The sequence below is a fragment of the Actinomadura graeca genome (assembly GCF_019175365.1).
GTDB lineage: Bacteria > Actinomycetota > Actinomycetes > Streptosporangiales > Streptosporangiaceae > Spirillospora > Spirillospora graeca.
The window spans coordinates 1,350,381-2,262,259 of sequence record NZ_CP059572.1 but is presented as its reverse complement, the minus strand read 5'-3'; the positions used below and the strand labels follow the sequence as shown (position 1 = coordinate 2,262,259).

General features: G+C 72.4%; 791 protein-coding genes, 10 tRNA genes, 3 rRNA genes, 1 other RNA gene, 2 pseudogenes and 1 riboswitch (2 of these 808 cut by a window edge). Of the genes and pseudogenes, 453 read left to right on the top strand and 354 right to left on the bottom strand.

Translation table 11 applies throughout. From position 1 onward, the window contains the following. A protein-coding gene (locus AGRA3207_RS10275; protein WP_231334350.1) for a hypothetical protein crosses the window boundary here: on the top strand, window positions 1-924 show its final stretch. It extends 1,680 nt beyond the left edge of the window; 924 of the gene's 2,604 nt are visible here — the last part of the coding sequence; its start codon lies off the left edge, out of view; it ends in the stop codon at window positions 922-924. Then, window positions 921-3,281, top strand: coding sequence for a hypothetical protein (locus AGRA3207_RS10270; protein ID WP_231334349.1), 2,361 nt, complete (start codon window positions 921-923; stop codon window positions 3,279-3,281). The genes AGRA3207_RS10275 and AGRA3207_RS10270 overlap by 4 nt, the downstream gene beginning before the upstream one ends. Window positions 3,282-3,291: 10 nt before the next feature. On the opposite strand, the gene AGRA3207_RS10265 is transcribed toward AGRA3207_RS10270, so the two are convergent. Together AGRA3207_RS10265 and AGRA3207_RS10260 are read right to left on the bottom strand one after the other, a co-directional pair. Then, the gene (locus AGRA3207_RS10265) at window positions 3,292-4,089 is read right to left on the bottom strand and encodes an NO-inducible flavohemoprotein (protein ID WP_231334348.1); all 798 of its coding nucleotides are present in this window, start codon (window positions 4,087-4,089) and stop codon (window positions 3,292-3,294) included. Window positions 4,090-4,250: 161 nt separating this feature from the next. Continuing rightward, window positions 4,251-5,396 (bottom strand): FxsB family cyclophane-forming radical SAM/SPASM peptide maturase, encoded by a 1,146-nt coding sequence (locus AGRA3207_RS10260; RefSeq protein ID WP_231334347.1) that lies wholly within the window; start codon window positions 5,394-5,396, stop codon window positions 4,251-4,253. Between the two features lie 134 nt (window positions 5,397-5,530). On the opposite strand from AGRA3207_RS10260, the gene AGRA3207_RS10255 reads away from it, so the two are divergent. The 4 genes from AGRA3207_RS10255 to AGRA3207_RS10240 all read left to right on the top strand — a co-directional run bounded on the left by AGRA3207_RS10255 (window position 5,531) and on the right by AGRA3207_RS10240 (window position 11,663). Then, the gene (locus AGRA3207_RS10255) at window positions 5,531-5,734 is read left to right on the top strand and encodes a hypothetical protein (RefSeq protein WP_231334346.1); all 204 of its coding nucleotides are present in this window, start codon (window positions 5,531-5,533) and stop codon (window positions 5,732-5,734) included. Continuing rightward, window positions 5,731-9,411: an FxSxx-COOH system tetratricopeptide repeat protein gene (gene fxsT, locus AGRA3207_RS10250; protein WP_231334345.1), complete on the top strand. Its 3,681-nt coding sequence runs from the start codon at window positions 5,731-5,733 to the stop codon at window positions 9,409-9,411. The genes AGRA3207_RS10255 and fxsT overlap by 4 nt, the downstream gene beginning before the upstream one ends. 20 nt (window positions 9,412-9,431) lie before the next feature. Continuing rightward, on the top strand, window positions 9,432-10,460 hold the full coding sequence (locus tag AGRA3207_RS10245) for a hypothetical protein (RefSeq protein ID WP_231334344.1): 1,029 nt from the start codon (window positions 9,432-9,434) through the stop codon (window positions 10,458-10,460). 78 nt (window positions 10,461-10,538) lie between these two features. Beyond that, window positions 10,539-11,663: a cation:proton antiporter gene (locus tag AGRA3207_RS10240; RefSeq protein WP_231334343.1), complete on the top strand. Its 1,125-nt coding sequence runs from the start codon at window positions 10,539-10,541 to the stop codon at window positions 11,661-11,663. Here AGRA3207_RS10240 and AGRA3207_RS10235 read toward each other — a convergent pair. The 4 genes from AGRA3207_RS10235 to AGRA3207_RS10220 form a co-directional block, all read right to left on the bottom strand. Beyond that, window positions 11,598-13,790, bottom strand: a complete 2,193-nt coding sequence (locus tag AGRA3207_RS10235; RefSeq protein ID WP_231334342.1) for a hypothetical protein — start codon at window positions 13,788-13,790, stop codon at window positions 11,598-11,600. The genes AGRA3207_RS10240 and AGRA3207_RS10235 overlap by 66 nt on opposite strands. A 5-nt stretch (window positions 13,791-13,795) precedes the next feature. Then, window positions 13,796-14,761 carry a hypothetical protein gene (locus tag AGRA3207_RS10230; RefSeq protein WP_231334341.1) on the bottom strand — a complete coding sequence of 322 codons (966 nt, stop codon included), beginning with the start codon at window positions 14,759-14,761 and terminating at the stop codon, window positions 13,796-13,798. Then, on the bottom strand, window positions 14,758-15,573 hold the full coding sequence (locus AGRA3207_RS10225) for a hypothetical protein (RefSeq protein WP_231334340.1): 816 nt from the start codon (window positions 15,571-15,573) through the stop codon (window positions 14,758-14,760). The genes AGRA3207_RS10230 and AGRA3207_RS10225 overlap by 4 nt, the downstream gene beginning before the upstream one ends. 192 nt (window positions 15,574-15,765) lie before the next feature. Further along, window positions 15,766-16,425, bottom strand: coding sequence for a FadR/GntR family transcriptional regulator (locus tag AGRA3207_RS10220; protein ID WP_231334339.1), 660 nt, complete (start codon window positions 16,423-16,425; stop codon window positions 15,766-15,768). A 388-nt stretch (window positions 16,426-16,813) separates the two neighbouring features. Between AGRA3207_RS10220 and AGRA3207_RS10215 the strand changes: the two genes are divergently transcribed. The 20 genes from AGRA3207_RS10215 to AGRA3207_RS10120 all read left to right on the top strand — a co-directional run bounded on the left by AGRA3207_RS10215 (window position 16,814) and on the right by AGRA3207_RS10120 (window position 46,664). Continuing rightward, a complete protein-coding gene (locus AGRA3207_RS10215) occupies window positions 16,814-17,938 on the top strand; it encodes a sugar phosphate isomerase/epimerase family protein (protein WP_231334338.1) in 1,125 nt (374 codons plus the stop codon). Window positions 17,939-18,000: 62 nt separating this feature from the next. Further along, window positions 18,001-19,092 carry a sugar phosphate isomerase/epimerase family protein gene (locus tag AGRA3207_RS10210; RefSeq protein WP_231334337.1) on the top strand — a complete coding sequence of 364 codons (1,092 nt, stop codon included), beginning with the start codon at window positions 18,001-18,003 and terminating at the stop codon, window positions 19,090-19,092. Then, window positions 19,080-20,285, top strand: coding sequence for a M24 family metallopeptidase (locus AGRA3207_RS10205; RefSeq protein WP_231334336.1), 1,206 nt, complete (start codon window positions 19,080-19,082; stop codon window positions 20,283-20,285). The genes AGRA3207_RS10210 and AGRA3207_RS10205 overlap by 13 nt, the downstream gene beginning before the upstream one ends. 29 nt (window positions 20,286-20,314) lie before the next feature. After that, the gene (locus AGRA3207_RS10200; RefSeq protein WP_231334335.1) at window positions 20,315-21,427 is read left to right on the top strand and encodes an ABC transporter substrate-binding protein; all 1,113 of its coding nucleotides are present in this window, start codon (window positions 20,315-20,317) and stop codon (window positions 21,425-21,427) included. Window positions 21,428-21,435: 8 nt separating this feature from the next. Further along, a complete protein-coding gene (locus AGRA3207_RS10195) occupies window positions 21,436-22,275 on the top strand; it encodes an ABC transporter ATP-binding protein (RefSeq protein ID WP_231334334.1) in 840 nt (279 codons plus the stop codon). Then, window positions 22,272-23,018, top strand: coding sequence for an ABC transporter permease (locus AGRA3207_RS10190; RefSeq protein ID WP_231334333.1), 747 nt, complete (start codon window positions 22,272-22,274; stop codon window positions 23,016-23,018). Before AGRA3207_RS10195 ends, AGRA3207_RS10190 begins: the two co-directional genes overlap by 4 nt. Before the next feature lie 10 nt (window positions 23,019-23,028). Further along, window positions 23,029-23,793, top strand: coding sequence for an ABC transporter permease (locus tag AGRA3207_RS10185; protein ID WP_231334332.1), 765 nt, complete (start codon window positions 23,029-23,031; stop codon window positions 23,791-23,793). 58 nt (window positions 23,794-23,851) lie between these two features. Next, complete coding sequence (locus AGRA3207_RS10180; RefSeq protein WP_231334331.1) at window positions 23,852-25,699, top strand: 2-oxo-4-hydroxy-4-carboxy-5-ureidoimidazoline decarboxylase; 1,848 nt, start codon at window positions 23,852-23,854, stop codon at window positions 25,697-25,699. A 397-nt stretch (window positions 25,700-26,096) separates the two neighbouring features. Continuing rightward, entirely contained in the window at window positions 26,097-27,185 is a 1,089-nt protein-coding gene (locus AGRA3207_RS10175; protein ID WP_231334330.1) for a S1 family peptidase, read from the top strand. A 255-nt stretch (window positions 27,186-27,440) separates the two neighbouring features. Further along, window positions 27,441-29,726, top strand: coding sequence for a vWA domain-containing protein (locus tag AGRA3207_RS10170; RefSeq protein ID WP_231334329.1), 2,286 nt, complete (start codon window positions 27,441-27,443; stop codon window positions 29,724-29,726). A gap of 22 nt (window positions 29,727-29,748) precedes the next feature. Continuing rightward, the gene (locus AGRA3207_RS10165) at window positions 29,749-32,973 is read left to right on the top strand and encodes a tubulin-like doman-containing protein (protein WP_231334328.1); all 3,225 of its coding nucleotides are present in this window, start codon (window positions 29,749-29,751) and stop codon (window positions 32,971-32,973) included. Window positions 32,974-32,977: 4 nt separating this feature from the next. Further along, complete coding sequence (locus tag AGRA3207_RS10160; protein WP_231334327.1) at window positions 32,978-35,272, top strand: hypothetical protein; 2,295 nt, start codon at window positions 32,978-32,980, stop codon at window positions 35,270-35,272. Continuing rightward, the gene (locus AGRA3207_RS10155) at window positions 35,269-36,279 is read left to right on the top strand and encodes a protein kinase family protein (protein WP_231334326.1); all 1,011 of its coding nucleotides are present in this window, start codon (window positions 35,269-35,271) and stop codon (window positions 36,277-36,279) included. Before AGRA3207_RS10160 ends, AGRA3207_RS10155 begins: the two co-directional genes overlap by 4 nt. Window positions 36,280-36,284: 5 nt before the next feature. Next, a complete protein-coding gene (locus tag AGRA3207_RS10150; RefSeq protein ID WP_231334325.1) occupies window positions 36,285-37,331 on the top strand; it encodes a hypothetical protein in 1,047 nt (348 codons plus the stop codon). A 12-nt stretch (window positions 37,332-37,343) separates the two neighbouring features. Continuing rightward, window positions 37,344-38,399 (top strand): toll/interleukin-1 receptor domain-containing protein, encoded by a 1,056-nt coding sequence (locus AGRA3207_RS10145; protein WP_231334324.1) that lies wholly within the window; start codon window positions 37,344-37,346, stop codon window positions 38,397-38,399. 122 nt (window positions 38,400-38,521) lie between these two features. After that, window positions 38,522-39,259, top strand: coding sequence for a Crp/Fnr family transcriptional regulator (locus AGRA3207_RS10140; protein ID WP_231334323.1), 738 nt, complete (start codon window positions 38,522-38,524; stop codon window positions 39,257-39,259). Between the two features lie 55 nt (window positions 39,260-39,314). Beyond that, window positions 39,315-39,965, top strand: a complete 651-nt coding sequence (locus AGRA3207_RS10135; RefSeq protein ID WP_231334322.1) for a hypothetical protein — start codon at window positions 39,315-39,317, stop codon at window positions 39,963-39,965. 24 nt (window positions 39,966-39,989) lie between these two features. Beyond that, the gene (locus AGRA3207_RS10130) at window positions 39,990-43,193 is read left to right on the top strand and encodes a hypothetical protein (RefSeq protein WP_231334321.1); all 3,204 of its coding nucleotides are present in this window, start codon (window positions 39,990-39,992) and stop codon (window positions 43,191-43,193) included. 16 nt (window positions 43,194-43,209) lie between these two features. Further along, window positions 43,210-45,756, top strand: a complete 2,547-nt coding sequence (locus tag AGRA3207_RS10125) for a CHAT domain-containing protein (RefSeq protein WP_231334320.1) — start codon at window positions 43,210-43,212, stop codon at window positions 45,754-45,756. Further along, on the top strand, window positions 45,756-46,664 hold the full coding sequence (locus AGRA3207_RS10120; RefSeq protein ID WP_231334319.1) for a toll/interleukin-1 receptor domain-containing protein: 909 nt from the start codon (window positions 45,756-45,758) through the stop codon (window positions 46,662-46,664). The genes AGRA3207_RS10125 and AGRA3207_RS10120 overlap by 1 nt, the downstream gene beginning before the upstream one ends. Window positions 46,665-46,680: 16 nt before the next feature. On the opposite strand, the gene AGRA3207_RS10115 is transcribed toward AGRA3207_RS10120, so the two are convergent. Both AGRA3207_RS10115 and AGRA3207_RS10110 read right to left on the bottom strand, forming a co-directional pair. Further along, the gene (locus AGRA3207_RS10115) at window positions 46,681-47,571 is read right to left on the bottom strand and encodes a DUF72 domain-containing protein (RefSeq protein WP_231334318.1); all 891 of its coding nucleotides are present in this window, start codon (window positions 47,569-47,571) and stop codon (window positions 46,681-46,683) included. Window positions 47,572-47,616: 45 nt separating this feature from the next. Continuing rightward, on the bottom strand, window positions 47,617-49,359 hold the full coding sequence (locus AGRA3207_RS10110) for an alpha/beta hydrolase (RefSeq protein ID WP_231334317.1): 1,743 nt from the start codon (window positions 49,357-49,359) through the stop codon (window positions 47,617-47,619). 174 nt (window positions 49,360-49,533) lie between these two features. On the opposite strand from AGRA3207_RS10110, the gene AGRA3207_RS10105 reads away from it, so the two are divergent. The 4 genes from AGRA3207_RS10105 to AGRA3207_RS10090 all read left to right on the top strand — a co-directional run bounded on the left by AGRA3207_RS10105 (window position 49,534) and on the right by AGRA3207_RS10090 (window position 55,822). After that, window positions 49,534-50,703 (top strand): sensor histidine kinase, encoded by a 1,170-nt coding sequence (locus AGRA3207_RS10105; protein ID WP_231334316.1) that lies wholly within the window; start codon window positions 49,534-49,536, stop codon window positions 50,701-50,703. Then, on the top strand, window positions 50,700-51,407 hold the full coding sequence (locus tag AGRA3207_RS10100) for a response regulator (RefSeq protein ID WP_231334315.1): 708 nt from the start codon (window positions 50,700-50,702) through the stop codon (window positions 51,405-51,407). The genes AGRA3207_RS10105 and AGRA3207_RS10100 overlap by 4 nt, the downstream gene beginning before the upstream one ends. An 80-nt stretch (window positions 51,408-51,487) precedes the next feature. Continuing rightward, the gene (locus AGRA3207_RS10095; protein WP_231334314.1) at window positions 51,488-52,681 is read left to right on the top strand and encodes a DUF418 domain-containing protein; all 1,194 of its coding nucleotides are present in this window, start codon (window positions 51,488-51,490) and stop codon (window positions 52,679-52,681) included. Window positions 52,682-52,777: 96 nt separating this feature from the next. Then, complete coding sequence (locus tag AGRA3207_RS10090; RefSeq protein WP_231334313.1) at window positions 52,778-55,822, top strand: glycosyl hydrolase; 3,045 nt, start codon at window positions 52,778-52,780, stop codon at window positions 55,820-55,822. Window positions 55,823-55,881: 59 nt separating this feature from the next. Here the strand turns inward: AGRA3207_RS10090 and AGRA3207_RS10085 are convergent, their stop codons facing one another. Together AGRA3207_RS10085 and AGRA3207_RS10080 are read right to left on the bottom strand one after the other, a co-directional pair. After that, window positions 55,882-56,493 (bottom strand): TMEM175 family protein, encoded by a 612-nt coding sequence (locus AGRA3207_RS10085; RefSeq protein WP_231334312.1) that lies wholly within the window; start codon window positions 56,491-56,493, stop codon window positions 55,882-55,884. Window positions 56,494-56,546: 53 nt separating this feature from the next. After that, window positions 56,547-57,365, bottom strand: coding sequence for an IclR family transcriptional regulator domain-containing protein (locus AGRA3207_RS10080; RefSeq protein WP_231334311.1), 819 nt, complete (start codon window positions 57,363-57,365; stop codon window positions 56,547-56,549). Between the two features lie 639 nt (window positions 57,366-58,004). Between AGRA3207_RS10080 and AGRA3207_RS10075 the strand changes: the two genes are divergently transcribed. The 3 genes from AGRA3207_RS10075 to AGRA3207_RS10065 are packed head-to-tail and all read left to right on the top strand — an operon-like array spanning window position 58,005 to window position 61,755. Further along, a complete protein-coding gene (locus AGRA3207_RS10075) occupies window positions 58,005-59,141 on the top strand; it encodes a sugar ABC transporter substrate-binding protein (RefSeq protein WP_231334310.1) in 1,137 nt (378 codons plus the stop codon). Next, complete coding sequence (locus AGRA3207_RS10070; RefSeq protein ID WP_231334309.1) at window positions 59,138-60,718, top strand: sugar ABC transporter ATP-binding protein; 1,581 nt, start codon at window positions 59,138-59,140, stop codon at window positions 60,716-60,718. Before AGRA3207_RS10075 ends, AGRA3207_RS10070 begins: the two co-directional genes overlap by 4 nt. Next, the gene (locus AGRA3207_RS10065) at window positions 60,715-61,755 is read left to right on the top strand and encodes an ABC transporter permease (RefSeq protein WP_231334308.1); all 1,041 of its coding nucleotides are present in this window, start codon (window positions 60,715-60,717) and stop codon (window positions 61,753-61,755) included. The genes AGRA3207_RS10070 and AGRA3207_RS10065 overlap by 4 nt, the downstream gene beginning before the upstream one ends. A 14-nt stretch (window positions 61,756-61,769) precedes the next feature. On the opposite strand, the gene AGRA3207_RS10060 is transcribed toward AGRA3207_RS10065, so the two are convergent. From AGRA3207_RS10060 to AGRA3207_RS10050, 3 genes are all read right to left on the bottom strand, one after another. Further along, window positions 61,770-63,452: an SWIM zinc finger family protein gene (locus tag AGRA3207_RS10060; protein WP_231334307.1), complete on the bottom strand. Its 1,683-nt coding sequence runs from the start codon at window positions 63,450-63,452 to the stop codon at window positions 61,770-61,772. A 38-nt stretch (window positions 63,453-63,490) separates the two neighbouring features. Continuing rightward, window positions 63,491-64,861: a chromate efflux transporter gene (gene chrA, locus AGRA3207_RS10055; protein WP_273700025.1), complete on the bottom strand. Its 1,371-nt coding sequence runs from the start codon at window positions 64,859-64,861 to the stop codon at window positions 63,491-63,493. 84 nt (window positions 64,862-64,945) lie between these two features. Beyond that, window positions 64,946-65,470 carry a Chromate resistance protein ChrB gene (locus AGRA3207_RS10050; protein WP_231334306.1) on the bottom strand — a complete coding sequence of 175 codons (525 nt, stop codon included), beginning with the start codon at window positions 65,468-65,470 and terminating at the stop codon, window positions 64,946-64,948. A 465-nt stretch (window positions 65,471-65,935) separates the two neighbouring features. Here AGRA3207_RS10050 and AGRA3207_RS10045 point away from each other — a divergent pair, with 465 nt between their 5' ends. Beyond that, window positions 65,936-66,301, top strand: coding sequence for a hypothetical protein (locus AGRA3207_RS10045; protein ID WP_231334305.1), 366 nt, complete (start codon window positions 65,936-65,938; stop codon window positions 66,299-66,301). A 179-nt stretch (window positions 66,302-66,480) separates the two neighbouring features. Here the strand turns inward: AGRA3207_RS10045 and AGRA3207_RS10040 are convergent, their stop codons facing one another. Then, complete coding sequence (locus AGRA3207_RS10040) at window positions 66,481-69,636, bottom strand: DEAD/DEAH box helicase (RefSeq protein WP_231334304.1); 3,156 nt, start codon at window positions 69,634-69,636, stop codon at window positions 66,481-66,483. 429 nt (window positions 69,637-70,065) lie between these two features. On the opposite strand from AGRA3207_RS10040, the gene AGRA3207_RS10035 reads away from it, so the two are divergent. The 10 genes from AGRA3207_RS10035 (at window position 70,066) to AGRA3207_RS09990 (ending at window position 79,394) form a co-directional block, all read left to right on the top strand. Then, on the top strand, window positions 70,066-70,854 hold the full coding sequence (locus AGRA3207_RS10035) for a YbaB/EbfC family nucleoid-associated protein (RefSeq protein ID WP_231334303.1): 789 nt from the start codon (window positions 70,066-70,068) through the stop codon (window positions 70,852-70,854). Window positions 70,855-70,876: 22 nt separating this feature from the next. Continuing rightward, window positions 70,877-71,200 (top strand): hypothetical protein, encoded by a 324-nt coding sequence (locus AGRA3207_RS10030; RefSeq protein WP_231334302.1) that lies wholly within the window; start codon window positions 70,877-70,879, stop codon window positions 71,198-71,200. Next, complete coding sequence (locus tag AGRA3207_RS10025; RefSeq protein WP_231334301.1) at window positions 71,200-71,694, top strand: WXG100-like domain-containing protein; 495 nt, start codon at window positions 71,200-71,202, stop codon at window positions 71,692-71,694. Before AGRA3207_RS10030 ends, AGRA3207_RS10025 begins: the two co-directional genes overlap by 1 nt. A 20-nt stretch (window positions 71,695-71,714) precedes the next feature. After that, the gene (locus tag AGRA3207_RS10020) at window positions 71,715-72,602 is read left to right on the top strand and encodes a hypothetical protein (RefSeq protein ID WP_231334300.1); all 888 of its coding nucleotides are present in this window, start codon (window positions 71,715-71,717) and stop codon (window positions 72,600-72,602) included. After that, window positions 72,599-73,381 carry a hypothetical protein gene (locus AGRA3207_RS10015; RefSeq protein ID WP_231334299.1) on the top strand — a complete coding sequence of 261 codons (783 nt, stop codon included), beginning with the start codon at window positions 72,599-72,601 and terminating at the stop codon, window positions 73,379-73,381. Before AGRA3207_RS10020 ends, AGRA3207_RS10015 begins: the two co-directional genes overlap by 4 nt. 293 nt (window positions 73,382-73,674) lie before the next feature. Continuing rightward, window positions 73,675-74,418, top strand: coding sequence for a DUF4286 family protein (locus AGRA3207_RS10010; protein WP_231334298.1), 744 nt, complete (start codon window positions 73,675-73,677; stop codon window positions 74,416-74,418). 65 nt (window positions 74,419-74,483) lie between these two features. Then, complete coding sequence (locus AGRA3207_RS10005; RefSeq protein ID WP_231334297.1) at window positions 74,484-76,172, top strand: MFS transporter; 1,689 nt, start codon at window positions 74,484-74,486, stop codon at window positions 76,170-76,172. A 26-nt stretch (window positions 76,173-76,198) separates the two neighbouring features. Further along, on the top strand, window positions 76,199-76,450 hold the full coding sequence (locus tag AGRA3207_RS10000) for a lipoyl domain-containing protein (protein ID WP_231334296.1): 252 nt from the start codon (window positions 76,199-76,201) through the stop codon (window positions 76,448-76,450). Then, window positions 76,447-78,441, top strand: a complete 1,995-nt coding sequence (locus tag AGRA3207_RS09995; protein WP_231334295.1) for an alpha-ketoacid dehydrogenase subunit alpha/beta — start codon at window positions 76,447-76,449, stop codon at window positions 78,439-78,441. The genes AGRA3207_RS10000 and AGRA3207_RS09995 overlap by 4 nt, the downstream gene beginning before the upstream one ends. Continuing rightward, window positions 78,438-79,394: a dihydrodipicolinate synthase family protein gene (locus AGRA3207_RS09990; RefSeq protein WP_231334294.1), complete on the top strand. Its 957-nt coding sequence runs from the start codon at window positions 78,438-78,440 to the stop codon at window positions 79,392-79,394. The genes AGRA3207_RS09995 and AGRA3207_RS09990 overlap by 4 nt, the downstream gene beginning before the upstream one ends. Here AGRA3207_RS09990 and AGRA3207_RS09985 read toward each other — a convergent pair. After that, on the bottom strand, window positions 79,331-80,230 hold the full coding sequence (locus AGRA3207_RS09985; protein WP_231334293.1) for an alpha/beta fold hydrolase: 900 nt from the start codon (window positions 80,228-80,230) through the stop codon (window positions 79,331-79,333). The two genes, AGRA3207_RS09990 and AGRA3207_RS09985, sit on opposite strands and share 64 nt — an antisense overlap. Window positions 80,231-80,283: 53 nt before the next feature. On the opposite strand from AGRA3207_RS09985, the gene AGRA3207_RS09980 reads away from it, so the two are divergent. The 10 genes from AGRA3207_RS09980 to AGRA3207_RS09935 all read left to right on the top strand — a co-directional run bounded on the left by AGRA3207_RS09980 (window position 80,284) and on the right by AGRA3207_RS09935 (window position 89,086). Further along, complete coding sequence (locus AGRA3207_RS09980) at window positions 80,284-81,081, top strand: peptidase associated/transthyretin-like domain-containing protein (protein ID WP_231334292.1); 798 nt, start codon at window positions 80,284-80,286, stop codon at window positions 81,079-81,081. A gap of 63 nt (window positions 81,082-81,144) precedes the next feature. Beyond that, the gene (locus AGRA3207_RS09975) at window positions 81,145-82,296 is read left to right on the top strand and encodes an acyl-CoA dehydrogenase family protein (RefSeq protein WP_231334291.1); all 1,152 of its coding nucleotides are present in this window, start codon (window positions 81,145-81,147) and stop codon (window positions 82,294-82,296) included. Continuing rightward, entirely contained in the window at window positions 82,296-83,834 is a 1,539-nt protein-coding gene (locus tag AGRA3207_RS09970; protein WP_231334290.1) for an AMP-binding protein, read from the top strand. Before AGRA3207_RS09975 ends, AGRA3207_RS09970 begins: the two co-directional genes overlap by 1 nt. Continuing rightward, window positions 83,831-84,301, top strand: a complete 471-nt coding sequence (locus AGRA3207_RS09965) for an FAS1-like dehydratase domain-containing protein (RefSeq protein WP_231334289.1) — start codon at window positions 83,831-83,833, stop codon at window positions 84,299-84,301. The genes AGRA3207_RS09970 and AGRA3207_RS09965 overlap by 4 nt, the downstream gene beginning before the upstream one ends. Window positions 84,302-84,305: 4 nt before the next feature. Then, the gene (locus AGRA3207_RS09960; RefSeq protein ID WP_231334288.1) at window positions 84,306-84,746 is read left to right on the top strand and encodes a hotdog family protein; all 441 of its coding nucleotides are present in this window, start codon (window positions 84,306-84,308) and stop codon (window positions 84,744-84,746) included. Continuing rightward, window positions 84,743-85,792: a cupin domain-containing protein gene (locus tag AGRA3207_RS09955; protein WP_231334287.1), complete on the top strand. Its 1,050-nt coding sequence runs from the start codon at window positions 84,743-84,745 to the stop codon at window positions 85,790-85,792. Before AGRA3207_RS09960 ends, AGRA3207_RS09955 begins: the two co-directional genes overlap by 4 nt. Further along, window positions 85,770-87,014, top strand: coding sequence for an NAD(P)/FAD-dependent oxidoreductase (locus AGRA3207_RS09950; protein WP_231334286.1), 1,245 nt, complete (start codon window positions 85,770-85,772; stop codon window positions 87,012-87,014). The genes AGRA3207_RS09955 and AGRA3207_RS09950 overlap by 23 nt, the downstream gene beginning before the upstream one ends. Beyond that, on the top strand, window positions 87,011-87,343 hold the full coding sequence (locus AGRA3207_RS09945) for a non-heme iron oxygenase ferredoxin subunit (protein WP_231334285.1): 333 nt from the start codon (window positions 87,011-87,013) through the stop codon (window positions 87,341-87,343). The genes AGRA3207_RS09950 and AGRA3207_RS09945 overlap by 4 nt, the downstream gene beginning before the upstream one ends. After that, window positions 87,340-87,825: an aromatic-ring-hydroxylating dioxygenase subunit beta gene (locus AGRA3207_RS09940; RefSeq protein ID WP_231334284.1), complete on the top strand. Its 486-nt coding sequence runs from the start codon at window positions 87,340-87,342 to the stop codon at window positions 87,823-87,825. Before AGRA3207_RS09945 ends, AGRA3207_RS09940 begins: the two co-directional genes overlap by 4 nt. Window positions 87,826-87,835: 10 nt before the next feature. Next, the gene (locus AGRA3207_RS09935) at window positions 87,836-89,086 is read left to right on the top strand and encodes an aromatic ring-hydroxylating oxygenase subunit alpha (RefSeq protein ID WP_231334283.1); all 1,251 of its coding nucleotides are present in this window, start codon (window positions 87,836-87,838) and stop codon (window positions 89,084-89,086) included. Here the strand turns inward: AGRA3207_RS09935 and AGRA3207_RS09930 are convergent. Then, window positions 89,081-89,719, bottom strand: a complete 639-nt coding sequence (locus AGRA3207_RS09930; protein WP_231334282.1) for a TetR/AcrR family transcriptional regulator — start codon at window positions 89,717-89,719, stop codon at window positions 89,081-89,083. The genes AGRA3207_RS09935 and AGRA3207_RS09930 overlap by 6 nt on opposite strands. Window positions 89,720-89,796: 77 nt before the next feature. Here AGRA3207_RS09930 and AGRA3207_RS09925 point away from each other — a divergent pair, with 77 nt between their 5' ends. The 5 genes from AGRA3207_RS09925 to AGRA3207_RS09905 are packed head-to-tail and all read left to right on the top strand — an operon-like array spanning window position 89,797 to window position 94,480. Then, window positions 89,797-90,678, top strand: a complete 882-nt coding sequence (locus AGRA3207_RS09925; RefSeq protein WP_231334281.1) for an amidohydrolase family protein — start codon at window positions 89,797-89,799, stop codon at window positions 90,676-90,678. Beyond that, complete coding sequence (locus AGRA3207_RS09920) at window positions 90,675-91,241, top strand: carboxymuconolactone decarboxylase family protein (RefSeq protein WP_231334280.1); 567 nt, start codon at window positions 90,675-90,677, stop codon at window positions 91,239-91,241. Before AGRA3207_RS09925 ends, AGRA3207_RS09920 begins: the two co-directional genes overlap by 4 nt. Next, window positions 91,238-92,026: an alpha/beta fold hydrolase gene (locus tag AGRA3207_RS09915; protein ID WP_231334279.1), complete on the top strand. Its 789-nt coding sequence runs from the start codon at window positions 91,238-91,240 to the stop codon at window positions 92,024-92,026. The genes AGRA3207_RS09920 and AGRA3207_RS09915 overlap by 4 nt, the downstream gene beginning before the upstream one ends. Before the next feature lie 5 nt (window positions 92,027-92,031). Next, window positions 92,032-93,021 carry a substrate-binding domain-containing protein gene (locus AGRA3207_RS09910; RefSeq protein WP_231334278.1) on the top strand — a complete coding sequence of 330 codons (990 nt, stop codon included), beginning with the start codon at window positions 92,032-92,034 and terminating at the stop codon, window positions 93,019-93,021. A 10-nt stretch (window positions 93,022-93,031) separates the two neighbouring features. Then, complete coding sequence (locus AGRA3207_RS09905; protein ID WP_231334277.1) at window positions 93,032-94,480, top strand: aldehyde dehydrogenase family protein; 1,449 nt, start codon at window positions 93,032-93,034, stop codon at window positions 94,478-94,480. Window positions 94,481-94,550: 70 nt separating this feature from the next. Here the strand turns inward: AGRA3207_RS09905 and AGRA3207_RS09900 are convergent, their stop codons facing one another. Further along, the gene (locus AGRA3207_RS09900) at window positions 94,551-95,498 is read right to left on the bottom strand and encodes a hypothetical protein (protein ID WP_231334276.1); all 948 of its coding nucleotides are present in this window, start codon (window positions 95,496-95,498) and stop codon (window positions 94,551-94,553) included. Between the two features lie 495 nt (window positions 95,499-95,993). On the opposite strand from AGRA3207_RS09900, the gene AGRA3207_RS09895 reads away from it, so the two are divergent. Then, a complete protein-coding gene (locus AGRA3207_RS09895; RefSeq protein ID WP_231334275.1) occupies window positions 95,994-97,799 on the top strand; it encodes an alpha/beta hydrolase in 1,806 nt (601 codons plus the stop codon). A 97-nt stretch (window positions 97,800-97,896) separates the two neighbouring features. Then, complete coding sequence (locus AGRA3207_RS09890; RefSeq protein WP_231336273.1) at window positions 97,897-98,322, top strand: VOC family protein; 426 nt, start codon at window positions 97,897-97,899, stop codon at window positions 98,320-98,322. Between the two features lie 18 nt (window positions 98,323-98,340). Here AGRA3207_RS09890 and AGRA3207_RS09885 read toward each other — a convergent pair whose 3' ends face one another. Then, complete coding sequence (locus tag AGRA3207_RS09885; protein ID WP_231334274.1) at window positions 98,341-98,925, bottom strand: TetR/AcrR family transcriptional regulator; 585 nt, start codon at window positions 98,923-98,925, stop codon at window positions 98,341-98,343. A gap of 71 nt (window positions 98,926-98,996) precedes the next feature. Here AGRA3207_RS09885 and AGRA3207_RS09880 point away from each other — a divergent pair, with 71 nt between their 5' ends. Next, window positions 98,997-99,920, top strand: a complete 924-nt coding sequence (locus tag AGRA3207_RS09880; protein WP_231334273.1) for a TIGR03620 family F420-dependent LLM class oxidoreductase — start codon at window positions 98,997-98,999, stop codon at window positions 99,918-99,920. Between the two features lie 6 nt (window positions 99,921-99,926). On the opposite strand, the gene AGRA3207_RS09875 is transcribed toward AGRA3207_RS09880, so the two are convergent. The 5 genes from AGRA3207_RS09875 to AGRA3207_RS09855 form a co-directional block, all read right to left on the bottom strand. Continuing rightward, a complete protein-coding gene (locus tag AGRA3207_RS09875) occupies window positions 99,927-100,997 on the bottom strand; it encodes a hypothetical protein (RefSeq protein ID WP_231334272.1) in 1,071 nt (356 codons plus the stop codon). A gap of 68 nt (window positions 100,998-101,065) precedes the next feature. Next, the gene (locus AGRA3207_RS09870) at window positions 101,066-101,686 is read right to left on the bottom strand and encodes a helix-turn-helix domain-containing protein (protein ID WP_231334271.1); all 621 of its coding nucleotides are present in this window, start codon (window positions 101,684-101,686) and stop codon (window positions 101,066-101,068) included. Window positions 101,687-101,705: 19 nt separating this feature from the next. Then, window positions 101,706-102,485 (bottom strand): SDR family NAD(P)-dependent oxidoreductase, encoded by a 780-nt coding sequence (locus AGRA3207_RS09865; protein WP_231334270.1) that lies wholly within the window; start codon window positions 102,483-102,485, stop codon window positions 101,706-101,708. Window positions 102,486-102,495: 10 nt separating this feature from the next. Further along, on the bottom strand, window positions 102,496-103,899 hold the full coding sequence (locus tag AGRA3207_RS09860) for an NAD(P)/FAD-dependent oxidoreductase (protein ID WP_231334269.1): 1,404 nt from the start codon (window positions 103,897-103,899) through the stop codon (window positions 102,496-102,498). Window positions 103,900-103,963: 64 nt separating this feature from the next. Beyond that, window positions 103,964-104,830, bottom strand: a complete 867-nt coding sequence (locus AGRA3207_RS09855; protein WP_231334268.1) for a MoaF C-terminal domain-containing protein — start codon at window positions 104,828-104,830, stop codon at window positions 103,964-103,966. 139 nt (window positions 104,831-104,969) lie between these two features. Between AGRA3207_RS09855 and AGRA3207_RS09850 the strand changes: the two genes are divergently transcribed. Then, complete coding sequence (locus tag AGRA3207_RS09850) at window positions 104,970-106,430, top strand: aldehyde dehydrogenase family protein (RefSeq protein WP_231334267.1); 1,461 nt, start codon at window positions 104,970-104,972, stop codon at window positions 106,428-106,430. Window positions 106,431-106,522: 92 nt separating this feature from the next. Here AGRA3207_RS09850 and AGRA3207_RS09845 read toward each other — a convergent pair whose 3' ends face one another. Together AGRA3207_RS09845 and AGRA3207_RS09840 are read right to left on the bottom strand one after the other, a co-directional pair. Beyond that, window positions 106,523-107,842, bottom strand: a complete 1,320-nt coding sequence (locus AGRA3207_RS09845; protein ID WP_231334266.1) for an LLM class flavin-dependent oxidoreductase — start codon at window positions 107,840-107,842, stop codon at window positions 106,523-106,525. A gap of 214 nt (window positions 107,843-108,056) precedes the next feature. Next, a complete protein-coding gene (locus AGRA3207_RS09840; RefSeq protein ID WP_231334265.1) occupies window positions 108,057-109,424 on the bottom strand; it encodes an APC family permease in 1,368 nt (455 codons plus the stop codon). 294 nt (window positions 109,425-109,718) lie between these two features. Here AGRA3207_RS09840 and AGRA3207_RS09835 point away from each other — a divergent pair, with 294 nt between their 5' ends. The 3 genes from AGRA3207_RS09835 (at window position 109,719) to AGRA3207_RS09825 (ending at window position 112,586) form a co-directional block, all read left to right on the top strand. Further along, window positions 109,719-110,306: a TetR/AcrR family transcriptional regulator gene (locus AGRA3207_RS09835; protein ID WP_231334264.1), complete on the top strand. Its 588-nt coding sequence runs from the start codon at window positions 109,719-109,721 to the stop codon at window positions 110,304-110,306. Window positions 110,307-110,476: 170 nt separating this feature from the next. After that, entirely contained in the window at window positions 110,477-111,313 is an 837-nt protein-coding gene (locus AGRA3207_RS09830; RefSeq protein WP_231334263.1) for an alpha/beta fold hydrolase, read from the top strand. 55 nt (window positions 111,314-111,368) lie between these two features. After that, window positions 111,369-112,586: a flavin reductase gene (locus tag AGRA3207_RS09825; protein ID WP_231334262.1), complete on the top strand. Its 1,218-nt coding sequence runs from the start codon at window positions 111,369-111,371 to the stop codon at window positions 112,584-112,586. A gap of 34 nt (window positions 112,587-112,620) precedes the next feature. Here AGRA3207_RS09825 and AGRA3207_RS09820 read toward each other — a convergent pair whose 3' ends face one another. Continuing rightward, complete coding sequence (locus tag AGRA3207_RS09820; RefSeq protein WP_231334261.1) at window positions 112,621-113,334, bottom strand: IclR family transcriptional regulator; 714 nt, start codon at window positions 113,332-113,334, stop codon at window positions 112,621-112,623. Window positions 113,335-113,462: 128 nt separating this feature from the next. Between AGRA3207_RS09820 and hmgA the strand changes: the two genes are divergently transcribed. From hmgA to AGRA3207_RS09790, 6 genes are all read left to right on the top strand, one after another. Continuing rightward, the gene (gene hmgA, locus AGRA3207_RS09815) at window positions 113,463-114,803 is read left to right on the top strand and encodes a homogentisate 1,2-dioxygenase (RefSeq protein WP_231334260.1); all 1,341 of its coding nucleotides are present in this window, start codon (window positions 113,463-113,465) and stop codon (window positions 114,801-114,803) included. 46 nt (window positions 114,804-114,849) lie between these two features. After that, a complete protein-coding gene (locus tag AGRA3207_RS09810) occupies window positions 114,850-116,064 on the top strand; it encodes a fumarylacetoacetate hydrolase family protein (RefSeq protein WP_231334259.1) in 1,215 nt (404 codons plus the stop codon). Between the two features lie 59 nt (window positions 116,065-116,123). Then, window positions 116,124-118,202, top strand: a complete 2,079-nt coding sequence (locus AGRA3207_RS09805) for an oxidoreductase (RefSeq protein WP_231334258.1) — start codon at window positions 116,124-116,126, stop codon at window positions 118,200-118,202. 97 nt (window positions 118,203-118,299) lie between these two features. Then, the gene (locus tag AGRA3207_RS09800; protein WP_231334257.1) at window positions 118,300-120,585 is read left to right on the top strand and encodes an NACHT domain-containing protein; all 2,286 of its coding nucleotides are present in this window, start codon (window positions 118,300-118,302) and stop codon (window positions 120,583-120,585) included. 414 nt (window positions 120,586-120,999) lie between these two features. Next, window positions 121,000-121,572 carry a papain-like cysteine protease family protein gene (locus AGRA3207_RS09795; RefSeq protein WP_231334256.1) on the top strand — a complete coding sequence of 191 codons (573 nt, stop codon included), beginning with the start codon at window positions 121,000-121,002 and terminating at the stop codon, window positions 121,570-121,572. A 1-nt stretch (window position 121,573) separates the two neighbouring features. Beyond that, entirely contained in the window at window positions 121,574-122,368 is a 795-nt protein-coding gene (locus AGRA3207_RS09790) for a hypothetical protein (RefSeq protein WP_231334255.1), read from the top strand. Between the two features lie 85 nt (window positions 122,369-122,453). Here the strand turns inward: AGRA3207_RS09790 and AGRA3207_RS09785 are convergent, their stop codons facing one another. Further along, on the bottom strand, window positions 122,454-123,305 hold the full coding sequence (locus tag AGRA3207_RS09785) for a lytic polysaccharide monooxygenase auxiliary activity family 9 protein (protein WP_231334254.1): 852 nt from the start codon (window positions 123,303-123,305) through the stop codon (window positions 122,454-122,456). Between the two features lie 195 nt (window positions 123,306-123,500). On the opposite strand from AGRA3207_RS09785, the gene AGRA3207_RS09780 reads away from it, so the two are divergent. Beyond that, window positions 123,501-123,995: a DUF4760 domain-containing protein gene (locus AGRA3207_RS09780; RefSeq protein WP_231334253.1), complete on the top strand. Its 495-nt coding sequence runs from the start codon at window positions 123,501-123,503 to the stop codon at window positions 123,993-123,995. Between the two features lie 58 nt (window positions 123,996-124,053). On the opposite strand, the gene AGRA3207_RS09775 is transcribed toward AGRA3207_RS09780, so the two are convergent. Then, window positions 124,054-124,677, bottom strand: coding sequence for a dihydrofolate reductase family protein (locus AGRA3207_RS09775; RefSeq protein WP_231334252.1), 624 nt, complete (start codon window positions 124,675-124,677; stop codon window positions 124,054-124,056). 827 nt (window positions 124,678-125,504) lie between these two features. On the opposite strand from AGRA3207_RS09775, the gene AGRA3207_RS09770 reads away from it, so the two are divergent. Continuing rightward, complete coding sequence (locus AGRA3207_RS09770; protein WP_231334251.1) at window positions 125,505-126,221, top strand: S1 family peptidase; 717 nt, start codon at window positions 125,505-125,507, stop codon at window positions 126,219-126,221. Window positions 126,222-126,325: 104 nt separating this feature from the next. On the opposite strand, the gene AGRA3207_RS09765 is transcribed toward AGRA3207_RS09770, so the two are convergent. After that, window positions 126,326-126,982, bottom strand: a complete 657-nt coding sequence (locus AGRA3207_RS09765; protein WP_231334250.1) for a GntR family transcriptional regulator — start codon at window positions 126,980-126,982, stop codon at window positions 126,326-126,328. Window positions 126,983-128,282: 1,300 nt separating this feature from the next. On the opposite strand from AGRA3207_RS09765, the gene AGRA3207_RS09760 reads away from it, so the two are divergent. Next, window positions 128,283-128,759, top strand: a complete 477-nt coding sequence (locus AGRA3207_RS09760; RefSeq protein ID WP_231334249.1) for a flavin reductase family protein — start codon at window positions 128,283-128,285, stop codon at window positions 128,757-128,759. Between the two features lie 66 nt (window positions 128,760-128,825). Here the strand turns inward: AGRA3207_RS09760 and AGRA3207_RS09755 are convergent, their stop codons facing one another. Next, window positions 128,826-131,618: an AfsR/SARP family transcriptional regulator gene (locus AGRA3207_RS09755; protein ID WP_231334248.1), complete on the bottom strand. Its 2,793-nt coding sequence runs from the start codon at window positions 131,616-131,618 to the stop codon at window positions 128,826-128,828. A 653-nt stretch (window positions 131,619-132,271) separates the two neighbouring features. Between AGRA3207_RS09755 and AGRA3207_RS09750 the strand changes: the two genes are divergently transcribed. Then, complete coding sequence (locus tag AGRA3207_RS09750; protein ID WP_231334247.1) at window positions 132,272-132,940, top strand: hypothetical protein; 669 nt, start codon at window positions 132,272-132,274, stop codon at window positions 132,938-132,940. Between the two features lie 33 nt (window positions 132,941-132,973). On the opposite strand, the gene AGRA3207_RS09745 is transcribed toward AGRA3207_RS09750, so the two are convergent. Beyond that, complete coding sequence (locus tag AGRA3207_RS09745) at window positions 132,974-133,459, bottom strand: carbohydrate ABC transporter permease (RefSeq protein ID WP_231334246.1); 486 nt, start codon at window positions 133,457-133,459, stop codon at window positions 132,974-132,976. Window positions 133,460-133,561: 102 nt separating this feature from the next. Then, a complete protein-coding gene (locus tag AGRA3207_RS09740) occupies window positions 133,562-133,723 on the bottom strand; it encodes a hypothetical protein (protein WP_231334245.1) in 162 nt (53 codons plus the stop codon). A 676-nt stretch (window positions 133,724-134,399) separates the two neighbouring features. On the opposite strand from AGRA3207_RS09740, the gene AGRA3207_RS09735 reads away from it, so the two are divergent. From AGRA3207_RS09735 to AGRA3207_RS09715, 5 genes are all read left to right on the top strand, one after another. Further along, window positions 134,400-136,358 carry a P-loop NTPase family protein gene (locus AGRA3207_RS09735; protein ID WP_231334244.1) on the top strand — a complete coding sequence of 653 codons (1,959 nt, stop codon included), beginning with the start codon at window positions 134,400-134,402 and terminating at the stop codon, window positions 136,356-136,358. Between the two features lie 9 nt (window positions 136,359-136,367). Beyond that, window positions 136,368-137,282 carry a nucleotidyltransferase-like protein gene (locus AGRA3207_RS09730; RefSeq protein WP_231334243.1) on the top strand — a complete coding sequence of 305 codons (915 nt, stop codon included), beginning with the start codon at window positions 136,368-136,370 and terminating at the stop codon, window positions 137,280-137,282. Then, window positions 137,279-138,181 carry a CBASS cGAMP-activated phospholipase gene (locus AGRA3207_RS09725; protein ID WP_231334242.1) on the top strand — a complete coding sequence of 301 codons (903 nt, stop codon included), beginning with the start codon at window positions 137,279-137,281 and terminating at the stop codon, window positions 138,179-138,181. Before AGRA3207_RS09730 ends, AGRA3207_RS09725 begins: the two co-directional genes overlap by 4 nt. Before the next feature lie 369 nt (window positions 138,182-138,550). Beyond that, window positions 138,551-139,054, top strand: coding sequence for a cupin domain-containing protein (locus AGRA3207_RS09720; protein WP_231334241.1), 504 nt, complete (start codon window positions 138,551-138,553; stop codon window positions 139,052-139,054). Window positions 139,055-139,140: 86 nt separating this feature from the next. Beyond that, window positions 139,141-140,604: an MFS transporter gene (locus AGRA3207_RS09715; protein WP_231334240.1), complete on the top strand. Its 1,464-nt coding sequence runs from the start codon at window positions 139,141-139,143 to the stop codon at window positions 140,602-140,604. Window positions 140,605-140,691: 87 nt separating this feature from the next. On the opposite strand, the gene pdxR (AGRA3207_RS09710) is transcribed toward AGRA3207_RS09715, so the two are convergent. The 3 genes from pdxR (AGRA3207_RS09710) to AGRA3207_RS09700 form a co-directional block, all read right to left on the bottom strand. Next, on the bottom strand, window positions 140,692-142,134 hold the full coding sequence (gene pdxR / locus AGRA3207_RS09710; protein WP_231334239.1) for a MocR-like pyridoxine biosynthesis transcription factor PdxR: 1,443 nt from the start codon (window positions 142,132-142,134) through the stop codon (window positions 140,692-140,694). A 69-nt stretch (window positions 142,135-142,203) separates the two neighbouring features. Further along, window positions 142,204-143,004, bottom strand: a complete 801-nt coding sequence (locus AGRA3207_RS09705) for an IclR family transcriptional regulator (protein WP_231334238.1) — start codon at window positions 143,002-143,004, stop codon at window positions 142,204-142,206. Then, on the bottom strand, window positions 142,994-143,821 hold the full coding sequence (locus AGRA3207_RS09700; RefSeq protein WP_231334237.1) for an IclR family transcriptional regulator: 828 nt from the start codon (window positions 143,819-143,821) through the stop codon (window positions 142,994-142,996). Before AGRA3207_RS09700 ends, AGRA3207_RS09705 begins: the two co-directional genes overlap by 11 nt. A 275-nt stretch (window positions 143,822-144,096) precedes the next feature. Between AGRA3207_RS09700 and AGRA3207_RS09695 the strand changes: the two genes are divergently transcribed. The 9 genes from AGRA3207_RS09695 to AGRA3207_RS09655 all read left to right on the top strand — a co-directional run bounded on the left by AGRA3207_RS09695 (window position 144,097) and on the right by AGRA3207_RS09655 (window position 155,791). Continuing rightward, a complete protein-coding gene (locus AGRA3207_RS09695) occupies window positions 144,097-145,986 on the top strand; it encodes a PEP-utilizing enzyme (protein ID WP_231334236.1) in 1,890 nt (629 codons plus the stop codon). Window positions 145,987-146,099: 113 nt separating this feature from the next. Next, window positions 146,100-147,200 (top strand): PEP/pyruvate-binding domain-containing protein, encoded by a 1,101-nt coding sequence (locus tag AGRA3207_RS09690; protein WP_231334235.1) that lies wholly within the window; start codon window positions 146,100-146,102, stop codon window positions 147,198-147,200. Next, the gene (locus AGRA3207_RS09685; protein WP_231334234.1) at window positions 147,197-147,751 is read left to right on the top strand and encodes an acetyl-CoA carboxylase biotin carboxyl carrier protein; all 555 of its coding nucleotides are present in this window, start codon (window positions 147,197-147,199) and stop codon (window positions 147,749-147,751) included. Before AGRA3207_RS09690 ends, AGRA3207_RS09685 begins: the two co-directional genes overlap by 4 nt. Beyond that, the gene (locus AGRA3207_RS09680; protein ID WP_231334233.1) at window positions 147,748-149,157 is read left to right on the top strand and encodes an ATP-binding protein; all 1,410 of its coding nucleotides are present in this window, start codon (window positions 147,748-147,750) and stop codon (window positions 149,155-149,157) included. Before AGRA3207_RS09685 ends, AGRA3207_RS09680 begins: the two co-directional genes overlap by 4 nt. Then, a complete protein-coding gene (locus AGRA3207_RS09675) occupies window positions 149,154-150,740 on the top strand; it encodes a hypothetical protein (RefSeq protein ID WP_231334232.1) in 1,587 nt (528 codons plus the stop codon). Before AGRA3207_RS09680 ends, AGRA3207_RS09675 begins: the two co-directional genes overlap by 4 nt. After that, window positions 150,737-151,663, top strand: a complete 927-nt coding sequence (locus tag AGRA3207_RS09670; protein WP_231334231.1) for an HAD-IIA family hydrolase — start codon at window positions 150,737-150,739, stop codon at window positions 151,661-151,663. The genes AGRA3207_RS09675 and AGRA3207_RS09670 overlap by 4 nt, the downstream gene beginning before the upstream one ends. 52 nt (window positions 151,664-151,715) lie before the next feature. Continuing rightward, the gene (locus AGRA3207_RS09665) at window positions 151,716-153,761 is read left to right on the top strand and encodes an acetoacetate--CoA ligase (protein WP_231334230.1); all 2,046 of its coding nucleotides are present in this window, start codon (window positions 151,716-151,718) and stop codon (window positions 153,759-153,761) included. Between the two features lie 62 nt (window positions 153,762-153,823). Then, complete coding sequence (locus AGRA3207_RS09660; RefSeq protein WP_273700058.1) at window positions 153,824-154,696, top strand: amidohydrolase family protein; 873 nt, start codon at window positions 153,824-153,826, stop codon at window positions 154,694-154,696. 147 nt (window positions 154,697-154,843) lie between these two features. Beyond that, entirely contained in the window at window positions 154,844-155,791 is a 948-nt protein-coding gene (locus AGRA3207_RS09655) for a sulfotransferase domain-containing protein (protein WP_231334228.1), read from the top strand. A gap of 241 nt (window positions 155,792-156,032) precedes the next feature. On the opposite strand, the gene AGRA3207_RS09650 is transcribed toward AGRA3207_RS09655, so the two are convergent. Continuing rightward, window positions 156,033-156,875, bottom strand: a complete 843-nt coding sequence (locus AGRA3207_RS09650; protein ID WP_231334227.1) for a FadR/GntR family transcriptional regulator — start codon at window positions 156,873-156,875, stop codon at window positions 156,033-156,035. 121 nt (window positions 156,876-156,996) lie between these two features. On the opposite strand from AGRA3207_RS09650, the gene AGRA3207_RS09645 reads away from it, so the two are divergent. The 12 genes from AGRA3207_RS09645 to AGRA3207_RS09590 all read left to right on the top strand — a co-directional run bounded on the left by AGRA3207_RS09645 (window position 156,997) and on the right by AGRA3207_RS09590 (window position 172,689). Further along, window positions 156,997-158,577, top strand: coding sequence for an AMP-binding protein (locus tag AGRA3207_RS09645; RefSeq protein ID WP_231334226.1), 1,581 nt, complete (start codon window positions 156,997-156,999; stop codon window positions 158,575-158,577). Continuing rightward, entirely contained in the window at window positions 158,574-160,133 is a 1,560-nt protein-coding gene (locus AGRA3207_RS09640) for a cyclase family protein (protein ID WP_231334225.1), read from the top strand. Before AGRA3207_RS09645 ends, AGRA3207_RS09640 begins: the two co-directional genes overlap by 4 nt. A gap of 19 nt (window positions 160,134-160,152) precedes the next feature. Then, window positions 160,153-161,457: a RidA family protein gene (locus tag AGRA3207_RS09635; RefSeq protein ID WP_231334224.1), complete on the top strand. Its 1,305-nt coding sequence runs from the start codon at window positions 160,153-160,155 to the stop codon at window positions 161,455-161,457. An 83-nt stretch (window positions 161,458-161,540) separates the two neighbouring features. Next, window positions 161,541-162,998 (top strand): aldehyde dehydrogenase family protein, encoded by a 1,458-nt coding sequence (locus tag AGRA3207_RS09630; RefSeq protein WP_231334223.1) that lies wholly within the window; start codon window positions 161,541-161,543, stop codon window positions 162,996-162,998. Between the two features lie 51 nt (window positions 162,999-163,049). Beyond that, window positions 163,050-164,177, top strand: a complete 1,128-nt coding sequence (locus AGRA3207_RS09625; protein ID WP_231334222.1) for an extracellular solute-binding protein — start codon at window positions 163,050-163,052, stop codon at window positions 164,175-164,177. A 60-nt stretch (window positions 164,178-164,237) separates the two neighbouring features. Further along, window positions 164,238-165,023: an ABC transporter permease gene (locus tag AGRA3207_RS09620; protein ID WP_231334221.1), complete on the top strand. Its 786-nt coding sequence runs from the start codon at window positions 164,238-164,240 to the stop codon at window positions 165,021-165,023. Beyond that, a complete protein-coding gene (locus AGRA3207_RS09615) occupies window positions 165,020-165,847 on the top strand; it encodes an ABC transporter permease (protein WP_231334220.1) in 828 nt (275 codons plus the stop codon). Before AGRA3207_RS09620 ends, AGRA3207_RS09615 begins: the two co-directional genes overlap by 4 nt. Continuing rightward, on the top strand, window positions 165,844-167,019 hold the full coding sequence (locus AGRA3207_RS09610) for an ABC transporter ATP-binding protein (protein WP_231334219.1): 1,176 nt from the start codon (window positions 165,844-165,846) through the stop codon (window positions 167,017-167,019). Before AGRA3207_RS09615 ends, AGRA3207_RS09610 begins: the two co-directional genes overlap by 4 nt. Continuing rightward, window positions 167,016-169,322, top strand: coding sequence for an aminotransferase class III-fold pyridoxal phosphate-dependent enzyme (locus tag AGRA3207_RS09605; protein ID WP_231334218.1), 2,307 nt, complete (start codon window positions 167,016-167,018; stop codon window positions 169,320-169,322). Before AGRA3207_RS09610 ends, AGRA3207_RS09605 begins: the two co-directional genes overlap by 4 nt. Beyond that, window positions 169,319-170,527, top strand: a complete 1,209-nt coding sequence (locus tag AGRA3207_RS09600; protein ID WP_231334217.1) for an MFS transporter — start codon at window positions 169,319-169,321, stop codon at window positions 170,525-170,527. Before AGRA3207_RS09605 ends, AGRA3207_RS09600 begins: the two co-directional genes overlap by 4 nt. Window positions 170,528-170,603: 76 nt before the next feature. Continuing rightward, window positions 170,604-171,932, top strand: a complete 1,329-nt coding sequence (locus AGRA3207_RS09595) for an aminotransferase class III-fold pyridoxal phosphate-dependent enzyme (protein ID WP_231334216.1) — start codon at window positions 170,604-170,606, stop codon at window positions 171,930-171,932. 10 nt (window positions 171,933-171,942) lie between these two features. Next, the gene (locus tag AGRA3207_RS09590; RefSeq protein WP_231334215.1) at window positions 171,943-172,689 is read left to right on the top strand and encodes a citryl-CoA lyase; all 747 of its coding nucleotides are present in this window, start codon (window positions 171,943-171,945) and stop codon (window positions 172,687-172,689) included. On the opposite strand, the gene AGRA3207_RS09585 is transcribed toward AGRA3207_RS09590, so the two are convergent. Then, window positions 172,686-173,414: a cyclase family protein gene (locus tag AGRA3207_RS09585; RefSeq protein WP_231334214.1), complete on the bottom strand. Its 729-nt coding sequence runs from the start codon at window positions 173,412-173,414 to the stop codon at window positions 172,686-172,688. The genes AGRA3207_RS09590 and AGRA3207_RS09585 overlap by 4 nt on opposite strands. Next, entirely contained in the window at window positions 173,411-174,139 is a 729-nt protein-coding gene (locus AGRA3207_RS09580; RefSeq protein WP_231334213.1) for a cysteine hydrolase family protein, read from the bottom strand. Before AGRA3207_RS09580 ends, AGRA3207_RS09585 begins: the two co-directional genes overlap by 4 nt. A gap of 81 nt (window positions 174,140-174,220) precedes the next feature. Here AGRA3207_RS09580 and AGRA3207_RS09575 point away from each other — a divergent pair, with 81 nt between their 5' ends. Continuing rightward, window positions 174,221-175,129, top strand: a complete 909-nt coding sequence (locus AGRA3207_RS09575) for a phosphotriesterase family protein (protein WP_231334212.1) — start codon at window positions 174,221-174,223, stop codon at window positions 175,127-175,129. A gap of 893 nt (window positions 175,130-176,022) precedes the next feature. On the opposite strand, the gene AGRA3207_RS09570 is transcribed toward AGRA3207_RS09575, so the two are convergent. Beyond that, window positions 176,023-176,096 (bottom strand) — tRNA-Arg (locus tag AGRA3207_RS09570). A gap of 115 nt (window positions 176,097-176,211) precedes the next feature. Here AGRA3207_RS09570 and AGRA3207_RS09565 point away from each other — a divergent pair. From AGRA3207_RS09565 to AGRA3207_RS09555, 3 genes are read left to right on the top strand one after another with little or no spacing between them, the layout of a single operon-like run. Further along, complete coding sequence (locus tag AGRA3207_RS09565) at window positions 176,212-177,000, top strand: phosphotransferase enzyme family protein (protein WP_231334211.1); 789 nt, start codon at window positions 176,212-176,214, stop codon at window positions 176,998-177,000. Next, window positions 176,975-177,895, top strand: a complete 921-nt coding sequence (locus AGRA3207_RS09560; RefSeq protein ID WP_420830880.1) for a cobalamin biosynthesis protein — start codon at window positions 176,975-176,977, stop codon at window positions 177,893-177,895. The genes AGRA3207_RS09565 and AGRA3207_RS09560 overlap by 26 nt, the downstream gene beginning before the upstream one ends. Next, a complete protein-coding gene (locus tag AGRA3207_RS09555; RefSeq protein ID WP_231334210.1) occupies window positions 177,892-179,391 on the top strand; it encodes a cobyric acid synthase in 1,500 nt (499 codons plus the stop codon). The genes AGRA3207_RS09560 and AGRA3207_RS09555 overlap by 4 nt, the downstream gene beginning before the upstream one ends. On the opposite strand, the gene AGRA3207_RS09550 is transcribed toward AGRA3207_RS09555, so the two are convergent. The 4 genes from AGRA3207_RS09550 to AGRA3207_RS09535 are packed head-to-tail and all read right to left on the bottom strand — an operon-like array spanning window position 179,384 to window position 183,075. Further along, the gene (locus AGRA3207_RS09550) at window positions 179,384-180,379 is read right to left on the bottom strand and encodes a glycine betaine ABC transporter substrate-binding protein (RefSeq protein ID WP_231334209.1); all 996 of its coding nucleotides are present in this window, start codon (window positions 180,377-180,379) and stop codon (window positions 179,384-179,386) included. The genes AGRA3207_RS09555 and AGRA3207_RS09550 overlap by 8 nt on opposite strands. Then, window positions 180,379-181,209, bottom strand: coding sequence for an ABC transporter permease (locus AGRA3207_RS09545; RefSeq protein WP_231334208.1), 831 nt, complete (start codon window positions 181,207-181,209; stop codon window positions 180,379-180,381). The genes AGRA3207_RS09550 and AGRA3207_RS09545 overlap by 1 nt, the downstream gene beginning before the upstream one ends. Then, a complete protein-coding gene (locus AGRA3207_RS09540) occupies window positions 181,206-182,435 on the bottom strand; it encodes an ABC transporter ATP-binding protein (RefSeq protein ID WP_231334207.1) in 1,230 nt (409 codons plus the stop codon). Before AGRA3207_RS09540 ends, AGRA3207_RS09545 begins: the two co-directional genes overlap by 4 nt. Continuing rightward, window positions 182,428-183,075, bottom strand: coding sequence for an ABC transporter permease (locus tag AGRA3207_RS09535; RefSeq protein ID WP_231334206.1), 648 nt, complete (start codon window positions 183,073-183,075; stop codon window positions 182,428-182,430). The genes AGRA3207_RS09540 and AGRA3207_RS09535 overlap by 8 nt, the downstream gene beginning before the upstream one ends. A 152-nt stretch (window positions 183,076-183,227) precedes the next feature. Here AGRA3207_RS09535 and AGRA3207_RS09530 point away from each other — a divergent pair, with 152 nt between their 5' ends. The 3 genes from AGRA3207_RS09530 to AGRA3207_RS09520 all read left to right on the top strand — a co-directional run bounded on the left by AGRA3207_RS09530 (window position 183,228) and on the right by AGRA3207_RS09520 (window position 186,616). Then, window positions 183,228-183,917, top strand: a complete 690-nt coding sequence (locus AGRA3207_RS09530; RefSeq protein ID WP_231334205.1) for a DUF1444 domain-containing protein — start codon at window positions 183,228-183,230, stop codon at window positions 183,915-183,917. 98 nt (window positions 183,918-184,015) lie between these two features. Then, entirely contained in the window at window positions 184,016-185,542 is a 1,527-nt protein-coding gene (locus AGRA3207_RS09525) for an AMP-binding protein (protein ID WP_231334204.1), read from the top strand. Between the two features lie 114 nt (window positions 185,543-185,656). Further along, a complete protein-coding gene (locus AGRA3207_RS09520; RefSeq protein WP_231334203.1) occupies window positions 185,657-186,616 on the top strand; it encodes an alpha/beta hydrolase in 960 nt (319 codons plus the stop codon). Window positions 186,617-186,623: 7 nt separating this feature from the next. On the opposite strand, the gene AGRA3207_RS09515 is transcribed toward AGRA3207_RS09520, so the two are convergent. The 3 genes from AGRA3207_RS09515 to AGRA3207_RS09505 form a co-directional block, all read right to left on the bottom strand. Beyond that, a complete protein-coding gene (locus tag AGRA3207_RS09515) occupies window positions 186,624-187,931 on the bottom strand; it encodes a DUF4389 domain-containing protein (protein ID WP_231334202.1) in 1,308 nt (435 codons plus the stop codon). A 73-nt stretch (window positions 187,932-188,004) separates the two neighbouring features. Next, on the bottom strand, window positions 188,005-188,967 hold the full coding sequence (locus tag AGRA3207_RS09510; protein ID WP_231334201.1) for a quinone oxidoreductase family protein: 963 nt from the start codon (window positions 188,965-188,967) through the stop codon (window positions 188,005-188,007). Between the two features lie 89 nt (window positions 188,968-189,056). Next, window positions 189,057-189,743 carry a TetR family transcriptional regulator gene (locus AGRA3207_RS09505; protein ID WP_231334200.1) on the bottom strand — a complete coding sequence of 229 codons (687 nt, stop codon included), beginning with the start codon at window positions 189,741-189,743 and terminating at the stop codon, window positions 189,057-189,059. Window positions 189,744-190,094: 351 nt separating this feature from the next. Here AGRA3207_RS09505 and AGRA3207_RS09500 point away from each other — a divergent pair, with 351 nt between their 5' ends. The 3 genes from AGRA3207_RS09500 (at window position 190,095) to AGRA3207_RS09490 (ending at window position 194,096) form a co-directional block, all read left to right on the top strand. Beyond that, complete coding sequence (locus AGRA3207_RS09500) at window positions 190,095-190,334, top strand: hypothetical protein (protein ID WP_231334199.1); 240 nt, start codon at window positions 190,095-190,097, stop codon at window positions 190,332-190,334. Between the two features lie 142 nt (window positions 190,335-190,476). After that, a complete protein-coding gene (locus tag AGRA3207_RS09495) occupies window positions 190,477-190,752 on the top strand; it encodes a DUF6504 family protein (RefSeq protein WP_231334198.1) in 276 nt (91 codons plus the stop codon). Next, window positions 190,743-194,096: a DNA polymerase III subunit alpha gene (locus AGRA3207_RS09490; protein ID WP_231334197.1), complete on the top strand. Its 3,354-nt coding sequence runs from the start codon at window positions 190,743-190,745 to the stop codon at window positions 194,094-194,096. Before AGRA3207_RS09495 ends, AGRA3207_RS09490 begins: the two co-directional genes overlap by 10 nt. On the opposite strand, the gene AGRA3207_RS09485 is transcribed toward AGRA3207_RS09490, so the two are convergent. The 4 genes from AGRA3207_RS09485 to AGRA3207_RS09470 form a co-directional block, all read right to left on the bottom strand. Next, window positions 194,065-194,745: a DUF4328 domain-containing protein gene (locus AGRA3207_RS09485; RefSeq protein WP_231334196.1), complete on the bottom strand. Its 681-nt coding sequence runs from the start codon at window positions 194,743-194,745 to the stop codon at window positions 194,065-194,067. The two genes, AGRA3207_RS09490 and AGRA3207_RS09485, sit on opposite strands and share 32 nt — an antisense overlap. A 91-nt stretch (window positions 194,746-194,836) precedes the next feature. Then, a complete protein-coding gene (locus tag AGRA3207_RS09480; RefSeq protein WP_231334195.1) occupies window positions 194,837-195,181 on the bottom strand; it encodes a hypothetical protein in 345 nt (114 codons plus the stop codon). A gap of 90 nt (window positions 195,182-195,271) precedes the next feature. Further along, window positions 195,272-195,922: a response regulator gene (locus tag AGRA3207_RS09475; RefSeq protein WP_231334194.1), complete on the bottom strand. Its 651-nt coding sequence runs from the start codon at window positions 195,920-195,922 to the stop codon at window positions 195,272-195,274. Window positions 195,923-195,934: 12 nt separating this feature from the next. Further along, the gene (locus tag AGRA3207_RS09470) at window positions 195,935-197,182 is read right to left on the bottom strand and encodes a sensor histidine kinase (RefSeq protein WP_231334193.1); all 1,248 of its coding nucleotides are present in this window, start codon (window positions 197,180-197,182) and stop codon (window positions 195,935-195,937) included. A 227-nt stretch (window positions 197,183-197,409) separates the two neighbouring features. Here AGRA3207_RS09470 and AGRA3207_RS09465 point away from each other — a divergent pair, with 227 nt between their 5' ends. From AGRA3207_RS09465 to AGRA3207_RS09450, 4 genes are all read left to right on the top strand, one after another. Next, the gene (locus AGRA3207_RS09465; protein ID WP_338028265.1) at window positions 197,410-198,111 is read left to right on the top strand and encodes an ABC transporter ATP-binding protein; all 702 of its coding nucleotides are present in this window, start codon (window positions 197,410-197,412) and stop codon (window positions 198,109-198,111) included. Continuing rightward, window positions 198,111-200,114 (top strand): ABC transporter permease, encoded by a 2,004-nt coding sequence (locus AGRA3207_RS09460; protein WP_231334192.1) that lies wholly within the window; start codon window positions 198,111-198,113, stop codon window positions 200,112-200,114. Before AGRA3207_RS09465 ends, AGRA3207_RS09460 begins: the two co-directional genes overlap by 1 nt. Window positions 200,115-200,308: 194 nt before the next feature. Beyond that, complete coding sequence (locus tag AGRA3207_RS09455; protein WP_231334191.1) at window positions 200,309-200,536, top strand: hypothetical protein; 228 nt, start codon at window positions 200,309-200,311, stop codon at window positions 200,534-200,536. Window positions 200,537-200,691: 155 nt separating this feature from the next. Further along, on the top strand, window positions 200,692-201,492 hold the full coding sequence (locus AGRA3207_RS09450) for a methyltransferase domain-containing protein (RefSeq protein ID WP_231334190.1): 801 nt from the start codon (window positions 200,692-200,694) through the stop codon (window positions 201,490-201,492). Here the strand turns inward: AGRA3207_RS09450 and AGRA3207_RS09445 are convergent. Next, the gene (locus tag AGRA3207_RS09445; protein WP_231334189.1) at window positions 201,476-202,465 is read right to left on the bottom strand and encodes a GlxA family transcriptional regulator; all 990 of its coding nucleotides are present in this window, start codon (window positions 202,463-202,465) and stop codon (window positions 201,476-201,478) included. The genes AGRA3207_RS09450 and AGRA3207_RS09445 overlap by 17 nt on opposite strands. Before the next feature lie 206 nt (window positions 202,466-202,671). On the opposite strand from AGRA3207_RS09445, the gene AGRA3207_RS09440 reads away from it, so the two are divergent. After that, the gene (locus AGRA3207_RS09440; protein ID WP_231334188.1) at window positions 202,672-203,358 is read left to right on the top strand and encodes a DJ-1/PfpI family protein; all 687 of its coding nucleotides are present in this window, start codon (window positions 202,672-202,674) and stop codon (window positions 203,356-203,358) included. 58 nt (window positions 203,359-203,416) lie between these two features. Here AGRA3207_RS09440 and AGRA3207_RS09435 read toward each other — a convergent pair whose 3' ends face one another. From AGRA3207_RS09435 to AGRA3207_RS09420, 4 genes are all read right to left on the bottom strand, one after another. Then, entirely contained in the window at window positions 203,417-205,090 is a 1,674-nt protein-coding gene (locus tag AGRA3207_RS09435) for an acetolactate synthase large subunit (protein WP_231334187.1), read from the bottom strand. Window positions 205,091-205,200: 110 nt separating this feature from the next. Then, on the bottom strand, window positions 205,201-206,220 hold the full coding sequence (locus AGRA3207_RS09430; RefSeq protein WP_231334186.1) for an LLM class F420-dependent oxidoreductase: 1,020 nt from the start codon (window positions 206,218-206,220) through the stop codon (window positions 205,201-205,203). Window positions 206,221-206,475: 255 nt separating this feature from the next. Beyond that, a complete protein-coding gene (locus AGRA3207_RS09425; protein ID WP_231334185.1) occupies window positions 206,476-206,676 on the bottom strand; it encodes a DUF397 domain-containing protein in 201 nt (66 codons plus the stop codon). Beyond that, a complete protein-coding gene (locus tag AGRA3207_RS09420; protein WP_231334184.1) occupies window positions 206,673-207,518 on the bottom strand; it encodes a helix-turn-helix domain-containing protein in 846 nt (281 codons plus the stop codon). Before AGRA3207_RS09420 ends, AGRA3207_RS09425 begins: the two co-directional genes overlap by 4 nt. A gap of 192 nt (window positions 207,519-207,710) precedes the next feature. Here AGRA3207_RS09420 and AGRA3207_RS09415 point away from each other — a divergent pair, with 192 nt between their 5' ends. The 23 genes from AGRA3207_RS09415 (at window position 207,711) to AGRA3207_RS09305 (ending at window position 232,536) form a co-directional block, all read left to right on the top strand. Then, window positions 207,711-208,229 (top strand): ATP-binding protein, encoded by a 519-nt coding sequence (locus AGRA3207_RS09415; protein ID WP_231334183.1) that lies wholly within the window; start codon window positions 207,711-207,713, stop codon window positions 208,227-208,229. A gap of 93 nt (window positions 208,230-208,322) precedes the next feature. Next, a riboswitch (cobalamin riboswitch) is annotated at window positions 208,323-208,454 on the top strand. A 55-nt stretch (window positions 208,455-208,509) separates the two neighbouring features. Continuing rightward, a complete protein-coding gene (locus AGRA3207_RS09410; protein ID WP_231334182.1) occupies window positions 208,510-210,600 on the top strand; it encodes a putative cobaltochelatase in 2,091 nt (696 codons plus the stop codon). Window positions 210,601-210,705: 105 nt separating this feature from the next. Next, entirely contained in the window at window positions 210,706-211,320 is a 615-nt protein-coding gene (gene cobO / locus AGRA3207_RS09405) for a cob(I)yrinic acid a,c-diamide adenosyltransferase (RefSeq protein WP_231334181.1), read from the top strand. Continuing rightward, complete coding sequence (locus AGRA3207_RS09400; RefSeq protein ID WP_231334180.1) at window positions 211,314-212,735, top strand: cobyrinic acid a,c-diamide synthase CobB; 1,422 nt, start codon at window positions 211,314-211,316, stop codon at window positions 212,733-212,735. The genes cobO and AGRA3207_RS09400 overlap by 7 nt, the downstream gene beginning before the upstream one ends. Next, window positions 212,732-213,343 carry a GNAT family N-acetyltransferase gene (locus AGRA3207_RS09395; RefSeq protein WP_231334179.1) on the top strand — a complete coding sequence of 204 codons (612 nt, stop codon included), beginning with the start codon at window positions 212,732-212,734 and terminating at the stop codon, window positions 213,341-213,343. Before AGRA3207_RS09400 ends, AGRA3207_RS09395 begins: the two co-directional genes overlap by 4 nt. After that, window positions 213,340-213,846, top strand: coding sequence for a hypothetical protein (locus AGRA3207_RS09390; RefSeq protein WP_231334178.1), 507 nt, complete (start codon window positions 213,340-213,342; stop codon window positions 213,844-213,846). The genes AGRA3207_RS09395 and AGRA3207_RS09390 overlap by 4 nt, the downstream gene beginning before the upstream one ends. After that, window positions 213,843-214,838: a cobalamin biosynthesis bifunctional protein CbiET gene (locus tag AGRA3207_RS09385; RefSeq protein WP_231334177.1), complete on the top strand. Its 996-nt coding sequence runs from the start codon at window positions 213,843-213,845 to the stop codon at window positions 214,836-214,838. The genes AGRA3207_RS09390 and AGRA3207_RS09385 overlap by 4 nt, the downstream gene beginning before the upstream one ends. Beyond that, the gene (locus tag AGRA3207_RS09380; RefSeq protein WP_231334176.1) at window positions 214,835-215,404 is read left to right on the top strand and encodes a cobalamin biosynthesis protein; all 570 of its coding nucleotides are present in this window, start codon (window positions 214,835-214,837) and stop codon (window positions 215,402-215,404) included. The genes AGRA3207_RS09385 and AGRA3207_RS09380 overlap by 4 nt, the downstream gene beginning before the upstream one ends. Before the next feature lie 89 nt (window positions 215,405-215,493). Continuing rightward, window positions 215,494-216,087: a precorrin-8X methylmutase gene (locus AGRA3207_RS09375; protein WP_231334175.1), complete on the top strand. Its 594-nt coding sequence runs from the start codon at window positions 215,494-215,496 to the stop codon at window positions 216,085-216,087. Beyond that, window positions 216,087-217,157: an Rv2231c family histidinol phosphate aminotransferase CobC gene (cobC, locus tag AGRA3207_RS09370; protein ID WP_231334174.1), complete on the top strand. Its 1,071-nt coding sequence runs from the start codon at window positions 216,087-216,089 to the stop codon at window positions 217,155-217,157. The genes AGRA3207_RS09375 and cobC overlap by 1 nt, the downstream gene beginning before the upstream one ends. A 22-nt stretch (window positions 217,158-217,179) precedes the next feature. Continuing rightward, window positions 217,180-218,985 (top strand): nicotinate-nucleotide--dimethylbenzimidazole phosphoribosyltransferase, encoded by a 1,806-nt coding sequence (cobT, locus tag AGRA3207_RS09365; RefSeq protein ID WP_231334173.1) that lies wholly within the window; start codon window positions 217,180-217,182, stop codon window positions 218,983-218,985. Between the two features lie 135 nt (window positions 218,986-219,120). Then, window positions 219,121-220,359, top strand: a complete 1,239-nt coding sequence (gene cobA, locus AGRA3207_RS09360; protein WP_231334172.1) for a uroporphyrinogen-III C-methyltransferase — start codon at window positions 219,121-219,123, stop codon at window positions 220,357-220,359. 110 nt (window positions 220,360-220,469) lie between these two features. Next, a complete protein-coding gene (locus AGRA3207_RS09355; protein ID WP_273700023.1) occupies window positions 220,470-222,869 on the top strand; it encodes an AAA family ATPase in 2,400 nt (799 codons plus the stop codon). Next, window positions 222,866-224,587, top strand: a complete 1,722-nt coding sequence (locus AGRA3207_RS09350; RefSeq protein WP_231334171.1) for a P-loop NTPase family protein — start codon at window positions 222,866-222,868, stop codon at window positions 224,585-224,587. Before AGRA3207_RS09355 ends, AGRA3207_RS09350 begins: the two co-directional genes overlap by 4 nt. An 84-nt stretch (window positions 224,588-224,671) precedes the next feature. Continuing rightward, complete coding sequence (locus AGRA3207_RS09345) at window positions 224,672-225,136, top strand: single-stranded DNA-binding protein (RefSeq protein WP_231334170.1); 465 nt, start codon at window positions 224,672-224,674, stop codon at window positions 225,134-225,136. Between the two features lie 496 nt (window positions 225,137-225,632). Next, window positions 225,633-226,922: a sensor domain-containing diguanylate cyclase gene (locus tag AGRA3207_RS09340; RefSeq protein WP_231334169.1), complete on the top strand. Its 1,290-nt coding sequence runs from the start codon at window positions 225,633-225,635 to the stop codon at window positions 226,920-226,922. Window positions 226,923-227,275: 353 nt separating this feature from the next. Continuing rightward, a complete protein-coding gene (locus AGRA3207_RS09335; RefSeq protein ID WP_231334168.1) occupies window positions 227,276-228,523 on the top strand; it encodes a helix-turn-helix domain-containing protein in 1,248 nt (415 codons plus the stop codon). Between the two features lie 147 nt (window positions 228,524-228,670). After that, window positions 228,671-228,964, top strand: coding sequence for a hypothetical protein (locus AGRA3207_RS09330; protein ID WP_231334167.1), 294 nt, complete (start codon window positions 228,671-228,673; stop codon window positions 228,962-228,964). Further along, window positions 228,961-229,287, top strand: a complete 327-nt coding sequence (locus AGRA3207_RS09325) for a hypothetical protein (RefSeq protein WP_231334166.1) — start codon at window positions 228,961-228,963, stop codon at window positions 229,285-229,287. Before AGRA3207_RS09330 ends, AGRA3207_RS09325 begins: the two co-directional genes overlap by 4 nt. Before the next feature lie 97 nt (window positions 229,288-229,384). Further along, window positions 229,385-231,049, top strand: a complete 1,665-nt coding sequence (gene ettA / locus AGRA3207_RS09320; RefSeq protein WP_231334165.1) for an energy-dependent translational throttle protein EttA — start codon at window positions 229,385-229,387, stop codon at window positions 231,047-231,049. Window positions 231,050-231,186: 137 nt separating this feature from the next. Next, window positions 231,187-231,624, top strand: a complete 438-nt coding sequence (locus AGRA3207_RS09315) for an acyl-CoA thioesterase (RefSeq protein ID WP_420830908.1) — start codon at window positions 231,187-231,189, stop codon at window positions 231,622-231,624. After that, window positions 231,621-232,235: a GNAT family N-acetyltransferase gene (locus AGRA3207_RS09310; protein ID WP_231334163.1), complete on the top strand. Its 615-nt coding sequence runs from the start codon at window positions 231,621-231,623 to the stop codon at window positions 232,233-232,235. The genes AGRA3207_RS09315 and AGRA3207_RS09310 overlap by 4 nt, the downstream gene beginning before the upstream one ends. Window positions 232,236-232,314: 79 nt before the next feature. Next, window positions 232,315-232,536: a hypothetical protein gene (locus tag AGRA3207_RS09305; protein ID WP_231334162.1), complete on the top strand. Its 222-nt coding sequence runs from the start codon at window positions 232,315-232,317 to the stop codon at window positions 232,534-232,536. 121 nt (window positions 232,537-232,657) lie between these two features. Here AGRA3207_RS09305 and AGRA3207_RS09300 read toward each other — a convergent pair whose 3' ends face one another. After that, window positions 232,658-233,266 (bottom strand): hypothetical protein, encoded by a 609-nt coding sequence (locus tag AGRA3207_RS09300; protein WP_231334161.1) that lies wholly within the window; start codon window positions 233,264-233,266, stop codon window positions 232,658-232,660. 225 nt (window positions 233,267-233,491) lie between these two features. Between AGRA3207_RS09300 and AGRA3207_RS09295 the strand changes: the two genes are divergently transcribed. Then, window positions 233,492-234,943 (top strand): S28 family serine protease, encoded by a 1,452-nt coding sequence (locus AGRA3207_RS09295; RefSeq protein WP_231334160.1) that lies wholly within the window; start codon window positions 233,492-233,494, stop codon window positions 234,941-234,943. A gap of 159 nt (window positions 234,944-235,102) precedes the next feature. On the opposite strand, the gene AGRA3207_RS09290 is transcribed toward AGRA3207_RS09295, so the two are convergent. The 4 genes from AGRA3207_RS09290 to AGRA3207_RS09275 form a co-directional block, all read right to left on the bottom strand. Then, complete coding sequence (locus AGRA3207_RS09290) at window positions 235,103-236,671, bottom strand: glycoside hydrolase family 13 protein (RefSeq protein WP_231334159.1); 1,569 nt, start codon at window positions 236,669-236,671, stop codon at window positions 235,103-235,105. A 16-nt stretch (window positions 236,672-236,687) separates the two neighbouring features. Further along, window positions 236,688-237,071, bottom strand: a complete 384-nt coding sequence (locus tag AGRA3207_RS09285; protein WP_231334158.1) for a globin — start codon at window positions 237,069-237,071, stop codon at window positions 236,688-236,690. 20 nt (window positions 237,072-237,091) lie between these two features. Continuing rightward, window positions 237,092-238,108: a mechanosensitive ion channel family protein gene (locus AGRA3207_RS09280; RefSeq protein ID WP_231334157.1), complete on the bottom strand. Its 1,017-nt coding sequence runs from the start codon at window positions 238,106-238,108 to the stop codon at window positions 237,092-237,094. 216 nt (window positions 238,109-238,324) lie between these two features. Further along, window positions 238,325-238,756, bottom strand: coding sequence for a hypothetical protein (locus AGRA3207_RS09275; RefSeq protein WP_231334156.1), 432 nt, complete (start codon window positions 238,754-238,756; stop codon window positions 238,325-238,327). A 422-nt stretch (window positions 238,757-239,178) separates the two neighbouring features. Between AGRA3207_RS09275 and AGRA3207_RS09270 the strand changes: the two genes are divergently transcribed. Next, window positions 239,179-240,825: an NsdA family TPR-like regulatory protein gene (locus tag AGRA3207_RS09270; RefSeq protein WP_231334155.1), complete on the top strand. Its 1,647-nt coding sequence runs from the start codon at window positions 239,179-239,181 to the stop codon at window positions 240,823-240,825. A 7-nt stretch (window positions 240,826-240,832) separates the two neighbouring features. After that, window positions 240,833-241,477, top strand: a complete 645-nt coding sequence (locus tag AGRA3207_RS09265; RefSeq protein ID WP_231334154.1) for a GNAT family N-acetyltransferase — start codon at window positions 240,833-240,835, stop codon at window positions 241,475-241,477. Between the two features lie 16 nt (window positions 241,478-241,493). Here the strand turns inward: AGRA3207_RS09265 and AGRA3207_RS09260 are convergent, their stop codons facing one another. Then, window positions 241,494-242,327: a class I SAM-dependent methyltransferase gene (locus AGRA3207_RS09260; protein ID WP_231334153.1), complete on the bottom strand. Its 834-nt coding sequence runs from the start codon at window positions 242,325-242,327 to the stop codon at window positions 241,494-241,496. Next, the gene (locus AGRA3207_RS09255; protein ID WP_231334152.1) at window positions 242,324-244,414 is read right to left on the bottom strand and encodes a prolyl oligopeptidase family serine peptidase; all 2,091 of its coding nucleotides are present in this window, start codon (window positions 244,412-244,414) and stop codon (window positions 242,324-242,326) included. The genes AGRA3207_RS09260 and AGRA3207_RS09255 overlap by 4 nt, the downstream gene beginning before the upstream one ends. A 335-nt stretch (window positions 244,415-244,749) precedes the next feature. On the opposite strand from AGRA3207_RS09255, the gene AGRA3207_RS09250 reads away from it, so the two are divergent. Both AGRA3207_RS09250 and AGRA3207_RS09245 read left to right on the top strand, forming a co-directional pair. After that, window positions 244,750-245,259: an HNH endonuclease gene (locus AGRA3207_RS09250; protein ID WP_231334151.1), complete on the top strand. Its 510-nt coding sequence runs from the start codon at window positions 244,750-244,752 to the stop codon at window positions 245,257-245,259. Between the two features lie 70 nt (window positions 245,260-245,329). Next, window positions 245,330-245,545, top strand: a complete 216-nt coding sequence (locus AGRA3207_RS09245) for an FmdB family zinc ribbon protein (protein WP_231334150.1) — start codon at window positions 245,330-245,332, stop codon at window positions 245,543-245,545. Between the two features lie 94 nt (window positions 245,546-245,639). Here AGRA3207_RS09245 and ilvD read toward each other — a convergent pair whose 3' ends face one another. Together ilvD and AGRA3207_RS09235 are read right to left on the bottom strand one after the other, a co-directional pair. Further along, window positions 245,640-247,496, bottom strand: coding sequence for a dihydroxy-acid dehydratase (gene ilvD, locus AGRA3207_RS09240; RefSeq protein WP_231334149.1), 1,857 nt, complete (start codon window positions 247,494-247,496; stop codon window positions 245,640-245,642). A 365-nt stretch (window positions 247,497-247,861) separates the two neighbouring features. Further along, the gene (locus AGRA3207_RS09235; protein WP_231334148.1) at window positions 247,862-248,680 is read right to left on the bottom strand and encodes a nuclease-related domain-containing protein; all 819 of its coding nucleotides are present in this window, start codon (window positions 248,678-248,680) and stop codon (window positions 247,862-247,864) included. A 227-nt stretch (window positions 248,681-248,907) separates the two neighbouring features. Between AGRA3207_RS09235 and AGRA3207_RS09230 the strand changes: the two genes are divergently transcribed. Together AGRA3207_RS09230 and malQ are read left to right on the top strand one after the other, a co-directional pair. After that, window positions 248,908-250,377, top strand: coding sequence for an amidase (locus AGRA3207_RS09230; RefSeq protein WP_231334147.1), 1,470 nt, complete (start codon window positions 248,908-248,910; stop codon window positions 250,375-250,377). Window positions 250,378-250,416: 39 nt separating this feature from the next. Then, window positions 250,417-252,447, top strand: a complete 2,031-nt coding sequence (gene malQ, locus AGRA3207_RS09225) for a 4-alpha-glucanotransferase (protein ID WP_231334146.1) — start codon at window positions 250,417-250,419, stop codon at window positions 252,445-252,447. Here malQ and AGRA3207_RS09220 read toward each other — a convergent pair. Next, the gene (locus AGRA3207_RS09220) at window positions 252,428-253,426 is read right to left on the bottom strand and encodes a hypothetical protein (RefSeq protein WP_231334145.1); all 999 of its coding nucleotides are present in this window, start codon (window positions 253,424-253,426) and stop codon (window positions 252,428-252,430) included. The two genes, malQ and AGRA3207_RS09220, sit on opposite strands and share 20 nt — an antisense overlap. An 82-nt stretch (window positions 253,427-253,508) precedes the next feature. After that, entirely contained in the window at window positions 253,509-256,043 is a 2,535-nt protein-coding gene (pepN, locus tag AGRA3207_RS09215; protein ID WP_231334144.1) for an aminopeptidase N, read from the bottom strand. A gap of 228 nt (window positions 256,044-256,271) precedes the next feature. On the opposite strand from pepN, the gene AGRA3207_RS09210 reads away from it, so the two are divergent. From AGRA3207_RS09210 to AGRA3207_RS09175, 8 genes are all read left to right on the top strand, one after another. Next, complete coding sequence (locus AGRA3207_RS09210; protein WP_231336269.1) at window positions 256,272-256,823, top strand: mycothiol-dependent nitroreductase Rv2466c family protein; 552 nt, start codon at window positions 256,272-256,274, stop codon at window positions 256,821-256,823. Between the two features lie 130 nt (window positions 256,824-256,953). Next, on the top strand, window positions 256,954-257,670 hold the full coding sequence (locus tag AGRA3207_RS09205; RefSeq protein WP_231334143.1) for an energy-coupling factor ABC transporter permease: 717 nt from the start codon (window positions 256,954-256,956) through the stop codon (window positions 257,668-257,670). Between the two features lie 23 nt (window positions 257,671-257,693). Next, window positions 257,694-258,038: a PDGLE domain-containing protein gene (locus AGRA3207_RS09200; protein WP_231334142.1), complete on the top strand. Its 345-nt coding sequence runs from the start codon at window positions 257,694-257,696 to the stop codon at window positions 258,036-258,038. Next, a complete protein-coding gene (cbiQ, locus tag AGRA3207_RS09195; RefSeq protein WP_231334141.1) occupies window positions 258,038-258,802 on the top strand; it encodes a cobalt ECF transporter T component CbiQ in 765 nt (254 codons plus the stop codon). Before AGRA3207_RS09200 ends, cbiQ begins: the two co-directional genes overlap by 1 nt. Continuing rightward, entirely contained in the window at window positions 258,799-259,581 is a 783-nt protein-coding gene (locus AGRA3207_RS09190) for an energy-coupling factor ABC transporter ATP-binding protein (protein ID WP_231334140.1), read from the top strand. The genes cbiQ and AGRA3207_RS09190 overlap by 4 nt, the downstream gene beginning before the upstream one ends. Before the next feature lie 252 nt (window positions 259,582-259,833). Then, a complete protein-coding gene (locus tag AGRA3207_RS09185) occupies window positions 259,834-260,781 on the top strand; it encodes an ATP-binding protein (protein WP_231334139.1) in 948 nt (315 codons plus the stop codon). Between the two features lie 45 nt (window positions 260,782-260,826). Next, entirely contained in the window at window positions 260,827-262,005 is a 1,179-nt protein-coding gene (locus tag AGRA3207_RS09180) for a hypothetical protein (protein ID WP_231334138.1), read from the top strand. Between the two features lie 43 nt (window positions 262,006-262,048). Further along, window positions 262,049-262,525, top strand: a complete 477-nt coding sequence (locus AGRA3207_RS09175; RefSeq protein ID WP_231334137.1) for a ribose-5-phosphate isomerase — start codon at window positions 262,049-262,051, stop codon at window positions 262,523-262,525. Window positions 262,526-262,562: 37 nt separating this feature from the next. Here AGRA3207_RS09175 and AGRA3207_RS09170 read toward each other — a convergent pair whose 3' ends face one another. Then, window positions 262,563-262,808, bottom strand: a complete 246-nt coding sequence (locus tag AGRA3207_RS09170; protein ID WP_231334136.1) for a hypothetical protein — start codon at window positions 262,806-262,808, stop codon at window positions 262,563-262,565. A gap of 200 nt (window positions 262,809-263,008) precedes the next feature. On the opposite strand from AGRA3207_RS09170, the gene AGRA3207_RS09165 reads away from it, so the two are divergent. Continuing rightward, window positions 263,009-264,127, top strand: coding sequence for a PP2C family protein-serine/threonine phosphatase (locus AGRA3207_RS09165; RefSeq protein WP_231334135.1), 1,119 nt, complete (start codon window positions 263,009-263,011; stop codon window positions 264,125-264,127). Between the two features lie 13 nt (window positions 264,128-264,140). Here the strand turns inward: AGRA3207_RS09165 and AGRA3207_RS09160 are convergent, their stop codons facing one another. Continuing rightward, window positions 264,141-265,385 (bottom strand): serine/threonine-protein kinase, encoded by a 1,245-nt coding sequence (locus AGRA3207_RS09160; protein ID WP_231334134.1) that lies wholly within the window; start codon window positions 265,383-265,385, stop codon window positions 264,141-264,143. A gap of 625 nt (window positions 265,386-266,010) precedes the next feature. Here AGRA3207_RS09160 and AGRA3207_RS09155 point away from each other — a divergent pair. Continuing rightward, the gene (locus AGRA3207_RS09155) at window positions 266,011-267,336 is read left to right on the top strand and encodes a HAMP domain-containing sensor histidine kinase (protein ID WP_231334133.1); all 1,326 of its coding nucleotides are present in this window, start codon (window positions 266,011-266,013) and stop codon (window positions 267,334-267,336) included. On the opposite strand, the gene AGRA3207_RS09150 is transcribed toward AGRA3207_RS09155, so the two are convergent. Beyond that, window positions 267,333-268,748, bottom strand: coding sequence for an amidase (locus tag AGRA3207_RS09150; protein ID WP_231334132.1), 1,416 nt, complete (start codon window positions 268,746-268,748; stop codon window positions 267,333-267,335). The genes AGRA3207_RS09155 and AGRA3207_RS09150 overlap by 4 nt on opposite strands. Window positions 268,749-268,865: 117 nt before the next feature. On the opposite strand from AGRA3207_RS09150, the gene AGRA3207_RS09145 reads away from it, so the two are divergent. Continuing rightward, on the top strand, window positions 268,866-270,395 hold the full coding sequence (locus AGRA3207_RS09145) for an acetyl-CoA carboxylase carboxyltransferase subunit alpha/beta (RefSeq protein WP_231334131.1): 1,530 nt from the start codon (window positions 268,866-268,868) through the stop codon (window positions 270,393-270,395). Window positions 270,396-270,453: 58 nt separating this feature from the next. After that, window positions 270,454-271,161, top strand: coding sequence for a type 1 glutamine amidotransferase (locus AGRA3207_RS09140; RefSeq protein WP_231334130.1), 708 nt, complete (start codon window positions 270,454-270,456; stop codon window positions 271,159-271,161). Window positions 271,162-271,171: 10 nt separating this feature from the next. Here AGRA3207_RS09140 and AGRA3207_RS09135 read toward each other — a convergent pair whose 3' ends face one another. The 3 genes from AGRA3207_RS09135 to AGRA3207_RS09125 form a co-directional block, all read right to left on the bottom strand. Further along, entirely contained in the window at window positions 271,172-271,435 is a 264-nt protein-coding gene (locus AGRA3207_RS09135) for a hypothetical protein (protein WP_231334129.1), read from the bottom strand. A gap of 91 nt (window positions 271,436-271,526) precedes the next feature. Next, entirely contained in the window at window positions 271,527-272,225 is a 699-nt protein-coding gene (locus AGRA3207_RS09130) for a gamma-glutamyl-gamma-aminobutyrate hydrolase family protein (RefSeq protein ID WP_231334128.1), read from the bottom strand. After that, window positions 272,222-273,694 carry an aldehyde dehydrogenase gene (locus tag AGRA3207_RS09125; RefSeq protein ID WP_231334127.1) on the bottom strand — a complete coding sequence of 491 codons (1,473 nt, stop codon included), beginning with the start codon at window positions 273,692-273,694 and terminating at the stop codon, window positions 272,222-272,224. The genes AGRA3207_RS09130 and AGRA3207_RS09125 overlap by 4 nt, the downstream gene beginning before the upstream one ends. Window positions 273,695-273,803: 109 nt before the next feature. Between AGRA3207_RS09125 and AGRA3207_RS09120 the strand changes: the two genes are divergently transcribed. Genes AGRA3207_RS09120 through AGRA3207_RS09110 form a run of 3 tightly spaced genes read left to right on the top strand, consistent with a single transcriptional unit; the run spans window position 273,804 to window position 277,015 of the window. Next, on the top strand, window positions 273,804-275,276 hold the full coding sequence (locus AGRA3207_RS09120) for an aldehyde dehydrogenase (RefSeq protein ID WP_231334126.1): 1,473 nt from the start codon (window positions 273,804-273,806) through the stop codon (window positions 275,274-275,276). Next, window positions 275,264-276,166, top strand: a complete 903-nt coding sequence (locus AGRA3207_RS09115) for a 3,4-dihydroxyphenylacetate 2,3-dioxygenase (RefSeq protein WP_231334125.1) — start codon at window positions 275,264-275,266, stop codon at window positions 276,164-276,166. The genes AGRA3207_RS09120 and AGRA3207_RS09115 overlap by 13 nt, the downstream gene beginning before the upstream one ends. After that, complete coding sequence (locus AGRA3207_RS09110; protein ID WP_231334124.1) at window positions 276,167-277,015, top strand: fumarylacetoacetate hydrolase family protein; 849 nt, start codon at window positions 276,167-276,169, stop codon at window positions 277,013-277,015. A 95-nt stretch (window positions 277,016-277,110) separates the two neighbouring features. Here AGRA3207_RS09110 and AGRA3207_RS09105 read toward each other — a convergent pair whose 3' ends face one another. Further along, complete coding sequence (locus AGRA3207_RS09105; protein ID WP_231334123.1) at window positions 277,111-278,043, bottom strand: LLM class flavin-dependent oxidoreductase; 933 nt, start codon at window positions 278,041-278,043, stop codon at window positions 277,111-277,113. Window positions 278,044-278,115: 72 nt separating this feature from the next. Next, on the bottom strand, window positions 278,116-278,688 hold the full coding sequence (locus AGRA3207_RS39780; RefSeq protein WP_273700022.1) for a MarR family winged helix-turn-helix transcriptional regulator: 573 nt from the start codon (window positions 278,686-278,688) through the stop codon (window positions 278,116-278,118). A 159-nt stretch (window positions 278,689-278,847) separates the two neighbouring features. On the opposite strand from AGRA3207_RS39780, the gene AGRA3207_RS09095 reads away from it, so the two are divergent. Further along, window positions 278,848-280,341: an APC family permease gene (locus tag AGRA3207_RS09095; RefSeq protein WP_231334122.1), complete on the top strand. Its 1,494-nt coding sequence runs from the start codon at window positions 278,848-278,850 to the stop codon at window positions 280,339-280,341. On the opposite strand, the gene AGRA3207_RS09090 is transcribed toward AGRA3207_RS09095, so the two are convergent. Beyond that, entirely contained in the window at window positions 280,263-280,814 is a 552-nt protein-coding gene (locus AGRA3207_RS09090; RefSeq protein WP_231336267.1) for a GNAT family N-acetyltransferase, read from the bottom strand. The genes AGRA3207_RS09095 and AGRA3207_RS09090 overlap by 79 nt on opposite strands. A gap of 100 nt (window positions 280,815-280,914) precedes the next feature. On the opposite strand from AGRA3207_RS09090, the gene AGRA3207_RS09085 reads away from it, so the two are divergent. Together AGRA3207_RS09085 and AGRA3207_RS09080 are read left to right on the top strand one after the other, a co-directional pair. Continuing rightward, on the top strand, window positions 280,915-281,493 hold the full coding sequence (locus AGRA3207_RS09085) for a GNAT family N-acetyltransferase (protein WP_231334121.1): 579 nt from the start codon (window positions 280,915-280,917) through the stop codon (window positions 281,491-281,493). Window positions 281,494-281,730: 237 nt separating this feature from the next. Continuing rightward, window positions 281,731-282,273, top strand: a complete 543-nt coding sequence (locus tag AGRA3207_RS09080; RefSeq protein ID WP_231334120.1) for a hypothetical protein — start codon at window positions 281,731-281,733, stop codon at window positions 282,271-282,273. Between the two features lie 90 nt (window positions 282,274-282,363). On the opposite strand, the gene AGRA3207_RS09075 is transcribed toward AGRA3207_RS09080, so the two are convergent. Continuing rightward, window positions 282,364-283,152 (bottom strand): acetoacetate decarboxylase family protein, encoded by a 789-nt coding sequence (locus AGRA3207_RS09075; protein ID WP_231334119.1) that lies wholly within the window; start codon window positions 283,150-283,152, stop codon window positions 282,364-282,366. A gap of 233 nt (window positions 283,153-283,385) precedes the next feature. Here AGRA3207_RS09075 and AGRA3207_RS09070 point away from each other — a divergent pair, with 233 nt between their 5' ends. Together AGRA3207_RS09070 and AGRA3207_RS09065 are read left to right on the top strand one after the other, a co-directional pair. Further along, the gene (locus tag AGRA3207_RS09070; RefSeq protein ID WP_231334118.1) at window positions 283,386-284,735 is read left to right on the top strand and encodes a glutamine synthetase family protein; all 1,350 of its coding nucleotides are present in this window, start codon (window positions 283,386-283,388) and stop codon (window positions 284,733-284,735) included. 11 nt (window positions 284,736-284,746) lie between these two features. Next, window positions 284,747-286,000 carry a cytochrome P450 gene (locus tag AGRA3207_RS09065; RefSeq protein WP_231334117.1) on the top strand — a complete coding sequence of 418 codons (1,254 nt, stop codon included), beginning with the start codon at window positions 284,747-284,749 and terminating at the stop codon, window positions 285,998-286,000. Between the two features lie 55 nt (window positions 286,001-286,055). Here AGRA3207_RS09065 and AGRA3207_RS09060 read toward each other — a convergent pair whose 3' ends face one another. Next, on the bottom strand, window positions 286,056-287,483 hold the full coding sequence (locus AGRA3207_RS09060) for an aldehyde dehydrogenase family protein (protein WP_231334116.1): 1,428 nt from the start codon (window positions 287,481-287,483) through the stop codon (window positions 286,056-286,058). Between the two features lie 4 nt (window positions 287,484-287,487). Then, on the bottom strand, window positions 287,488-289,053 hold the full coding sequence (locus AGRA3207_RS09055) for a PucR family transcriptional regulator (protein WP_231334115.1): 1,566 nt from the start codon (window positions 289,051-289,053) through the stop codon (window positions 287,488-287,490). A 91-nt stretch (window positions 289,054-289,144) separates the two neighbouring features. Here AGRA3207_RS09055 and gabT point away from each other — a divergent pair, with 91 nt between their 5' ends. The 7 genes from gabT to AGRA3207_RS09020 all read left to right on the top strand — a co-directional run bounded on the left by gabT (window position 289,145) and on the right by AGRA3207_RS09020 (window position 297,638). After that, entirely contained in the window at window positions 289,145-290,497 is a 1,353-nt protein-coding gene (gene gabT / locus AGRA3207_RS09050; RefSeq protein WP_231334114.1) for a 4-aminobutyrate--2-oxoglutarate transaminase, read from the top strand. Window positions 290,498-290,666: 169 nt separating this feature from the next. After that, window positions 290,667-292,367: an amidohydrolase gene (locus AGRA3207_RS09045; protein ID WP_231334113.1), complete on the top strand. Its 1,701-nt coding sequence runs from the start codon at window positions 290,667-290,669 to the stop codon at window positions 292,365-292,367. Window position 292,368: 1 nt separating this feature from the next. Further along, on the top strand, window positions 292,369-293,541 hold the full coding sequence (locus AGRA3207_RS09040; protein WP_231334112.1) for an ABC transporter substrate-binding protein: 1,173 nt from the start codon (window positions 292,369-292,371) through the stop codon (window positions 293,539-293,541). Continuing rightward, entirely contained in the window at window positions 293,534-294,391 is an 858-nt protein-coding gene (locus tag AGRA3207_RS09035) for a branched-chain amino acid ABC transporter permease (RefSeq protein WP_231334111.1), read from the top strand. Before AGRA3207_RS09040 ends, AGRA3207_RS09035 begins: the two co-directional genes overlap by 8 nt. Beyond that, window positions 294,378-296,129, top strand: a complete 1,752-nt coding sequence (locus tag AGRA3207_RS09030) for a branched-chain amino acid ABC transporter ATP-binding protein/permease (protein ID WP_231334110.1) — start codon at window positions 294,378-294,380, stop codon at window positions 296,127-296,129. Before AGRA3207_RS09035 ends, AGRA3207_RS09030 begins: the two co-directional genes overlap by 14 nt. Continuing rightward, on the top strand, window positions 296,126-296,839 hold the full coding sequence (locus tag AGRA3207_RS09025) for an ABC transporter ATP-binding protein (RefSeq protein WP_231334109.1): 714 nt from the start codon (window positions 296,126-296,128) through the stop codon (window positions 296,837-296,839). Before AGRA3207_RS09030 ends, AGRA3207_RS09025 begins: the two co-directional genes overlap by 4 nt. Before the next feature lies 1 nt (window position 296,840). Then, entirely contained in the window at window positions 296,841-297,638 is a 798-nt protein-coding gene (locus AGRA3207_RS09020) for an SDR family NAD(P)-dependent oxidoreductase (protein ID WP_231334108.1), read from the top strand. Here AGRA3207_RS09020 and AGRA3207_RS09015 read toward each other — a convergent pair. From AGRA3207_RS09015 to AGRA3207_RS09005, 3 genes are all read right to left on the bottom strand, one after another. Continuing rightward, window positions 297,616-298,626, bottom strand: a complete 1,011-nt coding sequence (locus AGRA3207_RS09015; RefSeq protein ID WP_231334107.1) for an LLM class flavin-dependent oxidoreductase — start codon at window positions 298,624-298,626, stop codon at window positions 297,616-297,618. The two genes, AGRA3207_RS09020 and AGRA3207_RS09015, sit on opposite strands and share 23 nt — an antisense overlap. 40 nt (window positions 298,627-298,666) lie before the next feature. Continuing rightward, entirely contained in the window at window positions 298,667-298,993 is a 327-nt protein-coding gene (locus tag AGRA3207_RS09010) for a hypothetical protein (protein WP_231334106.1), read from the bottom strand. Between the two features lie 143 nt (window positions 298,994-299,136). Continuing rightward, window positions 299,137-300,000 carry an NAD(P)-dependent oxidoreductase gene (locus AGRA3207_RS09005; protein ID WP_231334105.1) on the bottom strand — a complete coding sequence of 288 codons (864 nt, stop codon included), beginning with the start codon at window positions 299,998-300,000 and terminating at the stop codon, window positions 299,137-299,139. Between the two features lie 89 nt (window positions 300,001-300,089). On the opposite strand from AGRA3207_RS09005, the gene AGRA3207_RS09000 reads away from it, so the two are divergent. Then, window positions 300,090-303,206 carry an AfsR/SARP family transcriptional regulator gene (locus tag AGRA3207_RS09000; protein ID WP_231334104.1) on the top strand — a complete coding sequence of 1,039 codons (3,117 nt, stop codon included), beginning with the start codon at window positions 300,090-300,092 and terminating at the stop codon, window positions 303,204-303,206. On the opposite strand, the gene AGRA3207_RS08995 is transcribed toward AGRA3207_RS09000, so the two are convergent. Next, window positions 303,137-304,294, bottom strand: coding sequence for an MFS transporter (locus AGRA3207_RS08995; RefSeq protein WP_231334103.1), 1,158 nt, complete (start codon window positions 304,292-304,294; stop codon window positions 303,137-303,139). The two genes, AGRA3207_RS09000 and AGRA3207_RS08995, sit on opposite strands and share 70 nt — an antisense overlap. A 47-nt stretch (window positions 304,295-304,341) precedes the next feature. On the opposite strand from AGRA3207_RS08995, the gene pdxR (AGRA3207_RS08990) reads away from it, so the two are divergent. Genes pdxR (AGRA3207_RS08990) through selD form a run of 4 tightly spaced genes read left to right on the top strand, consistent with a single transcriptional unit; the run spans window position 304,342 to window position 309,992 of the window. After that, on the top strand, window positions 304,342-305,769 hold the full coding sequence (pdxR, locus tag AGRA3207_RS08990; protein ID WP_231334102.1) for a MocR-like pyridoxine biosynthesis transcription factor PdxR: 1,428 nt from the start codon (window positions 304,342-304,344) through the stop codon (window positions 305,767-305,769). A gap of 43 nt (window positions 305,770-305,812) precedes the next feature. Continuing rightward, window positions 305,813-307,162, top strand: a complete 1,350-nt coding sequence (gene selA / locus AGRA3207_RS08985; protein WP_231334101.1) for an L-seryl-tRNA(Sec) selenium transferase — start codon at window positions 305,813-305,815, stop codon at window positions 307,160-307,162. Next, the gene (locus AGRA3207_RS08980) at window positions 307,162-308,982 is read left to right on the top strand and encodes a selenocysteine-specific translation elongation factor (protein ID WP_231334100.1); all 1,821 of its coding nucleotides are present in this window, start codon (window positions 307,162-307,164) and stop codon (window positions 308,980-308,982) included. The genes selA and AGRA3207_RS08980 overlap by 1 nt, the downstream gene beginning before the upstream one ends. After that, window positions 308,979-309,992, top strand: coding sequence for a selenide, water dikinase SelD (selD, locus tag AGRA3207_RS08975; RefSeq protein WP_231334099.1), 1,014 nt, complete (start codon window positions 308,979-308,981; stop codon window positions 309,990-309,992). The genes AGRA3207_RS08980 and selD overlap by 4 nt, the downstream gene beginning before the upstream one ends. A 36-nt stretch (window positions 309,993-310,028) precedes the next feature. Here the strand turns inward: selD and fdh are convergent, their stop codons facing one another. From fdh to AGRA3207_RS08960, 3 genes are all read right to left on the bottom strand, one after another. Further along, window positions 310,029-313,280: a formate dehydrogenase gene (gene fdh, locus AGRA3207_RS08970; RefSeq protein ID WP_231334098.1), complete on the bottom strand. Its 3,252-nt coding sequence runs from the start codon at window positions 313,278-313,280 to the stop codon at window positions 310,029-310,031. A 163-nt stretch (window positions 313,281-313,443) separates the two neighbouring features. Next, window positions 313,444-314,076, bottom strand: a complete 633-nt coding sequence (locus AGRA3207_RS08965) for a fasciclin domain-containing protein (protein ID WP_231334097.1) — start codon at window positions 314,074-314,076, stop codon at window positions 313,444-313,446. Between the two features lie 48 nt (window positions 314,077-314,124). Beyond that, the gene (locus AGRA3207_RS08960) at window positions 314,125-315,687 is read right to left on the bottom strand and encodes a molybdopterin-dependent oxidoreductase (RefSeq protein ID WP_231334096.1); all 1,563 of its coding nucleotides are present in this window, start codon (window positions 315,685-315,687) and stop codon (window positions 314,125-314,127) included. 187 nt (window positions 315,688-315,874) lie between these two features. Here AGRA3207_RS08960 and AGRA3207_RS08955 point away from each other — a divergent pair, with 187 nt between their 5' ends. After that, entirely contained in the window at window positions 315,875-317,020 is a 1,146-nt protein-coding gene (locus tag AGRA3207_RS08955; RefSeq protein WP_231334095.1) for a serine hydrolase domain-containing protein, read from the top strand. 64 nt (window positions 317,021-317,084) lie between these two features. On the opposite strand, the gene AGRA3207_RS08950 is transcribed toward AGRA3207_RS08955, so the two are convergent. Together AGRA3207_RS08950 and AGRA3207_RS08945 are read right to left on the bottom strand one after the other, a co-directional pair. Beyond that, window positions 317,085-318,386, bottom strand: coding sequence for a HEAT repeat domain-containing protein (locus AGRA3207_RS08950; RefSeq protein WP_231334094.1), 1,302 nt, complete (start codon window positions 318,384-318,386; stop codon window positions 317,085-317,087). A gap of 124 nt (window positions 318,387-318,510) precedes the next feature. Beyond that, window positions 318,511-319,260, bottom strand: coding sequence for an IclR family transcriptional regulator (locus AGRA3207_RS08945; RefSeq protein WP_231334093.1), 750 nt, complete (start codon window positions 319,258-319,260; stop codon window positions 318,511-318,513). A 175-nt stretch (window positions 319,261-319,435) separates the two neighbouring features. Between AGRA3207_RS08945 and AGRA3207_RS08940 the strand changes: the two genes are divergently transcribed. The 7 genes from AGRA3207_RS08940 to AGRA3207_RS08910 all read left to right on the top strand — a co-directional run bounded on the left by AGRA3207_RS08940 (window position 319,436) and on the right by AGRA3207_RS08910 (window position 328,564). Further along, entirely contained in the window at window positions 319,436-320,647 is a 1,212-nt protein-coding gene (locus AGRA3207_RS08940; RefSeq protein WP_231334092.1) for an FAD-dependent monooxygenase, read from the top strand. Between the two features lie 30 nt (window positions 320,648-320,677). Next, the gene (locus AGRA3207_RS08935) at window positions 320,678-322,168 is read left to right on the top strand and encodes an aldehyde dehydrogenase (RefSeq protein ID WP_231334091.1); all 1,491 of its coding nucleotides are present in this window, start codon (window positions 320,678-320,680) and stop codon (window positions 322,166-322,168) included. 124 nt (window positions 322,169-322,292) lie between these two features. After that, entirely contained in the window at window positions 322,293-323,603 is a 1,311-nt protein-coding gene (locus tag AGRA3207_RS08930; protein WP_231334090.1) for an MFS transporter, read from the top strand. Window positions 323,604-323,608: 5 nt separating this feature from the next. Next, window positions 323,609-325,258, top strand: a complete 1,650-nt coding sequence (locus AGRA3207_RS08925; RefSeq protein ID WP_231334089.1) for a thiamine pyrophosphate-dependent enzyme — start codon at window positions 323,609-323,611, stop codon at window positions 325,256-325,258. 223 nt (window positions 325,259-325,481) lie between these two features. Next, on the top strand, window positions 325,482-326,093 hold the full coding sequence (locus AGRA3207_RS08920; protein ID WP_231334088.1) for a hypothetical protein: 612 nt from the start codon (window positions 325,482-325,484) through the stop codon (window positions 326,091-326,093). Window positions 326,094-326,132: 39 nt separating this feature from the next. Beyond that, window positions 326,133-327,143, top strand: a complete 1,011-nt coding sequence (locus tag AGRA3207_RS08915; RefSeq protein ID WP_231334087.1) for an amidohydrolase family protein — start codon at window positions 326,133-326,135, stop codon at window positions 327,141-327,143. Window positions 327,144-327,277: 134 nt separating this feature from the next. Beyond that, complete coding sequence (locus tag AGRA3207_RS08910) at window positions 327,278-328,564, top strand: MFS transporter (protein WP_231334086.1); 1,287 nt, start codon at window positions 327,278-327,280, stop codon at window positions 328,562-328,564. A gap of 80 nt (window positions 328,565-328,644) precedes the next feature. On the opposite strand, the gene AGRA3207_RS08905 is transcribed toward AGRA3207_RS08910, so the two are convergent. The 4 genes from AGRA3207_RS08905 to AGRA3207_RS08890 form a co-directional block, all read right to left on the bottom strand. Further along, window positions 328,645-330,156, bottom strand: a complete 1,512-nt coding sequence (locus AGRA3207_RS08905; RefSeq protein WP_231334085.1) for a CoA-acylating methylmalonate-semialdehyde dehydrogenase — start codon at window positions 330,154-330,156, stop codon at window positions 328,645-328,647. Then, window positions 330,153-331,133 (bottom strand): alpha/beta hydrolase, encoded by a 981-nt coding sequence (locus tag AGRA3207_RS08900; protein WP_231334084.1) that lies wholly within the window; start codon window positions 331,131-331,133, stop codon window positions 330,153-330,155. Before AGRA3207_RS08900 ends, AGRA3207_RS08905 begins: the two co-directional genes overlap by 4 nt. Window positions 331,134-331,208: 75 nt before the next feature. After that, a complete protein-coding gene (locus AGRA3207_RS08895; RefSeq protein ID WP_231334083.1) occupies window positions 331,209-332,552 on the bottom strand; it encodes an amidohydrolase family protein in 1,344 nt (447 codons plus the stop codon). 14 nt (window positions 332,553-332,566) lie between these two features. Next, on the bottom strand, window positions 332,567-334,186 hold the full coding sequence (locus AGRA3207_RS08890; protein WP_231334082.1) for an FAD-dependent oxidoreductase: 1,620 nt from the start codon (window positions 334,184-334,186) through the stop codon (window positions 332,567-332,569). 260 nt (window positions 334,187-334,446) lie between these two features. Here AGRA3207_RS08890 and AGRA3207_RS08885 point away from each other — a divergent pair, with 260 nt between their 5' ends. The 3 genes from AGRA3207_RS08885 to AGRA3207_RS08875 are packed head-to-tail and all read left to right on the top strand — an operon-like array spanning window position 334,447 to window position 337,302. Beyond that, complete coding sequence (locus AGRA3207_RS08885; RefSeq protein ID WP_231334081.1) at window positions 334,447-335,253, top strand: IclR family transcriptional regulator domain-containing protein; 807 nt, start codon at window positions 334,447-334,449, stop codon at window positions 335,251-335,253. Window positions 335,254-335,272: 19 nt separating this feature from the next. Further along, window positions 335,273-336,226 (top strand): intradiol ring-cleavage dioxygenase, encoded by a 954-nt coding sequence (locus AGRA3207_RS08880; protein ID WP_231334080.1) that lies wholly within the window; start codon window positions 335,273-335,275, stop codon window positions 336,224-336,226. A gap of 2 nt (window positions 336,227-336,228) precedes the next feature. Next, window positions 336,229-337,302, top strand: coding sequence for a maleylacetate reductase (locus tag AGRA3207_RS08875; protein WP_231334079.1), 1,074 nt, complete (start codon window positions 336,229-336,231; stop codon window positions 337,300-337,302). Window positions 337,303-337,326: 24 nt separating this feature from the next. Here AGRA3207_RS08875 and AGRA3207_RS08870 read toward each other — a convergent pair whose 3' ends face one another. Further along, window positions 337,327-338,217 carry a LysR family transcriptional regulator gene (locus AGRA3207_RS08870; protein WP_231334078.1) on the bottom strand — a complete coding sequence of 297 codons (891 nt, stop codon included), beginning with the start codon at window positions 338,215-338,217 and terminating at the stop codon, window positions 337,327-337,329. 93 nt (window positions 338,218-338,310) lie between these two features. Here AGRA3207_RS08870 and AGRA3207_RS08865 point away from each other — a divergent pair, with 93 nt between their 5' ends. Then, window positions 338,311-339,099, top strand: coding sequence for a CoA transferase subunit A (locus AGRA3207_RS08865; RefSeq protein ID WP_231334077.1), 789 nt, complete (start codon window positions 338,311-338,313; stop codon window positions 339,097-339,099). Further along, on the top strand, window positions 339,083-339,751 hold the full coding sequence (locus AGRA3207_RS08860) for a CoA transferase subunit B (RefSeq protein WP_231334076.1): 669 nt from the start codon (window positions 339,083-339,085) through the stop codon (window positions 339,749-339,751). Before AGRA3207_RS08865 ends, AGRA3207_RS08860 begins: the two co-directional genes overlap by 17 nt. On the opposite strand, the gene AGRA3207_RS08855 is transcribed toward AGRA3207_RS08860, so the two are convergent. Together AGRA3207_RS08855 and AGRA3207_RS08850 are read right to left on the bottom strand one after the other, a co-directional pair. Beyond that, window positions 339,748-340,410: a response regulator transcription factor gene (locus AGRA3207_RS08855; protein WP_231334075.1), complete on the bottom strand. Its 663-nt coding sequence runs from the start codon at window positions 340,408-340,410 to the stop codon at window positions 339,748-339,750. The two genes, AGRA3207_RS08860 and AGRA3207_RS08855, sit on opposite strands and share 4 nt — an antisense overlap. Next, window positions 340,407-341,534, bottom strand: coding sequence for a sensor histidine kinase (locus AGRA3207_RS08850; RefSeq protein ID WP_231334074.1), 1,128 nt, complete (start codon window positions 341,532-341,534; stop codon window positions 340,407-340,409). Before AGRA3207_RS08850 ends, AGRA3207_RS08855 begins: the two co-directional genes overlap by 4 nt. Window positions 341,535-341,667: 133 nt before the next feature. Between AGRA3207_RS08850 and AGRA3207_RS08845 the strand changes: the two genes are divergently transcribed. The 4 genes from AGRA3207_RS08845 (at window position 341,668) to AGRA3207_RS08830 (ending at window position 346,887) form a co-directional block, all read left to right on the top strand. Beyond that, window positions 341,668-342,999: an alpha/beta fold hydrolase gene (locus AGRA3207_RS08845; RefSeq protein WP_231334073.1), complete on the top strand. Its 1,332-nt coding sequence runs from the start codon at window positions 341,668-341,670 to the stop codon at window positions 342,997-342,999. A 60-nt stretch (window positions 343,000-343,059) separates the two neighbouring features. Further along, a complete protein-coding gene (locus tag AGRA3207_RS08840; protein ID WP_231334072.1) occupies window positions 343,060-344,352 on the top strand; it encodes a low temperature requirement protein A in 1,293 nt (430 codons plus the stop codon). A gap of 205 nt (window positions 344,353-344,557) precedes the next feature. After that, window positions 344,558-345,148 (top strand): hypothetical protein, encoded by a 591-nt coding sequence (locus AGRA3207_RS08835; protein ID WP_231334071.1) that lies wholly within the window; start codon window positions 344,558-344,560, stop codon window positions 345,146-345,148. Between the two features lie 203 nt (window positions 345,149-345,351). Continuing rightward, window positions 345,352-346,887 carry a PepSY-associated TM helix domain-containing protein gene (locus AGRA3207_RS08830; protein WP_231334070.1) on the top strand — a complete coding sequence of 512 codons (1,536 nt, stop codon included), beginning with the start codon at window positions 345,352-345,354 and terminating at the stop codon, window positions 346,885-346,887. Window positions 346,888-347,001: 114 nt separating this feature from the next. On the opposite strand, the gene AGRA3207_RS08825 is transcribed toward AGRA3207_RS08830, so the two are convergent. Beyond that, window positions 347,002-347,826 carry a DUF6544 family protein gene (locus tag AGRA3207_RS08825; RefSeq protein ID WP_231334069.1) on the bottom strand — a complete coding sequence of 275 codons (825 nt, stop codon included), beginning with the start codon at window positions 347,824-347,826 and terminating at the stop codon, window positions 347,002-347,004. Window positions 347,827-348,157: 331 nt separating this feature from the next. Between AGRA3207_RS08825 and ppk2 the strand changes: the two genes are divergently transcribed. From ppk2 to AGRA3207_RS08805, 4 genes are all read left to right on the top strand, one after another. After that, the gene (gene ppk2 / locus AGRA3207_RS08820; RefSeq protein WP_231334068.1) at window positions 348,158-348,970 is read left to right on the top strand and encodes a polyphosphate kinase 2; all 813 of its coding nucleotides are present in this window, start codon (window positions 348,158-348,160) and stop codon (window positions 348,968-348,970) included. 42 nt (window positions 348,971-349,012) lie between these two features. Continuing rightward, on the top strand, window positions 349,013-350,734 hold the full coding sequence (locus tag AGRA3207_RS08815; RefSeq protein ID WP_231334067.1) for a SulP family inorganic anion transporter: 1,722 nt from the start codon (window positions 349,013-349,015) through the stop codon (window positions 350,732-350,734). 412 nt (window positions 350,735-351,146) lie between these two features. Further along, window positions 351,147-351,800, top strand: coding sequence for a DUF4360 domain-containing protein (locus tag AGRA3207_RS08810; RefSeq protein WP_231334066.1), 654 nt, complete (start codon window positions 351,147-351,149; stop codon window positions 351,798-351,800). Window positions 351,801-351,975: 175 nt separating this feature from the next. Further along, window positions 351,976-352,491, top strand: a complete 516-nt coding sequence (locus tag AGRA3207_RS08805; RefSeq protein ID WP_231334065.1) for a DUF4360 domain-containing protein — start codon at window positions 351,976-351,978, stop codon at window positions 352,489-352,491. Between the two features lie 78 nt (window positions 352,492-352,569). On the opposite strand, the gene AGRA3207_RS08800 is transcribed toward AGRA3207_RS08805, so the two are convergent. Continuing rightward, window positions 352,570-355,011 (bottom strand): lamin tail domain-containing protein, encoded by a 2,442-nt coding sequence (locus tag AGRA3207_RS08800; protein ID WP_231334064.1) that lies wholly within the window; start codon window positions 355,009-355,011, stop codon window positions 352,570-352,572. Between the two features lie 300 nt (window positions 355,012-355,311). Beyond that, window positions 355,312-355,683, bottom strand: coding sequence for a hypothetical protein (locus AGRA3207_RS08795; RefSeq protein ID WP_231334063.1), 372 nt, complete (start codon window positions 355,681-355,683; stop codon window positions 355,312-355,314). Between the two features lie 534 nt (window positions 355,684-356,217). Between AGRA3207_RS08795 and AGRA3207_RS08790 the strand changes: the two genes are divergently transcribed. Further along, on the top strand, window positions 356,218-356,919 hold the full coding sequence (locus AGRA3207_RS08790) for a hypothetical protein (protein WP_231334062.1): 702 nt from the start codon (window positions 356,218-356,220) through the stop codon (window positions 356,917-356,919). Window positions 356,920-357,111: 192 nt separating this feature from the next. Here the strand turns inward: AGRA3207_RS08790 and AGRA3207_RS08785 are convergent, their stop codons facing one another. From AGRA3207_RS08785 to AGRA3207_RS08775, 3 genes are all read right to left on the bottom strand, one after another. Next, on the bottom strand, window positions 357,112-357,636 hold the full coding sequence (locus tag AGRA3207_RS08785; protein WP_231334061.1) for a flavoprotein: 525 nt from the start codon (window positions 357,634-357,636) through the stop codon (window positions 357,112-357,114). An 84-nt stretch (window positions 357,637-357,720) separates the two neighbouring features. Beyond that, window positions 357,721-358,362, bottom strand: coding sequence for a 2'-5' RNA ligase family protein (locus tag AGRA3207_RS08780; RefSeq protein ID WP_231334060.1), 642 nt, complete (start codon window positions 358,360-358,362; stop codon window positions 357,721-357,723). Then, a complete protein-coding gene (locus AGRA3207_RS08775; protein WP_231334059.1) occupies window positions 358,359-359,771 on the bottom strand; it encodes an NsdA family TPR-like regulatory protein in 1,413 nt (470 codons plus the stop codon). Before AGRA3207_RS08775 ends, AGRA3207_RS08780 begins: the two co-directional genes overlap by 4 nt. A gap of 396 nt (window positions 359,772-360,167) precedes the next feature. Between AGRA3207_RS08775 and AGRA3207_RS08770 the strand changes: the two genes are divergently transcribed. Further along, window positions 360,168-360,545 (top strand): hypothetical protein, encoded by a 378-nt coding sequence (locus AGRA3207_RS08770; RefSeq protein WP_231334058.1) that lies wholly within the window; start codon window positions 360,168-360,170, stop codon window positions 360,543-360,545. Next, window positions 360,545-360,994 carry a hypothetical protein gene (locus tag AGRA3207_RS08765; RefSeq protein WP_231334057.1) on the top strand — a complete coding sequence of 150 codons (450 nt, stop codon included), beginning with the start codon at window positions 360,545-360,547 and terminating at the stop codon, window positions 360,992-360,994. The genes AGRA3207_RS08770 and AGRA3207_RS08765 overlap by 1 nt, the downstream gene beginning before the upstream one ends. Before the next feature lie 520 nt (window positions 360,995-361,514). Here AGRA3207_RS08765 and AGRA3207_RS08760 read toward each other — a convergent pair. Beyond that, a tRNA-Gly gene (locus tag AGRA3207_RS08760) sits at window positions 361,515-361,585 on the bottom strand. A 143-nt stretch (window positions 361,586-361,728) separates the two neighbouring features. Between AGRA3207_RS08760 and AGRA3207_RS08755 the strand changes: the two genes are divergently transcribed. Beyond that, window positions 361,729-361,802 (top strand) — tRNA-Pro (locus tag AGRA3207_RS08755). Window positions 361,803-361,813: 11 nt separating this feature from the next. Here the strand turns inward: AGRA3207_RS08755 and AGRA3207_RS08750 are convergent. Genes AGRA3207_RS08750 through AGRA3207_RS39775 form a run of 3 tightly spaced genes read right to left on the bottom strand, consistent with a single transcriptional unit; the run spans window position 361,814 to window position 365,098 of the window. Further along, a complete protein-coding gene (locus tag AGRA3207_RS08750) occupies window positions 361,814-362,332 on the bottom strand; it encodes a hypothetical protein (protein WP_231334056.1) in 519 nt (172 codons plus the stop codon). Between the two features lie 20 nt (window positions 362,333-362,352). Continuing rightward, complete coding sequence (gene alaS, locus AGRA3207_RS08745) at window positions 362,353-364,980, bottom strand: alanine--tRNA ligase (RefSeq protein WP_231334055.1); 2,628 nt, start codon at window positions 364,978-364,980, stop codon at window positions 362,353-362,355. After that, window positions 364,967-365,098: a hypothetical protein gene (locus AGRA3207_RS39775; RefSeq protein WP_273700020.1), complete on the bottom strand. Its 132-nt coding sequence runs from the start codon at window positions 365,096-365,098 to the stop codon at window positions 364,967-364,969. Before AGRA3207_RS39775 ends, alaS begins: the two co-directional genes overlap by 14 nt. 258 nt (window positions 365,099-365,356) lie before the next feature. On the opposite strand from AGRA3207_RS39775, the gene AGRA3207_RS08740 reads away from it, so the two are divergent. Then, complete coding sequence (locus tag AGRA3207_RS08740; protein ID WP_231334054.1) at window positions 365,357-365,977, top strand: GNAT family N-acetyltransferase; 621 nt, start codon at window positions 365,357-365,359, stop codon at window positions 365,975-365,977. Here the strand turns inward: AGRA3207_RS08740 and AGRA3207_RS08735 are convergent. Further along, window positions 365,964-366,359 carry a winged helix-turn-helix transcriptional regulator gene (locus AGRA3207_RS08735; RefSeq protein WP_231334053.1) on the bottom strand — a complete coding sequence of 132 codons (396 nt, stop codon included), beginning with the start codon at window positions 366,357-366,359 and terminating at the stop codon, window positions 365,964-365,966. The genes AGRA3207_RS08740 and AGRA3207_RS08735 overlap by 14 nt on opposite strands. 125 nt (window positions 366,360-366,484) lie before the next feature. On the opposite strand from AGRA3207_RS08735, the gene AGRA3207_RS08730 reads away from it, so the two are divergent. Continuing rightward, window positions 366,485-367,060 carry a YceI family protein gene (locus AGRA3207_RS08730; RefSeq protein WP_231334052.1) on the top strand — a complete coding sequence of 192 codons (576 nt, stop codon included), beginning with the start codon at window positions 366,485-366,487 and terminating at the stop codon, window positions 367,058-367,060. A 134-nt stretch (window positions 367,061-367,194) separates the two neighbouring features. On the opposite strand, the gene AGRA3207_RS08725 is transcribed toward AGRA3207_RS08730, so the two are convergent. Continuing rightward, window positions 367,195-369,021, bottom strand: a complete 1,827-nt coding sequence (locus AGRA3207_RS08725; RefSeq protein WP_231334051.1) for a glycosyl hydrolase family 18 protein — start codon at window positions 369,019-369,021, stop codon at window positions 367,195-367,197. 192 nt (window positions 369,022-369,213) lie between these two features. Further along, window positions 369,214-369,768 (bottom strand): MarR family winged helix-turn-helix transcriptional regulator, encoded by a 555-nt coding sequence (locus AGRA3207_RS08720; RefSeq protein WP_231334050.1) that lies wholly within the window; start codon window positions 369,766-369,768, stop codon window positions 369,214-369,216. A 61-nt stretch (window positions 369,769-369,829) separates the two neighbouring features. Here AGRA3207_RS08720 and AGRA3207_RS08715 point away from each other — a divergent pair, with 61 nt between their 5' ends. Beyond that, window positions 369,830-370,249 (top strand): cupin domain-containing protein, encoded by a 420-nt coding sequence (locus AGRA3207_RS08715; protein WP_231334049.1) that lies wholly within the window; start codon window positions 369,830-369,832, stop codon window positions 370,247-370,249. 93 nt (window positions 370,250-370,342) lie between these two features. On the opposite strand, the gene AGRA3207_RS08710 is transcribed toward AGRA3207_RS08715, so the two are convergent. Both AGRA3207_RS08710 and AGRA3207_RS08705 read right to left on the bottom strand, forming a co-directional pair. Continuing rightward, a complete protein-coding gene (locus AGRA3207_RS08710; protein ID WP_231334048.1) occupies window positions 370,343-370,987 on the bottom strand; it encodes a LuxR C-terminal-related transcriptional regulator in 645 nt (214 codons plus the stop codon). Beyond that, complete coding sequence (locus AGRA3207_RS08705) at window positions 370,939-372,240, bottom strand: sensor histidine kinase (protein ID WP_231334047.1); 1,302 nt, start codon at window positions 372,238-372,240, stop codon at window positions 370,939-370,941. Before AGRA3207_RS08705 ends, AGRA3207_RS08710 begins: the two co-directional genes overlap by 49 nt. A 269-nt stretch (window positions 372,241-372,509) precedes the next feature. Between AGRA3207_RS08705 and AGRA3207_RS08700 the strand changes: the two genes are divergently transcribed. Continuing rightward, a complete protein-coding gene (locus tag AGRA3207_RS08700) occupies window positions 372,510-375,053 on the top strand; it encodes a Tex family protein (RefSeq protein ID WP_273700019.1) in 2,544 nt (847 codons plus the stop codon). A 53-nt stretch (window positions 375,054-375,106) separates the two neighbouring features. On the opposite strand, the gene AGRA3207_RS08695 is transcribed toward AGRA3207_RS08700, so the two are convergent. Beyond that, on the bottom strand, window positions 375,107-376,162 hold the full coding sequence (locus AGRA3207_RS08695; protein ID WP_231334046.1) for a hypothetical protein: 1,056 nt from the start codon (window positions 376,160-376,162) through the stop codon (window positions 375,107-375,109). Between the two features lie 300 nt (window positions 376,163-376,462). On the opposite strand from AGRA3207_RS08695, the gene tig reads away from it, so the two are divergent. The 4 genes from tig (at window position 376,463) to clpX (ending at window position 381,080) form a co-directional block, all read left to right on the top strand. Next, window positions 376,463-378,049: a trigger factor gene (gene tig / locus AGRA3207_RS08690; protein WP_231334045.1), complete on the top strand. Its 1,587-nt coding sequence runs from the start codon at window positions 376,463-376,465 to the stop codon at window positions 378,047-378,049. Between the two features lie 225 nt (window positions 378,050-378,274). Further along, window positions 378,275-378,907 carry a ClpP family protease gene (locus tag AGRA3207_RS08685; protein WP_231336265.1) on the top strand — a complete coding sequence of 211 codons (633 nt, stop codon included), beginning with the start codon at window positions 378,275-378,277 and terminating at the stop codon, window positions 378,905-378,907. Window positions 378,908-378,969: 62 nt separating this feature from the next. Continuing rightward, window positions 378,970-379,632, top strand: a complete 663-nt coding sequence (locus tag AGRA3207_RS08680; protein ID WP_273700018.1) for an ATP-dependent Clp protease proteolytic subunit — start codon at window positions 378,970-378,972, stop codon at window positions 379,630-379,632. A 173-nt stretch (window positions 379,633-379,805) separates the two neighbouring features. Next, on the top strand, window positions 379,806-381,080 hold the full coding sequence (clpX, locus tag AGRA3207_RS08675; protein ID WP_214620631.1) for an ATP-dependent Clp protease ATP-binding subunit ClpX: 1,275 nt from the start codon (window positions 379,806-379,808) through the stop codon (window positions 381,078-381,080). 114 nt (window positions 381,081-381,194) lie between these two features. Here clpX and AGRA3207_RS08670 read toward each other — a convergent pair whose 3' ends face one another. From AGRA3207_RS08670 to AGRA3207_RS08660, 3 genes are all read right to left on the bottom strand, one after another. Further along, on the bottom strand, window positions 381,195-381,854 hold the full coding sequence (locus AGRA3207_RS08670; protein WP_231334043.1) for a response regulator: 660 nt from the start codon (window positions 381,852-381,854) through the stop codon (window positions 381,195-381,197). Between the two features lie 106 nt (window positions 381,855-381,960). After that, window positions 381,961-382,809 (bottom strand): sensor histidine kinase, encoded by an 849-nt coding sequence (locus tag AGRA3207_RS08665; RefSeq protein ID WP_231334042.1) that lies wholly within the window; start codon window positions 382,807-382,809, stop codon window positions 381,961-381,963. Between the two features lie 122 nt (window positions 382,810-382,931). After that, the gene (locus AGRA3207_RS08660; protein ID WP_231334041.1) at window positions 382,932-383,657 is read right to left on the bottom strand and encodes a hypothetical protein; all 726 of its coding nucleotides are present in this window, start codon (window positions 383,655-383,657) and stop codon (window positions 382,932-382,934) included. A 127-nt stretch (window positions 383,658-383,784) separates the two neighbouring features. Here AGRA3207_RS08660 and AGRA3207_RS08655 point away from each other — a divergent pair, with 127 nt between their 5' ends. Both AGRA3207_RS08655 and AGRA3207_RS08650 read left to right on the top strand, forming a co-directional pair. After that, the gene (locus AGRA3207_RS08655) at window positions 383,785-386,427 is read left to right on the top strand and encodes a valine--tRNA ligase (protein WP_231334040.1); all 2,643 of its coding nucleotides are present in this window, start codon (window positions 383,785-383,787) and stop codon (window positions 386,425-386,427) included. A gap of 60 nt (window positions 386,428-386,487) precedes the next feature. Then, a complete protein-coding gene (locus AGRA3207_RS08650) occupies window positions 386,488-387,438 on the top strand; it encodes a hypothetical protein (RefSeq protein ID WP_231334039.1) in 951 nt (316 codons plus the stop codon). On the opposite strand, the gene AGRA3207_RS08645 is transcribed toward AGRA3207_RS08650, so the two are convergent. Then, window positions 387,395-388,651 carry a hypothetical protein gene (locus AGRA3207_RS08645; RefSeq protein WP_338028262.1) on the bottom strand — a complete coding sequence of 419 codons (1,257 nt, stop codon included), beginning with the start codon at window positions 388,649-388,651 and terminating at the stop codon, window positions 387,395-387,397. The two genes, AGRA3207_RS08650 and AGRA3207_RS08645, sit on opposite strands and share 44 nt — an antisense overlap. Window positions 388,652-388,793: 142 nt before the next feature. Between AGRA3207_RS08645 and AGRA3207_RS08640 the strand changes: the two genes are divergently transcribed. The 18 genes from AGRA3207_RS08640 (at window position 388,794) to AGRA3207_RS08555 (ending at window position 411,828) form a co-directional block, all read left to right on the top strand. Then, window positions 388,794-390,164 (top strand): bifunctional folylpolyglutamate synthase/dihydrofolate synthase, encoded by a 1,371-nt coding sequence (locus AGRA3207_RS08640; RefSeq protein WP_231336263.1) that lies wholly within the window; start codon window positions 388,794-388,796, stop codon window positions 390,162-390,164. Beyond that, window positions 390,161-390,517 carry a DUF4233 domain-containing protein gene (locus AGRA3207_RS08635; protein ID WP_231334038.1) on the top strand — a complete coding sequence of 119 codons (357 nt, stop codon included), beginning with the start codon at window positions 390,161-390,163 and terminating at the stop codon, window positions 390,515-390,517. The genes AGRA3207_RS08640 and AGRA3207_RS08635 overlap by 4 nt, the downstream gene beginning before the upstream one ends. A gap of 137 nt (window positions 390,518-390,654) precedes the next feature. After that, window positions 390,655-392,103 (top strand): hypothetical protein, encoded by a 1,449-nt coding sequence (locus AGRA3207_RS08630; protein WP_231334037.1) that lies wholly within the window; start codon window positions 390,655-390,657, stop codon window positions 392,101-392,103. 108 nt (window positions 392,104-392,211) lie between these two features. Continuing rightward, window positions 392,212-392,622 carry a nucleoside-diphosphate kinase gene (gene ndk / locus AGRA3207_RS08625; protein ID WP_231334036.1) on the top strand — a complete coding sequence of 137 codons (411 nt, stop codon included), beginning with the start codon at window positions 392,212-392,214 and terminating at the stop codon, window positions 392,620-392,622. Between the two features lie 227 nt (window positions 392,623-392,849). Then, the gene (locus tag AGRA3207_RS08620; RefSeq protein WP_067461266.1) at window positions 392,850-393,884 is read left to right on the top strand and encodes a rod shape-determining protein; all 1,035 of its coding nucleotides are present in this window, start codon (window positions 392,850-392,852) and stop codon (window positions 393,882-393,884) included. A gap of 35 nt (window positions 393,885-393,919) precedes the next feature. Beyond that, window positions 393,920-394,933, top strand: coding sequence for a rod shape-determining protein MreC (gene mreC, locus AGRA3207_RS08615; protein WP_231334035.1), 1,014 nt, complete (start codon window positions 393,920-393,922; stop codon window positions 394,931-394,933). A 1-nt stretch (window position 394,934) separates the two neighbouring features. After that, the gene (gene mreD, locus AGRA3207_RS08610) at window positions 394,935-395,534 is read left to right on the top strand and encodes a rod shape-determining protein MreD (RefSeq protein ID WP_231334034.1); all 600 of its coding nucleotides are present in this window, start codon (window positions 394,935-394,937) and stop codon (window positions 395,532-395,534) included. Continuing rightward, window positions 395,531-397,603 carry a penicillin-binding protein 2 gene (mrdA, locus tag AGRA3207_RS08605; protein WP_231334033.1) on the top strand — a complete coding sequence of 691 codons (2,073 nt, stop codon included), beginning with the start codon at window positions 395,531-395,533 and terminating at the stop codon, window positions 397,601-397,603. The genes mreD and mrdA overlap by 4 nt, the downstream gene beginning before the upstream one ends. Continuing rightward, a complete protein-coding gene (gene rodA, locus AGRA3207_RS08600; protein ID WP_231334032.1) occupies window positions 397,600-398,781 on the top strand; it encodes a rod shape-determining protein RodA in 1,182 nt (393 codons plus the stop codon). The genes mrdA and rodA overlap by 4 nt, the downstream gene beginning before the upstream one ends. A 54-nt stretch (window positions 398,782-398,835) precedes the next feature. Continuing rightward, window positions 398,836-400,758, top strand: coding sequence for a TIGR03960 family B12-binding radical SAM protein (locus AGRA3207_RS08595; RefSeq protein WP_231334031.1), 1,923 nt, complete (start codon window positions 398,836-398,838; stop codon window positions 400,756-400,758). Window positions 400,759-400,974: 216 nt separating this feature from the next. Then, complete coding sequence (locus AGRA3207_RS08590; RefSeq protein WP_231334030.1) at window positions 400,975-401,850, top strand: TIGR03936 family radical SAM-associated protein; 876 nt, start codon at window positions 400,975-400,977, stop codon at window positions 401,848-401,850. Between the two features lie 206 nt (window positions 401,851-402,056). Next, window positions 402,057-405,200: a ribonuclease E/G gene (locus AGRA3207_RS08585; protein WP_231334029.1), complete on the top strand. Its 3,144-nt coding sequence runs from the start codon at window positions 402,057-402,059 to the stop codon at window positions 405,198-405,200. Between the two features lie 290 nt (window positions 405,201-405,490). Next, complete coding sequence (gene rplU / locus AGRA3207_RS08580; protein WP_067461273.1) at window positions 405,491-405,805, top strand: 50S ribosomal protein L21; 315 nt, start codon at window positions 405,491-405,493, stop codon at window positions 405,803-405,805. Window positions 405,806-405,817: 12 nt separating this feature from the next. Beyond that, a complete protein-coding gene (gene rpmA, locus AGRA3207_RS08575) occupies window positions 405,818-406,075 on the top strand; it encodes a 50S ribosomal protein L27 (RefSeq protein WP_231334028.1) in 258 nt (85 codons plus the stop codon). A gap of 92 nt (window positions 406,076-406,167) precedes the next feature. Beyond that, window positions 406,168-407,565, top strand: coding sequence for a GTPase ObgE (gene obgE / locus AGRA3207_RS08570; RefSeq protein WP_231334027.1), 1,398 nt, complete (start codon window positions 406,168-406,170; stop codon window positions 407,563-407,565). Window positions 407,566-407,587: 22 nt separating this feature from the next. Beyond that, window positions 407,588-408,715, top strand: coding sequence for a glutamate 5-kinase (gene proB / locus AGRA3207_RS08565; protein WP_231334026.1), 1,128 nt, complete (start codon window positions 407,588-407,590; stop codon window positions 408,713-408,715). Further along, window positions 408,712-409,968 (top strand): glutamate-5-semialdehyde dehydrogenase, encoded by a 1,257-nt coding sequence (locus AGRA3207_RS08560; protein WP_231334025.1) that lies wholly within the window; start codon window positions 408,712-408,714, stop codon window positions 409,966-409,968. Before proB ends, AGRA3207_RS08560 begins: the two co-directional genes overlap by 4 nt. Window positions 409,969-410,037: 69 nt before the next feature. After that, window positions 410,038-411,828, top strand: a complete 1,791-nt coding sequence (locus tag AGRA3207_RS08555) for a TIGR03767 family metallophosphoesterase (protein ID WP_231334024.1) — start codon at window positions 410,038-410,040, stop codon at window positions 411,826-411,828. Between the two features lie 106 nt (window positions 411,829-411,934). On the opposite strand, the gene AGRA3207_RS08550 is transcribed toward AGRA3207_RS08555, so the two are convergent. Next, window positions 411,935-412,975 (bottom strand): M48 family metallopeptidase, encoded by a 1,041-nt coding sequence (locus tag AGRA3207_RS08550; RefSeq protein WP_231334023.1) that lies wholly within the window; start codon window positions 412,973-412,975, stop codon window positions 411,935-411,937. A gap of 186 nt (window positions 412,976-413,161) precedes the next feature. Between AGRA3207_RS08550 and AGRA3207_RS08545 the strand changes: the two genes are divergently transcribed. From AGRA3207_RS08545 to AGRA3207_RS08515, 7 genes are all read left to right on the top strand, one after another. Then, the gene (locus AGRA3207_RS08545) at window positions 413,162-414,448 is read left to right on the top strand and encodes a phenylacetate--CoA ligase family protein (RefSeq protein WP_231334022.1); all 1,287 of its coding nucleotides are present in this window, start codon (window positions 413,162-413,164) and stop codon (window positions 414,446-414,448) included. A gap of 60 nt (window positions 414,449-414,508) precedes the next feature. Continuing rightward, the gene (gene nadD / locus AGRA3207_RS08540; protein ID WP_231334021.1) at window positions 414,509-415,111 is read left to right on the top strand and encodes a nicotinate-nucleotide adenylyltransferase; all 603 of its coding nucleotides are present in this window, start codon (window positions 414,509-414,511) and stop codon (window positions 415,109-415,111) included. Window positions 415,112-415,260: 149 nt separating this feature from the next. Continuing rightward, complete coding sequence (gene rsfS / locus AGRA3207_RS08535) at window positions 415,261-415,674, top strand: ribosome silencing factor (protein WP_231334020.1); 414 nt, start codon at window positions 415,261-415,263, stop codon at window positions 415,672-415,674. Beyond that, the gene (locus tag AGRA3207_RS08530) at window positions 415,667-416,329 is read left to right on the top strand and encodes a histidine phosphatase family protein (RefSeq protein ID WP_231334019.1); all 663 of its coding nucleotides are present in this window, start codon (window positions 415,667-415,669) and stop codon (window positions 416,327-416,329) included. The genes rsfS and AGRA3207_RS08530 overlap by 8 nt, the downstream gene beginning before the upstream one ends. A gap of 84 nt (window positions 416,330-416,413) precedes the next feature. Next, window positions 416,414-416,486: transfer RNA gene (locus AGRA3207_RS08525), tRNA-Ala, on the top strand. 545 nt (window positions 416,487-417,031) lie between these two features. Further along, window positions 417,032-418,075 (top strand): pentapeptide repeat-containing protein, encoded by a 1,044-nt coding sequence (locus AGRA3207_RS08520; protein ID WP_231334018.1) that lies wholly within the window; start codon window positions 417,032-417,034, stop codon window positions 418,073-418,075. Between the two features lie 120 nt (window positions 418,076-418,195). Next, entirely contained in the window at window positions 418,196-418,846 is a 651-nt protein-coding gene (locus AGRA3207_RS08515; protein WP_231334017.1) for a response regulator, read from the top strand. Between the two features lie 20 nt (window positions 418,847-418,866). Here the strand turns inward: AGRA3207_RS08515 and AGRA3207_RS08510 are convergent, their stop codons facing one another. Then, the gene (locus AGRA3207_RS08510; protein WP_231334016.1) at window positions 418,867-420,243 is read right to left on the bottom strand and encodes a PAS domain-containing protein; all 1,377 of its coding nucleotides are present in this window, start codon (window positions 420,241-420,243) and stop codon (window positions 418,867-418,869) included. A 140-nt stretch (window positions 420,244-420,383) separates the two neighbouring features. Here AGRA3207_RS08510 and AGRA3207_RS08505 point away from each other — a divergent pair, with 140 nt between their 5' ends. After that, window positions 420,384-421,280 (top strand): class I SAM-dependent methyltransferase, encoded by an 897-nt coding sequence (locus AGRA3207_RS08505; RefSeq protein WP_231334015.1) that lies wholly within the window; start codon window positions 420,384-420,386, stop codon window positions 421,278-421,280. A 45-nt stretch (window positions 421,281-421,325) separates the two neighbouring features. On the opposite strand, the gene AGRA3207_RS08500 is transcribed toward AGRA3207_RS08505, so the two are convergent. Continuing rightward, complete coding sequence (locus tag AGRA3207_RS08500; RefSeq protein WP_231334014.1) at window positions 421,326-421,925, bottom strand: peptidoglycan-binding domain-containing protein; 600 nt, start codon at window positions 421,923-421,925, stop codon at window positions 421,326-421,328. A gap of 243 nt (window positions 421,926-422,168) precedes the next feature. Between AGRA3207_RS08500 and AGRA3207_RS08495 the strand changes: the two genes are divergently transcribed. The 3 genes from AGRA3207_RS08495 to AGRA3207_RS08485 all read left to right on the top strand — a co-directional run bounded on the left by AGRA3207_RS08495 (window position 422,169) and on the right by AGRA3207_RS08485 (window position 423,043). Beyond that, a complete protein-coding gene (locus AGRA3207_RS08495) occupies window positions 422,169-422,399 on the top strand; it encodes a hypothetical protein (protein ID WP_231334013.1) in 231 nt (76 codons plus the stop codon). Between the two features lie 110 nt (window positions 422,400-422,509). Then, window positions 422,510-422,878: a hypothetical protein gene (locus tag AGRA3207_RS08490; protein WP_231334012.1), complete on the top strand. Its 369-nt coding sequence runs from the start codon at window positions 422,510-422,512 to the stop codon at window positions 422,876-422,878. Between the two features lie 92 nt (window positions 422,879-422,970). Further along, window positions 422,971-423,043, top strand: a tRNA-Ala gene (locus AGRA3207_RS08485). Between the two features lie 61 nt (window positions 423,044-423,104). On the opposite strand, the gene AGRA3207_RS08480 is transcribed toward AGRA3207_RS08485, so the two are convergent. The 4 genes from AGRA3207_RS08480 to AGRA3207_RS08465 all read right to left on the bottom strand — a co-directional run bounded on the left by AGRA3207_RS08480 (window position 423,105) and on the right by AGRA3207_RS08465 (window position 425,799). Continuing rightward, window positions 423,105-424,202, bottom strand: a complete 1,098-nt coding sequence (locus AGRA3207_RS08480; protein WP_231334011.1) for a baeRF2 domain-containing protein — start codon at window positions 424,200-424,202, stop codon at window positions 423,105-423,107. A 94-nt stretch (window positions 424,203-424,296) separates the two neighbouring features. Then, window positions 424,297-424,650: a VOC family protein gene (locus AGRA3207_RS08475; RefSeq protein ID WP_231334010.1), complete on the bottom strand. Its 354-nt coding sequence runs from the start codon at window positions 424,648-424,650 to the stop codon at window positions 424,297-424,299. Then, window positions 424,650-424,907: a DUF7218 family protein gene (locus AGRA3207_RS08470; RefSeq protein WP_231334009.1), complete on the bottom strand. Its 258-nt coding sequence runs from the start codon at window positions 424,905-424,907 to the stop codon at window positions 424,650-424,652. Before AGRA3207_RS08470 ends, AGRA3207_RS08475 begins: the two co-directional genes overlap by 1 nt. Window positions 424,908-424,959: 52 nt before the next feature. Then, the gene (locus AGRA3207_RS08465) at window positions 424,960-425,799 is read right to left on the bottom strand and encodes an MBL fold metallo-hydrolase (protein WP_231334008.1); all 840 of its coding nucleotides are present in this window, start codon (window positions 425,797-425,799) and stop codon (window positions 424,960-424,962) included. A gap of 59 nt (window positions 425,800-425,858) precedes the next feature. Between AGRA3207_RS08465 and AGRA3207_RS08460 the strand changes: the two genes are divergently transcribed. After that, a complete protein-coding gene (locus AGRA3207_RS08460; protein WP_231334007.1) occupies window positions 425,859-429,116 on the top strand; it encodes an ATP-binding protein in 3,258 nt (1,085 codons plus the stop codon). A 65-nt stretch (window positions 429,117-429,181) separates the two neighbouring features. Here AGRA3207_RS08460 and AGRA3207_RS08455 read toward each other — a convergent pair whose 3' ends face one another. The 6 genes from AGRA3207_RS08455 to AGRA3207_RS08430 all read right to left on the bottom strand — a co-directional run bounded on the left by AGRA3207_RS08455 (window position 429,182) and on the right by AGRA3207_RS08430 (window position 433,718). Continuing rightward, the gene (locus AGRA3207_RS08455; RefSeq protein ID WP_231334006.1) at window positions 429,182-429,520 is read right to left on the bottom strand and encodes a hypothetical protein; all 339 of its coding nucleotides are present in this window, start codon (window positions 429,518-429,520) and stop codon (window positions 429,182-429,184) included. Beyond that, the gene (locus AGRA3207_RS08450; protein WP_231334005.1) at window positions 429,510-429,752 is read right to left on the bottom strand and encodes a hypothetical protein; all 243 of its coding nucleotides are present in this window, start codon (window positions 429,750-429,752) and stop codon (window positions 429,510-429,512) included. Before AGRA3207_RS08450 ends, AGRA3207_RS08455 begins: the two co-directional genes overlap by 11 nt. After that, the gene (locus AGRA3207_RS08445; RefSeq protein WP_231334004.1) at window positions 429,749-430,048 is read right to left on the bottom strand and encodes a hypothetical protein; all 300 of its coding nucleotides are present in this window, start codon (window positions 430,046-430,048) and stop codon (window positions 429,749-429,751) included. Before AGRA3207_RS08445 ends, AGRA3207_RS08450 begins: the two co-directional genes overlap by 4 nt. Before the next feature lie 129 nt (window positions 430,049-430,177). After that, window positions 430,178-431,383, bottom strand: a complete 1,206-nt coding sequence (locus AGRA3207_RS08440; protein WP_231334003.1) for a helix-turn-helix domain-containing protein — start codon at window positions 431,381-431,383, stop codon at window positions 430,178-430,180. A gap of 542 nt (window positions 431,384-431,925) precedes the next feature. After that, window positions 431,926-432,744 carry an ABC transporter permease gene (locus AGRA3207_RS08435; protein WP_231334002.1) on the bottom strand — a complete coding sequence of 273 codons (819 nt, stop codon included), beginning with the start codon at window positions 432,742-432,744 and terminating at the stop codon, window positions 431,926-431,928. Beyond that, the gene (locus AGRA3207_RS08430) at window positions 432,741-433,718 is read right to left on the bottom strand and encodes an ATP-binding cassette domain-containing protein (RefSeq protein ID WP_231334001.1); all 978 of its coding nucleotides are present in this window, start codon (window positions 433,716-433,718) and stop codon (window positions 432,741-432,743) included. The genes AGRA3207_RS08435 and AGRA3207_RS08430 overlap by 4 nt, the downstream gene beginning before the upstream one ends. A gap of 751 nt (window positions 433,719-434,469) precedes the next feature. On the opposite strand from AGRA3207_RS08430, the gene AGRA3207_RS08425 reads away from it, so the two are divergent. The 3 genes from AGRA3207_RS08425 (at window position 434,470) to rrf (ending at window position 439,853) form a co-directional block, all read left to right on the top strand. Then, window positions 434,470-435,985: ribosomal RNA gene (locus tag AGRA3207_RS08425) — 16S ribosomal RNA — on the top strand. 460 nt (window positions 435,986-436,445) lie between these two features. Continuing rightward, window positions 436,446-439,558 (top strand): 23S ribosomal RNA (locus tag AGRA3207_RS08420). A 178-nt stretch (window positions 439,559-439,736) separates the two neighbouring features. Beyond that, window positions 439,737-439,853: ribosomal RNA gene (rrf, locus tag AGRA3207_RS08415) — 5S ribosomal RNA — on the top strand. Together the 16S, 23S and 5S rRNA genes form the textbook arrangement of a ribosomal RNA operon. 61 nt (window positions 439,854-439,914) lie before the next feature. On the opposite strand, the gene AGRA3207_RS08410 is transcribed toward rrf, so the two are convergent. Then, complete coding sequence (locus AGRA3207_RS08410) at window positions 439,915-440,631, bottom strand: SDR family NAD(P)-dependent oxidoreductase (protein ID WP_231334000.1); 717 nt, start codon at window positions 440,629-440,631, stop codon at window positions 439,915-439,917. Window positions 440,632-440,710: 79 nt separating this feature from the next. On the opposite strand from AGRA3207_RS08410, the gene AGRA3207_RS08405 reads away from it, so the two are divergent. Then, window positions 440,711-441,397, top strand: a complete 687-nt coding sequence (locus AGRA3207_RS08405; protein WP_231333999.1) for a TetR/AcrR family transcriptional regulator — start codon at window positions 440,711-440,713, stop codon at window positions 441,395-441,397. Here the strand turns inward: AGRA3207_RS08405 and AGRA3207_RS08400 are convergent. After that, entirely contained in the window at window positions 441,323-441,787 is a 465-nt protein-coding gene (locus tag AGRA3207_RS08400; RefSeq protein WP_231333998.1) for a 2-thiouracil desulfurase family protein, read from the bottom strand. The genes AGRA3207_RS08405 and AGRA3207_RS08400 overlap by 75 nt on opposite strands. Before the next feature lie 82 nt (window positions 441,788-441,869). Between AGRA3207_RS08400 and ctaD the strand changes: the two genes are divergently transcribed. The 3 genes from ctaD (at window position 441,870) to AGRA3207_RS08385 (ending at window position 446,638) form a co-directional block, all read left to right on the top strand. Beyond that, complete coding sequence (ctaD, locus tag AGRA3207_RS08395; protein ID WP_231333997.1) at window positions 441,870-443,519, top strand: aa3-type cytochrome oxidase subunit I; 1,650 nt, start codon at window positions 441,870-441,872, stop codon at window positions 443,517-443,519. Window positions 443,520-443,753: 234 nt separating this feature from the next. Beyond that, window positions 443,754-446,249: a sensor histidine kinase gene (locus AGRA3207_RS08390; RefSeq protein WP_231333996.1), complete on the top strand. Its 2,496-nt coding sequence runs from the start codon at window positions 443,754-443,756 to the stop codon at window positions 446,247-446,249. Continuing rightward, the gene (locus AGRA3207_RS08385) at window positions 446,249-446,638 is read left to right on the top strand and encodes a DUF742 domain-containing protein (protein WP_231333995.1); all 390 of its coding nucleotides are present in this window, start codon (window positions 446,249-446,251) and stop codon (window positions 446,636-446,638) included. Before AGRA3207_RS08390 ends, AGRA3207_RS08385 begins: the two co-directional genes overlap by 1 nt. 42 nt (window positions 446,639-446,680) lie before the next feature. On the opposite strand, the gene AGRA3207_RS08380 is transcribed toward AGRA3207_RS08385, so the two are convergent. The 3 genes from AGRA3207_RS08380 to AGRA3207_RS08370 all read right to left on the bottom strand — a co-directional run bounded on the left by AGRA3207_RS08380 (window position 446,681) and on the right by AGRA3207_RS08370 (window position 449,434). Then, window positions 446,681-447,499, bottom strand: a complete 819-nt coding sequence (locus AGRA3207_RS08380) for an SDR family NAD(P)-dependent oxidoreductase (protein WP_231333994.1) — start codon at window positions 447,497-447,499, stop codon at window positions 446,681-446,683. A gap of 109 nt (window positions 447,500-447,608) precedes the next feature. Further along, entirely contained in the window at window positions 447,609-448,610 is a 1,002-nt protein-coding gene (locus AGRA3207_RS08375; protein ID WP_231333993.1) for an AurF N-oxygenase family protein, read from the bottom strand. A gap of 89 nt (window positions 448,611-448,699) precedes the next feature. After that, a complete protein-coding gene (locus AGRA3207_RS08370) occupies window positions 448,700-449,434 on the bottom strand; it encodes a TetR/AcrR family transcriptional regulator (RefSeq protein WP_231333992.1) in 735 nt (244 codons plus the stop codon). 239 nt (window positions 449,435-449,673) lie between these two features. Between AGRA3207_RS08370 and AGRA3207_RS08365 the strand changes: the two genes are divergently transcribed. The 3 genes from AGRA3207_RS08365 to AGRA3207_RS08355 all read left to right on the top strand — a co-directional run bounded on the left by AGRA3207_RS08365 (window position 449,674) and on the right by AGRA3207_RS08355 (window position 454,411). Further along, window positions 449,674-450,492 carry an ABC transporter ATP-binding protein gene (locus AGRA3207_RS08365; protein ID WP_231333991.1) on the top strand — a complete coding sequence of 273 codons (819 nt, stop codon included), beginning with the start codon at window positions 449,674-449,676 and terminating at the stop codon, window positions 450,490-450,492. Then, window positions 450,489-452,996 (top strand): ABC transporter permease, encoded by a 2,508-nt coding sequence (locus tag AGRA3207_RS08360; RefSeq protein ID WP_231333990.1) that lies wholly within the window; start codon window positions 450,489-450,491, stop codon window positions 452,994-452,996. The genes AGRA3207_RS08365 and AGRA3207_RS08360 overlap by 4 nt, the downstream gene beginning before the upstream one ends. A gap of 203 nt (window positions 452,997-453,199) precedes the next feature. After that, window positions 453,200-454,411, top strand: a complete 1,212-nt coding sequence (locus AGRA3207_RS08355; RefSeq protein WP_231333989.1) for a pyridoxal phosphate-dependent aminotransferase — start codon at window positions 453,200-453,202, stop codon at window positions 454,409-454,411. A 21-nt stretch (window positions 454,412-454,432) separates the two neighbouring features. Here the strand turns inward: AGRA3207_RS08355 and AGRA3207_RS08350 are convergent, their stop codons facing one another. Next, on the bottom strand, window positions 454,433-456,511 hold the full coding sequence (locus AGRA3207_RS08350; RefSeq protein WP_231333988.1) for an ATP-dependent DNA helicase: 2,079 nt from the start codon (window positions 456,509-456,511) through the stop codon (window positions 454,433-454,435). 120 nt (window positions 456,512-456,631) lie between these two features. Here AGRA3207_RS08350 and AGRA3207_RS08345 point away from each other — a divergent pair, with 120 nt between their 5' ends. Together AGRA3207_RS08345 and AGRA3207_RS08340 are read left to right on the top strand one after the other, a co-directional pair. After that, window positions 456,632-457,117: a phosphoribosyltransferase gene (locus tag AGRA3207_RS08345; protein ID WP_231333987.1), complete on the top strand. Its 486-nt coding sequence runs from the start codon at window positions 456,632-456,634 to the stop codon at window positions 457,115-457,117. 62 nt (window positions 457,118-457,179) lie between these two features. Further along, complete coding sequence (locus AGRA3207_RS08340; RefSeq protein ID WP_231333986.1) at window positions 457,180-458,190, top strand: DUF4192 domain-containing protein; 1,011 nt, start codon at window positions 457,180-457,182, stop codon at window positions 458,188-458,190. A 1,604-nt stretch (window positions 458,191-459,794) separates the two neighbouring features. On the opposite strand, the gene AGRA3207_RS08335 is transcribed toward AGRA3207_RS08340, so the two are convergent. Next, the gene (locus AGRA3207_RS08335; protein ID WP_231333985.1) at window positions 459,795-460,166 is read right to left on the bottom strand and encodes a hypothetical protein; all 372 of its coding nucleotides are present in this window, start codon (window positions 460,164-460,166) and stop codon (window positions 459,795-459,797) included. Window positions 460,167-460,337: 171 nt separating this feature from the next. Here AGRA3207_RS08335 and AGRA3207_RS08330 point away from each other — a divergent pair, with 171 nt between their 5' ends. The 4 genes from AGRA3207_RS08330 (at window position 460,338) to AGRA3207_RS08315 (ending at window position 464,774) form a co-directional block, all read left to right on the top strand. After that, complete coding sequence (locus AGRA3207_RS08330; protein WP_231333984.1) at window positions 460,338-461,231, top strand: polysaccharide deacetylase family protein; 894 nt, start codon at window positions 460,338-460,340, stop codon at window positions 461,229-461,231. A 78-nt stretch (window positions 461,232-461,309) separates the two neighbouring features. Further along, window positions 461,310-461,825, top strand: coding sequence for a DUF1707 and DUF4870 domain-containing protein (locus tag AGRA3207_RS08325; protein ID WP_231333983.1), 516 nt, complete (start codon window positions 461,310-461,312; stop codon window positions 461,823-461,825). A gap of 227 nt (window positions 461,826-462,052) precedes the next feature. Beyond that, window positions 462,053-463,420 (top strand): FAD-binding oxidoreductase, encoded by a 1,368-nt coding sequence (locus AGRA3207_RS08320; RefSeq protein WP_231333982.1) that lies wholly within the window; start codon window positions 462,053-462,055, stop codon window positions 463,418-463,420. A gap of 88 nt (window positions 463,421-463,508) precedes the next feature. Continuing rightward, on the top strand, window positions 463,509-464,774 hold the full coding sequence (locus AGRA3207_RS08315) for a class I SAM-dependent methyltransferase (RefSeq protein ID WP_231333981.1): 1,266 nt from the start codon (window positions 463,509-463,511) through the stop codon (window positions 464,772-464,774). Between the two features lie 120 nt (window positions 464,775-464,894). Here the strand turns inward: AGRA3207_RS08315 and AGRA3207_RS08310 are convergent, their stop codons facing one another. Beyond that, the gene (locus AGRA3207_RS08310) at window positions 464,895-465,608 is read right to left on the bottom strand and encodes a hypothetical protein (RefSeq protein WP_231333980.1); all 714 of its coding nucleotides are present in this window, start codon (window positions 465,606-465,608) and stop codon (window positions 464,895-464,897) included. Between the two features lie 183 nt (window positions 465,609-465,791). Between AGRA3207_RS08310 and AGRA3207_RS08305 the strand changes: the two genes are divergently transcribed. From AGRA3207_RS08305 to AGRA3207_RS08295, 3 genes are all read left to right on the top strand, one after another. Next, entirely contained in the window at window positions 465,792-467,375 is a 1,584-nt protein-coding gene (locus AGRA3207_RS08305) for a GMC family oxidoreductase (RefSeq protein ID WP_231333979.1), read from the top strand. A 244-nt stretch (window positions 467,376-467,619) separates the two neighbouring features. Continuing rightward, window positions 467,620-468,867, top strand: a complete 1,248-nt coding sequence (locus AGRA3207_RS08300; RefSeq protein ID WP_231333978.1) for a cytochrome P450 — start codon at window positions 467,620-467,622, stop codon at window positions 468,865-468,867. 168 nt (window positions 468,868-469,035) lie between these two features. Next, a complete protein-coding gene (locus AGRA3207_RS08295; RefSeq protein WP_231333977.1) occupies window positions 469,036-471,048 on the top strand; it encodes a glycosyltransferase family protein in 2,013 nt (670 codons plus the stop codon). A gap of 48 nt (window positions 471,049-471,096) precedes the next feature. Here AGRA3207_RS08295 and AGRA3207_RS08290 read toward each other — a convergent pair whose 3' ends face one another. Next, on the bottom strand, window positions 471,097-471,840 hold the full coding sequence (locus tag AGRA3207_RS08290) for an SDR family NAD(P)-dependent oxidoreductase (RefSeq protein WP_231333976.1): 744 nt from the start codon (window positions 471,838-471,840) through the stop codon (window positions 471,097-471,099). A gap of 133 nt (window positions 471,841-471,973) precedes the next feature. On the opposite strand from AGRA3207_RS08290, the gene AGRA3207_RS08285 reads away from it, so the two are divergent. Then, window positions 471,974-472,816 (top strand): helix-turn-helix transcriptional regulator, encoded by an 843-nt coding sequence (locus AGRA3207_RS08285; protein WP_231333975.1) that lies wholly within the window; start codon window positions 471,974-471,976, stop codon window positions 472,814-472,816. Here the strand turns inward: AGRA3207_RS08285 and AGRA3207_RS08280 are convergent. After that, window positions 472,813-474,360, bottom strand: a complete 1,548-nt coding sequence (locus AGRA3207_RS08280; protein ID WP_231333974.1) for a long-chain-fatty-acid--CoA ligase — start codon at window positions 474,358-474,360, stop codon at window positions 472,813-472,815. The two genes, AGRA3207_RS08285 and AGRA3207_RS08280, sit on opposite strands and share 4 nt — an antisense overlap. A gap of 295 nt (window positions 474,361-474,655) precedes the next feature. Continuing rightward, window positions 474,656-475,264, bottom strand: a complete 609-nt coding sequence (locus AGRA3207_RS08275) for a lytic polysaccharide monooxygenase auxiliary activity family 9 protein (RefSeq protein WP_231333973.1) — start codon at window positions 475,262-475,264, stop codon at window positions 474,656-474,658. Between the two features lie 221 nt (window positions 475,265-475,485). On the opposite strand from AGRA3207_RS08275, the gene AGRA3207_RS08270 reads away from it, so the two are divergent. Together AGRA3207_RS08270 and leuS are read left to right on the top strand one after the other, a co-directional pair. After that, the gene (locus tag AGRA3207_RS08270) at window positions 475,486-476,145 is read left to right on the top strand and encodes a hypothetical protein (RefSeq protein WP_231333972.1); all 660 of its coding nucleotides are present in this window, start codon (window positions 475,486-475,488) and stop codon (window positions 476,143-476,145) included. A 243-nt stretch (window positions 476,146-476,388) separates the two neighbouring features. Beyond that, the gene (gene leuS / locus AGRA3207_RS08265; RefSeq protein WP_231333971.1) at window positions 476,389-478,857 is read left to right on the top strand and encodes a leucine--tRNA ligase; all 2,469 of its coding nucleotides are present in this window, start codon (window positions 476,389-476,391) and stop codon (window positions 478,855-478,857) included. 49 nt (window positions 478,858-478,906) lie between these two features. Here leuS and lexA read toward each other — a convergent pair whose 3' ends face one another. Next, the gene (gene lexA, locus AGRA3207_RS08260; RefSeq protein WP_231333970.1) at window positions 478,907-479,605 is read right to left on the bottom strand and encodes a transcriptional repressor LexA; all 699 of its coding nucleotides are present in this window, start codon (window positions 479,603-479,605) and stop codon (window positions 478,907-478,909) included. Window positions 479,606-479,779: 174 nt separating this feature from the next. On the opposite strand from lexA, the gene AGRA3207_RS08255 reads away from it, so the two are divergent. The 3 genes from AGRA3207_RS08255 (at window position 479,780) to AGRA3207_RS08245 (ending at window position 484,606) form a co-directional block, all read left to right on the top strand. Further along, window positions 479,780-480,112: a LysM peptidoglycan-binding domain-containing protein gene (locus AGRA3207_RS08255; protein ID WP_231333969.1), complete on the top strand. Its 333-nt coding sequence runs from the start codon at window positions 479,780-479,782 to the stop codon at window positions 480,110-480,112. A gap of 1,095 nt (window positions 480,113-481,207) precedes the next feature. Beyond that, window positions 481,208-481,681 carry a transcriptional regulator NrdR gene (nrdR, locus tag AGRA3207_RS08250; protein WP_231333968.1) on the top strand — a complete coding sequence of 158 codons (474 nt, stop codon included), beginning with the start codon at window positions 481,208-481,210 and terminating at the stop codon, window positions 481,679-481,681. A 123-nt stretch (window positions 481,682-481,804) separates the two neighbouring features. Beyond that, window positions 481,805-484,606, top strand: a complete 2,802-nt coding sequence (locus AGRA3207_RS08245; RefSeq protein WP_231333967.1) for a vitamin B12-dependent ribonucleotide reductase — start codon at window positions 481,805-481,807, stop codon at window positions 484,604-484,606. A 996-nt stretch (window positions 484,607-485,602) separates the two neighbouring features. Here the strand turns inward: AGRA3207_RS08245 and AGRA3207_RS08240 are convergent. The 5 genes from AGRA3207_RS08240 to AGRA3207_RS08220 form a co-directional block, all read right to left on the bottom strand. After that, window positions 485,603-486,718: an adenosine deaminase gene (locus AGRA3207_RS08240; protein ID WP_231336262.1), complete on the bottom strand. Its 1,116-nt coding sequence runs from the start codon at window positions 486,716-486,718 to the stop codon at window positions 485,603-485,605. Window positions 486,719-486,727: 9 nt separating this feature from the next. Continuing rightward, window positions 486,728-486,952, bottom strand: coding sequence for a hypothetical protein (locus tag AGRA3207_RS08235; protein WP_231333966.1), 225 nt, complete (start codon window positions 486,950-486,952; stop codon window positions 486,728-486,730). A 110-nt stretch (window positions 486,953-487,062) separates the two neighbouring features. Continuing rightward, window positions 487,063-488,118, bottom strand: coding sequence for an ABC transporter substrate-binding protein (locus tag AGRA3207_RS08230; RefSeq protein ID WP_231333965.1), 1,056 nt, complete (start codon window positions 488,116-488,118; stop codon window positions 487,063-487,065). Window positions 488,119-488,176: 58 nt separating this feature from the next. Continuing rightward, entirely contained in the window at window positions 488,177-488,881 is a 705-nt protein-coding gene (locus tag AGRA3207_RS08225; protein WP_231333964.1) for an FCD domain-containing protein, read from the bottom strand. A gap of 3,068 nt (window positions 488,882-491,949) precedes the next feature. Then, window positions 491,950-492,627 carry a serine hydrolase gene (locus AGRA3207_RS08220; protein WP_231333963.1) on the bottom strand — a complete coding sequence of 226 codons (678 nt, stop codon included), beginning with the start codon at window positions 492,625-492,627 and terminating at the stop codon, window positions 491,950-491,952. A 291-nt stretch (window positions 492,628-492,918) separates the two neighbouring features. On the opposite strand from AGRA3207_RS08220, the gene AGRA3207_RS08215 reads away from it, so the two are divergent. Both AGRA3207_RS08215 and AGRA3207_RS08210 read left to right on the top strand, forming a co-directional pair. Continuing rightward, window positions 492,919-493,563 carry a GntR family transcriptional regulator gene (locus AGRA3207_RS08215; protein WP_231333962.1) on the top strand — a complete coding sequence of 215 codons (645 nt, stop codon included), beginning with the start codon at window positions 492,919-492,921 and terminating at the stop codon, window positions 493,561-493,563. A gap of 14 nt (window positions 493,564-493,577) precedes the next feature. Further along, the gene (locus AGRA3207_RS08210; protein ID WP_231333961.1) at window positions 493,578-494,045 is read left to right on the top strand and encodes an OsmC family protein; all 468 of its coding nucleotides are present in this window, start codon (window positions 493,578-493,580) and stop codon (window positions 494,043-494,045) included. 879 nt (window positions 494,046-494,924) lie between these two features. On the opposite strand, the gene AGRA3207_RS08205 is transcribed toward AGRA3207_RS08210, so the two are convergent. Continuing rightward, window positions 494,925-495,257 carry a winged helix-turn-helix transcriptional regulator gene (locus tag AGRA3207_RS08205; RefSeq protein ID WP_231333960.1) on the bottom strand — a complete coding sequence of 111 codons (333 nt, stop codon included), beginning with the start codon at window positions 495,255-495,257 and terminating at the stop codon, window positions 494,925-494,927. A gap of 1,608 nt (window positions 495,258-496,865) precedes the next feature. Here AGRA3207_RS08205 and AGRA3207_RS08200 point away from each other — a divergent pair. Then, window positions 496,866-497,915, top strand: a complete 1,050-nt coding sequence (locus AGRA3207_RS08200) for a lipoate-protein ligase LplAB (RefSeq protein ID WP_231333959.1) — start codon at window positions 496,866-496,868, stop codon at window positions 497,913-497,915. Between the two features lies 1 nt (window position 497,916). Here the strand turns inward: AGRA3207_RS08200 and AGRA3207_RS08195 are convergent, their stop codons facing one another. After that, a complete protein-coding gene (locus tag AGRA3207_RS08195) occupies window positions 497,917-499,032 on the bottom strand; it encodes a Gfo/Idh/MocA family protein (RefSeq protein ID WP_231333958.1) in 1,116 nt (371 codons plus the stop codon). A 121-nt stretch (window positions 499,033-499,153) separates the two neighbouring features. Between AGRA3207_RS08195 and AGRA3207_RS08190 the strand changes: the two genes are divergently transcribed. The 3 genes from AGRA3207_RS08190 (at window position 499,154) to AGRA3207_RS08180 (ending at window position 502,255) form a co-directional block, all read left to right on the top strand. Next, window positions 499,154-499,795: a TetR/AcrR family transcriptional regulator gene (locus AGRA3207_RS08190; RefSeq protein WP_231333957.1), complete on the top strand. Its 642-nt coding sequence runs from the start codon at window positions 499,154-499,156 to the stop codon at window positions 499,793-499,795. A gap of 200 nt (window positions 499,796-499,995) precedes the next feature. Next, window positions 499,996-501,504 (top strand): TerD family protein, encoded by a 1,509-nt coding sequence (locus tag AGRA3207_RS08185; protein WP_231333956.1) that lies wholly within the window; start codon window positions 499,996-499,998, stop codon window positions 501,502-501,504. Window positions 501,505-501,592: 88 nt separating this feature from the next. After that, window positions 501,593-502,255, top strand: coding sequence for a nitroreductase family protein (locus tag AGRA3207_RS08180; protein ID WP_231333955.1), 663 nt, complete (start codon window positions 501,593-501,595; stop codon window positions 502,253-502,255). Window positions 502,256-502,313: 58 nt separating this feature from the next. Here the strand turns inward: AGRA3207_RS08180 and AGRA3207_RS08175 are convergent, their stop codons facing one another. Then, window positions 502,314-502,946 carry an HhH-GDP family DNA glycosylase gene (locus AGRA3207_RS08175; protein WP_231333954.1) on the bottom strand — a complete coding sequence of 211 codons (633 nt, stop codon included), beginning with the start codon at window positions 502,944-502,946 and terminating at the stop codon, window positions 502,314-502,316. 73 nt (window positions 502,947-503,019) lie between these two features. Further along, complete coding sequence (locus AGRA3207_RS08170) at window positions 503,020-503,730, bottom strand: ribonuclease HII (protein ID WP_231336261.1); 711 nt, start codon at window positions 503,728-503,730, stop codon at window positions 503,020-503,022. A gap of 406 nt (window positions 503,731-504,136) precedes the next feature. Between AGRA3207_RS08170 and AGRA3207_RS08165 the strand changes: the two genes are divergently transcribed. Both AGRA3207_RS08165 and AGRA3207_RS08160 read left to right on the top strand, forming a co-directional pair. After that, the gene (locus tag AGRA3207_RS08165) at window positions 504,137-506,698 is read left to right on the top strand and encodes an AAA family ATPase (protein ID WP_231333953.1); all 2,562 of its coding nucleotides are present in this window, start codon (window positions 504,137-504,139) and stop codon (window positions 506,696-506,698) included. 83 nt (window positions 506,699-506,781) lie between these two features. Further along, window positions 506,782-507,867, top strand: a complete 1,086-nt coding sequence (locus AGRA3207_RS08160; RefSeq protein ID WP_231333952.1) for a winged helix DNA-binding domain-containing protein — start codon at window positions 506,782-506,784, stop codon at window positions 507,865-507,867. 9 nt (window positions 507,868-507,876) lie between these two features. Here the strand turns inward: AGRA3207_RS08160 and AGRA3207_RS08155 are convergent, their stop codons facing one another. Continuing rightward, a complete protein-coding gene (locus tag AGRA3207_RS08155) occupies window positions 507,877-508,491 on the bottom strand; it encodes a TetR/AcrR family transcriptional regulator (protein WP_231333951.1) in 615 nt (204 codons plus the stop codon). Window positions 508,492-508,559: 68 nt separating this feature from the next. Between AGRA3207_RS08155 and AGRA3207_RS08150 the strand changes: the two genes are divergently transcribed. After that, window positions 508,560-509,315, top strand: a complete 756-nt coding sequence (locus AGRA3207_RS08150) for an SDR family NAD(P)-dependent oxidoreductase (RefSeq protein ID WP_231333950.1) — start codon at window positions 508,560-508,562, stop codon at window positions 509,313-509,315. Window positions 509,316-509,459: 144 nt separating this feature from the next. Here the strand turns inward: AGRA3207_RS08150 and AGRA3207_RS08145 are convergent, their stop codons facing one another. From AGRA3207_RS08145 to AGRA3207_RS08100, 10 genes are all read right to left on the bottom strand, one after another. Next, window positions 509,460-510,308: a 5-oxoprolinase subunit C family protein gene (locus AGRA3207_RS08145; protein WP_231333949.1), complete on the bottom strand. Its 849-nt coding sequence runs from the start codon at window positions 510,306-510,308 to the stop codon at window positions 509,460-509,462. Further along, window positions 510,305-510,919, bottom strand: a complete 615-nt coding sequence (locus AGRA3207_RS08140) for a 5-oxoprolinase subunit B family protein (RefSeq protein WP_231333948.1) — start codon at window positions 510,917-510,919, stop codon at window positions 510,305-510,307. Before AGRA3207_RS08140 ends, AGRA3207_RS08145 begins: the two co-directional genes overlap by 4 nt. Next, window positions 510,916-511,668, bottom strand: coding sequence for a LamB/YcsF family protein (locus AGRA3207_RS08135; RefSeq protein WP_231333947.1), 753 nt, complete (start codon window positions 511,666-511,668; stop codon window positions 510,916-510,918). Before AGRA3207_RS08135 ends, AGRA3207_RS08140 begins: the two co-directional genes overlap by 4 nt. A 64-nt stretch (window positions 511,669-511,732) precedes the next feature. Beyond that, the gene (locus tag AGRA3207_RS08130; RefSeq protein ID WP_231333946.1) at window positions 511,733-512,101 is read right to left on the bottom strand and encodes a hypothetical protein; all 369 of its coding nucleotides are present in this window, start codon (window positions 512,099-512,101) and stop codon (window positions 511,733-511,735) included. Next, window positions 512,098-513,732: a TY-Chap domain-containing protein gene (locus tag AGRA3207_RS08125; RefSeq protein ID WP_231333945.1), complete on the bottom strand. Its 1,635-nt coding sequence runs from the start codon at window positions 513,730-513,732 to the stop codon at window positions 512,098-512,100. Before AGRA3207_RS08125 ends, AGRA3207_RS08130 begins: the two co-directional genes overlap by 4 nt. 64 nt (window positions 513,733-513,796) lie before the next feature. Beyond that, window positions 513,797-515,287 (bottom strand): TY-Chap domain-containing protein, encoded by a 1,491-nt coding sequence (locus AGRA3207_RS08120; RefSeq protein WP_231333944.1) that lies wholly within the window; start codon window positions 515,285-515,287, stop codon window positions 513,797-513,799. A gap of 96 nt (window positions 515,288-515,383) precedes the next feature. Beyond that, the gene (locus tag AGRA3207_RS08115; protein WP_231336260.1) at window positions 515,384-516,922 is read right to left on the bottom strand and encodes a hypothetical protein; all 1,539 of its coding nucleotides are present in this window, start codon (window positions 516,920-516,922) and stop codon (window positions 515,384-515,386) included. Between the two features lie 189 nt (window positions 516,923-517,111). Continuing rightward, window positions 517,112-517,378: a hypothetical protein gene (locus AGRA3207_RS08110; protein WP_231333943.1), complete on the bottom strand. Its 267-nt coding sequence runs from the start codon at window positions 517,376-517,378 to the stop codon at window positions 517,112-517,114. A gap of 143 nt (window positions 517,379-517,521) precedes the next feature. Then, the gene (locus AGRA3207_RS08105; RefSeq protein WP_231333942.1) at window positions 517,522-518,325 is read right to left on the bottom strand and encodes a cytochrome b/b6 domain-containing protein; all 804 of its coding nucleotides are present in this window, start codon (window positions 518,323-518,325) and stop codon (window positions 517,522-517,524) included. After that, complete coding sequence (locus tag AGRA3207_RS08100; protein WP_231333941.1) at window positions 518,312-519,016, bottom strand: molybdopterin-dependent oxidoreductase; 705 nt, start codon at window positions 519,014-519,016, stop codon at window positions 518,312-518,314. Before AGRA3207_RS08100 ends, AGRA3207_RS08105 begins: the two co-directional genes overlap by 14 nt. A gap of 142 nt (window positions 519,017-519,158) precedes the next feature. Here AGRA3207_RS08100 and AGRA3207_RS08095 point away from each other — a divergent pair, with 142 nt between their 5' ends. The 3 genes from AGRA3207_RS08095 (at window position 519,159) to AGRA3207_RS08085 (ending at window position 524,264) form a co-directional block, all read left to right on the top strand. Further along, window positions 519,159-519,740, top strand: a complete 582-nt coding sequence (locus AGRA3207_RS08095) for an HhH-GPD-type base excision DNA repair protein (RefSeq protein ID WP_231333940.1) — start codon at window positions 519,159-519,161, stop codon at window positions 519,738-519,740. Window positions 519,741-520,163: 423 nt separating this feature from the next. After that, window positions 520,164-522,320, top strand: a complete 2,157-nt coding sequence (locus tag AGRA3207_RS08090) for a SpoIIE family protein phosphatase (RefSeq protein WP_231333939.1) — start codon at window positions 520,164-520,166, stop codon at window positions 522,318-522,320. Between the two features lie 255 nt (window positions 522,321-522,575). Continuing rightward, window positions 522,576-524,264, top strand: coding sequence for an RNA polymerase sigma factor (locus AGRA3207_RS08085; protein WP_231333938.1), 1,689 nt, complete (start codon window positions 522,576-522,578; stop codon window positions 524,262-524,264). Between the two features lie 80 nt (window positions 524,265-524,344). Here the strand turns inward: AGRA3207_RS08085 and AGRA3207_RS08080 are convergent, their stop codons facing one another. The 4 genes from AGRA3207_RS08080 to AGRA3207_RS08065 all read right to left on the bottom strand — a co-directional run bounded on the left by AGRA3207_RS08080 (window position 524,345) and on the right by AGRA3207_RS08065 (window position 527,651). Next, complete coding sequence (locus tag AGRA3207_RS08080) at window positions 524,345-525,088, bottom strand: YaaA family protein (protein WP_231333937.1); 744 nt, start codon at window positions 525,086-525,088, stop codon at window positions 524,345-524,347. A gap of 240 nt (window positions 525,089-525,328) precedes the next feature. Then, on the bottom strand, window positions 525,329-525,559 hold the full coding sequence (locus AGRA3207_RS08075) for a DUF7455 domain-containing protein (protein WP_231333936.1): 231 nt from the start codon (window positions 525,557-525,559) through the stop codon (window positions 525,329-525,331). A 119-nt stretch (window positions 525,560-525,678) separates the two neighbouring features. Next, window positions 525,679-526,752 (bottom strand): ABC transporter permease, encoded by a 1,074-nt coding sequence (locus AGRA3207_RS08070; RefSeq protein ID WP_231333935.1) that lies wholly within the window; start codon window positions 526,750-526,752, stop codon window positions 525,679-525,681. Beyond that, on the bottom strand, window positions 526,749-527,651 hold the full coding sequence (locus AGRA3207_RS08065) for an ABC transporter ATP-binding protein (RefSeq protein ID WP_231333934.1): 903 nt from the start codon (window positions 527,649-527,651) through the stop codon (window positions 526,749-526,751). The genes AGRA3207_RS08070 and AGRA3207_RS08065 overlap by 4 nt, the downstream gene beginning before the upstream one ends. A gap of 169 nt (window positions 527,652-527,820) precedes the next feature. Here AGRA3207_RS08065 and AGRA3207_RS08060 point away from each other — a divergent pair, with 169 nt between their 5' ends. From AGRA3207_RS08060 to AGRA3207_RS08045, 4 genes are all read left to right on the top strand, one after another. Then, on the top strand, window positions 527,821-529,911 hold the full coding sequence (locus AGRA3207_RS08060) for a DNA gyrase/topoisomerase IV subunit B (protein ID WP_231333933.1): 2,091 nt from the start codon (window positions 527,821-527,823) through the stop codon (window positions 529,909-529,911). Between the two features lie 218 nt (window positions 529,912-530,129). Beyond that, the gene (locus tag AGRA3207_RS08055; protein WP_231333932.1) at window positions 530,130-531,329 is read left to right on the top strand and encodes a sensor histidine kinase; all 1,200 of its coding nucleotides are present in this window, start codon (window positions 530,130-530,132) and stop codon (window positions 531,327-531,329) included. A gap of 37 nt (window positions 531,330-531,366) precedes the next feature. Beyond that, window positions 531,367-532,029: a response regulator gene (locus AGRA3207_RS08050; protein WP_231333931.1), complete on the top strand. Its 663-nt coding sequence runs from the start codon at window positions 531,367-531,369 to the stop codon at window positions 532,027-532,029. A gap of 107 nt (window positions 532,030-532,136) precedes the next feature. Continuing rightward, complete coding sequence (locus AGRA3207_RS08045; protein WP_231333930.1) at window positions 532,137-532,505, top strand: hypothetical protein; 369 nt, start codon at window positions 532,137-532,139, stop codon at window positions 532,503-532,505. On the opposite strand, the gene AGRA3207_RS08040 is transcribed toward AGRA3207_RS08045, so the two are convergent. Then, window positions 532,506-533,072 (bottom strand): thioredoxin family protein, encoded by a 567-nt coding sequence (locus AGRA3207_RS08040; RefSeq protein ID WP_231333929.1) that lies wholly within the window; start codon window positions 533,070-533,072, stop codon window positions 532,506-532,508. Between the two features lie 151 nt (window positions 533,073-533,223). Here AGRA3207_RS08040 and AGRA3207_RS08035 point away from each other — a divergent pair, with 151 nt between their 5' ends. Next, window positions 533,224-533,583: a DUF1801 domain-containing protein gene (locus AGRA3207_RS08035; RefSeq protein ID WP_231333928.1), complete on the top strand. Its 360-nt coding sequence runs from the start codon at window positions 533,224-533,226 to the stop codon at window positions 533,581-533,583. A gap of 22 nt (window positions 533,584-533,605) precedes the next feature. Here the strand turns inward: AGRA3207_RS08035 and AGRA3207_RS08030 are convergent, their stop codons facing one another. Further along, window positions 533,606-536,095, bottom strand: a complete 2,490-nt coding sequence (locus AGRA3207_RS08030) for a DNA gyrase/topoisomerase IV subunit A (protein WP_231333927.1) — start codon at window positions 536,093-536,095, stop codon at window positions 533,606-533,608. A gap of 172 nt (window positions 536,096-536,267) precedes the next feature. On the opposite strand from AGRA3207_RS08030, the gene AGRA3207_RS08025 reads away from it, so the two are divergent. Further along, window positions 536,268-537,446, top strand: a complete 1,179-nt coding sequence (locus AGRA3207_RS08025) for a lactate 2-monooxygenase (RefSeq protein WP_231333926.1) — start codon at window positions 536,268-536,270, stop codon at window positions 537,444-537,446. A gap of 59 nt (window positions 537,447-537,505) precedes the next feature. Here the strand turns inward: AGRA3207_RS08025 and AGRA3207_RS08020 are convergent, their stop codons facing one another. From AGRA3207_RS08020 to AGRA3207_RS08010, 3 genes are all read right to left on the bottom strand, one after another. Further along, window positions 537,506-538,195, bottom strand: a complete 690-nt coding sequence (locus AGRA3207_RS08020) for a class I SAM-dependent methyltransferase (RefSeq protein WP_231333925.1) — start codon at window positions 538,193-538,195, stop codon at window positions 537,506-537,508. Window positions 538,196-538,320: 125 nt separating this feature from the next. Beyond that, window positions 538,321-538,896: a hypothetical protein gene (locus AGRA3207_RS08015; RefSeq protein ID WP_231333924.1), complete on the bottom strand. Its 576-nt coding sequence runs from the start codon at window positions 538,894-538,896 to the stop codon at window positions 538,321-538,323. 94 nt (window positions 538,897-538,990) lie between these two features. Further along, window positions 538,991-539,380 carry a hypothetical protein gene (locus AGRA3207_RS08010; RefSeq protein WP_231333923.1) on the bottom strand — a complete coding sequence of 130 codons (390 nt, stop codon included), beginning with the start codon at window positions 539,378-539,380 and terminating at the stop codon, window positions 538,991-538,993. A gap of 409 nt (window positions 539,381-539,789) precedes the next feature. Between AGRA3207_RS08010 and AGRA3207_RS08005 the strand changes: the two genes are divergently transcribed. The 12 genes from AGRA3207_RS08005 to AGRA3207_RS07950 all read left to right on the top strand — a co-directional run bounded on the left by AGRA3207_RS08005 (window position 539,790) and on the right by AGRA3207_RS07950 (window position 552,316). Next, window positions 539,790-541,049: a sensor histidine kinase gene (locus AGRA3207_RS08005; protein ID WP_231333922.1), complete on the top strand. Its 1,260-nt coding sequence runs from the start codon at window positions 539,790-539,792 to the stop codon at window positions 541,047-541,049. Beyond that, window positions 541,037-541,684 (top strand): response regulator, encoded by a 648-nt coding sequence (locus tag AGRA3207_RS08000; protein ID WP_231333921.1) that lies wholly within the window; start codon window positions 541,037-541,039, stop codon window positions 541,682-541,684. The genes AGRA3207_RS08005 and AGRA3207_RS08000 overlap by 13 nt, the downstream gene beginning before the upstream one ends. Next, complete coding sequence (locus tag AGRA3207_RS07995) at window positions 541,681-542,547, top strand: DUF4097 domain-containing protein (protein ID WP_231333920.1); 867 nt, start codon at window positions 541,681-541,683, stop codon at window positions 542,545-542,547. The genes AGRA3207_RS08000 and AGRA3207_RS07995 overlap by 4 nt, the downstream gene beginning before the upstream one ends. A 418-nt stretch (window positions 542,548-542,965) precedes the next feature. After that, window positions 542,966-543,985 carry a methionine ABC transporter ATP-binding protein gene (locus AGRA3207_RS07990; protein ID WP_231333919.1) on the top strand — a complete coding sequence of 340 codons (1,020 nt, stop codon included), beginning with the start codon at window positions 542,966-542,968 and terminating at the stop codon, window positions 543,983-543,985. Then, a complete protein-coding gene (locus tag AGRA3207_RS07985; RefSeq protein WP_231333918.1) occupies window positions 543,982-544,638 on the top strand; it encodes a methionine ABC transporter permease in 657 nt (218 codons plus the stop codon). The genes AGRA3207_RS07990 and AGRA3207_RS07985 overlap by 4 nt, the downstream gene beginning before the upstream one ends. 19 nt (window positions 544,639-544,657) lie before the next feature. Then, the gene (locus AGRA3207_RS07980) at window positions 544,658-545,473 is read left to right on the top strand and encodes a MetQ/NlpA family ABC transporter substrate-binding protein (protein ID WP_231333917.1); all 816 of its coding nucleotides are present in this window, start codon (window positions 544,658-544,660) and stop codon (window positions 545,471-545,473) included. 152 nt (window positions 545,474-545,625) lie between these two features. Then, on the top strand, window positions 545,626-547,146 hold the full coding sequence (locus tag AGRA3207_RS07975; protein WP_231333916.1) for an AAA family ATPase: 1,521 nt from the start codon (window positions 545,626-545,628) through the stop codon (window positions 547,144-547,146). Between the two features lie 63 nt (window positions 547,147-547,209). Continuing rightward, window positions 547,210-548,163 carry an STM4015 family protein gene (locus tag AGRA3207_RS07970; RefSeq protein WP_231333915.1) on the top strand — a complete coding sequence of 318 codons (954 nt, stop codon included), beginning with the start codon at window positions 547,210-547,212 and terminating at the stop codon, window positions 548,161-548,163. A gap of 16 nt (window positions 548,164-548,179) precedes the next feature. Continuing rightward, on the top strand, window positions 548,180-549,349 hold the full coding sequence (locus tag AGRA3207_RS07965) for an STM4014 family protein (protein ID WP_231333914.1): 1,170 nt from the start codon (window positions 548,180-548,182) through the stop codon (window positions 549,347-549,349). Further along, entirely contained in the window at window positions 549,337-550,137 is an 801-nt protein-coding gene (locus AGRA3207_RS07960; protein WP_476692278.1) for an STM4013/SEN3800 family hydrolase, read from the top strand. Before AGRA3207_RS07965 ends, AGRA3207_RS07960 begins: the two co-directional genes overlap by 13 nt. Next, on the top strand, window positions 550,134-551,438 hold the full coding sequence (locus AGRA3207_RS07955) for an STM4012 family radical SAM protein (RefSeq protein ID WP_231333912.1): 1,305 nt from the start codon (window positions 550,134-550,136) through the stop codon (window positions 551,436-551,438). Before AGRA3207_RS07960 ends, AGRA3207_RS07955 begins: the two co-directional genes overlap by 4 nt. Then, a complete protein-coding gene (locus AGRA3207_RS07950) occupies window positions 551,438-552,316 on the top strand; it encodes an STM4011 family radical SAM protein (protein WP_231333911.1) in 879 nt (292 codons plus the stop codon). The genes AGRA3207_RS07955 and AGRA3207_RS07950 overlap by 1 nt, the downstream gene beginning before the upstream one ends. Before the next feature lie 120 nt (window positions 552,317-552,436). Here AGRA3207_RS07950 and AGRA3207_RS07945 read toward each other — a convergent pair whose 3' ends face one another. The 3 genes from AGRA3207_RS07945 to AGRA3207_RS07935 all read right to left on the bottom strand — a co-directional run bounded on the left by AGRA3207_RS07945 (window position 552,437) and on the right by AGRA3207_RS07935 (window position 555,365). Further along, window positions 552,437-553,615 carry a DUF6745 domain-containing protein gene (locus tag AGRA3207_RS07945; protein WP_231333910.1) on the bottom strand — a complete coding sequence of 393 codons (1,179 nt, stop codon included), beginning with the start codon at window positions 553,613-553,615 and terminating at the stop codon, window positions 552,437-552,439. Between the two features lie 8 nt (window positions 553,616-553,623). Beyond that, on the bottom strand, window positions 553,624-553,950 hold the full coding sequence (locus AGRA3207_RS07940; protein ID WP_231333909.1) for a hypothetical protein: 327 nt from the start codon (window positions 553,948-553,950) through the stop codon (window positions 553,624-553,626). An 86-nt stretch (window positions 553,951-554,036) separates the two neighbouring features. Beyond that, entirely contained in the window at window positions 554,037-555,365 is a 1,329-nt protein-coding gene (locus AGRA3207_RS07935) for a threonine/serine exporter family protein (protein WP_231333908.1), read from the bottom strand. Between the two features lie 182 nt (window positions 555,366-555,547). On the opposite strand from AGRA3207_RS07935, the gene AGRA3207_RS07930 reads away from it, so the two are divergent. Next, window positions 555,548-557,641, top strand: coding sequence for a RecQ family ATP-dependent DNA helicase (locus AGRA3207_RS07930; protein WP_231333907.1), 2,094 nt, complete (start codon window positions 555,548-555,550; stop codon window positions 557,639-557,641). Window positions 557,642-559,372: 1,731 nt separating this feature from the next. Here the strand turns inward: AGRA3207_RS07930 and AGRA3207_RS07925 are convergent. From AGRA3207_RS07925 to AGRA3207_RS07910, 4 genes are all read right to left on the bottom strand, one after another. Next, on the bottom strand, window positions 559,373-559,864 hold the full coding sequence (locus AGRA3207_RS07925) for a hypothetical protein (protein WP_231333906.1): 492 nt from the start codon (window positions 559,862-559,864) through the stop codon (window positions 559,373-559,375). Window positions 559,865-559,879: 15 nt separating this feature from the next. Next, window positions 559,880-561,001 carry a DUF6745 domain-containing protein gene (locus AGRA3207_RS07920; protein WP_231333905.1) on the bottom strand — a complete coding sequence of 374 codons (1,122 nt, stop codon included), beginning with the start codon at window positions 560,999-561,001 and terminating at the stop codon, window positions 559,880-559,882. A gap of 60 nt (window positions 561,002-561,061) precedes the next feature. Continuing rightward, on the bottom strand, window positions 561,062-562,852 hold the full coding sequence (locus tag AGRA3207_RS07915) for an NACHT domain-containing protein (RefSeq protein ID WP_231333904.1): 1,791 nt from the start codon (window positions 562,850-562,852) through the stop codon (window positions 561,062-561,064). A 374-nt stretch (window positions 562,853-563,226) separates the two neighbouring features. Continuing rightward, window positions 563,227-563,886 (bottom strand): CHAT domain-containing protein, encoded by a 660-nt coding sequence (locus tag AGRA3207_RS07910; protein ID WP_231333903.1) that lies wholly within the window; start codon window positions 563,884-563,886, stop codon window positions 563,227-563,229. Between the two features lie 374 nt (window positions 563,887-564,260). On the opposite strand from AGRA3207_RS07910, the gene AGRA3207_RS07905 reads away from it, so the two are divergent. After that, on the top strand, window positions 564,261-564,662 hold the full coding sequence (locus tag AGRA3207_RS07905) for a hypothetical protein (protein ID WP_231333902.1): 402 nt from the start codon (window positions 564,261-564,263) through the stop codon (window positions 564,660-564,662). A gap of 352 nt (window positions 564,663-565,014) precedes the next feature. On the opposite strand, the gene AGRA3207_RS39770 is transcribed toward AGRA3207_RS07905, so the two are convergent. Continuing rightward, window positions 565,015-565,146 (bottom strand): hypothetical protein, encoded by a 132-nt coding sequence (locus tag AGRA3207_RS39770; RefSeq protein ID WP_273700016.1) that lies wholly within the window; start codon window positions 565,144-565,146, stop codon window positions 565,015-565,017. A gap of 167 nt (window positions 565,147-565,313) precedes the next feature. On the opposite strand from AGRA3207_RS39770, the gene AGRA3207_RS07900 reads away from it, so the two are divergent. Continuing rightward, window positions 565,314-566,339: a LysR family transcriptional regulator gene (locus AGRA3207_RS07900; RefSeq protein WP_231333901.1), complete on the top strand. Its 1,026-nt coding sequence runs from the start codon at window positions 565,314-565,316 to the stop codon at window positions 566,337-566,339. 7 nt (window positions 566,340-566,346) lie between these two features. Here the strand turns inward: AGRA3207_RS07900 and AGRA3207_RS07895 are convergent, their stop codons facing one another. Beyond that, window positions 566,347-567,273: a carbohydrate kinase family protein gene (locus tag AGRA3207_RS07895; RefSeq protein ID WP_231333900.1), complete on the bottom strand. Its 927-nt coding sequence runs from the start codon at window positions 567,271-567,273 to the stop codon at window positions 566,347-566,349. A 167-nt stretch (window positions 567,274-567,440) separates the two neighbouring features. On the opposite strand from AGRA3207_RS07895, the gene AGRA3207_RS07890 reads away from it, so the two are divergent. Next, window positions 567,441-569,879 (top strand): bifunctional acetate--CoA ligase family protein/GNAT family N-acetyltransferase, encoded by a 2,439-nt coding sequence (locus AGRA3207_RS07890; protein ID WP_231333899.1) that lies wholly within the window; start codon window positions 567,441-567,443, stop codon window positions 569,877-569,879. A 66-nt stretch (window positions 569,880-569,945) separates the two neighbouring features. Here the strand turns inward: AGRA3207_RS07890 and AGRA3207_RS07885 are convergent, their stop codons facing one another. Next, a complete protein-coding gene (locus tag AGRA3207_RS07885) occupies window positions 569,946-570,254 on the bottom strand; it encodes a hypothetical protein (RefSeq protein ID WP_231333898.1) in 309 nt (102 codons plus the stop codon). An 88-nt stretch (window positions 570,255-570,342) separates the two neighbouring features. Between AGRA3207_RS07885 and AGRA3207_RS07880 the strand changes: the two genes are divergently transcribed. The 3 genes from AGRA3207_RS07880 (at window position 570,343) to AGRA3207_RS07870 (ending at window position 572,989) form a co-directional block, all read left to right on the top strand. Continuing rightward, window positions 570,343-570,924 carry a DUF5998 family protein gene (locus AGRA3207_RS07880; protein ID WP_067458602.1) on the top strand — a complete coding sequence of 194 codons (582 nt, stop codon included), beginning with the start codon at window positions 570,343-570,345 and terminating at the stop codon, window positions 570,922-570,924. Further along, window positions 570,921-572,042 (top strand): alkaline phosphatase family protein, encoded by a 1,122-nt coding sequence (locus AGRA3207_RS07875; RefSeq protein WP_231333897.1) that lies wholly within the window; start codon window positions 570,921-570,923, stop codon window positions 572,040-572,042. The genes AGRA3207_RS07880 and AGRA3207_RS07875 overlap by 4 nt, the downstream gene beginning before the upstream one ends. Window positions 572,043-572,158: 116 nt before the next feature. Continuing rightward, window positions 572,159-572,989: a sulfurtransferase gene (locus tag AGRA3207_RS07870; RefSeq protein ID WP_231333896.1), complete on the top strand. Its 831-nt coding sequence runs from the start codon at window positions 572,159-572,161 to the stop codon at window positions 572,987-572,989. Window positions 572,990-573,022: 33 nt separating this feature from the next. Here the strand turns inward: AGRA3207_RS07870 and AGRA3207_RS07865 are convergent, their stop codons facing one another. The 4 genes from AGRA3207_RS07865 to AGRA3207_RS07850 all read right to left on the bottom strand — a co-directional run bounded on the left by AGRA3207_RS07865 (window position 573,023) and on the right by AGRA3207_RS07850 (window position 577,780). Next, complete coding sequence (locus AGRA3207_RS07865; RefSeq protein WP_231333895.1) at window positions 573,023-575,572, bottom strand: CHAT domain-containing protein; 2,550 nt, start codon at window positions 575,570-575,572, stop codon at window positions 573,023-573,025. After that, the gene (locus tag AGRA3207_RS07860; RefSeq protein ID WP_231333894.1) at window positions 575,569-576,018 is read right to left on the bottom strand and encodes a hypothetical protein; all 450 of its coding nucleotides are present in this window, start codon (window positions 576,016-576,018) and stop codon (window positions 575,569-575,571) included. Before AGRA3207_RS07860 ends, AGRA3207_RS07865 begins: the two co-directional genes overlap by 4 nt. Beyond that, entirely contained in the window at window positions 576,015-576,551 is a 537-nt protein-coding gene (locus AGRA3207_RS07855; RefSeq protein WP_231333893.1) for an RNA polymerase sigma factor, read from the bottom strand. The genes AGRA3207_RS07860 and AGRA3207_RS07855 overlap by 4 nt, the downstream gene beginning before the upstream one ends. A 68-nt stretch (window positions 576,552-576,619) precedes the next feature. Beyond that, entirely contained in the window at window positions 576,620-577,780 is a 1,161-nt protein-coding gene (locus AGRA3207_RS07850; protein WP_231333892.1) for a S8 family peptidase, read from the bottom strand. A 258-nt stretch (window positions 577,781-578,038) separates the two neighbouring features. Here AGRA3207_RS07850 and AGRA3207_RS07845 point away from each other — a divergent pair, with 258 nt between their 5' ends. Next, a complete protein-coding gene (locus tag AGRA3207_RS07845; protein ID WP_231333891.1) occupies window positions 578,039-578,533 on the top strand; it encodes a DUF3145 domain-containing protein in 495 nt (164 codons plus the stop codon). Window positions 578,534-578,735: 202 nt separating this feature from the next. Here the strand turns inward: AGRA3207_RS07845 and AGRA3207_RS07840 are convergent, their stop codons facing one another. From AGRA3207_RS07840 to AGRA3207_RS07795, 10 genes are all read right to left on the bottom strand, one after another. Continuing rightward, a complete protein-coding gene (locus AGRA3207_RS07840) occupies window positions 578,736-580,043 on the bottom strand; it encodes a beta-ketoacyl-[acyl-carrier-protein] synthase family protein (protein WP_231333890.1) in 1,308 nt (435 codons plus the stop codon). A gap of 121 nt (window positions 580,044-580,164) precedes the next feature. After that, the gene (locus tag AGRA3207_RS07835; protein ID WP_231333889.1) at window positions 580,165-580,416 is read right to left on the bottom strand and encodes an acyl carrier protein; all 252 of its coding nucleotides are present in this window, start codon (window positions 580,414-580,416) and stop codon (window positions 580,165-580,167) included. A 57-nt stretch (window positions 580,417-580,473) separates the two neighbouring features. Then, window positions 580,474-581,442: a beta-ketoacyl-ACP synthase III gene (locus AGRA3207_RS07830; protein ID WP_231333888.1), complete on the bottom strand. Its 969-nt coding sequence runs from the start codon at window positions 581,440-581,442 to the stop codon at window positions 580,474-580,476. Then, window positions 581,439-582,356: an ACP S-malonyltransferase gene (locus AGRA3207_RS07825; protein WP_231333887.1), complete on the bottom strand. Its 918-nt coding sequence runs from the start codon at window positions 582,354-582,356 to the stop codon at window positions 581,439-581,441. The genes AGRA3207_RS07830 and AGRA3207_RS07825 overlap by 4 nt, the downstream gene beginning before the upstream one ends. A 110-nt stretch (window positions 582,357-582,466) precedes the next feature. Next, the gene (locus AGRA3207_RS07820; RefSeq protein ID WP_231333886.1) at window positions 582,467-583,636 is read right to left on the bottom strand and encodes a PucR family transcriptional regulator; all 1,170 of its coding nucleotides are present in this window, start codon (window positions 583,634-583,636) and stop codon (window positions 582,467-582,469) included. Window positions 583,637-583,700: 64 nt separating this feature from the next. Continuing rightward, complete coding sequence (locus AGRA3207_RS07815; protein ID WP_231333885.1) at window positions 583,701-584,705, bottom strand: alpha/beta hydrolase; 1,005 nt, start codon at window positions 584,703-584,705, stop codon at window positions 583,701-583,703. Window positions 584,706-584,760: 55 nt separating this feature from the next. Then, window positions 584,761-585,885 (bottom strand): acyltransferase family protein, encoded by a 1,125-nt coding sequence (locus AGRA3207_RS07810; RefSeq protein ID WP_231333884.1) that lies wholly within the window; start codon window positions 585,883-585,885, stop codon window positions 584,761-584,763. After that, complete coding sequence (locus tag AGRA3207_RS07805) at window positions 585,878-586,849, bottom strand: alpha/beta hydrolase (protein ID WP_231333883.1); 972 nt, start codon at window positions 586,847-586,849, stop codon at window positions 585,878-585,880. Before AGRA3207_RS07805 ends, AGRA3207_RS07810 begins: the two co-directional genes overlap by 8 nt. Before the next feature lie 140 nt (window positions 586,850-586,989). Further along, the gene (locus tag AGRA3207_RS07800; RefSeq protein ID WP_231336259.1) at window positions 586,990-587,619 is read right to left on the bottom strand and encodes a response regulator; all 630 of its coding nucleotides are present in this window, start codon (window positions 587,617-587,619) and stop codon (window positions 586,990-586,992) included. 32 nt (window positions 587,620-587,651) lie between these two features. Further along, window positions 587,652-588,938, bottom strand: coding sequence for a sensor histidine kinase (locus AGRA3207_RS07795; RefSeq protein ID WP_231333882.1), 1,287 nt, complete (start codon window positions 588,936-588,938; stop codon window positions 587,652-587,654). Window positions 588,939-589,021: 83 nt separating this feature from the next. Between AGRA3207_RS07795 and AGRA3207_RS07790 the strand changes: the two genes are divergently transcribed. Together AGRA3207_RS07790 and AGRA3207_RS07785 are read left to right on the top strand one after the other, a co-directional pair. Beyond that, a complete protein-coding gene (locus AGRA3207_RS07790; protein ID WP_231333881.1) occupies window positions 589,022-590,044 on the top strand; it encodes a PHP domain-containing protein in 1,023 nt (340 codons plus the stop codon). 225 nt (window positions 590,045-590,269) lie between these two features. Further along, a complete protein-coding gene (locus tag AGRA3207_RS07785) occupies window positions 590,270-590,977 on the top strand; it encodes a helix-turn-helix transcriptional regulator (protein WP_231333880.1) in 708 nt (235 codons plus the stop codon). Window positions 590,978-591,030: 53 nt separating this feature from the next. Here AGRA3207_RS07785 and AGRA3207_RS07780 read toward each other — a convergent pair whose 3' ends face one another. The 7 genes from AGRA3207_RS07780 to AGRA3207_RS07750 form a co-directional block, all read right to left on the bottom strand. Then, on the bottom strand, window positions 591,031-591,450 hold the full coding sequence (locus tag AGRA3207_RS07780; RefSeq protein WP_231333879.1) for a hypothetical protein: 420 nt from the start codon (window positions 591,448-591,450) through the stop codon (window positions 591,031-591,033). After that, the gene (locus AGRA3207_RS07775; protein ID WP_231333878.1) at window positions 591,447-592,016 is read right to left on the bottom strand and encodes a glycine-rich domain-containing protein; all 570 of its coding nucleotides are present in this window, start codon (window positions 592,014-592,016) and stop codon (window positions 591,447-591,449) included. Before AGRA3207_RS07775 ends, AGRA3207_RS07780 begins: the two co-directional genes overlap by 4 nt. A 57-nt stretch (window positions 592,017-592,073) precedes the next feature. Continuing rightward, complete coding sequence (locus AGRA3207_RS07770) at window positions 592,074-592,922, bottom strand: helix-turn-helix domain-containing protein (RefSeq protein ID WP_231333877.1); 849 nt, start codon at window positions 592,920-592,922, stop codon at window positions 592,074-592,076. Between the two features lie 9 nt (window positions 592,923-592,931). Then, complete coding sequence (locus AGRA3207_RS07765) at window positions 592,932-593,378, bottom strand: DUF6879 family protein (RefSeq protein WP_231333876.1); 447 nt, start codon at window positions 593,376-593,378, stop codon at window positions 592,932-592,934. Window positions 593,379-593,452: 74 nt separating this feature from the next. Continuing rightward, window positions 593,453-593,821 (bottom strand): hypothetical protein, encoded by a 369-nt coding sequence (locus tag AGRA3207_RS07760; RefSeq protein ID WP_231333875.1) that lies wholly within the window; start codon window positions 593,819-593,821, stop codon window positions 593,453-593,455. A 273-nt stretch (window positions 593,822-594,094) separates the two neighbouring features. Beyond that, window positions 594,095-594,562: a serine hydrolase gene (locus AGRA3207_RS07755; RefSeq protein ID WP_273700015.1), complete on the bottom strand. Its 468-nt coding sequence runs from the start codon at window positions 594,560-594,562 to the stop codon at window positions 594,095-594,097. A 159-nt stretch (window positions 594,563-594,721) separates the two neighbouring features. Further along, entirely contained in the window at window positions 594,722-595,888 is a 1,167-nt protein-coding gene (locus AGRA3207_RS07750; RefSeq protein ID WP_231333873.1) for a serine/threonine-protein kinase, read from the bottom strand. Window positions 595,889-596,306: 418 nt separating this feature from the next. Between AGRA3207_RS07750 and AGRA3207_RS07745 the strand changes: the two genes are divergently transcribed. The 4 genes from AGRA3207_RS07745 (at window position 596,307) to AGRA3207_RS07730 (ending at window position 599,647) form a co-directional block, all read left to right on the top strand. Beyond that, entirely contained in the window at window positions 596,307-596,987 is a 681-nt protein-coding gene (locus AGRA3207_RS07745) for a hypothetical protein (protein ID WP_231333872.1), read from the top strand. A 310-nt stretch (window positions 596,988-597,297) separates the two neighbouring features. After that, window positions 597,298-597,678 (top strand): SgcJ/EcaC family oxidoreductase, encoded by a 381-nt coding sequence (locus AGRA3207_RS07740; protein WP_231333871.1) that lies wholly within the window; start codon window positions 597,298-597,300, stop codon window positions 597,676-597,678. Between the two features lie 13 nt (window positions 597,679-597,691). Further along, a complete protein-coding gene (locus tag AGRA3207_RS07735; protein ID WP_231333870.1) occupies window positions 597,692-598,585 on the top strand; it encodes an alpha/beta hydrolase in 894 nt (297 codons plus the stop codon). A gap of 30 nt (window positions 598,586-598,615) precedes the next feature. Continuing rightward, window positions 598,616-599,647, top strand: coding sequence for a sigma-70 family RNA polymerase sigma factor (locus AGRA3207_RS07730; RefSeq protein ID WP_231333869.1), 1,032 nt, complete (start codon window positions 598,616-598,618; stop codon window positions 599,645-599,647). A 66-nt stretch (window positions 599,648-599,713) separates the two neighbouring features. Here AGRA3207_RS07730 and AGRA3207_RS07725 read toward each other — a convergent pair whose 3' ends face one another. The 4 genes from AGRA3207_RS07725 to AGRA3207_RS07710 are packed head-to-tail and all read right to left on the bottom strand — an operon-like array spanning window position 599,714 to window position 601,144. Next, window positions 599,714-599,905 (bottom strand): DUF397 domain-containing protein, encoded by a 192-nt coding sequence (locus AGRA3207_RS07725; protein ID WP_231333868.1) that lies wholly within the window; start codon window positions 599,903-599,905, stop codon window positions 599,714-599,716. Then, on the bottom strand, window positions 599,902-600,099 hold the full coding sequence (locus tag AGRA3207_RS07720) for a DUF397 domain-containing protein (RefSeq protein ID WP_231333867.1): 198 nt from the start codon (window positions 600,097-600,099) through the stop codon (window positions 599,902-599,904). The genes AGRA3207_RS07725 and AGRA3207_RS07720 overlap by 4 nt, the downstream gene beginning before the upstream one ends. Continuing rightward, window positions 600,096-600,293 carry a DUF397 domain-containing protein gene (locus AGRA3207_RS07715; protein WP_231333866.1) on the bottom strand — a complete coding sequence of 66 codons (198 nt, stop codon included), beginning with the start codon at window positions 600,291-600,293 and terminating at the stop codon, window positions 600,096-600,098. The genes AGRA3207_RS07720 and AGRA3207_RS07715 overlap by 4 nt, the downstream gene beginning before the upstream one ends. Continuing rightward, on the bottom strand, window positions 600,290-601,144 hold the full coding sequence (locus tag AGRA3207_RS07710; protein WP_231333865.1) for a helix-turn-helix domain-containing protein: 855 nt from the start codon (window positions 601,142-601,144) through the stop codon (window positions 600,290-600,292). Before AGRA3207_RS07710 ends, AGRA3207_RS07715 begins: the two co-directional genes overlap by 4 nt. 235 nt (window positions 601,145-601,379) lie before the next feature. Between AGRA3207_RS07710 and AGRA3207_RS07705 the strand changes: the two genes are divergently transcribed. Together AGRA3207_RS07705 and AGRA3207_RS07700 are read left to right on the top strand one after the other, a co-directional pair. Beyond that, window positions 601,380-601,835 carry an ATP-binding protein gene (locus AGRA3207_RS07705; RefSeq protein WP_231333864.1) on the top strand — a complete coding sequence of 152 codons (456 nt, stop codon included), beginning with the start codon at window positions 601,380-601,382 and terminating at the stop codon, window positions 601,833-601,835. A gap of 35 nt (window positions 601,836-601,870) precedes the next feature. Then, the gene (locus AGRA3207_RS07700; protein ID WP_231333863.1) at window positions 601,871-602,242 is read left to right on the top strand and encodes a VOC family protein; all 372 of its coding nucleotides are present in this window, start codon (window positions 601,871-601,873) and stop codon (window positions 602,240-602,242) included. 289 nt (window positions 602,243-602,531) lie between these two features. Here AGRA3207_RS07700 and aceE read toward each other — a convergent pair whose 3' ends face one another. Continuing rightward, window positions 602,532-605,321: a pyruvate dehydrogenase (acetyl-transferring), homodimeric type gene (gene aceE, locus AGRA3207_RS07695; RefSeq protein ID WP_420830879.1), complete on the bottom strand. Its 2,790-nt coding sequence runs from the start codon at window positions 605,319-605,321 to the stop codon at window positions 602,532-602,534. Between the two features lie 314 nt (window positions 605,322-605,635). On the opposite strand from aceE, the gene AGRA3207_RS07690 reads away from it, so the two are divergent. The 9 genes from AGRA3207_RS07690 to AGRA3207_RS07650 all read left to right on the top strand — a co-directional run bounded on the left by AGRA3207_RS07690 (window position 605,636) and on the right by AGRA3207_RS07650 (window position 612,660). Beyond that, a complete protein-coding gene (locus AGRA3207_RS07690; RefSeq protein ID WP_231333862.1) occupies window positions 605,636-605,833 on the top strand; it encodes a DUF1918 domain-containing protein in 198 nt (65 codons plus the stop codon). A gap of 85 nt (window positions 605,834-605,918) precedes the next feature. Further along, entirely contained in the window at window positions 605,919-606,326 is a 408-nt protein-coding gene (locus tag AGRA3207_RS07685) for a secondary thiamine-phosphate synthase enzyme YjbQ (RefSeq protein ID WP_231333861.1), read from the top strand. 245 nt (window positions 606,327-606,571) lie between these two features. Continuing rightward, entirely contained in the window at window positions 606,572-607,000 is a 429-nt protein-coding gene (locus tag AGRA3207_RS07680) for a DUF3052 domain-containing protein (protein ID WP_231333860.1), read from the top strand. Window positions 607,001-607,143: 143 nt separating this feature from the next. Next, window positions 607,144-607,602: a peroxiredoxin gene (locus tag AGRA3207_RS07675; protein ID WP_231333859.1), complete on the top strand. Its 459-nt coding sequence runs from the start codon at window positions 607,144-607,146 to the stop codon at window positions 607,600-607,602. Between the two features lie 56 nt (window positions 607,603-607,658). Beyond that, window positions 607,659-607,988, top strand: a complete 330-nt coding sequence (locus AGRA3207_RS07670; RefSeq protein WP_231333858.1) for a hypothetical protein — start codon at window positions 607,659-607,661, stop codon at window positions 607,986-607,988. A gap of 73 nt (window positions 607,989-608,061) precedes the next feature. Next, window positions 608,062-609,120 (top strand): potassium channel family protein, encoded by a 1,059-nt coding sequence (locus AGRA3207_RS07665; RefSeq protein WP_231333857.1) that lies wholly within the window; start codon window positions 608,062-608,064, stop codon window positions 609,118-609,120. 437 nt (window positions 609,121-609,557) lie between these two features. Continuing rightward, window positions 609,558-610,844, top strand: a complete 1,287-nt coding sequence (locus AGRA3207_RS07660) for an ABC transporter substrate-binding protein (RefSeq protein WP_231333856.1) — start codon at window positions 609,558-609,560, stop codon at window positions 610,842-610,844. Beyond that, entirely contained in the window at window positions 610,841-611,803 is a 963-nt protein-coding gene (locus AGRA3207_RS07655; RefSeq protein ID WP_231333855.1) for a carbohydrate ABC transporter permease, read from the top strand. Before AGRA3207_RS07660 ends, AGRA3207_RS07655 begins: the two co-directional genes overlap by 4 nt. Next, window positions 611,800-612,660, top strand: coding sequence for a carbohydrate ABC transporter permease (locus AGRA3207_RS07650; protein ID WP_231333854.1), 861 nt, complete (start codon window positions 611,800-611,802; stop codon window positions 612,658-612,660). Before AGRA3207_RS07655 ends, AGRA3207_RS07650 begins: the two co-directional genes overlap by 4 nt. Before the next feature lie 61 nt (window positions 612,661-612,721). Here AGRA3207_RS07650 and AGRA3207_RS07645 read toward each other — a convergent pair whose 3' ends face one another. The 5 genes from AGRA3207_RS07645 to AGRA3207_RS07625 form a co-directional block, all read right to left on the bottom strand. Beyond that, the gene (locus AGRA3207_RS07645) at window positions 612,722-613,747 is read right to left on the bottom strand and encodes an amidohydrolase family protein (RefSeq protein ID WP_231333853.1); all 1,026 of its coding nucleotides are present in this window, start codon (window positions 613,745-613,747) and stop codon (window positions 612,722-612,724) included. A gap of 88 nt (window positions 613,748-613,835) precedes the next feature. Next, window positions 613,836-615,128, bottom strand: a complete 1,293-nt coding sequence (gene melA, locus AGRA3207_RS07640) for an alpha-glucosidase/alpha-galactosidase (RefSeq protein WP_231333852.1) — start codon at window positions 615,126-615,128, stop codon at window positions 613,836-613,838. 17 nt (window positions 615,129-615,145) lie between these two features. Further along, window positions 615,146-615,904, bottom strand: coding sequence for an SDR family NAD(P)-dependent oxidoreductase (locus tag AGRA3207_RS07635; RefSeq protein ID WP_231333851.1), 759 nt, complete (start codon window positions 615,902-615,904; stop codon window positions 615,146-615,148). Between the two features lie 80 nt (window positions 615,905-615,984). Then, the gene (locus tag AGRA3207_RS07630) at window positions 615,985-616,833 is read right to left on the bottom strand and encodes an MBL fold metallo-hydrolase (protein ID WP_231333850.1); all 849 of its coding nucleotides are present in this window, start codon (window positions 616,831-616,833) and stop codon (window positions 615,985-615,987) included. A gap of 44 nt (window positions 616,834-616,877) precedes the next feature. Then, a complete protein-coding gene (locus tag AGRA3207_RS07625; protein ID WP_231336257.1) occupies window positions 616,878-617,813 on the bottom strand; it encodes a zinc-binding dehydrogenase in 936 nt (311 codons plus the stop codon). Between the two features lie 74 nt (window positions 617,814-617,887). On the opposite strand from AGRA3207_RS07625, the gene AGRA3207_RS07620 reads away from it, so the two are divergent. The 4 genes from AGRA3207_RS07620 to AGRA3207_RS07605 all read left to right on the top strand — a co-directional run bounded on the left by AGRA3207_RS07620 (window position 617,888) and on the right by AGRA3207_RS07605 (window position 622,004). After that, complete coding sequence (locus AGRA3207_RS07620; protein WP_231333849.1) at window positions 617,888-618,667, top strand: IclR family transcriptional regulator; 780 nt, start codon at window positions 617,888-617,890, stop codon at window positions 618,665-618,667. An 83-nt stretch (window positions 618,668-618,750) separates the two neighbouring features. Next, a complete protein-coding gene (locus AGRA3207_RS07615; RefSeq protein WP_231333848.1) occupies window positions 618,751-619,788 on the top strand; it encodes an endo alpha-1,4 polygalactosaminidase in 1,038 nt (345 codons plus the stop codon). Window positions 619,789-619,815: 27 nt separating this feature from the next. Continuing rightward, entirely contained in the window at window positions 619,816-620,640 is an 825-nt protein-coding gene (locus tag AGRA3207_RS07610) for a fumarylacetoacetate hydrolase family protein (protein WP_231333847.1), read from the top strand. After that, the gene (locus tag AGRA3207_RS07605; RefSeq protein ID WP_338028260.1) at window positions 620,637-622,004 is read left to right on the top strand and encodes an FAD-binding oxidoreductase; all 1,368 of its coding nucleotides are present in this window, start codon (window positions 620,637-620,639) and stop codon (window positions 622,002-622,004) included. Before AGRA3207_RS07610 ends, AGRA3207_RS07605 begins: the two co-directional genes overlap by 4 nt. A gap of 2 nt (window positions 622,005-622,006) precedes the next feature. On the opposite strand, the gene AGRA3207_RS07600 is transcribed toward AGRA3207_RS07605, so the two are convergent. Beyond that, window positions 622,007-623,185 carry a saccharopine dehydrogenase family protein gene (locus tag AGRA3207_RS07600; RefSeq protein ID WP_231333846.1) on the bottom strand — a complete coding sequence of 393 codons (1,179 nt, stop codon included), beginning with the start codon at window positions 623,183-623,185 and terminating at the stop codon, window positions 622,007-622,009. 121 nt (window positions 623,186-623,306) lie between these two features. Between AGRA3207_RS07600 and AGRA3207_RS07595 the strand changes: the two genes are divergently transcribed. From AGRA3207_RS07595 to AGRA3207_RS07575, 5 genes are all read left to right on the top strand, one after another. Next, a complete protein-coding gene (locus tag AGRA3207_RS07595; RefSeq protein ID WP_231333845.1) occupies window positions 623,307-623,489 on the top strand; it encodes a hypothetical protein in 183 nt (60 codons plus the stop codon). A 373-nt stretch (window positions 623,490-623,862) separates the two neighbouring features. Further along, window positions 623,863-624,771: a PAC2 family protein gene (locus AGRA3207_RS07590; protein ID WP_231333844.1), complete on the top strand. Its 909-nt coding sequence runs from the start codon at window positions 623,863-623,865 to the stop codon at window positions 624,769-624,771. Between the two features lie 50 nt (window positions 624,772-624,821). Further along, window positions 624,822-625,241 (top strand): CBS domain-containing protein, encoded by a 420-nt coding sequence (locus AGRA3207_RS07585; RefSeq protein ID WP_231333843.1) that lies wholly within the window; start codon window positions 624,822-624,824, stop codon window positions 625,239-625,241. After that, window positions 625,238-625,894, top strand: a complete 657-nt coding sequence (locus tag AGRA3207_RS07580; RefSeq protein ID WP_231333842.1) for a dienelactone hydrolase family protein — start codon at window positions 625,238-625,240, stop codon at window positions 625,892-625,894. The genes AGRA3207_RS07585 and AGRA3207_RS07580 overlap by 4 nt, the downstream gene beginning before the upstream one ends. A gap of 38 nt (window positions 625,895-625,932) precedes the next feature. Next, a complete protein-coding gene (locus tag AGRA3207_RS07575) occupies window positions 625,933-627,126 on the top strand; it encodes a geranylgeranyl reductase family protein (protein ID WP_231333841.1) in 1,194 nt (397 codons plus the stop codon). Between the two features lie 45 nt (window positions 627,127-627,171). On the opposite strand, the gene AGRA3207_RS07570 is transcribed toward AGRA3207_RS07575, so the two are convergent. Beyond that, on the bottom strand, window positions 627,172-628,641 hold the full coding sequence (locus AGRA3207_RS07570) for a GMC family oxidoreductase (protein WP_231333840.1): 1,470 nt from the start codon (window positions 628,639-628,641) through the stop codon (window positions 627,172-627,174). A 182-nt stretch (window positions 628,642-628,823) separates the two neighbouring features. On the opposite strand from AGRA3207_RS07570, the gene AGRA3207_RS07565 reads away from it, so the two are divergent. The 4 genes from AGRA3207_RS07565 to AGRA3207_RS07550 all read left to right on the top strand — a co-directional run bounded on the left by AGRA3207_RS07565 (window position 628,824) and on the right by AGRA3207_RS07550 (window position 631,957). Beyond that, complete coding sequence (locus tag AGRA3207_RS07565) at window positions 628,824-629,216, top strand: nuclear transport factor 2 family protein (protein ID WP_231333839.1); 393 nt, start codon at window positions 628,824-628,826, stop codon at window positions 629,214-629,216. Between the two features lie 75 nt (window positions 629,217-629,291). Next, entirely contained in the window at window positions 629,292-630,248 is a 957-nt protein-coding gene (locus AGRA3207_RS07560) for an AraC-like ligand-binding domain-containing protein (RefSeq protein WP_231333838.1), read from the top strand. An 89-nt stretch (window positions 630,249-630,337) separates the two neighbouring features. Continuing rightward, entirely contained in the window at window positions 630,338-631,792 is a 1,455-nt protein-coding gene (locus AGRA3207_RS07555; protein ID WP_231333837.1) for an aldehyde dehydrogenase family protein, read from the top strand. Window positions 631,793-631,882: 90 nt separating this feature from the next. Then, window positions 631,883-631,957, top strand: a tRNA-Val gene (locus tag AGRA3207_RS07550). A gap of 175 nt (window positions 631,958-632,132) precedes the next feature. Here the strand turns inward: AGRA3207_RS07550 and AGRA3207_RS07545 are convergent. The 6 genes from AGRA3207_RS07545 to AGRA3207_RS39765 form a co-directional block, all read right to left on the bottom strand. Continuing rightward, the gene (locus AGRA3207_RS07545; RefSeq protein ID WP_231333836.1) at window positions 632,133-632,669 is read right to left on the bottom strand and encodes a hypothetical protein; all 537 of its coding nucleotides are present in this window, start codon (window positions 632,667-632,669) and stop codon (window positions 632,133-632,135) included. Window positions 632,670-633,408: 739 nt separating this feature from the next. Beyond that, window positions 633,409-633,822, bottom strand: a complete 414-nt coding sequence (locus tag AGRA3207_RS07540; protein WP_231333835.1) for a hypothetical protein — start codon at window positions 633,820-633,822, stop codon at window positions 633,409-633,411. Window positions 633,823-634,263: 441 nt separating this feature from the next. Beyond that, entirely contained in the window at window positions 634,264-634,749 is a 486-nt protein-coding gene (locus tag AGRA3207_RS07535; protein WP_231333834.1) for a Pycsar system effector family protein, read from the bottom strand. A 13-nt stretch (window positions 634,750-634,762) separates the two neighbouring features. Beyond that, window positions 634,763-635,695, bottom strand: a complete 933-nt coding sequence (locus tag AGRA3207_RS07530; RefSeq protein ID WP_231333833.1) for a hypothetical protein — start codon at window positions 635,693-635,695, stop codon at window positions 634,763-634,765. After that, the gene (locus tag AGRA3207_RS07525) at window positions 635,692-636,888 is read right to left on the bottom strand and encodes a tetratricopeptide repeat protein (RefSeq protein WP_231333832.1); all 1,197 of its coding nucleotides are present in this window, start codon (window positions 636,886-636,888) and stop codon (window positions 635,692-635,694) included. The genes AGRA3207_RS07530 and AGRA3207_RS07525 overlap by 4 nt, the downstream gene beginning before the upstream one ends. Window positions 636,889-636,952: 64 nt before the next feature. Beyond that, the gene (locus tag AGRA3207_RS39765; protein WP_273700014.1) at window positions 636,953-637,642 is read right to left on the bottom strand and encodes a Crp/Fnr family transcriptional regulator; all 690 of its coding nucleotides are present in this window, start codon (window positions 637,640-637,642) and stop codon (window positions 636,953-636,955) included. Between the two features lie 381 nt (window positions 637,643-638,023). On the opposite strand from AGRA3207_RS39765, the gene glnII reads away from it, so the two are divergent. Together glnII and AGRA3207_RS07505 are read left to right on the top strand one after the other, a co-directional pair. Beyond that, a complete protein-coding gene (glnII, locus tag AGRA3207_RS07510; protein WP_231333831.1) occupies window positions 638,024-639,037 on the top strand; it encodes a glutamine synthetase in 1,014 nt (337 codons plus the stop codon). A 157-nt stretch (window positions 639,038-639,194) separates the two neighbouring features. After that, window positions 639,195-639,833 (top strand): hypothetical protein, encoded by a 639-nt coding sequence (locus AGRA3207_RS07505; protein ID WP_231333830.1) that lies wholly within the window; start codon window positions 639,195-639,197, stop codon window positions 639,831-639,833. Here the strand turns inward: AGRA3207_RS07505 and AGRA3207_RS07500 are convergent. Next, complete coding sequence (locus AGRA3207_RS07500) at window positions 639,814-640,644, bottom strand: hypothetical protein (protein WP_231333829.1); 831 nt, start codon at window positions 640,642-640,644, stop codon at window positions 639,814-639,816. The genes AGRA3207_RS07505 and AGRA3207_RS07500 overlap by 20 nt on opposite strands. A gap of 208 nt (window positions 640,645-640,852) precedes the next feature. Continuing rightward, window positions 640,853-642,655 carry a RelA/SpoT family protein gene (locus tag AGRA3207_RS07495; protein WP_231333828.1) on the bottom strand — a complete coding sequence of 601 codons (1,803 nt, stop codon included), beginning with the start codon at window positions 642,653-642,655 and terminating at the stop codon, window positions 640,853-640,855. Between the two features lie 326 nt (window positions 642,656-642,981). On the opposite strand from AGRA3207_RS07495, the gene AGRA3207_RS07490 reads away from it, so the two are divergent. The 8 genes from AGRA3207_RS07490 to AGRA3207_RS07455 all read left to right on the top strand — a co-directional run bounded on the left by AGRA3207_RS07490 (window position 642,982) and on the right by AGRA3207_RS07455 (window position 659,038). Beyond that, window positions 642,982-649,992 carry a type I polyketide synthase gene (locus tag AGRA3207_RS07490; RefSeq protein ID WP_231333827.1) on the top strand — a complete coding sequence of 2,337 codons (7,011 nt, stop codon included), beginning with the start codon at window positions 642,982-642,984 and terminating at the stop codon, window positions 649,990-649,992. After that, on the top strand, window positions 649,989-654,293 hold the full coding sequence (locus tag AGRA3207_RS07485; protein ID WP_231333826.1) for a beta-ketoacyl synthase N-terminal-like domain-containing protein: 4,305 nt from the start codon (window positions 649,989-649,991) through the stop codon (window positions 654,291-654,293). The genes AGRA3207_RS07490 and AGRA3207_RS07485 overlap by 4 nt, the downstream gene beginning before the upstream one ends. Then, window positions 654,290-654,571: a hypothetical protein gene (locus AGRA3207_RS07480; RefSeq protein WP_231333825.1), complete on the top strand. Its 282-nt coding sequence runs from the start codon at window positions 654,290-654,292 to the stop codon at window positions 654,569-654,571. Before AGRA3207_RS07485 ends, AGRA3207_RS07480 begins: the two co-directional genes overlap by 4 nt. Beyond that, entirely contained in the window at window positions 654,564-655,409 is an 846-nt protein-coding gene (locus AGRA3207_RS07475) for an alpha/beta fold hydrolase (protein ID WP_231333824.1), read from the top strand. Before AGRA3207_RS07480 ends, AGRA3207_RS07475 begins: the two co-directional genes overlap by 8 nt. Continuing rightward, a complete protein-coding gene (locus AGRA3207_RS07470) occupies window positions 655,406-656,650 on the top strand; it encodes a glycosyltransferase (protein WP_231333823.1) in 1,245 nt (414 codons plus the stop codon). Before AGRA3207_RS07475 ends, AGRA3207_RS07470 begins: the two co-directional genes overlap by 4 nt. After that, window positions 656,647-657,516: a hypothetical protein gene (locus AGRA3207_RS07465; RefSeq protein WP_231333822.1), complete on the top strand. Its 870-nt coding sequence runs from the start codon at window positions 656,647-656,649 to the stop codon at window positions 657,514-657,516. Before AGRA3207_RS07470 ends, AGRA3207_RS07465 begins: the two co-directional genes overlap by 4 nt. A gap of 48 nt (window positions 657,517-657,564) precedes the next feature. Continuing rightward, complete coding sequence (locus AGRA3207_RS07460) at window positions 657,565-658,461, top strand: metallophosphoesterase family protein (protein ID WP_231333821.1); 897 nt, start codon at window positions 657,565-657,567, stop codon at window positions 658,459-658,461. 193 nt (window positions 658,462-658,654) lie between these two features. After that, window positions 658,655-659,038, top strand: coding sequence for a hypothetical protein (locus AGRA3207_RS07455; protein WP_231333820.1), 384 nt, complete (start codon window positions 658,655-658,657; stop codon window positions 659,036-659,038). A gap of 121 nt (window positions 659,039-659,159) precedes the next feature. Here AGRA3207_RS07455 and AGRA3207_RS07450 read toward each other — a convergent pair whose 3' ends face one another. The 5 genes from AGRA3207_RS07450 to AGRA3207_RS07430 form a co-directional block, all read right to left on the bottom strand. Then, window positions 659,160-659,837 (bottom strand): DUF1361 domain-containing protein, encoded by a 678-nt coding sequence (locus tag AGRA3207_RS07450; RefSeq protein ID WP_231333819.1) that lies wholly within the window; start codon window positions 659,835-659,837, stop codon window positions 659,160-659,162. A 69-nt stretch (window positions 659,838-659,906) separates the two neighbouring features. Further along, the gene (locus AGRA3207_RS07445; protein WP_231333818.1) at window positions 659,907-660,350 is read right to left on the bottom strand and encodes a hypothetical protein; all 444 of its coding nucleotides are present in this window, start codon (window positions 660,348-660,350) and stop codon (window positions 659,907-659,909) included. A 450-nt stretch (window positions 660,351-660,800) separates the two neighbouring features. Then, a complete protein-coding gene (locus AGRA3207_RS07440) occupies window positions 660,801-661,199 on the bottom strand; it encodes a hypothetical protein (protein WP_231333817.1) in 399 nt (132 codons plus the stop codon). 52 nt (window positions 661,200-661,251) lie between these two features. Next, the gene (locus tag AGRA3207_RS07435) at window positions 661,252-661,617 is read right to left on the bottom strand and encodes a DUF6191 domain-containing protein (protein ID WP_231333816.1); all 366 of its coding nucleotides are present in this window, start codon (window positions 661,615-661,617) and stop codon (window positions 661,252-661,254) included. A gap of 45 nt (window positions 661,618-661,662) precedes the next feature. Next, the gene (locus tag AGRA3207_RS07430) at window positions 661,663-662,133 is read right to left on the bottom strand and encodes a pyridoxamine 5'-phosphate oxidase family protein (RefSeq protein WP_231333815.1); all 471 of its coding nucleotides are present in this window, start codon (window positions 662,131-662,133) and stop codon (window positions 661,663-661,665) included. 288 nt (window positions 662,134-662,421) lie between these two features. Between AGRA3207_RS07430 and AGRA3207_RS07425 the strand changes: the two genes are divergently transcribed. From AGRA3207_RS07425 to AGRA3207_RS07415, 3 genes are read left to right on the top strand one after another with little or no spacing between them, the layout of a single operon-like run. After that, entirely contained in the window at window positions 662,422-663,243 is an 822-nt protein-coding gene (locus tag AGRA3207_RS07425; RefSeq protein ID WP_231333814.1) for a Nif3-like dinuclear metal center hexameric protein, read from the top strand. After that, entirely contained in the window at window positions 663,240-663,983 is a 744-nt protein-coding gene (locus AGRA3207_RS07420; RefSeq protein ID WP_231333813.1) for a zinc ribbon domain-containing protein, read from the top strand. The genes AGRA3207_RS07425 and AGRA3207_RS07420 overlap by 4 nt, the downstream gene beginning before the upstream one ends. Further along, window positions 663,980-665,080 carry a bifunctional RNase H/acid phosphatase gene (locus tag AGRA3207_RS07415; protein WP_231333812.1) on the top strand — a complete coding sequence of 367 codons (1,101 nt, stop codon included), beginning with the start codon at window positions 663,980-663,982 and terminating at the stop codon, window positions 665,078-665,080. The genes AGRA3207_RS07420 and AGRA3207_RS07415 overlap by 4 nt, the downstream gene beginning before the upstream one ends. Here the strand turns inward: AGRA3207_RS07415 and AGRA3207_RS07410 are convergent. Further along, window positions 665,077-665,946 carry an alpha/beta hydrolase gene (locus tag AGRA3207_RS07410; RefSeq protein WP_231333811.1) on the bottom strand — a complete coding sequence of 290 codons (870 nt, stop codon included), beginning with the start codon at window positions 665,944-665,946 and terminating at the stop codon, window positions 665,077-665,079. The two genes, AGRA3207_RS07415 and AGRA3207_RS07410, sit on opposite strands and share 4 nt — an antisense overlap. Before the next feature lie 89 nt (window positions 665,947-666,035). Here AGRA3207_RS07410 and rnpB point away from each other — a divergent pair. After that, an RNA gene (gene rnpB / locus AGRA3207_RS07405) (RNase P RNA component class A) lies at window positions 666,036-666,427 on the top strand. A gap of 107 nt (window positions 666,428-666,534) precedes the next feature. Here rnpB and AGRA3207_RS07400 read toward each other — a convergent pair. The 3 genes from AGRA3207_RS07400 to AGRA3207_RS07390 are packed head-to-tail and all read right to left on the bottom strand — an operon-like array spanning window position 666,535 to window position 667,407. After that, window positions 666,535-666,873 (bottom strand): hypothetical protein, encoded by a 339-nt coding sequence (locus tag AGRA3207_RS07400; RefSeq protein ID WP_231333810.1) that lies wholly within the window; start codon window positions 666,871-666,873, stop codon window positions 666,535-666,537. Continuing rightward, on the bottom strand, window positions 666,863-667,111 hold the full coding sequence (locus AGRA3207_RS07395; RefSeq protein WP_231333809.1) for a hypothetical protein: 249 nt from the start codon (window positions 667,109-667,111) through the stop codon (window positions 666,863-666,865). The genes AGRA3207_RS07400 and AGRA3207_RS07395 overlap by 11 nt, the downstream gene beginning before the upstream one ends. Beyond that, window positions 667,108-667,407, bottom strand: coding sequence for a hypothetical protein (locus tag AGRA3207_RS07390; protein ID WP_231333808.1), 300 nt, complete (start codon window positions 667,405-667,407; stop codon window positions 667,108-667,110). The genes AGRA3207_RS07395 and AGRA3207_RS07390 overlap by 4 nt, the downstream gene beginning before the upstream one ends. Window positions 667,408-667,548: 141 nt before the next feature. Here AGRA3207_RS07390 and AGRA3207_RS07385 point away from each other — a divergent pair, with 141 nt between their 5' ends. Further along, window positions 667,549-668,787 carry a helix-turn-helix domain-containing protein gene (locus AGRA3207_RS07385; protein ID WP_231333807.1) on the top strand — a complete coding sequence of 413 codons (1,239 nt, stop codon included), beginning with the start codon at window positions 667,549-667,551 and terminating at the stop codon, window positions 668,785-668,787. A 244-nt stretch (window positions 668,788-669,031) separates the two neighbouring features. Here AGRA3207_RS07385 and AGRA3207_RS07380 read toward each other — a convergent pair whose 3' ends face one another. Beyond that, complete coding sequence (locus AGRA3207_RS07380) at window positions 669,032-669,787, bottom strand: phosphotransferase (RefSeq protein ID WP_231333806.1); 756 nt, start codon at window positions 669,785-669,787, stop codon at window positions 669,032-669,034. Between the two features lie 478 nt (window positions 669,788-670,265). On the opposite strand from AGRA3207_RS07380, the gene AGRA3207_RS07375 reads away from it, so the two are divergent. Further along, entirely contained in the window at window positions 670,266-670,487 is a 222-nt protein-coding gene (locus tag AGRA3207_RS07375) for a hypothetical protein (RefSeq protein WP_231333805.1), read from the top strand. Window positions 670,488-670,547: 60 nt separating this feature from the next. Here AGRA3207_RS07375 and AGRA3207_RS07370 read toward each other — a convergent pair whose 3' ends face one another. The 3 genes from AGRA3207_RS07370 to AGRA3207_RS07360 form a co-directional block, all read right to left on the bottom strand. Beyond that, on the bottom strand, window positions 670,548-672,872 hold the full coding sequence (locus AGRA3207_RS07370) for a SulP family inorganic anion transporter (RefSeq protein ID WP_231333804.1): 2,325 nt from the start codon (window positions 672,870-672,872) through the stop codon (window positions 670,548-670,550). Between the two features lie 125 nt (window positions 672,873-672,997). Then, window positions 672,998-674,962, bottom strand: coding sequence for a chromosomal replication initiator protein DnaA (locus tag AGRA3207_RS07365; RefSeq protein ID WP_231333803.1), 1,965 nt, complete (start codon window positions 674,960-674,962; stop codon window positions 672,998-673,000). Window positions 674,963-675,215: 253 nt separating this feature from the next. Next, a complete protein-coding gene (locus AGRA3207_RS07360; protein WP_231333802.1) occupies window positions 675,216-675,809 on the bottom strand; it encodes a YbhB/YbcL family Raf kinase inhibitor-like protein in 594 nt (197 codons plus the stop codon). A 448-nt stretch (window positions 675,810-676,257) separates the two neighbouring features. Between AGRA3207_RS07360 and AGRA3207_RS07355 the strand changes: the two genes are divergently transcribed. Both AGRA3207_RS07355 and AGRA3207_RS07350 read left to right on the top strand, forming a co-directional pair. Then, complete coding sequence (locus tag AGRA3207_RS07355; RefSeq protein ID WP_420830907.1) at window positions 676,258-677,562, top strand: NAD(P)/FAD-dependent oxidoreductase; 1,305 nt, start codon at window positions 676,258-676,260, stop codon at window positions 677,560-677,562. Between the two features lie 83 nt (window positions 677,563-677,645). Further along, window positions 677,646-681,044, top strand: a complete 3,399-nt coding sequence (locus AGRA3207_RS07350) for an AfsR/SARP family transcriptional regulator (protein WP_231333800.1) — start codon at window positions 677,646-677,648, stop codon at window positions 681,042-681,044. A 141-nt stretch (window positions 681,045-681,185) separates the two neighbouring features. On the opposite strand, the gene AGRA3207_RS07345 is transcribed toward AGRA3207_RS07350, so the two are convergent. Together AGRA3207_RS07345 and AGRA3207_RS07340 are read right to left on the bottom strand one after the other, a co-directional pair. Next, window positions 681,186-681,995 (bottom strand): ABC transporter permease, encoded by an 810-nt coding sequence (locus AGRA3207_RS07345; RefSeq protein ID WP_231333799.1) that lies wholly within the window; start codon window positions 681,993-681,995, stop codon window positions 681,186-681,188. Further along, complete coding sequence (locus tag AGRA3207_RS07340; protein WP_231333798.1) at window positions 681,992-682,999, bottom strand: ATP-binding cassette domain-containing protein; 1,008 nt, start codon at window positions 682,997-682,999, stop codon at window positions 681,992-681,994. Before AGRA3207_RS07340 ends, AGRA3207_RS07345 begins: the two co-directional genes overlap by 4 nt. A 249-nt stretch (window positions 683,000-683,248) precedes the next feature. On the opposite strand from AGRA3207_RS07340, the gene AGRA3207_RS07335 reads away from it, so the two are divergent. The 3 genes from AGRA3207_RS07335 to AGRA3207_RS07325 all read left to right on the top strand — a co-directional run bounded on the left by AGRA3207_RS07335 (window position 683,249) and on the right by AGRA3207_RS07325 (window position 686,442). Then, entirely contained in the window at window positions 683,249-683,809 is a 561-nt protein-coding gene (locus AGRA3207_RS07335) for a PH domain-containing protein (RefSeq protein WP_231333797.1), read from the top strand. After that, a complete protein-coding gene (locus AGRA3207_RS07330) occupies window positions 683,806-685,407 on the top strand; it encodes a PH domain-containing protein (protein WP_231333796.1) in 1,602 nt (533 codons plus the stop codon). Before AGRA3207_RS07335 ends, AGRA3207_RS07330 begins: the two co-directional genes overlap by 4 nt. A 198-nt stretch (window positions 685,408-685,605) precedes the next feature. Then, window positions 685,606-686,442, top strand: a complete 837-nt coding sequence (locus tag AGRA3207_RS07325; RefSeq protein ID WP_231333795.1) for a S1 family peptidase — start codon at window positions 685,606-685,608, stop codon at window positions 686,440-686,442. 104 nt (window positions 686,443-686,546) lie between these two features. Here the strand turns inward: AGRA3207_RS07325 and sepH are convergent, their stop codons facing one another. Next, window positions 686,547-688,544 (bottom strand): septation protein SepH, encoded by a 1,998-nt coding sequence (sepH, locus tag AGRA3207_RS07320; RefSeq protein ID WP_231333794.1) that lies wholly within the window; start codon window positions 688,542-688,544, stop codon window positions 686,547-686,549. A 444-nt stretch (window positions 688,545-688,988) separates the two neighbouring features. Here sepH and AGRA3207_RS07315 point away from each other — a divergent pair, with 444 nt between their 5' ends. Next, on the top strand, window positions 688,989-689,876 hold the full coding sequence (locus AGRA3207_RS07315; RefSeq protein WP_231333793.1) for a PT domain-containing protein: 888 nt from the start codon (window positions 688,989-688,991) through the stop codon (window positions 689,874-689,876). A 54-nt stretch (window positions 689,877-689,930) separates the two neighbouring features. Here AGRA3207_RS07315 and AGRA3207_RS07310 read toward each other — a convergent pair whose 3' ends face one another. Together AGRA3207_RS07310 and AGRA3207_RS07305 are read right to left on the bottom strand one after the other, a co-directional pair. Beyond that, complete coding sequence (locus AGRA3207_RS07310; RefSeq protein WP_231333792.1) at window positions 689,931-691,241, bottom strand: D-arabinono-1,4-lactone oxidase; 1,311 nt, start codon at window positions 691,239-691,241, stop codon at window positions 689,931-689,933. A gap of 9 nt (window positions 691,242-691,250) precedes the next feature. Further along, window positions 691,251-692,465, bottom strand: a complete 1,215-nt coding sequence (locus AGRA3207_RS07305) for an MFS transporter (RefSeq protein ID WP_231333791.1) — start codon at window positions 692,463-692,465, stop codon at window positions 691,251-691,253. A gap of 137 nt (window positions 692,466-692,602) precedes the next feature. Between AGRA3207_RS07305 and AGRA3207_RS07300 the strand changes: the two genes are divergently transcribed. Genes AGRA3207_RS07300 through AGRA3207_RS07290 form a run of 3 tightly spaced genes read left to right on the top strand, consistent with a single transcriptional unit; the run spans window position 692,603 to window position 695,563 of the window. Beyond that, entirely contained in the window at window positions 692,603-693,802 is a 1,200-nt protein-coding gene (locus AGRA3207_RS07300; RefSeq protein ID WP_231333790.1) for a lytic transglycosylase domain-containing protein, read from the top strand. 34 nt (window positions 693,803-693,836) lie between these two features. Then, a complete protein-coding gene (locus AGRA3207_RS07295) occupies window positions 693,837-694,757 on the top strand; it encodes a ferrochelatase (protein ID WP_231333789.1) in 921 nt (306 codons plus the stop codon). Continuing rightward, window positions 694,754-695,563, top strand: a complete 810-nt coding sequence (locus AGRA3207_RS07290; RefSeq protein WP_231333788.1) for an inositol monophosphatase family protein — start codon at window positions 694,754-694,756, stop codon at window positions 695,561-695,563. The genes AGRA3207_RS07295 and AGRA3207_RS07290 overlap by 4 nt, the downstream gene beginning before the upstream one ends. A gap of 241 nt (window positions 695,564-695,804) precedes the next feature. Here the strand turns inward: AGRA3207_RS07290 and AGRA3207_RS07285 are convergent, their stop codons facing one another. Then, window positions 695,805-695,975, bottom strand: coding sequence for a hypothetical protein (locus tag AGRA3207_RS07285; RefSeq protein ID WP_231333787.1), 171 nt, complete (start codon window positions 695,973-695,975; stop codon window positions 695,805-695,807). 205 nt (window positions 695,976-696,180) lie between these two features. Here AGRA3207_RS07285 and AGRA3207_RS07280 point away from each other — a divergent pair, with 205 nt between their 5' ends. Both AGRA3207_RS07280 and AGRA3207_RS07275 read left to right on the top strand, forming a co-directional pair. Beyond that, a complete protein-coding gene (locus tag AGRA3207_RS07280; RefSeq protein ID WP_231333786.1) occupies window positions 696,181-696,834 on the top strand; it encodes a response regulator transcription factor in 654 nt (217 codons plus the stop codon). Beyond that, window positions 696,834-698,204, top strand: coding sequence for a sensor histidine kinase (locus AGRA3207_RS07275; protein WP_231333785.1), 1,371 nt, complete (start codon window positions 696,834-696,836; stop codon window positions 698,202-698,204). The genes AGRA3207_RS07280 and AGRA3207_RS07275 overlap by 1 nt, the downstream gene beginning before the upstream one ends. A gap of 42 nt (window positions 698,205-698,246) precedes the next feature. Here AGRA3207_RS07275 and AGRA3207_RS07270 read toward each other — a convergent pair whose 3' ends face one another. Both AGRA3207_RS07270 and AGRA3207_RS07265 read right to left on the bottom strand, forming a co-directional pair. After that, on the bottom strand, window positions 698,247-701,021 hold the full coding sequence (locus AGRA3207_RS07270) for an ABC transporter substrate-binding protein (protein ID WP_231333784.1): 2,775 nt from the start codon (window positions 701,019-701,021) through the stop codon (window positions 698,247-698,249). Window positions 701,022-701,071: 50 nt separating this feature from the next. Beyond that, window positions 701,072-702,748 (bottom strand): serine/threonine-protein kinase, encoded by a 1,677-nt coding sequence (locus AGRA3207_RS07265; RefSeq protein WP_231333783.1) that lies wholly within the window; start codon window positions 702,746-702,748, stop codon window positions 701,072-701,074. A 506-nt stretch (window positions 702,749-703,254) separates the two neighbouring features. Here AGRA3207_RS07265 and AGRA3207_RS07260 point away from each other — a divergent pair. Both AGRA3207_RS07260 and AGRA3207_RS07255 read left to right on the top strand, forming a co-directional pair. Further along, window positions 703,255-703,551, top strand: coding sequence for a DUF4193 domain-containing protein (locus AGRA3207_RS07260; protein ID WP_067458329.1), 297 nt, complete (start codon window positions 703,255-703,257; stop codon window positions 703,549-703,551). Between the two features lie 14 nt (window positions 703,552-703,565). After that, on the top strand, window positions 703,566-704,396 hold the full coding sequence (locus AGRA3207_RS07255) for a hypothetical protein (RefSeq protein WP_231333782.1): 831 nt from the start codon (window positions 703,566-703,568) through the stop codon (window positions 704,394-704,396). 52 nt (window positions 704,397-704,448) lie between these two features. On the opposite strand, the gene AGRA3207_RS07250 is transcribed toward AGRA3207_RS07255, so the two are convergent. Then, entirely contained in the window at window positions 704,449-704,736 is a 288-nt protein-coding gene (locus tag AGRA3207_RS07250) for a DUF4235 domain-containing protein (protein WP_231336255.1), read from the bottom strand. Window positions 704,737-704,888: 152 nt separating this feature from the next. Between AGRA3207_RS07250 and valS the strand changes: the two genes are divergently transcribed. Next, window positions 704,889-707,432, top strand: coding sequence for a valine--tRNA ligase (gene valS / locus AGRA3207_RS07245; RefSeq protein ID WP_231333781.1), 2,544 nt, complete (start codon window positions 704,889-704,891; stop codon window positions 707,430-707,432). Between the two features lie 68 nt (window positions 707,433-707,500). Here the strand turns inward: valS and AGRA3207_RS07240 are convergent, their stop codons facing one another. From AGRA3207_RS07240 to AGRA3207_RS07205, 8 genes are read right to left on the bottom strand one after another with little or no spacing between them, the layout of a single operon-like run. Then, window positions 707,501-708,199: a YidC/Oxa1 family membrane protein insertase gene (locus AGRA3207_RS07240; protein WP_231333780.1), complete on the bottom strand. Its 699-nt coding sequence runs from the start codon at window positions 708,197-708,199 to the stop codon at window positions 707,501-707,503. 48 nt (window positions 708,200-708,247) lie between these two features. Further along, window positions 708,248-708,637 (bottom strand): DUF6412 domain-containing protein, encoded by a 390-nt coding sequence (locus AGRA3207_RS07235; protein WP_231333779.1) that lies wholly within the window; start codon window positions 708,635-708,637, stop codon window positions 708,248-708,250. A gap of 19 nt (window positions 708,638-708,656) precedes the next feature. Next, a complete protein-coding gene (locus tag AGRA3207_RS07230) occupies window positions 708,657-709,211 on the bottom strand; it encodes a hypothetical protein (RefSeq protein ID WP_231333778.1) in 555 nt (184 codons plus the stop codon). A gap of 18 nt (window positions 709,212-709,229) precedes the next feature. After that, on the bottom strand, window positions 709,230-709,388 hold the full coding sequence (locus AGRA3207_RS07225) for a hypothetical protein (protein WP_231333777.1): 159 nt from the start codon (window positions 709,386-709,388) through the stop codon (window positions 709,230-709,232). Then, on the bottom strand, window positions 709,376-709,924 hold the full coding sequence (locus AGRA3207_RS07220; protein ID WP_231333776.1) for a hypothetical protein: 549 nt from the start codon (window positions 709,922-709,924) through the stop codon (window positions 709,376-709,378). The genes AGRA3207_RS07225 and AGRA3207_RS07220 overlap by 13 nt, the downstream gene beginning before the upstream one ends. Next, window positions 709,921-710,403: a hypothetical protein gene (locus AGRA3207_RS07215; RefSeq protein WP_231333775.1), complete on the bottom strand. Its 483-nt coding sequence runs from the start codon at window positions 710,401-710,403 to the stop codon at window positions 709,921-709,923. Before AGRA3207_RS07215 ends, AGRA3207_RS07220 begins: the two co-directional genes overlap by 4 nt. Further along, on the bottom strand, window positions 710,400-710,930 hold the full coding sequence (locus AGRA3207_RS07210) for a MauE/DoxX family redox-associated membrane protein (protein WP_231333774.1): 531 nt from the start codon (window positions 710,928-710,930) through the stop codon (window positions 710,400-710,402). Before AGRA3207_RS07210 ends, AGRA3207_RS07215 begins: the two co-directional genes overlap by 4 nt. Continuing rightward, complete coding sequence (locus tag AGRA3207_RS07205) at window positions 710,927-711,631, bottom strand: hypothetical protein (protein ID WP_231333773.1); 705 nt, start codon at window positions 711,629-711,631, stop codon at window positions 710,927-710,929. Before AGRA3207_RS07205 ends, AGRA3207_RS07210 begins: the two co-directional genes overlap by 4 nt. Window positions 711,632-711,896: 265 nt before the next feature. On the opposite strand from AGRA3207_RS07205, the gene dut reads away from it, so the two are divergent. The 3 genes from dut (at window position 711,897) to AGRA3207_RS40460 (ending at window position 713,664) form a co-directional block, all read left to right on the top strand. Beyond that, window positions 711,897-712,388: a dUTP diphosphatase gene (dut, locus tag AGRA3207_RS07200; protein WP_231333772.1), complete on the top strand. Its 492-nt coding sequence runs from the start codon at window positions 711,897-711,899 to the stop codon at window positions 712,386-712,388. Between the two features lie 3 nt (window positions 712,389-712,391). Beyond that, entirely contained in the window at window positions 712,392-713,216 is an 825-nt protein-coding gene (locus AGRA3207_RS07195) for a DUF3710 domain-containing protein (protein ID WP_231333771.1), read from the top strand. A 367-nt stretch (window positions 713,217-713,583) separates the two neighbouring features. Continuing rightward, window positions 713,584-713,664, top strand: a complete 81-nt coding sequence (locus AGRA3207_RS40460) for a 50S ribosomal protein bL37 (protein ID WP_476692282.1) — start codon at window positions 713,584-713,586, stop codon at window positions 713,662-713,664. 3 nt (window positions 713,665-713,667) lie between these two features. Here the strand turns inward: AGRA3207_RS40460 and AGRA3207_RS07190 are convergent, their stop codons facing one another. Genes AGRA3207_RS07190 through AGRA3207_RS07165 form a run of 6 tightly spaced genes read right to left on the bottom strand, consistent with a single transcriptional unit; the run spans window position 713,668 to window position 726,490 of the window. Then, window positions 713,668-714,369, bottom strand: coding sequence for a PIG-L deacetylase family protein (locus AGRA3207_RS07190; protein ID WP_231333770.1), 702 nt, complete (start codon window positions 714,367-714,369; stop codon window positions 713,668-713,670). A 24-nt stretch (window positions 714,370-714,393) separates the two neighbouring features. Further along, complete coding sequence (locus AGRA3207_RS07185) at window positions 714,394-716,232, bottom strand: hypothetical protein (protein WP_231333769.1); 1,839 nt, start codon at window positions 716,230-716,232, stop codon at window positions 714,394-714,396. Window positions 716,233-716,257: 25 nt separating this feature from the next. Then, window positions 716,258-719,881, bottom strand: a complete 3,624-nt coding sequence (locus AGRA3207_RS07180) for a hypothetical protein (RefSeq protein ID WP_231333768.1) — start codon at window positions 719,879-719,881, stop codon at window positions 716,258-716,260. Next, entirely contained in the window at window positions 719,878-722,319 is a 2,442-nt protein-coding gene (locus AGRA3207_RS07175) for a hypothetical protein (RefSeq protein WP_231333767.1), read from the bottom strand. Before AGRA3207_RS07175 ends, AGRA3207_RS07180 begins: the two co-directional genes overlap by 4 nt. A gap of 9 nt (window positions 722,320-722,328) precedes the next feature. Next, complete coding sequence (locus AGRA3207_RS07170) at window positions 722,329-725,529, bottom strand: DUF6603 domain-containing protein (RefSeq protein WP_231333766.1); 3,201 nt, start codon at window positions 725,527-725,529, stop codon at window positions 722,329-722,331. Window positions 725,530-725,566: 37 nt separating this feature from the next. After that, complete coding sequence (locus tag AGRA3207_RS07165) at window positions 725,567-726,490, bottom strand: C1 family peptidase (RefSeq protein ID WP_231333765.1); 924 nt, start codon at window positions 726,488-726,490, stop codon at window positions 725,567-725,569. A gap of 345 nt (window positions 726,491-726,835) precedes the next feature. On the opposite strand from AGRA3207_RS07165, the gene AGRA3207_RS07160 reads away from it, so the two are divergent. The 4 genes from AGRA3207_RS07160 to AGRA3207_RS07145 all read left to right on the top strand — a co-directional run bounded on the left by AGRA3207_RS07160 (window position 726,836) and on the right by AGRA3207_RS07145 (window position 730,842). Beyond that, entirely contained in the window at window positions 726,836-727,051 is a 216-nt protein-coding gene (locus tag AGRA3207_RS07160; RefSeq protein ID WP_231333764.1) for a hypothetical protein, read from the top strand. 440 nt (window positions 727,052-727,491) lie between these two features. Then, a complete protein-coding gene (locus AGRA3207_RS07155; protein ID WP_231333763.1) occupies window positions 727,492-728,526 on the top strand; it encodes a helix-turn-helix transcriptional regulator in 1,035 nt (344 codons plus the stop codon). A gap of 154 nt (window positions 728,527-728,680) precedes the next feature. Further along, complete coding sequence (locus AGRA3207_RS07150) at window positions 728,681-729,490, top strand: ABC transporter ATP-binding protein (RefSeq protein WP_231333762.1); 810 nt, start codon at window positions 728,681-728,683, stop codon at window positions 729,488-729,490. Beyond that, a complete protein-coding gene (locus AGRA3207_RS07145) occupies window positions 729,487-730,842 on the top strand; it encodes an FtsX-like permease family protein (protein WP_231333761.1) in 1,356 nt (451 codons plus the stop codon). The genes AGRA3207_RS07150 and AGRA3207_RS07145 overlap by 4 nt, the downstream gene beginning before the upstream one ends. A gap of 55 nt (window positions 730,843-730,897) precedes the next feature. On the opposite strand, the gene AGRA3207_RS07140 is transcribed toward AGRA3207_RS07145, so the two are convergent. Then, window positions 730,898-731,191, bottom strand: a complete 294-nt coding sequence (locus AGRA3207_RS07140; RefSeq protein WP_231333760.1) for a LysM peptidoglycan-binding domain-containing protein — start codon at window positions 731,189-731,191, stop codon at window positions 730,898-730,900. 213 nt (window positions 731,192-731,404) lie between these two features. Between AGRA3207_RS07140 and AGRA3207_RS07135 the strand changes: the two genes are divergently transcribed. The 3 genes from AGRA3207_RS07135 to AGRA3207_RS07125 all read left to right on the top strand — a co-directional run bounded on the left by AGRA3207_RS07135 (window position 731,405) and on the right by AGRA3207_RS07125 (window position 734,984). Continuing rightward, window positions 731,405-732,229 (top strand): hypothetical protein, encoded by an 825-nt coding sequence (locus AGRA3207_RS07135; RefSeq protein ID WP_231333759.1) that lies wholly within the window; start codon window positions 731,405-731,407, stop codon window positions 732,227-732,229. A gap of 95 nt (window positions 732,230-732,324) precedes the next feature. Then, entirely contained in the window at window positions 732,325-734,073 is a 1,749-nt protein-coding gene (gene murJ / locus AGRA3207_RS07130; RefSeq protein WP_231333758.1) for a murein biosynthesis integral membrane protein MurJ, read from the top strand. 38 nt (window positions 734,074-734,111) lie between these two features. Then, window positions 734,112-734,984 carry a PhzF family phenazine biosynthesis isomerase gene (locus tag AGRA3207_RS07125; protein ID WP_231333757.1) on the top strand — a complete coding sequence of 291 codons (873 nt, stop codon included), beginning with the start codon at window positions 734,112-734,114 and terminating at the stop codon, window positions 734,982-734,984. Between the two features lie 31 nt (window positions 734,985-735,015). Here the strand turns inward: AGRA3207_RS07125 and AGRA3207_RS07120 are convergent, their stop codons facing one another. The 3 genes from AGRA3207_RS07120 to AGRA3207_RS07110 form a co-directional block, all read right to left on the bottom strand. Beyond that, entirely contained in the window at window positions 735,016-736,308 is a 1,293-nt protein-coding gene (locus tag AGRA3207_RS07120) for a L,D-transpeptidase (RefSeq protein ID WP_231333756.1), read from the bottom strand. 87 nt (window positions 736,309-736,395) lie between these two features. Then, complete coding sequence (locus tag AGRA3207_RS07115; protein WP_231333755.1) at window positions 736,396-737,118, bottom strand: MFS transporter; 723 nt, start codon at window positions 737,116-737,118, stop codon at window positions 736,396-736,398. Then, a complete protein-coding gene (locus tag AGRA3207_RS07110) occupies window positions 737,028-737,879 on the bottom strand; it encodes an MFS transporter (RefSeq protein ID WP_231333754.1) in 852 nt (283 codons plus the stop codon). Before AGRA3207_RS07110 ends, AGRA3207_RS07115 begins: the two co-directional genes overlap by 91 nt. Window positions 737,880-738,032: 153 nt before the next feature. On the opposite strand from AGRA3207_RS07110, the gene AGRA3207_RS07105 reads away from it, so the two are divergent. Both AGRA3207_RS07105 and AGRA3207_RS07100 read left to right on the top strand, forming a co-directional pair. Further along, complete coding sequence (locus AGRA3207_RS07105) at window positions 738,033-738,455, top strand: OB-fold nucleic acid binding domain-containing protein (RefSeq protein ID WP_231333753.1); 423 nt, start codon at window positions 738,033-738,035, stop codon at window positions 738,453-738,455. Window positions 738,456-738,480: 25 nt separating this feature from the next. Next, window positions 738,481-739,356, top strand: a complete 876-nt coding sequence (locus tag AGRA3207_RS07100; protein ID WP_231333752.1) for a DUF3159 domain-containing protein — start codon at window positions 738,481-738,483, stop codon at window positions 739,354-739,356. Window positions 739,357-739,386: 30 nt separating this feature from the next. Here AGRA3207_RS07100 and AGRA3207_RS07095 read toward each other — a convergent pair whose 3' ends face one another. Next, window positions 739,387-740,046, bottom strand: coding sequence for a potassium channel family protein (locus tag AGRA3207_RS07095; protein WP_231333751.1), 660 nt, complete (start codon window positions 740,044-740,046; stop codon window positions 739,387-739,389). Then, entirely contained in the window at window positions 740,046-740,711 is a 666-nt protein-coding gene (locus AGRA3207_RS07090; protein ID WP_231333750.1) for a potassium channel family protein, read from the bottom strand. Before AGRA3207_RS07090 ends, AGRA3207_RS07095 begins: the two co-directional genes overlap by 1 nt. 295 nt (window positions 740,712-741,006) lie before the next feature. On the opposite strand from AGRA3207_RS07090, the gene AGRA3207_RS07085 reads away from it, so the two are divergent. Both AGRA3207_RS07085 and AGRA3207_RS07080 read left to right on the top strand, forming a co-directional pair. Next, window positions 741,007-743,046, top strand: coding sequence for an APC family permease (locus AGRA3207_RS07085; RefSeq protein ID WP_231333749.1), 2,040 nt, complete (start codon window positions 741,007-741,009; stop codon window positions 743,044-743,046). Then, a complete protein-coding gene (locus AGRA3207_RS07080) occupies window positions 743,039-744,388 on the top strand; it encodes a class I SAM-dependent RNA methyltransferase (protein ID WP_231333748.1) in 1,350 nt (449 codons plus the stop codon). Before AGRA3207_RS07085 ends, AGRA3207_RS07080 begins: the two co-directional genes overlap by 8 nt. Before the next feature lie 132 nt (window positions 744,389-744,520). On the opposite strand, the gene AGRA3207_RS07075 is transcribed toward AGRA3207_RS07080, so the two are convergent. From AGRA3207_RS07075 to AGRA3207_RS07065, 3 genes are all read right to left on the bottom strand, one after another. After that, window positions 744,521-744,835 (bottom strand): hypothetical protein, encoded by a 315-nt coding sequence (locus AGRA3207_RS07075; RefSeq protein WP_231333747.1) that lies wholly within the window; start codon window positions 744,833-744,835, stop codon window positions 744,521-744,523. A gap of 62 nt (window positions 744,836-744,897) precedes the next feature. After that, on the bottom strand, window positions 744,898-745,515 hold the full coding sequence (locus AGRA3207_RS07070) for a 2'-5' RNA ligase family protein (RefSeq protein ID WP_231333746.1): 618 nt from the start codon (window positions 745,513-745,515) through the stop codon (window positions 744,898-744,900). Beyond that, the gene (locus AGRA3207_RS07065; protein ID WP_231333745.1) at window positions 745,512-746,798 is read right to left on the bottom strand and encodes a helix-turn-helix domain-containing protein; all 1,287 of its coding nucleotides are present in this window, start codon (window positions 746,796-746,798) and stop codon (window positions 745,512-745,514) included. The genes AGRA3207_RS07070 and AGRA3207_RS07065 overlap by 4 nt, the downstream gene beginning before the upstream one ends. Before the next feature lie 174 nt (window positions 746,799-746,972). Between AGRA3207_RS07065 and AGRA3207_RS07060 the strand changes: the two genes are divergently transcribed. Both AGRA3207_RS07060 and AGRA3207_RS07055 read left to right on the top strand, forming a co-directional pair. Then, window positions 746,973-747,266, top strand: a complete 294-nt coding sequence (locus AGRA3207_RS07060; RefSeq protein WP_231333744.1) for a hypothetical protein — start codon at window positions 746,973-746,975, stop codon at window positions 747,264-747,266. A gap of 20 nt (window positions 747,267-747,286) precedes the next feature. Then, on the top strand, window positions 747,287-747,526 hold the full coding sequence (locus tag AGRA3207_RS07055) for a hypothetical protein (protein ID WP_231333743.1): 240 nt from the start codon (window positions 747,287-747,289) through the stop codon (window positions 747,524-747,526). 618 nt (window positions 747,527-748,144) lie between these two features. On the opposite strand, the gene AGRA3207_RS07050 is transcribed toward AGRA3207_RS07055, so the two are convergent. After that, entirely contained in the window at window positions 748,145-749,410 is a 1,266-nt protein-coding gene (locus AGRA3207_RS07050; RefSeq protein WP_231333742.1) for a helix-turn-helix domain-containing protein, read from the bottom strand. A 167-nt stretch (window positions 749,411-749,577) separates the two neighbouring features. Further along, entirely contained in the window at window positions 749,578-751,524 is a 1,947-nt protein-coding gene (locus AGRA3207_RS07045; protein ID WP_231333741.1) for a right-handed parallel beta-helix repeat-containing protein, read from the bottom strand. Window positions 751,525-751,825: 301 nt separating this feature from the next. On the opposite strand from AGRA3207_RS07045, the gene AGRA3207_RS07040 reads away from it, so the two are divergent. The 3 genes from AGRA3207_RS07040 to AGRA3207_RS07030 are packed head-to-tail and all read left to right on the top strand — an operon-like array spanning window position 751,826 to window position 754,064. Further along, window positions 751,826-752,344: a GNAT family N-acetyltransferase gene (locus tag AGRA3207_RS07040; protein WP_231333740.1), complete on the top strand. Its 519-nt coding sequence runs from the start codon at window positions 751,826-751,828 to the stop codon at window positions 752,342-752,344. Next, window positions 752,341-753,537, top strand: a complete 1,197-nt coding sequence (locus AGRA3207_RS07035) for a GNAT family N-acetyltransferase (RefSeq protein ID WP_231333739.1) — start codon at window positions 752,341-752,343, stop codon at window positions 753,535-753,537. The genes AGRA3207_RS07040 and AGRA3207_RS07035 overlap by 4 nt, the downstream gene beginning before the upstream one ends. Window positions 753,538-753,563: 26 nt before the next feature. Continuing rightward, a complete protein-coding gene (locus tag AGRA3207_RS07030; RefSeq protein ID WP_231333738.1) occupies window positions 753,564-754,064 on the top strand; it encodes a DUF6221 family protein in 501 nt (166 codons plus the stop codon). A 30-nt stretch (window positions 754,065-754,094) separates the two neighbouring features. On the opposite strand, the gene AGRA3207_RS07025 is transcribed toward AGRA3207_RS07030, so the two are convergent. After that, window positions 754,095-757,151: an NACHT domain-containing protein gene (locus AGRA3207_RS07025; protein ID WP_231333737.1), complete on the bottom strand. Its 3,057-nt coding sequence runs from the start codon at window positions 757,149-757,151 to the stop codon at window positions 754,095-754,097. A gap of 114 nt (window positions 757,152-757,265) precedes the next feature. Next, window positions 757,266-757,559, bottom strand: coding sequence for a hypothetical protein (locus AGRA3207_RS07020; protein WP_231333736.1), 294 nt, complete (start codon window positions 757,557-757,559; stop codon window positions 757,266-757,268). Window positions 757,560-757,770: 211 nt separating this feature from the next. Between AGRA3207_RS07020 and AGRA3207_RS07015 the strand changes: the two genes are divergently transcribed. Both AGRA3207_RS07015 and AGRA3207_RS07010 read left to right on the top strand, forming a co-directional pair. Beyond that, entirely contained in the window at window positions 757,771-758,157 is a 387-nt protein-coding gene (locus AGRA3207_RS07015) for a helix-turn-helix domain-containing protein (protein ID WP_231333735.1), read from the top strand. Window positions 758,158-758,281: 124 nt separating this feature from the next. Continuing rightward, complete coding sequence (locus AGRA3207_RS07010; protein WP_231333734.1) at window positions 758,282-758,584, top strand: hypothetical protein; 303 nt, start codon at window positions 758,282-758,284, stop codon at window positions 758,582-758,584. Window positions 758,585-758,647: 63 nt separating this feature from the next. On the opposite strand, the gene AGRA3207_RS07005 is transcribed toward AGRA3207_RS07010, so the two are convergent. Next, on the bottom strand, window positions 758,648-759,673 hold the full coding sequence (locus AGRA3207_RS07005) for a glycoside hydrolase domain-containing protein (protein WP_231333733.1): 1,026 nt from the start codon (window positions 759,671-759,673) through the stop codon (window positions 758,648-758,650). Between the two features lie 201 nt (window positions 759,674-759,874). Between AGRA3207_RS07005 and AGRA3207_RS07000 the strand changes: the two genes are divergently transcribed. Further along, complete coding sequence (locus AGRA3207_RS07000) at window positions 759,875-761,299, top strand: DUF11 domain-containing protein (protein ID WP_231333732.1); 1,425 nt, start codon at window positions 759,875-759,877, stop codon at window positions 761,297-761,299. Between the two features lie 66 nt (window positions 761,300-761,365). Further along, on the top strand, window positions 761,366-762,292 hold the full coding sequence (locus tag AGRA3207_RS06995) for an LLM class F420-dependent oxidoreductase (RefSeq protein WP_231333731.1): 927 nt from the start codon (window positions 761,366-761,368) through the stop codon (window positions 762,290-762,292). Between the two features lie 221 nt (window positions 762,293-762,513). On the opposite strand, the gene AGRA3207_RS06990 is transcribed toward AGRA3207_RS06995, so the two are convergent. Beyond that, complete coding sequence (locus AGRA3207_RS06990; RefSeq protein WP_231333730.1) at window positions 762,514-764,268, bottom strand: MFS transporter; 1,755 nt, start codon at window positions 764,266-764,268, stop codon at window positions 762,514-762,516. 169 nt (window positions 764,269-764,437) lie between these two features. Here AGRA3207_RS06990 and AGRA3207_RS06985 point away from each other — a divergent pair, with 169 nt between their 5' ends. From AGRA3207_RS06985 to AGRA3207_RS06970, 4 genes are all read left to right on the top strand, one after another. Next, window positions 764,438-765,166, top strand: a complete 729-nt coding sequence (locus AGRA3207_RS06985) for a TetR/AcrR family transcriptional regulator C-terminal domain-containing protein (protein WP_231333729.1) — start codon at window positions 764,438-764,440, stop codon at window positions 765,164-765,166. A 133-nt stretch (window positions 765,167-765,299) separates the two neighbouring features. Then, on the top strand, window positions 765,300-766,280 hold the full coding sequence (locus AGRA3207_RS06980) for a DUF3152 domain-containing protein (RefSeq protein ID WP_231333728.1): 981 nt from the start codon (window positions 765,300-765,302) through the stop codon (window positions 766,278-766,280). 129 nt (window positions 766,281-766,409) lie between these two features. Then, entirely contained in the window at window positions 766,410-767,918 is a 1,509-nt protein-coding gene (locus AGRA3207_RS06975) for a 3' terminal RNA ribose 2'-O-methyltransferase Hen1 (protein WP_231333727.1), read from the top strand. Then, entirely contained in the window at window positions 767,915-770,491 is a 2,577-nt protein-coding gene (locus AGRA3207_RS06970) for a polynucleotide kinase-phosphatase (RefSeq protein WP_231333726.1), read from the top strand. Before AGRA3207_RS06975 ends, AGRA3207_RS06970 begins: the two co-directional genes overlap by 4 nt. 240 nt (window positions 770,492-770,731) lie before the next feature. Here AGRA3207_RS06970 and AGRA3207_RS06965 read toward each other — a convergent pair whose 3' ends face one another. The 4 genes from AGRA3207_RS06965 to AGRA3207_RS06950 form a co-directional block, all read right to left on the bottom strand. Beyond that, the gene (locus tag AGRA3207_RS06965; protein ID WP_273700013.1) at window positions 770,732-770,995 is read right to left on the bottom strand and encodes a TFIIB-type zinc ribbon-containing protein; all 264 of its coding nucleotides are present in this window, start codon (window positions 770,993-770,995) and stop codon (window positions 770,732-770,734) included. A 66-nt stretch (window positions 770,996-771,061) separates the two neighbouring features. Continuing rightward, complete coding sequence (locus AGRA3207_RS06960; RefSeq protein ID WP_231333724.1) at window positions 771,062-772,030, bottom strand: phosphotransferase family protein; 969 nt, start codon at window positions 772,028-772,030, stop codon at window positions 771,062-771,064. Between the two features lie 68 nt (window positions 772,031-772,098). Continuing rightward, window positions 772,099-773,814, bottom strand: a complete 1,716-nt coding sequence (locus AGRA3207_RS06955; RefSeq protein WP_231333723.1) for an AMP-binding protein — start codon at window positions 773,812-773,814, stop codon at window positions 772,099-772,101. A 96-nt stretch (window positions 773,815-773,910) separates the two neighbouring features. Next, window positions 773,911-774,438 carry a DinB family protein gene (locus AGRA3207_RS06950; RefSeq protein WP_231333722.1) on the bottom strand — a complete coding sequence of 176 codons (528 nt, stop codon included), beginning with the start codon at window positions 774,436-774,438 and terminating at the stop codon, window positions 773,911-773,913. 52 nt (window positions 774,439-774,490) lie between these two features. Between AGRA3207_RS06950 and AGRA3207_RS06945 the strand changes: the two genes are divergently transcribed. Then, complete coding sequence (locus AGRA3207_RS06945) at window positions 774,491-775,318, top strand: helix-turn-helix domain-containing protein (protein WP_231333721.1); 828 nt, start codon at window positions 774,491-774,493, stop codon at window positions 775,316-775,318. Here AGRA3207_RS06945 and AGRA3207_RS06940 read toward each other — a convergent pair. The 8 genes from AGRA3207_RS06940 to AGRA3207_RS06905 all read right to left on the bottom strand — a co-directional run bounded on the left by AGRA3207_RS06940 (window position 775,300) and on the right by AGRA3207_RS06905 (window position 780,731). Continuing rightward, entirely contained in the window at window positions 775,300-775,587 is a 288-nt protein-coding gene (locus AGRA3207_RS06940; protein WP_231333720.1) for a hypothetical protein, read from the bottom strand. The two genes, AGRA3207_RS06945 and AGRA3207_RS06940, sit on opposite strands and share 19 nt — an antisense overlap. A gap of 159 nt (window positions 775,588-775,746) precedes the next feature. Further along, a complete protein-coding gene (locus AGRA3207_RS06935; RefSeq protein WP_231333719.1) occupies window positions 775,747-776,256 on the bottom strand; it encodes a GyrI-like domain-containing protein in 510 nt (169 codons plus the stop codon). A gap of 174 nt (window positions 776,257-776,430) precedes the next feature. Then, window positions 776,431-777,573: a site-specific integrase gene (locus tag AGRA3207_RS06930; protein WP_231333718.1), complete on the bottom strand. Its 1,143-nt coding sequence runs from the start codon at window positions 777,571-777,573 to the stop codon at window positions 776,431-776,433. 105 nt (window positions 777,574-777,678) lie between these two features. Then, entirely contained in the window at window positions 777,679-777,840 is a 162-nt protein-coding gene (locus tag AGRA3207_RS06925; protein WP_231333717.1) for a helix-turn-helix domain-containing protein, read from the bottom strand. Window positions 777,841-778,027: 187 nt separating this feature from the next. Continuing rightward, the gene (locus AGRA3207_RS06920; protein WP_231333716.1) at window positions 778,028-779,824 is read right to left on the bottom strand and encodes a cell division protein FtsK; all 1,797 of its coding nucleotides are present in this window, start codon (window positions 779,822-779,824) and stop codon (window positions 778,028-778,030) included. Further along, entirely contained in the window at window positions 779,821-780,165 is a 345-nt protein-coding gene (locus AGRA3207_RS06915; RefSeq protein WP_231333715.1) for a hypothetical protein, read from the bottom strand. The genes AGRA3207_RS06920 and AGRA3207_RS06915 overlap by 4 nt, the downstream gene beginning before the upstream one ends. A 16-nt stretch (window positions 780,166-780,181) precedes the next feature. Continuing rightward, window positions 780,182-780,373 (bottom strand): hypothetical protein, encoded by a 192-nt coding sequence (locus AGRA3207_RS06910; RefSeq protein ID WP_231333714.1) that lies wholly within the window; start codon window positions 780,371-780,373, stop codon window positions 780,182-780,184. A gap of 157 nt (window positions 780,374-780,530) precedes the next feature. Further along, window positions 780,531-780,731, bottom strand: coding sequence for a hypothetical protein (locus AGRA3207_RS06905; protein ID WP_231333713.1), 201 nt, complete (start codon window positions 780,729-780,731; stop codon window positions 780,531-780,533). 178 nt (window positions 780,732-780,909) lie between these two features. On the opposite strand from AGRA3207_RS06905, the gene AGRA3207_RS06900 reads away from it, so the two are divergent. Both AGRA3207_RS06900 and AGRA3207_RS06895 read left to right on the top strand, forming a co-directional pair. Then, complete coding sequence (locus AGRA3207_RS06900) at window positions 780,910-781,653, top strand: XRE family transcriptional regulator (RefSeq protein ID WP_231333712.1); 744 nt, start codon at window positions 780,910-780,912, stop codon at window positions 781,651-781,653. Window position 781,654: 1 nt separating this feature from the next. Continuing rightward, window positions 781,655-782,131 (top strand): NUDIX domain-containing protein, encoded by a 477-nt coding sequence (locus AGRA3207_RS06895; protein ID WP_231333711.1) that lies wholly within the window; start codon window positions 781,655-781,657, stop codon window positions 782,129-782,131. Window positions 782,132-782,153: 22 nt separating this feature from the next. On the opposite strand, the gene AGRA3207_RS06890 is transcribed toward AGRA3207_RS06895, so the two are convergent. From AGRA3207_RS06890 to AGRA3207_RS06865, 6 genes are all read right to left on the bottom strand, one after another. Then, window positions 782,154-783,923: an ATP-binding protein gene (locus tag AGRA3207_RS06890; protein ID WP_231333710.1), complete on the bottom strand. Its 1,770-nt coding sequence runs from the start codon at window positions 783,921-783,923 to the stop codon at window positions 782,154-782,156. Further along, entirely contained in the window at window positions 783,920-785,134 is a 1,215-nt protein-coding gene (locus AGRA3207_RS06885) for a hypothetical protein (RefSeq protein ID WP_231333709.1), read from the bottom strand. Before AGRA3207_RS06885 ends, AGRA3207_RS06890 begins: the two co-directional genes overlap by 4 nt. Window positions 785,135-785,445: 311 nt before the next feature. After that, the gene (locus AGRA3207_RS06880) at window positions 785,446-786,039 is read right to left on the bottom strand and encodes an HD domain-containing protein (protein WP_231333708.1); all 594 of its coding nucleotides are present in this window, start codon (window positions 786,037-786,039) and stop codon (window positions 785,446-785,448) included. A gap of 49 nt (window positions 786,040-786,088) precedes the next feature. After that, complete coding sequence (locus AGRA3207_RS06875; RefSeq protein WP_231333707.1) at window positions 786,089-786,556, bottom strand: GntR family transcriptional regulator; 468 nt, start codon at window positions 786,554-786,556, stop codon at window positions 786,089-786,091. Next, window positions 786,549-786,911, bottom strand: a complete 363-nt coding sequence (locus tag AGRA3207_RS06870) for a hypothetical protein (protein WP_231333706.1) — start codon at window positions 786,909-786,911, stop codon at window positions 786,549-786,551. Before AGRA3207_RS06870 ends, AGRA3207_RS06875 begins: the two co-directional genes overlap by 8 nt. A 77-nt stretch (window positions 786,912-786,988) precedes the next feature. Further along, window positions 786,989-787,255: a hypothetical protein gene (locus AGRA3207_RS06865; RefSeq protein ID WP_231333705.1), complete on the bottom strand. Its 267-nt coding sequence runs from the start codon at window positions 787,253-787,255 to the stop codon at window positions 786,989-786,991. Between the two features lie 169 nt (window positions 787,256-787,424). Here AGRA3207_RS06865 and AGRA3207_RS06860 point away from each other — a divergent pair, with 169 nt between their 5' ends. After that, window positions 787,425-788,156, top strand: a complete 732-nt coding sequence (locus tag AGRA3207_RS06860; RefSeq protein WP_231333704.1) for a MerR family transcriptional regulator — start codon at window positions 787,425-787,427, stop codon at window positions 788,154-788,156. Window positions 788,157-788,513: 357 nt separating this feature from the next. Here AGRA3207_RS06860 and AGRA3207_RS06855 read toward each other — a convergent pair. Beyond that, window positions 788,514-788,831, bottom strand: a pseudogene (locus AGRA3207_RS06855) (DUF2637 domain-containing protein); the annotation flags it as partial. Then, window positions 788,824-789,045 carry a hypothetical protein gene (locus AGRA3207_RS06850; RefSeq protein WP_231333703.1) on the bottom strand — a complete coding sequence of 74 codons (222 nt, stop codon included), beginning with the start codon at window positions 789,043-789,045 and terminating at the stop codon, window positions 788,824-788,826. The pseudogene AGRA3207_RS06855 and the gene AGRA3207_RS06850, both read right to left, overlap by 8 nt. Window positions 789,046-789,301: 256 nt before the next feature. Between AGRA3207_RS06850 and AGRA3207_RS06845 the strand changes: the two genes are divergently transcribed. From AGRA3207_RS06845 to AGRA3207_RS06800, 10 genes are all read left to right on the top strand, one after another. Next, window positions 789,302-789,547: a sigma factor-like helix-turn-helix DNA-binding protein gene (locus AGRA3207_RS06845; RefSeq protein WP_231333702.1), complete on the top strand. Its 246-nt coding sequence runs from the start codon at window positions 789,302-789,304 to the stop codon at window positions 789,545-789,547. 212 nt (window positions 789,548-789,759) lie between these two features. After that, a tRNA-Ser gene (locus AGRA3207_RS06840) sits at window positions 789,760-789,844 on the top strand. A gap of 5 nt (window positions 789,845-789,849) precedes the next feature. Next, window positions 789,850-789,922: transfer RNA gene (locus AGRA3207_RS06835), tRNA-Met, on the top strand. Between the two features lie 14 nt (window positions 789,923-789,936). Then, a tRNA-His gene (locus tag AGRA3207_RS06830) sits at window positions 789,937-790,011 on the top strand. A 110-nt stretch (window positions 790,012-790,121) separates the two neighbouring features. After that, window positions 790,122-791,978, top strand: coding sequence for a glycoside hydrolase family 3 protein (locus AGRA3207_RS06825; RefSeq protein WP_231333701.1), 1,857 nt, complete (start codon window positions 790,122-790,124; stop codon window positions 791,976-791,978). Window positions 791,979-792,146: 168 nt separating this feature from the next. Next, window positions 792,147-793,340, top strand: coding sequence for an ROK family transcriptional regulator (locus AGRA3207_RS06820; RefSeq protein WP_231333700.1), 1,194 nt, complete (start codon window positions 792,147-792,149; stop codon window positions 793,338-793,340). Window positions 793,341-793,542: 202 nt separating this feature from the next. Next, the gene (locus tag AGRA3207_RS06815; protein WP_231333699.1) at window positions 793,543-797,295 is read left to right on the top strand and encodes a glycoside hydrolase family 2 TIM barrel-domain containing protein; all 3,753 of its coding nucleotides are present in this window, start codon (window positions 793,543-793,545) and stop codon (window positions 797,293-797,295) included. A gap of 84 nt (window positions 797,296-797,379) precedes the next feature. After that, window positions 797,380-797,688 (top strand): hypothetical protein, encoded by a 309-nt coding sequence (locus AGRA3207_RS06810; protein ID WP_231333698.1) that lies wholly within the window; start codon window positions 797,380-797,382, stop codon window positions 797,686-797,688. Beyond that, window positions 797,685-797,972: a hypothetical protein gene (locus tag AGRA3207_RS06805; RefSeq protein WP_231333697.1), complete on the top strand. Its 288-nt coding sequence runs from the start codon at window positions 797,685-797,687 to the stop codon at window positions 797,970-797,972. The genes AGRA3207_RS06810 and AGRA3207_RS06805 overlap by 4 nt, the downstream gene beginning before the upstream one ends. A gap of 218 nt (window positions 797,973-798,190) precedes the next feature. After that, window positions 798,191-798,976 carry an SDR family NAD(P)-dependent oxidoreductase gene (locus AGRA3207_RS06800; protein ID WP_231333696.1) on the top strand — a complete coding sequence of 262 codons (786 nt, stop codon included), beginning with the start codon at window positions 798,191-798,193 and terminating at the stop codon, window positions 798,974-798,976. A 16-nt stretch (window positions 798,977-798,992) separates the two neighbouring features. On the opposite strand, the gene AGRA3207_RS06795 is transcribed toward AGRA3207_RS06800, so the two are convergent. From AGRA3207_RS06795 to pdhA, 3 genes are read right to left on the bottom strand one after another with little or no spacing between them, the layout of a single operon-like run. Next, a complete protein-coding gene (locus AGRA3207_RS06795; protein ID WP_231333695.1) occupies window positions 798,993-800,315 on the bottom strand; it encodes a dihydrolipoamide acetyltransferase family protein in 1,323 nt (440 codons plus the stop codon). Continuing rightward, window positions 800,312-801,328, bottom strand: a complete 1,017-nt coding sequence (locus AGRA3207_RS06790; protein ID WP_231333694.1) for an alpha-ketoacid dehydrogenase subunit beta — start codon at window positions 801,326-801,328, stop codon at window positions 800,312-800,314. The genes AGRA3207_RS06795 and AGRA3207_RS06790 overlap by 4 nt, the downstream gene beginning before the upstream one ends. A 10-nt stretch (window positions 801,329-801,338) precedes the next feature. Then, window positions 801,339-802,445 (bottom strand): pyruvate dehydrogenase (acetyl-transferring) E1 component subunit alpha, encoded by a 1,107-nt coding sequence (gene pdhA / locus AGRA3207_RS06785; RefSeq protein WP_231333693.1) that lies wholly within the window; start codon window positions 802,443-802,445, stop codon window positions 801,339-801,341. A 142-nt stretch (window positions 802,446-802,587) separates the two neighbouring features. Here pdhA and AGRA3207_RS06780 point away from each other — a divergent pair, with 142 nt between their 5' ends. Continuing rightward, window positions 802,588-803,208, top strand: coding sequence for a GntR family transcriptional regulator (locus tag AGRA3207_RS06780; RefSeq protein ID WP_231336254.1), 621 nt, complete (start codon window positions 802,588-802,590; stop codon window positions 803,206-803,208). Window positions 803,209-803,283: 75 nt separating this feature from the next. Here AGRA3207_RS06780 and AGRA3207_RS06775 read toward each other — a convergent pair whose 3' ends face one another. Beyond that, entirely contained in the window at window positions 803,284-803,979 is a 696-nt protein-coding gene (locus AGRA3207_RS06775; protein WP_231333692.1) for a GntR family transcriptional regulator, read from the bottom strand. Window positions 803,980-804,119: 140 nt separating this feature from the next. On the opposite strand from AGRA3207_RS06775, the gene AGRA3207_RS06770 reads away from it, so the two are divergent. Beyond that, window positions 804,120-805,349 (top strand): NRAMP family divalent metal transporter, encoded by a 1,230-nt coding sequence (locus tag AGRA3207_RS06770; protein WP_231333691.1) that lies wholly within the window; start codon window positions 804,120-804,122, stop codon window positions 805,347-805,349. Window positions 805,350-805,751: 402 nt separating this feature from the next. Then, the gene (locus tag AGRA3207_RS06765; RefSeq protein WP_231333690.1) at window positions 805,752-806,543 is read left to right on the top strand and encodes a putative hydro-lyase; all 792 of its coding nucleotides are present in this window, start codon (window positions 805,752-805,754) and stop codon (window positions 806,541-806,543) included. Between the two features lie 59 nt (window positions 806,544-806,602). Here the strand turns inward: AGRA3207_RS06765 and AGRA3207_RS06760 are convergent, their stop codons facing one another. Together AGRA3207_RS06760 and AGRA3207_RS06755 are read right to left on the bottom strand one after the other, a co-directional pair. Next, window positions 806,603-808,234 (bottom strand): glycoside hydrolase family 13 protein, encoded by a 1,632-nt coding sequence (locus AGRA3207_RS06760; RefSeq protein WP_231333689.1) that lies wholly within the window; start codon window positions 808,232-808,234, stop codon window positions 806,603-806,605. Between the two features lie 76 nt (window positions 808,235-808,310). Continuing rightward, the gene (locus AGRA3207_RS06755) at window positions 808,311-809,645 is read right to left on the bottom strand and encodes an extracellular solute-binding protein (RefSeq protein ID WP_231333688.1); all 1,335 of its coding nucleotides are present in this window, start codon (window positions 809,643-809,645) and stop codon (window positions 808,311-808,313) included. 269 nt (window positions 809,646-809,914) lie between these two features. Between AGRA3207_RS06755 and ribA the strand changes: the two genes are divergently transcribed. Genes ribA through AGRA3207_RS06720 form a run of 7 tightly spaced genes read left to right on the top strand, consistent with a single transcriptional unit; the run spans window position 809,915 to window position 815,501 of the window. Then, the gene (gene ribA, locus AGRA3207_RS06750) at window positions 809,915-810,559 is read left to right on the top strand and encodes a GTP cyclohydrolase II (protein ID WP_231333687.1); all 645 of its coding nucleotides are present in this window, start codon (window positions 809,915-809,917) and stop codon (window positions 810,557-810,559) included. Further along, complete coding sequence (locus AGRA3207_RS06745; protein ID WP_231333686.1) at window positions 810,556-811,314, top strand: CDP-alcohol phosphatidyltransferase family protein; 759 nt, start codon at window positions 810,556-810,558, stop codon at window positions 811,312-811,314. Before ribA ends, AGRA3207_RS06745 begins: the two co-directional genes overlap by 4 nt. Continuing rightward, window positions 811,271-812,242, top strand: coding sequence for a zinc-dependent alcohol dehydrogenase (locus AGRA3207_RS06740; RefSeq protein ID WP_231333685.1), 972 nt, complete (start codon window positions 811,271-811,273; stop codon window positions 812,240-812,242). Before AGRA3207_RS06745 ends, AGRA3207_RS06740 begins: the two co-directional genes overlap by 44 nt. A 40-nt stretch (window positions 812,243-812,282) precedes the next feature. After that, window positions 812,283-812,681 (top strand): 6-pyruvoyl trahydropterin synthase family protein, encoded by a 399-nt coding sequence (locus tag AGRA3207_RS06735; protein ID WP_231333684.1) that lies wholly within the window; start codon window positions 812,283-812,285, stop codon window positions 812,679-812,681. Further along, window positions 812,678-813,790 (top strand): glycosyltransferase family 4 protein, encoded by a 1,113-nt coding sequence (locus AGRA3207_RS06730; protein ID WP_420830906.1) that lies wholly within the window; start codon window positions 812,678-812,680, stop codon window positions 813,788-813,790. Before AGRA3207_RS06735 ends, AGRA3207_RS06730 begins: the two co-directional genes overlap by 4 nt. After that, window positions 813,787-814,587, top strand: a complete 801-nt coding sequence (locus AGRA3207_RS06725) for a class I SAM-dependent methyltransferase (protein ID WP_231333682.1) — start codon at window positions 813,787-813,789, stop codon at window positions 814,585-814,587. The genes AGRA3207_RS06730 and AGRA3207_RS06725 overlap by 4 nt, the downstream gene beginning before the upstream one ends. Further along, complete coding sequence (locus tag AGRA3207_RS06720) at window positions 814,551-815,501, top strand: lysylphosphatidylglycerol synthase transmembrane domain-containing protein (protein ID WP_231333681.1); 951 nt, start codon at window positions 814,551-814,553, stop codon at window positions 815,499-815,501. Before AGRA3207_RS06725 ends, AGRA3207_RS06720 begins: the two co-directional genes overlap by 37 nt. Here AGRA3207_RS06720 and AGRA3207_RS06715 read toward each other — a convergent pair. The 4 genes and pseudogenes from AGRA3207_RS06715 to AGRA3207_RS06700 all read right to left on the bottom strand — a co-directional run bounded on the left by AGRA3207_RS06715 (window position 815,415) and on the right by AGRA3207_RS06700 (window position 818,997). Then, complete coding sequence (locus tag AGRA3207_RS06715) at window positions 815,415-816,101, bottom strand: creatininase family protein (RefSeq protein WP_231333680.1); 687 nt, start codon at window positions 816,099-816,101, stop codon at window positions 815,415-815,417. The genes AGRA3207_RS06720 and AGRA3207_RS06715 overlap by 87 nt on opposite strands. A gap of 79 nt (window positions 816,102-816,180) precedes the next feature. After that, window positions 816,181-816,663, bottom strand: a pseudogene (locus AGRA3207_RS40215) (phosphatase PAP2 family protein); the annotation flags it as partial. Between the two features lie 634 nt (window positions 816,664-817,297). Further along, a complete protein-coding gene (locus tag AGRA3207_RS06705) occupies window positions 817,298-817,567 on the bottom strand; it encodes a hypothetical protein (protein WP_231336253.1) in 270 nt (89 codons plus the stop codon). A 317-nt stretch (window positions 817,568-817,884) separates the two neighbouring features. After that, window positions 817,885-818,997 (bottom strand): ROK family transcriptional regulator, encoded by a 1,113-nt coding sequence (locus tag AGRA3207_RS06700; RefSeq protein ID WP_231333678.1) that lies wholly within the window; start codon window positions 818,995-818,997, stop codon window positions 817,885-817,887. 149 nt (window positions 818,998-819,146) lie between these two features. Between AGRA3207_RS06700 and edd the strand changes: the two genes are divergently transcribed. The 3 genes from edd to eda are packed head-to-tail and all read left to right on the top strand — an operon-like array spanning window position 819,147 to window position 822,576. Next, complete coding sequence (gene edd / locus AGRA3207_RS06695) at window positions 819,147-820,961, top strand: phosphogluconate dehydratase (protein ID WP_231333677.1); 1,815 nt, start codon at window positions 819,147-819,149, stop codon at window positions 820,959-820,961. Then, a complete protein-coding gene (gene glk / locus AGRA3207_RS06690; protein WP_231333676.1) occupies window positions 820,958-821,941 on the top strand; it encodes a glucokinase in 984 nt (327 codons plus the stop codon). Before edd ends, glk begins: the two co-directional genes overlap by 4 nt. Continuing rightward, entirely contained in the window at window positions 821,938-822,576 is a 639-nt protein-coding gene (gene eda / locus AGRA3207_RS06685; RefSeq protein WP_231333675.1) for a bifunctional 4-hydroxy-2-oxoglutarate aldolase/2-dehydro-3-deoxy-phosphogluconate aldolase, read from the top strand. Before glk ends, eda begins: the two co-directional genes overlap by 4 nt. Before the next feature lie 26 nt (window positions 822,577-822,602). Here the strand turns inward: eda and AGRA3207_RS06680 are convergent, their stop codons facing one another. Next, window positions 822,603-822,773, bottom strand: a complete 171-nt coding sequence (locus tag AGRA3207_RS06680; RefSeq protein ID WP_231333674.1) for a hypothetical protein — start codon at window positions 822,771-822,773, stop codon at window positions 822,603-822,605. Between the two features lie 72 nt (window positions 822,774-822,845). On the opposite strand from AGRA3207_RS06680, the gene AGRA3207_RS06675 reads away from it, so the two are divergent. Then, on the top strand, window positions 822,846-823,781 hold the full coding sequence (locus tag AGRA3207_RS06675) for a LysR family transcriptional regulator (RefSeq protein ID WP_231333673.1): 936 nt from the start codon (window positions 822,846-822,848) through the stop codon (window positions 823,779-823,781). A gap of 37 nt (window positions 823,782-823,818) precedes the next feature. Here the strand turns inward: AGRA3207_RS06675 and AGRA3207_RS06670 are convergent, their stop codons facing one another. Together AGRA3207_RS06670 and AGRA3207_RS06665 are read right to left on the bottom strand one after the other, a co-directional pair. Then, window positions 823,819-824,349 (bottom strand): DUF1707 SHOCT-like domain-containing protein, encoded by a 531-nt coding sequence (locus AGRA3207_RS06670; RefSeq protein ID WP_231333672.1) that lies wholly within the window; start codon window positions 824,347-824,349, stop codon window positions 823,819-823,821. Continuing rightward, window positions 824,346-825,074 carry a PadR family transcriptional regulator gene (locus AGRA3207_RS06665; protein ID WP_231333671.1) on the bottom strand — a complete coding sequence of 243 codons (729 nt, stop codon included), beginning with the start codon at window positions 825,072-825,074 and terminating at the stop codon, window positions 824,346-824,348. Before AGRA3207_RS06665 ends, AGRA3207_RS06670 begins: the two co-directional genes overlap by 4 nt. Before the next feature lie 212 nt (window positions 825,075-825,286). On the opposite strand from AGRA3207_RS06665, the gene AGRA3207_RS06660 reads away from it, so the two are divergent. Continuing rightward, the gene (locus tag AGRA3207_RS06660; RefSeq protein WP_231333670.1) at window positions 825,287-827,293 is read left to right on the top strand and encodes a bifunctional phosphatase PAP2/O-acyltransferase family protein; all 2,007 of its coding nucleotides are present in this window, start codon (window positions 825,287-825,289) and stop codon (window positions 827,291-827,293) included. A gap of 74 nt (window positions 827,294-827,367) precedes the next feature. Here the strand turns inward: AGRA3207_RS06660 and hpnH are convergent, their stop codons facing one another. From hpnH to AGRA3207_RS06625, 7 genes are all read right to left on the bottom strand, one after another. Continuing rightward, entirely contained in the window at window positions 827,368-828,372 is a 1,005-nt protein-coding gene (gene hpnH, locus AGRA3207_RS06655; RefSeq protein WP_231333669.1) for an adenosyl-hopene transferase HpnH, read from the bottom strand. Beyond that, window positions 828,372-830,408, bottom strand: a complete 2,037-nt coding sequence (shc, locus tag AGRA3207_RS06650) for a squalene--hopene cyclase (RefSeq protein ID WP_231333668.1) — start codon at window positions 830,406-830,408, stop codon at window positions 828,372-828,374. Before shc ends, hpnH begins: the two co-directional genes overlap by 1 nt. Beyond that, window positions 830,408-831,421, bottom strand: a complete 1,014-nt coding sequence (locus tag AGRA3207_RS06645) for a polyprenyl synthetase family protein (RefSeq protein WP_231333667.1) — start codon at window positions 831,419-831,421, stop codon at window positions 830,408-830,410. Before AGRA3207_RS06645 ends, shc begins: the two co-directional genes overlap by 1 nt. Next, window positions 831,418-832,737: a hydroxysqualene dehydroxylase HpnE gene (gene hpnE / locus AGRA3207_RS06640; protein WP_231333666.1), complete on the bottom strand. Its 1,320-nt coding sequence runs from the start codon at window positions 832,735-832,737 to the stop codon at window positions 831,418-831,420. Before hpnE ends, AGRA3207_RS06645 begins: the two co-directional genes overlap by 4 nt. Next, window positions 832,734-833,651: a presqualene diphosphate synthase HpnD gene (gene hpnD, locus AGRA3207_RS06635; RefSeq protein ID WP_231333665.1), complete on the bottom strand. Its 918-nt coding sequence runs from the start codon at window positions 833,649-833,651 to the stop codon at window positions 832,734-832,736. Before hpnD ends, hpnE begins: the two co-directional genes overlap by 4 nt. Further along, window positions 833,648-834,511, bottom strand: coding sequence for a squalene synthase HpnC (gene hpnC / locus AGRA3207_RS06630; RefSeq protein WP_420830878.1), 864 nt, complete (start codon window positions 834,509-834,511; stop codon window positions 833,648-833,650). Before hpnC ends, hpnD begins: the two co-directional genes overlap by 4 nt. Window positions 834,512-834,619: 108 nt before the next feature. Then, window positions 834,620-835,540: an aminoglycoside phosphotransferase family protein gene (locus AGRA3207_RS06625; protein ID WP_231333663.1), complete on the bottom strand. Its 921-nt coding sequence runs from the start codon at window positions 835,538-835,540 to the stop codon at window positions 834,620-834,622. A gap of 418 nt (window positions 835,541-835,958) precedes the next feature. Between AGRA3207_RS06625 and AGRA3207_RS06620 the strand changes: the two genes are divergently transcribed. Together AGRA3207_RS06620 and AGRA3207_RS06615 are read left to right on the top strand one after the other, a co-directional pair. Further along, window positions 835,959-836,774 (top strand): IclR family transcriptional regulator, encoded by an 816-nt coding sequence (locus AGRA3207_RS06620; RefSeq protein ID WP_231333662.1) that lies wholly within the window; start codon window positions 835,959-835,961, stop codon window positions 836,772-836,774. Window positions 836,775-837,017: 243 nt separating this feature from the next. Beyond that, window positions 837,018-839,825 carry an aconitate hydratase gene (locus AGRA3207_RS06615; RefSeq protein ID WP_231333661.1) on the top strand — a complete coding sequence of 936 codons (2,808 nt, stop codon included), beginning with the start codon at window positions 837,018-837,020 and terminating at the stop codon, window positions 839,823-839,825. A gap of 78 nt (window positions 839,826-839,903) precedes the next feature. Here AGRA3207_RS06615 and AGRA3207_RS06610 read toward each other — a convergent pair whose 3' ends face one another. Further along, a complete protein-coding gene (locus AGRA3207_RS06610) occupies window positions 839,904-840,527 on the bottom strand; it encodes a LysE family translocator (protein ID WP_231333660.1) in 624 nt (207 codons plus the stop codon). 72 nt (window positions 840,528-840,599) lie between these two features. Between AGRA3207_RS06610 and AGRA3207_RS06605 the strand changes: the two genes are divergently transcribed. The 3 genes from AGRA3207_RS06605 to mug are packed head-to-tail and all read left to right on the top strand — an operon-like array spanning window position 840,600 to window position 842,361. Beyond that, window positions 840,600-841,541 carry an aldo/keto reductase gene (locus tag AGRA3207_RS06605; protein ID WP_231333659.1) on the top strand — a complete coding sequence of 314 codons (942 nt, stop codon included), beginning with the start codon at window positions 840,600-840,602 and terminating at the stop codon, window positions 841,539-841,541. A 37-nt stretch (window positions 841,542-841,578) separates the two neighbouring features. After that, window positions 841,579-841,752, top strand: coding sequence for a hypothetical protein (locus tag AGRA3207_RS06600; RefSeq protein ID WP_231333658.1), 174 nt, complete (start codon window positions 841,579-841,581; stop codon window positions 841,750-841,752). Window positions 841,753-841,761: 9 nt separating this feature from the next. Then, window positions 841,762-842,361: a G/U mismatch-specific DNA glycosylase gene (mug, locus tag AGRA3207_RS06595; protein WP_231333657.1), complete on the top strand. Its 600-nt coding sequence runs from the start codon at window positions 841,762-841,764 to the stop codon at window positions 842,359-842,361. Between the two features lie 3 nt (window positions 842,362-842,364). On the opposite strand, the gene AGRA3207_RS06590 is transcribed toward mug, so the two are convergent. The 5 genes from AGRA3207_RS06590 to idi all read right to left on the bottom strand — a co-directional run bounded on the left by AGRA3207_RS06590 (window position 842,365) and on the right by idi (window position 846,849). After that, window positions 842,365-842,805: an ASCH domain-containing protein gene (locus AGRA3207_RS06590; protein WP_231333656.1), complete on the bottom strand. Its 441-nt coding sequence runs from the start codon at window positions 842,803-842,805 to the stop codon at window positions 842,365-842,367. A gap of 202 nt (window positions 842,806-843,007) precedes the next feature. Next, entirely contained in the window at window positions 843,008-843,847 is an 840-nt protein-coding gene (locus AGRA3207_RS06585) for a carbohydrate ABC transporter permease (RefSeq protein WP_231333655.1), read from the bottom strand. Then, window positions 843,844-844,734, bottom strand: coding sequence for a carbohydrate ABC transporter permease (locus AGRA3207_RS06580; RefSeq protein WP_231333654.1), 891 nt, complete (start codon window positions 844,732-844,734; stop codon window positions 843,844-843,846). Before AGRA3207_RS06580 ends, AGRA3207_RS06585 begins: the two co-directional genes overlap by 4 nt. Further along, complete coding sequence (locus AGRA3207_RS06575) at window positions 844,731-846,035, bottom strand: ABC transporter substrate-binding protein (protein WP_231333653.1); 1,305 nt, start codon at window positions 846,033-846,035, stop codon at window positions 844,731-844,733. The genes AGRA3207_RS06580 and AGRA3207_RS06575 overlap by 4 nt, the downstream gene beginning before the upstream one ends. A 226-nt stretch (window positions 846,036-846,261) precedes the next feature. Next, the gene (gene idi, locus AGRA3207_RS06570) at window positions 846,262-846,849 is read right to left on the bottom strand and encodes an isopentenyl-diphosphate Delta-isomerase (RefSeq protein ID WP_231333652.1); all 588 of its coding nucleotides are present in this window, start codon (window positions 846,847-846,849) and stop codon (window positions 846,262-846,264) included. A 164-nt stretch (window positions 846,850-847,013) separates the two neighbouring features. On the opposite strand from idi, the gene dxs reads away from it, so the two are divergent. Next, complete coding sequence (dxs, locus tag AGRA3207_RS06565) at window positions 847,014-848,930, top strand: 1-deoxy-D-xylulose-5-phosphate synthase (protein WP_231333651.1); 1,917 nt, start codon at window positions 847,014-847,016, stop codon at window positions 848,928-848,930. A 56-nt stretch (window positions 848,931-848,986) separates the two neighbouring features. Here the strand turns inward: dxs and AGRA3207_RS06560 are convergent, their stop codons facing one another. From AGRA3207_RS06560 to AGRA3207_RS06540, 5 genes are all read right to left on the bottom strand, one after another. Beyond that, on the bottom strand, window positions 848,987-849,352 hold the full coding sequence (locus tag AGRA3207_RS06560) for a hypothetical protein (RefSeq protein ID WP_231333650.1): 366 nt from the start codon (window positions 849,350-849,352) through the stop codon (window positions 848,987-848,989). A 115-nt stretch (window positions 849,353-849,467) separates the two neighbouring features. After that, on the bottom strand, window positions 849,468-850,811 hold the full coding sequence (locus tag AGRA3207_RS06555; RefSeq protein WP_420830877.1) for an FAD-dependent oxidoreductase: 1,344 nt from the start codon (window positions 850,809-850,811) through the stop codon (window positions 849,468-849,470). 62 nt (window positions 850,812-850,873) lie between these two features. Beyond that, window positions 850,874-852,346, bottom strand: coding sequence for an amino acid permease (locus AGRA3207_RS06550; protein ID WP_231333648.1), 1,473 nt, complete (start codon window positions 852,344-852,346; stop codon window positions 850,874-850,876). Window positions 852,347-852,528: 182 nt separating this feature from the next. Then, entirely contained in the window at window positions 852,529-854,610 is a 2,082-nt protein-coding gene (locus AGRA3207_RS06545; protein ID WP_231333647.1) for a 3-hydroxyacyl-CoA dehydrogenase NAD-binding domain-containing protein, read from the bottom strand. After that, window positions 854,607-855,809, bottom strand: a complete 1,203-nt coding sequence (locus AGRA3207_RS06540; RefSeq protein WP_231333646.1) for a thiolase family protein — start codon at window positions 855,807-855,809, stop codon at window positions 854,607-854,609. The genes AGRA3207_RS06545 and AGRA3207_RS06540 overlap by 4 nt, the downstream gene beginning before the upstream one ends. 175 nt (window positions 855,810-855,984) lie before the next feature. Between AGRA3207_RS06540 and AGRA3207_RS06535 the strand changes: the two genes are divergently transcribed. Continuing rightward, complete coding sequence (locus tag AGRA3207_RS06535) at window positions 855,985-857,691, top strand: AMP-binding protein (RefSeq protein ID WP_231333645.1); 1,707 nt, start codon at window positions 855,985-855,987, stop codon at window positions 857,689-857,691. 3 nt (window positions 857,692-857,694) lie between these two features. On the opposite strand, the gene AGRA3207_RS06530 is transcribed toward AGRA3207_RS06535, so the two are convergent. From AGRA3207_RS06530 to AGRA3207_RS06505, 6 genes are all read right to left on the bottom strand, one after another. Further along, a complete protein-coding gene (locus AGRA3207_RS06530) occupies window positions 857,695-858,897 on the bottom strand; it encodes a sensor histidine kinase (protein ID WP_231333644.1) in 1,203 nt (400 codons plus the stop codon). After that, window positions 858,894-859,556, bottom strand: coding sequence for a response regulator transcription factor (locus AGRA3207_RS06525; protein ID WP_231333643.1), 663 nt, complete (start codon window positions 859,554-859,556; stop codon window positions 858,894-858,896). Before AGRA3207_RS06525 ends, AGRA3207_RS06530 begins: the two co-directional genes overlap by 4 nt. A gap of 53 nt (window positions 859,557-859,609) precedes the next feature. Beyond that, window positions 859,610-860,509, bottom strand: a complete 900-nt coding sequence (locus AGRA3207_RS06520; RefSeq protein ID WP_231333642.1) for an SMP-30/gluconolactonase/LRE family protein — start codon at window positions 860,507-860,509, stop codon at window positions 859,610-859,612. Window positions 860,510-860,700: 191 nt separating this feature from the next. Continuing rightward, window positions 860,701-861,300 carry a TetR/AcrR family transcriptional regulator gene (locus AGRA3207_RS06515; RefSeq protein WP_231333641.1) on the bottom strand — a complete coding sequence of 200 codons (600 nt, stop codon included), beginning with the start codon at window positions 861,298-861,300 and terminating at the stop codon, window positions 860,701-860,703. A gap of 155 nt (window positions 861,301-861,455) precedes the next feature. Beyond that, window positions 861,456-861,532: transfer RNA gene (locus tag AGRA3207_RS06510), tRNA-Leu, on the bottom strand. Window positions 861,533-861,774: 242 nt separating this feature from the next. Continuing rightward, the gene (locus AGRA3207_RS06505) at window positions 861,775-862,584 is read right to left on the bottom strand and encodes a hypothetical protein (protein WP_231333640.1); all 810 of its coding nucleotides are present in this window, start codon (window positions 862,582-862,584) and stop codon (window positions 861,775-861,777) included. 585 nt (window positions 862,585-863,169) lie between these two features. Here AGRA3207_RS06505 and AGRA3207_RS06500 point away from each other — a divergent pair. Genes AGRA3207_RS06500 through AGRA3207_RS06480 form a run of 5 tightly spaced genes read left to right on the top strand, consistent with a single transcriptional unit; the run spans window position 863,170 to window position 866,925 of the window. Then, window positions 863,170-863,520 carry a hypothetical protein gene (locus AGRA3207_RS06500; protein WP_231333639.1) on the top strand — a complete coding sequence of 117 codons (351 nt, stop codon included), beginning with the start codon at window positions 863,170-863,172 and terminating at the stop codon, window positions 863,518-863,520. After that, the gene (locus tag AGRA3207_RS06495) at window positions 863,517-864,554 is read left to right on the top strand and encodes a peptidoglycan-binding protein (RefSeq protein ID WP_231333638.1); all 1,038 of its coding nucleotides are present in this window, start codon (window positions 863,517-863,519) and stop codon (window positions 864,552-864,554) included. Before AGRA3207_RS06500 ends, AGRA3207_RS06495 begins: the two co-directional genes overlap by 4 nt. Then, window positions 864,551-865,267 carry an ABC transporter ATP-binding protein gene (locus AGRA3207_RS06490; RefSeq protein WP_231333637.1) on the top strand — a complete coding sequence of 239 codons (717 nt, stop codon included), beginning with the start codon at window positions 864,551-864,553 and terminating at the stop codon, window positions 865,265-865,267. The genes AGRA3207_RS06495 and AGRA3207_RS06490 overlap by 4 nt, the downstream gene beginning before the upstream one ends. Beyond that, window positions 865,264-866,502, top strand: a complete 1,239-nt coding sequence (locus AGRA3207_RS06485) for an ABC transporter permease (protein WP_231333636.1) — start codon at window positions 865,264-865,266, stop codon at window positions 866,500-866,502. Before AGRA3207_RS06490 ends, AGRA3207_RS06485 begins: the two co-directional genes overlap by 4 nt. Before the next feature lie 60 nt (window positions 866,503-866,562). Further along, a complete protein-coding gene (locus tag AGRA3207_RS06480) occupies window positions 866,563-866,925 on the top strand; it encodes a hypothetical protein (RefSeq protein WP_231333635.1) in 363 nt (120 codons plus the stop codon). A 19-nt stretch (window positions 866,926-866,944) separates the two neighbouring features. On the opposite strand, the gene efeU is transcribed toward AGRA3207_RS06480, so the two are convergent. The 4 genes from efeU to AGRA3207_RS06460 form a co-directional block, all read right to left on the bottom strand. After that, entirely contained in the window at window positions 866,945-867,805 is an 861-nt protein-coding gene (gene efeU / locus AGRA3207_RS06475) for an iron uptake transporter permease EfeU (protein WP_231333634.1), read from the bottom strand. A 112-nt stretch (window positions 867,806-867,917) separates the two neighbouring features. Further along, the gene (locus tag AGRA3207_RS06470; protein ID WP_231336252.1) at window positions 867,918-869,156 is read right to left on the bottom strand and encodes an HRDC domain-containing protein; all 1,239 of its coding nucleotides are present in this window, start codon (window positions 869,154-869,156) and stop codon (window positions 867,918-867,920) included. A gap of 151 nt (window positions 869,157-869,307) precedes the next feature. Then, window positions 869,308-869,874, bottom strand: a complete 567-nt coding sequence (locus AGRA3207_RS06465; RefSeq protein ID WP_231333633.1) for a DUF3000 domain-containing protein — start codon at window positions 869,872-869,874, stop codon at window positions 869,308-869,310. Between the two features lie 133 nt (window positions 869,875-870,007). Then, on the bottom strand, window positions 870,008-870,184 hold the full coding sequence (locus AGRA3207_RS06460; RefSeq protein ID WP_231333632.1) for a hypothetical protein: 177 nt from the start codon (window positions 870,182-870,184) through the stop codon (window positions 870,008-870,010). A 314-nt stretch (window positions 870,185-870,498) separates the two neighbouring features. On the opposite strand from AGRA3207_RS06460, the gene hemE reads away from it, so the two are divergent. Further along, window positions 870,499-871,473, top strand: a complete 975-nt coding sequence (gene hemE, locus AGRA3207_RS06455) for a uroporphyrinogen decarboxylase (protein ID WP_231336251.1) — start codon at window positions 870,499-870,501, stop codon at window positions 871,471-871,473. A gap of 31 nt (window positions 871,474-871,504) precedes the next feature. Here hemE and AGRA3207_RS06450 read toward each other — a convergent pair whose 3' ends face one another. Further along, window positions 871,505-872,524, bottom strand: coding sequence for a DUF4349 domain-containing protein (locus AGRA3207_RS06450; RefSeq protein WP_231333631.1), 1,020 nt, complete (start codon window positions 872,522-872,524; stop codon window positions 871,505-871,507). Between the two features lie 154 nt (window positions 872,525-872,678). On the opposite strand from AGRA3207_RS06450, the gene hemG reads away from it, so the two are divergent. The 3 genes from hemG to AGRA3207_RS06435 are packed head-to-tail and all read left to right on the top strand — an operon-like array spanning window position 872,679 to window position 875,479. Continuing rightward, entirely contained in the window at window positions 872,679-874,178 is a 1,500-nt protein-coding gene (hemG, locus tag AGRA3207_RS06445; protein ID WP_231333630.1) for a protoporphyrinogen oxidase, read from the top strand. Continuing rightward, window positions 874,129-874,833: a hydrogen peroxide-dependent heme synthase gene (hemQ, locus tag AGRA3207_RS06440; RefSeq protein WP_231333629.1), complete on the top strand. Its 705-nt coding sequence runs from the start codon at window positions 874,129-874,131 to the stop codon at window positions 874,831-874,833. Before hemG ends, hemQ begins: the two co-directional genes overlap by 50 nt. A 31-nt stretch (window positions 874,834-874,864) precedes the next feature. Then, a complete protein-coding gene (locus AGRA3207_RS06435; RefSeq protein WP_231333628.1) occupies window positions 874,865-875,479 on the top strand; it encodes a hypothetical protein in 615 nt (204 codons plus the stop codon). Here AGRA3207_RS06435 and AGRA3207_RS06430 read toward each other — a convergent pair. Together AGRA3207_RS06430 and msrB are read right to left on the bottom strand one after the other, a co-directional pair. Next, complete coding sequence (locus AGRA3207_RS06430; protein ID WP_231333627.1) at window positions 875,476-876,021, bottom strand: TIGR04222 domain-containing membrane protein; 546 nt, start codon at window positions 876,019-876,021, stop codon at window positions 875,476-875,478. The genes AGRA3207_RS06435 and AGRA3207_RS06430 overlap by 4 nt on opposite strands. 88 nt (window positions 876,022-876,109) lie before the next feature. After that, the gene (gene msrB, locus AGRA3207_RS06425; RefSeq protein WP_231333626.1) at window positions 876,110-876,511 is read right to left on the bottom strand and encodes a peptide-methionine (R)-S-oxide reductase MsrB; all 402 of its coding nucleotides are present in this window, start codon (window positions 876,509-876,511) and stop codon (window positions 876,110-876,112) included. A 53-nt stretch (window positions 876,512-876,564) separates the two neighbouring features. Here msrB and AGRA3207_RS06420 point away from each other — a divergent pair, with 53 nt between their 5' ends. Beyond that, window positions 876,565-877,647 carry a DNA polymerase domain-containing protein gene (locus tag AGRA3207_RS06420; protein WP_231333625.1) on the top strand — a complete coding sequence of 361 codons (1,083 nt, stop codon included), beginning with the start codon at window positions 876,565-876,567 and terminating at the stop codon, window positions 877,645-877,647. 56 nt (window positions 877,648-877,703) lie between these two features. On the opposite strand, the gene AGRA3207_RS06415 is transcribed toward AGRA3207_RS06420, so the two are convergent. Together AGRA3207_RS06415 and AGRA3207_RS06410 are read right to left on the bottom strand one after the other, a co-directional pair. Further along, a complete protein-coding gene (locus tag AGRA3207_RS06415) occupies window positions 877,704-879,665 on the bottom strand; it encodes a Xaa-Pro dipeptidyl-peptidase (protein WP_231333624.1) in 1,962 nt (653 codons plus the stop codon). Between the two features lie 82 nt (window positions 879,666-879,747). Continuing rightward, window positions 879,748-879,984 (bottom strand): hypothetical protein, encoded by a 237-nt coding sequence (locus AGRA3207_RS06410; RefSeq protein ID WP_231333623.1) that lies wholly within the window; start codon window positions 879,982-879,984, stop codon window positions 879,748-879,750. 64 nt (window positions 879,985-880,048) lie between these two features. Between AGRA3207_RS06410 and AGRA3207_RS06405 the strand changes: the two genes are divergently transcribed. After that, a complete protein-coding gene (locus tag AGRA3207_RS06405) occupies window positions 880,049-881,488 on the top strand; it encodes a sulfatase family protein (protein ID WP_231333622.1) in 1,440 nt (479 codons plus the stop codon). Here AGRA3207_RS06405 and AGRA3207_RS06400 read toward each other — a convergent pair. Next, window positions 881,479-883,935 carry a HelD family protein gene (locus AGRA3207_RS06400; protein ID WP_231333621.1) on the bottom strand — a complete coding sequence of 819 codons (2,457 nt, stop codon included), beginning with the start codon at window positions 883,933-883,935 and terminating at the stop codon, window positions 881,479-881,481. The two genes, AGRA3207_RS06405 and AGRA3207_RS06400, sit on opposite strands and share 10 nt — an antisense overlap. A 244-nt stretch (window positions 883,936-884,179) precedes the next feature. On the opposite strand from AGRA3207_RS06400, the gene AGRA3207_RS06395 reads away from it, so the two are divergent. Further along, window positions 884,180-885,871: an alkaline phosphatase D family protein gene (locus tag AGRA3207_RS06395; RefSeq protein ID WP_231333620.1), complete on the top strand. Its 1,692-nt coding sequence runs from the start codon at window positions 884,180-884,182 to the stop codon at window positions 885,869-885,871. 103 nt (window positions 885,872-885,974) lie between these two features. Here AGRA3207_RS06395 and AGRA3207_RS06390 read toward each other — a convergent pair whose 3' ends face one another. Continuing rightward, window positions 885,975-887,066: an ATP-dependent DNA ligase gene (locus AGRA3207_RS06390; RefSeq protein ID WP_231333619.1), complete on the bottom strand. Its 1,092-nt coding sequence runs from the start codon at window positions 887,064-887,066 to the stop codon at window positions 885,975-885,977. Window positions 887,067-887,143: 77 nt separating this feature from the next. On the opposite strand from AGRA3207_RS06390, the gene AGRA3207_RS06385 reads away from it, so the two are divergent. Beyond that, window positions 887,144-887,911: a dihydrofolate reductase family protein gene (locus tag AGRA3207_RS06385; RefSeq protein WP_231333618.1), complete on the top strand. Its 768-nt coding sequence runs from the start codon at window positions 887,144-887,146 to the stop codon at window positions 887,909-887,911. On the opposite strand, the gene AGRA3207_RS06380 is transcribed toward AGRA3207_RS06385, so the two are convergent. After that, window positions 887,872-888,612: a pyrimidine reductase family protein gene (locus tag AGRA3207_RS06380; RefSeq protein ID WP_231333617.1), complete on the bottom strand. Its 741-nt coding sequence runs from the start codon at window positions 888,610-888,612 to the stop codon at window positions 887,872-887,874. The two genes, AGRA3207_RS06385 and AGRA3207_RS06380, sit on opposite strands and share 40 nt — an antisense overlap. Window positions 888,613-888,751: 139 nt before the next feature. Here AGRA3207_RS06380 and AGRA3207_RS06375 point away from each other — a divergent pair, with 139 nt between their 5' ends. Then, window positions 888,752-889,147, top strand: coding sequence for a hypothetical protein (locus AGRA3207_RS06375; protein ID WP_231333616.1), 396 nt, complete (start codon window positions 888,752-888,754; stop codon window positions 889,145-889,147). Window positions 889,148-889,180: 33 nt separating this feature from the next. Here the strand turns inward: AGRA3207_RS06375 and glgX are convergent, their stop codons facing one another. The 5 genes from glgX to AGRA3207_RS06350 all read right to left on the bottom strand — a co-directional run bounded on the left by glgX (window position 889,181) and on the right by AGRA3207_RS06350 (window position 894,979). After that, window positions 889,181-891,274 carry a glycogen debranching protein GlgX gene (glgX, locus tag AGRA3207_RS06370; RefSeq protein ID WP_231333615.1) on the bottom strand — a complete coding sequence of 698 codons (2,094 nt, stop codon included), beginning with the start codon at window positions 891,272-891,274 and terminating at the stop codon, window positions 889,181-889,183. Window positions 891,275-891,364: 90 nt separating this feature from the next. Beyond that, complete coding sequence (locus AGRA3207_RS06365; RefSeq protein WP_231333614.1) at window positions 891,365-891,946, bottom strand: GNAT family N-acetyltransferase; 582 nt, start codon at window positions 891,944-891,946, stop codon at window positions 891,365-891,367. Between the two features lie 47 nt (window positions 891,947-891,993). Continuing rightward, window positions 891,994-892,557, bottom strand: coding sequence for a DUF4262 domain-containing protein (locus AGRA3207_RS06360; RefSeq protein ID WP_231333613.1), 564 nt, complete (start codon window positions 892,555-892,557; stop codon window positions 891,994-891,996). Between the two features lie 176 nt (window positions 892,558-892,733). After that, window positions 892,734-893,696 (bottom strand): hypothetical protein, encoded by a 963-nt coding sequence (locus AGRA3207_RS06355; RefSeq protein WP_231333612.1) that lies wholly within the window; start codon window positions 893,694-893,696, stop codon window positions 892,734-892,736. Between the two features lie 224 nt (window positions 893,697-893,920). Continuing rightward, entirely contained in the window at window positions 893,921-894,979 is a 1,059-nt protein-coding gene (locus AGRA3207_RS06350) for a PP2C family protein-serine/threonine phosphatase (protein ID WP_231333611.1), read from the bottom strand. A gap of 364 nt (window positions 894,980-895,343) precedes the next feature. On the opposite strand from AGRA3207_RS06350, the gene AGRA3207_RS06345 reads away from it, so the two are divergent. The 3 genes from AGRA3207_RS06345 to AGRA3207_RS06335 all read left to right on the top strand — a co-directional run bounded on the left by AGRA3207_RS06345 (window position 895,344) and on the right by AGRA3207_RS06335 (window position 897,645). After that, a complete protein-coding gene (locus tag AGRA3207_RS06345; protein ID WP_231333610.1) occupies window positions 895,344-895,553 on the top strand; it encodes a hypothetical protein in 210 nt (69 codons plus the stop codon). Window positions 895,554-896,341: 788 nt separating this feature from the next. Beyond that, on the top strand, window positions 896,342-896,668 hold the full coding sequence (locus tag AGRA3207_RS06340; protein ID WP_231333609.1) for a histone-like nucleoid-structuring protein Lsr2: 327 nt from the start codon (window positions 896,342-896,344) through the stop codon (window positions 896,666-896,668). Between the two features lie 266 nt (window positions 896,669-896,934). Then, window positions 896,935-897,645 (top strand): DUF1707 SHOCT-like domain-containing protein, encoded by a 711-nt coding sequence (locus AGRA3207_RS06335; protein WP_231333608.1) that lies wholly within the window; start codon window positions 896,935-896,937, stop codon window positions 897,643-897,645. 55 nt (window positions 897,646-897,700) lie between these two features. On the opposite strand, the gene AGRA3207_RS06330 is transcribed toward AGRA3207_RS06335, so the two are convergent. The 6 genes from AGRA3207_RS06330 to AGRA3207_RS06305 form a co-directional block, all read right to left on the bottom strand. Continuing rightward, a complete protein-coding gene (locus AGRA3207_RS06330; RefSeq protein ID WP_231333607.1) occupies window positions 897,701-897,979 on the bottom strand; it encodes a hypothetical protein in 279 nt (92 codons plus the stop codon). A gap of 66 nt (window positions 897,980-898,045) precedes the next feature. Then, entirely contained in the window at window positions 898,046-898,810 is a 765-nt protein-coding gene (locus AGRA3207_RS06325; RefSeq protein WP_420830876.1) for a sirohydrochlorin chelatase, read from the bottom strand. Then, window positions 898,792-899,502, bottom strand: coding sequence for a phosphoadenylyl-sulfate reductase (locus AGRA3207_RS06320; protein ID WP_231333606.1), 711 nt, complete (start codon window positions 899,500-899,502; stop codon window positions 898,792-898,794). The genes AGRA3207_RS06325 and AGRA3207_RS06320 overlap by 19 nt, the downstream gene beginning before the upstream one ends. Continuing rightward, window positions 899,499-899,711, bottom strand: a complete 213-nt coding sequence (locus AGRA3207_RS06315) for a hypothetical protein (protein WP_231333605.1) — start codon at window positions 899,709-899,711, stop codon at window positions 899,499-899,501. The genes AGRA3207_RS06320 and AGRA3207_RS06315 overlap by 4 nt, the downstream gene beginning before the upstream one ends. 15 nt (window positions 899,712-899,726) lie before the next feature. After that, window positions 899,727-901,397, bottom strand: a complete 1,671-nt coding sequence (locus AGRA3207_RS06310; RefSeq protein ID WP_231333604.1) for a nitrite/sulfite reductase — start codon at window positions 901,395-901,397, stop codon at window positions 899,727-899,729. A 272-nt stretch (window positions 901,398-901,669) separates the two neighbouring features. Further along, the gene (locus AGRA3207_RS06305; RefSeq protein WP_231333603.1) at window positions 901,670-901,855 is read right to left on the bottom strand and encodes a hypothetical protein; all 186 of its coding nucleotides are present in this window, start codon (window positions 901,853-901,855) and stop codon (window positions 901,670-901,672) included. Window positions 901,856-902,089: 234 nt separating this feature from the next. Here AGRA3207_RS06305 and AGRA3207_RS06300 point away from each other — a divergent pair, with 234 nt between their 5' ends. The 3 genes from AGRA3207_RS06300 (at window position 902,090) to AGRA3207_RS06290 (ending at window position 905,192) form a co-directional block, all read left to right on the top strand. Next, complete coding sequence (locus tag AGRA3207_RS06300) at window positions 902,090-903,235, top strand: YihY/virulence factor BrkB family protein (protein ID WP_231333602.1); 1,146 nt, start codon at window positions 902,090-902,092, stop codon at window positions 903,233-903,235. A gap of 59 nt (window positions 903,236-903,294) precedes the next feature. Then, the gene (locus AGRA3207_RS06295) at window positions 903,295-904,281 is read left to right on the top strand and encodes a phosphotriesterase family protein (RefSeq protein ID WP_231333601.1); all 987 of its coding nucleotides are present in this window, start codon (window positions 903,295-903,297) and stop codon (window positions 904,279-904,281) included. A gap of 209 nt (window positions 904,282-904,490) precedes the next feature. Beyond that, window positions 904,491-905,192 carry a phosphoribosyltransferase gene (locus AGRA3207_RS06290; RefSeq protein WP_231333600.1) on the top strand — a complete coding sequence of 234 codons (702 nt, stop codon included), beginning with the start codon at window positions 904,491-904,493 and terminating at the stop codon, window positions 905,190-905,192. Between the two features lie 241 nt (window positions 905,193-905,433). Here the strand turns inward: AGRA3207_RS06290 and AGRA3207_RS06285 are convergent, their stop codons facing one another. The 4 genes from AGRA3207_RS06285 to AGRA3207_RS06270 form a co-directional block, all read right to left on the bottom strand. Then, window positions 905,434-905,730 (bottom strand): WhiB family transcriptional regulator, encoded by a 297-nt coding sequence (locus tag AGRA3207_RS06285; RefSeq protein WP_021600082.1) that lies wholly within the window; start codon window positions 905,728-905,730, stop codon window positions 905,434-905,436. Window positions 905,731-905,914: 184 nt separating this feature from the next. Then, a complete protein-coding gene (locus AGRA3207_RS06280; protein WP_231333599.1) occupies window positions 905,915-906,823 on the bottom strand; it encodes a sucrase ferredoxin in 909 nt (302 codons plus the stop codon). Between the two features lie 126 nt (window positions 906,824-906,949). Further along, complete coding sequence (locus AGRA3207_RS06275; RefSeq protein ID WP_231333598.1) at window positions 906,950-908,512, bottom strand: glycerol-3-phosphate dehydrogenase/oxidase; 1,563 nt, start codon at window positions 908,510-908,512, stop codon at window positions 906,950-906,952. Beyond that, window positions 908,509-909,105: a TetR/AcrR family transcriptional regulator gene (locus tag AGRA3207_RS06270; protein ID WP_231333597.1), complete on the bottom strand. Its 597-nt coding sequence runs from the start codon at window positions 909,103-909,105 to the stop codon at window positions 908,509-908,511. The genes AGRA3207_RS06275 and AGRA3207_RS06270 overlap by 4 nt, the downstream gene beginning before the upstream one ends. A gap of 57 nt (window positions 909,106-909,162) precedes the next feature. Here AGRA3207_RS06270 and AGRA3207_RS06265 point away from each other — a divergent pair, with 57 nt between their 5' ends. The 3 genes from AGRA3207_RS06265 to AGRA3207_RS06255 all read left to right on the top strand — a co-directional run. Further along, on the top strand, window positions 909,163-910,761 hold the full coding sequence (locus AGRA3207_RS06265) for an FAD-binding oxidoreductase (RefSeq protein ID WP_231336249.1): 1,599 nt from the start codon (window positions 909,163-909,165) through the stop codon (window positions 910,759-910,761). A 2-nt stretch (window positions 910,762-910,763) separates the two neighbouring features. Beyond that, entirely contained in the window at window positions 910,764-911,657 is an 894-nt protein-coding gene (locus AGRA3207_RS06260; protein ID WP_231333596.1) for a diacylglycerol/lipid kinase family protein, read from the top strand. 131 nt (window positions 911,658-911,788) lie between these two features. Next, a protein-coding gene (locus AGRA3207_RS06255) for a hypothetical protein (protein ID WP_231333595.1) crosses the window boundary here: on the top strand, window positions 911,789-911,879 show its 5' end (the start). It continues 107 nt past the right edge of the window; the window shows 91 of its 198 coding nt (coding positions 1-91); the start codon lies at window positions 911,789-911,791; the stop codon falls past the right edge of the window.

The window sequence follows — 911,879 nt, the reverse complement described above, 5'->3', positions numbered from 1 at the left end:
AGCCACCGCCCTTGCTGGATGATGGTCGTGGTACGCGAGCAGTGGATGGATTATGAGGACTCGTTCGTCAGCCACTGGAGGCGTCCCTGGCCCAACCCCGAGCTGATGATCATAGAGCTGGGAGATCATCTACGGTCCCAGTCGTGGCACGACGTTCCCGGCAGGGCAACCGACATCGTCTCCAGCCTGATCACGGTGCTGGAGCTGCACGACCAGCCGCTGGTGCGCAACGCCTTGATCGAGAGCCTCTCCAACGCCCATGATCTGTCGAACGACCCCTTCGCCGAAGAGTGGTTGAAGGCCAGAGGAGGCCGGCCCAAGAGCCCGGCGCCGACGCCCCACCCCGAGCCGCCCGTGGACCCGGAACCCCTGCCGCTTCCGGCCCGGCCGGGAGCGATATCGGAGAGAGCGGCATCCATCGTCGAGTACATCGGCGCCTGTGAGCGTCGCGGAGCCACCTCGTCCCAGGTGTACGCCCATATCAGGGATCAGAAGATGCTGACCGACGCCCGCGTCGCGGTGGAGGTGGTGACCTCGCTGGCCGTGTCGATCGGGCAGCGTGACTCGCTGAACACCGGCATCAACTGGAGGAACCACCTCATCGACTTCCTCTGCGAGGAGCAATTCGGCTCGGCGCTCGCCCAGGAGTTCAAGAAGCGGTATCTGACCATCCTCCTGCGAGGCATGTCGGATCAGATCAGGCTGCTCCAGAACTTCAGGGACGCCTCCGCGGAGTTCCTCGACGAGAAGGAGAACGCCGCGAAGATCAAGTCGGCCGCCGACGTGCTCCTCAACGTGATCAATGAAAAGGCCAAGGGGGCGAAGCGTCGGCGCCGCGGGCGGGACAGGCTGGACGAGCAACCGTCGGCGCCCCGGTCGGCGCCGCCCAAGGACGCTTTCGCGGATCAGGGCCGGGTGGAATGACCTCGCTGGAGGCGGAGTGGGCGCTCTGGGGCCTCCCCGCGGACGGCGGCGCCGGCTACGCGGTCCTGGCGCGCAGCGACGGCCGGCTCCGCGGAGCGCACTTCGAGAAGATCATCACCAGGTTCTCCCCGGGGACGCCCGACACCGACGGCGCGCTCCCGCGCGTCACCATCGGGGCCGTGGACATCTCCAAGGTCCCCCACCTCGCCGTCGCCCTCCAGACCCCGCGGCCCGTCCAGGAGGGGCAGGGCGTCACGACCCGCCTGTTCGTGTTCCCCTACAGCGTCCTCAGCAGCGAGCCGGTCGGCTACCTGGGCCTCTACCGGCATCTGGCCGCCGCCGACCTCCCCGAATCCGGGACGGGCTCGCCGGTCACCGTGCGGCCTCCGGCGCTGGACACCACGTCCGTCGCGGCCGACCTCCAGGAGCTGGGCCCGGGGCCCGCGTTCGCCGCCACCCTGCTCGTCCGCGACCAGAACGTCTGCGTCGTCCAGGCGGAGTCCACCTCGCTGGACGAGCGGCTCCGCTACCTGGACGCCGTGGCCGCGCTGCTCCCGTACGGCTACCGCGCCCGGCTCACCGCGACGACCTGGGCCAACAGCGCGACGCGCCACCCCTTCCGGCTGTTCTTCGCACGGCACGCGGGGAGCAACGCCCTCGGCGTCCCCCTGCGGGGATCGGCCATGCTCCCCGGCGAGCCCGACACCGAGCAGGAGCACCTGCGCCCGCTCAAGGCGGCACTCGACCGGCTCGGCGCCGAAGAGGTGATCCGGTCGTTCCTGAAGGACCCGGCGCCCCGGTTCTGCGACGACCCCGGGCCCGCCGTCCGCGCCGTGCAGGCCATGACCGCGCCCCCTCGCCCGCTGCCGGAGGACGCCGGCCTCACCGAGCTCCGGGACCTGTTCGGACGTCGCGAGAGCGTCCTGGCCATGGACCGCGGAACCGCCCGGGCGGCGATGTCGCGCCTCGTCGAGCTCGCCGAGCCGCAGGACTGGCCGACCATCGACGTCTGGTGGGCGGAGCTGGCGGGCGACGACCTCGTCGGCCTGCTGACCCCGGCGTTCGAGCGCTGCCACGCCCGGCTGTGGTCCGGCGAACCGGGCAGGATCCAGACGCAGTTGCTCATCGCCTACCGGTACGACCAGGGCGACGACTTCCTCGCGGCGCTCGTCGTCCCGCCCCGCATGTCCCGCGAGCGGATCGAGAACGGGCTGGCCGCCACGGCCCAGCTCGTCCACGAGAGCGTCATCGCCTGCGACGCGGCGGACGCGCACCCCCGCACGCTGCGCAGCCTGGTGGACCAGCCGCAGGTGATGTGCGAGCTGGTCGCGCAGCTCGCCACGTCCGACCGCGCCCGGCTGGCACGGGGCCTCGGCTGGCTCGCGACGGCGCGCGCGAAGGACCCGCGGGTGCTGGCGGTGCTCCGCGACGTCCTGACCTCCCGCGAACCGGACCCGCTGCCGTCGGAGCGCCTCAGGGGCCTCGCCGAGTCCGGGCGCGGCTGCGTCGCCGCGCTGCTGGACGCGGCCTGCGCGGTGGGGCGGCTGCCGCTGGTGCTGCGGGCCTTCGTCGAGCTCATGATCGAGGGCGGGACGATCCCGCCCGAGGAGGACCGCTACTGGGCCGACCGGGTCGGTGACCTGCGGGCCTCCGACCCCCAGGTCCAGGGGGCGATCGACGTCCTGCTCCTGGCCTTCGGCGGCCGCCCCGACATCGCCGGCGGGCTCGCCGGGGACGCGGACGGCTCCTACCGCCGCGGCTTCCTCGGCACCTGCGGGCTGCCCTGGCCGAAGGGACGCGGACCGGCCGCCGCGATCGCCGCGCTCCTCGACGACCAGGGCGGGCGGCGGGACGCCCGGCGGCCCCGCGGCCGTCCCGTCCCGCCGCTTCAGGAGCTGCTGGCCCTGGCCCTGGACCCGGCCGCCCACGGGCCCGCCGGTGAGGACGCCGACGCGATCGTCGACGGCCTCGTCGCGGGCCACCGGCGGGGCATGACCGCCGGACGCTGCCTCGACGGCCTCACCCCCGGCACCTGGACGCCCGCTCTGGCCGTGACCGTCGCCTCCCGGCTCGAACCCGCACTCGTCGGCCAGGGCGCCGCGCTCCGAACCGCGCGGGAGTGGAGCGCCGCCCTGGTCGGCCACATCGTCTCGGGGGCGCGAGGGCAGGACCTCGCCCGTGACTTCCCCGCGCGTCTCGCCGAGCACGTGGCCGCCGATCTGGAGGGACGGCTGTCGCTGCTGCGCGCCGTCGCCTCCGGTGACAGGGCCCGCCGTGACCTCGTCCGTGTCCAGACCCTGCTCGACCAGGTCGTGAAGACGATCAGCACCGACGGCGGGGGGACGGGCGGCCCCTGAACGCCTCGCGTCAGCCGGCCTGCTGCCACAGATCGGGCCCGAACACCTTGGCGGGGATGCGCACGGTCAGCGCGCCGAGGTCGATGCACCCCGCCATGACCAGGCCGTCACCCGGCGCGTCCGGTTCCTCGTACCAGGTGACCCGGTGCAGGTCGGTCATCCGGCCGGCCGCCTGGGCGGTCTGGACGCGCAGCGCGTGGACGGCGGGGCGCCGGTCGGCGTGCAGCGCGATGACGCGGCGGCCGGGCTGCACGGCCGCGAGATGGTCCAGCATCGCGGCGATCGGGGTGATCCCGATGCCCGCGCTGACCAGGACCAGGGGGTCGGGGCCGTCGTCGAGGACGACGTCGCCGAACGGCGTCCCGGCCAGCAGCTCGTCCCCGGCGCTTACCTCGCGGTGCAGGTACGTCGACACCGCCCCGTCGGGGGCCCCGCCGCGGCCGCGCACCCGCCGCACGGTGATCTGCATGGAGACGCCGTCCGCCGCGCGGGACAAGGTGTACTGGCGCGGCTGGCGCAGGCCGCCCGGGAGATCGACCGCCACCGACACGTACTGGCCGGGCCGGTGCGGGGCGGCCTTCCCCCCGTCCGCGGGACGGAGCACGAACGACACGACGTCCTCCGCCTCCTCGCGGCGCTCCGTCACGCGCCACGGCCGGAACCCGGCGGCGGGCGCGTGTCCGGCCACCTGGTAGAGCCGGGCCTCCTCGGCGGCCAGCAACGTCGCGAACAGCCAGTAGACCTCCGTCCAGGCCCCGCGCACCTCGGCGGTGACCGCGTCCCCGAGCACCTCGGCGACCGAGTCCATCAGATGGCGGCCGACGATCGCGTACCGGTCGGGGGCCCGCCGGGAGCCCGTCCGGCTTCGGATCGCCTCCCACGATGGCCCCGCACGGCACGCACGCCCCAGAGACCTTCGTCCCCGCCCCGGAGGACCTCCGGCCCGCCCCCGCCTCCCCGGCGCCGCCGTCAGCGGAGCGGGGCGAGGCCGCGTTCGAGCGACGCGCGGACGTGACCGAACAGGTGGTCCAGGTCGGTGCAGTAGACCGAGCGGTGGTCGAAACCGGAGCCCGCGCGGTAGCGATGCGCGTAGAGGCCACCCCCGCAGGTCCCGGCCCACAGGCACGGGGCGCAGTCGGCGGGCACGCCCGCCGTGCCGAGCTGGCGGACCACGGTCGCGGGATGGTGGAGCGCGGCCTCGAAATCGTCCCGGACGACGTCCAGGCCGAGGTCGGCGGCCCCCTCGTAGGTCGAGGCGAGGATGTCGGACTGCTCGATGCGGCCGTCGGTCTCCACCACGATCATCGCCGCGGGGCTGGTCCCGACGCCCTCGACCGCCGAGCCGCCCCCCAGCAGCACGTTGATGATCTCCTCGAACAGCCGGACGCCCGTCTCCCGGACCGGCGCCCCGAACCACCGGTCGAAGATCGGGATGAGCCAGTCCGCGTAGGCGCCCGGCGGGCCGGCGGGCCGCCGGCTCCACGAGGCGTGCGGCAGCAGCAGGTCGATCGCGGGCGGCGCGTGCCGCAGCAGCGACTCGTAGGTGTCGATCGGGTCGGCGTCCAGGTCGACGACGCACAGCAGTCCGGCGAACAGACCGCGGAACCCGGGCCGGCCGAGCTCCGCGAGCGCCTGCGCGACGCGTGCGTAGCTGCCCGGCCTCGCGCGGTCGTGGGCGGCCTCGGTGCCGTCCACGCTGATGCCGATCCGGACGCCCAGCTCGCTGAAGAGTTCGAGGAATGACCGGTCGAGCAAAGTGCCATTGGTCTGCAACGAGAAATGGACCGTCGCCCGTTCTCCCACCGCGGCGCGCACGGCGGACACCAGATGGCGCAATCGGTCCGGTCCGGCCAGCAGCGGCTCGCCGCCATGCAGGATCACCGACACTTCGGCCAGGTCATGCGTGGCGACGTGTTCGGCGATGCGATGGGCGGTGGCCTCGGCGATATGCCCGGCCATCGCGGGCGGGCGCCGCCGCCAGCGCTTGTCGGCCATCGTGTAGACATAGCAGTAGCCGCACGCGAGATTGCATCGACTGTGGACCTTGACGATGAACTGCCGAAAGGGCGTCGGCGTCCAGTCCGTCCGATCTCGGCCATGCCGATGGTCGATCATTGAATCGCATCCTCGATGGCCTGTCGTCACATGAGTGTCGCACGCCGGTGACCCCCGGGCAATGCGGAAAAGCGTCGCCGGGGGAACCGTGCTATGTCTACGATGGGCGGGTCCGGACGCAGGCGGTGAGGGACATGGACGAGCCTGGGCAGACGGCCCTGGTGGACCTTGCCGGGATCGATCTCACCGCGCCGGTGCTCGGCGACGGCTCGGTGCTCGACCGGGCGCTGGAGCGCATCATCCGGGAGCGGGGCACCGAGGTACCGCAGTACGCCAGCTTCATGAACGAGTGCGCCCGGACCGGAGACCGCGCGGGACCGGCGCGAGACCGCGCATGAGCCGGCCCGGCCGGACGCGGTGCGTCACGTTCCTGTCGGCCGCGCCCGGCCCGGGCCGGACCGCGGTGGTGGCCAACGCGGCGGTCGTGCTGGCGGGCGCGGGATCACGGGTGCTGATCGTCGGCTGGTCCGGCGGCCCGCCCGACGTCCGGGCCTACTTCGACGGCTTCCGGTCCGGTGCGCACGCGGACTCCGAGCCTCTCGCGCGGCGCCTGGGCGAGCTGACCGTCCCGTCCGGCGTGTGGCGGTCCGAGCGGCTCCGGCTGCCGGCGGACATCGGGGTGATCGACGTCATCGCCCCGGCGGGGCATGAGGCGTCCGCGCCGCCCGCGCTCTCCCGGACGGACGCGATCGAGACGGTCTCCACCCGGCTGCGCGCCCTGATGAACGAGTCGGCGCACGAGTACGTCCTCGTGGACGCCCCCGCCGACCCGGCGCCCGGCTACCTGGAGGTGATCGCCAGGGTCGCCGACATCGTGGTCGTGGTCCTCACACCGGGCCGGCTGCCCGCCACCAAGGCGTCCTGGCTCGCGCAGACCGTCCAGGAGCGCTCCGTCACCGGCGTGCCCGTCGTGCCGATGCTCGTGCCCGCCCCGGACGCCGGCCAGGCCGCTCCTCCCGCCCCGGCCGAGTTCCTCCGCCAGGTGTTCGGCGAGTTCCTGGAGCGAGGGCGGGGGGAACTGCTGGAGTTCCATGCCGGGCCGCCGCGGGGCGGCCCCCCGCTCCTGACCACGCTCGCCGAGGAGCCGGACTCGGCGGCCGTCCGGTCCTACGCCCGGCTCGCGGCGCTGGTGACGGAGGGCGCCGTCACCGGGATGCGGGCGGTGCCGCCCGGCCTGCGCGCCGGCTACCGGGCGGCGGCGGGGCTCCAGGAACCCGCCGTGACCGGCGACTTCACCCTCGTGCACGCCTGGCCGGACCGCCGCTGGGCCGACTGGATCCGCGCGACGCTGCGCGAGTGCGCCGCCGAGGTGACGCTGGCCGCGCCGGGCGAGCCGGTGAGCGGCCGGGTCATCGCGCTGGTCTCACCGGACCTCACCGGCGCGGCGGTTCCGGACCCCGATCTGGCCGTGGTCCTCCCGGACGGCGACGCCACGTCGGTGGAGGCGAAGGCGCTCTTCGAACCGGCGCCGGGCATGACGGCCGACGAGGCGGCCCTCCAGCTCCTCGGCCGCCTGGGACTCGTGCGCGTCCCCGCGCAGCACACGACGTTCACGCCGCGGTATCCCGGCGACGTCCGCTCCGCGCCCCCGATCACCAACCTCGCGCAGAACCCCGATCCCGGCTTCGTCGGCCGCGCCGCCGAACTGGCGGCGGTGCGCGAGTACTTGACCACCGCCGCCGACGGCTGCGTGCCGTATGTGCTGAGCGGCCCGCCGGGAGTCGGCAAGACGGCGATGGCCAGGGAGTACGTCCGGCTGTTCGGCGACGACTACGACCTGCTCTGGTGGCTCGATGCCCGCACTCCGGAACTCGTCCAGCAGGGCCTGGCCGACCTGGCCCACCACCTGGGGATCCCGCCGGAGGGGGACGTCACCAGGGCGGTGGTCTCCGTGCTCCGCACCGAGGAACGCCGGCCCTGGCTGATCGTCTACGACGACCCGGACGATCTCGCCGCGGTCGAGGACCTCGTCCCGTCCGGCGGGCCGGGCCATGTCATCGTCACCACCCGCGCCCCGGCCGGCCGCGCGCGGCCCGGCGCGGCCCTCACCGCCCTCGACCCGGTGCCCGGCGCCGAGCTGCTCCGGCAGGGCGTCGGCTCCGTCACCGTCGCGCAGGCCGCGGACCTGGTGGCGACCCTCGGCGGGCTGCCGCTGGCGGTGCGGCTCGCCGGCGCCTGGCTGCGCCGCAACAGCCGCATCCTGAGCGAGCGCGGCGCGTTCACCGAGGCGGCGGCCGCCTGGGTGGCGGAGGAGTTCCTGGCCCAGTACGAGAGGGCGGCGGCCGAAGGCGGCGAGCCGGTCGACGCGTGCCTCGCCCTGACGCTGCGCTCGATGGCGGAGGAAGGCGCGCCGGGACGCCTGGCCGTCCGGCTGGTGGAACTGTGCTCGTGGCTGGCGCCCGAGGGCGTCGGCCACCGGCTGCTGTCGACCCGGTCGTTCCTGGACGCCCTCGCGTCCGCCGCGGGACCCGACGAGCCGCTCGTCCACAGCGACCCCATGCTGCTCGACCGCGCGCTGCACCTCTGCGAGCAGTACGCGCTGGCCGAGTGGATACGGGGCGGGGGCGGGGTGGTCCGCCTCCACCGGCTGGTGCAGACGGCGGTGCGGGACGGCATGGGGGAGACGCTCGGCGGCAGACGCCGGGAACAGGTGCTCCAGGCCCTCGCCGAGTCCATACCGCCGGAGGTCGGCGGCCCGGTGGTCGCGAGCCGGGCCGTGTTCACCGAGCTGCAGCGTCACTTCGGCCCGTCCGGTGCCGCGGAGAGCCGGGCCGACGCCGTCCGCCGCTGGGCGGTCAACCAGGTGAGGTTCCAGTACGCCCAGGGCGACCGGGGAAGCTGGCCGGTCATGCTCCCGCTGGCCGAGCGCCTCGCGGAGACCTGGCCGGAGGACCTCCTCACGGGGCGGCTGCTCGGGCAGGTCGCCAACATCCGGCGCGGCCTCGGCGACTTCCGCGCGGCGCTGGAGGCGGGGGACCGCGCGCTGGCGATCCTGCGGCCGCTCGGCGAGGAGGGACGCTACGGGTCCATGGTCGTCAGCCGTGGCCGGTCCGCCGACCTGCGCGCCCTCGGCCGGTTCGCCGAGTCGCTGGGCGAGATCCAGGCCGTGTACGAGGAGGCGCGGGAGCTGTTCGGCGAGGGGCACCGCGACGCGATCCTCGCCAAGATCAATCTCGCGGAGGCCAGCCGGATCGCGGGCCAGCACGACCTGGCGCTCGACCTGATCCTCTCCGCCCGGGCCCAGCAGGTCGCCGAGTTCGGCGCCGACAGCGTCCCCGCCCTGCACTGCGCCGCCCTCGCGGGCCGCTACCTCGGGGAGAACGGGGACCGGGAGGCCGCCGGGCGGCTCCTCGTCGACAACCTGCGCCTGGTGCGCGACAGGAGGCCGGCCTCGCCGGAACTCGAACTGAGCCTGCTCGGCGGCCTGGCGATCGTCCAGCGCCTCGAACCGGGCCGTGAACTCGACCACCGCCGCATCAACGAGGTCAGGAACGGCTTCCGGGAGTACCTGGGGGCCGACCACCCGGCGACCGTGTCAGCCGAGCTGAGCCTGGCGATCGAGCTGCACATGGCCGGCCGCCCGGGACCGGCCCTGCGCATCGCCGACCGCTGCCTCGAACGTTTCGAGCGGACGTTCTCACCCGGCCACCCGTTCGTGCACCTGTGCCGGCTCGACGCCAACCTCTTCCGGCTCGACGCGGGAGCGGTCACGCCGGCGATGGCGCTGGAGGAGGCCAACGCGGCCGAAGCGGCCCTCGCCCGCGCACTCGGCGAGCAGCATCCGTGGGCGCTCGCGGCCGCCGTCCACATATCGCGCTGCCAGGTGGAGCTGGGCGACGTCGAGGGGGCACTGGCACTGGACGAGACGACCGCGGCCGACTGCCTGGATTTCCTCGGCCCGGACCACCTGTACACCGTGATCGCCTCCGCCGCGCGCGACGACAGCCGGAGCAGAAGGCGGGGCGGCACCGGCCGCGGCCGGCCGGTGATCTACCTGGACGTGCCGGCCGTCTGATGGGACAGAGGGGACAGCCGATGGCGGATGAGCATGTGACCTTCCTGGGAGGCAGGCCAGAGGTCCACGCCGCCGCGGTCGATCTCTTCCGAGAACGACTCGCGCTGACGCCCGTCCTCCACCACCTGGCCAGGTACGACCACGGCGCGATCGGGTTCACCGTCGACAGGCTGGACGATCCCGGCGCGGACGCGGCGCAGGCCGGTGCCTCGCCCGAGCGCCGGCCCTTCTACCTGGCCGCCGAACAGCAGCTCGCCTTCCTGGTGACCGCGCTCGACCGCGAGCTGGATCCCGCCGAGACGGGCAGGCTGATCAGGGTCGTGCTGCACGCCGAACAGGGGGCGATGTTCTGCGGCTCGGTCACCCCCCGCACCTGGGTCCTCGGCATCGCCTTCGGGCAGGCCGCGGCCCGGCCCGGACGTCCTCCGCAGGTCCTCCCGCGGGTCGGGCTGGTACGCGACGCCGACATCGCCCTGAGCGGCCTCTCGACCGAGTTGCGGGACATCCTCAGCCTGCCCTCCCAGAACCTCGGCGGCTGGCTGACGGCACCGCCGGACGGCCCCGGCCCGTCCCGGGACGAGGCGCCGCCCGACGGCGACCACCAGGCCGGGCTCCTCGCCACCGGGACGTCACCCCTGGTCGACCGGCTGGCCGACCTGCTGGACGCGCGCGAGCTGGTCTACGCCGCGCACGTCGCGTCGGGGAAGGTGACGGGATCGGCCGACCTGTTCGGCAACGTCGCCGTCGCGTCGGCGCGGCCCCCCGGCATGGACGCCTCCGCCTCGCGGGCCTTCTACGGGCAGCTGGCCGGACAGGTCGCGGTCCATGTCCGGATGCTCGGCCAGATCGCCCGCCAGGCCGTGCGGGGCCGCCTGCTGCGCGTCGTGCTCGACGTCGAGCAGGGCGCCGTCTACTACTACCGCCTCGGCGCGTCGGACTACCTGGTGGGCGTCACGATCAACCAGAAACGCGTCTCCTCCGCCGACGACCGGATGGGCGAGCTGGCCACCGGGCTGAGGCGGGCCGCGCGGTCCCCGGCGGCCGACTGATTGCCGCCGGGCCCCTGGGTCCCTACCCTCGGACTGAGGGCGTCGCGTCCTCTTCGGAGCTGCGGAAGCCGGGCCTTGGTGACGAGACGTTTCGCGTTCATCCTCGCGGTACTCGCGGCGGGCGCGGCGCTGGGCGGGCTCACCGGCCACGTCGGCGAGCTGCTCGGCGGCCCGCTCTACCTGCCCGCCATGATCGCGCTGCAGGTGGTCGGCCTCTACGGCAGCACCCAGGCGATCGATCTGCGCGCGGTGCGCCGCGACCTCGGGACGATCGTGGCGGCGGTGACCGTCGGCGTGGTGGTCAAGGCGGCGCTCATCACCGCCGTGATGGTGGCGCTCTTCCCGCATCCGGCCTCGCTCGTGCTGGGCATCGCGATGGCGCAGATCGACCCGCTGTCGGTGGCGGCGCTGCAGCGGGGTCCCCGGCTCTCGCGCCGCGGCCGGGCCCTGCTGCTGGCCTGGGCGTCCTTCGACGACCCGGTCACCAGCCTGCTGACCGTCTACGTCGCGGCGCTGGCATCGGCCGCCTCCGGCGGCTCCGTCCTCGGCCTCGGCGGGCCGGGCTCCTGGGCGGCGGACCTGGCCGCCAACCTCACGCTGGCCGGCGTGGCGCTGCTGATCGAGTGGACGGTCCGCAGGCGGCTGCGGCGATGGCCGGCGTTCCTCGTCCGCTGCGTGCTGCTGACCGGGGTGGCCGTGATCGCCGTCGCCCAGGTCTGGGTGCTGGCGGCCGCCCTGGCCGGGCTCGTCGTGCGGCCGCGATGGCCGGGACGGCCGCATGCCGTCGATCGCTTCCTCGGCAGGGCGACGGGCGCGGCCCTGCTCCTGGCCACGGCGCTGCTGGGTTTCATCCTGTCGGCGGGCGTGTCACCGTGGGCGGGCCTGGTCCTCGGCACGGCCGCGTTCGGCGTCCATGCCGTCGTGAGCCTGCCCCTCACCCGCCGGCAGGCGCCCTCCGACCGGGTGCCGATGGCGCTGGCCCAGCAGAACGGGATCACCGCGATCGTGCTGGCGCTCCTGCTGGAGCCCGCGTTCGGCGGCACGGTGGCGATCGTGGCCCCGGCCGTGCTGGTCACGAACCTGCTGCACCTGGCCGCGAACGCCTGGCACGGGCGGTCGGCGCGTCGGCCGGACGTCTCAGCCGTCCCGCGCGGCGGCCGCTTCGAACGTGACGCGGATCTGGTGCCCGAGGTCGTTCAGTAGCCCGTTGACGTCGGACTGCCGCAGCCGGGTGCCCCGGTCGCCGGGGCCGCCCCGGGACGGCGCCTCGCGCAGCGGGCTCAGCTGGTGGATCGGCGTGCGCTCCAGCACGTCCTCGTAGGTCCGGCACAGCCCGCGCAGCCGGGGGAGGTCGGCGGCCGTGGGCGCGGCGCCGAGCCGCGCGTGCCAGTCGCGCACCCCGTCGCGGAAGGCGAGGACCACGCTCTCGACGAGCTTGGCGAGGCCGGCGGCGCGTGCCGCCTCGCCGTTCCGCAGCCGGGGCAGCATCCCGATCGGCGCCTCGGACGGAGCGGACCCGAACATCTCGCCCAGGACGGCGTCGAGCCCCGTGAAGTCGCGCAGCCCGGTCAGTGCGCCGGTGAAGAGCGTCTCGGCCTCCGCGGGCAGCGGCCGGGCCGTCTCGCCCCGCGCGGATTCCGGCGAGGGCTCCCGGTGCAGCCGGATGGACAGCTGCTCGACCTGGGCTCCGAGCAGTTCGAGGTACTGCTGCGTGCTGTCCTGCATCGCCGTGAGACGCCGCAGCTCGGTCTGGACCGCCGCGTTCGGGTCGCCGTGATGGTCCAGGCCGCCGATCGCTCGCCGGAGCGTCTCGTCGAGCCCGGCGGAGAACCGCTCCGGCGTGACGAGGAGCGGCGGCCCGCCGAAGGCGTCGTCCAGGGCCGGGGCGACGGTGGCCGCCACGAAACCGCCGATGAGCAGGAGCGTGCCGGCGCCGGGGACCGCCTCGCGCACCGCGTCCGCCGCCGCGCCCAGCGCCCGCGCGGCCGTGGCGTCCAGGACCGACTCGCTGAGGAACACGGCCAGCCCGCCGCGGCCGGCGGGCACCCAGAAGTCGGGCCGGGGGGCGCCGGTCCCCGGTCCGACGGGGTGATCGGTATGGAAGGGACGGCCGAGCCGCTGAAGGGCCTCGGCGACGCGCTCCCGCACGGTGGCGAGAGGGACGGTCTCGAAGCACTCCCGCACGGCCTCGCGGACCATGTACCGGGTGACCTGGCCGGTCGGCAGCGACATCCGGTAGCAGGGGCGGCACAGCCGGATCGTGTCCCGGGCGTTCCCTCCCGTCAGCGCGACCATGTAGTCGACGATCTCGGGTTCGAACGGGCCGGGACCGGCGCCGGGGCCGGCGCCGTGGCGGGTCCGCGCCATGCGGGCCTCGATGTAGGCGGCGACCTCGTCCCGGGAGAGGGCGTCCACCTCGACGCGTTCGATGTGCGCCGCGTCCTGCCGGTCGAGCAGGGACAGGAACTCCGGCCGCCCCGACAGCACCAGGAAGACGCCCTGGTCGCGCGCCATCCGCAGCAGCCCGTGGAAGGCTTCGAGGGTCTCCTCGGACGGGCTGCTGCCGCTGGGCAGCACCTTCTCCAGGTCGTCCAGGACCAGCACGAACCGGCGTGACCGGCCGCCGAGGGCCCGGACCAGCGCCCCGATCGCCTCCAGGGCGAGGGCGCCGGTGGCGATGCGGGTGTCGATCCGCCGGTCGCGGAGCAGCTGGTCGGGGGCCCCGCCGCGCAGCCATTCCCAGACCTGGTCCCCGGCCTCCGGGCGCAGCAGGAGCATGAAGGCGGTGCCGAACTCCCCGCTGCCGGTGACCTTCGACAGCTGACCGCCGAGCTCGCGCAGGAAGGTGCTCTCGGCGAGATGGAACCGCGCGACGAACCGCTGGGGATCGACGCCGGGCTCCCGCAGCCGCTGGGCGATCTCCGGTGGAAGACCGGTGTGCTTGAGGGAGTCGGCGACGATCTCGGCGTAGTAGCGCCGGACGCACGCCGTCAGCCGGCCACGCGTGACGGCCGCCAGGAACGCCGTCTTATAGAGGCCGAGGAAGCCGCCTTCGGCCGCCGCGGCGTAGGCGTCGTGATCGGGTCCGCCCGTCCGCTCACGCCACCGCCGCAGCAGAAGCGCCGCGAGATGGGTCTTGCCGCAGCCCCGGCCGCCGGAGATCGCCAGGACCGTGCCCAGGCCGTCGCCGCCGAGGTACTCGTCGAGCAGCCGCCCGGACCGCAGGGTGGCCGGGGTGGGGACGCTCACCGTGTCGCCGCTGTCGTCGCCGGTGTCCGGTGCCTTGGCGGCCGCGTCCCGCGGGAACGGATCGTCGTCCGGCATCCCCACGGTGATCACCCTGCCCGGTCTCCGGCGTGGTCCCTGAGGAACCGCTCCAGGAAAAAGGCTCTCAGATCATCGACCGTCACGGTATCGCCGGACGGCCAGGGTGGGTGCGGCCGGCGCAGATAGGACTCGTAGAGGTCGAACAGCATGGCCTGGGCGAACCCGATGGACATGGCCCCGTCACCGATGATCTTGTCGAGGGCGTCGACCTCCATGTCCGGGAACGTGGCCTTGCGCCCCGGGACGTGGATCCTCGCGCGGGTGAACGTCGCGCCGTCGCCGGGCCGCAGGAAGCCCATCTCCAGGCAGGCCGACCGCGCCCCCCGGGCGTGGCCCCACTCGTTCCTGATCTTCTCCTTGCAGTCGACGTTGGAATGCTCGACGAAGATGAGCAGCTTGGGGTAGGTGGCGGCCCAGTAGCGCTGCACCTCCACCAGGTCGATCGCCGGCGCGGGCACCGGCGGGGCGACCAGGATCACGACGACGTTCTCGGCGAGGCTCTCGCTCAGCCGCACCAGGCGTTCGGCGAGGTCGGCGGGCTTGTCGTCGTCCGCCCGCAGCACGGCGGGATCGTGGATCTGCTGGTTGCGCGACACGAGCGTGGTCAGGCGGAGCCCGGTGCGCGTGGTCCGGTCGTCCATCGTCATGCCGGGGGAGCGGCCGATGTCGCTGAGATCGCAGGCGAGCACCCTGATCGACTGCCGACGCAGCGTCCGGTGGGCCCAGGTCACGCACCTGTTGATCAAAGAGGTCTTGCCGCATTTCGTCGGGCCGCCCACGGGCACCAGCAGACCGTGGCGTTGCAGGCCGCCGAGCTCGGCGAACCTTTCCTGGAACTCCGCGAAATTGGCCTCGGCGGTGTCGATGCTCAAATGGCAGTCGCACGGCGGCGGGTGCTCGCATTCCAAGGGCGGTGCCGGGACGCCGCCCGCCCCGGGGTACCTGAACGGATTGACCCGCGCCGGGGCCGTCATGGCGCGCCCGCCCGGCGTCCGCGGAACATGGACGGATGGGGCCGCCCCGGCCGCTCGACCGCGGCGACCACCCGCATGAGGTCCAGCTGCAGGTGCTCCAGCCGCTCCAGGTACGCGTTCGCCGCGGGAGCGGGATCGTCCGGTGGCCACGCGGTGGCCCTGATGTCGTGGTCGAGTTCCCGCAGCGCCTCGTGCAGCCGGAGGGGGGCCCGCCACCGGCGGTGCTGCCCCGCACATCTGCGGAGGACGGCCTGCAGGTCCTCGAAGGGCTCTTCCATGGCGTCCTCGAACTCGCGGCCCCGGCCATAACGCCAGGCGGTCAGGCATCTGCGGCAGGCGCGCGCGTAGGCGGTGACCGCCGCCTGCAACTCGTCGGCGGCCCGATCGGAGCGTGCGCTGCGCGCCGTCCGTATCCCGAAGATGTAGGCCAGTATCGCACCGATGACGGCGGACAGGACGGGAATGAGCTGGTCGAGGAGCCTGCTCCGCGGCTGGGCGGGCAGGAGGCGGGCGGCGACCAGCGCGGCGCACGCCCGGCCGAACCCGTCGGGGTCGCGGCGGGCCCACTCGGCGACCGTCAGGTCCACGCCGATGCCGCCGCGGACGGGCGTCAGCTCCGTGCCCGTGGCGCCGCCCGTCGCCAGCCCCAGGGCCACGGCCGCCTTCACGAGGGGACGCTCGTTGCCGGACCTGACGCAGTAGACGGTCCGCGAATCCCCCGCCGTGTCGGTGGCGTCCGCCCGGCCCGCGGCCGAAACGATCATTCCCAGCAGGGCCGCCAGCATGACCGTCCAGCCAACCCGCCGCGCCATGCAGCATCCCTTCGCCACCCGGTTCCCGAACACGATAGACGCGGCGGAGGAGGAAGAGGAAGGGATGGCGCCGGACGGGGCAACGGTCATCTCGCGGTAAAAATGCACTTTCGCGGAGCCAAAATCTGAATGGCGTCCGCGGCTGCCGCGAAGACCGCCGGAAAACCGGTCGATCGGTGCTTTTCCTCCGGGTCAGCTCAGGAGGTCGTGGAGGAAGCGGCGGTAGTCCTCGTGGAGGTCGTGGCACGCCTGGCGGGCCGGTTCGAACGCGCCGGTGAGAACGCCGTCGGCGAGGACGCGGTGGCGCTCCAGGGTGGCCTCGTCCATGGCGTTGCCGCTGGGACTGATCTTGATCACGGTGGCGATCTCGCTGGTGAAGTCCTCCCAGAGGCGGACCGCGGTGGGGGACTGGGAGGAGGCGACGATCGCCCGGTGGAACCGGTGATCGGCGCTGCTGGCCTCGGCGCCCTGCGCGACGCAGCGCTCCAGCTCGGCGAGCGCGGCCCGGACCTCGGCGATCTCGGCCTCGCCGGGACGCCGCGTCGACACGCCGAGGGCGCCGCATTCGAGCACCTCGCGGACCGCGGTCACCTCGATGAGGGAGCGCTGGGCGTCCTGGGACTGGACGGTGACGTCCTTGGCGGTCACGAAGGCGCCCCGCCCGACCTGGATGTCGACCAGCCCGAGCGAGCTCAGCATGCCGAGCGCCTCGCGGACGACGGGCCGGGAGACCCCGAAGGTCTCCGACAGCCGCCGCTCGGAGGGGAGCCGCTCGCCGGGGCCGTACCGCCGGGCGCGGATGTCCTGCAGGAGCTGGTCGGCGACGCGTGAGCGCTGTGTCCCGTCGCTCACCTCTGCCCGCTGCCCGGTCGCAGGGGCACCGGGCCCGCTGGGGCGTACCGGCCGCCCGGCACGTCGATATCGCGCCTGATGATCACTGGGTCGACTCTCCTCTGTTCGCTCCGCGGCCTGCCCGTGCGGCGGGGCCTGCCGCGCGCCGTCCTGCCCGTCCCGCCGGTGCGATCACCCGGTGCGCGAGAGGCGCCATGGGCGGACGACCGGCCATGGCGCGGCGACGCATGTGCAACATACCGGGCGTCTCGACCGGGGTAGGCACGAATATGACTCCGTTCCGCGAGCAGTCCCTGGACAGGAGCGGTGACGCGTTGCTACATTCCCCACAACTGGTAAGACCAGTAATACCAGAGTATGGCGTGGAGTGAGAGAAGGGACCTCACCGGTGCGTGACATCAAGCCCCAACCCGAGGCCGCGGAGGCGCCGTGGGCCCCGCGCATCGGGGCCGACGGCCGCAAGTTCCCAGGCGCCATGCGGGGCGGATGCCACGACACGCTCACCCGTGCCCACGAGGCGGGCTTCGGCGGGGTCTTCTTCCGCACCGTGCTGGACATGAGTCCCACCCTCGACGCCGCCGAGCTGCAGGATATCCGCGACCACGCCGACGGCCTCGGGATGTACCTGGAGGCGGGCCTGGGCAAGGTCAACCCGTTCGCCACGCCGGAGATGCCCGAGCTGCGGGCCGTCGGCGACGGCGACATCCTGCTCGGGTTCCGCCGGATGATGGAGGCCGCCGCGCGGATCGGCTGCGTCGAGCTGTGGGCGGCCACGACCAACTACCAGGTCGGCTACCCCGGCAAGTTCGTCTGGGACCGGTTCCGCACCGACGTGACGTGGTCCGCCCAGCTCGCGGCGACGCGCCGCTTCCTCCAGCGGCTGCGCCCGATCGCCCTCGACCTCGGGGTGCACATCAACCTGGAGACCCACGAGGAGATCACCTCCTTCGAGCTGGTCGAGCTGGTCGAGTCGGTGGGCCCGGACGCCTGCGGCATCGTCTTCGACACCGCCAACCCGCTCCAGCGGCTGGAGCACCCCCAGGCCACCGCCGACCGGGTCGCGCCCTACGTCCGGCAGACCCAGCTCAAGGACTGCGCGATCACCCCCGTCGAGGGCGGCTACCGGTTCGACCTGACGCCCTGCGGCGACGGCCTGGTCGACTTCGCCTACATCCTGTCGACGCTCGCCCGCAACGCCCCCGCGGTGAACCTGACGATCGAGAACCAGGAGTCGCGCGACGACTTCCCCGGCCCGGTGCCGGTCACGGTGCTGCCGATGCGCGACTCGGACTTCGTCAGCTCGCACGCCGACCTCACCGTCCCCGAGTTCAGCGCGTTCACCGGCCTGGTGTACGAGCACGCGCTGCGGGGCTCCCAGTCCTGGTCCGCGGCGCCGCCGGCGGAGTTCGGCCACGCCGAGGCCATGGCCGCCGTGCGGCGCAGCCTGGACCACATCACCGAGGTCCGCGACCGCGTGGCCGCGGTGAGCCGCTCCCTGGCGGTGCCGGCATGACCGCCGTGCCCGCCGGCCCGCCGGCATCCACATCAGCCCCCACCCAGGAGGACGCCTCCCCCATGCAGGTCGGAATCGACGGACGCAAAGTGCCCGGAGCCACGGGGCGGCCGGCCATCGAGCGGTTGGACCTGGCGAAGGAGCTGGGCCTGGACGGCGTGTTCTACCGGACCGTCTTCGACATGGACCCCGCCCTGGACCCCGGCCGCCTGGCCGAGCTCCGCGCCCACGCCGACGATCTCGGGATGTACCTGGAGGCCGGGGTCGGCCTCGTCAACCCGTACGCGCTGGCCGAGCACCCCCATCTGCGGCGCGCGGGCGACGGCGACACCCTGCTCGGCTTCCGCCGCGCGATCGAGGCGGCGGTCGGCATGGGGTGCCGTGAGCTGTGGGTCGTCACCGGCGGCTTCAAGAGCTTCCCCGGCCGGTTCGCCTACGACCGTTTCCGCACCGACGTCGACTGGCAGGCGCAGCTCGCCGAGACCGCGCGGTTCCTGGAGCTGCTCGCGCCGATCTGCCGGGAGCACGGCGTCCACCTGAACCTGGAGACCCACGAGGAGATCACCTCCTTCGAGCTGATCCGGCTGATCGAGGGCGTCGGCCCCGACGTCCTCGGCATCACCTTCGACACCACCAACCTCCTGCAGCGCGGGGAGAACCCGCTGGACAGCGCCCGGCGGGTGGCGCCCTACGTCCGCCAGACCCACATCAAGGACTGCCTCCTCGGCCTCGGCGCGGACGGCATGCGGTACCAGCTGCGGCCGGTCGGCAGCGGCTCGCTCGATCTGGCGGGGATCCTGCGGATCCTGCGGGACGCCGGGGCCCGGCCCAACCTGAGCCTGGAGACCCTCACCTCGGCGACGGAGTCCGGCGGCGGCGAGGACTGCCTGCACCCGTACCTGCGCCCGCTGACGATCGAGATGTACGACCCGGTCTGGCACGCCATGCACCCCGACCTGGGCTCCGCCGAGTTCGCCGCCACCATCCGGCTGGCCGTGGAGGGTGAGCGCAGGGTGGCCGAGGGCGAGGTCGAGTCGCTCTCCGCGTTCGCCCGGTGCCCGTTCACCCACGCCGACGCGGTGGCGTTCGTCAAGGCGGGCGCCGCCCACCTCCGCTCGCTCACGTCCGCCGGGAGCGTCCCGTGTACGACGTAGCGGACAGGACGGGGACGCTGGCGGCCCGCCGGGACGAGCTCTGGCGGCGGGCCGGGGACGGCGCGCTCGACGCGATCGTGGTCCTGGGCGCCCCGGCGTGCCTCGGGCCGTCCGCCGACTCGCCGGGCAATGTGCGGCTCCTCACCGGCTGGATGCCGCCGCTCAGCCCCGCCGCGCTCGTGCTCCGCCGCGACGAGACGCCGGTCGTCCTCGCGATCGGGCCGCACGACGTCCGCGGCTTCCGCGCCCGGCTCGGCGACACCGCCGAGGTCCGGCAGGTGGCCGGGGCGGGGCCGCTCGTCGACGCGCTGGTGGACCTCCTCGGGGCACCGCGGGCCGCCCGCACCGGCGTCGCCGGGCTGGCGGAGCTGAACGCGGGGATGGCCGACGCGCTGCGCGGGCCCCTGGAGGGGGCCACGCCGGTCGACGGGCACCTGCATGCGATGCGGATGCTCCACTACGCCGACTTCTCCGATCTCGCGCAGTCCGTCGCGGCGATCTCCGATGCGATGATCGACCGGGTCTTCGCGGCGGCCGCCGAGCGCCCCCGCTCCGGCGCGGAGCTGATGCTCCTGGCCGAGCAGGTCGGACGGTCCCTCGGCGCCGAGTCCGCCGGGTGCTGGATCGCGACCGGGCAGGCGCCGCCCACCACCTACTTCGAGCCCCGGGAACTGCAGGAGGTCCTCACCGACGGGGACCGCCTCCAGATCGGGACCACCGTCCGCTACGAGGGCTTCTACGGCCAGAGCCTCAGGACGGCCGTGGTGGGCCGCCCGCCGGCGGAGCTGGAGGACCACGCCCGGCTCCTGGTGGACATGCAGGACGAGATCGCCGCGCTCATGCGGCCCGGCGCGCGGCTCGCGGACGCCGCCGCCCGGATGGCCGAGCTCGTCGACCAGGCGTGCCCCTACCCGGCGGGGGAGGACCCGTTCCGGTTCCAGTTCTGCCACGGGCTGGGGCTCAGCTACTCCGAGCCGGCCATGCGCGGCGTCAGCGGCGCCGGCCAGGCCGACCCCCGGTTCGCGGACGCCGTGTTCGCCGAGGGGATGGTGGTGGAAGTCCACCCGAACTACTCCGTGCCGGATCTCGGGCATGTATGTGCCGGGGACATGGCACAGGTGACCTCGACCGGAGCCGTCTGGCTCACCTCGTCGGCCCGGGGCGTCGCACGCCTCGGCACCGGCCCCGGATAGTCCCACCCCGACCCATGAAGGGCGCCACCATGACCGAACAATCCAAGATCATTCCTGGTCCGGCCGGCGCGGCGCCGGAAGGCTCGGCCCAGTCCCGCCGCGGCTTCCTCAAGACCGTGGCGGCGGGGTCGCTGCTGGCCGGCGCCGGGTCGCTGGCGGCGGCCTGCGGGGGCGGCTCGACGAAGGCCGGCCCCGGCTCGGCGAAGCTCAAGGTCGCCCTGGGATGGGTGACCAACATCGAGTTCGCCGGGTTCTGGCTCGCCGCCGAGCGGGGCTACTACCGCGACGAGGGCCTGGACGTCGTGTTCAAGGGCGGCGGCACCAACTCGCCGCTCCCGCACGTCCAGCTCGCCTCCGGCGCGGCCGACTTCGCGGTCGACCCCAACATGCGCCAGGTGCTCGAGGTGATCGGCAAGGGCAACGACCTGGTGATGCTCGGCGCCCAGTTCCAGACCGACCCCAACGGCCTGCTCTCGCTGGCCAAGCGCCCGCTGACCAAGGCCAGCGAGCTGCCCGGCCTGCGGATCCTCAGCCAGCAGGGCACGCAGCCGGTGATCGAGGGCCTCTACAAGGCCAACCATCTCAAGCCCGACTTCAAGTTCATCCCGACGGGCTTCGACCCCGGGGCGCTGGTCGAGGGCAAGGGCGACGCCTACAACTGCTTCGTCACCAACCAGCCCATCACGCTGGAGACCAAGTTCGGCCTCCAGCGCGGCTCGGGCTACGAGGTCGTCACCTACGGCGCCCTGGGCTGTCCCGCCTACGCCAACATGATCTCCTGTAAGCGCGCCATGCTGACGCAGAAGCGCGACGTCGCCGTGAAGTTCATGCGGGCGTCCGCCCGCGGCTGGCAGGACAACCTGGCCGACCCCAACGCCGCGGTGAAGCTGGTGATCCAGAAGTACGGCGTCGACCTCGGCCTCAACGAGAAGCAGCAGAGCCGGGAGAACCAGCTCCAGACCCCGCTCACCGAGAGCGCGCTGACCAAGAGCAAGGGAATGCTGCGCATCGACCCGGAGGTCATGAAGACCCAGATGTACCCGTGGCTCCGGCTGGCCGGCGCGCAGCAGCTGCCGGACCTGGGCAAGGCCGTCGACACCTCCGTCCTCGACGAGGTGTTCAAGAACGGCCCCAGGCTTTGAGCGGCGCCATGGTCGACAAGGGGCGTCACTCCAGGCGGAACGGGCGGGCCGCGGACCACGCCGCGGACCACGCCGCGGTCGAGCTGCGCGGCGTCGCGAAGGAGTTCGACCTGTCGCGCCGCCGCGAGGCGCTGCGCGTGCTGGACGGGATCGACCTGACCATCGCGCGCGGCGAGTTCGTCGCCCTGCTCGGGCCGTCGGGCTGCGGCAAGTCGACGGTGCTGCGGATGATCGCCGGGCTGGAGACGCCCACCTCCGGCTCCGTCGAGGTCGAAGGCGGCGCCCCGTCCGCGCTGATCGCCGAGCACCGCCTCGGCGTCGCGTTCCAGGACTCGGCGCTGCTGCCCTGGGCGAGCGCCTGGGACAACATCGCGCTGCCGTTCCGGCTCGCGGGCCGCTCCGTGCCCGAGGAGCGGATCCGCGCCCTGCTGGAGACGGTCGGACTGGAGGGTTTCGCCAAGGCCCGGCCGAAGCAGCTGTCCGGCGGGATGCGGCAGCGGATCTCGATCGCCAGGTCCATGGCGCTGGACCCCGACGTGCTGCTGCTCGACGAGCCGTTCGGCGCCCTGGACGCCGTCACCCGCCGCCGGCTCAACCTGGAGCTCGGGGGCGTGTGGGCGCGGCGGCGCACCACCACCGTGCTGGTGACCCACGACGTGGCCGAGGCCGTCCTGCTCGCCGACCGGGTGATCGTGCTGACCGGCCGCCCGGGGTCGGTGGCCCACGTCGAGGAGGTCCCGGCGCCGCGGCCGCGCGGGGAGGACTTCACCCGCAGCCACGGGTTCCACGAAGTCGTCGACCGGCTCATCTCGCTGCTCGACGACCCGTCCGGGGGAGGGAAACCGTGATCGCCGTGCGCAGGATCGGCACCAGCGTCCTCGGCGTCCTGATCCTGCTGGGCCTGTTCGAGCTGGTCGGCCGGACCGGGGTGGCCGGGGAGACCTGGCCGCCGCTGACGTCCGTCATCGACTACGGCGTCGGCGAGCCGGGACGGGTGATCCTCACCCGCGCGGTCAAGGCGACCGCGGCCGAGGCGCTGACCGGGCTCGCCATCGGCGTCCTCGCCGGGGTCGTCGCCGCGGCGCTCGGCCTGGTGATCCCGTGGCTGCGCAGCGGCATGAACCAGCTGGCGATCCTGCTCAGCACCCTGCCGCTGATCGCGCTCGGCCCGGTCCTGGTCAACACGGTCGGCAACGAGCGGACACCGGCGGTGATCGCCGCGCTCGGCTCGGGCTTCGCGGTGTTCGTCGCGATGTCGTCGGCGTTCTCGCGCCCGGCGACGAACCTGGACGACCTGTTCGCGGTCCTCGGCGCCTCCCGGACGACCACCATGGTGCGGCTGCGGGCCCCCGCGGCGGTCCCGGCGTTCTTCGACGGGCTGGCGCTGGCGGCCCCGGCGGCGCTGCTCGGCGCGGTCGTCGGGGAGTGGTTCGGGGCCCCGCGCGGCATCGGGCTCCTGCTGGTGAGCTCCATGCAGAACTTCGAGATCGTCCAGCTGTGGGCGGCCGCGCTGTGCGTCTCGATCGTGTCCCTGGCCGCCTACGGGACGTTGACCGGTGTCCGCCGGGCCTCCGTCCGCCGATTCACCTGAGGAGGAACGCGTGAACATAGCGCGCACGTCGCAGATCCCGGTGCGGATCCTCCAGCTCGCCTGGCCGACCGTCCTCCTGGTCGGCGGATGGGCGCTGTGGGTCCAGGTGAACGGGTACACCGAGCTGGTGGCCCCCATGCCCCAGGCCGTGGCCGCGGACATCCTCACCCACGCGGACGCCTACGTCGGGCCGGTGCTCACCACGACCTGGACGGCCCTGGCCGGCCTGGTCATCGGGACGCTCGTCGGGGGGCTGCTGGCCGTCCTGGTCTGGTCGTCCCGCCTCCTGACCGCGGTGCTCACGCCCGCGGCGGTGCTGATGCGGTCGGTGCCGGTCGTGGCGATCGTGCCGGTCATGATCGGGCTGCTCGGCACCGGCAAGCCCGCGGTCGTCGGCATCACGGTGGTCGTGACGTTCTTCCCGGCGTTCAGCCTGGTCGCCTCCGGGCTCAGCTCGCCGTCGGTGAGCACCCGGGACGTCTTCGCGGTGCTCGGCGCGTCGAAGTCCTCCACCCTCGTCCGCCTGCTGATCCCGTACGCGGTGCCGAACGCGCTGGTGGCCGTCCGCATCGCCGCCCCCAGCACGATCCTGTCGGCGATGCTGGCCGAGTTCCTCATCGGCAAGAGCGGCCTGGGGTTCATGTTCGTGGACTCCGTGTCGTACGCGCACTACGCCCGGGCGTGGGGGACCGGCGTGGTCGCCACGGCGCTCGCGGTCCTGGCGTTCGTCGCCGCGACCCGGCTGGAGCGCTGGACCCTGGACCGGGTGACCTGACCCCGTCCGGGCGCGGCCGGGTGCCCTTCCCCCGGGCACCGCATGAAGAGAGGAACAGATGCACGACGACCGTGTCTGGCAGATGGACGGGGTGTACCGGGTCAGCCCGTTCAACATCCGGCCCGAGCTGCACGACGGATACGACTGGCCCGACCCCCTCACCCTCATCGACAGCACGCTCCGCAAGACGCTGTTCACCGCCGGCACCGTCACCACCATCGACGGGTTCCTGCGGATCGCCGAGGAGCTCGCGCTGGCCGGGGTGCGGCACGAATGCCTCAACGTGGACTGGACCGGCGCCACGGCGCCGCCCGAGCGGCAGCTCGAACTGGTGCGCGCGATCGGCTCCCGCGACTTCGGGTTCACCCTGAACGTCTTCGCCGACACCCTGCTGTCCGACGGGGCCCGCGTCCCGCCGGTCGGCATGCGCGAGACCGCCGAGCTGCTCGTCGACCTCGGCGCCGACACCCTCGCCCCCGGCATCGTCCCGGCGCCCGGCCCGGACGCCCGGGCACGGCAGCTGGACGAGCTGGAGGAGCTGTTCGACGTGGCCCGCGGGCTGGGCGTGGGCGTGACCGTCACCGTCGCGCAGGCGGGCCTGCGCGACCTCGGCGAGATGCTGCCCGTGGTCAACCGCGCGATCGAGCTCGGGGTGCTGCGCGTCGACCTGATGGACTCGGTGAGCAGCCTCGGCCCGGAGGCCATGGTCCTGTTCGTCCGGACGTTCCGCGACGGGCTGGTGGCGCCCGTGCCGCTGACGATGCACACCCACGACGACTTCGGCCTCGCCACGGCGTGCACGATCGCCGCCGCCACCGCCGGCGCGTCCCCCGACGTCGCCGCCGGAGGCGTGTCGTACCGGTGCGGGTTCGCGGCGATGGAGGAGGTGGTCCTGTCCCTGGAGACCCTCTACGGCGTGCGGACCGGCATCGACCTGTCGGCGCTCACGCGGCTCGCGCGGACCGTGGAGCGGGAGTCGGGCCTGCCCATCCCGCCCCTCAAGCCGGTCGTCGGCCGGTACGCCTACCTGCGCCACATGCCCCGCGACGTCGCCGCCGCGCTGCGCGACGGGCCGGACGCGTTCCCGCCGCCGTCGTCGTGCGTGGCGCCCGAGGTGGTCGGCGGGCGGCTGGAGTGGGTGTGGGACGGCCTCGGCACCGACGACATGGCCGAGGCGCTTGCGGAGTCGAGGGGCCTGTCGCTCACCGCCGAGGAGATCTCCGCCGTCCGGCGGGCGCTCGACGAGGCCGTCGCCGGCATCGAGCGGTACCCGCGCTGGCTCGAACCGGAACGCGTGAACGAGATCGCCGACCGGACCCTCGCGGATTTGCGCCGCCGGGAGGTGTTCGTCCCGACCGACACGACCGACGCCGCCGTCGACGCGGGCGTCGCGGCCCTCAACGCGCTCGACACTCGCCGGTTCACCGAGCTGGTCTACGCCTGCTGCTGCTGGGCGCCGTGGGCGGACCGGCTGGCCGCCGGGCGGCCCTACCGCACCTGGACGGCGCTGGACGCGGCCGCCTGCGAGGGCCTGACGGCCCTGACCGACGACTCGCTCGCGGCGCTGGTGGACAAGCACCCGCCGATCGGCGCCGACACCGGCGGCGCGGACCTCGCGTCGAGCTTCTCCACACTGGAGCAGTCCTCCCTCGCGGCGTCCCCGGAGGCGCTGCGCGAGGTGGCCCGGCTCAACGCGGAGTACCGGGCCCGCTTCGGGTTCACCTACCTCGTCGCGGCCGAAGGGCGCACCACCGCCGAGCTCGCCGCGGACCTGCGGCGGCGCATGGCGAACACCAGGCCGCAGGAGCTGTCGGTGGCCCGCGCGGAACTGACCGCGATCGTGCGGAGACGGCTGCGCCGCACGGCCGCCGTGACCGCGCCGCTTCCCCGGCCCGCCCCCGCGTGACGACCCGGGTGCCGCCCCCCACGGCGGCACCCGCGGCCCCGTCCAGCGCGTCTCACGACACGCTGATCGGTGGTGCCTCTCCGACCGGGACGACGTCGCTCATGGGGGACTCCTCGGGCATCCGACGGTTCCTCTTCGAGCATCTCCTCCACGTGGCGGATCGCTGAGGCGGTCAGCTATCCGGGCGACCAGCACGCCGCCGACGCCTACTTCTGGCGTGTCTATCCGCTCGCGCCGATCCCGAGGCGGCTCGCCCGGAGACGGTGACGACGCCGGGGCCTCTCACCTGCGGCGCTCCGGGGGCTTGAACTCCGTCCGGCAACAGGGCCGTATTGCCACGCACAGATCGGACCTTGGAGGACACATGAGGCGCCGTAACGCCGCGAGGAAAAGCCCTGTGCGCACCGCGGCCACGTGGACCGCTGTGGTCATCGGAACCGCCGGCCTCGCGGCCGGCTCGCTGTACGCGGTAGGAAGACCGGACATGTCGGCCGGCGGCGGGCAGCAGGCCGCGCTCGCCGGCGACAGCGCGGCCAGGCCGGCGAACGCGTCGGCCGCGGCGCTCGCCGCCAGGCTGGCGGGCCAGCTCGGCAGACGCACGGCCGGCGCCTATCTCGACTCCGCCGGCCGGCCCGTCGTCACCGTCACCAACGCCGCGGACGCCGCGAAGGTGCGCGCCGCGGGCGCCGTCGCGAAGAAGGCGCGCACGAGCCCCGCGACCCTGAACCGGATCACCGCGACGCTCCGCAGGTCGACGTCCGGCATCTCCGGCACCGGCTGGGCCGTCGACCCCGTCACGTCCAAGGTGACGGTGTGGACGGACGACACGGTCACCGGCGCCCGCATGGCCGCCGTCCAGCGGACGACCACGAAGATGGGGGCGTCGGTCCGGATGGTCCGCGTCCCCGGCCGCCTGCGCACCCTCGCGCTCGGCGGCGACGCGATCTTCGGCGCGGGCGCCCGCTGCTCCCTCGGCTTCAACGTCAAGCGCGGCAACCAGGACTTCTTCCTGACCGCCGGGCACTGCGGCAACGCCGTCAAGGCGTGGACCACGGACCAGCAGGGCGCGCAGGCCCTCGGCAACACCGTGCGGAGCAGCTTCCCCGGCGACGACTTCGCGCTCGTCCAGACCAACGCGGCGGGAGAGGGCGCCGTCAACCTCTACAACGGACAGAAGCAGGACATCACCCAGGCCGGGGACGCCGTCGTCGGCCAGCGGGTCTTCCGCAGCGGGAGCACCACCGGCCTGCGCAGCGGCTCCGTCACCGCCGTCAACGCGACGGTGAACTATCCCGAGGGCACCGTCACCGGGACGATCCAGACGACCGTCTGCGCGGAGCCCGGCGACAGCGGCGGGTCGCTCTTCAGCGGGAGCACCGCCCTGGGCCTGACCTCCGGCGGATCCGGCGACTGCACGAGCGGCGGCGTCACCTTCTTCCAGCCGGTGACCGAGCCCCTCAAGGCGTTCGGCGCCCGGGTGACCTGACCGGCCGGCAGACCAGCACCGGGAGAGGCCGGCCCCGCCCCGCGCGGGACCGGCCTCTGTGCATTTCCCCTCCGGCACGGCGTTTCGGCGGAGACGGGCGGAAGGCGTACCAGTACGTGTTCTCGGCCCCGCGTCCCTGGAAGCATCCGCGTCCAGGGCACGGTGGTCCGGCGCAGCCGTTCGCCTCCGCGCCTTCCGACCACGCCGGGGGCGGTGACGACGATGATCAGACCTTTCGCTCCCTTTCCGGGGCGGGTGCGACAGGGGATCGCGCGGGGGCTGCTGGCCGCCGCGATCGCCGGGCTGCCCCCGGCGTTCCCGCAGCGCGCGGACGCGCGGGCGCCGGAGCCGACGCCGCTGGACCTGGTGGTGGCGGTCGACGAGTCGGGCAGCCTGACGGCCGGCGACGTGCGCGCCGAGGCGGAGGCGGCCGCGACCATCGTGCAGAGCGGGCTGAACCCGCGGACGCGGGTCACCGTGCTGGGCTTCGGGAGCGCCGGCGCGAACGGCCGGAAGGCGGTCACCCAGTACTGCCGGCCCACGGTCGTGACGACGGCCGGGCAGCTCCAGTACCTGTCGTCTTGCGTCAAGGGCCTGCATCCGCGGACGGAGGCCGAGGGGAACGACACCGACCACGTCGCCGCCCTCGCGGAGGCGCTGCGGGTGCTCAGGTCGGGGGGCCAGGGCAACGCGGTGAAGAGCGTCTTCCTGCTCACCGACGGGCGGACGGACGTCGGCGCGTCCGGCCCGGGTGACGGCGCGACGCAGGAGCGGCTCCGGGACGAGCTCGGCACCGCCCGGCGTGAAGGGGTCGGGATCTGGCCGCTCGGGTTCGGTCCCTCGGTGGACCAGGCCGGCCTCGACGGCTTCGCCGAGGGTGGGGCTCAGAGGGGATGCGACCAGCGCATCGAGTCCCGGCCCCGCGCGCGGCGGGTGCGGGACTCCCGGCAGGTCGCGCGGTCGCTGGTCGAGGCGTACGCCGCCGCGTCCTGCTACCGGGTGAGCCCGCCGTCGGAGGGCGACCTGCCGCCCGGCGGGACGCTCGACCTCCCGCTGGCGGTCCCCGCCGTCGCGTCCGAGGCGACGCTGACGGTCGCCAAGGGAGACCCCCGCGTCCGGGTGGAGTTCGTCGCCCCGGACGGACGCACGGTCCCGGAGGGCGGCACGCCCGGGCGGTTCACCCGCAGCGGCACCGGCGGCACCATCGAGGCGCTGCGGGTGGCCGCCCCGCTGAACGGCCGGTGGCGGATCAGGCTGACCGCGCCCGCAGGGGTCGCCGCGCAGCGGGTCGGCGCGACGACCATGTACCAGGGCGTGATCCGCTCGACGCTCGTGGTGGAACGGCCGACGGCCCGGACCGGTGAGCAGGTCACCGTCCGGCTGTCCCTGGTGACCCGCGCCGGCTACGTCCAGGACCCCAAGGAGCTGGTCGGGCTGAACTTCGCGGTCACCGCGACCGGCCAGGCACTCGGCGCCGGGCGGGCGGTGCCGATGCGCGATGACGGGCGGCCCCCCGACGACGCGCCGGGCGACGGCTCGTACGCGGGCGTCCTCACCGCGCCGGGCACGCCCGGCAAGGTCACCCTGACCGGCAGGGTGGAGGGGCCGGGCCTGCGGTCCGGGTCGAACCCGGCCGCCACGGTGAACGTCATCGCGCGGCCACCGGAGATCCAGGGCGAGGTGCACCTGGACGGGAGGACGGCGCATCCGGGCGGCGCCGTGCGCGGCACCATCCGGCTGCACAACTCCACCTCCCGGACCGTGCGGGCGCGGCTCGTCCTGCGCGCGCCGCCGAAGGCCCAGGCGACGGTCACGCCGGGCACGACGCTGACCGTCCCGCCCGGCGGCTCCTCGCATCCGTTCGCGGTGCGGTTCGGCGAGGCGGCCGGGCTCGGCCGGGCCTCGGTGACGGTCCAGCTGGTCGACGAGGCCGATCCGGCGAAGGTCTATCTCGCCGGGCAGCGCGGCATCGGCGTCGAGGGGCCCCCTGGGTGGCTGGAACGGCACTCCTGGCAGATCCTCGGCGGCATCGCGCTGGTCGCGCTGGCGCTCGCCGCGGCGTGGCTGAGACGGCACGCCGGCCGCGTCCGGGGGGACGTCCGCGGGCTGCGGGTCGAGCTGCGCCACAACGGCGAGCGGGCGGGCCGGGAGCTGCGGCCGCAGCGCGGCCGGTGGTCCGACGAGTTCCGGTTCGTGATCCGCGACGCCGGGTCGAACCCGCTGCTGGACCATCCCGCGCCGGGGGAGGAGGCGCTCGTGGCGCGCCGCGCCGGGGACGGCCGCGTCATGGTGCGCCGCCCGGAGGGCACCGAGTTCCAGGTCGCCCTCGGCGCGGAGAGCGAGGACGTCGCCGGCGGCTCGCGCCTCGTCTTCGAGCGGGTCGCCTCCGGGCACGCCCCCGGCGGGCTGCTCGGCCGGCTGTTCCGGCGCGGCCGCCCTCCGGGGCCTCCTCCCCGGCCCTCCGGGGCCGGGGTCACGACGCCGGACGCGCCGGCCGCGCCCGATCCCGTTCCGTCCGATCCGTCCGACGACTGGCTGTGAGCCCACGGGGAGACACGCGACCATGAAGCTCTACCACCCACTGATGTTCATCGGGCTCGGCGGCACCGGCTGCTGGATCGGCTCGGTGCTGGAGCGCCGGCTCCGCGACGAGATCTGCGGCCCCGACGGCACCGGCTTCCAGCACCTGCGCCCGGACGCGCTGCGCCACGAGCTGCCCGCCTTCACGCAGTTCGTGTACGTCGACGTCAACCAGGCCGATCTGGACCGGCTGCCCGCGCGGGCGGTGCCGGATCCGCGGCACGTCCCGGCGACCCGGGCCACCGCCCACTACATCGGGCTGGAGACCTACGCCGACAGCTACCCGGAGCTGGCGCGCAACCTGCGGCTCCGCGCCGGTCCCGAGGTGGCGGGCTGGCTGCCGCCGCAGGCCGGGGAGCCGCACGTGACCCCGCTGCGGAGGGGGGCCGGGCAGCTGCCCACGATCGGCCGCGCGGTGTTCCACGACACCTTCTCCCGCGGCCCGGCGCCCGCCCTCGGCAAGCTGCGGACGGCGATCGGGCGGCTGTCCTCGGCGCAGGCCGCCGCCGACCTGAGCGGCATGGCGGGCGGCGGCGCGGGCGACCCGGCGGTGGTCGAGGTGTTCGTGGCGTTCTCCGTCGCCGGTGGCACCGGCGCCGGCCTGTTCTACGACTTCCTGCATGTGGTCGCGGAGATGTTCGCCCGCACGTCGATCAAACCGAAGATCCACCCGCTGGTGCTGCTCCCGTCGGCCTTCCCCGACGGCATGGGCGGCGGCCGGCCCGCCGAGCTGAACGCCGCGCGCGCCCTGCTGGACCTGTTCCAGCTGGTCGACCGGCAGAACAGCGGCAGGTCCGAGGGGGCCCTGCTGTCCCTCGGCGGCCACGGCCCCGCCACCGCGTCCGCCGGTGCCGCCCTCGCCGTCGCCGGCACCGGCGGCGAGGGCCCCGGCGGCGGCGCGGCGTCCACCGACGACGAGGTCGGGGTGCGGCTCCCGGACCTCGGGCGGATCGAGATGCGGCCGGGGATCGCGCAGACCGCGTTCCTGTTCTCCCGGCCGGTCGGCGTCGAGCCCGAGGACCTGCGGCGCTCGGTCGTCGCGCTGATCCTCTCGCTCGTCGGCACCGAGCTGAACGACCGCACCGCGGCGGACGCCGACCAGCACCAGTCGTTCGCCGACAGCTTCCTGAACTCCGCCAACGAGCGGCAGATCCAGGCGAGGGACGGCATCGGCGACCAGGGCGTGTCGACCGCGCTGGCCGCCTCCCTCACCGTGCCGGCGGACGAGCTGGCCGACATGGTCGCGGGACGGCTGCTGGCCGACGGCGTCGAGCAGCTGGCCGTCCCGCTGGGCGCCGCCGAGGCGAACCGCTCGCCGATCGAGCGGTTCTTCACCTACACCGGCTTCCACGACCTGCTGACCCGGCCGAAGGAGGACTTCACGGAGCCCGAGCCGACGCACGGCGCGCGGAACCTCACGGTCGCGCTCGGCGACCGCGCGGAGTCGATGCGGGCGGCGCTGGCCCGGCAGCGCTCCCGGCTCGACCGCGCCGTGCCCGAGCAGGTGGAGGCGTTCGACCCGGGCGACGCCGTCGCCCGGCTCCTCGCCGACCACGACCCGTTCCGCGTCCGGCGGATCGTGTTCGGCCACGACGGGCTCGGCAGCGAGATCGAACGGGAGGGCGCGCACGGGCTGATGGTGCGGCGCAGGGAGCCGCCTCCCCGGCCGAAGCTGGACGACGGCCGGGAGGTGACGCCGGTCGCCCCGGACCTGCGTGACCGGATGGGCGGCTTCGTCCCCGTGCGCTGGGACCACCCGGCGCCCGCCCGGGCCCGCCAGGACCAGGACGCCTGGTACCAGTGGCAGACGCGCGTGCTGTGGACCGAGCCGTGGTCGAAGCTGGCCCGGAGCTGGCAGCCCAGGCTCGACCGGGCGAAGGCCACCCTGTCCACCCTGATCGAGGAGCTCTCCGAGCGGGCGCGGCGGGAGCGGGAGGACCCCGGCGGCCGCGCCGAGCGGCTGAGCCGGCACCGCAGCGGCGTGTCGTACCTGCTGCCCGCGGGCGGCGACCTGGAGCGCTTCCACCAGACCGCGGTCCAGCGGATGATCGCGGCGCGGGTCGCGGCGGGCACGCTGCCGGGCGGCGCCCGCGAGGGCGACCTGCTGCACGATCTCCTTGCCCCGGACGGCTGGCGCGAGGCGTTCGCCGGGCTCCGCGTCGACGGGTCGCCCCGGGCCGCCGAGCGCGTGGTGGACGGCCTCAGGAAGCATCTGCGGAACGAGATCGCCGCGTCCCTGCGGACGGCGGGCCCGGACCACGGGCCGTTGCTCCCCCGGCTGGCCGACCTGCTGGCCGAGGCCGCGCAGGGCGCGGGACGGCTGGCCGAGGACGAGCTGGCGCCGTTCCGCGCCAAGCTGGCGGGCCTGGTGCCGCCCGCGTTCACCCCGCAGGGCCGCGGGCCGCTGAAGGTGCTGGTGACCTACCCCGCGGCGGCGCCCGACCCGGCGACGGAGGAGTACCTGCGGCGCACGATCGACCTCCCGGCGGGCGAGACGGCCACCTACCAGTTCACGGCCACCTCGGCGGAGTCGATCTCGGTGGTGCTGTTCCGCACCTCGATGGGGATCACGGAGGTGCGCGAGGTCCGGGACCTGCTGCGGACCTGGGCCGGCGCGGTCGAGCGGCCGCAGCCGCACGACTACCTGAGATGGCGGCAGCGCACCGGCTACGGGTTCGGCCACCTCGCGACCCGCGAGGAGCACCGGGTGCAGATCATGCACAGGTTGCTGGCCGCCTGCTGGAACGGCCGGGTCACGGTGGACGGCGACCCCGCGTCCCCGATCAGCATGACCGTCCGGCTGACCGACGAGGTCGCCATGACGATGGACCTTCAGCCGCTGGATCGCGCGTCGTCCTGGGGGAGCGTGCTGCACGCCTACGAGCTGTGCGCGATCGCCGACGACACCGACCTGCGCCGCGACTTCTGCGCCCGGCTGATGCGCGAGGTCCCCGACGGGGTCGGCACCCAGCCGAAGCCCCCGGACGATCTCTACCGGCTGCTCCGCGCCCTGGCCGCCGAGCAGATCACGGTCATCGACCGGATGCTGGACGGCCTGCACCCGTCCGTGCGCGCCAGGGCCGCGCACATGCGCGAGTTCTGGGCGCGCACCCTGCCGGCCGCGCTGGACCGGGAGTTCACCGAGGTCATGGCGATCCGCCGGAACCTGCGGGAGCTGGAGGGCGCCGTCGCGGAGCAGGGGTCGTGACGGGTTGGGCGAGCTGAGAACGCCGCCGGCGGTGGCCGAGCTCGACCTGCGCGGGGCCGGCGCCGCGCAGGCGCTGAAGCTGCTCGACGAGCTCTGGGAGAACGACGGCGCCCCCACAGGCCGGATCCTGGTGACCGACGAGACCGGCCTGCTGATGCCGCACGCGGAGGTCTTCGCGCGGTTGCGGTCGCCGCTGGTGCGCGGGCTGCTGTGCGTGGCGGTCGGCGGCGTGCCCGGGGCGGACGGCCTGGAGGTCCCGGGCCCGCTGCTGGCCGGGCAGGACGCGGGCCTGCTGTGGGTGCCCGACCCGGACGGGCACGACTGGCGCCCGTCCGGCCCGGTGATCACCGCCCGCCCGCACGGGCCCGGGCCGGGGCTGGACCGGCTCCGCGGGCTGCTGCGCGTCCCGGAGGTGTTCGACCGGACGGCGGAGCTCGCGGCCGCCGTGCCGGGCGGGGTGTCCAACCCGGGGCTGCGGCTGGCGTCGGCGCTGCCCGGCGACGCGGAGTGGGCGTCGGCGCTCATGACCGCCGTCTCGGAGCTGCTGGCGCCCGGCCCCCCGCCGCCGCCGGACATCGCCCCGGTGGACGCGGCGGGCGGTCCGGGCCGTCCTCCTGAGGGCGGGCTGCCCCGTGCAAGCCTGGGGATGGCCAGGGAGGTCGTGCGGCTGCGGGACGAGAGCCCCCTCATGCAGGCCGGCCAGAGGGCCGAGCAGGCGGTCACGGCCGCCCGCCGGGCCGCCGCGCGGCTGGGCCGTCCGTCCTCGCTGCTGCCGTATCCCCGGCGGACGCCGGCCGCCGAGGCCGCGGCGGACGCCGGGCGGGCGGTGGCCGACCTGCGGGCGGGATGGGGGCGTCTGTTCACCGAGGTCCCCGCGGACACCGAGCCGCTTCCCGGGCAGAGCCGGCTGATCGAGGACCAGGGCGTCCTGCCGCCGGACGGGGGGCCGGATCCGCGGCGGATGCACGCCGCCTTCGGCGTGTACGCGGCGGAGGCCCTGGCGCGCGGATCGTCGCTCGCCGGGCTCGCCGAGGGCCTGCGCGAGCAGAAGGGGCGGCTCGCCCCGCCGCGCGTGGACCCGGGAGCCGAGCTGGACCGGGCCTGCCCGCCCCGCCTGGTGACGCGGCTGTGCGAGGGCGGCCCGCTGCCGCCGCCCGAGCCGTGGCTTCCGCTGCCGGGGCTGGTCGCCGCCGCCCTCGCGGCGCAGAGCGCGGCGGGCCCGGCCGCCGGGCTGGTGGTCGCCGCGGTCTACACGCTGCTGGTGGGCCTGACCGTCGTGCGCGGCCCCCGCGCCCGGCTCCGCGACGGGCTGCTGCCGGTGGCGGCGACCGGCGCGGTCGGCTCCGTGGGCGCGGTCGCGGGGGCCACGGTCGCCAAGGGCATGATCGCGGAGGTCGCCGCCTGGCTCACTCCGGGACTGCGGACGGCGGCCGTGGCCGCCGCGCTGGCCGTGGCCGCCGCGGCGGTGCCGTGGTCGTGGCGTTCCCGCTCGCGCCGGTGGACCCGGGAGTCGGGCTTGGACGACGCCCCGGCCGCGCTGGCGGACCTGCGGGACACCGCCGCGCGGCTCGCCTCGGGCTGGTCGCGTGCCGCGCGCGGGCGCGGCGGCGCGGCGGATGTGATCCGGGCGACCGCCGCCCTCGACGGCGTCCGGGAGGCGCTGCGGCGGCACGCCGGAACGCACGGCGCGCCGTGCGCCCGCGAAAGCGCGCAGGAGGGAAGCGCACAGAACGGCCGGGCGCGGGAGGAGTTGCTCGCGGACGTCCGAGGCCATCTCAGACGCCTGGTCCTGCTGGCGCTCGAACCGTGCTGGGGCGACCCGTCGGCCGGGATGCCGCATGCGCACCAGGACCGCGCCCGCGCCGAGACCGCCGGCCGGATCGCGGCATGGGAACGGCACGTCGCCCGGCACGGCGCGCTCGAACCGCCGCCCTTCGCGGCGGACGCGGCACCCTCCGGCGAGGACGCGGCGGCCCCGGGCGCGGCGGGCGCGGGAGGCCCGCCGCTCTCCGAACAGGACCTGGTCGCGCTGGGGGACGCGGTGACGCACGGCGCCGACGCCGTGATGTGGCAGCTGCTCGGCCCCGGCGACCTGCCCATGACGCGTTCCGGTGACCGTCCGGCCTGCGTGCGGTTCGCGCCGCTGGCCGTCCGGGACGCCCTGGCCGGGCGGTGCCCCGCCGACACGCTCTGGGTGCGGCCGTCCCGGCACGCGGGAGTGCTGCGCCTGGTGCCCGTGCGTCCCGGCCTGGTGCGCCCGCGCTGGTCCACCGACGACGAACCCTGGGAGGCATCGTGAACGAGGAGCCCGGCCCGCCCCCGCCGCGCCGGCGGCTGACGTACCTGGACGCCCGCACCGGACGTCCGGCCGAAGCGGAGGTCGTGGCCACGGCCGGAGACGGCGCCGTGAAGCTGGAGACCCCCGGCGGCACCGTCGAGGCACGGCTGCTCGAACCCGGCGGCGCCGGGCACCGCGCGCTCGACAACGAGATCATCACCGGCCTGCGGGTCCGGCGCTGCCTCGCCGGGCGCCCCCATCCGGCCGAGGTGCCGGCGCTGATCGGCTACGACGTCTCCGGCGACGGGCCGTTCGCGCTGGTCGAGCCGTACCGGGGGAGTCCCTGCGGCGCCGAGGCGGGCAGGCTCCTGCCCGAGGACCTGCACCGGTTCCAGGCGAGCCTGCTCGTGGGCGTGCGGGTCCTCACGGCGGCCGGGATCGCGCACCGGGCGCTGGGCCCGCACACCGTCCGGTGGGACGGCGAGCGGGTGCAGATCACCGGTTTCGCGCGCGCCGCCCTCCTCGGCGAACCGCGCGAGGCGGTGGGCGTGCCCCCGTGGAGCGCGCCCGAGCAGCGTCCCGAGCAGGTTTCCGGGGACGTGACCGACCGCGACGATCTGTGGGCGGCGGGCCGCCTCATCCTGTACATGGCCACCGGCGAGGAGGGCGCGGAGCCGGACGCCGCGGCGCTTCCGCCCGAGCTGGCACGGCTCGTGGACGGGCTCTTCGGGCCGCCCGGCACACGTCCCGACGTGACCGGCATGCTCCGCCGGATCGAGGCGGCCGATCCCGTCCCGTACGGCCCGGAACCGGAACCGGGCCTGGTGGAGGGGCGGCGGGAGTTCTTCCGGATCCGGCAGGCCAAGCACGCCGAGACCGCGCCCGGGGTGCCGGACGAGGAGCCCGGGCCCGACCCCGGTCCGCGTCCCGGCCGGTGGCGGATGCCGAGGGTGTCACCGCACTGGGCCTGGCTCGGCGTCGCGCTGATCGTGCTGCTGGCCCTGTCCGCCCACCTGATCGGAGGTTGAGGACGATGCCGAATCCGTGGGTGCTGTGCCCGGTCTGCCTTGAGCGGATCCCCTGGGACGACCCCCCGCTGCACCGCTTCGACGCGGGGACGGGCGAGTACGTCGAGCAGCCGGTCCCCGCGGGCGCCGGGCCCGAGCAGTCGGCCAGGCTCCGCCGGGTGGCGTGGGTCCGCTGCCCGAACGAACGCGGCGAACCCCACCATCTGCCCGCCTCCTACGGCGAGTCCGGGCCGCCGCTGGTGTTCGGGATGGTGGGCGCGAGCGGCTCGGGCAAGACCCACCTGCTGACCGCGATGATCGGCGCCGTCGAGCGCGGCGACCTCCACCGGCACTACGGGCAGGCGTGCTGGCCGCTGGAGATGCGGCTGCACCAGGAGTATCTGCGCGACAACGTCGGGCCGCTGGCCGGGGAAGCGCGCGAGCTGCGGCCGACCCCGCCGGGCCGGGTGATGTTCGCCGACGGGTTCATGGTCGCGCAGGGCGAGGGCCCGCCCCGTCCCGTCGCCCTGTTCGACGTGGCGGGCGACGACCTGCTCCGCGTCGCCGACGCCACCGCGTTCCTGGACGCCGCCGACGGGCTGATCTTCGTGGTCGACCCGGTGCGGCTGGACGAGGCGGGCGGACGCGACCGCACCTTCGGGGTCGTCCTGGACCTGCTGCGGGCGTCCGGCCGCCTGCCGGAGGTGAGCGCCGCCGTGGTGGTGGCCAAGGCGGACCTCCTGCGCTTCGAGGACCCCCTCGCCCTGTGGCTGCGCCGCGACACCGCGGCGCTCGACCCGGAGGAGTCGCTGAGCGAGAGCGCGGACGTCTACGCCTACCTCCACGGCCGCGGAGCCCACGCCTGGACGCGGCCGTACCGCGAGTGCGCCCGCGCGACGCTGCACGTCGCGTCCGCGACCGGCTCCGGTTCCGTGCGCGGGGACGGGGACGGGACGGGGGACGCCCGCTTCCCGCGCGGCGTCCATCCGCGGCGGGTGCTGCGGCCGCTGGTCTCCCTGCTGGCCATGTCAGGCGCGCTCGCCTCACCCGAGGCCGAGCGGATCGGGATCTGAGAAGGAGACGCTGTGCGGCGGTTGTTGCTCTCGGTGGACGCGAAGGGGTACGGCGGCGCCACCGACCGCAGGCAGGAGCGGATGCAGGTGGACCTGCTCGCGGTGCTGGACGAGGCCGCCGAGCGGACCGGGCTGAGCCGCAGCGGCTGGACCAGGCAGCCCGGCGGCGACGGGGAGCTGGCGATCCTGCCCGACACCGAACCCGAGGCCCGGGTCGTCGAGGACTTCCCCCGGGCGCTGGCGGGCGCGCTGCGCGCCCGGAACCGCGACGTTCGTCCCGAGCTGCGGCTCCGGCTGCGGCTTGCCGTCCACCACGGCGTGACGCTCGACGCCCCGAACGGCCACGCGGGCGCGGGGCCGGTGGCGGTCAGCCGGTTGTGCGACAGCCGGCCCCTCAAGGACGCCCTCGCGGCGTCCGGCGCCGACCTGGCGGTCATCTACTCGCGGCAGGTCTTCGCCGACACCATCCGGCAGGAGCGGACCGGGCTCGGGCCGAAGGAGCTGAGGGAGGTCCGGGTGGTCCAGAAGGAGTTCGACGAACCCGCCTGGATGTGGATCCCCGGCCATGACGTGCACGCCCTCGTCCTGCCCGCGTCAGACGAACCGGGTTCCGATCCGGAGCCCGGTCCCGTCCTCGAACCCGTTCCCGATCCCGGCGGGGAGATCGACGCGGTGATGTGCTTCGCGGAGCAGGACGTCGCGACCGTCGAACGGCTCGCCCTGAAACTGCGACGCAGGGGCGTGACGGTCTGGATCGAGCCGTGGGTGGAGCCGGGTCTGGTCGTCCTGCTGGAAAAGGAACGGGCGATCGGCGCCGCGTCGAACGGCATCCTGGTCTTCAGCCGGGCGGCGGTGACGCAGCCCGGGGTCCTGGACGACTACGCCGCGCTGCTGGCCCGCGTGCACGAGCCGGGCGGGCGCCGGTTCGTCCCGGTGCTGATCGAGGACGTGCCGCTGCCCCGTTTCGCCGCCCTCCGCCGCCCGCTGGACCTGACCGGAGATCGTTTCGACGAGGACGGCCGAATTGATCTCCTCGCCCGCGCGATCGGTATTGACACAACTGGTTGAGGGCGGGTCCTCTGTCAGAAATTACGCTGTCCGTTCGCCGTCCTGAAACGGTATTCGGCCTGTGACGGCTCGTCTCCGGCGTTAAGCTGGCGATCACCCGAACCCTCACCGAAAAGCCGATCATGGCGAACCACAATGACGCTCCCCGCCCGGTCGGAGGATGGCCGCGGCGCAGTTTCCTCGGGACGCTGGACGCCCCCGACCGGGCACGGCTTCTGAAACTGGGCACCTCCCGGCAGATCGCCGCCGGGGAGACGCTCATCATGGAAGGCACCACCGAGCCGCGCGAGGTCTTCGTCCTGCTCCAGGGCTGCGCGAAGGTCACCAGCGCCACCGACGGCGGAGACACCGTGCTGCTGTCCATCCGCGCCGACGGGGACCTGGTCGGCGAGCTCGCGGTCCTGGACGACTGCCCCCGGCTGGCCAGGGTGACCACGATCGGGCCCTGCGTCGTCCGGCGGATCGGCCAGCCGGAGTTCCTGGAGTTCCTCGCCGCGTCCCCCGGCGCGTTCCTCGCCGTGAGCCGCATCGTCTCCGCCAGGCTGCGCAACGCCACCTGGCACCGGGTCGAGTACGGCGGCTCCTCGGTGCCGGTCAGGATCGCCCGCATGCTGATGATGCTCGCCCGCGAGCACGGGAGGCCCGCGGCCGAGGGCACCCTCATCACGCTGCCGCTGACGCACCCCGACATGGCCGGGCTGGTGGGCGCGAAGGAACCGACCGTGCAGAAGGCGCTGGCGTCGCTCAAGCACAGGAAGGTCATCGACAAGGGCTACCGCGAGATCGTCATCCGCGACTGGCCCGCGCTGCACACGGCCGCGGGGATCACCGAGATCCCGCCGGAGTACGGGATTGACTGACGCCGTACCCCCGATAGTGAGTGGGTCCTGACCGGCGCGGCGCGGAGAGGCCCAGATGCACGACTCGGACCCCGTACGGAGACTCTGCGCGGCGGTCGCCGTCCACCGGCGCCCACCCGCCCCCGAGGCGGGCGCCCGCGACCCGCTGTACCGGCGGATGCTGGCGGCGGTGAAGAGCGCCTGCGCGAAGGCCGGCCTGGAGCGTGCCTTCCTCCAGGAGCGCCGCCCGTCGCCCGACGAGCGGCGCCCCGAGACCGGTGCCGTCCTCCTCCTGGTGCCCTCCGGCATGAACGAGGCGCGGGTCATCACCGACCTCGTGCACGGGCTGGACGACGCCCTTGCCGAGGACACGCCCGGCGCCGCCGGGCCGCTGCGCCTGGTGATCGCGTTCGACCAGGGGATCACCTGGCTGACCGAGCGCGGCTTCGAGGGGCGCGTCCTGACGGAGGTGTACCGGCTGTGCACCGGCGACACGACCTGCGCCGCCCTGCGCGGCGGCCCCGACCAGGGCGTCGGGGTCGTCATCTCCGCCGCCCTGCTGGACGACCTGACCCCGCCCCCGCCGGGCCCGGGCCCGGGCCGCGTGGCACGGAACGACCTGGCCCCGGCGGGGTTCGATCCGCTGCCGGCCGAGATCGCCGAGCGGCGGATCGCGGCGTGGTCGCATCCGCCCGGCCGGCGCCTCCGGCTCCCGGGACAGAACTGATCGCGACCTGGAGGCCACGTCGACATGGTGCCGGGACCCCACCGGAATCTGCCCCCATCGCTGCTGTCCCAGCGGATCCGGACGCTCGCCGTGCTGCTCGGACCGGCGCTGGCGCTCGTCCTGATCTTCGTGCTGGCGTCGCGCGGGGGCGGCCCGTGGCCGAGGTCGTCCCTCCCCGGGGCATTCAAGAAGCCGGGGAAAGCGGCGTCGGCCATACCCGACGGCCCGTTCGGCGTCTCCTACGGCGGAGCGGCCGCGCGCCTCGCCGACCTGCCGAAGGGGGAGGACCAGGAGCAGATCCGGGACTGGCTCCGCACGGCGCTGGCCGCCCACCTGAGGCTGGACACCGCGCACTACCGTCCGGCCGCCCTCGACACCGCCCCTGTGCGCGACGAGGGGCTGGCCGACATGACCGCGCAGCCGACCGGGCCGGGCCGCGCCCTGTTCGACGAGCGTGACGGCCGCCTGCACCTGCTGCTCCCGGCCGGCGACCGGTACGAGCCGCGCACGATCGCGCTCCTGCTCGACCAGCACCGCACGGACCACGGCTCCGACCCGCGGTCCGTGCAGATCCACCACTACACCGACGACGCGCGCACACAGACGATCAAAGTCGGGGCGGACGCGGCGCGGCCCCCGGAGCAGGTCCGCGCCGCGAACGGCTACGTCACGATGCGCGTCGACCGGCCCGGCGGGCTGCGCGACTTCCTGAGCCGCACGCGGCACCTGTCCCGGCTGGAGCGCAAGGGCCAGGAGATCTGGGCGGGCGGCTGGAAATGGCGGGCCGGGTCCGCGCCGCCGCTCACGATGGCGGACGTCACCGCGATCCAGCGGGGATATCTCAAGGAGACCGGCAGGCTTCCCGCGTTCTCGCTCGACCCGCCGAAGTCCGCCGCCGGCCTCCAGGCCCTCGAACAGGGAGGGCTGTACCACCAGGCCCGCTACGAGGGCGGGCTGCGGGGCACCGAAGTCGGGATGACCCTCTTCTACACCGATCTCGTGGCGAAGCTCTGGGTGAACGGAATCGGGTCGGGCGTTCCCGACAAGGCGGTGCAGGGCTTCGTGCCCGACCCCGCCGCGGTCGTCCCCCTCGGGCACTGCCCGGCGGCGGGGACGTCCCCGGCCGAACACGGGCGGCTCTGGTTCGGGCAGAACCAGGCGGGGTTCCTGTTCGAGGACGACCACGTGGAGATCGGGGCGCGGGCGACCCGCCTGTTCATGCGGACGTCCGCCGCCGACGGCCGCGAGACCGATTCGAGCTACGGGTTCGGGCGCGGCCTGCGGTGGTGGGACGCCCATTTCCAGGAGGTCGCCGACTACGAGCCCCAGTACTCGCGCCTCGAAGAGATCATGCGGTGGAGCGCCGCCGCGGAATGGCTCGGCGCCGAGCCCGGCGGCCCGCACCTGCCTCAGCTCGGCGACCATGACGTCCGGGACGACCAGCGGTTCAGGACCTGGCACGCACGGCATTCCGAGCTGCGTGAGCGAAGCGGGTTCACGTTCGTCGGGCCGCCGTCGTCGCGGCGGGAGACCCTGAGCACCAAGGGTTCCAAGCCGTACGAGTACTGCGGTCACCATGTCGTCAGCGGAGGCGTCTCGCTCGCCGACACGGTCTCCAACATGAAGGGCGGGACGTGGCGCTCCGAGGCCGTGCCCGTCGGCGATCGCCGTGGCGGGCTCTACGAGCCCTCGTCCCAGCTGGACGCCGGGACCGGCAAAGGGCGGATCACCCAGGTGTGGGTGGGCGAGAACGGCCGGGTCGTCGACAGGCTCGAACGCCGGTTCTCGACCACCGGCAGCGGGGCCTCGGTCGTCGAGACCATCGGCAAGAAGCGGCGCAGCGAGTCGTTCGGCAGGCTGAAGGTCCTGCGCGGCAAGGGCACGCAGCGCAGCCTCCGGATCGAGCGCGGCGCCAAGGACGGTTTCATCTCCGAGAGCATCGCCGTCGAGGGCCGCGACTGGGGACGGCTCGAAGCGGACGCGGGCGGGGGATGGGTGCTGCTGCGCTGGGTCAAGGGGCCGCTCGACCGCGTCCGGCGGGCGCTTCAGTCGGCCCAGGACGGCTCGGAGCCCGCGCCCGAGACCGTCCTCTACAGCTACAACGGCTCCTACAAGGTCGGCGGGAAGGACGCGCCCTGGCTGGAGATCGTCAAGGACGGCACGGCCCCCGGCGGCGACATGGCGTTCCGCCTGGGCCGTCCGCGTCCGGGCGGCTCGCCCGAGTTCCTCGTGGGCCGGTTCACCCCGCCCCCGGGGCGGGGCCCGTCGGCTCCGCGCGGCCCTCCTCCGGGGACCTGGCTCGAATTCCGCCCGGAGCGGCCGGGCGGCCCGGTCGTGGCCTTCCCCGTCCACCCCTCACGCGACGCGCAGACGATGCGGGTGGAGACCACCGACGGCAGGGCGACCCGGATCCATGTGAACGGGAAGCGGGCCCAGGCACGCCTCGACGACCCGATCGTGGGCTTCGGCGGCCCGGAGGCGGGCGCGGCGCTCCTCCGGGACTTCCCCAGGGTCGCCGAGGCGCGGAACGAGGCCGTGCAGGCACGTGACGGGATGCTCCGCGGCGTCCGGCTCGGCGACGACGGCGTGGCGCTCGTCGGCGCCGACAAGACGATCATCGCCGGACCCGGCGAGCCCTTCGGCCGCCGCGTGCTCCAAGCGCTCGGCCTGGACCTCGGACGGTCCCGGCCGCTGATCGCGATCGAGTCGGGGCATCCCGTCCACCACGGCCGCGGCGAGGTCGTCCCCGGCGCGCGGCGGGGGACCATGGACCTGTCCGACCTCGCCTCGCTCGGCGACAACGTGCTGGTGAGCGACCGGATGCGCTCCCTGGTGCTCCACGACGGCGCGATCATCCCCAACTGGATGGACCGGAACGTCAAGGTCACCGTGCGGGAGGGGACGGTGGCGATCGACCCCGCCACCGAGAGCACGATCATCCTCGCCGACAGCTACCGGCAGGGACCCGGCGGGCAGCGGACCGGCTCGGACCAGTCGCGGACGTGGCTGCGCGCCACCGGCCCGGGCGTCCGCGCCGCGTCGGTGAACCCGGGTCCGCGCAGGCCGCCCGGCTGGAGGCCCGGCCCGGGACCTCAGACCACGAGCCCGTCCCCGTCCCCGGTGCCCACGGGACCCGGGCAGGGCGGGCCGGGCGCCGGCCTCGTCCTGGTGCCGGTCGTGCTCGCCTGCCTCGACGAGGACACCCCGGACCCCGCGTGCGCGTCCTGACCACTGGAGAGAGACGATGCAGATCTTCTCGGACGACCCCGCCGCGGAACACGTCACCAAGGCCGGGGAGTGCTACGAGGCCGGGGACGTGGACGGTTGCGACGCCGCCTACGGCCGCGCCGTCCGCGCCGCGGAACGGGCGGGCCTGCGCGAGGAACTGCAGGAAGATCATCTGAGTGTCCTCATGAAACTCAGGAAGCGCGAGCTCGCGCTGAGGCGCTGTGAGGAGTACCTCGGCGAGCACCCGCCAGGTCCCACGGGACTGCGGGTGCTGCACGCCGAGATCCTCACCTCCCTGGGCGACCACGGACGCGCCGACGCCGAGGCCCTCGCCGTCTCCCAGCACGAAGGCGAACTGGACGCGGAGGAGGTCGCGCGCCTGCATCGCGTCCGCGGGCTCGCGCTCGCGAACGACGGGTCCAGCGAGGCGGCGATGCGGCATCTCTCCGCCGCCAAGGAGCGGTTCGGGGACCTGGGGACCTCCGACCTCCTGCTCCAGATGTCGGAGGAGATCGAAGTGCTGCTCAAACGTGAGGGGCATATGGCCGCGACGATCGGCGGGGTGCCCGAGACCGTCCCGGACCATCTCCTCCGGGCCGAGGAGCTCAGGCACCAGGCCCGCTACGAAGAGGCGTTCTGGACGCTCGTCCGCGCCCTCCGGCTGCCCGACCTCGAACCCGCCCTGTACTGGCCGGTCATGCGGGAGATGACGACCCTCGCGTGGGCGCTGCGCCTGCCCGGCCTGGTCGAGCGGCTCGGCCCGTTCCTGTGGGAGGCCGCCGGCCTGGCGCCCGAGCCGCAGGCCGCACAGGCCGAGGCGGTCTCGCTCCGGCGGCCCGGCGCGCCTAAGACCGGCCCGGTCTCGCGGCGCTTCGACGCGGGCGTGGCCCACGTCCGCCGCCTGCTCGACGATGCGCGGCAGGCGGACGCCGAGGAGAGCCTGAAGGAACTGCGGGACAGGGCCGCCTCACCACGCGACCTCGCCCTGTGGCATCTGGCCGCCGCCGAGGCCGAGCTGATCCGGAGCCGGCACGTGCGCGGCGACGCCGCGCCGTCCCGCGAATGTGCGGGCCACGCCGCCCTCTCCGCGACGTACGCGTGGACGGACTCCCTCCTTGAGGTGCGGATCGCCGCGCTGCGGATCCTCGGCCACGCGCTCGCCGGAATGGGCCTTCCCGACTCCGACGACCGCGCCGTGGACTGCTGGGGGCAGGCGCACCGGCTCGAAGAGGAGATCGCGATCCGCCAGCCCGGCGACCCGATCAGGATCCATATGCTGCGCGCGATGCCCGACGAGCACGACGAACGCGTCCGCTCCGCGCTCGAACGGACGCAGCGGCTGGAGACACCCACCGCCGCCGGCATCGCGGTCGCCCTGGAGGCCGCGCGCGGAGCGCTGATCCTGCCCCGGATCCTGCCCGGCGGCCCCCGCGCCCGCGACCTGCCCCGTCCGAGCGACTGGGCGGGCGCCCGGGACTGGGTGGGCCGGATGGCCGCCGCCCTGCCGCGCGACCAGGCGGTCTGGCTGATCCACGCGACGCCGGACAGGGTGCACCACGTCGTCATCTGCCGGGAACTGCTGCACCACACCTACGTCCAGTCGAGCCGTCAGGAGCTGTACCAGGCCATCGGGTCCCTCGCGCGCTGCTGGGAGAGCCCCGTGACGCTGGAGGCGAGCGCCGCGTCGGGCGAGTTCGCCAGGCGCCTGAAGGGGATCGCCCTGCGGCTCGGCGTCGGCGCGGTGACCGGCCGCCTTCCCGCGCAGGTGCGGCGCCTCGCCGTCGTCGCCGGGAACGAGCTGTCGGACGTCCCGCTCGCCGCGCTGCCGCTGCCGGACAGTGAGCCGCTGGGCCTGCGCTACGCGCTGTCGGACCTGCCGTGCCTGTCGGCGCTGGCGCCGCTGCGCGAACGGTCGGACACCCGGCGCGGCGATGACGCCCTCCTGGTCCGGCCGGACGACGACGGCCTGGCACCCTCGCGCGCACGCGTCCTCGACACGCTTCCCGGGGCGGCCGCCACACCCGACGGCCTGCGGGAAGGGCTCGCGGCGCGGCGCCACCAGATCGTCCGCATCGACGGCCACGGGGTCTACGGGCACGACGACGCGAGGTTCTCGGTCATCAAGCTGTGGCCCCCGGGCATGCCGGGCCATCTGCGTGCCGAGGACCTCGAAGGGATGGACCTGCACGGCTGCGGGACGCTGGTGCTCGGCGCCTGCGAGTCGGGGATGGCCCAGCGGCTCGGCCGCGACGAGCGGCGCGGCTTCGTGCGCGCCGCGTTCAACGCCGGGGCCGCCTCGGTGGTCGCGGCCCGGTGGATCGCCCCGGACCTCCCGGCCGCGGAGCTGCTCGACAGGTTTCAGGGGCACCTGCGCCGCCTGCCGCGCGATCTGGCCCTGCGCGCGGCGATGCGCGACGTCCACGCCGGGGACGTCGCCGTGCCGTTCCCGCGGGACCCGTCCCGCTGGGCGTGCTGGAGTCTTTACGGGGACTCCGGGCTCCAGACGAAGGCCGGGCCGCTACGGCGGTGGATGCGCCGATGGATCGTTCAGAAGGGACACTGATGGCACTGCCGCTCAGCATCCGGTTCGACCTCCCGCAGGTCTTCCTGTGCTACGCCGACGCGAACCGGCTCACGGCCGACGACCTGCACCGCGACCTGGACGCCCACGGTGTCCGCATGTTCAGCCCGCAGCGCGACACCCTGCCCGGCGACCAGATCGTGCAGGCGGTCGAGGAGCACATCGGGGAGTCCGACTACTTCGTCCTCCTGTGGTCGCACGCCTGCGTCGGCCAGTCCTGGGTCCGTGACCAGTGGCAGGCCAAACTGCACGACAGCGGCGGCTTCCTCCTGGTGTTCCGGCTGGACGCCACCCGGGTCCCGTCGCTGCTCGCGGCGCGCCGGCAGTTCAACGCGTTCGACGGCTGGAGCACGGCCGTGAAGGAACTCGCCGCATCCTGGGAGACCGACCGTGCCCACGGCCTCCCCGTCCTGCCTGCCCCCGGACCCCACAGCCGCCCGGACGGGCCCACGGTCACCCTCTACATACGCAACCGCGCGCTGGGCGTCTCCCACGTGCTGGCCGTGCCCGCAGCCGCCACAGGGGCGCGGCTGCGGGCACAGGTCCGCACCGAACTGGCCCTGAAGGACGAGGTCAGCGACTTCGGCGGCAGGCTCGGCTTCCGCTTCTCCTACGACCTGCTCAAGGACGAGCGGCCCCTCCCCGATCTCCCCCTGGGCCGGTTGGGCGTCGGCGACAACGCCACCCTCGACCTGGAGATCACGGCGCGGTCGTTCACCCCGGACGGCGAGCACACCCCCGTCGCCTTCCGCCGCGACCCGGGCGCCGGACCCGCCCTCGACCCCGTCGGCCGCGGCTCGGACGCCGTCCATCCGGGCATGAGCCCCGACACCCGCCGTTCCCTGCTGACGGAGGCGTTCGGCCACCTGATGCCCCGGAGGAACCGCTGAGGGACGGACCACGCGCTCAGCCCTCCACCGGCTCGCCGCCCTTCAGCAGGGTCGCCATCCGCGCCGCGTTGCGCTGGGAATGGTCGGCGCAGCAGTTGTTGAAGACGACGTGGGTCGCCGCCGTGTCGACGGCCAGTTCCTGAATGCGGCGCGCCCACGCCCTGAGTTCGTCCTCGTCGTAGAGATAGGCGTACTTGTCGTAGACGTTGCGGCTGTCCCAGCGCGGGCTGTGTCCGTGGAACCGGACGACCGCCAGATCGGACGTCGCCGCCAGCACCGGCGGCACCGACGAGGAATGCCCTTGGGGCATGTCCACACCCACGTACGGCACGTCCAGCCGGGTCAGGAACTCCAGTGTCGCGTCACGGTTCTCCTCGTCCAGCCAGCTGTGGTGCCGGAACTCCACACAGATCCGCACCGGCGCGCACCGCTCTTTCACCTCCGCGATGTAGGCCCTGTTCCGCTGCCCGAACGGGAACCAGCGCGGGAACTGGAACAGCACCGCCCCGAGCTTGCGCGCCTCGTACAACGGCCACAGCGCGCTCAGGAACCGCTCCCACACCTCCTCGGCGACCGGCTCCGGAACGTCCTTGAGATAGACCGACTGCTTGGCGGGGACCTGTCCCCGCAGGTCCTTGTAGAGCGCCTGGACACGCGTCGGATGCTGCGTGAGCAATGAGAACGCCTTGATGTTGAACACGAAGTCCTCGGGCGTGCGGTCACGCCACAGACGGGCCGTCTGCTCCGCGAGGGGCGCGTAGTACGTCGCGTCGACCTCGACCAGCGGGAACTGTGTGGCGTAGAACCGCAACCGGTCCTCGGCGGTCTTGGCCGCCGGCGGATACCACCCCGATTCCAGCAGCGTCTTGTCGGTCCAGGAAGCCGTGCCCACCAGAATCTCAGCCACGCCGAGAAGCTTAGGAAGGTGTCCGGCCTTTTTCTGAAGTACCGGTCAGTCGTGCGCTTTGATCCAGGTGAGGACTTTGTCACGGAGGCCGGGGACCTGGAAGAGGGCGCCGCCGTGATAACCGCCGGTCGTCGTCTCGGTGGTGCAGGCGACACGGGCTTTGGTGAGGGCCGCGCAGAGCTGCGCGGAGTGCGCGGCCGGAACGAAGTCCTGCTTGGAGTGAATGAGGAACATCGGGGCGTCGCCTGCTCCGGCGTGCTGCCTGGCGGCGGCGTCCGTCCACTGGTTCGTGCAAGAAGGACTGCCAGGCTCGGGAGAGCAGCGGGTGAGGAGGGTCGCGTTGTCGCGGAGTTTGACCTGGGCGGCGGTGGCGCCCTGCGTCTGGCCGGTGGTGTAACCGAGAGCGGGGTCGGCGACGGGGGAGAGGGCGACGACGCCGCGGAGGAGCTTCGACCCCTGGCCGTGCGTCCCCGCCATGACGGCGAGGTGCCCGCCCGCAGACGAGCCGAGCATCACGACCCGGTTTGGATCGGCGGAGAAGGCGGCGGCGTTCTGCCGGATCCAGGCGACGGCGGAGGCCACGTCGTCGCGCTGGGCGGGCCAGGGGGCGTCGGTGTTCAGCCGGTAGTTGATGGAGAAGACGGCGTAGCCCTGCCCGGCGAACCAGCGGGCCGTCGCGGCCCATTCCTGCTTGTCTCCCTCGTACCAGTGCCCGCCGTGGACGACGACGAGCGCCGGCCGCCGCTCCGAGCCGGTTCGGTAGTACGCGTCCAGCTTCTGACGGGGATGGTCGCCGTAGGCGTGGGCCGTCTCGGCCGCCGCGGCCGCGGGACGGGGGAACACGCGCGCCGCCGGAGGGTCACCGGCCGCCATCGTCTTCTGCCGGGCGGGCGGTGGCGGGTCCGCCGCCTGCTTCGCGGCAGGCGCGGGCCCGGACGTCCGCGCCTTGATCCACGCCAGGGTCTTCGGTCTGGTGACATCGGTGAGCAGCTCTCCGCCGCTCCGCGAGCCCGCGACGATCTCGGTGGTCGCGGCCACGCCCTTGGCCCTGAGGGCGCCGGCGAGGTCGTCGGCGTGCCCGGCGGTGACGTGGGAATCGTGCTCGCCGGTCAGCAGGTACACGGGCGCGTCGTCGGCGGAGACGCGGGCCTTGGCGACGGTGTCGGCCCAGCGGCTCCAGCACGCCTCGTCCGCCTGCGCCGGATGGCAGCGGGAGAGGATCACCGCGTTGTCCCTGATCTTGCGCCGCAGGGCGGACGAGGTGCCGTAGGGCGCGCCGCTCCAGGACCGGTAGGGCGAGGCGATGGCGGACAGGCCGATCACGCCGCGGACGGTGGAGCCGCCCGCCCCAAAGGTCCCGGCGGCCGCCGCCAGATGCCCGCCGGCCTGCGAGCCCATGATGACGAGCTTCCCCGGATCCAGGTCGAACCGGGCCGCCTCCGCCTTGATCCACGCGATCGCGGCGAGCACGTCGTCCCGCGGCCCCGGCCAGGCGACGTCGGTGTTGAACCGGTGGTCGATGGAGAACACGGCGAGCCCCTGACCCGCGTACCAACGTGCCGTGTCCGCCCAGCCGCCCCCTCTGCCGCCGCCGTTCCAGGACCCGCCGTGCACCAGGATCAGCCCCGCCCGCGGAACCGCGGACTTTTGCCAGTAGGCGTCGAGCACCTGCCGCTGATGCCCCCCGTAGGAGAACGTGCCCTCCCGGACCTCCACGGCGCGGGCGCCCACGGCCCCCGACACCAGCACGAGGACCGCGAGGAGAAGTGAGGTGGCCAGGCGCTTCATCGAGGCTCCTCGGGCAGTGAGATCCGCACACGCTGGAACGCCAGAAGATACCGGTCGTGCAGCACGTCGCCGTCGATTTCCAGCAACACGCCATCGTCGCCAGACCGCCAGAGACCTCGGCGGGACCTCACCGCGCGAAGGCACGCTGTCGGCGGATCGCAATAGCCTGTGCCGATGGGGGATTACCGGTTCCCACGTGGCCGTAAGGCGGACGCGGCCGTCGCCGCTGTGGCGTTCGCGGTGGACATGGCCGATCTGCTCATCCGCGCGGTCGATGACGTGCCTCCGTACCGGATCGCCGGGGCGGCGGCCGCGCTGACCGTCGCGGCCGCGGCGCTGGTGGCGCGGCGGGACAGGCCCGTGGTGACGCTCGTCGTCGTGGTGGTGGCCGACGTCCTGCTGGGGCTGCTCGCGGGACCGCAGAGCGGGCTGGTCGGCACGGTGTCCCTCGTCGCGCTCTACACCGCCGGCCGGTATCTGCCGCTCGCCCTGGGCTGGACGGCCGGCGGCGGCGCCGTCCTGCTGCTGACCGTGCCGGTCGCCGTCCGGGCGGACTTCGGGGAACTGGGGCCGGACGTCCTCGGCAACTTCCTCGTGATCGTCGTGGGTCAGCTGGTCGGGGCGCGGGAGGAGCTCGCGCGGCGCCAGCGTGCCCAGGCGGTGGACGCGGCGGTGCACACCGAGCGGCGCCGGATCGCCCGTGAGCTGCACGACGTCGTGGCGCACCACATCAGCGTCATGAACGCGCTGGTCGGCGCGGCCCGCACGACGATGACGCGCGCGCCGGAGATGTCCCGGGAGGCGCTGGAGGCGGCGGAGCGGACCGCCCGGGAGGCGATGTTCGAGATGCGGCAGATGCTGGCGGTGCTCCGGGCCGAGGACGTCGGCATCACCGAGACCGGCGAGCCGGCGACGGCAGGCGGCGTGACCGCGCTGGTGCGGCGTGCCGGGGAGACCGGCGTCCCGGCCGGCCTGGAGGTGGACGGCGATCCGCTGCCGCTGCCGTCGGCGGTCGACCGCGCGATCTACCGCGTGGCGCAGGAGGCGCTGACCAACGTCCGCAAGCACGCGGACGGAGCTCCCACGACGGTCCGCCTGCGCTACGCGCCGGACGCGGTGACCCTGGAGATCGTCAACGACGGGCCGCCGCGGGGGCTGCCCGCCGCGGGGCCGGGCCCGCCTGACGGGGGATACGGCCTGGTGGGAATGGCCGAACGGGTGGCCCTCTGCGGCGGGACGATCGAGGCCGCGCCCCGTCCGGAGGGCGGGTTCCGCGTGGCGGCGCACATCCCGCTGCCGGTGCCGGTGAGACGCGGCCCCGGCGCGCCGGGCCCCGGCCCATGATCCGCGTCCTGATCGCGGACGACCAGGCCCTGATCCGGGTGGCGTTCCGGATGATCGTGGGCGCGCAGCCGGACATGGAGGTCGCCGGTGAGGCCGCCGACGGCGTCGCCGCGGTCGCGCTGGCCGAGCGGCTGCGGCCGGACGTGGTGCTCATGGACGTGCGGATGCCCGGGCTGGACGGCATCGAGGCGACCCTGCGGATCGTCGGCGCCCAGCCGCGCGTGCGGGTGCTCGCGCTGAGCACCTTCGACCTGGACGAGCACGTCGTGGCGGCGCTGCGGGCCGGTGCGTCCGGTTTCCTGCCGCTGGACGTGTCGCCGGAGGAGCTCACCGAGGCGATCCGGATCGTCCATCGCGGGGACTCGGCCGTGGCGCCGCGCTTGCTCACCTACCTGATCGGCACGTTCATCCAGACGTCGCGGCCCCGGCAGGCCGTCGTGCCGCCCAGCCTCGCCGGCCTGAGCGCGCGCGAGCTGGACATCCTCGTGCTCATCGCCCGGGGGATGTCCAACGCGGGCATCGCCGGGACGCTGGCCATCGCCGAGTCCACCGTCAAGAACCACGTGACGAGCCTGTTCGGCAAGCTGAGGATCAGGGACCGCGCGCAGGCGGTCATCGCGGCGTACGAGGCGGGCCTGGTCACGCCGGGCGCGGGCGGCCCCGGCGGGACGTCACCGGCCCCCGCCGCTGCACCGGAGGAGTAGGAGCCAGGTCCCAGGGCGGTGCGCGGAGGTCGTCGGACGGGGCGAGGAAACGCGGGGAAAAGGCGGTTAGCGTTTTTTCCGTGAACGCAGCGATAACGACGCCGGACCCGCCCGTCACCGTTTCACCGCACCGCATCGCCGGGCTGGACGCCCTGCGCGGTTTCGCGCTGTTCGGCATTCTGATCACCAACGTCATCGTCGTCTCGACATTGCTGACGCTGGTGGGGGTGGGAGAGGACGCCCTGCTCTTCGACGGGACCGCCGACCGGGCCGTGCTGACGGTGGTGGACGTCCTTTTCCTCGGCAAATTCTTTCTGCTCTTCTCCTTTCTGTTCGGGTATTCGTTCACGCTTCAGCTCGAAGCGGCGGACCGCGCGGGGGTCGCGGCCGTGCCGCGTTTGCTGCGCCGATGCGGAGTGCTGTTCGCGATCGGCCTCGTCCACTGCCTGTTCCTGTGGTTCGGCGACATCCTCACCCTGTACGCGATGCTCTGCCTGATCCTCATCCTGCTGCGGAAGGTGCGGCCGCTGACGGCCGCGCTCCTCGGCGGCGGCCTGCTCGTCGCGACGTCCGCGCTCGGCCTGCTCCCGGACGACGGCAGCGACTCCGACCTGGAGTTCCTCGACTTCTCCTGGGCCCACGAGGCGTACACCGGCGGGCCGCTGGACACCCTCTCGGCGCAGCTCACCTTGGCGCCCCACTTCATGGGCGTCATCTGGGCGGGACAGGGCCCGCAGGCGCTCGGCATGTTCCTCCTCGGCCTGGCCGCGGGCAAGAAACGGCTGCTGGACGGCGGGCCGGGCTTCTCGGCGTGGCTCGTCCGGGCGCAGTGGACCGGGCTGCTGGCGGGCGGCCCGGTGGTGGTCTGGGTGATCGCCGCGGCCTCGGACGGCGGTGACCTGCCCGCCGCCGGCGAGGCGCTCCAGAGCCTCACCAACCCGCTGATCACCTTCGCCTACGCCGCCACCGTCCTGCGGCTCGCCGGGCGCGGCGAGCGGTCGCGGCTGGTCGCCGTGCTGGCCCCGGCGGGACGGATGGCGGCGACGAACTACATCGTCCAGTCGCTGGTGTTCGCCCTCGTCTACACCGGCTACGGCCTCGCCCTCGTCGACCGCGTGCCGCCCCTCGGCGTCATCGCCATCGCGGTCGTGACCTACGTCCTCCAGCTCGCCGCGAGCGCGTGGTGGCTGAAGCGGCATCCCTACGGCCCCGTCGAGTGGGTCATGCGCGCCGTCACGAACGCGAAGATCCCGGCCTGGCGCACGCGGACCTGACCGGCGGGCTCACGAGACGCGCCGAGAGGACGTCGCTCTTCTCCCGCTGATGACCCGATCCCCGCCGTACGGCCTGAAAAAGTTAGGAGACGGGAGATGACCACCGACCAGACCGGGCCCGGCCTGGATCGACGCACCCTCCTCGGCGGCGTCGGGGCGCTCGGCGCCACCCTGGTGCTGCCGCACGGTGACGCGTACGTCCACACCGGCGGCGAGGTTTCCGATGGCGGTCGGCTGGCGCGGGCGTTCCGGAATCCCGGACCGCGGCTGCGGCCGCGTTTCACCTGGTGGTGGCCCGGCCCGGTGGTGGACGACGCCGAACTGCGCGCCGAGGTCGCGGAGATGGTGGCGGCCGGGTTCGGCGGCGCGCAGCTCTTCGAGGCGCCCGGCCTCGTCGACCCGTCGGGGCCCCGGCCTCCCGAGCGGCTCCGGTGGGGCACCCCGCATTGGGCCCGCAGGGTGGAGGCGGCGCTGCGCGCGGCGCGGGACCACGACTTCCGCATCGACTTCCAGGTGAGTTCGGGCTGGCCGTGGAGTAGCCCCGCCGTGTCCGGCGAGCACGCGGCCCTCGCGCAGCAGCAGCTCGTCTTCGGGCACCGGGAGGTGACCGGGCCGTCCACGTTCGGCGGTGTCCCGCCGCTGCCCGGGGGCGTGGACCGGCGGGACGCGCGGCTGGTCGCCGCCGTCGCGGCCCGGCTCCGGTCGAAGGCGGTCCTGGACCCCGGGCACGTCACCGACCTGACGCCGACGCTGGACGCGCAGGGCCACCTCCGCTGGGCGGTGCCCGGCGGGCGGTGGGTCGTGTTCGGGTTCTGGCAGGCGCCCACCGGCCAGCGGGCGAACGACAGCACCGGCCCGGAGGATCCGCTGGTGCTGGACCAGCTCGACGCGGACGCCACCAGGGCGGCGGCCGCCGACCTCGACCGGCGTCTCCTCGACCGCCTGGGCCCGCTCGCCGCCGAGGTCGCCGACCGCTTCCACGAGGACTCGCTGGAGTTCGGGTTCACCGGCCTGCTGTGGACCGGCCGTTTCCTGGAGGAGTTCCGCGCCCGCCGGGGCTACGACCTGACCGTCCACCTCCCGGCGCTGGCGGTGATCGGCTGGCACTCCGACGACCTGGAGTCCGCCAGGCAGGTCTACGACTTCTCCGGAGACGCCGGGCGGCGCATCAGGCACGACTACAACACGACGCTGACGGAGCTGTGGGTGGACAACCATGTGCGTCCCGCGCGCGCGTGGGCACGCGGCCACGGCCTCGACTTCCAGGGCCGTGCGCACATGCTGAGCATGGACGTCGTCGCCGCCAACAAGGCGTACGCCGCCCCGGACGCCGACCCGTTCGACGGCCCGATCGGCTTCACCCGGACGATCACGTCGGGCGGACGCCTGGCCGGGAACACGATCGCCTCGCTGGAGGTCGGGGACATCACCTACGGCGACTACATGATCACCTTGGAGGCGCTGAAGTTCATGGCCGACAAGGGCTTCGCCGGTGGCGTGAACGAGCAGGTCCTCCACGGGTTCCCGTACAAGTTCGCGGAGGGCGCGGGCTGGCCGTCGTGGTGGCCCTGGTCGTCCGAGCACCACCTCGGCGGACGGGACTACGGGTTCGGCGAGGGCTTCACCCCGGCGCTCCCGCTCTGGCGGCACCTCCGGCCGCTCGCCGACTACCTCGCCAGGGCCCAGACGGTGCTCAGGGCGGGACACCCGATCACCGATATCGCCATCTACCGTGACATCCACGGATACGGACGGGTGGACGATCCGCACACGGACGAACGCGGCGATCCGCTCCTGAACGCCGCGCTCGCCGCGTCCGGGTACAGCTTCGACATCGTCGACCCGGGCACCCTCGCCCAGGAGGAGACGGTGGTGCGGGACGGCCGCCTGGTGGTCGGCGCGCCGGGCTACAGCGCGCTCGTCGTCGAGCTGGACGCGTCCAAGAACCAGGGGGTGCTGGACGGCTCCGACGCGATGCCCGCGGCCGTGGCGCGGCGGCTGGTGTCGTTCGCGCGTGACGGCCTGCCGATCGTGTTCGTCGGCCGCTTCCCCGGCCGCGGCGTCGGCTACCGCGACCCCGGCGCGGAGGACGCGGCGGTGCGCGGGGCCGTGGCGGAGCTCCGGCGCTCGCCGCGTGTCCGGCTTGTGCGCGAGGAGGCCGCGGTCCCCGCGGAGCTCGAACGGCTCGGCGTCCGGCCCGACATGGCGTTCGACCGTCCGCAGCAGGTGTACGGCGTGCACCGGCGCACCGGCACCGGCGACTACTGGTTCCTGTGCAACACCTCGGGCGGCCTCGACGAGACCATCCGCCTCGCCGGCGGCGCGACCGCCCGCTTCACGGCCTCCTTCGCGATCACGGACCGGGCCCCCGACCTCTGGGACCTCTGGACCGGCGAGATCCGCGAGATGGGGCTGTTCCGCGCGGACGGCGGACGGGTCGCCGTGCCGGTCGAGCTGGCCCCCGGTGAGAGCGTCGTGATCGGCTTCGAACGCCCGACCGGGCCGCACGTCGAGTCCACCACCGCCGAGTCGGTCGTCGTCCGCGGCGGCGGTCTGCGCCTGCGCTCCACCAGACCGGGTCCCGCGTCCGCCCGGCTGGCCGACGGGCGGACGGCCACGGTCGACTTCGGGAGCCTCCCGCGCCCGCTGGAGCCGTCGGGCTGGACGCTGCGCGTGGACGGCGCCGTCCCGTCCGGGGAGGACCGCCACACCCTCCGGCTCGAACGGCTGGCGGACTGGCGGACCATCCCGCGGCTGCGCGAGACGTCCGGGACGGGCACCTACCGGACGACGGTCGTCCTCGGCGACGGGTGGACCGGGGAGGGCAGGGGCGCCTACCTCGAACTCGGCCGGGTCGAGGGCGGCGTCCAGGTCCGGATCGGCGGGCGGCGCGTCCACCCGGCCAGCGTCGCCCCGCCCCGGATCGACGTCGGGCCCTTCCTGCGCCCCGGCCGGAACGTGATCGAGGTCGAGGTCACCACCACGCTCAAGAACCGGCTGACCGCGCTCGCCGAACGGGGAGTGCCCGGCTACTCCCGCTTCCTGAAACGTCCCGTCAAGACGCAGCCCTACGGCCTGCTCGGGCCGGTACGGCTCGTCCCCTACGCCGACAAACCGTGCGAGCCGGAAAGGCGCCGGTAAAGTGCCGAAAATCGTCCGAAACGCAATCGTCCCGTCCCTTCGGGCGCCTGGATCATGGCTCAGTCGCGCGAATAATGGCGGAGCCAGAGTTTCTCGATGCGTGAGGAAAGGAAGAGCAGGAGAAGCGTCCAGTAGCCCAGTCCCGGAATGATCAGGACGAGGAGCAGGGCGGTGGCGAGAAGCGCGGTCACGGTGAGGGAACCGGCGACCTGCTCGGGGGTCACCGGACGGCTCTCCGAGGCCACCTCCGGGTCGGTCCGCGCGATCAGCGTCAGCGCGAGCTGGAAGCCGGTCGCGACCAGGATCGTGCCGATGTAGAAGAGGGGGGTGAAGCGCTCACCGCTGTAGACGCCGGCCATCTCGGTCGGGAACGGCAGCACGATGATGGTCAGCAGCCAGCCGAGGTTGCACACGATCAGCGGCGTGGAATAGGCCCGCACGTGCTGGAAGAGACGATGGTGCGCCATCCACAGCCGCATGATGACCGCGAAGCTCAGCAGGAAGCTCCAGATCTCGGGCTGGTGCTCGGTGATCACCTCGATGGCGCTCTGGCCCGCCTCGGACGCCTGGGGCACCACGTCCACGAGGGGCAGGACGAGCAGGGTGACGGCGATCGCGACGACGGCGTCGGTGAAAAGGACGAGCCGGTCGGGTTCCCGGGGAATGGCCACCGCATCAATCTAGCGACGGACCGGGCCGGTCATGTGGTTCGCGGGGGAACGGGTCAGCGCGATGTCGAGCGCGTCGAGACCAGTTCTTGGGGCGTATTGCGCATCAGGGTGTAATTGCGGCCTATTTCGCTCGCCGCAAGCAGGACGAGGGGGAGGAATTCCTCTGTCATCTGGTCCCCGGTCACCTCGGCGGCGATGGCGCTCAGGTTCACCGCGGCGATCACCTCGCCGTCACCGTCCCGGATGGGCGCGGCGATGGAGCACACCCCCGGGGACATCTCCTGGTCGGTGGCCGCCCATCCCCGCGACCGGATCTCGCGCAGGTCGTCCTCCAGCCGTTCGATCGGCTGCTCCCGGAACGCCGGGACCCGGGACGCGGACGGTGTCGCGAGGGCGCCGGCCAGGTCGTCCGGCGTCAAGGAGGACAGGAGCATCTTCCCGAGCGCGGTGCTCCGCGCGGGGAACCGCGTGCCGACGTCGATGGTCGTGGCGACGACCTTGGGGACGGCGGCGCGCGCGACGTAGATGATGTCCGAGCCGTCGAGCTGCGCGACCGAGGCCGCCTGGTTCGTCGCGACGACCAGCTGCCGCAGATGCGGCTGGGCGATCTCCCAGAGGCCGGCCGAAAGCGTGTAGGCCACGCCGAGTTCGAGGACGCGTGCGGTGAGCAGGAACCCGGCCGGCGTCGAACGCACGTATCCGAGCTGCTCCAGGGTCAGCAGGATCCGGCGCGCGGTGGCGCGGGCCAGCCCCGTCTCGCCCGCGACCTCCGTCAGCGGCATCGCGCGCTGGTGGGAGCCGAACGCCTTGATGACGTCGAGGCCGCGGGCCAGCGCCTCCACGAAGTCGGGACCGGTCTTCTCTCGCGCCATGAAACCTCTCCTGCACGTCAGTACACACCGATGCCAACCGTATAGCGCACGACTGTACGACGGAAGCTTTCGGCCTCTGGGCTGCACATAAGCCGCTCCTCACCCTTGACACTGGTGACGCAAGCCACCTAGTTTCGACCGCACTGCGCACAACTCGCCGCTGTGCGAACGAGAGTGGGGATCAGCGATGGGGAGCATCGACGCGGGCGTCACCGTCACCGTCACCGGCGAGCGAGTTCCGCGGGTCCGGCGCGGCCCCTCGCCGCATCGGCCCGCGTCGTCACGGCGTCCTGCCCGCCGGTGGGCGGGAACGCGTCCGGATATCGCGTTGAAAGGCCCTGGCCCGACGGCCCGGGCGGAAAGCAGTCCACCTCCGAATCCAGTCCCCTCTGCCGCCGGCATCCGCCGAGGCGTCGTCTCCGGTGCCGATGACCGCCGCCGGGTCCGTCCCTCCCGCGGCGGCGGGACCGTCCTTCCCTAGGCGCCTCGACGCGGTTCCCCGCGTCCCCGAGGGGCCACTCCGATCTCGTCCACCCCTGCTCCGGCATGCCCGGAGTCCCGCCTGCGCCGGCCGTCCGGCCGGCAGGCCGGCACGACACGGCCCCGCGCACGGCGCGGGCCAGACCTAGGAGTACGACCATGGCGGGCTCACACCGCGTGAAAGCGATCGCCGCGATCGGTGTCCTCACACTCGCGCTCGGCGCCTGCGGATCGAGCGGATCGTCGTCCGGCGCCGCGCCGACGACCACGAGCGCGGACCTTGAGGCGCTGACCGGGACCGGCACCTACGGGCGGCCCCCGGCGAAGGCACCGAAGGCGGCGCCCGGGAAGAAGGTCTGGATCGTCTCCTGCGGCCAGAGCGCCATCGGCTGCCAGACGGGAGCGGAGGCCGCGAAGAAGGCGGCCGAGGCGGTCGGGTGGACCGCCCAGATCTGCGACGGCAAGCTCAACGCGGGCGGGGCGTTCGCCGGTTGCGTCCGCCAGGGCACCGCGGCGAGGTTCGACGCGATCATCACCGAGGCGATCGACTGCGTGGCCGTCAAGGAGCCGCTGAGCGAGGCGAAGGCGGCCAAGATCACCACGATCAACTTCTGGGGTTTCGACTGCGACACGGGCGCGAGCGGCACCGGCGAGCGGATGTTCACCCGGTCGGTCGTCCCCTCCGAGAAGTATCCGACGAACGAGGCGTACCAGGAGGCGATCGGCGCCGCCCGCGCCGAGTGGATCAAGGTGCGCTCCGGCGGGAAGGCCACCGTCGTCGAGCTGGACTTCGTCGGGACGAACATCGGGGCCGCCCTGCACAAGGGGTTCCAGCGGGCCATGAAGGGCTGCGCGGACTGCACCGTCAAGACCGTCGAGGTGACGCACCAGACGTTCGGCAACGCCCGGCAGATCATCGAGTCCGCGCTGCTGAAGAACCCGCAGGCGAACTGGGTCGCGGTGCCGCTGGACTCCCTGGTGCTCGCCGGCGCCGGCCAGGCCGTCGCCGGGTCGCCGCGCCGGGCGGACCTGAAGCTGGTCGGCGGTGAGGGGCTGCCGCCGAACCTCAACCTGATCCGCCAGGACCAGGGGCAGAGCGCGGCGATCGGGCAGCCGATCGACTGGTACGGATGGGCCTCGATCGACACCCTCATCCGGGCCTTCGCCGGGGAGGACCCCGCACCGGCCGGCATGGGCTTCCAGATCGTCGACGCCGAGAAGAACCTGCCGGGCACGGGCGCGTACCAGGCGCCGGTCGACTTCCGGTCGGCGTACCGGCGGGCGTGGGGACTGTGACGACCCCGCGGCCGGACGACCCGGCGCCGGTCACCGGGCACCCGCCCTCGCTGGTGGTGACGGACGTGAACAAGTCGTACGGGCCGGCGTCGGTGCTGCGGGGCGTGTCCTTCAGCCTCACCCGGGGGCACGTCCACGCGCTCGCGGGCGGCAACGGCTCGGGGAAGTCGACCCTGATCAAGGTCCTCGCCGGGATCGAGCGCGCCGACGGCGGCGTGCTCGGACGTCCCGGCCGTCCCGAGGCCGAGCTGTCCGGGTTCACACCGGCCCGCGCCTGGGACGCCGGGCTCCGGTTCGTGCACCAGGACCTGGGACTCCTGCCCGACATGACCGTCGCCGAGAACGTCGCCTTCACCCGCGGCTTCCCGAGGAGCGGCGGCGGGCGGATCGCGTGGCGGAGACTGCACGAGACGACGGCGGACCTGCTCGGCCGGTTCGAGGTCGACGTCGATCCGGGGGCGCTGGTCCGCAGCCTGCGCCCGGCGGACCGCGCGATGGTCGCGATAGCCCGCGCCCTTGCCGATGACAGCCCCGACCAGGTCCTGGTCCTGGACGAGCCGACCGCCAGCCTTCCGCACCACGAGGTCGACATCCTCCTCGGAGGGCTTTCCAGGCGGGCGCGGCAGGGACAGACCATCCTCTACGTCAGCCACAGGCTCGACGAGGTGCTGTCGCTGGCCGACTCGGTCACCGTCCTCCGCGACGGGGTCGTCGCCGCCACCCGCGGCACGCGGGGGCTGGAGCAGATCCACCTCGCCGAGCTCATGGCCGGCCGTTCCCTCGGCAGGCTCTACGGCGACGGCCGCCGCCCGGACCCGGCCGAGGCCCGGACGTCCCCGAGCCCGCCTCCCGTGCTCCAAGCGCGGGGGCTGACGGCGGGCCGGATCAGCGGCGTCGACCTCGACGTCCGGGCTGGTGAGATCGTCGGCCTCGCCGGGCTGCTCGGGTCCGGCCGGTCGACGCTGCTCAGGACGATCTTCGGTGCCGTCCGCCCGACGTCCGGGACGCTGACGCTCGGCGGTGAGGTGATGACGTCGCCCTCGGTCAAGGCGGCCATGCGCCGCGGCGTCGCCCTCGTGCCCGAGGACCGTCTCGCGGACGCCCTCTTCCACGAGACGTCCGTCGCGCAGAACATGACCATCGCCACGCTGTCGCGCTACATGCGCTGGCTGCGGCTGTCCCGTTCGCGCGAGCGCGCCACGGCGGCCGGGGTCATCGGCGACCTGCGGATCAAGGCAGCGGGCCCGGACCAGGCGGTGATCCGCCTGTCGGGCGGCAACCAGCAGAAGGTCGTCGTCGCGCGCTGGCTCCAGCGCGCCCCCCGCGTCCTGCTCCTCGACGAGCCGACCCAGGGTGTCGACGTGATGACCCGCGCCGACATCTACGAGCGCGTGCGCGCGGTCGCCGCGTCCGGCACGTCGGTGATCGTCGCCTCGTCCGACGTCGAGGAGCTGGCCCACCTCTGCGACCGGGTGGTCGTCCTCCGGGCCGGGCGCGTGACCGCGGAGCTCTCCCGGGAGGAGATCTCCGTCCCCGAGATCGTCAAGTACTCGTACGCGGACAAGGAGGCGTCATGAGCGGGACCCGCCTGCGCGAATCGGAGCGGGAGACGGCGGCGGACGGGCCGCCCGCCGCGCGGACCGGGCGTTTCGGCGCGCTGGGGGAGCGGTACGGGCTCGTCCTCCTGCTCGCCGCGGTCATCGTGTTCTTCAGCGTCCTGCCCGCGAGCTCGGCGGCGTTCACCAGCACCGCGAACGTCCAGTCGGTGCTCGCGAGCATCGCCGTGGTCTCGGTGCTCGCCGTCGCGGCGGTCTTCCCCCTCGCGTGCGGGCAGTTCGACTTCTCGATCGCGGCCACGTCGCTGGTGTCGTCGATCGTCTGCGCGGCGACGATGTCGGACCACCACGCGCCCCTGGCCGTCGCGGTCCTGTGCGGCGTGGGCGCGGGCGTGCTGATCGGCCTGGTCAACGCCGTGCTCGTCGCCCTCCTGCGGCTCAACGCCTTCATCATCACGATCGGGACGGCCACGCTCCTGCCCGGCCTGGTGCAGTGGTACACGCACGGCGTCGACCTGGTCCGGGACGTCTCGCAGCCGCTGCGGGACTTCGGGTCGCTCACGTGGCTCGGCCTTCCCCGCGTGATCTGGCTGGTGGCCGTCCTGACCGCCGTGTGCTGGTTCGTCCTCGCGCACACCGCGTTCGGACGGCGGCTCTACGCGGTCGGGAGCAACGCGTCCGCCGCCCGGCTGGTCGGCATCCCCGTCACCGCTCTGACGTTCTGCGCGCTCACCCTCTCGGGTGGCCTCGCCGGCGTCGCCGGTGTGATCCTCACCGCCCGGAACGGCGGCGGCCTCGTCAACAGCGGCGTCGACCTGCTGTTCCCGGCGCTCGCGGCCGTCTTCCTGGGGGCCACGGCAATCGAGCCGGGCCGCTACAACGTCCTCGGGGCGGTCGTCGGCACCCTGTTCGTCGCCGTCTCGGTGAGCGGGCTGACCCTCGCCGGAGCCGCCGAGTGGGTCCCCGCCGTGTTCAACGGCGCGGCGCTGATCGTCGCGGTCGCGGTCTCGACGCTGCTGGCGCGCCGGCGCGGCGGCCCCCTCGCAGGCGCCGGCTGAGCGGGGACACGCCTTCAGGGCAATCCGGCCTGGTCCAGCTCCTTCTGAAGGGCGGACTTGGTCTTGTGCCGGGTGCGGAGCGCGGCCAGCTCGCGCCGGAACCCCGCGTGCCCCCCGTTCCGCTCCACCAGCGACCGGGCCTCGGCGAGCAGCTGCGCGGCCCGTGAGTAGGCCCTCTTCTGCTTGCCCGCGATCTCCTGCTCGGCCACCCCGACGAAGACCGGGACCACGTCGTCGGGGTGGCCGAGCCCGCGTTCCCTGGCCACGTCCAGCAGTGTCTCCCCGCCGACCTCGTGATCCTGGACCACCCGCCAGGCGCCGTCGACGTCGCCCTCCCACAGCAGGATCTTCGCCAGCGTGCCGAACTCGTCCTGCCGGCCGGGCTCGGCCGCGTGCTCGCGGAGCAGGGTCAGCGCCCGTCCCCGCCAGCGTGCCCAGTGCTCGCCGGCGGCGCCGGCGAGCAGCTGGTATCTGCGCAGGGTGGGCGCGCCGATGAAGCCCGGCCACAGCAGTTCGACGGCCCCGCGGCGATCTCCCGTCCGCACCAGGCACTCGGCGCCCAGCTCCCGCAGCTCGGCGTTGCCGGACAGGCGCTCCAGGGCCTCCCTGACCCGGCCGGCGGCCTCCGTGAGCCGTTCCTCGGCGATCAGGGCACGGACGACCCGGAGCACGTCCTGCGCCGGGGCGTCCGCGGGGAGCAGCGCGATCAGCGCGTCCGCCCCGCCCCGCTGCTCGGCCAGCCGGTTCCTCATCCGCCTGACCGCCCTCGCCGTGGGCGAGGCGTTCGCGTCGGACGCGCCGCCGTCCGCGTCCAGCTCGCGCCACGCCTGGTCGAGCCGGTCCCCATACCGGGCCAGTCCTTCCGTCCCGAGCGCGAGGACGTAGTCGGGGACCGCGTCATGGGGGACGCCGCGTGCCAGCGTCCTGTCGACCAGGCGGTCGGCGAGCGCGACGGGGTCGGGGTGGTAGTCGGCGCACGCGGCGCGGTGGACGCGCCACACGGCGTACGCGAGATCGTCCACCTGCTCGGTGAGCCGGTCGGCCGCCCCGTCCCGGAGCGCCGGCAGGTCGAGCGCGAACTCGGCCAGCTCGACGGCGACATGGGCGAACCCGGCGTCGACCAGGTCGGCCACCTCCCGCAGGACGGCCTTGGCCCCGGCGAACCGCTCATCGACGTCGTCGTAGGAGGAGAGGCACGCGACCCTGATCGCGTGGCTCAGGCGATGGCGCAGGGCCCCGGCGTCGAGGACGTCGTGCATGTCGCCGCCCGCGGTCACCTCCAGCCGGACGCGCACCATCGGGTGCATCCTGGCCGCGCACAGCAGCTCCTCGACCAGCCATCCGGGATCCTGCCCGGCGAGGAAGGCGCGCAGCCGCTCATCGGAGATCCTCTCCGGCGGATCCGGCAGGACCAGCGATCCCGCCTGGTCGAGCCAGGCAAGGGCGGTCGCCACGCAATGCTTGCAGAACCGGCCGCCGGCCCCCTGCGGGCAGGTGCAGCCGCCCACGAGCCCTGCGGCGGCCAGATAGAGCTCCACCTCATAGGAACCCGAACCGGCGATCGTGGCGGACGCGGTGGACTCCGTGACCGACAGATCTTCGACCCGCCCCTCGTCGAAGTAGACCTTCCCTCGGTCGAATGTCTGTGAACCGGACAACTGCCGGATCTTCTGCTTGGTCACCACCTGTTGCGCCATCGGCACCTATTGTGCCGCGAATGGGGAAACGTCGCGTGTTACAGGGCGGTCGAGGCGAGGCCGAGGAGGGCGCAGGCGGCGAGGGTGCGCAGGACGGACCAGCGCAGGGCGAAGACGGCCAGGAGGGCGGCGGCGGTGATGGCCAGGGCGATGAGGTCGATGCTGTCCGGCTGGGGCAGGGTGAGGCCGAGAAGGCCCCAGGTGTGGTGGTGGGTGGTGGTGAAGAGCGTATGCAGGGTGAAGTAGAGGGCGAGGTTGGCGATGACGCCGACGATGGCGGCGGTGATGCCGGTGAGGGCGGCGGAGATGGCGGGGTTGCCGCGCAGGCGCTCGACATAGGGGGCGCCGAGGAAGATGAACAGGAAACAGGGGACGAAGGTGACCCAGGTGGTGAGGAGTGCGCCGAGGAGGGCGGCGACCCAGGGGTCGAGGCCCCCGGGGTCGTGGTAGGCGCCGACGAAGGCGACGAACTGGACGACCATGATGAGGGGGCCGGGGGTGGTCTCGGCGAGGGCGAGGCCGCGGACCATTTCGCCGGGGCCGAGCCAGCCGTAGGTCTGCACGGCCTGCTGGGCGACGTAGGCCAGGACGGCGTAGGCGCCGCCGAAGGTGACCAGGGCGGTGCCGGAGAAGAACAGGCCCTGCTGGGTGAAGACGCTGCCGGTGCCGGTGAACAGGGCGACGGCGCCGATGGGGATCAGCCACAGCGCGAGCCCGAGGGCGAGGATCCTGGCGTTGCGGACCGCTGAGGGCGGCTCGTCATGCAGGACGTCGTCGGAGATGAGCGGCGCGGGCCCGTCGTCGTCACCGCCGTGGCCGTCCGTCGAGGTGAAGGCCGCCGGCCGGGCCTTGGCCAGCAGCCAGCCCGCCAGGCCCGCGAAGAGGATCACGACCGGGAACGGGACGGCGAATACGGCCAGGGCGACGAACGAGGCGATGGCCAGGCCGATGAGGAACGGGTCGGTCAGGGAGCGCTTCGCGACGCGGATGACGGCTTGGGCGACGATCGCCAGGACGGCGGGGGCGAGACCGACGAACAGCCCGGTGATGAGCGTGGTGTCGCCCCAGCCGACGTAGGCGGCCGACAGGGCCAGGAGCGCGACGACGCCGGGCAGGACGAACAGGATCCCGGCGACGAGTCCTCCGGCGGTGCCGTTGAGGAGCCAGCCGATGTAGACGGCCAGTTGCTGGGCCTCGGGACCGGGCAGGACCATGCAGTAGGAGAGGGCGTGGTTGAAGCGCCGCTGGCCGATCCAGCGCCGTTCTTCGACCAGGGCGCGCTGCATGACGGCGATCTGGCCGGCCGGGCCGCCGAAGGTCTGCAGGGAGATGCCGAACCAGGCCCGCACGGCCTGGCGGAACGGCACCACGTCGCTGCCGGCGGGACGGTCCTTGCTCGGCACGGTCACGGCGATACTCCAGGGGGTGAGGGCGGGGGATGAGGGGGCAGGCGGGTTCGCGGCCGGGCAGCAGCCCGCGGCGGGTCGCCCACCTCATGACCGCTCCTCCGCCTGTTCCTGCTCGCGGGCCAGGGCGAGCGCCTGCACCGCGGTGACGGCGGCGTCGCGCTCGGCCGGGGGGAAGTAGTCCCGGCGGCCGATGCGCCGCAGCTCGGCCCGCAGCCGCCGTACCATCGAGGCCCGCTCCGTGTCCGCCAGCCCGGCGGCCGCCTCGGCCTCCTGGCGGATCGCGGCGTACTCCACGGCCCGGGCGGCGGCCATCCCTCCGGCCAGCTGCCGCTCCTGGGCGGCCGTGGTCGGCCGTGCCAGCCACACCACCGCGCTGCCTCCGGCCTGCACCGCGTCCTCGGCCACCCACTCCAGCTGCTCCCGCGTGCGCGCGTCCGCCGGAAGCGCGACCACCCCGTCCCCCAGCTGGGCCACCCCGAGCTGCCGGAGCTTGCGCCAGATCGCGATCCTGGGCGACGACGGCTCCCTGGGCACCCGGTAGGACAGCAGCACCCAGGCACCCGCCTCACCGGCCCCTTGTTCCCCGAGCACCGCGTCCAATGTAACCACGGTTACATCCTACTCCTGGCAGATCGCGGACTGCCATGAATGCACCTGGAGTGGCCGGCCCGATCGCACGCGGCTTCCTCCCTATCTGCGCCCTCACGCTGGCACGACCCCCTTCCGTGTCACCGGCACTCGTCCGAAACCAATGGCGGTGGCGATGCCTTTTCTGCCATTCACCGCGATGGCCGAGGCGCGGTCCGGCTGATATTCATTTTTCCTATCAGATGGACATGGAAATGGTCCGCATCCATCCGCTAAGCTTCTGGGGCGGGCAATCTCCGGGGCGAGACGTCGATTTATCCTAGTGGCGTCAGATATAACTTACTTTTATGACCTAATGACATTACCCCGTACGCCCTCCGCGCTCAATGATAGGTCTGCATTCGGGGCCTGATCATCAAATCGGCCCGCGATGGCAATGCCGGCGGCACAGTACGTGAATCCCCACGCTCCCGAGGATGTGCGCTCATGAAGATCCGCAAGCAAGCCCTGGCCGCGATCGGTATCGGCGTGGCCGCCCTGGCCGTGTACGGCGGCGGCACCGCTTCGGCCGGCACCGGCGACGACAAGCCGAAGCCCCCGGTCACCTGCACCCTCAAGGCCGACGCAGGCCCCTTCGTGGCGGCGGCCTGCATGGGCGAGGGCGCGGTCCAGCTCACCGTGTTCTGCCCGGCCGAGAAGCACTCGGACTCCACCATCGACATGTTCACGGGCCGTTCGATGCTGCTCGACGACCAGTGCGCGAAGGGCCCCACCCTCGCCGCCCTGACGATGTTCGACATGAGCACCCACAAGCCCGGTGAGACCCTGGTGCCCATGCAGCAGATCGCCTGACACCAACCCGATCCGCCTGCACCACGAAGCGCCACCCGGCCGACCGGTCGGCCGGGCGGCGCCCAGCCCCCCGCCGCGCCCGTCGTCATCGATCTCATCCATGCCAGGCCGCGCGTGGTCGTGGCGGACGTGCCGAACGGCGGCCCGGCGCAGCAGCGGCGGTGGTTCGCGGAACTCGCTCAGGGGTCGGTTTGATCGGGGGCGGGGTCGGGGGGTGCTCCTGTGCGGTGGTAGACGCTCAGCCAGCCTGTCGCCTGGTAGTCGCCGCGGCGGCTGAACAGGGCGGCGCCCGGTTCGGCGTTCTCGGCTTCGGTGTTCGCGGGGAAACGCAAGGTGAGCTGGTCGGCGTCGATGCGGGCGCGTGTGTGGGCGTTGCCCTTCCAGGTCGCGGCGACCGCGCCCGGTGCGCCGGTGATGAGGGCGTCGCCGGCGGAGAGCGCGAACGCCGCGCCGGTGAGACGGTCGCGCAGGAGCGTCCGGTAGGCGGCCGTGTCGAGGTGGCAGCCGGCCGGGCGTGCGCCGGGCGGCCAGTCGGGATTGTCGACGCCGCGCCGTGTCGCGGCGTGCCACATCTGCGGGACGGCGGTCTCGGTGTGCAGCGGGGTCGCCATCTGCTCGCACATCCACAGCAGGCGGCCGGCGCCGCGGGCCGCGCCGAGGCGGCGCCAGCGGATGCGGCGGGCGAGGTCGGCGGCGACGACCGCGACCCACGGGTGGACGGTGCCGAGGTAGCCCTGCCCGGCCAGCCAGCCCAGGTAGTGGGGCGCCTCGTCGAGGAGCGGGTGCATCGCCGCGGCGGGGATGCCCGCGATGAGGCGGCGGCGGGAGGTGAACGCGCCGGGCGAGTTCGCGGCGGTGAGCAGGGTCGCCCTCGCCAGGTCGCCGGCCTTGTACGGGGCCTTGCCGGCGAGGCCGCCCCCTCGGTAGGCCCGCGCGGAGCCGACGCGGCGCAGGTGCCCGCGGGCGTTCAGGAGCCGCGCGACGGCCGGCCGGACCTCGTCGGCGACGGGGGCGTCGGCCAGGCCCGCGACCAGCACCGACACCAGGAAGATCAGCAGCTCCTCGGCCTCGACGTGCCCCGACGGGACGGGGACCAGCGCCAGCGCCTCGCGCAGGTCGCGCCCGGTCTCGGTGGACACCATCAGCCGGGCGGTGAGCGACCCCAGGTCGGTCACGGTGATGTCCGCGTCGCCGGCGGCCTCCGCGGGCGCGGTGGTCGTGATGTAGCCGCCGGCCACGAGCGCGTCGACGGCGTAGTGGAGGGGGTCCAGGCTGTGGATGCCCTGGTAGTGGGCCAGCGTCTGGATCCACCACGCCTCGGCCTCGCGCAGCGTCGCGACGCGGCCCTGCACCGCCTCGGCCAGCACGTGGTCGGACAGCGTCGCCACGATCTTGGACGAGACCTGGTAGCCGTCGACGAGCCGGGCCTGCCAGGCCGAACGCCTGTTCTCGTCGACGATCAGGTACGCCCAGCCCTCGGTCTCGCCGGCGCCGATCCGTCCGGCGCGGCCGAACATCTGCTGGACCTGGGCGACGTCGATCGGGTCGCGTCCGAGGGTGGTGTCGCGGACGATGACCGCGCGGGCGGGCAGGTTCACGCCCGCCGCGACGGTGGTCGTGGCCACCAGCACGTCGAACTCCCGGTCGCGGAACGCGCGCTCGGCCTCCTGCTTGTGCTCCCAGTCCTTGTAGTGCAGCCCGACGCGCGCCGCGGCGCAGACCGCGTGGACGCGGTCCTGATCGTCGGGATCGACCCTGCCGATGTCGGCGCCGCGGTCCGCGGCGATGGCGAGGGCGGTGAGGCGCACGCCCCTCTTGCTCCCGCAGAACACCAGCACGCTGCCGTCGTCGCCGGTGACCCGGCGGGTGACCTGGCAGGTCAGCCGGGTCCGCGCGGCCTGGGCGGCGGCGGGGTCCGAGCTCGCGGGGATCGTGAGGAGCTGCCAGGTCAGCCGGGTCGGCCGCCACTCGATCGCCACCGGCTCGGCGCCGAGCCATCCGGCGATCTGCCCGGCGTTGGCGACGGTCGCCGACAGTCCCACGACCCGTACCGGCGACCCGATGCCCCGCACCCGGGCGAGCAGCGCCTCCAGCACCGGGCCGCGGCCGGGACTGCCGAGCAGGTGGACCTCGTCGACGATCAGGCAACCGACCTCGGCGATCGCCTCCTGCATCGACGACGCCCGGCACAGCGACTCGAACTTCTCGGTCGTCGCCACCCACAGGTCCGCGTCCCGGGTCCGCTCGACGTCGACGGCGTGCTCGCCCGACAGCCGCTCCACCCGCAGGCCCCGCGCGCGCCAGGTCTCCAGCTCCCGGTCCAGCTCGTCGGTCAGGGACCGCTGCGGCACGAGCCAGGCGGCCTTGCGCCCCTCCGCGAGGATCGCGCGCAGCGCGGCGATCATGCCGATGACCGTCTTGCCGGCCCCGGTCGGCGCCGTCACCAGCAGATGGTCGTCCCCCTCCCGCAACGGCGGCGACGCCTGCGCCTGCGCCGGGTTCAGGGACGGGAACGGCAGGTAGGGCAGCCACGCGGCGGGCACGTGCTCGGCGGCCGGGACGAGGACCGGCGGCGTGATCTCCTGCTGGTGGGCGTCCCAGATCACCTGGAAGGCGTCCCGGGCGGCCGCCGCCGCGAGTCCCTCGCTGGTCACCGGGTGGCGCGCGACGCCGAGGCCGTTCCCGAGCACGTTCAGCCGCGCCGACGCCGTCAGCCCGGCATGCCGGCCGTGCGCGTCCACGGAGGTGACGGTCTCGGCCTCCAGCCAGTACCGCACGGACCTGAACGGGACACCCAGGTTCTCTAACCGCTCGCGGACCGGCTCGAAGGAGGCACCTTCGGGCAGCAGCACCCGGACGTCCACGCCCGGGCCGGTCTCGGGCAGCGGCTCGTTCGGGTCGTTGAGCTTCACCCAGCGCAGCAGCCGGTCCTCGCGCGCCTCGATCTGTTCGACGAGGTCCATGGACCGGTCGTCGGACGCGACGAGCCGCGCCCCGCGCCGGGCGAGCACCCTGCGCAGGTGATTGCCGAGGCGGTTGTCGTCGAACCCGTCACCGCTGGACAGGGGAGAGGGCATGCCGGACGCCGCCGATGTGGCGCGAAGCTGTTGTTCGACCGCCTCCCGATACCGTTTCAGGCCGACGTCCGCGACCGTGAAACTCTTCGGGCAACGCCGGCAGACGAGGGCGACATGCCGGTACCGCTTTCCGTCACTGACATACGCCTTGTGGAACGAATGCAGGCCGTCGCCGCAATCGGGGCAGGTCACGGCCACGTCCTCGCCGTAACTCCAGCCCGGCTCCGCGAAGACGGCGGACGCCGGTTCCGGTCTCACTCCCCAAAGCGCGTGCGCCAGTTCCCCGACCGACATCTGTTCCGCGTCCACCAGACGGCCCGCTTCCCGCTCGCTTCCCGGCTCCGACCTGTGCTCGCCTCAGATCTCCCGCATAACCACCCAATGAACGACATGCGTCATCAACGGCACCAGTATGCCCGCGCCGCGATCACATGTCCGTCCCCTTGCCGCCCGGATCGGGACCGGAGTCCGCCGGCGCGGCAGGGCCCAGGGCGATGACCGGCCCGCCGATCGGGACCCTCGTGACGCCAATGGGACGAAATACGCGTCGCACTCCCACCGATATCGATTTCGGCCAGAGGCGGATTATTCCCGCGTGACCGGTGCCGGACGGCAAGATCGAAAAGAACGTTCCAGCTGCTAGCGTCGGAAACCACTGATCTCCTTTTGCGAGGACCAGGCGGGGGCATGGACGAACAGATCAGTCGCGCGTACCTGAGGTTGGCGGATCTGCGGGCCGAGGCCGATGGCGGTGGGCCGCCGGCCGGGACCGCGGCCGTCAGGGCGGTCGCGACTTCCGAGGACGAGCGCATCCGGGTGACCGCGGTGAACCGCCGGATCGAGGGCATCGACATGGACGCCCGGCTGCTGCGCCTCGAAGCGGCCGATCTGGCCGCCCGCCTCGTCACAGCGGTGAACGCCGCGTTGGAACAGGCGCGGCCATTGCCGCCCGAAGGCGACGACGTCCCGCCCGTGGATGTGGAATCGATCCGGCAGGGCCTCGACGACGTCTTCAGCGAGGGCATGATCGGAATTCAGAGAGTGACGAATTCCCTCGGAGAGGCCGTCGCCCAGATCAATCGGCGTGCCACGATGCACGGTTCTTTCGAGCCGCCGGACCTGGAGGCGTTGTTCGAGCGGACGCGGGCCGTGATGGCCTCGGCCCGCAAGGAGCGGGCGGACGAGCAGGCCGAGGCGTCCGCCGCGGGCGGCCGCGTCCAGGTCGCCGCGGCCTGGGACGGACGGATCGTGCGGCTCGTCCTCGACCCCGCCCTCGGGCTCGTCGGCGTCACCGACGGCGTGCGCGCGGCCGCCAACGAGGCGCTCGCCGAGGCCGAGAGCCGGGCCCGCCGGGCCGCGCGTCCCTCGGCCGAGTTCACCGACGGGGCCCGTGCCGTCCAGGAGAGCGGGGTCGCGCTGCTCCGGGACTACGCGGCGGCCCTGCAGAACCTGATGAACAGCGCGCAGCCCAAGTAAGTTCGCGACACCTGGAGATCTCATGGCACCCGAACTCAGGGTCGACCACCAGCAGATGTTGAAGACCGGACGGCGCCTCGGCGAATCGGCCCAGGGGGTGCGCGGCCATTGGGAGCAGTTCCGCGGTGAGCTGGAATCGTTCGGCCAGCCGTGGGGCCAGGACGTTATCGGCTCCCTCATCGGTGCCTGCTACCAGGCTATTTTCGAGGTCTTCCAGGAATGCCTGGGCGAGAACGCCGACGCGGTCGGTGAATACGCCACGGGCGTCCAGGAGATGGCGCACGGTTACCGTGAGGCGGAGGACGTCTCGCACCTTGAGGTCAACCGTGTCAGGGAATTCCTCTGATGGGCCTTCAACTGCCCGGCGAACTGCGGGGCCTGCTGTCGATGCTCGGTTACGACTGGCCCGAGGCCGACGAGACCAAACTGCTCGACATGGGCCAGGCGTGGCTCCGGTTCGCCGGGACCCTCGGCGAACCGGTCGGGGACGCCCATGGATATGCCCAGCTGGTCTGGTCGGCCACCCAGGCCGACGGGGTCACCGCCTTCCAGACGGCATGGACGGGCGCCGAGGCGCCCCACGCCAACCTGGAGGACGCGCGCACCGCGGGCCAGCTCATCGGGGCGGGCCTGATGGTCTGCGCGGCGATCGTCCTGTTCCTCAAGATCAACACGATCGTCCAGCTCGTGATCCTGGCCTATGAGATCGCCCAGGCCATCGCCACGGCGGCCGTGACCTTCGGGGCGTCCCTCGCCGAGATCCCGATCTTCAAGGAGATCACCGGGTTCGTCATCGACCAGCTCATCGATCTCGCGCTCAACGCGATCCTCAACGACTAGGGACGCCGGGGAGGTTCGCTGTGGGGAGCAGGCGTGGCGGCAGGGGGACGCGCGGGGGCGGCGGTGTCATCGGCCGCGCGGCCGCGCGGTTCCTGCGCCGTCCGGGACGGCATCGCGGCCCCTTTCCGCGCGGTGCACACCGGAACAACCTCGGCGGTGCGACGCCCAAGCGGCCGCACAATCCGCGCGACATCCAGAACAGGTGGGGAATCCGGCGCAAGGACCAGAAGAAGTTCCAGGACTACGCCGACCGCAAGAAACTGCAGATCGACGTGCGCCCGGTGAACCCGGAATCGCTGAAGCACCTCAAGCACGGCAACGCGATCCCCAAGCCGCAGTTCGTCAAATCGAAGACCATCAATGACTACGACGTGATGCTCAAGCCCGACCTCAAGGGCAAGGAGGGCCAGGTAGGGTATTTCAAACCCGACCCGCCTCCGAAGACCAAGCCGGACGGCATGTCCGACAAGGACTGGGACGGGCTCAACGACCGCTACCGGCAGCGGCACAAGGAGTATTACGACCAGCAGGGTGCGATGGAGGAGTACGGGCAGAAGGGCAAACTGCAGGTCGGCGACGACGGCGTCGTCCGCGGCACCGATCCGAGGGACGGCCAGACCAAGCCGTTCGCGGGGGACAACGACCTCTATGACGTCCGCCATCATCCGGGCGGCGAGCGGCTGACGCCCGACGAGTACAAGCAGACGGTCCAGGAGATGATGGACAACGACATGGGCGTCAACCACGGCGCCCACAAGTACTGGGTGCCGGAGAACGACGTCAACCAGGGCATCTGGGACAAGATCGAATACAACCACTCGCCGGACAACCCGAACATGGAGCCCGTCGTGCGCTTCACCCCGAACCAGCCGGTGTCCGTGGTCGGCGGAGACGGAGCACCGATATGAACGGCCCCTTGGACGCCGGACGCCTCGCCGCCCGGGCCGAACTGCTCGACCACGGCAACCGGTGGAAGGCGGAGGCCGAGCGGCTGTCCGAGGAGGACACCGAGTCGGACGAACTGGACCGCGCGCTCGCCGAGGCCCAGAAGAACCGCAACGAGCTGACGCACCGTTACCGCGAGTGGCTCCCCGAACTCCCTTTGACGCGCGACCCGCACACCGGAACCGCGGTCGACTACCCCATCGACCCGGTCGACCTCGACGGCTGGTTCTGGAATTACGAGGCCCCGGTCCGCCGGCGTCCCGCCGTGCTCCCTCGCACCTGGCTCACCCTGACCGGCGCGATGCGGATCGCGACCCCGGTGACGTATGCGCCGTTCATGTGCCAGCCCGGCCCCGGCGCCCCGTACGTCGTGCCGCGCATTCTGGAGGCCCCGGATATCCGCGCCGTCATCTCGCAGATCACGGTCGGCGGCCACACCGGCTGGGCCATCGCCTATTTCGGCCCGCGGCCCGGTGTCCGGCTGGAGAACGTCTGGGGCACCCAGGAATACGACGTCTACGACGAGGCGGGGGAATGGAAGGGCTGGGCGGACAACATCCCCTGGCCCGCGGACTGGGACTTCGACCTCGAACCCTGGCTCGCCTCGGGGCGCCTTCTCTGGATCGCGCCGGACGATTCCACCCTCACCTTGCGCGAGGGACCCGCGTCCTGCCCGTATCTCGGTATCGAGGGCCCGCACGACCTCGCCTACATCAGGAAAGGCTCCCTCGCCTACCACTGAGCCTGGAAGGCAGGGTGTCGCGGGGCTGCCTTCGTGAGCCTGTGAGGTAACGGCTTTCTGGGCGAACGCCCGGTCCGTTTCACCGCGTCTTCACCGCGTCGCGTCGAGAGGGCGCGCCGTCCGGCTGTCGCTGCACCACTACACCACCCTCGCGGACGTGACGGTGGTCTGCGCCGCCATCGCGGAGTACCGCGCCCGCACCTCAGAGGCATCGCGATCCTTGTGAATCGATCGATCGATCGGTTAGTCTGCCCGCACGTCGCCCGGACGTGGCGGCGGCCTTGGAGGCGGCGATGGATTCCGAAGGGTCGGCGGCGCGGCACTGGAGCCCGTTCCTGAGCATGGTCGGCATGTCCACGGTGCCGGGGGCGACGCCGGAGGACATCGCACGGTTCCACGGCTTCTACGACGAGGTGCACGTCAAGGAGGTGCTGGCGGCCAACCCCGGATTCGGGGCGCCGTCGCGCTACGAGCTCGACCATGAGCCCGACCCCGTGACGCCCCGCTGGCTCGCGCTCTACCCGATCGAGGAGGAGCGGCACGTCGACGGCTATCTGGAGAGGCAGCGCGATCCCGGTCTGAACGCCCGCACGTACTCCGCCGGTCCCGAGGTCTGGAGCACCGCGACGTTCGTCTGGCGCGCGGTGTGGCGCAGGGTCACCGCCGGGGACCCGCCGGCCGGGCCGGTCACCGGCCTGCTGGTCGCCGGGGTGGACCCGCCGTCCGGCGCCACCGACGCCGAGCTGGCCGAGTTCACCGACTTCTACGACACGGGCCACATCCCCGACATCCTCCGGCACGGCGGCTACCGCAGCTATGCCCGGTACGAGAAGGTCGCCGACCTGCCCAGCGCCTTCCGCGACCACCCGCGCTTCTGCTCGGTGTACACCACCGACGTCCCGCGCGACGAGGCCGACCCCGAGTCCGCGCTCGCGAAGGCCGGGCGGGCGGGGCTGCTGTCCCGCGGCCCCGAGGTGTGGCAGCGCCGCACCACCCGGTGGCGGCTGTGGTTCACCCCCCTCACCGGCGCCGGCTGACGAGACGGCGGGCGACGCCGACCACCGATCGGGGGCCCATCCGCTCCACCACCTGGAGGACCGTCATGAGCACCACCCCGCAACCTCCGCTCGAACAGGTGCCGGAAACCGGGACCCGGCGCGCCGCGCTGACGACCGGGACGCTCGTCGGAGCGACCCTCGCCGGCCTGGTCGGGCAGCTCGCCCTCGCGGTGCCCGGCGTCCTCAACGGGCTGTTCCAGGCCGACCTCGGCCCGTCCTCCTCCCAGCTGACCTGGATCTCGGCGGCGTTCCTCGTGCCGGTGACCCTGCTGGAGCTCACCTTCGGCGTGCTGGGCGACCTGTTCGGACGCAAGCGGCTGCTGATGATCGGCGCGGCCGTCACGGCGTTCGGCGAGTTCGTCTCCGTCCTCACCCCGGGCGCGGGGACCTCCACCGGCGGGCGGGTCGCGGTCCTGTGGGTCGGGCAGGCGCTCGCGGGCATCGGCGCCGCGATGCTCTTCCCGACCGCGCTGGCCATGGTCGCCGCGGGCACCTTCACCGCCCGGGAGCGGGCCCGCGGCCTCGCCGTCTGGGGTGTCGCGGTGCCGCTCGGAGGCACCGTGTCGGTGCTGCTCGGCGGTGCCGTCAGCAAGCTGGAGTTCAACGGCAGCGAGACGGCGAGCTGGCGGTGGACGCTGCTGATCGTGCTGGGGGTGGCGCTGGTCAGCCTCGCGGTCACCGCCCTCTGCACCACCGACTCGTCGGCTCCGGAAGGGCGCTCGCTCGACGTGCCCGGCCAGGTGACGATCGCGATCGCCCTGTTCGCGCTGCTGTTCGCCGTGGTCCAGAGCCCGTCCGACGGATGGGGCGATCCGCTCATCCTCGGCGCGCTGGCCGTCGCCGCGGTGTTCTTCGTCCTGTTCGTCGTCGCCGAGACCCGGTCCACCGCGCCGCTGCTGCAGTTGCGGCTGTTCCGCGACCGCAACTTCGCGATCGTGTCGATCATCACGGTCGTCGCGATGTTCGCCCAGCTCGGCACCGGCTACGCCGTCAGCATCCGGATGGCGGTCATCCAGGGGCACTCGCCGCTGGACGTCGCGATCGGCATGCTGCCGCTGACCGCGGGGGCGGTGGCCATGCTCCCGTTCAACGCGTGGATGCTGCGCCGCTACCCGGCCAAGTGGCTGCTCGTCCTCGGCACATCCCTGCTGGCCGTGGGCGCGTTCTGGGCGGCGGCGATCCCTGCCGCGCACACCTCTACCGGCAGCGTGGCCCTGCCGATGCTGGCGAGCGGCTTCGGCTTCGGGATCTCGGTGACGGCGGCCACGGCGGTGGCGGTCAACTCCGTCCCGCCGCACCTCGCGGGCATGGCCAGCGGGACGACCAGCATGCTGCGCGACTTCGGGTTCACGCTCGGGCCGACCGTGCTCGGCGCGATCGCGCTCTCCCGCGCCGAGTCCGCCATCCGTGACAAGGTCGCCGCGAGCCCGGCCCTCCAGAGCGCGCTCGCCGCGTTCAACGCCTCCGCCGACAAGGCGCCGCCCGGGGACCGCGCCGCGGTCCAAGGCGCCATCGAGGGCGTGAACTCCGGGCCGCTGGGCGCGGTCTCGGTGCCCGCGACGGTGCCGGGCCCGGACGGGTCCCCGATCCCGTTCAACCCGCTGAAGGGCGTGGCGTTCGACTCGCTCGACCACGCCTACTCGCTGGCCTTCGTCATCTGCGGAGTCTGCGCACTGGTCTCGACGCTGCTGGGCGCGGTGTTCCTTCCCCGGACCAAGCCGGACCCGCGTTAACCGAACGTTCGATAGAAGGGTGTCAGATGGAGTCCGCACTCGTGCCCCTGGTGGTGCCCCTGCTCGGGACCGCCATGGACGAGGTCGCCGTGTCCCGGTGGCTCGTCACGGTCGGTGACGCCGTACGGCGCGGCGACCCCGTGGTCGAGATCGAGGCCGCGAAGGCCACCAGCGAGCTGGAGGCGCCGGTCGACGGCGTCGTGACGGCGATCCACGTCGCGGAGGACGCCGAGGTCGAGGTCGGCCAGCTCCTCGCCGAGTTCCAGGAGCGGTCATGAAGGACGATCGGGCGACCCGCCTCTACCGGACGATGGCCCTGATCCGGGGCTTCGAGACCGCCGCCGCCCGCCTGCTGCGCGCCGGCGAGCTCAGCGGGAACCTGCACCTGTCGCTCGGGCAGGAGGCCGTGGCGGCGGGGGTCTGCGACGTGCTCGCCCCGTCCGACACGATCACCACGACGCACCGCGGCCACGGGCACTGCCTGGCCAAGGGCGGGGACCCCCGGCGCATGTTCGCCGAGCTCACCGGCAGGGTCACCGGCTACTGCAAGGGCCGGGCGGGCTCCATGCACATCGCGGACCCGGGCAGCGGCATCCTCGGCGCCACCGCGATCGTCGGCGGCGGGCTGCCGATCGCCGTCGGCGCGGCGTGGTCGGCGCAGGTGCGCGGCACCGACGAGGTGGCGGTCGCCTTCTTCGGGGACGGCGCGGTGGCCGAGGGCGCGTTCCACGAGTCGCTGAACCTCGCCGCGCTGTGGCGGCTGCCCGTGGTCTTCGTCTGCGAGAACAACCAGTACGCGGAGCTGCTGCCGACGGACATGCATCTGGCCGCCGAGCCGTACCGGCTGGCAGAGCCGTACGGCATCCCCGGCGTGCGCGTCGACGGCAACGACGCGCTCGCGGTGCGCGCCGCCGCCGAGGCGGCCGTGGGACGTGCGAGGAGCGGCGCGGGGCCGACCCTCCTGGAATGCGTCACCTACCGGACGAGCGGGCACTACGAGGGCGACCCGCAGCGGTACCGCGACCGTGCCGAGGTCGAGGAGTGGAGGCGCCGCGACCCCCTCGACCGGCTGCGCCCGGCGCTGCCGGACGGTCTCGCCGCGGAGATCGACGCGCTGACGGAGACGTCGCTGGAGGCCGCGGCCGCCGCCGCGCTCGGCGACCCCGAGGCGACCGCCGTCGACCTGCTGGACGACGTCTACGGCGAGCACCGGGGCCCGGTCCCCGCCGCCCCGGTCCCCGCCACCGGCCCCGGCGCCGGGCACCGGTCCGGCCGCACGATCAAGTACCGCGAGGCGGTCGCCGAGGCGCTCGGCGAGGAGATGGAACGCGATCCCGCCGTCGTGGTCTTCGGCGAGGACGTCGCGCGCGCCGGCGGCACCTTCCTCGCCACGAGGGGCCTCCTCGACCGCTTCGGCGGGTCCCGGGTCCGGGACACCCCGATCAGCGAGGGCGCGCTGATCGGGGCGGCCGTCGGCGCCGCCATGACGGGCCTGCGCCCGGTCGTGGAGATCATGTTCGCGGACTTCCTGACCCTCGCCGCGGACCAGCTCGTCAACCACGCCGCCAAGATGCGCTCGGTCTCCGGAGGGGAGTTCTCCGTCCCGATGGTGGTGCGGGTGATCGGCGCGGCCGGCAAGGCGGCGGGGCCCCAGCACGGCCAGAGCCTGGAGGGCTGGCTCGCGCACGTGCCCGGCCTGAAGGTCGTCGCGCCGGGCAGCCCCGCGGACTTGAAGGGCCTGCTGAAGTCGGCGGTCCGCGACCCCGATCCGGTGATCGTGCTGGAGAGCCTCGCGCTGTGGGGCCTGAAGGGGGAGGTCCCCGGCGGCGATCACCTGGTGCCCATCGGACGCGCCGCGGTGACCCGTCCGGGCACCGACGTCTCGCTCGTGACCTGGGGCGCCGCCCACGCCCGCGCCACCGAGGCCGCGCGGCTGCTCGACCTCGACGGCATCGACGCCGAGGTCGTCGACCTGCGGAGCCTGATGCCGCTGGACCGCGAGGCCGTCCTCGCCACGCTGCGCCGCACCGGGCGGCTGGTGGTCGTGCACGACGCCGTCGCCCCGTACGGCCCGGGGGCGGAGATCGCGGCCCTGGCCGCCGGGCCGGGGTTCGCCTGGCTCAAGGCGCCCGTACGCCGCGTCGCCCCGCCGTTCGCGCACGTCCCCCTGCCCGAGCCGCTGCAGCGGGCCTACTACCCGGGGGCCGAGGAGATCGCCGCGGCGGCGCGCGAGTCGCTGACGGCGGCGCCTGCGGGGGCCGGCCGATGATCACCGCCACCGACCTGCGCGGCGTGGTCGGCATCGTGCCCACGCCGGCCACCCCGGACGCCGGGCGCTGGGACGCCGAGCACACGGTCAACCTGCCCGAGACCGAGCGGATGGTCCGCGCGGTGATCGGCGACGGCATCACGACGCTCATGACCACCGGCACCTTCGGCGAGTGCGCGACCCTCACGGCCGGGGAACTCCAGGAGTTCGTCGCGTGCGTCGTGGCGTCGGCCGGCGACGCGGTTCCCGTGTTCGCCGGGATCACCACGCTCAACACCCGCGACACGATCCATCGCGGCCGCGCGCTCGTCGGGGCCGGGGCCACGGGCCTCTTCGTGGGACGGCCGATGTGGCTCGCGATGGACGACACGGCGATCGTCCGCTACTACCGGGACATCGCCGAGGCGCTGCCCGGCGTCCCCCTGGTCGTCTACGACAACCCGCCCGCGTTCAAGGGCAAGATCTCGGCCGAGGCGTACGAGCGGCTCGCCGCCATCCCCGAGGTCATCGCCGCCAAGCACACCGGCGGGCCGGCGCTGGAACGCGACCTCGTGGCGGTCGCCGGGCGCCTGTGCGTGCTCCCCAACGCGCCGGACTGGTACCCGGTCGCGCGCGACCATCCGGACCTCGCGTCCGCCTGCTGGTCGGGGGCGGTGGCCTGCGCGCCGGCGGCGATGGCCGCGCTGGAGACGGCCGTCCTCGGCCGCGACTGGGGACGGGCCGAGGAGGTCTCGCGGCGCGTCGCCTGGGCGGAGGAACCGATGTTCGCGGGCGGCGGGCTGGCCGAGTTCGTCGACTACAGCATCCAGCTCGGGCACGTCCGCTTCCAGCACGCCGGGCTGGTCGACATCGGCCCCAGCAGGCCGCCCTACCTGGAGGCCCCGCCGCGCTACGTCGAGGGTTCGGTCGAGTGCGGGCGGCGCTGGGCCGCGTTGCAGCGCGAGTTCGGGTGATCCCGGTGCCGGTCGAGGAAGTCCAGGACGGCGTCGTTGAACGGTCCCGGGAACTCCCAGAAGCCTACGTGCCCGGCCTCGGGCAGGACGACCAGCTCCGCCCGCGCGATGTTCCGGGCGAGCTCCCGCGCCTTCGGCGGCGGCTGGTAGGGATCGGCCCCTCCGGCGACCACCAGCGTGGGCACGGACAGCCCGGCCAGCGCCGCGACGGTGCCCGCGCGGGTGACCGGCTGCGGGACGGCCGGGCGGGGGAGCGCGGTGAGCTGCGCGTAGCGCCGCGTCCCGGCCGGGTCCGCCGCCCGGTAGACCGGGCCGAGCTCCTGGACCTCGGCGGGCAGATCGTCCCAGCCCGGCGGAAGCGCGCCCGCTCCGCGGATCCCGGCCAGGCTCGACGCCAGCGTCATCGTCGTGACCCTGGAGGGGAAGCGCAGCGCGTAGTCCACGGCGTAGGCGCCTCCCAGCGCGGCGCCGACGAGGTGGAGGCGCTCCAGCCCGAGTTCGGCGCGCAGCGCCTCCAGGTCGTCGGCGCCGGACGGCAAGGTCCCCGCCGTGTCGCCCGGGTCCGCCGTGTCCGCTTTGGGGGGCGGTGTCGTCTCGGACGGCCAGTGCCCGCGCCGGGAGTAGGAGATCGTCCGGTAGCCGCGCGCGGCGAACCTGGCGTGCTGGTGCGCCCAGACCGCCCCGTTCCCGGTGTGCGGGTGGAGCAGCACCACCGCCGGGCCGGGCCGGCGCGTGTCCCAGTAGGTCAGCCTGGCGCCGGGCACGGAGAGGTCGGCGCGCACACCGGAGAACGCCGGCTCGGGCACGTGCGCGGCCGGGTCGCTGGTCGGGGACATCGTCCGAGGCTAGCATACCAAGCGAACGTTCGATCTATTTCGGGAGGTCAGGGGTGGAACGAGAGGTCGGTGCGGCCCGGGAGGACGAGATCGCGGCGGCGCTGCTGGACCGGTCGCCGCGCACCGGGCCGACGCCCGGGGCCATCGACGGGCCGTACTGGTTCGACGTGGACCTCGTGCGCGCCGACCTGCGGGAGGACCGGCGCGGCCTGGAGACCCGCCTCGTCCTGCGCGTCCTTGAGACGCGCGGCGGTGAGACCGGGCCGTTCCGGGGGGTGTGGGGGGTCGCCCCCCCACAAGAGACCGTCCCGGTCCACGGCGCGATGGTCGAGGTCTGGCACTGCGACGCCGCCGGCGTCTACTCCGGCTTCGAGGAGATCTCCCGGATGGAGATACCGATCCCGATGGGGGACGACGGGCTCCCTGCCGGCCCCATGCCGGGCGGGGACGCCGGGCCCTCCGACGGCTCGTACAGCCGCGGCGAACCCGAGTCCACGCGCACCGATGACGCCACCTACCTGCGCGGCGCCCAGCCCACCGACGCCTCGGGGATCGCCCGCTTCACCACGATCTATCCCGGCTGGTACGTGAGCCGCACGTCGCACGTCCACGTCAAGGTCCACCGGGAGCGCCGCAACGTGCTCACCGCCCAGCTCTACCTCGACGACGGGCTCAGCGACGAGATCCACACGACCGTGGCGCCCTACACCGACCACGTCGCCAGGGACACCCGCAACGAGACCGACTTCCTCTTCACGCCGGAGTGTCGGCTGGAGGCCGAGCGCCACGGCGACCGGGTCATCGCCGCGATCGACCTCGTGCTCGGCCCTGAGGCGGTCCCGGGGTGTTGACCGGCGCGAATCGCACGTTCTAAGCTGATCGAACGATCGATCGGGTGACAGTCGAGGAGGACCATGGATTTCACAGTCCCGGCGGAGCTCCGCGAGCTCGTCGACCGCACGCGGCGGTTCCGGCTCGAGGAGCTGGCACCGCTGGAGGCGGCCTTCCTGGAGTCGGGCACGCTCGACAACGCGAGCCGGCGCGACCTCCAGGCGAGCGCCAGGAAGCGCGGCCTGTGGGGTGTGGACGTGGAGCCGGAGTTCGGCGGTCTCGGCCATGGCCACCTCGGGCTGTGCCTGACGATCGAGGAGCTGTACCGGTCCCCGCTGCGGCTGGAGTTCGGCGGCAGCCCGGAACCGTGCCTGTTCCTGGCCGACGAGGACCAGCGCGAGCGCTTCCTCCGCCCGGTCCTCGACGGCGCCAAGCAGAGCTGCTTCGCCTTCAGCGAGCCGCAGGCGGGGTCGGACTTCGGCCACCTGGAGACGGTGATCGACGATCCCGGCGGCGACATCGTCCGCGTCACCGGGCGCAAGATGTTCATCGGGCTCGCCGACGTCGCCGACTTCGTGATCCTGTTCGCGACCACCGATCCGGCGGCCGGCGCGCACGGGGTGACGTGCCTGCTGGTCGAGAGCGGGTCACCCGGGTACGAGATCGTCCGCCCGATGCCGACCATGGGCGACGACTGGCTGCCGTTCGAGCTGGCCTTCCACGACTGCGCGGTGCCGAAGAGGAACATCCTCGGCGGCTGGAACGCGGGCTTCGCGGTGGCCGCGAAACAGCTCACGCACGGGCGGCTCAAGATCGCCGCGATCGCGCTCGGGATCGCCCGGCGGGCGCTGGACGAGGCGGTCGCGTGGGCGAAGGAGCGCACCACCTGGGGCAAGCCGATCGCCACCCGGCAGGGCGTGCAGTGGATGCTCGCCGACTCGCTGGTCGAGCTGGAGGCGGCACGGCTGCTGGTCCACCGGGCCGCCTGGATGGCCGACACCGGGCAGCCGATCCAGAACGAGGCGTTCATGGCCAAGCTGGCCGCGACCGAGATGGCCGACCGGGTCACCGACCGGTGCCTGCAGGTCCTCGGCGGCCGCGGCTACCTGCTCGACTCGCCCGTCCAGAGCCTCTACCGGCAGGCCAGGCTGTGGCGGATCGGCCACGGCACCTCCGAGATCCACCGCTGGATGATCGCGCGCAACATGCTCGGTCTCGGCGCCCGGGACGACTGATGCTGGACATGCTCGGACACCGGACCCTGACCGACCTGCTTGAGGAGCGGGTGCGGCGGTACCCGGACAAGCCATGGCTGATCTGCGAGGACGACGCCGGCGAGGTCACCCGCTACACCTACGCGGGGTTCGCGGAGGAGACCCGCGCCGTGGCCGGGGGGCTCCGCGACCTCGGGATCGAAGCGGGCGACCGGGTCGCGCTGGCGCTCGGCAACTCGCCGGAGTTCGTCATCGCGTACTTCGCGGTGATCAGGCTCGGGGCCGTCGTGGTCCCCTGCAACATCCGCGACCACCCCGCGGAGATCGCGTACGTGATCGAGAGGTCGGGTGCCCGGCTGCTGATCGGCACCGACGCCATGCTCGAACGCCTGGAGGACGTCCTGCCCGGCACGGACCGGCTCGTCCGCGTCGGCCGCTGGTCCTGGGACGGGCTCCGCGTGGCCAAGCCCTGGGACGGACGGGCGGAGGCCGGCGAGGAGGAGCCCGTGCAGATCCTCTTCACCTCCGGCACCACGTCCCGCCCGAAGGGCGTGCTGATCACCCACGCGAACTGCATCTTCGCCGGGGAGATGGTGGTCCGCTCGTACCTGCTGGACGACACCGACCGCCTGCTCACCGCGCTGCCGCTCTACCACCTCAACGCGCAGGCCCTGTCGATGCTGGCGGCGCTGACCGCCGGCGGGACGCTGATCGTGCTGGAGGGCTATCACGCCTCGGTGTTCTGGGAGCGGATCCGCGAGTACGACGCGACCCAGACGAGCCTCGTGGGCATGCTCGTGCGGACCCTGCTCGCCCGGCCGCCCGCCGTGAGCGACCGGCGGCACCGGCTGCGCCGGGTCGCGTTCGCGCTGAACGTCACCGACGAGGAGCGCGCGGCGTTCGAGGAGCGCTTCGCGGTCGAGCTGATCAACGGCTACGGGCTCTCCGAGGCCGTGGCGGGGGTGTCGGTGTGCCCGGTCAACGGGCCCAAGCGGTGGCCGTCCATCGGGCTCCCCGCCATGGAGCGCCGCGTCCGGCTGGTCCGCGACGACGGACGTGAGGCGGGCCCCGGCGAAGTCGGGGAGATCCTGGTGCACGGCGTCCCCGGCCGCACGCTGATGCTCGGCTACCACCTCGATCCCGAGGCCACCGCGGCGGTGATGGGCGACGGATGGCTGCGCACCGGCGACTACGCCACCGCCGACGCCGCGGGCTACCTCTACTTCTTCGACCGGAAGAAGGACGTCATCAAGCGGGCGGGGGAGAGCATCTCGGCCAGCGAGGTCGAGGCGGTCCTCGTGGGGCATCCGCTGATCGCGCGGGCCGCCGTCGTCGGCGTGCCCGATCCGATGCGCGACGAGGCGGTCCTGGCGGTGCTCGTGCCGGAGCCCGGCACCGCGCTCAGCAAGGCCGAGCTGCTCGCCTACTGCCGGCAGCGGCTCGCCGCGTACAAGGTGCCCACGATCGTCGAGTTCCGCGCCGCGCTGCCGCTGACCTCGGTCGGCAAGATCGACAAGCGGCTGCTGCGCGCCGATGTCAGGAAGAGGAGGCCATCGTGACCGAACTCACCACGGCCTATGAGCGGCTGCGCGCGATGATCGGGACGTCCGGGCCGCCCACCCGCGGACGCGTGGACCGGCGCGACTTCGTGCGGTTCGCGCTCGCCGCCGACGACCCGGACCCGATCCCCGAGGACGTCGCGCCGCCGATCTTCGTGTCGTCCGTCCAGGAGTGGGGGACCGGCAGGCCGATGTCGGCGCTGCGCGCGGACGGCACCGGCAGCGAGCGGACGGGATGGCTGCCGCTCGACGGGTTCCGCCTGATGGGCGGCGGCCAGGATCTCGACCTGCACGAGCCGGTCTTCGACGGCACCGAGCTGACGATCTCCTGCACGCTGGAGGATGTCTCGCTCAAACAGGGCCGTTCCGGTCCCTTCCTGGTGCTGTTCCTCGTCACGACCTACCGCAAGCCGGACGGCACCACCGTGGTCACCTGCCGTGAGACCCCGATCGTCAGGGCCGCGTGACACCGTGGAGATCCCCCCTGAGCTCGCCCGGATCACGCCCGTCGAACGGGTCGCGACCCACCTCCAGGCGTTCCTGTTCAGCGCGGCGACCTGGAACCCCCACCGCATCCACTACGACCGCGACTACGCCCGGAGCGAGGGCCACCCCGACGTCCTCGTCCAGGCCCACCTGCACGCCTGCTTCCTGAGCCAGGCCCTGCTCCGCACGGTCGGCGACGGGGCCCGGCTGGTGCGCTTCGGCTGGCGGAACCGGGCCATCGCCTGCCCCGGCCAGCGGCTGCTCATCAGCGGCCGTGCCGTCTCGGCGGAGCCGGCCGACGGGGGACTGCGCCTCGACTACGAGCTTGAGGAACGTCACGAGTCCGGCGCCGTCGCGGCGGACGCCTGGGCCGGCGTCGTCGTCCCCTGGCCGCCCGGCGGACCCGAGGAGAGGAGAACGTCATGAACATCGCGCGGGAGCGCCGGTCCACGGTGCCCGCCCACGTCAGGGACGCCATGGCCGCCGCGCACGTGGTGCCGCTGTGGGAGAGCCCGACCGCCCACCAGACCGACCGGGGCGGAGAGCAGGCCCACCTGTGGCCCTGGCGCGAGCTCGCCCCGGTGCTCAGGGAGGTGGCGTCCGTCACCTCCCCCGAGGTCGTCGAGCGCCGGGTGCTGTCGCTGGTCAACCCGAAGTCCGCCACCCCGGAGGACGAGGCGACCACGGGCCTGGTCAGCGCCGCGCTGCAGCTGCTGCTGCCCGGCGAGCGGGCCCGTCCGCACCGCCACTCGATGAACGCGCTGCGCTTCGTCCTGGAGGCGTCGGGCGCGGCCACGGTCGTCGACGGCAAGGTCTGCCCGATGGAGCGCGGCGACCTCGTCATCACGCCGGCCTGGTGCTGGCACGAGCACGTGTCCGACGGGACGGGCCCGACCGTGTGGGTGGACGTCCTCGACGTCGCGCTGCACCTGGCGCTCGGCACCGACGAGTTCCAGCCCGGCCCGGTCGTGGGCGCCCCCGCGCACCCGGCCGACGCCGCGTACGCCGTCGCGAACATCGCGCCCTGCGGCGGGGAGTCCGCGGAGGCGGCCGGGCGGACCCACTCCCCGGTCTTCCGCTATCCGCTCGGCGACGTCGTGCGGGCACTGGAGAACGCGCCCGCGGCCCCCGACGGGTCGCGGCGCGTCCGGTACGTCAACCCGCTGACCGGCGGCCCGGCGATGTCGATGCTGGACTGCACGATGCTCCAGGTCGAGGCCGGGGAGTTCACGGTCCCGGTCCAGTCGACGGCCAGCACCGTCTGCGTCCCGATCGAGGGATCGGGGGAGTCGGTCATCGGCGGCCGGCGTGTCTCGTGGACGGCCAACGACGTGTTCACGATCCCGTCCCGGATGCCCGCCGCGCATCGCGCGGTGGACGGCCCGGCGCGCGTCTTCCAGGTCAGCAACCGCGAGGTCTACGAGCGGCTGGGGCTGCTGAGTGAGTCACATGGCGAACCCGGCAGGCGCTGAGGAGCGGGTCGTCGTGGTCGGTGCCGGGCAGGCCGGCGGCTGGGTCGCGGCGAGCCTGCGCGAGCACGGCCACCGCGGGGCCGTCACGCTGATCGGCGACGAGGCGTACCCGCCCTACGAGCGGCCACCGCTGTCGAAGGAGTTCCTGCTGGGGCCGATGCCGGCGGAGCAGGTGGCCATCAAGGCGGCGTCGTTCTACGCCGGCGCCGGCATCGACCTGTGGCTCGGCCGGAAGGTCACCCGGCTCGACCGGCACCGGCGCGTGCTGTCGCTGCACGGCGGCGGTGAGATCCGGTACGACCGGCTCGTCCTCACCACGGGTGCGCGGCCACGCCGCCTGTCCGTGCCGGGCGGGACGTCCGAACGCGTGCTCTACCTGCGCGGCATCGCCGACGCGGAGCGGCTGCGCGCCGTGCTGGCGGACGGCCGGCGGCTGATCGTCGTCGGCGGCGGCCTGATCGGGATGGAGGTCGCGGCCGCGGCCGCGCGGCGGGGCCTGGAGGTGACCGTGCTGGAACAGGCCGCGCGGCTCATGGAACGCGTCCTGCCGGCCATGGTCGGCGACCATCTGGCGGACGTGCACGCCGCCCACGGCGTCCGCCTGCTGCTCGGGGCCCGGATCCACCGGATCGAGACCGGCCCGCGCGGGGTGCACGTCCACCTCGGGGACGGCGACGTCGTCACCGCCGGCCACGTCGTCGCGGGCATCGGGGCCGTCCCCAACGACGAGCTGGCGGCGGCGGCCGGGATCGCGGTCGCCGACGGCGTCCTCGTGGACGAGTTCGGCGCCACCAGCGACCCCCGCGTGTACGCCGCGGGGGACGTCGCGAGGTTCCACCACCCGCCGCTCGGACACGGGATCCGTCTCGAATCGTGGCACAACGCCCAGAACCAGGCGATCGCCGTCGGGCGCGGCCTCGCCGGCGACCGGCGGCCGTACGAGGAGGTCCCGTGGTCGTGGAGCGACCAGTACGACGTCAACGTGCAGGTCGCCGGCGCGGTGCGGGGCTGGCCCGATCCCGTGTGCCGCCGGGACCCGGCCGGGCGCGGCTTCACCGTCGTCGCCCTGCGCGACGGTGTCCCGGTCGCCGCCGCGACCGTGGACCGGCCCCGGGAGATGCGTCCCGCACGGGCGCTCATCGCGCGCGGCCGGCCCGTCGACCGGGCGGCCCTGGCCGATCCGGCGGTCCCGCTGGCGGCCCTGGTGAGGAGCGGCTCATGACGGACGATCCGGGCCGGGTCGTCGCGCGCAGCGACGAGATCGCCGACGGCGAGATGCTCGACGTCCGCGTCGAGGGGCTCGACATAGCGCTGTACCGCGTCGGCGGCCGGCTCTACGCCACCGCCGGCATCTGCACGCACGGCAGGGCGATGCTCACCGACGGCTGGCTCGAGGACGGCGTCATCGAGTGCCCGCTGCACGGTGGCCGGTTCGAGGTGCGCGACGGATCCTGCCTCGGCCCCCCGGTCGACGAACCGCTGACGACCTACCCGGTGACCGAGCACGACGGCGAGATCCGCGTGACGACGAGGACGGAGGCCCAGCCATGATCGACGACCGGCACGCGGTGCAGGACCTCTACGCGGTGCAGGATCTCTACGCCCGCTACAGCGAATGCGTCTGCGACGACGCGCTGGAGGACTGGCCGGGCTTCTTCGTCGAAGAGTGCCTCTACCGCATCGTCCCGCGCGTCAACCACGACCGCGGGCTCCCGGTGTCGCTGGTCCTGGCCGAGAGCCGGGGCGGCATCATCGACCGGCTGACCGCGATCCGGAACACGATGGTGTTCGCCCCCCGGTACATGTCGCACGCGGTGACCTCGGTCCGCGTCACCGGGCGGGAGGGCGGCGACCTCCTCAGCCGCAGCATGCTCACCGTGCACCAGACGATGAGCGACCAGCCCACCGGGCTCCTGCTGGCCGCGCGCACCTTCGACCGCCTCCGGTTCGACGACGGCGTGCTGCGCTTCGCCGAGCGGGTCGTCGTGTGCGACACCGAGTCCCTGCCCAGCACGATCATCTACCCGCTCTAGGGAGGCCCCGATGCCCACCGACCTCGACGAGCGGCCCTGGCCGTCCGAGGACAACAGCCGGATCCCGAACTGGGTCTACTCCGACCCCGACAACTACCGCCGCGAACTCGACCGGATCTTCTACGGCCCGTTCTGGAGCTTCGTGGGCCTGGCCTGCGAGATCCCCGAGCCGGGCGACTACATGCGCTCGGTCGTCGGCGAGAAGTCGGTGCTGGTCACCCGCTCCGCCGACGGCGAGATCGGCGCGGTGCTCAACATCTGCTCCCACCGCGGGCTGGAGGTGTGCCGCGACAAGTTCGGCCACGGCAGGGAGCTCATGTGCCCCTACCACCAGTGGACCTACGATCTGCGCGGTGACCTGATCGGCGTCCCGTTCCGGCGCGGCGTCAAGGGCAAGGGCGGCTACCCGCGGGACTTCGACCCCGCCGACCACGGCCTGCGCCGGCTCCGGGTCGAGACCGTCAACGGCGCCGTCTTCGCCACGTTCGACGAGAACGCGCCGGCGATGCGCGACTACCTCGGTGAGGAGATCTGGGCCCGCCTGACCCGGGTCTTCGACGGCCGCGCGCTGGAGGTGCTCGGGTACCACCGGCAGCGCGTGCGGGCCAACTGGAAGCTCTACCCGGAGAACATGAAGGACTCCTACCACGCCAGCCTGCTGCACGTGTTCCTGATCAGTTTCGGGCTCTACCGCATCGACCAGAAGGGGGAGCTGCTCCAGGACCCCCGGACGAGGGCGCACAACGTGGTCTCCTCGATCCGCAACGACCTGGACGACGTCGCCGGCACGGAGGAGATGCGCTCGCTCAAGCGCGACTTCCAGCTCAACGACATGCGCCCGCTGGCCTCGGTCAAGGAGTACGACGACGACGTCACCATCCAGATCGTGACGATGTTCCCCGCCTTCACCGTGCAGCAGCAGAACAACCTGCTCCAGTGCCGCAACGTCGTCGTCAAGGGGCCCGAGGAGTTCGAGCTGGTCTGGACCTTCTTCGGCTACGCCGGCGACGACGCCGACCTGCGGCGGCGGAGGGTGCGGATGGCCAACCTCGTCGGCGCCGCCGGGCTCATCTCCATCGACGACACCGAGGTCTTCGAGTTCTCCCGCGCGGGGATGTCCGCCAACCCCGACCGGAACTGCGTGGTCGAGCTGGGCGGCCGCGGGATCGAGCCGCCGGTGGCGGGGGACATGGTGTCCGAGGGCCCGATCCGCGGCTTCTACGACCTCTACCGCCGCATCATGTACGACCGGCGGTCATGACCGGCGGGCCCGGCTCCGTCCCGTCCTCCCCGGCGCGGGCGGTGGCGGGGCGTCGGCCTCGGCCAGCCGCAGCGCCAGCTCGACGTACAGGTCACCGACCTCGTCCGGTGTCATCCCGGCGCCCAGGTGGTACCAGGAGGTGACCGACGAGCACATGCCGTGCACGGCCCGCGCCGTCTCCCGCGGTCGGGAGCAGCGGAACCGGCGCGCCTCGACCCCGGCGAGCAGCGTCGAGCTGAAGATCGCCTGAACGCGCTCCACCTTGACCTGGACCTCGGCGCGGGGGACCGGTTCGAGGCTGCGCAGCTCGGTGTTCACGATCGAGCTCTCGGGCTTCTCACAGTGCAGCACCACGTGGACGCGTACCGCCGCCGCGAACCGCTCCACCGGATCGTCGACGCCGTCGACGGCGGCCTCCATCCGGCCGAGCAGATAGTCGAACTCCGTCTTGAGCGTTCGTTCGAGAAGTTCGGCCTTGCTGCCAAAGTGATGGAAGAGGGTGGCGATCCCGACATCCGCCTCGCGGGCGATGTCGCGGATCGAGGTCCCCTCGTATCCCTTGCTATGGATCAGCTTGATGGCCGCCTGCTGGATGGTGTCCGCGGTGTCTCGACCCGTCCGGGTGGGCTCCATGCCTCATGTATACCAGTCGATCCGGGTGTTCCGACATCCGCTTGTGATCGAACGATCGATCGGCTACGGTGAACCCCATGCCCGTTGATCCGGAAGCAGTCGTCGCCATCGACATGCACACCCACGTACAGCGCCGGGCCGACGGCGCCCCCCTCGACGAGACGGCGCGGACCTTCGCCGACGCCGCCGCGCGCTACTTCGGCGGCGAGGTCGACGAGCCGACGGTGGCCGACCTCGCCGGGCACTACCGGACGCGGAACATGGCGGCGGTCCTGTTCACCGTCGACTCGGGCGCGGGCAGCGGGCAGTCCGGCATCCCCAACGACGAGGTCATCGACGCGGCCGCCGAGCACTCCGACGTGCTGATCCCGTTCGCCTCGGTGGACCCCCACAAGGGCGTGCTGGGCGTGCGCGAGGTGCGGACGTGCATCGAGCGCGGGGTGCGCGGCTTCAAGTTCCACCCGAGCACCCAGGCGTTCTGGCCCAACGACCACGCCCACTACCCGATGTACGAGGAGATCGCGGCCGCCGGGCTGGTCGCCCTCTTCCACTCCGGGCAGACGGGGATCGGCGCCGGGCTGCCGGGAGGCGGCGGGATCCGGCTGAAGTACTCCGACCCGATGCTCCTCGACGACGTCGCGGCCGACTTCCCGGGCATGGACCTCGTCATCGCCCACCCGTCCTTCCCCTGGCAGGACGAGGCGCTGGCGGTCGCGACCCACAAGCCGAACGTGTACATCGACCTGTCCGGCTGGTCGCCGAAGTACTTTCCGGAGATCCTCGTCCGCCACGTCAACGGCCCGCTGAAGCACAAGGTGCTGTTCGGCTCCGACTATCCGATGATCACCCCCGACCGCTGGCTCGCCGACTTCGCCGCGCTCGCGATCCGCGACGAGGTGCGGCCGCTGGTCCTCAAGGACAACGCGGCCCGCCTGCTCAAGCTCGGGAGGACCGCGTGACGGGCTGGCCGCGGCTGCCGCTGCCGGAGCGGATGTCGCCGGAGCAGGCCGCGATCCACGACTCGTCCGTCGCCCGGTTCGGCGGCCCGTACGGACCCCGGCTGCCGCTGGTCCTCGCGCCTGGGCTGCACGCGCCGTGGGCGGAGATGTCCGAGCGGCTCGCGGCGGGCGCGCTGCCCGGACGGCTGCGTGAGCTGGCGATCCTCGTGACCGCCCGCTTCTGGGGCGCGGACTTCATCTGGTACGCCCACGAGGATCCGGCGCTCGCCGCGGGCCTGCCACCCCGAACGCTCGATCTGATCCGGGCGGGCAAGCCGGTCGAGGGCACCGCCGCCGAGCGGGCCGTCGCCGAGGTCGTCACGGAGCTGCTCGAACGGCACCGGGTCGGCGACCGGACCCACGCGCGGGCCGCCGAGCTGATCGGCACCGGGTGCCTGGTCGAGCTGACCGTGCTGGTGGGCCACTATTCCGGCGTCGCGTTTCTCCTGGCCGTCCACGCCGCGCCGCTGCCGGGCGACGCGGGCCGGCCGCTGTCCGCCCCGACCGAAGAGGAACGGCCATGAGAGAGTACTTCGCCCAGACCAAGGACGTCCGGCTCTACGTGCGGGAGGACGGCGATCCCGGCGCGCCGCCGCTCGTCCTGTCCAACTCCCTGGGCACCGACATCACCATGTGGGATCCGCAGCTCGACGCGTTCGCCGAGGGGCACCGGGTGATCCGCTACGACATGCGGGGCCACGGCCGCTCCGAGGCGTCGGCCGGCGGGTACGACATCGAGCTGCTGGCCCGCGACGCGCTCGCGGTGTTCGACGCGGCCGGCGTCGCCACCGCCGACTACTGCGGGCTGTCGCTGGGCGGCATGGTCGGCCAGTGGCTCGCGATCAACGAGCCCGGGCGCCTCGGCCGCGCCGTCGTCGCGAACGCGGGCATCTTCATCCCGCCGCAGGCCATCGCGCCGCGCCTGGAGGCGATCCGCGACCTCGGCCTGGACGGGCTGGTCGAGCAGATCGTCCCGCGCTGGTTCACCCCCGCCTTCATCACCCGCCACCCGGACGTGATCGAGGACCTCAAGCGCGTCTTCCGCGCGAACTCCGAGGACGGCTACTACGGGTGCAGCGCGGCGCTCGGCACCCTCGACCACCGGCGGCAGATCGGCACGGTCAGCGTGCCGATCCTGGTCATCGGCGGCGAGCACGATCCGGCCACACGTCCCGAGCACAGCGAGGAACTCGCCGAGAGGGTGCACGGCGCGGAACTGCTCATGCTGGACGCCGCGCACCTGTCCAACATCGAGCAGCCCGAGCGGTTCACCGCCGCCGTGCTGGGATTCCTGGCCCGCGGGGAGTAGCCCCCGTGGACGCCTGGGCCCCGCGGGTGCACGTCAGCCTGGCGGTCAACGACTACGACCATGTGAGGGACCTGTGCACGGGGTCCGTCCCTGTCACTGGGGTGGCGCTCACCGTGCTGAACCATCCGGTGGAGGAGATCTTCTTCCGGTTCGCCCGGCACCGGGAATGGGACGTCTCGGAGCTGTCGATGGCGAAGTACTGCGCGCTGCGGGGGTCCGGTGACGACTCGCTGACCGCCATCCCCGTCTTCCCCTCGCGCCTGTTCCGCCACTCGGCGATCTTCATCCGGGAGGACGGGCCGGCCGACGACCCCGCCGCGCTGCGCGGCGGCCGGATCGGCGTCCCCGAATGGACGCAGACCGCCACCGTCTACGCCAGGGACCTGCTGGAGTCCGACCACGGCGTCCGCCTGGAGGACGTCACCTGGGTGCAGGCCGGGACCCACGAACCCGGACGCGTCGAGGGCATCCCCTTCGAACCGCCCGCCGGGATCCGGATCGAGCGCCGGCCCGACACGACCCTCGGCGACCTGCTGACCGCCGGTGAGGTGGACGCCGTGATCGCCGCGCATCCGCTCCGGGACACCGGGCGCATCCGCCGCCTGTTCACCGACCCCGAGGAGGTCGAACGGGCCTACTTCGCCCGCACCGGGGTCTTCCCGATCATGCATGTGATCGTGCTGCGGGCCGTCCTGCACGACCGGCACCCCTGGGTCGCCATGAACCTCATGACGGCCTTCGAGGAGGCCAAGCGGCGCGGCCTGGAGCGGGCCGCGGAGGTGAACGCGTCGCGCATCCCCGTCCCGTGGCAGGCGGCGCACACCGAGCGGGTCCGGCGGCTGTTCGGCGGCGACTTCTGGCCGTACGGCATCGAGCCCAACCGCACCACCCTGGACGCGTTCCTGCGCATGTGCCGGCGCCAGGGGCTCACCACGAACCCGCTGACGGCCGAGGACCTGTTCGCGCCCGAGGTCCACGATCACTACCGCGTCTGAGGACGGCACGATGCCCCGCGACCCGAAGCTCCTCATCGGCGGCCGGCTGGCCGACGCCGCCTCCGGTGCCCGCTACGAGACCGAGAACCCCGCGTCCGCCACCCCGCTGGCGGACGTCCCCGACGCGGGCGCGCCGGACGTCCGGGCCGCCGTCGCCGCCGGCCGGCGGGCCTATCCGGGCTGGGCGCGGCTGGCTCCGCGCGAACGGGCCCGGACCCTGCGCAGGCTCGCGGCCATCGTCGCCGGGCACGGCGAGGAGCTCGCCACCCTCGACGCGCTCGACTGCGGCCATCCGCGCACGGCGATGCTGGGCGACGTCGCGCTGGCCGTCGACACCCTGGAGATGTACGCCGACTGGGCGCTGCGCCTGGGCGGGGACACCGTCCCCTCGACCGCCGACCTGCTGCACTTCACGGTCCGGCAGCCGTACGGCGTGGTCGGGCGGATCGTCCCGTACAACCATCCGGTGATGTTCGCCGCGTCGAAGATCGCCGCGCCGCTGCTCGCGGGGAACGCGGTCGTCCTCAAGGCCCCGCCGCAGGCGCCCCTGTCCGCCCTGCGCCTCGGCGCGCTGTTCGCCGGGGAGCTGCCGCCCGGCGTGCTGTCGGTCCTCGCCGGGAGCGGGCCCGCGACGGGCGAGGAGCTCGTCCGGCATCCCGACGTCCACCGCATCGGGCTCATCGGCAGCGTCCGCACCGGGCAGGCCGTGCTCCGCGCGGCGGCCGAGAGCGGGATCAAGAACATCACGCTGGAGCTCGGCGGCAAGAACGCCATGATCGTCTTCCCGGACGCCGACCTGGACGCGGCGGCGGAGGCCGCCGTCCGCGGCATGAACTTCCACTGGAGCGCCGGGCAGTCGTGCGGCTCGACCAGCCGGCTGCTCCTGCACGAGTCCATCGGCGCGGACTTCCTCGACCGCGTCCGCGGGCTGACCGAGGACATCCGCGTCGGCGACCCCCTGTCCGCGGACACGCAGATGGGCGCGCTGATCTCCGCCGCGCACCTGGAGACGGTGAACCGCCACATCCGGGCGGGCGTCGAGGCCGGGGCGGAGGTCCTCACCGGCGCGTCCAGGCCGTCCGGCGAGCCGTTCGCCCGCGGGCACTGGCTGCGTCCCACCGTCCTGACCGGCGTCCGCCCGGAACACGGCGTCGCGCGGGAGGAGATCTTCGGCCCCGTCCTGTCGGTCCTGCGCTACAAGGACGAGGACGAGGCGGTACGGATCGCCAACGCGCTGCCCTACGGCCTCACCGGCAGCGTCTGGACCCGCGACGTCGGCCGCGCCCTGCGCGTCGCCCACCTGCTCGAAGCCGGCTACGTCTGGATCAACGAGGTCTCCCGGCACTTCGCCGGGACGCCCTTCGGCGGCTGGAAGCACTCCGGCCTGGGCCGCGAGGAGTCCATCGAGGACCTGCACTCCTACACGCAGCTCAAGAGCGTCCACGCGCCGCTGCGGTGACCTGCCCCGGGCGGCCGGACGCCGCCGGCGCGGCCCGGCCGTCCCGGGGCGGGAGACGCTCCGTCGCCGGTCAGGTGGTGCAGTTCTTGTTGGTGTCCTTGCGGACGGTGGCGCCGGTGAACTCCTCAAGGATGGCGATGTTCGCCGGGGAGTAGTTCGTCGCGGTGATCTTGTCGGCGTCGGGGCCGCCGACCTTGCCGGTGTAGGGCGCGGACTTCTCCAGCCAGTAGGCCGTCCGCAGGAACTGGGTCAGGACGAACTCGCGCAGCTTCGGCTCGGCCTTGATCTTGGCCCAGTAGTCGGCGTGCTTGTCCTTGGCCACGCGCAGGTAGAGCAGCAGGTAGCGGAGGTTGGTGGCCGCGATGTCCCGGGCGTTGCTGGCCCCGACCCCCTTGATGAACTCCTGCACCACGGTGACCGCGGGCAGCCCGGTCAGACCGGCGTTCTGCTCGGCCAGCACGCCCTGGAGCTTGTAGGTGCCCTGCTGGGAGTCCCGCAGGTAGACGCCGTCCATGCTGTCGCTCAGCTTGTCGGTGATGAGCGGCAGGATCTCCTTGCGCGGGAAACCGCCTTGCAGCGGGACGGCGGTCGCCTGCTGCGAGGCGTTGATCCAGGCGCCCATGTGCACGTCCCACTTGGTCCGGGACGGATCCAGGTCCCACATGTGGGTCTCTTCGTGGATCGCGACCATCATCGACTCGGCGAAACCGTCGAAGCTCTTGGTGTTGACGAACTGCGTCCAGTACTTGTCGTTCGCCTGCGCGATGGCCAGCTTCTCCCCGCTGGGCCAGCGCCGCTTGTACATCTCCTGGAGCGTCGGCATCCAGTTCGAGGAACTGAACTTCGACTTGAGGTCGCTGATGTCGGCCCCGGGGGTGGAGGGCTCCTCGTAGCAGAAGGGGGCGGCCGCCGGGGCGGCCTGGCCGCTCGCCGTCGTCGAAGCCCCGGCCCAGGGACCGGGCACCAGCGACAGGACGACAGTGGCGGCCAGCAGGGACAGACGGCCGGTTCGTTTCACGGGGGACCTCGCTTCGGCGGAGCCGTGTCGCCGCGACCCGGGCTGACAGGACGCGACCTATGTCTGATTCGGGGATGGTAATTTGCTTCGATCTCCGCCGCCTTCGACGGCCGATGTGAATAACCGTAGAATGATCTACAAAATCCCAGCTCAACCCTTCGCCCCGCGGAGTGGAAAATCTGGAAATCCCACTTCAACTGAAGATCGTTTCCACAATCCCGCGCCCGGGGTCAAAACTTCAAGCCGGGAGGGCGCCCCGTGGGAACCGCCTCCTCGAAGTCCTCGACGGACCATCCCTGGGCCATCCCTGGGCCATCCCTGGGCCACCGCGCCGTCCGGCAGGCCGCGGGAGGCCGTCAATCGGTCCCCGGCATGATCTTTCGGAGGGGATGTCGGCCCGGCGGTGGTTCACGGGACCGAGTGGTGCACACGAGAATCAGTGCACCAATCCGCACTTTGCGCGGATAAGGCATCGATCCCCACGAAGGGAACCGCATGCGCCTGAGACACAGCATTCTCGCGGCCGGCCTGGTCGGCGCGGTGCTCGTGCCCGCCTCGGCCGTCACCGCTTTCGCCGCCCCGGGCACCCCCCACGCCCCGTCCGGCGATGTCACGAGCCCGGCCGAGCAGAAGCGCGTCGACAGTGTGCCCACCCCCAAGCCCGCCTGGTACAAGTGCTACGGCGACGCCGAATGCGCGACCGTCCGGCTGCCCTTGGACTACGACGACCCGAAGGGCAAGACCACCGAGATCGCCGTCCTCAGGATGAAGGCGCGGAACGCCAAGAAGCGGATCGGCAGCCTGTTCGTCAACCCGGGCGGGCCAGGAGGCCAGGGCACCGCCCTGGCCTACCAGTCACGTGAATTCCTCGGCGCGGACGTCCTCGACCGTTTCGACATCGTCGGCTTCGACCCGCGCGGCGTCGGGTTCAGCTCCAACGTCACCTGCTTCACGTCCACCAGGGACCAGACGCTCGCGCTGGCGGGACTGAGCGTTGCGTTCCCGGTCGGGACGAAGGAAGAGGCGGCCTACATCAAGTCGGCGAAGGCGCTCGGCAAGGGCTGCTCGACGACCGGGAAGAAGCTGGCCGGTGCGATGTCGACCGCCGAAGTGGCGCGGGACATGGACGTCCTGCGCCGTGCGGTCGGCGACGCCAAGCTGTCCTACTTGGGCTTCAGCTACGGCACGGCCCTCGGCCAGTACTACGCGAACATGTTCCCCGACCGCCTGCGGGCCGTGGTCGCCGACGGTGTCCTCAACCCCGTCTCCTGGGTCGGCACGCCCAAGACCTCCGACCAGATCCTGGACGACCGGCTGCGTTCCGCCGACGGAGCATATAAGGCGCTGAAGGAAATACTGATCCGCTGCGGCAAGGCGGGCAAGAAGAAGTGCCTGTTCGCGGAATTCGGAGACCCCGTCAAGAACTTCGACGTCCTCACCAAGCGTCTGAAGGCCAAGCCCGCCGACATCGACGGCGTGAAGGTCACCTATGCCGATCTCATCGGCGGCGCCCTCGGTGAGCTGTACGCCCCGGACGGCTACCAGATCATCGACGCGATGGTCACCGACCTGTGGAAGGCGACCTCGTCCACCTCGACGGCGGCGGAGGCGGCCGCGGCGCGTAAGGCCCTCGCCGCCCGCATCGCGCAGCGCCGGGCCGAGGTCAAGCGGCGGAAGGACACCGCGGAGAAGGTCGTCGCCAAGGACTTCCCCTACGAGAACGGCCTCGACGCGCTGAGCAGTGTCGTCTGCACCGACGGCTCGCACCCCGGGAAGGCGGGAAACTGGCCCGCGCTGACGGCGGCGGCCGACAAGCGGGCCCCCTACTTCGGCCGCGCGTGGGGCTGGGCCAGCGTCCAGTGCGCCGGTGACGCCTGGAAGGTCCGCGACGAGGACGCCTACACCGGCCCCTTCAACCGCCGGACGAACGCTCCCGTCCTGTTCGTCGGCAACTACTACGATCCCGCCACGAACTACGACGACGCGGTCTCGTCCAGCAGGCTGCTGCCCGGCAGCCGGCTGCTGTCCAGCAACAGCTGGGGCCACACCGCGTACGGCACCTCGGCGTGCGTGACGACCGGCGTCGACGGCTACCTCGTCAACGGGACGCTGCCGCCCGCGGGCAAGGTGTGCGTCGGCGACGTCCAGCCGTTCGAGCGGGACACGGAACCGGCCCCCGGGACCAGGGGACCGGCGGACGCGAGCGCGATGGCCACCCAGGCGGGCACCGCCGGGACCGGCACGAAGCTGCCGCCGCTGGCGACGCGGGTACCGCCGTCCGTCCTGCTCGGGACGCGATGACCTGAACGACGACGACGCCGGGCGGGCCGCCCACAACGCCCGCCCGGCGTCCGGCGTCGGCGTGTTCACTATGCTCGGAGGCATGACGATCAAGCGGATGGACAACGTCGCCATCGTCGTTGACGACCTGGACGCGGCGGTCGCCTTCTTCGCCGAGCTCGGCATGGAACTGGAGGGCAGGGGGCGGATCGAAGGCGTCTGGGCGGATCTCACCGTCGGTCTCGACGGGGTCCGGAGTGAGATCGCCATGATGCGGACCCCGGACGGCCACGGCAAGCTGGAGCTGACCAAGTACCACGACCCGGCGGCGTCCAGCGCCGAGCCGAAGGTCCCGCCGCCCAACACGCTGGGCCTGCATCGCGTCATGTTCGCCGTCGACGACATCGACGACACCATCGCCCGCCTGCGCGCCCACGGCGCCGAACTCCTCGGCGAGGTCGCGCGGTTCGAGAACATGTTCCGGCTCTGCTACCTCCGCGGCCCCGCGGGGATCATCGTCGCCCTGGCCGAAGAGATCGGCTGAGCCCGCCGACGGGCCGGGTCAGCGGACGGCGCCGTGGAGCAGCATGTCGATGAGGTGATCGGCGCGGGCGTCCGGATCGCCGGGGGCGCCGTGGTCGGTGGCCCAGGCGATCGCGGTGGCCATCGTGACCAGGTCATCGCTGGTGAGGCCCGGGCGGAGGCGATCGGACCGCTGGAGGCGGGTGACCAGGGCGCGGGCGGCGGCGAGCGTGGCGGTGCAGTGCCGGCCCAGCGTGCTGTCGGGGACGGCGAGGGCCCGCGCGATCTCGTCGGCGAGACCCCGGACCCGGCGGATGTGGTCCACCAGCGCGGTGATCCACTGCCGTAGCGCGGCGACCGGATCGGTGCACGTGAGCAGGTCCCCGGCCAGTGCGGTCACCTCGTCGAGGCTCTCGCCGACCACCGCGGCGATGAGGTCCTCGCGGCGGGGGAAGTGCCGGTACAGGGTGGCGGGGCCGACTCCCGCCCGGCGCGCGATCTCGTTGAACGACGCCTCGACCCCGTCGGCGGCGAACGCGGTGCGCGCGGCGGCCAGCAGGCGTGCGCGGCTGCGCCGTGCGTCCGCCCGCACGCCGCCGGGCGGACGCGGTCCGGGATCGTCCACGATCAGGCTCCTTGCGAAAGTGGAATGCCACTCCATATATTCGGAGTGGCATTCCGATTGTACTCGTCAGGATGGTCATGATGTCGCTGCCGCTGCGCCTGCCCGCGACCGGGCTCTGGACCACCGGGCTGGACCTGTACCCGCCGGGTGAGAGCGCCGAGCTGGCCGCCGAGCTGGAGGAGCTGGGACTCGGCGCGCTGTGGCTCAGCGAAGGGCTCGTCCACGACCCGTTCGTCGCCGCCGCCGGGCTCCTCGCGGCGACCAGGTCGCTCGTGGTCGGAACCGGCATCGCGGTGATCTGGGGCCGGCACCCGCACTGGCTGCGCGCCTCGGCGCGGGCGCTGCTGGACGCCCGCCCCGGCCGGTTCGCGCTCGGCCTGGGCGTCTCCCACGCCCAGGTCGTGAACGGCGTGCTCGGACTGGACTTCCAGCGGCCGCTCGCCACGCTGCGCACCTACCTCGATGACCTCGACGCGCCGGACGGCATGCGCGCCATGCTCGGGCTTCCCGAGGCCGGCAGGCCGCCCCGCGTGCTGGCCGCGCTCGGGCCGCGGGCGCTGGAGCTCGCCCGCGACCGCGCCGACGGAGCGATCACCTACCTCGTCCCCCCGGAGCACACCGCGCGGGCCCGCGCGCTGCTCGGCCCCGACCGGACGCTCATCGTCGAGCAGTCGGTGGTCGTCGGCACCGGTCACGACGACGCCCGGTCGAGGGCCCGCGAGCATATCGCCTCCTATCTGGGCGGCCCCGCCTACCGGGCCAGCTGGCAACGGCTCGGGTTCACCGACGCCGACCTCGAAGCCGGGGGAAGCGACAGGCTCGTGGACGCGCTGGTGGCCGTCGGCGAGGACCAGGTGGCCGGCCGGATCGCCGCCCACCTGGCCGCGGGCGCCGACCATGTCTGCTTGCAGGCCCTGCCCGCCGAGCAGTTCACGGGCGTGCCCGCCCGGCAGTGGCGGCTGCTCGCCGCCATCGGACGGCCGGCGGCCGCCTGACCGGCGTCAGCCCGCGTCGGGCGTGAGCAGGACGGCGAGCGAGAGGTGCCTGTTCGAGGCGGTGGTGGCGGACGCGACGATCTGGCCGGCGTCGTTGATGCCGTAGGCGGCCGTGATCTTCAGGCCCGTGTCCGGGGGGATCAGGGTGTTCAGGTCGGTGCGGACGCCGTTGCTGTACACCCACCCGTAGCGGCCGTCACCGACGATCGTCCCGGCCTTGTTGATCGCCTGGGCCGTGCCGAACGTGCTGCCGCCGAGGTCCGGCCACAGGTCGATCACCTTGCCGCCCGCGAACATCGCCGGGTGCCGGGGCGCGAACTCGCCGCCGCCGACCGCGGCCGCGCCGACCGCGATCCCGCCGGAGTTCATGGCGTGCGCCTCCGACCACGTGCCGCCGGGCAGGGTGCCGAGGTCGGACGGGGTGCCATCGCGCCACACCGTGGCCTCGGCCTTGGTGGTGTCGTTCGAGGTCGAGGACAGTCCGAGGACCTGGCCGTCGGCCGTGATGCCGAACGCCTCGGCGGCGTGGCCGCCGGGCAGCGGCGCGAGCACGGTGGTCTTGCCGTTCTGGTAAAGCCAGGCGTTCCCGGTGTCGAAACCGGTGCCGGCGATCTGGCCGGCGTCGTTGACCGCCCGCGCCTGGACGTGGCCGTCGGTGGGCAGGATGTGAAGATCGGTCGGGGTCCCGTTCCGCCAGACCACCGCGGACTCCCGTACCGGCAGGGTCTCGTAGGCGGAGCCGACGACGACGTCGGAGGAGTTGAGGCCGTACGCCGACGTGGCGTCGGCCAGGGTCGGGTCGCCCGGCACGATGCCGGGCAGGTGGGTGAGCTGTTTCGGGTCGGTGCTGAGGTAGGCGGCCTGAGCGCCGTGACCGGGGAAGGTGCCTTCACCGGCGGTGTGGCCGGCGGCGTTGATGGCGCGCGGGACGTTCCCGGACGCCCCGTCCGGAGCTTTGATCATGGTGAGCTGGTAGTGGACGGGAGCCGCGGCGGACGCCTGGGCGGGCGCGACGGCTGCCGCGACGGCGAGGGGCGTTGCCAGCAGGGCCAGGGCCTGCGTTATCCGGTTCCACATGGTCTCTCCCTACGAAAGTGGGTCGGCATAGGGAGATAGGCACGCGGGATACAGAACGGGCGCGGGTGTCAGCCGTCGATGAAGGCCGCCGCACGCGGAGAGGTGTGGACGATCCACACGTGCGCCTCGTCGCTGACCGCCTGCCAGCGGTGCGGGCAGTCGGCCAGATAGGTGACGTAGTCGCCCGCCGAGACGTCGACCTCGTGGCCGATCGGCCCGAGCCGGATCGTCCCGGCGTGGACGAGCACGTGCTCGCGCGTCCCCGCGCCGTGGGAGTGGGAGACCTCCGCGCCGCCCACCCGGAACCTCTGGGAGTGGATCTCCAGGGTCCCGGCGCCGATCACCTGGCTGCGCAGGACCTCGCCCTTGGACTGGTCGTCGGACAGGTCCAGCCCCTCACCGGCGTGGACGACGTCCACGACCGGCGAGGGCGCCATGGTCAGCAGGTCGATCACGGTGACGTCGAAGGTGTCGGCGATCGCGGTGAGCGTGTCGAGCGTGGGGTTGGTCTGGCAGCGATCGATCTTGAAGAGGGTCGCCTTGGCGATCCCGGACCGCTCGGCCAGCTGCGACAGCGAGAGCCCGTGCGTGGCGCGGAGCGCCCGGATGTTCTCCGCCAACGCCTGCAACTGGTCCACGCGGACTCCCGTCTCCGTCGCGTCGGCCCGCCGGTCACCGGGCACGGTCACGGCCGCCATTATCGCGTCCTCACAGGTGCTTTCCGCCGTCGACCACGAAGGTGGTCCCGGTCGCGACCCGCATGTTCCGCACCACGCCGAGGACGGCGTCGGCGATGTCGTCGGGGTGGACCAGCACCTTCAGCGGCGTGGACGCCGCCTGCGCGGCGATCGCGTCACGGCCCCGTCCGGCGACGAAGTCCGTCTCGACGGCCGCGGGGGCCACGCCGACGAACCGGATCGCGGGCCCGAGCGCGCGCCCCAGCGACATGGTGAGGTTGTCGAGGGCCGCCTTCGCCGCGCAGTACCCGACGTTGCTGCCCGAGGCGGTCATGCCCGAGATCGAGGAGATGTTGACGACGACGGCGTCGCCGCTCGCCCGCAGGAGCGGCACGAACGTGCGGGTGACGGCGAAAGGGCCGCGCACGTTGGTCCGGAGCATCGCGTCGAAGAGCTCGTCGGTCATCGCCTCCAGGTCGGCGTGGGCGACCTTCGCCGTCGAACCGGCCGAGTTCACCAGGACGTGGACCGCGCCGAAGCGCCCGGAGACCTCCGCCGCCGCGGCCTCAAGCGCCGGAGTGTCCTCGATCGGCAGGTGAAGGGCCTGGTGGCCGTCCCCCGGGAGCGCACGGACGACGTCGTCCGCGCGCTCCCGGCCGCTGTTGTAGCCGGCCACCACCTGTGCGCCGGCCCGTGCCAGGGCCCGTGCGGTGGCGGCGCCGATGCCGCTGCTCGCCCCCGTCACCACGGCCACCTTGCCGCGGAGGTCGTACGGCCCGAGGCCGCCGCTGCGCAACCGGATCTCTGTCATCGCCTGCCTCTCAGCCGAGGTGGCCGGTGAACCCGGCGGTGCGGTTGCCGATGGAGATGAGCGTGGACGGCTTGCCGGCGCGGTGCTCCTTCGCGTCGCCCAGAGCGCGCGCGGCCCAGATGACACCGGAGCCGATGTAGCGCAGCGGCTCCGGCTCCCACTTGCGGCTGCCCATGTTCGTCCAGGGCAGGCGGGTCATCTCGGTGTCGCGGCCGAGAATGAGGTCGCGCATCGTCCGGCCCGCCATGTTGGACGGGGCGAGGCCCTCGCCCACGTAGCCGCCCGCGACGGCGAGGCCGGTGGCACGGTCCAGGCTGACATTGGGGGCCCAGTTCTTGGTCGTGCCGAAGACGCCCTGCCAGGTGTCGGCGATCTTGATGCCGTCCAGGAACGGGAACAGCTTGATGAGCTGCCCGTAGTAGTGGTCGCGGACCTTCGGCGTGGCGGGGCCGTCCGGGTTGGGCGCCGAACCCCACCGGTAGGGCACGCGCGGGTCGTCCCCGCCGATGGTGATGCGGTCGTCGCTGGTGAACTGCAGGTGGAGGAAGGGGTGCTCGGCGAGCAGCGCCTCATGGCCGCCCCAGCGCAGCTCGGCGATCTGCTCGCTTGTGAGGACCTCGGTGGCCAGCATCGAGGTGTGGATCGGGACGACGGTGCGCTCCTGCCCCTTGATCGACTCGCTGTAGGCCTCGGTGGCGCGGACGACGAACTCGGCGCGGACCGTGGCGCGCGCCGTGATCGCCCTGCCCGGCTCGATGCGGATCACGGGGGAGTTCTCGTAGATCACCCCGCCCCGCCGCTCCACGGCCGCGGCCAGGCCGCGCGCGAGGCGGCCGCCGTCGACGCTGGCGCAGTGGGAGCTCCAGCGCGCGCCGATCGCCCCGTCCACGTTGACCTTCTCCAGGACCTCCTTCCGGGAGAGGTAGCGGGAGTCCTCGGGCCCGAAGCCGTACCGGCGGTCGTCCTCGACCCCGGCCTTGAAGCGCCTGGCCTCCAGTTCGGTGCGGGCGACCATCAGCACGCCGTTGTGCGCGTAGCCGCACTCGATGCCCTCGGAGGTGATGACCTCGCCGACCTCCGTGACGGCCTGCTGGACGGCACGTTCCATGTCGATCGCGGCCTGCCGTCCGCCGCGCCCTGCCCAGAACGCGCGCGAGCCGTTGAGCTGGGCGATCACGGCGCCGCCGTTCCGGCCGGACGCTCCGTACCCGGCGACGTTGGCCTCCAGCAGGACGACCTTCAGTTCCGGTGCGGACTTGAGGAGTTCCAAGGCCGTGTAGAGGCCGGTGTAGCCCGCGCCGACGATGGCCACGTCCGCCTCGTCGTCCTGGGCGAGGGCAGGGCGTTCGGGAATGGGGCCGCCGTGAGCGGTCTCCATCTTGTGCCACCAGTGCGACAGGGTGGACTTGTCCATGGGTCTCTCCTGGATGGGGATTCCGCGGGCGCCAGGGCGCCCGCCGGTGCGGCCGCCCTCCGGCTCAGCCGGAGGGTTCGGTGAAGGCCGGCAGTGACTCGGGATAGGTGGTGACGTTGAGCAGGGCGCCGACCGCGCCGAACTGGTGGTGCAGGATCTCCCCGGTCCGGGCCTCCCAGCCGAACATGCGTCCGTGGGTGCGCATCTCGGCGAGGTCCACGAACAGCATGGACTCGACGGGCTGGACGTGCTCGCTCCAGCCGAAGAAGTACAGGTCGGGGGCCACTTCGTAGGCGCGGGTCCGGTCGAGTTCGGTGAGCCCCTGCTCGATCCCCGAGACGCACTGCCAGGCGAAGTTGCGGGCGTTCAGGTAGACGTGGTCGTAGCGGTCGGTGTCGCTGTACTGCCACATCACGCGTTTGCCGACCATGCCGTCCGAGAGGGGATGCGCTCCGCCGGGGGTCCCGTCGAGGAACCAGTGCTCGTCGACGCTGCGCACCCAGCGTGAGCCGTCCGGCCTCTCGTGGACGTAGGACGTGACGCTCGTGACGAGGCCGCGGTCGACGTCGAACGCCCACGTCTCCTCGCCCGGCAGCCCGGCGACCGCGTCCTCACGGGGGGCGGGGATCATGATGTCGACCAGGTAGATCCCCGGGCGCACCACGGTCGCGTCGTACTCGCAGGCCGTGGTCGTGTCGGCGGTGGCCGTGCCGGCGGTGGCCGTGTCCACGGTGATCGTGTCCGCGGTGGTCCGGCGCAGCCTGTGGGCGTCGTCGAAGACGTAGGAGACCCGCGCCCCGGCCGTGTTCACGAGCGTCAGCTCGCTTCCCGACAGGTCGTCCACGAACGGCGCGCGGTACTGGGTCTGCCGGCTGATGCCGACTGCGAGAAGCGGCAGGTCGTCCGGCGATTCCCAGTCCTCGTAGCCCATGCGGCACCCCTATTCGGTCCGGCGGCGGGAGGGGGCGTCCCTCCCGGAGTCGTTACTTTAGATGATACGGTCGTACTCCTCAAGTGAACAAGGCCGGTGATGCAGACCACGTCGCACGGCGCCGAAGGAAGGCCGAGGCATGAAGCCGACATCCATCACGCTGCCCGCCACCGAGCTGTTCGTCGACGGCGGATGGCGCCCGGGGAACGGCGCGGCGTTCGCCGTGCAGAACCCCACGGACGGGACCGTCATCACCGAGCTGCACGCCGCGGACGCCGGTGACGTGGACCGCGCCGTCGCGGCCGCCCGCCGCGCCTTCGACTCCGGGCCCTGGCCCGCGATGCCCGGCGCCGAGCGCGGCAGGATCCTGTACCGTCTCGCCGACCTGATCGAGGAGAACGCCGGCCGCTTCGCCGGGCTGGAGGCGCTCGATGTCGGCAAGCCCTACCACGACACCCTGGCCATCGACGTCGACATGGCGGTCCAGACGTTCCGGCACTTCGCCGGATGGGCCGACAAGCTGCACGGGACGACCGTCCCCGTGCCCGACCACATGGGACGCCCGCGGTTCTCCTACACCGAGCGCGTCCCGGTCGGGGTCGTCGGCGCGATCACCCCCTGGAACGCCCCGACCATGATCACCAGCTGGAAGCTGGCCTCGGCGCTCGCCGTCGGCTGCACGGTGGTGCTCAAGCCCGCCGAGGACGCGCCTCTGGTCTCCCAGCTGCTGGCCGAGCTCGCGGCGGCCGCCGGGCTCCCCGCGGGCGTGCTCAACGTGGTCAACGGCCCGGGCCGCGTCACGGGGACGGCGATCACCGGCCACCCCGGCATCGACAAGCTGTCGTTCACCGGGTCCCCCGAGGTGGGCCGGATCATCGGCCGCGCCGCCGCCGACCGCTTCACGCCCGTCACACTCGAACTCGGCGGCAAGTCCCCGCAGATCGTCTTCAAGGACGCCGACGTCGAGGCCCTGGCGCCCGTCGCGGCCGCGTCGCTCTTCGCCAACAGCGGCCAGACCTGCGCCGCCGGGACCCGCGTCCTGGTGCACCGCAGCCGCGTCGATGACGTGGCGGAGGCGCTCGCCGCCCAGGCCCGCGGGCAGCGGCTCGGAGATCCGTTCGACGCCCGGACGACCATGGGCAGCCTCATCAACGCGGCCCAGCGCGACCGCGTCCTGGGCTACGTCGGCGCGGGCCTGGAGCAGGGCGCCGACCTGGTCACCGGCGGGACGGCGCCCGACCGTCCGGGCTACTTCGTCGAGCCGACGCTGTTCGTCGGGACCAACGACCTCAGGATCGCCCGGGAGGAGATCTTCGGGCCGGTGGGAACGATCATCCCGTTCGACGACGACGATGAGGCGATCCGGCTCGCCAACGCCACGGAGTACGGGCTGGCCGCGGTGATCTGGTCGCGGGACATCGGCGAGGCGATGACCGCCTCCCGCGCGCTCCGGGCGGGCGCCGTGTGGGTGAACTCCTGGGGTGCCCCCGACCCCCGGGTCCCGTGGGGCGGGATGAAGACCAGCGGACTGGGCCGGGAACTCGGCCTCGCGGGCCTGCACGCCAACACCGAGGAACGCCTGGTCAACATCGTCTACTGAGCGCCGTCCGAGGACGGTCGGCGCGCGGGCCCCGCCACCTCGGCGGGGCCCGTGCCGTTCCGGCGTGGCCATGGCGACCGCTGGCCGTCCCGCTAGGCGCGCAAGGGCTTGCGCAGGTCCTCGACGTGGGCGGTGCGCACGTCGACGACGCCGACGTCGGGGATCCGGGCCTTCGGAGGGGTCTTGGTCTCGGTGCGCAGCGCGCCGTACTCGGCGTGCGTGGGGGCCGTCCGGGGATCGGCCTCGGCCCACACGGGCCTGCCGCCGGGGCCCCGGAAATGCGGGATGACCTCCTCCGACATCAGCGTGAGGCTCTTGCGGATGAGCCAGTTCGGCATGGCGCCGAAATCGGCGACGTGGATGAGCTTCCCGGCTCCGAGCTCGTCGACGAGCAGGCCGAGCTTGTCCACGACCGTCTGGGGGGAGCCGACGATGGCCCACCCCTCCTCCGTCATCTCCTCGAAGGCCATGTCGCCGATGTCGCGGTCGCGGTAACCGCCCTTGGTCATGAATCCGCGCAACGACTCGACGCTGAAGTGGCCGGGCGGGAACGCGTCGGGCTGACGTGACCGGTTGATGTTCTGCATCAGGAACAGCAGGTGGGGCTCGGCTTCGAGACGGGCCTGGGCGTCGGTCTCCGCGACGTGGATGAACACCACCGCCGCCACCTGGTCGGGGCCCGGGGTGTACCCGAACTTCTCGGAGGCCCGGCGGAACGTGTCGACGTTGCGCTTGAGCACCCGGCGCGGGGAGAAGAGCGCCTGATAGGTGTAATGGAACTCGGCGCACTTCTCCAGTGTGAGCTTCGACCCGGCGGCGGGGATCCACACTTCCGGATAGGGCTGCTGAAGGGGCTTGGGCCACAGGTTCGCGTAGGGCACATGGAAATGCTCGCCCTGCCATTCGAAAGGCCCCGGGTCCATGAACGCCTTGCGCATGAGGTCGTGGCCCTCCCAGTAGCGCTCGCGGGCGAACGCGGGGTTCATCGTCGCCGCGCTGTGGTAGTTCATCCCGTGGCCCATGGGAAGGCCCACGATCAGGCGTCCGCCGGAGAGCTGGTCGAGCAGGGCGATCTCCTCGGCGGCCCGCATCGGGTTCTGGAAGACGTTCAGGATCGGCCCGAGCGTGCCGATCTTGATCCGCTCCGTCTTCGCCGCCAGGTACGCCGCGGTGAGGTTCGCGCTCGGAGTCATCCCCACCGGCCCGCCCATCTGGGTGGTGGTGTGGATGCCGTCGAAGCCGAGCTTCTCGCCGAACACCAGCGTGTCGAGGTAGGAGTCGAGGTACCACTTGCCCCGCACCGGGTCGAACAGCTCGTTCGGCAGGTCGATGTACGAGGTGTTCTCCACCTCGTCGTAGAGCGGGATGTCGGGGTACGCCCCGTAGTTGAAGAGATGGAACTCCAGTGACATGGCTGCCTTCCTCGATGGTGGGGCCCGTCGTGCCGACAGCGTAACATTACGATCGTAATGTCTTCCTGGCGTGCTGACGGACGGTGGAGGGCCGGCGGGCCCTGGCGCGGCAGGGCCCGCCGGAGGACGGACCTCGCTCCGCCCGTGCGGCGGACCGGTCCAGGTGTGCGGCGATCAGTCCAGGCGTGGGGTGATCAGTCCAGGCGTGGGGTGATCAGTCCAGGCGTGCGGCGAAGTCGACGCCGCGCGGGCGTACGAGGCAGATCCCGAGCCCGGTCGCGGCGGCGACCGGGATCAGTAGGAGCAGCCAGGCGGCGTTGTCCTGGGAGCCGACGAAGCTGTCGTAGTGGCGGATCGCCATGTAGGTGATCACCACGAAGCAGGCCGCGGCGGCGATGGGCGAGATCACCGTGGCGAACAGGCCGTGCGCGCCCGGCTGCTCGCGCCGGAAGAAGACCGGCACGGACAGGCTCGTCAGCGCCAGGATGACCAGGAGGGCGATCGTGCCCAGCCCGATGAGCCACTCGTAGATGACCAGGTACGGGTCCGCGCCGCAGACGGTGAACAGGATCAGGACCGTTCCGAGGATGACGCTGATCGCGGCCGACGCCCGGTGCGGGTTCTGCGTCGTGGCATGGGTGCGGCCCAGGGCCGAGGGCATCAGGCCGGCCCGTCCGAGCGAGAAGAAGTACCGGGCGAGGATGTTGTGGAGCCCGAGCAGCACGGCGAAGAAGCTGGTGATGACCTGGATCTGGAGCCAGACGGACCAGAAGTGGGCGATCTTGTCCTCGGCCTGCTCGAAGATGAAGCCGTTGGGATCGGTCATCGCCACGTGCGCGATGTTGCCGAGGCCGAAGGCGTTGGAGAGCGCCCACGTCACGAAGACGTAGAAGACCCCGACGGAGATGACGGCGCCGTAGGCGGCGCGGGGGATCGTCTTCCGGCGGTCCCGGGCCTCCTCGCTGAAGACCACGGTCGCCTCGATGCCGACGTACACGCCCGCGGCCCAGAGCATCGCCACCCCGAGATTCCCGTCGAGCCAGTGCGACGGCGCGAACCCGGCGACCGAGTTGCCCGATTCGCCGCCGCCGCTCACCACGATCGCCACGGCCACGGCGCCGAGCGCGATGATCTCCAGGACCAGCAGGACGGTCAGGAACTTCAGGCTGATGTCGACGCCCCTGTAGGACAGGAGGCTCACCAGCGCGAGGGTGACGAAGACGCACCAGTACCACTTGACGTTCCAGTGGAAGACGTCGGCGAGCGCGCCCTGCGCCAGGACGCCGAAGATCCCGTAGAACGAGCACAGCAGGGTGGTGTACATCAGCACCGAGGTCGCCGCGGTGGCGGAACCGGCCTTCTCCCCGAAGGCGCGGGCGATGTAGGCCACGAAGCCGCCGGCGTTGGCGACGTAGTGGCTCATCCGCGAGTAGCCGATGACGAAGAGGACGTAGACGATCGTCATCAGCACGAACACCATCGGCGCGCCGGGACCGGCGGCGTCGAAGACGAGTGCCGACGCGCCCATCATGCCGGACATCGGCCCGACGGCGGCGACGACGAAGAAGATGATGGCGGGCACACCCAGGCGGTTCGCGCGCAAACCTGAAGACGTGGTGGGTTGAGGGGAGCTTTCGGTGGTCGTACTCGGGTCCATGAGGAGATCTCCGCACTGGGGTTGGCGACTGTGGACAGCCCGAACTGACGCCCCCTTCGCCGACGTGTTCGTTTATCGCACTTTCATGTGCGATGTTCGACACATTGTGGAAGTCGATGGCCCGTTCGTCAACAGGTTCCGGGCACGGAATGTGACGGTGCGGCGCGCTTCGCCGGGCTCGTGCGCTCCGGCCGCCCCCGCGGCGCCTAGGATTCGGCCATGGCCAGGAGGAGTGATCACGACGACCGCCGCAGGCAGCTCGGGCGCGCGGTGTGGCGGGTGGTCCGGTCCCAGGGCGTCAGCGCGCTGACGGTGCGCCGCGTCGGGCAGGAGGCCGGCTGGACCAGCGGCGCCGTCCAGTACTACTTCGCCTCGCGCAACGCCCTGCTCGAATACGCCTTCCAGCTCGTCCAGCAGCAGACGCTGGACCGTCTCGCGGCCGTCGCCGAGACGGCGGGGGACGAGGAGGCGGCGCGGACGGCGTTCCACCAGGTGCTGCCGTCGAGCGACGAGGTCCGCGCGGAGGCCGAGGTCTGGTTCAGCTTCCTGGGCCTCGCCCTGGGCGACCCCGGCCTGCGCGAGGTGGGCCGCAAGGGGCAGCGGATCGTGATCGACGCGATCGCGGCCGCCGTGGGACGGAGCCAGCGCGCCGGCGTGATCTCCCGTGACCTGGACCCGCAGATGGTGGCCGTCGAGGGCATCGCGCTCGCCGACGGCCTGTGCGTGAACGCCATGTACCACCCGGTGCGCCTCAAAGAAGGCGACGTGGTCGGCCTCTTCGACCGCTGGCTGGCCGCCCTGCGCTAGGGCTCGCCACCTGTTCGCCCAGGTCAGACACCCTTGTTCCGATGAATTTCGGCTCAGGCGCTTGCCAGAACATCACAACTGTAATGTATGGTCGCTGCGTCCGCTCGCCCTCGCCCGAGGCGCATCGCGAGCGAGAGCGCCCGCTGCCCATCGACCGAAACGAGGCTGGCATGACGACGACGAGTGAAGCCGTCCGAACCTGGGCGAACTGGACCGAGCCGGAGTGGGTCGACGTCGACGGCGTGCGGGTGGGCTACCGCCGCAAGGGTTCCGGGCCTGTCCTGCTCTACCTGCACGGCGCCGGTCTCACGCGGCAGTGGCTCCCGCTCTACGAGGAACTGGCCCGGAGCTTCGACGTCGTCGTGCCCGAGCATCCCGGATTCGGTGACACGGCCCTTCCGTCCCACATCCGGACCTTCGACGACCTGGTGCTGCACTACGACGCGCTCGTCCGCGACCTCGGGCTCGACGGGGAGATCCACCTGGTCGGGCACTCGATGGGGGGCTGGCTCGCGGCCGACCTGGCCGTCACGTATCCGACGCGCTTCGCGACGCTCACGCTGATGGCCCCGATGGGGTTGCGGGCGCCGCACAGTACGCCGGCCGACCCGTTCCGCTGGTCGCCCGAGCAGGCCGACCATCACGTGTTCAGCGGCGTGGCGGAGAAGTACCTCGACTTCCTCGTCCAGGAGGGCGGGGTCGAGGACTACATCCACGAGTACGGCGAGAGCATCCCGTTCGCGCGCCTGACCTGGAACCCGCGCTACGACGTGCGTCTGGAGCACCGCCTGGCCCGGGTGCAGGCCCCGACCCGGGTGATCCACTTCGCCGACGACAACTTCATCCCCCGTGAGCTGTCGGCGCGCTACGCCGAACTGGTGCCGGGTGCCGGGCTCGTCGTCCTCGACGGTGCCGGCGGGGAGCCCGCGTCGCATGTGTCCATCGTCCAGCAGCCGGCGGCGATCGCCGCGCTGATCGCGGAGCACGCGGCCTCCCCGGGCCGCTGACCCGGGCGAGGGCCGTGACCGGCGATGAAGACGTTCTGGACGAGGAGGTGCCGCGATGCCGGACCATGACGCGGGGGCCGTCGCGACGGGGGTGACGGCCACCGACTTCCCCACGGCCACCGCCGAGAAGCGGGCGAAATGGTGGCGCACCGTCATGGGGGAGTACCCCACGGGCGTGTGCATCGTCTCCGCCCTCGACGACTCGGGCCGTCCCCAGGGGCTGGTCGTCGGCACCTTCTCCTCGGTGTCCATGGACCCGCCGCTGGTGGCGTTCATGCCGATGCGGAGCTCCCGTTCCTACACGGCCGTCGCCGGCTGTGACCGGTTCCGGGTCAGCGTGCTCGGCGCCGGCCACGAGGAGCTGTGCCGATCGTTCGCGTCGGCCGCCCCGGAGCGCCGGTTCGACGTCGGCCGCTGGGTCACCGACGAGCACGGGATCCCCGCGCTCGAGGACGCGGTGGCCTGGTTCTCCTGCCGCCGGACGCGGACGATCGAGGCGGGCGACCACGACATCGTCCTCGCCGCGGTCGAGGACCTCGGGGTCGGGGACGGCTCGGCCGGGATGCCGATGCTCTTCCTCAAGGGCGGCTACGGGACCTTCACCATGCCCCGCGTCGACTTCGACGCCGACCGGCTGGGCTCGCACCTGCGGGTCGCCGACCAGATGCGCGGCGAGGTCCAGCGGCTGGCCGAGTCGATCCCCGCCCTGGTCACGCTGTGCTCACTGGCGCAGGACCGCATCGTCGTCCTGCACGCCTCGAACCTGCGGGCCTACGAGCCGCAGGTGCTCGGCGTCGGCACCACCTTCCCCTTCGCGGCGCCGCTCGGCGTGGTCTTCGCGGCCTGGGGCGACGATCTGCGGCGCGCGATGTGGAGACGCGCCGGGCGGGACGTCGAGCTCCTCGACGACGACCTCGTCTCGACCATGCTGGCCGAGGCGCGCGAGCGCGGCTACGCGGTCAGCCTCGGCCCCGCCATGGCCGAGCGCTTCGACGAGATCGTGTCGAACCCCTCGAAGGGGCAGGGCGAGCTGCGGCGGCTGTGGTCCGACGCCGCCGGTGACTACGCCGTCCTCGGGGGCGCGGCGGACTGGCCGGTCGCGGTGAGCTCGATCCAGGTCCCGATCTTCGGCCCGGACGGCGTGCCCAACTTCGCGCTCGCCGTGTCCCGGCTCCCCGCCGGGCTCACCGCCGGAGCCCTGGACGCCATCGCGGCACGGTGCCGTGACGTCGCCGCCAAGCTCGCGAAGACGATCGCGGAGGAGACGACGTGAGCGGGACGCGGGCGGGCGTGCGCGGCCACGTCGCTCATATCGCGGTCAGATAGCCGCTCTCCACGTCATGGGCGGCGGAGGTGAGGAGCGGCACGCGCCGTTCGAGGTCATGCGTGCGGCTGGTCGGGACCAAGATCGCGAGGCTCGCGAACGCGGTGCCGTCCGCCGCCCGCAGCGGCACCGCGATCCCGTGGACGCCGAGCTGGAGCTCGTCATGGGACTGCGCGTAGCCGCGCCTGCGCACCGTGGCCAGGCTCTTCTCGACCGGCGCCGGTTCCTCCTCGGCCTTGAGGATCCTCGCCACGGCGTCGGCGGGGAGGAAGGCGAGGATCGCCCGGCCGCTCGCGCCGACGGTGAGCGGGTGCCGCGCCCCGATGCGGTGGCTGACCTGGACGACGTGGCGGGTGGCGACGGCCTGGTCCAGCACGACCGCCTCATGCCCGTCGAGGGAGTGCAGGACGACGGTCTCGCCGGACGCCTCGGCCACCCTGTCCATGACCGGGCCGGCGACCGCGCGCAGATCGGGCTGGATCGTCTCGGCCAGGCGGGCGAGCGCCGGGCCCGGCCGGTAGAGGTTGTCCTGCCGTGAGACGAAGCCCCGGGCGGCCAGGGTCTTCAGGAGCCGGTGGACCACGGTCCTGTTCAGTCCCAGGCGCTGGGCCAGCTCGGTCGGGCCCAGGGGACCGGCCTCTCCGAGCTCCTCCAAGATCCGGAGCGCGTGGTCCGCGGTCTGTGCGATCTCAGTCACGGACGCAGCGTACCGGTAATCGGACCGCGATGTTCGCTCGATAGTTCGATTAACGGTCGATATTGACCGGATAACGAACTACAACTACTCTGCCTGGGGCAATGGACGGCGAGTGAGGAGTGCAGGGGATGACGAGCCTCGAAGAGCGCCCGGCGGACCTGGAACCGCGGGCGGCCGGCCCGGGCTACCTGCCGGGCTTCGGAAACCAGCACGTCACGGAGGCCGTTCCGGGAGCACTGCCCCGCGGCAGGAACAGTCCCCAGCGGGCCCCGCTCGGGCTCTACGCGGAGCAGATCAGCGGCACCGCGTTCACGGCGCCGCGCCGCACCAACCGCAGGACCTGGGTCTACCGGATCCGTCCTTCGGCGAAGCACCCCCGGTTCCGGCGCGTCGACGCGGGCACGCTGATGACCAGCCCGATCCCCAACGCCGCACCCGAGCCGAACCGGCTGCGCTGGGACCCGTTCCCCCTCCCCGGTGAGCCGCGCACCTTCGTGGAGTCGCTCTTCACCGTCGGCGGCACCGGCGACGCCCGGAGCCAGGACGGCGTCGCGATCCACATGTACCTGGCGACCCGTCCGATGGACCGCGAATATTTCGTCAACGCCGACGGCGAGATGCTCCTCGTCCCGGAGTCGGGACGCCTGCGCATCGCCACCGAGCTCGGCGTCCTCGACGTGGGGCAGGGCGAGATTGCCGTCATCCCGCGCGGCATCCGCTTCAAGGTCGGGCTCCCCGACGGCACGGCGCGCGGGTACGTGCTGGAGAACTACGGGGACCTCCTCCGGCTCCCCGAGCTCGGCCCGATCGGCGCCAACGGGCTCGCCAACCCGCGCGACTTCCTCTCACCCGTCGCCGCGTTCGAGGACCGCGACGACGAGGTCGTGGTCTTCCAGAAATACCTCGGCAACCTGTGGGCGGCGGACTACGACCATTCACCCCTGGACGTGGTCGCGTGGCACGGGAACCACGCCCCGTACAAGTACGACCTGCGCACGTTCATGGTCATCGGGACGATCACCTTCGACCACCCGGACCCGTCGATCTACACCGTCCTGTCATCGCCGAGCGCCCAGGAGGGGACGGCGAACGCCGACTTCGTGATCTTCGCCCCGCGCTGGCTCGTCGGCGAGGACACCTTCCGGCCACCGTGGTTCCACCGCAACGTGATGAGCGAGTTCATGGGGCTGCTGTGGGGCGTCTACGACGCGAAGGCCGAGGGCTTCCTCCCGGGCGGCGCGAGCCTCCACAACTGCTTCACCTCCCACGGGCCGGACGAGGAGACCTACGAGCGGGCGAGCAGCATCGAACTCGCCCCCCGCAAGGTGGACGACACGATGGCGTTCATGTTCGAGACGAGGCTGCCGATCGTGCCCACCCCGCAGGCCATGGCCGCGGCGAACCTCCAGCCGGACTACGACGACGTCTGGCGCGGGATCCAGCGCCACTTCCCCGCGGGCACCCGATGAGGGACGAGTTGGACGTGATCTCCTCCGACCGGGCCGGGCCCGCGCGATGGTGACCGTCGGGGACTTCGGCGACGCGACCCTGCCGTACGGCGTCTTCCGCGCGGAAGGCGGATCCCCCCGCGTGGGCGTCGCGGTCGGCGGGCTCGTCCTGGACGTGGCCACCGTCGTCGGCGCGCCCGAGGAGTTCGTGCGGCCGGACCTCAACCGCTTCCTCGCCCGGGGCCCGCACCGGTGGAAAGAGGTGCGGAAGGCCCTTCAGGAACGGGCGGCGTCCGGGGTCTCACCCGGCCAGGAGGGCGTCCACCGCATCGCCGACGTCCAGATGATGCTGCCCGTGGAGGTCGCCGACTTCGTCGACTTCTTCTCGGGGATCGAGCACGCGACGAACGCCGGGCGCATCCTCCGCCCCGGCGAGGAACCGCTGAAGCCGAACTACCGGTACCTCCCGGCCGGCTACCACGGACGCGCGGGCACCGTCGTCGTGTCGGGCACCGACGTCGTCCGTCCCGAGGGGCAGATACGCCACGGCGAGCACGTCACGGTGGGGCCGAGCGCCCGCCTGGACTTCGAACTCGAACTCGGCTACGTCGTCGGCACGCCCTCGACGCAAGGTGTCCCGGTACCGGCCGAGGACTTCCGCGACCACGTCTTCGGCGTCGTCGTCCTCGTCGACTGGAGCGCACGGGACATCCAGGCATGGGAGTACCAGCCGCTGGGCCCCTTCCTCGCGAAATCCTTCGCCACCACCATCAGCCCGTGGGTGGTACCGCTGGACGCCCTGCCCTGGGTCGACGGCCCGGTCCAGCGCCCGGCCGTGCTGGACTACCTGAACACGCCCGAACCGCGCAATCCCGCCGTCGAGATCGAGGTCGAGCTCAACGGCGTGGTGATCAGCCGCGTCTCGGCGGCGGGCCTGTACTGGTCGCCCGCGCAGCAGATGGCCCACATGACCCGCGGCGGCGCGTCCCTGCGGACCGGCGACCTCTACGGCACCGGCACGATCTCCTCCCACGACCCGTCCTCGGCGGGCTCGTTGCTGGAGATCTCCTGGGGCGGCGAACGCCCTTTCCGGCTCTCCGGCGACGAGACGCGCACCTTCCTGGAAGACGGCGACGTCGTGATCGTCCGCGCGTCCGTCCCGGGAGAACCAGACCGGTCTCTTGTGGGGGGACGACGCCCCATAGGAGACCGGTACATCGGTGAGGCCCGCACGGTGATCAGACCCGCACCGTCCGCGCGGTGGCACCCGCACCCGTCGTGAACAGCCCAAGGACACACGCGATCCGCGCCGTGTCGTCGATACCGAGAAGGAGAACGATGGTGTCGGAACCGACGCGCGACCTATCCGTCCGCGACATCGTCCCCCAGGACGAGCGGTACGGCGGGCTGTTCCAGCCGCTCCGCATCGGCCCCAAGGTCGCCGCGAACAGGTTCTGGTCCGCCCCCTACGCCACCGGCTGGAGGATGGACCAGATCGACAGGGAGGCCGCCCACCGGCGGGTGCGCGCGGAGGGCGGCTGGGCCGTGGTCAACACCGGTGAGGTGGCCTTCGACCCGCACTCGCGCAACGCCTGGCTCGACGGCCTCGAACTCATGGGCGACGACGACGCCCGCGCGCTCGTCCAGATCGTCGAGGCCGTGCACGCGCATCACGCGCTCGCCGCGATCGAACTGGTGCACCTGGGCGCCGCCGCGGACCCGAAGCAGGACCGGCTCCCCGCGTTGGCGCCGAGCCAGATGCAGGGCAACGGGCTGTTCTTCTCCCAGGCGATACCCCGGACGATGGACGCCGACGACATCCGGCGCGTCCAGGCCGACTGGATCACCGCGGCCCGGCGCGCCCGCGACGCCGGCTTCGACATCGTGAACATCCACGCCGCCCACGGCTACCTGCCCGTCCAGTTCCTGACGACCTACCACAACCGCCGGACCGACGGTTACGGCGGCCCGCTCGCCGACCGCGCCCGGTTCCTCCGCGAGATCCTCGAAGGCGTCCGCCGCGAGATCGGCGACGATGTCGCCATCGCCGTCCGGTTCGCGATCGAGGGCCATGGCCACGGCGCCCTCCCGGCCGACGAGGCGCTGGAGGTCGTCCGGCTGCTCGACCACCTGGTCGACGTCTGGGACGTCGCGCAGGGCGGGCTCGCCACGACCGAGTACGACCTGACCCCCTCGCGGCTCTTCCCCGAGGGCTTCTCCCTCACCTGGACGAGACGGATGCGCGAGGCCACCGGCAAACCGGTGGTCGGGACCGGGCGTTTCACCGACCCCGACCTGATGGCCCGGGCCGTCGCGTCCGGCGACCTCGACCTCATCGGCGCCGCCAGGCCGGGCATCGCCGACCCCTTCCTGCCCCGCAAGATCGCGACCGGCGCCCACGCGCAGGTCAGGGAGTGCATCGGCGCCAACCACTGCGCGCGCAGCCAGGCGCGCGGCCAGCTCGCCTGCAGCCAGAACCCCACGACGGGCGAGGAGTCCCGCCGCGGCTGGCATCCCGAGCGCCTGCCGCCCCGGCCCGAGCCCGAGCCGTCCGTCCTCGTCATCGGCGCCGGACCCGCCGGGCTCGAATGCGCCACGACCCTCGCGCGGCGCGGCTTCTCCATGGTCCACCTCGTCGACGAGCACGACGAACCCGGCGGCCACCTGCGCTGGTTCCGCCGCCTTCCGGGCCTCTCCCCATGGGGCCGCCTGGTCGAGCACCGCGAGGCGCTGCTGAAGGAGTTCCCCGGCGCCGCCTTCGTCCCGAACACGCGCATGACCGCCGGCGACGTCCTGGAATACGGCGCCGAAGTCGTGGTGGTCGCGACCGGCGCCCCCTGGTCGAGGATCGGCGTCTCCTTCGTCGACAACGAGCCCATCCCCGGAGCGGACGCGTCGCTGGCCAACGTCGCGACCCCCGAGCAGCTTCTCGACGGCAAAGCGCTGCCCGGAAAGCGCGTCGTCGTCTACGACTGCGAGGGAGACCTCACAGGGATCGCGGTCGCCCAATGGCTCCAGCGGAAGGACCACGAGGTGGAGATCGTCACACCCCACGGCCAGGTCGCCGCGCAAGCCGACCAGGACAACGTCGGCCCGGCCCTGCGCGCCGAGGTGATCGCCGCCGGCGGCACGCTGAGCGCGGCCACCCTGCTGGTCCAGGTGGGCCCCGGCGAGGTCGTCCTGGAAGGAGAGTCCGGCGCCCGCCGCGGCGTCCCGGCCGACGGCGTCGTGCTCGTCATCAGGCGAGAGTCCGACGACATGCTGTACCGACGACTCCTGGCCCTCGACCCGGCGCAACTCCGCGCGAACGGCATCGACGAAATCCACCGCGTCGGAGACTGTGCCGCCCCCACCAACGTGGCCGACACCATCTTCGACGCCCACCAAGTAGCCCGAAAGATGGGCTCTAAGCACCAGTAGAACTGGACGAGGGGCCGCAGCCCCGGGTTTCGGGCGTTGCCTGCGCGGCCGGACGAGACACGCCAAGATGGCGAGCGTGCGGAGTGTCAGGGAATGTTTGCCGTGGGTAGCGGCCGGGGTGGCGGTGACGGGCCTGGTGCTCCTGCTCGCGGTGACGGCGCTTCCGCTGACCGGCGCGGATGGACTGCCGGCGTCGGCGGACACCGCGCAGCTGACCGGGCTGCTGGTAGCCGTCGGCCCGGCGGCGGTCGGGGTGGTGGTGTGGGCGTGGCGGACCACCCGGCAGGCGGGGGCCGTACCGAGCACGGACACGCTGACGCGGGCCAAGGACGTGCTGGCCGGGGTGGTGGCCGAGCAATGGAAGCAGGAGGCCAGGCTGCGGTCGCTGGACGATCCGGACCCGATCCCGGTGCGCTGGCGCACCCCCGAGGTCGCGGCGACCGCGCTGATGGACCACCCGGCCAACATCCAGACGGCGGCCTCCGAGGGGCCGGACGACATGCGGTGGACGGCGTCCAGCGCCGACATCGCCGCACTGGCCGACCGGTTCCGCCGCACCCGACGGCGCCGCCTGGTGATCCTGGGCGCACCGGGCACGGGCAAGACCACCCTGGCGATGCAGCTGCTCCTGCGTCTGCTGGCCACGCGCGCCGCGGACGAGCCGATCCCGGTGCTGTTCCCGGTGGCCGGCTGGGACACCGAACGGTTTCCCCGGCTGCACGACTGGCTGGCCGACCGGCTCGCCCGCGACTACCCGGCGCTGCGCTCGCCGGGGCTGGGCGACGGCGTCGTGCGGACCCTGGCCGCCTGCGGGCACACCCTGCCCGTCCTGGACGGCCTGGACGAGCTGCCCCCGCCTGCCCAGGCCAGGCTGATCACTGCGCTGAACCGGTCCCTGGGCGGTGATGACCAGCTGATCCTCACGAGCCGCACCACCGAGTTCGCCGACGCGGTCGCCGCTGCCGGAGACGTGGTGACCTCCGCCGCCGTCCTGGAACCACGCCCGCTGTCCCCGGCGGACGCGGCCGACCACCTCACCCGGTGCCTGCCGCCCTCCCCGGGGCCGGCCTGGCAGCACGTCCTGACCGAGCTGCGCGGCACGCCCCCTCCCGATCAGATCACGCCTGGTACGGCGCCGGGCAGGACAGCACGAGCGCTGGCCGGTGTCACCGCCACTCCACTCGGGCTATGGCTGCTGCGCTCGGTCTACTCGGCGCCCGGCGCCGACCCGGGCGAACTGGCGGATCCCGCGCGCTTTCCCACCGCCGCCGCGCTGCGGGCCCACCTGTTCGACCGGCTCATCCCCGCCCTGATCGCCACCCGGCCGCCGGGTGATGTCCGAGCAGGTCCCTTCCGGCCGCGCAACCGCCACGATCCCGTCCAGGTGCGGCGCTGGCTGGGCCACCTGGCCCACCACCTCACGTGCCAGCCCGCCGCGGCCCGCGGGGGAGCCGGCGGCGGCACCCGTGACTTCGCCTGGTGGCGGCTGGCCGCCGCCACCCGCGCGATCACCCGCACCACCGCGGTCACCTTCGCCGTGGTCGCCGCCCTGACCGTCGGCCTCACCAACGGCCTCGCGGGCGGGCTCGCCAACGGGATGGCGTTCGGGCCCCAGGCCGGGCTCGTGTTCGCCCTCGCGAACGGGATCGCCTACGGACTCGCCGTCTCGCTCGCCGTCGGTTTCGGGGCGATGTCGTGGGCCCGGCACTCGCCGGGGTACGCCGACCTGCGCGTCCGCCGACGCCCGGCCGAACTCGCGCGCAAGCTCACGATCGGGCTCGCGGGCGGACTCACCATCGGGTTCGTGCTCGGGCTCATGGGCTGGCTCGCGGTCAGGATCGCCGAGAAGCCCGTGGGCGGAGTCGTGCGCATCCTCTCGACCGAGTTCAGCTATGGGCCTGCGACCTGGCTCGTGATCGGCCTCGCGGTCGGCCTCGCGACCGGGCTGGTGGCCTGGGCGGAGACGCCGGCGCGGATCGGCCACGCCACGACGCCTCTGTGCAACTGGCGCGCCGACCGGACGCTGAGCCTGGTCCGCATCAGCACCACCGCGCTGGCGGCCGCACTGGCGGCCGGGATCACGGCCGGGCCCGTCTTCGGGCCGGCGGGGGCGTTCGCGTACGGGCTCACGGCCGGGCCCCTGTTCGGCCTCGGCGTCGGCCTCACGGTCGGGCTCGGGTTCGGCGATCACCGGGCATGGCCGGCCTACCTGGTCGCGACCTGGAGGCTGGCCCACGCCGGTCTTCTGCCGCGCAGGCTGATGCCGTTCCTCGACGACTGTCACCGCCTCGGCCTGCTGCGCGCGGTCGGCCCCCTCTACCAGTTCCGCCACGCCGAACTCCACGACCATCTCGCCGCCACCCACCGATCTTCGGACGCCTAAGGCGCAAGCGGGCGCCGTGCTCGCCGATCGCGGCCGGGGCCCGCGGCTCGCCGGCACCCGCGGGCCTCGGCCGCAGGTCGGTGGTGGGTGGGGTCGGTGTGGGGACATCCCTCGTACCCGGGCCCGGTGCGTCGGCGCCACCCCGTCTCACCTGCGATGACATGGGGCCATAGCCATGGGTTATCGCCTGCTGGCATTACCTGTGTTTTGTGCCGAATGAGACCGTATGAGCATTCCTTCGGCCTCTCGCCTGGGGCTCCCGCCCTGACGTCGCCGCCCCGGCCACCGAAGGGACCCGCACGGTGTGCGATTCGTCCTCCGGCTGCCACAGCTCCCGTCCCGGCAGAGGGCGTCGACGCACCCGCGCCCAGGTGAGAGGCCCTACGGCGCAAGCCAGGAGAAAGGCGGAAGCGCATGAGAACGCCTAACCGTCCCGCCCGGACACGCCGGCGATTCGCGGCCGGTGTCGCGGCGGTGGCCGCCGCCACCTTCACGGTGTCGTCCGGAGTCGCCTCGGCCGGGATCCTCCAGATCGACCAGGAGGTCCAGGAACAGGACCAGTGGTGCTGGGCCGCCAGCGGACTCACCATCGCCAAGTTCCACGGCAAGGGGAACGTCAGCCAGAACGACTTCTGCAACCTCGCCCGGAACGCACCAGTGGGCAGCGACTGCCCGAACGAGGGCGGTGAGCTGGAGTGGGACCAGGTGGCCTTCCGGGCACTGGGCCTCTCCGCCGGCCAGGTCACCGGAGCGATGGCGTACAAGTCCGTCGCGACCGAGATCGACGCGAAGCGTCCGATCGAGACCGGCATCTACTGGACGGCCGGCGGCGGTCACGCCCAGGTGATCTACGGCTACCAGGGCCAGACGCTCTCCTATGGCGACCCGTGGCCGTACAGCCCCAGGTACGGCGAGATGAGCCACAGCAGCTACACGAGGAACGGCGAGTTCCGCTGGGGCGGGGCCCTGTCGAAGGTGGGTGCGTGACATGCGGACCACAGCCAAGATCACCGCAGCGGCCCTGATCGGCGGGACTGTCGTCATGGGCGCGAGCGCGGCACAGGCCGCGGGACCGCCCTCGGACGAGGCCGCCGCGCAGAAGGTCGCCTCGGCCGCGTCGACCCAGCAGCGGCTCGGGCGGTTCTTCGTCCACCTCGACCGGCACCAGCGTGGTCAGCTCATCAACCAGCCCGTCACCGCGGCCGCGATCGCGGCGAAGGCGCCGCGGCTGGAGGGTGACGTCCACCGCGTGTACTCACTCAACCCCGAGTTCGTCAAGGGGACGCCGAACGCGCCCGCCGCGAGGTTCGCCTACATGGCGGTCGGCGCGAAGTCGGCGACCGGGCAGCACGCGACGGTGTGGCTGACCAAGTCCGGCGCGAGCTGGACGATCATGAACATGATGTCCGGCTCCGACGAGGCCGTGTACCCGGCCAAGGCGGACGGCGGCATCGTGTTCACCGAGCCGCAGATCCACGCCTGGTACCGGCTCAAGGACGGACGTGTGACGGCGCTGAACGAAACCGCCAAGACGTCCGTCGCCAAGGGCGTCACGGTCGGGTCGTACCAGCAGCTCGTGCACGGCCGCTACGCCGACAAGCTTCCCGGCTCCGCGTACCAGCGTTCCGGGAAGATCGGTGGCTTCTCGCCCTCCACCGGCGTCAGCAAGCAGGCGCCGGACAGGGGCGCGGCGCCCGTTCTGCTCGCGCTCGGCGCGAGCGGCATGGTGATCGCCGGAGGTGTCGTCATCGCGCGGCGACGCCGTTTCGCCGGTAGCCACTAGCCGCCGCATAGCGGGTTCCGGGAAACGCTCTCCTTCCCGGAACCCGCTCCCCGGCCGTGGTGTCCCGCACACGGAGAACGGAAGGTCAAGGGTGACGGCGGACGCGTATCCGGCGGATCGCCACGGCCCCGCCGCCGATGACGAGGATCAGCACCAGCCCGGCGATGCCGAACGTCACGACGGGCGGCCCGCTGTCTTCGGCGGGTTCCGTGGCCGACGTGCCGGCCACCGGGCTCGATGACGTCTCCGGTGGCCGCAGGCTCGGCGCGGTGCCGTTCTCGGCGCGCGCGGGCGCCGGAGTGCGTTCCGCGGGCTGTCGGCGGCCGGTGAAGGTGACGTCGGCGCAGGAGTAATAGGTGTCGGGCGTGTCCGAGGTCTGCCAGATCGTGTAGATCAGGTGGCGTCCCGTCTTGCCGCGGGGGAGCCGTCCGGAGAAGACGTATGCGCCGTTTCGGCGTGGCGGGTCTTTGACCTGGAGGAATGGTTTCGCTTCCAGAGCCGACCAGGTGAGCGGGGCCGTCGGGCGGTAATCGTCGCGAGTGACGTACAGCCGGAAACTGCCCTGATGCGGGATCGATACCCGGTAGCGGAAGGTGTGCTGCGCGGTCGCGGCGAGCCGGGTCGCGGGCCAGTCCGCGCGCGGCAGATCCAATCCGCGGAACCGCTCAAGGCCCGCGCTGCACAGTTCGCCGTCCGGGATCATCTGACGGTCGCGGCCGCCCACATCCGGCACGCGCAGTTCGTCCCACTCGGCCAGTGCCGCGCCGCTCACCTTCGCGGCGGCCTGGCAGGCGGCTCCGGTCCGGGCGGCGCCGCGGCCCGGTTCGCAGTTGATCGCTCGGCTCGCCGGGTCCTCCAGTGCCCCGTGCGCTCTGGCCGGAGCCGCCGGGACGGTCGTCCCGAGCAGGATTCCAAGCGCGGCCGCAGCGGCCGGCATGCGAGCGCCCACTCCCAGCCCCTCTCGGATCGGAGACTCTCAGGAGTACGGGCCCGCCCCCAGGATGGGTTCACGCCATGGCCCGCGTCCGCCGGTGATTCGCTTCTGGAACCGGTGCTGAAGACCGGTCGTCCCATTCCTACCGGCTGCTGACGCGCGGCTTGAGAGATCCGGGAGACGGCCTTGATCCCCAACATGATCGCGATCACACTGTCCGCTCTCGCGCTGGTCGTGTCGAGCTACCTGGCGATCGGGCAATGGACCGCTCAGAGACGCGCGAATTTCACTTCCGCCTACCTCCAGTTACTTGGCGAGTACCGGTCGGTGCGGTTCCAGGACAATCTACTCTACATTTATCACCGGCTCAATGCCGAAAACGACCCCCAGATGGGATTTCTCAGCCTCCCCGACGACGTCCGCGAGAAGTTCTATGACGTCGTCTACTTCTTTCAGCAGCTTGCCATTCTTCACCACATGGGGATCTTCGACGACTTCATTCTGGCCGGGACGCACCGTCAAGTGGTCCGGACATGGGATTCGATCGCCCCTTTTGTGCTTCGCCAGCGTGAACTCAGCGGTGATGGCCCCTCCTACCTCCTCAGACCCCTGGAAAAATTCGCCGAAGAAGCGCGGCGAACCGACCCGGAGCTGATGGACAGGATCCTGGCGAAGAAGCGCCTGCGATGGTGACCTCTGGCCAGCGAGGAGAGCCAATGGAATGGCTCAGGGGCAAGGGCCGTGGCCGTCCTCAGCCGTCGCGCCCGATACCGCGGTCGGGTGCGCTCATGTCCCCTGTGCCCGGCGTGCCTTCGGCGAGCGCATAGCGCAGATGGACGGTGCCGTTCGGTCCGGCCGCGGGCGGTTCGAGCAGTGTGACGTTCGTGGGCACGGCGCCGTCATCGAAGACCTTCTTCCCGACGCCGAGCACGATCGGGTGCACCCAGAGGTCGAGACGGTCGAAGAGCCTCTCCCTGAGGAGGGTCTGTACCAGGTTCAGGCTGCCGACGACCTTGATGTGCTCGTGCCGGTCACGGATCTCGCGCACCGCTCCAGGCAGATCCGGGCCGAGCTGCGTGGACCCCGCCCACGAGAGGTCGGCCCTGCCGCGGGAGGCCACGTACTTCGGGATGCTGTTGAACAGCGCGGCGAACTCGTTGTCCTGCCCGCCCTCCTGGTGCGGCCAGTAGGCGGCGAAGATGTCATACGTCCGGCGGCCGAGCAGGAGGGCGTCGGTCCCCTCGTAAGCGGCCCCGATCTGCGCGCCGGTGGACTCGTCCAGCAGAGGAGCCTGCCAGCCGCCGAACGGGAACCCGTCCGGGTCCTCCTCCGGGCCGCCGGGCGCCTGTGCGACGAGGTCGAGCGTTGCGAACATTGCGATGTGGATGAGGCCCATGGCTTGCTCCCGATGAAGTCGGCTGGTCTCGGTCGGGAGGTAGACCGGTGGACGTCGGCAGACTCATCGCTGCCGCCGCCCCCGGCTTCATACCCGTTGACCGCCTCGGCCAACGGGTAGGCCACCGGGCCGATCGTGCTGGGTGTCGCCTTGCGCTCACCATTGGTGATGGCATTGGGGCTGAGCAGCCAAGTGTTGAGGGACGATCCCGTAAGTCCGGTCACCGGGCGCCCATGGATCGCTCTGGTCTTGGCCTTGTATTTGATAGTCGGTCACGACAGATCTTGGCAGTTTTGACCCTTGTAGCGGACGTCCTCCTTTCAGCACAATTCCGGGAACCGCCATCCTGGGCCGACCCCCACCCGCCATCCCCAGGAGCTCCTGTGAGATCCCTCCCTCTGATCATGCTCTTGAGCGGTACGGCCGTCCTTGTCGCCACGGCTCCCTACATGATCGCCCAGGCGCCCGACTCCACCGCCGGCCCGGGCCGGTCTCCGCTCCCCGAGGCCGTTGCCCTTCCCGACCCTGTGCCGACCGAGGAATCCGACTCCGTCTACGATTCCATGCGTGACCGTTTGACCGACCGCGCCCGCCCGGTCGACCCGCCCCGTGCTCGCGCAGGCCGGTCGTCCGCCGCCGCGCCCGGCCGCGGGTCCGCGCCTGCCCCTGATCCCGCGGCGCCACCCGCCGCCGCGCCTGCGCCCTCCCGCGCTCCCGTGACGAAGCCCGACCCCGCGGCCCCGTCCGGCCCTGTGACCTCGCCCCGGCCCGTGACCTCGCCTGAACCGGTCACCTCGCCCCGGCCTGTGGACTCGCCCGAACCGGTGATCACGCCCCACCCGGTGATCTCGCCCGAGCCCGAGACCTCGCCCAGCCCCGTGACGAGCCCGGCACCCGAGCCGAGTCAGGCCCCCGAAGCCGGGACGGACGAGAACCCCGGCCTGGTCGCTGTTCCGAGCGCCGAGGGCGGAGAGTCGATCTTCGCGCGCGGTGGCGTCCGTTGCACTCTGGGCTTCAATGTCCGCAGGTCCGGCACCTACTACTTCCTCACCACGGGCGCCTGCGCCGAGGTGGGCCTGAAGATCTACGCCGATCGGGCCCTGACCGTCGAACTCGGCACCGTCGTCGCGGTCACGAACACCACCGCCCTCGTCCGCTATGTCAGCCCCCGTGTGGAGAGGCCCGGCAGTGTGCGGACGCCCGCGGGATCCCAGGACGTCGTGGCGGCGCGCAGCCCGAGGGTCGGCCAGCGGATCTGCCGCACCAGCCCCATCACCGGCATCACGTGCGGCACCGTGACGGCACGCGATCAGAGCATGCGTTTCCACGAAGGGACGCTTTCTGGCCTGGCAAGGACGACCACCTGCGCAAGGCTCGGTGAGACCCCAGGAGCGCCCTACGTCTCCGGCCCCTACGCGCTCGGCCTGCGGATCGGCGTCGGCGGAAACTGCTCACGCGGTGGATCGTCGTTCTTCCAGCCGGTCGACGACGTCCTCAGGGCCTTCGGCGTCAACGTCTACTGAGCCTCTGCCGTCGTCCTTAAATGGACGTCGTCGGTGACGTGATCGGCGAGCCTCACCAGCCGGATATCCCAGTGCCGCGCGGTCTACACGGGATCGGTGGGGTCTCAGTGGAGCGCGTCGGAGGCGGCATTCGTGTGTGCGCAGGCGAAGCGCTCGATCTCGGCGGCATCGGCCTTGTCCGAGATGAGCGCGAGGATGTGCGAATGCTCGACCACCGTACGGCGGGCGCGGCTGGAGACGTACGTGTAGGACGAGCGGCGCATGTGATCCAGGAGGGTCCACTGCTCTTCGAGCAGGGAACGCAGACGCGCGTCCGGGCAGTGCCGGTAGATGGAGAAATGGAATTCGCGGTTCAGCGCGGTGAAGGCCGGGGGGTCGAAATCCACCAGCGCCCCCACCATACGATCGTTGATCTCACGGGACGCGGAGATCTGCGCGGCCGTCATGTGCGGTGCGGCGGCGGCGGTGGCGTAGCCCTCGAGGCGCGCCAGGATCTGCAGCGTGTGCTCCGCCTGCTCGGCGTCGAAGACCGCGACGCGCGCGCCGACGTTGCGCACCACCTCGACCAGCCCGTCGGACTGGAGCCGGCGCATCGCCTCGCGCAGCGGAATCGTGCTGACCCCGGTCTCCCGGGCGAGTTCCTTGACGACCAGTCGATATCCAGGAACGTACGTGCCGTCCAGGACGCGCGACCGCAGCAGCTCATAGCAGAACTCGGCCTTGCTCTCCTTGATCGTGCCCGGCTTCGTCGCGGAACTCACCCGGTTCTCCTCATCTTCGCCTCACGTCCCGGTCGCATCGTCAATCGCCACTGCGACACGGCCAAGGCAGCGCCACAAGCCGTGGGCCCTGTCGCCCGGTTCGCGGCGTCTTCGTGACCGACGACGGAGACAAGGGGGGTCGTCCTGTCGCGCAGGTGCTCACGAACGGGTGGCGGACCCTTGGCATGTTGTACGAGATGCGCCTCAGGATCGGTCCACACGGCCCGGATACCGGTGGCGCCTCCGCGCCGCCAGTGCCGAGGCGGTCGCCGAGAGTCATGGGCGGCGGGTTCGCGGGGGATGTGCCTGAGCTTGCGAGCCTGAAGATCACACACATCTCCCTAGATGATTTCACATACGATTTCCAATATTACTCGATCGTCGGGAGCTTACTCCGCCCGCCCATGCGGCCGATCGAACCGTTCGATCCCAAACGATCCGACCGTTCGCGTCCAAACGATTTGCCCTGTCGTACCTGCTTCTTTGTGATCCTGGACGCAGCCTGGACTGGAGGCATGTAGATACGATTGAATACATAGAATCAGATACGATTTTGTTCGACAGCGGCCCGCAGCCCGGCGACCGTGGAGGTGACGATGCACGCGGATCCAAGGTCGCGGCAGCGCGGCAGCGCGGCAGCGGCCTTCGATGTCGGCCCTCGCGGCGAGCGCGGACGCGGCGTGCCGGATCTCCCGGGCCCTGCGCGGCGCTGACACCGACGCGGCTGGACTCGTCCGCCTGCGGTCTTTCCGCTGAAGATCCGCTCGTAAGGGTGTGACCAACGACACTCGAAAAGCGAGCGGCGCGGCTTGGCAAGGCTGAGATTGTGCTTATCGAGTTCGCACCCTTTCATGCCCCGCGAATACCGCCATGCGGCCTGTTCGGCAGCTTGGGACGGTACGCCGCCGGGATGCAACGGACCGGGCCCGTCGTCATCACGCCTCAGGACGGATGGTCCGCGACCAGCGGAGTATCGGCGCCGATCACGCCGTACGCCTGCGCGCCGCCCGGATCGCCCATGGGCTCCCAGCGTCCCGGCAACGTCTTCCAGGTCTCCGGCCGCGTACACGCGCGGCAGGTTGGTGCGCATGCTCCGGTCGACCGCCACGGACCTGCCCCTGAACTCCAGGCCCCATCGCCGCCCCCGGGGCTACGAGCGCATGCTGCGCGACGTCACGACCGCGGCGATCATGCCGCCGAATGCGTACGCCTGCGCCGAGATGGCCGGGCTGATGACGATGGGCCTGTACCCGGGCCAGGGGCCCCCTCGCTGGTCACGGCCTGACGGCAGGTGGCCGAGATGGAGGACGTCGCCGCGCTCCGCCGCACCTTCGGGTGCTTCCCGTCCGGGGTGACGGCGGTGTGCGCCCTCGTCGACGGCACGCCGGACGGCATGGCGGCGAGTTCGTTCACCGCGGTGTCCCTGGCCCCGCCGCTGGTGTCGATCTGCGTCCAGAACACCTCGGAGACCTGGCCGCGCCTGCGGCACGCGCCGCGGCTGGGCCTGAGCGTGCTCGCGGAGAACCACAACGAGGTTTGCATGCGCCTCTCCCGCAAGGAGGGCGACCGCTTCAGCGGCGTCGACTGGGAGGCCCGGCCGGGCGGCGGCGTGTTCGTCCTCGACTCCACCGCCTGGCCGGACTGCCGCCTCCACGAGGAGATCCCGGCCGGCGACCACGTGATCGCGCTGCTGGAGGTCCAGGCCCTGCTCGCCAGTCCGGAAACCCCTCCACTGGTCTTCCGCACCAGCCGCTTCCGCCGACTGGCACCGGCCTGAGAAAGGACTGACCACCCCCAACAAGGCACGGGCACCGGAAACCCCCGGTGCCCGTGCCGTTGTCTCTTAGGTTGTCAATGGGTGGGAGCCGTTCAGTTCTGCGTGGATTTCCTCTTGGACTTCGCGGATCTCGGTCTGCTTGGCCTCTTGGCCGAGTTGCCGCCAGATGGCGAGGCTCGCCTCGGCGTGTCCGAGGGCCTGCTCCAGCTGCCCGAGTTGCCGGGTCGCCTGCATCAGTTCCTGGAGGGCCAGTGCCTCCTGGAAGGGGAAGGCGCGGGCGCGGCTGGCCTTCAGCGCGGCGTGGAAGTCCTCGACCGCCTCGGCGGGACGGCCGAGGGCCACCCTCGCCCGGCCGCGGTTGATCATCAGGTACAGCCAGGCGTAGGGCTGCCCTCCGACCCGGTCCACCAGCTCCAGCCCCCGCGTCACCCAGGCCAGCGCCTCCTGGGGACGTCCGCCGACGATGATATGGAGGGCGGCGATGTTGTTGAGGATCTCCAGCTCCGACCACCAGTTGCCGGAACGCCGGCAGGCTGCCAGGCCCTCCTGGAAGATCTCCAGCGCCTCCTCGTAGTTCTGCCGGGCGGAGGCGAGCAGGGCGGACACGTTGAGCAGCCGCTCCGGGATCGCCTCGTCCCCGCCGTCCTGGGCGGCCCGGATGCCGCGGCGGATCTGCTCTTCGCCCTCGTCGAGGCGGTCGATCTGCCAGAGTCCGCCGCCGAGCATGTACCGCGCCCGCGCCTCGGCGCGGGACTCGCCGCGTGCCCGGGCGGCGTCGGCGACCTCGGCGGCGGGGCCGTTGAGCCGCGGCCACAGGAACGCCACGTCGCCCATCGGGTCGAGGGCGAGGAGCAGGTCCGCGGCGACGGCGATCGGCGCGCCGGGGTCCGCGGCCGCCATGCGGATGGCGCCGAGGATGCCGTCCAGCTCGTTCGACACCCAGGTCTGTCCCTCGGCCAGGTCGCTGAACGCGATCCCCGCCGACCGGGTGGCCACCATCGCGTCGACGAGCGTGCAGCCGTTCCGTTCCAGCCGGTAGACGCCCTGGAGGGATGCGAGGTAGTGGTCGAGGACGCGGCCCAGGGCGGCGCGCCGGTCGGCCTCGGTGTCCTCTTCGAGGACGAGCTGGGCGGCGTAGGTGTGCAGCAGGTCGTGGAAGCGGTACCGGCCGACGGTGTGCTGTTGCAACAGGTGGATGTCCAGCAAATCCTCCAGGAGCGACTCCGCCTCCTGGACGGTGATGTCGGCGACCGCGGCGGCGGTGTACGCGTCGAAATCGGTGCCCCGGTGCAGGCTGAGCAGCCTGAACAGCCGCTGCTGGACGGGGGTGAGGTGCCGGTAGGAGAGGGAGAACGCGGCGGCCACGCTACGGTCCCCGGTGGCCAGCTCGCCCAGCCGCCGCTGCTGGTCGGCGAGGCGTTCGATCAGATGGGCGAGGGTCCAGGTGGGACGGGTGCGCAGCCGTGCGGCGGCGATCCGGACCGCCAACGGCAGATGGCCGCACAACCGCACCACCTCCTGCACCGACCGCGGTTCGGTGACGGCGCGCGCGTCGTCGGCGATCCGGGTGAACAGCGCGACCGCGTCGGCGGGCGGCAGCACCTCCAGGGACAGCGTGCATGCGGCCTCCAGGTCGGTGAGGCGGCGGCGGCTCGTGATCAGCACCAGGCTGCCGGGGTTGCCGGGCAGCAGTGGCCTGACCTCTTCGGCGCTGGTGGCGTTGTCCAGCACGATCAGTGCCTTGAGGTCGGCCAGTTCTGCCCGCCAGAGCCCGGCCCGTTGATGCAGCTTGTCGGGGATCTGCTCGCCCGGCACGCCCACCGCGCGCAGGAGCGTGTCCAGGGCGGCGGACGTGGTGCCGAGCTGCTCTCCGGCCGTATGCGTGTGCAGGTCGATGAACAGCTGCACGTCGGGGAAGCGGCCGGCCAGCCGGTGCGCGACGTGCACGGCCAGGGCGGTCTTGCCGATACCCGCCATCCCGTCGATGGAATTGATCACGACCGCCGTGGCCTCTTCCCCCTCGTCCGGCAGGGCCGAGACGAGGCGGTTCAGCTCGGCGGTACGGCCGGTGAAGTCGGCGAGGTCGTGGGGCAGCTGGTGGACGCGCTTGCGCCGATCCGGTGGCGGCGCCGCCAGGCCGGGGTCGCTGGCCAGGATCCGCTGGTGCAGCCGCTGTAGCTGCTCGCCGGGGTCCAGGCCCAGTTCCTCCGCCAGCGTTCCGCGGGTGTCGTGGAAGACCCGCAGTGCCTCGGCCCGCCGGCCGGCCCGGTGCAAGGCGAGCATCAGCTGACCGGCCAGCCGTTCCCGCAGCGGGTGGGCGGCCACCTGCTCGGTCAGCTCGCTGATCACGCTGTGGTGCCGGCCGAGGTCCAGCTCCAGATCGATGTCCTCCTCCAGCGCCGCCGTCCGTCTCTCCTCCCAGCTGGTCACCTGCGGCTGCAACGCCGGGCACTCCAGCCCCGCCAGCACCGGCCCCCGCCACAGGTTCAGGGCCGCGCGGAACTCGGTCACCGCCTCCGCCGGTTCCCCCTCGGCGGCATGCCGGCGGGCCCGCCTCACCCGGCGGTCGAAGACGGCGGCGTCAAGGGCGTCCTCTCCGACGTCGAGCCGGTATCCGGCACCCGCCGCCACCGGCCCGTCAGAACCCCCGTCGCCGAGCAGCCTCCTCAGCTCGGAGACCAGATTCCGGACGCGCTTCTCCGCGGTGGGGGGCGGATCCTGCGGCCAGACCGCGTCCACCAGACGGCTCAACGGCACCACATGACCCGCTGACAGCAGCAACGCGGCCAGCACCCTCTGCTGCCCGGCCCCGCTCAGGCGCACCCGCTCGCCGCCGGTCCAGACCTCTAACGGGCCCAAGATCTTGAATTCTCCGGCCATACGGCATCAACTCTCGGCATCGTGGCGGGCAAGGTCGATCGCCACCCAACTCGACAATGCCCCGAAACACAATACTGTGACAGATATGTGTCACATCGGGCAATGAAAGCATTCTTGGTGTGCTTGGCACGGTTTCGCCGTCCGATATCACGCCTGGTGTCATCTCGTGACGGTGGGTCTCGGTCAGATCCGCTGACATGTGGCCCAGATCACAACCGGGCGAAGAATATATTCTTGATAATCTCATTTTATTCCGTCATGTTCGTCCGCCTTTGATGACGCGCCAGCGGGCACGCCGGGCGGCCCGGCCACCGCGGACGGACGAGCCCGCCTGCGCGGCCTCCGGAGCATCCCGTCCCGCCCCGCTATGGACCGGGCATGGACCAGGCATGGACGGCGCCCGCGAAGCTACTCGCATGGAAGCGTCCCAGCAGCTGAGAACGCCTGAGCATCGGGGGCACAGGCGTCCGGCGCGCATCGGCGGGCCGCGGGCCCGGCGGCATGGGGGGACGAGGACGAGCAGCAGAAGGTGGCTGTGATCACGGAAGGAAGCGTCATCGTGCGGATGCTGACATCGAGAAGGACCGGGATCGAGATCAGAACCTGCCATCTGGGCACCACGGTCTGACGCCATGACCGGCTACGACGGCCACGCCCTCAAGCGCGCCACCCGCTCCCGCCGGCCACGGCTCACGCGCAACGACACGTCCGCGCTGGAGGCGGTGGCCCTCCTGTGCGGCCTCGCCCTCGTGCCCGTCATCGCCGCGCTGCTGGCCGCCATGATCGCCCCCGCCACCGCCGACCCCGCCCCCGGCGGGCAGGCCCCGGCCGACACGACCACGGCCCCGCCCGGCCGGACGCTCGACCACGGCAGCGCGATCGGCGAGACCACCGCGTTGTCGACGACCACCGGCCGCCGGTGGACTCCCGTCACCAACGCCACGATCACTTTGGCCGGGCAGGGCGTGTACGAGGTGACCCAGCAGGTCCGCGGCCAGTTCGTGACCGCGCAGGACCGGCTCACCCGCGCGTGGATCGTCTCCCGCCTGTTCAACGTCACCACCGACACCCCGGTCGGGGAGAGCGACCTGCTGGTCGCCATCAGCGCCGGCCGCCGTCCCCTCGCCGACGACCCCGTCTACGGCTCCACCGCCACCGGCCACATCTTCATCCAGGTCGACAGGCCCATCACCCTCCGGCTGGAGGCCATGCAGGCATGGGACGTCGAGACGGTGAGACAGAGCCGGATCATCACCGATCCCGACGGCTTCACAAAGCTCCTCTATAAGAGGCTCACCTGACCGTCTTCGCCAGTTCCCCACGGGCTATGAGGATCATTTCAGGCTTCCGGCGGTGACGCCGCCCACCACCCATCGGTTGAACACCACGTAGATAAGGAATTCGTTCCAGCTGGTGAGCGCGGAGAAGATGGCGACGGTGGCCAGGCCCGGTTTCAGGAGCGGGACCACGATCATCAGGAAGACGCGCAGGTCGCCGGCGCCGTCGACGCGGGCGGCCTCGAAGAGCTCGAACGGCAGCGCGTCCAGGTAGACCTTGAGCAGGTACGTCGCCAACGGCAGGCCCATCGCGGTGTACGGCACGATGAGCGCCCAGCGGGTGTCGGTGAGACCGAGGTCGGTGAAGATCGTGTTCTGCGTGATGAAATACGACTGCAACGGGAGCAGGAGTCCCAACGCCAGCAAGCCCATGAAGGCGCCGCGACCGCGGAACCTGAATCTGCTGAACGCGTAGGCGGCGGCGGATTCCAATACCAGAATGGCCAGTACCGAGGACGCGGTGACGACGAGGCCGTTGACCACATATTGGCCGAGTCCGCCGACCTGCCAGGCGGTCTTCCACTGCCCGAAGTCGATGTCGCCCGGTGGCGCGAACGGATGGGAGAAGATGTCGGAGTTCGATTTCTAGCCGGACAGCGTCATCCAGATCATCGGGAGGAAGAAGATCAGGGCGAGCAGCCCGAAGCAGAGGCCGAGGAGCGAGCGGGAGATCCGCCGAACCCGCACGGCCGGGGCGGCGGTCACTGCCGTGCCGCGCGTCCGGGGCCTCGTCATGGTGCCGTTCATGCCGCCGTCCTCCCGCCCGGGAACGCAGGCGCATGAAGACCAGGCCCGCGAGCACGACCAGCGCGGTCATCACCACGGCCATCGCGGACCCGTAGCCGACCGTCGCTGAGCCGGACCCGCTGACCGCCCACACGGAGTTGGAGCAGCACCGCCGCCGCGCCCTCGACGGTGTCGTCGAGGGCGGCGGCTGGGCATGCTGCGAAGTGGAACGGTCCTCCCCGTGGACGAGCGAGTGGTCAGCCACTGGAACCACGACCCCTACAGCTCGACCAGGGCAGCGCAGGCGGCACCGAAGACGACGGAGCGTCCTACCTCCTGCCCTACTGGATGGGCCGCTACCACGACCTCATCACCGAAAATAACCCGCGGGGGACGGGCGTCCACCCCCTCTCCCCGACGCCCGCCCCCCATACGCATACGGGCATCTCTGACGAGGCCAGGAAGTGCTCGGGCTTGCGCTCACGGCGGCGGCGGATGCTCATCCGTGCCCCGGTTCGTTCCACCACCGGTGCCGGCCCGGCGGGGCCGCGGGACTCGATCGTCGCCCCCCGATCGCGGCGACCGACAGATCCGGGCGCGTCACATCTGGTGGCGCGAACGCCAGCCCCCGCCTCGCCCGCCTCCGCGGAGTAGACACCGCCGGATCTGGCCGTGGCGGCCCGTCTGGCGGATGCGCGTGGCGGGCATCATCCACCCGGTAGAGAGGGGCGCGGTGATGGTCGACGGGCGCGATGGAGACCGATGTCTCCCTGACAGTCCGATTATGAAAGGGGCCGACGCGCAACAGGCGCCGCTGAGAAGGCTTCATGACTTCCTCGACGAGATCTCATGGGCGGACCCCCTGGTCGAGGAGGCTCTCAGCAAGGCGCGGAGGGCAGCCAGGACAGCCCACCCCGAAACCGTGATGGCGCGCGTCTGGCCATTTCTGAGGTTTGAGGAGCCGACCTACTCCTACCAGTTCATCCGGCTGTTGCTCGAAAACGACACAGAGACGGCTGATGACGGAAGCGAGTGGCGCGAACCGGCTCACCGTGGGTGGCGTACTCCGGGGGTTCCGGCCTTCGCCGACCTGGCGCCGTGCCTCACCGCCGGGGTTCTCGAAGGACTTGTGCTCGCCTGGCGCAAGCCCGTGCCGACACCACTGCTTCGGCAGGACCTTCTGAGGGATCTGGCGGCCCAGAACCACGACGATCTTATTATCGAGATCAATGGGGAGCGGGGAATCGGCAAAAGCGTCTTCGCCAGGGCCCTGGCGCGGCGGGTGATCGACCCCCAGGCGGCGCATGTCGTCGAGGTCGGGCTCTCTCGCAGGCTGCCGGACGGACGACTGGGCCTGCCCAGACCGGTGCAGGAGGTGCAGAGGGAGATTCTGCACAACCTCGGCGTGCCCCCCGCGGAGCTACCAGATGATCCCGAGGACCTGAAGGAGGAGTTCAGAGCGGTGACCGCTGCTGCGCCGGATCGGGTGTACGTGCTGGACGACGTTCCGGAAAGGGAGGACTTCCTCATCGAGGAGGTCCTCCCCGAACGAGCGGCGCGTGTCATCCTGGTGAGCCGGGAGCGGCTCGGACTGAGCGAGATCACAAATCGGCGGGTTGTCGAGAACCGCCTCGGCCCACTTGACGAGGAGCAACAGAGGGAACTGCTTGGTTCTGTCTGTGGGGAGCTGCCCTTAGCCGCCGAACCCGGCCTGCGTCACATTCTGATGACGTGCCGCGGGGTAGCCCGGGCCGTCCTCCTCGCCGGTGCGGCGATCAGCCTGTATGGAGTCGAAGCGGTCGGGTCGATGGCGGCTCGGCTGGACAGGGACGGCACCTCGGCCGTCGACACGCTTCTCGATCTCCATGGCCGGCTTTCGGGCGAGCCTGCGAGCTCTCAGGCCAGGGTCCTTGGTGTCGTCGCGCATTTCCAAGAGAGAGTGATCGACCAGCGCGCCATCGCGGTCGCCTCGGGTCTCAGCACCTCTCAGGTCGAGCGGGAAATGGACCGCCTCGCCGAGGCGAAGCTCGTAGAAAGGGTCGAGGTCGGCGACCGTTCGCTCTGGGTCGGGGATCTCGGCGGGCGGGTGCGCTGTCCCGACGTTGTGGCCGAACGGGCGCAGGCTCTCGACCATCAACGCCAGCGGTCACTGGATGACGTGATAGAGGGTTCGCGTAGTAACCGCTTCGTGGAGGTCAGGGACTGGGCGAAAGGCGAGCAGGCGGCGCAGAGAGTCGAGCCTGGAAGGCTTCCTCCCGAGGTCGCCACCCGGGCGTTGCCCGATGAGATCGGAGCGTGCCTCCCAAAAGTTCTCACCCATCCCCTCAAGAGCGAACCGCGCGTGATACGGACCAGCCTGAATTTGGCCTCCGTCCACGAGGAGGTGGCGCAGCTGAGCCTCGAAGAGAAGTCAGCCCCGTCCCGGCAAGTCCCAGGCGAGCACCTCATGTTCGATCAGAAGTTCAGGGCGGTTCTTTGGGAGGAGGCCGTGTGGCCTCTGAGTCCCAACGAGCAGTCGAAATCGAGCCTACAGATGCTAAGCGAGAGCTCCGGGTTCGACGAGAACCCAGACGCGGGCGTGGTAGCCGCGATGGACCGGGAGGTTTCGGTTGACCCGGTGCCGCCGCTCATTGACGATTGGCCCGATATCATCTGAGGGGGCGCGGTGGTTCTCGCCAGGGAGCAGTTGGAGGAATGGTCAGAGCGAGGCGACTTCCTTCAGGCGGCGCACACCTACGAGACGATCAAAGAAGCCTTGACATCAGCGGCTCTTGAAGATTGCGAATACGAGATATTTTGCCAGGGATCGTATGCGGGGAAAACGAATATTGTCGGCGACAGCGACGTCGACGTCGTGATCGCTCTCAAGGACCCCTTCTATGCGAACACCGATCGGCTCCCTCCGGTGCAGAAGGAGAAGTACCTGAAGCTTCACGAGTCATCGACCCGCACCTGGGAGTGGTTTCGGGGAAGGGTCATTCCGGTGCTGCAGGAGCGGTTCTTCGGCGTGCAGGTGAGGAATAAGTGTGTAGAGGTCCCCGCCAAGGCCCTCGCCTTGAAGGCCGATGTGCTAATTTCGCTCGACTTCCACCTCTATACCCTGTTCCATGACCACCTGCATCGGTACTTTGAGGGGGGCATCGAATTTCATAATGGCCGCACCCGTGTCGTCAACTATCCCATGCAACATCGTCATAACGGTGAGATCAAGGATTTGTTATGCGGAGGAGTCTTCAAACCCGTTGTCCGAATCGCCAAGAACGCCCGTAACCGGCTCGTCGAGGACGAACGATCGTCCGTTGTCAAGAAGGGCGCGCCTTCCTACTTTGTGGAGTGCCTCTTCTATAACGTCCCCAACCTCTGCTATATCGGCTGCCGCGAGCCGGATGCCTACCGCAATGCGGTGGTGTGGCTGTGGGAGAACCCGATGAGCCGATCGGACATGCTCTGCCAGAACAGGATGACCTCCTTATTCGGCGGTACCGCAGAGACCTCATGGAACCTCGATGACGCACGGCTGCTCGTCAACGGACTTTACGTGCAGCTCACGGACCATGACGGCCCGGGAGGTATGGCGTGAGCGGGCCGTACCATGTTCTGACCCTGGACGGCGGAGGACTCAGGGGAATTTTCACGGCGGCCGTCCTGACGGAGATCGAGAGCGCGTTGGGCCCCGCGTTCGTCGACGTGTTCGACCTGCTGGTGGGCACGTCAACCGGAGGGATCATCGCCCTCGGGCTGGCTTCCGGCCGGACCTGCAGGGAGATGCTGGACTTCTACCGCGAGGCGGGCGCTTCGATCTTCGGCCGGCCGCGGCGGCTCCGCAGGCTCAACGGCCCCAAGCACGATCGGACGGCCCTGGACGCGGTCCTTCAGCGGCGATTCGGCGAGATGCGCATGAACGATCTTGCCAAACCCGTCTGCATCACCGCCTATGAACTCGTACACGGCACGCCCCGGGTCTGGAAGGACGACCACGCACCGGGTCTGCGGTGGGGCGGCGATCAGTTGGTGTGGAAGGTCGCCGCGTCCACCTCCGCCGCGCCCACGTATCTCGCTCCCGTCCAGATGGGAGAGGCCGACAGCCTGGTGGACGGCGGCGTTTGGGCGAACAACCCGGCGATGGTCGGCGTGATCGAGGCCATCAGGTACAACGGCAGGGGCCTCGGCGACCTCCGTCTCCTCTCGGTCGGCACAACCAGCCAGCCCATGCGTATCGCCGGTCACCACAAGGCGCTGTCGATGGGCAGCCTCAAATGGGCCATCAACGCGCTCTCCTTACTTCAGGGCAGCACGTCCGCAGCGGTGGACCACCAGGTAAGGCTCCTTCTCGGCGACGCCTACCTCCGGCTCGACAGTGAGCGGACGAGGAGGATCGCTCTGGACGATGTCCAGGCATGCGGACCCCTCCAAGAATGGGGACACGGGGTCGGCCGCATGAACCTCGACAAGGTGCGAAAGCTGCTCGATCTCCGGTAGCGCCCAGCTCAAGGCCCGAGCCGTACCGCTGGTTCCAGATCAGGACGCGGTCGAGCAGTTCGCGGTGGCAGCATCGAGATCTTAGGCAGCACGGCCGCTCATCGGCGCGTGACGACCGCCTCGCCGCGGTCCGTCCCTGCAACTGACGTTTTCTGCGTCGAGTTGGCTAGCGCGCCCGCCATCTGACCCGGGGCTTGGAGCGCCGGATCTCTGTGGGATGGCCGTGTTCAACGCCCTCCAAGGATGCGAAATTGACCCATGGATATCGCCGCTGAATGAACCATGTGATGGGTCTTTGTGCGCCGTAGATTCGTCGGTGTCAGCAAGAAGGGCCTGGTGAGAAGCCGGGCCGGACACCCGGGAGAATCCATGAACGCTGTTTCGAACCAGCCGACCGCCCCCGTCCTGGTCCGCGCCGCGGACGCCGAGTTCCTGCAGGACGGCGCGACGAGCCTGATCACGCTGCTGGCCGACGCGGGTGCGACCGGCGGCGCGCTCACCGCCAACAAGGCCACGTTCCAGAAGGGGTCGCCGGGCGCTCCCGCGCACTTCCACACCAAGGCCACCGAGATGTTCTTCGTCCTGGACGGTGCGGTGCGCATTCTGGTGGACGAGGAGATCGTGACCTTGGGACGGGGCGATTTCCTCACCGTCCCGCCGACCGTGCCGCACGCGTTCGCGCCCGCTCCCGGTACTGAGGCCGAGATGCTGGTGGTCTTCACCCCCGGCCTGCACCGCTTCGACTACTACCGGCTGCTGGAGCGCGTCTACCGGGGCGAGGCCACGGTGCAGGACATTCGCGACAGCTCCCAGCAGTACGACAACCACTACTTCGACAGCCCCGTGTGGGCCGAGGCGCTCGCCCAGCGATGAACCCGCAGCCGGGCCGCGTGTCCCAGCGGCCCGGCACCCACCCCCCGGCACCTTCTCCGGAAAGCGGTCTCCTCATGCCTTCGACCATGCCCCAGGCGCCCCGGCGCCGCCGCCCGGGAGCGATCCTGGCGTTGCTGGCGTTCGCCCAGTTGATCATCTCGATCGACTACAACATCGTGTACGTCGCGCTGCCGGAGATCGGCTCCGGCCTCGGCTTCTCCGCACAGCACCTGCAGTGGGTGATCAGCGCGTACGCCGTCGCGTTCGGTGGCTTCCTGCTGCTCGGCGGGCGGGCGAGTGACCTGCTCGGACCGCGGCGGATGTTCGCCGTCGGGCTCGTGCTGTACGCGGTCTCCTCGCTGCTCGGCGGTCTGGCCGAGTCGGCCGCCGTGCTGGTCGCGGCCCGGGCCGCGCAGGGGGTCGGTGGCGCGTTCCTGTTCCCCGCGACGCTCACTTTGGTCTCCACGAAGTTCGCCGAGGGACGCGAGCGCAACCGGGCGTTCGCGGTGTGGGGCACGGCGGGCGGCAGCGGGATGATCCTCGGCTCACTGCTCGGGGGCGTGCTGACGGAGGCGTTCGGCTGGGAGTCGGTGTTCTTGGTCAACGTGCCCCTCGCCGGTACCGCCGCGCTGCTCGCCTTCGTGTCGATCGCACCGGACGCGTCGCGTGCCGACGGCCGCTCGATGGACGTCGCTGGGGCGCTGACCTCGACGATCGGTATCACGGCCGTGGTGTTCGCCCTGGTGCAGGGACCGGAGTCCGGATGGCTGTCGCCCGCCGTACTGGCCACCGCGCTCGCGGGCGCGGCCCTGTTCGCGGTGTTCGTCGTGATCGAACGGCGTAGCGCCGATCCGCTGCTGCCGCTGCGCCTGTTCACCAACCGCAACCTGAGCGTGGGGACGGCCGTCACGTTCCTGTACATGGGTACCTTCGGCACCCTGCTGTACTTCCTGACCGTGTACTTCCAGGGCGTGCACGGCTACGACGCGCTGACCACCGGGCTGGCGTTCCTGGTGCCGATGGCCGCCATCGCGGTCGGTTCGCAGACCGCGGGCAGGCTGGCCACCCGGCACGGGATCCGGCCGGTGCTGGTTACCGCGCTGACGGTGGGCGGCCTCGGCGCCGTGATCGTCGCCGCGACGATGGCGACCGGTGCCTCGTACGTCGCGCTGATCCCCGGCCTGGTCGTCCTCGGGGTCGGCCAGGGCGCCGGGTACACCCTGATGTTCGGCGCCGCCACGCTCGGGGTGGCCGCCGAAGAACGCGGCATCGCCTCGGGCGTCGCCTCCACCAGCCAGCAGGTCGGCGGCGCGGTCGGTCTGGCGCTGCTGGTGGCGGTCGCCAACGCGGGCCTGGACGGACTCGGCGGCCGAGCGCTGCGTGCCGCGACGACCGACGGGCTGCGCACCGCGATGGTGATCGCGGCGGCGGGCATCGCGGCGACCGCGCTGGTCGCGCTCGGCCTGCGCAAACCCGGCGTCAAGCCGAACACCGAGCAGGTCACCGAGGGCGAAGCGCAGGCTGGCGACCGCCCGGCCGTGCACGTCTGACCAGCACAGATTCGGTGTGGTGCCGCCCCTTTTCGGGCGGCACCACACCGGCGTCCTGGGCTCCTTCCGGCGGGCGCGGCGCGCAGCTCAGGCGTCAGGGGGTGGTGGCAGGGCACGGCACAGCGCGTCGAGCGCCGGCCGGTAGCGGTGCTCGGGCGGTGTGGCGTGCCCGACGACCAGCCCGTCCCAGTGGGGTTGGGGGCTGTCGGGGTGGCGGAACGCCGCCAGGCCGTCGAGGGCCACGCCCATCCCGGTGGCCGCCTTCACAGTGGACGGCTCGGTGCCCGGGGGCAGGCGGAGGACGGCGTGCAGCCCGGCCGCGATTCCGGTCACCGCGATGTGCGGGGCGCGTTCGGCCAGCGTCGCGACGAGCTGGTTGCGGCGGGCGCGATAGCGCTGCCGCATACGGCGGATGTGCTTGTCGTAGTGCCCGGAGGCGATGAACTCCGCGAGCGCGAGCTGGTCGGTGACGCCCGTCCACGCCTCGCGCAGTCCCTTGGCCGCGAGCACGAGGCCGACCAGGTGCGGCGGCAGAACCATCCAGCCGAGCCGGATCGCCGGGGACAGGCTCTTGCTGACCGAGCCGATGTAGACCACGTGCTCGGGATCAAGCCCCTGAACCGCGCCCACCGGTTCCCGGTCATAACGGAACTCGCCGTCGTAGTCGTCCTCCAGCACCACACCACCGCGACCGCGCGCCCAGTCGACGGCCGCGGCGCGGCGCGCCGGATGCAGCGGGCCGCCGATCGGGAACTGATGAGCGGGAGTGAGCAGGACAGCACGTGCTCCGTGCCGCCCCGAGGTGCCAGGACGCGACGCCAGTTCCTCGGTCCGTGCGCCCCGTTCGTCCAGGCCCAGCGGGATCGTGCGCACTCCGGCGTCGCCCAGGACGCCGCGGTGGAAGGGCAGGCTGTAGGGCTCGACGGCCAGCGGCCCGGACAGCACCCCGCCGCCGAACAGCAGACGCAGCCCGTGCGCGAACCCGGCGCAGACGACGATCTGGTCCGGTGAAGCAGACACGCCACGCGTCCGTGCGAGGTACTCGGCCAGCGCGCGGCGCAGTTCGGGACGCCCTTGAGGGTCGCCGGGGGCGAAGGCGTCATGTGGTGCGGCGGTCACCGCGCGGCGAACGGCCGCGGCCCACGCGGCGCGCGGAAAGGACGTCGCGTCCGGCTGCCCCTGCCCCAGATCGTGGACGGCGCCGTCCCCACGCCCAGGGGCCTTCCTGGGAACACGCCGTGGCCTGGCAGCGACGCGCTCAGCGACCCGGGTTCCGGATCCCTGCCGGGCTGTCAACCAGCCTTCGGCGACCAACTCGGCATACGCGTCCGCGACCGTGTTGCGTGCGACCCCCAGATCCACCGCGAGTGAGCGGTACGGCGGCAGCCGGGTCCCCGGCGCGAGCCGCCCACTGCGCACCGCGTCCCGCAGCGCCGCCGCCACCGCCGCCCGGCGAGGCCCCGTGGGCGACAGCTCAAGATGCAGGTCAGAGCCCGCCTCACCGACGAAATTGACCCGGGGATGCGGCACCCGACTGCCCCCTTCGATCGGTCTTTCGCGTCCCTAGGCTAGCCGCACGACCAACGCCCCTGAGATCTTTCACTCCTGGTCCAGGCCGCTCAGGCTCGGGTAGGCAGTGCCCTCCGTCTCCGCCAGCCGCTTGGCCAGGCCCTCCGCCGCGTGCAGCAAGACGGGCGCGAACTGGTCCAGATCCTCGCGCAGCGCGTAGCTGACGATGCCGATGGCGGCCTTGACGGTCCCGCCGACCAGGACCGGCGCGGCGATGGAGGTGGAGCCCAGGTGGTACTCCTGGTGGCTCTGGGCGTAGCCCTGCTGCCTGATCTGCGCGAGCTGGCGGGTCAGCACCCGGCGGTCCGTGATCGTCTCCGGTGAGAACCGCTTCAGGGGCATGGCCAGGATCGCCTCGGTGAATGCCTCGGGCCTGAACGCCAGCAGCGCCTTGCCGATGCCGGTCGCGTGGAGGGGGATCCGGGCGCCGATGCGGCTCTCCACGGGGACCGACAGCTCGGAGGTGAGCTTCTCGATGTAGATGGCGGCCGCGCCGTCGCATACGGCGAGCTGCACGGTCTCGCGGCAGTCGTACTGGAGGTTGAGCAGGAAGGGCAGGGCCGTCTCGCGCAGCCGGCCGTGGATGGGCGTGAGCACGCCCATCTCCCACAGCCGCACGCCGAGCCCGTACCGGCCGGAGCTGTTCCGGTCGAGGAAGCCGCCGTCCTCCAACTCGCCGGCGAGCCGGTACACGGTGGCCACCGGCAGTCCCGAGCGCCGGGCGAGCTGGCTGAGCGTGAGCAGTGGATGCTCGACGTCGAACGCCGCCAGCACGGCGAGTGCCCTGGCGGTGACAGACTTCGGGGGGCTCTTGGACGGCTCACTGCTCATGGTCGATGGTGTCCTCCTCGCTGTCGTACGGTGGTGGGCTCGCGTGTCCCGGAGGATCGGCAGGTCTGGCCAGAGCGGTGGCGAGGGCATGGGCCACGCTGTGGAGCTCCGATACCAGGCTCTTGACTGCGGAGGCCGGCAAGGGATCGGCCTTGGCCCCCGCCGCCCGGGTCGGCGGGGGACTGACGGAGAGTGCCATGGGCGGGCGGCCCTCGGCGTCGACGGCGACGGCGTATTCGGCCTGTCCGTCGGAGCGGGCAAGCCGGACCCAGCCCTGTCGCCCGTACGCGGCGATGGCCTCCTCCACCTCGTCGAACTGCGCCCGGGTCAACGGCAGTGACTTCCTGGCCGCGGGTGCCATGCGGACGAGGAGGACCCGGCCGGCGGCCGAGTCGGCCAAGGGCAGGGTCAGCCCCGGCCCGCCGCCGGAGGAGCTGGCGCCGTTGGCCAGGACCTCCTCCAAACACAGCGCATTGTGGCTCTTGTAAGCGAAGACCCGCACCATCATGCCGGTCCTGGCCGCCAGCCGGACCAGCAGCGGACGGGTGCCCTTGCCAGTCACGTCATGGGTGGGGGCCAGGATGCCGAGCTCCCAGACCCTGGGGCCGATGCTGTACCGCCCCGCCGTGTCGCGCTCGACGGCGTCGATCACCTCAAGGTGGTTGAGCAGCCGGAAGGTGGTGGCCACGGGAAGACCGCTGCGGCGCGACAGCTGAGACAGCGTCAGGTACCGGTGGGCGACGTCGAAGGACATCAGGACGGCGAAGGCCCGGTGGATCACCGACTTGCCGGGGTTGCCGTTCTCTGCTGCTGCCATCGCTTCTCCTGGCGGGTCGTTCCTGTGGTGGCTGTGATGGCTCCGTGCGGTGGCTTCGTCGTGACTGTGTGCGGCGTCCGGGCGACGCGGAGGCCAGCCTAATCAGCACTTCACTGAATGAAAACGTCCGGCTGATGATCACGTTCCGAAGTGCAGGATCGCGGACTCGGGGTCTGTTGTTTTTTACTCAGTGGAAAGCTTGCTTGGCGATCTGAGCCACAGGCCCCATGGTGACTCCTACGTGCAAGCCTCCGGTGGACGTGAAGGAGCAGCCAGTGACCACTGCAGACGGCGAACGGAGCCAGACTCCTCCTTCCGCGCAGCCCACTCCCGGCCGCGGCTTCCCGGACCCCTACGAGATCTCCACTCCGGAAGGGGCCGAGGGCTGGGAGGAGATGTACGCCTACCACAACCGGTTCCTGTACGCCCGGCGCGCGGAGGACTCAGCGAAGACCTGGTTCCGCAACTCGCTGCACTTCCCGGAGGTCTCCTACCCCTTCGACCAGCTGATCGTCGACGGCGCCTTCACCGGCACCGGCGTCACCAACACCCGCGTGTTCGTCCTGCCGCCGGCCAAGGGCCTGGACGTGAGGGTCGTCAACGGCTACACCTACATGTCCACCATCCCCAGCCCGGACGAGGAGGAGCAGGCCCGCCGGGCGGAGGAGTTCGCCAAGCGCGCCGGCCACTACTTTCGGAACTGGGAGACCCTGTACGCGGAATGGCAGGACCGTGTCACGGACGCCATCCGCACCGTCCACGACCTTGAGGTCCCTCCGCTGTCGGAGTTCGAGCCGATCGAGCGCGTGCTGGAGGAGCGTGGACCCAGCCAGGGCAACCAGCTGCTCGCCGCCTACCACCGGCTGCTTGAGCACGGTGACCGTATCTGGACCCTGCACTCGGAGTTCCTGAACCTGGGCTACGCCGCCTACCTGCGGTTCCTCACTCTGTGCAAGGAGCACTTCCCCGAGATCGACGATCAGACGATCTCACGGATGGTCAGCGGCATCGACGTGCTGCTCTTCCGCCCCGACGACGAGCTGCGTGCCCTCGCCCGCAAGGCCGAGGAGCTCGGCGTGGGCGATGCCGTCCGCGCCGCCACCACCGGGGAGGAGCTGATCACCGGCCTCGGCGGGACCGGCGCCGGGCGCCGGTGGCTGGCCGCCCTTGAGGAGAGCAAGGACCCCTGGTTCCACTTCTCCTACGGCTCGGGTATGTACCACTCGCACCGCAGCTGGATCGACGACCTGACCCTGCCCATCCAGGCCATCGGGGACTACATCGACCGCCTGCGCGAGGGCGACGACCTCGTCCGCCCGTTGGAGAAGCTCCAGGCGGAGCGCGACGCCCTGGTGGACCAGTACCGCTCACTCCTGGACGAAGAGGACCTCCCCGGCTTCGACGAGGCGCTCGGCCTGGCACGGCTGGTGTTCCCCTACGTGGAGAACCACAACTTCTACGTGGAGCACTGGTTCCTCACCAACTTCTGGAACAAGGTGCGCGAGTTCAGCGCACTGCTGCAGAAGTGGGGCTTCTGGGAGGACGTGGAGGACATCTTCTTCCTGCGCCGCGCCGAGGTCGAGGAGGCGGTCGTCGACCTGCAGATGGCCTGGGGCGCCGGGGGCGATCCGCAGGGCGGCCACCACTGGCCGGAGGTCATCAGGCGGCGCAAGGAGATCTACGCCGCGCTGAGCGGCTGGAACCCGCCGCCGGCCCTGGGACCGGTTCCGGAGGAGATCAGCGAGCCGCTGACCATCATGCTCTGGGGCATCACCCCGGAGACCGTGGAGCGCTGGCTGGCCGCCCAGGGCGACGGCGCGAACGGCACCACCCTCTCCGGCTTCGCCGGCTCGCCCGGCGTCGCCGAGGGCCGCGCCCGCCTCGTGCTGCGCCCGAGCGAGCTCGACGCCGTCCAGGACGGCGAGATCCTGGTGGCCCCGGTGACCAGCCCGAGCTGGACCCCGGTGTTCGGCCGGATCCGCGGGGCCGTGAGCGACATCGGCGGCATCATGTGCCACGCCGCGATCGTCTCGCGCGAGTACGAACTGCCCGCCGTCGTCGGTACCGGCTTCGGCACCTCGACCATCAAGACCGGCCAGCTGATCCGGGTCGACGGCGACACCGGCACCGTCACCATCCTGGACGAGGCCGCCGACGTCTCGTGACGCGCACCCGCGTACCCGCCGCACCCGCCGGACAGCCGCGATGGCCCGGCACCGCCCTCCGCCTCTGCGGCACCCACCCGAATGGGGCTGACCCAGCTGACAAGGACGAACACGTGGGAACCTACACGAGAAGATTTCACGAGCTCGGCTCGGCGGACCGGTCCCTGGTGGGCGGCAAGTGCGCCGGCCTCGGCGAGATGTTCCAGGCCCGCCTGCCCGTCCCGGACGGGTTCGCCATCACCGTGGACGCGTACGAGGACTTCCGGGACGCCTCGGACCTGCGCGAGGAGCTCAAGCGCCTGGTACGCGGCGCCGACCCGGCCAGCCCGCAGTCCCTCCAGGCCGCCCATGAGCGGGCCACCGCGCTGATCCTGGGCCGCGAACTGCCGGCCGCCGTCGAGGAGGAGATCCGCGGGGCCTATCTGGAACTCGCCCGGGAGACCGCCCAGCGCCGCGGTGCGGGCGACCCCGACCGCGGCCCGGTCGCCGTCCGCTCGTCCTCCGTCGATGAGGACGGCGACGCCGCCAGCTTCGCCGGACAGCAGGAGACCTACCTGTGGGTGGTGGGCGCGGACGCCGTGCTCGCCAAAGTGCGCGAGTGCTGGGCGAGCCTCTACACGCCCCAGGCGATCGCCTACCGCTCCGGCATGTCGGACACGGACGCCACCGAGGCGTCGAAGATCTCGGTCGCGGTGCAGCTGATGGCCGGCGCGGACGTCGCCGGGGTCACCTTCACGGTGAGCCCCCGCACCGGCGACCGCTCGGTCATCGCCGTCAACGCCAGCTGGGGGCTCGGCCAGGCCGTGGTCTCGGGCGAGGTGACCCCCGACGAGTACTGGCTGACCAAGGCCGGCCCCTCCGTCACCAGCCGCCGGATCGCCTCCAAGCAGCACGAGTACGTGCCCGCTCCGGACGGCACCGGCGTGATCCGGCGCGACGTGGAGGAGTCCCGCCGTGACGTCCCCTGCTTGAGCGAGAGCGAGCTGATGCGGCTGGCGGAGATCGCGCTGCGCGTGGAGAGGCACTACGGCTGCCCGCAGGACATCGAGTGGGCGCTTGAGCGGGACGCCGATGGCGTTCCCCGGGTCATGCTGCTGCAATCCCGGGCGGAGACGAACTGGCGGAAGCGCAAGCAGAAGAGCAGGAACACCACCAAGGCCACGACCGACCTGCTCGGCTTCGTCGCTGCCGCGGTCAAGGGAGAAACCCGATGAGCACCGAGACCACCCCGAGCTGGCAGGACATCCTGGACCTCGTGGCGCTGCTGGACGAGGGCTCCTACGAGTCCGCCGTCGTCGAGTTCGGCGACGTCCGGGTGCGGATGTCCCGTTCGGCCGAGCCCCCGCAGCTGCAGCAGCCGGCCCCGCTCGCCCAGCCGGTCCAGGCCGCCGCTCCGGCCCCGGCGAACGCCGCCCCGGTGGCACAGCACGCCGCCCCGGCACCGGAGCCCGCAGCCGCACCGGCCCCCGCTGTCCCGGCCACCGCTGTCCGGGCCCCCGCCGTCCCGGCCGTGGAGGGCACGACCATCCCCGCCCCCATGATCGGCGTCTTCTTCCGCTCGCCCTCTCCCGGCGCACCGCCCTTCGTGGCGCCGGGCGCCACCGTCGAGCCGGACACCACCATCGGCATCATCGAGGTGATGAAGCTGATGAACCCGGTCACCGCCGGGGTCGCCGGCACGCTCACCGACTTCCTGGTCAAGGACAACGAGCAGGTCGAGTTCGGCCAGCCCCTCGCCGTCGTCGCCGAGGCGGGCGCGTCATGAGCAACGCCACCGCCCGTACGACCCCCGGGACCCGCAAGGCCCCCGTGGTACTCGTCGCCAACCGCGGGGAGATCGCAGTGCGGATCATCGCCGCCGCCCGGCGCATCGGGGCCGGCCCGGTCCTGGCCGCCAGCGCGGCCGACACCGGCTCCCGGGCGGCACGGCTGGCCGATGACGTCATCGTCATCGGCCCGCCGCAGGCCGGACGGTCCTACCTGCGGCCGGAGTACATCGCCCAGGCCGCCGTGCATGCGGGCGCCGACGTCGTCCACCCCGGGTACGGCTTCCTGAGTGAACAGCCCGAGTTGGCCGAACTGCTCGCCGCCGAGAACATCGCCTTCGCCGGCCCGCGGCCGGAGACGCTCCGCGCGGTCGGGGACAAGAGCAGCGCGCGGAAAGCAGCCGTGGCGGCCGGTGTCCCGGTGGCCCCCGCCGTCGAGGTCGACGACGTGCACGCCGTGGTCCCGCTCGCCGGGACCATCGGCTACCCGCTGCTGATCAAGGCCGTCCACGGCGGCGGCGGCCGCGGCATCCGCCTGGTGACCGACGCCGAGGAGCTCGCCCGGCTGGCACCGCAGGCCGCGGCCGAGGCGCAGGCGGCCTTCGGCAACGGCGCGCTCTACCTGGAGCGCTTCTACCCGGCGGCCCGCCACGTGGAGGTGCAGGTCTTCGGCGACGGCAGGGGCGGCGCGCAGGTCTTCGGGGACCGGGACTGCTCGGTGCAGCGCCGGCACCAGAAGCTCATCGAGGAATGCCCCGCACCGGGAATCTCCGAAGCCCGGCGCGCCGTGCTGCACGACTCCTCCCGAGCACTGGTACGGGCCCTGCGGTACCGCGGCGCCGGAACCGTCGAGTTCCTGGTGGACACCGAGTCCGAGGACGTGGTCTTCCTGGAGATGAACGCCCGCATCCAGGTGGAGCACCCCGTGACCGAGGAGGCCTACGGAATCGACCTGGTGGCGGCCCAGCTGCGCCTGGCCCTGGGCCGGGACCCGCAGCTGCCCGACGTGCCGCCGGTCCCCCCGGCCACCGCGATCGAACTGCGGATCAACGCGGAGGACCCGGACAACGACTTCCGGCCCACCCCCGGAGTCGTCGACCGCGTGCGGTGGCCTGCCGGGCCGGGGATCCGCGTGGACACCCACATCGAGGACGGCTACCCCTTCCCGCCGTTCTACGACAGCCTGATGGCCAAGCTGATCGTCCGTGCTCACAGCCGCCCCGCCGCGGTGGCGGCGGTGCGCTCCGCCGCGCAGTCCGTCGTACTCGACGGCGTCAGGACGACATTGCCACTGCATCGGTTCGTCCTCTCCCACCCCGACTTCATCCACGGCGGAGTGAGCACCTCGTGGTTCGGCCCGGCCTGGGAACAGCGGCAGAACCGGCGAAAGGAGGCCGTCCGATGACCACGCTCGCGACCGAGCCGGCCGCGGCGGGGGCCCGCACCGGGTCCGACGGGCGGCAGAAGACGATCCGCCTGGTGGACACCAGCCTGCGGGACGGCAACCAGAGCCTGTGGGGCGCCACCGGGCTCACCACCGGCATGGTCGAGGCCGTGGGACCGCTGCTGGACCGGGTGGGCTACGAGGCGATCGACTTCACCAGCTCGACCAACCTCGCCATGGGCGTGAAGTGGCACCGGGAGAACCCGTGGGAGCGCATCTCCCGGATGCGCGCCGTCATGCCCGCCACCCCGCTGTCTGCCATCACCACGGGCATGCGCTTCATGTCCTGGGAGAGGGCTTCGGAGACCGTGATGCGGATGGCGCTGCGGCTGATGGCCGGGCACGGGCTGCGCCGGCTGCAGATCGCCGAGCCGATGAACGACGCCGACTCCCTGCTCCGGGTGGCCCAGTGGGCCAAGGAGGAGGGGATCGAGCAGGTGGTGGCGGCGGTGACGTTCACCGAGAGCCCCGTCCACACCGACGAGAGCTACAGCCGCAACATCCGGGCGTACCACGCCAGCCCGTACGTGGACTCCCTCTACGTCAAGGACCCCGGCGGGCTGCTCACCGTGGAGCGCACCCGGCAGCTGATCCCCGGTATCCGCCAGGCCGCCGGTGCCAAGCCCCTGGAGCTGCACAGCCACTGCACCACCGGCGCCGCCTCGCACCTGTACCTGGTGGCCGCCGAGCTGGGGGTGGACGTGCTGCACACCGGGCTCGGTCCGCTCTCCAACGGCACCGCCCAGCCCAGCCTGGAGAATCTGCTGGGCAACCTCGACGCCCTCGGCATCCCGGTGCAGGCGGATCGCGAGGCGGCCGCCGCTGCCGCGGAGATCCTCCACACCGTCGCCGACTCCCAGGGCCTGCCGGCCGGTGCGCCCACCGAGTACGACCTGAGCTTCCACGTGCACCAGGTCCCCGGCGGGATGATCTCCACCCTCAAGCGCCAGCTCGGCGAGCTGCGCATGCTGGACACGCTGCCCGCCGTCATCGAGGAGGCCGGACGTGTCCGCGCGGAGCTCGGGTACCCGATCATGGTCACGCCCTTCAGCCAGTTCGTGGGCAGCCAGGCGCTGATGAACGTGCTGGCGGCCGGGTCCGGCCAGGAACGCTACAGCCGCATCCCCGACGAGGTGGTGCGCTTCGTCCTCGGAAACTTCGGCACCCCCCAGGGGGAGATCGCGCCGGAGGTCCTGGAGAAGGTGGCCGCGCTGTCCCGGGCCCGTGAGCTCGCCGTGACCCCGGCCGAGAAGTCCCTGGCCGAGCTGCACGAGGAATACGCGCGCCGGTTCGCCCGCGAGCTGCCCGAGGAGGAGCTGCTGCTGCGCCTGGTGCTCCCGCAGGATCAGGTGGACACCATGCTCGCCGCGGGGCCCGCCCCGCGCTGGTCCCCGTCCGACGCCGGCCGCGGCACCGCCCCGGTGACCGGCGTCGCCGACTTCATCCGCGCCGCCCACCGGCTGCCCAGATGGACGTACCTCTCCGTGACCCGCGGCGCGGAGCGGATAGAACTGCGCCGCACCGAGACCGGAGACGCCCGGTGAGCGCGGCGGGCACGGCGCACCGGGAGCAGCGGCGAAAGGAGCTCGCCAGGCTTGCCGAGGTCCGCGGCGTGATGTTCGACATCGACGGCTGCCTGGTGCTCTCCGACGGTCCCAGTGGCCACGGCGGCAGAGCCCTCCCCGGCGCCCGGGAGGCCATCGACCTGGTGCGTGCCACCGGGCGGAGCATGGCCGTGTTCACCAACGGCTCCATGCAGACCCCCGCCCGGATCGCCGAGACCCTGCGCTCCCTCGGCCTGGATGTGCGGGACGAGGAGGTGCTCACCCCCGCCGTGGTGGCTGCGGAGACGATGCGGACCCTGTATCCGGGGCGGCCCGTCCTGATCTTCGGCGGCCCCGGCGTCCAGGAGGAGTTCCTGCGGCACGGGCTCCCCCTGGTGGACCTGGACCGGGCCCTCGCCGGGGAACCGGCGGACGCCGCCGCCGTGGTCATCGGCTGGGACACACAGTTCGGCCGGGAGAAGCTCCAGGTGGCCGCCGAGGCCGTCCTGGCCGGAGCACCGATCTACTGCACCTCCGACGCCCCCTCCTTCGCCTCCGAGCGCCGCTTCAACGTGGGGGTGTCCGGCTTCATCGCCAGCGGCCTCAGCCATGTCACCGGCCGTCCCTACCACGTGCTCGGGAAGCCGTCGCGGGAGGCCCTGGAGCTGCTGACCCGGCGGCTGCGGGTCAGGCCGGAGCAGATGCTCATCGTCGGCGACGACCTCGACCTGGAGTGTGCGATGGCACGGACGGCCGGTGCCCTGGGATGTCTGGTCACCACCGGCACGAGCTCCGCCGCCGACGCCGAGGCGGCACCGGCCGACCGGCGCCCGGACTTCGTGGCCGACGGCCTGCCCGAGGTGCTGGAGCTGCTCTCGCTCGCGTCGCAGGACGCGGCGCCGCCGTCGGCGCAGACGCAGTAGGTACAGAGGACGAGCTGGGACAGGGGATCGGCAGGAGAAAGAGGTGGCGACGATGTCGACCCGCAACGGCGCGGTGCATGACGGTATGGCGGACGGCCGGCAGCTGACGTGGCTGCCCACTGAGGAACAGCGGAGGGCGTCCCGCCTGTGGGACTTCATGGCCTGGGTGACCCGGCACCGGAACGTTCGGCCGGCGGACTACCGCGAGGTCTGGCGGTGGTCGGTGCGCGAACCGGCGGACTTCTGGGACGCGGTGCGGCAGTACTTCGGCGTGGTGGGCGAGGGCTTCCAGGGGCCCGCACTGGCCGAGGAGCGCATGCCCGGAGCGGTCTGGTACCCGCACGCCAGGCTGAATTTCGCCGAGAACGTCCTGCGCCATGCGCGGGATCCGCGGCTCGCGGAGACCACCGCGGTGCTGACCGTGGACGAGGACAACGCCGCCTCGGCGCTCACCTGGCGGCAGCTCGCGGCCCAGGTGACGTCGCTCGCGGCGCACCTGAAGCGTCTGGGCGTCGAACCGGGGGACCGGGTGGCGGCCGTGCTGCCGAATCTGCCCGAGGCCGTCATCGGGCTGCTGGCCGCCGCGAGCATCGGCGCGGTCTGGACGATCAACTCGCCTGATCTGTCCGCCCCGTCCACCCTGGACCGTTTGCTCCAGCTCGAACCGAAGATCCTGATCGGTGTGGACGGCTACCGGTTCAACGGCAAGGACGTCCACCGGCTGGACCATCTGGCCGAGGTGGAAGCCGGCCTGCCGGGGCTGCGGCACACCATCCTCGTCCGTCACCTGGACCCGGCCCCGGAACCGGGAGCCGGGCCGGTGGCCTCCGGCCGCCTGGACTTCGCCGCGCTGGTGGCGGACGACGTCGAGCCCGCCTGCCTGAGGGTGCCCTTCGACCACCCGCTCTGGATCCTGTTCTCCTCCGGTACCACCGGCTCGCCCAAGGGGATCGTCCACGGACACGGCGGCATGACCCTGGAGGCCCTCAAGGGGACCGCTCTGAACCAGGACATGGGTCCGGGCGACCGCTACTACGTCGCCGCGAACACCTCGTGGATGGTCTGGAACACCCTGGTCAACACCCTCATGTCGGGCGCCTCCGTGGTCACCTACGCCGGGTCGCCCACCCACCGGCGCAAGGACCGGCAGTTCGAGGTCATCGCGCTGACCGGCGCCACCATGTTCGCCACTGGCGCCGCCTACCTGTCGCTGGTGGAGAGGTCCGGCCTGGAACCCGGCACGGAGTGGGACCTGTCCCTGCTCCGCTCCATCCTTTCCACCGGATCCCCCCTACCGGACTCGACCTGGCGCTGGGTGCACGAACAGGTCAAGCGAGACGTCCACCTCGGCTCCGACACGGGCGGTACCGACATCTGCAGCGGATTCATCGGCTCGAACCCCCTGGAGCCGGTGCACCTGGGCCGGCTCCAGGGGCCACTGCTCGGCGTGGCGGTCGAGGCCCGGTCCGAGGCCGGGGAGCGGGTCGTCGGCGAGGTCGGGGAGATGGTCATCACCCGTCCCATGCCGTCGATGCCGGTGTCCTTCTGGGGGGACGAGGACGGCGCCAAGTACCGCGGCTCGTACTTCGAGAAGTTCCCGGGCGCCTGGACTCAGGGCGACTGGATCACCGAGACCCCCGAGGGCGAGTTCATCGTGCACGGGCGGTCGGACGCCACCCTCAACCGGCTCGGGGTCCGCCTCGGCAGCGGCGACATCTACGCCGCGCTGCGGCACGTGCCCGAGGTCCGCGACGCCCTGGTCCTCGGACTGGAACAACCGGACGGCGGCTACTGGATGCCGCTCTTCGTGGTCCTCGACGACGAGCTCACCGATGAGCTCAAAACCAAGATCAACACCACGATCCGGGAGCACACCTCACACCGGCACGTCCCGGACGACATCATCGCCGCGCCCGCCGTCCCGGTCACCCACGCGTTGAAGAAGATCGAGGTCCCGATCAAAAAGCTCTTCACCGGACACGACCCGGCCACCGCCGTCAACCGCGGCTCCCTGGCCAACCCCGAAGTGGTCGACTGGTACGTGGACCAGGCACAGCGGTTCCGTACCGAGGGCCGTCCCAGAACCCGCGTGCGCTGACCCGTCGGCAACGGAAGCCCCGTCCCCACTCAACAACGGAAGGCAAGACAACGATGCCATCGCTGGACCCGGACGAACTCGTCGCGATCGACGTGCACACGCACGCGGAAATCTCCAAGGACGGTCACGGGGCGCTGAGCCCCGAGCTGTTCAGTGCCTCCGAGGAGTACTTCAAAGCCCACGGGCACCGCCGGCCCACCATTGAGGAGATGGCCGCCTACTACCGCGAGCGCCGGATGGCCGCGGTGGTGTTCACCGTCGACGCCGAGCACGCCACGGGGCACCCGCGGATCGCCAACGAAGAGGTCGCCGAAGGCTGCGCCGCCCACCCCGACGTACTCATCCCCTTCGCCAGCATCGACCCCCACAAGGGCCGCGCCGGGGTGCGCGAAGCCCGCCGCCTGGTGGAGGAGTACGGGGTGCGCGGCTTCAAGTTCCACCCCAGCCTCCAGGCCTTCGCCCCCAACGACCGCCTCGCCTACCCGCTGTACGAGGCGATCGAGGAACTCGGCGTGCCCGCGCTGTTCCACACAGGCCAGACCGGCATCGGCGCCGGCGTGCCCGGCGGCGGCGGGATCCGGCTGAAGTACTCCAACCCCATGCTGGTCGACGACGTCGCCGTCGACTTCCCGCAGCTCCGGATCATCCTGGCTCACCCCTCCTTCCCGTGGCAGGACGAGGCGCTGGCGGTGGCCACCCACAAGCCGTATGTCCATATCGACCTTTCGGGCTGGTCGCCGAAGTACTTCCCGCCGCAGCTGGTGCGGTACGCGAACACCCTGCTCAAGGACAAGGTGCTCTTCGGCTCGGACTACCCGGTCATCACCCCCGACCGCTGGCTGGCCGACTTCGACAAGCTCGAGATCAAGCCCGAGGTGCGGCCCAAGATCCTCAAGGACAACACCGCCCGCCTGCTCGGCCTGACCAAGAGCTGAGCAGTCCAAGATCACCGCACGGCGTCTCGTCGTCGCCGGCCGCCAGGATGCCGCCCCCCGCCCGTCCTCGCCTGCCACCTGGCCTCTCATCGGAAGACGCCCGGAAAACCGTTGACGGCCCGATCTGGTTGCCGCCATTCTCCCCGCATGGGCTTGGGGGAACGCGTCCGCTACCAGACCTCCTTTACGGACTCGGCCCGCTGGGATGGGTTCGTGTTCCGTCCCGGCGACATCGTGATCAGCACCCCGGCGAAGTGCGGCACGACCTGGCTGCAGATGATCTGCGCCCTGGAGATCTTCAAGAGCGCGACATTCGACCGGCCGCTCGACCAGATCTCGCCGTGGCTGGACGTCCTGCTGCGCCCGCTCACCGCAGTGCTGGCCGACCTCGAGGCACAGGCGCACCGGCGGTTCATCAAGACCCATGCGCCCCTGGACGGACTGCCCTTCGACGACCGGGTCACCTACCTCTGCGCAAGCCGGGACCCCCGCGATGTGGCCGTGTCCTTGGACCGCCATGCCGGCAACACCGACCGGGCCGTGTCCCTCGCATTGCGGGAGGATGCCGTGGGCGCCGTGGTCCTGGAGGAGCTGCTGGCCGCCGCTCCGTCCCTGCCGAGCGGGACCGCGCGCGAGCGCTTCTGGTCCTGGGTCGATCCGGCCGCGCCCGGGAAGGCCGTGTCCGACCTGGAGATCATGCTGCACCATCTGGACACCTTCTGGCAGGTCCGCGACCAGCCGAACATCGTGCTGCTGCGCTACGAGGACCTCCTTGATGACCTCGAAGGACAGATGCGCTACATAGCGGCCCGGCTCGGAATCGCCATCACCGAGACGGCCTGGCCGGACCTCGTCCAGGCCGCCACGTTCGCGGCCATGAAGGGCCGGGCCGGTGAACTCGCGCCCGAAGCCAGCCACGACGGCTTCTATCACGACCACAGCCGGTTCTTCCACAGCGGATCGACAGGCCAGTGGCGGCAGGTCCTCAGCGAGGAGGAGCTTCCCCGGTACGCCGCCCGAGTCGCCCAATGCGCACCCGCCGACCTTGCCGCCTGGATCCATCGGCCCGCGCTGCCGGCGGCAGGCGACCTCTAAGGGCGCGACGCATGAGTGAAGGCGCTGCCGGCGTGTGACCTTCTGGAGACCGTGAGCCTCACCGGCGCCCGCATGTACGTTCTGGCGGTCATCGAGCACCTCAGACCTGCGGCAGGCTGCAAGGAACGGTGAGGCGTTCGACCCGGACACGGGCCTTCCGGTGTTGATGTTCAGTGCTTCGGCAACATGTGTTCGTCCCGGACGAGCGTCGTCCGGAGAGGTCGAGTAGCGGGCGCCGGCGTCAGGAGCCGTTGAACCCGGTCCGTGATTGCGCGATCACGTTTTCCAGCCCGGCGATGCCCACGTGCGCGTCGTGTCCCTGGGTCCGTCGGGGTTGGACGCGGGCCAGGTGCTCCTCCGCGGCGACGCGGGTGCCGTCCGGGTCTCCGGCCTTGATCATGTCGATGATCCGCTGGTGTTCCTCGACCGATCGCTGCCGGCTCTTCGGTCCGCGATCCACGCCGCGTTCGGTCTCGCCGGTCACGTCCTGGTGCACATGAGCGGACCACAGCGACTCCAGGGCGCCCAGGAGGATGACCATGGTCTGGTTGCCGCAACTGCGCACCAGCTCCTCGTGGAACAGCCGGGAGATGTCGGTGAACTTGATCGAGTCGTTGATGGCCGCGATGCTCTGCTCCTGAAGTCCCTTCAGGCGCTTGAGGATCGCTGCTTTGCCGGTCGGGCGTGCGGCGCACATCTCCGCGCACTGCGGCTCGAGCACCCGGATCGCCCGTGCGAGGTCGTCGAGCGGGACCTTCTGCCGCACGAGCACCAGTCCGAGGGCGTAGGCCGCGCGCGCGGGCTGCGGCGTGTGCAGGATCGCGCCGCCCTGCTGGCCGCGCATCACGGTGAGCAGGCCTTCGGCCTCCAGGATGCGCATGGCCTCGCGGATCGACTGCTTGGAGACCGGGTACTCCTGGCGAAGGTCGTCTTCCTTGGGAAGTCGATCACCGTCGCCGAGCTCACCGCTGAGGATCCTGGCCCGGAGCCTGTCGGCAACGACCTCCGCGACGCGCCGCGAGCGCAGCGACGCCGCTGTGGCCGCGGTCTTCTTCTGATCGGTTGTCTCGCGCACGCCGTTCACCGTCCCCACAGTAGCCGGTCGTTGCGAAGATTCTTGACTGTCTTCACTCTAACATCATAATCTATGAAGACAGCATAATCTTTATGAAGTATAGAAGGATGAGCTCAGCGGGAGGACGCGCATGGATCTGGACAGCCTCAACGTTCGAGCGTTCTGGGAGGACGCGGTGGCGGCGGTACCGGACCACCCGTTCCTCGTCTGGGAGGACAGGCCGGTCTCGTACCTGGAGTTCGACGACCGGGCGAACCGTGCCGCCACCGTGTGGAGCGAGGCCGGTGTGCGGAAGGGGGACCGGGTCGTCTTCATGGTCGGCAACTCACCCGACTTCCTGACGGCCTGGTTCGGGCTGATCAAGATCGGCGCGGTCATCTCCGCGGTCAACACCGGCTTCAGGCGCGAGGAGGCGGCCTACCAGATCAGGCACTGCGATCCGGTCGCGGTCCTGGTCGACGCCGCTCACGCCGACGTCGCCGGACCGATCGCCGAGGGCCTGAACCGCCCGGTGTTCCACCTGGGTCCGCATCCGGCGTACACCGATTTCCTGGCCGCCGCGGCCGCGGTCAGGCCCGACGTCGCGGACGTCGAGCTGAACGGGGCCGACCTGATCTCCCTGATCTACACCTCGGGGACGACCGGGCCCTCCAAGGGTGTGATGCAGACCCATCGCAACTTCGTGCTCACCGGGCACGGGTACCGGTACTGGCTCGGCATCGGCCACGACGATCGTCTCTACGTGTGCATGCCGTATTTCCACATCAACTCGCAGGCGTACTCGACGATGGGTGCGATCGGCGCGCGGGCCACGATCGTGTTGTCGCCGAGGTTCAGCGCGAGCCGGTTCTGGCCCGAGGTGCGTCGCCACCGGGTCACGCACTTCAATTTCGTCGGGGCGATGACGGCGATCCTGTCGCGCAGGGAGCCCGACCCCGAGGACGGCGACAACGTGGTCCGGATCGCCTACGGCGGTACAAAGCTGCCCCGGGAGATGCAGTCGGACGTCGAGCGGCGCTTCGGCCTCAAGGTCATCTCCGGCTTCGGGATGAGCGAGACCACCTTCGGCATGATCGAGGACATCGCCGGCGAACGCCGGCCCGGGTCGATCGGCAAGCCGCGTCAGCACCCCGATCCGACCGTTCCCCGCAACCAGGCCCGGCTGGTCGACGATGACGGCAACGACGTCGCGGAAGGCGAGATCGGTGAGTTGCTCTTGCGGAACCCGGCGATGGCCAGCGGCTACTTCCGCGACCCGGACAGGTCCGCGGAGACGTTCCGCGACGGGTGGCTGCACACCGGCGACCTGCTGCGGCGCGACGAGGACGGCTTCTACTTCTTCGTGGATCGCAAGAAGGACATCATCAGACGGCGCGGCGAGAACATCTCCTCCGGGGAGGTCGAGCGGACTCTGGCCGCCCATCCCGACGTCGCCCACGCCGCGGTGGTCGCGGTGCCTTCGGAGTTGCTGGACGACGAGGTGCTCGCCTACCTGATTCCCAGGCCGAACCGCACCATCGATCCGGCGGCGCTGCTGGAATGGGCCTTCGAACGGCTCGCCCCGTTCAAGGTGCCGCGCTACGTGCGGATCGTCAGCGAGTTCCCCCGGACCGGGTCGCACAAGGTGCGCAAGGAGCAGCTGCGCGCCGACTGGCGGGACCCGGACCTGTACGACCGTGAGCAGGCGGTCCAGGCGGCAGGCGAGCGATGACCGAGTTCTACGATCTCTCCTCGACCATCCGCAACGAGCCGATGGAACGGGCGCCGGTGCACATCGTGACGTCGGACTACCGTGCGACCCTGCGCGAGCTGAGCCGCTCTCTCGGAATGCCGGTCTCCGAGCTGCCCCTGGACGGACTGTTCGCGGCCGACGAGTGCGCCACCCTGTCCAGCCACTTCGGCACTCATCTGGACGCTCCCACTCACTACGGCGATGTGATCGAGGGAGTCCCGGCCGAGTCCGTGGACGAGATGGCGCTGGAGCCGCTGCTCACCCATGGGGTCAAGGTCGACTTCAGTGACCGGGGGGTCAGTCTGATCACCGAGGAGGACCTTGCCGGCGCGCTGCGCCGGATGGACTACGACCTGCGCGCCGGCGACCTGGTGATCACGCACGTCGGCATGGGTGACAGGTACGACGACGACCCGGGGATCGCGCTGCTGGGCGCGGGCATGAGCGGCGCGGCCGTCGAGTGGCTGCTGGACCGGGGCGTCGGGATCACGGCGACCGACTCGATGACCGCCGATATGCCGATCCCGTGGATGGAGGAGCGGTTCCGGGCGGGTGACCGGGACGCCTACTTCCCGGTGCACACCGTCGGCGGACGGCGTCGCTACGTCCACGTTGAGAAGGCCCGTGGGCTGGAACGGCTGCCGGTCGCCATCGGCTTCGGGGTGTCGGCGCTGCCGATCAAACTGGAGGGTGCGAGCGGGGCGTGGACCCGCTTCTGCGGCCTGCGGGCCCTGCCGGCGGCGCTGGAGCGGGCCGTGATCGTCGACCTCAGCCAGCCGATCCGCAACGTCAGCATGGAGCCGCAGGTCTCCGTGATCGAGAGTCACGGTCGTGAGCGCAGGCGCCGGCAATGGGCCAAGCACCTGGGCGTGCCGGTCGGTGAGGTCGCGGCCCGCGGATCCTGGGACCTGGTCACCGCGTCCACCCGGGCGGGTACGCACATCGAGGCGCCGTTGCGGTTCGGCCCGTCATGCGCGGGCCAGGACGCCCGCCCGATCGATGAAGTGCCGCTCGACTGGTGTTTTGGACCGGGCGTGCTGCTGGACGTGCGCGGCGGCGCCGGTGAGGCGGGCATCGACGAGGCCGAGATCGATCGCGCCCTGGAACGCATAGGGCATCGGCTGTCGCCGGGGGAGATCGTGATCCTGCGGACCGGGGCGGGGGAGCGGTTCGACGGCGACCCCGGCTTCGCCGCCGCTGGACGCGGGTTGACCCGGGGTGGGCTGCTGTCGTTGCTGCGCAGGGGCGTCACCATGGTCGGCACGGACGCCGAGCTTCTGGACCGGCCGCTGCCGGCGATGGCGGCGGACCTGCGGCGTGGCGAGCACGAGTCGTTCTTTCCGGTGCATCGGCTGGCACGCCAGATCGAGCACTGCCAGTTGCTGAAGCTGGGCAACCTGGGTGCACTCGGGGATCCGACCGGATTCTTCGTCTGGGCACCGCCGATCAAGCTGGAGCATGCCGGATCGGGCTGGGCCCGAGCGATCGCGCTCATTCCGCGACAGGGAGCAGGGTCCGGGTGGAGGAGCCGGTGATGAAGTGGAGGAGTCGGTGATGAACCGGAAGGACCTGACCGGCGGACATCTCTCGGACGTCGCCGCCGGGATGGTGTTCAGCGGCACGGTGACCCCGCACGATCTGGACACCGGCCGGCTGGTCACCGGCACGGCCGGGCTGGCCACCGCGGCGCCTGGGCCGGATGTCGGCCTGATGTTCTTCGACGTGCCCGAGGACGCGGCGCGCGCGCAGGCGTTCCAGCTCTATGAGAATCTGACCGCTCTGCTCGGCACGCGTGGCCTGGCGCTGGGGAACATCGTCCGGCAGCGGTTGTTCCTGACCGACGTCCGGGACCTGGCGGCGATCGAGCGGGTAATGGACGAGGCCCTGGCCGGGCCGTTGCCGGCCACGTCGGTGATCGTGGTCCCGGACCACCTGATGGATCCGGAGATCAAGGTCTACCTCGACGTGGTGGCCGCCGCGGATCCGGAGTGGGCCCGCGGGGGTTCCGTGGTCGGCTCCGGGGACCGGCGCTACCCGGACGCGATCCGGTGCGGCGACCTGCTGTTCGTCTCCGCGATCGACGGCCTGCCGGCAGCGGGCGATCCCGCCGATGTGATGCCGCCTTCGTTGCTGCGCACCGACCGTGAGCGGCAGGCGTTCGGTGAGACGATCCGCACCTTTGAGCGCCTCGCGGAGATCCTGAAGAACGCCGGTGGCGACATCGCCGGAGTGCTCAAGGTCAACGGCTGGGTGCGGCTGCCGATGCGGGAGTACGGCAGCGTCGTCCTCGCCCGCAACGAGTACTTCGACAGCAGCGAGCGCACGATGATGGCCAGCACGGGCCTCCAGGTGGCCGGGGTGGGCTCGGCGCAGGCGCTTCTGGCCTTCGATGCCATCGCTTTGGCCGGCCGGGCCGCCGGCAAGAAGGTCACCGGCGCGGCTTCGGCGATCTCCAGCCCTTACGTGGCCGGCGCGGCGGCCGGAGGGGGCCTGGTCATCACCAGCGGTGAGATCCCCGTCGACATCGGTGATCGACGTGTGCTCGCCGCGGTGACCGACCTCGGCCCCGCCGGGCGGCTGCTCCGCTTCGGGCGGCTGGACGCGGAGTCGGGGTTCGAGGCACGGGCGTTCAAGGTGTACGAGGTACTTGAGGGCCATCTCGCCGCGGCCGGACGGACCTTCCACGACGTCGTGCATCAGAGCGTGTTCACCACGGATCCGCGGCTGGTTCTCGAGCTCGAGACGGTGGCGCGCCGGTTCTTCGGCGGCGGGCAGCCGCCGACGACGGTGATCCCGATCGTGAGCACGACGCCCTTCCCCGCCGCGCGGCTGGAGATCGAGCTGATCGCAAGCGGCTGACCTGGAAGCACGCCCAGAACACCATTGACAGACCTTCTAATCTATATGAAGATTATGAAGTCGGGCACGAAGGAGGACGGCCGGTGACGACCAACAGCCAGCAAGCGCGCAACCTGATCGGCGGCGAGGAGCGTCCGGGAATCGACGGCGGCGAGTTCCAGAGCGTCGATCCGGCCACCGGGGAGGTGCTCGGCTCCTTGGTCGCGAGCACCGAGCGGGACGTGGACCTCGCCGTGGCCGCGGCGCGTGCCGCAGTGGACCGTGACAGCGACTGGCAGGTGCCTCGGAATCGGGTCATCGTGCTGAACCGGATGGCCACCCTGATCCGCGAGCGCGCCGAGGGGCTGGCCGTCCTCGAATCACGGGACACCGGGAAGCCGCTCCTCCAGGCCCAGGCCGACGTGGCCGGGGCGGCCCGCTACTTCGAGTTCTACGCGGGTTTCGCGGACAAGCTGGACGGGCGCAGCATTCCTGTCGGACCCGACTTCGTCGACTTCACCGTCCGCGAGCCCTACGGCGTCGTCGCGGTCATCACCGCCTGGAACTACCCGATCCAGATCGCTGCCAGGACGGTCGCTCCCGCCCTCGCCGCCGGCAACGCCGTGGTGGTGAAGCCCGCGCCCGAAGCGCCGCTGTCGACGCTCGAGATCGGCCGCATCGCGCATGAGGCGGGCGTCCCCGCCGGCTACCTGAACGTGATCACCGGCGGTGGACCCGAGGTCGGGATGCCGCTTGCGATCCACCCCGACGTCGACCTGGTGGCCTTCACCGGATCGCGTGATGTCGGCAAGCTGCTCGGGTCCGCCGCCGCGCGACTGATCCGGCCGTTCTCGCTGGAACTCGGCGGCAAGTCGCCGAACGTGCTCTTCGAGGACGCCGACCTGGAGAAGGCGATTCCCGCGGTGGTGAACGCGATCGTGCAGAACGCCGGGCAGAACTGCGCGGCCGGATCGCGCCTCCTGGTGCACCGTTCGATCCATGACCAGGTGGTGGCCGCGGTGGGAGAGCGCATGGGCTCCCTGCGCTGCGGCCACGGGATCGGCAACCCGGACCTGGGGCCGCTGATCACTCAGCGCCAGCACGCCAAGGTCGCGGGCATGGTGCAGGAGGCCGTGGCGGCCGGCGCGCGCATCGTGGTCGGCGGCGCCTCTCCCGAGGGAGAGGAGTTCAGCGGCGGCCACTTCTACCTCCCCACCCTGCTCAGCGGGGTGGACTCCAAGATGGCGATCGCCCGCGAGGAGGTGTTCGGCCCGGTCCTGGTGGCGATCCCCTTCGACTCCGACCAGGACGCCGTACAGATCGCCAACGACACGACCTACGGGCTCACGTCCGCCGTCTGGACGGCGGACGTGGCCCGGGGGCATCGCATCGCCCGCCGGATCCGCAGCGGCCAGGTGTACATCAACACCTATGGCGTCGGTGGCGGCGGCAGCGCCGAGCTCCCGTTCGGCGGCTACCGGCAAAGCGGCCACGGCCGGACCAAAGGTCTCGAAGGTCTCCTCGAATTCACCCAGATCAAGAACGTCTGCGTTGCGTTGTGACCACACGCATCACGCTGTAGGCGAGCACACAAGGGAAAGGACCATCCCGTGATGAGACAATGGCGTCTCCCTGCAATCATGCTCGCCGCGCTTACCGCGGCACTCACCGTACAAGCGTGCTCGGGCACGTCCGACTCGTCCGCGGGGAAGAACTGCGGCACGAACGGGAACCCCGACTACTCGGGCCGGACCATCACCGTCCAGGGCTGGGGCGGTGCCGTCGCGGAGGCCATCCACAAGGCCTACTACGTGCCGTTCGAGCAGAACACCTGCGCGAAGATCAAGGTCGTCGAGGTGACCGGCCAGACCCCCGCACTGCTGAAGGCGGCGCATACCGCCGGCAAGGCCAGGTTCGACATGATCGATGCCTGGGGCAGTCCTGCGATCTTCCAGATGGCCGGCGACGACCTTCTCAAGCCGGTCGATCCGGCCAAGGTGCCCGGCTTGACGGGCCTGGTCCCCGGTGCGAACTCCGGCGTCAGCGTCGGGCATCTGCTCAGCGTCATGGTCGCCGGCTACCTCCAGAAGGACGGCGTCAAGCCGCTGACCTCGGTGTCGGACTTCTTCAACGTCAAGGACTTCCCCGGCCGGCGCGCGGTCAGCAACTGGGGGGACGACGAACGCAACATCGCCGCCGCGCTGCTCGCCGACGGCGTCCCGCGAGACCAGCTCTACCCGCTGGACATGAACCGGGCGCACAGGGTCTGGGACAGGGTGAAGCCGTCGGTCAAGCTCTGGTACCAGTCCGGAAGCGAGCTGGTGTCTGCGATGGTGGACCAGCGCATCGACTACTGCCTGTGCTGGGACGGCCGTGCCCAGCAGGCGATGGCGAAGAACCCGAAGTGGACCTACACCCTCCAGGGCGGCTATCTCGGGTTCGAGAACATGGCGATGGTCAACGGGACCAAGAACGCCGATGTGGTGCAGGCGCTTCTCCAGTACTTCACCGACCCGAAGCGGCAGGCCGTCTTCTACCAGGGTTTCCAGGTGACCCCCACGAACCCGAAGTTCATCGACTACCTGCCGGCCGGCTACATGACCCCCGAGAAGCTCAAGTTCGTGCCGACCACCGCCGAGAACAAGAACAAGTGGTGGACGCCGACACTCGACGAGCTCAAGGGCATCGCCAAGGTGAAGACGGGCCTGGAGGAGGAATGGGCGACCTGGATCTCCAGCTGATCCATCCCCTCCATCAGTGAATCCGGAAAACGACCTCGGGAAAAGGCGAGCGGAGCAGGTATGAACAGCGGAAGACTCTCCGTCAGAACATCGGTGCTACTGGTCCTGCCCCTGCTCGTTCTCCTGTCGTTCGCCTACGTCGCGCCGCTGGTGACGCTGATCCCCTCCAGCCTTCCCGACGGGGACACCGGCAAGTACACCCGGATCTTCACCGAGCCGCTGTTCCGCTCCGTGCTGCTCCGGACGCTGCGGATCTCGTTCGAGGTCACCGCGATCGTCCTGGTCGTCGCCTACCCGCTGGCACTGATCACCTGGCTGGCCGGGCGCTGGCGGCGTCTGCTGATCCTGATCGTGGTCTTTCCGCTCTGGACCAGTGTCCTGGTCCGCAACTACGCCTGGGTCGTCATCCTCGGCCGGATGGATCTGCTCAACACCGAGACGGCGGTGCTCATCGGCATGGTGCACGTCATGCTGCCGTTCGGCGTCCTGCCCATCTACGGGTCGTTCCTCCAGCTCGATGCGTCCTTGCCGAAGGCCTCCTCAAGCCTGGGTGCGTCACGGTGGCAGACGTTCCGCCGGGTACTGCTGCCGCTCACCGGGCCCGGCGCCGTCGCCGCCGGAGCCCTGGTGTTCGTGATGTCCCTCGGCTTCTACATCACGCCGGCGATCCTCGGGGGCCCGCACTCGATGTTCATGGCCAACCTCGTCGACCAGCAGGTGAACCGGTTCCTGGACTTCGGGCAGGGCGCCGCGCTGGCGTTCGTGCTGCTGGCGGCGACCTTCCTCTCGGTGCTGATCGCCCGCCGGGTGTTCAACATCGACTCGATGCTGAGGAGCGGCCGATGACCGGGACCCGCCTGCTGCGCCTCGTCGGACTGCTCTACATCCTGGTGGTCGCCGGCTACCTGCTGGTCCCCTCGGTCCTGGTGACGGTGATGTCGTTCGGCAAGGGCGAGCTGCTGCGGTTCCCGCCGGAGCTGTTCAGCCTGCGCTGGTACGACGAGTTCCTCGGCAGTGCGGACTGGCGCGACGCCGCGGTGCGCAGCATCCTCGTCGGCCTGGGCGCCGCCGGCCTCTCCGCGGTGCTGGGCACGGCGGCGGCCATCGCCGTGGTCCGGGGGCAGCTGCCGCTGCGCCGTGTGTTCGCCGCGCTGGCGATCTCGCCGATGGTGGTACCGCCGGTGGTCATAGCGGTCGGCGGCTACAAGACCTTCGACCGCTTCCACCTGATCGGCTCGCTGCCGGGTCTGGTGCTGGTGCACACCGTCTTCGGAGTGCCGGTGGTGATGCTGCTGGTGACCGCGTCGCTGCTGCGGCTGGACGATCGGCTCGAACTGGCCTCGACCAGTCTGGGGGCCGGGATGTGGACGACGTACCGGCGGATCACGCTGCCGCTGATCGCCCCGGCGATCCTCTCCGGGGCACTGTTCGCGTTTCTGACCTCGTTCGACGAACTGGTCGTCGCGGTCTTCCTGATCGGTGCCGCCGGCTCGACCCTGCCCATGAAGATCTTCAGCGAGATCACCTTCGGACTGTCCCCGGTCGTCGCGGCGATCTCCGCACTCCTGCTTCTGCTCACCGCGGTCATCCTCGGCGCCGCCGGGGCCGTCCGGGGCGGTCCGGAATCGGCGACAACGGCCGCACAGGCGCAACGGAAGGAACTCGTGTGAGCGACAAGCACCTGGGCGCTTCGATCTCCCTGCAAGGGCTCGTCAAGCGATTCGGCTCGGTGACCGCGGTCGACGGGATCTCGCTCGACGTCGGCGAAGGCGAGTTCCTGTCGTTGCTGGGGTCCTCGGGTTCGGGGAAGTCCACCACGCTGATGATGCTCGCCGGCTTCGAGCGTCCCGACGCGGGCCGGATCCTCCTGGACGGCCGTGACATCGGCGACGTGCCGGCGAACAAGCGCAACCTCGGGATGGTGTTCCAGAGCTACGCGTTGTTTCCGCACATGTCGGTGTTGGAGAACGTGGCCTACCCGCTCCAGATGCGGAAGGTCCGCGCCAAGGAGATCCGCGCCAAGGTGCGGTCGGTGCTGGACCTGGTACGGCTTCCGTTCGAGCAGTTCGGCGAACGCCGTCCGGCCCAGCTCTCGGGGGGTCAGCAGCAACGCGTCGCCCTGGCCCGAGCGCTGGTGTACGAGCCACGGGTCCTGTTGATGGACGAGCCCCTGGGCGCCCTGGACAAGCAGCTCCGCTCCGAGATGCAGCTGGAGATCAAGCGGATCAACACCCGCCTCGGGCTGACGGTGGTGTACGTGACCCACGACCAGCAGGAGGCGCTGACGATGTCGGATCGGATCGCGCTGCTGCGAGACGGCCGCATCGAGCAGGTCGGCGACCCCGAGACGCTCTACGAGCGGCCGACCAGCACCTACGTCGCCGATTTCCTAGGTGAGTCCAACTTCTTCCCGGTCGTTCGCGACGCCGCGGACCGATCGATCTGGCATCTGCGGAACGGCCGGACGGTGAACGTGCTCCAATCCCCGTCCGGCGGGACGGCCGATACCCGCGTGCTCGCGATCCGCCCGGAGCGCGTGCGGCTGACGCCCCACCCCGGCCCGGGTTGGCTGGACGGGCAGGTCGCCGAGGCGGTCTACGTCGGCGACCACCGCCGGATCGAGGTCCGCTGCGGCGAGCTCGGTCGCGTGGTGGCGTTCCTTCCGGCCCACGGCCCGTCGGCGCGCCTCGCCGTCGGCAGCACCGTCTCTGTCGATTGGGACACCGATGCCGCCGTGCTGCTGCCCGAGGCCGATGCCGTCCCCGAGGCGCCTGCCCTGGCCGCCGGCGAGGTGGCACCGGGCACTCGCGAAGACTTCCTCTCCCAACGCGGTCCGAAATGACGATGGCCTTGGACCCGCCGCCGGTCAGCCCGGCAGACGCCGCGGCCGCGACGATGGCGGTCTACGGCCGTCAAGGGACGGCCCGGCGACTCGCCGGCGAGCGCACCGGCTGCGTGTTCCTGATCGAAGGCCGTCACGGTCCCGAGCACGTCCTCAAACTCGGCGTACCTGCCGAACAAGGGGCTTTCGACCTTCAGGCGCGGCTCATCGAGTGGATCGGTGCCGTCGATCCCTCGCTTCCCGTGCAGGAGGTGCGTCGCACCCGCGACGGCGAGCTGACGGGCGAATGGTCCGCCGAGGGCTGGACGCACCTCACCCAGCTGCTGAGCTTCCTTCCGGGGGCCGGGCGCACCACCGGGAGCGGTACCGCGGTGTACCACCGCCGTACCGGCAACGTCGCCGCCCGCTTGGTGCGCGCCTCGCGCGGGTTCTTCCACCGGTCGGCGCGGCGGCCACTGCTGTGGGACATCGGCCGGGCCCAGGAGCTTCGGCCACTGATCGATTCGCTGCCCGATCGATCGATGCGGCGCGCGGTCGAGCACGCGCTGGCCAGGTTCGAGACCGATGTGCTGCCGCAGTTCCCGGCCCTGCGCGCTCAGGTCATCCATGGCGACGTGAGCCCGGCCAACCTGCTGTGCGCCCCGGACGACCCGGAGCGGATCGTGGGCGTCATCGACTTCGGCGATGCCATGTACGCGCCGCTGGTCGCGGAACCGGCGATCGCCGCGAGCTTCCTCGTCTGCCGCCAGGATGACCCGCTCCAGGTCATCGACGAGGTGCGCCTCGGATTCGAGGACGTCGTCCCTCTGGAACCGCTCGAACGATCGGTGCTGCTGGACCTGGTGATCACCCGGCTGGTGATGAGAGTCGTCATTCACGAGTGGCGCGCGAGCCGGTCACCCCGCCCGCCCGAGGACCCGGGGTTCTCTAGCGCGGACTCCCTGGAGGTACTGGAGCGGCTCCAGACGCGCGGTACCCGCCGGCCTCCGGCCGTGCCGGCGCCGGCGGGACTGCCGTCGCCATCGGCGGTGATCGAGCGCCGGGCCAAGGCGCTCGGTCCCGGGTTGCGGCAGTTCTACGACCAGCCGTTCATGCCGGTGCGCGGACACGGAGCCTGGGTCCAGGACGAATCGGGCCGCCGCTACCTGGACGCCTACAACAACGTTCCGCACGTCGGTCACAGCCACCCGCACGTGGTGGCGGCGGTGGCCCGGCAGTTGCGGGAGATCAACTCCAATACGCGGTACCTGCATCCCGCCGTCGTCGAGTACGCCGAGCGACTGCTCGCGACGATGCCGCCCGAGCTGGACACCTGCCTGTTCACCTGCACCGGCAGCGACGCCAACGACCTGGCGCTCAGGCTGGCCCGCGCCTACTCGGGACGCGAGGGGATCGTGGCGACCGAGTCGGCTTACCACGGCAATACGGTCGCGGTCAGCGCGCTTGGTCCCCTCAGCGGAGGCGATCGTGTGCCGTGGGTCTCGCTCGTGCCCCATCCTCCGCATGGCCCGCAACCAGACCCGGCGGCCGGCGGCGCGGAGTTCGCCCAGGCGATGCAACGGGGGATCGATGAGCTGGGCTATCGCGACGTCGAGCCGGCAGCGTTCATCTACGACACCGTGTTCGTCAGCGACGGGTTCCGCATCCCCGAGCCGGAGGTGATGCGGGCCGGTCTGCGTCCGGTGCGCGAGGCCGGAGCGCTGGTCATCGCCGACGAGGTCCAGGTGGGCCAGGGCCGGGTCGGCGACACGTTCTGGGGGTTCGGGCTCTACGGCGCGGTGCCGGACCTGGTGACCATGGGCAAGCCGACCGCCGCTGGGATTCCCGTGGGTTCCGTGGTGACGCGGCGCGAGATCGTCGACCGCTTCCTGGCCGCCGGGCACCACTACTTCAACACCTTCGCCGGCAGTCCGGTGGCGGCCGCCGCCGGGCTGGCGGTGATGGACGTGCTGGAACGCGAGGGCCTGCAACGAAACGCCCGTGTCGTCGGCGGCCGGCTGCTGGCGGCACTTGAGGAGCTGCGTACCCGGCATGGATCGGTCCGCGCGGTCCGTGGCCGCGGGTTCGCGATCGGGGTCGAGCTGCGTGCCCCGGACGGCGGTCCCGGGACCGGCGAGGCACGTGCCGCGATCAACGCGCTGCTCCGGCACGGTGTGCTGGTCGGCCTGGCCGGTCCGGCGCGCGACGTGCTCAAGATCAGGCCGCCGATGGTCTTCGGTTTCGCGGAGATGCGGTACCTGCTCGACGCGCTGGACCAGGTGCTCGATGAGATCGAGGGGTGCGACACCCCGGCCGGCGCATGAGCCGGGACACCGCGGCCACCGCTCGGATCGGCTTCCTGCACGTGCTCGGTCAGGTGGCCCTGCAGGGCGGGTTCTACGGCTTCGTGGTGTCGATGCCGGTGGTGCTCTCCCGGTCGGGCGTGGCGGACGCCACCATCGGGATCGTCGTGGGCATCGCCGCGGTGGTGCAGATCCCGGCTGCGATCGTCGGCGGGGCACTGGTCGACCGCTTCGGCCCGATCCGGCTGCTGGCCGTGGGCGCACTGTCCTACGCGGCCGGGGCCTGCCTGCTGATGCCACCGCTGAACGGCAGCGAATCGCTGGTCCCGTTCGTCGTCGCCCGGGTCGCCCAGGGGATCGGCTTCGGACTGATCGCTCCGGCCTACTTCGCGGCGCTGATCGAGGTCTCCGCGGCGAGCCGGCGCGGGATCACCCTCGCGCTGGCCGCGAGTGCCCAGACGCTGAGCCTGACGATCATGCCGCCGTTGTCCCTGCTGGTGCTCGGCTCGCGCGAGCACCTCACCGGCGTCTCACTGGTCGTCCTCGCGCTGGTGCTGACGGGGGCGACGCTGGTCATCGGCCGGTTGCGCGGGATGCGCGCCTCGACCGTCCCCGCGCCGGGCCGCGCGGCGGCGCGCCGATTCGGGATCGCGATGCGTCGCTCCTGGGCCCCGCCGCTGGCGATCATCCTGCTCTACCTCGTGCACTGGGGCTCGATCACGGCGTACCTGCCTCAGCGCGCGGAACAGGCCGGGACGGATGCGGGTGTGTTCTTCATCGCCGACGGCCTGGCGGTGCTCGCCTCGCGGATCCCCTCCGGATGGCTGGCGGACCGGCTCGCGAGCCGGTGGCTGGTCCTGTCAGGTCTGATCGCCACCGCCATCGCGCTGTGCCTGCTCACACTGTGGGTCACCGTGCCGGGCCTGATCATCGCCGGGGTCCTCACCGGCGGCGGCTCCGGACTGGTGGTGACTCCGTTGTACGTGGACCTCTCCCACCTCAGTGATGAGGGCGACCGGGGGAGCGCGTTCGCGCTGGCGTCGGCCGCGCTCGCCGGGGCTCTGGTCATCGGCAGCGTCGGAGCCGCTCCGGTGGTCGCGGTCGCGGGCTTCGGCGGAGCCCTGATGACCACCCTGGTAGCGCTCGGGCTGGCCGCGGTGGTGGCGATGGCTCCCACCTCGGAAAATAGGCGGGCACACCAGATCGCACACACCGTGAAACATTAGTATAATACTAATCTATCGTATGAAAACGGTGCCGGTGCGGCGCCGTACCAGCGGACGAACCGACGCGAGGTGCCCGATGACGTCAGGGAAGCTCTCAGCCGCAGAGATCATCGCGCTCTCGAAGGAGCACACGTTCTTTCCCTGGGCCGCCCAGCAGAGCGTCGATCCACTCGCCATCGACCGCGGCGAGGGCGTGTACCTGTACACCGTCGACGGCGACCGGATCCTGGACTTCAACAGCCAGCTGATGTCGGTGAACATCGGGCACGGCGACCGGCGAGTGGCCGATGCCATCGGTGCGCAGGCCGCAAGGCTCGGATTCGTCCAGCCCGGGTTCGTCACCGAGCCGCGAGCACGCCTGGGCCGGAAGCTGGCCGAGATCATGCCCGGCGACCTGGACAAGGTGTTCTTCACCGTGGGCGGCGCCGAGGCGGTGGAGAACGCGATCAAGCTGGCCCGCCAGTACACCGGGCGGCACAAGATCCTGGCCCGCTACCGGACCTATCACGGGGCGACGATGGGCGCGTTGTCGCTCACCGGCGACCCACGACGCTGGGGGAACGAGGCGGGCGGCGGTGGCGGCGTCGTCCGGTACCCCGACACCCACCGCTGGGGCGAGAAGGACCCGCGTCCGGTCCAGGAGAGTCTTCAGGGGCTCGAAGACGTGATCCGCTACGAAGGCCCGCACACGATCGCCGCGGTGTTCCTGGAGACCATCGTCGGCGGCAACGGCATCCTGATCCCGCCCGACGGCTACATCCAGGGCGTGCGCGAGATCTGCGACCGTTATGACCTGCTGATGGTCGCGGACGAGGTGATGGCCGGGTTCGGCCGGACCGGGCGATGGTTCGCCGTGGACCACTGGGACACCGTTCCCGATCTGATGACGATGGCCAAGGGGCTGACCAGCTCCTACCTCCCGCTCGGCGCCGTGGCGATGCGAGGGCACGTGGCCGAGGCGTTCGACGACAGGCCCTACTCCGGTGGGCTGACCTACAACAGCCATGCGGTGGGCTGTGCGGCCGCCCTGGCGACGATCGAGGTCTACGAGCAGGACGGGCTCATCGAGAACGCCGCCCGGTTGGGCAAGGTGATGCGCGCGCACCACCAGCGCCTCTACGACAAGCACCCCTCCGTCGGCGCGGTCCGGAACCTGGGCCTGTTCGGCACGATCGAGATGGTGCGCAGCCGCGACCCGTTCACGCCGATGGCGCCCTACAACGGGACGTCGCCGGAGATGCGCGCGGTGGCGGGCCATCTCCGTGAGCACGGCCTGTTCACCATGGTCGCCAATCACATGGTGCACACCAACCCGCCCCTGTGCGTCACCGAAGAGCAGCTGGAGGAGGGCTTCGCCATCCTTGACGCGGCCTTCGAGATCACCGACCGGGCCGTCGGCGCCTGAGCAGCCGGCCATGGACGACTCCACGACCGGACCCTTGCCGGCGGGCGACCTGGTGCTGCGGGGGCATGCCCTGGTCGACGAGCTGATGGGAGTGCGCACGCTGTCGGAGGTCACCTACCTGCACCTGGCCGGGCGGCTGCCGACCGTCGCACAGGCCGCGGTCTTCGACGCGATGCTGGTAGCGCTGATCGACCACGGCATGACCGCGTCGGTACTGGTGAGCAAGCTGACCGCTTTCGGGGCTCCGAACGCGCTGCAGGGCGCGGTCGCCGCCGGCCTGCTCGGTGTCGGCGACCGTCTGGTCGGGTCGATCGAGAACGCCGCGTACCTGCTGGACGACCTGCTGAGCGCGGCCCCCACCGGCGCTGCTCTGGAGGACATCGCCGAGGCCGCGGTGGAGGCGGCGTCGGCCGAAGGGCGGATCCTGCCGGGAATCGGGCATCGGTTCTACAAGTCGCTCGACCCCCGGGCCGGGCGCCTCTTCACGATCGCCCAGGAGAACGATCTCGACGGCCCGTATGTGGATCTCGTGCGGATGCTGTCGGAGTCGGCGAGCAGGCGACACGGGCGGCCGCTGGTCGTCAACGTCACCGGCGCGATCGGCGCCCTGGTGAACGAGGTGGGCCTGCCGTGGCAGGCGGGCCGGGGGCTCGGCCTGATCTCGCGCACGGTCGGCCTCGTCGGCCGGCTCCTGGACCCCGACGGCGTTCCGATCGCCGAGGTGCTGGCGGCGGCACAGGCCAGGCCCTCGCGCTAACGGATCGCGGACCGATCCGAGCCGGGGGGAGTGTCCGGCCGGAACAGGGCCCGGACGGGTGCCGCCTCCACCCCGTGGATCGCGATGGGCGCCGCGATCAGCAGTCCGCCGTCCGCCGACACCTGATCCAGGCGCAGACCCGCGAGCACCACGATGCCCGCGGTGCAGAGCGCGTGGCTCAGGTAGTAGCGGCGCGGCCCCTCCGGTGCGTCCTTCGCGTGCGAGAAGTCGACCCCGATCAGCGCCGGTGCCAGCCGGCACAGGTGGTCGACGGCTTCGACGGTGAGGTACGGCGAGCCCTCCCGCCACCCCGGCTGCCCGAACCGCGCGTTCCACCCGCTCTTCAGCAACAGCCGCGAGCCTGGAGCAGCGCGCTCCCCGATGGCGCGACGCAGCAGGCCGACGTCGATCGGCTGGCCGGGTTCGAGGCCGCCGAGGGAGACCACCACCGCCGGCCCCACATAGGTGCCGAGCGGAATGTCCATGACCTGGGCGCCCGCGGGCACGTAGTGCTCCGGGGCATCCACATGCGTTCCCACGTGCAGCCGTGCCGAGATCGCCCGGATCACCTGGCCGTCGCCGTCGGTGTCGGCGTGCCGGCGCAGCGTCTCGATCCGCAGCCCGGGATCGGCCGCGAGTCCCGGCATCGAGGGATGCGCGAACCCGGTCCCGACCGGGAGACTGATGTCCTGGAACAGCGCCTCGGCCCGGCTCTCCCGGTTCATGCCCGCGCTCCACTGAGATCGGCTTCCCAGACCCCCAGCCGGCCGAGCACATCAGCGGTGGCCTCGACGCGCCCGAACAGACGCCGCACGTTGCGCAGCGACGCCTCATGCGACTCCCGGTCGAACGCGGCGCAGGCGTCGTCCACCAGGATGCAGTCGTAGGCGCGGTCCGAGGCGTCGCGCAAGGTCGACTCGACGCAGTTGTTGGTCGCGACCCCGGTGAACACGACGGCCCTGACACCGATCATCCGCAGAACCTGGTCGATGCCGCTGGAGTTGAAGGCGCTGGTGGTCAGCTTGTTGATCACGATGTCACCGGCCACGGGCGCGACCCCGGGCAGCTCCGCGCGCTCGATGCTGCCCTCGGGGTAGATGCCCGGCGGTTCGCCGGTGATCGGGAACCGCTTGGCCATCTCCCGGCGGCGCGCCCGGGTGCGCGGAAGCAGATCGGCGCCGTCCTGGGTCAGCGGGCCGGTGACCACGTGGACGACCCTGCCGCCACACTCCCGGAACGCCGACGCCAGGCGCCGCACCTGCGGGACGACCACGGAGTCGATGCGGCCGAAGTAGTACGCACCGCCATCAGTGCTGGCGCCGCCCTTGATCGCGGGACCGAGCCCGTGATCCGGGTGCGCGTCGAAGTACTGCAAATCGATGATGAGGAGCGCGGACTGGCGGGGGTGAAGGTCGACGCTCAGTTCGGGAAGCCGGGAATCCTGGGGCATCGCGCCTCCTTCGTACAGTCCGACTTACCACCGAATCTATATGCAGTATGGTAAGAAGGTCAATGACGAAGGAGGCGGGGCATGGCGGACGTGATGACGGTGCTCGGCCCGGTCGCCGAGGAGCAGCTCGGCCTGACACTCCCGCACGAGCACATCTACATCGACATGCTCCAGGAGGCCCGCGCCGACGGGCTCCTCAGCGACCGCCGCCTGATGGAGCTGGAACTCGGCGAGTTCGTCGGACTGGGCGGACGGACCCTGGTCGACTGCACCACCATCGGTCTCGGCCGGGATGTGAGCGCGGTGCGCGACACGGCCGACGCGACCGGGTTGAACATCGTCGTCGGCACGGGGTTCTACCGGCACCCCTATCTCGACCGGGACTGGTTCGACCGCACCTCGGTCGACCAGATCGCCGAGCTTCTGGTGGCCGAGATCGAGAACGGCATCGACGGAACCGGCATCCGCGCGGGCATCATCGGCGAGATCGGCTGCGATCGGCACGTCAGCGCAGCGGAGGAGCGCTCGTTCCGTGCCGCCGCGCGGGCCCATCGGCGCACGGGGTTGGCGATCACCACCCACGCGGCGCGCTGGCCGGTCGGGAGGCAACAGCTCGACCTGCTCCAGGAAGAGGGCGTCGACCCGCGGCGAGTGATCATTGGGCACTGCGACCGGGTCTTCGATGAGGAGTACCACCTGGACATGGCACGCCGCGGAGCCTTCGTCCAGTTCGACGGAATCAGACCGACGGCGCCCTACGACATCGAGCGAGCAGTCCGGTACGTGATGAACATCGTGCGAGACGGACGGCTTGAGCAGGTGCTGCTCTCCCACGACGTCTGCCTCAAGAGCCACCTACGCGCCTACGGTGGCGGCGGCTACAGCTTCCTGTTCACCGACTTCGCCGGTCACCTGCGAGCCGCCGGACTCTCCGATGAGGAGTTCCGGGTGATCACCGTCGACAATCCACGACGTGCGCTCACCAGCTGACCGTCTCGTCGCTCACGGCGCCACCCTTGGCCAGATCGAAGGGTGTCGCGCCCCCGAGCATCGCCGAGCCCGCGAAATCGGCCTTGCCGTTGATGCTTACATGCGTTACTTCGTTCCCCAGGAAGTCGGCGGACGATCGCCGTGGCGGTGGCTCACGCCCAGGCGGAGAGATCGCCGACGCCCTTGACCAGCGAACTAGGGATGCTCAGCCCGGTCGAGTCCGGTGTTCCGACAATACGAACTCGGGTACATCACCGCCGACTCCGAGGACCGTAACCGGATCGTCGAGCTGATCACCGCCACCCCGCGGCGGGCACAAACGGCTCCCCGAGGCCGAGGAGGTGCGCCGTAAGGTCGGACTGCCCTCAGGAGGTCTGCCCAAAGCCTTGGTCTGGGCACCTGAACGCGTCCGCGAATGGCGGCAGGCTCACGAATCGTCGCCGACCCCGACAGCGCCGCTGTTGGCGTCCAGGCTGGCGGTGCGGGGCGTGGTGGTCAGGTCAAGCCGATGGACGCCTACGTCAGCACGCCGCGACCGTCGGCGGTGATGGTGTGGACACCGGAGCAGACCGGGGTCTTCCTGACCGCGCGGCCGGACACCGGCTGTATGCGCTTGACCTGCACCCGCTGGCCATCAGAGTCCGCGGTTCAGCCCGGCGGGGGTGCGGACGCTGGTCCCCGGGCTTCGAGGGGAGAGCGTGCCGGAGGCACGTAAGCCGGTGCCGGATGGGATCTGTGCGACCCGGAGTCGGGGTTGGGTGCGTGGGTGGCTGCGGGTGGTCGGGGGGTTTGCGGAGGGTGATCGCGACCGGGGTCGAACATCGAGCGAACACGGGGGCATTCCGGGCGTGATCGAACGATGTGGTTACGGTAAAACCGCAGGTCAAGAGCGGCGCGCCCGGCAGGATTCGAACCCGCGACCGTCGGTTTAGAAGACCGATGCTCTGTCCAGCTGAGCTACGGGCGCTCGGCGGCCCGGCGGGGCGCCGGGACACAGTGTATGGGTGTGCGTGGCTGGGCTCCACATCTAAAACGGCCGTAACGGGCGGAGCGGTGGGTGGGGGGTCATATCTTGGGGTGCTGTGGTGGTTGACGGTGAGGTGCCGCTCTCCGGCGGGGACGTGACGGAGGGTGTGGTGCGGGTCGGGGACACGGTGCGGAGGCCGTTGGGGGCGCACAGCCCGGCGGTGCACGGGTTGCTGCGGTATCTGGAGCGGGTGGGGTTCGAGGCGCCGCGGGTGCTGGGGGTGGACGGGCGGGGGCGGGAGATCCTCAGCTGGGTGCCGGGGGAGGCCGGGAGGCGGCCGCTGGCGGCCTATGTGGTGACCGAGGAGGCGCTTCAGGGGGTCGGGGAGTTGCTGCGGGGGTACCACGAGGCCGTCGCGGGATACGAGGCTCCGGCCGGGGCGCCGTGGGACGTGGAGGCGTCGAACCTGGACGGGGCGCCGGAGATCATCGGGCACTGTGACGTGACGCCGGAGAACGTCGTCTTCCGGGGTGGACGGCCGGTGGCGTTGATCGATTTCGATCTGGCGCGGCCCACGACGCGGTTGTACGACGTGGTGACGGCGCTGAGGCATTGGGGGCCGATCGCCGATCCGTGTGATCGGGACGAGTTGCTGTACCAGGTGGATGTGGGGCGGCGGTTGCGGGTGTTCTGTGATGCGTACGGTGTGGGGCCGGAGATGCGGCGTGAGGTGCTGCCGGCTTCGCGGGTGCGGTTCGAGCGGTCGTACCGGGCGATGGAGGCGCGGGCCCGGGGCGGGGGTGGCTGGGCGCGGATCTGGCAGGGCGGGGCGGGGCCGCGGATCCGGCGGGCCCAGGATTGGCTGGAGGCGCACTGGGATGAGCTTGATGCGTGTCTCTCCTGAGGGGCTGCTGTTGGGCGTCGCTCTGGACGCGCTGTTCGGGGATCCGCGGCGGGGGCATCCGGTCGCGGGGTTCGGGCGTGTCGCCTCGTGGGTGGAGAAGAAGGTCTATTCGGATTCGCGGGGGCGGGGTGTGCTCTACACCGGGTTGCTTGTGGGTGGTGTTGTTGCGGGTGGGGTTGTTGTTGAGCGGGGGGTGCCGGGGGAGTTTTCGCGTGCTCTGGTGACGGGGGTCGTCACCTGGGCTGTTCTGGGCGGGACGTCGCTGGGGCGGGAGGGGCGTCTGATGGCCTCTGCTTTGGAGCGGGGGGACGTCGAGGCTGCTCGGGGGCGGTTGTCTCATTTGTGCGCCCGGGATCCTGAGGGGCTCGGGAGCGCGGAGCTGGCCCGGGCCACGGTCGAGTCCGTGGCGGAGAACACGTCCGATGCCGCCATCGCGCCCTTGTTGTGGGGGGCGGTGGCGGGTGTGCCGGGACTGGTCGCCTATCGGGCCGTGAACACCTTGGACGCGATGGTGGGGTACCGGAATGCGCGGTATGAGCGGTTCGGATGGGCTGCGGCGCGGCTCGATGATGTCGCGAACTGGGTTCCGGCGAGGGTGACGGGGTTGCTGACGGTGGTCTGCTCGGGCAGTGGTGAGGCGTGGCGTGTGCTGAGGCGTGATGGGGGAAATCATCCGAGCCCTAATGCCGGACGGTGTGAGGCGGCCTTCGCTGGGGCCCTCGGGGTGACGCTGGGTGGGGCGAACTCGTACGGGGGAGAGGTGGAGCGGCGTCCTGGGATGGGGGACGGGCCTGCTCCCGGGGTGGCGGACGTCCGGCGGGCCGTGCGGCTTTCGGGGAGGGTCGCCCTGGCGGCGGCCGGGGTGGCGGCGGCTGTGGCGTGGGTGCGGCGGTGAGCGGGGCGCTGCTGGTGGCGGGGACGACGTCCGACGCGGGCAAGAGCATCGTGACGGCGGGGCTGTGCCGGTGGCTGGCGAGGCGGGGCGTCAGGGTCGCGCCGTTCAAGGCGCAGAACATGTCGCTGAACTCGATGGTGACCTCGGACGGCGCGGAGATCGGGCGGGCGCAGTACATGCAGGCGCAGGCGGCGGGGGTGGAGGCCCGCGCCGTCATGAATCCCGTGCTGCTCAAGCCCGGCAGCGACCGGCGCAGTCAGGTCGTGGTCCTGGGACGGCCGGTGGCCGAGGTCGACGCCCTGGAGTACGGGGCGCACAAGGAGCGGCTGGCGGGGGTGGTGCAGGACAGCCTCGCCGAATTGCGGGACGAGTTCGACGTCGTCGTCTGCGAGGGGGCCGGCAGCCCGGCGGAGATCAACCTGCGGGCCGGGGACATCGTGAACATGGGGCTCGCGCGGGCGGCGGACATCCCCGTCGTGGTGGTCGGGGACATCGACCGGGGCGGGGTCTTCGCGTCGCTGTACGGGACGGTCGCCCTGCTGGAGGAGGCGGACCAGGCGCTCGTGGCGGGCTTTGTGATCAACAAGTTCCGGGGGGCGCGGGAGCTGCTGGAGCCGGGGCTGGAGCAGCTGCGGGCGCTCACCGGGCGGCCCGTCCTCGGGGTGCTGCCGTGGCGGCTCGGGTTGTACCTGGACTCTGAGGACACCCTGGCGCTGGACGCGCCGCGGCCCGGGGCGAGGAGCCCGTTCGGGAGGGAGACGCTGCGGGTCGCGGTGGTGCGTTTCCCGCGGATCTCCAATTTCACCGATGTGGACGCGCTGGCGTGCGAGCCCGGTGTGGTCCTGCGGTACGCGGCGAGTGCGGGTGATCTGGCGGAGGCGGACCTGGTCGTCCTGCCCGGCACCCGCGCGACCGTGAGTGATCTGGCGTGGCTGCGGGAGCGGGGGATGGCGGCGGAGATCGTGCGGCGGGCGGAGGAGGGGCGGCCCGTGTTCGGGATCTGCGGCGGGTACCAGATGCTCGCCGGGGAGATCGTGGACGACGTGGAGTCCGGCGCCGGGAGGGTGGACGGTCTCGGCCTCCTGCCCGCGAGGGTCGTGTTCGGGGAGGCCAAGACGCTCGGGCGGCCGGAGGGACGGGCCTACGGCGAGGACGTCCGGGCCTACGAGATCCACCACGGGGTCGTCACCGTCGAGGGAGGGGAGCCTTTCCTCGACGGGTGCCGTCATGGGCCGGTGTGGGGGACGACCTGGCACGGGGCGTTGGAGAACGACGGATTCCGCCGCGCCTTCCTGGGAGACGTCGCGCGGACGGCGGGCCGGGATTTCACTCCCGCGCCGGACGTGGCGTTCCAGGCGCTGCGGGAGGCCACGCTGGACGCGCTCGGCGATCTCGTGGAGGAGCATCTCGACACCGGCGCGGTGTGGCGGCTCATCGAGGGCGGGGCGCCGGGCGGGCTGCCGGTCGTCCCGCCGGCCGGGGCCCCGGCTATCTGACCAGGCCCTGGGAGCGCATCCAGTCGCGGGCGACGAAGGCGGGGTCCTCGCCGTCCACGTCGACCTTGCTGTTCAGCCCGCGCATCACGGTGGTCGTCAGCCTCGGGCTGATCTTGGCGAACAGGCCGGTCAGCTCCGGGTGCGCGCGCAGCACCGGCTCGCGGACGGTGACCGCCGGGTTGTAGTTGGGGAAGAAGTGCCGGCTGTCGGACAGCACGCTCAGGCCGAGCGCCTGGATGCGCCCGTCGGTGGTGGTGACCTCGCCGAACACGCAGCGGCCGTCGGTGACGGCCTGGTAGATGACGCCCTCGGACATCTGCCGGACGTTCCCGGCGGGCACGGACGACCCGTAGGACAGCCCGTACGCCGTCAGCATGCCACGGAAGCCGTCGTTGCGGGCGAGGAACTCGGGGGCGACGCAGAACGTCCGGCGGCCGGGCGGGAGCCTGGCGATGTCGGCGAGGTCGCGCAGCCCGTACCGGTTCCGCGACGCCGCGGTGACCGCCATCGCGTAGGTGTTGTTGAACGGCGCGGGCGGCGGCAGCCACACGATGTGGTTCTTCTTGAGGTCCAGGTCACGGACGGCCTCGAACTGCTTCTGCGGATCGACGATCGGGTCCTCGCGGCCGAGGTAGGTGATCCACCCGGTGCCGGTGTACTCCCAGCCGAGGTCGTTCTCGCCGCTGGTGATCGACTTGCGGAAGGTGACGCTGCCCTGCGCGTTCGTGTGGTCCACCACGTCCGCGCCGGCGGCCTTCAGCGCCAGCACGGCGATCTTGCCGAGGATGAGCTGCTCGGTGAACTCCTTGGACGTCACGCGGATCCGGGCGCCCTCCAGGTTCGCGATCGGGCGGATGTCGCCCGGTTCGACGGCGGGGATGAACGCCGACGCGGGCTTCAGGCCGCAGGCGGCGAGCGCGAGCAGCAGGACGGGGCACAGCGCGGCCGCGAGCGTCCCGCGTGTGTCCGGTGGGGTCCCGCGTGGCATCACAGTCCCTTCGGCGCCAGGAGCCGGGTCGCCATGCCGCCCAGCCAGTCGATCAGCAGGGCGAGCAGGGCGATGAGGATGCAGCCGGTCAGCAGGATCGGGGTGCGCTGGGTGGAGACGCCGGTGGTGATCAGGTCGCCGAGCCCGCCGCCGCTGATGAAGGACGCGATGCTCGCCGTCCCCACCATGAGCACGAGGGTGGTGCGGATCCCCGCGAGGATCACGGGTGTGGCGAGCGGCAGCTCGACGCGGCCGAGCACCATCGCCGGGGACATCCCGATGCCGCGCCCCGCGTCGGTCAGCGTGGGGTCGACCTGCTGGAGGCCGACCATGGTGTTGCGCAGCGCGGGCAGCACCCCGTAGGCGACGAGCGCCACGACGGCCGTCCAGAAGCCGATGCCGATGATGACCGCGAGCAGCACCACGACGCCGATCGCCGGGGCCGACTGGCCGACGTTGGCCACCGCGAGCACGAACGGCGTCGCCGGGCGCGCCCACACGCGGCTGAGCACGATGCCGAGCGGGATCGCGATGGCCAGCACGACCAGCGTGGACACCACGGTCAGCTCGATGTGCTGCCAGGTCTTCTCCCACACGTAGCGCGGCTTGAGGGTGCGCTCCTCGATGCTGTCGAGGTCGGAGTTCTCCACGTACAGCATCCAGGCGGCGCCGACGGCGACGACCACGAGCGGTTCGAGGAGACCGCGCCAGGAGCGGCTCGTGGGGGAGTGCAGGGCGGTCCTCGGCTCGCCGGTGCCGCCCGTCCCCTCCGCCCCGGCGGCGGGCGGGGCGGCGGTCCGCGCGGACGGGTCGCGGGGCGGCGCGCTCATGATCCGTCCGCCGTCCGCCGGTCCCGGGACCGGGCCTTCATCTCCTTGATCGCCTGCTGGAGGGTGCCGAGGGTGACGGTGCCCTGGTAGGCGCCGCGCGGCCCGACGACCGGGACCCAGTCGTGCTCGATCAGGATGAGCCGTTCGAGGGCCTGCTGGAGGGTGGAGCGGGCGCGGATGGGCGTGGCGGTGTCCATGCCGCGCGTGCCGATCGGCCCGGTGACCCCGCCGAGGTCCTCCGGGTGGATCCAGCGGACGGGGCGGCGCGCCTCGTCCAGCACGATCCCGAACGCGGGGCGGCCGGCCTGGATCCGCTCCAGGACGGCCGCGGCGTCGTCGTCCGGCGCGGCTTCGGGCACCTGCTGGAGCGGCACGTCCGCGACGCGGCTGAACTGCAGCAGCCGCATCGTCTGGCCGCCGCCGATGAACTGCTCGACGTAGGCGTCGGCGGGTTCGAGGAGGATCTCCAGCGGCGTCGCGTACTGCGCGACGCGCGAGCCCTGGTCGAGGATGGCGATGCGGTCGCCGAGCTTGAGCGCCTCGTCGATGTCGTGGGTGACGAAGACGATCGTCTTGCCGAGCTCCTCCTGGAGGCCGAGCAGGGAGTCCTGGAGGTGCTCGCGGGTGATCGGGTCGACGGCGCCGAACGGCTCGTCCATCAGCATCACGGGCGGGTCGGCGGCGAGGGCGCGGGCGACGCCGACGCGCTGCTGTTGACCGCCCGACAGCTCCCTCGGGTAGCGGTCGCGGAACGTGGCGGGGTCCATGCCGACCAGGTCGAGTAGCTCGTCGACACGGCCGGCGACGCGCCGCTTGTCCCATTTCAGCATCTGCGGGACGAGGCCGACGTTCGTCGCGACCGTCATGTGCGGGAACAGCCCGGCGTTCTGGATGACGTACCCGATGTGGCGGCGCAGCTCGGTCGGGTCCAGGCCGAGCGCGTCCCGGCCCGCGACGATGATCCTGCCGGAGGTCGGCTCGATCAGCCGGTTGATCAGCCGCATCATCGTGGTCTTGCCGCTGCCGGAGGGGCCGAGCAGCACGACGATCTCGCCGCCCGGGATCGTCAGCGTGACGTCGTCCACGGCGGGGGTCCGCTGGCCGGGGTAGCGCTTGGTGACGTTGATGAGCCGGATCGCGCGGTCGGCGCCGTCGTCGATCCCGCCGGACGGGGCGGCCGCCGCGGTGGCGCCGGCGGGAGGCTGCTCTGGCACGGTGTCAGGCACGGATGCCCCTCGGGGTCGTCAGGCGGCCGATGAGCATGAAGCAGCCGTCGAAGATCAGCGCGAGCAGGACGATGCCGAGAGTCCCGGCGAGCGTCATGTTGATCGCGTTGGCGCCGCCCAGCCGGGCCAGCCCGGAGAAGATCTGCTCGCCGAGGCCGGGTCCGTTGACGTAGGCGGCGATGGCGCCGATGCCCATGGCGAGCTGTGTGCTGACGCGCACGCCGGTGAGGATGACCGGCCAGGCGAGCGGCAGCTCGATCCGTAACAGGACGGCGGTGCGGGTCATGCCGATGCCGCGCGCGGCGTCCACGAGGGTGCGGTCGACACCGGATAACCCGACGATCGTGTTCCGGAGGATCGGCAGGAGCGAGTAGAGGGTCAGCGCCACGACGCTGGGCGCCACGCCCAGCCCGAGCGGGGTGATGAGGAGCCCGAGCAGCGCGAGCGAGGGGATCGTGAACAGGACCCCCGCGGTGCTGGTGGCGAACGCGGCCATCCGCTCGCTCCGGTACACCGCGATGCCGGCGAGCAGGCCGATCACCAGCGCGACCAGGACGGTCTGGAACACCATGCTGGCGTGCTGCCAGGTCTCGAAGACGAGCCGCTCCCGCCGGCTGCCCAGGTACTCCCAGAAGCTCACGGTTCCCTCCAGGGAGATCATTACCCCCGGTCCGCCATGGGTCACACATGCACAGGTCAGGGATCCGGCGGGCGCCCCCGTCCCGGCGGTAGGGTGATCCACTCCGGAAGGCGCGCCCAAGGCCGTGTGGATCGGCATAGGAGGAACGTCCCGTGACCGAGCCGCGGTCCAGTCTCGTCGTCCCGCTGATGAAGGCCCGGGTCCCGGCCGAGGTGCAGCTGGAGTTCCCCCTGCCACCGGGCGAGGAGCCGGTCCGCGAACCGTTCGCCGGCGACCTCTACGTCACCTACGCCCTGGAGCTCGCGGACGAGGCCGCCGCGCTCGGCCGCCGCTACGAGCACGTGGCGCGGCGGCACTGCGCGGAGCTGGGCGTGGCGGAGGGGGACCTGCGCCGGCTGGCCACCATCAACCTGCGGAACCGCCGCCCGGATCTGAGCCTGAGCTGGTATCCCGATGTGCGCGCCGTGACCGTGACCCTCGGCGACGCCGGTCCGCCGCCCGCGCCCGGCGGTGTCGGCGGGGCCGCGGCCGGGGGCTCCGGCGCGAGGCCGCGGCGGGGTGGCCTGGAGGCGGGCCTGCTGCTCGACGAGGGGTTCCTGGAGAAGCTCGCGCAGGACGTGGAGGGCGACCTCGTCGTGGCGGCGCCCGCGCGGGACGTGTTCGTCGCGTCCGGAACCGGCCATCCCGACGGCGTCGACAAGCTCCGCTGGGCGGTCGCCCAGGTGTGGGCCGAGGACCGGGGCGACGGCGCGGATCCCGCGTGGGACGTGCCCGCCGGGAGCCTGCTCACCCACCGGCTCATGGTCCGGCGCGGCGGCGTCTGGGACACGCTGCCGGACTGAACCGCGCGTCTGCGCGTACGTAACAACGTGAACCGGCCGTGCCGCACCGCCTACTCGGCGTAGTCTCCGCATGTCGCTCCCGGCGTGTGGAGGTTGTGATGGAGGGGAACCTCGCGGCGGAGCTGGCCGACCGCGCCTACGCGCGCAGATGGCTGGACCGGCCGCTCTACTACTCGGACGACGCCGTCTTCAGTCACGGCGAGGTACACGACGCGGGCGCGCGCGCAGCGGGCGTCTTGCAGGCGGCGGGTGTCCATGCGGGCGACCGCGTGCTGATCGCGCTTCCCGACTCGATCGGTTTCGTGGCGGCGTTCCTCGGCACCCTGCGGCTGGGTGCCGTGGCCGTCCTCGCCGGACCGGAGCAGAGCCGGGCCGAGCACGCGTCCATGGTCGCGGACGCCGCTCCCGTCGCCGCCGTGTGCACGACCGGATTGGCCGCGCGTTTCACGTCGGCGTGCGTTCTGACCGAGGACGATCTGGCCGCCGGTGCCGGCGCGACTCCGGAGCCGGTTCTGGTGCCGTCGGACGCGTCCGCCTACGTCCAGTACACGTCGGGTACCACGGGGCGGCCGAAAGGCGCCGTCCACCGGCACAGTGACGCGCATGCCTACTTCCAGGCGATGGCGGTGGGCGCGCTCGGCATCACCTCCGGCGACATCACGTTCTCGCTGTCGAAGGCGTGCTATCCCCTCGGGCTCGGCGCGACGGTGCTCTTCCCCATGCTCAGCGGCGGCGCGGCCGTCCTGTGGCCGGACGCGCCCAGCGTGCGCGGGGCCGTCCGGCAGGCGCGCAGGCGCCGTCCCACCCTGCTGTTCACGTGCCCGACCTGGTACGCGCGGCTGGTCGGCGAGCCGCACCGGAACGCGGTGCGGACGGCGTTCGGCTCCCTGCGGGCGGCGGCGTCCGCGGGCGAGCCGCTGCTGCCGACGCTCGCCGACCGGATCGAGGACGTCCTCGGATGCCCGGTGCTGGACGGGCTGGGAAGCACGGAGGTGGGCCACACGTTCATCTCCAACACCGTGGACCGGCGCCGCAGAGGCGTGCTGGGCGTGGTCCTGGACCCGTACGAGATCGAGGTCCGCGCGGAGAACGGGCCGACGTGCCCGGCGGAACCCGGCGCCCTGTACGTGCGGGGGCCGTCGGTGATGAAGAAGTACCTGGGCAGACCTGACGAGACCGCCGAGGTCCTCTCCCCGGACGGCTGGCTCCGGACCGGCGACCTCGTCCGCGTGGACGCGGAGGGGTTCGTCCACCACCACGGGCGGATCCTGGACCGGGTCACGGTGGCGGGGGAGGAGGTGCTCCCGCTGGAGGTCGAGAGGGTCCTCGGCAGGCATCCCGCGGTCGTCGAGGTGGCCGTGATCGCCGTCGGCGGGCCGGTACCCGGCCGCGGGCTCCGCGCGTTCGCCGTCGTCGAGGGGGAGTCCCCGGCGGCGGACGCGCTGGAGCGCGAGCTGCTCGATCTGGCGCGGGCCGAGCTGCCCCCGCACAAGGTGCCGGATTCGGTGACGTTCCTGGACGAGCTGCCCCGCACGTCCACCGGCAAGATCCGCCGCGGCGTCCTCGCCGTCCCCTCGTCCCGCCCCGCGCCATCCACGCGTCCGGCGTCGCGGCGCCCTGGCTAGCCACGACATGCGGCACCGGGCGTGTGCCCGCGCCCGTGTGCGCGCGGGGCGGGCGCCCTGGCCCGTCGTCCACGCCGTACGCTGAGGGCTCCGCGGACCACGAGGGGGAGCGCCATGAACGTGACGGCGGACGTGCTCGGGCCCGGGTACGAGGCGATCGAGCTGCCGATGGGCCGCGACGACGAGGGCGAGGTCGTGGCCACGCTCGTCCGGCGCCGTGCCGGAGACACGCCGGCGCCGCGGGCCGTGCTGTACCTGCACGGGTTCATCGACTACTTCTTCCAGAAGCACCTGGCCGACTTCTACGTGGACCTCGGCTTCGACTTCTACGCCCTCGACCTCCGCAAATACGGGCGCTCGCTACGTCCCCACCAGACCCCGAACCACATCGGCAGCCTGTCGGACCACTTCCCCGAGATCGACGAGGCGGTCCGCATCATCCGGGACGTGGACGGGCACGACGCCCTGCTGCTGAACGGCCACTCGACCGGCGGGCTGATCGCCGCGCTGTGGGCGGACCGCGTGCGGGGCAAGGGACTCGTGGACGGCCTGTTCCTCAACAGCCCGTTCCTGGACATCGCCGAGCCGCTGCTCATGCGCAAGCTCGGCGCGGGCCTGGCGCGGGCCCTGCGCCCCCGCTTCCCGAAGGCGCGGCTGCCCGCGGGCGTGTCCGACCGCTATCCGCGCAGCCTCCACCGCGACCACGACGGCGAATGGGACTTCGACCTGGCCTGGAAGCCGCTGCCCGGGTTCCCGGTGCGCGCGGCGTGGCTCGCCGCCGTGCGCCGCGGGCAGCTCCGCGTGCACCGGGGCCTCGGCATCGACGTGCCCGTGCTGGTGATGGCGTCGGCGCGCAGCGTCCGCGCCACGCGCCGGGTGCCGGACGTGACCGGGGCCGACGCCGTCCTGGACGTCGAGCACATGGCGCGCTGGGCGCCGCGGCTCGGGCGCCACGTCACGCTCGTCCGGATCGACGGCGGCCTGCACGACCTGGTGCTGTCCGCCGAGCCCGCACGGAGCCGGGTGTTCGGGGAACTCGCCCGCTGGACGAACGCCTACCTTCCCGGCCCCTGAAGGTGCGTCAGGGGGAGCGCCGGGCCTTGGGCAGCGGCCTGAACGGCGGCAGCACCTCGCCGGTGAGCCCGAACGCGTAGGCCACGACACGGCTCGACCAGCGCTGGCAGCCGACGGCGAGCCCGAAGAGGGCGCGCGGGTAGCGGCCGGTGAACGGCACGACGAGCCAGCTCGGCACCATCACCAGCACCAGCAACGCGTACATGAGGAGCATCACGACCAGGTGCGGGACGACGAGCAGGCCGCGCAGCAGCATGAACCACCGCTTCGGGCCGCGCCACACCTCCGGGTAGGGCAGGTCCACCAGGACGGTCCGCGTGTCCGGGGCGGGCTCCGCGGGCGCCGGGACGGGGATGGGCTCGTGCTCGTGGACGGCGGGCCTCGGCGGGGGGACGCTCGCGGTGATGTCCGGCCGGGGCGGGGCCTTCGCCTTGCCGTTCCCGGGACCGTGCCATGTCGCGGAGAGCGCCTCCGCGACCCGCTCGGGGTCGGCCTCCTCCTGCCCGACGAGCCGGGCCAGCAGGTCCCGCGCGGACGGGCGGGCGGCGGGGTCCTTGGTGAGGGCGGCCGCGACGATCGCGCGGAGCCGGGCGTCGAGGCCGTCCAGGTCCGGCTCGGCGGAGCCGATGAGCTCGAACGTCTCCGAGACCGACCGTCCCTGGAACGGTGGATGGCCCGTTCCCGCGTAGGCGACGACGCAGCCCCAGGAGAACACGTCCGACGCCTGCTCGACCGGCCCGCCGCGCAGGACCTCCGGCGCGATGTAGGCGGGGGTGCCGACGAACTGGCCGGTCCTGGTCGGGCCGTCGGGGGCGTCCAGCGCGCGGGCGATGCCGAAGTCGATGACGCGCGGGCCGGTGGACGACAGCAGCACGTTGGACGGCTTGAGGTCGCGGTGGACGATCCCGGCGCCGTGGATCGCGGCGAGCGCGGTGGCGACGCCGACCGCGAGGCCCTCCAGGTCCGAGCCCGGCAGCGGCCCCCGGTCGCGGACGGCCTTCTCCAGGCTCGGCCCGTCGATGTACTCGGTGACGATGTAGGGCGGGTCCTGGTCGAGCCCGGCGTCCAGGACGGGCGCCGTGCAGAACCGGTGGACGCGGCGGGCGGCGGTGACCTCGCGGCGGAACCGGGCGAGGAACGCCGGCTCGCCGGACAGCTCCCTGTTCACCACCTTCACCGCGACGCGGCGGCCGGTGGGCTCGGCCCCGAGGTACACCGTTCCCATGCCGCCGCGGCCGAGCCGGCCGAGCAGGCGGTAGGGCCCCAGGACGCGGGGTTCGTCGTGCTCGAGCGGTCCGGCGGCATACGTCGTCATGAGGGCTCGGGCTCCTTGGTGATCGTCTCTCCCGCGTCCAGCCTAAGCGGAGGCGGACGCCGGAGAACGCCGATCACGGGACGAGCAGGAGCTTGCCCGTCGTCCTCCGCGCCTCCAGATCGGCGTAGGCGGTGCCGGCCTCGGCCAGGTCGTACCGGTGCCCGACGTGGACGCGCACGGCTCCGCCGGCGACCCATCCGTACACCTCGGACGCGCGCCGCAGCAGCTCACCGCGGTCGGCGATGTGGTGCACCAGGCTCGGCCGCGCCAGGTACACCGAGCCGGCGGCGTTGAGGCGCTGCGGGTCGAACGCCGCCACCGGGCCGCCCGCCGCCCCGTACAGCGCGAGGGTCCCGCGCGGCCGCAGGCTCGCCAGGCTCCCGTCGAACGTCGGCGCGCCGACCCCGTCGTACACGGCGGCGACGCCCTCGCCTCCGGTCAGTTCCCGGACCCGGTCGGAGAAGCCGTCGTAGCCGAGCACGTCGTCGGCGCCGGCGTCCCGCGCGAGCTTCTCCTTCTCCGGCGTGGACGCCGTCCCGATGACCCGGGCGCCGAGGTTCTTCGCGACCTGGGTGAGCAGCAGGCCCATCCCGCCCGCCGCCGCGTGCACGAGGACGGTGTCGCCGGGCCGGATCTCGTACGTCGCATGGGTCAGGTAGTGCGCGGTCGCCCCCTGAAGGAGGGTGGCCGCCGCGTCCTCCAGGTCCACCCCGTCCGGGACGGGCACGACGCTCGCGGCGGGGATCGCGGCCCGCTCCGCGTGGGCGCCCTGGACGTTGACCCAGGCGACGCGGTCGCCCACGGAGAACTCCTCGACGCCCTCTCCGAGGGCCGCGACCGTCCCGGCCGCCTCGACGCCCGGGACGTAGGGAAGCGGCTGCTGGTACACGCCGGTCCGGAAGTACACGTCGACGAAGTTGACGCCGCTCGCCGCGACGTCGATCAGCACCTCGCCGGGCCCGGGCGCGGGGTCCGGGCGCTCGCCCGCCTTCAGGACCTCCGGCCCGCCGTTCTCGGTGACGACGATCGCTCGCATTTCCAACTCCTCCAGTCGGGATTACCAGTCGGCAACCGCGCGGCCGGGCACCCTATTCCTGTCCCTGATCCCTCGATTCCCGCCGCGGCTCAGACCCAGTCGCGCATCGTCTCGCGGGCGAGTGCGACGGTCTCCTCGACCAGCGCCGCGACCATCTCCGGGTCCCAGATGTCCTGCCGGGCGCAGTCCTCGAACGCGACGCGCGCCGCCGCCGAGTGGAAGGCGACGACGATCTGGGGGCGCAGGTCCCGCCGGGGGTCGACGCCCTCGCGGCGGGCGATCTCGGCGGCCTGCGCCCGCTCGGACGCCGAGGAGCGCGCCACCTGCGCGGCCTGCAGCGCGGGCGTCGCCTCGATCACCCGCCGGATCCGCCGGAACCGGGCGCTGTCCTCGGGGTCGCTGTCGGCGATCGTCCGCAGCACCACCCGCAGCGACTCGAACAGCGCGGTGAACGGCCGCTCGCCGGGCGGGCGCGACGCGAGCGCCTCCTCCAGCACCTTGTCGTACTCGCCCAGGAACGCGGTGACGACGTCCTCCTTGGTGGCGAAGTAGCGGAAGAACGTCCGCTGCGACACCTCCACGGCCGCCACGATCTCGTCGATCGTCGTCTCCTCGTACCCCTGGGCGAGGAACAGCTCCAGGGCGGCGTCGATCAGCGCGAGCCGCGTCCGCTGCTTCTTGCGCTCGCGCAGCCCGGCCAGTGCGCGGCCGGGCGGCTGCGGGACGGGCCCGCCCTCCGCCGAACCTGGGACGTCGCCGGAGGGGGCGGCGGTCATCGAGGTCTCCTTCGACTTCTCGCGGGGACGCGGCTCGGGGCCCGTCTCACAGAGGCTTCTATCACGGAACCCCTTCCATATCCGGACGTTTCCACACCATGTGGATCATCGATTGGCGCCACCGGGCGCGGCGCGTCGTCCCCGCCTTCCCGGTCCAGTCCCGCCCACCCGGGAAAACGCCTGCGGACTCTGCGGGTTTCCGCTGCGCAGGCGCGGTTCTCGGGTCATGCTGGACCTCTGGTCACCAGTTGTCGCCGCGTGATCGCCCATGGTCATGCACGGCGGCCCCGACCCCGGTGCTGAGGCGGCTGATCGAAGGTGTCTGTAGTCGGTGGGCGCGATACCCCGGAGGTGCGCAGGCGCCACCTCGCGGCGCTCGCGTACGAGGTCGAGGCGCGCGGTCTCTCCTGGCGGTTCGCCGGTCCCGGCGAGTCGGTCCTGACCGTGCTCGTCCCGCGGACGAGCCGGCAGGTCATGGTGGTGGCGACCCCCGTCGGCGACGGCTGGTCCTACCTGTGGCCGGGCGGCGGCATGGCCGACGTCGCCGACGTCCCCCTGGTGGCGGACCAGCTCGCCCGTCTCCTGGGCTGACGTCTCCCGGGCCGGCGTCTCCCGGGCCGGCGGATCGGCCTTGCCTCCCCGTCCGGGGCTTCCCTAGACTCTCGATGCGAACGTATGTTCGAGCTTGGTTCCGCATGTCTTCCCCCGTGCGGTGAACGCGAGGGGGAGGCAGATGACGCGGGTCTTCGGCGATCCGGTGGACGTGTGGGTGAGCGACGGGCGTCCCGTCCGGTTCGTCTGGCGCGGCCGGCTCCACACCGTGCGGCGGGTGCTGGAGCACTGGGTCACGACCCGGGACTGGTGGCGGGAGCGGCATCCCGACGGCGAGGCCACCGGCGAGCGCGAGTTCTGGCGGGTCGAGGCGGGCCCGGACCGGGAGATCGGGGTGTACGAGCTGCGCTATGACGCGGCGTCCGAAACCTGGCTCCTTTCCCGGGTATGGGACTAATTGTGCACCTTCATGTCGCTTCGGGGTATTCGCTCAGGTACGGGGTGGCGTCGCCCGCCGCCCTGGCCGGGCGCGCCGCGGAGCTGGGCATGCGGACCCTGGCGCTGACCGACCGGGACGGCCTCTACGGCGCCGTCCAGCACGTCCAGGCGTGCCGGGACGCGGGGCTCGGAGCCGTCGTGGGTGCCGATCTCGGCCCGCTCCCCGGTGGCGGGCGGGTCGTGGCGCTGGCCCGGGGGCGGTCCGGGTGGCGGTCACTGTGCCGGCTGGTCACGGCGGCGCACGCGGCGGGGGAGCGGGGCCGTCCGGCGATCACGCGGGACATGGTCGGCGCGCACGCCGAAGGGCTCGTGGTGCTGCTCGGGCCCGCGTCCGACGTGGGCCGGGCCGTCGCGGAGGGCCGGCCCGGCGAGGCCGCCCGGCGGCTGGCCGCCTGGCGCGCGGCGGCCGAGTGCGCGATCGAGATCGTCGACCACGGCGCCGACGACGGGCGCCGGGCCGCGCGGATGCTCGCCCTGGCCCGCGCCGCCGGTATGCCCGCGGTGCTCGGCAACGCCGTCCGCTATCTGGAACCCGCCGACCACGCGGTCGCGCGGGTGCTGGACGCGACGCGCAGGCGCCGTCTCCCCGCCGGGGAGGACCGGACCGGGCAGGCGTATCTGAAGTCGGTGCCCGAGATGCGCAGGGCCGCCGAACGGGGCTGCGGCGACGAGGCGGACACGCTGCTCGCCGCGACGCGGCGGCTGTCCGAACGCTGCGTCCTAGACCGCCGCGACCTCGGCATGGACGCCGTGCACCTGCCCGAGGTCGAGGGCGACCCCTACGCCCGGCTCGCCGCCCGCTGCGGGGAGGGCCTGGCCCGGCGCGGGCTCGCGGGGTCGCGGACGGCGGCGGAACGGCTCACCGCCGAGCTCGGCGTGATCGCCCGCAAGGGCCTGGCCGCCTATTTCCTGACGGTCGCCGACGCCGCCGCGCTGATCCGGGGGCGCGGCATCCGCTGCGCGATCCGCGGCTCCGGCGCGGGCAGCCTGGTCAACCACCTGCTCGGCATCGGCGACCTCGACCCGCTCCGGCACGGCCTCCTCATGGAACGGTTCCTCGCCGACAGCCGCGAGGGGCTACCCGACATCGACCTGGACGTGGAGTCGGCGCGGCGGCCGGAGGCGTACGAGGCGCTGTTCGCCCGGTACGGCGCGGACGCCACCGCGTGCGTGTCGATGATGGAGACCTACCGGGCGCGCAGCGCCATCCGCGACGTCGGCAACGCCGCGGGCCTGCCGCCGCGGGAGATCGACGCGATCGCCAAGGCGTTCCCGCGGATCAGGGCGAGCCAGATCCGCGCCGCGCTGGAGGATCTGCCGGAGCTGCGGCAGAGCAACCTGGCGCGGGGGCGGCTGGAGGAGATGTTCCGTGTCGCCGAGCGGCTGGACGGGGTGCCCCGCCACATCGCGATGCACCCGTGCGGCGTCCTGCTGTCGAACGCGACGCTCCGCGACCGGACGCCGGTCGAGACCAGCGCGCTCGGGTTCCCGATGAGCCAGTTCGGCAAGGACGACGTCGAGGCGATGGGGCTGCTCAAGCTCGACGTCATCGGGGTGCGGATGCAGTCGGCGATGGCGCACGCGGTCGCCGAGGTCGCGCGGACGACGGGGAGCGGGATCGACCTGGAGGCCGTCCCGCGCGACGACCCGGCGACGTTCGGGCTGATCCGCACGTCCCGCACGCTCGGCTGCTTCCAGATCGAGTCGCCCGGGCAGCGGGAGCTGATCGGCCGCCTCCAGCCGCGCGACCTGGACGACCTCGTCCTCGACATCTCCCTGTTCCGCCCCGGGCCCGTCAACTCCGACATGGTCGGCCCGTTCCTGGAGGCGCGCGCGGGGACGCGCGAACCCGGGTACCCGCATCCCGACCTGGAACCCGTGCTGCGGGAGACCCTCGGCGTGGTGGTCTTCCACGAGCAGGTGCTGCGGATCTTCGACGTGATGACGGGCTGCGGGCCCTCCCGCGCTGAGGCGGCGCGGCGGAGCCTGAACGACGAGCGGGGCCAGGCCGTGGTCGGCGCGTGGTTCCGCGCGCGGGCCCTCGCGCGCGGCTACGGCGAGGACGCCGTCGAGCGGGTCTGGCGGACCCTGACCGCGTTCGGCGCGTTCGGGTTCTGCAAGGCGCACGCCGCGTCGTTCGCGCTGCCCACCTACCAGTCGGCGTGGCTGAAGCGGCACCACACCGCCGCGTTCTACGCCGGGGTCCTCACCCACGACCCCGGCATGTACCCCAAACGCGTCATCCTCGACGACGCCCGCCACTTCGGCGTCCCGATCCTGCCCCTGGACGTCAACCGGTCCGCGGCGGCGTGGCACGCCGAGCCGGTCTCGGAGGGCGGGCCGTCCGGCATCCGGGTCGCGCTGGGCGAGGTCAGGGGCATCAGCGACGCGGAGGTCGGGCGCATCGTGGACGGGCGTCCCTTCACGTCGCTGTCCGACTTCTGGCGCCGAGCCCGGGTGTCGCGGCCGACCGCCGAGCGCCTCGTCCTGGCCGGGGCGTTCGACGGGCTGTACCGGACGCCGCCGGTGCCGCGCCGCGACCTGCTCTGCCAGGTCGGCGCGCTCCACCGCGCCGCCCGCCGCGCCGCCGCCCGCGACGTCGCCGAGGGGCAGCTCCCCCTCGGCGGGCCGGACCTCGCCGAGCGCGTCCCCGCGGGCGGCCTGCCGCCGATGACGGCCGCCGAGGTCGTCGAGGCGGAGCTGGACGTCCTCGGCCTGGACGTGAGCCGGCACGTCCTGCGGTTCTACGACGCGTTCCTCGACGACCTCGGCGTCGTCCGCGCCGCGGCGCTGCCGGGCCGCCGGGGCGGGAGCGAGGTGCTGGTCGCGGGGGTCACGGTCGCGACGCAGACCCCGGAGGTCCGGTCGGGGCAGCGCGTCATCTTCGTGACGCTGGACGACGCGACCGGCCCCGTCGACCTGGCGTTCTTCGAGTCGGTGCAGGAGAGGTGCGCCGCGACCGTGTTCGGCTCCCCGCTGCTGGTGGCCCGCGGCCGCGTCCGCCGCGCCGGCGCGCACGCCGTCTCCCTCACCGCCACCGCGTGCTGGGACCTGACGACCCTGAACGGGCTGTGGCGCGACGGCGGCCTGGACGCCGTGCACGCCGAGATGGCCCGCCCGGGCCCGCCGAGCCGGCCGGTGGGCCGCCGGATCGTCCAGCCCACCGGCTTCGCCATGTCCCCGTACTCGGTGTCCACCGGGGGGCGGCCCCCCGATCCCCCGGACGCGTGGCACGGCTGTCCTCGCTCCGCTAGAAACCCACCCGGGGCGGCTAGGGGTTGCGGCCCACCTGGAGGCGGGTGATCTGGAAGACGGTGGCCATGCACATGGCGGCGGCCAGGGCCTGGAAGGCGGCGGCGGCCACGCCCATGTGCACGTCGAAACGCGCCTCGGCGAGGGTCTCGACGCTGCCCGCGGCGAACACGCGGGCGAGCAGGAGGCCGAGGAGGACCGACGCCCACCAGCCCGCGACGACGAGGGCCGCCGCCTGGCGCTCGGCCGTCCGGTACCGGCCACTGTTGACCCAGATCTCGTAGACCAGACGCGGCGGCAGCCACAGGTTGACGATCGGGCAGAGCCAGCCGAACACCACCCAGGCGCGGTGGTGGCGGTGCGGGCCGGGGGACTGCCCGTAGGCGCGCCACAGCCAGCCGAGGTACAGCAGCCCGGTGACGGCGGCCATGATCGCGCAGATCAGGAAGACGTCGGTGTAGGGCGCGAGGGCCCTGCCGGTGGCGTCGGGATCGTAGGTGTCGTGCGTCTCCCCGCGCAGCGGATGGGCCATGCGGAGCAGGCTGATCCCCGAGCCGAGCGCGATGAACGCGTTGAAGCCGAGCAGCATGAACACGGCCACGCCGACGGCGCGGAAGTCGCGGCGCCGGGCCCACGCGCCGCACGCCGGGCACCGGGCGACCTCGGTCGGGATGATGTCGCCGCACAGCGCACACGGCATGATCCACCTCCGCGCCTTGGTCCCGTGTTTCTTCGGATACTACGTACGTTTGACTTGTCCCGCCCAGGGAGGGTTCGCACGTCCGCCGGGTTCATCCCAGGATGAGGCGGCCCGCGAGGAGTGTCGCGGCGGCGGTGACGGCGGCCCAGGCCGCCAGCCGCCCGAGGCCGCCCGTCGCGAGCAGCCGCTCGGGGCGCAGACCGGTCACGAGGATCAGCGCCCACCACTCGGCGGCGAGCGCGATCGAGGCGTAGAGGGATCCGAAGCCGACGAGCGAGAACAGCAGGACGACGGCCGCGGGCGTCAGGGTGTGGGCGAACAGGGCGGGCCCGCGCGAGGGGCCGCGCAGCCCGCGCCGGAGCCCGGCGAGGACGGCCGCCCAGCCGAGGACGCACAGCACCCACACGGCCAGGACGGTCACGGGCAGGCCGTTCATCGACTCCGGTGCCAGTGCCGTCCCCTTCGTCGTGCCGTCCCGCGGTGTGCTTGCCCGGTCCCGCCGTGTCCCCGCCCCGTCCTGCGGGCCTCAGCCCATGAGACCCGACTCCCACGCCCACGCCGCCGTCTCGGCGCGGTTCCGGGTGCCCAGCTTGCGGTGCACGCTGCCCAGATGCGTCTTGACGGTGGACAGCGACACGAACAGCTCGCCCGCGATCTCGTCGTTCGTCCGCCCGCGCGCGACGAGCCGGACGACCTCAAGCTCCCGTTCGGTGAGCGGCTCGCGCGGCTGCGCGGCCGTGCGCGCGGCGGGCGCCGCCAGCTGCTCCAGCAGCCGGACGGTGATGGACGGCGACACCAGCGCCTCCCCGTTCGCGGCGGCGCGCACCGCCTCGACCAGCAGCGCGGGCCCGCTGTCCTTGAGCAGGAACCCGACCGCGCCGCCGCGCAGCGCCCCGTACACGTACTCGTCCATGTCGAAGGTGGTGACGATCACGACGCGGAGCGGGTCGTCGACGGACGGGCCGGCGAGCAGCCGGGTCGCCTCCACGCCGTCCATCTTCGGCATCCGGATGTCGAACAGGCACACGTCGGGGCGGAGCCGGCGGGCCTGCTCGACGGCCTCGGCGCCGTCGGCGGCCTCGCCGACGACCTCCATGTCGGGTTGCGAGTCGACGATCATCCGGAACCCGGTCCGGACCATCTCCTGGTCGTCGGCGATCAGTACGCGGATGGTCACGCCCCGATTCTCTCAGGCCCCGCGGGGGCCCGGGACGGGAAGGACCGCGAGGACCTCCCAGCCGCCCTCCGGCCGGGGGCCCGCCCGCAGCCGCCCGCCCAGCGCGTCCACCCGCTCGGCCAGCCCGGACAGCCCGAACCCGCCGGACGGCAGCCGCCGCCCGCGTCCCTGCCCGTCGTCGCGGACGGCCGCCTCGACCGACCCGTCGCCGAGCCGCGCGACCGTCACCCGCACGGCGGTGGCGTCGGCGGCGTGCTTGCGGACGTTGGTCAGCGCCTCCTGGACCACGCGGTGCACCGACGTCGCGACCTCGGGGGGCAGGGCGCCGAGGTCGGACGCGAGGGACAGGGTGGCCGGGGGGTGGGTGAACCCGTCCACGAGCCGCCGCAGCTGCGCGAGGTCCCCGACCGGGCGGGTGGACGAGCCGCGGTCGCCGGCCGCGGTGCCGCCCCGTGCGTCCCCGCCCCGCCCGTCCCCGCCGCGTGCGTCCCCGTCTCGCGCGTCGGCGTACTGGGCGTCGCGCAGCAGGCCCACCATCCGGCGCATCGAGGTCAGAGCCTCGGTGCCGGCCTGCTCGATGCCCGCGAACATCGTGTCGAGCTGGTCGTGGGTCTGCGCCGAGCCCGACCGGGCGGTGAACCGCGCCGCCTGCGCCTGGACGACGATTCCCGTCACGTGGTGGGCGACGAAGTCGTGCAGGTCGCGGGCCAGCTCCAGCCGCTCGTCGCGGCGCGCGGCGGCCAGGGACCGGGACCGCCGGGCGTCCACCGCGCGCAGGTAGATCCCGGTGCCGGCCGCGAGCGCCACGCACAGGCCGAGCGGCGCGGAGAACAGCACCGCGCCGACCACCGCCCAGCGCAGCGGGAGGACCAGCACCGCCGCGCCGAGCAGCGCCGTGACCGCGGCGAGCCGGTCGCGGGGGGCCTTCCACGCCACCCGCGCGATCATGATGAGCAGCCCGCCGAGCTCGGCGAACACGCTGGGGCTGCCCAGGTCGGGGTGGACGGCCGTCCCGAGGTACAGGGTGCTGAGCGCCGACAGCACCGCCGCGGACGCCGCCCACGTGAGCGGCCGCCGGACGGTCACCGCGCCGATGTTGGCGACGGCGGCCAGCAGGACCATCCAGAGGTCGACGGCGTCCTTCGGCATGCCGATCAGGCAGGCCAGCAGGTACAGGCCCGCGAACGCCCCGTAAGAGGCGCGCACGAGGCAGCCGCCCACGGAGTGGATGCGGTCCAGCCTGGCCCCCGGGTCGTTCATGGACATGAAGGCTACGACCCGAGGCCGATGCCGGGGATCGACCGTTCGGCTGATCCCGCGGCCCCGGGTGTGGCCCCGAGCCCGATGCCGCCGGGGGGCCGCCCGCCGCACGCTGGAGGCATGTACCTCATCTACGCACCCGTGTTCCTGGCGTTCGTCGCCTTCGTCGTCTATGGCGGGATCGTGCTGCCCGCCCGTGAGATCACCGATTCCGTGCGGAGCCGCCGGTGACCGTCCTGTCCGGCCGCGGCCTGGTCAAGCACTTCGGGCCCGCCGTCGCGCTGGACGGCGTGGACCTCGCGGTCGGGCGCGCCGAGTCCGTCGCGATCATGGGCCCGAGCGGGTCCGGCAAATCGACCCTCCTGCACTGCCTCGCCGGGATCATGCGCCCGGACGCGGGGGAGGTGCACCTGCTCGGCCGGCGGATCGACACGCTCGGCGAGCGCCGCCGCAGCGCGCTGCGGCGGTCCCGTTTCGGGTTCCTCTTCCAGTTCGGGCAGTTGCTGCCCGAACTGCCCGCCGAGGAGAACGTCGCGCTGCCGCTCATGCTGGACGGGACGCCCCCGCGCGCGGCGGTGCGGGCGGCGCGGTCGTGGTTCGGGCCGCTCGGACTCGCCGGGCTGGAGCACCGGCGGCCGGGGGAGCTGTCCGGCGGCCAGGCCCAGCGCGTCGCCCTCGCCCGGGCGCTCGCGCCCGGTCCCGCCGTCGTGTTCGCGGACGAGCCGACCGGCGCGCTCGACCAGGCGACCGGCCACGACACCATGCGGCTGCTCGTGGAAGCCACCGCGCACAACGGCGCCTCGCTGATCGTCGTCACCCACGACCCGGCCGTGGCGGGCTGGTGCGACCGGGTCGTCGAGGTCCGCGACGGGCGCGTCCTCGCCGCGGCGGCCCGTCCCGCCGCGCCACCCGTCCGGAAAACGCCCTGATGCCCGCCGCGCTCGCCCTGGCCTGGCTCCTGCTGCGCGGCGGCGGGCGCCGCACCCTGCTCGGCGCGCTGCTCACGCTCGCCGCCGTCGCCGTCTCCACCGGGCTGCTCCTGTTCGCGGTGGGCGCCAACCACGCCTTCCTCCAGCGCGCCCACGCCGACGCCTGGCGCCACCCGGACGGTGCCGCCGCGTCACCGGCGGCGATCGAGGCCCTGTCGACCGACTACGTCCGGGGCCGGCCGATCTCGGTGATCGACCTGGCCGCGCTGAACGGCACGGCGCCGGTGCCACCGGGTATGCCGCGTTTCCCGAGGCCGGGCGAGTCGTGGGCGTCGCCCGCGCTCGCCCGCCTGATGCGGGACCTCCCCGCCGACCGGCTCGCCGGGCGGTTCCCCGCGCCCGCCGGGACGCTCGGGCGCCGGGCGCTCGTCCACCCCGGCGAGCTCGTCATCGTGATCGGACGCGACGCCCGCGACCCGGCCGTGACGGCGCCCCGCGGCGCCTCCGAGGCGCGGGAGACCACCGCCGGGCCCACCCCGATCGCCCGGTTCCCGACCGGCGCGTCCCCGCTCGCGGTCGCCTACCTGTCGCTGATGGCGGTGGCGTCGGTGCTGATGGCCGTCCCGCTGCTGGTGTTCGGCGGCGCGGCCGCCCGGCTCACCGTGGCGCGCCGCGACGGCCGGCTCGCGGCGCTGCGGCTCGTCGGCGCGACGCCCGGCCAGGTCGTGGCGATCACCACCGCCGAGGCCGTGCTGACGGCGGTGGCGGGCGCGGTGGCGGGCCTGCTGCTGTACGCGGCGGCGATGCCGGCGCTCGCGCGGATCACGATCCAGGGCGGCACGTGGTTCACCGGCGACCTGTGGCCCGGGCCGCTCGCGTCCGCCGCCGTCCTCGCGGGGGTGCCCGTCCTCGTCGGCGTCAGCGCGGTCGCCGGGCTGCGCCGCGTGATCGTCGGCCCGCTCGGCGTCGCCCGCCGCGAGACGCCCCCGGCGACGCGGGCCGTCCGGCTCGGCGCCCTCGCCGCCGTCCTGATCGCGTTCGGCGCGGTGGGCGGCGGCCTGACCGCCTTCGGCCGGGCGGCCCTGGTGATCCTGCTGGTCTTCCTGGCGCTGGCGTTCCTCGCGCTCAACCTCGCCGGGCCGTGGGTGGTCGCGCTGATCGGGCGGGTCGCCGCCGGCACCGCGCGCACCCCGGCGCGGCTGCTGGCCGGGCGCCGCCTGCTGGACGATCCGCGCGCCGCCTGGCGGACGGTCGCCGGTGTCGCGCTCAGCGGGTTCGTCGCGGGCTTCCTCGCCCTGCTGGGGGCGCCGCCCTCCGTCACCGCGCCCGGCGACCGGGACGCGCTGCGGCTGACGCTCCCGCAGGCGGGGTCCGCCACCGCCGTCGCCCGGGTGAAGGACAGACTCGCCGGGATGGACGCCCGGATCACGGTGAAGGAGACCGTGACCGAGGACGATCCCCTGGCCGAGCACGGCACCGTGACGCGCAACGTGATCGTGACGGCCGCCGTGCCCGGCGGCGCCGCCGCGCTCGACCGGGCCCGGACCGCGCTGGCCGGCGCCGTCCCCGGCCGGGTCGCCACCACCCCCGCCGACGAGGAGGTGAACGGCGACGTGCTGGTCGCCGACCTGCGGACGGGCGCGCTCATCGTGCTCGCCGTCTCGTTCCTCATCGCCGTCACGAGCGCGGGGATCACCGGCGCGTCCGCGGTCCTGGACCGCAGGCAGGCGTACGCGATGCTGCGGCTCGCGGGCACGCCGCTGCCGGTGCTCGACCGCGCCCGCCGCCAGGAGACGCTGATCCCGCTCGCGGTGATGGGCGGCGGCTCGGTGCTGACGGGCCTGTTCCTCGCCTCGCCGTTCGCCACCGGGAGCGGCTCGTCGGGTCTGGTGACGCTCGCGGTGTCCGTCGTCCTCGGCTTCGGGGGCGTCCTCGGCGCGGGCGCGCTCAGCCGCCCGCTCCTGCGCTCGGTCACCCGCGAGCCCGCGCCCCGCCCCGACTAGCGCCGGGACCGGTCCATCCCGCCGAAAACACGTTCGAGAAATGTCGGTGATGGTGCGTAACTTAAGGCTGTGATCTCGGAGACCACCGGGAACACGGGTCGAACCAGGTGGCGTGTACACACGTATTCGTGGGTATGTGGCAACCGGTGGCTTCCGCACAGCCGCGGCCCACCGGCAAGGAAGGGGTGTTGGCAGTGAGCGAAGCGACCGGCACATTCCATCTCTCCCGTACACGGCTCGACGGGCCCGCCGAGCGGACCGTGGTGCAGCCGTGGCTCACCGAGTTGTCCCATGCGGCCCTGAACGCCTACGCCGAGACCGCGCCCGCCCCGGCGCTCGCCCTCGTCGAGGCGCTTCCCGTCCAGAGCCCGATGCCCGTGCCCGTGCACGTCTCCGGACGGCGCGTGGCACTGGCCGCCTAGCGCGGACGAGCGGCGGACGAGGCCGGGGCGGGGCGCCCCGGCCTCGTTCCATGTCCGGGGTAGGGCCGCAAACCAGGTGATCTCATATAATGAGACCCACTTCTCGGTATTTGAGAATCGACGTAGGGTGGGGACACCGCACGAGAGGTGATCCCATGAGCGCGAACGCGTCGTACACCCACGGCCACCACAAGAGCGTGCTGAGCTCGCACCAGTGGCGGACGGTCGAGAACTCCGCCGCCTACCTGACCGCGCATCTCCGGCCCGGGCTGTCGCTGCTGGACGTCGGCTGCGGGCCGGGCACGATCACCGCCGGGCTGGCCCGGCGCGTCGCCCCCGGGCAGGTCACCGCCGTGGACGCCGCCGAGATCGTCCTGGACGAGGCCCGTAATAACGCCGAGGGCCTCGGCAACGTCGCGTTCGCGGTCGCCGACGTCCACGCGCTGGACTTCCCGGACGGGACGTTCGACGTCGTCCACGCCCACCAGGTCCTGCAGCACGTCGCCGACCCCGTGCAGGCGCTGCGCGAGATGCGGCGGGTCACCCGGCCCGGCGGGATCGTCGCGGCGCGCGACGCCGACTTCGGCGGCATGGTCTGGTATCCGAACCCGTCCGGAATGGATTCCTGGCTGCCCGTCTACTACAACGTGGCGCGCGCCAACGGAGGCGAGCCCGACGCGGGGCGCCGCCTGGTCTCCTGGGCGCGCGAGGCCGGGTTCGCCGACGTGACCGCGTCCGCGTCGAGCTGGTGCTACTCCACACCCGAAGAGCGGGAGTGGTGGAGCGAGTCGTGGGGCGGGCGGCTGGTCCGCTCCTCCCTGGCGGACAAGGCCGTCGCCGGAGGCCACGCCACCCGCGACGGCCTCCAGCGGATCTACGAGGGGTGGAAGGCGTGGGCCGCCGCGGACGACGGCTGGTACGCCGTCACCCACGGCGAGATCATCTGCCGCCGCTGACCGTCGCCCGGGCCTCCTCGTTCCGCGCGGCCGGCCGGCCGAAGGCGCGGCGGTAGAGCTGGGGGCTGACGCCGGTGGTCTTCTTGAAGCGGTCGCGGAAGGCGGTGGCGGAGCCGAAGCCGACCTGGGCGGCGATGCGCTCGACGGAGTGCTCCGTGGTCTCCAGCAGGTGCTGCGCCTGGCGGACGCGGGCGCGGTGCAGCCACTGGAGCGGGGTGGTGCCGGTCTGCTCGCGGAACCGGCGGATCAGTGTCCGGGTGCTGGTCCCGGCCTGGGCGGCGATGTCGGCGAGGGAGAGATCGCGGCCCAGGTCGTCCTGAAGCCAGATGAGCAGCGGTTCGAGGGCGGAACCGCGCGGCGCGGGGACGCGGTCGTGGACGATGAACTGCGCCTGCCCGCCCTCGCGTTCGAGGGGCATGACCGACAGGCGGGCGGCGTCGGCGGCGACGGCCGAGCCGTAGTCGCGGCGGATCATGTGCAGGCACAGGTCCAGGCCCGCGGCGGCACCGGCCGAGGTGAGGAACTGGCCGTTGTCGACGTAGAGGACGCCGGGATCGACGTCGAGCCCGGGATGGGCGGCGGCAAGGAGGTCCGTGGCGTTCCAGTGCGTCGTCACCCGGAGACCGTCGAGCAGGCCCGTCGCCGCCAGGGGGAACGTGCCCGAGCAGATGGACGCGATACGCGTGCCGCCTTCCGCCGCGGTCCGCAGCGCGTCGCGCACGGGCGGGGGGAGCGGTGCCGTGGCGGCGGCGGTGCCGGGGACGATGATGGTGTCCGCCCCTTGGAGCCCGTCCAGTCCCCAGGGCGCGCGCAGGACGAAGGCGCCGGCGTCGGTCTCCGGGTGCTCGGCGCACACGCGGATCTGGTAGCCGGGGCGGCCGTCCGGAAGGCGGGTGCGCGTGAAGACCTCGATCGGCGTGGACAGGTCGAACGGGATCACCTGGTCCAGCGCGAGGACGGCCACGGTGTGCATGGCCGGAATCTACATCTCCGCCGACATCGGGTCACCGCCGAGAAGACCTGGAATCCGCACATCCGCGCAGTTCAACGTCTCGAATCTCCTGTGGCACTAATCCGTTGAATGCTGTCGCTATTGCCACTGGGGGTTGAGGGGAGTCCCGCCTAGCCTCGGCCGTGAGCCTGGCGCCGGCCGGGTCCGCCGCTGCCGAAGGAGCCGTCATGCATGTCCAGATCGTCCTGTTCGACGGGTTCGATCCGCTCGATGTCATCGCCCCCTTCGAGGTGCTGCACTGCGGCGGCGCCGCGTCCGGCGCGGTGAGCGTGGAACTGGTGTCCGCCGAAGGGCCGCGCGAGGTGGTCGGCGGAACCGGCGGGCTCGCGCTGAGGGCGACCGCCGCCCTCGATCCCGGGCACGCGGATCTGATCCTGGTGCCCGGAGCCTCCGGCCGCGTCGGCGAGCCCCACGAGGTGTCCGGGAACGACGCCGGGGCCGGGGAACGGCCGCGGGACGAGTCCATACCCGTGCTGCTGGGCCGTGCCCTGGCCACCGGCCTGCCCGCGCTGCTGAAAGAGGCGATGGACGACCCGGACGTGACGGTCGCCGCCGTGTGCGGCGGCTCGCTCCTCCTCGCCATGGCAGGGCTGCTGGAAGGGCGTCCCGCCACCACCCACCACCTCGGGCTGGAACTCCTCGGCGCCGCCGGTGCCGAGGCGGTGAACGCCCGCGTCGTCGACGACGGCGGCCTCGTCACCTCCGCCGGTGTCACCTCCGGGCTCGACCTCGGGCTCTACCTGCTGGAACGCGAGGTGGGCCCGCGGATCGCGCACGCCGTCGAGGAGCTGTTCGCCCATGAGCGCCGCGGGACGGTCTGGCGCGCCCAAGGCCCGGTGCCCACCGGTCTCTGACCGGCGTCCCATGGCACCCGATCCGCGCCGTCCCTCCACGTGTCCGGCGGGACGGCCGTCAGAACGGGCCGGTGAGGTCGCCCAGCTTGTCGGTGAGCCGGAGGTTGTGGGAGTAGTCGACCGGCACGGCGACGACCGACACCGCGTCGTCGGCGAGCGCCTTGCGCAAGGTGGGCAGCAGCTCGTCCGCGGAGCCGACGCGGTACCCGCGCGCGCCGAAGCTCTCCGCGTACCGGACGAAGTCGGGGTTGCCGAAGCCGATGTTGGAGCTGGTCCCGAGGTCGAGGTCCATCTTCCATTCGATCAGCCCGTACGCCGAGTCGTCCCAGACCAGCACGGTGATCGGGACGTTCTCGCGGACGGCGGTCTCCAGCTCCTGGGAGTTCATCAGGAACGCGCCGTCGCCCGTCGCGGCGAGGACCTTGCGGTCCGGGCGGGCGAGCTTGGCCGCGATGGCGCCCGGCACCGCGAACCCCATCGACGACAGCCCGTTCGACACCAGCAGCGTGTTCGGCTCGTACGTCGGGTACAGGCGCGCCATCCACATTTTCACGGCGCCGGTGTCGGCGAGAACGATATCGTCGCGTCCCATCGCGGCACGGATGTCGGCCACGATGCGGCGGGGCGAGATCGGGTGGCCGTCCTCGACGGCGCCCTCGGCCAGCTCCTCGGCGATCATCCGGCGGATCGTCCGGCCCGTCCCGTTGACGTCGAAGCGGCGGTGGACGGCGTCGGCGAGCGCGCGCAGCGAGCGGGAGACGTCGCCCTGGATGCCGACCTCGACCGGATAGTGGTCGTCGACCTCGGCCGGGAACTGGTGGATATGGATGATCTTCTTGTCCGCGTTCGGGTTGATCTTGACGGGGTCGAACTCCTGGAGCTCGTAGCCGACGGCGATCAGCACGTCCGCCTCGTCGAACCCGAAGTTCACGTAGTCGTGGCGCATGAACCCGACGGCACCGAGCGCGTGGCGGTGGTCGTCGGGGAACACGCCCTTGCCGTTGAACGTGGTCGCGACCGGCAGGCCGAGCCGCTCGGCGAAGTGCACGAGCGCCTGGCTCGCCCCGGCGCGCGCGGCGCCGTGCCCGGCCAGCACGATCGGCTGCCCGGCGAGCGCGATCACGTCCGCCGCGCGGGCGATCTGCGAGGGCGACGGCTCCTGCGGCCGGACGACGTTGACCGGCAGCGGGCCGAGGTCCGCGGAGACCTTCGCCGACTCCACGTCCTCGGGGATCGCCAGGTACACCGCGCCCGGCCGCTCGGTCTGCGCCGTCTTGAACGCCTTGCGGACCATCTCGGGCAGCGCCTCGGCCGTCGGCGCCAGCTCCGACCACTTGGTGATCGGCCGGAACAGCGACACCAGGTCGATGACCTGGTGCGACTCCTTGTAGATGCGGTCCAGCCCGACCTGCGCGGAGATCGCGACGACGGGCGTGCTGTTGGTGGTCGCGTCGGCGACGCCGAGCTGGAGGTTGATCGCCCCGGGGCCGAGCGTCGCCGACGCCACCCCCGCCCGGCCCGTCAGCCGCCCGTAGATCTCGGCCATGAACGCCGCGCCCTGCTCGTGCCGGACGAGGACGTAGCGGATGGGGGAGTCGTTCAGCGCGTGGACGAAGTGGATGTTCTCCTCGCCCGGAATGCCGAAGACGTACTCGACGCCCTCCGCCTCCAGGGTCCTGACGAGCAGCCGGGCGGCGTCCTGCTGTGCGGACGTGTCGTGCCGAGCGGACATCGTGTGCCCATCTCCAGTCTCTGATCGGTCTCTCGGGGCCGTTGGATGCAGCGCCCCCGCCGTACCTCCCATTCCATCGCGCGGTGTGCGATCGGGCACGTCCGGGGTCGTCAGGCGTCCACCAGGCCCTTGAGCGCGCGCAGGGTCGGCTCGTCCCGGACCCCGGCGACGAGGACGGTGGTGACGGGGCTGTCGCGCCAGAGCTGGAGCCGTTCCTTGATCCGCCCGATCGGGCCGAGGAGGGAGACCGAGTCGGCCAGCTCGTCCGGCACGGCGGTGATCGCCTCGGCGCGCCGGCCGTCCAGGAAGAGCTCCTGGACACGCCGCGCGGGCTCGGCGTAGCCCAGCCGGCCGATCATGTCGAGGTGGAAGTTGCGGTCGCGGGCGCCCATCCCGCCGATGTAGAACGCCAGCGGGATCTTCGCGAACTCCAGCGCGGCGGGCAGGTCGTCGGTGACGATCGTGGCGACGGTCGCGGCGATCTCGAAGCCGTCCGGGCGCCCGGCGAGGGACGCCCCGAAGACCGGCTCGATCTGTGCGGGGTCGACGAACAGCGGCAGCCAGCCCTGGGCGATCTCGGCGGACAGCGCGACGTTCTTCGGCCCCTCCGCGCCGAGGTAGACGGGGATGTCCGGGCGGACCGGGTGCGCGATCGACTTCAGCGGCTTGCCCAGGCCGGTCCCGCCGGGGAACGGCAGCGGGTAGTGCGGGCCGTCGCTGGTGACCGGGCCCTCGCGCCGCCAGACCTGGCGGACGATGTCGAGGTACTCGCGGGTGCGGGCGAGCGGCTTCGGGAACGGGCGGCCGTACCAGCCCTCCACGACCTGCGGGCCGGACGCGCCGAGCCCGAGGATCACGCGCCCGCCGGAGAGCGCGTCGAGCGTGAGGGCGTGCATGGCGGTCGCGGTGGGGGTCCGCGCCGACATCTGCGCCACGGCGGTGCCGAGCCTGATGCGGGACGTGCGGGCGGCGTACCAGGTCAGCGGGGTGAACACGTCCGAGCCGTACGCCTCGGCGGTGAACACCGAGTCATAGCCGCACCGTTCGGCGGCGAGGACGGTCTCGGTCTGGTCGTCGGGGTCGCGATGCCAGTAGCCGACGTTGATGCCGAGCTTGAGTTCCGCGGTCACGATGCACCCTCCGGTTGTCGACACCGCGAGCCTAAGCCGTGCCCGCCGCGATTCCGGCCGCCCTTGCACGCGGGCGGACGCCGATGGGCGGCGCAGATGGGCGCCGATGGGGCGCGCGGATGGGCGCGGCCTGGAAAGGAACCCGGAAATGGTCCAGATGGACAGAGCCTGACAATTGGAAAGATCGTGACAATTCCGGTGGAGGCCCGGGGGCCGCGGCATGTGCCGCGGCCCCCGGATCGTGTGTCGCGGGTGTCAGACCTCCCTGATCGATGCCAGGAGCGTCCGCCAGGCGTCCGGCGTCAGCACCAGAGCCGGGCCGCCGGGGTCTTTCGAGTCGCGCACAGCGTGCAGATCACTGGAAAGGGGGGCCACCTCGACGCACTGGTCGCCACTTCCGCTATGGGACGACGTGCGCCACGTGGCTCCGCTGAGTGCGCGCTGCAGGTTGATCACGGGCTGCTCCTTGCTGCCTCGGCGATGAGGTGCGCGGAATCCTCGGGGGACAGGGCGGCCGCCTCGATCCGATCGAAGCGGTCCCTATGTTTTGCTATTTCCTCGGCACTCTCAAGGTAAACGTCACCCATGGTGCCCTCTACGTAGGCGATATCGGGGTCAGCGGGGTTCGGATACGACAATATGGTGAAACGTCCGTCAAGTCCGGCATGTGCCTGTGCGGTATAGGGAAGTACCTGAATCGTCACGGATGGGCGGGTCTTCACGGCCAGGTTGAGCGCGTCCAGCTGCGCGCGCATCACCTCCCGGCCGCCGATGTGGCGGTGCAGCACCGACTCGTCGAACACCACGTGCAGCCGCGGCGCGCTCTCCCGGTCCAGCAGCGCCTGCCGGATCTTGCGCGCGGCGATCCTGCGCTCGATCTCCTCCGGGCTCGGCAGCAGCCGGCCCGAGGTGATCACCGCGCGGGAGTACGGCTCGATCTGCAGCAGCCCGTGGATCAGCTGCGGGTCCCACGTGCGGATGTGGGACGCCTCGTCCTCCAGCGCGACGTAGCTTCCGGTGAACACGTCCTGGTAGGCCGTCCACCAGCCGCGCTGCCCGGCCTGCCGGGCCAGGGTGATGAGCGCGTCCCGCGCCGGGCTCGGGACGCCGTACAGGTCGAGGATGTCGGCGATGTCGCCGGGACGCGGCCGGGTCTGGCTCGTCTCCAGCCGGGACACGGTGGCCCGGGACCAGTCGAGCCGGTCCGCTACCTCCTGCAGGGTCAGCCCCTGCTCCTCGCGAAGCTTGCGCAGTTCCCGGGCCAGCCGGCGGCCGCGGACCGTAGGGCGGTAGGTCATGGCAGTGGAGTCTCCTCACTCTGGCGCCGCCCCACAACGCGAATGGCCAACCCCGCGCGGGGACAGAGCAATCTCGGCAAGGCGGTTGCGAAGGTGAGAATCTCACGAGACGCTTGAATCTGTGACGACTCGGGGACTGAAAGTAATCGACGACGCAGGAGCGCGCACGAGCGCGCCACCCCGGGAGGACCCGTGAAGACCTCGCCTGACATCACCGACGCCGCGCGTGTGGTGCCGCCCCGCCGGGCGCTGCTCGGCGGCAGGATCAGACCCGGCCGGGTCTGGCCCCTGCCCGGAGGGCCGGGTTGCGCCGGATACGCCCGGCGCGCCCTCGCCGAGGCGCTCACCGCGCTGCGGGCGTCCAGGGACGTCATCGCCGACGCCCAGCTGATGGTCAGCGAGCTGGCCACCAACGCCCACCAGCACGCGTGCGACCACAGCCCCCACGAGCTGTGGTTCGATCCGTGCGACGACGGCGCCGGGGAGGCGCGCTGCGCGGTCTTCGACGCCTTCGCCGACGCGGGGCTTCCGGGCTATTCCTGGACGTCGGGCGACTGCGGGCGCGGGCTCAGCATCGTCCGGGAGCTGTCCGGAGGACGCTGGGGCATGCTGCGGGCCCGGTCGCGGACGGGGGCTCCCGTCCACGGCAAGGCCGTCTGGTTCGCCGTGCCGGTGCGCGTCCCGGCGGGGCCGCCCCTCGCCGCGTCCTGACGTCCCGCCGCGTCCCGGTGCCTCGGGGGCGCGCCCGGGGGCGGGGGGCGCGACGGCGGCGGGTGTGCGATCCTGTGCCTGCGACGGAAGCGGAGGAACCCGGTGCGAATCCGGGGCTGTCCCGCAACTGTGACCAGGGGAGCTCTCCCTCGCTCGCGCCACGGCGGGCCCGCACGGGCCGGCTGGAAGGCCGAGGGGGAGCGGGGATCCGGGAGCCAGGAGACTCCGGCCGTCGGACAGGAACCGCCACGGGCGTGGACACCCGAGGAAAGGACGAGGCATGCCCCCTGATGCGCCGACGGGCACCGACGGGCCGAGGGAACGCGGGGGGACCGCGCGCTACCCCTTCTCCGCCGTCGTCGGGATGGACGACCTCAAGCTGGCGCTGCTGGTCAACGCCGTCTCGCCGGGCGTGGGCGGCGTGCTGGTGCGCGGCGAGAAGGGCACCGCGAAGTCGACGATCGTCCGGGCCCTGGCGGCGCTGCTGCCGCCGGTCGCGGTCGTCCCCGGCTGCCGCTTCTCCTGCGACCCGCACGCGCCCGACCCGTCCTGCCCCGACGGCCCGCACGGCGTCCCCGGCCCCCAGCCGGACGCGGGACGGGCGGACGCGGCGGCGGAGCGGGCCGCGCGGCTCGTGGAGCTGCCGGTCGGCGCGTCGGAGGACCGCCTCACCGGGTCGCTGGACATCGAGCGCGCCCTGACCGAGGGCGTGCGGGCGTTCGAACCGGGCCTGCTCGCCGCGGCGCACCGCGGCGTGCTGTACGTCGACGAGGTCAACCTCCTGCACGACCACCTCGTCGACCTGCTCCTGGACGCGGCGGCGATGGGCGAGTCGTACGTCGAGCGGGAGGGCGTGTCGGTCCGGCACGCGGCGCGGTTCCTGCTGGTGGGGACGATGAACCCGGAGGAGGGCGAGCTGCGCCCGCAGCTCCTCGACCGGTTCGGGCTGACCGTCGAGGTCGCCGCGACCCGCGACCCCGGGGAGCGCGCCGAGGTCGTCCGGCGGCGGCTGCGGTTCGAGGACGACCCGGCGGCGTTCGCCGCGGGCTGGGCCGGGGACGAGGCGGCGCTGGCCGCGCGGATCGCCGCGGCGCGGGACCGGCTGCCCGGCGTCGAGCTGACCGACGCCGCGGTCCGCCAGATCACGGCGGTGTGCGCCTCGTTCGAGGTGGACGGGCTGCGCGCCGACCTGGTCACGGCGCGCGCGGCCATCGCCCTGGCCGCCTGGCACGGGCGGCCCGCGGTCACGTCCGAGGACGTGCGCACCGCGGCGCGGCTGGCCCTGCCGCACCGGCGGCGCCGCGACCCGTTCGACGCGCCGGGCCTCGACCGGCAGAGACTCGACGAGGTCCTCGACGAGCACGCCGAACCGGACCGGGAGCAGGATCACGGGCCGGAGCCGGAAGACGGGGACGACCGGGGGCCGGAACCGCCCGACGACGACCCCGGGCCCCCCGACGGCGGGCCGGGCGGAGGCGCGGCGGACGAAGGTGCGACGGGCCCGCAGGACGGCGCGGAGCGCTCCGGCCCGCCGGAGCCGTCCGCGGAGAGCGGGCGAGGGCAGGCGGCGCAGGACGAGACCGCTCCCGCCGACGCCGCCTACAAGCCACGGCTGTTCACCGTGCCCGGCGTGGGCGCGGGTGCCCCCGGGCGCCGCTCCAAGGCACGCAGCCCGCACGGACGCGTGTCGGGTGCCCGTCCGGGCGCGCGCGGGCTGCACCTGACCGCCACGCTGCGCGCCGCCGCCCCGTACCAGAGCGCGCGCGGGCGGGTCGGCGCCGGGCTGATCGTGGTCCCGGGTGACCTGCGGGAGACCGTCCGGGACGGGCGTGAAGGCAACCTCGTGCTGTTCGTCGTGGACGCGAGCGGGTCGATGGCCGCACGCAAGCGGATGCGCGCGGTCAAGGGAGCGGTGCTCAGCCTGCTGCTGGACGCCTACCAGCGCCGCGACAAGGTCGGGCTCATCACGTTCCGGGGCTCGGACGCGGCGGTGGCGCTGCCGCCGACGTCGTCGGTGGAGGCCGGGGCGCGGCGCCTGGAGCGGCTGCCGACCGGCGGGCGGACCCCGCTGTCGGCCGGGCTGGTGCGCGCCGCCGAGGTGCTGCGGGTCGAGCGGCTGCGCGACCCCGCCCGCCGTCCGCTGCTGGTCGTGGTCACCGACGGCCGCGCCACGCACGGGCCCGATCCGGCGCGCGCGGCCGGGCTGCTCTCCGGCGTCGCGTCGGTGGTCGTCGACTGCGAGTCCGGGCCGGTGCGGCTCGGCCTGGCGGCCGCGCTGGGCGCGCGGCTGGGCGCGGAGGTCGTCCGGCTCGACCGGCTGGGCGCCGACTCGCTCGCCGGGGTCGTCCGGGACGCGCGGACCGTCGCGTGAGCCGCCTCGGCCGCCCGGGGCGCGCGTCGCGCCCGACCCGCATGACCCGCATGACCCGCATGACCCGCATGACCCGCATGGCCTGGTGGAAGGACGGGGACTGAGATGCCGCAGGGCAAGCCGGAGTACGTGCCGAGCGACGGGCTCACCACCCGGGAGCGCCGCAACCGGCCGCTGGTGATGGTGCACACCGGTCCCGGCAAGGGGAAGTCGACCGCCGCCTTCGGGCTCGCGCTGCGCGCCTGGAACCAGGGCTGGCCGATCGGGGTGTTCCAGTTCGTCAAGTCCGCCAAGTGGCGCATCGGCGAGGAGAACGCGCTGCTCGCGCTCGGCCGCCTGCACGCCGAGACCGGCGAGGGCGGGCCGGTGTCCTGGGCCAAGATGGGCGAGGGCTGGTCGTGGATCCAGCGGCCCGGCACCGAGGCCGACCACGAGGCGGACGCCCGCGAGGGCTGGGAGCAGATCAAGCGGGACCTCGCCGCCGAGACCTACCGCCTGTACGTCCTGGACGAGTTCACCTACCCGATGAAGTGGGGCTGGGTGGACGTCGGGGACGTCGTCGCCGCGCTGCGGGACCGGCCCGGCAACCAGCACGTCGTGATCACCGGGCGGGACGCCGACCCGCGGCTGGTGGAGGCGGCCGACCTCGTCACCGAGATGGGCAAGGTGCGGCATCCGATGGACCGCGGGCAGAAGGGCCAGAAGGGCATCGAGTGGTGAGCGTCCCGCGGCTCGTCGTCGCCGCGCCCTCGTCGGGGAGCGGGAAGACGACCGTGGCGACCGGGCTGATGGCCGCGTTCGCCGCCCGCGGGCTGGAGGTCTCGCCGCACAAGGTCGGCCCGGACTACATCGACCCGGGCTACCACGCGCTGGCGACGGGCCGCCCGGGACGCAACCTCGACCCGTGGATGACGTCCGAGGAGCTCGTCGTCCCGCTGTTCCTGCATGGCGCCGCGGGCGCGGACGTCGCCGTCGTCGAGGGCGTCATGGGCATGTACGACGGAGCGACCGGTCCGGGGATGCCGGGTCTCGGCGCGTCCGGTTCCCTGGGCGGCGGGGACCCGGCCTCCACCGCGCACGTCGCGACGCTCCTGGACGCCCCGGTCGTGCTCGTCGTCGACGCGTCGGCGGCGGCGGGACGGTCCGTGGCGGCGCTCGTCCACGGTTTCCGCTCGTTCGGCACGGCCCGCGTCGCCGGGGTGATCCTCAACCGGCTGGGCTCGGACGGGCACGAGCGCATGTGCCGCGACGCCGTGGAGGAGCTGGGGCTGCCGGTGCTGGGCGCGCTGCGCCGCCGTGAGGACGCGGCGACGCCGTCCCGCCACCTGGGCCTCGTGCCCGCCGCCGAGCGTCACGCGGACGCGGTGGACGCCGTGCGGCGGCTGGGCGCGCTGGTGGCCTCGTCCTGCGACCTGGACGCCGTCCTGGCGCTGGCCCGCACCGCGCCCGCGCTGACGGCCGCGCCGTGGGACCCGGCGGAGGCGGTGGCGGAAGCGGGGAACGCGACCCCCGGGGAGAGGCCGCGCATCGCGGTCGCGGGCGGCCCGGCGTTCACGTTCGGCTACATGGAGAACGAGGAACTGCTGGACGCGGCGGGCGCGGAGGTCGTCCGGTTCGATCCGCTGCGCGACGAGGCCCTCCCCGAAGGGACGCGTGGCGTCGTCATCGGCGGCGGGTTCCCCGAGGTGTACGCGTCTGAGCTGTCGGCGAACGAGCCGCTGCGCATGGAGATCGGCGACTTCGCGAAGGCGTCGCGTCCCGTGTACGCCGAATGCGCAGGTCTCCTCTATCTCGCGCAGGAGCTGGACGGCGCGCCGATGTGCGCCGTCCTGGACGGCGTCAAGGCGACCATGGCCCCGCGGCTGACGCTGGGCTATCGTGCCGCGGTGGCGGTGGCCGATTCGGTCGTCGCCCGCACGGGGGAGAGGCTGCGCGGCCATGAGTTCCATCGCACGGTGACGGAACCGGGTCATGGCGCCGGGCGGCCGTGGCAGGCGGCGTGGCAATGGTCCACGTCGGGTCCGGAAGGTTTCGTGAAGGGCGGGTGCGTCGCGTCCTACCTGCACCTGCACTGGGCGGGGGCGCCCTGGCTCGCGGGCAGGCTGGTCGCCGCCTGCGGAGGGGAGCGCGTGTGAACGCCTTCGAGGGGAGCGTGCGCCTGGAGGGCGAGCGGCTCGTCCTGCGCCCGTTCGACCTGGACGACGCGGCCGACGTGATCGAGGTCATCCGCGCCGGGGAGGACTTCCTCCCGCCCAACTTCCCGAACCGGCTGGAGGCGCAGCCGCTGGCGTGGTTCCTCCGGGAGGGCGTCCACAACGTCCAGCGGCTCGGCGTGGGGATCCACCTGGCCGTCACGGACCGGCCCAACGAGCGTCTCATCGGCACCATCGGGCTTTTCCGAACCGACTGGAAGCAGCTCACCTGCGAGGTCGGCTACGGGATGCGGCCAAGCGCGCGCGGGCACGGATACGCGACGGAGGCGCTCTCCCTGGTCTCCCGATGGGCGCTGCGCGAGTGCGGGCTTTTCCGGGTGGAACTGCGCGCCCTGGTCTCCAACCACGCGTCGATCCGCGTGGCGGAGAAGGCCGGGTACCACCGCGAAGGGGTGGCGCGGGGAGCGGAGGTCGGCCCCGGCGGCGCCCACGAGGACATGGTGGTCTTCAGCATGATCGCGACCGATCCGCAGCCGGGGATCCCCTCCTGCGGGCTCGTCGCCCACGACCGCGGGGAGGGGCGGGCATGATCGCGCCGGACGCGGCGTCGCGCATCGCGGCGCAGGGCGGGACGACCCTGGTGATGTACGGGAAGGGCGCGGACGAGACGGCGCGCGCGATGCTGCCGAAACTTCCGGCCGTCTGCTTCGCGCCCGTCGACCTGCGGGAGCTGCGGGCCGCCGTCGAGCACGGCCTCGCGCAGGTCGTGCTGATCGCCGGGATGGACGAGCTGGCCGCGGCCGCCGGGGACGGTGGCGTCCTGGAGGCGATCACCCTGGACATGGACGGCGGGCGGGCCCTGGCCGACGAGGTCGCGGGGGCGCCCACCGCGCTGCGCGCCTACGAGCTGTGGGAGGCGGCCGGGAGGCTCGGGCCGTGCGGGCGCGAGCTGTGCCGCCGCGTCGCCGGCGAGCTGGAGCGCCACGCCGCCGAGGCCGCCGGGACGGACACGAGCCCGATCGCCGCGCAGGCCGTGCTGGTCGACTCCACGGGGCGGCGCATGGTCGGCATGTTCGGCCGGATGGCGCGATGATCCGCTCGTCCCTGGCGGAGCTGGCCTTCGCGCGGGCAGGGCTGTCCCGGGACGGCGCGCTCGTCGTGTCGGTGGACGAGTTCCGGCGGGCGGTGAACGTCTGCCGCGCCCATCCCAAGGTGGCCGTGCTGACGAGCCCTGGCGCGGGCCCGGCGGAACTGGCGCGCGCGCTGTTCCCGCAGACCCCGCGCTCGTTCGTGGTCTGCGAGGACCTGGACGGGCCCCGGGAACGCGTCGTGCACGTCCGTCCGGCCGAGGCCACCACCCGTCCGTGGAACGATCCGGACGTGGTCCTCGTCCTGGACGAGCGCCGTCCCCCCGACAAGACGGGCTGGATCTCCGGTGCCCTCCTGGGCCCGCCCGGATGGGCCCTGCCCCACGAGGCGTTCGGCGGCTCCGCCCTGGCACCCGAAATCCGGGCGTTCGTGCTGGCCCGCCTGGGGCCGCGCCTAGGCGACATGGTCTGGGACGTCGGTTCGGGCGATGGCTCTGTGGGCATCGAGTGCGCCCGCTTCGGAGCGGCCGTGGTCGCCGTCGAAAGCGAAGAGACGGCGTGCGAGCGCATACGGCGGAACGTCCGCGCGCACGGCGTGCGGGTGGCGGTGGCGCGAGGCGAGATCGCGCCCGGCGAGATCGCGCCCGGCCACGGGCATTCCGTCCTGGAGCACCTTCCCGGACCCGACGCCGTGTTCGCCCGGCACGGTGGCCAGGAGATGTCGGCCGCCCTCGCCGTGCACGCGGCGGAGACCCTGAGCCGGATGGTCGTCCTCGCGGCCGCCGAGGAGGCGCGGGCCATCCTCGACGTCCTCACGGAGCAGGGCTTCACCGCCGGTGCCGTCCGGCTCCAGGTGACGCCGCTCGCCCCCGCCGCGGCCTCGGGCGGTTCCGTGGTCGCCGTCTGGGCGCGGCGGGGCGGAACCGTCCCCGTGCCGCGCGCGCCGAGGACCGCCCGCCCGACGGAGACGGTCCCGATCGAGGGCCGCCTCCCATGAGCGGAGCACAGGATGACGAGTCGGCCGCGGAGTCCTCGCAGGCCGCGGTGACCTCGCGGTCCGCGGAGTCCTCGCAGGCCGTCCAGACCTCGGAGACCGCGGTCGTCGGCGTCGGGGCGTCGAGCGGGGCGAGCGCCCGCGAGGTGGGCGGCCTGATCGACCTCGTCCTCGCCGAGGCGGGCCTCGCGCCGCGGCAGGTCCGCTGTGTCGCCACCGCCGACGGACGGGCCGCCGAGCCGCTGCTGCGCGCCGCCGCCGGTTCCCGCGGGCTCCCGCTGGTCACCTACCCTGTGGCCGTGCTGGCGCGGGTCGGCGTGCCGCATCCGTCCGACGCCGTCCGCGCGCGGACGGGCACCGCCAGCGTCGCCGAGGCGGCCGCCCTGCACGCGGCCCTTCCCGCGGGCCGGGCGCCCGGCGGCGGGCAGGCCCGTCTCGTCGTGCGGAAGCGGCGGTCGGCCCACGCCACCGCCGCGGTCGCCACCGCGGCGCGCGAAGCCCCGGACGAGGACCCGGCGCATCAAGTCCGGCAAATCCTGTCCAACCGCCTTATGTCCGACAAGCCGTGAAACCCTGGTGCGCGACGCGGGCGCGGCCCGAGCGCGACGACAGACCGACCGGCGGCATCGAGGACCGCCGCGACCAGCCTGGAGGCTCAGTGACCGTACGCCAGCCCCATCCGATCGAGGTCCGGTCGTATGAGATCCTGCGCTCCCGCGTCGACCTGTCGCCGATGCCGCCGCTCTGGCGCGCCGTCGCCGAGCGGGTCATCCACGCCACCGCCGACCTGGAGTACGCGGTGGACCTGGTGACCTCGGAGGAGTCGCTCGGGCAGGGGTGGGCCGCGCTGCGGGACGGCGCTCCGATCGTCACCGACGAGGGCATGGTCGCCGCCGGGATCAGCGCGCGCGAGACGCTCTGCCACGCCACCGACCCCGCGGCCGCCCGGATGGCCCGCGCCGCGGGCATCACCCGCTCGGCCGCCGCCGTGCGGCTGTCGTACGCGGAGGTCGGGCCGGGCGCGGTCTGGGTGGTCGGGTCCGCGGCCGAGGCCATCGCCGAGATCATCGAGCGCGGGGTGCGCCCGGCGCTGGTGATCGGCATGCCGGTGGGCTTCGTCGGCGCGTCCGACGCCAAGCGGGCGCTGCGCGCCAGCGGCCTGCCGCAGCTCAGCAACGTCTCCGAGAAGGGCGGCTCGGTGGTCGCCGCCGCCGCCGTCAACGCGCTGCTCTACCACGAGGCGGCGGGCTGATGGGGACGCCGGACGAGGTGGACCTGCGCCACCACGGGGACGCCGAGGTCGGCGACGGCCTCGCCGACTTCGCCGTCAACGTGCGGACCGGCACGCCCCCGGCCTGGCTGGCCGAGCGGCTGCGCGCCTCCGTCGCCGACCTGGCCGCCTACCCCGACCCGCGCCCCGCCCGCCGGGCCGTCGCGCGGCGTCACGGCAGGTCCGCCGGGGAGGTCCTGCTCACCTCCGGTGCCGCCGAGGCGTTCGTCCTGCTCGCGCGGGTCCTGAAGCCGCGCCGGGCGGTCGTCGTGCATCCCCAGTTCACCGAGCCGGAGGCCGCGCTGCGCGCCGCCGGGCACGCGGTGGAACGGGTCGTCCTCGGCAAGGACTTCACCCTCGACCCCGACGCCGTCCCCGCCGACGCCGACCTCGTCGTGATCGGCAACCCGACCAACCCGACGTCCGTGCTGCATCCGGCGGCGGCCGTCGCCGCGCTCGCCGCGCCGGAACGGCCCGGTCTCTTGTGGGGGGGCGACCCCCCACACCCCCCGGAACGGATCGTCGTGGTCGACGAGGCGTTCATGGACTGCGTCCCCGGCGAGCCGGAGACCCTGGCCACGCGCCTTCCCGCCGGGGTCGCCGTGATCCGCAGCCTCACCAAGACCTGGGGGCTCGCCGGGCTGCGCGCCGGATACGTCCTGGCCGATCCCCGGCTGGTCGCGCGGCTGGCCGAGGCGCAGCCGCTCTGGGCCGTCTCCACGCCCGCGCTGGTGGCGATCGAGGCGTGCTCGTCCCCGGACGCCGTCGCCGAGGCCGGGGAATGGGCCGTCCGGCTGGCCGCCGAACGGAACCGGCTGGCGGCCGAGCTCACCGGACGCGGCCTCTACGTGGTGCCCGAGGCGCGTGCGTCGTTCCTTTGCCTGCGCGTGCCGGACGCCCTGGGCATACGGGCCCTGCTGCGCCAGCGCGGATACGCCGTCCGGCGGGGGGACACCTTCCCCGGCCTCGGAAAGGACTGGCTGCGGATCGCCGTGCGCGACCGCGCGTCCAACGACGCGCTCCTGAGGGTGCTCGGTGAACTCGGGATCTAGCGGCTCGGCACCTACGAACTCGGTGTCCAGCCCACCCTGGGACACACCCGACCGGGAAGCGGTCTACCGGGTCATCGCCGAGCGGCGCGACATGCGAGAGGGATTCCTACCCGAGCCCGTGGACCACTCCGTCCTGACCCGCGTCCTGGAGGCCGCCCACAGGGCCCCATCGGTCGGACTGACCCAACCCTGGGACTTCCTCATCATCCGGGACGCGGCCAAGCGGGAACGCCTCCGCGCACTGGCCGAACGGCAACGGGCCTCGTACGCGTCCACGCTGCCGCCCGCGCGCGCCGCCCGCTTCGACGGGCTCAAGGTCGAGGCCATCCGCGAGGCGCCGGTCAGCATCGTCGTCACCTGCGACCCCACCCGGGGCGGAAGGAACCCGCTCGGACGCCACGTCCAGCCCCGGACGGCGCACTACTCGGTGGCCTGCGCGGTCGAGAACCTGTGGCTCGCCGCACGCGCCGAGGGGCTCGGCGTGGGCTGGGTGAGCTTCTTCGACGAACGGGAGCTGGCCGCCGAGCTGGGCCTCCCCGCGCACGTCGAGATCGTCGCCTACCTGTGCGCCGGGCACGTGGCGGCGTTCCCGCCCGCGCCGGTCCTCGCGCTGACCGGCTGGGCCCGCCGCCGTCCCCTCGCCTGGGCGGTGCACGAAGAGGAGTATGGGCGGCGTGGGCTGCCCGGGGAGGACACCGTGAACCTGCTAGAGCAGACCGCCGCCGCGATCGGGCCGCCCGACGCGACCGCCGTCCGGGACGCCCGCAACCACCAGGCCCGCCTCACCAAGCCGCCGGGCTCCCTCGGCGTCCTGGAGGAGGTGTCCGCGCGGCTCGCCGGGCTGGCCGGCCAGTGCCCGCCGCCGCTGCCCGAACCCGCCGCCGTGGCCGTCTTCGCCGCCGACCACGGCGTCCACGCCCAGGGCGTGACCCCCTGGCCACAGGAGGTCACCGCGCAGATGGTGGCCAACTTCCTTGCCGGAGGCGCGGTCGTCAACGCGTTCGCGGCGCAGGTCGGGGCCGAGGTCAGCGTCGTCGACGTCGGTGTCGCCGCCGAGCTGGACGCGGCGCCCGGCCTCCTGCCGCGCAAGGTCGCAGCGGGCACCGCCGACATGACGCGCGGCCCCGCGATGACCGCGGACGAGGCCCGCCGCGCCGTCGAGACCGGCATCGAGGTGGCCCGCGACCTGGTCTCCGCCGGCGCCCGCTGCCTGGTCACCGGCGACATGGGGATCGCCAACACCACCGCGTCCGCCGCCCTGGTCGCCGCCTTCACCGGGCTGCCGCCCGAGCAGGTCACCGGCCGCGGCACCGGCATCGACGACGCCACCCACGCCCGCAAGATCGAGGTCGTCCGCACCGCGCTCGCCCTCCACGGGCTCCTCCCCGGCGACCCGCCGGAGGCAGGCGCCCCACCCGCCGTCTCCCGGCGAGAGGCGCTGGAGGTGCTCGCGGCGGTCGGCGGGCTGGAACACGCCGCCATCGCCGGTTTCGTCCTCGGTGCGGCGGCGCTGCGCGTCCCGGTCGTCCTGGACGGGGTGATCGCGGGCTCCGCCGCCCTCGCCGCCGCGGCGCTGTGCCCCGACGTCCTCGCCGCCTGCGTGGCCGGGCACCGCTCCGCCGAACCCGGCCACGCCGCCGCCCTCGCGGCGCTCGGCCTGCGCCCGCTGATCGACCTGGAGCTCCGGCTGGGCGAGGGGACGGGCGCGCTGATGGCGTTGCCGCTGGTCCAGGGGGCGGTGCGGGTCCTGCACGAGGTGGCCACGTTCGACTCGGCCGGTGTCAGCGGCAAGGAATCCGGGGACGGTAACGACGTGATCACGGAATGAGTCACGCTCGGCTATCGACTGGCCAGAGGCCCTCTCCATGAACTCCCCAACCCGAGTACCGTTGTTCCGCGAAGACAGATGTCCGTCACCGGCGTCCGCGCGCCGCCTTGATCATCCGATCGTGAGAATCACCACGTGCCCCCGTACCTGCTAGGTCTGCGACTCGGCGGGCGACGCGTCCTCGTCGTCGGCGGGGGCCGGGTCGCCCAGCGCCGCGTGCCCGCGCTGCTGGCCGCCGGTGCGGACGTCGTGCTCGTCTCGCCCGAGGTCACCGCCTCGCTGGAGGGGCTGATCGACGCCGGGCGGGTCCGCTGGCACCGGCGGCCCTACAGGCGGGGCGACTGCGCCGGCGCGTGGCTCGTGCAGGCCGTCACCGACAACGCCAAGGTCAACGGGGACGTGGTCGCCGAGGCCGACGCCGCCCGGATCTGGGCCGTCCGCGCCGACGACGCCGAGTCGTCCCCCGCGTGGACGCCCGCGAGCGGCCAGGCGGGCGACGTCACCGTCGGGGTCCTGCTCGGCGGCGACCCCCGCCGCGCCGCGGGCATCCGCGACGCCGTGGTCGACGGGCTCCGCGACGGGGCCCTGGAGTCCCGGCACTCGCGGCGCAAGCCCGCGGGCGTCGCCCTCGTCGGTGGCGGCCCCGGCGACGCCGGGCTCATCACCGTCCGCGGGCGGCAGCTGCTCGCCATGGCCGACGTCGTCGTCACCGACCGGCTCGCGCCCGGCCCGCTGCTGGACGAGCTCGCCGACGACGTCGAGGTGATCGACGCGGCCAAGATCCCCTACGGCCGGACCGTCACGCAGGAGCGCATCAACGACCACCTCGTCGAGCAGGCGCGGCAGGGCAAGTTCGTCGTCCGGCTCAAGGGCGGTGACCCGTTCGTGTTCGGGCGCGGCGGCGAGGAGGCCCTGCACTGCGCCCGGCACGGCATTCCCGTGACGGTCGTCCCCGGGATCACCAGCGCCGTCGCCGTGCCGTCGGCCGCCGGGATCCCGGTCACCCACCGGGGCGTCGCGCAGGAGTTCCACGTCGTCTCCGCGCACGTCCCGCCGGGCCACGCCGAGTCCACCGTGGACTGGGAGGCCCTCGGACGCGCGAACGGCACGCTCGTCCTGCTCATGGCCGTCGAACGGATGGCGCTGATCGCACCGGCCCTCATACGCTATGGTCGGTCGTCCGACACGCCGGTCGCCGTGATCCAGGACGGTACCCTTCCAGGCCAGCGGACGCTCACGGCGACGCTGGGAACGGTGGCCGACGCGATGGCCGCCGGGGGGGTCCGGCCCCCGGCGATCGTGGTCGTCGGTGACGTGGTCGACGTGGCACGAGAGATCGACATGATTCGAGCCGACATGGGACGGGATCCGTGACACCCCCGGCAGAGCAGAGCGCGGTTCACGATGAGGAGGCGGGCGCCGGCCCGGGAGGCGGGGCCCACGACCCCGCGGTCCCCGGCGACGACGCGCCCGGTGGTGGCGCGATGCCCGGAAACGAGCCCAGAGACACCGAACCCGGGAAGCCCGAGGCCCCGAAGCCCCGGGCCCGGACGTCCCGGGCCCGGAAGGCCGCGCCCGGGAAGCCCCAGGCGGGCAAGCCCGCGGCGGGGACGCCCGAGCCCGGGAAGCCGGACCCCGCGGGACGGCCGGAGCCCGCCGCCCCGAAGGCGGCGAAGCCCGCAGCGGAGGAGACCGATGCGGGCGGTCCCGCCGCGCCGAGGACCGGCAGGTCCCGGGCCGCGAAGGCCGCGTCCGGCGAGCCGGAGTCCGGAGGCGCCGAGCCCGCGAAGCCCGCGGGCGGGGCGGCGAGGTCCGGCAGGTCCGGAGCGGCGAAGGCCGCGTCCGCCGGGTCGGGGACGGGGCCTTCCGAGCCCGCGAAGCCCGAGCCCGCGACCCCGAAGGCCGGGGCGGCGAAGGCCGGGGCGGCGAAACCCGCGTCCGGAGCGCCCGCCGCGAAACGCCCCGAGCCGGTGAAGCCCGCGGCCACCGGTCAGGAGCCCGCCGCGGCGAAGCCGGAGGGATCGGCGGCGGGAAGGTCCACGCCCGGGAAGCACAGCGCCGCACGCACCGAGGCCGACAAGGCGGCGGGGACGTCCGAGCGTGCCAGGCACCGCCGCACCGCCCGCTCCGGGCCCGCGAAGATCGGCGCCCACCGCGGCGGGACGGTGCGGCAGGGCGAGCTGATCCGCGCGCTCACCACCCTCCGCGAGCAGCTCGGCGCCTTCGACTTCGTCCTGGACGTCCCGGACGTCGAGGAGGCGCGCGAGGCCCGCTCCGAACTGCGGGGCCAGCTGGAGGACTACGTCCTCCCGCGCGTGCAGGCGGCCGGCGCGCCCATGCTCGTGGTGCTCGGCGGGTCCACCGGCGCGGGCAAGTCGACGCTGGTCAACACGCTCGTGGGGTCCCGCGTCAGCGCCACCGGCGTGCTCCGCCCCACCACCAGCAGCCCGATCCTCGTCTGCCACCCCGACCACGCCGACTGGTTCCTGGAGGGGCCGCTGCTGCCCGGCATGGGCCGCGTCCGCGGGCCCGCCCCCGACGCCATCGCCGGTGACCAGCTCGTCGTCATCAGCAGCGACGTCCTGCCGCCCGGGCTCGCGCTGCTCGACAGCCCCGACTTCGACTCCGTCTTCGAGGACCACTACGAGTTCGCCACCAAGCTGATGGCGGCCGCCGACCTGTGGCTGTGCGTCACCACCGCCGCCCGGTACGCCGACGCCCAGGTGTGGCAGATGCTCCAGCGGGCCAGGGAGAACGGCGCCACCATCGGCGTCGTGCTGTCCCGCATCCCGCAGAGTGAGGGCCCCGGCGACCGCTCGGGCGAGACCGGCTGGGGCGGCGCCGAGGTCGTCCGGCACTTCGGCGAGATGCTCGACGAGCACGAGGTCGGCGAGGCGCGGCGCTTCACCGTCCCCGAGACCCGCGTCGAGGACAGCCGTCTCCCCGAGGAGGCCGTCGAGGACATCCGCGCCTGGCTCGTCGGCGTCGCCGAGGACACCGAGGACCGCGAGATCATCGTCAGCGACACCCTCGTCGGCGTCCTCGACAGCCTCCGCACCCGCGTCCCGGAGGTCGCCCGGCACGTCGAGGCGCAGGTGGAGCAGCGCGCCGACCTGGCCCGCCAGGTCGAGACCGCCTACGCCACCGTTCTCGCCGAGCTGGACGAGGCCACCCGCAACGGGTCCCTGCTGCGCGGCGAGGTCCTCGCCCGCTGGCAGGACTTCGCCGGTACGGGCGATCTGCTGCGGGCCCTGCACGTCCAGCGCCCGCGCCGCGGACGGTCCGCCAGCCGCCGCCACCGCAGCCCCGCCCGTGTGCGCGCGCTCAAGGCCGCACTGCGCAGCAGCCTCGAATCGCTGATCCTCGCGTCCGCCGAGCACGGCGCCGAGCAGGTCCTCGCCCGCTGGCGCGAGCACCCCGCCGGCGGCGAGGTCATGGCGGGCCCCGCCGCGGCGCTCGGCGGCGTCTCCCCGGAGCTGTCCCGGCGCGTCACCCGCGCGGTCAGCTCCTGGCAGGACCACGTCCAGGAGCTGATCCGCACCGAGGGGGTGACCAAACGCTCGGTCGCCAAGCTCGTCTCGTTCGACACCGAGGCGGTCTCCCTCGTCCTGATGATCGGCCTGCTCGGCTACGGCACGTCCGACGTCGCCGTCGAGGGCGGCAACAGCGCCGTCCCGCAGCGGCTGCTGAAGGCCCTGTTCGGCGCGGAGTCGCTGCGCGGCATGGGCGCCAAGGCCCGCGCCGACCTGCGCAGCCGCATCGGGATGCTGTTCGACGAGGAGGCGATCAGGTTCGGGCAGGCGCTCGACGCCGCCGGCATCCCGGACGAGACCGTACCCGTCCAGCTCTACCAGGCCACCTACAACCTCGAGGTCGCCCGATGACCACCTCGGCCATCCCAGCGAACACGCCCATGGGTCCCGGCGGCGCCCCGATCCTCGGGACGCCCGTGGCCGGCGCCGCCGTCCCCGCCGTGGAGGCCCCCGGGCTCACCGACCGCCTCGACGGCCTCGACCGGCTCGTCGCGGCCGGCGCCGGGCGGCTCGACCGGCCGCTCCTCGATGACGCCGCCGCCCTGCTCGACCGCGCCGGGCAGCGGCTGCGGCTGTCCGGCGAGCACACGGTCGTCACCCTCGCCGGCGGCACGGGCAGCGGCAAGTCGTCGCTGTTCAACGCCATCTGCGGGCTGGAGCTGTCGCCCACCGGCGTGCGCCGCCCGATGACGTCCAAGGCGCACGCCTGCGTCTGGGGGCTGGACGGCGCCGGGCCCCTGCTCGACTGGCTGGACGTCGAGAAGCGCCACCGCTACGCCCGCGCGAGCGCCCTCGACATGGAGCGGGCGGACAGCTCCCTCCAGGGCCTGGTCCTGCTCGACCTGCCCGACCACGACTCCATCCAGGCCCTGCACCGCGCCGAGGTCGACCGTTTCGTCACCATCGCCGATCTCCTCGTCTGGGTCGTGGACCCCCAGAAGTACGCCGACGCGGCCCTGCACCGCAACTACATCGTCCCCTTCGCCCGGCACACCGGCGTGACACTGATCGTCCTCAACCAGGTCGACCGCCTCGGCCCCGACGAGATCGACGACTGCGTCGCCGACCTGCGCCGCCTGCTGGAGGCCGAGGGCCTCACCCAGCCGCGCGTCGTCACCACCTCCGCCGTCAGCGAGGACGGCGTCACCGGCTTCCGCGACATCCTCGTCGACACGGTCGCCGCCCGCCGCGCCCGCAGCGAGCGCCTGTCCGCCGACGTCGACAGGCTCGCCGAGCGGTTCGCCGTCCACCGCTTCACCGCCGACCCGCCCGTCACCCTCGAAGAGGACCGGCAGCTGGAGCTCGTCCAGTCCCTGACGGACGCCGCGGGCGCCCCCGCCGTCGCCGAGGCCATGGAGAGCGCCTACGAGCTGCGCGCCGCCGACTTCGTCGGCTGGCCCGTCGCCGCCCTCATCGACCGCCTCCGCTCGGACCCGCTGCGCCGGATGCGCCTCACCGAGCTGCGCGAGGAACTCCGCAACGCCTTCACCGGCCCGATCGGCGCCCAGCAGGGCGACGTCGACAACGCCCTGCACACCGTCACCGACGGCGTCGCCGCCGAACTGCCCCCGCCCTGGGCGCGCTCCGTCCGCGCCGCCGCCCGCTCCCACGCCACCGAGATCCCCGAGGCCCTCGGCGAGTCCCTCAAGGCGGCGCTGCCCACCTTCAACCAGGTGCCGCGCTGGTGGTGGCTGGTCAAGACCTGGCAGTTCTTCCTCGTGCTGGTCGCCGTCCTCAGCGTCGCCTGGATCGGCCTCCTCGTCGCGTACGGCATCGTGGAGATCGGCGGCGACGACCCGCCCGGCCTGGTCGGGGAGGCGGGCCTCATCCCGTACGTCGCGGTCCTCGCCGTCTGCACGCTCGGGATGGGCTGGCTCACGTCGTCCGCCTGCCGGAACCTGGTGGCCCTCTCGTCGGCGAAACACGGCGAGAAGATGGAACTCCACATGAACGAGGGCATCGAACGCGTCGCCGAGGAGAAGGTCGTCGCCCCCGTCACCGCCGAGCTGGAGCTCTACGCACGCTTCCGCCGCGACGTCGAGACCGCCCTGGGCCGCGTCACCCGCTGAGTTATCCACAGTTGCCCGGACGGCTTCCGCCGACCTCGCGGTTGCGCCACCGTTGATCTCATAACCGAGAGCGACGGAGGAACCATGAACGAGGCGCACGTCACCATCATCGGCTGGATCGCCGCGGAGCCCTACTACGCCGTGACCTCGAACGGCACCCCGCTGCTGTCCCTGAGGGTCGGCTGCACGCCGCGCCGCTACGACCGTCAGACCGGCCAGTGGCAGGACGTCGAGACCATGTTCCTGACCGTCAACTGCTGGCGCGGCCTGGCCGACAACATCAACGCCTCCGAGTTCCAGCGCGGCCACCCCGTCCTGGTCACCGGCCGCCTCCGCATCCGCCAGTACGAACGCGACGGCCAATGGCGCTTCTCCGCCGAGATCGAGGCCACCACCCTCGGCCACGACCTCAGCCGCGGCACCGCCGACTTCCGCCCCGTCCAGCGCGGCGGCGCCCTCACCGACGAAGACCGCCAGCAGGCGCGGGAGGCCGCCGACCAATGGGCCCTGGCACCCCCCGCAGAAGAAGAAGCCAAACAGGCCGCCTAACCCCAACCCACCACACCCGGGGACGCCAGCTATAGGGGGGAGGCGACAGCCCATCAGGTCTCGCAGTTCGGACGGAGAAGACCGCGAACAAATGCCTGACCTCCGGGCCGTGAGCGCGGCGGTTTAGGAGGCATGGGCCTCGGAATGACGTGAACAGGAGGTGGTGCAACTGCGTGGTCGCGGAGTGTCAGCGCGGACGGGCGGGGGCCATGCCGTGGACCTCGGGGAGCGGGGAGCGGGGGCGTCGCCGGGTGGACGATCGTTGGTGGCGCCCCCGCGCCGGTGGGGTTCTGCGGCCTGCCTAGATCCAGGAAACGCCGCGCATGGTGAACTCTCCCCCTCGGGATGTGCTGGAGTCCGCGAGTCCGCGGCCCCGGTGCGGGTGCCCTTGAGCGGCCAACTCCGCATGTGCGCTCCTGAAGGTACCTGTTTCCCGCCCACTCCGCACACGTTGCAACTATCGTGTTACACAACGTGATGCGTGTAAGGGGGAAGGATGACGGCAGTGCAGTCGTCCGCCGAGGACCGGGGTGGGGAACTGGCCCGCACGCCCCGGCGCCGAGCGTTTCCAGGGCGCCTGTCCCTGCTCGTGGTCTACGTGCCGCTGGTCGTCGCCGTCCATCTCGGGCTCATCGTGGCCGGGCTTCTCACCACGCCCCTGCGCCTCGAAGATCTGCTGACCTTCGTCGCGCTGGTCGCCTGCGGGGCGGTGTGCATCGAGGCGACACGCCGCCTCGGCATGCCCGCGGGCGTCGCGCGCGACCTGCTGTCGGCGTGGTGGCTGCCGGTCGCGCTGCTGCTGCCGCCGGTGTACGCGCTGCTGATGCCCGTGCCGTTGCAGGCGCTGCTGCAGTTCCGGGTCCGCCGGACGCTCGTCTACCGGAGGGTGCTCACCGCCTCGGCCCTGGGCGTCGCGGGCGCGTGCACGTCCATGGTGTTCCACCTGGTCGTCAGCGAACCGCTCGCCGGTCCGCCCATCTGGCTGGTCGACGCCTATCCGGGCATCCCGGCGGCGGTCGGCTGCGCGGCGCTGTTCGCCGTGGTGAACTCGGCACTGGTCGCGGTCGCGGCGCACGCCGACAACCCCGAGGGCCGGTGGCGGGACGTCCTGTGGACGCGCGAGAGCCTGCTGCTGGACGTGGTGGAGCTGTGCGTCGGGATCCTCGTGGCGATCACGAGCGCGCTGACGCTCGGCCTGCTCCTGCTGGCGCTCCCGCCGGTCATGCTGTTGCAGCGGAGCCTCATGCACCAGCAGTTGCAGGCCGCCGCGCGGACGGACTCCAAGACCGGCCTGCTGAACGCGGCGACCTGGCAGCGGGAGGCCGGCACCGAGCTGTCCCGGGCACAGCGCACACACGACCCGCTGGCCCTGCTGCTGATCGACATCGACCATTTCAAACGCGTGAACGACACCCATGGGCACCTCGTGGGCGACCAGGTGCTGATCGGAGTGGCGAGCACGCTGTGCCACCAGCTCCGTGACTACGACGTGGTCGGCCGGTTCGGCGGCGAGGAGTTCGTGGTCCTGCTCCCCGGCACCGACACCGTCGAGGCGTGCCGCGTGGCGGAACGGCTGCGCGGCAGGGTGCGGCGGCTCGCGGTGCCCGCGGAAGAGGGAACGGTCGCCGTCACGGTGTCGGTGGGCGTCTCCCTGCTCCGCACCCACGGTGAAGACCTCATCGAGCTGCTCGCCTCCGCCGACCTCGCGCTCTACCGAGCGAAGTCGTCCGGCCGCGACAGGGTCTGCCTCCCCGCACTGGACGGCCCCGAAGCCTCCAGCGCGTAGAGCAGACCTCGCGGGAGGAGATATCGACCAGCGCCGTCCCGCCAGCGCCCACTGATCGACGCCCCCCCCGGCGACAACGCCCGGCGGTGGCGCCCGGCGGTGGCGCCCGGCGATGGTGTCCGCCGGTGCTGGTCCAGCGGTGCTTGAGCGCTGGGTTCAGTCGTTGGGCCTTCTCCGGCGTCATCGCGTGCTGGAGCCCGGGCGGGGTGTCCGCATGGAGTTGTCAGCGTCGGAAAGAGCGGGCCCTGGGAAACGTCTGCATCTCGTGCTTAGCCTGGGAGCTGTCATCGTCCGAGGAGGTATGCGGCCCATGCGTGAACGTAGCGCGCGGTACGCCATGGCGGGTTGCGCTCATGTTCGATGATCTGGCCGGGCAGCGGACCGGCAGACGCATTCAGATCCTTCGGGAACGCAGGGGCCTATCGCGCCCTACCCTTGCCGGACTCGTCGGCATGTCGGGCTCGTGGTTGAAGGATGTGGAGCGCGGTCGGCTGCTGCCTCCCCGTCTTCCCACGCTGGTCAAGCTGGCCGAGGCCCTGGGCGTGGGCGACGTCGCGCTTCTGGCGGGCACGGACATGAACATCGGCGATGCCGCTTCGATCCCTATGGCGTCCTTCGCGCGCATCCCGCACGAAGCGATCCCCGCCATCCGCCAAGCCGTCCGCGACCCGTTGCTGACCGTCCCTGGCGCGGACGGACCCCTCGACATCGCGGCTTTGGCCGATCGTGTCCGGCACGCCTGGCGGTTGTGGCATGGCTCGAAGACGCACCGCACCGACGTGGGACGGATTCTGCCGGCATTGATCCGGGATGCGCGGATCGCCGAGCGGGTCGCCGAGCCGGAGCAGCGCCGGGAGGCGAACGCCGTCCTGTCCGACGTGTACGCGCTCGTTCAACATGAGATCGTCTGGGCGTCCGAGCCAGAGCTCATCTGGGTCGTGGCCGACCGCGGTGTCAGCGCCGCCCACAGCGCCGACCGGCCTGTGGCCTTGGCCGGAGCCGCATGGACGCTCGCGATCGTGCAGCGCTCGATGGGCGATCTCGACGGCGCCATCCGACTTGTCGCGGATGCGGCGGCCCTGCTCCGCCCTCGACTCGATGACGGCCCCGTCGGACTGCAAGCGATGTACGGCGCGCTGCAACTCCACGCGGCCACGACCAGCGCGCGGGCCGGCAGGGAGGGTGACGCGCTGCGGTACCTCGATGAGGGCGGCAAGGCGGCCGAGCGGCTCCCGAAGGGCTATCACCACCCCTGGACGCAGTTCGGTACCTCCAACGTCGCGGTGCACGCGGTATCCGTGGGCGCCGATCTTTCCAAGTCGGCGACCGCTCGCGACCGTGCGCGGCAGATCGACCCGGACACCATCCCGAGCCGAGAGCGCCGCGCTCGACTGATGGTGGAGACGGCCCGCTCGTATCACCAGCAGCGGGACTACTCGGCCGCCCTGGACTGGCTGGAGCGCGCCTTTTCCGCCTGCAACGACTCGGTGCACTACTCCCCGCAGGCACGCCAGATGGCCTCCGACGCGGTCGACCACGGCGGGCCGATGATCGATCGGCGCGCCCGCACGTTCGCGCGACGGCTCGACCTGCCGGTGTGAATCCGAAGGGTGGAGACTCCACCCCATCCACCGACGAGCAGAGTGCCCCCTAAGGCCCATGGGTGTGACCTGCGGCTCGTAACACAGTGACGTCCCATCATGCTCTGCGTAACCGGAACGCCAAGGCGCATTGCAAGGGAGACGAGCATGGAAGATTCCTTCGACGGTACCGAGCATCCGCATGCTTATCCGCGGCTCTATGAGCTGATGAGCACGTTGCAGGTGCGTGGCCTCACCACGGACCTGCGGGCCCGGACCCTGACCGTGAGCCGTCCGGACGACCCCACGCGGGCGACCCGGGTCATCACCTGCAGGCCGAGGCCCACCGATGGCGACCGGCTCTGGTTTTTCGACGAGGCGACGGGCGACCCGATCGAGCAGGCCGGGCACATCGCCGACGCCGCCGTGATCGTCGCCGGAAGCCTGGCGCCCGCGCCGTGAGCGGTGAGGAGGCCGCGATCGTTGTCGGCGGGTTCGTCTTCAAGGGGCGTGACGGGGTCTATCTGCTGCTCGATCCGGAGACCGGGGACCCGCGCGCCACGATCGTCTCCCAGGGCGATGGGACGTGGCGGGCCCGTACGCCGAGCAGATCATCGGGGAGGGGCCGGATGCGGGGCGGGCCGAGCGTTGATCCTTGCGGGCCGGTGGACGCCCTGTACGCCGCGGTCAGGCGGAGGGCACCGCAGGTCGCCGTAGCACGCGCCCGAGTCCTTGAGGGGTACGGCGTCCCTTGGCTCGGGACGTTCGAGGTGTCCGGTAGGTGAGTGTTCGGTGGGTGGTGGCCGTCGGAGGAGGGCGCACGGCGTCCGGTGCCGGGGACACTGCCATAAGTACCGCGTCCGACCCCCTAGTCTTGACGATATGGCCGAGTACATCTACACGATGCAGCGTGTGCGCAAGGCACATGGCGACAAGGTCGTCCTGGACGACGTCACCTTGCATTTCCTTCCGGGTGCCAAGATCGGTGTTCTGGGGCCGAACGGCACCGGCAAGTCGACGCTGCTGCGCATGATGGCCGGTCTGGAGCAGCCGTCCAACGGCGACGCGCGTCTCATGCCCGGGTACACCGTCGGGATGCTGCAGCAGGAGCCGCCGCTGAACGAGGAGAAGACCGTCCTCGGGAACGTGCAGGAGGGCGTCGCCGAGACCAAGGCGATGGTCGACCGGTTCAACGAGATCGCCGAGAAGATGGCGACGGACTACTCCGACGAGCTCATGGAGGAGATGGGCAAGCTGCAGGAGCAGCTCGACCATCGCAACGCCTGGGATCTCGACAGCCAGCTTGAGCAGGCCATGGACGCGCTGCGCTGCCCGCCGGGGGACGCCGAGGTCGCGAAGCTGTCCGGGGGCGAGCGGCGCCGGGTCGCGCTGTGCAAGCTGCTGCTGGAGGCGCCGGACCTGCTGCTCCTCGACGAGCCCACCAACCACCTGGACGCCGAGAGCGTGCAGTGGCTGGAGCAGTTCCTCGCCAAGTACGAGGGCACCGTCCTGGCCGTGACGCACGACCGGTACTTCCTCGACAACGTGGCCACCTGGATCCTGGAGCTGGACCGGGGGCGCTGCTTCCCCTATGAGGGCAACTACTCCACCTACCTGGAGAAGAAGGCCGACCGGCTGAAGGTCGAGGGCAACAAGGACGCCAAGCGCAAGAAGCGCCTCCAGGACGAGCTGGAATGGGTCCGCTCGAACCCGAAGGCGCGGCAGACCAAGTCCAAGGCCCGCCTGGAGAGGTACGAGGAGATGGCCGCCGAGGCGGCCAAGACCCGGAAGCTGGACTTCGAGGAGATCCAGATCCCGCCGGGGCCGCGCCTGGGCAACACGGTGATCGTCGCCGACAAGCTGACCAAGGGGTTCGAGGACCGGGTCCTGATGGACGACCTGTCCTTCAACCTGCCCCCGAACGGCATCGTCGGCGTGATCGGCCCGAACGGCGTCGGCAAGACCACGCTCTTCCGCATGATCGTGGGGGAGGAGAAGCCGGACGCGGGCGCCCTGCGGCTCGGTGAGACCGTCCAGGTGTCCTACGTCGACCAGGGCCGGGGCGGGATCGACCCGAAGAAGACCGTGTGGCAGGTCGTCTCGGACGGTCTCGACCACATCAACGTCGGCCAGGTCGAGATGCCGTCCCGCGCCTACGTCGCGGCGTTCGGGTTCAAGGGCCCGGACCAGCAGAAGCCGTCGGGCGTGCTGTCGGGCGGCGAGCGCAACCGGCTGAACCTGGCGCTGACCCTCAAGCAGGGCGGCAACGTGCTGCTGCTGGACGAGCCGACCAACGACCTCGACACCGACACCCTGTCCAGCCTGGAGAACGCCCTCCTGGAGTTCCCCGGCTGCGCCGTGATCACCTCTCACGACCGGTGGTTCCTCGACCGGATCGCCACGCACATCCTCGCGTGGGAGGAGGGCTCGAACTGGTTCTGGTTCGAGGGCAACTTCGCCGACTACGAGAAGAACAAGATCGAGCGTCTGGGCGCCGACGCCGCGCGGCCCCACCGGGTGACGCACCGCAAGCTCAAGCGCGACTGACGCCCGGACGGCGGCCGCGCGACCCGCGCGGCCGCCGGTCGCGGATGCGGTCGCGGGTGCGGGCGCGGCGCCCGGGAGCGCTCCAGGTAACATCGGGCGAACCGGTGAGAACCCCCGTCATCGACCCAGGCGAGGACATGCAGCAGACCGACCTGCCCGTGGCCGACTACCGGCACGTCTACGAGTTCGGCATCCGCTTCGGGGACATCGACTCTCAGGGCCATGTGAACAACGTCAAGTTCCTCGGCTACCTGGAGGACGCGCGGCTGGAGATGTTCCACGGCGACCCCGTCCGCAAGGGGGAGCAGCCCGTCCGCGGCATGGTGATCGCACGGCACGAGATCGACTACCTGGCGCCGCTGCTGCCGACCGTCTACCCGATCCGGGTGGAGACGTGGGTGACGGAGGCCCGCCCCGCGTCGTTCAAGCTGGCCTACGAGGTGCGCGACGACGACACCGTCTACGCCGCCGCGACCTCGACGCTGGTGGCGTTCGACGTCTCCGCGAACCGCCTGCGCCGGTTCACGCCCGAGGAGCGGGAGTTCATCGCACGCTACCTCCCGCCCGGGGCATGACGGCCGTCACCCGCCCGGAGCTGGGGGACGGCCCGCACGACCCGCCGCCCGGATACGGCGTCGAGCTGCGCCTCGTCCAGGAGACCGACGCGGAGGCCCTCGCGGTGCTCTACCGGGAGAACCGCGGGTACCTGCGCCCCTGGGAGCCGGAGCGCGCCGACTCGTACTTCACCGTGGACGGGCAGCGGACCAATCTGCGTGCCCTGCTCGACGCGCACGGGGTGGGGGAGATGTGGCCGGCCCTCATCCTGATGGACGGCGAACCCGTCGGGCGCATCACGCTCAACAACATCCTGCGGGGCCCACTCCAGAGCTGTTTCGTCGGCTACTGGGTGGCGCGCGCGCACGCCGGGCAGGGTGTGGCGACCCAGGCGGTGCGGCAGGCATTGGACATCGCGTTCGAGGTGCTCCGCCTGCACCGGGTGGAGGCGTTCACCCGCGTGGACAATCACGCCTCGCAGCGTGTCCTGGCGCGCAACGGTTTCACGGTCGTCGGGACGTCCCGTCACCACATCCATGTGGACGGGCGCTGGCACGACGAGCGCATGTTCGAGCGGCTCGCCCCCTGGGACGACGGCGTCGCCCTGGTTCCTCCGCCGCGTCCGGCGTAGCGATCACGCCGCGTCCGGCATAGCGATCATTCTTGCCGGGTATTACCGGAAAGAATGCGTCGGACGGAATCGAGAAGCCATGTCCCCCTATCTCGCCGCATGGGTCCTGTGGATCCTGATGTTCTTCGCGATCGAGCTGCCCGCGGTCTTCAACCGCCAGAAGGACGACACCCTGTCCGAGCTGGTCTGGAACGTGTTCGCCATTCGCGGCAAGCCCCTCGGATGGCAGGTGCGACGGCTCGCCCTGGTCGTCGGACTGGGCTGGCTCCTGGCCCATTTTCTCACGGGCGGCGCCATCTGACCCCGCCGTGGGCGGAAGGACGGATCCCCAGGGACCCGTCCTCCCCTCTGGGCCGTCCTTCCGGCCTGCGGCGGTGTGGGTGCCGCGCGGCGGTCCGAGCCGCCCGCGGCGGTGCGTCCGGTCAGCGTGAGGCCAGCCACGGATCCTTCAGGTCGAGATAGGTGAAGTCGCCCTCGTAGAACCGGCGCATCTCCTCCATCTCGGCCTGCATCTCCGGCGGCGGGGGCTGTGCCTCGCCCCTGCGGGCCTCCGCCTCGGACGTGAAGTAGACGGCCTCGGTGAAGCCGCCGTCGCCGTGGGCCGCCCAGAGGCCGCCCAGGATGTCGGGACGGAAGCGCCGCAGCGCGTCGAGGTCCGCCCGGTCCATCCATGCCCGCAGCCCTTCCAGGTCGCGGACGCGGCTGTGCATGATCTGGACGAAACCGGCGTCATCGGAGCCACCGGCCATCCAGGTGCCGCTCTGGGCGCAGTCGTGGAAGACGACCTCGCCGGTGAAGAGCTTGGACAGCTCGGTCCACCACTGCTCCTGCTCCTGCCGGTGGCTGTTGCTCCGGGCCGCCTCCGGCGACTCGAACCGGGCCAGCGTGACGAACGTGCCGTCCTCGGTGACCCCGGAGGTGCTGCCGAGCCAGCCGATCGAGCCGGGGGCCAGGTCGCGGACCCAGCGGTCCATCGCGTCCTTGACCTCGTCGCGGTCGATGACCGTCCCCTGGATTACCTGGATGAACATCGCGCCCCCCTTGTCGCGATCGTTGTGCGAACCGGTCGTATGGACCGATCCCCCCTGAATTCCGACGCTACGCCGGATGCGAGGGGATAACCACTGTGTCGTCACGGGTCTGTAACAAGCGTGGTAGGGATCCGTTTTTGCCCTACTTATCCCTCTAGGGTCGCCTCGCGAAATGTGGAGATCCCACGTGGAAGGGGCATGATGCGGCGCGTCTCAACAGGAGCGATGGCACTGCTGCTCGCCGCGGGGCTGACCGGGACCGGCGCCACGGCGGCGCAGGCGACGGCGACCGCGCGCACTGACACGGTCCGGGCGGTTCCAGGGGGTGTGGGGGGTCATCTCCCTACAAGAGACCGGACCGGCCTGGCCCAGGCGGACGACATCCTCGTCCAGCTCAAGGCCATTCCCGGAATGCAGGTGACGGAGAAGACCTCGACGTTGCCGGGCTACCGGTGGTTCTGGCTCACCTACCGCCAGCCGGTCGACCACCACGACCCCAAGGGGAAGTGGTTCGAACAGCGGATCATGTTGCAGCACAAGTCCGCGGACCGGCCGATGGTGCTGTACACCAGCGGCTACAACACGCCGGAGACGATGTTCACCTCCGAGCCGACATCGCTGATCGACGGCAACCAGATCTCCGTCGAGTACCGGTACTTCACCCCGTCGCGGCCCGAGCCGGCCGACTGGACGAAGGACACGATCTGGCAGGCCGCCACCGACGAGCACCGGCTGATCGGCGCGCTGAAGAAGATCTACAAGGCCCGGTGGATCTCCACGGGCGCCAGCAAGGGCGGCATGACGGCCGTCTACCACAAGCGCTTCTACCCCCGTGACGTCGACGGCAGCGTCGTCTACGTCGCGCCGAACGACGTCGACAACGACCAGGACCGCGCCTACGACAGGTTCTTCCAGACGGTCGGCACCGACCCGCAGTGCCGCGCCCACGTCAAGGCGCTGGCGCGCGAGATCCTCAAGCGCCGTCCCGCGATGCTGGCGCGGTTCAAGGACGCGGCGGCCAAGAACGGCTGGACGTTCGGCATCCTGAAGACGCCGGACCGCGCGTTCGAGAACTCGGTGATGGACTACGAGTGGGCCTTCTGGCAGTACAGCCTCCAGTCCGACTGCCCGGCGCTGCCCGCGGTGGACGCCTCGGACGACGCGCTCTACGGAAGCCTCGACGCGATCTCCGGGCTGTCGTTCTACACCGACCAGGGCCTCGCGCAGTACATCCCGTACTTCTACCAGGCGGGCACGCAGCTGGGCTGGCCGACACCGCAGTTCACGCACCTGCGTCCGCTGCTGCGCTACGAGAGCAGCTACCAGCCGCGCACCTACGTCCCCGCGGACATCCCGATGCGGTTCGACCGGGGCAAGGCGATGCGCGACATCGACCGCTGGGTCCGTGAGCACGGCAGCAGGCTGCTGTTCGTGTACGGCGGCAACGACCCGTGGGGTTCCGAGCCGTTCCGGCTGGGCAAGGGCAGCCGCGACTCGGCCGTCCTCACCGCTCCCGGCATGAACCACAGCGGACGGCTCATCGCCCGGCTCGACGCCGACGACAAGGCCGACGCCATCGCCGACCTCCAGCGCTGGGCGGACGTCAAGCCCGGCGCGCGTGCGCTGACGGCGCCCCCCGCCGACGACGTCCTCCAGCTCCAGCGCCCCCCGCTGTGACGTCCCCCCTGCCCGCCGCAGCGCTCCCGCTGTAGCGCCGGTCCACGGCGCGCCGTCCGTGCGCAGACCCCTCGCGCGGACGGCGCGCCGTGCTTGCCCGCAGGCACGGTGCGTCTGCGGGCGTGCCCCTCGGGCGGCATGGGCCCGCCGCGCCGGAGGTCAGGGGGACGCGAGCCAGGCGGCGGCGTTGCCCGGGAGCAGGTCGCCGTAGGGCGGGATGCTGGTCAGCAGCGGACGGCCGGGCGGAAGCCGGACGGGGTTCTCGCCGCAGTTCAGCGCGCAGGTCAGCGGCCCGCGCTTAAAGAACACCGCCGTCGCCGGGGAGTCGAGCCACTCCAGGTCGTCCGGCAGGTCGGGGACGAGACGGCGCCGCAGCGCGAGGGCCGCGCGGTAGAACGCCAGCGTCGAGGACGGATCGCCCTCCTGCGCCTCCACGGTCAGCGACGCCCACCGCGCGGGCATCGGCAGCCAGGGGAGGACGCCCTCGGCGGTGAACCCGAACGGCTCGGTCTTCCCCGACCAGGGGAGCGGCACGCGGCACCCGTCCCGTCCCGGCTGCCCGCCGTCGCTGCGGTGGAAGATGGGGTCTTGGCGTGCCTTGTCCGGCAGGTCCGTCACCTCGGGAAGGCCCAGTTCCTCGCCCTGGTACAGGTACGCCGATCCGGGCAGCGACAACAGCAGCAGCAGCGCGGCCCTGGCACGGGCCAGTTCGAGCCCCGGAACCCCCTCCGGCTGCTCGTACCGCGTGACATGGCGGATGGAGTCGTGGCTGGACAGCACCCAGGTGGGCGCGGCCCCGGTCGGCGCGACGGCCTTCATCGCGGACGTCACCACGTCCTGGAACGCCGGGGCCGACCACGGGGCGAGCTGGAGGTCGAACTGGAACACCTGGTGCAGCTCGTCGGGACGCAGGTAGAGCGCGAGGTCGTCGGGGCCGTCCGTCCACACCTCGCCGATGGCCATGCGGCCGTCGTACCCGTCCAGGACGCGGCGCCAGCTCCGGTAGATCTCGTGGACCTCGGGACGGCTGGAGAGGGGGCCGTTCGCCGTCCGCGCGTCGCGCCCGGCCAGATCGCCGAAGGCGTCGTCCTTCACCAGGCCGGCCGCGACGTCGATGCGGAAGCCGTCGACACCGCGGTCCAGCCAGAACCGCAGGATGTCCTCGAACTCGTGCCGGACCCACGGGTTGCGCCAGTTCAGGTCGGGCTGCTCCGCCGCGTACAGGTGCAGGTACCACTCGCCGTCGGGCAGGCGCGTCCAGGCGGGGCCGCCGAACGCCGACGGCCAGTCGTTCGGCGGGTCCTCCTCGCCGGGACCCTCCCCTGGCCTGCCGGAGCGGAAGATGTAGCGGTCACGTGCGGGCGAGCCCGGCGGCGCGGCCACCGCCTCCCGGAACCAGCGGTGCCGGTCGGAGGTGTGGTTCGGGACGATGTCGACGATCAGCCGCAACCCGTGCGCGTGCGCGTCCGCGACCAGCGCGTCGAAGTCGCCGAGCGTCCCGAACCGGGGGTCCACGTCGCGGTAGTCGGCCACGTCGTAGCCGCCGTCCGCCAGCGGCGACGGGTAGAACGGCGTGAGCCACAGCGCGTCCACGCCCAGGTCGCGCAGGTAGCCGAGCCGGGACCGGATCCCCTGGAGGTCGCCTTCACCGTCCCCGTCCGAGTCGGCGAAACTGCGGACGTAGACCTCGTACACGACGGCGTCGCGCCACCAGGGGGTTCGTGTCATACAGGGCGATCTACCCTTATGTCGGGGCGTTCACCAAGCTGCGCGCGGCCATCGTGAAGTAGTCCCAGAGCATCTTCTCCAGCTGCTCGGGCAGCTCCAGCTCGTCCACCGCGTCCCGCATGTGCCGCAGCCACGCCTCCCGCTCGGCCTCGCCGATCACGAACGGCACGTGCCGCATCCGCAGCCGGGGATGCCCGCGCCGCTCACCGTAGGTCTTCGGGCCGCCCCAGTACTGGATGAGGAACAGCCGCAGCCGCTCCTCGGCCGGGCCGAGGTCCTCCTCCGGGTAGAGGGGGCGCAGGACGGGGTCTTCGGCGACCCCCTGGTAGAAGCGGTGCACCAGCCTGCGGAACGTCTCCTCGCCGCCGGCCGCCTCGTAGAAGGTCACCTGTTCGCTCATCGCGTCCCCAGCCTATGTGATCAGGCGGACGGCGCGGGCGTCGCGACGGAGACCCCGGCCTCGTCGAACGCCCGCTTGACCCGCTCGCGCAGCTCCCGGGCGACGTCGGCCTGCCGGCCCGGCGCGGTCTTGAGCACGACGCGGATCACCAGGGCGTCGCCCGCCAGCGCCTGCACGCCCCACACCGACGGCTTCTCCAGGATCACGCCCTCCCAGGAGGGCGTCTCGGCCAGTTCGTCGGCCGCGGCCTGGAGGATCTCCTTGACCTTCTCGGTGTCCTCGCTGATGTCGACCGGGATGTCCAGGACGGCCCGTCCCCAGTTCTGTGACTCGTTCCCGACCTTCTTGATCTCCCCGTTCGGGACGTACCAGACCACGCCGTTGACGTCGCGCATCCGGGTGACGCGCAGCGTGACGGCCTCCACCGTCCCTTTGGCGCTGCCCACGTCGATGACGTCGCCGACGCCGTACTGGTCCTCCAGCAGCATGAACAGCCCGGCGAGGAAGTCCTTGACGATGTTCTGCGCGCCGAAGCCGACCGCGACGCCGATCACGCTCGCGCTGGCCAGGATCGGCGCGAGGTTCAGGCCGAGCGAGCCGAGGATGCTGAACGCCGCCGTCCCCATGATCAGGATGGAGGCGATGGAGCGCAGCACCGACCCGAGCGTCTTGGCGCGCTGGGCGCGGCGCTGGTTCAGCAGGGCGGGGCTGCCGTCGAAGACGGTCCGGGACCGCTCCTTGACCTTCTCCGACATCGTGCCCTCGGCCATCCGCACCGTCACCTTGGTGATCATCCGGTGCGCGATGTTCTTGACGATCAGCGCCACCACGAAGGTGAGGGTGATCCACAGCAGGGTCGCGAGGGGCTTGTCGAGCCAGGTCGCGTAGAACCTGGTGAAGTCGGTGTTGTGTGAGACGTTCCACACCAGCCGGCACGCGGCGGTGGGCGTCCGGTCGGCTCCGGCGGACGCCTGGCATGCGGTCTCGACCGTCCCCTTCTGCGCCCAGGGCAGCGACGCTTGGAGAACGAGTGACATCGGTCAGACCCTCCCCGGCCTTTGTGGGTGTCACGCCACCTCGCCGTGGACCCGCGGCGGGTACCAGCCCGATCGTAGGGGACGGTGACGACCGGTTCGTACGACGCCGGGCGAAGTGGCGTTCCGTGGCCGGGGAGGGACTGGCCGGACGAACGTGCCCCGCGGGTCCGCGGCTGCCGCGCCGTTCCGGCCGCGGCCCGCGGGGCACGCCCGGTCCTAGGAGCGGCCCACCGGCCGCTCGTGCCTGTCCCACCGGCCGGCGCGCCCGCCGAGCGGCTCCCTGCTCAGGACCTCCCGGACGAGGGTCTCGCGGCCCGGTGCCCGCCGGACGGGACCGTCGCCGCCGTGGGACTCCTTGCAGTGCGCGTCCCGGCGGAGCGGCTGCAGGACGTGCGCCAGCTTCCCCGCGGCGCCGCCCGGGTCGTCCACGCCGTGCATGCGCTCACCCCACGACCACCAGAAGTAGTGGTCGGGCGACTCGGGTGCCGGTGCGCAGGTGACGTCCTCCGCGAGGCTCGCGGCCTCCGGGTTGACCACGCGCAGGAACACCGGCCCGGAACGCGTCCGGACGACGCGGGCCACGAGCCCGCGCGTGCCGAGCTCGCGCTCCAGATCCTCCAGGTAGCCGACGCGTCTGTCGCTGACCACCTTCGCACCCCCTCCATCTGCCGTGCCGTGAGGACTGCCTGGCCGATTCCCGCGTGACCGCCCGCGGCCGCCGTGCGGACGACTGATCGACTCTGCGGATCCGGCTTGTTACCCGCGGCGAGAATTGCAACTCCCGCCGTCCACGGTCAAGGGCGCGCCCGGCCGCCGGAGTACCGAATCACCCCACCTCAGGCAAAGGTTCCTCCCCCTCGGAGGAAGAATCTCTACTCTGGAGGTCGGGGACGCATCCTTGGCCCACGCACTTCACAGGAACCGCTTGGCCTGTACCTGTGCGGGGGTTACGCTGCGTGCGCGAGCAATCATCTGTCGTGGCCATCTAGTTACCGGTCGCCGTGGCAAGGGCGCGGGCCCCTCCCCCGGGGGCCGGCGCCCCGGCCCAGCGGTGAGGAGGCCGGAACCACATGTCGGAACCCCCTCGGAAAGAGACGGACGTCGCCCGCAGGATCCGCGCGCACGGCCTGGCCCGAGGGCGCTTCCCCGTGGACATCGCCCACGACATCCACGAGCAGTGCGCCCCCCTGTTCGGCACGAGCCGGGTGAAGGCGCACCGCCTCGCCCACGGGGTCGCGCTGTCCGACATCGTCGCCCAGGTCAGGGCGCTGTACGAGGTCGACGGCAAGCCGGCCCCCAGGCTCGGGGAGACCCTGCTGTCGGCCTACGAGAGCGGGTACAAGAGACCGGGCCCCGAGTACCTGCACTACCTCTGCGCCGTCTACCGCGTCGAACCCGACTCGCTCGGATTCCGCAGCCCCTGCATCTGCGGCCGCGGCCACGGCGTGCGCCCGGGCGCCGCCACCGTGCCCCAGCCGCGGGCACCGGAACGCCACGGCGTCCGCGAACCCGACGTCCCGCTCGTCGGATCCATCGTCACCAGGGCCGAGGAGCGGCCCTGGGTCACCGTCAACGATCTCCGGGGCCCCGACCGCGCCGACGGCCCCCTGTCCATTGATGTGGGAGAGGAGGACATCGTGCTTCGTAGAACACTTCTGCAACTCTTGGCCGGAGCGGGCGTGGCGCTCGACGGCCAGTTCCTGGGGGCCGTCGACAACCTGCGGCGCAAGATGGACGACACGCTGGTCGGCGCGACCGTCTCGCCGACCATGCTCGACCAGTGGGAGGAGACGACCTACGGGTACGGCCAGCAGTACCAGGCCACCCCGTCCCTGCGGATGCTCTGCGACGTGCTGCTGGACTTCAGCGAGGTGCGGCGCATGTGCGACAAGCGCCAGCCTGTCGAGCTCCAGGAGCGGCTGTGCCGCATCGCGGCCCAGCTGTCCGGGCTGTCCGGCCTGATCATGATCAACCTGGGCGACCACCGGCTCGCCCGGTCGTTCTTCCGCACCGCCCGCACCGCCGCGGACGAGACGGGCGACCGGCAGCTGCGCGCCTGGGTGACCGTCCGCGAGTCGCTGGTCCCGATGTACTACGGCGACCCGCGGGAGGCGCTGCACCTGGCCCGCAAGGCCCAGGACCTCGCCGGGCGCACCCCCAGCGTGGCCGCGGCCATGGCCCCCGCCGTGGAGGCGCGGGCGCTCGGCATGCTCGCCATGCGCGGACGCGGCGACGCCGCGCCCAGCGCCCGCCGCGCCCTGGTGCGCGGGCGCTCGGTGTTCGACCAGCTGTCCAAGACCGACACCGGCGACCTGGTGTTCGGCTTCACCGACCGGCAGATGGCCTTCTACGAGGGCGACACCTTCACCAGCCTCGGCGACCACAAGCACGGCGACGAGGTCCTCAGCCACGCGCTGACCCTGTACTCCACCACCGACCGCGTCGACCTCACCCTCGTCAAGCTCGACCGGGCGACCTGCAAGCTGCACGCCGGGCACCCCGAGGCGGCGCTGAACGCGGGCCAGGAGGCCATCCTCGACCTCCCGCCCGACCACCGCTCCGACATCCTCGTCCACCGCGCGCGCCAGATCGGCGCCGCCGTCTCGGCCAAGCATGGCGACATCCCGGCGCTGAAGGGCTTCTACGAGGCCCTCGCCGGCCCGTGGGTCACCAGCCCCGTCAACGACAGGTCCGTCCCACCTTCCGAACAGGTCTGACCCGGCCATGGGACCGGCAGAAGGCGCCCCCCGGCACGAGCACACGACGCCGGGGGGCGGGCAAGACGACCCCGAAGACGGGTCCCGGACACTCGTCCGGCTCCGGCAGGAGCCGCCCGTGTGGGCGTTCGCGGACCTCCGGCTCAGGCGGTACCGTGCCGCCGACCACGCCACCGTCCTCGCGCTGCACCGGGAAGGGCTCGCCCAGGTGGGCCTGCGCCCCGGCGACGGCGTCTACTACGACCACGACTTCTTCCGGATGGAGGACATCTACCTCCGCAACGACGGGGAGTTCCTCGTCGGCGAGGCCGGCGGCCGGATCGTCGCCATGGGCGGCCTGCGCCGCGCCGACCTCGTCCCCGGCGGCAGGGCCCGCGCGTTCGGCGGCTACGCGCCCGGCACGCCCGCCCTCGACGCCGTCGAGATGGTGCGGCTCCGCGTCCGCCCCGCCGTGCAGCGCCGGGGCTACGGCACGGCCGTGGTGCGGGCGCTGGAGGAACGCGCACGCGAGTACGGCTACCGCGTCCTGCGCGCCGACACCACCGAGCTTCAGGCACCGGCCCTCGCCCTCTACCAGGGGTTCGGCTGGACGGAGACGCGCCGGGAGGTGATCGGCGGCATCGTCAACATCTACCTGGAGAAGCAGCTGTGACCGGCCCGCGTGCGGGTCACGGGCGCCGGGCGGCCACCAGCTGCATGAGCGGGTAGCGGTGGCGCCTGACGCCGGTCAGGCCCCGGTCGGCCAGGGCGCCGGTCACCTCACCGTCCCCGAAGACGTTCAGCCCGGTGGCGCGGCGCACCAGGTCACGGCCGACGTCGGCGGGCAGGACGAGCGGACGGCGGGAGGTGAGGATGACCAGGTTCCCGCCCGGCCTCAGGACGCGGATCATGCCGTCGACGGCCGTCCACGGATCGTCGAACAGGTACAGCGCGCCGAAGCAGCAGACGGCGTCGAACGTCCCGTCGCGGAAGGGCAGGTCCACCGCGTCCCCCCGGACGTAGCCCACCGGCGCGGCGCCCGCCCCGGCGCCGCGGGTGTCCGGGCCGCGGGTGCCGGCGTGGGCGTCGGCGCGGGTGTCGGCGGCGGCGCGGGCGAGCATGGTCGCGGACGCGTCCAGGCCCACGACCAGGCCGTCGCCCGCGACGCCCGCCGCGAGGGCGCGGGTGACGTTGCCGGGGCCGCACGCGACGTCCAGGACGTCCGCCACCGGTTTGACGATGTCGTCCGGCCGCCCGAGGCCGAGCCGGTCGCGCGCCATGGCGTGCTCGGCGGCGGTGTCGGGGCCGAACGGCCAGCCCTTCGCCAGGTTGAACCCGACCGGCCGCCACACCCTCTCGTAGATCTGCGGGAGGAACGCCGACTGCATCGCCCTCTGCGCGGGGGTCGGCGGCGGCGACGCGGACGGGCCGAGCAGGTCCAGATAGCCCGCGGACATGTCGGGTTCCTCCGGCGGCTCCCGGAGCAGGCCCGCGATCCGGGCGGCGAGCGTCCCCGCCGTCACGGCGCCTCCGCGTCGTCGGGCAGCGGCAGGCCCGTCTGCGCGGCGGTGAAGGCGAGCGTGTCGGCCATCAGCTCGACCGAGCGGCTCACCGAGCGGGCCGCGTGGCCGACCTCCGCCTCGTCGCGGAGCAGGATCGGGGCACCGGACGAGGTGGCGTGCTGGAGCGCCGCGCACAGCTTGCGGGCGTGCAGCGGGTCCACGCGGGTGTCGCTGCCGAACGTCGTGAAGAGGACGGCCGGATAGGCGGTCCCGGGATGGACGTGGTGGTACGGGGAGTAGCCGATGAGCCAGCCGAACTCCTCGGGGTCGTCCGCCGTCCCGTACTCGTCGTTCCAGGTCTGGCCGAGCCCGAACCTCTCGTAGCGGACCATGTCCAGCAGCGGGGCCGAGCAGACGACCGCGCGGTACAGCTCGGGGCGCTGGGTGAGCGCGACCCCGACGAGCAGCCCGCCGTTGGAGCCGCCCGAGATCGCCAGCCGGTCCGTGGTGGTGAGCCCGTCGGCGATCAGCCTCTCCGCGGCGGCGTGGAAGTCGTCGAAGACGTTCTGCTTGTGCTCGCGCATCCCCGCGCGGTGCCACTCCTCGCCCTCCTCGGACCCGCCGCGCAGGTTCGCGACCGCGTACACCCCGCCCGCCTCGACCCAGGCGAGGATGCCGGCCGAGTACGCGGGGGTGAGGGAGATGTTGAAGCCGCCGTAGCCGTAGAGGATCGCCGGGCGCGGGCCCGTGACGCCGGGCCGCGACGCCACCAGCATCCGCACCTCGGTCCCGTCGGCGGAGGTGTAGACGACCTGGCGGGTCTCGATCTCGGGGACCTCCACCGTGCCCGGCGCCGACGCCCACAGCTCCGTCTCGCCGGTGCGGGCGTCGTAGCGCATCACCGACGACGGCGTGACGTTGTCGGTGTAACCGAACCACGCCTCGTGCCCGCCCTCGGGGCGTTCGATGATCCCGCCGATGGAGCCGAGGCCGGGCGTGGGGACCGTGCCGAGGCGCTCGCCCGTCGCCAGGTCGTGCACGGTGATCTCGCTGATCGCGTGGCGCGTCCACCCGGCGAGCAGGACGGGGCGGGCCAGGTCGTCGAGGATCGCGAAGTCACTGAGGACCGCCTCGGGGTCCTCGGGGATCAGGTCCCGCCACGTCCCGTACGACGGGTCGGACGGGTCGGTGACGCACAGCCGCGACCGCGGGGCGTCGCGGTCGGTGAAGACGTAGGCGCGGCCGTCGCGGCCGACGTGCAGGCCCGTCTCGGCGTCCACGCCCTCCTGGACGGCGCGCAGCGCGGGCCGCTCGGCCGGCGAAGCGGACAGGTCGGCGATCCACAGGTCGTTGCGCGGCGCGGTGCCCTGGGACGCGGAGATCGTCAGCCAGCGGCCGTCGCGGCTGACGGCGACGCCGTAGTAGTTGGTCTTGTCGCGGCCCTCACCGAAGATCAGGATGTCGTCGGTGTCGGGATCGGTGCCGAGCCGGTGCAGGTAGACGCGCCGGTGGTACTGCTCCTCGCCCTCGGGGACGTCCTCGGCGGCGAGCCGCCGCCCGTAGTAGAACGCCTCGCCGCCGGGCAGCCACGCCACCGAGGAGTAGCGGACGCGGTCGATGGGGCCCTCCACCCGCCCGCCCGTCCCGACGTCGATCACGTACAGCAGCGACTCCTCGTCCCCGCCGGTCGAGACCTTGTAGGTCAGGAGGCGGCCCTCCTTGTCGGGCTGCCAGCCGTCCAGGGTGGTGGTGCCGCCGGGGTCGAGGACCATGGGGTCCACCAGGACGCGCTCGGCGCCGTCCGGGTCGACCGTGTAGAGCACCGGGTGCTCCTGCTCGGCCGTCCGGCGGGTGAAGAACCGGCGCCCGCCCCGCCACACCGGCGACCCGACGCTCCCGGCGCCGAGCAGCTCGCCGAGCCGGCGCCGCAGCCGCGCGCGTCCCGGCAGGGCGTCGGCGGCCTTGCGGAACAGCTCGTCCTGTGCGGCGAGCCACTCCCTGGTCGCGTCGCCGGCGGGATCCTCCAGCCAGCGGTACGGGTCGGCGACCCTGTGGCCATGGATCTCGTCGACGATGTCCTGGCGCGGCGCGGGCGGATACGGCGTCATGGGGTGAACTGTATTGGCCCGCGGGGGCGGCTCAGAACCCGCCACAACGCCGTCTCCACGGCGGGTCCGGCGGTGCCGGGGTGTGTTTTTGCGTTCGATCTGGCACGTGGTGGGGGATTATTGGGGTAGCGGACGGGCTCCTCAGACGCCACACTGATTCCGGGTCGGTTCGCCCCTGAGGAGGACCTCATGGCGAGTGCGCAGGTGCCGGAGACAATAATCGGGCCTCGGTGGGAGGCGCGCCCAGCCGCGTCCGCCGAGGCCAACGGACGACCATGCGGAGAAGGACCGCGTCGCGGCGAGCGGCGTCGCGGACGCCCGGTGGAGGGCGTCTGATGCGGCAGGTCCTCCTCCTGAACGCGACATACGAACCACTCACGACCCTCCCGCTCCGGCGGGCGGTCTGCCTCGTGCTCCGGGAGAAGGCGGAGATCGTCCACCACGACACCTCCGGCGCGGTGCTCCACTCGGCCACCATGGCGATCGACGTCCCGTCGGTGATCCGGCTGCGGCGCTACGTCCGGATCCCGTTCCGCACCCGCGTCCCGCTGACCCGCGCGGCCCTGATGCGGCGTGACAACTTCCGCTGTGTCTACTGCGGCCGCCGCGCCGAGACGATCGACCACGTCCACCCGCGCAGCCGCGGCGGCAAGCACATCTGGGAGAACTGCGTCGCGTCCTGCATGACGTGCAACCACCGCAAGGCCGACCGTCTCCTCGAAGAGCTGGGCTGGACGCTCAGCATCACCCCCGGCGTCCCCCGGGGTGCCCATTGGCGCCTGATCGGCCTCGTCCACGACGGCGACCCCCAGTGGGCCGCTTACGTGACGGAACCCGCGGCCTGAAGGCCGCCGCGCACGCCCGGCGTCGCCGCGCGCTCTCGTCCGCCGCGCCCCCACCCCGTATCCTGGGGGCGTGCCACGCTATGACTACCGCTGCCGCGCCTGCGGGTCGACGTTCGAGGTCTCCCGCCCGATGATCAACTCCTCGGACCCGGCGCCCTGCCCGGACGGCCACGACGACACGGTGAAGCTGCTGTCCACGGTCGCCGTCACCGGCTCCGCCGGCGCCCCGAAGCCCCCGCCGTCGTCCGGCGGAGGAGGCTGCTGCGGAGGAGGCTGCTGCTCCTAAGCCCTCTCAGAGCGCATCGAACGGCGGCACGACCCGCACAACGATGAGCAGCGGCGCCCCTCCCTGGGGGTCGGGAGGCGCGGTGACGCCCGGGTCAGGGGCGGTCCAGCTGGGTGACGTCGCGGGCGGCGCCGGTGGAGGCGGAGGTCGCCATGGCGGCGTAGGCGCGCAGGGCGGCGCTGACCGGGCGGTGACGGTCGCGCGGGCGGTAGCCGCCGAGGTCGGCGAGGAGCTTCTCGCGGCGGATCTCCAGCTCGTCGGCCGGGACGTCCAGCTCCAGCGTGCGGTGCGGGATGTCGATGACGATGCGGTCGCCGTCCTCGACGAGGGCGATGACGCCGCCGCCCGCGGCCTCGGGGGAGGCGTGCCCGATGGACAGGCCGGACGTGCCGCCGGAGAAGCGGCCGTCGGTGATCAGCGCGCAGTCCTTGCCGAGGCCGCGGCCCTTGAGGAAGCTCGTCGGGTAGAGCATCTCCTGCATGCCGGGGCCGCCCTTCGGGCCCTCGTAGCGGATCACGACGACGTCGCCGGCCTTGACCTTGCCGCCGAGGATGCCCTCGACGGCCTGGTCCTGGCTCTCGAAGACGACGGCGGGGCCGGTGAAGGTCCACAGGTCCTCGTCCACGCCCGCGGTCTTGACGATCGCGCCGTCGGGGGCGATGTTGCCGCGCAGGACGGCGAGGCCGCCGTCGGCGGTGTAGGCGTGCTCGGCGTCGCGGATGCAGCCCCCGGCGCGGTCGAGGTCGAGCTCCTCCCAGCGGGCGCTCTGGCTGAACGCCGAGGTGCTGCGGACGCCGCCCGGTGCCGCGTGGAACAGGTCGACGGCCTCGGGGAGGACGTCGGGGGAGCGGACGTCCCACTTGGCGACGAACTCCTCCAGGGACGCGGAGTGGATCGAGTGGGCGGCGGCGTTCAGCAGGCCGGCGCGGTGCAGCTCGCCGAGCAGGGCGGGGATGCCGCCGGCGCGGTGGCAGTCCTCGACGTGGTATTTGCCGGTGGCGGGGGCCAGCTTGCAGATGCAGGGGACGCGGCGGGACAGCGCGTCGATGTCGGCGAGCCCGAAGTCGACGCCGCCCTCGTAGGCGGCGGCGAGGAGGTGCAGGATCGTGTTGGTGGAGCCGCCCATGGCCACGTCCAGGACCATGGCGTTCTCGAACGCCTCGCGGGTGGCGATGCTCAGCGGCAGGACGGAGGCGTCGTCGCCGTCGTAGTAGCGGCGGGCGATCTCGACGACGGTGCGGCCGGCGTCCTCGTAGAGGCGGCGGCGGGCGGTGTGGGTGGCGAGGACGGTGCCGTTGCCCGGCAGGGCCAGCCCGATCGCCTCGGTGAGGCAGTTCATGGAGTTGGCGGTGAACATGCCCGAGCAGGACCCGCAGGTGGGGCAGGCGCTCTCCTCCATCTCCAGGAGCTTGTCGTCGGCGACGGAGCCGTCGGCGGAGGCGATGATCGGGTCGATCAGGTCGAGCTTGTTGCCGCCCATGACGCCCTCGACGGGCTTGCCGGCCTCCATCGGGCCGCCGGAGACGAACACGGTGGGGATGTTGAGGCGCAGCGCGGCCAGCATCATCCCGGGCGTGATCTTGTCGCAGTTGGACACGCAGACCAGGGCGTCGGCGCAGTGGGCGTTGACCATGTACTCGATGGCGTCGGCGATCACCTCGCGGGAGGGCAGCGAGTAGAGCATGCCGTCGTGGCCCATGGCGATGCCGTCGTCCACCGCGATCGTGTTGAACTCGCGGGGGACGCCGCCGGCCTCGCGGACGGCGCCCGCGACGACCTTGCCGACCTGGTCCAGGTGGACGTGGCCGGGGACGAACTGGGTGAAGCTGTTGGCCACCGCCACGATCGGCTTGCCGAAGTCCTCGCGTTCGACGCCGCTGGCCCGCATGAGCGCGCGGGCGCCCGCCATGTTCCTGCCGTGCGTGACCGTGCGTGACCTGAGGGCGGGCATCTTCTGACCTCTCCAACGTGTGACGTGCCGTGGCGCCGGGAGCCCGGCCGCACCGGTGCCGTTCGGGCGGTGCGGGGCGGACGTGGTGTCCGCAGCGGCGGATCGCGGCGCTGCCGGCCGGCTCAGCGGAGATCGCGCGCACCGGCCCGTGTTCCTTCGATGCTACACAACGCCGGGCCTTGCTCCCGGTGGGCGATCGTCGCACGTGCGGGCGGCGCGGAGAGGCGGAAGCGGCACCCCGGCCGCGCGTGCGGGCGAGGTGCCCCTCCGTACCGGTCATCCGGAGGATGCGTCCGGTCGTTCGGGGCTCGCCGTCGAGCCTTGTCGGGGCGGCCCGGGGAAAGGCGGGCCGCCCGGTCGGCCGCTCAGTCGGTGTACTTCGGCGGCAGGGCCTTCTCGGCCGCCTCGAAGATCCGGTCGACGTCGGTGTCGGTGAGGATCTTCGGCCGGCGCCGCAGGTACGCGCGCGCCCGGTTGCCGGCGTAGACGTCCACGTCCCGGACCCGCATGACCTTCCACGGGATGGACGGGCCGTAGATCGCCACCGACGGCTGCACGGGCACGTCGAAGCCGACCTGCCCGCCGATGATGCGGCTGGCCTGCTCGGCCTCCCAGCGGGCCTCGTCCAGGCGGTCCTTCTTGTTGAAGGGGCCGTGGAACAGCTTGAGGTGGGACATGGTGCGCACCGGCAGCCGCTTGTCCCACTTCTCGGAGTCGATGGCGTAGACGCCGCTCGGCCCGATCACCAGGTGGTCGATCCGCCCGTCGCTGACGCCCTCGTCGTCGCGGGGCACGGCGCGTGCGTGGAGCACGAGGTACCCGTTGCGCTGGAGGGACTTCAGCTGCTTCTCGGTGCGCCGTTCGGCGGCCGAGGACTTCTGCCAGGCGGGGACGCTGGAGTCCTTGCGCGAGGTGCGGACGGTGTCGCCGATGATCACCAGGACGAGCGCGGTGAGACCGCCGCGGATCCCGAACACGAGGGAGACCACGATGCCGGCCGCGACGGCCGCGCCGACGCGCCACATCCAGCGGCGGATCTGGGCGTCGCCGAGCAGGGCCCCCGGCGCCCGCTCCTCGGTCGTCTCCTTCACCGGGGCCTCGTGGGGGTGCTCACGCGACTCCTCCGACTGGCCCTGGGGCTGACCTCGGGCCTCTTGCGTGTTGCCCCGATCCATGATCGCCATGAGTGACGCTCCGTATTCCTTCCACATCGGGGGCATGATCCTCCGAGCGCAGAGTAATCATTGCTACGGTGGCCTACTAGTAATGCCGGGTTAATACTTTTGTCGCCACCGAGGGGTGATTCACTGACGGCGCCGACGGGTACGATGGTACTTATCTTCTCTTCCGGAGCGATACCCGGTCCTGCCATCTTTGATGCCAGTCCGCCCGGCGTCTACCGTTCGGCCTTGTGACCCATATCCATGACCTCAGCGTCACGCGGATGGCCGAGGCCGTCCGCTCCGGCGAGCTGTCGCCGGTCGAGCTCACCGACCACTACCTCGACCGCATCGAGCGCCTGGACCCGCAGGTCGGCGCCTATGTCACCGTGACCGCCGAGATCGCCAGGGAGCAGGCGCGGCAGGCCGAGAAGGCCGTGTCGGCCGCCCCGGACCCGGCCGCTCTGCCGCCCCTGCACGGCGTGCCGGTGCCGATCAAGGACCTGAACATGGTCAGCGGGGTGCGGGCGACTTACGGGTCGGATGTTTTTGCCGATATGACCGGTTTCCTGGACGACAACGTCGTCTCACTGCTGAGGCAAGCGGGTTCTGTCCTTCTGGGTAAGACGTCGGCCCCCGAATTCGGTCTGCCCTGTTACACCGAGAGTGCCGTCGCACCCCCCGCCCGGACGCCATGGGACCTCACCCGGTCGGCGGGCGGCTCCAGCGGCGGCGCCGCCGCCGCGGTGGCCGCCGGGCTCGCGCCGGCCGCGCAGGGCAGCGACGGCGGCGGGTCGATCCGGATCCCGAGCAGCGTGTGCGGGCTCGTCGGGATCAAGCCCACCCGCGGCCGCGTCTCGCAGGGGCCGATCATCCCCGACCTCTTCGGGCTGTCCACGAACGGCCCCATCGCGCGGACGGTCCGGGACGCCGCGCTCCTGCTGGACGTGATGGCGGTCCCGATGCCCGGGGACGTCTACGCGGCGCCGCCCGTCGAGGGGACGTTCCTCTCCTGCGCGGACCGCGCGCCGGGACGCCTGCGCATCGCCCGGAGCCGCGAGCCCGCCGTGCCCGGCACCGTCGTCCATCCCGACTGCGTGGCCGCCTACGACGCCGCGTCCGCGCTGCTGGAGGAGCTCGGGCACGAGGTCGTGGAGCTGCCGCCGGTGCTCGGCTCCGACCTCGTCCCGCACTTCGAGCTGCTGTGGGGGGTGATGGCCACGATGACGCCGGTTCCGGACGACAAGGAGCACCTCCTCCAGCCGCTCACCCGCTGGCTCCGCGAGCGCGGGCGGGCCACGAGCGCGACGCGGCTGTTCCAGGCGCAGGCGGCGCTCCAGGCCGCGCTGCGCACGGCGTTCCCCGTCATGGACGAGTTCGACGCGATCCTGCATCCCACGCTGGCCCAGCCGCCGGTGCCGGTCGGGTACTTCCACGACCGGGAGCCCGCGGAGAACTTCCAGCGCCAGAAGGACTTCACGCCGTTCTGCGCCGCCTACAACGTCTCCGGCCAGCCCGCTGTGAACGTGCCTCTGTACTGGAGCGAAGGCGGTTCCGGGGAGTCCGGGGCGCCGTCGCCCGGGGGAGGCGGCGAAGGGCTGCCGATCGGGATCATGCTGGCGGGGCGGCTCGGCGGGGAGGGGACGCTGATCTCCCTGGCGGCGCAGCTGGAGGAGGCCCGCCCGTGGCTCGGCCGAAAGCCCGCCATCTGGGACGCCTGACCCCTTTTGACCCTTCCGTGAAGGGGCATGCCTGCAAGCGTGTCCGACGACGAACTGATCACACTCGCCGGGCGGCACGGGGTCGCGACGCGGTACGCCGACTGGCGGGGCCGTGAGGTCGCTGTACCGCGGGAGACCCTGGCCGCCGTCCTGGAGGCCCTCGGAGTGGACGCCTCGTCGCCGCCCCCGCCCCGGCCGCTGCTGCCGCCCGTCGCCGTCCTGCGGCAGGGCGTCCCGGCGCGGTTCGCGGACGCCCTGCCGGACGGGCCGCCCGAGCTGAGCGTGGAACTGGACTCCGGCGACGTGGTCCCGTTCGCCGAGGACGGCCTTCCGCTGGGCTGGCACCGGCTGCACGCCCGGCGGGGCGACCGGCGGGAGACCGCGCCGCTGCTGGTCACCCCGAGGGCGCTGGAGCCGCCGCCGCGGATGTGGGGGTTCACGGCGCAGCTCTACTCGGTGCGCTCCGGGGCGTCCTGGGGGATGGGCGACCTGCGCGATCTCGCGGACCTCGCCGCGTGGAGCGCCGCGGAGCCGGGCGCCGGGTTCACCCTGATCAACCCGCTGCACGCGTCCGAGCCCGTCCCGCCGGTGGGGTCGTCGCCCTACTCGCCGATGAGCCGCCGCTTCGCCGCGCCGATCTACCTGCGCGTGGAGGACCTCCCCGAGTACGCGGCGCTGCCACCCGCCGACCAGGAGCGTCTCGCCGCCCTGGCCGCCCCGCTCCGCGCCGCCTCCGGCCCGATCGACCGCGACGCGGTCTGGACGGCGAAGCTGGAGGCGCTCGAACTGCTGTACCGCCTCCCGCGCGACGAGGAGGCCCGGCGGCGCTACGACGCGTTCCGCGCCCGGGAGGGACGGGCCCTCACCCTGTTCGCGACGTGGTGCGCGCTCGCCGAGGAGCACGGGGCCGACTGGCGGCGCTGGCCGGTCCCGCTGCGCGAGTCCGGGAGCCGGGCCGTGGCGGACGCGGCGCGCCGGCTCGCCGCCCGCGTCGACTTCCACGCCTGGTCGCAGTGGCGCCTGGACGGCCAGCTCGGCGACGCCCAGCGGGCGGCCAGGGAGGCGGGGATGCCGGTCGGGATCGTCCACGACGTGGCGGTCGGCGTGGCCCACGGCAGCGCGGACTCGTGGATGTACCGCGACCTGATGGCGCCCGGCATGAGCGTCGGGGCGCCGCCGGACGAGTTCAACCAGCGCGGCCAGGACTGGGGCCAGCCGCCGTGGCACCCGCACCGCCTCGCGGAGGCCGCCTACGTCCCGTTCCGGGAGATGCTGGCCACCGCGCTCCGGCACGGCGGCGGGCTGCGCCTGGACCACGCGATGCAGGTGTCGCGGCTGTGGTGGGTCCCGGAGGGCGGCTCACCGGCCGACGGCACCTACGTCCGCTACGACCGGGAGGCGCTGCTCGGCTGCCTGGTCTGGGAGGCGGCGCGGGCGGGCGCGGTCGTGGTGGGCGAGGACCTCGGCACCGTGGAGCCCGAGGTCCGCGACGACCTGGCCGACCGGGGGATCCTCGGCACGTCCCTGCTGTGGTTCGAGCGAGACGAGACAGGGGCCCCGAAGCCCGCCGGCCGGTGGAGGAGGATGTCCCTGGCGACGGTCGGCACCCATGACATGCCGCCGATCAGAGGCGTCCTGCACGGCGACCACATCGCGCTCCGCGACCGTCTCGGCCTCCTCACCCGCGCGCCGGGCGAGGAACTGGAGGAGCATCGGCGCGGGCTCCTCGGCTGGCTCGCCCTCCTGCACGACGAGGGCCTGCTCGCCGCCGAGCCGGAGGAGGTCGCGCGGGCGCTGGACGAAGGCTCCACCGCATGGGACGAGCAGGTGGTGGCGGCCCTGCACGCCTTCCTCGGCCGCACGCCCGCGCGCCTCATCGGCGTGTCCCTCGCCGACGCCGTCGGGGAGCGCCGGACCCAGAACCAGCCCGGGACGGTCGACGAGTACCCGAACTGGCGTGTTCCCCTGGCGGACGCCTCCGGCAGGCCCGTCCTGCTGGAGGACCTGCCGGCGAATCCGCGGGTCCGGGAGGCCGTGCGGGGCCTTCCGATCAGCCCAGCGTCGCCGTGATGCGCTCGGTGACGTCGCGGAGGAGGGTGTCGGGGGTCAGCCGGGCATCGGCGATCGTCGAGAACAGCGACGGCAGGCCCGCCAGCGGATAGGGATCGTCGTCCGTGCCGTCCAGGGCGGTGTGCCCCAAGGGCTGGTGCACCAGGGACTTCCGCGCGCGCGTCCACGCCGTCTGGACCTCCTCGGGGGAGGGGACGCCGAAGCCATGGCCCACCGGCGCGGCGTGCCGGAGCTTCACCAGGGCGCTGTCGGTGAAGTCGGCCGCCAGCTTGCAGCGCTCGGTCAGGCGCGTGCGGACGGGGCCGTCCAGGCGGGTCATGACGGTGCAGGGCGTGCGGCAGCGGGCCGCGCAGTCGCCGAGCGCCGACGCGACCTGGCTGTGCTGCCGGTCGAGGTAGGCGCGCCAGCCGGGCCCCGGCTCCTTGGACACCCGCAGCGTCCGCTCGCAGGCGGAACGTTCCGGGCGGGTGTGGTCGCAGTTCCGCGCCGCGCCGGGCTCGATCGGGACGCCGAAGCGGCTGCCCTCGCCGTTCACGGACGGGCCGATCAGCGCGGGGTCGCCCGCGTGGCCGAGGACGGGCTCCCACGCCAGCAGCGGCAGGTACTCGCTCGCGATGTGGACGGCGGCGACGAGCGCCGCCATGTCGCGGCGGTACCAGCGGATCGCGATGACCTCCAGCAGCAGGGAGTAGGCGGGGCGCAGGCTCGCGAGGGCGCCGCGCGGCCGCTCCCGCGCCGCCTGCGGCATCCGGCTGGCACGGGCCCGGTCGAGCAGGTCCCGCGGGACGTCCCCGACGGCCTCGGGCATGCCGAAGTCCTCCGCGTCCAGGTCCAGCACCCGCTGGCCGAACGCGCACAGCGCCGCCACGGCGGTGGACCGGGCCCCGGCCCCGGGCGTCCCCTGGGTGATCAGCGCCTCCAGGTCCCCGAAGGCGTACCGCCGTGCCAGTGCCGTCAGAACGTCCCGCGCCGTCTCCACGCTCCCACCCTTCCATCCCGTGACCATGCGATCCATCCGCTGCCGTGCCGGAAGCGGTCACATGGCCACGGGGATGGGCGGGTCACCCGGCCGTGCGGTCCTTGGCGCGGGCGCGCAGGGCGCGGGCCACGCCGTCCCGGCCCTCCGACAGGAGCCGGACCAGCGCCGCGGGCGGCCGCTGCTCGGCGATGTAGGACTCGGTCCGGTCGACGGTGGACTGCTCGATCACCAGGAAGGGGTAGGCGACCTCGGCGAACGTCTGGGACATGTCGCTGCTCCACTCCTTCCAGATCCTGCCGACCTCGGCGAAGTAGGCGTCGACGTAGGGGACCAGGAGGTCGGCCTGGTCGGGCTCGACGAACCCGCCGAGCGTCGCCCGGAAGACGGCGTTGGGCAGGTCGCCGGAGACGATCCGCTCCCACGCGGCGGCCTTCGCGGCGGCGGTGGGGATGGCGGCCTTGCAGGCGGCGGCGTGCCGCTCGCCCGCCGCGGTGCGGTCGCGCTCGTGCTCGGCGTCGATCTCCGCCTCGCCGGCCTTCCCGGTGACGACCAGGCGGCGCAGCAGCGCCCAGCGCAGGTCGGTGTCGACCTTGAGGCCGTCGAGGGTGTCCGAGCCGTCCAGCAGGCCCCGGACGAACGCCAGGTGCTCCTCGCCGACGGCGGACGCGGCGAACGCCTGGACGTAGGCGAGCTGGAAGTCCGAGCCCGCCTCGGCCTCCCGGGCCAGCGCGGCGAGCGCGCCGGCCATCAGGCCGAGGCCCTCCCGGCGCCACGCCGGGTCCGCGAACTGCTGGACGGCGGTGCGCGCCTGCCGCAGCAGCGTCTGCGTGACCGAGATGTCGGTGACGCCGCGGATGCCCTGGACGACGAGCCGGATGTAGTCGCGGGTCGCCATCTCGGCGTCGCGGGTCATGTCCCACGCCGCCGACCAGCACAGGGCGCGGGGAAGGCCGTCCCTGATGTCGCCGATGCCCTCGACCAGGGTCTCCAGCGAGCGGGCGTCCAGCCGGATCTTGGCGTAGGTGAGGTCGTCGTCGTTGACCAGGACGAGGTCGGGCCGCCGCTGCCCGGCCAGCTCCGGGACCTCGGTGCGGGCGCCGACGACGTCCAGCTCGACCCGCTCGCGGCGGACGATGCCCTCGGCCGTCCTGTCGTACAGGCCGATGGCGACCCGGTGGGAGCGGAGCGTCGGGTAGTCGGCCTTGGCCTCCTGCACCACGGCGAACGCGGAGAAGCCGCCGTCGGCGTCGACCTCGTACTCCGGGCGGAGCGTGTTGACCCCCGCCGTCTCCAGCCACTCCTTCGACCACGACGCCAGGTCGCGCCCGGACGTCTCCTCCAGCGCGCCCAGCAGGTCCGTCAGGACGGTGTTGCCCCACGCGTGCCGGTCGAAGTAGTGCCGCACGCCCTCCAGGAAGTTGTCGCGGCCGACGTAGGCGACGAGCTGCTTCAGCACGCTCGCGCCCTTGGCGTAGGTGATCCCGTCGAAGTTGACCTCCACCGCGCGGATGTCGGGGATGTCGGCGGAGATCGGGTGGGTGGAGGGGAGCTGGTCCTGCCGGTACGCCCACGCCTTCATCAGGTTCGCGAAGGTCGTCCAGGACCCGGTCCACTTGGTGGCCTCGGCCTGGCACAGGACGCTCATGTACGTGGCGAACGACTCGTTCAGCCACAGGTCGTCCCACCAGCGCATGGTGACGAGGTCGCCGAACCACATGTGCGCCATCTCGTGCAGGATCGTCTCGGCGCGCCGCTCGTAGGCGGCGTCGGTGACCCGCGACCGGAAGACGTAGTCCTCCAGGAAGGTGACGCAGCCCGCGTTCTCCATGGCGCCCGCGTTGAACTCCGGGACGAAGAGCTGGTCGTACTTGCCGAACGGGTACGGGCGCCCGAAGACCTTCTCGAAGTAGGCGAAGCCCTGGCGGGTCACGTCCACGATCGCGTCGGCGTCGAGGTGCTCGGCGAGGGAGGCCCGGCAGAACACGCCGAGCGGGATCACGGTGCCGTCCTCGCGGCGGTACTCGTCCCTCACCACGTGGTAAGGGCCTGCCACCAGCGCGGTGATGTAGGTCGAGATCTGCGGGGTCGGCAGGAAGCGCCACGTCCCGCCACCGGAGGACTCCGGGGCCTCGTTGGTGACGACCTGCCAGTCCTCGGGCGCGCGCACCTCCAGCTCGAAAGCGGCCTTGAGGTCGGGCTGGTCGAAGCAGGTGAACATGCGGTGCGCGTCGGCCGTCTCGAACTGCGTGTACAGGTACACGCTGTCGTCCACGGGGTCGACGAACCGGTGCAGGCCCTCGCCCGAGCGGGAGTAGGCGCAGTCGGCGACCACGCGGAGCTCGTTCTCCGCGGCCAGGCCCGGGAGGGGGATCCGGCCCTTCTCCGCGTCGTAGGACGCCGGGTCCAGGTCTTGGCCGTTCAGCGTCACCTGCCGCACGAGGGCGCCGTGCAGGTCGACGAAGGTCGACGCGCCCGTCTCGGCACTGCCGAACCTGACCACCGTGGTGGAGCCGAACCGGTCCTCACCCGCCGTGAGGTCCAGCTCGACGGCGTACGACTGCACGGTGAGCAGCCGGGCCCGTTCCCGCGCCTCGTCGCGCGTGAGGTTGCCTGCCACATGAACTCCTTGGTCGGCTTATCTGTTTGGTGTCCCCATATCTACCAACCGGTCGGCGGTCCGGTCCCGGCGCCACGGCCTTCGGATGCGCCGCGGGCGGGAATCAGCGCCGCCGGAGCCGGGTTGTCGCCCCTGGAACCCCTGTTCGCCCTGAGGAGGCCGACGTTGACGAAGGACGCCCCCACCCCCGTGGACTTCTGGTTCGATCCCCTGTGCCCGTGGGCATGGATGACCTCACGCTGGATCCTGGAGGTCGAGAGGCTGCGGCCGATCGAGGTGCGCTGGCATGTGATGAGCCTGTCCGTCCTCAACGAGGACAAGGACGTCTCCGAGAAATACCGCAGGCTGCTCGCCGAAGGGTGGGGACCCGTGCGGGTCGCGATCGCCGCCGAGCAGAAATACGGGCCGGAGGTGCTGGGCCGCCTCTACACCGAGCTCGGCACGCGTCACCACCATGACAAGCGGGAGTTCGGCCCCGAGCTGTACCGGGAGGCCCTGACCGCGGCGGGACTGGACGCCGCGCTGGCGTCGGCCGCCGACTCCACCGAGTTCGACGAGGCGCTCCGGGCCTCGCACAAGGACGGCATCGACCGGGTGGGCCAGGAGGTGGGCACCCCGGTGATCGAGGTGGAGGGCAGCGCCTTCTTCGGTCCCGTCGTGTCGCCGATCCCGCGCGGCGAGGCGGCCGTGAAGCTGTTCGACGGCGTCGTCGCGGTCGCCTCCACCGACGGCTTCTTCGAGCTGAAGCGGACCCGCACCCGCGATCCGATCTTCGACTGACCGTCCGCGCCGTCCGGCACCGGCCGCGGCCTGTGATGCGGCGCACCAGCAATTGCGAAAGTATTGCAACTGCCACGTAGACGCCGTCAAACTGGTTCTACAGCCAGTTACAGGTAGGACGGTGAGGCACGTGCACGTACCGGACGGATTCATCGATGCTCCGGTCTCCATCGCGGCCGGGGCGGTCGCGGTGACCGGAGTGGCGGTGGCCCTGCGCGGCGCCCGGCGCGAGCTGGACGACCGCACCGCCCCCCTCGCCGGGCTCACCGCGGCGTTCGTGTTCGCCGCGCAGATGCTCAACTTCCCGGTGGCCTCGGGCACGAGCGGGCATCTGCTCGGCGGGACGCTCGCGGCGATCCTGGTCGGCCCGTACACGGGCGTGCTGTGCGTCTCGGTCGTGCTGCTAATGCAGGGGCTGCTGTTCGCGGACGGCGGCCTTACCGCGCTCGGCGTCAACATCACCACCATGGCGCTCGTCACGGTCGTCGTCGGGTACGGGCTGTTCCGGCTGCTGCTGCGGGTGCTGCCCAGGACGCGCGCCTCGGTGGCCGGGGCGTCCTTCGCCGCCGCGGTGGTGTCGGTCCCGGCCTCGGCCGTCGTGTTCACGCTCATCTACGCCGCCGGCGGCACCACGGACGTCTCCGTGGGCAAGGTCGCCGCCGCGATGATCGGCGTCCATGTCCTGATCGGCATCGGCGAGGCGCTGATCACCGCCGTGACCGTGTCCAGCGTGCTCGCCGTCCGCCCGGACCTGGTGTACGGCGCGCGCGGCCTGATGAAGCCGCTCGGACTGCGCACCGCCGGGGCGGGGACGGCCGGCGGGCCCGCCGAGCCGTCGCGGGCCTGAGACCGGGTGTGAGGAGACTCCAGATGACCACCAAGCGCTTCTTCGCCGGATTCCTGCTCGTCTCGCTGATCCTGGCGGGGATCGTCAGCTACTACGCCAGCGCCAGCCCCGACGGCCTGGAGAAGGTCGCCGAGGACAAGGGCATCAGCGCCAAGGAGAAGGACCACTCGCTCAAGGACTCCCCGCTCGGCGACTACGGCGTCAAGGGCGTGGACGACGCACGGCTGTCCGGCGGCCTCGCCGGCGTGATCGGCGTCGGCGCGGTGCTGCTCGTGGGCGGCGGCCTCTTCTGGGCCGTCCGGCGCCGTGACGGCGCGCCCGCCGGGCGATCCGGGACCCCGGCCGAGCCCTCACGGAACGACTCCTAGTGGGCGCCGGCCACGCGCACCGCCTCTACGTCCCGGGCGCGTCGCCGGTGCACCGGCTGCCGCCCCAGTGCAAGCTGGTCGCCGTCCTGGCGTTCGTCCTGCTCGTCGTGGCGACGCCGCGCGAGGCGCTCTGGGCGTTCGGGGCGTACGCGCTGCTGCTCGCGGCCGTCGCGGCGGCGGCCCGCGTGCCGTTCGGGACGGTCGCGCGGCGGGTCGTCATCGAGGTGCCGTTCGTCGCGTTCGCGTTCCTGATGCCGTTCGTCGCGGACGGCGAGCGGATCACCGTGCTCGGGCTGCGGCTGAGCGAGAGCGGGCTGTGGGGCGCCTGGAACATCCTGGCCAAGGGCACCCTCGGGGTCGTCGCGTCCATCCTGCTCGCCGCGACGACCGAGCCGCGCCTGCTGCTGCTCGGCATCGAGCGGCTGCGGATGCCCCAGCTGATCACGCAGATCGCCACGTTCATGCTCCGCTACGGCGACGTCGTCGCCGCCGAGGTGGGGCGGATGAGGGTCGCGCGGGCGTCCCGCGGCTTCGAGGCGCGCGACCTGCGCGCCACGCGGGTCCTCGCCAAGTCGGTCGGCGCGCTGTTCCTGCGTTCCTACGAGCGGGGCGAGCGCGTCTACCTGGCCATGGTGAGCCGCGGCTACGACGGCCGGATGCCCGTCACGCACGACGTGGGCGCGACCGCCGCGCAGTGGACGGCCGCCTCCGCCCTGCCCCTGGCCGCCGCCCTGGTGACCCTGGCCGCTTGGATGGGACCATGACACCGCCGTCCGCCGACGCAGCGTCCGGAGCCCCCTCGCTTGAGGTCAGGGGCCTCGCCTACGCCTACCCCGACGGGACGCAGGCGCTCTACGGCGTGGACGTGACGATCGGGCGCGGCGAGCGCGTCGCCCTGCTCGGCCCGAACGGCGCCGGCAAGACCACGCTCGTCCTGCACCTGAACGGCATCCTGCACGGCGGGCTCGGCGAGGTGCGGGTCGGCGGGCTCACCGTCGACCCGAAGGACCGCGCGACGCTCCGGGAGATCCGCCGCCGCGTCGGCATCGTCTTCCAGGACCCCGACGACCAGCTCTTCATGCCGACCGTGCGCGAGGACGTCGCGTTCGGCCCCGCCAACCTCGGCCTGCGCGGCGCCGAACTGGAGCGCCGCGTCCGGGACGCGCTGGGCCGGGTCGGGATGCTGGACGTCGCGGACCGCCCGCCGCAGCACCTCAGCTTCGGCCAGCGCCGCCGCGTCGCGGTCGCCACGGTCCTGGCGATGGAGCCGGAGATCCTCGTGCTGGACGAGCCGTCCTCCAACCTGGACCCGGCCAGCCGCCGCGAGCTGGCGCAGATCCTGCTCGGCCTGGACGTGACCGTCCTGATGGTCACCCACGACCTGCCGTACGCGGCGGAGCTGTGCCCGCGGTCGGTGATCCTGTCCGGCGGCGTGATCGCCGCCGACGCCCCCACCCGCGACCTCCTGACGGACGCGGAACTCCTGGAGGCGCACCGCCTGGAGCTGCCCTTCGGCTTCGACCCGGCCGCCGCGCTCCGCTGACGCGTCCCACCCGTCCGGCGCGTTCCATGTGAACCACCGGTGAACCGCCGGTGAATCAAGGGTGCCGCGGACGGGGCTCCCGCGCCGTCCTTCCGCAGGTGATGCACCGTACCAAGCGGGGTTCCACAGGCGACGTTCACAGCCGGTGAATTTTCGGTTCGGGGTTTCTGCTTGCGCGGCCCCGCGCGCCTTGCCACACTCGGGACGACCACTGAAAGTGGCAACGGTTATCATCTCCGAATTGAGGCATACGTGAAGGTTGCGTTCGTCGGCAAGGGCGGCAGCGGCAAGACGACCCTGTCGTCGCTGTTCGTGCGGCATCTGGCCGGCCGCGGACTGCCCGTGGTGGCCATCGACGCCGACATCAACCAGCACCTCGGCGTGGCCCTCGGCCTCGACGAGGAGCGCGCCGCCACGATCCCGGCCCTCGGCGACCACCTCGCCGAGATCAAGGAGTACCTGCGCGGCGACAACCCCCGCATCTCGTCCGCGAGCGCGATGGTCAAGACCACGCCGCCCGGCGAGGGGTCGCGGCTCCTGCGCTTCCGCGGCGACGACCCGCTGCACGCCCTGGCGCACGAGGCGGACGGCGTCACGCTGCTCGCCACCGGCCCGTTCAACGACGACGACCTCGGCGTCGCCTGCTACCACTCCAAGACCGGCGCGGTGGAGCTCTACCTCAACCACCTCACCGACGAGCCCGGCGAGTACGTCGTGGTCGACATGACGGCCGGGGCCGACACGTTCGCCTCCGGGCTGTTCACGCGGTTCGACCTGATGTTCCTGGTCGCCGAGCCCACCCGCAAGGGTGTCGGCGTGTACCGCCAGTACACCGAGTACGCCCGCGACTACGACGTCGCCATCCGCGTCGTCGGCAACAAGGTCCAGAGCGAGGACGACGTCGCCTACCTGCGCCGGCACGTCGGGGACGACCTGCTGACCTGGCTCGGCCAGTCCGCGTCCGTCCGCGCCCTGGAGCAGGGGCGCCGCGGCGTCGCGCTGGAGGAGGCGAACGAGGCGGCCCTCGCGCGGATGCTCGCCGAGGTCGACACGCGCGTCAAGGACTGGGAGAAGTTCCAGCGGCAGGCCGTGGAGTTCCACGTCAAGAACGCGCGCAGCTGGGCGAGCAAGGCGGCGGGCGAGGACCTGGAGACGCAGGTCGACCCGGGGTTCCGCTTCCCGGTCGCGTACGCGCGGTGATGAGGGCCCTACCGTCGGCCGACGATCTTCACTAACCTGCCCGCCATGACGACGCGGCGGATGTTCGTGATGGCGGGCGGCGCGCTGGCCCCCGTGCTCCTGCTCACCCTGCTGTTCAACAACCAGTGGGTCATCGACGCGATCCGCAAGAGCGACTTCGAGTACGACGAGGGCATCGGCCCGCTGGTCAGCTGGTTCCAGTTCCCGCAGTGGCGCCTCACCGGCGGCGGCGTCCACGCACCCGGCAAGTTCATCTTCGCGGTCGACTTCGGGACGCTGCTCTTCTTCGTCCTGCTGGCGCTGCTCGCGCTGGCGGCCTCCCGGCCGGTCGAGCCGCGCCGGGGGCTGTTCGGCGCGGTGGTGGCCGGATGGTGGGCCACGGTCGTCGCGGGCGGGCTGTCCGGCATCGTCCTCGGCGTGCTGATCGACTGGAGCCTGGACCTCCCCGGCGGGGCCGAGACCGGCCGCACGATCTGGAACACCATGAGCCACGGCGCGAGCTTCGGCCTGGCGTACGGCTGGCTGCCCGGGATCGGCGCGCTGGTGGGCTTCCTGCTCACCCGGCCCGCCGACCACGTCCAGCAGCCCGTGCCCGGCCCGGTGCTCCCGCCGGGCGGGCCCGTGCCGTACGGCGCGCCGGGGCACTCGGGCGCGCACCTGCTGCCTGGCGCGCAGCCGCCGCAGCCGCAGATGCAGCCGGGCCGGATGCACCAGGGGCAGATGCAGTCGGGCGCGCACATGCAGCCGGGCCAGATGCAGCCGGGCATGCCGATGGCGCCGTCACCGCACGCCGGGCAGGGGCTGCCTCCGCAGCATCCGGCCGCCGTCCCGTACGTCCCGCCGCCGGGACCGCAGCAGCCGCAGTGGGCCGGCGCGCCGCTCCCGCCCCAGGCTCCGCAGTATCCGGGCGCGCCCGTACCGCCGCAGCCTGGGCCCGGCGCCCCTCAGCAGCAGTTCCAGCCGTCCGCGCCGCCTCCCGCCGCGCAGGCGCCGTCGCCTCCCGTGCCCACCCCCGCGCCGCCCGCCGACGACGACGCGGCCGAACCCGCTGAGGCGCCCCGGCAGGACGAGCCGGCGGAACCGGCGGAACCCGCCGAAGCGGCTGACCGGCCGCGGACCGAGGCGGAGACGGCGGCCGACGGGACCGAGGACGACGCGCCCGGCGGCGAGGCCGGGGCGGGCCACGGGCCCGACGACGACCGGCCGCTGGCGCCGCCCCGCTGACCCCGTCGCGCACCGCCCCCGGCCACCTGCGAGAATCGGCGCCATGCGCGTCTTCCTGGGATCCGACCATGCCGGTTTCGAACTGAAGGAGCACCTCGTCTCCTGGCTGCGGGCGAACGGGCACGAGCCCGTCGACTGCGGGGCGTTCGAGTACGACGCGGTCGACGACTACCCGCCGTTCGTGCTGCGGGCCGCCGAGCGGACCGCCGCCGAGCCCGGGACGCTCGGGATCGTGCTCGGCGGCTCCGGCAACGGCGAGGCGATCGCCGCGAACAAGGTGCGGGGCGTCCGCGCCGCCCTCGTGTGGAACGAGGACACCGCGACGCTCGCCCGGCAGCACAACGACGCCAACGTCATCAGCCTGGGCGCCCGGCAGCACGACGCCGCGACCGCGACCCGTTTCGTCGAGCTGTTCCTCGGCACGCCCTACTCGGGGGAGCCGCGCCACACGCGCCGGATCGAGATGCTCGGCGAGTACGAGACCTCGGGCAAGCTCCCGCCGCTCCCGTCGGGGGGCTGACGCCGGACGGACGGGACGGCGGCCCGGGCGCGGGGCGTCAGGCGCCGCCGTCCACCGCGGGCTTACGGGTACCGCCGCGCTTGCCGAGACGGCGCCGCTCGTTCTTGGCGGCCTTGCCGTTCCTCGCGCCCGCGGTACCGGCGGCCGTCGCAGGGCCTGCGGGCTCGGACGGGCGGTCGCCCCGGCCGGTCCCCGCGGGCTCGGTGCCCGCGGGCCGGGGACGCGAGATGTCCCGCGCCCGCATCGCCGCGTCCACCGTGATGCGCATGCCCGCCTGGCCCATGTGCCGCCTCCTCGCGCCTCGGGAAGACCCGCCCGCGGGCCGGTCTGCCTGGTCATGTTCCCGTTTCCATTGGACACCATCCCGGCGGGTTCCGGCCCCTCACCAGGTGGTCCATGTCACGTGGCTGGAGCGATGCAACGGGGCGGCCCTGGCGCGGATGCCCGCCCGCCGGAGCCGCGGGTCGGTACAGTGCCGGAGTCATGCTTCAACGACTGGTGCACCTTCTGCCGCCGAGAGTGCGCGCCGTCCTGCGCAGGATCCCCGTCCTGGTGGGCCTGTACCGGTGGCTGCGGCGGGGGAAGCTGACCAGGGAGCGGTACGTGTTCGCCGCGCTCGCGATCCTCGCGATCGTGCTGGGCGTGACGGCGGCCACCGACACCCGCGGGCTCGCGCCGTCCGGCGCCCTGGTGCTCATCGTGCTCGGCGGCGGTCTCCTGCTGCGGGTGCGCAGCCTGGTCGCGCTGCTGTGCGTGGTCGTGGCGATGGTGGCCTACGACGCCTGGCACGACATCGCCGCGATCGGGCCCGGCATGATCGCGACCCTGGTGATCACGACGGTGCTGGCGCTGACGCTGGCGCGCACCCGGCAGAAGCTCGGCGTCCAGGGCCTGCGGGGCGACTCGATGCTGCTGGAGCTGCGCGAGCGGCTGCTCCGCCAGGGCGAGATGCCCGACCTGCCGGACGGCTGGGACTCCCAGGTCGTGATGCTCCAGGCCGGCGGGTCCTCGTTCGGCGGTGACTTCGTGGTCTCGACCTGTGACGGGTCCTCGCTGGAGGTCGCGCTGGTCGACGTCTCGGGGAAGGGCACGGACGCCGGCACGAGGGCACTGATGCTGTCCGGTGCGTTCGGGGGCCTTCTTGGATCGATCCAAGCCGATCGGTTCCTGCCCGCCTGCAACGGCTACCTGCAACGTCAGCGCTGGGACGAGGGGTTCGTCACCGCGGTGCACGTCGTCGTCGACCTGGACACGGGCGAGTACACGGTCGAGTCCGCCGGGCATCCCCCGGCGGTGCAGTTCGACGCCGCGACGGGGGAGTGGAAGGTCAGCCCGGCCAAGGGCGTGGTCCTCGGCGTCGTCCCCGACCTGCGCTGCGTGCCCGAGAAGGGGCAGCTCCGTCCCGGCGACGCGCTGCTGCTCTACACCGACGGGCTGGTGGAGTCGCCGGGCAGCGACCTGGACGCGGGCATCGACCGGCTGCTCGGCGAGGCGGAGCGGCTCGTCCCGCGCGGCTTCGCCCACGGCGCGCGGGAGCTGGTGGAGACGATGGCCGCGGCCCGCGACGACGACTGCGCGCTCGTGCTCATCTGGCGCACCTGATCCCGCGCCGGTATCAGCGGTGCCGCCCCTTCGGCTTGCCGCGCTTCGCCTGTTTTCCCTTCTGCTTCTTCTGCTTCGGCCGGGGCGACTTCGTGACCGTGCGGGGGTGCGCCGCCCCCGCCTTCTTCGTGGGCTGCGCGGACACGCCCGGGCCGGACGGGATGGACGGGGCGGGCGGGGGGCCGGGTGCCTGCCTGCCCTCCATCAGCCCGAGGACGATGGCCCCCAGCAGGACCGTCCCGGCCGCCGCGCCGACACCGGCCAGCAACCGGGTGCGGGTGGACGACAGGGCCTCTGTCAGCCCCAGCCCGATCGGCGTGAACGCCTTGGTGGCACCGTCGTCGCCGGGAAGGTCCGGCTGAGTGGCCCGGGCGGACGCCCGCGATGCGACGCCCGCGATGCCCGCGGCTCTCGCCGGGACCGGAGGGGCGGTCACGGGCCCGTGGTGCCCCTGCTCGACCAGCGCCAGCAACAGGTCGGACGCGGACGGACGGTCGGCCGGGTGCTTGGCGAGCGCGGCGCGGACGCTGGGCAGCAGCGGCCCGGGGAGGCCCGCGAGGTCCGGCTGCCCGGTCGCCGTCCGCAGGGACGCGGCGTCGCCGCCGAACGGGAGGCGGCCGGTGCCGGCGTGGGCGATGAGGCAACCCCAGGCGAAGATGTCGGCGGCCGGGGTCGAGGGGCCCCCGACGAGCACCTCGGGCGCCATCCAGCCGGGGGTGCCGAGCACCGTCCCGGTGGCGGCGGTCGTGCCGCAGGAGTCCTGGCTGCGGGCGATGCCGAAGTCGATGACGCGGCAGCCGGACAGGGTCAGCATCACGTTGGAGGGCTTGAGGTCGCGGTGGACGAGCCCGGCCGCGTGGATCGCCGCCAGAGCCGAGGCCACCCCGACGGCGACGCCGTGCAGGTCCCCGGGCGGGAGCGGCCCGCCCCCGGCCAGGCGGTGGCGCAGGGAGACGCCGCCGACGTAGTCGGTGACGAGGTAGGGGCGCCCGTCCTCCTCGCCGTGGGCGAGGACGCGGGCGGTGCAGAACGAGGCGACGCGTCCGGCGAGGTCGGCCTCGTCGCGGAAACGGCGGCGGTAAGACGGATCGTCGGCCAGATGCGGGTGGATGGTCTTGACGGCGACACGGCCCCCGGACGCCGGGTCGGCGCCGAGGTAGACGGTGCCCATGCCGCCCGACCCGAGCCTCCCCAGCAGCGTGTGCCCGCCGACCGTGCGGGGATCGGCCGGTTCGAGCGGCCGGATGTCACCGTTCATGGAATGTCCCTTGTGTCGCTTCCGTCCGTCCATCCCCGATCGAGGGCAAAGTATGGCGGGATGTAGCACCAACAGTGGAAACGCCTACGTCACGCGGATGTGGCCGTGAGTGCACCGAAGGACGGCAGAGTGGGGGATCCGGCAGCGGACCCGGCCCCGCCGATTCCTCTCGGCGCGGGGGCGGGCGGCCGCCGGCACCGAAAGCGATGTCCGCGCGGACGGCACCCCAGGGGTGGGAGGCGCCGGCCCGCGCGGGCATCGGTCCGGAAGGCGGGTCTTTTCCCGGTTAATCCTATTGACTTAGTAGGTATTGCGCACCAGTATGGGGATTGCGAGTTCCGCGCTCGTCGTCCCCGCCGTTCGGGGCGCTCTTACAGCGGGGACCGCCGGATGACCGGGACGGTGCGGCACGGCCCGTTCCGGTCACCGGCGACGCTCGCCCGGTCCACCGGCCCGTGAGGTTTCACCAGGCAGGGCCAGGTAAGAACCACTTTGCGCATTCCCCCCAGGCGCTGGGTCGTGGCGCGGCGCCGGCCGCCGCGCGCGCCGGGAAAGGGGGAGGGGCGCCGGGGTGCCGATTCTGGGGAGAACGCTGTCACCCTCGTGCTGGTCGGTGCGGACCCGCGTGACCGTCGTCGCGACCCTGATCGTCGGCGTCCTCCTCGTCGTCGGGGTGACCCTCCTCTACCAGGCCGTCCGGCACACGGTCTTCGAGGAGCTGCGCACCCGGGGCGTCCTGGCCGTCTCCGACGTGTCCATGATCGTCCGCGGCGGGGACCCGCACGGCGTCCTGCCCGTCCAGGACGCCGACTTCTCCCTGCTCCAGGTCGTGGACGAGCGGGGAAGGGTGATCGCGTCGAGCGACGCGATGCGCGGCCGCCCCGCCCTGGACGTGCCGGTGCCCGCCGTGCCCGACCGGCCGGTGGCCCGGACCCTGCACGTCCCGGGCGTGGCGGCCGACGTCTACGTGGTCAGCGAGCGGGTGCGCGGCCCGGCCGGGCTCCGCACGGTGCACGCCGGCGCGCCGATCACCGAGCTGACCCGCAACAAGAACTTCTTCGTCGCCGCGCTCGCCGCCGCGGTGCTGCTCGCCACCGCGGCGGTCGCGTGGATCGTGGCGACCGCGGTACGGCGGGCGCTGCGCCCGGTGCGCGAGATGCGCGGGGAGCTGGCCGACATCACCGGCGGCGACACCGACCGCCGCGTCACCGTCCCCGACCCGGTCGACGAGGTCTCCGACCTCGCCCGGGCGGTGAACGTGACGCTGGGCCGGCTGGAGGACGTCGTGGTCCGCCAGCGCGGGTTCGTCGCGGACGTCTCGCACGAGCTGCGCAGCCCGCTGGCCGGGCTGCGCGCCCAGCTGGAGGTGGCGCTGGAGCACCCCGAGGACGAGGACTGGCCCTCGGTGGCCCGGGCGGCGCTGGGCGAGGCCGACCGGCTCCAGGGCATCGTGACCGACCTGCTGATACTCGCCAAGCTCAGCGCGGGCGTGCCCGCCGAGCGGGAGCGGGTGGACCTCGGCACGCTGGCGGCCGCGGAGGCGGCCCGGCGCGTCCGCCGCGTGCCGGTCGAGGTCGAGGCCGCGGAGGGCATCGTGGTCCTCGCCGACCGTGACCACATGGTCAGGCTGCTGACGAACCTGCTCGACAACGCCGAGCGGCACGCGGCCTCGCTGGTCCGGGTGACCGCGGCGGCCGAGGACGGGGAGGCGGTGGTGGTGGTCGCCGACGACGGGGCGGGCATCCCGCCCGAGGACCGCGAGCGCGTCTTCTGGCGGTTCCACCGGCTGGCGGAGGGCCGCAGGCGCGACCGCGGCGGCACCGGCCTCGGCCTCACGATCTCCCGCGACATCGCGCAGTCCCACGGCGGCACCCTGGTCGCCGCCGACGGCGGCGGCGCGCGCCTCATCCTCCGCCTCCCCCTCGCGCCTGCGCCTGAGAGCGGGCGCTAGGGCAGGACGGGCCGGCGCAGCCCGTGGCCGGTGGCCTGCTCGAACACATGGCCGATCCGCAGGACGGCGAGGTCCGCGCGGTGCGGGCCGACGATCTGCAGGCCGACCGGCAGCCCGTCCGCGGTGAACCCGGCGGGCACCGACAGGGCGGGGCATCCGGTCGCCGAGACGAGGTAGCAGGACCGCATCCACTCCAGGTAGTCGGGCATCGGCCGCCCGGCGATCTCGTCCGGGTACTCGGCGGACGCGTCGAACGGCGGCACCTGGCTGACCGGCAGCAGCAGCGCGTCGTAGCGCCCGAAGAACTCGCGGACGCGGTGGAACAGCGCCGTGTGCAGCACCTCGGCGCGCCCGACGTCGCCGCCCCGGAGGGCGCGCCCGGCCTCGATGTTCTCGCGGAGCGCGGGCTTGAGGTCGTCCGGGCACGCCTCCAGCAGCGGGCCGAGGGAGAGCTCGAACTGCCAGGCCCGCAGCGTCCGGAACACCTCGTCCGCGCCGGAGAGGTCGGGGCACGCCTCCTCGACCGTGGCCCCGAGGCCGGCGAAGACCTCGGCGGCCGGTCCGAGGACGGCGGTGACGGCCGGGTCGACCGGGACCCGCCCGCCGAGGTCGGGCGACCAGGCCAGGCGCAGCCCCGCGAGGTCGCCGCCGAGGGGGACGCCGAACGCGGAGCCGGGCGTCTCCAGCGCGATCGGGCTGCGCGGGTCGGGCCCGGCGAGCACCGACAGCAGCAGCGCCACGTCCGCGACCTCGCGGGCCATCGGCCCCTGCACGCCCATCGTCGACCAGCCCGCCGGCACCGGCCAGGACGGCACCCGGCCGGGCGACGGGCGGAATCCGACGACGTTGCAGAAGGAGGCCGGGTTGCGCAGCGAGCCGCCCATGTCGCTGCCGTCCGCCAGCGGATGCATCCCGGCCGCCAGCGCCGCGGCGGCGCCGCCGCTGCTCCCGCCCGCCGACCGCGACAGGTCGTAGGGGTTGCGGGTCACGCCGAAGAGCGGGTTGAACGTGTGCGACCCGGCGGCGAACTCCGGCACGTTGGTCTTGCCGAGCGTGATGACCCCGGCGGCGCGCATCCGCTCGATGACCAGCTCGTCGGCCGGGGGCACGTGGTCGGCGAAGACGGGGGAGCCGGACGTCGTCCGGATGCCCGCGGTGGCGTGGGTGTCCTTGTGCGCGACCGGCAGGCCGTGCAGCGGCCCGGGTTCGGCGCCGGACGCCAGCCGCTCGTCGGCCTCGCGCGCCTGCTCCAGCGCCCTCTCGGCGACCAGCGTGACCACGGCGTTGACGTGCGGGTTCGTCGTCTCGATCCGGTCGAGATGCGCTTGGACGACCTCGCGCGCCGACAGTTCCCGGGCGCGCAGCCGCCGCGCCAGCCCGCGCGCCGAGAGGTAGTGGATCTCGTTCGGCAAGGAGCCTCCCCTTCCCCGAGGGGCACCCGGGGTGCCCGGCCGTCCGGTGACGGCGTCATCATGCAGGGAGGAACATCATGCAGCCTGGACGCTGCCCGAGGTGACGGAGGGGGGCCGGTGACGGGACGGGTCGGCGCGCGCGGCCTGCTGCGCCGCGTGCTGGACGGCGGCGAATGGACCTCCTGGGACACCGCCCCGGCGGCCGTCGCCGAACCGGGTTCCGCCTACGAGGGCGACCTCGCCGCCGCGCGGGGGCGCAGCGGCTGCGACGAGGCCGTCCTCACCGGTGCCGGGCGGCTGCGCGGCCGCCGGGTGGCGTTCGTCGTGTCGGAGTTCCGGTTCCTGGCGGGCTCGATCGGCCTCGCCACCGCCGACCGGATCGTCGCCGCCGTCGCGCGCGCCACCGCCGAGGGCCTGCCGCTGCTGGCCGCCCCCGCCTCGGGCGGGACGCGGATGCAGGAGGGCACGGCGGCGTTCGTCCAGATGGCGCGCGTCACCGCCGCGGTGACGGCGCACCGCGCGGCCGGGCTGCCCTACCTGGTCTACCTGCGCCATCCGACGACCGGCGGGGTCTACGCGTCCTGGGGGTCGCTCGGGCACGTGACCGCGGCGGAGCCGGGCGCGCTCATCGGCTTCCTCGGCCCCCGCGTCTACGAGGGGCTGCGCGGCGAGCCGTTCCCGGCGGGGGTCCAGGTCGCCGAGAACCTCGCCGCCAAGGGCCTGCTGGACGCCGTGGTCGGCCTCGACGACCTCGCCTCCGTGGCCTCGGACGCCCTGGACGTCCTGTGCGCGGGGCCGTCGCGCTCTCCGCGTTCCGGACGGGCGCCGGGCCCACCCGCGACCCTGGCGGCGTCCCCGCCCGCGTCGGCGCCTTCTCCGGGCGGCACGGCATCGTCGGGCGGCACGGCGTGGGACTCGATCGAGCGGTCGCGCCGTCCCGGCCGCCCCGGCGCCCGGGACCTGCTGCGCCTCGGTGCGACCGCCGTCACCCCGCTGTCCGGGACGGGGGAGGGCGAGGCCGATCCCGGCCTGCTCCTGGCCCTCGCCCGCTTCGGCGGCGCGCCCTGCGTCATCGTCGCGCAGGACCGGCTGAGCCAGCGCGGCGGCCATCCCCTCGGGCCCGCCGGGCTCCGCGTCGCCCGGCGCGGCATGCGGCTGGCGGCCGAGGTGGGCCTGCCGCTCGTGACGGTCGTGGACACGCCGGGCGCGGCGCTGTCGGCCGAGGCGGAGGAGGGCGGGCTGGCCGGTGAGATCGCCCGGTGCCTGGCCGACCTGATCACCCTGCCCGCGCCGACGCTGTGCCTGCTGCTCGGCGAGGGGACGGGCGGCGCCGCGCTGGCCCTCCTCCCGGCCGACCGCGTCCTCGTGGCCCGGCACGGCTGGCTGGCCCCGCTCCCGCCCGAGGGCGCGTCCCTGATCGTCCACCGGACGCCGGACAGGGCGCCGGAGGTGGCCGCCGCCCAGGGCGTCCGGTCCGCCGACCTCCTGCGCGGCGGCCTGGCCGACGCGCTGGTCGACGAGCTCCCGGACGCGGCCGACGAGCCCGGGGCGTTCTGCCGCCGTGCCGCCGCCGCGATCGGGAGCGAGCTGGGCGGCCTGCGGGCGGGTGACGCCCGCCACGCCCGCTACCGGGCCCTTTCCCGTTGACCATATTTCGTTTGGGTACGTACGATCTTTGGTGACGAGCCCCCCGAGGAGGAACCCTGTGCGCGCCCTGCTCATCAAGCACGACCACCTGACGTTCGCCGGCCCCGTGGGCGAGCGCTTGACCGAGCTGGGCTGGGACCTGGACGAACGCCTCGTCGTGAGCGCCGAGGACCACCACGCGCCGGGCGTGCAGTTCGACTTCCCCGACCCGCTCGATTACGGGCTGATCGTCCCGATGGGATCGCCGTGGTCGGTGAACGACCCCGGTGTCGCGTCCTGGGTGACCCCCGAGCTGGCCATGCTCGGCAAGGCCCATGCCGCCGGGGTCCCGGTCCTCGGCGTCTGCTTCGGCGGCCAGGCCCTCGCCGCCGCGCTGGGCGGCGCCGTCGAGCGCGCGCCGCGTCCCGAGCTGGGCTGGGTGGACGTCGAGACCGACGACCCCTCCCTGGTCGCCCCCGGCCCCTGGTTCCAGTTCCACTACGACCGCTGGCGCCTGCCGCCCGGCGCCGTCGAGATCGCCCGGACCGCCGTCGGCTCCCAGGCGTTCGTCATCGGCCGCTCGATGGGACTCCAGTTCCACCCGGAGATCACGCCGTTCGAGCTCGAATGCTGGCTCGGGCACGGCGGCGACGCCCACATGCGCGCCGCGGGCGTGGACCCGGACGCCGTCCTGGAGGAGGTCCGCCGGACCGAGGCCGACTCGGCCCGCCGCACCCGTGCCCTGGTGGACGCCTTCCTCACCCGGGTCGCGGCCGGCGACCGCTGACCGTGCGCCTCTAGCCGTACTGGGCCTGGGACTGGGACTGGGAGGCCGGCCGCGCGTCCGGCTGGGGCGCGGTCACCTCGTGGCCGTGGCCGTCGATCTGGCGGCGGGGGTCCCGGTGGGGAACGCGGCGGGGCTCCCGGCGGGGCGCCCGACGGTGCCGGCCGCCGCGGGGGGCCAGCGCGGCGAGGGCCGCGAGGCCGAGCCCGCACAGGATCGCGCCGAGGACGAAGGCCGCGATCTTGAAGAACCTGCATCGCCCGAATGTGTCCGCCATGTCGTTAGCTGTCCCGTCTTTGGGGTTTCCAACGCCTTTCTTGTATTACATACTGTCAGAGATCGGCTACGCCACGCATCGTGGCGAACCCTTACAGTCGGTGACCGCCCCCGGCGGAGGCGCGGACCAACGCGTGGAAAAGGGACTGCTGCGAGCGGTCCGTCGCGGCGGTGTCCTCCGGATGCCACTGCACGGCCAGGAACCAGCCGCGGGGATCGGCGAGTTCGGCGGCCTCCACCGTCCCGTCCCCGGCGTGGGCGGTGGGCGTCAGCCCCGGGGCCAGCGTCGCCGTCGACTGGTGGTGGTAGCAGGAGGCCATGGTCTCCTCGCTGTCGAGGATCTTGGCGAGCAGGCTGCCGGGGGTCACGGTCACCGGGTGGACCTTGTGCCGGTGGTCGCGTTCCATGTGCTGGTTGAGCGCGCCGCCCAGCACCGCGTTCACCACCTGGAACCCGCGGCAGACCGCGAGCGTGGGCAGGCCCGTCTCCAGGACGTGGGAGGCGAGGGCGAGGTCGAAGGCGTCCTGCTCCTCGTCCACGTCGTAGAGGGCCTCGTGCTCGGACGTCGCGCCGTAGTGGCGGGGGTGCAGGTCGCCGCCGCCCGGCAGCAGGACGCCGTCGCACCGTTCCAGCCGGGACGGGTCGAACGGCGCGGCCGGGTGCATGACGAACGGCTCGCCGCCCGCCCGGTAGACGGCCTCCACCAGGGCGCGCGCCGCCACCTCCGCCGCGTACCGCAGCGCGGACGCGCTCGCGGAGAAGCGGGCGGGGATCGCGATCAGGGGCCTCACAGTTCGATCCAGGTCGTCTTCAGATCGGTGTACTTGTCCAGGGCGTGCAGGGACTTGTCGCGCCCGTGGCCGGACTGCTTCACGCCGCCGAACGGGACGCTCATGTCGCCCTCCTCGTAGCAGTTGACCCAGACCGTCCCCGCCTTCAGCGCGCGGGAGACGCGGTGCGCGGTGGACAGGTCGGAGGTCCAGACGGCGGCGGCGAGGCCGTAGTCGGTATCGTTGGCGAGCGCGACCGCCTCGCCCGGGTCGTCGAACTCCAGGACGGCCAGGACCGGCCCGAAGATCTCCTCGCGGGCGACCCGCATCCCCGGCTCGACCTGGTCGAAGACCGTGGGGGCGATGAACGGGCCGTCCGCGCGGGCCCCGGCGCGCAGCCGGGCGCCGGAGGTGCGGGCCGCCTCGATGTGCTCCATCACCCGGGCGTGGTGGGTGGCGGAGACGAGCGGCCCCATCTCGGTGGCCGGGTCCAGCGGGTCGCCCACCCGCAGCGACTCGGCCCGCGCCACGATCCGGTCCAGGACGCGGCCCGCGACCGAGCGGTGGACGAGCAGCCGCGACGGCGCCGTGCACATCTCGCCCGCGTTGAAGAAGATGCCCCAGGCGGCGGTGTCGGCGGCGGCGTCCAGGTCCGGCGCGTCCGGCAGGATGATGTTGGGGGACTTGCCGCCCAGCTCCAGCCACACCCGCTTGAGGTTGGAGGAGGCGGCGTAGCGCAGGAAGTGCCGGCCGACCTCGGTGGAGCCGGTGAACGCCAGCACGTCCACGTCCGGGTGCTCGCCCAGCGCGCGCCCGGCCACCTCGCCCGGCCCGTTGACGACGTTGAACACGCCCGGCGGGAGGCCCGCCTCGGCGGACAGGGCGGCCAGGTGCAGCGCCGACAGCGGCGACTCCTCGGCGGGCTTCAGCACGACCGTGCAGCCGGTCGCGAGCGCCGGGGCGATCTTCCAGGCCGCCATCGTCAGCGGGAAGTTCCACGGGACGACCGCCGCGACGACGCCGACCGGCTCGCGGGTCACCAGCGCGAGGGACGAGGCGGACCCGCGGGGCGCCTCGTCCAGCTGCTTGTCGGCGGCCTCGGCGTACCAGCGCAGGCAGTTGATCAGCGCGCGCAGCTCGATCCCGTAGGAGTCGGTGATCGGCTTGCCCATCTCCAGGCTGACCAGCAGCGCGAGGGTCTCGCGGTCGCGCTCGACGAGGTCGGCCCAGCGCAGCAGGGCCGCCTTGCGCTCGGCGGGCGCCAGCCGGGGCCAGGGGCCGGTGTCGAAGGCGCGGCGCGCGGCGGTGACGGCGGCGTCCACCTCGGCCGTCCCGGCGGACGGGACGTGCGCGATCGTCCGCCCGTCGCGGGGCGCGACGACCGGGCTCGTCACGGGCCCGTCCAGGAACGCGCCGTAGACGTGGTGGCCGGTGTGCGGGGCGAGCCCGTCGGCACGGGCACGCCACTCTTCGTACGGGACGTCGGTCACCGACCCTCCTCCAATGTCGTTTGAACCCGAACATTAGCCGGGACGGCTTGACCGCCGCCATCCCGCTTCCTAGATTATTTGGGACCAAACAAACTGGAGGTGCACACCGATGGCAACAGTCGCGGGCGTCGCCGTCGAAACCGGGCACTGGATCGGCGGTGAGCGCGTGGCGTCGGCCGGCGGCTCCGCGTCCGCGCCCCAGCCGACGTTCACCGATGTCTCCCCGATCGACGAGCGGCCCCTCGCCGAGATCGCCCGGGGCGGGGCGCGGGACGCCGAGGCCGCGGTGGAGGCCGCGCGCCGGGCCTTCCCCGCCTGGGCCCGGACCGGCCGGGAGGAGCGCGCCCGGCTCCTGCACGCGATAGCGGACGGCGTGGAGAAGCGGATCGAGGAGCTGGCGCAGGTCGAGACCGCCGACAACGGCGCGCTGATCCGCTCGCACCGCCGCGGCGTCATGCCGCGCGTCGCGCACAACTTCCGCTTCTTCGCCGACTGGCTGCTCAAGCTCGGCCACCAGGACTTCGAGACGCGCGGCCACACCAACCACGTCAGCTGGGACCCGGCGGGCGTCTGCGCGCTGATCACCCCGTGGAACGCCCCGCTGATGCTGGCCACCTGGAAGATCGCGCCCGCGCTCGCGGCCGGGAACACGGTCGTCCTCAAGCCGGCCGAGTGGACGCCGCTGACGGCCTCCCTCCTCGCCGGCATCACGGCCGAGGCCGGGCTGCCGGACGGGGTCTTCAACGTCGTCCAGGGCTACGGGGCGGAGGTCGGCGGCCCGCTGACCGCGCATCCCGACGTCAAGCGGATCAGCTTCACCGGGTCGGTGCCCACGGCCCGGATCATCGCCGCGTCCGCCGCGCCGAACCTGACGCCGCTGTCGCTGGAGCTCGGCGGCAAGTCGCCGCTGATCGTCTTCGCCGACGCCGACCTCGACCTCGCGGTCGACCTGGCGGTGGAGCAGTACGACAACGCCGGGCAGGTCTGCCTCGCCGCGACCCGGCTGCTGGTCGAGTCGTCCATCGCCGACGAGTTCACCCGGCGGTTCGTCGAGAAGGCCGGCCGCATCAAGCAGGGCGACCCCCGCGAGGAGACGACCGACATCGGCCCGCAGATCCACCGGCGGCACCTGGAGCGCGTGGACGGCTTCGTCCAGCGGGCCAAGGCCGCGGGGGCGCGCGCGCTGATCGGCGGCGGCCCGAACGACGAACTGGGCGGCCTGTACTACCGTCCGACCCTCTTCACCGACGCGCCGGAGAACGCCGAGATCCTCACCGAGGAGGTCTTCGGCCCCGTCCTGACGCTCCAGACGTTCGACACCGAGGACCAGGCCGTCGCCATGGCGAACGGCACCCGCTTCGGCCTGGCGGCCACCCTCGCCACCGGCGACCCAGAGCGCGCGCGGCGCGTGACCGGGCAGCTCGTGGCCGGGACCGTCTGGGTCAACTGCTTCTTCGTCCGCGACCTCCAGGCACCCTTCGGCGGGGCCCGCCAGTCCGGGGTCGGCCGGGAGGGCGGCGACTGGAGCTTCGACTTCTACTGCGACCTGAAGAACACGGTGACGGCGCCATGGGCGAGGTAGTAGGCGCGGGGCTCCTCGCGCACGTTCCCACGATCGTGCTCCCCGAGGTGACGCGGCGCGAGCTGAACCACGGCAAGGACACCACCCTCGTCCCGGGCCTCCAGAAGCTCCGCAAGGACGTCTTCGAAAGCGACGACTACGACACCGTGGTCCTCCTGGACTCCCACTGGGCGACCACGGTCGAGTTCGTCACCACGGCCCACGACCGCCGCGCCGGGCTCTACACGTCCGAGGAACTGCCGCGCGGCATGTCCCGCATGCCGTACGACATCCCCGGTGACCCGGAGCTGGCCCGCGCGGTCGCCGACTACGCCGGCAAGCACGGGACGTACATCACCCCGATCGACGACCCGTACCTGCCGATCTACTACGCGACCGTCAACCTGTGGACGCATCTCGGCGTGCGCGACAACCCCTACCTCGGCGACCCGGGCAAGCGGTGGATCTCGATCGGCGTGTGCCAGACCGCCGACACCGAGGACTTCCTGCGCCTCGGACGCGCCCTGGGCGACGCGATCGCGGCCACGGACCGCCGCGTCCTGCTGATCGCCTCCGGGGCCCTGTCGCACACGTTCTGGCCACTGCGCGTGATCCGCGACCACGAGGCGGCCGGGCCCGAGCACATCTTCTCCCCGCAGGCGCGGGCCGCGGACGAGGAGCGCATACGCTGGCTGCAGGCCGGTGACCACGCCCGGGTCCTGGACACCATGCCGGAGTTCCTGACCTTCAAGCCGGAGGCCCGCTTCGGCCACTACCTCATGATGATCGGCGCCCTCGGGGAGCGTGCCTGCACGGCCCCCGGCCGCCTGTACAGCGAGTACGAGAACTCCGTCGGAACCGGCCAGGTGCACATCTGGTTCGACCGCCCCGAGAACGGATGGACCAGCTAAGTGACGATCGAGTACCGGCGCATCCTCCTGGAGGGCGCCGCCACGCAGGTGATCCGTGACGGTGACGAGCTGGTCGCCGCGGACGGCCGGCGCGTGCGCGCGGAGGACGCCGTCCACCTGCCGCCGTGCGAGCCGTCCAAGGTGGTGGCGGTGCACCTCAACCACCGCAGCCGGGTGGAGGAGTTCCAGACCTCGCTCCCGCCCGCGCCCACCTTCTTCCACAAGCCGATCTCGGCGCTGAACGCGCACGGCGGCGCGGTCGTCCGGCCCGAGCGGTGCAAGTACCTCAACTACGAGGGCGAGATCGCGATCGTCATCGGGCGGACGGCGCGCAACGTCTCGCCGAAGGAGGCGGGCGACTACATCGCGGGCTACACGGTCGCCAACGACTACGGCCTGCACGACTTCCGCGACACCGACGCCGGCTCGATGCTGCGCGTCAAGGGCTCCGACACGCTGTGCCCGCTCGGCCCCGGCCTCGTCACCGGCTGGGACTTCCGCGGCAAGTATCTGCGCACCTACGTCAACGGCGAGCTGGTGCAGGACGGCAGCACCGACGAGATGGAGTGGGACATGCACTACCTCGTCGCCGACATCGCCCGCACGATCACCCTCTACCCGGGGGACGTGCTGCTGTCGGGGACGCCCGCCAACTCCCGGCCCGTCCAGCCCGGCGACGTCGTCGAGGTCGAGGCCGAGGGCCTCGGGCGGCTCCGCAACCACATCGTCGCCGGGCCGGTCCCGGTCCGCGACGACTGCGGCGCGCAGCCGACCGAGTCCGAGGAGGTCATCTCCACGACCTTCGGCGGCGACTGGGAGTTCCGGGGCATCCGGGCGCCGCGCCGCTAGGGCGACCGGAACGGGACCGGCCGGGCCGCATCCGCGGCCCGGCCGGTTTCGCGTCGCCCCCGGTGGGGGCGGTGCCTGTTCGGGGAGTGCCCCGCTCAGGAGAGGAGGGCGTCGGTCCGCTTGATGACCTCGCGGCAGAACGCGCCGACGCCGTCCGGGTCGTCGGTGAACTGCGACGGCTTGATGCAGAACGTCGTGAACCCCTGCGCGATCTTGCCGGGGACGCCCTCCAGCGCGGGGGCGAGCGGCGACACCGAATGGTCGTCGGGGAAGACCGGGCGGCAGCCCCCGATGCGCTCCAGCTCGGCGATGTCGCGTCCGGCCGCCGCCATGCCCGCGGCGAGCCGCTCCAGGTCCTCCGGCGTCGGGTGGCCGAGCGGGTGGAACCCATGGCCGTACTTGACGAGGCGGTCCAGGAGCCGGTCGTGCATGTGCTGCCCGCCGAACCACATGCGGGGCCCGTCGGGGCGGTAGGCGCGCGGCTCGAAGTAGACGTCCTCGAAGGAGAAGTGCTCGCCGCTGTAGGAGACGGGCGACCCGCGCCAGAGCAGGTCCCAGATCTCCAGCTGCTCGTCGAGGATCCTGCCCCGCTTGCCGAAGGGGACGTTCAGCGCGGCGTACTCGTCCCGGCTCCAGCTCACGGTCGGCTGGACGACGAGGCGCCCCTCCGACAGCAGGTCGAGCGTGCCGATGTCGCGGGCCAGCGCGAGGGGGTGCTTGAGCGGGGCCAGCACGGCCGCCGCCGCGAGCCGGATCCGGGTGGTGACCGAGGCGATGGCGCTGAGGAGCATCAGCGAGCCCGGCCAGGGGGTGAAGGGGTCCTGGTTGCCGGGGAGCGCGTACTCGCGCGGGTTGCCCATCACGCCGTCCGCGCCCGCGTCGGGGCCGAGGACGACGTGCTCGCTGACCATGACGGCGTCGAACCCGGCGTCCTCGGCCTCCCGCGCCCAGCGGACGAGGGTGGGCAGATCGCGGCCGGTGGTCATCGTCCAGTTCTCGCTCAGCACGAGTACGAAGCGTGGCGTCATCGGGCTATCGTACGGGCCCAAACGATTCACCCACAAGGGCCGTGCGCGGCGTGCGGACCCGGCGGGCGAGGCTCAGCCGCGGGGGCGGCGGCCGGAGCGGCGCGGCGGCGGCGGGGACGCGGCCCGCAGCGCCGCGCGCCGGGCGTCGCCTTCCTCCTCCAGGTGCTCGACGACCGACCGGAGGGTCTGCGCCAGGGCCCGGTTCCCGTCCTCGTCCAGCCGCTCGACCACGAACGCCTCCTCGGCGTTGAAGGCCGGGAACAGCCCGCACATCAGCTCGTGGCCTTTGTCGGTCAGCCGCAGCAGGACGAGCCGCCCGTCGGTCGCGTGCGAGCCCCGCTCGATGAGGCCCCGCCCCTCCAGCGTCTTCACGACGCCGGTCAGCGTCCCCTTGGAGATGCCCGCCTCCTCGGCGACGTGGCGCGTCTCCATCTCGTCCCAGATCCACACCACCCAGAGCACGACGAAGGAGGTCCAGGTCAGGTCGGCGCCGCGCAGCACCGAGCTCTCGAAATGCTGCCGGATCGCCGCGGCGGCCCGGTAGATGTTGGAGACCGCCATCATCGCGTCGTGGCGCAGCGGCACGTCACCGAGCCGCCGCTGGATGGCCTGCTCGGTCTCTTGCAGTGTGTGATGCCCGGTCACGTACGTCCTCCCCGCGGGCCCGGTGCGGACGTCTTCCGCGGGCCGAGTGCGAATCTACCGTTGTCAGTTGTCGTTTGAGCCCGTACGATCCGAGCGATTCCGCATATCGTGCGGGCCCAAACAATCATGCGGGGGCCCGTACCGGCAATGGAGCCGCGCATGGCGATCGACGAAGTCGAGTCCCCCTCCTCCCCGGAAACCGGGCGACGGCGCATCGGCGTCCCCGAGATCGTGTTCTTCGTCGTCGCCGCGTCGGCGCCGCTCACCGTCGCCGCCGGCGGCCTGCCGACCTCCTTCGCCGTCACCGGCGTGGTCGGCATCCCGCTGCTGTACGTCGTCCTCGCCGTCCTGCTCACCGTCTTCACCGGCGGGTACGCCGCGATGAGCCGGTCGATCGCCAACGCCGGCGCCTTCTACGCCTACATCACCCACGGGCTCGGGCGCGTCGCCGGGGTCGGCGCCGCGTTCGTCGCCCTCATCTCCTACAACACCATGCAGACCGGCCTCTACGGGCTGTTCGGCTTCACCACGGCCGATCTGCTGAAGTCCAAGCTGAGCCTTGACCTGCCCTGGTGGGCGGTCGCGCTGGCCGGGGTCGCGGTGGTCGCGGTCCTCGGCTTCCGCCGCATCGACCTGAACGCGCGCGTCCTCGGCGTCCTCCTCGCGATCGAGTTCCTGACCGTCCTGGTCTTCGACCTCGCGCAGGTGGCCGACGCCCCGTCCGGGGTGTCCCTCGGCCCGCTCGGCTTGGACGCGGCGAGCTCGGGCGCGGTCGGCGCGGCGTTCTGCTTCGCGATGGCCAGCTTCATGGGCTTCGAGGCCGCCGCCCTCTACAGCGAGGAGTGCCGCGACCCCCGCCGGACGGTCAGCCGCGCCACCTACATCGCGGTCGCCGTCATCGGCGTGTTCTACGCCTTCACCGCCTGGGCGATGACCGTCGGCACCGGCTCGTCCCAGATCATCGCGCGGTCGCAGAAGGACGGCCCCGGGCTCGTGTTCGCCCTCGCCGAGGAGCACGTCGGCAAGATCTTCGCGGACCTGGCCCAGATCTTCCTCGTCACCAGCGTCTTCGCGGCGCTGCTGTCGTTCCACAACGCCGTGGCGCGGTACTTCTTCTCGCTGGGCCGCGAGGGCGTCCTCCCGTCCCCGCTGAGCCGCACCCACGCCCGGCACGGGTCCCCGCACGTGGGGTCGGTGACCCAGACCGCCCTGGCCGCGGCCGTGGTGGTCGTGTTCGCCGTGTCCGGCAAGGACCCCGTCCTCACCCTCTTCAACTGGTTCACGAACCTGGGCGCCCTCGGGGTGATCCTCCTGCTGGCCCTCACCTCGGCCGCCGTCGTCGCGTACTTCGCGCGCGACCACCGGGGCGAGAACCCGTGGAACCGCCTCGTCGCCCCCGCGATCGCCGCCATCGGCCTCGGCGCCGTGTTCGTCGTCAGCCTGCTCAACTTCGACGCCCTCCTCGGCGCCGAGAAGGGCTCGTCGCTCACCTGGGTCCTGCCCGGGCTGATCTTCCTGGCCGCGGCCGGGGGCGTGGCCTTCGCGGCGTACCTCCGCACGGCCCGCCCGGCGGTCTACACCCGGATCGGCGGCCACTCGGGGGCGAGCACCGACCACACCTCGGTGGTCTGCCGCACGCCCCGGAACGGATAGTTCTCCCGCAGGACGCCGTCGCGGGTCATGCCGAGCCGCCGGGCCACGTTGATGCTCGCCGTGTTCTCCGACGACACCTGCCACTCCACCCGGTGGATCCCGCGCTCCCGGACCGCCCAGTCGATGATCACAGCGGCGGCGCGGGTGGCCAGGCCGCGCCCGGTGGCGTCCGGCTCCAGCCAGCAGCCCGCCTCGCAGGTCCCCGCGCCGGCGTCGAAGACCCGGAACAGCACGCCGCCCACGAGGACCCCGTCGAGCCAGATGCCGTAGAGACGGCCGGAGTCGGCGGCGGCCTTGTCGGCGTAGGAGCGGAGCCAGTCCCGCGCGGACTCCAGGTCGGCGGCGACGTCGGGGAGCCCCACGTGCGCGCCGATGTACGCGCGCCCGCGGTCGATGTGGGCGAGGAACTCCTCGGCCTGCCAGGGTTCCAGGGGCCGCAGCTCGGCTCCGTCGCCGAGGGGAATCGCGAACATCTCGTCCTCCACCGGGGGTCGCACGTGATCTTCGGATCCTCGCACGGCGCCGTCCGCGGACCGGAGGCGGCGGCGCGCCGCGCCGGATACCGTGGGTCTCGTGACGGAACCCGGCCTCACCTGGCGGCGCGTGACCGAGGCGGACTTCGGGCTGCTGCGCGAGTGGCTGGCCCGGCCGCACGTCGCGCGGTGGTGGAACCACGAGACCTCGCCCGAGGCCGTGATGCGCGACTTCGGCCCCGCGGCCCGGGGCGAGGAGCCCTCCGAGGACCTCCTGGCGCTCCTGGACGGCGCGCCGGTCGGCCTGCTCCAGTGCTGCCTGCTCGCCGACTACCCGGAGTACGTCGCCGAGCTGGCGCCGCTCGTCGACGTCCCGGCCGGGGCCATGTCCATCGACTACCTGGTGGGCGACCCGGACCGCATCGGACGGGGCCTCGGCACGCGGATGATCGCCTCGGTCCTGGACCGGATCTGGGCCGTCCATCCGTCCGCGACCTGCGTCATCGTTCCCGTCGCGGCGGCGAACCGCCGGTCCTGGCGCGCCCTGGAGAAGGCGGGCCTGCGCAGGATCGCCGAGGGCGAGATGGAGCCTGACAACCCTGTCGACGGCCCTGCCCATTTCCTGTACCGCGCCGACCGCCCATCGGCGCCCCGCGCCGTGCCGGGGACCGGGGCATAGGACGGCCCTCCCGCCGCCGGCTCCGCATCGCTTCCGAGCGCGGCGGCGGACCGTCCGCACCGCCCGGAGACGGTGTGACAACGCCCGCCTCCGCCCTTGCATGGTCCCCGATCCGCGGCAGATGATCCCCTCTCGCGGAGGACCAATCCCCGGGTCCTCCACCCATCGGTCCAAGGAGGACGGATACAGATGAGGTCATGCGCACTAGCCGCCGCCGCCGTCACTGCCACTGCCACCGTGCTGGCATGGGGGAGCGGCGCCGCGGGGGCGGCGACGCCGCCGCCGGCGCCGGCCGTGCTCGCCGACCACACCTTCGACTATGAGAGCGGCACCGAGGGGTGGACCGCCAAAAAGGACGGCAGGCTCCGGGACGGCGACGTGACCTGGTCGTCGGACGTGGCCAAGAGCGGGGCGCACAGCCTCGACTTCTGGCTGGACGGGCGCCGCGGCGACGGCACGCTGTGGGTGGAGCGCGCGTTCCCCGTGCCGCAGGGGCAGCCCGGCATCACCGTCGAGCTGTCGGTCTGGGAGTGGAACGGCGGCACCGGAGAGGCGGCCGGCTGGCCGGTCGTCGCGCACGCGGACCGGGCCGCGCCGGCCGTGGAGGAGGACTTCGTGGAACTGGGCCGCACCGACTTCGACGGATGGCGGCAGTACACCTACAGCACGACCATCGACGTCCACGACGTCGGGACCTTCTACGTCGCCTTCGGGCTTTCGGCGGACAAGGAGAGCCCGCGAGCCCACTACTTCGACCTGGCGAGCGTGACCGTCACCTGATCGCCGGCTGATCACCGGCCGAGCGTCCGGGCAGAGCGGCGCCCGCCAGGGCAGAGGCGGGCGCCGTTCCACGGGCCGGAGCGCGTGCCGCTAGGCCAGGCGGCGGCCGCCGTTCCAGACGACGCCCACCTGGCGGTAGTACGCGCCGATGGGCTCGACGATCTCCAGGCGGGACAGCTCCTCCGTGGGGGAGTCGAAGAGGCGGAGCTCGGCCTCGCCCGTCCAGGCGGGCCCGGCCTCGAAGCCGGCCGCGCCGGACTCGATCAGCTCGTCCAGCGCCGGCGCCCCGCCCGGCTCGATGGACGGCAGGAAGCGGTGGTGCGCCATGGGATGACCGTTGACGAAGCCGTTCGTCTCGGACGGGGCGCGGAGGGTCACCACGGCCTCGGCCAGGCGGCGGTCGGCGGCGGCCAGGGTCGCGCCGAAGCGGCCGCCTTCGGCGATGCGGGGGGCACCGCGCCCGTACGGGTGCGGGCGGGTCTGGTGGATCGAGCCGAGCTTCTTCGGGTAGCCCTGGTGCAGGCCGCGGGCGATGGCGAAGTCCTTGTCCACCCAGATATAGACGCAGCGGGAGTACGTCCGCCCCTCGAAGGAGCAGCGGACGACGACGAAGCACTCCTTGTACTGGGCCCGTACGGGGTCGAGCAGCTCTTCGGCCGACTCCGAGCACGACTGCCAGTCCGCCCAGATGATCGCGACGGCGCCCGGATCGTCCGGGGCGGGGGACAGGGGGGCGGGCAGCAGCTCGGCCACGCGCGCGGGGTCGGTGCGGTACTCGACGGTGAGCAGGTCGCCCGAGTAGTGCCACGGCGGGCTCGGGATCAGCGACGACCGCCCTGTCGCGGTCTTGGGGTGCAGGAAACCTCGGACGGGTGCCACCGCGCTCCTCCTGAAATGTCGTTTGGGTCCGTACGATAGGCGCTGCGATGTGGTTTCGCCACCCGCCCCCCGCCGCCCGTGACCTGCCCTCCCGGGTGGCCGGGCATGTTCGGGCGCTCCCCGGAGTTGTTCCCTGAAGGATGATCGAGCGTGTCCCGGCCGAGTCTTGTCAGGACCCGTCGGCCCACATATGGTTTGAGCCCAAATGAAGTTCGTTCCCGAGGAGAGCCCGCGTGAGCCGACAGGACCCCTCAGTCCAGGACGTGGTGGAGCGGCTGATCGCCGACGGCATCGACATCGTCCGGGTCGGCTACACCGACCTGCTGGGCACCGAGCGCGCGCGTGACGTGCTGGTCGAGCGGCTGCCCTCGGTGATGGAGCACGGGCTGTCCTTCTGCCGGGCGATTTACCACACGACCCCGATGGGCGACACCGTCGAGGTCGCGGGCGGCCTCGACGCGGGACTGCCGGACATCTGCGTCCGCCCCGACCTGTCCACGCTGGCGCCCGTCCCGTGGGAGACCGGCGTCGCGTCCTGCCTCGGCGACGCCTTCGAGCCCGACGGCGCCGAGCCCTGTCCCGAGGCGCCGCGCGAGGTCCTGCGCCGCGCCATCGCCCGGCTGTCCGAGCTCGACCTCGACCCGGTCACCGGGCCCGAGCTGGAGTACTACCTCTGCGAGCCCGACGCGTCCTCGCCCTCCGGCTGGCGCCGCTACGGGGACGCGCCCGGCAACGTCTACACCGCAGGCCGCAAGGGCGACCCCGAGGGCCACCTCCTGCGCACCCTCCGCCACCTGCGCGACCTCCGCCTCGGCGTGACGATGGGCAACCACGAGTTCGGCGGCGGCCAGTTCGAGATCAACCTCGACCACTCCGCCGCCCTCGACGCCGCCGACCGCGCGTTCCGGTTCAAGTCCGCCGTCCAGGAGATCGCCCGGGGGGACGGGCTGCTCGCCACGTTCATGGCCAAGCCGTTCAACGACGAGGGCGGCTCCGGCTTCCACGTCCACCTGTCCTGCCTGGACGGCGACGGCCGCAACGTCTTCCAGGGCGAGGGGCCCGACGGGCTGTCGGAGACCGCGCACCAGGCCATCGCCGGGGTGCTGGAGCACGCGCCCGCCCTCGCCGCGCTGTTCAACCCGACGATCAACTCCTACAAGCGGTTCGGGCCCGACACCCTCGCCCCCTGGCTGATCGACTGGGGGCTGGACAACCGCAGCGCCATGGTCCGCATCCCGCCCGAGCGCGGCGCCGCGTCCCGCCTGGAGGTCCGGCTCGGGGACGCCTCCGCCAACCCCTACCTCGGCATCGCCGGCCTCCTCGCCGCCGTCTACCTCGGGATCCGCGACAAGCTGGCCTGCCCGCCGCCGCTGGAGGGCTACGGCTACGACACCGCGAAGGCGCCCGTCCTGCCCGGCGACCTGCCCACCGCGCTGGACGCGCTCGCCGCCGACACCGCGCTTGTGGAGGTGCTCGGCGAGCCCTTCGTGTCCGCCTTCCTGACCTACAAGCGGGACGAGGTCGCCCGCTTCGGCAGGCACGTCACCGACTGGGAGTTCCGCGAGTACTCCTACCACCTGTGAAGGAGCCCCCGTTGTCCGCCGACACCCTCGCCGTCGACCTGTCCGACCCCGACAACTTCCTCGACGGCGAGACGCCCTGGCGGATGTTCGAGACGCTGCGCCGGAACCGGCCCGTCCACTGGAACCCCGAGTCCGACGGCGGCGCCGGCTTCTGGTCGCTCACCCGGCACGCCGACATCGTGGCCGCCGACCGCGACCAGGCCACCTTCACCTCCGAGAAATTCGTGAACCTGGAGGAGGTGGACGAGCGGCAGGCGGCCATCCGCCGCTCGATGCTGGAGACCGACGGCCCCCGCCACCTGGCGCTCCGCCGCCTCCTGGCCCGCGAGTTCACCCCGCGCTCGGTGGCGGGCTACGCGACGTTCCTGCGCGGCCTCACCGCGCGGACCCTCGACTCGGCGCTCGCCAAAGGCACCTTCGACTTCGTCAAGGAGGTCGCCGCCGACTTCCCGATCAACGTCCTGGCCCGCATGCTGGACGTCCCGGACGACGACACCGGGCGGCTCATCGACTGGGGCAACCGGATCATCGCCAACACCGACCCCGACTACGCCGACGTCCTGCTGCACAGCGCCGAGAGCGAGCGCTACCGCGACCTGCCGTTCCGCAGCCCCGCGTCGCTGGAGGTCTTCGAGTACGGCCGCGAGCTCGCCGCCCGCCGCCGCGGCGGCGCGGGCACCGACCTCGTCAGCCGCCTGGTCAACGAGACGCCGCGGGACGGCGAGGCGCTCACCGAGCGCGACTTCGACAACTACTTCCTGCTGCTGGTCGTCGCGGGCAACGAGACGACCCGGCACGCCATCACCCACAGCATGCGCGCGCTGATCGACCACCCCGGGCAGGCCGCGCGCCTGCGCGACGACCCGGACCTGATGCCCACGGCCGTCGAGGAGTTCCTGCGCTGGGCGTCGCCGGTCTACCACTTCCGGCGCACCGCGACCCGCGACACCGAGGTGGGCGGCACCGCGATCCGCGAGGGCGACAAGGTCGTGCTGTGGTTCGCGTCCGGCAACCGCGACGAGGACGTCTTCACCGACCCGCACCGCTTCGACGTCGCCCGCACCCCGAACGACCACATCACCTTCGGCAAGGGCGGCCCCCACTTCTGCATGGGCGCCGCGCTCGCCCGCCTGGAGATGCGGATCATGTTCGAGGAGCTGCTGCCGCGCCTGGCCGGCATCCGCTACGCGGGCGAGCCGCGCCGCGTCCGCTCCAACTTCGTCAACGGCATCAAAGAGATGCCGGTGACCGTGACCCTCGCCTGAGCTCGGGGCCCGGGGGCGCGGCGGGGCCCGGGACCGGGCCCCGCCGCACTGGGGGTCAGAGGGGCAGGCCCGTGAGGATCAGGACCTTCTCCTCGGTGTAGTCGGCCATGGCCGACCGGAGGCCCTCGCGCCCGACGCCCGAGTCCTTGACGCCGCCGTAGGGCATCTGGTCGGCGCGGTAGGACGGGACGTCGCCGATCACCACGCCGCCCACCTCGAGCTCGCGGTGGGCGCGGAAGGCGATGTCGAGGTCGCGGGTGAACACACCGGCCTGGAGCCCGAACTTGGAGTCGTTGACCAGCGCGAACGCCTCGTCCACCCCGTCGACGGGCTGGACGGTCATGACCGGGCCGAAGATCTCCTCGCGGGACACCTTGGCGTCGGCGGGGACGTCGGCGAGGACGGTGGGGGCGTAGGCCGCGCCCTCGCGGGTGCCGCCCGCCAGGATCCTCGCCCCGGCGGAGACCGCCTCGTCCACCCACGCCTCGACGCGCTCGGCCGCGTCCTCGCTGACGAGCGGGCCGACCTGCGTCTTGTCGTCCCAGGGGTCGCCGGTGACGAGCCCGCCGACTGTGTCGACCAGCTTGGGCAGGAACGCCTCGTACACCGACCGGTCGACGTAGACGCGCTGGACGGCGATGCAGCTCTGCCCGGCCTGGTAGTTGGAGAACAGGCCGATGCGCTGCGCGGCCCAGTCGAGGTCGGCGTCCGGGAGGACGACCGCGGCGCCGTTCCCGCCGAGCTCCAGCGTGACGTGCTTGCGTGGGACCTGGTCGTTGATCGCCCAGCCGACCGGGACGGAGCCGGTGAACGACACGATCGGCAGGCGCGGGTCGTCCACGAGGCCGCCGGCGCGGTCGTTCGGGACGGTCAGGATCGAGAACATCCCGGCGGGCAGGCCGGTCTCGGCGAGTAGCTCCCCGAGCAGCAGGGCCGACAGGGGGGTGGCCGGGGCGGGCTTCAGCACGATGGGCGCGCCGACCGCGATGGCGGGCGCGATCTTGTGCGCGGCCAGGTTGAGCGGGAAGTTGAACGGGGAGATCCCGAGCACCGGGCCCTTCGGCACGCGGGAGATGTAGGCCATCCGCCCCGTGGCGGCCGGGTCGGTGTCGAGCCGCTGCGTGGTGCCGCTGAAGCGGCGGGTCTCCTCCGCGGCGAACCGGAACGTGGAGATCGCGCGGTTCACCTCGCCGCGCGCCCACAGCAGCGGCTTGCCGTTCTCACCGGTGATCAGCCGGGCGACCTCCTCGGCGCGCTCGGCCAGCCGCGCCGACACGTGCGCGAGCGCCTCGGCCCGCACGTGCAGGGGCAGCGCCGCGGCCTCGGCGCGGACCGCGTGGGCCGCGGCGAGCGCCTCCTCCACCTGCCCGGGGGACGGCACCGCGGCGGTCCCGACCACCCGGCCGTCGTAGGGGTGCGTCACGGTCAGCTCGCCGTCACCGGTCTCGGCCCGGCCGGCCAGCCAGAATGGGGTCACGTTCATGCGTTCACGCTATCTCCGGAGGCCGGGGAGGGGAGTCGCCAGGCTGTCCAAACCGGCCGTCCTCATTGGACGTGACGGCCAGCGCGAACCACAGCTCGGCGCGGGCCGCGGGGTCGTCGAGATCGCGGTCGAGCAACTCGGCCGCCTTGCGCATCCGGGTCCGCAGCGTGTGCCGGTGGACGCCCAGCGCCCTGGCCGCCGCCTCGCCCTGGCCGTTCGCGGCGACATAGGCCCGGACGGACTCCAGCAGGCCCTCCGCGCGCAGCGGCGCCAGCAGCCCGTCGGCGAACGCGCGCGCGGGCCCCGGGTCGAGCAGGCCGAGCACCCCCTGGCCGGGCAGGTCGGCGTAGGACTGCACGGCCTCGTCCCGCCGCCGCGCCGCCGCCAGCGCGTCCTCGGCCTCCCGGAGCGCCGTCACCAGCGCCCCGCACCCGGCCGGCTCCCCGTCGCCGGCGGGCACCGGGTCGCTGACGCCGATGGGGCCCGCGAAGGAGAGCAGCGACGTCACGGGCCCGGTCAACCCGTCGGGGACGATGATCGCCGTGTGGCCGGGGAGCGGCAGGGCCAGGCAGCGCTCACCGGCGGGGTCGGAGTCCAGTGCGTCCAGGACGGGTCCCTGCCCGCCCGAGCGCCCCCCGCACGCCAGGACGCGCAGGGCGCCGCGCGGGACGGCGGGGCTCTCCGGCGGCAGGCCGAGGAGCAGCGCGGCGAGCGCGGCGCGCTGGTCACGGCCGCCTCGGGGCGCCTCCGACTGGAGCGTCAGCAGCGCGACGGCCGCCCCCACGATCGTGTGCGCGACGTGGGGCAGCGGCGCGGCCGTGCCCACGGCGAGGAAGCCCCGCGGGCGCCCCCCGAGCCCGATCCGCTGGAGGACGATGTGCTCGCCCGGCACCGACAGGGCGACGCTGGCCAGGGCCGCGCCGTCCGCGGGCCGGGCCTCCGGGCGGCGCCGGAGCCGGGCGACGTCGGCGGCGAGGTCGGCCGCCCGGCCCGCGGCGGAGGCGGGCTCGGCGTGCCGGACCGCTCCGGACGGGTCGAGCAGCAGCACCCAGCCGCCGAGCAGGCGCGCGAGCCGGGAGGCCAGCGCCCCGGGGCCGGCGGTGGCGGCGCGGGTCAGCTCCCGCTGGGCCTGGAAGGCGCGGGTGACGTCCTCGTACCACTCGGCCGCCAGCATCCGGGACACGGCCTTGCCGATGGCGATGAACGGCGTCGGGCGGGGGACCTCCAGCAGGACCAGGTCCCGGTCGTGGGCGGCGGCGACCAGCGCGGGCGGCACCCGCGCGTGGATCACCCCGACCGCGAAGCCGAGGCCGGCGACACCGCGTCCGACCAGGCGGTCGACGTAGCCGGCGGCGTTCGCGGAGGTGAGCCGCATGCCGGTGGTCAGCACCAGCTCGCCGCCCTCAAGGAAGGGCGTCGGGTCCTCCAGCTCGCTGACCGCGACCCACATGACGGGCGTGTCGGGGACCGGCCCGGCGGGCGCCCCTGCGGGCGCCCCCGCGGGCGGCCCGGTGAGCGGTCGGAGCCCGAGCTGCGGGAGTGCGGCCACGGCGGCCAGGGTGGGCGGCATCGCGTTCCTTGTGCAGGATGTCCATTCCGGCGGGCCGATTTCGCCGCGCCGTACTGTTCATCGTAGGCGCCGCCCGGCCTATGTTCGCGCCATGACCAGCCAGGATCCCGGCGGCGCGAGCCGCCTGCCGCAGGAGCGTCGTGTCGTGACGGAGATCCCGGGGCCGCGGTCCCGGGAGTTGCAGGAGCGCCGCCTCGCCGCGGTGCCGCCGGGCGTCGGCAGCGTGCTGCCCGTGTACGTGACCGACGCCGACGGCGGCGTGGTCGTCGACGCGGACGGCAACAGCCTGATCGACTTCGGTTCCGGCATCGCGGTGACCAGCGTGGGCAACGCCAACCCGCGGGTCGCCGCGCGCGTGAAGGCCCAGGCGGACCGGTTCACCCACACGTGCTTCATGGTCGCGCCGTACGAGTCGTACGTCCGGGTGTGCGAGAACCTCAACCGGATCACCCCCGGCGACCACGAGAAGCGGTCGTTCCTCGTCAACAGCGGCGCGGAGGCGGTGGAGAACGCCGTCAAGATCGCGCGGTACGCGACGGGCCGGCAGGCGGTGGTGGTGTTCGACCACGGCTACCACGGCCGGACGCTGCTGACGATGACGCTGACCGCGAAGAGCATGCCGTACAAGCACGGTTTCGGGCCGTACGCGCCCGAGGTGTACCGGATGCCGCTGGCCTACCCCTTCCGGTGGCCGACCGGGCCGGAGAACTGCGGGCCGGAGGCGGCCGCGATGGCCGTCGACCAGATCGGCAAGCAGATCGGCGCGACGAACGTGGCCGCGGTCGTGATCGAGCCGATCCAGGGCGAGGGCGGGTTCATCGAGCCCGCGCCGGGGTTCCTCCCGGCCATCGCGGAGTTCTGCCGCGAGAACGGCATCCTGTTCATCGCCGACGAGGTCCAGACCGGGTTCGCGCGGACGGGCCACCTGTTCGCCTGCGAGCACGAGGGCATCGTGCCCGACATCGTCACCACGGCGAAGGGGATCGCGGGCGGAATGCCGCTGGCGGCCGTTACCGGCCGCGCCGAGATCATGGACGTGGTGCACGGCGGCGGGCTCGGCGGCACCTACGGCGGCAACCCGCTGGCGTGCGAGGCGGCCCTGGCCGTCCTGGAGGAGATCGAGGAGGGCAAGCTCACCGAGCGTGCCCGCGCGATCGGGGAGACCATGCTGCCCCGGCTGCGCGCGCTGGCCGGGCGCCACCGGTCGATCGGCGACGTCCGCGGGCGCGGCGCGATGATCGCGATCGAGCTGGTCAAGGAGGGCACCACGGAGCCCGACCCGATGCTGACCCTGGAGATCGCCCGCCGCTGCCACGCGCGGGGCCTGCTCGTCCTCACCGCCGGGACGTACGGGAACGTGCTGCGGTTCCTGCCGCCGCTGGTGATCCCCGACCATCTCCTCGCCGAGGGGCTGGACGTGATCGAGGAGGCGTTCGCGGGCTGATCCGTGGTGGAACGGGCCACCGGCACCCTTCGGGGGCGCCGGTGGCCTGATGCTGCCTAACCGCCCCGTGAACTGCGTCACTCTGTTATACCTTCGTGATTGACCGTTCATCGTTTGGCCCCATACGTTCGCAATACGTTTGGGCCCAAATCAAGGAGCAGGGGCGCACATGAACAACTCCCCGGACCTGGTGCTACTGGACGGCGAGGTCCTCACGGCCGACGCGCGTTTCTCCGTGGCGCAGGCTGTGGCCATCACCGGCGGGAAGATTACCGCGGTCGGCTCGACCGATGACATACGGGCACTGGCGGACGCGCGCACGCAGGTCGTCGACCTCCGCGGGCGCACGGCGCTTCCCGGCATCAACGACTCGCACCTGCACGGCTGCGCGTTCGGCTTCAACCGCCCGCCGCTCGCCCTGGAACTGGGATACCCGGCGGTGCGCTCGATCGCCGACATCGTGGCCGCCGTGAAGGAGGCGGCGTCCCGGACCCCCGAGGGGCAGTGGATCCGCGGGAACGGCTGGGACCCCGGCTACCTCGCCGAGTGCCTGGACGGCGGGCGGATGCCCGACCGGTCCGACCTCGACGCGGTCGCGCCGTCCCACCCCGTCTACCTCCAGGACTTCAGCGGGCACCTCACCTGGGCCAACTCGCGGGCACTGGAGCTGGCGGGCGTCACCGCCGGCACGGAGACGCCGGAGGGCGGCCGCATCCACGTCGACGGCGCGGGCAACCCCACAGGGCTGCTCGCCGAGAGCGCCCAGGACCTCGTCCAGCGCCACCTGCCGCGCTACACGCGCGAGCAGGTGGAGAAGGCGATCCGCGAGGCCGTCGCCGCCATCCAGCGGGAGGGGATCACCAGCTACACCGAGCCGGGCCTCGGCCCGGGCGGCACGAGCCTGTTCGCGGGCGCGGCGAGCCAGCTGACCCTGGACGTCTACGGCGACCTCGCCCGCTCCGGCGACCTCGGCGCCCGCGTCAGCGTGCTGCTGCTGCTCACCGGGATCGGCGGCTCGGCGGCCGAGATCGCCGAGGGCCTGGCCAACGCCAAGGTCCCCGAGGACGTCGACCCGCGGATCCTCAACGTCATCGGCGTCAAGCTGTTCGCCGACGGCATCCCCCCCAACGAGACCGCGTGGATGCGCGAGGAGTACCCCGGAGGCGACTTCGGCTGCCTGTGCGTGCACGGCGCCGCCGACGCGCTGCGCACCCGCGAGCTCAACGAGATGGTCAGGCTCGCGCACATCGCGGGCCACCAGCTCGGCGTGCACGTCACCGGCGACCGCGCCATCGACGCCGTCGTGGACGCGTTCGAGGCCGCGCAGGCCGAACACCCCCGCGACGACCCCCGTCACTACGTCATCCACGCGGACCTGCTCGGCCCCCAGAGCATGCGCAAGCTCGCGAAGCACGGCTTCGGAGCCAACATGAACCCGGCGATCAAATGGATGATCGCCGACATGCTGGAGGAACAACTCGGACACGAAAGGGCCGCCTACCAGTACCCTGTCCGATCGGCGATCGAGGCCGGGATCCCGGTCACCGCCAGCTCGGACGCGCCCGTCGCCCCACCCAATTGGCGACAGGGCGTGGCCGCGATGCTGCTGCGCGAGTCCAAGGCCAGCGGACGGACGTTCGGTCCCGAGGAGCGGGTCGGACTGCCCGAGGCTGTGCGCGCCTACACCGTGAACGCGGCATGGCAGGACTTCGCCGAGGACTGGAAGGGCACCCTCGAATCCGGTAAGGCAGCCGACGTCACCGTCCTGGACGGGACGCTCACCTCCCTTGACCCCCACGACCTCCCGGACGTCCCCGTCGCGATGACCGTCTTCGACGGCCGGGTCGTCCACAGCACCGAAGGTGTCTGACATGCGATTCACACCCCTCTTCGCCGCCGCTCTTCTCGCCCTTCCCCTGGCGGCCTGCGCCGACGACTCCACGGGGTCCGACTCCGGGCCCATCAACATCGGGTCGGTCTCCACCCTGAGCGGCCCGGTCACCTTCCCCGAGGCGTCGCAGGCGGCCCGCGCCGTCTTCGACGAGGTCAACGCGAACGGCGGCGTCAACGGCCGCAAGATCGCCTACACCACCGCCGACGACAAGGGCGACCCGGCCAGCGCCGCGCTCGCCGCCCGCGACGTCATCCAGAACAAGAAGGCCGTGGCCCTCGCGGGCGGTGCCAGCCTGGTCGACTGCCAGGTCAACGGACCGCTGTACGACCGCAACAAGATCACTGACGTCCGCGGCATCGGCGTGGACCCCGGCTGCTTCACCTCGCCGAACATCTCGCCGGTCAACACCGGCCCGTTCTTCGGCTCGACCGTGACCCTCTACTACGCCTCCGAGAAGCTGAAGCTCAACAAGATCTGCGCCTTCTTCTCGATCATCGGCAGCACGGCCAACGCCTACCGCGAGGGCGTCGACCGCTGGTCCAAGATCACCGGCAAGAAGCTCGTCGTCAACGACCTGAGCCTGTCGGCCTCCACCACCGACTACACCCCCTACGTCCTGCGGGCCCGCAGCGCCGGCTGCCAGGCGGTGCTGTTCAACGGCGTCGAGCCGATGTCCATCGGCTGGGTCAAGGCCGCGCAGGCGCAGAACATCAACAACATCAAGTGGCTCTTCCTCGCCTCCACCTACACGGTCGAGGCCGCGAAGGCGCTGGGCCCGGCGGGCAAGAACGTCGTGGCGCTGTCGGAGTTCGAGCCCTACACCGACGTCCGGTCCGAGGCCAACAAGGACTGGCGGGCGACCATGACCAAGCACAAGGTGCCGCTCACCGCCTTCGCGCAGGGCGGCTACCTCGCCGCCCAGCACCTGGTCACGGTGCTGAAGTCGATCAAGGGCGACATCACCCGTGAGGCCGTCACCAGCGCGATGAAGAACCTCAAGCCGCTGGACTCGGCCATGACCGGGATGCCGTTCGCGTTCGGGTCCGGCAGCACCCACGCCTCCAACCTCGCGGCGAAGTTCGTGAGGCCGGACGCGAAGGGCGACTGGACGGTCCTGACGCCCGAATGGGTCAAGCTTCCCAATGCTTGAGGGTGCCATCGCGGGCCTTGCCGGGGGCGGCGCGTACGCCGCCCTCGGCCTGTGCCTCACACTGATGTTCCGCCTGGTGAGGGTCGTCAACTTCGCGCAGGTGGCGATCGGCGTGATCGGCGTCTACACCATGGCGGTCGCGTCCGAGCACGGCTGGCCCTACGGGGCGGCCGCGCTCGCCGGCCTGCTCGCCTCCGGCCTGGTCGCCGCCGCGCTCGGCTGGGTGATGGGCAAGTGGTTCGGCGAGGCCGGCGCCGACCAGCGCTCCGCGATCTCCATCGCGTTCCTGGTCGGGCTGCTCGCCGTGTCGTTCCTGGTCTTCGGCACGGACCCGCGCCGGATGCCGGGCAAGTTCGGCGGCTCGCTGTTCACCCTCGACGGCATCACGGTGACGCAGGCGGCGGCGGTGTGCACCGTCGGCTCGGTCGTGGTCGCGGGCATCGCCTGGCTCGTCCTCACCCGGACCGTCCTCGGCCTGCGGCTCCGCGCGCTGTCGGAACGCCCGACGACCGCCGAGCTGCACGCCATCCCGTCCCGCCGCCTCGGCGTCGGCATGTGGGCGGTCACCGGGCTGCTGGCGGCGGCGGTCCTGCTCGTCATCGCGCCGCAGCAGACCAGCGACCAGACGTCGCTGGCGCTGATGGTCATCCCCGCGGGGACCGCGGCGCTGGTCGGGGGCTTCCGCAGCCTCGGCCGCACGGTCGCGGGCGGCCTCGGGCTCGGCGCGCTCCAGGGCGCGCTCGCCCACGTCACCGAGCTCCAGCAGTACCGGGACACGGTGCCGTTCCTGGCGATCCTCGCCATCTTGATCTGGTCCCAGCGACGGGAGGTGTGGGATGCGGCACGCTGATGCGAAGACCGCCGGGCGCCCGGCAGGCGCCGCGCGGCTGCCGCTGCCCGCGGTGACGGGCGTCCTCGGCCAGCCGGCCGCGGCGCTGCTGGTCGTCGTGGTCGCGGCGATCGTCGTCCCGCAGTACTGGCTGTTCCTCGCGACTTCGGTGCTGGTGTCGGCGGTGGCCCTGCTCGGCCTCGGCATCGTCGGCCGCGCCGGGATGAACTCGCTGTGCCAGCTGTCGTTCGCGGCGGTCGGCGCGTGGACGGTCGCCCAGCTCAACGTGTGGGAGTCCCCGGGGACGCTGATCCTGTGGACGTTCGCGGGCGGCCTCGCCGCGATGCCGTTCGGCGTGCTGATCGGCCTGCCGGCGCTGCGGCTGCGCGGCGTGCACCTCGCCGTCGTCACGCTCGGGTTCGCCGCCGCCGCCGACGTCGTGATCGCCGCCGTGAACTTCCCGGGCGTGGACACCTACCAGCAGGTCATCCGGCCCACGTTCATCGCCACCGACCGGCAGTACTTCGTGTACGCGGGCCTGATGTTCGTGGTGGTCGCGCTGGCGGTCGAGCTGCTCGGACGCACCCGGATGGGCGCCGCGTGGCGCGCCGTCCGGTTCTCCGAGCGCGCCACCGCCGCGTCGGGGACCAGCGTCGCCCGCGCGAAGCTGTCGGCGTTCGCGCTCAGCGCGTTCGCCGCGGGCCTGTCCGGCGGCCTGCTCGCCGGGCAGGTCGGCATGATCACGGCGCAGAACTTCGGGACGATCGGCTCGCTCGCCCTGTTCGTCGTCGCCGTCATGGCGGGCACCGAGTACGTCGGCGGTGCCCTGTTCGGCGGCGTCCTGATGGCGTTCGTGCCGGAGCTGTTCCGCCGGGCCGGGGTCTCCCAGGACTGGGCGAACGTGCTGTTCGGCGTCGGCGCCGTCCAGGCGCTGTCGCAGGGCAGCAGCATCAGCGAGGGGATGGCCCGCAAGCTGCGCGCCCGCCGTCCCGCGGCCGTCCCCCCGCCGCGGACGCCGTCGGACCCCGGCGCCCCGCCGCTCGGCACCGAGCCGCTGCTGGAGGTCACGGGCCTCGGCGTCCGGTTCGGGCAGGTCGTCGCGCTCCAGGACGTGGACCTCGTCGTGCCCGAGGGCACCGTCATGGGCCTCATCGGCCCGAACGGCGCGGGCAAGTCGACCCTCACCGACGCGCTCTCGGGGTTCCTGCCGTCGGCGACCGGGTCCGTCACGCTCGGCGGCCGTTCCCTGGACGGGCTGCCCGTGCACCGCCGCGCCGCCGCCGGGCTGCGGCGCACGTTCCAGCAGGACCGCGTCCCGACCGGGCTCACCGTCGGCGCCTACCTGCGGTTCGCGGCGCACCGCGCCGTCACCCGCGACGAGCTGGAGGAGGTCCGCGACTTCCTCGGCTGCCCGTCGCTGGAGGCGCACGTCTTCGACCTGGACGTCGGCAGCCGCCGCCTCCTGGAGGTGGCCGCCACGATCCTCGCGCGGCCCAGGCTGATCGTGCTGGACGAGCCCGCCGCGGGCCTCGCGCACGCCGAGTCGCTCGCGCTCGCCGACCGGCTCATCGAGGTCCCGGCGAGGTTCGGCGCGTCCGTCCTGCTCATCGAGCACGACCTCGACATGGTCCGCCGGGCCTGCGCGAGCGTCGTCGTGCTGGACTTCGGCGCCGTCATCGCCGCGGGCCCGCCCGCGGAGGTGCTCGCGCGGCCCGAGGTCGCCCGCGCCTACCTGGGAGACGAGGTCGCGCTCACATGAAGGAACTGAGACTGGAGGACGTGGCGGTCGCCCGGGGCGGCGCGCCGATCGTCCGGGACGTCACGCTGACCGCGTCCGCCGGGGAGGTGACCGTCCTGCTCGGGCCCAACGGCGCGGGGAAGACGACCCTGCTGGAGGCCGTGGCGGGCGTGCTGCCCCTCGCGTCCGGGCGGCTGACCGGGGACGGCGAGGACCTCACCGGCCTCGACCGGGTGGCGCGGGCGCGGCGCGGCATCGCGCTCGTCGAGCAGGGCCGCACGGTGTTCACGCAGCTGACCGTCGCCGAGAACCTGCGGGCCGTCCGCCGCTCCGCGACCGACCGCACCGTCGAACTCTTCCCCGAGCTGGAGAAGCGCATGGACGTGCAGGCCGGGCTGCTGTCCGGCGGCGAGCAGCAGATGGTGGTGCTCGCCCGCGCGCTCGCGATGGACCCGTCCGTGCTGCTGATCGACGAGATGTCGCTCGGCCTCGCGCCGGTGATCGTGAAGCGGCTGCTTCCGGCCGTTCGGTCGCTGGCGGACGAGGGGTGCGCGGTGCTGCTGGTCGAGCAGTTCGCCACGCTCGCCCTGGAGGTCGCCGACACCGCGCACGTGCTGGCCGGGGGGCGGCTCACCCACAGCGGCCCCGCGGCGCCCCTCCGCAAGGCCCCCGACGTGCTGCACGCCGCCTACCTTGGTGAGGCCGTGAGCGAACCCGAAGCGAGGAGTTGACATGGGACGGGTGCTGATCGTCACCGGCGGGGGCAGCGGGATCGGCGCGGCCGTCGCGCGCGGCGCCGCCGAGGACGACCACGTGGTGATCTGCGGCCGCCGCAAGGAGGCGCTGGACCGGGTCGCCGCCGAGACCGGCGCCGAGCCGCGGGTCTGCGACGTGGCCTCGCCGGGCGCCGTGGCCGAGCTGGTGGAGGGCGTCGTCGCCACCCACGGGAGGCTGGACGGGCTGGTCGCCAACGCCGGGGTCCTGCGCAACGGCGCCATCCTGGACCTGTCGCCCGAGGACTGGCAGGTCACCGTGGACACCAACCTGACCTCGGTGTTCCTGCTGGCCAAGGCGGCGCTGCCGCATCTGATCGAGGCGCGGGGCGCACTGGTGACGGTCTCGTCGGTGGCCGCGCTGCGCGTACCGACGGGCGTCGCGGCCTACGCCACGTCCAAGGCGGGGCTGACCATGCTGACGCAGACGATCGCGGCGGACTACGGGCCGCGCGGCGTCCGCGCCAACGTGGTGTGCCCCGGCTGGATCCGCACCGAGATGTCGGACGCGGAGATGGAGGTCTTCGGCGGGCCGCACGGCCTCGGGCGCGAGGAGGCGTACGAGGAGGTCACGCGGCTCGTCCCGCAGCGCAGGGCGGGCTCGCCGGAGGAGGCCGCGGCGGCGGTGCTGTGGCTGCTCGGCCCGGAGGCGTCCTACGTGAACGGCGCCGTGCTGAGCGTGGACGGCGGCACCGCGCTGCCCGACCCGGGGACGGTGCCGTTCGAGTTCCAGATCACGCCCCGCCCGTCGTCCTGACCGCGGGCACGAGGCCGTCCCGGTAGAGCCCGGCGAGGATGTCGTAGGAGCGCAGGCGGTCGGCGTGGTCGTACACCATCGTCGTGACCATGACCTCGTCGGCCGCCGTCCGCGCGATGAGCGCGTCCATCCGTTCGCGGACGGTCTCGGGGCCGCCCACCACCTGGTCCCGGATCCGCTCGTCGATCATCCGGCGTTCCAGCGGCGTGTAGGGGTGCGCCGCGGTCTCCTCCGGTGAGGGGAGCGGCCCCGGGCGCCCCTGCCGGAGCCGCACGAACGCCAGTGACTGCGGCGCGGCCAGCTCCTGGGCCCGCTCGTCGGTGTCGGCGGCGGTGACCGAGACGCCGATCATCGCGTACGGCTCGTCCAGCGCACCCGGCCGGAACGAGTCGCGGTACAGGGCCAGCGCGGGCACGGTGTTCTCGGCGCTGAAGTGGTGAGCGAACGCGAACGGCAGCCCGAGCAGGCCGGCGAGCCGCGCGCTGTAGCCGCTGGAGCCGAGCAGCCACACCGGGGGCCCGTTGCCCGCCGCGGGCGTCACCTTGCTGTCGTCGGCGAAGTAGCCGCGCAGTTCCACGACCTGCTCGGGGAAGTCGTCCACCGACAGCGCCTCGGGGGAGCGGCGCAGCGCGAGCGCGGTGGCCTGGTCGGTACCGGGGGCGCGCCCGAGGCCGAGGTCGATGCGCCCGGGATGAAGCGCCTCCAGCGTCCCGAACTGCTCGGCGACGACCATCGGCGCGTGGTTCGGCAGCATGACGCCGCCCGATCCCACCCGCATCGTGGACGTCACCGCCGCGACCTGCCCGATCAGCACGGCGGTCGCCGAGCTGGCGATCCCCGGCATCGCGTGGTGCTCGGCGAGCCAGTACCGGTGGAAGCCGAGCCGCTCGGCGTGCCGGGCCAGGTCGAGGGTGTCGCGCAGCGCCTGGGCGGAGGTGGAGCCGCTGACGACGGGGGCGAGGTCGAGGACGGAGAACGGGACGCTCATGACGGGTGACAACCGGCCCGCCCGCCGTCCTCTTCCCGCGTCATCCCACGGCGGACCTGATGACGGTCACGATCAGCAGGACGGTGCCCGTCACGAGGAGCGGCAGCACCGTGATGCAGAGCCACGACCAGATCACGAGGACGCGGCCGCGCCGGAGGTCGTGCTCGGCGAAGCGGTTCTCGGCGCTGGTGTACAGCAGCGCCGCCACGACCACCAGCGGCAGGCAGACGATCATGGTGAGGAGCCCGAGCACGAAGGCGGCGATCTGGCCGCCGAGCGTGTAGGTCCCGTCGGGGCCGATGCCGAGGGCGGGACGGGCGGCGGGGGCGGGCTGGGCGGCGGGCTGGTGGGGGACGGCCTCGTACATGGAACACCGATCCGGTCACGGGAACTGTGATCCGGATCATACGCTCGGTGATCTCGGATGGCGAGAGGCCCGGCGGTCCCATTCCGGTCGATCCGGTTCCGGGGGATCCGGTTTCCGGGCGATCCGGTGGGCCACCGGACGGCCTATCCCCGTTCCAGCAGGGTGACCATCCGGGCGAGGCCGTCGGAGCCGTGTCCCTCCGCCACGGCGCGGTCGAGCAGGTCGCGCAGCGGGAGCAGGTACCAGGGGTCCACGCCCTGGTCGCGGCACGTCTCGATCAGGCCGGGGAAGGCGACCTGGCTGGTGGTGATGCTGGAGACGTCGGTGCCGAACTCGCCGGTGTCGACGGCCCGGCCGCCCGCGGGCAGGGAGCGCAGCATCGCGGTCAGCCAGGCGACCGCCATCGGGGTGAACTCCGCGGCCTCGACGTTCTCGGAGCGGACGAGCGCGAGCCCGTGGTAGAAGCCCGCGAGCATCCCGTACATGCCGTCCAGCAGCGCCAGGTCGTACAGCGGCGCCAGCCCCGGGTCGCCGCCGAGGTGGCGTGGCTCGGCGAGGGCGGCGAGCACGTCGCGGTGCTCGGTGAACGCCGCCTCGTCGCCGCTGTAGAGGATGAGCGCGCCGGGCTTTCCGATCATCTGCGGGACGGCCATGATGCCGCCGTCGACGTACCGGCCGTCTCGCCCGGTGACGGTCTCGGCCAGGGCGCGGGCCTGGCGCGGCGTGCCGTTGGTGAGCTGCACGACGGTGCGCCCGGTCAGGCTGGCGCCGGCGAGCACGTCCCCCGCGTCGGAGTAGAGGGACAGGCACACGATCACCAGCGGGCCCGCGGCGAGCGCCTCGTCCGGGACGGACGCCTGGACGGCACCCTTGGCCACCAGCGGCGCGGCCTTCGCGGGGGTGCGGTTCCAGACGGTGACGGGGTGCCCGGCCGCCAGCAGTGCCTCGGCGAGGGCCGATCCCATCAGTCCCAGCCCGAGGACGGTCACGGGAGTCTTGTCGGTCATGTCGGGTCTCCTTGGATGTGCGATCCCGGTCAGGGCCAGCCTGCGATGGGACGGTTCGGGAACCGTTCGGGCGGCGTTACGGTGGCGGTATGCGCTTCGGGGTGCTCGGCCCGCTGGAGGTGCGGGCCGAGGACGGCACGCCGGTCCAGGTCGCCGACCTGAAGGTCCGCGCGCTGCTGGCCGCGCTGCTCGCGCACGCCGGGCGCGCCGTCCCGTCCGGGCGGCTCATCGACGACCTGTGGGGCGGCGGCGCGCTGCCCGCCGACCCGGCGGCGACGCTCCGGGCACGCGTCTCGCAGCTCCGCCGCACTCTGGAGGACGCCGAGCCGGGCGCCCGCGCCTTGGTGCGGTCGCGCCCGCCCGGGTACCGGCTGGACGCCCGCCCCGACGACGCGGCGCGCTTCGCCGCCCTCGCCGCGCGTGCCGCGGGGACCGGCGATCCGGCGGAGCGCGCGGCCCTGCTGGACGAGGCGCTCGGGCTGTGGCGCGGCCCCGCCTACGCGGGCTTCGCCGACACCGCGTCCGCCGGGCCGGAGGCCGCCCGCCTGGACGACCTGCGCCTGGCGGCTCTGGAAGGGCGGGCCGAGGCGCGCCTGGACCTCGGCGAGCACGAGTCCCTGGCCGCCGAGCTGCGCGGGCTCGTGGACGAGCATCCGCTGAGGGAGCGGCTCCGCGCGGCGTACATGCGCGCCCTCTACCGGACGGGCCGCCCGGCCGAGGCGCTCGCGGCCTACGACGAGCACCGCCGCAGGCTGCGCGACGAGCTGGGCGCCGACCCGGGCCCGGCGCTCGCCGCCCTGCACCGGGCCGTCCTCCGCCAGGACCCGGCCGAGGGCCCGCGCGCGCCGGTGGCGGCCCTGCCCGCCGAGGTGACCCCGCTGATCGGCCGCGACGCGGCGCTGCGCGAGATCACGGGCCTGCTGGACGGGGCGCGGCTGCTGACCCTGCACGGGCCGGGCGGCGTCGGCAAGACGCGGCTGGCGGTGGCGGCGGCCGGGCGGGTCCTGGGACGCCATCCGGACGGTGTCTGGTTCGTCCCGCTGGACGAGGGCGCGCCGCCGGGCGCGTCCGCCGACGACGTGGCGGGGGTGGTCGCGGGCGTGCTCGGCCTGCGCGACGACGCCGGGACGCCGGGCACCCCCGGCGGGCGGCTGGCGGAGGCGCTGCGCGGCAAGCGGGCCCTGCTCGTCCTGGACAACTGCGAGCACGCCGTCGAGGGGGTGGCCCGGCTGGTCGCGGGGCTGCTGCGGGACGTCCCCGGCGTGCGCGTCCTCGCGACGGGCCGGGAGCCGCTCGGCATCTCCGGGGAGCGGCTGTGGACCGTCCCGCCGCTGTCCGCGCCCGACGCGGCGGAGCTGTTCGCGGCGCGGGCGGCGGACGCGGCGCCCGGCTTCCCCGCCGACGCGACCGGGTCCGGCGCCGTGGCGGTGATCTGCGCGCGGCTCGACGGCCTTCCGCTCGCGCTGGAGCTGGCGGCCACCCGCGTCCGCGCGCTCGGCGTCGACGAGTTGGCGCGGCGGCTGGACGACCGGTTCCGGCTGCTGTCGGCGGGCGCCCGGGACGCCCCCGCCAGGCAGCGGACGCTCCGCGCGGTCATCGACTGGAGCTGGGAGCCGCTGGACGAGGCCGAGAGGGCGACGCTGCGCCGCCTCGCCGTCCACGCGGGCGGCGCGACCCTCGACGCGGCCGCCGAGGTGGGCGGCGGCGACCTGGACGTGCTGGCGCGCCTGGTGGACCGGTCGCTGGTCGTGGTGGGTGAAGGTCCCCGCTACCGGCTGCTGGAATCGGTCGCCGCGTACTGCGTCGAACGGCTCCGCGAGGCGGGCGAGTACGAGGAGACACGGCGGCGCCACGTCCACCACTACACGACCCTGGCCGAACACCTGGAAACACGCCTGCGCGGTGCGGGCCAGCGCGAGGCCCTCGCGCGGCTGCGCGCGGAGACGGCCAACCTGAGGACGGCGCTGGACACCGCCGTCCAGCACGGCGACGCGGACGTGGCCCTGCGGCTGGTCAACGCCATGGGCTGGGCCTGGTTCCTGTGGGGCCGCGTGAGCGAGGCCCGGCGCGCGCTGGAGCGGGCACTGGCCCTCCCGGGAGGGAGTCCCGTCGCGCTGGCCAGGGCGCGGGCCTGGCACACCGGGTTCACCATGCTCGACGGTGACGGCGCCGACCGCGACGAGCGCTGCCGTGCCGCGCTCTCCGCCTTCGACGGGCTCTCAGCGCCGGACAAGGCCGGTGACCCGTGGGGGAGGGCATGGGCGGCTTGGTTCCTCGGCTCGGTCCGGGCCGGGTTCGGCGACCTCACCGAGATCGGCGACCTCACCGGGCGGGCGCTCGCCGGGTTCCGTGCCCTCGGCGACGGCTGGGGCGAGGCGGCGGCGCTCGCCACCCGCGCCGCGCAGGCCGTCGTCGCGGGCGACCTCGGCGCCGCGGGCCGCGACGGCGAGCGGTCCCTGGAGCTGTTCGGCGCGGCGGGCGACCGCTGGGGACGCCTCCAGGCCACCGGGACGCTCGGCCTCGTCGCGGAGGTGACCGGCGACTATGACCGCGCCGCCGGGCTGCACGGGCGCGGCCTGCGCGACGCCGAGGAGCTCGGCCTGTGGACGGAGGTGTCCGGCGCGCTGTCCAGGCTCGGCCGGATCGCGCTGCTCACCGGCGACCACGAGCGCGCCGACGCCCTGCACGAGCGCGCCAGGCTGCTCGCCGTCCGCGAGTCGCACCGGCGGATGGAGCACTTCGCCGACGTCGGCCTCGCACTCGCGGCGCGCCGCCGCGGCGCCCTGGAGGAGGCGGAGACGCGCCTGCGCGGCTGGCTGGACTGGTGCCGCGGCATCGACGGCGCGCCCGGACTGGCGTTCCTGCTGGCCGAGCTGGGGTTCATCGCCGAGCTCCGCGGCGACGCGGCCGGTGCCCTCGCCCTGCACGCCGAGGGGCTGGCGGCGGCCCGCGCCACCGGCAACCCGCGCGCCGTGGCACTCGCCCTCGAAGGCACCGCGGGCGCGCAGGCGCTCGCCGGGCGGATCGAGGACGCGGCGCGGTCGCTGGACGCCGCGTCCGGCCGCCGCGCGTCCGCGGGGGCGCCGCTGCCGCCCGCCGAACGCGGCGACGTCGACCGGATCACCGCCCGGATCGCTCAGGCGCGGCGGGCCAGGGGCAGCGCGAGCAGCATCACCGCGCCGGTCAGCACGAACGCGGCCGGGTAGCCCGCCCAGGCCGCGGCGAGCCCGAACCCGGCGCCACCGGCGCCCATCGCGCCGTCGTAAGAGAGGTTCCACACGGCGCTGACCGCCCCGTACCCGGAGACCGGCACCCGGTCGTACATCACCGCGATGCTCGCGTTCTGCATCACCCCGAAGCCCGCCCCGAACAGCGCCATCGACGCCACGGTCACGACCGGGCCGCCCGGCAGGGCCAGGCCGCCCATCCCGGCCGCGGCGGCGAGCAGGCCCGGCAGGAGCAGCCGCCCCGCGCCGTGCCGGTCCCCGAAGCGCCCGGCCCACCAGCGGCTCGCCGTCGCCGCGGCGGCCTGGACGAGCAGCGCCCCGGCGGCGGCGCCCCCGGCGGAGGCGGGCAGGAAGGTGACCACGATGCCCGCCGCGGCCGCGCTCGCGGCGAACGCCGCCGCCGGGCGCAGCAGCGCCGGGCACCGCAGCCCGCCCAGCACGCCGAGCGCCCGCCGGGACGCGGACTCGGGCGGACGGCCGGGCAGGGCGAGCGCCGCCGGGAGCACGGCCAGCGCGGCCGCCGAGCCCGCGACGAAGACGCAGGTGAAGCCGGTGTGCCCGGCGAGCCAGACTCCCAGCGGCAGCGCCAGCACCGCCGGGACGCCGACGACGATCCCGGACAGGCCGAGACCCTCGCCGCGCCGCTCCGCCGGGACGAGCGTCGCCACCAGCGCGCCCGCGACCACCACCGCGACCGCGAAGCCCAGCCCGCGCACCAGGCCGACCGCCACGACCACGCCCATGCCCGCCGAGAGCGGGAGCGCCAGCGGAGGAAGGCCGAGCAGCAGCACCCCGCCCGCCAGGACCGGCCGGTACCCGTACCGGGTGACCAGACGCGGGACGACCAGCTCGGCCGCCACCGTCGACAGCATCAGCGAGCCCGTCGCGAGGCCCGCGGCGACGCCGCCCGCCCCGCTGGACGCCGCGTACAGGGGGACCACCGACAGCAGGAGGTAGAAGCCGGTCATCGTCCCGAAGGCGCACAGGAACACCAGCGCCAGCGGCCTGCTCATCAGGCGCGGGCGGTGCGCCGGGACCGGCGGGGCGGCCAGGAGTACGTCGCTCATGCCGACGACGCTAGGACGGCAGGCGGCCTCCTGTATGGTCCACTTCCATGGCGATCGAGTGGGCCGGTTCGCCGCCGGAGCTGCTGCTGCGCCTCGACCGGGGCGCCACCGGGACGCTGCGCGGCCAGCTGGAGGCGGGGCTGCGGGAGGCGATCTGCACCGGGCGGCTGAAGGCGGGGGAGCGGCTGCCGTCGTCCCGGGAACTGGCACGGCAGCTCGGTGTCTCCCGCGGCCTCGTCCAGGAGTGCTACGGCCAGCTCACCGCCGAGGGCTACCTGTGCGCCCGGACGGGCTCGGCCACGCGGGTGGCGCCGGTCCGCGTCCACACGGAACCCGGGGCGGGCACCGCGCCGGCGCCTCCGGCGGTGCCTCCGGTCCGGGGTCTCCGCGTCGACTTCGCGGCGGGCGTCCCCGACCTCGCGTCCTTCCCGCGCGGGGACTGGTCCTGGGCGCAGCGGGAGGCCGCGCGGACGATGCCGGCCGCCGGGTTCGGTTACGGCGACCCGCGCGGGAGCGAGGTGTTCCGCGACGTCCTCGCCGGGTACCTGCGCCGGGTCCGCGCCGCGGTGGCCGAACCCGAGAACATCGTGGCCTGCGCGGGGTTCGCACAGGGCCTCAACCTCGTGCTGGGCGTCCTGGCCCGCCGGGGCGTCCGCCGCGTCGCCTTCGAGGACCCCGGTTACGGCGACGGCGCGACCATGGCGGCGGCGGACCGCGCCGGGGTCGAGGCGGTGCCCGTGCCGGTCGACGGCGGCGGCCTGGACGTGGCGGCGCTCGCCGCGTCCGGCGCCCGCGCGGTCGTCGTGACCCCGGCCCACCAGTGGCCGACCGGCGTCGTCCTCGCGCCGGACCGCCGCCGCGCCCTCGCCGACTGGGCCTGCGAGCGGAACGCCGTCATCGTCGAGGACGACTACGACGCCGAGTTCCGCTACGACCGCGAGCCCGTCGGGGCCCTCCAGGGCCTCGCGCCCGGCCGTGTCGTCGCGCTCGGCACGGTCAGCAAGTCGCTGGCCCCCGCCCTCCGGCTCGGCTGGATCCTGTGCCCGCCCTCGCTGGCCGGGGCGGTCGCCGAGAGCAAGCGGCTCGACGACCGCGGCTCGCCCGTCCTCGACCAGCTCGCGCTCGCCGCGCTCATCGAGTCCGGCCGGTACGGGCGGCACCTGCGGCACATGCGCGCGGTCTACGCGGGGCGCCGCGCGGCGCTGGTGGAGGCGCTCGCCCGGCACGCGCCGGACGTCCCGCTGACCGGCCTGGACGCCGGGTTCCACGCCGTCGCCCACCTGCCGCCCGGCGCGGACGAGCGGCAGATCGTCGGCGCGGCGCGCAGGCGGTTCGTCGGCCTGTACGGGATGAGCACCTACCGCGCGTCCGGGGCCGCCGAGCCACCGGCGCTCGTCCTCGGCTTCGGCGACCTCACCGCGACCGCCATCCGGGACGGCGTCGCCGAGGTCGCCGACCTGCTCGGCGCGCACTGACCGCGCGCGGGGCCCGGGTCCCCGCCATGCGATGCTGGACGGCATGGATCGTGAGGTGGCGCCGGTCGCGGAGGACGGGCGGCGGCGGATCGCGCGGACGGACGTCCTGCTCGCCGATCCGCGTCTCAGCGAGGCCGCCGGGCGGCTCGGCCGCGGGGTCGTCAAGGCGGCGGTCGTCGCGGCGCAGCGGCGCGCGCGGGCCGGGGAGATCCCGCCCGGCGCGGTGGCGGACTCGGCGGTGGCGGCGCTGCCGGAGACGGCGTCGGGGCTGCGGCCGGTGGTCAACGCGACCGGCGTCCTGCTGCACACCAACCTGGGGCGCGCCCCGCTGTCGGCGGCGGCGCGGGAGGCGGCGCTGGCGGCCTGCGGCGCCACGGACGTCGAGCTCGACCTCGCGACGGGCGCGCGGGCGCGGCGCGGCCGGTCGGCGCTGGCGGCGCTGCTGGAGCGGGTGCCGGCCGCGGAGGCGGCGCACGTCGTCAACAACGGCGCGGCGGCGCTCGTGCTCGCCGCGACCGCGCTCGCCGGGGGACGGGAGATCATCGTCAGCCGGGGCGAGATGGTGGAGATCGGCGACGGCTTCCGCATCCCGGAGCTGCTCGCCGCGACCGGCGCGCGGCTGCGCGAGGTCGGCACCACCAACCGGACCGCGCCCGCCGACTACGCGGAAGCGGCCGGGGACGGGACGGGCTTCGTGCTCAAGGTCCACCCGTCCAACTTCCGCATGACGGGCTTCACGCGGGAGGCCGGCGTCGCCGAGCTGGCCGGGCTGGCGGAGCTGCGGGAGCGGGGCGTGCCGGTCGTCGCCGACATCGGCTCCGGCCTGCTCGCGCCGGAACCGCTCCTGCCGGACGAGCCCGACGCGTCCACCAGCCTCGCGAACGGCGCCGGGCTCGTCACCGCGAGCGGCGACAAGCTGCTCGGCGGCCCGCAGTGCGGGATCATCCTCGGCCGCGCGGACCTGGTGCGGCGCCTCGCGCGGCATCCGCTGGCCCGCGCGCTGCGCGTCGACAAGCTGACGCTCGCCGCGCTGGAGGCGACGCTCCGCGGCCCGCGCACCCCGACCGACGAGGCCCTGCACGCGGACGTCCGGACACTGCGCGACCGTGCGGAACGGCTCGCCGCGACACTCCGCCAAGACGGCGTCGACGCGCGGGCGGTGGACAGCGACGCCGCGGTCGGGGGCGGCGGCGCGCCCGGTGTCGTCCTGCCGAGCGCGGCCGTGTCCCTGCCGGAGCCCTATGCCGCCCGTCTCAGGCGGGGGGCGCCCGCCGTGATGGGACGGGTCGAGGACGGCCGGTGCCTGCTCGACCTCCGCGCCGTCCCGGCCGCGCGGGACGCCGACATCGCCGCGGCGGTGCGCGCCGCATCCGCGGCGGCCGGGGAGCTTTGATGCACGTCCTCGCCACGGCCGGTCACGTCGACCACGGCAAGTCCACGCTCGTCCGCGCGCTGACCGGCATGGAACCCGACCGGCTGGAGGAGGAGCGCCGCCGCGGCCTGACGATCGAGCTCGGCTTCGCCTGGACGGACCTCGGCGGCGAGCAGGTCGCCTTCGTGGACGTGCCGGGGCACGAGCGGCTCGTCGGCACCATGCTCGCGGGGGTCGGGCCGGTCCCCGCGGTGCTGTTCGCCGTCGCGGCCGACCAGGGCTGGCAGCGGCAGTCGTCGGAGCACCTGGAGGTGCTCGGCGCGCTCGGCGTTCGGCACGGGCTGCTCGTGGTGACGCGCGCCGACCTGGCCGAGCCGGGCGCCGCCGCCCGCGTCCGCGACGACGCGCTCGCCCGCCTCGCCGCGACCTCCCTCGGCGCGACCGGGCACGTGACGGTGAGCGCGGCCACCGGGCAGGGCATGGACGACCTGCGCGCGGCCCTCGGGCGGCTGACCCGGGCGCTGCCCCCGCCCGACCCGGACGCGGACGTGCGGCTGTGGGTGGACCGCGTGTTCACCGTCCAGGGCAGGGGCACCGTCGTGACCGGCACGCTCGGCGCCGGGACGATCCGCGTCGGCGACCGCCTGGCGCCCGCGGCGGGCGGCGGCCCCGTCCGCGTGCGGGGACTCCAGGCCCTCAAGCACGACCGGGACGCGGTGGGCGCCGTCGCCCGCGTCGCGGTCAACCTGCACGGGGGGGCGGCCGGCATCCGCCGCGGCGACGCCCTCCTGACGCCGGGCCGCTGGCTCACGGCCGACGTGATCGACGTCCGGCTGCGCGGGGACCCCGCGCGCGACCTGCCGGAACGGCTCACGCTGCACGTGGGCACGGCGGCCGTGCCGGTGCGCGTCCGCCCGCTCGGCGAGGACACCGCGCGGCTGACCGCGGCGCGGCCGCTGCCCCTGCGGGTCGGCGACGCCGCGCTGCTGCGCGACCCCGGGCGGCACCGCGTCCCGGCGGGCGTCACCGTGCTGGACGTCCGGCCCGAGCCGTTCACGCGGCGCGGCGCGCGCGCCGCGCGGGCCGCGGAGCTGGCCGCCATGACCGGCCGCCCCGACGGCGCGGACGAGCTGCGCCGCCGCGGCCTCGTCCGCCGCTCGGAGCTGGCGGCGATGGGCGTCCCGGTCCCGTCCGAGCCCGTCGCCGGGGACTGGCTGGCCGACCCCGGCCACTGGGAGGAGCTGCGCGCCCGCCTCGTCGCGGCCGTCGAGGAGCACGCCGCCCGCGACCCGGCCGACCCGGGGATGCCCGCCGAGGCCGCCCGCCACGCGCTCGGCCTGCCGGACCGGGCCCTCGTCGACGCGCTCGTGTCCGGCGCGGCCGGGCCATCGGGAGGGACGGCGGGAGCGCCGGCGGCGGGGCTGCGGCGCCGCGGCGGCCGGATCTACGGCCGCGCCACCGCGCCCGAGCTGCCGCCGCGCGTGCGGGAGGCCGTCGACGCCGTCCGCCGCGACCTGGAGCGCTCGCCCTTCCGCGCGCCCGAGGCGGGACGCCTCGCCGAGCTCGGCCTCACCCCCCGGCTGCTCGCCGCCGCCGCTGCCGCGGGCGCGCTGCTGAGGCTCGCCGACGGGATCGTCCTGCTGCCCGGCGACGACGAGCGGGCCGCCGAAACGCTCGCCGCGCTCGGCGCGCCGTTCACGCTCAGCGACGCTCGCCGCGCGCTGGGGACCACTCGTCGCGTCGCGGTGCCGCTGATGGAGCATCTCGACGCGCGCGGGTACACCGTCCGGGTGGACGACCTCCGGCGGCGCTGCCGCGTGCACACCGAAGGGACATCATGACGACCATCGAGCGACAGAGGCTGACCCAGTACGCGCACGGCGGCGGCTGCGCCTGCAAGATCCCGCCCGGCGAGCTGGAGGAGGTGGTGAGCGGCCTCACCGGGCCCGGATCCCCCGCGGGCAACGCCGAGCTGCTCATCGGGCTGGACACCGGCGACGACGCCGCCGTGGTCCGGCTGCCCGGCGCCGCCGACGGGATGGCCGCCGTCGCCACCGCCGACTTCTTCACCCCCGTCGTGGACGACCCGTACGACTGGGGCCGCATCGCCGCCGCGAACGCGCTGTCGGACGTGTACGCGGTCGGCGGCCGCCCGCTCGTCGCCGTCAACCTGCTGGCCTGGCCCCGCGACGTCCTCCCGTTCGAGCTGGCGCGCGAGGTCCTGCGCGGCGGCCTGCACGTCGCGACGGAGGCCGGCTGCCATGTCGGCGGCGGCCACAGCGTCGACGACGTGGAGCCCAAGTACGGGATGGCCGTCACCGGCGTCGCCGATCCCGAGCTGCTGCTCCGCAACGACCGGGGCCGCCCCGGGATGCCGCTGACGCTGACCAAGCCGCTCGGCGTCGGCGTCCTGAACAACCGGCACAAGTCGACCGGTGAGGTGTTCGAGCACGCCGTCGCCACGATGGTCGCGCTGAACCGGGAGGCGTCCGCCGCCGCGCTCGACGCGGGCGCCGTCTGCGCCACCGACGTGACCGGGTTCGGGCTGCTCGGGCACCTGTACAAGCTGGCGCGCGCGTCCGGGGTGACCGCCGTCGTCGACGCCGACGCCGTCCCCTACCTCGACGGCGCCCGCGAGTCCGCCGCCGCCGGGTACATCAGCGGCGGGACCCGCCGCAACCTCGGCTGGGTCGCCCCGCACACCGACTTCGGCGGCGCGGACGAGGACACCCGCCTCCTGCTCGCCGACGCCCAGACCTCCGGCGGCCTGCTCATCGCCGGGGAGATCCCCGGCGCCCCCGTCATCGGCGAGCTGGTCCCCGCCGGGGAGCACGCACTCGTCATCCGCTGAGCGTCAGGCTCCGCTGAGCGTCGGCTCCGCCGGGCGTCATGGCTCCGTGCCGGTCCGGTCGGTGATCCCGGCGCGATCGCGGTACGCGCGGACGAGCGCCAGGGCCGCCGGCCCCCGCGGGCGGCGGCCGGGGCGGATGTCGCAGGCGATCGCCTTCGCCTCCTGGATGTGGGTGTTCGGGTCCAGGGCGAGGTGCAGCAGCTCGTTGGCGGCGTCGCCGCGGCTGTAGCCGTTCGGGCCCCAGTGGTAGGGCAGGCCGATCTGGTGCAGCGTCCGGCCGTCCACGGTCAGCGGCGGGATCCGCCCGGTGACCAGGACGCGCGCCTCGATCACTCCCCGCGCGGCGATGATCGTCGCCCAGCCGCCGTGGCCGAGTCCCCGCTCGGCCGCCAGCTCCGGCGAGACCTCGCAGAAGAACTCGGGTTGCAGCTCGGCCAGGTACGGCTGCCAGCGCGACATGCCGCCCGCCGTGTGGTGCTCGGTCAGCCGGTACGTCGTCGCCGCGTACGGGAAGACGTCCGCGCCGGGCGCGTCCCCGCTCGGCGCGTAGAGGTTGTCGGGATGCGGCGGCAGCAGGTGCCGGACGGGGTTGCGCTGCTGCCCGTACAGCGGGTTGGTGAACGGCGACTCCTGCGGCTCGTAGTGCGCGGGCAGCGGCCCGTCCATCAGGCCCGCCGGGACGTACAGCCACGCCTTGCCGTCGGCCTGCATGATGAACGGGTCGTCCCCGGCGAGCGCGTCCGGGCCCTCGGCGTCGGGCGGCGGCCTGTGGCCGGGCGGCCGGTCGGCGATGAAGTCGGGCACGTCGTGGCCCGTCCACGTGCCCTTCTCCGCGTCCCACCAGACGAGCGCCTTGCGTTCGCTCCACGGCCTGCCCTCGGGGTCGGCGGACGCGCGGTTGTACAGGACGCGGCGGTTCGCGGGCCACGCCCAGCCCCACTCGGGCGCCACCCAGCTCTGGTCGCGGCCGGGTTTGCGGCGGGCGGCCTGGTTGACGCCGTCCGCGTAGACGCCGGCGTAGATCCAGCAGCCGCACGTGGTGGACCCGTCCGGCTTCAGCTGCGTGTACGACGCGATCGGCTCCCCGTCGGCGCCGCGCCCGTTGATCTCGGCGAGGACCGCCTCCGCGTCCGGCTCCGCCAGGCGGCCCTTCGTCGGATAGTCCCAGGTGAGGTCGAGGACGGGACGGTCCATCTCGTCCGCCGACCCCGCGAGGCGCTCCCGGATGATCCGGCCCAGGTGGTAGGTGAACCACAGGTCGGAGCGGACGTCCCCGGCGGGCTCGACCGCCTGGTGGTGCCACTGGAGCATCCGCTGCGTGTTGGTGAAGCTGCCGTCCTTCTCGGTGTGCGCGGCGGCGGGCAGGAAGAACACCTCGGTGCCGATGTCCTCGGTGCGCATCTCGCCGGACTCGATCTCCGGCCCGTCCTTCCACCAGGTCGCGGACTCGATCAGCGAGAAGTCGCGGACGACCAGCCAGTCCAGGTTCGCCATCCCGAGCCGCTGGACCTTGGCGTCGGCCGACCCGACCGCGGGGTTCTCGCCCATCAGGAAGTAGCCCTTGCAGACGCCGTCGATCTGCGCCATCGCCGTCTCGTACGTGCTGTGCGAGCCGGTCAGCCGCGGCAGGTAGTCGAAGCAGAAGTCGTTGCCGGCCGTCGCCGCGTCCCCCCAGTACGCCTTCAGCAGGCTGACGAAGTAGGAGCGCATGTCGCCCCAGAACCCCTTGCGCGTGGCCTCCGCCTCGATGAACGCGTCAAGGTTCTCGTTGGTGTGCGCGTGCGGCATCGGGATATAGCCGGGGAGCAGGTTGAACAGCGTCGGGATGTCGGTCGAGCCCTGGATGGAGGCGTGCCCGCGCAGCGCGAGGATCCCGCCGCCGGGACGCCCGATGTTGCCGAGCAGGGTCTGCAGGATCGCCGCCGTCCGGATGTACTGGACGCCGACCGTGTGCTGCGTCCAGCCGACCGCGTACGCGAACGCGGTCGTCCGGTCGCGGCCGGAGTTCTCGCTGACCAGGTCGCACACCTGGAGGAACCGCTCGCGCGGGACGCCGCAGATCCGCTCCACCATCTCCGGCGTGTACCGCGCGAAGTGCCGCTTGAGCACCTGGAACACGCACCGGGGGTGTTCCAGCGTCAGGTCGCGCTCCGGTTCGCCCTCGCCGATCGCCGCGCCGCCGGACCCGTGCGCCTCGCCGCGCGCCGCCTCCGAGACGGCCTCGGTGCGCTCCTCGTACTCCATGTCCCGCTCGCCGGCCGCCGACTGCATCTCCATGCCCTCGTACTGCCAGCTCTGGTTGTCGTAGCTGCGCGACTCCGGGTCCAGCCCGGAGAAGACGCCGTCGAGGTCCTCGGTGTCGCGGAAGTCCTCGGACAGGATCATCGGGGCGTTGGTGTAGGCGACCACGTAGTCCCGGAAGTACTTCTCGTTCGTCAGGACATGGTTGATGATCCCGCCGAGGAACGCGATGTCACTTCCCGCGCGCAGCGGGACGTGCACGTCCGCGACCGCGCTGGTCCGGGTGAACCGCGGGTCGACGTGGACGAGCTTCGCGCCGCGCGCCTTCGCCTCCATCACCCACTGGAACCCGACGGGATGGCACTCGGCCATGTTCGAGCCCTGGATGACGATGCAGTCCGCGTTGGGCAGATCCTGCTGGAAGGTGGTCGCGCCGCCGCGTCCGAACGAGGTTCCCAGACCGGGAACGGTGGAGGAGTGTCAAATGCGGGCCTGGTTCTCGATCTGCACGGCGCCGAGCGCGGTGAACAGCTTCTTGATGAGGTAGTTCTCCTCGTTGTCGAGCGTGGCCCCGCCGAGGCTCGCCAGACCCAGCGTGCGCCGCACCCGCGTGCCGTCCTCGTCCCACTGCCAGCCGTCCCGCCGGGCCGCGATCACCCTGTCGGCGATCATGTGCATGGCGGTGTCGAGGTCGAGGCGCTCCCACTCCGTGCCGTGCGGGCGCCGGTAGAGCACCTCGTGCTCGCGGGCGGACCCGGTGGTCAGCTGGAGGCTCGCCGATCCCTTCGGGCACAGCCGCCCCCGGCTCACGGGCGAGTCCGGGTCGCCCTCGATCTGCGTGACCCGCCCGTCCTTGACGTAGACGTCCTGGCCGCAGCCGACCGCGCAGTACGGGCACACGGATTTGACGACCCGGTCGGCGGTGCTCACCCGGGCGGTCAGCCGCCCGGTGCCCGCGCTCTTGGCGGCGGCGCCGCGGCCCAGCGGGTCGCCGCCGGTGAACTGGCGGTAGACGGGCCAGGATCCGATCCAGCTGCGAACGCCCACGTCACCGCCTTTCGCCACGTCGCCCCGCGGACGGCCGCCTTCTACCCGGCCGGCGGACGGCGAAACACCGGGAACGAGCGCGCGGTGACGTGTCCATCTGGCGGGCGGCCGGGCGGCGGTCCTCCGCGCCCGGCCGCCCCGTTCGGGGACGCGCCCCGCCGCCCTACTTCGGCGGCATCAGCACGGTGTCGATGATGTACACGGTGGCGTTGGCGGTCTGCACGTTCCCGCAGACGACGCTCGCCTCGTCGCCCACCTTGAAGCTCTCACCGGAGCCGCTGGTGGTGACCATGCCGCCCTGGAGCGTCTTGAAGCTGTTGGACGCCAGGCCGCTCGGCGCGACCCGCTCCCCGACGACGTGATAGGTGAGGATGGCCGTCAGCGTCTTCTTGTCGGCGAGGACCTTCGCCAGGGTGGCCTTCGGGATCTTCTCGAACGCCTGGTTGGTCGGCGCGAACACGGTGACGTCCTTCGCCGAGTTGAGCGTGTCGACCAGGCCCGCCTTCTTCACGGCCGTCACCAGCGTCGACAGCGCCGGGTTGTTGGACGCGGCGGTGGCGACGGGGTCGGTGGCCATGCCGGTGAAGCTGCCCTTGCCCGTGGCGGGGACCGCCGAGCAGGCGGGGCCGAACGGCTTGCCCGCCTCCGGCGAGGCGGCGGCCGGCGTCTGGGCGGCCGTGGCCGGCGGCGCCCCGGCGGCGTTGCCGTCTCCGTCGCCGTCTCCGGAGCAGGCGGTGAGCGCGGCGGTCAGGGCCGCCGCGGTCAGGACGCCGGCGGCGATGCGGTTGCGGTACATGTGGGTTCCTCCTCTGGGTGGGACTTTCAGGACGATGTGCGCGCGCGGTCAGGTCACGGTGACCACCACCGAATGCCGGCCGGTGGCCCCGTCGGGGAAGGGCGGGACGCGGTCCGCGGGCTGCGTCGCGCCCGTCCCGTCGGTGGCGCGGACGCGCAGGGTGTGGGAGCCGGGGGTGGCGTCCCACTCGGCGACCCACTGCCGCCAGGTGTCCAGGCCCGGCACGGGCGCCAGCCGCGCCTGCCGCCAGGGGCCGTCGTCGACCTGCCACTCGACGGCGTCGACGCCGCGGTGCTGGGCCCAGGCGGTCCCGGCGACCGCGACGCGCCCGGCCCGGACGCGCGCCAGCGGCTTCGGCACGTCGATCCGCGAGAAGGTCTTGACCGGCGCCCGCTCCGCGTAGCCGCGCCGCGTCCAGTACGCCCGGTCGGCGGCGAAGCGGGTGACCTTGAGATCGACGACCCACTTGGTCGCCGAGACGTACCCGTACAGGCCGGGGACGACCAGCCGCGCCGGGAAGCCGTGCGCGACCGGCAGCGGCTCGCCGTTCATGCCGACGGCGAGCAGGGCGTCCCGTCCGTCGAGCACGGCCGCCAGGGGCGTCGACAGCGTCATGCCGTCCGCCGACCGGGACAGGATCTGGTCGGCCCCGGCCCGCACGCCCGCCCGGCGCAGCAGCGCCGCCAGCGGCGTGCCGAGCCAGCGGGCGTTCCCGGCCAGGTCCCCGCCGACCTGGTTCGACACGCACGCCAGCGTGATGTCGCGCTCCGCGAGCGGCTGTGCCAGCAGCTCCTCGAACGTCAGCTCGACGGGCCGGTCCACCATCCCGTGGATCCGCAGCGTCCAGGCGCGCGGATCGACCTGCGGCAGCGTGAGCGCGGTGTCGACGCGGTAGAAGTCCCGGTTGGGCGTCCGGAACGCCGTCATCCCGGGGATCCGCACCTGCGCCCCGGGCGGGACGTCCGTCGCCGGGCTGGCCGGGGCGGGCAGCCGCACCTCCGCCCGCGCCGCCGAGACGTCCTCGCGGCGCAGCAGGAGCCGTCCCGCGACCCCGCCCGCCGCCGCCGCGCCCAGGACGCCCGCGCCGATCAGCAGCATCCGCCGCCGTCCGTCGTCGGCGGCGTCGTTCTGCGGGTCGTCGGGCTGCGTCTTGTCAGGTCGCGGGCCGTCGGATCGGGCGGGGCGCCGCGCGGCGCGGATGAGGAGCGCCAGAGCGGCCGTGCCCGCGACCGCGCCGACGATGGCGGGGACCGCGTCCATGAGACCCGCCGCAGGCCGCGTCAACGCCGCGGTTACGCCGACCAGCCCGAACGCCGCCATCGCGGCGAGACCCCAACGCGGCCTGCGCCGCGCGAGAAGGCCGACCCCGAGCGCCGCGACGGTGATCCCGGCGCCGAGCCCGATCAGCAGGGCGGTCTTGTCGTCGTCACCGAACCGCCGGATCGCGAAGTCCTTCAGCCACACCGGCGTCAGGTCGATGAAGGCCGCCCCCACGGCGAGCGGCGGCGAGGACCCCGCCCGGCCGAGCGCGCCCGCCACCAGCTCCGCCGCGCCGAGCGCGGCCGCCGCCGCGAGGACGCCGCACGCTGCGGCCCATCGTCTGCCTGTCACGACCTGTGTTCGGGGCCGCACGCTCAGCGGATGGGTGCGACTTCTGAACGACGCCAGATAGGCCGCGACCAGGTCCGCGACTCCTGACCCAAACCGGCACACCGCTGCCCGCCATCGGCACATCGCGCCGATGACTTTCGGGTAGGCCGCTGGTCTGCCCTACATCGCACGCTACGAAGGGGGAGTCATGACCGACCTGCGTGGGCTGCTGGAGGGCCATGTCGCCGACGGCTCGGTTCCGGGCGCGGTGGGCCTGGTCGCCCGGGGCGACGACGTGGAGGTGGCCGCCGTCGGCGCGCTGGCCGTCGGCGGCGCCCCGATGACCGAGGACGCGATCTTCCGCTTCGCCTCGATCACCAAGCCGATCGTCGCGGCGGCCGTCATGACGCTCGTCGACGAGGGCCGGATCGCGCTCGGCGACCCGGTGGACCGGTGGCTGCCGGAGCTGGCGAACCCCCGCGTCGTCCGGACCCCGGACGCCCCGGCCGAGGACGTGGTCCCCGCCGCCCGGCCGATCACCGTCCAGGACGTGCTCGACTCCCGCGCGGGCTACGGCTTCGCCTCCGACTTCACGCTGCCCGCCGTCCAGAGGCTGTTCTCCGTGCAGAAGGACGGCCGCGAGCCGGCGGGCTTCCCCGCGCCGGACCAGTGGATGGCCGACCTCGCCCAGGTCCCGCTCCTGTACCACCCGGGCGAGGCGTGGCTGTACGACACCTGCTCCACCCTCCAGGGCGTGCTGATCACCCGGGTCACCGGCAGGCCGCTGCCCGATTTCCTCGCCGACCGGCTGTTCGATCCGCTGGGCATGGCGGACACCGCCTTCGAGGTGCCGCCCGGCAAACGCGACCGTTTCACCAGCTCCTACCGGATCGGCCCGGAGGGCGGCCTGACACTGGCCGACGGTCCCGACGGGCAGTGGAGCACCCTGCCGAAGTTCCCGCTGGGCAACGGCGGCCTGGTGGGGACGGCCCGTGACTGGCTCGCGTTCGGCCGGATGCTGCTCGCCGGCGGCACGGCCCCCGACGGCCGCCGCGTGCTATCGCCCGCGTCCGTGCGGCTGATGACCACCGACAACACCACCCCCCGGCAGCGCGAGATCGGCGACCTCTTCCTGGAGGGCCAGGGCTGGGGCTTCGGCGGCGCGGTCGACATCGCCCCGATCGACCCGTGGAACGTGCCCGGACGGTACGGCTGGGTCGGCGGGACGGGGACGACGGCGCACATCGTCCCGTCCACCGGCACGGTGACCGTCCTGCTCGCCCAGGTCGCCACCGACGGCCCGGTCCCGCACACGTGGATGCAGGACTTCTGGCGATACGCCGCCGCTCGCTGACCCTCGTCCCGAGCCGGGCGGCGGGCCCATGCCCAAGGGGTCGGCCCGCCGATGCCGGAGGAGATCAGGCGGGCTCCGCCCCGGTGATGTAGTGGGACATCGCCTCGGGGTCGCTCGGCAGGCCGTGGCCGCCGACGAGCATGCTGAAGTTGCCGAAGGCCATCCCGTCGAGCCGCCACGTCGCGGGGGAGCCCGCGAGGGCGATGACGAGCCGCCGCTGGCGTTCGTCCAGGTCGGAGAAAGGGGTCCCGGCGGGCAGCGGGTCCGGGAACACCATTTCCAGCAGCGTCTCCGCGACCGGCAGCGCCTCGATCCCCGACACCCGCGGCAGGCGGGCCAGCAGGGCGGCGAAGGAGCCGTCGGCGTACGCCTCGCCCAGCAGCGGCAGCGACCGCGCCGCGTAGCCGCGCAGATCGCCGTCGAGGAACGGGACGGCCTCGTGCGGCCCGCCGTCCCTGCCGACCCATCCGTGCAGCTCGGCGGCGGCGCCGGGACCCGCGTCCCCGCCACGGAACCGCGCCAGTCCGATGGCGGCGCCCCAGCGCACCAGGTCGCGCGGGTCGTCCAGCGCGCTCTCCAGCACCTGGCCGGTCTCTTGTGGGGGGACGACCCCCCACACCCCCCGGAAGGGGTCTTTCTCCGCGGAGTCGAGCAGGGCGAGCGCCACCAGGGCGGTGGCGGCGACGGCCGGGTCCGGGTCGTCCGCGGCCGCTACCAGCACGGGCCTGCTCTCCGCGGCGGCCTCCGGGAACCAGGCGAGGACGTGGACGGCGGCCGTGCGCACCCCGGCGTCGGCGTCGGCGGCCAGGGAGCGGATCAGCGGCAACCCGGCGCGTACCGCGTCGTAGGCTGCCAGCGCGACGTACGCGCCGAGCCGTCCGTCGTCGTCGGGGTCGAGCGTCTGCATGTAGGCGAAGAGGGCGGGCTCGGTCTCCCAGTCGTCCTCCTCCTCGTCTTCTACGTCTTCATCGTCTTCGTCCGTGTAGGCCCTGCCGGCGGCGAGCAGGTCCTCTCCGCCGACGGCGGCGGCGCGATGCTCGGCGATCGGGTAGCCGGCGGGCAGGTACTCCTCGCCGTAACCCACGGCCAGGCACGTGAGCAGGCCGAGGATCGACGCCCTGTCGGGTGTCTCCGGATCGGTGAGCGTCTCCAGGAGGAACGGGACCGCGTGAGCGCTGGCCTCGTAGCGGGTGCCCTGGTGGAAGATGTTCCCGTACAGCTCGCCCAGGCCCTTGGCCCGTACGTCCGGATCGGCCGAGAGCAGCAGGCGGATCTGGCCGGGCACATCGGCGGCGTACCCGTAGGCGTGGGTCAGACCGGCCCAGTCGACGGTGTCGAGTCTCTCCAGCGCGGCTCTCTCCAGCATGGCCCCGAGCGTGGCACGCCCGGCACGGGCGCGGTGGATATTCACGAGCAAAGGGTGAGAAACGCTCCTGGGCGGTCGTTCCGTAAGCCGTGGACGCGCGTGCGACGGCCGACGCCCGCCCCCGTCACAGGTCGCGGATCTTGGTCCCCGGCCTCCAGCCGAGCATGCGGGAGATGCCGAGGCCGCTGGCGATCACCGACGGGAGCACGGCCCGGTGGTTCACCGACCCGGCCCGCACCACGACCGACAGCGCCGCCACGACGCGGCCGTCGCCGTCCACGATCCGCGTCGCGATCGAGTCGGCGCCGGCGGTCAGCTCGCCCCGGACCCCGGCGTTGCCCGTGCGGCGGCAGTCGGCGAGCTCGCTGCGCAGGGCGCCCGGGTCGACCGTCGTCCGCGGCGTGTAGCGGCGCAGCCTTCCGGCGAGCACCCGGTCGATGAGCTCGGCGCCGCCGTGGGCCAGGACCACCTTGCCCACCCCCGAGCAGTGCAGCGGCAGCCTGCCCCCCACCTGGGAGACCAGCTCCGGTGCCTTCGGCGCGGACAGCCTCTCGATGATCACGGCCTCCGTGCCCTCCAGGACGGCCAGCTGCACGTGCTGGTGGAGCGCCGTGTAGAGGTCCTCCATGAAGGGCTGCGCCTGGGTGCGCAGCGACTCGGTGAGCGGCGCCAGCGTGCCGAGCTGCCACAGCCGCAGCCCGATCGTGAACCGCCCGTCGTGCCGGCGGGTCAGCGCGCCGACGCCGGTGAGCTCCATGGCCAGCCGCCGGACGGTCGCGTGCGGCAGCCCCGTCCTGCGCACCAGGTCGGCGAGGCTGAGGACGCTCTGGTCGGGCTGGAAGGCGAACAGCACCTCCAGGAGGCGGGAGCTCACGCTCCTCCCGGGCTCGCTCGTCCGAGGCATACGGGGAACCTCCTTGTCGGCTGACCTGCGATGGTAGCCCACGATGTTCATAGGATGGCCATCTCCACGCCGTGAAGGCGGCCGGACGGGCAGCATGTCGTCGTCAGCTTGGACGCGGGGACGATCGCGGGAGTCGGGAACTCAGATGCTCGGGGCGAAGGTCAGGACACCGGAGATCGCGATCCTCGGCGGCGGGATCGGGGGCCTCGCGGCCGCCGCCTTCCTGCACCGCGCGGGCCTCCGCAGCACGGTGTACGAGCAGGCGCCGGTGCTGAAGGAGGTCGGCGCGGGGCTCGTGGTGGCGCCCAACGCCGCCCGCCTGCTGCGCCGGCTCGGCGTCATGGGCCCGCTGCTGCGCAGCGCCGTCCGGCTGGACGTCGGCTGGGAGTTCCGGCGCTGGCAGGACGGCACGATCCTGTCCGCCGAGGACCTCGCGACGGCCTGCGAGCGGCTCTACGGCGAGCACACCTACACCGTGCACCGCGCCGACCTGCTGGAGGTCATCCGGCGCGCCGTCCCCGAGGGCACGGTCCGGCTCGGCAGGCGCTGCACGGAGGTCACCGTGCGGGACGGGCGCCCGTCGATGCGGTTCGACGACGGCGAGGTGGCCGGGGCGGACGTCGTCATCGGCGCGGACGGCGTCCACTCGGTGGTCCGGGGCGTCGTCGCCGACCCCCGGCCGGCCGCGTTCTCCGGCCTGTGCGCGTTCCGCGCCCTGGTGCCGGGCGACCGCGCGCCGTCGTTCGCCCGGCGGCGCGCGCAGACCCTGTGGATCGGTCCAGGCCACCACCTGGTGCATTACCCCATCTCCGAGGGCCGGTTCGTGAACCTCGTGGCCTTCGCCCCGGCGGGCGACGACTCGGTGGAGTCGTGGACGGCGCGGGCGACGGTCGGGGAGTTCCTCCGCGAGTTCGAGGGGTGGGACCCGCGGCTCGTCGACCTCATCCGCGCCGCCGAGACGCCGGGCCGGTGGGCGCTGCTGGACCGCGCGCCGCTGCCGCGCTGGAGCCGGGGGCCGGTGACGCTCCTCGGCGACGCCGCGCACCCCATGTTCCCGTTCTTCGCGCAGGGCGCCGCGCAGGCGATCGAGGACGCGGCCGTCCTGTCCCGCTGCCTGGCCGAGGACGCCGCCGACCCGGCCCGGGCGCTGCGGCGCTACGAGGCGCTGCGCCTGCCCCGCACGACCCGGCTGCAGGCGGTCAGCCACGCGCGCTCTGACATCAACCACCTTCCCGACGGACCCGGGCAGCGGGCCCGTGACACGTCCTTCACCGAGACCGACCCGCTGGTCACCAACGGCTGGATCTACGAGTACGACCCCGACGTCGCGATGGCCGCCGAGCCCGCCGCGGGCTGACCGCCCGCGCCGGCAACCGAAGGAGATCCCATGACCGCCACCGATGACGCGCGTCCCGGCGCGCCGGCCGGCCGCACGAGCGAACTGTTCATCGGGGGCCGCTGGAGCGCCGCCGAGAAGGGCCGGACCGTCCTGACCAGGTCGGAGCTGACCGGCAAGCCCATCGCCGAGGTCGCCGCGGCGTCGGCCGGGGACGTCCGGCGGGCCGTGGAGGCCGCCGAGGACGGGTTCGCGACGTGGGCCGGGTGGCCCCCCGCGCGGCGGCGCGAGGTCCTGGAGCGCGCGGCGGCCCTGTTCGCTGAGCGGGCCGACGCGCTCGCGTCGCTGATGTGCCTGGAGATGGGCGCGGCGCGGCCGTGGTGCGAGTTCAACGTGTCCGTCGCCCGGGGGATGCTCGCCGAGGCCGCCGCCCAGGCGTACTCGGCCATCGGGGAGGTGATCCCCTCGGACGTGCCGGGACTCACCGCGCTGGGGGTGCGCCAGCCGGCCGGCGTGGTGGCCGGCATCGCCCCCTGGAACGCGCCACTGATCCTCGGCGTGCGCGCGCTGGCGATGCCGCTGGCGTACGGGAACACGGTGGTGCTCAAGTCGTCCGAGCAGGTCCCGTGCACGCAGGCGGCGATCGTGGAGGTGCTGCACGACGCGGGCGCGCCGCCCGGCGCGGTCAACCTGGTCAGCAACGCCCCGGAGGACGCGCCGGAGATCGTGGAGGCCCTCGTCGCCCACCCCGCCGTCACGCGGGTGAACTTCACCGGCTCCACCCGGGTGGGGCGGATCATCGCCGAGATCGCGGGACGGCACCTCACCCGGACCGTGCTGGAGCTCGGCGGGAAGGCGCCGATGCTCGTCCTCGCCGACGCCGACGTGCCCGCCGCCGTCGACGCCGCGGTCTTCGGCGCGTTCCTGAACCAGGGGCAGGTCTGCATGTCGACCGAGCGTCTGATCGTCGACCGCGCGGTCGCCGGCGACGTCGCCGCGCGGCTCGCCGTCCGGGCCGCGGCCCTGGTCGTGGGGCCGCCCGACGACCCGTCGACCCAGCTCGGGCCGATGGTGAACCGGGCGGCCAGGGACCGCCTGCTGGAGCTGGTCGACGACGCCCGGGAGAAGGGCGCCGAGGTGCTGGCGGGCGGTGACGCGGAGGGGCTGTACATGCGGCCGACCGTGCTGCGGGGCGTGACGCCCGCGATGCGGGTCTACTCCGAGGAGTCCTTCGGCCCGCTGCTGTCGATCATCGAGGTGGACGGGACGGACCGGGCGGTCGAGGTCGCCAACGACACCGAGTACGGCCTGTCCGCGGCGGTGTTCGGCCGGGACGCCGCGACCGCGCTGGACCTGGCCCGGCGCGTCCGCTCGGGGATCTGCCACGTCAACGGGCCGACCGTGCACGACGAGCCGGGGATGCCGTTCGGGGGAGTCGGCGCGAGCGGGTGGGGGCGGTTCGGGTCGCGCGCCGCGCTGGAGGAGTTCACCGAGCTGCGGTGGATCACCGTCCAGTCCGGCCCGCGGCACTACCCCTTCTGAGAGACGACCCCCGGCCGGGCGATCGCGCCCCGCCGGGGGGCCAGGACGGGCCGCCGGGGGAACGGGCCGTCCATTCAATGGACTTGGCGTCGGCCGCTCCCGATGTCCGAGCGAGGAGAGAGCGATGGCCTTCGACGACCCCGGCCCGGAACGCGCGCGCGGCGCGCGCCGGGTGCTCGCGATCTGCTGGGCGACCGTCGTGTTCGACGGGTACGACCTGATCACCTACGGCACCGTGGTGCCGAGCCTGCTGCGCCACCGGGCGTGGGACCTCACCGCCGCCGAGGTGGGGCGGATCGGCAGCCTCGCGCTGGCCGGGATGCTGGTCGGCGCGCTGGTGGTGGGCACGCTCACCGACCTCGTCGGCCGCCGCCGGATCATGCTGTGCTGCCTGGTCTGGTTCTCCGTCGCGATGCCGCTCACCGGCCTCGCCCCCGACCCCTGGACCTTCGGGCTCCTGCGCTTCGTGACCGGGCTCGGCCTCGGCGGGGTCGTCCCCACGGCGATCGCGCTGACGATCGAGTACGCCCCCGCCGCGCGCCGCCAGCTCTACAACGCGCTGATGTTCTCCGGCTACTCGGCCGGCGGGGTGCTCGCCGCCCTGACCGCCCTCGTCGTGCTCCCGTCCGCCGGGTTCCGCGTCATGTTCTTCCTCGGCGCGGCGCCGCTGGTGCTCGTCGTGCCCGCCGCCTACAAGCTGCTCCCGGAATCCGTCGCCTACCTCGCCGCGCGCCGCGGCGCGGGGACGGCGGCGGCCCCGCGCGCGGGCGCCCCGTTCGGGACGCGCGGTTTCGAGTCGATCCGCTGCCTGTTCTCCCGCCGCAACCTCCCCAAGACCCTGCTGTTCTGGCTGATCTCGCTGATCGGCCTGCTGCTGGTCTACGGCCTCAACACCTGGCTGCCCGAGCTGATGCGCGACAACGGCTACTCGATGGGCTCGTCGCTGACGTTCCTCCTGGTCTTCAACGCCGGCGCGGTGGCGGGGGTGATCGCCGCGGCGGCCCTGGCCGACCGTGTCGGCGAGCGCGCCGTGGTCTGCGGGGCGTTCGCGGTCGCCGCCGTGTCGGTGCTGCTGTTCGCCACCCGGCCGTCGGTCGCGCCGCTGCTGGCCCTCACGGCCGTCGCCGGGTTCGGCGCGAACAGCCAGACCATGGTCAACGCCCTCGTCGGCGGCCACTACCCCCCGGCGGCGCGCGCGACCGCGCTCGGCTGGGCGCTGGCGGTCGGCCGGATCGGCGCGATCATCGGCCCCGTCTTCGGCGGCCTCGTCGTGACCGCCGTGCAGGACGGCGTGCTCGGGCCGAACTGGCATTTCTACGCGTTCGCCATCCCGGCCGTGATCGCCGCGGGCCTGGTGCTGCTCGTACCCCGGCGGCGGGCGGTGGACGCCGTCGCGGTCCCGATGCCCCACCACCGGCGAGCCAGCGAAGGGTGACGATGATGCAGGATCGATCAGCGGAGGGGCGGCCCGCCGTTCCCACCGTTCCCGCCGTTCCCACCGTGCGCGACGCCGCGTTCGAGGTGCTGCGGCGCCTCGGGCTGACGACCGTCTTCGGCAATCCCGGATCGACCGAGATCCCGTTCCTGACCGGCCTGCCCGGCGACATGACCTTCCGGCTGGCGCTGCACGAGGGCCCGGTCGTCGGGCTGGCCACCGGCTGGGCGCTCGCCCGGGACCGTCCGGCCCTGGTGAACCTGCACACGACCGCCGGGCTCGGGAACGCCGTGGCGGCGCTGGCCACCGCCCGCGCCAACCGGGCGCCGCTGGTGGTCCTCGTGGGCCAGCAGGACCGCCGCCACCTCGCGCACGATCCGTTCCTCGCGGGCAGGCTGGCCGGTCTCGCCGGGGAGTACCCCGTGTGGACGCACCAGCCCGTGCGGGCGCAGGACGTGCCCGGCGCCCTCGCGCGCGCCCACCACGAGGCCGTCACCGCCCGTGGCCCGGCGCTGGTCGCGGTCCCCATGGACGACTGGGACGCACCCGCCGGCCCCGGCCGCGACGCCGCCCCGGTGGCCGTGTGCCGGCCGCGGGTACCGGGCGGCGAGGGCGCCGCGCGGATCGCCGAGTCGCTCGGCGCGTCCCGCGCGCCCGTGATCGTCGCCGGTGCGGGCGCGGACGACCCCGGCACGTGGGACGCGCTGGCCGCGCTCGCGGGCCGGCTGGGCGCGCCCGTCTGGCAAGAGCCGTTCGGCGCGCGTGCGGGCTTCCCGCAGGACCACCCGGCGTTCGCCGGTCACCTGCCGCCCGGACGCTCCGCGCTGCGCGCCGCGCTCGCCGCCCACGACGTCCTGCTGGTCGTCGGCGCCCCGGTGTTCCGCCAGTACCCGCGCGAGCCGGGGGACCTGGTGCCCGACGGCATGCGGGTCCTCCAGGTGACGCCCTACCCGGACGAGGCGCACAACAGCGTCGCCGACCTGGCGGTCATCGCGGACCCGGCGGAGGTGTGCCGCGAGGTCGCGGGACGGATCTCCCCACGGGAGGCGGCGTGGCCGGGCCGCGCCCCGGTGGCGCCCGCGGAGGTGCCGGCACCGGGCGGGCCGCTGCGCCCGGCGCACGTGTTCGACCTCCTCGCACGGCTCCTCCCCGCCGACGCGGTCCTGGTCGAGGAGACCCCGTCCAGCCGCCCCGAGCTCCACCGCCGCGTGCCCGCCCGGGCGCCGCTGGGTTTCCTCAGCGCCGCCGCGGGCGGGCTGGGCTTCGGGCTTCCGGCCGCCGCCGGCGTGAAGCTCGGCGCCCCGCACCGGCCGGTCATCGCGGTCCTGGGCGACGGCTCGTCGCTGTACGGGATCCAGGGGCTGTGGAGCGCGGCGCACTACGGGGCCGGGGTGCTGTTCGTGGTCCTCGCGAACGGCGGCTACGCGATCATGGACCGGCTCGCCGAGCAGGCTGGTCACGCCGCGCCGCCGTGGCCGTCGTTCGGGGAGGTCCGCGTGTCCGCGATCGCCGAGGGCCTCGGCTGCCCGGCCCGGCGGATCACCTCGTACGGGGAGCTGGAACGGGTTTTGGCCGAGGTGGTGCCGGGCCTTGCCGGGCGGGACGCGCCCCTGCTGCTGGACGTCGAGGTCGCGGCCGACCCGGCCTACGGATGACGGGCTCTCGGGCCGCGATAAGAGCGCGAGAGAACGGCGAATTCCCAGCGAAGCCGCCACGGCCGTCCATTCAACGGACCTGCTGACGCGCTACCGGGGCGGCGGCTCCTAGGCTGCTCGAAACGGCCGGGCAGTGACATTGATCACGTGCCCGGATCGGGCAAATACATTCCGGACGAGAGTGTTTCCGCCGGTAATTCTCGAATATCAAAGGAGTGCGGATATGAAGGTATTCGATGTACGGGGGATCACGGAGGGCGTCGACGCGGCGCTCGCGGTGGCCGGCGACCCGCGGCACCGCCACATGCTGAAGAACTACCGCAGGCACGCGCTGCTGGAGGTGTCCGGCCACTGGGAGGACATCCTGGTCCCGGCGATGACCGTCGCCCACCCGCTCTACCGGCTCACCGAGCGCGGCAGGACGCTGGTGTGCGACGGCATGGAGGAGGTCAGGGCCTTCTACAAGGAGATCGTCGAGAGCGGGTCGAACGTCTTCGGCGCGCTGGAGGAGAAGGTCGCCGTCTCCGACTACGGCATCTTCATCGAGGCCGTCTTCGCCCAGATCGTCCGGGGCACCGACGCCGCGCTCGCCGGCGAGGACGTCGACCCCGACGGCACCTACCAGGTCTCGCACCGGTTCGCCGCGACCTGGCCCTACCGCGACGGCCTGCTGGTGGGCGAGTTCATCTACGACGACACCGGCAGCTGGCGCGTCGACGAGGTGGACCCGTCGGCGCTCATGTCGCCCGCCGACGCGCGGGAGGCCCTGGCGCCCTTCCTGGAGCAGAGCCCGCTCTCCGAGATCGAAGACGGCCTGCGCCTGTTCAAGGAATAGTCGCCCGCGCCCCACGGCACCCACGGAAGGGAAGTCGAGATGACGACGACCGACGATCACGGCGGCGGGAACGGGTCCGCCCGCCCCTACGTCGATATCCACGCGCATTTCACACCGCCGAGCACCGAGGAAGAGCGGGTGCGCTCCTGGCAGGCGATGCTGGGTAAGGGGATTTACTTCCGCGAACCGCCCGAATGGTCGCTGGAACGCACCCTGGCATATATGGACGCGTCCGGCACCGCCATGCAGATGCTGAGCAACGTCCCCGCGAGCCTGCCCGCCCTCCGCGCGACGAACGACTATGGCGCGATCCTCGTGGCGGATCATCCGTCGCGGTTCGGGCTCCTGGCCGCGCTGCCCACGGACGATCCGTCCGCGGCGGTGGAGGAGGCCCGCCGGGCGCGCGAGGTCCTCGACGCCGACGGCTTCGCGGTGACGACCGCCTACAACGGCGTCCACCTGGGGGACGAGTCCCTGTCGCCGCTGTGGGAGCTGCTCGACGACTGGGCGGCCGTGGTGTTCGTCCACCCGGACGCGCGGCGGCCGGCGGTCCTCGACCATCCCGCCCCGCTGTACGAGGTGGCCTTCGACACCGCGCGGACGGTGTTCGACATGATCTTCAGGAAGACGTTCGCGCGGTACCCGAACATCACCTTCGTGGTCGCCCACTGCGGCGGCGCCTTCCCCGCGCTGACGGGGCGGCTCCGCCTGCTGGGGAACGAGTCGTGGGTCCCGCAGGGGATCACGCCCGAGGACATCGACGCCCAGGCGTCCTCGCTCTACGTCGACACGGCGGCCACGGCCTTCACGCAGTCCCTGCTGCCCGCGAAGACGACGGTCGGGGCCGGGCACATCGTCTACGGCAGCGACTGGGGCGCCCCCTGCACCACCGAGGCGACCGCCGAGGAGAACCGCGCGAGCCTCCTGCGGTGCGGCGCGCTGTCCCCCGCCGAGGCGGGCGATGTGCGGGGGCGGGCCCTCGACCTGTTCCCGCGTGCGGCGCGGCGTATCGCCGACGCCGCGGTACCGGCCGGAGAGATCACGCTCTGAAGGGTCGGGGCGGCCCGCGGCCGCCGCGATCGAAGCTCCCCACCCGAGTGACCGCGTGTCTTCGACGCGCCCATCGATGTCCCATTCCAGCGGGCGCAGGCCCGCTGGTCGAACCACCTCATGGGGAGTCCGTCATGTCCGTCTCCAGTTCGTCCCGCGGCCGAGATCTCGGCGACACGGGCGCCGACCGGCAGAACACACTCGTCCTGATCATGTTCTTCGCGGCGGGGATCGTGTTCCTCGACCGGTTCGGGATCACCTTCCTCTTCCCGCAGATCGGCGGGGACCTGCATCTCAACCACAGCCAGCTCGGCTCGCTGGTCTCGGTCACCGCCGTGGCGTGGGCGATCTCCAGCCTGATCTTCTCCGTCCTGTCGGACCGCTTCGGCGGCAGGACGAAGTGGATGATCGTCGGGAGCCTGGTCCTGTTCTCCAGCGCGGTCGGCCTGATCGGGCTGGCACCGAACTACGGGACGATGCTGCTGCTCCGCGCGGTCATCGGCTTCTGTGAGGGGCCCGCGCTGCCCCTGATCCAGGGCGCGGTCGCCCGGGCGTCCTCGCCGGGGCGGCGCGGGCGCAACATGGGCGTCGTCATCGCCGGGACGCTGCTCATCGGCAGCGCGCTGGCGCCGGGCATCATGATCGGCCTGGCCTCGGCGCTCGGCTGGCGGCTCGCCTTCCCGCTCGTCGCGATCCCGGGCATCGTCGTCGCGGTCCTAGTGGCGGTCCTCATGCGCGAGGACGGCTCGTCCGGCGCGGACGCCCCGCGCGTCAAGGCCCGCGACTTCCGCCTCGTCCTGGCCAACCGCAACGTCCCGCTGGCGCTCGTCGGCACGACCGTCTGCATCGGCGCCAACATCGGCTTCGGCACGTTCGCGCCCACCTACCTCAGCGAGGAGGGGATCTCCCGCGGCACCGCGACGCTCGTTCTCACGGTGTACGGCTGCATCATCGCGCTCGGGAGCGTCATCACCCCCGCGGTGTCGGACCGCGTCGGGCGCAAGCCGGCCCTGTTCGCGGCGGCGGTCTGCAGCGGGCTCGTGCCGGTGTTCTTCGTCCTGTTCGCCCATTCGGTGCCCCTCCTCCTCGCGTCGCTGCTCGTCGGCCTGATGGCGGGCGGATCGCTCACCCTCGTCACCTACGTGATCCCCGGCGAGTCGGTGCCGCGTGAGCTGATGGCCACGGCGTTCGCCCTCCAGATCGCCGTGGGGGAGACCATCGGCGGGGCGCTCGGCCCCCAGCTCGGCGGTGCGATCGCCGACGCGACCGGCAGCCTGAGCAACGCGCTGCTGCTGTACGGGGCCGCGCCCGTCCTGCTCGCCGTGGTGGCCCTGCTGATCCGCGAGACCGCCCCGCGCCTCGGTGAGAAGGCACCCGCCCCCGCGGCCCACGAGGCGAGCGGCGAGGCTGCCCTGTCCTGACCGGCCCCGCCATGACGAAGTCCCGGCCCGGACGGTCCACATCACTGCGGACCGTCCGGGCCGGGACCGTGGGGGGTGGGTCAGCTGTTCTCAGGGAAACCGAGGTCGAGCCCCCGGCGTGCGGGCTCGGGCCAGCGGCTGGTGACCACCTTGCCGCGGGTGAAGAAGTGCACGCCCTCGGTGCCGTGGGCGTGCGTGTCACCGAAGAGCGACTTCTTCCAGCCGCCGAAGCTGTAGTAGGCCATCGGCACCGGGACGGGCACGTTGACGCCGACCATGCCGGCCTCGACCTCGTTCTGGAAGCGCCGGGCCGCGCCGCCGTCGCCGGTGAAGACGCAGGCGCCGTTCCCGTAGGGATTGGCGTTGATGAGCGCCATGGCCTCGTCGTAGGAGGCCACCCGGACGACCGACAGCACCGGCCCGAAGATCTCGTCGGTGTAGACCTCCATGCCGGGGGTGACGTGGTCGAGGAGGGTCGGGCCGAGCCAGAAGCCGCCCGCCGCGCCGTCGGGCTCGACGTCGCGGCCGTCCAGCACGACCGTGGCCCCGGCCTTCTCGCCGGAGGCGATATACCCGGCCACCTTGTCGCGGTGCTGCGCGGTCACCAGCGGGCCCATGTCGCAGGAGCGGGTGCCGTCGCCGGTCCTGATGGCGGCGGCCCGCTCGGCGATCCTCGGGACGAGCCGGTCGGCGACGTCGCCGACGGCGACCACCACGCTGACCGCCATGCAGCGCTCCCCGGCGGAGCCGAACCCGGCGTTGACGGCCGCGTCGGCGGTGACGTCGAGGTCGGCGTCGGGCAGGACGAGCATGTGGTTCTTCGCGCCGCCGAGCGCCTGCACGCGCTTGCCGTGCGCGCTCGCGGTGGAGTACACGTACTCGGCGATCGGGGTGGACCCGACGAACGAGACGGCCTTGACGTCCGGGTGCGTGAGCAGTTCGTCGACCGCCGCCTTCCCGCCCTGCAGGACGGTGAACACGCCGGGCGGCAGGCCCGCCTCCGCCCACAGCTCCGCCATCCACAGCGATGCCGACGGGTCCTTCTCGCTGGGCTTGAGCACCACCGTGTTGCCCGCGGCGATCGCGATCGGGAAGAACCACAGGGGCACCATCGCCGGGAAGTTGAACGGCGTGATGATCCCCACCGGCCCGAGCGGCTGCCGGATCGAGGCGAGGTCGACGTTCGTCGAGGCGTTCTCCGTCATCGCGCCCTTGAGCAGGTGCGGCATCCCGCACGCGAACTCGACGACCTCCTGGCCGCGGCTGATCTCGCCGAGCGCGTCGTCGAGCACCTTGCCGTGCTCGGCGGTGATCAGCCGCGCCAGCTCCGGCTTGCGCCGCTCCAGCAGCTCCCGGAAGCGGAAGACGATCCGGGTGCGCCGGGTGAGGGACAGGTCCCGCCAGGCGGGGAAGGCGGCCTTCGCCGAGGTGATCGCGACGCGGGCGTCGGCGGTGTCCGCCAGCGAGACGCGGCCGGTGACCTCGCCCGTCGCCGGGTCGGTCACGGCCGCGGTGTTCCCGCTGGAACCGGCGAACTCCTTGCCGTCGACCCAGTGCCGGATCTCGCGGACGTCGCCGGACGGGGCGCTCATGCGTCCTCCCCGGTCCCGGACGGCGCACCGTCCGCGGGCACGTCCAGCAGATCGCCGAGGAGCCCGGTCAGCTCGGACACGGCGGCGTCCGCGGCGGGGGACAGGCCGGGCATCCCGAAGAACGGGTGGATGAGGCCCGGGTAGACGCGCAGGTCGGTGGGCACGCCCGCCTCCAGGAGCCGCGCGGCGTAGACGGTCCCGTCGTCGCGCAGCGGGTCGAAGCCGGCCACGCCGACGACCGCCGGGGCGACCCCGGACAGGACGGACGCCAGCGCCGGCGACACGAGCGGGTCCTCCGCCAGGGTGTCGTCGTCGCCGAGGTAGAGCATCCGGATGACGGCGAGGTCGTCGCGGGTGAGGAAGTAGCCGTCGGCGTTCTCGGCGACGGACGGGTACTGGCGCGCGAAGTTCGTCACCGGGGAGGCCAGCAGCTGGCCCGCCACGGGGATGCCCGCGTCGCGGGCCCGCAGCGCCGTCACCGTCGCGAGGTTGGCGCCGGAGCTCTCCCCGGCGAGGCCGATGCGCGTGAGGTCGCCGCCGAGGTCGCCGATGGCGTCGTGGACCCAGCACAGCGCGTTCATCGCGTCCTCGACCGCGGCCGGGAACGGGTTCTCGGGCGCGAGCCGGTAGTCGACGGAGACCACCCAGGCGCCGAGGTCGTGCGCGAGCCTGCGGGCGACGTCCTGCATGAGGTGGGCGCTGCCCATGACGAAGCCGCCGGGATGGAAGTACAGCACGGTGGGGACGGGTCCCGGTCCCGTCCCGGCGACGTGCGGCTGGACGACCTTGAGCCGCAGCCCGCCGACGACGACGTCGTCGACGCTCTTGACGGGGGCGAACGACGCGGGGTCCCAGTTCCCCTCGATCGCGCCGCGCATGCGCTCGCGCATCTCGGCGGGGGTTCCGGCGAAGCCGGGCGGGACGCCGGCGGACCGGAGCGCGGACAGGAACCCGGCGACGGCGGGGTCGAGTGACATGGTGGCCTTTCGGATGTCGATGGTGGTCGTGCGGGTGTGGTCGTGCGGGGCGGGCGGGTCGTGCGGGTGCCCGGGTCAGCCGCCCAGGAGGCGGTCGTGGGAGGCCAGCGCGAGGTCCCGGGCACGGCCGAGCACGCCGCCGTCGAGGGCGCCGCCGCGCTTGCGGACGATGCCGTCGATCAGGACGGTGTCGACGTTGCCGGGATGCGCGGCGGACACCAGCGCGGCCACCGGGTCGGTGACCGGGAACAGGTTGGGATCGGTCGCGCGGACGAGGACGACGTCCGCGCGCTTGCCGGCGGTCAGGCTGCCGACGCGGTCGCCGAGCCCCAGCGCGTCGGCGCCGCCCTGGGTGGCCATCGCGAAGACCTCGGCGACGCCGAAGGGCTCCAGCTTGCCGGTGTAGCGCGAGCGGCCCTCGGCGAGCTGGCTGCGGTGGGCGGCCAGGCCCGCGCGCATCTGGGTGAACAGGTCGGCGGCGCCGTGGGTCTCGGTGTCGGTGCTCAGGCCCGCTGTGATCCCGAAGGCGCGGACGCGGTCGATCGGGGTGTGGCCGATGCCGGGGAACGCCTGCTCGTGCTGCGGGGCGAGCGCCACCGTCCCGCCGCTGTCGGCGATCATTCGGAACTCGTCGTCGGCGCATTCGCTGCAGTGCACGAAGTTCAGGTCGGGGCCCAGCAGGCCCGCGCGGTCCAGTTGCGTGATGGCGGCCATCGCGCCGAACTCGGGACCGCAGCCCATGTGGATGGACACGCGGATGCCGAGGTCGCGCGCCATGGCCAGGTCGGCGCGGGTCGCCTCCAGCGTGGACAGCTCCGGGCCGCGCCCGGCCAGGTGCAGGGTGACCAGGGCGTCGTCGTCGGGCAGCAGCTCGCGGCGGATCCGCCGGACGTCGACGGTGTGCGGCCGGTCGCTGCCCATGATCCACGCCGGCAGGTCGACCAGCGGCCAGCCGTGCCCGAACACCGCGCGGACGCCGCTGTCGCGCAGCGCGGCGATGGCCTGGTCGCCGTGCTCCGGCGAGTTCTGGACGTGCGACCAGTCCATCAGCGTCGTGGTGCCGGCGTCGATGGCCGACAGGGCGCCGAGCAGGTTCCCGGCGTAGACGTCCTCCGGGCGGTACCGCGCGCCGAGCCTGCCGAACATCTCCCCGAAGTAGGTCTGGAGGTCGAGTTCGGTGCAGCGGTGCCGGACGGCGGACTGCCAGGTGTGCTTGTGGGTGTCGACGAGCCCCGGGAAGACGATCATGTCGCGGGCGTCGATCACCTCGGCGCCGTCGCCGGACAGGCCGGGCCCGACACCGGTGATGACGCCGTCCTCGATCAGGACGTCGCATCCGGTGAGCGTGCCGACGGCCGGGTCGCCGGTGACGACCCAGCCGCCTTGGATGAGGATGCGCCGTGGCGCGTGTTCCGTCATGTCCACTCCTCGGGTCATGCGTGTTCGGGCTGCCTGCGGACGCCGGCGGTGTCCGCCCGGGACGCCCCGGACGCCCGGGCCGTCCCGGCGGTGTCCGCCGTCGCGGCCGCCGGGGACGGCGAGGCGGCGTCCTGCCGCGTGGCCTCCCGGTAGGCGGCCGTGACCTCCTCGTCGGTGGGCCGCATCGCCCAGGCGCGCGCCACGTAGGCGTCGGGGCGGATCAGCACCGCGGCGGCTCCGAAGTCGCGCGCCAGCGAGGCGGCGGAGGCCGTCACGGCGGTGATCGTGCCGGGCAGCGAGCGGGGGCCGTCCGGGCCGGGGACGTCGGCCAGGACGAACCCGGCGTCCTTGGCGACCTCGGTGTAGGACGACGCGCCCGGCGAGCCCGCGGGGGCCTCGACGGGGAAGTCGCTGACGCGGGTGCCGTCCGCGAGGTGCGCGTCGGAGTCGCGGTGGTAGGACGTGCCGAAGCCGCTCAGGCGGTTCCGCAGGATGGCGTTGACCTCGGGGATCGGCACCAGCTCCCTCTCCACGAAGTCCTTGAGCGCCATCCCGGCGGGGGAGAAGTCGAAGTGCAGGCCGCACTGCGTCGCGACGTCGTCCATCAGCGCCTTGAGCACCGGGTGCCGCTCGTCGTGGTAGGTGTCGAGCAGCGCGTCGGGGGCGCGGCCCGTGCCGACCCAGCCGAGCTTCCAGCCGAGGTTGAAGGCGTCCTGGATGCAGTAGTTCATGCCGATGCCGCTGGCGGGGTAGTGCACGCGGGTCGCCTCACCGGCGAGCAGCACCCGCCCGCGGCGGAACTCGGGGACCATGCGGTGCGCGTCGCCGTAGCGGGACAGCCAGCGCGCCGACGTGACGCCGAAGTCGTCGTCGAAGATCAGCCGCAGTGACTCGCGGACCTCCTCCATGGTGACCGGCTCGGTGTGCGGGACGTTCCGGCGGTGCTCGGCGACGATGATGAACCGGGTGATGCCCTTTCCGAAGGGGTAGGCGAGCACCCAGCCGTGCTCGTTGCGCTTCATCTGCATCGACGCCTGCCAGGGGAAGGCCAGGTCGGCGTCCACGGCCACGGCCGTCATCCGCGTCTTGCGGCCCTCGAAGGGGATCCCGGCCGTCTCGCGGACGAGGCTGCGCGCCCCGTCGGCCCCCACCAGGTAGGGCGCGGTGAACTCCACGACCTCCCCGGCGGTGTCGCGGGCGGTGACCCTGACGCCCTCGGCCGTCTCGGCGTGCCCGACGTAGGCGATCCCCCGGCGCAGGTCGGCGCCCTGCTCCACGGCCCATTCCGCGAGGAGGTGCTCGGTGGTCATCTGGGGCAGGATCAGCGCGTACGGGAACTTGCTGTCGAGCTGGTCGTAGCGCAGCCCGGTGAGGCCCGCGTAGATGTAGCGCGGCACCTCGTGGTCGGGCCGCCACCGCTCGGCCGCGGCCCGGAACCGGCCCATGAGGCCGCGGACGTCGAACAGCTCCAGCACGCGCGGCTGGATCACTCCGGCCCGCGAGTGGGTGTCCTCCGTGCGGCGCTCCAACACGACGACGCGGGCCCCGGCGCGCGCGGCCTCCGCCGCGACCGTCAGGCCCGCGGGACCGCCGCCGATGACGACGACGTCGGCGGATATGGCGCTGTTCGACATGTGCTGCCTCCACTGGAGCGACCGTTGTACGGCTACTTGACCGACATACGGTCATACCTATCGCGTTCCAGAAGCATGGGATGCGCGTGTGCGGGTGTCAAGTGTCGTGTTCATTCATTGTTCTACCCACTTGTTCTGCAAAGACAGAGCAAACAAGGTCAGCATCGAGAAAACGGACACTTGACCGTACAGCGGTCGAGCACCGTACTCTTGGCGGGAGGTGGCAAGGTAGCGATCCAGCCACCAGGGAAGGGAGCGACATGCCGCGCGAAGATGCCGGCCCGGACTTCATCGAGGCGCTGGCCCGTGGTCTCGACGTGCTCAGATGCTTCGGCCCGCACCGGGTGCCGATGTCCCTCACGGAGATCGCGAACGCGACCGGGCTGGCCCGGCCGACCGCCCGCCGCATCGTCCTGACGCTTGAGCACCTGGGGTACGTGCGCACCGCCCCCGAAGGGGTCGTCCTCACGCCGCGCGTCCTGGAGCTGGGCGTGGCCTACACGCTCTCGGCCGGGCTGTGGGAGGTCGCGCTCCCGCACCTGCGCGACCTGGTCGAGCAGACCGACCAGGCCGCCTCCGTCGCGGAGCTGGACGGCTCGGACATCATCTACGTCGCCCGGGTCGAGGTCCCCAAGGTCGTCGCCGTCAACGTCAAGGTCGGCACGCGCCTGCCGGCCGCCAGCACCGCGCTCGGCAAGGTCCTGCTGGCGTCCCTGGACGCCGAGGCCCTGCGCGCGGCGCTGGCCACCGCGCCGCGGTCGCCCGTCCGGCCTCACCGGCCGCGTCCGGCCGAGGAGGTCGAGGCGGAGCTGCGGGAGGTCCGCGCCCGCGGCTGGGCCTCGACCGACGGGGAGGTGGCGCCCGGGATCCGCTCGGTCGCCGCGCCCCTGCGCGACGGCGACGGCCGGACGGTCGCGGCGGTCAACGTCACCGCGATCGCCGCCGAGATCGGCCCGCGCGAGCTGATCGACGACCTGCTGCCCCTCCTGCTCCAGGCGACCGGCGCGATCGGCCGCGACTACGAGCTGATCCACGCCGCGCCCCAGCGCGCCGTGCGCAGATCCTGACACCGCACCGGAGATGATCATGATTCCAGACGGTCCCGCGGGCACCGCGGGCACGGCCGCCCCGGCCGGGCTGTTCAGCGAGGAACGCTCGGCCGAGGTGGTCGCGGCCAGCTTCGCCGCGACGCCGGACCCCCGCCTGCGCCGGGTCCTCACCTCGCTCGTGCGGCACCTGCACGACTTCGTCAAGGACGTCGGGCTCACCGAGCGGGAGTGGGCCGAGGCGATCGGCTTCCTCACCGAGACCGGGAAGACCTGCACGGACACCCGGCAGGAGTTCATCCTGCTCTCCGACGTCCTCGGCGCCTCGATGCTGGTCGAGACGATCAACAACCGGGCCGGCGGGGAGCTGACGGAGTCGACCGTGGAGGGCCCCTTCCACATGGTGGCCTCCCCGCCCCGCGAGCTCGGCGCCGACATCGCCGAGGACGGCAAGGGCACGCCGTGCCTGGTCACCGGCAGCGTGACGGGGCCCGGCGGCACGCCGGTCCCCGGCGCGACGATCGACGTCTGGCAGGCCAACGACGAGGGCTTCTACGACGTGCAGCAGCCCGATCTACAGCCCCCGCTGAACCTGCGCGGCCTCTTCACCGCCGACGGGGACGGGCGGTTCTGGTTCCGCTCGATCGTCCCCCGGTACTACCCGATCCCGCAGGACGGCCCGGTCGGCAGGCTGCTGCGGGCGACGTCCCGGCACCCCAACCGGCCCGCGCACATCCACTTCGAGGTGTCGGCACCCGGGTACCGGACCGTGACGACCCACCTGTTCGTCGCCGGGACCCCCTACATCGACTCCGACGCCGTGTTCGGGGTCAAGCCCAGCCTGGTGCGCGAGTTCCCCGAGGTCGACGACCCGGCCCGCGCGGCGGAGGCCGGCCTGCCCAACCCGTTCCGCACGGTGGACTTCGACGTCGTCCTCCGCGCCGATGGCACCGACGATGCCGACGGCACCGACGGCACCGACCAGGAAGTGTGACCATGTTCCAGACGTCCTTCTCCTACGACGCCCTGCCGATGCGGGTCCGGTTCGGGGCCGGTTCCGTCGCGTCCCTCCCCACCGAGGTCGAGCGGCTGGAGGCGCGCCGCGCCCTGGTGCTGTGCTCGCCCGAGCAGAAGCGGACGGGGGAGGCCATCGCGAACGCGCTGGGCGACCTGTCCGCGGGCGTGCTCGCCGAGGCGCGCATGCACGTCCCGGTCGAGGTGGCGCGGCACGCCCGCGACCGCGCCGCCGAGCTCGGCGCCGACGCCTGCGTGGCCGTCGGCGGCGGATCGGCGATCGGGCTCGGGAAGGCCATCGCGCTGGAGCACGACCTGCCGGTGATCGCCGTCCCCACCACCTACGCGGGCTCGGAGATGACCGCCGTCTGGGGGCTCACCGAGGACGGGCGCAAGCGGACCGGCAAGGACCCGCGGGTGCTGCCCGCGGGCGTCCTGTACGACCCCGAGCTCACCCTCGGCCTGCCGGTCGGCATGTCGGTGACCAGCGGGTTCAACGCCGTCGCCCACGCGGTCGAGGCACTGTACGCGCCCGACCGGTCCCCGATCATCTCGCTGATGGCCGAGGAGGGCGTGCGCGCGATGGCCGGGGCGCTCCCGGCCGTCGCCGCGGACGGGGGCGACCTGGACGCCCGCACGCAGGCCCTGTACGCGTCCTGGCTGTGCGGCGCGTGCCTCGGCGCCACGACGATGTCCCTGCACCACAAGCTGTGCCACGCGCTCGGCGGGACGCTCGACCTCCCGCACTCCGAGACCCACACGATCGTCCTGCCGTACGCGCTCGCCTACAACCAGCCCGCCGCGCCCGACGCGGCGGAGGCGCTGTCGCGGGCCCTCGCGGCGCCCGACCCCGCGCACCGCCTCTGGGACCTCGCGGGCTCCCTCGGCGCGCCGCGGTCGCTGCGCGATCTCGGCGTGGCCGAGGGCGACCTCGGTCCCCTCGCCCGGCAGGTCGTGGACGCCCCGTACGCCAACCCCGCGCCCGTCACCCTCGACGGCGTGACGCGCCTGCTCCGCGCCGCCTGGAACGGGGAGCCCCCGCGCGTCGAGCCCTGACCGGGACGGGGCCCGGGGCGTCCCTCACCCTCCGGGATACATGTCCAGCAGCGCGGCCCTGACCCTCGCGACCAGCGGTGACGGCTCCCCGGGCAGCGTGGCGACGGCCAGCCCCACGTCCACCCGGTCCCCGGCGAGCGGCCGGAACGCGACGCCGGGCAGGGACAGCAGGCGCACCGAGTCGGGCACCAGGGCGACCCCGAGCCCGGCGGCGACGAAGACCAGCAGCGTCGAGGTCTCCGCCACCTCCTGGACCAGCCGAGGGCGGTAGCCCGCGCGGCGGCACGCGTCGAGCACCGCGTCCCGGATCACCGACCGGTGCCGGGACGGGTAGCTCAGGAACTGCTCCTCGCGCAGGTTCCGGAGATCGACCTCCCCGCCGGCGGCGAGCGGATGGTCCCGGGGGAGCGCGACGATCAGCCGTTCCCGCCGCAGCGGGCGCACGTCCAGCTCGGTGTCGGGGATCGGCGTGCGCACCACGGCCAGGTCCAGCCTGCCGTCGTGCAGCGCGTCGACCTGGTCGGGGGTCAGCATCTCGCCCTTGAGGTCCAGTTCGACGTCCGGGAGGTCGGCGCGCAGCCTGCGGGCCAGGGCGGGCAGCACCGCGTAGGTCGCCGTGCCGATGAAGCCGATCGACACCCGGCCCGCCTCGCCCGCCGCGACCCGGACGGCCTCGGCCCGCGCCTCGTCCACCGCGGCCAAAATCGCCTTGGCGCGCGCGAGGAACCGCTCCCCGGCGGGGGTGAGCGCCACCCGCCGGGTCGACCGGTCGAGCAGCGTCACCCCGACTTCCCCCTCCAGCTTCTTGATCTGCAGGGACAGCGGCGGCTGCGCGATGTGCAGCCGCTCGGCCGCCCGCCCGAAGTGGCCCTCGTCCGCGACGGCGACGAAGTACCGCAGGCGCCGCAGCTCCATGCCCGCCACCCCTCTCATTCAGACCGTTTGCCTATCACTGAGCCGACCTATTGATATTGGAACATATGAATCGCGCGGTCTAGGGTCGGCCGTATGGACAAGGTGATCGCGACCGCGGCCGAGGCGGTCGCCGACATCGCGCCCGGCGCGAGCATCGCGGTCGGCGGCTTCGGGCTCGCGGGCATCCCGCGGTTCCTCATCGAGGCGCTCCTCGACCAGGGCGCGGACCGGCTGACGATCGTGTCGAACAACTGCGGCGTCGACGGCGTCGGTCTCGGCCTGCTGCTGGAGCGCCGCCGGATCGTCCGGGTCATCGCCTCCTACATCGGCGAGAACCGCGAGTTCGGCCGGCAGTTCCTCGCCGGTGAGCTGGAGGTCGAGCTGACCCCGCAGGGCACCCTCGCCGAGCGGCTGCGCGCGGGCGGCGCCGGGATCGGCGCCTTCTACACCCCCGCCGGCGTCGGCACGCTCGTCGCCGAGGGCGGGCTCCCGCTCCGCTACCACCCGGACGGCACCCCCGCGGCCACCTCGCGCCCGAAGGAGACGCGGGTCTTCGGCGGGCGGGAGATGGTCCTCGAAGAGGGCATCGTCACCGACGTCGCGCTGGTCCGGGCGGCCCGCGCCGACCGGCACGGCAACGCCGTGTTCCACGCCGCCGCCCGCAACTTCAACCCCGCCGCGGCGATGGCCGGGCGCCTGACCGTCCTGGAGGCCGAGCGGCTCGTCGAACCCGGGGAGATCGGGCCGGACGAGGTCCACCTCCCCGGGGTGTTCGTCGACCGCGTCGTTCCGCTCACCCCCGAGCAGGCGGCCCGGAAGTCCATCGAGAAGCGGACCGTCCGCACCCGTCCGGAGGAGGACGCCCATGCCGTGGTCCCATGAGCAGATGGCCGCGCGCGCCGCGCGGGAGCTGGGCGACGGCCAGTACGTCAACCTCGGCATCGGGCTGCCGACCCTCATCCCCAACTTCCTGCCGGACGGCCACGGGATCGTCCTGCACGCCGAGAACGGGATCCTCGGCACCGGCCCCTCGCCCTGGGAGGACGAGGTGGACCCCGACCTGATCAACGCGGGCAAGGAGACCGTCACCACCCTCCCGGGCGCCAGCTTCTTCGACTCGCCGACCAGCTTCGCGATGATCCGCGGCGGCCACATCGACGTCGCCGTGCTCGGCGCGATGCAGGTCTCCGCCTCCGGTGACCTGGCCAACTGGATGATCCCCGGCCGGATGGTCAAGGGCATGGGCGGCGCGATGGACCTCGTCCACGGGGCCCGCCGCGTCATCGTCCTGATGGAGCACCGCGCGAAGGACGGGTCCCCCAAGCTCGTCCCGGCCTGCACGATGCCCCTGACCGGCCGCGCCGTGGTGACCCGCGTGATCACCGACCTGGCCGTCGTGGACATCGGCCCAGACGGCCTGGTGCTCGTCGAGACCGCCCCGGGCGTGACGCCCGAGGACGTCGCCGACGCGACCGGGGCGCCTCTGGCGGGCGTCCGGCGGTCCACTGCCACCGAGCCCCTGGAGGCGCACTAGCCGCGGGGGCGGACGAGGCCGTTGTCGAAGGCGAAGACGACGGCGTGGATCCGGTCGCGCAGCCCGAGCTTGGCCAGGATCCGGCCCACGTGCGTCTTGGTGGTCGCCTCCCCGACGTGCAGGCGGACGGAGATCTCGGCGTTGGACAGGCCGCGCGCCATCAGCAGCAGCACCTCGTGCTCGCGGCCGGTGAGGCGGTCCAGGCGCCGCCGCGCCGCCGCGTCCGGCGGGGCGGGCGAGGCGCGGGCGAACTCGGCGAGCAGCCGCCGGGTCACCGACGGGCCGAGCAGCCCCTCGCCCGAGGCGATCGTCCGGACGCCCTCGATCAGCGTCTCCGGCGGGGTGCGCTTGAGCAGGAACCCGGCCGCCCCGGCCCGGACGGCGGCGAAGACGTACTCGTCCAGCTCGAACGTCGTCAGCACCAGGACGCGGGACGCCGGATGCCGGGCGGTGATCCCGGCGGTGGCGGCGACGCCGTCCAGGACGGGCATCCGGACGTCCATCACGACCACGTCCGGCGCGAGCGCGGCGGTGGACCGGACGGCCTGCGCGCCGTCGGACGCCTCCCCGACCACGGTGATGTCGGGCTGCGTCTGGAGCATCATGCGCAGGCCGCCGCGCATCAGCTCCTCGTCGTCGGCCAGCAGGACCCGGATCACGTGACGGCCCGCGTGGCCGGGGGGACGCGTGCCTCGACCCGCCAGCCGCCGTCCGGGCCGGGGCCCGCCCGGCAGGTCCCGCCGAGCCGCCCGGCGCGCTCGCGCATCCCGGCGAGCCCGCGTCCGGGCGGGCCGGGCACGGCGGTGCCGTCGTCGGTGACGGTGACCCGCACGTCCTCCCCGTCGCGGGACACCTGCACCCGCACCGTTGCGGCGGAGGCGTGCCGGACGACGTTGGTGAGCGACTCCTGGACGATGCGGTGCAGTGTCTGGGCCGCGGGCTCCCCGACCGGGGGCAGGTCGCCGTCGACGACGAGGTCGGCGCGCAGGCCCGGCGGGAGCCCGGAGACCAGCCCGCGCAGCGCCGCCACCAGGTCCGGCGGCCCGGTGTCGCCGAGCAGGCCGAGGACCCGGTCGAGGTCGCCGAGGGCGGCGCGCCCGACCTGCTCGATGCTCCCCAGCGAGCGGCGCACGTCCTCGTGCCCGCCGCCGAGCGACAGGCGGGCCGCACCGGCGTGGGTGACCATCACCGTGACCGCGTGCCCGACGGCGTCGTGCAGTTCCCGGGCCATCCGGGCGCGCTCGTCGGCGAGCGCGCGCCGCCGCAGCGCCGCGGCGCGCCCGGCCTCGTGCGCCCGCAGCGCGGCGGCCGCCTCCCGGCGCGACCGGGCCGCGTCGCCCGCCAGCAGCGCGCCGCCGTGCAGGACCGCGCCGAGCACCAGGGCCCCGCCGCCCTCCGCCGCGAGCGCCGTGAGCGCCGCCGCGACGGGCAGGGCGGCGGCCGCCGCGGCACGCGGGCGGGGCCGGGTCTGCGCGACCATCGTCAGGGCCAGCGCGGACGCCGCCGACAGGTTCGTGAGCGGGTGCCCGGTGAGGGCCGTCGCGGCGGTGGCCGCCGCCGACGCCCACAGCGCGGTCGCGGGCGCGAACCGGCGCCCGGAGATGGCCGCGAACCACACCACGGCGGCGGCCCGGACGGCGGGCGGCCCGTGGAACGCCGACGCGGTGGCGTCGGAGTCCCCGATGGCGATGGTCGCCGAGACGTAGGCGACGAACACGTCCAGCGCCACCCAGTGCCACCGGCGGTCGGCGGGCCGGTCCGGGCGCCACCAGCGAGCATCCATGGCCGTCAGCGTACGGAACGCCCGCGACCTGCGGAATCGTCCCGCCGGTGGACGGACCGTCCTCCCGTGGGGGGACGGGCCGCGTCCCGCCCGGGCGACGACCGCGCCGCTCCGCCGTTCCTAGCGTCGCCGCATGACATCGACCCTGAATTCCCCGAAGCCGCCCCCTCCGCGGCGGACCCCGCTGCCCCGCGGACTCGGTGGCGGGGCGCTGGTCCTCACCGGTGCGCTGCTCGCGCCGCCCGCCGCGGCCACCGCATTCCTCCTCACCGCCGCGGCCACCGCGTCGCTCGCCACGTGCGCGGCGACCGCCCTGGCCGCGGCCGCGCTCGTCTCCGGCGCCGCCGCGCACCTGGGCGGACGGCTCGCCCGCGCGCGCCGCCGCGGGCTCCTCGCGGCACTGGCCGCCGCGTGCATGGCCGGGATCACCGCGATCGCGGGCGGCCTGCTGGTGTTCAGGCCCCTCGGCGTCACCGCGGCCCCGCTGCCCGCCCAGGACACCCGCTACTGGCGGCTCTCCACCGGCTCGCGCATCGCCTACACCCTCACCCCGGCGCAGGGGCGGCGCCGTCCTGACCCGGTCGTCCGGTTGCACGGCGGCCCCGGCACCCCCGGCGCCGGCCCGGACGACCTCGACCGCGCGCTGGCCGCGGCGGGCTTCGACGTCTACACCTACGACCAGCTCGGGTCCGGGCGCTCCCAGCGGCTGGACGACCCCGCGGGCTACACCGTCGCCCGGCAGGTCGCCGACCTGGAGGCGATCCGGGGGCGCATCGGCGCGGGACGGCTCGTCCTCGCGGGCGGCTCGTGGGGCGCCACGCTCGCCGCCGCCTACCTCGCCGCGCACCCGGACCGCGTCGCCCGGACGGTGTTCACCTCACCCGGTGCCCTGTGGGCGCCCGAATGGGAGAAGTCCGGCGAGGGGGAGATCTGGGACCGGCTCACCCCGGCCCAGCGCGCGCGCATGGACGACCTGGAGAACCGTCCCCAGCTGGTCGCGTGGTCGCTGCTCATGGCCGTGAACCCGCGCGCCGCGCACGCGCTGCTGCCCGACGAGGAGGTCGATCCGCTCTTCGACGAGCTGCTGTCGTCGGTGGGGTCCGCGGCGACCTGCCGTCCGGGCCGGCCGCTCCACGAGGCCGTGTCGCGCTCGGGCTTCTACTCCAACCAGATGACCTCGGACGACGCCCTCAGGGTCCCCGACCCGCGGCCCGTCCTGCGCCGCGCCGCGGTCCCGGCGCTGATCCTGCGCGGGCAGTGCGAGTACAAGCGGTGGGAGATCGCCCGCGAGTACCGGGACACGATCCCCGGCGCCGTGCTGGTCCAGGTCCCGGACGCCGGGCACGTGATCGACGCCGAGCAGCCCGTCCTCTACCGCTCCGCCGTGGTCGCGTTCCTCACCGGGCGCCCGCTGCCGCTGGCCCCGTACACCGGCCGGGCCGCCCCGCCGCCCGCGGGACGCTGACGCGCGGATCCGCCCAGGTGAACGGCCGGGCCCGCGTCCGCATGCGGCATCATTTCCGGGATGAGCGACTCAGAGGGCGCCGGCAGGCGCGGCGCGGCGCACCGCCTGGTGCCGATGACCGGCCGGGACCCGGAGGAGCGGGGCCGTGTCGCCACGCCGCTGGAGCTGCTGTTCGACCTGACCTTCGTGGTCGCCGTGGGCACCGCGGCGTCCCGCTTCGCCGAGATGCTCGCCGGCGGGCACGTGGCGCAGGCGCTCACCGCGTTCGTGCTCGCGATGTTCGCGATCAGCGTGGCGTGGATCAGCTTCAGCTGGTTCGCCTCCGCGTTCGGCACCGACGACTGGCTCTACCGGGCGCTGACGATGGTCCAGATGACGGGCGTCGTGGTGTTCTCGCTCGGGCTGCCCGCGATGTTCCACTCGGTCGAGGAGGGCGGGCACCTCGAACTGCGGGGGATGGTGATCGGCTATGTCGTGATGCGGGTCGCGATGGTGTCGCAGTGGTGGCGCGCGGCCCGGCAGTCGCCCTCGTTCCACGACGTCGGGATGGCGAACATCCGCTGGACGGTGATCGCGCAGGTCGGCTGGATCGTGGTGGGCTTCGCGCACCTGCCGCTGCCGGCCGTGTTCGCCGGGTTCGCGGTGTTCGGGGCGCTGGAGCTGCTGCTGCCGGTGCTGACCCAGGGCGGCGCGGGCGGCACGCCCTGGCACCCGCACCACGTCGCGGAACGGTACGGCCTCTTCGCGATCATCACCCTGGGCGAGGGCGTCGTCGGCACCGTCGCCTCCTCCGGCGACCTCCTCGGCGGCGAGGCCGGGACGGACTGGACGTGGAACGCCGCCGCCATCGTCGTCGCGGGCGTCGGCCTGACGTTCGGCATGTGGTGGGTGTACTTCTCCACCCCGTTCGGCGACGTCCTGGTCCATCGCCGGGGCCGCGGATACCTCTTCGGCTACGGGCACATCCCGCTCTTCATCGGGATCGCCGGCGCGGGCGCCGGCCTGCACGTGGCCGGCCTGCGGCTGGAGCACCACGCGCGGATCGGCGAGGTCGCGGTGGTGCTGTCCCTCGCCCTCCCGGTCGGCCTCTACCTGCTGATGGTCTACCTGCTGCACACGCTGCTGCTGTCCGTGACGGACCGGTTCCACCTCCTGCTGATCTCGGCCACCCTCGCGGTGCTGGCGGCGGCGGTCCTGCTGGCGGCGGCCGGTGTCACGCCCGCGGTGTGCCTCCTCGTGGTGATGCTCGCCCCGTACGTCACGGTGGTCGGCTACGAGACGGTCGGCCACCGCCACCAGCGGCGGATGCTGGACGACATCGTCGCGGCGGCCGAGCACCCCCCGACGCCGTGACCGGCCCGGTGACCGCGATCGTCGTGGGAATCGCCGCCGCGGACGGTGAGGAGCAGCACGACGGCGGTGACGGTCCGGCCTGAGCATCGATTCGAACGGTTCCGGGCCCGGGTGCGTACCACCTGAGTGACGTCCGCAGGCGCGGGCGTGCGGCGGCGCGGATGGTGCGGTCCGTGGCGAACGGCTGTGAAAGGCTCTGACCCTCATGGGGCTGTGGTCGGCGGTGCGGTGGGTGCGTGCGGCGAGCTTCGCCGCCACCTGTGCCGTTCTCGCGGCCGGTGGTCACCTCGCCGGGGGCGGTCACGTCCACCGGCTCGCGCTGATCGCCGGTTTCCTGGCGGTGCTCGCGCCGGCGCTGGCGCTGACCCGCAGGGAACGCACGATCGCCACGATCCTTCCCGCGGTCGCGGTCTGCCAGGTGGTCCTCCACGTCGTGCTGTCGCAGGCGTCCGCGGGCCACACGATGCCGCACACCGGGCCGGCCGGTGAGGCGACGATGGCGATGGCCGGCGCGCATGGCGGCTCGTCCGGGACGGGCATGCTGCTCATGCACGCCGTGGCCGTGCTGGTCACCTCGTGGTGGCTGGAGTGCGGTGAGGCAAGGCTCTGCGGCCAGATGCGCCGGCTGGCCCGCTGGGCGCTGCGGCCGTTCGCCCGGATCTGGACGGTCCCCGTGCACGGCCCGGCCCGGCCCACGTGCCCGAGGCGCAGGGCTGGAAGGCCATTCCGTACCGTCCTCCTGCGATACGCCTTGGCCAGGCGCGGGCCCCCGGGGAGTGCCGCCGCTCTCGGCTGACGCCCTCTGAGCGTCGCCGATCCGAGCGGAGCTTCCAGTGCCGGAGCCGCCCCCTTCATCGCAGGACGCGCGTCCGGTGCTGAGTTGAGGCCACCTCGCTCTCACCCGAACGCGGTGCGAGCGCCTCGAATCCCCCGGCCGGTGCGGCGACCCCGCCGCGTGGCATGCGCCGTACCAGCCTGGCGTCACGCCTTGGAGCCTGCATGTCCACGACTTCCGAGTCCGATCCTCCGACGTCCGAATCCGGTCCTCCGGCGGACGACACCCAGCACACCGGCCCGCCCTCGGCGACCGCGACGGCCGCCGTCGTCGCGGACGGACCGCGGGCCGCCGGACGGGAGGTGTGGCCGCTGGTGCGGCGGCTGCACTTCTACGCCGGCGTGTTCGTGGCCCCCTTCCTGGCCCTGGCCGCCCTGACCGGCCTGGCCTACGCGTTCACCCCTCAGCTCGACGCCCTCGTGTACCGGGACGAGTTGCAAGTCGCCCGGGTGGGCGGCAGATCCCTGGCACTCGCCGACCAGGTACGCGCCGCCAGGGCCGCGCATCCGGAAGGCGCGGTCGCGACGGTCGTCCCGCCCGCGGACGCGAGCAGCACGACGCGCGTGGTCCTTTCGGTGCCCGATCTGGGAGAGAAGCAGCGCACCGTCTACGTCGATCCCTACACCGGCAAGGTGCGCGGCGAGCTGACCACCTGGTTCGGATCGACACCCCTGACCACCTGGCTGGACGAGATGCACCGCAGCCTGCACCTCGGCACGGCCGGACGGCTGTACTCGGAGACGGCCGCCAGCTGGTTGTGGGTCATCGTCGGCGGCGGGCTGCTCATGTGGCTGGGCCGCCGCCGCCACTACCGGGGGCGCGGACCGGCCCGCCGGGCCCTCTGGCCGGACGGCTCGGCCAAGGGCGTCCGCCGCACGAGGGGCCGGCACGCCGTCCTCGGCGTGTGGCTGGGCGTGGTCCTGCTGTTCCTCAGCGCGACCGGCCTGACCTGGTCCGACCACGCCGGGGCCCGCTTCGACTCCCTCCAGTCGCACCTGCGGGCCACCGCCCCGGAGCTGGACACCGCCCGCGCCGGGACCACCCCGGCGCCGGGCGGCGGCCACGGGCACCACGACGGCGGCGCCCCCACCGGCACGGCCGACCCCGCGGACGACGTCGACCTCGTGATGGCGATCGCGCGCGGCGAGGGCCTGACCGGGCCGATCGAGATCAGCCCTCCCAAGGACACCGGCAGTCTGTGGAGCGTGGCCCAGGTCGACAACCGGTGGCCGGTGCGCCTGGACCAGATCGCCGTCGACGCCTCAACGGTGCAGACCGGCGCGCGCGTGACCTGGGCGGACCATTCGTGGCTGGCGAAACTGTCCACGCTGGGCGTCCAGTTCCACATGGGACGGCTGTTCGGCCTGCCGAACCAGCTCCTGCTCGCGGCCACCGCACTGGGCCTGCTGGGGATCATCTTCTGGGGTTACCGGATGTGGTGGCAGCGGCGTCCCACCCGTGAGGACCGCCGCGCACTGGTCGGACGCCCGCCCGCTCGCGGAACCTGGCGGCGGCTCCCGCGCGCGCTGCTGGTCCTCGGCGTCCCGGCCGTCCTGCTGGTCGGCTGGGCGGTGCCGCTGCTGGGCATCACCCTGCTCGCCTTCCTGGCGGCCGACGCCCTGACCGCCGTCCTGCGCCGCCGTAGGACCGCGGGCAGCCCCCACATAGACCCGGCGCCGCCGGAACGGGCGACCCTCTGAAGCCGGAGACGACAGGGCCCGGGTGAGCCGAGCACTTCTCACCCGGGCCGTCGCCGACGACCGGGCGGTCAGCCGGGGGGCCGCCGTCGCTATGGGCCCTCGCGCCTTTCGCTCTCAGAAGTGGACCGCGCGGTCCACGGTGAACCGGATGAACTCGCCGTCGGCCCAGCGTTCCGTCCCGTACCACCAGCCCGCGCGGACACCCGCGGGGACGGTGTAGCCGCCGAACGTCGCCTCGCGCCGGACCTCCACCCCGAAGACGTGCCGTCCGAACGGGCCCTTGCCCGGGTCGCCCCAGCGGGGCAGCGTGACCGAGGTCAGCGCCCCGGACGGCGCCACCGCCAGCGTGACCGGATGGCCCTCCCCGGCGACGCCCACGCGGGCGATCACATGCTCGTCGTCCACGTCCTCCCAGGTCACCGCCGGTGACAACGCCGCCGCGGGGACGAGGACGATCTCGCTCGCCAGCCGCCCGGCCGCGCTGAGGGAGACGTCCGGGCCCGTGGCGGACATGACCGGGACCGCTCCGAGCAGCCGCCACCGCATCTCGGCGTTGCCGCCGCTGTAGCGGTCGAACCCCCTGACCGGCAACCCGGCCATCCGCGCCGTCGCGGCCCAGATGAACCCGGACGGGGGCCGGAGGATCTGGTCGGCCCGGAACGGCCACCAGGAACCGAGCCGGATCCGGCCGTGCATGCGCAGGCGCACGGACCCGCACAGCGGTGTGCCGGGCCGGATCGCGTGGTTCAGCCAGCGCCGGGCAGGGCCGGGAAGCCCGTGCGTCATCTCCGGCTCGAACGGTGCCGCCGGCCCTGAGGGGGCGGCCAGTTCCGCCCAGTCCCGGCGGGCCGCCCTCGTCAGCCACGGCGCCCCCATGGCGCCTTGGGGGACGCAGAGATCGTCCGGCACCTCGCGGCCCGGTGCGGAGCGCCGATTCATGGCATCCTTCCTGCGGTCGGTGATCCCAGGGAAACGCCTCCCCCCGTGCGGATCAGGAGGCCGTTCGTCCTTTCGACACCGTCATTGGTCCCTCTCTCCCGCGACCTACAGCACACCGAAGGCCCTGATAGCGGGGACGATCACCTCGGGACCTTCGGCCCGCCGGAGGGCCCAGACCTGGGGAGACTGAATATGAGGATCGCTCGCGCCCAGGGGGAGGCGCCCGGCGACGGCCACAGCGGAGGCGATGTCCGTCGGGGGACGGATGTTCGTCCGGGGGCGCGCCGTACTGTGGTCGGCGTGGTCCGGCACCACGTAGGGGAGGCACGGGATGGGCGGTAAGGGCGAGGGCGGCAGGCTGCCGCGGAAGGTCTACGAGAAGGAGCTCTTCCGGCTCCAGGCCGAGCTGGTGAAGCTGCAGGAATGGGTGCGGTCGCAGGGCGCGCGGGTCGTCGTGGTCTTCGAGGGACGCGACGCCGCGGGCAAGGGGAGCACCATCAAGCGGGTGACCGAGTACCTCAACCCGCGCGTGGCGCGGATCGTCGCGCTGCCCGTGCCCACCGAACGGCAGCGCACCGAGTGGTACTTCCAGCGGTACGTCCAGCACCTGCCGGCCGCCGGGGAGATCGTGCTGTTCGACCGGAGCTGGTACAACCGGGCAGGCGTCGAGCGTGTCATGGGCTACTGCTCCAAGCAGGAGTACATGCGTTTCCTCCACCAGTGCCCGATCTTCGAACGGCTCCTGGTCGAGGACGGCATCCTCCTGTCGAAGTACTGGTTCTCGGTCAGCGACGCCGAGCAGCACCGCAGGTTCCAGTCCCGCCTCGACGACCCGATGCGGCGCTGGAAGCTGTCGCCGATGGACATGGAGTCGATCGCCCGCTGGGAGGACTACTCCCGGGCCAAGGACGAGATGCTCGTCCACACCGACATCCCCGAGGCGCCCTGGCACGTCGTCGAGAGCGACGACAAACGCCGCGCCCGGATCAACATGATCGCCCACCTGCTGTCGGCCGTCCCCTACCAGGAGGTGCGGCGCCCGGCGCTCACGCTGCCGCCCCGTCCGCCGTCCAAGGGCTACGAGCGCCCGCCGAGGGAGACGCAGTCCTACGTGCCCGACCACGCCGCGACGCTGACGTCCTGAGAGCATTCCCGGGACGTCGGGCCGCCACGGGCCGGAGGTGCGATGAGGCGGGGATCGGTGGCGCTGGAAGCGCTCGGCAGGGCGTTCCCTGGAGTCGCCGGGCTGCGCGGCTACCGGCGGTCCTGGTGGCGCCGGGACGTGACGGCCGGGGTGACGGTCGCGGCGTATCTGGTGCCGCAGGTGATGGCGTACGCGGGGCTCGCCGGCCTCGCCCCCGTCGCCGGGCTCTGGGCGATGCTCCCGGCGATGACGCTGTACGCCCTGCTGGGCTCCTCCCGGCGGCTGTCGGTCGGGCCCGAATCGACGACGGCGCTGATGACGGCGACGGTGGTCGCGCCGCTGGCCGGGGGAGACGCGGGCGCGTACGCGACGCTGGCCGCCGCGCTGGCCGTGGTCGTCGGCGTGCTCGCGATCGGGGCCTGGTGCCTGCGGCTCGGCTTCGTCGCCGACCTGCTGTCCCGGCCGATCCTCGTCGGCTACATGGCGGGCGTCGCCGTCGTGATGATCGTCGGCCAGCTCGCGAGGACCACCGGCGTCCCCGTCGAGGGCGACGGCACGCTCCGCGAGATCGCCTCGTTCCTCCGCTCGCTCGGCGACGTCCACGCGGGGACCGTGCTGCTCGCCTCCGTCAGCCTGGTGTTCCTGTTCGCGATGCAATGGCGGTTCCCGCGGGGGCCGGGGCCGCTGCTGGCCGTCCTGCTCGGCACCGCGGCCGTGATGCTGTTCGACCTGGAGGACGCCGGAATCGCGGTCGTGGGCGACGTCCCCGCGGGCCTGCCCGGATTCGCGGTGCCCTCCCCGTTCGAACCGGCCGAGCTGGTGCTCCCCGCCCTGGGCGTGCTCCTGGTCGGCTACACCGACAACGTCCTGACCGCGCGGGCGTTCGCCGAACGCGGGGAGGCGCGCAAGGAGGAGATCGACGGCAACCGGGAACTCCTCGCGCTCGGCGCGGCGAACATCGGCGGGGGACTGTTCCACGGGTTCCCGGTCAGCAGCAGCGGCAGCCGCACCGCGATCGCCGTCGCATCGGGCGCCCGCACCCAGCTGTACTCGCTCGCCGCGCTGGGCGGGCTCGTGTGCGTGCTGCTGTTCCTGCATCCCCTGCTGGCCCGGTTCCCGATGCCGACCCTCGGCGCGATCGTCATCTACGCGGCCGTCCGGCTCGTCGACACCGCGGGCTTCGCCAAACTCGCCGCGTTCCGCCGGAGCGAGCTGTCCCTGGCCGTCGCGGCGCTCGCGGGCGTGCTGACGTTCGGCGTCCTGTACGGCATCCTCATCGCGGTCGGACTGTCCGTCCTGGACCTCCTCGCCCGCGTGGCACGCCCTCACGACGCGGTCCTCGGACGCGTCCCGGGCCTCGCGGGCATGCACGACGTGGACGACTACCCCGGCGCCGAGGTGATCGGCGGCCTGGTCGTCTACCGCTACGACTCGCCGCTGTTCTTCGCCAACGCCCACGACTTCAGGCGCCGCGCCCTCGCCGCCGCCGACCGGTACGGCCCCGCGACGTGGTTCGTCCTCAACGTCGAGGCGATCACGGAGGTGGACTCCACCGGCCTGGACGCGCTGGAGGAGGTCCGCGCCGAACTCACCGGCCGCGGCATCACCTTCGCCCTGGCCCGCGTGAAGCAGGACCTCCTCGCCGACCTCCGCGCCTACGGCCTCGCCGCCAAGATCGGCGAGGACCGCCTCTTCCCCACCCTCCCCACGGCCGTCGAAGCCTTCAGACGCGCGTCCGCCGAAGCCGCGCGCCCGGACCCGTAGCCAAAATAGGCCGGCCGTGTATTCCGCGTCGGGCCGCACACGAATCTCCCCACTAGCGGGTCCTCGCTTTCGAAAGGAGGCGGCACCGGCAGCCCGGTGACCGTTTCCGGCCACTCGGAACCGCGGAACCCCTGCTCGCCGCCCTGCGCGGCCCCGCGCCGCCGATTGGAACGGTTCCATGTCAAAAGACAGGTATTGACGGTCGGCAATAGAAGTGCTCGCATTGTCAATTGAAATCAGGTACAAAGAAGTTGAAAAACCTTGATTGACGGCACTTAATGCGAAGGTTACTCTTCGTTGAGATCCCGGGTCATCTCACATTTGACGGGCGTCTCTTCAACCCACGCATCCGGCGCCCGCCTCTTCGGCAGCCGAAGGAACGAAAGCACCCACCTTCGAGCAGGGGAATCGCATGCGCAAGGGGATCGCCATTCTCGCCGCCGCCGCGCTGGCCACGACCGCGGCGTCCGTCAGCCCCGCCGCCGCGTCCGGGCAATGGCTCGCGCGCGGCCCCATTGGAGTCACCATCGAGATCGCGACCGTCAACGGCACCGGGTGCCCGCCCGGCTCCGCCGCGGTCGCCCTGTCGGAGGGCAATGACGCCTTCACGGTCACCTACAGCAAGTACATCGCCCAGACCGGCGGCGCGTCCGCTCCCACCGACGCGCGCAAGAACTGCCAGATCAACCTGAGGGTGCACGTCCCGCAGGGCTTCACCTACGCCATCTCGTCGACGGACTACCGCGGCTACGCCTCCCTGCAACCCGGCGCGAGCGGCGAGCAACTCGCCAGTTACTACTTCCAGGGCGATTCGCGCACCAGGGAGTTCTCGCATTCCATCCCCGGACCGTACAAGAAGAACTGGCAGTCCACCGACCTGGTGGACGTGTCCCAACTCGTATGGGCGCCGTGCGGCGAGCAGCGGAACTTCAACACCAACACGGAAGTGCGGGCGGAGCAGGGGACCTCGGACGCGTCGAAGGTCAGCTTCATCGCCATGGACTCGACCGACGGCAGTATCAAGACGACCTACCACTACGCCTGGAAAACGTGCAAACAGTCCTGAAACCCGCTCGAAAGCAACCCCTGAAGGAGAAGAACGCATGCGCAAGGGCTTGACTGCTCCGGCGGTATACCTCTCCGCTCTCGCGCTGGCCGCGAGTATGGCCCCCGCGGCATCGGCGGATGCGGCGCCGAAGACCCGACCGGCTCCGGACCGGATCACTCTCCAGGTCGTCACCGTGAACGGATCCGGCTGCCCCGCCGGGACCGCGGCCGTGGCGCCGTCGAGCGACAACACCGCGTTCACCGTCACCTACAGCGACTACCTGGCGCAGACCGGCGGCAGCTCCAAGCCGACCGACATCCGCAAGAACTGCCAGCTCAGCCTGGCCGTCCACATTCCGCAGGGCTTCACCTACGGCATCGCGAGCGCCGACTACCGCGGCTTCGCGAGCCTGGCGGACGGCGCGTCCGGATTGGAACGCGCGAACTACTACCACCAGGGCATGCAGCAGTCGACGCCCATCAGCCACTCCATCCGCGGCCCGTACTCCGACAACTGGCAGTTCACCGATCGCACACCGGTGACCGAGATCGTCTGGAAGCCGTGCGGTGAGAACCGTAATTTCAACATCAACACCGAGCTGCGCGTCGATGAAGGAACGTCGGCGCCCGGCGAGACGAGCTTCATGGCCTTCGACTCCGCCGACGGCAGCGTGAGGACCGTCTACCACTTCGCCTGGAAAGAGTGCTGACGACGCTGACCCGTTCGGACCGGGCATGGAGAACGGCCGGTTCAGGACCAGATCCTGAACCGGCCGTCTCCGGTCGTGCTAGTCGATGACGGGACTGCCGGGCAGGCAGCGGGCCGGAAGGGGGTCGACGTCGCAGCCGGTCAGGATGCGGACGATCTGCGGATCGTGGTCGCTGTCCTGGTCGGCGAACTCGGCGTTGATGTGGACGATGCCATAGGAGTAGCCCTTGATCGACGGGCTGAGCAGGATGTGGTCGAGGACCTGGCTGTTGCCGTCGAAGACGTAGCTGTAGCGCTGGTCCTCGGGCAGCGCGTTGACCAGGTCGTTGAGCACGGTGCCGTTGCCCGTGAGCGTCTGGAGGGCCGGGCTGAACTGGTAGTCGTTCAGGTCGCCCAGGACGACGACGCGGGCCCGTCCGGCACTCTGCGCGGCGAGGTCCTTCACGAACGCGTTGACCTCGGTGGCCTGCTTGACGCGCTGGGTCTCCGACCCGCGGGCCGGGGGCTGGACGGCGGACGACAGCGGGTGGTCGCCGCTCTTGGAGTTGAAGTGGTTGGCGATCACGAACAGCTGCTTGTTGCCGTCGAAGAGGAACTCGCCGACGAGGGGCTTGCGGCTGGCGTTCCAGGCGTCGCTCGCCGGGTTGATGCGTCCGGGTGAGACCGACAGCGAGATCTGGTTGCTGGTCGGCCGCTGGCGCACGACGGTGACCCCGGTGCCGGCGTCGCCGCCCGCACGGTCGACGAACGTGGTGCGGGCCGGGTTGAACAGGAACACCGTGCGGATGTTGCCGCCGGGCGCGCCGCCGTCGGCCCCGTTCTCGGGGTTGATGGAACGCCACTGGTAGGCGGGGCCGCCCGCCGCCTGGATCGCCGCGATGAACTTCCCGATGGTCTCGTCGGCCGCGACGACACCGTCGTTGATGGTGCCGTTGTTGTCCTGGATCTCCTCCAGGGTGAGGATGTCGGGCGAGCGGAGGCTGGTGACGACCCCCTGGGCGAGCCGGTCGAACTTCGACTGCGGGCTGGTCGCGGCGAGGTTCTCGACGTTGTAGGTGGCGATCGACAGATCGCCTGCCTTCTTCGGCGGCGCCACCTGCTGGCGCTTGAGGACCTTGGTCTCCAGCGCGCCGAGGTCGGTCGCCTGGACGGCGTAGCCGCCGAAGGACTGGTAGTCGAGCGGGCCGGTGCTTCCGGCCTTGAGGGTGTCGCCGACGTTGCCCTCGGGCGCGCCGTTCAACCCGACGACCAGGAGACGGCCGCTGTTCGGATCGTCGTAGGACTTGTAGACCGTGCCACCGCGCGGGGTCGGGTTCTGGCCCGGCTTGGTCTGCACCCACAGCTCGTCGAACTCGTTCACCGGGCTCACCAGGCGGGCGTCCTCGGCCAGGGTGACCCGCATGCCCTCGTGGACCTCGTACCAGTCCAGGGCGTACGAAGCGGGCTCGATGGGCTGGGCCTCAAGAGACCCCTGCTTGGTGTAGGCGTCGGGCAGCGCGACCGGCACCGCCGCCGGAAGCGCGTTGCCGCCGCTCAGCTTGACCGTGTTGACCGTGCCGCCGAGCTCGGTGAGCGCCTGCGCCCCGGCGGTAGGCCGGTACTCGGTGACCCTGCCGGTGACGAGCACCGAATCGCCCACGGCGACGGCCGGGGTGGTGGAGCCGGTGAAGACGAACAGGCCCTCGGAGCTCAGCGGGTCGGCGTCGGGGGAGGGGTCCTGGAACCAGTAGCCGCGCGTGTTGCCCGTCGAACGGACGCCCGTGACGATGCCTGGGACATTGGTGACGCTCTGCCCGACGATCGGAGAGATGCGACCGGTGCCCTGGATGTCGTGAATGCGGACGCTACCCGGCGTGGGCCCGCCCCCGCCGGGTTCGTCGTCGGCCTTCACGGTGGTGCCCGCGCTGTTGGTGGCCTGCGGCACCCCCGAGGTGAAGTCGACCGAGTTGTTGTCGGTGTCGGCCAGCGAGCCGCTGCGGGCGGCGGCCGTCGTGTTGGTGAGCCCCGGCGCCGCGAGGGTCTCGACGTTGGCGGTCGCGCCGTAGCCGACCAGGTCCTTGACATTGGGGGCGGTCGCGCAGCTGATCCCGCAACCCACCAGCGGGATCTGCGCGGTCACCAGCGCGACGACACCGGAGGTCGCCGACATCGGAACGCTCCCGGAGGCGTCCGCCGTCGGCAGATCGAGAGTGCCCCCCGCCCCCGCCGCCTGCCGGACGAGGTAGCGCCCGTGCGCGGGGATGGAGCCGGAAAGACTGGTCATCTGGAACACGGCGCCCGCCGCCGAGGCGTACTGGACGCTCCACCCGGAAACGTCGATCGGCGCGTCCGTGCGGTTCGCCAACTCGATGAAGTCGTTCTTGATGGTCGCGCCGGCGTTGCCGCCGCCGCCGTAGACGGCGGAGATGACCACGTCGGACGACAGTGCCCCCGCGGTCCCCGGCACTGCTGTCATCGTCGCCGCCACCACGAGCGGCAAGCACGCCGCCATGATCGTGCGGCGTGTCTTCGGTGATGCCACTGGTTGTGCTCCTGAGCTGTAGAGGTCCCAGGAGCATCGTGCTGCGACAACCACGACCAAATTGCTCAAACTTGGAACGTTAATACAACTTTTTCGAGATTCACCCCTCCAAAACGACCTCTAAGGCACAAATAAGACATTCTAGACACACGACCCCCTCACACCCACCACCCGACCACGACCACACGCCCCATGGTGCGCAAACGAAAGCGGCACCCCGCTGCCGACCACTCAACGGGCACGATCAGGACGCGCCCTCTCGGAGAGCCTATTGATCACCGAGAGGCCCTGCCCTCGCGGTTAGGTCGACGTGCTGGCGTTGAAGGGCGGCTCGGGAGGGTCGGCGTACTCGTTGCTGCCTGCGACCGCAACTTGCCAGCAGGGCTCTTGCACGTCATCAAGGTAGAGCCACACGTAAACGACAGGGAAGGGCTTGCCCTCGTGGTCGAGGGGCGGGTCGGCGGCGAGGTACTGAGCCAAGAGGCCGGCGTAGTTCGTGGAGAACTGTGGACGCTCGCCTACCTGCACCACCGTGGTAGCTCGGTCACCTTGCCAGACGGTGAGCTGATCACGGGTAACGCCGATGCTGGTGATGGTGTCTGCACGGATGAGGTGGATGTCTTCTGTCACCAGCCAGACCACTGGAGAACTCGTGAACGATTCGGGCTCCATACCAGCGGAGCTTAGAGGCAGCATGGCGCGCCAAGAGACCATGTCCGGTCCCGGTTTGGCCGTAGACGCGTGGTGCCCGGTCCTCGGGGTGTGCGGCGTAGCCGCTGTTTGTCCCCCACCTTCCTCCCTCCCTCCGGTCCGACGAGACCTGGGGGAGCCCCGTTGCCCTTCCAACTCAACTTGCAACCTCCCTGCATCGGCAGAGACTGCTGCGCCCGTCCGGTGACGTCTGGACGGCGGTGCGTACCCCGCGGCGGTCGGTCGGGGCACAGGGCTGGCGGAGGTGTCGCGATGCGCGGCCCGGCTGCCCTGTGACCGGCGCCCACGCCGCATGCTCCGGGCGGTTTGGCGTGGGGCCGCGCCAGCGGCCTGAGCGCTACCGCCGCTTGATCCAAAACAGCACAATTTGGTAGAGCATCGCAAACAAGATCAAAATTGTCCAGCGCATGTTGTGCTTGCCCGATAGGTGACTTTGACTCACGGAAGGCGGCGCGCTGGCAAACTTGTGCTGATACTGCGGAACAGGAGCGGATCATGGGCGTTGAAGCTGGTGCACTCGCCGTAGCGATCATCGGAGCGGCGATAGCGGTAGTTGCGGCATTCTTTTCATATCAACAGGCGGCCGCATCAAAGGATTCTGCGGGATCTGCGGGCGAATCAGCCACGGCAGCAAGTGACCAAGCTGTTTCCGCAAAGGAGCAAGCCGAAATAGCTTCAAAACAATACGATCTTGCAGAGAAGATTCGTAAAGAGCAGAACGATCCGTATGTCATAGTTGACATACGAGAGTCGCCGTTTGCAAGGAACTTTCTCTACCTTGTGATTGAGAATATCGGTACTACTATTGCACGGAATGTGCACATAGAATTCGACCCTCCCCTCGAAAGTTCTCGGGAGGAAGCGCTCGGCGATGCAATCCATGGAAGGATTCGAGATGCCAGAATATTCACGAACGGTATCCCGATGCTTCCGCCTCATCGACGAATGGAATTTCTTCTGGATTTCGGCCCTGATCGCTTTGAGCAGGGTCTCGACATCTTCTATAGGGTTCGAGTTACAGCCGACGGCCCCGAAGGGCCGGCGGAGACCATGCAATATGAGATAGACTTGGGTACACTTTATGGGCCGCGGTTTCATAGACCCAAGACGCTTCACGAAGCTGTCGAGTCGTTGCAGTCAATACAGAAAAGCCTTCTCAAAATTGAGACGGCGCTTAAAAATTCAAGAGAGTCGTAGATCTAGCCTTAGGGAGGCTTTGATCCTTGGCTGCTGGCTCTTTGGGCGCCGGATTCGTTAGGCACGTTATTTCCTGAGTGCTGCTACATCTGTATTAGCGACCTACTGTCGATCGACAGGAAATATTAGGTGAAGTGACCGTACTTGACGGACTTCAGCGCTTGGAGTGCGGTGGGCGTGACGGTGCGCTGTCTAGCGCGGCCATGGCCGTTCAGGCGGACTCTTCTGCTGCGTTGAGGGCCCGAGGCGGCCATGGGAAGGTGTCCAGTGGCTGCCACCGCCTCGGGGCGGGTGAGGTTCGAACTTGCCTGGACCCAGTAGGATTCGGACCCTCTCGGCTTGGAGGGTCAGAATGCTGTGCTTGAGCGCGCGGCGGCTGGCTAGTGCGGTATTGATAAGGGGGAGGACCGCTAAGGGAATGTTTGGTCCGGGGGCTTCGGCGAGGATACCAAGGGCGTAGGTGTCGCTGATGCCGTTGGTCCATTTGTTGATGGTGTTGTACGTGGCGGGGGCGACGATGATGGCGTCTGGTCTGGGGGAGCGGGGTCTGTCTGGTTTGCGGTACTCGCTGCGGACGGGGTGGCCGGTTTGGGCTTCTAGGGCTTTGGTGTCGATGAAGTCCAGGGCTGAGGGGTGGCGATGACCTGGACGTCCCAGCCTCGTTGGTGGGCGAGGATGACGAGTTTTCCGACGTTGCTGGCGGAGCCTGCTGCGCACACGATGACGTAGAGGACTTCGCGGCGGTCGAGTTTCGTCACTCTTGATGCTCGCAAACCCGGGTTTGTTGTCGGTTCTCTCGGTCTAGTAATGCTCCTCAGCGGCGGCCGAAAGGGGGGCCTGGCCTACGGTGTGCCAGTTCCAGAGGCGTTCGGGACCCTTTTGCGTGACGAGGGTTACGGCGTTGATCGTGAATTCGGTGGTTGGGAGTTTTCGGCCTAGTGCGGTGATGAGTGGTTCGGCTGGTTGCTCGGTCTCGCTGTAGGCGAGTGTCATGTGTGGGGTCCAGGCGGGGCCCTCGGTGTGGCCTTGGCGGCCGGTCACTTTGAGTGTGGCCGTCTGTACGGCCTTGCGGATCTGTCTTAAGGGGTCTGCGGGCTGGATCTCAGCGGCGATCGCTTCGGGGTGGTAGAAGATGCGGCCGAGCGTGACGTCAATGGGAGGGACCTCGGCGAGGAGTTCGGAGGCGGCGGTGAGCATGTCCTGTTGCTGCTCGGTGGTGATCTCATCGGTGGGGCCGGCTACCAGAGTGGTGATGTGGAGCCATTCGGGTGGGGGCATGTGCAGGCCGGAGAAGTCGGCGAGTCGCTGCCGAGCAGTCTGGGCGGCATTGCGGGCTTCGGGTTGATCGCTCACGAGGATGTGCCAGTAGATCGTGCCCTGGTCGGGTCCAGGTTCTTCGCGGTTCTGCCAACGGTTGATCATCTGCGTGGGCAGAGGGCTCATGAACTCTCCAGGTCGGGATCGTCGGTCAGGGCGGCGGCGTTGAAGTCGCGGATCTGCTGCCGGAGTTGGACGGCGAGCGAACTGTCCCGGTAGCGGGGATGGCTGAGACGGCGGTCCAGGCCGGCCAGATAGCGCGTGACGGTGGTCAGGCGCATTCCGGGGTCGAGGGTCAGCAGCTCGGCGAGTTGCTCGGCGGTGCCTTCAAGGTCGCCCTTCAGTAGATGCGCCACTCCGGTACCGACGCGGATCTGAGCCCAGATCGCCGGTGCGACAGGGGCGCCGTTCGCCCATGCGGTGTCAGCCATCTCGGCTGCCCGTAGTGCTCCATCGGGATCGCCTGTTCTTGTGGCCACCGACAGGGCGAAGAGGGCTTGTCGCTCGTCGGGGAAGGACCAGACCGACAGATCTGCGGTGCCGCCATGGATGGTCTCGGCGGACCGTTCGGCACGGCAGACGGCCTGGTGTGCCCTGGTCCTATCTCCGAGGAGTGCGGCGGCGTTCGCCTCGTACCAGGCGAGTTGCGTCTTCATCGGCGTCTGCGGACTGGCCTCGAAGCCCTGCCGGGAAAGGTCGGCCGCTTCGATCAGGCGGTCTTGCCAGCGGGCCGTCTTGGCTTGGGCGTACCACGCGTGCGACTCGTTGGCCCCGGCCTCCCGGGCGAGCATGAGCGCGATGGCGCCGTACTGCTCGGCGTGAGCGTCCAGGTCGATATCACCGAAGATCACGGCTGCGTGTGCTAGCAGATCGGCGTTGATCCGTAGTAACTCGCGGGTGTGGCGGGGCCGGGGTCGGCGATCTTCCAACAGGCCCTGTGTGCGGCGATGAAGGTACAACACCTGCGGCAGGAGCCGTTTCGCCGGCACCTGCGTATGCGCTGTGGCCAGGGACGAGGTTGACCGTCGAAGTCCTTCGATCGTCTCATCGGCCGTGTCGCTGGCGGTGAGCCACCGGGTCAACCGGGAGATGTCCTCAGCTACGGCCTGCTCTCCTGTGTTGGACGGGTCGGCCCTGGTGTCCGCAAGGTCAGGGGGCTGTGTCTCGGTGTGTGATCGCGGCCGGGGGACGGAGACAGCTGACGCGCTGGGGCGTGGTCGCGGCGCGATGCCCAGAGTGATGCGGGCGGTGTCGGGCATCTTCAGGCCGTCGGCGATGCGCTCGAAGACTTCCAGGGTGGTGACCTGGCGGCCGCCCTTCTTCATGGTCTGGCTGACCTTGCCCTGCGACATGCCGCACGCGATGGCGATCTGGGTCTGGCTGGCGCCTGCGTACTGGTGCAACAGGTGGAAGACGGTCCGGATGTCTCGGGAGGTCAGAGCCTGGGTCATCTGCGGGCGTTGCCACAGTGAGTCGGGGATGACGATCGGGTCTGACGCCCGTCCCGACATCGGATCTCCCCCCGCGTCACTCATCGTCACCGAGCGTATATCCCGTGACGGGATATCACCTGGGAATGGGCGCCGGACGGGCCTTGGCAGACCGTGGACGGCATGACGCAGCAGCAAGGAACACCCAACGCGGACTGCCGGTCCTGCGGTGATCGGGGCTGGAGGTCCTCCATCCTCGGCGGGCGGTGCCGGTCGGTTTGCCGGGCAGCCCTGGGCCGGTGGTGGAGCGGACACCATACCGGTGGTGTGAGCCGATGCCTGGGCTGCGTGCGGCGTAGTTCGAAGCTGCGGGGCTGGCGGGCGTTGTGGCGGCTGGCGTGGTCGTGCCCGGGCGGGTGCGGCTGCGTTCGGGGTGGTGGGTCTTCCCGGTGGTCGCCTGGTCCGCCGGTCCCGCTTTCTTCTTCTCGGGAGTGGTGACCTGTGGATGAGTCGGCGAAGTCTCGGGCGGCGGTGGATGGTGCCTGGCGTCCGGCAGCAAAAGCGCTGGTGGCCGAGCTGGAGCGGCGCGGCCTGGTGGCGGAGGTGATGGGGCATGGTGCGGTGCGGGTGCGCAACCCGGCCGGGGAGCCTGACCCCGATGACCCGCGCGGGCAGGCGTTCGCTCCAGGGCTGCGGCAGGAGGTGGTGTGCCGCCGCTTGGACGGGGTGTCGTGGTGGTGGGTGTGGTCGGGACCGACCCGCAACTCTCCGCCGGAGTTGGAGCCGCTGTGTCCAATCGCGAACGCTGCGGTCGCGGTGGAGCGGATCACGCGCGTGTTGGCCGTTCCCTTCGCCGGCTCGCCGGGCGGGTGCCGGTGATGGGCGTCTCGTGGGTGTCGTCGGCGGAGGAGACACAGGCGGCGGTGGCGCGGATCGAGCGGGAGTTCTCCGGAGTAGTGGCCTGGTACGGGCGGGCCACTGGCGCATGGTGGGCGATGGTGCGGGTTTGTGAGCATGTGCGCCTTGTGGAGGCGGTGGGTGCGCGTCGGCTGCATCTGGCCGCGCTGGACGCGGTGATCGGTGGCGCCGGTGGGGCGCTTACGTGCGGGCTGGTGGGCGGGCCTGCGGGGTTGCCGGTGCTGCGTGTGGGCCGCCGGGGGGCGGGGTCGGTGGAGGTGGGGTGTGAGCCGGTGGGGGGCCGGTGGTGGTTTGTGCTGGTGGGCTCGGGTCAGGGCGTGGTCCCGGTGGACGAGGTGGACCAGGCGCCGGCGGTGCTGGGGAGCCTGATCGACCGGGCGACGGGCCGGGCGGGCCGGGGTGCGCGGTGATCGCGCGGCGGATGAAGGTGGAGGACGGACGTGGGGGTGTTGTGGTGCTTCACCGGCTGCGGGGCTGGCTGCGGTGCCCGCTGTGCGGGTGTGTCTGGCTGGGGAGGCAGCGCCGGGTGGGGGATGCCCGCGTGGGTGGCTGGCGGCAGTGTCGGCTGTGCCGGAGCGTGCGCCCTGCTGGCCGGTCCCGGGCCTGGTTGGGAAGGCGGCGGTGATGCGGCGGGAGGACCGGCCGCGCCGGGTGGGCGAGAGGGCGGGGACGCCGGAGGAGGAGGCCGCTGAGGTCTTGTACTTGCGTGCGGTGATCCGGGTGTACGAGCCGTGGGTGTCGTGTGCGCTGCTGCCGTCGGCGCAGAAACGCGATGCGGCCTCCCGTGTGCAGTATGCGCGGACCGTCCTGGCCTTGCGCGGTGTCGACCTGGGCGCACTCGGAGCGCCGCCTGTGCGATCCGATCATGGGGGGCGATGAAGCGAGGCCCAGGCAGAGAAATGCAGCTCCTGCCTGGGCCTTTGTGGTGGGAGCGGGCGACGGGAATCGAACCCGCGTAGCCAGTTTGGAAGACTGGGGCTCTACCATTGAGCTACGCCCGCGCGGCGATGGGCCTGGGGCCTCGATCGCCATCCCGTAGCGTACAGGGTTCCCGGGGTGGACGGGCCGGGAGGGCGTTTATGCGGAGCGCGCGGGGGCCGATCGGCACTAGACTTCACGCGTCACCGTGATCGGCGGTGGCGTGCGGGCTGTAGCGCAGCTTGGTAGCGCACCGGCTTTGGGTGCCGGGGGTCGTGGGTTCAAATCCCGCCAGCCCGACCGTCTTCTTCTCAGGCGCGACCGGTGTCGGCGGTCTTCTTTGGGGCGGTGGCCAGGACGCCTTCGCGGACCGCGTTCAGGACGGTCGCCACGGTGCCGACCAGATCGGGGGACGCCTCGCTGACGGCGGCGGCGGACGGGCGGTGGGCGCCCGGGTCGACCCCGGCCTCGGCGAGGAGGGGCGCGACGTCGTCCAGCTGGTCTTGGAGCCAGCCCATGGGGTCGGCGGTGAGGTCGGTGTCGAAGACGCGCCGTCCGGGCTCGTTGTCCGCCATGGCGGGGTGGTGGTGCATGCGGTCCTTGGAGCCGGGGCCGCCCGCGACGGACTCCAGGAAGTCGGCGCGCCAGACGGCGCGGTCCACGATGATCGGCTGGGAAGCGGTGCCCGACCCGCGCCAGGGGCGCGGGTCGAGCAGCCGGAGTTCGACGCGGACGCCTCGCTCGTGGCCGCCGAGCTCGGGGTCGGGGTCGATCAGGTAGAGGTCCTCGACCGTGATGCCGAGTGTGCCGAAGCAGAAGACGCGCAACACGGGAGGCTCCTCTCGTCGCGCTAGGCCGGATCGTCAAGGAGGCGGCGGGCCTCCGTCTCCGCGAGGGCCATGGCGTGCTCCAGGCGCTCCGGACGGCGTCCCCCCGCGCTCGCCATAGGTCCCTTCCCGCCCGCGCCGCCGCCAACCTCGGACGCCGCGCCGGTCAGGAGCGTCCGGGCCTGGACGCCGGTGCCCGAGACCGCGGCGACGAGGGTGGCCTTGGCCGCCGAGCGGGTGCCCAGGACGACCGCCGCGTTGCCGGGCAGGTGGGAGAGGGTCCGCGACGCGAGGGGGCGCAGGTCGGGGACGTCCACGATCCGCGCGACGAGCCGGCCGCCGCGCAGGGGCTCCGCGGACGCCGCCAGGCGGCGGGCGTGGCTGTCGAGTTCCGCGTCGCGCAGGGACTCCAGCTGGCGTTGTGCCTCTGCCAGCGTCTCCAGGCGCCGGCGGAGCTGGGCGGGCGCCTCGGGGGGGCGGACGTTCAGCAGCCCCGCGAGCTCGGCCAGCAGGTCGCGCTGGTGGTCGTAGTGGCGCAGCGCGTCCGCGCCGGTGAGGGCCTCGACGCGGCGCAGGCCGGTGCCGATGGAGGATTCGCCGAGGATGTGGACGGGGCCCGCCTGGGAGCCGTGTCCGACATGTGTTCCGCCGCATAGTTCGCGGGACGCGTCGCCGATGTCCACGATGCGTACCTCGGTGCCGTACTTCTCGCCGAACAGCGCGACGGCGCCCGCCTTCTCCGCCTCGGCCCGGCTCGTCTCCCAGACGCGGACGTCCGGATCGTCCAGGAGGTAGTCGTTCACCAGCGTCTGGACGGTGTCCAGCTCAGCGGGGTCCAGGGCGGAGAAGTGCGCGAAGTCGAAGCGCAGCCGCCCCGGTTCGACCCGGGAGCCCCGTTGCGCGGCGTGCTCGCCGAGGACGCGGCGCAGCATCGCGTGCAGGACGTGCGTCGCGCTGTGGGAACGGGCGGTCGCCGCGCGCCGGTCCGCGTCGACCAGCGCCTCTCCTTCTTGGCCGGGACGGACCTCGCCTTCCAGGACGCGGACGGTGTGGACGTGCAAGCCGTCCAGGCCGGGACGGGTGTCCAGGACGCGCAGGAGCCCGTCGGGGGTGCGCACGGTCCCGGTGTCTCCTACCTGCCCGCCTGCCTCCGCGTAGAAGGGGCTCCGGGTGAGGATGACTTCCAGCTCGTCTCCTTCGCGCGCGCTATGGACGGTGCCCGTGTCGCCTAGCAGCGCGGCCAGACGGGTCTCGGAGGAAGTGGTGTCGTACCCCACGAAGTCGGTGAGGCCGTGTTCTGCGACCGTGCGCCGGTAAAGGTCCTGGCGCGTGACGGCGTCGCCCTTGCGGTCCTGGCCCGCCCGGTGTGCCTGGCGCCGTTGTTCCTCCAGCAACTCGCCGAACGCGTCCACGTCCACGGTGAGCCCGGCGGAGCGCGCCGCGTCCAAGGTGAGGTCGATGGGGAAGCCGTAGGTGTCGTGCAGGTCGAACGCCGTCCGGCCCGAGATGGTGGATCCGGCGCGGCGGATCGCCGAGTCCAGGAGGCGGGAGCCCTGGCGGAGGGTCCGCTCGAACCCCTCCTCCTCGGCCGTGACGACCTGGCGGATCAGCCCGGACTGGCGTTCCAGCTCCGGCCACGTCCCGCCCAGGGTGCCGATGACGCTGCCGGTGAGCGGCGCCAGCACGGGTTCGCCGATGTCCAGGCGGCGGGCGTGCCGGATCGCGCGGCGCATGAGGCGGCGCAGGACGTAGCCGCGGCCGTCGCGCGCGGGCAGCACGCCGTCCGCGATGAGGAACGCGATCGACCGCGCGTGCTCGGACACGACGCGGAACGAGACCGACGTCTCCGTGCCGTCCCGGCCGGGGTACTCGCGGCCCGCCATTTCCTGGACGAGACGGAGCGTCGGCGCGAGGAGGTCGGTCTCGGACAAGGTCTCGACGCCTTGCAGGATCGCCGCGAGCCTGTCCAGGCCGAGGCCGGTGTCGATGTTCTTGGAAGGCAACCCGCCCAGGATCGGGTATCCGTCCTTCCCCGAGCCCTCTCCCCGGAGGTTCTGCATGAAGACGAGATTCCACAGCTCCTGGTAGCGCTCGCCGTCTACGGCGGGGCCGCCCTCGGGCCCGAACGCGGGCCCGCGGTCGTAGTGCAGTTCGGACGAGGGACCGCAGGGACCGGGCGTGCCCATCGACCAGTAGTTGTCCTCCATGCCGAGCCGCTGGATCCGCTCCGAGGGGACGCCCACCCTCCGCCAGAGCCGCTCCGCCTCGTCGTCATCGAGGTACACGGTGACCCAGAGGCGGTCCGGGTCGAGGTTGTAGAGGCGGGTCAGAAGCTCCCAGGCCCAGGAGATCGCCTCCTGCTTGAAGTAGTCGCCGAAGGAGAAGTTGCCGAGCATCTCGAAGAACGTCGCGTGGCGTGCCGTCCGCCCCACGTTCTCGATGTCGGACGTGCGCGCGCACTTCTGCACGGACGTCGCCCGAGGGTGCTCCGGGACGGTCTCGCCGAGGAAGTACGGCTTGAACTGGTTCATCCCCGCGTTCGCCAGCAGCAGCGTGGGATCGGAGGGGATCAGCGGGCTGGACGGGACGACGCGGTGGTCGCGCTCCCGGAAGAAGTCCAGGAAGGTCGAACGGATGTCAGAAGAACGCATGGGACGGCCTCACGAGGTCGATGGGATGACGGCGCACACCGCCGAGCCGGGCCGGGCACGACTGCTCGTCCCCCAGCTCGGCGCGGCTAGCTCGCCGCCCCACCTCGTGAAAGGCCATCGGGCTTCCTGATCGGTTCGTGTGAATGGCGTCTCCACGCTACCTCGCGGTGCCGGGCCCCGCATTCGGATTGATCCGCGGACGGCCGACAAGCCGCCGCCCCTCCGGCCCGCGCGGCGTCCTGACGGCCGTCCTGACAACTTCAGGAGATTCGGCAGTCGCCCGGTATCGACAAAACATCCCGGCCATCGGTCAATGGGAGCCGTGCCCCGCGATGATCACATCCGCCGCCCCCGCCGACCCCCAAGGAGAGTGATCGTGGCCGCCTCGCCCGTCGTCCGGACCGCGGCCGGCGCCGACGCCGCCGACCGCTGCGCCGCCGTCCTCACCGACGCCTTCGCCGACGACCCCGTCAGCGTCTGGCTCGTCGCCGATCCCAGGGAGCGGGGGGAGGCGCTGTACGAGTACTTCCGGCTGTTCGTCCTGCACGGCCAGGAGGCGGGCGCGGTGCACGTGGCCGACGACGGGACGGGCGCGCACGGATGCGCCGTCTGGATGCCGTCGGAGGCGCCCGACGCCGCCGACCTCGACGACCGCCTCCGGGAGGTGAGCGGGCGTCACGCCGCCCGCTTCAGCGCGTTCGGCCGGATCATGCACGACCGGCATCCGGCGGGGCCCGCGCACGACTACCTCATGCTGCTCGGCGTCGCCTCCGCCCGCCAGGGCCGCGGGCTGGGCGCGGCGCTGCTGGCCCACCGGCAGGGCCAGCTCGACCCGGCCGGCGTCCCCACCTACCTGGAGGCCACCACCGGCCGCGCCGCGAAGGGCCTCTACGCCCGTGCGGGCTACCGGCCGCACGGCGACCCGATCCGGTTCCCGGGCGGGCTGGAGACCTATCCGCTCTGGCGTGACGCCCGGCCGGGCGTCACGACGACTTGAGCGCCTCGATCTCGGCGGCGCGGGCGTCGTACTCGGCGCGCGCGGCGTCGATCTCGTCCAGATGGCCCTCCGCCCACCTGACGAGGGCGTTGGCCGCGTCCATGAGCGTCGCCCCCATCGGGGTGAGGGAGTACTCGACGCGGGGCGGCATCACCGGGTAGACGGTGCGGGTGACGATGCCGTCGCGCTCCAGGCCGCGCAGCGTGACGGTGAGCATCCGCTGGCTGATCCCGTCGATCTCGCGCTTGAGCTCGGTGAACCGCTTGGTGCGCTCGCCGAGCAGCGCGATCACCTGGAGCGACCACTTGTCGCCGACGCGATCGAGGATCTCCCGTGCCCGGCACGAGACCGGCCCGTGCTCGCCGAACGCGCTGACGTCCATGGTTATCTCCAGGTGACCGGGGCAGGTGAAAGTGCCTTCTTGTGCCGACTCCGGGGCGTCCGCACCATGAGAAGGGACGGTTCCGAACAGGAACCGCCTTACTTCTCATAACCCCAGGAGACACGATGACCGCCGAGCTTGTCGAGATCCCCGGATACGTCTCCGGCACCTGGACGATCGACCCCGCGCACTCCAACGTGGGCTTCACGATCCGGCACCTGATGGTCAGCAAGGTCCGCGGGCGCTTCGGCGCGTTCGAGGGCACGATCGTGACGGGCGAGGACGTCCTCGGCTCCTCCGTCACCGCGACCGTCGACCTGACCTCGGTCGACACCGGCAACGCCCAGCGCGACGAGCACGTCAGGTCCGCCGACTACCTGGACGTGGAGAAGTACCCGTCGATGTCCTACCGCTCGACCGGCCTGCGCGCCGCGCGCGACGGGTTCGTCCTGGACGGGGAGCTGAGCCTGCGCGGCGTGACCAAGCAGGTCCCGCTGCGGCTGGAGGTCGGCGGCTTCGGCCCCGACCCGTTCCGCCAGGACGACCCGTTCAAGGGTGCCCGCGCCGGGTTCACCGCCAGCGGCGAGATCAGCCGCCTGGAGTTCGGCGTCGGCGACGGCAGCACGGTCCCCGGCGGCGCGCTGGCCCTGGGGGAGAAGGTGCAGATCGTCCTGGAGATCCAGGCCGCGCTCCAGACCTGAGGGCCTCCGCGACCGTCCGCGGCACCCACCCGTTCCGCCCCGGGAAAGGGGCGGGCCCCTGACCGGCGTCCGGTTGGTCAGGGGCCCGAAGTCTCGGCTGTCTGAGGGGCTGGGAGGTGCCCCCTGCGAACAGGTCAGCCGAGACCGTTCTTGAGCGCGGTGATGAGTTCACCGCCCGTCGTGTCTCCGCTCAGCTCCCAGAAGAAGGCACCGCCGAGGCCCTCCTTCTTGGCCCAGGCCATCTTGGAGCCGATCGTGGCCGGGGTGTCGTAGCTCCACCAGTCGCTGCCGCACTTGGCGTAGGCGGTACCGGCGAAGGTCTTCGTCGCGGGGCACTTGTTCTTCAGGACCTTGTAGTCCTCGATGCCGGCCTCATAGGTGCCGCCCGCGGGGTTGGTCGCGGTGCCGCCCGGGGCCTCCTGGGTGACGCCCGTCCAGCCGCGGCCGTAGAAGCCGATGCCGATCAGCATCTTCTCCGCCGGGACGCCCTTGGCCTTCAGCTTGGCGATCGTGTCGGTGGTGTTGAAGCCCTCGTGCGGGATGCCCTCGTAGGCCGTCAGCGGGGAGTGCGGGGCCGTCGGGCCCTTGGCGTCCCAGCCGCCGAAGTAGTCGTAGGTCATCGGGTTGTACCAGTCGACGTACTGGGCGGCGCCGGCGTAGTCGGCCACGTCCATCTTGCCGTCCTTGCTGGCGTCGGCGGTGATGGCGGCCGTGATCAGGTTGTCCTTGCCGAACTTGGACCGCAGCGCCGACAGGAGGTTCTTGAACGCGTCCGGGCCGCTCTTGTCGCAGCTGAGGCCGCAGGCGTTCGGGTACTCCCAGTCGATGTCGATGCCGTCGAACACGTCCGCCCAGCGCGAGTCCTCGACCAGCTTGTAGCAGGAGTCGGCGAACGCGGCGGGGTTCTGGGCGGCCTGCCCGAAGCCGCCGGACCAGGTCCAGCCGCCGAAGGAGAACAGCACCTTCAGGTTCGGGTACTTCTTCTTGAGCTTGCGCAACTGGTTGAAACTGCCGCGCAGCGGCTGGTCCCAGGTGTCGGCGGCGCCGTCGACGCTCTCACCGGCCTGGTACGCCTTCTCATAGTCGGCGTAGCTGTCGCCGATCGTGCACTTGCCGCCCTGGACGTTGCCGAACGCGTAGTTGATGTGCGTCATCTTCGCGGCGGAGCCGCTGGTGTCGATGTTCTTGACGTGATAGCCGCGCTGGTAGACGCCCCACTGGGCGAAATAGCCGATGACCTTGTTGCCGGCGCTGGTGGAGCCGCCCTCGTCGGTGGTGACCGCGACGGAGTCCGACGCCGGGGAGCTGTTGCCGGCCTTGTCGACGGCCTTGACCGTGAAGGAGTAGGCGGTCTTGGGAGACAGGCCGGTGACGGTGGCGGCGGTCCCGGTGGCGGTGGCGATCTTCGCGCTGCCGCTGTACACGTCGTAGGCGGTGACGCCGACGTTGTCGGTTGACGCGTTCCAGCTCAGCGAAGCGGTGGTGGCGGTCTTGCTGGTGGAGCGGAGGTTTCCAGGAGCGGTGGGAGCCTCGGTGTCGAGCTCGGGCTCGGCGGAGCCGTCGCAGCGCGCACCGTTGACGGTGCAGGTGGTGAACCAGCCGGATCCGGTGCCGCCGAAGCCGAAGCTGATCGTCTTGCCGGCGGCGAGGGAGCCGTTCCAGCCGAGGTTGGAGAAGGTGTAGTGGTCGCCCGAGACGGTCTTGGTCGCCTCCCACACCGAGCTGATGGACGTGCCGGACGGCAGGTCGCCCTCGATCTTCCAGGAGGTGATCCCGGAGCCCGAGCCGTTCGTGATCGTGCAGCTGCCCTGGAAGCCGCTGCCCCAGTCGGACGTCTTGGTGCAGGACGCGGTGACCGCCTCCGCGGACGACGCCGTCGGCGCCGACAGGAGCGTGGAGGCGACCGCCAGCGTCGCCGCGCCGACGAGCGCCGTGGCCCGTCGTCTGCCCGGTCTTGACATGACTCTCCGTTCAGTCCGTCCCCCGAACCAACAGGAATCCGTCTTCTCTTAGGAAACTTTCCTAAGAAATTGCGCTGATGGTAACCGGGCCGACGGGGGCGTTCAAGGGCTCGCCGGGTTCACGGGGCGCGTGGGAGCCGGTGGTATGCGTGACTGCCAGGGGACATATGGTCGCCGCACGGAGAAGAAAAATCAGCCTGTCCCGAACCAGCCCGGCACGTCCAGGCGCCAGACGTCCGCCGGTGTGAGCTCGCGGAGGCCGGTCTCCAGCGCCCGCAGCCGGTCCGCGCCGAGCCGCGCGGCCCAGCGGTCCCGGATCCGGTCGAAGATCCGCGCCGACCGGACGAGGGAGTCGGTGCCCCGCGCGGTGAGCCGGACGATCTTCCGCCGCGCGTCGGACGGGTCGGCGGCGCGCTCGACGTAGCCGGCGCGCTCCAGCGACTCGATCATCTTGCCCGCGGCCTGCTTGGACACCCCGAGCCGCCGGCCCAGCTCCACGGCGGTGGTGCCGCCGGGGCCGATCGCCTGGAAGACGAACCCGTGCATCGGGCGCAGGCCGGGGTGACCCTCGCGCGCCAGCTCCTCGTGCAGCTCGTCGATGATCACGCGGAACGCCAGGAAGAGGCGGAGCGGCAGCTCGAAGCCGGGCGGGTCGCCGGGGCCGCGCCCGTCCGCGGGCCCGTCCGCGGATCCGTCCGCAGATCCGTCCGCGGGCCTGGCAGAGGGCTCACCTGGGGGAGTTGACATGGAAGACAACCTCGTTGACTATATGGACAACCACATTGTCCAACTTAGGGGATCCACGGCCATGACGCTCGTCCGCGGCACCGAGAGCCGCCGCACCACCACGCCGAACGGCACCATGACCACCTTCGCCTCGCCCACTCAGGGAGGCGCGTCCGCCCTCGCCGTCTGGCGCGTCGACATGCTCGCGGGCAGGACCGGCCCGCGGCACGCCTTCGACACCGAGCAGGTGTGGACGTTCCTGGAGGGCACCGCGACCATCGACCTGGACGGCCGCACCCTGCGGGCCGGGCCCGGCGACACCGTCGTCCTGCCCGCGGACAGGCCGCGCCGGATGACCGCGGCGCCGGACGCCGGGTTCACCGCCGTCGTCGCCGCGCCCGCGGGCTGCCTCGTCTACGACCCGGACGCCGTGGTAGACCCCGGCAAATGCGACCTGGAGCCGCAGGGTCCCGAGCGGATCGTCCCGCCCTGGGCGCTCTAGACCGTTCCAAGGCGGGGCAGGGGGCGGCAGGGCAAGGGGCGGCAGGGGAGGACGGCAGGGCGACACAGGCCACGAGAGCACGGGACGGGGATCTCACGAGCCGAGGTAGGCGAGGACCGCCAGCACGCGGCGGTTGTCGTCCTCGGACGGGGGCAGCCCGAGCTTGCCGAAGATGCTGTTGGTGTGCTTGCTGATCGCCTTCTCGGTCACGAACAGCCGGCCCGCGATGGCCGCGTTCGAGCGGCCCTCGGCCATCAGCCCCAGCACCTCGCGCTCGCGGGGGGTCAGCCGCTGGAGCGGCTCCTCGCGGGCGTGCCGGGTCAGCAGCTGCGCCACCACGTCCGGGTCGAGGGCGGTGCCGCCGGCCGCCACCCGGCGCACCGCGTCCACGAACTGCGCGACGTCCGACACCCGGTCCTTCAGCAGGTAGCCGATGCCGCCCGAGCTGTCGGACAGCAGCTCCCGCGCGTACAGCTGCTCCACGTGCTGCGACAGCACCAGCACCGGCAGGCCCGGGACCCGCTCGCGCGCCTCCAGCGCCGCCCGCAGGCCCTCGTCGGTGAAGGTCGGGGGGAGCCGCACGTCCACCACCGCCACGTCCGGGCGGTGGCCGGTGAGCGCCCGCAGCAGCGACGGCCCGTTGTCCACCGCCTCGACGACCTCGAACCCGAACGCGCCCAGCAGGCGGATCAGCCCGTCCCGGAGGAGGGCAAGGTCTTCGGCGATGACAACGCGCACGGCAGCTCCATGGTCACGACGGTCGGGCCCCCGGGGGGGCTCGTCACGGCCATCGTCCCATCGAACGCGGCGAGCCGCCGTTCGATACCGCGCATGCCACCGCCCCGCGCGGGCTCGGCGCCGCCCGTCCCGTCATCGCCGACGATCATGAGGAGCCGGCCGCCCGCGTGCTCGATCTGGAGCCAGGCCCGCCGCGCGCCGGAGTGCTTGACGACGTTGGCGAGGATCTCCGCGACCGCGAAGTAGGCGGCGGACTCGACCGGGGCGTCGGCCCGTCCCGGCAGGTCGATCCGGACGTCGACGGGCAGCGGGAGGGTGAGCGCCAGCGCGCGGACCGCCCCGTCCAGTCCCCGCTCGGCCAGCACCGGAGGGTGGATCCCGCGGACCAGGTCGCGCAGCTCGGTGAGCGCCATCCCGCTGGACGCGCGCGCCTCGGCCAGCAGCTGCCGCGCGGTCTCGGGGTCGTGCTTCATCATCTCCTCGGCCAGGCCGATGTTCATGCTCAGCGCCACCAGCCGTGCCTGGGCGCCGTCGTGCAGGTCCCGCTCGATGCGGCGCAGCTCGGCTGCCGAGGCGTCCACCGTCTCCGACCGGGACTCGGCGAGCTGCCGCACCCGCGCGGTCAGCGCGCCCTTCGTCGGCGCCAGCAGCGACTGCGTGAACACCGCGTGCGCCTTCAGGAACACCCCGCCCAGCGGCAGCGACACCACCGTGAGCGCCGCGCCGAGTACGACCGTGCCGGCGTATCCGGCTACGCCGTAGTCCTCCAGCGGCCAGAACGGGCCCCAGCCGTACTCGGTGACGGTCGCGACGACCGGCGCCACGAACACGCCCTCCAGCCCGTAGAGCGTCAGGCCGCCCGCCAGTGCGCCGAGGACGAGCCCGGCGGGGATGTTCAGCAGCGTCCACAGCAGGTCACGCCACGTCGCCGGGTCGGTGAGCAGCAGCCCCAGGCGCCGGAACGGCCCGAGGCCGCCGGGCGGCTCCTCCCGGTACGGGACGGGGATCTCCACGCCCGACCACTCCGCCGCCCATGCCCGCTGCTGGTTCGCCACCGCCCGGACGGCCTGGAGCACCCCCGGCACCATCACCACGCCGAACCCCAGCGGGATGAAGGCGATCGACAGCACCGCCAGGATGAACAGCGGCAGGTTCACCGTGAACGCCAGGACGATCTGGAGCACGCCGCGGACGAGGTTGACCAGGGCGCGCCGCGCGCGCTCTCCGAGACGATCGACGAGGCGTCCGCTCACCCTTGCTCCTCCTTTGCCGTGCCGCTGCCGTGCCGCCTGCCGGTCCTGCCCCTGCCGGCCGTGGCCGGGCCCCGGCCCGTGTGCCCTTCGCCACCATTGTGGTCGGTCCCCGCGCAGGTCTCGGTAGGGCTAAGCCCCGCTTTCGCCCGGCTCATGGGGGAGTTAACCCCACCCCGCGGGACCGCCGTCGTCCCGGAGTGACAAGACAAGAGGCCCCGTTCCCTGGACAATGCTCTGGCGATATCCAGGGGAGAAAGCGAATCCACGTTGTGACAGCGACCACCAGCCAGACCGCGAACGACCAGACCGCCGGGGGCCCGCCGCCGATCACCCAGCGGATCGCCGAGGAGATCGGCGTCCGCGAGGGGCAGGTGCGGGTCGCGGTCGACCTGCTCGACGGCGGCTCGACCGTCCCGTTCATCGCCCGCTACCGCAAGGAGGCCACCGGCGCCCTCGACGACGCGCAGCTGCGCGCGCTGGAGGAGCGGCTGCGCTACCTGCGCGAGCTGGACGAGCGGCGCGCCGCGATCCTGGAGTCGATCGAGTCCCAGGGCAAGCTCACCGGTGAGCTCCGGACCCAGATCATGACCGCCGACTCCAAGGCCCGGCTGGAGGACATCTACCTCCCGTACAAGCCCAAGCGGCGCACCAAGGCACAGATCGCCCGCGAGGCGGGCCTCGAACCGCTCGCCACGCTGCTGCTGGACGACCCGTCCCACGACCCGCAGGAGGCAGCGGCCGCCTACGTCGACGAGGAGAAGGGCGTCGCCGACGCGGCCGCCGCGCTGGAGGGCGCCCGCGCCATCCTCGTCGAGCGGTTCGCCGAGGACGCCGACCTCATCGGCGCGCTGCGCGAGCGGATGTGGAACCAGGGCCGGATGCTCTCGCGCGTCCGCGAGGGCAAGGAGGAGACCGGCGCCAAGTTCTCCGACTACTTCGCGTTCTCCGAGCCGTTCGCGAAGCTGCCCTCGCACCGCGTCCTCGCGCTGTTCCGCGGCGAGAAGGAGGAGGTCCTCGACCTCGACCTGGAGCCGGAGGAGGCACCGGACGACCCGTCCGCCCGCTCCTCCTACGAGGTGGAGGTGGCGCGCCGTTTCGGCATCGCCGACCAGGGCCGTCCGGCGGACCGGTGGCTCGCCGACACCGTCCGGTGGGCCTGGCGGACCCGGATCCTCGTGCACCTCGGCATCGACCTGCGCACCCGGCTGCGGCAGGAGGCCGAGGACGAGGCGGTCCGCGTGTTCGCCGCCAACCTGCGCGACCTGCTGCTCGCCGCGCCCGCCGGCACCCGCGCCACCATGGGCCTGGACCCCGGCCTGCGCACCGGCGTGAAGGTCGCCGTCGTCGACGCCACCGGCAAGGTCGTCGCCACCGACACCGTCTTCCCCCACGAGCCGCGCCGCAAATGGGACGAGTCGATCGAGACCCTCGCCCGGCTCGCCCGCGAGCACCGGGTGGACCTGGTCTCCATCGGCAACGGCACCGCCTCCCGGGAGACCGACAAGCTCACCGCCGACCTCATGGCCCGGCACCCCGACCTCGGGCTCACCAAGATCATGGTGTCGGAGGCGGGCGCGTCGGTGTACTCGGCGTCGGAGTACGCCGGGCGGGAACTGCCCGGCATGGACGTCTCGCTGCGCGGCGCCGTCTCCATCGCCCGCCGCCTCCAGGACCCGCTCGCCGAGCTCGTCAAGATCGACCCCAAGTCGATCGGCGTCGGCCAGTACCAGCACGACGTCTCGGAGGTGAAGCTCTCGCGGTCCCTCGACGCCGTCGTGGAGGACTGCGTGAACGCGGTCGGGGTGGACGTCAACACCGCGTCCGCGCCGCTGCTCACCCGCGTGTCGGGCATCGGCGAGGGCCTCGCGGAGAACATCGTCGCCCACCGCGACGCCAACGGCCCGTTCCGCAGCCGCGGCGGCCTGAAGGACGTCCCGCGGCTCGGCCCGAAGGCGTTCGAGCAGTGCGCGGGCTTCCTGCGCATCCCCGGCGGCGACGACCCCCTGGACGCCTCCAGCGTGCACCCCGAGTCCTACCCGGTCGTCCACCGCATCCTGGCCGCGGCCGGCGACGGCATCACCGGGCTCATCGGCAACACCGCCGCGCTGCGCGCGCTGAGGCCGGCCGACTTCGTCGACGACACCTTCGGGCTCCCCACGGTCACCGACATCATCGCCGAGCTGGAGAAGCCCGGCCGCGACCCGCGCCCGGCGTTCCGCACCGCCACCTTCAAGGAGGGCGTCGACAAGCTCTCCGACCTGGAGGCCGGGATGGTGCTGGAGGGCGTGGTCACCAACGTCGCCGCGTTCGGCGCGTTCGTGGACGTCGGCGTGCACCAGGACGGGCTCGTCCACATCTCCGCGATGTCGAACAGGTTCGTCCAGGATCCGCGCGAGGTCGTCAAGCCAGGCGACATCGTCCGCGTCAAGGTGCTGGACGTCGATCTCCAGCGCAAGCGCATCTCCCTGACCCTCCGCCTCGACGAGGAGCAGCAGGGCGCGAGGCGCGGCGAGTCCCGCGACCGCGACCAGCGCCGCCCGCGCGGAGGCGGGCAGGGCCGGGGCGGGCGGGGCCAGGGCGCCAGGGGCGGCCAGGCCGGACGTGGCGAACAGGTTGGTCAGGGTGGCCGCGGAGGGCAGGGCGGCCGCGGAGGCCAAGGTGGCCAAGGAGGTCAGGGCGGCCGCGGCGGTCAAGGCGGCCGCGGAGGGCAGGGCGGGCAGGGGGGCGGCGGCGCCATGGCCGACGCGCTCCGCCGCGCCGGACTGGACAAGGGCCTGCCGTCCGACGATCGCGGAGGCCGCAAGAAGCGCTGAACCCGTCGCGGGGCGCCATCCGCCGGACGGCGTCCCGCGCGCGGCGCGGACGGTCAGCGGCCGGATCCCCGCCAGCGTCCGTCGGCCCCCGTCTCGGCGCGAGGCGGCGGGCGGACGGGCGCCGGAGTCCTCCTGGGACGGTCGTAAGGCCCCTGCCCCAACGGGTCGCGGGCGTACGGTCCGCGCTGCGGCGGCACCTGCGGCACCGGCTCCCGGCTCCCGCCGTCCTCCCGGCTTTCCGGGACGTCCTGGACGGGCCTGTGCCGGGGGAACCGCATCACCGCGACCGCGGCCAGGACGAGCGCGCCGAGCCGCATCGCCGAGTGCGCGCCGTCCGACGGCCACGGCTCGGCGTACATGAACGCGCCCATGCCCAGAAGGTAGGACTTGGCGCTGACCGTCATCACCGTGGAGACGATCGACACCCGGCAGCGCTGGAACGCCATCACCATGATCCCGAACCCGACGGCCGCCGCGAGCACTGTCAGGTACGGCCACGGCGTCATGAGCACACGCGGCCCGGCGGCGTGCGCGTCGTCGCTCCAGCCCTTGATCGCCAGCTCGGCGGTGCCGACCGGGAAGCCCGAGCCCAGCCCGTAGGCGATCCCCGTGACCGGACGGGCGTGGCGCCCGTCCGGCCGGTGGTCGCCGCGGACGAGGATCAGCACCGGCACCAGCACCGCCGGGACCACCACGACGGCGATCTTCCACGGCGGCACGTCCGCCGAGCCGGTCGGCTCGTGCCCGCTGATCGAGGCCGTCAGCAGCAGGACCGCCGCGCCGATGAGCAGCAGGCTCAGCCACTCGCGCCCGGTGAGCCGCTCGCCGAACAGGACCACGGAGATCAGCAGCAGCGGGACGAGGCCGGACATGAAGATCGGCACGGCGGTGGAGAGCGGCAGGCCGCCGAGGGCCACGATCTGCAGGCCCAGGCCGCCCAGCACCAGCCCCAGCGCGGCCAGGAAGATCCAGTCGGTCAGGATCGTCCAGGCCATGTGCGGGATCCGGTTGCCCCGCAGCGGGGCCATCCGGCCCGCCGCGACCCGGAAGACGGCGAAGCCCAGGTAGTAGAGCGCGGTCGCGCCGAAGGCCGCGGCTATCCCGTTCATCCCGGACGAGTATGAAGGGTTGTGATGCTTATGTCACTGCCTGTACCGGATTGTTGACACACATTCGGCGGCCCCGGCCCCCGCGGACCGTCCCGCGGTGCGATCCCCCGGCTGCGAAGCGTGTTTCTCGGGAGTCGGCGCCGTCCGATGTCCGCAGACGTTGCCGGTACCCCATAGACTTGGCCGCGCGAAGGCGCGGAGCCGTATCTCGGCGTGCCCGCGCCACCTGAGAGTCTGAGTGGCTGAGCACGCGTCGAACGCCGCGGCCGCGACAGCGCCCGATCAAGGAGACCTACCCCAGTGAAGACCGATGTCGAGGAGCTGACCCCCACGAGGGTCAAGCTCACCGTCGAGGTTCCGTTCGACGAGCTCAAGCCGAACCTCGACAAGGCGTACAAGGAGATCTCGCAGCAGGTGCGGATCAAGGGGTTCCGGCCCGGCAAGGTCCCCGCCCCGCTGATCGACAAGTACGTCGGCCGGGGTGCGGTCCTGCAGGAGGCGGTCAACGACGCGCTTCCGGAGCTGTACGGACGCGCCGTCGAGGAGACCGAGATCTTCGTGCTCGGCCAGCCGGACGTCGAGGTGACCGAGCTCGACGACGGCAACCAGTTCGCGTTCACCGCCGAGGTGGACATCCGGCCCAAGTTCGAGGTCCCGGACTACGACGGCCTTGAGGTCGTCGTGGACGACGCCGAGGTCACCGACGAGCAGGTCGAGGAGACCGTCGGCAACCTGCGCGAGCGGTTCGCCTCGCTGACCGCCGCCGAGCGGCCCGTCGAGGAGGGCGACTTCGCCACCGTCGACCTGGTCGCCAGGATCGACGGCGAGGAGATCGAGGACGCCTCCACCTCCGGCTACTCCTACGAGGTCGGCAGCAAGTCCGCCGTCGAGGGCCTGGACGAGGCGCTGACCGGCCTCTCCGCGGGCGAGGAGAAGACCTTCACCGGCACCCTGGTCGGCGGCGAGCGCGCCGGCGAGGAGGCCGAGATCACGGTCACCGTGCAGAGCGTGAAGGTCAAGAGCCTGCCCGACCTGGACGACGAGTTCGCGCAGCTCGCCAGCGAGTTCGACACGATCGACGAGCTGCGCGAGGACGTCCGGACCCGGCTCGGCCGCCAGGTGCGGCTGCAGCAGCTGTCCGACGCCCGCGACAAGGCGCTTGAGGCCCTGCTGGAGAAGATCGACATCCCGCTGCCCGACAAGGTCGTGGAGGAGGAGGTCGGCCGCCGCAACCAGCAGCTGGAGCAGCAGCTCCAGATGGCGGGCATGACCAAGGAGGACTACCTCAAGGACGAGGAGAAGTCCGAGGAGGAGTTCGACACCGAGGTCGCCGACGCCGCGCGCCTCGCGGTCAAGGGCGGCTTCGTGCTGGACCAGCTCGCCGTCCAGGAGGAGCTGGGCGTCGAGAACGAGGAGCTCAGCGAGTACGTCGTCTCGCAGGCGATGCAGATGGGCGTGCAGCCGCAGCAGCTCGCCGAGTACCTCACGCAGAACAACCAGCTCCCGGCGATCGTCTCGGAGGTGCTGCGCAGCAAGGCGCTGAACCTCGTGGTCGAGCACGTCACGGTCAAGGACGAGTCCGGCAACGAGATCGACGTCGAGGCCGTCCAGCGCGAGCTGAACGGCCAGACGGGCGAGACCGTCGAGGCGGCGGAGGAGACCGAGGGCGCCGAGACCGCCGAGACCGCCGAGGGCGCCGAGACCGCGGAGGGCGCCGAGACCGCGGACACGGCGGAGGCGGGCGACGCCGCGGAGGCGGCGGAGTCCCCGGCGGACGCGGGGGAGGCCGGCGCGGAGACCCCCGTGGACGCCGCTGAGGACGCCGCTGCCGAGACCCCGGCGGACGATGCGGACAAGGGGGGCGAGGCGGAGAAGAAGGACGCCTGACGCGTCTCAGCGCCTCGGCCGCCCTCCCCGAGGGCATCGGGCACGCCCCGCATCCGGACACCGGGTGCGGGGCGTGCCGCTTTCGCGGAGATACGCGACCGGCCGGGCCCCGCCCCGGATACGCCCCTGGCGAAAAGGCGGCCCCCTGGGCTTGGCCAGGCGTCCGAGCGCGTTAATGTCCAATCATCCGAACCGATTAAAGGACCGGAGGAACAACCGGTGAGCATGCCTCCGACTTACGACGAGTCGTCGCGTATCCAGGCGCGGGTCGCCGAGGCGCCCCTGTTGCCCCTGGGCGACCAGCTGTTCCAGCGCCTGCTGCGCGAGCGCATCGTCTTCCTCGGCCAGCAGGTCGACGACGACATCGCCAACCGCATCTGCGCCGAGCTCCTGCTGCTGTCGGCCGAGGACGGCCGCCGCGACATCACGCTGTACATCAACTCGCCGGGTGGCTCCGTCACCGCCGGCATGGCGATCTACGACATCATGCAGTACGTCCCGAACGACATCGTCACCGTCGGCATGGGCCTCGCCGCCTCGATGGGGCAGTTCCTGCTCTGCGCCGGGACGACCGGCAAGCGCTACGCCCTGCCGCACGCGCGCATCATGATGCACCAGCCGTCCGGCGGCATCGGCGGCACGGCCTCGGACATCAAGATCCAGGCCGAGCAGATGCTGTACGTCAAGAAGACGCTCGCCGAGAAGATCTCCGCGCACACCGGCCAGCCGCTCGACCAGATCGAGCGCGACTCCGACCGCGACCGCTGGTTCACCGCCGACGAGGCCAAGGACTACGGGTTCGTGGACCACGTGGTGCTGAGCGCGACCCAGGTGCCCTCCGAGGGCCCCGTCTCCTGACGACCTGAATCACTATTCGGAGGCACACAGTGAGCGATCTGATTCGACCTGGTTTTACTGATATGTCCCGGCCCGGCGTCGTCGCGGGCGGATCCCCGATGCCGGTGGACAACCGCTACATCATCCCGTCCTTCGTCGAGCGCACCACGTACGGGGTCAAGGAGATGAACCCGTACAACAAGCTCTTCGAGGAGCGGATCATCTTCCTCGGCGTGCAGATCGACGACGCGTCCGCCAACGACGTGATGGCCCAGCTCATCACGCTGGAGTCGATCGACCCGGACCGCGACATCAGCATCTACATCAACTCGCCCGGCGGCTCGTTCACCGCCATGACGGCGATCTACGACACGATGCAGTTCGTCAAGCCGGACGTCCAGACGGTCTGCATCGGCCAGGCCGCCTCGGCCGCCGCCGTGCTGCTGGCCGCCGGGACGAAGGGCAAGCGGGCGGCGCTGCCGAACTCGCGGATCCTGATCCACCAGCCGGCCACCGAGGGCACGTACGGCCAGTCCAGCGACATCGAGATCCAGGCCCGCGAGATCATGCGGATCCGCGATCTGCTGGAGAGCATCCTCGCCGAGCACAGCGGCAAGGGCATCGACGAGGTCCGCCGCGATATCGAGCGTGACAAGATCCTGACGGCGGACGAGGCCAAGGACTACGGTCTCATCGACGATGTCTTCGTCAGCAGGAAGCGCAAGGCCGAGGTAGTGTCGTCCTGAGACGGCATGAGGACGAGGGAGTCCCCCAGCCCGGTCGTCATACTTCCGGGCGAGGGGCTTACCAAGTCCGTTGGAAACGGTAACGTCGAGTCCAACGTCGAGAGCCTTCGGGACGCAACCGAGCTGCGCCGCAAACTCTCAGGCGCGCGGCCCCACGAAAAGGAGACAGTTGGGTGGCACGCATCGGCGACGGTGGTGACCTGCTCAAGTGCTCGTTCTGCGGCAAGAGCCAGAAGCAGGTCAAGAAGCTCATCGCGGGTCCGGGCGTGTACATCTGCGACGAGTGCATCGATCTCTGTAACGAGATCATCGAGGAGGAGCTCTCCGAGACCTCCGACCTCAAGTGGGACAACCTTCCCAAACCGCGGGAGATCTACGAGTTCCTGGACTCCTACGTCATCGGGCAGGAGACGGCGAAGAAGGCCCTGTCGGTCGCCGTCTACAACCACTACAAGCGGATCCAGTCGGGTGACACCGGCAGGGACGACCCCGTTGAACTGGGCAAGTCCAACATCCTGCTGCTGGGACCCACCGGATCGGGCAAGACGCTGCTCGCGCAGACGCTCGCCAAACTCCTCAACGTCCCGTTCGCCATCGCGGACGCCACGGCGCTGACGGAGGCCGGATACGTCGGCGAGGATGTCGAGAACATCCTCCTCAAACTGATCCAGGCGGCCGACTACGACGTCAAGAAGGCCGAGACCGGGATCATCTACATCGACGAGGTCGACAAGATCGCCCGCAAGAGCGAGAACCCGTCGATCACCAGGGACGTCTCGGGAGAGGGCGTCCAGCAGGCCCTGCTGAAGATCCTGGAGGGCACCACCGCGAGCGTCCCGCCGCAGGGCGGCCGCAAGCACCCGCACCAGGAGTTCATCCAGATCGACACCACGAACGTGCTGTTCATCTGCGGTGGCGCCTTCGCCGGGCTGGAGAAGATCGTGGAGTCCCGGGTCGGCAAGCAGGGGATGGGCTTCGGCGCCCAGATCCGCTCCAAGTCCGACTTCGAGGACGCCTCCGCCGTCCTCGGCGACGTCATGCCCGAGGACCTGCTGAAGTTCGGGATGATCCCCGAGTTCATCGGCCGGCTCCCCTCGATCACCTCCGTCCACAACCTGGACCGCGAGGCCCTGATCAACATCCTGACCGAGCCGAAGAACGCGCTGGTGCGCCAGTACCACCGGCTCTTCGAGCTCGACGGCGTCGACCTGGAGTTCACCGACGACGCCCTGGAGGCCATCGCCGACCAGGCGATCCTGCGCGGCACCGGCGCCCGCGGCCTGCGCGCGATCATGGAGGAGGTGCTCCTGTCGGTCATGTACGAGGTCCCGAGCCGGCACGACGTGGCGCGCGTCGTGATCACGCGTGAGGCCGTCCTGGAGCACGTCAACCCCACGCTCGTCCCACGCGACCGGCCCAAGCGCGAACCCCGCGAGAAGTCGGCCTGACGACGGCCGGCCCGACCGCCGGAACGGCGCGCCCGCGAATCTTCGCGGGCGCGCTCGCTTTTCACCCGGTTCCACGGTGGCGGCCCGGATCCGCCTGAGGGGCGGGGGAGGCCCTCAGCGGGGGGTGGACTCGCCCAGGCCCGCCTCACGGGCCAGCACGATCGCCTGGGCGCGGTCGGCGACGTGCAGCTTCATGAAGATGTTCGAGACGTGGTTGCGGACGGTCTTCTGGCTCAGGAAGAGCGTCCCGGCGATCTCGGCGTTGCTGCGGCCCTGCGCGATCAGTTCGAGGACCTCCCGCTCCCGCTCGGTGAGCTCGGGGAAGGCGGCCTGGCGCGGGTCGGGCATGTCGGTGAAGTAGGTCAGGACGCGGCGCGCGATCTCCGGGCCGTAGATGGCCTCGCCCGCGGCCACGGCCTTGACGGCGCGGGCGATCTCCTCGGCGCCCGACTCCTTCAGCAGGTAGCCGCGGGCGCCGGCGCGCATCGCGGCGAACACCGAGTCGTCGTCGCGGAACATCGTCAGGACCAGCACGCCGATACGCGGGCTGGTGCGGGTGATCGTCCGGGTGGCCTCGATGCCGTTGCCGCCGGGCATGTGCAGGTCCATCACGACGACGTCGGGCTGGAGCTCGGCGGACAGGCGCACCGCGTCCGGGCCGCACTCGGCCTCGCCGACGACCTCGACCCCGAGCGCCTGGAGGAGCCCCTTGAGGCCCTGCCGGAACACCGGGTGGTCGTCGGTGATGAGAACGCGGATGGCGTCAGCGCCCACCGTTCCCCCTCAGCCAGGGCCCGTCCACCCGCTCAGCGTCCACTCGTCCGCCTCCGCTCAGCGCTCACTCGTCCGCCTCCGCTCAGCGCCATCCGCCGGCCTCCGCTCAGCGCCCGCTCGTCCGCCTCGGCCCGGCGGGCCGGGCGCCCTGCGGCGCCGGGGTCCACGGCCGGCCACCCGTCGAAGGCCGATGGTATCCGGCGACGGCCTCCGCCACGGTGAGGGGGAGGTGCGCGGTGACGACCGTGCCTCCGCCCGCGCGGGCCGTGACCGCGCAGCCGCCGCCCAGCTCGGCCGCCCACTCCTTCATCGCGGCCAGGCCGCGGCGGGACTTCGGGTGGCCGCCGTTCCGGGTGGCGGGCACTCCCGGGCCCGTGTCGGCCACCATCACGTGCAGCTCGGCGGCGCGGGTCAGCAGCACCAGCGCGGTGCTGCCGGGGGCGTGCAGCCGGACGTTCGTCAGCGCCTCCTGGACGATCCGGTACGCCGCGACCTCCACCGCCGCGGGCAGCCCGGCGGGGTCGCCGTCGAAGCGGACCTCCACCCGCTCGCAGCAGCCCTCGGCGAACGACTGGATGGCGGCGACGAGCCCCAGGTCGTCCAGGGCGGGCGGGCGCAGCCCGTGGGCCATGTCGCGGATCTCCCCGACGGCGAGCGCGAGCCGGTCCCGGACGTCCGACAGCAGCGGGTCCATCCGCTCGGGCTCGCAGGCCAGGGTGATGCGCGCGGCGTCCAGCGACATGGCGAGGCTGGCCAGCGTCGGGCCGAGGCCGTCGTGCAGGTCGTGGCGCAGGCGGCGGCGCTCCTCCTCCCGGCTGGCGAGGATCCGCTCCCTGGAACGTTGCAGGTCGGAGGTGAGACGGAGGAGGTGGGGGATGGTCGCGACATGTGCCGCCACGGCCCCCGCGGCGAACGCGCCGGCCAGCACGGCTGCGCGTGCCAGAACCGCTCGCATCCCGTCCTCACCTCTCTCGCACCCCATGGTCCCCATGGGCGTTCGCCGCCCAGCCTTGCGGGCGGGACGACCCGGTGTCAGGTGACCTGTGTCCCGACGGCGACGGGAAACGATCCGCGGGCTCAGTCCTCCACGTCGGCGCGGATATGGCGCATCCGGTCCTGCAGTCCCATGCCCTCGTACTCCGAGGGCACCTGCCGCTGGGAGCCGCCGCGGATCGGCATGATCACGGCGAGGGTGGTCCGGGTCGACCAGGCGCACAGCTGGGCGTCGGAGGTGGTCGTGCTCCCGCCGGTCGCGGACGTGGCGGTGATGTGGCTGCACATGGCCATGCCGTCCCCGCCCGGGTCGCTGATCTTCGTGGTGGACGAGGTGATCCGGACGGTCGACTGGCCGAGGTTGAGCTCCTCCTGGAGCGCGAGGTTGAAGGCGTCGACGACCCCGCCGTTGCCGTGCTCGCCGGTGCCGCCGACGAACAGGAACCTGCTGTCGCCGCTCCCGTACACGGCGCTGACGAAGTCGTAGATCTTGTAGCCGCTCCCGCGCGTGATGACGGACCGCAGCTTCCTGACCGTCTCGTCCATGCGGCCCTCGGCCGCGGTGTCGCGGGTCGTCCCGCCCGCCACCGCCGGGGTGGACAGCTCGTGGTCGGTGCGCACCAGGTAGACGCCGTAGACCGCCGCGCAGAGCAGGAGGACCCCGACCACGCCGCCGGCCAGCACACCGATCACGCAGCCCGCCCGTGACCTGCGGCGCGGCGGGAGGTAGGGCGGGCCCATGGGCGGTGCGCCAGGCGCTCCGTACGGGACGGGCCCGCCCTGCGGGGGCGGGGGGTTCCAGCCGCTCATCGCTGGCTCCTTCGGTGGGGGGCGGGGGACGACCGGGTCCGGCGGGGGCTCGCCCGCGTTCGATTCTCGCGGACGCACGGGACGGACGGCGCGTTCTACCGTGCCGATCCCCGTAGAATCTCCGGTCGTGACACAGCCCAGCAATGAGCGCGGCCAAGGGGCCGCCGCGGACGTCGACCTGCCCACCCAGTACCGACCGGCCGACGTCGAGGGCCGGCTGTACGAGCGCTGGGTATCCGCGGGGCTGTTCACCGCCGACCCGGCACGCGACCCCGCGCGGCGCGCCTACTCGATCGTGATCCCGCCGCCGAACGTCACCGGCTCGCTGCACATGGGCCACGCCTTGGACCACTCGATCCAGGACACGCTCGTCCGGCGCCGCCGCATGCAGGGGTACGAGGCGCTGTGGGTGCCCGGCATGGACCACGCGGGCATCGCCACGCAGAACGTGGTGGAGCGGGAGCTGGCCAAGGAGGGCCTGTCCCGGCACGACCTCGGCCGCGAGGCGTTCGTGGAGCGGGTCTGGAAGTGGAAGGGCGAGTCCGGCGGCCGGATCCTCGGCCAGATGCGCCGCCTCGGCGACGGCGTCGACTGGACGCGCGAGGCGTTCACCATGGACGACCACCGCGCCAGGGCCGTCCGCACGATCTTCAAGCGGCTGTTCGACGACGGGCTGATCCACCGCGCCGAGCGCATCATCAACTGGTGCCCGCGCTGCCTGACCGCGCTGTCGGACATCGAGGTCGAGCACGCCGACCGCGAGGGCGAGCTGGTCTCCATCCGCTACGGCTCGGGCGAGGAGGAGATCGTCGTCGCCACGACCCGGGCGGAGACGATGCTCGGGGACACCGCCGTCGCCGTCCACCCCGGCGACGAGCGGTACCGGCATCTGGTCGGGCGGGACATCGAGCTCCCGCTGACCGGCCGCCGCATCCCCGTCGTCGCCGACGAGCACGTCGACCCCGCGTTCGGCACGGGCGCGGTCAAGGTCACCCCGGCGCACGACCCGAACGACTTCGAGATCGGCCGCCGCCACGACCTGCCGTTCCTGTCCGTCCTGGACGAGCGGGGCGTCATCACCGCGCACGGCCCCTTCGAGGGCCTGGACCGGTTCGAGGCGCGGCCCGCGGTGGTCGCTGCGCTGCGCGAGCAGGGCCGGATCGTCAAGGAGGTCCGCCCGTACGAGCACTCCGTCGGCCACTGCCAGCGCTGCGCCACCGTCGTCGAGCCGCGCGTGTCGCTGCAGTGGTTCGTCAAGGTCGGCCCGCTGGCGCGGGCGGCGGGCGACGCCGTGCGCGACGGGCGCGTCGCGATCCACCCGCCGGAGATGGCGGCCCGCTACTTCGAGTGGGTCGACAACATGCACGACTGGTGCATCAGCCGCCAGCTGTGGTGGGGGCACCGCATCCCCGTCTGGTACGGCCCGGACGGCGAGGTCGTCTGCCCCGGCCCCGACGAGGAGCCGCCCGCCGGGTGGACGCAGGACACCGACGTCCTCGACACCTGGTTCTCCTCCGCGCTGTGGCCGTTCTCCACGCTCGGCTGGCCGGACAAGACCCCGGAGCTGGAGCGCTTCTACCCGACGTCGGTGCTGGTCACCGGGTACGACATCCTGTTCTTCTGGGTCGCCCGGATGATGATGTTCGGCCTGTACGCGATGGACGGCGTGCCGCCGTTCACGACCATCGCGCTGCACGGGATGGTCCGCGACCAGCACGGCAAGAAGATGTCCAAGTCGTTCGGCAACGTCGTCGACCCGCTCGACTGGATCGACCGCTACGGCGCCGACGCGACCCGCTTCACCCTGCTGCGCGGCGCGAACCCCGGCGGCGACGTCCCCGTCGCGGAGGACTGGGCGCAGGGGTCCCGCAACTTCTGCAACAAGCTGTGGAACGCGACGCGCTTCGCGCTGATCAACGGCGCCCACGTGCGCGGCCCGGTGCCCGGGGAGCTCTCCACGGTGGACGCGTGGGTGCTCTCGCGCCTGCACGCGGTCATCGCCGAGGTGGACGCGCACCTGGAGTCCTACGACTTCGCCAAGGCGTGCGAGACGCTCTACCACTTCGCGTGGGACGAGGTGTGCGACTGGTACGTGGAGCTGGCGAAGGTCCAGCTCGCGGACGGCCGGGCGGAGGCGACGCGCCGCGTCCTCGGCGAGGTCCTCGACAATCTCCTGCGGCTGCTGCACCCGGTCGTCCCGTTCGTCACCGAGGAGCTGTGGACGTCGCTGACGGGCACCGGCGGGGACGCCGGCGCCGTCCGCACCATCGTCACGGCGCCCTGGCCCGAGGCCGACCCGGGGCGCGCCGACCGGGGCGCCGAGGCCGCCGTGGAGTCGCTGCAGCGGCTCGTCACGGAGGTCCGCCGGTTCCGGTCCGACCAGGGCCTCAAGCCGGGGCAGAAGGTCGCCGCCGCCCTGGAGTGGGGGGCCTCGCCGCTGGCGGCGCACGAGGAGGGCGTCCGCGCGCTGCTGCGGCTGACCGCGCCCGGCGACGGCTTCACCGCCACCGCGTCCCTGCCGGTGGAGGGCGTCACGGTCCGGCTGGACACGGCCGGCGCCATCGACGTCGCCGCCGAGCGCAAGCGGCTGGAGAAGGACCTCGCCGCCGCGCGCAAGGAGGTCGACCAGGCGCGGCGCAAGCTCGGCAACGAGGCGTTCATGGCCAAGGCGCCCGAGGCCGTCGTCGCCAAGAACCGGGAGCGGCTGGGCCAGGCCGAGGCCGACATCGACCGCCTGGAGGCGCAGCTCGCGGCGCTGCCGGCGGGCTGACCCGGTGACGATCCGTCCCGTCCGCGGGCTCCGGCCGGCAAGGGAACCCTCAGGAGTGCAATGGCCGATTCACCTCCTCGGTCCGACGCGCCGGACTCCGTGTCCGGCGACGACCTGACCGTGCCGCGGGCCGTCGAGGACGCCGTCCCGCCGGAGCAGCAGGACGGGGCCGGGCCGCCGGAGCCCGCCGACCGGTTCCAGCAGGACCCGCGGACCGAGCTGCCGCCCTGGGGCGCGTCGCAGCCGTGGTGGTCGCCCGGGACCGGGGACGGCACGGGCCCCCAGATCGTCGCGGGCGGGACGGGCCCGCACGTGCTGCCCGGCCCGGCGAACGGGACCGGGCCGCACGTCCTGCCGCACGGGACGGGCCCGCTCCCGGCGGCCGCCCTGCCCGAGCCCGCCGCGCCGGCCGCCGCCGGGGGGCGCAAACGGCTGTCCGCGCCGCTGCTGGGCGCGGGCGCCGCCGCCGTCCTGGTCGTGGCGCTGGCGGGCGTGCTGGTGCTCCGGCAGGTCAACGGCGAGAACGCCCGCACCGCCGCGGTCCCCGCGTCCAAGAAGCGGATCACGGCGGTGGCGGTCGCGGGCGGCCTGCGCAAGGAGCCCGCCGCGGCGGTCCCGGCGAGCGCGGCGTACCCGTTCGTCGCCGCGCCGGTCCGGGCGGGCGGCGTGCCGGTGGGCGGCGAGGGCGTCTACGCGGAGGAACCGAAAGGCCCGCTGAACGTGCTGTTCATGGGCGGGACGGGACCGGTCGGCGACACGGCGGCCTTCCTGCGCAAGATCCGCCCCACGACGTTCATCGCCGTGCAGGGCACCGCCGCGGGCAAGGGGGGCGGGCGGGCCCTGTGCGGCTCGTTCGCGGTGCTCGCCGAAATCCACCTGTACTGCGCCTGGGCGACGGAGGACTCCTACGGCGTCGTCGCCTCGAACGTCCCCGCCCCGGCCTGGCGGCTCCCGGCGATGGCCGAGCTCATGCGCGGCATCCGCCGGGACGTGGAGGGGCCGCGGCGTTGAACAGCCGCCGGGTCGGCGCGCCCACCACGCCGAGGACCAGGCCGGTGAAGTAGACCGTCCCGAGGACGAGGACGCGGTGCCCGAGGGTGGCGAGCGACTCGGGCGTCACCGCCGCGGCGTCCACGACGTCCCACGCGGGCGGCAGGGGCCGGGTGAAGCGCAGGTGCCTGAGCGGGAGCCGCACGAACGTCACGGGCAGGTCGTCCAGCTCGGCGATCGCCCCGTCCAGGTCCTTGTGGTCGGGCAGGCTGACGACGACGTGGTCGACCGTCCCCCAGCGGCCGCGGGCGGCGGCGAGGGCGGCGGCGACCCCCGTCCGGTCGATGGCGGAGTCGATCAGCACGGTGGTCGCCGAGCCCGGGACCCGGTGCCAGGACAGCCGTCCCGGCAGCACCACCGACGACAGCACCGCCTCCGCCCGCCCGGGCGGGGGCTCGGCGATCCCCGGCAGGCGGCGCGCCGCGGCGACGCCCAGCTCGGCGTTCATCCGGCCCAGCCCGTCCGGCAGCAGCGCGGCGGGCAGCCCGGCGTCCCCGGGCGCCACGTACTCGACCCGCCCGCCCAGGGCGTCGGTCACCTCGGGGGACTGCGGCGCCGACAGCGCCGCCCGCGTCCCGGGGGCGGCCACGCCGATCTTCTCCAGCGCAATCTCCGCGGCGGTGTCGCCCAGCACGCCGGCGTGCTCAAGGAACACGGGGGTGAGCGCGACGACATCGGGTGGGAAGAGGCTCACCTCGTCCGAGCGCCCTCCCACGCCCGCCTCCAGGACGAGGGCGTCCACGCCCACGTCCCGCGCGTGCAGGACGCCCGCGAGCGTGAACAGGCCGGTCGGGGACAGGAAGCCGGGCGAGGGCGGCAGGACGTCGATGCGTTCTTCGAGCCGCTCGCCCAGGGACGCGAGTTCCCCCTCCGACACCGACCTTCCGTCGATCCTGATCCGGTCCCTCGCGTCGCGGAGTCCGGGGCTGTTGACCGTGCACACCCGCATTCCCGCCGCGGCCAGGAAAGCCGACGCGTAAGTGGCGGCGGTGCCCTTTCCTTTCGAGCCCACGACGGTGAGAACGGGAACGCCGACGGAAAGGACGTCCAGCGCCTCCGCCAGCGCGCGTGCGCGCGAAAGGCTGCGCCGTTCCCCGGGGGAACGCGCCGCCGACTCCCGGAAGAACACACTTCGCAGGACGGGCATGTCATCGGCTGGCCGGTCGGCGCTCACGTCGGCCATGCTTTCAGAGCGCGGCCCGGGGCGGCGCTCCGGGCGGTGCCGAGTAGGCTCTGAGGGTCACTTTCCGCAGTCATGGAGCATCGTGAGCCAGCCAACCGAGCCGCTCGACTACCGGGGCGCCGTCGGCGCGATCATGAGCCGCGGCGTCGAGTGGGAGATCGACCCCACGCTCGACCGCGTCCGCGACCTGGTCGACGTCCTGGGGGACCCCCACCGCGCCTACCCCGTCATCCACGTGGCCGGGACGAACGGCAAGTCCAGCACCGCGCGGCTCATCGAGTCGCTGCTGCGCGAGCGGGGGCTGCGGACCGGGCTGTACACCAGCCCCGAGATGACGACCCTGCGAGAGCGGATCGCGATCGACGGGGAGCCGATCAGCGAGGAGCGGTTCGCCGAGGCGTTCCAGGACGTGCTGCCCTACGTCCGGCTCATCGACGGCAAGCATCCGGCGCGGCTGTCGTTCTTCGAGGTCCTCACGGCGATGGCGTACGCGGCGTTCGCGGACGCGCCGGTCGACGTGGCGGTCGTGGAGGCGGGCATGGGCGGGGTCTGGGACGCCACGAACGTCGCCGACGGGACGGTCGCCGTGATCACCCCCATCGGCCTGGACCACACCCGCTACCTCGGTGAGACCATCGAGGAGATCGCGGCGGAGAAGGCCGGGATCATCAAGCCGGGGGCGGTCGCGGTGCTGGCCCAGCAGCCGGTCGAGGCCGCCGAGGTCCTGCTGCGCCGGATCGCGGAGACCGGCGCGGCCGCGGCCCGCGAGGGCATCGAGTTCGGCGTGCTCTCCCGGGACGTCGCGGTGGGCGGGCAGCAGCTCCGCCTCCAGGGCCTGCACGGTGTCTACGACGAGGTCTTCCTCCCGCTGTTCGGGGAGCACCAGGCGGGCAACGCCGCGACCGCGCTGGCCGCGGTGGAGGCGTTCGCCGGTGGCGCGCCGACCAGGGGGGAGGCCAACCTGGAGGCCGCGACGCGCATCGCGCCGGGCGAGCCCTACACCGGGGGCGAGGAGGGGCAGCTCGATCCGGCGCTGGTCCGCAGCGGGTTCGCCAAGTCGGCGTCGCCGGGACGGCTGGAGGTCGTCCGGACCGGCCCGACCGTCCTGCTGGACGCCGCGCACAACCCCGCCGGGATGGCCGCGAGCGTCGCCACGATCACCGAGTCCTTCGGCTTCACCCGCCTGGTCGGCGTGCTCGCCGCCGCGGCGGACAAGGACCTCGCGGGCATCCTCGACCAGCTCGAGCCCGTCCTCGCCGAGCTGGTGGTGACGCGCAGTTCGTCGCCGCGCTCGATGCCGCCCGGGGAACTGGCCGAGATCGCCGAGGGGATCCTCGGGCCCGACCGCGTCCACGTCGCGGAACGGCTGGACGATGCCATCGACCGGGCGATCGGGCTGGCCGAGGAGACCGGCGAGTACCAGGGTGCCGGCGTCCTGATCACCGGCTCGGTCGTCACCGTCGGGGACGCCCGGACGCTGCTGCGCGTCGAGGAGGGCCGGTGAGGGCCGGCCGGCCGCGGGGCGCGGCCCCGAACCCCGCCCGCCGCCTGCTCGCCGCCGTGCTGGCCTGCGAGGCGATCGTGATCGCCCTCGCCATCCCGGTGGCGGTGACCGTCCTGGACGTGGACGGCGGCACCGCCGGGCTCGTGTGCGGGGGGCTCGCGGTGGTCTGCGTGCTGATGACCGGGCTGCTGCGGTTCCCGTGGGCGGTGCCGGCGGGCTCGGTGCTCCAGGTTCTGATCATCGCGACCGGGGTCATGGTGCCGACCATGTTCTTCCTCGGTGCGTTGTTCGGGGCGCTTTGGGCAACGGGAATATGGATGGGACGCAAGGCGGATTCCATCGCGGCGCGCTAAATTCGCGGGGACGGCACCGGATGACCGGAGCCGATTCCCGCCTGCCCGGTCCTTCAGTGCCATTTCTGGAAAATCCGACATTTCTTATTCTAGGAAATGCTGGGCACGGCCGGCGGCGACCTCCGAAGGAGCCGGCCGTGAACATGCACGCGCACGAACGCCCGTACGAACGCCCGCGCACCAGGCTCGCGACGGCGGGCACGCTGCTGGCGGCGGCGACCGCGCTGCCCGCCGCGGTCCTCGCCGTCCCCGACACCACCGCGAACGTGATCCCCGCCGCGGTGGACGCGCTCGGCCTCAGCAACGGCCAGGCCGCCGGGCTGCTGCGCGCCACCGGCCTGTCCCTGCCCGCGCTGCTGCTCACGATCCCGCTCGCCGCCGTCGCCACCCGCCGCCTCCCCGCCTGGGCGGTGCTGGCCGGCGGCCTGCTCGTCCTGCTGGCCGGGCTCGGCGCCGCCCGGTTCGCGGGCTCGGTGCCGCAGGTGGGGATCGTCCGCGCGGCACAGGGCGCGGGCGCCGGCATCGCCCTGCCCGCCTCGCTCGTCCTGGTCTGGGAACGGCGGAGCCGCCCGGCCGCGGCGCTGTGGGCCGGCGGCCTCGCCGCGGCGCTGCTGACCGCGATGCCGCTGGCGCTGCACGTGGTCCCGCCGCCGTCCGCGGCGGCCGCGCCCGACTGGCACCTCGCCCTCGCGCCGTTCCCGTGGCCCGCCCTGGCCGCCCTCATCGCGGCGCTGCTGTTCCCCCTCATGCGGGACCGGAGGCGGCGGGCGCTGCCCGCGCCGCGGCGCGCCGAGCGCGGCCGGCTCGTCCTGCCGCTGGTCCCCGCGGGCGGGTTCGCCTTCCTCACCGTCGTCGCCGCGGACGGCTGGTCGCCGGGCGCGCGGCTCGCGGTGGCGGCCCTCGCGCTGCCCGCCCTCCTCGCCCTCGCCCTCACCGGCAGCCGGGACGCGACCGCGGGCAGCCCGTTCGGATGCGCGGTCGTCATGGTCACGACCGGGCTGCTCACCTACCCGGTCGCGGCGCCGCTGGCCGGGCTGTCGGCGGTGGCCGCCCACGCCCGCGGCGACGCGGCCGGCGTCCCGCCCGCGCCCTTCGCCCTCGCCGGTGCCGCCGCGCTGGCCGGGGCCCTCGCCTCCACCCGCGGCGAGCCCAGGCGGGCCGTCCTCACCGGGCACGGGCTGATGCTCGCCGCGCTCCCGCTCGGCCTCGCCGCCCCGCCCTCGGGCGCCGGGCTGCTCGCCCCGCTGGTCCCGCTCGGCACCGGCGCCGGGCTCGCGCTGGCCGCGTCGCTGCGGGACGCGGGTGCCGGCGCGGCGCTGTTCGGGCTGGCGCTGTGCTTCCCCGCCGTCCTCACCGGGCAGCTCCTCGTCCTGTCGCTCCAGTCGTCGTGGCTGCTGCGCGAGCGCCCGGTCACGGAGGCGGGACAGGTGGACGCGCTGACCGGCGGGTACCACGCCTGGCTCCTCGTCGCGGCGGCGTGCGCGGTGCTCCTGGCGGCGGCCAGCGCGCGCGCCGCCGCCGGGACGGTGCGCAAGGGCGCCGCCACCGTGCCCGCCGAGGCGTCCGCGAGCCCCGGCGGCGGGTAGGATTCGCGCGCAGTGGTGTGCGGGCCGCGGCGTGACGGATCACGCCGGGCCGGACCCCGCCGGACGGGGTGGCGCCACCTGATCCGACCTTCCTGAGGAGAAACATCCGTGTCCGAGCGCACTCTTGTCCTGGTCAAGCCCGACGGTGTCCGCCGCGGCGTCGTCGGCGAGGTCGTCTCCCGGATCGAGCGCAAGGGCCTGACGCTCGTCGCGCTCGAACTGCGCACCCTGGCGCGTGAGACGGCCGAGGCGCATTACGAGGAGCACGCGAGCAAGCCGTTCTTCGGCGAGCTGGTCGAGTTCATCACCGGCGGCCCGCTCGTCGCGATGGTCGTGGAGGGCCCGCGCGCCATCGAGGCGTTCCGCGCGCTGGCCGGCGCCACCGACCCGGTGAGCGCCACCCCCGGCACCATCCGCGGCGACTTCGCGCTGGAGATCGGCGAGAACATCGTGCACGGCTCGGACTCCACCTACTCCGCCGAGCGCGAGATCAAGCTGTTCTTCCCGGAACTGGGCTGACGGCCGCCCGCCGGGACGCCGCCGCGCGGCGTCCCGGCACGGCCGCCCCGCTCGACACACGCGGGCAGGGCCGCCCCGATGCGCATCGGTTTAACTAAAACCATCCTGTTCAGCACCCGTTTTTTTGGCGACGCGCGCACCGGGGGTGACTGCCCGCTGGCGCGTGAGCACGTTACGATGGACAAGCCGCTATACACGCCCGTCAAGATGAAGGGCTCCCTTTCTTCATGGGTAACAAGCTGTCGTTTCTCGGCCGTGACATGGCGGTCGATCTGGGAACCGCCAACACACTCGTGTACGTGCGGGGGCGTGGCATCGTCCTGAACGAACCGTCGGTCGTGGCGATCAACACCAACACCGGGAAGATCGTCGCCGTCGGCATCGAGGCGAAGCGGATGATCGGCCGGACGCCCGGCAACATCGTCGCCGTCCGCCCGCTCAAGGACGGCGTGATCGCCGACTTCGACGTCACCGAGCGGATGCTGCGCTACTTCATCCAGAAGGTGCACAAGCGCCGGCACTTCGCCAAGCCGCGCATCGTGGTCGCGGTGCCGAGCGGCATCACCGGTGTCGAGCAGCGCGCCGTCAAGGAGGCCGGCTACCAGGCCGGCGCCCGCCGCGTCTACATCATCGAGGAGCCCATGGCCGCCGCGATCGGCGCCGGGCTGCCCGTCTACGAGCCCACCGGCAACATGGTCGTCGACATCGGCGGCGGGACCACCGAGGTCGCGATCATCTCGCTCGGCGGGATCGTCACGAGCCAGTCGGTCCGCGTCGGCGGCGACGAGCTCGACCAGGCGGTCATCTCCTTCTCCAAGAAGGAGTACTCCCTGATGCTCGGCGAACGGACCGCGGAGGAGATCAAGATGGCCATCGGGTCCGCCTATCCGGGTGGGGACGAGGAGCCGCACGCCGAGATACGCGGCCGTGACCTGGTCAGCGGGCTTCCGAAGACCGTCGTGATCTCCGCCGAGGAGGTGCGGCGGGCCATCGAGGAGCCGGTGAACTCCATCGTGGACGCGGTGAAGACGACCCTCGACAAGTGCCCGCCCGAGCTGTCCGGCGACATCATGGACCGCGGGATCGCCCTCACCGGCGGCGGAGCCCTGCTGAAGAACCTCGACGAGCGGCTCCGCGAGGAGACGGGCATGCCGATCCACCTCGTGGACAACCCGCTCGACTCGGTCGTCCTCGGCACCGGCAAATGCGTCGAGGACTTCGAGTCGCTCCGGCAGGTGCTCGTCCCGGAGCCGCGGCACTGAGCTCCCGGCGGAACTAGGGAACGGGAGGTCGGTGGGTGAAGGACACCCGGCGCACCCGCGTGGTCCTCGGCGCGCTGCTCGTCACGGCGCTCGCGATGATCACCATTGACTACCGCGGCGGGGAGCACTCCCCGCTGCACGGCCTGCGCGGGATCGGCGCGGCGGTGTTCGGCCCGGTCGAACGGGCCTCGGCGTCGGTCGTCCGGCCGGTCGGGAACACCTTCGACGCGATCACCGACGCGCCCGGCGAGCGGCGGCGCGCCGACCGTCTCGAACGCGAGAACCAGAAGCTGCGCGAGCAGCTGCGCGCGGGCCGTCTCGACCACGACCGCTCCGCCCAGCTCCAGCGGCTGCTCGGCACCGCCGGGATGGGCGGCTACAAGATCCGCGCCGCGCAGGTGATCTCCGCGGGGCAGGGCTTCGAGGACACCGTCACCATCGACGTCGGCAGCCGCAACGGCATCAGGACCGACATGACCGTGATGAGCGCCGAGGGGCTCGTCGGCCGCGTCACCCGCGTCGGCCCGGCGACCGCGACCGTGCTGCTCGCCACCGATCAGACGTCCTCGATCGGCTCCCGCCTGGAGGACTCCAAGGAGATCGGGATCGTGCAGGGCCGCGGCCGCCGCGGACTCGGCAACGGCGGCACCCCGCTGCGCTTCCAGCTCCTGGACGCCGCGGCCCCGATGCGCGTCGGCCAGCGGGTCGTCACGCTCGGGTCGCAGGGCGAGCGGCCGTACGTCCCGGGCGTCCCCATCGGCGTGGTCGAGCGGATCGACAGCGCGGGCGGCCTGACCCGCACCGCCCACCTCCGGCCGTTCGTCCGGTTCACCAGCCTGGACGTCGTCGCCGTGGTCGTCGCGCCGCCGAAGACCGACCCGCGGGACGCGGTGCTGCCGCCGAGGCCGTCCCCGCCGCCCACCCCGGCGCCCGCGCCGACCGGGACACCGGCCCCCGGCGCGTCGCCGTCGGCGGGCCCGGAGGCGAGCCGGAAGGCGCGGCCGCGCGGCACCAAGAGCCCGACCACGAGACCGACCACGGGGGACTGACGTGCTCAACGCACCGGAGGCGTCGTCGACGGGACGCAACGTGATGGCCGCCGTGGTGATCGCGGTGGCGCTGATCCTCCAGGTCTCGGTGGCCAACCGGCTGCCGACGCCCGGGGGCGTGCAGCCCGACCTCGTCCTGCTGGCCGTGGTGGCCCTCGCCCTCGTCAACGGGTCGATGACCGGCATGGTCGCCGGGTTCCTGGCGGGCCTGGCCGCCGACATCATCCCGCCCTCCGACCACACCCTCGGGCGCTACGCGCTCGTCTACTGCCTCATCGGCTACCTGTGCGGGCTCGCGTCCGCCGAGATGGACCGGCAGTCGGCCGTCCCGTTCTTCGCCGTCGCGGCCGGGGCCCTCGCGGGGACCGTCCTGTACGCCGCGACCGGCATGATCCTCGGCGACCCGCGCGCCGAATGGGACACCGTGTCCAGCATGGTGCCGCTCCAGGTCGTCTACGACGTGATCGCCAGCCCGTTCATCGTGTGGGCGGTGCTGCGCGTCACCCGCCGGTACGAACGCGGCGAACGCGCCCGCGGGGACCGCCTGTCGGTCCCCGCCGCCCGCTACCGCGCGATGTCGGGGCGGAGCGGGGGCCTGTGAACTCCAAGACGCACTTCCGGCTCGTCGTCCTCTACGTCCTCGTCGGCGCGCTGCTGCTGGTCCTGGTCGGGCGGCTGTGGTCGCTCCAGGTCCTGGAGGGCACCCACTACCGGGAGATCGCCGCGCAGAACCGCACCCGCGACATCGTCGTCCCCGCCATCCGCGGCATGATCCTGGACAACCAGGGCCGCGCGCTCGTCCGCAACCGCAGCGCGCTCGTCGTCTCGGTCGACCGCACCTCGCTGTCGCGGCAGAAGGACAGGGGCACCGGGGTCCTGAGGCGCCTCGCCGCCGTCCTCGGAACGAGCCAGGACGAGATCCTCAAGCGGATCCGGCTGTGCGGCCCCGGCATCCAGCGGCCCTGCTGGCCCGGCTCCCCCTACCAGCCGATCCCGGTGGACGACCGCGTCGACCCCAAGCGCGCGTTGCAGATCATGGAGCGGCAGGAGGACTTCCCCGGCGTGACCGCGCAGGTCCAGGCCGTCCGCGACTACCCCAAGCCCGAGGGCGCGGGCGCCGCGCAGGCGCTCGGCTACCTCCAGCCGATCACCCAGGAGGAGCTCGACAAGCGCAAGGGCCTCAAGGTCACCGGCTACAGCGGCGTCGACCTGATCGGCCGCGCCGGGCTGGAGGCGCAGTACGACGGCGACCTGCGCGGCGAGCCGGGCTTCCGCAAGGTGCTCGTCGACAGCCAGGGCCGCGTCACCGGCACCGCCGCGGAGAAGGCACCGGTCACCGGCGGCAACCTCGTCACCAGCCTCGACGCGGGCGTGCAGGGCGCGGCGGAGAAGGCGCTCCAGACCGCCATCGAGGGCGCGCGCCGCGCCGGCAACAAGGCCGACGCCGGGGCCGCGGTCGTCATGGACGTCCAGACCGGGCGGATGGTCGCGATGGCCAGCTACCCGACGTACGACCCGGGCATCTGGACCGGCGGCATCTCCCAGGACGAGTACGACGGGCTCCTCGGCAAGAAGAAGGGCGAGCCGCTGATCTCCCGCGTCACCCAGGGACAGTTCGCGCCCGGGTCCACGTTCAAGATCTCGTCGGTGTCCGCCGCGGTGAAGGACGGCTACCCCCTGAACGGCATCTACCCCTGCCCCGGCTCCTACAACGTCGGGAGCCGCGCGTTCACGAACTTCGAGGGCCAGGGCCACGGCAGCATGGACCTCCACCAGGCCCTGGTGGTCTCCTGCGACACGATCTTCTACAAGTTCGCCTACGAGGAATGGCTGCGCGACGGCGGCATGAAGCCGCGGAAGACCCCGTCCGACCCCATGGTCGGAATGGCCCGCAACTTCGGGTTCGGCGCGCGCAGCGGCATCGACCTGCCGAGCGAGACGCCGGGCCGCATCCCCGACCGGGGATGGAAGAGGAACTACTGGAACGCCACCAAGAAGTCCGACTGCAAGGGCGCCAAGGAGGGCTACCCCGGCGTCGCCAAGACCGACCCGGCCCGCGCCGCCTACCTCAAGGCCATCGCCGCGGAGAACTGCACCGAGGGCTTCGTGTGGCGGGCCGGTGACGCGGCGAACTTCTCGGTCGGCCAGGGCGACGTCCTGGTCACGCCGCTGCAGCTCACCCGCGCGTACGCGGCGGTGGCCAACGGCGGCAGGCTCGTGACCCCGCGGCTCGGCGTCGCGGTGGTACGGCCGGACGGCACGGTCCTGCGCCGGATCCCCGACCCGCCCGACCCGCGCCTCCCGGTCGACGCGAAGATCCTCAAGTACATCCGCAGCGGGCTGGCCGACGTGACGAAGAAGGGCACCGCCGCGGGCGCGTTCTCCGGATTCGACTTCAAACGCGTCGACGTCGCCGGCAAGACCGGCACCGCCGAGGTCTTCGGCAAGGCCGACACCTCGTGGTTCGCCTCGTTCGGCCCGGTCGGCAAGCCCCGCTTCGCGGTGGTCGCGATGATCGCGCAGGGCGGCACGGGCGCCTCCGCGGCGGCGCCCACCGTCCGCGCGATCTGGGAGGCGATGTACGGGACGAAGGACAACAAGCCCCTGCTGAAGGACGGCAGGATCCCCTCCGACCTTCCGAAGCCCCCGGCGGACGGGGCCGTGCCGTGAACGAGGCCAATGTCGGCTCCATCGGGGGATACGGCGACCGGGCGCTGTGGCAGAGCCGCGTCGCGGGGCTGCGGCGCCTCGACTGGACGCTGTGCCTGACCGTCGTCGCGCTGTCGCTCATCGGCGCGCTGCTGGTGCGCTCGGCGACGTTCCAGCTCATGACCGAGCAGGGCAAGGACCCCGAGGGCTTCCTCAAGCGCCACATCCTCAACCTGGTCATCGGGTTCGCGCTCGGCGGCGTCGTGACCGTCCTGGACTACCGGCTGCTGCGCGCGTACGTCCCGATCCTGTACGGGGTGGCCTGCGTGGGGCTGGTCGCGGTCCTCACCCCGCTCGGGTCGACGATCAACGGCTCGCACTCGTGGATCGTGATCGGCGGCGGGTTCCAGGTGCAGCCGTCGGAGTTCGCCAAGGTCGGCCTCGTCGTGCTGCTCGCGATGATCCTCGGCGAGCCGCGGGACGGGGAGATCGGCCCCGGCCGGCGCGACGTCCTGCTCGCCCTCGCGCTCGCGGGCGTGCCCGCCGCGCTGATCATGCTGCAACCCGACCTCGGCACCACGCTGGTGTTCACCGCCGTGGTCCTCGGGATGCTGGCGGTCTCCGGCGCGCGCAAGCGCTGGCTCGCCGGGCTGGTCGGCGGCGGTGTCGCCGCGGGCTTCGCGGTGTGGTTCTTCGGCCTGCTGAAGCCCTACCAGCTCGCCCGGTTCACCGCGTTCATGGATCCCTCCGCCGACCCGCGCGGCGCCGGCTACAACGCCCAGCAGGCCCGGATCGCGATCGGCTCCGGCGGCGCGTTCGGCAAGGGCCTGTTCAACGGCGAGCAGACCGGCGGGCACTTCGTCCCCGAGCAGCAGACCGACTTCATCTTCACCGTCGCGGGGGAGGAGTTCGGCTTCGTCGGCGCGGCCGTGATCGTCGTGCTCCTCGGCGTCGTGCTGTGGCGGGGCCTGCGCATCGCCACCCAGGCCGCCGACCTGTTCGGCACGCTCGTGGCGACCGGGGTGGTGTGCTGGCTGGCGTTCCAGACGTTCGAGAACGTCGGGATGACGGTCGGGATCATGCCGATCACCGGGCTGCCGCTGCCGTTCGTGTCCTACGGCGGCTCCGCGACGTTCGCGAACATGATCGCTTTCGGGCTGCTCCAGGCCGTCCATGTGCGGCGCAGGCCGTTCGACTAGTTCCCGGCGGTAGGCTGGGCGTTCGTCCATGGCCCCATCACGGAGGACACCGCCATGCCCGTCCAGTCGATCTTCCCGCGACTGGAGCCGCTGCTCCCGCGCGTGCAGAAGCCGATCCAGTACGTCGGCGGGGAGCTGAACTCCCAGGTCAAGGACTGGGACGAGGCCGAGGTCCGGTGGGCCCTGATGTACCCGGACGCCTACGAGGTCGGGCTCCCCAACCAGGGCGTCCAGATCCTTTACGAAATCCTCAACGAGCGCGACGGCGTCCTCGCGGAGCGGACCTACTCGGTCTGGCCCGACATGGAGGCGGTCATGCGGGAGAACGGCATCCCGCAGTTCACCGTCGACGGGCACCGCCCGGTCGCCGCGTTCGACGTGCTCGGCGTGTCGTTCTCCACCGAGCTGGGCTACACCAACCTGCTGACGGCGCTCGACCTCGCCGGCATCCCCCTGGACGCCGCCGACCGCGCCGACGGGCACCCGATCGTCCTCGCGGGCGGGCACGCCGCCTTCAACCCCGAGCCCATCGCCGACTTCGTCGACGCCGCCGTGCTCGGCGACGGCGAGGAGATCGCGCTCGCGATCACCGAGGTGATCCGGGAGTGGAAGGCCGAGGCCGGCCCCGGCGGGCGGGACGGGCTGCTGATGCGCCTCGCCGCGTCCGGCGGGGTGTACGTCCCCCGCTTCTACGACGTGTCCTACCTGCCGGACGGCCGGATCCAGCGCGTCGCGCCGAACCGCCCGGGCGTGCCGTGGCGGATCGAGAAGCACACCGTCATGGACCTCGACCAGTGGCCGTACCCGAAGAAGCCCCTGGTCCCGCTGGCCGAGACCGTCCACGAGCGGTTCAGCGTGGAGATCTTCCGCGGCTGCACCCGCGGCTGCCGGTTCTGCCAGGCCGGGATGATCACCCGCCCGGTGCGGGAGCGGTCGATCACCACGATCGGCGCGATGGTCGACCAGGGCCTGAAGGAGTCGGGCTTCCAGGAGGTCGGGCTGCTCAGCCTCTCCAGCGCCGACCACAGCGAGATCGGCGAGGTCGCCAAGGGGCTCGCCGACCGCTACGAGGGCACCAACACCTCGCTGTCGCTGCCGTCCACCCGCGTGGACGCCTTCAACATCACCCTCGCCAACGAGTTCTCGCGGGGCGGCCGCCGGTCCGGGCTGACGTTCGCGCCCGAGGGCGGCTCCGAGCGGATGCGCAAGGTGATCAACAAGATGGTCACCGAGGACGACCTGATCCGCACCGTCACCACCGCCTACGAGAACGGCTGGCGGCAGGTCAAGCTGTACTTCATGTGCGGGCTGCCCACCGAGGAGGACGAGGACGTCCTCGCCATCGCCGACATGGCCAAGCGCGTCATCCGGGCCGGCCGCGAGGCCACCGGGCGCAGGGACGTCCGCTGCACGGTGTCCATCGGCGGGTTCGTCCCGAAACCGCACACCCCGTTCCAGTGGGCCGCGCAGTGCGACCACGAGACCGTCGACCGCCGCCTGCGCGCCCTCAAGGACGCCCTGCGGGGCGACCGCGAGTACGGCCGCGCCATCGGGCTGCGCTACCACGACGGCCAGCCTTCGATCGTCGAGGGGCTGCTGTCGCGCGGTGACCGGCGGGTGGGGCGGGTCATCCGGGCCGTGTGGGAGGACGGAGGCCGGTTCGACGGTTGGAGCGAGCACTTCTCCTACGAGCGCTGGACGGACTGCGCCGCGAAGGCCCTCGCCGGTGAGCCCGTCGACCTCGACTGGTACACCGTCCGCGAGCGCGACGAGGTCGAGGTGCTCCCCTGGGACCACCTCGACGCCGGGCTCGACCGCGAGTGGCTCTGGCAGGACTGGCAGGACGCGGTGGAGGGCACCGAGGTCGAGGACTGCCGCTGGACCCCCTGTTACGACTGCGGCGTCTGCCCGACCATGGGGACCGAGATCCAGATCGGCCCGACGGGCCGCACGCTGCTGCCGCTGACGGTCGTCTGACCCCCCGCGGACGGGCGTCCGAATCCTCCGCGAAGAGGTGTCCCAGGCCGGAACGGGGTTCGATCGGGGCCTGATCCGGACGCCCGGAGCCCCTGAGCTGCGGGGCCCGTGGTGCCTGTGTCCCGGCCGGGGGCGAAAGGGCACCGGGCGCCCCGTACTCTATAGGGAGACGTTTTCGACTCGACACGAGTAGGAAGGACAAGAGCCCTGGCACCCATGCCGGAGGGTCCGGCGCCGGCCCCAGTGATCCAGCGCCTGCGCGTCCGCTACGCCAAGCGGGGCAGGCTGCGGTTCACGAGCCACCGCGACATTTCCCGGGCCGTGGAACGCGCCGTGCGGCGCGCCGGGATCCCTGTCGCGTTCAGCGCCGGATTCACCCCGCACCCGAAGATCTCGTACGCGGGTGCGGCGGCGACAGGGGTGGCCAGCGAGGCGGAGTACCTTGAGATCGGGCTCATCGAGACCCGCGACCCTGCGCGGGTGCGGGCCGATCTCGACGCTGCCCTGCCCTCCGGGCTCGACATCGTGGATGTCGTGCCGGTCGGGGCGGGACGCGCCGCGGACGCGCAGGCCAGGCCGGGCGCGTTCGCCGATCGGCTCCAGGCGTCCGAATGGCGGATCCGGCTGGACGGCGTGTCGCACGACGACGCCGCCGCTGCCGTCGCCGCCTTCCTGGACGCGCGCGACATCGAGGTGGAACGCCTCACCAAGAAGGGGCGGCGCCGGTTCGACGTGCGCGCCGCCGTCCATGCCCTGGAAGCACACGCTTCCATGCCGGACCGGCGCGCCGCGGAGGCGGCGGATGCCCCTTGTGCGATACTTCGAATGGTTGTTCGGCATTCAACACCCGCCGTACGACCCGACGACATCCTCACCGGACTGCGCCAGGTCGCCGACCTAGCGCCGCCGTCACCACCGCTGGTGACCAGGCTGGCGCAGGGGCCCCTCGACGCGGCCACCGGTGGCCTCGCGGATCCTCTGGATCCCGACCGGGAGATCGGCCTGCCGTCCGGCGACGACGCCGAGACGGCCCGCGGCCCAGTGCGGCCGCAGCCCGGGGAAGCCGCGAGCGCGGATGCCGTCAGCGCCTGATCGTGGGACCGAAGCCGTGGCAGCACGGAACCGGTCGCGCAGGGGACGACGGGCGCGCCCCCGACGACTTCGTCGTCATGGCCGGACGACCGTCCGGCGGTGACGACGCCGACGACTGACGGAGTGCTCTCGTGCGGCGCACCGCATCGTTCCGCCCCCTGGCGGAGCAGCGGTCGCGCCCGGGAGCCTGACGGGAGATTGCCCGCATGCTTGACAACGAAGCCGATTCGGCCGCTGCCGAAGGCACCGGCAACGAGAACGACGACACCGCGACCGGCACGGACGTGACCGCGCGCACGCGCCGCCGCGCGAGCCGCCCGGCCGGGCCGCCGCCGGACGTGGAGGAGGCGCCCGCGGCGCCCGCCCAGGCGGCGCCGCCCGCCTCGGCGGAGGAGCCCTCGCCCGCCCAGGAGCCGGAGCCGGCGCCCAGGCGCAGGGTCCGCCGGGCGGCCGCGTCCGAGCCCGCGCCCGCCGCGGAGGGGGAGCCCGCTCCCGGCGACGAGGCCGCGTCCCAGCCCGCGTCCCAGCCCGCTTCCGAGGCGCCGGCGAAGCGGACCCGCACCCGGACCCGCACCCGGGCGGCGCGGGCCGCCGAGGACGAGGGCGGCACCGCGGAGACCGCCGAGCCCGTCCCGATGACCGGCGCGGAGACCTCGCCGGAGGAGGCCCCGGCGGAGAAGACCTCCGCCCGGACCCGGACCCGCCGCCGCGCGGCCGCCGCCGCGCCCGTCACCCCCGACGAGCCGGACGTCCCGTCCGTGCCCGGGGTGCCCGGGGTCCCCGGAGCCGAGGCCGGCCAGGTGTCCGAGGCCGAGCCCGCGGGCGGCGTCGTGCCCGGCGTGACGTTCCAGCCGCCCATGGTCGTCTTCCAGCCGCCGCAGCCCAAGGCCGAGACGCCCACCCGCCCCAAGGACGAGCCGAAGTCCGCCGAGCCCGCCGCCGAGGACCGTGACGAGCACGGCCCGGCCTCGGCCGAGGACGACGACGAGGACGACGGCAGGCCCTCGCGCCGGCGCCGCCGCCGGGGCGGCCGTGGCCGCGGCCGCGGCAAGGACGGCGTCGACGACGAGGCGCAGGCCGAGGACGCCGCCGAGGCCGAGGAGCCCAAGGAGGCCAAGGAGGCCAAGGACGAGCAGCCCGCCAAGGCGGGCAAGGCGAGGTCCGCCAAGACCAAGGCCAAGGAGAAGGCCGCCAAGGCCGAGCAGGACGACGCGCAGGACGCGGGCGGCGAGGACGACGACGACCAGGGCGGCACGAGCCGCCGCCGGCGCCGCCGCAGGCGCCGCTCCGGGGGCGACGGCGAGGGCGGCACCGACGATCCGCCGAACACCGTCGTGCACGTGCGCGATGCCCGCGCCGTGGAGGACGAGGTCCAGTCCGTGCGGGGCTCGACGCGGCTGGAGGCCAAGAAGCAGCGCCGCCGCGAGGGCCGCGAGCAGGGCCGCCGCCGCCCGCCGGTGATCACCGAGGCCGAGTTCCTGGCGCGCCGCGAGGCCGTCGAGCGGGTGATGGTGGTGCGGCAGGAGGGCGAGCGCACGCAGATCGCCGTGCTGGAGGACGGCGTCCTCGTCGAGCACTACGTCAACCGCGCCACCCACCAGTCCTACGTCGGGAACGTCTACCTCGGCAAGGTCCAGAACGTGCTGCCGTCGATGGAGGCGGCGTTCGTCGACATCGGCAAGGGCCGCAACGCCGTCCTGTACGCGGGCGAGGTCAACTGGGACGTCGCCGGGCTGGAGGGCCAGCCCCGCCGGATCGAGTCGGCGCTGAAGTCCGGCCAGTCGGTGCTCGTCCAGGTCACCAAGGACCCGCTCGGGCACAAGGGCGCCCGCCTGACCAGCCAGGTCTCGCTGCCCGGCCGCTACCTGGTGTACGTGCCGGACGGCTCGATGACCGGCATCAGCCGCAAGCTGCCCGACAAGGAGCGCAGCCGGCTCAAGTCGATCCTCAAGAGGGTCATGCCCGAGAACGCGGGCGTGATCGTCCGCACGGCCGCCGAAGGCGCCACCGAGGAGGAGCTGGCCCGGGACGTGTCGCGGCTCGCCGCGCAGTGGGACAACATCCAGAAGAAGGTCAAGACCGCCTCGGCGCCGTCGCTGCTGTACGGCGAGCCGGACCTGACGATCCGGGTCGTCCGCGACATCTTCAACGAGGACTTCTCCAAGCTCGTCGTGTCCGGCGGCGACGCCTGGGACACCGTCTCGGAGTACGTGGAGTACGTCGCGCCGCACCTCGCCGAGCGCGTCGAGCGCTGGGACGGCGACCAGGACGTCCTCGGCGCGTTCCGCGTCGACGAGCAGATCGCCAAGGCGCTGGACCGCAAGGTCTGGCTGCCCTCGGGCGGCTCGCTGGTGATCGACCGCACCGAGGCGATGACGGTCATCGACGTCAACACCGGGAAGTTCACCGGGCAGGGCGGCAACCTGGAGGAGACCGTCACCCGCAACAACCTGGAGGCGGCCGAGGAGATCGTCCGCCAGCTCCGGCTGCGCGACATCGGCGGCATCGTCGTGATCGACTTCATCGACATGGTGCTGGAGAGCAACCGCGACCTGGTGCTGCGCCGGCTCGTCGAGTGCCTGTCGAGGGACCGTACCAAGCACCAGGTGGCCGAGGTGACCTCGCTGGGCCTCGTCCAGATGACCCGCAAGCGGGTCGGGCAGGGCCTGCTGGAGGCGTTCTCGGAGACCTGCGAGTCCTGCAACGGGCGCGGCATCCACGTCCACCTGACCCCCGTCGAGCCGAAGCCGGACAAGGCGTCGGCCAAGGAGGGCGGACGGCGCCGCAAGCGCAAGGGCGAGGTCGAGCGGGCCGTCGAGGAGAAGCTGGCCCAGCACGAGACCACGCCCAAGGAGACGTCCGAGCCGGAGCCCCGCGACGAGCCGGAGCCCGCGCGCCCGGCGCGGTCGAGGGCCAAGAAGTCCGGTCCCGCCAAGCGGCCCGCGGGCCCGCCGCCGGACGTCGACGCCGACGAGGCGCCGGTGCAGGCCGCGGTGGAGGCCGCCGAGGCAGCGGCCGAGGTCGCCGGCACCTCGCCGGGCGCCCTGGCCGCCGACGAGCCGGTCGCCGCCGACGATGCCGACGGTGCCGAGGCGCCCGCCGCGGGCACCGCCCCGGCCGGCACCGCTCCCGCCGACGCCGCCCCGGCGGCCCCCGCCGAGGCGAACGGCGCCGAGGCGAGCGGCGCGCAGGACCACGGCGCCGAGCCGGGCGCCGCGGAGTCCAACGGGTCCGCGCCGTCCGCCGAGGCGAACGGGGCCGCCGCCGTGGACGCCGACGAGCCCGGCGCCGTCCGGCGCCGCCGCGTCCGCCGGCCGCGTGCCGCCGCCAAGGCGGCCGATTCCGACTGAGGCCGGAGCACCGGGCCCTGGCCGGACGCGTTCGCGTTCCGGTCAGGGCATCCGGTAGTCTTGTCCTTCGGCGCGCCGTGTGCGCGTCGCCCGAACCCGCACCGCGAGCCCGTCAGGGGCTGTGCCGGTGCACACCCCGCCGATCCGGCGGGGCACAGCAGAGAGCGCCAGGATCTCCTGGTGTGCCGCCCTCGGCGCCGCTGCCGGGGGTAGGCCCCCATCCGGGGGCTGGTGAGCCACGCGCGGGACCGGTTCAGCCCGGAAGCGCGCGCAGACGAAGGGTTTCCGCGGTGTACGCGATTGTCCGCGCAGGCGGCAGGCAGGAGAAGGTCGCCACGGGCGACGTGCTGACGGTCGACAAGCTGGCCGGTGAGGTCGGCTCGACCGTCACGTTCCCGGCCCTGCTGGTCGTGGACGGCGACGACGTCGTCAGCGCCTCGGCCGACCTCGCGCGCTACGAGGTGACCGCCGAGATCCTCGGCGCCGTCAAGGGCCCGAAGATCAACATCATGCACTACCGGAACAAGACCGGTTACAAGCGGCGGATGGGACACCGCCAGCCGTACACCGAGGTCAAGATCACCGGTATCAAGGCCGGGAAGTAAGGGAGCGGTCAGATGGCACACAAGAAGGGCGCGTCGTCCAGCCGTAACGGCCGCGACTCCAACGCCAAGCGCCTCGGCGTCAAGCGCTACGGCGGCCAGCTCGTCAACGCCGGAGAGATCATCGTCCGGCAGCGCGGCACCCACTTCCACCCCGGCCCCGGCGTCGGCCGCGGCGGCGACGACACGCTGTTCGCGCTGGTCGCGGGAGCCGTCGAGTTCCGCCGTTACCGCGGCCGCAACGCCGTGAGCATCGTCCCGCCGGCGGAGTAGTCCGCCTGCGAGCGTTTTTCCGAAGGGGCGGACCAGGCACGGTCCGCCCCTTCGCCGTTCTCACCTTCACCTTCTCACCGGGAGAGTCAACCGTGGCCGCTGGAGCCGGATCGGGCGCGCAGTTCGTCGACCGGGTGGTGCTGCACGCCGCCGCGGGCAACGGCGGGAACGGCTGCGCCTCGATCCACCGGGAGAAGTTCAAGCCGCTCGGCGGCCCCGACGGCGCGAACGGCGGCCGGGGCGGCGACATCGTCCTGGTCGTCGACCCGGGCGCGGCGAGCCTGCTGGAGTACCACCGGCGGCCGCACCGCAAGGCGGGGAACGGGAAGCCGGGGCAGGGCGGTATGCGCACCGGGGCGGACGGCGCCGACGTGGTCCTGCCCGTCCCGGACGGCACGGTCGTGAAGTCGGGCGAGGAGGTGCTCGCGGACCTCGTCGGCGAGGGCACCCGCTACGTCGTCGCCCAGGGCGGGCGCGGCGGCCTCGGGAACGCGGCGCTCGCGACCGCCAAGCGCAAGGCGCCCGGGTTCGCGCTGCTCGGCGAGCCGGGCGACGAGCGCGACGTGGTGCTGGAGCTGAAGAGCGTCGCGGACGTGGCGCTCGTCGGCTTTCCCAGCGCGGGCAAGTCGTCGCTGATCGCGGCGCTGTCGGCGGCCAAGCCGAAGATCGCCGACTATCCGTTCACGACGCTGGTGCCGAACCTCGGCGTGGTCGGCGCGGGCGACACGACCTTCACGGTCGCGGACGTCCCCGGCCTGATCGAGGGCGCCAGCGAGGGCCGGGGCCTCGGCCTGGAGTTCCTGCGGCACATCGAGCGGTCCTCCACGCTCGCGCACGTCCTGGACTGCGCGACGATGGAGCCCGGCCGCGACCCCGTCAGCGACTTCGAGGTGATCGAGCGCGAGCTGCGGGCCTACGACCGCGCGCTCGGCGACCGCCCGCTGTCGGACCGGCCGCGCCTCGTCGTCCTCAACAAGGTGGACGTGCCCGACGCCCGCGACCTCGCCGAGATGGTCCGGCCCGAGTTCGAGGCGCGCGGCCTCCAGGTGTTCGAGGTGTCGGCGGCCTCCCACGAGGGGCTGCGGGAGCTGTCGTTCGCGATGGCGGCGATGGTCGAGCGGCACCGGGCGTCGCTGCCCCCGGCCGAGCCGACCCGCGTGGTGATCCGGCCGGAGCCGGTCGGGGGGGACACCGACTTCGAGGTCAGGCCGATGGGGGAGAACACGTTCCTGATCACCGGGACGAAGCCCGTCCGGTGGCTGCGGCAGACCGACTTCTCCAACGAGGAGGCCGTGGGGTACCTCGCGGACCGGCTCGCGCGGCTCGGCGTGGAGGTCGCGCTCGCCGACGCGGGCGCCGCGCCGGGCGCGACCGTGCTGATCGGCACCCCGGACGACTCGGTCGTCTTCGACTGGGAGCCCGAGGTCGCCGCGGGCGAGGGCGCCCCCGGCCCCCGCGGCACCGACCGCCGTCTCGGCGGCCACCGCTAGCCCCCGGAGGAGACGGCCCGACATGAGCGAGCGCGAGACGATCGCGAAGGCACGCCGGATCGTGGTGAAGGCGGGTTCGTCGTCGCTCACCACCCCGGCGGGGACGATCGACGCCGACCGCATCGACGCGCTGGTGGACGTCCTCGCCGCGCGCCTCGACGAGGGCACCGAGGTCGTGTTCGTGTCCTCCGGCGCCATCGCCGCGGGCCTCGGGCCGCTCGGCCTCACCCGCCGCCCGCCGGACCTCGCGACCCAGCAGGCGGCGGCGAGCGTCGGCCAGGGCCTGCTGTTCGCGCGGTACACCTCCTCGTTCGCCCGGCACGGGCGGACGGTCGGGCAGGTGCTGCTCACCGCCGACGACATGATGCGCCGCTCGCACCACCGCAACGCGCAGCGCACCCTCGCGCAGCTGCTCGCGCTCGGCGTGCTGCCGATCGTGAACGAGAACGACACCGTCGCCACCGACGAGATCCGGTTCGGTGACAACGACCGCCTCGCCGCGCTCGTCGCGCACCTGATCCGCGCCGACGCGCTGGTCCTGCTCTCGGACGTGGACGCCCTCTACACCGGCGACCCGAGGCGCCCCGGGGCCCGCCGCGTCGCGGACGTGCGCGGGCCGTCCGACCTCGCGGGCATCGAGCTCGGCGGGTCCGGCCGGGTCGGCACCGGCGGGATGGTCACCAAGGTGGAGGCGGCCCGGATCGCGGGCATCCCGGTCGTGCTGACGAACGCCGCGTCCGCCGCGCGTGCCCTCGCGGGCGCCCCCGTCGGCACCCTGTTCCATCCCGCGGGCGGGCGCCGCCTCTCCACCCGGCACCTCTGGCTCGCCCACGCCACGACAGGCGCCGGGCGGATCCTGCTGGACGCGGGCGCCGTCGAGGCGGTCGCGCGGCGCGGCAAGTCCCTGCTCCCGGCGGGTGTGACGGGCGTGGAGGGCGACTTCGCCGCGGGCGACCCCGTCGACCTGTGCGGCGCGGACGGCGCGGTCGTCGCGCGCGGGCTGGTCAACTACGACGCGTCCGAGATCCCGGACCTGATGGGCCGCTCGACCCGCTGGCTCGCCCGCGAGCTGGGCCCCGAGTACGAACGCGAGATAATCCACCGGGACGACCTGGTCGTCCTGGCCGAGGCAGAGAAGGACGTGCGATGAGCGAGCGCGAGGAGTTCCTGCGGGTGGCGCGGCGCGCCCGGGAGGCCGCGGCGGGGCTGGCGCCGCTGCCGCGCGCCGCCAAGGACGCGGCGCTGCACGCCGTCGCGGACGCGCTGGCCGCCGCCGCCCCCGGGATCGTCAAGGCGAACGAGGCGGACGTCGCGCGGGCGCGGGAGGCCGGCACCTCCGAGTACATGATCGACCGGCTGAGCCTGAGCGCGGAGCGGATCACGGCGATGGCCGAGGCCGTCCGCAAGGTCGCGGCCCTGCCCGACCCGGTGGGGGAGTCGGTGCGCGGCACCGTCCTGCCGAACGGGCTGGAGCTGCGGCAGGTGCGGGTGCCGCTCGGCGTCGTCGGGATCATCTACGAGGGCCGCCCGAACGTCACGGTGGACGCCGCGGCGCTGTGCCTGAAGAGCGGGAACGTGGCGATGCTGCGCGGGTCCTCCTCGGCGCACGACTCGAACACGGCGCTGGTGAGGGTGATGCAGGAGGCGCTGCGCGGCACCGATGTCCCGGCGGACGCGGTGCAGCTCGTCCCGGGGACGTCGCGGGAGTCGGTGAAGCACCTGATGCGGGCGCGCGGCCTGGTGGACGTCCTGATCCCGCGCGGCGGGGCCTCGCTGATCGCGTCGGTGGTGGAGGAGTCGACCGTCCCGGTGATCGAGACGGGCGTCGGGAACTGCGCGGTGTACGTTGACGCCGCCGCCGACGTGGACATGGCCGTGGACATCCTCCTGAACGCCAAGACGCAGCGTCCGTCGGTGTGCAACGCGGCCGAGACGTTCCTGGTGCACGCCGACATCGCGGACACGTTCGTCCCGCGCGCGCTTGAGGCGCTCCGGGAGGCGGGCGTGACCGTGCATGGCGACGAGCGGATGCGGGCGTACGGCGACGACGTGGTGGAGGCGACCGAGGACGACTGGTACGCCGAGTACCTCTCCCTCGACATCGCCGGACGGGTCGTCGACAGCCTGGAGGACGCCGTGGCGCACATCCGCGCCTACGGGTCGGGGCACACCGAGGCGATCGTCACGGCCTCGCAGCCGGCGGCGCGGCGTTTCGTGGCCCTCGTCGACTCGGCGGCGGTGATGGTGAACGCCTCGACGCGCTTCACCGACGGCGAGGAGTTCGGGTTCGGCGCCGAGATCGGCATCTCGACGCAGAAGCTGCACGCGCGCGGGCCGATGGGCCTGCCGGAGCTGACGTCCACCAAGTACGTGGTGACCGGCGAGGGGCATGTGCGCGGCTGACCACGACCCCCGTGGTGACCGTTATTGACCATTGTTGTAACGATGGCGGCTGTGGTCTGATTCACGACTGTGACTCGTGAGTACAGCCGCCGCCGCGTCCTCAAGGGCGCCGCGCTCGGCGCGGGTATCGCCTCGACGGGACTGGCCGCGTTCCCCGCGCGTGCCCTGTCCGCGTCCCCCGCCGCGCCCACCTCCGCGTCCGCCGTGGCCGGGCCCGCACTGCGCGGGCCCGTCGCCGGCACCACCCTCGACGGCACGTACCGGCTCGGCGCGGCCGGTGCCGGCGGATACCGGCCGGTCGTCGCCGGGCCCGGCGAGCCGCACCTGCTCCGCCGCGACCTCGGCGGCGCCGCCTCCGCGGGCCGCGCCGCCGCCCGGCGCGGCGTCCTCGCGTTCGGGCACCTCACCGACGTGCACGTCATCGACGCGCAGTCCCCGGCCCGCGTCGAGTTCCTCGACCGGCTCAAGGACGGGCCGGCCCCCCTGCCGGTCGAGGGCGCGTACCGCCCGCAGGAGATCCTCAGCACCCAGGTCGCCGACGCCATGGTGCAGGCCCTGAACAGGGTCGGGCGCGGCCCCGCGACCGGGCTCGGCCTCGCGTTCACCATCAACACCGGCGACGCCGCCGACAACGTGCAGTACAACGAGGTCCGCTGGATCATCGACCTCCTGGACGGCGGGCGGATCCGTCCCGACTCCGGCGACCCCGGCCGGTACGAGGGCGTCATGGACCATGTGTCCTACGACCGCGCCTTCTGGCACCCGGACGGCCCTCCGGACGGCGCCGAGGCCGACATCCCGGCCGGCCGGTTCGGCTTCCCGCGCGTCGCGGGGCTCATCGACGCCGCCCGCCGCCCGTTCCAGGCCGCGGGCCTCGCGTCGCCGTGGCTGGCGGCGTTCGGCAACCACGACGGCCTCGTCCAGGGCAACCTGCCCGTGAACCCGCTGCTGTCGGGCCTCGCGACCGGGCGCATCAAGATCGGCGCGCCGGCGTCCGACGCCCAGGCGGCGCGCCTCGCCCGCATGCTCCGCGACGCCGACGCGGCCGAACTGGTCCGGCTCAGCCGCGAGCGCGGCGGCGCGGGCGGCCTGTTCCGCCCGGTCACCCCCGACCCGGACCGCCGGCTGCTGACGCGCGCCGAGGTCGTCGCCGAGCACTTCCGGACGAGCGCCTCCCTGCGCGGCCACGGCTTCACCCAGGCCAACCTCCGGGACGGGACGGCCTACTACGCGTTCGACCAGGGGACCGTGCGCGGCCTCGTCCTCGACACCGTCAACCCGAACGGCTACGCGGAGGGGTCGCTCGACCGGGCACAGGTCGCCTGGCTGGAGGCCCAGCTCAAGGCGGGCAGCCGCCGCTACCTCCGCCCGGACGGCACCGCCGTGCAGCACGACGTCAAGGACAGGCTGTTCGTGCTGTTCAGCCATCATCCGATCGGCTCGATGGAGAACTCCCTCGGCGGCGGCCGCGTCCTCGGGGACGAGGTGAAGGCCCTCCTGCTGCGCTACCCCAACGTCGTCCTGTGGGTGAACGGGCACACGCACCGCAACCAGGTCATCCCGCACGCACGGAAGGGCGGGGGAGGGTTCTGGGAGGTCAACACCGCCGCGCACATCGACTTCCCGCAGCAGAGCCGCATCATCGAGATCGCCGACAACGCCGACGGCACCCTGTCGGTCTTCGCGACCGTCCTGGACTCCGCCGGGCCCGCCTCCTACGGCGGCCGCCTCACCGACACGATCCGGCTGGCGTCGCTGTCGCGGGAGCTCGCGGGCAACGACTGGCAGGAACGCGAGGAGGACCGGCGCGGGGACCTCACCGACCGCAACGTCGAACTGCTCGTCCCCGCGCCCTTCTGAGGACATCCCGCGGACGGGTAGGGCCGCCGCGTCCGTGTCGCGGCGGCCCCGTCCTTCCCCGTCCCGGCCCGGGACCGCGTCGTGCGAACGCGTCCCGATGCGGCGGTCAGTTCGCGCTGTCGGTGGGCCCGCCGTCGCGGCGGCCGCCGAACCGGTCGAACAGGCCGCCCGCGGCGCCCGCGGCCGCGTCCGCCATGTCGCGGACCTTGCCGACGAACGGGTCGGCCGTCCGCTCCCACGACTCCCGGTAGGACTTGGCGGCGTTGCGGATCTCCTCGGTCACCGAGGCGTCCCCGTCGTCGTCGCGGCGCGGGTAGTCGCCCGCGAGGATCCGCTCGTACTCGCCGCCCTTCGCCCACCGGTCGATCTCGGCGAACCGGATCACCGCGTACGGGTGCGACTGCGGCAGCAGGTTCAGGAACTTCAGCAGCCCGTCCCGGACGTCGCCGGCCGCGTCGTACTCGCGGGCCTGCTCCAGGAACGCCTCGCTGCTCATCTCCGTCAGCCGGGTGCCGCCGGCGAGCTTCATGTGGGTGCGCTTCGCCGCGTCCAGGTCCTGCCCGGCGAGGAGCCCCGCCCGGTCCGCCGACAGCTCCGCCTTCCGGAACCACTCCCGCAGCCCGATGATGATCGCCCCGATGCCGATGTTCCCGAGCGGCAGCCACGCCAGCCGGGAGCCGAGCTGGAGGAGGATCTGCATCATCGTCTGGTAGACCGCGTGCCCCGACAGGATGTGCCCGACCTCGTGGGCGACGACGAACCGCAGCTCCTCCTCGTCCAGCAGGTCGATCAGCCCGGTGTTCAGGACGATGAATGGGTGGTCGGAGCCGATCGCCATCGCGTTCGGCGTCGGGTCCTGCCTGACGTACAGCTCCGGGACTTCCGGCAGGTCCAGGATGTAGGAGGCGTCGCGGACCATGTCGTAGACGTTGCGGAACTGGTCCTCGCCGACGCGCACCGTCCCGCCGAGGAACATCAGCCGCAGCGCCCGCTCGTTGATCAGGCCCGACAGCTTGCGCAGGACGACGTCGAACCCCGACAGCGACCGCAGCGCGACCAGCGCCGACCGGTCCGCGGGGTGTTCGTAGGCCCGGGAGCTGATTCCGGGGAACCGCGTGCGCGCCCTGTCCGGGGCGTTCTCCGTCATGTCTGACCTCCTGGTCGTGCAGAGCCCCGCCTCCCGGCGGGAGGGAAGGCGGCGCCAGGCCGTTGCAGGCTGGGACAAGCGGATGTGGACGACGCCATGTCTGGCATGGTAGTTCCGACGAACCACCGTGCCGCAGGGTTCCCCGACGCGGGAACCCCTTCCGGCTCCGGCCCCGGGAGGCGTCCGATGTTCGACCCCAAAGCCGAGGCGATGTCCGTCGACGAGCGGGCCGCGCTCCAGCGCCACAGGCTCTGGGGGCTGGTCGACCGGCTCCTCGCCGCGGGCGGCGTGCAGGGCAGGCGGCTCAAGGACGCGGGCGTCTCCGGCGGCTCCGACGTGACCCTCGCGGGACTCGGGCGGCTGCCCTTCACCACCAAGCAGGACCTCTGGGACCACTACCCCTTCGGGATGCTCGCCGTCCCCCGCGACCAGGTCGCCGCGGTGCACGGGTCCAGCGGGACGCGCGGGCGGCCCACGCTCGTCGCCTACACCAGGGCCGACCTCGACCTGTGGGCGGCGATGTGCGCGCGGTCACTGTCGTGCGCGGGCGCGGGGCCGGGGAGCATCGTCCACAACGCCTACGGCTACGGCCTGTTCACCGGCGGCATCGGCGTCCACCAGGGCGCGGTGGCGCTCGGCGCGACCGTCGTGCCGATGTCCGGCGGGATGACCGACCGGCAGGTCCGGATGCTCGCCGACCTGCGCCCCGACATCCTGACCTGCACGCCCGCGTACGCGCTGCGGCTCGGCGAGGCGGCCGCCGAGGCCGGGGTCGAGCCGCACGCGCTGAAGGCGGGCCTGTTCGGCGCCGAGCCCTGGTCGGAGGAGCTGCGCGCGGCGATCGAGCGCGTCCTGCCGATCAAGGCGATGGACATCTACGGCCTGTCGGAGGTCATCGGTCCCGGCGTCGCCGCCGAGTGCCTGGAACAGGACGGGCTGCACGTCAACGAGGACCACTTCGTCGTCGAGGTCGTGGACCCCTCCACCGGGGATCCCGTCGAGGACGGCACGCCCGGCGAGCTCGTCTTCACCACCCCGACCAAGCAGGCGCTGCCCCTGCTGCGGTACCGGACGGGCGACCTCGCGTCCCTCGACCGCCGCGCGTGCGCGTGCGGCAGGACCCTCGTCCGGATGAGCAAGATCATCGGACGGGCCGACGACATGATCGTCGTCCGGGGGGTGAACGTCTACCCGAGCGAGGTCGAGCGCGTCCTGCTCGGATCCGGGCTCGTCGCCCCCCACTACCAGCTCGTGGTGGACAGGCGCAGCCCCGCCGTCCGGCTCCTCGTCGCCTGCGAGGCGCTGTCCGGCGACCCCCGCGACGAGCTCGTCCACACGCTGCACGAGTCCCTGGGCCTCACCGCCGAGGTGTTCACACTGCCGTCCGGGACCGTGCCCCGCGTCGAGACCGGCAAGGCCGTCCGCGTCGTCACCTGGGAGGACGGTCTCCCGCCGCTGCCCGGCCTCGGCTGACCCCCGTGATCGGCGGGGCGGGCGTCCCGGGCACCGCACCCGCTGGCTATTCTCGTCGCCATGACGCAAAAGCGGCGGCTGGGGATCATGGGCGGCACGTTCGACCCGATCCACCACGGGCACCTCGTCGCCGCCAGCGAGGTGGCCCACTTCTACTCCCTCGACGAGGTCGTCTTCGTCCCCACCGGCCTGTCCTCCCACAAGGAGGGCCGCAAGGTCGCCGCGGCCGAGGACCGCTACCTCATGGCCGTGATCGCCACCGCGTCCAACCCCCGCTTCTCGGTCAGCCGCATCGACATCGACCGGCCCGGCCCCACCTACACCGTCGACACCCTCCGTGACATGCGCGAACTCCAGGGACCCGGCGCCGAGCTGTTCTTCATCACCGGCGCCGACGCCCTGGAGAAGATGCTCACCTGGCACGACACCGACGAGCTGTTCGAGCTCGCCCACTTCATCGGCGTCACCCGCCCCGGCCACCGCCTCGCCGACCCCGGGCTGCCCAACGGGCGCGTCTCCCTCATGGAGGTCCCCGCCCTGTCGATCTCCTCCACCGAGTGCCGCGAGCGCGTCGGCTCCGGCGAGCCCATCTGGTACCTCGTTCCAGACGGGATCGTCCAGTACATCAACAAACGCGACCTCTACCGCCCCCACGCCGCCTGACCTGCGCGGCACACCCGCCCGGCCGCATACCCTGGAGGGGACGGGGCAGCGGGACGTCGCGGCCGGAGGACGACAATCAGGGCCGGCGTCCGTCACCCGTGAGATGGTGTACCGGACATGGCCCCTACAGGGAGGATCGCGAGCGCATCGTGACCGCATCGGACAGGGCAGCGCAGCTGGTCCGGATCGCCGCGGAGGCGGCGGGCGACAAGCTGGCCGACGACATTCTTGCCTACGACGTGAGCGAGCAGCTCGTCATCACCGACGCGTTCGTGCTCTGCTCCGCGCCCAACGACCGCCAGGTCCGCGCCATCGTGGACGAGGTCGAGAAGCGGCTGCGGGAGGAGGCGGGCGCCAAGCCCGTCCGCCGCGAGGGCGAACGCGAAGGCCGCTGGGTGCTGCTGGACTACGCGGACATCATCGTGCACATCCAGCACGAGGAGGACCGCCTCTTCTACGCCCTCGAACGGCTGTGGAAGGACTGCCCCCTCCTCGACCTGCCGGACAGCGTCACCCTCCACCAGGCGCAGCGCGCCCGGGCCGTCGGGAGCGCGAGTGAGTGACGCCCGACCCGCCCGCGAGCCGGGACGGCGCACGCTCGTGCTCTGGCGGCACGGCCAGACCGCCTGGAACGTCGAACGCCGCTTCCAGGGCAAGACCGACATCCCCCTGGACGAGACCGGCGTCCGGCAGGCCGAGCGCGCCGCGGGGCTCCTCGCCGCGCTCCAGCCCACCGACCTGCTCGCCTCCCCGCTCCGCCGCGCCGCCGACACCGCCCGGACGCTCGGGGCCCTCACCGGCCTCCCCGTCCGCTACGACAAGGACCTGATCGAACGGGACGGCGGCGAGTGGGAGGGCCTCACCTCCCGCGAGATCCGCGAACGCTACCCCGCCGAGCACGCCGCCTGGCAGCCCCCCGGCGGGGAGACCAGCGCCCAGGTCGCCAAACGCGTCGGAACCGCACTCGAACGTGCCGTCGACGAGCTGCCCCCCACCGGGCGGCTCGTCGTCGCCTCCCACGGCGCCGCCCTCCGCCTCGGCATGTCCCACCTCCTCGGCCTCCCCGAAGAGGTCTGGGAACGCCTCGGCGGCCTCTCCAACTGCTGCTGGTCCGTCCTCACCGAAATGCGCATCGGCGGCTGGCGCCTCGCCGAGCACAACGCCGGCACCCTCCCCGAGCCCGTCCTCGGCGACGACCGCACCGACAACGGCGCCTGACGCCCCCACCCAAACGATTCGAGACCAGCACCCCAAGTCCTATACACTGGCGAGGCGCTGCGGGATGAACGTCCACGCAGCGGCGGGGCTATGGCGCAGTTGGTAGCGCGCCTCCATGGCATGGAGGAGGTCTGGGGTTCGAATCCCCATAGCTCCACGGGTCGGGCCTTGGTACTCGCCGAGCTTTGCTCGGCTTCGCCGGGGCCCGCTGTGTTTTCCCAGGGGGGCGACCCCCTGGAACCCCCGATGTGGGGGCTCCGCCCCCACGCCCCCGGCGCGCTTCGCGCGATGCGGAGCTCCGCTCCGCCCCCGGAAGACGCGACCAGCTCCAAAAGGCTACTCTGCGTTACGAAGTGCGCAGTCCACGCCGGGCCGTGCGAGCGCGGTGATCAGGGTGATCCAGGCTGGGGCCAGGGTGATGCCCAGCAGCAGCGCCCGCCACCTGGTGGCGGTCACGGCTCGGCGGCTTTGGAGACGGCCACGCCGAGGGCGGGCGCGGTGGGGCTGACCACTTCAGGTCCGTGGAATGGGAGGACAGCGTCGCGTTGCCCGACCTTAATAGATTGAGTGGGGAACGCTCCGGGCAACGAGTCGGCGGATGGCGGCGATGATCGTTCCGAACTGAGGAACGAGTCGTTCGAGGACCCTCTCTACAGGCTGTGGCGGCGGGTACGGTACCCGCTGCTGCGGCGTCTTGGCGTCGTGACGGGCCTCGTCGCAGGATCTGCGGCGGCGTGGTCGTGGGCGAGCAGCCCGGAGTACCGGTGGTACGCGATCCCCGTCGGCCTGGGCATCGGTTTCACCGTCTGGGCGTTGGTCACGTGGCTTAATCCCCTGATGCGGGAGATGCGCCGGGCGCGGGCGGCGGAACTCGCCGCGCTGCCGGTGAAGGAGCGCGAGGATCTCCGGGTGCAGCGCACCCAGTCGCTGGCTCAGATGCTGAGCAGCCTCGGGGTGCTGGTCGGTGTGGCGTTCACCGCGTTGAGCCTGGTCTACACCGCGCAGACCTTGCGAGCCACGCAGGAGGCGCAGATCACCGACCGCTACTCACGGACGGTGGAGCAACTCGGCAACCGCGAGTCCCGGGAAGCGCGGACCGGTGCGATCTACGCACTCGGCCGGCTGGCCCACGACTCCGACCGTGACCGAACGGCCATCGCCAACGTGCTGGCCACCTACGTGCACGAGCACATTCGCACGGACGCGCGGCGGCCGGCCGGTGGCGGGCGGCCCGTCCCGTCGGTGGACGTGCGCGCCGCGTTGCACGTGTTGGGCGACCTCGGAGAGTGGTGGGGTGTCGAGGAACCGCTGGACCTGCACGGGATGGAGCTGGGCGAGACGATCCCCCTGCTGCTGAAAGCGCGCGCGCATCTCAACGGCGCGAACCTCTCCGGGGCGGGCCTGCGCGAGGTCGATCTCAAAGGAGAACAACTGGACAAGGCCGACCTCTCTGGTGCGGACCTCACGACGGCCCGGCTGGAGGGAGCCGACCTTCATGAGGCCGACCTGTCGGGGGCCGTCCTGAGCGCGGCCGTTCTCCGGAACGCCGACCTCCATGGATCCGACCTGCGCGGGGCGAACCTGAGCGCCCTCGTCCTTTGGAGGAGCAAGCACGGCTTCGCCTCGACTCTCACCGATCTCCAGGGAGCCGACCTGGCCAATGCCGACCTCCGGGGGGCCAAAGGGATGCCACCGGCGGATATCCGCCGCGCGGCCAAGACGGTGAGCGGCGCCAAGTTCGAATGAGCGGCATCCCGCCATGCCAGAGACACTCGACCAGGCAGCGGTGACGCCGTTGGCCGCTTCTCGCCTCTGGGCCGGTGCGCAGGGCTGTGTCAAGCTTGAGGCGTGGCGCCGGTGCGGGTGATGTTGGTCGACGATCATGATCTGGTCCGGCAGGGGATCCGCGCGCTGCTGGAGGCGCACGCCGACATCGCGGTGGTCGCGGAGGCGGAGTCGGCCGACGGCGCGGTCGCCGCGGCCGACGAGCACCGTCCGGACATCGTCGTGATGGACGTCGATCTGGGCGACAGCAGCGGGATCGAGGCCACCCGGGAGATCCGCGGCCGGCACGCGGAGATCAGGGTGCTGATGCTCACCGCGTCGGACGACCAGGAGGCGCGCTTCTCGTCGATCCTGGCGGGCGCCTCGGGGTTCGTGCTCAAACGGATCCAGGGCGACGAGCTGGTCACGGCCATCCATGTGCTCCGGGACGGGGGCAGCCTCATCGATCCGGAGCTGGCGAGCGCGCTGCTGCGGTGGGCGACCGCCGGGCGGCAGCCGCCCCTGGACGCCACCGGAGCGAAAGAGGACCGGGTCGCCGAGCTGTCCGCACAGCAGAACCGTGTGCTCGCGCTGATGGCGGAAGGTCTGACCAACAAGCAGATCGGCGCGGAACTGAACCTCACCGAGAAGACGGTGCGGAACTACGTGTCGAGCATCCTCGGCAAGCTGGGCCTGACCGGACGTGCGCAGGCCGCCGTCTATTTCGTCCGCCGCGGTTCCGGGCAGGTCTGACCCGGCGGTTCGAGGCGTGCTCAGCCCGCGGGTTCGAGCCTCACCCGGACGGTGGTCCCGGCCGGTCCGCTGTGGATGTCCAGGCGGCCCCCGATCTGGTCGACCCGCTCGGCGAGGTTGCGCAGCCCCTGGCCGCGCCTGCTCACCTGGGCCGGGTCGAAACCGCGGCCGTCGTCGTCGATCTCCAGCGTCGCCGTGCCGTCGATCCGCTTCAGGGTCACCCGGCAGGTGGCCGCCTCGGCGTGACGGCGCACGTTGGACAGCGCCTCGCAAATGATCAGCAGGACGTCCTCGGCGTGCCCGGTCAGCCCCGCGGCGACCGTCGCGGCGACGTCGATGGCGGTGACGATGCCGCTCTCGTCCTCGAACTCGGCGGCCATCAGGGCGATGGCGTCGTGCAGCTGACGGTCGGCCAGCAGTCCGGGACGCAGTTCCAGGACGTAGCCGCGAAGGTCGTTGATCACCGAGTCGATGCGGTCGATGCCGGTCGCGAGGCATCTGCGGACCCTGTCGGCCTGGTGCGCGGTGCCCTGCGCGTTGCGCAGCATCGTGCCGACGCCGAAGAGCACCTGGATCACGCCGTCGTGCAACGCGCGGGCGATGCGTTCGCGGTCGCGCGCGACGGCGAGCCGGCGCTCCGACTCGTGTAACCGCTGCTCGGCCTGTTTGCGGTCGCTGACGTCGAATATCACCCCGTCGAGCCAGATACGGCCGGTGCCGTCGCGGACCTGCCGTCCGCGTTCCAATACCCAGGCGATCGTCCCGTCCCGGCGGACGATCCGGTATTCCAGGGCGAACGGCCGGCCCTCGGAGGTCGCGGCCTCGACATCGTGTTCGACCTGCCCGCGATCGTCCGGATGAATGACACTGGAGAAGGTCCGCACCGCGCTGTCGATGAAATCACTGGACGGATAGCCGGAAATGCGCTGGATATCATCGCTGATCAGATTCATCGTCCAGTTGCGGTCATTGGCACAGCGGTAGATCGCGCCGGGCACGTTGGCGATCAGTGTCCGCAGGCGTGATTCACTTTGCAGCAGATGCGCGTTGCGGACCCCCGCCGCCAGCCGGGCCTCCAGTTCCAGCATGCGAAGCGGATGGCCCACCACGACGTCGTTCGCACCCGCGCGGAAGGCCCGGCCTATCTGGTCGCGGAGTTCGTCGTAGAGCAGGATCAAGATATAGATTCCGCCATGCCCGGGATGTGCGCGGATCGTCCGGCATGCGGCCAGTGTCTTTTCCTCGTCGCCGAGCCCGAGGAGCGCCAGGCCGAATGACATCTCCGCCAACGCGGCCGCCAGTGTCCGCTCGTCGGGTGCGTGGACGATGTCGAAACCCATTTCGGGCAGCGCCCCCCAAACCGGGTCGCTCGATGGCATGTCGCCGACGAGCAGCAACCGCGTGACCGGGTCGGCCGCCTGCGGTGTCATGGGACATCCGACACGGGAATACCTCGTCACGGTGGGGGGCGTTCAACTCTAGCGGCGGGACCACGGGCCCTCAATGCTGATGGCGGGACGCATTCCGGGGAGCCGAGATGAACCTGCTGGATCTGCTGATGTTGTACGGCGCCAATGCGCCTGTGGTGCTCGCGTTGCTGGCCTTGTTCGCCGCCGGTGTCATCGTCGTCTCCCTCCGGCAGGGACGGTCGATCTCCCTGTGGCCGCCCAGCATCGGCGCACCGGACACGGCGGCCCCCGCGAGGGTGAAGAGATTCGAGGGCGTACGGCGTTGTCTGCGTGACATCCCCCGGGTCGATCGTGAGTACGGCGTCGACCGGGCGCATGACTTCTACCAGAAGATCGCACGCAATTATGATCTGCGCAATTCCGGAAATCTCGGGCTCACTCAGCTCGCGACCGTCGCGCAGATCCAGGCCCTCCGGTCGAAGCGGTCCAGCCTGCGCGTGCTCGATCTCGGTGGCGGCACCGGCAAGATGATCGCCGTCCAATTCTTCAACGACGACGCGATCTCCTGGACCTATGTCGACATCAGCCGGGCGATGGCCGCCGAGCTGCGGCAGAACCTGGTCGGCTGCCCGCTCGGCGACCGCCTGGAGGTCATCGTCGACGACCTCAACAAGGCGATCATCGATCTGCCGGCCGGCACCTACGACGTGATCATCCTGTCGGTGGTGCTGTCCTCGATGCCGCACCTGCCGGACTTCGGCACCATCGCCCGGCTGCTCGCGCCGGGCGGAACGCTGATCATCACCGACATCAACCCCGGATACACCCGCGACAAGCCGCTCTACAAGGTGACCATCGACCGCAACGCGGTCGTGGCCCTGCGGACCAACCCGGTCGATCCCTACGAGGTCGTCCGCAGGGCCACCGCCGCCGGGCTGCACATGGCCGGCCAGAAGACGATCGGCGAGGGCAGCACGTACTACGCGTTCATGGCGGTGTTCACAGCGGGCCGCCGCGGGGGCTGAGGCCGCCTTGCGCCTGCGGGGGGCGCAAGGCGGCCTGGCACCGGGCTAGAAGCCGGGGGTGCCCTTGTTCTCGGCGCCCGCGCCGAAGGCCGCGTGGAAGGTCAGCGGGCCGAAGATCCCGTCGGCGCCGATCCGCTTGCGCCGCTGGAACGACGTGACGGTCCTGGTGGTCTTCGGGCCGTACTTGCCGTCCACCGAGAGGGTGGAGTCCTGGAGCTTCCTCATCGCCGCCTGGACGGCCTTGACCTGGTGGACGCGACGGTCGCCCTGACGGGTGATCCCGGCGTCCTTGCTGATCGCCTCCCACGTCCTGGGCGTGATCGTGCCGGTGGCCGTCAGGCCGTGCCCGGCCTGGTAGCGCTTGACGGGCTGGACCATGTCCGCCAGGAACACATCGCCCCGTGCCGCGGTGGGCGCGCAGTTGTCGTAGGCGCCGAACTGCGTCAGGAAGCAGCGGACGGATGCGACGCGGTAGCCGCGGTCGCCCGCCTTCAGCTCGACCCAGCGCTGGGCCTGGATGGCCCGGTGCACCGCCGGGTCGGTGCCCGGCCCGTCCGCGTGGGCCGTGCCGGCCGGCCCGAAGGCGGTGCCGGCCGCCAGTGCGGTGGCCGTCAGGCCCGTGACCGCACTCAGCATGATCTTCATAGGGAATCCCCCGTTCCTTGGTTGATCCTGTTATCGGGTGAGATGAATGATCATGACAAATGGTTCTCCGCTTTTTCGAGAAAGGTTAGACGGACGCGGACGAATGGTGGTCGCCATTGGTTGACGTCCATACCGATCCTTTACGCTTTGATGGGACAGTGTGTAGTGTCCTTAGGTAAAGATCCCGCGGACAGAAGGGACGAACGTCGCGAACGGTCCCGGCGGGGTGGTTACATGCCAGGTATGGGAAGACACCGCAGGGGCGCGCCGCGCGAGGTCACGGTGGCGGAGCTCATCGAGGAGCTGCGCCGCTTCGATCCCCGGCTGGAGGTGCGGCTCGCGATCCAGCCGCGGATGCCCCAGGAGCACGCTGTCGGCACGGTGGCCGAGGCCGACGGGATGGTGTGGATCGGCGACGCGGGGCAGCGGGGGTACGCCCCCGACGAGGTCGGCGAGCGGCTGGGGTGGCTCTGACGCAAAGGCTTCGCCATGGCGGCGGCTACCTTTCGCCGTGCCGCGCTTCGCCATCTCGATCATGAGGAAACAGCCACGTAGTGGTGATGTGATCGAGATGAGGTTGACCTATGAGACCACGGATCACCGGACGGCGGTTGCTGCCCGCGGCACTGGCCGCCGCCTCCGTCCTGGCGGTGGCCGCGCCCGCGTCGGCGCTTCAGGCTCCGCCGGACCCGATCGCACATGACGAGCGGCAGGAGGACTGTGCTCGTGCGCTGAAGGTGCTGTCGATCCTGCGGCTGCTCCCGAACAAACCGGACGTCGCCAAGGCCCTGTGCTCATCGAAGGAGTCCAGGCAGCCCGGCGAGTACGGCCGCGACGCGGAATCGGTCGAGCGCGGAGACCTGTTCGGCCTGACCGACCTGCCGGAGAGCCTCACGATCCCGCTTCCCGACCTGGGCAAGCGTCCGGACGCCCACAAGCGCGGCGACCGCTGATCCGACCCGTCGGGCCACGGAGGGCACGTCCCTCCGTGGCCCGACCTCGTCCCAACGTGCACTAAGCTTTCCCTCGGCCGGTCCGCCGGCACGGGGCTATGGCGCAGTTGGTAGCGCGCCTCCATGGCATGGAGGAGGTCTGGGGTTCGAATCCCCATAGCTCCACGAGTCGGTCTTTGCTGCTCGCCGAGCGTTGCTCGGCTTCGCCAGGGCCCGCTGTGGTTCCTCAGGCGGTGTAGCGCAGGACGGCGCCTACGTGCAGGCCCTGGTTGGGGCCGTCGGACGAGAGGACGACCAGGTTCCCGTCCGTCGCGGCGACGGCACGGACCAGGGCGGCGTCCGCGCGGTCCTCGTGAGGGTCGTCGATGCCGAACTCCTCGCGGAGCTCGTCCGGCGTGGCGGCGACGTGGGACGGCTCGGGGCCGACCCAGAGGCGGGCGGGGGAGTCGGGGTCGTCGTCCAGGAGCAGGGTCTCGACCTGGCCGTTGCGGACGGCCTCGACCGTCGCGGGGAGTCCGGCGACGGCGCGCTGGCCGTTCGCCAGCTCGCGGTCGAAGCGCTCCGCCACCGCCATGACGCGCTCGGCGGTCTTGAGCTCCAGGACGCGGCTCAGCTCGGCCCCCAGGTCGGGATCGCCCATGTCGATGTTGCGGTCGGACTCGACGGTGTGCTCCAGGACGCTCTCGGACACCTCCTCCAAGACGGCCGTGCGGGCGCGCGTGTCCCCGGCGATCACGACGGCCTCGGCGCCGCAGCGTTCGGCGGCGCGGTCGATCTCGCGGGCGACCTGCTTGGCGTTGGCCTTCCAGACGTTCTCGGCGGCGCGCTGGAAACGCGGCTGGTTCCAGTCGCCCGCCTTCGTCTTGCGGATCGGGTAGTCCTCGCCTTCGACGTCAACGTGGTGGTGCTCGCCCGAGGCGGTCACGGAGTCGATCGCGCCGCCGCGCCGGTTCACGACCGCGACCAGGTGCGGGAACCGCTCGCCGCGTTCGGCGAGGTAGGGCAGGACGTGGGGGAGCGGGGCGACGCGGGCCTGGGGCATGCGCGGCGGGCCGGGCAGCCGCTCGGTGTGCACCACCTCGCCGTCCGCCGCGAAGAGGACCAGCCCCTCGGAGGCGCGGAGGTCCATTTCCGCCGCGATGGTCTGCTCGATCGCGCGGAGCGTGTCCTCGGGGGCGTTCTGTGCCTCCAGGTCCGCGCGCAGCGCCCGCCACCGCAGCTCGGCGGCCTTGGACGCGTCCTCGGTGGTCCGGGTCAGATCGGCGTACACCGACGCGTAGGGGCCCGGACGTTGGTACAGCGTTTTGAGGAATGCGAGATCCATGGGGTCGCCCTACCCGGCCCAGCTGGGGCAAACGTAAAGAGTGTGACGAGCGGGACGTCTCGGCTGCGGCGGGATTCGGCTCCGTCGGAAGCGCTCAGGAACCCGTCCCCGTGACGATCAGGCAGAACTCGTTCCCCTCGGGATCGGCCAGGACGGTCGTCGCCCACCCGTCGTCCATGAACGGGCCCCGCACGATCCGCGCGCCGAGGCCGGTCACCCGTTCCACCTCCGCGTCCATGTCGGATACCCGCAGGTCCAGGTGCATGCGGTTCTTCACGGTCTTCGGCTCCGGGACGCGCTGGAGGAGCAGCTCCGGCCCCGTCCCGCCGGGATCGCTGAGCCGCACGTACGGCGGCTGGTAGGTATCGCGCTCGTATCCCAGGGCGGCAGCCCAGAAGTCCGCCAGCGAGTCGGGGTCGGAGCAGTCCAGGACGAAGACCAGCTTCATCAGTGGTTGCGCAGTGCGTCGATCAGCTGGGACTTGTTCATGGAGGAGCGGCCCTCGACACCGATCTCGCGGGCGCGCTTCATCAGGTCGTCCTTCGACCAATCCGAATAGGACGGGCTCTTGCCGCCCTTGCGGCCGACTTTCTTCTGCCCCTGGGCCGCGGACGCGTTGGCGATGCGCGCGGCCTTCTCCTTGCTCTCGCCCTTGTCGCGGAGCTTCTGGTACGTCTTCTCGTTCTTGATCTGTGCCCTCGGCATCGTGCCCGTTCTCCTTTCTCGAACGGGACCAGTGATACCCGCCGGGCCCGCGTCAAACGCCGCCGAGATTTGTGTCGCCCGAGGTCCACTCCTCGGGGACGGGCATGAACGGCGTCGGCAGGTGCGGTGCGGCGAGCACGCCGCCGCGGTCGCGCAGGCGGTCGAGCAGGGCCGCGCGGGTCGAGGCGGCCGTCCCGGCGTCGTCGTCGTAGACGTAGGTGACCGACGGGTCGGCGAGCTGCACGGGATGCAGGACGACGTCGCCCGCCACCACCAGCTCCATGTCCCCGAGCACGACCGACTGATGGCCCGGGGTGTGGCCCGGCGTCGGCACCACCGTGAGGCCGGGGGCGAGACGGCTCTCGCCGGTGATCGCGTCCAGAAGAGGGGCCAGCGGGCGGACGATGTCGTCCAGGACGGCGCCGCCGCCCTTCTCCAGCCAGTCGAGCTCGGCCCGCTGCACGAGATGGCGGGCGTTGGGGAACACCGGCTCGCCCTTCACCACCGCGCCGCCCGCGTGGTCGCTGTGCAGATGGGTGAGGACGACGACGTCGACGTCCTCCGGGGCCAGTCCGGCATCGGCCATCGCGGTGGGCAGCGCGCCCGGCACCGGCGCCCAGGACGCGGCGGGGGAGTCCTCCGGGCCGAGGCCGGTGTCGACCAAGATCGTCGGGCCGTGGGGGACGCGCAGGACGAAGCAGTGGAAACGCAGGATCCACTCGCCGTCCGGGCCGAACACCTCGGGAAACTCGCGGCGGAGCCGTCCCCATAGCGGCCCGGACCCGGGAAAGGTCTCCTCAAGGGGACGGCGGAGTGTCGCGCCCATCGGCCCGACCGCGTCGCACAGCGGGACGACCTCGATACCCGACACCGTCCTCGAATCCCACGTCATGCCATCACGATCTCAGACACCGCCGGTATCGGGGACAATGGCAGCCGGAAAGGGGACACGTGCGCATCGGCATCCTGGGTCCGCTCGAAGTGCGGGACGAGGCCGCCCGGCCGGTCGAGGTCAGCGGCCCGCGGCTGCGCGCGCTGCTGGTGCGGCTGGCGGCGGAGGCGGGCCGCCCGGTGTCCGCCGAGCGGCTCCTGGACGACCTGTGGGACGACGACCCGCCCGGCGGCAACGCCCTGCAGGCCCTGGTGTCGCGGCTGCGCGGAGCGGCGGGCCGCGATCTGGTCGAGCACGGGCCGGGCGGCTACCGGCTGGCCGTGGACCCCGGCGAGGTGGACGCGGTCGCGTTCGAACGGGCCGTCGTGTCCGCGCGCGCGGAGGCGGACCCGGCCGTGCGCGCCGAGAGGCTCGGCTACGCGCTCGACCTCTGGCGCGGACCGGCACTCGCCGACGTCGCCGACGCCGACTACGCGTCACTGACGATCGCGCGGCTCGCGGAGCTGCGGCTCTCGGCCGTCGAGGACCGGGCGGACGCCCGCCTCGCCGCCGGCCTCCCCGTTCCGCCTGTCGCCGAGCTGGAGCCACTGGCCATCGCGCACCCGCTCCGCGAGCGGCTCCGCGGGCACTACATGCGCGCGCTGTACGCCGCCGGCCGCCAGGCCGACTCCCTGGAGGTGTACGAGGAGACGCGGCGGGCCCTCGCGGGCCGGCTCGGCGTCGATCCGTCCGCCGAGCTGGCCGCCGTCCACCTCGCCATCCTGCGCCGCGACGGCGGGACGGCCGCCGGGCCCGTGCCGCCGGTGGCCCCGGTCGCGCCGGCCCCCGCCGCGTCCCGCCCCGCCCGCACGAACCTCACCGCGCAGCTCACCAGCTTCGTCGGACGCGAGGAGGAGTCGCGGCGCGTCGGCGAGCTGCTGCGCGAGAGCCGCCTGGTCACCCTCACCGGGCCCGGCGGCGCGGGCAAGACGCGGCTCGCCGGGGAGAGCGCCGCCGCGTTCGTCGACGAGCTGCCGGACGGGGTGTGGATCGTCCCGCTCGCGCCCGTCAGCGACCCGGGCGACGTGGTGCACGCCGTGCTGGCCGCGATCGGCGTGCCCGAGACCGTCCGCACCGCCGACACCCGCACGGCGCCCGCCCGGCCCCTGGACCGGCTCGCCGACTTCGTCGCCTCCAAACGGATGATCATCATCCTGGACAACTGCGAGCATCTCGTCGAGGCGGCCGCGCGGCTCGTCGACCACGTCCTCGGCCACGCCGCCGGCGTCCGCGTCCTCGCCACCAGCCGCGAGCCGCTCGGCATCACCGGCGAGTCGCTGTGCCCGGTGCCGTCCCTGCCGCTGCCGCCGGAGGACGAGACCGCGCCGGAGCAGGCGCTGCGCTATGGAGCGGTCCGCCTGTTCGCCGACCGGGCCGCCGCGGTCCGTCCCGGCTTCACCGTGGACGAGGAGACCGCCGGGGACGTCGTCGCGATCTGCCGCGCCCTGGACGGAGCCCCCCTCGCGATCGAGCTGGCCGCCGCGCGGCTCCGCTCCCTCACCGCCGGCCAGGTCGCCGCGCGGCTCGGCGACCGGTTCCGGCTGCTCGCCGCCGGCAGCCGCGCGGCCCTGCCCCGGCACCGCACGCTGCGCGCGGTCGTCGACTGGAGCTGGGACCTGCTGGACGACGTCGAGCGCACCGTCCTGCGCCGCCTGTCGGTGTTCGCGGGCGGCGCCACCCCGGAGGCCGCCGTCCGCGTGTGCGGTCTCGCCTCGCCGGACGCGCCCGCCTCCGGCGACGTCATCGACGTGGTCGCCGCGCTGATCGACAAGTCGCTCGTGATGGCCGACGGCGACCCCGAGGTCCGCTACCGGCTGCTGGAGACCGTCCGCGTCTACGCGGACGAGCGGCTGGAGCAGGCGGGGGAGGCCGCCCGCGTCCGCGCCGAGCACGCCGCGTACTGCACCTGGCTGGCCGAGCGCGCCGAGCCGGAGTTGCGCGGCCGCGACCAGCTCGCCTGGGTCGACCGGCTCGCCGCCGAGCGCGACAACATCGCCGCCGCGTTCCGTTACCTCACCGACTCCGGCGACGCCGCGACGAGCCTGCGGCTCCTGGCGGCGCTCGTCTGGTACTGGCTCATGCGGGACCTTGAGGTCGAGGCCGGTGGTTTCGCGACCACGGTCCGGCGGACGGTCGGCGACGACCCGCCCCCCGGCTTGGACGAGGAGTACGCGCTGTGCGTCCTCTCGGCCGAGGTCGTCGGCGTGATGACCTCCGACCCCGGACCCACGGTCGAGACGCTGCGGGCCACCTTCGACCGCGTGATGGCGCTCGTGCCCGAAAAGCCGCGTCATCCCCTGCTCGTCATCGCCCGCCCGGCCGGCAGCGTCTTCAGCGGCGACATCGAGGGCACCCGCCGGGCGCTGCTGGAGGTCACCGACCACGCCGAGCCGTGGGTGCGCGGCGTCGCCCGCGTCATGCTCGGTCACCTCGAACTGAACGCCGGCCAGGTCGAGGCGGCCGCGGAGGAGCTCGCCGTCGGGCATGCGATCTTCACCGAGGTGGGCGACCGTTTCGGCCTCATCCTCGGCAACGGCGGACGGCTCCAGGTCGCGCTGGCCCGCGGTGACACGGCCGAGGCCATCCGCCTCGGCGAGGAAGGGTACGAATACGCCTCCCAAGGGGGCAGCTCCGAGCAGGGCTCCTCGATGCTCATCCAGCTCGCCCGCGCACGGGCGCAGATGGGCGACATCGAGCGCGCGCGCCAGGAAGCCGAACTGGCCATAGCGAACACCGAACGCATCGGTGAGTTCGCCGATGCCGTGGCCGGCGTCCTGCTGCTGTGCGAGCTGGCCCTCCTGGAGGGAGATGTGGCGGGTGCGCGTCTCCAGGCCGAACGCGCCCTGGAGTGGTGCGAGCCGCGCCGCCTCCGTCCCGACTTCACCGAGGTCTGGCGCCGGACCTACAGCCGCTTCGGCTGCTTCGCCGAGCAGGACGGCGACCTTCCGGCCGCCGCACGCTGGCACGCTGACGCCCTCGACCGGTTCGAGAACGACCTCCTCGCGGGCAACCCCGTCCTCGCCGCCCTGATCGCGGGCGTGGCCGCGTTCGCCGCCGCCGACGGCGACCATGTCCGCGCCGCCGAGTTCCTCGGCGCCGCGCACACCCTGGTCGGCTTCCACAACGAAGGCTCCTACGAGGTCCGCCGGACGACCGCGTCCGCCACCGAGGCCCTGGGCGAAGCTGCCTTCGCCGCCGCCTACGCACGCGGCCGCGCCACCACCCGAGAGCAGATCCTCGCCGAGGGCGTCGCGCTCATGACCGACAGGGCGGGTTGAAGACGCGGGCGCCTCCCAGCCCCACCGAGCCCGGCACCGGCACGACTTACGACCCTTGCCCCGCTCTATCCGGCGGACGGCTCCGGTGAGACCGGCGCGCCGAGCGCCCCGGCAATCTGTGTAGTCGCTTGCTCGACCCCAGGAGCGAGCAGAACGCCCTTGTCCGGGCCAGAGGCCCAGACGTAGGTCCCGGCGTCGCCGTCCCAGCAGATCCGCCGCGCACGGCAGTCCCGGTAGCTGACATGCAGGCGCACGCTCAGCACGCCGAACTCCCCGAGCTTCGGGACGCTGTACCCCTCCGGGACGCGCGCGCGTGTCGCCGCGACCTGAGGAGCCCGGCGCCGCACGGCGGCATACAGCGCGTCCAGCGGGCCGAACGGCTCGACCCGCAGCTCACCCAGCATCCAGGCCCGCCTCGGTGATCTGCTGCGCGACCCACAGCCCCGGACGCTCGACGCCGTCCGGGGGCTCGAACGTCCTGGCCTCACCGTCCAACGTGCGGGCACGCCATGTCCCGTTGCCCTGGGACACGATCGTGGCGCGCGGGTCCCGAGTCTCAGGATCCACCAGCAGGTAGACGCCATCCCCGCCCTTGAAGAGATAGTCGCCGACCCTGATCTCCTTGGCGCCGCTCATGGCGCCGGGGACAGGTGTCCGGCGATGATGACCGCGGCGTCGACGATGTCGGCGGCCTCGGCGATCGGTTCGCCCGTCGCGTCATTGAAGAACCACATCCGGTCGTAGTCGGTCGGCCGCGGCCTGCACGTGATCGTCTGCGTCGCCCCCGTCGGGTCGTCCGGACGGGTCACGATGACGGCCAGGGGGCTGGCCCTCAACCGCGTGGTGAACCTGCGGCCCTGCAAGGCGTTCATCAGCTCGTAAAGCCGCGGATAAGCATGCCGGTGCTCGCTGCCGTCGAAGGTGCCGGTCATGGCGAGGTCCCCTTGGTGCGGTGGATGCGTCACCCGCCACAGAGTCCTCGCGCGGCTGCGCCCGCACCACCGACCGGCCGTCCGGATCGCGCGACCACTCAGCGTGCCACTTCGGACACGCTGTCCGGGTCAGCCGCTGATACTGAGCGCCTTCACCAGTGTCCGGGTCTCCGCGCTCGGGCGTCTCTCCTGCTCACGGATCTCGGTCGTCACGTCGCGGGCGATCCGCTGGTGACGGAACCAGACCGGGCTCACCTGCCGCGCCTCCAGGAGTTTGCGCGCCGCCGTCCTGCGGCGGCCGGCGTCCAGATGGGCCTGCGCCACGTCCATCAGGTGCGCGCCCCAGGAAATGCCCTTCAGATCGCCGGGCTCATGCGCCGACGGCGGCCGGATCCGCTTGGCCGCCTCCAGCGCCGGACCGGGCCTGCGCAGAGCGCTGTACCCGTACGTCTCCTGCATCGCGACCGTGGCCGGGCCGAAGAACGTCCCGTACACCGGCACGCGTCGTCCGAGCCGCTCCGCACCCGCGCGCGCCAAGCTCAAGTACTCGCCTGGATCGCGACCTTGCGCGACCGTCGGCGCGACCGCGCCCACCAGGAGCTTGCACCAGACGGCGATCTCCAACTGCTCACCGCGGAACCCCGACTCGATCTTCGCGGCCAGCGCCGCACTGACGTCCTCTGCCTCGCGGAACCGTGCCTGATGGAGGAGGACCCACGCGTAGGACCAGTGCACGCACGCCCATAGGAGGGGGTCGTCCCCGCCATAGGCGGTCGTGATGGCGCGTTCGGCGGCAACGATCCCGAGGTCCGTCCTGCCGATCTGAGTGGTCAGATTGGCGGCAAGCTCATAGAGGGACGTCAACACCGGGACGGCCCGTGCACCGAGTGCCGAATGGGTGACGCGGGCCTCGCTGATCAGACCGGGCAGGCAGGCGAGGGCCGGGCCGAAGTCACCCGCATGGTAGAGATCCCCCGCCTGCGCGGCGGCCCGTTCGAGGGCGTCGAGGGACGTGGGCTCCCCAAGGTCGTCGGCCAGGTCGAAGCCGGGCAACTCGCGCGGGGAGTGGAGGACGTCCCGGAGTGCGAGCAGGCTGCCGCCGTCCCTGTCGGTGCCGAGCCGCTCGCGCCGATCGATCAGTTCGGAGATCTCCACGTCGAGGGCGTTCGCGAGCTTCGACAGCGTCGTGATCCGAGCGGTCTGGCGGCGGCCCTGCTCCAGTTTGCCGATCAGGTCCACAGAGACGTCGGCCGCTTCGGCGAGTCTCTCCTGGGACAGTCCGCGGTCACCGCGCAGACGCCGCAGATTCCGGCCGATCTCACTCGCATCGGACATAAGCCCTGCACCTCCTGAGACGTCGTGCCTTTCAGGCTACGACGCAAAGCCTTGGTGCGTCAGGGCCATACCCAGCCGCGCGACATGTCGTCCGATGTTTCCATTATCCGCCGTCGCGGTATTCGGCCTGGAAGACCAGGAGATGATCAAGGTAGGCTCGCAGGCCGCCTAGTGGGTCTGCCGGTCTCGATGACGGGTTGCGGGCCAGGGTGGCAGGTCACAGCAGGTCACCGCCCGTGCAGAGACGTTTCGTCCAGGGAAACGCCACATAGACGCACTGGTGATTTCGAGGTCTGGTGGTGGTCCAAAAAGGGCGATCGCCATCATGTGGTTCTGACCAGTGGATTCTAGAAAAATTCCTCGGGTCGAGTGTATATGCCCCGGGACGGATTGGGCTGAAAGTGGCTGCGTCAATCACGGCTCCCGCCCGGCAGCCAGCGCGAGCACGGTCAAGAGGGCTCACCTGATGGCTCGCCCTCTTGACCGTGCTCGTGCAAGCGTCATCGCTTCGCGTGACGACTGAGGTCGCTTCGACGGAGGCTTCAGGCCCTCCGCGAGTACATCCGCATGGCCAGCGGGAACGTCACGACCACGATCCCGGCCGCCCACGCGAGCGTGTACCAGGCGTGGTTCCCGATCGAGCCGCCGACGGTCAGCGCGCGCACCGCGTCCGCCAGGTGGGACACCGGATTGATGTCCGACCACTTCTGAAGCCAGCCCGGCATGGTCGAGGTGTCCGACACCAGGACGCTGCTGCCGAACGTCAACGGCATCACCCAGAGCAGCGACAACCCCTGGACCGTGTCCGGCGACGGCGCCACCAGACCCACCAGCACCGAGATCCAGCACACCGCCAGGTAGAACACATACGCCAGCCCGAACGCCGCCAGCACCGACAGCGGATCGGTGTGGAACCGGAACCCCAGCAGCGACCCGAAGCCCACCAGCATCGTCATCACGATGAGGAACCGCACGGTGTCGCCCAGCACCGTCCCCAGCAGGGGCGCGGAGCGTGCGATCGGCAGGCTCCGGAACCGGTCGAACACACCCTTGTGGATGTCCTCGTTCAGGGCCGTCCCCAGGCCCATCGTCGCGAACATCGTCATCTGCGCGACGAGACCGGGCAGCAGCTGTTGCAGGTAGTCGTGCGTGCTCCCCGCCACGGCGCCACCGAACACGTAGAGGAACAGCAGCAGGAACACGATCGGCATCAGCGTCGTGTCCAGCAGCTTCTCCGGCGAGTGCCGCAGCTGCGCGATGTTGCGCCACGCCAGAGTGAGCCCATGGCGCACCGTCCTGCGCGGGCTGATGCGCGCCGGCGGCTCAGCGGCCGGATACGTCCCAACGGCAATCGTGGTCATGCCACGCTCCCTTCCTTGACGAGGTCGGCCGCGGGCTCCTCGGCCAGGTGCCCGGTGAGAGTGAGGAACACCTCGTCGAGGCTCGGCATCCGCAGCGCCAGCTCCGCCGCAACGATGGACGCCTCGTCCAGCCTCCGCACGAGCGCCGACACCACCGCCGGGTCGGCCACCGGCGCCGTCACCAGCCCCGCGGGCTGCTGCACGTCCGGCCTCTCACCGGTCAGATCCGCGACGATCGAGGTCAGCTGGTCGGTGCGGAACGGCTCCGCCGCACGGACGCTCAGCGTCTGCCGTCCGATCCGCGACTTCAGCTCGTCGGACGTCCCCTCCGCGATCACCCGCCCGTGGTCGAACACCATGATGCGGTCCGCAAGCGCGTCCGCCTCCTCCAGGTATTGCGTCGTCAGCAGCACGGTCGCGCCCTCGGCGACGACCCCGCGGACCGTCTCCCACACCTCGTTGCGCGCCCTGGGGTCCAGCCCGGTCGTCGGCTCGTCCAGATAGATGACCTCCGGACGGTTGATCAGGCTCGCCGCCAGATCCAGCCGCCGCCGCATGCCCCCCGAGTACGTCTTCACGGCGCGCGAGCCCGCGTCGGACAGCCGGAACCGCTCCAGCAGTTCGCGGGCCCTGGCCCGCGCCTCCGCCCGGCCGAAGTCCAGCAACCGCGCGATCATCACGAGGTTCTCCGACCCGGTCAGCTCCTCGTCCACCGACGCGTACTGACCGGTCAACCCGATCTTCGCCCGGACCCGCACCGCGTCCTTCGCGATGTCGTATCCGCACACCTCCGCGCGCCCGCCATCGGGCTTCAGCAGCGTCGCCAGGATGCGGACCGCGGTGGTCTTGCCCGCCCCGTTGGGCCCCAGCACCCCGAGAACGGTGCCCCGCCTCACGGCGAGGTCCACTCCGTCCAGCGCTTTTGTCGCCCCGAAACTCTTGCGCAGGCCCTCCGCCTGGATCACATGCTTCATGTCGCCCTCTCGGTCTTCTTTCCGTCTGCCGTCCCACCATCGGCGAGGGCGCTGACACGGCGCGCACATCGGCGCCCCGCAGCTGACATGGCACTGACATGGCGCTGACGCCGACGCACTCAAAGCGCGTGACCAGCAGATTTCTAGGACGAGACGAACGCGCGGACGCGCTGATTTGACGGACGGCACAGCCGTGCCTAATCTTCTTCCTGCCCCAAGGGGATGCGGGACGCCGGGAGGCGGACGGCCCCAGGGGAAGCCACTTGAGGAAAACGGTTCGAAGCTTGCTGTGGGCCGAGGTACTCTGGAGTGGCTGGCCCGGAAGGGATTCAGGACGCCGAGAGGCGGCCGACCCCAGGGACTCCTCCGAAAGATCATCCACAGGCGGTTCGCGCTGCCTGTCGTGACGTCCGGAGGGCGGGCAGCGGTCTAGGAAGATCCACTCAACTGAGTGGGTTGACAGGATCGAAGATTCCGGTAAGTTAGAAGGGTTGCCCCGGAGCAGGGTCCGTGCGAGCGGGTCCGGCGCGGTGGGTGTCCGTTTCTTGAGAACTCAACAGCGTGTTAAAAGCCAGTGCCTTTATCGGCTCGGCCGGCAGGCCGGGTCGCCCCGTGGTTTCGATTCGTTGGTGGATCGGGGCCGGGGATTTCTTTGAGGCAATGCGATCCTCCATCCGTGGGGGGTTGTTTGCTGGGATTTTCTTCGGAGGTTTGGCTGCCTGGGGTTCGCCCCCTGGGTGGTCGTGTGGCCTTGATGGAGAGTTTGATCCTGGCTCAGGACGAACGCTGGCGGCGTGCTTAACACATGCAAGTCGAGCGGAAAGGCCCCTTCGGGGGTACTCGAGCGGCGAACGGGTGAGTAACACGTGAGCAACCTGCCCCTGACTTTGGGATAAGCCTGGGAAACCGGGTCTAATACCGGATATGACCGTGCCGCGCATGTGGTGTGGTGGAAAGTTTTTCGGTTGGGGATGGGCTCGCGGCCTATCAGCTTGTTGGTGGGGTGATGGCCTACCAAGGCGACGACGGGTAACCGGCCTGAGAGGGCGACCGGTCACACTGGGACTGAGACACGGCCCAGACTCCTACGGGAGGCAGCAGTGGGGAATATTGCGCAATGGGCGGAAGCCTGACGCAGCGACGCCGCGTGAGGGATGACGGCCTTCGGGTTGTAAACCTCTTTCAGCAGGGACGAAGCTAACGTGACGGTACCTGCAGAAGAAGCGCCGGCTAACTACGTGCCAGCAGCCGCGGTAATACGTAGGGCGCAAGCGTTGTCCGGAATTATTGGGCGTAAAGAGCTCGTAGGCGGTTTGTCGCGTCTGTCGTGAAAGCCCACGGCTTAACCGTGGGTCTGCGGTGGATACGGGCAGACTAGAGGCAGGTAGGGGAGAATGGAATTCCCGGTGTAGCGGTGAAATGCGCAGATATCGGGAGGAACACCGGTGGCGAAGGCGGTTCTCTGGGCCTGTACTGACGCTGAGGAGCGAAAGCGTGGGGAGCGAACAGGATTAGATACCCTGGTAGTCCACGCCGTAAACGTTGGGCGCTAGGTGTGGGGTTCTTCCACGGATTCCGCGCCGTAGCTAACGCATTAAGCGCCCCGCCTGGGGAGTACGGCCGCAAGGCTAAAACTCAAAGGAATTGACGGGGGCCCGCACAAGCGGCGGAGCATGTTGCTTAATTCGACGCAACGCGAAGAACCTTACCAAGGCTTGACATCGCCGGAAAACCAGCAGAGATGCTGGGTCCTTTTGGGGCCGGTGACAGGTGGTGCATGGCTGTCGTCAGCTCGTGTCGTGAGATGTTGGGTTAAGTCCCGCAACGAGCGCAACCCTCGTTCCATGTTGCCAGCACTTCGGGTGGGGACTCATGGGAGACCGCCGGGGTCAACTCGGAGGAAGGTGGGGATGACGTCAAGTCATCATGCCCCTTATGTCTTGGGCTGCAAACATGCTACAATGGCCGGTACAGAGGGCTGCGATACCGTGAGGTGGAGCGAATCCCTTAAAGCCGGTCTCAGTTCGGATCGAAGTCTGCAACTCGACTTCGTGAAGTCGGAGTCGCTAGTAATCGCAGATCAGCAACGCTGCGGTGAATACGTTCCCGGGCCTTGTACACACCGCCCGTCACGTCACGAAAGTCGGCAACACCCGAAGCCCGTGGCCCAACCCTTGTGGGGGGAGCGGTCGAAGGTGGGGCCGGCGATTGGGACGAAGTCGTAACAAGGTAGCCGTACCGGAAGGTGCGGCTGGATCACCTCCTTTCTAAGGAGCAACCAGCTGGCCAGGCCGTGCCCGGGTTTCCCGGGTGGTTCTGGTCGGTGGCCGCTGTTGACGGCGCATGTCCGTCAGGTGGCTGCTCATAGATGTGGAGCACTGGTTATTCAGTCTGCGGGCCGTGCGGCCCGGTCAGTACCGCCTCGTGGGGGAGTGATCCTTCACGGGGAGTGGGAGCACCGGAGCTGGGCGTCTTGGGGGCTGGGCACGCTGTTGGGTCCTGAGGGAACGGGCGTTCGCGCCTGGGTGCCTCTGGATCGCGGGACCACGTTCACTCCGTCTCTCCGATGGATGTGGCGTGGTGGGCCCGGTTGTTTTTTGAGAACTGCACAGTGGACGCGAGCATCTCTGGTAGATGACGAGATCTCTGGCCTTTTTCTTCTGGTTTCGGCTGGGAGGGGGCTGGGGTTTTGTTGTTTATCTGCGATTTGTTTTGATCGTTTTGTGTGTTCAAGTTTTTTAGGGCATACGGTGGATGCCTTGGCATCAGGAGCCGATGAAGGACGTGGGAGCCTGCGATATGCCTCGGGGAGTCGGCAACCAGACTGTGATCCGGGGATTTCCGAATGGGGAAACCTGGCACCCGTCATGGGGTGTCGCCGCCGCCTGAATGTATAGGGCGGCTGGTGGGAACGCGGGGAAGTGAAACATCTCAGTACCCGCAGGAAGAGAAAACAATTGTGATTCCGTGAGTAGTGGTGAGCGAAAGCGGAGGAGCCTAAACCGTGCGCGTGTGATAACCGGCAGGTGTTGCGTGTGCGGGGTTGTGGGACCATCCGGTCAGTGCTGCCGCGCTGGCGGAGAGTTACAAAACATCGTGATAGTCGAACGGCATGGGAAGGCCGGCCATAGACGGTGAGAGTCCGGTAGGCGAAATCATGATGTCTCTTGGGTGTGTTCCCGAGTAGCACGGGGCCCGTGAAATCCCGTGTGAATCTGCCACGACCACGTGGTAAGGCTGAATACTTCCTGATGACCGATAGCGGACCAGTACCGTGAGGGAAAGGTGAAAAGTGCCCCGGTGAGGGGTCGTGAAATAGTACCTGAAACCGTGTGCCTACAAGCCGTCAGAGCGTCCTCCGGGGTTTCGGCCCTGGTTCGTGATGGCGTGCCTTTTGAAGAATGAGCCTGCGAGTTATGGTGTGTGGCGAGGTTAACCGGTGGCGGGTAGCCGTAGCGAAAGCGAGTCTGAAGAGGGCGTTTTTAGTCGCATGCTGTAGACCCGAAGCGGGGTGATCTAGCCATGGGCAGGGTGAAGCGCCGGTAAGACGGTGTGGAGGCCCGAACCCACCAGGGTTGAAAACCTGGGGGATGACCTGTGGTTAGGGGTGAAAGGCCAATCAAACTCCGTGATAGCTGGTTCTCCCCGAAATGCATTTAGGTGCAGCGTTGCGTGTTTCTTGCCGGAGGTAGAGCTACTGGATGGCTGAGGGGCCCTACAAGGTTACTGACGTCAGCCAAACTCCGAATGCCGGTAAGTGAGAGCGTGGCAGTGAGACTGCGGGGGATAAGCTTCGTAGTCGAGAGGGAAACAGCCCAGATCATCGGTTAAGGCCCCTAAGCGTGTGCTAAGTGGGAAAGGATGTGGAGTTGCCGTGACAACCAGGAGGTTGGCTTAGAAGCAGCCATCCTTGAAAGAGTGCGTAATAGCTCACTGGTCAAGTGATTCCGCGCCGACAATGTAGCGGGGCTCAAGCACACCGCCGAAGCCGTGGCACTGCATCCCTGTGTGGGGTGTGGTGGGTAGGGGAGCGTCCTGCAGCCGGTGAAGCCGCCGGGTGACCGAGTGGTGGAGGCTGCGGGAGTGAGAATGCAGGCATGAGTAGCGAATCACACGTGGGAAACGTGTGCGCCGGATGACCAAGGGTTCCTGGGGCAGGCTAATCCGCCCAGGGTAAGTCGGGACCTAAGGCGAGGCCGACAGGCGTAGTCGATGGACAACGGGTTGATATTCCCGTACCCGCTGGTATGCGCCAACGCCGAACCCTCTGATGCTAACCACCCGAGCTGCTGCCGGGGCCTTCGGGCTGTGGTGGCGGGGAGCGTGGGGCCCGAGGGGGTAGTAGGTGAGTGATGGGGTGACGCAGGAGGGTAGCTCAGCCCAGGCGATGGTTGTCCTGGGGTAAGCATGTAGCCCGTGCCATAGGTAAATCCGTGGCGCATTGAGGGTGAGATGTGATGCCGAGCCGTTTTAGGTGAAGTGAGTGATCCCATGCTGCCGAGAAAAGCCTCTAGCGAGTGTACCGGCGGCCCGTACCCTAAACCGACTCAGGTGGTCAGGTAGAGAATACCAAGGCGATCGGGTGAACTGTGGTTAAGGAACTCGGCAAATTGCCCCCGTAACTTTGGGAGAAGGGGGACCTGGCCTGGTGAGGGGATTTACTTCCTGAGCTGGGCGGGGTCGCAGAGGCCAGGGGGAAGCGACTGTTTACTAAAAACACAGGTCCGTGCGAAGTCGTAAGACGCTGTATACGGACTGACGCCTGCCCGGTGCCGGAACGTTAAGAGGACCGGTGAGACCCCTTGGGGTCGAGGCTGAGAATCTAAGCGCCGGTAAACGGCGGTGGTAACTATAACCATCCTAAGGTAGCGAAATTCCTTGTCGGGTAAGTTCCGACCTGCACGAATGGCGTAACGACTTCCCCGCTGTCTCAACCACAGGCCCGGCGAAATTGCAGTACGAGTAAAGATGCTCGTTTCGCGCAGCAGGACGGAAAGACCCCGGGACCTTCACTATAGCTTGGCATTGGCGCCTGAAGCGTCTTGTGTAGGATAGGTGGGAGACTGTGAAGCCCAGACGCCAGTTTGGGTGGAGTCGCTGGTGAAATACCACTCTGGTCGTTTTGAGCGTCTAACCCGCACCCGTGGATCCGGGTGGGGGACAGTGCCTGGTGGGTAGTTTAACTGGGGCGGTTGCCTCCTAAAGTGTAACGGAGGCGCCCAAAGGTTCCCTCAGCCTGGTTGGCAATCAGGTGGCGAGTGCAAGGGCACAAGGGAGCTTGACTGTGAGACGGACGTGTCGAGCAGGTGCGAAAGCAGGGCCTAGTGATCCGGCACCGACGTGTGGAAGTGGTGTCGCTCAACGGCTAAAAGGTACCCCGGGGATAACAGGCTGATCTTCCCCAAGAGTCCATATCGACGGGATGGTTTGGCACCTCGATGTCGGCTCGTCGCATCCTGGGGCTGGAGTAGGTCCCAAGGGTTGGGCTGTTCGCCCATTAAAGCGGCACGCGAGCTGGGTTTAGAACGTCGCGAGACAGTTCGGTCCCTATCCGCTGCGCGCGCAGGAGAATTGAGAGGGTCTGTCCCTAGTACGAGAGGACCGGGACGGACGAACCTCTGGTGTGCCAGTTGTCCCGCCAGGGGCACGGCTGGTTGGCTACGTTCGGCAGGGATAACCGCTGAAAGCATCTAAGCGGGAAGCCTTCCTCGAGATGAGTTCTCCCTCCCGCTTTCGGGTGGGGTAAGGCTCCCGGTAGACGACCGGGTTGATAGGCCGGAGATGGAAGCGCGGTAACGTGTGGAGTCGACCGGTACTAATAGGCCGAGTGGCTTGAACACACTTGACGTTCAATCCAAATCGCACACCACACGCTTGTGTGGTGGGTCTGCGTGTTCGCGTCCCTGTGTGGTTCCCGGAAAACAAACGGGAACCCGTTTGACAAGTGCATATATGTTCGAGCCTGGTCTCGGACGCCTCTGAAGTTTGCCTGCCCCGGTTGGGGTGGTGCGTTGGGCGTTCGGTGGTTATGGCGAGGGGGAAACACCCGGTCCCATCCCGAACCCGGAAGTTAAGCCTCTCAGCGCCGATGGTACTGCACGGGAGACTGTGTGGGAGAGTAGGACACCGCCGGACATTTATTGCAGGAAGGGCCCCGCCACACGGCGGGGCCCTTTCTCATTTGTGCGGTAGGAGGTTAGGAGAAGGCGTTGAAGGTCGCCTCTGGGTCGGTCCTGTTCTGGTAGAGCTCCCAGGCCGCATCGGCGATCTTGTCTGGATCGAGCGTGCCGACGCTCAGGTCCGCCAGGCGCTCCTGCTGGGACATGACCATGCGATGGATGTCGCCGCGTTCGACGAGGCCGCCGATGGTCAACGTCCCGGCATAGATGTTCTGGTCTGCCAGGGCGGCGTGGAGCGTCACGGCATAGTTGCGCAGTGCGGCGGCGGAGATCGCGTAGCTGCCGATGGCGGGAATCGGCACGACGGAGCTGAGGCCGCCGGCGAAGAGGAGGCCGCCGCGGCCCCGCTCCAGCATTCCCGGCAGAACGGCCCCGACCGTGTCGAGCGCGGGATACACCCAGCTCATCGCCTCCTTCGCCGCTGGGACGTCCGTCGAGGTGATGGGACCGGGCACGGAGTCCAGATCGGCGGCGCCGGGTCCGTAGTAGACGACGTCGATGGTGTGCCGGGCGGCGATCTCGTCCAGAGCGGACAACAGTGCACCGCGATCGCGGACGTCGGCGGGGTGGGACGTCGCCTCGATGCCCGCGTCGGCGAGGGACGCGATGTACCCGGGATGCCGGGCCCCGCTGCGGGAGACCAGGGCGATCCGGTGCCCCTCCCGGCCGAAGCGATGCGCGATGGACATGCCGAGCCCGGGGCCCGCACCTATGACGACGGTCGTCGCGGTCATACGTGACTCCAATAAGTTGAGGACGGTCTCAACTTAGCATGAAACTTGAGGCCCTCCTCACGTTCGTAGGATGGTGTCCATGCCAGGGAGGAGCAGGCCGAGGGCCGACGCGGCGCGCAATCGGGACAAGCTGGTCGCCGCGGGAGCCGCCGTCTTCGGCCGGCGCGGGCTGGACGCGCCTCTGGACGAGGTGGCGCGCCGGGCGGGCGTCAGCATCGGGACGCTCTACAACCATTTTCCGACGCGCCAGGATCTCTTCGACGCGATCTTCCCGGAGCGGCTGGCCGCACTGGAGCGTGTCGCGGAGTCCGCGAAGGCGGCCGCCGATCCGTGGGACGGGTTCGTCCTGTTCATCGAGGGTCTGTTCGCCATGCAAGCCGAGGACCGTGGACTCAATGACGTCCTGGTCCGGCGGTTTCCGACCGCGTCAGGGGTCGGTGAGGCGTGCCATCGCGGGGCCGGTTACGCGGCGGAGGTCATCGACCGGGCCAAGCGCTCCGGGCGGCTGCGCGGCGACTTCGAGCTCCAGGACCTCGTGACGTTGATGTGGGCGATGTCCCAGGTCATCCGGGAGTCGGTGGACGCCGCTCCCGACGCCTGGCGCCGCTGCCTCGCCTTCTACCTTGATGGCCTGCGCGCCGAGGCGGCACACCCGCTGCCCGTCCAGGCCCTCACCCGGGAGCAAGTCGCGTCAGTGGGTCTCCCACTCGGCCAGCAGGGACGCGACGGCGGCAAGGTCGGTCTCGGGGAAGACGCGGATTCCTGAGCTTCTCAGGAGGGCCGCGGTGAGCCCTTCACCCGCCGTGCTGCGGCCGGTGAATGTTCCGTCGTGGACGCGGGTGCCGCCACAGGACGGGCTGCCCTCCTTGAGGAGGGCGATGCGGGCACCGGCGCGGCGGGCGATCTCCAGCGCGAGGCGGGCGCCCCGCTGGAAGGCGTCGGTGACGTCCCGGCCGTCCTCGGTGAGGACACGGGACCCGACGATCTCGGCGGGCGGGCGTGGGACGGGCAGGCCGCCCGCGACCTCCGGGCAGAACGGGACGAGGCGGCCCTCGGCACGCCAGCGCTCGAACAGGTCGCCGACCACGGGCTTGGCGCGGCCGTCGTATCGGACGGGCCTTCCCATCAGGCAAGAGCTGACCAGTATACGTTCCACTCTTCTCAGCCTACTGTGACGTCTTGCGTCCCATTGGGCACGGGCGAATAGTGAGGAGGACCCCCGACGCAGGGAGACCGGCATGGTCCTTCTCGGCCGTCCACTCCCGGAGGCGCCCCCCGTTCGGCGTCCCCGGGGCTCGGTCCTGGTGACCTGGCTGACCAGTACCGACCACAAGGTGATCGGGCATCTGTATCTGATCACATCGTTCGTGTTCTTCCTGTTCGCCGGATTGATGGCGATGGTCATCCGGGGCGAGCTGGCGTCGCCGGGGCGGCAGATCGTGAGCAACGAGCAGTTCAACCAGCTGTTCACGATGCACGGCACGGTGATGCTGCTGCTGTTCGCGACGCCATTGTTCGTCGGTTTCGCGAACGTCGTCATGCCACTGCAGATCGGGTCACCGGACGTGGCGTTCCCGCGTCTCAACATGCTCAGTTACTGGCTGTTCCTGTTCGGCGGGCTGATCGTCTTCATGGGGTTCGTGTCACCGGGCGGGGCCGCGAGTTTCGGATGGACGGCCTATGCTCCGCTGACGAGCGGGGTGAGGTCGCCCGGTGTCGGCGCGGACCTGTGGATCATGGGGTTGGCGCTGTCGGGTTTCGGGACGATCCTCGGCGGCGTCAATTTCGTCACCACGATCGTCGGGATGCGGGCACCGGGAATGACGATGTTCCGGATGCCGATCTTCACGTGGAACGTCTTCCTGACGAGCCTGCTGGTGCTGATGGCGTTCCCCGTCCTGGCGGCGGCGCTGCTGGTCCTGGAATCCGACCGGCGGTTCGGCTCGCACGTGTTCGACGCGGCGTCCGGAGGCGCGCTGACCTGGCAGCATCTGTTCTGGTTCTTCGGGCATCCGGAGGTCTACATCATCGCCTTGCCGTTCTTCGGCATCGTCACCGAGGTCATCCCGGTGTTCAGCCGCAAGCCGCTGTTCGGGTACTTCGGCATGGTCGGGGCCACGCTCCTGATCGCGGGACTGTCGATGACGGTGTGGGCCCACCACATGTTCACCACCGGCCGGGTGCTGCTGCCGTTCTTCTCGTTCATGTCGTTCCTCATCGCCGTGCCGACGGGGGTGAAGTTCTTCAACTGGGTCGGCACGATGTGGCGGGGGTCCCTCAGCTTCGAGACACCGATGCTTTTCGCGGTGGGTTTCCTGGTGACGTTCCTGTTCGGCGGGCTGACCGGGGTGATCCTGGCGTCGCCGCCGCTGGACTTCCATGTCCAGGACTCCTATTTCGTGGTGGCGCACTTCCATTACGTCGTCTTCGGTACGGTCGTCTTCGCGATGTTCGCGGGCTTCTATTTCTGGTGGCCCAAGATGACCGGGAAGATGCTGGACGAGACGTGGGGGAAGGTGCACTTCTGGTTCCTGTTCGTCGGATTCCACACGACGTTCCTCGTCCAGCACTGGCTGGGGGCCCAGGGCATGCCCCGCCGCTACGCGGACTATCCGGAGGAGTTCACGGCGCTGAACCGCGTCTCCAGCGCCGGGGCGCTGATCCTCGGAGTCTCGACGCTGTTCTTCTTCTACAACGTGTACCGGACGGCGCGGCGCGGCGTCCGTGTCGAGACCGACGATCCCTGGGGATACGGCAATTCCCTTGAGTGGGCCACGTCGTGTCCGCCGCCCAGGCACAACTTCGCGTCGATTCCGCGGATCCGCTCGGAAAGGCCGGCGTTCGACCTGCACTATCCGAAGGTCCCCGAGGCGGAGTCCGGTGGCTAGCGGCGGCGCGGGTGGAGCGCGGGGACATGGGGCCTCGCGTTGCGTGCCTGGACGATCACCACGTTTCCTGCTATGGCGGTCGAGAATCCTCGCTATAACGCCACCGTAACAATCGAAGTCTTCGAGACAAAACAGACGAATATACGGCGTCGGTCCGGCTACCGTGCGGCGAACGGTGAGCTGCATCACAGGGGGGCTGCTGAGGTTGTGTTGCGGATGCGGCGGGGAGGCGTGATGGCCCGGCGGACCCGGTCGGTCAGGACGAGGATCGTCTTACTGCTCGTCCCGCCCATCGCGGCCCTGGTCGTGCTGTGGGTGTACGCGGCGGCGACGACCCTGGGCGACAGCCTCCGGCAGACCAGGGCGCAGACCTTCACCGACAAGGTCGTCAAGCCCACCGACGCGATGATCGCCGCGTTGCAGGACGAGCGCCGCATGTCGCTGTCCTATCTGGGCGACGCCTCCACCATCGGCCGCTCCGGCTTCGAGGCGCAGCGGACGCGGACCGACCAGACGCGGGCGGCGTTCCGCAGGGCGGCCGCCGACTCGTCCGTCCGGGGCGCGGCGACCCCCGAGACCCGGAGCCGGATGGTCGACCTGGCCGAGTCGCTGGGTGAGGTCGAGGGCATCCGGCGCGCCATCGACCAGGGGCTCATCGACCGCGCGGAGACGCTCGGCAGGTACACCGCGTTCATCGACCGCGCCGCAGAGATCTACGAGGAGCCCCGGTCCGACGACGAGCGCATCGTCCGTGACACCCGGCTCCTCATCGCGCTCGAACGTGCTCGGGAGAATCTGTCCCGGGAGGACGCGCTGGTCACCGGCGCGCTCGCGGCCCGCAGGCTCAGCAAGGCCGAGTATCTGCGGCTGGTGCAGTTCGCGGGCGCGCGCTCCCTGCTGTGGGAGGACTCGGTCCGCTCGCTGTCGGGGTCCGACCGCGTCCGCTATGACGCGATCGTCGCCAGCCCGGAGTTCACCATGTTCCGGAGGCTGGAGGACCGCCTGATGGAGACGGGCGCCGTCGAGGGACGCCCCCCGGTGGACATCGGCGCCTGGCACTCCTCCACCGAGTCCGTGAACGCGCGGTTCGCGGACCTCTCGTCCGGTATCCGCTCGGCCACCGCCTCGCGCGGCGCGCAGCAGGCGGACGCGTTCCTCCTGCGGCTCTTCCTCGCGGGCGGTGTCGGGCTGCTGGCCGTCGTGGCCTCGATCGCCGTGGCCGTCCAGATGGGACGTCGGCTGATCACCGAGAGCCGCGAGATGGCCGAGACCGTGACCGCCTTCACCCGCGACCGGCTGCCGGTGATCGGCGAGCTGGCGCGGCGGGGCGAGACCCTTCCACCGGAGCCCGCGCTGCCCGCCGCGCACGCCGTCCCCGCCCTTCCGCCGGCGGCCCAGGACCGCGCGACGGGCGCCGGGGCAGGCCCGATGCCCGTGGGTCCGACGCCTGCGGGCACGGCGCATGCGGGCCCGACGCCCGCGCGCGCGGACGGGACGGGCGACGGTGGCGTCGAGTTCACCGTCACCGAGATCAAGCGGATCGACGAGGCGTTCGCCGAGGCCCGCCGCGCGGTGCTCCGCGCGTCCGCGGGAGAGGCGGAGGCGCATCAGCGCCTCAACGACGTGTTCGTCACCCTCGCGCGGCGCAACCAGTCCCTGTTGCAGCGGCTGCTCGGGCGCCTGGAGGCGATGGAGCGGGGCACCGAGGACCCCGACGCGCTGGCCGCGCTGTTCGAGCTGGACCACCTGGCGACGCGGATGCGGCGGCACGCGGAGGGGCTGGTCATCCTGTCCGGGCGGCCGTCCGGGCGGAGCTGGCGGCATCCCGTCCGGCTGATGGACGTGGCGCGCGCCGCGGCGTCGGAGACCGAGGACTACACACGGGTGGAGGTCCTGCCGATGGGGCGGGCCGCGCTGTCGGGACGGGCCGTGGCCGACACCATCCACCTGCTCGCCGAGCTCGTCGAGAACGCCGCCGCGTTCTCCCCGCCGAACACGCGGATCCGCGTGACGGGCGGGGAGGTCGCGCACGGTTTCGCGATCGAGGTCGAGGACCGCGGGCTCGGGCTCGCCCGCGAGGAGATCGTGCGGCTGAACGAGCTGCTCTCCGCCGACCGCGAGCCGAAGCTCGACGAGCCCGTACAGCTCGGGCTGTTCGTCGTCGCCCGGCTCGCGGCGCGGCACGGGATGAGGGTCTCCCTGCGCTCCTCGGCGTACGGGGGCGTCGTCGCGATCGTGCTGATCCCGCACGCGCTCGTCGACGCGGGCCCGGAGGGGGCGGGCGGCTCGGGCGAGTACCGTCCGCTGGTCGCCGTGTCCCGCGCGGCCGCGGAACCGGCGGTGCGGCCCGCGCCGGAGCAGCCGCGGCTGACGCCCCGGTACGCCTCCACGCCGCCACTGGCCGTCCCGCCGCCGCGCCGGGAGGAGGACCCCGTCGCGGACGAGCCGACCGGGCCGCAGGCCGGTCCCGAGCCCGTGATCGGAGCGGACGGGCTGCCGAGGCGCCGGCGGCAGGCGAACCTGGCCCCGCAGCTCAGGCAGGCCCCGCCCGCCGCGCCCGGGGAAGAGGAGCCTTCGGAGCGGTCGCCGGAGGCGGCCCGCAGCATGCTGTCGAGGATGCAGAGCGGCTGGCAGCGCGGACGCGAGGCCGCCGCCGGACCCGCGGGGCCCGCTCGACCCGCCGGGCCCGGCGCCCCGGAGACGCCGCCCGCCGGGCCGGGCGGCGAATGATGCCAGGCCAGCCCGGGGGGCCGGACGAACTGTGGGTCGACGAGATGGCCGGCCCCGTGCTGCGCCCGTTCGCCGTCGCCGGAGGCCGGACGCGGCAGGCGTACTCCGACCTCGACCTCATCGCGATCGTCCTCACGGCCGAGGTGCCGATGCCCGCCCCGGGCTCGCTCGGCACCGAGGACGAGCTGATCCTGGAGCTGTGCGTCCGGCCGCGATCGGTCGCCGACCTGGCCGCCGACCTGGCGCTGCCGGTCGGGGTGATGCGCGTGCTGGTCGGCGACCTGCTGCGCCGCGGGCTGGTGACCGTGCGGCGGCCCGCCACGTCCCGGAGCGGACGTCCCGACCCGCGCCTCCTCAAAGAGGTGATCGACGGCCTCCGCGCGCTGTGACGCGCGCCAGAGACGCGACCCGCCACGCCGCCCGCCGGGCCGTCACCTCCCCGCGCGGATCCGGTCCACGGCGAACCGCGCGACGCGGACGGCGCCGTCCGGGCTGAGCCGGGCGCCGCGCCAGGCCGCCCGCCCGTGCGCGGGCGCGACGATCACCGCCCGGTTCCGCGCGACGCCGCGCAGGATGTCGCGGGCGAGCTTCCCGGCCGTGTAGAGGCGGGGCGCCGCCTTGGCGATGTCGCCGGTGGCGTCGCCGCTCATCGGCGTCTCGGGCAGCCCGGGGTTGACGTGGTGCAGCAGCGGCGTGTCGACGAAGCCCGGGCAGACCACGCTCACCCGGACGCCACGTCCGGCGGCCTCGGCGCGCAGGCCGAGGGACAGCCCGACGACCGCGTGCTTGGTGGCGGTGTAGGGGATGCCCGCCGGCATCGGGACGAGACCGGCGAGCGAGGCGGTGTTGACGATGTGGCCGTGCCCCTGCTCCAGCATGATCGGGTAGGCGGCGTGGACGCCGTGCACGACGCCCCTGAGGTTGACGTCGATCGCGCGGTTCCAGTGGTCGAGGGTGAGCTCCTCGGCCAGGCCGCCGATCGCGATCCCGGCGTTGTTGAAAACGAGGTCGAGGCGTCCGTGCTGGTCCCGCACGCCCGTGTACAGGTCCGCGACGGCCGCGGCGTCGGTGACGTCGAGGCGGGCGGCGGCGGCCTCGCCCCGGCCGAGTGAGTTCAGCCGGCCGGCGACCGCGGCGGCGCGCTCGTCGTCGATGTCGGCGACCACGACGGTGTCGCCGCGCGCCACCAGCGACGTCGCGACGGCCCGGCCGATGCCGGAGGCGCCGCCGGTCACGATCGCGATGCTCATGGGCGCGCTCCGCTCGGGGCTCGATGCGGTGCGCCCGTGCCTGCGCCTGTCGCGGTGCCTGCGTCTGTTGCGCTGCCTGTGCCTGGTGCGGTGCCTGTGCCGGGCATGCTCAGGCGGCCTTGGACGTCTGGACGGCGCGGCGCGCCTTCGGCTCGTCCCAGATCCCGAACGCCTTCCACACCTGCCTGCCGACCGGGCCGATCACGCCGAGCTCGGCCATCAGATCGCGGATCTTGCCGACCGAGTTGGAGATCTCCGCCCGGGCCGCCTCGCTCTTGTAGGCGGCGCGGACGACGTCCTTCGGGATGCCGAAGTGCCGCACCATCGGCCCGGGCGGCGACAGCATGATCCTCGCCATCACGCCGAGCACCACCGGCGTCGCGATGCCGAGGATCCGGCGGCGCAGCGGGTGCATGCCCGGCACCCGGTGCTTGAGGTAGTGCCGGGCGAAGGAGATGTGCCGCGCCTCCTCCGCGATGTGGATCTTCATGATCGTCTCCTCCAGCGGGTGCTTGATGTGCCCGCCCTTGAGGGACTTGCGCTGGACGTAGTCGATGGGGTCCTCGCCGCCGAGCACGAACACGAAGAACATCTCCGTGTTGATCAGCGGGATCCAGGGGGCGGCCTGCGCGATCAGGCTGAGCGAGCGCGGCATGCCGCGGATGGGCATCTTCGTCCGGTTCACGAACTCCTGGAACATCATCCCGTGGTGACATTCCTCGGTCGTCTCGTGGTAGACGTACCGGAACTCCGGCCGTCCGTTCGGCAGCCGGTAGGCGTAGTTGAGCAGGCCCCGCTTCAGCAGGTTCTCGAACTGCAGCCCGATCTTCATCGCGGTGGCGACCCGCCACAGCCCGATCTGCGCCTGGACCTCCGGCGGCCGCGACCGGTACCACTCGGTCTCGCCGAGCCGGTCGAACGGCGGCAGCACCCACCGCGGGTCGTTCTTGTCGACCTGGAACTCGGGGTCGTCCCAGGGGATGTCGGCGTAGGCCTCCCAGTGCTTGTCCACCGACGCCTTGTTCAGGCGGTCGATGACGCCGAGGTAGGACTTCCTGTCCTTGACCTGCTCGCGGACCTCGTCGGCGAGTTCGGTGGGGGTTTCGGGCATCTCGGACTCCCTGGGGGTGTTCCGGCGGGGTCGCCGTCCTTCTTCTCGGTGTCGGGGCTGGGACAGGGGCTCGCGTCGCGTCGTGGGTGTCAGGCCGTGACCGGGGCTTCCGCGCCCTCACCGGGACCGGACGTCGTGGACGCCTCGGCGGCGGGCGCGGGGGACGCCTCGGCGGCAGGGGTGCCGGGCCCGGGGACGATCAGCCGTGCGATGTCCTTGACCTGGCGAAGGACGGCCGCCTGGTGGCCGCTCTCGTCGTCGTCCAGCGCGTTCTGCACCGACAGCCCGACGAACATCGCGAACAGGCTGCGCAGGGTGGTTTCGGCGAAGTCGGGTTGCCACGTGTGGGAGGGGAACAGCCGCTCGAACGTCTCCAGGATCACCTGGAGGATCCGCTCGTTGAGGTCGCGGCACAGCGGACGCAGTTCCTCGTCGGTGCGCGCCGCGACGGCCAGTTCCAGCAGGGCCTTGGCCGGGGGACCGCGGAACACCTCCCAGAGCAGGTCGAGCGCCCCGGCGACGTCGCGCCGCTCCTCCGGCAGCACCGCGAAGGCCGTCTCGTACGCCAGCCGTTGCGCCTCCAGGAGGTGCTCCAGGGCCGCGGCGACCAGGACCATCTTGGTGGGGTAGTGGTGCTGCTGCGCCCCGCGCGAGACACCCGCCCGTCGGGCCACCTCGGTGGTGGACGTCCCCGACCAGCCGAGTTCCACGAGGCACTCCATGGTGGCCTCCAGAAGCCTGGCCCGCATGCGGGACCGGCGTTCCTCCTGCGTGCGGCGGCCGTCGCCGTGGTGGCGGCGACGTCGGCGGCTGCTCACTGACACACCCCGACGGTACGAGCGGCACATACAAGCAATCAAGCCTGCATGTATGTTGTGCGCATCACAATTGGACGACTCGTCTGATGCGGCTGGCCGCCGGGTGCGTCGTGTGTGTCGTCCGGGCCATGGGCTCGTACCGCGCACGGGGTAGGCGGGTGGTCCCGGGTGCTGCCCGGGGAGCAGTGCGGGTGCCTCTCCTCGCCCGACGACGGGCGGCACGTCCCGGCGCCACGATCCTCGGCATGGGAAACGCCGCAGAAGCACGACGAACGGTCGACGACGACGGGACGCGCCCGGCCACGGGCAGGCCCGTCCCCGCATCGGAGGGGGCTTCAGCCGGGGCCCGGACGGTGCGTCTCAGCAAGGTGTACGGCTCGGGCGACATGGCGGTCCGCGTGCTCGACGAGGTGAGCGTGGAGTTCCCGGCCGGGAGGTTCACCGCCATCATGGGGCCGTCCGGCGCCGGGAAGTCCACGCTGATGCACTGCGTGGCGGGGCTGGAGGCCGCCACGTCCGGCAAGGTCTACGTGGGCGGCCAGGAGCTCGGCGAGCTGTCGGACCGGCGGCTCACCCGGCTGCGGCGCGAGCGGATCGGGTTCGTCTTCCAGGCGTTCAACCTGCTGCCGACGCTCACCGCCCGCGACAACATCACGCTGCCGATGACCCTGGCCGGCGCCGCTCCCGACCAGGAGTGGTTCGCCACGGTGGTCCGCGTCCTTCGTCTGGGAGAGCGGCTCACGCACAGGCCGTCGGAGCTGTCGGGCGGGCAGCAGCAGAGGGTGGCGCTGGCGCGCGCGCTGGTCACTCGTCCGCAGATCGTGTTCGCGGACGAGCCGACCGGCAACCTCGACTCCCGCACCGGCGCCGAGGTACTCGACCTTCTGCGCGGTGCTGTGGACGACCTGGGCCAGACGGTCGCGATGGTCACCCACGACCCTGTCGCCGCCGGACGCGCCGACGCGGTGGTGTTCCTCGCCGACGGGCGGATCGTCGACGTCATGGAGGGCCCCACGCCCGACCGGGTGCTGGACCGTATGCGCGGACTGGGGGACCGGTCGTGATCGGCCTCGTGTTCAAGGAACTGTGGGGGCGCAAGCGGCGATTGGCCGGCTCCGTGATCGCGGTCTTCCTCGGCGTGACTTTCCTGACGGGAACACTCGTCTTGGGCGACACCCTCGCAGCCAGCATCGGCGGGTACTTCTCGCGCGCCTACGGGGACACTGACGTCAGCATCAGGAACTCCACCACGGTCAGTGAGGAGCCCTGGGGCGCGCGCGGGCAGATCGACGCGTCCGTTCTAGAGCGGGTGCGGAAGGTGAACGGCGTCGCCAACGCGGAACCGTACATCCAGGGCTCTGGCCAGCTGCTCGCCAAGGACGGGACGACGATCCAGTCGCGCGGCCCCAGGACGGCGGGGAACTGGCTCACCGACCCCAAGCTCAACCCGTACCGCCTCGCCGAGGGCCGTGCCCCCCGCGCGCCCGACGAGGTGGTCATCAACAAGATGTTCGCCGACGAGGGCAAGCTCAGGGTCGGCGACCGCACCGCCGTCCTCACCCCCGACCGGATCCCGGTGACCGTCGTCGGGATCAGCAGGTTCGGTGACGAGGACGCGTTCGGCGAGACGTCCTTCACGGCGTTCAGCCTCGAAGGCGCACGCAGGTACGTCGCGCGGACCCCGGACCGCGTCACCGGCGTGTGGGTCCGCGCGGCCGGCGGGGTCGGCCAGGACGAGCTGGCCGCGCGCATCAAGCCGGTCCTCGCGCCCGGGACCGAGGCCGTCACCGGCCAGGCGCAGGTCGACGAGGGCATGGACCTCGTCGAGAACGGCTTCCTGCGCGTGTTCCGGATCGTGCTCGGCGCGTTCGGCGGGGTGGCGCTGCTCGTCGCGGCGTTCAGCATCCACAACACCTTCGCGATCACGACGGCGCAGCGGACCCGCGAGTCGGCGCTGCTGCGCGCGCTCGGCGCCGGGCGCCGGCAGGTCGTCGCGATCGCCGGCTTCGAGGCGCTGATGGTCGGCGCCGCCGCCACGCTCGCCGGGCTCGCCGGCGGATACGGCTTCGCGGCGCTGCTGCGGCAGCTGTTCACGCGGTTCCGGATCGGGATCGCGATGGAGGGCCTCACGGTCGCGGCGTCCTCGATCCTGATCGCGGCGCCGGTCGGGATGGTCGTGACGCTCGTCGCCGCGCTCGGCCCCGCGCTGCGCGCCTCGCGGGTGCCGCCGCTGGCGGCGCTGCGCGAGGTGGCGGCCGAGCCGTCCCGTCCGTCCGACACCCGCGCCATCGTCGGCGGTGTGCTCGCCGCGGTCGCCGCCGGGACGGTCGTGCTGGGCGCCGTCAACGAGCAGATGGCGATGGCCGCGGCGGGCGCGGTGCTCAGTGTCGTCGCGATGGTCGTGCTCGGCCCGGTCGCGGCGCGCCCGGTCGCGGCCCTCGTCGGAGGGCCCGCCGCGCGGCTGCGCGGCGCGCCGGGCGGGCTCGCCCGCGACAACGCGCGCCGCAGCCCCGCCCGCACCTCCGGGGCCGCCACCGCGCTGATGATCGGCGTCGGCGTCGTCACCCTGCTGACGGTCTTCATCGGCTCCCTGCGCGCGTCCCTCGAAGAGGGTGTCGCCGGGTCGTTCACCGGCCCGATCGTCGTGGACGGCGGCTCCAACGAGACCGCCGGGTTCAGCACCGCGCTGGCCGCCCAGGCGGCCAGGCTGCCGCAGGTCGGCGGGGTCGCGGGCGTCGGCAACGGGAACATGCGGGTGGACGGGCGCACCGCGGGCGTCCGCGTCGCCGACCCGTCCGCCCTGGGACGCGTCCTCGACCTGGACGTCACACAGGGCGGTCTGTCCGGCCCCGGCACGTTCGCGGTCTCCGAGAAGGTCGCTGGTGACCGGGGCTGGCGCACCGGCACCCCCGTCGGCGTCCAGTTCGCCGACGGCGCCCGCCAGACCCTCACCATCGGCGCCGTCTACAAGAACACCGACCTGGCCGGCGACTACCTGGTGCCCCGCGCCGTCTGGGACGCCCACACCCGGCAGCCGCTCGACGTCATGGCGTTCGTGAAGCTCAAGCCGGGCGCCTCGGTGGCCGGCGCGCGCCAGGCACTGACCGCGCTCGCCGCCCCCTACGGCGCGCCGGAGATCGAGTCGCGCGACGAGTTCATCTCCCGCCAGACCGAGGACATGAGCGGCTTCATCGCCGTCGTGTACGGCATGCTCATCCTCGCGATCGTCATCGCGCTGCTCGGCATCGCCAACACCCTGTCGCTGTCGGTCCACGAGCGGACCCGCGAGCTCGGCCTGCTGCGCGCGGTCGGCGCGACCCGCCCGCAGATCAGGTCGATGGTGCGCTGGGAGTCGGTGATCGTCGCGCTGTTCGGCACGGCCGGCGGCCTCGGGCTCGGCCTGTTCCTCGGCTGGGGCCTCGGCACCGCGATCGGCAACCCGTTCGCGCCGCAGCCCGTCCAGGTGACCGTGATCGCCGTGGTCGGCGCGGTCGCGGGCGCCCTGGCCGCGATCCGCCCGGCACGCCGCGCGGCCCGCCTGACGATCCTGTCCGCCATCGCCACGTAATCCCGGCTCAGGGATACAGAACCCGTGGTCGTCGCGCGGGCGCGTCACCGGTCCGCGTGAGGCAACGCCGAAGGCGAGCCTCACGCGGACCGATCGCGAAGCGATGCCGAGCCCGTCCGACCATGGTCGAGGGCGAGCCGCCGGGCGGGCCCTCGGGCCGGGATTGCGGCCGACTCGGCCGGGATTGCACTTATGGTGTGTCCATGCAGGTCAACCAGTCGGGCAAGCTGACCAACGTCTGTTACGACATCCGCGGGCCCGTGCTCAAGCGCGCCCGGCAGCTGGAGGCCGAGGGGAACAACATCCTCAAGCTGCACATCGGGAACCCGGCCCCGTTCGGCTTCGAGGCTCCTCCCGAGCTCCTCCAGGACATGATCCGCAACCTTCCGGACGCGCACGGCTACAGCGACTCCAAGGGGATCATGCCCGCCCGCCGGGCGGTCGTGCAGCGCTTCGAGGAGCACGGCGTGGCAGGCGTGGACGTCGAGGACGTCTACCTCGGCAACGGCGTGTCCGAGCTGATCGTCATGACCCTCCAGGCGCTGCTCAACGACGGTGACGAGGTCCTGATCCCCGCCCCCGACTACCCGCTGTGGACGGCGGCGGCGTCCCTCTGCGGCGGCACGCCCGTCCACTACCTGTGCGACGAGGACGCCGGGTGGGAGCCGGACCTGGACGACATCGAGTCCAAGATCGGCGACCGCACCCGCGCCATCGTGATCATCAATCCGAACAACCCGACCGGCGCCGTCTACTCCCGCGAGGTCCTCACCCGGGTCGTCGAGATCGCCCGCCGCCGCAACCTCATCGTCTTCGCCGACGAGATCTACGACCGCATCCTCTACGACGGCGCCGTGCACGTGCCGATCGCGTCCCTCGCGCCCGACCTGCTGTGCCTCACCTTCGGCGGCCTGTCCAAGAACTACCGTGTGGCTGGATTCCGATCCGGCTGGGTGGTGCTGTCCGGTCCGAAGGAGCACGCCGAGTCCTACATCGAGGGCCTGGACATACTGGCGAACATGCGGCTGTGCCCGAACGTCCCCGGCCAGCACGCCATCCAGGCCGCGCTGGGCGGACACCAGAGCATCGAGGACCTCGTCCTGCCGACCGGCCGGCTCTGCGAGCAGCGCGACCGCGCCTGGAAGCTGCTGAACGACCTGCCCGGCGTCAGCTGCGTCAAGCCCGAGGGCGCCCTGTACGTCTTCCCGCGCCTCGACCCCGGGGTCCACCCGATCGAGGACGACATGCGCTTCGCCCTCGACCTCCTGGAGCAGCAGAAGATCCTCGTCGTCCAGGGCACCGGCTTCAACTGGCCCGCCACCGACCACTTCCGCGTCGTCACCCTCCAGTACGCCGACGACCTGGAGGAGGCGGTCGGCCGCATAGGCGAATTCCTGCAGAACCGCCGCGCCTAGAGGCCGCCGCCGGGCTCCCGGTCAGCCGTCGGAGGCGGCCTGGTCCAGGCGGCGGAGCGCGCCGCGCACGACGTCCGGGTCGGTGGTCGCCCAGAACGGCGGCAGGGAGCCCTTCAGGAAGCCTCCGTAGCGGGCGGTGGCCAGCCGCGGGTCGAGGACGGCGACGACGCCGCGGTCGTCCATCGACCGCAGGAGGCGGCCCGCGCCCTGGGCGAGGAGCAGCGCGGCGTGCGTGGCCGCGACCGCCATGAAGCCGTTGCCGCCGCGGGCCGCGACCGCGCGCGAGCGGGCCGAGGAGACCGGGTCGTCCGGCCGCGGGAACGGGATGCGGTCCATGATCACGAGCTGGAGCGACGGGCCGGGCACGTCCACGCCCTGCCACAGCGACAGGGTGCCGAACAGGCAGGTCCGCTCGTCCTCGGCGAAGAGTCTGACCAGCTGGGACGTGGAGTCCTCGCCCTGGCACAGCAGCGGGTGGGACAGGTGGTCCTTCAGCTCGTCGGCGGCCTGCCGGGCGGCCCGCATCGAGGAGAACAGCCCGAGCGTGCGGCCGCCCGCCGCCTCGATCAGCTCGGTGATCTCGGTCAGGTAGGCGTCGGCGAGCCCGTCGCGGCCCGGCTGCGGCAGGTGCCGGGCGACGTACAGGATGCCGGACTTCGGGTGGTCGAACGGGGAGCCGACGTCCAGCCCCGACCAGACGATCTCCTTGTCGTCCTTGCCCGCGCCGTCCTTGCCCGCGCCGTCGTCCTTCGACGCGGTGTGGGCGAGCCCCTCGGCGGCAGTCCTGGCGTCCTTCGGAGTGTTCCCGGCGAGCGGCGGCAGGCCCCACTGGCGGGCCAGCGGCTCGAACGACCCGCCCAGCGTGAGGGTCGCCGAGGTCAGGACGGCGGTGCGCCGCTCGAACAGGGTGGTCCGCAGCAGACCGCCCACACCGATCGGCGCGACATGCAGCGCCGGTGGGCGCCGGGGCCGTCCGTCCTGGACGAACGGCTTCTCCAGCCACACCACGTCGAACCGCTCGGCGATCTCCGGCTGGAACGCCTCCAGCAGCCGGACGGCGGTGTCGTGCAGATCCTCCAGCGACGAACGCGCGGCCTTGCGCGCCGCCGCGTCGCCGGGGTCGTTGTCCTTCCTGTCGGGGCCGAGGGCCGAGACACAGGCGTGCGCGGCGTCCCGGACGACGGTCAGCGTCGTGCCCAGGGCGGGGGACAGGACGTCCATGCGCCCGGCGGGCAGGTCCTCCAGGAGGATCCCGAGCCCTTCCGCGGACTCCTTCAGCCGGTCGGCGGTGACCTCCTCGATGAGCCGCCCGCAGCGGCGCGCCGCCGTCTCGACCGCGGCGGCGCTCAGGTCGCCCGTGGCGACGGACGTGACCCGGTCGACCAGCTCGTGCGCCTCGTCCACGATCACCACGTCGTGCTCGGGCAGGACCTGGAACTCCTCCAGCGCGTCGATCGCCAGCAGCGCGTGGTTGGTGACGACGATGTGCGCCTCGCCCGCCTCGGCGCGGGCCAGCTCGGCGAAGCACTCGGTCCCCTGCGGGCAGCGCTGCGCGCCCAGGCACTCCTTGGCGGTCACGGCCACCTGCCGCCACGCCTGCTCTCCCACACCCGGGACGAGCTCGTCACGGTCGCCCGTCCTGGTCTCCTCGGCCCACTCGTTCAGCCGCTTGACCTGGCGCCCCAGCGCCGAGATCTGCTGGGGGTCGAACAGGCTCTGGCCGGGCTCGTCCTCCTCCGGCACGCCCGTCTGCACCCGGTGCAGGCACAGGTAGTTGCGCCTGCCCTTGAGGATCGCGTACTTCAGCTCGGTCCCGAGCATCGCGCCGAGCGCCTCGGACAGCCGCGGCAGGTCACGGTCGACGAGCTGACGCTGGAGCGCGATCGTCGCCGTCGACACCACCACCGTGGTCTGCTTCTCGACCGCGTACCGGATCGCCGGGACCAGATACGCCAGCGACTTGCCGGTCCCCGTCCCCGCCTGGGCGGCGACGTGCTCACCCGACCCGATCGCCTTCTCCACCGCCCGGGCCATATCGACCTGCCCTGGGCGCTCCGCGCCTCCGATGGCCTCGACGGCGGCGGACAACAGGGTCGCCATGTCCGGAATCTGGGTATCGCTGTCGGTCAGCAGATCAGGGGCGGGCACGTCGCCCAACGCTACCCTCCACCGCGGACACCCGCGTCCGCCCCCGTGAAGGCGATCGGCCAGGATGGGATCGTGCCTGCCGAGAGGGAAGTCCTGACCTGGGAGTCGTTCGGCGCCGCGAGCCGGGCCCTCGCACAGGAGGTCGCCGACAGCGGCTACCGCCCCGACCTGATCCTGTCCATCGCCCGCGGCGGCCTGTTCGTCGCCGGATCCCTCGGATACGCGTTGGACGTCAAGAACCTCCACGTGATGAACGTCGAGTTCTACACCGGCGTCGACCAGCGCCTCGACCTCCCGGTAATGCTGCCGCCGGTGCCGAACGCCGTCGACCTCTCCGGCGCCAGGGTGCTGGTCGCGGACGACGTCGCGGACACCGGGGCCACCCTCAAGCTCGTCCGCGACTTCTGCGCCGACCACGTCGCCGACGTCCGCTGCGCGGTCATCTACGAGAAGCCGCGTTCCACGGTCGAATGCGAGTACGTCTGGCGGCGTACCGACCTGTGGATCGACTTCCCCTGGTCCGCCGAACCACCCGTGGCCGCCGACCCCGGTCCCTGAGAGTTATCCACAGGTGTACCGGGGTGCTGCGCCCGCCACCGCGCACTGCCAGTGTGGACGACATGAAACCACTGGTCATCCGCTCGGCCCTCGACGCCATCGCCACCGTCCCGTACCTGCTGGGGTTCCATCCGTCGCGCAGTCTCGTCGTGATCGGGTTCGAGGGCCCGGACGGCACATGCGCGGTCCGCGTCGATTTACCGTCGCCCAACGCCGCGCGTGTGTCCGCCATGCTCGCGGGCAACGGCTTCCGCCGCGCCCTCCTCCTCGCCTACGGCACGGCGGACGAAGCCGCCGCCGCCACCGGTGCCATGCGCGACGCGCTGGCCGCCACGCATATCGAGGTCGCCGAGGCGATCCGCATCGCGGACGGCCGCTGGTGGTCCCTGACCTGCACGGACGCCTGCTGCCCACCGGAGGGCACCCCCTACGACATCGACGGCAGCGTCCTGGCGGCCGAGGCCGTCTTCGCCGGCCACGTCGCCCTGCCCGACCGCTCCGAGCTCACCGGCTCCGTCCGTCCGCTGGAGGGCGCCGCCCGCCGGTCGATGCGCGAGGCCACCCGCCGCGCCGAGCGACGCCTCCTCGACCGGGCCCGCGACGGCACGACCTCGATCCAGTACCAGTCCCGCATGGTGGAGGAGGGCCTCGGCCTCCTGCCCCGCCTGCTCTCCCGGGCCCGTGCCGGAAGCCCTCCCACCGACGACGAGGTGGCCCGGCTCGGCCTCCTCCTGACCGAGCTCCGCGTCCGCGACGAGGCGTGGGTCCGCATCGACGAGGACTCCCCGGCCCCCGACATCGCCTTCTGGCGCGACATCGTCCGCCGCGTCGAGGACCCCTACGCCGCCGCCCCCGCCTCCCTCCTGGCCTTCGCCGCCTACGCCGCAGGCGACGGCGGCCTCGCCAACATCGCCGTGGAACGCGCACTGGAGGTGGACCCCGCCTACTCCATGGCCGTCATCCTCCGCGAGGTCATGGCCGTCGGAATCCCGCCCACCCGAGCCCGCATGCGCATGACCCCGGAGGACTTAGCCGCCGCCTACCAAGAAGGGCCACACCGCCAAGCAGGCTGACCACCACGCCCAAACACCCCACGACCCAAGCGGCGGCGCCCGCCCAAGCGCCTGGGGGGCACGGCCCAGGCGCTCCCTGGACACCACTCCTAACGCGCCGCACACCCCAAGCGCGAGCACGCGGCGCGCTCCCCTCGGCACCACTGCCGACGCGCCGCTCACCCACGCGCGGGCGTGCGGCGCGTCGGGGGGTAGATCGGCGCCGTCGGAGCCCCGCGGCGCGGCAAGGGCGTCCGGACGTGAGGATGGCTGGCGTGCGTAGCGTCCGGGCGGTCTATGCCTTACTCGCGGGCGTGCAGTGCGCTCCTCGCGGCACCACTGTCGACGCGCCGCGCACCCCACGCGCGGGCGTGCGGCGCGTCGGGGGGTGGTCGGGAGCTGTCGGAGCCCCATGGCGAAGCAAGGGCGCCCGGACGTGAGGATGGCTGGGCATGGGTGGCGTCCGGGCGGTCTGTGCCTTGTTCGCAGCGCGGGTGGTGTGCTGATTTTGGCACCCCCCGCGCGCCGCGTACCTCACGCGCCGCGTACCTCACGCGCGGGTGTGCGGTGTGTCGGGGTCCGGTGGACGCTGTCGAGGCTTTGTGGCGATGGCGTCGGCGTCCGGGCGTGAGGATGACCGAGGCGTGTGTAGCGTTCGGGCGGTCTATGCCTTACTCGCGGGCGTGCAGTGCGTTCCTTTCGGCACCACTGCCGACGCGCCGCACCCCTCGCGCGGGTGTGCGGCGCGTCGGGGGTAGATGGGCGCCGTCGGAGTGCCGTGGCGCGGTAAGGGCGTCTGGACGTGAGAATGGCTGGGCATAGGTGACGTCCGAGCGGTTTGTGCCTTGTTCGCGAGCGCGGGTGGTGTGCCCCATTTCGGCACCACCCCACACGCCGCGCACCCCACACGCCGCGCACCCCACACGCCGCGCACCCCACACGCCGCGCACCCCACACGCCGCGCACCCCACACGCCGCGCACCCCACACGCCGCGCACCCCACACGCCGCGCACCCCACACGCCGCGCACCCCACACGCCGCGCACCCCACACGCCGCGCACCCCACACGCCGCGCACCCCACACGCCGCGCACCCCACACGCCGCGCACCCCACACGCCGCGCACCCCACACGCCGCGCACCCCACACGCCGCGCACCTCACGCGTGGGTGTGCGGTGCGTTGGGGGCGGGTGGACGCCGTTGAGGCTTCGTAGCGGTGGTGACGGCGTTCGGGCGTGAGGATGGCCGGGGTGCCGTTTGGGTGGTCTGTGCCTTGTTCGCGGGCGCGGGCCGCGTGCTCCCCTCGGCACCACCTCACGCGCTGCGCACCTCATGCGCGGGTGTGTGCGGCGTGTCGAGGGCCGGTGGACGCTGATAGAGGCACGGCGCGGTAGCGGCGGCGGCTAAACGGCGTTCGGAGGGTGGGATGCCTGTGCGTGCCTAGTGTTCTGGTGGTCTGGGCCTTTGGGGGTCGCCTATGAGGCCCTGATGTGGGTTTGTACGGGCGGATCGCGGAGCTATGTCGGGCTTATCTGGGCGTGGTGACGAGGTCTTATCTGGGCGTGGTGACGAGGTGTGTGGCCGGACGAGTGTTTCGCGTCTGGGGCGGGACCTCTAACGCTGCTCAGGGGGCTACGGCTTGGCCGGGGGTGCCGGGGTCTATGCGGCGGTCGCGGTTGCGGTCGTTCCAGGCTCGCATGCGCGGCGGGTAGCCGACGATCTGGACGTCGTAGACGGGGAGGCCGAGGTCGCGGGCCACCTTGCCGATGACCTTGGGGGAGCCGACGCGGCGGCGGGTCCATTCGCCGTCGTGGGCGACGGCGACCGCGGTGGTGTCGGTGGCGAAGGTCTCGGGTTCGACGAAGAACTCCACCCCGTGGCGGGCGCGGGCGAACGCGATCAGCGCCTCGATGTCGGAGTCGTTCGCCTCCCGGTCGAGCTTCGTCACCGTCGACCCGCGGTTCTTGCGGATCCCGAACCGGTCCCGGAACCTCATCGCTCGTCCCCGTCGTCTGGTGGTGGCCCGGAGCCGTTCCGGGCCTGTTTCGGTGTACGACGATAACGATCGTTCGCCGTCAGGGGGTTCCCGACACAACGAGGGCATCCCCTGTGGGCAGGGGCGCGAGCCCTAGACTTGCCGGTCGGGGGATCAGCAGCGGGGGTGTTGATGGACGGGCCGGGCCTGGTTCGGCGTGTGGTCGGCGGTGTGCTCGCGGTGGCGGTGTGCGGGGCGCTGAGCGGGTTCTCCGGCGGGGCCGAGCGGGTGGCTTCGGCGAGGGACCGGCCCGCCGTGCCGGAGGCGCCGGCGGTCGTGAGGCGGGTCTCGGCTCCGGCGGGCGGGACGGTGTCGTGGGGTCGGCGTGTCCTCGCGGGGGTCGGTGCGCCCGGGGTGGTCGGGCCCGCGGGGATGGGCCATCCCGTCCGCGAGACTGTGATCAAGAAGAAGGATCCCTGCGCGCGGGCCAAGTGCGTGGCGCTGACGTTCGACGACGGGCCGATGGGGAGCACCGGACGGCTGCTGGGCATCCTGGCCGGGCGCCGGGTGCGCGCGACGTTCTTCCTCGTCGGGCAGAACGTGGTGAAGGACCCGGAGACGGTGCGGCGGGAGTCCGCCGCCGGGCACGAGATCGCCAATCACAGCTACACGCACGCCGACCTGGGGCGGCTGCCGGAGGGGAAGGCCGTCGAGGAGGTGACCCGGACGCAGGACGCGATCCGGCTGGCGTCGGGGGTCACGCCGGTGCTGCTGCGGCCGCCGTACGGGTCGACGGACAAGCGGCTGGCGTCGATCGCGCGGCGGATGGGCCTGGCGCAGATCCTGTGGACGGTCGATCCGCTCGACTGGTCGGATCGCGACACCGACGCGGTCGAGCGGCGGGTGATGAAGTCCGTCCGGCCGGGAAGCGTGGTGCTGATGCACGACATCCACGCGACGACGGTGGCGGCCGTCCCCAGGATCATCGATCGGCTGGCGGCCAGGGGCTACACGTTCGTCACCGTCACCGAGCTGTTCGGCGGGGACCTGGAGCCCGGAGGGAAGTACGTCCGCCGCGAACCCTGAGGCGCGCCGCGCATCTCGGGGGAAGGCCAGGGTCATCCCCGATGGCCCGGGCGGGGGGCGCCACGCACCATGAGGAATATGGACAGCAGTTATGCGGTGGGGGATCTGCGGGTCTCGGACGCCGAGCGCGAACCGGCCATCCAGCGGCTTCAGGACGCCTACGCCGAGGGGCGGATCGACCACGACGAGTTCGACATGCGCGTGCAACTGGCGATGACGGCCAAGACGCGGAACGACCTGGAGACGGTGACGCGGGACCTGGTGCCCGTGCGGGAGCGCGAGCGGGCCGTCGCGGAGGAGGCGACGGGGGAGGACCGGATGCTCGCGGCGGTCGCGCACGCCGTCGCCGTGCCGACGTTGTTCGTCGGGCCGCTGGTGCTGATGCTCGTCAGCGGCAAGCGCTCGCAGTACGTGCGGCGGCAGGCGAAGGAGGCGGTGAACTTCCAGGTCACGCTGCTGATGGTCACGATCGTGACCTTCGGTGTCGGAGGCGTCCTGTACGGTCTGGCGTGGATCCTGTCGGCGATCGCCGCGGTGTACGCGCTGACGGGCCAGACGTTCCGCTATCCCTGGATCCTGCGGCTGGTGAAGTAGGGATCCGCCCCGGACCACCGGCGGGGCGAACGGGTTTGTCGCCGTGGGCCTTCGGGGAAAGGTTGACGTGGCCGCCTTCTCGCGGCAGCGCTCGCCACCGAAGGGGCCGCCCGGACATGAACCAGCCAGTTGAGGCTTTATTCCCCTCTCGACCTGTGATGACCCTAACGTCCGAGTTACATGGACCGTACATGGGATGATCGATTAACTGGGTCAAGGAGGGGCAGATGACGGAGCTTGCGGTCAAGGGCGATCACCAGCGGGCGGTGGAGGCGCTCAGGAGGTCCTACGAGGCGATCCCGGCGGGGGCGCCGGTGCGGCTGGCGAAGCGGACCTCCAATCTGTTCCGGTGGCGCGACCCCTCGGACGCGCCGGGGCTGGACGTGTCCGGCTTCGACCGCGTGCTGAGCGTCGACGCAGGGAAGCGGACCGCGCAGGTACAGGGCATGACGACCTACGAGGCGCTGGTCGACGCCACGCTGCCGCACGGCCTGATGCCGACGGTCGTCCCGCAGCTGAAGACGATCACGCTGGGCGGCGCGGTGACCGGGCTCGGCATCGAGTCGACGTCCTTCCGGGACGGGCTGCCGCACGAGTCGGTGCTGGAGATGGAGGTGCTGACCGGTGACGGCCAGATCGTCACGGCGACGCGCGACAACGAGCACGCCGACCTGTTCTACGGCTTCCCGAACTCCTACGGGACGCTCGGCTACAGCCTGCGGCTGAAGATCGAGCTGAGGCGGGTGAAGCCGTACGTGCGGCTGCGGCACCTGCGGTTCGGGGACGCGGCCGAGCTGGCGCGGGTGATGGGGGAGATCACCGAGTCGGGCCGGTTCGAGGACGAGGACGTCGACTTCCTCGACGGGACGGTCTTCGGCGCGGACGAGCAGTACATCACGCTCGGCTTCTTCGCCGACGAGGCGCCGTACACGTCCGACTACACCCGGCAGAAGATCTATTACCGGTCGATCCAGGAACGCTCCGTCGACTTTCTGACGATCCGCGACTACATCTGGCGGTGGGACACCGACTGGTTCTGGTGCTCGGGCGCCTTCGGCGTGCAGAACCCGGCCGTCCGGCGGCTGTGGCCCGACAAGTACAAGCGCTCGGACGTGTACCGCAGGCTCGTCGCCTACGACCGGCGGTACCACGTCATCGCGCGGGCCGACCGGTGGCGTGGGCTGCGCCCGCGCGAGGACGTCATCCAGGACATCGAGGTGCCCGTCGAGCGGCTGGCGGAATTCCTGGAGTTCTTCCACGACAAGGTCGGCATGAGCCCCATCTGGCTGTGCCCGCTGCGTGCGAAGGAACGGTGGCCGCTGTACCCGCTGGAGGTGGGCCGCCCGTACGTGAACGCCGGTTTCTGGGGGACGGTCCGGCTTCCTCCCGGCCAGATTCCCGAATACCACAACCGGCTCATCGAACGTAAGGTCGCGGCCCTTGACGGGCACAAATCCCTCTACTCGACTGCTTTTTACAGTCGAGACGAGTTCTGGCGGTATTACGACGGGGAGACCTACCGGCGGCTCAAGGGGGCCTACGATCCCGGGGGGCGGCTGCTGGACCTCTACGACAAGTGCGTGCGCGGACGCTGACCAGGCGTCCGCCGATCGGGGGAGGCCCGGAGGGGCTGGTGGCCATCCGTCACCGTCCGTCCTGGGCGGAGAGACAGGAGGGATCAAGATGACGCTGGCCAGGGTCTTCGAGCAGCTCGCCGGGGCTGAGGCGCCAGTGGAGTTCACGGCGTACGACGGGTCCCGGGCGGGAGTGCCCGGCGCCGACATCCGGTTCGACGTCCGCTCGCCGTACGCGGTGTCGTACCTGGTGCACTCGCCGGGGGCGCTGGGACTGGCCCGCGCCTACGTCAGCGGCATGATCGACGTCAGCGGGGACATGGTCACCGCGCTGACGACGATGCAGCAGGTCCTCGGGGACGTGACGCCCCGCGACAAGGCGCGGATCGTCCGTGGCGTCCTGGGCGACCCGCTGCTGCGCGCCGCGATGTCCCGGCGGCTGGACCCGCCGCCGCAGGAGGCTCCCTTCAGCCGCATCCCGGCGTGGCTGCGGCATTCCAAGCGTCGTGACGCGAAGGCGATCTCGCATCACTACGACGTGTCCAACACCTTCTACGAGTGGGTGCTCGGCCCGTCGATGGCCTACACCTGCGCCTGTTACCCGTCCGAGGACGCGACGCTGGAGGAGGCGCAGTTCCACAAGCACGACCTGGTGGCCAAGAAGCTCGGCCTCAAGCCGGGGATGCGGCTGCTGGACGTGGGATGCGGGTGGGGCGGCATGGTGATGCACGCCGCCAAGGAGTACGGCGTGCGGGCGCTCGGCGTGACGCTGTCCAAGCAGCAGGCGGAGTGGGCGCAGAAGGCCATCGCCGACCGGGGCCTGTCCGACCTGGCGGAGGTCCGGCACCTGGACTACCGGGACGTGAACGAGACGGGGTTCGACGCGGTCAGCTCGATCGGCCTGACCGAGCACATCGGCAAGAAGAACCTTCCGTCGTACTTCGCGTTCCTGTACGGCAAGCTCAAGCCGGGCGGGCGGATGCTGAACCACACGATCACCCGCCCGGACAACCTGGCGCCCGCCATGAAGCACAGCGGGTTCATCAACCGGTACGTCTTCCCTGACGGCGAGCTGGAGGGCCCCGGCTACGTCCAGATGCAGATGAACGACGCCGGTTTCGAGATCCGGCACCAGGAGAACCTGCGCGAGCACTACGCGCGGACGCTCACCGGCTGGTGCGACAACCTCGACGCCCACTGGGACGAGGCCGTCGCCGAGGTGGGCCAGGGCACGGCCCGCGTGTGGCGCGTCTACATGGCGGGCTGCGTGCTGGGCTTCCAGCAGAACTGGATCCAGCTGCACCAGACGCTGGGCGTCAAGCTGGACGACAAGGGCGGCGCCCACATGCCGCTGCGGCCCGACTGGGGCGTGTGAGCACCGCGCCGCTGACACGACATTCCCGGCGTGCCGCCCGCGTGGACGGAGCGCCTTCTGCGCGGACAGGCGGCGGGCCTGCCGGTGGCTCCGGCCGGCCCGCCGCCCGCCTCCCCGCGCTCAGAGCAGTTCGAGGGTGTTGGTGATCTGGTCGGCGTCGCCGGGCATCTCGCCTTCCTTGGCGGTGACGGTCAGCGAGCAGGCGCGGCCGCCGTCGGTGACCTGGACCTGCCGCCCGGTGAGGACCCCGGCGGCGGAGCGCAGCACGTAGGTGGTGCGGATCCCCGGCCGCCCGGCGACGGTGGTGCGGGTGATCTCCACGTCCTGCGCGCCGAGCTGGCTCATGCCCTGCCGGGTCCCCATCTCCAGGGCCTCGACGGACGAGGCCGGCGACGGCGTGCAGAGGGCGTTGACGTTGGTGGCGTAACCGCGCTGCGCCGATCCGGTCTCGACGGCGTACACGGCCTTCTGCTGCTCCAGGAGCGCGAAGCTCTGCCGGAGGAGGTTCTCGTTGGCGCCCTGGAGGCCGAGGCGCTTGAGGCCGTCCTCGGCCTCGCCGCTGGTCAGGTCGATCTCCATCCAGCCCGCGGGGATGGACATGCGGACGCCGTTCTCGGGCCCGCCGATCGTCGTCCAGCCGGCGGGCGCGCCGCCACCGGTGGTCGCGGAAGGGGTCTGGGCCGGGGCGACCCCCGCCGGCGTGGTGCCGGCGGGCGTGGTGCCGGCGGGCGCGGCGGACTGCGGAGTCGCGGTGTTCTCCTCACCCAGGCAGCCGGTGAGGGAGAAGGCGGCGGCCGTGCCCGCCATAGCGCAGGCGATCACCCGGCGGAGCATGTTGGTTTCCTTTCGCGCCACAGTGTGTGGAAAAGAGATGCTCTGGCCGTCGCCATGGTTCGCCTCCGCGAATATGACCTGCGTCACATCCCTTCCCGTCCGGTCATGGACGTTCTGCGACGGCGGTGATATTCCCGAAATGGTGGGTTCGCGCATGGCGGCCCCCTGGCGTCAGGAGCCTCCATGGAGTACGACTACGTGATCGTCGGGGCCGGGTCCGCGGGGTGCGCGCTGGCCGCCCGGTTGTCGGAGGACGCCTCCGTCCGGGTCGCGCTGCTGGAGGCGGGAGGACGGGACGACAGGAACGAGATCCGCGTCCCCGCGGCGTTCTCCAAGCTCTTCAAGACCGAGTTCGACTGGGACTACACGACCGTCAAGCAGCCGGAGCTCGGCGGGCGGGAGCTGTACTGGCCGCGCGGCAAGGTCCTCGGCGGCTCGTCCTCGCTGAACGCCATGATGTGGACGCGCGGCCACCGCGATGACTACGACGGCTGGGACGTCCCAGGCTGGGCGTACGACGACGTGGAGCCGTACTTCCGGCGGCTCGAAGGGCGCGTGGGCCGCAACGAGGGGGGCGTGTACGGCACGTCCGGGCCGGTGACGATCTCCGAGCAGCGCAGCCCGAACGAGACGACCCGCGCGTTCCTGGCCGCGTGCGCGGCGCGCGGGCTGACGCGGCTGCCCGAGCTGAACGGGCCGTCCAACGAGGGCTACGCGCAGTCGCCGGTCAGCCAGAAGCGGGGCCGTCGGTGGAGCAGCGCGGACGCCTACCTGCACCCGGCGGGCAAGCGGCCGAATCTGGCCGTCGTGACCGGCGCGCACGTGTCCCGGGTCCTGGTCGAGGACGGCCGCGCGGTCGGGGTGGACTACGGCGGCGAGCGCGTCACCGCCCGCCGCGAGGTGGTGCTGTCGGCGGGCGCGGTCGGGTCGCCGCATCTGCTGATGCTCTCGGGCATCGGCGACCCGGACCATCTGCGGGAGGCTGGCGTCGAGCCCGTCGTGGACCTCCCCGAGGTGGGCCGTCACCTTCAGGACCACCTGGCGGTCTCCGTCATCCGGCGCTGCCCGCGAAAGATCACCCTCACCGGGGCGGAGTCGCTGCCGAACATCGTCCGCTACCTGCTCCTGCGGCGCGGCCCGTTCACCTCGAATCTGGGCGAGGCGGTCATCTTCACCCGGACGGACCCGGCGCTCGCCGCCCCGGACATCGAGCTGATCTTCGCGCCCGCGCCGTTCGTCGCGCACGGCCTGACCCCGCCGACCGAGCACGGCGTGACGCTCGGCGTCGTCCTGCTGCGGCCGGGATCCGCCGGGCGCATCACGCTCGCGTCCGCCGACCCCGCGGAACCACCGGCGATCGACCCGGGCTACCTCACGCACGAGGACGACCTGGGCCGCCTGATGTTCGGCGTCCGGTACGCGGAGGAACTCCTCGCCACCGAGCCCCTGAAGGCGTACGTGGGCGGCTGCATGGCGCCCTACGAGGGCGCCGAGGACGACGAGGCGCTGGCCCGTTATGTCCGCGGGCACTCCGAGACCCTCTACCACCCGACCGGCACCTGCCGGATGGGCACCGACGCGGGATCGGTCGTGGACGCCTCGCTCCGGGTGCGCGGGATCGACGGCCTGCGCGTCGCGGACGTCTCCGTCCTGCCGCAGATCACCCGGGGCCACACCAACGCCCCCGCCATCATGATCGGCGAGCGGGCCGCGGACCTGATCCGGGGCCGGGCGCCGCGAGGGCCGGAGAGCACCGGCCGGACCTGACGGAGATTCCTTGAATTCTTCGAATATCGGAGCTTGGTCTCTTATTCGCAGCCGATTCCGTGCCGAGCGCGCACCGGCCCGCTTGCCCGCTCCCGGATGTCCTCGGTCGCGCGCCCGCTCCCGGATGCCCGCCGGGTGGCCGGATCGGCCCGCGCGTCGGGGTCGCGCGCGGCTTCCGTGTTCGGTTTTACTTTGAGAGGGTGCATGTAAACCGAATCAGTTTCGGACGGCGAGGTGGAGGCACGTGCTCAAGGTCGAGGACATCAACCTGACCGACTGGGAGTTCTGGCGTCGCGCGCACGAGTACCGGCACGAGGCGTTCAAGGCGCTGCGGTGGCACGCCGACCTCGTCCGCTTCGAGGAGCCGGACGTCGTCATCGTCCCGCAGGGCCCCGGGTACTACGCGGTGACCCGGCACGCGGACGTCGTCGAGGCGTCCCGCAGGCCGCAGGACTTCTGCTCGGGAAAGGGCGCCACCAGCATCCCCGACATGCCGGGCGACCTGCACGAGTACTTCGGCTCGATGATCAACATGGACGACCCGCGGCACGCCAAGATCCGGCGGATCGTCTCGCGCGCCTTCGCGCCCCGCATGATCCGCCGGTTCGAGGACCGGGTCGAGGAGGTCGCCGCCGAGCTCGCCCGGGACGTGGCCGCCGGGCGGGGCTCGGGCGACTTCGTCCGGGACATCGCCGCCCGCCTCCCCCTGAAGATCATCTGCGACATGATGGGGATCGCCGAGGACCGGTACGCGACGGTCTTCGACGCCACGAACGTCATCCTCGCGGGCAACGACGCCGAGTTCCTGCCGTCCGGCGACCCCGAGCAGATCGCGCTGGCGCTGCTGTCGGCCGGTGAGACGCTCAAGGGACTGGTGGAGGAGCTCGGCCGCAAACGCCGCGCCGACCCCGCCGACGACCTGACGTCCGCGCTGGTGAACGCCAACATCGACGGGGAGTCGCTCACCGACCAGGAGCTGGGATCGTTCTTCATCCTGCTGGTGGTGGCCGGCAACGAGACGACCCGCAACGCCATCGCCCACGGGCTCGACCTGTTCACCCGCCATCCCGACCAGCGGAGACTGCTCACCGATGACTTCGAGGCGCGCGTGCCCGGCGCGGTGGAGGAGATCGTCCGGTACGTGTCGCCGGTGACGTGGATGCGCCGCACCGCGACCCGCGAGACCACGCTCAACGGCCACGAGTTCCAGAAGGGCGACAAGCTCGTCCTCTACTACTACTCCGCGAACCGGGACGAGTCCGTCTTCACCTCTCCCGAACGGTTCGACATCCTGCGCGACCCCAACCCGCACGTCGGTTTCGGTGGGCCCGGACCTCACTTCTGCCTCGGCGCGCACCTGGCCAGGCGCGAGATCACCGTGATGTTCCGTGAGCTGCTGAGCCGCCTGCCCGGCCTGCGCGCCGCCGGTGAGCCCGACCGGCTGGAGTCCAGCTTCATCAACGGGATCAAACGCCTGCCCTACACGTTCTGACCGGCCCGCTCGTCGGTCCACCTGCCGGGTGGCGGGGCGCGACCCGCGGAAGGTGGAGCGCCGGTGAACGTTGCGTGGCGAACCACACGGATCGGCGGGCGGACGCGGGCGGCGCCCCTAGCGTGAACGCGGACGACTGTCGCCGATCCCACGCTCCCGGGGGTTCCCGTGCCCGAAACCGACCCGACGGCCGCCGAGCTCGCCGGCCTGCGGGAACGGGGCGACCGGCTCGCCGCCGACAACACGGCCTTCCGGCTGCGGCTCGCCGAGCTGGAACGCGAGCGCGACGACCGCGACGAGCAGATCGCGCGGCTGATCGGCTCGCTGCACGAGGCGGCGCGCCGCATCGGCGACCTCGACCGCGACCGCGCGGCCGAGGCGCACCGGGCGGAGCGGGCCGGGTGGCGGTACGAGGCGCTGCGGCTGCGGCGCTGGTCGCGGCTGGGACCGGCGCTGGCGAGGTTCCGGCGGCGGCCGTTCACGCCCGGCTCATTGCGCGGTGTCGCGGACGCCCTGCGCGACCGCCCGCCGCCGCCCGAGCCCGCCGCGGAGCCCCGCAAGACCCGCCGCCCGGACGTCCGCGTCGCCGACACCGACCCCGTCGACGTGCGCGCGCCGCGTCCGCCGGACGGGCCGGTGAACCGCCCGGACCTCGTCGCGGCGGTCGTGCTGGGGCCCGTCCTGGACGCGGCGCTGCGCTATGAGTGGACCCGGCTGGGCGGCCTCAGACCCGGCGACTGGTGGGAGGTCCTCGGCGCCCGGCGCCCCGACCTGCTGCTCGTCGAGTCCGTCCCGACCGGGCTGCCGCTGCGGGAGGTCACCGCCTGGTGCCGCGAGCGCGGTGTCCCGACCGCGTACTGGGACACCGGCGCGGGGCTCGGCGACGCCGCCGGGTCCTTCGACCGCGTGTTCACCGTCGACCCGTCCGCCGTGCCCGGGTACCGCCGCACGCTCGGGCACGACCGTGTCGCGCACCTGCCGTTCGCCGCGCAGCCGCGCCTGCACAACCCCGTCCGCGTCCACGACCAGGGGCGGTACCCGCTGCTGTACGAGGGCGAGTACGACGAGGCCGCGGAGGCGCTGATCGCCCCCGCGCCCCGTCTCGGCGGCCACTTCGCCGCGACCGGCTTCCCCCACCTGTACCGGCAGCGGGTCGTGCCGCCGTGGCCGTACGAGCAGGCCGCCGCCGCGCGCAAGCGCTACAAGGTGATGATCGCCCCGTGTGAGCGCCTCGCCTACGAGACGGCCGCGGCGGGTGTGCCCATCGTCCACCACCGGGCGGACACCGAGCCCGCCTTCGGTCCCGCCGTGGAAGACGGTAAGAACGCCTCGCGCGTCCTGCGCGCGCTTCTGCACGGACCCGAGCTGCGCGATCGGCAGGCACACCTCGCCTTGCGCGAGGTCCACGCAGCGCACACCTACAGGCACAGGGTCGACACCCTTCTGGAGCATCTCGGAGTGGATTCGGCCCACGCTCCGCGGACCGGCCGCCCCGCGGTGTCGCTCGTGATGTCCACCTGCCGGGCCGAGCAGATCGCCCCCGCGGTCGAGATGGCGGCCCGGCAGGAATGGCGGCCCCTGCAACTCGTGATCGTCCTGCACGGGCTCGACCTCGACCCGCTGGACGTGCAGAAGCGGGCCATGACCGCGGGGATCGACGACGTGGTCGTCCTCGCGGCGGACCCGTCGCGCACGCTCGGCGGCTGCCTGAACATGGCGATCGACGCGGCCGGCGGCGACTACATCGGCAAGATGGACGACGACGAGCTGTACGGGCCGCACTACCTGTCCGACCTGCTCCCCGCGTTCTCCTACACCGACGCGGGCGTCGTCGGGAAGCTCGCCCACTACGCGCACCTGGCCTCCATCGACGCGACGCTTCTGCGCTACCCCGACCTGGAACACCGCTACGTGGACGTGCTCCGCGGCGGCGCGCTCCTCGGCGAGGGCGGGCTGATGCGCTCCTACCGGTTCGCCGACGTGGGCCGGGGCGAGGACACCGACCTGTTCCGCCGCCTGCGCTCCGACGGCGTCCGCGTCTACGCCGCCGACCGGTACTCCTTCATCACGATCCGCCACGCGGAGGCGGAACGCCACACGTGGCGGCCCAGCGACCTGGAGCTCCTCGCCGACAGCCGCGTCGCGTTCTACGGGCTCGCCAAGGAGCACATCCTCTTCTGAGCCCGCCGTCTCCGGCCCCGCCGCCCGCGGGCGGCCGGGCCGGTGGCGTCACCACGGCTCGGGCCCGGCGTCGGTGATGAACACCCCGGTCGGGCCGTCCGCGCCGAGCGTGGCGGCGCCCGCGATCACCGCGGCGCCCACCGCCGCCGGGCGCGGCCCGGTGTGCCCGTTCAGGTCCGTCGCGCAGTGCCCGGGCGTCGCCGCGTTCACCTTGATGGGACCGTCCGCCAGCTCCTTGGCATAGGCGAGGGTCACCGCGTTCAGCGCCGACTTGGAGGCGTTGTAGGGGAGGAGGTTCACCCGGTGGGCGGGCGAGGACGGGTCGCTCAGCCGCTCCAGCGACCCCAGCTCGCTGGAGACGTTGACGATCCGCCCGGCGGGGGAGCGGCGCAGCAGCGGCAGCATCGCGGCGGTGACAGCGACGACGCCGATCACGTTCGTCTCGAAGGCGGCCCGGACGGAGGCGGCCGAGGTGTCGCTCGGCAGCGTGTACGCCCCGGGGCCGGACGCGTCGGCCGCCGCGATGGCGGCGTTGTTGACCAGGATGTCCAGGCGCCCGTGCTCCTTCTCGATCCACGCGGCGGCGGCGTCGACGGTGCCGTGGTCGGTGACGTCGATGTGGACGAACCGCGCGTCGATCCCATCCCCGGCGAGGGCCGCGGCAGCCCGTTCGCCGAGCGCCGCCGAACGGGCGCCGACGAGGACGGTCATTCCGGCCTCGCCCAGGAGCCGCGCGGTCTCGAACCCGATGCCCTTGTTGGCCCCCGTGATGAGGGCGATCTTCTTCGTCATGCCCGTCAGGCTTCCGGCGCCCGCGCCGGGTGAGGAGAGACCGTCCGAGGCTGGGATCGGCGATACCACCCTGCGCGTCCCGGTCGCCGGCCCGATCGGCCATGCTGAGTATCGAGACGACCAGGAGGGTGCGATGGACAGGCGGGAGATGGCCGCGTTCCTGCGTTCGCGCCGGCACCGCATCCAGCCGACGGACGTCGGGCTGGAGGCGGGCACGCGCCGCCGCACACCGGGCCTGCGCAGGGAGGAGGTCGCGCGCCTGGCCGGGATGTCGGTGGACTACTACATCCGGCTGGAGCAGGGGCGCGGCCCTCGTCCGTCAAAGCAGATCCTCGGTGCGCTGGCGCGCGCGCTGAGGCTCACCGATGACGAGCGAGCCCACCTGTACCACTTGGCGGGGGAGACCCCGGAGACGCCCCCCGGCCCCTCCCAGGACGTGCCGCAGGGCATCCTGCACCTGCTGGACCGGCTCGACGACATCCCCGCCTACGTCCTGGACGCCCGCCAGGGGATCCTCGCGTGGAACGCCCTCGCGGCGGCCCTGATGACCGACTTCTCGGCCATGCGGCCGCAGGACCGCAATGTGGTCCGCTGGCTCTTCGCCGGGCCCGCCCCCGAGCTGTACGGCGTCGACGAGTACGTGACCGGCATGGCCCACGACTTCGTCGCCGACCTGCGCGCGGCCGCCGGGCGCTACCCGGGCGACCCCGGCATCGCCGCGCTGGTCAGCGAGACCGCCGCACGGAGCGCCCTGTTCGCCCGGCTGTGGGACGAGGGGGCGGTGGGCGTCAAGCGCGGCAACCGCAAGCGCATGACGCACCCGGTCGTCGGCCCGCTCGAACTGCACTGCGACGTCCTGTACGTCCCAGAACGCGACCAGCGGGTCGTGCTCTACACGGCGGTGCCCGGCACCCCGTCCCACGAGGCCCTGAAGCTGCTGCGCGTCGTCGGCACCCAGGATCTCAGCCCGCGCTAGCCGCGCAGCTCACGCTTGAGGATCTTGCCGGTGGCGGTCATGGGCAGCTCGTCCCGGAACTCCACGATCCGCGGGTACTTGTAGTTCGCGAACTGCTCCCTGCCCCAGGCGACCAGCTCGTCCTCGGTGACGGTCGCGTCCGGCGTGCGGATCACGTACGCCTTGACCTCCTCGCCGTGCGACGGGTGGGCGACGCCCACGACGGCCGCCAGCGACACCTGCGGGTGGGTCATCAGGACCTCTTCCAGCTCCCGCGGGTACACGTTGTAACCGCCCCTGATGATCATGTCCTTGGAGCGGTCGATGATGTAGTAGTAGCCGTCCTCGTCGCGGCGGGCCACGTCGCCGGTGCGGAACCAGCCGTCCCGGACCGCGTCCGCGGTCGCCTCGGGCCTGCCGTGGTAGCCCTTCATGATGTTGTGCCCGCGGATGGCGATCTCCCCGGGCCCCTCTCCCTCGATCTCCTTCCAGTCGTCGTCGATGAGCTTCATCTCGACGCCCCAGATGGGAAGGCCGATCGACCCCGCCTTGGTCGGGCGGTCGGGACGGTTGAACGAGGCGACAGGGGACGTCTCGGACAGGCCGTAGCCCTCCAGGATGTTCACGCCGAACTTGGCCTCGACGCCCTTGATGACCTCCATCGGCAGCGCCGCGCCGCCCGACACCGCGACCCGCAGGTTCGCGCGGATCGTCTCGACCTCCTCCGGCGAGGTGTCGTCGTTGAGCAGCGCCCAGTACATCGTCGGCACGCCCGCGAAGATGTTCACCTTCTCCCGGACCATCAGCTCGACGGCCTGCCGGGCGTCGAACCGCGGTTGCAGGACGAGCGTCGCGCGCCGGTAGAGGCCGACGTTCATCACGCACGTCTGCCCGAAGATGTGGAACAGCGGAAGCGTGACCAGCGAGGTGTCGTGCAGCGTCCGGTAGAAGAGCGTGTCGTCGACCATCGCGTTCATCAGCAGGTTGCCGTGGCTCAGCTCGGCGCCCTTCGGCTGCCCGGTCGTCCCGCTGGTGTAGATGATCACCGCGGTGTCGGTGGCCTCGGTCCGCGCCGTCGCGAAGGCGCCCGGCTGCCCGGACAGCGCCGCCCAGAACAGCTCGGCCCCCTCGATCGGGGACTCGGCCGCCGTGAGGCTCGCCGGCAGCAGGAAGAAGTGCTCGCACCCCTCGGCCTGCTCGAAGCCCGCGTGACCCATCTCGCCGAGCGGCAGCTCCGGCGTCCCCTCGAAGCAGAACAGCGCCTTCGCGCCGGAGTCCGCCAGGTGGTAGGCGATCTCCCGGGGCTTGAGCAGGACGTTCAGCGGGACGACCACCGCGCCCGCCTTCAGCGCCCCGAAGTAGACCATCGGGAAGTACGGAAGGTTCGGGCTCGACAGCGCCACCTTGTCGCCCGGTCCGATGCCCCGCGACACCAGCAGGTTCGCGACCTGGTTCGCGATCGAGTCGATGAAGGCGTAGGAGAGCCGGATGTCGCCGAACACCACGGCGTCCCGGTCCGGCGTCTCCCGGGCCGCGTCCTCGAGCAGCACGGACAGGTTGAGCATGGCACTCCTCGCGCGGGGTGGTTCGCCCGCCGGTTGTTACCGGCGAGTGTATGTACCGTTCCGCACATCCTGCTGTATGGGATACGCGCGCGCCAGCCCCGCGGGGGGCCTGTGACGTGCGATTCCGCGTGGGACTCCCGAGGGGCGGACGCGAGGGGTGACCGGTCAGTCGCTCAACCGGGCCGGGAAGGGCCGGGAGCACCGGCGCGCCGGGGGGCGCCGGCGACCGGGCGGGGGCGCGGCCCCGCCCGGTCACCGGCCGCGGGCGGAGAGCGGTGCCCGCGGGGGAGATGGCTCAGCCGAAGTCGACGTCCGAGCACTGGTAGAAGGCGTTGCCGGTGTCGGCGATGTCCCAGACGGCGACGATCAGGTGCCGGCCGTGCCGGGTGGGCAGCGTGCCGGGGTGGGACACCGTGCGGGGCGGCTGCTTGTTGCCGCCGTCGACGGTCAGGAACGGCTTCAGGTCCAGGGCCGCGCGGGTGACGGGCCGCTTGGAGTCCCAGCCGTCCTTGGTGATGAAGTACCGGAAGGACGAGGTGGAGTGCGGCGCGGTCAGCGTCCACGAGAACGTGAAGCTCTGGCCGCTGGTCAGGGACGTGGCGGGCCACGCGCCGTCGCGCTGGTCGTCCAGCGGGGCCCAGCGGGAGTCACCGGCGGCGCAGATCTTGCCGTCCGCGGGACCCGACTTCGGGAACCCCTGCGGGCCCTCGACGCTCTGCGGCTCGAACTGGACCTCGCCGCAGTCCTTCACCGTGCCCTGCTTGCAGTTCAGGGCGCGGCTGACGGGCGCGGTGGCGAAGCCGTGCGAGAGGGCGGGGGTGGCGACGACCACCGTGAGGCCGGCCGACGCGGCGGTGGCGAGGGCCAGGCTCCTCTTGCGGGGTAGACGGAATGTGCCGGGCATACGCGATCCTCCTGGGGGCGGGAATCTGGCGGGACGACCGGATCGGAGTCGGCGCCGCCGGGGCGGGAGCGTCTCGGGAAGGACGACCTCCAGTATTGATAGGAAACCTTCCTATTTACCAAGAGCTTCGAGCATGTCCGACCCTACGTCAAGACTTCACTTTTCTGACCGGATCCGGCCCCGCGGACCGGGCTCCCGGCCCGCGCCGCTGGGGGCCCGGCATGCCCGTTACGATGTGCCGCCTCACCGAGAAAGGGCGCGCGATCTTGATCATCTTCGGCTGGCGGGTGGTCTTCTTCACCCTGACCAGGGGAATCTTCCACTGTCCCGACTGCGGCGGGGACCGTGACTACCGCCGGCGCCAGGGACGCAACTTCTTCACCCTGTTCTTCATCCCGGTCATCCCGCTGACGAAGGCGGGCGGCGAGTTCGTCGAGTGCGACACCTGCCATGGCCGATGGAATCCCGGGATCCTGGAGATACCGACGACGGCGCAGCTCGCCCGCATGCCCGCGATGCTGCTGCGCATGGCCATCGCCCAGGTGCTGCGCTCCGGGGACTACACCCACGTGGGCGCCCGCGCCCGCGCCGTCACCGTCGTGCGCCAGGCCGGTGACACCTCCTACGACGAGGGCGCGCTGAACGCCGACCTCGGCCGCCCCTTCGACGAGGTCCGCGCCGAGATGGGACGGGCGTCCTCCGCGCTGGCCCCCGAGGCGAGGGAGAGCATCCTGCGCGCCGCCGCCGAGATCGCCCTGATCGACGGCCCCCTCAGCGTCTCGGAGGAGGAGACCCTGTCGGCCGTGGGCTCCGACCTCGGCCTCACCCACGTCCAGGTGACCGGCGTCGTCTCCCTCGCCCGCCAGTCGTCCGGGCACTGATCGTCCTGGATCGACGTCCGGGGGACCGGCCGTCCGGGCCGCAGCCGTCCGGGTACCGACCGGCAAAGGCGCGGCGGGAGGGCTTGCGGTTGCGCTACGCTTGCTGTATGCCAGCCAGGCTGCTCCTTGAACGACCACGTTGACGAACTGACGTCAGCGTGGTGGCCCCTCCTGTGCGAGGGGCCGTTTCATGTCGGCGGGCGGTCTGGCGACCCTCTTGAGCAGAATGCGGAGCCTGGAAGCGTGAGCAGCGACGAGCATTACGACCCACGGGCGGTTCAGGACAAGTGGCAGGCCCGCTGGGCGGAGCTCGACCCGTTCAAGGCCGTGGAGGACGACGACGGCCGGGAGCGGCGCTACGCGCTGGACATGTTCCCCTACCCCAGCGGTGACCTGCACATGGGTCACGCCGAGGCGTTCGCGATCGGCGACGTCGTCGCGCGCTACTGGTTCCAGCGCGGGTACAACGTCCTGCACCCCATCGGCTGGGACTCCTTCGGCCTGCCCGCCGAGAACGCCGCGATCAAGCGCGACTCCCACCCCGCCGAGTGGACGTACGCCAACATCGACACGCAGGCGGCGTCGTTCCGCCGGTACGCGCCGTCCTTCGACTGGTCGCGGCGGCTGCACACCTCCGACCCCGAGTACTACAAGTGGACGCAGTGGCTGTTCCTGCGCCTGTACGACCGGGGCCTGGCCTACCGCAAGGGCGGCCACGTCAACTGGTGCCCCAAGGACCAGACCGTCCTGGCCAACGAGCAGGTCGTCGGCGGGCACTGCGAGCGCTGCGGCACGCTGGTCGAGAAGCGCGTCCTGACCCAGTGGTACTTCAAGATCACCGACTACGCCGACCGGCTGCTGGACGACATGGAGCAGCTGGAGGGCAAGTGGCCCGAGCGCGTCCTGCTGATGCAGCGCAACTGGATCGGCCGCTCCACCGGCGCCGACGTCGACTTCGTGATCGAGGGGCGGGACGAGCCCGTCACCGTCTACACCACCCGCCCCGACACCCTGTACGGCGCGACGTTCATGGTCGTCGCCGCCGACGCCGCCCTGGCGGAGGAGGTCTGCGCCCCCGACCAGCGCGCCGCGTTCGAGGCCTACCGCGAGGAGGTCTCCCGCGAGAGCGAGATCGAGCGGCTGTCCGCCGAGCGTGAGAAGACCGGCGTGTTCCTGGGCCGGTACGCGGTCAACCCGGTGAACGGGGAGCGGCTGCCGGTCTGGGCGTCCGACTACGTCCTGGCCGAGTACGGGCACGGCGCGATCATGGCGGTGCCCGCGCACGACCAGCGCGACCTGGACTTCGCGCTGAAGTTCGGCCTGCCCGTCCGGGTCGTGGTCGAGACCGGGCAGGCCGACCCGGCCGAGACCGGCGTCGCCACCCCCGGCGACGGCGCGATCGTCAACTCCGGCCCCATCGACGGGCTGGTGAAGGCCGACGCCATCGCCCGGATCGTCGAGATCCTGGAGGAGCACGGCACCGGCCGCGCCTCCGTCAACTTCCGCCTGCGCGACTGGCTGGTCTCCCGCCAGCGGTTCTGGGGCTGCCCGATCCCGATCGTCCACTGTGAGGCGTGCGGGGAGGTCCCCGTCCCCGACGAGCAGCTGCCGGTGACGCTGCCCGAGGGGCTGCGCGGCGCCGACCTGGCGCCCAAGGGCACCTCGCCGCTGGCCGCCGCGTCGGCCTGGGCGGACGTCGAGTGCCCCAAGTGCGGCGGCGCCGCCAGGCGCGACACCGACACCATGGACACCTTCGTCGACTCGTCCTGGTACTACTACCGCTACTGCTCCCCGGGCTACGAGGACGGCCCGTTCGACACCGAGCAGGTCCGCAAGTGGATGCCGGTCGACCAGTACACCGGCGGCGTCGAGCACGCCATCCTGCACCTGCTGTACAGCCGGTTCTTCACCAAGGTCCTGTACGACATGGGCCTGGTCGGCTTCACCGAGCCGTTCAACCGGCTGCTGAACCAGGGGCAGGTGATCCTGAACGGCAGCGGTATGTCCAAGTCCACCGGGAACCTGGTCGACCTGGGCGAGCAGATCGGCGAGTTCGGCGTGGACGTCGTCCGGCTGGCGATGCTGTTCTCCGGGCCGCCGGAGGACGACATCGACTGGGCGGACGTGTCCCCGCACGGCATGTCCAAGTTCCTGGCCCGCGTCCACCGGATCGCCGCCGAGGTCGCCTCGCCGCCCGGAACCGACCCCGCGTCCGGCTCCACCACGCTGCGGCGCGCCACCGCCCGCGCCGTCGACGAGGCCACCAAGCTGGTCGAGGCGCAGCGCTTCAACGTCGCCATCGCGCGGATCATGGAGCTGGTCACCGCGACCCGCAAGGCCATCGACTCCGGGCCCGGCGCCGCCGACCCCGCCGTCCGCGAGGCCGCCGAGGCGATGGCGGTGCTGCTGTCGCTGTTCGCCCCCTACACCGCCGACGAGACGTGGGAGCTGCTGGGACGCACCGCGCCGGTGATCCGCGCGGGCTGGCCGTCGGCCGACCCCGCGCTGCTGGTGGAGGAGTCGGTCACCTGCGTCGTCCAGGTCGCGGGCAAGGTCCGCGACCGGCTCGACGTCGCGCCCGGCATCGCCGGCGAGGAGCTGGAACGGCTGGCCCTGGCCTCCGCCAGGGTCCAGGAGGCCCTGGGCGGCGCCGAGATCGCCAAGATCATCGTGCGTGCGCCCAAGATCGTCAACATCGTGCCCAAGCGCTAGCGCCGGGGCGGCCGCCGGTCCACCGGCGGCCGCCTCCGCGGCGCGTGCGTCACATCTTGCGGAGCACCGCCACGACCCGGCCGAGCACCGACGCCTCGTCGCCGGGGATCGGCTCGTAGGCGGGGTTCTGCGGCATCAGCCAGATGTGGCCGTCCTTGCGCTTGAAGGTCTTGACCGTCGCCTCGCCGTCGATCATGGCGGCGACGATGTCGCCCTGCTCGGCCACCGGCTGCTGCCGGACGACGACCCAGTCGCCGTCGGCGATCGCGGCCTCGATCATCGAGTCCCCGGTGACCTTCAGCAGGAAGTGCGTGCCCTCGCCCACGAGCTGCTTGGGCAGCGTGAACACGTCCTCGACGGCCTCCTCGGCCAGGATCGGCCCACCGGCGGCGATCCGGCCGACGAGCGGCACGTAGGCGGGCGCGGGCTGCGTCGGGGACCGCTGGCCGCCGACCGCGTCGAAGGAGTCGGGCTCCGTGCGCACGGGGGTCGCCCCGGGCACCCGCACCTCGACCGCCCGCGGGCGGTTGGGGTCGCGCCGCAGGAAACCCTTGCGCTGGAGCGCCCGGAGCTGGTGCGACACGCTGGAGGTGCTGGTCAGACCCACCGCCTCGCCGATCTCGCGCATCGAGGGCGGGTATCCGCGGCGCTGGACCGAGTCGCGGATCACCTCCAGCACCATGCGCTGCCGCTGCGTCAGCCCCGTCTCGTCCATGGGCCCGTCGGGCAGCTCCCGGACCTTGCTCATCGCTCGTCGCCTCCCGGGCGCCTCGATCCGTCACTCCTCGTCATGTGACGTTATCGCGTCCGGACGGGATGATCAAACAATTGTTCGAAGATGTACTCGCGTTTTGTCGTCGGTCTGCGGTAGAACTTCGTACAGGCGTTCGATCGAAAATCCATTCGACGTCGGGAGGGCGAGATGTCCGGTTCGGCCCATGAACACGCGCCGCTGCGGTTGACGCGGCGTGGTCGCGCGGTCGTCGTCTGCCTCGCCGCCGCCATCATCCTGCCGCTCCTCTGGCTCACGGTCGGCCCCGGGGCCCTGGCCGGCGGACGGGACGCCCGTCCCGGCCCTTCGGGACCGGGGGAGACGGTCGTCGTGGGCCCCGGCGAGACGCTCTGGGAGATCGCCTCCGCCTCCGACCCCGACGCCGACCCCCGCCTCGTCGTCCAGCGCATCATCGACCTCAACGGCCTCGGTGGCGACCCCACCGTCCAACCCGGCCAACGGCTACGCCTCCCCGCGCGCTGACCCGCCCGGACCGCCCCACTCCGAGCCTCATACCGCCGCCCATCCCACGCCAGACGTCACCGCTACGCCACCCAACACCACACGCCTCTGCCCAAGGCTCCCGCGCCTCCGCCCGAGGCCCCGCGCCGCCGCCGGGCCTTGCGCCCCCCGCCCGGGGGCCGCGCGCCTCCGCGTAAGGGCCGCGCGCCTCTGCCTGAGAGTCTTGCGTCTTCTGCATGGGGACTGCGCGTCTCCGCCTGAGGGCCGCGCGCCGCCGCCGGGCCTCGTTCCCCCCCGTCGGGGGTTGCGCGCCTCTGCCTGAGGCTCCCGCGCTTCCGCCTGATGACCGTGCGCCTCTGCCTGAGGGTCTTGCGTCTTCTGCATGGGTGCTGCGCGTCTCCGCCTGAGGGCCGCGCGCCGCCGCCGGGCCTTGCGTCCCCCCGCTCGGGGCCCGCGCGCCTTCGCGGGAGAGGCGCGCAGCCGCCGAGCCTCGCGCCCCCGCTTGGGGCCGCGCGTCTCCATCTGAGGGCCCCGCGTCTCTGCCTGAGGCTCCCGCGTCTCTGCCTGAGGATCTTGCGTCTCTGCCTGGGGACTGCGCGCCTCCGTCTGAGGGCCCCGCGCCTCCGCCGGGCCTGGCGCCCCCCGCCCGGGGGGCCGCGCGCCTCCGCCGGGGCCTGCGCCCGTCCGCATGAGGCCCGCGCATCTCCGCCGGGCCTCGTCCCCCCGCCTGGGGCAGCGCGCCTCCGCCGGGCCTTGCGCCTTGTGCGGTGCCGTCTGATACCACCCGCCGCGGCTTCCGGGTTTTGTGGAGGCCGCGAGTTACGCCCAGTCCCGCCCGTCTCGTCGGCTGCCGCGGACCTGGGGTGTCCAGGCCGGGCGCGGGTCCGCTCACGAGGCCGCGACACGCCCGGAGCAAGATCATTGAGATGCCCGTGCGGGCGGGACGGACGTGGGCGATGTGACGCGGGTCAACGTCCGAGGTCCCCCGGCAGGTTGCGTACGCCTGCGCGTCCCCGTACGGTTGACCACAACATCTAGTAGTGACACCGATGTACTTCACCTATATATGGCGCTGTTCATCGGTGGACGTGATTACGGTCAGGGAGGGGATTACGCGTGCACTGCCCGTTCTGCCGCAACCCTGACACCAAAGTGATCGACAGTCGTTCGACCGATGACGGGGGCGCCATTCGGCGCCGCCGGTCGTGCGCGGAATGCGGCAAGCGATTCACGACGCAGGAGAATGTGCTCGTGATGGTGGCCAAGCGAAGCGGGGTCACCGAGCCGTTCTCCCGGGAAAAGATCATCGCCGGGGTGCGCAGGGCCTGCCAGGGCCGCCCGGTCGACGAGGATGCGCTCGCGAAGCTGGGTCAGCGGGTCGAAGAGGCGATCAGATCGTCCGGATCCGCGGAAATCCCCTCGCACGAGATCGGCCTCGCGATCCTGGGGCCGCTCGGCGAACTCGATGAGGTCGCCTATCTGCGATTCGCCTCGGTGTACCGGGGCTTCGAGTCGCTGGACGACTTCGCCAAGGAGATCGAAACACTACGCAGGTCCGCTTCTTCGGGGGAGTCCGGCCCGCCCGGTTAGGGGGCGGTTCCGGCAGCACACAGCAGCACATGTGAAAGCGCCACCGCGCTGGGCATGCCCCGCGCGGCGGCGGAGTTGTTCCTGAACAGGGCCCGGTCGGGCGGGCCCGAGAGGGGGAAGGTCATGACGGAGACGGTGAGCGGCTCGGCGGCGCGGCGCGGCAAGGGGGGCCGCAAAGGGCTGAAGGTCGAGCGCATCTTCACCACACCCGGCGTGCATCCGTACGACGAACTGCGCTGGGAACGTCGTGACGTCGTCATGACCAACTGGCGCGACGGCTCGGTGAACTTCGAGCAGCGCGGAGTGGAGTTCCCCGACTTCTGGTCCCTGAACGCCGTCAACATCGTCACGTCCAAGTACTTCCGCGGCGCGGTCGGCACGCCGCGGCGCGAGTGGAGCCTCAAGCAGCTGGTCGACCGCGTCGTCCAGAAGTACACCGAGACGGGACTGCGGCAGGGCTATTTCGCCTCTCCCGAGGACGCGGAGATCTTCGACCACGAGCTGAAGTACGCGCTGGTCCACCAGCTGTTCAGCTTCAACTCCCCGGTCTGGTTCAACGTCGGCACCAAGTCCCCGCAGCAGGTCTCGGCGTGTTTCATCCTGTCGGTCGACGACACGATGGAGTCGATCCTGGAGTGGTACAAGGAAGAGGGCGTCATCTTCAAGGGCGGCTCCGGCGCCGGCCTCAACCTCTCCCGTATCCGCTCCAGCAAGGAACTGCTGTCCTCCGGTGGCACGGCGAGCGGCCCCGTCTCGTTCATGCGCGGCGCGGACGCGTCCGCCGGGACGATCAAGTCGGGCGGCGCGACGCGGCGGGCCGCGAAGATGGTCGTCCTGGACGTCGACCACCCCGACGTGGCCGAGTTCATCCAGACCAAGGCGCGCGAGGAGGACAAGATCCGCGCGCTGCGGGACGCCGGGTTCGACATGGACCTCGGCGGCAAGGACATCGGCAGCGTCCAGTACCAGAACGCCAACAACTCGGTCCGCGTGTCGGACGAGTTCATGCACGCCGTCGAGGCGGACGGCTCGTTCGGCCTGCGCGCCCGGATGACCGGCGAGGTCGTCGAGACCGTCAAGGCCAAGGAACTGTTCCGGCTGATGGCCAAGGCGGCGTGGGAGTGCGCCGACCCCGGCATCCAGTACGACGACACGATCAACGCCTGGCACACCAACCCCGAGACCGGGCGGATCACCGCGTCCAACCCCTGCTCGGAGTACATGTCGCTGGACAACTCGTCCTGCAACCTCGCGAGCATCAACCTGCTGAAGTTCCTCACCGACGCCGGGACGTTCGACGTCGCCAAGTTCGTCAAGCTCACCGAGCTGATCATCACGGCGATGGACGTCTCCATCACCTTCGCCGACTTCCCCACCGAGAAGATCGCCGAGACGACCCGCGACTACCGGCAGCTCGGTATCGGGTACGCCAACCTGGGCGCCCTGCTGATGGCGACCGGGCACGCCTACGACTCCGAAGGCGGCCGGTCCCTCGCCGCGGCGGTCACCTCGCTGATGACGGGCGTCGCCTACCGCCGCTCCGCCGAGATCGCCGCCGTCGTCGGCCCGTACGCCGGATACGCGCGCAACGCCGAGGGCCACAAGCGGGTCATGCGCAAGCACGCCGCCGCCAACGACGACGTCCGCACCCTCGACGAGATGGACAAGGCCCTGCACGTCGCCGCGACCAAGCAGTGGCAGGAGTGCCTGAAGCTCGGCGAGAAGCACGGCTACCGCAACGCCCAGGCGTCGCTGCTCGCGCCGACCGGCACCATCGGCCTGATGATGGACTGCGACACCACCGGCATCGAGCCCGACCTCGCGCTGATGAAGTTCAAGAAGCTCGTCGGCGGCGGCTCCATGCAGATCGTCAACCAGACGGTGCCGCGCGCCCTGAGGAAGCTCGGCTACCAGCAGGAGCAGATCGAGGCGATCGTCGAGTTCATCTCCGAGCACGGCCACGTCGTCGACGCCCCCGGCCTGCGCCACGAGCACTACGAGGTGTTCGACTGCGCCATGGGCGAGCGGGCGATCAGCCCGATGGGCCACGTCCGGATGATGGCGGCCACCCAGCCGTTCCTGTCCGGGGCGATCTCCAAGACGGTCAACATGCCCGAGCAGGCCACCATCGAGGACATCGAGAAGGTGTACTACGAGGGCTGGAAGCTCGGCCTGAAGGCCCTGGCGATCTACCGCGACAACTGCAAGGTCGGCCAGCCGCTGTCCGCCGCGGGCAAGAAGGAGGAGCCGAAGGCCGAGGCGGCGCCGACGGAGGTCCGTCCCGTCCGCAGGAGGCTCCCCAAGCAGCGCCCGGCCACCGTCACCCGCTTCTCCGTCGCGGGCGCCGAGGGCTACATGACCGCCTCGTCCTACCCGGACGACGGTCTCGGCGAGGTCTTCCTCAAGCTCGGCAAGCAGGGCTCCACCCTCGCCGGCGTGATGGACGCCTTCTCCATGGCGATCTCCATCAGCCTCCAGTACGGCGTCCCGCTGGAGACCTGGGTGGAGAAGTTCACCAACATGCGGTTCGAGCCCGCCGGCATGACCGACGACCCCGACATCCGCATGGCCACCTCGGTGATGGACTACATCTTCCGCCGCCTCGCCTTGGACCACCTGCCCTACGACGAGCGGGCCGCGCTCGGCATCTTCACCGCGGACGAGCGCGCCATGCAGGCCAACGGCGAGGACCCGGCCGCCCTCCACGCCGAGGAGGAGGTGGACCACGAGACCCTCGCCCAGTCCGCCGAGATCACCAGGCCCGCCGCCCCGTCCCACGAGGCGCACTCCTCCATGGAGGTCATCGAAAGCCGCCAGGGCCGCACCGCCGACGCGCCGCTCTGCCTCACCTGCGGCACCAAGATGCGCCCGGCGGGCAGCTGCTACGTCTGCGAAGGCTGCGGCTCCACCAGCGGCTGCAGCTAAGAACGGGCCACGTCGTAGCGGAGGCGACGTTCGCCTGAACGGCCACGGCCACGATGGCCGGTGACGAGGGGGGATCCGAAGCACTTCGGATCCCCCCTCGACTGGTTGTTGGCTCGCCGTAAGACAACGGTCGTGTGGCACGCCGACATCGACACTGATCACACGGCAAGCGGAGCACCCTCGCCGAGAAGGAGGTGGCGAGAGTGCATGAGCCAGGAAACGACTCGTTTGGCTGAGGTTGCCGCCGGTGTGACCAGGTCTCACCTGGAACGTCGTGCGAGGCGCCCGTCCGGCCGTGCGATTCCCGCTTCGGTGGTGGACGCGCTGCTGGCCGCGTTGGCGCTGCGAAGAACGGTTCGAGTTCGGCGTCGCGAGGTTAATGGGACAGCCTCGGACAGACCGTAGCCTCTGCGGAGAACCAATCCCAGGAGAGGCGAGCAACTTCGGGCTCGATCTGCACGCTTAGCCGCCCGCGTTGCCGAGCCGGGCTCCGGCCAATGTAATGGTCGACGGGCCGGGTGCAGCGAAGCGTTCGACTTGCTGACAAGGCCAGGGGCAGGGCCGACAGAGACGTGGGCGAGCTCTGCTGTACCAGGCTCGGGCCAGCGCATCCGCTGGATCGTGGACGCAGCTCGTCAAGTTTTCTGCCTACGAAGGCTGCCCCAGCACGTCGAAGCTCACCTGACCTGGGCTGCCTTCCCGCTCCTGGCCTGTCGCCCGGCTCGGAGCAAAGCCGCCCATCCTCAGATCCCTGAATTCCTCCGCGTGTTCGTGCCTTAGGGGGTCAAGCGACGACTCCGATCCGATTCATGCCGCCCGTCCGCCCCCAGGGTGTTCAGTGCCCTCGATCTGCCGGAGGGCGTTCCACGGCGTCCGCACGTCTCGCAGCGAATTCCGGCATCGCGATCGCGTCGCCGACGATGCCATGTGCGACGAATGGTTGTCGTGCGGACGCCGTGTCACGCCTGTTGGGCAGGACGAATGGCTAGGGCCCGATCACGCCGAGGGGTGGGCGCGGTTCCACTTGAGCTGGGCGAAACCGGGCTTGATCACCCCGTTGATCAGTTCGAGCCGCTCGGTGAAAGGCAGGAACGCCGACTTCATCGCGTTGACCGTGAACCACTGGAGGTCGTCCCAGTCGTAGTCGAACACCTCGATGAGCTTGGCGAACTCCTCCGACAGCGTCGTCTTGCTCATCAGCCGGTTGTCGGTGTTCACCGTGACGCGGAAGCCCAGGTCGTGCAACAGCCCGATCGGATGCTCGGCGATCGACGTCGCCGCGCCCGTCTGGACGTTGGACGAGGGGCACATTTCCAGCGGGATCCGTTTGTCGCGCACATAGTCGGCCAGGCGCCCGAGTCTGGTCTCGTCGCCGTCCACTTCGATGTCGTCGATGATCCGGACGCCGTGGCCGAGCCGGTCGGCCCCGCACCACTGGATCGCCTGCCAGATCGACGGGAGTCCGAATCCCTCACCCGCGTGGATGGTGAAGTGCGCGTTCTCGCGCCGCAGGTACTCGAACGCGTCCAGATGCTTGATCGGCGGGTACCCGGCCTCGGTGCCCGCGATGTCGAATCCGACGACGCCGTCGTCCCGGTACCGGACGGCCAGTTTTGCGATCTCCATGCTCCGGGCCTGGTTCCGGTTCGCGGTGAGGAGCGTCCCGACGCGGATCCCGAACTCCCGCCTTCCCCGCGCGAACCCGTCCAGGACGGCCTCGACCACCTGCTCCAGCGACAACCCGGCACGCAGATGCAGCGCGGGTGCATAACGGACCTCCGCATAGACGATCCCGTCGTTCGCGAGGTCCTCGGCGCACTCGTACGCGACCCGCGTCAGGGCCTCGACGGACTGCATCACGCCGCCGGTGTGGGAGAACGGCTTCAAGTACCGTTCCAGCGATCCCGAGTCGGCCGACTCCGCGAACCATGCCCGCAGGGCGTCGGGGTCCGTGGTCGGCAAGTCCCCGTACCCGGATTCTCGCGCCAGGTCCACAACGGTCCCAGGCCGCACGCCGCCGTCCAGGTGGTCGTGCAGCAGCACCTTCGGCGCCCGCCGGATGTCCTCAAGAGTCGGGCGGGTGTTGAACCTACCGGGCCTTTCCGCCCGCATCCTCGTCACTCACTCACCCCCGGCCCGGCACCGCGCTCGGAGTGGGCCGGGACCGTCGGCGACGATGACCTGCGGGCCGCCGACACCGTCGCTCTCACGCGGCCCGTTCGGGTTCGCGCGCCTGGAGAGGGCGAGCGGCCCGACGAGCTCGCCGCGTCGGGACGCGAACGAGTACTCGCGCAGCGCCTCGACCGATGCCCCCCTGCCCGCGAGGGTCTCCTTCAGGTCGGTCATGCGGATCCTTCTAGAGACGACCCCTGCGCTCACGCCGACGGGGGCGCAGGCCCTCGCCGCAGTCTGCGGTGATCCTCTCTCCTCGGTCCCTTCCCGGGCCATCGCGCGGCTCATCCTCCGAGAAGTTCGTTGGTGAACAGCGACTTGTCGGCCTTGATCCCGATGCTGGACAGCCCCGTGATCGTCTGCTCGATGAGCGCGTCGGACATCCAGAACAGGCCCTTGGACTCCGTGTCCGGACCGGTGACGTACGGCGCGAAGGCGGCGAGCGTCTTGATCTCTTCCTCGTGCTTCAGGCCGAGCTTGGCGCCGTACTTCTTCATGATCACGTCGGCGGAGTGCTTGTGATCGCGGAGTGCCGCCTCCCAGCCCTGGCGGCTGGCCGTCATGAACTTGCGGGCGTTCTCGCGGGCCGCGGAGTCGTCCAGGGTCTTCTGCGAGACGAAGAAGACATTCTGCATCCGGTTGAAGCCGAAGTCGGCCAGTGGCATGACGTGGGTCTTGATCCCGCGCAGCGCCAGCGATACGGGCTGGCTGGACGCGAATCCCCAGATCGCGTCCACCTCCCGGGCGGCGAGCGGCGCGGGGTCGAACTGGATCGGCACCAGCTTGACCTTGCTGACGTCGACGCCGTTGCGCTTCATGAACACCAGCGCGGTGTTCTTCCCTGCCAGCGTGATGCCGAGCTTCTTGCCCTCGATGTCCTTCGGGCTCTTGACCGGGTTGCTGGCGAGCGAGACCCAGCATTCGGGGCTCTTCTGCAGCCCGGCGCCGACGATCTTCAGCTTCGCGCCGCGGGCGACGGCGGTGGCGACGTTCTCCGGGATCGCCTCGATGCCCATGTTGACGCGGTCCGTCGTCACCAGGGGGATGACCGTGCTGTTCGGCCCGCCCGGCTGGACCTCGACGGTCAGTCCCTGCTTGGCATAGAAGCCGTCCTCGGCCCCGAGGAAGATGCCCGCGTATTCCGAGTTCGGGATCCACGCGATCTTCAGCGCGAACTTGCCGCCGTTGGAGCCCGTACCGACCTTGGCGGTGCCGTCGTTGGTGCCGCATCCGGTCAGCAGGGGGACGGCCGAGCCTGCGGCCACCACGGCCGCGCCCGTGCCGGCGTACCGCAGGAAGGAGCGCCGGCCCAGACCGGGCGGCGTGGAGATGTGGTTCATTCGTGCTCCCGAAAGAGTCGTCGTCGTGATCGCTGTGGTGAAAAAAGGGGCTAGCGCTCTACGCGAGATCGATTTCCGCGAGCAGCGTGTGGATGACGTGAGCGTTCCCGCTGTTGGCGAAGTGCTCCGTCTCACGGATCATTCCGTCCAGATGCACGACCATGAGCCGCTCGGCGCCGTCCGCGTCCCGGTCGGAGATGCTGGCGACGATGTCGCGGTGCTCCTGGTCCCACCGGATCAGTGCATCCTGCTTGATCCCGATCATGATGAGCAGGCGTTCCAGGAGATCCAGACGCTCGTCGAACAGCGTCGTGGTGATCGCCTGGATCTGCTTGTTGTGCGAGGCGTCGCCGATCGTCTTGTGGAAGGCGAGCCGTTCCCGCCAGCGCGCCTCGCCTCCCGTCTTGACCATCTCCCGAAGTCGCGTGAGCTCCTCCGGATCTGCCCTGAGCGCGGCGGCCCGCGCGGCCTCCCGCTCGATCCCTCTGCGGCTGATCAGATGATCGGTCAGGTCGTGCACGTCGCGCATGGCGAGCGCGTCGGCGAAGTGGGACGCCCGCTGACTGTCCAGCTGCTGGTTGGCCGCGACACGGTCGCCCTCCTCGGTGAGAATTCGCCCCTTCTTCCCCAGCGACTGGGTGAGCCCCCGCTCGTCGAGGCCGGTGAGGAGGCGGCTGACGGTCGACTCGCTGACATCGAAGCCGCGATCCCGCAGGTGGCGAGCAGCAGCTCGCGCCTCCACCGGGCCTTCCTGAGCGCTCATGAACGCCAGGAGATCGGACTCCATTGCCGACGTGTGCCGCACGGTTGCCTCCTCGCGGCCAGGTCCGTTGCCGGAACCGTAGGTGCCGTCCCTTGGTGTGTCAATAGTGACGAACGTAGAAGACATGTGACGGTCAACGGCCGCAAATGACGGACGGGGGAGGGCGGACGACCAGCGACCGTCCGCCTCACCACCTGCGTCTTCGTAGCCGGGGGCGTGGGGGCGCGTCGACGCGCGTGCCCTAAGCCTGAAACGAGCGCGGAAGCTGGGTGGGGCTGAGGCGAGCTTCGACGGTTCAGGGCCGTCACAAGTGGAATCTGCTACTTGATCTGAGCCTTGCCAGAACGATCCTTGTCAGGTGATCAGCCAGTTTCCCGGCTTCGGCCGTGAAGATCTGTGCAATGCACGCATGCATGCCAGGCGCAAATCGCAGAATGCCCGAAGGGATCAGCTCAGACGCGGTCCGCTTCACGAGGTCGTTCAGTGGATTGAAGCGCGTTTTGGGCTCGCGGAGATCTGGAGCAGCCTGCCGATCTTGAATTCGTGCTCATGGCTCGCGCGTTCTGACGCTGTTGGCAATCGCGGGCGAGTTGCCACGGAGCTTCACTCATTCATCGAAGATGAGCTTGAGGCTCACGAGTGTGCAGTTACTGAAAGCGAGCACCCACCTTGAGTAGATCAATCGCCGCTGAGGCTCGCTGACTATATTGGAAGACACGGTTCGTGGTCGCAGGCACCTACGTGTTCCTTCACCGCCTACAGCGGCTGACTCAACTCGATCCTGCCGGGCGGCTTCGGTGGTGCTCGATAGGGCTCCTCGATGAGTCGAGGAGCGCGGTCAGCGTGAGGCGAAGACGAAGGCGAACGCTCGCACGGCCGTCCGCTCGCTCGATGCTCGATCGCAGAACCCAAGGACATCGCATCGCGGTTGGTCGCCCGACGAGTACTCGCCGCTCGTCCCTACGTCTCGCGCGACACCTTCAGTGTTGAGCGCCTCGCAGGCCCGCCGCTCACACCAAGCCAGAGCGCATCGACACGAGATCATCGTCCGCACAACGGCTGGGCCGTACGCGCTGATCATCCTGTGCCGTTGTCACTGGAGACTTCGGCAGGCCGTCCGCGTCAGCCTTCCCAAGCTGATGACGTTCCTCCTGCACTGGCCTCCTCGGGTCCGCGTCCACGCGTCCAGACCGCCGCGTGGTCGGCACCCCCCCGCGCGATTCACTCATGGCCCTCCCTGGCAACCCCGGTGCTGTCGTGCAACCGGGCCGGGTTGGGCGGTCACGGGCGTAGAGGGCCTTTGAGAAGAGCAGGCCAGGTCCGGGCAGTAGAACTAGAGGCGGCGGCGACAAGGGAAGGATTTCCGCGCCGGTACGAAGTGGTTGCCGCTCGCTGAGCCGGTGAGATGGGCACATCGTATGAATCCCGAGCCTGAGAATGCGGCGCCGACATCGATCTTCCCGGGTTGCTGACTATTCCGGGGTTGATGACGACCGCGAGCTGGGCTCCGACAACTTCAGCGCTTCACGAAGTCGAGTGCATCTGCTCCAGCGCACCCAAGCTCGCGAGGATACGACCGTCGACTCGCAGCTGCTGGACGCTCACCTTTCCGATCGGAGAAAAGCGCGCGCACTTGCAGTAGGTGCCTTCCTCAATAGGCGAGTTGGTGCCCATGGTGGTCGGCGAGGCCAGTCCTGCTTCTTCGCGAGAGGGTCCCGGGGTTTCCCGGGCCCTCTGCCCGGTTCCTCGTCCTGGCGCGTTCGTTGACCCGGATCAACTGGCGGGGCTCGTCGCCAGCTTGAGCGACTCTGGCCGCCGCAGCGTCGGTCGGCGGGGGAGCTCTCCGTCCATGCGAACCGTCTGGGTCATCGGGACCGCCAGAAGACACTGCAAGAGGCTCCCGGCTGCGTCACGGCTTGCGGTGTGTTCCGCCTGTGCGCCTGGCAACACGGCATCCTCGCGGGAGCCCGCCCTGGCCAGGACGGGCACGGTGGGAACGAAGGTGTGCAACCGGGTAGCGCGCGATACCCCGCGCTCGGCCTCGGATTGAGAGGACGGACGTTCGTCTCGGGGTGATGGCCCTTCGTCGGTGATGTCTGACGTCCACCGCGGCCGGGACGTCGTGCCGGTGCTGTGGGGCGGTGGCAAGCGCTTCAATTTCCTGATGGACGTCGCGTGGTGAAGTACGCGCGGGCGCAGGTCCAGACTGCGGCGGCGCCGTATCGCGGTTCGCTGGACGGGTGCGCGAGGCGGTGCTGGCCGGGGAACTGATCCGCACGCGGCTCGGTGTAGGCGAAGTAGCAGCGATTGCCGATCGCAGTATGCAAAGGGCTGTGACCCGATCGCGTGGTGGTCGTTCGCGCTGTGGCGGTGATGGGCGCCGCAGCGATGCGACCACCCTGCCGCTTGCAGACGGTTCGCCAACCCAGCGTCGGCGACGCCACAGAGCCTGTGTGGAGTCGGCAAGATCCACGTCACCTGGTGCGCAGTCGCCCTGGGTGGGTGGGACGGATCGTCCGCCCACCCAGGGGTCCTTCTCAAGTGGCTTCAGCCAGCAGCGAGCGCGCTACCTGATTGGCGGTGCGATACCCGGAGGCGCGCCACCGGAGGCTGCCGGGCCTCCCACCCGCCCCGCGACAACCCGGTTCGCCGCACCCATGGGCCCTACCGGGCATCTGGCGGAGCGATGTCGCGCCCGCCCAAGAGCGGCCCGAGTGCGAGCCGCCGGGCAAGTTCCGTGGGAGGGGCCTCGAAGTACGGAGGTACTGCCTAGTTCAGGTCAATCAGCGGAGGGGGCGGAGCGGCGCGGGCCAGGACACGAGGCACGTAGAGAAACGCGGACCGAGGTGCCCGGCGACGCGAGCCGCCCGAGCCAGCGAGTGACGCGTCACTGACGATGCACCGTTCGGGTCCGCGTCGGCATGTCGGCCGCGCTGCTGTACGGACGGCAGAGCTGACCGACCACTCCTCTGGGCTCGGGTCGTTGGGACTACGCCCGCCCGAGGAGGCGCTTCGGATCCCATGGATGCCCGACATTGCAACCGTGCCTGTTCGATGAACGCGGCATATCACACGTCGAGGTCGTGTCGGGACGGAGCGAGCGCACTGGTGACCATCCTGGTGACGTGCTCCAAGGTGGTGATGCCGTCCCGCATGCTGGGGTGGCGTTCAGAGATGGCGGCGATCATGTAGGTGCGGCCGTGGGCGCGGACCAGGCCGACGCTGTTGATCGTCCAAAGGCCGCCGTGCGCGTCGCGGGGCAGCCAGCCGTTCTTGAGGGCGACGCCGAAGTCAGAATCGGCCGACGCGCTCACCCCCCAGGCTTGCTCCGGCACCACGTCCGCCATCAGACCGCGGACGTAACGGCGGTTCGCGGGCCGGATTCGGCTATGGCCGGACGTGAGGGCGGTGAGCAGGCGTATCTGGTCGGTGACCGTGGTGGTCGTGGAGCCCCAGGCGCCGCCGGGCCCGGGTTCCGTCGCGCGGAGTCCGAGCAGGCGGTTCGCGGCGGCCAGCCCGTCCGAGCCGCCGATCATGTACCAGAGAGCGGTCGCCGCGTCGTTGTCGCTGACCGTGATCGCCCGTTCGGCGAGCGTCTTCTCTCTCGCCGTGAGCCGCCGTCCTTCGCGCTGCGCTTTCAGGAGGAGTGCGAGGACGATGTCGAGCTTGACGATGCTCGCGGTCGCCGTCCGCAGCCTTCGGCGGTAGGTGTAGGACAGGCTGTCGGTCCGGACTGATATCGCCACAGTTCCTGGACGTCGCTTCAGGTAGCGGTCGAGGGCCCGCGTCAGCGCAGCGCGTTCGGAGCGGGTGAAGGAGGCCGGTGGGCGTGCTGGTTCCATGGTCGGTGGTGTCGCCGTGGCCGGTGCCGATACTGGACGAGGACCGTCCGGGAGCCGCGATGACCCGGTCACGGACAGCACGATGATGGCAGTCGCGCCCACTAGTGCCGTACGCGACCGTCGCCCCATGAAGGCAGTGTTGTGATCTCGGTGTTGCTCCTCCGTTAACCCATTTGTATGCAATGTATGCTTTGCATGCAGAAGGAGGAGTGCGTGCAGGTCGACACGGTTTACAAGCGGCTGAGGGAACTGATCGTCGCGGGTGAGTACCCGCCCGGCGAACGGCTCACGGAGGCGGCATTGAGCGAGACGCTTGCGGTGAGCCGGACGCCGGTCCGGGAGGCGCTTCGCAGGCTGGAAGGCGACGGCCTGGTCCTCGGCGCGGGCCGGGGCGTCGTCGTGAACCGCCTCACCCCCGAGTATCTGGACCATGCTTACGAGGTCAGGGCGGCGCTGGAGTCGCTCACCGCACAACTCGCCGCCGGACGGCAGCGCGCGGGACGCATCGCGCCCGCGTCCTTGACCGGCCTGGAACGGGATGCGCTGCTGCTGGAAGAGGTGACCGCCTCGGGTGATCTGGCTCGCGCCGTCGCCCTGAACCGGCAGTTCCACCGGACTGTGGCCGAATTGGCGGGCAACCCCATCGCGCTGGACGCCCTCGAACGGCTCTGGGACCAGATCATCGTCTCGACGCGGGAGTCGCTCGTCCGTCCAGAGCGCGGGCCGGTGGTCTCGGCAGAGCACCGGGATCTCGTGCGGGCGATCCTCCATGGCGACGAGGCTCAGGCGGGACGGATCGCGGGTGACCATGTGCGCGCCACCAGAGCGACGCTGACCTGACAAGGAGGACCGTAATGGCCAAGAGTCACCGCTACGAGGTGTCTGTGACGTGGACCGGCGACCTCGGGACGGGGACGAGTTCCTACCGCGCCTACGAGCGCTCCCACGAGGTGGCGGTGCCGGGCAAGCCACCGATCCCGGGCAGTTCGGACCCCGGCTTTCGCGGCGACGCGCATCGCTGGAACCCGGAGGAACTTCTCGTCGCCTCCCTCTCCCAGTGCCACATGCTGTGGTTCCTCCACCTGTGCGCCACGGAGAAGATCGTCGTCACCGCCTACACCGACGAAGCCTGCGGAACCATGATCGAAACACCGGACGGGGGTGGGCGGTTCGATGAGGTAGTACTGCGGCCCCGGGTTGAATGCGCCGTCACCGGAATGGCCGATCAGCTCGCCGCTCTGCATGAGCGCGCCCACAAGCTCTGCTTCATCGCGAACTCGGTGAACTTCCCGGTCCGCCACGAACCGGCGTTTGTCGAATGACGTCAGTCGGTCCGAACTCGTCCTCATCTGCAACTGATCTACACAGAGCGGAGCGGCGCCGGGCCCAGCGAGGCCCACGCTGAGTCGCAACCTCGCCTTTGGCCCGCAGGCGATCGACCACTCCACCTGGAGTCCGGACGCGCACGCGGGCAGGCCCAGGCCGTTCGCGGAGACCACCTCAGCTGAGGCGCTATACCGAACGCCGACACTCCTCCGCAGGCTCGCCGCATCCGCATCTCCACGACCAACGCGGAGCCCTCAAGCAGGACAGGAGCCACTGACGGAACCACTACCAGCGGAGACCGATCGGAAAACAGAACGGCGTCCCTCGCCAGAAGGCGGGAAGGCCACGAACGCATTCACGCCTTCTCGGGGTAGCTAAAACGCCGCGAGCTTCTGCACGAGTCCACGTCTCGGAGGCGACGTAGGCATACCGCCCTCTTGTGACGGACCCACAACCAGCGGCGACCGATTCGACGAAGACGGAACGACGTCCCTTACCAGCGAAGCCGGGAACGTTGTGGACGCATCCTGTTCGCCATTCCGGACTAGCGGGCACACCCCCAGCCTCGGCACGGGTCCACGTCGCGGAGGCGATGTGGGCATGCCGCTCTCTTGCACGGCATGCCCCGCGCCCTGAACGCACTTCATCGCCTGAACAAGCTCATCAGGAAAGACTTGCCCTCCCTACACGACGCGGCCGACACGAAGTGAACGCCATCCTCGTAAATCAGCCCGGCTGCCGTCCTCGGGCCCCTAGGAGCGCACCCCGGGGGCCCGAGGCGCCGACCAGCTAAATGACAGCGCCGAGGTTGGCCGCGTCGTGGAAGACCTCCCCTTCCCCGGGGCAGATCGGGGGGAACCAGGTGCACGAGCGGTTCAGATGCCAGGTCGCATCGTCGCAGCCCATCGGTCCGACCAGGTGGAGAGGGGGCCGAAAGCCTCCCGCGCGTCCTGACCGAGTTCCGTTAACGTGTGACGGCCATCCGGCGTCTGCTGGACGAGCCCCGCCTCGATCAGTTCGAGGAGCCGCTGGCGCAGCACACTGGAGGACATGCCGTCGCAGCGCTGCTGGAGCGGGCGAAAGCCCAGCGGTTCCTCGTGTAGTTCCCAGATGATGCGCAACGTCCAGCGCCGACCAAAGAGATCGAGTGCCGCCATGAGCGGCCGGCCGGTGGACGAGCCGGGGGCGGACCTTCCAGGGATCACCATGCCTCTCATCTTCCGGGTTCGACCCCCCTCCTGAAACATCGTCGAGGCCAGAGGGGTGTCCCGTCGGGATCTCCGCCCCACTTTCCGTTAGGCGAACCCGACGACCACGACCGACAAGCAACGCGGATCGTCCCCTTCACGTGCCCCGCACACACTCCGGACACCGCCCCACCCCAGGGCACCGCCCATCCAGTGGATCGAGATCGTCCGCTCACCACGATCGTTCGATCACGGGAATTGTCCAGCGCTGGGGATTGCCTCCCGATGGGGATTACCCGGCGATGGGACTGCCTGGACAAGGCGGGGTTTGCCCGACCACGGCGTTTGCCCGACGACAGGGTTCGACCGCCCACAGGGTTCGTCCGCCACGGGGATCGTCCGACGACAGGGATCATCCGTCCACGGGGTTCGTCCGTCCACGGGGTTCGTCCGTCCACGGGGTTCGTCCGTCCACGGGGTTCGTCCGTCCACGGGGTTCGTCCGTCCACGGGGTTCGTCCGTCCACGGGGTTCGTCCGCCCACGGGGTTCGTCCGACGACAGGGTTCGTCCGCCCACCGAGATTGTTCGACCACAGGGATTGCCCGACCACGGGCATCGTCCGGCGATAGGGATTGCCCGGCGATGGAGCTCGTCTGGCATGGGATTCGTCCGCCCACAGGGATCGCCCACCCATAGAGATCGCCCACCCATAGAGATCGCCCGACCATAGGGATCGCCCAAGACCGAGGATGTCCGAGGACTGGGGTGCCCGGGTGCCGAGGCGGACCGCGCGCTGGGGTTGCCGCGCGCCGCGTCGCCCGAGTGTCGTGATTGTTCATGCCTCGGGTTGCTGTGCTCTAGGGGTCGCTTGAGTGTCGAGGTTGTCCCCGCGTCATGGGTGCTTGGGCGTCGGGGTTGTCCGCATGCTGGGGGTTGCCGCGCGCTGGGGTTGTCCGAGTGCCGGGATCCTCTATGTGCTGGAGTCGCTTGCGTGTTGGGTTGCCCGCACGCCGAAGGTCCGCGCTCCGAAAATGCTGCGCGCCGAGATCATCTCCAGGTGTCATCAAGATCATGGCCAAATGCAGCTAGGTCGAGGCTCGCCGGTTGCGCGTTCGCGGTGGGCCGTCAGGGTCTGTGCGGAGTCGGTCACTTTGATCGGAGGACGACTGCTATGGCGATCGAGGTAGTGGTGAAGGGCGCTGGAGCCATGGCGGGAACGCTGGGGGGTGAGCCAGGCCGAGGGAGACGCTTGGGCGACGCCACTCCGGAGTAGCTCGGTGGGGCGTACTTCGGCGTTGTCTCCTGCTGGCTGGTCGGGTGCGCGGTGGCGGTTGCGCGGTCGGCGCATGGTTGTGGTTCGCCTTGTGGAGGTCAGGGCCGTGTCTTCGCCACGTGGTGGATCTGGAGGGTGGGGTCCGGCTGAGGGCAGGTTGGTGCGTGGGAGTGCGTGGTGGTGACTGTTGGTCATGGGTGGTCGCTTGGCGGTGACGGGATAGGGGTCCGGGCTGGTTGTGGGCGGCGAGGGCGGTCGTGTGACCGTTTGCCCTCGGCACGTGGGCTAGGGCGGTGGCGTCCTCCCCGCTGGTGAGTGGAATCGGGGTTGGTCGGGCGGGGTTGGGGTGTAAGTGATGCATGGTGAGTACAAGGTGCCCGGCGGCAAGCTTGTGGTCGTCGATGTGGATGTCGTGGACGGTCTGCTGCGCGGTCCTAGGGTCAGTGGCGACTTCTTCCTGGAGCCGGACGAGGCGCTTGATGCCATCAACGCCGTCCTGGACGGTCTGCCGGCCGGACTTGAAGGCAAGGAGATCGGGGCTCGCGTCCAGGCCGGGTTGCCGCGCGGAACGGTGATGTTGGGGATCACCGCGGAGGCCGTGGGGATCGCGGTCCGGCGTGCGGTCGCGCGGGCTTCGGACTGGCGGGATCACGAGTGGCGGCTGATTCATGAAGGGCCGCAAGGACCGGCTCTGCACATGGCGCTCGACCAGGTGCTCGCGGAGGAGGTGGGAGCCGGTCGGCGGCCGCCGACGCTGCGGGTGTGGGAGTGGGCCTCGCCCGCAGTGGTCATCGGCAGCTTCCAGTCCCTGCGCAACGAGGTGGACGCCGAGGCCGCGGCGCGGTACGGGGTGGAGGTCGTCCGGCGGATCAGCGGGGGCGGTGCGATGTTCATCGAGCCGGGCAATACGATCACCTATTCGCTGTACGCGCCGGAGACGCTGGTGGCGGGCATGTCGTTCGCGGAGAGCTATGCGTTCCTCGACGACTGGGTTCTGGGGGCGCTCGGCGAGGTGGGTATCAGGGCCTGGTATCAGCCACTGAACGACATCACCTCGGATAACGGGAAGATCGCGGGGGCGGCGCAGAAGCGGCTGGCCGCGGGGGCCGTCCTGCATCACGTGACCATGGCGTACGACATCGACGCCGCGAAGATGCTGCAGGTGCTGCGCATCGGCAGGGAGAAGGTGTCCGACAAGGGCATCGCCAGCGCGAACAAGCGGGTCGATCCGCTGCGTCGGCAGACCGGCCTTCCCCGGGAGGAGATCATCGAGCGGATGATCGGGCACTTCCGGGGCCGTTACGGGCTGGTCGGCGACAAGATCAGCGAGGATGAACTGCGTCTCGCCGGCAAGTACGTGACGGACAAGTTCGGTACGCAGGAATGGACGGCTCGCGTGCCGTGAATCACGGGTCCAATGTCTGCCGCCTTCCTGTCTCCGCCGAGAGGCGGACGGCGTCGAGCAGACGGTGGACGCGCAGGCCCGCGTGGAAGTCCGGGGTGCTGTGGGTTCCGGTGGCGATGTCGTCGGCGAGGCCGGCGTAGAAGCGTGCGATGTTGACGACCTCCGCGTCGGCTGGTGGCCCCAGGTAGTGCTGAGGTATGGGCAGTTCCTTGTGTGCTGTGCCGGGGCCCTGGGTACCGTGGACGGCCAGCGTCCCGATCTGAATACCTTCCGCGGCGGCGGGGCCGCTGGATCGGATCACAAGATCGCCCTCGGTGCCCGCGATCTCGACCCGGGTGCGGGCGCCGGAGATCTTCGCGTCGTGGACGTGGACGGCGGCGGTCGCGCCGTCGGCCAGGACGGCGTTGACCACGATCTGGTCGGGAGTGGTGACCTTGATCGTCTCCCGACGGGGGACCACGGTGTACTCGGTGCGCTGGACGGCGACCGTCGAGGAGAGCTCGGTGACGGGCCCGGCCAGATACTCCAAGGCATCGAGGGTGTGGCCGGCGCCTACCTCCAGTGGTCCCGCTGCGTTGGCCTGGTCGAACGTGTAGGCGATCCATTCGGGGATCTCCGCGGCGGCGCCCTTGCCTCGTGCCGAATAGACGTTCACGGAGGTCACTCGTCCCACGAAGCCGTCGGCCACCAAATCGCGTGCGTACTGGACGGCGGGGGAGAAGCGGGCCTGGAGCCCTACCGCGTGGCGGACACCGGCGCGCTGTGCCAGCCGCGCAAGTCGTTCGGCTTCGGCGGTGGTCCGGGTGAGGGGCCATTCGCAGTACACGTGCTTGCCCGCGTCCAGTGCCGCCTTGGCGAGAGCGAAGTGCATGGGCACTTTCACAGTGATGGCCACGAGGTCGACGTCAGGGTGGGACGCGAGCTCCCCGGCATCAGTGAACGCGTGCCTGACACCGAAGCGGCGGGCGGCCTCATCGGCGGAGGCACGCCTGCTGGTGCCGACGGCGGTGATCTCGTAGCCCGGCAGGGCCTGGAGCGCCGGGATGTGCGCCCGCATCGCCCAACCCCGGTCGGGGCTGGCGCCGACGATGCCCACCCGGATCTTGTCGCTGGTCATGGGAGCCCCCTGGTGGATAAGCGGACGTGATCAGTCCGTTTCGATCGACGATAGCCGAAGCGGACGCTAGTCGTCCACTTGAAACGGAGAGTAACCGTCCGCTTATCGCTAGCATGGGATCATGACCACGATTCCGAGCGCCGTCGACCGGCTGCTGGACGACGGCTCGGGCCGCCGTCCGCGTGCCGATGCCAGGCGCAACGTGGAACGTCTGGTCCGCGCGGCGCGTGAGGCTGCGGGGGAGATCGGCGGCGAGATCACCGCGCACGAGATCGCCCGCCGGGCGGGGGTGGGCGTCGGGACGTTCTACCGGCGGGTCAGCACCCTTGAGCTGTTGCTGGAGGCCGTCCTGGCCGAGGTGCTCGGTGAGATCGTCGCCAAGGGCGACGAAGGGCTGGCCGATCCCGACCCGTGGGGCGGCTTCACCGGCTTCGCCTCGGCCTACATCCGCCTGCGCAACGAGTTGTGCGACATCAACGAGGCCCTCGGCGGGCCGCTCGACCACGCGAGGTCCGAACTGCGTGACCGCATCCGCCTGCTCGTCGCGCGGGCGCAGGAAGCCGGGATCATGCGCGCCGACGTCACCTGGCAGGACGTCGCGTTCCTGCTGGTCTCGGTTTCCACCAGTGACCACACCCTGGGGCTGCGGGCGGGCCAAGAGCAGTGGGACCGGAACCTCCAAGTCGTCTTGGACGGCCTGCGCACGCCCCAGCCGGCGGCCCTCCCCGGGACACCGCCCATCGACACCACCGCCTCCGCGTGACGTTCGCCGATGGGCCGCCCTGGCGCGGTCCGGTGAGCAGGGGCATCATCAGGCCGGACCTTTCAGGGGCCCTGCGATGTGGTGGAGCGTTACACCGGAACTCCGTGGTCGCGTTGTCCGTCCTCCCCTCGTGGCAGGTCGCGGGGGCCGCGCGGCTGCCCGTAGGTTTGGTTGACGTCGGCTGATGATGAGGAGCGTTCATGTCCATGCAGAAGGGCGCCAACACCGCGGTGCCGGTTCCCTCGGTCCGGGTCGAGCTCGGCTGGCAGGGCGGCCCGGGCGTTCCGGACGCGGATGCGTCCGCCCTGCTGCTCGCCGGTTCGGGCCGGGTGCGCTCGGACGATGACTTCGTCTTCTACAACCAGCCCGCTCATGGCTCCGGCGCAGTCCGGCACGAGGGCAAGCAGCAGGGGCCGACCGTCTTGGACGTTCTGGCGGTCGACCTGGGCCGGGTGGAACCCGACATCGAGAAGATCGTGATCGCGGCCTCCGCGGATGGCGGGACGTTCGGCCAGTTCCAGGGTTTGTACGTGCGCGTGGTGGACGCGGCGGGTGGTACGGAGGTCGCCCGGTTCGACAGCCAGGGCGCCACCACGGAGACCGCCTTCGTGCTGGGTGAGCTGTACCGGCGCCAGGGCGCGTGGAAGTTCCGCGCCATCGGGCAGGGATACGACTCCGGGCTCGCGGGGCTGGCCACCGATTTCGGGATCTCGGTCGACGAGCCCGGTCAGGCTGCCGCTCCGCCGCCCCCGGCTCCCCAGCCCCAGGCGGCGCCCCCTCAGCCCCCGCAACCGCAAGCGCCCCCGCAGCCCCAGGCGCCCCCGCCTCCTCCGGGCGGCCAGTACATGCCGCCACCGCCAGGGCAGTACACGCCGCCTCCTGGTCAGTACGCGCCGCCGCCTCCGCCCGCGCCGGGCCAGTACGCTCCGCCTCCGCCACCTCCTGGCGGTCAGTACAGCCCGCCTCCTCCCGGTGGGCAGTACCCGCCTCAGCCCGGCCAGTACGTTCCGCCTCCGCCTGCCCCCGCGTACGGTCAGCCGCCGCAGGGCCCGCCCCCGCAGCAGCCGCAGCCACAGGGCGGGAAGATCTCCCTTACGAAGAACTCGCCGTCGGTGTCGCTCACCAAGCACGGCGCGACCTCGGGTCACATGCGGGTCAACCTCAACTGGAGCGCGCGGGAGGGCGTCGCCAAGGGACGCCTGGGCAAGCGCCGCCGCGGCGTCGATCTCGACCTGGACCTGTGCTGCCTCTGGGAGTTGATGGACGGCCGCAAGGGCATCATCCACGCGCTAGGAGACATGGGCGCTCTCGATAGGCCGCCCTTCATCAAGCTCGACAAGGACGACCGCACCGGCGCGGTGGAGGCGGGCGAGAACCTCACGATCAACCTCGACCACACCGGCGATTTCAAGCGGATCCTGGTGTTCGCGGAGATCTACGACGGTGCGGACGACTTCCGCGGCCTGGACGCCGTTGCCACGCTGTACCCGCTGGGTTCGCCGCCCATCGAGATGCACATGAACGACTGCATGGACGCCTCCCGTGACGCCGTCCTCGCGCTCATCGAGAACGTCGGAGGGGAACTGGTCGTGCGCAGGGAGGGCCGATACGTCCTGCCGCCGCCAGGCCGTCCGCGCTGGGGCAAGATGACGGTGGACCAGGCGTACGGCTGGAACCTCGACTGGGTGGCCTCACGCGGCAAGGACTGAACGCTCCGGCGTGTGCCGGGACGGCCCCGGAATCTTGGCTGGTCTTGCCGATTGTCCGGGGCCGGAGGCGCACGGTAGGAACGGTGCCATGACCACTCAGCGGCAGTATCCCGTCGTGCCCGCTCCCCATTTCGACGTGCCGGGCGACATGGCGATCGAGCGTGCGCAGGCGTTCGCCGACTCGATGACGTTGCGCCGCACCGTGCGTGACTTCTCACGCCGGCCGGTGCCGCAGGAGGTCCTGGACCATGCGATCCGCGCGGCGGCGACCGCGCCCAGCGGCGCGAACCTGCAGCCGTGGCGGTTCGTCGTCGTGGCCGACCCTGAGCGTAAGCGGCGGTTGCGCGAGGCCGCCGAACAGGAGGAGCGAGAGTTCTACGAGCGGCGCGCCTCGCAGGAATGGCTGGAGGCTCTGGCGCCCTTGGGAACCGACTGGCGCAAGCCGTTCCTGGAGGATGCACCGGCTGTCATCGTCGTCTTCGAGGTGCACAAGGGACCGGAGACTCCACGGCCGTACTACGTGAAGGAGTCCGTTGGCATCGCCGTCGGGTTCCTCTTGGCCGGGTTGCACCAGGCGGGTTTGGCCACCTTGACGCACACTCCGAGCCCCATGCGCTTCTTGAACGAGGTCTGTGAGCGGCCCCCTGAGGAGCGTGCCTACGTCGTGATCCCCGTCGGCTATCCGGCGGACGACGCGATGGTGCCCGACATCACCCGCAAGCCGATCGACGAGGTCGTCGTCAGGATGTGACCGCAGTCCGGCCGCCGTGCTTTGTCCCGGCGGCCGGGACGGTCACGTAGCCGAAACGTCAGGCGGCCTTGACTGTGGCGGCCAGTTCCTTGTCGCGGGCCACCCGGACCAGGGCGGCTGTCAGGCGGGCCAGATCCTTGCCCGGGACTTGCGCGGCCAGCTTGTCGGGGTCCTGGGGGAGGCCGAGTTTCTCGGCGCCCTTCTTGGCCTGGGAGTCGATGTAGGGCCGCAGCCAGGGCCACACGGCCTGCGCCTCCCGGCAGAAGATGTCCACGCCTGTGGGGCCGATCCCGGGGAACTCCCGGAGCAGCCCGGCGGCCTTCTTCGGGTCGTGGCCCGCCGCGGTGGCCAGCTTGCGCAGATCGCCTTGGTACTTGTCCTGGACCAGTTCCGCGGTCTCGCCGAGCCGTGTCGCGGTGCTCTCGTCGTAGCGGACGTAGTGGCCCCTACCCAGGGCGTCGACCCGTTCCTGCCATGTCAGCCCCCGCATGCCGCGTGGTGTCCCGCCACCGGCATCGAACAGTTCCCGTGCGGCGGACAGGGCGATCTCCGAGGAGATGCGGGCGCTCAGCAGGTTGGCCACGACGAGGAGCTTGAACAGTGCGGCGGGCTGGTCCTTGAGCGGCACGCCGGCCTCCTCGGCGACCGTCTTGCCCGACTCCCGCAGCAGCTTCTTCACAACGGCGTCCATGTCATGTACCTCCCGTTGACCGCCGCCCTACCCGGGGTCCTGCGGATGACTCATGCGACGACGGGAGGAGCTGTCACAGGAGGCTGAGCTGACCTTCTCCGGCGAGGGGGTCGCGGTGCTTCTTCAAGTGGCGCCAGCGTGGCAGGTCGTCCAGGTAGGACCAGGACAGCCTGTGGTGGGGTGTGGGGCCGGACTCCTCAAGGGCCCGCTGATGGACGGGCGACGGGTACCCGGCGCTCTCGGCGAACCCGTATCCCGGGCACTCCCCGTCCAGGGAGGCCATGAGCCGGTCGCGGTGGACCTTCGCCAAGACCGACGCGGCCGCGACGGTGACCGACCGCTGGTCGGCCTTGATCTCGCAGCGCACCCGCCAGGGGCTGCGCAGGAAGTCGTGCTTGCCGTCCAGGATCACGATGTCGGGCGGGACGGGCAGCGCCTCCAGCGCGCGCACCGTGGCCCGGCGCAGAGCCTCGGTCATGCCCAGCTCGTCGATCTCCTCGGGGGAGGACGCGCCGACGGCGTGCGCGGCGAGCCATCCGGACAGCATCTCGGCGAACGACTCGCGGTGCGCCTCGGTGAGCAGTTTGGAGTCCGTCAGCCCGATGGTCCTTTTGCCGCGGCCCTCCAGGACGGGCGGCGGGCTCAGATCGGTCACCGCAGCGCAGACGACGACGGGCCCCGCCCAGGCGCCGCGGCCGACCTCGTCGACACCCGCGATACGCACAGGGGCGCCATCCGCGGCGAGTGCGGCGCGTAGTTCGTCCTCGATCTCGTAACCGGCGATGCGGGGGAGCCTCTTGGACGTGGCTGAGGCGGGCTCCACACCGGGTAGGGCGCCGGTCGGGTCGGACAAGGAATCCCCCTCAGAAGGTTTCGCGGCCGTAGCGCGATCCACGTCCACTGGGCGGGCCCTACGAGGACGACTCTGCAAGCGGTCAACTCCTCAGGGCGAGCCCGGTGTCGGGCGCCTCCGATCGTAGGGGGCTCGGCACCCCGCGTGCCCAGAACGAGACGTCCGCAGATTCGTGGTGTCGGTTCCGTAAGGCCGACATCTACTTCTGGACAGTACATAAGTCCTGGTGCGGGGGCGCCTGGCGGACGTGCGCGGGCGCCCGCCGTGACTGTCAGGAGTCGACGAACCGCGTGTGAGGAGTCCCGTTCTGGCACGTCCTGCGCTTTACTCGGTTTTGATGGCTCTGTTTGGCAGGTTCCGCTCCCGCCGGGCGAAGGGCGCCGCGGCACGGGATCTATTCGAGCGCCTGCGGTGGCGCTACTTCCAGGTACCCCCGGGACTGCGTTTCCTGGGGGGCCTGTTGCTCGTCGCCCTGGTGATCGCGGCGATGACCGTGGTGAACGGCCCGATCCTCGGCAGCGCGGCCTTCGCGGTCATCCTGCTCATCGTCGTGCACCTGACGCTGCGGTCGCCGAGCGGCATGGCGGTCATCGCGGTGGTGACGTCCTGGCTGGTGGTGTCGGTCCCGCTGGGTCGGCTCTACCCGGACCAAGGTCACCCCTCCTATCTGAGTCCCGCGCTGCTTCTGGCGCTGCTCGCTCTGCCCGTCGCGTTCATTGCCTTTCGCCTGCGCGGGTACGTTCCATGGCGCACCGCTGTGCTCGCGCTAGGCGCGGCCGGTGTCGCCACGGCCGCCGTCGTGCATCCCTGGCCCGATGGGAACGTCGCGCCGGGGTGGGCTGCGGCGCTTGCCGTCCTCACCTACCGGTGGGACCAGGCCCGGCGTTCGGTGCCCGCCGAGGCATACGAGACGGGCTGGGTGCAGGAGCAGGCCAGCCCCAAAGGGGACGGCGTGCCGGCTCCACGCAAGAACCCCCCTGGAGTGGACAAGAGCGATCGGCCCGACCGGCGGAGTGGGGGCGGCGGCTCCGCCGACAGGCCCGGCTCTGCGCAGTACACCGACGCGGCCATTCCCGCGCCCATCCCGGAGCAGCGCACCACCGCGCAGGCCGCTGATGCGGCCCAGGTGCCCGAGCCCGCGGGGTCGTCCGAGGACATGCCGTCCCTCTCGGTCGCCGAAGCCCTGGACGAGCTGGAGGGCATGATCGGGCTGGAGCCCGTCAAGCGCCAGGTGCGGTCCATCGCCGCGTCGATCGAGGCCGCGCACATGCGTGCCGCTGCGGGGGTGCCGACCGAGAAGCCCATGCGGCACTTCGTGTTCGTCGGGCCGCCCGGGACGGGCAAGACCACCGTCGCGCGCGTCCTGGCGAAGATCTTCTACGCGTTCGGCCTGCTGCCGGAGCCGGCGGTGGTGGAGGCCCAGCGGGCCGACCTGGTCGGCGAGTTCCTCGGTGCCACCGCCATCAAGACCAACCGGCTCATCGACTCCGCCCTCGGCGGGATGCTGTTCATCGACGAGGCGTACGGGTTGGTGAACTCCGCGGAAGGACAGCCCGACCGCTTCGGTGACGAGGCGGTGCAGACGCTGCTCAAGCGCGCCGAAGACGACCGGGACAACCTTGTGGTGATCCTCGCCGGATACGACACGCAGATGGAGGAGTTCCTGGGCTCCAACCCCGGGCTGGCCTCACGGTTCGGCACGCGCGTGCACTTTCCGTCCTATCAGCCTGCCGAGCTCTTGCAGATCGCCGAGTACCACACCGGGCTGCGTGAGGACCGGCTGGACGCCGGTGCCCGCGAACGGCTTGCGGCCCGTTTCGAGGAGGTGGAACGGCGGGGGATCGTCGACGAGCTGGGAAACGGCAGGTTCGTCCGGGCTTTGACCGAGGCCGCGGCGCGCGCGCGGGACGTGCGGGTTGTGGAAGCCGTCGCGTCGTCCGGTGAACCGGCCCCGCCTACCGCCGACGATCTCGTCACCTTGCGCGCCGAGGACGTCGAGGCCGCCTTCGCCGAGGTCACCGAGCGCTACCGCGGCTACGTCGAGACCCCCACCCTGGACGAGGCGCTCAGCTCCCTTGACGCGATGATCGGCCTGGAGCCGGTGAAGCGGCAGGTCCGTGAGATCGCCGCCCAGGTCCAGGTCGCCCGGATGCGCCAGGACCAGGGGCTGGTGACACGCCCCCCGACCCGGCACTTCGTGTTCGCCGGGCCACCGGGCACAGGCAAGACCACGGTCGCGCGGGTGCTCGGCCGCATCTTCGCCGCGTTCGGGCTCCTCGCCCGCCCCGAGGTGGTCGAGGCCCAGCGCGCCGACCTCGTCGGCGAGCACCTCGGGGCGACCGCGCTGAAGACGAACAAGGTGATCGACTCGGCGCTCGGCGGCGTCCTGTTCGTGGACGAGGCGTACGCGCTGAGCAACCCGGGCTACTCGGGTGGCGACCCGTTCGGCGCGGAGGCGGTGCAGACCCTGCTCAAACGCGCGGAGGACGACCGCGACCGCCTCGTCGTCGTGCTGGCCGGGTACGAGGCCGACATGGACCGTTTCCTTTCGTCCAACCCTGGGCTGGCCTCCCGCTTCGACGTGCGCGTGGATTTCCCCTCTTACGGGCCGGACGAGCTGCTCCGCATCGCGCAGCTCATCGCCGAGCAGGGCGGCGACCAGTGGGAGGAACGCGCCCTCGACGACCTCGCGCTGGTGTTCCAGCGCGCATGCGGAACGGGCCGGATCGATGAACTCGGTAACGGGCGCTTCGCCCGATCCATCTACGAGAAGGCGTGCGCGTGCCGTGCGCTACGGGCAGCCGAGCTCGGCTCCGCCGCGACCGCCGCGGACCTTACTCTGCTCACCACGGACGACGTCCGGGACGCCTTCGCCGAACTGGCGCACCGCCTCGCGTAGGGCGTTTGGTTCTCGGGGCGAACGCGCGGCGCCGCCCGCCCTCGATGCTGTGCGCTGTCGGTGGCCTGCGGTGTAATCGGCGTATGGCTTCGGTGACATGGCCGCAGGTGCTGGCCTGGAGGATGCGGCGTCAGTACGTGGAACCGCTGGGGGACGCCTCCGCGCTGGACATCACGCGGCGCCTGGCCGGTGTGCAGGCACAGGTGGCGTCTTCGGCGGAACTCGCCGTCGCGGTACGGCAGGCCGCACCTGATCCAGGTGATGTGCCGCGAGCCCTCTTCGACGATCGGACGCTGGTCAAGACCTGGACGATGCGTGGCACCCTCCACTTGATGCCCGCGGACGAGCTCGGCGCCTACCTCGTCCTCTGCTCGGCGGTCCGCAACTGGGAGAAGGGCAGCTGGCAGAAGAACTTCGGTGCCACGCCGTCCGACCTGGAGGCGATCGCCGGGGCCGCCGCCGGTGCCTTGGCGAAGGGCACCGCGCTCACACGTGGGGAGCTCACCGCCGCCGTAGTGGACGAGACGGGCTCGGGACACCTCGCCGAGGTGCTCGGTTCCGGCTGGGGGGTCCTCCTCAAGCCGCTGGCCTGGTGGGGCGTGCTCTGCTACGGGCCGCCCCGGGGCACCAATGTCACCTTCACCGCCCCAGAGACGTGGCTTCCCGGCTGGAAGGGGCTTCCCCCGGTGGACGAGGCCGCCCGGACGGTCGTCCACGCCTATCTCGGCGCGCACGGGCCCGCGACGCCCGACATGTTCGACAACTGGCTGATGCGCAAGGGCAACCGGAAGAAGGACGTCAAAGCATGGTTCGCCGCAGCCACGGACGGCCTGGCGACCCTCGATGTCGAGGGCGAACCCATGTACGTGTTGGAAGGGCACAGGGACGAACTGCTCGATACGGAGCCGACCTCATCGGTCCGGCTGCTCGGAGCCTTCGACCAGTACGTCCTGGGGGCGGGCACGAGCGCCGCCTACCTCGTCCCGCCCGGACGCCGGGGCGAGGTGAGCCGCGCGGCCGGGTGGATCTCCCCGGTCGTCCTGTATGGAGGGCGCGTCGCCGGTGTCTGGGACGCGAAGGACGGTGATGTGACCGTGACGGCGTTCGAGGACATTCCCGCCGAGCCGCTTGAGGAGGCGAAGGCACGTATCAGGCCGCTCTTGCCCTGAGGTGTGCATCTACTCGGCCCGCCCAGGTGCGTGGGCGTATGTCTCCGTCGGGGGCCAGGTGGAGAGGGCGAGGGCCGCCACCCGGTTCAGGTCGCCGCGGGAGACGCCTCCGGCGGCCTGGACGGAGAGACCGTAGGAGATCGACCAGACGTAGCGGGCCAGGGCGGCGCAGTCGGCGTCCGGGGGCAGGTCCCCTTCGGCGCGGGCACGTTCGAAGCGCGCGGCCAGCTCGGCTTCGCCCGAGCGGCGGCGGGCGGCGATCTCCTCCTGCACGTGGGCGTTCTGCGCGCCGGTCGCGAGCGCGCCCTGGACTACGAGGCAACCGTTCGGCCCGCCGGTGACGACCCTGATCGCGCCGTAAAGGAGTGCTTCGACCACGGCGCGGGAGGTGGGCTCCGCGAGGGCGGTGGTGACGTAGGCTGCGGGGCCCTCCAGGTAGCGGTCCAGTGACTTGCGGAAGAGGGACTCCTTATTGCCGTAGGCGGCGTACAGGCTCGGCCGGTTGATGCCCATCGCCTCGGTCAGGTCCGACATCGCGGTCCCCTCGTAGCCCTGCCGCCAGAAGACCTCAAGGGCGCGGTCGAGGCGCTCGTCCACGTCGAACCCGCGGGGCCGTCCGGTCATGTGCCGACCTCCTTCTTGTGTATCGATCGGTATAGTACGCTGCCGACTTCAATACCGTTCGGTACAAAATGGAGGCGACGGTGGAGCTCGAAGGCAGGGTCGCGCTGGTGACCGGTGGATCGCGGGGGATCGGAGCGGCGACGGCGCGCGCGCTCGCCGAACGCGGTGCGGACGTGGCGATCGGATACACCGCGTCCGCCGGCAAGGCGGAGGAGGTCGTCCGAGACATCGAGGACACCGGGCGCAGAGCGGCCGCCTATCAGGCCGACCAGGCCGATCCCGCACAGGTGGCGAAACTGGTGGCCAGGGTCGTGGAGGACTTCGGGCGGCTTGACGTGCTGGTGAACAACGCAGGGGTCATCACGCACGAGGTCCTCGGAGAGGACGGGACAGGCACGGGCGCACTGGAGCGCATGTACGACGTGAACCTGGGCGGTGTGGTGGCGGCGGTCCGGTCGGCGGCGCCTGTCCTCGCGCAGGGAGGAAGGATCATCACGATCGGATCGAACCTGTCGGCGCGGACGGGCTTCCCCGGCATGGCCGACTACGCGGCCACCAAGGCGGCCGTCATCGGATACAGCAAGGGTGCCGCACGTGACCTCGCACCGCGGGGCATCACCGTGAACGTCATCAGGTCGGGCTCTGTGGCGACGGACATGAACCCCGAGGACGGGCCGTCCGCGGACGCGCAGCGGGCGGCGAACGCGATGGGACGGTTCGGCCGCCCCGAGGAGATCGCGGCCGGAGTGGTCTTCCTGGCGGGACCCAGTGCCTCCTTCGTGACCGGCGCCGTCCTCGACATCGACGGCGGCTATCTAGCCTGAACCCGCCATCGCCTAGGGCGCCGTCCGTGCACGAGCGGGAACGGCCGGTCGAGCACCGGCAGAAGCCATGTGCGGCGCCCCCGGTGACCGAACTGCTGCTGATCCGGGACGGCGTGTCCGCGCCGTCCCGGCCAGGCCGTGGCGTTACAGAAGAAATCGGATCTCCTGGCCGGGACGCAACTGTGCCGCGTCGGACAGGGAAGCGGTGGTGAGCACCGCGATGACGGGATAGCCGCCGGTCGTCGGATGGTCGGCCAGGAAGATGATGGGCAGCCCGCTCGGTGGCACCTGCAGGGAGCCGATGACCATGCCCTCGCTGCTGAGCTCACCTTCACGCCTGCGGGCGAGAGGCGGCCCGTCCAGGCGGACGCCAACGCGGTTGCTGTCCTGTGTGACCGTGTACGGGTTGGAGGTGAGCACGGTCAGCGCATCTGGACGGAACCAGTCGTCGCGTGGGCCGGGCAGGACGCGCAGCACAGGTGTCTCAGGGAGGGGTGGTGCGGGGGCGATGTCCACGGTCATGTCACCCAGATCCTGGACGGGGCCGACGGGCAGCCGGTCTCCGGGCGTGAGAGGCGCGGGCCCCAGGCCCGACAGCAGGTCGGTGGAGCGGCTGCCAAGGACTTCACCGACCGCGATGCCGCCGCGGACGGCCAGGTAGGTGCGCAGTCCAGCAGGAGGCGTGCCCAGCTCGACCACCGCGCCGGAGCGGACATGGCATGGAGCGTTCGTCGCGAACGCGCGGCCATCGATGCGAAGAGGCACCGGTGCGCCCGTGACGGCGATCCAAGCGCGCGCGTGGAAGCGCAGCACGCTCCCACCGAGGGTGAACTCCACGCCCGCTGCGTCTTCCGGATTGGCGACGAGCCGGTTCGCCAGCCGCAGGGCCTTCTCGTCCGCGGCTCCGGAACGCGGCACCCCCAGGTGGGCGTGCCCTGGTCTGCCGAGGTCCTGCACGGTCGCCAGTGGCCCGGTCCGCACGACCTCGATCAAAGGGACTCCTCCCGGAGGAACCGGACCCGCATCCCGGGGCGCAGCAGCGACGGCGGGTCGCGGGTCACGTCCCACAGCGCCAGCCCGCTGCGCCCGAGCAGCCGCCAGCCTCCCGGAGAGCGCGACGGATAGACCGCCGTGTACGGTCCCGCTATCGCCACCGACCCCTCCGGGACCGCCGTGCGGGGTGACTCGCGGCGCGCCACGTGCAGGGCGGGGTCGAGACCGGTGAGATAGCCGAAACCTGGAGAGAAACCCAGGTAGGCGACCGTGTAGGTCGCCGCGGAGTGCTTCACGACGACCTCCTCCCGGGACAGGCCGGTGAGCCGCGCGACCTCATCCAGGTCCGCACCGTCATAGACGACGGGGATCTCCGCCGGTGGGGCGCCCCCGCCGGCGTCCTCCGGCAGCGGCAGTCCCGGCAACTGGGCGGCCAGCCGGTCGAGGTCGGCGGACGGGTCGGCGACCACCAGGACGGTCCGTTCGCCCGGCACGACGTCCACGACACCGGGCAGGTCCGCCTCCCGCAGCGCGGCGTCCAGCCGGTGCGCGGCGTCCAGCCCGTCCGTCTCGACGAGCAGCGCCGCGTCCCCGGCCCGCCGGATCCTCACGCGAACGGCTCCAACGCGACACCCGCATCGGACAGCGCCGAACGGACGGACCGTGCGAGCGCCACCGCGCCCGGCGTGTCACCGTGCACGCACATCGAGCGCGCCCGCAAGGCGACCTCGGTGTCGTCCACCGCCACGACGGTGCCGTCCACCGCCATCCGCACGGCCCTGCGCGCCACGGTCTCCGGATCGTGCAACACGGCCCCGGGTTCGCGCCTGGACACGAGCGCACCGGACGGCGTGTAGGCGCGGTCGGCGAAGCATTCGGCGATGACGGTCAGTTCGCCGGCGATCTCGTAGACAGCCGAGCCCGGCAAGGTCAGCAATGGCAAAGAGGGGTCGTAGGCGCGCACTGCCTCGGCGACGGCCATCGCCTGGACGGGGTCGCGCGCGACCCTGTTGTAGAGGGCGCCGTGCGGTTTCACGTACGCCACCCGGCCGCCCTCCGCGCGCGCTATGCCGTCCAATGCCGCGAGCTGGTAGAGGATCTCGGCGGTCAGCTCGGGCGGGGCGACGTCCATCTCCCGGCGCCCGAAGCCGACCAGGTCGCGGTAGGACACCTGCGCGCCGATCGTCACCCCGCGCCCGGCCGCCGCGGCGCACACCCGCCGCATGATGAGCGGATCGCCGGCGTGGAACCCGCACGCCACGTTCGCACTGGTGATCACGTCGAGCAGCGCGAGGTCGTCGCCCAGCTCCCAGATGCCGAAGCCCTCGCCCAGGTCGGCGTTGATGTCGATGACCGCCATGCCCAAGAACTACCATCGGCCGCCGCACGCGCCGTGGCCGGGCCACGCCGCCCGCCGCGCCGTCTCAGACCGACTCCTCGCGCAGATCCCCGATCTCGCTGCGCGGTGCCCACGTTTGGTGCACATCCCGGTCGAACAGTTCGAGGGCGAGCCGCTCGGCCACGCCTGCCTTGCCGCCGGTGTACTCGACCCGCACCCACTCCTCGTGTTCGCTGAGCACGAGGAACGGCTCGCCGCGCCATGTGCAGTAGGTGCTGACGTACGACAGCCGGTCCACTTCCGACAGCGGCACCACCTGGACGAACCGGTCCGGGCCTATCTGCCGGAACCCTTCGGCGTGCTGCGCCGTGTACAGCCGCACGCTATCGCCGTCCGGGCTCGCCTCGTACTCGGCGCCATCTCGGCCCGCGTAGTAGCCGTGTCTGATGCTCACCCGCGCCCTCCTGGCAGCCGCACCAGCCATCGGCGTAGGTCGGCGTCGTACGTGGCCACCCGTTCCGTGGTCCCGGATGACTCCGGTCCGGACGCGTCGATCCGGATCAGCTCGGCGCCGTGGGGAAGCCGCTGGCTCTCGATCGCGAACTCCTGCACGTCCGCGACCTTGCCGGTGCCCCGCTCACCGACGTCGCCGGGCGAGCGCCGGAAGAGCGTCGGCTTGGGCGCCTGCCACCGGACCACGAAGACGCGTTCGTCCGTGAGTGTGAAAGGCGACCCCTCGTAGTCCAGCGCCAGCCCACGGATGACGGCCGCCGGGGTGTCGAGGCCCCGCACGTCCTGCAGCCGGTGAACATATCCGGCGACCAGGTCGTAACCGTCCTCCAGGTAATAGCGGACGTGCTCGGGTCGCAGGACCTTCTGCATGATCACTCCCGCGTCCCCCGGGTCGGCCGCGAGCCGTTCAGCGGGCAGTGAGGGTGCCGGGAAGCCTCGCGGGTCCCTCGATGCGTCTCGTCCGTCACGCGCCTCTCTGAGGTCGTCTGACGGCTGTCGGGGCGGGACCGCCGTCGGCGGGGTCGGCCGGGGCCCCGGCGACGAGCCACCCTCGGCTGTCCAAACCGCCCCGGACGTGGCCGGAACGGGCGATTCGCCCTCCCTGTCGGACGGCGCTGGACGGCCGCTCTCCTCCGCAGGTTGGCGCGGGGGAGCGGTGGGGGCGGGTACCCGGTCGTCGGTCGTCCTGGACGGCGCCACGGGCGCGGGCGGATGGTCCTCGCCGGACTCGAAGAGGGCGTTGGCGTTCAGGTAGGAGGCGCTGGGAAGGCCGGGGTTGATGGCGAGCTGCCATTCCGGGTGCGGCCAGTGCCGCGACAGGTCGGGAAGGGATGCCTGCCGGTAGTGGGACGCCTGGCCTTGCAGGGAGCGGTCCATGGCCTCGGGCGAGGTGAACGCGAGGACGAACGTTCCGTCGCCGAACCGGGCCGTTGCGAACTGGTGGGCTCCCGAGGGTTCGCCCGAAGCCGGCAAGTACAGCACGGCGCGGGTGAGGAGCCGCAGGTACGCCTGGTGGTCGCCGTGTTCGCGCGCCTCGGCGAGCGCCGCCTCCAGGCTGGAGCCGGGCGGGTGCGACGTGCTGCGCTCGCGGACGGCGGGGGTCTGCTCGCCCTCGTTCTCCGAACCCGCCGGGGCGATTCCCAGGCCGGGCAGTGCGAGGGGCCCGCCGCCGGGGCCGGGTCGGCTGGCGTGGTAGACCAGCTCGATCGGCGAGTCGGCCTCGTAGACGTCGCGGAAGGTGCCGACCATGAGACCTGCCAAGAGGGCACAGGTCTCCAAGTTCTCGGCGGGGGCGCGGGACCCACGGGTACGGAGTCCGAAGTGGGCCCACCAGTTCCGCCGCCGATCCTCGTCGGGCTCCTCCCATCCCAGCGCTTTCAGACGGCGCTCCTGGTGTGGTGCCAGCGGCCGGGGCAGGAAAGCGTTCCCGACCGCCTCCGCGTCCAGCGCGTTCTCCGAGCGCATCGCCTGGACGTAGGGCAGCCCGCCCGGCCTCTGCAGGATGATGAACGACGTGACCGGCAGCCGCGAAAGTTCCAGGGTCAGGCGCTGGGCGAAGTCGTTCCAGTCCACTCGGGATCCACTTCCGCGTGCGTCGTGCGGGGCCGGGCGTCCCCGACGGTAGCCGAACGCACGGTCAGTCGACGCGGGGAGCGGGAACGGGGTCGGTTCGCAAGGGTGTCCAGGCGCCGCCGATGGCGTCGTAGACCGCCAGCGGGGACTCGTCGTCCTCGTCGCTCGTCTGCCATAGGCGGGTGCCGTGCGGTGGGCGGAGCGGGACGGCGGGGAGCCGTTCCGGGACGGGCCCGTCGCCGGTCGGGGCGCTGAGAGGCGCGACCAACGGCATGGGCTCCGGCTCTACCGGTCGCAGGTCGCCCGGCGGAGACTCGCTCGCCTGCGGCTCGTCCGGCAGCCGGGCGCTGTCGATGCCCGCGTCCTCCACCGCGGTCCCGTCGGCCGTCGTGCTCTCCGGGCTCGGCGTCCTCCGGACTCCGCCGGATTCGATCACGGCTTTCAGCTCGGCCACGGTGTAGGAGTCCACAGCGGTGTGGTCGTCGGCGCAGGTCGTCCCATTGGCGGCGTGGGCGGAACCGTTCGTGATGGGTACGGAACCCCCCGCGACCGGGTGGGGCCCGGACAACGCATGTGGGTCGACGCTGCCGTAAGGGTTGGGCGCCTCTGGTTCCGTACGCGGTGTGTTGCTCAAACGGACGAGCGTGGTGGCGTCCAAGAGGACCTCACTCGGCAACCCCGGGTTCACGGCGAGCTGCCAGGACGGGTCGGGCCAGCCGGAGGCCAGCATCGCGAACGTGGTGCGCCGGTAGAGCCCGGGGTTCGGGGTGCGAGCCAGTGCTCCGGGCGAGGTGAACACGGTGACGTACGTGACGGACCCGAGGGTAATGGTCGGCAACTCCGCGCGGTCGGGGTCCTCCACGGCGGAGCCGGTCGCCGGGAGGACGAGGTCGGCGTTCACCAGGAGGTCGAAGTACGTGGTGTGGTCGCCGTGCTCCTTCGCCTCGGCGAGGCGGGGTTCGAGCAGGTCGGCCTCCGTGGCCGGCATGCCCTCGGGAGGCAGCGGCAGCGGCGTGCCCCCGGGCGGCGTCCCGGCGGGGAGGGGGCCGGTGCCGAGGGCCTCGGCCGACGAGCGGCTCCTGCCGACGCGTGACGGGTCGGCGGTGTCGATGCCGAAGTCGAGCAGCTCGATCAGCCCGGTGCCGTGGCGGTGGAACGACTCGTACACGAGGTCGGAGGGACGCCGGACGCCCTGGACGTCGCGGAGCGCGGTGACCATCACCTCGGCGAGCCGGGAGTAGTCACCGGTGCCGACGGTCTGCATGCCGCCGGCCGCACCGGACTCCGGCAGCTCGGTCCACCAGTTGCGGGGGGAGGGGTCGGCCGGCGGACGCCATCCCGCGTCGCTCATGACCTCCTCGTCGGCCAGGGTGAGCAGAAGCGCCCCGTCGAGGAAGTTGTTGCTCACGGCCTCGGCGTAGAGACGGTCCGGCTCGCGCATGGCCTGGACGTAGTGCCGGCTCTCCTCGCGTTCGCGAACGATGAGGATGGTGTCCCGTTCGAGACCCGCCAGCTCGCGACCCAGCCGTCGGGCGAACTCGGACCACTCCAACAAGATCACTCCCTACGACCGGGGCCGCCCCCGGGCCCCCGCGAGATCTGCCCGGCACCCGATGATTGTCGCCGCGGACGCCGCGCGCAAACCGGGACTTCACTCGGGCGGGGGTTCGTGACGCAGTACACGCAGCGCCTCCCGCAGCGCTTCGGGGTCGGCTTCGTGGCGGTCCAGGACGTCGATGAGCCGGTGCAGGATCTCGTGGCGTTCGTAGCCCACGTCGAGCAGTGCCTGGGCCGTCTCCCACAGTTGCGGCGGGTCTCCGTTCCACAGCCGTTCGGCGAGGCGCTCGTGGGCGTCGAGGTGCCCGGCGTCCGCGCCGGGGTGCTCGAACTCCAGGATGATGCGCCGGTCGTCGGGGTCGGCGGGATCGAGGGTGGACAGGTCGATGGCTCCGTGCCGCCCGGTCTGGCGGTGGGTGCCGGACAGGAACGGCAGCGCGAACGCGCGGCGCGGCAGCGCGTCGAGCTCGCCGTCGGGCAGGAGCCGGTCGACGAGATCGCGGTCGAGGCCGAACGCCGACGGGTCACGGTAGGCCTCGGCGAACTTCCCGGTGGCGTCCCACACGGCGTCCAGTGTCGCCCTGATGCCCTCCTCGGGCAGCCCCGTGCGCTTGCCCGCCCAGCGCACCCAGGAGGCCAGCACGTGCGGAACGGCCTCCTGCTCGGTGGGGGACAGCAGCACCTTGCGGGGCAGCCAGTCGAGCAGGAACATCTCGCACTTGATCGGGCTCACCCGGAGCGGGCGCCCGAAGTCGTGGGTGCAGCCGTAGTCGATGATGCGGTCGACGCAGCGGCTCGCGGCCGACCGGTCCGACAGGCCCTCCGCCTCGTCCGACGCCAGGAACCTGGCCGCGATCGTGGCCCGGCGGTCGCGCCCGTACACCGGGGGCTGGGGGAGGCGCCCGCCCGGAGGGAGGATGCTCATCCGCGCCCGGACGAAGGCGTGATACGAACCGAAGTTCTCGTTCACCGGCGGATCGTCGGTGTCGTCGGTGAGGCCCAAGGCGCTTTGCAGGAGCGCCTTGGTGTCGCGCGGGTCGAGCTGCTCGAACCGCATCAGCGGGTTGTCGCGTCCCTCACGCCGGCAGTGGTCGAGGAGCTTGCCGACCTGGGACGAGACCCACGCGTCCCGGACCATGCCGCTCGTCGGCGGCCGCCCGCCGCGCGCGGCGGGCACGAACGGCGCGACGGCGTGCTGGACGGCCCCGGCCCGGTTGCGGTCGACCAGGACGACGAGGGCGTGCCGTTCGGTGCCGCCGTAGGTGTAGGTGCAGACGATGGAGTCCTGGTCGCCGTAGACGTCCCTGGAGACGTAGCACTCCTCGGGTGCGACCATCCCGACGCGGTCGGCCCACCCCGGCCTGGCCACGCCGCGCTCCATCAGCTCCAGCGCGGCCCGCTCCGCCTTGGCCGCCTGCCGTGAGGTGCCGAGATAGGCCATGCCGGTGAGCAGCGCGAGGGCGGCGGGGGTCCCGGCGCGTCCGGCGTAGTCGACCAGGGCCTCGCCGATGACCTCCTCCACGTCCCCGCCAGGCACGTGATGGCCCCACCAGGACCCGAGGATCTCGCTGACGATGAGCTCGGCGTCCAGCGGGCTGCGCACGGCCAGCAGCTCCCTGGCGTGCTGCAGCATGCCGTCGAAGATCGCGGAGACTTCGTCCGGGGGAGGCGGGCCGTCCCCCGCCGGATCCCCGGAGGGGCGGTGGCGGCTGCGGGGACTCACCCTCCCAGTTTCTCAGATCCGCCGGGGGGCGTTGCCCACGACACCGGCGAAGGCCGCTTTGGGACGTGCCTGGGAGGACGGCGAACGCCGACGTGCCGCTCAGCCGTCCCCATCGCCGCCGGAACCGTGCGCCCGCCCAGAGGGCGGCTCCGATTTGAGCATCCCCAGCAAATGTTCGCGCGCCATTCGCTCGACGCTGTCCGGCGTGGCGTCGAGCCCCAGATGTGTCATACGCGCATGGACGTCGCTGACGCAGCGGTAGACCGCGTCAGGGGAGAAGGTTTCGAACTCGTCGGAAAGGCGGCGCGTCAGCGCGTCGCGGGTCTCGTTGCGGTGGTCGGTCACTGTAGGCGTCTGTGCAGGCATCTGCGCACACCTCCGCGCACGGTCTTCCGGCGGACGGGGGCCGAGCCGCCGGGCCGAGGCAGAGCGCGCGCGGACCGTCCTCGTCGGGAGCTTCCGCCCAAACCCCGCCTCGATGTCTCATTCCAGCGGTTTTGTCGCGAGAGTCAAGACATGCCAGGGCGCCGTTTCGCAAATTCTGGGTCTTCCTCACCGGACGATCCGTCCGCTTCCGCCTCCTGCGGCCTGACCTGTGCCTTGCCGTGCGCCTCCCGGGCGTCCACCCAACCCGCGTGGTGCCGCGCGGCCCACTCCCGGTCGACGCGCCCGGTGAACATCCCGGTGAGCGCGCCCCGGTCGCGGAACGCCTCCCAGAGATGACCGGCCGTCACCACCAGGATCGTCAGGAAGAGCCAGTCATGGACGAACGTGGCACCCGTCCGCCACCGGTCCGGCCAGGGGCCGGGGAAGGTCAGCACCTCGCCCGTCCCGAGCATCACCAGGATGGCCCCGGCGGTGAACGCCGCGTTCAGCTTCTGCCCCGCGTTGAACTTGCCTACAGGCAGTACCCCGCGCCCCTTCCGCACGGCCCTGCGGTCACTGCGCCTGAGCCACTCCCAGTCGTGCGGAGCGAACCTGTTCAGCCGCCGTAGGTCGCTTCTGAAGGCTCGCGACGCCAGGCCGAGCACGATCGGCACGGGCAGCGCGAACCCGCACCACACGTGCACGGTCTTGAGCAGCTCACGGCGTCCCATCACCGTGGAAAGCGGCGGGAAGTACAGGAACGCCGCCGTCACGATGCACACCAGCATCAACGCCGCCGTCACATGGTGGATCGACCGCTCCGCGCGCGTGAACCGCGCCAGCCACAGTGACCCGCGGCCACCGGCGTCCTTGGCGGGCCGGTCGGACGCGGCCGGGTCGGTGGCTGCGTCGGGGGCCGGCTCATGTGCCGGGTCACGTGGGGGCATCGTCACGTCCGTTCGACCGCCCGACCCAGGCGTCCACGTCGTAACCGCGGTGTTCCCAGTAGCCGGGCCGGACCTTGTCGGTCAGCTCGATGCCGCCGAGCCACTTGAGGGACTTGTAGCCGTACATGGGCGCCACGTACAGCCGCACCGGCCCGCCGTGGTCGTGGGACACGGGTCCGCCCTCCATCTGCGTCGCCACCAGGACGTCCCGGCGCCGCGCCTGATCGAGCGTCAGCGACTCGGTGTAGGTGCCGTCGAACGAGCTGAACCGGACGGCCTTCGCGGCGGGCGAGACGCCGACCGCCTGGAGCAGGTCGGGCAGCGCCACGCCGACCCAGCGCACATCCGGCACCCGCCAGCCCGTCACGCACTGGAAGTCCTTGTCGAGCACCGTCTGCGGCAACCGGGCCAGGTCAGCCATCGTGAACGTCCGGGGAGCGTTCACCAGGCCGTTCACGTCCATCCGCCAAGTGGCGGGCGTACGCTTCTTCACGCTGCCCGTCACCGTGTAGTAGCGGAAGCCGCCGGCCGCAGGCAGGACGTCCCCGATCGGCCCTGCCGGCGCCAGAGCGCTGCTCAGCTTCTGCTGCACGGACGCTCCCACGGCGACCCCCGCCACACCGAGGCCGAGCATCCCGAGCACCAGCCGCCGGCCGACGGGACTGCCTTCCGCCCGTTCCTCCTCGTCCACCGTTCCATTCGAGCACCGTGACGCCCGTCCCGCCACGTTCCGGGCAGACCCGTAAGACTTCCGACAGATCCGGGACCGGTCCGGCAGGGGTACCGGCCCTGCCCGGCACCGGCCGCGGACTATGCGGATCTAAGCTGGGCGCATGGCCACGAAGGTTCAACTAGCGCAGCGGCCGGACGCCGACGAACTGCTCGGGCGCAGCCCGCTCGCCGCCCTGGTCGGCATGCTGCTCGACCAGCAGGTGTCGATGGAGTGGGCGTTCTCCGGGCCGTACACCATCACCCAGAGGCTCGGGACGGACGATCTGGACGCGCACGAGATCGCGGCCTACGACCCGGAGCGGTTCGCAGCGGTCCTGTCGGAGAAACCGGCCGTGCACCGGTATCCCGGATCCATGGCAAAGCGGATCCAGCAGCTGTGCCAGTACCTCGTGGACAACTACGAAGGCGACGCCGAGAAAGTCTGGAAGGACGTGGACAGCGGCAAGGAGTTGTTCAAGCGCCTGAACGGCCTGCCCGGGTTCGGCAAGCAGAAGGCGCAGATCTTCCTCGCTCTTCTCGGCAAGCAGTACGGCGTGCGGCCCGAGGGGTGGCGGGAGGCGGCGGGCGCCTACGGCGAGGAGGGCTCGCACCGCTCCGTCGCCGACATCACCGGCCCGGAGTCCCTCGCGAAGGTGCGGGAGTTCAAGGCGCAGATGAAGGCGGCGGCCAAGGCCGGAAAGTGAAGCCGCAGCACCGGCGGCAGGCGCGGACCCCGCGACCAGGCATTCCGGTCGGCGATTTTTGCCATCTTTTTGCCAGGGGAACCGGGTCCGGGACGGCGGGTTTCGCCGCTGGCCGGAACTCGCCGAACGCACCGAGTTCACTGCCCGTGGCTCCCCGGCGCCGTAACATCTCCTACTTGCCGTCCGATCCGGTCCGCCCTGGCGCCCCGGGGGCGACGGCGTCCGAATCCGAGGTCGTCGCAGGGGGCCGCATGGACAAGGTTGTCCATCAGGGGTTCCGCCGGGGGCGAACCATCGGGATGATGAAAACCTGACTCCGACCGGTGTTGTGATGGAGGCGGGAGCGCTAGCCTGCTCCCATTCACTCATAGTGATGAAAAATTGCCGCGCGGTACGGGACCTTCTGGGGCGGAGGTGTTGTCCATGAGCACCGAGACGTCCGTTCCGCATCCCCGCGTCTCAGGGGTGGAGGGCCAGCCCATGGATGCGTCCGACGCCGCGCTGTACGCGACCTTGCTCAGGGAGGCCCCCGGCGGGCTCGCCTTCTTCGACGGCGAGCTCCGCTGCCGCAGGGCGAACGACGCGCTGGCGGCGCTGCTGCGCGTCTCCGCGCGCGACCTCCAGCAGCGGCGGCCCGCCGAGGTGCTGCCCGGTGACGTGGCCGCCGCGTTCGAGACCGCGCTGCGCAAGGTCCTCGACGAGGACCGGCCGCTCAGCGACCTGGACCTCGTCATCCCCGCCGCCGAGGTCATCCCCGCCGCCGAGCCCCCCGGCCCGCCGGGCGACGCCGCCTCGATCGCCACGGCGGTCGAGGAGCGGATCCTGGCCTGCACGTGGCTTCCGGCCCGGAGCTCCGAGGGCGAGGCCCTGGGCGTCGTCCTGACCGCCCTGGACGTCACCGAGCGGCGCCGGGCCGAGGAGGTCATCCGCCGGAAGGAGCAGCGCTACCGCTCGCTCGTCGAGGCCAGCGCCCAGGTGGTGTGGGTCGCCGCTCCGGGCGGCGGCGTGATCGACGACGCGCCCGAATGGCGCGCGATCACCGGACAGACGCCCGACGACTACGCGGTCGGCGGGTGGCTCTCGGTCGTGCACCCCGAGGACCGCCCCCGCATCGAGGCCACCTGGCGCGAGTGCGTGGAGGAGAACCGGGTCTTCGAGACCAACTACAGGGTGCGCACCAAGAGCGGCACCTATCGCCACTTCGACGTACGGGCCGTGCCCATCTGGCAGGGCGGCTCGGTCATCGAGTGGGTCGGCGCCAACACCGACGTCACCGGGCAGCGCGAGGCCGAGGAGATGCGCGGCAGGCTGACCGAGCAGCTGTCGGCGGCGGCGCTGCGCACGGCGCGGCTCCAGCAGGCCACCTCGATGCTGGCCGAGGCCCTGACCGTCTCCCAGGTCGTCCAGGTGATCACGGAGGTCGGGCGGTCGGCGATCGGCGCCGACTACTCCGCCGTGGCGCTGCTGGACGACGACAAGCTGCGGCTGAGCATCGTGGCGCCCTCCCAGCCGGGCGCCGAGGACGACATCAGGCCGATCTCCCCCGACGCGATCAAGGTCAGTGACCAGACCGTGATGTCGGTGGCGGTGCGCGAGAGCCGGCCGTTCCTGGCCGAGCACCCCGACAGCCTCCGCGTCCAGCTCGGACGCGACGAGAAGGGCCTGTTCGTCCAGCACACCGAGGAACGCGCCTGGGTCGGATTGCCGCTTCTGGCCGCGGGCGCCCCCATCGGCGCGCTGCGGTTCTCCTTCACCCGCCCCCGGGAGATCACCGAGGAGGAGCGGGTCTTCCTGGAGGCCCTCGCCGGCCAGTGCGCCCTGGCCGTGGAGCGGGCCCTGCTGTTCGAACGCGAGCACAAGACCGCCGAGGAGCTCCAGCGCAGCCTGCTGCCCAGCGATCTCCCGCAGCTGCCCGGCATGGTGCTGGCCGCCCGGTACAACCCGGCGACGCGCCACGTCCAGGTGGGCGGCGACTGGTACGACGTGTTCCGCCTCCCGGACGACCGGCTCGCCGTAGCCGTCGGCGACGTCATGGGCAAGGGCGTCCTCGCCGCGGCCGGAATGGGACGCGTCCGCAACGCCCTGCGGGCCCTCGCGCTGAACGATCCGCGGCCCGCGGCGGTCCTCGCCGGGCTCGACCGGCTCTTCAGCGCGACCGAGGACGAGGAGCAGTTCACCACGGTCGCGTACGCGGTCATCGACCCCGAGACCGGCCACGGCGCCTTCAGCAACGCGGGCCATCCACCACCCCTGCTGATCTCCCCCGACACGCCCGCGCGCGTCAGCACGCGGGAGCCGGGGACCCCGCTCGGCTGGCCCAGCCAGAGACAGCAGACAAGTTTTTCCATCGAGACCGGCAACACTGTGGTGTTCTATTCCGATGGACTTGTGGAGAACCGTAGACGCGGGGTGGACGCCGGGCTGGAGGAGCTCGTCGCCGTGGCGGCGGACGCCCCGCCCGAGGTGGTAGGAGATCCAGAAAGACTCGTCGACTTCCTGGTCGATCGGATGCTTGCCGGGTATGAGCAGGTAGACGATGTGACCGTGCTCGCCCTGCACGTCCCGCCCAAGCCCGCGTGATGCCCGCCGAAGGCGGCGCGAAGACGGTCTAGTACGTACGAAGGACCGCTCCGCGCCCTCTAAGGTGGAGAGTTACCGGGCAGGACTTCAGAGTGGAATGCGCAGCAGTGCCAGAATGCTTGACCCTAGTAGGAGCGGGTACGCTGCGGTCCCGCACCGGGAGGTCCCGCCCAGTGTGTGGTCCCACCCAGTGTGAGGCCGGGCCCGTCAGGGCACTTGGGTCAACCCAGCCACACGTTCGTTCGAGAGGTATTTGTGTCGCCTGCTAGCTCGACCTCGAAAGCGTCAGATCTGCACGATCACGTCATCGCGCAACTGATCGAGCGTGGACGGTCCCAGGGTTACCTCGAAGCCGACGACGTACGACGTACGTTCGAGGAGGCCGACATCCCCGTGTCGAAGGCCTCCAGCATTTTGCGGAGCCTTAGCAAGGAGGGTGTGACCGTCATGGTGAGCGCTGCCGACTCAGCGGCGCCCAAGCGTCCGCGCAAGCGCGCGGCGCCGCCGGCGCGCAGGCCCAAGACCGCTGCCGCGGCCAAGGAGCAGCCCGACACGGTGACCGCCGTCGTCAGCGACGACGAGGCCGCCGAGGAGATCGCCGCCGGGCCCCGTCCGGCGGCCAAGACCGCCGGCAAGCCCGCCGTCCGGAAGGGCGCGCCCGCCAAGGGCGCCAAGCAGAAGAAGGCGGCCCCCGCCAAGAAGGGCGCGGTGCAGGCCGCTCCGAAGGCGGCGGCACCGGCCAAGAAGGCGGGCGAGGACCCCGAGATCGACGACGAGGTCGACGTCGACCTCGACGAGGACCTGACCGACCTTGAGGTGGACCTCGAGGTCGAGAGCGCCGACGAGGCGGTCGACGAGGCCGAGGAGCCGGCCGAGGCCGAGGAGGACGAGGCCCCCGTGGCCGCGCCCGCCGCCAAGGCCCCGCCCGGCAGGCCGGGCGCCGACGGCGCCGCCCCCACCAGCGAGGAGGAGGCGTTCACCCTCGGCGACGACGACGAGGACGCGCCCGCCCAGCAGATCGCGGCCGCCGGTGCCACCGCCGACCCGGTCAAGGACTACCTCAAGCAGATCGGCAAGGTCCCGCTGCTCAACGCCGAGCAGGAGGTGGAGCTCGCCAAGCGCATCGAGGCCGGACTGTTCGCCGAGGAGCGCCTCGCCGCCGACGGCCCCGCGATGTCCGAGGAGGACACCGAGGACTTCGAGTGGATCGCCGAGGACGGGCGCCGCGCCAAGAACCACCTGCTGGAGGCCAACCTCCGGCTCGTGGTGTCCCTGGCCAAGCGCTACACCGGCCGCGGCATGCTGTTCCTGGACCTGATCCAGGAGGGCAACCTCGGTCTCATCCGCGCGGTCGAGAAGTTCGACTACACCAAGGGCTACAAGTTCTCCACGTACGCCACCTGGTGGATCCGGCAGGCGATCACCCGGGCGATGGCCGACCAGGCCCGCACGATCCGCATCCCGGTGCACATGGTCGAGGTCATCAACAAGCTCGCGCGCGTGCAGCGGCAGATGCTCCAGGACCTGGGCCGCGAGCCCACCCCGGAGGAGCTGGCCAAGGAACTCGACATGACCCCGGAGAAGGTCGTCGAGGTGCAGAAGTACGGCCGTGAGCCGATCTCCCTGCACACCCCGCTCGGTGAGGACGGCGACAGCGAGTTCGGCGACCTCATCGAGGACTCCGAGGCCATCGTCCCCGCCGACGCGGTCAGCTTCACGCTGCTGCAGGAGCAGCTCCACTCCGTGCTGGACACGCTCAGCGAGCGCGAGGCGGGCGTGGTGTCGATGAGGTTCGGCCTCACCGACGGCCAGCCGAAGACCCTGGACGAGATCGGCAAGGTGTACGGGGTGACCCGGGAGCGCATCCGGCAGATCGAGTCCAAGACGATGTCGAAGCTACGGCACCCGTCGCGGTCGCAGGTGCTGCGCGACTACCTCGACTGAGCCGCCGTCAAGCGGTACGTCGATCCGGGTCCCCGTCCGTCGAGGGCGGGGGCCCGATTCGTCGCCCCCGCGCGGGGGTCTCAGGTGTGCAGGACGACGTCCAGGTTCGTGCCGTTCAACTCGACCGTGTGACCGAGGCCCGCGACGGTCTTGAGCAGCTCGTCGGGGGTGCGCGGCTCGGCACCGGACTTGATCAGGTCGTGCGCGATCCGGCCGCGCGTCGCCTTGGCCATGTGGCTGACCACGGTCCGCTTGGCCACGCCGGCGACGATCTGCTCACGGAACACCCGCACCGCCACGGCGGGCTCCGGAGCCTTCCAGACCGACGCGTACGGCCCCGAACGCATGTCGACGACCAGCCCCCCGTCCAGCCGCAGGGCGTCCCGCATCACGGGGCGCCAGAGGGCGCCCAGGCGGCCCTGGCGGGGAAGTGACACCGCCATGGCCAGCCGGTACGGCGGAATGCGGTCGGTGAGCCTCAGCGCCCCCCACAGGCCGGAGAAGACGATGATCTGCTCGGCGGCGGCCCGGGCGTCCAGGTCCGGCAGGTCCAGGTTGTCGTACAGCACGCCCGTGTAGAGGCGCGCGGCGGGCAGGGTCGGCGCCTCATGCAGCGCCCTGTTGCGGGCCAGGGTCTCGTCCGCCTGACCGGCGGGGAGCCCGAGCAGTTCCGGCGCGTCGGTGCGCCTGCACACCTTGCGCAGGGCCGCCAGGACGCGCTTGCGGACGGGGGTCAGCCCGGGGAAGCTCAGCGACGCCAGGTCGAGGGGAGGCCCGTCCCCGGTGGCCGCCTTCTTCTCCGACGGCGGAAGCAGGATGTGCACAGTCCCTCTCAGACGCGCTGGTGGGTGACCGGGGGGTGAAGACCGTCACCACCCGGCGCGAACGCAGGATGTCACGTGATCCCGGTCACCGGGGCGGATATCATCCGCTACATTCTGTGATCCTTTTATTACAGTGTGAAGTGGCGGTCAATTGGCTCCTTGAAGAGGGGGCCCGGAGTGGAATGCGAACGGCGGTCACCGTCGGGTGACCGCCGTGCGGGGGTGCTTCTATTTCGACGCCTACCGCTCGTCGTCCGAAGCGGTTGCCGGGGTTTCGTTGAGCCTGTCGGTCTCGTCCTGAATGTCGGCCCCGTTGGCGCGCAGGGCCTCCGCGTACCTGCGTCCGTGGTGGGCGCAGAACAGAAGGTCGCCGCCGCCTACAAGGACTGCACGGACGTAGGCCTGGGCGCCGCAGCGGTCGCAACGGTCGGCGACGGTCAACGGCTTGGTTGGGGCAAGGGCTCCAGTCACGGCACCTTCCTCATGCTCGGGGTCGGTACTTAGGAGAACATCTAACCCGACGTGGACGTTCCCAACCTGTTTCTTCGTACGCCCACAGCAGAATGGTCCAATTAGTGACCGAGGTCACATCAGGCGGTGTCCCAGCGGAACAGACGCCTGGCGATCAGGGCCCCGACGACCGCCACGCCCAGCAGTATCCCGATCTGCGGCAACGCGGACATGGGGCCGAGCCCGCGTCCCATCACGTTCAGCATCCCCTCGTTGAGATACCGCAGTGGGAAGACGTACGAGACGGCCTTCAGCCAGGCGGGCGCGTCGTCCAGAGGGAAGAACGAGCCGCCCAGGAAGGCCATCGGCAGGACCACGAGCTGCGTCACCGCCTGGGCCGTCTCCTGCGTCTTGGCCCACGCGCCGATCAGCATCCCGATCGACAGGAATGCGAGGCAGCCGGACATCACCATCGGGACCGCCATCCACCACGCGTGCCCGAGCCTCAGCCCGAACATCGGGAGCTGGGCCACCGCGACGAACAGCGCGAACTGAACGAGCGCGACGGCCAGGCTGACCGCGACACGGGCCCCGAACACCGTGGGGATCGGCGCGGGGGAGAGCTGGAGGCGCCGCAGGATGCCCTTGGTCCGCCACGTCACGAGCGTCTGCGAGGCCCCGAACACCCCCGCCGAGGCCAGCGCCCAGCCGAGCAGGCTCGGGGTGAAGAACTGGATCGCGTTGAGCGAGTCGTCCTCCACCTGCTGCGCGCTCATCCTGTAGGCCGGGGGCTTCCCGGACGCGGCGAGGTTCGCCGACTGGACCATCGAGTCCATCAGGCCCCGCACCGTCCCCGACTTGACCTGGTCGGCGGCCGAGTAGTGGACGACCAGCTCGCCGCCCCGCTGCTCCACGGCCGCGTCCGCGTCGCCCTTCTCGACCTTGCGCAGCGCCGCCGCCCGGTCCGTTGACCTCGTGACCTTCATGACCTTGCCCAGCGACGCGGGGTCGTGCGCCACGGCCTGGTCCAGGACGGCCACCCGCCCGACCTCCAGCACCGTGACCTTGGGCGTCGACCGGTGCCCGAACACCCCGCCGAAGATCACCAGGAACATGAGCGGGAAGAGGATCGTGAAGAACAGCGCGCCGCGGTCGCGGCGGAAGCCGAGGAACATGGCCCGCGACAGGCTCGTGAAGCTCTCGAACGTGCTCATGCCCGGTACTCCCGTCCCGTCAGGTCCAGGAAGACGTCCTCCAGGGTGGCGCCGCGGATCCGGACGCCGTCCAGGGCGTCCTGGGCGGCCATCGCCGCGACGACGGCCGAGGGGTCCCGGGTGGAGATCGTCAGCGACACGCCGTCGTCGGCGGCCTCGTCGGCGGCGGGCAGCGCCCGCGCCGCGTCCAGCGCGAGGACGCCGCTGGCCACGCTGATCCGGGACGGCGCGTCCAGGCCGCGCACCAGCGCCGCCGGGGGGCCGAGCCGCAGCACCCGGCCCGCGTCCATGATCGCGACGCGGTCGCAGAGGATCTCCGCCTCGTCCATGTAGTGCGTGGTGAGCACGATCGTGCGGCCCCCGGTGTTGATCTCCTTCAGGACGTCCCACAGGTTCCGGCGCGCCTGCGGGTCGAGCGCGGCGGTCGGCTCGTCCAGGAAGACCAGCTCCGGGTCGTGGACGAGCGCGCACGCGATCGACAGACGCTGCGCCTGGCCGCCCGAGAGCCGCTCGACCCGGACGTCGGCCTTGTCGGACAGCCCGACGGTCTCCAGCATCGCGTCGGCGCGCCTGGCGGGGACGCCGTAGAGGGATCCGAAGGTCCGCAGCTGCTCCCGCGCGGTCAGCCGCTCGAAGAACGACGACGCCTGCAACTGGACTCCGATCCTGGGCAGCAGTCCCGGGTTGCGCGGCCAGGGCGGCATCCCGAGGACCGACACCTCGCCGGAATCGGCCTCCCGGAGCCCCTCGATGATCTCCAGGGTCGTGGTCTTGCCGGCACCGTTGGGCCCGAGGATCCCGAAGAACTCGCCCTCGCCGACCCCGAAGGTCACCCCGTCCACCGCCTGGACGTCCCCATATCGCTTGCGGAGGTCCCCGACCTCGATCGTTTGTGCCATGGGGAGGAGGCTAGGGAACGAACGAACCGTCAGACACCCACCCGGAGGTGGACGTTCGGGACTCCACCCGCCGGTGCCGGGACGACCGGGGCGGCGAGCCTGCCGATGCTTTGTCGGCGCCCGGGGGTACCCTGCTCCCGAATGTCCTACCCCCGAGGAGCACACGCAGTTGACCGCCGCGACCGCCGAAGCGACCACCGACGACCCGCACGGCTACTCCGCCCGGCACCTTTCGGTGCTGGAAGGGCTGGAGGCCGTGCGGAAGCGACCCGGCATGTACATCGGGTCGACCGACAGCCGGGGCCTCGCACACTGCCTGTGGGAGATCGTCGACAACTGCGTCGACGAGGCCCTCGCGGGCTACTGCACCCACATCAGCGTGACGATGCACCCCGACGGATCGTTCGAGGTGGGCGACAACGGCCGCGGCATCCCGGTCGACCTGGAGCCCAAGACGGGCCTGCCCGGCGTGGAGCTGGTCATGACCAGGCTGCACGCGGGCGGCAAGTTCGGCGGCGTGTCCTACACGGCCTCGGGCGGCCTGCACGGCGTCGGCGCGTCCGTGGTCAACGCGCTGTCCGCCCGGCTCGACGTCGAGGTCGACCGCGAGGGCCACACCCACGCCATCAGCTTCCGGCGCGGGCTGCCCGGCGAGTTCGCCGACGAGGGCCGCCCGAACGCCCGGTTCAAGAAGAAGTCCGGCCTCCGGCAGATCCGCAAGGTCGCCAAGAAGGTCACCGGCACCCGCGTCCGCTTCTGGCCGGATCTGCAGATCTTCCTGAAGGACGCGACGGTCGAGCAGTCGCTCGTCATGGACCGCATGCGCCAGACCGCGTTCCTGATCCCGGGGCTGACCATCGACGTCCGCGACGAGCGCGGCGAGGAGGTCACCGAGGCGACGTTCCGGTTCGACGGCGGCATCGGCGAGTTCTGCACCTACCTCGCCAAGGACGCCCCGATCGTGGACGTCCTGCGGCTCCAGGGGCGCGGCCACTTCACCGAGACCGTCCCCGTGCTGGACGAGCAGGGCCACCTCACGCCCACCGACGTGGAACGCGACCTCGAGGTCGACATCGCGCTGCGCTGGGGCACCGGGTACGACACGATCACCAAGTCGTTCGTGAACGTGATCGCCACCCCGAAGGGCGGCACGCATGTGCGCGGCTTCGACCGCGCCGTGCTCAAGGTGATCAACGAGCAGCTGCGCGCGGTGAAGCTGCTGAAGAACGGCGACGAGGACGTCATCAAGGAGGACGTCCTGGAGGGCCTCACCAGCGTGGTGACGGTCCGGCTGCCCGAGCCGCAGTTCGAGGGGCAGACCAAGGAGATCCTCGGCACCTCCGCGGCCACCCGGATCGTCTCCCAGGTGGTGACGCGCGAGCTGAGGGCGGTGTTCGAGAACCCGCCGCGCGGCCAGAAGCAGCCGCTGCGCGCCGTCCTGGAGAAGGTCGTGGGCGCGGCCAGGACCCGCATCGCCGCCCGTACCCAGCGTGACAACCAGCGCCGCAAGAACGCCCTGGAGAACTCCGCGCTGCCCGCCAAGCTCGTCGACTGCCGCACCGCCGACGACCGCAGCGAGCTGTTCATCGTCGAGGGGGACTCCGCGCTCGGCACCGCCAAGCTCGCCCGCAACTCCGAGTTCCAGGCCCTGCTGCCGATCCGCGGCAAGATCCTCAACGTGCAGAAGGCGTCCGTCGCCGACATGCTCAAGAACACCGAGTGCGCCGCGATCATCCAGGTGATCGGGGCCGGGTCGGGCCGCACGTTCGACCTCGACTCCTCCCGCTACGGACGGCTCATCCTGATGGCGGACGCCGACGTCGACGGCTCGCACATCCGCTGCCTGCTGCTCACCCTCCTCTACCGCTACATGCGGCCGATGCTGGAGGCGGGCCGGGTGTTCACGGCCGTCCCGCCGCTGCACCGCATCGAGCTGGTCAAGCCGAAGAAGGGCCTCGACAAGTACGTCTACTGCTACAGCGACGGCGAGCTGACCCGCAAGCTGGTCGAGTTCGAGCGCAAGGGCCAGCGCTGGAAGGAGCCCGTCCAGCGCTACAAGGGCCTCGGCGAGATGGACGCCGACCAGCTGGCCGAGACCACGATGGACCCGCGCCACCGCATCCTGCGGCGCATCCGCATCGAGGACGCCGAGGACGCCGCCAAGATCTTCGAGCTGCTCATGGGCAGCGAGGTGGCACCCCGCCGCGAGTTCATCACCGCGGGCGCCTCCGAGCTCGACGCCGAGCGCATCGACGTCTGACCCGGCCCGCCGGTGGGCCTGCGCACCCGAAGCCCGGACGGGTCTCCACCCGGTGGTGGAGACCGCGGTCCAACCCCGCTCCGATGTCCGGCACGCGCGCCGTCCCATAACGTTGAGGGCATGAACACGCTGGACGTGCCGCCCACCGGCCCGGCCCGCGCCGCCGCGGGCCGGGCACCGGTGCCCGCCATCGGCGCCGGACCGGCAGGTCGCCTGCCGTGAACCCGTGCGGCCGCGCCGTGACCACCCGCGCGGGACTCATCGGCGAATGGGTCACCAAGATCCTCGTCTTCGGCGCCCTGCCCCTGTGGGGGCTGGCCGCCTACGTCCGCAGCCTGTTCCAGGACACGCCCGCACCGGCCCTCCACGGGGCGGGCCTGGCCGTCGTCGTGCTCACCGTGAGCATGTCCGGCCTGGTCGTGGCGGGCCTGTGGATCGGACGCGGGAAGGAGTCCCCCTGGCGGAGGCAGGGCATCGCCCTGCTGCTGGCGGGGGTGGTCATGTCGCTCGCGCTGTACGCGGTCGCGCCCCATTCCGGGGTCTTCTTCGCCATGGTGCCGCTCTGGGCGCTGATGGTGCGCCTGCCGCTGCCCTGGGCGATCGGCACGAGCCTGCTCATCATCGGCGCGGTGGGCGTCCTCGGCGAGCTGTTCCGGACGGGCGGCGCCGATGCCGGGCTGATGGCCGCGTTCGGCGGCCTGTCGCTGGGCGCCCTCGCGAGCCGGCAGGCGGCCGCGGCGCAGGAGGCGACGCGGAGAGCGGAGGCCGCGAACGCCGTGCTGGCGGAGCGGTCCCACATCGCGCGGGAAATCCACGACATCCTCGCGCATTCGCTGTCGGCGCAGATCGTCCACCTGGAGGGCGCGCGGCTGCTGCTGTCCCGGGACGGCGACCGGGTCCAGGCGCTGGACCGGGTGGAACGGGCGCGGGACCTGGCCAGATCCGGGCTGGAGGAGACCCGGCGGTCGCTCGCCACGCTCCGGGGCGAGATCCCCGAGCCGCAAGAGGTCATCGCGGAGCTGGCCGAGGAGTTCCACGCGAGCACGGGCCGCCCCTGCGATGTGCATGTGGCGGGCACGCCGCGGGAGCTGTCCCCGCAGGCCGGGCTCGCGGTGGTGCGCACCGCGCAGGAGGCGCTCACCAACATCCGCAAGCACGCGCCCGGCGCGCGCGCACATGTGGTGTTGCGTTACCTGAACGGCAAGGTGGAACTCGAAGTGACCGACACCGGCGGCACCGAACCGACCCTGGATCTGGGCGGCGGCGGATACGGCCTGGTGGGCATGCGTGAGCGGGCCGAACTGATCGATGGGACCCTGGAGACCGGGCCGGTTTCTTGTGGGGGGACGACCCCCCACACCCCCCGGAACAACCCGGACGGAAAGGGTTTCCGCGTGTCGCTCCAGGTACCGGCCTGACCCGGGCCGGCCGGACCCCCGGAGGAGACAGGACGCTGTGAGCGACAAGACGAGGATCCTGGTCGTCGACGACCAGACGGTGGTGCGCGAGGGCCTGGTCCTCCTGCTGGAGCTGCTGCCCGGCATCGAGGTGGCCGGGTCGGCGGGCGACGGCGAGCAGGCCCTCGCCCTGGTGGGCGAGGTGTGTCCCGACGTCGTCCTGATGGATCTGCGGATGCCGCGGGTGGACGGGGTGGAGGCGACCCGGCGGATCAGGCAGGAGCATCCGGGTGTGGAGGTCGTCGTGCTCACCACCTACGCCGACGACGAGTCGATCTTCGCCGCGCTGCGGGCCGGGGCGCGCGGCTACCTGACCAAGGACGCCGGCGCGGAGGAGATCGCGAGTGCCGTCGCGGCGGTCCGCGGGGGAGCGGCGCAGCTGGACCCCGCCGTCCAGCGCCGCCTGGTCGAGGCGGTCGCGGCCGGTGAGCGGCCCGTGCGCCGCAGGGAGGACGGGACGCTGCCCGACGGCCTGACCCGCCGCGAGGCCGAGGTGCTCGCGCTGATCGCCCGGGGACGCTCCAACGCCGAGATCGCCGGTGACCTGTTCATCGGCGAGGCGACGGTCAAGACGCACATCAACAACCTGTTCGCCAAGGCGGGGCTGCGCGACCGCGCCCAGGCCGTCACCTACGCCTTCAACCACGGCCTGGCGTCCTGACCGCGGTCAACATGCGGCAGCCGGGGGCAAGGACCCGGTCAAAGCGGCGGCGCGCGGGCCGCGGCGTTCCGAGGATGGGGGGAGGCGACCCCGAGAGGAACAGCGGCGTGCTCAGAACGTGGATGATCGCGGAATACCTGCGACCCTACGCGCAGTGGCGGATCAACCGGGCCGACCCGGGCGACGACGGCCGCAACGCCCGCGCCGCGATCGGCCTCATCGACGCCGCGGTCTACACGACGCAGCTCGACGACGGCGAGCGCGTCATCGTCCGCATGGCCGCCGCGGGCTGCTTCGCGCGGGGGCACTTCGACCCCGGCGCCGAGGGCGAGGCGCTCGTCCGACACTGGCACTACGACGGGGCGGAGGGCGGGCCGGCGGAGCTGCTCGAGGCGCTCGCGGCGTCCGCCGAGCGCAGGCCGCGCGCCGCCGCCGCCCTCCCCCTGCCGAGGACGGGCGAGGCCGCCCCGGCGTGATCACGCCGGCTCGTTGCCGGGCCTCCACTTGATCCCGCAGCCGAGGCTGGGCGTGTGGGGCTCGGGGACGGGTTCGCCCGCGAGCACCAGGTCCAGGGCGGCGCGGAGGGAGGAGCCGTCCACGGGGACGTCGTTCCTCGGGCGGGCGCCGTCGAACTCCCCCCGGTAGGCCAGCCTCCGGTCCCCGTCGTACAGGAAGAAGTCGGGCGTGCACGCCGCCCGGTAGGCGCGGGCGGTCTCCTGCGTCTCGTCCAGCAGGTAGGGGAAGGTGAAGCCCGCGCGCGCGGCCTGCTCACGGAGGTGGCCGGCGTCGTCGTCGGGGTAGCGGACGGTGTCGTTGCTGCCGATGGCGACGGTGGACACCCCCTTGGCGGCGTACTCGGCGGTGACGGCGCCGATGCCGGACTCGATGCGGCGCACGTACGGGCAGTGGTTGGACAGGAAGACCACCAGCAGGGCCGGGGCCCCGCGCAGGTCGTCGTCCGAGACGGTGCCGCCCGCCACGGACGGGAGCCGGAACGGGGGCACGGGAGAGCCGAGCGGGACCATGAACGATTCGATCGCCATGAGCCCATTGTCACCCGCGCGGTAGGGCCCGCGCGGCCGCCGGTGTGGGCCCTAGGGCCCTGATGGCGCGCCGTCCGCGGTCCTACCGTCGGACGCCGGGGGCCACACCGCTCCGCGGCGGGGGCCGCGCACACGAAAGGGGAGCAGCGTCATGCCCGGTGACGAGATCGACGCCTACATCGCCAGTGAGCTCGACCCCGGGTACGCCGGGATCCTCGACGTGCTGCGCACGCTGATGGTCGCCCACGCGCCCGGCGCCGTCGAGTGCCTCACCTGCGGGTCGCCCGCGTGGCGCGGCGAGGGGATCCTGGCCGTGGTCAGCCAGAGCAAGAGCCACCTCACCTTCGCGTTCGAGCGCGGCGCGGAGTTCCGCGACGCGCACGGGCTGCTCGAAGGGGCCGGCAGGAGCACCCGGCACATCAAGATCAGGGACATCGACGACATCGACGAGGCCGCCCTGCGCGACTACATCGAGCAGGCCGTCGCGCTCGACGGGGGCCGGCCGGGGTGACCCGGCCGGCCCCCGTCGCGCGTCACTCGGATTCCGGCGGGCCGTCCTCGGGGGCCGGCCCGATCGGGCCGCCGATCGAGGCGATCGGCGAGTCGAGCGCCTCGCCCGACCCGTCGCGGCGGCCGAGGGTGGCGTTGAGCGTGACGGGCCTGCCGTTCGCGGCCGAGGCGCGCAGCGGGGTCGCCGCCGCCCACGCCTGGAGCAGGACGTCCTCGCCCTTGAGGAACCGGTGCGAGCGGACGCCGCCGGTCGCGCGGCCCTTGGCCGGGAAGTCGGCGAAGTCGGCCAGCTTGATCGCGCCGTTCTGGGTGCCGGGCAGCGCCGACGACGACCCGGAGATCGTGATGACCCGCGCCTCGCGCGCGGGGTCGAGCGCCCCGAACCACAGGACGCGGGCACCGGAGCCCAGCTTGATGCCCGCCATCCCGCCGGCGGCGCGGCCCTGCGGACGGACGTTGGACGCGGCGAAGTGCAGGAGCTGGGCGTCGGTGGTGATGAACACCAGGTGCTGCGCGTCGTCGAGGAGCTGGACGGCGCCGACGACGCGGTCACCGTCCTTGAGCCCGATCACCTCGAACTCGTCGCGGTTGGCGGGGAAGTCGGGGACGACCCGCTTGACCACGCCCTGCTCGGTGCCGAGCGCGAGGCCGCCGCCGACGTCGTCCAGCGCGGCGACGCCGACGACCGTCTCGTCCGGCTCCAGGTCGACGTACTCGGTGACCGGCGCCCCGCCCGCCAGGGACGGCGGGGTCGCCGATGCCGGGAGCGTCGGCAGGTCGAGGACGTCCACACGGATCATCCGCCCGTGGGAGGTGACCGCGCCGACCTGCGCGCGCGCCGTCGCCGGCACCACCGAGACCAGCACGTCGTGGGGTGCGCGGGGGCCGCTGTCGGGCAGCGGCCCGGCGCCGTGCGTGCGCGCCATCAGCCCGGTGGCCGACAGCAGGACGGTGCACGGGTCGTCGGCGACCTCCAGCGGCACCGCGGACGCCGCGGTGTGCCCGGACGCCTCCAGCAGGATGGTGCGGCGCGGCGTGGCGAACTCGGCCGCGACCTCGCCGAGCTCCTTGGACACCAGCCCGCGGAGCTTGCGCTCGGACTCCAGGATCGCGGTCAGCTTCGCGATCTCCTTGGCGAGCTGCTCCTTCTCCTTCTCCAGCTCCAGCCGGTCGTAGCGGGTGAGGCGGCGCAGTGGAGTGTCGAGGATGTACTGCGACTGGATCTCCGACAGCTCGAAGATCTGCATGAGCCGCTGCTTGGCCTGCGCGGCGTCGTCGCTCTGCCGGATGACCTGGATGACCTCGTCGATGTTGAGCAGCGCGACCAGCAGGCCGTCGACGAGGTGGAGGCGGTCCTCGCGCTTCCTGCGGCGGTGCAGCGAGCGGCGCCGCACGACCTCGATGCGGTGGTCGACGTACACCTGGAGCATGTCGCGCAGGCCGAGGGTGCGGGGCTGGCCGTCGACGAGCGCGACGTTGTTGATGCCGAACGTCTCCTCCATCGGCGTGAGCCGGTAGAGGTCGTTCAGCACGGCCTCGGGGTTGAAGCCGTTCTTGATCTCGATGACGAGCCGCAGGCCGACGTTGCGGTCGGTGAGGTCCTTCAGGTCGGCGATGCCCTGGATCTTCTTGGCGTTGACCAGTTCCTTGATCTTGGCCTTGACGCGCTCCGGGCCGACCGCGTACGGAAGCTCGCTGACCACGATGCCTTTGCGGCGGGGCGTGACGTTCTCGATGGACGTGGTGGCGCGGGTGCGGAACGTCCCGCGGCCGCGCTCGTAGGCGTCGCGGACCCCGTCCAGGCCGACGATCTTGCCGCCGGTGGGCAGGTCGGGTCCCGGGACGTGGCGCATCAGGTCGTCCAGCGACGCGTCGGGGTGGTCGATCAGGTGCCGGGCGGCGGCGATGACCTCGCCGAGGTTGTGCGGCGCCATGTTGGTGGCCATGCCGACCGCGATGCCGGACGCGCCGTTCACCAGCAGGTTGGGGAACCCGGCGGGCAGGACCTCGGGCTCGGTCTCCTGGCCGTCGTAGTTGGGCCGGAAGTCGACGGTGTCCTCGTCGATGGAGGCGACCATGAGCATCGCCTCGCGCGACATCCGCGCCTCGGTGTACCGCATCGCGGCGGGAAGGTCGTCGCCGCCGAGCGAGCCGAAGTTGCCGTGCCCGTCGACCAGCGGCATCCGCATCGCCCAGGGCTGCGCCATCCGCACCATCGCGTCGTAGATCGCGCTGTCGCCGTGGGGATGCAGCTTGCCCATGACCTCCCCGACGACCCGGGCGCACTTGACGTGCCCCCGGTCGGGGCGCAGGCCCATCTCGTTCATCGAGTACAGGATCCGGCGCTGGACGGGCTTCAGCCCGTCGCGCGCGTCGGGAAGCGCGCGCTGGTAGATCACCGAGTACGCGTACTCGAGGTAGCTGCCGCGCATCTCCTCGGAGACATCGACGTCGATGATGTTCTCTTCGAAGTCCGGCGGCGGGGGAGGGGCTTGGGATCCGCGTCGTGCCATGCCCCACATTGTGGCCGGTCCCGGGGACATCTTCGCCCCGCCCCACCGGGCGCGCCGCTCGATCGTCCGGATTGGTGCCGTTCCGTCACCCGCCGCGACCTGGCACATTGATGCCCTACGGATTCACGAACGGCGGCCCCGCGGGGCCGCGTCCCCCGCCGGAGGTTCCCGCATGAGCGCGCTCGCCGACTTCCAGAACTCCCTCTACCTGCAAGGACTCGGGGACGTGCTCCCGTCCCTGCCCACCGACCTGACGAAACTGGAGGGGCTCGCCGAGGGCGTCCTGTCGCGCCGGGCCTTCGGCTACGTGGCGGGGGCGGCGGGGAGCGAGGCGACGGCCCGCGCCAACCGCGCCGCGTTCGACCGGTGGCGGATCGTCCCGCGGATGCTGCGGGACGTCGCCGAACGGGACCTGTCGGTGGAGGTGCTGGGCACGGCGATGCCGGCGCCGATCCTGCTCGCGCCCATCGGCGTCCAGTCGCTCCTGCACCCGGACGGGGAGCGGGCGGCGGCGCGCGCGGCGGCGGCCGAGGGCCTGACGATGGTGCTGAGCACGGCGGCGTCGCAGCCGATGGAGGAGGTCGCGGAGGCCGGCGGCGACGGCGCGCCCCGCTGGTACCAGCTGTACTGGCCGAAGGACCGCGATCTGGCCGTCAGCTTCCTGGAACGCGCCAGGGACGCGGGCTGCACCGCCCTCGTCGTCACCCTCGACACGTTCACGCTGGCCTGGCGCCCCCGCGACCTCGACGCCGGGTTCCTGCCGTTCCTGCGCGGCATCGGCGTCGCGAACTACTTCAGCGACCCGGTCTTCCAGAAGGCGGTGGGCGGGCCGGTCACCGACGCCAACCGCGAGGCGGCGCTGCTGCACTGGGCCGCCGGCTTCGGTGACCCGAGCCTGACCTGGGACGACCTGATCTTCCTGCGGGACCACTGGGAGGGGCCGATCGCGCTCAAGGGCATCCAGCATCCCGACGACGCCCGGCAGGCGGTGGATGCGGGCATGGACGGCGTCATCGTGTCCAACCACGGCGGGCGGCAGGTCGACGGCGCGGTCGCGTCCCTGGACGCGCTGCCCGGCGTGGCCAAGGCCGTCGGGGACCAGGCGGCCGTCCTGTTCGACAGCGGCGTCCGGACGGGCGCGGACATCGCCAAGGCCCTCGCGCTCGGCGCCGACGCGGTCCTGGTCGGGCGCCCCTACGCCTACGGGCTGGCGCTGGGGGGCCAGGAGGGCGTCCGGCACGTGCTGCGCTGCCTCCAGGCCGAGCTGGAGCTGACCCTGGCCCTCGCCGGGCTCACCCGTCCGGGGAGGCTGTCACCGGAGATCCTGTCCTGCGCGCCGACGTCGAGGTAGCGCCTTGACGGCCGGTGGCGTCGGTGGTCCGGTGGCGGGTGACGGCCGACGCGGCGCGGTCAGCGGCGGGCCAGGACGAGCGCGCCCCGCTTGGTGACCGGGAGCGGGGTGCGGAGCCGTCCCGCCGCCTCGGCGGCCTCGGCGCGGGGCACCTGGCGGGCGACGAGGTAGTCCCGGACGGCCTCCCGGTCCGGCAGGGTGATCAGCGGGGCGTCCCAGCGCTCCACCTCGACCTCGCCGAACACCTCGCACACCCGCGCGGGCGCGTCCTCGGCGTCGAACGGCGTCGGCGCGGGGCGCCAGACCGGTGCCAGCTCGGGGCTGTCGGTCCGGCAGACCGCCGTGACGATCAGCAGGCCGCCGGGGGCGAGGACCCGGCGGGCCTCCCGGAGGGCGAGCCGGGGTTCCCCCAGGTGCCAGAGGACGTTCACGGCGACGGCGGCGTCGAACGACCCGTCCCGGAAGGGCAGGCGCACGGCGTCGGCCCGGACCCGGGGGCCCGGGTGCGCGCGGAGCATGGTCGCGGACGCGTCCACCCCGGCCAGGAGGAACGGGGGACCGGCGGGGAGCGCGGCGGTGAGGGCGCCCTCACCGCAGCCGATGTCCAGGACGCGCGATACCCCGGCGTGCAGCAGCTTGGAGGCGATATGGCCGTGCAGGCACCGCGCGCCGATGAGGTACTTGCGCGTCACCCGTGCCGACAGGCGGAAGCGCTCGGGGTCGGCGTCGTAGTCGCGCGTCACGGCCATGAAGGGAGTCTGCCCGGCGGACGGCGGGCGGATGCGCCGCCTCGCCGGAGGACCGCGCGGCGGGCGGATTCGGGGCCGCTGAAAAACTTAGAACGGTCCAGAAATGGGGTGCGGGGTACCCTGGGTCAGCCGCGCGGGCGGGCCGCGACCGGCGGGCGGTCGAGGTCGAGCTCGTCGAGCACCGCCCCGTCCGGGGCGAGGGCCTCCACGACCGGGCCCCGGCGCGCCGACCACACCACGACGACGTGCCCGTGGACGGGGACGTCCAGCAGCCGCTTGCCGACGCGGATCCGCGCCACTTCCGCCGAGACGCGCAGCCGCGCCTCGTTCACCCACTTCGCGCCCCACGGCAGCAGCCGGTTGGCGTTGCGGACGGTCCGTCCCGATCCGTACTTCTGGAGGTAGCGCCCCATCTCGCCGGACGAGCGCCGCGTCAGGGGCTCATCGGGTGCCGCTCCGCCCGCGCCGCCGAGGCCCATCCACTCGCCGTCACGGCGGTGGAACGTCCAGCCCTCGATGAACGGCGCCGTCCCGGGTGCCCCGTCCCACTGGTGCAGGAACGTGACAACTGCGACGTCTCCCTCCTTATCAATACAGAGTGGAACGAACTCCCGTCCCTCGGCGAGGGCGTCGGGCGCGGGGTCCGGCAGGCCGTCCCGCAGGAGCCGCAAGCACTCCTCGTACACCTCGTGGTCGTTCATGTCGGGGACCTCTGATCGTGCAGGCAGGGCTAGGGGCCCTCTCGGAAGAGGGCCCCTACGTGGGACTCACTCTAGAGGTCCGGCTCGTCTGCTTTCACCCGTCTGGCGTACTCCCGTCGATGCTTTGCCATCCGGGCTTCACCTGCGCGTCGTCCCCCGGCTCCGGGGGCATGATCGCCCGCGCGGCGAGGACGCCGAAGAGGATCGCCGCAGGCAGCTCGGCCATCGCGGCCAGCGCGAGCGCGACCCTTCGGTCGGCTCCTGGCGCGGCGGTCAGCACGTCGAACCACGCGTCCGCCAGCAGCAGGGCGCCGGTGGCGGCCGCCACCGGACCATGCCGCGCGTCCCCTCTGGCGAGCAGCATCCCGGTGCCGAGCATCCCCGTGGCCAGCATGAGGTCGAGGCCGACCCACAACGCCGGCCAGTGGGACACCTCCGCGGTGGGCGGCAGCCGGGCGGCGAGCCCCCACGTCCATGGCACCATCACGACACCGCCCCCGACCAGCCCCCATCCGAGCCACCGCCGCTGGACGCGCCGCCCCCGGGGCCGGGGACGGGGCCGCCGGGCCACCGGTGGCCATGGCCTCGATCGGCCATGCGGCGCCTTCGGGCGGGCGGGCGCCGACCGCGATCCGGTGTCCGGCACATGGCGTGACCGGGCACCGGCCTCACGGACCGGACGAGGGGTGAAGGGTGTCGTGCTGGCGACCATGGGAGGGGCTCCTGTGCTGGCGGACGCGGCGTCCCCGTCCCTGGGGCGCCGGTTCCAGCCTCGCCGCGCCGCGGCTCACTTTCAGTAACACCGGTACCCGGCCCGGGGTGGCACCAGGTTCACCCCCGGACCGGAAGGCACTTCTATGGCGATGCCCCAAATGGGGCAATACGGTTGCTCCATGGCATCCGTCTCCCCGGCCCGGCGTGCCCTCGCGCACGCTCCGTGGTCGCGGGCGGCCTGGCGCGACACCGCCTTCACCGCCTCCGGGGTCCCCCTGCAACTCGCGGGCTGGGCGATTCTCGGCGTGTTCTGGATGGTCTGGTTGCCATCGGACCCCCTGATGATCCTCATCCTCACCGCCGGGTCGCTCCTCCCGGTCCTGCTGGCGCTGCGCCGGCTGACGGCCTGGCAGCGCGAGCGCTTCTGGGCGATGCTCGGGCTCGACATCCCCCGCCTGCCCCGCTTCGACGGCGGCCGCCCCTGGGACACGCTGCGCGACGTCCGCTCGCCCGAGGTGTGGCGCGTCCTGCGCTACCACATGCTGGTGGGGCCGGTACTGGCCATCGGCGCGGTCGCCGTCATCACCGCATGGGCGGCGGGCCTGGTCCTCGCCGTCTACGACGCGTTCGCCTGGGCACTGCCCCCCTCCGAAGCGCTCGGCCCGCGATCCCACCCCGCGGGCCTGTTCGCGCTGGGCGGCGTGCTGCTGGTCGCGGCGGCGCCCTGGATGGCGGCCGCGGTCCGCCACGCCGACGCCCGCGCCGGCGCCGCGCTGCTCGGCCCGGACCGGGCCAGCGAGCTGGAGCGGCGCGTCGAGGACCTGGCGGAGAAGCGCGCCAGCGTGGTGGACGCCGCCGACATCGAGCGCCGCCGCATCGAGCGCGACCTGCACGACGGCGCGCAGCAGCGGCTCGTCTCGCTCGCCCTCAACCTCGGGCTGGCCCGCGAGACGCTCACCGGCGTCCCGGACGAGGCGATGCGGGTGATCGTGGAGGCGCACGAGGAGGCCAAGGAGGCGCTGGCCGAGCTGCGCGGCCTCGTCCGCGGCCTGCACCCGGCCGTCCTGGAGGACCGTGGCCTGGACGCCGCGCTGTCCGGGGTCGCCGCGCGGGTGCCGCTGCCCGTGCGGCTGCGGGTCGAGGTGGAGCCGCGCGCCTCGTCGACCGTCGAGGCCGTCGCTTATTTCGTGGTCTCCGAGGCGCTCACCAACGTGGTCAGGCACGCCCGCGCGTCGTCGGTGGACATCATGGTGCTCCGCCGCGGTGAGACGCTGCGGGTGTCGGTGGCCGACGACGGCGAGGGCGGCGCCGACCCGTCCCGCGGGACGGGGCTGACCGGCCTCGCCCGCCGCGTCCGGTCCGTGGACGGTACGTTCCGGATCACCAGCCCCGCCGGGGGCCCGACGACCGTCACCGTGGAGCTGCCGTGCGCGTTGTGATCGCCGAGGACTCGGTCCTGCTGCGGGCCGGGCTGATCAAGCTGCTGGAGACCTCCGGGTTCGAGGTGGCCGCGGCGGTCGGGGAGGCCGAGGGGCTGCTGGCGGCCGTCCGCAGGCACCGCCCCGACGCCGCGATCGTGGACGTGCGGATGCCGCCGGGCTACACCGACGAGGGGGTCCGGGCCGCGCTGGTGATGCGCCGGGAGACGCCCGGGGTGGCGGTGCTGCTGCTGTCGCAGTACGTCGAGGAGCGGTACGCCGCCGACCTGCTGTCGTCCAGCACCAGCGGCATCGGCTACCTGCTCAAGGACCGCGTCGCCGACGTCTCGGTGTTCCTGGACGCGCTGCGCCGGGTCGCCGCCGGAGGCACCGCGCTGGACCCCGAGGTCGTCTCCCAGCTGCTGCTGCGCCGGCACCGCGACCCCCTCGACCGGCTCACACCACGGGAGAGGGAGGTCCTGTCGCTGATGGCGGAGGGCCGCTCCAACGCGGGCATCGCGGCGGCGATGGTGGTGAGCGAGAGCGCCGTGGCCAAGCACATCAACGGCATCTTCGCCAAGCTCGACCTCCCGCACGCCGAGGGCGACCATCGCCGCGTCCTCGCCGTCCTGCGGTTCCTGGACGGCGACGGGTGACCCCCGGCGGCCACCCCTCCGCCGATGCCTCCGGTGTCTCCGGCGGGCCGCCCCGGTCCGGCACCGCGGAGGCCGGACCGCGTCCCCGGCGGCGCGGCGTGTGGGTGTTCCTGGCGATCGTGACGGCGTTCGCCGTGGTCGCGCCCGCCGCCCTGTGGGCGGTCGAGCGGGCCGTCCGGCGGACCTCGACGTCGATGACCCCGTACCGGCACGCGATCAAGGACGTCCGGCTCGATATGGGCGACGCGCGGGTCTCGGTGGGGCCCGGTCCCGAGGGCGAGGCGCGGGTCTTCAAGAGGCTGACGTGGGCGCTGCGCAAACCGGCCGTGGGCGAGTCGCTGATCGACGACGTGCTGTACGTGACCTTCCGCTGCGACGACCCGTCCGCCCTCACCGCGGGCCTGGAGTGCGGCGGGGACATCGACGTCCAGGTGCCCCCGGGCGTGCGCGTCTCCGCGGTCTCGAGCTCGGGTGAGATCAACGTCCGGGGGCTGACCGGCGACCTGGACCTGCGCACGGGCGCCGGCGAGATCGGCGTCGCGGGCGCCCGCGGGCGGCTGCGGCTCCAGGCCGGAGCCGGGACGCTCCGGGGGACGGGGCTCGCGGCGTCCAAGACCCTGGCCCGCGTGACGTCCGGCGAACTGGACCTGCGCTACGCCGAGCCGCCCGGCTACGTGGAGGCGACCGCCGGTGCCGGGTCGGTCAAGGTCATCGTCCCGCCCGGTTCCCGCTACCGCGTCCCCGGCTGGAGCGGCTCGGGCTCGTCCCACCTCAACCCCGCGATCGTCGACGACGCGTCGCCGAACGTGATCGCCGCCTACAGCCGCGCCGGCTCCACCTACGTGGACGTCAGGGACGACTGACCGCCGGCGGGCCGGGCCCCGCCCCCGGATGCGGGTTTGCGTCATTTGTCTCGGCCCGGTTAACTGATGACATGACCGCCGTACGCCCGTTCCCCGCGCGTGTTCCGCTGATCCGGCGGGCGGCTTCCCTCTGTCGCCGCCGAATGCGCCACCGCTGAAGGTCGTCGCCTGAGCCTCGCGCCCCGGGGAGCGTGGTGATCGCCCCGGACCAGGTGCCCGCCTGGTGGCCCGCATCCTGACCGTCCTCGTGCGATCGCCACACCGCTCGTGATCCGCCCGGTGGTGCCGCCTCCGGCATCGTCCCGCCGGGCGGATGAAGGCCCGCGCGACGCCTGAGCCGGCCGGCGAGCACCCCCGTCCCCCTGTCCGCCCGCACCGCCGCACATTCCCGGCGGCGCCCGCACGCACCGGATTCCCTGTGATTCAGATCGAAAAACTTCGGAAGGTCTACCGCGCCCGCGGGCGCGAGGTGACCGCCGTCGACGGTGTCGACCTGACCGTCGCCGAGGGCGAGGTCTTCGGCGTGCTCGGACGCAGCGGCGCCGGCAAGAGCACCCTCCTGCGCTGCGTCAACCTGCTCGAACGTCCCGACGCGGGACGCGTCCGCGTCGGCGGGCGCGACCTGCTCGCGCTGCGGGGCCCCGCCCTGCGCCGCGCCCGCCAGGGCATCGGCATGATCCACCAGCATTTCGGCCTGCTCGGCAGCCGCACCGTCGCCGGCAACGTCGCGTTCCCGCTGGAGGTCATGGGCGTCCCGCGGGCCGAGCGGGCCGCGCGCGTCGACGAGCTGCTGGAGCTGGTCGGGCTCACCGAGCACGCGCGGGCCCATCCGGCACGGATCTCCGGCGGGCAGAAGCAGCGCGTCGGCATCGCCCGCGCGCTCGCCGGGCGGCCGAAGGTGCTGCTCTCGGACGAGGCGACCTCCGCGCTCGACCCCGCCACCACCGCCTCGATCCTGGAGCTGCTGCGCGACCTGAACCGGCGGCTCGGCCTGACGATCCTGCTGATCACCCACGAGATGGAGGTGGTCAAGCGGATCTGCGACTCCGCCGCGGTGATGCGCGACGGGCGGATCATCGAGTCGGGGCCGGTGACCGGGCTGCTCGCGCGGCCCGGTTCGGAGCTGACCCAGGGCCTGTTCCCGCTGCCGCCCGCCGTGCCCCGCGCGGGCTCGACGGTCGTCGAGGTGACCTTCGCGGGCGGCGCCGCCGACCGGCCGTTCGTGTCGGCGCTGGCCCGCAGGTTCTCGGTGGACGTCACCATCCTCGGCGGCGCCGTGGAGACCGTCGGCGGCGAGCGCGTCGGGCGGCTCCGGCTCGAGCTGCCGGGCGGGCCGTCCGCGAACACGGCGCGGCTGGCGTTCCTGCGCGAGTCCGGCCTGGCCGTGGAGGTCACGACACCCGGCTGGGCGCCGGCCGACGAGGAGGACCCGCGATGACCTGGGACGAGGTGACCCCGCTGCTGTGGCCCGCGACACGGGAGACCCTGTACATGACCGGCGTGTCGGCGCTGTTCACCGCCGTGCTCGGGCTGCTCCTCGGCGTGCTGCTGGTGATCACCGAGCGGGGCGGGCTGCTGGCGGCCCCGCCGGTCAACAGGACGCTGGGCGTCGTGGTGAACATCGGCCGCTCGCTGCCGTTCCTCATCCTGATGGTGGCGATCATCCCCTTCACCCGGGTCGTCGTCGGCACCAGCATCGGCAACGCGGCGGCGATCGTCCCGCTGACGGTCGGCGCCATCCCCTTCTACGCCCGGCTCGTGGAGATCGCGCTGCGCGAGGTCGATCCCGCCGTGGTCGCCGCGGCGGACGCGATGGGCGCGACCCGGCGGGAGATCGTCGGGAAGGTGCTGCTGCGCGAGGCGCGCCCGGGCCTGGTGTCCGGCCTGACCGTCACCGTCATCGCACTGATCGGCTACACCGCCATGGCCGGGACGGTTGGCGGCGGCGGCCTCGGTAACCTCGCCGTCACCTACGGCTACGAGCGCTTCGAGACCAAGGTCATGGTCGCCACCGTGGTGCTCCTCATCGTGCTCGTCCTCATCATCCAGGCCGCGGGGGACCTCGTCGCCCGCCGCCTCACGCACAAGTGACGCACAGAAAGGCACCCTCGTGCTCCGCAAGATCATCATCACGCTGACGTCCGTGGGCCTGCTCGCCGCGATGACCGCGTGCGGGTCGTCCGAGGCGTCCAACGACGCGGACGCCCCGCTGAAGGTCGCGGTCAACCCCGTGCCCCACGGCGACATCCTCAAGTACGTCAAGGACGACCTGGCGTCCAAGGCCGGGCTCAAGCTCGACATCGTCACCTTCGACGACTACCAGCAGCCCAACACCGTCCTGAAGGAGAAGCAGGTCACGGCCAACTACTTCCAGCACGTGCCCTTCATGCAGGAGTTCGAGAAGAAGTCGGGGACGAAACTGGCGTTCGTCGCGCCCGTCCACCTGGAACCCCTCGGCGTCTACTCCAAGAAGGTGACGAGCCTTCAGGCCGTCCCGCATGGCGCGACCGTCGCGGTGCCGAACGACCCGGCGAACCAGGGACGCTCGCTGAAGCTGCTCGCCGACAACGGCCTGCTCACGCTCAGGCAGGGCGCGCCCGCCAGCGCGACGGAGCGCGACATCACGGGCAACCCCAAGGGCCTGAAGTTCAAGCCGCTGAAGGCCGCGCAGCTTCCCCGTTCCCTGGACGACGTCGACCTGTCGGTCATCAACGGCAACTACGCCCTTGAGGCGCACCTGGCGCCGAACAAGGACGCGCTCGCCGCCGAGAAGGCCGAGGGCAACCCGTACGCCAACGGCATCGTCACCCTCCCGGAGAACAAGGACGACCCGCGTGTGAAGAAGCTGGTCGAACTGCTCCGCGGGCCCGAGGTGAAGAAGTTCGTCGAGGACAAGTACAAGGGGTCCGTACTCATCGCCTCCTGACGCGCGCCCTGGGCGGACATCGCACAGAGCCCGGGCGGACGGGTCGCACCGTCCGCCCGGGCCTTGTGCGTGTGTGCCGCAAACCGGTCGCGGGCGCGCGCGGGGGCTGCCTAAGCTGACTTGCGGGCGGCCGGACGAACGGGGGACATCTGGTGACCGATGCCGTGAGCGGCCCCGCGGGCGGGGAGCTCGACCTGGAGTCGGCGCGCACCCTGGCCACCGGGCTCCAGCGCCTGCTGCGCACCGCGGGGGAGCGCCTCACCGAGGACAACGCGGCGTCGCCGCTGGTGGCGCGGATCACCGACCACATCGGCGTCCCGTTCCACGACCTGGTGACGGTCGGCCACGACTACAAGAGCTGGGAGCACGCCGGGCTGCAACGCGGCATCGACGCCTACCTGGCGGACCGCCCGCCCGGCGCCGAGTGGTTCGGCATCGCCGGCGCCGAGCGGCACTTCGACAACATCAGCTCCATGATCAACGCGGTGATCACGATGGGCACCTACCTGCTGGGCCGTCCCGACTACGGCACCGCCGCCGTCGGCCCCGCGGAGTCCATGGAGGTCGTCGAGCTGGGCCTGGTGCCGACGCTGGCGCCGGACGGGTCCCCGGTCGTCATCGGCGTCCTCACCCGCGAGTCGTACGAGGCGCTGTGCGTCCTCACCGTCTTCGCCCGGGACCGGGCGGCCGCCGCCGCGGTCCGCGACGAGGTGGACCGGCTCCGCCGCGAGCACGACGTGATGCGCGGCCAGGTCCTCGGCTTCACGTCCAGCGAGCACCGCGAGAACGCGCTGGTCACCTTCCTGCCCCGGCCGCACCTCGCCGCGTCCGACGTCGTCCTGCCGGACGGGCGGCTGGAGGCGATCGAGGCGCACGTGGTCGGGATCGCCGAGCACGCCGAACGGCTCCTCGCCGCGGGGCAGCACCTCAAGCGCGGGCTGCTGCTGCACGGCCCGCCCGGCACCGGCAAGACCCACACGGTCCGCTACCTGATGGGACGGCTCCTGGGGTACACGGTCGTCCAGCTCACCGGCCCCGCCCTGCGGTTCCTGGACGACGCCGTGGCGCTGGCGCGCAGCCTCCAGCCCTCCATCGTCATCGTGGAGGACGTGGACCTGGTCGCCGAGGACCGCGACCTCTTCGAGGGCGGCTCCAGCCCCCTGCTGTTCTCCCTCCTGGACGCGATGGACGGCGTCGCCGGCGACGCCGACGTCGTCTTCGTCCTCACCACCAACCGCGTCGGCTCCTTGGAGTCCGCCCTGGCGGAGCGTCCGGGACGGGTGGACCTGGCCGTGGAGATACCCCGTCCCGACATCCGGGGAAGGGTGGAGCTGCTTCGGCTGTACGGGCGCGAGCTGCGTCTCACCGCCGACCTGGAGGACATCGCCGCCCGCACCGAGGGCGTCACCGCCTCGTTCATCAAGGAACTCGTCCGGCGCGCCGTGCTGGTCGCGCTCCGCGAGGGCGGCGCGGCGGAGGTCCTGACCGACGCCCACTTCGGCGCGGCGCTGACCGAGATGTTCGACCCCGCGCAGTCGCTCACCCGCGGCCTGCTGGGCGCGGCGTCGGACGGCGGTCCGGATGCCGGATCGGGCGGCGGTCCGGTTGCCGGATCGGACGCTGGACCGGGCGTGCAGGGCGGATCCGAGGGTTTCGCGGACGAGGACGACTGAAGCACGACGGTTTGTCCGCCCGTGCTGATAGGACAGGGTCCGACGAAATCGTGAAGGGGACCCATGGGCGTGTATCAGCATCTGGAGGAGTACGCCGGGCTGCCGGTGTGCAGGTTCTACGGCAAGGAGTCGGAGGAGGGCGACGGACCTGGGCCGGACTCCAAGGGCTACCCGCCGCCCGGCGAGGCGGCGTGGTACGTCGGGACGATGTTCGACTCGGAGCCGTTCAGCGAGACCTTCGCGCGGTTCCTGGAAGCGGTCGACACCACCCAGATCACCGCCCTCGTCATCGGCTACTGGGGTGCGTCCTACGACGAGAACGTCGCCGACCCCGTGGCGCTCCTGACCGGTGCCGCATCCTCCTTCCCGAGGCTGACGTCGCTCTTCCTCGGCGACATCCTCGGCGAGGAGTCGGAGATCTCCTGGATCGAGCACTCCGACATCACCCCGCTGTTCGCGGCGTTCCCCGCGCTGGAGCGGTTCGACGTCCGCGGCGCCCAGGACCTCGCGCTCGAACCGATCAAGAGCACGACGCTGAAGGTGCTGCGGTTCGAGTCGGGCGGGCTGCCCGCGCGGATCGTCCAGGCCGTGGGCGCGAGCGAGCTGCCGAACCTGGAGCGCCTCGACCTGTGGCTCGGCGAGGACAACTACGGCGGCGACGCGACCGTCGCCGACCTCGCGCCGCTCCTGTCCGGCGAGCGGCTGCCCGCGCTGCGCCACCTCGGCCTGGAGGACAGCGAGATCCAGGACGAGGTCGCCGCCGCGGTCGCCGGCGCGCCGATCGTGGCGCGGCTGGAGTCGCTGAGCCTCGCGATGGGCGTCCTGACCGACCAGGGCGCCGAGGCGCTGCTGTCCGGGCAGCCGCTCACGCATCTGCGCAGGCTCGACCTGCACCACCACTTCCTGTCCGACGCGATGGTGGAACGGGTGAGGGCCGCGCTCCCCGGCGTCGACGTCGACCTGAGCGAGCAGGAGAAGCCGGACGGCGACTGGCGCTTCGTCGCGGTGTCGGAATGACCCACGGCACCCTTTCATGACCACCGCCGTGACCGGCGCGGTCGTCCCGGGAGCGGTTGTCCCGGGTGGCCTCGGAACGGGCGCCGACAGGAACGGCGCCTCAAGGACCGTCGTCGTCGCGACGCCCGGCGACCGGCGTCCTGTGCTGTTCGCCGACGCGTGCCGCGCGTCAGGGCTGTCCGAGCCCAGGGTCGTCCCCTGGACGGACGTCCTGCGCGGTTCCTCGCTCCCCTTCGGCCCCGGTGACCTGCTCCGCGTCGACTCGCCGGGGGAGGACCCGGCGGCCGACGCACTGCTGCGCGGTCCCGGGGACCCGTCGCGCGTGGGCGGCGGCGCCGCCTGGTACCGGACGTTCACCGCCGCGCTCGCGAGGATCGACGCGGCGGCGGCGCGGGCGGGCGCACGGCTCCTCGGGGACGTCGGCGAGATCGCGGTGATGTTCGACAAGCGGCGGTCGCACGCGCGTATGCAGGCCGCCGGAGTCCCCGTCCCCGCAGCGCTCCCCCCGGCCGGGAGCTACGCGGAACTGCGGTCCCTGATGGACGGCGCAGGGGAGCGGCGTGTGTTCGCCAAGACGGCGCATGGCTCGTCCGCGTCGGGTGTGGTGGCGTTGCAGACGGCGCCCGGCGGACGCGTCAGGGCCGTCACGTCCGCGGCCATGACACCGTCCGGCCTGTTCAACTCGCTCCGTGTCCGGGTGTACGACACAGAACGGGACGTCGCCGCGCTGATCGACGCCCTGGCGCCGGACGGCCTGCACGTGGAGCGGTGGCTGCCGAAGGCCACGATCGGCGGTCGCGTGTTCGACCTGCGGGTGGTCGTCATCGGCGGTGAGCCCACCCACGCGGTCGTGCGGACGAGCCGCAGTCCGATGACCAACCTGCACCTTGGCGGCGCCAGGGGAGACCTCGTGGCGGTGCGGCGCGCGCTTGGCGAGGACGGCTGGCAGAGGGCGCTCGACGTGTGCGCGCGGGCCGCCGCCTGTTTCCCCGGCAGTCCGATGGTCGGCGTCGATCTGCTCGTCCCCATGGGCATGAGGCGGTTTGCGGTGTGCGAGGTCAACGCGTTCGGGGATCTGCTCCCCGGACTTCCCGGCCTGCCGGGGACCTCCGCGGAGGGACTCGACACCTACACTGCCCAGGTCAGGGCCACCTTGTCGGAGTACGCCCCCGCATGTACGACATGAACGAGATCATCGGCAGCCACGACGTGCTGCTGGTGACCCTCGACACGCTGCGCTACGACGTGGCCGCCGAGCTCGCCGCGACCGGGGGGACGCCCACGCTCGCCGGGCTCCTCCCAGGGGGCCGGTGGGAGCGCCGCCACTCGCCCGGCAGCTTCACGTACGCGGCGCACACCGCGATCCTGGCCGGGTTCCTGCCCACTCCGGCATCGCCCGGCCCGCACCCGCGCCTGTTCGCCGGGGCGTTCCCGGGCAGCGAGACGACGGCCCCCGGCACCTGGACGTTCGACGCCGCGGACCTGCCGTCCGGTCTCGCCGCGGCCGGGTATCACACCGTCTGCGTCGGGGGCGTGGGCTTCTTCAACAAGCTCACGCCTCTGGGGTCCGCCCTGCCCTCGCTGTTCGCCGAGAGCCACTGGGAACCGGGGTTCGGCGTCACCGACCCGGCCTCCCTGGACCACCAGATCGACCGCGTCGCCGACGTGATGGACCGGCTGCCCGCCGCACGGCGGCTGTTCCTGCTGCTGAACGTCGCGTCGCTGCACCAGCCCAACTGGTTCTACCTGGACGGGGCGACCAGCTCGCACGGCGACACCCGGGCGAGCCACACCGCCGCGTTGCGGCACGTCGACGCCCGGCTGGGTCGGCTCTTCGCCCTCATGCGCCGTCCCTGCTTCGTGATCGTCTGCTCCGACCACGGGACGGCCTACGGGGAGGACGGGCACACCGGGCACCGCATCGGCCACGAGGTCGTGTGGACCGTTCCGTATGGGGAGTTCGTTCTGCCGTGACCTCAACAGACCGCTACCAGCACTACGTCTACGCGTACCCGCACAAGACCGCCTACCGTCCGCTCAATCCGCCGCGTCCGCTGCGCGAGGTGTGGGCGGGCGAGCCCCTCGACTCCCTGTTCCTCTACCTGCACATCCCCTTCTGCGAGATGCGCTGCGGCTTCTGCAATCTGTTCACGCGGACGGGCGCGCCCGAGGAACTGACCGGTGCCTACCTCGACGCGCTCGACCGGCAGGCCACCGCCGTCCTGGACGCCCTGGAGGGCGCCGGGACGTTCGCCACCGCGGCGTTCGGCGGCGGGACACCGACCTACCTGACCGCGTCCGAGCTGGAGCGCCTCTGCGACATCGCCGGACGGTTCTCCGGGTTCGGGTCGGCCCCGCTGGGAGTGGAGACGTCCCCGGCGACCGCCACCACCGACCGGCTCACCGTCCTGGCCGAACGCGGAACCACGCGCGTCTCACTCGGGGTGCAGAGCTTCATCGACGAGGAGGCCCGCGCCGCCGTCCGCCCGCAGAAGCGCGCCGAGGTGGAGGCCGCGCTCGACCGCATCCGGGCCGTCGGGTTCCCGATCCTCAACATCGACCTGATCTACGGCATCGACGGCCAGACACCGGCGACATGGTCGCACTCCCTGAACGCCGCCTTGAAGTGGCGCCCGGAGGAGATCTACCTGTACCCGCTGTACGTCCGTCCGGGCACGGGCCTGCACCGGCTCGACGAGCAATCCCGCCGGGAGTGGGACGACTCACGCCTCGCCCTTTACCGGATCGGCCGCGACCACCTTCTGGCGGAAGGGTACGAGCAGGTGTCGATGCGGATGTTCCGGCTGCCGCGCGAGGACGCGGGGGGCACCGAGTACTGCTGCCAGACCGACGGCATGGTCGGCCTGGGCTGCGGAGCCCGCTCCTACACGACCGGCCTGCATTACTCGTTCGAATACGCGGTCGGGGCGAGGCACGTCCGCGCCATCATCGACGACTACGTCCGCGAGGACGACTTCGGCGCCGCCCGCGTGGGCTTCGCGCTGGACGACGACGAGCGCCGCCGCCGTCATCTCGTCCAATCCCTCCTGCAGTCCACCGGCCTCGACCGGAACGCCTACACCGAGCGCTTCGGAACAGACCCTTCCGACGACTTCGCCGTTGACCTCACGTCGTTCGACAGGCGGGGATGGCTGGAGACGACATCCGCGTCCATCTCCCTGACCTCGGAAGGGCTCGCCCACTCGGACGCCATCGGCCCCGCCCTGTTCTCGCCGCACGTGCGGGAACGGATGGCCGCCTACGAGACGCGCTGATGGAACACCTCACGATCCTCTATCGCGGGCCGCTCGCCAGCTGCGACTACGACTGTCCCTACTGCCCGTTCGCCAAGCGCCGCGACACGCCGGAGCAACTGCGTGCCGACCGCGCGGCACTCGAACGTTTCACCGGCTGGGTCGCCGGCAGGGACCACCGCGTCTCCGTCCTGTTCACGCCCTGGGGAGAGGGGCTCGTACGGTCCTGGTACCGGCGCGCTCTGGTGGAGCTGAGCCGCCTCCCGCACGTCGACCGCGTCGCGATCCAGACGAACCTGAGCCACCGCGTGTCGTGGACGTCCGACGCCGACCCGGCCAAGCTGGCGCTGTGGGCGACCTACCATCCCGGTCAGGTGCCGTACGAGCGCTTCCTCGGCAAGTGCCGTGAGCTGGCTCGGGCCGGGATCAGGCACAGCGTGGGGATCGTCGGGCAGCCCGAGCACCTCGCGGCCGCCCGCCGCCTCCGCGCCGACCTGCCCGCCGCGACGTACCTGTGGGTCAATGCCGCCGAGGGACGCCGCTACGACGACGCCGAGGCCGCCACCTGGACCGAGATCGACCCGCTGTTCCCCGTCAGCCGCCGGCCCCACACCAGCCGCGGCCTCGCCTGCCGCACCGGCGAGAGCGTCGTGTCCGTGGACGGCGACGGGACGGTGCGCCGCTGCCATTTCGTCCCGTCCGTCCTGGGCAACCTGTACGACGGATCGTTCCTCGGCGCGCTCGCGCCGCGTCCTTGCCCGCTGGACACCTGCGACTGCCACATCGGCTACGTGCATCTGGAGCCGCTCGGCCTCTACGACACCTTCGCGGGCGGCGTCCTCGAACGCATCCCCGCGTTGCTGGGCCGGTCACCGCTGCCCGGTCGGCCGACCCTGTGACGTACGGCGGCGCGGCCTTCCGCTGAGACCGCGGGAGCCGGGCGGGTATCCCTTGGGGACAGGGGAAGTGCTACCAAGGGACACCCGCCGTGACCGGTGCGATACCGGTCGTCCATAGGCTCAGGTCTGCTTCTCCGGGTGGTAGTCGGCCTCGTCCACTCCGAACGTCCAGGCGACGCCCGCGCGCGCCGTCCGCGTGCCGGGCGGCACACGGAGGTAATAGGTGCGGCGCGTCCCATCCGGTTCGGGCGTGGAGTTGACCACCTCCACCATGACCACGGGCTCGTCACCGGGCAGTTCGATGGACCACAGCACCCCCGTCTCATCGCGGTGCAGCGGACGCGCGCCGGTCTCGGCCAGGTACCGGTCGTAGCCGAAGATCTCCAGCATCACCCGGCGCAGCTCGGCGTTCTCCTCGGCGGAAATACGGCCGGGGGTGAGCCCGGTCAGGGAGTCCACGAAGTCGGGCGGGATCGGCATGCCACGCCAGGCGTGCAGGGAGAACCCGTCCGGATAGGCCATGGCCGGGCCGTCGCCCCGGTGCAGCCGCCCGGGCTCGTCGCGGTGCAGGTCCGACGGACGTTCGGAGAGGATCACGAGGTCCTCGTACGGCCACCACCAGCCCGCGGAGCGTGCGGCCTCCGCCAGGCCGTCCAGCGGGCCGGACAGCCGCCCGAGCGTCTCGAACAGCGCGAGCCATGGTGCGTCGTGCTGGCCCAGGACCGCGTCGAGGGTGGCAGAGCGCAGGATGGTCTCCGCCTCGTCCTGCGCGGAGGACCCCGCACCGCTTTCACCGCCGGGACCCTGGACGGCCAGAGCCCCGATAGCGGCGCGCACCCGCGTGACCAGCGACTGCACCTGGTTCCAGAGGAGGCCGCCGGTCTCGGCCCACACCCGCGGCCACTGCTCCGGCCCCTGTTCGGAGCAGGCCGCGGTGCGTTCCGCCTCCCACGGACGCGTCCTGACGGCGGTGAGGACGCTCGCCCTCGCGGGCGTCCCGCCGAGATCGCCCCGGGCGAGGTCGACCAGGTCTCCCAGCCCGGCCTCGCGAAGGCGGTCGCCGTGCCCGGCGAGGACGGCCGCGGCGACGGCCCCCCGCGCGGGCGAGGGCACCCACACGTACCGTGCGGGGGCGTCCAGCCCGGCGGACGCGTAGGCGGCGGCCACGCCCGCCTCGGCCCGGCCGCGGTCGGCGGGCCCGGTGCCGAAGGCGACGGACTGCCAGTCGCCGACCACGTAGTGCGCCGCGCGCGGCGGCCGGGCGGCGGGTGCTTCGGTGAGTGATGCTCCGGTGGACATGCCGCGCCTCAGTCCGCCACGACCCGGACGGCGCCGGGCACGTACTCGCGCTGCCGGATCACCCGGTACCAGCCCTTGGGCAGGGTGATCGCCGCGTGTTCCTCGTGCACCAGCCGCCCGCCCGACGGCAGGTGCAGGTGGTCGGGCGCGAGCGGGTCGGGCACCCGCAGCAGCGAGCCGGGCGCGGTCAGCGCGTGCGCGTGACCGGTCGCCTCGCCGAGCGCCAGGACCATGCGCCCGCGGCCGTCGCGCGGGGCCGCCGGCAGCTCCCGGACGGACGGCGGGACCGCCTCCTCCGGAACCGGCATGATCAGGATGTCTCCCTGTCGGTACATGCGGCGAACATAACCTTCGCCACCGACAGTTCTCCGAAGCCGCGCAGCTCTCCGCGGCGGGGCGGGACTTCGCGGCAGGGCAGGTCTCAGAAGCCGCGCGTCCGCCGGGCGGCGGGCCGGGCCCAGCGTCCGGAAGCGCTCAGGCCGACGCGCTGGAACGCGCGGACGAGCTCCCCGCCGAGGTTCACGCCCGCGCCCAGGGCCAGCGCCACCGAGAGGGCCCCGATGAGGCTCAGCACGCCCGTCTCGGGGGCGCCGGTGTTCAGCTCGACCATGCCCCGGTACAGCGCCGTCCCCGGCAGAAGCGGTCCGATGGCCGGGACCACGAACGGCATCACCGGGGCCTGATGCCGCCTGGCGAGCCAGTTCGACAGCACACCGACGACCGTCGCGGCCACCGCCGACGCCAGGACGGGAGGAACGTCCCATCCCAGCAGGAGGACGTGCAGCACCCAGATCACCGCGCCGCCCAGAGCCGACGCGGTCAGAACATCCCGGGGCGCCGCGAGCGACACCGCGAACGTCACCGAGACGGCGGCCGCCGCCATCACCGCGACGGGCTTGAGGGTCGCCGCGGGGCGCGGCAGGTGGCTGACGTCGATCGGCACGTCCAACGTGACCCCGAGGTAGACCATCGCCCCCAGACCGGCGACGATCGCCGCGATCATGAAGAAGACCTCCAGCATCCGCGCCCCGGCGCTCACCAGGTCGCCGGTGATGCCGTCCTGGATGCTCGCCACCAGCGGGCGCCCCGGCAGCAGCGCCAGGATCGCGCCCGTGACGATCGTGGACGCGTGCGCGGGGTTGCCCATGCCGACCACCAGCACCGCGCCGCCCGCGCCGATCGCCGACGCCACCGTCAGCTGGAAGAATTCCGCGACACCGCGCCGCGCCAGCGCGGCCGCGGTGCGGTCGCCGAGCAGCGTGGCAACGAACGCCGTCCCCGCCACGAGCGGGCCGCCGCCCGCCAGGACACTGCCGGACGCGGCGATCAGCCCCAGCGAGACGACGATCAGCCACGGCGGGTAGGGGGCGCGTCCCCGCTTCATCTCCGCGAGCCTCCGGTGCGCCTCGTCCAGCTCCAGCATGCCGATGGAGGCTTCTTGGACGAGATTGTGCAGCGCTGTGAGCCGCCAGAACGCGGGCGTGCGGCGCCGGATGGCCCGCGAGCCCGTCACCGGCGGCGCGCCCTTGCCCGGGTGGGCGCTGACCAGGAGGCTCGTCAGTGTGACCTGCACCTCGCAGCGCGGCAGCTCGTAGGCGACCGCGAGGCCGAGCATGGCCTCGTTCACCCGCTCGGTGGTCTCGCCATTGGCGAGCAACAGCTCGCCCACACGAAGCACGAGGTCGACCGCCCAAGTGTCGACGTTCTCGCCGGGCTCGTCCTCGGGAGGCTCGGGCGGAGAGACGTCCATGAGAGCGTGCCACGTCCGCCGCAAGCGTTCCGCCGCGCCCATCCGCCCCCCGGGTCCCTTTCTCCGCGAAACCGATCTTGATGGGGAGGCTACCCAGGGCGCGCCGCGCCACAATCATGCGAGGTTGTCCACAGAATTCGATTCTGGTGCGGACGCCACGCCGCCGCTGGTACCAAGGGGGCATGAGCGAATTCGAGGGACTCCGTGACGAGGCCGAGCGGTGCCTGCGCGCCCTCGCCGGCGACCGGGCGCGCCTCCGCGACGACCAGTGGACGGCGATCCACGCGCTCGTCGTCGAGCGGCGCCGCGCCCTGGTCGTCCAGCGCACCGGCTGGGGCAAGTCCGCCGTCTACTTCGTGGCGACCCGGCTGCTCCGCGGGCGCGGCGCGGGCCCCACCGTGATCGTCTCGCCGCTGCTGGCGCTCATGCGCAACCAGATCGAGGCCGCCGACCGGGCCGGCATCCACGCCCGCACCATCAACTCCTCCAACACCGACGACTGGGAGCAGATCTTCACCGAGGTCGAGGCTGGACGGGTCGACGTCCTCCTGGTCAGCCCCGAGCGCCTGAACAACCCCGACTTCCGCGACCTCGTCCTGCCCAAGCTCGCCGCCGGGGCGGGCCTGGTCGTGGTGGACGAGGCGCACTGCATCTCCGACTGGGGCCACGACTTCCGTCCCGACTACCGCCGCCTGCGCACCCTCCTCGCCGAGCTGCCGCCCGGCATCCCCGTCCTCGCCACCACCGCCACCGCCAACGCCCGCGTCACCCAGGACGTCGCCGAGCAGCTCGCCGGCGACGACGCCCTCGTCCTGCGCGGCCCGCTCGAACGCGAGTCCCTGCGCCTCGCCGTGGTGAAGGTCCCCACCGCCGAGCAGCGCGTCGCCTGGCTCGGAGAGCACCTGGAGAGGCTGCCGGGCTCCGGCATCATCTACACCCTCACCGTCGCCGCCGCCCACGAGATCACCGGCTACCTCCGCGACCGCGGCCACGAGGTCACCGCCTACTCCGGGCAGACCGAGCAGGCCGAGCGGCTCCAGGCCGAGCAGGACCTGCGGGACAACAAGCTCAAGGCCCTGGTCGCCACCAGCGCCCTCGGCATGGGCTTCGACAAGCCCGACCTCGGCTTCATCGTCCACGTCGGCGCCCCGCAGTCCCCGGTCGCCTACTATCAGCAGATCGGCCGCGCGGGCCGCGGGGTCGACCGCGCCGAGGTCATCCTGCTGCCGGGACCGGAGGACCGTGACATCTGGGCGTACTTCGCGAGCCTGGCGTTCCCGCCCGAACCCACGGTCCGCACGACGCTCGACGTCCTGGAGAACGCCGGCCGCCCCCTGTCGACGGGCGCCCTGGAACCCCTGGTCGACCTCAACCGCGCCCGCCTGGAGATGATGCTCAAGGTCCTCGACGTCGACGGCGCCGCACGCCGCGTCAAGGGCGGCTGGACCGCCACCGGCCGCCCCTGGTCCTACGACCGCGAGCGCTACGAGCGCGTCACCTCCGAACGCCGCCGCGAGCAGCAGGCGATGCTCGACTACATCGCCACGGAGGGCTGCCGCGAGAAGTTCCTGCGCGACCAGCTCGACGACCCGTCCGCCGTCCCCTGCGGGCGCTGCGACAACTGCACCGGCGACCACTGGTCGGCCGACGTCACCCCGGAGGGCGCAACCCGGGCCCGCGACCGCCTCCACCGCCCGGGCGTGGACATCGCCCCCCGCCGCATGTGGCCCACCGGCGTCAAGGACGACCTGGGCGTTTCCGGCCGCATCAAGGCCGACCAGCAGGCCGAGACGGGCAGGGCCCTGGGCCGTCTCACCGACATCGGCTGGGGCAACCGCTTGCGCGACCTGTTCGCCTCCGGCGACACCGACGTCCCCTCCGACATGGTCGACGCCGTCGTCAAGGTCCTCGCCGCCTGGGACTGGCCGGCCCGCCCCACCGGCGTCGTCACGATCGGCTCGCGTTCCCGTCCCCGCCTGGTCACGAGCCTCGGCCGTCGGATAGCCGACATCGGCCGCCTTCCCTACCTGGGTGAGCTGGTCCCGGCCGGAGACCCGGTGCCCCGCCGCCACAACAGCGCCCAGCGTCTCCGCTCGGTCTGGCAGGCGCTGACCGTCCCCCCCGAACTCGCGGCGGCCCTCCCCGACGCGACCGGTCCCGTCCTCCTGGTCGACGACCGCGTCGAGACCGGCTGGACCATGACGGTGGCCACCCGGCTCCTCAGAGAGGCCGGCGCCCCCGCCGTCCTCCCCCTGACCCTCGCGACACCCAACTGACCGCGGCACATGGGCCACCGCGCGGAAAAGACACGCCCCCGCCAGAAGGCGGGGGCGTGTACCGGTAGGTGCCGCATGGCGTTGTCACCGCTTGAGCGCCTTGGCAAGCCGTGCCCGCCGGGCGTTGCGCGCCTCGGCGCGAAGCGCGGCCACTCGGTCGTTGACGAGGTCCCTGGAGAACTCCGGGCGGATCATGTGCTGCTCCCTGTTTCCTGCCGGACCCTCCCGGCCCGACATGTACAAGGTTCGTCCTAAGGCCCCCCACCCCACATCGGGACGAAGCCCTATCCCGAACCCGCAGAGTGCCTTAGCCTCCGCCCCCCGCCTTAGGCCGCTCCCAGCTCGCCCAAACGCCCCAGCACCCCACCCCCACCCGTGCGTGGCCACACCAGTGCGGGCCGCACCTACGCAGCGCTGCGCCAGCGTGGTGCCGCACCTTCGCGGGGCCACACCGACGTGGGGCTGCACCAGTGCGGGCCGCATCAGCGTGAAGCCACACCGGTGCGGCGCGCACCTGCGCAGCGCTACGCCAGTGTGGGGCCGCACACCAGCGTTGGTGCCACACACCAGCGTGGGGTCGCGCCTACGTGGGGCCGCGCCAGTGTGGGGCCGTGCCTGCGCGGAAGCTCACACTGCGCGGGGCCACGCCCGCGTGGGGCCGCGGCTGCGCGGGACCACAAATCAGCGCGGGGCCGCACCTGCGTAGGGCCGCGCCATTGTGGGGCTGCACGCCTGCGCGGGGTCACGCACCTGCGCGGGGCCACGCCTGCGCGGGCCGCGCCAGTGTGGGGCTGCACGCCAGCGTGGTGTCGCACACCAGCGTGGGGCTGCGCCTGCGTGGGCCGCGCCAGCGCGGGACCACACATGAACGCGGGGCCACGCCTGCGTAGGGCCGCATCAGCGTAGGGCCGCGTCAGCGCGGGGGCACATCTGCGTGGGGCGGCATCAGCGTGGGAAGCCGCGCCTACGTGGGGGGCACGCCTGTGCGGGGCCACACTGCGCGGGTCCGCGTCTGCGTGGGGCCGCGCCTGCGTGGGCCGCGCCATTGTGGGGCTGCACACCAGCGTGGTGTCGCACCAGCGTGGGGCTGCGCCTGCGTGGGCCGCGCCAGCGCGGGACCACACATCAACGCTGGGGCCACGCCTGCGTAGGGCCGCATCAGCGCGGGGGCACATCTGCGTGGGGCGGCATCAGCGTGGAAAGCCGCGCCTACGTGGGGGGCACGCCTGTGCGGGGCCACACTGCGCGGGCCCGCGTCTGCGTGGGGCTGCGCCAATGCGGAGCCGCGTCTGCGTGGGGCCATACCTGCGTGGGGTCTTGCCCGCCTGGGACACACCAGCGTGGGGCCGCACACCAGCGTGGGCTGCGCCTACGTGGGGACGCGCCAGCGCGGGGCCGCGTCTGCGTGGGGCCGCGTCTGCGTGGGGCCACAATGCGCGGGCCGCACCTGCGCAGCGCTGCGCCAGTGTGGCGCATCAGCGTGGGGGCGGGCCTTCCTGGAGCCGACCCAGCTCTCAGTGCAAGGGGTAGCACGCACCCGGCTGTGTCGCGGTTCGTTCGAATGCTAGGCGGTACCGGCCTTGGGCTGGCCGAGAACTCGACTCGGCGGTGGTGATGCGTGGTACGCCGCTGTGGCCATGCGGCTGACGCCGCAGGTCAGGAGGGGATTGTTGGTTGCGCTTCGGAGGTCGGGCTGGGGGCGCGCGGGGTTGCAGGTGTTGAAATGGCGCCTTAATCGTCTACCAGGTCGGAGAAGAGGGGGGACGTGGCGGGATGCGGGGTGCGTGACGTTCTTGGTGCGCCTTCGAAGGCGACGTGTGCTTGGCGTTTGCGGTTGAGGACGTAGTCGCCTGCGCCGATTCCGTTGGCGCCGTGTTCGTCGGTGTGGATCAGGAGGGCGGCCTGGCCGTGGGGGACGCGCAGGTAGCCGACTGCGAGGTCGTCTTCGGAGTGCCGCCGACCGGTCATCGGCAGCCAGGACACTCCGGGGCTGTCGAATCCGGGGTGAAGCCAGTGGGTGTTCCCGGTCGCCTCGCCGTGGATGACCTGCACTCCCGTTGCGGAGACGATCTGCCAGTCGTCGGACGAGGGCGGGGTGGTGGGGAGGACCAGCAGGTCGCCCTGGGCCTGGGGGCCGGTCAGGATCGGGACCTCGGCGTCGGCGACGAGGTGGCCGGGGACGGTCACGCCGATCAGGTTCAGTGCGCTCGCGTAGGTGTGCATGGGCTCTCCTCGGGATCAGGTGCGTCGTTCCAGTCGCCGGTAGACCTCCACCGGGCAGCCGTATTGCCAGGCGGCGGCTTCGACGGGATCGTCCAGGTGCGGGGGCACCGGTTCGGCGTACTCGCGGTGGGCGCCGGAACGGTCGGGGCTGCCGTTGCGCATCACCAGGAGCCGTGCGTCGGCGTTCGGGATGTCGTAGAGCCGCAGCAGGGCGCCGGGGTTGGCGGGATCGTCCGATTCGGCCAGTGGTTCGAGCCCGGTTCTGGAGATGAAGGTCTCCCAGCCCATGCGTTCGATGGCCAGCCGACGCAGCTCGCTGTTCCGCGTCGTGCTGAACTGCTGCAGGCCCCATTCGCCGTCGAACAGTTCCTTCGGTACCAAGGTGCCGTGCAGGAAGAAGTAGTCCTCACCGCCCGGCCATTGCAAAGCCGGACCGTCGTCCCGGTGCGGGCGTGTGGTGCCGTCGGGCAACGTCTCGGTGTGCATGACCGACGGCGGTTCGACCACGATTGCGAGATCACGGAAGGTCGCGCATGCGAAGGCTCGTCCCGGGCCGCCGTAGAAGAGGCAGTCTTGCAGGCCCTTGATATCGCCATTGTTGGCCGAGGTGAGAACGGCGGTCGAGAACGGATATGGAGGCTTCTCAATTTGCGCTTTTCTCGGAGTGTGCAGCTTGACCTGGTCATTGAACGTGAAGGGGAATTCGGAGTACCCGCCATCCGCGGTGACCATCGGTGAACCGCAGCAGAGCCAGACGAAGAGGAAGAGGCCCGAGTAGACGTAGAGGGCTTCGAGCCAGCTCAGCTTGGCGAGGCTCGCGCCGAGGAGGCCCACCTGGGGCTCGCCCGTGCGCAGGGCGACGTACACGATCGCAGCGAAGGGGAGGAAGACCAGGTAGAGGCAGAGCGTGGACGCCAGTATCGACAGCGCGCGCCAGCACAGGGCGCGAATGCGGTCTCGGGCGGTCAATGCCCTCTGTCGGCCGCCCCAGGAGTGGTATGGCCGCATTCCTTGTGGGGACTCGACCCAGATCACGCGGCGAGGCCAGTGCCTCAGGGAGGCGTGGTAGGCGCGGCGGAGACCGGCGGCGATCTCGGCGCGGTCCTGGTCGCTCAGCGGCTCGATCTCTCCTGCCACGGCGCCCTCCCTCAGGAAAAGTATGTGCACCTCGCGGGGAGGGGACAAGGCCGTTCGCGGTCAGCGGTGCCGGTGCGGCGCAAGGGATTCTTGTTCGAGTTCGGACGATTCCTTCAGCAGGCGCGCGCGGCCCACGGCGTCCAGTGTGGAGTCCTCGGCGAGTTTCGCCAGGGAGCTCGCCATGGAGCGGTAGCCGCGCCGGTCGCCGAAGGCGGAGAGCGCCCTGGCCGCCTGAACGCGTGCTTCACTGCGGAAAACGGGGTTGCGGAACAGTGCGCCGAGCGCCGCGATGGTCTCTCTTCGGCTTATCGAGCGCGCCCGCACGTGGTCGAAAGGGCCGAAAAATATCAAGGGGAGTGAGAGGACGGCCAATTGAGGCCAGTACAGGATCAGGGGGATCAGGGCGAACAGAAGTGACTGGAGGTGGTGTGAGCGCAGATTCCACGGATCGACGACGTCGATGATGTCCGGGTCCTTTGCGATGTCCTCCAGTGCCGTGACGCCGCGTTCGTCGTCGATCCTGAGGAGGGTGTCGGCCGCGAGCACGCGCTCGCATCCGGTGACGGCCCTGGTCGGTGGGCTTGTCGCCACGGCGACCAGGGTGGAGAGGGCGGCCGTCGAGATCTCGTCGGGGACGGCTGTGCCGGACCGGGCCTGGAGGGCCACGAACGTGCCGCCTTCGACGCCGCCGCGCTGGGCGACCTCCAGGAGTCTCCGGTCGGTGCCCTCGGGGTCCCGCCTCCTCGCGGCGTCGAGCACGAACCCCGCGTACGACATGTCGGTCCGGTCGATCGGCGCCGGGATCCCCCGCCACAGGGCGATGAGCGGATCGGTCGCGTGGCGGGACATGCTCCAGGTCCGGTGGCGGAAGAACACGCCGGGAGCTTTGGTCCAGCGGCGGTCGATGAGCCGGCGCAGTTCCGCCGAGCACGCCTCCGCGTCGCGGGTGCGGTGGCGGGCCGCCAGATATTCGAGGACGGTCCAGTGGGGGAATTCCAGACCGCCCGGGCGCCTGGTCAGCAGTCCGCTGCGCAGCAACGCCTCCTCCAGGAATCGCCTCCACGCGTGGTCCCGCAGTTCGAGGTCTTCCGAGGGGCATTCCGCCTCGGGTTGGCCCGCCAGGAAATCCACGGGCGACAGGGAGGTCTCGCCTTCGCGGCGTTGGGCGGCGAATCGCTCGATGAGGGAGGGCAGGTGGTCCATCGTCCGCCGTCCGCGCTCGACCGTCGTCCCGCCCCAGCGTTTCAGGGCTTCCTCGGCCTGCTCGGTGGTGTCGTAACGTTCCGTCGCGCGGGTGCGGAGATGCCTGATGAATTCCTCGTAGACATCGCTTCGCCTACCCCGCGGCAGTTCGCCGTGGGCCTGATAGAGAAGGCACAGCATCACGGCGATAAGCGGTACCCGGGCCAGGTCGATATAGCCGGTCCGGCGCAGCAGGCCGGTGAATCGCGCGGCGGTGTCGTCGGCGTCCGGTACCCCGAACCAGCCCGCCGCGAGCTCCGTGATCTCCTCGTCATTGAACGGCAGCAACGTGTAGCGCGGAACGGCGGAGCCGAAGACGTCGAGCTCACCGGCGGCCGGGTGCCGGGTCGCGACGACGAAACGGTAGTGGTCGGCATCGCCGTCCCGCATGAACCCGGCGATGGTCCGGAGGACCCGCCTTCGTGCTGAGATGTCGGGCACCTCGTCCACGCCGTCCACGAGGACCAGCCACCGGGCGCCGTCCGTCGGCGGGAGGGCGAACAGGTCCGGGTCGAGCCTTGTGACGGGAGTCAGCTCGCTCGCCACCGCGGCGGCGATGGCGTCGGTGAGCGACGGCTGCCCGACCAGGAAACGGGCGGGGACCAGCACCGGGACCGTGGCGTCGCCCTCACCGGCGACCCACCGTCCGATGCTGTGCGCCAGATGATCTCCCAGAAGGCTGGACTTTCCTCCGCCCGCACCGGCCAGGACGACACAGTTCTGCCCGCTCGACAGGATGTCGGGTGCGTAGAGCTGCCGAGCAGCGGACGAACCGGGTTCACCCTCGCCGGGACCCTGCTGGAGGGCAACCCGCTGGGGCAGGTAGACCTTGTCGAGCGGAGGGGCGCCGTCGCTGTCGATGTCCTCGTACGGGTGGTGCCCGGCGGCGCGGTGCGCTGCCGCCAGGTAGCCGTCCAGGCGCGTGCGCTGGACGTCGGCGGACGAAGCCGGCGGCGAAGCGGCCTGGTGGACGCCGGATCCGGTCAGGCCAAGGCCGGATCCGGCTTCGAAGGGTGCGGCGGGACCAGTGTGGTGGCCGCGGGGTCGGCGCCCGCGCCTCGGGCGAGGACCGGCAGGTCCGCTTCGGGCATGCCCGAGCCCTCCAGTTGCAGCCGGGCGAGCCGGTAGGCGGCCTGCACCGACTGCCCGTCGGTCAGCGCCGCGTAGAAGCGGGCGGCGAAGCCGATCGCGGCCTCGTCGCCGATGCCGCCGCGCATCCCCACCGCCAGCGGCACCACCCGGACCAGCTCGGCCAGATGCGCCTCGGACCTGCAGGCGTTGAGCACCACCAGGCTCGGCGGCCTGTCGACCGCGCCCATCGCCTGGACGAACACCCGCACCGGCAGCCTGTGCCCGGGGTTCGGGGTGTCGGCGCCGCTGTCCAGCCCCAGGGAGTGCTCGTCGGCGTGGCCGGAGAAGGCGACGACGTCCGGCACGACCCGGGTCAGGCCGTCCAGCAGATCGTCCAGGGTCGCCGCGGGCTGATGCTCGATGTGCACCGCGTCCCGGTGCACCGCGGCGCGCACGGCCTTCTGGACGCGGCGGACCTCCTCGTCCACGCGGAGATCACCGCGCGGGGAGGCCGTCAGGTACAACACCCGCAGCCCGTCAGGCCGCCGGGCACCCGGTCCGGTCACCGCCATGTACGCCCCCCATCCGCCTCCGCCGCTCCCGGCGCTGACGGACATCATCGGCCCACCCGGCCCGCGGCGCTGGAAGAGCGCGCAGACGGACCGGCCGACTTCGGCCAGGCGGGAGGGCGAACAAAAGCCGGCATTCGGGCTCTGACCGGGTGACGGCGGTTTCGCGCCATAACCCGAACATTGGTCGGACCACCCCGCCGATCAATTCCTTATCCTCCCTGAGGTAAAGTCGCGAGGGGTTCCGTTGTAGCGCGCCGCCCGGCACACCCGGGCTAAGGATTCGCGGACACGGCCAGGTGCGGTGTGGGGGACACATCGAAAATGGACTCGAAGTCACCGGTCGTGCGCCATAGGTGATCTCTGGGGGTTTCACGATGGACTACGGACCGGCTCCGGATCCGCGCGACGCGGCCGCGCCGCCGCCGGGTTCCGCGGCGTGCGAAGGACGTTCCCGCGGTGGTTCCGCACGGCGCGGGCGCCGCTCGGCGACGACCCTGTTCGCGGTCGCCCTCCCCGTCGTCGCGTCGGCGGTGCTGCTGCGCACCCTGCCGCCGGCGTCCGGGAGCGACGTGCCGCCCGCCGTGCCGCGCCCCCCGGCGGTCACCGGATCGTCGGCGCCGTCTCCCGGGGACGAGGGCGCCTACCGGCCGCGGTCGTCGTCCGGCGCCAAGGTGCAAGGCTCCCAGGGCGGCGCAGGGACGTCCGGTGACGGCTCCCTGCCGGAGGACGGTGAGCGCCCGCATGCGCCGCGCAGCGCGCCCGTTCCCACCCCCTAGCCCGGCGGAGGGCCACGGCCCGGCCCGGGGGGCCGAAAGGCCGGCGGGCCCATCGCGTCCTGCGGCAAAGGTGCTCAGGCGTTGTGCGAGTGCGCCGGCCGTCCGGTGGGGTAAGGGCGGAGGCCGCTCCCACGGGGCGGATGAAGCGCGCCCGCACAAGCCCGATCAGGTGATGACCGCCCGCCGGGTCCCAGAGCCGGGATCGCGGCGGGCATGGTCCGGGGCCGCCCCGCCCGCGCGCCCCTGTCGGCGCGGGCGGGTGATGTGGCCGGCCCGTGCGCGCGGCCCCGCGCACGGGCCGGCGATCGGCCCGGGCGCCGCGGCGGAGAAGAGCCGCGGCGGACCGGGAGTCTCAGGTGCCCGCCTTCGCCGGGTAGACGAGCTTGTCCGCGGGCTCGACCCTGAGCGTGGTGGGCACGGACGCGACGATCTTCGCGGGCACGTCCGGGGGCGGGACGGGGCGGACGGGGTCGGGCGAGCTCACAAGCGCACTTCCTCGGTCGGGGACGGGTTGAAAGTGTTCTAGAGGTCAGAAAAGTCTGTCCAGTTGTTTTGAAGAACATCTTGAGATAAGTTCAGCGGGAAATGTCATCATTTCCCGCCGGGATGACCGCTCGGCCATTTCGGGAGCCGGTAGTAATGTCCCTCCCCGTGTCCCCGTCACTCGACGAGTTGCTGACCTGCCCGCCCGCGCTGCTCGACAGCACGTTCGACCAGCTGCGGACGCTGCTCGTGGTGTACGAGACGGGTTCGGCGCTGCGGGCGGCCCGCGTGCTCGGGCGTGAGCAGTCGAGCGTCCAGAAGCAGTTGGACACCCTCAACCGCAGCAGCCAGGCGCTGTGCGGGGAGGTGCTGACCGTCCGGCAGGGGCGGGGGAAGGACTTCCTGTTCACGCCCACCGGGGAGACCTCGGTGGAGCTGGCGCGCACGACGTTCGCGAGCTGGCTGGAGTCCATCCACTGGAGCCGCCGGCGGCTCGGGCGGATGCTCACGGTCGGCACGACGGAGTTCACGCTGCCGATCGTGTCGCGGGCGTGGCAGCGGGTGTCGGAGGAGTTCCGGCAGCGCGAGGTGGAGTTCAAGGTCGCGCACGTCCGCACCAAGGACCTGTGGACGCGGCTGGAGACCAAGCAGGTCGACCTGATCTGCGGCAGCATCGTCAGCACGCCGGAGGGTGACCTGCGGCTCAGGGACTACGAGATCGTCGAGTACGCGCGCGGCCAGGCGCTGCTGCTGACGAACCTGCCGGAGGCGGAGCTGCCGGACGCGCCGGTGCGCACGAGCGCGCTCGCCGGCGTGCCGCTGGTGGTGCCGCCCGCGGGCCTGGTCGCCGATCTGCTCGCGACCTGGTACGGGGCGGGCTTCCGGGACCGGCTGAACGTGGTCGCCGACATCGACGACGTCCACTACGGCCTGTCGCTGCTGAGGTCCGGGTTCGTCCGCGGCTGCATGATCGTGACGGGCTCGATCGGCCGCGGCATGGCCGGGCGGGACGATCCCGACGGCGTGCCGCTGCGCGCGATCACGCTGGACGACGACCTGGAGCCCCGGGCCGAGCTGATGACGGGCGCGTTCGTCCGCCGCGACGACCTGGAGCGCTACGACGCCGGGCACCCGCTGAACCGGCTGTGGGCGGCGGTGCGCGAGGACGTCCGCACCTACACGCCGCTGGCCTGACCCCCGGTCAGTTCTTGATCTGGTTGTCGACCACGTCCAGGGACGGGCGGGCGCCGAGGTGCTGCATGGCCGTGGCGGCGAGGCGGCATCCGGCGGTGAGCGCGTCGGCGGGCTGCTTGCCGTCCAGCCACGGGGGCAGGAACCCGGCGATGAAGGCGTCGCCCGCGCCGGTGCCGTCGACGATCTTCTCGATGGGCTCGGCGGCGACGGTGACCGGCTCGGGCCTGCCGTTGGTGTACCAGAGGGCGCCGTCGGCGCCGACCTTCACCACGACCTGCGGGTACCAGGCGGTGAGCACCTTGGCGGCCTGGTCGGGGTTGTCGCGGCCGGTGAGGATCTCGGCCTCGGAGGCGTTGACGACCAGCAGCCGGGCGCCCTGCGTCCACTCCAGGAACGGCTCGGCGCCCATCCGCTTGAGGGGTGAGGACGAGCCGCCGTCCACCGAGATCGACATCTGCGCCTTGCGGGCGAGGTCGAGGGTGTGGGTGGCGGCCTTCCGCGAGCCCTCGTTGATCAGCGAGTAACCGGACAGGTGCAGGTGCGTGCTCTGGACGAACAGGTCCTTGCAGCGCTCGATGTCCTCGGGTAGGAGGGCGGCGTTGGCGCCGGGGTCAGAGAGCATGGTGCGGTCGCCCTTGTGGGTGACCATGACCACACACGTGCCGGTGGGACGTTCCTGGTCCATGACGAGGCGGGCGTCGACGCCGTACCCCATCAGCTCCATGTCCCGGTTCCGGCCGGCGATGTCGGAGCCGCGGCGGCCGACGAAGGCCACCTCGATCCCCTCCAGGGCGAGCCACGAGGCCACGTTGGCGCCCGAGCCGCCCCCGTGGATCGTCACGGCCGCGGGCGTGTCACTGCCTTTGGCCAGGGGGAACGCGGCACGCGCCACGGTGTCTGTCATCAGATCGCCGACCACGACCACGCGCGTCATGGAGTCATCACCTCGATCAACACGGCCCGCGCGAGCGGCATTCAGGGCGTGTGCTCGACCGTAACAGCTCTTGCCCCCCGATTAGGTCTCGAACGCGCAGCGAAACCAAGGAAGCCTCGAATTTCCCGGCGCGGCGACCTGGGACGGCGTGCCTTACGCTCGGATCCGTGACCGAGCGTTACCCGGATCAGTGGGAGGCCGACGTCGTCCTCAGCGACGGCGGGACGGCCCATCTGCGGCCCATCCGGACCGCCGACGCCGAGCTCCTGCGCGTGTTCTACGCGCGGCTGTCGCCGGAGTCGATCTACTACCGGTTCTTCTCGCCGCGCCCGCGGCTCACCGACCGTGAGATCGAGCACTTCACGTCCGTCGACCACGACCGGCGCGTCGCGCTGATCGCCACGATCGGCGAGGAGATGGTGGCGGTCGTCCGGTACGACCGCCTCACCGACCGCCCGGAGACGGCCGAGGTCGCGTTCCTGGTCGAGGACGCGCACCAGGGGCGGGGGCTCGGCGCGGTGCTCCTGGAGCACATCGCCGCGGCGGCGCGGGAGCGGGGCGTGCGCCGGTTCGTCGCGAGCGTCCTGCCGGACAACCGGAGGATGACGCGGGTGTTCCGGGAGGCGGGCTACCAGGTCGGGCAGCGGTTCGAGGAGGGCGTCATCGAGCTGGTCCTGGAGCTGGAGCCCACCGAGACCTCGCTGGAGGTCATGGCGGCGCGCGAGCACCGGGCCGAGTCGCGGTCGATCCAGCGGCTTCTGTTCCCCCGCTCGGTGGCGGTGATCGGCGCGAGCCGGGCCGAGCACAGCGTCGGGCAGACCGTCCTGCGGAACCTGCTCGGCGGGGACTTCACCGGCCCCGTGTACCCGGTGCATCCGACCGCCGTGGCCGTCGCGGGGGTCCGCGCGTACGCGTCGGTCCTGGAGATCCCGGACGGGGTGGACCTCGCGGTCGTCGCCGTCCGGGCGGACGCCGTGCACGACGTGGTGGAGCAGTGCGCGGGCAAGGGCGTGCACGGGCTGGTCGTGGTGTCGTCCGGATTCGGGGAGACGGGCCCGGAGGGACGGGCGTCCCAGGAGGAGCTGGTCCGTCTCGCCCGCGCCTACGGGATGCGTGTCGTCGGCCCCAACTGCCTGGGCATCGCCAACACCGACCCGGAGGTGCGGCTGAACGCGACGCTGGCTCCGACCCTGCCCGGGCGTGGCCCGGTGGGTTTCTTCTCCCAATCGGGGGCGCTCGGTATCGCGATCCTCCAGCGGACGGCGGGACGCGGCCTCGGGCTGTCCACGTTCGTCTCCGCCGGGAACCGCGCCGACGTGTCCGGCAACGACCTGATGCAGTACTGGGAAGAGGACCCGGCGACCAAGGCCGTCCTGCTGTATCTGGAGTCGCTGGGCAACCCGCGGAAGTTCGCGCGGCTCGCGCGCCGGCTCGGGCGCCGCAAGCCGATCGTGGCGGTCAAGAGCGGGCGCGGCACGCAGGGCGTCCCGATCGGGCACGCGGCGCGCGCGCTGACCCTGCCGGACCACGCGGTCAGCGCGCTCTTCGCGCAGGCCGGGGTGATCCGTGTCGAGGACCTGTCGGAGCTGTTCGACGTGGCGCAGCTGCTGGCGTACCAGCCGCTTCCCGCCGGCGACCGGATCGCGATCATCGACAACTCCGACTCGCTGGGCCTCCTCGCGCAGGACGCGGCGCTGGCGCTCGGCCTGGAGGTCAGGCCGCGGCTCGACCTCGGGCCGCGCGCGGGCGCCGACGAGTACGAGGCCGCCCTCGCGGGGGCCTTGGGCGACGACACCGTCGACGCGGTGGTCGCGCTGTTCACGCCTCCGACGATCGGCGGCTACGACCTGCGCGTCCCGGAGCGGATCCTGCGGCTGGCCGAGGAGAGCACGAAGCCGATCGTCGCGACCTATCTGGGTTTGGAAGGCATGCCCGCGGATTTGCGCGTCCCCGGGCCGGACGGCGCGGCCGCCGAGGGGTCGATCCCGTCGTACCCGGCGCCCGAGGACGCCGTCCGGGCGCTGGCGTACGTCATCGGGTACGCGCGGTGGCGGCGGCGCCCGGCCGGTCACATGCCGGAGTTCGCCGACGCCGACCGCGAGCGCGCGCGGGCACTCGTCGAGGGCTGGCTCGATTCGGGGGATCCGGTGCGGGCGACACCGGAGCAGGCGTCCGAGCTCCTCGGCTGCTACGGCATCGGCCTCCGGGACGGCGGGGGAGTGCCGACCCGCATCGTCACCATGGAGGACCCCTCGTTCGGCGCGGTCGTCTCCTTCGGGCTGGCCGACGAGACCGCCGCGCTCCTGGACGATCGCGCCTACCGGCTGGGGCCGCTCGCGGACGCCGAGGCCGCGGAGCTGGTCCGCGCCGTCCGGACGGCCCCGCTCCTGCTCGGGCACCGCGGCGCCGAGCCGGTGGACGTCGCCGCGCTGGAGGAGCTGCTCCTCCGCGTGTCACGTCTCGGCTACGACCTGCCCGAGGTGGCGCGCCTGGAACTGGACCCGGTCATGGCGGACGCGTCCGGTGTCGCGGTCGGCGGGGCGTCGCTGCGCCTGGAGCGTCCACCCGGGCCCAGGCCGGAGCTCGGGCCGCGCCGCCTCCCCTGACCGGGCGCGCCGCGGTGACCGGCGCGCGGGGACGACGGGCATGCGGCGGCGGCGCGCCCCAGAGGCTCAGGCGGGTGGCGGGGGAGGACTCGGCTGGGGCGTCGGCGGGACGGGATCGGGCGCGGGCCCAGGCGGCACCGGATCGGGCGGCGGGCCCGGTGGCGACGGCTCGGGCGCGGGACCGGGCGGCGTCGGCTCCGGCGGCGGGCCGGGAGGGACGGGGTCGGGCGCGGGACCCGGCGGCACCGGGCCGGGCGGCTGCGGCGCGGGACCGGGCGGCGGCTCGGAGGGCGGGACCAGCGGTTCCGGCTGGGGAGCCGGGTCCGGGGTGGGCGGCGGGACCGGCGGCGGCGCGGGCAGCGGATCTCTGTCCATGTCCTCCCCGTACCCCGCGGGACGGTCGCTGACCATGCGGGCGGGCCGTCATGTGCGCGTCCGCCCCCGGACAGGGCAGGATGGGGCCATGAGGGAAACCCGAGCGACCGCTCACGGCCTGCGCACGGCGATCGAGCGCAGCGGTTACTACCCGGTCCTGGTCGCGGACGCGGTCGAATCGGCCATTGGGGACGAACGGGTCGTCGCCTACGTGGTGCACCACGAGGCGACCTTCGATCCCGCGATGGAGGTGCGGCGGCACGTGACCGTGCTCGTGCTGTCCGCGAGCCGGCTGCTGGTGTGCCACACCGACGAGCATCCGCCCGGCGAGGGCATGGCGCAGCCGCACGCGTCCACCACCACCGAGGCCGTCAGGCTGAACCGCGTCCAGTCGGTCGCGGTGACCCGGGTCGTCCCGGACCCGGCGTCCTACGTGCCGGGGGTCCCGCCGACCGAGGTCGTGCTGACGATCGGCTGGGGCGCCATCGCCCACATCGACCTGGAGCCCGCGACCTGCGGCGACGAGAACTGCGAGGCCGACCACGGCTACACCGGCAGCGTCACCGCCGACGACCTGTCCCTGCGGGTGAGCGAGGCCGCGGACGGCGCGGAGGCCGTCGGGCAGGTGCTGGCCTTCGCCGAGGAACTGTCCGCCGCGACGGCCCGGTGAGCGCGCCGCCGCCCGTCCCTCCCCGGTACGGGACGGCTGCGCTCGCCGACCTCCCCCCGTCGGTCCTGGCCGCGCTGGGCGTCCCGGGCGCGGTGAACGTCCTGGACCTGCCGGAGGTGCCCCGCGCCTGCGTCCTGCTCGTGGACGGGCTCGGCTGGGAGCAGCTGCGCGCCCATCCGGACGAGGCGCCCTACCTGAACGCGATGGACGGCGGCCCCATCACGGCGGGGTTCCCGGCGACGACCGTCGCCAGCCTGGGCTCGCTGGCCACCGGACTGCCGCCCGGCGGGCACGGCCTGCTCGGCGTGCAGGTGGCGGTGCCCGGCACCGGGCGGCTGCTCAACTGCCTGCGCTGGCGCGACGACTCGGTCGACCCGCGGGAGTTCCAGCCCGCCCCGACCGTGTACGAGCGGGCCGCGGAGGACGGCGTCGAGGTCTCCTACGTGGCGCTCGGCCACTACCGGGGCTCGGGCCTGAGCCGCGCCACCGTCCGCGGCGCCGCCTACCTGGGCGCCGACAGCCTCGGCCAGCTCGTCGGGCGGGCGGAGGAGGCGCTGCGCCGGGGCGGGCGGTCGTTCGTGACCGTCTACCACGCCGACCTCGACTCGACCGGGCACCGGTTCGGCGTGGCGTCCGCCGACTGGCGCCACCAGCTGCGGTTCGTGGACGTCCTCGCCCAGCGGCTCGCCGCCGCGCTGCCCGCCGGGTCGGCGCTGTACGTCACGGCCGACCACGGCATGGTCGACCCGTCCGAGCGGGTGGACGCCGACACCGTGCCCGGGCTGCGGGACGGCGTGGCGCTCCTCGGCGGCGACGCGCGCGCCCGCTACGTCTACAGCGAGCCGGGCGCCCACGCCGACGTCCTCGCCGCCTGGGCGGGCGTCCTCGGCGACCGCGCCTGGGTCGTGGCGCGGGACGAGGCCGTCGCGGACGGCTGGTTCGGCCCGCTCGCCCCCGGGATGGCGGAGCGCATCGGCGACGTGATCGCCGTCCCGCACGGGGATCTGGCGATCATCGCCTCCGAACGCGAGCCGTGGCTGGAGCGGATGGTCGGCATGCACGGGTCGCTCGTGCCCGACGAACTGCTGATCCCGCTGCTCGCCGCCTCCAGGCCCTGAAACCCCGTCCCCGCCGCGTCTCCCGGGCGGAGCGGGCCCGGGCTGCCTAGGCTCGGGATGTGACGAACCAGAATTCGCCCCTCCCTAATCGGGGCAACCCCGGTCAAACTGGCGATGTGCATCCTCTCATCGAAGTGCCCGCGCTGGACGGGCTGCTCCGGCGGCAGACGCCCGTGGTCCTGCTGGACGTGCGATGGCATCTGGCGGGGCCGCCGGGGATCGAGTCCTACCGCAAGGGGCACCTGCCCGGTGCCGTCTTCGTCGACCTGGACCGCGACGTCGCGGGGAGGCCCGGCGCGGCGGGGCGTCATCCGCTGCCCGAGTCCGGGGACTTCGAGGCCGCCATGCGCCGCGCCGGCGTCTGCGCCGACCGGCTGGTCGTGGTCTACGACGACGCCGACTCCACCGCCGCCGCGCGGCTCTGGTGGTCGCTGCGCTACTTCGGCCACGACCGCGTCCGCGTCCTGGACGGCGGGTACCGGGCGTGGACGGAGGCGGGCCACCCGGTGACCACCGACGACCCGGAGGTCAAGCCCGGCGACTTCATCGCCGACCCCGGGCGGCTGCCGGTCCTGGACGCCGAGGGCGCCGCGGCGCTGGCCCGCGCGGGCGTGCTGCTGGACGCGCGCTCCGCCGAGCGCTTCCGCGGTGAGATGGAACCCGTCGACCCGGTCGCCGGGCACATCCCGGGCGCGCGGAACGCTCCCACGTCCGGCAACGTCGGCGTGGACGGCCGCTTCCTGCCGCCGAGCCTGCTCCGCGAGCGCTTCGGCAAGCTCGGCGCGACCGACGCCCTGGACGTCGGCGCCTACTGCGGCTCCGGCGTGACGGCCGCGCACGAGATCCTCGCCCTCAACCTCGCCGGGATACCGGCCGCCCTGTACGTCGGCTCCTGGTCGAACTGGGTGGCCGACTCCGCGCACCCGGTGGCCACCGGCGACTCCTGACCGCGGTCCCCGGCCGTGGCCCGGGCGCAGGTCTCACCCGGCGCCCAGGCACAGGAAGCCCGCCACGCCAGGGGAACGCGGGACGGACGCCAGGGCGCGCGAAGGCGACCGTCCTCCGGCCAAGGCCGCGTGGAAGGCGGACATGAACTCCGGCGTCACCTCGTCCCGGACGGGGGCGACGCTGGCGATCACCGTCGCGGTCCCGAGGGCGAGGAGCGCGCCCGCCATGCCGAGGACGGCGTCGCCGCCGTCCGCGCGCCCGATGTCGCATGCGGACAGCACCATCACATGCGGCGGGACGGACAGCTCGTCCATGTCGTGGACCATCAGGGGGCCGTCGGCGAGGCGCAGGAGTGAGAACAGCGCGTTGCCCTGACGGAACTCGCCGTGGGCCGCGATGTGGGCGAGCAGGGCACCGTCCATGGCGTCGCGGACGGGCTCGGCGCGCGCCCCCGGACCGTCCAAGACGACGGCGTGGGGATACACGTGCCGGAGTGCGCTGAGTTCCCGCGCGGTGTGCACCAGTCCGGGTCCGCTCGCGAGGACGACATGGCCGTCCGGGCGGGCGGCCGCGCATGCGCGCAACCAGGCGCTCGCAGACGGGACGACCGTGAACGGACGTCCGGCCAGGGACGGGAGCGTCGCCCACGGCAGGCCGTGAAGCGGCCCGGTCGGCGCGATGACCAGCTCGCGGTCACCGAGGTCCTCGCGCAGCGGGCCCAGGAGGAGGCGCTCCAGCCGCACGGCGGCGTGGGCCAGGGCCGCGGCCGCCTGCTGGTCGTCCTCCTCGGCCGCCAGGCGGCGCAGTGCGAAACGGGCCGTCCCGATGTCGCGGGCGGCCGCGTCGCACGGCCCGAGGCACCTGCGGCGGACGCGCCCGTCCGCGATCGTCACGGCGTGCAGATCGGGCCCGATCGCGATGATCTCGACGAGCGCCCGGCCGTCCAGTGCGGCGGCGATCTCACCGGCCCCGGGGGAGCGGCGGGGCGGCCCGTCCGGCGTCCGGCGGCGGGTGTGCGCCACCACCTGCGCCTCCAGGGCGGCCAGGTCCGCGGACAGCACCGACGGGACTCCGCCGCGGGCCGTGTCGGCCGTGTGGTCGAGGCTCAGCGCCCGCAGCGCGGCCAGCGCGGCGGCCCGCTCGGGCTCCCTGGGCGGACGGACCCGCACCGGGCGGGCGAGCCCCCGGCGCTGTTCCTCCAGAGCGAGCAGCTCTTGTGCGGAACCGGCCAGGACGAGACCGAAGGCGGCCAGCTCCGCCGCGAACCCGGCCGCGCGCGCCCGCAGGTCCAGCGCACCCAGAACCTCGGTCTGCTCCTCGGTCACCTGGAGGCCGGCCTGCACCGCCTCTACGGCGCCCGTGTGGTCGTCCCTGGCGGAGCGTTCGAGCGCGATGGCGTGCCAGGCGGAGATCCTGGCCGAGGCAGGGCCGCGCATCTGCCCGGCCTCCACGAGGAGCCGTCCGGCGGGCCTGCCCAACGTGAGGGCGACGCGCGCGGCGACGACACGGGCGTCCGCCGCCGCATCGCCCCAGCCCCCGTCCTCCAGACGCCGCGCCGTGGCGACGGCCGCGCCGAAGAGGGCGTCCGAGCGTTCCCCGGAGATCCACCTCGCGCGGAGCAGCAGATGCTCGGCGAGCGGCATCCAGCCGGTGCGCGCCTGCCCGGCGAACCGGTCCCGCGCATGCTCGGCCGTGGCCGCCGCCCGGCCGGGCAGGCCGTCGGCAAGCTCGGCGTGGGCGAGGAGGAGCAGGCCGTCCGCGACGTCGCACCGGTACCCGTTCGCCGTGGCCGCCCGCAGAGCCTGCTCAAGGAGGGGACGCGCCTCACCCGGCAGGCCCGCGATGATGAGCGTCTCCGCCTGGTCGAGACGGCATTGCGCGAGACGCTCACCGGTCAGTCCGGGCTCGGCCTCAGCGAAAAGGCGGAGCGCGCGCGGCACATCCCCACGCCGCGACACCGCGAAAGCCAGGTTGCCCTTGGCCATCGCCACCTGATGCCCCAGACCTGCGGCCTCACCCACCGCGACCGCTTCCTCCAAGGCCCGCACGGCGTCATCGAGGTTCCCGCGCAAAGCCTGTGCGAGACCCAAATTGGTGAGCAGACCGGCTAACGTCGCCGGGTCGTTCGCGTGCCGGAGCCCGGGCAGAGCGCGCGCGGCCAGGTCATGCGCCTCTGAGAGCCGTCCGGCGCGGGCGAGCACGCACGCCGTGTTCGCGGCCAGCCGGTCCGCGTCCGGGCCGCGCAGGACGGGCCCCGCCTCCGACGCGTGCGCGAGAGCCGCCTCGCACTCCCCGCTCGCCGCGAGCAGCCCGACCATGTTCATCCGGACCTGCGCCGCCGCGTACGCGTCGCGCCTGCCCGGCGGCCGCCGCCCCTCCGCGAGGTCCAGGGCCCGGCGCAGGTGGCCCAGCCCCTCGTCCAGGTGGCCCAGCTCCTTGGCCGCGAGGCCCGCCACGCGCAGCGCGAGGATCGCCTCCGGCGCGGTCGCGGCGCAGCCGAGGAGGGTCAGGGCACGGGTGCGGGCGGTCGTGGGGGCCATGGCCGCCAGGCGCAGCAGCGCGCCCTCGCCGGGGGCGCTCACAGGCGGATCCAGCTCGTGACGACGGACGTCTCGTCCGCGAGCCGCAGGACGAGGCTGACCGGCCCCTCGGGCACGCACGGGAGGCAGAACAGCCCGCCGGGCCCGGCGCGGGCCGTCAGGCCCCCCGGCGGGACGTCCGGATGGCGGACCTCGACCAGCGCGGGCGCGGGCGGGACCAGCCGTCCGCTGACCTCGCGGTCACGTCCGGCACCGGTCACCTCGACCTCCAGCGTCAGGCCCGGGCAGGTGAACGTCAGCGTGCGGGCCGTCCCGCCGCGGACCCCGGCGGCCACGGGCCCGTCCCGGTCGCCGGTCAGCCCGGCCAGGGCCGCGGACGGCAGCCGCCACCCGATCGCCGCCCGTCCCGCGGACAGGACGCTCCGCGGGACGGGGTCGAGCATCTCGAACGCGGCCCTCACGTGCGCCAGCAGGTCGTCCTCGTTCACCCGACGAGCCTCCGCAGCGTCGCGAGGCAGCGCGCCCGCGTCGGGCCGACGCTGCCGACCGGGATCCGCAGCGCCGCCGCCAGCTCGGCGTGGCACGCGGCCTGCGCGACCAGCCGCAGCAGCGTCTGGCAGCGGCGGGGGAGCGCCGACAGCGCCGCGGCGACCTGGCCGACGCGCTCGCGCGCCACCACCACCTGATCGGGCGGCGGCCCCGGCTCCGCGGCGGGCGGCGCCACGGAGGGCGGGAGGTCCCGGCCACGCCGCGCCGCCAGCCGCGTGCTCTCGCGGCGCGCGGTGGTCGCGAGCCAGCCGCCGACCGCGGACGGGTCGCGCAGGCCGTCCAGCCGTTCCACGAGCCGCAGCCACACGGTCTGCACCACGTCGCCCGCGTCGGCGTCGCACAGCCCGTACCCGCGCGCGATCGCCCACAGCATCGCGCTGTAGCGCTCGACCAGCCGGGCCCACGCGGCATCGTCGCCGTCGCGGGCCCGCACCACCAGCGTTTCCGTGACCTCGTCCTGCAGGGGCACCACAAAGACTCCTTTCGCGGCCCCCCGCGCGCCCCACCCTAGAACGAGTGTGACGCTGTGCGCACGTTCAGTTACAGCTTTGCGGCCGTCCCGTGCTCGAAGCCGACGGCCACGCCGAGGTCGGGGAGCGCGCCGCCCGCCGGATCGAGGACCCGGTCCGCCGCCGCGACCGCGTCGATGTCCTCATCGGCCGCCACGCCGGCGATCCGCCCCGCGACCGCGGGCGCCGCGAACGAGGTGCCGCTCCACGTCGCGTAGCCCTCGAAGTCGGCGCGCCGGCCGTCGAAGCTCACATAGCTGCTGGCGACGTCCACGCCCTGCGCGCAGGCGTCCACCCACCAGCCGTAGTTGGAGAACGCGGCGCGGTCCCCGCCGTCCAGCGCCGCGACGCCGATCACCGGCTTGAGCGCGGCGGGCCAGAACGGCCGGTCGGTCGCCGCGTTGCCCGCGCACGCCACCACCACCGTGCGGCGGCCCAGCGCCGCGACGGTCCGTGCCAGGACCGCGGACGGGCGGTCGTCGAACGTGTGGCAGCCCAGTGAGAGATTGACCACGTCCGCCCCGCCGGATGCCGCCAGCCCCGCCAGCGCGCGGATCACCCCGGCCTCGTCGCCGACCCCGTCGCCGCCGATGACGCGCCGCGCCCGCAGCCGCGCGGACGGCGCCTGCCGCAGCACCACGCCCGCCACGAACGTGCCGTGCCCCGCCTGCGCGTCCAGTTCGAGGTCCAGGTCCGCGTCGAGGTCCTCCGCCACCTCGTCGCGCTGCTCCCGGAACCACTCCGTGTCCTCGTACCACGGATGGGGTGACAAGCCCGTGTCCAGGATCGCGACCGTCACGTCTCTGCGCGCGCGCCCGGCCGTGGGCGCCGGCACGGGACGGGACGGGCGCGGCAGATCCGCGGGCCCGCTCCACCACATCGGCTGCCCCAGGACGAGATGGTTCGGCGACACCGCCAGCCGGCGGTGCCGTCCGTCCCCGGCCAGATGGACCGTGAGTTCGCACACGTCCACCTTCGCCGGGGCCCGCAGCCGCAGCCGGGTGACGCCCTCCTCGTCGTGCCGCGAGTCGCACCAGCGGCGCACCGCGTCCTCCGCCGCGCCGGCGTCGTGCCCGGCGACCAGGATCTGGTCGCGGCGCACCAGAGCGGGCCGTCCCGGCACCGGCTCCACCACCGCCGCGTCCGGGTGGCGCTCCAGGAGCCGCTCCAGCCGCGCTTGCTGATCGAACATCGGTCTTCGCCTCTCACCAGCGCCGACCGCTTCCCCCGCCCATGGTGCACCTTCCGCTGTACCCTGCACGCCGGAACGCCTACTCTTGACGTCCGGGCACGATGAACGGTGCGCATCCCGTGGTCAAGCGTTCGACAAAGAGCGGGCTCACGGTGGTGCGACTCGTGCCGATGATGCACAATGAGGGACGCGGACGCCGTCTTGGGACGTACGAGGCCGTAGGGGAAGACGAGCCTCAGTACACATCCAGGAGGTCCGGTGACCGCACGTGGCGTTTTCTACGTCCACTCCGCGCCACCTGCGCTGAGCCCGCATGTCGAGTGGGCCGCCGCAGGTGTTCTCGGTGTGCCCGTTTCCCTTGAATGGGCCGATCAGGCGGCGGCCCCGGGAACGCTGCGCGCCGAGCTTCATTGGGAGGGCAAGCCGGGCACCGCCGCGGGAATCACGTCCGCGCTGCGGAATTGGAAACTGCTGCGATTCGAGGCCACCGAGGACCCCACGCCGGGCTGCGACGGCGTCCGCTACAGCTTCACCCCGTCCCTCGGGGTGTTCACGGGCGTCATCGGCGCCAGCGGCGACATCATGGTGCCCGAGGACCGGCTCCGCTCGGTGATGGCGAACGCCGCCGTCGGCAAGACGACGCTGGAGCACGAGCTCGACCGTCTTCTCGGCACGCCCTGGGACAACGAACTGGAGCCTTTTCGCAGGGCAGGTGACGGCGCCCCCGTCCGCTGGCTCCACGCCGCCGTCTAAGAGCCGAGGCGGCGTTTGGAGCGCGCCCGTCCCCGCACCGAGCGCGCTGCGATGAACCCGACACCGGACCGGAAGGGCCCGCCGCCAGGCGGGCCCTTCCGGCCGTGCTCGCACGACCGCGTTCGCCGGGCATGGCGCAGGCGCCCGGCGGCCGGGCGCCCTGGATCCTGGTGCGAGGCGCCCCCTGACGCCTCGCGGACGATCAGACGGCGCGCTGGAAGGCGACCGACACGTTGTGGCCGCCGAAGCCGAACGAGTTGTTGAGGGCCGCGGCGGGGCCGTCGGGGAGCCTGCGCGGCTCGCCCCGGGCGATGTCCAGGTCGACCTCGTCGTCGAGGTCCTCCAGGTTGGCGACGGGCGGGACGAGGCCGTCCCGCAGCGTGAGGATCGTGAAGATCGACTCCAGGGCCCCGGCGCCGCCGAGCAGGTGGCCGGTCATCGACTTGGTGGCGGTGATGATCACCTTGCGGGCGGCGTCCTCGCCGAGCCCGGCCTTGATCGAGGCGAGCTCGGCCACGTCGCCGGCCGGGGTGGAGGTGGCGTGGGCGTTGATGTGCACGATGTCCGACGGCTCGAGATCGGCGTCGGCGAGGGCCCGCTGCATGGCCTTGGCCTGCCCGGCGCCGCTCGGGTCGGGCAGCACGATGTCGTAGGCGTCGCCGGAGTAGCCGCAGCCCGCGGCGATGCCGTGGATCTGCGCGCCGCGCCTGCGCGCGTGCTCCTCCGACTCCAGGATCATGACGGCCGCGCCCTCGCCGAGCACGAAGCCGTCGCGGTTCTTGTCGTAGGGGCGGGAGGCCCGCTCGGGCTCCTCGTTGCGGGTCGACATCGCCCGCATCGCGCCGAACGAGGCCATCTGCAGCGGGTGTATGCACGACTCGGTGCCGCCGCAGATGATGACGTCGGCGCGTCCCGCGCGGATCATGTCGATCGCGTAGCCGACCGCCTCGCCGCTGGACGCGCAGGCGCTGACCAGGGCGTGCGACCCGGCCATCGCGCCGAACTCGATGCCGACGTGCCCGGACGCGCCGTTCGGCATCAGCATCGGGACGGTGAACGGCGAGACCCGCGACCAGCCCTTGTCCTTGTAGACGTCGTAGCTGTTGAGCGCGGTGTGCAGGCCGCCGATGCCGCTGGACAGCACCACGCCGAGGCGCTCGCCGTCCACCGCGAACCCGCCCTCGACCCCGGCCGTGTCGTCGCCCTTCTTGCCCTTGCGGGTGGCGGGCGGGGCGAACCCGGCGCTCGTCCACGCCTCCCGCGCCGCGATCAGCGCGATGGCCTGGTTGCGGTCGAGCTTGCGCAGCAGCTGCTTCGGCATCACCTCGGACGGGTCGACCGCCAGCGTGGCGGCGAACCGCACCGGCAGGTTCTCCACGCCCTCCCACTGGAGCGGCCGGATTCCGGACTTGCCGGCGAGCAGGGCCGACCATGTCGACGGCAGGTCGCCGCCGAGCGGGGTCGTGGCCCCGAAACCGGTCACGACGACTTTGGTCTTGCTCGTGCTCATGCGTGCTGCTCCTTGCGAACGGGGAGGGGAGTGGGCCTGGCGCGCCGCGCCGCTGGAACGGTCCGGCGGCCGCCGGGCCGACAGGCCCGTGCCGGCCGGAGCGGCGCGCCGTCCCCGCTGATCAGCTCTGAAGCTTCTGGACGAAGTTGATGACGTCCTGGACCGTCTTCAGGTTGCGCAGCTCGTCGTCGGGGATCTCGACCCCGAACTGGTCCTGCGCGGACACCGCGATCTCCACCATCGACAGCGAGTCGATGTCGAGGTCGTCGATGAAGTTCTTCTCCGGGGTGACCTCCGCCTTGTCGATACCGACGATCTCGTCGATGATCTCGGCGATGCCGTCCAGGATCTGCTGTTCGGTGGCGACTGCCATGGTGCGGGTTCTCCTTCGGTGGGTTGGTCCAGAGCTCTGAAAACAGGCCCGCGGGCCTTAAGGGATCTGGATGACTTGGGCGGCGTAGGACAGTCCGGCCCCGAAGCCGACCAGCAGCGCCGGGGCACCGGACGGCACCTCGCCGCGCTCGATCATGTGGGACAACGCCAGCGGGATGGACGCTCCCGAGGTGTTGCCCGAGTGGACGATGTCGTCGGCGACGACCGCGTTCGTGGCCTTCACCCGGCGGGCGATGGCCTCGATGATCCGCAGGTTCGCCTGGTGCGGGACGATCGCCGCGAGGTCCTCGGGCGCGATGCCCGCGCGCTCGCACGCCTCCCGCGCGATGGGCGCGATCGCGGTGGTCGCCCACCGGAAGACCGCCTGCCCCTCCTGCCGGATGAACGAGTGCCGGTCATCGATGATGATCTTGTCGAAGCCGTCGCCGGCGCTGCCCCACACCACCGGGCCGATGCCCGGCGCGTCGCTGCCCGTCACGACGGCCGCGCCCGCGCCGTCGGCGAAGATGATGCAGGTGGACCGGTCGGTCCAGTCGATCCACTGCGACATCTTCTCGGCCCCGATGACCAGCACGTTGCGGGCGCTGCCCGCCCGGACGGCGGCGCTGGCCGTCGCGAGGGCGTAGCAGAACCCGGCGCAGGCGGCGTTGATGTCGAACGCGCCCGGTGCTTCGATGCCGAGGCGGTGCGCGATGGCGGGCGCGTGGCCCGGCATCGGCGACTCCGCCGAGCAGGTCGCCAGGATGACCAGGTCGATGTCGGACGGGGCGAGCCCGCTGCCCGCGAGGGCCTTGCCGCCCGCGTGCACGCCCAGCTCGACGATCCCCTCGTCGTCCCCGGCGATGCGGCGCTCGGCGATGCCGACGCGGCTGCGGATCCACTCGTCGTTGGTGTCGACGGTCTCCGACAGCTCGTCGTTGGTCACGATCCGCGCGGGCTGGTAGTCGCCGAACGCGAGGATGCGGGCGCCGGCGACCGCCTCGGGGATGCGCAGCGGAACGCTCATGAGGTGTGCGCCCCGATCAGCTCGCGTGCCTTGTCCAGGTCGTCGGGTGTCTTCAGGGCGACCCGCTCGACGTCCTTGAGCGCGCGGCGGGCCAGGCCCGTCAGCGTCCCCGCGGGCGGCAGCTCGATGATCGCGGTGACGCCCTCGTCCCGCATGGTCCCCATGCACGCGTCCCACCGGACGGGCGCGCTGACCTGCTCCACGATCCGGGCGACGAAGTCGGCGCCGGAGCGGACGGCGGCGCCGTCGCGGTTCTGCAGGAGCCGCGTCCGCGGATCGGCGACCTCGACGCCCGGGACGAGCCGCCGCAGCGTGTCGACCGCGGGGGCCATGTGCTCGGTGTGGAACGCCCCGGCCACGGCCAGCGACCGCAGCCGCGCCCCGGCGGGCGGCTCCTCCGCGAACGCGGCGAGCTGCCCGGTCGTCCCGGCGGCCACGACCTGCCCGGCCCCGTTGACGTTCGCCGGGGTCAGCCCGTGCTTGTCGATCGCGGCGAGGACCTCGTCGGCATCTCCGCCGAGCACCGCGGTCATGCCCGTCTCGGTGACGGCGGCGGCCTCGGCCATCGCCCGTCCCCGCTCCCGGACCAGCACCAGCGCGGCCTCGGGGGACAGCACCCCGGCGATCGCGCCCGCCGCCAGCTCGCCGACACTGTGCCCCGCCACCATCTCCGGGAGCGCGTCACCGGGATAGAGCACCTCGAAGGCCGCCAGCGCGGCCGCGACCAGCAGCGGCTGGGCGACGGCCGTGTCGCGGATCTCCTCGGCGTCCGCGGTCGTCCCGTACCGGACCAGATCGAGCCCGGTGACGGCCGACCACCAGGCCAGGCGGTCGGCGACTCCGGGTATCTCTAGCCAAGGCTCCAGGAAGCCGGGGGTCTGCGCGCCCTGGCCGGGCGATGCGAGGAGGATCACAGCGTCCAGCTTGCCGGTTGGGGCCCCTTCTGCCGATGCGGAACAGCACGAACTTTGGTCACAACCCTTTGTACGACCCCTACAAGCTGGTTTCTCTTGAAAGCTGGTTCTTAGCGGCGTTCGAAGCGGCCTAGGACGAGGGCGATTCTCAGGGTGAAGGCGTTGCGGCCGTCTGTGGGGGCCAGGCCGGTCAGTTCGGTCACGCGCCGGAGGCGGTAGCGGACGGTGTTGGGGTGGACGAACAGGAGGCGGGCCGTGGCCTCTAGGGACGAGCCCTGTTCCAGGTAGGTGGTGAGGGTGTCCAGCAGGGGGGCGCCTGCGGCGAGCATGGGGTTGTAGACGCCGTCCACAAGATGGCGGCGGGCGTCGTCGTCGCCGTCGAGGGCCCGTTCGGGGAGGAGTTCCGTGGCGAGGACGGGGCGGGGCGCGTCGGGCCAGCCGGCGGCGGCGCGGAGTCCGGCCACGGCCGCCTGGGCGGAGCGGGTGGAGTCGTAGAGGTCGCCGACCTGGGGGCCGACGACGACGGGGCCGGGGCCGCACTTGGCGGCGATCGGGCGGGCGGCCTCCAGGGGGTCGGTCTCACCGCCGACGATGACGATGACGCGGCGCCCCTGGACACCGGCGAGCACGTCGGCGCGCGCGCGGCGGGCGGCCAGCTGCATCTGGTCGATGGTGACCTCGGGCTCCTCGTCCTCGGGGGTGAAGCCCGCGATGACGGTGACGGGCTTGGACGTCCAGCCGAGGGCGGCCGCCCAGGAGTGCATGCCGTCGTCGACCTCGCCGCGCAGGACCGCGTTCACCACGAGGGCCTCCAGGCGGGCGTCCCAGGCGGCGCGCGTCTCGGCCGCGCGGGCGTAGACCTGGGCGGCGCCGAACGCGACGTCGCGGGTGTAGCGGAGGATGGCCTCGCGGAGCTGCGCCTCGCCGCCGGGCGCGGCGAGCTCGTCCAGGCGGGTCTCCACCACGTCGATGATCACGCGGACCATGTCGATGGTGTGCTGCAGCTTGATGGAGCGCAGCAGCTCGCGGGGGGCGGTCCCGAACACCTCGCCGGCGATGGCGGGGCGCGTCCGCTCGCTGCTCTTGAACCACTCCACGAACGCGGCGATGCCGGCCTGGGCGACCAGGCCGATCCAGGAGCGCTGGTCGGCGGGCATGCGGCGGAACCAGGGCAGTTGCTCTTCCATGCTGCTGAGCGCCGCGGTGCCGAACGTGCCCATCGCCTTCTCCAGGCGCTGGGTCGTCTGCTCGCGGATCTCGGCCTCGTTCGCGGTGTCCACCCACCCAGAGTGCCATCACCTGGGGGATGGCCCGCCCCGAGCGGGTGTGGCCGGGAGCGGACGGTCAGCCGGGCGTGACCCCGCCGGTGTCGCCGAGGCCGATGCGGGTGAGGTTGCGGAGCGAGGCGGAGCCGGGGCGCAGGTAGTCGCTGTGGCCTCCGGAGCCCGCGTCGAAGACCCGGGCGCCGAAGTCGCGGGAGACGGGGTCGGGCCCGAGGCCGAGGCCGAAGATCCGGACGTGGGGGACGTCCTCCATCCAGTCGGAGGCGCCCCGCCCGGCCCAGACGCGTGCCGTGCCGCCGAGCCCGGACGCCGACCAGGCGGTCGTGCCGGGGCTGCCGAACAGGGCGATGTCGGTCACGTTCCGCCAGGCCGGACCCGAGCCCGCCAAGGCCGTCCGTCCGCAGACGACCGAGCCGTAGCTGTGGCAGAGCAGACTCACGTGCGCAGTGGGGTTCGCCCGGCGGAGACCCGTCAGGAACTGGCGGAGCCGCACGGCGCCTTGGGCGGCCCTCTCGTCGGTGAGGACGTCGCTGCTGAACGTCTTGGGCGAGGCGTAGCCGAGCCAGGCCACCACGGCGAGGTCCGTGGGCGAGGACATCGAGGCGGCCTGCGCATAGACGGCCCGGGCGCCACCGCCCGGCGTGGACCACGGCTTGTCGGACCTCTCGTCGAACGCCGTCAGGGTCGTGTCCGCCCCCGGGACCAGGACGGCCACCCGGCGCGCGTGCGCGAGGTCGCCGACGACCTCGACGGCCTGCCCGCGCCCGCGCGGGTCGAAGTCGAGGAATCGCCTGCCGGGTCTCAGGAACGCGCCGAGCGCGCGCTGCCGGGCCTCGTCGCCGATCGCCTGCGCCGTGCCCAGCGCCTCCTCGATCGAGCGGCGCTCGGCGGCGTACCGGGCGTCCAGGGTGGACGGCGCCATCGCCGGGACGGGGACGGGCGCGGCGTACGGGTCCGCGTGCCCGGTGCCGGCGGTGGTCAGCATGAGCCCGGAGATGGTCGCGGCGCAGGCCAGGGCACGTTTGAGGCGTCGAGAGCGGGGCGAGGTCGTCGTGCGTGGCGGCATCGTCCGTCTTTCTACCATCCGAGATCGTCCGGCGGGTGCCGGGGGCCTCCCGGGCTCAGGGGGTCGCTTGTGAGATGTCCCGGGCGGGGACGGAGTTCGCCCCCGTCCGTGCCCGGGGGCGTTCGAACCCGCGGGTGAGGGCTCCGATCCCGGTCAGCGCGGCTCCGAAGGCGATCAGCCAGGACAGCCGCCACAGGATCCATTCCGGCTGGTCCGGCGGGGTGTGCAGCCCGGGCAGGCTGCCCGCGGCGAGGAACACCCCGGTCGTGACCGCCAGCAGCGCGGTCTGGTGCCAGAGGAAGACCGTCATGGCGGAGCGGTTGGCCGCGGAGACGGTCCGCCACACCCGGGCGTGGCGGGTCCAGGTCGTGAGGGGGCCGTGCAGCCGCAGCGCGAGGCCCGACTGGGCGAGGCCGAACGCGACCGCCGCGAGCGTGGGCGGGCTCAGGTTGGAGACCTCCGCGCCCGGCACGCCGACCATGCTCGCGGGATATCCGGCGAAGGCGACGAGCAGTGCCGTCGCCGCTGCGCCGCCCAAGAAGAGGACAAGTGCGGTTCGGCGGTCCCGGAGGCCCCCGCGGGCCCAGCCGATCCCGAGGTAGAACGGGACGAGCCAGCCGGTCAGGACGGTCGCCCAGCCGATCCAGCCCGGCGCGCCGAGCGCGAACCGTCCCGCGTCGATCGCGGCGGTCGCGCCGACCAGGAGGACGGCCCCCCGCAGGCCGAGCCGGTTCCAGACGCTCACGAGGACGGGGGCGAGCGCGGTCAGCGCGACGTATACGCAGAGGAACCACAGCGGGCTCAGCACGAGCCCGGCGATCGAGTACAGGCCGTGCGGGGAGAAGCCCGCGAGGCGGAGGAGGACGAGGGCGGGCACCCACGCCAGCAGCAGGACGGGCAGGGGCCGCGCCAGCCGTCCGAGCCGCCGTCTCAGCCGGGCGCCGTGCGGCTCGTCCGGGCGCAGTCCCTTCGCCGCGGAGTAACCACCGACCAGGAAGAACACCGACAGTGTCTGCAGCACCCACGAGATCGGCGCCAGCGCGGGCATCGCGGCGAGCGGGCTGGTGACGCGCAGGTCGTCCGCGCCGCCGGGCAGGACGAACGCCGTCACCAGCCAGTGGCCGAGGACGACCCCGAGGATCGCGAAGGCCCGCAGCGCGTCCACCGCCCGGTCACGCACGGGTGACCTCCCGGTCGCGGCCAAGGGCGATCAGGGCCAGGTTGCGGAGGGCGACGGAGCCGGGCCGCAGGTAGCCGCTGTGGGGGCCGGTCCCGGCGTCGAAGCGCAGGGCGCCGAACGTCCTGGACACCGGGTCCGCGCCGAAGCCGAGCCCGAGGAGGCGGACGTTCGGGATGTACCGCGTCCAGTCACCGCGTGCCCGCCCGGCCCAGATGTGCGCGGTGATCCCGAGGCCGGACGCGTCGCGCTTGGTGGTGCCGGGGCTGCCGAAGAGGGCGATCTCGTCCACCGGCAAGGGCGCGAGGCGGTGGGCGGCCTTGGCGCACACCACCGACCCGTAACTGTGGCAGAGCAGAGCGAACCGGGCGTGCCCGTTCACCTTGTGCACGCCCGTGACGAGCCGGTCGAGGCTCCGCGCGCCGGAGGTCGCGGCCGCCGAGGTGAGGACGCCGGCGCTCGTGATCGACGGCGCGTCGTAGCCGAGCCAGGCGATCACCGCGAGCCGTGTGCCCGGAGCCCGCACCCGCACGTCCTGCTCCCGCGCGGCCTGCCCGTACAGGGCCCGGCTGCCGCCGCCGACGAACTTGCCGGAGTCGTAGGTGGAGAGGGTGGTGTCCGCGCCGGGCACGACCACCGCGACCCGGTCGGCGTGCGCGAGGTCGCCGATCACCTCGACGGCCCGGCCGTTGCCGCGGGCGTCGAACGACAGGAAGCGGCGCCCTGGGGCGAGGAAGGCCGACAGCGTCCGGGTGCGGTCACCGTCGCGCAGCCGTTCCGCGGTGGCGCGCGCGCGGACGATCTCCTGGCCCGCAGCCTGGTAGCGGGCATCGAGGGTGGCCGCGGACAGTTCCGGAACCGCCGCGGGGGCCGCGTACGGCTCGGAATGTCCCGCGGCCGCGCTCGTCGAACCGGCCGCCATGAGCACGGCGGAACCGGCGAGGGCCACGCGGAGGCGGCTGCGCATCGGGCGTCCTTCCTGGTCAGCGATGTGAGCACTGACCAGCAAGGTAGAAATCGGACGCCGTAGCGCAGATCAACCGGCGGTGCGGTCTTCTCCCGTACGCCCCGGGTACTACGAACCCGCCCCCAGGTGGCGGGCAGGCGTCAGTCGCCGGGACGCACGAGCCCCACCTCGTAGGCGTAGACGATCGCCTGCGGGCGGTCCCGCAGCCCGAGCTTCATCAGGATCCGCCCGAAATGCGTCTTGACGGTCTGCTCGGCGACCACGAGCCGCCCCGCGATCTCGCCGTTGGACAGGCCGCGCGCCACGAGCGCGAGCACCTCGGTCTCCCGTTCGGTCAGCTCGTCCAGCCGCTTGCGGGACGGCGCGCGCGGCGCGCCCATCCGGGAGAACTCGGCGATCAGGCGCCGCGTGATCGAGGGCGACAGCAGCGCGTCGCCGGCGGCCACGACCCGGACCGCGTCGGCCAGCTCGGTCGCGGAGGCGTCCTTCAGCAGGAACCCGCTGGCGCCCGCGCGCAGCGCCTCGTACACGTAGTCGTCCAGGTCGAACGTGGTCAGCATGAGGACCCTCGGCGCACCGTCCGCCGCGTCCGCGAGGAGGCGGCGGGTGGCCTCCAGGCCGTCCATGACCGGCATCCGCACGTCCATCAGCACCACGTCCGGGCGCAGCTCGGCGATGCGCCGCAGGCCCTCCTCGCCGTTGACGGCCTCGCCGACCACCTCGATGTCGGGCTGGGCGTTCAGCAGGACGCCGAACCCCGTCCGCACCATGCCCTGGTCGTCAACGATCACGACGCGCACGGTCACGACGCGTCCCGCGCCTTCACCGGCAGGGTGGCGGTCACGGCGAATCCCCCCTCTGACGTGGGCCGGGCGACCAGCTCACCGCCCAGCGCGGCGGCGCGCTCGCGCATCCCGACCAGCCCGTGACCGCCTGGCGGGGACGGCGTCGGGGCGTGGCCCTCACCGGGCGGGCCGTTGACGACGCCGAGCCACACTAGTGCGTCCTCGCGGACCACCTCGACGTCCACCCGCGACCCCGGCGCGTGCCGCATCGCGTTGCTCAGTGCCTCCTGCAGGATCCGGAACGCGCTGAGGCCGACCCCCTGCGGGAGCCCGGCGAGGTCGCCCTCCAGCCGGGTCGAGACGTGCAGCCCGGCGCCGCGCGCGTTCCCGACCAGCTCCTCCAGCCGGTCCAGGCCAGGCTGCGGGGCCGTCTCCGCGCCGTCCTCCGACCGCAGGACGCCGAGGATCCGCCGCATCTCGGTCAGCGCGTCCAGCGCGGTCGCGCGGATCTCGGCGAGGTCCCGGCGCGTCTCGTCCGGCACCGAGCCGACCTTGTAGGGCGCCGCCTCCGCCTGGATCGCGATCATCGACATGTGGTGCGCGACGACGTCGTGCAGCTCCCGCGCGATCCGCTGCCGCTCGGTCAGCACCGCCTCGGCGTCCAGGTGCCGCCGCTCCTGCTCGGCCAGCTCGCGCCGCGACGTCTGCCGCACGCGGACGGCGTAGCCGGCGACCAGGGGAAGCAGGAGCAGCACCGACGCGCCCGGCCCGGTCTCGGCGTCCTTGATCCACACACCGGCGAACGACAGGATCCCGACGCCGAGCGTGGTGTCCCGCGGGCAGCGCACCGCCACGGTGTACAGGCACACGATCGCGACGAACACGCCCGCGGGCACGTACGGGACGGTCAGCCAGCCGTCCACGTCGAACAGTAGCGTCGCCGCGAAACCCAGCCGCCACGCGCCGAGCGGGTGCCGGTCCCGCAGCGCCAGCGGCGCGACCACCGCGACCGCGATCATCAGCTCGGTGCCGCCGGACACGTCGATGCCCCGCCGCGACGTCTCGGTGTTCAGCAGCGACACCGTCCCGGCGATCAGTCCGACCGTCAGCGCGAGCCCGAACAGGTTGACCACCACGCCGTACGGCAGGCGCCCGACCCCGATGTACCGCGTCCAGCGCAGGAGGAAGGGCCAGGGCCGCCGCAGCGGCGCCGGGTCGGCCCGTCCGGTCACGGCGGCGGCAAGGACCACGTCCCGCAGCAGGGTCCGCAGCGGGTTCCGCTCCCCGCCGTTCTCGCCGGTCATGGGCCCAGGCTAGAGAAGCCCCAGGCACGTCCGGATGACCCTCTGGTGCGACACGTCCGTAATACCTGGGTACGGTCGTTCGCGTGGAACCCGTCGAAGCCCTGCGCCGGATCGCGTTCCTCCTGGAGCGCGCCCACGAGCCGACTTATCGCGTGCGCGCCTTCCGCGCCGCCGCCGACCTCGCCGAGCGCATGCCTTCCGAGGAACTCGCCACACGTGCCCGGGAGGGCACACTGACCGCGCTCCCCGGTATCGGCAAGGTCACCGCCCTGGTGATCGACGAGGCCCTGCGCGGAGAGACGCCCGTCTACCTGCGCCGCCTTGAGGCCACCGAGGGCGAGCCTGTGGACGAGGCGGCCGCGGCCCTCCGCGCGGCGCTGCGCGGCGACCTGCACACCCACAGCGACTGGTCGGACGGCGGCTCCCCGATCCGGGAGATGGCCGAGACCGCCCGCTCGCTGGGCCACGCGTACATCGCGCTCACCGACCATTCCCCGCGCCTGAAAGTCGCCAACGGGCTGTCGGCCGACCGGCTCCGCCGCCAGCTGGACGCCGTCGCCGAACTCAACGAGGAACTCGCGCCCTTCCGCATCCTCACGGGCATCGAGGTCGACATCCTGGAGGACGGCGCCCTCGACCAGGACACCGGCCTCCTGGACCGGCTCGACATCGTCGTCGCCAGCGTCCACTCCAAGCTGCGCATGGACCGGGTCGCGATGACCAAGCGCATGGTCGCGGCCATCGCGGACCCGCGCGTGAACGTCCTCGGCCACTGCACCGGACGCATCGTCAAGGCGGGCGGCAAGCGCGGCGGCCTGCGCCCCGAGTCCGAGTTCGACGCCCCGCTCGTCTTCGACGCCTGCGCCGCCTACGACGTCGCCGTGGAGATCAACTCCCGTCCCGAGCGCCTCGACCCGCCCAAGCGCCTCCTCCGCCTCGCCGTCGAGGCGGGCTGCCGCTTCGCCATCGACTCCGACGCCCACGCCCCCGGCCAGCTCGACTGGCAACCCCACGGCTGCGAACGCGCCGCCCGCTGCGGCGTCCCCGCCGCCCAGATCGTCAACACCCTGGAAGCCGACGATCTCCTGGCCTGGGCCCGCGGCTGACCCGACGCCCGAGGCCACAGATATCTCCCTCCCGAGGTAGGGACCCCGGCCAGCCGCCCGCCTGCCATACCGCCCCCGCCCGACGTGGCCCGGTCGGCGCCCCTAAGCCCCACCGGCCCGCCGATGCGAACGTCAGACACCGCAGGAGGTGGACGCGCCAGGGGTCGGCTTCGTCCACACGCCCTCCGGCCGCGGAATGTCGGAGGCGGCGCGTACGGTCGCCGCGTGAACCGCACCGACCGTTTGTACGCCTTGGTGGAGGAACTGCGGGCCTGCGCGCCGCGCCGGGTCAGCGCCCGGGAGCTGGCCGCGCGGTTCGAGGTGAGCGCCCGCACCATCGAGCGCGACATCTGCGCGCTCCAGCAGGCCGGCGTGCCGATCTACGCGGACGTGGGCCGGAGCGGCGGCTACACCCTCGACAAGAGCCGCACCCTGCCGCCGCTCAACTTCACCCCCGCCGAGGCCGTCGCCGTCGCGATCACCCTGGCCCGCGCGGGCGGCTCGCCGTTCTCCCGCTCCGCCCGCACCGCCCTCCAGAAGATCGTCACCGCGATGTCGGCGGGCGACGGCGCCTCCGCGCGCGAGCTGGCCGACCGCATCCGCTTCCTGGCCCCGGTCGACCGCGACGACCCCGCGTCCGTGCCCGCCGTGCTGGAGCAGGCGATCACGACCCGCCGGGTGGTCCGCCTCACCTACGTCGACCGCCACGACACCGAGACCGAACGCGACGTCGAGCCCGTCACCTTCACCGCGTCCTCCCACGGCTGGTACCTGACCGCCTGGTGCCGCATGCGCGGCGGCAAACGCGTGTTCCGCACCGACCGCGTCCGCCGCGCCGTCCTGCTGGAGGAGACGGCCCCCGAACACTCCGCCGACTTCCTGCACGACGACACCCCCGTCGACTACGAAGTCCGCCCCCTCGAATTCGTCTGACACCGGCCTCCGGCCCCCGGCGTGCCGCCCCGTCCTCCGGGCGGACCGCTGGATCAGTGGCATGTCTGATCGGTGCCGACGACGGACAGGAGAACGATCGTGCCTCCGGCGAGCCACTGGCTGTAGGTGGGCCAGGACGCCGACTCGATGGCAGCCAGCGCCGCAGCCGCGCGGTCCTCGCCGTCCACCCAGGCGGGTACCGGATACAGCGCGTTCTCACACACCCGACCCCACTCGGCGACCAGCCAGTCGCGGGCGTCCCCGGCCGAGGTGCGGACGGCCGCGATGAGCCGGGGCGACTTGTTCAGCCAGTCGTTCGTCCGCTGGGGTGGCCGATCCGGGCTGTTCACATCGAGGGTGTCGGTCCGGCCAAGCCGATCCCACTCCTGCCCGCTGCCTGACCACTTGTAGCAGTGGTAGTGCGTCGGGGTTCGGACCGAGCCGGGGGCACCGTCGGGACGACGCTCGTTCACCAGGTGCTTTCCGGCGAAGCGCATTCGGGTGGACAACAGGGGCTTCGCTCACCGTGCCAGAACTCCAGATCCACCATGTAGCCGGTCTTCTGAAGTTCCGGGATCGTCGCCTCAAGCGCGTCACCCGAAAGAACCGCCTCGTCCTGGAACGGCACGTGATGGAGAAAGGCACCGGCGTGCTCGGCACAGAAATCTGCGTAGGGCTGCGAACGGAGCATGAACGCATGCCAGGCCGGATCCACGGGCACGGTAGGCACGATCCTCACCCAGGGACGGCCTGCCGCGCGCGCCCGGGCGATGTTGGCCTGCGCCTTCAGGAACACCAGCGCCTGACCCAGCATCCGCTCTGCGTAGCCGCGGGTGACGTGGTGACCTCGGCGGAGGTCTTCGACCAGGAGATCGAAGGTCTCCCGAGAGAGAAGCTCCGCGGGGTCCCTGGCCTCGGCGGGGAAGGTGGTACGAGCGGCTGCCAGGTGATCCGGGCGGGCTGTGATCAGCCGCGCCTGCGAACGATGCATGTGATCCGTGGACGGAACGTCGCTCAGTTGGGGCCTGTGGGAGCTCATACGCAGGACGCTAGGACTGCGCGCCGTGTCCGGTCCACAATGTTGAATGAAGTTGAATTAATCGGGATCGCTGGCCAGCTCCTCCATGGCTCCCGTGATCAGGCGCCTGGCCTGTCGGCCGTAAATGGCGGAGGCCGCCAGCCGTTCGAAGGCTCGCGCATAGGTCGCCACCTCTTGGGGCTGGGTCAGTTTGATCTCCGCGGAGATCGTTTCGAACAGTACCTCCCGGTCGTCCAGGATCCAGAAGCCGTGCAGCGGGAAGAACTTGTGCTCGGCGCGCGTGGGGATGATCCCAAGATGCATACGTGGCAGTGACGACAGGGTCAGTAGCCGGTCCAACTGCCCGCGGACGACGTCGGCGCTCACGATGCCCAGGGTCAAGGCGCTCTGCGAGATGACCATGTGAAACCTACGATCACCCCGGTAAAGGATCTGCTGTCTCTCCATGCGGGCCTGAACTCCGGCCTCGACGTCGTCGGGCAGCCGGTGGAAGTCCACGGTCATCGCAAGCATGGCCTCCGCATAGTCGGGGGTCTGCAAGAGACCAGGGATCATGAGGGGTTCGAAGACACGGAACAGTGTGGTCTCGGCTTCGAAACGCACGCTGACGCTCTGCCGGCGCCTGGTACCCGATCTCAGCTGCCTTCGCCACTCCACGAACATCGTGTCGATAGAGCGCACCGTTGCGACGAGGTCATTGATTTCTTCTTCGGCTCCGCATGCCCGGCACCATCCGCGTACATGTTGCTCGGATATGTTGATGGCCCCGTGCTCGATTTTCGAAACGAGCGAGTAGTGCCATCCGTTCCTGGCGGCGAGGACCCTTCCGGTCAGCTCCGCGTCCTTGCGTATGTCTCTCAGGCGGGCTCCCAGCGCTTCGCGGGCCTGCCGGGCAGGGGTGGACACACGAAGAGGTTACCGACCCGCGTAATCGCTGTACGGGATGCCGCGGGGCCAGGCTCTGTCGCGCACCGACCGGTAGTGGGCGGTCAGCCGGGGGTCGGGTTCGACCGCGAATCCGGCGGAGCCGCCGTCGGGTTCGAACAGGCTGAGGATCAGGCCGTCCTCGTCCACCAGCCAGCAGTCCTCATCAGGAAGCAGGATATCCTCGGCATGCTGGCGAGGAAGATACCTGACATCCTCGCCGGCGGCGACGTTGAGCCGCGTCACTTCGATGCTCCATCGAGTGTATTCCGTGTGCGGTTCGCTCACGACCCGCAGGCGCTGCACCTGTACTCCACTTCTGGCGATTCCGCGAATGAAGTCCAGCCAGCCTTCGAGCCAGGCGAAATCGTCCCGTTCTCCTTCGCGCCAGCGTGCGAGCGGAACGCGCTCGGACTCCACGTTGTAGGTGTCACGCAACTCTAGATGCCAGGCCCGCCTAGCGTTCCGCAACGTCTCCTGGAACTGGTGATAATCGATACGTCGCATGCTGCTCAACCCAGAAGCGCCATAAGCTTTCGGGGGACCTCTATGCATGTCTCGTGCTCAGGGATGTCCATCTGAGACAGAGCGGACCTGTCGCTGACACGGAGGCCCTTGATGATGTAGTTGCCGATCTCGTTCACTTCGATCATGGAAGGCACCGTGTTCGTGACCTCGCCGCGCAGACCATCTTTCGCCAAGTGTGACATGAGCCTCTTGGGAACCTCCACAAGGGTTTCGTCGTCCGACAAGCTCATGCGGGCGACGATCTCGGTATCGTTGACGATCCAGCCTTGGACGACGTAGGAATCACGATCGGTTGCGTACAGCGTCGGGCTCTGGCCGCTGGTCGTCTCCTTGCCGAGGAATACTAAAACCATGCTCATCTCTCCCTGAGTCGAGGTTGAAAAAAGTTGCCACTGACTTGTGATGCTGAACCGGCTTCGCCGTTCCGTCAAGGCCCACCTCCCCGCAGGCGAAGGCCCGCGTCCGCGTGCGGCATGCAACACGAGGGCTGGCCCGGTGCGGACTACCGCCCGCAGAGGGCGTTCTGGACGGTCTTCCGACCGTTTCCCGTGGCTTCGGGTCGTCGACCTGCGTGGACACGCTGATCGCGACGCTCCTGCGCGCATCCGCAGTGACGCCTTCGCGGGTCACGTAGCCCAGCGTGTCGAAGTCGATGACGTCTCTGCGTGCTCAGTCCGCCGTGAACTGGTTGAAGCCCCGCGCGTGCGGCCGCGGGTACTCGCGGCCCTGGGCGAAGGGGTGTGCGCCAGGCCGAGCGACCACACGATCCGCCGCTTGGCCTCCTGCTCCCACGGATGCGCCGCCACCCGCGTGATGATCATTCCTGCGAGCGCGTACCCGGTGTTGGAGTACTTCCATTTCGGGTTGCCGTCCGCGCTGATGTCGCCCGCTGGGAAGTCCGGACGGTGCCGCATGGCGATCTCGACCAGCTGCTCGGGCGCGTGATGGTAGTACCGGTGCTTCTCGAATTCCCCTTCTGCGAAGATATCGAGGTCGTCGACGTAGTCGTAGAGTCCGCTCGTGTGCTGGAGCAACTGACGCACCGCAATCATCGTGCGTAATGGCCGTTGGTATTGCTTCCACCTCGGATACACGACCGGTAGGGAATGGGTCGCCCCGTCCGCATGTCCACGACTCTGCCCCGCGCCTTGTGGGATCCTCCCGGCGCGCTGACCTCCGGTGCATCCGGGGTAGACAATCCCCTACCCCAAACACCCCTGCGGACCCGCGCTCATCACGGCAACGCTGAAGTACTAGCCGCGAAGATCACCGGCTGAGAGTTTTGCGAGGACCTTGAAAGTGATCACCAGGCCGACGGGTATTGTTGCTATACCCGCGAATCCCATCGAAATGCTTCCGGATAGCCTAACCAGGAGATTTGCCAGTAGCGCTGGTAGCGTGATCGAGAGCAGTGTGAGAACGATGCCGACTGTGACGAGGACCAGAGGGTGTGATCCGGGCCTTATCCTGTGGAGCCGCTGAACGCGGGTGATGGGCCCGCTGTCCTCGCGAGCCCCTACGCCCCGATGGTTGGAGACGATGACCTGGCGGCGTGGTGACTCCGGCGGCTCTCTCAGAAGAGCGCTGCTCGATGCCTCGTAGCGGGTGACCATGGTCTTCACTGGGGCGGGAAGCCAGTCGGCCCCGGCCTCCAGGTCGGCGAGACCGAGGATCAGATCACTCGGCTCAGGTCGCCGTGAGGGCTCCTTCTCGAGACATGCTTCGATCAGGTGGCGCAGTGAAGGGGGTAGAGCGTGCAACTCGGGAAGCTCATTGACCACCCGGTAAAGGAATGCCTGAGCAAACCGTGTCTCGCCGAACGGGTGCACTCCGGCGGCATGACAGAGCACCATCCCCAAGGCGAAGACGTCAACTTTGTGGGTGATCGGTCCGCCTCGGATCTGCTCGGGGGCCATGAAGGCAGGCGTGCCGACCGTTCCGCCGGTCTGGGTCAGAGTGGTGACGCCGGCGGCGCGCGCAATACCGAAGTCGATGAGGCGCGGTCCGTCGTCGGCCAGGATGATGTTCGCTGGCTTGAGATCCCGGTGGACCACTCCGGCCAGGTGTATCGACTGGATCGCCTCTGCGAGACCGCTTCCGAGAATCCGCAGCGTGTGTTCCGGAAGGGCGCCTTGATCGGCGATTACGGTATCGAGGGCGGGGCCAGGGACGTAAGCCGTGACCAGCCAGGGAGGATCTCCCTGCGGATCGGCCTCCACGACTGGTGCGGTGAAGATCCCGCTCACCTTGCGGGCGGTCTCGATCTCCTGCGTGAAGCGACGACGGAATGTGCTGTCAGTGGCTAAATCTGCTTTGATGACCTTGACGGCGACCGCTCGCCCGCCCGGTGAGCGTCCGAAGAAGACCTTGCCCATTCCCCCCTCTCCGAGTCGGCCGAGCAGACGGTACTTTCCGACCATCCGGGGATCCCCAGGAGCGAGCGGCTCCACATGCCCTCCAGTTCCGCGCCCATTCCGGGAGCGCTCGTCCACCAGGGTTGTCCCTGAGTCTCTCGCGGCGAGATGAAAATATCAGCACATAGAGTCGTTGTGGGCGGTTCGTCCCGATGTTGAGACTCCGTGTCGCTCGCGACATTTTGGATCATGGTCGTTCTTCGGCCCGTCACTGTTCGGAGGGCGTAACGCACGAGATGGTGCCGGCGACCTGGCCGGGGTTCGTGACCGCGAAAGGATGGGGGCCCGCCGACGGCTCAATGATCTTTGCGCTCGTGAGCAATTTGTGTATCGGGTCGGCCAGGTGGTCCAGATTGGTACGGTACGCCCCGCGGACGATGGGGTGGGTGCTTTGGGGGCGGTGGGGGCTGCTACGTTCGCGGGCATGCCGAGCAGTTACCTGACGTGGGAAGACGCCGTCGGGCTCTTCGAAGAGCGCGGAGTGCCCGAGAGCACCTACCGGAATCTGTACGAGGAGGAGTACATCCTCGTCCCCGGTGCGGCTGTGGTGACGGGAGAACTTCCCTTGGACGACCACGAGCGGACTCCCTGGGGCGACGACACCCCCGATCAGGCCACCGGGTATGTCGTGGACGGTGACCTGACCATCGACGGCAACCTCGTCGACATCGACGACGGAGCCTCCGCGCTGATCGTGCTTGGGAATCTGCGTGCCAAGGACATCTACCTGGAGGGCGATGCCAAGCTGATCGTGATGGGTGACGTCACGGCGGACACCTTCGTGGGCGACATGACGGAGAAGCTGGTGATGGTCCACGGCGATCTGCGCGCCACCGTGGCCATCTTCTGGAACGAGTTCTGCCCCGACCTGGTGACCGGCGTACTCCACGGCAGGACTCTTGCCCCCGCCTACCTCGACTTGTCCACCGCGCCCATCGGCGGCCTCCACGATCCCGAGCCTGGCGTCCCACTCGGCGCGCTGCTGGCTCCCGAGCTCCTCCTCACCGACACACCCGGCGACAACGACTTCACCGAGATCGGCGTCCGCGGCGCCGCCCTCCGCGAACGCGTCATCAACGGCCTTCCCCTCACCAAATCTTCCTGACCGCCCCTCCAGCCGGACCGTGTCCGCGCCGCGGTATCGCTCCGAATGCACTCGCGCCGGTGACCCATGGCGCTGCAAGCCGAGGTCGCCCGCGAATCACTTTGAGGACGTGGGCGGCTCCCGGCGGTCGGGCGGGTCTGAACGGGCGCCATGCGCACGGGGCGGCGCTGTTGCGGCCCGGGTATCGGGACGACCCGAGCCCGGCGGATCAGCGCGGACGCTGACCCTTGAGTCTCGCGTGAGCGCTTCCTTTTCGCCGGACGGTGGTCTGTATGAGGAGAGCACGTCCCGGGAACGGAAGGGGATCATCATGACCGACGAACGCCAGGTGCTCGCGGTACTGGATGAGGTCTACGCCGCATGGGCCGCCAACGACGCCGACGCCTTTGTGGCGCCGTACGCGGAGGCTGCCACGGCGACCTTGCCAGGGACGTACCTGTCCGACCGTGAGGCGATCCGCGCGACCATGGCATGCGTCTTCGCGGGTGGGCTCAAGGGGTCGAAGGCCGTCCACGAAGTGCAGAACGTCCGGTTCGTCGGCACTGACGCCGCCTTGGTGTCCAGCAAGGGGGCCGTGGTGCCGTCCGGCGAACCCGAGCCGGATCCTGAGAGCCGCTCGCTGGAGACCTGGGTGCTGTCCCGGCGGGACGGTTCCTGGCGCATCGAAGCCTTCCACAACTGCGCGGCCTGAACGGAGGAGGGCGATGACGAGCAAGCAGGCCGAAGCGGTCAAGCGGCACTGGGTGGCGGCACGGCTGGCGATGACCAGGCCGGACGCCGAGCACCCGGACGACGAGTCCTGGGGCGATCTCACCGCCGAACCCCGTGGAGTGGACTACATCGAGGCGGAGGCGAGCGGCCTGCCGGCGATGTGGCTGGTGCCGAAGCGCTGCGTCCAGGATCGGGTGCTGCTGTGCCTGCACGGCGGCGGGTTCGGCGGTGGGTCCATCTACACGCACCGCAAGATGTTCGGTCACCTGGCCAAGGCGACCGGGGTGCGTGCGCTAATCCTCGACTACCGCCTTGCCCCTTCGCACACGCATCCGGCGCAAGTGGACGACGTGGCCGACGCCTACCAGTGGCTGCTGGACCAGGGGATCGAATCCGCCCACATCGCTTTCACCGGCGATTCCTCCGGCGGTGGGCTGGCGATCACCGCCCAGCTCAGGGCGCGTGAGCGGGGTTTGCCATTGCCCGCTGCGGCGATGCCGTTCTCACCTTGGACGGATATGGAGGCCACCGGAGAGTCCTACGAAAGCAATGAGGAAAGAGATCCCTTCTTCTACGCGGAGACCGTGCGGATGCTCGCGGCCACATTCTTGGGCGAGGACGGTGATCCCCGTGATCCGTTGGCGAGCCCGCTGTACGCCGATCTGTCCGGGCTCGGACCGATCTATATCCAGGTGGGAGGGGATGAGACGCTCCTGGACGACGCCCGCATGCTCGCTGAGCACGCCGAGAAGGTCGGAGTCGTTGTCGTGCTGGACGTCTTTCCCGGTATGCAGCACACCTTCCAGATGGCCGCGGGCAGGGCGCCGGAGGCCGACGACGCGATTCGCAGGATGGCCGGATGGATAGATCCCAGGCTCGGGCTGTGACCGAACCCATGGCCAGAAGGGAAGAACCAGGTGCCCGACGAGCACGAGTTCGCCCGCAGCACTGAGCCGTTCCGGCGCGAGCTGCTGGCGCACTGCTATCGGATGCTCGGATCGCTGGACGAGGCCGAAGACCTCGTCCAGGAGACCTACCTGCGGGCTTGGCGCTCCTACGGCACCTTCGAGGGACGGTCATCGCTGCGGGTCTGGCTGTACCGCATCGCCACCAACGCCTGCCTGACCGCGCTGCGCAACCGCAGCAGGCGGGCGTTGCCGTCCGGCCTGGGGCCGCCAGCCGACGACCCGGACATCTCACCCGACTATGGGACAAGCCTGGGCGTGGCGTGGGTGCAGCCGATCCCGGACGCATTGGTCGCCACGCAGCAGGACGATCCCGCCACGGTGGTCGCCACGCGCGAGAGTGTGCGGCTCGCGCTCATCGCCGGGCTCCAGTACCTGCCGCCCAGGCAACGCGCGGTGTTGCTCCTGCGTGAGGTGCTGGGCTTTCCCGCCAGTGAGGTCGCGGCCATGCTCGACACCTCGGTCGCAGCGGTCAAGAGCGCGTTGCAACGAGCCCGCGCCCGTCTCGACGAGGCCGCCGTCGGAGGCGAGCGGCTCACCGAGCCCACCGCCCCACATGCCCGCGCCCTACTGGAGCAGTACATCGCCGGTTTCCAGAACGCCGACGTCCAGGCGTTGGAACGGGCCCTGCGAACCGACGCCTCGATCGAGATGGTCGGCACCCGCACCTGGTTCTCGGGCATCGCGACCTGCCTGCGCTACCTCACGCAGGTGGTCGGATCGTCCGGCGACTGGCGGATGGCCCCCACCCTCGCCAACGGCCACCCTGCTGCCGCCGCCTACCTCCGCGGCGTCGACGGAATCCACCACGCGTTCGGCCTCGGCGTCCTCACCACAACCCGCAAAGGCATCGCCCGCGTCACCGTCTTCTCCGGCGGACCGGAGCTGCTCGCCAGATTCGGCCTCCCTCCCACTTGGGAACCGCCCCTGGCCAAACGACCTGCACCGGAGCAGAAATCCCCCCGCTTGGGGGTGCGCGGATAGCGTCACTGAAACCCGGTTCTGGCCTACACGAAATCGCTTGAGCGATCACGCGTTAATGAACCTCTTCTAAGGCGTGAGGTGGGCGAGGAGGGTAGTGAAGTCCTGGCGTGTGAGGGTGAGGTGCCCGGCTGTGGCGGCTTTGCTGTCGCGGATGACAATGTGATCGTCCATGCTGGCGATTTCGACGCAATCGTTCTCGACCGCGCCGCTGTGGGTGCTCTTGCGCCAGTTGGACGGGGATGACTTGGGAGTTTTCATGGCTTTGATTCGAGGTGGGCGAGGAGGGTAGCGAAGTCCCGGCGTGTGAGGGTGAGGTGCCCGGCGGTGGCGGTTTTGCTGTCGCGGATCGCGATGTGGTCGTCCATGCTGGTGATTTCGACGCAATCGTTTTCGACACCGCCGCTGTGGGTGCTCTTGCGCCAGTGGTGCGGGGACGCTTCGGGTGTGTTCATGGTTGTGATGCGAGCTGTGTGAGGAGGATGGCGAAGTCTTGGCGGGTCAAGGTGAGGTGACCGGTGCCGGGGGCTTTGCTGTCGCGGACGGCGACGTGCTTACCTAGATCGGCGACCTCGACACAATCACCTTCGTCACCACCGCTGTGAGTGCTCTTGCGCCAAGATCCGTGGGGGAGGTTGAGAAGCTTCATGATTCTGACGCTACCTCGTCGATGAGTTCCAATGAAGCGGTTCTGCTGAGAGTTGCTGACAGCAGCACCTCGAAGATCTTTTGATGGGACGCCACCTCTTCCTCGTCCTCCACAAAGACAGTTCGGGTGAACTGATCGCCCACGGACACAGTGAGCTCTCCGGGCGGGCGCAAGGAGATGAGAACACACGGAGTGATGAGCGAGAGGTATGCGCTGGCCGCTCTGGGGAGGACACGAAGATCGACGTGATCGAGCCGGGCGACATCGGCCAGTCTTCGGATCTGCGCGCGCAGGATCGCGGGATCGCCGCCGACCCGATTGTGAAGGACCGCCTCTGCGATGATCGGAACGTAGTGAGGTGGCTCGGGACGGCCCAGCACTCGCTGGCGGGACATCCGGAACTCGACCAGCGCTTCGACGTTGCGCGAGTTCTTGGCGAGGCCAACGGCCATGAGCTTTCGGGTGTAGTCCGGGATCTGGAGAAGCCCCGGGATGATGTTGGTCTGCAAGGTGCGGATCTCGGCGGCGTCCTCCTCCAGACTTGCCAGATCGAGCGCAGCGGCGGAGATCCGGCCTACCCGTTCTCGGACCCACTTGCCGGGGACGTGGGTGGCCAGGTGGAGGAGGGACGCCCGGAGCGGGCCTTCCGGTATCGCGTAGAAGTCCAGGAAGCGGGCGAGTTCGCCTGGGGCGATGGGGTGCAGGCCGTTCTCGACCATGCTCATCCAGCCCTGGGAGCGGCCGAAGCTGCCGCCGACGGCGGCCACGGTCATCTTGTGGTGCTCGCGGGCCTTGCGGAGCGCGGAGCCGATCCGGCGCTGGCGGACGGTTGGAGCGTTGTCGGCAGGCATCTTTCGAGAATGTCACTCACCGTGCTCGATCGTGCACGCGTTGAACGTTCAGTCGGAAAACGTTCAGAGGGGAGGACGCGAAGACGACGGGCGGCGAATGTGGCGGGCGACTCCGAACAGGAAGGAGGCGCACCATGGAGGCGCCCGAGATGAGCAAATCACGGCGAGCCGGAAGGATTCAGGGGCACGGTCGGAGCCGGAGGGTGGCCCGGTTCGGGGGGCGGCGGGGTGTGTCGTGGGTGAACTCGTGATCGACTCCGGCGGGCTGGTCGTGATCGGTGCGGTCACGTTGCCCGGCGTCACGCGGTCCGTCGGGTATGCGCGGTGGTTTCTGCGGGACATGCTGCCCACCGGCCATCCCGTGCTGGACGACCTGGTGACGGTCGGCAGCGAGACGGTCTGCAACGCCATCGCGCACACCGCGTCGGGCAAGGGCGGACGGGTGACGATCAGCCTGCTGGCCGGCGGGGATCTCTACCGGCTTGAGGTCGCCGACGACGGGGCGGACGGCAGGCGTCCGCGTGTCAGGGTCGCGGACGGCGCCGAGGGTGGGCGCGGGCTGCGGATCGTCGAGGCGCTGTCGAGCCGGTGGGGGTTCTGGGCGGACGGGCACCGGACCGTCGTCTGGGCCGAGTTCCGATTCGGGAATCCGCCGGGAAACTCCGACACAGGGTTGTCGCCGGGGCGTTGAAAGCTGGTGCCGACAGCCTGCAAGGAGGAGAACCGATGACCGTTCCCGCTTTCAATACCGTGACGTGGTTCCAGGTCGACACCGATGCCCCGGCGGAGGCCCGGCGTTTCTACGGCGATGTGTTCGGCTGGCAGTTCACGATCGACCCCGACGAGGACGGTTACGACCTGATCGGCTACCCGGGCGACGACGTTCCCAAGGGCGGGATCTTCCACCAGTCCGACGCGTCCGAGAACCGTGCCATGTTCTTCGTGCTCGTCGAGGACGTGGACGCCACCTGCGCCCAGACCGAGAAGGCGGGCGGAAAGATCGCCCTTCCTCCCGTGGACGCGGCGAACGGCCTGCGGTTCGCCTACTTGGAGGACCCGTCCGGCAACCGGTTCGGCATTTTCAAGCCCGGGTCCTGACCCGCGCATGACGAAGGGCCCCGAGGATCTCGGGGCCCTTCGCCCTGCTCGGCGTCCGGCGGGATCGCGGCCTACACCTCCGCGATCACATCCGGGTTCACCCAGCGGTTCTTACCTCAGCCATCGGCGACCGGGACGTTGCGATCGCGTCCGAAGGCAGGTTCGAGCGGAGCGAGAACCTGATCGCGGAGCGAGCCGCCAAGGCGAGTTCGGAGCGATGCAGCGATCGCCGCATTGCCCGCCGAAGAGAGGGCCGTCAAGGCCCGAACGCCAAGGGCAATGCAATAAATCACGCGTCGCCGCCGGTGTTGCTTTCGGCGCTGCCGACGCCTCCGGCGAAGACGTCGCTGACGGGGGCGTCGAGGCGGTAGCGCTCGATCGCCTGCTGGAGTGTCTCCGGTTTGATCTCGCCGTTGCGGGCGAGGCGGGTGAGGACGGCGAGGACGATAGACGCCGCGTCGACGTGGAAGAAGCGGCGGGCCGCGGCGCGGGTGTCGGAGAAGCCGAAGCCGTCGGTGCCGAGTGAGGAGAAGTCCCCGTGGACCCACGGGGCGATCTGGTCGGGTACCGCCCGCATGTAGTCCGATACCGCGACGATCGGGCCGGGGACGGTGTCCAGCGTCCGGGTGACGTAGGGGACGCGCTGCTCGGAGTCGGGGTTCAGCAGGTTCCACTCGTCGCAGTCGCGGGCCTCGCGGGCCAGTTCGTTCCAGGAGGTCGCCGACCACACGTCGGCGGCGACGCCCCAGTCCTCGGCGAGGAGGCGCTGGGCTTCGAGGGCCCAGCGGCCGCCGACGCCGGAGGCGAGGATCTGCGCGCGGGGCGCCTGCCCGTTGCCGGAGACGGTCTCGGGGGCGTTCCTGTGGCGGTAGAGGCCCTTGAGGAGGCCGTCGACGTCGAGATTCTCGGGTTCGGCGGGCTGCTGGTAGGGCTCGTTGTAGACGGTGAGGTAGTAGAAGACGTCTTCGCCGTTGGGGTGTTCCTCGGACGAGCCGTACATGCGGCGCAGGGCGTCCTGGACGATGTGGGCCAGTTCGAACGCCCAGGTCGGGTCGTAGTGGACGCAGGCCGGGTTGGCCGCCGCGAGGAGCGGGGAGTGACCGTCGGCGTGCTGGAGGCCCTCGCCGGTGAGGGTGGTGCGGCCGGCGGTGGCGCCGAGGAGGAAACCGCGGCCCATCTGGTCGCCGAGGGCCCACATCTGGTCGCCGGTCCGCTGGAACCCGAACATCGAGTAGAAGATGTAGACGGGGATCATGTGCTCGCCGTGCGTGGCGTAGGACGTGCCCGCCGCGATCGTCGAGGCCATCGAGCCGGCCTCGCTGATGCCCTCGTGCAGCATCTGGCCCTGCTCGGACTCCTTGTAGGAGAGTAGGAGCTTGCGGTCGACCGCGTCGTAGGTCTGCCCGTGCGGCGAGTAGATCTTGGACGTGGGGAACAGCGAGTCCATGCCGAACGTCCGGTACTCGTCCGGGGCGATCGGGACGAAGCGGGCGCCGAGGTTCCCGTCCTTGATCAGGTCCTTGAGCAGCCGGACGAACGCCATGGTGGTGGCGATGTTCTGCTTGCCCGACCCCTTCTTCAGCTCCGCGTAGACCGGGTCGCCGGGGAGCTTGAGCGGCTTGGCGCGGACGACGCGCTTCGGCAGGAAGCCGCCGAGGGCCGCGCGGCGCTCGCGCATGTACTGGATCTCGTCGGAGTCCTCGCCCGGGTGGTAGTAGGGCGGGAGGGGCGCCTCCAGCGCCGAGTCGGGGATGTCCAGGTAGAGCCGGTCCCGGAACTCCTTCAGCTCGGCCTTGGTCAGCTTCTTCATCTGGTGGGTGGCGTTGCGGGCCTCGAAGTCGGAGCCGAGCGTCCAGCCCTTGATGGTGTGCGCGAGGATCACGGTCGGCTGCCCGACGTGCTCGCGGGCGGCCTTGAACGCCGCGTACACCTTGCGGTAGTCGTGCCCGCCGCGCGACAGCTTGCGCAGGTCGTCGTCGTCCAGATGCTGGACGATCTTGCGGAGCCGCGGGTCGGCGCCGAAGAACTTCTCCCGGATGTACTCGCCGGACTCGACGGTGAAGGTCTGGAACTGGCCGTCGGGCGTGGTGTTCATCTGGTTGACCAGCACCCCGTCGACGTCCTGGGCGAGCAGCGGGTCCCAGTCGCGGCCCCAGATGACCTTGATGACGTTCCAGCCGGCGCCGCGGAAGAACGACTCCAGCTCCTGGATGATCTTGCCGTTACCGCGGACGGGGCCGTCGAGCTGCTGGAGGTTGCAGTTGACGACGAAGGTGAGGTTGTCGAGCTCCTCGCGGGCGGCCAGGCCGATCGCGCCGAGCGACTCCGGCTCGCCCATCTCGCCGTCGCCGAGGAACGCCCACACGTGCGAGCGGGACGTGTCCTTGATCTTGCGGTTGTAGAGGTAGCGGTTGAACCGGGCCTGGTACACCGAGTCGATCGCGGTGAGGCCCATGGACACCGTGGGGAACTCCCAGAAGTCCGGCATCAGCCGCGGGTGCGGGTAGGACGACAGGCCGCCGCCGGGGTGCGAGTGCTCCTGCCGGAACCCGTCGAGCTTGTCACCCGGGAGGCGCCCCTCAAGGTAGGCGCGCGCGTAGATGCCGGGGGCGGCGTGGCCCTGGAGGAAGACCTGGTCGCCCGACTCGCCGTGGTCCTTGCCGCGGAAGAAGTGGTTGAAGCCGACCTCGTACAGGGACGCGGCGGACGCGTAGGTCGCGATGTGCCCGCCGACGCCCAGCTCCGGGCGGTTCGCCCGCGACACCATGATCGCGGCGTTCCACCGGATGTAGGCGCGGATGCGCCGTTCGACGTGCTCGTCACCGGGGAACCAGGGCTCGGACTCCGGCGGGATCGTGTTGATGAAGTCGGTGCTGCGCAGGCCGGGCACGCCGACCTGCTGCTCGCGGGCGCGCTCCAGGAGGCGGAGCATCACGTACCGCGCCCTTCCGCGTCCCTCGGTCTTGATGACCGTGTCCAGCGATTCCAGCCACTCCCGGGTCTCGTCCGGGTTGATGTCGGGCAGCTGGCTCGGAAGGCCGTCGCTGATGATCGAAAAGCGTTGACGTCCGGAAGCCACGGGTTCCCCTCTGTGCTTGCCGTCTTTGCTGGTGAGACCCTAGGCCCCCCGGTGGGGCACCGCCGGTCTCCGGCATGACTGTTCGTCGCCTCATTCGTGATCCATCGTCGCCGTTTATGACGGCTAACGCATCTCTACCAACCGGTAACCATTGTCCCCGGTCAGCCGGGGTACCGGACCCCCGAGGACGGATTTTCCGGGCCGCGGACGGGATTCCTCTCGACGGCGCCGCCCGGACGTATGAAGGTGGGAACAACAGCACCATGCCCGATACGTCCCGTCCTATGGCGGGCCGAAGCGAGCTTGGGGGAGTCATGAACGCGAACATCGGAGACCGGCTGCACGTCCACGGCAACGTGGTGGGGCAGGCCGACCGGCAGGGCGAGATCATCGAGGTGCGCGGCCCGGAAGGGGGACCGCCGTACCTCGTCCGCTTCGACGACGGGCACGAGACCCTCGTGTACCCGGGCCCGGACGCGGTGATCGAGAGCAGCGAGGAAGTCGCGGGCTAGGACCCGGCGCCACAACGGCCCCGGCGGTCACGCGGGCGTGAGAACGAAGGCGTCCGCGGCCGCGGATCTGGGTACACCAGTGATCATGGAGAGTTCCGTGGTCCGGGTGACCACCGGTTCGCGGGAGGTCGTGCACGACATCACGGCGGAATGCGAGCGTTTCGCCTCGTCGCAGGGTGGGGACGGGCTCCTGCACGTGTTCGTCCCGCACGCCACCGCGGGCGTGGCGATCCTCGAGCTGGGGGCCGGCAGCGACGACGATCTTCTCGCCGCCCTCGGCGACCTGCTGCCGGCCGACGACCGGTGGCGGCATGCCCACGGCTCCCGCGGGCACGGCCGCTCGCACGTCATGCCCGCGCTGGTCCCGCCGTTCGCCACCATCCCCGTCCTCGACGGGCGGCTCGCCCTCGGGACGTGGCAGTCGGTGGCGCTGGTCGACCTCAACATCGACAATCCCGACCGGCAGGTCAGGTTGTCGCTGCTTAAGGGATAGGCGTGGATTGTTTAAGGGATGAGCGTGGAATGTCACCCTCTGTGGGCGTCCGATGACGGCGGCATCCGTAATCGGGCCAATGAGGCCACCAAAAGCCGGGAAGACACTTGCGCGAGGGGCCCCCACTTGTGTGGACTGTCCCGCAAACACCGCACTGGTGTGGGCGGGCCACCCCGTCCCGGGGAGACCGGATAACGCACCGTGCATCGGGCACCGTGCGGATCGACGACCATGGGAGGACTTTCGTGAGCGCGACCGCGGGTCAGGCGCAGTCTGAGCGCAGCCTGGCCGAACGGCTCGGCCTCAAGGCCGGCCAGGTGGTGCAGGAGATCGGCTACGACGACGACGTCGACGAGGAGCTCCGCGGCTCCGTCGAGGCCGTCACGGGGAGCGAGCTGGTCGACGAGGACTACGAGGACGTGGTCGACATCGTGCTGCTGTGGTGGCGCGATGAGGACGGCGACCTGTTCGAGGGCCTGACCGACGCCATGTTCCCGCTCACCGCGGGCGGCAACATCTGGTTGCTGACGCCCAAGGCGGGCCGGGACGGTCATGTGGAGCCGAGCGAGATCGGCGAGGCCGCGCAGACGGCCGGGCTGTCGCAGACGAGCAGCATCAGCGCGGCCAAGGAGTGGTCGGGCACGCGCCTCGTGGCGCCCAAGGTCCGCAAGTAGCCGGCGGGCTCCTCCGGCCGATCGGGAACGTCCCCGCCCGGCCGCGGTGCGGCGTGTCCGGATGGCAGACTGGGCCACGTCCCCACGCCCGTGGGGGCCACCGACCTCCCCGCCTCGGGCGGGGACGACCGCGGGAGGGGCCATTGGCCGTCGACGTGGGCGACGCCGCGCCGGACTTCGAGCTGAAGGACCAGCACGGGACCCCGGTGAGGCTGTCGGGCTTCCGCGGCGGCAAGAACGTCGTCCTCGTGTTCTACCCGCTGGCGTTCAGCGGGGTCTGCACGGGCGAGTTGCGTCAGATCCGTGACGAGCTGCCCATGCCGGACGACGGCGACGTCCAGGTCCTGGCCGTCTCCGTCGACTCGATGTTCGCCCTGCGCGCCTGGGCGGAGCAGGAGAGGTACGATTTCCCGCTGCTGTCGGACTTCTGGCCACACGGCGGGACGGCGCAGCGCTACGGCGTGTTCGACGACGGGCGGGGCCTCGCCACGCGCGGCACGTTCATCATCGACACGCAGGGCGTCGTCCGCTGGAAGGCCGAGAACGCCCTCCCGGACGCACGCGACGTCGGCGAGTACCGCGAGGTGCTCGCCGGTCTCTGAGCGAACCGGGCCGGCGCCGGGCGACCGGCGCCGGCCCCCGCACCCCTGGAGGTGTGATGCCCTGCTTCCGTTGCGGGGCGCGGCAGACCGACCCGGTGCGCGGCGCGAGCCCGTGGAGGCGCGCCGTCCGGGCCGACCACCAGGTGCTGGTCTGCCCTGACTGCCAGGCCGCCCACGACTGGGCGGACGACCTCGACCGGTGCGCCTCGTGCGGGTCGGCGGCCCTGGTGTGCCGGCTCGGCGAGGTGGAGTGCCGCGACTGCGGGCACACCCGCGACGCCGTCCGCGACGACCAGCCCCTGGTGCCTTCCGCGCCCTCGCCGGCCGACGGGCTGTCGGAGGAGGTGGCCGCGGCGCTGAGCCGCGTCCTCAGGCGGGGCCCCTGAGGGTGTCCGGCTCCGGCCATCGGCGGCCGGACAACGCTTGACGTGCGATTTCCCGTCCTGGCACGCTGCGCGGATGCCGATCGTGTTCATGCGTCTCGTCCACCGGATCGCCGCGCGGTCCTGGCGCGCGCCCGCGCTGGTGCTGCTGGCCGCGTTCGCGGCGGGCTGGACGCTGATCGCGGTGTTCGAGGAACCCGGCGCCAAGATCAAGAAACCGCACGAGTTCCTCTGGTACTTCTTCGTCAGCGGCACCACGACCGGGTACGGCGACCTGTTCCCCACCTCGTCCGGCGGCCGGCTCGGCGGGGCGATCGTGATCATGGCGGGACTCACCGCGGGACTCGTGCTGTTCGCCGAGCTGACGCTGTGGATGGCGAAGGGCAGGACAATGAAGGCCAACGGCCAGGCTCGGCTGCACCACCGGCGGCACGTCGTGATGATCGGCTACGACCGCGACGGGCTGCGGGCCGTCATCGGGCAGCTGCGCCCCGACCCCGTGTACGCCAAGACGAAGATCGTCACGATCTTCTGGCCGGACGAGCTGACCGGCGAGAACCCCGACCCCGACCTGTACGACGTGGTCGCCTTCGACGACACCGCGTTCCAGCGCGCCTGCGTTGAGGACGCGCGCACGGTGGTGGTCGTCGGCCACAACGACGACGAGACCGTCCGGGTGATGCTCCACGTGGTCGCCTACCTGCGCCGCCACGGGGAGCCGCCCGTCCACCTGCTGGCGGGCGTCCACGACGGCGGGCGCCGCGCGGAGATCACCGAGGCCCTCGGCCTGGTCGGGCCGGACATCGAACCCGTCGACATCGACGATCCCGCGATCGTCGCCGTCGCCATCCGCAACCCCGGTGTCGCGTCGATCTATCACAATCTCGCCAGCACGCTCGACGCGGACTCCACCCTCTTCCGCGTGGACATCCCCGACGGCGTGGGCGAGTGGCCTCGCATCGACCTGGCGATCCACCTGCTGCGGCAGGGGAGCACGCTTCTGGCCGTGGGCGAGTCCCACCGTCCCAACGCCCGGTTCCGCCTCGCGTCGAGGCCGGACGAGACGGTCCGCGGGGGCCAGTCCCTGGCCGTGGTCTCCGAGGCGCGCCCGGACATCGCCTGGCACGAGCTCTGAGGGTGCCGGGAGGGCGTCCTTCGCGCCGGACGCCCTCCCGGCTGCCGCGGCGCGCGGCCCGGGGCACAGGTCCGCGGACCCCGGGGCCTCCCCGCGCGCCCGCGGGGACTTCGGCGCGGCGGCCGTCCTGTGCCGTTCCACGGCATCGGACCGGCCGCCGGACCACCGTCGTCTTGCCGCCCTACCCGTTCTCCGCCCTGCGGAATCCGATTTTCGTGTACGCGGTGGCGTGCGGTCGCGTCCCGGCCCTTCCCGGCGGGCGAGCGAGCGCCGCTTTCTGACCCAGGCGTGACCCTTGTGACCTGAGGGCACTGGGATGAACGCTTTGCGAATAAATTCGCTTCTTGACCTGCTTGAGAGAGGGCTGCTAGCTTTGCCGCATCCTGGAAGGGCTTTCCGTATAGCGGAAATCAGGAGTGCCGACGGAGGGAACCCCGTTGAAGAAGCTCATCCCGATCCTCGCCGCGGTGCTCCTCGGCACCGCCACCGCCTGCTCGTCGTCCGGGGACGGGGACTCCGGCGGGCCCGTCGAGCTCGTGATCTGGCACGGCCAGGACGACATGGCGGCCGGGTCCATGGAGAAGCTGGTCGCCTCGTTCAACAGGTCGCACCCGAACATCAAGGTCAAGACCGACTCGGGCGGCGCGACCGCCGACACGATGCTGCCCAAGGTCACGGCCGCGTTCGCCGCGGATACCTATCCCGACATCGCCTACATGTACGGCTCGTGGGCGGCGGCGCTGGCGCGCAGCCCGAAGGTCCCCGACCTGAAGAGGTACATCGGCGCGCCCGGGGTGGGGTGGAACGACTTCTGGGCGAACACGCGGGAGGCCGCGGCGGTCAACGGCAAGGTGATCGGGTTCCCGGCCGTCTCGGACAACCTGACCGTCCTCTACAACAAGAAGATGCTCGCCGACGCCGGTCTGAAGCCGCCGGCCCCGACCTGGACGTGGGACGACTTCCGGGACATGGCGCGCAGGCTCACCGACGCCAAGACGAAGACCTACGGGACGACCTGGGCGATCGCGGGCGGTGAGGAGACCACCTGGACGCTGTGGCCGCTGGTCTGGCAGAACGGCGGGGACATCCTGTCGGCGGACGGCAAGAAGGCCGTCTTCAACTCCCCGCAGGGGGCGCGGGCGCTGTCGCTGGTGCAGCAGATGGCCGTCCAGGACAAGTCGGTCTACCTGGACACCAGTCCCGCCGAGAAGGGGCAGAAGCTGTTCGAGTCCGGCCGCCTCGGCATGTTCCTCGCCGGGCCGTGGGTGCTGCCCGACGTCAAGGCCGCGAAGATCGACTACGGGTTCGCGCCGCTGCCGGGGACGAACGGCGACCACCAGACGGTGTCCGGCATGGACAACTGGGCCGTCTTCGACCACGGCGGCCGCCGCGTCAAGGCGTCGGTGGAGTTCCTCACCTGGCTGACGCAGCCGGAGCAGCAGCTGGTGTGGATGATGGACACCGGGTCGCTGCCGACCCGCGCGTCGATCGCCAGGCTCCCCGGCTACCAGGACTACCTGAAGAAGTACCCGGGCATCGGCGTCGTCGCCGACAACATCGTCAACGCCAAGAAGATCCGGCCGACGACCTCCAAGTACCCGCGGATCTCCGCGTTCGTCGCCGACGCCATCGCCTCGGCGCTGCTCGGCAGGTCCGACCCGCAGAGCGCGCTGAACGACGCCGCGCGCAAGTCCGACGCGCTGCTCGCGGTGCCCGGCCAGTGAGCGCCCTGCTCTCCACCGGGAGATCGGACCGGGGGACGTCCGCCCGCTCAGGACGGGGGCCGGGGCGGCGCGGCGGCCCCGGGAGGCGCAGGCGCCTCACCGACGAGGCCGCGGGGTGGTCGTTCGCGGGGCCGTCCACCCTGCTGGTCCTCGGGTTCTCGCTGCTGCCGATGGGATGGGCGCTGCGGCTGTCGCTCACCGACTCCGACCTGGTGACGGAGGGGCAGGGCGTCGGGCTCGACAACTACCGGGCGCTGGCCGACGACCCGGTGTTCTGGCGGTCGATCCGCAACACCCTGGAGCTGACCGGCCTCTACATCCCGATCTCGCTGCTGCTCGGGCTCGGGATCGCGCTGCTGCTGAACAAGCCGATCCGGGGCATCGGCTTCTACCGCGCGTGCTTCCTCGTGCCGTTCGTCGCCTCGGCCGCCGCCGAGGGGCTGCTCATGGCGTTCGTGTTCGACAAGGACTTCGGCGTCGTGAACGGGCTGATCACCCGGGCGGGGCTGCCCGCGCAGGGGTTCCTGGACGACCCGTCGCAGGCGATGTTCGTCATCACCGGGATCTTCATCTGGACGCAGTTCGGCTTCAATGTCGTGATCTACCTGGCGGCGCTCCAGGAGATCCCGGCGGAGGTCCTGGAGGCCGCGGCGATCGACGGCGCCGGGCCCTGGCGGACGTTCCGGCACATTGTCGTGCCGTCCGTCCGGCCGATCTCGCTGTTCCTCGCCGTGTGGGGCCTGATCGACTGCCTCCAGTTCTTCGACCTGCTGATGACCTCGACCAAGGGCGGCCCGGTCAACTCCACGATCACGATCGTCTACTACGTCTGGCAGCTGGCCTTCGAGTACTTCACCGCCGGGTACGGCGCCGCGGTCGCCTACGCGCTGTTCGCCGGGAGCCTGGTCGCGATCGTCATCGGCCTGGTCTTCGGCCGCCGGAAGGGGTTCCTGCTGTGACCACCGCACCCGCTCCGCCCGCATCCGCTCCGCCCGCCCCCGCGCGGCGCCGACGGCCGAGCGCGCGACATCTCGTCCTGCTGCCGCTGTCGCTGCTGATGGTCGTGCCGTTCGTGTACATGCTGGGCGCGTCGGTCATGACGCGGGCGCAGCTCAACCGGTTCCCGCCGCCGCTCGTGCCGCCGGGGATGGACCTCACCGGCTACCGGGAGCTGCTGTCGGACTCGGAGTTCCCGCGCTGGTTCCTCAACAGCGTCCTCGTCGCGGGCGCCATCGTCACCTCGCAGGTCGTGCTGTGCAGCATGGCGGGCTACGCGTTCGCCCGGCTGCGGTTCTCCGGGCGCCGGACGGCGCTGGTCCTGGTCATCGCGACGACGCTGATCCCCTTCCAGCTCACCGTCATCCCGACGTTCCTGATCTTCCACAGGCTGCATCTGATCAACACGCTGGGCGCGCTGATCGCGCCGCAGCTCGCCTCGGCGCTGGGCGTCTACCTGATGACCTCGTTCTTCCAGAACTTCCCGCGCGAGCTGGAGGAGGCCGCGCGGATCGACGGCTGCTCCCGCTGGGGGGTGTTCTTCCGGGTCGTCCTGCCGGTCGCCCGCCCGGCGCTGGTGGCGCTGGCCGTCATCACGTTCATCTACGCCTGGAACGATCTGTTCTGGCCGCTCGTCGCGATCTCCTCCTCGGAGAACTACACGGTGCAGGCGGGGCTCACCACGTTCCAGGGGCAGCACCGCGCGGACTGGCCGCAGATCATGGCCGGGACGGTGCTGACGACCGTCCCGGTCCTCATCGTGTTCCTCGTGGGCCAGCGCCGGTTCGTGCAGGCGCTGGCGGGCGCCGTCAAGGGGTGAGCGGCCGGGGGATGACGGGGGACCGCGAGGAGGGCGGACGTGCGGGCCGGGCGGCGCGCGGTCAGGTGGAGACGCCGAGGAGCCGCCCGGCGTTGGACGCGTAGACCTGCCCGAGGACGTAGTCCGGGAGGCCCAGGCCGCTGATGTGCCACCGGCCCATCAGCGGCGGGTCGTCGGCGGAGTGCGGGAAGTGCTCGTCCAGCGTCTCCAGGAACCGGAAGTGGGTCGCGTAGGTCTCCGTGGACGGCGGGAACTCGTCGGTGCCGAACAGCACCCGCCCGGGGAAGCGCATCACGAGGTCGCGGGTCGCGCGCGGCTGCCGGCCGAGCTCGGCGATCCGGGCGGCGATGTCGATGTGCAGGTTCGGGTAGGTGGCGAGCATCGCGGTGACGCGGCCGAGGTCCTCGGCCTGGCAGCCGGCGTGGACGGCGATGAACGTCGTCCGCGGGTGGGCCGCGACGAGCGACTCCAGCGCGTCCATGAGCCGGTCGAAGCGCGGGAACCGGTCGGGGTCGGCGAACGACCAGTCGGGGTGGGCCAGGAGCTGCTCGTACCGCTCGTTGCGCTCGTCGATGGGGTCGAAGAACGCGATGGGGTCGGCGGTGTGGATCGCCACCGGGACCGCGAGCTCCGCCGCGGTCTCCCACAGCTCCGCGAGCCGGGGGTCGTCGGGCAGGACGAGCCGTCCCGCGTCGTCCCGCACGTGCAGGCCGAGGTCCTTCCAGACCTTCAGGCCCCGCGCCCCCGCCTCCACGGACCGCCGCAGGCTGGCGGCCAGTGCCCCGTCGCGGCCGATGAGGTTCCAGTCGACATGGCAGAACGTCAGGAACCTGCCGGGGTGGCTGCGGTCGTAGCGGTCGAGGTTGTCCTCCAGCTCCTCCTCCCAGCGCCCGTCGAGGTTGACGATCGCCCGGACGTTGCAGGCGTCCATCAGCGCGAGCAGGGCGCCCACGTCCTGGACGGCCCAGTGGCAGGTCAGCCATCGTCCGAGGTGGTTGTGCGCGTCGATGGCCGGCACCGCGGCCCGTTCGACGCGCGACCCCGGCACGCGCAACCGCGGCCGGGGCCGGTACTCGCTCAGCTTCATGTCTGGCTCCCGTCGGGGATGTGGCGGGCCGCTCCGGGGGGCCGCGCGAGGGCCGCCCCGGGCGGCGGCCCGCCGCGGGTGGTTCCGGTCAGCGGCGGACGCCCTCGGGGAGGGCGTCGCCATGGGCGTCGATCATGTCGTCGACCAGGGCGTGGATCTGGGGGAGGGTGAGCGTCGCGGCGGCGTTCGGGTCGAGCATCGCCGCGTGGTAGACGTGGTCGCGGCGCCCCTCCAGCGCCGCCCGCACGGTCAGGTCGCCCACGTTCAGGAACGTCCTGTTGAGCGCGGCGAGCTGCGGCGGCATCGCGCCGACGCGGGTGGGCCGCACACCGGCCCGGTCCACAACGCACGGCACTTCGACGCACGCGTCCGCGGGCAGGTTCGCGATGAGGCCGTCGTTGCGGACGTTGCCGTGCAGCATCCGCCGCTCGCCCGTCTCGATCGAATGGATGATCTCCGACGCCAGCTCCGACATCGGCTCGATCTCCACGCCCCCGCCCGCGGCCAGCCGCCGCCGCGTCTCCTCGTAGGTGCCGAGGTTCTCCCGCGACCACTCCAGGTACGCGCCGACCTGGATGCCGAAGTGCTCCACCTGGTCGTCGTGGCGCAGGAACCAGGGCAGGTACTCCGAGCCGTGCACGGACGACTCGGTGGGGAAGTGCCCGAACCGCGCGAACACCTCGGCCCGGACGGTCCGGCGCAGCGCCGGGTCGGCGTCGATGACCTCCGCCAGCCGCGGGTACAGGTCCTCTCCCGCGTGCTCGAACCTCAGCACGAACGCCTGGTGGTTGACCCCGGCGGTGACGAAGGCGACCTCCTCCACCGGCACGCCGACCAGGCCCGCGAGCCGCGCCTGCGTGTCGCGGACGGAGTGGCAGATGCCCACCACGTTGCCGAACGGCGTGCCCTCCCACACCGCCCGCGGGACCATCGTCATCGGGTTGGTGTAGTTGAGCAGCAGCGCGTCCGGCGCCAGCTCGGCGAGATCGTTCCCGAGCGCGACCATCACCGGGATCGTCCGCAGCGCGCGGAAGATCCCGCCGATCCCGAGCGTGTCGGCGATCGTCTGGCGCAGCCCGTGCCGGGCCGGCACCTCGAAGTCGACGCGGGTCGCCTCGAACCCGCCGACCGCGATCTCGTTGATGACGTAGTCGGCGCCGTCGACCGCGGCGCGCCGGTCGGTGTGCGCCTCGACCTTGGCGGGCAGTGCCAGATGCTCCACCATCCAGCGCGCCATGGCCTCGGCCGTCGCGAGCCGTCCGGCGTCGATGTCGTGCAGGACGAGGGTGGAGGCGCCGAGCCCGGGGAGGGTGAGGATGTCGGACAGGACGTTCTTGGTGAACTCGACGCTCCCGGCGCCGACGAAGACGATGCGTGCCATGGTTCCCTGCGGTGTCCTTACATGATCGCGAGCTGGCCGCCGTCGACGACCAGCTCGGCTCCGTGAACGAAGGAGGCGTCGTCGGAGGCCAGGAAGGCGTACGCGGAGGCGACCTCCGCCGCCTGCCCGGCCCGTCCGAGGGGGATGTGGTCGCGCTGGTAGGCGGCGACGAAGCCGGGGTCGAGGGTCGCCTCGATCCCGGCGTTGAGCGGGGTGCGGATGTAGCCGGGGCAGACCGCGTTCACGCGGACGCCGTGCCGTCCGAGCTCCACCGCCATGGTCTTGGTCAGCAGCAGGACCCCGCCCTTGGAGGCGTTGTAGTGGGCGTAGTCCGCCTCGCCGCCGAGGCCGTTCGTCGAGCCCATGTTGACGATCGAGCCGGAGGTGCCGCCCTCGACCATCAGCCGGCCCACCGCCTGCCCGACCAGGAACATCCCGCGCAGGTTCACCGCCATGATCGCGTCCCAGTGCTCGGGGGTGATCTCCAGGAACGGCTCCCGCCAGGACGTCCCGGCGTTGTTGATCAGCACGTCGATCCCGCCGAGCGCGGACACGGCCTCCGCCACGAGCCGCATGACGTCGTCCTCGCGGCTGACGTCGCAGACCGTCCCGGAGATCTCGCCGAGGGGCGCCAGGACGGAGACGGTCTCCTCCACCCCGTCCAGGCCGCAGACGAAGACCCGCGCGCCCTCCTCCAGGAACCGCCGCGCGGCGGCCTCGCCGATCCCGCTGCTGCCACCCGTGATCAGGACGTTCTTGCCGGTCAGCCCGCGCATGACCGCACCCCTCCGCCGGCGGCGTGCGGCGGCCCGCCCGCCGCGGTCACGGTCTCCACGGATCCCATGTGCAAGCCCTCTCATACTCCCAGCACGACCGGCCGCCCGACCTTCGGCACGAGGTACTCCTGGTCGGGGAACTGGCGGTCGAGCGTGTCGACGAACGTGGTGACGGACTCGGCGTTGACGGCGAACAGGTCGTGGTGGCTCGGCAGCAGCCAGCGCGCGTCCGCCTTGGCGGCCAGGTGCGCGGCCTCCCGGACCGTCAGGTTCCCGACGATCCCCATCTCCTCGCGGATCCGGTCGCGCCCGTTCACCGGCAGCAGCGCGACCCTCGGCCGCAGCCCGTCCAGGGCCCGGTCGATCTCGGGGTGCAGGACGGTGTCGCCCGCGTGGTAGACGGTCACGCCCTCCCCGACCTCCACGACGTAGCCGAGGAACCGGTGCGCGCCGTCCTGCACCATGACGTCGTAGCAGGAGGGGCCGGTGTACTCGGGGGAGTGCGCGGCCGGGACGGGATGGACGCGGACCCCCTCCACCTCGACGGGTTCACCCGCGTACGCCGGCTCGAAGGCCGCGCCGAGCGCCTTCACCTCCTCCCGCAGGACGGGCGGGGCCACCAGCGTGAACGGGTGGCGCTCCAGCGCCGGCCGGAGCGTGCTCGGGTCGAAGTGGTCGGCGTGCTCGTGGGTGACGACGACCACGTCGGCGTCCAGGGCGCCGGGCTCGAACGGCGGCGGGAACCGGCGCGCCCACCGCCCGGGCGGGCCGAACTCCGAGTCGGCGGCCAGCCGGTCCGACAGGTACGGGTCGACGGCCACGACCGTCCCGCCCGACCCCTTGAGCAGGAACCCGGCCTGCCCGAGGGCGCAGACGCCGACCATGCCCGGGGGCACGTCGAGCTCGCGGAAGCCCGCGCTCACGTTCATGAATGCCTCCTTTCCCGGGGACGTCCGGCCATCCCTCCACCGCGTCAGGGGGTGAGGAGGGCCTTGACCGGCTCCGTCCCGCCGTTCATCAGGTCGGTGAACACCCGGGCGCCGTCGGTGAGGGGGAAGGTGTTCACCCAGCTCAGGTCCCATTCGGCGGCCAGCCCGACGGCGGTGGCGAACTCGGCGGGGGTGTAGCCGAACGAGCCGAGCAGCCGCTTCTCGGCCCGGACGAGGTCGGCTGCGTCGAAGCCGGGGTCGGCGCTGGCCAGGCCCAGCGCCACGGCGGTGCCGCCGGGCGCGAGCCGGGCCAGCGCGTCCGCGCGGGTGGCCGGCAGGCCCACCGCGTCGAACACCACGTCGAACTCTCCTCGAAGGGACGGGCCGGCGCTGTCGGCGCCGAGCCGGGACGCGACGGCCGCGCGCCGATCCGAGACATCGGCCGCGACCACGGACACGGCGCCGCGGCGGCGGGCGAGCTGCAGGCAGAGCAGCCCGATCGTCCCGCAGCCGATCACGCCGACCCGCGCTCCTTCGGGGATCCGTGCAACGTTCCAGGTGTGAACGGCGTACGCGATCGGCTCGATGAGCCCCGCGGCCGTCCAGGACATGCCGTCCGGCAGCGCGTGGACGGACGAGACCGGCACCGCCACCCGCTCGGCGAACCCCCCGGGCCGGTGCACGCCGATCAGCGCACGGCCGCGGCACAGCTGGCGGTGTCCCCGCGAGCACAGGTCGCACCGGCCGCAGGAGAGGATGGGGTTCACGGCCACGCGGCGTCCATCGGGGGTCGTCCCGGCGAACTCGTGTCCCATCACCAGCGGCGGGGTGCGGAAGCCGGGGGTGCGCACGCCGTGCAGCTCGCTGCCGCAGATGCCGGCGGCGGCCACCTCGACGAGGATCTCGTCGGGCTTCACGGAGGGTTCGTCGATGTCATGCAGTTCCACCACACTCGGCGCGGTGAAAACGAGTGCCTTCATCACGCGGCGAATGTAGCAGGGGATCCGCATCGTGGGCTAGCATTCCGTATAGCGGAAACATAGGGAGAGATTGCATGGCAAAGAACGAGTCGCCGGTGGGCAGCGTGGACAGGGCGCTGCGCATCATCCAGCTGCTCTCCGAGAGCGGCCGCGGCGTGACGCTGGAGGACCTCGCGGTCCGCTCCGGCATCCCCCGCAGTTCGCTGCACCGGCTGCTCGGCGCGCTGCGCCACCGCGGGTTCGCCGCCCAGCCGGAGCCGAACGGGCCCTACTTCCTCGGGACCGAGCTGCTGGCGGCGGCGTTCCGCTTCTACGACCGGATCGACCTGCGCTCCCTCGTCCACCCGGTGCTGCTGCGCCTGCGCGAGGAGCTGAACGAGACCACCCACATGGCCGTCCTGGAGGGCGGCGAGATCGTCTACGTGGACAAGGTCGAGGCCATCCACCCCATCACGATGACCTCGGTGATCGGCGGCCGGAACCCCGCGCACTCCACCGGCGTGGGCAAGGCCCTGCTCGCCTGGACGTACCCGACCGACGAGGCGATCAAGCTCTGGGCATCGGCGCACGAGCTGCGCGCCGTCACCCGCCACTCGATCACCTCGCCGTCCCGCCTCGCCGAGGAGATGGCGGAGATCAGGGAGCGCGGCTACGCCCTCGACCTGGAGGAGAACGAGGACGGCGTGCGCTGCGCCGCGGTCCCGGTCTTCCTCGGGCGCTCCACCCCGTCCGCGGGCGTCAGCGTCACCGCCCCGAAGGACCGCTTCCCCAAGGCCCGCCTGACCGAGGTCGCCGCGCGGCTCCGGACGATCCTGGCCGACGAGCTCGACCGGCCCGCCCCACTCGTCCCCTGAGACCTCAGTGGTTGACATAGATGATGTTGGGCTGGTTGTCTGTTCTGCGGAAAATAGTTCCGTATTACGGAAATGAGGCCCGCGTGGCGAAAGTTGCAGCCGTGGTCGGGTTGCTGCTCGTGGCGGGAGTGGCGGCGTGTTCGGACGGATCCGACCAGAGCGGCCCGACGCGTTCCCCCAGCGCGCGTCCGCCGAGCACGCCCGCGACCAGCGCGTCCGCGACGCCGGCCAAGCCGTCGCCCAAGCCGTCCGCCACCCCCAGATCAAGGTGGAAGCCCGCCGTGGGCAGCCGGTGGCAGTACCAGCTCTCGGGCAACCCCGCCTTCCGGGCGACGGGCGGCGTGAACGTCGACATCTGCGAGAGGCCGCACGGCGGCGGCGCCTGCGTGCGCCCGCAGGTGTTCGACATCGACCTGTACGCCGACGGGTCCGCGTCCGGGAACAACAGCACGCCCAACACCGCCGCCGTCAAGGCGATCCACGCGCGCGGCGCCAAGGCGATCTGCTACGTGGACGCGGGGTCGGTCGAGAAGGGCCGTCCCGACTACCGCGAGTACCTCGAATGGCACAACTCCCACGGCGGGTCGCTGATCGGCAAGGCGTACCCCGGCTTCCCGGACGAGAACTTCGCCAACATCAACAACGACCGCGGCCAGCGCGACTTCGTCCTGCGGATGCAGGAGGCCCGCGTCCGCAAATGCGCCCAGGCGGGCTTCGACGGCGTCGAGTTCGACGTGGTGAACTCCCACGAGGAGAAGCCGCAGACCACCGGCTGGAGCGTCACGCCGCGGACCCAGCTCGTCTTCAACCGGGCCCTCGCCGACATGGCGCACCGGCACGGGCTGGCCGCCGGGCTGAAGAACAACCTCCGCCAGATCCCCGAGCTGCTGTCGTCCTTCGACTTCGCGATCAACGAGGAGTGCTGGGAGTACCGTGAGTGCGGCCTGCTCAGGCCGTTCATCCGGGCGGGCAAGCCCGTGTTCGGCGTCGAGTACAACCGGTCCCGCGACGGCGGCGACCCGCTGGCGTTCTGCCGCGAGGCGTCGGCGATGAGGCTCAGCACCATCAAGAAGGGCGAGGACTACGCCCTGGGCGACAAGCCGTACACCCCCTGCCGCTGACCGGCGGGGACGAGCGAGAGAGCACCCATGCGACTCCTGACCTACCGCACCGGGGACGGCACCCGCGCCGGGCGGCTCGACGGCGCCGACGTCACCCCGCTGGACGCGCCGGACGTGGGCGCCCTGCTCGCCGCGGACGCCGGCTGGCGGGACCGGGCCGCCGCCACCACCGGACGGACCGTTCCACTCACCGGGCTCGACCTCGCGCCGGCGGTGCCCCGCCCCAGCAAGATCATCTGCGTGGGCCTCAACTACAAGCGGCACATCGCCGAGACCGGCCACGACACACCCGAGCACCCGACGCTGTTCGCCAAGTTCGCCCGCGCGCTGATCGGCGCGTCCGACCCCGTCGTGCTGCCCGCCGCGTCCACCGCGATGGACTGGGAGGCCGAGCTCGCCGTCGTCATCGGCCGGACCGTCACCCGCGCCCGCGGCGCCGGGGCCCGCGCCGCCATCGCCGGATACACCGTCGCCAACGACGTCAGCGCCCGCGACTTCCAGGGCAGGACCACGCAGTGGCTCCAGGGCAAGACGTTCGACTCCACCACCCCGCTCGGCCCCGCCCTCGTCACCGGCGACGAGGTCGGCGACGCCGCCGACCTGGAGATCACCTGCACGGTGGGCGGCGAGGTCATGCAGCGCGGCCGGACGTCGGACATGCTGTTCCCGCCCGAGGAGATCGTCTCCTACATCAGCGGGATCGTGACGCTCGACCCGGGCGACGTGATCCTCACCGGGACGCCCTCGGGCATCGGCGACAGCCGCGTCCCGCCGGTCCGGCTGCGTCCCGGCGACCTCGTGGAGACGGAGATCGAGGGCCTCGGCGTGCTGCGCAACCGGTGCGCGGGGTGAGCGCGGGCGGGCCGGACGTCGCGAAGCTGGGCGCGCTGCTCCCGCCGGGACGCGTCATCACCGACCCCGGCGCGATGGACGCCTACACGCGCGACCAGACCTACGCCCCTCCCGGCGCCCCGGCCGCCGTCGTCCTCGCCCGCGACACGGCCGAGGTGGTCACCGCGATGGTGTGGGCGTCCGAGCAGCGGGTCCCGGTGGTCCCGCGCGGCGGCGGGACCGGCCTCGCCGGAGGCGCCACCGCCGTGGACGGGTGCCTGGTGCTGTCGCTGGCGAAGATGACCGCGATACGCGAGATCGTCCCGCAGGACCACCTCGCCGTGGTCGAGCCGGGCGTCATCACCGCCGACCTCGACCGGGCCGCGCGCGAGCACGGGCTGATGTACGCGCCCGACCCGTCCAGCCACGAGATCTCCACGATCGGGGGGAACCTCGCGACGAACGCGGGCGGGCTGCGCTGCGTGAAGTACGGCGTCACCCGCGACTCCGCGCTCGGGCTGGAGGTCGTCCTCGCCGGCGGGCAGGTCGTGCGCACCGGCGGCAGGACGGTCAAGGGCGTCACCGGCTACGACCTCACCGGCCTGTTCGTCGGATCGGAGGGGACGCTCGGGGTGATCACGTCGGCGACCGTGCGGCTGCGCCCGGCGCCCGCCGAGCCGCCGTCGACCGTCCTCGCCACGTTCGGGACGCTCGCCGCCGCCGGGCGCGCCGCGTCCCTGATCATGGGCGCGGGGCTGCGGCCCAGCCTGCTGGAGCTGATCGACCGGGCGACGCTGCGGGCCATCGACGAGTGGCGCGGCATCGACCTGGACACCGGCACCGCCGCCGTGGTCCTCGCCCAGACCGACGGACCCGAATGCCCGGCCGGGGAGCTGCTGCGATGGTGCGAGGAGGCCGGCGCGGACTTCGCGGCGGCCTCCACCGACGAGACGGAGTCCGCCGCGCTGCTGGACATCCGGCGCCTCGCCTACCCCGCCGCCGAACGCCTCGGGAACTGCCTGGTCGAGGACGTGTGCGTGCCCCGTTCCCGGCTCCCGGAGATGATCGAGCGGATCGAGCGGGCGGCGGAACGGCACGGCGTGCGGATCCTGACGGTCGCGCACGCGGGCGACGGCAACCTGCATCCGCTGTTCGTGTTCGAGCGGGGACGCGCCGGACCCCCGCCGCCCGTCCAGGCCGCGGCGGACGAGGTCTTCTCCGCCGCGATCGAGCTGGGCGGCACGCTGACCGGCGAGCACGGCGTCGGCGTGCTGAAGCGGCCGTGGCTGGACGGCGAACTCGGACCCGACACCCTGGCCGTCCACCGGCGGATCAAGGAGGCCCTCGACCCGGACGGGCTGCTGAACCCCGGCAAGGCGATCTGACGTCAGCCCGCGTCGCGCACGCGGAAGGCGAGCCCCGCCTTGACGAGCCGGTCGATGAGCGCGTCGCCCATCGCGGTGGCCGTCGTCACCTGCCCGGCCGTCTCCGGCAGGTCGTCGTGGGCAAGGCACAGCGCCGACTCGCCGAGCATCCTGGCCGTCTCGGTGTAGCCGGGGTCGCCGCCCGCGACCTCGGTGACGACCCGCCTGCCGCCGCCCTCCCCGACGAACGTCAGGCTGAACCAGTTCCGGGCGCGCCGCTCCGCGGACGGCCCCTCGCCGGGCGCGCGGACCCGCAGCAGCAGCGGCCGGACCGGCGGCAGCTGCGCCAGGGCGAGCAGCGCGCCCGCGCCCGCCGTCAGCCCCACCGCGCTGGCCAGCCGCCGGACGGCGACATAGTGCCCGTAGGCGAAGTCCGGGCCGTACCGGTCGAGCGCGGCCGCCGAGCGGGCCACGATCTGCGGGTCGATGGCGGGCAGCGGCAGCGTCCAGCCGTCCCCGACGCGGGTCCGCGGCGCGGGCCTCCGCGAGATGCGCACCCGCCGCCCCTCGGGCCGTCCCTCCGCCTTCCGGCGCTCCCGCTCGGCGCCCATCATCCCGGGCACGTCCGTGACGATGCCGATGACCGAGTGCAGCGTCCCGCCGGAGATGTCGCCGTGCACGCGCAGGAACCCCTCCACGTCCAGGGGCACGTCCTCGGGCAGCTGCTTGACGGTGAAGTAGACGCCGAGATCGGCCGGGATCGAGTCGAACCCGCAGGCGTGGACGATCCGCGCCCCGCTGCGGACGGCCTCCTCGTGGTACCGGACGTACATCCGGTCGATGAAGGCGGGCTCGCCCGTGAGGTCGACGTAGTCCGTCCCGGCGCGCGCGCAGGCCGCCACGAGCGGTTCCCCATGCCGCGCGTACGGGCCGACCGTGCTGATGACGACCCGTGCCGTCCGCGCCAGCTCCTCGATCGAGGACGGGTCGGCGGTGTCGGCGTGCAGCAGCCGCAACCCGGCGCACGCGGGATCCACGGCGGCCGTCCGGTCGCGGACCTCCGCGAGCCTGGCCTGGTCGCGCCCGGCCAGCGCCCACCGCGTCCCGGCCCCGGCGTGCCCGGCGAGGTACTCGGCGGTCAGCGCCCCGGTGAAGCCGGTGGCACCGAACAGGACGATGTCGTACGGGCGGTCGGCGGTCATGAAAGCCCCTCTCGCAATGCCGAATCCGATTCTGCCGCGTGGCCGCGACACCCCTGGCCGCGGTTCCCGGACGGGCGCCCGCCGCCGGCCTAATGTGGTCACGACAAAGGGGGATGGTGCTGTGACCTGGCTCGCCGTGGTGATGGACGTCGCCGCGCTGCTCCTGTTCGCCTGGTTCCTCAGGACCCTGGTCCGCCGTCCGCCGGCGGCCGTCCCCGGCGCCGACTCCGGCAGATCCACCGCCCCCCTCCTGATCGCCGTCAGCCTGATCCTCCTCTCCATCCCCGTCCTGGCCCAGCCCTGACTCACCCCAACACGAAAGCCCCGCCCCCAATCCCGACAGGTTGCACCTCACCCGACGGTTACGGAAAAGACACGCGGAGCGAGCGCAGCGAGCGGAGGGCATACCCGGCGCGCCGCGTCCCCCGCCCCCGGCAAGTTGAGCCGCACCCCGGCAGGGTGAGCCTCAGCCGCCGGTTTCGGGGAGGCACGCAGAGCGAGCGCAAGCGAGCGGAGCGGGTATCCCCGGCGCGGCGCGTCCCCGCAACGAAGCGAGTGCAGCGAGCGCAGTGGAGGAGACCCGTGCCGCGCAGCCGGGGGGTTCGGGGGTCGCCCCCCAACAAATGCCAGCGCCGGTAAAGTCGACAACACTGACTTGAATTGATGTGGGGGAACCGTTGCTTAACCCTGAGGATCTGTACGAGCTGGACACCGATCTGCCGGAGATGACCGGTCCGGTGTTGCTGCACAGCCTCGACGGTTTCGTCGATGCGGGATCCACGGGGCAGCTCGTCCGTGAGCATCTCCTTGAGGCGCTGGAGCATCGTGTGGTCGCCCGCTTCGACGTCGACTCGCTGATCGATTACCGGGCGCGGCGTCCGAGCATGACGTTCGACCGGGATCATTGGGCGTCCTATGAGGCGCCGGAGCTGGTGGTGCGGCTGGTGCGGGACGAGGCGGCGAGTCCGTTCCTGTTCCTGTCGGGGCCGGAGCCGGACCGGCTCTGGGAGGGGTTCACGGCGTCCGTGCTTCATCTGGTGGAGCGGCTCGGGGTGGGCCTGGTCGTCGGGTTCCACGGCATCCCGATGGGGGTGCCGCACACGCGGCCGGTGGGGATGACCTCGCATGCCACGCGGCCGGAGCTGGTCACGCGCAACTCGTGGTTCGACAAGGTGCAGGTGCCGGGGAGCGCGGCGGGGCTGCTGGAGCTGCGGCTCGGTGAGGCGGGGCACGACGCGCTGGGCCTGGCGGTGCACGTCCCGCACTATCTCGCGCAGTCGGCGTATCCGGCGGCGGCGGTGGCGGCGCTGGAGGCGATCGTGGACGCCACGGGCCTGGAGCTGCCGGACGAGCGGCTCCGCGAGGCGGCCGCCCGCACCGACGCCGACATCGCCGAGCAGGTGGACGGGAACGACGAGGTCGAGAAGGTCGTCCGGGCGCTGGAGCAGCAGTACGACGCGTTCGCGGGCGCCGCGGAGCGCGACAGCCTGCTTGCGGAGTCGCAGGACATGCCGACGGCGGAGGAGCTGGGCGCGCAGTTCGAGCGGTTCCTCGCCGAGCAGGACGGTCCCGAGCAGCCCGGCTGACATATCCGCCCGGCCGGTGGGTACGCGAGGCCCCGAGGGGAGGCGCGCTCATGGCCCAGAAGGTGAATCAGGTGATGACGCCGGTGCCGGTGGCGGTGTCCCCGGACACGAACCTGGTGCGGGTCGGGGACCTCATGCGCCGGCACGGGATCGGCGACGTGCTGGTCGTGCACGAGGGGCGGCTGCGGGGGCTGGTGACGGACCGCGACATCGTGGTGCGCGCGGTGGCCGCGGAACGGGACATGGCGGGCACCGCGGTCGCCGACATCTGCAGCACCAACATCGTCACGGTCGCCCCGGACGAGGACGCGGAGGCGGCGGTGACGCTGATGCGCCGGCACGCGGTGCGGCGGGTGCCGGTGGTGGACGGCGACCGGCCCGTCGGGATGGTGTCCATCGGGGATCTCGCCGTCCAGCGCGACGAGCGGTCGGCCCTCGCCGACATCAGCGCAGAGCCGCCGAACACATGACCCGGATCGAACTGGCCGACGCCGTCCTCATGGGTGACCTGGTCATTCCAGACGAGGCCACAGGCGTCGTGATGTTCGCCCACGGGAGCGGGAGCTCGCGGCACAGCCCCCGGAACCGGGCGGTGGCGGGGGGCCTGAACGCGGCGGGCATCGGGACGCTCCTGCTGGATCTGCTCACCGAACAGGAGGGCGATCTCGACTCGCTCACGGCGACGCTGCGCTTCGACATCGAGCTGCTGACGATGCGGCTGATCGGCACGATCGACCGGCTGGCGGAGGGTCTGGAGTCCGCCCCCCGCACCGCGGGCCTCCCGCTCGGCCTGTTCGGCGCGAGCACGGGCGCGGCTGCGGCGCTCGCGGCGGCTGCGGCGCGTCCGGGCGTGGCGGCCGTCGTGTCGCGGGGCGGACGGCCCGATCTGGCGGGCCCCTCCCTGGGACGGGTGCGGGCGCCGGTCCTGCTCATCGTGGGCGGGCGCGACACCGAGGTCCTGGGGCTGAACGAGCGGGCCAGGCGGCGGCTTGAGGGCCGCGCCGAGCTGCACGTGATCTCCGGCGCGACCCATCTGTTCGAGGAGGCGGGCGCGCTGGAGGAGGTCACCACGCAGGCCGCCGAGTGGTTCAACCGGCATTTGCGGCAGGCCGCCCTGCGCTGACAGGGGTTCGGAACCGTCCGTCTGGGCAATATGGGTCCATGACGGACGTCATCGTGGTGGGGGCGGGACCCGCGGGCTCCGCCGCGGCGTGTCATCTCGCGCGTTCCGGGCTGGACGTGCTGATCTTGGAGAAGACGACCTTCCCCCGCGAGAAGGTCTGCGGGGACGGCCTCACCCCGCGCGCCGTCCATGAACTGCTGGCGCTGGGGGTCGACGTCGACGATCCGGGCTGGTTCCGCACGTCCGGCCTGCGCCTGGCCGGCGCGGGCCGCCGCGTGGAGATCCCCTGGCCGGACGGCCCGCTCCCGGCGTTCGGCCTGACCAGGACCCGCCGCGACCTCGACGAGCTGCTGGTCCGGCAGGCGGTGAAGGCGGGGGCGACGCTCCTGGAGGGCGCCAAGGTCACCGGGCCGCTGCTGAACCGGGCGGGCCAGGTCGTGGGCGTGACCACCGCGGGGCGGGAGCATCACGCGCGGGTGGTCGTCGCCGCGGACGGCGCGTCGTCCCGGCTGTCGGTGGCGCTCGGACTGCGTCCCCTCCGCGACCGGCCGATCGGCGTCGCGGCCCGCCGCTACTACCGCAGCACCCGCCACGACGACGATCTTCTGGAGGTGTGGCTCGACCCGGTGCCCGCGGGCTACGGCTGGATCTTCGGGATGGGGGACGGCACGTGCAACGTCGGTGTCGCCCTCCTCCGGACGGCCCGCGCCGACTGCCGGCGGCTTCTCGGGCGGTGGCTGGAGCCGATGCCGCCCGGGTGGGGCCTGACCGAGGAGAACGCGACGACGCCCGTCCGGGGCGCGGCGCTGCCCATGGGGTTCAGCCGCCAGCCGCACTACGTCCCCGGCCTGCTGCTGGCCGGGGATTCCGGCGGCATGGTCAACCCGTCGAGCGGCGAGGGCATCGCCTACGCCCTGGAGGCCGCGCGGCTGGCCGCCGAGACGATCGAGACGGCTCTGAAGCTGCCGACGGCCGGGCAACGCGAGCGCGCCTTCCAGCGGTACCCGGCGGCGCTCAAGACCGCCCACGGCGGCGCCTTCACGCTCGGGCGCGCGTTCGCGCAGGCCATCGAGAACCCGCACGTCATGCGGCTGGCGACCCGGCACGGCCTGTCCCGTCCGGCCCTGGCACGCTTCGCGATCAAGGTCCTCGGCACCCTCGCCGAGCCCCGCGGGCGGCGGGCGCCCGACCGCCTCGCCGCCGCCCTGTCCAGGTTCACACCCGCCTCATGACCCCGCGGCCCGCGTCCCGAGGCGGCCCAGGACGTGGGACGCCGCCTAGCCGAGGAGGAGGTCGGCCGCCTTCTCCCCGATCATGATCGCGGGGGCGTTGGTGTTGCCGGTCGTCACCGTGGGCATGATCGAGGCGTCCGCGACCCGCAGCCCGTCCACCCCGTGGACGCGCAGCCGCGCGTCGACCACCGCGGCGTCGTCGGAGCCCATCTTGCAGGTGCCTGCCTGATGGTGGTAGGTGAGCACGGTCCGGCGGACGTAGTCGCGCAGGCCCTCGCCCGTCGCGGCCAGCGGCCCGGGGTAGAGCTCCCGGGCGCCCCAGCCGTCACGCAGCGCCGACGCCGCCATGATCTCCTGGCACAGCCGGACGGCGGCGCAGAGCGCCTCCAGGTCGGCCTCGTCCGACAGCACCCGCGGGTCGATCAGCACCTCGCCCTCCGCGGAGCCGCCGGACAGCCGGATCCCGCCCGCGGACTCCGGCCGCACCAGGCCCGCCATCAGCGAGAAGCCGTGCGGGGGCCCCTCCATCCACGGCTCGTAGAGCGGGACGCCGAAGTGCAAAGGCTGCAGGTCGGGCACCGCCAACTCCGGCCGGCTGCGCCAGAACAGGTGGCTCTGCGTGTGGGGCAGGCCCCGCGACAGCGTGGGCGGACGGTCCGTCGAGGCGATCACCGGCACGAGCCAGTGGTCCTGCAGGTTGCGGCCGACACCCGGCAGATGCACGGCGTCGCCCCCGTCCCCGATCCCCGACCGCAGCAGCAGCACCGGCGACCCGATGGCGCCCGCGCACAGCACCACCTGCTCGGCGCGCGCGCGTTCCACCACCCCGCCGCGGTCCCACTCGACGCCCACGCAGCGGTTCCCCTCCAGCAGCAGCCGCCTGACCTGCACGTCCGGGACGAGCGTCACGCCGCGCTCCAGCACGGGCGCGAGGTACGCGCGGGCCGTCGTGAGCCGCTGATGATCGCGGATGGTGAACTGCATGAACGACACGCCGTCCTGGGTGTCGCCGTTGTAGTCGGGGTTGAGCGGCAGCCCCGCCTGCTGCGCGGCGTCCACGATCGAGCACTGGACCGGGTCGGGCGTGAAGTCCGCGAGGATGTCGAGCATGCCGGGGCCGCCCGTCCCGAGGCCGTCGGCCCTCTCGAAGAGCGGCCGCACGTCCCGCCACGACCAGCCGGGGTTGCCGAGCGACTCCCAGTGGTCGTAGTCGGCCGGGTTGCCCCGGACCCAGATCATCGCGTTGAGGGCGTGGGACCCGCCGACCACGCGGCCGCGCGGCAGGTGCAGCTCCCGCCCCTGCGCCCGTTCCTGCGGGACGGTGCGGAAACCCCAGTCCAGGGGCGAGTTCCAGAGTTCGTGCATGCGCGCCGGGTCGTCCACGGCCGGGACGTCGCGGTACGGGCCGGCCTCGACGACCAGCACGCTGTGGCCGGCGTCCGCCAGCCGCCGCGCGACGACCGATCCGGCCGATCCCGCACCGACCACGATCACGTCCGCCTGCTGGTCGCTCATCCGGTGGCCTCCCGCTCTGATCTGCTGATTGGCGGTCAGCGTAGGCACGGACGCCGCCGGGCGGGGAGCGGCCCCGCCGGTCGTGCCGCCACAGACAAGCACTGTTCAGACAGAGCCAAGAGAGCGCGCCCGCCGGATGATGTGCTCGATCCGCAAACGACGAGCGAGGAGAGGGCAACCCCATGAGCGAGGCGTCCGACATCATCAAGGCCCACTACGCGGCCTCCGACCGGGGCGACCTGGACGGCATGGTCGAGGCGTTCGCCGACGATGTCGCGTGGACCGAGATGGCCGGATTCCCCTACGCGGGCACCTATGTCGGCGTGGACGCGATCAAGGCCGGCGTCTTCGGCCGCCTGGGCAAGGAGTGGGAGGGCTTCAGCGCCGACCCCGACGAGATCGTCGACGGCGAGGACGGCACCGTGGTCGGGATCGGCCACTACTCCGGCACCTACCGGGCCACCGGACGGTCCATGCGGGTCCGCTTCGTCCATGTGTGGCGAGTCAAGAACGGTAAGGTCACGGGTTTTGAGCAGTTCTGTGACACGCACCTTGTCCGCGCGGCGATGGACTGAGAACCCTGGTGCGACCGGCCTCCGGCAGTGCAGTATGAGTGCGGGAGGCCGGGTATCTCACCTGGGGAAACACGCATGTCCATGCTCATTCGTACCGCAGATCTGCCCGTCCGGGAGCGCTTTGATTTCTGGCGCAGCTCGGTGTCGGAGATGTTCGTCCCGCTGCGCTCGGACACGACTCTCCCGGACCATTTCGACGGCCGCATGCGCGGCTGCGAGCTGGGGGCGTTGAAGGTGGCCGAGATCGCGGCCACCTCGCACGTCGTGCGCCGCACCGGCGCCCAGATCGCCCAGTCCGACCCCGGCTACTACAAGCTGGGCGTCCAGCTCAGCGGGTACTGCCTGCTCACGCAGGACGGGCGCGAGGCGGCGCTCGTCCCCGGCGACTTCACGATCTACGACACGACCCGGCCCTACACGCTGGCGTTCGACGACTCCTACCGCCAGCTCGTCCTGATGGTCCCGCGCCGCCTCCTGCACCTGCCGGAGGAGGCCATCGCCGGGATCACCGCGACCCGGATCTCCGGCCGCCAGGGCGTGGGGGCGCTGCTGTCGCCGTTCCTCGTCCAGCTCGCCCGGCACCTGGACGAACTCGACGACCAGGGCGGGGTGCGGCTCGGCGACAACATCGTGGACCTCCTCGTGACGCTGCTCGCCGAGCGCCTGGACGTCACCGCCCCCACCCCCGACGCGAGCCGCCGCGCCCTGCTGATCCGCGTCCGCGCCTACATCGAGCGCCACCTCGACGACCCGGACCTGTCCCCGGACGGCATCGCCGCCGCCCACTTCGTCTCGTCCCGGCACCTGTACAAGCTGTTCCGGGAGGAGGGCACCACGGTCTCGATGTGGATCAAACAGCGCCGGCTGGAGCACTGCCGCCGCGACCTGCGTGACCCCCTCCAGCTGAACCGCCCGGTCAGCGCCATCGGAGCACGCTGGGGCTTCGTCGACGCCGCCCACTTCAGCCGCCTGTTCAAGGCCGCCTACGGCGCCAGCCCCCGCGAGTACCGGGTGACGATCACCGGGGCGTGATCAGGCTCAGTCAACAGCCGTACAGAGACAGACAAGACTCCCCGGGGCCGCGGCCGCGAAGCTGGATCCGCAGGCTAAAGGGAGGCCATATGAGCACGCGAGCCCAGCTCTTCATCAACGGTGAGTGGACCGGGGCCGCCGACGGCGCCGAGTTCACCACGTCCGACCCCGCCACCGGGAAGGTGCTCGGAGTCTGCGCCGAGGGCGGGCCACAGGACGTCGACAAGGCGGTGGACGCGGCTCGCGCGGCCCTGGAGGACCCCTCCTGGGCGTCCATCCCACCGAGCGCGCGCGCCCGTCTCCTCTGGCGCGTCGCCGATCTGATCGAGGAGCACGAGGCCGAGCTGGCCGAGCTGGAGACCCGCGACCAGGGCCAGCCCCTCGGCGTCGCCCACTCGGTGAGCGTCACCGGCGCCGCCGAGCACTTCCGCTACTTCGCCGGCTGGTGCACCAAGATCGAGGGCTCGGTCTCCCCGATCTCCTTCCCCGACACGCTGCACTACGTACGCCGCGAGCCGGTCGGCGTCTGCGCGCTCATCACCCCGTGGAACTTCCCGCTGATGATCGCCGCCTGGAAGCTGGCCCCGGCCCTCGCCTGCGGCAACACCGTGATCATCAAGCCGGCCGAGCAGACGCCCCTCACGACCGTCCGGCTGGTCGAGCTGTGCGAGCGGGCGGGCTTCCCGCCCGGCGTGGTCAACCTGATCACCGGCGGCCCGTCCGCCGGCAAGGCCCTGGTCGCGCACCCCCGGGTCGACAAGATCTCCTTCACCGGCTCCAGCTCCGTGGGCCGCGAGATCGTCAAGGCGTCCGCGGGCAACCTCAAGCGCGTCACCCTCGAACTCGGCGGCAAGGCCCCGAGCGTCATCGCCCGCGACGCCGACATCGACCTCGCCGTCGCCGGCAACCTGCAGGGCGCCCTCCTCAACAGCGGCCAGGTCTGCGCCGCCTACACCCGCCTCTACGTCGACCGCCGCCGCGCCGACGAGTTCACCGAGAAGCTCGCACAGGCGGCCTCCACCCTCCGCCTCGGCCCCGGCCTGGACCCCGAGACCCAGATCGGTCCCCTCGTCTCCCTGGAACACCTCACCCAGGTCGACTCCTACGTCCACACCGGCGAGAAACAGGGCGCCCAGCTCGTCACCGGCGGCGAGCGCGCCGACGGCCCCCTCTCCGACGGCTTCTTCTACCGCCCCACCGTCTTCGGCGGCGTCACCGACGACATGACCATCGCCCGCGAAGAGATCTTCGGCCCCGTCCTGCCCGTCCTGACCTACGACGACGCCGAGGAACTCTCCGCCCGCGCCAACGACACCGACTTCGGCCTGGCCGCCTCCCTGTGGACCAGCGACCTCGCCACCGCCCACCGCCTCGCCGCCGACATCCGCGCCGGCGCCGTCTTCGTCAACATGCTCCCCATCCCCGACGCCGCCGCCCCCTGGGGCGGCTTCAAGTCCAGCGGCTGGGGCCGCGAGATGGGCCCCTACGCCATCGACGCCTACACCGAGGTCAAGGGGGTCTGGGTCCACCTGGGCAACTCCTGACGCCCCGCCCCCGTACCCGGTTCGCGCCCCTCCGCACCGTTTCGCACTACCCCCCGCGAACCGGGTACGCTTTCCCGGTCACGAGCACGCGGGCGCGTAGCTCAGGGGTAGAGCACTCGCCTTACAAGCGAGAAGTCGGCGGTTCGAAACCGTCCGCGCCCACCAAGGTCAGGGCCATGATCCAGCAAGCTGGATCATGGCCTTTCTCATCTGAGTGACAAAGTGAGTGACTAGCGCCGAGAGCGGGAACCCACTGTGCGCCGGTCCGTGACGCATGCCGGTGACGGAGGGTTGACTGCTGATCCGATCTGACTGAGGACTGCTCAGCGATCCTGGCTGCTTACATCCCTCGGAGAGCGTCTCGGAGACGGTCTTCCAACGCGTCGCGCGCTGATGCCCACTGCTGTAGCGCCCATGCCGCTCCGTCCAAGGGGGCGATGGGGCCTGTCAGAGCCCAGGAGTCTTCATACGAGCCGATGTCAACGCCTTCTTCGGCCAGTCTTCGTGCTCGCTCCTCCTCCCATCTGGCCCTCTCCTGAGTCTTGACGTGATCGATCCAGGTGAGAGCCTCGAGGAACTGGCGAGTCAGTTGATGTTCTTCCTCGGTTAGCGTCGTGCCATGCTTGATCAAAAAGGTGTTGATCCTCGGTAGTTCAGCCCGCAAATCCCGTTCTTTGGCATCCAAGCGAGACTGGATCTCCAGATCGTGGAGCTTGTCGAGTAGTTCTCTTAAGACTTCCAGACGCTGCTGGTTGTACGCTCCACTGGCGGTGCGGCGTAGCTCTGCCTGCTCCAGTTCCTGACGTGCTACCTCACTCTGCACTCGGCGCCGCTCGCCGCCCCTCCATTGGAGGTAGCCCATGATTGCGACGAACACCGTTGCCCCGACAGGGAGTACGGTAGTGAGTATTTGCACAGTTGCATTGTGGCGGGACGGTACCGCGATGGCTAGCGCAATCGAGATTTGGGTGTTGGTGCATGGCCTGCCGACGCCGACGCTTCGCGTCTTCGCAGTGGACGGGGGAGGGCCCAGACGTTAATGATCCACATCAGGGTCCATTTTGGTCCGGTGCATCACCGGTGGTGAAGATGTCGTCCATGGCGGTCGCGCCCTTCTCCATTACAGGACGGATCTGCAGGCGGTAGACGGTCTCGGTGACGGCCGTGCTGCGGGCGAAGCGGAGGCTTGCTCATCGGGTGACCGTCCTCAAGACGCTGTGTCGTCCGGGCGGGCGTGCCCAGGCAGATCTCATTGGTCCTCCACGGCGAAGACGAGGCCGTCCGTGAGCGGTGAGCGGGACGGGACGGATGTGACTCGACGGGCCGAGAGAGGCCCGGTTCACCGGAGCCGGTGGCCGGGCTCTGCTCTTCAGGTCGGCCGGCGAGAGTCGTTCGGCTGAACCCGTGACACAACTGCCAGGGCCACAGGTAGGGGCTGGGGGAGGGAGTTACAGGTCAGAGGCGGTGTGACGCCGTGACATGGCGCCCGTGACGCGGGCGTGGCACGTACCCATGACAGGCGCGTGACAAGATCATCCGCGTTGCGGCCGTGCCCCCACGCGCAGCCGCACGGGAGCCGGGCCTGGTGCGGAGCGGCGTCACGGTCACACGGCCGCTCATGCGGCGTGTCCGAGGTCGTCGTGGTCCAGTGGCGACAGGTCGGTGATGGTGAACGTCGTGCTGCTACCGGACTTGTCGGCCCAAAGGACGCCGCGGGCGGTCAGGTCTTTGAGGACCTTGTAGATCCAGGCGCGGCCGTTGCCGGAGCGGTTACGGACGGCGGTCAGCTCGGAGTCGGAAGCGGTGAACGACGGCCTCCGGCTCTCCTGGCGGTGGCGGAGCCAGTCGTACACCAGTCCGCGGGCGGCGGCCGGTGTCCTCGGCTCGCGGTTGTCGTCCTCGGTGACGAGGCTCTCGGCCTCGGTCGGCTCCTGGACCCGGTCGCCGGCCCCCGCGGTAACGGCCGGATCGGGGTCATCGGTACGGAGCGCGGCCGCCACCGGGTCACCGCTGTCTCGGGTTGAGCTCACGCCGAACGCTCACGGAAGCAACGGTAGGGTCAGCCATGGCCTTTGCCAGGCTCCGGGCCGCGTATTGAAGATCAACAAGGACATCCGCCCGGTTCGAGTAATGGCGGACAAGGTCCACCAGCCAAAAGACCCTGTTCCCAAGCATAGGAACGGGGTCTTCGTGTCTCTGGGTCCCGACCGTGAGCTCTGCGGGTCCAGACCCTTCCGTCGCAACGCGACCAGCTCACGCCAACCACACCTACACCGCCTGACGGCCCGGGCAGGCATGCGTGTAAGGAAGGGTTCGCATACATATCACCGAGTCGGGCGAGGTTGGTTTCATCTATGGCACACATGTCTGGGGGAAATTGGCCAAGGAGGTGGCGTCCTTGTGGCCGTCGCTGTCCTCCGGTTGGGAGTGAACACTCTTCCTCGGGGACGGGACTTTTCCCAGTGGCGTGTTCAGCCTAGGGCCATGGTGATTGCTACGCAGAGGAGGGCGGAGGTGAGCATCGCGGCTGTTCCGGGGATGGCCTTGGCCACGTGCCGGTGTTTGGTTTCGGCCAGTTCGGCGAAGACCCTCACCATTTGCCAGGCCGCGTCCCGCTGGGCTTCGAAACCGGCGGGCAGGTTGGGGGAGACGCCCATGATGCCGAAGGCGCTGGGTGAGATGGGGGTCCGCAGGCGGGGGCGTAGTGCCTGGACGAGATGGTGGCCGGAGAAGAGGAAGGAGAGGACGAAGGCGCCGTAGACGGCCGGGAGGACGAGGATCGAGTCCCCGCCGGGGGACGGCAGGTTCGGGAGTGCGGCCATGACGGCGAGGACCGCTCCCGTGTGCGCGACGAGCAGGGTCGAGATCTTCGCCTCGGCGTGCTGCAGGTAGTTCTGGAACGCGGTCATGACCGTCACCGCCACGATCGCCTCGTTCTCGTTGGTCTCCGTGTTCACGGCGCGCTCCCGTTCATGGCTCGTCGGTGGGGTCCGGGCTCTTGATCGCCCGAAGGGTGGCGCGCAGGGCGCGCACCGTGTCGCGGACGTAGCCGCGGTAGCCCTCGTCGCTCAGGGTGGTGCCGTTCACGTGGCAGCCGACGTTGACCGCGAGGGCGTCCCCGCTGGTCAGGGTGATGCGGAATTCCTGGCGGACGCTGACGTCGGCGGGTGTCAGGAAGCTCATGGCGATGGGGCCCGCCATCCTGATCACCCGGCCGCTGGAGGCCCCGCCGCCGTGGTCGGCCAGGCGGTCGTTGATCGTGCCGATCGTGGTCACGTCGCTGATCATGAACTCGTGGGTGGTCTCCAGGTCGCGGACGCCTGTGGCGAAGTTCAGGACGCAGGTGTAGGCGCAGACCTGGTGGCGGGTGAGGACGACCACGGCGACCTCGTAGCTGGCGTATCGGGGTTTCCCGTCGAGCCCGATCGCGTAGTCGGTGGGGAGCGCCGGACCGACCACCAGGAGGGGGCGCCTGGTGATCGTCTCGGCCGGGATGTTCATCTCCTGCGTCGCCTGGTGCTCGATGCGGCGCATGTCGTCGAAGAACCACTGGTCCATCTGCTCGTCGGACGGGGCGCCCGTCCTGGCGCTCTTCTGCCGCTGGTACCGGAAGAGCCGTATCGAGCCGAAGATGAGCAGGGGCCAGCCGACGAGGTTCCCGCCGAAGAAGGTGATCAGGGCGAAGAGTATGGCGATGGCCGCGGTGCTCGGGTCCTCTTCTGAGCTGGCGGCGCCTGCGCCGAAGAAGATGAAGGGGAGCACGAAGGCGCCCAGGAGCATGACGGAACCGATGATGGCGAGGGTCAGGCCGATGGAGAGGTCCCGTTCCTCCGGCGGGGCCACGAAATACCCGCGGATGGGGCGGGGGGCGTAGGGGCCGGCCGTCTCGGCGGCGGGATTCATCCGGTCTCCTCGGGAGGGACCTGGGCGCGGATCCACGACCAGATCGGGTTGTCCGGGGCCGGCACGTGCTCGACGATCTCCGCGGCGAGTTCGTATCCCCTGCGGGTGAGCGGCGTGCGGAGAACGGGGGCCGCCATCTGGTCCGGGGGCGGCCCGGTGTAGTCGAAGCCGTTCTGCTGGTAGTAGTCCTGCTTGGTGATCGCCCACAGGAGCAGCGCCCCGGTGTGGTGCGGGTCGATGGCGAGGACCTTTTCCAGTTCGCGTTCGATGCGCTGGATGTTGGACCGCCGATGCAGGCGGGGCCGGTGTCCGTGGAGATAGGCCGTGGCGAGGCGGAAGCGTATGTCCGCCTCTTCGCGCAGCTCCGCGGCCTGCGTCGCCGCATGGCGGAGGTTCGCCGAGGCCATGGCGTAGTCGTGGTCGTGGAAGGCCGTCAGGCCCGTGGCGAGGGGATCGGCCCTTGGTGCCTCCTGCACGCTCAGGTGGAAGTCACCGCCGATTTGGTTGTTGACCCCGAAGTTCTTGTTGCCGTCGCCCATCTGCCATGTCGTTCCGGACGCGGGTGGGGTGGGAGCGGCCTTCTGCGTGTGGGGGACGGGGGCGGGATGACGTCCTGGCACGTGGAGGTGGGCCGTCTTTTCGTAGTCCTTTTCGGAATGGCTCACACGGACCTCGGTGAAATCGCTTTCGCGTAACGAGGCCAGATCGGAGCCGACGACCTTGCGGAACACCTCGGGGGACACCAGCAGGACGAGGCGTGCCTGGTCGTCCCTCAGGAGCGCCTCGCGCAGCGGTTCCGCGGAGAGCAGCCGGGCGACCTCGATGAAGGCGGGACCGGCGGTGCCGAACGCCGAGGGCGTGAGGACGTCGCAGTGCATCGCGAGCCGCAGCCGTATGCGCAGGGCCGGGCTGTGGTCCTCGTTGTGGAGCCGCAACCGGTCGTCGAGGCCGCGGACGAACGATCCGATGAAGCGGGCCAGGTCCGCGCCGGGCGGCAGGGCGGCGAGGCCGCCGTCGCCCTCGCCCTTGACGTCCCACTCGGCCCGGTCGATCCCCCCTTCCCGCGCGGCCAGGTCGAGGATCGCGCGCAGGCGTTCCTGCATGATCTTCTGGTGCCGGGTGGTGCGCTTGCTGTACTTCTCGATATCGACGCCGAGCACGAAACGCTCGACGAGTGAGTCGTCGTCGCCCATGAATTGGTCCTCGCTGGTTCAGGTCCCCTGCGACCAGTCTTCAGCGATGACCACCGTGGCTATGTCATGGATCGGACACTGGGCTCGGCGAATCGGCGGGATTTCCGCTCGACATCCGCCGGAGCGCGTCCATGTCGTGGATGAGGATCCGGCCCCGGCATGTCTCGATGAGGCCCAGGGAGCGCAGTTTGCCCAGGTCCGTGGACACGTGGCCGCGGGAGAGGCCCACCGTGCGGCCGAATTCCGCCTGGTCGAGGGGCACCTCGACCGGGTCCGCGCGGCGGCGCGCCGCGGGGGAGACGGCCAGGCGCAGCAGTGTCCGGAGGACGCGCTGCTCGGCCGGCAGCGTCGGCAGCTCGGCCCGGAAGATCTCGTTCTCGTGGAGGCGGCTGAGCGCGTGGTGCATGACCGCCTTCTCGCAGTCCAGCTCCCTGATCGCGTCGTTGAACTCGCCGGAGGAGATGAGCCTGGTCGCGCAGCGGTCGATGGCCGAGACGTTCGCCGAGTGCCCCTGCCCGCTCAGCAGGGCGATCTCGCCGATGAGGTCACCCGACCCCCGGATCGCGAGGACGATCTCGTTGCCGTCCGCGCCGAGCCAGGTCACCTTGACCCGTCCGTGCAATAACAGGATCAGATGATCGTCCACATATCCCTGACGGAGCAGGATCTCACGTGGCGAGAAGGTTTTGGCGGTACCGGTCCCCGCCAGCCGTGCCCAGCCGTTCTCAGGCAGAAGGGATTTCAGATCGGTCATGTCACAGCAGCGCCATAGAGGGATTATTCGGGGGCGAAGGCGAGGGTGCCTATCGGGTTCGGGCTCATCGTATCGAGCGCGGTGTCGGATTCCGCCCTGGACGCCGAATGTGCGATGCGTTCGCCTGCCCGGACGGCGGCGGACCCCGTGGTGCCCGGCCCGTGGTCCGCCGGACGTCGAGCTGGGCGTCCCGGAGAGGGGGCCGAAGTGACCGTACTCGGCCAGTACCCGGGTGTGCGGCCGGGCGGTGTGACCGACGTCTCAGGTGATTTGGGCAGGTCAGGGTGCGTTTTACATGCCGTTCACATTTGGGCAACAGGTCCGAAATGGCCTGTTGGCAGCTTCTGGGGGAACCCACAAGGCCCTCCGGAGGGATCGACGTTGAGCTACAAGGCCGAGTACATCTGGATCGACGGCACCGAGCCGACCGCGCGGCTGCGGTCGAAGACGAGGATCCTCGCGGACGGCGCCGACCTGCCGGACTGGGGGTTCGACGGCTCCAGCACCAACCAGGCCCCGGGCGACAGGTCCGACTGCGTCCTCAAGCCCGTGTTCTCGTGTCCGGACCCCATCCGCGGTGGTGACCACAAGCTGGTCCTGTGCGAGGTGTACCTGGTGGACGGGACGCCCCACGAGACCAACACGCGCGCCAAGCTCCGTCCGGTGGCCGAGAAGTACGAGGCGCAGGACTCCTGGTACGGGATCGAGCAGGAGTACACCTTCTTCAAGGACGGGCGCCCGCTGGGCTTCCCGGAGCGCGGCTTCCCGGCCCCGCAGGGGTTCTACTACTGCGGCGTGGGCGCCGACGAGGTCTTCGGGCGCGAGATCGTCGAGGCGCACCTGGACGCCTGCGTCGAGGCCGGGCTGAAGATCTCCGGCATCAACGCCGAGGTCATGCCCGGTCAGTGGGAGTTCCAGATCGGCCCGGCGGGGCCGCTGGAGGTCGGCGACCACCTGTGGGTCGCGCGCTGGCTGCTCTACCGCATCGCCGAGGACTTCGACGTCTCCGCGACCCTGGACCCCAAGCCGGTCGAGGGCGACTGGAACGGCGCGGGGGCGCACACCAACTTCTCCACCAAGGCGATGCGCGAGGGCTACGACGCCATCATCACCGCGTGCGAGGCCCTGGCCTCGAAGGCGCAGGAGCACGTGGCGGGGTACGGCGCCGACATCGAGCGGCGGCTGACCGGGATGCACGAGACGGCGCCGTGGAGCGAGTTCAGCTACGGCGTGTCCGACCGCGGCGCGTCGGTGCGGATCCCCTGGCAGGTCGAGGTGGACAAGAAGGGCTACATCGAGGACCGCCGTCCGAACGCCAACGTCGACCCGTACGTGGTGGCCCGCCTGATCACCGGCACCTGCTGCGAGGCGCTGGAGAACGCCGGCCAGGTCTGATCGCGAACCCCGGGGGTTTGTGGGCCCCCGGGGTCCTTCGTGGCTGCGGGGGCGCACTGTGCCGGACGTGACCAAAGCTCAGCAAATCTTTCGGGTTGGGGGAGTTCCGCCCTTCGGCGCCGGGTAGCACCTACTCGTTCGCACCGGGGGAGGGGACATGCCCGATACGCCATTCGGGCGGTACTCCGGCGGCCTGCCCGGCAGGCACGCCGGCCGCCCTGCGCCACGGCCCTTTGAGCGTTCGTTCCGGTGCTCCTCCACGGCCCGGCGGCGCTCCGCGGAGGCTCCGGCCAAGCGGTACCAGGACTTCGTCGCGCTGCACGAAGAGATCTCCGGGCGGTCGGATCCGGCGCTGCGCCCGCTGTGGTGGACGGGCGCGGCCTGCGCGCTGGTCGCGGCGGGCCTCGCGTTCGCCGTCGTGCTGGGGGTGCGCGGCCTGCTCGGGGTGCAGATCCCCGTGTTCGCCGGCCGGCACACCGGGACCGGCGCGGCCGCGACGAGCTACGCGCTGTGCGCGATGGCGGGCACGATCCAGGCGACGGCGCTGATGCACCTCCTGCTGGCGACGGCGGCGCGTCCGGTCAGGGCCTTCGGCTGGATCGGCGGGACGGCGGTGGTGCTGGTCGCGGTGCTGCCGCTGACTCTGCACGGCCCGCCCGCCGCCGCGCTCGCCACGGCCGGCCTCAACCTGGCCGGCGGGGCGGGGGTGATCGCGCTGCTGGCGGCGGTGGTGGCCGCGTCGGGCGGCGGTCCCCGGGGCTGGCCGGACGGGCGGGTCAGGCGCGGCCGACCGTGATCGTCAGCGGGTCCGGCGCCGTCGTGGACACCACGCGGACGTGCCGGAGCCGCCGCCGCACGTGCACGTCAACCGGCTCGTCGGGGGCCAGGACCCGCAGTTCGCGGTGCATCCCGGAGAAGCCGAGGCAGAGGGAGACGTCCCAGACGCCGCGGGGGAGCGGGTCATCGACGAACGTCCGCGTGACCGGTACCCGGGCGGTGTAGCACAGGCCGTCCGGCCCCTCCTCCAGCATGGCGATGACCTGGTAGGACTCGCGGGTGCGGCGCTCCAGCAGGTTCAGCGTCCCGGAGACCGGCATGGTGAGCCGCCCGCCGTTCAGGTGCCCGGTGACGGCGACCTCCTCGTCCCGCTCGTCCCAGCCCAGCCGGTCGGCCGGGGTGGACCCGCCGGAGTGGGGACGGCCGCCGACGTCGATCGCGAGGAGCCCCGCGGAGTCGAAGTAGACGGCGACCGTGACGGAGCCCGGCAGGAACCGGCGCTGCGGCGAGGCGTCCACGTCCGGGGCGCGGTCACGGCCGAGCGGCAGGACGGCCGTCCCCACCGGCGCCGGGACCGCGACGGCGACGTCCCACAGCCCGCCGGGCAGCGGCGGGCCGCCCTCGACGGACGCGACGTCCACCAGGGCCTCGAACGCGACCGAGCCGCCCAGGGCGGTGACGGCGGCGGGCAGGCGCAGCAGGTCGCCGCCGTCGCGTTCGCGCAGGTGGAGCTCGACCTCCGGTTCGGCGGCGGGGTCACATGTGATCCGCCCGGCCAGCCGGAGGGCGGAGCCCGCCCAGGCCAGCTCCGTCAGATAGGGATCCGGCATCGCGTCCCCGCCTCGTCCTCCGTGCCGTCATCCGATCACTTCCCCGGGACCGGGCGATCGAACCGGGCGGGTCACGGCACCACGGTCACCGGCCACCGGCCCGTGCGGACGAGCCGGACCGCGACCGACCCGTCCACGCCCGCGACGATCACCTTGGGCCCGTCGGCGCCGTACTCGAACGTCATGCGGTCGGCGTAGCCAGGACCCCTCAGCCGCCGACGAATCGGGCGACGAGGTCGTCCAGGCGCAGCGACCCGGTGGTCAGCGCGCCGTACATCTCGTCGATCTCGTCGTAGCCGAGGGAGCGGGCGACGGCGAGGGAGTCGCCGCGCGCCTCGGCGGCGAGCAGGTCGACGTGCCGTCCCGCGAGGGCCTGGACGAGGCGCCGCCGCCCCGCCTCGGCGGCCTCCTCGGCGTGCCGCAGCGCCAGGCACTGCTGGATGCGGACGCGGGCGGGCACGGCCACCGCGAACTCCAGCCAGTCCTCGGACGGGCGGCCGGCCGGGTCGGTGAGGATCTCCACGACGTTGCCGCTGCGGACCTGCACCGACATCGGGGCGAGCCGCCCGTTGACGACGGCGCCGATGCAGCGGTCGCCGAGCGCGGGCTCCAGCGCGTAGGCGAAGTCGAGGGCGGTGGCGCCCGCGGGCAGCGCGACGGCCTCGCCGCGCGGGGTGAACGCGGCGACGTTCCCCGCGGCGAGGTCGGCGCGCAGGCTGTCCAGGAAGTCGGCGGACGGCGCGTCGGACTGCCAGGCGAGCAGCCGGCTCAGCCAGACGAGGTCGCGGCGGCCCGCGACGGCGTCGGCGGTGGCGGCGTCGTCGCCGGCGTCGCGGATGTGGGCGACGATGCCGTACTCGGCGACCGGGTGCATGGCGCGGCTGCGGACGATGACCTCGAACGGGTCGCCGTCGGGGCTGATCACCCGGGTGTGCAGCGACCGGTACATGTTGTGCTTGGGCGTGGCGATGAAGTCGCGGACCTGGCCCGCGACGGGGTGCAGCGCGGCGTGCACCGCGCCGAGCGCGATGTAGCAGTCGCGTTCGGCGCCGTCGACGACCAGGAGGAGGCGCGCGGCCTCGCACGGACGCAGCCCGGTGAGCCGGCCGCCGAACGACTGGTGCACCGCGTACAGGTGGGACGGCCTGATCCGCATCGTCGCGTGGACGCCGTGCTCGGCGAGGGAGCGGCGGAGCCGCAGGATGGCGGGGCCGAACGCGCCGGCGGCGTCGCCCAGCGCGGCGCGGACGGCGGATCCGGTGGCGGCGTGCGCGCCGGGGGAGCGCGCGGCGAAGGCCAGGTCGTCCATCTCCCGTTTGAGGACGTGGATGCCGAGCCGCTCGGCGAACGGGACGAGCAGCTCGTGGGACGCCTTGGCGTAGCGGGCGCGCTTGTGTTCCGGCTGGAACCGCAGCGTGCGCAGGTTGTGCAGCCGGTCCGCGAGTTTGATCACCAGGACCCGCAGGTCGTCGGCGGCCGACAGCACGATCTTGCGGAACGTCTCGGCCTCGGCGCGCTCGCCCCAGCGGCCGCCGTCGAGCTTGGTCACGCCGTCCACCAGCACGGCGATCTCCTCGCCGAACTCGGCGCGGACCTCGCCGAGGGTGAAGGGGGTGTCCTCGACGGTGTCGTGCAGGAGGGCGGCGACGAGGGTGGTGGTGTCCATGCCCATCCCGGCGAGGATCATCGCGACCGCGAGCGGGTGGGTGATGTAGGGGGCGCCGGACCTGCGGAGCTGGCCCCGGTGGAGCCGCTCGGCGACCGCGTACCCGCGCAGCAGCTCGGCCTGGTCGGCGTCCGGGTAGGCGGCGCGGTGCGCCGACAGCAGCGGGGCGAGGGCGGCGCGGACGGCGGCGTCTCCGGCGGTGGCGCCCCGGCGGCGCAGCGGCAGGCGGAACCGCCCGGGTGCCCGCGGGGGCGCGGCGTCCCGGATCACGGCGCCCGGGATCGCGGCGCCGCGGAGGGCGCCGTGGGCGGAGCCTGTGGAGTTCGCCGGATCGAGGGTCGCCATCACGTACCCACCTGACCGCATTCCCCCGTCGCGCCCGATGCTACGGGGTGTAACTGACATTATGCGCGATGTCGTCGCCGGAACGTGAGACCCGGGCGGGGAGCGCGCCGCGCCGGGACGCCGTGCCGGTCCCGCGCGCCCGCCGCGGCGGGTCTTGGCTGCGTCAAGGGAAGTCCCAGACTCCTTGAGGTCCCGTTCCCGTCGCGTCCACGGGTGTGTCGCCCCGGTGATCGATCCGTCGCCGACCGTAGTGTGGCGCACCGTCGAGCCAGGGTTTCAAGCCGCGCCGCCGGGGTCGGGCCGCGCGGGACGTCGGGGGGCAGTGCATGGCGGCGGACAGGGCCGGGGGCCGGGACGGGACGCAGCGGCGGCGGCCGGGGCCCGGCGCGGCCCCGGGGAGCCGTCCCGGGACCGAGGTCATCGGGGTCTCCCCGTTCGGCCGCCCCGCGTCCCGGCTGGCCGTCGCGGTCGCGCGGGCGGGCGGGCTCGGGGTGCTCGACCTCGGCACCGACCGGGCGGCGGCGCTCGCCGCCCTCGCCGACGTCCGCCGCTGGTGGACGGGGCCGTTCGGCGTCCGCGTCCCGGCGGGCTGCCGGGTCCGTCCCGCCGAGCTGCCGGACGCGGCGGGCACGGTGCTCGTCGACGCGCCCGCGCTGCGCTCCGACGACTCGCTGGACGTCGCCGGGTTCGCCCGGGGCCGCCGCCTGCTGATCGAGGTGGTCGGCCCGGACGAGGCGGCCGCCGTCCTGCCCGTCGCCCAGGGCCTCGCGGGGGCGGGCAACACCGGGCTGATCGCGCGGGGGCGGGAGGCCGGCGGGCGCGTCGGCGAGACGTCCACCTTCGTGCTGCTCCAGCATCTGGCCGCCGGCCCGGCCGTGGACGTCCCGGTGTACGCGGCCGGGGGGATCGGCCCGCACACGGCCGCGGCGGCGGTGGCCGGGGGAGCGGCGGGGATCGTGCTGGACGTGCAGCTCGCGCTCGTCCGGGAGATGGACCTGCCCGCCGCCGTGGTGGCCGCGCTCACCGCGATGGACGGGAGCGAGACGGCGGTCGTCGACGGGCACCGCGTGTACGCGCGTCCCGGCCTGCCGGGCGCCGGGACGGCCGAGCCCGCCGCGGCGGGGGGCCTGCGTGTCGCGGGCCTGCCGGTGGGGCAGGACGGGCCGCTCGCGGCGGCGCTCGCGGCGCGCCACAAGACCGCCGGGGGCGTGGTCCAGGCCGTCCGGGGGGAGATCACCGAGCACATCAGGGCCGCCGTCCGCGCCGAGCCGCTCGCCCCGGCCGTCGCACCCTCCGACGCCCCCCGCGCCGACGACGCCGACGACACCGATGGCGTGGATGCCGATGGCGTGGATGGCGCCGACGGGTCGTCCGGCGCGGTGCCGCCGGTCGTGCAGGGCCCGATGACGCAGGTCAGCGACCGGCCGGAGTTCGCCGACGCGGTCGCGCGCGCGGGCGGGCTGCCGTTCCTGGCCCTGGCCCTCAAGGACGGCGACAAGGTGCGGGAGCTGCTGGCCGCCACCGCCGGGCGGCTCGGCGGCAGGCCGTGGGGCGTGGGCGTCCTCGGGTTCGCGCCGCCGGAGGTCCGCGAGGCGCAGCTCGCCGCCGTGCGCGCCGCGGCGCCGCCGTTCGCGATCGTCGCGGGGGGCCGCCCGGCGCAGGCCGCGTCGCTGGAGGCGGCCGGGATCAGCGCGTTCCTGCACGTCCCGTCGCCGGAGCTGCTGGAGCGGTTCCTGGACGAGGGCGCGCGCAAGTTCGTCTTCGAGGGCGCGGAGTGCGGCGGGCATGTCGGGCCCCGCGCGAGCTTCCCGCTGTGGGAGGCGCAGGTCGAGCGTCTGACGGCGTTCGGCGGCGACCCGGCGGAGCTGTCGGTGATGTTCGCGGGCGGGATCCACGACGCGCGGTCGGCCGCGATGGTCGCGGCGCTGGCCGGGCCGCTCGCCGGGCGCGGCGCCGCCGTCCGCGTGCTGATGGGGACCGCGTACCTGTTCACCGCCGAGGCCGTCGAGGCGGGCGCGATCCTGCCGGGCTTCCAGGACGCCGCGATCGGATGCGAGGGGACGGCCCTGCTGGAGACGTCCCCCGGGCACGTGACCCGCTGCGCCCGCACCCCCTACGTCGTCGCGTTCGAGGAGGCGCGCCGCGAGCTCGCGGCGGTCGGGATGGCGCCGCGGGAGGTGTGGCGGCGGCTGGAGGAGCTGAACCTCGGGCGGCTGCGCATCGCCAGCAAGGGGCTGCGCCGCCGTCCGTCGGGCGAGGGCCCGCAGCCGGTGGAGCCCGCCGCGCAGCGGACCGAGGGCCTGTTCATGATGGGCCAGGCGGCGGCGCTGCGCTCGGCGCCCACCCGGCTCGCGGACCTGCACGAGGAGGTCACCGCCGGGGCGACCGCGCTGCTGGCCGCCCGTGCCGCCGAACTCGGCGTCGCCGCGGACCGCCCGCCGCTGCCGTCCGCCGGCCCGCGCCCCGCCGACATCGCGATCATCGGGATCGGCTGCGTGTTCCCCGGCGCCGAGGACGCCGGCGCGTACTGGGCGAACATCGCCCGCGGCGTCGACTCCGTCACCGAGGTCCCCGCCGGGCGCTGGGACCCCGATCTCTACTTCGGCGCGGACGGGGACGGCAGGACGCCCTCCAAATGGGGCGGGTTCATCCCGGACGTCCCGTTCGACGCGCTCGCCTACGGCATCCCGCCGGCCGCGCTCGGCAGCGTCGAGCCCGTCCAGCTCCTCGCGCTGGAGGTCGCGTCCCGCGCGCTGCGGGACGCCGGGTACGCCGACCGGCCGTTCGACCGTTCCCGGACCTCGGTGTTCTTCGGCGCCGAGGGGGGCGGGGAACTCGCAGCCGCCTACGCCATGCGCGCGGCCCTCCCGTCCTATCTGGGCGAGGTCCCGCCGGGCCTGGACGAGCAGCTCCCGAAACCCACGGAGGACTCCTTCCCCGGCGTCCTCACCAACGTGATCGCCGGGCGGATCGCCAACCGGCTCGACCTGGGCGGTGCCAACTACACGGTGGACGCCGCCTGTGCCGCCTCCCTAGCGGCGCTCGACGCCGCCTGCAAGGAACTCGTTTCCGGCGCCGGTGACATGGCGCTGTGCGGCGGCGCCGACCTGCACAACGGCATCCGCGACTACCTGATGTTCTCCTCCGTCCGCGCGCTGTCGCCGTCCGGGCGGTGCGCCGCGTTCGACGCGTCCGCCGACGGGATCGCGCTGGGCGAGGGCGTCGCGTGCGTGGTGCTCAAGCGGCTCGCGGACGCCGAGCGCGACGGCGACCGGGTGTACGCGGTCGTCAAGTCCGTCGCCGGGTCCAGCGACGGCCGCTCCCTCGGCCTCACCGCGCCCCGCTCCGAGGGCCAGCGCCTCGCGCTGGACCGCGCGTACGAGGGGGCGGGCGTGCCCCCGTCGCGGGTGGGGCTGGTCGAGGCGCACGGCACCGGCACCGAGGTCGGCGACCGCGCGGAGCTGGAGACGCTCGCCGCGGTGTTCGCGGGCGCCGCGCCCGGCAGCGTCGCGCTCGGCTCGGTGAAGTCGCAGATCGGGCACACCAAGTGCGCCGCTGGGCTCGCGGGCCTCATCAAGACCGCGCACGCGCTGCACACCGGGGTCCTGCCCGGCACGCTCCACCTGGACCGCCCGAACCCGGCGTGGGATCCCGCCGGGCCCTTCTCCTTCGGCCGGACGGCCCGCCCGTGGGCCGCCGCCCCCGGCGACCGGTACGCCGGGATCAGCGGCTTCGGCTTCGGCGGCGCCAACTTCCACGCCGTCCTGTCCGGGTACGGCGGGGCGCCCGAGCCGGTCTCCGGGCTGGCCGACTGGCCCGCCGAGCTGTTCCTCGTCCGCGGCGAGGACCGGGCCGCGGCGCGGGCCGAGGTCGGCCGGATCCGCGGGGTGTGGGACGGGCGGCGCGGTGACCGGGCGGGCCTGCGCGCGGCGGCCCGCGCCTGCGCGTCCGGCGAGGGCCCCGTGCGGGTCGCGTTCGTCGCCACCGGTCCCGGCGACCTGGACGGCAAGCTCGACGCCGCCGCCGCGTTCCTCCCGGGAGAGGGCGTGTTCGTCGCGTCCGGCGAGGACGGCCGGGACACGGCCGGCACCGGCACGGAGACCGGCACCGGCACCGACGGCCCCGGCGCCGGGCAGGTCGCCTTCCTCTTCCCGGGCCAGGGCAGCCAGCGGCCGGGGATGCTCGCCGACCTGTTCGTCGCCTTCCCCCGCCTCCAGCGCCTCCTGCGGCTCGCGGGCGGCGGGCACGCCCCGGTGATGTTCCCGCCCGCGGCGTTCACCGCCGAGGAGTCGCGGCGGCAGCGGGACGCGCTGGCCGACACACGCGCCGCGCAGCCCGCCCTCGGGATCGCCGGGCTGGCCGTCCACCGGCTCCTGACCGCCGTCGGCGTCCACCCCGACCTCGCCGCGGGCCACAGCTACGGCGAGCTGACGGCCCTGTGCGCCGCCGGCGTGTTCGACGAGACGGACCTGGTGGAGCTGAGCACCGCCCGCGCCGAGGCGATCCTGTCGGCCGCGGGCCCGGAGCCGGGCGCGATGGCGGCCGTCACCGGCACGCTGCGGGAGGTCCGTGAGGCGCTGTCGGGCGTCTCGGAGATCGTCATCGCCAACCACAACGCGCCCCGCCAGGTGGTCGTCTCCGGTACCGCCGCGGGACTGGAGCGTGCCGCCGCCGTCCTGGCCGGGCACGGCCTCGCCGCGGAGCGCCTCCCGGTGGCCTGCGCGTTCCACAGTCCCCTCGTCGCGCCCGCGTCCGCCGGGCTCCGCGCCGCGCTCGCCGGACGCGACCTGCGCTCGCCCGCCTTCCCCGTCTGGTCGAACACGACCGCCGCGCCCTATGAGACGGACCCCGCCGACCTGGCCGACGGCCTCGCCGGGCAGCTCGCGGCCCCCGTCCGGTTCGTCGAGCAGATCGAGGCGATGTACGCCGCGGGCGCCCGCACCTTCGTCGAGGCGGGCCCCGGCCGCGTGCTGACCGGGCTGGTCGGCGCGATCCTGGGGGACCGCCCGCACACCGCCGTGAGCTGCGACGTCCCCGGCGAGGACGGCCTGCCGCGCTTCCTGCTCGCGCTGGCGGAGCTGGCGGCGGCCGGGGTCCCCGTCGACCCGCTGCCGCTGTTCGCGGGCCGCGACGCCGAGGCCGACGCCGACGCCGCGCCGCCGGCGTCCGGCTGGCTGGTGAACGGCCACCTCGTCCGCACCGCCGACGGCGGCCACCCGGAGGGCGCGCTGCGGCCCGCCCGGCGCGTCCCAGGAGGAACGATGAGCGACCGTCCCCGCGAGTCCGAGGCCGCGGTGCTGGAGTACCTGCGCGCGGGCCGCGAGTTGATCGCCGCGCAGCGGGAGGTGATCCTGCGCCACCTCGGCCCGGCGGCCGAGAGGCCGTCCCGCCCGCCGGTCCAGCCCCGGCCGCCGGTCCCGTCCGTCCCGTTCCCGCGTCCGGTCCTCAAGGGCGAAGCGGTGGACGCGGGCCCGGCGCCGCTCCCGGCCCCGGCCACAGTCCCGGACTCGGAGCCGGAGCCGGACTCGGAGCGGGAGCACGCGCCCGACGTCCGCGCGTCCGTCCTGGAGGTGATCAGCTCCCGCACCGGCTACCCGCGGGCCATGCTGAAGGACGACCTGGACCTTGAGGCCGACCTCTCCATCGACTCCATCAAGCGCACCGTCATCACCGCCGAGCTGGCCGACCGCGTCGGGCTCACGGCCGGGGACGCCGCGCTGGAACGGCTCGCCCGCATCACCACCATCGGCGGCATCGTCGCCTGGCTCCACGACCATCTGGAATCCCCGCCCGCCGAGGTCCGGGAGCCCTCCTCTCCTGCGCCCCCGGCGGGCCCGGCGCGTCCGGCCGACGGCTCCGGCACCCATGTGGGCACCTCGGCACTCTCGGGATCCGGCCCGGCCGCGCTCCCGCCGCGCGTCCAGGCGCCCGTGCTGCGGCAGGTCGTGCGCACCGTGCCGCTGAAGGCGCTGCCGGTGCCGGGCGAGGCCGGGACGACGTTCGCCGGGGAGCGGTTCCTGATCGTGGACGACGGCTGCGGGATCGCCCTGGAGCTCGCCGACATGCTGGAGCGGCACGGCGCCCAGGCGCGGACGCCGCTGGAGGTGGACGGGGCCTGCGACGGTCTCGTCCACCTGGCGGCGCTGCGGCCCGGCGCCGCGGCGGTGCTCCCCGAGGCGTACGCGGGGATCCGCGGCGCGCTGACCGGAGGGCTGCGCCGCCTGGTGGTGGCGACCGGGTCCGGCGGCGACTTCGGACGGCGGTTCGGCGGCGGGGGCGTCGGCGACCCGGCCCCGGGCGCCGGGCTCCGGGGCCTGGCGCGGACGGTCGCGCAGGAGTACCCCGAGGTGCTCGTCCGGGCGGTGGACGTCGACACCAAGGACACGCCGCGGGCGATAGCGCAGCGGATCCTGGCGGAGATGCTGCACCCTGACGCCCCGGTGGCGGTAGGGCACGAGGGCGACGTGCGCCGGGGCCTGTCGGTGGTGCCGTCCGAACTCACCGGGGAGCCCGCCGTGGACCTCGGGCCGGACGGCGTCGTGCTGCTCACCGGAGGAGCAAGAGGAATCACCGCACGGGTGGCGCGCGCGCTGGCCAGGATGAGCGGCTGCCACATCGAGCTCATGGGACGCACACCGGAACCGGACGGCGAGCCGTCCTTCCCCGAGGCCGAGGACGAGGCCGGGCTCCGCAGGGCGCTCGTCGCGCGTGGCGGCAGGCCCCCCTCGGAGATCGAGGCGACGATCAGGCGGCTCCTGGCCGAGCGGGAGGTCCGGCGCAACCTGGAGGCGCTGCGCGAGGACGCCGCGTCCGTGCGGTACCACTCGGGCGACGTCCGGGACCCGCAGGCGGTGCGGGACGTGGTCGAGCGCGTCTACCTGCGGCACGGCCGCCTGGACGGGGTCGTGCACGGCGCCGGGCTGATCGAGGACCGGCTCGTCCGCGACAAGGGGCCCGGCTCGTTCGAGCGGGTGTACCGGACGAAGGTGGACGGCGCGTGCGCGCTCGCCGCGGCCGTCCGCCCCGACCTCGGGTTCTTCGTCGTGTTCGGCAGTGTCGCCGGCGTGCACGGGAACCGGGGGCAGGCCGACTACGCCGCCGCCAACGACGCCTGCGACACGCTGGCCCGGGTCTGGCGGACGCGGCTGAAGGGCCGGGTCCTGGTCGCCGACTGGGGGCCGTGGGCGGGCGGCGGGATGGTGTCGCCCGAGCTGGCGCGCGAGTACGCGCGGCGCGGCATCGGGCTGATCGAGCCGGACGCCGGCGTGGACGCCCTGCTCCGCGAGATCGCGCACGGCGACGAGACGCAGGTCGTGTTCACGGGGACGGTCCGGTGACCGACGCCGCCGAGCCGATCGCGATCGTCGGCGCGGGCGCGGTGTTCCCCGGTGCCGGGTCCGCGGCCGAGCTGTGGCGCAACGTCCTGGACGGGTTCGACGCGATCACCGACGTCCCCGCGGGGCGGTGGGACCCCGCGACCTACTACGACCCCGGCGCGTACGGGCGGGCACCGGAGAGCGACCGGTTCTACTGCCGGCGCGGCGGCTTCGTCGACGGGCTGGCCACGTTCGACCCCGCCGGGTTCGGCATCATGCCCGCGTCGGTGCCGGGGATGGAGCCCGACCAGCTCCTCGCGCTGCGGACGGCGGGCGAGGCCATCGCGGACGCGGGCGGCGAGGAGCGGCTGCCCGACCGGTCGAGGATCGGCGTGGTGATCGGCCGCGGCGGCTACATCACGCCGGGCGTCGCGCGGTTCGACCAGCGGGTCCGGACGTCCCACCAGCTCGCGGGGGTGCTGTCGGAACTGCTCCCCGGCCTCGGCCGCGACCGGCTGGAGGAGATCCGCCGCGCGTTCTGCGAGCGCCTCGGCCCGGACGGCCCGGACGCCTCGGTCGGCCTCGTCCCGAGCTTCGCCGCGTCCCGGATCGCCAACCGCTTCGACCTGCGCGGCCCCGCGTACACGCTGGACGCGGCGTGCGCGTCGTCGCTGCTGGCGGTCGAGCACGCGGTGCGGGCGCTGCGGAGCGGGCAGGCCGACGCGATGCTGGCGGGGGCCGTCCACCACGCCCACCACGCGACGGTGTGGAGCGTGTTCAGCCAGCTGCGGGCGCTGAGCCCCAGCGAGACGATCCGCCCGTTCGACCGCGCGGCCGACGGGACGCTCCTGGCGGAGGGCACGGGCGTCGTGCTGCTCAAGCGGCTGTCGGACGCGCTGCGGTCCGGGGACCGGATCCACGCGGTGGTGCTCGGCGCCGGGTCCTCCAGCGACGGCCGCGCCGCCGGGATCATGAGCCCGCTGGTGGACGGGCAGGTCCTCGCGGTGGAGCGCGCCTGGCGGGACGCGGGCCTGGACCCCGCGGCGCCGGGGGCGGTGGGCCTGGTCGAGGCGCACGGCACCGCGACCCCGGCGGGCGACGAGGCGGAGCTGGCGACGCTGCGCCGCGTCCTCGGCACCGGCGGCCCGCCGGTCGGGCTCGGCACGGTCAAGTCGATGATCGGGCACGCGATGCCCGCCGCCGGGATCGCCGGGCTGATCAAGGCCGCGTTCGCGCTGCGCGACGGCGTCCTCCCGCCGACCCTGCACGTGGACGACCCGCACCCGGCGCTGGAGGGCGGGCGGCTGCGTCCCGTCCGGGAGGCGGCGGAGTGGGAGCCCGCGCCGGGGACGCCGCGCAGGGCCGTCGTGAACGCCTTCGGGTTCGGCGGCGCCAACGCACACGTGATCCTGGAGGAGCCGCCCGCCACGCGGGCACGGCGGGCCCGGCGGCTGCGCCCGCCCGCCTCCGAGGAGGGCGTGCTGCGGCTGGCCGCCCGCACGGGCGGGGAGCTGTCGGACCTGCTCGCGGCCCCCGACGAGGAACTCCTCGCGCGGGTCTGCGACGACGTCCCGGACCTGCCGTGCCGCCTGGCGATCGTCGGCCCGACCGCGCGCCGGCTGGACCTCGCGCGGGCCGTCGTGCAGCGCGGCACGGCCTGGCGCGGCCGGAGCGACGTGTGGTTCGCGCCGCGTCCGCTGCTGGCCGGCGGCGGCCGGCTGGCGTTCCTGTTCCCCGGCTTCGAACCCGCCTTCGACCCACGTGTGGACGACGTCGCAGAACATTTCGACCTGCCGGGGTTCGTGCCGTCCGGGCGCACCGACCTGCCGGGTCACGCCGCCGATGTGATGGCCGTCGGGCGGCTGCTGGCCGCCGCGCTCGCCGAGCTGGGCGTCGAGCCGGACGTGGTGGCCGGGCACAGCCTCGGCGAGTGGACCGCGATGACCGTCGCCGGCGTGTACGACGGGGACGCGACGGAGGCGTTCATCAGGGCCCTCGACGGCGACGCCGTGGACGTCCCGGACGTCGTGTACGCGGCCCTCGGCTGCGGCGCGGGCCGTGCCCACGAGGCCGTCGGCGGGCGCCCCGGCGTCCACGTCAGCCACGACAACTGCCCGCACCAGTCGGTGGTGTGCGGCCCGCCGGAGGACGTGCGCGAGATCCTCGGCCGTCTCGCCGCCGAGGGCGTGCTCGGCGGGGAGCTCCCGTTCCGGTCGGGCTTCCACACCCCCGCGGCCGCGGCGTTCGCCGGGCAGGTGCGGAGCTCCTTCGAGGTGCTGCCGCTCCGTGAGGCCCGCGTCCCGCTGTGGTCGGCGACGACGGTCGCGCCGTTCCCCGCGTCCCCCGGGGAGGTCCGCGAGCTGGTCCTGCGGCATCTCGTCGAGCCGGTCCGGTTCAGCGAGCTGATCGAGGAGCTGTACGGGACGGCGCACGTGCGGGCCTTCGTGCAGGTCGGCCCCGGCAGCCTCACCGGCTTCGTCGGCGACCGGCTCGGGGAGCGCGAGCATCTGGCGATCGCCGTGAACGTGCCGAAGCGGGACGGGATGGCGCAGCTGCGCCGCGTCGTGGCCGCGCTGTGGGCCGAGGGGTACGGGGCCTCGCCCGCGCCGCCGGAGCCCGCGCCGGGCATCCCGCTCGACCTCGGGACGCCGCTCGTGCGGCTGGACGGCGCCGTCCCGCCGCTCACCCTCGCCGCCGGCCCCGCCGAGGGCACCGGCGTCCCGCGGCTGCCCGCGGACGACCCGGTTCTGGCGGAGCTGGAGGCGCTGCTCGACGACGCCGCGTCCGGGGCACAGACCGTCCTGGAGGCGCTCGGAAGCGGCGGCGCGCACGTCCCTGCCGAGGGCGTCCCCGCGGCCGGGGACGCAGCAGCCGGGGACGCCGCGCCCGCGGCGGCCGGGCTGGTCGTCTCCCGGGTGTTCTCGCTGGAGTCGATGCCCTACCTCGCCGACCACTGCGTGATCCCGCAGCCCGCCGGCTGGCCGGACATGTCGGACCGGTTCCCCGTCGTCCCGCTGACGACGCTGCTGGAGGTGATGGCCGGCGCCGCCCGCGAGCTGCTGCCCGACGCGCGGGTGGTGGGCTTCGCCGACGTGCGCGCCGTCCGGTGGATCGTCGCGGCGCCGCCGACCCGCGCCGAGATCCACGCCTCCGTCGTCGAGGGCGCCGCGCCGCCCAGGGTGAAGGTCGTCATCCCCGGCCACGCCGAGGGCACGGTCCTGCTGGACGGCGAGCACCCGGAGCCCCCGCCGCCCGACCGCACGCCGCTGACCGGCGAGGGGCCGCCCGTCGTCACCGCGGACCGGCTGTACGAGGAGCGCTGGATGTTCCACGGCCCGCTGTTCCGCGGCGTCACCGAGATCATCGCGCTCGCGGAGGACGGCGTGCGCGGCGCCCTGACCTCGCTGCCCACGCCGGGCGCGCTCGTGGACAGCGCCGGGCAGCTGTGCGGGCACTGGATGCAGGTCTACGGCGAGAGCAACCACATCGTGTTCCCGGTGGGCATCGACCGGCTCTCGCTGTACGGGCCGCTGCCACCCGCGGGGGAACGCCTGGAGACGACCGTGTGGAACCAGTCCCTCACCGAGACCACGATGCGCTGCAACGCCGAGATGGTCCGGCCTGACGGGACCCTCTGGGGACGCATCGAAGGATGGACGACGCACCGCTTCTACACCGACGAGGCCGTCTGGCGGATGCGGTTCACGCCGGAGCTGTCGGGAACGGGCGAGCCGCAGGACGGCGGCTGGTGCCTGGCCCGCAGACGCTGGGACGGCGCCGCGTCCCGCGACCTGCTGATGCGCCAGTACCTGTGCGCCGCCGAACGCGCCGAGTACGAAGCGCTCCCGTCGTTCGCGCAGGGCGCGTGGCTGCTCGGCCGGATCGCCGCCAAGGACGCCGTCCGGGACCACCTGTGGCGCGCCGGGCACGGGCCCCTGTTCCCGGCGGAGCTGACCGTCCTGGACGACAGGGCGCGCAGGCCCGTCGTGACCGGCCCCTTCGAGGTGCCGCTGGCCCTGTCGGTCGCCTGCGACGCCGAGCTGGGCGTCGCGATCGTCCGGTCCGGGCGCGAGCCCGCGGGCATCGGGCTCGCCCTGGACGACGCGAACGGGCAGGTCCGCGCGGCGAAGCAGGCCGTGCTGCAGTCCATGCCCGTGAACCCGGACCGTCCCGAGCTGGTCGTGACCGCGGCCGAGCCCGACCGGCTGCTGATCGCCGGCAACGGGACCGTCATCACCGTGCTGACGCGCGACCTGGACGGCCACGTCGTCGCCTGGACCGCCGCGTCGGGCGGCACCGACATGGAGGAGAGCAGAGCATGACCCAGGTCATGGAGGAGTTCGTGCGGATCCTGACCGACGTGGTGGGGGAGGACCTCCTGCTGGACGCGGAGATCGGCGCGGACACCTCGCTCAGCGGGGAACTGGCTCTGGAGAGCATCGAGTTCGTCGCGCTCTTCGAGAAGCTCAGCGGGCACTACGCGGAGGTGGACTTCCCCGCGTTCCTGGCCGGGATGGGGCTGGACCAGCTCATCGACCTCACGGTCGGCGACGTGGTCTCCCACATCGAGGCGTCACCGCGGGGCGGCGCCCGTGCCTGAGGTGACCGCGCGCGGGGTCCGCTTCCACGTGCAGCTCATGGAGCCCGACGCCCCGCACTGCCCGGACCCGCCCGTGGTCGTGTTCGTCCACGGGCTCGTCATGGACAACCTGTCGAGCTTCTACTACACGATCGCCGGGCCGGTCGCGGCCGGCGGGGCGCGCTGCGTCCTGTACGACCAGCGGGGGCACGGGCGTTCCGAGCGGCCGCCCACCGGCTACGGGCCCGGGGACGCGGTCGCGGACCTCTTCGCCGTCCTCGACGCGCTCGGCCGCCGCGCGCCCGTCGTGCTGGTCGCGCACAGCTGGGGCGGCGTCACGGCGCTCAAGGCGACCCTCGCGCACCCCTCCCGCGTCGCCGGGCTCGTGATGATCGAGGGGGACGGCCCGTCCGAGCGTCCCGGGTGGACGGAGGACATCCTGAACACCCTGGAGTTGTACGCGCTCGCGCTGGACCACGACCGCCTGCCCGAGCGGCTGCTGGACTTCGGCTGGCGGCGCGAGAGCAGGACCGCCGCGGGCGACGACGCGCTCGTCAACGGGACGAGCCTCGTCGCCGACATCGCCGGGGCGGCGCCCGTCCGGCCCGCCGACCTCGCCGCCGTCGCCTGCCCGGTGCTCGCCGTCTACGGACGGCACTCGGAGCTGCTCGACGCCGGCCGGCTGCTGGCGCGGGCCGTCCCCCGCTGCACGCTGCACGTCATGGAGGGCCACGCCCACACCGTCCTGCGGGAGGGCACGGCCGGGCTCCTGGAGGTCCTGTCACCCTGGCTCGCCCGCCACGCGCACGCCGGCGCGCCCGTCACCGAAGGAGCGCGAGCCATGGGAGGTGCGGTATGAGCACCCGCCGCGTCCGAGTCCACGTCCCGTCCATGCTCGACGACACGAGCGTGCGGCGCGTGAGCAGGCCGAAACGCCGGTTCCTGTTCGTGGTCCCGCCGCTCACCGGCCACGTCAACCCGAACGTCGCGGTGGCGGCCGAGCTGGCGGAACGCGGCCACAAGGTCGCCTGGGCCGGGCACCGCGCCGCCCTCGAACCGCTCCTGCCCTCTGGCTCGCGGATCCACGGCACGCTCGACCGGGACTTCGCGGCGCGCCTGCCCGCGCTCCAGGACGCCTGGCTGGGGCTGCGCGGCCACGCCACCGTCCGGTTCCTGTGGGAGGAGTTCGCCGTCCCGCTCGGGCACGCGATGATGCCCGGCGTCCTCACCGCGGTGGACCGCTTCCGCCCGGACGCCGTCGTCTGCGACCAGATCACCCTCGCCGGCCCCGTCGCGGCCCGGCTCCGCGAGATCCCGTGGGCGAGCTCGGTGGCGGCGTGCACCGAGGTCGCCCGCCCGCTCGCCGGGACGCCCAAGGTCGAGCGGTGGGTGCGCGACCGGATCGACGGCTTCCAGCGCGCCCACGGCATCGAGGACGCACTGGACCTGCGCTTCTCCGACCACCTCGTCCTGGTGTTCACCACCGCCGCCCTCATGGGCGACGTCTCGGAGTTCCCTGAGCACTACGCGTTCGTCGGCCCGGCCCTCGGCCGTCCCGCCGGGAGCACCTTCCCCTGGGAGTGGCTCGACGGGCGCCCCGCCGTCCTGGTGACCCTGGGCACGCTCAACGGCCCGTCCGGCGAGCGCTTCTACCGGGTCGCCGCCGACGCCGTCCGCGGCATGGACGTCCAGGCGATCCTCGTGGCGCCTCCCGCCCTCGCCGCCCGGGCCGGTCTCGGCGACCCGCCGCCGAACGTGCTGGTGCGCCACCACGTCCCGCAGCTCGACCTCCTCCCGCGGCTGTCCGCCGTCGTCTGCCACGGCGGCCACACCACCGTCTGCGAGACCCTCGCGAACGGTCTTCCCCTGGTCGTCGCGCCGATCCGGGACGACCAGCCGATCGTCGCCCGCCAGGTGGAGGCGGCCGGGGCGGGGATCGCCGTCCGGTTCTCCCGCGTCCGCGCGGAGGAGCTGGCCGCGGCGCTCACCACCGTCCTCGCCGACGGCCCCCACCGCGCCGCCGCGCGCCGCGTCCGCGACTCCTTCGCCGCCGCCGGGGGCGCCGCCGAGGCCGCGGACAGGCTGGAGAAACTGACATGACCCGCGTGCCCCGCGACACCGGGCGGGAGGACGGGATCGGCCCCGCCGCGGACCCGGTCGTGCGGATCGCGGCCTACACCTTCGAGCGGGTGTTCGGCGGCGCCCCGGCGGCCGTCAGGCACGTCCCCGCGCGCCTGCCCCTCCTGGACGGCCTGGCGGTGCCCCTGCCGTGGGGCGCGGTCGCCGCGGCCGGCCGCACCGGAGACGGGTCGGTGACGCTCTTCTCGATGAACCACTACCGCACCGCGACCCTCACCGAGGCACCGCCCTGGGCGCGGGAGCCGGTCGCCGTCCTGGAGGCGTACTCCGACCCCGTCCCCGGCACCCGGCTGCTCGTGCGCCGGGAGATCCCCGAGAAGCTGGGCCTCCTCACCGGCGCCGAGACGGCCGAGGCGACCGCGCGGGTTCTGCGGGCCCTGCACGGGCCGCCCGCGGAACCGGGCGCGCCCCGCCCGCTGTGCGCCGCGCCCCGTCCGGCCCACGCCCTTCTGACGGCGCCGGGCGGCAGCGAGCACCTGCCCTGGAACCTGGCCGCCCACGGCCTCCGGCTCCTGATCGCGGCCCTGGCCATGCCGCCCGTCCCCCTGCCCGGGGCGATCGCGCCGGAGCACGCGGCCGCGACACTGCGGGCGGCCCGCCCGCCCGGCCTGGGCCCGCTGCTCACCGAGGCCCATCCCCACGGCGACCGGGTCCCCGACCTGGTCGTGAAGACCGCCCTCGCCGCGGGCGCGCTGGGGGCCCGGTCGCTCGGCGCCTGCGTCGTCGCACTGGCGCCCGCTTCTGCCATTCCTCGCATCCGCGCCGAGGTCACGGCGGGGCTCGCCCGCCATCTGCCACGTCCACCCCGCTACCTGACTGCCTCCTGAACCCCGACGATCACAACGGACCGGCAGGGCGCAGTAACGTCATGTGGCATGAAGGTCGCGTTCGTCGGTGACGTCCACGGGTGCGTCGTGCACGCGCTGGGCGCGGTGGTGCTGCTCCAGCGGCACAGGCGGATCCAGCTCGACGCCGTCGTCCAGGTGGGCGACCTGGGGGCGTACCCGTCGCCCGGACGGTGGGACGACTCAAGCCGCCGGTACGGCGCGGAGCATCCCGCGCAGGGCGACTTCTTCCGGCTCCTGGACGGGGACCCGCGGGTCGCCGAGAGCGTGCGGCGCGCGCTGGACGAGGTGCCGCCCGTCCTGTTCCTCAGCGGCAACCACGAGGACCACGACTGGCTCGCCTGGCTGCACGAGACGAGCGGCGCCGCCGTGACGCCGGTGGACCCGCTCAGCGCCTACCACCACGTCGCGTGCGGGCACGTGGCCGACGTGGGCGGCCTGCGCACGGCGTTCCTCGGGATGATCGAGCTGCCCGGCCACATGGACTTCGATCCCGGCGCCTACGGCGCCCTGATGGCCGCCGAGCCAGGAAGCGTCGACGTCCTGGTCACCCACGAGGGGCCGTACGGGATGTCGAACGACCGGAACGGGAATGTCCAGGGATCGGCGAAGCTGTCGGTCCTCATCGAGCGGCTCCAGCCCTCCCTGCACGTCGGCGGCCACTACCACCACGAGAACGGCCCGCGCCGCTACGGCAGGACCCTCTCCTACGCGCTCGGCCAGCTGGTGGAGCCCAAGGTCAGCAGATGGGACCCCGTGCGCGACAACCCCGAGCAGAGAGTGATGCGCGGGAGCGTCGGCCTGCTCGACACCGAGACCCTCGGCTTCGAGTACGTCCGCGACGACTGGCTCGCGGATCTCAGCGGCGACGAGCTGGACCTGTCCGGCCTGCTCGCGGACGGCTCGCCGCGCCCGACGGCGACGTGACCGTCCCGGGGCGACGGTCCATTCGCCCACAATTGTGACCCCGGCTGTGGCGCACCGATTGATAGGCGTTCCCGATCGTCAATTTAGGCAAATTAAAACTGAACCCCATTGACTGGGCACGTCGTACCCCTGGTCGTACGGAGAACGCACAGAGACCGCGATCTCCGGCTTTCCCAGAGACCAGGGAGAAGAAATGTCCGCACGCACGTTCCAGGCCCGCCGTTTCGCCACCGCCGCCGCCCTGGCGGGCGCCGCCGCGGTGATCGGACTCGGGACGGCCTCGTCGGCCACCGCCGCCGCGGCGGCTCCCGCCAAGGTCACCGTGAAGGTGACCCAGAAGGGCAACTACACCGCCACGGTCTGCGTCGGCGACATCCTGGAGGCCCGGTGCACCGAGAACATCGCCAAGGGCCAGACCAAGACCTTCACGGTGGCTCCCCCCAAGGGCACCGCGGTCAGCGTCAGCCTGATCGTCAAGGGCGGTGGCTCCGCCGACACGTCCGTGGTCAGCAACAAGACCCAGCTCAAGTTCGAGACGTCCGGCAGCAAGGCCAAGCCCGTCGTGAAGCAGGTCTGATCCGGTAAGACACCCGCCTATCCCGACCCCGGTCCCGCAGCAGCCCCGCGGCTGCGGGACCGGTCATTTCCCTTTGATCGGCGCCCCGGTCGCCATTGACAAGAACACCGAAAAAGGGTTTTCATCCGGGAGTGAAACCCTTGTCATAGGGTGCCAGAAGCCCTTGGACGCGGCGGGCGCCTTTCACCACCGCGTCCCGGGCGGCATCGGCTATCGCCCTGGTCATGAAATGGCAGAGCCAGATGACGAGAAAAGTGCCGGCGATCAGAATGGGCGCCCGGCTCCAGGTCAGCTGCAGGACGATCCGCTCCAGCGTCGCCTGCGGGGCGACCACCGGCTCCCAGCTGTTGAGGCGGGCCCAGCGCCCGAGGAAGATCCCGACCGCGCAGAGCGCGTGCACCGCCACGGCGGCCCGCCCCCGGTACGCGCCCAGCCCGATCCGGCCGAGGTGGCGGAGCGCGGCGCCGAGCGCCAGGTGGTAGGCGAGGAAACCCGATCCGACCAGCACCGCGTAGACCGGCAGCACCGCCGTCACCACGGGGCCGTCCTCATCGGACAGCACGATGTCGTTCCGCAGATGCACCAGGTCGGTGACCACGTAGGGCGCGTTCGGCAGGAACAGCGCGAACAGCACGAGCCCGGCCCACCAGAGCGGGGACCGCGACACGGCGCGTCCCCGGAAGAGCATCCAGGCCAGCCCCACGGGGATCCAGGCGAGCAGGATGTTCCATCCCATCCACCAGGCGTCCCGGCGCAGGAGGCCGGCGAGGTTCGGTGCCACCTGATCCACATAGCCCATGGGCCCCATACTGCACCGCGCGCGTCCGGGTCCGCCGCCACCGGCGGGGCGTCGTCCTTGCCGTGCGGGTCACTCGGTGAGGGGGAGGGACTTGGCGATCTCGACGAGGTCCTCCACGCTGATCTCGCGCGGCCCCCGGACGCCGAAGACCCGCGTCGGCGTCCGGACGGTGACCGAGTGCGCGAGCTCGGTCGTCCAGCGCGGTCGCGTGCCGTGGTCCCCGCCGGTCCACATCCCGTCGTGGTACTCGGCCTCGGCCGGGACGTCGCCCAGGCTGATGGGGACGCCCGGGCGGTTCTCGGTGGCGAGGAGCTGCGCGCCGGGTTCGGTGGTGACGTGCACGACGAGGGGGTTCGACCAGTCGGCGCGGGCCCAGCCCTTGGTGTGCACGAGCCGGGTCTGGTCGGCGGGCCCCGGGAACCCCGCCGCGGCCCCGCCGTCGATCTGGCGCCGGAAACGGAAGCCGGGCGGAAGCCATCTCGGCTCGACCTGGGCGCTCGGATGCGTCGACATTGCGTCCCCCTTCACGTATGGCGCCGCCCGGCAGCCGGGACGGCGGCATTCATGCGATGCGCGGGGGAGTGCGGGCTCCCGGCCGGGCCGTGGCCGGGTGGTCCGCTTCGGTCGCGCGGGTGTCCAGGGCGAGCATTGGTCGGGCTCGGCCCTTCACCGGCGACCCCTGCCATGCGTCGGCTGGTTCGGGCGGGGGAGTGATCAGAGCACGCCGGGGGACGGCGGCGCAAGACCCCCGCGGGCGTCCGGACGCGTTGGCGCGGTCCCACTCCGGTGACGGTCGGCGACGGCCCGCCGGTCGGCCCACCTGAGAGGCGGTGCGCGGCCGGAACACCGATTGGTCCAAGTCGTGATGGCCGGGACCGGCCATCGGGGTGTTCCAATGCGGGCCGCGGCCGCGGCGCGGGGACGGCGTGCGGGGCCTCGGGGCGAGCGGTGCCCGGCGCGCGCTCAGAGCTTCGGGGTGAACGGCCGGCGGTGGACGGGATCGTCCGGCTCGGCCATGCCGCGCAGAGCGGTCTCGACCAGTTCGATCCCCTCAAGGAGGGCGACGAGGCGGGCGCCCTCGCGCCGGTACGTCTCCAGGACCGCCTCGATCCCGTGCGGCGGGACGACGTCGCCGAGGTCGACGCGGGCGGTGCGGAAGCCCTCGCGGGCGGCCTCCACGGAGGCGGTCACGTGGTGCCGGGCCATCCGGGCGAGGATGATCGGGTAGCGGCGCAGCACGCCGTACCGGCGGTACTCGGGCGGGACGAGCTCGAGCAGCCACGCCATCGCGGTGTCCTCGAAGCGGTCGGTGCCCGGTGGGTGCACCTGCGCGGGCCAGCCGGGCGGTACGTAGGCGCTCACTCGCTCAGGATAACCCCGATTCGAACCTATGTTCGATACAAAGCGGACAAATTCACTCCGCGTCCGGCGGTGGGGACCCGGCCCCGTTCCGCCGGATGCGGATCTTGCCGGAGTCCAGGTCGTCGCGGCGCGACGCCCCGGACCCGGCCTGCTCGTGATCGTCCTGCCGCAGGATCTTCTCGCGCTGCTGCTCCTCCTGCTTGACCTTCTTGGAGCCCTCGAAGGCGGAGGCGAGGTCCTCGAACATGCCGCCGCCGAAGCCGGCGCCGGTCTCGCCGTCGCCGCGGATCGCGTTCATCAGGGACGACTTCCCCGTGCCGTCGCGGGGCCACTCGACGATCTCCTGCTCGGCCGGCTCGGGCCGGTTGCCCATGGCCCGGCCCTTGACGCGCTTGCGGCGGCGAAAGGGTGACTTCACACACTCTCCAACGCGATGAGTCCCAAGATTGATCCCGGAGGGCGTTCAGGTTCCGAACGACCACCGGGTGGGAGAACCGGTGAAATCTCCCTGGCGCAGCCCGAACGCCCGCTGCGGCCGTACCGCTACGGTCGCGTTCACCACGGGGTCCAGGAAGTCCACACGATAGCCGGTGCAGTACTTGGCGTTGACCAGGTCGATGAATCGTTGCAAAGCCCTCGGTTCGGTGACGACCTCGGCGGTCCCCTCGATGACCACCGGCTCCTCGGCCTCCTCGGTGGTCACCACGACGTTCGGGTTGGCCCGCAGGTTCACCATCTTCCGGGACGGCACGCTGCTGCTGAACATCAGCGCCTCCCCGGACCACGCCCCCCACACCGGCATCGCGTGCGGGCGGCCGTCCGGGCGCACCGTGCACAGCCAGAAGTTGCGGGCGGCGCGCAGCCGCTCCACGGCCCACGACCACGGGAGCAGGCCGCCGCCCTCGTCCGGGCCCAAGGTGCCGTAGCCGGGCATGTACGGGCGGTCCGCGCTGGGCGCCGCGCGCAACGCCGGGGTCGCCGCGCCCGGGGCGGGTGCCGCGCTCAGCCGTCTGGGTGCCCCACCTGCCGCGATGGGCCTCGGACTCGGTGCGGCGGGCTTCGGTATCGCGTCAGTGGGCCTCGTCCCCGCTTCGGCGCCGGAAGCCGACATGGCGTTCTCCCCTCGGTCGGGCTCTCCCGTGCCTATCGTTTCAGACCGCGGCGGGGGGCGGTGACGCTCGGTGGCTCGGCGGGAGCGGCTCGGCGCGGTAGCCTGCGGGACGTGCGCCTATCCCATGTCATCGCGGCCCTGGACGAGCTGTATCCGCCCGCGTGGGCGGAGTCCTGGGACGCCGTCGGACCGGTGTGCGGCGACCCCGGCCAGGAGGTCGGCCGGGTGCTGTTCGCGGTCGACCCGGTGGCCGCCGTCCTGGACGAGGCGCTGGAATGGGGCGCCGACCTGCTGGTCACCCACCATCCCTTGCTGCTGCGCGGGGTGCACTCGGTCGCCGCCACCACCCCCAAGGGGCGGATGGTGCACCGGATGATCCGGGAAGGGGTGGCGCTGTACACCGCGCACACCAACGCCGACCGCGCCGACCCGGGGGTGTCGGACGCGCTGGCCCGGGCGGTGGGCCTGACCGGCGCCCTGCGCCCGATGGTCCCGGACGGGGACGACCCCCGCCGCGGCCTCGGCCGTGTCGGGGACCTGGCCGAGCCGGTCACGCTGGCCGAGTTCACCCGCGGGGCCGCCGCCGGGCTGCCGTCCACCGCCTGGGGCGTCCGGGCGGCGGGCGACCCCGGCCGCGCCGTCCGCACGGTCGCCGTCTGCGGCGGCGCGGGGGACTCGCTGCTCGACACGGCGCGCGCGGCGGGCGCCGACGTCTACCTCACCGCCGACCTGCGCCACCACCCCGCGTCGGAGTTCACCGAGCAGGGCGGTCCCGCGCTGGTGGACGCCGCGCACTGGGCGACGGAGTGGCCCTGGCTGGCCGACGCGGAGCGGCGGCTGACCGGGGCATCGAAGGAAGCGGGCACGTTGGAGACCCGGGTGTCCACGCTCGTCACCGACGCGTGGAGCCTGCATTTCGAAGGAGCACAGTGAAAGCCGCACCGCAAGCCCAGCTTCGCCTGATCGACCTGCAGGACCTCGACAGCTCGCTGGACCGGCTGGCCCACCGCCGCCGCACGCTGCCCGAGCTGGCCGGGATCGAGCGGCTGGAGGGCCGTGTCACCGAGTTGCGCGACGCGATCGTGGCCGCCGAGACGGAGGTCGGCGACCTGGAGCGGGAGCAGCGCAAGGCCGAGCAGGACGTCGACCAGGTCCGCACCCGGGCCGACCGCGACCAGAAGCGGCTCGACTCCGGGCAGGTGACCTCCGCCAAGGACCTCAGCGGCCTCCAGGCCGAGATCGGGTCGCTCCAGCGCCGCCAGTCCGATCTGGAGGAGGTCGTGCTGGAGATCATGGAGCGCATCGAGGAGGCCGAGGGCAAGGTCTCCGCCCTGCGCGCCGACCAGGCCGCCGCGCAGGAGGAGCTGGCCGGGCTCGTCCGGTCCCGCGACGCCGCCCAGCAGGAGATCGACGAGGAGGCCGGGACGACCAGCACCGCCCGCACCGCCGTCGCCAAGGACATCCCCGAGGACGTCCTCGCCCTCTACGAGAAGCTGCGCGGCCAGTTCGGCGGGGTCGGCGCGGCCAAGCTGTTCCGCGGAGCGTGCCAGGGCTGCCACCTCGCGCTGAACACCGTCGACCTGAACCGCATCCGCGCCGCGGCCGAGGACGAGGTCGTCCGCTGCGAGGAGTGCCGCCGCATCCTCGTCCGCACCCCCGAGTCGGGGCTGTGACCGGGCGGAGGCTGGTCGTCGAGGCCGACGGGGGGTCGCGGGGCAACCCGGGGCCCGCCGGGTACGGCGCCCTCGTCCGCGACGCCGTCACCGGGGAGGTCCTCGCCGAGGTCGCCGAGTCGATCGGGCACGCGACCAACAACGTGGCCGAGTACCGCGGCCTCATCGCCGGGCTGTCCGCCGCCGCCGCGGTCGACCCCGCCGCCCGCGTCGAGGTCCGGATGGACTCCAAGCTCGTCGTCGAGCAGATGGCGGGCCGCTGGAAGATCAAGCACCCCGACATGATCCCGCTGGCCCTCCGGGCCCGGGACCTGGCCGAGGGCCTCGGCGCCGTCACCTACACGTGGATCCCCCGCGACCGCAACGCGCACGCCGACCGGCTCGCCAACGAGGCCATGGACGCCGCCGCCCGCGGCGAGCCCTGGACCCGCCAGGCCGAGGAGACGCCGCAGGACCCCGAACCGCCGCCGGGGCCGCCCACGTCCACCCCGACGACCACCCTCCTCCTGCGGCACGGGGAGACGCGCCTGTCGGTCGAGAAGCGCTTCGCGGGGACGGGCGACGTCCCGCTCACCGGCACCGGCCACGCCCAGGCCCGCGCCGCCGCCCTCGCCCTCAAGGACCGCGGGATCGAGGCGATCGTCACCTCGCCCCTGTCCCGCTGCCGCGACACCGCCGCCGAGGTCGCCTCGGCCACCGGGCTGGACGTCCGCGTCGAGGACGGCTTCCGCGAGACCGACTTCGGCGCCTGGGAGGGCCTCACCTTCGCCGAGGCGGGCGAGCGGCACCCCGCCGAGCTGAGGGCGTGGCTGCGCGACCCGGACGCCGCGCCCCCCGGAGGCGAGAGCTTCGCCGCCGTCTCCCGCCGCGTCCGCACCGCGCTGGACAAGCTGATGGTCCGCCACCGCCACCGGACGGTCCTGGTCGTCTCCCACGTCACGCCCATCAAGCTCCTGGTCAAGGACGCCCTGGGCGCCCCGATGGCGTCCCTGTACCGGATGCACCTGGACGTGGCGTCGCTGACGTCCGTCGACTGGTACGCCGACGGCCCCGCCACGCTCCGCCACTTCAACGACGTGCACCACCTGGAACGCTAGGCGCGCCCGCCGAGGAACGCGCCGATCGCGGCGGCCACCTCCGCCGGCGCCTCCTCGGCCATGTGATGACCGGAGTCGACGGGATGGCCGCGGACGTCCGCGGCCCAGCTCCGCCAGATGGCGAGCGGATCGCCGTACAGCTCCTCCAGGTCGTCCTTGAGGGACCACATGACCAGCGTCGGGCACCGGACGCGGCGTCCCGCGGCACGGTCGGCCTCGTCGTGCCGCCGGTCGATGCCGAGGCCCGCGCGGTAGTCCTCCAGCATCCCGTGGACGGTCGCCGGGTCGTGGATCGCCTCCTGGAAGTCGGCCCACGCCTCGGGCGCCATGTGCGCGCCGCTGGTGGAGTACCACGCGTCCGGATCCGCGTTGATCACCCGCTCCGCGGGCTTCTCGGTCTGGGCGAAGAACCACCAGTGCCACCACGCGGCGGCGAATCGGGCGTCGCAGCGCTCCAGGTGCTCCACCACCGGAAGACCGTCCATCACCACCAGCGCGGTCACCGCGTCCGGGTGGTCCATCGCCGTCCGGAAGGCCGCCAGCGCGCCCCGGTCATGGCCCGCCACCGCGAACGACGCGTGGCCGAGGGCCCGCATCAGCGCGACGAAGTCGCCCGCCATGGCGCGCTTGGAGTACGGCCCGTGCTCGGCGTCGGTCGGCGGCTTGGACGACCCGCCGTATCCGCGCAGGTCCGGGCACACCACGCTGTACCCGCCGGCGAGCAGCGGCGCGACCTTGTGCCAGGTCGCGTGCGTGCGGGGATGGCCGTGCAGCAGCAGCACCGGCGGCCCCGACCCCCCGTGCCGCACCCGCAGCTCCGCCTCGCCCGTGTCGATGCGCTCCAGCGCGAAACCCTCGAAGTACATTCTCCCGGCGCTACCCCGGGGAAGATCGTCCAACCACGGCCGGGCCGTCCCGCCGCTCCGGCGACCCGCTACGCTGGACACACGGCGGACGAGCCGGCCGGGCGGCCGCGTCGGGGAGCGATCCCCGTCGAGGAAAGTCCGGGCTCCACAGGGCAGGGTGGTCGGTAACGCCGACCCGGGGCGACCCGCGGGACAGTGCCACAGAAAGCAGACCGCCACCGGTCCGCCGGTGGTAAGGGTGAAACGGTGAGGTAAGAGCTCACCAGCGCCCACGGTGACGTGGGCGGCTAGGTAAACCCCACCTGGAGCAAGGTCAAGAAGGGGCCTCGGCAGAGGCTCCGCGCAGGTGCCTGAGGGCGGCCCGCCCGAGCCTGCGGGTAGACCGCTGGAGGCCGCCGGCAACGGCGGCCCGAGATGGATGGCCGTCACCCGCCGCCCCAGGCGGCGGGCACAGAACCCGGCTTACAGGCCGACTCGTCCGCCCACCCCCTCCCCACCTGCGCCGGAGCGGTCACGCCTGCTCCGAGTTCGTGTCGCTGGGTGGGGCGGCGGCGCCAGCGGTCACCAGGGCATGCCGCCGCCCCCGCTCTACTCGCCCTGCGGGTCGGCCGAGGCCCCGAGCGCCTCGGCGATCCGGGCGGCGGCCTGTTCGGTGTCGGCAGGAATGGCGGCGCCCGAGTCCGGGCCGGTGGTCCACCGGTAGACACCGCCGTGCTCGTCCCAGGTGATCATCCGCTCCGTCTCCTCCCGGTAGGAGACGCGCAGGCGTAAGGCGTCCTCGGTGACCGCGCGCCGCTCCGGTGTCGACCGGTAGAACGTCCCGGTCGGCCGGGCGCAGATCGCGGAGACCTGCGGGGCGCGGCGGCGGACGGCGGCGTACAGCGCGTCCAGCGGCCCGAACGGCTCGACGTCCAGTTCATCGGCCATCCGTACCCTCCTCGGCGGCGGGAACGAACTGCTCAGCGACCCACAGCGCGGGGCGCTCGATCTCGTCCGGCGGCTGGTAGGTCTTGGCCTCGCCGTCAAGAGTGCGGGCCCGCCATGTCCCGTTGCCCTGGGAGATGATCGTCGCGCGCGGGTCTTCGGTCTCGGGGTCCAGCAGCATGTAGACCCCGGTGCCGCCCTTGAGGACGTAGCCGCCCACACGGATCTCCTCGTCGCTCACGGCGCGGGAGCCAGGTGCCCGGCGATGATGACCGCGGCGTCGATGATGTGGGCGGCCTCGGCGATCGGCTCGCCGGTGGCGTCGTCGTAGAACCACATCCTGTCGTGGTCGGTGACGCGCGGCTTGCACGTGACCGTCTGCGTCGCGCCTGTGGGATCGCCCGGCCGGGTGACGGTGATCGCGAGTGGGCTGGCCCGCAGGTTCACGCTGAAGCGGCGCCCCTGCAAGGCGTTCATCAGTTCGTAGAGCCGCGGGTAGGCGTGCCGGTGCTCAGTGCCGTCGAAGGTGCCGCTCATCCCGTCTCCCAATGCGATCTAAGTTGCTTTTTCGGTCACTCTCAGTGAACCTGTGGCGGGCGCCGCGGCGGGAGGTGGAGACTGGAGGAGGGCCGGGAAAGGTCAGGGCCTCTCGCTCATAGCGGCCGGAAGGTGCATCGCATGTCCCCCGACAAGAAGGCCGTCGGCGCGCGTCTGCGTGAGGTGCGGGAGGCGCCGCCGTACTGGTCGCGCGCCGAGCTGGCGCGGCTCTTACGCGCCGCCGCCGATCCCCGTGACCGCGTCAACATGCCGCACGTGCCGAGCCTCGTGACCATGATCAAGCAGTGGGAGTCGGGCAAGTGGCTGCCCAACCCCCGCTACCGCGTCCTGTACGCCCGTGTCACCGGCCTTTCTGAGGACGAACTGTTCGGCGCCGCCAGGGAACCGGCCGCTGAAGTCGTGCCACTGCTGGCCGACCACACGCCGCTCAACGGCCGTCCGGCCGACTCGGGATTCGTCGAGTCCATCCGCGAGAGCAGCCAGGCCCTGGTTCGTCTCGACGCGGTCCACGGCGCCGACGACATCCTGAACCTCGCACTACGGGTGTTCCATCGCGCGCACCACAAGCTCGCCACCGGCGCGTACACGGCGGCCATCGAACGGGACTTCATGGCTGCGGCGGGGGAGGCGGGCGAGGTCGCCGCGTGGCTGGCCTACGACGCCGACGAACAGGATGTCTCACGTCATGCCATCCAGGAGGCGCTGCTGCTGTCCCGGCAGGCGGGCGACCGCGACATGGAACTGTTCGAGCTCACGCACCTCGCGATGCAGGCCGTGCACCTGCACCGCCCCGGCGAGGCCCTCCGCATCACAACAAGCCTGTTCGACGGCGACCTGTCGCCCCGGGTGACAGCGCTGCTCAATATCAGGAAGGGCCGCGCGCTCGCCCAGCTCGGCCGGGGCGGCGAGGCACTCGACACGCTCGGACGGGCGCGGGCGGCGCTCCTGGACGGCGTCACCGGGCGGGACTCGTCCTGGACGTGGTGGATCACGGACAGCGAGGTTCTGTGGCACACCGGCATGGCCCATGCCGACCTCGGCGACTGGCCCGCAGCGGTCCCGCTGCTGCGCGAGTCGGCGGACCTCCGGGTGGGCTTTCGCCGGGCCCACTACAACGACCAGGTACATCTGCTCAACGCCCTTGCCCATGTCGGCGACTGGCGGGAGGCCGAGTCTGTCCTGACCGAAGTGGCGGGCATCCTGGGCGAAGTCGGCTCGGCCCGGACGACGAATCTTCTTCGCCGTCTTACAAGGCGAATCGTGAACGCCGACCCGCCTTCGACGGTCGCCGACCTCGCCCGGACCGTTCATCTTTCCCTCACCGGCGAGGACGGCGGTACCGGGTTGGCACTTCGCTAAGTGCGCGATGCACCGGCGCCCGGTCCGCTATGGGTGGCCTTCGGTGGTTCGTTAGGGGGCGCCTGTGAGGTTCTCCACCGCTTCAACTAAGCCCTCCCGGGGGTGGGGCGCCGGTCTCGTTCAAGGGGCTGGGCGAAGTCCTGCGCGTGCGCTAGGGCCGAGGAGAAGCTGCCGCTTCTCGCCGACCGGCCGTCAGCGGATGGGTCAGCGCCCCGTCCGCTATGGGGTGGCCTTCGGTGGTTCTTTAGGGGGCGGCTGTGAGGTTCTCTACCGCTTCGACTAGGCCGTCCCATGCGGTGTCGGTGTCGGGGGAGCGTTCGTGGGGGGCGCGGAACCAGTCGACGTAGAGCGAGATCTCTTCGAGGTCCCAGCGGAGCCGGTAGAGCGTGAGGGTGCCGGGGTCGGGCGTTCGGCCGGCGGCTGCGGCGTAGCGTTCCAGGTCCTGCGGGCCCTGCTCGACCGACCACAGGTCACGTTCCGGTGGGGCCACGCCTGTGGTGTCCCAGTCGATCAGCAGGAACCGGCCGTGCAGGTCCAGGAGGTTCCCCGGGTGCGGCTCGCCGTGGGTGAGGACGGGCATGACACCCCTCGTCCCCAGGTCGTTCGCGAGCCCGTCGAACTCCTCCACGCGTGCTCGGAGAGCTGCGGCGTGGTCTGCGAGCAGATCGCGTGCGGGTTCGGCGAACGGCCCGTCCGCCCAGGTGACGGTTCCGGCGAGGGCCTTGTCCAGCAGTCCGCGCAGGGGCAGGGCGACGTCGAGCACCGGTGCCGCGGGCGGGGGAGGCCGGCGGTGCAGCTCGGCGAGCAGGTCCAGGACGGCGCCGCGCTCGCCGGGGGTCCACCCCTGGTCGAAGTCTCCCGGCGTCCCGTCCACGAACGGGAAGACGCTGACGGCGTGGCGGGGTCCAAGGGGGCGGACGGTCTCCCCGTCGGAAGTCCGCAGCGGTGCCACGACGAAGTCCAGACGCTGCTCGTCACGCAGGGCCGCGGCGGTGTCCATGGCACTGCGGAGGCCGCGCAGCGCGGTGGGGAGGTCCGGTGCGCCTTTGAGGGTCAGGTCGGCGACGGTGACGAACCACTTCTGTCCGTCTTCGGCTGTCGCGGTCAGTGGTGATCGCCGAAGCCGACCGGGGCGTAGGCGAGGTCGGCCTGGACGCCCCAGGCGCCCAGCGCGCGCCGCACGTCGCCCTCGTCGATGTCATCAGGCCGGGATCGCATCGTGATCAAGCTAGGTGATCTCCGCCGGGGACGCACCCGGATATCTCCAGGGGGACGCTTTCCCTGGTCGTCGCTGGGGTGACCGGGACGGGACGGACGAGAAGAACGGGCACCGGGGACACGTGGTATTGATCTCGACCGGTTCGGGTCACATGACACAAAGGAATGGAAACGGCGCGCTTAACGTCCAAGGTAACGCCGATCTCTTGGTCGGCTGTGGCGGCGGGGCATGTGGACCTGCCCCGCGGAGAGGAGCGCCGGTGTTCATCGTGAGCATGGTGGCGATAGCGCTCGTCGGCTTGCTGGCGGCACTGGCCTACCTGGTGGACTTCGCGCGGGCCAGCCGGCGCGACGCGCTGTTCCACCCGGCGTCCGACCGGCGCGCGCGGAGGGCGCGCCGGGTGACGGGCATGTACACGCGTGGCAGCGGTTTCTTCGAAGGGGACGACGAGGTCAGCGGCGACGAGCTCGTGGGTCGCTGAGGCGCGGGCCGTCCGGCGGGGGACGGTCCGCGCCCAGTGTCGCCGGCGCGGGGGCGCCGGTCAGGGGGCGCCGCCGGTGGCGGGGCCGTGCGCGTCGAGGGACGTGCGCGCCCCGCCGCCGTCCGGGGCCTCTTCGGGGACGGGGACGAAGGTCCCGGCGGCACGGTCCAGGATCTGCACGTTGGCGGACTGCAGGTCGAGGTAGAGGCCGACCAGCTCGATCTCGCCCGCCTCGACCCGCTCGCGGAGCCACGGGTAGGTGAGCAGGTTGTCGAGCTGCTGCATCACGTTGATCTTGCAGAGGCGGGTCAGCGGCGGTTCCGCGGACGGTTCGGCGGACGGTTCGGCGGCGAGGTAGCGGGCGAGGCTGTGGTTGCCGTGCTTGAGCCAGCGCGACAGCCCGTGCAGGTGCTCGACCTCGGTGCCGCCCGCGAGCAGCGCCGCCATGGCGCCGCAGTTGGAGTGGCCGCAGACCGTGATCGTCCGGATGTCGAGGACGTTGGTGGCGTACTCGACGGTGGCGGCGACGGAGTCGTCGGCGGTGCGCGACCCGTGCCGGGGGACGAGGTTGCCGACGTTGCGGTTGATGAACAGGTCTCCGGGGCCGCTCGCGGTGATGATGTTGGGCACCACGCGTGAGTCGACGCAGGTGATGAACAGATGCTCGGGCTTCTGCTCCATCGCCAGCTCGGCCATGATCGGCCGGACGAGCCGGGCGGTGCGGCCGTGGTACTCGCGGACGCCCGCGAGCAGGAGCGCGCTGGGGGACACCTCGGGCCCGTCGAGCTCGGCCTCGGAGCGCCGGCGCCGGTTCCCCCAGGGCGCCCACCAGCGTGTCTGCGGAGGCGGCTTGCGCGGCGACGACATTTCACCAGTCACCGCTCTTTCATACCAAGTCTCGTGAACCTCGTCGATGTCGACCCTCCCGCCCTGGCGTTCGTGGGCGACACGCCATTCGTGGATGGCCTCGAACGCGGCGTGGTCCATGAAGTCGACGTTCAGGTCCAGGTCGACCGAGGCGCCCGGCGGGACGTCCTGAAGCAGGCGGGTCACTTTCGGGACGCCGAGGAAGGTGAGTGTCCCCTCCACGACCACATGGCAGCGGGGCGGGGCGGGCGCGTCGCCCGGGACGGGGACGAGCTCCTCGGCGCGCACCGACAGCCTGGTAAGTCGCCGCAGCGCCATCATCGCCATGACCCCGATGCCGAGCAGGACGCCCTCGCCGAGCCCGAGCAGCACGACGCCGACGAGGGTGGCGAAGTAGGCGGGCGCCTCCCGGTGGTGGCGCAGGTCGCGGACGCGGGCGGTGTCCATCAGACGCACGCCCAGCACCACCAGCAGCGCCGCGAGCGCGGAGAGCGGCACCTGCTCGACGACCGGCCCGCACGACAGGGCCAGCACCAGCACCCAGACGCCGTGCAGGACGGTGGACGCGCGGGTCCGGGCACCGGCCTCCACGTTGGCGGTGCTCCGGACGATCACACCCGCGACGGGCAGGCCGCCGAGCAGGCCCGACACGGCGTTCGCGGCGCCCTGGCCGAGCAGCTCGCGGTCGAGGTCGGCGTGCGGCACCCCGGCGGGCCGCATGCGGTCGACGGCGACGCTGCACAGCAGCGACTCGACGGCCGCGACGAGCCCGACGGCCATGACCGCGCCGACGATCCCGTGCAGTGACCCGTGCGGCAGGACGGGGGCGTGCCATCCGTCCAGCAGCGAGCGGGGAAGGTCGACGCGGCTCGCGTTCCAGTCGAGCGACCAGGCGGTCAGGGTGGCGAGGGCGATGGCGGGGAGCGGACCGGGGACCAGGCGCAGCGCCGGCCCCAGCCGCCCCTCGCCGCGGGGCAGCCGGGACCAGCCGAGCAGGACGAGGATGGTCAGGCCGCCGAGCAGCGCCGGATGGGACTGCGGGTGCAGGAGCTGGCCGGGCAGCTCGCGGAGGTTGGCGACCGCGGACCGCTGCGGGCTGCCGCCGAGCACCACGTGCACCTGGGCGAGGACGATGACGGCGCCGACCCCGGCGAGCATCCCGTGGACGACGGCGGGGGAGACGGCGAGGGCGGTCCGGGCGACCCGGCCGGCGCCGAGGGCGAGCTGGAGCAGCCCGCCGAGCAGGGTGATCGTGCAGGTGGCGCGCCAGCCGTAGGTCTGGACGAGCTCGGCGACGATCACCGTCAGCCCGGCGGCGGGCCCGCTGACCTGCAGCGGGGATCCGCCGGCCAGCCCGGCGACGATGCCGCCGGCGATCGCGGCGATGAGCCCGGCGGCGAGCGGCGCTTCGGAGGCGACGGCGATGCCCAGGGACAGGGGGATCGCGACGAGGAAGACGACGAACGAGGCGAGCAGGTCCCGACGCAGGACGGATACGCTGGGTTTCGTGGGAGTCACCTAGAGTATAGAACCATGTCTCCGACGACACACAAAGGGTCACCGGGGACACGGCGGCCCTCGCGTGTTGCGTTCCAGCGTGCGGGCGTTACGGCGGCCTCCCAGGGAGCGGGAAGGCGGGCCGGTCAGCGCCGGTAGTCGCGGTGGCTCTGCCAGTCGTCGGGCTGCTGCCGGGACCCGTACGGGCCGGTGTCGCCGCCGGGCGCGTTGCCCTGCGGGTAGCCCTCCTGCTGGGAGCCGAGGTAACCCGGGTTGTACGCCTGGGTGGAGCCGGGGTCGCCGTAGCCGCCCTGCGCGCCCGCGTTCGGGTCCTGCGGCGGCTGCGGCGCGGCGAGCGGGTCGGAACCGCTGTTGTAGCTGCTCCCGCTGAAGTCGCCGTACCCGCTGCCCCCGGCGGAGCCGGAGTCGTTGCCGCCGAACCCTCCCGCGTAGGACGAGCCGCTGCTGAGCGGGTCGTCGTAGCGGGGTGACTCGCCATAGGCGGGGGCGGTGGGGTAGCCCTCCGACTGCGGGGCCTGGCCGTATCCGGGACCCGAGCCGAGACCGGAGTCGTAGCCGGACGTCCCTCCCGGCGCGGCGCCGCCCGCCGACCAGGGGCCGGTGGAGGTGCCGCCGGTGGAGCCGGTGCCGCCGGTGGTGCCGAACGAGCCGGTGCCGAGCGGGTCGCTCAGCGGGTCGTTGAGGGAGCCGTAGCCGCCGTCGCCCTGTGTGCCGCCCGACGACCGCTGCCGGTCGGTCTGGATGCGCTGGAGCAGCTCGTCCACGGTCGGGAGCTTGTGGTTGTCGGTGTCGGACCCGGACGCGCCGCCGTGGGCCGCGGGGGCGGCCGGGGCGGAGGGGGACACGGACGGCATGGTGGGGTCGGACGGGCCGGGCAGCCCGCCGGTCGTCTCGCCGAAGCCGCGCATCGGGTCGTCGGTGCGCCCCAGGGGCAGTCCGAGCGGATCCGACACGCGAGGGTCACTCTGGGACGGCGGGAAGGTGTCGGGACGTCCCACCGAGGGCGGAGGCCCGGCCGCGGCAGGGGGACGAGTGCTCAGCGGGTCGGAGCCGTAGTCGCCGTAGGACGGCTCAGAGGAGCCGTACTGGGGCTGGTCGGGGACGCCGAACGGCGACTGCTCGCCGTAGCCCTGCTGCTCCTGCCCTCCGTAGGCGGGTTCGGACGTGCCGTACGGCGACTGTTCCGCCGACCCGTAGGGCGACTGTTCCGCCGACCCATAGGAGGCGTGCTGAGGCTCCTGGCTGCTGTACACGGGCTGGTCCGGCGCGCCGGGGACGCCGTAGGGCGCCTGCGGGCCCGTGCCTCCCGGTATGCCGAACTCGGCCGGGATGGGGTCGCTGGCGGTGGAACCGGGGTCGCCGCCGAAGGGACCCGGGTTCTGCGGGAAGCCGCTCTGCTGGAACTCCCCGGGGGACTGCGGCATTTGCTGCGGGCCTGTCCCGGTGGTGCCGCCGGGGACGCCCTGGGTGCCGAGCCCGTTGAGGATCGATCCGTCCGCGCCCAGCGAGACCGGCTGGGTCAGGCCGGGCTGCTCCACCGGCTGCTGGACGGGCTGCTGCTCGTGCCCCTGCGGCTGGCCCTGCGGCTGGGGCGGCGCCTGCGCGTGCAGCGGGTCCGCGGCGGGGTCGGCCTCCGGGCGCTCCCCGTCCTGGTCGTGCTGCCAGGGGAACTTGGGCTTGTCGAAGGTGATCGTCGCCCAGTAGTCGTCGTCCTCCATCTCGTCGGACGCCTGGCCGCCGGGCGCGGGCGGCGGCGGTGCCGACGGGGAGGTGGGGGCCGCGAGCGGGCCGCCTGCGACGCGGCGGTCGAAGGCGGGGTCGGCGGCGCCGGGACCGTAGGAGGCGTCGTCGTAGCCGGTGTCGTACCCGCTGTCGTAGCCGCCGTCGTACCCGGTCTCGTAGCCGTCTTCGGGCCCGGCCGCGCCCGGCTGCTGCGGGGCGGCCCGGCGGCCGCGCGGTTGCGGCTGCTCGTCGGCCATCCAGTCGTCGTCGTCGCGTCCGGCCCTGCTGGCCCGCAGACCCAGGGCCACGAGGACGACCACGAGGACCACGACCACAATGAGGCCGAAGACCACGATGTAAGAAGTCATGCCACCACCCAATGCCTTGGCCCTGCGAGAGTCGCAAGCGCGGACCGCGGGTCCGTCCCGTTCGCCGCCGGCGGCCGGATCTCCTCGGGCCTAGCCCGATTCTGTCCGACCGCTATGACCGTTGTCACACCCTTCGCGCACATTTGCCCTCACCTGACGCGTCCCGGCCGGTGTGTTCCCACCGGCGCGTGCGCGCCTGCCAGCTCCCGCCCCCCGAGGGGTCCGCCCTGACCTCGTGCCTCAGGCTCCACGGTCAACGCGCCTGCTTGCCGCCGAAGTTCCCGGTGATCCGCCCTCGTCCCACCGTGTGCTTCGCGATGGCGCCGAGCGAGTCCTTGAGCTTGGCGCCGTTCTTGAACGGCGCCGGATCGTCCAGCGCGTAGATGGTGAACCTGTACCGATGCCGTTCTCCCTTGGGCGGGCACGGCGGTGTGTACCCCGCCTTGTCGCCTGTGGTCAGCCCCTCGACGGCGCCGTTGATGCTGGCGCCCTCGACGAGCTCGTTGATGGTCCCGTCGATGCCCGCGATCACCCAGTGGACGTGGGCGCCGTTGTCGGCGTCCGGGTCGTCCATGACGATCGCGAACGACCGGGTCGCCGGCGGCGTCGGCGCCCCCGACCACCGCAGCGGCGGGGTCTTACCCTGCCCGCCAGCGTACGTCGTGCAGCCGTAGCGCGTGGGCAAGTCGCGGCCATCGCGCCATACCGGGCTGGTGACCGTGAACCATTCCGACAGCTCGGCGCTCTTGTTCTGGGGCCGGCCGATCAGCCCGCAGCCGCCCAGGGCGGTGGCGAGCACGAGCGTGCACGCCGCGGCCAGGATCGGACGCCGGTCTCTGCTCATCATCGTCGATACGCTCCCGCGCGAGATCGTACGCCGCGCTCCGCCGGATTCTCTCGCATCCGGCGGCGCGCGCCCCGCAGGCGGCGCCCCCTTCCTCGTCCGGCCCAACCTTAGAGGCTCGGCGGGGGTGGAACGGGCCTTTCCCGCCCCGGCCGCCCCGGGCCTTCCGGGATCGGTGCTGTGAGGTTGGTCATGAGTGTTTCGCCCTAGAATGTCCAGAAAAATGGTAAGGAGTGGCGAAGTTCACGCGAAACGGGGGCGATCGGTTTGCCCGCCTGGCAACTTTGATCGTTCTTCGCCGGAAATCGGTTGGCGTCCGGCACGGTCCATCGGGTAGCTTGTGAATGTCTTCACAAGCCGACCGTGAACATTGGAGGCCGCAATGGCCAGGACCGCCGAGGAGACCCCTGGCGCTCCCCACATCCTCATCGTGGGTGGCGGCTATGTGGGCATGTACACCGCCCTGCGCCTGCAGAAGAAGCTCCGCGGCGAGCTGCGCCGGGGCGAGGTCAAGGTCACCGTCGTGGACCCGAACTCGTACATGACGTACCAGCCGTTCCTCCCCGAGGCCGCCGCCGGGAACATCTCCCCGCGCCACGTCGTCGTCCCGCTGCGCCGGGTGCTGCCCAAGTGCACCGTCCGCAAGGCGCGGGTGACCGAGCTGAACCACGGCGAGGGCTGGGCGATCGTCCAGCCGCTGGCCGGGCCGCTGGAGCGGATCTCCTACGACTACCTGGTCATGGCCGCCGGCGCGGTGCCGCGGCTGCTGCCGATCCCCGGGCTGGCCGAGAACGGCATCAGCCTCAAGACCGTCGGCGAGGCCATCCACCTGCGCAACCACGTGCTGGAGCAGCTGGAGATCGCCGAGTCGACCAACGATGTCGAGCTGCGCCGCAAGGCCCTGACCTTCGTGTTCGTCGGCGGCGGGTTCGCCGGTGTGGAGGCGGTCGCCGAGCTGGAGGACATGACGCGCGACGCGACCAGGTACATGCGCAAGGTCACCCCGCAGGACCTGCGGTTCATGCTGGTCGAGGCCAGCGACCGGATCCTGCCCGAGGTCGGCCCGGACATGGGCAAGTGGACCGCCGAGCAGCTGCGCGGCCGTGGCATCGACGTGAAGATGAAGACGCTCCTGGTGTCGGCGGTGGACGGGCAGATCGAGCTGTCGGACGGCAGCGCGTTCCCCGCCGGGACGCTCGTGTGGAACGCGGGCGTCAAGCCGTCGCCGGTCGTCCGGCACGGTGACCTCCCGGTCGACGAGCGGGGACGGGTCAAGGGCACCGAGTACCTCACGATCGAGGGCCTGGTGCGGGCGTTCACCGCCGGTGACAACGCCGCGATCCCCGACCTCACCCAGGACGGCATGTTCTGCCCGCCGAACGCCCAGCACGCGGTGCGGCAGGCCAAGGTGCTCGGCGACAACATCGTCCGGTCGCTGCGCGGCAAGACCCTCAAGCCCTACGTCCACGGCAACCTCGGCACGGTCGCCGGGCTCGGACTGCACAAGGGCGTGGCGAACCCCATGGGCTTCAAGCTCAAGGGCTGGCCCGCGTGGTTCTTCCACCGCAGCTACCACGGCGCGATGGTCCCGACCTTCAACCGCAAGCTGCGCGTCCTGGCCGACTGGACGCTCGCTCTGTTCCTGAAGCGCGAGACCGTCTCGCTCGCCACCGTCGAGCAGCCGCGCGCCGACTTCGAGCTGGCGGCCCTCGACGACGCGAAGGCCAAGCAGGCCGCCAAGGAGACGGCGGCCTGACCCGGCCTCGCCAACGGCGCCCCGGCGATCACCGCCGGGGCGCCGTCGTGTCGCCGGGGACCGGGCCGGGGGAGAATCGACGAGTGCGGATCAACGTGCTGGGCCCCCTGGAGGTGCTCGCGGACGGCCGCCCCGTCGTGATCGGGGGCGCGCGGCTGCGCGTCCTGCTGACGCTGCTCGCGCTCGACCCCGGCGCGGTCGTGCCGGTCGAGCGGATCATCGACGCGCTCTGGGAGGACGACGTCCCGAAGGGCGCGCCCAACGCGCTCCAGTCGCTCGTCTCCCGGCTGCGCTCGGCGATCGGGCGGGACGCGCTGGAGTCCCGGCCGGGCGCGTACCGGCTCGCCCTGCCGCGTGAGGCCGTCGACGCGCACGAGTTCGAGACGCTGGTGTCGGCGGCGCGCCGCGCGGCCGGTCCCGCCGCCCGCTCGGCGGGACTCCGGGACGCGCTCGCGCTGTGGCACGGCCCGGCGCTCGCCGACGCCGCCGGGCGCCGGTTCGCCGACGCGCCCGCGGCGCGCCTGGAGGCGCTGCGCCGCGCCGCGCAGGAGGAGCGGCTGGAAGCCGACCTCGGCCTCGGCCGTCACGCGGAGGTGCTGCCCGAGCTCCAGGCCCTCGCGGCGGAGGACCCGCTGCGCGAGCAGGCCGCCGCGCTGCTGATGCGCGCCCTCTACGCCGCGGGTCACCAGGCGGAGGCCCTCACCGCCTACGAACGGGCCAAGCGCGCGCTCGCCGACGGGCTCGGCGTTGACCCGTCCCCCGATCTGGAGGCCGTCTACCTGGCCGTCCTTCGGCAGGACCCGGCGCTCCGCCCTGACGCCCCCGCCCCCGTCCCGGACGGGGAGCCCGCTCCGGCCCGCGACCCGGAGCCCGCGCGCCCCGCAGACGCCCCGCCGGAGATGCGGAAGGGGAACCTGCGGGCCCGGCTCACCAGTTTCATCGGCCGCGACGCCGACCTCGAACGGGTCGGCGACCTGCTGGCCGAGACACGGCTGGTCACGCTCACCGGGCCGGGCGGCGCGGGCAAGACGCGGCTCTCCCTGGAGTCGGGCGAGCGCTGCTCCGGCACGATGCCGGACGGGGCGTGGCTCGTGGAGCTGGCGCCCGTCGCCGACCCCGCCGAGGTCCCCGCCGCCGTCCTCACCGCGCTCGGGCTCCGCGAGATGACGCTGATGGGCGCGGCCCCCGGGCGGATGACGCCGCCGGAGGCCGCCGAGCCGCTGGAGCGCCTCGTGTCGGCGCTGGCCGGCCGCCGGATGCTGCTCGTCCTCGACAACTGCGAGCACCTGCTGGACGCCGCGGCGCGGCTCGCCGACCAGGTGCTCGCCGCCTGCCCCGGCGTGCGGATCCTCGCGACCAGCAGGGAGCCGCTCGGGATCACCGGTGAGACGCTGTGGCCGGTCGGGCCGCTGGAGCCGCCCCCGCCCGCCGCGGAGGCGGAGGCGGCGCTGGCGTGCCCCGCCGTCCGCCTGTTCGCCGACCGCGCCGCCGCCGTGTCCCCGGGCTTCGCCGTCACCGGGGCCAACGTCGCGTGGGTGACGCGGATCTGCCGGGCGCTGGACGGGATGCCCCTCGCCATCGAGCTGGCCGCCGCGCGCCTGCGGGCCATGACCCCCGCGCAGGTCGCCGTCCGGCTCGACGACCGGTTCCGGCTGCTCAGCGCGGGCAGCCGCATCGCCCTGCCCCGCCACCAGACGCTCCGCGCCGTCGTCGAGTGGAGCTGGGACCTGCTGGACGAGCCCGAACGCGCCCTCTGGCGCCGCCTCGCGGTGTTCCCCGGCGGCGCGACCCTGGAGAGCGTCGAGGAGGTCTGCGCGGGGCCGGGCCTGGACCGCGGCGACATCCTGGACGTGCTCGCCGCGCTGGTCGACAAGTCCCTGGTCATCGTCGCCGACGGCGTCGACGGCCCCCGCTACCGGATGCTGGAGACCATCCGCGCGTACGGGCTGGAGCGGCTCGTCCGGTCGGGGGAGGAGGACGCGACGCGACACGCCCACGCCGCCCACTTCGTCGGATTGGCCGAGACCGCCGGGCCGCACCTGTTCCGCGGGGACCAGCTCGCCTGGCTGCGGCGGCTGTCGGCCGAGCACGACAACTGCTCCGCGGCGCTGCGCTGGGCGATCTCCATCGGGGACGCGCGCCTCGCCCTGCGGTTCTGCGCGGCGCTCGGCTGGTACTGGTTCCTGCACGGCCGTCTCGCCGACGGCGCCGACAGCGTGGAGGAGATCCTGACGCTGCCGGACGTCCCCGACGACCACACCACCGCCGTCGCCCTCGCGCTCGCCGCGATGACCTCCATCGACGACCAGGACGCGTGCGGCCGCGCCACGACCTGGATGCGGCGCGTCAAGGCGATCTGCGACGGGATCGGCGACGGCGCCCGGCACCCGGCGCTGCGGCTGATCCTCACCACCGTGGAGATACACGCGGAGGGCTGGAACCCGTCCTCGACCGTGGCGATCGACGGCCTCGTGGACGACCCCGACCCGTGGGTGCGCGGCCTCGCGAACTTCATGCGCGGGCAGATCTCCCAGAACTTCGGCCGGATCGACCGGCTGGCGGGCGACTTCGACCGGGCGCTCGCCGGGTTCCGCGAGGCCGGGGACCGGTGGGGCCTGTCGTTCACCCTCACCTCGCAGGGCGAGGACCTCGGCCGCCGCGGCGAGCACCGGGCCGCGATCGGGCTCCTCGAAGAGGGCCTCCGCCTCACCGGCGAGCTCGCCGGCGAGCTGGGCGGCGGCAACGGCTCCATCCTGCACGTGACGATGAAGCTGGCGAACGAGCTCGACCTCGCCGGCGAGCGGGACCGGGCCCGGACGCTGCTGCTGGACGCCGTCCGGGCCTCGGAGACCTCATCGCGGCCGGAGGACACTGCCGCGCTGCATTACCAGCTCGGCGAGATCGCCCGCCGCGCCGGCGACCACGCCGAGGCGCTGCGCAGGCTCGCCCACGCCGAGGACCTCATCGGCGGGCTTTCGGGCCCGCCGCAGTTCCGCTCGATGGTGCTCTGCGCCCGCGGCCGGCTGGACCTCGCGATGGGCGCCGCGGACGACGCCCGCGCCCGGCTGGCCGAGGCGCTGCTCGGCGGCGTCCAGGTCCACGACCACCCGATCGTGGCGTACGCGCTGGGCGGCCACGCGGAGCTGGCGCGCGTGGACGGCGATCCCGAGCGCGCCGCCCGGCTGCTCGGCACCGCCGACGGCCTGCGCGGCTCCCGCGACCTCTCGCTGCCCGACATCGTCGCCGTCGAGGCCGCCGTCCGCGCCGAACTCGGCGACGCCGCCTTCACGGCCGCCTACGAGCGCGGCCTGACCAGGACCCTCGACGACGTCGTGGACGAGTTCGGGCTGCCCCGCCGGGCGGCGCACGCCGCGCCGCGCGGGCCGGGCGGGGGGCCCGAGCCGTCCGGCGACGGCCGGAACAGCGGCGACGGCGGCGACGGCAGGGACACAGAGAACGGCGGGGACGGCCCGCGCGGCTGACCGCCCCGGACCGGACCCCGGCCGCCGAGGCCTGGACCGGGCCCGGCAAGCCGACAACCCGGCCACCGTGGGCGGTGGCCGGGCCGTCGGGCGGGCGCCGTGCCGCGGGCGCGGCGCCCGGGGGTGGGCGTCTGGGCGCCGTCAGGCGCGCTGCTTGAACGCCCGCAGCGACAGCGGCGCGAACACCAGGCAGATCCCGACGCCCCACGCCAGCGCGATCAGGGCGTGGTTCAGCACGGGACCGCCGACCAGCAGGCCGCGCAGGGCCTCGACCAGCTGGGTCACCGGGCTGTTGTTCATCACCCAGGCGAGCCATCCGGGGATGCCCTCGGTCGACCGGATGAAGGCGGTGCTGAGGAAGCTCAGCGGGAAGATCACCACGAAGCCGAAGATCTGCACCTTCTCCGGCTCGCTGACCTTCATCGCGATGAACACCGACGTCCACGAGAACAGCACGGCGAACGTCAGCAGCAGCACGAACGCGGTGAGCAGCGCCACGACGTTGGTCTCGATCCGGAAGCCGATGGCGAAGCCGACCGACAGCAGGATCAGCATCGACCACGCCTGCTTGGCGGTGTCGGCGATGATCCGCCCGAGGAGCGGCGCGCTGCGCGCGATCGGCAGGCTCCGGAACCGGTCGAAGACGCCCTTGGTGATGTCGGTGTTCAGCCCGAAGCCGGTGCTCATCCCGGCGAACAGCGCGTTCTGCGCGATGATGCCGGGGATGACGATCGGCAGGTAGGCGGAGACGCTGCCCTCCATCGCCGGGCCGAACACGTACGCGAACAGCAGCACGAACATGATGGGCTGGATGGACAGGTCCAGCAGCTCCATCGGGTTGTGCTTGATCTGCACGAGGTTGCGCCAGGCCAGGGTGAGCGTGTTGCGCAGGGCGGTGCCCGGCGCGATCCGCTTGGACAGGTCCTGCGGCGCGAAGGTCGCGGTGGTCATGCCGACGCCCCTTCCTTGTCGGTGGCCTTCTCGCCGGCGGACCGGGCGAGCTCGCCGGCCTCGGCGTCGATGTCGTCGGTGTGGTGGCCGGTGAGGGCGAAGAACACCTCGTCCAGGCTGGACTTGCGGAGCGACAGCTCGCCGACCCCGACGCCGGCGTCGTCCAGGCGGCGGACGACGGCGGGCATCAGCTCGGGGTCGGTGATCGGCGTGGAGACCAGCCCGTCGCGCAGCTCCGGCTCGCTGTCGGTCAGCTCGCCGACGATCCGCGACACCGCGGGGGCGTCCTCGTCCTTGATCGGCCTGACCTCCAGCACCTGCCCGCCGACCTGCGCCTTCAGCGAGTCGGAGGTGCCCTGCGCGATGACCTCGCCGCGGTCGATGACGATGATGTCGTCGGCCAGCTGGTCGGCCTCCTCCAGGTACTGCGTGGTCAGCAGCACCGTGACGCCGTCGTCGGTCAGGCCGCGCACGATGTCCCACAGGCCGTTGCGGCTGCGCGGGTCGAGGCCCGTCGTCGGCTCGTCCAGGAACAGGATCTGCGGCCGTCCGACGAGGCTCGCCGCCAGGTCGAGGCGGCGGCGCATCCCGCCCGAGTACGTCTTGGCGGCCCGCTCCGCGGCGTCGGCGAGCTGGAAACGCTCCAGGAGCTCGGCGGCGCGGGCCCGGGACTCGCGCCGCGGGATCCCGAGCAGCCGCCCGATCAGGACCAGGTTCTCGGTGCCGGTGAGCATCTCGTCCACCCCGGCGTACTGGCCGGTCAGGCCGATGAGCTGCCGTACCTTGTGCGCCTCCTTGACCACGTCGAAGCCGCCGACCCTGGCGCTGCCCGCGGTCGGCTCGATCAGTGTGGCGAGGATGCGTGTCGCGGTCGTCTTGCCGGCGCCGTTCGGCCCGAGGACACCCAGGACCGTTCCGGGTTCCGCGGTGAGCGAGACGCCGGCCAGCGCCTGGGTCTCACCGAATCGCTTCTCCAGGCCATCGGCCTGGATGGCGTACGTCATGTGATCTCCTAGGGACTCAATTCGCCGGACATCTCGCGGTCCTGCTGATCGGACCTGCCAAGGTAGGGGTTGTCCGGTGCGATGCGCATCCAGTTTTCTCCGCGCCGCCGCCAGACCCCTGTCAGCGCGGCGAGACGCGGACCAACATCGCATGCACCTCTGACAAAACGCTGATACCGCCATGATCCCTTCCCGGCGGACCCGGGCCGGACGGCCTGCCGCGCCGCCCGGAAGCTCTAAACTCACGATGTGACGTCGGTGCGGCGCAGTCACCACCAGGACGGCGGGGGGCCGCACCCGCCGCGCTTGCGGCCGCCCGCCCACCGTGTGTCGCCCCGGGCCGTCGCGCACTGGGCGATCGAGTACCTGCTGCTGTGGGGGCTGGCGTTCGGCCTCGCCCTGGGCGTCGCCGCCTGGATCGGCGACTCCGGGTGGAGCGCCCTGCCCGGCTGGGTGTCCGGCAGGGTCGGCTGGCTCCCCTACATCGTCGGCGGGGCGGGCCTGCTGATGGTGACCGTCGCGCCCGTCTGGCGGTACCGCGTGCACCGCTGGGAGGTCACCGCCGACGTGATCTACACCCGTACGGGCTGGTTCAGCCGCGAGTGGCTCCTGGTTCCCGTCAGCCGCATCCAGACCGTCGACACCGAGCAGGGCTGGATCGAGCGGATGCTGGGCCTCGCCACGATCGAGGTCAACACCGCCTCCCACACCGGCTCGTCCGAGGTCTCCGGCCTCCCGGTGGACGTGGCGACCCGCCTGGCGGGCGACCTGGCGCGCCGCGCGCACGACCTCCGCGACGACGCGACATGAACGGCGAACCCCCGCCGGCGCACCACGAGACCACCCCCGTGCGGGACGAACCGCCTCCCCGGCGCGACGATCCGGGCCCGGCGCGCGGCGGCGCCACCACGCATCGCCTGCACCCGCTGACCTTCGTCGTGGGCGCCGTCCGGGAGCTGGTCGCCCTGCTGGCGGCGGGCGCGACCGGCCTGGTGGTGGGCGGCGTCTCCACGGCCTTCTACTTCACCCTCGCGGGGCTGGCGTTCGGGCTGCTCTTCCACGTCGCCGGCTGGGCCACGTTCACCTACGTCCTGCGTGACGACCGCATCGAGCTGCGGCGCTCGCTGATCGGACGCTCGGTCAAGAGCATCCCGCGCGACCGGATCCGGGGCGTGGACATCACCGCGTCCCTGCCCCACCGCCTCCTGCGGCTCGCCGTCGTCCACATCGACGCGGGCGGGGACGGAGGCGAGGGCGAGCTGAACGCCGTCTCCCGGCAGGAGGCCGAGCGGCTCCGGCGCGTCCTGCTGGCCCGCGCGGACGCCGCGCACCCCGAGGGCCCCGAGGGCGCCGAGGCCCGCGAGGACGCCCCGCCCCGCCGCGTCCTCGCCCGTATGCGCCGCCGCTGGTACGTCTACGCCCCTCTCAGCGGCGCCTACCTGCTCACCCCCTTCGCGCTGGCCGGCAGCCTCCTCGGGACCCTGTACAACCTCGGCGACGACCTCGGCCTCATCACGCAGGAGCGCGTGGAGGACCTCGGCCACGACGTCGTCGGCCTCCCCACCGTGCTGGTGGTCGTGCCGATGATCCTCGTCCTCATCGCCATGCCGGTCATGTCGGTGATCGTCTTCACCCTTTTCAACTGGGACTTCACCGTCCACGAGCGGGACGGCTCGATCGTCGCCGAGCGCGGCCTGATCACACGCCGCAGCGTGTCCCTCGAACGGCGGCGCCTGCGCGGCGTCGAGCTGTCCGACAACCCCTTCGAGCGGGTGGCGGGCGTGACCCGCCTCGGCGCCCTCATCACCGGGCTCGGCGACGCCGCGCACCGCGGCCGTCTCCTGCCCGCCGCCCCCCGCGCCGTCGCCGCGTCCCTCGCCGCCCGCGTGCTCGGCGAGGTCCCCGCCCCCCTGACCGCCCACCCCCCGGCCGCCCGCGGCCGCCGCGTCGCCCGCGCCGTGGCGCCCCCCGCGGGGATCGGCGTCCTCGCCGTCCTCGCCGGTCAGCCCTGGGTCGCCTCGACGTGCGCCGTCCTCGCCGTCCTCGCCGTGCCCCTCGGCCTGGACCGCTACCGCCAGCTCGGCCACGCAACCGGCGGCGGGCGCCTCACCGTCCGCTCGGGCTCCCTCCGCCGCCGCCAGGTGGTCGTCGAGCACGGCGCCATCGTCGGCTGGCGCGTCCGCCGGACGCTGTTCCAGCGGCGCCTGCGCCTGGCGACCCTCTTCGTCGCCGTGGGCGCCGGGGAGGGCGGCTACTCCGCGGTCGACATGTCCGAGGACGACGCCGTCGCCCTCGCCGCCGCCATCACCCCCGACTGGCTCCGGCCGTTCCTCGCGGACGGTCCGGGCGCGTCCCCTGCCCGGCAGGGCCCGTCCGGGAACTCGCCCGGGTCACCCCTCCGGACGTGATCGCGCGGCCGCCACCGCCGCCGCGCGAAGGCCCTGAGCATCCTCCGCCCGGTACAGGCTCCTGTCCCAGGCGCGTCGTGCAGGCTGGGTCGTTCGCCGCGTCAGGGCCCCTTTAGCGTCGAGGCGCACGATCATCGGGTCCGGGGGCTTCCCACGTGCGCCTCCGGACGCACTCCCGACACCGGAAGGACATGCATTGTGCGCAGCCTCCGTTTGACCTTGGCCGCGTCGGCCCTGCTGTGGCTCGGCCTGACCGGCCCGGCCGCGCTCGCCGCGCCGGCCGAGCCCGACCCGCCGGGCGGCGGCGCGTCCACCATGGTCATCGGTGGTGAGGACGCGACGGAGCCGTATCCCTTCATGGCGTCCCTCCAGACCACCGCGAACGAGCATTTCTGCGGGGGCAGCCTGCTGGACGCCGAATGGGTCGTCACGGCCTGGCACTGCGTGGCGGACAAGCAGCCCGCGGACGTCCGGCTCCGCATCGGCAGCCACCACCACGCCGACGGCGGCAGTCTCCGCGACGCCCAGCGGATCGTCCCGCACCCCGAGGGCAACTGGAACCACTTCGACATCGCGCTGGTCAAGCTCGACCAGCCGGTCCCGGAGGCGCCCATCGCCCTGGACACCCGGCAGGCCACCGGAACCCCGACCCGGCTGCTGGGGTGGGGGTGCACCGCGCCCGGCCCCAACACCGGCTGCGAGACGCCCGACGTGCTGAAGCAGCTCGACTCGGCGATCCGCGAGCCCTCGACGTGCAGGCACGTGACCGGCGGCGCCATCCAGCCCGCGTCCGAGGTGTGCACCGGCAACCCCGAGACCGAGGCCGGGCCGTGCTTCGGGGACTCCGGTGGCCCGCTGCTGCGCCGGACGGCCGGGGGCTGGCGGCTCATCGGCGCCTTCAGCCGTGTCGAGTCGCTGCCGCAGGACCCTGACAAGCCCCAGCCGCAGTTCCCCGACTGCCACACCGGGCTCGGCATCTACACCGACGTGACCGTCCACGCGGAGTGGATCGACAGCGTGATCTCCCCGGCCTGACGTCCCGGCGACACGGCGACCCGGCGACCCGGCGTCCGCCCCGGCACGGCCACGGCCACGCCGGGGCGTTCCGCGCTGCCGGGGACCGGCGCCGGTGACGGCGGTCACTCGGGGCGGCGCGCCCCGAACATGATCTCGTCCCAGGACGGGACGGAGGCGCGCTTGCCCTTGGCCTTGCGCCGTCCGCGCGCCGCGGGTCGCTGGGCGGCGGCCGGGGTCTCCGACGCCGCCGCGGGCTTGTCCTGCACCGGTGGCGTGGCGGGACGCCCGGCGGGCTTCTTCTTCGCCGGGGGACGGTGAGCGGTCCGCTGCCCGGCCGACCCCTTCCGCGCCGCGGGCGCCTTCTCGGGCGTCTCCGCCGTCTCTGTCTCCGCCTCGCCGGGCTCGTCGCCGGACGCGGCGGGCCGCTCGTCCGCGGCGTCCTCAGTGTCCGCGGTGTCCTCGTCGTTTCCGGGAGCCGCGACCTCGGGGGCCGTGACGCGCGCGGCCGTCTCGTCCGGGTCCGCATCGGCGGGCGCCGTGGCGGCGGCCGCCTCCCGGGGGCCGGTGCCCGCGGCCGTCCCGTCCTCGTCGGCGTGCAGGGGCGCCTCGTCGCGGGACTCGTCCTCGTGGTCATGGGACGCGGCGGGCCCGGCCTTCTGGAGCTCCGAGGCGTCCTCGCGCGGCGCGGGGGAGCCGGTGTCCTCGTCGAGGGCGGCGGCCTGGGACGCGTCGGCGTCGTCCTGGAGGGCGGCGGCCGCGGGGGCGTCGTCGAGTGGCCGGGCCTTGCGGTCGTGTCCGGCGGCGCGGTCCTGTTCGGCGGCCTCGGGCGCCGCCGTGTCCTCGCCCGGCTCAGGGGCCTCGTCGTGGGCCGCTATTTCGAGGTCGTCGCCTGTGCCGGCGCCGTCGCCGGGTGCCTTGACCGGGCTCTCGGGCGCCTCATCCGCCTCTTGCTGTTCCTGCACCGCTTCGAGAGCGGAGGCGGTCTCGGGAACGGACGTGGCCTCGCGGTGCGGCGCGGGCTCGTGCGGCCGCGTCAGATCGCCGGCCGTCTCGAACTCGTCGGCGTCCTCGCCCGGCCGGACGGCCTGGGACGTGTCGGGCTCGTCGCGGGGCGCGGTGCCGGTGGGCGCGGTGGTGCCGTGCGGGCGGCCGTGGTCGCGGGCGGCGGGACGGGCCTTCCGGGGGTCCTCGGGCGCGGGGCGCGCAGGAGCCGCCTCACGGGCGGCCATGGCCTCGGCGGGCGCGGCGGCCTGGCGCAGGTGCGGGGTGTCGCCGCCGGCGGCCTCCGCGGGACCGCGGGGACGGCCGGCCTCGCGCAGCTGGGCCGCCTCGCGCAGGGGCGTGGGGTCGGTGGACGGGAACGACGGGTGCGGGTCGAGCACGCGGCCGCGTTCGAGGACGTAGTCGCGCGGCTCGGCGGTGCGCAGCGGCCCGGGGCCCGGCTGCTCGGGCTCGGCGGGGATGCCGCGGTCGCCGGAGACGACCTTCATGGCGGGACGGCGCGGGACGAGCGGGGTGACGGTGTCGGCCAGGGACTCCTCGTCCCACTCGGCGGCGGTGAGGCGGGAGGCGACCTCGTCGAGGGGGGAGACGTGGCGGCGGCGGGGGTCGAAGACCCACTCGGCGGCGTGCGGGCGGCCGTTGTCGAAGAAGGAGAGGCGGACGCGCCAGGTGTTGTCCTCGCACTTCCAGGAGTCCCACTCGACCTCTTCGAGGTCGACGCCGCCGCGGCCGAGGCGCTCCTCGACGGTCTCACCGAGGGGCGGGCCGGGCGTGGACTCGCCGGGGCGGCGGACCGTGACCCGCTGCGCCTGCTGGGCCATGTACTCGCGCTCCTGCAGGACCGGCCCCTCGAACCAGCGGATGCGTTCGACGGGGATGCCCGCCGACTCGGCGATCTCCTCCGCGGTCTCGCCGGAACGGATACGGGCCTGGATCTCCTTGGGACGCAAGGGACTCTCCACTTCGATCTCGAACTGGCCGAGGCGGGAGAAGTGCCCACGGACCGCGGCGCGGAGCCGGTCGTCGACGGGCAGGGTGAACCGGGTGCCTCGGCCCGCGGTGGCCAGGACGAGGTACGTTCCGTCCTCGCTGACCGCGACGAGGCGCAGCTCCTGCATGCGTGTCCTTCCTGCCCTGTCCAGACGGCACGGAGGGCGCCGGACCGCGCGTCCGGTGATGAGCCCGCCTCCATCGTGCTCTCACCGGCCGGTCGGCCGTTGCCCGCCGAGGGCGCATGCGTGCCCTTCCCCCCGGGTTCCCGAGTCTCTCTTTCGGACACACCTGCTGCCAGCACCGTACCCGGCATGTCCGAACATCGCCGCTCTCGAAGCCCCCTTCACGAGGCCGAAGAGGGCACCTGACCAAGCTTGCCGGGGCCGGGGTCCGGCCGGGAGCGCTCTGCCTGATTCTTGTGCATCCTTTTCCACACTGTGCCTGACCGGGCCCTGGGACTCCAGCCGTTTGGCGTAGCGAGCATCACGTCCGTGCGTGGAACACCGGAACGTGGCCGTTAGTTTCGGTTCGGGAGATTTGTTCACTATCGGACGGGGGGAATCGGCGCAATGCAGCGCAAGCTGCCAGACCTGAGCACGACGCAGCTGATCGCGAGCGGGCTGGCGACGGCCGCCGCGGCGGTGGGGGCGTCGTACCTCGGCGTGTACGGGACGATCCTGGGCGCGGCGTTCATGAGCGTGGTGTCGACGGCCGGCTCCGCCGTGTGCAAGCACTACCTGGACCAGGGCCGTGAGCAGATCAAGGATCTGGGCCACCTCCAGGCGGCGGCGCAGCAGCGGGACGCGGCGCGGGGCGCGGCGGCGGAGGCGGTGAGCGCCGACCCGACCCGCACGGTGGTGTGGTCCGACCCGAACGTGACGCGGATGGACCTCGACCCCGGCGTGACGCGCGTCGATCCGTCCATGGACCCGTCCATGACCGTCGCGGACGCCCTCGCCGGGATGGCGGGCGAGGAGGCGGTGCGGGAGGTCGTCCGGCGGTCGGCGTTGCGGAGCACGGCGGACTGGGCCCGCCACCACTGGGTGAAGCTCGTGGTCACCTCGGCCGTGGTGTTCGCGGTGGTGCTCGGCGGCATCACGGTGTACGAGGCGGCGGCCGGCGGGCCGATCGGCGACAAGGGCAACGGGCTGACCGTCACGAAGGTGCTCGGCGGGGGCGGCACGACGAAGCAGTCACCGCGGGACACGCCGTCCACCGAGAGGTCCCCCGAGGAGGAGACGCCCAGCGGGGAGCCCTCGGGCGAGACGCCTACGGAGCGGCCGACCGGCGGCCTGACGGACGGGACGACCGCGCCGCCGACGGAGCGGCCGACGGACGGTCCCACGACCACGCGGCCGTCCACGCCGACGGCGCCGAGCACGCCGACGCCGACGCCGGGCACGGGCGGCGAGGAGCAGGGCGGCGCGGAGCCTCAGCGCAGCGCACCCGCCGGATGAGGGCCGCTGAAGGCCATGTCACCCTTCGGAGACCGCTCAGTCTCCGAAGACCGCTCAGTCTCCGAAGACCCGCGTCGTGTACGGGTTCGCGAAGCGGCGGTCCGGGTCCAGTTCGTCGCGCAGACTCCGGAAGTCGCCGTACCGCGGGTACACCTTCTCCAGGTAGGCGGCGTCACGGGTGTGGAGTTTGCCCCAGTGCGGGCGTCCGCCGAGCGCCGTCAGAAGGTTCTCGACGCCGCGGAAGTACGTCTCGTGCGCGTCGCGATGGTAGACGTGGACGGCGATGAACGCGGTGGGACGCCCGTACGCCATGGACAGCCAGGCGTCTTCCTGCGGGAGGAGCCGGACCTCGATGGGGAAGCTGATCCGCCAGTCCTCACGTGCGAACAGGGAGCGGAGTTCGCGCAGTGCGGGAACGAGGTCCTCGCGCGGGATCGCGTACTCCTGTTCCTTGAAGCGCACTGTCCGGGGACTCGTGAACACCTTGTAGGACGTGTCGCTGTACGTGCGCGCACCGAGCGCCTTGGCTGAGATGCCGTTGACGAAGGGCGTCGAGGCGGGCGCCACGTGCGTGACCTTGTTGACGGCCCCGAACACGGTGTTGGACAGGAACCGATCGTCCAGCCAGTGCTTCATCTTGGACAGGGGCTGCGCGGGACCCTCGACGCGATTGTTGCGCTTGGTGAGGCAGCCTTCGGTGTGGGGGAACCAGTAGAACTCGAAGTGCTCGTTGGCCGCGTCGAACTCGTCGACGCGCGCGAGCACCTCGTCCCACCGCATCGGTTCCTCCTGCGCGCGCAGGAGGAACGCCGGGACGGTCCTCCAGGTGATGGCCGTGACGATGCCGAGTGCCCCGAGCCCGGCGCGGGCCGCGTCGAACAGATCGGCGCGCTCGTCGGCCGAGCAGGTGACGGTGGTGCCGTCGGCGAGGACCAGTTCCAAGGCGGCGACCTGGGAGGCCAGCCCGGCGGCGTCGCGGCCGGTGCCGTGCGTGGCGGTCTGCAGAGCGCCGGCGACGGTCTGCTCCTGGATGTCGCCCATGTTGGCCAGTGCGAGGCCGTGCTCGTCCAGGACGCGGTTGAACGCGTGCAGCGGGAGCCCGGCCTCGACGGTCACCAGGCCGGTGGCGGTGTCGACGGAGCGGACCCTGGTGAGCGCGGCGGGGCGCAGCAGGACGCCTTCCGCGACGGCCGCTCCGGTGAAGGAGTGCCCGCTGCCCGTCATCCGGACCGTGAGGCCGTCGCGCGCGGCCGACCGCACCGCGTCGGCCACCTCTCCGGCGGTGCGCGGGGTCGCCGTCCGGCGCGGCGTGACCTGCTGATTTCCCGCCCAGTTCCGCCATGTCCGGGTGGTCTGGGGTGACATGCGCCGACTCTACTCGGCGGATGATTGCGAGGAAAGTTCACGTTTGCGCAGCGACCGGGCACCCGCCAGCCCGATGACCGCCGCGACCACCGCGCACGCCAGCGGGACGAGGAACGCCGTGTGCGCGCCCTCGGCGTCCACCACCCGGCCCGACAGCGAGGAGCCGAGCGCCACCCCGATGCCCACCGCCGTGGAGACCAGCGCCAGCCCCTCGGTGAGCTGCGCCGCCGGGACGAGCCGTTCCACCAGCCCGAAGCCCGGGATGATCGTCGGCGAGATCGCCAGCCCGGAGAAGAACACCACGGACATCATCAGGTAGAGGTTCCCGATGAGGACGGGCGGGACGAGCCCCACCACCAGCAGGCCCAGCCCGATCAGGAACCGCCTGGACAGGGGGCTGCGCCAGTGCCGCGCCCCGTACCAGAGCGCCGCCGCGCCGCTGCCCAGCGCGTAGCAGCCGATCAGCACGCCGGCGAGGGCCTTGTGGCCCTCCTCCTCGGCGAACGCGACCCCGCTGACGTCGATCGAGCCGAACACCATGCCGAGCATCAGGAACACCGGCGACATCACCAGCACACCGGGGTTGCGCAGCACGCTCCCCCCGCCCGCCCCCGGCTCCCGCGGGCGCGGCGGCGGCTCGGTGTCGCGCAGCCACGCCATCGCCAGGCAGCCCACGAGCGTGAAGGACGCCGCGGCGGCGATGCCCGCCGCCGGGTGGACGCCCGTGGACAGCGCCGTGACGAGCATCGGCCCGGTGATGAAGATCGTCTCGTCCACGACCGACTCGAACGAGTACGCGGCGCCGATGCGCGCGGGGGTATCGCGCAGCAGGTACGACCATCGCGCCCGCACCCAGGCGCCCAGCGACACCTGCGTGAGCCCCGCCACGGCGGCGGCGGCGAACAGCGTCCACACCGGCAGGCGCGCCTGGGCGCAGACGATCAGCAGGGTGTAGCCCGTGGTGTTCACCAGGACCACCGGGACCAGCACGCGGTGCTGCCCGTACCGGTCGGCGAGCCGCGCGGTGAGCGGCGCCCCGGCCGCGAACGCGAGCGCCAGCGTCGCGCTGACGGCTCCGGCGATACCGTACGATCCGGTGACCGCGGACACCAGAAGGACGATGCCGATGCCCTCCATGGCCATCGACATGCGGCCGACGAGCCCCGCGGCCACGAAGAGCCGGGCGCCCGGTACCGCCAGCAGCTCTCGGTAGGTACTGGCCAACCCGTCCTCCCCCCGCACCGGGGGAGGGAGCACCCCCCGAGCATGTTCTTCGACTTCAGCGCGATGATCACGTTACCTGGGGGAAAGAAGTGAAAAGACAGGTAACTCACCCGTAGCGACGCTCGTTGGGAAATGTTGTGGCCGCATCCTCACCGCCGTCGCCCTCCGAGACCCCTGCCGCGCGCCCGCCGTCGCGCCCTTCGCCCGGCCGGAGGACGCCGCGGGGGCTGCCGCTCGCCGTCGCCGCCATCGCGGTGCTCGCGCTCGGGACGGCCTCCGGCGGGACCTACGCCGCGCTGACCGCCGGGGACGACGACCCGCCCGGCGCGGCGGCGCGGGTGGAGGCGCCGGGCGCGGGTCCCGGCGGCCCGGTGAACGTGGTGGAGGACGGCCAGGTGGCGCCGCTGCGCCGCGTCGTCCCGCCGGACGTGCTGGCGGTGGCGAAGGGCCCGATCCCCGCGGACCGCATCGCCAGGATCTCCAGGCTGGCCAAGGTCAGGGACGTGGTGACGGCCGCGGGCGGCGCCGTCCAGCTCCAGGGACGGCAGGTCAACGCGTTCGCGGTCGAGCCGTCGGCGTTCCGCTCCTGGACGCCGCCGGGCACCGCGCAGAGGACCGACCTGTGGACGGCCCTGGCGGGCGGGCAGTTCGTGGTGTCCCCGGCCGCCGCCGAGAAGCTGCGGCTCGGCAGGGGCCTGCGGTACCCGGTCGTGGCCCGGACGATGCCGAGCCTGACCATGGGCGGCTCCGGGCAGCTCGGCCTGCCCGGCATCGACATGCTGGTCGGCAGGGACCCGGGGGCGCGGATGGGCCTCGTCCCCGACATCGCGGTGCTGGTCAACGCGCCCGGCGCCAGTCCCGGCAAGGTCGCCGCCGCGGTGGCCGGGATCCTCGGGCGCGGCTCCAGCGTGGTGAACCTGCACGAGCGCAGGTACCGGCCGGCGGCGGACGGCGGCCGCCCCGGCAGCTACCTGGACCTGTACAAGCAGGCGGCCACGGCCTGCCGGGGCCTGTCCTGGACGGTCCTCGCCGCGATCGGGCAGGTCGAGAGCGACCACGGCCGCAACGCCGGGCGCTCCAGCGCGGGCGCGCTCGGCCCCATGCAGTTCATGCCGGCGACGTGGCGCTCCTACGGCGTGGACGGCGACCGCGACGGCAAGGCCGACATCATGAACCCCTTCGACGCCGTCCCCGGCGCGGCCAGGTATCTGTGCGCGAACGGCGCGGGCAAGGGCGGGCAGCAGCTGTACCGGGCGGTCTGGCAGTACAACCATGCCGACTGGTATGTCCAGAAGGTCCTGAACCTCGCCAAGGCGTACGCCGCGCGCTACCGGTGATCGGGCATCGCGGGACGGCTGGTTGGATGGGGGCATGACGTCGTTCGACGCGTTGCTTCTGCTGTCCTTCGGGGGGCCGGAGGGGCCCGATGACGTGGTCCCCTTCCTGGAGAACGTGACCCGCGGCCGCAACATCCCCCGTGAGCGCCTGGAGGAGGTGGGGGAGCACTACTACCTCTTCGGGGGGGTGAGCCCCATCAACGCCCTCTGCCGGGAGCTCATATCCGCGATCGAGGCGGACTTCGCCGCCCACGGCGTGGGCCTGCCGGTCTACTGGGGGAACCGCAACTGGGCGCCCTACCTCGCCGACACCGTCCGGCAGATGAAGGCCGACGGGATCACGCGGGCGGCCGCCTTCGTCACGTCCGCCTACAGCGGCTACTCCACCAACGACCAGTACCTGGAGGACATTGCGCGCGCGCGGGACGAGGTCCCGGACGCGCCTGAAATCGTCAAGCTGCCCGTCTACAGCGACAGGCCCGGGTTCCTGGACCCGTTCGCGGACGCCGCCAGAGACGCCCTCGGCCGCCTGCCCGAAGGCGCGCGGCTGGTCTTCACCGCGCACAGCGTGCCGCTCTCCCAGCCCAACCGCGAGCTGTACGTGGCGGAGCTGGAGGAGGCCGCGCGGGCCGTCGCCCACCAGGCGGCCCCCGGGAAGCCGTGGGATCTCGTCTACCAGAGCCGGAGCGGGCCGCCGAGCCAGCCCTGGCTGGAGCCCCAGATCGACGATCATCTGGAGAAGCTCCACGGCGAGGGGGTCCGCGCCGTCGCCGCCGTGCCGATCGGGTTCGTGTCCGACCACATGGAGGTCAAGTACGACCTCGACGTGGAGGCCGCCGACCGGGCCGCGGAGCTCGGGATCGCGTTCGCGCGGGCCGCCACGCCCGGCGCCGACCCGCGCTTCGCCGCGCTGCCCCGCGAACTGCTGGCCGAGGCGGCGGGGGAGCGCGGATGAGCCTGGCCGAGGACCTGCTGGAACTGGCCGCCGCGACCGCGCGGGAGGCCGCCCGGATGCTGGTCGGCAAGCGCCCGGCGGACGGCCCCGATGTCGTCCAGACCAAGTCCAGCCCGACCGACGTCGTCACCCAGATGGACCGCGCCGCCGAGGCGCTGATCATCGAGCGGATCACCGCGGCCCGGCCGGACGACGCCGTCCTCGGCGAGGAGGGCGGCACCCGCCCCGGCGGCAGCGGCGTCCGCTGGGTGATCGACCCGATCGACGGCACCGTCAACTACCTGTACGACCTGCCGGACTGGGCGGTCAGCATCGCCGCCGAGGTGGACGGCGTCGCGGTCGCCGGGGCGGTCGAGATCCCCCGCCGCGGTGAGACGTACACGGCCATGCGCGGCGGCGGGGCCCTGATGCACACCGCGTCGGGCACGCGTGAACTCCGCGTGAACTCCGAGGTGCCGCTCGACCGGGCCCTGGTGTCCACCGGGTTCGGGTACTCGGCGGCGCGGCGCGCCGGGCAGGCGCGGGTCCTCACGGGCGTCCTGCCCGCCGTCCGCGACATCCGCCGCGGCGGGTCCTGCTGCGTGGACCTCTGCTCGCTGGCGGCCGGGCGGACCGACGCCTACTACGAGCGCGGAGTCCAGGCATGGGACGTGGCAGCCGGCGCGCTGATCGTCGGTGAGGCGGGCGGGCGCGTCGAGGGCCTCCACGGCGCTCCGGCGGGCACGGAACTGACCATAGCCGCGGGCCCGGGCACCTTCGAGGCCCTCCACGACGTCCTGGCGCGCCTGGACCCCCTGCGGGACTGACCGGGACCGCCCGAGGCCGGGCGCGCCGGGTGGGGGGCCGGGGCCTTCGCTCGGTGGCCGTCCGCGGCGGTCGGACCTCGATCGCCGCGGGCGGTCACCATGATCGCGTGCGAAGCCAGGACGTCGGGCGGCGGAACCTGATCGCGAAGCCGGCCGCCTGGCGGGTCGGGACGGTGCGGCGGCCGCCGCACCACCCGCGGGAACAGGACGTTCGGGCGCCCGGTGCCGCGGGCGGCGCGATCTACTCTCTCGGTTCGATGCCGATGTCGTGGTTCGCTGCGATCCGGCGCAGTTCGTTGATCTCCTCCTGGCGGATGTCCGCCAGGTAGGTGTCCCCGTCTGCGTGGGCGCTGCGCAACGACGCGTACGCGTCGTCGAGTCGCTGCTGAATCATGCGTGACAACTCGCCCATGGGCCTCCTCCCGGATCGTGCCCATGCCTACCCAGGCTTAGGCTGAAGGTAAACCTGTTCGCCGATGCAATTTACGCGGAACCTTGCGGTGAGCGTAGACAGGCCGGCGGGCGGAGAGCTGAACGGGTGTTTACGGGCGTCTTACGGGGTCCGTGGCATACCTGGAGCGCGGGGGCGGGCGGCGCCCCGGCCGGAGGGGGACGCGGTGCGTGTTCTTGTCGTCGAGGACGAGCGGGTGCTCGCCGACGCGATAGCGACCGGCCTGCGCAGGGACGCGCTGGCCGTGGACGTGGCCTACGACGGCGCGGGCGCGCTGGAGCGGGCCGGCGTCAACGACTACGACGTGATCGTCCTGGACCGTGACCTGCCGAGGGTCCACGGCGACGACGTGTGCAAGCAGCTCGTGGCGCAGCGCTACCCGGCGCGGATCATCATGCTGACGGCGGCGGGGGAGCTGGACGACCGGGTCGAGGGCCTGTCGATCGGCGCCGACGACTACCTGGCCAAGCCGTTCGCGTTCGCGGAGCTGATCGCCCGGGTGCGGGCCCTCGGCCGCCGCGCGGCCGCGCCGCTGCCGCCGGTGCTGGAGCGGTCCGGCATCACCCTGGACCCGGCCCGGCGCGAGGTGCTGCGCGACGGCCGTCCCGTCGAGCTGACCCGCAAGGAGTTCGCGGTCTTGGAGGTGCTGCTCAGCGCGGACGGCGCGGTCGTCAGCTCCGAGCAGCTCCTGGAGAAGGCGTGGGACGAGCACATCGACCCGTTCACCAACGTCGTCCGGGTCACGATGATGACGCTCCGCAAGAAGCTGGGCGACCCGCCGGTGATCGAGACGGTGCCCGGAGTGGGGTACCGGCTGTGATGCCCGGATCGGCGCCCCGCGACGAACCCGGCGGCCCGGGCGGGCCGGGCGGTCCCGACCCCACGCAGGGGGCGCACGCCGCGCCCTCGGACACCCAGCCGGCCCGCCGGCCCACCCAGCCCGTCGCCGTCCCGGACGCCCAGCCGAACGGCAGGACGGGTGGGGGGCCGTGGCGGCGGCCGGGGCCGCAGCAGTTCCCGCCGCCGAGCCCGGGCGCCAAGGGCCTCTGGCGGACCGAGGGCGGGTCGTTCGCCGCCGACCTGAAGTCGCTGCCCGGCCGGATGAGCGTCCGGCTGCGCCTCACCCTGCTGTACGGGCTGCTGTTCTTCATGGCGGGGGCGCTGCTGCTGTTCGTCATGTCGATCCTGATGGCCAACATCCTCGGCGGCGTCAAGGTCATCGGGTTCGGCATCAACGACCCCGAGACGGCCGCCGAGGTGCAGCACCAGTTCGTCGAGCAGACGATGCGCCAGCTCGTCGGCCGCTCCCTGGTGGCGCTCGGCGGGGTGGGGATCATCACGCTGGTGCTCGGCTACTTCGTCGCCGACCGGGCGCTCAGCCCGCTCCAGCGGGTCACCGCGACGGCGCGCCGCCTGTCGGAGAGCACGCTGCACGAGCGGATCGCGCTGGAGGGCCCCGACGACGAGATCAAGGAGCTGGCCGACACCTTCGACGCGATGCTCGAACGCCTCGGGCAGGCGTTCGACTCCCAGCGGCGGTTCGTCGCCAACGCCTCGCACGAGCTGAGAACGCCGCTGGCGATCAACCGGACGCTGCTGGAGGTGGCGCTCGGCGACCCCGAGGTGTCGGACGACCTGCGCGCGGTCGGCCGCACCTTGCTGGCCACCAACGCCCGCCACGAGCGGCTCATCGAGGGGCTGCTGCTGCTGGCGCGCAGCGAGCGCGAGCTGACCACCCGCAACCCGGTGGACCTGGCCGAGATCGCGGCGACGGTGCTGGAGCACTCCGCGCGCCGCGACCACGACAACGACGTCTCGGTGCACCCGGAGCTGACGTCCGGGACGGCGCTCGGCGACCCGGTGCTGCTGGAGCACCTGGTCTCCAACCTCGTCGAGAACGCGATCAAGCACAACGAGGACGGCGGCGAGCTGTGGCTGCGCACCGGGCTGCTGGACGGCTGGGCCACCGTCCAGGTCGAGAACACCGGCCCCGCGGTGCCCGCCTACGAGGTGGAACGGCTGTTCGAGCCGTTCCGGCGGCTGAACGCCGACCGCGTCGAGTCCGCCAAGGGCGCGGGGCTCGGCCTGTCGATCGTCCGCTCGGTGGTGCTGGCCCACCGCGGCGCGGTGTACGCGGCGCCGCGCCCGGGCGGCGGGCTGATCGTGACCGTCCGCCTCCCGCCCGGCTGACCGCGGGCGCCCCGGTGGCTGCTCCTTGCGCCCCGGCGGCCGCTACTTGAGGGCGGCGGCCGCGAGGGTGGGGTCGCCGTCGAAGTCGAGGTCCAGCCCGACGTAGGAGGCGCTCCGCACGGCGCGGCTGCCGAGGTGCAGCAGCGGGATCAGCGCCATGTCGTCCAGCGCGACCTTCTCGGCCTGCTTGTACAGGTCGGTGCGCTCCTGCGGCGCGATCGTCCGCACCGCCTTGTACATCACCCCGTCGAAGCGCGTGCTCTTGTACCCGGCCAGGTTGTAGAAGGTGTTGGACTCCGTCGCGACGCTGGTGCTGCCCAGCAGGTCCCAGAGCATCGTGTAGGGCGACGGGTAGTCGGGACCCCACGCGAAGAGGGCCAGCCCGGACGCGTCGTCCGCGACGACGGCCTTGCGGAAGTTCTGGAACTCGGCGACCGGCGTCCGCTTCTGCTCGATCCTCCAGCCGAGCGCCGACTCCAGCTGCTGCGCGACCGCCTCGGACACCCGCTGGTGGACGGGCAGCTCCTGCGAGTAGAGGCGCACCGTCGTGCCCGGCTTCAGCCCGGCCTGGGCGGCGAGCTCCTTGGCCTTCGCGGGGTCGGGCGCGTCGCACGACGGGCAGGGCCCCGAGTTCCCGAAGCCGGGGAGGGCGGGCGAGACCAGCCCGTGCGCGGACCGGTTCGCGGGCCCCGCCACCTGGCTGATCTTCTGGCGGTCGAGGGCGTAGGAGACCGCGAGCCTGCCCTCCTTGGACGACATCGGCCCCCGCGCGGCCAGCGGGACGAGCATCCGCGTGGACGGCAGGACGCGCTCCGCGACGTTCTTCCCGCCCCACGCCGCGGGGTCGTCGGAGGCGACCCCGGCCCAGGCGACCTGGCCGGCGACGAAGGCCGTCCGCGCCTGGGAGTCGTCCATGCCCAGCCGGATCTCGACCCGGTCCAGCCTGGTCTTGCCGAAGGCCCACCGGTCGTTGCGGACGAGCGTGACGGACTTGCCCTTGTCATACGCCTGGAGCTTGAAGGGGCCGTTGCCGACGGGGCTCATGTTGTACGCGCCGTTGTCGGGCTTCCCGGCGGCCACCGGCACGGGAGCGAACACCGGGTCGGCCAGCCGGGCGGCGAAGTCGCAGTTGGGGGAGGTGAGCGTGACGGTGAGCACCGCGCCGGACGCGGTGACGCCCGACAGGTCCGCGGCCTTCCCGGACGAGACGTCGGCGTACCCCTTGAGGTCGGCCATCAGGGTCGTCGCGTCGCCGGTGGTGACCGCGGCGGCGCGGGACCAGCCCCGGGCGAACCCCGCCGCGTCGACCGGCGTGCCGTCGCTGAAGGACGTCCCCTGCCGGACGTTGATCGTCCAGGTCGTGCAGGACGCGTCGGGCCGGATGGAGTCGGCGAGGCGGCTGTGGACGGTCCCGTCCGGGCGCGTCTCCGTCAGCCCGGTGTACAGCTGCTTGCCCACGAGCCGGCCGGCGCCCGACAGGCTGTGCGAGGGGTCGAGCTCCCCGCCGGAGTTGACGTCGCCCTGGACGGCGACGGTCAGGGCGCCGCCGACGCGTCCGGCGGGCGCGTCCCCCGCCGGCTCGTCGTCGCCGCCGAACCGGGCGGCGAGGACGGCGCCCGCGAGCACCAGCGCGACGACGGCGGCGCCGCCCGCGCCGGCGAGCACGCCGATCCCGCGCCGGCGCCCGCCCGTGCCCGCCCCCGTCCCGTGCGGCTTCCCGAGTTCGACGACCGGTGCCGTGGGGCCGCCCGCCGGCCAGGTGGCCGCGCCGGGCGGCGGGGCCGGGGGAGGGCCGTGCATCGGCAGCCCGGGGGAGTGCACCGGCCCCGGCACCTGGTGCGGCGCGAGGTGCGGTGACCCGCCCGGCGGCTGGGGTGGCGGCCGGTGTGGCGGCTGGGCGTGCAGCCCCGCCGACTCCGCGGCCGCCTCGGCGCCCTGGTTGAGCATCGTGGTGGCGTGCTCGGCGCCCTGCCCGGCTGGCCGCGCGGCCCCGGCGTCCGGGAGGCTCCCGGCAAGGCGCAGCAAATGTGCCAGGACCTGCTGGGACTGAGGGCGGAGCGCGGGGTCCTTGGCCAGGCACGACGCGACGAGCGCCCGCAGCGGCTCGGTGAGCGCCCCGAGGTCCGGCGGCAGGTTGAGGATGCGGTGCATGACCGCGGGGATCGAGTCCTGCCCGAACGCCGGCCGCGCGGACGCGGCGTACACCATCGTCGCCGCCCACGCCCACACGTCCGCGGGCGGGCCGACCGGCGCGCCGGAGATCTGCTCGGGCGCCATGTAGGCCGGGGTGCCGATGGCGGTGCTCGACAGCGTGCCCGTGGCGTCCAGGGCCCGGGCGATCCCGAAGTCGATCACCCGCGGTCCGTCCGGCGCGAGCAGCACGTTGGCGGGCTTGAAGTCGCGGTGCACCACCCCGGCCTGGTGGATCGCGGTGAGCGCCGTCATCGTGCCGATCGCGATGCGGTCCAGGTCGGCGCCGGTCCGCGGGCCCTCGGCCGCCAGCACCTCCGACAGCGCCGGCCCCTCGATGTACTCGCTGACGATGTAGGGCCGGTCGCCCTCGACGTCGGAGTCCAGGACGCGGGCCGTGCAGAACGGCGACACGCGCTTGGCGACCGCGACCTCCGCCGCGAACCGGGACCGGGCCTTGGCGTCGCCGCTGAAACGCGCGTGCAGCAGCTTCACCGCGACCCGGTGCCCCGGCTCGTCCTCGGCGAGGTACACCGCCCCCTGCCCGCCCTCGCCGAGCAGGCCGGTCAGCCGGTAGGGCCCGAGATGGGCCGGATCACCCGTGCGGAGAGGGGCGACCTCTGCCATCGACGTCCTTCCGGAGGGGGAGGTGGGACAGCGCTCTTACCGGCAGGCCACTATTTGCTCACGTATCCATAGGCGGCCGCGGACGGATCGGACCGGTTCGGCCGCCACTCCCACCGCAGCGAGGTGCTGGACGAGGGGATGAACGTGAGATAGCCGGGCGCGCACTGCGAGGTCGACATCCCCGACATCGGGGTCTCCTGGTACTCGATCCTGGAGCTGGTCTCGTCGCCCGACAGCAGCGACAGCCGCGTGATGCAGGTCGGCGTGCTGGTGTAGGTGTAGCGCGCGGTGCCGAAGGAGCGCAGCAGCGCGAACCGCACCTGGAAGCTCGACCGGCCCGCGCCGGCGGCGGGCTGGAAGCCCGTGCCGGAGAACGAGCCGAGCAGGCCGCCGGTCGTGGCGGGCGACGGCGTGCTGCTGAACCCGCTGCTCGGCGTGTAGGTGACCGGCGGGGTCGGCGGGTCGTCCGGGTCGTCGCTGCTGGCGGCGATGGCGATCACGACGATCACCACGATGACGATCAGCGCCAGCACGCCGCAGCCGATCGCGATGACCGGCCCGGCGGAGCTGGACTGCCGCCGCGGCGGCCCGTACGACGGCCCCATCGGCGGGACCGGTCCGCCCTGCTGCATCGGCATCGGCATCGGCTGCGGCTGGGACGGGGCGTTGGGCATCCCGGCGCCCTGGTACATCGGCATCGGCGGCGGGGTGATCGGCTGCGGCGGCGGCGTGGCCGGCCCCGGCATCGGCCCCTGGTTCATCGGCATGGGCGGCGGGGTGATCGGCTGCGGCGGCGGCGTGTGCCGCGCCTGCGGCACCGGCGGCGGCGCCGGGAGCTGGGCCGCGATCCGGGTGCCCTGGTTGAGCAGGTCCTCCGGGTCCGCGCCCGCGTTCGCGGGCGCGGCGCCGACGTGGCCGAGCAGGTTCAGCAGCAGCTGGGCGGCCGGCGGGCGCAGCCCCGCGTCCTTGGACAGGCAGCGGCCGATCAGGTCGCGCAGCGGGCCCGCGGGCAGCGCCGACAGGTCCGGGTCCTCGTTCAGGATCCGGTTGATGATCACCGGGAGGGTGTCGGCCTCGAACGGCGACTGCCCGGTCGCGGCGAACACCATGGTCGCGGCCCAGGCGAAGATGTCCACGGCCGGGGTGAGCGGCGCGCCGGTCAGCTGCTCGGGCGCCAGGTAGCCGGGCGTGCCGACGACCATGCCGGTGGCGGTGACCGCGCTCTCCTGCGAGTTCACCGTCCGGGCGATGCCGAAGTCGACGACGCGGGGGCCGTCGGAGGCCAGCATGACGTTGTTGGGCTTGAAGTCGCGGTGCACGATCCCGGCCTCGTGGATGGCCGCGAGCGCGGTCACCGTGCCGATCGCGAGGCGCTCCAGCTCCGCCGCGCCGCGCGGCCCGTTGTGCGCGACCACGTCGTGCAGCGAGGGCCCGTCGATGAACTCGCTGACCACGTAGGGCTGGTCGCCCTGCACGTCGGCTTCGAGGACACGGGCCGTGCAGAAGGGCTCGACCTTCTGCGCCGCCGCCACCTCACGGGTGAACCGGGCGCGCGCCGCCGGATCGTTCGCCATCTGCGCGTGCAGCAGCTTGACGGCGACGTACTCCCCGTTCGGGGCCTTCCCGAGGAAGACCGCCCCCTGCCCCCCGGCGCCCAGCCGCCCGACGACCTCGTACTGTCCCAGTGCCCTAGGATCGCCCGGCTCCAGCGGAGCGGCATCCGGCATCTGACCCTCCAGTGACCCGCAGTGATGTCCCGCGATAGTGTGCCCCGGACCCCGTGACAGGGCCACGGCCGGCGATCGCCGGACGGCCCCGCGGGGGGCCCGCCCCCTAACCTCAGGCGGGCACGATATCGCGTTAGTTCAGACGTTTCACCGAAGTGTCTGGTTCAGTCGCCGACCAGGCCGTTCGATCCGTGCGGGACCGGGCTGCCGGGTCGGCGCGCACAACGTCCCCGGGACCGATATGATCCCCGCCGCCGCGGGATCCCAGGCGGGGATCCCGGGCACGGTGTCCATGCCGGGACGACTGGCGGGTATGTGACGGAAGACACACAACGAGGAAGAGATCCGGGTGATGGGTGTCACTCGTGGGAACGGTCGCGCCTCGTGTGTCGCGGGTCACCAACCGTGACAGAATTTCCGGCCCGGATCGGGCACAAGAACGGTCCCCCGAGCGTTAGATCCGCGCGACGGGGCGCATAAAGCACTGAGGGGGATGGAGATAGAAGATGGCGACCGACTACGACAGCCCACGTAAGACAGACGACGACATCAACGAGGACAGCCTTCAGGAGTTGCAGGCCCGTCGGGCCGACAAGGCCGCGAGCATCATCGACGAGGACCTGGACGCCGGCGAGGTCGCCGAGCTGCCCGGCGCCGACCTGTCGAACGAGGAGCTCACCTTCCGGGTGGTTCCGCGGCAGGCCGACGAGTTCACCTGCACGCGCTGCTTCCTGGTGCACCACCGCAGCCAGCTGGCCACAGAGAAGAACGGCCGGCCGATCTGCCGCGAGTGCGCCGCCTGACCGGGAGCGGCCAGGTGACGGGAGATCTCGAAAGGCGCCGCGACGAGGTGGAGCCGCCGGACGGCGGCTCCACCGAGCTCGGCGAGCTCATCGGCAGGCTCGCCGGCGACGACCTCGACCGTGAGACGCGCGGCCGCCTCCTCAGGCGGCTCGCCAGGCTGCTCGGCCAGAGCGCCCGCAGGGTGGGCGCCGCGGGTGTCGGGCGCGGCCGCTGGCTCGGCGAGCTCATGATCGAGGCGGCGCCGCACATCCCCATCCGCGATCTGGAGACGCTGCATGCGCATCACCGCGGGCTGATGGGCGAGGAACTCGCCGACCGGCTCGTGAAGGTCGCCGGCAACGCCACGACCGCCGTGGGCGCGGCCGGTGGCGCGCTGGCGGCGGTGGAGTTCGCCGCGCCGCCGCTGCTCCTGACGGCCCCCGCCCAGCTCGCCGCCGAGACCCTCGTGGTCGCGGCGATCGAGGTGAAGCTGATCGCCGAGCTGCACGAGGTGTACGGGGTCCGGGTGCAGGGCACGGGCACCGCGCGCGGCGCGGCGTTCCTCACGTCCTGGGCACGGCAACGCGGCATCAACCCCCTGGAGGCCGGTTCGCTGACCAGCGCGCTCGGCACGGCGGCGAAGTCGGCCCTGCGCAAGCGGATGCTGCGCGTCTTCGGCCGCAGCCTGACCACGATGGGCCCGTTCCTCACCGGGGCGGCCGCCGGCGCCGCGCTCAACCGGGCGGCGACCAAGGCCCTGGCCGCGAAGGTCCGCAACGACCTGCGCGGCTCCGCCGGCGGCCCGCCGCCGCTTCCGGCCGACCACGGCCGGCGGGGGCGGCGGCACCTGAGGTCCGCGGACTAGGACGCACGCACGCGCGGGCGCCCCCCTCGCCCGCGCGTCAGCGTCAGCGTCCTCAGACCTCGACCTTCAGGTGGGACGGCAGCTCGCCGGTGCCCTTCGCCCATTGCCGGGCGGCGGCCCGGGTCGCCAGGAGCCGCGCCAGCTCCATGCCCACGCCCATGATCACGGCCCAGCCGATCGCCTCGGCGAGCGCGACGTCCGGGGACTCGGGGTTGGTCGGCGGCTCCTTCCCGGTGCTCTTCTTCCACGCCAGGGTGATCGCCTTCTTCGCGACGAAGCCGCCCGCGAAGGCGGCGGCGCCGGCCACCACTCGATAGCCGATGTCGCCCTTGTCCGCCATGTTCGTCCTCCAGATCGTCCAGTCGCCTCCGACGCTACCGGAACGGATGGTCACGGACCGTCCCGGACGCCGGAGTGATCGTCGTGCTCCCTATCCGCCGGGCGGGCCGTTAATCGGCGTACTGGGCGGGGCGTTGTCAATACCATTGGCCCATGACCGAGCGGCCGCGTACCCCGAACGTCCCTTCCCAACCATCCCTGGACGGCCTGGAGGACAAATGGGTACGCGCCTGGGAGGACGGCGGCGTCCACCGCTTCGACCGCACCCGCCCGCGCGGCGAGGTGTACTCGATCGACACCCCGCCGCCCACGGTGAGCGGCTCCCTCCACGTCGGCCACGTCTTCTCCTTCACCCACACCGACACCGTCGCCCGGTTCCAGCGCATGCGCGGTCGGGCGGTCTTCTACCCGATGGGCTGGGACGATAACGGCCTGCCCACCGAGCGGCGCGTCCAGAACCACTTCGGCGTCCGGTGCGACCCGGCGCTGCCGTACGACCCGGACTTCGAGCCGCCCGCCGACCCCGACCCCCGGCGGCAGGTGCCGGTCTCGCGCCGCAACTTCATCGAGCTGTGCGAGCGGCTCACCGCGGTCGACGAGAAGGCGTTCGAGGAGATGTGGCGCCGCGTCGGCCTGTCGGTCGACTGGAGCCTGCTCTACACCACCATCGGGGACGTCTCCCGGACGGCGTCGCAGCGGGCGTTCCTGCGCAACCTGGCGCGCGGCGAGGCGTACGTCGCCGAGGCGCCGACCCTGTGGGACGTGACGTTCCGCACGGCCGTCGCGCAGGCCGAGCTGGAGGACCGCGAGCAGCCCGGCGCGTTCCACCGGCTGCGGTTCCATGCCGACGACCGCCCGGTCTATGTCGAGACGACCCGCCCGGAGCTGCTGCCCGCGTGCGTCGCGCTCGTCGCCCACCCCGACGACGAGCGGTACCGCGAGCTGGTCGGCACCACCGCGCGGACGCCGCTGTTCGGCGTGGAGGTCCCCGTCGTGGCGCACCGGCTGGCCGACCCGGACAAGGGGTCGGGCATCGCGATGATCTGCACGTTCGGCGACGTCACCGACGTCACGTGGTGGCGTGAGCTGGACCTGCCGACCCGCGCGGTCATCGGCTGGGACGGCCGCCTCGCCGCCGCGCCCCCGCCGGGCGTCCCGGCGGGCCCGTACGGCGAGCTGGCCGGCAAGACGGTCTTCTCGGCCAGGGAGCGTGTCGTCGAGCTGCTGCGCGAGTCCGGCGACCTGGACGGCGAGCCCCGCCGGATCACGCGTCCGGTGAAGTTCTACGAGAAGGGCGGCAAGCCCCTGGAGATCGTCACGACCCGCCAGTGGTACATCCGCAACGGCGGGCGCGACGTCGCTGTCCGCGCCGAGCTGCTCGCGCGCGGGCGCGAGCTGGAGTGGCATCCCGGCTACATGCGGGGCCGGTACGAGAACTGGGTCGAGGGGCTGAACGGCGACTGGCTGATCTCCCGGCAGCGGTTCTTCGGCGTGCCGATCCCCGTCTGGTACCCGCTGGACGCGACGGGCGCGCCGCGCTACGACGAGCCGATCACCCCGCCGGAGGACGCGCTGCCGGTCGATCCGTCCTCGGACGTCCCGCCGGGCTACACCGAGGAGCACCGCGGCGAGCCGGGCGGTTTCACCGGTGACCCGGACGTGATGGACACCTGGGCGACGTCGTCGCTGACACCGCAGATCGCGGGCGGCTGGGAGCGCGACCCCGATCTGTTCGGGCGCGTCTTCCCCTACGACCTGCGCCCGCAGGCCCACGACATCATCCGCACGTGGCTGTTCTCCACGGTCGTCCGCTCCCACCTGGAGCACGGCGCGCTGCCGTGGGCCGCCGCCGCGCTGTCGGGGTGGATCCTCGACCCGGACCGCAAGAAGATGTCCAAGTCCAAGGGCAACGTGGTCACGCCCATCGACCTGCTGCGCGAGTACGGCTCCGACGCGGTCCGGTACTGGGCGGCGAGCGGGCGGCCGGGCGCCGACACCGCGTTCGACACCGGCCAGATCAAGGTCGGGCGCCGGCTCGCCATCAAGATCCTCAACGCGTCCCGGTTCGTGCTGGGCCTCGGCGAGGTCGCCGCCGTGGGCGCCGCCGCGGTGCCGGCGGTCACCGAGCCGCTGGACCGGGCGATGCTGGCGACGCTGTCGGGTGTCGTCCAGGACGCGACGGAGGCGTTCGAGGGCTACGACTACACGCGTGCCCTGGAGCGCACCGAGCGGTTCTTCTGGGAGTTCTGCGACGACTACCTGGAACTGGTGAAGGCCCGCGCGTACGGGGACGGCCCCGACGCGCTGTCGGCCCGGGCGGCGCTCCAGACGGCGCTGTCGGTGCTGCTGCGATTGTTCGCGCCGGTCCTGCCGTTCGTGACCGAGGAGGTCTGGTCGTGGTGGCGGCAGGGGTCGGTGCACACCGCGTCCTGGCCTGCCGCCGCGGAGCTGCCGCCGGGCGGCGACCCGTCCGTCCTCGCCGCGACCGGTGAGGCGCTCCGGCAGGTCCGCAGGGCCAAGTCGGAGGCGAGGGCGTCGATGCGCGCGGACGTGGCGCGCGCCGTCGTCCGCGGCGCGCAGGCGGCCCGCATCGCCGGGCCCGACCTGGCCGCGGCGGGCCGCATCGCCGACCTGGCGCTGGAGGACGCGCCCGCGGACCTGACCGTCGAGGTCACCCTGGCCGCGTCCGCGCCATAGGGCGGCCGGGCCGGAACGTGCGGGGCGGTTCGTATCCGGCGGCCAGCGCGCGGAGCGGCCCGTGGTCCTCAGACCGCGGGCGCCGCGATACGGCGGTGCAGCACCGCCCGCTCGACGGCCGTCCAGAGCCCCGACGCCAGCAGGTACAGCCCGGCCGCCAGCGGGACGAACGCCGCGAACACCACCGTTCCGAACGGCACGACCCGCGCCGCCGTGCCCATCGGCCCGTCGGCGGTCACCTGACGCGACGTCCAGACGGCGACGGCGGCGAGCAGCGCGAACAGCCCCAGGAACACCAGCGACGGCGGCGCGAGGAGCCCGCCGCCGAGGAGTCCCACCCAAGTCTGCCCCAGCGGCGCCCCCAGCAGCGTGTGCGCGAGGAGCAGATTCTGGTGCCCGCCCACCGACGCCGACACGAACAGCCGGTACATGACCATGAAGAACGGCACCTGCACGACCATCGGCAGGCACCCGGCGAGCGGCGTGGCCCCCTCCGCCTCGTAGAGCGCGGCGGTCTCCCTCCGCAGCCGTTCCGGGTCCCGCCTGTGCTTCTTCTGGAGCGCCTGGACCCTGGGCAGGAGCCGGGCCCTGGTCCGCTCGCCCCTGGCCGCGGAGACGGCGAGCGGGACCATCAGCAGCCGCACGGCGGCGGTGAACACGATGATCGCGGCGGCGGCGGCGAGGCCGCCCGTGACGGGCCGCAGCACCTCGGCCAGGCCGGTGACGAGGTCGTAGGCGAGCGAGACGGGGGTGTCGAGCAGGAACATCGGAGCCCTTCCGGAGCGAATGGCGGATCGACGGCGTCCCGGCCGCGCTCAGGCGGCCGCCATCTCCGCTCCGGGGGCCCTCGGACGGGGGCGGCCCGCCGCGTCCGGATCGCGCTGGGGCAGGAACGCGGTGCGGGACGTCCGCTCCCGCAACGTCGTGCGCACCCGCGCGAGCGCCGCCCGGTACCCGCGCCGCGCCGCGCCGACCTGCACCACCGCCAGCACGAGCAGCCCCGCGACCGTGACCGTCGCCAGTGCGAGCAGCACGGACTGCCCCGGCACCCACTCGGCCCGGACAAGCCATCCGGCCCATCCGGCCACTGCGCAGATCCGCAGCACGGCGGAGATCAGTGACCGGTACACGGGCGGGCCTTTCTCGACGATCAGTCCGCCATGTCCGACGCCCGTGGCCTCCGGGAGGTTCCCGCGAGGCGTCACAGGAGGTTCCCCCAGGGCATCACAGGACGAGAAGGGCGAAGGCCACCAGGGACGCGAGGGCCGTGGCGGTCGTGACGTGCGGCATGCGGGCGGCGACCGCGGCGTCGCGGTGCTCGTCCCGGGCCAGGTAGGACAGCAGCGCGCTCAGGGCCCTGCCGCCACCGAAGGCGGTGCCGGTGAGGAGCGTCGCGGTCAAGGGCTGGTGGCTGAGCAGCAGGGCCAGAGCCAGGACGTACGGGGCGCTTGACGGGACGTAGGTGCGGACTCCCGTCCCAAGCTCGAAGCCGAACTGGAGCGCCCCCCGGCGCAGGTGGATCTGGAGGACCTCCTGGGGGATCTGCCGGGCGTTCTGCGGGAGCGGCAGGCGGAGCAGCCCCAGCTCACGCGCGGCGCCCACGGCGGCCACGGCCAGGATCGCGGCCGAGCGCGCGGGCGGCGGCAGCGGCGCGGACAGGCCGGACAGCAGCCACAGCGCGGTCGCGCTCAGCGTGCCCCCGAGCAGGAGCCCGAGGGTGAAGACGGCCAGGACCTCGCCCTGCCGTACCGGGGCCCGCCAACCTGGCGAGAACAGCACGGATTCGCTGTTACGCGTTCAGACGCTGCCCGACAGCGAGAACCCGGCGAGCGCGCCGACCGACGCCCAGCACAGCACCGTGGCGTCCAGGGCGGCCGCCGCGACGGCGAGGAGCGCCAGCGCGGCGGCCGGGACGAACGGGTCGGTCAGGCCGCGCCGGGCGGTCAGTTGTTGCACGCGGTCGCCTTACGGCAGATGGTCTTGTACCAGTTGCCCTTCTTGGTCTTGTTCCACCCGTCGTGGCAGCGCCACGTGACGCCCTTGGCGCAGTTGCCGCATTTCTTGGCGTAGGCCCACAGCCAGCCGTCGTAGCCGCCGCTGTAGCACTGGTTGGGACGCAGCTTGTACCAGCCGGGGTCCGACACCCCGGACTTGTGGAAGCCCTTGTACGTGCCGCTCGTCCGGCAGCACCAGGCGCAGACGTAGCTCGGCCCGCAGCCGGGGGAGCAGTTGTGGTCCCGCGCGTAGGACGGGCAGCGCGGATAGATGTCGTAGTAGCCGACCAGGCTGAACCCGGACGAGATGGCCTGCCGCGCGGGCGGGAACACACCGAGCGCGTTCAGCCCGGCGGTGGCGCCGGCGGCGGCGAGGCCGGTCAGCAGGCTGCGCCGGGCGGGCCTGAGGTCCCGGTCGCGGACGGCGCGGCGGCGGACGCGCTCGGCGCCGGCGGGCCGGGGGCCGCGCAGCGGCGGGACGTCCTCAAGCTCGATCATCGCGCCGCCTCCAGGGCCAGCTCCCGCAGCGCCTCGGCGGAGCCCACGGGCTCGGACGCCCGGACCCGGCCGTCCTCCCCGACGAGCACCGCGAAGGGCGTGGCGGGGACGCGGTAGTCGGCGAACAGGCCGTCCCCCTCGCCGTCGAGCACCGTCCCGGGGAAGGGCGCGCCGGCGGCGGGACCCGAGAAGATCGCGTGCAGCGGGCCGCCGACCTCGCCCGCGGCGGCGAGGACGTCGCCGCAGGCGCCGCAGTCGCGGTCGACGAACAGCAGCAGCCCCGGGCCGATCCGGTCGAAGGCGGGCGCCCGCGATCCCGGCGGCGGGCCGAGCGCCGCGCCGCCGCCCCGCCCGCGGGGCACCCGTCCCCGCGCGGCCTCGCTAAGCGCGTGCACCTGCCGGACGAGTCCGGCGACCACCAGGGCGAGCAGCAGGATCGCCGCCCAGGACAGCAGCAGCGCGCTGCTCTGGAAGCTCATCCGGCCGTACTCCTTTCGATCATGGCGTGCGGGAGCGTCCAGAGGATCACCGCGAACCCCAGCCCCGCCGCGACGATGACGGACATCTCGGATCCGGACGTCCCGTCCGGAAGGCCGTGCGCGGCACCGGCGAGCGCCAGCCCGGCCAGGGCCGCCGCACGCCCGGCGACCCAGCCGGTCATGGGCGTGCCGTCGTCCCCGGCGCACCCGCACGGGACGTCCTGGCGCGTCCGCGCGACGTAGGCCGCGTACACCGCGTACGCGGCCAGGATCAGCGCCGACGCGGCGGACGCGGCGCGGAACGTCCCGTCCAGCCCGAGGGGGAGGGCGATCGCGGCGGAGGCACCCGCCACGGCTTCCGCCGCGATCACGACCATCGCCGCGGGCACGGCCAGCGACACCGGGAGGACGCCCTGGGCCCGCAGCGCGGAGGGAAGCACCCTCGGCCGTCTGACCTGCCCGAACACCGACCCCATCAGGATGAGCGGCACCGTGACCGCCGCGATCCCGGCGAGCAGGACGGTCACCGCACCGCCTCCACCGCCAGCCGCGCCAGCCGTCCGGGGACCTCGCGCACGCGGTCCTCCTCGGGCAGGACGGTCACCAGCAGCGACCGCAGCGCCAGCAGGAAGTAGGGGCCCTGGCCCTCGATGGTGTCCTGGAACAGCTCGCCGCCCGCCACCGAGGCGCCGCGCCAGGACGGGAGCCGCTTGCGCGTCTGCCCGGTCAGCGGGGTGATCTCCAGCAGCCCGAGGCCGGGCACCTCCTTGACCATCTCGGCGGGCTCGGGCCGCCGCGCCCGCCCTCGCGTGTCCGCGGTGATCCCGTCGTCGTGCTCGGTCAGCCGCAGCGTCCCGAAGAACGCCACCGCGTCGGCGGGGCGCCCGTGGTAGAGGTGCGTGAAGATCGCGTGCCGGCGGCCCTCCCAGACGGCCGCGAGCATCGGGTCGCTGACGCCGGTGTCGATGTCGCGCGAGCGGGCCCGCCCCACCCGCAGCCGCCCGCCCTGGATCCGGAACTCCTCCTCGAAGCGGGCGACGCCGACCTCTCCGGCCCAGGCCAGCGCGTCCGCCCGGGTGCCGCTGGAGATCTCGTGGAGCCGGCCGCCGTCGGCGACGCGCGCCACCGACGTGCAGGGCCGTCCCAGATCGTGCGGGCCGGCGATCCGGACCCGGACCCCGTCCAGGGAGCGATGGGTGACCTCGCGGTCGGGTGAGTGGCGGCTCATGCCGTTCACCTGGACCCTTCGTACGGGACGTGCGTTGTGGGACAGGTGTGACGGTACGCGTGATAAGCCGCTTTGGTGGCAAACCTTCCGGAAGTGGTCACTCTCCGGGAGCGGGTAATGTCACGCCGGGACGCGGCACGCCGCTCCGGCCCGTCCCGCGGCGTTTCCCGTCCGGACGCCCCCGCCGCCCCCGGTAAGGTCGGGTGGCCTCCCAGCAGGCCCGGCGGCCCGGCCGCCGCGATGCTCCCCGAGCGTGAGGTGGACAGTGAGCAAGGTCGATGTGCTGATCAAGAGGCTGGACCCGGACCTGCCCCTGCCCCGGTACGCCCACGTGGGCGACGCGGGAGCCGATCTCGTCGCCGCCGCCGACGTCGAACTGGCACCCGGGGAACGCGCCGTCGTCCCCACCGGCATGGCCATCGCGCTGCCGGACGGCTACGCCGCTTTCATCCACCCACGCTCCGGATTGGGCGCTAGGTTGGGAGTGACCATAGTGAACGCGCCCGGTACGGTCGATGCCGGCTACCGCGGTGAGATCAAGGTGACGCTGCTGAACACCGATCTCCGCGCCACCGCCGTCCTGCGGCGCGGGGACCGCATCGCGCAAATGGTCGTGCAGCGGGTGGAGCAGGCGGTGTTCCACGAGGTCACCGACCTTCCCGGATCGGCGCGCGGAACCGGCGGATTCGGCTCCACGGGCGGATTCGGCACCGCGAGCGGATTCGCGGATAATGAGCACAGACGAGAAGGAGCGTGAGTCGTGGCTTTTGGACGTCGCCGGCAGGCCGATGACCCCGAGAAGGGGCCCGAGCCGATCGAAGAGCCGGTGGATGCCGTTGACGAGGCCGACGAGGAGGCCACCGACGAGGCCGTCCCCGACGAGGGCGGGCCGTGGGACTCCGCGGACTCCTTCCCCGAACTGCAGCGGCTCGACTTCGGATCCCTTCAGGTGCCCGTCGCGCAGGGACTCGGCTTCCAGGTGAACTTCGAGGCCACCCAGTTCGACGACGAGGGCAACCCCCTCGACGGCCGTCCCGTCGCCATCCTCGTGCAGTACGAGGAAAGCGCCATGCAGCTCCAGGTGTTCGCCGCGCCCAAGCGCAGCGGCATCTGGGAGGACGTCCGGCGCGAGACCGCCAAGGACATCCAGGAGGAGGCCAACGGCCAGACCCAGGAGGGCGAAGGCCCCTTCGGCCCCGAACTGCTGGCGATGGTCCCCGCCGCGCTGACCGAGGAGGTCCTCGCGGAGATGCCGCAGGAGGTCCGCGAGCAGATCCCCGCCGAGTTCGTCGAGCAGGGCTGGGCCCCGCAGATCATCCGCTTCCTCGGCGTCGACGGCCCCCGCTGGTTCCTCCAGGCCGTGGTGCAGGGCGCCGCGATCGAGGACGAGGAGCAGTGGCAGGTGCTGGAGGACGTACTCCGCGGAGTCGTCGTCGTCCGCGGCGACGCCCCGATGCCCCCCCGCGAGCTCCTCGAACTCCAGATCCCGAAGGAGTTCAGCGAAGCGGGCGAGGAAGGCGAGGAACAGGCCGTCCAGTCCTTCAACCCCTTCGAACGCGGCCCGGAGATCACTGAAGTTAGATAGCAGTACCCTCGGCGGTCGGGCCTGGGGGCCCTCCCTTCAACGGGCACTGCGGCGATCGCTGTGTTCATTGCAGTGCCCTTGGCGTCGGGCGCTGGGACGCCCTCCTTCGGCGGGCACTGCGGCGATCGCTGCATCGCTCCGACTCGCCCCAGAGGGCTCGCTGCGCGATCAGTTGCTCGCACGCTCGCAACTGCCTTCGGACGCGATCGCGGTGTTGGGGTTTGTTTGGGCTGGTGTGGAAGACGGTGTGGGTGTGACGGTTGTGTGGGGCACGTCTCTTTTTCGGACGTGCCCCCTGTGCGCTTCCCGGGTGCCGCCGGTCGTCCGTTCCTTGCATGGCGAGGAGAACGGGTGGTGAATCGGGGGCATGTCGAAGAAGACGCGCAAGCGCCGGGCCCGTAAGCGCTCCAAGCACAACAAGGGCAAGCGGCCCAACGCCCGCCACTGATCCTCAGGTCGCGATCATCTCGAACGTCATCGCGTGCTCCACGCCGACGGCGCGTCCGGCCGGTTCCATCATGCCGGTGAGGAACGCGGCGGCGTCGAAGTCCGCGCCGAGGCCCGAGAAGTACACCTTGTGCGCCAGCAGCGAGTCGATGCCGTCCTGAAGGTGGCCGGTCACGTCCACGTAGTGCGTGGATTGCGGGGAGCCGCCGAACAGGGCGAACCGTACGCCCTGCCACGGTTCCAGGCCGAGGTCGCGGAACACCCAGCGGTTCGCCGCGTCCCGGACGGCGTCGGCGACCGCCAGGCCGAGGACGCGGTGGTCGGCCATGTTGAACCCGCCGCCGGGGAAGGTCTCCCGGAAGTTCAGCGAGACCACCACCTCGGGACGGTGCCGGCGGATCGCCGCGGCCAGCACGCGCCGCAGCGGCAGGCCGTACTCCAGCATGCCGTCCTGGAGGTCGAGGAACTCCACCGTCTCGACGCCCACGCGGCGGGCCGCCTCGATCTGCTCCGCGGTGCGGACGCGGGCGACCTCGTCCGGCTCCATGCCGTCGATCCCGGCCTCGCCGCGGGTGGCGAGCACCTCCACCACGGTCTTGCCCTGACCGGTCCACTTCGCGACGGCGGCGGAGCCCCCGTACTCCAGGTCGTCGGGGTGCGCCACGATCGCCAGCGCCCGTTCCCAGTCCTCAGGTACCGCTTCCATGGGCCCATTCTCGCCGATCCGGCGTCAGAACAGCTCGTCCACCGTCGGATACGGGCGGCTGAACGGCGTCATGGGGCGCTTCTGCTTGAGGTCGTACCGGATGCTGTGGGTCTCGCCCGCCAGAAGGACGTGTGCGGGGTCGGTGTAGCCGGGGTCGATCGCAGGCAGCGGCACGATGGCGCGGATCTTGTCAGTGAAATCACCGGCCAGGCCGGGCAGTGCGGTGGCGAGTCCCTCGCTGGAGATGATCGTGAGGCCGTTGGCGGCGACCGTGGCCCTCATGAGGCACGACGTCGTGTTGTCCCGTTTCACCAGCAGATGAGCCGTGAGGTCAAGGCCGGTGACGCTGGCGGCGTTGATCCAGTCCGTGGTGCGCCAACCGCCGGGGATAGTGATTATCTCTTTGCACGGCCTTCTCGTCTTCTGATTCTTCGGGACCTCACCGGAAAAATCCATCAGCTGTGCCCTCTGGCCCTCGTAGCCGCCGTCGGCATCGAAACGCCATGCAAGGTTCTCGTCGCAGGGCACAAGCCCCATGGCTCCGTAGACGAGCTGGGAGGAGGTCATATAACTGGCCATGAGGGCGGCGGCCTCCTTTGAGGGTTCCCGTACCGTGACCGAGGACAGGCCACCACCACGCCGCGGTGTGCGGTATCCGGCCACGTCGGTCGATCTCGACCAGACGCCACGTCGGTAGAACGGGACGTACATCGTCTTGACAAGGTACCTGGTTTTATCTATCCGAGAACCGGCACCCAGTGGCACCAGGTGGAGATCAAGAGTCTGGGAATTTTGCTTCCAATCGACATACAGTAGGCTGCCCGCGGGAACAGGCAATTGCGTGACCTGAGGGGTTCCCCTGTCCAGGTAGTAGTAATGCTTCTGCCTGGCGCCCAAGGGCTTGACCTTCAGGGTGGTGATTTCAAGCAGACCGTCTTTGCAGCCTTTGGAATCCTTTTCGATCTGCGTCACCTTGTACGGCAGCATCAGGTAACAGTCGCCACGGACGGTGTAATACTGTTGCCAGTCGAGCTTGAGGGCGACCGGCCCCTGAAGGGCGCGCAGGCGTCCGGACACCTGGAGGTCGCTGCTGACGAGGTCGGAGCCCCGGACCAGCACCTGCGTGTCGAGGTGGTGGGTCACCGGCTTGACCAGATCGCTCCTGTCGTAGGTGGCGGTCAGCCGGTACGTCGTGGTGGCGTGCACGGGGCCGGTCGGCCAGGGCGCTCCGGCGGAGACGGGCAGTTCCTCGCCGTCATGGCCGATGGTGTAGCCGACGCCCTTGTCCGCGGTTCCCGTCCACAGTAGGTAGGTGCCTTCTCCGTGGTTCAGCGTGGGCTGCTGGGCGCGGAACTCGGCGATGCTGTAGGTGGTGGGGAATTTGCCCAGGTAATAGCGGACACCATCTGTCTCCTTCTCCTCATCCTTTTTGCCGAGCATCTTGGAGACGTAGACGGTGGTGGTGCCCTCGGCCTGATTGACATCGAAGTTGTCTATTGTGATGCGGAGGCTCTGGCCGACGGCGAAGACGCCTTCGTCCTTCTTTTCGGACCTGGTCGGGTTGCGGAACGTCCAGGAGCCGTCGCCGCCGTTCAGTGACCAGCCATGCGGGCTGAGCGTCACGCGGCAGTTCTTGAGGTTCTTGCTGATGGCCTGGCCGGCGTTGGTGCCGTCGCTCGCCTCGGCGATCATCGTGACCCGGATGGCGTCGCAGGGCTCGGGTGTCTCGCCGCCGTTGGTCAGCATGATCGTCAGTGTCCCGGCAACGGCCTTTCCGTCTTTGGGTGAGACCCGCAATGGCTCGGGGGAGCTGTTCAGGCTGTGCGCCAGATTGAAATTCTTGTCCTCCGTGAACTGGAACATGCTCTTCCCTTCCGGGTCATGGCCTTCATGGCGGCTGTTCGTCGAAGACGCCGGTGAGACGGAGTTTCCCGGTGCGCAGGTGGGCGGGGAACTCCGGTGTGACGATCGCGGTGGAGTCCGGGACGGTCAGCTCCACGTCCTGTGCACCCTGCGTCCAGGTCCACTCGCCGTTCTCCAGCACGGGAACGGGCAGCGGGAAGGCGGGGACCTCGGCGATCATGCTCCCCGCCTTGGGGTGGTTCTTGCGGGTGGTGCCGAGGGCCGGTCCGACGCGGAGGAACGTCGTCATCCGGCTCACGGCATCGGCGACGAGCTGGGGGGCCAGGCGGAGGTCGGCCGCGGGCACCAGGTGCGTGACGGCCTCGATGTGCGACCAGGGGTCGACCAGGGCGGTGAGGATGATCGCCTCTCCCGCCAGTGTCAGCTCGGGCCGCGCGGCCTGCCTCAGGTACGGGCTGCTGACCCCGGGGGGAACGCGGACGGTGTGCATCTCGGTGTACTTGTCGCGGAAGAAGCCGACCAGGCCGTCCCGCGGAGAGGAGGTGTTCCCGAGCCGCACCATCCAGCCGTGACCCAGGTACTCGGGGGACCCGGTGTTCTTGGTCAGGTGGTCCTTGAAGGTGAGGACGGGCGGGCCGTCGGCCTCCAGCGCCAGGCGCAGGCGGATCAGGGCGAGCGGCCGGCCGAGGAGCTGCAATGAGGGATGGGCGGGTTCCGGGGCGCCGGACGCGAGGGTCGCCTGGATGGCGCCGATCGTCTTGTTGAGGGCTTCCAGCCGGGTGCCGTCCGTGCCTTTCAGCCCGGACAGGAATCCGTGCAGATGGGGATGGTCGGTGGCGGACGGGAGGTCGTGGGGCGGCATCGGGCATTCCCAGACGATCTGACCGCCGCTCGCCGACAGGTCGCCCAGGAGCGTGCCGTCGGGCCCGTAGACCAGCAGCGCACCGTCGAGGTAGTTGGGAACGACCCACCCGCAGGACTGCGGTTCGAGGATGTAGGGGTCGACCGGGCGGTCGGCGGCCGGGGTGAGCAGGTCCATGCGCAGCCGGGCCGGCTGGGGGAGGCGGGGCACCAGGTGGGCGAGCTGGCCGGTGAACTTCTTGTGCGTGCTGCACGGGTCCCCGTTGCATCTGTCGGGGAGCAGTGTGCTGGAGCGGAGGGGTTTGCCGTTGAAGGTGACGTGCTCGTCGGGAACGAGCTGGAGGGAGCGGCCGAATCTGTCGATGACGGTGAGGGCCGTCAGGCGGAACTGGCCTCCGCGTAGCTGCTGCGGTGCGGCTATTTCGACGTAGTCCTCGGTCTTCTTGTTCGGGACGTAGCTTTTGACGGTCTCCATCCGGTAGGGCGTGTACCCGTGATTGCCCTGGACCAGGGCGTCGAGCGCGCCGGTGGGGCTCAACCGGGCCTCGGAGACCAGCGAGAGCAGTTGCTCGTTGAAGCCGTCGAGGGCCTGCGAGATCAGGTCGCCCTCCCTTGCCTTCTTCGCGAGGGCCTCCAGCCGCGCCTGCTGTTTCGTATCGGGCGAGTAGGGGGCTTCCTGGGCGGCGCGGTCGGCGACGTTCCACACCGCGTGGGGGGACAAGAAGGTGCGGCCGCTGAGCGTGATGGAGGGCGGATTCGCGTCGTCGGTGGCATGGCCCTTGCCTTTCCACCGGTACTTGTCCTTGTCGAACGTCCAGTTGCGTTCGCCCTTGTGGCCGGTCCGCACGTCGTTGTACGGGACCGGGTAGTAGACGACCTGCCACAGGAGGAAGAGAGGCGTCCACGGCTGTTTCCAGCCGATCGTGGCGCGTTTCACCGCCGGCGGGACCTCACGCTCCTGGAGGACCGCGGGAGCGCCCGCGGTGTCGAACAACGCGAACTCGGTGAGCAGGCCGGTCAGCAGGCCGCCGGGGTGGTCCTTGAGCGCGTCGAGGCTTGTGAGCTTGTCGAAGTTCGGCGGTTTCGGCGGCGTGGTGCTCTTGGTGTCGCCGATCTTGGTGACGAGGTTGTCGGACCAGCGGCAGGGGAGGGCCACCAGGTCGGTCTTGAGCCGCTCGGAGTTGGCGCCGCGGAGCAGGACGACCGGTTCGGTGGGCCGGTAGAAGGGCGCGCGGGGGACGCGCCGCAGCCGGGCCCCGGGTGCCTCCTGTTCCAGTTGCGCCTCGATGAGGTCGGTGACGTCGTTGCCGGTCTCGTCCTCCGGTACGCGCTCGGCCAGCCGGCCGGCCTCCTCCTGTCGTTCCTTGATGGCCGCCCGCAGGGTCCCGCAATCGAGGGCGGACTTCATCATCTGGCCGAGTTCTTCGAGTTTCTTGCGCAGCTGCTTCTGGTGCTGGGGAACCTGTCTGGTGCGGCGGTCCACCTCCTGGTGCGCCCACCAGAGCTGGTAGTACTGCGATTGGAGGCGGGCCAGTTCCCGCATCAGGGTGTCGTAGGCGTCCTGGTCGGCGTTCAGATCGTCCAGCAGCGCGCGCCAGTGCAGGTCGGCTCCAGGGGACACGGTCTCGACGTCGGGCGGCGGCATCTCGACGTGCCACACGTACCCGGCGTCGACCGGCTCGAAATGCGACCGGCGGGTCAGCCGCTGCACCACCGCCGGGCCTTCGGCCTGGTCGTCGAATTGGTTGAGCATCCCGTACAAGAATGCCTCGAATCTGATGAGGTCCTTCTTGGCCTGCTCTTTCTGGGCCTCGTCCTTGACGTCCTTGGCGAGTTCGTGGGCCAGCAGCGCGATGATGCCCTGGACCGAGGATTCCGTGAGGACCACCTTCAGCGGATCCGGGCGGTTCGCCTTGTCGATGGCGGGGCGCTCGTCGTGGTACTTGTCCGGCGGGCCCTTGGGGTCGGCCTCCCATGTCACCTTCAGCAGGCAGCCGGAATAGATCGTGTGCTTGGTGTAGGTGACGCCGCCGGAGCCCCCGGCGAGTTCCCATTGCAGCCGCTGCAACCTCGTGGCCAGGGATTGGGCACCGGTCACTTTCGCCAGTGGGTCGTGGGCGGGGTCGCTGTACCAGCCGATCACCTGATAGCTGAGGGCGTAGTTCTTCTTGTCCTTGTCCGTCAGATCGGTGAGCTGGTCGTGCAGGGAGAACACACCGAGGTTGTACGGCTGATAGAGCGCGAAACTGACGAGCCCAAGGCCGGCCGCGGTCAGTTCCGTCTTCGTGGCGCCGGAGTCCTCCTTCCACTCTCCCGTGGTGAGGTCGTGGACCAGCCCCAGCCACCGGTGGGAGCCGCCGGGGCTCTTCGGCGGGTAGAGCGCGCAGTTGTCCAGCTCGCCGGGCTCCCTGCCGGGATCGCGGAGCCGGTCGCCGGCCACCACCCACGCGCGGCCCGCCTCGCGCTTCTGCGTCTCGCCGTGGGTGCTGTACCGCACGACCAGCCACCGGTCGGGCACGCGGAGGAACCCCGTCCCGTCGTCCTCGCGGTCGGTGCGCAGGGCGCCCGGCAGTTCCCACGACACCGTGACCCCGTCGTGCTTCGGCGGAAGGTATTCGTGCCCGCTGTCGTAGGGCGCCCGCGGCTCGGGGCTCTGATGAGCGCCCTTGCCGAAGTTCGGACGCCAGCGCTCCCACGTCTCCGTGGCCCGCACCTTCGGGTTGAGCAGCAGCCCGGTCACCCGGACCGGCACGATGACGGCCTTCCCCCCCTGCTCCGCCGTGGTCATGGCGCGTCCTCTCCCGTGGCGACGTCGTGGTACAGGGAGGCTCGTTCCGGGGAGCGGACGAGTTGCAGGCCCAGCCCCGCGGAGGTGAGGCCCGCCGACGGCAGGAAGCCCTTCAAGGCGGAGGCGACGGAGGACGCCAGGTCACCGACCTTGACGACCATGGCACCGGACCCGCTGGTCGCGCGGAACGTCACCGTGACGCTCTTGTCCAGGATGAGCTGCCCGACCTCGTAGGAGCCCGTCTTCACCAGCGACCGCAGGCCCACCTCGTGGTCCCCGCCGTGCGGGTCCGCCAGAGGATCGTCCCGGGACACGCGGACCGGGTCGTCGTCCGGGCCGGGGAGCGGGCCGGGGTCCTCGCCCTTCAGCCGGGCGAACAGGGCACGGACGGCGGCCTTGGACTCGGTCCCCAGGTGCAGGCCATGGAACGGCTCGGTCAGCCGGACGGTCGAGGGCGTGCCGTCGAACAGGCACAGCAGGATGTCGGGGGCGAGCAGGGCGCGCCGCACCGTGCCGGTCGCCTCGGGTGCGCCGACCTCCAGCCGCGGATAGGCGGTGACCAGCGCCGAGCGGATCAGGACGCCGCTCTTGGGCACCTTCTTGCCCTCGGCGCTCTGGTAGAAGGCCGTCCGTATCCCGTCCAGCATCTGGAAGGTGGCGCGGGAGCACACGCCGACGCTCAGCGCGCCGTCGGTGAGGGCGTTCACCCAGGCGGCGTCGACGTGGAAGAACCGCAGGCTCTCGACCGGCACGGCGGCCGCGGTGGGCACCAGGTGATCGAAGGGCACGTTCTCCAGCCGCCGCAGCCGCTTCAGCCAGTCGCGCACCACCTGCCACGGTGACACCGGGACCCCGTCGCCGGGCGCCTCGTCCGCGGCCGTGCCGGCCGGTGCGAGCAGGGCGGTGACCACCCCGGTGAGGGTGGCGTCGTCATCGAGCTGGCCGCCGAGGTTGGCGTAGACGTCCGGGACGGCGTAGCCGCTCTTGGTCGAGCCGTCGCGGACCAGCTCGTCGACGTCGGCCGCGACCGGCTCGCCGCCCGGCCCGTCCGGGGCCGGCGCTCCCAGCGCCCTGGCGACGGCGGCCACGAAGCCATCGTCGGCGAGCCGGCCTGCGAACGCGGCGCGGTGCAGGTCGCCCGGGTTCTCCAGCGCGTCCCGCAGAGCGGCGTGATGAGCGCCGGGGCCGCCGGGCGCGGGTGTCCGGTGAAGGCGGGCCGCCGCGCGCATGAGCGTGGAGCCGTCGTCGAGAAGGTCCGCCATGGCGGCGGTGAAGTCCTGGTCGGCGAGGGCGAGCTGACGGCCCAGCGTCCAGGCGGCGGCGCGGCCGGTCTCCTTGACCGGGTACTTGCCGTCCGTGCCGAGGTAGGTGCCGGGGCGGGTCCAGGCGGGGCGGTCGCCGTCCGCGGCGATCGTCTGCCGCCCGGCGTGCGGGACGAGCGGGCCCCGGTACCAGGCGTAGCGGGTCGCCGCGCCGTCGTAGTGGACGAGGGGCACGTAGCCGCGTTCCAGGCGGTGCAGCGCGTGCTTACGGTAGGCGTCGCCGTCGCTGTCGGCGAGGTCGTGGCGGAGCAGCAGGTGGGCGGGGTCGCTCTCGCCCGGCTTCGTCAGGGCGGAGCGGAACTGGGAGAACAGCGGGCCCTGCTCGGCGTCGCAGACGAACGTCCACGAGTACAGCGACACCAGCCGGATCCTCTGCTCGGTGATCGCGGACGGGTCTTTGACGGCGCCCACGTGACCTTCCAGGGACACCAGGTGCGCCACGCAGCGTCCGGGGACCGGGAGACGGGAGGACAGCACGAAGCCGTACTCGGCCTCGCGGCGTTCGTCCTGTCCGAACGGGTCCTCCTTCTTCGGATCCTTGACCTGGTCGAGCGGGCTGCGGATGTGGGCCAGGTAACGCAGCTCGTCCGGGGTGGGGATCAGCGCGGTGAACAGCTCCTTGGAGACGGTGATCGTGCGGACCGCTTCCTTCTTCTCGTCGGCGCTGGTGTGGCCGAGCGAGGGAAGGCGGACGCCGTCCGCCTTGGTGAGGAGCCGCTGCTCGACGGTGCCGGTCTCCACCTCGCCGGTGGCCGGGGGGCCGCCCTGGTCGTGCTCGGAGAACAGCAGGAGCGCCAGCCACGGGACGTGCTTGTCGTCCAGTTTCTGGACGTTCCACGTCAGCCGTGTCTCCCAGGGCAGCAGGCGGCTCTCCAGCGCGACGTGCGGCAGACGGCGGGTGTAGGTGGCGGTGGAGTCGGGAGGGGGGTGGGCGGAGTGGACCTCGGCGCTGGGAAGGCCGAACCTCGTCCCGAGGATCGTCAGGTCCTGGGCGGCCTCGCCGAGCCGCCTGCCGCCCTCGCCCACGTCGATCGTGTGGGTCACCGTGAGCGTGTAGGCGTCGCGGCCCACGACGGGCACCAGGTTGTCCGTGAAGGTGATCAAAGGGTCCGCCATCGCCGCCGCCTATCCCTTCCAGCCGACCAGGGCACCGAGGTCGATCAGCGCGGTGCGGAGTTTCCTGGCGATCTCGTCCGCGTCCGTGTCGGGAGGATCGGCGTCGTCGCGCTTCGGCTGGGCCGCCAGCGGGTTGACCTTCGCCCTGACGTCCTTGAACCGCAGCAGGCGGTGCGGGACGGAGAACGCGATGCCCTCGATCGTGGGAGGCCCGATGACGATGTCCACGCCGACCGCGCCGGGGAGCGTCTGGTCCTTCCCGGGGACCTGCGCGGCGGTGCCCTTGTCCCCCCAGAGCGCCTTCGGGACCTGGGCGGTGGAGACCCGCCCGTACCACGGCTTCCCGGTGTCACCGGCGGCGAACGCGACGGGGACCGCGCTGGAACCGCTCTTGGCCTTGAGCACCACGGCATGGGTGGAGGTGGCGTTCTCCTTCTCCATCGGCCGGACGTGGAGGGTCCGGGTCTTCCCGTCGACGGCCTTGCCGTCGTAGGTGAGGGTGGTGGCGGGCATCGCCGAGCGGGTGGCGAAGGAGAATCCGTCCGTGGTGGCCACCCAGTGGCCGGGGCCTGCCTTCTTGACCTTGACCGGGTCGGTGACCAGGCCGCTGACAGCGCTCACCGTCACCGGCTTGTCCGGCAGCTGCTGCTTGCGGAAGTCGTCCCAGCCGAGCGGCCCGCGGAGTGGCTCCTCCCCGCTTCCGATCTTGATCTCGACGTTGAACGGACCGGCCTTCAGCCGGGCGGTGCCGCGCGTCGGCGGGCCCCAGAGGCGCAGCCGGGCGCCGATCTCCAGGCGGACCGTCACGGTGAACAGCCAGGCCCGGACGGTGAAAGAGCAGCCGATGGACAGGCCGATCTCGGCGTCGTAATACAGCGGCGCCCATCGGACGATCACGTCGAAGTAGGCGGTCAGCCAGGCGTGCAGCCCGCCCGCGCGGTAGTTGACCTCCAGGCGCCCGCCGACCATGGCCGCCGCGGGGGTCACGGCGGCGTACAACTGGCCGCGGACGCTGACCGCCGAGCCGACCGACCAGGACAGTCCGAGCCTCGGGACGTCCGGGTAGTGGCGGGGCTTCGTCCGCTCGAAGGCCGGATGGTAGCCGCCGAGGCTGGCCACGAAGTCACCGGCGTACGGGCTGGGAGGCGCCCACACGTGGATCGCGGCGCCGCCGGTCAGCTTGCACTCCTGGTGCGCCAGCCAGGAATTGTCCGACAGGGCCGCCGCCAGCGAGAACTCGCCGGTGGACGCCTGGTACACGGCGCGGATGCCCAGTTCGACGTGGGCGACGCCGGGCACCTTCCTACCGGTCTTCCTGGGCGCGGGAAGGTCGATCGTGCATGCGCCGAGCAGACCGACGACGATGTCGTCGCCGAGCTGGACCATGAGGAGCGCCTGCACGTCCACGATCTGCGCGACGGAGAACGCCACCCCTGCGGCGAGCCAGAGTTCGCCGACGGCGGGCACGACCCAGGCGTCCTCCCCGCCGGTGATCTTCGCCAGGACGGTCCCCGGCGTGACCGGCTCGCCGAAGTTCTTCTTGGTGAGGTCCTCATAACCGTCGGGATCCAGGGCCTTGACGAACGGGAAGGCCGTCACCTGGTCGATGGCGGGGAATCGGACCTTGCTGTTGTAGCCGAAACCGCCGCACACGCCCGTGAACACCACCGGGGGCGGGCCGCCGAACGTGCCGAGCAGCGCGCCGAACAGGAACACGGAGGTGTAGCCGGGCCGTGCGTCCTTGGCCGTCATCGACGCGTAGGAGCCGAACGCCATCAGGCCCCAGCGGGCGGCCTTGATCATGATCAGGCCGTCGTAGGCGAAGTCGATATCGCCGCCCGGCTCACGGCGGACGAGACTGCCGGCGGCCTCCAGCGGTGGCCGGCTGTAGGCCACGCCCAGCCCGCCCAGGACGACATCGGCCCTCGGGTTCTCCTTCAGTTCCACTTCGAGGCCCAGGCCGGCGGCCTCCACCGTCAGCCCGGCCGCGGCCAGAGCGGCGTCGAGGGACAGCACCACGCGGGGACGCCGGCCGTCGAGGTAGCGGAGCGTGAGTTCCTTGAGATGCAGCGGACCCAGCGAGCGCTGAGTGCGCACCGGGCCCTCCGGCCGCTTGCCCGGGGAGGACGTCGTCTCGCCCAGGGCGCGATAGGTCTTGGGCGCCTTGTGCTTGGGCCGGACCAGCAGCGTGTAGCGCTCGCTGGGCCGCTGCCCGATCTGGACGTGGGCGCACCAGGTGACGCCGGGATTCAGCCGCCAGCCGGTGGGCATCTCGCCGCCGACCTTGGCGTCCTTGAGAACCTGGTTGAGGGTTGTCACATCGTCCTTGCCCAGATCGCGGCTGGCGTAGACGACCTGGAGGGACAATGAGAGGTCGCTGTCGGGCGGAAGCTGGCCCCGCAGCACGTCGAGGTCCGACAGTTTCACCGTGCCGATCTGGAGGAGCCCCGACGCGGCCCAGGTCGCCTTCCCCTCGTCGGTGTCCGGGCGCAGCAGGCCGACCGCCCAGCCTGCTCTGAGCCTCTGCTCCGAAGGGTAGATCAGGACGCGATATCCCTTCGTGCCGACGCGTTCATAACGCAGGGTCAGCTCACCGACGTCGGGGAACACCTTGGGCGGCAGGGGGACGTCGGGCATCGTCACACCGGGAATCCGCAACGCCGTGAGGGTGTCGGCCAGCGACCAGGAAGGGAACTTCGGCGATGTGAAGGTGAAGGGCCCCCACGAGACCTGCTGGCCGACGTCCGTGATCAGCTCGACGAGCCGGTCGGCGTCGACCGACAGGCGTATCCGCACCCGCCATTTCTTGGTGGTCGGGTCGCCGCCTTTCTTCTCGATGCGGTAGTTCAGGCGTACCTGGCGTATGCCGACGCCGACCAGGTCTTTGAACACGTCGTGCGTGTCCAGGGAGACGATCAGCTCGACGCCGATGACCAGGTCGGTGTCCTGCGGCTTGTCGGCGGCGGCGAAGAACCTCAGGGTCAGCGTGACGCCCTCGACCGGCTTTCCCGTCAGCGTCAGCTTCGTCAGGTCAGGGACCAGCTCTTTGAGAGCCTTGGTCCCCTCCTTGATCCTCGTCTCCCAGTATCTCAACGCGGACATGTCGACGTCGTTCCGGAAGTCCAGACCGTCTGGGAGGTCCTGCGGAATGGTAAGGGGCTTCTTCGTGTCGATCCGGCCGAGCCACTCGGTCAGAGCCTTGACGTCCATGCCCACGGAAACGCCCCCCCGCCCGTCGCCGTGATGGTCAACGGCTCGTTACGCGCTGCCGTGGCGCCTGCTCGGCCTTGGCCTGAGTGTGCAGCGTCACCCCTTCCACACACCAGCTCGCCAGCTCACCCACTTTGCACTGGCCGTACGCGACGCGGAAGAACCCTTGCTCGCCCCAGTCGGTGCCCCAGCTGTTCTTGCCTATCCAGTACTTTTCGGTGTCGTTGTAGCCCACGAGAGTGATGCAGTGCGCACCTTGGGCGGTGCCTTTGACGAACTTGTAGATCCCGCCCTTGTAGGTCTTGAAATCGTCATAGACCATGATGCCCGCAGTCACCGAGCCGTACTTGGAGATGCACTCCTTCATCTCCTCGACCTTTTTGGTGCCCTTGAGCTGCCTGTACTGAGTGAGAGCGGCGTTATTCTTCTCCTTGCAATCTTTGTTGACCTTGCACTCCTGGTCCCCGGTCGACCAGGGGTAGCACTTCTCATAGGCGACCTTGCTTTCTTTCACGGCCTTCAGCGCATCACCCGTCTTCTGGGTTTCGAGGCATTTCTTCTTGCCAAGGCAATAATGAATGTCGCCCACGGAGAGCTGAACGTCGAGACTGGTGTTCTTCGCGCTGTAGCGGGCCACGTGCTCCATGACGGCCGCCACGGCGAAGGCCACGCAGGCGCACGAGGGATTCTGCCTGCGCACCGGTGTCGTGTAGTTCTTGCCGTCCACACTGCGCAGATCGAAGGACGTCGGCAGCCCGAAGATCTCGACCGCGGCCTCCTCCGCCGGCTCTTCGGTCGCCTCGGCAAGTTCCTCTTCACCCACCTCCAGGCCCAGATAGCCCTCGAAGTCGGTTCCGATGAGGTGACTGACCGAAGTCTCACCCGCCTCCCAAGGATTTCCTGCCTCTTCCAGGGCGGCGCGCACTTCTTCTAGATCAAGTGGACGTTCATTCGTCGGCACGGCTATCCCCCATGACGGTTGGCGCATCGAACGTCACCGAACCATCGCAATGACCCGATAACTGGCATATCGGGCTCGGTGCCGTCCGGCCGTCCCCTGTCGGGCGGGCCCCTACCCGGCACTCATTGCGCTACTCGCGAAGCCAACGGAGCTTGCTCACTGCATGAGGAACGATCGGAGGACATTTCCCAATGATCTTGCTGGGGCCGACCTCCGGCCATGACGCCGTCCGGCATCACCAAAGCAAGCCTCAACTGATGACCAGAAGGCCGCCACCAGGCCCGGTATTCGGGACATTGTGGACAGGAGAGTCAACGACCGTCTCCCGATACCGTCCATGTCGCAATGCAGGGCGACGCCCACGCGGTCGCCACCGCCGAAATCGCCGACGATCCTTGGTTCGGCGAACCAGTTGTCCAGCAGATCGCCAAGCGCCTCGGCCCCGCCATCGAGCCGGTGCCGGTGCCGCAGATGTTCGCCGGGCTGTCGCCCGGCATGACCGAGCTGATGGCGCTAGGCCCGCAGCGGCCAGACCAGGGGCACTCACACTCAAAGCGGTGAATACGACACCGCCCTGCTGGGCGCCCCTACAGCTGGGCGACCACTGCGGAGACCGGACCGGGAGGCCCTGGGCGGGTCCCCTCCATCCCTCACTCCTGGACGAGCCATCGGACGATGCTGTCTACGTCGACCGAAGGACTCCCCGGCTGACGCCGGGTACCTGGTTTCGAGGCCGACGCTATCAAGGTGATGTATGGAATCGGAAGATTCGCAACCGCTCGATCGGTCTGCTTCATTGGTCATCAATTACTGCCTGCAAGGAAAGAGGTTGGATCGTCCCAGCATCTTGATCGTGAGGTCTGGCTAGAATGATCTTTAGCGTGCTTTGTGATGCTGCCTGCTGATCGCATGGCCTGTCGTCATCGGACGCTTTCATGTGTTTGTGGTGGCCTCGGATGTTGATCTGTCAGAATTGAGGTGGGCATAGTCGGGGGGCGTTGATGCGGGGATTCTCTGAGGCCGCCAAGAGTGGCGCGAGTACCGATGAGCTGGCCGGGGCGCTGTCGCGGGCCGTCGCGCCCGCCGTCGCGCATGACGCCGTGGTGCTGGCGGGGACCAGCCCGGCGATGGGGCCCGGCCGGCTGTCGTTCAGTTTCTGGCATGGGTTCGAGATCGCCTTCGGGCGCGGGCTGCTGCACAACCACTACGCCGGTCACGATCCGTTCCCGCTGGAGGTCCTCGCACGGCGGCGGCTGCCGGTGGCGGTCTTGGGGAGCGGTCACCGGGACGGGCGGCAGGAGCGGGCGGCTGCGGACCTGATGCTCCGGCACGGTGTCGGGTGCGAGCTCCGGGTCCTGCTGCGCGACACCCGGGGTGTCTGGGGGGTGCTGGGATTGCTGCGCTCCCAGGGCGGCCGACCGTTCGACGAGGCCGACGTGCTGCGGGCCGTGCGGCTGACACCGGACCTGGTGGCGGTCATGCGCGAGTACGTCACCGCCGGGCCGCTCACGGCGGCGGATCCGGCGCCGCTGCCCGGGGTGATCATCGTCGGGTCCGACCACACGATTCGCGCCGCCACCGCCCAGGCCGTCCGGTGGGAGAAGGATCTGCGGCCCCGCAGCGACGTCCCCGACTGGTGCGGCGAGTCCTTGCTTGCGGGGCTTGCCATGCGGGCCCGCGGGCGCCCCGGTGACTGCGATGCCGACGTCCCGCAGTTCGTGGGTCCCTCCGCCGCGTACGGACGGTGGGTCGCCTGCCACGCGCAGCCGCTGTCCGGAGACGGCGCCGGGGACGTGGCGATCGTCGTCCAGTCGGCCACCACCGGGCAGAGGCTGCCGTCCTTCTGCGACTGGTACGGCATCACCGCACGGGAACGCCAGATCATCGTCCAGCTGTGCGACGCGGCGGCACCCAAGCAGATCGCCCGCCGTCTCGGCCTGTCGGCGTACACGGTCAACGACCACCTGAAATCGATCTACCGCAAGACCGGTGCGTGCGGACGCGGCGAACTCCTCGCGGCCATCGCCAATCCCTGACGTCCGGGATTCCGGTGCGGGCGGTGCGCCAAGGAAAGGTGGGGTTTTGCCTACCCCTTTCGGTGTGCTGGACCCATCCTCCTGTGCTCGGGCCATCCGTAATTTCTTCTCCAGCGGCGCTCATGAGGAGCCGCCGGGCGGAGAGGGGAAGGCGATGTTCGGACGTAAGGCGGTGGACCGGGCCGGGGCGGCCGCGGTCCCGGGCGAGGCGCTCCGGCTGGAGGACGTGCGCAAGGTCTACGGGACCGAGGGCAACCAGGTCGTGGCGCTGGACGGGGTGTCGCTGTCGCTGCCGTCCGGGTCGTTCACCGCCGTGATGGGCCCGTCGGGTTCCGGCAAGAGCACGCTGCTCCAGTGCGCGGCGGGCCTCGACCGTCCGACCGGGGGACGGGTGTTCGTGGACGGCGCGCTGCTCGCGGGTGACGGCGAGGCCGCGCTCACCAGGTTCCGGCGCGAGCGCATCGGGTTCGTGTTCCAGCAGTTCAACCTGCTGCCGACGCTGACGGTCATGCAGAACGTGACGCTGCCGCTGAAGCTCGCGGGACGCAAGGTCGACCGGCGGCGCGCGCAGGCGATCCTGGAGCGGGTCGGTCTCGGGGACCGGCTCGGGCACCTTCCGGCGGAGCTGTCCGGAGGGCAGCAGCAGCGCGTCGCCATCGCCCGGGCCCTGGTCACCGAGCCGCGCGTGGTGTTCGGGGACGAGCCGACCGGCGCGCTCGACACCCGCAGCGCGCGGGACGTGCTGGCGCTGCTCCAGGAGTCCGTGCGGATGTTCGGGCAGACGGTGGTCATGGTGACGCACGACCCGGTCGCCGCGTCCTGCGCCGACTCCGTCCTCTACCTGGCGGACGGGCGGATCGTCGGGCACCAGCAGGCACCGACCGCCGAGGCGGTCGCCGAGCGGATGACGCACCTCGCCGACGAGGTCGAGCGGCAGCGCGCCACGACGGAGGCGGGACGATGACCGGGCTGGCGTTCCGTTCCTTGCGCAAGCGCGCGGGCGCGTTCGTGGCGAGCTTCCTGTCGATGTTCCTCGGCGCGACGATCCTGATGGGGTTCGCGTCCATGCTGGACACCGCCGGCGGCGACAACGTCACCGGCACCGCGAAGAGCACGCTGGTCACGATGGCGAGCGTCGTCGGCGGCTGGGGGCTGCTGCTGGTGGTGTTCGCGGTCACCTCGACGCTGACGCTGTCGGTGCGGCAGCGGGCGTCGGAGATGGCGCTGCTCAAGAGCGTCGGCGCGACCCCGGCGCAGCTCGGCCGGATGATCGTCGGTGAGGCGGCGGGCCTCGCCGTGGCGGCGGCGCTGCTGGCGGTCCCGCCCGCCTTCCTGGTCGGACGGGGTCTGCTGGGCCTGCTGCACGACACCGACCAGGTCCCGGGGGACGTCTCCTATGCGTTCGGTCCCATCGCCGTGTCGATGGGCCTCGGCATCACCTTCGTGTCGGCCACGGCCGCCGCGCTGATCACCGCGCGCCGCGCCACCCGCGTCCGGGTGACCGAGTCGCTGATGGCCGCGGCCGTCGACACCGGGCGGCTGAGCAAGAAGCGCGTCGTGTTCGCCGGGCTGTTCCTGCTGGTCGCGGTGGACCTCGCGGTCGTGACGTCCACGGTGATGCACGGCAAGGGCAGCGACGCGATGGCGACGGCGGGGCAGGCCGACATCCTCGCCTCGATCGGCCTGGCGCTGCTGTCCCCGCTGATCATCCGGCGGGTGACGTCGCTGCTGGCCGGGCCGCTGCGGCTGCTCGGCGCGACCGGCGACCTCGCGATCACCACCATGCGCCGCCGGACGGGCGCCATGGCCGCCGCCGTCACCCCGATCATCCTGTTCACCGGCACGGCCGTCGGCACGCTGTTCCTCCAGGCGACCGAGAACGCCGCGATGGACGCCGCGGGGCTGTCCAAGACCGCCGAGCAGAAGGGCATCGAGACGCTCAACCTCGTCGTCATCGGCATGGTGGTCCTGTTCACGGCGATCATGCTGGTGAACACCCTGGTCGCCGCGACCGCGCACCGCCGCCGCGAGTTCGGCCAGACGCGCCTCGCCGGCGCCACGCCCGGCCAGGTGCTCGGCACCGTCGCGCTGGAGTCGGTGGTCCTGACCGTCACCGGCGTCGCCTGCGGCACCGTCGCGTCGGTCTTCACCATCGTCCCGTTCGGCATCGCCCGCATGGACTCGCCCACCCCGGACGGCAGCGTCTGGACCTACCTGGCGGTCGCGGCGCTGGCCGCCGTCATCACCGGCGTCACCGCCTGGACCTCCGCCCGCCGCGCCCTCCGCGCGCCCGCGGTCGAGGCGGTCGCCGCCTGACCGTCACCGAACGCGAGCCGCCCTGACGAGGACCTCGTCAGGGCGGCTCGCGTCGTCAGCAGAACCGGTCGGGAACGCGGAGCCACTGGCCGGCGGTGAGGTGGTCCAGGTTCACGCCGGGGTTGAGCGACCTCAACGTCGCGTAGCTGATCCCGAACAGGGCGGCGATGCTGCGTGCGGTGTCGCCCTGCTTCACCTTGTAGCGGCAGGCCGGCAGGTTCTCTGCGGCGGACGCCCGGGATCGGTCGGGGGCGGCGTTCGCGGCGGGAGCCGCCCCCATAAGGAGAAAGAGGGACAGGACGGGCGCCGACCACGCGAAGACCGTCGTGTTCATTCTCTGCCTGTTCATCTTCTACCTGCTCCATTCGAGGAGGGAGCCGTGCGGCTCACGTCTGCGGGGCAAGGTCGTCTTCAGGCTGCCCGGGGACGCGGGGGCGGGGCAACGTTCCCGGTGTTCGAGCTTGTTCGAGATCGTTCGCACCGGCCGCCGCCTCGGTCCGGCTGGCCGGACCCGGAGGCCGCACGGTAGGGTGGGTGAGTACTCACTCAATAAGGAGCGGTGATGGACGGGTCGGTGCGCGCGCCGCAGGGCGGGTTGGTCCCGGGGGCGGTCGTCGGCGGGATCCGGGGCATCTGGGCGGACGCGCGGCGTGTCGAGCGGGTCGCGTATGCGGTCGGGGCGCTGCTGATGGTGTCCGGGGTGTTCCACCTGGGCGTCTTCGCGGTCGACGGGGGGCCTTGGGAGGGGCCGGTGTCGTGGCGCAAGGCCGTCACGTTCGGGCTGTCGTTCGGGCTGACGCTCGTCACCATCGCCTGGGTCGGCTCGTTCGTGCCGCTCAGGGACCGGACGCGGGCCGTGGTCCTCGGGGTGTTCACCGCCGACTGCGTCGCGGAGGTCGCGCTGATCACCGTGCAGGCGTGGCGGCGCGTCCCGTCGCACTTCAACATGGAGACGGCGCTGGACACGGCCATCTCGCGCGGGCTGGCGGCGGGCGGCGGGATCCTGATCGTCACGCTGGTCACGCTGGCGGCCGCGTCCTTCCGGCCGAACCCGGCGGTCGCGCCGAGCATGCGGCTGGCGGTGCGGGCCGGGTTCGCGGCGCTGATGCTGGCGCTGCTCTCCGGCGCCGCGATGATCGCGCGGGGCGTCACGGAGGTGCAGACGGGGGACCAGCAGGCCGCCTACCACGTGGCCGGGGCGCTGAAGCCCGCGCACGCCGTGACCATGCACGCGATCCTCGTGCTGCCCGCGCTGGCCTGGCTGCTGGCGTTCACCGGGCTGCCGGAGGCGCGGCGGGTCCGGGTCGTCGCGGCGGTGACCTGGGCGTACGCGGTGGTGGCGGCGGTCGTGATCCTCGTGTCGGCGGCCGGCTTCGCCACCGCCTGAGACCGGCCGTCCGGACGAGGCGGACCGGCCGTCCGGACGAGGGGAGGCGCGGCGGCGGCAGGGCATACTTCGGCACCAGGACGACGGGGGTGCCGATGGGAGAGCGTGAGCAGCGCCGGATGATGCCGGAGGTCATCGAGGCCGCGGAGCGGGACGAGCCGCCCGGCGAACCCGAGCACGGGCTGGTGCCCGTCCGCGACCCGGAGGACGTGGGGGACCCGCCGAGCGTCGCGCATTCCAGCGCCGTCATGGCGGTCGGGACGGTCTTCTCCCGCTTCACCGGGTTCCTGCGGACGGTCGTCATCGGCGCCGCGCTCGGGACGGCGCTGCTCGGCGACGCCTACCAGGCCGCCGAGATGATCCCCTACACGGTGTACGAGCTGCTGCTCGGCGGGCTGCTGGCCAGCGTGTTCGTCCCGTTCCTGGTGAAGCGGCGGATCCGGGACGCCGACGGGGGAGCGGCGGCCGAGCAGCGGCTGGCGGGCCTCGCGCTGCTGGCGCTCGCGGTGCTGACGGTCGTGGCGGTGCTCGCCGCCGACCGGCTGATCTCCCTGTACGCGGGCGGGTACGAGGGCCGCCAGCGGGAGGTGGCCGTGCTGCTCACCCGGCTGCTGCTCCTCCAGATCTTCTTCATCGGCGTCAGCGGGCTGTCGGGCACGCTGCTGAACGTCCGGCGGCGGTTCGGCCCGCCGATGTGGGCGCCGATCGCGAACAACCTCATCACGATGGCGGCCGGGCTGCTGTTCCTGTGGGTCGCCGGGAGCGGCCGGACGCCGCAGACCGTCACCGACGCGCAGCTCACGCTGCTCGGCCTCGGCTCGGCGTCCGGGACGATGGTGCAGAGCGTCCTGCTGGCGTGGACGCTGCGGTCCGCGGGGTTCCGCTGGCGGCTCCGGCTCGGCCTGCGCGGCTCCGGGTTCGGCGAGGCGCTGCGGACCGCGGTCTGGATGCTGCTGTACATCGTCGTCGCGCAGGCGGGGGTGCTGGTCACCGCGAACGTCGCGACCCGCGCGGGGGGCCGCGCCGCCGAGGAGGCCGGGCACGCGGTGGCGGGCAGCGGCCTCGCCGCCTACCAGTTCGCGCTGGTGGTGTTCCAGCTCCCGTACGCGATCATCGCGGTGTCGGTGATCACGGCGCTGCTGCCGAGGATGAGCGCGCACGTCGCAGGGGGCCGCCGCGACCTGCTGCGCGACGACTTCTCCCGCGGCCTGCGGCTGGCGTGCGCGCTGCTCGTCCCGCTGTCGCTCGGGATGCTGGTGTTCGCGGTGCCCGGCTCGGTCGCGCTGTTCGCCTACGGCAGCATGACGCCGGACGGGGCGCGCCGCATCGGCGCCGTCCTGACGGTCCTCGCGGTGATGGTCGTGCCGTTCACCCTGCACCAGCTGCTGATGCGCGTCTTCTACGCCCTGGGCGACACCCGGACGCCGGGCCTGATCGCCGTCCCCGCGGGGATCGCGCAGGCCGCCACGGCGTTCGCGCTGCTCCGGTTCGTGCCCGCGCGGCAGGTGGTGGTCCTGCTGCCGGTCGCGTACGGGCTGTTCTACGTGGTCGGCGCGGTCTGCTCGTCGCTGGTGCTGCGCAGGCGGCTCGGCGGGATGGACGGCCGCCGGATCGCCCGGACCCTCGTCCGGCTGCATCTGGCCGCCGTGCCGGCGGTGGCGTTCGGGGCGGCGGTCGTCTGGGGCTTCGGGCACATGCACGGCGACCGGCTCCCGAGCGTCCTGGCCGTCCTGGTGGGCGGCCTCGGCGGGGGAGCGCTGTACCTCGGCACCGCCCGCCTGATGAACGTCGCGGAGCTCGGCTACTTCACGTCGCTCGCGCGGGCCCGCCTCCGCCGCGCCTGACGGGAGTAAGCGCGGCCCTCCCGGCGTTGCCACCGGACATGACGGACTCCCACGGCACGGTCCTGCGGTACGCGGCGTTCACCACCGACCCGGGCGGAGGGAACCCCGCGGGGATCGTCCTCGACGCGTCCGCGCTGGACGACGCCGCGATGCTCGCCATCGCCGCCGACGTCGGCTACTCGGAGACCGCGTTCCTCACGGCGCCGCCCGAAGGGCTGGGGGAGCCGGGGCGGGCGTTCACCGTCCGCTACTTCAGCCCCAAGGCCGAGGTGCCGTTCTGCGGGCACGCGACGGTCGCGGCGGCCGTCGCGCTCGCGGAGCGGCTCGGGCCGGGCGCGCTGACGTTCGCCACCCCCGCGGGCACCGTCCCCGTGGAGGTGGACAGGGCCGCGGACGGGACGCTCCGCGCCACGCTCACCAGCGTCGAGCCCTACGTCGAGGACGTCGCGGAGGACGAGGTGGCCGAGGCGCTCGCGGCTCTGGGGTGGCGGGCCGGGGACCTCGACCCGGGGCTCCCGCCGCGCGTCGCCTTCGCGGGCGCGCGTCATCTCGTCCTGGCCGCCGCGACCCGCGCGCGCCTCGCCGCGCTCGACTACGACTTCGACCGGCTGGCGGCGTTCATGACCGCCCGCGACCTCACGACCGTCCAGTTGGTGTGGCGCGAGTCGTCCGGGGTGTTCCACGTCCGCGACCCGTTCCCGGTCGGCGGCGTGGTGGAGGACCCGGCGACCGGCGCGGCGGCCGCGGCGTTCGGCGCCTACCTCCGCGACCGCGGCGAGGTCACCGCCGAGGCGACGCTCACCCTGCGCCAAGGCGACGACATGGGACGTCCGGGGGTGCTGACGGTGGAGCTGCGCGCGGACGACCCGAGGGTCAGGGTGTCCGGCGCCGCCGTCCCGATCGGCGGCTGACCGCCGCCGGGGCCGCCCGCCGCCGGGGCCCTCAGGTGCGGGCGGAGGTCACCGGGCGGTTCAGGGCGCTGCCCGCGACCCACCGGGACCAGGGGAGCTGCCAGTAGCCCCAGCCGTTGTTCCACTCCAGGGGACGGCTGGTGCCGGTCACGGTGACGACGTCGCCGCGCAGGGACCCGGCGTAGAACCAGCCGGCGAACTCCGGCGGGGCGTTGACGCAGCCGTGGCTGACGTTCTCGCGCCCCTGCGACCGCACCGACCAGGGCGCGGAGTGGACGTACTCGCCGCTGCTGGAGATCTGCACGGCGTGCCGGACCTTCATCTTGTAGAAGCGCGGGTCCTTCTTGTCCGTCACGCCCATCCACGCCGACGACATCACGACCGGGTCGCCCTTGCCCATCGTCAGGTGCACGCCGCTCGTGGTGGTGTACGCGCGGCGCCCGCCCTTGCCCGCGCTGATCCCGACCGTCCGGACCGGGCGCCCGTCGATCCGGACGGTCATGCGGTGCCGCAGCGCGTCCACCGTGCTGACGCGGGAGCGGCCGACCTGGAACCCGGTGGTGTGCCCGGACGCCCCGTACACGCCGGGCGCGGCGCGCACCCCCGCGGTGTGGGCGATGAGGGAGACGCGTTCGCGCGCGTGCCAGAACCGGCGCGGGCGGAACACGACCTGCCGCGGCCCCGTCCAGTGCCAGGCGCCCCTGACGTGCCGGGACGCCCGCAGTTCCAGCGACCGCTCGACGGCGGCGCGGCGCGTGATCGGCCGGTCGAACGTGACGATCACCGGCATGCCGACGCCGACGATCTCGCCGCGGGCGGGGGTGACGTCGCTGATCCGGAACGTGGCGGACGGGCGGAGGGTGCTGAACCGGGACGTGGCGGACGTGCGCCCGCCCCGGCCGTCCTCGCCGGTGGTGGTCGCGGTGTAGGCGGTGCCGGGCCGGAGGGGCCAGCGTGCCCGCCAGGACCGGCGGTCGGCGGAGAGGCGCCCCGCGACGGGCCTGGACGCGCCGTCGGCGCGGACGTCGACGCGGTCGAGGGTGCCGCGGACGGCGGTGACGACGACGCCCAGGTCGGGGCGGGCGCCGCGGGTGCCGTCGGCGGGCTCGATCGTGACCGGCGGCGTCCGGCGCGGCGGCGCGGCGCTCCCCGGGGGGCCGTGGCCTCCCGTCTCCCCGTTCGCGCCGGAGGCGCAGGCGGCCGTCAGCATGACGGCCGCGCCCAGCACGACCGGCGCGCACCCCGCGGTGAGCGGCGTGCGCCGCCCCGTCCCGTGTTCCCCGAATCCGCGCAACATCCCGTCCCCACCGGTCGCCGCCTGCACGTCTTCCCACCTGCATGCCAAAACCCTCCGTAGTGAAGTACCTACGGAGGGCGACTTTGGCAAGCCGGACGCTCGATCGGGTCTGGATCAGGTGGTGCGGGACCGGCGGGGGAGGAGGAAGGCGACGAGGAACGCGACGGCGGTGAGGCCGAGCGTCAGCAGCGCGACCAGGGACGCGGCGTCGAGGGCGTCCTGCCGGTGCCCGGCGCCCGCCCCGGGCGAGCCCATCACCTCGAAGAACACCGTGCCGAGGACCGCGATGCCGAGCGAGGCGCCGAGCTGCTGGACCGACTCCAGCGCCGCCGAGGCGGAGCCGACCTCGTGGTCGGCGATGCCCGCCACGATGATGTCGAACAGCGGGACGAAGATCATGCCAATCCCGGCGCCGAACAGCAGCAGCGGCGCGGCCAGGTGCCCGCCGCCGAGGCCCGTCCCGGCGGTCTCGAACACCCAGTACAGCCCGGCCAGGCCGGCGGCCATCAGCGTCAGCCCGATGTGCAGGACGCGGCGTCCGAGGCTGGTCATCGTCATGCTGCCGAACGCCGAGCCGGCGAACGCGCCGACCGCCCAGGACGCCATCGCCAGGCTCGCGTGCAGCGGCGTGTAGCCGAGGCCGAGCTGCAGGAGCATCCCGGTGGCGAGGGAGAACCCGGCGATCAGGCCGAAGAAGACGACGACGAACAGCACGCCGGAGCTGTAGGAGCGGTCGGCGAACACGCTCAGCCGGACCAGCGGCGTCCGCCCGGCGCGGGCACGGCGCAGCTGGTGGGCGGCGAACAGCGCGAGGACGGGCAGGGACCCGGCGAGCAAGGCCAGCGACCAGGCGAGCCATCGCGGCCCTGGACGAGCGGGAACACGAGCATGCTCATGCCGGTCCCGCCGAGCAGCATCCCGGTCACGTCCAGCCCGCCGGAGCGGTCGGTGCGGGCCGGGGCGGGCAGCACCCGCGCGCCGACGACCAGCGCGTACGCGCCGACCGGGACGTTCAGCAGGAAGATCGCGCGCCAGCCGGTGCCGACGAGGTCGGTGTCGATCAGCAGCCCGGCGACGACCGGTCCGAGGATCGTGGCGAGGCCGATGACGGGGCCGAGCATCGCGAACGCCTTGCCCATGTCCTTCGCGCCGAACAGGTCGCGGGTGAGGCCGAAGCCCTGCGGGATCATCACCGCGGCGCACAGCCCCTGCGCGACCCGGAAGCCGATCAGGCTCTCCGGCGACCAGGCGAGCGCGCACGCGACGGAGGCCGCGAGGAACCCGGCCGCCCCGGCGAGCAGGACGGGCTTGCGGCCGAACATGTCGCCGAGCCGCCCGCCGGTGAGCAGCGCGACGGCGAGCGCCAGGGTGTACCCGGCCGCCATCCACTGGAGCGCGGCGAGCGACCCGCCGAGGTCGGCGCGGATCGCGGGCGCGGCCACGTTGACCACGGTGGAGTCGAGCAGGTTCAGCAGGATCGCGGCGAGGATGGCCGACAGGCCGAGCCAGCGGCGCGGGTGCGGCGCGGCCCCCGCGCGCTCCTGGTCCGGACGGGCGTTCCCGGGCGATGCGATCGGCGTCTCGATCGTGGCGGTCACGGCTCTTCCCTTCACTTGGAGCGGAATGTTCTGTTCCGACTATAGCAGAACGGAACGCTTCATTCCATACTTTGCCGAGGGTTCGGAAGGCTTCTCACCAGGGTTCGAGTGGGCTGTGGTGATTCGTCCCGCCGGATGCCATACGCTTCGAACATGGACGAGCTTCCGGCCGGGGCGCCGCGCGAGACCGGCCCCGCCGTGCCCGACCGCGGCAAGGGCGGCCTGCGGCGATTCCTGCGCCGCATGGCGTCCACCAAGGCCGAGCTCGAGGCCGAGGAGCTGCAGAAGACCACCGACGACGAGGGCGCGACGCCGATCACCGACTGCGCCGCGCGCAAGCGGCACTGCGTGGCCGGTACCCTGCGTACGGTGACGCTCCGTCCCCGGGGCGGCGCCCCCGCCCTGGAGGCCGAGCTCTACGACGGCACCGACGTGATCAACCTCGTCTGGCTCGGCCGCCGTAAGATCGCCGGGATCGACCCGGGCCGCCGGCTTCGCGCCGAGGGCCTGGTGAGCCTGCAGGACGGGCGCAAGGTCATGTTCAATCCGCGATACGAGCTGCGCGGCGGTTCGTGAGGCCGCGCGGGGCCGGGAGAGCGACGTGAGCGAAGCAGAGGCGACCGGCCGGCGCGCCACCGGAACCGCCGAGACGGGCACCCCCGACGCGGGCACCGCCGACGCGGGCACCCACAACGCGGACACCGCCGACACGGGCACCACTGACTCGGCCGCCGCCGACACCGACGCGGGTGCCGCCGACACCGGTGCGGGCGCCACCGAGGCGACGGGCACCGCCGGGGAGCACGAGGCGGCGGCCCCGGGGGGCGGCGACGCCCACGACACCGTCGAGGCGGCGGTCCGCGCGCAGCTCGGCAAGGCCCTCGGCGGCGTCCGCGGCATGGTCGAGGCGGCCGTGCCGACCATCGCCTTCACCGGCACCTACGTCGCCGCCAAGGACATCAAGCTCGCCGTCGGCGCGGGCGTGGGGGCCGCCGTGCTGCTGCTCCTGGTGAGGGTCGCCCAGCGGTCCAGCCCGCAGTTCGTCCTGAACAGCCTCGTCGGCATCGCCATCGCGGCGTTCTTCGCGCTGCGGTCCGGCAAGGCCGAGGACGCGTTCCTGCCCGGCATCATGCTCAACGCCGCCTACGCCGCCGCGATGACCTTCTCGATCCTGGTCCGCTGGCCCGTCGTCGGCTTCATCATCGGCTCGGTCACCGGCGACCCCACCGCCTGGCGGTCCGACCCCGGCATCGTGCGGCTGTGCTCGCGGCTGACCTGGCTGCTGGTGCTGCCCTGCGCGGTCCGCGTCGCCGTCCAGTACCCGATCTACCTGGCCGACGGCGACCAGAGCGGGCTGCTCGGCCCCGCGAAGATCGTGATGGGCTGGCCCCTCCAGGTGGCGGCCCTGGCGGCGATGGTCTGGCTCCTGGCCCGCGGCCGCACCCCCATCGACCGCGAGCAGAAACCCACCTCCTGACGGGAGGGCCGCCTCCTTCCGGGAGCCCGCCTACCGCGCTCCGAGGAGTTCGGCGAGCTCGTCCTCGACGTCCTGGGTGGCGACGAACATCAGCTCGTCGCCGGGTTCGAGGGTGTCGTCGGGCGTCGGGACCAGCACCCGTCCCTCACGCAGGATCGCCACCAGGGCCGTGTCGTGCGGCCACGCGACGGACCCGACCCGCTCGCCGCCGAGCGGCGCGTCCTCGGGCAGCGTCAGCTCCACCAGGTTCGCCTCGCCCTGCCGGAACGTCATCAGCCGGACGAGGTCGCCGACGCTGACGGCCTCCTCCACCAGCGCCGACAGCAGCCGCGGTGTGGACACCGCCACGTCGACGCCCCACGACTCGTTGAACAGCCACTCGTTCTTCGGGTGGTTGATCCGCGCGACGACCCTCGGCACCCCGTACTCGGTCTTGGCCAGCAGCGACACCACCAGGTTGACCTTGTCGTCCCCGGACGAGGCGACGACGACCTGGCAGCGCTCCAGCGCCGCGTCGTCCAGCGCGGAGATCTCGCACGCGTCGGCGAGCAGCCACTCCGCGCGCGGCACCATCTCCACCTTGATGGCCTTCGGGCTCTTGTCGATCAGCAGGACCTCGTGCCCGTTCTCCAGCAGCTCCTGCGCGATGGAGCGGCCCACCGCACCGGCCCCCGCGATAGCGACCCGCATCAGGCATCCTCCCCGTTCCGCGCCGCGACGGCGGCGTTGACGCGCTCCACGTCGTCGGCGCGCGCCATGATGTGCACGATGTCGCCGTCCTGGATCACCGTGTCCCGCGCGGGGACGAGGGCCTCGCCCATCCGGGACAGGAACGCCACCCGGGTCCGCGCGTGCTCCTCCAGCGCGGCGACCTTCTCGCCCACCCACAGGTGCCCGGTGTCCAGCTCGGCGAGCACCACCGCGCCGGTCGGGTCGCGCCACAGCGGCTCGGCGCCCTCCGGCAGCAGCCGCCGCAGGATCTGGTCGGCGGTCCACCGGACGGTCGCGACCGTCGGGATGCCGAGGCGCTGGTACACCTCGGCGCGCCGCGGGTCGTAGATGCGCGCCACCACGTTGTCCACGCCGAACGTCTCGCGCGCCACGCGGGCGGAGATGATGTTGGAGTTGTCCCCGCTGCTGACGGCCACGAACGCCGACGCCTGCTCGATGCCCGCCTCGGCGATCACATCGCGGTCGAACCCGAACCCGGTGATCCGGCGGCCGCGGAACCCGCTGCGGAGCCGGCGGAACGCCTCCGGGCTCTGGTCGATGATGGCCACCGAATGGCCCTTGTCCTCCAGGATGTGGGCGAGTGTCGACCCGACCCGCCCGCACCCCATGATCACGATATGCACGGCCGTTCCCTCGATCCCGTCCAGGAGGACGCTCCCCCTGGCGCCCCCGCGCCGTGCACGGCATTCGTCGTCCCGGCCGACCACTGCCCGCCGACGCCGTGCGCACCCCGAGGATCGCTTCCCGTTGAATGATCCTGCCGGGCTGCAAACCTACACATCCGCCCACCACATCCGCCATGGGGACCGCTCGCGGCAAGGGCCCGCGCACCTGCGGTGGAGCGTTCCCGGCCGGTGCGTCGCGCCAGGCGGCGGCCGGACCGGAGACCGTCATCCGGACGGGCTAGAGTCTCGTCCCGTGTCAAAGGTTCCCGACCTTGCGAAGCGGCTGCTCCTCGGCCGCGCCCTCAGCAGCGCCCAGCAGCACGAGCAGCTCCTGCCCAAGCGTATCGCGCTCCCCGTGTTCGCCAGCGACGCACTGTCGTCGGTGGCCTACGCACCGCAGGAGATCCTCCTCGCGCTCGGGGCCGGCGGCCTCGTGATGTACCACTACACCCCCTGGGTGGCCGCGGCCGTGGTGGTGATCCTGCTCACCGTGGTGGCCTCCTACCGGCAGAACGTCCGGGCGTACCAGAGCGGCGGCGGCGACTTCGAGGTCGCGACCACCAACCTCGGCGACAACTGGGGCGTCCTCGTCGCGAGCGCGCTGCTGGTCGACTACGTCATGACGGTCGCGGTGTCGGTGTCGTCCGGCGTGGAGAACCTCGGGGCGCTGCTGAAGTTCATGCAGCCGCACGAGGTCGCCGTCGCGATCGGCATCGTCGTCCTGCTGACCCTCGCGAACCTGCGGGGCCTGAAGGAGGCGGGCGTCGCCTTCGCCGTCCCCACCTACCTGTTCATGTTCGCCATCGGCAGCATGCTGCTGTGGGGCGGGCTGCGGCTGATCGCCGGCGCCGACCTGCAGGCCGAGACCGCGCACTACGAGATCCGCGGGGACGAGGCGGACGTCGCGGGCTTCGCCCTGGTGTTCCTGCTCCTGCGGGCGTTCTCGTCCGGCTGTGCCGCGCTCACCGGCGTCGAGGCGATCAGCAACGGCGTGCCCGCCTTCAAGAAGCCCAAGGGCGACAACGCCGCCAAGACGCTGCTGATGCTCGGCGTCGTCGCGATGACGATGTTCGGCGGCGTCACCGCGTTCGCGTTCATCACCGACGCCAAGTTCGCCGAGCCCGACCAGGGCAGCCAGCTGGTCGACCCGTCCACCGGCAGGCCCGTCAGCGACGCCGACCCGGTGATCGCGCAGGTGGCGCACACCGTGTTCTCCAACTTCAGCCCCGGTTTCGCGCTCGTCACCGCGATGACCGCGCTGATCCTCTTCCTCGCCGCCAACACCGCGTTCAACGGCTTCCCCGTGCTGGGCTCGGTGCTCGCCCAGAACCGCTACCTGCCGCGCCAGCTCCACACCCGCGGCGACCGGCTCGCGTTCAGCAACGGCATCATCATCCTCGCGACGATGGCCGGGCTGCTGATCTACGCCTACGACGCGTCCGTCAGCCGCCTGATCCCGCTCTACACCGTCGGGGTGTTCGTGTCCTTCACCGTCAGCCAGGTCGGCATGGTCCGGCACTGGAACCGGCTGCTGGCCACCGAGACCGACGCCGCCCAGCGCCGCCGGATGAAGACCTCCCGGGGCATCAACGCGTTCGGCGCCACCCTCACCGGCGTCGTCCTGGTCGTCGTGCTGATCACCAAGTTCGCGCTCGGCGCCTACATCGTCTGCATCGCAATGCCGGTGCTGTTCCTGCTGATGCGCGGGATCAGGCGCCACTACGACCGGGTCGCCGAGGAACTGGTCCCCTCCGGCGAGGACGTGGCGCTGCCCGCCCGCAACCACGGCATCGTCCTCGTCTCCAAGATCCACAAGCCGACGCTGCGGGCGCTGGCCTACGCCCGCGCGACCCGGCCGTCCTCGCTGGAGGCGGTGACCGTCGCGGTGGACGCGCAGGAGTCGCAGCGCCTCCAGGACGAGTGGGACGCCCTCGACATCCCCGTCCCGCTGAAGATCCTCGACTCCCCGTACCGGGAGATCACCCGGCCCGTCCTCGCCTACGTCAAGGGCGTCCGCCGCAAGAGCCCCCGCGACGTCGTCACCGTGTTCATCCCCGAGTACATCGTCGGCCACTGGTGGGAGCAGCTCCTGCACAACCAGAGCGCCCTGCGCCTCAAGGGCAGGCTGCTGTTCCAGCCCGGCGTCATGGTCACCAGCGTCGCGTGGCAGCTGCAATCCTCCGACCGTCTCAAGGGCAGGCTGGAGCCGCCCGGCCCGGGCGCCTCCCGCAGGCCGCCCCGCGCGGCGGCCGACGCACGCCCCGGTGGCGGTAGTGTTTCGGACCGTGACTGATTCGGAACCGGCCCCCGACATCCTCGAACTGGAGGTCGGCGACGTCGCCAACGGCGGCTTCTGCGTCGCCCGCCACGAGGGCCGCGTCGTCTTCGTCCGGCACGCCCTGCCCGGCGAACGGGTCCGCGCCCGCGTCACCGACACCACCAGGAACTTCCTGCGCGCCGACGCCGTGGAGATCATCGAGGCGTCCCCCGACCGCGTCCCGCCGCCCTGCCCGTTCGCCGGGCCAGGGCGCTGCGGCGGCTGCGACTGGCAGCACGCCTCCCTGCCCGCCCAGCGCGCCCTCAAGGCCGCCGTCGTCGAGGAGCAGCTCCAGCGCCTCGCCGGGATCACCCGCACCGTCGTCGTGGAAGAGGTCCCTTACCCGGCCGACAGTGAAGTCGCACCCCCGCCCGGCCTCGGCTGGCGCACCCGCGTCCAGTTCTCCGTCTCCGGCGGCGCCGTCGGCCTGCGCCGCCACCGATCCCACGACATCGAGCCCGTCGACGAGTGCCTGATCGCGCACCCCGGCGTCGAGCTGATGGGCATCGAGCGCAAGCGCTGGCCCGGCGCGTCCGGCGTCGAGGGCATCGTCTCCGGCTCCACCGGCGACCGCCTCGTCGTCCTGCGCGGCCGCGACCGCCGCAAGATCCGCGTGCCCCGCCTGGACGTGCCGGTCCGCCTCGTCAGGGGCAAGCCCGAGCCCGGGGCGAACCTCCCCTACGTCCGCGAGTCGGTCTCCGGCCGCCTCTACCAGATCAGCGGCAGCGGCTTCTGGCAGGTCCACCCCGGCGCCGCCCAGCTCCTCGCCGACGCCGTCCTGGAGGCGCTGGAGCCCAAGCCCGGCGACATCGCCCTCGACCTGTACTGCGGCGTCGGCCTGTTCGCCGGCGTCCTCGCCGACCGCGTCGGCCCCGACGGCCTCGTCGTCGGCGTCGAGTCCGACGGCCAGGCCGTCCGCGACGCCCGCTTCAACCTCCGCGACCTCCCGAACGTCTCCATCGAACGCGGCCCGGTCGAGGAGGTCGTCGCCGACCTGGAGTTCGGCCGCGCGGACTCCTCGTCCCGCACGCAGAACAAGCGCGGCGGCGGCGCCGGTCACACCGGCGGCTCCCGCGTCCGCCGCGCCGACCTCGTCGTCCTCGACCCGCCCCGCACCGGCGCCGGCCGCGACGCCGTCGCCCACATCGCCCGCCTCGCCGGCCGCAAGATCGCCTACGTCTCCTGCGACCCCGCCACCCTGGCCCGCGACCTGGCCTACTTCAGCGACAAGGGCTGGACCCTGGAGTCCCTCCGCGCCTTCGACGCCTTCCCCATGACCCAGCACGTAGAGTGCCTGGCCACCCTCGTCAGAGGCTGAACGCGCCCCCTCGCCGCGGCCGCATGGTGACAGCCGCACAACCCGACGCAACCGCCCCGCGAAGGTAGCGCTCCCGGGCAAGACTGGACTCCCCTTATCGCCCAGGGGCCGGGGCCCCAGCGCATCGCAGGATCAGCCGGGCGAGTTCCTCTCGAACGCCCGCGACTCGACGTATCGACGCTGCGCCTCCGCCGCCACCGCCACGCACTCGGCCGGGTCGAAACCCAGGTCCGATGCCCAGCGCACGCCGGAGAGGATCAGGTTGCCGAGCTCCCGGCCGAGCGCCGCCCGGTCTCCGTCGCCTTCAAGCTCGTCGCGGCTGACGCGGGCGATGTCACCGGTGACGGTGCAAGCCGCAACGGCAACGTGCGGCAACTCCATGGACGGCTGGTCGGCCCAGATTCGCCGGCCGATCGTCAGCAGGTCTGAGATGCGCGGGTCGTCCAACGGTGCTCCTTATCGATCAGTTCGATGAGATCGCTGCGTCTGGATTCCGGGCCGTGGGGTGGTCATTTCGAAAGCTGGACGGCGGCCCTGGTTTCCCAGGTGTAGCAGTGCTCGTCACGTCCCAGGATGATGAGCTGGACCTCGTCGATCTGCGCGTGGACCGGTGGCAGTTCCTCGGCGAGGACTGCGGCGATCGGCGCCAGAGGCCCGTCCGCGTTGCTGTAGGAGACGCTGATGTGCGGATGCCACTCCTCGCCCTCGCCGACCTCGCCGACCACCTCGGTGATGGCGGCGCGGATCGCCGACCGGACCGGGACCAGCGCACCGGCCGGCTCGACGCGCAGCCGGACGACCTCGGGATCGACGATCGCCGGGCCCACGGTCACCGTCGCCGGGGGAACGTCCGCCAGCCGGGCGCGGACGGCGGCGACCACGGCATCGACCGTCTCGTCGGTGATCTCATCTGCGAACGCCAGTCCCTGCGTGGTCAGGTGCAGCCACTCCAGCGGGATCGGGTCCAGGCCGGAGATGTGCGCGAGCCGCTGCTGGTAGGCCAGGACGAGCCGGTGCACGTCGTGCCGGCCGTCGAAAGTGAAGTGCCAGGTGTACATGCGGCGTCCGGCCTGCCAGCCAGGGCGCCACCACCAGTGGTCGCGCATGGTCTCTGCTGCGGAGGTCATTGGTCTCCCTTCATGATCGCCTTGGCCGTGAGCGCGCCCGCCCGGTACTCGGTGATCTGCTCGCGAAGTTCCAGCACGGCGCGGCTTCCGGAGAATCTGCGGTGGGCGAGGTGCTGGTCGACCTCGCCGAACCGGCTGGCCAGGGTCGCCAGGCGCTGCTCTTCGGGTAGCGCCAGGATCGGCGCCAGCTCGCCGAGGGCGTCGTCGAGATCGCCTTGAAGGATGTAGGCGATCCCGGCGCCAAGGCACAGCTGCGCCCACGTCCCGTAGGCCCACAGCTCACCGGCCGCGTACGCCTCGCGAGCTTCGGCGACACCGGCCAAAGCGCCCGCGGTGTCCCGCCCGGCAAGACAGACGCCCACGGCGTAATTCGCTTGCCGTGCCCGGCCGCACGCCCACAGCCCGCCCACCTCCACCTCGGCGGTGATGGCGTCACGTGCCGCGGCGGCGGCGCGCTGTGCCTCCTGTGCGCTCGCCAGTTCGCCGAGTGCCTGCCGGGCGTCACCTTCCTGGCACGCCAGCAGGACACGGGCCTCGGTGGCGGGCGCGTATCGCTGGCCCCGCTGCGCCAGCTCGGCCGCGAGGCGGTAGCGGCCTTCCCAGAAGGCGTTCTTGGACTGGGCGGTGAGCAGCATCGCGCGCAGCGCGTCGTGGTCTGCCTGCTCGGCCATGACCCATCCGGCCGTGGCGTAGGCCTCGGCGGCGTCGGCCTCACCCAGGTCCGACGACGCCCAGGACAAGAACGCCAGCAACTGCCCGGCGATGACGTGCAAGTCGCGTGTCTGTTGGAGGTGCTGTCGGCCTCCGCGCAGCAGGTCCGCGACACGCCGGTACAGTTCGGCGGCCTCGGCCAGGAGCGGGGCGGGCGGACGCGACAGGTACTCCTGTGCCAGGCGCCGGGTGGCTGATGCGAGGTAGTTGATGGTCGTGTCGCCCACGTTGGTCCGTTCTGCCCACGTCGCCAGATCGAGCGCATCGGCTTTCAAGGTGATCAGGAGTTGTGCGGCGTCGTCTTCCGGCGGCGTACGGGCCGGCCCGTCCTCGCCGTCGAAGAGGTCGCGGGGATCGAGGTTCAGCAGCTGGCAGATGGCGCGGAGGTTGCGGCCGCTGGGCTTGTGCCTTCCGCGCTCCCAGTTGTCGACCATGCGACGCGCGCTGTCACGCCGGGTGCTCTTGCCGAGTTCGCGCCACAGGAGGTCGCCGGTCTCGGGGATGTCCCATCCCTTCGCCTCCCGCGCCGCCCTCAGGCGCCTGCTCCACAGCGGGATGTCGTCGGCGGTCATAGGCCTCACCTCCGCCGTCCCAGGGTGCCCCATGCGAACGGAGGAGGCGAGCGTCATCCGCAGGTCATCCGGGGTCATCCGCGATCATCCGCCCGACGGCACTGACGTGTGGCATCCGCCACAGGTTCACTGACAGTGACGGAAGAACGACTCGGATCGCATTTGGGAGACGGGATGACTGGCACCTTCGATGGCACCGAGCACCGGCACGCCTACCCGCGGCTCTACGAGCTGATGAGCGCCTTGCAGGTTCGCCACCTCGACGTGGAATTGCGGGCCAGCCCGCTGGCGCTGCTGGTGACCCGCCGGGACTCGGGGGCGAGGCAGACGGTCACGTGCAAGCCGCGCGTCACCGACCACGACCGGATGTGGTTCTTCGACGAGGCCAGCAACGAGCCGATCGCCGAGGCCGCCCACATCGTTGACGCCGCGGTCATCATCGCCGGCCACCTGGCTCCCGCGCCGTGAGGGGCGCCGAGGAGATCCGCGTGGGTGGCTACGTCCTCAAGGGCGGGACCGGGGTCTACATGCTGCTGGACCCCGAGACCGGGGACCCGCGCGCGACGATCATCTCCCAGGGCAACGGGACATGGCGTGCCCGCACCCTGGACGGTGAGGCCAAGACCTACCAGCCGCCGGACGAGATCGAGCGCCCCGCGGTGTGGGTCGCCGAGCAGTTCGTGCCCGCCGCCGAGCCCGCCGCCGAGGAGGGCACGGATGCCGAGTGAACCGGACGCCAAGCCGTCCGGGCCGCTGGACGCCGCCGCGCCCCGAAGGTCCCGGCGAACTGCGCCCGGCCGACCGGGACCTTCTACCGCTCGACACCGGCGCGGCGGGTGGCCACCGAGGACGCCTTACGCCTGCGCGTCTCCTACCGGGAGGAAGCCAAGCGAGTGATCATCTGGGACGAGCACGGCGGTGTCTGCCGATGGACCACCGGCACGGACGCGGGCGAGCCCCTTCCGGTCGGCACCGAACAGGTCGCGACGACGCCATCACGGCGGGGTGGGAGCGGCTCAGCCGGGAGACCGTCCTCGCCGAGGTCCTGCGAGGGTGCCTCCGGTGGTATCGCAGCGACCCAGCGGTGGCGCTTCAGGCGGTCGTCCCCGCACCGGGGTGGGGTTCAGCTCGCCGCGCTCGACGGGCAACCGCTGAAGATCACGACGCATCAGTGACGCACGGGCCGTCCTGGCACGGGCGCCGATTTGCGGCATGACCTGCGGTGCAATCGATGTGGACGTCTTCCACATGACCCGGCACGGCGAATGCCTGGCCACCCTGGTCAGGGGCTAGATCGAGGCGACCCGGGCGGCCGCCGTCCGGGCGCGGGAAGAGGGGCGGTCCGGTTATCGCTCCGCTGACGCGCACAGTTCGCGGAATGCCTCGTTGAGGTCGGCCGCCTCCGGGAGGCCCAGCGCCTCGACCGCGGTGACGACCTCGGCCGCCCGCCAGTGGTTCGACGGCACGAGACGGCCGCTTCCCATCGCTTCGAGCGCGCGTTGCGCCGCCTCGTCCGCCTGCTCGGCGGTGAGCAGCGCGAGCGCGAGATCGAGCCGCGCGGAGGCGGCCCGTCGCGGACGGGCCGGACCGGCCGCCGGGCGTTCGAGCCGGTCCAGAACACCGCGGGCGAGCGGCACCGCCGCCGGATCGCCCAGCCATGAGAGCGTGGTGGCCTGGTAGGCATCACTTTTGGCCGGGTCGTACCGGTAGTGATGCTCTGGACGGTCGGGCATCGGCAGCGGCGCGACCAGCCGTTCGACACGCGCCAGCGCACGACGGGTCTCCGGCCCGTCGCCGAGCCTTGCCCACGCACGTCCCTCCTGTGCGGTCGCCTGGATGAACGCCGAGCCGTCCCGCGGCGCAACGTCCTGCGCCTGCCGGGCGAGCATGACCGCCTTGCGGTACTCGCCCTCGGTGAGCAGCTGCCATGCCGCGGTCTCCAGCGTCCACGCGAGGATCTCGATATGGCCGCCGTGCTGGGCGAGCTGGGCGGCCGTGCGCAGGTGGGCGGCGGCGGGCGGCCGGTGGCCTCGGTCGATGTCGCAGGTCGCGGCGAGCAGGGACAGCCAGCCGCCGACGACGACCAGCCGCCGTCGCGCGTCCAGCGTCATCCGGGCGTCCATCAGTTGTGAGACGTACCGCAGGTGGCGCCGTATGCGCGCGAGCAGCTCGTCCGGTGGAGAGCGCGGGTAGTCGGACGCCAGCTCGTCGACGGTCATCTCCAACGCGACGAGGGTCTCGTCTCCTACGTCGCTCGCAGCGACACGGCGAGCGAGCTCCAGAGCCTCCCTCTCGTCATCGGAAGCGAAGTTCTCGCCGGGTCCGCCAGGGCGCCACGGCGACGCCCTCGCGGGCTCCGCCCCGAACAACTCGGCCTCGCTCCTACCGGTCACACGTGCGTACAGGGCGCGGTAGCGGGGGTTGGGCAGGTGTCTGCCCGCCTCCCACTGTTTGATCATTTCGATGAGGCTGGGCACGTGCGGCATGTTCGCGCGGTCGCGGGGGTCGGCGGCGGCGCGCAGGAGGCGTGCCAGTTCGGCGCGCGACCAGTAGGGCGGAGCTTCACGCACTTGGCGGAGGCGTGCGCCGATGGCCTTCTTGTCGGGAGACATGCGGGGCACCTTCCGGTGTCCGAGGGGACGGTTCCCGCCCTCCCTCAGTCTCCCTTTCCCGCTGTGCACCCGCCACAGTTTCACTGAGAGTTATGGAAGGCGGACGTCCATCGCATGAGCCGCGGCGGCGCTCGCCTGTCTTCCCGGCGGGCGCCGCCGCGTTCGGGTCAGCGGATTCCGAGCGTCCGGCGGTAGGGCGGGAGCGGGCCGGCGTTGGCCAGGATCGCCGCGCAGGCCGCGTTGGCCGCGCACGCCTGGCCGGGGGCGTCGGGTTTCAGGAGCGTGTTGTGCTCGAACCGGAGCTTGGCCGGGTCACCGCACTCCTGCTCGGCGGTGGGCCAGGCGCCGGGGTACTCTCTCCGCGCGACCCAGGTGGGGACGGCGTCGTCCCAGAAGTTCCCGCGATAGAGGACGTTCTGGACGGGGCGGTCGCCCCACACCTCGCTGCACCCGCCGATCGCGGCCGCGTAGTCGTAGACGGCGTTGCGGTCCACGGTGACCCAGTTGGTGCTGTCGTCGGTGTAGATGCCGACGTTCCATTCGGGGTTCTTGCTGTCGTCCACCGCGTTGCCCCTGATGACCGCGCCGTCGGCGTACGAGGTGCCCTGTTCGCCCCGCAGGTAGATCCCGCCGCCGTCCGGCAGGACAAGGTTGGTCTTGAAGACGCGGTTGTTCAGGACGCGGTTCTTGCGCATGATGCCGCGCAGGTCGTCGCTCGGGCCGGTGAGGATGCCGCTGTACGGGACGTGGTCGACCTGGTTGTGCGCGATGGTGGTCTCGGACGTCGCGGTGTCCCAGATGCCGGAGGACGCGCGGTACTCCTGCCCGACGTGGTTGATCCAGTTGTTGGTGATCCGGTTGCCGCGGTTGACGCCCTTGGTGCTGGGCGGGACGACGCCCATCAGGATGCCGCCGTCGGACACGTCGGTGATCACGTTGCCGTCCACGACGTTGTGCGAGCTGTTGCCGGAGATCTCCAGCGCCTGCGCGCCCAGGTGGGCGAACGTGTTGCCCTCGAAGGTGAGCCGCTCGGCCCTGTGGAACGCGACGGTGCCCGGCACCGTCCGCAGCCCGTCCGGACGCATGTACATGCTCCAGGCGGACGCGAACCCGGCCGGTTCGCTGGGGGCGAGCCAGGTGGCGTAGGCGAAGGCCAGGCCCTTGAAGCCGACGTCGTGCAGCGGGCGGCCCTCCCGTCCGGCGCCGGTGACCAGCGACTCCAGGACGGGCGCGACCACCTGTGCCCGCCGCATGTCCTGACCGGGCCGCGGGAGGTACAGCAGGACGTGGTGACCGGGCCGGGAACGGTCGAGGTACCAGCCGCCGGGCTCGCGCAGGAAGCTGGGGGAGTTCTCAACGTCCGACACCCCCGTCAGCGCCTCGGCGCCGTAGAGCTCCCGGGCGAGGCTCCAGCACGGCTCGTCCATGGTGATCACGCTGTGCCGGGCGTCGCCGGAGATCCCGGAGACGCCGCAGCGCCCCTCGGCGTAGCCGAAGCCGAGGAGGACCTCCATGTCGCGCGGCGACCACCACGACTGCGGGGCCGCGCTGTCGGTCTCGTATCCGGTCTTCGTCGCCGTGACCTTGCCGGGGAAGGGCTTGCCCAGCGCGGGACGGGCGGCGCGGCGGCCGTCGACGTAGAGCTGGCGGGTGTCGAGCGCGCCGACGTCGGCGCGCCAGACGCCCGGAAGACGGTCGTCGGGCCGCCAGCCCGGGATCCGCCGCCCGCCACTGATGATCACCTTTTCCTGCCGTGCGGTGCCGTAGCCATGGGCCTGGTAGACGACCCGGTGGCCGTTGCGGCCGGAGTCGCCCGTCTCGTCCGACAGCCGCAGCGGGGCGTCCAGGGTGTACGTCCCGGCGCGCAGGTTGACCACCAGGTCCGCCTTCATCCCCGCCGTCCGGGCGCGCACGGCCTGCTGTGCCCGGCCCGGTGTGGCGAAGGGCCGCTCGGCGGTGCCCGGCCAGGTGTCCTTGCCCCACGGCGCCACGTACAGCTGCTCCGCGGCCGGCTGATCTGCTGAGGCGGGGGGCGCCGGCAGTCCCGTCACCAGCACGCCGGCCGCGAGCGCCGCGGCCGTCCCCTTCCTCGCGGGTGTCCGCAAGATAGCCAAGCTTCCTCCTCGTTCGATGGCCCTGCCGCCACTCTCCGGCCGGGCGGGCGGGACCCGCGTCGGCCGTTGGTCGATCGGGTACCGGTCCTTGGGCGGAGGTGGATCACGACCATCGGCAGGACCCGGCGGGGCGGCGGTGGAGGATCCGGCGCGGTGGACGATCATGGATGCCATGGACACGAACGCCCGATACCGGGATAGGGACGGCGCATACGGCCTGCCGCGGCACGGGTGGTGGAGCGGCCGGAATGCGTCACCCCCTGCGCACGGCCGGGAACGGCGGTGTGATAGCCGTGGGGGCATGGATCTGGAGACCGACCGGCTCGTCCTGCACCCGCTGAGCGTGACCGAGGCGGAGATGCTGATCGAGGGTGAGCCGTCCGGTGCCGGATGGGCGCGCGGATACCCCACCGACAGCGACCTCGCCGGCGCGAGACGGTATCTGGCCACGTGCGTGCACGCGGGCGACCCCCGGCCGTTCGGCGCGTACGAGATACGGCGGCGGGAGGACGGCCTGGCCATCGGCGGGCTCGGCTTCCACGGCGACGCCGACGAGAACGGCACCGTGACGATCGGGTACGGGCTCGTCCCGTCCGCGCGGGGGAAGGGGTACGCGACGGAGGCGCTGCGCGGCCTGCTGGCGTTCGCCCGGGCCCGCGGCATCAGCGCGGTCGAGGGCGACACCGACCACGGCAACGTCGCGTCCCAGCGGGTGATGACCGCGGCCGGCATGGAGTTCGTCGGCGCCGACGACCGGACGAGGTACTACCGGATCACCTGGGAAAATCGGTTGCACGGCGGGAATACGGTTCAAGCATGACCGATGTGGAGCTCAGGGAGATCCCCGAGGCCGACGCCGAACGCATAGTGGACATGGCGGACCTGGTCTTCCATCACCGCACCGACCCCGAGGACCGGGAACGGTACCTGTGGGTGGCTAGGACAGCGGAGCGCATCGGCGCCTACTCGGACGAGACGCTCGTCGGCCAGCTCGCGGTCCTCCCGATGCGGCTGTCGGCGCCGGGCGCGCTCCTGGACTGCTCGGCGATCACCTTCGCCGGGGTGCTCCCCACCCACCGGCGGCGCGGCGTCCTGACGTCCATGGTGGACCGGGCGCTGGCGGACGCCGTCACGGCGGGTCGCCCGGTGGCCGCGCTCTGGGCGTCCCAGAGCGCCATCTACGGACGGTACGGGTTCGGGCTCGCCAACCGGTCGATGGGGGTGGAGGTCGACACGTCCCGCCCGCTCGCCCTGCGGACCGAGGCCGACCCGCGGCCCCTGCGGCTGATCGACCGCGCCGCCGCGCCCGAGGTCCTGGGACCGATCCACGCCCGCGCGATCGCGCGGCGTCCCGGCGGCATCGCCCGCGACCCCGAATGGTGGGAGCACGGCATCCTGCCGGTCGTCGACGACGAGGCCGAGTCGTTCACCGCTCCGCGGATCGTGGTCATGGACGGCGAGCCCGGCGGCTACGCGATCTACCGGACCCACAGCGGCGACCGGGGCGTCGTCCGGCTGGAGGACCTCGTCGCCGACACCCCGCAGGTGGAGGCCGCGCTCTGGCGTTACCTCGCCTCGATCGACCTCACGAACAGGATCAAGGCGGAGCAGATCCCCGAGGACGACCTCCTCCCGCACATGGTCGCCGACCCCGACCAGGTCGTGGTGAACAGCGTCTCCGGCGCCCTGTGGCTCCGCCTGGTCGACGCCCCGGCCGCGCTCCGCGCACGGGACTGGGCGTCCGGCGACCCCCTGGTGATCGACCTGCGGGACGCGCGCCTGTCCGCCAACCAGGGCCGCTGGCGGCTCGCCGCCGGTGCCTGCGACCCCACGGCGGACGCGCCCGACCTCACGGTCGACGCCGCGGGACTCGCCGCCGCCTACCTCGGCGGCACCCGCCTGACCACCCTGGCGCGCCTCGGCCTGGTCACCGAGCACACGCCCGGCGCCGCCGCGAACCTGGACCGGGCCTTCGCCGTCCCGCTGGCGCCGTACACGAACGACAACTTCTAGGACGCCCCGTCCGGGAGTATGGGTCAATGAGTGATCTTGTGGACTTTCTGCGCGCCCGGCTCTTCGAGGACGAGGACACGGCGCGCTGGGCCGCCGACCACCGCAGCCGCCCCCGGGGCGGGCCCGACACCTCGGGGGCGGAGCGGTGGGAGTGGGTCGAGGCGGAGAGCGGTGAGCGGCTCAGCCTCGGGCGGCGGCCCATGGACCACATTCAGCGGCCCGTGCGGATGCGGAGCGCCGGCACCTACCCGTGGCAGGGCAGGCCGGGGTCCGGACCGCATCAGGTGCTGGACGTCGGCTGGGTGAAGGAGGGCGTCGCGCTGCACGTGGCCCGCCACTCGCCCGCCCGCGTGGTGGCGGAGGTCCAGGTGAAGCGGCACCTGCTCGAACTGCATTCCCGGATGAACGGGACGGGGGTGTGCCAGACGTGCGGGGAGGCCGTGCGGGACGGCGGCTGCTCGACGCTGCGGCTGCTGGCCGTCCCGTACGCCGACCATCCGGCGTACCGGACGGCCTGGCACGCCTGACGGACGCCGGGCGGCGGATCGGCAGGGCGGTCAGGACATGCCGGAGTCGAGGAACCCGAGGTCCAGGTCGTGGAACGCCTGCCGGACCCAGGGATGCACGTCGGGTCTGATCGTGATGTAGGCGCGCAGATCGTCCAGTACCTTTGCCCGCCACTCGCGCGACAGCCGGAAGGCGTCCGCCGCGAGTGGCCGCAACACCGCCTCCACGGTGTCGAGGGGGTACTCGAAATGAAGGCATTCCTCGTAGGCCGTCTCAAGCTCCTGGACGCTCGCGTTGGCGTTCCCCGAGACGGTCCAGAGGTTGATCAGCGCATGGGTGAAGGAAACGGTCCGGTCGGGGCGGGTCCTGGCGAGCTCGGTGGTGAAGTTGTTGTCGAAGAAGGTCAGTGAGTCGAGCGGTTCCAGCGCGTGGGTCATCAGGTCCTCGACCTCGTCGCAGACGAAGTTCGCCGAGAACCTGATCTCCGTCATCTCGGCGACCGACCACACGGTCTGGTCGGTCGGCAGGTAGAACGTCCAGGGCAGTGAGACCGGCCCCGGGGACCAGAGCGAGCGCGGGACCGTGAAGCGGATGTCGCGGGCGCCTCCCGGCCCGGTGAGGCGTTCGAGGCGGACGGTCTTGATCAGGCTCGTCCACCCGGACCGCTGGAGCTGCGATTGCATCAGCCGCGCGCACCGCCACCACGGCCCGACCGGGTACCCCTCGCCCGGGAAGAGCTCCGATCCGGTCACCGAGCCCCGGACGAGCGCCGTGAGGAACAGGACGTTCGCCAGATGGACCGCGTGACGCGCCGGGACGGTCTGCCGGACGGGCGCGTAGCCGCCGGTCTCCCGGCCGGTCTCCAAAGCCGCGTGGAAGGCGCGCAGAAGGAACTCGCCCATGGCCTCCCGCACCTCGCCCGGGAGCCGGGACAGCAACTGGAAGAGGAAGTTGACGATCGGGTCGCGGCCGGTCAGGGGCGCGTAGGAGATGAGGGCGCGCAGGATCGTGTCGTCCACCGTCTGGTGACGGGAGCTGGTCATGGAGACGCGGGCGAGCCCGGCCAGTTCCCGGGCGACCTGCCGGGCCACCAGGAATTCCCCGAACGTGGCATGCAGGAACTCGTACGTGCTCAACCGGGTCTCGTGCGTCAGCGCCTGCGATTGGTGGACGAAGAAGAAACGCCCGATGACCGTCTGCCCGGGAGTGAGGGGCGTGCGGAATCCCCGGCCGGCGGAGCCGGGGTGTTCCGGGAAGAGCGCGGCGAGGTCGGCGGTCAGTTCCTGTTCCGTCGTCCATTGACGGCCTCGGTTGAACATGGCGAACGCCGCGATCGAAAGGCGGAGCAGTTCCTCTTCGACGGAATCGGCGGCCGCACGCGAATCCTGGCCGGGGCGGGTCTTCTCTATCTCGCGTTCGGCGAAGCTGCGGAGGAGCCGTTCATAGAGCCCGGCGAGGTCGAGGGAGCCGCCGTCGTCCTGGAGCGCGTTCGCGCCCGCGTCGTAGAGGGCGAGCATCAGCAGCAGGAGCGGCTGCCGGGCGAGATCCCCGTGGGCGAGCGCGGCGGCCTCGGGGAGCGGGCGGACGCCGCGGCCGGCGAAGTGCGCGGCGTTGGTGGTGTTCCAGATGTCGAGCCAGCGTCCGATCTGCTCGTCGGAGAACGGTTCGAGGCGGATCGCGGTGACGCCGCGTCCCGGGACGCGGGCGCGGTCGGCGACGGCGGTGCGGCTCGTGACGATCACCGCGACGGGCCGCCCCTGGTCGGACTCGCGTTCCTGGAACCGCACGACCTGCTGGAGATAGTCCGACTGGCTGACGCCGGTCGCCTGGAGCAGCTCGTCGAACCCATCGAGGATCACGACGGGGAGGGCGCCGCCCGAGCCGCGGGCCAGCTCGCTCCAGGTCATCGTCTCGCCTGTCGCGTCGCGGACGGCGTGCTCGATCTGCGCCTGGAGATCGGCGTCGGCGGGGGCCTCGCGCAGGACGACCCGGACGACCATGAAGTCGGCGGCGGGCAGCCGGGCGGCGAGCACCTGGGTGAGCACGGACTTGCCCGAGCCCGGCTGGCCGAGCAGCAGCAGCGGCCGCCAGGCCGACTCCGGCGCCGTGAGATGCCCGATCAGCAGGTCCTGGAGATCGTCGCGGACGGGAGCGGCCCGCCACCAGTCCTCGCGGCCGAGGGCGTCGGACGGGCCGGCGGGCCGGACGCGGCACCGCGGGTTGACGTAGGCGTCCTCCAGCGTCGGGATCGTCATCCCGCCGGGGACGCCGCCGGACTCCGAGACCGGGCGTCCCAGCCGTGCGCGGTAGCGGCGCGCCAGCGCGGCCCGGCGGTCGTCGGGCGTCCGGTCGGCGGCGATCCCGTCCAGGACCTGCCGGAGCCCGGCGAGGCCGGTCCGGAGCGCCTGGATCTCCTTCCGGGCGGCCTCGTGGTCGGCGCGGTCCGTCCAGAACGCGAGCTCGGGGAAGTCGGCGGCGAGCCGCCGGAAGTGCTCCTCGAACCGGCGGGTGGCGGCCGGGGGCACCTCGTGCCTGAGGGTTTCGGCGAGCCGGGACCGGGCGGTCGCGTGGAGCCGGTCCCAGACGGCCAGGCCCATGATGAAGCGCAGCAGGTCCTCGCTCAGGCCCCGGTGGAAGTCCTGCAGCCGGTCCACCACCAGCCGGTACGGTGACGCCGGGGTGACCAGCGGGATGTCCGTGCAGGTCAGGCCGTCGACGAGCAGCGGGGTGAGGGAGGGGTCACCGCCGCTGAGGGCGACCTGGTCGGCCCGGCCGAGGCGCAGTTCCGCCGTGTCGAAGGGGAGGGCGACCTCCGCGACCGCCTCGAAGAAGGCCGTGACGGCGAGGACGCGCTGTGCGGCGGCGAGACGCTCGGTGCGGTCGGCGCGGGCGAGGCCGCTCTTCCTCTCCGCGAGCCTGCCGACCAGGGCGTGGCCGTGCCGGAACAGCTCGCCCTTGGCGTCGAAGAGGCTGAGCGCGAAGGCGCTGCCGCCACCGGTGGCGGCCAGCAGGACGCCGCCGGTGAGCCTGTCGAGCGCGGTGACGATCGCGCTGTCGGTGCCGCCGAGCAACGTGACGGCGTCGGCATAGCTGAGTCCACGTGCCACGGGCGCTCCAGGGGAGTGAGGGACGGCCTCGCGTCCATCGTTTCAAGGTGGACGCCGCGCGTTCACCCGATCCCCTGGGGCGCCTTGTCCGGTTCCGGCTGGCCGGAGGGTCTGTCAGCGGCTGACCATGGTGGTGAGGAGGGCCACGGCCACGGACGCGATCGCGGCGATGAGCGACAGCAGCGCGAGGGTGTGCCGGAAGCGGTTGTCGAGCTGGCCCCGGGTGACCTGGTCGCGTTCGGCGGCGCTCAGCCGGTCCTCGAGTTCGCCGAGCTGGCGCGCCTGGTCGCGCACCTGCAGTTCGTTCAGTTCGTTACGCTGGAGAAGCAGTGCCAGCTGGCCTTCGAGATTCGCCAGCTGGACGTCGGTGTCGCGGCGCAGTTCGGACAACGCCAGCTCCATGGTCATCGGGCCTTCCTCTTCCAAGGCGGAACCGCCTTTCGGGTCGGGGGGAGAAGTCCGTGCCAGGGACCCGTATGTGGGCTTCGGACCCGCTCCTGGAAGGTACTTACCGGTAATATTTCTAGATCAAACCAGTAAGGTGCAGAAACTTTACTAGAAATAATGTCCGGATACGGCCTGCTGGATGTTTCTTACTGTTTCCGTCATGCTGGGCACCATGGCTGGAGAGGTGGACCGGGAGCGGGTCGCCAAGTACGTGGTCGCCCGGCGTGGGTCTCTCGGTCTGACCCAGGAGCAACTGGCGGAACGGGCCGGGGTCACGGTCAAGACGATCTACAACCTGGAGGCGGGGGACCGCTGGCCGCAGGCGCGTACCCGCAGCTCGATCGAGAACGCCCTGCAGTGGCGGCCGGGTGATCTTCTGCGGGTCGGGGAGGGGATGGAGCCCCTCGGGCTATCGCTCAAGGGCGGGCCGGACGAGGCACTGCGCGAGCTGTCGGAGCTGAACGCCTACTTCGCCGACCTGCGGGCCAATCCGGGAGAGAAGCGACGTATGGCCCTGGCGTTCCTGCGCGCGCTCTACGGAGAGCCGGGTGGCCGGTGAGTTTTTCTGCGATCTGAAGACTTTCCGGTACTGACCGGTTGTTGCGGGCCCTGACAGCCGGGCAGACTTGAGATGCCGGGACAGGTCAAGGGCGTCCCGGCTCCTGCGCGAAGGGGAGACGGCGATGCGCGAAGGCGCCACCTGCGTCGGGGCGGCGGTGTGCGCCGTCACGGCGTGCGCCGTGTCCGCTGTCGCGGGGCTCGCCTTGGTGGCCGTCGACCACGGCCGGGCGGAGCTGCTCGTGCTCGTCAACGCCGGTCTCCTCATCGTCATCACCGCCCTGTCGGTCGTGGGGTTCCGGATGTTCCGTGACGTCCGCGAGCAGCAGCGGCGGATCCTGCGTCACATGGAGATCCAGACCAGCGTCCTGCACAACGCCGCCAACGCCGCCCGCGCCGCCGCCGAGCCCGGCGACGACCTGTTCTGACACCGCCCACACGTCCCGCCGCCCGCGCCGATCGGCACCGCAGGCGCCGGGGCCGGGGGTGGGTCAGCGCCAGAAGAAGACCTTGGCGCTGCCGCTGGTGAGGGTGGCGGCGGCCTGGCCGTGCTGCACCAGCTGGAGCCGGACGCGGTGGTCCTCGCGGACGGTGTCGGCGGCGAGCCCGTAGAGGACGTTCGTCTGCTCGCCGACCGCGACGAAGTCCTGGATCGGGCCCGCCTCGAACTTGTCGGTGTCCGCGATCTCGACCTCGACGACCCGCGCCTGGATGAGCGTGCCGGCGGGGACGCCGCCGACCGTCAGGGCCGCGCTCAGCGCGTAGCGCGCCGACCCGGTCAGGACGCTCGGGCCGCCTCCGTCGGAGTGCTGGTGCTCGGCGTCGGAGTAGTCGACGTTCCAGTTGACGTTCGTCCACTTGCCGGGAGGAAGCTGCTGGGCGGTCTTGATGCCGACGGACACGTAATCGGGCATGTCGTCTCCCTCGGGCGAGGCGCCGACGCGCCATTGCCCGTAGTCGCTCTTCACGGCGCGGTCGTAGTCGGTGCTGACACCGTTGATGTCGTGGTCGTTGGAGTACTGCTGGAGCTGGGCGCGGGCGTCCCACTTGCCGTCGGACCAGGCGTACGTCTGCCAGCCGTAGGTGATCTTCTTCGCGTCGAAGGCGCGCTTGACCGGCCCGTGGCCGCCGTACAGGCCGACCCGCCCGCGTCCGATGACGGACGCGGCGCCGTCGAGGTAGGCGTTGATGGCGGGCTGCTGCCCGGACGTGGCGTCGAAGTCGACCGCGAAGTAGATGGGCCGGTCCTCCGGCATGCCCAGCGCCTCGGCCTGGGCGGCGGCGTCGCGGGCGTCGGCCTCCCCGGCGGCCCGGCCGTCCAGGGCGCGCGACGCGGTGGACTCCCAGACGACCACGAGCCACAGCCCGGCGCCGGAGAGCTCGTCCGCCTCGTCCCGGGTCAGGTTCTTGCCGGTGGTGTCGTGCGACAGGTACCGGCACACGAACTTCGCGCCTGCGCTTTTCAGCGCGGCCACGCCCGGACGCCCCCACGCGTAGTCGACGCCGAAGACCGCCATCCCACCTCCACGCCCCGTATTCAGGTCACCACCGATTCAAGCGGTTGTTCCCTTACGGTCGCATGAAATCTCGGATATTGGCGTGCCGACGACCGCTGATATCACTGTCGGTAACGACACGCCGACGTTACGCTAGCGCTTGGACCGGGGGGTCGCTACAACGGATCTGATCGATGAAACCGCAGGCCACGGGGGGCCACGATGTTCCGGAACGCGAGGGAGCGCATCGGCGCGCGAGGTCTCGTGCTGCTGGCGGCGGCTCCGCTGCTGGGCGCCGTCCCGATGCAGGACGCGGCCGGCGGGACGGTCGCCGAGGGCCCGGTCCCGGTCGCGCACAAGCGGCCGCACAAGGACGGCGGGACCGCGCCCGGCAAGCCCAAGCCCCCCGCGCCGAAGGCGCAGGCCAAGCCGAAGGCCCACACCAAGCCCGAATCCCATGCCAAGCCGAAGGCGCACGGCAAGCCCAGGGCCCACGCCAAGCCCAAGGCCCATGGGAACCCGAAGGTGCACGCCAAGCCCGAGGCGGCGCACGCCGAGCCCCGCCCGGCCGCGAAGCCCAAGGCGAACGGCAAGAAGAAGGGCGAGGCCGTGCTGCTCAGCATGAACGGCCCGGGCACGCCGGTCATCCCTGGCGGGACGTACAACTGGCCGTTCGCGGTGACCACCAAGGGCAGCGCCAAGGAGCGGGGCCGCGCCCACCGCGCGGTGTTCACGGCGAGGCTCCCGAGGACGCTGAAGTTCGTGTCGGGGCAGCCGAACTGCTCCGCCGCCGAGCGCGGCGTGGTCTGCCGCCTGGGCGTCGTCGAGCCCGGCCAGACGATCGCGGGCGTGCTCACCGCGAAGGTCTCCAAGGGCGCCGACGCGGGACGGACGATCCGGAGCCGCGGCAGGGCCAGGTGGGGCAAGGCGCGCACGAAGCGGATGTTCCCGGCGGTGCGCGTCGCCAGGACCGCCGACCTCGCCATGTCCAAGACGGGTCCGGTCACGGCCCGTGCGGGCTCGGCGATCCCCTACGAGACGAAGGTGCGCAACCTCGGCCCGTCCACCGCCGAGGACGTCGTCGTCCAGTCGGAGGGGGCGGCGAGGCTCGTCGGGCGGGACACCGCGTGCGTCCCGCGCGGCACCGGCTACACGTGCACGATCGGGTCGCTGCGGCCGGGCCGTGAGCGGACGCTGCGCACCAAGGTCATGCCGGACGCGACCGCCCGGGCCGGCACCGTCCTGGAGTCGCCGTCCCTGGCGACGACGTCGACGATCGACCTGAACTCCGCCAACAACAGGGCCGTGGCCCGCACCACGATCACCGACGCGGCCGCCGGTCCCGCGACCGGCGCGCCCGAACGGCCGCTCCCCGCGCCCGAGACCGGCGCCGGCGCGGTGGAGAAGGCGGTGGAGAAGGATGTCGCGGCGCGTCCCGTCGCGCACGTGGAGGCCGTCCCGGACGGGGCCGTGCCCCCGTCCGGCGGCCCGGTGGAGCAGCCGGCGCGCCCGCCGAAGGCGGCCGGGTTCTCGCTCACCGGCACCCGCACCGGGGTCGTCCTGGAGATCGCGCTGGTCATGGTAGGGACGGGCTTCGCCCTGACCCGCCTCGGCCGCCGCCACCGCCGCCGCCGCGCCGAGGACTGAGGCGGCGGGGACCCGGGGCGGGCGTCCGGTGCACGTCCGTGGACGGCTTCGTACGAGGATGGGCGCATGCGACTTCGGATCTTCACAGAGCCCCAGTTGGGCGCGGACTACGAGACACAGCTGGCGGTCGCCAAGGCCGCCGAGGAGCTGGGCTTCGACGCGTTCATCCGGTCCGACCACTACCTCACGATGCTGGGCTCCGCGGGGGACCCGGGTCCGACCGACTCCTGGGTGACCCTCGGCGCGCTGGCCCGCGAGACGAGCCGGATCCGGCTCGGGACGCTGGTGACCGCCGCGACGTTCCGGCTCCCCGGGCCGCTGGCGATCGCGGTGGCGCAGGTCGACCGGATGAGCGGCGGCCGCGTCGAGTTCGGGCTGGGCACGGGCTGGTACGAGCAGGAGCACACCGCGTACGGCATCCCGTTCGGGAGCGTCGGCGAGCGGTTCGACCGGCTGGAGGAGCAGCTGCGGATCGTCACGGGCCTGTGGCGGACGCCGGAGGGCGGCAGGTTCTCGTTCGCGGGGGAGCACTACACGCTCGCCGACTCGCCCGCGCTGCCGAAGCCCGCCCGGCCGGGCGGCCCGCCGGTGATCATCGGCGGGACCGGCGCGAAGCGGACGCCGAGGCTCGCCGCCGAGTTCGCCGACGAGTACAACGTGCCGTTCCAGACGCCGGACGACACCGCCGCGGCGTTCGGCCGCGTCCGCGCCGCCTGCCGCGACCGGGGCCGGACGAGGCCGCTCGCCTACTCGGTCGCCCAGACGGTGTGCTGCGGCCGGGACGACGCCGAGGTGCGGCGCCGCGCCGAGACCATCGGGCAGGACGTCGCGGACCTGCGCGAGGGCGGCCTCGCCGGGACGCCCGCCGAGATCGTCGAGAAGATCGGCGCGTTCGGTGAGCTGGGCGCCGAGTGCGTCTACCTCCAGGTGCTCGACATGCGCGACCTGGACCACATCGCGCTCCTGGCGTCGGACGTCCTCGCCCAGCTCTGACCCGCGTCCCCGGCCGTGCCCGCCGCCGTCCGGGCCGCCCGGCCCGCCGCCGTGCCCGCCGCCCGGCGGCCCGGACGGCGAAAGGCCCACGGCGGGGGCGGGTGTCCGATCTCGGAACGCACGCCCTTGCCGCGGGCCGTCTCCCTTCCCGGGGCTGCCGGGACCGGTCGGTGTCTCCGGAGGGTGCTCCGGGGATCGCGGGGCCGGGGGCCGCCGGGGGCCTAGGCGGTGGCGGACACCGTGTCGGCGTGTCCGGCGCCCTCCTCCGCGGCGAGGCCGTCCGTCTCGGGGCGGGCGTAGCGCGGAAGGAGGAACGCGGCGAGGAACGTGAGGGCGAGGAGCCCGACCTCGATCCACAGCGTCGCCTTCATGGCGTCGCTGAACCCGGTCTTGGCGGACCGTTCCCCGGCCTTGCCGACCGCCTGCCCGATCGCCGCCGCGGACGCCGGCGCCGCGCCGGCGGCGGCCCTGACCTCACCGTCCAGCCGTGTGCAGGACACCGGGACGGCGGCGGCGTCCTCCGCGGCGGCGCGGTCGCGGCCGCAGGCGCGCAGCCCGGCGACGATGGCGTCCTGCCGCGGGGCCGGGACGGACGCGGCGGCGAGGTCACGGCGCAGCGCGCCCGCCCCGTCGTCGGCGGCGCCGGCCACCTGGCCGCCGAGCAGGCCGAAGAAGACCGTCCCGAGCACGGCGGCGCCGAGCGCGCTGCCGAGCTGCTGGATCGCGGTGAGCGTGCCGCCCGCCGAGCCGGTCTCCTCGGGCTCGACGCCCGCCAGCACGATGTCGAAGAACGGCGCCATCAGCAGGCCCATGCCGAGACCGGTCACGATCAGGGCGGGGATGAGCTGCCACGGCGTGACGTCGATGCCCGCGCCCTGGAGGGTGGCGTAGAACCCGACGATGCCCGCGGCCATGACGGCGGTGCCCACGTGGATGACCTTGCGGCCGAAGCGCCGCACGGCCTGGGCGGCGCCGAACCCGAGGATGATGCCGACCGACCACGGAATCTGCGACAGCCCGGCCTTGAGCGGGGAGTAACCGAGGCCCATCTGGAAGAACAGGGCCAGCACGAGCCCGAGACCCGCCATGCCCGAGAAGAACACCAGGCCGACGACCAGGCCACCGGTGAAGCCGCGCTTGCGGAACAGGCTCGGGACGATCAGCGGGTCGCCGCCCGCGCGCTGCTTGCGCGTCTCGTACCAGGTGAACAGGGCCCAGACGGCGAGCGAGGCGCCCATCATGCCGAACGTCCAGAGCGGCCAGCCGAGCTCGCGGCCCTGCACCAGCGGGTAGATCAGCAGGCCCGCGCCGAGGGAGGCGAGCAGGGCGCCGGTGAGGTCGAGCCGGGAGGCGTGCTCGGAGCGTCCCGAGGGCAGGAACCTCAGCCCGGCGAGGACGGCGGCGGCGCCGAGCGGCAGGTTGATCAGGAAGATCATCCGCCAGCCGGTGCCGAACAGGTCGGCGTCGATGAGCCAGCCGGCCAGCACCGGGCCGCCGACCGACGACAGACCCATGATCGGCCCGAACATGCCGAACGCGGCGCCCATCTCCTTCGGCGTGAACATCTGTTTGATCATCCCGATGCCCTGCGGCAGCATCAGCGCGCCGAACAGGCCCTGCAGGACGCGCGCGCCGACCAGCATCCCGGGGGAGGCGGCGATGCCGCACAGCAGCGAGCCGAGCGTGAACCCGGCCGCGCCGGCCAGGAACATCTGCTTGCGCCCGTACAGGTCGCCGAGGCGGCCGCCGGTGATGAGGCCGACCGCCATGGCGAGGGTGTAGCCGGCGGCGAGCCACTGGACGGTGCTCGCCGAGCCGCCCAGCTCGCCGCGGATCGTGGGGGCCGCGACGTTGGTGACCAGCACGTCGAGCATGTCCATGACCTCACCGGCGAGGATCACGAAGAGGGCGGCCCAGCGCCAGCGGTAGCCCGCCCCGCCGTCCGTCCCCGGCCTGGACACCGCTGTCTCGCTCATGGGATGCCTCCTTAAGAACGGTGTTCGTTATGGACGAACATCGTTCTACGTTGGGAACGATGTTCGTGTCAAGTACGATGTTCGCGATCGCTGTTCGTCTCGTCCATAGAGACGATATATCGCGTTTCGCGATAGTCAAGATGTATCGCGACTTTTGGGGAGGTCCGACATGGCCGCCGAGATGCCGACACCACCGGGGCACCGGCCGCGCAAGGCCGCGCCCGCGCGGCAGCCGCTCAGCCGGGACCTGATCGTCGCGACCGCGGTCCGCGTCCTGGACGCCGAGGGCCTGGAGGCCGTGAGCATGCGCCGCGTCGCCCAGGAACTGGGCACCGGGCCCGCCTCCCTCTACGCCCACGTCTCGGGCAAGGAGGAGCTCCGCGAGCTGATGCTCGACCACGTCGCCGGGGAGGTGCGGCTGCCGGAGGCGGGCGCGGCGGACTGGCAGGAGCTGCTGAAGGAGCTCGCGCGCGAGATCCGGCGCGTCTACACCTCGCACGGCGACATCGCCAAGGTGTCGATGGGGCTGATCCCCACCGGGCCGAACCTGTTGGCCATCGCCGAGGCGCAGCTCGCGCTCATGCTGGACGGCGGTGTCCCACCGAAGATCGCCGGCCTCGCCGTCGACACGCTCGGGATGTTCCTCGACGCCGACGCCGTCGAGGACACGATCTACACGGCGAAGAGGTCCCCCGGAGAGGATCCGTGGGAGTCCTTCCGCGTCCACTTCGAGGAGATCCGCCAGTACTTCAGGGCCCTGCCGGTGGACCGCTACCCGCGCATCACCGGCATGGTCGACGAGCTGACGGGCGGGTCGGGCGACGACCGGTTCGAGTTCGGGCTCGACATCCTCATCCGCGGCATCGCGTCCTACGTCCCGGCGTCCGGCACCGCCTGAGACCCGTCAGGCGAAGGCGCGCCGGGGCGCGGGGCGGGCCGGAGGGGCCCGGGAGGACCGGGAATCGCGCTCGGCGTCCAAGTTGTGAGGATTTGCCGCGTACCCAGCGCATTGCTGGGAAATGATCTTTCCGGTGGAAGTTTCTGGCATGCTGTCCACCGCCATGCAGCCTCCACGATCACGCACGGGCCGCCGCCGGGCCGCGTCCCACCGCAGGGGCGCCCGGCCTGCGCCGACGCCCGCGCAGATGTCCGTGAACATGCCCGCCCCGCCCCCGAGGCGGCGGCCGCCGGGCGGGGTCGAGGGCATCAGCGACGCCCTGGAGCGCGAGTTCGAAGGGGCCCGGCGGACGCGGATGCGCGGCCTCGTCCTGGGGACGGCATCGCTCGCCCTGGTCATCGCCGTGGGTATCGGCTGCGCGCTGGCCCTGCGGTCCGCGACCGGCTCCGGGTCCGGGTCCGGTTCGTCCTCGTCCAGAAAGGGCCAGGGCGGGGACCGCGGACGGACCGGCTCCGGGCCGGGCCTCGGCGCGCCCGAATCGCCGTACATCCCCGCGAAGGGAACGGGAAAGTTCCTGCGCCCGGCGTCGACCGGGCGTGTGTACGGGCACGGCAAGCCGATGCGCTACATGGTGGAGGTGGAGGGCGGCCTCCGGCAGGACCCCGCGGCCTTCGCCAGCAGCGTCGACAAGATCCTCGCGGACCCGCGCGGATGGACCGCGGCGGGGAAGTGGTCGTTCAGGCGCGTCGCCTCCGGCCCGTACGACTTCGTCGTGCGGCTCGCCTCTCCTGGAACGGTCGACAGGCTCTGCGGCGGCTACGGGCTGGAGACCGAGGGCAAGGTCAACTGCAGCGGGGGCAAGCAGGTCGTGGTGAACCTGAGACGCTGGCTCCTGCTCACGGCGTACTACCGGGGCAGGCCCGACGAGTACCACGCGCTGACGATCAACCACGAGGTCGGCCACCGCCTCGGCTTCGGGCACATGACGTGCCCCGGACGCGGCCGTCCCGCGCCCGTCATGCAGCAGCAGATCTTCGGGATGAAGGGCTGCGCGATCAACGGCTGGCCCTACGACCGCCGCCGCCGCTTCCTGGGCGGCCCGTCCGTTCCCTGACCGCGCCGGTCCGGGGACGACCGGTGCCTGACCGCGCCCGTCGGTCCCCTGACCGGGCCCGCGGCGGCCGGTTCGCGCCCCGGCGAAAATCAATGGGGGTGGAATGGCCTGTTCCGCCAGACTTGACGCGTGCTTCTGACGATCACGACGACCCTGGGCCAGGCGACGGACCTCGGCTTCCTCCTGCACAAGCACCCCGACCGGGTGCATCTGTTCGAGCAGTCCTTCGGCACGGCGCACGTCTTCTACCCCGACGCGGACGAGCGGCGCTGCACTGTGGCGCTGCTCCTGGACGTCGATCCGGTCAAGCTCGTGCGGACCCGTGGCAGGGGCACGCCCGACTTCTCGCTCGGCCAGTACGTGAACGACCGTCCCTACGCGGCGTCCTCCCTTCTGGCGTCCGCCATGGCGAACGTCTTCCGGACCGCCATGCGCGGCCGGTGCGACGCCCGCCCGGAGCTGGCGGAGACCCCGATCCCGCTGGAGATCACCCTCCCGGCGTTGCCGTGCCGGGGCGGGCCCGGCCAGGCCGAGCGCTTCTTCGGCCCGCTGGGCTGGCGGGTGGAGGCCGTCCCCGTGCCGCTGGACGCGGAGTTCGGCGACTGGGGCGACTCCCGCTACGTGACGCTCACCCTCACCGGTGAGATGCGGCTCGCCGACGCCCTCAACCAGCTGTATGTGCTGCTGCCCGTCCTGGACGACGCCAAGCACTACTGGATCGCCTCCGACGAGGTGGACAAGCTCATCAGGGCGGGGGAGGGGTGGCTGGCCGCGCATCCGGACAGGTCCGCCATCACCCGCCGCTACCTGGCGAACCGGCGCGGGCTCGTCCGGACCGCCCTCGGACGCCTGGCGGACGCCGACGGCGCGCCCGAGGACGCCCTCGACCCCACGGAGATCGAAGAGGAGCCCACCGCGACCGATGCGGAGGACCCGTCAGGGCAGGACGACCCGTTCGTCCCGGGAGACCCGGCGGGGCTGGAAGGGGCGGGAGGTCCGGAAGGCGCCGGAGGCACCGGGCAGGAGACGGCGCCCGTCTCGCTCGCCGAACGGCGCGTCAAGTCGGTCCTGCATGCGCTCCACGACGAGGACGCCCGCCGCGTCATCGACCTCGGCTGCGGCTCCGGGAGGCTGCTCGCTCGCCTCGCCCAGGACGACTTCTTCAGCGAGATCTCCGGGACGGACGTCTCGTACCGCGCCCTCGCCCACGCCCGGCGCCGCCTCCGGTGGGACCAGCGGCCGCGGCGCGAGAGCGACCGCGTCCAGGACGTCTTCCAGGGCGCGCTCACCTACGCCGACGAACGGTTCCGCGGCTACGAGGCGGCGGTCCTGATGGAGGTGGTCGAGCACATCGACCCGCCGAGGCTCGGCGCCATGGAACGCGTCGTGTTCGGCCACGCCGCCCCGCGGGTGGTCGTGGTGACGACGCCGAACGCCGAGCACAACGTCCGCTATGAGGGCCTCGCGCCGGGGGCGATGCGCCACCCGGACCACCGCTTCGAATGGACGCGCGCCGAGTTCCGCGAGTGGGCCGGGAGGGTCGCCGCCGAGCACGGCTACCGCGTCCGCCACGTGCCCGTCGGCGACGACGACCCGGAGGTCGGCGCGCCGACGCAGATGGGGGTGTTCACCCGATGACCGGACTGGACGGCCGCGACGGCCGTGAGATCAAGGTCCCGGAGATGGGGCTCGTCGTGCTGGTCGGCGTGTCCGGATCCGGGAAGTCCTACTTCGCGCGCAAGCACTTCGCGCCCACGCAGGTGGTCTCGTCCGACTTCTGCCGGGGCGTGGTGTCGGACGACGAGAACGACCAGTCCGCCACCGGCGACGCCTTCGACCTGCTGCACTACATCGTGGGCAAGCGGCTGCGCCGCGGGCTGCTCACCGTCGTCGACGCGACCAACGTGCAGAGCAAGGCGCGCCAGTCGCTGCTGCGGCTCGCCAAGGAGCACGACGTCCTCTCGGTGGCGATCGTCCTGGACGTCCCCGAGCACGTCGCGGCCGAGCGGAACGCGGGCCGCCCGGACCGGGATTTGCCCGGCCACGTGGTCCCGCGGCAGCACCGCGAGCTGCGGCGCGGCCTGCGCTCGCTCGGCCGCGAGTTCCGCCGCTCCTACGTGCTGCGCGGCGAGGAGATCGACACCGTCACCGTCGTCCGCGAGAAGGCGTGGAACGACCGGCGCGAGCTGACCGGGCCGTTCGACATCGTCGGCGACGTCCACGGCTGCCGCGAGGAGCTGGAGGCGCTCCTCACCGCGCTCGGCTACGAGATCGTCCGGGACGGCGCCGGGCGCGCCGCCGGCGCCCGCCACCCAGCCGGGCGCACGGCCGTGTTCGTCGGCGACCTGGTCGACCGCGGACCGGACTCGCCCGGGGTGCTCCGGCTCGTCATGGGCATGGTCGGCGCCGGGGACGCGCTGTGCGTCTCCGGCAACCACGAGGCGAAGCTCGTCCGCGCGCTGCGGGGCCGCAAGGTGCGCCTCGCGCACGGCATCGCCGAGTCCCTGGAGCAGCTCGCCGCCGAGCCGGAGGACTTCCGCGACGGCGCGCTGCGGTTCATGGACGGGCTCATCGGCCACTACGTCCTGGACGGCGGACGCCTCGTCGTGGCCCACGCCGGGCTGAAGGAGGACTACCACGGGCGCGCGTCCGGCCGTGTCCGGTCCTTCGCGCTCTACGGCGACACCACGGGCGAGACCGACGAGTACGGGCTGCCCGTCCGGTACCCGTGGGCGCGTGACTACCGGGGCAAGGCCATGGTCGTGTACGGGCACACCCCCGTCCCCGAGGCGGAGTGGATCAACAACACCATCTGCCTGGACACCGGCGCCGTCTTCGGCGGCAAGCTCACCGCGCTCCGCTACCCCGAGCGCGAGCTGGTGTCGGTCTCGGCCCAGCGGGTCTGGTACGAGCCCGCGCGTCCGCTGGACGCCCCGCAGGCGTCCGTCGCGGGCGCGCGGAGGGAGAGCGACGTCCTCAAGATCGAGGACGTGCTGGGCAACAGCGGTGTCGAGACCCGCCTCATGGGCCGCGTCACCGTGCGCGAGGAGAACGCGCTCGCCGCGCTGGAGGTGATGAGCCGGTTCGCCGTCGACCCGCGCTGGCTCGTCTACCTGCCGCCCACGATGACCCCGGCCGAGACCTCGTCGCTGCCCGGGCACCTGGAGCACCCGGCCGAGGTGCTCGCCGCCTACAGGGACAAGGGCGTCGTCCGGGCGGTGTGCGAGGAGAAGCACATGGGCTCGCGCGCCGTCGTGGTCGTCTGCCGCGACGCCGAGGTCGCGGGCGCGCGCTTCGGCGTCGACGACGGGACGACCGGCGCGGTCTTCACCCGCACCGGGCGGTCGTTCTTCCGCGACCCGTCCCGGACGGCCGCGGTGCTCGACCGCGTCCGTGCCGCGGCCGGTGCCGCCGGGCTGTGGGACGAGCTGGACACCGGCTGGCTGGTCCTCGACTGCGAGCTGCTGCCGTGGTCGGCGAAGGCGATGGACCTCATCCGCGCCCAGTACGCGGCGACCGGCGCGGCGGCCCGCGCGTCCCTGCCGATGGCGTCCGGCGCCCTCTCGCGCGCTGCCGCGCGCGGGCTCGACGTCGGCGCCCTGCGCGGGCGCGTGGACCGGCGCGCGGAGAACGCCGCGCGCTTCCGCGACGCCTACGCGCGGTACTGCTGGCCGGTGGACGGCCTGACCGGCGTGCGTCTCGCGCCGTTCCAGGTCCTGGCCGGGCACGGCCGCTCCTGGGCGGCCGCCCGCGACCACGACTGGCACATGGAGGTGGCGGGGCGTCTCGCCGACGCCGACACCTCCGGTCTCGTCATGCGGACGGAGGCGGTGACCGTCGAGCTGGGCTCCGCCGCGTCCGAGGCGGCCGTCACCGGATGGTGGGAGGAGCTCACCGGGAAGGGCGGCGAGGGCATGGTCGTCAAGCCGCTCCGCCCGCTCCCGGAGGACACGAAGGTCCAGCCGGGCGTGAAGTGCCGCGGCCGGGAGTATCTGCGGATCATCTACGGCCCCGACTACACCGAGCCGGAGAACCTCGACCGGCTCCGCGGCCGGTCGCTGGGCCGCAAGCGCTCCCTCGCCATGCGCGAGCACGCCCTCGGGCTGGAGGCCCTGGACAGGCTCGCCACGGGCGAGCCGCTCTGGCGCGTGCACCAGGCCGTGTTCGCCGTGCTGGCACTGGAATCCGAACCGGTCGACCCGCGCCTGTAATCCGAGCCGACCCGCGTCTGCGCGCCGGGCTGGCCCGGGTCTGTGTGTCGGGTCGGCCCGCGCCTGTGAGCCGGGCCCGTCCCGCGTCTATAAGCCGGGCTGGCCCGCGACTGTGAGTCGGGCTGGCCCGTGTCCGTGAGTCGGGTCGGCTTGGGGCACAGGGAGAGCCGTCCCGCGACTGTGAGAGGGACGGTCAGGCGGCCCGCCTTGGGGGGCGGGCCGCCGTGACATCGCGACCGGTCAGGTCGAGAACAGCATGTTGAAGACGCTGCCGCGGTGGGGGCGGTGGTGCCCGCCGTGGTGATGGTGGTGCACCGCCCCCGGCTGCGCCCCCCATCCCGGCGCGGGGGCCGGGGGAGCGGCCCGGTACTGGGCCTCCATCTGGCTCAGGGCCTCCAGCTCGCCGTAGTCGAGGAAGATGCCCCGGCAGCTGTCACATTGCTCGATGTGGACGCCGCTGCGGGTGTAGGTCCGCATCACGCCACGACACTTAGGGCAGTGCATCGCCTTGTCGTCCTTCCGATCTGGATCCCCAGGTAGAGCTAAATGTAGGGCAGGTTCCCCGCCACGTCATGCAGGGTGCCCCGCTGTGGATATTCTCGCGCAGGCGTCGACCATCGCCTGCTCCGGGCCGTCGAGTGGCCGATCTTCCCTTCCCGCTGATAGGACGCACGTGGCGGCGATCTGGATCGCCAGACTTCGCGCGGGCAGGTCCAGCGCCCCCCAGGGGTCGCCCTCGGCGGGCACCGCGGGCCCCCGCGCCGCCCTGTACGCCGCGAGGAACCGCGCCCATTCGTCAGGGGACAGGACCCCCGCCGAGTACAGCGCCGCCGGCCTCGCCAGATCCCATGCCGGGACGCCCTTGCCGAGGTCCTCGATGTCGATCAGGCGCCACCGGCCGTCCCCGCAGCGGACCATCTGGCCGAGGTGCCAGTCCCCGTGGATCAGGCACTCGCCCTGCCCGGGCGGCTCACCGGCCTCACCCCGGACCCAGGCGGGCAGCGTGGCGAACGCGCGGCGCACCACGTCCTCGGCGGTGCCGCTCCCCAGCCGTGACACCAGGCGGGCCACCCGCGCCGGACGCCCCCAGCGCGGCGCGTCCTCTGGCACGGGGACCGCGTGGAGGGCCGCCAGCAGGCGCGCCCCCTCCTCCCAGGGGAGTTCCTCTTCGGGGTCCACGGGGTCGCCGTAGGGCGAGACGGTGACCGTCCGGCCGTCCACCTCGACCGGCGGGGCCAGCGGCCCCACCACGATGTGCCGCAACGCCGCGGCCAGCCGGGTCCGCTCAAGGAAGGGGGCCCCGTACTCGCGGTCGGGCTGGTGCGCCTTCACCACGACGCCGGCCACCCGTACGACCAGCACCCCGTGGCGGTCGTACAGCGTCTCCGGCTCCGCGGGCGGCGCAGGAGCGGGGACGGCGCCAGAACCCGCGACGGCGCCCGGCGCCCTGTCCGCGCCGTCCAGCCCGGCGAGGGACGGGTCGCGCCCGATCTCGGCAAGCCGGGCGAAGAGGGCGGACGGAGCGGTCTCGGTATGCACCCGCACAGTCAACCACCTGCGCGGGACGCCCGATCCTTACTCGCGCCCGGTCCTCACTCGCCCGAGGCTCACTCGCGCCATGCGGCGGGACCCGCGTCCTCGTCCCGGAGCCGCTGCCGGACGACCTTCCCCAGGGTGTTCCTGGGCAGGTCCGTCCGCGGGCGGAACTCGCTGGGGACCTTGTAGTGCGACAGGTAGCGCTCGCAATGACGGCGCAGCTCGTCCGACGAAAAAGGGTAGGCGGGGTGCTCCACGACGTGCGCCACGACCCGCTCACCGCGCCGCGGGTCGGGGACGCCGACCACCGCGCACTCGTGGACGGCCGGATGGCGGCGCAGCACCCGCTCGACCTCCGACGGGGACACGCTGAACCCGCTCACCTTGATCATGTCCCGGTGGCGCTCCAGGATGGTGACGAAGCCCTCCTCGTCCATCACCGCGATGTCACCGGTGCGGAGCCACCCCTTGGACAGGGTCTGGGCCGTGGCGAGTGGTGCGTTCCAGTAGCCGACGAACACCTGCGGACCGCGCACGACCAGCTCACCCGCCTCGCCGGGCCGCAGGACGCGGGTCGGCTCCTCGGTGTCCACGATGACCGCGTCCGTCATCGGCAGGGGCACGCCCACGGTCAGGTTGCGGGCGCCGCCGCCCAGCGGGTTGCCGGTCACCCCCGGGGACGCCTCGGTGAGCCCGTAGCACTGGATCAGCTCGCGCGCGCCCACCCGCTCCATCCGGTCGATGGTCGCCTGCCCGAGCGCCATGGCGCCCGAGACGAAGACCCGCAGCGAGCGCAGGTCCGACGGGCGGAAACGCGGGCTGTCGAGCACCTGGTCGTACAGGGTCGGCACGCCCGGGAAGATCGTCGGCCGGTGCCGCCGGATCGCCTTGAGCACGCGGTCGCGGTCGAAGCGGGGCAGCAGCACCACGGCCCCGGCCGACAGCGCCGGCGCGATCATGCAGTTCATCATCCCGAACGAGTGGAACAGCGGCAGGACCCCCAGCGTGACGTCCTGCCCCGGGCGCCCGCCGGGGTCCCACGCCTTCTGCTGGCACGCGTTCGCGACCAGGTTCCGGTGCGTGAGCATCGCGCCCTTGGGGCGCCCCTTCGTCCCGCCCGTGTACTGGATCGCCGCCAGGTCCCGCGCCGGCTCCACCGGGAGCTGCCGGACGTGCCGCCGCACCGGGCGCTGCATGTCGCGGAACCGGACGACGCCCGGGTCGTCCGGGACGTCCTGCACGACGGCGGCGCGCCTGCGCCGTATCCGCGCCAGCGGCAGCCGCAGGGCCGCCTTCCGGACCGCCGGGAGGAACTCGATCAGGGACGTGACGATCACGTGCTCCAGCTCCAGCCTCCCCCTGACCGCGCGCACGGTCGGGTAGGAGCGATCCAGCACCACGGCGGTCCGGGCACCGCAGTCGGCGAGCTGGCGGAGCATCTCCTCCTCGGTGTAGCGCGGGTTGTGCTGCACCGCGATGGCGCCCCGGCGCAGCACGCCGTAGAACGCGATGACCTGCTGCGGGCAGTTGGGGAGGATCAGCGCGACCCGGTCGCCCGGCTGCACGCCCAGCCGGTGCAGCCCGTCCGCGAACCGGTCCACGGCCGTGCGCAGCTCCCGGTAGCCGATCCGCCGGCCGAGGAACAGCAGCGCCGGCCTGCGCGGATACCGCTCGGCGGCGTCGTCGAGCAGCCGCGTGACGGGGACATCGGGAATGCCGACGTCGGCGGGAACCCCCGGCTGATACCACCGTCGCCACGGAAGTGATCTTTGTGACGAGGGCCACATAACCGTGGATTCAACCACTACTCGGGCCGCGGCGAAAGATCTTCAAATGCCCGTGGCATGTTCACCGCCGAACGGCCTGACAGGACCGCCACGCCGTCAGTGGCCGGTCGCGCCGTCGATGCGCTCACGCAGCAGGTCGGCGTGCCCGTTGTGGCGGGCGTACTCCACGAGCATCGCCGAGTAGACCCAGCGCAGGCTCATCTCCGCGTCGCGCCGGGGATCGATGGACACCTCGTCGAGGGACCGCCCGGACGTCACCCGGCGGCACGCCTCGATCTCCCGCAGGTACGCGGCGAGGTCCGCCTCCGCGTCGGCGTCCTCGACGTCGAACTCCGCGTCGAGGTCGTCGTCGGTGCAGTAGAGGTAGCCGACCCGCTCACCGGCGAACCTGGTGCGGAACCAGTCCCGCTCCACCTCGGCCATGTGCCGGACGAGGCCGAGCAGCGACAGCCCGGACGGCTCGACGCAGCGCCGCTTGAGCTGCGCCGGCGTCAGCCCGCCGCATTTCCACAGCAGCGTCTCGCGTTCCAGGTCGAGCCAGCCGTCGACGAGCGTCCGCTCGTCCCCGGTCAGCGTCGCCAGCGGCTTCAGCTCCCGGGTGATCACCGGTGCGGTCCAGGCCATGCGGCCATCATGCCCGCACGGGAGGGGCGGCCGGTACCGGTAGATTCCGACTGTGAGTGCCAACGAACTGGGCGCCTTCCTGCGGGCATCCCGCGAGGCCGTCACCCCCGCCCAGGTCGGGCTGCCCGAAGGCGGCCGACGCCGGACACCGGGGCTGCGCCGCGCCGAGCTGGCCACACTGGCCGGGCTCAGCGTCGAGTACCTCTCGCGGCTGGAGCAGGGCCGGGACCGCCGTCCGTCGGCGGCGGTGCTCGGAGCGCTCGCCGACGCGCTGCGGATGTCCCCCGACGAACGTCTCCACCTGCGGATCCTGTCCAAGTCGGGCGACGACGCGGGCTGCTGCGCGCCGCCCGCGGACGCGGTGCGCCCGACCGTCCGTGCCGTCCTGGAACGGCTGGAGCCGGCACCCGCGATCCTGGTCAACCGGCTCTGCGACATCCTCGCCTGGACGGACGGCTACGCAAGCCTCACCGGCCCGGCCGGCGCCCTGGACACCCGGCCGCCGAACCTCGTCCGGTACCTGTTCACCGACCCCCGCGCCAAGGCCGCCTACCCGGACTGGGACCGCGTCGCCGACGAGCGCGTGGCACTCCTGCGCGCGGGCTCCGCCGCCGCCGACCCGCACCTGGCGAACCTCGCGGACGAGCTGGCCGTCACCGCGGGCGTACCGTTCCGCGACCGGGCGAAGGCCCCGCCCCGCCTCCCCGCGCGCACGGGCGTCGAGCGGTTCGTGCACCCGGACGCGGGGGAGATCCGGCTGGCCTACGAGACGCTCGACCTCTCGGTGTCCGGCGACCAGCGCCTCGTCGTCTACCTGCCCGCCGACGACGCCGCGTCCGCGGCCCTCGGCCGCCTGGCGCGTCAGTCGGTGACGGGCTGACGGGCGCCCTCGATGCGCCCGCGGACCAGGCGGGGGTGGAAGTAGCTGATCGCGACCCGCCCCGTCTCGGTGACGCAGAAGATCTGGTAGCCGTTGCGGCCGTCCTCGTCCGGGACGGCGAACTCCTCGGGGACGAACACGCCCTCGGCCGTCATCGAACCGAACCACCGGCCCAGGGCGTACTCGTCAGGGAAGCTCTCCAGGCCGGTGCCGCGGCGGCCCAGCGTGTACCGGACCTCGAAGGAGCAGCCGTCGGGCGGGAACCTCATATCCGTCCCGTCCCTCGGCAGACGTTGCAGCGCACGCCGGTGGCGGTGCTCGTCCCGGTGCCGTCGCAGCCGGGGCACGAGCGCGTCGCCGGCTTGTTGTGCTTGCCCACGGTCCACCACCTCCCGGCGGACCATCCTAGGGGCCGCGGAGGCACCCGGTCAGGCGTCGGCCACTTTCAGCGTGACGTCGGTCACCCAGTCGTTGGGGTCGGGCACCTCCAGCGGATGCGTCTTGAAGACCTCCAGGCGGCACGCCCACCGCTCGCCGCGCTCCCCGTCCTCCCTGTCCCACGCGAGGCCCTGGTCCGTCCCCCAGCCGAGCACGGCGGCCGTGACGTCGACCAGCTGGTCGGGGTGGCCGGTATGGGTGTACGTGACGTACCGCCCGGCGGGGAGCGTGCCGGGGAAGATCTCGCCCTCGCCCTCGACGGCCGCCGCCAGCGGCACGCCGCCCTCGACCTCCAGCGTGCCCGCCATGTCGATGACGTTGTACCTGAGGAACGGCGCCCCGGCGGGCGCGATCCCGCGTCCGGAGAGCCACTCCAGGACCACCGGGATCCGGTCGGCGATCCGCGCGAACGTGGTGAGCGTGACGTCCCGCCTCATCGCCACATAGGGGACGGCGGGACGCTCCACGATGACCGGCTCCGCCGGCAGCTTCGTCGTCATGGACAGGCAGACCACCGAACCACCCGGAACTCATCGCCCCCACCCCCGGACCAGCGAATCGCAGACTCAACGCTTCCTTAAAACGGGCGCAAGGATGGATCTTGAAGCGCCGCAGGTGGGAGAGCGGAGGTTTCTCGTCTTAAGGCGTGGGGAGCCGATTCGGGAGCCGCGCACCTACGCGGACGTGGCCTTGCGGGTGAAGATGTCGTTCATGTGCTCAGCGCCGTCGCGGATCTCCGGCTTGAGCTGGTGACGATAGACGGTCTCGGTGATCTTCGTGCTGGAGTGCCCCACGAGGACGCTGATCTTCTCTATCGGGACGTCGTGGTCACTCATGATGGACACGAACGTGTGCCTCAGTTCGCGGGGACACCACTCGGTCGGGTTGAGCCCCGCCGCTTTGATCAGCTTGCCGAACCGGTGGTGGACGTGTTGGCGTGCGTACGGGCGACCGTCCTCGTGGCAGAACACGAGGTTGCGGTCTTCATATGCCTCCCCGGCCTTGAGCTTTTCGGCCGCCTGTCTCGTCTTGAGGCTGCGGAGTGCGTGCACGGCCATGTCGGCGACACCGAGACCACGACGGCTGAGCTTCGTCTTGGTCTCGCCCCTGTGCCGGTCGGCTCGCAGGACGTAAACGGTCGCCTTGTCGAGGTCGACGTCACTCCACTTGAGGGTACGGAGTTCCTCTGTGCGGAGCCCTGAGACGATCGCGAGGACGACGTACGCGCCGATTCGATGTTCGGGCTTGCCTGCCTCGCCGAGTAGCGCGGTGGCCTGTTGCAGGCTGAGTGAGTGCGACTTGCGGCCAGCCTTGCCGTCTGGCGTGTCCACCAGTTCGGCGACGTTCCTGCCGATGCGGTCATGGCGCGCTGCCCGGCGGATCGACCTCTTGAGAACGCCGTGCACGATCCCAAGCGAGGACGAGGTGAGGTGCTCGGCCCTGCCGTTGAGCCAGGTCTCGACGTCATCAGCGGACAGCTTCTTGAGACGTGTCGCACCGATGAACGGAATGAGTTGGTGATCCGCAAGGGACCGGTAGACGTCGTACGTTGACGTTGACTTCCCGGACTTGGCGAACGCGGTGAGCCAGTCCTCTACTGCGTCGCGGACGTAGTAGTTGCGGTCGGTCTTGACGCCCTTGTCCAGCTCATCGACGGCTTCCTTGAGCTTGTTCTTGACCTCCGTCTTGGTGCGTCCCTTCCTCTTGAGCCGCTTGCGCTTGCCGTTCGGGCCGGTCCCGAGTTCGAGCGCGCCGGTGTATCCATCGCCTTCCTCGTAGATGGTTCCGTCGTAGCTGCCGATCGAAATCTGTGCCAACGGATCCCTCCTTGTCTCTTGCGAGGTCACCACTGACCCTAACTCAAGACGTCCCAAGACGTCCCTGTCTTGTGGGTGGCGATTTCGGACCTCCCAGGGCGCGGTTCAGCGCGTCTCTTCGAGGCAGGGCTCTTCCAGGGAGCTGACGAACTCGGTGAGGTGCTGATCAGTGATGCGGCGAAGCTTGCCGATCTTGATGCTGCGCAGTTGACCGGTGCGGATCAGGAAGTAGACCTTGTCCCGTCCGATGCTGAGGATCTCGGCCACTTGCTCGACGGTGTACGCCTGCAAAGGTCACCACCTCCTTTCACCCGGTGTCGGTCCCGGGGCGTGATGATGTGAGTGCGGATCATCTCCTTGACTACGTTGGGTGCTCGTCTCGGTCTCGTCTCACGGCCGTCTCTCTCGCCCATACGTGCAGGCGCACGCGTGAGATGAGACATTGAGACGATCACTAAGCGTGATCGGACGCCTTGTAGCGTCCGCGTCCCACCTGAACCGCTCGGCCGGACTTCACGAGATCGTTGAGCCGCCGGTAGAGGGTTGGTCGGCTCATCCCCGTGAGCATCAAAAGATGAGCGACCGAGGTCCCCTCGATCGGTGCACCCTCCAACGCCTCTCCTAGCGCCGTCTCGGCGTGCTCGTCCCCCGACAGTGCCCTACGAGGGGACGGAGCCACGGCTGCGTCGACGAACTTTGAGCGTCCCTCCTCCAGCGCCTCGCGAGAGACCACGTCCAGCCCCGGACGCAGCGCAGCATGATGCTCGGCGGCCGCGCTCACCGCAGCGTCCGTCAGGAGATACGCGCGCCCGCGCTGGGGCGTGTCGTGCTCCGGCGCAGACAGCAAGAACTTGCCGGGCGCATCGAGGGTGTGGGCGTGCCATCCTGCGCCGAGCATCCCTTGCCCAAGGATGAGGTCGACGTCTCTCCGCTCACGGACGCGGAAGCAGATACGCACGTCCATTTGTGACCGGACGGCACCCTTTCCCATCGCCTTCTGCGTGGGCCGCTGAGTCGCTGCGATGAGGGTCACGGCTACGGCTCGTCCGCGCCGTGCGATGGAGTCAGTGTCGCCGGCAGCTTCGGGGGCGTCGTCCGCGAGTTCGGCGTACTCGTCCACAATGATCACGAGTGCGGGATAGTCCGGCGAAGGGTCCCACACGCGTCGCCCTTGGGCTGCGAGCCACTGTGCACGCCCCTCAAGGACGACCACGGCATCGCGAAGCATCATGCGGGCCTGATCCGGGGTTGTCGCGAGGCGATCGATGCAAGATGCCCACGGTCGCAGTTCCATACCGCGCTTGAGGTCGATGGCCCAGATGACCGCGTCCCGACACGCGCTGAGGTTCCCCATCAGGACGTTAATGCCGCCGCTCTTGCCCGAACCGGCCACGCCCCCGATGAGCGCATGCCGGCGCAGCAGCAGAACACGCGCGCTACTAGCGTCCTCAAACGGCCCCAGGTCGATCGGTTCGACGATGGAGGCGACAGATGCTCCCGGCCACGGAATCGCCTCAGCGTGCGGATCGGCGTCCAGCACACGCAGCTCGAACCGGTTGGCCTTGGCATCCCGTGTGGGAAAGACACGCACAGCTCCTCGAAACGTCCCAAGTGCCGACTCAATCGCAGGAACCCTCGCTGTGACGTCCTGGATGGTCTGACCACGTGCCAACGCGAACCGGGCACGCCATCCCCAGACGTCCACCACCGCGGACTGCACACGCGAGCCGCGCAGACCGACCGACTCTGCGATATCAGGCCATGCGGCTATTTGCCGATCGACGCGCACCTTGGATCGCCGTCTTCGGTGGAGCCACCACGGGATGGCGAGCAGAACCCCACCTCCCACGAGTGCCCACAGAAGGGGGGAGAAGGCGATACCGAGAGCGGTGACGGCAGCGAGCCAGCCACCCCCACTCATGACGACGACAGCCGCGTACAGCCGCTCACTAGGCAGCACGAGCCCAAGCCGATTGCCGAACAGCGCCAGAATCCACGTCGCCACGGTGGCAACACTGAGTAGACACGGCCACCACTTGGAGTGCGTGATGTGGAGGACCGTGCCACCCAACGCGAGCATGAACCCGGAGTAGAACGGTGCGAGTTCGGACCGGTAGCGCCACAGAGCGCGCACGATGAGAACAACCGCCACGTCTGGCAACCGGTCGTCCCTGTCGAGTATGACCACCGGCTGAAGGCCGTTGCGCCGCAACTTCCGCGCATGGCGTTGGATCTTGCGCGATCGGTTCAAGACCGCCCCCAAGGGCCGGGGGGAAGGTGTCCTTGCGCGCGCAGCTCGTCCCGCAAGTAATACAACGGGTCCGGCTCGGCGTCGTGAGCGGCGTTCAACGTGGCGCGGCCGGCAGCGACCAGGTTGGCGCGGTCCCGACGGACCTTCGCCAGGGCCGCTACGAGTCGGGTGGTCTCGGAGATCAGAGCGGAGATGTCGCCGAGTGCGCTATTGAGGCGAAGCCACAGATCTCCAGCGGACGGCATTGCGTCCGACAAGGCGGAGAGGATCTCGCGTGCGGTGAGATTGCGGGCACGGACCTCCTGAAGATCGATCTTGAGTTGCTCGGAACTGTCTGACACTAGGGCATCACTCCCTTCAGCCAGCGCGGCTCAGCGATTGGACGAGGACGGCTACAAGCCGCCGGATCTCTGGGGCCGCGCTCGTCGCGGCGAGGAAGAACCCGAACAGCAGGCACAAGAGCACGTGCCAGGCACGAAGCCCCATGTAGCGCCAGGCGAACCAGACGACGATTCCCAGAATTGCGACGAGCGGAATGGAAACGGTCACGGCCCCTCTTGGAACCAGGGACCCGCATACCGCGAGCCGCGCCCCCGCCGCAGCCATCGGGCGCGGGAACGGCACTTGCGGCACCGTTGGCTGCCGCGCTCGACATGGGCGCCGCACACACACGAATGAGCCGTGATCACACGAGGCAGACGCACGCTCACCGCCCCACCATCGGGACGTCGTCACACGTCTCCGTGCGGAGGACCCGCCGTGAGACGGAGCCGACCCGCGACGAGGCGACGCGGCCACGGGCGGCCCGACGCTCCTCGGAGTGGATGCCGATGACGAGCATGGCGAAGATTCCGCAGGTGGAGCCAGCGAGGAAGACGGCGATGACGGAGGCCAGGACGAGGATCATTCGTGATCACTCCTCTCGTAAGGCCCGTTTCCAGTGGAGGCAATACGGGCGGTTGGCGACTTACGAGACCGAGAGTGCGCCTGACCTGGGGGACGAGATCACTACATGACTGGACGTGTTCATGACGTCCTCGTAGGGTTGACCGCGTCCTAGGACGTCCCGGGATCCGGACGGGTGCATGCCGAACGAACGCCTACGCGCGACTCTGCTTGAGCAGGGGCTGACCATCGCCACGCTCGCCGAGTCGATCGGTGTCGACCAAAAGACAGTGGAGCGGTGGATCACTAAGGATCGCACCCCCTACCGGCGGCATCGCTACGCAGTGGCTTCACGTCTGGGCGTGGACGAAGCGTTCCTTTGGCCGGACGCCCTCACCAACGAGCAAGTCACCGCAGCGTCCGGCAGCGAGCTAGTGACGATCTACCCCCACCGCTCAACGGTCCCAAGGGACGCATGGGGACGTCTCTTTGCCACGGCCAAGGAAGAGATCGGCATCCTCGTCTACGCCGGCCTGTTCTTGTCAGAAGACAGCGGCATCCAACGCACCCTCACTGAGAAGGCCAGCGCTGGCGTCCGCATCCGCATCCTTCTCGGTGACCCGGACAGCCCCCAAGTAGCCGACCGCGGCACGGACGAGGGCGTAGACGACGCGATGGCAGCGAAAATCCGTAACGCCCTCGTTCTCTACAAGAGCCTCCGCAGGCTGGACGGCGTAGAGTTCCGCTTCCACCAAACGGTCCTCTACAACTCCATCTACAGGGCAGACGACCAGCTCCTAGTCAACACCCACGTCTACGGCGTCACAGCCGCCCTAGCGCCCGTATGGCATCTCAGACGCATAGCTGGTGGAGACCTGGTAAACACCTACCTAGAGAGCTTCGAGCGCGTCTGGCAATCCGCCACACCCATCCCGGGAGACTGACATGGGCCGCAGAATCGACTACTACGACGATCCCAACGCCCCCAAGGCCAACAGCCTCGTCCCGGCCGTCAACGTCGTCGTAGAGAATGACAAGGGCGAGATCCTTATGATCCGCCGCACCGACAACGACAACTGGGCCCTACCAGGCGGTGCCATAGACCTAGGCGAGTCCGTAACCCAAGCCGCCATCCGCGAAACCAAAGAGGAAACCGGAATAGACGTAGAGATCACCGGCCTAGTAGGCATCTACAGCGACCCTAAACACGTTATTCACTACACCAGCAATAATGAGGTGCGACAGGAATTTTCGGTTGTGCTAACTGCCAGGGGCCTTGCCGGAGTCCTCGCGCCAAGCGATGAGTCTGCCCAGGTATGCTGGGTGTCGCGAAAGACACGTTCCGGCCTTGCCATGGACAAGTCAATGAGGCTGAGAGTCGAAGACTATTTTCGGCGACTTGAGAACCCCAGATTGGCATAGTAGTCAACTAATCTTCGCCTGCTTAAGTCTGCCACTTCTCAACTATTGTTTTCACGGCGACATTAAGCCAATCCATCTTCCATTCGGTATGGAAGTTGATATCGCGAGAATCTGGCCGCTGGTCAAGCTCGTCTACTCTAATGAGTGAAGGTATCGAAACTGAATCCCCGATAACTATCACTTCTTGTTTTTCGAGAGTTGGCAAGGTGTCGGTTATTGCACTAACTGTGTCTGGAAGTAGCCGTTTGACGTAATTCTGATCAGCTGGATTTGTAAGCCTCATTGTCACGAAGTTGTTACACTGGGAGAAAACCGTCTCGGAAACTTCGGATGGACGCTGACTTACGATCATGAGGGACACTCCATACTTACGCCCCTCCTTCGCGATGCGCTCAATAGATTTCTTCACTGAACTATACTTTGCTCCATCGCTGCGCGGAATGTAGTTGTGTGCCTCCTCATAAACGAGGAGATAAGGCATATCCTGGTCCCCCGAGAGGCGGCTTCTTTTGAAGTGGAACGCAAATGTGAAGACAATTCTGCTTATCAGTGAGACTACGACGCTCAGTACTTCAAAGGGTATCCCACTGAGATCTAGGATTGTGACGTTCTTGTTCCTTTCGACGGCTCCTCCGTATCCAGTGAACTGGCCAAGTATCTCCGCCAAATCGCAAGTCGCATATTCTTGCCCGTTGTCCTTTCGCGGCTCCAGTAGGAAGCTGAGTCGCTTGTCGTTTAGCCTCGCTTCGAGGCGCATCAAGAACCGATTAAACTCGCCATAGAACGGGCCGTTCGAAGCTTTGTCGTTTTTCCCTGTGGAGCTCGGAACAAAGCGCCTTCGTGATTCGAAATAGAAATCCGGTCTTCGGTTGACGAGAGTTCCGTCATCAAGCTTAGGTACGTTCTCATCTACAAGCTTGCCTATGACCTCGGAATTTAGATTATTGAGATAGTTAATCACCTCGCTCAGGCTAAAATACACGGGCGAGTCATAAGATGGAGATTTGGTGGAGGCTGCCATATGGCGCTGCTTATTCTCAATTACAGCTTGACGGAACTGAGAAATTTGATTGTGTGAATTATGCTCCGCGCTTTCGATGAACATCTCTTCGAGTTCTTCTGAGTTCATCAACCAGTAGGGAAGGTGAAGATTGTCGGTGTCGATGATTCGGGCGTTCGGGAATGCGGTCCGATACTCACCATGTAGATCGAAAATGATGACATGGGAGTTGTTCAGGATACCTGCTGTCTTCTGGGATTCAGAGGGCCTGATGCCTTCTTGTAGGATCTTAGCGACTGTACAAGATTTTCCGGCACCAGTTGAGCCTATTACGCCGATGTGCTTGCCGAAGAACTTGTCTCCATCTAAAATCAGTCGAACCTGCTCGTTCTGAGCTAGCGAACCAAAGCTGAACTTCTTATTATCAGGTACACCGCTATAAATCTCGTCCAGAACGCTCTTTCCGGCAATCTCGATGCGTGTGGGTGGTATCGCAATCTGCTTGCCTCCTCTAGCGAACTTTCCGTCTTGCAGCCGGCCCACGGGTTGAGCGTCAACGACAAAACTGGGTTCTCCGATACTCAGACCGGTTGGGTCAGACAGCACATCTTTAATTCGATAGCTTCTGACTATCGCCACCACAGAGAGACCGTTCTCATCGGAAATTTTAAGGTAGCTTCCGATTTCCATCTGCATATCAAGGTTTTGATATTCAACAGTTGAGCGCACCTCGACCTGAATGAGGTCTGGAGCAACGCTCACGACTTGAGCGACAGAGCTTAGGTCCGTCATCGCTTTCTCCTGCTGATTATCTGCTTGATCTCGTGAGGGCCTGCCGTCGGCAGATGAATTTTCTGCTTCACCTTGCCGGGGGGACCTATCTCAGCAAGATGTCCTGTGCTGAAGAGTATATGAATGTCTTCTATATCGGTGCCGTACTTAGCATACGTCTCGGCACTGAGAACTCTGAGAGAATATGAATGTAGCCCGATCTTCTTGGTATGGTTTCGCTCAATGTTGACCACGGGTTGGCGATTAAACGTCTCGACACTGAAACTTAGGTGCTCGTAGCCGTCGTTGAAAATTATTTGTTCTCGCAGGAGGGCGAGCTTGACTTGTTCCACATCCTCTGAGCCGCCATCAATTATGAGAGTCCAAGGCTTAGCGCCGACAAGCGAATCGTCCGCGAATTGGGAAGTTGCTAAAAAGTACGCCAGGTCCGAGATGTTCTCTACGCTGTTTGTCTCGGTCGTGAGGGCTAGGCACCGCCAACGGGTGGGTCGGAACGCGTCTGTTCTGTTAATCTTGTGCTGTATGGCTTTTACGAGTTGCTGCTGAGATAGAATCTCTTCCTGCCAACGGGTAAACAGAAGATCCTTCTTGTCTATCAGAGCGATGAAGCTAGCGCGAGAGATCGTTCGCTCCTTTGCCTCCTTCTTAATCGCGAGATCCATTACGCACGAGAGTGCGTTCCCGTAGTGCAGGTCCTGGGCATCTTTAGGTGCCCCACTGAGGGCCTTGTTGAGGGCTGTCATAGCAAGCTCGCGTTGAGCATCAAAAGACGGACCGGACGTAATTTTAATGCGGCGGGAAAAGCGAGCTATCGTAGACTCTGAGAAGTCTGTGTAGTGTAGAAGCGTGGCCGGATTTTTTCGCTTCTCCTCCGTGAGCGCTTTTTTTATCTCAGAAACTGTCAAACTGTCAGGCACGAAATCTGGATCGGAATAGTGGACAAATAGTCGATAGTCATACTCTTTGCCTTCTGCAAAAGAACGAAGCATTGCTATCAAGGGCTTGCGCAAACCTCGAAGTGAAAAGGAGGTGTCCTCGTGGTATTTACACTGGACGGCCTCCACTTCGCTTTGGCCGTGCACGTCGAAATCTTCGCAGCCTTCGATCGTCATCATCTCGGATGGGCCGAGATCAAGTATTGCGATTATCGTTCGATCGAACTGGTAGGCGTAGCCCTTAATGGCTGGGCCAGCTGCTCGCGACGTGGTCATCGACGCAACGATCCTTGTGGTGCTCGTAGACAGCCTTGGAGGCGATGGCCAGGCCGGGCTCTTGAACCCTGGCCCTACGCCCCAAGGGGTAACGGTCTCCGGAGACGCGCCCGGTGTGGGGTTCAAACTTAGCAACATCTTGACCGGGTGCATCACATGTCACAGCGGCGTGTCGCGTACCTGTCTAGGAGAGCGGCATGGACGCAGGGGGTTCGTAAGACGAAAAGTGAGTTTTACTCACATTTGTGTGAAGTGCGTGGATCGTAGCTTCTGTCGTGCCTTGTGGGTTATCTGCCCTTTTTGGTGTGCTTCTAGCGATCGAGAAGGACGATGGGGCGGGTTTGCTGGTTGACGGGTTTGGCGCGGAGCATGTTCTCAACCCTGCGCACAGAGATGGTGAGCGCGGGGGATGCTTGCCTGATGGCCCGACTGACGGCATGGGTGCGTTCGTATCTAATTTGGATCTCCGTCAGTCTCTCCCCTACTGCCACGACCTCTCCCTGAGGACTGGTCGTCATATCGCAGTACGTCAAGAAGTCGTTTAGGAGCGGAGTCTGCCCGCCGAAGTCTTGGGCCCAGACTGAGGACATGTCTCGCTCGCGGGCTTCGATCATGGCGCAGGAGTGGTGGGCTACTAGGCGGCATAGGTGGGTGTCGGCTTCGTGGGTGTCGCGAAGGTAGCGGGCGCCGTCTAGGGGGTGGAAGCCGGTGTCTACGAGGTCGGGGGCGTAGCCGATGTCGTGGAGCCATGCGGCGGCTTCTAGGAGGTCTGCTTGGTCGCCGAGGATGGGGGCGAGGGTGCGGGCTTGTCGGGCTACGCCTTGGGTGTGGGCCCAGCGGCGGGGGAGTGGGGTTTCGAGGTGTTTGCGTGCGAGGTCGCGTGCCCATGCTGCAGTGTTCTTCATGGGTGTGACGGTACGGGGGCGTGGGTGGACGTCCACGGGCGTGTGGGGTTCATCTGGGGACGTCTTGGCGGACGAAGCGTCCTTTGCCGGGAACACAGGTCACGAGGTCGGCGGCCTCTAGGGCGATGAGGGCCGTGCGGGCTGTGAAGCGGGATACGTCGTAGTGCCGTGAGAGTTGGCTTTCGCTCGGAAGGGCGTCGCCGGGACGGAGTGATCCTGTCTCGATTTCCTGGCGGAGATTTGCGGTGATGCGCTCGCGTTGGGTGCGTGGCCGGGGGATGGGTTGTGTGGTGGGGCCGTGGGCGAAGCGGCCAAGGCCGGTGCGGACCATCATGAGTCCTTCGGCCTCTAGGGCGGCCAGGGCCCGCCGCACGGTGTTGCGGGCGACGTTGAATTCGGCGCAGAGGGCGGCTTCGCTGGGGAGGCGGCTGCCGGGGGCGTAGGTGCCGTCTTTGAGGCGCTTGCGTAGGGCGTCGGTGAGTCGGAGGTAGGTGCCCCTTGGTGCGCGGCTACTCATATCTGGCCTGCTCGTCTTTGTAGGGATTTGAAGCGGCTGCGGCGAGTGGTGTGAGCAGGATGTTGACCTTGTCGACGGCGACGTTGACGCGGGTGCATCGTGTGAGCCATTCGCCGGTGCTGGATCGGTACCACCAGGCGTCGACCCCCCAGGCGATCGAGATGCTCTCCCCCATGATCGGCGCGGATCTGGAGAACACGTGCAGGCGTGGGTGGGTCTTGTCGATACGGAGCCGGGTTCTCCAGCCGTCACAGCGCAAGGCGAGGGCGAGGCGGGTGAGATGCCAGCGTGCCCGCCATGGGCCGGGGTGGGCGAGCTGAGAGGCTGGGGCCGATTTGTTCGGGGGAGTGTTCACCGGCCGCGGCGTTCTTGCTATTGGCGCTGCGTCTCGCCTGGTGGTTCCCTCTGGTGGCTGCGGGAACTCCCACCTCATCATCGGGTTTCCATGCGCTTGGTCTTGGCGCGGTCGGCCTCGTCAAGGAGGGCTTCGCGCAGCGCGCGGGGGCTGGAACAGATGACGGTGGGGTCGATGCCGGCGGACGGGTCGTGCAGGCTGGCCACCCAGTCGCCCAAACGTCCGTCCCGGCGGGTGGCGCGCCAGATGCGGTGACCGGTGAAGTCCCGGCGCAGCTCGGCGAGTGCATCGTCCGGTGGGCATGTGGTCGTGGTGGTGGCCTCTTGGTGCCGGTCATTGGGCATGGTGGTCCCCTTGCGTGGATGCGGTGAGTTGAGTGCGGAAGGGCGTCTTCGCTGGTGATGAGCCTTCCGCTGGAGGTGGGACCTCTCCACCGGCATCTAGGGACGTCTTGGGACGTCTTCTGTTAGCGTCGTTCCTGCGTCGTTCTCACTTGCGTGAGCGGGAGGTCCGGTGAACGACTTGTTGCGGCGTGCCCTTGCCGACGCGCGGCTGACGGAGGCCGGTGTCGCGATCCAACTGGGCGTGGATCCCAAGACGGTTCGCCGGTGGGTGGCTGGAAGGGTGCCCTACCCGCGGCATCGGGCGCGGGTCGCCGCGTTGTGCGGGTGTGAGGAGGCCGACTTGTGGCCTCAGGTAGGGCTCGCGGACGTCAGAGTTGAGTCGCCGGTGGTGGAGATCCTGGCGAGTTACCCGCACCGATGGGCCGTTCCTCGTCCGGTGTGGCAGCAGCTCTTCCAGGGCGCTCGGGACGAGATCGGCGTCCTGGCCTATGCGGGGCTGTTCCTCGCCGAGGACGCTGGCATCATGCGCATGCTCGGCCAGAGGGCGCGCGACGGGGTGGGGGTGCGGGTCCTGCTCGGCGACCCGGACGGCGCGTGCGTCGCCGAACGGGGGAGCAATGAGGGGGTTGGCGAGTCCATGGCCGCGAAGATCCGTAACGCCCTCGTGCACTACCGGGTTCTGCAAGGGGTGGCGGGAGTGGAGATCCGGCTACATGACACCGTGCTCTACAACTCCATGTACCGGGCCGATGACGATCTTCTGATCAACCCGCATGCCTACGGCATTGCCGCGTCCCATGCGCCGGTGTTGCACATGCGCCGGACGGAGGATGGTGACATGGCCAGCACGTACCTGGAGAGCTTTGAGCGGGTGTGGTCGGGCGCATCGCCGGTCGGATAGCGCGCACGACAAAGCCCCAGCCACGGCCCTGTGAGCCGTGGCTGGGGCTTGGTGGTTCAAGCTGGGGCCGTGTGCTCCGTGTTGGTGATGATCTGTTTGACCTTGCGGCGATCCATGCCGTGTTTCTCGGCGAGGTAGCGCTGAGAAGCGGGACGGCCAGGACCGTCCAGGACCGTCCAGGCTCGCCAAATACTCAGCTCGGACTGCCTGCTCTGGGGTCTGTTCCGTTTCGGCGCATGATGCCTGGCGATTTCCCGTGCTGGTAGAGCGCTCGTCTTGGACGAGGGGTGAGCGTGCCGCGCTGCGGGTCAGCGTCATCAACAGCTCGAACGAACCGACCAGGGCGAGTGCTGGCCACGCGCTGACGATGGCGCCTATGGGGCCGTGGTTGGCGCCGTGCGCCACGTTGGCTCCGATGGTCGCGATGATGCCCACGGCAAGGCTCCACTTGGCCAGTGGGGGTGCGGGTTGCTTGCGGCGGCTGGCGTCGAGGATGACCATGGACGCTGCCCAGATCAGTCCGTCCACCGTGAACGGGATAAGGCTGGCCGTTGCGCCGGACTCGCCGTGTGAGCGGACGAGTTCGTAGGCATGGCGGTACGAGATGACAGCGGCCACGGCGGCGACCGTGAGGACGGCCAGGGCTGTTGTGAGCCGGATGAGACGGTCAGCCATCGGCCAGCTCCCGGCGCCACTCCATCACGCACGGGTCGTCCTCGCCATGAGTGATCACTCGTTCGGCGAGGGACAGGGCCGTGATCGTCGCGTTGCGGTCAAGGAGGCGGGGCCCTGTGGAGACTCGCCAGCCGGCAGAGGTTCGGGTTGCTGTGGCTATCGGTTCGTCGTTGACCGTAAGGATCATGCGGTTCTCGGTGATCTTCAGGGCCATGGATGGTCTCCTCCCTGCTGAGGAGGGGGCCACGGGAGCCGGATCCGGGAGCCAACGCCTGTCGATCGTGCTCGACTCGGCTCGACTGGCTCGGACGGCTCCCGTGCTGTCCCTCCTGTGTTTTCGCAGGTGAGCGGCTCCTGAATCGACGTCACCGGACGGCTCTGGACGGGAGCGGGATAAACCCTGCTCAGCCCTCCCTTAAAACGGGCATAAGAGGGCGGCCGTAGGGGCTCTGGGGTGCGAAGTTCGTCGTGTGGCACTGCGAATGGGCAAGAACACCGGTTCGCTCGTCCCCGGCTCGGCGGGGGGGCGGATGCGCCCCGCGGTGGTCGCCCGGGCCTTCCGGGCGTTGCCGCCCGCGCACCGCGAGATCCTCACCGAGACGGTCTTCCGGGACCGGTCGGTCAACGAGGCCGCCGTGGCGCTGGGGGTGCCGGTCGACGTGGTCAAGCTCCGCGTCTACGAGGCCCTCCGCGCGCTCCACTCGGCGCTCGGCTGACCGCCCGAAAACCTGTTGCCGCGCGGACGGCGTCACGGGCAGGGTGGACGTCGAGGGCAGGCGATCGGGATCGGGAGGAGCGGCGTGATGCATCACCGAATGCGCGGCAGTGGCCTGCGCCGTCCCGGGAGTCGCGGCAGGACGTGACCTGTACGTTCTGATGCCCACCGCCCGCGGACCGCGTTGCCCGGCCGGGCGGTTCTTCGTTTCCCGGAGGGTTGGCCGAGAGGGAAGGCAGCGGCTTGCTAAGCCGTGGTCAGGGGTCGCCCTGCGCGAGTTCGAGTCTCGCACCCTCCGCCGGGGCTGAGTAAGGACGCTGGTGCGTCCGGCGGTCTCATAAGCCGTGCGAGGCAGGTTCGATTCCTGCACTCAGCACGTGTCCCGACATGGCGCCCGTGGTGTGGTGGTCTGCACGCCAGGTTGTGATCCTGGAGGTTCCGGTTCGATCCCGGGCGGGCGCCCCAATGGTTCGCGGTTGTTCGTCCTTGTTGTCGAGGTTGGGGTCGCCAGATATTGCCCAGGCGCTGGCGGCGGCTGGCGTTGCGATGGGATGATCTTGGAAACGTTCGCCCCCATGGACCGCTTCTCCCTGAAGATCACGCGCCGCCGCCTCCTGGCCGCCGGCCTGCCGGGTGTGCTGGTGCTCGCGCTTTCCGGCGCGCCGGTCCGGGCGGGGACGCCGGCGGGCTCCGGGCCCGTCCGCTATCTCGACCCGGCGCGGGCCGTCGCCGACCGGGTGGAGGACCTGCTCGCCCGGATGGGCCTGGACGACAAGATCGGCCAGATGACCCAGGCGGAGCGGGGCCACATCACCCCCGCTGAGATCACCCGCTTCCGGGTCGGCTCGGTGCTGTCGGGCGGCGGGTCCGTGCCCACCCCGAACACTCCCCGGGGCTGGGCGGACATGTACGACGGGTTCCAGGGGGCGGCGCTCGCCGCGCCGCTGCGGGTTCCGATCCTGTACGGGGTGGACGCCGTCCACGGGCACAACAACGTCGTCGGCGCGACGGTCTTCCCGCACAACATCGGGCTCGGCGCGACCCGCGACCCGGAGCTGGTGCGGCGGATCGGCGCCGTGACCGCCGAGGAGATGGCGGGGACGGGGGTGGACTGGAACTTCGCGCCGTGCGTGTGCGTCGCCCGCGACGACCGCTGGGGGCGGACGTACGAGTCGTTCGGTGAGGTGCCCGCACTGCCGTCGTCGATGACGACCATCATCGACGGGCTCCAGGGGGGCACGCTGGGCGGGCCCACGTCCGTCCTGGCCACGGCGAAGCACTTCGTGGGCGACGGCGGCACGAAGGACGGTGACGACCAGGGCGACGCGGTCCTTTCCGAGGAGGAGCTGCGGGCCGTCCACCTGCCGCCGTTCCGGGAGGCGGTGCGGCGCGGCGTGGGCTCGGTGATGGTGTCCTACAGCTCGTGGAACGGCGTGAAGATGCACCGGAACCGCCGGCTGATCACCGGCGTGCTGAAGGGCGAGCTGGGCTTCTCCGGATTCGTCGTGTCCGACTACAACGGCATCGACCAGATCGACGGCGAGCCGGGCTTCACCCGCGAGGAGGTCGCCACCGCGGTCAACGCCGGCATCGACATGGTGATGGTGCCCGCGGAATGGCGCCGCTTCATCATCCTGCTGCGCGAGGCGGTCGAGGAGGGGGCCGTGCCGATGGCGCGGATCGACGACGCGACCCGGCGGATCCTGACCAAGAAGGTCGAGCTCGGCCTGTTCGAGCGGCCGATGGCCGACCGGAGCCGGCTCGGCGGCGTCGGGAGCGCCGGGCACCGCGCCCTGGCCAGGCGCGCGGCCGCCGCGTCGCAGGTCGTGCTGAAGAACGAGAACGTGCTGCCGCTGAAGCACGGAGGCAGGATCTTCGTGGCGGGCCGCGCCGCCGACGACATCGGGACGCAGGCCGGCGGCTGGACGGTCACCTGGCAGGGGGCGCCCGGCCCGACCACGCCCGGCACCACGATCCTGGAGGGCATCCGCGAGGCCGCCGGAGGGTCCGCGGAGGTGACCTACGACAGGGACGGCACCGGCGCCGACAAGTCCTACGACGTGGCGGTCGCCGTCGTCGGGGAGCAGCCGTACGCCGAGTACCAGGGCGACCGTGTCGACGGCCTGCGGCTGGACGAGACGGACCTCGGGACGATCGGCAGGCTCCGCGCCGCGGGCGTGCCCGTGGTCGTGGTCCTGGTCTCCGGGCGGCCCCTGGACGTCACGTCCGAGCTGCCCGGCTGGGACGGCTTCGTGGCGTCCTGGCTGCCCGGCACCGAGGGCGCCGGCGTCGCCGACGTCCTGTTCGGCGACACCGCGCCGTCCGGCCGCCTGCCCGTCACCTGGCCCCGCGACGCGGGCCAGGAGCCGATCAACGAGGGCGACGGGCAACGCCCCCTGTACCCCTTCGGCGCCGGCCTCACCTACGGCTAGCGGCGCGGCGGCGGCGGGCGCGGGGGGCGGGCGCGGCCGTCACCGGGTGCCGCCCGTGACGTGGGCGCCTATCCTGGACGCGGGACGCCCACGGCATTATGCAGTTTCATTTCATAATGAGACCCGGCGACAACGCCGTCCGTCCGCCGACCGCCGTCGAGAGGTGCCGTGTCCGAACACTCCCTGCACGGGGGCGACCCGTCGGTCCTCCGCCGCCTCAACTCCGCCGCGATCCTGCGGGCGCTGCGCGACGGCGGCGAGTCGACGCTGACGGGCCTCGCGCGGCAGGTCGGGCTGTCCCGGCCGACCACCGAGGGGGTGCTCGGCGAGCTGGCCCGGCGCGGGCTCGTCGCCGAGGCCGCGGCGCGTCCGGGCACCGGCCTCGGCCGTCCCGCCCGCCGCTACCGCTTCCGTGCCGAGGCCGGGTACGCGCTCGGCATCGAGATCGACGCCCACCGCGTCCGGCTGCTCGTCTGCGACCTCGCCGGGGAGGTCACGGGCGGGCACCGCGCCGACCTCGACGTCGCCGGGCCGCCGGGGGAGCGGATCGCGGCGGTGCGCGCCGCGGTCAAGACGTGCCTGTCCCGCACGGGCGTCCCGCGCCGGGCGCTGTGGGCGGTGGCCGCCGGGACCCCCGGCGTCGTCGCGCCCGGCGGCACCATCGCGTTCTGCACCGTCGTGCCGGGCTGGGAGGGCGTCAACCTCGCCCGCGAGCTCGGCCGCTCGTTCTCCTGCCCCGTCCTGGTGGACAACGACGCCAACCTCGCCGCGCTCGCCGAGCGGTGGCGCGGCGCCGCCCGTGAGGCCGACGACGTCGTGTGCGTCCACGCCGGCCTGCACACCGGCATCGGCGCCCTCATCGGCGGCCGGCTGCACCGGGGCCGGTACGGCGCCGCCGGGGAGATCGGCATGCTGCCCGAGCTGGGGCTGCGCGACACGACCGCCACCCTCATCACCGGGACGGAGGTGGGCCCCGAGGCCGCCTTCGCCGCCCTCGCCGGGATCGCCGCCGCGGGCCCGGAGCTGGACGACGCCGAGCGCGTCCTCGCGGTCGCGGGCTGGGGCGGCGCCGAGGCACGGGCCGTGGTGGAGCGGCTCGCCGCCCGGATGGCCCGCGGCATCGCGGCGATGGCCCTCGCGCTCGACCCGGAGATGATCGTCGTCGGCGGGCCGCTGATCCGGGCGGGCGACCTGCTGGTCGCCGAGCTGCGCCGGCAGGTCCGCCCGCTGTGCCTGAGCCCCGTCCGGATCGAGGCGTCCGAGCTGGGCGACGAGTCGGTCGGGCTCGGCGCCCTCCGCCTCGCCCTCGACCGCATCGACGAGGACCTCTTCCGCCTCGACCGCGTCACGCCCGCGAGCTGAGCCAGGCGCGCGCGCGAACGGCCGTCTCCCGGACCGCCACATCCGGGCCCGCGCGTTGACCCACGTCCGGTAGGCACCTAACGTCCCAGGCGTACCCAGACGGAGACGTTCCGGGTGATGTCAGGGGGCGCGCCCGTGAGGAGGCGCCGCGCCGATGCCCGCGTTCCCCCGCTCCCGCCGCGGGCCAGGTCATGATCGGACCGTGCACCGCTCCCTGGTCGTCCTGCTGGCCCTGTCCGCGCTGGTCACGGTGTCGCTGCCGGTCGTCGCCGAGGGGCCCGCCGGGCTCGCGCCGCCGTCCGACGTCCACGCCTATCTGGACGACCCCGAGATGACCGGCGAGGGCCAGGAGCCGCCGCACTCGGTGCTCCGCCCGTACGGCGACGCGCGCGCCGCGCTCGCCGGTGACGCCCGGAGGTGGACACGGTCGCTGGACGGCACCTGGCGCTTCGCGCTCGCCGACCGTCCGTCCGAGGTGCCGGGCGGCTTCTACCGCGACGGCTACGACACATCGCGCTGGCGCGAGGTGACGGTGCCGCACACCTGGCAGAGCGACCGGCTCGACCATCCGGTGTTCCGCAACATCCCGACCGAGGTCGTCCCGGACGATCCGCCGAGGACGCCCCGCGACATCAACCCGACCGGCGCGTACGTGCGGTCGCTCCGTGTCCCGGCCGACTGGGAGGGCCGCCGCACGTTCCTGCGCTTCGAGGGCGTGACCAGCGCCTACCTCGTATGGGTGAACGGCCGGTACGCGGGCTACGACCAGGGCGGGTACACCCCGGCCGAGTTCGACGTCGGCGACCTCGTCCACGCGGGCGCGAACACCGTCGCCGTCCAGGTGCACCGCTGGAGTTCCGGCTCCTACCTGGAGGACTTCGACCAGTGGCGGTTCAGCGGGATATTCCGTGACGTGTGGGCGTACTCCACGCCGAAGACGTACATCCGCGATGTCGCCGTCCACACCGACCTGGACGCCGCCTACAAGAACGCGCGACTCGGCGCGGACGTCACCGTGGGAAGCAAACAGGGGCCGCGCGGCGAGCACACCGTCCGCGCCACGCTCGTGGACCCCGCGGGCCATGCGGTGCAGCGCTTCTCCGGCACGGCGGCGGTACGCGGCGAGACCACCTCCCTGCGGCTCACCGCGCCGGTCGCCGACCCCGCGACATGGACGGACGAGACGCCCCGCCTCTACACGCTGCTCCTCCAGCTCGCCGACCCCGGGGGACGCGTCGTCCACACCACGCGGGAGACGGTCGGGTTCCGGGAGATCGAGATCAGGGACCGGCAGGTCCTCGTCAACGGCCGCCGGATCCTGGTCAAAGGCGTCAACCGGCCCGAGACCGACCCCCGGACCGGACGGCACCAGACACGGGCGCGCATGGAGTCCGACGTGGCGCTGATGAAGCGGCTCAACGTCAACGCCGTCCGCACGGCGCACTACCCGTCCGACCCCTACCTCTACGAGCTGGCCGACCGGCGCGGGCTGTGGATCGACGACGAGGTGGATGCGGAGACCCACAACTGGCAGGACTGCGCCGTGTCCGGGCCGCGGGACTGCCTCGCGGACCGTCCCGAATGGCGGAAGGCGTTCCTCGAACGGTTCCAGGCGATGGTGGCGCGCGACAAGAACCATCCGAGCGTGCTGTTGTGGGACACCGGCAACGAGGCCGGCCTGGGCGACGCACACCGCGCGATGGCTGAGTGGGCGGGGGAGGCCGAGCCCTCCCGGCCGCTGTACCACCAGTCGAACGTCCCGGACGGCGACGCCCCCTACGCGCGGGTATGGGGCCCGCGCTACCCGACCCCCGCCCGGTTCGAGACGCAGGCCGGGGCGACGAGGAAACCGATCATCCTCGGCGAGTACGCGCACGCCATGGGCAACAGCCTCGGCAACTTCCGCGAGTTCTGGGAGGTGATCAGGCGCCATCCGCAGACGCAGGGCGGATTCGTCTGGGACTGGGCCGAGGCGAACCAGCGGCAGCCCCTCATCACCACCCCGGACGGCTCCGGCAACGCGATCCTCGCCTGGTCGCAGGGCCTGCCCAAGACAGTGGACGGTCACCGCGGGAAGGCCCTCTACTTCTCCGGCCTGGACGACTTCGTGGAGGTCTACCGCGACCGGCGCCTCGACCTGACCGGGACGTCCGTCACGCTGGACTCGTGGGTGAAGCCCGCCCGCCCGTGGACGGGGGATCTCACCATCGTCGGCAAGGGCGACCATTCCTACGCCCTGAAGATGGCGGACGAGCACACCCTGGAGTTCTTCGTCCACAGCGGCACCTGGCGGCCGGTGCGCGCCCCCGTGCCCCCGGACTGGTACGACACATGGCATCGGGTGACCGGCACCTACGACGGGACCGCGCTGCGCCTCTACGTGGACGGACGGCAGGCGGCCGCCGTCCCCTTCTCCGGCCCCATCGACCGGTCGTCGGCGGACCTCAACGTCGCACGCAATTCCGAGACCATGCAGGACAACTACAAGGGCCGCATGGCGCACGGCACCATCGACGAGGTCCGCGTCTACGGCCGCGCATTGACGCCCGCCGAGCTCGGCGCGGGCGCCGACCCGGACAAGGAGGCGATCCTCGCGCTGGACTTCGACCGCTTCGACACCAAGGGCACGTTCCTGTCCAACGGGCAGAGCCTGTCCGGTGTCGATGGACTGGTGGGCTCGGACCGCTACGTTCAGCCAGAGACGGCCCAGCTCTCCTGGACGCAATCACCGATCCGCGTGACCCGTCCAGGCGGAACCTTGTCCGTGACCAGCGAACGCAGCTTCGCGGACACCTCCGACCTAGAACTCCGCTGGAGCTACACCGAAGGACACCGCACTCTGAGGTCGGGCAAGACGCCCCTTGCTCTGAGACCAGGAAGTACGGTCACACCGTCGATTCCGGGGGCGCCCGATAACCCGTCCAAGACGGAGCGCTGGCTGACGGTGGAGGCCGTGCTGAAACAACGCACGTGGTACGCACGGGCAGGGCACGTCGTGGGCTTCGGCCAGTTCCCGGCCGGTGGCACGATCGTCCCGGGGGTGCGCAAGCCCGCCAAAGGTGAGCCCAAGGCGACGCAGGATGCGGAACAGGTCGTCGTGACCGGCAAGGGGTTCCGCTACGTCTTCGACAAGGCCAAGGGCACGCTCACCTCCATGCGCGCCAGGGGCACCGAGCTGCTGCGCACCGGCCCCGAACTCGACGTGTGGCGGCCGCCCATCAGCAACGAGACCTACACCTGGGGCCGCGCCGAGGGCGAGGACTGGCGCAAGGCCGGGCTGGACCGGCTCGTCACGGCGCCCGGCGCGGTGACCGTGACGCCAGGGCGCCGGACGACCGTGTCCCTCACCTCGAAGGTCGCGGCGCCGGACCGCCCCGACGCGTGGTTCGACCAGACCACGACCTACGTCATCGACGGCTCGGGACAGATCGGGCTGACGCACCGGGTCGTCCCGCAAGGCCGGGTCCGGACCCTGCCCTACCTCGGACGGGTCGGCTACACCCTCAGGACACCGGCCCGTTTCAACCGGTTCGCCTGGTACGGGCGGGGACCAGCCGAGAACTACGCCGACCGCAAGGACGGCACGCGCATGGGCGTCTGGTCGTCCACGGTCGACCGTCAGTACGTCCCCTACTACCGTCCCCAGGACCACGGCAACCACGACGACGTCCGCTGGGCGCTGCTGACCGACGGCCGCGCCGGCGTCCTCGTCGGCGGCGACGTCGAGGCGGGCGTCACCCCGTACGACGACCTCGACCGCGCGCTCTACCCCTTCGCCCGCGTCCGCAACCCGGGCTGGAACACTCTCCACATCGACCACGCCGTGACCGGCGTCGGCGACACGCCCAACCCCGTCCGCCCCGAGTACCGGGTCCGCCCCGACATCGCCTACACCTACACGACCCTCCTGCGCCCGCTCACCGCGGCGGAGGCGGCTACCCAGCGTTTTCGATGATTACCACGTGTAATGACGGAGGTCCTCAGTATGGTTTCCGATGAAGGGGCGAGCGGCGAAGCGGACGAGACCAGAAGGAGTCCCATGAGCGCACAACCGGTGGAACCCCCCATGCTCCCGGGCCAAGTCCACCGCGTCCCGCGCACGATCAAGGGCATCAGCGACCGGCTGTCCGAGGAGCAGCGTGTCCAGTTCCTCGGCGAGGTCATGGCGGCCGAGCTCGGGCCCGAGCTGGAGAACCTGTTGTCGGGCTGGTACGCCGAAGCCATGTTCGGTCAGCTGCCCGACCGGGCGGAGCGCCGTGCCAGAGCAGTCGAGGAGATGCGGAAGGGCAGGAAGATCTCGCTGGAGGAGATCAAGGCGGGGCGCCGGTTCGGAAAAGGCGAAGGGTGACCGCTCCCAAGAGCGGCTGGACGGTCTTTTGCTCGGAGGTGGCGGGGCAGGTGCTCCACTCACTACCGGAGCCGATCGAGGACCGGCTGACCCGGTTCCTGTGTGAGCTGGCATGGACAGGGGGCGCCCTGGTCGACTCGGGGGCGCCGCCGCCGGGCAAGCCACTCGACGCAGTCGGGGTCGAATATACGGTTTCGGTGAACGATCTCGATGTGTGCGTTGAGTACATGGTGATCGCTGACATCAAGGAGTTCTACATCACCGATATCGTCTGGGCAGGCTGAGTGAGGGCCGAGGCTAGGGAGTCAGTGGGCACTGAACGTCCAGCCCCGGCCCAGCAGTCGGTCGGTCGCCGCCACGGCCGCTGCCAGCCGTTGTTCGTGGAAGCCGGTGACGACGATGTGGGGCTCGCCTGGGGTCTTGGTGGCTTGACGAATGAGTGAGTGCTCACTCAGAATGATGGGTACCTGATCAGCACTGACGTCATCGTGTGGGGGGAACCATGTATCCAGAGCTCAACGGAACGGTCGTCGTCGTCACCGGCGGCTCGCGCGGCATCGGGGCCGATACCGCGCGCGAGTTCGCCGCCGAGGGCGCCAAGGTCGCCGTCATCGGACGGGACGAGGAGGCCCTCGCGCGGGTCGCCGAGGAGATCGGCGGGATCGGCGTGCAGGCCGACGTCACCGACCTCGCCGCGATCGAGGCGGCGCGGCGGCGCGTCGAGGACGACCTCGGCCCGGCCGGGGTCCTGTGCGCCTTCGCGGGCGGCGGCATCGCCCGGCCCGGGCCGACCGCGGCGATGAGCGAGCAGGAGTGGCGGTCGGTCGTCGACGGCAACCTCACCGCGACGTTCCTGACCCTGAAGGGCTTCCTGCCCGGTATGCAGGAACGCCGGGCGGGGTCGATCATCACGATGTCGTCCTCGGCGGGACGGCTTCCGAGCAACCTGCCGGGCGGCGGCGGGCGCGAGATGGGCAACCCGTGGGGCGCCCCGGTCGCCTACGAGGCCGCGAAGGCGGGCGTCCAGGCATTGACCCGGCACGCCGCCGCCGAGGTCGGCCGGGACGGCGTCCGCGTCAACTGCGTCGCACCGGCGACGATCCGCACCGAGCGCACCGCCCGGTTCATGCCGCCGGAGGTGCAGGACGCCGTCGCCGCCTCCCACCCGCTCGGCAGGCTGGGGGAGACGGCCGACGTCGCCGGCACCGCGCTCTTCCTCGCCTCCGACCGGTCCGCCTGGCTGACCGGCCTCACGATCGACGTCGCCGGAGGCCGGGTCATGCTCTAGGCGTCCCGGCCGTGATCTAGGCGACGATCAGCAGGGGGTTCTGGAGGAGCCCGGCCAGCCGCGCCAGGAACCGCGCGGCGGTGGCGCCGTCGCAGGCGCGGTGGTCGACCGAGAGGGTCAGCGCCATGCGCCTGCCCGGCACGACCTGCCCGTCGCGGACGACCGGCTCGTCGCGGACGGCGCCGACGGCCAGGATCGCGGCCTCCGGCGGGTTGATCACCGCGGCGAAGGAGCGGACGCCGAACATGCCGAGGTTGCTGACGCTGAACGTCCCGCCGCTCATCTCCGCCGCGGTCAGCCTGCCCTCGCGCGCCCTGCCCGCCAGCTCGCGCGTCTCCTCGCCGATCCGCGAGACGCTCTTGCGGTCGGCGTCCCGGACGACCGGGACGACCAGGCCGTCCTCGACCGCCACCGCCACGCCGACGTGCACGCGCTTGTGGAAGAGCAGGTCCTCCCCGGTGTAGGAGACGTTCACCGCCGGGTGCTCGCGCAGCGCGGTCGCCGCCGCCTTCACGACCAGGTCGTTGACGCTGACCTTGGACGGGGCGAGCGCCTCGTTGAGCGTCGCGCGGAACTCCAGCAGCGCCCCGGCGTCCACCTCGCGTTCGAGGTAGAAGTGCGGGGCCTCGCGCTTGCTCTCGGTGAGACGGCGGGCCGCCACCTTCCGGAAGCGGTTCAGGGGGACGGCCTCGACGTCCGGGTCGTCCGCCCGCGTCTTCGCGGACGGCGCGGCGGGCGCGGGCACGGACGGCGCGGCGGGTACGCCGGGCGCGGGTGCCGAGGGCGCCTGCGCCGAGGATGCGGGGCCACCGGCGCGGATCGCGGCCTCGATGTCGGCGCGGACGATCCGCCCGCCCGGTCCCGTGCCGGTGAGCGAGGCCAGGTCGATGCCGTGGTCACGGGCCAGGCGCCGCGCCAGCGGCGACGACGGCGGACGGGACGTCCCGCGCGGCGCGGATGCCGCGGGCGCGGACGGCACGGCCGGGGCCGGGGCGGACGGCGCGGACGGTGCGACCGCGACCGGGGCCGGTGCGGCGGCCGCCGCGGGCGCGGGGGCCGCCACCGCCTCGGCCGGGACGGCCGGGGCTGCCGGGACCTGGGCGCCGACCGGGGCGATCACCGCGATGGGGGCGCCGATCGCGGCGGACTCGCCCTCGCCCACGAGGATCTTCTCCAGCACGCCGGCCTCGTACGCCTCGTACTCCATGACCGCCTTGTCGGTCTCGATGTCGACGATCACATCGCCCACCGCGACCTCGTCCCCCGGCCGCTTCTGCCAGGAGCTGATGACGCCCTCCTCCATCGTGTCGGAGAGCCGGGGCATGAGGATGTCGGTCATCGGGCGTCCTCCAGGACCAGGCGGCCGGTCGCGCGGAGCGTGTCGCGGACGGCGGTGAGCAGGGACTCCGCGGACGGCAGCGCCGCCGTCTCCAGGGACTTGGCGTAGGGGAGGGGGACCTCCGCCATGGCCACGCGCCGGACGGGGGCGTCCAGCCAGTCGAAGGCGCCCTCCTGGATGGTGGCGGCGATCTCGGCGCCGATGCCGTAGGTCAGCCAGTCGTCCTCGGCCACCACGGCGCAGCCGGTCCGGCGGACCGACTCCACGACGGTCTCCCGGTCGAGGGGCCGCAGGCTCCGCAGGTCCACGACCTCGGCGGAGATCCCCTCCGCGGCGAGGGTCTCGGCGACCTCGGAGGCGACCCGCGCCATCCGGGAGTAGCCGATGATCGTGATGTCGGTGCCCGGGCGGGTGACGGCGGCGCGGCCGATCTCGGCGGGCTCGATCTCGTCGATCCCGGCGGGCAGGTCGCCGCGGCTGTTGTAGAGGGCGAGGTTCTCCAGGAACAGCACCGGGTCGTCGTCGCGGATCGCGGCTTTCAGCATCGCGGACGCCTCGGCGGGCGTGCTCGGCGCGACGACCTTCAGGCCGGGGATGAACGAGTAGAACAGCTCGACGTTCTGCGAGTGGGTGGCGCCGAGCTGCTGCCCGCCGCCCCCGGGCGTGCGGATCACCAGCGGCACGCTGGCCTGCCCGCCGAACATCCCGTAGATCTTCGCGGCGTGGTTGACGATCTGGTCCAGCGCCAGCAGCGAGAAGTTGATCGTCATGATCTCCACGACCGGGCGGAGGCCGAGCATGGCGGCGCCGATCGCGGCGCCGACGAAGCCCTCCTCGGCGATCGGGGTGTCGCGCACGCGGCGCGGCCCGAACTCCTTCAGCAGCCCTTCGGTGATCTTGTAGGAGCCCTCGAAGAGCCCGATCTCCTCGCCGATGAGGAAGACGTTCTCGTCCCGCAGCATCTCCGAGCGGAGCGTGTCCCGGAGGGCCTGGCGGTAGGTGACGGTTGCCATGGACGGCTCCTCAGGAACGGAAGACGGGGTCGGCGGGCAGGCGGCGCAGCTCACCCGGGACGGGCGTGGCGTAGGTGTAGTCGAACAGGGTGGACACGTCGGGCGCGGGGCTCGCGTCGGCGAACGCGGCGGCGGCGTCCACCTCGGCCGTGACCTCGGCGTCGAGCCGGTCGCGGTCGTCGTGGGAGAGGATCCCGGCCTCCGCCAGCTCCAGCGCCAGGCGGGCCAGGGGGTCGGCGGCCTTGAGGGCCTCCTTCTCCTCCGCGGACCGGTAGCGGGCCGGGTCGACGACCGAGTGCCCCTTGAGGCGGGGGCTCACGGTCTCCAGCAGGTACGGCCTGCTCTCGGACCGGGCGCGCTCGACGGCGGTCCGCGCGGCCTCCCGGACGGCGACGACGTCGGTGCCGTCCACCCGCGCGCTCTCCATCCGGTAAGCGGCGCCGCGCCGGTACAGCTCAGGCTCGGCGGCGGACCGCTCGACCGTGGTGCCCATGCCGAGACCGTTGTTGATCACGACGAAGACGACGGGGAGGTCCCACAGGGCGGCGATGTTGAGCGACTCGTGGAACGCGCCGATGGCGGTCGTCCCGTCGCCCATGTGGCACATCACGACCTCGTCGCCGCCCTTGTAGGAGACGGCGAGCGCGGCCCCGGCGGCGAGCGGGACCTGCCCGCCGACGATGCCGTAGCCGCCGAGCAGCCGCGCCTCGGCGTCGAACAGGTGCATGGACCCGCCCCAGCCCTTCGACACGCCGGTGGAGCGGCCGTACAGCTCCGCCATGACCCGGTCGGCGCCGATGCCCTTGGCGATGGCGTAGCCGTGCTCGCGGTAGTTGGTGAACAGGTAGTCGGTCGGGCGCAGCGCGGCCATCAGCCCGACGACCGTCGCCTCCTCGCCGAGGTTGAGATGGCAGTAGCCGCCGATCTTGGCCTCGGTGTAGGCGCGCGCCGCGCGCTCCTCGAACCGGCGGATGAGCAGCATCTGCCGGTAGTGGCCGACCAGCGCCGCGGCGTCGTCGGGGGGGACGGCCGCCTTGGGCCGGGTGGTCCTGGCTCCGCGTGCTCTGCGGGCCGGAGCCGGAGATGCCGTACCCGCCGACCGGGTGGTCTCAGCCATCGGCGACCTTCCTCTGTCCAGGGGGAACGCCGTAGGATCACCAGACGTCCACCGATCATCATTGATCAATGATCGATCATATTCTACCCGTCAAGACCCACTTACCGACGGGCCGTCTACTATCTAGTCCGTGACCCCGCCCATGTCCGCCCCGCTGCTCCGCACCGGCCTCGCCGACCAGATCCGCGAGTTCATCGTCGAGGGCATCAGCTCGGGGAGATGGGAGCCGGGCGAGCGCGTCGTCGAGCGGCGGATCGCCACGGAGCTGGGCGTCAGCCAGGGCCCCGTGCGGGAGGCGCTGCGGCAGCTGGAGGCCCAGCGGCTCATCGAGACACTGCCGAACCGGGGCGCCCGCGTCCGGGCGTTCACCGAGCAGGACCTGGCGGAGATCTTCCCGGTCCGCGCCGGGCTGGAGCGGACGGCCGTGGAGCTGGCCCTGCCGCGCATGGTCGGCCGCCTGGACGCGCTGGAGGAGCACAACCGGCGGCTGGGCGAGGCCGCGAAGGACGGCGACCTGCACGAGCAGATGCGGCTGAGCATCGCCTTCCACCGTGAGATCGTCGAGACGGCCGGGAACCGGCTGCTGGAGTCGGTGTGGGAGGGCCTCGGGATCGAGCTGTGGACGACCCTGTCCCTCCGCCTGCACCACACGGAGATCTACTCCAAGTCGGCCGAGCACGCACAGCTGATCGAGGCGTTCCGGCGCCGCGACCCGGAGGCGCCGCGCCTGCTCCACGACCACGTCATGAACTACGCCCCCTGAGCACGATCACGCCCCGGCCGTGACCCGGGCCTCCGTGACCGCGCCCCCGTGCCGTGGTCGCGTCCCCGGGCGTGATCAGCCGGCCTCGCGGTAGGCCGTGGTGAGCTGCGCCTCGGCGTCGTCCAGGTAGGCGCGCAGCTCGCGCTCGGCGTCCTGGACGGCGCCCGCCGCGAGCAGGTCGTGGATGCGCCGGTTCCGGGCGAGGTACGGCTCGTGGAACTCGCGGGGCGATCCCATCTCGTGGAAGACCAGCCGCATCTCGGCCAGAAGATGCCGGGTCATCTCGTCGACCCGGGGGCTGCCGACGAGCGCGGCGAGCGCCTGGTGGAAGTGGATGTCGGCGGTGCCGACGCCGGGCCAGTCCCCGGCGGCGGCGGCGCGCTCGCCGTCGGCGACGGCCGCGCCCGCCCGCGCGATGGCCCCGGGGCCGGCGGACGGGGCGCACCGCACGCCCTCGCACTCCAGGATCCTCCGCACCCGGTAGAGGTCGGCGAGCCCCTCGGCGGTGACCCGGCGGACGAACACGCCGCGGTTGAACTCGTGGACGAGCAGCCGCTCCTGGACGAGCAGCCGGAACGCCTCGCGCATCGTGTTGCGCGACACCTTCACGGCGCGGCAGAGGTCCTCCTCGGGCAGCCGCTCGCCGGGGACGAGGCGCCCGTGGATGATCTGCTCGCGGAGCAGGTCGGCGACCCTGGCCGCCGTGCTCGACCGGTCGAGGCCGTGCCGGGCCGCCGCGAGGGTGTCCAGCCACGACTCCTGCGCCGGCATCGACCCGCCTTCCTTCCGTCCCGGACCGGGGAGACGCAAGCGTAGCGCCACCGTCCCGAAGATACATCAACAAGAGGATTGATGGATTGTTGAACAATACCTAGGCTGACGGAAAGCCGACTCCCCCCGGAAGGGCGGCCATGACCGACCGGACCACACTCGACACGTCCCCGTCCCCCGCCTCCTCCTCCCGCCGCGGCGCCGTCGCCGGCGCCATGTTCCTGATGGCCACCAGCGCCATCGGGCCGGGGTTCATCACCCAGACCACGGTGTTCACGGCCCGCCTCGGCGCGGCCTTCGCGTTCGCGATCGTGGTGTCGGTGCTGGTGGACATCGCGATCCAGCTCAACGTGTGGCGCGTCGTCGGGGTGTCCGGGCGCCGCGCCCAGGACCTCGGCAACCGTGTCGTGCCCGGCGGCGGCTACGCCCTGGCCGCGCTGGACGTCTTCGGCGGCCTGGTGTTCAACATCGGCAACATCGCCGGGACGGCCCTCGGCCTCAACGCGCTCCTCGGCCTGGACGTCAAGGCCGGCGGCGCGCTCTCCGCGCTCGCCGCCATCGCGATCTTCCTCAGCAGGCGCGCGGGCGTGGCGATGGACCGGATCGTCGTGGTGCTCGGCGCGGTGATGATCGTCATGACGCTGTACGTGGCGATCGTGTCCGGGCCGCCGCTCGGCGACGCGCTCCGCGAGGGCGTCGCGCCCGGCGAGGTCGATCTCCTGGTGATCACCACGCTCATCGGCGGCACGGTCGGCGGCTACATCACCTACGCCGGCGCGCACCGGATGATCGAGTCCGGGGTCACCGGCCCCGGCCGCGTCGCCGAGATCAACCGCGCCGCCGTCACCGGCGTCCTCGTCACCGGCCTGATGCGGGTGCTGCTGTTCCTCGCGGTGCTCGGCGTCGTCGCCGGCGGCGTGCGGCTCGCCGAGGACAATCCCGCGCCGTCGGCGTTCGAGCACGTCTCGGGGGAGGCCGGGCTGCGCGTCTTCGGCCTGATCATGTGGTCGGCCGCGATCACGTCGGTGATCGGCGCGTCCTACACCTCGGTGTCGTTCCTCGTCTCGTTCGCGCCCTGGGTCGAGCGACACCGCGGCCGCCTCGTCGTCGCGTTCATCGCGGTCTCCGCGGTGATCTACCTGGCGATCGGCACGACCCCGGCCAAGCTGCTCGTCCTCGCGGGCGCGCTGAACGGGCTGATCCTGCCGTTCGGACTCGCCGTCCTGCTGTGGGCGGCGGCCCGCCGCCGTGACCTCCTCGGCGGCTATCGCTACCCGGCCTGGCTGCTCGGCATCGGCATCGCGGCCTGGCTGCTGTCCCTCTACCTGGGCTGGAACGCGCTGTCCGGCCTCGACGACCTCTGGAAGTAGGCGGGCGCCATGCGGATCCTTCCGGGCGGGGACGGGGCAGGCTCCCCGGCGAGTCCGCGCGCACCGGAGGGAACCATGGGACGGGGACCGGTCGTTGTGAGGACGGGGCCGCTGGCGATAGTCGACGACCTCGGGCGTCCGGGGAACGCGGCGTCCGGCGTGGGGGTGCCGGGCGCCGCCGACCCGGGTCGGCCCACGGCTCCGGTGTCTCCGGACGGACCGGCGTGCCCGGTCTCCGCCGTGCCCGGTCTCAACGCGCTCCCCGGTTTCCACGCGCTCCTCGTCCCGCCGCCCCGTCCTCCCGCGCCCGTCCCCGCCGAAGGGGGCGCGCCGCCCGGCGCGCCCCGGGCCGCGGCCCGGCGTCCGGCCGCCGCCCGTGCCCGAACCCGGAGAGGAGAGATCATGACCGTCCCCATCGACCCCGGTGCGCTGTCACCGGACCAGGCCCGCGCGCTGTTCCGCGCTGGCCTCCGCGCCCCCACCGCGGGTTGGTGCACCGGCTGGGCCCAGGCCAACCTCATCGCCGTCCCCCGCGAGCAGGCGTACGACCTGCTGCTGTTCGCCCAGCGCAACCCCAAGCCCTGCCCGGTCCTGGACGTCACCGAGCCCGGCGCGACGTCGGCGCCGCTGTTCTCCGGGGATCTGCGCACCGACCTGCCCGGGTACATCGTCTACGAGCGCGGCGAGCCGGTCGCCGAGGTCGCCGACGTCACCGGGTACTGGCGCGACGACCTGGTCTGCTTCCTCATCGGCTGCAGCTTCACCTTCGAGGGCGCGCTCCGCGACGCGGGCGTGCCCGTCCGGCACGTCGAGCAGGGCGTCAACGTCCCGATGTACCGGACGAACCGGACCTGCCGCCGCGCGGGCGACTTCGGGGGCCCGCTCGTGGTGTCCATGCGGCCCGTCCCCGCGGCGCAGGTCGCGGACGCGGTCCGGATCACCTCCCGGTACCCGTCCGTGCACGGCGCCCCGGTCCACGTCGGCGACCCCGTCGAGCTCGGCATCACCGACCTCGGCCGCCCGGACTTCGGCGACCCGGTCGAGGTCCGCGTGGACGAGATCCCCGTCTTCTGGGCCTGCGGCGTCACGCCCCAGGCCGCCGTCATGGCGTCCCGGCCCAAGCTCGCCATCGGCCACGCACCCGGCCACATGGCGATCACCGACGCCCGCGACACCCGCTACATCGTCCCCTGAGAGGGCCTCCCCGGGGCGGGTGCCGCCGGCGCCGAGATGGACGCGCCGCCGGTGCCGGGTCAGCCCCCCTGGGCCTCCCACCACAGCGCGGTGTCCGGTGGCAGCTCGGCGCAGCCGCCGTCCACGCGGAACGGGCCGCTCGCCAGCAGCGGGCTGCCGTGCAGGGGGACGCGGACGGTGCGCGCCCCCATGTTCACGGCGCAGGTGAGGCTCCGGCCGTCCGGCGCCTCCCGGACGAAGAACAGCGTGCCGGGCGGGCCGACGAGCCAGCGCAGCGCGCCGTCGCCGAGCGCGGGATGGCCGCGGCGGATCCGCAGGGCGTCGCGGTACAGGGCGAGGATCGACGCCGGGTCGGCGGACTGGGCGGCGACGGTGAGGTCGCGCCACGCGGGCGGGACGGGCAGCCAGGTGCGGGCGCCGGTGCCGAAGCCGAACGGCGGGTCCTCGCCCTCCCACGGCATCGGGACGCGGCAGCCGTCGCGGCCGGAGCCGGCGTCCCGCGCGCGCTGCGGATCCTGGAGGAACTCCTCGGGCAGGTCGAGGACCTCGGGCAGGCCCAGTTCCTCGCCCTGGTAGACGTACGCGGAGCCGGGCAGAGCCAGGGTCAGCAGCGCCGCCGCGCGGGCCCGGCGCAGCCCCGTCCCGCCGCCGCCGTACCGGGTGACGTGCCGCTTGACGTCATGGTTGGACAGCACCCAGGTCGCGGGCGCGCCGACCTCCCCGGCGGCGCGGAGCGACTCCTCGATCACCTCCCGCATCCCGGGCGCCTCCCACGGCGCGGTGAGGTAGTGGAAGTTGAACGCCTGGTGCAGCTCGTCCGGGCGGGTGTAGAGGGCGAGCCGCTCGGGCGTGGGCGCCCACGCCTCGGCGACGGCGATCCGCTCGCCGGGGTAGGAGTCGAGCACCCGCCGCCACTCCCGGTGGACGTCGTGGACGGCGTCCTGGTCGAAGTAGGGCAGGACGGCCGTCCCGAGCATCTCGGCCTGCCCGGCGTGGCCCACGTCGGGCAGGCCGGGCGCCTTGGCCATGCCGTGCGCGACGTCCACGCGGAAGCCGTCCACCCCGAGGTCGAGCCAGAACCTCAGGATGCTCTCGAACTCGGCGCGGACCTCGGGGTTCTCCCAGTTCAAATCGGGCTGCTCGGGGGCGAACAGGTGCAGGTACCACTGCCCGCCGGGAAGCCGGGTCCAGGCCGGGCCGCCGAACACCGACTCCCAGTCGTTCGGCGGGAGCGAGCCGTCCGGGCCGCGCCCGTCCCGGACCACGTAGCGGGCGCGTTCGGGTGAGCCGGGTCCGGCCGCGAGGGCGGCCTGGAACCAGGCGTGCCGGTCGGAGGTGTGGTTCGGGACGACGTCCACGATGATCCGCAGCCCGTGGGCGTGCGCGTCGGCGATCAGGCCCCGGGCGTCGTCGAGGGTGCCGAACAGCGGGTCGACGTCGCGGTAGTCGGCGACGTCGTAGCCGAAGTCGGCCATGGGGGAGACGTAGAACGGGGTCAGCCACAGCGCGTCCACGCCGAGCCCGGCCAGGTAGGGGAGCCGGGACCGGACGCCGGGCAGGTCGCCGACGCCGTCACCGTCGGAGTCGGCGAAGCTGCGCACGTACACCTGGTAGATGACGGCGTCGCGCCACCAGCGGGCCGTCTCCCCCGCGGGGGCGCCGGCGGAGGCGGCGAGGGTCTCCTGGGTCATGGACATCCTTCCGGTCGGGGCTGTCGGGGACGGTCTGACTCCGCCTGCGGCGGACCCGCGACGACGCGCGCGCGGGTCACCGCGCGGTCAATGGTCCGAGCCTGCGCTGAAGGTCGGACAAAGCCCGGTCGACGGTCGTCCTGCCGGTGACGGCGTCGTGCACCGGGCCTTCGATCGCGGCCGCCACGTCCCCGCGCCGCGCCTCGGCCTGGCGCGGCCGGGCGTCGGCGAGCGCCGCCTTGAGCACCGGCAGGTACGGGAACCTCCGCACGGCCTCCGGATCGTCGTACAGCGCGGCGAGGGCCGGGGCCCGCGAGGTCGCGAGCAGGTTCGCGCGCTGTGCCGCCTCACCGGTGAGGTATCTGATGAAGTCGAGCGATGTCAGCTTATGCCCGGTGAACGCCGAGACCGCCAGGCCGCGGCCGCCCGGCTCCGCGGGGCCGGGGCCGTCCGGACCGGGCAGCGGAGCGACCCCGAACCTGCCCGCCACCTTCGACGAGCCGTCGGCGCCGTCCGCGAGCGCGTACGAGGAGGACCACTCCCGCAGGAACAGCAGCCCGCCGGACAGGAAGAGGCGGCGCCCGCCCTCGGGTCCGAGCCCGGCGGCGTCCTCGGGCATCCTGCCGTCCCTGCGCGCGCCGGCGAGGAACCCCAGGCCCCGCCTGGCGGCCGGTGTGTCGAGCGCCGGCCGCCCGCCCTGGCCGATGATTGTCCCGCCCGCGCCGCCGATGGCCTCGGCCGCGCTGACCGCGATGCCCGTGTTCCTCCCGACCTCGGTGAGGTAGCAGTCGACGCCCTCGCCCTCGGGGATCCTCCGCACCCTGTCGCAGGCGGCCCACATCTGCGCGTACGTCCTGGGCGGCGCGGAGACCCCGGCCTTCTCCAGAAGGTCCTTCCGGTAGTAGAGCATTCCGGCGTCGGACGAGAACGGCATCGCATACAGGTCCCCCCTGTAGCGCCCGGCCGCGGCTGCGGCGGGCAGCGTCCCCGCCAGGTCGAGGCGCGCGCCCTTCCGCGGAGAACTGCCGCCGGATCCGCCGGGCGAGGGCGTCTCGGGGAGCCGGGCCAGCCAGCGGTTCGCCGCGAACTCCGCCGTCCACGCCACGTCCAGGTCGAGGACGGAGTAGGCGCCGGACCCGGCCGCGGCGTCCTGGACCAGCCGCCGCCGGGCGTCCGGGCCGTCCGGCAGCTCGATCACGCTGACCCTCTCGTCCCGGTGGTCCTCGTTCCAGGTGTCGAGGAGTCTGCGCAGGTAGCCCGTGCGGTCCTTGCCGGTCACGAAGGTGATCGGGCCGCGGCCGCCCACGTCCGCGGCCCCGGCGCCGCCCGGATCCGAGCAGCCGGAGAGCACGAGCGCGGCGCAGGCGACGATGCCCGCGAGCGGGCCGCCCGCCGGGGTGATGCGCCGCATGGGTCCTCCTCCGCGGGACGGTCCCGCCGTTGCGGTGATGGTCCGGCCGGGGCGGGACGCCTCCGGCGCCCACCCGGCCCATGGACAGCTTGCCGGAAGATCGTCGCCGACCCTGAACCTTCCGCGGGTCCCTCTGCGTGTCACCTGGTAACACAGCGGATTCAGTTTATTCATGGCTTGAATCGTTCATGGATAGAGTGATTTCGGACGCAACCGTGCGGCGGTCCGCCACGTACCAAGGGTGATTGCCGGGCCGAGGAAGGGGAACGATGCGCGACCAGGGCATCGATCACGACGACATGGCGGAGGCCGACCTGAGGACGCGGCGCGGCGTCTTCCGCGCCGTCGCGTTCCGGGACCCGGTCGACGGGCACGAGCACTTGGCCCTCGTCCGGGGGGACGTCGGGGGACGTGAGGACGTGCTCGTCCGGATGCACTCCGAGTGCATGACGGGCGACATCTTCGGGGCGACCCGCTGCGAGTGCGGCGACCAGCTCGGCGCCGCGCTGGACGCCGTCGCGCGGGAGGGGGCGGGCGTGCTGGTGTACCTGCGCGGCCACGAGGGCCGCGGGATCGGGCTGGTCGCGAAGATCCGCACCCACGTCCTCCAGGACGACCAGGGGCTGGACACCGTCGACTCCGCCACCGCCATCGGCCTGCCCGTGGACGTGCGCGACTACGGCCCGGCCGCGCGGGTGCTGCGGCACCTCGGGGTCCGCTCGGTGCGGCTGCTGTCGAACAACCCGGACAAGGTGCGCGCCCTGGAGGCGTACGGGATGGCCGTCTCGGCGCGCGTCCCGCTCCTCGTCCCCGTCAGCGACGACAACATCCGCTACCTGACCGCCAAGCGCGACCGGCTGGGCCACGACCTGCCCCAGCTCGACACGCTGACCGCGGGCGAGGTGCGCGGATGACGCGGCGGCGGGAGCTCGGGGCGGCGGTGGCGGCGCAGCTCGCCCTGCTCGCGGTGCTGCGCCCCGGCCCGGTCGGCTGGGCGGCGGGGGCCGCCTACGCGGCGGGCTCGTGGAGCGTTCTGACGTCGGCGTTCCGGAGGCGTCGCGCGCTCGGCCCGGCCGACCACGTGACGCTCGCCCGGGTCGTCTTGGCCGGCGCGGTGACCGCGCTGGTGGCCGCGCACCTGGCGCGCGGCGGCGGGCCGGTCGCGGTCCTGGTCGGCATCGCCGCGGCCGCGCTCGTCCTGGACGGCGTCGACGGCCGGGTCGCCCGCCGCACCGGGACCGTCTCCGAGCTCGGCGCGCGGTTCGACATGGAGGTCGACGCGTTCCTGATCCTCGTGCTGTCGGCGCAGGTCGCCGCGTCCGCCGGGGCGTGGGTGCTGGCGATCGGCGCGATGCGGTACGTGTTCGCCGCCGCCGCGTGGGCGGCGCCGTGGCTGCGGGCGTCGCTGCCCCCGAGCCTGGCGCGCAAGGCCGTCGCGGTCGTGCAGGGGGTCGTGCTGGTCGTCGCCGCCGCCGGGGTCGTCCCGCACGCGCGGCTGCTCGTGGCCGCGGCCCTCGGGCTGCTCACCTGGTCGTTCGGACGGGACGTCCTGTGGCTCGCCGCGCGCCGCCGCGCGCTGGCGGGTGCGGGCATGGGGCCGGGGACCCGGCGCGGAAGGAGGGCCCATGGAGCGCGACGCCCTCGCGTTCTGGATCCGGTCGCCAGGTGAGGGGGAGATCCGCGCGGAGACGCTGCCCGAGCCCGGCCCCGACGACGTCCTGGTCAGGACGGTCTGCTCCGGCGTGAGCCGCGGCACCGAGGCGCTGGTGTTCCGCGGCGGCGTCCCCGAGAGCCAGCACGAGCTGATGCGCGCCCCCTTCCAGGACGGCGGGTTCCCCGCGCCCGTCAAGTACGGGTACCTCAACGTCGGCGTCGTCGAGCACGGCCCGGCCGCGCTGCTCGGCCGCCCGGTCTTCTGCCTCTACCCGCACCAGACCCGGTACGTCGTCCGGGCCGCGTCGGTCACCCCCGTCCCGGCGGACGTGCCGCCGGAGCGCGCCGTCCTCGCCGGGACGGTCGAGACCGCCGTGAACGCCCTGTGGGACGCGGCGCCGCTGGTCGGCGACCGGGTCGCGGTCGTCGGCGCCGGGATGGTCGGGTGCGCGGTCGCGGGAGTCCTGCGCGGCCTGCCCGGGGCGTCCGTGCAGCTCGTCGACACCGACCCGTCCCGCGCCGCGATCGCGAAGGCCCTCGGCGTCGGTTTCGCCGCCCCGCAGGACGCCGAAGGGGGCTGCGACCTGGTGGTGCACGCCAGCGCCACCGAGGAGGGCCTCACCCGCTCGCTCGAACTGCTCGCGCCCGAGGGGGAGGTCATCGAGCTCAGCTGGTACGGGGACCGCAGCGTCGCCGTCCGGCTCGGGGAGTTCTTCCACTCGCGCCGGCTGGCCGTCCGCAGCAGCCAGGTCGGCGCGATCCCGGCGCGGCGGGGGCGGCGGAGCTTCGCCGACCGGCTCGCGCTGGCGCTGCGCCTGCTCGCCGACCCCGCCTTCGACGCGCTGATCACCGGGGAGAGCGCCTTCACGGAACTGCCGGAGGTCATGCCCCGGCTGGCGGACGGGACGCTGCCCGCCCTCTGCCACCGGATCGCCTACACCTGATCAGCCACACCCGGCCCGCCCACAGCCAGGAGGTCCTCGCTTGTTCGGCATCACCGTCCGCGGCCACATCATGATCGCGCACAGCTTCCGGGGGGAGGTGTTCGGGCCCGCGCAGCGGCTGCACGGCGCCACCTACGTCGTCGACGCCACGTTCCGCCGCGCCGAGCTCGACGCGGACAACATCGTCGTCGACATCGGCCTGGCCACCGGCGAGCTCGGCGACGTCCTCGCCGCGCTGAACTACCGCAACCTGGACGACGAACCCGAGTTCGCCGGCCTCAACACCTCGACGGAGTTCCTCGCCAAGGTCATCGCCGACCGGCTCGCCGACCGGGTCCGCGCGGGCGCCCTCGGCAAGAACGCGCTCGGCCTGTCGGGGATCACCGTCACGCTGCGCGAATCCCACGTCGCGTGGGCGAGTTACGAGTGCGCGCTGTGACCCGCGACGGCGCCGTGGCGGCGGTCGCCGCGGACGGGATCTGCGTCGTCGTCCCCGGCGACGTCGACGACGACACCGCCCCGAGCGGCGGCAACGTCTACGACCGGCGGCTGTGCCGGGGCCTCGCGTCGGCGGGGCGGCCCGTCCGCGAGCTGGCCGTCCCGGGCGCCTGGCCCCGGCCGGACCACCGCGACCGCGAGGCGCTCGACCGCGCCCTCGCCGGGCTGCCCGACGGCTCCGTCGTGCTGCTGGACGGGCTCGTCGCGTGCGGCGTCCCCGGCGTCGTCGTCCCGCACGCGGACCGGCTGCGTCTCGCGGTCCTCGTGCACCTCCCGCTCGCGGACGAGACGGGCCTGCCCGACCACGTCGCCGCCGACCTCGACGCGCGGGAGCGCGCCGTCCTGCGGGCCGCCACCGCGGTCATCGCGACGAGCCCGTGGGCGCGCGGCCGCCTCATCGAGCACCACGGCCTCGCCCCCGGACGCGTCCACGCCGTCCAGCCGGGCACCGAGCCGGCGCCGCTCGCGACCGGCACCGACGGCGCGTCGCGGCTGCTGTGCGTGGCGTCGCTGACCCCCCGCAAGGGTCACGACCTGCTCGTGGAGGCCCTCGCCGCGGTCGCGCACCTGCCCTGGTCGTGTGAGCTCACCGGCCCCCTCGATCGCGACCCCGGCCATGTCACGCGGCTGCGGCGGCTCATCGGGCGGCACCGCCTCGGCGACCGCGTCCGCCTGACCGGCCCGAAGACCGGCCCGCGGCTCGCCGCCGCCTACGCCGCCGCGGACCTCGCCGTCCTGGCCTCCCGCGCCGAGACCTACGGCATGGTCGTGACGGAGGCGCTCGCCCGCGGCGTGCCCGTCCTCGCCACGGCCGTGGACGGCGTCCCCGAGACCGTCGGGCGCGACCCGTCCGGCGCCGTCCCGGGCCTGCTCGTCCCGCCCGGCGACCCGGGCGCGCTCGCCGCCGCGCTCCGCCACTGGCTCGTCGAGCCCGACCTGCGGTCGCGGCTGCGCACCACCGCGCGGCGCAGGCGCGCGACCCTGCGGGGCTGGGACGAGACGTCCCGCCGCATGGCCGCCGTCCTGGACGGGCTCGGGGAGGGACGATGACCGGCTACGCACCGTCCTGGCTGGCCCTGCGCGAGCCCGCCGACGCCGGCGCCCGCGCCGCCGACCTGCTCGACCCGCTCCGCGCCGCGCTCCCGCCCGGGCCGCTGCTGCTGTGGGACGTCGGCTGCGGCACCGGCTCCCTCGCGCGCTGGCTCGCCCCGCGGCTGCCCGGCCCCCAGCACTGGATCCTCTACGACAGCGACCCCGCCCTGCTCGCGGAGGCCACCGTCGCCGCGCCGCACGAGACCCGCCAGGGGAAGATCGCCGACCTCGGCGCCGCCGACCTCGCCGGTGCCTCGCTGGTCGCCGCGTCCGCGCTGCTGGACATCCTCACCCTCGCCGAGCTGGACGGCCTCGCCGCCGCGATCACCGGCGCCCGCGTCCCCGCGCTGCTGACCCTGTCCGTCGTCGGACGGGTCCGGCTGACCCCGTCCGACCCCCTCGACGCCGAGATCGGCGCCGCGTTCAACGACCACCAGCGGCGCGGCGGACTCCTCGGCCCCGACGCGGTCGCCGCCGCCGCCGAGGCCCTCGGACGGCGCGGCGCCGCGCTGCGCACCCGCCCGAGCCCGTGGAAGCTCGGCCCCGTCCGCGCCGAGCTGGCGGCCACGTGGCTGCGCGGCTGGGTCGCCGCCGCGGTCGAGCAGCGCCCCGACCTGGCCCCGGCCGCCGCCGGCTACCTCCGCCGCCGCCTCGCCACCGGGCTGTACGTCGAAGTCCACCACGCCGACCTGCTCGCGATACCGGGGGAGACACCGATATGGGGGAAAGTACCGGCACCGGGGGCCGCGCCATGACCCGCAGGCTCTGGCCGTGGCTGCGCCTGCTCACCGGCCTCGGCATCCTCGCCGCGCTGCTGTGGTGGCACAGCACCGCCGCGTTCGTGGACGCCCTGCACGCCATCGACGGCCCCTCCATCGCGATCGCCCTCGGCATCGGCCTCGCGACCACCGTGCTCAGCGCCGCCCGCTGGTGCGCGGTCGCCCGCCGCCTCGGCCTGCGGCTGCCGCTCGGCACGGCCGTCGCCGACTACTACCGCTCGCAGTTCCTCAACGCCGTCCTGCCCGCCGGCGTCCTCGGCGACGTGCACCGCGCCGTCAGCCACGGGCACCGCTCCGGGGACGTGGCGCGCGGCGTCCGCGCCGTCGTCCTCGAACGGGCCGCGGGCCAGGTGGTCCTCCTGGCCGCGGGGCTGGGAGTCGTGCTGGCCCGCCCGGCGCTGCTGCCCGCGCTCGCCCCCGCGGTGATCCCCGCGACCGTCGTGCTGAGCCTGCTCGCTGGGGCGTTCGTCCTCGTCCGCCGGTCCTTCGACGTCCGCCCCGTCCTGGACGCCTGGCCGTCCGTGCTGGCGCTGTCCGCGGGGGCCCTCGCCGGGCACGTCACCCTGTTCCTCGTCGCGGCCCGCCTCGCCGGCGCGACGGCCCCGCTGGCGGACCTCGTCCCGCTCGTCCTGCTGGCGCTGCTGGTGATGGCGCTGCCGCTGAACGTCGGCGGCTGGGGCCCCCGCGAGGCCGTCCTCGCCCTGGCGTTCGGCGCGGCCGGGCTCGGCTCCGCGCAGGGCCTGACCGTCGCCGTCGTGTACGGGGTGCTCACCTTCGTCGCGAGCCTCCCCGGCGCCGCGGCCCTACTGCTGAAGGACCGCCAGGCAGTCCCCGAACGACCCGACGAGGCTCGCCAGGACGCCCTCGCCCTTGCCGGCCGAGGCCAGTGACGGCCGCCCCACCACCCCCGACTCCGTGTAGGGCGCCATCCCCGCCGTGAGCAGGTGCCGCCGGTCGTCGGCCAGATGGTCGGCGCCGGCGTACCCCTCACGCACCAGCTCCGGACGGGCGTGCAGCAGGATCGACGTCTCCAGCTCCCCGGCGTGCATGTCGCTGACCGCCGGTGTCGCGATGCCCGCCGCGTCCCGCGCCGCGTCCCAGTCCTCCAGCGCGGGGAACAGGGCCATGTCCCCGCCCGCCTCCTGGACGACGTTCCCCAGCACGTAGTTGCCCCCGTGCCCGTTCACCAGCACCAGCTTCGGCACCCCGGCCCCGCGCAGCGACCGGGCGACGTCCCGCACCACCGCGCTCAGCGTCGCCGCCGAGATGCTCACGGTCCCCGGCCAGGCGGCATGCTCCTGCGAGCACGAGATCGTCACGGGCGGCAGCAGCCGCACCGGGTAGGACCGCGCGATCGCCTCCGCGACCGTGCACGCGATCACCGTGTCCGTCGCCAGCGGCAGGAACGGGCCGTGCTGCTCGTGACTCCCCACCGGCAGCACCGCCACGGGGACGTCCGGCTCCTCGCCACTGGTGTGCAGGGGAATCATGCAGCCATTTCACCACGAGCACGGCCCCCGCCAGCAGCCCCGCGGCCACCAGCCCGTCCGTCCAGTAGTGGTTCGCCGTCACCACCACCACGAACACCGTGACCGGAGCGTGCAGCGCGACCACCCACCGCCACCGGCTCCGCGACGCCCGCACCACCGCGACGGCCACCAGCAGCGCCCACCCGATGTGCAGCGACGGCATCGCCGCGTACTGGTTCGCGATCTCGTCCGCCGCCGCCGGGTACGCCGACGGCCCCACCGTCAGCATCGTGTCCACCGCTCCGATCCCCGCCAGCCTCGGCGGCGCCAGCGGGAAGAGCATGTGCACGACCAGCCCCGCCGCCGTCAGCACCACCAGCTCGTTCCGCACCCGCCGATAGGAGCTCCGGTGCCGCACGTACAACCAGACCAGCAGCACCGCCGTCCCCGGGAAATGCACCGACACGTAGTACACGTTCGCGAGGTACGCCGTGTGGTCCCACCCCAGCGCCCAGTGCTGCAGCGACACCTCGCTCGGCAGCCACGACCGCTCGAACCCCCACAGCCACCGGGCGTTCTCCATCGCCTCCCCGGGCCCGTGCCGCACCAGCGTCCGCCCCCACTTGTAGAACGCGAACAGCCCCAGCAGCAGCGCCACCTCCGTCACCAACGGCCGCGCCGCGCGCGCCGTCCACCCCCCGCGAACGCGGATCACACCGTCAGCCATGCCGTTCCTCCGAGCCGGGTCGTCCAGATGACAACAACCCTGCCGCCCGGAGTCCTCCCGGACACTGGGCCCAACCACCCCACGCCCGGAGCCCACCTCCAAGATCAGAGGTGGAGCTAACCCCACCCCCGCCCCCGGCGCTCAGCCCCGGAACAACCTCCGGACCAGCGGCACCAGCACAACGACGCCCGCGGCACCCCAAGCGAGCGGAGCCCGGCCACGACGGCGCCGGGGAGCGGGGGGCTCAGGTGGAGGCGCGGGCGCACGCCGGTACTCCTCGTCCAAAATCGCATGAAACCGCCGCCCCCGCCTATTCCCCGACGACCCCAGGACCTGCGGACGTGTCGCAACGCGCAGCTCTGCGCTGCCAGGTGGAAAGAGGGGCGGTGGACCGGTCGTGCGATTCGGAATGGGTCTCGATGCCTTACAGACCCACTTTGGGCGGCTGGCCTCGTGGCCGACCGTGTCGCCTGCCTGCCTCGTGATCAGGTCAGACGTCGGGGATGTCTGGCTTGGCTGCCGAGAGCAGGCGGCCAGAGATGATCACGAGCCGTTCGTCGGAGCCGATCCTGACCCCCGGCGGGAGCCGATCGCTGTACGCGGTGGTCGCGTCACGGCCGATGACGGCGATATCGCCGTTGTCCAGCTCCCAGATCTCGGGACAGTCCTGCGTGGTGCGGCTGTCGCCCACCTCGGCGGCCGTCTTCCCTAGCCTCCGAAGGAATCCCGCGTCGTGATCGGCTTCCCATGGCCTGGTCATGATGTCACTCACTTCCAGTCGCTGGTTCTTGCTGAGATATTCCCATCCGAGCCCTGGCATGACAAGTACTGGTCGATCGTCTGTTTCGGCCGGAGTCATCGGTATGCTGAAGGCGCCGACCCTCTTTTTTTGGGGTGGGACTCAACTGGCTGACGGGGCCAGACATTTAAATGCGCCACCTCGTCGGAGCATGGAATTCCGTGTTCGAGATGTTGCTGCGGGCCCTGACCTGGTGCCTTGGCTGATTTCTTTGAAGCAACCGATGGTGCCTAAATCGTTCCCTTAATGCCGGTGAATTTGAGCCGCTTTATTACGGGTCAGGCGTCTATTGTTTCGGGGGCGAGGATGCGTGAGAGGACCATGGCGGCGCAGCCGGCGAGGCCGGCCGTTTCGCCGAGGCGGCTGGGTTCTATGCGGAGGTGGCGGGTGGCGAGGGCCGTGGAGCGCTGGTAGACGACCTCGCGGAGGCCGGCGATGAGGGGGGCGTCGTCGGCGGCGAGGTCGCCGCCGACGACGACGACGGCGGGGTTGAGGAGGTTGACGGCCGTGGCGACGACCTCGCCGATGCGGCGGCCGGCGTCGCGGAGGAGGGCGACGGTGGGGGCGTCGCCGGCGCGGGCCAGGGCGGCGAGGGCGGGCAGGTCGGGGGCGGGGGAGCGGGCGAGGAGGGCCGAGCCGCCCGCGACGGCCTCGACGCAGTCGATGTTGCCGCAGCGGCAGGGCAGGCCGCCGCCGTCGGGGACGGGGACGTGGCCGATCTCGCCGGCGGCGCCGAGGGCGCCGCGTTGGATGCGGCCGCCGGCGATCACGCCGGCGCCGATGCCGGTGGAGACCTTGACGAACAGCAGGTCGTCGACGCCGGGGTGGGCGCCGTGCTCGCCGAGGGCGGCGGCGTTGACCTCGTTGTCGAGGTGGGCGGGGACGCCGAAGCGCTCGGAGATCGGCGGGTCGACGTCCATGCCGTGCCAGCGTCCGGGGGCGTGCTCGAAGGCGTCGGGGACGGCGAGGCCGGCGCCGCGGACGGTGCCGGGGTCGATGCCCGAGGACGCCAGGAGGGCCGTCCAGTGGTCGAGGAGGCGGGCGAGCGCGACGGCGGGGGAGTCCCCGGCGGGGGGCCCGTCGGCGCGGGCGAGGATCGTCCCGGCGAGGTCGCAGACGGCGAGCTGGCCGCGGGACTGGCCGAGGTTCGCGACGAGGACGGCGCCGCCGGCGGCGTTGAACTCCAGGCGGGCCGGGGGGCGGCCCCCGGTGGACGGGCCGTCCGCGTGCTCGACCACGAGGCCGCGGGAGACCAGCTCGGTGACGCGGGAGGCGACGGCGGGACGGGACAGGCCCGTGAGGCGGCCGAGTTCGGCGCGGGTGGCGACTCCGTCCTCGCGGATGAGGCGGAGCACGTCCCCGGTCGTGCGGGGACGGGAGGCGCGGGGCATCAGGCCAGTCAAGCATGTGGTTGTTCGAAGCGTCCAGTTGGTGTATTTGAGGGAGTTTTGTAAGCCGAAGTTCATAAGTTGGCTTGTCGAGGTGACGTATGTCTCGGTAGTTTGGTGACTTGGTGGTCCCCCTGGTCTGGAGCGTTCTCATGCCTGTGCATCCCGTGCTGCAACGAGTGACCCGCCGCGTCGCCGAGCGCAGCGCCGGGCGGCGTGGCGCGTACCTGGCACGCATCCGGGACGCCAGGACGGAGGGTCCCGTCCGGGGCGGCATGGGCTGCGCGAACCTGGCGCACGGGTTCGCGGCGTGCGGCGTCCAGGACAAGCTCTGGCTGCGGGGGAACGCCACCCCGAACATCGCGATCGTGTCGGCGTACAACGACATGCTGTCCGCGCACCAGCCGCTGAAGGACTACCCGGACCTGATCAAGGCGGCGATCCGCGCGGCGGGCGGGACGGCGCAGTTCGCCGGGGGCGTGCCCGCGATGTGCGACGGGATCACCCAGGGCCGGGCGGGCATGGAGCTGTCGCTGTTCAGCCGGGACGTGATCGCGATGGCGGCGGCGGTCGCGCTGTCACACGACATGTTCGACGGCGCGCTCATGCTGGGGGTGTGCGACAAGATCGTCCCGGGGCTGGTGATCGGGGCGCTGTCGTTCGGGCACCTGCCGGTGATCCTCGTCCCGGCGGGGCCGATGGCGTCGGGGCTGCCGAACGCGGAGAAGGCGAAGGTCCGCAAGCGGTTCGCGGCCGGGGAGATCGGCCGGGACGCGCTGCTCGCCGCCGAGGCCGCCTCGTACCACTCGCCCGGCACCTGCACGTTCTACGGGACGGCGAACTCCAACCAGCTGCTCATGGAGGTCATGGGCCTGCACCTGCCGGGGGCGAGCTTCGTCCCGCCGGGCACCGGGCTGCGGGACGCGCTCACCGAGGCCGCCGCGCGGCGCGTGCTGAAGCTGACCGACCTGGGCGACGGCTACACGCCGATCGGCGAGCTGCTGGACGAGCGGGCGTTCGTCAACGGGGTCGTCGCGCTGCTGGCCACGGGCGGGTCCACGAACCACACGCTGCATCTGGTCGCGATGGCCTCGGCCGCGGGCATTGAGCTGACCTGGGACGACTTCGACGAGCTGTCGAAGGTCACGCCGCTGCTGACCCGGCTCTACCCGAACGGCACCGCGGACGTGAACCACTTCCACGCCGCGGGCGGCACCGCGTTCCTCATCGGCGAGCTGATCGACGCCGGGCTCCTGCACGAGGACGCGAGGACGGTCGGCGGGGACACCCTCGCCGCCTACCGCCGCGCCCCCGAGCTGGGCGCGGACGGCCGGGCCGTGTGGCGGGACGTCCCGGCGGAGTCCGGCGACCTCGGGGTGCTGCGGCCGGTGGACGAGCCGTTCGACACCCACGGCGGCCTGCACACGGTGCGCGGCAACCTGGGCCGCGCGGTGGTGAAGGTGTCGGCGGTGCGGCCCGAGCACCGGACGATCGAGGCGCCCGCCCGGGTGTTCGAGACGCAGGAGCAGCTCCAGGAGGCGTTCGCCGCCGGGGAGCTGGACCGGGACGTGGTCGCCGTCGTCCGCTACCAGGGCCCGCGCGCGAACGGGATGCCGGAGCTGCACCGGCTCACCCCGCCGCTGTCGGTGCTGCAGGACCGGGGGTACCGGGTCGCGCTGGTCACCGACGGGCGGATGTCGGGCGCGTCGGGCGCGGTGCCGGCGGCGATCCACGTGTCCCCGGAGGCGGCGGACGGCGGGGCGCTGGCGCGGGTGCGGGACGGCGACGTGGTCCGGCTCGACGCCGACAAGGGCCTTCTGGAGGTGCTCGTCCCGGATGAGGAGTTCGCCGCGCGGGACGCCGAGGGCGCCGCGCCCGAGGTGTGGTCGGGGACGGGGCGGGAGCTGTTCGAGTCGTTCCGGCGCGCGGCGGGGCCGGCGGAGCGCGGCGCGGGCGTGTTCGCGTGAGCGGACCCTGGCTCGTCGCCGACGTCGGCGGCACCAACGCCCGGTTCGCCCTGGTGGACGGGCCGGACGGCGAGCCGTCGCAAGTCGGGTCGCTGCCGACCCGCGACCACGCCGGGCTGGCCGGCGCGGCGGCGGCGTACCTGGAGCGGTACGCGCCCGGCGTCCGCCCGTCCGCGGCGTGCCTCGCGGTGGCCGGGCCGGTCGCGGGCGAGACGTTCCGGCTGACGAACGCGGACTGGCCCGCGGACACGCCGGAGGCCGTCCGGGAGCGCCTCGGCATCCCGCACCTGGAGATCATCAACGACTTCGAGGCGCTCGCGCTGTCGCTGCCGCGCCTGGGTCCCGCCGACCTCGTCCCGATCGGGGGCCCGGCGTCCGGCGCGCCCGGCGCGCCGATGGCGGTGGTCGGGCCGGGGACCGGCCTCGGCGTCGCCGGGCTCGTCCCGGTCTCCGGCGGGTGGGTGCCGCTGCCGGGGGAGGGCGGGCAGGTCGACGTCCCGGCAGCGACCGCCCGGGAGATCGAGGTCATGCGGCTGCTGCGCGCCGAGCGCGGCGCCGCCACGGCCGAGTACCTGCTGTCGGGGGACGGCCTGGCGCGCGTCCACCGCTACCTCGCCGAGATCGACGGGGCCGTGGCCGCGCCGCTGGGAGCCGCCGAGATCTGCGCGCGGCCCCGCGACCCGCGCTGCCGGGAGACGCTGCACATGTTCTGCGCGCTGCTCGGATCACTGGCCGGGAACGTGGCGTTGACGCTCGGAGCGCGCGGGGGCGTCTATCTTGGCGGCGGGATCCTGCCGCGCATGGCCGACGTGCTGCGGGAGAGCGCGTTCCGCAGCCGGTTCGAGGCGAAGCCGCCCGTCGAGGACTACCTGCGGGCCATCCCGACCGCGCTGATCGTCCACCCGGGCCCGGCCCTGGCCGGTGCCGCCGCACGGCTGGCGCGGAGCCCGCACGCCGCCGGACCACTGGAGCCCGCATGAGCATCGACGTGACCAACGAGACCCTCCTCGACCTGGCGCCCGTCATCCCCGTCGTGGTCCTGGACGACGCCGGCGCCGCCGTCCCGCTGGCGCGCGCGCTCGTCGAGGGCGGCCTGCCCGCCATCGAGGTGACGCTGCGCACGCCCGCCGCGCTGGAGGCGATCACGCTGATCGCGGCCGAGGTCCCGGGCGCCGTCGTCGGCGCGGGGACGATCGTGCGGCCCGAGGACGCCGAGCGGGCCGCCGCCGCGGGGGCGCGCTTCCTGGTCAGCCCCGGCCTCACGCCCCGGCTCCAGGCCGCGATGGTCGCGACCGGCCTGCCGTTCCTGCCGGGCGTCGCCACCGCGTCCGAGGTGATCGCCCTGCTGGAGGACGGGATCACGGCGATGAAATTCTTCCCCGCCGAGGCCGCGGGCGGGCGGGCGTACCTGAAGTCCCTCGCCGGGCCGCTGCCGCGGGCCCGGTTCTGCCCGACCGGCGGCGTCGCCCCGGGCAACGCCGCGGACTACCTCGCGCTCCCCAACGTCGGATGCGTCGGCGGGTCGTGGCTCACACCGGCCGACGCGCTGCGAGACGGGGACTGGGACCGGATCCGCGGCCTGGCCTCCGAGGCCGCGGCGCTGCGCCGGGACTGACGCTCCCGGCCCCGGCTCCGGCCCCGTCAGCGGAGCGCGTGGCAGCGCGCGCAGGGACCGGCGGAGATCGGCCTGCCGGCGGCGTGCGGGACGAGGTCCATCCGCAGCCGCCCGCAGGCGCAGCGGCTCCAGACGACGACGCCCTCGCTGGTCAGGTGCCGGGACAGGGTCCGGTGCGTCCTGCTCTGATCAGTCATGCGGCCAGTCTGCCCGCGCGGAACGTTGCCGTCCATTTCACATTTCCAGATCTGATCGTGCATGATTGTTACATGATCGATCTGCGGCGGCTGCACATGCTCCGGCTCGTCCACCAGAACGGGACGGTCACGTCCGCGGCGGAGGCGCTGCACCTCACCCCGTCCGCGGTGTCGCACCATCTGCGCGAGCTGGCGCGGGAGCTGAAGGTGCCGCTGCTGGAGCCGCAGGGCCGCCGGGTGCGGCTGACCCCGGCGGCGCATCTGCTGATCGAGCACGCCGACGCGCTGCTGGCGCGCTGGGAGGAGGCCCTCACCGACCTGGAGTCGCATCGCGCCGGCGCCGTGGGCCCGCTGCGCATGTGCGGGTTCACGACGGCGGTCGGCGGGCTGCTCGCCCCGGCCGCCGCGGCGCTGCGGCGCGAGGACCCCGGTCTCGTGGTCGAGGTCCGCGAGTGCGACACCGATGTCGCCCTGGGGCTGCTCGCCGCGGGTGAGACCGACCTCGCGGTCATCGAGCCCACCGCGGACGCCCCGCCGCCCGGCGACCCCCGGTTCGACCGGGAGCCGCTGATGGAGGAGGCGCTCGACCTGATCGTCCCGGCCGGGCACCCGCTGGCGTCCCGGCCGGGGGTCCGGCTGGAGCACGCCGCGTCCGAGGACTGGGTCAGCGTCCAGCCCGAGATCTGCGCGCACCACCAGCAGGTCCTGGCCTACTGCGCCGCCGCGGGGTTCACGCCGCGCTTCGCGCACAACGCCACCACCTGGTGGGTGATCTGGGCGCTGGTCGCCCACGGCCTCGGCGTGTCCCTGGTGCCCCGGCTCGCCGACGGGCCGTCCGACCAGCCGGTCGTCCGGGTGCCGCTGACCGGCGACTCCGTACCGAAGCGGCGCGTCCTGACGTGCGTGCGCCGGGGGAGCCGCGGCAACCCGCTGATCGCCCGTGCCCTCGGCGCCCTCCAGGACGCGGTTCCGCCCCGCTGCGAACGTTTGCGCCAGGTGCCCGCGTAGCGCGCGCCGTCCGGCGGGCCGCCGGACGCGCCCGCGCTCAGGCGCCGGGGGACAGGCGGTGGCGGTCGCCCCGCCGTGACCGGCGCAGCCCGAAGGCCATCAGGACGGCCCGCACCACCCACACCACCAGCGCGATCTGCAGGACGACCAGGAACCCCGTCCCCGGCCCCGCGGTGAACGCCAGGACCAGGAACACACCGAGCAGCAGCGGGAACGCCGGGAACGGCGGCCCGTGCCGGTGCCCGCCGTGCCGGTGCCCCCGGTGCGGGTGGCGGCCGTGGAGGCGCCGCATCGGATGCCCCGGGCCGCCGAACATCAGCGGCGGGCCGCCGCCCCAGGGGCCGTGGAGGGTGTCCGGCGCGGGCTCCGGGTCGGCCAGGCCGTTCGGGACGGGCAGGTCGCGGACGACCCCGCGCAGGTCGCCGTGCGTCTTGGCGGCCAGCACCGTCCCGAGGCGCTCGTCGAGCTCGCCGCGGTCCAGCCGTCCCGCGGCGAAGTGGTCGTGCAGGGCGACCATGACCGCGTCCCGCTCGGCGTCGCCGACGCGGATCCCGTCCCTGCCGGTCATGGCCGCTCCCCGGTGTCGTCGCTGTCGTCGGTGTTCCCGCCGTCCGACGTCGGGCCCGTGTCCTGCCCGCCGTCCTCGGCGAGGATGTGGTACAGGCTGCGCCGCGCCTCGGTGAGGATCTCCCGGGCCCGTGCGACCTGCTCCGGCGTGCCGGAGTGGACGATCTGCATCACCGCGGCCCCGGTCTGCGCGGCCTGCTTGAACAGCTCCGGCACCCCCTCGCCGAACTCGGGCGTCATCTCCGACCACGGCTCGGCCAGCTCCTCGGCCTGCTCCTCCACGCGGGCGCGGCCCTCGTCGGTGAGGTGGAAGGTGCGGCGCCCGCCGGCCTCCTCGCCCGCGATCAGGCCCTCGTCTGCGAGCTGCTGGAGCGCCGGGTACACCGCGCCCGGGCTCGGCCTCCACGCCCCGTCGCTGCGCTCGTGGATCTCCTGGATGATCTGGTAGCCGTTGCGCGGCTCCTCGGCGAGCAGGACGAGGATCGCCGCGCGGACGTTGCCCTTGCGCGCCTTCTGCCCCCGCCCCCACGGCCCGCCGCGCCCGCGCGCCCAGGGCGGGCCCGGGGCGAAGCCGCCGGGCGGGCCCCAGGGCCCCGGGCCGCCGCCGAACATCCACCCGAACCCCGGGAAGTCGCCGCGCCCCCGCATGTGGGCGGCCTTCGCGCCGAGCGCGGCCGCCGCGAACGCCCAGCGCGGGTCGAATCCGTGCGCCCGAGTCGCTCCCATGTTCTCCACCACCTTCTGAGACCTCTCTATGATCCCTCGCGATACGACAACGATATATCGAAGACGTACGGAGAAGCCAGGGGGTTCCCGTGTTTTCCCGCCGTTACCGGCGCCCCCGCCCGTGTACACTCGGTAATCGCATGATCACGCAATCCGGTCGGGGGCCGTCTGACCGGTGGAAATCCTGGGTAACCCACCGGTGTGGGGGGACGATGGGCACGCAGGGGGTGGTGACCGCGCCGGACGCGGTCGTCTCCCGGGCCGGGTCGGTCGCGCGCGGCCGGCTCCGGGTCGAGGTGCTGCTCGGCCTGACGGTGTTCGGGCTGTACGCGCTGGTGATGACGCTGCCGCAGGGGGCCCGGGCGCAGGCGGCGCGCGCGCACGGCCTGATGATCTACGACGTCGAGCGCGCCCTGCGCATCGACGTCGAGCGGACGCTGAACGAGTGGCTGGCCGGGCAGTCGGCCTGGCGCGTCCTGGCCAACTACGAGTACGCCATCACCTACATCGCGAGCGCCCTCGGGCTGCTCGCCTGGCTCTACGTCCGCCACCCCGAGCGCTACCGGACGGCCCGCAACGCCTTCCTGCTGATCAACCTCGTGGGGATCGCGTGCTTCGCGCTCTACCCGGTGATGCCGCCCCGGCTCATGCCCGAGCTCGGCTTCGTCGACACGGTCCGCCTCGGCCGCACCTGGGGGTCGTGGGGGTCGCCGCTGGTCGAGCACGCCGACCAGTACGCGGCCGTCCCGTCCCTGCACATGGCCTGGACGCTGTGGGTCGGCGTGGAGCTGGCCCGCGCGTCGGCGCGGCGGTGGGTCCAGTCGCTGAACGCCGGGCACATCGTGCTGACCTGCTACGTCATCATGGCCACCGCCAACCACTACCTGCTGGACGCGGTCGCCGCGGTGCCGCTGGTCGCGCTGGCGGTGTACGCCGCCGAGCGCACCACCCCGCCCTGGACGGCCGACCCCGTCCCGGCGCAGGACGCGTTCTTCCTGGCCGTGGAGACGCCGTCCGCGCCGCAGCACGTCGGCGGAGTGATCATGCTGGACGTCTCACGGGCCGCCGTGGCCCGCCAGGACCTCGCCGACCTGGTCGCCGCGCGGATGGACCGGCTGCCGCGCTTCCGGCAGCGGCTCGCCGCCCCCGCGTCCTGGCGCCGCCCCGTCTGGCTCGACCACCCGGAGATCGACTGGTCCTGGCACGTCCAGGAACGCCGGGTGGAGGGCATGGACGGCCTCCGCGCGATGATCGCGGGGATCCAGTCCGAGCCGCTGCCCCGCGACCGGCCGCTGTGGCGGATGGTCCTGGTCGAGGGCGTCGCGCCCGGGCGGTGCGCCGTCGTGTTCCTCATGCACCACGTCGTCGCCGACGGTGTCGGGGTGGTCGCGCACGCGATGGCGCTGATGGAACCGGCCCCGGACGGCTCGGGCTGGGAGGCGCCCCGCCGCAGGCCGGTCCGGGAGGCCGCCGCGACGGTCGTCGGGATCGGCCAGCTCGCCGTGGACGTCCCGCCGCCGGCGCGGCTGCCCGCCGGCGGGACGTCCGAGCGCCGGTTCGGCACGCTGCTCGTCCCGCTCGGCCTGACGCGCGACGTGGCGCGGCGGTACGGGGCGCGGGTCACCGACGTGGTCCTGTGCGCGGTGGCGGGCGGCCTGCACCGGGTCGTCCGGGACATGCCCGGCGCGCCGGTCCGGCACGGTGACGCGTGCCGGGTCGCGGTGCCGCTGATGATGCGCCCGCCCGGCGGCGGCGGGCAGGCCCCCCAGGGCAACCACACCACCGCCGTCATGGTCGACCTGCCGATCGGGCGGATGGCCGAGGCCGACCGGCTCGCCGCGATCGTGCGGCGGAGCCGTGTGCTGCGGTCCGGCACCCGGCCGCTCGCGGCGTGGTTCGTGATGCGGCGGGTCGGGCGGCTGATGCCGGCGCCGCTGCACGCCCGCTTCGCCCGCGCCGTCTACGGTGCCCGGTTCCTCCAAGGCATCGTGTCGAGCCTGCCGGGCCCGGACGGTCCGATGAGGCTGGCGGGCGCCCCGCTCGCCCAGGTGTACCCGGTGATCCCGCTGGCGCCCGGCGCGCCGCTCGCGGTCGGCGCGCTCGGCGTCGACCGCGAGCTCTGCTTCGGCGTGTCCGTGGACCCCGCCTTGGTCGACGACGCCGACCGGCTCAGCGAGGCCATCCTCGACGTCATCCGGGAACTGCGCGCCGCGGAGTGACCCCGGCCCGGACGCCGCGTCCCACACCGCGGCCATGCTTCAGGCCCCGCTCCCGGTCAGGCCCCGGGCGCGGGTCAGACGCTGCGGATCGCGCGGATCGACTGCGTCAGCGACCCCATGGTCGTGAAAACGGCGGTCGGCTCGTACCCGCAGTGCGCCATGCAGTTGGAGCAGCGGTCGTCGCGGCCTCGGCCGTAGGCGCCCCAGTTGGTCGTCTCCACCAGCTCCTGGTAGGTGTCGGTGTAGCCGTCGTCCATCAGGTAGCAGGGACGCTGCCAGCCCTTCAGCGAGTAGGACGGGATCGCCCACGCCGTGCAGGGGAAGTCGGCCTTGCCCTCCAGGAAGTCCAGGAACAGTGGCGAGTGGTTGAACCGCCAGCGCCTGCGCCGCCCGTCGGCGAAGACCTTGCGGAACAGCTCCCGCGTCTCGGTCACGCCGAGGAAGTGCTCCTGGTCGGGCGCCTTCTCGTACGCGTACGCCGGGGAGATCATCATCTGGTCGACGCCCAGGTCGTCGTTGAGGTAGTCGAGGACCTCGATGACGCTCTGCGGGGTGTCGGTGTTGAACACGGTGGTGTTGGTCGTGACGCGGAAGCCGCGCTCGCGGCACATCCGGATCGCCTCCACCGCCTGGTCGAACACGCCCTCCTTGCACACGGACGCGTCGTGCCGCTCCCGCAGCCCGTCGATGTGCACCGCCCACGCGAAGTAGCGGGACGGCGTGAACTCGTCGATCTTCTTCGGGATCAGCGCCGCGTTGGTGCACAGGAACACGTATCGCTTCATCCGCACCAGCTCGGCGGTCATCTCGCCGATCTGGGGGTGCATCAGCGGCTCCCCGCCCGCGATCGACACCATCGGCGCGCCGCTCTCGCGGACCGCCGCGACCGCCTGCTCGACCGGCATCCGCTGTTTGAGCAGCCCCGCCGGATGCTGGATCTTCCCGCAGCCCGCGCAGGCCAGGTTGCACGCGTACAGCGGCTCCAGCTCGACCAGCAGCGGGAACTTGGACCGCCGGGCCAGCTTGTTGCGCAGGATGTAGCCGCCGACCCGCAGGCTCTGGCGCAGTGGCATGGCCATTACGACCCGTTTCCCTTCGTCGCGTTGACGTACCTGCCGAGCGCGCTCACGGGGAACACCAGGCGGTACAGGTGGTAGTTGATGTAGAAGTCGCCGGGGAAGCCGGTGCCGGTGAAGTGGTCCTCGTCCCACGTCCCGTCCGGGCGCTGCCGCGTGGTGAGCCATGCGATCCCCCGGTCCACCGACGGGCCGCGCTCTCCGGCCGCGAGCAGCGCCAGCAGCGCCCACGCGGTCTGCGACGCCGTGGACGCGCCGTGCCCGATCCACGCGGGGTCGCGGTAGGAGCGCATATCCTCGCCCCAGCCGCCGTCGTCGCGCTGGTGGCGTTCGAGCCACGCGACGGCCCGCCGGATCACCGGCCCGCCCGGGCGGACGCCCGCGGCGATCAGCGCCGGCACCACGCCGCCGGTGCCGTACACGTGGTTGGCGCCCCACCGGCCGAACCACGACCCGTCGGGCTCCTGCGCCTTCAGCAGCCAGACCACGGCCCGCCTGCACAGCGCCGAGTCGCCCATGCCCTGCTCGCACAGCGCCTCCACGACGTGCGCGGTGACGTCCGCGGACGGCGGGTCGATCACCTCGCCGAAGTCGCAGAACGGGAGCCGGCGGCACAGCGCGCGGGTGTTGTCGACGTCGAACGCGCCGAACCCGCCGTCGGAGGAGACCATCCCGGCCATCCAGCGCAGGCCCCGCTCGATCGCCGGGCGGGCCTCCGGGCCCGCGGCGCGGCTCAGCGCGAGGACGGCCTCGGCGGTGTCGTCGACGTCGGGGTAGTAGTCGTTGTCGAACTCGAACGACCAGCCGCCGGGCGCCAGGCCCGGGCGGCGCACCTGCCAGTCGCCGGGGCCCTTGACCTCCTCGCCGAGCACCCATCCCGCGGCCCGCTCCAGCGCCGGGTGCCCGGCGGGCACGCCCGCGTCCGACAGCGCGATCATGGCGAGGACGGTGTCCCAGACGGGGGACTGGCACGCCTCCATGCGCCGTCCGGTCTCGTCCCTGATGGTGAAGCGGTCGAGGCCGGCGAGGCCGCGCCGCATCACCGGGTGGTCGACGTCGTGGCCGAGCAGGTGCAGCGCGATCAGCGAGTACACCCAGGGCGGCTGGATCCCGCCCCACGATCCGTCCGGCTCCTGCCGGGCGATGATCCACTCGCCGGCGCGGCGCAGCGCGGCCCGGCGCAGCCGCCCCGCGGGGCGGCGCTGGTACACGCGCAGGACGCGGTCGAGCGCGCCGAACGCCTCGTCCCATCCGGGAAGGCGCCGGCCGCGCGGCGGGGCGCCGCCGGGCCGCGGCGCGGGCTCCAGCTCGGTGAGGCCGAACGGCAGCGGACGGACCGGGCGCAGCGACCCCACCACCGTCAGCGGGACGATCGTCTGACGCGCCCAGCACGCCCAGTCGTAGACGTTCAGCGGGAACCAGCGCGGCAGGTAGATCATCTCCGGTGGCAGCACCGGCAGGTCGTCCCAGGACCACAGGCCGAACATCGCCAGCCAGAAGCGGGTGAAGACCCGGGTGGCCGGGACGCCGCCGTGCGCGCGGATGTGGGCGGCGGCCCGGCGCATGTGCCCGGCGTCGGGGGAGTCCCCGGCGAGCCGCAGCGCGACGTATGCCTCCACGGTCGTGGACGGCTCGGGCGGCCCGCCGTGGAAGTTGGCCCAGGAGCCGTCCGCGGCCTGCTGGGAGCGGATCCAGCGGGCGGCCTCCCGCGTGTCCTCCTCGGTGCGGACGCCGAGGAACTCGCGGAGCAGCAGGTCCTCGGCGTCCATGGTCACGTTGGTCTGCAGCTCGCCCTTCCACCAGCCCTCCGGCGACTGGAGGCCGAGCAGGTGGTCGCGTGCCGCGTCGAGCGCGGCCTTGGCGGCGGCCCGCGTGTCCTCGGCCGGCGCCTCGCGGGCCGGGCCCGTCGCGGCGGGCGCCGTGGTCCTGGCGTGCTCCGTGGTCCTGGCGGGCTCCGTGGTCTTGGCGTGCTCTGTGGTTTTGGCGGACGCGGTGGCCTTGGCGGGTGTGGTGGTCTCGGTGGGTTCTGTCGTGGTCATCAGTGGTCCCGGCGGGTGACGAAGTCGGCGACGTGCAGGAACTCGGCGCGGACGGGGTCGGGCAGCGCGGCCCGGGCCAGCCGGTCACGGGCCCGCCCGATCCGGCGCGCGGCCTCGGCCTCCGTCCACGCCTTCCCGCCCGCCATGTCGATGAGCCGCGCGGCCTCGGCCAGCTCGTCCTCCTCCAGCGGCTCCGGGCGGGTGTACAGCCCGGCCAGCCGCGCGGACGCGGGCGTCCCGGAGTTCAGGGCCGCCACCACCGGCAGCGACATCTTGCGGGACCGCAGGTCCGACAGCGCGGGCTTGCCGGTGACCGCGGGGTCGCCCCAGATGCCGAGCAGGTCGTCCACGAGCTGGAAGGCCATGCCGAGGTCGGCGCCGAACTCCTCCAGCGCGGCGGTGAGCGGCTCGGGCGCGGCGTCCAGGACGGCGCCGATCGAGCAGGAGCAGGCCAGCAGCGCGGCGGTCTTCCCGGCGACCATCTCCTGGCATTCCTCCAGCGTGATGTGATCGCGGGTCTCGAAGTCCAGGTCGAGGGACTGCCCCGCGATGAGCCTGCGGGTGGCGGCTGCCATCGCGCGCGCCGCGCGGGCGGAGCCCTGGCCGGGCGCCTCCAGCAGCACCTCGACGGCGAGGGTCATCAGCGCGTCGCCGGCCAGGATCGCGCCGGACTCGCCGAAGACGGTCCACGCCGCGGGACGGTGCCGGCGCGTGCGGTCGCCGTCCATGATGTCGTCGTGCAGGAGCGAGAACGCGTGCGTCAGCTCCACCGCGACGGCGCCGGGCAGGGCGCTTTCGGGCGGTGCCCCGGCGGCGCGGGCCGACAGCAGCGCCAGCGCGGGGCGCAGCGCCTTCCCCGCCGGGCCCGGGCACGGGCGTCCTTCGCCGTCGGTCCACCCGAGGTGGTAGGCGGCGACGCGGTAGGTGTGCGGGTCGAGCCGTCCGACCGCGGCGCGCAGGGCGCCGTCGACCAGGCCGCGGACGTCGGCGAGCGGGACCGGGAGCGCGGTCATCGGCCCCTCACCCCCTCCAGGTGGTGACGGGCCAGGCGCGCGGCGGTGAGCCCGCTGCGCACCGCGCCCTCCATCGTGTCGGGCCAGCCCGTGTCGGTCCACGCGCCGGCGAGGAGGAGACCCGGCGTCCGGGTCGCCGCGGCGGGGCGCGCCGCCCCGCTGCCGGGACGCTGGCGGAACGTCGCCCGCCGCTCCCGTGTGACGAAGAAGTCGCGGACGACCGCCGGGCGGGCGCCGGGCAGCAGCCGCCGCAGCTCCGGCAGGAACCGCGCCCGCAGCTCCGCGGTCGGCACGTCGATCCAGCGGTCGGCGGCCGACAGGGAGATCGCCACGTACTGGCCGCCGTCGAGGCCGCTGGCCGCCGTCCGGTCGAACAGCCACTGGACGGGCGAGCCGACCGCCGCGGCGAACGGCAGGTCCATCACCGGGCGGTCGTAGACGACGTGCACGTTCACGATCGGGCTCGCGCCCAGCTCGGGCCAGCGCAGCGGATCGGGCAGCGCCTCGGCCGGCAGCAGCCGCGCCGCCACCTCGTGGGGCACGGCCATGACGACCGCGTCCGCCGCGATCGGCGTCCCGTCCACCACCACCTTGGGGTCGGCCGTCACCGCCTCCACCTTGGCCTTCAGGTGGACGGTGCCGCCCGCCTCCTCGATCCGGCGCAGGGCCGGGCCGCCGTGCAGGTCCTCCAGCGGGACGGCGGGGACGGCGATGTCGGCGGCGTCCGCCCGGCCGAACAGCGCCCGGCGGCAGGTCATCGCCGACAGCCCGAGCGCGGCGTCGTCCACCTCGGCGTTCAGCGCCGCCGAGATGAACAGCCCCCACAGCGCCTCGCGGGCCCACGCCCGCTGCCCCCGCCCGGCCAGCCACGCGCCCGCCGAGATCTCGTCCAGGACGGGGTCGGCGGGGTCGAGCCGGCGCATCCACGCCGACGCCCACAGGGCGCGCAGCCGGTCGGCGCCCGACAGCGGGGTGTACCGGGCCAGCGCGGGCAGCAGGTGCAGCGGGCTCGGCAGCGGCGCCCGGCGCAGCCGCGCGGGCGTGCCGCCGGGCCGCAGGACGGTGACGTCGAACCGGTCCTGGACCTCCATCAGGTGCTCGGTGCGCAGCCGCCGCAGCAGCCCCTGGTAGGCGGTGCAGCAGCGCAGCGACACGTGCTGCCCGTTGTCGACGCTCAGCTCGCCGCGGCCGAAGGAGTGGGTGGCGCCGCCCAGCCACGGCCGCGCCTCCACCACCGTGACCTCCACGCCGGACTCCTGGAGCGCGACGGCCGCGCTGATGCCGGCCAGGCCGCCTCCGACGACCACGACGCTCACCGCTCCACTCCTGTCAGCGCGCGCGCCGCCACGACGGCCTTCTGCCACGTCGGGAGCGAGATCCGGGACTCAAGCGCGATGGACGGGCGCTCGGCGATGCGCTCAAGCAGCCGCCGGTAGATGCCCGCCATCGCCGCGGTGCAGGCGGCCGACCGCCGGTCCAGCAGCGGGAGGAGCCTCAGCCCCTCCGCGTACCAGGCCCGCGCGCGCTCTGCCTGGAACCTGACCAGGTCATGCAGGCGCCAGGACGGATCGACGAAGTCGCCGGACTCGTCCTGCTCCAGCGTGCATCCGAACCGGGCGAGGTCTTCGGAGGGAAGGTAGACGCGGCCGCCCAGCCCGTCCTCGCGGAGGTCCCGCAGGATGTTCGTGAGCTGGAACGCGACCCCCAGCGAGTCGGCGAGGCCCTCGGCCCGCTGCCGCCCGTCGTACCCGAACACCCCGAGCGACAGCCGCCCGACCGTCCCCGCGACCTGCTGGCAGTACCGCAGCAGGTCGTCGAAGGTCTCGTACGCGGCGCCCCGCACGTCGCTCTCGCAGCCGTCGATCAGCTCGGCGAACGCGTCGAGCGGGATCGGGTACCGGCCCGCCGCGTCGGCCAGCGCCGTCAGCACCGGGTGCCCCTCCAGCGCCCGCGAGTCGGCCCGCCGCCACAGCACGTCCTGGACGGCCTCCAGCCGCCGCCGCGACCGGTCCAGCAGGTCCAGCCGCACGCAGGCGGGCTCGGGGCCGTCCCCGATGTCGTCCACACCCCGCGCGAACGCGTAGATCGCGCTCATCGCGCGCCGCTTCGGCGCGGGCATCAGCCGGATCCCGTACCCGAAGTTGCGGGCCTCGTCCCGCACGACCCGCTCGCAGTGCCGATACGCCTCGACGACCCACTCGGGCCGCTCGCACGTCTCCGAAACCGTCATCGCCCACCCCTTCTGAGAGAGCACGCCCACCCGGCCAGCAGCACGGCCCGGCGCGGTCGGGGCGGGCAGGCGAGCACGTCGTAGCGGCCGCGCGCCAGGGCGGCCAGCGTCGCGCGCCCCCCGGCCACGTATCCCGCCACCGCGAGACGGGCCCATCCGTGCAGGCCCGCCAGCAGCGGCGCCGCGCCGCGGTCGAGCAGTTCCCGGGCCCGCCCCGCCTGCAGCGCCAGGACGCCCCGCAGCCGTGTCGGGGTCACCGCCCGCGCCAGGTCCTCCTCGGAGCAGCCGAACCGCCGCAGATCCTCGCCCGGCAGGTAGATCCGCCCGGCCCGGTAGTCGGCGCCGGCGTCCTGGCAGTGCTCGATGACCTGCAGCGCCGCGCAGACCTGGTCGGACGCCTCCTCCAGCCCCCGCCCCTGCGCCCCGAACACGTGCAGCACGATCCGGCCGACGGGATTGGCCGACAGGTCGCAGTAGCCGAGCAGTTCCTCGAACGTCGTGTACCGGGCCACGACCTGGTCCTGGCGGTTCGCCTGCACCAGCCGCCGGAAGGGCTCCTCGGGCAGTCCCCTGGCGCGGACGGTGCAGGCCAGGTTCCGTAACTGCGGCAGGCCCGGCGTCCGCCCCTTGAAGACGAGGTCCAGGTCGTCGTCCACCGAATCGAGCAGCGCCGCCCGCTGCCCGCGCGGCGCCTCGTCCCCGATGTCGTCGACGAGCCGGGCGAAGCCGTAGACCGCCCGCAGGTCGGCGCGGTGCCGCCGTGGCAGCAGCCGCGTCGCGACCGGGAAGTTCTCCCGCCGCGCGAGCCCGTCCAGCGCACGCTCGTGCTCCTCGGCGCTCCAGGGTGGTTCAGTGGTCACCATTGAGAGATTCGCCGGTCCGGCACCAGAAAAACTCTGATCAAGGTATGGAGTTATTGAACCGCCGCGCGTTTCCGCGACGGAAAGGACGCAACAGGAATATCGCCCTTATGGCAATCGGTCGGCCAGGCTCAGGGCGACGTCCAGGGCGCGGCTCCCCGGCCGCCCCCCGCCCTCGGCCGTCCAGACCTCCGACAGGACGGCCTTGACGAACGCCCATGCCGCCACCCGGTCCGGCGGTATGCCGAGACCGTCGGCGACCTGCTCGATCCGCGCGGGCACGAGGCCGAGCAGCGCCGGATCCCGGTCGTCGATTGCGGGGTTGTAGAACAGCGCGCCGGTCTCGTAGCCGGGGTCGCCGACGTAGCCGTGCGGGTCGATCGCCAGCCACCCGCCGGATCCGCAGCGCAGGATGTTGTCGTGGTGCAGGTCGCCGTGCAGCACGACCCGCTCTGGCGCGTCGGCGCACAGCTCCGCGAAGAGCGCCCCGGCCCGCTCGACCAGGGACCGGGGGAGCGGGCCGTCCCCGGGGTGCTCGGCGAGGTGGCGGGAGAACGCGACGCCCGCCCTCTCCAGCACCGGCAGCGGGGAGTCCTCGGGTGCCGCCCTGCGCAGCCCCCGGGCCACCTGGACGAACGCCGCCGTGGCCGCGGCGTCCTCGTCCGGCACCAGCGAGCTCAGCGGAGTGCCAGGCCGGGCCCGTTCCAGGAGCAACGCGCCCCGGTCACGGTCGTACTCCAGCAGCCGCACGGCCCCGCCGCCAGCGAAGAGCTCCAGGGCCGCGGCTTCGGCGTCCAGGTGGCCGGGACCCGGCGGGCCGAGCTTGAGCACCGCGTCCGTGCCGTCCTCCCGCCGGACGGGGACCACCCAGTGGAAACTCAGGTCGTACGGAGTGACCGCCTCGGGCCGCAGCCGCCACTCCGCCGCGAGGGCGGAGAGCAGGGAGGGAAGGCCGTCCAGCCAGCGGCGGCCGTCCTCACCCCAGGCGTCGACGGCATTGCGGACGAGGTCGGGAGGCAGAGGGGGCATGTCCCCAACCCTGCCATGCCCGGGAGGGCAGTTCGGGAGGCCGCCGGCGCCGCGGACGCGGGCGGCGCCGGCGACACGACTGCCGAGGCCGCCGCCGCCTTGCAGAGCGGGACACGGCTCAGGGAGATGTCGGAAAATCGGTCCACCGCATGATCATTCGCCACCCTGAAGCAGTCCATAAGCGCGATGAATTCCGCGACAAAGGACGGCATTGCCGTGTTATGACGACGGGTGGGAACCCGGTCGTCCGGTGTTGTCCTCTCGATCCTCCCTGTGCCGCGGAAATCCGGTGCGGCGACGCCCCCGAGATGCCGCCTCCGCCACCGTCACCGAGATCGGGCGGCGCCGCCAGAGGCGCGTGTCATCCAGTGGCCCGGACGGATGGATTTCCGCCCGCGCGGACCCGATCATGTGGGGCATGGACGACCACACGGTCGCCGGACGCGTCGTCGCCGTGCTCGACGCGGTGGCCCTGCACCGCGACCCGGTGACGCTGGCCGAGCTCACCCGCGAGGTCGGCATCCCCAAGCCCACCGTCCGCCGCATCGCCGCCGACCTGGTGGCGCGGAGGATGCTGCAACGGTGCCCCGACGGCCGCTACCGGCTGGGGGCGCATCTGCTGCACCTGGGGACGCGCGCCGCGGTGCAGCACGGCCTGCTCCAGGCCGCCACCCCGTACGTGCAGGACCTGTTCGCCCGCAGCGGGGAGATCGTCTGGGTCTGCACGGCCAACGACACCGCGGTCACCTTCATGGCCAGCGCGTTCGGCGCCAACCGGGCCCCCGACGTCCGGCGCTCGACCTGGCCGCGGGACCTCGGCAGCGCCGCCCTGCAGAGCTCCGCCCTCGGCCGCGTGCTGCTGGCCGAGCGCCCGGGCCTGCTGGAGACGCTGCGGGGGCGTCCGCCCGCGCCGCAGACCCCGCACGCCGTCACCTCCTGGCCCCGGTTCCTGGCCGGGATCAAGGCCGTGCGGGACACCGCGGTCGCGGTCGAGCACCAGCAGTGCGCGCTGGGGTTCAGCTGCGTCGCCACCGCGCTGCGCGGCCCGGACGGCTCGCTGATCGGCTGCATCGGCATCACCGGGCACACCGGGAGCCTGCCCGCCGAGCGCCTGGGCCGTCCGCTCCTCGCCGCGGCCCGCGACATCGGCCGGTGCGCCCGCACGCTGCACGAGGAGCCCGGCTTCCACGCGCCGCAGGACGGGACGGGTGTCGTCCCCTTCCGGTACGGCTGACGGACAGACACCGACAAACCGTGACATGGTCGGCGCGCCGCCCGCGCAGGTAGCTTGATGTCGAGATATATTCGAGGTAGCTTGACATCAAGAGAAATCCCGCGGAAGTTAGGCGGACCTGATTCCCGGTCGGGGGCCCGGCTAGGGCAGGATCAGGGGAGATGAGCATCCGCCCCGCCGCCCCGCCGCACGGCGGGCGCCCGGGGCGGCCATGAGGATCGAGTTGACGAGCGCCGCGCGATCATGTCCCGGACCGGACGCGCGGCGGCGACGGAGGAGGAGTCCGTGTCCGCGAACAGCTTCGGCAGCCTGAGCGCGCTTCAGGTGGGCGGAAAGTCGTACGACATCTACCGGCTGGACGCGGTCGAGGGCTCGGCCCGTCTCCCGTACAGCTTGAAGGTGCTGCTGGAGAACCTGCTGCGCACCGAGGACGGCGCGAACGTCACCGCGGAGCACATCCGCGCGCTCGCCAGCTGGGACGCGCAGGCGCAGCCGAGCAAGGAGATCCAGTTCACGCCCGCCCGTGTGATCATGCAGGACTTCACCGGCGTGCCGTGCGTGGTGGACCTGGCGACCATGAGGGAGGCGGTCCGCGGGCTCGGCGGTGACGCGACGCGGATCAACCCGCTGGCGCCCGCCGAGATGGTCATCGACCACTCCGTCATCGTCGACTACTTCGGCTCCCCGGACGCGTTCGAGCGCAACGTGCAGGTGGAGTACGAGCGCAACAGGGAGCGGTACCAGTTCCTGCGCTGGGGCCAGACGGCGTTCGACGAGTTCAAGGTCGTCCCGCCGGGCACGGGCATCGTCCACCAGGTGAACATCGAGCACCTGGCCCGCGTGGTGTTCGACCGGAACGGCGTCGCCTACCCCGACACGTGCGTCGGCACCGACTCGCACACCACGATGGAGAACGGCATCGGCGTGCTGGGATGGGGCGTCGGCGGCATCGAGGCGGAGGCCGCGATGCTCGGCCAGCCGATCTCGATGCTCATCCCGCGCGTGGTCGGCTTCAAGCTGACCGGCGAGCTCCCCGCCGGGACGACCGCCACCGACCTGGTCCTGACCATCACCGAGATGCTCCGCGCGCACGGCGTGGTCGGCAAGTTCGTCGAGTTCTACGGCGAGGGCGTGCACGCGCTGCCGCTGGCGAACCGCGCCACGATCGGCAACATGAGCCCCGAGTTCGGCTCCACCTGCGCGATCTTCCCGATCGACGACGAGACGCTGAAGTACCTGCGGCTGACGGGACGTCCCGACGAGCAGATCGCGCTCGTCGAGGCGTACGCCAAGGAGCAGGGGATGTGGCTCGACCCGTCCGTCGAGCCGGAGTTCTCCGAGTACCTGGAGCTGGACCTGGCGACGGTCGTCCCGTCGCTGGCCGGCCCGAAGCGCCCCCAGGACCGCATCTCCCTGTCGGCCGCGAAGGACACCTGGCGCCGTGACGTGCAGAACTACGTCAGCAGCGTGCGGGGCCCGGCGGACGAGGCGTCCGACGAGAGCTTCCCGGCCTCGGACTCCCCGGCGATCAGCCGCGGCGGCAACGGCGACCGGCCGCGCGAGGTGGACCCCGACGGGTCCAGCCGCCCCCACAACCGCGTCCCGGTCACCCTGGACGACGGGACGGCCTTCGAACTGGACCACGGGCACGTCGCGGTCGCGGCCATCACCTCGTGCACCAACACCTCCAACCCGTACGTGATGATCGGCGCGGCGCTGCTGGCGAAGAACGCCGTCGAGAAGGGCCTGACCCGCAAGCCGTGGGTGAAGACCTCGCTGGCGCCCGGGTCGCAGGTCGTCACCGACTACTACGAGCGCGCGGGCCTCACCCCCTACCTCGACAAGATCGGGTTCAACCTGGTCGGGTACGGCTGCACGACCTGCATCGGCAACACCGGCCCGCTCCAGCCGGAGATCTCCAAGGCCGTCAACGACAACGACCTGGCGGTCACCGCCGTCCTGTCGGGCAACCGCAACTTCGAGGGCCGCATCAGCCCGGACGTGAAGATGAACTACCTGGCCTCGCCGCCGCTGGTCATCGCCTACGCCCTGGCCGGGACGATGGACATCGACATCCTCAACGACCCGATCGCCGAGGGTACCGGCGGCCCGGTGTACCTGCGCGACATCTGGCCCGAGCCCGAGGAGGTCGCCTCGATCGTCGAGTCCTCCATCGGGCAGGAGATGTTCGTCAAGGACTACGCCGACGTGTTCAAGGGCGACGACCGCTGGCGCGGCCTGGACATCCCGACCGGCGACCTGTTCGAGTGGGACCCGGCGTCCACCTACGTGCGCAAGGCCCCCTACTTCGACGGCATGGGCGCCGAGCCGGAGCCGGTCACCGACATCCACGGCGCCCGCGTCCTGGCGAAGCTGGGCGACTCGGTCACCACCGACCACATCTCCCCGGCCGGGTCCATCAAGGTCGGCACGCCCGCCGCGCAGTACCTCCAGGAGCACGGCGTCGAGGTCAGGGACTTCAACTCCTACGGCTCGCGGCGCGGCAACCACGAGGTGATGATCCGCGGCACGTTCGCCAACATCCGGCTCCGCAACCAGCTCCTGGACGGCGTGGAGGGCGGCTTCACCCGCGACTTCACGAAGGACGGCTCGCCGCAGTCCTACATCTACGACGCGGCGCAGAACTACGCGGCGCAGGGCACGCCGCTCGTGGTCATCGCGGGCAAGGAGTACGGCTCCGGCTCCTCACGCGACTGGGCCGCGAAGGGCACCGCGCTGCTCGGCGTCCGCGCGGTCATCGCCGAGTCCTACGAGCGGATCCACCGCTCGAACCTCATCGGCATGGGCGTGCTGCCGCTGCAGTTCAAGGACGGGGAGTCCGCCGCGTCCCACGGCCTCACCGGCACCGAGACCTTCGACATCACCGGTGTGACGGCGCTGAACGAGGGCGGGATCCCGGACGAGGTGACGGTCAAGGCCGACGGCAAGGAGTTCACCGCCGTCGTCCGCATCGACACCCCCGGCGAGGCGGACTACTACCGCAACGGCGGGATCATGCAGTACGTCCTGCGGAACCTCCTCCGCAAGTAACGCCGCCCGCGGGCGAGAGCGCGGAACGGGACGGGCCGTCCTCCGACAGGAGGGCGGCCCGTCGCGCGCCCGCCGTCGTCAGCGGTCGGTGGCGAGGCGCAGGCCGAAGCCGATGAACGCCACGCCGGTGACCTGCTGGAGGCGGCGCCGGACGGAGGGACGGGACAGGACGCGGCGGGCCGCGCCGGCGGCGCCCACCACCATCGCCAGCCACAGCAGGCCCTCGGCGGCGTGGATGGCCGCGAAGACCATGCTGGTGCCGAACATCGGGGCGCCGTCCGGGACGAACTGCGGCAGCAGGCTCATGTAGAACACCCCGACCTTCGGGTTGAGGACGTTCGTCACGAACCCGGTGCGCCAGGCCGCGAGACCGGACAGCCGGGTCTCCGGGGTATCGTCCCCGGTCACGGCGGCCCGGCGGCGGGCCCTCCACAGCGCCTGGACGCCGAGCCACAGCAGGTAGCAGGCGCCCGCGACGCGCAGGACGTCGAACGCGAGCCGGGACGCGGCCAGCAGCGCGGTCAGCCCGGCCGCGCCCGTCACCGCCCAGGTGAGGCAGCCGGACACGACGCCCGCCGACGCGAGCAGGCCGGTCCGGTTCCCGCCGGTGACGGTGGTGCGCACGACGAGCATCGTGTCCACGCCCGGGGTGATCGTCACCAGGGCGGCGACCGCGGCGAAGGCCAGACATGCGGTAAGCATCCGGACATTCTCCCAAGAACATCCCGGCCCCGGAAGGGAATGATCGGCGCCCGCGGGGGCTTGCACCGGTACATGGCAGACATCACCAAGAAGATCGGCGACCTGGACGTCTTCCCCCTGGCGCTCGGCGGCAACGTCTTCGGCTGGACGGCGGACCGGGACGCCTCGTTCGCGATCCTGGACGCCTACACCGCGGGCGGCGGCAACCTGATCGACACGGCGGACGCGTACTCGGCGTGGGTGCAGGGCAACGCCGGCGGCGAGTCCGAGACGATCATCGGCGAGTGGACGGCGTCGCGGCGCAACCGGGCCGACGTCGTCATCGCGACCAAGGGCGGCCGCCACCCCGACCGGACGGGGCTGGCCGCGCCGACCATCAGGGCGGCCGTGGACGACTCGCTCCGGCGCCTCCGCACCGACTACATCGACCTCTACTACACGCACTTCGACGACCCGTCCGTCCCGGTCGAGGAGATCCTCGGCGCGCTGGACGGGCTCGTCACCGCGGGCAAGCTCCGGCAGATCGCCGTGTCCAACATCGAGCCGGACCGGCTGGAGGCGTCGCTGGCGTTCAGCGACCGCGAGGGGACGGCCCGCTACGTCGCGATCCAGCCCGAGTACAACCTGGTGTCGCGCGGCACCTACGAGGGGCCACGGCGCGACCTCGCCGAGCGGTACGGTCTCGTCGCCCTGCCGTATTACGGGCTCGCCTCGGGCTTCCTGACCGGGAAGTACCGTCCTAGGACCACGGTGGACAGCGCGCGCGCCGGGAAGGCGGCCTCCCACTTGGAGACCGAGCGCGGGCCCCGGGTCCTCGCCGCCCTCGACGCCGTCGCCCACGAGCAGGGCGTGCCGCCCGCGACCGTGGCCCTGGCCTGGCTGGCCGCCCAGCCGACCGTCGTCGCCCCGATCGCCAGCGCCCGCACCCCCGAGCAGGTCGAGCCCCTTCTGCGGGTGCCGGGCACGGAGCTCACCCGCGCCCAGCTGACGACCCTCGCCGACGCCTCCGCCTGACGGGCCGGGGCGACCCCGATCTGACACGAAAGGGGCGATGACGTCCCGGCCTGTGCCGGACATCGACGTCATCCTCGTCCCGGGGCCGGCCGCGCTGCTCGGCGCGATCGTGCAGGGCAGCGTCGGCCCCGGCCGGGCGTTCGGCGGGCGCATGCGCGCCGCCCTGCTTGATGGTCGTGGGGACGTCCGCGGTCGTCCTGGTCGTCCGTAGTCTGGTCTGATGCGACCCCCCGACCGTCCCGCCAAGGCCGACCGTCCCGCCAAGGCCCGTCCGACCAAGGCCGACCTGGAGGCCGCCCGTGACCGGGTCATCCCCGACGTCCTGCCTCCCGGCGGCCAGGCGCTCCGCGTGCTGTTCTGCGGCATCAACCCCGGCCTCTACTCCGGCGCGACCGGCCACCATTTCGCCCGCCCCGGCAACCGGTTCTGGCCCGCGCTGCACCGCTCCGGGTTCACCGAACGCCTGCTGGACCCGTCCGAGCAGGACCTCCTGCCGGGGCTCGGCCTCGGCATCACCAACCTGGCGCGCCGCGTCACCGCCCGCGCGGACGAGCTGACCCCCGCCGAGCTGCGCGAGGGGGGCCGCCGCCTCGCCGCGCTCGTCGAGCGGCACCGGCCCGCCTACCTGGCCGTCGCCGGGGTCACCGCCTACCGCACCGCCTTCGGCCGTCCCCGCGCCGCGATCGGCCCGCAGGAGGAGACGGCGGGCCCGGCGAGGATCTGGGTCCTGCCCAACCCCAGCGGCCTGAACGCGAGCTGGACGCTCGACAGGATCGCCGCCGAGCTCGCGCGCCTGCGCCGCGCCGCGGACGGGGCGTGACCCTCAGCGGGTGTGGTGCAGGGAGGTCGCGGCGGCGAACATCGCGTTGACCTCGGTGACGAGGGTCGGCTTGGGCTCCCAGAGGCCGGGCCGTCCCAGCGCGACGATCGGGCGGGGGAGCGCGCGGACCGCCGTCAGGTGGTAGTGGTGGGCGCCGCGGTCCGCCCAGGGGCCGCACTCGCAGGGCCCGCCCGTGACGGCGGCCGAGCAGACGAGCGAGAGGTCGGCGACGGCGATGACGGCGCCGATGGTGGCGAGCGGGTCCCGGGGGTCCCATCCGGCGGCCTGGATCAGCGGGGAGTCGCACGCCTTCAGGTCGACGCGCATCGAGGCGTGGACCAGCAGCGGGCCGCGGTAGGCGGTCGGCAGTGCCTGGTTCCAGACGGTCTTGCCGCCTCGCGCGATGGCGAACGCCCAGGGCTGCTGAACACTGATCGCCTGCACGCGGTCACCTCCAGTGCTCGACCCTGCCTCCGCTGCGCGGGACGATGCCGTGAGAGTAGGCGCATCCGGGCCGATATGCCAACGGACTGGGCGAGTATGTGTCGAGATTGATCAGTTATGGGACGCGCGAAATTCTCACGTGGTTGTCGCGGACGCCGCCCGTCGCGGGGTCCATACGGGGTCCATGCCGGTCCATGCGGCGTCATCCCTTCAGCGCCCCCGCCATCAGCCCGCGCATGAAGAAGCGGCCCAGGAGGAGATAGACGAGGAGAGTCGGAAGCGAGGCGAGCAGCGCCGATGCCATCTGCTGGTCGTACTGGACGGCGACCGCGCCCGAGCCCGCGGTGTTGTTCAGCATCACGGTGACCGGCCAGCTGCCGGGCGCGCCGAGGAACACCGCGAACAGGAAGTCGTTCCAGATCGAGGTGAACTGCCAGATGAGGGTCACCGCGAAGGCCGGCGCGGACACGGGCAGGACGATCGACCGGTAGGTCCGGAGCATCCCGGCGCCGTCCACGCGGGCGGCCTCTATCAGCTCGTCCGGAATGGTCACGTAGTAGTTACGGAAGATCAGCGTGCAGATCGGGATGCCGTACACGACGTGGGCGAGCACGAGGCCGCGGATCGTCCCGGCGAGCTCCATGTCGGTCAGCAGGCCCGCGAGGGGGATCATGACGGCCTGGTACGGGATGAACATCCCGAACAGCAACAGCGTGAACACGGCGTCCGCGCCGGGGAAGCGCCATTTGGACAGGACGTAGCCGTTCAGCGAGCCCAGCACCGCCGAGATCAGCGAGCCGGACACCGCGATCTTGACGCTGTTCTCCAGGCCCGGCCGCAGCGTGTCCCAGGCGGCGCTCCAGCCGGACGTGCTCCAGTGCGCGGGCAGGTTCCACGCGCTGCCCGGGTCGGCCTCCTGGAGCGGCTTGAAGCTGGTGACGACCAGGACGTACACCGGCATCAGGAACAGCACCGCGAACAGCAGGAGGACCGCGGGCCGGACGATCCGCGCCGTCCTGCCGGCGCCGGCCGGCGCGGTCACCGCGCCCGCTCCGCCCGCACCGACCAGACCAGGTAGGGGACCACCAGCAGGGCCACGGCGAGCAGCAGGTACGTGGCGATGGTGGCACCGTTGGCCGGGTCGTGCCGGTCGAACACCTCCACGTACGTCGCGATGGCCGGGACGTAGGTGATGATCTGCTTGCCCGCGATGGCCATGATCAGGTCGAACACCTTCAGCGAGATGTGCCCGAGGATGATCAGCGCGGACAGCGTCACCGGGCGGAGCTGCGGGAACACCACGTGGCGGTAGACCTTCCACTCGGAGGCGCCGTCCACCCGGGCGGCCTCGCGCAGCTCCTCGGGGACGCTCCTGAAACCGGCGAGGTACAGGGCCATGACGTAGCCGGACATCTGCCAGACGGCCGGGAGCGCCATCGCGGCCATGCCCCAGTCCGGGTCCTGCCACCAGCCGTTGGCCAGCGCCCCGAGGCGCAGCTCGCCGAACAGCTGGTTGAGCCCGACGGCCCGCTCGGGCGGCGCCGGGTTCATCAGCCACCGCCACACCACCCCGCAGGCGATGAACGAGATCGCCATCGGGAACAGGTAGACCGCCCGGAACGACGCCTCGCCCCGGATGCCCTTGTCCATCAGGAACGCCAGGAACGCGCCGAGCAGCAGGGCGCCGAGCACGAACACCACCGTGAACAGCAGCGCGTGCCGCACCGCGCCCGGCCAGCTCGGCTGGTCCCACAGGTCGGCGAAGTTCCGGCCCCTGTCGAAGCGGTAGGGCGAGACCTCGTCGTGCCTGCCGCTGACCGCCACCCGCGTGTTCCAGAAGATCAGCCCGTAGACGAACACGCCGATCGCCACGATGGACGGGAGGACCAGGAGCAGGCCGGGCAGCCACGTGCGGGCCCGGCGGGTCATGGACCGCTGTTCTTCGCCGCGCCCGCCAGCGCCGCCTGGAGCTTGCCGACGTCCTTGTTCTGCAGGAACAGGCCCACCGCGGTGTCGATGTCGGTGTGCTGCCTCTTGCCGGCGTTGACCCCGTGCCAGAACGATCCTGCCAGCTTGACGCCGGGCCTGTTCCACTCGTTGAGCGCGTACTCCAGGTAGCCCTTGTAGAGCGTCTTGTCGGCATCCTTGCGGGCGGGTATGGACCCCTTCCTCGGGTTGAAGAGGTCCTGCCCCTCCTTGCTGGACGCCTCCTTCAGCCACGCCAGCGCGCCGCCCCGGTGGGGTGCGCCCTTGGGCAGGGTGAAGGAGTCCGACAGCCACATGTAGGTGCCGTCGGTACCGGGTGACGGGGCGTACGCGAAGTCGGTGCCGGCCTTCTTGCCGAGGCCGTTGGGGGCGCTCCCGGTGAAGTAGCCGTAGGCCCAGTCGCCCATGATGTTGAACGCCGCCTTGCCGTCCACGACGGCCTTCGCCGCGCCCTGCCAGTCGGTGGACGCCGCCTCCAGCGTCGTGTACCTCATGATCTCCGCGAAGTCGGCGAGGGCCTTGCCGACGGCCGGGGAGCCCCAGTCCGCGCCCGGCTTCCACAGCGCGTTGTAGGCGTCGGTGCCGAGGTCGCCGAGCAGGACGTTCTCCAGCAGGTGGTCGGCCGTCCACTGCGCGCCGAGCGACAGCGGGACCTTCCCCGTCTTGTCCTTGACGGCCTTCAGCGCAGCGATGAACTCGGCGATCGACCGGGGCGGCGCGGAGACCCCGGCGTCCTTCAGGATGCCCGGGTCGTACCAGAGCATGTTGGACCGGTGGATGTTCACCGGCACCGAGTAGATCTTGCCCTGGTAGGTGATCTGCTGGAGCAGCTGCCCGGGGTAGGCGGCCCTGAGGCGGTTCTCGTCGTAGAAGGAGTCCAGCGGCTCGATCTGCCCGGCCTTGATGTAGTCGAGCAGCTCGGCGCCCGCGTGGCCCTGGAAGGAGTCCGGCGGCTTGCGGTTCTGCAGGCGGCTCGCCAGCACCGCCTGGGCCTGGGTGCCCGATCCGCCCGCGATGGCGGCGTTGGTGAACTTCGTGCCGGGGTTCTTCTTCTCGAAGTCGGCCTTCATCGCCGCGAGGCCGTCGGCCTCGCCGGGGCCGGTCCACCACGAGAAGACCTCGACCTCGGACGTGTCGCCCGACCCCTTGGAGCCGTTCCCGCCGCAGCCCGGCATGACCAGCGCGACGGTCATCGCCACGGCCGCGGCGGCCGTCCGGCGGCGGCCGGATGCCTGTGCTCGCATCGCCCGTCCTTTCGTTGCCCCGGAGAACAAAGCCTCCGTTCGACGGGTCGGCGGGTCAACAGCGCACACCGAAAAGTGATCTCGCGGTTATCGTGCGTCGCCCCCGCCGGGCCGGACGGCCGGGCGGGGGCGACGCGGGCCGGGAAGCGGTCAGTCCGCGAGGCCGGGCGAGGGCCCGGGCCCGCGCCGGAGGCGGGTCACCGGACGCCCCGGCGCCGGAGGCGGATCACCAGGCGAGGGCCGGGGGGAGCGCGGCGGTCCCCGCGTCCGGCCAGGCCCGCGGGGCGCCCAGCGGCGCCAGCTGGGCCAGCTGCAGCCGGTACCAGGGCGAGGACTCGGGGCGCCCGGCCAGGTCGAGGCACTGCTCCCACGTCCACCACTCGGCGGCCTCGACCTCCTCGGAGTTCACCCGGACGGGCGCGCCGGACGGCACGACGGCGCGCACGACGGGACAGCGCTCGTGCTCGACCGTCCCGTCCTCGGCGACCGCCCGGTAGTGGAAGCCCGGCAGCACGGGCGTGAGGGATTCGAGTGACCCGTCCGGCAGGCCCAGCTCGTCCCGCAGCCGCCGGACCACGGCGCCGCGCAGGGCCTCGCCGGGGCCCGGATGCCCGCAGCAGCTCCCCGTCCAGACGCCGGGGAAGGTCCGCTTCCCGAGCGCGCGCCGCGTGATCAGGACGCGATCCTCCCCATCCACGACATAACAGGAGAATGCCAGGTGGTAGGGGGTCTCTCTATGGTGGCTCTCTGCTTTCGGAGCGGTACCGACGGCTTCGTCGTCCGCGTTGAGCAGCACGATCTCTTCGACGCCCATGCTCCTTTCCTACCCCACCGCGGTCGCGCGGGTCGGTTGTTTCCCACCCGCGGGGGCCCGGGGTCCGGCGCGTCGCGGGCGAACCGGGATTAAACTCGGAACGGCCCGAGACCAGGGGAGCCCCGGGGATGGGGGCGGCGTCCCCGACGGAGGAGTTGACACGCGTGAGCCTGCTGGAGTCGATCACGGGTCCCGAGGACCTCAAGCGACTGGACGCCGGGCAGCTGCCTCGCCTCGCCGGGGAGATCCGCGAGTTCCTCGTCGACGCGGTGTCCAAGACCGGCGGGCACCTCGGCCCGAACCTCGGCGCCGTGGAGCTGACGATCGCGCTGCACCGGGTCTTCGACTCGCCGCACGACAAGATCCTCTTCGACACCGGGCACCAGGCGTACGTCCACAAGATCCTCACCGGGCGGCAGGACTTCGACCTGCTGCGCCGCCGCGGCGGCCTGTCCGGCTACCCCAGCCGCGCCGAGTCCGAGCACGACGTCATCGAGAACTCGCACGCCTCCACCGCGCTGTCGTACGCCGACGGGCTGGCCAAGGCGTTCCAGCTGCGCGGCGAGGACGACCGGGCCGTGGTCGCGGTCGTCGGCGACGGCGCGCTGACCGGCGGCATGTGCTGGGAGGCGCTGAACAACATCGCCGCGGGCGTCGACCGTCCCGTGATCATCGTCGTCAACGACAACGGCCGCTCCTACTCGCCGACGATCGGCGGCCTCGCGCGCCACCTCGCCGAGCTGCGCGTCACCCAGGGCTACGAGCACGCCCTCGACCTGATCAAGAAGACCGTGCCCCGCGCGCCGGTGGTCGGCAACGTCGCCTACGAGGCGCTGCACGGCATCAAGAAGGGCCTCAAGGACGTCCTGCAGCCGCAGGCGATGTTCGAGGACCTCGGCATGAAGTACGTCGGCCCGATCGACGGCCACGACGAGGACGCCGTGGAACGTGCCCTGCGCCGCGCCCGCGGATTCGGCCGCCCGGTGATCGTGCACTGCATCACCACCAAGGGCCGCGGCTACGCGCCCGCCGAGAACGACACCGAGGACTGCATGCACGGCGGCGGCGCGTTCGACCCCGCCACCGGGAAGTTCCTGCCCAAGAAGGGCGGCACCCCCTGGACGAGCGTGTTCGGCGAGGAGATGGTCGCGATCGGCCGCGAGCGCCGCGACGTCGTCGGCATCACCGCCGCCATGCTCCACCCGGTCGGGCTCGCCCGCTTCGCCGAGGCGTTCCCGGACCGCATCTATGACGTCGGCATCGCCGAGCAGCACGCCGTCACCTCCGCCACCGGCCTCGCGATGGGCGGCCTGCACCCGGTCGTCGCGCTCTACGCGACGTTCCTCAACCGCGCGTTCGACCAGGTCCTCATGGACGCGGCCCTGCACCGGCAGCCGGTGACGTTCGCGCTCGACCGGGCCGGGGTCACCGGCGACGACGGCGCCAGCCACAACGGCATGTGGGACCTGTCGATCCTGCAGCTCGTCCCGGGGCTGCGCGTCGCCGTCCCCCGCGACGGCGCCCGGCTGCGCGAGCTGCTGCGCGAGTGCGTCGCCGTCTCCGACGGGCCGACCGCGATCCGCTACCCCAAGGGCCCCGCGCCGGCCGACGTCCCGGCGATCGGCCAGGCCGGCGGCATGGACGTCCTCGCCCGGCACGACGGCTCCAACGGCACCCGCGTCCTGCTGGTCGCGGCCGGCTCGATGGCGGCGCCCGCGGTGGAGGCCGCCGGGCTCATCGCCGCGCAGGGCATCGGGGTGACCGTCGTCGACCCCCGCTGGGTCAAGCCGCTCGACCCCGCGCTGGCCGGCCTGGCCCGCGAGCACGCGCTCGTCGCCGTCGCCGAGGACAACGGGCGCGCCGGGGCCGTCGGCGACGCCGTCGCCCGGCTGCTGCGCGACGCCGAGGTCGACACCCCGATCCGCACGTTCGGGATCCCGCAGGAGTTCCTCGACCACGCCGCCCGCGCCGAGATCCTCGCCGACATCGGCCTCACCCCGCAGACCCTCGCGCGCGAGCTGACCGAGTCGGTCGCCCGCGGAACCGCCTCCGAGGACCACGAGCCCGCGACGTCCGACTGACGCGGCCGCCGCCTCCCGCCGTGCGCGGGCCGCCGGCGCCGCCCGCGACCGGGCCTCTAAACGCCCTCCGCGGACTCCAGGTGCCAGAAATGGGTGATGGACGCCGCGGTGGTGCCGAGCTCGCGGCCGGAGTACGTCCACCGGCCGCGCAGCCGCCACGGCCTCCCGGACCCGTCCTGGACGAAGACCTGGAGGGGGAAGCAGGCGTCGTGGGAGCGGATGAACCCGCTCGGGTCGACCGAGGGGCGCAGGTCGGGCCGCCCCTCGCAGCGCACGCCCATGACGGACGTGCGGGGATCCTGGCGCAGGAGCCCCTGCGTCAGGTCGTACACCAGTACGGAGACGTAGTCCGGGCCCAGCCACCGCAGATCGGGCAGCGTCTCGGGCGGGGGGAACCCGTACAGTTCTGGACCGCCGGTCACATGCCGCACGGTAGCGTCCCCGTCACACTCCCGTCACTACCTGAGAGATGGTTTTTGTCTGGATGGTGACCTCTGGCAGTTCGGTCGTCGTCTGCCAGGTGTGACCCCGGTCGTCCTAGTCGCCCCGGCACGCCTTGGTCATGGCCTCCCACCTGGCCAGCTTCACGCGCTCGCCGCGGCCGAGGCTGCGGGCCAGCGCGATCTCGGCGGCGTCCAGGTTGAGCCAGTCCGCGTAGGTGACGGCGGGGAGGCCGCGCTCCTCCAGCAGCTCGTCGAGGGTGCCCGCGGGGCGCGGGCGGTCGTCCGGCAGGTCGGCCAGCAGGTTGCGGACGGTCTCGGCGGCGTCGGACTTGTTGGTGCCGACGACGCCGGTCGGGCCCCGCTTGATCCAGCCGGTGACGTACTCGCGGGGGACGGGGGAGCCGTCCGGGGCGAGGACGCGGCCGCCGTCGTTCGGGACGACGTAGGCGCGCTCGTCGAACGGGAGACCCTCCAGCGGCACGCTCTGGTAGCCGACGGAGCGGAGCACCATGCCGACCGGCAGCGTCTCGTACTCGCCGGTGCCGGTGACGCGGCCCGTCTCGTCCAGGCGGGTCCTCTCCAGGCGCAGTCCCTCGACGCGGTCGGTGCCGAGGATCTCGACGGGGGCGCGCCAGAAGCGGACGTCGATGCGGCGGGGGAGGCCGGCGGGCTCGCCGGTCCAGCCGCGGAGCACGGTGATGTTGCCGCGGACGTGCCGGTCCCTTTCGGCGAGCTCGGCGCTGGCCGGGTCGAGCTCCATGTCCCCGGGGTCGACGTGGACGGCGGCGTTCGGCAGCCGGCCCAGCTCGCGGGCCTCCTTGGTGGTGAACTTGGCCTGCGCGGGCCCGCGGCGGCCGATCATGTGGAGGCGGCGGACCCGGCTGCGCGACAGCGCGTCGATGACCTGCTCGGGGACGTCGGTCTCGCGCAGCTCGTCCGCCGTCCGGGCGAGGATGCGGACGACGTCCACCGCGACGTTCCCGACGCCGATCACCGCGACCTCCTCGGCCGACAGGTCGAAGACGTGGTCGGCGGCGTCGGGGTGCCCGCAGTACCAGTTGACGAAGTCGGTGGCGGCGATGCTGCCGGGCAGGTCCTCGCCGGGGATCGCCATGTGCCGGTCGACCATCGCGCCGGTCGCGTAGATCACGGCGTCATAGCGGCCGAGCAGGTCGTCGCGGGTGAGGTCGCGGCCGAGCTCCAGGCAGCCGAAGAACCGCACGTCCCCGCCCTCCAGCACCTTCTGCAGGTACCGGGCGATCGCCTTGATCGACGTGTGGTCGGGCGCGACGCCGTAGCGGACGAGGCCGTAGGGGGTGGGCAGCCTGTCCAGGACGTCCACCCGCGCGGCCCCGCCCGTCTGCTTGACGAGCGCCTCGGCCGCGTAGAGTCCCGCCGGGCCCGAACCGATCACGGCGACGCGCACAGGTTCTGCCATGTCGGCCATTGTGCCCACGCGGAGGCCGGATTGACAGGTGGGCCGGGCGGGGGCGGGCAGTGTCAGGACTGCCGTTCGCGCAGCCGGCTGCGGCGGTGCCCGTAGAAGGCGTAGACGACGGCGCCGATCAGCAGCCAGGCCAGGAACCGCAGCCAGGTGTCCACCGGCAGGTTGATCATCACGAACAGGCAGGCCAGCACGGACAGGATCGGGACCAGCGGCACCAGCGGCGTGCGGAACGAGCGGTGCAGCTCCGGCCGCGTCCGGCGCAGGATCGGCACGCCGACCGAGACCACGAGGAAGGCGAACAGGGTCCCGATGTTGACCAGCTCGGCCAGCTTGGCGAGCGGGATGAGCCCGGCGAGGACCGCGACGATCACCCCCATGATCACGGTCGAGCGGTAGGGGGTGCCGAAGCGCGGGTGGACGGCCGACAGCCACGCGGGCAGCAGCCCGTCCCGGCTCATCGCGAAGAACACGCGGCTCTGGCCGAGCAGGAGGATCAGCACGACGGTCGTCAGCCCGGCGACGGCGCCGATGCTGATCACCGTGGAGTACCCCGGGTGCCCGGCGGCCTTGAACGCCTCGGCGAGCGGCGCGTCGGAGCTCAGCTTCCTGTAGTTCTGCATGCCCGCGACGACCAGCGACACGGCCGCGTACAGGACGGCGGTGATCACGAGGGAGCCGATGAGCCCGATCGGCAGGTCCCGCTGCGGGCGGCGGGCCTCCTCGGCGGCGGTGGCGACGATGTCGAAGCCGATGAAGGCGAAGAAGACCACCGCGACGGCCGCGAAGATGCCGAGCCAGCCGTAGCTGACCGGGGTGATCCCGAACAGCACCTGCATCAGCGGCGCCGCCCCTCCCTCGACGGACGGATTGGACTCCGAGGGCGGGATGAACGGATGGTAGTTGGCGCCCTTGACGAAGAACAGGCCCGCGACGATCACCAGCAGCACCACGAACACCTTGACGGCCACGATCACCGCGTTGACCCGCGACGACACCTTGACGCCGAGGACGAGCAGGCCCGTCACGGCCAGCACGAGCAGGGTGGCCGGGACGTTGACCACGCCGCCGGACTCGCCCGGCGGATGGGCGACGGCGGCCGGCACCGTGACGCCCGCGTCGTCCAGCAGCGACACCGCGTACCCGGACCAGCCGACCGAGACGACCGCGGCGGCGAGCGCGAACTCCAGCACCAGGTCCCAGCCGATGATCCACGCCGGGAACTCGCCGAGGGTGGCGTAGGAGAAGGTGTAGGCCGATCCCGCGACCGGGATCGTGGAGGAGAACTCGGCGTAGCACAGCGCGGCGAGGCCGCAGACGATCGCCGCGAGGACGAACGAGATCGCGACCGCCGGGCCGGCCTTGTCCCGGGCGACCTGGCCGGTCAGCACGAAGATCCCGGTGCCGATGATCACGCCGACCCCGAACACGACGAGGTCCAGGGCGGACAGGTCGCGGCGGAGCCGGTGCCCGGGCTCCTCGGTGTCGCGGATCGACTGCTCGACCGACTTGGTGCGCAGCAGGTTCATGCCTCGGAGCTCCTTGCGATCCCGGTGCCGGAACGGCCGTCCGCCTTATGCCCGTATGTACGGGCCTTATGATCAGCGGACCTCAACACTGCCCGTGACCTGGCGAAATGTCGTGAAAAATGGCAGCGAAGCGGCACCGCGCCCGCGCCGCTTCGGCACCGTGCACGCGCCGGGAAGACGGGTCAGGCGGGCAGGGACGCGGTCCCCGGCGGCAGGAACCGCCGTCCGGTGACCTTCTCCGCGACGCCGGTCCTGTCCAGGTACGGGGTGATGCCGCCGAGGTGGAACGGCCACCCCGCGCCGAGGATCATGCACAGGTCGACGTCCTCGGCGGCGGCGACCACGCCCTCGTCGAGCAGGGCCCGGACCTCACTCGCGAGCGCGGCCAGCGCCCGGCCGAGGACCTCCTCGGCCGTGGACGGGTCCGTCCCGCCCGCGAAGAGGTCCACCACCTCGGGGTCGAGGGTGAGGTCGGGCCGGTACACGCCGGGCTTGCCGGCCGCGACCAGCTTCGCGAGGTTGCCCGACAGCGGGAAACGGCCGGGGAACGCGGCGTGCAGCGTCTCGTTGACGTGCAGCGCGATGGCCGGGCCGACCAGGCCCATCAGCATGAACGGCGGCATCGGCAGCCCGAGCGGCGCGGCGGCGCGCTCGGCGACCTCGATCGGCGTGCCCTCGTCCACCGCCTGGACGATCTCGGCGAGCAGCCGGACCAGGACGCGGTTCACCACGAACGCGGGGGCGTCCTCGACCAGCACGCAGGACTTCCGCAGGGCCTTGCCCGTCGCGAACGCGGTGGCGAGGGCCGCGTCGCCGGTCCGCGCGCCCCGCACGACCTCCAGCAGCGGCAGCACCGCGACCGGGTTGAAGAAGTGGAGGCCGACGAGGCGCTCGGGGTGCCTCAGCCCGGCCGCCATCTCGCCGACCGACAGGGAGGAGGTGTTGGTCGCCAGGACGCACTCGGCCGTGACGTGCTCCTCGACCTCGGCGAACACCGCTCGCTTGACCGCCATCTCCTCGAAGACCGCCTCGATGACGAGATCGGCGTCGGCGAACGCGTCCTTGGTGAGCGATCCGGTGATGAGCGACCTGAGCCGGGCCGCCTTGTCGGGGGAGACGCGTCCCTTGCCGAGCAGCCCGCCGACCTCGGCGTGCGCGGCGCCGACGCCCCGGTCCAGGCGCTCCCGGTCGAGGTCGGTCAGCACGACCGGCACGTCGAGGCGGCGCGCGAACAGCAGCGCGAGCTGCGAGGCCATCAGCCCGGCGCCCACGATCCCGACCTTGGTGACGGGCCGGGCGAGCGCGGGGTCGGGCGCCCCGGCCGGACGCTTGGCGCGCTTCTGGGTGAGGTCGAACGCGTACAGGCCCGCGCGCAGCTCGTCGCCCATGATGAGGTCCGCCAGGGCCTCGTCCTCGGCGGCGAAGCCCTCGTCGCGGGTGCGGTCCTTGGCGGCGGCGATCAGGTCGAGCGCCCGCACGTAGGACGGGGCGGCGCCGTGGAGCCTGCCGTCCACGGTCCAGCGGGCCTTCGCGACCGCGTCGTCCCACGCCGCGCCGCGGTCCACCTCGGGCCGCCGGACCTCGGCCTCACCGGTCAGGACGCGGGCCGTCCAGGCGAGCGACTCCTCCAGGAAGTCGGCCGAGTCGAAGATCGCGTCGGCGATGCCCAGCTCGTGCACCTGGCGGGCCCGCAGCATCCGGTTCTGCGCGAGCGGGTTGTCGACGATGACCGTGAGCGCCCTCTCCGCGCCGATCAGGTGCGGCAGCAGGTACGTCCCTCCCCAGCCGGGCACCAGGCCGAGGAACGTCTCGGGCAGCGCGAACGCCGTGACGCCGGACGAGATCGTCCGGTAGGAGCAGTGCAGGCCGATCTCGACCCCGCCGCCCAGCGCCGCGCCGTTGTAGTAGGCGAACGACGGGACGCGCAGCTCGCCGAGCCGCCGGAACACGTCGTGGCCGAGCCGCCCGACGGCCGCCGCGTCCGCGCGGCCGGTGATCAGCGGGACGCCCTTGAGGTCGGCGCCGACCGCGAAGACGAACGGCTTGCCGGTCACGCCGACGGCGGCGATGTCCTCGCGCGCGGCGACGGCGTCGAGCGCGGCGCCGAGCTCGGCGAGACCGCGGGGGCCGAACGTGCTGGGCCGGGTGTGGTCGTGCCCGTTGTCGAGCGTGATGAGCGCCAGCGTCCCGGCACCGCCGGGGAGCGTCACGTCGCGGACGCGGGCGTGCGTGACGACCTCGCCGGTGAAGATCTCGGGGTTCACTCGGCGGCCTCCCGGCTCGTGTTCTCCCACAGGACGGTTCCCCCCATGCCCATGCCGACGCACATCGTCGTCAGGCCGTACCGGACGGCGGGGTGCTCCTCGAACAGGCGCGACAGCTGGATCATCAGCCGGACGCCGGACGAGGCCAGCGGATGGCCGACGGCGATGGCGCCGCCCCACGGGTTCACCCGCGGGTCGTCGTCGGCGATCCCGAAGTGCTCCAGGAACGCCAGCACCTGCACGGCGAACGCCTCGTTGATCTCGATGAGGCCGATGTCGTCCATGGTCAGCGCGTTGCGGGCGAGGAGCCGCCCGGTCGCCGGGACGGGCCCGACGCCCATCACCTCGGGTTCCACCCCGGCGAAGGAGAAGTCGACCAGCCGCATCCGCGGGGTCAGGCCGAGCTCGCGGGCCACGTCCTCGGCGGCCAGCAGGCAGGCGGTGGCGCCGTCGTTGAGGCCCGCGGAGTTCCCCGCCGTGACGTTGCCGTGCGCGCGGAACGGCGTCGTGAGCCGGGCGAGGCCGTCGAGCGTGGTGCCGGGGCGCGGCGGCTCGTCCTCGGTGGCGAGGCCCCAGCCCCGCTCGGCGGAGCGGACCGCGGTCGGCACGAGGTCCGCCTGGATCCGCCCGGCGGCGTAGGCGGCGGCGGTCCGCTGCTGGCTGCGGACGGCGTAGGCGTCCGCGCGGTCCTTGGTGATCCCGGGGAAGCGGTCGTGCAGGTTCTCCGCGGTCGATCCCATCACGAGCGCGGACGGGTCCACGAGCCGGTCGGCGAGGAACCGGGGGTTGGGGTCGACGCCCTCGCCCATCGGGTGCCGTCCCATGTGCTCGACGCCGCCCGCGATGACGACGTCGTAGGAGCCGAAGGAGATGCCCGTGCCGGATGTGGTCACGGCGGTCATCGCGCCCGCGCACATCCGGTCGACCGCGTACCCGGGGACGCTCGTGGGCAGCCCGGCCAGCACGGCGGCGGACCGCCCGATGGTCAGGCCCTGGTCGCCGGTCTGGGTGGTGGCGGCGACGGCGACCTCGTCCACCCGCTCCGGCGGCAGGGACGGATTGCGGCGCATCAGCTCCCGGATCGCGCGGACGACCAGGTCATCGGCGCGTGTCTCGGCATACAGGCCGGTGGGACCGGCCTTGCCGAACGGCGTGCGGACGCCGTCGACGAACACGACGTCGCGTGCGGTGCGAGGCACGGTGTCGTCCTCCCTGCGATGGGCGGCGGGCGGGTGCCGCCAGAGATATTACCCGGCGGTAGCAGCATAGCCTACCCACCGGTAACCCTTGACCGGCTGTGGGCGCGACCTGGCCCTTGTACGCACTGGTGACCATGGCTAACGTGGTGTGAAAACAGCAGGAGGAGGGGCACCCGTGGTCCACGCGAGGCCCGTCTACCGGCCGGGACTGCGGCGGCGTGTCGGGCACAGCCGCGACCTCTCCGCCCTCCTGGTGCGCACCGGCCTGCTGTTCTCCGGTGGCCTCGGCCCCCGCGGCACCCTCCGCCAGATCGGCGCGCTGCACCGCTGGGGCACCACGCTCGCCGGGCTGGTCGTCGGCGCGGCCGCGCGCTCACCGGCCAAGACCGCCCTCATCGACGACGACGGCCCGCTCACCTTCGCCGAGCTGGACGGGCAGGCCGCCCGCCTCGCCGCCGGGCTGCCCCTCAGCGGCCCCCGGCAGCGCGTCGGCGTGCTGTGCCGCAACCACCGCGGCATGGCCGTGACGCTCGTCGCGTGCAGCAGGCGCGGCGCCGAGGTCGTGCTGCTCAACACCGGTTTCGGGACGAGGCAGATCAGCGCCGTCCTGTCCGAGCTGCGCCCCGGCCTGCTCATCGTGGACGCCGAGTTCGCGCCGCTGCTCGGCGGCGTCCCCCTCGCGCTGCGCAAGCACGTCCTGTGGGCCGACCGGCACCCCGGGCCCGGCATCGACAAGATCATCGCCGCGGGCCCGCCGGAGGGCGGGACCTCCGGCCCCCCGCAGATCCAGAGCCGGACGATCATGCTCAGCTCGGGCACCACCGGCCGTCCCAAGGGCGCCCGCCGCCCGCCCCGCCCCGGGCTGTGGCCGCTGGCGTCCATGACGTCCCGGATCCCGCTGCGCGCCCGCCAGACGATGGTCATCGAGGCGCCGCTGTTCCACACCTGGGGCTACGCCGCGCTCCAGATGGCCTGGGCGCTGCGCACGCCGGCCGTCCTGCACCGCCGTTTCGACCCCGAGCAGACGCTCCGCGCGGTCGCCGCGCACCGCGACGTCGCCGTGTTCGCCGTCCCCGTCATGCTGCAGCGCATCCTGGATCTCCCCCCGGAGGTCCGCGCCGCCCACGACACGTCCTCGCTGCGGATCGCCGCGGTCAGCGGCGCCGCGCTCCCCGGGGACCTCGCCACCCGCTTCATGGACGAGTTCGGCGACCGGCTCTACAACGTCTATGGCTCCACCGAGGCGTCCTGGGTGTCCATCGCCACCCCCCGCGACCTGCGGGCCGACCCCCGCACCGCCGGCCGCCCGCCGCGCAACACCTCGCTGGCGATCATGGACGGGCAGGGGAACCGGCTCGGCCGCTCGGCCATCGGGCAGATCTTCGCCGCGAACGAATTGCTGTTCGAGGGCTACACCGGCGGCGAGCCCATGGAGGTCCGCGACGGCCTGCTCGCCATCGGCGACCTCGGCCACGTCGACGACCGCGGCCTGCTGTTCGTCGACGGCCGCCGCGACGGGCTGGTCGTCTCCGGCGGCGAGAACATCGTCCCCCGCGACGTCGAGGACGCCCTGCTGCGCCTCTCGCAGATCCACGAGGTCGCCGTCGTCGGCGTCCCCGACACCGAGTGGGGGCAGCGGCTCGCCGCCTACGTCGTCCTGCGGCCCGGCGCCCGGCTCGACGCCGAGGCCCTCCGCGAGCACGTCCGCGCCCAGGTCGCCCGGTACGCCGCGCCGCGCGACGTGCACTTCATCGACGAGCTGCCCCGCAACGCCACCGGCAAGGTCGTCCACCGCTGGCTGACCGACCGGCCCGGCGCGGCGCCCGAGGGACACGTCCCCTGGCCGGCGACCCGCCCCGAGCAGGCCAGCCGCGCCGGCTGAGCGTCACGCCGCCGGCACCGGCTCCCGGCCGCCCGCCCCCGGCAGCAGCACCGTGATCGACAGGCCGCCCTCCGGCCGCGGGACGGTCTCGATCGTCCCGCCGTGCGCGCCGACGACCGCCCGCACGATCGACAGGCCGAGCCCCGCCCCGTCGGCCGACCCGACCCTGTCCCTGCCGCCCGCGCGGTCGGCCCGCAGCCGCCGGAACGGCTCGAAGATCGTCGCGACCTCGTAGGCGGGGACGGCCCGCCCGGTGTTGACCACCTGCAGGAACACCATGCCGCCGCGGGTCCCGGTGCGCACCCACACCCGCCCGTCCGGGACGTTGTACTTCATCGCGTTCTCCAGCAGGTTGACCGCGCACCGCTCCAGCAGCACCGGATCGCCGGACGCCGCCGCGGGCTCCAGCCGCGCCTCCACGTCCACGTCGCCGGCGAGCCCGTCCAGCTGGCCGAGCGCGCCGCGCACCACGTCGGGCAGCGGCGTGTCCGCCCGGGTGCCGAGCTCCCGCTCCGACCGCGCCAGCAGCAGCAGCCCCTCGATCAGCCGCTCGTGCCGCGCGGTGTTGCCCAGCAGCACGTCCGCCAGCGCCTTGGTCTCCGGCGGGCTCTTCCCGCTCGCCAGCGCGACCTCCAGGACCGTCCGGTTGATCGTCAGCGGCGTCCGCAGCTCGTGCGAGGCGTTCGCGACGAACCGCCGCTGCGTGTCGAACGCCCGGTGCAGCCGGTCCAGCATCCGGTCGAACGTGTCGGCCAGGTCCTTGATCTCGTCCTGCGGGCCGTCCAGCGCGATCCGCTCGTACAGGTTGCTCTCCGACAGCCGCCGCGCGGTCGCGGTCACCGTGTGCAGCGGCCGCAGCATGCGCCCCGCGACCACGTACCCGATCACCACCGCGAGCACGCCCACCACCAGCATCGTGACCAGCGAGCTCTGCAGCAGCTGCTCCAGCATGTCGCGCTTCTGCTGCGCCGCCTGCCGGTCGGCTTCGGCCTTCAGCGCCGTCAGCCGCTTCACCGCGTCCGCCATGCCGGTGCCCCGCAGCTCCGCGATCGCCGTCGCCGACCCGGCGTTCGCCTGCGGGAACCGCTGCTCCATCGTCCGGACGGTCAGCAGGTACGTCACCGCCACCAGCACCGCCGACGTCACCAGGAACAGCGACCCGTACACCAGCGTCAGCCGCGTCCGGACGCTCGGCCGGGGCCTCACCGCGCCTCCAGCCGGTACCCGGCGCCGGTGACCGTCTCGATCACCGGCGGCTCGCCGAGCTTGCGCCGCAGCGTCGCCATCGTCACCCGGACGATGTTGCTGAAGGGGTCGATGTTCTCGTCCCACGCCCGCTCCAGCAGCCGCTCGGCGCTCACCACCCCGCCCTCCGCCCGCAGCAGCTCCTCCAGCACGGCGAACTCCTTCTTCGTCAGGCGCAGCTCCCGGCCGTCCCGGGCGACCCTCCGGCGGTGCGGGTCGAGCCGGATGCCCCTGCGCTCCAGCACCGGCGGCACCGGCGCCCCCGACCGCCGCGCCAGCGCCCGCACCCGCGCCACCAGCTCACCGAACACGAAGGGCTTGGGCAGGTAGTCGTCGGCGCCGAGCGACAGGCCGTCCACCCGGTCGTCGACGTCCCCGGCCGCGGTCAGCATCAGGATGCGCCCCGCGTGCCGCCGCGCGACCAGTTCCCGGCACACGTCGTCCCCGTGGACCGTCGGCAGGTCGCGGTCCAGGACGACCACGTCGTACTCGTTGCAGAAGGCACGTTCGAGCGCGTCGTCGCCGTCATAGACGACATCGACCGCCATGGCCTCCTCCCGGAGGCCCATGGCGATCGTGTCCGCCAGCACCCGCTCGTCCTCGACGACCAGAACCCGCATGCGCCGAGCATGGCCGAAGGCGGGTTAAACGCCGATAAGGCGGCGGGACCCTCTTACGGCTGGACCCCGATGACGTCGTAGGGGGTCTCGGGGGTGGGCGTGGTGTTGAAGCGGGCGTTCGGCAGGTAGATCCGCTCCCCGAACTTCGCGACCGTCGTGGGGACGTCGAACTTGGGGTCGGTCACCCGCTTGACGAGCTTGCCCTCGCCGCCGTCCTCGCTCAGCTCGAACACGGCCACGGTGTTGAGCCGGTTCTGCACGGCGTAGAGGGTGCGGCCGTCCCGCAGGATCCCGTCACCGGCGGTCAGCGTCTCACCGTGGAGGTCAACCGTCTTGGTCGCCCCCGTGGCAGGGTCGACCTTGAACAGTTTCCCGGTGTTGGACTGGATGAGCACCAGGGACTTGCGGTCCGGGGTCGTGGTGATGCCGTTGGCGTTGAACCCGGTCTGGTAGACGATGTCCCCGGTCAGGGGCAGCTTCGTCGCCTCACCGTCGCCGGTGAGGGGCACTTTGTAGAGCGTCGGATTCGTCGAGTCGGTGAGGAACGCGGCGTCCTCGGTCAAGGTGACGTCGTTGATGAAGGCCGTCGCCGTGGTGAGGGTGTAGGTCTTGAGAAGCGCGCCATTGTGCGTGTCATAGACGCGCGCCGTCCCGCTGTTGCCCCCGGCCACGTACAGGCGGTCCTTGCCGATCTTCATGCCCAGCGACGGCTTGCCGACCGGCTGGCTGATCACCTCGCCCTTCCCGGTGCGCAGGTCCACACGGTAGATGGCACCGGTGGCCCGCGAGCCGAGGAACGCCTGGCCGTCGGGTCCCGCGGCGATCCCCTCCGGCTGGAATCCGGCGGGCAGCGGGATGCGGTCGGGCAGGGGCTCCGCGGCGCCGAGGGCCGAGCCCCCGAGCGGCAGGACGAGTCCGGTTGTCAGCGCGGTGATAAGAAGTCGGTACCACATGGCCGCCAAGATTGCGCGATTCATCCGTTCGCGCTAGTCACACCCGTATACACGCATCCGTATCGTCTCAGGCGTTCCAGACCGCAGCTCTTGAGTCTCCAGGTCGACGCCCGCGCCCCCATAAAGGGTCCTGAAAAACGCGATTTACGGGCTTGGCCGAAAAAAGAACAACCTGACCGGACGGCGCCGACTCAGGGCCGCGCATCCCGCGCGGCGCCCCCAAGTACGGTCGTGACCATCTTCTCGACGGCACCGGGCTCCGGCGGCGTGCCCTTCCGATCGGCGAACAGCAGATGCCCCGCCCCGATCAGCGTGGGGGCGAGGGTCTCGACGTCGGCCTCGGGGGCGAGGCGCCCCAGCCCACGCTCCGCGGCGAGATAGCCGGCGATCATGGTGGCCGCCTCGGTGAGGACCGGGACGCCGGCGGGCCATGTCTGGCGCAGGCGGTCGCGGAGCCCGTCGCGGAAGGTGATGAGCGCGACGACCGCGACGGCGACCGACCCGAACAGGGAGGTCAGCGCCTCGGTGAGGTTCCCGGCGATCGTCCCCGTCCCCGCGGCGTCACGCAGGGCGGCGGCCTGGGAGTCCATCCGGTGGACGCGGTCCAGGACGAACTCGGCGAGAAAGGCGTCGAAGTCGGCGAAATGCCGGTGCAGGACCCCCTTGGCGCAGCCCGCCTCAGTGGTGAGCGCCCTGCTGGTCAGCGCGTTCGGCCCGTCCCGGAGCAGGATCCGCTCGGCCGCGCTGAACAGCTGCTCCCGCACATCGCGGATGGCCACCCCTGTCGGCACCAGGACCCCCCTCCCTCGCCCGCCCCGGCAAGAGACCAGGCGCCTCCCCGCAGTGGGCGCCCGGTCACTATACCCGCAGGCCACGCGCCGTCAGGGCCTAGCCGAACCCACACAGACCACAAATCGCCGCGCCCTAACCGGCGAACCACTCGCTGTACCCCGGGTGGGAGTCGAACCCACACTGTGCGGATTTTAAGTCCGTTGCCTGGCTACCAGATTGGGCTACCGGGGCCTGTCGCCCGCAATGTATTCGACGCCGTTCTCCACGACATCCCCTAAAATCCGGTAAGGGGAGCCCCTATCTTCCAGGGAGTATCAAGCCCGGTGCCGGCACATCCAGCCGCACCTCCACTGGCCAGATCTTAGGCCGACTTTAGCAACATCAGCGACACTACGACTCAGGCTCACAGTCCCCAGCAGCCGACACCCCCATGCCAGTCGGCAATGCGCTCCAATTCACCGCCGCGGCCGACCTTACTTGAAGAGCGATGCGCGTGTGGCCGGCAGCCAGTCTGGCGGCAGCACTTGAACAAGACGCTCCTTTGTGGTCCTGGCGACAGCGGCCTTCACCAGCTCGTCGGCGCCCCCTGCTATCGGATCGAGGCAGCATTTCGACACGGCTTCATGGCGTTCCGGTGCCTTGCACATCAAGATGGCCAGAATCCGGGTGGGCCACAGCAGGTCTTCAACCTGCCCGGTGCTCGGCAATGGGACGGCGACCGGTATCGCCCGCAGCGCGGCCTGAACGGCAAGCTTCCCAGCCCCTTCAGCAATGTGGTCGCTGCACTTGGACAGCACCATCACCTGCGAGAGGCGTTCGCGCAGCCGGTCATTCCAGTCACCGAAGGCTTCGAGCGTGCATGCGAGTGATGCAAGAAGCTCACACCAGAAGTGATTGACCGAAGCCTTCTTGAAGGTTTGGAGATCAACGGCTCCGAGGTGGCCCAGCAGGATCTCCATCGCGTCATCGGTCAACGCGTGACCGAGGGCCTGTACACGATCGGTGATGTGGATGGTCTCGGCCAGCCAGTCTATCAAGTCGGAGATCGAAGTATCGACCGCGGCCTCTTTCATGGGGAAAGTGGCCTTCTTCTCCCGCCCCTCGCTCTCCGTCAGCCACTTCTCTTCCGCCCGTCGGCGAACGACGTCCCTCTCCACGCTCGTCGGCGCGTAGGCCAGTCGTATCCGGTAGGGCCAGCCATGCTCCAAGCCGCCGCATTTGCTGCAGAGACACTTGTGCTGCTGAGCCTTTTCGCAGTTGATTGGATGTGTCGCCATCTCCACACCTTGAAAATATCGGCCGTCGCGGTCGGCTATATCGAACCCATCCGTATCACCCTCCTCGTCGACGTAAGGGCCTCCTCATTTATCACTTCGTTCCGTCGATCTGTCACCTTGCTGGCCAGTGAATGGCTTGATCCCCTAGCCGGGCAGTGATGACGCTCTGGCACACAAGAAACCTCGCCCACCACTTGACCGCGGGCGAGGCAATGAGTTCACGGGGGCAAGGCTTGATTCGCGTTCTAGGTGATGCGCATGGTCTTTCCAGCGACCGCGTCCAGAACCACGGACGCCGTGGATCCGCCCCGCCCCGGCAGCGGCGAAGGCAGGCGAGCCGCAGCCAGCAGCCGCACGGCTAATGCGGGTTTAACGGGGGTGGGGGTCTAGTGGGGCTTCGCCGGGGTGTGTGGCCCTGGCGGAGAGGGAGATATGGGCCGGTGGGCTTGGGTGGCCGGGGTCGTGGTCGCGGGGCTGTTCGGGGTCTCGGGGTGTGGGGGCGGGGACGGGGGAGGCGGGGTGGCCAGTGTCGGGCGGGCCGCCTCTGCCTCGGTGTCGCCTTCCCGGTCGTTGTCGCCTGAGGACGCGGAGGTGAGGTTCGCGCAGTGCATGCGGGAGAACGGGGTGGACGTCCCGGATCCCGGGAGCGGGGACGCGAGGGCGCTGCGGCTCGGGAAGGGCGGGAACCGGGAGAGGTTGCAGGGGGCGCTGAAGAAGTGCCAGCCCTGGCTGCGGGCGGGCGGGAAGATGCCCGATCTGAAGGACCCGAAGGTCCATGACCAGTACGTGAGGTTCGCGCAGTGCATGCGCGAGCACGGGGTCGACATGAAGGACCCGCTGCCGGACGGGACGTTCCAGATTCCGTCGGGGGGCGTGGCCCCGGGGAAGGTCAAGAAGGCGCGTGAGGCGTGCCAGGGGAGTCTTCCGGGAGCCGGGAGATGAGGTGGGTACTGGTCGCCGGGGGTGTCGCCGTCGTGGTGGCCGGGGGCGGGGTGCTCGCGTTCGGCACGGGCGGGCACGAGGCGAAGGCGGGGCCCGAGGTGCCGCTCGGGACGGCGGTGGTGAGCCGCGGGGATCTCGTGGACATCGAGAAGGTCGACGGGAAGCTCACCTATGACGGCGTGCGGGACGTGTGGGCCGGTGCGTCCGGGGTGGTGACGTGGGCGCCGGAAGCGGGGGCGACGGTCAGGCGGGGCGGGACGCTGCTGCGGGTGGCGGGGAGGCCCGTCACCTTGATGTACGGGGGCAGTCCCATGTACCGGACGCTCAGGGAAGGGGACTCCGGCGGTGATGTGCGGCAGCTCGAACGCAATCTGGTGGCCCTGGGGTACGGGGGTCTCACCGTGGACAAGGAGTTCACCGGCGCCACGGAGGCGGCGGTCGAGGAATGGCAGGACGACCGGGGCCTGGAGCGGACGGGCGTCGTCGATCCGGGGCAGGTCGTGTTCCTGGGAGGGGCCGTGCGGGTGCGGGAGGTGAAGGCGCCGGAGGGCAAGCAGGCGGTGAAGGGGCAGCCCGTCCTGCAGGTGGCCGGGACGCGGCGGGTCGTGCATGTCGATCTGGACGCGGAGAAGCAGGACCTCGCGCGCGAGGGGGCGAAGGTCTCGGTGGAACTGCCCGGGGGCAAGGTCGTCGCGGGGACGGTCGGCGAGGTCGGCGGTGTCGCGGAGAGCACCGGGACGGGGCAGGACAAGAAGACCACCGTGGACGTCGACATCGCGCTCGGCAAGGCCGGGACGGGACGGCTGGACGAGGCGCCCGTGACCGTCGGGCTGGAGAGCGAGCGGCGGGAGGGGGTGCTGTCGGTGCCGGTCGAGGCGCTGCTGGCGTTGCGGGAGGGCGGGTTCGCCGTCGAGGCCCTGGAGGGGGCGAGGAGGCTCGTCCCGGTGCGGACCGGGGTGTTCGGGGGCGGGCGCGTCGAGGTCTCCGGCGACGGGCTGCGCGAGGGCATGAAGGTCGGGGTGCCGGTCCGGTGAAGGGGATCGGGCGGGACGTGCCCGCGTCCGCGATCGTCGAGCTGGCCGGGGTGACGAAGGAGCACGCGGGCGGGGTGGCGGCGCTGCGGGGCGTGGACCTGGTGATCCGGGCGGGGGAGATGGCCGCGGTCGTCGGGCCTTCCGGGTCGGGGAAGTCGACGCTGCTGCACATGATCGGGACGCTGGACCGTCCGACGGCGGGCAGCGTGAGGGTCGCCGGGCACGAGGTCGGGGGGCTCTCCGACCGGGAGCTGTCGGCGCTGCGGGCGCGGCACCTCGGGTTCGTGTTCCAGCAGTTCCACCTCGCGGCGGGGGTGACCGCGCTCGACAACGTCGCCGACGGGCTGCTGTACGGGGGCGCGCGGCTGGGGGAGCGGCGGGAGCGGGCGAGGGCGGCGCTGGAGCGGGTCGGGCTGGGACGGCGGGCGGGACACCGGCCGCATCAGCTGTCGGGCGGCGAGCAGCAGCGGGTCGCGGTGGCGCGGGCCGTCGTCGGCGAGCCGGACCTGCTGCTGGCGGACGAGCCGACCGGCAACCTCGACACCGCCGCGGGCGCGGAGGTGCTGGCCCTGCTCGGCGGGCTGAACGCGGCCGGGACCACCGTCGTGGTCGTCACGCACGACCGGGAGGTCGCGGCGGGCGTGCCGCGCCGCGTCGGGGTCCGGGACGGCCTGGTCGTCGCGGACGAGCGGGCCGGGGCGGGCGCGCGATGAGGGCGGCGCTCATCCCGGCGCGACTGGACGCCGCGGACGTGCTGCGGGTCGGGCTCGGCGGGCTGCGGGCCCGGCCGGCCCGGGTGGTGCTGTCGGCGCTCGGCATCGCGATCGGGATCGCGACGATGGTGGCGGTCATCGGGATCTCCTCGTCCAGCGAGGAGGACCTGCTGCGGAGGCTGGACCGGCTCGGCACCAACCTGCTGACGGCCAAGCCCGGCGACACCCTCTTCGGCGAGGCGGCGGAGCTGCCGGAGACGGCGCCGGAGATGGTCCGCCGGATCGGGACGGTCACGGCCGTCGGCGCGACCGGGACGGTGGACGCGACCGCGCGCCGCACCGACCGCATCCCCGAGGAGGTCACGCACGGGATCGCGGTGCAGGCGGCGACGCAGGACCTGCTCGGCACCCTGGACGTCCGGACGGTGAGCGGCACCTGGCTGAACGCGGCCACCGGACGCTATCCGGGCGTCGTCCTCGGGTCGGAGGCGGCGCGCCGGCTCGGTCTGGACCGGCCCGGTCCCTTGTGGGGGGACGACCCCCCACACCCCCCGGAACGGCCCGGTGGGCAGGTCTGGATCGGCGGGCGGTGGTTCACCGTCCTCGGCGTGCTAGAGCCCGCCGGGCTCGCGCCGGAGATCGACCGGTCCGCGCTCGTCGGCTGGGACGCGGCGAAACGCCACCTCGGCTTCGACGGTCACCCGACGACGATCTACGAGCGGTCGGCGGACGCGTCGGTGGCGGACGTGCGCGCGGTGCTCGCCCGGACCGTCGATCCGGAGAACCCCGAGGAGGTGCAGGTCAGCCGTCCCTCCGATGCCCTGGAGGCCAAGGCGGCGGCGGCCGGGGCGTTCACCGGGCTGCTGCTCGGCCTCGGCGCGGTCGCGCTGCTGGTCGGCGGTGTCGGGGTCGCCAACACGATGGTGATCTCGGTGCTGGAGCGGCGCCGCGAGATCGGCCTGCGCCGGTCCCTGGGCGCGACGCGGGGGCAGGTGCGCCTGCAGTTCCTCGCCGAGTCGCTGCTGCTGTCGGCGGTCGGCGGCGCGGCGGGCGCCGTGCTCGGCACCGTGGTCACGGCCGGCTTCGCGCTCGCGAAGGGGTGGCCGCCGGTCGTCCCGGTGTGGGCGCTCGGCGGCGCGGTCGTCGCGACGCTGGCGATCGGGACGGCGGCCGGGCTGTACCCGGCGGTGCGGGCGGCGCGGCTGCCGCCCACGATCGCGCTGGCCACGGTCTGACGAATCGGTGCATGATTGGGACGGCCGACGATGTCCCACCTGGGGGAGGTGCCTCCGCGCATGCCCGTGCCACGCCCGCTCCGGGAGCGCTGCCGCGAGTTCCTCGGGATCGACGGAGAGATCCGCTACCTGTTCCCCGCGATGGCCTACGGTGGCGGCGCGGGGTTCATCTTCGTCGTCACCGACGACCAGATCGCCGTGATCTCCACCGGCTCCCTGAGCCGCAGCACCCCCAAGAGCATCTGGGGGAGCTACCCCCGCGGCACCCGGGTCGGGCCGGTGGAGACGGGCACCGGCGCGTCCTTCGAGTTCGCCGGCGCGGTGTTCGAGGTGGACGACGAGTACATCCCCGTCCTCAACGCCGCCGACGCCGAGGTCTTCGCGCGCGACAGCCTGCCCCGCGACCCGCTGCCCGACCTCTGACCCGCGACCGCCGCGGCGCTCAGGACGCGGCGGGCTCGGTGGCCTTGGAGGGCTTCGGCGTGGCCCGGACGGAGGGGCGCAGGAACAGCGCCATCACCGGCACCAGGTAGAGCGCCCACATCGTCAGCTGCAGCCAGGTGATCCGCGGCGTCACGTTCAGGACGCCCTGGAAGATCGTCTGCATCCAGTCGCCCGGGGTCCCGAACTCGGCGAAGAACAGGTGCGGCTCCAGCGCGACCGAGCCGATGCCGGGGAGCACCTCGGCCTCCTGCAGGTCGTGGAAGCCGTAGCCGAACACGCCCGCGGCGACGACGATGAGCGCGGCGCCCGTCCAGGTGAAGAAGCGCTTCAGGTTGATCTTCAGCCCGCCCCGGTACAGCAGGTAGCCGAGCGCGACGGCGACGGCCAGCCCGAGCAGCGCGCCCGCGATCGGCTGCGAGGAGCCCTCGGAGGAGTTGCTGATGTTCGTCCACAGGAACAGGGCGGTCTCCAGCCCCTCCCGCCCGACCGCCAGGAACGCCACGGCCGCCAGCGCCAGGGGGCCGACGTCCAGGGCGCCCTCCAGCCTGCCCTCCAGCTCGGCCTTCATGAACCGCGCGGTCTTGCGCATCCAGAAGACCATCCAGGTGACCAGGCCCACGGCGATGATCGACAGGATGCCGCCGAACAGCTCCTGCGTCTTGAACTGCATCTCCGAGGACACCGCGCTGAGCGCGATGCCGAACCCGACGCTGAGGGCGATGGCGATGGCGATGCCCGTCCACACGGGCAGGAGGGCCCGCCGGTTGCCGGTCTTCACGAGGTAGGCGATCAGGATGCTGACGACCAGCGCGGCCTCCAGGCCCTCACGAAGCCCGATGAGGAAGTTGCCGAGCAGCATCGTGACGTCCCTCCACAGACCACTTGTTTAGGCAAAGCTAACCTAAGCAAGTGTCCGCTCCGTCACCCGGCCCCCGCAAGTACCGTGACCGTCTCCGCGCGGGAAGGCGGCACTACAGATCCTTGACCTCCAGCCTGAGGAAGGCTCTGGCCAGGGGCTGGGCGGTGAGGTCCACCTGCCAGCGGCGGGCGCCGAGGGCGCGGAGGGCGGCCCCTATGGCGGACGCGGACGGCTCGTCCGGCGGCGTCCAGGCCAGGCGGCGGACCGAGTCGGGCTGCATCAGGTTCTCCGACGGCATCGCGTGCTCGTCGGCCAGGGCCGCGATGACCGCGCGGGCCGCGGTGAGGCGCTTGGCGGCCTCGGGATCGCGGTCGGCCCACCGGTGGGCGGGCGGCGGGCCGTCGCCGGGGACGTTGGACTCGGGGAGCTCCTTGTCGGACAGGCCGCGGGCGCGCGACACGGCCCGCAGCCACGCCGTCTGGTGGCGCCGGGCGCCGCGGCCGCGCATCGTGGGCAGCGCCTGCAGGTCGGCGGGGGTCTTCGGGGCCTTCAGCGCCAGCTCGACGATCGCCGCGTCCTGCAGGACCCGGCCGGGCGACAGGTCCCGCTCGCGGGCGATCTTGTCGCGGGCCTCCCAGACCTCGCGGACGGTGGCGAGCGCGCGGCGGTTGCGGACGCGGTGGATGCCGGACGTGCGGCGCCACGGGTCGGCGCGGGGCGGCTTGGGCGGGGTGTCGAGGATCGCGGCGAACTCCTCCAGCGCCCAGCCGAGCTTGCCGGACGCCTCCAGCTCCTCCTGGAGGGCGTCGCGCAGCTCCACCAGCAGCTCGACGTCCAGGGCGGCGTAGCGCAGCCAGTCGTCGGGGAGGGGGCGGGTGGACCAGTCGGCCGCCGAGTGGCCCTTCTCCAGCAGGTAGCCGAGGACGTTCTCCACCATGGAGCCGAGGCCGACGCGCGGGTAGCCGAGCAGCCGCCCCGCCAGCTCGGTGTCGAACAGCCGGCGGGGGACGAGGCCGACCTCGGCGAGGCAGGGCAGGTCCTGGTTCGCGGCGTGCAGGACCATCTCGGCGCCCGCGAGCGCGGCGTCCAGGCCGGACAGGTCGGGGCATCCGATGGGGTCGATCAGCGCGGTGCCGGCGCCGGCGCGGCGCAGCTGGATCAGGTACGCGCGCTGCCCGTACCGGTAGCCGGAGGCCCGCTCGGCGTCGACCGCGACGGGTCCGGTGCCGGCGCCGAACACGGCTATGACACGTTCCAGTCCGGCGGCGTCGCGGACCACGTCGGGGACCCCGTCGCGCGGTTCCAGCAGCGGGACGGCCGGGGGCCCGGCGTCCTCCGCCGTCGTTGGCACGGTCCCCGCCGCGTTCGCCGCGGCCGACTTCTCCGCACCGGCGTCCCTCTCGGGGCCGGTGGCGCGCGTTTCGGACACTCCCACTGTTCCTGTGTTCTCCCCCGCCGCCTCGGTTCTGGACGCATCTGCCACGCCCCCTACCGTACGTCTCTCAGCGGCCGGAGCCGCCCGGACGGTCGGGCAGCGCGGCGACCCCCGCGGGCGGAAGGCCCGCGGTCGTGCACATGACCTCGCACCAGGCCGCCACGTGCCCGGCGAGGTCGTCGCCGGCCGGGGACCAGGAGGCGCGCAGCTCCAGCTCGGTGGTGGACGGCTCGTCGCCCTTGTCGCCGAAGCTCTCGGAGACCGCGCGGGTGATCGTCCCGGACTCGCCGGCGTAGCCCGCGGGCTCCAGCGCCTCCAGCAGCCAGCTCCACGCCACCGAGCCGATCAGCTCGTCGGCGGCGATCTCGGGTTCGAGGTCGGCGCGGATGTAGGCGACGATCCGGAAGCCGTTCGCCCACCCCTTGGCGCCGTCGGGGTCGTACAGGACGATCAGCCGCCCCATCGCGACCTCGGTGTCGTCGTCGCGGTAGACGCTGCCGGACAGCGCGGCGGCGTAGGGGGCGAGGTTCCGCGGGGCGGGCATGTCCTCCAGGTCGAGCTCCGGCCGGGGGCCGGGCCCGTCGAGGATCTCGCGCAGGGTGTCGAGGGCCCGCTGGAAGGCAGGTGGGTTCATGGTCGGACCGGCCTGGGGGCGGGGGTGGGGCTCGGATCGGTGGTGACGGGACGGCGGGCCGCCGCGGGCGACGGGCGGACGTGGGGGAGAGACAGGCACAGCACAGGTGGTTTCGTTTCGGGGGCCGGGCGGTTCAGGCGACGGCCCGCACGGAGCCGGTGCGGGACGGGGAGGTGTCGTGCCCCTCGGCCGGAGCCGGGCCGGGCGCCGCGGGGAGCAGGCCGACCAGGACGGCCGTCCCGCACTCGACGCAGGCCCGCTCCGGACACTCCCCGCCGTGCCCGTCGGGGCAGGGCGGCTGCTCGAACATACGTTCATCACCGCAGGTGGAGCAGTACAAGGGGGAACCTCCCTCGGCTATGACACGCATCACGTTCGCATGAGCCGGTGACAGAATGCGGGACTTCGCTCGGCGTGTCCGGAACTTCGTTCGCCCGCGCCGTGTTCCGGCGCCTCTGGTGCGCGGTCCGGTGCGTCCGGGCAGGGGATCCGTGGGACCATCGCACCGTGGCACTCGACGTTGCTGGTCCCGACGACCCCTCCCCGCACGCGCACGGCGGCCCCGGCCTCGACCGGAGCCCGTTCCTGCTGGCGTGCCGCCGCAGACCGGTCCCGCACACGCCGGTGTGGTTCATGCGCCAGGCGGGGCGGTCGCTGCCGGAGTACCTGCGGCTGCGCGAGGGCGTCCCGATGCTGGAGTCGTGCGCCCGGCCGGACATGATCGTGGAGATCACCCTGCAGCCGGTGCGCCGGTACGCCGTGGACGCGGCGATCTTCTTCAGCGACATCATGGTGCCGCTCAAGGCGATCGGCGTGGACCTGGACATCAAGCCGGGCGTCGGCCCGGTGATCGCCGACCCGATCCGGGACGCGGCGGGCCTCGGGACGCTGCGGCCGCTCGAGCCGGGCGACGTCCCCTACGTCACCGAGGCCGTGCGGGGCCTGGTGGGCGAGCTGGGGTCCACGCCGCTGATCGGCTTCGCGGGCGGGCCGTTCACGCTCGCCTCGTACCTGATCGAGGGCGGCCCGTCCAAGAACCACGACCGCACCAAGGCGATGATGTACGGCGAGCCGCGGCTGTGGGCCGCGCTGATGGACCGGCTCGCCGACCTCACGATCGCGTTCCTGAAGGTGCAGGTCGCGGCGGGGGCGAGCGCCGTGCAGGTGTTCGACTCGTGGGTCGGCGCGGTGTCCCCGCAGGACTATCGCGAGTCCGTGCTGCCGCACACGTCCAGGATCTTCGACGAGATCGAGCCGCTCGGCGTGCCGCGCATCCACTTCGGCGTCGGCACGGGCGAGCTGCTCGGGCTGATGGGCGAGGCGGGCGCGGACGTGGTCGGCGTGGACTGGCGGGTGCCGCTGGACGAGGCCGTCCGGCGTGTCGAGCCGGGCAAGGCCCTCCAGGGCAACCTCGACCCGGCGGTCCTGTTCGCGCCGTGGGAGACGGTGGAGCGCCGGGCCCGGGACGTCCTGGACCGCGGCCGCACCGCCGAGGGGCACATCTTCAACCTGGGCCACGGCGTGCTGCCGTCCACGGACCCGGACATGCTCGCCCGCCTCGCGGACCTCGTCCAGGAGGCGGGCGCCGGAGAGCAGTAGCCGGCGGGGCGGACGGCGGCGGGCGCCGAGGTCAGCGGGGCGGCGGCCCGTGCGGCGGCAGGTCCTCCGGGGAGGGCGCGGACGGCGCCGCCGGACCCGCCGGGCCCACCGCGGCCATCTCCCGCTCCTGGCCCTCCTGCCGCTCCTCGCCTCCGGGCGGGGCGGAGCCCGGGGCGGGGGCGGGACGCCGGCCGCGCAGCCGCCGCCGGACGGCCACCGCGGGCAGGCCGATCACCGCGGCCGCGACCAGGAACGGCAGCAGCCACCCGAGGACGGTCGCGACGCCGCCGGCGAACGCGGTGAAGGCGTCCCATCCGTCCCTGAGGCCGCCCGCGAACCCGCGGCCGTTCTCCTCGTCGTCCTCGGCGGCGGGGGTCCGCGCCTCCAGCTCGACGGTGAGGGTCGCGTACCGGGTGCTCTCCCGCAGCGACTTCTGGCGCGCCTGGAGCGCCTCCAGGTCCGCCTCCCGGGTCGCGATCTCCTGCTCGACGTTGATGACCTCGCCGACGGTCCGGGCCTTGTCGAGCAGCTTGCGGAACGAGGCCAGCGCGGCCTGCGCCGACCGCACCCTGCTGTCGACGTCGGCGACCTCGCCGGTGACGTCCTCCGCCTGCTGGCTCAGCGACCGCTTCGTCCCGAGCTCGGACGACAGGCGGGCGAGCAGCCCGGCGTACCGGTCGGCGGGGATCTTCAGCCGCAGCGTCGAGGACGGCGGGGTGCTCGTGCCCGTCTCCTGCTCGACGTAGCCGCCCTCGGCCGTCACCTGCTGCTTGGCCTTGGCCGCGGAGGCGTCGACGTCGTCCGCGCGGACCCGCAGCGTGGCCGTGTACACGACGGAGCGGGCGGGGGGAAGCGGGACCTTCGCGTCCGTCCGCCCGCCGCCGTCCTTGGGGGAGCGGTAGGAGGTGGCCTCGGGCGCCGCCCCGTTGCGGGAGACCGCGGCGTCGCCGCCGCCCCCCGCGGAGTCGCTGGTCGACGACCCGCCCGACGAGCCGCCGGAGCACGCCGCCAGCGCCCCGGCGAGCAGGAGGAGGACCAGCGCGCATGCCACATGCCTGATGCTTCCGACGTTCCGCATGCGTTTTGGACGGAGGTGTCCCAGGTCACCGTTCCGCGGGGCCGGTCGCGATCAGGCCACGGTGAGGGCACGCACCGGTCACGGCACCCGGTGCGCGGCCCGCGGCGCCGTCTGGGAGGCTTGGGTCATGACGATGCTTGAGGACGCGGGCGCGTCCCATGTCGCCGTCGTCGGGGGTGGCATCGCGGGCCTCGCCGCCGCGCGGATCCTGGCCCGGAGCGGCGTGCGGGTGACCGTCCTGGAGGGCTCGCCGGACGTCGGCGGCAAGCTGCGGGTGAGCGAGATCGCCGGGCTCGCCGTGGACGAGGGCGCCGAGGCGATGCTGGCCCGCCGTCCCGAGGGCCTGGACCTGGTGCGCGACCTCGGCCGCTCCGGCGACCTGGTGAACCCCGGCACCACGTCCTCGGCGATCCTGAGCCGCGGGGCGCTCAGGCCGATGCCGTCCGGCCAGGTCATGGGCGTGCCGTCCGACCTGCGCGCGCTGGCCGCCTCCGGGGTGCTGTCCCCGGCGGGGCTGGCCCGGGTGCCACTGGACCTCGTGCTGCCCCGCACGCCGCGCGGCGCGGACGTGTCGGTGGCGGGCCACATCGGCGCCCGCGTCGGCCGAGAGGTCGTCGACCGGCTGGTCGAGCCGCTGCTGGGCGGGGTGTACGCCGGGCGTGCGGAGCTGCTGTCGTTCGAGTCGACGCTGCCCGCCGTCGCCGCCGCCGCGCGCTCCCGCCGGTCGCTGATCTCCGCCGCCCAGGACGTCAGGGACGCCGCGCCCCGCGATCCCGGCCCGGTGTTCGCGACCCTCCCGGGCGGCCTCGGCACCCTCCCGCACCTGGTCGCGGCCGACATCGCCGCCGCGGGCGGGACGGTCAGGACGGGCACGACGGTCCGCGCCCTGCGCCGCAGGCCCGGGGGATGGCGCCTCACGCTCGGTCCCGCCCGCGAGCCGGAGCACCTCGACGCCGACGCCGTGCTGGTCGCCGTCCCGGCGGCGCCCGCGTCCCGGCTGCTGAAGGACGACGTGCCCGCCGCCGCCCGCGAGCTGGCCGGGATCGAGTACGCGAGCATGGCGATCATCACGCTGGTGTACCCCGCCGGCGCGTTCCCCCGGCTGCCGAAGGGCAGCGGCTACCTCGTCCCGGCCAAGGAGGCCGCGCACGGCGTCAAGGCCGTCACGTTCAGCTCGGTGAAGTGGCCGCACCTGCGCGACCGCGACCCCGGGCTCGTCGCGGTGCGCTGCTCGATCGGCAGGTTCGGCGAGGAGCGCGTCCTGCAGAGGCCGGACGAGGAGCTGACGGCGGCGGCGAGGGCGGAGCTGGCCGCGACCTGCGGCGTCGCCGGGCCGCCCGCCGGGACGCGGGTGACCCGCTGGGGCGGGGGGCTCCCGCAGTACAACGTGGGCCACGCGGGCCGGGTGGCGCGGATCCGCGCCGCCGTCGCGGCGGAGCCGGGCCTGGCGGTGGCGGGCGCCGCGTACGACGGGCTGGGGATCCCCGCGTGCGTCGCGTCCGCGCGCGCCGCGGCGAACCAGGTACTGGACTATCTGCGCGGGCCAGGGCGTCCGCGCGGCCGGGAAGGAGCAGAGGATGTCAGTGACGGAGCCGGCGGGCAGGCCGAAGGCGCGCGAACTCAATAACACCATCCGCTACACCATGTGGTCGGTGTTCAAGGTCAAGGACCCGGGGACGGTCGGCGAGCAGCACGCCCCGGAGGTCCGGGACCTGCTCGACCAGGCGGCCGAGAAGGACGTCACCACCCGCGGCGCCTACGACGTCGCCGGGCTGCGCGCGGACGCCGACTACATGTTCTGGTGGCACGCCCCGTCCGCGGAGGACCTCCAGGAGGTCTACACCCGCTTCCGCCGGACGGCGGTGGGCCGCGCGAGCGAGCCGGTGTGGTCGCAGATGGCGCTGCACCGCCCGGCGGAGTTCAACAAGAGCCACATCCCCGCGTTCCTGGCGGAGGAGGAGCCGCGCGCCTTCGTGTGCGTCTACCCGTTCGTCCGGTCCTACGAGTGGTACCTGCTGCCGGACGAGGAGCGCCGCGCGATGCTCGCCGAGCACGGCAAGATGGCGCGCGGCTATCCGGACGTGCGCGCCAACACCGTCTCGTCGTTCGCGCTCGGAGACTACGAGTGGATGCTGGCCTTCGAGGCGGACGAGCTGCACCGCATCGTCGATCTCATGCGCCATCTCCGGGGCGCGCGCGCACGGCTGCACACCCGCGAGGAAGTGCCGTTCTACACGGGACGGCGCAAGCCCGTCACGGAACTCGTCGCCAACCTGCCCTAGACGGCGGCAAAGTCTGGGTAAAGTGCGGCCCGTGACCGAGTCTTCCGACGAGCAGTCCGAGAAGCGGCCCTCGCGCGGGCGGCCCCCCGCCCCCCAGTCCCGCGGCCGTCACGCCAGGCCGCCGTCCGATCTGTCGGTCCGCTGGGACCGGCTGGTGGGCGGGCCGCGGCGTCGCGCCGCCGTGGCCGTCGCGGGCACCGCGGCCGTCGCGCTGATCGCGGCCGTGGCCGTGATGGCGCTGCCGGGCGGCGGCTCCGGCGGCGATCCGCGCGCGGAGGTCGCCGCGCACACCGCGCGTCCCTCGACCGTCGCGAGCGCGGAGACCGAGGCGTTCGCGGACCCGGACGAGGTGCCCGAGGCGGTGCCCTACTTCGAGACCAGGGACCCGGGCAGGAAGGTCGTCGGGCACGTCACGGAGGTGCGGCGCAGCGGGACCTTCATCCGGGTCTACACCGACCTCGGGGAGGACGACGAGAACTCCAAGGCCGCCCTCTCGCTGTGCGAGTGGACGACCCAGTTCCTCAAGGACGGCGGCGACGACGAGCCGCGCGTGTTCGTCCACGGGAAGAGCAGCGACAACGGCAGCGTCGTCCTGGCGAACAAGCAGAGCGACAAGGACGACTGCGAGGTCGCCGAGACCCGCTAGAGGCCGGCCGAGTACTGGGTGTCGGACAGGCCGCTGGAGTCGAGGTCGCGGTGGCCGCCCTTCGGCTTCTTGGGCATCTTGACCGGCTTCGGATCGTCCGTCGACAGGATCTCGCGCATCTTGGCGTCCTGGACGCCCTCCGGGCCGAGCGCGGCGAGCCGGAGGACGTCGCCCTCACCCGGGGACGTCTCGAATCCGCGCCGCAGCGCCTTGCCCTCCCCGGTCGGGCGGAGCGCTCCGCGGAGACCCGCGCGCAGCAGGCCGCCGGAGACCAGGGCGTCCGCCACGGCCCGCACCTCGGGTGCGGCGGCCACCGCTTCCAGGACGGCGCCGAGCAGCCTCCCGGTGCCGGGCACCTGGTCGATCACCGCCGCCTGGACCGGGTGGAGGTCCTCCGGCTCCCGAGGGAGGACCTCCACCCGGTGCGTGCCCCGCGACACGCGGATCCGGTCCGACTCGTACAGGGCGAGGAGAGCGGTCTGGGCGACCCGCGTCGGCCCGCCGCTCAGGAACGCGATCTCGTAGGGACTTAATTCGCTCATCGAACCCCCTGCGCCGTGCCGCCCGCCCACTAGGACGGGCGAAGGCATGGCGCGGTTCCCCTCGGGGAGGCGGGCGGGCCGCCCGGGGCTATCCGGCGGGTTCCAGGGTGAGGCTGATGCTGTTGATGCAATAGCGGTCGTCGGTCGGGGTGTCGTAGCCCTCGCCGTGGAAGACGTGCCCGAGGTGGGAGTCGCACGTGGCGCACCGCACCTCGGTGCGGACCATGCCGAGCGAGCGGTCCTCGATGAGCACGACCGCGTCGGACTCGGACGGCGCGAAGAACGACGGCCAGCCGCAGTGGCTCTCGAACTTGGTGTCCGACCGGAACAGCTCGGTCCCGCAGGCGCGGCACCGGTACACGCCGACGGTCTCGGTGTCGGTGTACTCACCGGTGAAGGGCCGCTCGGTGCCCCCCTCGCGCAGCACGTGGAACTCCTCGGGGCTCAGCCGCGCCCGCCACTCGTCCTCGCTCTTGCGGATCTTGTCCATGTCACCGACGGTACCCGCCCGGCGCTGTCATGCCCGTGGGTTAACGTGCAGTTATGGCCTCGCCCTACATCGAGATCCCGGTCGGGGATCGGCTCGTCAAGGTGACCAACCCCGACAAGGTCTACTTTCCTCAGCCCGGCTACACCAAGCGGCAGCTCGTGGAGTACTACATCGCCGTCGGCGAGGGCATCCTGCGCGCCACCCGCGACCGCCCGACGACCCTGGAGCGCTGGCCCGCCGGCGTCTTCGAGGGCGCCAGGATGGCCACGCGGGAGGACTACGCCCGCGGGCAGATGGGCATGGGCGCCGGGAAGTCCGACGCCTTCTACCAGAAGCGCGTCCCCAAGGGCGCGCCCGACTGGGTGCGCACGTCCCGGATCGAGTTCCCGAGCGGCCGGTCCGCCGACGAGGTCCGCCCGACCGAGGTCGCCGTGATCGCCTGGGCCGCGAACCTCGGCACCCTCACCTTCCACCCGTGGCCCGTCCGGGACGGCGACGTCGACCATCCCGACGAGCTGCGCATCGACCTCGACCCGCAGCCGGGCACCGACTTCTCCGACGCCGTCCGCGTCGCGCTCGGCCCGGCCCGCGACCTGCTCGGCGAGCTGGGCCTCACCGGCTTCGTGAAGACCTCCGGCAAGGGCGGCGTGCACATCTACGTCCGGATCGAGCCGCGCTGGACGTTCACCGAGGTCCGCCGCGCCGCCCTCGCGTTCGGCCGCGAGGTGGAGCGCCGCGTCCCCGACGAGGTCACGACCCGCTGGTGGAAGGAGGAGCGCGGCGAGCAGGTGTTCATCGACTTCAACCAGAACGCCCGCGACCGGACGATCGCCTCCGCCTACAGCGTCCGCCCGGCGGCCCACGCGCCCGTCTCGGCGCCGGTGACCTGGGACGAGCTGGCCGACGCCGACCCGCACGACTTCACCATCGCCACCATGCCCGACCGGTTCGCCAAGGTCGGCGACCTGCACGCCGCCATCGACGACCGGGCGTTCTCCCTGGAGGGCCTGCTCGACCTCGCCGACCGCGACGAGCGCGACCACGGCCTCGGCGACATGCCGTATCCGCCCAACTATCCGAAGATGCCCGGCGAGCCCAAGCGGGTCCAGCCCAGCAAGGACACCGATCGCGAGTGAGAGGGCCGCCGCCCCGGTGCGGGGGCGGCGGCCTGTGACGGGACGTCCTCGGGGCGCTAGTACAGCTTGCGCTCCTGGACGGGCAGGGTCACGTGGACCGGGCCGCGCCAGGGGGCGGCGGGCCGCGGGGAGAAGAAGCCGGCCGGGTCGCCCGCGGTGATCAGGGGGACGTCGATGGAGGAGCCGGCCAGGTCCACCGTGACCTTGGCGCCGGTGGGCTTCTCGGTGTTGTAGTCGGCGTCGGTCCCGGCGAGGACGAGCCCCAGCCGGTGGCCCTTCTTCAGCAGGTACTCCTGGCTGAGGGTGTCCCAGCGGACGTCGTAGTAGCTGCCGGGCTTCAGCGGGGACGGGTCGCTCAGCGACTCGCGGTTCTGGGCGTCCAGCCAGCCGCGGGCGACGACGTTCACCGCCGAGGAGACCGTCTTGATCCTGGCCTGCTTGTAGCAGGCGTCGTCGGCGGCGGTGCTCTCACCGTTGCAGTCCTCGGTGGTGAGCGTCTCGATGCCCGAGCCCGTGCCGAGGTAGTCGACGCGGGTGTCGTCGCCGTAGTCGACCAGCAGCGCCGTCACGTTCGAGGTGGGCTTGTTCAGCATGATCCGCAGCCGGGCGGCGGGCGTGCCGGACAGCCGGACGGTCTCCGGCAGCGGCCCGGTCACGTAGGCGAGGCGGTGGGACTTGCCGGTCTTCGGATCGGCGACCATGTCCGCCTCGGTGGTCCCCTTCCCGGCGCCGGTCACGTCGGTGAAGCTCCCGGTGGAGCCCGCCGGGGCGGCCTCGGGGCCGAGGGTCCCGTCGGCCTTCGGGCGCAGCGTCACCGGCTTCGCCTCCTGGGCGGGCCAGTCGGACTGGGTCACCCACTGGTCGGGGCCGAGCTGGATGTCCGCGCGCGGCTGCTTCAGCACGTCGTTGTCGATCTTCTGGAGCTCGTGGTCGAACCACTTGTGCAGGACCTCGACCCACGTGGAGCGCCGGATGTCGAACGGGTCGACGTGCCCGGTCTGCGACAGCCACACCTTCCGCGGGACGCCGCGCTTGGCGAGCGCGGCCCACCACTTGGCGAAGTGGTCGTCCTTGACGTTCAGGTCGTTCACGCCGTGGTAGGCGAAGATGCTCGCGCGGACGTTCTCGGCGCGGCCGACGGTGCCGTCGAGGTAGTCGGTGGTCTTCCAGTAGGCGTTGTAGTTGCCGGTGGCGTCGTCCTCGCCCTTGTCGAGGTCGGCCCTGACGGCGGCGCACTTGGCGGCCGGGTCGGTGTCGACGTAGTCCGACAGCCAGGGCTGCTCGTCGTCGTTGTACTTCACGCCGTTCATCCGGCTGTAGGCGTACCAGCTGCTGATGGCGGCGATCGGGACGATCGTCTCCAGCCCCTGCACGCCGGTCGCGGCGACGCCGTTGGCGAGCGTGCCGTCGTAGGACTTGCCGATCATGCCGGTGCGCCCGGTCGTCCAGGTGGCCGTGGCCGGGCTGCCGTCGGGCTTGACGGCCTTGGCGCGCCCGTTGAGCCAGTCGATGACGGCCTTGCCGCCCAGCACGTCGGACGGGCCGCCGCTGACCGGGCAGCCGTCCGAGCGGGTGGTGCCCACCATGTCCACGGCGAGGAACGCGTACCCGCGCGGCACGAAGTAGTTGTCGTAGTACAACGGGAACTTCTGGGGATCGCCCTTGGAGTCGTAGGTCTTGCGCTCGCTCTCGTTGCCCCGTCCCGCGTTGTCGTAGTAGGGGCTCTCATCCATGATCACCGGCACCTTGAGACCCTGGTCGGTCTCCTTGGGCCGGATGATGTCCACGTTGACCCGGTCGGTCTTGCCGTCGCGGTCGCTGTCCACGCCCGAGTCGACGTAGACGCGTTCGCGGATCGCGTCCTTGTAGGAGAAGACCGGCTGGGTGACGCCGTGCCTCACCACGATCGCGGGGGACGGCCGCGCGGCGGCGGTCGCCCCCGCGACGGCGAGGGCCGCGCCGGTCAGTACGGCGACGGTCGTCGTGCGCCGGGTTCGTCTCAGGGGTCGCCTGGCCAACCCGCACCTCCGGAGAATGGGGAGCATTCATTCCGGGCACAGGTTCCTCGCCCGGGCGCGTCCGGTAAAGGTCGGCGCTCGACTAACTCCGCCTGGTTTTGGTCACATCCTGCCCTTGCGCGCATTCGGCGTAGGCCACGGCGGGGGAGTCGCGGCCCGGCCGGGTCGAGTGCTCGGCGTACCGGAGGACGTCCATCATGATCCCGGCGGACGCCAGCGCGGCCGCGAGCCGCGTCATCGAGGCCGAGCTGCGCCGGACGCCGGGCGGGCTCACGACCGGGTGAGGGGCGCCTCCGCGTCCGCGCGGTGCCCATTGCACGAATGATCTCTATTCCCTACTATTTCGGTTTGTTTAGTAAAAGAGTAGGGAAAGTGGGTTGTCCATGAGCGAGACGGAGCGCACGGCGGACGGGACGTCCGGATCGGGGGTGAGCCGGAGGGGAGCCACCGCGGCGATGGGCGCGATGGCCGCCGCCGCGGCCGCCGGGCCCCTGGCCGCCGGGACGGGCACCGCGCAGGCGGCCGAGCGGCCGTTCCGTGCCGATCCGCGTCGGGGCACGGGCCGGCGGCCCAACGTCCTGGTCATCCTCGGCGACGACCTCGGCTGGGCCGATCTCGGGTGTTACGGCTCGCCGGCCATCCGCACGCCCCATCTGGACGGCCTGGCCCGGCAGGGCGTCCGCTTCACCGACGCCTACTCCGCCGCGGCCGTCTGCTCGCCCACCCGTTTCGGGCTCTACACCGGCCGCTATCCCGGACGGCTGCGCGGCGGCCTGGAGGAGCCGATCGCCCGCCCGAACGAGCTGCACGGCATCCCGCCGGGCCATCCGACGCTGGCGTCCCTGCTCAAGGACGCCGGGTACGCCACCGCGATGTTCGGCAAGTGGCACTGCGGCTTCCTGCCCTGGTACAGCCCGCTGAAGTCCGGCTGGGACACCTTCTTCGGCAACCTGTCCGGCGCCGTCGACTACTACTCCAAGATCACCTCGGAGGGACGCGACCTGTACGAGGGCGAAGTCCCCACCGAGTCGCTCGGCTACTACACCGACACCATCGCCGAACGCGCCGCCGCGTTCGTCCGCGAGGCGCGCGGCGGGCGGCCGTGGCTGCTGAACCTCAACTTCACCGCCCCTCACTGGCCGTGGGAGGCGCCCGGCGACCGCGCGGTGAGCGAGGAGATCACCGCGCGGGTCAAGGCCGGGGACGCGCGGGCGCTCTGGCACGACGACGGCGGCTCGCTCGACACCTACCGGCGCATGGTCGAGGCGATGGACGCGGGCGTCGGGCGCGTCCTGCGGGCGCTGCGCGAGACCGGGCAGGAGCGCGACACCCTGGTGCTGTTCTCCAGCGACAACGGCGGCGAGCGCTGGTCCTACCAGTGGCCGCTGACCGGCGCCAAGGCCGGGCTGAACGAGGGCGGCATCCGGGTGCCCAACATCCTGCGCTGGCCCGCGCGCATCCGGTCCCGCCAGGTCAGCGGTGTGCCCGTGATCACCCAGGACTGGACCGCCACGATCCTGGAGATCACCGGAGTGCGGTCCGCCGCCTCCCACCCCCTGGACGGCAGCAGCCTGGCAGGGCATCTGCTGCGCGGCGAGCGCCCGCCAGGCCACGACCTGTTCTGGCGTACCCGGACCTCCCGGGCGCTGCGCCGCGGCCGGTGGAAGTACCTGCGCACGACCCCGTCCTCCCCGGGCGCCCTCTACGACCTGGGCGCCGACCCGCGCGAGCAGGCCGACCTGTCACGCCGCCGCCCCGAGGTCCTCAAGGCGCTGCGGACCCGCTGGGAGGAGATCGACAAGGAACTCCTCCCCTACGCCTGAGACGGCCCGGGACCGCCGGGTTCGAGGCGCGCCAGCATGTCCGGCAGGTCGCCGTCGTGGACGACCGTCAGCCGGCGGGTGGCGCGGGTGAGGGCGACGTAGAGGTCCTGGCCGCCCTTCGGGGACTCGGCGAGGACGCCCGCCGGGTCCACGACGACGACCGAGTCGAACTCCAGGCCCTTGGCCTCCGCCGCGGTCAGCACGACGACGGGGGAGTCCAGGGCCTCCGGGGTCGCGCCGGCGGCGGCGTCCGGGAGGGCCTCCAGGACGCCGGGGTGCCACGCCGCCGAGGAGATCACCGCCAGGCGCCCCTCCTCCGGGCCGCGCCCGGCCGCCGGGCCGGGCGCGACCTCCGCGAGCTCGGCCCGGACGAGGCCCGGCAGGCCGGAGACCGGGACCGCCACGGCGCGGGGCGGGGGGCCGTCGTCGCGGACGGGCTCCGGCGGGATCTCCCCGGGCGCGACGGCCGCCAGCACGTCCTCGGCCACGCGCATGATCGCCGCGGGAGTGCGGTAGTTGACCATGAGGCGCTGCTCGCGCCAGCGGCCCGGGACGTAACGGTCGAGCATCCGCCCCCAGGAGGAGGCCCCCGCCGCGCTGCCGGTCTGGGCGATGTCACCGACGACGGTGAGGGAGCGGGTCGGGACGCGGCGCATCACCGCGCGCCAGGCCATCTCCGACAGCTCCTGCGCCTCGTCCACGATCACGTGCCCGTAGGCCCACTCCCGGTCGGCGGCGGCGCGCTGCGCGGTGGTGAGCGGCGGGCCGTCGTCGCGGTGCCGCTCGGCGACGAGGGCCGCGAGGTCTTGGGCGTCGGAGGTCACGGCGCCGGTCGACTCGATCACCTCGCGGGCGTAGCGCTCGTCGGCCTCGCGCCGCGCGGCGGCGGCGCGGCGGCGGGCCCGGTCGCCGGAGTCGTCGGAACCCAGCCACTCGGCGGCCTCGTCCAGGACGGGCACGTCGGCGACCGTCCAGGGCGATCCCGGCGGGCGGTGCAGGAGTGCCGCACCGGGCAGCCCGGCGGCCTCCCCGAGACGTCCGAGCGCCTCCGGGTCCGCGTAGAGCCCGGTGAGGAGCCGCTCGGGCGTCAGCTCCGGCCACAGCGCGTCGATCGCCTCACGGACGGGCGGCTCGTGCCAGAGGGACTCCTTGGCCAGCCGCAGGTCGGCCTCGTCCAGGAGCGGGCTCTCCCCGGCCTCGTCGAGCAGCTCCTGGAGCCAGCCGGGGACGTTGCCCGAGCGGGTGATCTCCTCCAGCGGCTCGTCGATGAGCCGGTCGAACTGCTCCGCGCGGTTCAGCGCGAGCGCGTCCAGCAGGTCGTGCACGAACCGCCGGCGCTGGAGGTTGTGGGGCGCCCGCAGCGCGCGGGCGCGGTCGCGGGCCAGCTCGCACGCGGCGGCCTCCACGCGCAGCGTCATGCCCTCGGACTCGACGCTCAGGCCCCCGTCCGGGACGCGCTGCCGGTCGCGGACGGCCGCCTCCACCAGGGCGGCCATGCGCAGGTCGCCCTTCACGACCGCGACGGCGGGAGAGTCGGCCGCGGTCGCCTTGAGGCCCGGGTACAGCTCGCCGACCGTGGCCAGCGCGACGTCGGTCTCACCCAGCCCCGGGAGCACCTGCTCGATGTAGCGCAGGAACGTCGCGTTCGGGCCCACGATGAGGACGCCGCGCCGCTCCAGCACGTCGCGGTGCGTGTAGAGCAGGTACGCGGCCCGGTGCAGCGCCGCGACCGTCTTGCCGGTGCCGGGGCCTCCCTGGACGACCAGGACCCCCTGCAGCGCCGAGCGGATGACCTGGTCCTGCTCCTCCTGGATGGTGGCGACCACGTCGCCCATCCGGCCCGTCCGCCCGCGGCGGAGGGTGGCCAGCAGCGCCGCCTCGCCGACGATCCCGCCCCGCTCCGCCTCGTCCAGGCCCTCCAGGTCGAACACCTCGTCGTCGAGCCGGACGACCTCGCGGTGGCGCAGGTGCAGGTGGCGGCGGCGCGCGAGGGTGCCCGGGGCGCCGGGCGTCGCGGTGTAGAACGGGCGGGCCGCCTCGGCGCGCCAGTCGATCAGCATCGGCTCGTGGTACTCGTCGCGCAGCCCGATCCGGCCGATGTAGAAGGTGTCGCCGGGGCCGTCCGCGCCGGAGCGGTGGTCGATGCGGCCGAAGCACAGGCCGTTCTCGACGCCCGCCAGCCTGGCCAGCCGGCGGGCCGCCTCGTCGGTGGCGACGGCGCTCTCCAGCCGGGCCTGGAACGCGCCCCCGCCGCCCGCGGCGGGGCCCTGCCGGAGCGCGGCCTCGGCGCCGGCCCGCTCGGTGTCGAGCCGTTCGTACACGCGGGATACATACGCCTGCTCGGCGCGCACGGCCGCCAGGCGCGCCCCGTCCCGTACCCCGTCCGGAGCCTCGGATCCGATTTCCCCGCGATCGGGCTTGACATCGTCCGCTTGACGGAGTCCCATGCCTCGGATACACTCCTGTTCGTAGGGTGGAGATCTGTGTGTCCGACAGTACACAGATTTCTAGTCTATCAGCCGGCTCCCCTCCTGCGCGCCTTTTCGTCACCGCTCCCGCGTGACCGCCATGTGATCCCTAAAAGATCGTCTTTGTTGCGGCGCAAGTCACCCGAGTGGTTTCTCCCGGCCATCGGCCTTCATGAGGCTGTCCGGCGATCCATGTCGGAGATCCGAAAGGTCACGCATCCCCATGGCCGACTCCATGCCCGGTCTCAACCGCAGATCGTTCCTCGTCGCGGGCGGCCTCGCCGTCGGCACGGCCTACACCGCCGCCGGCATGCCCGGCGTCCCCGCCACCGCCCACGCCGCGCTCCGCTCCCGCGCCCTCGCCGGCGACCCCTTCACCCTCGGCGTCGCCTCCGGCGACCCCGACCCGCAGGGCTTCGTCCTGTGGACGCGGCTCGCCGCGAACCCGCACGCCGAGGACGGCAAGGGCGGCATGCCCGACCGCGACGTCCCCGTCCGCTGGGAGATCGCCACCGACGAGCGGTTCCGCCGCGTCGAGCGGCGCGGCACCGCCACCGCCCGCCCCGAGGGCGCCCACTCCGTCCACGTCGAACTGGACGGCCTGCGCCCCGGACGCGACTACTGGTACCGCTTCCGCGCCGGCGACTACGTCTCCCCGGCCGGACGGACCCGCACCGCCCCCCGCGCCGACACCTTCGGCCCCGCCCTCGCCATGGGCTTCGTGTCGTGCTCGCAGTACGAGCACGGCTACTTCAGCGCCTACCGGCGGCTCGCCGAGGAGGATCCCGACCTGATCCTGCACCTCGGCGACTACCAGTACGAGTACAAGAAGAGCACCTACACCATCCCGGGCGGCAACGTCCGCGACCACGAGGGCCCCGAGACGGTCACCCTGGCCAACTACCGGCTCCGGCACGCCCAGTACAAGACCGACGTCGACCTCCAGGCCGCGCACCAGGCGGCGCCCTGGCTCGTCGTCTTCGACGACCACGAGGTCGAGAACAACTGGGCCGGCGACGTCCCCGAGGCCGGCTCCGACACCCCCGGCACCGCGGAGTTCCGCAAGCGCCGCGCCGCCGCGTTCCAGGCGTACTACGAGAACATGCCGCTGCGCCGCCGCTCCATCCCCGACGGGCCCGACATCCAGATCTACCGCCGGATCCAGTGGGGCAGGCTCGCCAACTTCCACATGCTCGACACCCGCCAGTTCCGCGACGACCAGGCGTGCGGCGACGGCAACAAGGTCTGCGACGACTCCGACGACCCGAAGCGCTCCATCACCGGCGCCCGGCAGGAGAAGTGGCTGATCGACGGTTTCCGCAGCTCCGAGGCCCGCTGGGACATCATCGGGCAGCAGGTCTTCTTCGCCCAGCGCGACAGCGACTCCGGGCCGCTGAAGAAGACCTCGCAGGACGCCTGGGACGGCTACGTCGCCTCCCGCGACCGCATCACCCAGGGCTGGGTCGACGCCGACGTCCGCAACGCCGTCGTGCTCACCGGCGACGTCCACGCGCACTGGGCGAGCGACCTCAAGGAGGACTACGACGACCCCGACTCCGACACCGTCGGCTCCGAGCTGGTGTGCACGTCCATCACCAGCACCGGCGACGGCAAGGACTCCGACCCCGCCGACCACCCCTACCTCAAGATCAACCCGCATCTGCGCTTCTACAACAACCAGCGCGGCTACGTGATGACGAAGATCGGCAAGGACGCGATGAAGGCCGACTTCAAGACGCTCTCGACCGTGCGGACGCGCGGCGCCAAGGCGTCCATCAAGGCGACCTTCGTCATCGAGGACGGCGAGCCCGGCCCCCAGCAGACCTACCTGCGGCCCTACGCCTCCGCGAAGATGTCGGCGAAGGCGGAGCGGGACCTGATCGAGCAGACCATCCGCAACGAGACCCAGCCCTGACCATCCCCCCAACGGCCGGGCCGCGTCCCCACCGGCGGGGGGCACGGCCCGGCCGGCCGCGTCTCAGCGGCCGGCGCGGGGGCTCGGCGGCCGGGGCGGGGTCTCAGCGGTCGGCGCGGGGGTTCGTGGCGGCGCCGCCGAGGATGTCGTCCAGGTCGTAGGCGACCGGCTGCTCGAGCTGCTCGTAGGTGCAGGACGTCGGCGTCCGGTCGGGCCGCCAGTTCCGGAACCGGGCGGTGTGCCGGATCCGGTCGCCCTCCATCGCCTCGTACGCCACCTCCACGACCAGCTCCGGGCGCAGCGCCACCCACGACAGGTCCTTCTTGCCCGTCCAGCGGGAGATCGCGCCGGGCATCCGGTCGACGGTCGCCTCCGTCTGCCGCGCCCACTCCGCCCACGGGTGCTCGTCGAGGTCCTCCAGCAGGTACGGCTTCAGCTCCTCCACCAGCTCGGCGCGGCGCTTCATCGTGAACGAGGCCGCGACGCCCACGTGCTGGAGGTGCCCCTCGGCGTTGTACAGGCCGAGCAGCAGCGACCCGACGATCGGCCCCGACTTGTGCCAGCGGAACCCCGCCACCACGCAGTCGGCGGTCCGCTCGTGCTTGACCTTGAACAGCACGCGCTTGTCGGGCTGGTAGGGGATGTCGCGCGGCTTGGCGATCACCCCGTCCAGCCCGGCGCCCTCGAACTCCTCGAACCAGCGCAGCGCCAGGTCGTAGGAGTCGGAGGCGGGCGTCACGAACACCGGTGCCCGCGCCCCGGCCAGGGTCTCCACGAGCCGGCGCCGCCGCTCGCCGAGCGGCACCTCCATCAGCGACTCGTCGCCCACCGCCAGGAGGTCGAACGCCACGAACGAGGCGGGCGTCTCCTCCGACAGCAGCTTCACACGGGACGCCGCCGGGTGGATGCGCTGCTGGAGGCCGTCGAAGTCCAGGCGCGTCCCCTTGCGCAGGACGATCTCGCCGTCCACCACGCACCGCTCGGGCAGCTCCCGCCGGACCGCCTCCACCAGCTCGGGGAAGTAGCGGGTGAGCGGCTTCTCGCCGCGGCTGGACAGCTCCACCTCGTCGCCGTCGCGGAACACGACGCAGCGGAAGCCGTCCCACTTGGGCTCGTACAGCAGATCGCCCTTGGGCATCGCCTTGACCGCCCTGGCCAGCATCGGCGACAGCGGGAGACTGATCGGCAGGTCCATCCCCCCATAGTGCGCCCTGCCCCCGACAAGGGGACACGCCGGGGCACCCGAAACAGCCGTTGGATAGCCTGCGGACCATGCTCCGCCTGCTTCCCGGACCCGCCGCGGACGATGTGGATCCCTATGAGGCGTACGGGGATGCGCCCGGCCTGCGGATCGGCATGGTGATGAGCGTCGACGGCTCCGTCACCGACGCCGAGGGCTGGACGGACGGCCTCGGCGGCGCCGCCGACTTCCGTGTCTTCCGGGCGCTGCGGGCCCTCGCGGACGTGATCCTCGTCGGCGCCGGGACCGTCCGGACGGGACGGCTCGGCCCCGCCCGCCTCCGCGCGGACCTGCGCGCGCGCCGGGGACGCCCGCCCGCGCCCATCGCCGTGGTGAGCCGCTCCCTCGACCTCGACTGGACGCTCCCGCTGTTCACCGAGGCCGAGACGCCGACGATCGTCGTCACCACCGAGCGCGCGCGGGGCCGGGTCCCGTCCGGGATACCCGTGGTCACCGCGGGGGAGGACGACCTGGACCTCCCGGCGGCGATCCGCCGCCTGGGCGAAGACCACCCGCATGGGGGACGCGACCCGCACGGCGGACGCGACCCGCAGGGCGGACGCGGGCGCCTTCTCTGCGAGGGCGGTCCCGCCCTGGCCACGGCGCTGATCCGCGCGTCCCTCGCCGACGAGCTGTGCCTGAGCGTCGCCCCGGCCCTGGCCGGGGGCGCCCGCCACACCCGGCTCCTCGGCGACCTGGACGCCGAGGTCCCGCTGGAGCCCTCCGCCGTCCACCTGGACGAGGGCGTCCTGTTCGTCCGCTACAGGCTGGGGGCGCCGTCCCCGCCGCGCGAGGTGTAGCGCAGGAACAGGAACCCGTCGTCCTCCAGGGCGTGCCCCAGGGTCATCTCGGGCGGGACGGACACCGGCGGCCCGTTCAGGATGCGCGTCGGGCGCCCCCCGATGAGACGCGGGCTCAGCGTCAGGCACAGCTCGTCCAGCAGACCGGCCTCGACCAGCCCCCCGAGCACCGCCGGTCCGCCCTCGCACAGCATCCGCCGGTGACCGCGCGCCTCCAGTTCCCGGACGGCGGCGGTGAAGTCCAGTGACGCCTCCCCGGCGACGATGACCTCGGCCCGTTCCCGCGCCGCCCGCAGCCGCGCCGGGTCCGCCGCGGCCGGCGCGAGGACGATCGTCCTGGCGGCGGCCTCGGTGAACACGGGCGCGTCGAGGTCGAGGTCGAGGGAGCGCGAGACGATCGCCAATGGCGGCACGGGCGCCCGCCCGTCGCGCACCCCGCCCCACCCGTCGTCCGGGCGGACGGGCCCGTACCCCTCGGCCCGGACCGTCCCGGCGCCGACGATCACCACGTCCGCCAGCCCGCGCAGCAGCGAGAACAGCGCCCGGTCGGCCTCGCCGCCGAGGCCGCCGCTGAGACCGTCGCGCTGCGCCGCCCCGTCCAGGCTGGCGACCATGTTCGCCCGCAGGAACGGGCCGTGCCCGGGATAGGCGTAGCGCTCGGCCAGGTCCACCGGCCCGGGCGCGGGAGCGAGGTTCCGCATAGGACCACCACGCTACTGCACACCCAATTTGACCGGCACGGTAACGGTCTGTGGGGCAATCTGTGGGAACCCGCCATGGCGGCGCATCCGGCGCGCGACACTGGTCGCGGGGACGGGGACCTGAGCGAAGGGATGGGAGTTGGAGTTCGCCGCACTGGCCGCGTGGGTTCTCGCCGCGGCCGCCGGGGGTTACCTGCTGGTCGTCTGGACGGCGCGCGGCGGGCGGGCGACGAAGGTGACGCGCTTCCCGGTCCTGGTCGTCGTCGTCCACCCGCTGACCGCCGTCCTCGGGCTCGCCGTCTGGATCGCCTACCTGTCCACCGGGTGGGCGGGCTACGCCTGGGGCGCGTTCGCCGCCCTGCTCGTCGTCGCCTTCCAGGGCTTCATGCTGTTCACGCGCTGGCTCGTCGGGCGCGGCGGACGGCACGCCCGCGGCGCCGAGCAGGCGTTCCCGGCCACCGCCGTCGCCGTCCACGGGCTCGTGGCCGTCGCCACCGTCGTCCTGGTGTTCCTGACCGCCATCCAGATCGGCTAGCCCGTCGGCCCGCCGAACCGCCGGCCCGCCGGGCTATCCCAGGCGGCGGAGGACGATCAGGGAGCGGCCGGTGACGTCCACGTCGTCGCGGGCCTTGAGGCGGGGACGCCCGTCCACCGCGTCCGGCTCGGCCGTGTCGAGGACGAACTCCCAGCGCTCGCCGTACGCGCCTTCGGGGAGCGTGAACCCGACCGGGTCCGCGCCCGCGTTGACCAGCAGCAGGAACGAGTCGTCGCGGACGCGGCGGCCGCGCGGGTCCGGCTCGGTGATCGCGTCGCCGTTCAGGAACACCCCGAGCGACTTGGCGAACCCCACGTTCCAGTCCTCGTCGGTCATGACCTCGCCGGCGGGGGTCAGCCAGGCGATGTCGGCGGCGGCGCCGGTGCCCGTCCCGGTGAAGAACCGGCGGCGCCGGAACACCGGATGGTCGTGCCGCAGCCGCGACAGCCGCCCGACGAACTCCACGTCGCCCGGCTCGTCCCAGTGCACCCAGGCGATCTCGTTGTCCTGGCAGTAGGCGTTGTTGTTGCCCCGCTGCGTGCGCCCCAGCTCGTCGCCGTGGGAGAGCATCGGCACCCCCTGCGACAGGAACAGGGTCGCCAGGAAGTTGCGGCGCTGCCGGGCCCGCAGCTCCAGCACGCCGGGGTCATCGGTCGGGCCCTCGTGGCCGCAGTTCCACGACCGGTTGTCGTCGGTGCCGTCCCGGTTGCCCTCGCCGTTGGCCTCGTTGTGCTTGTCGTCGTAGGAGACCAGGTCCGTCAGCGTGAACCCGTCGTGGCACGTCACGAAGTTGATGGACGCGAACGGGCGCCGCGCGCTGTGCTCGTACAGGTCGGAGGAGCCGGTGAGCCGGGACGCGAACTCCGGCATCGTCGCGTACGAGCCGCGCCAGAAGTCGCGGACGGTGTCGCGGTACTTGCCGTTCCACTCCGTCCACAGCGGCGGGAAGTTGCCGACCTGGTAGCCGCCCTCGCCCACGTCCCACGGCTCGGCGATCAGCTTGACCTGCGAGACCACCGGGTCCTGCTGGACGAGGTCGAAGAACGCGGCCAGCCGGTCGACGTCGTGCAGCTCGCGGGCCAGCGCCGAGGCCAGGTCGAAGCGGAACCCGTCCACGTGCATCTCCAGGATCCAGTAGCGCAGCGAATCCATGATCAGCTGGAGGGCGTGCGGGTGGCGGACGTTCAGCGAGTTGCCGCAGCCGGTGTAGTCGAGGTGGTAGCGCCTGTCGTCGTCGCGCAGCCGGTAGTAGGAGGCGTTGTCGATCCCGCGGAACGACAGCGTCGGCCCCAGGTGGTCGCCCTCGGCGGTGTGGTTGTAGACGACGTCCAGGATGACCTCGATGCCCGCCTCGTGCAGGGTGCGGACCATCGCCTTGAACTCCAGCACCTGCCCCCCGGCCTGCCCGGACGAGCTGTAGGAGTTGTGCGGCGCGAAGAACCCGATCGTGTTGTAGCCCCAGTAGTTGTCCAGCCCCCGCGCCACCAGCGCGTGCTCGGGGATCGACTGGTGCACCGGCATCAGCTCCACGGCGGTCACGCCGAGGTCGAGCAGATGGTCGATCATCACCGGGTGCGCGAGGCCCGCGTAGGTGCCCCGCTGCTCCTCGGGGATCCCGGGATGCAGCCGGGTGAGGCCCTTGACGTGCGCCTCGTAGATGACGCTCTCGTGGTACGGCACGCGCGGCGGCCGGTCGTCCCCCCAGTCGAAGAACGGGTTGACCACCACGTTCTTCGGCATGAACGGGGCGCTGTCGTCCTCGTTCAGCGCGCCGGGGTCGGCGAACCGGTAGGAGAACAGCGACTCGTGCCAGCGCACCCCGCCCTCCACGGCCTTGCCGTAGGGGTCGAGCAGCAGCTTCGCCGGGTTGCAGCGGTGCCCGTCCCGCGGGCTGAACGGGCCGTGCACCCGGTACCCGTAGCGCTGCCCGGGGCCGACGCCCGGCAGGTAGCCGTGCCAGACGAACCCGTCCACCTCCGGGAGGTCGCGCCGGACCTCGTTCCCGCCGGAGTCGAACAGGCACAGCTCGACCCGCCGTGCCACCTCCGAGAACAGCGCGAAGTTCGTGCCCGTGCCGTCCCAGGTGGCGCCCAGCGGGTACGGATCCCCGGGCCAGACCTCCCGCATGCGCTCCCTCTCCTCGACCGGTCGACGACAGACCCCGTCGATTGTGACCTACCCGCGCGCTCACCGCCCGCCGCGCGCGACATCAGAGTGTCACCGCGTCCCGCCGCGGGGGAGGCGCCAGACGGTCTCCCCGTCGGCGGTCTCCGCCGTGGGCCGCAGGCCGAGCCGGGCGGCCACCGCCCCGGACGCCGCGTTCCCGGGGTGGATCGCCGCGACGATCTCGCCGGCACCGTGGGCGAGGAGCCAGTCCACCAGCGCGCGGCCCGCCTCCCCGGCGAAACCGAACCCCTGGTAGGGCATGCCGATGACCCACGCGACGGACGCGACGGTCCGCGCGGGCGAGGGGGTGACGGTGGAGCCGGCGTCCCGCGGCGTCACCGTGAAGCCCGGCTGCGCCGGTTTGACGGTCGCCTGGACGTACCCGACCGCCTGCCCGTCCCGGACGCGGCGGACCACCCAGTTCAGCCAGCACTCCTGGTGGAACGGCGCCGGGCCCGCCACCAGGTGCTCGTACCGGGCGCGCAGCTCGTCCCGGGTGAGGGGCTCGCCGCCGATGAAGCGGTGCAGGCGCGGGTCGTCCAGGACTGCGGCCATCTCGTCGGCGTGGTGGACGGCCAGCGGCTCCAGCACGAGGCGCGGCGTGGCGATGGTCTCGGCGATCGGCCCGTACACCCGCCGATCGTATGCCGCGGGCCCGCGGGCGGGGAGGACGCGCGCCGTCAGCCCTCCAGGGCCTGGACGCGGCGCGTCCACGGGCCGGGGGAGTGCTGGGACGGGGCCAGCCACAGCCACGGCTGGGAGTGCCGGAACGCCAGGTCGGTGCCCGGCTGCCAGGGGAACAGCCCCTCCGGGTTCGGCCAGGCCACCTGCAGGATCGGCAGCGGCGGCCGCCGGTAGAAGGCGACGGCGCCGGCGAACAGCGCGTCGTACCAGCGGACGTCGGCCATCCGGAACGCGGCCTGCCGTCCCCGCACGACATTGTCGCGGCGCTCGCCCTCGGCGGGCCCGTCGCCCTCGGCGGTCTGCCGGCCGAGGGCGTTCAGCGTCTCCTCCATCTCGTACACGTCGCCGCCGAACAGCGCGAGCTCGGCCGACCGGTGGCTGTGCCACAGCCCGATCGTGTACGCCCAGCCGGGGAGCTCCCCGTCCGGATGCACGAGGACGACGCTCCATCCGTACTGGCTGATGTGCACGATCGTGCGGAGCTGGAAGTTGTCCAGGCGGTCGCGGTCGCCGTAGTCGTGACAGATCACGCAGGGGCAGGAGGGACGGCCGTCGGGCATGGCCTTCAGCCTACGATCAAATCATGACAGCGGGTCCCGCCGGAGGACCCCGGCGTAGCCGCCCCTTCACCCGGCGCACACATTTCCGCCGGTCAGGGCGCCTGCTAACGAAACGCGAACAACCCCGCCGGACCTGGCCACCAGGGTCACCGGGGGGCCGGGCCCGGCGGCGCCGGCTACTGCCGGACGATCCAGTGGTCGTTCGCGCCCTCGCGGACGAACTTCAGCGCCGGGCACAGGTAGTCGTTCGGGTTCGGCGAGGTGACCGGCTGCCACGGCGACTCCGACGGGCTCGCCGGCTTCCACGCGCCGCCGTTCCGGAGCTGGATGGAACTGCTCTCGAACACGACGTTCTTGGCGTCGGTGCAGTAGTAGGCGGTGTTGGTGGCGGAGTTGCGGCTGGCGTAGATCTCGAAGATGTCCCAGCCGTACTTCAGCGAGCTGGTGTCGGTCCCCGACTTGCTGTAGAAGAGGCTCCAGCTGCTCGTCTTGAAGTTGTAGAGGTACGCCGACCAGGCGTTCTGGCCCGCGTCGGTCTTCACGAGCTGCACGCTGTAGGCGGGACGCCCGTTCACGGTCTTGGTGTAGGTCTGGAGGAAGTCGGCGTCCATCTTGACCTCCTTCTTCGGCCCGTTCCCGCCGCACCAGTCCCAGGCCCAGATCTCGTTGCCGACGGCCTGGGAGTACACGGTGGTGATCTCCATGCAGGACCCGGCGGCCTTGATCGTCGGCGTGTAGGTGTAGTCGTCCTTGAAGGACACCTTGTAGCTGGTGTCGACGCTGTGCGTGGCCTGGAACCCGTCATGCGACCCGGCGGCGGGCTCGACCCCCCAGAAATGGTGGACCTGCTCGCGCGCGACACGGTCGCCGTGCAGCTCGCGGAACGCGGCGACGGCCTTGGCGCTGCCCGCGTTCCGGACGAAGGCGCGCGCGCCCTCGACGGTCCCGTGCTTGGGCGCGTTCGGGTCGGGGGACGTGGCGGCGCTGTTCCCGCCGGGGGGCGCCTGCACGGCGGAGGCCGGTCCGGTGGCGGCGGGGGCGGCCGCGAGCGCGGCGGCGGTGGCGACGGCGAGCAGGGCCCGTCGGGCCGGAACGACTCCGGGCGACCCGGTTCTCGGCGGCAGCATTCTAGGCGGCATGGCGGGACTCCTTGCGGGGGGCGGGAGCGATTCGGCATGCGCGCGCTGGCCGTGGCACGGGGCTGGGGGCCCGCGCCGGTCCCAAGGATCATGACGCGTCCGGCCTACTGTCAATGACGGGCTTTTCAGTGGCCTTCCAGAACGCGTCGAAGGCCGCGTGGACGCGCTGGTCACGCGCTGGTCACGCGCTGGTCACGTGAGGTCGCGGGAACGCGCCGAGGGCGTCAGGCGCGTTCGGTCGTCAACAGCAGCATCGCCGCGTCATCGTCGAGCGGCGCCCCTACGTACCGGAGGAGGTCCGCCTGAAGCGTGTCCAGGGCCGTTTCGGGGTCGGCGTCCAGAAGCGAGGCCGCCCGTTCGGTCAGCGGATAGAAGTCGCCCTTGCCATTGCGCGCCTCCACGACGCCGTCGGTGTAGAGCAGCATCTGGTCTCCGGGGGCGAACCCGACGGAGAAGGTGCACGCGGGCTCGTCGACGAGCCCGGACAGGCCCAGCGGCGGCGCCGCCTCCGGCGGGTCGAGCGGCTCGGCTGCCCGGCCCGCGCGGACGAGGAGGGGCGGCGGATGGCCCCGGTTGAGCAGCGTGACCCGGTCGTCGGGATGCAGCTCGGCCAGCACCGCGGTGACGAACTGCTCGCCGGTGAGCCGCCGCGCCAGCGTCCGCTCGATCCGGTCGGCGACGCCGGGCAGCCCCGGCTCGTCGTAGGCGGCCTCCCGGAAGGCGCCGAGCACCGCCGCCGCCGTCTCCACCGCGTCCAGCCCCTTCCCCTGGACGTCCCCGACGATCACCCGCACGCCCCGAGGCGTCATCACCACCTCGTACAGGTCGCCGCCGATCCGGGCGCCAGCCGCGGCCGAGATGTACCGGACGGCCGCGCGGATGGGCCCGACGCGGCGGGGCATGGGCCGCAGCAGCACCCGCTGCGCCACCTCGGCGATGGTGCGCACGTCCGCCAGCTCCCGCTCGTCGCGCTCCCGGTAGAAGCTGGCGAGCATCCCCGCGGCCGTGACGCCGATGAGCGAGATGAAGGTCAGGGTGCTGTTGCGGCTGCTGAGGATGTGGTTGAAGCGCGCCAGGCCGGCGCACAGCGCCAGGGCGAGCACGCCGACCGCCGCGGTGCGCGCCACGCCCCCGGCCAGGCTGGCGAAGGCGGGCCCGAGGGCGAGCAGCGGGAGATAGCCCGTCCCGGGCCCGGCGAGGACGTCGCCGATCGCGACGACGGCCATCATGGCGAACGGCAGGATCGTCAAGGGCGACCAGACGTCGCGTTTGCCGGACCCCATCCGCTCACCCCCCCGGGTCTGTGATCAGGCCCTTCCCCGCCGCAGCCTAATGTCACCGGCCGCCGGCCAGGGTCTGCGGACGATCCGGGAGAACGCCGGACGGCTGCCCCGCGCGGGCCTCGCCGGGGATCCGCCGGGCTTTTCCCCGCCGCCGCCCCGGCCCGTGCGAGCAGGGTTCACCGTAACGGCCCGGGCCCGGCTGCCGCGGTTTTTGTCCCGGTCCGGACTCGGGCGGCCGTCCGGGCGCGGCGACTCGGCGTTCTCGGCCCCGATGGAGCCGGCGCCGGCGGACAGTTCGCATTCACCCGAACAGGGTGTCGCGCCACCGGCTTCCCGGACCTGTGGATCCTTGGATTCGTGAACCGTGGGGCAGTTCTATACGAACCTGTACCGAGGTGTCCTTACCGAAGCCGAGGCCGATCATGTCGCTGCGCCGCCCGGAGGTTTTGTCGAGCGGGCTTCCGCCGGCGTACTCGACGCCCGTCTGTTCTGCGCCCGTGCGCCGGTCGCCTTCGACTCGTCGTTGCGACGCACCTCGACGACGGTTTCATCTAGGTCGGCGGTGGTGATGTAGGCGTCGGCGGTGAATAGCGCGGGCGCCGCGGAAATCGGCTCGGAGGTGCTGGAGGTTGGCGTGGGGATGCCTCCCGGTCTTGGCGGGCCGCGCCTTTGCCGGCCGGGACGGCGCGGGGCCGGCCCATCGCGGCCGCCCGCCGGGCCCTCGGCCTGCGGCGGCCTGTTCGCTTCGCGTGCCCGGAGCCGCCCTGGACGGGCCGGGCGCCGGGCGAGGGCCCCTCCCGTCCGCCCGCCCGCGCTGTCAGCGCATCGGCGCCCCCGCGGGTTCGCGGGTTGACCTGCGAGGCGTCGCCTCACCGGGGGCGTCATGGCACCGGCGGGCGGCGGGATCGCCTCGGTCTCCGCCACGCTCGGCGGGTGCCGCGTATGCCGCCCCGACTTCGTCCGGTACGGGCGAGGAAGACGAGTCGGCAAGGGCCTTCCCGGTCATCGGCCGGTAGCCGGGGTGGCTTGTTCCCATGGCCTGCGGGGTGCTCTTCTGCATCGGATGAGGAATTGGCCCTTCGCGTGCACGGCGGTGGCGCGGGCTGCCTTCTCGCCGCACCGCCCGCGGATGGGGCTCAGGGAAAGGACCGGGCCGCGGCTAAGGTTCTCCGGCGGACGACCCGTGCGACCTGCGGGCGAAAGCTGCGAGTGGGTGATCGGCGACCCGAGGTCACCGTGGCGAAGGGCATTGGCGAAAGGATCGGGTGTTCGCATCGGAGTGAAGGTCGTTGCGAAATAACATCGCCCGCCTAACATCGGCTACTCTTCGAACTGAGAAACCGAGCGAGAGGAAGTCTACTGATGGCACAGAAGGTCCAGGTTCTCCTGGTTGATGACCTTGACGGGGGGGCGGCGGAGGAAACCGTGTCCTTCTCCCTCGACGGCCGGGCGTATGAAATTGATCTGAACAAGAAAAACGCGGCCAAACTACGCAAGGCCATCGCGCCGTACAAGGACAATGCCCGCAAGGCGCGGGCCGCGGGCGGGCGCCGGGGCGCCGCGCGCGTGGCGGGCAACCGCGAGCGCAGCGCCGAGATCCGCGAGTGGGCCCGGTCGGCCGGGATCAAGGTCAACGACCGCGGCCGCATCCCCGCCAACGTCATCGAGCAGTACGAGGCCGCCCACTGAGCGAGCGCGATGGGCCCGGCCCGCATGTCCCCGGCGGGGCCGGGCCGGGCGGCTTGGCGCGACCCCGCCCCGGCGCGGCCGGGAGCGCGTCCCATGGGAGCCGCCGCCCGCGCCCGCGAGGGGCCCGCCAGGGCGCGAACCGCCACGTTCTGGGACGAGAAGAGCATGTCAAGAGCGTGTCCGCCAGTGCATCCTCCTGAAGTGGTGGGGCGATCTCGTCCGCGCGGCGGATTGCCCGTGGGCCGCGGGGGCATACTTTCGGAACCATGAGTCAGTCCAGTCCGCAGCCCGGGCGGCCGTCCCCGAGCCGTCCCACGGACCGGCGGCCGGAGCCCCGTCCCGGGGTGGTCCCGGCGCAGGCGGACGGCGCCGGGGGGTACCGGGCGTCCGACGCCGAGCGGGAGGCCGTGGTCGAGCGGCTGCGGATCGCCTCGGTCGAGGGGCGGCTGACCTTCGAGGAGCTGACCGAGCGGACGGAGGCGGCCTACGCGGCCGTCACCCACGGCGACCTGGAGCGCATCACCCGCGACCTGCCCGGCATGGGCGCGCCCGGCGCCAACCCCGCGCCGCTGCAGGTCAAGCGCAAGTTCAGCGCCATCATGGGCGACTGCAAGGAACGCATCGTCGGCCGCATCGACGAGCGCCTGGAAGTGGTGTCGGTGATGGGCGACGTCGAACTCGACCTGCGCGGCGCCCAGGTGCCCACAGGCGAGGTCACCGTGCACGCCACCGCCGTGATGGGCGACATCAAGATCATCGTTCCGGACGGGGTGAGCGTGCGCCTCTCAGGCCGCGCGGTCATGGGCGAGCGGCGGGTCGCCGTCCGCGAGCCCCGCCCCGGCGCGCCGGTCCCCGTCGTCCACGTCAACGCCAACGCCGTGATGGGCGACATCAAGATCGTGGACGACGAGCACCACGCGCCCCTCCGCGGCGCCATCGCCTCCTGGTGGAAGGACCGGGGCTCGGGCACCGCCTGACCGCCCCATCGCGTCTCAGGCGCCTGGAGGCCCTCCCCGGGCCTTGGGGCCGTGCTCAGCGGCTGTCGTCGCCGCGCTCGGCGTCCGACACGCCCTCCTCGTCCGGCGGCAGGGCGTCGGGGTGGCCCACGTCGACGCCCGGGGTGCCGGTACCGCTGATCTCGTCCTCCTGGCGGGGCTCCTCGTCCACCGGGTCCTCCCCGGGGACGCTCAGGGGCACCTGCGTCCCCGGGACGGTGCGCCCGCGGGCGTCCGACCCCTGGTTCACCGGCGCGAAGTCACGGTCATGGGTCGTCCCGGGCTCGTGCCCGGGGCCCTCTCGCTCGTCGTCCATGGTCGCGCGCATACCCGGAGGATCGGCGATGGAACGTTCTCCGGCACACGCCGCCCGGGGGAGGCGTCAGACGGCCGCGGCCTCGCGGGAGACGGCGAGGGCCTCGTCGTAGCGCCGGACGACCAGCTCCGCGACCTCCGGCGCCGCGCCGAGCACGGGGGAGACGGCCGCGGCACCCGCCGCGAGCGACTCGGCGCGCACCCGGTCGGCGAAGTGGCCCGGCGCCAGGAAGTAGGACGCGACGGCCACCCTCGGGACGCCCGCGTCGCGCAGCGCCGCCACCGCCTCGGCGGGGGACGGGCGGGACGCGGACGCGAACGCCGGGACCACGCCCCGCCATCCCCGCGCCCGCCACTCCCGCGCCAGGCGCGCGATGGTGGCGTTCGCCGAGGCGTCCGACGAGCCCGCGGCGACCAGCACCACGGCCGTGCCGGGGTCGCCGGGCTCCACGCCCGCCTCGGCCAGGCGCCGCTCCAGCGCGCCCATGAGGAGCGCGTGCGGGCCCAGCGTCGCGGCCGTGCGCAGCCCGAGGCGCGGATGCCGGTTCCGGACCCGCGCCAGGACGCCCGGGATGTCGGTCTTGCTGTGGTAGGCCGCGGTGAGCAGCAGGGGGAGGACCACCGCCTCGCCCGCGCCGCCGCGGGCCAGCCCGTCCAGGACCCGTCCGGGCGCGGGCGGCGCGTGGTCCAGGAACGAGGCGTGGACGGGGACGCCGGGGCGCAGCGCCCGGACGGCGCCGAGGAGGCCGGCGACCGTCGCGGAGGCGCGCGGGTCCCTGCTCCCGTGCGCCACCGCGACCATGGGGGGTGCGCTCACAGGTGGATGCCGCATTCGGTCTTGCCCATCCCGGCCCACCGGCCGCTGCGCGGGTCCTCGCCCGGCGCGACCGGGGCGGTGCACGGCGCGCAGCCGATCGACGGGTAGCCGTCGTAGTGCAGCGGGTTGACCAGCACCCCGTTGTCCTCGATGTAGCCGTCCATCTGCTCCTGGGTCCAGTCCAGGATCGGGTTCACCTTGACCATGCCGCGCTTGCGGTCCCACTCGACGACGCGGCGGTCGCGGCGGCTCGCGGTCTCGTCCCGGCGGATACCGCTGAACCAGGCCATGTAGCCCTCCAGCGCCCGGCCGAGCGGTTCCACCTTCCGCAGGTGGCAGCACAGGTCGGGGTTGCGGCCGAACAACCGGGGGCCGAGCGCCGACTCCTGCTCCTGGACGGTCCTGGACGGCGTCACGTTGATGACGTTCACCGGGTAGACGGCCTCCACCGCGTCCCGCGTCCCGATCGTCTCGGCGAAGTGGTAGCCGGTGTCGACGAACAGCACGTCGATGCCGGGCTTCACCTTCGACACCAGGTGGATCAGGGCGGCGTCGGACATGGACGAGGTCAGGCAGATGCGGTCGCCGAACGTCGCCGCGGCCCACCGGATGACCTCCAGGCTGGGCGCGCCCTCCAGGGCCGTCGCGGCGGACTCGACGATGTCCTCAAGGTCGAGTGTGGGTCTGTCGGTCTCCAGAAGAGTCACCGAGGGTCCTCCTTGTGTGTCCGGGGCGCTCCAACACCGAGGAACTTCAGGCGGAAGGAGCGGACGCAGTCGTGGCAGAACCACGCGGCCCCTTCTTCCTTGCGGGGGGACGGCCCCCCGCCCCCTCCGGGGAGATCGGAGGGGGCCAGCGGCTCGAGGTTCTCCTCGCCGCAGTACGGGCAGTAGAACGGCGCGGCACGTTCGCTCATTTCCGCTGCCCTTGATTACTTCAGGTCTGCTTCGTCGGCGCGGTGCACCCATGCGGCGAACGTCTCGCCCTCGGTGCGCTGCGCGTCGAAGTTCCGCACGACCCGTTCGACGTAGTCGGTCAGCCCGGCCGAGGTCGTCTTCAGCCCGCGGACCTTCTTGCCGAACGACGCGCCCAGCTGCCCGCCCAGATGGATCTGGAAGCCCTCGACCTGGTCGCCGTTCTCGTCCACGACGAGCTGGCCCTTCAGTCCGATGTCGGCGACCTGGATGCGGGCGCAGGCGTTGGGGCAGCCGTTGACGTTGATGGTCAGCGGCTGGTCGAAGTCCGGGAGCCGCTTCTCCAGCTCGTCCATCAGGTCCATCGAGCGCTGCTTGGTCTCGACGATCGCGAGCTTGCAGTACTCGATGCCCGTGCACGCCATCGTCTGGCGCCGGAACGTGGAGGGGCGGACCTGCAGGTCGTGCTCGGCCAGAGCGTCCGCGAGCGCCTCGGTGTCCTCCTCGGGCACGTCGAGGATGACCAGCTTCTGCTCGATGGTCGTGCGGACGCGGCCCGAGCCGTAGCGAGCCGCCAGGTCGGCGATGACGCCGAGCAGCTCGCCGTTCACCCGTCCCACGCGGGGCGCGAACCCCACGTAGAACCTCCCGTCCCGCTGCGGGCGGATGCCGACGTGGTCGCGGCGGGCGAGCGGGGCGTCCGGCTCGGGGCCGTCCGGCAGCGCGTACCCGAGGTACTCCTTCTCCAGCACCTCGCGGAACTTCTCCGGGCCCCAGTCGTTCATCAGGAACTTCAGCCGGGCGCGGCTGCGCAGCCGCCGGTAGCCGTAGTCACGGAAGATCGACACGACGCCGTGCCACACCTCGTGCGCCTGCGCGGGCTTGACGAACACGCCGAGGCTCTTGGCGAACATCGGGTTCGTGGACAGCCCGCCGCCCACGTACAGCTGGTAGCCGGTCTCGCCCGCCTCGTTCACGACGCCGGTGAAGGCGATGTCGTTGATCTCGTGGACGGTGCAGTGCGACGTGCAGCCCGACAGCGCCGTCTTGAACTTGCGCGGCAGGTTGGAGAACTCGGCCGAGCCGATGTAGCGGTCGTGGATGTCGCGCAGCTGCGGCGTCGCGTCGATGACCTCGTCCGCCGCGATCCCGGCCAGCGGGCAGCCGATGATCGTCCGGGGGGTGTCGCCGCACGCCTCGGTGGTGTGCAGCCCGACGGCCTCCAGCGCCTCCCAGATCGCCGGGACGTCCTCGATCCGCACCCAGTGCAGCTGGACGTTCTGCCGGTCGGTGATGTCGGCGGTCCCGCGGGCGTAGCGGGTCGAGATGTCGGCGATGGTCCTCAGCTGGTCGCCGCTGAGCTGACCGCCGTCGATGCGGATCCGCATCATGAAGTAGCGGTCGTCGAGCTCCTCGTCCTCAAGCGCACCGGTCTTGCCCCCGTCGATCCCCGGCTTGCGCTGGGTGTAGAGGCCGTACCAGCGGAAGCGGCCGCGCAGGTCGGCCGGGTCGATGGAGTCGAAGCCGGCCTTGGAGTAGACGTCGATGATCCGGCGGCGGACGTTGAGCCCGTCGTCGTTCTTCTTGTTCTCCTCGTTCTTGTTCAGCGGTTCGCGATAGCCGAGGGCCCACTGGCCCTCGCCTTTCTTCTTGCGCTTGATCGCGGGTGGCACGGCGCGCGTCCTCATCTTGTGGTCGTGAGGGACACGTGGCGCACCGGCGGTCTCGTAAGCCGGCTCGGCACTGAGCTGGTCGGGGCGAAAGGTGACGCCGATGCACCACGCTCCCGGGCTGAGCAGGGCGTGGTCGGGGCGTCAGCGACAGATCGCGCTGCGGACGCGCAGGAAGTCGACGTGCCGGCGCTTCGCCAGCAACGGATCCGCAGCAGTCATGCCTAGACTCTGACACGACGTCTTGCGGACTGTCCAGTTACGTCCAGCATGCGAGCGCGTGAGAAGAGTCATCCCTGCCGCCTCCAGTTCACCTGCGGCTCCGCGGGCGGCGCGGTGTCCGGGTCCGGCCGCGTCGCGGCGGGGGGCCCCTCGGCGGGCGCGGGGGCGCCCGGGGCGGCGTGGTGCTGGCAGTCGCACCACGAGCCGCCACGGCACTCCCCGTGGTGGCGCTCCCGGCACGAACTGCAGATCACGCCTTCCATTGTCACCGATGGGCGGCGATGCTCGCACCGCACCGTAACGATCATGGTCCGGACGACGTTCCGGGTCGTCGAAGGGGGTAGGGGCGCGAGAATGTACGACCAGGGGGCGCCACGCCCCCCGGACCGACGGGACCGAGGGGCGGACGGCACGCGACGCGCGGAGTGGATCAGTGAAATGGGCGATGGGGAATGTTCCGGGCACGTAACGCTCTACCGTTGGACGGTGTGACCACCGTCTCAGACGCCGCGGGCGTCACCCCGGCCGGGGAGCCCGGCCCCGGGGCGGGCGCGGGAACCGGCCCGCAGGGGCCGGGTACCGGGCTGCCCGCCCGTGTCCGCGCGGGGGCGCGGACGGCCGCCCGGACGGTCTGGACGCTCGTCCGGGGCACCGCGGTCGCCGCGTTCCGCCACCGGGTCACGGGCCTGGCGGCCGAGGCCGCGTTCTTCGCCCTGCTGTCGCTGCCCCCGCTGGTCATCGGGCTGATCGGCACGATGGGCCACTTCCGCGGGGCGCTCGGCGCCGAGACGGTCGCCGAGATCCGCTCCTGGCTGATCGAGCACGCCCGGACCGTCCTGACCGGGCCGGCGATGGACACGGTCGTCGTCCCGCTGATCGACGACGTGATCAAGGGGGGCAGCCCCGACATCGTCTCGGTCAGCTTCCTGATCTCGCTGTGGGCCGGTTCCCGGGCCACCAACGTCTACGTCGACACGATCACCATCGCCTACGGGCTGTCGGGCATCCGCGGCGTGATCCGCACCCGGCTGCGCGCGTTCCTGCTGTACCTCGTCGGCCTGCTGGTGATGCTGATCCTCATCCCGCTGCTGGTCGCGGGGCCCGCGCTGGTGCGGCGGGCGCTGCCGGACGGCGCCGGGTTCGTCCTGCTGGCCTACTGGCCGTTCGTCGTGTCGCTGTCGGTCGCGTTCCTGGCGACGCTCTACCACATGAGCGTCCCGGTGCGGACGGCGTGGTGGCGCGAGGTGCCCGGCGCGGTCGTCGCGCTGCTGATGTGGATCCTCGGCAGCGTCACCCTCCGGCTCTACCTGACCGGCTCGCTGAGCGGGGTGTCGGTGTACGGCTCGCTCGCCGCCGCGATCGCCGTGCTGGCCTGGCTGTACGTGGCCGCGCTCGCGGTGCTGATCGGGGCGGCGCTGAACGCCGAGATCGACCGGCTGTGGCCGAGCGCCGGCACCGCGCGGGCACGGGCCGTCCGGGACGCCGGCGGGGAGGAGCCCGGGGATTCGGTCGGCGGGGCCCCGGCGGGCCCCTCCACGGCGCCGGCGGGGGAGCACTCCGCCGGGAGCGCCGCCGACCAGGTCGGCGGGCCTGCCGCGGGGCGGCCCCGCAAGGGCGCGGACGATGCGGCGTAGGTAAAAACTGCTGCGACTGACATCCTGAAAATGGCAAATATGTCGTAGCCTCGCCTGACATGACCCCCCGTGAGGAGACCGGCCGGCTCCGGACCGTGACCGGCACGATCGCGACGTCCGACATCACCGGGCCGGTGCTCTCCCACGAGCACCTGCAGATGGACCTGCGCTGGCCGTCCCGTCCCCGGCGGGCCGAGTCCGACCCCTACCGCTGGCTGGACGAGGAGAAGGCCGTCACGCGGGAGCTGGCGGCGCTGCGCGGCGAGCACGGGCTCGGCCTCGTCGTCGACCTCACCTGCACGGGCATGGGACGCAACGCGGCCGCGCTCGCCCGGATCAGCGCCGGTGCGCGGGTGGCCGTGGTCGCCGGCACGGGCGTGTTCACCGAGCCGTTCCACCCCCGGTACGTCCAGGACGCCCTCGCCGCCGGGGCCGCCGGGGACGGCCCGTCCGGCGTCGACCGGCTCGCCGAGCGGCTGCTCGCCGAGATCGGCTTCGGCCTGGACGGCACCAACTCCCTGCCCGGCGTGATCGGGGAGATCGGCACCTGGGGCGAGGCGCCCACGGAGGCGGAGGAGGCGTGCCTGCGGGCCGCCGCCCAGGCCGCCCGGTACTCCGGGCTGTCGGTGGCCACCTACGGCCGCGCCGGGCTCGCCCAGCTGGAGATCCTCACCGCGGCCGGGCTGTCCCCGCAGCGGGTCGCGGTCGGGCAGCAGGACCGCGTGGACGACCCGGGCCAGCACCGCAAGATCGCCGAGACCGGGGCGTACGTGTCGTTCGGCACGCTCGGGCTCGCGGGCGAGGACCACGCGGCCATCGGCGCCCGCGTCCGCGCCGTCATGGACCTGCTGGAGGCCGGGCACGGGGGCCGGGTCCTGCTGAGCACCGGCGTCTCCCGGATGTCCCAGGTCGTCCGCAACGGGGGCGGCGGCTACGGCTACCTGTTCGAGGTCTTCCTGCCCGCCCTGCGCGCCGCGGGCGCCGACGACGCGACCCTGGCCGCCATCCTGCGGGACAACCCCCTGCGCTGGCTGACGGGCGCCTAGAGCGCGTCCGGGGCCGGGACACGTAAGCCCGCCCGGTCCTGGGTAGGGCTAGCCACGAACCGCTTCAGAGCGGTCTCGACCGTCACGCGAGCGCGTCACCTGCCCGGCAGGGCGAGGCCGGAGCCGCGTCCCGCCGGGCTTGCGCGAAGCGATGCCGCGCCCGGGAGGGCCGGGGCCGCTCGCCGCGACCCCGGGAGGGGGGTGCGCCGATGCCGTGGAGCAAGGTCCCGCGCGAGGACCCGTGGAAGGCCGGGCCCGTGCGGCTGCCCTACACCGACCGCGCCGAGGCGGGGCGGGTGCTCGCCCGGCGGCTGGCGCCGCTGGGGCTGGAGGGCGCCGTGGTGCTCGCCCTGCCGCGCGGCGGGGTGCCGGTGGGGCACGAGGTCGCCCGGCGTCTCGGCGGGCCGCTGGACGTCCTGGTGACCCGCAAGATCGGTTATCCGCCGCAGCCCGAGCTGGGCGTCGGGGCCATCGCGGAGGGCGGCTCGCCGGTGTTCGACCGGGAGCTGCTCGGGCGGCTCGGGCTGGACGAGGACGACCTCGCCCCGGTCGTGGAGGCCGAGCGCGCCGAGCTGGTCCGCCGCGTCCGCGTCTACCGGGGCGGCAGGCCGCTGCCGGAGACGGCCGGGCGGGCGGTCGTCGTCGTGGACGACGGGCTCGCCACCGGCGGTACCGCCCGCGCGGCCCTGCGGGCGGTGCGCGGGCACCGGCCGTCCCGGCTGCTGCTGGCGGTGCCGGTGGGCGCCGCCGAGACCGTCCGGGCGCTGGAGGCGGAGGGATGGGCCGAGCGGGTGGTGGTCCCGGCGGCGCCCTGGGAGTTCCGGGCGGTCGGCCAGTGGTACCGCGACTTCGGGCAGCTCGCCGACGACGACGTGATCGACTGGCTGGCCCGCCCGGGGGCGGGCGCCTGAGAATGGATCGTGTGAATTTCCGGGAATAAGCCGCGCGGCCCCTCCCGGTGCGGTACCGCATCGGAAATCCGGGCGCCGTTGTGACGCACATGTGACACACATGTGACCGGGTGGTCCGCGGCGGCCCCGACAGGAGTCCGGCCCCGGGCAACGCAAACGGCCCCGCGGTGCGGGGCCGTGACGTTTTTCGGTGGCGTGCCGGGGTGCGCGAAGGGAGCGTTCGGGCGGACGGTCCGGTCCGCTAGGCGGCGTTGGCGCGACGCATGCGGCGACGGCGCTCGGACGCGCGCTCGTCTTCGTTGAGGCCGCCCCACGTGCCGTACTTCTCGGGCCGGGACACCGCATAGTCCAGGCACTCCGTCCGGACCGGGCAGCCCATGCAGATCTGCTTCGCCTTGCGCTCGCGGATCTCACGTTCGGGCTGGCGCTCGCCGTCGGGACCGAAGAAGAGGACGAGGTCTTCCCCCCGGCACGCCGCGGCGTCCTGCCAGCCCCAGCTGGGACGAGGGAGGTTTGCCTGCCGACGTACCTGAGCCATGGAACACCCACCTTGATTGGTTTCGAACAATTTCGGGACATGGACGCTCGACATGCTTCGGGTGACATGCGTCAGAAGCGCCGAATGGTCCAACGTCTGGAGTTGCCGCTCTGTTCCCCGTCCGGTTACTCCGGAAACCTGGGGTCGTGCGACAGGGGAGCCCTCGAATGGGGCCTCCGCGAGATTACACGAGGGCCGCCTCGTTGAGAAGGGTGAGTTCCCTAACAACGTAGGTTCTTTGGTTCTCGTCACAGTCCGCTCCGCATGGATGGGACTGCTCGACGGCCTCGACGACGACCCGGTAACGGCTCTTCCGGCTGGCGACGACCGCCTCGTGGCGCGAGGTCCCGGAGAGGGACTCGATGGTGATCGCGTCCAGCCCCAGCAGGCCCGTGAACGCCCTGACGTGGTGCTCCGCGGCCTGTGCGGGCTCCGGCAGCCCCGCCCGGCCGCGCAGCCGGCCGAGGACGACCTCCCCCCGCAGGTACCCCTCCACAGCGCTCACGGCCTCGGTCTCGCCGAGGTCGCCGTAGTAGAGCCCGTGAGGAAGACATACCAAATTCGCTGCGAAACGGTCACCGCCGACATGTGTGGTTTCCCAGACAAGGTGCTCGAAACGTCTGGCGAGGGATCGGGCCAGCGGGCCGCCCGTCCGCGCGCAGCAGGTGTTGCGCCGGCCGTGCGTGCAGACCAGCAGGACGGGCTCTGTGACCGGCTCGCCGAAGCCCGGCCGGGTACCGGCCGCGAGGGCGTCGAGGTCGAGTCCGGCCAGCTCAGAGGGGTCGGCGAGCTCACGCCCCTCGATCCAGACCTCGTCGCCGAGCGAGTACGCGGCGTAGACCTGGAGCGGCGGCGGTGTGCGCCGCCGGCGTCCGGGCCGGCGGATGAGCTGGGGCCGGACGCCCTTCGCCTGCGCCGCCCGGACGGCCTCGGCGACCGGCCCGGGGGAGGTCAGCCGCTCGACGCGCCCGGGCCAGGGGCCGGGGTGCTCGATGAGCAGCCAGGCGCCCGCCTTGGCCGTCGCGCTGGCCAGGCACGGGCGTTCGCCCGTGTGGCTCCCGGGGCAATGCCCGCAGCCCTTCCCGCGCGTCAAAGAATCCCCCCGACGTTCAGTGATCGCTATTAGGTAAGGGTAACCTAACATCTCTGGATCATGCCAGACGGGGTGACGGGTTCCCTACGCCATGTTGACTCTTTGTCACCATGGCGTGACATGAGGTCATCGCTCCCGTGTCCGCCCGCCGTCGGCCCGGAACGGCAGGTGCGCCTCGGCTGCGGGCAGCGCGGCGGCCCGGTCGGACGCCACGAGCCCGATCCGCGTCCGCCGGTCGAGGAGGTCGCCGGCGTCCAGGGCGCCCTCGTGCCGGACGGCCCACGCCAGCTCCGCCCCCAGCACCGGCAGCCCCGGGACGACCGGCTCCAGCAGGGACGGATCGTCCTCCGCCATCCCGGCCAGGAGCGGCGCCTCCGTCCCGTACCGCCGGACGAGGAGCCCGGGGGCGTCGAGGGCGGCGAGCCGCTGCGGCGCCGCCGCGCCGACGAGCGGGATGCGCGCCGTGCGGCCCGGGCCCGCGTCCAGGCCCTGCGCCGCCACTACGGCGTCCACCGCGTCCTGCGCCATCCGCCGGTAGGTGGTCAGCTTGCCGCCGACGACCGTGACCACGCCGTCCCGCGAGGTCAGGATCGCGTGGCGGCGTGAGAGGTCGGCGGTGCCGCCACCGCGGCCGGTGTCCAGCAGGGGGCGCAGCCCGGCGAAGGCACCGAGCACGTCCTCCCTCCGCAGCGGGACGTCCAGCACCGGGCCGAGGACGTCGAGCAGGAACCTGATCTCGCCCGGCGTCGGCTCCGGCACGTCGGGGACCGGGCCGTCGGCCGGCTCGTCGGTCAGGCCGACGTACACGCGCCCGTCGCCCTGCGGGAGCACCAGCACGAACCGCCCGGCCTCGCCGGGCACCGGGACCTGGAGGCCCGCCGACGGCCCGCCCAGCGTCTCCGCCCGCACGACCAGGTGGGTGCCCCGGGACGGGCGCAGCCGCACGCCGTCCACCAGGCCGCCCGCCCACACCCCGGCCGCGTTCACGACCGCGCGGGCCCGCACGGTGACCTCCCGGCCGGTCAGCTCGTCCCGGACGAGCGCGCCGTCACCGGCCACCGCCACCGCCCGGCACCGGGTCAGGACGCGGGCGCCGTGCGCGGCGGCCGTGCGCGCCACCGCGACGACCAGGCGCGCGTCGTCGGCGAGCCGCCCGTCCCAGGACAGCAGCCCGCCGCGCAGCCCGTCCGCGCGCAGCCCCGGCGCGAGGCGCAGCGCCCCGGCCGCCGACAGCCGGCGCGGGCCGGGCAGCACCGACCGCGGGGTGCCGGCGGCGAGCCGCAGCGCGTCCCCGGCGCGCAGCCCGGCGCGGGCGAGCGCCGCCTGCCCGCGCGGCACCTGCGGCGTCAGCGGCAGGACGAACGGGAGCGCCCGCACCAGGTGCGGGGCCGTCCGGCACATCAGCACGCCGCGCTCGGCGGCGCTCTCCCGCGCCACGCCCACCTGACCGGACGCCAGGTAGCGCAGCCCGCCGTGGATCAGCTTCGAGCTCCACCGGGACGTGCCGAACGCCAGGTCGTGGGCGTCGACGGCGGCCACCGACAGGCCGCGGGACGCGGCGTCCAGGGCCACCCCGGCGCCGGTCGCGCCGAGGCCGACGACGAGCACGTCCACCACCTCGTCCGGGAGCGCGGCCAGCTCGCGGGCCCGCCGCGCGGCGTTGAGCGAGGACCGCCGGGGCGCGCTCACGGCGCGAGCATCCTGTCCAGGACGTGGCGGAGCTCGCCGTCGAGGGCGGCGGCGGACAGCTCCGGGTCGTCCCCGCCGGTCATCGTCGGCCCCGAGAGCGCGAACGACTGGACGACGAGCAGCAGCGCGCGCGCCTGCCGGGCGGGCGGGCCGGGGCGGACCGTCCCGTCCGCCTGCCCGGCCCGCAGCGCCTCCTCGAACAGCCCCAGGAACACGTGCTGGCTGGTGCCGAGCCGGTCCAGGACGTAGGGGAGCAGCAGCTCGGGGTCCACCTCGACGATCTTGCGGAGCAGCGGGTGCGCGCGGAACGCCGCGACCCCGGCGACCAGCCCCTCCACCAGCCGGGGACGGACGGGCCCGCCGTCGTCCGGCGGCCGCACGGCGGCGCCGATCCCGACCCACTCGCGGGTCATCAGGTCCGCGACGATCGTGCGGACGTCCGGCCAGCGCCGGTACAGCGTCATGCGGGAGACGCCGGCGCGGCGGGCGATGTCGGTGAGGGTCGTCCGGCGCACGCCGACCGCCAGCACGCAGTCGCGCGCCGCGTCCAGGACCGCGTCGTCGGCCGCCTTGTTGTGACGATTCGACGTCATATGTCACAGTGTAAGCACAGGCGGGCGGGACGGGGAGGCGCGGTGGAGACGCGGGACATGCTGTGGAGCGGCTGGGGCGACCCCGCCCGGGCCACGGCGCTGCCGGACCCCGTGGCCGCGCTCCTGCGCGAGCTGCTCGGCGTGCGGCCCGCGGCCGTGCCGACGGTCGCCCTCCAGGACGTCGAGGTCCCTGATAGCCGCCTCGCCCCGGACGATCTGGCCGCGCTCGCCGCGGACGTCGGCGCCGCGCACGTCCGCACCGGCGCCGAGGCGCGCATCCGGCACACGCGCGGCAGGTCCACCTCCGACCTGCTGCGCATCCGCGCCGGCGAGGTCTCCGACGCCCCCGACGCCGTCGTCCTGCCCGCGTCCCACGACGAGGTCCTCGCCGTGCTCCGCACCTGTACCGCGCGGCGGATCGCGGTCGTCCCCTACGGCGGCGGCACGTCCGTCGTGGGCGCCCTCACCCCGCCGCGCGCGAGCCTGCCCGGCGGGAGGACGGGCGGGTTCGCCGCCCTCGACCTGCGGCGGATGGACGCGCTCGTAACGCTGGACGAGACGTCCAGGACGGCCGTCCTGGAGCCCGGGCTGCGCGGTCCGGCGGCCGAGGCGCTGCTGGGCGCGCGCGGGTACACGCTCGGGCACTTCCCGCAGTCGTTCGCATGGGCGTCGGTCGGCGGCTTCGCCGCGGCGCGGTCCAGCGGGCAGGCGTCCGCGGGGTACGGGCGGTTCGACGACATGGTGGTGGCGCTCACCGCCGCCACACCCGAGGGCACCCTGGAACTCGGCCGCGCGCCGAAGTCCGCCGCCGGGCCCGACCTGCGGCAGCTCGTCCTCGGCTCCGAGGGCGCCTTCGGGGTGATCACGTCGGTGACCGTCCGCGTCCACCCCGTCCCGGAGACGAGGGCCTACGAGGGCTGGCGGTTCGCGTCCTTCGAGCAGGGCACGGCGGCGCTGCGGGGGCTGGCCCAGGACGGCCCGCTCCCCGCCGTCCTCCGCCTGTCCGACGAGGCCGAGACCATGGCCGGCCTCGCCGACCCCGCCGCGATCGGCTCCTCACGGGACGCCGGGTGCCTGGCCGTCCTCGGGTTCGAGGGCACCCGGGCGGCGGTCGCCGGACGCCGGGCCCGGGCGGCGGAGGCGCTGGCAGCCGCGGGCGGCGAACCGCTCGGCGCCGGGCCGGGAGACAGGTGGGAACACGGCCGGTTCGACGCCCCCTACCTGCGCGACGCGCTGCTCGACGCAGGCGCGTTCGTGGAGACACTGGAGACCGCCGCGTTCTGGTCGGGCGTCCCGCGGCTGTACGAGGCCGTCCGGTGCGCCCTGACCGGCGCGCTCTCCGGCGCCGGCACGCCGCCGCTGGTCATGTGCCACATCTCGCACGTCTACCCGTCCGGCGCGTCGCTGTACTTCACCGTCGTCTGCGCCCAGGGCACCGACCCGGTCGCGCACTGGGCGGCGGCCAAGCGCGCGGCCTGCGACGCGATCGCCGAGGCCGGCGGGACGATCAGCCACCACCACGGCGTGGGCACCGACCACCGCGACTGGTACGCCCGGGAGATCGGGCCGCTCGGCGGCGCGGTGCTGCGCGCCGTCAAGGACCGGCTGGACCCGGCCGGGATCCTCAGCCCCGGCGTGCTCGTCCCGGGGGAGTAGCGATGGCGCGCGCGTTCACCGCGATCGTCAACCCGGCCGCGGGCGGGGCGGCGGCCGGGCCGGCGCTGGCGCCGATCGCCCGGCTTCTGCGGGAGGCGGGCGCCGACGTCGGCGTCGAGCACAGCCGCGGCCTGGAGCACGCCGGGAGCCTCGCGCGCCGCGCGGCCGGGGCCGGCCGGGTGGTCCTCGGGGTGGGCGGCGACGGCATGGTCGGCCGCGTCGGCGGTGCCCTGGCCGGGACGGACGCGGTCCTCGGCATCGTGCCCGCCGGGCGCGGCAACGACTTCGCGCGCCAGCTCGGCGTCCCGCCGGACCCGGCCGGGCTGGCCCGGCTGCTGCTGGACGGGGCCCCGCGGCCCGTGGACGTCATCGAGGCCAACGGCAGGCCCGTCCTCGGCAGCGTGTACGCGGGCGTGGACGCGGTCGCCAACCGCAACGCCAACAGGGCGCGGCTGCTGCGCGGCCCGGTGGCGTACTACGCCGGGGCGCTGCGCGCCGTCGCGTCGTGGCGGCCCGCCGACTACCGCGTGACCGTGGACGGCGAGGAGCACCGGCGGCTCGGGTACACGGTCGTCGCCGCCAACTCCGGCTACTACGGCTCCGGCAGGCGCATCGCGCCCGGCGCCCGCGTGGACGACGGGATGCTGGACGTCGTGCTGATCCGGCACGCGCCCAGGACGCTGTTCTTCGCCGTGATGCGGGAGCTCTCGGACGGGTCGCACGTCCGGCGGCCCGAGGTGGAGGTGCTGCGCGGCCGTGAGGTGCGGATCGAGCTCGGCGAGGCGTCCGCCGCGTCGGGCCGGACGCTGCCCTACGGGGCCGACGGAGAACTGCCGGGCGTGCTGCCCGTGACGGCGCGGGTGATGCCGGGGGCGCTGCGCGTCCTGGCGCCCTGACCTGCGGTTCCGCCCGAAGGGCCCGAGATTTGGATCTCACGTTTGGGTCGGTTTACGTCGACGTTACGGCCCTCCGGATAGCGTCGTGTACGTCCCGCTTTCGGGACCTTGGGGCTGTCTGTGGAGGCATCATGGGAAGGCGACTGCTCGCCGTTCTGGGGGGACTCATGATGTCCGCGGGCGCCCTCGCCGTGGTGGCGCCGGTGTCTCTGGGGGTGGCGC

What these genes read in the sequence shown, in the direction of transcription:
- AGRA3207_RS06935 (WP_231333719.1), bottom strand. Translation starts at nt 776,256, where the DNA reads ATGACGACGAAGCTGCCGGCGGAGCCGGTCATCGTGGAGCGTCCCGCC.
- AGRA3207_RS06770 (WP_231333691.1), top strand. Translation starts at nt 804,120, where the DNA reads ATGACCGACCGGACCACACTCGACACGTCCCCGTCCCCCGCCTCCTCC.
- AGRA3207_RS08210 (WP_231333961.1), top strand. Translation starts at nt 493,578, where the DNA reads ATGGCCAAGAGTCACCGCTACGAGGTGTCTGTGACGTGGACCGGCGAC.
- AGRA3207_RS07665 (WP_231333857.1), top strand. Translation starts at nt 608,062, where the DNA reads ATGCCGATCGTGTTCATGCGTCTCGTCCACCGGATCGCCGCGCGGTCC.
- AGRA3207_RS07005 (WP_231333733.1), bottom strand. Translation starts at nt 759,673, where the DNA reads ATGGCGGTCTTCGGCGTCGACTACGCGTGGGGGCGTCCGGGCGTGGCC.
- AGRA3207_RS09045 (WP_231334113.1), top strand. Translation starts at nt 290,667, where the DNA reads ATGAACAACTCCCCGGACCTGGTGCTACTGGACGGCGAGGTCCTCACG.
- AGRA3207_RS06725 (WP_231333682.1), top strand. Translation starts at nt 813,787, where the DNA reads ATGACCGGCTACGCACCGTCCTGGCTGGCCCTGCGCGAGCCCGCCGAC.
- AGRA3207_RS07460 (WP_231333821.1), top strand. Translation starts at nt 657,565, where the DNA reads ATGAAGGTCGCGTTCGTCGGTGACGTCCACGGGTGCGTCGTGCACGCG.
- AGRA3207_RS07410 (WP_231333811.1), bottom strand. Translation starts at nt 665,946, where the DNA reads ATGTACTTCGAGGGTTTCGCGCTGGAGCGCATCGACACGGGCGAGGCG.
- AGRA3207_RS08010 (WP_231333923.1), bottom strand. Translation starts at nt 539,380, where the DNA reads ATGGTGCCATGGACGTGGGGGCTCGCCGCCCGGCTGCCGCCCACCGCG.
- AGRA3207_RS08185 (WP_231333956.1), top strand. Translation starts at nt 499,996, where the DNA reads ATGTCCATGCAGAAGGGCGCCAACACCGCGGTGCCGGTTCCCTCGGTC.
- AGRA3207_RS06600 (WP_231333658.1), top strand. Translation starts at nt 841,579, where the DNA reads ATGACGTCCCGGCCTGTGCCGGACATCGACGTCATCCTCGTCCCGGGG.
- AGRA3207_RS09040 (WP_231334112.1), top strand. Translation starts at nt 292,369, where the DNA reads ATGCGATTCACACCCCTCTTCGCCGCCGCTCTTCTCGCCCTTCCCCTG.
- AGRA3207_RS08470 (WP_231334009.1), bottom strand. Translation starts at nt 424,907, where the DNA reads ATGCCGAGGGCACAGATCAAGAACGAGAAGACGTACCAGAAGCTCCGC.
- AGRA3207_RS09170 (WP_231334136.1), bottom strand. Translation starts at nt 262,808, where the DNA reads ATGGGCCAGGCGGGCATGCGCATCACGGTGGACGCGGCGATGCGGGCG.
- gabT (WP_231334114.1), top strand. Translation starts at nt 289,145, where the DNA reads ATGACCAGCCAGGATCCCGGCGGCGCGAGCCGCCTGCCGCAGGAGCGT.
- AGRA3207_RS07250 (WP_231336255.1), bottom strand. Translation starts at nt 704,736, where the DNA reads ATGGCGGACAAGGGCGACATCGGCTATCGAGTGGTGGCCGGCGCCGCC.
- AGRA3207_RS08860 (WP_231334076.1), top strand. Translation starts at nt 339,083, where the DNA reads ATGCCGTGGTCCCATGAGCAGATGGCCGCGCGCGCCGCGCGGGAGCTG.
- AGRA3207_RS08280 (WP_231333974.1), bottom strand. Translation starts at nt 474,360, where the DNA reads ATGCTCAACCTGTCCGTGCTGCTCGAGGACGCGGCCCGGGAGACGCCG.
- AGRA3207_RS10105 (WP_231334316.1), top strand. Translation starts at nt 49,534, where the DNA reads ATGGGGGATTACCGGTTCCCACGTGGCCGTAAGGCGGACGCGGCCGTC.
- AGRA3207_RS09715 (WP_231334240.1), top strand. Translation starts at nt 139,141, where the DNA reads ATGCCCCAGGCGCCCCGGCGCCGCCGCCCGGGAGCGATCCTGGCGTTG.
- AGRA3207_RS10130 (WP_231334321.1), top strand. Translation starts at nt 39,990, where the DNA reads ATGGTGCCGGGACCCCACCGGAATCTGCCCCCATCGCTGCTGTCCCAG.
- AGRA3207_RS07465 (WP_231333822.1), top strand. Translation starts at nt 656,647, where the DNA reads ATGACCCGCGTGCCCCGCGACACCGGGCGGGAGGACGGGATCGGCCCC.
- valS (WP_231333781.1), top strand. Translation starts at nt 704,889, where the DNA reads ATGACCGAGCGGCCGCGTACCCCGAACGTCCCTTCCCAACCATCCCTG.
- AGRA3207_RS09640 (WP_231334225.1), top strand. Translation starts at nt 158,574, where the DNA reads ATGACCGAGTTCTACGATCTCTCCTCGACCATCCGCAACGAGCCGATG.
- AGRA3207_RS06380 (WP_231333617.1), bottom strand. Translation starts at nt 888,612, where the DNA reads ATGCGGAACCTCGCTCCCGCGCCCGGGCCGGTGGACCTGGCCGAGCGC.
- AGRA3207_RS06890 (WP_231333710.1), bottom strand. Translation starts at nt 783,923, where the DNA reads ATGACGGACCTAAGCTCTGTCGCTCAAGTCGTGAGCGTTGCTCCAGAC.
- AGRA3207_RS07015 (WP_231333735.1), top strand. Translation starts at nt 757,771, where the DNA reads ATGGCTGGAGAGGTGGACCGGGAGCGGGTCGCCAAGTACGTGGTCGCC.
- AGRA3207_RS08105 (WP_231333942.1), bottom strand. Translation starts at nt 518,325, where the DNA reads ATGCCCCCACGTGACCCGGCACATGAGCCGGCCCCCGACGCAGCCACC.
- AGRA3207_RS09825 (WP_231334262.1), top strand. Translation starts at nt 111,369, where the DNA reads ATGCCGGACCATGACGCGGGGGCCGTCGCGACGGGGGTGACGGCCACC.
- AGRA3207_RS08730 (WP_231334052.1), top strand. Translation starts at nt 366,485, where the DNA reads ATGACCGCCGAGCTTGTCGAGATCCCCGGATACGTCTCCGGCACCTGG.
- AGRA3207_RS07490 (WP_231333827.1), top strand. Translation starts at nt 642,982, where the DNA reads ATGGCGGCGGACAGGGCCGGGGGCCGGGACGGGACGCAGCGGCGGCGG.
- AGRA3207_RS09985 (WP_231334293.1), bottom strand. Translation starts at nt 80,230, where the DNA reads ATGTCCCCGACCAGCGACCCGGCCGCGCACGTGCCCGAGCCGGCGTTC.
- AGRA3207_RS08365 (WP_231333991.1), top strand. Translation starts at nt 449,674, where the DNA reads ATGGGAAACGCCGCAGAAGCACGACGAACGGTCGACGACGACGGGACG.
- AGRA3207_RS07135 (WP_231333759.1), top strand. Translation starts at nt 731,405, where the DNA reads ATGGACGGGTCGGTGCGCGCGCCGCAGGGCGGGTTGGTCCCGGGGGCG.
- AGRA3207_RS08895 (WP_231334083.1), bottom strand. Translation starts at nt 332,552, where the DNA reads ATGACGGAACACGCGCCACGGCGCATCCTCATCCAAGGCGGCTGGGTC.
- AGRA3207_RS07265 (WP_231333783.1), bottom strand. Translation starts at nt 702,748, where the DNA reads ATGCCGGATGCCGCTCCGCTGGAGCCGGGCGATCCTAGGGCACTGGGA.
- AGRA3207_RS09615 (WP_231334220.1), top strand. Translation starts at nt 165,020, where the DNA reads ATGACCGGGACCCGCCTGCTGCGCCTCGTCGGACTGCTCTACATCCTG.
- AGRA3207_RS07610 (WP_231333847.1), top strand. Translation starts at nt 619,816, where the DNA reads ATGCGACTCCTGACCTACCGCACCGGGGACGGCACCCGCGCCGGGCGG.
- AGRA3207_RS09605 (WP_231334218.1), top strand. Translation starts at nt 167,016, where the DNA reads ATGACGATGGCCTTGGACCCGCCGCCGGTCAGCCCGGCAGACGCCGCG.
- AGRA3207_RS39775 (WP_273700020.1), bottom strand. Translation starts at nt 365,098, where the DNA reads ATGGCCTTTCACGAGGTGGGGCGGCGAGCTAGCCGCGCCGAGCTGGGG.
- AGRA3207_RS10135 (WP_231334322.1), top strand. Translation starts at nt 39,315, where the DNA reads ATGCACGACTCGGACCCCGTACGGAGACTCTGCGCGGCGGTCGCCGTC.
- AGRA3207_RS07835 (WP_231333889.1), bottom strand. Translation starts at nt 580,416, where the DNA reads ATGGCAGTCGCCACCGAACAGCAGATCCTGGACGGCATCGCCGAGATC.
- AGRA3207_RS08815 (WP_231334067.1), top strand. Translation starts at nt 349,013, where the DNA reads ATGAGGCGGGGATCGGTGGCGCTGGAAGCGCTCGGCAGGGCGTTCCCT.
- AGRA3207_RS06970 (WP_231333726.1), top strand. Translation starts at nt 767,915, where the DNA reads ATGACCGGACTGGACGGCCGCGACGGCCGTGAGATCAAGGTCCCGGAG.
- AGRA3207_RS06550 (WP_231333648.1), bottom strand. Translation starts at nt 852,346, where the DNA reads ATGAACCTGCTGCGCACCAAGTCGGTCGAGCAGTCGATCCGCGACACC.
- AGRA3207_RS08405 (WP_231333999.1), top strand. Translation starts at nt 440,711, where the DNA reads ATGCCAGGGAGGAGCAGGCCGAGGGCCGACGCGGCGCGCAATCGGGAC.
- AGRA3207_RS10140 (WP_231334323.1), top strand. Translation starts at nt 38,522, where the DNA reads ATGGCGAACCACAATGACGCTCCCCGCCCGGTCGGAGGATGGCCGCGG.
- AGRA3207_RS08335 (WP_231333985.1), bottom strand. Translation starts at nt 460,166, where the DNA reads ATGAGGTTCCGGGACCGGTTCGGGATCCGCAAGAACCGCGGGTCGACG.
- AGRA3207_RS07525 (WP_231333832.1), bottom strand. Translation starts at nt 636,888, where the DNA reads ATGGGCGACGACGACTCACTCGTCGAGCGTTTCGTGCTCGGCGTCGAT.
- AGRA3207_RS07555 (WP_231333837.1), top strand. Translation starts at nt 630,338, where the DNA reads ATGAGCACGCGAGCCCAGCTCTTCATCAACGGTGAGTGGACCGGGGCC.
- AGRA3207_RS09190 (WP_231334140.1), top strand. Translation starts at nt 258,799, where the DNA reads ATGACACCGCCGTCCGCCGACGCAGCGTCCGGAGCCCCCTCGCTTGAG.
- AGRA3207_RS07740 (WP_231333871.1), top strand. Translation starts at nt 597,298, where the DNA reads ATGACCGACGAACGCCAGGTGCTCGCGGTACTGGATGAGGTCTACGCC.
- murJ (WP_231333758.1), top strand. Translation starts at nt 732,325, where the DNA reads ATGGGAGAGCGTGAGCAGCGCCGGATGATGCCGGAGGTCATCGAGGCC.
- AGRA3207_RS09685 (WP_231334234.1), top strand. Translation starts at nt 147,197, where the DNA reads ATGAGCACCGAGACCACCCCGAGCTGGCAGGACATCCTGGACCTCGTG.
- AGRA3207_RS07760 (WP_231333875.1), bottom strand. Translation starts at nt 593,821, where the DNA reads ATGGTTTTAGTATTCCTCGGCAAGGAGACGACCAGCGGCCAGAGCCCG.
- AGRA3207_RS08065 (WP_231333934.1), bottom strand. Translation starts at nt 527,651, where the DNA reads ATGGCACAAACGATCGAGGTCGGGGACCTCCGCAAGCGATATGGGGAC.
- AGRA3207_RS09895 (WP_231334275.1), top strand. Translation starts at nt 95,994, where the DNA reads ATGCGCCTGAGACACAGCATTCTCGCGGCCGGCCTGGTCGGCGCGGTG.
- AGRA3207_RS06745 (WP_231333686.1), top strand. Translation starts at nt 810,556, where the DNA reads ATGACGCGGCGGCGGGAGCTCGGGGCGGCGGTGGCGGCGCAGCTCGCC.
- AGRA3207_RS07065 (WP_231333745.1), bottom strand. Translation starts at nt 746,798, where the DNA reads ATGACCGCCGACGACATCCCGCTGTGGAGCAGGCGCCTGAGGGCGGCG.
- AGRA3207_RS09775 (WP_231334252.1), bottom strand. Translation starts at nt 124,677, where the DNA reads ATGTTCGCAACGCTCGACCTCGTCGCACAGGCGCCCGGCGGCCCGGAG.
- AGRA3207_RS07925 (WP_231333906.1), bottom strand. Translation starts at nt 559,864, where the DNA reads ATGCACACCTACGCGAGCGCACTGAACCTGATCGGCGTGACCGTCCCC.
- glgX (WP_231333615.1), bottom strand. Translation starts at nt 891,274, where the DNA reads ATGCGGGAGGTCTGGCCCGGGGATCCGTACCCGCTGGGCGCCACCTGG.
- AGRA3207_RS08455 (WP_231334006.1), bottom strand. Translation starts at nt 429,520, where the DNA reads ATGCTGGGTGAGCTGCGGGTCGAGCCGTTCGGCCCGCTGGACGCGCTG.
- AGRA3207_RS08190 (WP_231333957.1), top strand. Translation starts at nt 499,154, where the DNA reads ATGACCACGATTCCGAGCGCCGTCGACCGGCTGCTGGACGACGGCTCG.
- AGRA3207_RS09515 (WP_231334202.1), bottom strand. Translation starts at nt 187,931, where the DNA reads ATGACGACGTATGCCGCCGGACCGCTCGAGCACGACGAACCCCGCGTC.
- AGRA3207_RS09950 (WP_231334286.1), top strand. Translation starts at nt 85,770, where the DNA reads ATGGCGAACCCGGCAGGCGCTGAGGAGCGGGTCGTCGTGGTCGGTGCC.
- fxsT (WP_231334345.1), top strand. Translation starts at nt 5,731, where the DNA reads ATGAGCCGGCCCGGCCGGACGCGGTGCGTCACGTTCCTGTCGGCCGCG.
- AGRA3207_RS09470 (WP_231334193.1), bottom strand. Translation starts at nt 197,182, where the DNA reads ATGAACGACCCGGGGGCCAGGCTGGACCGCATCCACTCCGTGGGCGGC.
- AGRA3207_RS08035 (WP_231333928.1), top strand. Translation starts at nt 533,224, where the DNA reads ATGCCCGGTGACGAGATCGACGCCTACATCGCCAGTGAGCTCGACCCC.
- AGRA3207_RS08915 (WP_231334087.1), top strand. Translation starts at nt 326,133, where the DNA reads ATGACGACGACCGACGATCACGGCGGCGGGAACGGGTCCGCCCGCCCC.
- AGRA3207_RS07185 (WP_231333769.1), bottom strand. Translation starts at nt 716,232, where the DNA reads ATGTTCCAGTTCACGGAGGACAAGAATTTCAATCTGGCGCACAGCCTG.
- AGRA3207_RS07010 (WP_231333734.1), top strand. Translation starts at nt 758,282, where the DNA reads ATGCGCGAAGGCGCCACCTGCGTCGGGGCGGCGGTGTGCGCCGTCACG.
- AGRA3207_RS06615 (WP_231333661.1), top strand. Translation starts at nt 837,018, where the DNA reads ATGTCCCGGACCGGACGCGCGGCGGCGACGGAGGAGGAGTCCGTGTCC.
- AGRA3207_RS06625 (WP_231333663.1), bottom strand. Translation starts at nt 835,540, where the DNA reads ATGCCCCCTCTGCCTCCCGACCTCGTCCGCAATGCCGTCGACGCCTGG.
- AGRA3207_RS10010 (WP_231334298.1), top strand. Translation starts at nt 73,675, where the DNA reads ATGGATTCCGAAGGGTCGGCGGCGCGGCACTGGAGCCCGTTCCTGAGC.
- AGRA3207_RS06940 (WP_231333720.1), bottom strand. Translation starts at nt 775,587, where the DNA reads ATGAGGTTCCCGCCCGACGGCTGCTCCTTCGAGGTCCGGTACACGCTG.
- AGRA3207_RS08995 (WP_231334103.1), bottom strand. Translation starts at nt 304,294, where the DNA reads ATGAGCGACGTACTCCTGGCCGCCCCGCCGGTCCCGGCGCACCGCCCG.
- AGRA3207_RS09235 (WP_231334148.1), bottom strand. Translation starts at nt 248,680, where the DNA reads ATGGCGATCATGGATCGGGGCAACACGCAAGAGGCCCGAGGTCAGCCC.
- AGRA3207_RS09290 (WP_231334159.1), bottom strand. Translation starts at nt 236,671, where the DNA reads ATGACACGAACCCCCTGGTGGCGCGACGCCGTCGTGTACGAGGTCTAC.
- AGRA3207_RS09030 (WP_231334110.1), top strand. Translation starts at nt 294,378, where the DNA reads ATGCGGCACGCTGATGCGAAGACCGCCGGGCGCCCGGCAGGCGCCGCG.
- AGRA3207_RS09595 (WP_231334216.1), top strand. Translation starts at nt 170,604, where the DNA reads ATGACGTCAGGGAAGCTCTCAGCCGCAGAGATCATCGCGCTCTCGAAG.
- AGRA3207_RS08135 (WP_231333947.1), bottom strand. Translation starts at nt 511,668, where the DNA reads ATGGCGGTCATCGACATCAACGCCGACCTGGGCGAGGGCTTCGGCATC.
- AGRA3207_RS09990 (WP_231334294.1), top strand. Translation starts at nt 78,438, where the DNA reads ATGATCACCGCCACCGACCTGCGCGGCGTGGTCGGCATCGTGCCCACG.
- AGRA3207_RS06825 (WP_231333701.1), top strand. Translation starts at nt 790,122, where the DNA reads ATGGACCGCTTCTCCCTGAAGATCACGCGCCGCCGCCTCCTGGCCGCC.
- ilvD (WP_231334149.1), bottom strand. Translation starts at nt 247,496, where the DNA reads ATGCCCGCCCTCAGGTCACGCACGGTCACGCACGGCAGGAACATGGCG.
- AGRA3207_RS09580 (WP_231334213.1), bottom strand. Translation starts at nt 174,139, where the DNA reads ATGCCCCAGGATTCCCGGCTTCCCGAACTGAGCGTCGACCTTCACCCC.
- AGRA3207_RS08780 (WP_231334060.1), bottom strand. Translation starts at nt 358,362, where the DNA reads ATGAGCCCTCTGCCCACGCAGATGATCAACCGTTGGCAGAACCGCGAA.
- AGRA3207_RS08380 (WP_231333994.1), bottom strand. Translation starts at nt 447,499, where the DNA reads ATGAGCATCGCGATCGTGACCGGCGGCGCCTCCGGCATCGGCCGGGCC.
- AGRA3207_RS06885 (WP_231333709.1), bottom strand. Translation starts at nt 785,134, where the DNA reads ATGACCACGTCGCGAGCAGCTGGCCCAGCCATTAAGGGCTACGCCTAC.
- AGRA3207_RS08445 (WP_231334004.1), bottom strand. Translation starts at nt 430,048, where the DNA reads ATGACCGGCACCTTCGACGGCAGCGAGCACCGGCATGCTTATCCGCGG.
- AGRA3207_RS07390 (WP_231333808.1), bottom strand. Translation starts at nt 667,407, where the DNA reads ATGAGCGGCACCTTCGACGGCACTGAGCACCGGCACGCCTACCCGCGG.
- edd (WP_231333677.1), top strand. Translation starts at nt 819,147, where the DNA reads ATGCCTGTGCATCCCGTGCTGCAACGAGTGACCCGCCGCGTCGCCGAG.
- AGRA3207_RS10060 (WP_231334307.1), bottom strand. Translation starts at nt 63,452, where the DNA reads ATGGCGCAACAGGTGGTGACCAAGCAGAAGATCCGGCAGTTGTCCGGT.
- AGRA3207_RS08890 (WP_231334082.1), bottom strand. Translation starts at nt 334,186, where the DNA reads ATGTCGAACAGCGCCATATCCGCCGACGTCGTCGTCATCGGCGGCGGT.
- AGRA3207_RS08545 (WP_231334022.1), top strand. Translation starts at nt 413,162, where the DNA reads ATGTTCGACCCCAAAGCCGAGGCGATGTCCGTCGACGAGCGGGCCGCG.
- AGRA3207_RS07700 (WP_231333863.1), top strand. Translation starts at nt 601,871, where the DNA reads ATGACCGTTCCCGCTTTCAATACCGTGACGTGGTTCCAGGTCGACACC.
- AGRA3207_RS10015 (WP_231334299.1), top strand. Translation starts at nt 72,599, where the DNA reads ATGAACGGCCCCTTGGACGCCGGACGCCTCGCCGCCCGGGCCGAACTG.
- AGRA3207_RS09055 (WP_231334115.1), bottom strand. Translation starts at nt 289,053, where the DNA reads ATGCCGCCCACCCTGGCCGCCGTGGCCGCACTCCCGCAGCTCGGGCTC.
- AGRA3207_RS07470 (WP_231333823.1), top strand. Translation starts at nt 655,406, where the DNA reads ATGAGCACCCGCCGCGTCCGAGTCCACGTCCCGTCCATGCTCGACGAC.
- AGRA3207_RS10045 (WP_231334305.1), top strand. Translation starts at nt 65,936, where the DNA reads ATGAAGATCCGCAAGCAAGCCCTGGCCGCGATCGGTATCGGCGTGGCC.
- AGRA3207_RS09095 (WP_231334122.1), top strand. Translation starts at nt 278,848, where the DNA reads ATGGCGATCGACGAAGTCGAGTCCCCCTCCTCCCCGGAAACCGGGCGA.
- AGRA3207_RS07215 (WP_231333775.1), bottom strand. Translation starts at nt 710,403, where the DNA reads ATGAGCTTCCAGAGCAGCGCGCTGCTGCTGTCCTGGGCGGCGATCCTG.
- AGRA3207_RS08500 (WP_231334014.1), bottom strand. Translation starts at nt 421,925, where the DNA reads ATGAAGATCATGCTGAGTGCGGTCACGGGCCTGACGGCCACCGCACTG.
- melA (WP_231333852.1), bottom strand. Translation starts at nt 615,128, where the DNA reads ATGGCACGCATCGTCTTCGTCGGCGCCGGGAGCGTCGAGTTCACCAAG.
- AGRA3207_RS06950 (WP_231333722.1), bottom strand. Translation starts at nt 774,438, where the DNA reads ATGGCCTGGACCGCACCGGTGATCACCCGGGAGCTGAAGCCGCTGGCG.
- AGRA3207_RS08165 (WP_231333953.1), top strand. Translation starts at nt 504,137, where the DNA reads ATGGCTCTGTTTGGCAGGTTCCGCTCCCGCCGGGCGAAGGGCGCCGCG.
- AGRA3207_RS08255 (WP_231333969.1), top strand. Translation starts at nt 479,780, where the DNA reads ATGTCCGGTTCGGCCCATGAACACGCGCCGCTGCGGTTGACGCGGCGT.
- AGRA3207_RS10195 (WP_231334334.1), top strand. Translation starts at nt 21,436, where the DNA reads ATGGTCGACAAGGGGCGTCACTCCAGGCGGAACGGGCGGGCCGCGGAC.
- AGRA3207_RS07685 (WP_231333861.1), top strand. Translation starts at nt 605,919, where the DNA reads ATGGAGAGTTCCGTGGTCCGGGTGACCACCGGTTCGCGGGAGGTCGTG.
- lexA (WP_231333970.1), bottom strand. Translation starts at nt 479,605, where the DNA reads ATGAGCAAGGTCCGGGAGCTGCCCGACGGGCCCATGGACGAGACGGGG.
- AGRA3207_RS39765 (WP_273700014.1), bottom strand. Translation starts at nt 637,642, where the DNA reads ATGACCGATCTGAAATCCCTTCTGCCTGAGAACGGCTGGGCACGGCTG.
- AGRA3207_RS10025 (WP_231334301.1), top strand. Translation starts at nt 71,200, where the DNA reads ATGGGCCTTCAACTGCCCGGCGAACTGCGGGGCCTGCTGTCGATGCTC.
- AGRA3207_RS09485 (WP_231334196.1), bottom strand. Translation starts at nt 194,745, where the DNA reads ATGCCGTGTGCGCTGTGCGGCGACATCATCCCGACCGAGGTCGCCCGG.
- AGRA3207_RS07670 (WP_231333858.1), top strand. Translation starts at nt 607,659, where the DNA reads ATGCCCTGCTTCCGTTGCGGGGCGCGGCAGACCGACCCGGTGCGCGGC.
- AGRA3207_RS08290 (WP_231333976.1), bottom strand. Translation starts at nt 471,840, where the DNA reads ATGACGAAGAAGATCGCCCTCATCACGGGGGCCAACAAGGGCATCGGG.
- AGRA3207_RS07735 (WP_231333870.1), top strand. Translation starts at nt 597,692, where the DNA reads ATGACGAGCAAGCAGGCCGAAGCGGTCAAGCGGCACTGGGTGGCGGCA.
- AGRA3207_RS08325 (WP_231333983.1), top strand. Translation starts at nt 461,310, where the DNA reads ATGGACAGCAGTTATGCGGTGGGGGATCTGCGGGTCTCGGACGCCGAG.
- AGRA3207_RS08375 (WP_231333993.1), bottom strand. Translation starts at nt 448,610, where the DNA reads ATGCCCGAAACCCCCACCGAACTCGCCGACGAGGTCCGCGAGCAGGTC.
- AGRA3207_RS07175 (WP_231333767.1), bottom strand. Translation starts at nt 722,319, where the DNA reads ATGGCGGACCCTTTGATCACCTTCACGGACAACCTGGTGCCCGTCGTG.
- AGRA3207_RS09020 (WP_231334108.1), top strand. Translation starts at nt 296,841, where the DNA reads ATGGGACGGGTGCTGATCGTCACCGGCGGGGGCAGCGGGATCGGCGCG.
- AGRA3207_RS06270 (WP_231333597.1), bottom strand. Translation starts at nt 909,105, where the DNA reads ATGACGTCGAATCGTCACAACAAGGCGGCCGACGACGCGGTCCTGGAC.
- AGRA3207_RS09035 (WP_231334111.1), top strand. Translation starts at nt 293,534, where the DNA reads ATGCTTGAGGGTGCCATCGCGGGCCTTGCCGGGGGCGGCGCGTACGCC.
- AGRA3207_RS09890 (WP_231336273.1), top strand. Translation starts at nt 97,897, where the DNA reads ATGGACAACGTCGCCATCGTCGTTGACGACCTGGACGCGGCGGTCGCC.
- AGRA3207_RS08640 (WP_231336263.1), top strand. Translation starts at nt 388,794, where the DNA reads ATGAGCCGCGGCGTCGAGTGGGAGATCGACCCCACGCTCGACCGCGTC.
- AGRA3207_RS06290 (WP_231333600.1), top strand. Translation starts at nt 904,491, where the DNA reads ATGCCGTGGAGCAAGGTCCCGCGCGAGGACCCGTGGAAGGCCGGGCCC.
- AGRA3207_RS08435 (WP_231334002.1), bottom strand. Translation starts at nt 432,744, where the DNA reads ATGACCACGATTGCCGTTGGGACGTATCCGGCCGCTGAGCCGCCGGCG.
- AGRA3207_RS08940 (WP_231334092.1), top strand. Translation starts at nt 319,436, where the DNA reads ATGCTCGGGGCGAAGGTCAGGACACCGGAGATCGCGATCCTCGGCGGC.
- AGRA3207_RS08920 (WP_231334088.1), top strand. Translation starts at nt 325,482, where the DNA reads ATGAAGGTATTCGATGTACGGGGGATCACGGAGGGCGTCGACGCGGCG.
- AGRA3207_RS08020 (WP_231333925.1), bottom strand. Translation starts at nt 538,195, where the DNA reads ATGGCCGTGACGCGCGACTACGACGCCGACCCCGAGCGCTTCCGCCTG.
- AGRA3207_RS09525 (WP_231334204.1), top strand. Translation starts at nt 184,016, where the DNA reads ATGGAGGGGAACCTCGCGGCGGAGCTGGCCGACCGCGCCTACGCGCGC.
- AGRA3207_RS06775 (WP_231333692.1), bottom strand. Translation starts at nt 803,979, where the DNA reads ATGCCGGCGCAGGAGTCGTGGCTGGACACCCTCGCGGCGGCCCGGCAC.
- AGRA3207_RS07360 (WP_231333802.1), bottom strand. Translation starts at nt 675,809, where the DNA reads ATGATGAGCAGAGACCGGCGTCCGATCCTGGCCGCGGCGTGCACGCTC.
- AGRA3207_RS07805 (WP_231333883.1), bottom strand. Translation starts at nt 586,849, where the DNA reads ATGCGCAGCCGCCTCCGCGTGGCCCTCGCCGGTTCCGCCGTGCTCATG.
- AGRA3207_RS08095 (WP_231333940.1), top strand. Translation starts at nt 519,159, where the DNA reads ATGGCCACGAAGGTTCAACTAGCGCAGCGGCCGGACGCCGACGAACTG.
- AGRA3207_RS07020 (WP_231333736.1), bottom strand. Translation starts at nt 757,559, where the DNA reads ATGACCATGGAGCTGGCGTTGTCCGAACTGCGCCGCGACACCGACGTC.
- AGRA3207_RS09265 (WP_231334154.1), top strand. Translation starts at nt 240,833, where the DNA reads ATGGGACCGGCAGAAGGCGCCCCCCGGCACGAGCACACGACGCCGGGG.
- AGRA3207_RS08900 (WP_231334084.1), bottom strand. Translation starts at nt 331,133, where the DNA reads ATGTCACTCGACCCCGCCGTCGCCGGGTTCCTGTCCGCGCTCCGGTCC.
- AGRA3207_RS08200 (WP_231333959.1), top strand. Translation starts at nt 496,866, where the DNA reads ATGCATGGTGAGTACAAGGTGCCCGGCGGCAAGCTTGTGGTCGTCGAT.
- AGRA3207_RS06620 (WP_231333662.1), top strand. Translation starts at nt 835,959, where the DNA reads ATGGACGACCACACGGTCGCCGGACGCGTCGTCGCCGTGCTCGACGCG.
- AGRA3207_RS09830 (WP_231334263.1), top strand. Translation starts at nt 110,477, where the DNA reads ATGACGACGACGAGTGAAGCCGTCCGAACCTGGGCGAACTGGACCGAG.
- AGRA3207_RS09780 (WP_231334253.1), top strand. Translation starts at nt 123,501, where the DNA reads ATGATCGCGATCACACTGTCCGCTCTCGCGCTGGTCGTGTCGAGCTAC.
- AGRA3207_RS07160 (WP_231333764.1), top strand. Translation starts at nt 726,836, where the DNA reads ATGCAGGGCGACGCCCACGCGGTCGCCACCGCCGAAATCGCCGACGAT.
- AGRA3207_RS09345 (WP_231334170.1), top strand. Translation starts at nt 224,672, where the DNA reads ATGAACGAGGCGCACGTCACCATCATCGGCTGGATCGCCGCGGAGCCC.
- AGRA3207_RS09255 (WP_231334152.1), bottom strand. Translation starts at nt 244,414, where the DNA reads ATGACGCCGTATCCGCCCGCGCCGCGCCAGGACATCGTCGACGAGATC.
- AGRA3207_RS09175 (WP_231334137.1), top strand. Translation starts at nt 262,049, where the DNA reads ATGCGCGTCTTCCTGGGATCCGACCATGCCGGTTTCGAACTGAAGGAG.
- AGRA3207_RS08015 (WP_231333924.1), bottom strand. Translation starts at nt 538,896, where the DNA reads ATGAACGACCACGAGGTGTACGAGGAGTGCTTGCGGCTCCTGCGGGAC.
- AGRA3207_RS09280 (WP_231334157.1), bottom strand. Translation starts at nt 238,108, where the DNA reads ATGTCACTCGTTCTCCAAGCGTCGCTGCCCTGGGCGCAGAAGGGGACG.
- AGRA3207_RS08825 (WP_231334069.1), bottom strand. Translation starts at nt 347,826, where the DNA reads ATGAATCGGCGCTCCGCACCGGGCCGCGAGGTGCCGGACGATCTCTGC.
- AGRA3207_RS08315 (WP_231333981.1), top strand. Translation starts at nt 463,509, where the DNA reads ATGACGCTGGCCAGGGTCTTCGAGCAGCTCGCCGGGGCTGAGGCGCCA.
- AGRA3207_RS07710 (WP_231333865.1), bottom strand. Translation starts at nt 601,144, where the DNA reads ATGCCTGCCGACAACGCTCCAACCGTCCGCCAGCGCCGGATCGGCTCC.
- AGRA3207_RS08650 (WP_231334039.1), top strand. Translation starts at nt 386,488, where the DNA reads ATGGCCGATTCACCTCCTCGGTCCGACGCGCCGGACTCCGTGTCCGGC.
- AGRA3207_RS10260 (WP_231334347.1), bottom strand. Translation starts at nt 5,396, where the DNA reads ATGATCGACCATCGGCATGGCCGAGATCGGACGGACTGGACGCCGACG.
- AGRA3207_RS06665 (WP_231333671.1), bottom strand. Translation starts at nt 825,074, where the DNA reads ATGGGAGCGACTCGGGCGCACGGATTCGACCCGCGCTGGGCGTTCGCG.
- AGRA3207_RS08865 (WP_231334077.1), top strand. Translation starts at nt 338,311, where the DNA reads ATGGACAAGGTGATCGCGACCGCGGCCGAGGCGGTCGCCGACATCGCG.
- AGRA3207_RS08955 (WP_231334095.1), top strand. Translation starts at nt 315,875, where the DNA reads ATGACCGACCTGCGTGGGCTGCTGGAGGGCCATGTCGCCGACGGCTCG.
- AGRA3207_RS09300 (WP_231334161.1), bottom strand. Translation starts at nt 233,266, where the DNA reads ATGTTCATCCAGGTAATCCAGGGGACGGTCATCGACCGCGACGAGGTC.
- AGRA3207_RS06880 (WP_231333708.1), bottom strand. Translation starts at nt 786,039, where the DNA reads ATGAAGAACACTGCAGCATGGGCACGCGACCTCGCACGCAAACACCTC.
- AGRA3207_RS07580 (WP_231333842.1), top strand. Translation starts at nt 625,238, where the DNA reads ATGACCCGGATCGAACTGGCCGACGCCGTCCTCATGGGTGACCTGGTC.
- AGRA3207_RS07345 (WP_231333799.1), bottom strand. Translation starts at nt 681,995, where the DNA reads ATGACCACCGCGACCTTCGCGCCGCAGGACCTGTCCAAGCGGATCGCG.
- AGRA3207_RS09880 (WP_231334273.1), top strand. Translation starts at nt 98,997, where the DNA reads ATGGTCATGATGTCGCTGCCGCTGCGCCTGCCCGCGACCGGGCTCTGG.
- AGRA3207_RS08830 (WP_231334070.1), top strand. Translation starts at nt 345,352, where the DNA reads ATGTCCACGACTTCCGAGTCCGATCCTCCGACGTCCGAATCCGGTCCT.
- AGRA3207_RS07745 (WP_231333872.1), top strand. Translation starts at nt 596,307, where the DNA reads ATGCCGAGCAGTTACCTGACGTGGGAAGACGCCGTCGGGCTCTTCGAA.
- AGRA3207_RS08030 (WP_231333927.1), bottom strand. Translation starts at nt 536,095, where the DNA reads ATGGCACGACGCGGATCCCAAGCCCCTCCCCCGCCGCCGGACTTCGAA.
- efeU (WP_231333634.1), bottom strand. Translation starts at nt 867,805, where the DNA reads ATGCTGCTCGGCAACTTCCTCATCGGGCTTCGTGAGGGCCTGGAGGCC.
- AGRA3207_RS06875 (WP_231333707.1), bottom strand. Translation starts at nt 786,556, where the DNA reads ATGAGTAGCCGCGCACCAAGGGGCACCTACCTCCGACTCACCGACGCC.
- AGRA3207_RS09330 (WP_231334167.1), top strand. Translation starts at nt 228,671, where the DNA reads ATGGAAGATTCCTTCGACGGTACCGAGCATCCGCATGCTTATCCGCGG.
- AGRA3207_RS09635 (WP_231334224.1), top strand. Translation starts at nt 160,153, where the DNA reads ATGAACCGGAAGGACCTGACCGGCGGACATCTCTCGGACGTCGCCGCC.
- AGRA3207_RS09490 (WP_231334197.1), top strand. Translation starts at nt 190,743, where the DNA reads ATGGGACTAATTGTGCACCTTCATGTCGCTTCGGGGTATTCGCTCAGG.
- AGRA3207_RS08385 (WP_231333995.1), top strand. Translation starts at nt 446,249, where the DNA reads ATGCCAGGCCAGCCCGGGGGGCCGGACGAACTGTGGGTCGACGAGATG.
- AGRA3207_RS07030 (WP_231333738.1), top strand. Translation starts at nt 753,564, where the DNA reads ATGAGTGATCTTGTGGACTTTCTGCGCGCCCGGCTCTTCGAGGACGAG.
- AGRA3207_RS07950 (WP_231333911.1), top strand. Translation starts at nt 551,438, where the DNA reads ATGGAACACCTCACGATCCTCTATCGCGGGCCGCTCGCCAGCTGCGAC.
- AGRA3207_RS07775 (WP_231333878.1), bottom strand. Translation starts at nt 592,016, where the DNA reads ATGAGCTCCCACAGGCCCCAACTGAGCGACGTTCCGTCCACGGATCAC.
- AGRA3207_RS09165 (WP_231334135.1), top strand. Translation starts at nt 263,009, where the DNA reads ATGCTTCAACGACTGGTGCACCTTCTGCCGCCGAGAGTGCGCGCCGTC.
- AGRA3207_RS09750 (WP_231334247.1), top strand. Translation starts at nt 132,272, where the DNA reads ATGACCGGCTACGACGGCCACGCCCTCAAGCGCGCCACCCGCTCCCGC.
- AGRA3207_RS09480 (WP_231334195.1), bottom strand. Translation starts at nt 195,181, where the DNA reads ATGAACGGCCTGCCCGTGACCGTCCTGGCCGTGTGGGTGCTGTGCGTC.
- AGRA3207_RS09250 (WP_231334151.1), top strand. Translation starts at nt 244,750, where the DNA reads ATGCGGCAGGTCCTCCTCCTGAACGCGACATACGAACCACTCACGACC.
- AGRA3207_RS07430 (WP_231333815.1), bottom strand. Translation starts at nt 662,133, where the DNA reads ATGCCCGGCTACGGCACCTTGGGCCCGGACGAGGGCGGCGGCCTGCTC.
- AGRA3207_RS06715 (WP_231333680.1), bottom strand. Translation starts at nt 816,101, where the DNA reads ATGATTCCCCTGCACACCAGTGGCGAGGAGCCGGACGTCCCCGTGGCG.
- hpnD (WP_231333665.1), bottom strand. Translation starts at nt 833,651, where the DNA reads ATGACGGTTTCGGAGACGTGCGAGCGGCCCGAGTGGGTCGTCGAGGCG.
- AGRA3207_RS09940 (WP_231334284.1), top strand. Translation starts at nt 87,340, where the DNA reads ATGATCGACGACCGGCACGCGGTGCAGGACCTCTACGCGGTGCAGGAT.
- AGRA3207_RS08175 (WP_231333954.1), bottom strand. Translation starts at nt 502,946, where the DNA reads ATGGACGCCGTTGTGAAGAAGCTGCTGCGGGAGTCGGGCAAGACGGTC.
- AGRA3207_RS08495 (WP_231334013.1), top strand. Translation starts at nt 422,169, where the DNA reads ATGGGAAGACACCGCAGGGGCGCGCCGCGCGAGGTCACGGTGGCGGAG.
- cobO (WP_231334181.1), top strand. Translation starts at nt 210,706, where the DNA reads ATGCCGCAGGGCAAGCCGGAGTACGTGCCGAGCGACGGGCTCACCACC.
- AGRA3207_RS10125 (WP_231334320.1), top strand. Translation starts at nt 43,210, where the DNA reads ATGCAGATCTTCTCGGACGACCCCGCCGCGGAACACGTCACCAAGGCC.
- AGRA3207_RS08935 (WP_231334091.1), top strand. Translation starts at nt 320,678, where the DNA reads ATGACCGCCACCGATGACGCGCGTCCCGGCGCGCCGGCCGGCCGCACG.
- AGRA3207_RS06310 (WP_231333604.1), bottom strand. Translation starts at nt 901,397, where the DNA reads ATGAGGACGCGCGCCGTGCCACCCGCGATCAAGCGCAAGAAGAAAGGC.
- AGRA3207_RS09350 (WP_231334171.1), top strand. Translation starts at nt 222,866, where the DNA reads ATGACCACCTCGGCCATCCCAGCGAACACGCCCATGGGTCCCGGCGGC.
- AGRA3207_RS09015 (WP_231334107.1), bottom strand. Translation starts at nt 298,626, where the DNA reads ATGAGCGTCCCGTTCTCCGTCCTCGACCTCGCCCCCGTCGTCAGCGGC.
- AGRA3207_RS07880 (WP_067458602.1), top strand. Translation starts at nt 570,343, where the DNA reads ATGAGGGAAACCCGAGCGACCGCTCACGGCCTGCGCACGGCGATCGAG.
- AGRA3207_RS09450 (WP_231334190.1), top strand. Translation starts at nt 200,692, where the DNA reads ATGAGCGCGAACGCGTCGTACACCCACGGCCACCACAAGAGCGTGCTG.
- AGRA3207_RS07380 (WP_231333806.1), bottom strand. Translation starts at nt 669,787, where the DNA reads ATGGACACCGCCGCGGCCCTGCGTGACGAGCAGCGTCTGGACTTCGTC.
- AGRA3207_RS06755 (WP_231333688.1), bottom strand. Translation starts at nt 809,645, where the DNA reads ATGCGGCGCATCACCCCGGCGGGCGGCCCGCTCGCGGGCATCGTCGCC.
- AGRA3207_RS07220 (WP_231333776.1), bottom strand. Translation starts at nt 709,924, where the DNA reads ATGATCGAGCTTGAGGACGTCCCGCCGCTGCGCGGCCCCCGGCCCGCC.
- AGRA3207_RS09935 (WP_231334283.1), top strand. Translation starts at nt 87,836, where the DNA reads ATGCCCACCGACCTCGACGAGCGGCCCTGGCCGTCCGAGGACAACAGC.
- AGRA3207_RS07910 (WP_231333903.1), bottom strand. Translation starts at nt 563,886, where the DNA reads ATGGCGGTGACCGGACCGGGTGCCCGGCGGCCTGACGGGCTGCGGGTG.
- AGRA3207_RS08660 (WP_231334041.1), bottom strand. Translation starts at nt 383,657, where the DNA reads ATGAGCGGCTGGAACCCCCCGCCCCCGCAGGGCGGGCCCGTCCCGTAC.
- AGRA3207_RS08665 (WP_231334042.1), bottom strand. Translation starts at nt 382,809, where the DNA reads ATGCGAGCGGTTCTGGCACGCGCAGCCGTGCTGGCCGGCGCGTTCGCC.
- AGRA3207_RS09160 (WP_231334134.1), bottom strand. Translation starts at nt 265,385, where the DNA reads ATGAACGGTGACATCCGGCCGCTCGAACCGGCCGATCCCCGCACGGTC.
- AGRA3207_RS06420 (WP_231333625.1), top strand. Translation starts at nt 876,565, where the DNA reads ATGGCCTCGCCCTACATCGAGATCCCGGTCGGGGATCGGCTCGTCAAG.
- AGRA3207_RS06985 (WP_231333729.1), top strand. Translation starts at nt 764,438, where the DNA reads ATGGCCGCCGAGATGCCGACACCACCGGGGCACCGGCCGCGCAAGGCC.
- AGRA3207_RS08715 (WP_231334049.1), top strand. Translation starts at nt 369,830, where the DNA reads ATGACGCTCGTCCGCGGCACCGAGAGCCGCCGCACCACCACGCCGAAC.
- pdxR (WP_231334102.1), top strand. Translation starts at nt 304,342, where the DNA reads ATGGCGATCGAGTGGGCCGGTTCGCCGCCGGAGCTGCTGCTGCGCCTC.
- AGRA3207_RS10075 (WP_231334310.1), top strand. Translation starts at nt 58,005, where the DNA reads ATGGCGGGCTCACACCGCGTGAAAGCGATCGCCGCGATCGGTGTCCTC.
- AGRA3207_RS09915 (WP_231334279.1), top strand. Translation starts at nt 91,238, where the DNA reads ATGAGAGAGTACTTCGCCCAGACCAAGGACGTCCGGCTCTACGTGCGG.
- AGRA3207_RS08845 (WP_231334073.1), top strand. Translation starts at nt 341,668, where the DNA reads ATGACATCGACCCTGAATTCCCCGAAGCCGCCCCCTCCGCGGCGGACC.
- AGRA3207_RS08025 (WP_231333926.1), top strand. Translation starts at nt 536,268, where the DNA reads ATGAGCGCGCTCGCCGACTTCCAGAACTCCCTCTACCTGCAAGGACTC.
- AGRA3207_RS07795 (WP_231333882.1), bottom strand. Translation starts at nt 588,938, where the DNA reads ATGACCGGCGAGAACGGCGGGGAGCGGAACCCGCTGCGGACCCTGCTG.
- AGRA3207_RS09460 (WP_231334192.1), top strand. Translation starts at nt 198,111, where the DNA reads ATGCCCGCCGCGCTCGCCCTGGCCTGGCTCCTGCTGCGCGGCGGCGGG.
- AGRA3207_RS08465 (WP_231334008.1), bottom strand. Translation starts at nt 425,799, where the DNA reads ATGACGTGGGATTCGAGGACGGTGTCGGGTATCGAGGTCGTCCCGCTG.
- AGRA3207_RS09810 (WP_231334259.1), top strand. Translation starts at nt 114,850, where the DNA reads ATGGTGACCGTCGGGGACTTCGGCGACGCGACCCTGCCGTACGGCGTC.
- AGRA3207_RS10100 (WP_231334315.1), top strand. Translation starts at nt 50,700, where the DNA reads ATGATCCGCGTCCTGATCGCGGACGACCAGGCCCTGATCCGGGTGGCG.
- AGRA3207_RS07190 (WP_231333770.1), bottom strand. Translation starts at nt 714,369, where the DNA reads ATGGAAGCGGTACCTGAGGACTGGGAACGGGCGCTGGCGATCGTGGCG.
- AGRA3207_RS06995 (WP_231333731.1), top strand. Translation starts at nt 761,366, where the DNA reads ATGCGACTTCGGATCTTCACAGAGCCCCAGTTGGGCGCGGACTACGAG.
- AGRA3207_RS10255 (WP_231334346.1), top strand. Translation starts at nt 5,531, where the DNA reads ATGGACGAGCCTGGGCAGACGGCCCTGGTGGACCTTGCCGGGATCGAT.
- AGRA3207_RS08680 (WP_273700018.1), top strand. Translation starts at nt 378,970, where the DNA reads ATGTCCCGGCCCGGCGTCGTCGCGGGCGGATCCCCGATGCCGGTGGAC.
- AGRA3207_RS08505 (WP_231334015.1), top strand. Translation starts at nt 420,384, where the DNA reads ATGAACCTGCTGGATCTGCTGATGTTGTACGGCGCCAATGCGCCTGTG.
- AGRA3207_RS09740 (WP_231334245.1), bottom strand. Translation starts at nt 133,723, where the DNA reads ATGAACGGCACCATGACGAGGCCCCGGACGCGCGGCACGGCAGTGACC.
- AGRA3207_RS07050 (WP_231333742.1), bottom strand. Translation starts at nt 749,410, where the DNA reads ATGTCTCCCGACAAGAAGGCCATCGGCGCACGCCTCCGCCAAGTGCGT.
- AGRA3207_RS09505 (WP_231334200.1), bottom strand. Translation starts at nt 189,743, where the DNA reads ATGACCGCCGCCCCCTCCGGCGACGTCCCAGGTTCGGCGGAGGGCGGG.
- AGRA3207_RS08390 (WP_231333996.1), top strand. Translation starts at nt 443,754, where the DNA reads ATGGCCCGGCGGACCCGGTCGGTCAGGACGAGGATCGTCTTACTGCTC.
- AGRA3207_RS07830 (WP_231333888.1), bottom strand. Translation starts at nt 581,442, where the DNA reads ATGAGCGTTCCGCTGCGCATCCCCGAGGCGGTCGCCGGCGCCCGCATC.
- AGRA3207_RS07180 (WP_231333768.1), bottom strand. Translation starts at nt 719,881, where the DNA reads ATGACCACGGCGGAGCAGGGGGGGAAGGCCGTCATCGTGCCGGTCCGG.
- AGRA3207_RS08930 (WP_231334090.1), top strand. Translation starts at nt 322,293, where the DNA reads ATGGCCTTCGACGACCCCGGCCCGGAACGCGCGCGCGGCGCGCGCCGG.
- AGRA3207_RS06645 (WP_231333667.1), bottom strand. Translation starts at nt 831,421, where the DNA reads ATGACCGCGCTCCCGGTCCCGCTCGCCGACGTCCGCGGCCTGGTCGAC.
- AGRA3207_RS07310 (WP_231333792.1), bottom strand. Translation starts at nt 691,241, where the DNA reads ATGTCACCCCAGACCACCCGGACATGGCGGAACTGGGCGGGAAATCAG.
- AGRA3207_RS08925 (WP_231334089.1), top strand. Translation starts at nt 323,609, where the DNA reads ATGCAGGATCGATCAGCGGAGGGGCGGCCCGCCGTTCCCACCGTTCCC.
- AGRA3207_RS07725 (WP_231333868.1), bottom strand. Translation starts at nt 599,905, where the DNA reads ATGAAAACTCCCAAGTCATCCCCGTCCAACTGGCGCAAGAGCACCCAC.
- AGRA3207_RS07365 (WP_231333803.1), bottom strand. Translation starts at nt 674,962, where the DNA reads ATGACTTCTTACATCGTGGTCTTCGGCCTCATTGTGGTCGTGGTCCTC.
- AGRA3207_RS08305 (WP_231333979.1), top strand. Translation starts at nt 465,792, where the DNA reads ATGGAGTACGACTACGTGATCGTCGGGGCCGGGTCCGCGGGGTGCGCG.
- AGRA3207_RS08965 (WP_231334097.1), bottom strand. Translation starts at nt 314,076, where the DNA reads ATGTACCGCAACCGCATCGCCGCCGGCGTCCTGACCGCGGCGGCCCTG.
- AGRA3207_RS08885 (WP_231334081.1), top strand. Translation starts at nt 334,447, where the DNA reads ATGCCGCGCGAAGATGCCGGCCCGGACTTCATCGAGGCGCTGGCCCGT.
- hemQ (WP_231333629.1), top strand. Translation starts at nt 874,129, where the DNA reads ATGTCAGTGACGGAGCCGGCGGGCAGGCCGAAGGCGCGCGAACTCAAT.
- AGRA3207_RS09380 (WP_231334176.1), top strand. Translation starts at nt 214,835, where the DNA reads ATGAGCGGAGCACAGGATGACGAGTCGGCCGCGGAGTCCTCGCAGGCC.
- AGRA3207_RS09410 (WP_231334182.1), top strand. Translation starts at nt 208,510, where the DNA reads ATGCCCCCTGATGCGCCGACGGGCACCGACGGGCCGAGGGAACGCGGG.
- AGRA3207_RS09945 (WP_231334285.1), top strand. Translation starts at nt 87,011, where the DNA reads ATGACGGACGATCCGGGCCGGGTCGTCGCGCGCAGCGACGAGATCGCC.
- AGRA3207_RS07645 (WP_231333853.1), bottom strand. Translation starts at nt 613,747, where the DNA reads ATGAAGCTGAGCGAGTACCGGCCCCGGCCGCGGTTGCGCGTGCCGGGG.
- AGRA3207_RS07815 (WP_231333885.1), bottom strand. Translation starts at nt 584,705, where the DNA reads ATGCCGCCACGCACGACGACCTCGCCCCGCTCTCGACGCCTCAAACGT.
- AGRA3207_RS08880 (WP_231334080.1), top strand. Translation starts at nt 335,273, where the DNA reads ATGATTCCAGACGGTCCCGCGGGCACCGCGGGCACGGCCGCCCCGGCC.
- AGRA3207_RS08090 (WP_231333939.1), top strand. Translation starts at nt 520,164, where the DNA reads ATGAGCACCGAGACGTCCGTTCCGCATCCCCGCGTCTCAGGGGTGGAG.
- AGRA3207_RS06325 (WP_420830876.1), bottom strand. Translation starts at nt 898,810, where the DNA reads ATGCGGCATCCACCTGTGAGCGCACCCCCCATGGTCGCGGTGGCGCAC.
- AGRA3207_RS09010 (WP_231334106.1), bottom strand. Translation starts at nt 298,993, where the DNA reads ATGTACGAGGCCGTCCCCCACCAGCCCGCCGCCCAGCCCGCCCCCGCC.
- AGRA3207_RS08235 (WP_231333966.1), bottom strand. Translation starts at nt 486,952, where the DNA reads ATGACCGACCTGAAGGAGACCCTCGCGGGCAGGGGGGCATCGGTCGAG.
- AGRA3207_RS09025 (WP_231334109.1), top strand. Translation starts at nt 296,126, where the DNA reads ATGAAGGAACTGAGACTGGAGGACGTGGCGGTCGCCCGGGGCGGCGCG.
- AGRA3207_RS06330 (WP_231333607.1), bottom strand. Translation starts at nt 897,979, where the DNA reads ATGGACGACGAGCGAGAGGGCCCCGGGCACGAGCCCGGGACGACCCAT.
- AGRA3207_RS08795 (WP_231334063.1), bottom strand. Translation starts at nt 355,683, where the DNA reads ATGGAGCCCGAATCGTTCACGAGTTCTCCAGTGGTCTGGCTGGTGACA.
- AGRA3207_RS07105 (WP_231333753.1), top strand. Translation starts at nt 738,033, where the DNA reads ATGGACGAGCTTCCGGCCGGGGCGCCGCGCGAGACCGGCCCCGCCGTG.
- AGRA3207_RS09835 (WP_231334264.1), top strand. Translation starts at nt 109,719, where the DNA reads ATGGCCAGGAGGAGTGATCACGACGACCGCCGCAGGCAGCTCGGGCGC.
- AGRA3207_RS06580 (WP_231333654.1), bottom strand. Translation starts at nt 844,734, where the DNA reads ATGACCCGCCGGGCCCGCACGTGGCTGCCCGGCCTGCTCCTGGTCCTC.
- AGRA3207_RS07630 (WP_231333850.1), bottom strand. Translation starts at nt 616,833, where the DNA reads ATGAACGTGAGCGCGGGCTTCCGCGAGCTCGACGTGCCCCCGGGCATG.
- AGRA3207_RS06760 (WP_231333689.1), bottom strand. Translation starts at nt 808,234, where the DNA reads ATGACCCAGGAGACCCTCGCCGCCTCCGCCGGCGCCCCCGCGGGGGAG.
- AGRA3207_RS08480 (WP_231334011.1), bottom strand. Translation starts at nt 424,202, where the DNA reads ATGGATCTCGCATTCCTCAAAACGCTGTACCAACGTCCGGGCCCCTAC.
- AGRA3207_RS09355 (WP_273700023.1), top strand. Translation starts at nt 220,470, where the DNA reads ATGCCCGGAAACGAGCCCAGAGACACCGAACCCGGGAAGCCCGAGGCC.
- AGRA3207_RS06810 (WP_231333698.1), top strand. Translation starts at nt 797,380, where the DNA reads ATGAGCGCACAACCGGTGGAACCCCCCATGCTCCCGGGCCAAGTCCAC.
- AGRA3207_RS09600 (WP_231334217.1), top strand. Translation starts at nt 169,319, where the DNA reads ATGAGCCGGGACACCGCGGCCACCGCTCGGATCGGCTTCCTGCACGTG.
- AGRA3207_RS08850 (WP_231334074.1), bottom strand. Translation starts at nt 341,534, where the DNA reads ATGGATGCTCGCTGGTGGCGCCCGGACCGGCCCGCCGACCGCCGGTGG.
- AGRA3207_RS09790 (WP_231334255.1), top strand. Translation starts at nt 121,574, where the DNA reads ATGCGGACCACAGCCAAGATCACCGCAGCGGCCCTGATCGGCGGGACT.
- AGRA3207_RS06395 (WP_231333620.1), top strand. Translation starts at nt 884,180, where the DNA reads ATGGCCGACTCCATGCCCGGTCTCAACCGCAGATCGTTCCTCGTCGCG.
- AGRA3207_RS07095 (WP_231333751.1), bottom strand. Translation starts at nt 740,046, where the DNA reads ATGCGGGTCGCTATCGCGGGGGCCGGTGCGGTGGGCCGCTCCATCGCG.
- AGRA3207_RS09675 (WP_231334232.1), top strand. Translation starts at nt 149,154, where the DNA reads ATGACCACGCTCGCGACCGAGCCGGCCGCGGCGGGGGCCCGCACCGGG.
- AGRA3207_RS07905 (WP_231333902.1), top strand. Translation starts at nt 564,261, where the DNA reads ATGGACTACGGACCGGCTCCGGATCCGCGCGACGCGGCCGCGCCGCCG.
- AGRA3207_RS09285 (WP_231334158.1), bottom strand. Translation starts at nt 237,071, where the DNA reads ATGAGCGAACAGGTGACCTTCTACGAGGCGGCCGGCGGCGAGGAGACG.
- AGRA3207_RS07355 (WP_420830907.1), top strand. Translation starts at nt 676,258, where the DNA reads ATGTACACCGCCCTGCGCCTGCAGAAGAAGCTCCGCGGCGAGCTGCGC.
- AGRA3207_RS06360 (WP_231333613.1), bottom strand. Translation starts at nt 892,557, where the DNA reads ATGCCCGACGGCCGTCCCTCCTGCCCCTGCGTGATCTGTCACGACTAC.
- AGRA3207_RS07155 (WP_231333763.1), top strand. Translation starts at nt 727,492, where the DNA reads ATGCGGGGATTCTCTGAGGCCGCCAAGAGTGGCGCGAGTACCGATGAG.
- AGRA3207_RS09335 (WP_231334168.1), top strand. Translation starts at nt 227,276, where the DNA reads ATGTTCGATGATCTGGCCGGGCAGCGGACCGGCAGACGCATTCAGATC.
- AGRA3207_RS09000 (WP_231334104.1), top strand. Translation starts at nt 300,090, where the DNA reads ATGCGCTTCGGGGTGCTCGGCCCGCTGGAGGTGCGGGCCGAGGACGGC.
- AGRA3207_RS06285 (WP_021600082.1), bottom strand. Translation starts at nt 905,730, where the DNA reads ATGGCTCAGGTACGTCGGCAGGCAAACCTCCCTCGTCCCAGCTGGGGC.
- AGRA3207_RS06905 (WP_231333713.1), bottom strand. Translation starts at nt 780,731, where the DNA reads ATGATCCTCGTCCTGGCCTCCGTCATCGCCGTCTTCCTCGCTGGCTCC.
- AGRA3207_RS09620 (WP_231334221.1), top strand. Translation starts at nt 164,238, where the DNA reads ATGAACAGCGGAAGACTCTCCGTCAGAACATCGGTGCTACTGGTCCTG.
- AGRA3207_RS08910 (WP_231334086.1), top strand. Translation starts at nt 327,278, where the DNA reads ATGTCCGTCTCCAGTTCGTCCCGCGGCCGAGATCTCGGCGACACGGGC.
- AGRA3207_RS08560 (WP_231334025.1), top strand. Translation starts at nt 408,712, where the DNA reads ATGAGCGAGCGCGAGGAGTTCCTGCGGGTGGCGCGGCGCGCCCGGGAG.
- AGRA3207_RS07850 (WP_231333892.1), bottom strand. Translation starts at nt 577,780, where the DNA reads ATGTTCGATCAGCAAGCGCGGCTGGAGCGGCTCCTGGAGCGCCACCCG.
- AGRA3207_RS07970 (WP_231333915.1), top strand. Translation starts at nt 547,210, where the DNA reads ATGGGCGTGTATCAGCATCTGGAGGAGTACGCCGGGCTGCCGGTGTGC.
- AGRA3207_RS09930 (WP_231334282.1), bottom strand. Translation starts at nt 89,719, where the DNA reads ATGGAGCCCACCCGGACGGGTCGAGACACCGCGGACACCATCCAGCAG.
- AGRA3207_RS06385 (WP_231333618.1), top strand. Translation starts at nt 887,144, where the DNA reads ATGCTCCGCCTGCTTCCCGGACCCGCCGCGGACGATGTGGATCCCTAT.
- AGRA3207_RS06265 (WP_231336249.1), top strand. Translation starts at nt 909,163, where the DNA reads ATGCTGTGGAGCGGCTGGGGCGACCCCGCCCGGGCCACGGCGCTGCCG.
- AGRA3207_RS08270 (WP_231333972.1), top strand. Translation starts at nt 475,486, where the DNA reads ATGCCCGTTACGATGTGCCGCCTCACCGAGAAAGGGCGCGCGATCTTG.
- AGRA3207_RS08330 (WP_231333984.1), top strand. Translation starts at nt 460,338, where the DNA reads ATGGACGGGCCGGGCCTGGTTCGGCGTGTGGTCGGCGGTGTGCTCGCG.
- AGRA3207_RS07635 (WP_231333851.1), bottom strand. Translation starts at nt 615,904, where the DNA reads ATGCGCGGGCTGACCGGCAAGAACGTCCTGATCACGGGTGGCAGCAGC.
- AGRA3207_RS06520 (WP_231333642.1), bottom strand. Translation starts at nt 860,509, where the DNA reads ATGTGGTACCGACTTCTTATCACCGCGCTGACAACCGGACTCGTCCTG.
- AGRA3207_RS09445 (WP_231334189.1), bottom strand. Translation starts at nt 202,465, where the DNA reads ATGCACACCGTGGCCGTCCTCGCGCTGGACCAGGTGATCCCGTTCGAC.
- AGRA3207_RS09875 (WP_231334272.1), bottom strand. Translation starts at nt 100,997, where the DNA reads ATGTGGAACCGGATAACGCAGGCCCTGGCCCTGCTGGCAACGCCCCTC.
- AGRA3207_RS07480 (WP_231333825.1), top strand. Translation starts at nt 654,290, where the DNA reads ATGACCCAGGTCATGGAGGAGTTCGTGCGGATCCTGACCGACGTGGTG.
- AGRA3207_RS09560 (WP_420830880.1), top strand. Translation starts at nt 176,975, where the DNA reads ATGAGCTTGATGCGTGTCTCTCCTGAGGGGCTGCTGTTGGGCGTCGCT.
- AGRA3207_RS06780 (WP_231336254.1), top strand. Translation starts at nt 802,588, where the DNA reads ATGTCCGCCCCGCTGCTCCGCACCGGCCTCGCCGACCAGATCCGCGAG.
- AGRA3207_RS09115 (WP_231334125.1), top strand. Translation starts at nt 275,264, where the DNA reads ATGGGCGAGGTAGTAGGCGCGGGGCTCCTCGCGCACGTTCCCACGATC.
- AGRA3207_RS10005 (WP_231334297.1), top strand. Translation starts at nt 74,484, where the DNA reads ATGAGCACCACCCCGCAACCTCCGCTCGAACAGGTGCCGGAAACCGGG.
- AGRA3207_RS10035 (WP_231334303.1), top strand. Translation starts at nt 70,066, where the DNA reads ATGGACGAACAGATCAGTCGCGCGTACCTGAGGTTGGCGGATCTGCGG.
- AGRA3207_RS08110 (WP_231333943.1), bottom strand. Translation starts at nt 517,378, where the DNA reads ATGCCTGCACAGACGCCTACAGTGACCGACCACCGCAACGAGACCCGC.
- AGRA3207_RS09925 (WP_231334281.1), top strand. Translation starts at nt 89,797, where the DNA reads ATGCCCGTTGATCCGGAAGCAGTCGTCGCCATCGACATGCACACCCAC.
- AGRA3207_RS08215 (WP_231333962.1), top strand. Translation starts at nt 492,919, where the DNA reads ATGCAGAAGGAGGAGTGCGTGCAGGTCGACACGGTTTACAAGCGGCTG.
- AGRA3207_RS06465 (WP_231333633.1), bottom strand. Translation starts at nt 869,874, where the DNA reads ATGAACCCACCTGCCTTCCAGCGGGCCCTCGACACCCTGCGCGAGATC.
- AGRA3207_RS08735 (WP_231334053.1), bottom strand. Translation starts at nt 366,359, where the DNA reads ATGGACGTCAGCGCGTTCGGCGAGCACGGGCCGGTCTCGTGCCGGGCA.
- AGRA3207_RS08980 (WP_231334100.1), top strand. Translation starts at nt 307,162, where the DNA reads ATGCACGTCCTCGCCACGGCCGGTCACGTCGACCACGGCAAGTCCACG.
- AGRA3207_RS07400 (WP_231333810.1), bottom strand. Translation starts at nt 666,873, where the DNA reads ATGGCCGATGAACTGGACGTCGAGCCGTTCGGGCCGCTGGACGCGCTG.
- AGRA3207_RS08410 (WP_231334000.1), bottom strand. Translation starts at nt 440,631, where the DNA reads ATGACCGCGACGACCGTCGTCATAGGTGCGGGCCCCGGGCTCGGCATG.
- AGRA3207_RS09720 (WP_231334241.1), top strand. Translation starts at nt 138,551, where the DNA reads ATGAACGCTGTTTCGAACCAGCCGACCGCCCCCGTCCTGGTCCGCGCC.
- AGRA3207_RS09340 (WP_231334169.1), top strand. Translation starts at nt 225,633, where the DNA reads ATGACGGCAGTGCAGTCGTCCGCCGAGGACCGGGGTGGGGAACTGGCC.
- AGRA3207_RS07505 (WP_231333830.1), top strand. Translation starts at nt 639,195, where the DNA reads ATGCCCGATACGCCATTCGGGCGGTACTCCGGCGGCCTGCCCGGCAGG.
- AGRA3207_RS07600 (WP_231333846.1), bottom strand. Translation starts at nt 623,185, where the DNA reads ATGACCGCCGACCGCCCGTACGACATCGTCCTGTTCGGTGCCACCGGC.
- AGRA3207_RS06495 (WP_231333638.1), top strand. Translation starts at nt 863,517, where the DNA reads ATGAGGTGGGTACTGGTCGCCGGGGGTGTCGCCGTCGTGGTGGCCGGG.
- AGRA3207_RS09655 (WP_231334228.1), top strand. Translation starts at nt 154,844, where the DNA reads ATGGGCTTGGGGGAACGCGTCCGCTACCAGACCTCCTTTACGGACTCG.
- AGRA3207_RS08595 (WP_231334031.1), top strand. Translation starts at nt 398,836, where the DNA reads ATGCCCGTCCAGTCGATCTTCCCGCGACTGGAGCCGCTGCTCCCGCGC.
- AGRA3207_RS10180 (WP_231334331.1), top strand. Translation starts at nt 23,852, where the DNA reads ATGCACGACGACCGTGTCTGGCAGATGGACGGGGTGTACCGGGTCAGC.
- AGRA3207_RS06575 (WP_231333653.1), bottom strand. Translation starts at nt 846,035, where the DNA reads ATGCGAGCACAGGCATCCGGCCGCCGCCGGACGGCCGCCGCGGCCGTG.
- AGRA3207_RS08310 (WP_231333980.1), bottom strand. Translation starts at nt 465,608, where the DNA reads ATGCTCCGCCGGGTGATCGCCTGCGCTATGGCGGGCACGGCCGCCGCC.
- AGRA3207_RS06790 (WP_231333694.1), bottom strand. Translation starts at nt 801,328, where the DNA reads ATGGCAACCGTCACCTACCGCCAGGCCCTCCGGGACACGCTCCGCTCG.
- AGRA3207_RS07750 (WP_231333873.1), bottom strand. Translation starts at nt 595,888, where the DNA reads ATGGTCGGAAAGTACCGTCTGCTCGGCCGACTCGGAGAGGGGGGAATG.
- AGRA3207_RS06740 (WP_231333685.1), top strand. Translation starts at nt 811,271, where the DNA reads ATGGAGCGCGACGCCCTCGCGTTCTGGATCCGGTCGCCAGGTGAGGGG.
- AGRA3207_RS06895 (WP_231333711.1), top strand. Translation starts at nt 781,655, where the DNA reads ATGGGCCGCAGAATCGACTACTACGACGATCCCAACGCCCCCAAGGCC.
- alaS (WP_231334055.1), bottom strand. Translation starts at nt 364,980, where the DNA reads ATGCGTTCTTCTGACATCCGTTCGACCTTCCTGGACTTCTTCCGGGAG.
- AGRA3207_RS07170 (WP_231333766.1), bottom strand. Translation starts at nt 725,529, where the DNA reads ATGGACGTCAAGGCTCTGACCGAGTGGCTCGGCCGGATCGACACGAAG.
- AGRA3207_RS06680 (WP_231333674.1), bottom strand. Translation starts at nt 822,773, where the DNA reads ATGACTGATCAGAGCAGGACGCACCGGACCCTGTCCCGGCACCTGACC.
- AGRA3207_RS08905 (WP_231334085.1), bottom strand. Translation starts at nt 330,156, where the DNA reads ATGAGCGCCCCGTCCGGCGACGTCCGCGAGATCCGGCACTGGGTCGAC.
- AGRA3207_RS08350 (WP_231333988.1), bottom strand. Translation starts at nt 456,511, where the DNA reads ATGGCGACCCTGTTGTCCGCCGCCGTCGAGGCCATCGGAGGCGCGGAG.
- AGRA3207_RS07800 (WP_231336259.1), bottom strand. Translation starts at nt 587,619, where the DNA reads ATGGTGCGGACGGGGTTCGGCGTCCTGCTGAACGCCCAGCCCGACATC.
- AGRA3207_RS08195 (WP_231333958.1), bottom strand. Translation starts at nt 499,032, where the DNA reads ATGACCAGCGACAAGATCCGGGTGGGCATCGTCGGCGCCAGCCCCGAC.
- AGRA3207_RS08490 (WP_231334012.1), top strand. Translation starts at nt 422,510, where the DNA reads ATGAGACCACGGATCACCGGACGGCGGTTGCTGCCCGCGGCACTGGCC.
- AGRA3207_RS10065 (WP_231334308.1), top strand. Translation starts at nt 60,715, where the DNA reads ATGAGCGGGACCCGCCTGCGCGAATCGGAGCGGGAGACGGCGGCGGAC.
- proB (WP_231334026.1), top strand. Translation starts at nt 407,588, where the DNA reads ATGAGCGAGCGCGAGACGATCGCGAAGGCACGCCGGATCGTGGTGAAG.
- AGRA3207_RS06800 (WP_231333696.1), top strand. Translation starts at nt 798,191, where the DNA reads ATGTATCCAGAGCTCAACGGAACGGTCGTCGTCGTCACCGGCGGCTCG.
- AGRA3207_RS10200 (WP_231334335.1), top strand. Translation starts at nt 20,315, where the DNA reads ATGACCGAACAATCCAAGATCATTCCTGGTCCGGCCGGCGCGGCGCCG.
- idi (WP_231333652.1), bottom strand. Translation starts at nt 846,849, where the DNA reads ATGGGCGTCGAAGAGATCGTGCTGCTCAACGCGGACGACGAAGCCGTC.
- AGRA3207_RS06705 (WP_231336253.1), bottom strand. Translation starts at nt 817,567, where the DNA reads ATGACCAGGCCATGGGAAGCCGATCACGACGCGGGATTCCTTCGGAGG.
- AGRA3207_RS08590 (WP_231334030.1), top strand. Translation starts at nt 400,975, where the DNA reads ATGCCGGAGGGTCCGGCGCCGGCCCCAGTGATCCAGCGCCTGCGCGTC.
- AGRA3207_RS07560 (WP_231333838.1), top strand. Translation starts at nt 629,292, where the DNA reads ATGTCCATGCTCATTCGTACCGCAGATCTGCCCGTCCGGGAGCGCTTT.
- AGRA3207_RS07895 (WP_231333900.1), bottom strand. Translation starts at nt 567,273, where the DNA reads ATGACGCGCGTGGTCGTGGTCGGCGATCTGATGACAGACACCGTGGCG.
- AGRA3207_RS08160 (WP_231333952.1), top strand. Translation starts at nt 506,782, where the DNA reads ATGGCTTCGGTGACATGGCCGCAGGTGCTGGCCTGGAGGATGCGGCGT.
- AGRA3207_RS10270 (WP_231334349.1), top strand. Translation starts at nt 921, where the DNA reads ATGACCTCGCTGGAGGCGGAGTGGGCGCTCTGGGGCCTCCCCGCGGAC.
- AGRA3207_RS09905 (WP_231334277.1), top strand. Translation starts at nt 93,032, where the DNA reads ATGCCCCGCGACCCGAAGCTCCTCATCGGCGGCCGGCTGGCCGACGCC.
- AGRA3207_RS08620 (WP_067461266.1), top strand. Translation starts at nt 392,850, where the DNA reads ATGGGTAACAAGCTGTCGTTTCTCGGCCGTGACATGGCGGTCGATCTG.
- AGRA3207_RS06965 (WP_273700013.1), bottom strand. Translation starts at nt 770,995, where the DNA reads ATGCACTGCCCTAAGTGTCGTGGCGTGATGCGGACCTACACCCGCAGC.
- hemG (WP_231333630.1), top strand. Translation starts at nt 872,679, where the DNA reads ATGACGATGCTTGAGGACGCGGGCGCGTCCCATGTCGCCGTCGTCGGG.
- AGRA3207_RS10265 (WP_231334348.1), bottom strand. Translation starts at nt 4,089, where the DNA reads ATGGACTCGGTCGCCGAGGTGCTCGGGGACGCGGTCACCGCCGAGGTG.
- AGRA3207_RS06335 (WP_231333608.1), top strand. Translation starts at nt 896,935, where the DNA reads ATGAGTCAGTCCAGTCCGCAGCCCGGGCGGCCGTCCCCGAGCCGTCCC.
- AGRA3207_RS09970 (WP_231334290.1), top strand. Translation starts at nt 82,296, where the DNA reads ATGCTGGACATGCTCGGACACCGGACCCTGACCGACCTGCTTGAGGAG.
- AGRA3207_RS08835 (WP_231334071.1), top strand. Translation starts at nt 344,558, where the DNA reads ATGGGGCTGTGGTCGGCGGTGCGGTGGGTGCGTGCGGCGAGCTTCGCC.
- AGRA3207_RS06865 (WP_231333705.1), bottom strand. Translation starts at nt 787,255, where the DNA reads ATGCCCAATGACCGGCACCAAGAGGCCACCACCACGACCACATGCCCA.
- AGRA3207_RS09060 (WP_231334116.1), bottom strand. Translation starts at nt 287,483, where the DNA reads ATGAACGTGACCCCATTCTGGCTGGCCGGCCGGGCCGAGACCGGTGAC.
- AGRA3207_RS07260 (WP_067458329.1), top strand. Translation starts at nt 703,255, where the DNA reads ATGGCGACCGACTACGACAGCCCACGTAAGACAGACGACGACATCAAC.
- AGRA3207_RS08245 (WP_231333967.1), top strand. Translation starts at nt 481,805, where the DNA reads ATGACGGAGACGGTGAGCGGCTCGGCGGCGCGGCGCGGCAAGGGGGGC.
- AGRA3207_RS08070 (WP_231333935.1), bottom strand. Translation starts at nt 526,752, where the DNA reads ATGAGCACGTTCGAGAGCTTCACGAGCCTGTCGCGGGCCATGTTCCTC.
- AGRA3207_RS07620 (WP_231333849.1), top strand. Translation starts at nt 617,888, where the DNA reads ATGGCAAAGAACGAGTCGCCGGTGGGCAGCGTGGACAGGGCGCTGCGC.
- AGRA3207_RS09200 (WP_231334142.1), top strand. Translation starts at nt 257,694, where the DNA reads ATGACCACCAAGCGCTTCTTCGCCGGATTCCTGCTCGTCTCGCTGATC.
- AGRA3207_RS06485 (WP_231333636.1), top strand. Translation starts at nt 865,264, where the DNA reads ATGAGGGCGGCGCTCATCCCGGCGCGACTGGACGCCGCGGACGTGCTG.
- AGRA3207_RS08180 (WP_231333955.1), top strand. Translation starts at nt 501,593, where the DNA reads ATGACCACTCAGCGGCAGTATCCCGTCGTGCCCGCTCCCCATTTCGAC.
- AGRA3207_RS08230 (WP_231333965.1), bottom strand. Translation starts at nt 488,118, where the DNA reads ATGAACCACATCTCCACGCCGCCCGGTCTGGGCCGGCGCTCCTTCCTG.
- AGRA3207_RS07570 (WP_231333840.1), bottom strand. Translation starts at nt 628,641, where the DNA reads ATGAGCGACCAGCAGGCGGACGTGATCGTGGTCGGTGCGGGATCGGCC.
- hmgA (WP_231334260.1), top strand. Translation starts at nt 113,463, where the DNA reads ATGACGAGCCTCGAAGAGCGCCCGGCGGACCTGGAACCGCGGGCGGCC.
- AGRA3207_RS07500 (WP_231333829.1), bottom strand. Translation starts at nt 640,644, where the DNA reads ATGCCGGATCCCTATCTGACGGAGCTGGCCTGGGCGGGCTCCGCCCTC.
- AGRA3207_RS07625 (WP_231336257.1), bottom strand. Translation starts at nt 617,813, where the DNA reads ATGAAGGCACTCGTTTTCACCGCGCCGAGTGTGGTGGAACTGCATGAC.
- AGRA3207_RS06670 (WP_231333672.1), bottom strand. Translation starts at nt 824,349, where the DNA reads ATGACCGGCAGGGACGGGATCCGCGTCGGCGACGCCGAGCGGGACGCG.
- AGRA3207_RS06900 (WP_231333712.1), top strand. Translation starts at nt 780,910, where the DNA reads ATGCCGAACGAACGCCTACGCGCGACTCTGCTTGAGCAGGGGCTGACC.
- AGRA3207_RS10210 (WP_231334337.1), top strand. Translation starts at nt 18,001, where the DNA reads ATGCAGGTCGGAATCGACGGACGCAAAGTGCCCGGAGCCACGGGGCGG.
- AGRA3207_RS07330 (WP_231333796.1), top strand. Translation starts at nt 683,806, where the DNA reads ATGAACGGCGAACCCCCGCCGGCGCACCACGAGACCACCCCCGTGCGG.
- AGRA3207_RS10150 (WP_231334325.1), top strand. Translation starts at nt 36,285, where the DNA reads ATGCCGAATCCGTGGGTGCTGTGCCCGGTCTGCCTTGAGCGGATCCCC.
- AGRA3207_RS08725 (WP_231334051.1), bottom strand. Translation starts at nt 369,021, where the DNA reads ATGTCAAGACCGGGCAGACGACGGGCCACGGCGCTCGTCGGCGCGGCG.
- AGRA3207_RS07070 (WP_231333746.1), bottom strand. Translation starts at nt 745,515, where the DNA reads ATGACCTCCGCAGCAGAGACCATGCGCGACCACTGGTGGTGGCGCCCT.
- AGRA3207_RS07140 (WP_231333760.1), bottom strand. Translation starts at nt 731,191, where the DNA reads ATGAACAGGCAGAGAATGAACACGACGGTCTTCGCGTGGTCGGCGCCC.
- AGRA3207_RS08285 (WP_231333975.1), top strand. Translation starts at nt 471,974, where the DNA reads ATGGACAGGCGGGAGATGGCCGCGTTCCTGCGTTCGCGCCGGCACCGC.
- AGRA3207_RS06675 (WP_231333673.1), top strand. Translation starts at nt 822,846, where the DNA reads ATGATCGATCTGCGGCGGCTGCACATGCTCCGGCTCGTCCACCAGAAC.
- AGRA3207_RS09625 (WP_231334222.1), top strand. Translation starts at nt 163,050, where the DNA reads ATGAGACAATGGCGTCTCCCTGCAATCATGCTCGCCGCGCTTACCGCG.
- AGRA3207_RS07385 (WP_231333807.1), top strand. Translation starts at nt 667,549, where the DNA reads ATGTCCCCCGACAAGAAGGCCGTCGGCGCGCGTCTGCGTGAGGTGCGG.
- AGRA3207_RS09180 (WP_231334138.1), top strand. Translation starts at nt 260,827, where the DNA reads ATGACGACGCGGCGGATGTTCGTGATGGCGGGCGGCGCGCTGGCCCCC.
- ribA (WP_231333687.1), top strand. Translation starts at nt 809,915, where the DNA reads ATGCGCGACCAGGGCATCGATCACGACGACATGGCGGAGGCCGACCTG.
- AGRA3207_RS08950 (WP_231334094.1), bottom strand. Translation starts at nt 318,386, where the DNA reads ATGCTGGAGAGAGCCGCGCTGGAGAGACTCGACACCGTCGACTGGGCC.
- AGRA3207_RS10110 (WP_231334317.1), bottom strand. Translation starts at nt 49,359, where the DNA reads ATGAAGCGCCTGGCCACCTCACTTCTCCTCGCGGTCCTCGTGCTGGTG.
- AGRA3207_RS08355 (WP_231333989.1), top strand. Translation starts at nt 453,200, where the DNA reads ATGCAGGTCAACCAGTCGGGCAAGCTGACCAACGTCTGTTACGACATC.
- AGRA3207_RS09665 (WP_231334230.1), top strand. Translation starts at nt 151,716, where the DNA reads ATGTCGACCCGCAACGGCGCGGTGCATGACGGTATGGCGGACGGCCGG.
- AGRA3207_RS10090 (WP_231334313.1), top strand. Translation starts at nt 52,778, where the DNA reads ATGACCACCGACCAGACCGGGCCCGGCCTGGATCGACGCACCCTCCTC.
- ettA (WP_231334165.1), top strand. Translation starts at nt 229,385, where the DNA reads ATGGCCGAGTACATCTACACGATGCAGCGTGTGCGCAAGGCACATGGC.
- AGRA3207_RS07690 (WP_231333862.1), top strand. Translation starts at nt 605,636, where the DNA reads ATGAACGCGAACATCGGAGACCGGCTGCACGTCCACGGCAACGTGGTG.
- AGRA3207_RS06260 (WP_231333596.1), top strand. Translation starts at nt 910,764, where the DNA reads ATGGCGCGCGCGTTCACCGCGATCGTCAACCCGGCCGCGGGCGGGGCG.
- AGRA3207_RS06720 (WP_231333681.1), top strand. Translation starts at nt 814,551, where the DNA reads ATGGGGGAAAGTACCGGCACCGGGGGCCGCGCCATGACCCGCAGGCTC.
- AGRA3207_RS06850 (WP_231333703.1), bottom strand. Translation starts at nt 789,045, where the DNA reads ATGGCCCTGAAGATCACCGAGAACCGCATGATCCTTACGGTCAACGAC.
- AGRA3207_RS08430 (WP_231334001.1), bottom strand. Translation starts at nt 433,718, where the DNA reads ATGAAGCATGTGATCCAGGCGGAGGGCCTGCGCAAGAGTTTCGGGGCG.
- AGRA3207_RS09210 (WP_231336269.1), top strand. Translation starts at nt 256,272, where the DNA reads ATGACCTCACGCTGGATCCTGGAGGTCGAGAGGCTGCGGCCGATCGAG.
- AGRA3207_RS06390 (WP_231333619.1), bottom strand. Translation starts at nt 887,066, where the DNA reads ATGGACCTGCCGATCAGTCTCCCGCTGTCGCCGATGCTGGCCAGGGCG.
- AGRA3207_RS09310 (WP_231334163.1), top strand. Translation starts at nt 231,621, where the DNA reads ATGACGGCCGTCACCCGCCCGGAGCTGGGGGACGGCCCGCACGACCCG.
- AGRA3207_RS08115 (WP_231336260.1), bottom strand. Translation starts at nt 516,922, where the DNA reads ATGCTGCAGCACGCCAGGGAGCTGCTGGCCGTGCGCAGCCCGCTGGAC.
- AGRA3207_RS07150 (WP_231333762.1), top strand. Translation starts at nt 728,681, where the DNA reads ATGTTCGGACGTAAGGCGGTGGACCGGGCCGGGGCGGCCGCGGTCCCG.
- AGRA3207_RS09795 (WP_231334256.1), top strand. Translation starts at nt 121,000, where the DNA reads ATGAGAACGCCTAACCGTCCCGCCCGGACACGCCGGCGATTCGCGGCC.
- AGRA3207_RS07935 (WP_231333908.1), bottom strand. Translation starts at nt 555,365, where the DNA reads ATGGACGTCTCTCCGCCCGAGCCTCCCGAGGACGAGCCCGGCGAGAAC.
- AGRA3207_RS06765 (WP_231333690.1), top strand. Translation starts at nt 805,752, where the DNA reads ATGACCGTCCCCATCGACCCCGGTGCGCTGTCACCGGACCAGGCCCGC.
- AGRA3207_RS10030 (WP_231334302.1), top strand. Translation starts at nt 70,877, where the DNA reads ATGGCACCCGAACTCAGGGTCGACCACCAGCAGATGTTGAAGACCGGA.
- AGRA3207_RS09545 (WP_231334208.1), bottom strand. Translation starts at nt 181,209, where the DNA reads ATGAGCGCGCCGCCCCGCGACCCGTCCGCGCGGACCGCCGCCCCGCCC.
- AGRA3207_RS06400 (WP_231333621.1), bottom strand. Translation starts at nt 883,935, where the DNA reads ATGGGACTCCGTCAAGCGGACGATGTCAAGCCCGATCGCGGGGAAATC.
- AGRA3207_RS09305 (WP_231334162.1), top strand. Translation starts at nt 232,315, where the DNA reads ATGTCCCCCTATCTCGCCGCATGGGTCCTGTGGATCCTGATGTTCTTC.
- AGRA3207_RS09440 (WP_231334188.1), top strand. Translation starts at nt 202,672, where the DNA reads ATGCATGTCCAGATCGTCCTGTTCGACGGGTTCGATCCGCTCGATGTC.
- AGRA3207_RS09005 (WP_231334105.1), bottom strand. Translation starts at nt 300,000, where the DNA reads ATGACCGACAAGACTCCCGTGACCGTCCTCGGGCTGGGACTGATGGGA.
- AGRA3207_RS08340 (WP_231333986.1), top strand. Translation starts at nt 457,180, where the DNA reads ATGAAACCACTGGTCATCCGCTCGGCCCTCGACGCCATCGCCACCGTC.
- AGRA3207_RS09850 (WP_231334267.1), top strand. Translation starts at nt 104,970, where the DNA reads ATGAAGCCGACATCCATCACGCTGCCCGCCACCGAGCTGTTCGTCGAC.
- AGRA3207_RS08240 (WP_231336262.1), bottom strand. Translation starts at nt 486,718, where the DNA reads ATGCGGGCGGAAAGGCCCGGTAGGTTCAACACCCGCCCGACTCTTGAG.
- ppk2 (WP_231334068.1), top strand. Translation starts at nt 348,158, where the DNA reads ATGGGCGGTAAGGGCGAGGGCGGCAGGCTGCCGCGGAAGGTCTACGAG.
- msrB (WP_231333626.1), bottom strand. Translation starts at nt 876,511, where the DNA reads ATGGACAAGATCCGCAAGAGCGAGGACGAGTGGCGGGCGCGGCTGAGC.
- AGRA3207_RS09585 (WP_231334214.1), bottom strand. Translation starts at nt 173,414, where the DNA reads ATGAACCGGGAGAGCCGGGCCGAGGCGCTGTTCCAGGACATCAGTCTC.
- AGRA3207_RS09955 (WP_231334287.1), top strand. Translation starts at nt 84,743, where the DNA reads ATGAACATCGCGCGGGAGCGCCGGTCCACGGTGCCCGCCCACGTCAGG.
- AGRA3207_RS08870 (WP_231334078.1), bottom strand. Translation starts at nt 338,217, where the DNA reads ATGGAGCTGCGGCGCCTGCGGTACTTCGTCGCCGTCGCGGACGAGGGC.
- AGRA3207_RS07945 (WP_231333910.1), bottom strand. Translation starts at nt 553,615, where the DNA reads ATGTCCACCGGAGCATCACTCACCGAAGCACCCGCCGCCCGGCCGCCG.
- AGRA3207_RS08005 (WP_231333922.1), top strand. Translation starts at nt 539,790, where the DNA reads ATGGCATCCGTCTCCCCGGCCCGGCGTGCCCTCGCGCACGCTCCGTGG.
- AGRA3207_RS07565 (WP_231333839.1), top strand. Translation starts at nt 628,824, where the DNA reads ATGAGCGAGGCGTCCGACATCATCAAGGCCCACTACGCGGCCTCCGAC.
- AGRA3207_RS07270 (WP_231333784.1), bottom strand. Translation starts at nt 701,021, where the DNA reads ATGGCAGAGGTCGCCCCTCTCCGCACGGGTGATCCGGCCCATCTCGGG.
- AGRA3207_RS06955 (WP_231333723.1), bottom strand. Translation starts at nt 773,814, where the DNA reads ATGTGGCCCTCGTCACAAAGATCACTTCCGTGGCGACGGTGGTATCAG.
- AGRA3207_RS08205 (WP_231333960.1), bottom strand. Translation starts at nt 495,257, where the DNA reads ATGGTGATCCCTGGAAGGTCCGCCCCCGGCTCGTCCACCGGCCGGCCG.
- AGRA3207_RS08320 (WP_231333982.1), top strand. Translation starts at nt 462,053, where the DNA reads ATGACGGAGCTTGCGGTCAAGGGCGATCACCAGCGGGCGGTGGAGGCG.
- AGRA3207_RS06355 (WP_231333612.1), bottom strand. Translation starts at nt 893,696, where the DNA reads ATGCCGCCTAGAATGCTGCCGCCGAGAACCGGGTCGCCCGGAGTCGTT.
- AGRA3207_RS09680 (WP_231334233.1), top strand. Translation starts at nt 147,748, where the DNA reads ATGAGCAACGCCACCGCCCGTACGACCCCCGGGACCCGCAAGGCCCCC.
- AGRA3207_RS06315 (WP_231333605.1), bottom strand. Translation starts at nt 899,711, where the DNA reads ATGAGCGAACGTGCCGCGCCGTTCTACTGCCCGTACTGCGGCGAGGAG.
- AGRA3207_RS10230 (WP_231334341.1), bottom strand. Translation starts at nt 14,761, where the DNA reads ATGACGGCCCCGGCGCGGGTCAATCCGTTCAGGTACCCCGGGGCGGGC.
- mug (WP_231333657.1), top strand. Translation starts at nt 841,762, where the DNA reads ATGCGACCCCCCGACCGTCCCGCCAAGGCCGACCGTCCCGCCAAGGCC.
- AGRA3207_RS06480 (WP_231333635.1), top strand. Translation starts at nt 866,563, where the DNA reads ATGCCCGTGCCACGCCCGCTCCGGGAGCGCTGCCGCGAGTTCCTCGGG.
- AGRA3207_RS09295 (WP_231334160.1), top strand. Translation starts at nt 233,492, where the DNA reads ATGGCACTGCTGCTCGCCGCGGGGCTGACCGGGACCGGCGCCACGGCG.
- sepH (WP_231333794.1), bottom strand. Translation starts at nt 688,544, where the DNA reads ATGCAGGAGCTGCGCCTCGTCGCGGTCAGCGAGGACGGAACGTACCTC.
- rpmA (WP_231334028.1), top strand. Translation starts at nt 405,818, where the DNA reads ATGGCACACAAGAAGGGCGCGTCGTCCAGCCGTAACGGCCGCGACTCC.
- AGRA3207_RS07445 (WP_231333818.1), bottom strand. Translation starts at nt 660,350, where the DNA reads ATGTCGACGCATCCGAGCGCCCAGGTCGAGCCGAGATGGCTTCCGCCC.
- AGRA3207_RS09645 (WP_231334226.1), top strand. Translation starts at nt 156,997, where the DNA reads ATGGATCTGGACAGCCTCAACGTTCGAGCGTTCTGGGAGGACGCGGTG.
- AGRA3207_RS07585 (WP_231333843.1), top strand. Translation starts at nt 624,822, where the DNA reads ATGGCCCAGAAGGTGAATCAGGTGATGACGCCGGTGCCGGTGGCGGTG.
- AGRA3207_RS09510 (WP_231334201.1), bottom strand. Translation starts at nt 188,967, where the DNA reads ATGCGAGCGATCGTCGTCACCGAGAACGGCGGGCCGGAGGTCCTGAAG.
- AGRA3207_RS07315 (WP_231333793.1), top strand. Translation starts at nt 688,989, where the DNA reads ATGCAGCGCAAGCTGCCAGACCTGAGCACGACGCAGCTGATCGCGAGC.
- AGRA3207_RS07965 (WP_231333914.1), top strand. Translation starts at nt 548,180, where the DNA reads ATGACCACCGCCGTGACCGGCGCGGTCGTCCCGGGAGCGGTTGTCCCG.
- AGRA3207_RS09865 (WP_231334270.1), bottom strand. Translation starts at nt 102,485, where the DNA reads ATGACAGAGATCCGGTTGCGCAGCGGCGGCCTCGGGCCGTACGACCTC.
- AGRA3207_RS08775 (WP_231334059.1), bottom strand. Translation starts at nt 359,771, where the DNA reads ATGAGTGACGCGGGGGGAGATCCGATGTCGGGACGGGCGTCAGACCCG.
- AGRA3207_RS09760 (WP_231334249.1), top strand. Translation starts at nt 128,283, where the DNA reads ATGGAGGACGTCGCCGCGCTCCGCCGCACCTTCGGGTGCTTCCCGTCC.
- AGRA3207_RS07960 (WP_476692278.1), top strand. Translation starts at nt 549,337, where the DNA reads ATGTACGACATGAACGAGATCATCGGCAGCCACGACGTGCTGCTGGTG.
- AGRA3207_RS10245 (WP_231334344.1), top strand. Translation starts at nt 9,432, where the DNA reads ATGGCGGATGAGCATGTGACCTTCCTGGGAGGCAGGCCAGAGGTCCAC.
- AGRA3207_RS09270 (WP_231334155.1), top strand. Translation starts at nt 239,179, where the DNA reads ATGTCGGAACCCCCTCGGAAAGAGACGGACGTCGCCCGCAGGATCCGC.
- nadD (WP_231334021.1), top strand. Translation starts at nt 414,509, where the DNA reads ATGACGCAAAAGCGGCGGCTGGGGATCATGGGCGGCACGTTCGACCCG.
- AGRA3207_RS09495 (WP_231334198.1), top strand. Translation starts at nt 190,477, where the DNA reads ATGACGCGGGTCTTCGGCGATCCGGTGGACGTGTGGGTGAGCGACGGG.
- AGRA3207_RS06350 (WP_231333611.1), bottom strand. Translation starts at nt 894,979, where the DNA reads ATGGGGTCCGGCAAACGCGACGTCTGGTCGCCCTTGACGATCCTGCCG.
- AGRA3207_RS07840 (WP_231333890.1), bottom strand. Translation starts at nt 580,043, where the DNA reads ATGAGCACGAGCAAGACCAAAGTCGTCGTGACCGGTTTCGGGGCCACG.
- AGRA3207_RS06605 (WP_231333659.1), top strand. Translation starts at nt 840,600, where the DNA reads ATGGCAGACATCACCAAGAAGATCGGCGACCTGGACGTCTTCCCCCTG.
- AGRA3207_RS07575 (WP_231333841.1), top strand. Translation starts at nt 625,933, where the DNA reads ATGACGGACGTCATCGTGGTGGGGGCGGGACCCGCGGGCTCCGCCGCG.
- AGRA3207_RS08720 (WP_231334050.1), bottom strand. Translation starts at nt 369,768, where the DNA reads ATGTCAACTCCCCCAGGTGAGCCCTCTGCCAGGCCCGCGGACGGATCT.
- AGRA3207_RS06660 (WP_231333670.1), top strand. Translation starts at nt 825,287, where the DNA reads ATGGGCACGCAGGGGGTGGTGACCGCGCCGGACGCGGTCGTCTCCCGG.
- AGRA3207_RS07000 (WP_231333732.1), top strand. Translation starts at nt 759,875, where the DNA reads ATGTTCCGGAACGCGAGGGAGCGCATCGGCGCGCGAGGTCTCGTGCTG.
- AGRA3207_RS09855 (WP_231334268.1), bottom strand. Translation starts at nt 104,830, where the DNA reads ATGGGCTACGAGGACTGGGAATCGCCGGACGACCTGCCGCTTCTCGCA.
- AGRA3207_RS07530 (WP_231333833.1), bottom strand. Translation starts at nt 635,695, where the DNA reads ATGAATCCCGCCGCCGAGACGGCCGGCCCCTACGCCCCCCGCCCCATC.
- AGRA3207_RS09785 (WP_231334254.1), bottom strand. Translation starts at nt 123,305, where the DNA reads ATGCCGGCCGCTGCGGCCGCGCTTGGAATCCTGCTCGGGACGACCGTC.
- AGRA3207_RS06430 (WP_231333627.1), bottom strand. Translation starts at nt 876,021, where the DNA reads ATGAGCGAATTAAGTCCCTACGAGATCGCGTTCCTGAGCGGCGGGCCG.
- AGRA3207_RS09705 (WP_231334238.1), bottom strand. Translation starts at nt 143,004, where the DNA reads ATGAGCAGTGAGCCGTCCAAGAGCCCCCCGAAGTCTGTCACCGCCAGG.
- AGRA3207_RS07930 (WP_231333907.1), top strand. Translation starts at nt 555,548, where the DNA reads ATGAGCGAATTCGAGGGACTCCGTGACGAGGCCGAGCGGTGCCTGCGC.
- AGRA3207_RS07145 (WP_231333761.1), top strand. Translation starts at nt 729,487, where the DNA reads ATGACCGGGCTGGCGTTCCGTTCCTTGCGCAAGCGCGCGGGCGCGTTC.
- AGRA3207_RS08585 (WP_231334029.1), top strand. Translation starts at nt 402,057, where the DNA reads ATGCTTGACAACGAAGCCGATTCGGCCGCTGCCGAAGGCACCGGCAAC.
- AGRA3207_RS08155 (WP_231333951.1), bottom strand. Translation starts at nt 508,491, where the DNA reads ATGACCGGACGGCCCCGCGGGTTCGACGTGGACGAGCGCCTCGACCGC.
- AGRA3207_RS08810 (WP_231334066.1), top strand. Translation starts at nt 351,147, where the DNA reads ATGCGCAAGGGGATCGCCATTCTCGCCGCCGCCGCGCTGGCCACGACC.
- AGRA3207_RS07125 (WP_231333757.1), top strand. Translation starts at nt 734,112, where the DNA reads ATGACGGACTCCCACGGCACGGTCCTGCGGTACGCGGCGTTCACCACC.
- AGRA3207_RS07720 (WP_231333867.1), bottom strand. Translation starts at nt 600,099, where the DNA reads ATGAACACACCCGAAGCGTCCCCGCACCACTGGCGCAAGAGCACCCAC.
- AGRA3207_RS07455 (WP_231333820.1), top strand. Translation starts at nt 658,655, where the DNA reads ATGTCCGCACGCACGTTCCAGGCCCGCCGTTTCGCCACCGCCGCCGCC.
- AGRA3207_RS09845 (WP_231334266.1), bottom strand. Translation starts at nt 107,842, where the DNA reads ATGTCACTGGAGTTCCATCTCTTCAACTACGGGGCGTACCCCGACATC.
- AGRA3207_RS07285 (WP_231333787.1), bottom strand. Translation starts at nt 695,975, where the DNA reads ATGGGCGAGTTGTCACGCATGATTCAGCAGCGACTCGACGACGCGTAC.
- AGRA3207_RS07290 (WP_231333788.1), top strand. Translation starts at nt 694,754, where the DNA reads ATGAGCCTGGCCGAGGACCTGCTGGAACTGGCCGCCGCGACCGCGCGG.
- AGRA3207_RS06295 (WP_231333601.1), top strand. Translation starts at nt 903,295, where the DNA reads ATGACCCCCCGTGAGGAGACCGGCCGGCTCCGGACCGTGACCGGCACG.
- AGRA3207_RS06795 (WP_231333695.1), bottom strand. Translation starts at nt 800,315, where the DNA reads ATGACCGACATCCTCATGCCCCGGCTCTCCGACACGATGGAGGAGGGC.
- AGRA3207_RS08150 (WP_231333950.1), top strand. Translation starts at nt 508,560, where the DNA reads ATGGAGGCGACGGTGGAGCTCGAAGGCAGGGTCGCGCTGGTGACCGGT.
- AGRA3207_RS10080 (WP_231334311.1), bottom strand. Translation starts at nt 57,365, where the DNA reads ATGGCGCGAGAGAAGACCGGTCCCGACTTCGTGGAGGCGCTGGCCCGC.
- AGRA3207_RS08040 (WP_231333929.1), bottom strand. Translation starts at nt 533,072, where the DNA reads ATGGCGATCGAATCGTTCATGGTCCCGCTCGGCTCTCCCGTGCCCCCG.
- selD (WP_231334099.1), top strand. Translation starts at nt 308,979, where the DNA reads ATGACGACCATCGAGCGACAGAGGCTGACCCAGTACGCGCACGGCGGC.
- AGRA3207_RS07275 (WP_231333785.1), top strand. Translation starts at nt 696,834, where the DNA reads ATGCCCGGATCGGCGCCCCGCGACGAACCCGGCGGCCCGGGCGGGCCG.
- AGRA3207_RS08875 (WP_231334079.1), top strand. Translation starts at nt 336,229, where the DNA reads ATGTTCCAGACGTCCTTCTCCTACGACGCCCTGCCGATGCGGGTCCGG.
- AGRA3207_RS07885 (WP_231333898.1), bottom strand. Translation starts at nt 570,254, where the DNA reads ATGGACAGAGATCCGCTGCCCGCGCCGCCGCCGGTCCCGCCGCCCACC.
- AGRA3207_RS08550 (WP_231334023.1), bottom strand. Translation starts at nt 412,975, where the DNA reads ATGACGGAGAACGCCCCGGACAGGGCGCGCACGCGGTTCCCCGGAATC.
- AGRA3207_RS07035 (WP_231333739.1), top strand. Translation starts at nt 752,341, where the DNA reads ATGACCGATGTGGAGCTCAGGGAGATCCCCGAGGCCGACGCCGAACGC.
- AGRA3207_RS40460 (WP_476692282.1), top strand. Translation starts at nt 713,584, where the DNA reads ATGTCGAAGAAGACGCGCAAGCGCCGGGCCCGTAAGCGCTCCAAGCAC.
- AGRA3207_RS08695 (WP_231334046.1), bottom strand. Translation starts at nt 376,162, where the DNA reads ATGAACGGGATAGCCGCGGCCTTCGGCGCGACCGCGCTCTACTACCTG.
- hpnH (WP_231333669.1), bottom strand. Translation starts at nt 828,372, where the DNA reads ATGGCCATGCCACTGCGCCAGAGCCTGCGGGTCGGCGGCTACATCCTG.
- AGRA3207_RS07205 (WP_231333773.1), bottom strand. Translation starts at nt 711,631, where the DNA reads ATGAGCCGCCACTCACCCGACCGCGAGGTCACCCATCGCTCCCTGGAC.
- AGRA3207_RS07495 (WP_231333828.1), bottom strand. Translation starts at nt 642,655, where the DNA reads ATGGCGACCCTCGATCCGGCGAACTCCACAGGCTCCGCCCACGGCGCC.
- AGRA3207_RS06340 (WP_231333609.1), top strand. Translation starts at nt 896,342, where the DNA reads ATGGCACAGAAGGTCCAGGTTCTCCTGGTTGATGACCTTGACGGGGGG.
- AGRA3207_RS09575 (WP_231334212.1), top strand. Translation starts at nt 174,221, where the DNA reads ATGGCGGACGTGATGACGGTGCTCGGCCCGGTCGCCGAGGAGCAGCTC.
- AGRA3207_RS07240 (WP_231333780.1), bottom strand. Translation starts at nt 708,199, where the DNA reads ATGTTCCTGCTCGACACCCCCGTCTCGCTCGCCTACGACCTCGTCACC.
- AGRA3207_RS06990 (WP_231333730.1), bottom strand. Translation starts at nt 764,268, where the DNA reads ATGAGCGAGACAGCGGTGTCCAGGCCGGGGACGGACGGCGGGGCGGGC.
- AGRA3207_RS09385 (WP_231334177.1), top strand. Translation starts at nt 213,843, where the DNA reads ATGATCCGCTCGTCCCTGGCGGAGCTGGCCTTCGCGCGGGCAGGGCTG.
- cobC (WP_231334174.1), top strand. Translation starts at nt 216,087, where the DNA reads ATGGGGACGCCGGACGAGGTGGACCTGCGCCACCACGGGGACGCCGAG.
- AGRA3207_RS07450 (WP_231333819.1), bottom strand. Translation starts at nt 659,837, where the DNA reads ATGGGCTATGTGGATCAGGTGGCACCGAACCTCGCCGGCCTCCTGCGC.
- AGRA3207_RS10225 (WP_231334340.1), bottom strand. Translation starts at nt 15,573, where the DNA reads ATGGCGCGGCGGGTTGGCTGGACGGTCATGCTGGCGGCCCTGCTGGGA.
- AGRA3207_RS06405 (WP_231333622.1), top strand. Translation starts at nt 880,049, where the DNA reads ATGAGCGAGACGGAGCGCACGGCGGACGGGACGTCCGGATCGGGGGTG.
- AGRA3207_RS09090 (WP_231336267.1), bottom strand. Translation starts at nt 280,814, where the DNA reads ATGTTCGCGATTCCCCTCGGCGACGGAGCCGAGCTGCGGCCCCTGGAA.
- AGRA3207_RS08450 (WP_231334005.1), bottom strand. Translation starts at nt 429,752, where the DNA reads ATGAGCGGCGCCAAGGAGATCAGGGTCGGCGACTATCTCTTCAAGGGC.
- AGRA3207_RS09590 (WP_231334215.1), top strand. Translation starts at nt 171,943, where the DNA reads ATGGACGACTCCACGACCGGACCCTTGCCGGCGGGCGACCTGGTGCTG.
- AGRA3207_RS08225 (WP_231333964.1), bottom strand. Translation starts at nt 488,881, where the DNA reads ATGAGCGCTCAGGAAGGCCCGGTGGAGGCGCGAGCTGCTGCTCGCCAC.
- AGRA3207_RS10120 (WP_231334319.1), top strand. Translation starts at nt 45,756, where the DNA reads ATGGCACTGCCGCTCAGCATCCGGTTCGACCTCCCGCAGGTCTTCCTG.
- AGRA3207_RS08440 (WP_231334003.1), bottom strand. Translation starts at nt 431,383, where the DNA reads ATGTCCGATGCGAGTGAGATCGGCCGGAATCTGCGGCGTCTGCGCGGT.
- ctaD (WP_231333997.1), top strand. Translation starts at nt 441,870, where the DNA reads ATGGTCCTTCTCGGCCGTCCACTCCCGGAGGCGCCCCCCGTTCGGCGT.
- AGRA3207_RS09435 (WP_231334187.1), bottom strand. Translation starts at nt 205,090, where the DNA reads ATGTCCGCTCGGCACGACACGTCCGCACAGCAGGACGCCGCCCGGCTG.
- AGRA3207_RS07060 (WP_231333744.1), top strand. Translation starts at nt 746,973, where the DNA reads ATGACTGGCACCTTCGATGGCACCGAGCACCGGCACGCCTACCCGCGG.
- AGRA3207_RS09700 (WP_231334237.1), bottom strand. Translation starts at nt 143,821, where the DNA reads ATGGCAGCAGCAGAGAACGGCAACCCCGGCAAGTCGGTGATCCACCGG.
- AGRA3207_RS09520 (WP_231334203.1), top strand. Translation starts at nt 185,657, where the DNA reads ATGAACGTGACGGCGGACGTGCTCGGGCCCGGGTACGAGGCGATCGAG.
- AGRA3207_RS10165 (WP_231334328.1), top strand. Translation starts at nt 29,749, where the DNA reads ATGAAGCTCTACCACCCACTGATGTTCATCGGGCTCGGCGGCACCGGC.
- AGRA3207_RS09120 (WP_231334126.1), top strand. Translation starts at nt 273,804, where the DNA reads ATGGCAACAGTCGCGGGCGTCGCCGTCGAAACCGGGCACTGGATCGGC.
- AGRA3207_RS08790 (WP_231334062.1), top strand. Translation starts at nt 356,218, where the DNA reads ATGGGCGTTGAAGCTGGTGCACTCGCCGTAGCGATCATCGGAGCGGCG.
- AGRA3207_RS09390 (WP_231334178.1), top strand. Translation starts at nt 213,340, where the DNA reads ATGATCGCGCCGGACGCGGCGTCGCGCATCGCGGCGCAGGGCGGGACG.
- AGRA3207_RS07295 (WP_231333789.1), top strand. Translation starts at nt 693,837, where the DNA reads ATGACGTCGTTCGACGCGTTGCTTCTGCTGTCCTTCGGGGGGCCGGAG.
- AGRA3207_RS08765 (WP_231334057.1), top strand. Translation starts at nt 360,545, where the DNA reads ATGGGCGTCTCGTGGGTGTCGTCGGCGGAGGAGACACAGGCGGCGGTG.
- AGRA3207_RS08475 (WP_231334010.1), bottom strand. Translation starts at nt 424,650, where the DNA reads ATGAAGCTGGTCTTCGTCCTGGACTGCTCCGACCCCGACTCGCTGGCG.
- AGRA3207_RS06525 (WP_231333643.1), bottom strand. Translation starts at nt 859,556, where the DNA reads ATGCGGGTTCTGGTCGTCGAGGACGAGCGGGTGCTGGCGGACACGATC.
- AGRA3207_RS10000 (WP_231334296.1), top strand. Translation starts at nt 76,199, where the DNA reads ATGGAGTCCGCACTCGTGCCCCTGGTGGTGCCCCTGCTCGGGACCGCC.
- AGRA3207_RS07940 (WP_231333909.1), bottom strand. Translation starts at nt 553,950, where the DNA reads ATGTACCGACAGGGAGACATCCTGATCATGCCGGTTCCGGAGGAGGCG.
- AGRA3207_RS09995 (WP_231334295.1), top strand. Translation starts at nt 76,447, where the DNA reads ATGAAGGACGATCGGGCGACCCGCCTCTACCGGACGATGGCCCTGATC.
- AGRA3207_RS09860 (WP_231334269.1), bottom strand. Translation starts at nt 103,899, where the DNA reads ATGGACAAGTCCACCCTGTCGCACTGGTGGCACAAGATGGAGACCGCT.
- AGRA3207_RS08840 (WP_231334072.1), top strand. Translation starts at nt 343,060, where the DNA reads ATGAGCGACTCAGAGGGCGCCGGCAGGCGCGGCGCGGCGCACCGCCTG.
- AGRA3207_RS07040 (WP_231333740.1), top strand. Translation starts at nt 751,826, where the DNA reads ATGGATCTGGAGACCGACCGGCTCGTCCTGCACCCGCTGAGCGTGACC.
- AGRA3207_RS08275 (WP_231333973.1), bottom strand. Translation starts at nt 475,264, where the DNA reads ATGCCCGGCACATTCCGTCTACCCCGCAAGAGGAGCCTGGCCCTCGCC.
- AGRA3207_RS07715 (WP_231333866.1), bottom strand. Translation starts at nt 600,293, where the DNA reads ATGAAGCTTCTCAACCTCCCCCACGGATCTTGGCGCAAGAGCACTCAC.
- pdhA (WP_231333693.1), bottom strand. Translation starts at nt 802,445, where the DNA reads ATGGCTGAGACCACCCGGTCGGCGGGTACGGCATCTCCGGCTCCGGCC.
- AGRA3207_RS09550 (WP_231334209.1), bottom strand. Translation starts at nt 180,379, where the DNA reads ATGCCACGCGGGACCCCACCGGACACACGCGGGACGCTCGCGGCCGCG.
- AGRA3207_RS08685 (WP_231336265.1), top strand. Translation starts at nt 378,275, where the DNA reads ATGCCTCCGACTTACGACGAGTCGTCGCGTATCCAGGCGCGGGTCGCC.
- AGRA3207_RS09135 (WP_231334129.1), bottom strand. Translation starts at nt 271,435, where the DNA reads ATGGCGGACACATTCGGGCGATGCAGGTTCTTCAAGATCGCGGCCTTC.
- AGRA3207_RS08515 (WP_231334017.1), top strand. Translation starts at nt 418,196, where the DNA reads ATGTTGGTCGACGATCATGATCTGGTCCGGCAGGGGATCCGCGCGCTG.
- AGRA3207_RS07340 (WP_231333798.1), bottom strand. Translation starts at nt 682,999, where the DNA reads ATGACGTACGCCATCCAGGCCGATGGCCTGGAGAAGCGATTCGGTGAG.
- AGRA3207_RS09420 (WP_231334184.1), bottom strand. Translation starts at nt 207,518, where the DNA reads ATGACCTACCGCCCTACGGTCCGCGGCCGCCGGCTGGCCCGGGAACTG.
- AGRA3207_RS09315 (WP_420830908.1), top strand. Translation starts at nt 231,187, where the DNA reads ATGCAGCAGACCGACCTGCCCGTGGCCGACTACCGGCACGTCTACGAG.
- AGRA3207_RS06555 (WP_420830877.1), bottom strand. Translation starts at nt 850,811, where the DNA reads ATGGCAGAACCTGTGCGCGTCGCCGTGATCGGTTCGGGCCCGGCGGGA.
- AGRA3207_RS06700 (WP_231333678.1), bottom strand. Translation starts at nt 818,997, where the DNA reads ATGCCCCGCGCCTCCCGTCCCCGCACGACCGGGGACGTGCTCCGCCTC.
- eda (WP_231333675.1), top strand. Translation starts at nt 821,938, where the DNA reads ATGAGCATCGACGTGACCAACGAGACCCTCCTCGACCTGGCGCCCGTC.
- selA (WP_231334101.1), top strand. Translation starts at nt 305,813, where the DNA reads ATGGATCGTGAGGTGGCGCCGGTCGCGGAGGACGGGCGGCGGCGGATC.
- AGRA3207_RS06610 (WP_231333660.1), bottom strand. Translation starts at nt 840,527, where the DNA reads ATGCTTACCGCATGTCTGGCCTTCGCCGCGGTCGCCGCCCTGGTGACG.
- AGRA3207_RS07985 (WP_231333918.1), top strand. Translation starts at nt 543,982, where the DNA reads ATGACCTGGGACGAGGTGACCCCGCTGCTGTGGCCCGCGACACGGGAG.
- shc (WP_231333668.1), bottom strand. Translation starts at nt 830,408, where the DNA reads ATGACCACGACAGAACCCACCGAGACCACCACACCCGCCAAGGCCACC.
- AGRA3207_RS06460 (WP_231333632.1), bottom strand. Translation starts at nt 870,184, where the DNA reads ATGTTCGAGCAGCCGCCCTGCCCCGACGGGCACGGCGGGGAGTGTCCG.
- AGRA3207_RS09105 (WP_231334123.1), bottom strand. Translation starts at nt 278,043, where the DNA reads ATGACGCCACGCTTCGTACTCGTGCTGAGCGAGAACTGGACGATGACC.
- AGRA3207_RS09975 (WP_231334291.1), top strand. Translation starts at nt 81,145, where the DNA reads ATGGATTTCACAGTCCCGGCGGAGCTCCGCGAGCTCGTCGACCGCACG.